Genomic DNA, 922,746 nt, shown 5'->3' on the forward strand with positions numbered 1-922,746 from the left:
GGGCCCAGCATCAACTCCAGTCCCAACGCCTGCAGTGCTCTCAGGATCAGTTGCAGCTCCGCGCGCGGCTTGCCTTTCTCGATATCGACGACCCATTGCCGGCTTACGCCGATTTCGTTGGCCAGGCGAGCCTGATCCCAGCCTAAGCGCTTACGCCTGGCGCGGACGATGTTGCCGATATCGGAAGGCGTGCGGACAGTATCCATGGCTGCAATGTAAGCGATCGACGACATTGGCGCAATGTCGTCGATCGCTTACATCGACAGGCCGATTCGCGCTCAAGCACCCAGTCATCTCCAGCTGGATGTCGTCGATCGCTTACATCGGCGAAGTGTCATCGCTCGGCGACATCAAGCTGCCTGCACCACATGCAGCACCTTCGGATTGCGCCACTGCGCCAACAAGGCCGCTTCGCGCGCCTTGGCCTCACGCAGATGCGCCTCCTTGACGTGCCCATAGCCACGGATGTGTTCGGGAATGCTGGCGATCTGCGCGGCAAGCCCCACGTTGTTGGCATCCACGCTGTCCAGCAGCCCGTCCACGGTGGCGAGGTAATCGACAATCAGTTGGCGCTCGCTGCGCCGCTCGGCGGTGTAGCCGAACACATCGAGCTTGCCCCCGCGCAGGAATTTCAGACGTGCCAGCAGCTTGAAAGCGCTGAACATCCACGGCCCGTATTCGCGCTTGATCAAATGGCCGTGTGCATCCTTCTTGGTCAGCAGCGGCGGTGCCAGGTGAAAGCGCACCGTGTAGTCGCCTTCGAACTGCTGCTGCAGCCGGCGCTGGAAATCGCCACGCGTATACAACCGCGCCACTTCATATTCGTCCTTGTAGGCCATCAGCTTGAAGGCGTAGCGCACCACGGCTTCGGTCAGTGCACTGCTGCCGGGGACGCGTTGGGCCTCGTGTGCATGCACGCGCTCCACCAGCGCGCGATAACGCTGCGCATAGGCAGCGTCCTGGTAGTCGGTGAGAAACGCGATGCGGCGGGTAATCGCCTCGTCCAGCGACTGCGCCAGCTGCTCATCGTCGAGTGGATGCACCGGTGCATCCACATCGCCATGCAGTGTGCTGCCATCGGTTTGCGCCAACGCACGCGGTGCGTTCTGTCCGCTGAGAGTGTGGTCTTCCCAGCTGCCGGGCGCACGCGCGGCGGGTGTGTCACCGTGTCGATGTGCAGACGCGTCAGCGTTGGCCAGACCTGCAGCGCGTTGCACCGCCGGCAGATCCACCGCCGCCAGTCGGCCCCAGGCGAAGGCCTGCTGATTCATCGCCACCGCCGCGCCATTGAGTTCGATCGCACGCATCAATGCCGCATGCGACAACGGCACCAACCCGTGCTGCCAGGCATAGCCGAGCACGAACAGATTGCTGGCGATCGCATCGCCCAGCAGTGCAGTGGCCAGCTGCGTGGCGTCCAGCAATAACGGCTCCTGTCCGCCAAGCGCGGTACGCACACCGGCAATGATCTCGGCAGCCGGGAACTGCAGATCCGGCTGCGTGGTGAAGCTGCCCGGCATCGCTTCATAGGTGTTGAGGACCACCTGGGTGCGGCCATCGCGCACCTTGGACAGCGCCCAATAATCGTTGACCACCACCATGTCGCAGCCCACCACCAGGTCGGCTTCGCCGGCGGCAATGCGCACCGCATGGATGTCGCCGGGCGTGCGCGCGATGCGGATATGCGTGGTGACCGCGCCGCCTTTTTGCGCCAGGCCGGTCTGGTCCAGCACCGTGGCGCCCTTGCCTTCCAGGTGCCCGGCCATGCCCAGCAGCGCACCGATGGTGACCACGCCAGTGCCGCCGACGCCGGTGATCAGGATGTTCCAGGGTTGCTCCAGCGTGGTGCGCTGCGGCGGTGCGGGCAGGTTATCCAGCAATGCGCTGGCATCGCGTTGTTTGCCCTTGCGCGGCGCGCCGCCATGCACGGTGACAAAGCTCGGGCAGAACCCGGAGACGCAGGAATAATCCTTATTGCAATTGGATTGATCGATCTGCCGTTTGCGCCCGAATTCGGTTTCCTTCGGCAGCACCGACACGCAAAAACTTTTCTCGCCGCAATCGCCGCAGCCTTCGCAGACCAGCGAATTGATCATGACGCGCTTGGGCGGGTCGACCAGCTTGCCGCGCTTGCGGCGTCGGCGTTTTTCGGTGGCGCAGGTCTGATCGAAGATCAGGATCGACACACCCTTGACCGTGCGCAGGTGCTGTTGCACCGCATCCAGCTCGCCACGATCATGAAATGCCACATCAGCGGGAAATAGATCGCGCCGCCGCGTCCACTTGCCGATGTCGTCGCTGACAACCGCAATCTCGTGGATACCTTCGGCGCGCAGCTGATGGGCGATGTCCGGCACGGTGAGCGTGCCGTCCACCGGCTGGCCGCCGGTCATGGCCACCGCATCGTTGTAGAGAATCTTGTAGGTGATGTTGACGCCGGTGGCGACCGATTGGCGAATCGCCAACGAGCCGCTGTGGAAATACGTGCCATCGCCCAGGTTCTGGAACACGTGCGGGGTGTCGGTAAACGGCGCCTGCCCCGACCAGGTCACGCCTTCGCCGCCCATGTGGGTGAAGGTGTCGGTGGAGCGGTTCATCCAGGTCACCATGTAATGGCACCCGATGCCGCCCAGCGCGCGCGAGCCTTCCGGCACCACCGTGGAGGTGTTGTGCGGGCAGCCCGAGCAGTAATGCGGTACGCGCGGGAACTGCGCGCGCGGCAAGGCCATTTCCGCTTCCTTGGTCTCCATCCAGCGCAACCGCTGCTCGATCGAATCGGCAGTGAAAAACCGCTGGATACGCTTGCCGATCACCGCGGCGATCGTGGCCGGCGTCAGCTCGCCGGTCGACGGCAAAATCCATGCGCCGTGTTCGTCGTACTTGCCGACGATGCTTGGCCGCGCACCCGCGTTGGCCGGCCAGTTGTAGAACAGCTCCTTCATCTGGCGCTCGATGAAGGCCTTCTTTTCTTCCACCACCACGATGTCGTCGAGCCCCTGCGCGAACGCGCTGATGCCCACCGGTTCCAGCGGCCAGGTCATGCCGACCTTGTACACGCGGATACCGATCTGCGCGCAGGCCTGCGCATCCAGGCCCAGGTATTCCAGCGCCTGCAATACGTCCAGATAGCTCTTGCCGGTGGTGACGATGCCCAGCCGCGCACGTGGCGAATCCAGCACGATCCGGTCGATCTGGTTTGCCCGTGCGAATGCCTGCGCCGCCGCCACCGCATAGCGATGCAGGCGCATTTCCTGATCCACCGGCGGGTCCGGCCAACGGATGCTCAAACCGCCCGGCGGCAGCGCGAAATCCTCCGGCAGCACAATGCTGCGCGCGAATGGGTCCACCTGCACCGACGCGGACGATTCCACCGTCTCGGCGATGGTCTTGAAGCCGATCCAGCGCCCGGTGTAGCGGCTCATCGCCCAGCCCAGCAAGCCCATGTCCAGGATGTCCTGCACCCCGGCCGGGTTGAGGATGGGCATCATCGCGCTGACGAATTCGTCTTCCGACCCATGCGGCAGCGTCGAGCTGCGGCAGGCATGGTCGTCGGCGGCCAGCGCCAGCACGCCGCCAAACGGCGAAGTGCCGGCAGCATTGCCGTGCTTGAACACATCGCCGCTGCGGTCCACGCCCGGGCCCTTGCCGTACCACATGCCGTACACGCCCTGCACCTTGGCGCCGGGGAACAGGTTGGTCTGCTGGGTGCCCCACACCATGGTGGCGGCCAGGTCCTCGTTGAGGCCCGGGGTGAAGGTCACCCTGGCGGCATCCAGATGCTTGCGCGCGCGCCACAGTTCCAGATCCAGCCCGCCCAAGGGGCTGCCGCGATAGCCGCTGATGAAGCCGGCGGTATCCAGGCCGGCCGCGTCGTCGCGCAGGCGTTGCAGCAACGGCAGCCGCACCAGGGCCTGCACGCCGGACAGATAGATGCGCCCATCGGTGCGCGTGTATTTGTGGTCCAGCGTGTAGTCCGCATCCACCCGGCCGAGCTCCGGCGTGTTGGCAGAGTCGGGAGAAGAGAGTGCAGCGGTACTGGTCATGGCGTGCCCGGAAAGGGTGGCTGGGACCCGGTGCGTGTCATCTGAAACCAATGACCCGCCCGACGGATTCCAAAACGGCGGCGCAAAGTGTAACAGTCAGCCTTCACGCGCCCGTTCGCATGCGGATGCGCAGCCGTCGCGCTGCGGGTAGGATGGGGACGGGAAGGGTCGTTTGCTGTTTCAGGGGAAAATACAGTGAAAAGGAAATACGCATGGGCCGCCTTGGTCCTGCTCGGAGGCGTGTGGTCGCTGGCGCAGGCGCAGAGCTTGCCCAAGCCCAAGGAGTTCTATTTCGACGAAGACCGCAGCACCACCAAGGCCGTGGTCGCGGTGCCGGGGCAGGGCGATGCGGTGGTCGACCGTCTGGCAGCGATGGTGCAGCGTGACGCACGCGCCGCCGAACCGCGCGCCCAGCTGGCGTCGCTGGCCTATGCCGGCGGACGGACGCAACTGGGCGATGAGCTGTACCAGGGGGCATTGGCATTGGTCTCCAATGGCAGCCAGCAATATCGGGCCATCAGCTGGAACTACGGCTGGGACCTGGTGCGCGCCGACAAGCCTGACAAGGCGTTGCAGCAGTGGGCCAACCTGGCCAATGGCCGCCCGGCCACGCCGGAATGGTTGCCCATCACCGCCGCACTGACGTTGTGGCGGGCGGGACGCAAGCAGGAGGCTACCGAGTGGTATGCCGCCGCCGTGCGCACCTGGCCCGATCGCTGGAGCAGCACCGCCAATTACGCCAGCCTGCTGCCGGATTGGCGCGACGCAGAGCGCACCAGCCTGGCGGAGGTCTTTGCGGCATGGCAGGCCAGCCCGCCGGCGTTTCCGTAAGCGACGCACCGCGCTGCAGGGATCGCCTGCAGCGCATGCCGTGCAGTGATCTGCAGGTTTGCTGCAGGGTCCGTGCCGGCCCACCATCGCGGGACACGCTGCAAGGACGTCCTAGTCAGCCCTTACGCGGCAGCCATACCGCTTAAGGTCCCGCGACGGTGAGCGGGCAAGGACCCGTCCAGGTGGTCGGTATGCAGGGCTTTCAATAAAGCAGCCAGCAACCTGCCTGGTGCGGTGTCCTCGCCGATTGCGGACTCGATGGCGGCATGGATACCGCCATCGAGCCCGCAGCGATGGGTTCACGGCTTGTCCCGCGAGCGGCGAGGGCACCGCGCCCTCGACAGACTGGCTTCGGGATAGGCAAACGATGGAAGTCTCGCTGCGCACCGATGGCGACGCGTTCTTCGTGCAGGGATTCAATGGCGCGCGCGACCGCTTGTTCCGGCTTCGATCTGTTGCGCCGTAAAGGGCCTGGCCATCTGGCCGACGCGTTCCTCGCCTGAGCGCGACGCCACGCTAGCCCTCCTCCACTCCTCCCCCAATGCCTGGACCCGGCGCTGTGCGATTCTGTGCATCGCTCTCCAACAGACACGATCAGCCATGGCGGTGGATGCATTTGCGTTGATCCTGGCGATGCTGGGGCTTGGCCTGGTGTTCGCGCGGCTCAAGGTGCTGCCGGACAACAGCGCCGACGTGCTCAACCGCATCGTGTTGTACATCTGTCTGCCTGCCTCGGTGCTGACCTACGTGCCGCGCCTGCACCTGGACGCCTCGCTCGCTGGGGTGATCGCCACACCATGGCTGCTGACCGCGATCATCGTGCCGCTGCTGTGGGGCTGCAGCCGCGTGTTGCGCTTCGGCCGTGCCGAGTACGCCGCGCTGCTGATGTGCGTGGTGTTCACCAACTCCAGCTTCATCGGGTTTCCGATGGTGCGCGCGCTGCTGGGCGACCAGGCCCTGCCGTACGCGGTGGTGTACGACCAGTTCGGCACCTTCGTGCTGCTGTCCACCTTCGGCCTGTACGTGCTGGCGCGCTATAGCGGCGATACGCCGCCCACCGCAAAAATCATACTGACCCGTGTCCTCAAGTTCCCGCCGCTGTGGGCGCTGCTGTTCGCGCTGACGCTGATGCCCGCGCAGCCACCGGCCTGGATCGGCGCAGGCCTCAAGAGCCTGGCCGATGCGATGTTGCCGCTGGTGATGCTGGCGGTGGGCTTTTCGCTGCAGTTGCGTCTGCCCGCCGACGAACTCAAGCCACTCGCGGTGGGGCTGATCTTCAAGCTGGCGGTGATGCCGATCCTGGCGCTGCCGCTGTCCTGGGCGCTCGGCCTGCGCGGGCTGATGCTGCAGACCAACGTGCTCGAATCGGCCATGCCCACCATGATCACCGCCGCCGCGCTGGCCATCTCCCATCGGCTGGCTCCCAGGCTGGCAGCCGCCATGGTCGGCTACAGCATCCTGCTCTCGCTGCTGACCTTGCCCGCCTGGTCCTGGTTGCTGGCGCGCCTGGTGGCTTGATACGCCCGCAGCGGCATGAAATGCTGGCCTGCGGCATGGCGCCGCGCTCACACGGAAGACAAGCACATGCAGGGATATCGTCAGATCGCAGTTGCGCTGCTGTGCCTTGGCACCAGCCTGTCGGCCTCTGCGGCAACAGCGCCTGCCACGCCCGACCCCGTCAATGCACCCGAGGTGCAGCAGTGGGCGCAGCAAGTTGGCCAGGCCATGCAGGCGCGGCTGCAGACCCTGGCCGCCAGCCAACAGCCGCGTCAGCGTTATGTTGCAGGCCTTCTATGGATCAGCGATGACGCGCAGGCTGATGCGCAGTCCGCCGCCACCGGCTATGCGCCAGCCCAGCGGGCAGTGCTGCAAGGAGCGCTGGATGCACGGCCCCGCGATTTGCTGGTCGCGCGCGTAGAGGCCAACGGCTGCCCGGCGGAGCTGCGCTGCGACCCAGCCGGCGCAGTGGTTTTTCTGGAGCAAGCCGATGCCGGCAACGCCGATGCGCCGTTGCGGGCCTTCAGCGCCGCGCAGCGACGTGGCGATCGGCTCGCCGCCGAATCCGCCTGGCAGGCCGCCGCACGCGCAGACCATTTCGACAGCGGCGCCGTTGCGCTGGGGCAGGCCTTGCACGCCGCCTATGCCGGGATGCAATGGCCACAACTGCAATCGGTGCAGCTGCGCGCGCAACTGCAGGCACAAGATCTGCCGTCCACTGGTGCGGAGATGGCGATGGGCTACGTGATGGGCGCCTGGGCGGCGCACGTGATTCCCTCGCTGGCCGAGGTCACGCGCCGATGCACCCCGCCCATCGCCGCACCTGCATTGCGCGATGAGTGCATGGCCATCCTCGGCAACCTGGGCAACGACGACGCAATGCTGGTAACAGCGTTGATCGGCTCCGAGCGCATGGCAGCGCTGAGCACCGGCCGCGATGCTGCGTATTGGCAAGCGCGGGTACGCGAGTTGCGGTGGTTGCAGCAGCATCAACAGCGCCGCACGCCCAGTTTTGCCACGGCCGCTGCTGAGGTCGAGATCACGTTGACGCAAGGTGAAATCCCCTCATTGCGCGCGTCCTTGCAACGTAGCGGCATTGCCGCTTTGCCTCCGGCGGACTGGCATCCGGTCGCCGCAATTCGCTGAGACACAAGGTGCGCCGCAAACGTGCGCGGCTGAACCGTGCGCCGATGCTGCACTGCGATGACAAACGCGCGCGTCGCGTTTAACGCGTTTCGACTACTTCCTCACCTTGCCGCGGTGTACGCTGCCGGCTTGCTCCCGGAAGCGAGGCGTGCATGAAGACAGTCCTGGTGGCCGCTTCCAAAGGCGGCGTCGGCAAGACCACGATCGCCACCAACCTGGCCGCATATGCGGCCCTGCAGGGCCAGCGCACCGTGCTGGCAGATGCCGATCCGCAAGGTTCGTCCACGCGCTGGGCGCAGCGACGCGCCAGCCTCGAAAGTGCGGTGCTGCCGATCGACGCCACCAAGCGCCGCAACTGGCAAGCGGCGGTCCCCGATGGCACCGACCAGCTGATCATCGACGCGCCGGCCGGTGCGATGGCCGACGACCTCAGCGGGTTCCTGGACCACGTCGACGCCATCGTGGTGCCGGTGCTGTCCTCGGCACTGGACATCGAAGCGGTGGTGGGCTTTCTCAACACGCTGGCCAAAGTGCCGCGCGTACACCAGCGCAAGCTCCCCGTCGGCCTGGTGCTCAACCGCGCCCGACCCTGGACCCAGACTTCGCAGCAGGCCGCCGAGATGATCGGGACCTGGCCATATCCGCTGGTGACCCAATTGCGCGACACCCAGGCCTACGTGGTCATGGCCGGGCTGGGGCGCAGCTTGTTCGATTACCGCTCGGCGCAGGTGCGCGACCATCAACAGGACTGGGAGCCGCTGTTGAAGTGGCTCAAGAAGTCCTAGAACCGGAAAGTTCCTATGCGCGAATTGATCTTGTTGCGACACGCCCATGCAGAGCCGGCCGATACCGGCCAGGCCGATTTCGACCGCCCGCTGTCCCCGCACGGCATCGCCGAAGCGGAGTCTGCCGGGCGCTGGCTGCGCGAACAGCGGCTGGTCCCCGACCGCGTGCTGTGCTCGCCGGCCCGGCGCTCCCGCGAGACGCTGGAGGCGGTGCTCGAGCTCACCGGCTATATCGAACAACGGCTGGACGAACGCATCTACGAGGCCACCCCCGGCACCCTGGCCAGCTTGGTGGACGAACACCGCGAGGCCGAGCGCCTGCTGCTGGTCGGCCACAACCCGGGCCTGGAGCGGCTGGCCGCGCTGATGCACAGCGGGCAGACCGGCGACTACCGCGGCATGCCGACCGCCTCGATCGTCTTGCTGGCCCTGCCACTGGACGCCACCATCGAGCCGGGGATCGCCCGTTTGACCGCCTTCTGGTGGCCTTGATCTGTGTCATCGTCGCTGCGCTGGTTTGCCTGGCTCGCGCTCTGGGTCATGTTTCCCTGCCTTGCACAGCAGAAAGTGCACGCCATCGACCCGGCGCAATCGCGCTTCGGGTTCGAGATCAAAACCCGCTTCGGTATGAAGATGGAGGGGTTTTTCCCGCGGTTTCGCGGTGAGCTGGTGGAGTTGCCCGATCGGCGCATGCAGGTGCGCTTCCGGCTGGACGCTACCCAGGTGGAGATTCCGGGCAAGGACCGCTACACCAGCTGGATGCGGGGCGAGGATTTCTTCGATGTGGCGCGCTACCCGGTGGTGGAATTCGAGTCGCTGCCCTATGCCGAAGAGGTGGTCAGGGGAGGGGGCGACATCACCGGCAACCTGACCATCCGCGGAATCACCCACATCGAGACCCTGCATGTGGCACCGGCTGAATGCGCGCGGCCGGGCTATGATTGCGACGTGATCAGTCGAGGTACGGTCCTGCGTGGACGTTACGGAATGAATGCGTGGCAGATGGCCCTGGGCGACAGGGTGACGTTCATTCTGCGTGGGCGGTTGCAGGAGGCGCGGCGCCCGTGAGGTTCCTGTTGAGGGTCCTCGTGCTGGCAACCCTGTTGCTCGGCACCGGATGCGCCGGCCTGTCGCAAATCGAACGCAACCGTGCCGCCGGCGTTGCCGCTGCGGCACGCAGCACCGTGGTGAGCTGCACCCAGGCCAATCACTGTGCCCAGCCCTCGCCGCTGCGCACCCTGGGTGGCGACGCCATCACTGCCTCCACGCCGGCCGCGCCGCGGCATTACGCCACCATCGTCGACCACGGCGAAGAATCGCTGGTCGCGCGGCTCAACCTGATTCGCAGCGCAACCCGCACTATCGACCTGCAGACCTACATTTTCGACAAGGACGACAGTGCGCGCATGATTCTGGATGCGCTGACCGATGCGGCACAGCGTGGGGTCAAGGTCCGCATATTGATCGATCAGCTGTCGGCAATCGCCGACCTGCAGATTCTCGGGGCGCTCGCCAGCACCCACGAAAACCTGCAGCTGCGCATCTACAACCCCACCTTCGGCAAGGTCAAACTCAACTACTTCGATTACGCCGGTAGCGTGGTGTGCTGTTTCCGGCGCTTCAACCAGCGCATGCACAACAAGTTGCTGGTGGTGGACGACGTACTCGGGGTGGTCGGCGGGCGCAATTACCAGGACGACTATTACGACTGGGACAGCGAATACAACTTCCGCGACCGCGACGTGATTCTGGCCGGCCCGGAAGTGCGCGCGATGGCGGCCAACTTCGATGCATTCTGGCGCGCGCGGCGCAGTGTCCCGGCCGAGCGCCTGAACGATGTGGGCAAGCTGCTGCTGGAACAGGGTGCACCGCAGATGCCGCCCGCACAGTTTCGCCGCCCGGATCGGGTGGCGCGGGTCGATCAGGAAGCGCGCGATCCGCAGTTCGTGCGCGACGCCTTCGTTACCCCGGCGATGTCGGTGCAGCGCGTGCTCTACGTGGCCGACCTGCCGCAAAAGCATCGCAAGGAACATGCCTCCAAAGCAGTGTCGACGGCGCCGGAGCTGGATAGCCTGATCGCCGGCGCACAGCAGGAAGTGCTGCTGCAAACGCCGTATCTGGTGTTGTCCGACGAGGCCCAGGCGATCTTCCGTGAGCTGCGCAAACGCCCGCAGCCGCCGCGCATCGTGGTGTCGACCAATAGCCTGGCGGCCACCGATAACCCCATCGTGTATGCGCTGTCGTACAAGTTCAAACGCCGCAACATGCGCGAGCTGGGTTTCAACGTGTACGAGTTCAAGCCGTTTCCGCTGGATGCGCCGGTGGATTACGCCAACCTGGTGCCGGACCCGCTCAATCCTGCCTCCGACATCAACGAAGACAATCGCCTGATCGGCGGCAGTGCGGCCGGCAATGCGGTGCGTGGCAGCAGCGGTGCAGATACCCGCAGTACTGGCGGCAGCGTGATTCGTGGCAGCAGTGGCAGCAGTGGCAGCAGTGGCGCCGGCCGTACGCCTGGCGGCAGCGAAGTCGATCGCCGTGTGCTGCGCACCGAAACCCGGCCCTCGTTTCTGGGAACGCGTGCGGTCAACAAACCGCTGCCGGTGACCCGCGCCGGTGCGCGCATGGGGCTGCACGCCAAATCGCTGGTGGTGGATCGGCGCATCGGCGTGATCGGCACGCACAACTTCGATCCGCGCAGCGAGAACTACAACACCGAAGCGGCGGTGGTGATCGACGATCCGCGCTTTGCGCAGGCGCTGGCGGCCAGCATCGAGCGCGATATGAGCCCGGAAAACGCCTGGACGGTGGCTTCGCGCGAAAAGCCGCCGGTGTTGAGCGGATTGAACTACAGCGTGGGCAAGGTCTCCGAAGCCTTGCCGGTGCTGGACTTCTGGCCGTGGCGCTACGCGACCAATTACGAGTTCCAGCCCGGCCCGGGCTGCCCGTTCCCGCTTAAGCGGCAGGACCCGCAGTTCCGGCAGTGCTATGTGGCAGTGGGCGATTTCCCCGAGGTCAACGTCGGCCCCAAATGGTTGCTGGTACGCATGCTGACCGCATTCGGCGCCGGCCTGGTGCCGATTCTTTGATCGACAGCTAAGAACAGCCAACAAAACGACTGTGCTAACCGCCAGGTGGGCGCGGCCTGCGCTCGGTGTGGCATGGACCACGCGTACACTCCGGCTCTGAGCGCGCCGTCCACGCCTTGACGACTGCTCGCTGCGGTTTGTCAGCCGCTCCAAGGCGGCAATGGTTCGACGGCGGCAAGCGGCGCGCTGTCGGCATGGCGTCGGACCACGCTGGCAGCCGCGCGACTCGTCCCGCCACTCCGGGGCAAGCAGCGACACCGACGATTGCAGTAGCCTTGAATCCACCAGACAGCGGCAGGCGTTGCACCAGTCGCAATCTCGCAGATGCTGTTGCGATTCCCGATTCCCGATTCCCGATTCCCGATTCCCCCCAAATCCCAAATCCCAGCCCATGACCTTCCGCGCTCCCGTCGATCTTGCTGTTCTCAACGCCTCCAGCCGAAATACCCTGATCGAACATCTGGGCATCGTGTTCACCGAGGCCGGTGACGATTGGCTGCGCGCCACCATGCCGGTGGACACGCGCACCAAGCAGCCGTTTGGCCTGCTGCATGGCGGCGCCTCGGTGGTGCTGGCCGAAACCCTGGGCAGCAGTGCCGGCAATCTGTGCGTGGAGATGACCACCCAGATGTGCGTGGGGCTGGAGATCAACGCCAACCATCTGCGCGCCTCCACCGAGGGCCTGGTCACCGGTACCGCACGCGCGGTGCATGTGGGGCGCAGTACCCATGTCTGGGACATCGTCATCGAAAATCCGGCCGGCAAGCGCGTCTGCGTCTCGCGCCTGACCCTGGCCGTGGTGGCGCGCAGCAATGGCTGAGCGCGCCTGGCAGCTGCATGGGTGGAACAGCGCCATCCGCTGCCGGCACTGCGCCGCGGCCGAGCTGCTGTCACAATAGTCGTGCCTTCTTCCCCCGTTACCGGTCCCGTTCGTCGAATGAGCGAGTCATCCCTGGACGCCACGCGCGATGCTGGCGGCCCGCTGCGTTGGTTCCGGTACCTGTACCGGGTGCCGCTGCTGCTGTTGCATCTGTCTGTGTTCCTGCCGATCACCATGCTGTGCGTGGTGACGCCGCCGCTGGCGCGCATCCGTACCGGCGCTGAGGACACCCTGGACGAGCTGATGATCCGCTGGTGGCAGGGCAACCTGATGCGCATTTTCGGTTTTCGTCTGCGTCGCTTCGGCACGCCGCTGTCGGGCGCCACCCTGTTCGTGGCCAACCACGTCAGCTGGGTCGATATCTCCATGCTGCACAGCCAGCGCGTGATGGGCTTTGTGGCCAAGCGCGAAATCGCCGGCTGGCCGCTGGTGGGCTGGCTGGCGGCCAAGGGCCAGACCATCTTCCATCAACGCGGCAACACCGAATCGTTGGGCGGGGTGCTGCTGGAAATGCTGCAGCGTTTGCGCAGCGGCAAGCCGGTAGGCGTGTTTCCGGAAGGGCGCACCCGCGGCGGTACCGAAGTGGGCCCGTTCCATGCGCGCATCTTCCAGGCGGCGGTGGAAGCCGGCGTGCCGGTGCAGCCGGTGGCGCTGCGCTACGGCACCCGTGGTGCTGCGCAGGCGGTGGTGGCGTTTGGCGAACGCGAAAGTTTCTTCGCCAACATCGTGCGCCTGCTCGGCGAGCCGTCGCGCCTGGCTGAAATCCATTTCCTGGAGCCGATCGGCGCGTTCGATATCGAAGGACGTCGCCGCCTGGCCGACACCTCGCGTCAACGCATCATCGCCGCGATGGAGTCCTGAGCCGGCGATGCGCGCGCTCATCCACCCTGCGGCCAGCGCTTTCGTGCCTGGCCCGATGAGCGCATGAACGCCTCCGACTTTCAGCCGCCGCGCTGGCTGCGCAATCCGCATGTGCAATCGGTGCTGGCCAGCAGCGGCTTGCGCCGGTTGCGCAGCCGCCAGTTGCTGAGCGCCAGCGGCGCGGTCACCAGCGAACATATTCTCGACGGCGGCGACGGCGTACGGCTGCAGGGCTGGATGAGCGTACCGCCCGGCGATACGCCGGTGCGTGGCACCGTGCTGTTGCTGCACGGCTGGGAAGGCAGCGCCGATTCCAACTACATGCGGCTGACCGCCGCGCGCCTGCTCGGCCTGGGCTACCAGGTATTCCGGCTGAATTTTCGCGATCACGGCGGCACCCACCATCTCAATGTGGACCTGTTCCACTCCGATCGCATCGACGAGGTGGTCAACGCGGCCGGCGATCTGTGGCGGCGCTTTCCCGCGCCGCAGCTGCTGGCGGCGGGGTATTCGCTGGGCGGCAACTTCGCGTTGCGGCTAGCGTTGCGGGCACCGGCGGCGGGCCTGCCGCTGGCGCGGGTGGCGGCGGTGTGTCCGTTGCTGGACCCGGCCGCCACCATGACCCAGCTGGAAAAAGGCCCGCAGTTCTACGACTGGTACTTCCGCCGCAAATGGCGCGAATCGCTGCTGCGCAAGCGCAAGCTGTTTCCGGACCAGCACGGCTACGACGACGCCACCCTGGCGCTGGACATGCGCGAGCTGATGGCCTGGCTGGCGGTGCAGCACACCGGCCACGGCTCGCTGGAAGCGTATTTCGACAGCTATTCGATCGCCGGCGAGCGCCTGGCCGGCCTGCAGGTGCCCTCGGACATCCTAATGGCCGAAGACGACCCGGTGATTCCGTTCGAGGACTTTGCCGGCTGGCAATTGCCGCCGCACGCGCATCTGGAAATCGCGCGCTGGGGCGGCCATTGCGGCTTTCTGGAGAATGCCCGCGGCGACGGCTTTGCCGAACGCTGGGTGGCCGAGCGGCTGGCCGCCGCTCTTTAGGGCGGCTAACAAACCTTAGCGAGCAGTGGTCAGGTGGCTGCGGACGGCGCGCTCAGACCCGGCGTGTACGCGTAGTCCATGCGGCACCGAGCGCCGGCCGCGCCTGCCTGGCGGCTGCACAGCAGTTTTGTTGGCTACCCCTACAGTCACGCCGAAAAGACATTCGTCTCTGGATGCCCTGGTCGCTGTTATATCAGCGGTTACAGGCGGTCTGTTGGCCTACTTAAGCTCGATCAGGCTCTACGCGTATCTGCAGACCGGCGAGATCCTGTTCCGTCCACGACTAGGACCGGCCTCCGTTGGTCCCCAAGCTGCGATCTGGTACACGGGGCATCTAGTCCTTGGGGTGCTCTGCGTGGCCTACGGCGCAAGCGTGCTGCGCCGGATGTCGGCACGCGTCTCAACGCCCGACCCGCGCGATCAATCGCTCTGAGAACCGCAATGGCGCTGGGTGCAGGGCCTTGCACAGGCGTTGAACTTCCACTTGAACGCCCAGCAGTCACAACGCGGGCGTGGCGATAGGTCGCAGCGTCCGTCGCACACCAAGCCGCCGTAGCGCGCATCGTTACAATAGCGGTTTGTCCGGGACACGCCGCCGCCATGCAAGACGCCATTCTTCAAGCCCTGCGCCGCAATGCGGCCGACGATGCGGTGGCGCTGGCCCGCGAGTGGGCGACCACCGCGCCCGATAACGCTGCCGCGCACCGCTGGCTCGGGCTGTCCTTGCAACAGCAAGGCCAACCGGCGCTGGCGCTGGCCAGCATCGAAACCGCGCTGACGCTGACCCCGGAAGACGCCGATCTGCACCTGCTGCACGCCGGGCTGCTGCTGGCCACGCGCAACCTGTCGGCGGCCGATGCCGCGTTGTCGCGCAGCACCGCGCTGGACCCCAACCAGTTCAACGCCTACGTGATGCAAGCGCATCTGGCGGTGGGGCGCGGCGATCTGGACGACGCCGAGCGACTGAGCCGTACCGCCGCACGCCTGGCGCCGGACCACCCGCAGCTGCTGGCGGTCGATGGCGTGGTGGAGATGCGTCGCGGCCAGAGCGACCGCGCGCTGTCGCTGCTGACACGCGCCGCCGAGCAGCTGCCGGACGACCCACGGGTGATGTTCGCGCTGGGCTTTGCGTATCTGCAGAAGGAACATTTTGCGTTTGCCGAGCGCGCGTTCGAGCGCGTGGTCGAGCTCAATCCGCCGGGCACCGCGCTGCGCGCCTTCATCGCTCAGCTGGCCCAGCGCCAGGGCCGTCTGGACGATGCGCTGACTGCGATGCAGGGCGTGCTGGCCCAGCCCGATGGCGACATCCCGGCGATGCGCCGGCTGGCCGGCGAGATGGAATTGCAGGCCGGTCGCCCCGATCAGGCGGCCGCGCATCTGCGCCTGGCGCTGGCCCACTGGCCGGCCGACCGCCGCACCTTGCATGCCTTGCTCACCGCCTGGGAGCGTCTGGGCGCGGTGGACGATGCGCGCGACACCCTGGATGCGGCGCTGGCGCACCTCCAGCAATGCGCACGATCTATGGCTGGCGCGGCTGGCGGTGGAGCCGGTCGGCGGGCCGCAGGCGCAGGCGGTGATCGAGCGCTGGCTGCTGGGCATGCCCGAGCACCTGCCCGCGCTGGAAGCGCTGATGCGCGTGCACGACATGCAGGGCCACGCCGAGGACGCGGAAATGGTGGCGCGGCAGATTGTGGCGGTGGAGCCGGGCCGCATCAGCGGCGAACAGCGCATCGTCGAAGCGCTGCTGGAGCGCGACCCGCCGGCGGCGATCGCCTGTGTCGAATCCTTGATCGAGTCGTTGCCCGCACCGCAGCAGACCGTGCTGCGGCCGTGGTTGGGTAATGTGCAAGACCGCGCCGGCCAGCCCGACGCCGCGTTGGCCACCTGGATGCAGTTCCATCGCGAACAGGCCCAGCACCGCCTGCCGTTGCCGCCGCAGGCTGTCAAACAGCCGATGCAGTGGCCGGCGTTGGGTAGCATTCCCGACACCGTTACCGCGCGTCCGCTGTTCGTCTGGGGCACCCCGGGCTCGCATGTCGAACGCCTGATCGCGGTGATGGACGCCGCCACCCCGCTGGTGCGCGGCGACCGTTACGGCGCCACGCCGCCGTCCGATGCGTTGCAGAGCTACCGCAGCGTCGAGCAATTGGTATCCGGCGAACTGGCGCCAATGGCCTTGGTGGAAGGCTGGAAAGCGCAGCTGCTGCGCCGCGGTATCGACGATGGCAATGTCATCGACTGGCTGCTGTGGTGGGACAACACCCTGCTCACCGCGCTACGCCCGCATCTGCCCGAGGGGCGCCTGGCAATCGCGCTGCGCGACCCGCGCGACATGCTGCTGGACTGGCTCTCGGCCGGCGCATCCGCGCCGCTGGCCGTGCAGTCGCCGCAGCAGGCCACCGACTGGTTGTTGGCGGCGCTGGAACAGCTGGCCGTGCTGCACGAACGCGATCTGTACCCGCACCGGATCATCCGCCTGGATGGCATCGAAAGCGACCCGCAGGGCATTTCCACCGCGCTGGAGCAGGCGTTTGGGCTGAACTTCCCGCTGGTCGAACCGCGCGGCCCGGCACGCCTGGCGTCCGGTCGCTGGCGCAACTATCGCGGCGTACTCGGCGCCCAGTTCGACCTGCTCACGTTGATCGCAGTGCGCTTCGGGTATCCGCAGGACTGACGCACGGCCTGTCGCTTACATCTCGCAGGCGCATTGCTTTCGTAGGAGCGGACCTGGCCGCGATGAGGCGTTACCGATACCGGTGAAGCCCATCGCGGCCAGGTCCGCTCCTACGGATGTCCGGATGTCGCGATGCGTGTGGACGCGGGCGGCGGATAAAGCGGGCTACGGATAACGATGGCAGCGATCCGCGCTGTAGCGGTGACAGTAGCGCTGACACAGGTACGACTGGTGTGGTGTTCGCCGCGGCCGCGCTGCTCGCCATGGCATCGACGGAAAATCTTGAGCACTGACCAGCACACCGCCTGCCGCTTACATCCCGCAGCCACAGTGCTGTCGTAGGAGCGGACCCGGCCGCGACGAGGCGTTACCGATACCGGTGAAGCCCATCGCGGCCAGGTCCGCTCCTACGGATGTCCGGATGTCGCGGTGCGCGTGGACGCGGGCGGCAGATAAAGCGGGCTACGGATAACGATGGCAGCGATCCGCGCTATAGCGGTGACATAGGTACGGCTGGTGTGGTGCTCGCCGCGGCCGCGCTGCTCGCCATGGCATCGACGGAAGATCTTGAGCACTGACCAGCACACCGCCTGCCGCTTACATCTCCCAGCCACAGTGCTGTCGTAGGAGCGGACCCGGCCGCGATGAGGCGTTACCGATACCGGTGAAGCCCATCGCGGCCAGGTCCGCTCCTACGGATGTCCGGATGACGCGGTGTGCGTGGATGGCGGGCTACAGATCACATGTGCGCGATTAACGATGCATGCGATCCGCGGCACTGGAGTGACATGCGGGTGGCCGGCATTGCTAGCCCAGGCCGCACGACTTGCTGCACGGTCAACTGTTTCGCAACGCATGCACCCAACCGCGCCACACAAGGTTCCATCGCGACCGCTTCCGCTGCCGTGCCAATCCAGGCAGGCTGAGGGCTTCGATCCACGGAGACTTTGCATGCGTCTGACCAGCAACAGCATCGAAAACGGCAAGCCCATCGCGGTGGAATTTGCTGCCGGCACACCGGACGGCTTCGCGCCCAACCGCAACCCGCACCTGGCCTGGAGCGATGTTCCGCCAGGGACGCGTTCGTTCGCGCTGCTGTGTCTGGACCCGGATGTGCCGACGGTGCCGGAAACGGTGGGGCGCGAGGATGTGCAGATCCCGGTCGAGCAGCCACGCGCCGATTTCGTGCATTGGGCGATGGCCGATATCCCCGCCGACGTGCACGAGATCGCGGCAGGCAGCTGCAGCGACGGCTTTGTGGCCAAGGGCAAGCAGCAGCCGGCCGGCCCTGCCGGCGCACGCCAGGGCCTGAACTCCTATACCCAATGGTTTGCCGTCAACCCCGACATGGCCGGCGACTATCTGGGCTATGACGGCCCGTATCCGCCGTTCAACGACCTGCGCCTGCACCGCTATTTCTTCCGCGTGTTCGCGCTGGATGTGGCCACGCTCAGCCTGCCCGCCACCTTCACTGCCGCCGATGTGCTGTCGGCCATCCAGGGTCACGTCCTGGCCGAAGCGGCGCTGCATGGCACCTACACGCTGAACCCGTCGCTGCGCTGAGCGCAGATCGGCACGACCGCATGGCCGCCAAGCCGTGCGGTCATCGCGGTACCGACCATCAAGAAAGCTGCAAGCGCCGCAGTCGCACGTTGTGTCCGGGCGATCCGGCCGACGTGCGGCTGCTCAAGGCCCGCATGGAAGCGCGCAAAGATCGGCTTCCGTCTTAGCAGAGCGCTCCCGGAAGAGGTGCGTAGATGCCCGTCAAGCGCAACCACAGCGCGCATTGATCTGATGCATGCGTTGACTGGCGGCTGAGCATCATCGTGGATGGAAGCCGATCCGCTCACACACGCGTGGTACGCGCGGATGTGCTCAGCCCGTAGTTCTTTGCGGCGAGCCGGGGTGCCGACGACCGAGTCTTGATACCGTGCGACGCGGAAGCCAAAAAGCGAATCCGGCATGGCGTCTGCACCAGGCGACGATGACCGGGCCGCTGCTGTGACGGCACCCAGCTGGCCAACCGTTGTGCTCAGCCCGTAAGTTCTTTGCGGCGAGCCGGGGTGCCGGCGACCTGGTCTTGATGCCGTGCGACGCGGAAGCCAAAAAGCGAATCCGGCATGGCGTCTGCACCAGGCGACGATGACCGGACCGCTGCGGTGACGGCACCCAGCTGGCCAACCGTCACTCGCGTTGCAACGCAGAGCGCGTCAACGCTGCCGATGCGCCAATCGCTTCATCAATCGTGCAACGCGCGACGATTCCCAATTCCCAATTCCCCGCGCTAGCCGCTCGCCTCAATCATCTGATCCAGCACATACACCGGTGCACCGTCCGTCCCGGTCGCAGCCGGATAGCGGGTGACGCGCAGCAGGGTGCGGATGCCGGCTTCGTGTTCGAAGCCTTCGATCGTGCCGTCGAAGGTTTGCCAAGACGCGGTCGCAGGCTGTCCATCGGCGCGCCGGCGAACAACAGGCGGGTGCCGTCGCTGCGGGTCAGGGTCAGCCGTGGTGCGGCTTGCGCCGTGTCCAGCGCCACCGCAAAACGGCCGGACAACAGCTCGCTGGCAGCGCGTTCCTGCGTCATCTTTTGCGGCTGCGCGCACAGACGTTTGCTCGATACCACCCGGCCGATCTGCAGCTGCGCCGCGGCCACGCTGTAATTAGCGCCCAGCGCGTTGCAGGTCTGGCTGACCTGGATGCGTTGATCGCCGAAATCCAGCTGCAACGGCGCGCTACCGGCCACAAACAGGCTGCGCAAGGCGGTGCCGTGCGCATCGCTGGCCTGCTGCAGTTGCCAGTGTTGTGCCTGCAGGGCGGCCCGCAACGGCGCGTTGTCGCTGACGGGTGCTGTCGCTGCGGTCGAAGCGGCAGTTGCGCCCGATCCGGAACCGTCGGCACCGGGCACAGCGGGTGTCGCGCCCGAGCCGCAGGCCGTCACGCCTGCCGCCAGCAGGGCTGGGGCAAAGAACACGGCACGCATCGGCGGCTCCCGGTGGTCAAGGCCTCAGTGATACCGCCAGCGTGCGGCCAGGGCAATGACCGCCGTCACTGCCCGGCAACGTGCCGCCGATGCGCGTCTGCACAAACGCGCCATCGGTTGCCTTGGCGAGTGAGCGCCGCCCGCCGCCGGCAGAGCGGCTTGGACGGGGCGCCAGCGACAACTGCTGCCGCCCGCCGGTGGCCGGCCAGTAACAATCGGTGCACGGGCAGGGCGTGACGTTGTCGCGGCTCAGGCCGCGGCCGGCAACCACAACAGCAGGGCCGCGCCGAGCACGATGCGGTACACCGCAAACACCGTGAAGCGGTGCTTCTTGATGTAGCCCAGCAGCCACTTCACCACCACAAAACCGGTGATGGTCGCTGCCACGAAGGCCACTGCCACATCGGTCCAGTTCTCACTGCCGAACCCGCCTTCCTTGTACATCTCCAGCAGCGCGTAACCGCTGGCCGCGAACATGGTCGGGATGCCGACCATGAACACGAAATCCGCTGCCGCCGAGCGCTTGCTCAGGCCCAGCAACATGGCCAGGAAAATCGCCGAGGCCGAGCGCGAAGTGCCGGGGAACACGCCGGCCACCACCTGCGCCAGGCCCACGGCGATGGCGACTTTCCAGGTCACCACATCGCGCTCCGGCAACTTGCCGGCAAAGTGCTCGGCCACCAGCATCCACAGGCCGCCGATCAGCAGCGCCCAGGCCACCGGATGCACGGTTTCCGGCAACTGCCAACCGGCCTTGCGTACGATCAACCCGACCACGGCAGTGACCATGAAGGCCACGCCGATCTTGAGCACATAGTCGCGGTTGGCACGCTCGCCCAGCCCGGTGGCCAGGCTCCACAGCTTCTGCCGCAACGCCAGGCAGATGGCCAGGATCGCGCCGGCCTGGATGACGATATTGAAGAAGTCAGAACGGCGTCCGAGCCATTGTTCGGCGATCAACAGGTGGCCGGTGCTGGAGATCGGCAGAAATTCGGTCAAGCCTTCGAGAATGCCCAAGAGCAGGGCGGAAATCAGATCGGACATCGGACGAGAGGGGAGGATTGGGGGAGGCGTCAGGATAGTGCATTGCGACATGCACCATATCGGTGCACCATCAATGCAGATAGCACCAATAAGGTGCTATCGCGTGTGTAGCGGTCTCAAGTGATGCAAGCAAAATCAACGACTTGTGAACGTCGGTGGTTTGGCATGGTCCCTGCTGTAGTACCGCCCACGATCCACTTCACTCCAATCCGAGGTTTCTTCCGATGTCCGTGGAAAACGTTGAAAAGCTGATCAAGGACAACAAGGTCGAGTTTGTCGACCTGCGCTTCGTCGATATGCGTGGTGTACAGCAGCACATCACCTTTCCGGCCAACATCATCGAGCCGGCGTTGTTCGAAGAAGGCAAGATGTTCGATGGCAGCTCGATCGCGGGTTGGAAGGGCATCAACGAGTCGGACATGGTGTTGCTGCCCGACGCCGGCACCGCGTATCTGGATCCGTTCTTCGCCGATCCGACCATCGTGCTGACCTGCGACATCCTCGATCCGGCCACCATGCAGAGCTATGAGCGCGACCCGCGCGGCATCGCAAAGCGCGCCGAGGCCTACCTGAAGTCCTCCGGCACCGCCGACCAGGCCTTCTTCGGCCCGGAGCCGGAATTCTTCATCTTCGATTCGGTCCGCTTCGCCAACGACATGGGCCACACCTTCTTCCAGGTGGGTTCCGAAGAGGCCGCCTGGAATACCGGTGAAAAGTATGACGGCGGCAACAGTGGCTATCGTCCGGGCGTGAAGGGCGGCTACTTCCCGGTTCCGCCGACCGACACCCTGCACGACCTGCGTGCGGAAATGATCAAGACGCTGGAACAGGTCGGTATCGAAACCGAAGTGCACCATCACGAAGTGGCCACCGCCGGCCAGTGCGAGATCGGCACCAAGTTCAGCTCGCTGGTGCAGAAGGCCGACGAACTGCTGACGATGAAGTACATCATCAAGAACGTCGCCTACCGCAACGGCAAGACCGCCACCTTCATGCCCAAGCCGATCGTCGGCGATAACGGCTCCGGCATGCACGTGCACCAGTCGCTGACCAAGGGCGGCACCAACCTGTTCGCCGGCGACGGCTACGGCGGCCTGTCGCAGATGGCGCTGTGGTACATCGGCGGCATCTTCAAGCACGCCCGTGCGATCAATGCATTCGCCAACTCCGGCACCAACAGCTACAAGCGTCTCGTGCCGGGTTACGAAGCGCCGGTGATGCTGGCTTATTCGGCGCGGAACCGCTCGGCCTCGTGCCGCATTCCGTGGGTCACCAATCCGAAGGCGCGCCGTATCGAAATGCGCTTCCCCGATCCGTTGCAGTCCGGCTACCTGACCTTCACCGCGCTGATGATGGCCGGCCTGGACGGCATCAAGAACCAGATCGACCCGGGCGCTCCGAGCGACAAGGATCTGTACGACCTGCCGCCGGAAGAAGAGAAGTTGATTCCGCAGGTCTGCTCCAGCCTGGACCAGGCACTGGAAGCGCTGGACAAGGATCGCGAGTTCCTCAAGGCCGGTGGCGTGATGAGCGACGACTTCATCGACGGCTACATCGCGCTGAAGATGCAGGAAGTCACCAAGTTCCGTGCGGCAACGCATCCGCTGGAATACCAGCTGTACTACGGCAACTGAGTTCCACCGCGGTGATGGCGGAGGCCCCCCCTCCCACCTCCGCCATCGCCGCACATGTTCGATGGCTCCCTGGCACCGCCATGGAGTCGAGGGGTACGAGAGAGCACACAGTTCGCGGCGCGCGGGCCTGACCTCTCCCACGAGGCGGATGCATGGCATCCGTCGGGGTCTGCGCGATCCGCGAACGATTGGATGCCGGGGTTGGCATCCAGGTGACTGACACCGCCGGGCGGCGCAATGCCGGCCGGTTCCTTCCACCTTTCGGGGTATGCGCATGAAATTGATCACCGCCATCATCCGGCCGTTCAAGCTCGACGAGGTCCGCGAGGCCCTGTCCGCCGCTGGCGTGTCGGGTATCACCGTCACCGAGGTCAAGGGCTTCGGGCGTCAGAAAGGCCACACCGAGCTGTATCGCGGCGCCGAGTACGTCGTGGACTTTTTGCCCAAGATCAAGATCGAGACGGTGGTCACCGACGATCGGCTGGACGCTGTGGTCGAGGCGATCCAGAACGCGGCCGGCACCGGCAAGATCGGCGACGGCAAGATCTTTGTGACTGCGATCGAGCAAGTGGTGCGGATCCGCACCGGCGAAATCGGCGCCGATGCGCTCTGAGTCCCCCACCTCTGGAGGTCGTATGAAGACAGCTCTTTTTGCCGGGTGGAAAGCCCGGTTCTACAGCGTGTGCATGCTGATGCTGTTCAGCGCGCTGGTGGTGGGCGGCATGGGCAGCGCCCAGGCGCAATCCACCCCGCAGGTCACCCCGTTGCCGACCGAACCGGTCACCACCGAACCGCTGCCGTCTGCGCAGCCGGCCGCCGCGCCGGCCGCTGCCGCCGAAGTCGCGCCGGTGGTCGACAAGGGCGACGTCGCCTGGATGCTGACCTCCACGCTGCTGGTGTTGCTGATGGTGGTGCCGGGCCTGGCGTTGTTCTACGGCGGCATGGTGCGCGCCAAGAACGTGTTGTCGGTGCTGATCCAGGTCGCAACGGTGTTCTCGCTGCTGACCATCCTGTGGGTGCTCTACGGCTACAGCCTGGCATTTTCCGGCGAAGGCCCGTGGATCGGCAATCTGGACAAGGCGCTGCTCAAGGGCGTGACCATCGAGAGCCTGTCGGCCACCTTCACCAAAGGTGTGAGCCTGCCGGAATACGTGTTTATCGGGTTCCAGGCGACCTTTGCCGGCATCACCGGCGCGCTGATCGTCGGCGCCTTTGCCGAACGCGCCAAGTTCGCCGCGGTGCTGCTGTTCTCGGTGATCTGGTTCACCTTCGGCTATCTGCCGCTGGCGCACATGGTCTGGGCGACCGGTGGCTATCTGTTCGGGCTGGGCGCGCTGGATTTTGCCGGCGGCACCGTGGTGCACATCAATGCCGGTATCGCCGGTCTGGTGGGTGCCTACTTCGTCGGCAAGCGGGCCGGGTTGGGGCGTGAGGCGATCAAGCCGCACAACGTGACCCTGACCTTCGTCGGCGCCTCGCTGCTGTGGGTGGGCTGGTTCGGCTTCAATGCCGGCTCCAACCTGGAAGCCAATGCCGGTGCGGCGCTGGCCTTCCTCAACACCTTGCTGGCCACCGCGGCCGCCATCCTGGGCTGGTCGCTCACCGAGAAGATCATCAAGGGCAAGTCGTCCGCCCTGGGTGTGGCGTCGGGCATGGTTGCCGGTCTGGTCGGCATCACCCCGGCCTGCGGCACCGTGGGTCCGTTCGGCGCCATCGTGATCGGCCTGGCGGCTGGCGTGCTGTGCGTGTGGGGCGTCACCGGTCTGAAGCGCCTGCTGGGTGCCGACGACAGCCTGGACGTGTTCGGCGTGCATGGCCTGGGCGGCATCATCGGCGCCATCCTGACCGGCGTGTTCTCGGCGGCCTCGCTGGGCGGCCAGAAGGGCGGCGATTACGACATGCTGCATCAGGTCGGCATCCAGGCCCTGGGCGTGGGCATCACCGTGGTGTGGATCGGCGTGGTGTCGGTGGTCGGATTCCTGGTCGCCAAGCTGGTCTTCGGCCTGCGTGTCACCGAAGAAGCCGAGCGCGAGGGGCTGGACATCACCTCGCACGGCGAAGCCGCGTACGAGTCCTGAGCATGCACACCCGCGGCGAAATCTCCGCGGGTGGCGCAACGACCCGGCCGGCGCTGCCCGCGCCGGGTCGGTTTCTACCGCGGCCGCTGCCGGCGCGGATCCATTGCCGAGGTGCCTGCATGACCAGCCTCACGCCCGTCACCGTCGGCGCGGATGCGCGCCGGGTCGTCGGTGCATTCCACTGCCACCCGGCCTCAGATGCTTCGATGCAGGCTGCGTTCGGCGCGCCATTCGCGCACGCCGATGCTGTTTGCACTAAATTGGTGCAATGCGGATGACGACCTCCACACCGTCGCTCGACAGCCTGGGCACCCCGGTGGCCTGGGCCGACCGCGACGGCCGCGTACTGGGGGTTAACCCGGCATTCGCGCGCTGGCTCGGCGTCAGCGCGCGGCGGCTGGTCGACCAGCCGCTGGCTGCACTGGAAGTGCAGGGCGACGCACTTGCGCGCTTCCTGCTCAACGACGAACGCGACGTGCTGCGCCTGCACCGGCTGGCGCTGGGCCTGCCCAACGACGCGCCACGCTTTGCCGAAGGCTGGCTGTCGCGGCTGGACGATGGCGGCTGGCTGTTGGAAACGCACCCGGTCGACGAATTCCCCGCGCTGGACCCCACCCACGCCCTGCCCAATGCCTTGAGCGCCGCGCTCAAGGGCCTGGCGCACGAACTGCGTAACCCATTGGCCGGCTTGAAGGGCGCCGCGCAGTTACTGGCGCGCCGCTCTGCGGGCCGCGATGAAGACGAGCACGAGCTGATCGAGCTGATCGGCACCGAAATCGAACGCCTCAACACCTTGCTTGAACGCCTGCTCTCGCCGTCGCCGCTGCGCCCGCACGAGGGCCTCAACATCCACGTGGTGCTCGAACGCGTGCTGCGCCTGGCCGAAGCCGAGGGCGGCTGGTCGGTGCAGGTGCAGCGCGATTACGACCCCAGCATTCCCGACATCCTGGGCGATGTGGACCGGCTCACCCAGGCGGTCTGGAATCTGGTCCGTAACGCGTTTCAGGCTGGCGCCACCCGCGTCACCCTGCGCACCCGCGTCGAGCACGGCCAGCGCATCCGCGACCGCGTGCATGCGATGTCGCTGCGGCTGGAAATCATCGACGACGGCGGTGGCGTGCCGGAAGAACTGGCCGAGCACCTGTTCCTGCCGCTGGTCAGCGGCCGCGCCGAGGGCAGCGGGCTGGGACTGGCGCTGGCCCAGCAGGTCTCGCGCGAGCACCACGGCACCCTGACCTATCGCTCGCGTCCGGGCCATACCGTTTTCACACTGCTGCTGCCCGAGCTGGTCGGCGATCACGACAAGGAGCATCTGCATGGCTGAGGCCGCCGCCGCATCCCACCACATCTGGGTGGTCGACGACGACCGTTCGGTCCGCTTCGTGCTGTCCACGGCCTTGCGCGATGCCGGTTACGCGGTGGATGGCTTCGACAGCGCCGCTGCGGCGCTGCAGGCACTGTCGATGCGGCCCATGCCGGACCTGCTATTCACCGACGTGCGCATGCCCGGCGAAGACGGCCTGAGCCTGCTCGACAAGCTCAAATCCAAGCACCCGCAGCTGCCGGTGATCGTGATGTCGGCCTATACCGATGTCGCCAGCACCGCCGGCGCCTTTCGCGGTGGTGCGCACGAGTTCCTGTCCAAGCCGTTCGATCTGGACGATGCGGTGGCGCTGGCCGCACGGGCGCTGCCCGACGCCGATGCCGGTGTCGACAAGATCATGGGCGCCCCGCTGGCCGAAGGCTCGGCCGCGCTGATCGGCGACACCCCGGCGATGCAGGCCTTGTTCCGCGCGATCGGACGCCTCGCACAAGCGCCGCTGTCGGTGCTGATCAACGGCGAAACCGGCACCGGCAAGGAGTTGGTCGCGCGCGCGCTGCACAACGAATCGCCGCGCGCGCGCAAACCCTTCGTCGCACTCAACACCGCCGCCATTCCTGCCGAGTTGCTGGAAAGCGAGTTGTTCGGCCACGAAACCGGCGCCTTCACCGGCGCCACCAAACGGCACATCGGCCGCTTCGAACAAGCCGATGGCGGCACCTTGTTTCTGGACGAAATTGGCGACATGCCGCTGCCGTTGCAGACGCGCCTGCTGCGCGTGCTGGCAGAGAACGAATTCTTTCGCGTCGGTGGGCGCGAGTTGATCCGTGTCGATGTACGCGTGATCGCCGCCACTCACCAGGATCTGGAAGCGCTGGTCGAACAAGGCCGCTTCCGTGCCGACTTGCTGCACCGCCTGGATGTGGTGCGCCTGCAGCTGCCACCGCTGCGCGAGCGTCGCGGCGACATCGCGCAACTGGCGGAAAATTTCCTGGCCATGGCTGGGCGCAAGCTCGACATGCTGCCCAAGCGGCTATCGTCGGCCGCACTGGAAGACCTGCGCCAATACGACTGGCCCGGCAACGTACGCGAACTGGAAAACGTCTGTTGGCGCCTCGCGGCCCTGGCCACCGCCGACATCATCGATGTGGTCGACGTGGATGCAGCGCTGGCGCGCGGCCGCCAGCGCACCGGCCGTAGCAGCGTCGGGCAATGGGACGACATGCTGTCCAGCTGGGCCGCGCAACGCCTCAGCGAAGGCGCCCAGGGCGTACATGCCGAAGCGCGCGAACGCCTGGACAAGACCCTGCTCGAAGCCGCCCTGCAACTCACCCAGGGCCGTCGCGCCGAAGCCGCCGCCCGCCTCGGCCTGGGTCGCAACACGGTCACCCGCAAACTCGGCCCGGGCCGCAAGCGCCGCTGAGCGGTCCGGCGGCTAGGCCGGGCGGGATCGGGATCCTGCCTGGGTGGTTGCGTGGGCGTTTTTGCGCTTACGTGAGCGCAACGGTCCTGGCCACTCGGCGGCGAACGCTGCCCCCATCCGCCCTTCGGGCACCTTCCCCCGCGCGCGGGAGAAGGCAGGCGGGTGATCGCTGCGGCGAACTCCGCGGATCACTGCGATGAAATGCCTCGATCACTGCGGCGAACCCTGCCGATCGCTGCGATGAAATGCCTCGATCGCTGCGGCGAACTCCGCGGATCGCTGCGATGAAATGCCTCAAGCACTGCGGCGAACCCTGCCGATCGCTGCGGTGAAGCCCCTCTCCCGCCTGCGGGGTGAGAAGGTACGGCTTGCGCGCTGCGGGCGCGCGTGCCTTGGAGCGCCCGCGCCGCAAGCGCGGACCGGGGCGCGGAGCGGGGGTTGGGGTGAGGGCACCCAAGCCGATAAAAGCGCAGCCGCCTGCGTCGCTCCTTTGAATCACCTCGTGCACGAAACGCGTGAATCACGTAGTGCACGCAACGAGCACGCAACGAGATTGACGCGCATCACCACACATTGAGCACCCTCACTGCACGTGTTTCACCATCCACACGACACCGCATCCCCCTGGCCATCGATGAACTCGTGGTGGCCCCTGATCGGCCTAGGCCATCGTCGAAGCCGCGCAAGGCTCCCCGCACCGCATCCCGCACAGCGGGCACGCAAACAACCCGACCATCCACACCAACCCCGTAAACTGCTGCGCTGCCCCAGACGCATTTCATGACACGTGAACATGCGCCCGCATAGGTTTCCAGCCTGATCAGGAGAACAGCTCGATGCGTTATCGGTCGTCCACGATCGTTGCCCTTACCGCTCTGGCGCTGGCCGCCTGCAGCAGCACGCCGCCACCTCCCCCGCCACCGCCGCCAGCGGCGCGCGTGGTGCCCGCGCGTCCGGTGCAGCAGGCCGAAGCCGCGCTGGCTTCGGCGTCGGGCAGCCTGGTCAGCGGCCGGGTCGTGCTGGTGCCGGCGCTGCAGGGCATCCGCATCACCGGCACGGTCGGTGGCCTGCGCCCAGGTGGCGTGGCCGGTTTCCATGTGCACGAACGCGGCGATTGCAGCGCGGCCGATGCCAGCAGTGCGGGCGCGCATTTCAATCCGACCGGCGCCTCGCACGGCCGCGCCGGCAGCGGCACCCATCATCTAGGCGATATGGACAACCTGCGTGCCGACGCCGAGGGCGTCGCGCATCTGGACATGATCCTGGCCGGCATCAGCCTGGGCGATGGCGCGCCTAGCGATGTGATCGGCAAGGCGCTGATCGTGCATGCCGACGCCGACGACTATCGCAGCCAGCCCAGCGGCAATGCGGGTGCACGCCTGGCCTGCGGCGTCATTCGCGTCACTCAATGGCGCACACCCCCTTCGCAGCCCTGAGTTGGGGCATCAATGGCCGCAGCTGCGGTCTCTACAGGAGCTTTCCCATGCGCATTCTTCCCACAACCCTGTTCCTGGCGACCGCCTTGGTGTTGACCGCGTGCAAGCGCGACGAGCCCGCACCGGCCGAGCCCACCCCCGCACCGACGGCCAGCACCCCGGCCGACGCGGCGCACAGTGGCGAGCATGCCGCCGCCATGGTGACCGGGGCGGCCGCCACCACCACGGCCACCGCCGAGCTCAAGCCGACCAAGGGCAATGACGTCAAAGGCACGGTGACCTTCAAGACCGTCGATGGCGTGCTGCGCGTGACCGGCCAACTCAGTGGGCTCACGCCCAACACCGAACACGGCTTCCATATCCACGAAAAGGGCGATTGCAGCGCCCCGGACGGCAGCAGCGCCGGTGGCCATTTCAACCCGGCCCAGTCCGATCACGGCAACGTCAGTGCCGACCCGCATCACGGCGGCGACATGCCCAACATCAAGTCCGACGCGCAGGGCAATGCCAGCATCGACGGCCCGGTTTCCAGCAACGTCAACCTGGGCAAGGCCGATCAGTTCGACATCGCAGGTCACGCGGTGATCGTGCACGCCGATGCCGATGACTACAAAACCCAGCCCACCGGCAACGCCGGCGGCCGTCTGGCCTGCGGCGTGATCACCACCGACAATGCGCAGGCTGCAACCAAGTAAGCGCATGGACGCGGCGGCATTCGATGGCCGTCGCGTCTTTTGTTTTGTAATGCACAACGGCTGCGGTAAGCAGCTTTGTGTCAGGCGTCGGCGCGTTGTTCCGCCGGACATAATGGCCTGTTGGCAACGCGAAGGCGGCATCTCGCTCATGGTCTTGCAGACGCTGGTGCTGCTACGACGCGGCAACGTTGCTCAGCGGAGCGTGCATGGTTGGACCATGCATCGATAAAGCGGTAAATACTGCAGTTGACGCGTCAGTGCGCCAACTGCTGCGCTGTCGAGCGTGTGCGCGCATACGCGCTCGGAGCAGCCAATCCGTAGCAAGCAATCTTCAGCTGGGTAGATGGCGCAGTGGTAACCAGCGCGGATGAATCGTGAGCGGATCCGAGCACGAGCGGTACGTGTTGCGGTGAGTGGCTTTGCCAACCGCGCTCAGTGATTTGGCCGAAGGCTAGGCGTCGCTACCCAGGAAGTGCGCATCGGTATCGCGGAAGTTAATACGTTGTGCGCCACCGGCCACCGCGTGCAGCCTTCGATCGGCGCGCCGCATGCCTGCAAAGGCGCTTCCCAACCGGTCAGTGCATCGCTAGCGATCGCCAGTGCATAGTGCGCGCGTCCGCTACTGTTGTGCGGGGGAATCGTCCCGCCGGGTCATGTAGCCGTGTTCTAGGTACTTCCCTGCAAGAATCAGGAGCAACACTTGCCCCAGCGCACTCGCGTACGCCGGCATGCGCGCATCGCGGTGCATAGGCTGCAGGCCAGGTACACGCGCATGAAACGCGCAGGCACGCTCCAGGTCTGCCGCATACACGCCAGTGTCCAACACGCCCTGCAAGGCAGGCGCGCGGTGGACACCGACGCATCGCTTATGCAGATAAGGCCTGGTGCGGATCCTGACCCGGCTCCACATGCACGTACAGCACCGGCAACCCATGCGCTTCCAGTACGGCAGCCATCTGCCGCTGACGCGAGAGGAATTGCTCGTAGACGCCGCGTAGGCGCTCGCAATTCTCGCGGTCGTGCGTGTAGTAATCGCACCAGCCGGCCGGGTCGAACAATGCGATGCGCACTTCGCCATCGACATAGCGCAACACCGGCTCGGGCGATTGCTGCAGCCATTCTTCGCTGTCGGGGGCGAGCAGGGCGGCTTCGATCAGCGGCCACAGCGGTGCCAGGCCCTGGTTGTCGTACTGCATCGAGATCATCGCCGCCAGATCGTGCGCGGTGAGGTAGCGGGCGTGCTCGATGCGCGCGCCGAAGCTTTCCTGCGCCAGCAGCGCGGTGTCGGCCTGGGCCATGCCCTGGGCCAGCAGCACTTCTTCCATCGCATCGGCCACGTTCGCCACGATGTCCGGGTCGCCCGACAGCAGGAACGGCAGGACGCGCAGGCCGCCACCGGTCAACTGGGCATCGGCCTGGAACGGCAAGGGGATCTCGCCCTGCGCATCGGCACCGAAGGCCAGCACCCGCGGGCCCTGGTCGCGGCCCGGCGCGCGGGCATGCAGTTCCTCCAGCCGGCGATGCAGCGGCCAGCCCGGCCGCAGCACTTCGGCCGGGTCGAAATGCGCCATTGCCACGCTCAACTCCAGCGCGCGGATCTCCGGGATCCATTGCGCCAGGTCGCGGCCAATGCGTTCGGCCAGCATGCCGGCCTGCTCGGGCGCCAGGGCGCCGCGTTCGGGGGCGGTGCCGCCCGTCAATTCCAGCGCCATCACACCCATGGCGGTCACGCCGTGTTCGGTCTTGCTCATGATTCGCGGTTGGCCCATCACGGGGTCGAAGCTACACTGCGGCCATTATGCCTGCCGGCCCTGTGCAGGCCATGTCCCCGAGTCCTCCATGCCAGGTCAACCGATGCCCGCAGCCCGTCCCGTCGCCATTCTGGGCGGCGTTCGTATCCCGTTCTGTCGTCAGAACACCGCTTACGCGGACGTGGGCAACCTGGGCATGTCGGTGCGCACGCTGGGCGCGCTGGTCGAGCGCTTCGGCCTGCATGGGCAGCAATTGGGCGAAGTGGCGATGGGGGCGGTGATCAAGCACTCCTCGGATTGGAACCTGGCCCGCGAGGCAGCGCTGTCGTCGGGTCTGTCGCCGCTGACGCCGGGCATCACCTTGCAGCGCGCCTGCGGCACCAGCCTGGATTCGGTGATCACCATCGCCAACAAGATCGCGCTGGGGCAGATCGATTCGGGCATTGGCGGCGGCTCGGACACCACCTCCGAAGTGCCGATCGTCTATGGCAAGAAATTGCGCGCGCGCCTGATGGCCGCCAACCGCGCCAAGGCCACCGGCGACAAACTCAAGGCATTGCTGCGCGGCTTCAAGTTGAGCGAACTCAAGCCGGACTTCCCCGGCGTGGCCGAGCCGCGTACCGGCAAGAGCATGGGCGCCCACTGCGAGGACATGGCCAAGGAGTGGAACATCTCGCGCGATTCGCAGGACGAATGGGCAGTGGCCTCGCACCACAAGCTGGCGGCTGCGTATGAGCGCGGCTTCTTCGATTCGCTGATCGCCCCGTTCCGTGGGGTCTCGCGCGACAACATCCTGCGCGCCGACACCTCGCTGGAAAAGCTGGCGACCTTGCGTCCGGCGTTCGACAAGACCTCCGGCCGTGGCACCTTGACTGCCGCCAATTCCACCCCGCTGACCGATGGCGCCGCCGCAGTGCTGCTGTCCAGCGAGGCCTGGGCGCTGGCGCATGGCCACACGCCGATGGCGTATCTGCGCGATGCGCAGGTGGCGGCAGTGGATTTCGTGCATGGCGAAGGCCTACTGATGGCGCCGACCATCGCGGTACCGCAGATGCTGGCGCGTCAGGGTCTGACCCTGCAGGACTTCGACATCTACGAAATCCACGAAGCCTTTGCCGCGCAGGTGCTGTGCACGCTGCGCGCGTGGGAGAGCGAGGATTACTGCCGCACGCGTCTGGGTCTGGACGCACCGCTGGGCCGCATCGACCCGGACAAGATCAACCCGCTGGGTTCGTCGCTGGCCACCGGCCACCCGTTCGCCGCCACCGGCGCGCGCGTGGTGGCCACCGCCGCCAAGCAACTGGAAGAACGCGGCGGCGGCCGCGCGCTGATTTCGATCTGCACCGCCGGCGGCATGGGCGTGGTGGCGATCGTCGAGCGCTAGGCTGCTGCGCAGCGGGATTGGGGATTCGCTAGAGAAATCCGGCTTTTACTAATCCCGAATCTCTAATCCCCAATCCCAGATCCTCAACCAGCAAGGACGCATGGATGTCGAATGACGCGTTGCGCGAGCCGCCCAGCCTGTATCTACCGCCGGCGAACGGCGATGTGTGGCGCGAGGGCGATGTGCTGGTGTGTACGGCGGGCGCCAATCTGCCGCCGCGGTGCGTCAAGTGCAATGCGCCGGCCGACATGCCGCCCCGTCGCTACATCTTTCATTGGCACCACCCGGTGATCTACGCCGCGCTGCTGCTGGGCGTGTTGCCGTACGTGATCTTGGCCATTGCGCTACGCAAACGCAGCGCGCATGTGCTCACCTTGTGCGCGCAACACGAGCGCCGCCGCGCCCGTTTCGTCGCGGTGGCCATGGCGTCGGTGTTGGCATTGCTGGTGTGCGGGCTGTTGATCGATAGCCAGTTCCGCTGGGTGATCGGTGCCGGCGTGATGGCAGCGATGCTGTTGATCGGCCGCCTGGGCTCGCGCGTGTTGTCGCCGACGCAGGTCGACCATGCGCAGGCACGGTATCTGGGTGCCTGCGATGCATTTCTGAGTGATTTGCCGCCACCGCCACAGGCATCACGCCAGCGTTGATGCAACGCGGCGCACCTGTGGTGTGCGCCTCTGCAAGATCGAACAACCGCAGCGATTACAGAATGCGATCGTCCGGTGCGAGTGGGTCGGCCGCAGGCGCCGGACTTGCTGACACGATCGGCCCGCGCAGCGACTGCTGCGGCATGCCTTCATGCACCGGCTCGCCGCGTGCGGCGCGCAATGCATTGGCGTAGCAATGCTGCGCAGAGAGCAGGTCGCCAGCGGCGGCAAATCCATGGCCCAACTCTTCCCAGGCCTCGCTACCGGCGCCATTGGCAAGCGCGCGGTGCAGGAACTCTTCGGCCTGCGACCACTGCTGCTGGTGGCGTGCAAGCCGCGCCAGCGTCAACAGCAGGCCCGGGCTGTCCGGATACTGGGTCAGCCAGCGCTGCGCACTGGCCCGGCGCGAATCGTATTTTTCCAGCGGCAGCACGCCGTACAGGCGCACCAGCGATTCGTCCCATTGCGTATCCAGCGCCTGTTCCAGGCTGTGCACGGCGGCATCGTCCCAATGCAGCACCGCTGCACGTTGCGCGTATGCACCGACCACGGCCGGGTAGGTGCGCAGCGGCTTGGGCAGTGCCTCCCAGCGCTCGGCCAGCGCATTGGCATCGCCGGCCTGCAACAGGGTCTGTTCGGCCAGTGTGGCTTCCAGCGTGCTGTAAGCCTCCGGTGCCAGCACCGCTTGCTGACGCAAGGCACCGAGCTGGCCGTAGGCTTCATCGGCACGGCCGATCTGGGTCAGCGCATGCGTGCGCAGCAACAGGCCACGTGCCGGCAGCGGTTGGGCATTGGCAGCATCGAGCGCATTGATCGCCTCGACCGGCCGTTGCCGCGCCAGATGCCGCTCACCCTGCAACAGCGCGTACGCGGTGGGGTCGCGCTCGGCCAACTGCTGTGCGAGCGCAGTGGCCGATGCCTCGTCGCCGCGTGCATCGGCCACGCGCACCGCGCTGGCGAGCGCAATGCCGCTGACCTCGTCGTCTTCGCTGGCAGTGACCAGCAGGCGCTCGGCGCGTTGCCACTGGCCGTGGTCGGCGGCGCGCAGGCCTTCGATCAGGCGTGCGCGGCCCTTCTTGCGGCGGTACTTGCCCCACACGCGGAACGGCAGGCTGATGAGCGTCCACAGCAGCCAGATCACCAGCAGCGCGATGATCAGGATCAGCACCGCCTGCGGCATTGCAGCGCGGTAGTCGTTGCCACCCACGCTCACCACCACGTTACCCAGGTCGTAGCTGTTTTGATGCGACAACCACTGCGCACCGAGCACGCCCAGTGCCACGGCAACCAACAGGATCAAGACGGTACGCAACACTTTCATTGGGTGGATCTCCCTTCACGCATGGCCTGCAGTTGCAGCAGGGTGGTGCCCAGTTCCGGCAGTCGCGGACGCAGTGGCGCTTGTTGCAGCGTGCGCAGGCGCGCACGCATCTGACGGCGTTGCGGCGAGTCCGGCCACAACCGGGTGGTCCAGGTCTCCACGCGGCGTAGCGATTGTGCAAAGCCTTGCGGATCGCCACGTTCTGCAGCGGCGCGGGCGAGGCTGATTTCGATCTGCAAGGCATCGCTGGCGGCGTTGCGGTCGCCGGCGGTCAGCAAGGCGTCGCCACGGCTGGGGCGAATATCCACCAGCGGTGCGAGCACTTTTTGCCACCACGGCCGCGCCGCTTCGGTGGTTTGTGCGGAGTGTTCCGGCAGGCGCTGCAGATCGATGGCCAACTGATCGAGCGCCTGCGCCGCCTGTGCCTGCGGGCCGCTGCCGAGGCGGTCCAGCGCATCGCGCTCCTGCACCAGTGCCTGGCGCAGATTGAGATAGCCCGGATCGTCGATCCCGTTGAGTGCGCCGTTGGCCAGCGCGTAGGCGCGACGGGCGCCATCGGCGTCGCCGGCAATGCTCAGCCGCTGCTGTCCGAGCCGCAGCAACAGTTCCACTTCATCCAGCCGCAGCGCCTGTGCGCCATGCCGGTTCGGGTCGGCAAGCTTTTGCACGGTGTCTTCGAGCAAGGCGCTGCGCTGGCTCAGGCCCAGCATTTCATCGCGCAGCACGCGATTGGTGGCGGCCGCATCCTGCAGGCGCTCATTGGCCAGGCGTTGATCGCGGCGCAGTGTTTCCAGCAATTGCTGGGTGCCGTCCCAGCGTTGCTGCTGCGCCTGCGCGGCCTGCAGTTGCGCGTCGTGATAGCTCTGCCACGCACGCCAGCCGAGAAACAGCGCCACGCCCACGGCGGCAATGGCCAGCACAAGCAGCAGCCAGGCCCAGGGAAACCGTCGCGTGGTGGCGGGCATTTCGGTCATTCGGACATCCTCGGGCGGTCACGACCGGCGCAGGCGCCGCAGTCATCTGGCACAGCATGGCGTGCGCCGGCAGAGCGCCGCAAGCTGTGCTTGAGTTCGCAGTTCAGCAAGGTCGCGATGGTGTCACGATCGCTGCAGCGGCAGCGACCAGTTGCTCCGGCAATGGACCTGCCGCGCGGACGACGTGGCAGAAGCCCGACGCTTGCGCGGCGTCGCACAGGCGTTCGCTGGAGGCGACCAGCGGGCGTTGCCGCACCGCCTCACTCAGCGCGGCGGGCAACTGCTGCAGCACGAGCGTCAGCGCCTCGGCACTGCTCATGGCCAGGACGCTGCGCGGCAGTGCGTCGGTCAAGGCGTGCAGCGCCGACGAGCGCAAGCGCAGCGGCACGCGTTGATACACATCCGCACGCAGGATGCGCGCACCGCGGTGTTCCAGCGCAGGCGCCAACATGCCGCGTCCACCCGGCGCGGTGATCAAGCCGACGCTCTGCAACGGCGCTGCGAACAGCGGCAAGGCGAGCAGGCCTTCGCTGTCCATGCGCGCAGGGCGCACAACCGCGTCGATGCCACAGGCGTGCAGCGCACGCGCGGTGCCTTCGCCCACGCTGACCCACTGCGCCTGCACCGGCCGCTGCAAGGGCCGCAGCTGATGCGCGGCGCGCACGGCTGCCGGGCTGGTGAACACCGCGATGGGCGCCTCCAGCGCGCGCTGCAAGGCGGCGCGCGCCTGCGCGGTGTCGTTGGTCTGCAGGCGCCACGGCGACAGGGCAAGCAGCCGCCCGCCATACCGTGCCACCGCCCGCCGCAATGGCGCGTGCTCGCCGCTGGGACGCAGCGAGAGCAGGGTCCAGGGATCGGCGAGCGGGGGAGGGCGGGTCATCTGGCGATTATGCGAGAGCCATGCCGTCTCGGGGTGGTGCGCGTGCTGCGTTGGCGCGCACGACGATGCAGAGCGGCCAACAAGCACGGCGCGAGCCGCTGTCAGGGGGGTGGGCAGGGCACAGAAACCTTATCGGAGGATTGGGGCGTGCCGATTCCGGGCACCAGCCGCGCCCGTGTGGTGGTCGCGAGCGGTCGTTTTCATCGCTCCTCCTCCTCGCGCCTTGCCTGGCCACGCGTGCCCGCTCGGCGGGATACCTGCGTTTGTGCGGCCACAACCTCGTGCTCGGGGGTGAGCCAATCAGCGCCTCCGCTCACGATCCGCCACGACAATCGAGCTGGAGTGGCACCGTGATCAAGTCGTACCTCATCAACATGCAGCGCAGCGGCGATCGCCTGCAGGCCATGGCGGCGCGGTTTCAGGCGTTGGGCCTGTCGTTCGAGCGCATTGCCGCCATCGACGGTGCCACCCTCACGCCGGAGCAGATCGCCGACTTCGTGCGTCAGCGCCCGCTGGAAAACTCCGGCGATGCGTTCAGCACCGGCCCGCGCAAATGGACCGCGTCCAACATCGGCTGCTTCCTGAGCCATCAGGCGGCCTGGCGTATCGCCGCCGAGTCCGACGCTGCGTACACCGCCATCTTCGAAGACGACATGCACCTGTCCGATGCGCTGCCAGCGCTGTTGCGCAGCACCGACTGGCTCCCGTCGGGCAGCAGCATCGTGCGCCTGGAGCCGTCCTACAACCGGATCAAGCTCGATGCCAAGGTGGCCGACATTGCCGGGCGCCAGCTGCGCCTGGTGCGTCCATCGACCTACCAGCATTGCTGGCCGGTGTGCGCCGGTGCGCTGATCATCAGCCGCGAGGCGGCGCGACTGCTGCTGGCCGCCGACGCGCGCTGGCACACCATGGCCGATATCTTTTTGTTCGGTTGGAACGAATCGCCGGTGGCGCAGCAGCTGTCCACCTATCAGCTGTCGCCGGCGGCCTGCATCCAGGACAAGTTCTTTCACGCAGCGCCGGAGCAGATCGTGTTCACCAGCACCATCGACGCGCCGCTGACGCGCGTGCAAAAGCAACGCAGCGCGCACTGGAAGGCCAAGGCGACGACGCTGCTGCGCGTGGCGCAGGGCTACCGCAAGGTCGTGTTCGCGCCGTAAAACGGCGATCGCCACAATGGCGCCATGGGCTGATCGCAGGTCTCGCACTTGCGCGCTCGCGCGCCGCAATTGCATGCACAGTCCACAGTGCCCGATGCCGGCGTGCTTATCGGGTTGTTGACGGAAAACCAAGGCGTGCAACAGCCCGATGCTGCACGCGTTCACCATGCGGTACCGCATGTCATCCACATGCACAAGACGCTCGCCGGACATTGCGGCATGATGCCGCCCTTAGTCGTCTGCCAGCCTTTCCAATGACTCCTTCGTGCACGCTCGTCTCCGCCCTGCAGTCGCTGCAGCAGCAGTTCATCGCCATGCCGCCGGTGTTGTCGATGGGCATTGCCGTGGATGGCTTGCACGATGGGGCGCTGCGCCTGCGCGCGCCGTTGCAGGCCAACGTCAACGACAAGGCCAATGCGTTCGGCGGCAGCCTGGCCTCGTTGATGACGCTGGCCAGCTGGGGGTGGCTGACGCTGCAACTGCAATTGGCCGGGCACGAAGCCGACGTGTATGTCGCCGACAGCCAGCTGCGCTATGTCGCGCCGGTGTACGAAGACCTGGTGGCCGATGCCGAGCCCGCCGAATTGGGCGGCTGGGACGCCTTTCTGGCGACCTTCCGTCAGCGCGGCAAGGCCCGTATCGGCATGCGCGCGCAGATCGCGCTGGGCTCGGGCGCAGCGGCGGCCACGTTGAGCGGGCGCTTCGTGGCGTTTCCAAAACGGTAGGATGCAGGCTGGATCAAGGGGGAATACGCATGCGTGCACTGATGGGAGCAGTCGTCCTGCTGGGGCTGGCGATGCTGAGCGGGGTGGCCACTGCCGGCAGTCGCGCCCAGGGGCGCGCGCTGGAAACCACCCAGGCCGCCTATACGGCGGCGGTGCGCTGGAGCGATTTCGATGCCGCGCAGGGGTTTGTCGAACCGACCTACGCCCAGGCCCATCCGCTCAGCGACCTGGAACGCTCACGCTATGAGCAGGTGCAGATTTCCGGCTACCGCGAGTTGCGCGTGGGCGAAGAGCCCAATGGCGACCTGCGCCGCGAGGTCGAGCTGCGCGTGATCAACCGCAATACCCAGGCCGAACGGCTGGTGCGCAGCATCGAGATCTGGCACTGGAATCCCGAACAAAAGCGCTGGTGGCTGGCCAGCGGCCTGCCCGATCTGTGGAAGGGCCAGTAGCCCGGCCTCTGCCTCGCTGGCCGTCGCGCGTGCCAGCTGTGCGACAATTCCCGCCCGCTCGACTGACCCTGACCCCGTGAATTTCGAAGAGCTGCAGGCCTTTGTCGGCCGCAACCCCATGTTGTCGCTGGCCCTGGTGGGCCTGACCATCGCCCTGATCGTCACCGAGGTTGCGCGCCTGTTCCGCGGGTATCGCGCACTCAAGCCGGCCGAGCTGACCCGTTTGATCAACAGCGAAGACGCGCTGGTGATCGACCTATCGCCTACCGCCGATTTCGAAAAGGGCCATATCGCCGGCAGCCGCAACGTGGCCCTGGCCAAGTTCGACCCGGCCAGCAAGCTGCTTGCCAACGCCAAGGCATCGCCGGTGGTGGTGGTCTGCCGTAGCGGCAACACCTCTGCAGGTGCGGCCAAGACGCTGAAGAAAGCCGGCTTCGAGAAGGTGTACTGGCTCGAAGGTGGCGTCGCTGCCTGGCAAATGGCCGAATTACCACTGATCAAGGGCCGCTGATCCGCCTTGTGCGGCAGCTCGCAAGCCCCCATTGCTTGCGTGAGATACTCGCGTTTTCACGTCTGCATCACTCAACGCTGCATCCACCGAACCGCTTTTGGAGTTAGGAATGTCCGACGAAATCCTCAACGGCGCCGCTGCGCCGGCCGACGCCGCTGCTGGCCCCGCTTTCACCATCGAAAAGATTTACGTCAAGGACGTTTCTTTCGAATCGCCGAACGCGCCGGCCGTCTTCAATGACGCCAACCAGCCCGAGCTGCAGCTGAATCTCAATCAGAAGGTCCAGCGCCTCAACGACAACGCCTTCGAAGTCGTGCTGGCCGTGACCCTGACCTGCACCGCCGGTGGCAAGACCGCCTACGTGGCCGAAGTGCAGCAGGCCGGCGTATTCGGCCTGGTCGGCCTGGAGCCGCAGGCGATCGACGTGCTGCTGGGCACGCAGTGCCCGAACATCCTGTTCCCGTACGTGCGCACCCTGGTCAGCGATCTGATCCAGGCCGGCGGCTTCCCGCCGTTCTACCTGCAGCCGATCAACTTCGAAGCCCTGTACGCAGAAACCCTGCGTCAGCGGTCGCAGGGCGAAGGCACCTCGCTGGCCGATTCCGAGCCGGCTGGCAACGCCTAAGCACTGTCTGCGCCGATGAGCGATTCGACCCACAAGATCGCCGTTCTCGGCGCCGGTTCCTGGGGCACGGCCCTGGCCGCGCTTCTTGCCAGACACGGTCACTCGACCGTGCTCTGGGGACGCGATGCGGCGATGGTGGATGCTATCGATCGCACCCACGAGAACGTGCGTTACCTGCCGGGCATTCCGTTGCCGGAGACGTTGCGTGCCACCACCGACCTGCAGACCGCCATGGCCGATGCAAGCTGGATTCTGGTCGTGGTGCCCTCGCATGCATTCACCGAAACGATTCGCTTGATCGCTCCGTTGCGTCCGGCCAACGCCGGCGTGGCATGGGCGACCAAGGGCTTCGAACCCGGTTCCGGGCGCTTTCTGCATGAAGTTGCGCGCGATCTGCTCGGTCCCAGCGTTGCGCTGGCCGTGGTGACCGGGCCGTCCTTCGCCAAAGAAGTCACGCTCGGCTTGCCCACTGCTGTCACCGTGCACGGCGACGATGCGGCGTTTGCCCAAGTCGTGGCCGATGCGATGCACGGTCCCACCTTCCGCGCCTATACCGGCGATGACATGGTGGGCGCAGAGCTGGGTGGCGCAATGAAAAACGTGCTGGCCGTGGCCACTGGTGTGGCCGACGGCATGCAGCTTGGCCTCAACGCGCGTGCGGGTCTGATCACGCGCGGTTTGAACGAGATGTTGCGCCTGGCTGCAGTGATCGGTGCGCGCCCGGAAACGTTGATGGGCCTGGCCGGGTTGGGCGATCTGGTGCTCACCTGCACCGGCGATCTGTCGCGCAACCGCCGGCTGGGATTGGCGCTGGGGCGCGGGCAGAGTTTGAACGATGCGATCCGCGAGATCGGCCAGGTGGTCGAGTCGGTGCAGACTGCCGACGAAGTCATGCGCCAGGCCGAACAGCACGGCATCGAGTTGCCGATCTCCAATGCCGTACGCGCAGTGCTGCATGGCGAAATCACGCCGGAAGCGGCGTTGAAGGAATTGCTGGCGCGCGAGCGCAAGCCCGAGTATCCGCAGGCGTTATTCACCTGATCGGGCGGTAATGCGTATCGCGTGATGCAACAAAGACAACAAAGAGCCCGGCACTGCCGGGCTTTTTGTTGGTGCATATCAGACGCATCACCGCTTCGCGGTAACTCAAGTGCGAGGCGACTCCAGTGCTTCGTCCAGAAGCGCTGCGTGCGCACGTCTGCGAAACAACCACGCGACGCTGCGTCGCCATCGACCAATCGCGCAAAAGAAAGAAGCCCGGTCGGGGGACCGGGCTTCCAATGCAACGCGGGAGAGAGTCGCGTTGCAGTCAAACGTGCGGCTTACCAGCTGAAGCGCGGGCCAACCGACCATTCCTTGTTGCCGTCGCCATCCATACGGATGTCGCCGTTGATGCCCCAGTTCTGGTTCAACTTCACCTGGGCGCCAAGGCGGCCGTAGAAGTTGTCGCCGATGTCGATGCCGCGCTTCTTGGAGAAGTCTTCGTAGCCAGCCAGGGCATAGACTTCGAAGTGCTCGCCGAACGCGTTACGCAGACCGGCTTCTACGCTGTAGCCGTCGAAGCTGATGTTCGGGCTGTCCAGGTCCAGCTTGCGGTAAGCAACGCGGGCAACGAAGTCGGTGCTGGTGGCGATCTCGTGGTTGTAGCCGACACCGACGCCCCACTGCTGGAAGTCGGAGTTGGAGCTTTCGAACACGCTGTCGTTGTCGTCAGCGTTCTGCTTGCTGTAATCGCCGAACACGTGGAAGTTCGGAGCAACGGCGTAAGAAGCCTTCAGGCCCCAACCATCTGCATCGCGACCTTCGGTCGGAGTGCGCACGTAGTCGCCTTCGACGAAATTGTAGGAGAGGTTTTCAGCAGCGGAGGCCGCAAACGGCAGGGCTGCGAGGAGGCCGAGGGCCAGCAGTGAAGTCTTCATGATCAATACCTGTACTTATGGTTTGGGCCGGCGCTGAGGCGAATGCCGTTCGCTGCCGAGATGTAAATTCTCCGTTATTCGATGGAACGCGACATGAATTTTGGACTGAGCAGTGAATGAATCATCGCGCCAGATTCAGCTGCGCTTTCTTGTGGTCCTCAGCGGATGCGCGTAGCGCACGCGTAAAACGTGACGCGGCATTCACTGCGCACCTGCAATGTGAGACGTGTGTTCACAAACGTTTAAATCATCTGGTTTTTCAGTACTTTTCATGCACGAGCACATTGCACTGACATCGCCGCTGGGAGCATTGCAGGCCTGTTGACTAGTAGCGGAGCTGCATCGTGGCGAAGAAAAAGACGGTGGCGCGGTTTCTGGCCGAGACGCTGCAGAGCGCGGGTGTGGAGCGGATCTGGGGCGTGACCGGCGACAGCCTCAATGGCTTGACCGATGCATTGCGCGAGATGCAGACCATCGAGTGGATGCATGTGCGCCACGAAGAAGTCGCCGCGTTTGCCGCAGGCGCCGAGGCTGCGGTAACCGGCACGCTGGCGGTGTGCGCCGGGAGTTGCGGGCCGGGCAATCTGCACTTGATCAACGGCTTGTTCGACTGCCATCGCAGCCGGCAACCGGTGCTCGCGATCGCCGCGCATATTCCGTCGTCCGAGATCGGCCTGAATTATTTTCAGGAAACCCATCCGCAGGAGCTGTTCCGCGAGTGCAGCCACTTTGTGGAGCTGGTGACCAATCCGGCGCAGCTGCCGGAAGTGCTGCATCGTGCGATGCGCACGGCCATCCTGCAGCAAGGCGTGGCGGTGGTGGTGATTCCCGGCGATATCGCGTTACTGGAGGTGGACAAGCATCTGTCGAGCGCATGGCCGGCCCTGCGCGCGCCACGCGTGCTGCCTGCGGCCGACGATGTGCAGCAGCTGGCCGAGCTGTTGCAGCAGAGCAAGGCGGTCACCTTGTTGTGCGGCAGCGGATGCGCAGGTGCACACGATGCGGTGGTGGCGCTGGCAGAGAGGCTGGGCGCGCCGATCGTGCACGCGCTACGTGGCAAGGAATATGTGGAATGGGAGAACCCGTTCGATGTCGGTATGACCGGCTTGATCGGCTTCAGTTCCGGCTACCACGCGATGCTCAACTGCGACACCTTGATCATGTTGGGCACGGATTTCCCGTATCGGCAGTTCTATCCGAAGGACGCCACCATCGTGCAGGTAGACCGCGACCCCGGTGCCTTGGGACGGCGCACGCCGCTGCAGCTGGGCATTGCGGCGGATGTGGGCGAAACCATCGCGGCCTTGCTGCCGCAGTTGCAGCGTCGCGAAGACCGCCGCTTCCTGGAAAAATCGCTGGAGCACTATCGCAAGGCGCGCGAAGGGCTGGATGACCTGGCAGTGCCGGCCGATCCTGGTGAGCCGTTGCATCCGCAGTTCGTGACCCGGCTGATCAGCCAGATTGCCGATCAGGATGCGGTGTTCACTTGCGATGTCGGCACGCCCACGGTGTGGGCGGCGCGTTATCTGCGCATGAACGGCAAGCGCCGTTTGCTGGGGTCGTTCAACCATGGCTCGATGGCCAATGCGATGCCGCAGGCACTGGGTGCGCAGGCGGCGTTCCCCGGGCGGCAGGTGATTTCGCTATCCGGCGATGGCGGCTTTGCGATGTTGATGGGCGATTTCATCTCGTTGGCGCAGTTGAACCTGCCAGTGAAGATTGTGGTGTTCAACAATGCCTCGCTGGGCTTTGTGGCGATGGAAATGAAGGCTGCCGGTTATCTGGATACCGGCACCGAGTTGCGCAACCCGGATTTCGCCGCGATGAGCAATGCGATGGGCATTCTGGGCATTCGCGTGGACGAATCGTCGCAGCTGGAGCGTGCGTTGCGGCAGGCCTTTGCGCATTCCGGTCCGGCACTGGTGGATGTGCGCATCGCCACGCAGGAACTGGCGGTACCGCCGGCGATCAAGCTTGAACAGGCCAAGGGCATGGGCCTGTACCTACTCAAGGCGGTGATGAGCGGGCGGGGCGATGAGGTGATCGAGCTGGTCAAGACCAACCTGCGCTAACGCGGCCAGTTCTATCATCGGCCGACCTTGCCCGGATCGCTTGCATGCCACGTTCGCTACTGCGGCAATTGTTGCTGATCTGGATGGTGATCGTGGCCGCCTGCCTGGGCGTGGCCACGATGTTGTATGGCCTGTATCGCCAGACCGAAGGTGTGCGGCTGGAAGACGCGCGGCAACAGTTGAGCGGCCAGTGCATGCGCATCGTGCAGCGCTATGCCGGCGCAAGCGAGGCCGCGCGCAGCGGCGACAACGGCGCCGGCTTGGCTGCGGTGGTGGTGCAATTGGTGCTGGCCGATGCGCCCGGCGTGGAAGGTGGCGTGTGGAATGTGGACAAGGGGTTCATCGCCTATGCCTACCCCACCTATGACGGCAGCGATCACAAGACCGATATCCCGGCAGCCGAGTGGACAACCATCGTGGGCACTGCGCGGCAAAGCGCGCAGGGACGCAAGCCCGTGCAGTTCCGCCGCGATGGCAGTCGCGAGGTGCTGCTGATCAGCGCCTGCCCGTTGGCGGCCGGCACAGCCGCGTGGACCATGTCGCGGGTACCGGCGAGCAGTTCGGATGCGTGGCGGCCGCTGGTGGTCGGCATGGTGTTGATCTTTGCGATGGTCGCGGTGTCGGCGATTGCGCTGGGCGTGGTGGTGCGGCGCTGGAGTCAGCGTCTGCAGAAGATTCAACACGCATTGGCGGCCGATACCGAGATGCCGCAGATTCCGCACACGGGCGCGCCCGAACTCGATCGGCTTGGCGCTGCGGTCACCGGCTACGCGCAGCGCACTGCGCAGGCGCTGGCGCAGACACGCAAGCTGGCCGACGAGCTATCGCGGCACGAGCGGCTTGCCGCGCTCGGGCGCATGACTGCAACGGTGGCGCACGAAATCCGCAATCCCATCGCCACCATGCGGCTTGCGGTGGAAAACGAGATCGCACTCCGCGATGTCACCCCCGACGACGCCGCGCATGGTGCGCTGATGCTGGCGCAGATCCAGCGTCTGGATGGCGTGGTCGAAAGCCTGCTCGGCATGGTGCAGCCGATCCGCCTGCAGCTGGAGACAGTGGTGGTGCAGGACTGGCTGAAGGAGCTGCTGGATCCCTCACTGTTGCCGCACGCGGCGCATCAATTGCAGCTGCAGGTGCCGGATGTACCGCTGCAGTGGTCACTGGATCCGCAGCAACTTGGGCGCGCATTGCACAATCTGCTGCGCAATGCGTTGCAGCACGCCGACCCAGGCACGCAGATTGTGATGTGTGCGGAGCAGCGCGAAGGCATGTTGCATTTGCAAGTGAGCAATCGCGGTGCGCCCGTGCCCGAGCCGATTGCGGCACAGCTGTTCGAACCGTTCGTCAGCGGCCGCAGCGACGGCAATGGGCTGGGGCTGGCACTGGTGCGCGAGATCGCGCGCGCGCACGGCGGCCAGGCGCACTACACCCATGCCGACGGCATGACGCATTTCAATGTGGAGCTGCCATGGCGCGCATCCTGATCATCGACGACGACGCAGCGTTTCTCGCCACCTTGCAGGCGACGCTGCGCTCGCTCGGGCACAGCGTGATTGCCGCAAGCGACGGCGCGCAGGGGCTGGCACAGTTGCGCGAAGGCGGTGTCGATCTGGCGTTTGTGGATTTCCGCATGCCGGGCATGGACGGGATCGAAGTGTTGCGCGCGCGGGCGGGCGATGCGCAGGCGGCCCAGGTGCCGCTGGTGATGCTCACCGCCCATGTGTCCAGCGGCAACACCATCGAGGCGATGACGCTGGGTGCGTTCGATCATCTGGTCAAACCGGTGGGGCGTGCCGATATCGTTGATGTGGTGGAACGTGCGTTGCTGAGCCGCGCCGACGCTGCAGCCGCCGAGCCGCAGATCCCGCTGCCTGAAGAAGACGATGCGCTGGTCGGTCACAGCCCGGCGATGCGCACCGTGCACAAGCGCATCGGGTTGGCGGCAGCATCGGACTTGCCGGTGCTGATCATCGGCGAGACCGGCACCGGCAAGGAGTTGGCCGCGCGTGCATTGCATCGCGCCAGTGCGCGGGCAAATGCGGCGTTTGTCGCGGTCAATTGCGCGGCCATTCCGTTGGAGTTGATGGAGAGCGAGTTGTTCGGTCATCGCAAGGGCGCCTTCTCTGGTGCGACCAGCGACCGCATCGGCCTGATCCGCGAGGCCGATGGCGGCACCTTGTTTCTGGATGAAATCGGCGACATGCCGTTGCCGATGCAGGCCAAGCTGCTGCGCTTCTTACAGGAAGGCGAAGTGACGCCGCTGGGCGGCCGCGGTGCCCAGAAGGTGGATGTGCGCGTGCTGGCGGCCACCCATCGCGATCTGGCCGCGTGGGTGGCCGCCGGGCAGTTCCGCAGCGACCTGCGCTACCGCTTGAACGTGGTGCCGATCGAGCTGCCGCCGCTGCGCGAGCGTGGGCAGGACATCGTGCTGCTGGCCGACTATTTTTTGCGCACAGGGCAGGGCAGTGCACGCACGCTGTCGCCGGCCGCGCAGGCGCGCGTGCTGGCCTACCCGTGGCCGGGCAATGTGCGCGAGCTGCGCAATGTCATGCAGCGTAGCCAGGTGCTGGTGCGCGGGCACAGCATCGAGGCGGACGATCTGGACGAGGCGCTCGGCGACCTCGCGTCGCCGCAGGCGATGCCGGCGGCTCCGGAAATGCAGCTCCCTGAAGCAGTGGCGCGGCTGGAGAAACAGATGATCCAGGATGCGCTAGCGCACAGCGGCGGCAATCGTGCCGAGGCCGCACGCCGGCTCGGCATTCATCGGCAGCTGCTGTACCGCAAGCTCGACGACTACGGCTTGCAGTAGGCGCGCGGGCTTGCGCCTGCAAGGCTGGACGGATGGGCGACGAACCGGTGCTGATCGAGTGGTTCGCCCGCCCGGCCTGAGTACCGGCAGGACGTTGCAAACAGAGGCATCCCATCGCCAGGGCATCGACAAGCGGCCATGGGCAGACGCTAGCATTTGCAGCCGTGCAGCCGTGCAGCCGCAGCCTGCAGCCGCGAACGCCGGCGTTCGAGGCTGCCCGAACAGGGGACACCGCAGCGCACGTGTCTGCAAAACGGACAACGCTGGATGAAGTGCAGACATCTAGGTGCTCTGTTCCAGGCCATCCGCCTTGAAAAACAAGGCTTTCAGAGTTGGCACGATATCTGCGTTGTACCCATAGCGAGCGGCGCTCCTGCCGCATTGGAGACATCACATGCTTCGTCAGACCGCACTTGCTGTTGCATTGGCTTGCAGCGTGGCTACCGCGGCGGCGCAGGTTCTGCCGCCGCCTGCCGCGCCGGTCGCACCGCGTCCGCCGGTGGGAACGCCGCCCCCACCGCCGCCGATGCCGCCTGCGCCGCCCGCACCGGTGGCTGCTACGCCGGTGCAGCTCAGCGGCACCGTCGAGCGTTTCATGCTCAATCCCAACGGCGACGTGGACGGGCTGTGGTTGCGCGACGGCACCCAGGTGGCGTTTGCACCGCATCTGTCCGATGACCTGCAGGCGGCCGTGCGCCGCGGCGATGCGGTGAGCGTGCAAGGCTATCGCCTGGGCGACTTGCCGGTACTGCGTGCCAGCAGCATCCGCTCCACGCGCAGCAAGCGCGAGGTGGTGGACCGCCCGCCGTTGGCCGGCGACATGCCGCCGCCGCCCGCGCCTGCCGCACTGACGCCGTTAACCGCAGACGGACGCATCGAGCGCCTGGTCTACGGCCCGGGCGGCGAAACCAATGGTGCGTTGCTGAGCGACGGCACCGTGGTGCGGATGCCGCCGCATCTGGCATTGCAGTTGAGCGACCTGCTACGTACTGGAGCACCGCTGAGCGTGCGCGGGTTCGGTGTCGCCACTGCGGCCGGGCGCGCGATCGAAGCCACCGCAGTGGGTCGCGACCGCGCGTCGCAGCGTGCGTTGTTCGTTCCTCCGCGCCCGGATGGCCCGCTGCCGCCGCCACCGCCGCAGGCACCACCTGGGCCGCCCGTGCCGGCGGCGGCCCCACCGACACCGCGCTGAAGCAAGCCGCCGCTGCGAACGCGACGGCGGCGCCCACCCAGACGTTCGTTTACGCGCCTCCGTCATGCCACCCGCGTGGCGTCGGGCGTGGCTTGCCGGCGTTGGCCGGTCCTCTCTAGTTTGGAGTTCACAATGCATTGGGTCGATCCTGATTTCCTCCCTGAAACCCGCGGCACCCTGGCGCGTTTTCTGCTCAATCCCAAGGCCGATATCGACGGCCTGCTGTTGACCGACGGCACCGAAGTACACACGCCGCCGCACCTGTCGGCGGCCTTGCTCAAGGCGCTCAAGCCCGGCAGCGCATTGACCGTGCGCGGCCTCAAGCCACGCGATGTGGACATGCTGGTGGCCCTGGCGATCGACCCGGACGGCGGCAAGCGCATCCTCGACGAAGGCCCGCATGGGTCGCATGCCAAGCCCAAGCCCAAACCGCCGGCCGGCAAGCCGACCAAGCCGCAGCTCACCCAGCACGCTGGCACCATCGCGCGGCTGCTGCATGGCCCGCACGGGCAGGTGCATGGCGTGCTGTTCGACGATGAAGTGACGGTGCGGTTTCCGCCGCATGCCGGCGTCGACTTCGCCAAGCAGCTGGTGGTCGGCAAGCCGTTGGTGGTCGAAGGCGACACCAAGGCCACACCGCATGGCGTGTTGATCCATGCGCATGCGCTGGGCAGCAAGGCCGCTGCATTGAAGCAGATCGACCATCCGCCGCATGGCCCGGGCGCGCATAAGCCCAAGCCCAAGCACTAGGCGCCGCAATGTGCCCGCTGCGCTGCAATGAAACAGGCGTCATCGGCGTTGCCCTGCAGACAGGCCGTGCAGAGCAACGCGCAGCAGGGCGATGCGCATGAGCACGTCGACCCGACCGCGTGGCACGCGCGCGCTGGAAGCGCTGCATTTCAGCGTGGCCGATGTCCAGGACGGGCTGGGGCCGTTTTTGAGCGTGTTTTTGCAGTCCAAGGGCTGGTCGGTGGGCGCGATCGGCACGGTGATGAGCGTGGGCGGCATTGCCGGCATGCTCGCTACCACGCCGGCCGGCGCATTGGTAGATGCCACCCGGCGCAAGCGCGCCGTGGTGGTGGTCGGCTGTCTGGCGATCCTGCTCGCCACCGTGTTGATCTGGCTGCGCCCGACCGCTTCCGGCGTGGTCGCTGCACAGATCGCATCGGCGCTGGCGGCGGCCGGCATCGGCCCGGCGCTGACCGGCATCACGTTGGGCCTGGTGCGTGCACGCGGGTTCGATCATCAACTGGCGCGCAACCAGGTCGCCAATCATGCCGGCAACATGCTGGCGGCGGTGCTGGCCGGCTGGTTGGGATGGCGCTACGGGTTTGGCGCGATCTTCGCGCTCACGGCGGTGTTCGGCGTGTTGGCGCTGACGGCTGTGCTGTCGATTCCGGCAACCGCCATCGACCATCGCGCTGCACGCGGCCTGGGGCATGCCGATGGCGCAGACGCATTGAGCGCCTGGCGGGTGTTGCTGACATGCCGGCCGCTTGCATTGCTGGCGGTCACACTGGGGCTGTTTCATCTGGGCAATGCGGCGATGCTGCCGTTGTACGGCATGGCGATCGTGGCCGCGCATGCCGGCGACCCGAGCGCGCTGACCGCCACCACGATTGTGGTCGCCCAAGCCACGATGGTGGTGGTTGCGTTGCTGGCGATGCGCTGGATCCGCGTGCACGGGCATTGGTGGGTGTTGCTGCTGGCCTTCATGGCCTTGCCGCTGCGCGCGCTGGTGGCGGCCTCGGTGATTCACGGCTGGGGCGTATTTCCGGTGCAGATCCTCGACGGGCTCGGCGCCGGTCTGCAAAGCGTGGTGGTGCCGGCATTGGTGGCGCGCTTGCTGCACGGCACCGGGCGGGTCAATGTCGGCCAGGGCGCGGTGATGACGGTGCAGGGGATTGGCGCGGCGCTCAGCCCGGCGTTCGGCGGCTGGCTCGCGCACGCCTTCGGCTACCGCATCGCGTTTTTGAGCCTGGGCGCAATCGCCTTGCTGGCAGTGGCGTTATGGGCTGGCTGCCGCGGCCTGGTGCAGGCAGCGGCCGATGTGCAGACCGCGTCGTAGTGGCTGCGCAGGTGCGTGCAAGAAAGCGCGTGTGTATTGATTCCATCGCCAGCGGTGCGTGGTGCATTGCGCGGTGTTGTCCAGGATCGCAAACCTGGATGTAAAGCCTGAAGACCTGCAGCGCGCATGCACACAACACGGTAATCACCATCGCGCTGTAAGGCGTGGGCAGTGCCGGGTGTGTGGTGGTCAACCAGGTCTGTCGAACACCTGCGGCAAGTGATCGGTAGACGCCTGGGCATTTCGCTCAGGAACCGAGCGTGCAGTGGTCCAATGCCGATAGCGGGCGCGCAGTGCTTGCTGCTGGGTGCTGCGTCGAGGCTACTGACCGCCAGCGAAGTTCCACTGCCGCCAGGCTTCGAACACCATCACCGCAACGGTGTTGGACAGATTGAGGCTGCGATTGTCCGGACGCATCGGCAGACGCAGCCGGTGCTGCGGCGGGATCGACTCCAGCACCTCGGCCGGCAGGCCGCGGGTTTCCGGGCCGAACAAAAACGCATCGCCGTCGGCGAACTGCGGTGTGTCGTAACGCACCGTGCTGCGCGTACTCAGGGCAAACACACGCGTGGGCGCGATGGCAGCCAAGGCAGTTGGCAGGTCGGCGTGCACTTGCAGGGTCGCGTATTCGTGATAGTCCAGGCCCGCGCGCTTGAGCTGCTTGTCGCTGAGGTCGAAGCCGAGCGGCTCGATCAGGTGCAGGCGCGCACCGGTGTTGGCGCACAAGCGAATCACATTGCCCGTGTTGGGCGGAATTTCCGGTTGAAACAGGATGATATCGAGGACGGGTGCTGACATGCGCGCAAGTGTAGCTGCGCGCGTGCTTAAAGGCTGATGGCGGCGCTGACCAGGGCTTCCAGTTCGGCCGGCGACGGCTGCAGCTGCGGCACCGGCAGATTGACCATCACCTGACCCATCAACGCACCGATCGCGGCGGCGGTCTGGCCGGAGGCGCTCTGGGCAGTGGCGGCGCTGCTGCGAACCACCAGCTCGGCGCGCTGTTCGGCCGACGGACGGACCTGCACCGCGGCAAGGGTGACAACGCGCGGGCCGGCCTGTTCGGCAGCGAAGGCAGCCAGCTGCTCGGCGGACGGGCGCACCTGCACGGCAGTCAGGGTACGGATGTTGCTGCTGCGTTCCAGCGTCTGCTGGGCGATCTGGTCGGCTGCCGGGCGAACCTGGACGGTGTCCAGCGTGGTCAGGCTGGCGGCTTGGGCAAAACCGGCGAAGGTGGTGCCAGCCAGGAGGGCGGCGGAGAGGGCGATGCGCAGGGTCTGGGTCTTCATGGCGAGGTCTCTTGGTGTGGGTGAGTAGTGGTGTGGTAGTAAGGTAGTACACCGTTTCGGTATGTGCAAGAACTTTCGGAGCTGCCGTTTATTTGTTCAGCAAAAACTCAGCTTTCTGCTATGTGCTTCCGGTGCCGGTTGAATAGAGCAAACCGCGTGCCATCTTCAATGCATTGTTTTTAAAGATGTATTTGATGTTTGCGGGTGTCCGCGTCCGGACACCCGGACGCGTTTGCGGGCAGTGGACGGCGACGCCGTCAGGTCAATGCGGCAGATATGCGCAGGTGCCGGTGTGCTGAATGAGGCGTATGGCGCATGCCGGGCACGCGTTTGACCGCCGGACAACTGCGGCACAATCCGGCTTTGCCCTTCGGTGTGGATGACTTATGCGCGTGCTGATGCTGTCTGTTCTGGTTGCCACCACCACCGCGGCGTGCACCTGGGTGCCGATCGAACAAAGCGGCAAGAGCGTGCAGGTATTGCCCACAGGCCCTGTGCCAGCTGGCTGTCAGCAGCAGGGCGAGGTGGTGGTGACGGTCAAGAGCAAGGTCGGCTTCTACAACCGCAACCCGCTGCGCGTGCAGGAAGAACTGGAGACCCTGGCGCGCAACGAGGCCCCGGGCGCCAACGCCAATACCGTCCAGGCGCAGGGCCAGCCGGCCGATGGAAGCCAGCGTTTCAACGCCTTCCGCTGCCCACCGCGCTGAACCGTTGGGCTGGGGCGGGGGCGATTCAAATGTAAAGATGCGGTAAAACCAGCCAGCGGCTAGACTGACGCCCCCTCGCCTGACGCCATGGCGCTACTTCGATGCTCTTCCAGAATGTCTCCATCGCGGGACTGGCGCATATTGATGCGCCGCACACGCTGACTTCCAAGGAAATCAACGAGCGCCTGCAACCGACCTACGACCGCCTCGGGATCAAGACCGACGTGTTGGGCGACGTTGCCGGTATCCATGCACGGCGCTTGTGGGACCAGGATGTCCAGGCATCCGACGCCGCCACCCAGGCCGCGCGCAAGGCGCTGATCGATGCCGGCATCGGCATCGAGAAGATCGGCCTGCTGGTCAACACCTCGGTGAGCCGCGACTACCTGGAGCCGTCCACGGCGTCCATCGTGTCCGGCAACCTGGGGGTCAGCGACCATTGCGTGACCTTCGACGTGGCCAACGCCTGCCTTGCCTTCATCAACGGCATGGACATCGCTGCGCGCATGCTCGAACGCGGCGAGATCGACTACGCGTTGGTCGTCGATGGCGAAACCGCCAACCTGGTCTATGAAAAGACCCTGGAGCGCATGACTTCCCCGGACGTCACCGAGGAGGAGTTCCGCAACGAACTCGCCGCGCTGACCCTGGGCTGCGGCGCTGCCGCGATGGTGATGGCGCGCACCGAACTGGTGCCAGACGCGCCGCGCTACAAGGGTGGCGTGACCCGCTCGGCTACCGAGTGGAACAAGCTGTGCCGCGGCAACCTGGACCGCATGGTCACCGACACCCGCTTGCTGCTGATCGAAGGCATCAAGCTGGCACAGAAGACCTTCCTGGCCGCCAAGCAGGCGATGGGCTGGGCGGTGGACGAACTGGACCAGTTCGTCATCCATCAGGTCAGCCGCCCGCACACCGCCTCGTTCGTGAAATCGTTCGGCATCGACCCAGCCAAGGTCATGACCATCTTCGGCGAACACGGCAACATCGGCCCTGCCTCGGTGCCGATCGTGCTGAGCAAGCTCAAGGAGCTCGGCCGCTTGAAGAAGGGCGACCGCATCGCACTGATGGGCATCGGCTCGGGGCTGAACTGCTCGATGGCGGAAGTGGTTTGGTGAGTGTTGCCGGCTCGGGCGCGGCATAAGAGGTCATTTATGCCGCGCTGAGTCGCCACTTAGGAAAGAAAGTGGTAAAAAAGTTTCCTTACTGGCCCAGCCGTCGGTTGTAAGGAAAACCATGCCACACCGCACGACAGGCCATTACGTCGCCGGGGCCTTGGCCGCAAGCCGCTATCAGGCTTTCATCCCGGATCCGTTACCACCACAACCGGCACTGGACTTCACTGTGGCCGAGCTGGTCGCGCGCAAAGAGCGCGCCGACCAAGCGCTGGGACGGCTGGACGGCATCACACTGATGCTGCCCGACCCGGAACTGTTCTTGTATCAATACGTGCGCAAGGAAGCGTTGCTGTCGTCGCAGATCGAAGGGACGCAGTCGTCGCTATCGGACCTGCTACTGTTTGAAATGGATGCCGCGCCCGGTGTGCCGATCGACGATGTCGAAGAAGTCTCCAACTACGTTGCCGCGCTCAATCATGGGCTTCGGCGATTACGCGAGGACGACTTCCCGCTATCGCTGCGGCTGTTGCGCGAAGTACATGCCTTGCTTCTGCAAGGCGGGCGCGGCGCTGGCAAACAGCCGGGCGAATTTCGCCGGACTCAGGTCTGGATCGGTGGCGCGTCGCCCGCACTGGCGCAGTTCGTCCCGCCACCACCGGATGCACTGCCTGCAGCGCTGGCCGCGCTCGAACAGTTTTTGCACGCCTTGCCCGGGCAGACGCCGCCGTTGGTAAAGGCGGCGCTCGCGCATGTGCAATTTGAGACCATCCATCCTTTCAGCGATGGCAACGGGCGCCTCGGGCGCTTGCTGATCACCTTGATCTTGTGCAGCGAAGGCGTATTGCGCGCACCCAGCCTGTATCTGAGCCTGTACTTCAAACGTCGCCGTGCCGAGTACTACGACCGCCTCAATGCAGTCAGGACAACCGGCGATTGGGAAGGGTGGCTGGGCTTCTTTCTGGATGGCGTCGCAGAAACAGCGCAACAGGCGGTCGACACCGCGCAGCGGCTGCTCGCGCTGTTGGCACGCGATCGCGCAAGGATTACGGCGCTGGGTCAGCGTGCCGGCAATGTCGGGTTGGTGTTCGAGCACTTTGCGCGTCGGGTCGTTTTGTCCGTGCCGCAGGTTGCGCCGCAGCTGTCGCTGAGCGCGCCGACCATCCGCGCGGCAATACGCACCCTTGAGCAACTGGACATCGTCAACGAACTCACCGGACAGCAGCGGCATCGCATCTTTGCGTACCAGGCCTACCTCGGCATCCTCAGCGAGGGCGCGCAGCCGCTATGACTGATGTAACGTGCGCGCTCAGTTGCGCCGCCGGTGTGGTGTGGTGCGCGTGCCGCCGTCGTGGCCGGGTGTACCGGCCACACGTCAAAATAGTCATGAGAGAGATCCGGCTGCATGTGCAGATGCTGCGATAAGGCGCATTGCCCGGATTCAACACAGTCGAGAAATCAATGAACTACCCAGGCTACCCCTTCACCCCCAAGCGCCTCGATGTGCGGCCCGGCGTTGCGATGTCGTATCTGGACGAGGGTCCACGCGATGGCGAGGTGGTCGTGATGCTGCACGGCAATCCGTCGTGGAGCTATCTGTGGCGGCATCTGGTCAGCGGGCTGTCCGATCGCTACCGCTGCATCGTGCCCGACCATATCGGCATGGGTTTGTCCGACAAGCCGGACGATGCACCCGATGCGCAGCCGCGCTATGACTACACCTTGCAGTCGCGCGTGGACGATCTGGATACGTTGCTGAGGCACCTTGGCATCACCGGGCCGGTCACGCTGGCGGTGCATGACTGGGGCGGCATGATCGGGTTCGGCTGGGCGTTGTCGCATCATGCGCAGGTCAAGCGATTGGTGATCACCAATACCGCCGCATTCCCGCTGCCGCCGGAAAAGCCGATGCCATGGCAGATCGCGATGGGACGCCATTGGCGGCCGGGCGAATGGTTTATCCGCACTTTCAATGCGTTTTCGTCCGGCGCCTCATGGTTCGGCGTATCAAAGCGCATGCCCTCGGCCGTGCGGCGCGCCTATGTGGCGCCCTACAACACTTGGCGCAACCGCATCTCCACGATCCGTTTCATGCAGGACATTCCGCTGTCGCCGGCCGACAAGGGCTGGTCGTTGCTGGAGCGTTCCGCACAGGCCTTGCCGTCGTTTGCCGACCGCCCTGCGTTTATCGCCTGGGGCCTGCGCGATATCTGCTTCGACAAGCACTTTCTGGCCGGTTTTCGCCGCGCATTGCCGAATGCGGACGTGACTGCATTCGAGGATGCCAATCACTACGTGCTCGAAGACAAACACGACGTGTTGGTGCCGGCGATCCGCAAATTTCTGGACACGCATCCGCTGTAAGCGATGCACGCCGCTGCTGACCCATGCGCTGGTGCGCAGGTCAGCAGCGAGGCATGTTCACGAGGTTGGCAGCGGATTGCGCTGTGCGTCGTCCACGCCGATCCAATCGTCCTGCGTCAGCGCATGCAGCCCATGCGCCAGGCGCGACTTGTCACATTGCGCACTGCGCTCGCCGAATTCCAGCGAGGCCGGTACGGCGGCGCAGGAGGACGGGCGGCGGTCGTGGATGCTGCAGCGGCTGTAGCGGCCGATGTCCGCATCCAGGGCGATGCAGCGCGGTTGCGATTGCGAGGTGCCACGCATCACGCGCTCGTGCGTGCGCAAGGAGTCGGTCAGTTCGATCGGCACCCTGCCGCCCAATGCGGGATCGGCTTCGCTCCAGTGGAAACTGACGCGGAAATAGGCGCAGCAAGCGCCGCAGGTAAGGCAGGGGTGTGCCATGGAATGCCGGGCCTGGCGCGGCGAAATCGCGTGGGGAGCGCGGCATTTTGACCGAACCGTGCTGCGATACAAGGGGCGTGGTGGCGCGTAGGTCAGCGATTCATCTGCCTGGACCTACCAAGACCGACAAAGAGCGTGCATGCATTGCGCGGTGGTTAGGCCGCACAGCGCCAAACAGGCGCCGCATCCGTACATCGGCTTCCGTTGGATCAGTGCGTTCGCGGCGTGCGGAGCGCAATCCCTGCAGGTGCTACGTGCACGCCTGATCCTGGAGATAGATGCAAGCGGCCGGCACTGTGAGTGCATGAGTGATAATACGGCGATGACCACTCTCTGCAATATCGCTGCCACCTTGCCGCAGCTGGCGCGCGAGCGCCCCGATCAGATCGCCATCCGCTGCCCCGGCCGCCGCGCCGCCAACGGGTTTGCGGCCTACGACGTGACCTTGAGCTATGCCGAACTGGATGCACGCAGCGATGCGATCGCGGCCGGCCTGGCACTGCACGGCATCGGCCGTGGTGCGCGCGCGGTAGTGATGGTGCGGCCGTCGCCGGAGTTCTTCCTGCTGATGTTTGCGTTGTTCAAGGCCGGTGCGGTGCCGGTGCTGGTCGACCCGGGCATCGACAAACGCGCGCTCAAACAGTGTCTGGACGAAGCGCAGCCACAGGCGTTTATCGGCATTCCGCTCGCGCAGCTGGCGCGCCGGTTGCTGCGTTGGGCGCGCTCTGCCAAGCAGATCGTCACTGTCGGTGGACGCTACGGCTGGGGCGGGGTGACGCTGGCGCGCGTAGAGCGCGATGGCGCCGGCGCCGGCAGCCAACTGGCCGATACCGCACCGGACGATGTGGCGGCGATCCTGTTCACCAGCGGCTCCACCGGCGTTCCCAAGGGCGTGGTGTACCGGCACCGGCATTTTGTCGGGCAGATCGAGCTGCTGCGCAACGCCTTCGGCATGCAGCCCGGTGGCGTGGACCTGCCGACGTTTCCACCGTTTGCCTTGTTCGATCCCGCCTTGGGGCTGACCTCGGTGATCCCGGATATGGACCCGACCCGTCCGGCCACCGCCGACCCGCGCAAGCTGCACGATGCGCTCAACCGCTTCGGAGTGACGCAGTTGTTCGGCTCGCCGGCGCTGATGCGCGTGCTGGCCGACTATGGGCAGCCGCTGCCCAACGTGCGCCTGGCAACGTCGGCAGGCGCACCGGTGCCGCCAGATGTAGTGGCCACCATCCGCGCGCTGCTGCCGGCCGATGCGCAATTCTGGACCCCGTACGGCGCCACCGAATGTTTGCCGGTAGCAGCGATCGAAGGCCGCACGCTGGATGCGACCCGTGCCGCCACCGAAGCCGGGGCCGGCACCTGCGTGGGGCAGGTCGTCGCGCCCAATGAGGTGCGCATCATCGCCATCGACGATGCGGCCATTGCCGATTGGAGCGGCGCGCATGTGTTGGCCGTGGGCGACGTCGGCGAGATCACTGTCGCCGGCCCCACCACCACCGATACCTACTTCAATCGCGACGCGGCCACACGCATCGCCAAGATCCGTGAGCGCAGCGACGATGGCAGCGAGCGCATCGTGCACCGCATGGGCGATGTCGGCTATTTCGATGCCGAAGGACGCTTGTGGTTTTGCGGGCGCAAGACCCATCGCGTGGAAACGGCCAGCGGCCCGCTGTATACCGAACAGGTGGAGCCAGTGTTCAACGTGCATCCACAGGTGCGGCGTACCGCCTTGGTCGGTGTGGGCGCGCCCGGGCAACAGCAACCGGTGCTGTGCGTGGAGTTGCAGCCGGGCGTGTCGGCATCGGCCTTTGCGGACGTGCAAACCGCATTGCGTGCGCTGGGCGCGGCGCATCCGCATACCGCCGGTATTGCGCGTTTCCTACGGCATTCCGGCTTTCCGGTCGACATTCGCCACAACGCCAAGATCGGCCGCGAAAAACTGGCGGTCTGGGCAGCGCAGCAGCGCTCCTGAGTTCCACGATGCCCGCGCATTATCGTCTGGATGATCTGCGCATCGATGTGGCGCGGCAGCGCGTGGAGCGCGACGGCGTAGCGCTTGAGGTGGGTGGGCTGAGTTTTCGTCTTTTGCACTACATGCTGCAGCAGGGCCAACGCGTGGTGGAGTTCGACGCGTTGATCCAGAACGTGTGGGCACCGGCGCTGGTCAACGAAGAAACCGTCACCCAACGTGTGCGATTGCTACGGCAGGCCTTGGGCGATGACTCGCGGCAGCCGCGCTATCTGCGCTCGGTACGGGGGCAGGGGTATCAACTGTGCGTGCCGGTGCAGCAGGAACAGGCGCCGCCTGCGCCCGCGCCACGGCGGCATGGTGTCTGGATCGCCGCTGCCGTGGCGATGCTGGTCGTGGTAGGCGGCGGCGCGGCCTGGTGGGTGCAGCGCGGCGACGCACCACCCGCGAAGGCGGCGTTGCTGCAACGTGCCGACTACTACGCCGGCATCGGCCAGCGCGACGACAACGACCGCGCAATCGGTCTGTATCGCCAACGCCTGCAGCAAGCGCCGGACGATCGGCAGGCCCAGCTCGGGCTCAGTCGTGCCTACGCCGCACGCGTGTGCCAATACGATGGCGACGGCGGATTTGCACAGCAGGCCCAGCAACTGGCCGATGCGGTGATCAAGGCGCAACCGGGTCTTGCGGCGGCCTATGCCGCGCGTGGTTACGCGCTGGATTGTCAGGGCCGCAATGGCGCTGCACTGGCCGCCTACGAGCAGGCGTTACAGCTGGATCCGGCGGCCGATGCCGTGCGCGGCTCGGCCGCCTACCTGTACGAGCGACAGGGCAAACTGGTGCAGGCGCTGTCGGCCAACCTGGCCGTGCGCGAGCCAAAACGCGTGCGCTTTCTGCCGATCCAGATTGCCAGCAACCTGAGCCTGCTCGGCTATGCGAGTGCCGCCGAAGCACGCTATCGGCAGAACTTTCAGCTGTATCCGGACGATGCGTTTTCCAATCTGGCCTGGCCCACGTTTCTGTTCGAGCATGGCCGCGCGGCAGAGGCGCAGACGGCATTGAACGACGCATTGGGCCGCGGCACCGACTATGCCGGGCTGTCCTTGTTGCAGGCGCAGCTGGCGTGGTCGCGTGGCGACACCACGCTTGCACGCAGCGCGGCGCGGCAGGCCTTGCAGCTGCGCCCACAGGGCAGCTTTGCGCAGACGGTGGTGTGGGCGCTGCACGCCGAGCCGCCTCCGCCAGCCGCCACGCTGCACGCGCATGCGCAGGAGTTGCTCGGCAGCGTCGCGCGTGGCGGCGACCCGTTCGATGCAGTCGATGCCGCCGTGCTGTTGCTGGGTGCGGATGCGCCCGACGCGGCGATGCGCGCCTTGCAACGCGCCGAGGCCGCCGGCTACCGCAACGCCGGCTATTTGCGTCAATCGCCGCTGCTGCAGCCATTGCGCGGGTTGCCGGAGTTTGCCGCGTTGCTGGCCCGTATCGATGCCGATCTTGCTGCCCAGCGTGGGCAGTTGCGGCGTGCCGATGTGCTGCGTGCGCAGGCAACATCCAACGACGACTGACACTTGGGTGAGCGTGCTCCGGACGGGCCGACTGCATGTTCAGACAGTGAGGCCAGATCCAGAATGAGCCATCGAGATCTGCGCCGCACCAGGCACCGGCCGCGCCCTACGGCGCGCCGGTGTGGTGTGGCATCGGTTGCCAGGTCTGGGTGGCGAACACGCCATGCACGCCAACCACCAACCAGTGTTTTGAGCGGCTAACTGACAGCTGCAGTCACCGCCAGACAGGTGCGACCGGTGCTCGGTCCGGCAGTGCCACGCGGACATGCCGAGTCAGAGCGCGCCGTCCACACCCAGCTGACGACTGCTTGCGACGTTGTGTTACCCGCTCTCAGTGCTCAGGCAGCGCCTTGAGCACATAGTCGGTCAGCAAGCGCTGCGACTGTTGGTGCATCTGCCGCGTGTTGTACGCGCTGCGTGTGAGCACCACCACCAGGCGCTCGTCAGGCACCACGAACACGTAGTTGCCGCCATTGCCGGACATCGCCCAGGTATCGCGTTGCACACCGCGCACCGGAAACCGGAAGTGCCAGATCAGATAGCCGTAATCAGCATCCTCGCGTGCCTGCGCGTGCACGCTGGTCATCGCCTGCACCCAGTCGGCGGGAATTACCTGGCGGCCTTGCCAGCGGCCGTGTGCCAGCAGCAGTTGGCCGAGCTTTGCCAGGTCGCGGCTGCGGTAGCGAGTGCCGCCACCGCCCATGCCCACGCCTTCGGACGACAGGTTCCACTGCGCCCGCTCGATGCCCAGCGGTGTTTCCAGCACCTGCGCCGAAAAGGCCTGCAGCGGCTTGCCGGCGACTTTTTCCAGCATCGCACCCAGCAGGAAGGAGCCGGCGGTGCAATACGAAAACGCGCGGCCGTGCGGGCTCTGTGCGGGCCGCGGCTTCCACGGCGCATAGCCGCGGATCGGCAGATCCAGCGCGAACTGCGTCCAGTCCGCACTCACGTACATGCGTTCTTCGTTGCCGGCCGAAAATGTATTGTCGTCGTTGCATTCCAGCTGCGAGCTCATCGTCAGCAGATCTTCGACGGTGATCGCACGCTTGCGCGGATCGGGGTGCTGCCAGTGCCGCTCGCCAAAAGCGTCGTAGACCTTGGCCTGCACGTCGGGGATCAGCTTGCGCGCGATGGCCGCCCCGACCAGCAATCCGGTCACGCTCTTGGTCAACGAGCGGGTGTCGTGCAGCGTCTGTCGATCGGCATCGCCCAGGTAGCGCTCGTAGACCAATGCGCCGTCGCGTGCGATCACCAGGCTGGTGGTGGAGGGGGCCAGATCGGCGGCGAGCGCCTGCTCCATCTGCGCCAGCAGCGGAAGGTTCCAGCCCTTGGCGGCAGCGTTGGCGACCGGCCAGCCGTCGTCCAGTGCTGGCGGTGTGGCGGCTGGCGGCGCGGGCGCTGCTGCTGTCGAGGCGGCAACTGGCGCCGCGGCGTGCAGCGTGGAGACGTAAAGCAGGGGCAGCAACAGCAGTGACAGGCGGGTCATGGCAACTCCAGCGATCGAGGGTCCGGCCATGACGCCTGCGCCGCGAATGAACTGCCTGATGCTGCAATGAAGATTTATGAAGGTCTTTGCGATCAATGGGTTAGCCGCACCGCTCGCGAGAAAAAATGCACGCCGCGTCGCCCTGACGGTCCTGTCCGGCTATTGTGTGCGCCCTGCAGGAGCGATGGGTGTGGCGTGATGAAAGTGCTGGTGACCGGCGGTGGTGGATTTCTTGGCCAGGCGTTGTGCCGCGGCTTGCGTGCGCGTGGGCACGAGGTGGTGAGTTTCCAGCGCGGCGATTACCCGGTGCTGCAGACGCTGGGCGTGGGCCAGATCCGTGGCGACCTGGCCGACCCGCAGGCCGTGCGGCATGCCTTCAGCGGGATCGATGCGGTGTTTCACAACGCCGCCAAGGCCGGCGCCTGGGGCAGCTACGACAGCTATCACCAGGCCAATGTGGTGGGCACGCAGAACGTGCTCGACGCGTGCCGCGCCAATGGCGTGCCGCGGCTGATCTACACCTCCACGCCCAGCGTCACCCATCGCGCCACCCATCCGGTGGAGGGCCTGGGCGCCGACGAAGTGCCGTATGGCGAAGATCTGCGCGCCGCGTACGCAGCGACCAAGGCGATCGCCGAGCGTGCGGTCCTGGCGGCCAACGATGCGCAGCTGGCCACGGTGGCATTGCGTCCGCGGCTGATCTGGGGGCCGGGCGACAACCATCTGTTGCCGCGGCTGGCCGCGCGCGCGCGCGCCGGTCGCCTGCGCATGGTGGGCGATGGCAGCAACCTGGTGGACAGCACGTACATCGACAACGCCGCGCAAGCGCATTTCGATGCGTTCGACCATCTTGCGCAGGGCGCTGCCTGCGCGGGCAAGGCGTACTTCATTTCCAACGGCGAACCGTTGCCGATGCGCGAGTTGCTCAATCGCTTGCTCGCGGCCGTGGACGCGCCGGCAGTAACGCGCTCGTTGTCGTTCAAGACCGCATATCGCATCGGTGCGGTGTGCGAAACCTTATGGCCACTGTTGCGTCTGCCAGGCGAAGTGCCGTTGACGCGGTTCTTGGTCGAACAGTTGTGTACGCCGCATTGGTACAGCATGGAACCAGCGCGCCGCGACTTCGGCTATGTGCCGCGTATCAGCATCGAAGAAGGCCTGAATCGGCTGCGATCCTCATCTTCCAACGACATCGCCATCACTCGATAAAGACCGCCGTCTGATCAGGATACGTCTGCGCCGATTCGGCACGACAACTTCTGGAACCCTTGCCATGCTGCATTACGCCATCATCTTTTTCGTCATCGCCATCATCGCCGCTGTGCTGGGCTTCAGCGGTATCGCCGGTGCGGCGACCAACATCGCCTGGATCCTGTTCGTGGTGTTCCTGATCCTGGCAGTGATTTCGATGTTCCGTCGCGGCAAGGTCTAACGCCTCACCGCGGTACGTCACGGCAGCGGCGCTGCCGGTCGGCGCTCACATGGCCCGCTTCCGCAAGGAGGCGGGCCATGTGCGTTATGGCGGTTTTCAGCGGGGTTTTTGCATCTCACAGCAGCTTTTCCAGGTATTGCACTTGCTTGCCATTGGCCAGCAGCGCATCGCCGATCGGCACGAATTCCAGTTGTCGATGCAATGCGAGGGAGGCCGGATTGGGCGGGCTTAGATTGACTTCGCACACCACGCGCAGTTGCGCTGCTGCACGCGCGCTGCGGATGAGGTCGTCGTACAGCTGCACAGCAAGGCCGCGTCGCTGCGCATGGGCGGCGATCACGATGCGGTCCACGTACACAAAGCGTGCGAAGCGCTCCGCCAGCCATGCAAAGTTCGCATTGGCATAGGCAGCGCTCTGATCCAGTGCGATCAACAGGCCGTCGGCCGGTGGGACGAGGCGGGCATGCCAGGCCATCTGCAATAAAGCGGTGAGCCCATCGGCATCGAGCAACGACAGTGCGGTGGCGTGCGTATTGTTGAGTGCGAGCAGTGCCGCATGGTCGTGCGCTTGCACTGCGCGCAACTGCGCCGCACTCATGCGCGCGCGTCCACCGCGCTGCGCAGCAGTTGATCGTCCGCATGCCGTTGCAAGGCCAGCTCGATCAACTGCGTGATCAAGCTACGATAGTCCAGCCCGCTTGCCTGCCATAACTTTGGATACATGCTTATGCGGGTGAAGCCAGGCAGCGTATTGACCTCGTTGATCACGATGCGCCCGTCCGCACACAGGAACACATCCACGCGTGCCATGCCGGCACAGTCCAGCGCTTGATACGCCTGCACCGCAAGTTGCTGGATGCGCTGCTGCGTCTGCGCATCGAGATCGGCGGGGATCACGATGTCGGCGCCATCTGCGCTGATGTATTTGGTGTCGTAAGAATAAAACGCATCGTGTATCACCACCTCGCCGCACACGCTGGCCTGTGGCGTGGCATTGCCCAGCACTGCGCATTCGATCTCACGGCCGACAATGGCCGCTTCCACCAGCACCTTGTGGTCGTAGGACAACGCCAATGCGAGCGCGGTGGCAAAGGCGTCCGCGCTGCGCACCTGGCTGACGCCCACCGATGAGCCCTGGTTGGCCGGCTTTACGAACAGCGGCAACCCCAACTGCGCGATCAGCGCATCCACATCGGCCTGCGCGGCGGTGTGGCGGTTGAAGCAGACAAACGGTGCCACCGCCAGGCCGGCATCGCGCAGCACGCGCTTGGCCATGTCCTTGTCCATCGCCACCGCCGAACCAAGCACGCCGGAGCCGACGAAGGGCAGGTTGGCCATGCGCAACAAGCCCTGCAGCGAGCCGTCCTCGCCCAGGGTGCCGTGCACGATCGGAAACACTACATCGATCTGCGCCAGCGCCTGCTCGGTATCCACCGGCCGCAGCTGCGCCTGCTCAGCGCCGGGTAGCACCGCCACCGAGCGGCCGCTGCGGTGCAAGGCGATCCGGCTCGGGTCGTCGGCATCTTGCAGAAAGCTGTCCGGCGCGCTCAGATGCCACTGGCCCTGCTTGTCGATGCCGATCAGCACCGGCTCGAAGCGCTGCGGGTCGAGCGCGTCCAGGAGGTTGCGCGCCGATTGCAGCGAAACCTCGTGCTCGGCGGATTTGCCGCCAAAGATGAGACCGACCCGGATCTCGCGCATCGCCTGCTCCTGCCAACTGTTCGAGAAGGGCGCCAGCATGCCCGTGACCGGCCGGCCGAAGGAAGTCGGCAGATCGCGCGCGGTCGGCAGCTGTGCACGGACGCCGCGCTCATCGCCGCAGGGCGCGATGGCCCATCACGTGCCGCCTACACAGCGCAGCATTCCGGCGAGCCGCCGTGCAGTGCGCGCCGACCGTCCAGGCAATCCAGACAATCCAGACAATCCAGACAATCCAGACAATCCAGACAATCCAGACAATCCAGGCAGCGACCCCTGCATCGATCGCTCCACCGCCAGGCAAGCGCCTGCCATGGCCACCGCAACAGCCTCCGGCGCGCAACGCCTCATCACCGTCAGTCAGCTGCGACATGCAGGGGCGGTAGAATGCGCCCATGCCCGGATCACTCTTCAATTCCCTCAAGCCGCTCGCCGGCCAGGCCCTGCAGGCCGCGCTCAATCGCGCACTGGCGCTGGACCCGGATACCCGCGATGCCCTGTTGCCGCTGGAAGGCCAGCGCATCGCGCTGACCCTGGACGCGCCCGCCTTGGCGCTGCAGATCCGCGTGCACGAGCGCCAGCTGCTGGTCGGCCCGGTCGATCAGACACAGGAGCCGGATCTGGCGGTGCGCAGCAGCCTGGCCGGGTTGCTGGGGCAGCTGCCGTTTCTGGCCAACGCGCGCCGCAGTGGTGCACCGGCGGGGCGGCTCAAGGTCTCCGGCGATGCGGAACTGGCGCGTCAGCTACAGCAACTGGCCGGCCGCTTCGACCCGGATTGGCAGTTGCCGTTCGTGGCGGTGTTCGGCGAGATCCTGGGCGTGCAGATCGCCGGCACGGTGCGTGCAGCGTTGCAGCAGGCGCGTCGCAGCGCCTCGGACCTGGCGCATAGCGCGGCCGAATTCGTCACCGAAGAATCGCGCGATGTAGTGCCGCGTGCCGAGCTCGAGGCCTTCCACGATGATGTGGACGAGCTGCGCGACGACGTGGAGCGGATGGCCGCGCGCGTGACCCGCCTGCGTGCCGCCGGAGGCGCGGCATGAAGGCGATTTTGCGGGCCAGCCGCATCGGCCGGGTGATCTTGCGCTACCGCCTGGACGACCTGCTGCAAGGCACCGCCGCCGAGCGCTGGCTGCGCTTGGCCAAGCCGTTCGTGCCGCGTGCCAGCGCCGAAATCGCCGCGCAATCGCGCGGTGCACGGCTGCGGTTGGCGTTGCAGGAACTCGGCCCGATCTTCGTCAAGTTCGGGCAGATCCTGTCGACCCGCCGCGACCTGATCCCCGCCGATGTGGCCGAAGAACTCACCTTGCTGCAGGACCGGGTCAAGCCGTTCGATGGGCAGGCCGCGCGCCTGATCGTGGAAGGTGCGCTCGGCCTGCCGGTCAGCGTGGCATTCGCCTCCTTCGATACCGTGCCGCTGGCATCGGCTTCGATCGCGCAGGTGCATGCAGCCACCTTGCCGCCCGATGCCAACGGCGTGCGCCGCGAAGTGGTGGTTAAGGTGTTGCGCCCGGACATCGAGCGTCAGATCGACGCCGATATCGCGCTGCTGCATTCGCTGGCCACGCTGGTCGAACGCACCCATCCGCGCGCCGACAAGATCCGTCCGCGCGAAGTGGTGGCCGAGATCGAAGGCACCTTGTCGGCCGAACTCGATCTGCAACGCGAAGGCGCCAATGCCAGCGTGCTGCGCCGGTTTTGGGAAGGCTCGGACGATCTGTACGTGCCGGAAGTGATCTGGTCGCACACCGCCGAGCGCGCGCTCACGCTGGAGCGCGTGTACGGCATTCCGTCCGACGATATCGCCAAGCTCGATGCTGCCGGCATCGACCGCAAGGCGCTGGCGGCCAAGGGCGTGCGCGTGTTCTACACGCAGGTGTTCCGCGACAACTTCTTCCATGCCGATGCGCACGCCGGCAACATCTGGGTCGACTCGGACCCGGAGCGCCGCCTCAATCCGCGTTTCATCGCGTTGGATTTCGGCATCATGGGCCAGCTCTCGCAGGAAGATCAGTACTACCTGGCCGAGAACTTCATGGCGATCTTCCACAAGGATTATCGCCGCATGGCCGAGCTGCACGTGGAGGCGGGCTGGATGCCGTCCAACGTGCGCATCGACGAGTTGGAAGCGGCCGCGCGCTCGGTTTGTGAGCCGTACTTCACCCGGCCGCTGTCGGAAATTTCGTTGGCGCAGGTGCTGATCAAGTTGTTCCGCGTGGCGCAGCGCTACGAGTTGACGCTGCAGCCGCAGTTGATCCTGCTGCAAAAGACGCTGCTCAACATCGAAGGCGTGGGCCGTCAGCTCGATCCCAAGCTGGATATCTGGGCGGTGGCGCGACCGGTGCTGGAGCGCATCCTGCGCGAGCGCTACAGCCCGCGGCGCATGCTGGGTGAGTTGAGCAAGCGGCTACCGGAAATCATGACCCACGCACCGGACATGCCGCGCCTGGTGCACAGCTGGTTGAAGCAGCAGGTGGAAGGCCGGCATCAGCTGGACATCCGTTCGAGCGAATTGCGCGCGCTGGACATCAGCCTGCGCAAGCTGCAGACCCGCGTGGTCACGGCCATCACCGGTAGCGGACTGTTGGTGGTGGCAGCCGTGTTGTACGGCCTGCATCCGGATGGCTGGTACCTGGGCACGGTGCCGGTGTGGAGCTGGATCAGCGGCGGCGCCGGGTCGGTCGCGTTGCTGGTCGCGTGGCTGCGTCGCTAGGCAACTGGCTGCGCGACGATCCGCGCGTGCACGCTGCTGCACTGCCCGCGTGCAGCGCATCGCTGCACACCGCTGCCGTGACATGCAGCGCAATGCTGCCCGGCACGCGCGACCAGCTGGCGGTTCGCGCCCTTGTGTGAGCCCGCACCGCCAATCCTGCACACCCGCGCGTCAGGGCGCGCGGTGGGCGTGCGCCACTTGGTCGAAGAACTGATAGATGCCGTCGTCGCTCATCTGGCGCGCGTTGGCCAGCTCGCCGGCACGCGTGGTGTAGAGCAGCGTGCCGGCCGGCGATACCACCACCGCAGCCGGGATGCCGTTCTGGATCGGGTCGCCGTAGCGCTGGCTGATGTCCAGGTTGTGGTCGAAGTTACCCACGTCCACCTTGACCACAACAAACGAGCGGTCGATCAGCGGCGCGTTCTTTGCGCTGTGCAGCGAGGTATCCAGCGCACGGCAGTCGTGGCACCAGTTGGCGCCGAAAATCACCAGCGTGGGTTTGTGGGTTTTCTTGCCGGCGGCCAGCGCATCGCGCAGCTGGGTGCCGGCGTCGGCATGGTCGTCGTACGGCAGGGTCGAAGACTGCGCCAGCGGAGCGACCGCCAGCAGGCAAAGCAGGAGCCAGGTGCGCATGGGGGACGCTCCGTGAGGGGGAATCGGCATGCTGTGCCAGCGGCCTGATGCGGTCAACGGGCGCGTGGATAGCGCACCGCAGTGGCATGCGGTGTCAGCGATGCGGATAATCCGCCGGTGAGCATATCCCCCAAGCATCTGCAGATTCTCTACCAGGACGATGTCCTGGCCGTCGTCGACAAACCCGCGGGCCTGATGGTCCATGACAGCAAACTGGCGCGCGGCGAGGACGACTTTCTCGCCGACCGCCTGCGCGAGCAACTGGGCAAACCAATCTTCCTGGTGCATCGGCTCGACCGCGCCACCAGCGGCTGCCTGCTGCTGGCGTTCGACCGCGACAGCGCCAGCGCGCTAGGCAAGGCCTTGATGGCCGGCGAGGTGGATAAAAATTATCTGACCGTGTGCCGCGGCTGGCCGGCCGAGGATCGGTTCATCGTCGATCACGACCTGGATGGCGGCCCCGGCAAACCGGTCAAGAAGCCGGCGGTGACGCACTTCCAGCGGCTGGCGACCGGCGAGCTGGAAATCCCGTCCACCGGCTTTGCCACGTCGCGGTATGCGCTGCTGCGCTGCCAACCGCAGACCGGGCGCTTTCGGCAGATTCGCCGGCACATGAAGCATCTGTCGCATCACATGATCGGCGACACCAGCCATGGCGATGGACGCCACAACCGCAGTTTCCGCATGCTCGGTATCCACCGCATGCTGTTGCACGCCGAACGCCTGGAATTTCCGCATCCGGCCGATGGCAGGCGCATCAGCGTCACCGCGCCGCTGGATGTGGAATTTGCCAAGGCGTGTGCGTTGTTTGGGTGGGAGACTGCGGGGTTGGGAGTAGCGCAGACAGCGTGATGTGGCGTGCCTGGTTCAGAGGTCGAGACGTCCACTCAGCCTGCTAGACATCCGCGCAAGCATCCCCTCACCCCAACCCCTCTCCCGCAGGCGGGAGAGGGGCTCAAGCGCGACGGGCAATGTTCGCCTTCCCGTGCTGCCGCCCTCCCTGGTCGCCTTCCGAGTTGCTTCCTTCCCTCGCTTGCGGGGGAAGGTGCCCGAAGGGCGGATGGGGGCAAGCTCGCCGCTGCGGGCTCAAGACAGCAGCTCTTCCGGTGGCAGAAGCGCCAAGAGAGATCGAAACGTCCACCGAGCCTGATCGAAACGTCCACTCAGCCTGCTAGACATCTGCGCAAGCATCCCCTCACCCCAACCCCTCTCCCGCAGGCGGGAGAGGGGCTCAAGCGCGACGCGCAATGCTCGCCTTCCCGCGTTGCCGCCCTCCCTGGTCGCCTTCCGAGTTGCTTCCTTCCCTCGCCTGCGGGGGACGGTGCCCGAAGGGCGGATGGGGACACGCTCGCCGCTGCGGGCTCAAGACAGCAGCTCTTCCGGTGGCAGAAGCGCCAAGAGAGATCGAAACGTCCACCGAGCCTGATCGAAACGTCCACTCAGCCTGCTAGACAGCTGCGCAAGCATCCCCTCACCCAACCCTCTCCGGCAGACGGGAGAGGGGCTCAAGCGCGACGCGTAATGTTCGCCTTCCCCGCGTTGCCGCCCTCCCTGGTCGCCTTACGAGTTGCTTCCTTCCCTCGCTTGCGGGGGAAGGTGCCCGAAGGGCGGATGGGGGTACGCTCGCCACTGTGGGCTCAAGGCAGCAGCTCTTCCGGCGGCAGAAGCGCCAAGACAGTCGTCTTCCGCCAGCTGAAAAGGTGACGCACTCCCGTCACCGGCAACGCACGCAACCCGCATCGGCAACCGTCGTCAGGAATCGCGCACCGACGAATTCCCACTCTCCATTCCCGGCTGCCGTCCCTTCAGGGTTTCTTGGTCGCAGCAGGCTCGTTGACGATCTTCTCCAGATCCTTCTGCAGATCGGCAAACAGCGGCAGCATCTTTTGCTGGATGGCGCCCATCAGGTTCTGGGTCAGCGCCGGGGTCTTGTCCAGCAGGCTCTGGCCGGCCGAGCTCTCGTAGAACTCGGCCATCGCCAGCACGTCCTCGCGCGAGAACGAGCGCTTGTAGATGTCCACGTACATCGGGCGCAGCTCCGACCACGACAGCGCCTTGCGCACGGTCTGGCGGGTGCGTTCCTGGATGCGTTGCAGCTGCGCCTGCTGATCGGCGTCGAACTGGCGCTGCGCGGTGAGCTGGGCGAATTGCTGCTGCTGCATCGCTTCGATCTGCGGCAGCATGGTGTCGAGCATGGTCTGCGCGCGCGAGGCGGCCAGCAGACGGTTGACGTCGGCATCGGTGGGTGCCTGCGCCAGCGCGGCCGGGGCGGCCGCCGCCAGCAGGGCGAGCAGCAGCAGGCGGCGGGCAATCGCGCCTGCGGCGGCGAACGAATGAGGTGTCATCGGAGCATCCTGCGATCGGGGAACCGGCCGCAGGATACGGGAAGCAAGCGTTCGCGCGCGCGTCCACGCCGCTGCCGATACAATCGCGGGCTAATGGCCAGCGACCCGATCCAGATCACCCCCAGCCTGACGATTCCGCCCAGCGAACTCGTCGAACGCTTCGTGCGCGCCAGCGGCGCGGGCGGGCAGAACGTCAACAAGGTGTCCACCGCGGTGGAACTGCGTTTCGACGTGGCAGGGTCACCCTCGCTGCCCGAGCCGTTGCGCGAGCGGCTGCTGTCGCGCCGCGACCGCCGCATGACCGCCGAGGGCGTGCTGGTGATCGACGCGCAGCGTTTTCGCACCCAGGACCGCAACCGCGACGATGCGCGCGAGCGGCTGGCCGAGATCATCAGTGCATGCCTGTCGGTGCCCAAGCGCCGGGTCGCCACCAAACCGAGTCACGGTGCCAAGCTGCGGCGGCTGGATGCCAAGCGTGAGCGCAGCCATATCAAGCGTGGACGCTCTGCGTCCCACTGGGAGTAAGCGTGAGTCACACCGACCCGTCGTTGCCGCCGGTCGCACAGGCCAACATCCTGCTGCAGTCAACCCCGCCCAGAATGCCGCGTGCGCACGGTCGCTTCGGCCGCTGGCTGGGCCGTACCGCTCTGCGCCTGACCGGCTGGCGGCTGCTCGGGCGGCTGCCCGACGAGCCCAAGTTGGTGATGATCGTGGCGCCGCACTCGTCCAACTGGGATGGCTTTGTGGGCTTTGCGGCCAAGTTCGCGCTCGGCTTCGATGTGCGCGTGCTGGGCAAGGCGCAGCTGTTCTGGTGGCCGCTGGGGCCGCTGCTGCGCAAGCTGGGCGCCATCCCGCTGGACCGCAGCTCGCCGCAGGGCACCATCGGCCAGGCGGTGCGGTTGATCCGCAACTCCGAACAGATGTGGTACGTGATCACCCCCGAAGGCACGCGCAAGCGTGTGGAGCAGTGGAAGGCCGGTTTCTGGAAGATCGCGTCCGATGCCAAGGTGCCGATCCTGCCGGTGTATTTCGACTACCCCAGCAAGACCGTGGGCATCGGCGAACCGTTCTGGACCGGCACCGACATGGCCGCCGACATCGCCGCCATCCGCACCTGGTACCGGCCGTGGCGCGGTAAGCATCGCGATACGTTGTAGGTTGCGACCGCGTGCCTTGAACACGCATGTGAGCCTAACGATGCGCTGCGCTGTTTAGGCATGCCGCGGCTCGCATCGGTGGATCGGACTTAGGCGTCATGGGAGGAGTGCCGAATGACCGCGACACAGGAGCAGCTGTTCGCCTTCGCGCTCCACGAGATTCGGTGCGTGCTGGCGGGGCACCTCGGAAGCCAGAACGAGTCGCCTCTTTCCATCCGTGCCGCTGCGCACCTGGCGTACGCGATGCACAACGAGGCCGAGACAGTGCTGCGCGGCGGCGTATTCGATCCTGGCAGCGTTGTCGTCAGACTTGGGTTGGTGGATAAGATGCTCGGAACAGACTTCCAGCGTCGTCTTGCCGAAGCAACGCGCGATGATGCCTGACACCATCACGCCGGATGTTGTCGACGCTTGGCTAATGCGGGCAGTAGATCAGTGCCCGGCATGGCGACCCACTGGCGCGAACGCACAGCCGATGTCGTGTATTGCCTGCGGCGAACCGGCCGTGTTCGCCCCTTGCCCGACACCACCGGTTCACTCAATCAACTTGCAGTGAGGAAACACCATGATCGCTTCGTCCGCTCGCGCGCTATGCCTCTCACTACTGCTCTGTGCCGGCCCGGCGCTGGCCGCCACGCCGATGCTGGTGATCCATGGGGGCGCGGGCGTGGAAAAATCCAGTCTTTCGCCCGACGAACAAGCGCAGGCACGTGAGGCGATGCAACGCGCGCTGCGTGCCGGCCATGCGGTGTTGACGCGCGGCGGCAGCGCGGTGGATGCGGTGGCCGCCACCATCACCGTGCTGGAGGACGCGCCGCAGTTCAACGCCGGGCGCGGTGCGGTGTTCACTCACGACGGCAAGAACGAGCTGGATGCGGCGATCATGGATGGCGCCAGCGGCAAGGCCGGCGCGATTGCCGGCGTGCACACGGTCAAGAACCCGATCCTGCTGGCGCGCAGCGTCATGGACCGCTCCAAGCACGTGATGCTGGTCGGCGACGGTGCCGAGCAGTTTGCGCGCGAGCAGGGCGTCACCTTGGTCGAGCCCAGCTATTTCCGTACCGACAAGCGTTGGCAACAGCTGCAAAAAGCGCTCAAGGCCGAAAGCGGCGACCGCCAGGCCCAGGCCGCGCTCGACCTGGAAACCGCCAAGCACTTCGGCACCGTCGGTGCGCTCGCGCTGGATCGCGACGGCCATCTGGCTGCCGGCACGTCCACCGGCGGCATGACCAACAAGCGTTACGGCCGCGTCGGCGATGCGCCCATCATCGGCGCCGGCACCTATGCCAATGCGCAGTGCGCGGTGTCCGGCACCGGCTGGGGCGAGTTCTATATCCGTGCGGTGGCGGCCTACGACATCTGTGCGCGCATGAAATACGCCGGGCAGTCGCTGCAACAGGCGGCCGAGGCGGTCATCGATCAGCAGATTCCGAAGGCCGGCGGCGATGGCGGTGCCATTGCGCTGGATGCGCAAGGCAACATCGCCTTCCCGTTCAATACCGAAGGCATGTACCGCGGCTGGATCGGCGCCGACGGCAGCCCGCATGTGGCGATCTTCAAGGACGAGACGCTCTGACGGACGGGGTCGGCTGGGTCCCGGACCCGCTAACCGTTTCGACTGAGTGTTGTCTCGCGATCGAACCCAGGAAAGCCGCAAAACCCCATGCTGCACCGTGTCGCTCACACGGGGCAGGCGTGCCGAGCCTGCGGCTGCGCGCTTGCCTGCACCATCCCCAAACCGCTGCATCCACCCAATCCAACGGCACATGCCAGCATCGCGCAAACCCGCTAGCGTGACCGGCTGCCGTACCCACTCAGGAATCACACGCCATGTCGCGTACCGTCGTTCTGGCCGCCGCCATCACCCTGGCATTGGCCGCATGTTCTGGAAAAGAGCCATCCGGTAAGGAGTCCACCACCGTGCCCGAAAAGACCACCACCCCGGCCGCCGACGCTGCGCCGAACCCGTTGCTGAGTGCCAGCACCCTGCCATTCCAGGCGCCGCCGTTCGACAAGATCAAGGACAGCGATTACCTGCCCGCGTTCGAAGAAGGCATGCGCTTGCATCTGGCCGACGTGCGCAAGATCGCCGACAACACCGAAGCGCCCACCTTCGACAACACCATCGAAGCGATGGAGCGCAGCGGCGAAACGCTGACGCGCGTGTCGCGCATCTTCTTCGGGCTGGTGCAGGCCGATACCAGCGACGCACGCCAGAAAATCCAGGAAGAGATCGCGCCCAAGCTGGCCGCGCACAAGGACGAGATCAACCTCGACCCGAAGCTGTTCGCACGCGTCAAAACCCTGTACGACCAGCGCGACACATTGAACCTGGAGCCGGAACAAAAGCGTCTGGTCGAGCACGATTACGAAGACCTGGTGCGCGCCGGTGCGCAGCTCTCCGATGCCGACAAGGACAGCTTGCGCAAGCTCAACGTGGAAGAAACCACGCTATCCACCCAGTTCCATACGCGTCTGGTTGCAGCCTCCGCTGCCGGTGCAGTGGTGGTCGATGACAAGGTCAAACTCGACGGCCTGAGCGAAGGCGACATTGCCGCCGCCGCCGATGCTGCCAAGGCACGCAAGCTCGATGGCAAGTATCTTCTGACCTTGCAGAACACCACCCAGCAGCCGGTACTGGCGTCGTTGAAAGATCGCGCGCTGCGCGCCGAGGTGTTGAAGGCTTCCGAAACCCGTGCAGAAAAGGGCGATGCCAACGACACCCGCCAGACCATCCAGCGTCTGGCGCAGCTGCGTGCGCAAAAAGCCAATTTGCTCGGCTTCGACAATTACGCCGCTTATAGCCTGGGCAACCAGATGGCAAAGACTCCGGAGGCGGCGCTGAAGCTGCTGACCGACACCGTGCCGGCGGCCACCGCCAAGGCGCGCCGCGAAGTGGGCGAGATGCAGAAGGTCATCGATGCGCAGCGTGCCGATGCAAAGACCGGCGATTTCAAGCTTGCCGCCTCCGATTGGGACTTTTACGCCGAGCAGGTACGCAAGGCCAAGTACGATCTGGACGAGTCGCAGATCAAGCCGTATTTCGAACTGGATAACGTGCTGCAGAACGGCGTTTTCTATGCGGCCACCCAGCTCTATGGCATCACCTTCAAGCAGCGCACCGACATTCCGACCTACCACGCCGACATGAAGGTGTACGAAGTCTTCGATGCCGACGGCACCTCGATGGCGCTGTTCTACACCGACTACTTCAAGCGCGACAGCAAGTCCGGTGGCGCGTGGATGGACGTGTTCGTCGAACAGGACGGCCTGACCGGCACCAAGCCGGTGGTCTACAACGTCTGCAACTTCACCAAGCCCGCTGCCGGCCAGCCGGCGTTGCTGAGCTTCGACGACGTCACCACGCTGTTCCATGAGTTCGGCCACGCGCTGCACGGCATGTTCTCCAAGGTGAAGTATCCCTCGATCGCCGGCACCAGCACCTCGCGCGATTTTGTGGAATTCCCCTCGCAGTTCAACGAGCACTGGGCGTCCGATCCGAAGGTCTTCGCCAACTACGCCAAGCATTATCAAACCGGCGCAGTGATGCCGGCCGAACTGGTGGAAAAGATCAAGAAGGCCAAGACCTTCAACAGCGGCTACGCCACCACCGAATATCTGTCGGCAGCGCTGCTGGATCTGGCTTGGCACACCCAGCCGGCGGATGCGCCGTTGCAGGACGTGAGCAAGTTCGAAGCCGATGCGCTCAAGCGCTTCAAGGTGGACCTGGCCGAAGTGCCGCCGCGCTACCGCAGCAGCTATTTCGACCACATCTGGGGCGGCGGTTATTCGGCCGGCTACTACGCCTACTTCTGGTCAGAAGTGCTCGACGACGACGCTTTCGAATGGTTCAAGGAAAACGGCGGATTGAACCGCAAGAACGGCGATATTTTCCGCGCCAAGATTCTCTCGCGTGGCAACACCGTGGATCTTGCTACGCTGTACCGCGACTTCCGCGGCAAGGATCCCAGCGTCAAGGCACTGCTGGAGAATCGCGGTTTGACCGAGTGATCGGCAACCCTTAATCGGTGAACGAAACGGGATGGCGGTGCCATCCCGTTTCGTTTTCAAGGCCGCCGATTCCGTTCCTGCCGGATGTCATGCAGGCATCGCCCAGATACTTGGCGACCGCCAACGCGCAGTAGCGCAGCTGTGGCGCTCTGCTCATTCAGGGCCGATGCCGGACGTCGAGGCATCCGTCCTGTGTCCGGTTACACGTTCTGCAGGATCACTACACCATGCGACGTTCACTTATTCTGGCTGCTGCGGTCACCTTTGCGCTGGCCGCATGTTCGGAAAAGAATTCCCCGCGCACCACACCTGCCGCCGCAGGTGCCGCGACACCGGCCACCACATCTGCGGATCTGGCATCCAATCCGCTGCTTGTGCCCAGCACGCTGCCATTTCAGGCGCCGCCATTCGACAAGATTCGCGACAGCGATTATCTGCCGGCCTTTGAAGAAGGCATTCGCCAGGTCCGGCACGAGTTGCACGGCATTACCGAAAACCCGGAGCCACCCACCTTTGAGAACACGGTTGAGGCGCTGGAACGCAGCGGCGCAACACTCGCCTATGTCTCCAACATCTTCTTAGGCATTTCAACTGCCGATACCAACGCTGCGCGGCAGAAAATCGATGAAGACATCGGCCCCAAGCTGGCCACCCTCGGCGATGAGATCGCACTGGATGCGAAGCTGTTTGCACGCTTCAAGACCCTTTACGATCGGCGCGATACGCTCGCACTGACGCCGGAACAGCTGCGCCTGCTCGAGCACGGCTATGACAGCTTCATCAAGGCCGGAGCGCAGCTTTCCGATGCAGACAAAGCCACCTTGCGCAAGCTCAACTTGGAAGAGACCAACCTCACCACCCAGTACCACAATAAATTGACGGCCGCGGCTTTGGCCGCTGCGGTGGTGGTGGACGACAAGGCAAGGCTCGACGGCATGAGCGAGGGCGATATCGCCGCCGCCGCTGCTGCTGCCAAGGCGCGCAAACTTGAGGGCAAATATCTTCTGAGTCTGCAAAACACCACGCAGCAGCCGGTGCTGGCCTCGCTGAAGGATCGTGCATTGCGTGCGCAGATACTGCAGGCCTCGGAAAAACGCGCCGAGCAGGGCGATGCCAACGATACGCGTGACACCATCAAGCGCTTGTTGCAGGTGCGTGCGCAGCGCGCCAGTCTGCTTGGGTACGACAGCTATGCGGCCTACAGCCTGCGCAACCAGATGGCCAAGACGCCGCAGGTGGCACTGAAATTGCTGACCGACACGGTGTCTGCCGCCACGGCCAAGGCACGCCGGGAAGCGGCACAGATCCAGGCGCTGATCGATGCGCAGCATGGCGGCTTTACGTTGGCTGCGTCGGATTGGGATTTTTATGCCGAGCAGGTGCGCAAGGCCAAATACGATCTGGACGTATCGCAGATCAAGCCGTATTTCGCCTTGGATACCGTGCTCAATGATGGCGTCTTCTATGCGGCCACACAGCTGTACGGGATCACCTTCAAGCAGCGCACCGACATCCCGACCTATCACCCAGACGTAAAGGTCTACGAAGTCTTCGATGTAGACGGCACCTCGTTGGCGCTGTTTTACACGGACTATTTCCAGCGCGAGAGCAAGTCCGGTGGTTCGTGGGCAGGCTCCTTGGTCCAGCGCAACGGACTCACTGGCGCCAAGTCGGTGATCTATAACGTGTGCAACTTCAGCAAGCCGGCCGATGGGCAGGCTGCGTTGCTAAGCATGGAAGAAGTCACCACGATGTTTCACGAGTTCGGCCATGCCCTGCACTACATGTTGTCGACAGTGAAGTATTCCTCGTTGGATAGCGCCGCTACGCCGCGAGATTTTTCCGAATTCCCCTCGCAGTTCAATGAGCACTGGGCGACCGACCCATCTGTTTTCGCGCACTACGCAAAGCACTACAAGACCGGCGAGGCGATGCCGGAGGCGCTGGTGAAGAAGCTGAAGAATGCAAAGACCTTCAACAGCGGCTATCTGATGACCGAGTCACTCTCGGCGCAGATTGTGGACCTGGCCTTGCATGGCCAACCAGCGACCGCAGAGATGCAGGATGTGAGTGCCATGCAGGCCGACACGCTGAAGCGTTACAAGGTTGACCTGCCTGAGGTTCCGCCACGCTATGGCGCCAGTTATTTCGACCATATCTGGAGCCGTGGTTATGCGGCGAGTTATTACGCGTACTTCTGGTCGGAGGTCATCGATGATGACGCGTTCGAGTGGATCAGCGAGAACGGCGGTTTGACACGGAAAAATGGGGATCTCTTCCGCGCCAAGATTCTCGCGCCTGGTAATTCTGTGGATGTGAGTCAGCTGTATCGCGATTTTCGTGGCAAGGATCCAAGCGTCAAGGCACTGCTGAAAAACCGCGGTTTGGCGGAGTGATCGGCAATCCTTAATCTGTGAACGAAACGGGATGGCGGTGCCATCCCGTTTCGTTTTTATCGCCAGTCATTCGCTCCCGCCAAGTCATCGGCCATTGCGCATGGGCACTATCCCTGCCCTATCGCCTTCAATGAGGTCATCGCATCTTCTGCAACAGCAAGCGCTGTCCTTAACCCCGCCATGCCGATCAGTTCGGCAGCACATGCCCGATGCCGGAAAACCGATTAACGTTGCCGGCTGCTGTGATCACTCAGGAATTCCATACTCCATGTCGCGTACCCTCATTCTGGCAGCTGCCATTACTCTGGCGCTGGCTGCCTGTTCCGGAAAAGAAGCGCCGGAAACGCAGTCCGCGGCCACGACCAGCAATACCGCCACCAGTCAGTCTTCCGTGGCCAGGTCCAATCCGTTATTGACCGCCAGTACGCTGCCGTTCAAGGCGCCGCCATTCGACAAAATCCAGGACAGCGATTATCTGCCTGCCTTCGAGGAAGGCATACGTCTGGAACTTGCGGACGTGCGCAAGATCACCGCCAACCCCGAACCGGCGACCTTCGAAAACACCATCGAAGCATTCGGTCGCGGCGGCGAGCTACTGGCGCGCGTGTCGGATATCTTCTTCGGGTTGATCTCTGCCGATACCAATTCGGCACGCGAGAAAATCCAGGAGGAGATTGGGCCCAAGCTGGCGGCGCATAGTAATGAAGTTCTTCTGGATCCCAAGCTGTTTGCGCGCATCAAGGCGGTGCATGACCAGTCCGATGCGATGAAGCTCAATCCGGAGCAAAAGCGCCTCGTCGAGATCACATACAAAGGGTTCGTCGCATCCGGCGCGCTGTTGTCCGATGCCGACAAGATCACCGTGGGCAAGCTCAATGTGGAGGAAACCACGCTGTCCACGCAATTCCACGCGAAGCTGGTGGCTGCCACGGCCGCCGCTGCGGTGGTTGTGGACGACAAGGCCCGGCTGGCTGGCTTGAGCGAGGGCGATATCGCCGCCGCCGCCGATGCCGCCAAGCAGCGCAAGCTCGACGGCAAGTATCTGTTGACCTTGCAGAACACCACCCAGCAGCCCATTCTCGCCTCGTTGAAGGATCGTGCGTTGCGTGCGCAGATCATGCAGGCTTCGCAGAAGCGCACCGAACAGGGCGATGACAACGACACGCGCAAGGTGGTTCAGCGACTGGCGCAGTTGCGCGCTCAACGCGCCAGGCTGTTGGGCTACGACAGCTATGCCGCTTACGTACTGAACGACCAGATGGCCAAGACCCCGGCTGCGGCGCTCAAGCTGCTGACCGACACCGTGCCGGCGGCCACGGCCAAGACGCGCCGCGAAGCAGCCGAGATTCAGAAAGTCATCGATGCCCAGAAGGGCGGTTTCAAGTTGGCCGCTTCCGACTGGGACTTCTATGCCGAGCAGGTACGCAAGGCCAAGTACGATCTGGATGAGTCGCAGATCAAGCCGTACTTCGAACTGGATAACGTGCTGCAGAACGGGGTTTTCTATGCGGCCAACCAGCTCTACGGCATCACCTTCAAGCAGCGCACCGACATTCCCACCTACCATCCGGACGTGAAGGTATACGAGGTGTTCGATGCAGACGGCACCTCGATGGCGCTGTTCTACACCGACTATTTCAAACGCGACAGCAAGTCCGGTGGCGCGTGGATGGACGTGTTCGTCGAACAGGACGGCCTGACCGGCACCAAGCCGGTGGTCTACAACGTCTGCAACTTCACCAAGCCCGCTGCTGGCCAGCCGGCGTTGCTGAGTTTCGACGACGTCACCACGATGTTCCATGAGTTCGGCCACGCGCTACACGGCATGTTCTCCAAGGTGACCTACGCGGGGATTTCCGGAACCAAAACGCCGCGCGACTTCAAGGAATTTCCCTCGCAGTTCAACGAGCACTGGGCCTCCGATCCGAAGGTCTTCGCCAACTATGCCAAGCATTATCAAACCGGCGCAGTGATGCCGGCCGAGCTGGTTGAAAAGATCAAGAAGGCCAAGAGCTTCAATAGCGGCTACACGATCACCGAGACCCTGTCGGCATCGCTGCTCGATCTGGCCTGGCACACCCTGCCGGCCGATGCACCCTTGCAGGACGTGGGCCGGTTCGAGACCGATGCGCTCAAGCGCTTCAAGCTGGACATGGCTGAGGTGCCGCCGCGGTATCACAGCAGCTATTTCAACCATATCTGGGAGATGGGTTATGCCGCCAGCTATTACGCCTACCTCTGGTCGGAAGTGCTCGACGACGATGCCTTCGAATGGTTCGAGGAAAATGGTGGCTTGAACCGCAAGAACGGCGATATTTTCCGCGCCAAGATCCTCTCACGCGGCAACACTGTCGATTCGGCCACGCTGTACCGCGATTTCCGCGGCAAGGATCCCAGCGTCAAGGCATTTCTGGAAAATCGTGGTTTGACGGAATAAACGATGCGCTTGGGTGGCTATGTGTGCACCGGTGAGCGCTTGCAGTAGACGAAACGGGATGGCCCTTGTGCCATCCCGTTTGCGTTAGCGCAATCGGGAAGGTGCAGTAAACCTACGGTTGTTGCTGTTGCTGTTGCTGTTGTTTTCGCCATTGGCTTCCCAATCCCCATACCGCAGCGGCAAGTCCGGTAGCGACAACCCGCAGGGCGGCGTGCATGGATGCGCGAGGTTTTTTTAAGCAACATGCACGTCCCTGATTAAAATGTATCCCGCGGATTGCGAACCTATCGCAGCGCAACGGGCTAAGGACGTGTTTCGTTGTTGCTCGATCGGCCACCGGCTGATGAAACACGCTTGCTTACTCGCGCAAGTCCCCACACGCAACAACGGCCCTTGCCATGTCTTTCGTCACTTCCACGGCCGGACGCCCAGGCGCATCGTCGAAGCGCCAAGCCGGCTGCCGATCACCCGACAGATCTCCCATGCACCCATCGCATCCCACCTCCCGCCTTCAGCGCGCCGCACAGTGGTCGCGCAAGGAACTGTTGCCGCTACTGGTCATGTTGGTCTTGCTGACTGCTGCGCGCTCCTCGTTTGCCAATCACTACCAGGTGCCCAGCGGCTCGATGCAGCCCACCTTGCAGCCGGGCGATCGCGTGGTGGTGGATATGCACGCCTACGGCTGGCGATTGCCGCTGAGCAACCGCATCGTCATCGGTGGCGACCGACCGCAGCGTGGGGATGTGGCGGTGTTCGATTCGCCGCGCGATGGCACGCGGTTGATCAAGCGCGTGGTGGCCGTGGCAGGCGACCGTGTGGATCTGCGCAATGGGCATTTATCCATCAACGGCCAACCGCTGCAGATCGATGACGAGGGTGAGCGCGAGCGCTTCGGTGCGCGCATTGCGCACCTGAATCTGGATGCCGGCGGTGGGCCGGATCTGCACGATGTCCGCGTGCCGGCCGGCAAGGTATTGGCGGTGGGCGACCACCGTGGCGATAGCCTGGATGGGCGCAATTTCGGTTTTGTCGATGCCTCGGCGGTGTACGGCAAGGCGGTGGCGGTGTATTACCGGCGCGGCGAAGGCCTGGAGTGGAACCGGCTGTAGTCGCCGGCGCGGCAGTGCCCGCGCAGCGCGTGCGGGCCTGCAGGCGAACACGCGCAGCCGATGCGCAACCGTCTGCAGCGCGTCGTGATCAGAGCGCCACATCCGCCAGCGTGCAGGAGGTTTCCCACAAGCGCGTTGCCACCTGCCGGTCGTGGACCTGGCGGGCGATGGTGGCCGGGCCAGGGGCGCCCTTGAGTTCGAACAGGCCATCCGGGCCGTAGTACCCGCCGCCCTGCGCCTGCGGGTCGGTGGCGGCATACAACGTGGGGAGCGCGCCGGCGGCCGCGGAGTGGCTGATGTAAGGCCCCAGCAGCGCGGTCGCTGCACCGATCGCGGTGCGGCGACCACCAGCCGCCGGTCCGTTGGCGATCAGGGCGGTACGCGCCAGACCGGGATGCGCGGCGATGGCGCGCACGCCCCAGCCCTGCGCGTCGCTGCGCCGCTGCAGTTCCATGCTGAAAATCAACATCGCCAGTTTGGACTGGCCATACGCCTTCCACGGCCGGTACGAGTGTGCGGTCTGCAGATCATCGAAATCGATGCGGGCACTGCGATGCGCCAGACTCGACAGGTTGACCACACGCGGGGCCGCTGCCGCGCGCAGCAACGGCAGCAGCTGCGCGGTCAGCGCGAAATGCCCAAGATAATTGCTGCCGAACTGCAGCTCCATTCCGTCGGCGGTGGTCTGCCGCTGCGGCGGCGCCATCACGCCGGCGTTGTTGATCAGCAGGTCCACCCATTGCTGGCGCGCGCCAAGTCGCTCGGCGAACGCGCGCACCGATGCCAGGTGTGCAAGGTCCAGCGTTTCCACGCGCACCGTGGCGTGCGGATGCACGGCGAGCAGCGCCTGCCGTGCGGCTTCGCCCTTGTCGGCGTTGCGCGCAGTCAGCACCACACTGGCGCCGGCACCGGCCAGCGCCAGCGCGGTCTCATAGCCCAGCCCGCCCACGCTGGCGCCGGTGATGACGGCCACTTTTGCGCGCTGCGGTGGCAGGTCGGCCAGGGTCCAGCCGCTCATCGCGCCAACGCCAGCGTTTCGGGCAGCGTGCGCCACCAGCGCTCGCCGGTGGCCGGGCCGCGTAAATCCACCCGTTCGCCCATGCGCGGGGTGGCCAGCGCGACGTTCGCGGCTGCTGCCAGCGCCACGATGCGTTCCAGCGGCTCGGACCAGACATGCATGGCAAGGTCGAAGGTGCCGTTGTGGATCGGCAGCAAGGTACGGCCGCCGATATCGATAAACGCCTGCAGGCTCTGCTCCGGTTGCATGTGCACGTCCGGCCACATTTGGTCGTAGGCGCCGTTTTCGATCAGCGCCACATCGAACGGCCCCAGGCGCTGGCCGATCGTCTTGAAGTGCGGGCCATAGCCGCCGTCGCCGCTGAAGAACACCCGCAGATCGGCGTCCTGGATCGCCCACGAGCACCACAGCGTGCGGTCGCGGTCGAACAGGCCGCGGCCGGAAAAATGCCGCGACGGTGTGGCGATGAAGGTCAGGCCACCCACCTCCACCGATTGCCACCAATCTAGCTGCCGCACCTTGCCCGGGTCCACGCCCCAGCGCACCAGCAGATCGCCCACGCCCAGCGGCGCGACGAATACACCGACGCGGTCGGCCAGGGCGCGGATGGTGGCGCGGTCCAGATGGTCGTAGTGGTTGTGCGACAACAGCACGCCGGCCAGCGGCGGCAGGTCGTCCAGCGCGATGGGCGGCGCATGGAAGCGCTTGGGGCCGGCAAACGCGAACGGCGAGGCGCGCTTGGAGAACACCGGGTCGGTCAACCACAGGCCGCCACGCAGTTTCATCAGCACCGTGGAATGGCCCAGCCGGAACAGGCTATGGTCGGGCGCGTCGCGCAGCTGCGCCGCGCTCAGTGGCAGCACCGGCAGCGCCTGCGACGGCACCGTATGCGCGGGCTTGTTGAACAGCACCTCCCACAGCAGGCGCAGGCCAGCCAACACACCGGGCTGACTCAAGCGGGTGGGCAGTGCGTTGCGGAACCGGCCGTTGCGGAACTGCGGCGAGGCGGCATGCGAAGCGGTAGGTGGCAGGTGGCGGGACTGGGTGAGCACGACGCTATCCATCGTTGGGGGCGGGCGAACCGGCGGTGCCGGCGCTGTAGTTACACTACGCAGTGTAGTTTTATTTTGGGAATGTAAACTGCTCGGTGTAACATTGCGCCATGTCCAGTTCATCCGACGCAGCGCCGGCACCGCAGCGGCTTACCGACCGCAAGCGCCACGCCATTCTCGAAGCGGCCATCGCCGAATTCAGCCAGCACGGGTTCGAGGCCACCAGCATGGACCGCGTGGCCGCGACGGCGGGCGTGTCCAAGCGCACCGTCTACAACCATTTCTCCAGCAAGGACGCGTTGTTCGGCGAGATCCTGCGCGGGCTGTGGCAACGCAGTGCCGAGGCAGTGAGTCTGGTTTATCGCCCCGACCAATCATTGCGCACGCAGTTGACGCAATTGCTGCAGCAAAAGCTGCGGCTGCTCGACGATGCCGCCTTTATCGATCTGTCGCGCGTGGCGATTGCCGAATGCATCCACTCGCCCGAACGCGCGCGCGTCCTGCTGGCGCAACTGGGCAGCAAGGAAGAGGGCACCACCACCTGGCTGCGCGCCGCGCTGGCCGATGGCCGCCTGGCAGCGGTCGATGCGGAATTCGCCTCGCAGCAATTGCAGGCGCTGGTGAAGGGGTTCGCGTTCTGGCCGCAACTTGCGATGGGCCAACCGCCGCTGTCGTCCGCCCAGCAAGCGCGGGTGGCCGAGTCGGCGGTGGAGATGTTTCTGGGGCTTTACGGGCGCGAGTAAGTGCCGCAGGCAACACGGCTTCGCGTCCATCGGGCGGCGTGGCCGGTGCCTGCACTCCGCACTGCTGCCCGCACACTTTGGTTCATTCGCGCTGTCCGAGCGCATCTGACCAACGCGCTCTAGTTGTTGGCCTTCAGCTGTGCTTGTGCACGCGGGCAGGCGTTACCAAACGCGCATTGTTGTCATCTACGTGACGCTTGCGAGCGCGCCCTGCCGACGTACACGGGGCTCGTGGGTAAGGCCACGCAACTCATCGCCTGTGCAACGGTTTCGTGCATGCGGTGCCAAGGTGTTGGACAGCATCAGCATCCGGCACGGTGCGCAGGGGCGTTAAAGCAGTTATCACTGGCCGCATCGCTCGCTGCGAGAGCGATGTTGTTAGCGCTCCGAATCGCCACTCTCGTCATACCCGCGCGGCGTAAACAGATCCGGCTGGATCAGTTCGATAAACGCGCGTGCTTGCGGCGACAGATACTTGCCCTTGCGTACCACCACGCCATAGCTGCGGGTGGGGAAGTATTCCTTGAGCGAGCGTGTTGCCAGCTTGTCGCGATCGGCATCGGTCACGCAGATCGCGGTGACGATGGAAATGCCCATGCCCATCGCCACGTACTGCTTGATCACTTCCCAGCCGCCCACTTCCAGCGCCACGGTGTACGGCACGCGCGCCTGCTGAAAAATCAGGTCGACCAGGCGATAGGTCACCTGCCGACGCGGCGGCAGGATCAACGGATAGGGCGAGAGATCCTGCAGCGACACCGTGGCCTTGTGCGCCAGCGGGTGATCGGGCGGGGTGATCAACAGCTGCTCGAAGCGATACACCGGTGCGTAGTTGAGGTCGGCCGGCACATCCAGCATCGAGCCGACCGCCAGGTCCACCGCATCCTCGCGCAACAGGTCGGTACCGTCAGCGCTGATCGCGTTGTGCAGGGTCAGCCGCACGTCCGGATGGCGGGCGCGAAAGTTCGCCACGATGCGCGGCAGCAGATACAGGATGGTGGAACTGTTGGCGGCGATGTTGAGCTCGCCGGCATCCAGCCCGCGCACTTTTTCGCGGAAGCTCGCCTCCAGGCCGTCCAGGCTTTCCACCAGCGGCAGCGCCATGTCGTAGAGCAACTGGCCCTCGCGGCTGGGCGCCAGGCGTCGCCCGGAGCGCTCGAACAAGGCCACCCCCAGGTCGCGCTCCAGCGCCTGCAATTGCAGCGTCACCGCAGGCTGGCTGACGTATAGCGCCTCAGCAGCCCGTGAGACCGAGCCCAGACGAACCGTCTGACAGAACGCGCGCAGCGGCTTGAGGCGGTCGGATTTGTAGGAAAATCGAGGGGTTGGCGCCATGTCGGGCGAGCTTCCAGCGCGAGTATAAGTCTAGCTTATTTACAGCATTGATAAAACTGCTTTGTCAAATAGTTGGTGGGGGCGCACGGTGCAGGTCCGGATGCACAAGGACCTCCACATGTCTGCCACCGCTTTCGCTTCACGTCCCACCGCCCACGCCACGCCCGGTCTTTCGCTGACCACCCAGGTCGCGGGGCAGGCGGAGCTGTTGCCGCCGGCCGCGCTGGCGCTGCTGGTGTCGCTGCATCGGGCGATCGAGCCTGGCCGCCAGCAGCGTCTGGCCCAGCGACGTGCCCGCCAGGCCGCCTTCGACGCCGGTCAACTACCGGACTTCCGTGCCGACACCCGCGCCATCCGCGAGGGCGACTGGCGGGTGGCCGCGTTGCCGGCCGCCTTGCAGGACCGCCGCGTCGAGATCACCGGCCCGACCGACCCGAAGATGGTCATCAACGCACTGAACTCCGGCGCCAAGGTGTTCATGGCCGACTTCGAGGATTCCACCGCGCCGACCTGGCGCAACTTGCTGGCCGGCCAGCGCACCCTGGCCGCCGCCGTGCGCGGCGATCTCAGCTTCGATGCGCCCAATGGCAAGCACTACGCGTTGCGCCCCGAAGCCGAGCGCGCGGTGCTGATCGTCCGCCCGCGCGGTTGGCACCTGGACGAAAAACACGTCCACATCGATGGCCAGCCGCTGGCCGGCGGCCTGTTCGATGCGGCACTGTTCGCCTTTCATAACGGCCGCGCACTGCTGGCCAAGGACCGCGGCCCGTACCTGTATCTGCCCAAGTTGCAGAGCATGGAAGAAGCCGCGCTGTGGGACACCGCGCTGGCGCATATCGAAGCGATGCTGGGTCTGCCGCATGGGCAGATCAAGGTCACCGTGTTGATCGAAACGCTGCCGGCGGTGTTCGAGATGGACGAGATTTTGCACGCGCTGCGCGAGCGTATCGTCGGGCTCAATTGCGGGCGCTGGGACTACATCTTTTCGTATCTCAAGACCTTTCGTGCGCACCGCGACCGCGTGTTGCCGGAGCGTGGCCAGGTCACCATGACCCAGCCGTTTTTGAAGGCGTATTCGGAACTGCTGATCAAGACCTGCCACCGCCGCGGCGCGCATGCGATGGGCGGGATGGCCGCGCAGATTCCGATCAACCACGACGAGGCAGCCAACGAGCAGGCCATGGCCCGCGTGCGCGCCGACAAGCTGCGCGAGGTCAGCGCCGGCCACGATGGCACCTGGGTGGCGCATCCGGCCTTGATTCCGGTGGCAATGAAACTGTTTGACGAACACATGCCGACCGCGCATCAGCAGCATGTGTTGCGCAACGATGTACAGGTGACGCGCGACATGTTGATCGCACCGTCCGCCGGCAGCGTCACCCGCGCCGGTTTCGAAGGCAATGTCGAAGTCTGCGTGCGGTATCTGGCTGCCTGGCTGGATGGCAACGGTTGCGTGCCGATCCACAACCTGATGGAAGACGCCGCCACCGCCGAAATCAGCCGCGCGCAGCTGTGGCAGTGGCTGCATCACGGCCAGCATCTGGACGACGGCACCGCCATCGATCAACAGCTGCTGCAGGCAACGTTGCGCGCATTGCCGGCACGCTTGGGCACAACCACGGCACTCCCCGGCGCAGCGCGAATCGATGAAGCCATTGCGTTGCTGGAAGAACTCAGCCGCGCCGATGAACTGGCGGACTTTCTTACCGTGCCGGCGTACCGCTTGATCGACTAAGCACATCGCTGCAGCGACACCTCGCACGCTGTCGCTGCACTTCTCACCTCCACGCAGCACACCGCCCGTTGCGCGCATGCGCAACGACGGCCTCGCCATGCCGCATGCCGTGTCATGCACGCCGTTTCTTCCTCGTTCCATCCGTCGTCCCTTTTCAGGAGAACGCAAGATGAGCACCGCATTGCAAAACGCCGAACAACTGCAGCAGGACTGGACCACCAACCCGCGCTGGACCGGCATCACCCGCAACTACACCGCCGCCGATGTGGTGCGCCTGCGCGGCACCGTGCATGTGGAACATTCGTTGGCGCGCTTGGGCGCGGACAAGCTGTGGACTTCATTGCACGCCACCCCGTTCGTCAACGCCCTGGGCGCGTTGACCGGCAACCAGGCGATGCAGCAGGTCAAGGCCGGCTTGAAGGCGATCTATCTGAGCGGCTGGCAGGTGGCAGCCGATGCCAACCTGGCCGGGCAGATGTATCCGGATCAGTCGTTGTACCCGGCCGATTCGGTGCCGGCGGTGGTCAAGCGCATCAACAACACCTTGCTGCGCGCGGATCAACTGCATCATGCCGAAGGTAACGACACCATCGACTTCCTGCAGCCCATCGTGGCCGATGCCGAAGCCGGTTTTGGCGGCGTGCTCAACGCCTTCGAGCTGATGAAGGCGATGATCGAAGCCGGCGCTGCCGGCGTGCATTTCGAAGATCAGCTGGCATCGGTCAAGAAGTGCGGCCACATGGGTGGGAAGGTGCTGGTGCCCACGCGCGAAGCCATCGAAAAATTGAACGCCGCGCGCTTGGCCGCCGATGTCTTGGGTGTGCCGACGCTGCTGATTGCGCGCACCGACGCCGAAGCGGCCGATCTGATCACCAGCGACGTGGATGCCAACGATCAGCCGTTCACTACAGGTGAGCGCACCGTCGAAGGTTTCTTCAAAACCCGCAACGGGCTGGATCAAGCCATCAGCCGCGGGTTGGCGTACGCACCGTATGCGGATCTGATCTGGTGCGAGACCGGCAAGCCGGATCTGGAATTCGCGCGTGCATTTGCACAGGCCATCCATGCCAAGTTTCCAGGCAAGTTGCTGGCCTATAACTGCTCGCCCAGCTTCAACTGGAAGAAGAATCTCGACGATGCCACCATTGCCAAATTCCAGACCGAGCTGGCGAGCTATGGCTATAAATTCCAGTTCATCACCCTGGCTGGTTTCCATGCGCTCAACTACGGCATGTTCCACCTGGCGCACGGCTATGCGCGCCGCCAGATGAGCGCCTTCGTCGAGTTGCAGCAAGCCGAATTCGATGCGGCGGAAATGGGCTTCACCGCGGTCAAGCATCAACGCGAAGTGGGCACCGGCTATTTCGATGCGGTGACGCAGGCGATCCAGCAGGGGCAGTCGTCCACCACCGCGCTGCGCGGCTCTACCGAAGAAGAACAGTTTCACGGCGAGAAGGCGGCCTAGCCTGCAGCGGGCTGCCCACGTTTCGCCACCCCGGGAGGGGGAAGGGCTCGGGAAACCGGGCCCTTTTTTTTCACTCAATACCCGACAATTCGTCTCTTTTGAAATGAGAACAAGTGTGATCTGGTGCTGAACAAGGGGGTCCTGTAGGATTTGTCCATGGGCTAACGTTGCAGGCCGGCCTAAGGAAACAGGATGACTTGCCACAACACCGCAGGCGCAGTCGAGCCGACGGGAAGCGTCGCCAAGACGCTCTCGGACGGGCTGCATGCGTTGATGACCGCTGACGAACTGGCGTTTTTCGCCCGTTTCGGCCGTACCCGTGAGCTTGCGGCAGGCCAGGCGCTGTTCGAGCGCGGTGCGATCGGCACGCAGATGTTCATCGTGGTGAGTGGCCAGATCGACCTGGATTTCGGCGAGGATCTGATGCTCAAGCATCTGGGCCCGGGCGAATTTTTTGGCGAACTCGGCCTGCTGATCGGCGATCACGCGCGCAGTGCCGGTGCCAGCGCATCCATGGACAGCCGCCTGATCGAACTGGCGCACGACGATTTTCAGCGTCTGGTCGACCACGACCCTTCGATGGTTGCGCATTTCCTGCGCCGCTCCATCGTGCGTGTGGTCAACAACGAGCAGTTGCTGATCCGCCAGCTGCGCCGTCGCAACCACGATCTGGAAGCGGCGCTGGACAATCTCTACGTCACCTCGCATCAGCTCAACCACACCGAAGAACTCAGCCGTACCGACGAGCTGACCGGGTTGCACAACCGGCGCGGTCTGGCGCTGTATCTGCAGGAATGCCGACGTGCCGGCAACGTGCCGGGCGTCGGCCTGATCCTGATCGACTGCGACCGCTTCAAGCGCATCAACGACGAGTTCGGTCATCTTGCCGGCGACCGCGTGTTGCAGAACGTGGCGCATGCGTTGCGTTCGGTCATCGCCGAAGGTGACCTTGCCTGCCGTCTCGGCGGTGACGAATTCTGCGTGCTGGTCGCACAAGGCACCCCGGAACTGGTGCACCACATCGGCGAGTGCATCGTGCGCGCGGTGGAGGCGCGCCTGTGCAACGGCCAGAGCGAGCAGGGCTGCTCGGTGAGCGTCGGCCTGTGCATGATCGATGCCGATGCGGCCTGGAACGACTGGTACACGCTCGCCGACAGCGCGCTGTACGAAGCCAAGCGCCAGGGCGGCAATGTGTTGGCCATGCACGAAGCGCTTGCACCGCTGCCATCCGGTACCACGCATGCACCGGGGCATCGCTAAGGCATGAGCGCCCGCACCCACGCACGCAAGGACGCGTCGTCGGAGGCGATGCAGGCGCCGCGTCTGCGAACCCTGTTGCTCACCGACCTGTGCGATTCGACCGCACTGGTCGAACGCATCGGCGACAACGCTGCCGCCGCGTTGTTTCGCGAACACGATCGGTTGGTGGTCAAGTTGCAGCAGCAGTGGCGCGGCCGCCTGATCGACCGCTCCGACGGCTTGCTGCTGTTGTTCGACCGCCCGATCGACGGGTTGGGCTTTGCGCTGGATTACGCGCGTGGGCTCAAGGCGATGAGCGATGCCCACGCGCTCATTCTGTGCGCGCGCCAAGGCCTGCATGTCGGCGAAGTGCTGACCTGGCGTAACAGCGACGAGGCGGTGAGCATCGGCGCCAAACCGCTGGAAGTCGAAGGCCTGGCCAAACCCACGGCCGCACGTCTGATGTCGATGGCGCGGCCTGGGCAGATCCTGATCTCGGCCGTGGCCGAATCGCTGACGCACCGCGCCGCGCGCGAACTGGGCGAGCGGGTCGAGCGCATCCTGTGGAAATCCCACGGACGTTGGCGCTTCAAAGGCGTGCCCACGCCGATGGAAATCTACGAGGTCGGCGAAGTCGGCCTGACCCCACTGCGCACCCCGAAAAACTCCGCCAAGGCGTGGCGCGATATTCCACTGTGGCGCCGGCCGGCGGCGTTGGCGACGGAGGTCGCATTGATCGTGCTGACCGCCGGCATCTTGTGGGTCATCGGTCGTCCGGAGCCTGCCATCGCTTTTGCCGAACGTGATTGGGTGGTGGTCGGCGACCTGCACAACCTCACCGACAGCGCCGTACTGGATGACCCGTTGCAGCAGGCGTTACGGCTCAGTCTCCAGCAGTCCAAGCACGTCAACCTCGTGTCCGAGAAACGCGCGCACGACATGCTGGAACTGATGAAGCAGAGTGATCGTGCCAAGATCGATCGTGCGTTGGGTGCGCAAATCGCCCTGCGCTCGGGCGCCAAAGCCCTGATATTGCCCAGCGTGGCGGATGTCGGCGGAAACCTCCGGGTCACCGTCGAAGTGATCGATCCTGTCACGCAGGCGACGATCTACATGTATCACTCGGAGGGCCGCGGCCAGCGCTCCCTGCTGTCTTCGATTGACGCAGTCAGCTCCAATCTGCGCGCAGGACTTGGCGAAACGCTAGCGTCGATCAAGGTGAATTCTGCACCGCTGCCGCGCGTGTCCACGGCAAACATGGATGCATTGAACGCGTACGCCCTGGCGCAGCGCGAATTTGGCACCGGGCATTATCGGCGTGCACGCGACTATTACATGAGGGCCGTGGAGCTTGATCCGACATTTGCGCTGGCCAATGTCGGCGTGGCGCGCTGTAATTATTACTTGGAAGAGCCACTCCTCGGATTGCCTTATCTGGAAAAAGCCCTCAGCTTCCGAGAAAAGCTTCCTCCGCGCGAGCAGGTCTACCTGGACGCGTGGTACGCACAGATCAAGGATCCAATAAACGCATACGAGAAATGGATGCAGATGGCCAATCTGTATCCGGATGATTTCGCTGCAGCCGAAAATACGGCGTACGCGCTGGAAGCACGCAATCGCTATAGTGAGGCGCTTGTCTATGCCAAGAGTGCGGCATCGTCGCGCTACGAATACGATCCGTTGGCATTGGAGCTTCTCGGTCGGATGCAGTTGGCGTTGGGGAAAAAGAAGGAAGCACTGGCAGCATTTCGCTCGGCAAGAGCGTCAGGTCTGGCATCGGCTGCGGTCTGGGAAGCGATCACCCTGGCGGTGATGGGAGATTTTCCGGCTGCGCATGCCATTTGGCCGGACGAGAAACGCCTGGATGTCGCCTATTTCGATCAGGTCTCCATCTATATCGATGAAGGGCGCAGCGACAAGGCGCTTCCAGAAATACAGCGTCTTTCCAACGGGATCGAGCACACGTCGACACGCTATCGGCAATCGGTCGTCGCCATGGCCGCAGCGCAATATGCGCAGGGACAGCATGCCGAGGTCCTGGCGACGATCAAGGCGACGGTTCCTGAGGCGTTGGCGAGTATCTCAACAAGCGCGGATGGTTTCAGCCAGCGCTCCAATGCCGTGGTCGCCGCTTCCTTGGCATTGTTAGGGCAACGCCTGGGGCACGCGGCAACGGCCAAGGCGGTCTTGCAGACCCTCATGGCCAAGCCGGAGTTGGCCAAGATGCCCTCTGTGGCCGAGCTGGTCTTGCTGCTGCAGGCACGGACGGCGCTCCTCGAGGGGCGCGCCAGCGAGGCCGTCCAGCTGCTCAAGCCGCGTCTGGATGGTACTGAGGCGTACCAGTATCACGTCGTCTTGAAAGAGGCGTACACGTCTTTGAACGATCAACGTTCTGCGGCAGACGAATCCAGATGGCTGAAAAACGCGCATGGGCGCGCTTATGCCGAGTTCGGCGGCTGTGGGTGGTGCCAGCAGCCAATGAATGTCTTCGATGCCATGAAGGCTGGCGGCAAATGAACCAGGATGTCATTTGCCGCAGCACGATTACTTCTTGAGTTGGGGTGTCGATCCCGAGGGAACATTGAGTCGAATCGGCTGCATATTGACCGACGACGTCAGGCTGACGTGGATGTCGTCGCGTGCCTGTGCGATGGAAGCCTTGTCGGCCAGGGTTTCTACCTTGAGTTGAGCCGCGAGCAGTGCTGCATCCTCGGGGGGGTGACCGACCTGCACCAGTGCGGCCTTTGGGTCGTTCTTGAACAGATCGCGGAATCCATCATCGGTTGCCAGAAGATCCAGCAGCCTGTGCGCGGTGTCCGGTTGTAGCGGGGCAGGGCCTTTCTCGTTCTCGTTCATGCTCTTCAATGGTAGGGAGGTCTTCAAGAAATCTAAGTCCAGACCGCTAGAAGATCAATCTAAAGATGAGTTCAAGAACATGCGGGTAAGGCGTTGTGCGGTTGTCTATCTCGAGCCTAGAGAGTCTGTTGCAATTGATCTTGTCGATTTGTGCGCAGGAGGTGCCGGTACCTCGCGTGCATTACGCTGGGTGGCGCTTGCGCCGCATCTGGATGCGGAGTGTGTGCTGACCGAAACGGAGGCGCTTGTGTTGGGCCGGGTGAGTCCGAGCAACTGGCAAGACGCCACGACCATTAAAGACCCATCTGTTGTGCGATCGCTGTTGGACAAGGGTCTGCTACTAGAAGACAGCGAACAGACGCATCCGGCACAACAGCGCGATACCGTCCAGCGCCACAGCCAGTGGCATCCACTCGCAGCGACCTATCACGCCTTTACCCGTTGGAATGATGTCGACTCAGCGCGGGCAGCCAAGGACGCAGGCGCGGACACTGCAAGCGCATTGCTGCGAACCTTCGGCCCGCCGCCGCCCGAGCAGGTGCGACGGGGAACGACCGATGCAATCTGCCTCGCACGCGCCCATGACCACGGCTACCTGGACACAGTGCTCCGACGTCGTACCACCTGCAGAAATTTCGAAACCGATGCGCACATGGATGCTGCGGTGTTTGCGCGGATCATCGAGCGAACCTTCGCTGCAAATGCAGTGCTGGAGGCCGATCCGGAAACCGTGTTTCTCAAGCGCTCAAGTCCGTCGGGTGGCGGCCTGCATCCGTTGGACGCGTATCTATTGATCCGCAACGTGTCGGGTATCGCGGACGGGATTTACCATTATCTTCCCATCGATCATGCCCTGGAGCCGCTTGGTGTGGAGGTGGACAATCTGCAGGATGTCGCGCTGACTCTACTGGCAGGGCAGGACTGGTTCGCCAATGCGCAGGTGATCGTGGCGCTCTGTCCGCGTTACTACCGTAATTTCTGGAAGTACCGCATGCATGCAAAGGCGTATCGCGCGCTTGCGCTGGAAGCAGGCCATTTTTCGCAAACGCTGTACATGGCAGCCACAGATGTGGGCTTGGGTGCATTCGTCACCTGCGCGATCAATGAAGTGCAGATCGAAGCATTGCTCGGCCTGGAGCCGATCATGGAAGGTGTTGTGGCGCTGTGCGGCTTCGGTGTGCGCGGCGACAGCATGCAAACCATGGAGCTTGATCCCAATAACGAAATCTGGGCGTCGACCTAACCGACAATTCTTGCGTGATCGGCTGCTGCGTTGGGCGCCGCCGTCATGCCAAGCGCGCGTATATGTCGATGCCGAAAACGGTGGACCATCCCGCGCACTGCGCGGGTGGCCCCATCGTGGGATCACGGCATCTGTTGTGGAGTGATGGCGTTCGGTCGATGTGCCGCACTCCGCATTGCGCTCGGTGGATAGCCGCCGAGCGCAATGCGATCAGTATCCGCAGATACATTCAGCCGACTCCGGCTGCACCACCGGATACCTACTTCCGAATCGCCTGCGTATGCGTCTTCAGCGCATCGCTCAAACCGGTGACCTTGTCGGCACCTTCCGGAACGGTGAGGCTGGAGCCTTCGAAGTCCGCGCCGATCAGTTGCGCGCGGCCGCCCAGGCATTGGCTCAGGAACCCTTCGGTCACCGCGTTGAAGGCCTTGCTGTTTTCCGGGCGCCTGAAGCCGTGGCCTTCGTCGGGGAACAGCACGTAGGTCACCGGGATGTTCTTGGCCTTCATCGCGTTGACGATCTGGTCGCTTTCGGCCTGTTTGACGCGTGGGTCGTTGGCGCCCTGGCCGATCAGCAACGGCTTGCTGATCTTGTCGACATGGGTCAGCGGTGAGCGTTCGGTCAACCATTGCTTGCCGGCTTCGGTGGCGGGGTCGCCCATGCGCTTGGTCAGTTGCTTGTAGAGGCTGGCCCAGTACGGTGGCACGGTGCCGAGCAGCGTATTGAGGTTGGCCGGCCCGACGATGTCCACGCCGCACTTGAATGCGTCCGGAGTGAAGGTCATGCCCACCAGCGTGGCGTATCCACCGTAGCTGCCGCCCATGATGGCGACCTGGTCGGGCTTGGTGACGCCCTGCTTGACCGCCCACTGCACCGCATCGAGTAGATCGTCGTGCATCTTGGCGGCCCACTCTCCGTTACCGGCATTGGTGAAGGCCTTGCCGAAGCCGGTAGAGCCGCGGAAATTCACCGAGAGCACCGCGTAGCCGCGATTGGCCAGCCATTGTTCGTAAGCGCCGTAGCCATAGCTGTCGCGCGCCCACGGGCCGCCGTGCACGAACAGCACCAACGGCACCGGCTTGTCGGCCTTGCCGTCGTGGTTGGCGTCGGCCTCGGCAGGGAGCGTGAGGTAGCTGACCAGGGTGAGGCCATCGCGCGCGGTCAGTGCCTGCGGCCACATCGGCACCAGCGGCTTGCCGTCGAGTGCGGGGCGGGCGGAGAACAGTTTGCTCAGCTTGCCGCCGTCGGCGCGATCGTAGCGGTAGTACGTGGTCGGCGTTTCCGCAGCCGAGTAGGCCACGATCCAGTTGCGGTCATCGAGCGTGCGTGCGGAGACCTCGGCATCGCCGGTGCCGAGCGACTTGAGTTTCTGCAGGTCGGCAGCGATCCCGGTATCCAGCGCCTTCCATTCTTCGCGTAGATAATCGGTGGAGACCGCCTGTACCACGCCGGTCTTGGGGTCGCTCAAGATTTTGCCGACGTCGACCTTCGGGTTTTCGAACAGCAGCGTGCGTGCATTGCTGGCGGTGTCGATGGCATACAGCGCAGCGGTATCGCGGCTGCGCGAATCCTGCATGTACAGCGTCTTGCCGTCGTCGGTCAGTCCTTGCGGCGAGGTGTTGGTGACATCCTCGAACGGAATGCGATCCACGCTCTTCCACGCCTTGCCATCGGGCACCAGCAACTCACTGCCGGCATCGTCGGTGGCACGGGTGGCATAGCGCAGCTGGTAGTCGCCGTCGAGCAGATAGGTGCCCAGGCTGTCGGTGTTCTTCTGCACCAGGGTGCGTTTACCCGATGCCAGATCGACCCGATACAGGTCGTGCCACTTGGCGTCGCGGTCGTTCATGCCGACCATGATCGACTCCGGGTGGTGTGCGCTGATCCTGACCACCTCGGCATTGGTTTTCTGGAACGGGGTGAGGTCCTTGCTGCTGCCATCGCTCAGGTTGACCGAGAACAGATGGAAATCCTCGTCGCCGCCGTTATCGCGCAGGTACAACAAGGTGTCGGTGTGATGGGTCCAGAAATAGCTGCGGATGCCGCGTGCGGTGTCCTTGGTGATCGCACGTACCTGATCCGGTGCATCCACTGGCGCGACCCAGACGTTGAGCACGCCGTCCAGCGGGGCCACCCAACTCAGGTACTTGCCGTCAGGACTGATGCTGACGTTCGCCCGCTCGGGATTGCCGAACAGCGCATCGCGGGTGATCAATTCCGGCGGCGCCGCCGGTGCAGGCGTGGCAGCCGGCGTCGGGGTTGCCGCAGTGCTGTCGGCCGGCGCGGTCTTGTCGCTGCAGGCGGACAAGGCCAGCAGCATGCTGGAAACGAGAAGCAGGCGTTGCATGAAAGTCTCCGGTTGGGGGTCGCGGCCAATCCAGCCGATACTGCCACGCTAAGGCCAGGACCGATGCGCGCGGACGTGCCGTTGGTCACCCTGCCGGGCGGGTCTACGCTTTCGCGGACACGAATTCCACCAACAAGGCGGCGTCGGCGACCAGATCGCCTTCGGCAACCAGATACGCCTGTACCGTGCCGTCACTGGGGGCGTGCAAAGTGTGTTCCATCTTCATCGCCTCCAGCACAACCAACGCCTGCCCGCGAGTGACCGGTTGCCCCACTGTCGCGACCAACGCCACGATGCGGCCGGGCATCGGTGCAGTGAGTCCGCCGGCGTCGTGCGCTGGCTGGTCCGCCTCCAGCAACGCGTCGTGGTGATGGAAGATCGCGCGTTGGGTGGAATCACTGACGATCAGCGAGGTGCCATCACGCAAGGCGTGCGCACGCCACTGGCGACCATCCAATTCCACGCGCAGTGCGTTGTCGTGTGCGTGGTAGCGCAGCGTGTGTGTGGTGCCTGCGTGCGTGACCTGCCAGGCATCGGCGAGGCGACGCACGCCTAGTTCGCGATGCTCGCCAGCGGCTTCCAATCGCACGGTGTGCGCTGCATGCGCGCCGATGCGCCAGCCATCGCTGTCCTGCCACGGCGAAAAGGGGTCGGCCGGGTCCGGCGTCGCCTTGGGCAACGCGTGTGTCATCAACACCGCCGCCAGACACCACCAGGCGGTGTCCGGGACCACCGCATCGGCGAACAGCGCTGCATGTTCGCGTTCGATCAGCGCGGTATCCAGATCGGCAGTCGCAAATGCGTGGGTGCCGACCAGCCGCGCAAGGAACGCGCTGTTGGTGGTGACGCCCACCGCATGCACCTGCGCCAGCGCCTCGCGCATACGCGCCAGTGCGGCGGGGCGATCGACATCCCAGACGATGAGTTTGGCGATCATCGGGTCGTAATACGGGCTGATGGTGTCGCCTTGCTCCACGCCTGCATCGATGCGCACATGCGCGCTGGCAGCTGGCAACTGCAGCTGGCGCAAGGTGCCGGTCGAAGGCAGAAAACCGCGGTCGGCATCTTCGGCATACAGGCGCGCTTCCAGTGCATGGCCGTGGATACGCAGCGCATCCTGGCGTTGCGGTAGTGGCCCGCCTGCGGCCACGCGCAGTTGCCATTCGACCAGATCGGTGCCGGTGATCAACTCGGTGACCGGGTGTTCTACCTGTAGCCGGGTATTCATTTCCATGAAATAAAAATCGCCATCCGGCCCGGCGATAAATTCCACCGTGCCTGCGCCGACGTATCCCACCGCGCGCGCTGCATCCACGGCCGCCTTGCCCATCGCTGCGCGGCGTTGTTCGGTCATGCCGGGTGCGGGCGCTTCTTCCAGCACCTTCTGATGCCGGCGCTGCACCGAGCAATCGCGTTCGAACAGATACACCACCTCGCCATGCGTATCGCCGAACACCTGGATTTCGATATGCCGCGGACGCTCGACATATTTCTCCACCAGCACGTGCGCATTGCCGAACGCCGATTGCGCCTCGCGCTGGCAGCTGGCCAATGCCTCGTCGAACGCGGCGCTGGTATCGACCCGCCGCATGCCCTTGCCGCCACCGCCGGCGCTGGCCTTGATCAACACTGGGTAGCCGATGGCATCGGCTTGCGCACGTAAAAACGCAGGGGACTGTTCGTCGCCGTGATAGCCCGGGGTCAACGGCACGCCCGCACGTTCCATCAACGCCTTGGCGGCGCTCTTGTCGCCCATCGTGCGGATCGCGCTTGCAGGCGGGCCGATAAACACAATGCCCGCCTGCGCGCAGGCGTCTGCAAACGCTGCGTTTTCAGAAAGGAATCCGTAACCGGGATGAATCGCCTGGGCGCCGCTGACACGTGCCGCATCGATAATCGCATCGCCGCGCAGATAGCTCTGTTGCGCTGGTGCCGGGCCGAGATGGATCGCTTCGTCGGCCAGACGCACATGCCGCGCATCGCGGTCGGCATCCGAATACACCGCCACCGTGGCAATACCGAGCTTGCGGCAGGTTGCCATGATCCGGCACGCGATCTCGCCGCGATTGGCGATCAGGATCTTGTCGAACGGCCGCTGCGGTGCTGTGACAATGGAGTCGTGCTGTGTCATCGGGTCGGTCTCTGCACATCGCCAGCGTAGCCGGCGGTCGTGCGATTAAAGTCTTGCGATTAAAAGCGCGGATGTGTCGTTGTGCGAAGACAGCAGGTGCGATGCATGCGTTGGAGACGGACGGGTGACGCTGATATCTGGTCGAACACGCTACCTGTCTGGCGTTGGAGCAGCCGCAGCGCGCAGCCGGTAAAACCTGCAGTGCCTGCCAGCACACGCTGCCGCTTACATGCGAAATACGCCAAAACGGGTTGGCTCGATCGGCGCATTCAACGCCGCCGACAGGCCCAGGCCCAGCACACGACGTGTATCGGCCGGGTCGATGATGCCGTCGTCCCACAGCCGTGCGCTGGCGTAGTACGGATGGCCCTGCTGCTCGAACTGCGCGCGGATCGGCGCCTTGAAGGCGTCTTCGTCGTCGCCCGACCACGCGCCGCCCTTGGCTTCGATGCCGTCGCGGCGCACGGTGGCCAAGACGCTGGCGGCCTGCTCGCCACCCATCACGCCAATGCGCGCGTTCGGCCACATCCACAGGAAATTAGGCGAATACGCACGGCCGCACATGCCGTAATTGCCGGCACCGAACGAGCCGCCGATCACCACGGTGAACTTGGGCACCTTGGCGCAGGCCACCGCCATCACCAGCTTGGCGCCGTCTTTGGCGATGCCGCCATGTTCGTATTTGCGTCCCACCATGAAGCCGGTGATGTTTTGCAGGAATACCAGCGGAATGCCGCGCTGCGTGCACAACTCGATGAAGTGTGCGCCCTTCAGCGCAGACTCGGAAAACAGGATGCCGTTGTTGGCGATGATGCCCACCGGGTAGCCGTGCAGATGCGCAAAGCCGGTGACCAGGGTGCTGCCATAGCGCGGTTTGAATTCGTCCAGCTGCGAATCATCGACGATGCGCGCAATCACTTCGCGCACATCGAACGGCTTGCGCGTATCGGCAGGGATCACCCCATACAGTTCGTCGGCGGCATGCCGCGGCGGCAACGGCGCCTGCAGCGCCAACGATGCAGCCGGCTTGCGCCAGTTGAGCTGCGCAATGATCGCGCGCACGCGTGCCAGCGCCTGTAGATCGTTGTCGGCAAAATGATCGGCCACCCCGGAGATGCGCGTGTGCACATCGGCGCCGCCCAACTCTTCGGCGCTGACTTCTTCGCCGGTGGCGGCTTTGACCAACGGCGGGCCGCCGAGAAAGATCGTGCCCTGTTCGCGCACGATTACCGTTTCATCGCTCATGGCCGGCACATACGCACCGCCGGCGGTGCACGACCCCATCACGCAGGCGATCTGCGGGATGCCCTGCGCCGATAGGTTGGCCTGGTTGTAGAAGATGCGCCCGAAGTGATCGCGATCGGGGAAGACTTCATCCTGCAATGGCAAGAATGCGCCGCCGGAATCGACCAGATAGATGCACGGCAGGCGATTCTGTTGCGCGATTTCCTGCGCGCGCAGATGCTTTTTCACCGTCATCGGGTAATACGTGCCGCCCTTGACGGTGGCATCGTTGGCCACGATCACGCATTCCACGCCGGACACGCGGCCAATGCCGGCCACCACGCCCGCACATGGCACCTGATCGTCGTACAAACCATGCGCCGCCAACGGCGCGATTTCCAGCAGGGCGCTGCCGGGGTCGAGCAGTGCGTCGATGCGTGCGCGCACCAGCAGCTTGCCGCGTGCGACGTGCTTTTCACGCGCTGCCTCGCTACCGCCGAGCGCTGTGTGCGCCAAGGTGCGGCGTAAGTCATCCACCACGACGCGCATCGCAGCGGCATTGGCCTGAAAGCTGTCGCTGCTGATCTGCAGCTTGCTGGTGATCACGCTCATGGTGGCTCCGTCAGGCGGTGCGTTCGAACAGCTCGCGGCCGATCAACATACGGCGGATCTCCGAGGTGCCCGCGCCGATCTCGTACAACTTCGCATCGCGCCACAAGCGCCCGGTGGGGTAGTCGTTGATGTAGCCGTTGCCGCCTAGCACCTGGATCGCCTGGCCGGTGAGCCAGGTCGCTTTTTCGGCGGCGTACAAGATCGCCCCGGCTGCGTCCTGGCGCGTGGTGCGCCCCGCATCGCAGGCGCGTGCCACCGCATACACATACGCGCGGCAGGCATTGAGCCCGACGTACATGTCGGCCAGCTTGGCCTGCATCAACTGGAAGGTACCGATCGGCTCGCCGAACTGCTTGCGCTCATGCACATACGGAAACACCACATCCATCGCGGCGGCCATCAGTCCAAGCGGGCCACCGGCCAGCACCACGCGTTCGAAATCCAGCCCGGACATCAGCACGCGCACGCCACCGTTGAGCGTGCCCAGCACGTTTTCGGCAGGCACCTCGCAGTCGGTGAACACCAATTCGCAAGTGTTGGAGCCACGCATGCCCAACTTGTCGAGTTTCTGCGCGGTCGAAAACCCGGGCATGCCCTTTTCGACGATGAACGCGGTGATGCCGCGTGCGCCGGCATCCGGGTCGGTCTTGGCGTACACCACCAGCACATCGGCATCGGGGCCGTTGGTGATCCACATCTTGCTGCCGTTGAGCACGAAGCGGTCGCCGCGCGCGTCGGCGCGCAACTTCATCGACACCACGTCCGAGCCGGAGCCGGCCTCGCTCATCGCCAGCGCGCCCACGTGTTCGCCGGTGCACAACTTGGGCAGATAGCGTTGTTTCTGTTCTTGACTGGCGTTCTTGCGCAGTTGGTTGAGGCACAGGTTGGAATGCGCGCCGTACGACAAACCAATGGCGCCGCCGGCGCGCGAGATTTCTTCCATCGCCACCACATGCGCCAGATAGCCCATGCCGCTGCCGCCGTATTCTTCTTCCACGGTGAGCCCGAGCAGGCCCTGTTCGCCGAACAGGCGCCACAGTTGCGACGGAAACACATTGTCGTGATCGGCCGCGGCGGCGAGCGGGGCGATATGGTGGCTGGCGAACGCCGCGACGCTTTCGCGCAGCAGATCGATCTCTTCGCCAAGCTCGAAGTTCAAGGACGGCACATGCATGGAGCGACTCCACAAGGATCGGGGCGTGCCGGGTCGGAGCGGGCGGGCCGCACGGCGTATGTGGGGCAGCCTAGCGGTCCGCGACAAAAAAGTGAACTAAAATTCAACTATTGAACCCAGAATCAAACCATGGCTTATCGACGCTCCGCCCTGATGGAAGAACGCCTGGCCGGCAATCGCGAACGCATCCTGCACGCGGCCCGCGCCCTGATCGCCGAAGGCGGCTATCGCAATGCCCCGATCACCGCGGTCGCGGCCGCCGCCGGGGTCTCGACCGGGCAGATTTATCGGCATTTCCCCTCCAAAGCCGAGCTTTTCGTCGAAGTTCTCGACGCGGCGGTGCAGCGCGAGATGGCCATCCTGCGCGCCATTGCCACCACCGATGCCAGCGCGGCCGAGCGCCTGCGCAGCGCCATCGCCACCTTTGTGCGGCGAGCGCTGGCCGGCCCGGCGCTGGCCTACGCCTTCATCGCCGAGCCAGTGGAAAGCGAGGTGGATGCCGAACGTATCCGTGGCCGTCGCCTGTTTGGCGAGGTGTTTCGTCAGTTGCTGGCCGAAGGTGTGGCGGCCGGAGAGTTCCCCGAGCAGTCGCTGGATGCGGCCGCGGCCTGCATCGTCGGCGCCTTTACCGAAGCCCTGGTCGGGCCGATTGCCCCCAGCCGGGGCGACCCGCAGCAGGGCGAGCACTTGGTGGAGGCGATCTGCGGCTTCTGCCTGCGCGCCGTGGGCGCAGCCGCGCCCGCCTGAGGATGCACTGACCATGCATCTGACTGTGCTGGATGGAGGTGCATTACTGTGCATATACTGTGCGCACTCCGTCTCGAAGCACATGCCATGGTCGCCGTCCTCAATCCGCTATCCCTGACCGAGCGGCTGCGCGCGCCAGATCGCACCATCCTCTCGCCGTCGGCCATGGCGGGCCTGCTGGAGTTGTCGCAGCAGGAGCTGGCCGAGCTTGCCGGCGTGCATCGCAACAGTCTGCGCGTGCACCCGGAGAGTCCGCGCGTGCAGGATCTGCTGCGCAACCTGTCGCGCCTGTTGGTGGCGATGGCGCAGATCCAGCCGGACGAGCGCCAACTGGTGTTCCATCTCAAAAACACGCCGATCCCGGCATTCGAATTCGCCACGCTGCTGGAAGTGGTCAAGCAGGGCCGCACCGACGACGCGCTGACGTATCTGCGCACCGTCGCCGCCGGGGCCGCGGGTTGAGGCTGAGCGCCCCGGCGCACTGCACGCTGTATCGCGCCTTCACTCCGCGCTGGGCCGCCGAACCGCTGAGCGGCGCAGGTGCAGCGCGATCGGGCGGGCGCTTCAACCGCTTCGGTCAGCCGGCGCTGTATCTGGCCATGGAACTGGACACCGCTGCCGCCGAATATGCGCAGGCGGCGCCGTTCCTGCCACCGTTTACGCTGGTCAGTTATGCGGCCGCGTTGCCTGCGCTGGCCGACCTGCGCCTGCTCGACGCAAGCTGGGACGCACTATGGGCCGACTGGACCGACGACTGGCGCAAGGCTCTGGTCAACAAGGTCGAGCCGGTCAGCTGGGTGCTTGGCGACATGCTGCGCGAGGCGCTGATTCCCGGCGTGATCTTCCCGAGCATGGCCGCGCCCAATGGCGTCAACGTAGCGGTGTTCCTGGACATGCTGCAGCCCGATCAGGTGCTGCGCGTGCTCGACGATGGACGCCTGCCGCGCGATGGCCGCAGTTGGGGCGACCCGCCGACAGCGGTGTAGCGGCCAGACGCGCGGCAGTTGCGGATCCTGCATCGAACGCACGCAATGTCATTGCGGCTGCGATGCGACGAAGACGCGCGCGACCAATGTCCTGAAGATTGCCTGGTGCGTCCACGTGGCCAGCAACGCCGCGTGCGCGAAAGCACCGGAAATCGCAGCACACCAGAAACCGCCGCAACCCAGGGCACCGCCGCCGCGAAAACAGCGCGACCGGATTCAACCGGCCAGCAGCTGCGCCATGCCGGCCAGCACCGGGGCGGCCATCGCGGCCGGCAGGATCAGTGCACGCCGGTACGGCAGCAGCCATAGCGATAACAGTGCCGCTGCAGCGGTCACTGTCCCCAGCCATAGCACCGGTCCGATGCCCCAGCCTTGTGCATGGACGGCGATGCCGAAGGTGAGCGACAGCAGCAACCAGCCGACGATGCGCAGCTGCCGCGTGCGGGCAGTGCCGAGGCTGCGGCCACGGACCTCGTGCTGATGTTTTTCCATTGCCAGACACAGCGCGGCGAATCCGGAAAAATTCAGCGCTAGCAACAGCAACACGCTCATGTGCCTTCCTGCACGGGGACGTTGTTTTGCACCGCTGCCGCAGTCGTGGTGGCGCGCGCGCGGCGCGCGGCTGCCGATTGCGGCGCCTTCCAGTGCTGCAGGCGCCAGCCGGCAATGCCCAGGCACACGCCCAGGCCCAGGCACACCAGATCGACACCGGCCAACGCCCATTGCCCGGCCGGCAGCGTGACGCCCAGATGCACGTCGGTGGTCAGTGCGTTGACGAGCGGCACCAGCGCGAACAAGGCGGCGCCTATGTACAGCTGCCAGCTCCACATCGCGCGACGCGGCCACACAAAGGCGGCCAGCAACGCAGTGCCCCAGGCGGCGAAGAACAGGTTCGCTTCCATTGCCGCGCGCGATTCCAGCGTCACCGGCAACAGCCGGTTGGCCCAGAAGAAACTGGCAAAGGCGATCGGCAAGCCGGCCACCGTGCCGATATTGAGTGCATCCACCAGGCGTAATCCAAACCCGATGCGGCCGGCTTTCAGATGCTTGGGCCGTTCTTTCACCGCCCACATCACCACGCCGCTGGCCACCATCAAACAGCCCAGCAATCCGGAACTGAAAAACAGCACGCGTAACCAGGGGCCGGCGAAGTGCGCGATATGCAGGCCGACCATCACGCCGCGTGTTTCGCTCGCGCCGCCGGGCGCACTACTGCGTTGCAGGCGCTCGCCGCTGACTGCGTCGTACAGCATCGACGGCGCGGTGGTGGACAGCTTGGCTGCCAACTGGCTCACGCCAACGGCGGCATGCGCATCGTTGGGCAGCGACACCGCCACGTTGCCGATGTCGGCCCCATGCAGATCGCGGCGCGCACGCTCCACAAACTGCTCCAACGGCAGCATCGACGCCCGCGTACCAGCCGCTTGCCGCGTATCGGCCACGCGGTTGGCCGACTCGTCGTAGAAGCGCATCTCGTCGTCGGCGTAGCGTGCCTTGATGCCCCACGGCAGGTACATGAACATCAAGGTCACGATGCCGGTATAGGTGATCATCGCGTGGTACGGCAACGCGGTCACCGCACTGACGTTATGGAAATCCAGCCACGACCGCAGGCCTTTGCCCGGGCGGAAGGTAAAGAAGTCCTTGAAGATCTTCTTGTGCGTGATCACGCCGCTGATGATCGCCACCAGCATGAACATCGCGCAGAACCCCACGATATAGCGCGCCCACAGCACCGGCAGATAATGCAGATCGAAATGCAGCCGGTAGAAGAACTCGCCGCCCAGCGTGTCGCGCGCGGCGATCTCCTTGCCGGTGGCAGGGTCGATGATGGCATTGCCATACAGTTGCCGGCGGCTTGCCGGTTTGCCGTCGGCGGGCGCAGGGTTTTGCCAGTACATGCTCACCACCGGGTTGCGCGTCTCCGGCAAGGTGATGTTCCAGCTCAGCGCATCGGCTGCATGCGTTTGCAGATAGCGTTCGGCGCTGCGCAGTGCGATCTCTGTGCTCACCGTGGTGGTGGGCAGCTCCGGGCGCATCCAGCGGCTGATTTCGTCGCGGTAATAACTGGCCGTGCCGCCCATGAAGATCAGCAGCAATACCCAGCCGACCAGCAGCCCGGTCCAGGTGTGCAGCCAGGCCATCGACTGACGGAATCCCTGCTTCATGCCATACCCCGTTGCAGCCAGGTGGCCAGCGCAAACATCAGTGCCGCCGGCACCGTAATGCCGGCCCAGGCACGCCACACGCTGGCGGTGGCGAATGCCCACAGCGGCGCGCATGCGCACACCACGATGCCGACCAGCATGCTGGTCAAGACCGCTTCGCTACGCGGCAACGGCAAGACCAGTGCAAGCAAGAGATTGGTCGCGCTGGCCAGCGCGTAACCGCCGAAAATCGCCGCCAGCGTGCGCGCAAGCACGCCCAGCCACGGGCGCCGGAACCACGGAAGCGACAGGGGCGATGCACTGGACATCAGGCGGGCGACAGGCGTGGCTGAGCTAAAGCGATGCTTATTCGGCGACGAAGGTCAGGGTGCTGATGTGATGCACCATCGACACCTGCTTGCCGGCGATCTCACGCTTCACCGGCTCCTTGTTGTTCACCACCAGAATGTGGCGACCGGCGCGCAGTTTGGGCAGGGTGACCTGGCCCTTGTCGTCGGAGGTCAGCGTCTTTTGCCACTTCTGCGGGTCGATCACGGTGACCTCGGCCTTGGGCAGCGGCTTGTTGCGATAGAGCACGGTGAGCGTGCTGCCGTTGGCGGTGGTGGGCACCAGCTCCAGGTCGAGCTTGGCCGCCGGCGTGCTGCGCCCGGCACGGGCGTAATAGCTCACCGTCTCGAACCCGCCGGCTTCACCCTTCCACGGCTCGAACACGCTGTCATCGCTCAGCCACGCATCGCCGGCACCGGAGAGCGGCGCGGTCAGGACGTCGTCGCCACGCGTCAGGGCGCCGGCCTTGCCGGCGGTACCGAACACACTCGGCTTCACCACGCGCTTGATCTCGTCCTGGCCGTGGTCGAGGGTCTCCTGCGCTGGCTCGCCGAAGAAGATGCGTACCGGGCCGCTGCCATCGCGTTCGATCCAGATTTCGTGGGCCTGGGCGGACAGACTGATGCTGGCCAAGGCCAGGCAGGACAGCAGGAAGGACTTCATCGCGGCGACTCCTCGTTGACGGGACCGGGCGAGGCAGCAGGCGCGTCACCGTGGGTTGATGGGAATGATACGCAATTCCCTTCGCAGAGACCAACATGCCATGCGGCACTGCGGCAATTTGTCGGCGGGCGCGAGCGTGCCCGCGCACAGGGGCTACAGCCGGTCAGGGCGCAGCGCACATCGCGGCAAAAACTGTCATGCACGCTGGTCAGACGGGCATGAACTGTGCTCTATACTCCGGCGTTAGCAGAGGTCTTCGACCAACAGCCAGGGGTGAGCGCGTGCGGAATTACGACCTCGAGTTCCTGAAAAAATTCTCGATGGTGATCGGATTACTTGTAGTCATCACCCTGGGCCTGATCGCCCTGGCAGCCTATTTGCAGCGTGCCATCCCAGATGAGGTGTCGCCGACGGCCGTCAAGCGCGTGCAGCAGCGCATCGCACCGGCGGGCGCGGTCTATGCCGGCACCACCGGTGCAGCCGCACAGGCTGCGGCCCAGGCCGCAGCGCTGGCCAAGGCGTCCTCGCAGTCCGCCTACGGTGGGACCACCGACGGCAAGACCATCTTCGACAACCTGTGCACCGCCTGCCATACCACCGGCGTGGGCAAGGCGCCGACGCTGGATCACTCGCATTGGGACGCGCGTATCGCCCAGGGCAAGGACACCTTGTACAAGCACGCGATCGAGGGCTACACCGGACCGGACGGCGGCATCATGCCGCCCAAGGGTGGCAACCCGGGGCTGACCGAAGAACAGGTGCGCGCAACGGTCGACTGGATGCTGGGCAATCTGAAATAACCTTTTGCGGCGTCGTCGACGTCGACAGGCGCGCGTCCACTGTGGCGGTGCCTCTGCGGCGGGTGCGTCTGATGAGGTTGCTCGCCGGGTCGGTGCGCGTTTCATTGCACGGGTCTGCCAACGTGACGACGTGCACACCCGGTGCCGCCGGTCCGCCATGCAGCTGTCGACGCAGGATCTGGCGGCACTTCCCAGCGTTTTGTTAGCCTGCTCCTGCGCCCCGTCCTCACGCGCCGCCTTCCGGGCGGCGTTTGCGTTTGACCCATTTTCTGGAGTGTTTCGATGTCGCGTTGCCCGCTGCTTGTGCTCGGTGTGATCGGTTTGCTGGCGCCGCTGCTGTGCAGCGCGGCCGACAGCGCGCCGCAGCGTCTGTCGATTGCCGATGTGCAAGGCGAGGACACCCGCAGCCCCTACGACGGCCGTGTGGTCGACGTGGAAGGCATCGTCACTGCCGATACGCGTGCCGGGCTGGCCGGCCTGTTCGTGCAGCAGCCCGGCTTCGAGCCGCGGCGCTCGCATGGCCTGTTCGTCACCGGTGCAGGCAATGCCGAGGTGGCGGTGGGCGATCGCGTTCGCATCATCGGCACGGTGCGCGAGGTGTCGGCAGGCGGCGAGGCGAGTCTGACCTCGGTGGATGCCAGCAGCATCGAACGGCTCGCCAGCGGCCAGCCGGTGCCGGTGCGCATGCTCAGCGGGCCGCCGGCCAACTGGGAGGCGCTGGAAGGCGAGCACGTGCGCATCGCCGCGCTGACGCTCAACGGTAGCGACCGTCTGGATACCTACGGCGAGCTGGTCGCCGCATTCGGTGGGCGGCTGTGGCAGCCGAGCGAAGTGGCCGCCGCTGGCACCCCGGCCTTTGCCCAGGTCGAAACCGAGAACGCGCGCCGCCGCGTGCTGCTGGACGATGCGCGCAATGGACGCAGCCCCAAGACTGTGGCGTATCTGCAACCCGAGGCGGTGCTGCGCAGCGGCAGCCTGCTCAAGTCGGTCGATGGCATCGTCGACCAGCGCTATGACGGCCAGTACCGCATCCAGGTGCTGACTCCGCTCACGCTGCCGGCCATGCCGACGGCGGTGGCGCCGCAGGTCGGCGGCGATCTGCGCATTGCCTCGTTCAATCTGGAGAACTTCTTCAACGGCAATGGCCGCGGCGGTGGTTTCCCGACCAAGCGCGGCGCGCGCACGCACGAGCAATTCCAGGCCCAACTGGCCAAGCTGGTTGCCACCATCCTGCCGTTGCAAGCCGACGTGGCCGCGCTGATGGAGCTGGAAAACGACGGCAACGGTGCCGATGCGGCCGTCGCGCAGCTGGTGGCCGCGCTCAACGCCGCCGGTAAGGACAAAGACTGGCAGTTCGTGGATACCGCCAGCGGTCCGGGCGAAGACGCGATCCGAGTCGGCATGCTCTATCGCAGCTCGCAGGTCACTCCGGTGGGCAAGCCGGCCACGCTGACCGGCGGGCCGTTCGACAACCATAGCCGCGTGCCGCTGGCGCAGGCTTTTCGCAGCAGCCGCGGCGCCACCTTCGTGGTCGTCGCCAACCACTTCAAGTCCAAGGGTTGCGGCACCGCCAGCGGCGCCGATGCCGACCAGCAGGACGGCCAAGCGTGCTGGAATGCCACGCGCACCGAATCGGCCAAGCGCCTGCACCAATGGCTGCAGACTGACCCCACCGGCGCGCAGACCAAGCTGGCCGTGCTGCTGGGCGACTTCAACGCCTACGCGATGGAAACGCCGATGCGCAGCCTGCGCGCCAGCGGCTGGCAGGACGCCTTTGCGGTGGCTGGGGTGAAGCAGCCCTACAGCTACGTCTACGACGGCATGAGCGGGCGGCTGGACCATGCGCTGCTCAGCCCGGCGATGGCCAAGCAACTGCGCGGCGCAGTGGAATGGCACGTCAATGCCGATGCGATGGACGACGCTGGCTATGCCAAGCGCAACCTGCCCGGCCCGTGGCGCAGCTCCGATCACGATCCGGTGTTGTTGGGCTTTTCGTTGTAGGCGACGCCGAGGCGCGGTCGTCGCGGCGGTGCTGGTGCGCGGATGCAGCGACCAGCTACATACGTCGCCGTGTTGCCATATCACGAAGGCAATTTGTCGCCGATGCCTCAGGTCAGGCGCGCGTGCAGCAGTGCCGTCGGCAACGCCATCGTGCCGATAGCCAGTGCAGCGATTGCAGCGGCGAGTCTCCGCCAAAACGGCCATCAGCGCGTGTAATTTAACCGCCGCTCGCAGCTTGAACGCCAGCGTCCACAACGCCGTCTAGGCCGGGCCGCGCCGCAGCAGGTTTAGCTTTCACACTGCCCAGCGCTGCGGCGCAGCCGCAGATTGAGCAGATGCGCGCTGGCCAGGAGCAAGCTGCCTGTGACCGTGATGGGTGTGTCCAGGGTGCCGCCTGCAATGCCGCTGGCACCCAATGCCAGGCCGGCCAGTCCAAAACCCGCCAACGCCCACACAGGCGCCGGTAGCGCGTGGCGTCGATGCGTGCTCCACAGCGCGAAACCGCTCAGCGGCACCGCCGCAGCGGCAAACACGACGTGCACCCATTCGGCCCGGCTCCAGGCACCCAGCAGCGGCAGCGCAACGGCCAGCAGGGGCAGTGCCAGGCAATGCAGCAGGCACAGGCCGGACAAGGCGATGGCCGAGGTATCCAGTAACGAAGCGGTTGCACGCATGGACGCGGTCTCGTTGAGTAAGTGTTATATAGTAACACTTCACTCCCCCGAGGTTGTCCGGATGTCCCTGTCCCCCACCCGCGATCCGCGTCTTCCCGTCACCGTGTTGTCCGGTTTTCTGGGTGCCGGCAAGACCACCTTGCTCAACCGCATCCTGCACAACCGAGAGGGCCTGCGTGTGGCGGTGATCGTCAACGACATGAGCGAGATCAACATCGATGCGCAGTTGGTGCGCGACGGCGGCGCGGCATTGCGGCGGACCGAAGAGACGCTGGTGGAGTTCAGCAACGGCTGCATCTGCTGCACGCTGCGCGACGACCTGCTGCAGGAGGTGCGCAGGCTGGCCGAGCAGCGTCGCTACGACTATCTGCTGATCGAATCGACCGGCATCGCCGAACCGATGCCGGTCGCGGCGACCTTTGCAGTGCGCGATGCAGATGGCTTCAGCCTGTCGGATATCGCGCGCCTGGACACCATGGTGACGGTGGTGGACGGCAGCCGTTTTCTCGAGGATTTCGGTTCGGCCACGACGCTGGCCGAACTGGGTCAGCAAGCCGGGCCGGACGATACGCGCGGATTGGTGCAATTGCTGGGCGAACAAGTCGAGTTCGCCGATGTGCTGGTGATCAGCAAGTGCGACCGTATCGATGCAGCGCAACTGCAACGTCTGCGCGCGGTGCTGCGTGCGCTCAATCGCGAGGCGGCGATGGTGGATGCGACGCACGGGGATGTGCCATTGCATCAGCTGCTCGATACCAATCGGTTCGATTTCACCCGTGCGCAGCTGGCGCCAGGCTGGATGCAGGAACTGCGCGGTGAGCACACGCCGGAGACCGAGGAATACGGCATCAGCAGTTTCGTGTATCGCGCACGTCGGCCGTTTCACCCGCAGCGGTTTGCGCGCATGGTGCACAACGGGCTGCCGCAGGTGATCCGCAGCAAGGGATTTTTCTGGTTGGCCAGCCGCATGGATTGGGTGGGCGAGTTGTCCAGCGTCGGCGGCGCCACCCAGACCAATGCCGCCGGCTTCTGGTTTGCCGCACGTCATCGCGTGGATGCGCAATCGATCGGCGAGCGGCTGCAGACCAGCATCACGCCGCTGCCGTACACCGACATCGGTTGGCAGCGGCAGCAGACCCAATGCTGGACCGCGCCGCTACCGCAGCTGCATGAAGTGGGCGATGCCACCGAATACGCCGCCATGCAGCGGCTCTGGCACCCGCTATGGGGGGATCGTCGCCAGGAGCTTGCGGTGATCGGTGTGGAGATGGATACGACGCACACGCGCGCCGCACTGGATGCCTGTCTGCTCAGCGATCACGAACTGCGCCAGGGTCCGGCGCAGTGGCAACTGCTGGAGGATCCATTCCCGCAGTGGGAGCGTTGAGGCCGCGCGAGCGCGCTGCCGGTCTTCGTGTATCGGTTTGCGTGCCTTACTCTCCCTCCGCCGAAGACGCCTGGTCGCTTGCTGGAAAACGCCAAACAACCTGCGCGTGATGCGCGCTCGTGTCGGCAACGCCGCATCCACCAAGGGTGCTGTGCAACGGTTACAGCAGCGTGGTGCGCCGCGTCAGAGATAACCGTTGTCGAGCGCTTCCTGATGGGCGTCCAGTGCGTCTTGATGGGACTGCTCACGTTGCCGTCGCGTGGTGGGTATGATGTCCATCAATCGTGCCCCACCCATCCTATGCAACTGGTCGTCGGTACGTTTGACCATGCCTTCCAGTTCCCGCAGATTTTCGTAGCCCTTCAACATACGCTCAAGGCGCTGTACGTGGTTGGGGTTTGCGCCACTGATCCTCAACCCGTCCAGATGTCGCTTGGCCAGGTCATAGTGCCTGGCAAGATCGGACGTATTGCCGAGCCCACGGCGCGCCTTCAGCAGGGCGTTGCGGTTGGACTGCATGACACCGCTCTGGGCAGTGGCCAGTCCGCTGGACGTGGTTTTCGGTGCGAGTACATGTTCCAGTGGCGCCAGTGCACGCAGCGACGCATTGATGAGACGGTCGCCGGCCTGCCTGCCGGGGATCCGACCAGCACCGGTCGGGCTGTCGCTGATCTGATTGCGTTGCGCGATCAGCTCTTGCCGCAACTTATATAGCCGTTGATCTTGCTCGGTTGCTTCGCGACCTTCCATAAACAAACGCATGCTGGTTTCACTGCAGAGTTTGCTCAGCACCGCAATTTTCTCATTCAAACTCTGCAATGATGGCGTCCGCTTGGCCTGTGGCGGAGAAACCATCGGAATCGGCGCCTGCTTGACCGGAGCCGGACGCGGTATCGAGGCAGTGCGCTGCGGTTCTGGCCGCGTTACGCGCGCCGGCCGAGTTGCCTGTGGAGCGGGGGGCTGCCGGCGCGCATCGGCAGAGTGCTGGGCGACAGGCGTCTGCTGTGGGCGATATGGCTTGGCCATCGGCGTCGCACAAGGCGTGGGGGCAGGTGAGTTCCGCGCTGGCCGTAGCGCTGAGGAACTCATGTGCATGGACGGCAGCTGCTTGTATAAGGACTCAAGCGATTTACGCGCGGATGCAAGAAAGACTTGCGTAGATGTTTTCGCCTTGCCTTGCTGTGCGCTGCGCCTGTGCGCTTGAGATAGCGGATGCTGCGTGTTCGTCTCACCGGTCGTCGAGGTCGTGGTCGGCGCGGGGCTGTGAGGCTCCGGAGCGACCCGACTGCTGTTATTCAAAAACGAACTCAGGCGCATGACAAACTCCGATCGGACGGATGCGTTCAGAATAGCGCCGGCCCCAGATGGGGTAATGCAGGCTGCGAACCGACGTTAGGTAATCCGAACCGACGGTCTTCAATCGATGCGTACGATCATCGCGACCGCAGATGCGCCAGCCGCCATATAAATTTACGCGATGGTCATGCGTGTGCGTCGATTCGGCTGCGTTGTTCGTGCACTGCAGACAGGCCGATGATCGGCGCCGACAGGGTCCGGTAACGTTGCATCAAACGCTGCAATTTTAGAACCCGCTCACACGGGGCAGCGCTCTCCTGAAGGCCCTCCAGCTGTGCTTCGGCATGCCTGAACGCTTCGGTTAGGCTGTTCCAACCGCCGGTTGTGTCTGGTGCCGGCGCTCGCGTATGGGCGTACTGCACCGGATCTGGTCGCGCATGTGTTGGCTGCTCGGGTGCTGCGGTCAGCGCATGCATCTGCTCCAACGGTGCAAGTGCCCGCAGCAGGAAGTTCAGTTGACTGTTGCGTACATAGCTGCGTCGCGCCAGCAGGCGATTGCGCTGATCGAGTACGCGTTGCTCCTGCGGCATCGCCTGGCATTCGTGCAGAAACAGGCGTGTGGTGATGGCGTGGTACTGCTTGTTAAGGTGGATCAGGCGCAGGTTCATGCCTTGCAGCAACGAGCGCCTGTGCGCATGCGGTAAGCGTGCATCGGTCAGCGTAAATGCGCCTGATGCGACATCGGCAACGCCTGCCGATGGTGACGTCCAAACCTGCAGTGCAAGTTGCTGCAAATGCGCAGGCGTGCAACCACGCCCCTGATCGTGTCGTGTGAGCAGCGCATGGTGCAGATGCAGGCCATAAGATGCCTGCAGCCTGTCCGCTTTGGCGAACAACTGCCCGGCACCGAGGCCGGTTGCAGCGACCACCTCTGCCACCGAATGCGTAGCCTGATGCTTTCTCGACAATTGATTCAGGCGAACCACCCACTCCCACCGGACGACGCTCCGTGCATGGTCCCCGCGGTATCGGTCTTGTTCTACCGAACGCCGAACGCTGCGAACAAAAGGCGCGCGAACCGAACGCTTGAGTTTTCAAGTGGCGTACATACCCCATGCGATTAAGCCAATCGCCGCGATCGCCAGCAGCAGACCTACGCGCACGCGCGTACCGATACGCTCGTCGAACCCCAGCGCGCCCACCAGCACGCCGAGCACGACCACGCCGATGTTCATGGCTGCAAAGACGGTGGCGGGACTGTGCGGCAGCGCCTGGTGAGCGCGCACATAGCAGAAAATGTTGCCGAAATTGAGCATGCCCAGCAGTACCCCGGCCAGCACAGTGCGACCGTGTATGCGTGCCCCGCGTGCCCCGCGTGCCCCGCGCAGGCCTTGCAGCGCCGCCATCAGCACAAAGGCGATGGCAAAGCACAGCGTCAGCGAGGTCAGCGCCGAGGTGTCGGCCTGTGCGATGGTCCTGAGCAGCAGATCGATCAGTGCAAAGCCCATCCACACGCCCAGCAACCACAACCAGCCAGCCGAGGGCGAGAGACTGGCGCGTTCGCCTGAATCTGCACGGTGCACGATGCAGACGATGGCCAGCAGGCCCATGCCCAGTCCGCTCAGCTTCCAGCCGTTGAACGGCTCGCCGAACAGGGTGAAGGCCGCTGCCAACGACAGCAGCAACGACAGGCGCTGGGCCATCTCGGTGCGCACGATCCCGGCCGTGTTCACCGCCCGCGCGAGCACCAGGAAGATCGATGGCAGCGCAACGGCCAGCGCCAGCAAGGCCAGCCATGGGGTGGACGGCGCGTGCAGCGTAGCCAACGCCGGATCCAGCAACAGCCACGCCAGGCCGGCAGCAGTGGCGTAGTTCCAGGTGATGGCCTGGAAGGCATCCAGTCCATGGCGTGGCAACAGCTTGAGAACCACCGACACTAAAACACTGCAGACAACGGCAAACAGCAGAAAATGCATGGGCAACGCAACGAAGTGTGCAGGCAGGGCGATGAACGCGGCCGGCGGGGCGGCTATTATGCAGGCATGTCCAATCCCCCATTTCCCACCGAATCCGCCACGTTGACGCTGGATGGGCCGGTCGGTCCGCTCGATGTCGCGGTCGATCTGCCCGAGCCGGACGTTGCTGCGCAACCGCTCACGGCCATTCTCTGCCACCCGCTCTCTACCGAGGGCGGCAGCATGCACAACAAGGTCGTCACCATGGCCGCGCGCGCGTTGCGCGAGCTCGGTATCACCGTGGTGCGTTTCAATTTTCGCAGCGTGGGGACCTCGGCCGGCAGCTTCGATCATGGCGACGGCGAGCAGGACGATCTGCGCGCGGTCGCCGATTGGGTGCGCGCGCAGCGGCCGGGCGACACGCTCTGGCTGGGCGGTTTCAGCTTCGGTGCGTATGTGTCGTTACGGGCTGCCGGTGCGCTCGCGCCGCAGGTGCTGATCTCGATCGCACCGCCGGCCGGGCGCTGGGATTTCAGCGACATGCAGCCGCCGGAGCAGTGGTTGGTGATCCAGGGCGATGCCGACGAGATCGTCGACCCGCAGGCGGTGTACGCCTGGCTGGACACGCTGGAGCAGCAGCCCGAGTTGGTGCGCATGCCCGACACCAGCCACTTTTTCCACCGCAAATTGATCGACCTGCGCGGTGCGATCCAGCATGGTGTCCGGCGCTGGTTGCCGGCCGCTGTCTGACCGCGGCATGGACCACGCGTATCGCCTGGCGATGCGCCGTTGAGCGGGCAGGGCAGCAGCCGGCCCGCGGAGAACATAATGAGTGAGATGACCCCGTCGCAGCGCTACGCCGCCGGCGTACAACGCGGCGACTGGCGCGCAGATCCTGCGCAGCAGGCGGCGCTGGCGGAACTGGACCGTATCCACGAGGCCTTGGTGGACAGCGCGCAGGACGGCTGGCTGGATCGGCTGTCGGCGTTCTGGAAAAAGCCCGAGCCGGTGCGCGGCCTGTATTTCTGGGGTGGCGTTGGGCGTGGCAAGACCTTCCTGGTCGATCTGTTCTACGACGGCTTGCCGATCAAACAGAAGTACCGCACGCACTTCCATCGCTTCATGCGCGGCGTGCACGAGCAGTTGCGCGAACACGCCGGGCAAAGCGATCCGTTGGCCAAGATCGCCCAGCAATGGCGCGAAAATCTGCGCGTGCTGGTGCTGGACGAATTCTTCGTCACCGACATCGGCGATGCGATGTTGCTGGCGCGCCTGCTGGAGCGCCTGTTCGCCGAAGGCGTGACCCTGGTGACCACCTCCAACACCGCGCCGGCCAACCTCTACGCCAACGGCTTGCAGCGCGACAGCTTCATGCCGGCGATCGGGCTGCTGCAGAAATTCTGCGTCGAGCTCTATGCCGAAGGCACCGAGGATTACCGCATGCGTGCGTTGACGCGCTCGCCGGTGTATCGCGCGCCGCTGGATGCGCAGGCCGATGACTGGCTGCTGCAGCGCTGGAGCGAACTGAGCGGCAATGCCGAGGCACGCGGCGGCAATATCGAAATCGAAGCGCGCAAGATCGCGGTGCGCGCGCGCGGCAAGAGCATCGCCTGGTTCGATTTTGCTGCGCTGTGCGAAGGACCTCGCGGTCCGGCCGATTACATCGAGATCGCACGCGAATTCACCACCGTGTTGCTCGGCGGCATTCCGCATTTCGATCGCATGAACGAGGATGCCGCGCGGCGCTTCGTCAACCTGATCGACGAACTCTACGATCGTCACGTCAATCTGGTCTGCACCGCGCAGGATGCGCCGCCAGCGTTGTACAGCGGCCAGCGCCTGGCCGGTGCCTTCGAACGTACTGCCTCGCGTTTGATCGAAATGCAGAGCGCGGAGTATCTGGCCACTGCGCATCGGGCGTGAGCGCGCACGCGCGTCCTGCGCCGGGGCGCTACAAGATCGGCGCCATCGAAGAAGAGTGTGGGTAGGGGAAGTTTGGCAGCGGCGCGTGGTTGAACGATATGCCGTTGTCGCCTAGCGCCCCGTCGACCCGTCAGCCGATGCTGCCGAGCGTCATCCTGACCGACCTGTTCCTGCCCAGCCCCTGGCTGGCCGATGGCATGGCAGCGACGGTATCTGCAGCGATCGAACGGCGAGGCGACGGCGACCGCCGGGCTGCGTCGTGCAAGGTCGCCTCCCTCCGCAAGACCAACGCGACAACATCGTGTCGAGCGATGCAAAGACCTAGCCTGCCGATACCGATACCGATACCGATACCGATAGCGCCGGTAGGGGCCGCTGGACTCCCGACAACATGGCCGCAGCAGTCCATGACAAACATGTTCAAAAAATCGCTTGCAATTAAATAGTGCGCTATGTAAATTGCAGCCCATGGACACCACCACCGCCACCAACGACCGCACCAACGCCTTGCTGCAACTGGATAACCAGCTGTGCTTTGCGCTGTATTCGGCCAACCTGGCGATGCACAAGCTCTACCGCGGGCTGCTGAAGGATCTGGACCTGACCTATCCGCAGTACCTGGTGATGCTGGTGCTGTGGGAGACCGATAGCCGCAGCGTATCGGAGATCGGCGAGCGGCTGTATCTGGATTCGGCCACGCTGACGCCGCTGCTCAAGCGGCTGCAGAGCGCGGGCCTGGTCACCCGTACGCGCGCCGTCAGCGACGAGCGCCAGGTCATCATTGCGCTGACCGATGCCGGGCGCGCGCTGCGCAGCAAGGCCGGTCGCGTGCCGGAGCAGGTGTTTTGCGCCTCGGCCTGCTCGTTGGACGAACTGCGTCAACTCAAGCAGGAACTGGAAAAGCTACGCTCCAGCCTGGGTGCGGGATAAGTCGGTCATCGCATCCACTCGCTGTATCCGCTAAGTAGCACGCTATTTAATCGCTAACAATTTATTCAACGCGCACTGCGCTCACTCAGGAGAACCACCATGGCCTCACCCGAAAAGATCCTCTACACCGCCCACGCCACTGCTACCGGTGGCCGCGAAGGCCGTGCCGTGTCTTCGGACAATGCACTGGACGCCAAGCTGTCCACCCCGCGCGAACTCGGCGGCGCTGGCGGCGACGGCACCAACCCGGAGCAGCTGTTCGCTGCCGGTTACGCCGCCTGTTTCATCGGTGCGATGAAGGCGGTGGCCGCGCAGGACAAGCTCAAGCTGCCGGGCGAAGTCAGCATCGACAGCAGCGTGGGCATCGGCCAGATTCCGGGCGGCTTCGGCATCGCGGTCGAACTGCGCGTCGCCGTGCCGGGCATGGACAAGGCCGAACTGCAGGCGTTGGTCGACAAGGCCCACCAGGTCTGCCCGTACTCCAATGCCACCCGCGGCAACATCGACGTCACCCTGACGTTGGCCTGATCCCACCCCGGATATCCCCATGAAACCCTACGCATCGTTGCTGTTGGTTGGCACGTTGGCGTCGGCAATCGGCGGCGCGCTTGCCGCGCCGACCGATTCCAGCGCACCGGCCGCCTCACCCAAGGTCCAGGCCTTCCTGGACGCGCTCAACTCCTCCGGCGGCAAGCCGATGGAGCAGCTCACCCCGCAGCAGGCCCGCAAGATACTGGTGGACGCGCAGGCCGGCGCCACACTGCCGGCCGCCGAGGTCACCCGCAAGACCATCACCGTCGACGGCAAGCCGCTCGGCCTGGTGGTGGTCAAGCCGCCGGGCAGCGCCGGCAAGACCTTGCCGGTGTTCATGTTCTTCCACGGCGGCGGCTGGGTATTGGGGGATTTCCCCACCCATGAGCGGCTGATCCGCGATCTGGCGCGTGCCTCTGGCGCGGCAGCGGTGTACGTGGACTACAGCCCGTCGCCGGAAGCGCGTTATCCGGTTGCCATCCACCAGGCCTATGCGGCCACCAAGTGGGTCGCCGAGCACGGCGCCGAGCTTGGCGTGGACGGCACGCGCCTGGCGGTGGTCGGCAACAGCGTGGGTGGCAACATGGCGACCTCGGTGGCCCTGCAGGCCAAGGCGGCCGGCACGCCGGCACTGCGCTACCAAGTGCTGTTGTGGCCGGTGACCGATGCCGCGTTCGACAACGGCTCCTACCAGCAGTATCAGCAGGGCTATTTCCTCAGCCGCAACATGATGCGTTGGTTCTGGGACAGCTACACCACCGACCCGAAGCAGCGCCGCGAGATCTATGCCTCGCCGTTGCAGGCCAGCGTGGAGCAGCTCAAGGGCTTGCCGCCGACCTTGATCCAGACCGCCGAGCTGGATGTGTTGCGCGACGAAGGCGAAGCCTATGGCCGCAAGCTGGACCAGGCCGGTGTGGACGTCACCGTGACCCGCTACAACGGCTTGATTCACGATTACGGCCTGCTCAACGCGCTCAGCGAGGTGCCGGCAGTGCGCACCGCCATCCGTCAGGCGGGCGATGAGTTGCAGCAGCATCTGGCCAAGTAACCGCGGCCGTTGACCGGTCGGTGTTCGTCAGCCCTTGTTGACGGCGCGTTCGGCAGCAGAAAGTACGAGTGGTGCATACCCTTTAAGCGAACTGCCGCGGTCACTTCACAGTGCGCCGGAGGGAGGTGTGTGCCCGCTGCTCGGTGCCATCGTGTGAGTGTGGATTGCCACAGCAGATACGCCCGGTGCGGCCGCATCGGGCGTATGTGTGTGCGTCGTCTTGTGTGCCGTGCTGGAGCTGGAACAGCCGCAGGCGGTGTCGGAAGCGTGACGCAACTGGCTGCTGCGCCAGGCAGCAATGGGGCAAACGCGGTCGATCGCCACGCGCCTTTCCGCTAGCGCGTGGCTCTTCCGAAGGAGATGCGGCGCATCAGGCAATGGTCCTGGCCTAGCAAAGCCAGCACGCGGGTGACGCGTTCAATGTGCCGCGGTGGCAACCACGCTGGCAGACACCGGCGCGTCATCCTTGGGCGCGGGCGTGTTGAGTTCCAGCATCTGCAACTGTTCGCCCTGGAAGCGGTATTCCAGCGCCTGCTGGATGGCGTACAGCGCCTGCGCATGCACGCACACCGCCTGCGCCTGTGTCTCAAGCACCTGATTGCGCTGCTGCATGGTTTGCTCCAGCCGTGCATCCAGCTCCGCGCCACGGCGTTCCAGCTGCCCGGCACGACCGGTCATCACCGTCCACATCACGCTGCGGGTGAGGCTGCCGGCCAGATCCTCGGCCGCGTCCTCGACGCTGGCCTCGAAGCGCTCGTCGAACAGTTGCTGCTCCCAGCGCCCACGCCCTAGGCTGCCATCCACCTGCGCCAGCGCGCCGGTGCGCAGTTGCTCGACCTTGCGTTGCTGACGTGCGCTTCCCGACAGCACATGCACCACACCGCCGAGCGCATCGAAGGTGATGTCGACCACCGAGTGGGCGATGGAGGTCACCGCCGGCATCATTGCGCGGGTGCGTTGTTCGAGCTCGCGCAGCCGTTGCGCATCGGCTGCGCTGACCGGTTGCGCCTGGCGGTCCACGTTGAGCTCGCCACCGTGGAAGAAAATCTCGCGTGGCGCGCCCTGCTTGCGCCGCAGCCAGATGCCGCCGCTATCGGCCAGGACGTCGTAGGAGGTGCTGACCTCGCATTGCCGCGAGGACAGCTGCGGCTTGGCGGTCTCGGCCTGCGCAGTGCAGGTTGCCAACACAAGCAGCGGCACAAGGACGGCAAGGCGCATGGGAGTGACCGCGGGCGGGGGACTGCAGCATCACGCAGCGGTACTTGGGCTGCATGGGCAGGAAGTCAGGGTGCCAGCCGTGCCGCTCCGACCGGCGGCCGTCGTAAAGCGTGAACCGGGTCGAGCATCGGCGCGATGACGGTATCCAAACGACTGGCTCACTTGATTCTCACGGCGTATGGTGTGAATTATGTTGCATAGCAGCATCGGAGCTCAGCAATGCTCGACACACGTATCGAAAAGGTTGACCTGGCGCTGACCGAAATCGCCCAGGACCCATCGGAAAAGGTGGCGCTGTGGCAATGGGCGTGCCGCGAGATGCTGCACGAAACCCTGATCGGCATGCATCAGTTGTCGCACCTGGCCGGCATTGCCCGCCACGTCGCCAACGACTGGCGCGCGCCGGTGGATGTGATCGCACCGCCGAAGCCTTATCTGGCCGCGTCCGCCCTGGCAGACCGCCGCTTGCCGCAGGTGCTGGATGGGCTGGGCAGCACACAGGACGACGACGACCGCGCCAATCTGTGGCGGCTGCGTTACGCGAGCCTGATCGCCTCGACGCTGCAAGGCATGCAGGCGCTGGCCGAAAAGCACCGTATCGATCGGCAGGCGATGGCGATGGGTCAGTTGAACTGATCGCTGCCCACGATGCCGCGCGCTGCTGCGCGGCCAGCTGTTACCGGGGTGATGACGTCGCGGAGTAGAGCGCTCGCCATGCCGCGCGTTTAGGGCGTCTTGTGGTGCAGATGTTGGTGTTGCCGGCAGCCTTATCTTGCCAGCGTGTGTTCGACGTTTGTAGCGTCAGCGCGCTTAAAAACGGCGGCTGATTCGCGCTTACAGCCCGACCTGATTTGATGCGGCTCGCGAAAGATATCCCCTTCCAAATCAAACAACGTGGCGGTGTGCAGTCATCGCGAGCATAGGGCGCTCAGCACAACACGCAGCACGCGCTTCTTGATCGAACTACGCTGCCGTCCATCCTGCAAAATTCTTACGTTGTGCCCAAACGCAGGCGCCTTCAGTGCCGCACGCTTGCATCCTGCAGATGCTGCCAGGCATGGCGCACGATCCAACGCGCCTGGTCCCACGGCACCGACAGCAGCGGTTGGTCCTGGTAGTACGCATCCTGCAGGACCCGGTACAGCTGCGCTTCGGTGGCGCGCGGATACGCCAGGTAGATGTCGTAGCCCAGCATCAGCAGGCGGGCGTAATCGGCAAACGCGTAACCGCCCAGATGCCCTTCGGCATGGACATCGCGCCAGTAGGCGATTTCTGCGTCGACATTGACGGTATTGCGGGTCAGAACGGCTGCGCTGTGCATGGGTAGGACTCCGTGACCGGGCTACCCCCCTGTGCGGGCACCGTAGCAGCGCCGGTGGCGGCTCACCAGTCCGCGACGACGAGCGGTCGCCATCGCTGTCGATACATGTAGAGCCAAGCACTGCTAACACCGTAGCGAGTAGTCGTCAGATGGGTGTGGGCGGCGCACTCAGAACCGGAGTGTCTGAGTGGTGCATGCCGCGCGTACCGACTGCGCTCGCCTGGTGGTGAGCGCAGTCGTTTTGTCAGCCGCTCTCAGCCCGCTGCATGCGTCGGTGCAGCATCAGTCCCAGTCGGGTGCGATGGCGTGCGGATTGGCCAGCCGCTGCCCGCGGTCGAGTGCGGCGATTTCGCCCATGTCCTGCTCGCTCAGGCGCAGGTCCTGCGCCTTGAGATTGCTTTCCAGATTCGCCCGCTTGGTTGACGACGGAATCACCGAATATCCCTGCTGCAGTGCCCAGGCCAGCGTGACTTGCGCCGGGGTGGCGTCGTGGCGCGCGGCAATGGCCAGGATCGCCGGATCCTTCAGTACCTCGCCCACCGCCAGCGTCATGTAGGACGTCACGTGGATCCCCTCTTCGCGCAGGAATGCAATCAACGCGCGATTTTGCAGGTACGGGTGCACCTCGATCTGGTTTGTGGCAATCGCCTCGGCGCCCAGGATCTCGATCGCCTGCTTGACCAGGGCAATGGTGAAGTTGGACACGCCAATCGCACGCGTCAGGCCCTGCTGCTTGGCGTCCGCCAAGGCTTCCAGATACTCGCGCATCGGTACCTGATCCTTCGGCGACGGCCAATGGATCAGGGTGAGGTCGACATGCTCGGTGCCGAGTTTGCGCAGGCTCTCCTGCAGACTCGGCAGCAGCGCATCGCGGCCGAACTTGTCGACCCAGATTTTAGTGGTCACATACAGTTGGTCGCGCGGCACGCCGGAGGCAGTGATCGCCTGGCCAACCTGCGCTTCGTTGTCGTAGATCTGTGCGGTATCGACGGCGCGATAGCCCAACGCCAACGCGTTGCGCACCGAGTCGATAACGACCTGATCTTTGAGTCGGAAGGTGCCGAGGCCGAATGCGGGGACAGTCATTGTGTTCCTTTTGGTAATGGGGAATGGGGAATGGGGAATCGTAAGAGCCGGTAGAGCGCTGCGAATTGATCAGTCGAGTGCGACGACCGCTTTGCCGAAGTTTTCGCCGCGCAACAGGCTGATCAGCCCCTGCGGTGCGGCATCCAGGCCATGCAGCACATGCTCGCGATACTGGATGCGCTCTTCGCGCAGCCACTGGCCCATTTCACGCAGAAATGCCGGCATCAGGCGGATGAAGTCGTGCTGGATGAAGCCGCGCACGGTCAGTCGCTTGCGCAGCACATGGCCCATGAAGTCCGGCAGGCGATCGGGCCCAGGCAGTGCCTGCCCGCGGCTGTTGTAGGTGGCGATCACGCCGCACACCGGAATGCGTGCAAAGTCGTTGAGTTGCGGCAGCACCGCGTCGAACACCTTGCCGCCGACATTTTCGAAATAGATATCGATGCCGTCGGGCGTGGCGGCGCGCAACTGCGCAGCAAAGTCGTCGGCGCGATGGTCCAGCGCCACATCCACCTGCAACGACTCACGCAGGTAGCGCACTTTTTCTGCGCCACCGGCAATGCCCACCACGCGCAAGCCTTGCAGGCGCGCCAACTGCGCCACGGTGGCGCCGACCGGCCCACTGGCGGCGGCCACCACCAGCGTTTCGCCGGGCTGCGGCTTGCCGATCTCGTGCAGGCCGGCGTAGGCGGTAAAGCCGGGCATGCCGTAGACGCCTAGCGCGGTGCTCAGCGGCAGGCTATCGTCCTTGGGCAGTTTGCGCAGCGGCGTTGTCGGGGTGAGCAGGCTATAGGTCTGCCAACCGCCGGAGAGCACCAGCAGATCGCCGGGCTGATAGTCGGCATGATGCGACTCGACGACTTCGCCAATGGTGCCGCCTTCCATCACCGCATCAATGGCCACGGGCGCCGCATACGACGGGCCATCGTCCATGCGGCCACGCATGTAGGGGTCGAGCGACAGGAAGCGGTTGCGCACCAGAATCTGGTCGTGTCCGGTGGGTGGCAGGGCGACTTCTTCGATGCGGAAGTTGTCTGCGTTGGGTTCGCCGTGCGGGCGCGACGCCAGCACGATGCGGCGGTTGGTGATCGATGTCATGCGGAAGATCCTCGCAGGGGAGCCGCGCGTGCGCGGCCGAGGGAACACAGCGACAGAAGTCGCCGTGCGAGTGAATGAACAGGCCGATGCCGCGCTGTTGCAGCGTTACGCTGCAGCCGGTTCCGGCGCGCTTGCGCCATCCAGTTGCGCAAGCTGCTCGGCGCTCAGCGACAGCTGCGCCGCAGCCAGCACATCGTGCAGCTGAGTCACGCTGGTGGCGCTGACGATCGGCGCGGTGAGGCCGGGGCGTGCGATCAACCAGGCCAAAGCGATCTGGGCTGGCGTGGCGTTGTGGGTCGCGGCCAGGTCGTCCAGCGCCTGCAGAATGCGCAGGCCACGCGGGTTGACGTATTGCTTGACCACCGAGGCGCCACGCGCGCTGCTCTTGCCGGCATCCTCATTGCTGCGGTACTTGCCGGTTAGAAAGCCGCTGGCCAGCGAGTAGTAACTGATCACGCCCAGCTCGCGCTCGCGCACCAGCGGTTCCAGCTCGGCCTCGTAGCCGGCGCGGTCGTAGAGGTTGTATTCGGGCTGCAGGCTTTCGTAGCGCGGCAGCGTGTATTGCTCGGAGATATCCAGCGCATCGCGCAGGCGCGACGCGCTGTAATTGGACGCGCCGATCGCGCGCACCTTGCCTTGTTCGATCAAGCGGCCGAACGCGGCCAGCGTGGCTTCCAGCGGAATCGACTCATCGTCTTCGTGCGCCTGGTACAGGTCGATCACATCGGTCTGCAGACGCATCAGCGAATCTTCCACCGCCGCTGCGATGTTCTCTGGCGACAGGCCGGGATGCTCGCTCCACTTGGCGACCTTGGTCGCGATCAGCACCTTGTCGCGCTTGCCGCTGCGTGCAAGCCAACGCCCGATGATGGTTTCCGATTCGCCGCCGCGGTTGCCCGGCACCCAGCCCGAATATGCATCGGCGGTGTCGATCAGATTGAAGCCGGCATCGACGAATGCATCCAGCAATGCGAACGAGGTCGCCTCATCGGCGCTCCAGCCGAACACATTGCCGCCGAAGACGATCGGTTGAACCTGCAGGCCGGAGCGGCCCAGTGCGCGGGGGTGAGTCATCGTGGAAGCTCCTGATGCGAACTGCCGACAGGATAGTCATGCACACCGATCATGCGTGTGACATCGATGTGGATTCAGCGTTCCGCCGATCGTGTGCATCGGCTCACAGGATATGAACATTTCGCTGATGCACGGCGATGCGAACCACCGCTGAGCATTGCGATTCGGGCACATGGCAGGCCCCGGGCCGCGTGCTAGGCTCGCGCTACTTTTACCCGGAAGAGGGCGCTGCGATGATCCGCAACAAGCTGGCCTGTGCGTGTGTGATGAGTGTCATGGTGGCGATGAGTGCGCCCCTGGCGATGGCCATGAAGCCGGCCGACAGCGCGAGCCTGCCGGCGCCCGATGCCGCATTGCAGGCGGCCATCAATGGCAACTGGCGCGACCGTGTGTACGTGCAGCGCGATCAGTACCGCCACCCGGGCCAGACGCTGGCGTTCTTCGGTATCAAGCCGACCCAGACCGTCATCGAGATCACGCCCGGCGGCGGCTGGTATTCGGAAATCCTGTCGCCTTACTTGCGCGAGAAGGGCAAGTACGTGGCAGCGGTGGTCGACCCGGCGTCGGCATCCGAAGGCCGTAACCGCGATTACGCCCAGCGTGCGCGCGACGAGCTGGAAAAGAAGTTCAAGGCCAAGCCCGAGGTGTATGGCAAGCCGTCGTTCGTGTCGTATGTGCCCAAGTCGCCGTCGTTCGGCGTGGACAACTCGGCCGACCTGGTGCTGACCTTCCGTAACGTGCACAACTGGCGCATGGCCGGCAGTGCCGAGGCGATGTTCGCCGGCTTCTACAAGGTGCTCAAGCCCGGCGGCGTGCTGGGCGTGGTCGAGCACCGCGCCAAGACCGACGTGCCGGCCGACGACAAGAGCGGTTATGTCGGTCAGGCGCAGGTGATCGCGATGGCCGAAGCGGCTGGCTTCAAGCTGGCCGGCAAAAGCGAGCTCAACGCCAATCCGCGCGATACCAAGGACTATGCCGGTGGCGTGTGGACGTTGCCGCCGAGCAACAGCCACGACAAGGCCGACGATGCCAAGTACAAGGCCATCGGCGAGAGCGACCGCATGACGTTGAAGTTCGTCAAACAGTAAGCACGTGTCTGCATGCCGGCGCAGATGCGGCCGGCATGCAGTGGTTGCTGCACATGACGGCGGTCATGTGGCGTGCGGGTGGGTGTGTATGACAGCCGGCGCAAGAACCCAGTGCATGTGCGTTGCGAGTGCGTCGAGACGGGATCTGCGATGCGTGGCGGACAGCGGCGTTTGACCATGGTGTGACCTGCGCACCCGAAGTTTCCGTTGTTCTCACGGGATGCCGCATGCCAGCGACCAGCACTGCTGGCTGCGCGCATCCTGCTTACGTCATACAGCCACGCGCGGCGATCGCCGCGCGCAGCGCTCTTCTGCAACAGGTCTGTCCATGTTGGTGCTGTTGAACAAACCCTATGGCGTGCTGTCGCAATTCAGCGACCGCTCGCAGCCGCCCAAGCGCACGTTGGCCGAGTTCGGCCTGCCGCCGGATGTGTACGCGGCGGGCCGCCTGGATCACGACAGCGAAGGGCTGTTGTTGCTCACCGACGATGGCGCACTGGCGCATCGGCTCACCGACCCACGGCACAAACAGCCCAAAACGTACTGGGTGCAGGTGGAAGGCGAGCCGCAGGAAGCACAGCTGCAGGCCTTGCGCGATGGCGTGCTGCTCAACGATGGCCCGACCCGGCCGGCAGCGGTGCGCACGCTCGACCCCGCGCCGGAGCTGTGGCCGCGCAATCCGCCGGTGCGTGTGCGCAAGACCGTGCCCGATGCCTGGCTGGAACTGCAGATCAGCGAAGGCCGCAACCGTCAGGTGCGTCGGATGACCGCATCGGTCGGTCTGCCCACCTTGCGTCTGGTGCGGGTGGCGATCGGCGATTGGAGGCTGGATGCGCTCGCGCCTGGCCAGTGGCGTGTGGATGACACGCCTGGCCCGCGACAGGGGCGTGGGTCGCGCAGATAGCGCTGGGGTGTTGCGATCACCTCGATGGCGCGATGGCTGCAATCGCCAGTGATGCGATCGAACTGCGGCGATTGCATGCCTCGTTCAACGAGCGGCTGACGACACGTAGCGAGCAGCTCTTACCTGGGTGTGGATGCCGCACTCGGATCCGGCGTGTACGTGTACGGGTATTCCATGCTGCACCGAGCACCGAGCACCGAGCACCGAGCACAGGCCCCGCCCGCCTGACGATGGGCGCAGTCGTTTTTCTTAGCTGCTCTAAAGCGGCGTAGCGATCCGGCAACGCAGTGGGTTGCTGTGCGGCTGAGTGCCACACAGCGCTGTGAAATGCCTGCCCACAAACGACAACGCCACGGCGCGAGGCCGTGGCGTTGTGGCGTGCAGCCCAATCCGCCTGTTCGACGGACTCGGTGTCTTATTCGACGCCGTCGCTCGGGGTCACTGCAGCGCGGCGCTGGTAGGCGGCGCGACGTGCGTTGGCATTGCTGGCGTGTTCGCGATCCAGACGGTGCACGTTGCCCCCCAGCACCTGCTGATCGCGCTGGCGCTTGCGGTACACCGCATAGCCGATCAGGCCGAGGCCGGCAACAGCGGCCGCCACGGTGATGGCCGGGTTGCGCTTGACCAGCTTGCTGGCCGCCTTGCCGCCGCTGCGCACTGCGCCCAGGGCCACGCCGGTCTTCAGCCATTCGCTGGCACCCGGACCGAAATGACGCAGGCTGCTGCCGGCGCTACGTGCCTGGTCGCCCGCAGTGGATGCGGCATGACGCAGTTGGTCGCCGGCGGTGCCGGCCAGTTCCAGGGCACGCTCCAGGGCGCGTTCGGTGATCACAGTCAGCTTGCTCATTGAAGGCGTTTCCTTTCCGAGTACGTGGCCTGCAGTCTGTGGCCAATGGCGTATAGGCGGCGTTAGCGGCAGTAAGCGCCGTTTGGCTAACGGTTAAAAAGCGTTGTTGCCTGCGTTCGAGAGAGATGCCGCTTCGCATTGCACGAGCACTGCCGTCCCCGCACCCCAAACCCTCTTCCAGCGGGAGAGCAACTGTCTTGATCAACTGGCGGCGCCAGCCGCTAATTGATCTCGTAGCTTTGCGTTGAGGATCACCAGCAGTTTGCGCATGGCCGCCACCAGCGCCACCTTGCTCGCTTTGCCTTGCGCGCGTAGCCGCTGGTAAAACGCGCGCAGTGATTCGTTGAAACGCACTGCCGTCAGGGTCGCCATGTACAGCACCTGGCGCACGCAAGCCCGCCCGCCCCAGATGCAGCGGGCGCCGCGCATCGTGCCACTATCTCGGGCAAGCGGCGCCACCCCGACCAGCTTGGCGATCGCCTTGCCGGTGAGTTTGCCCAGTTCCGGTAGCTGCGCCGCCAGGCTCGCCAACAGCACCGGGCCGACGCCTTTGACCTGGCTCAGCACCGCCAGCTCGGCGCGCGCGCCCACTTGCTGCGCAATACGCTTGTCCAGCTCGGCAAGCTGCTGCTGCAAGTGCCGCAGGCTGCTCTGCGCCTGGCTGCACAGCCAAGCGTCGGTCAGGTGGGACTGGCGCTGCCGTTCCTGCTGCACCATCGCCACCACCTGCGTGCGGCGCTGCTGGTAGGCGCGCAGCTGCGCGCGCCAGCCTTCTACCGGCTGGTAGCGCGTCAGCGGCAACAGCGCGGCCATCTGCGCCAGCACGCGTGCATCCAGTCGATCCGTCTTTGCCAGCTGACCGGTGGCCTTGGCAAAGTCCCGTGCCTGCCGAGAATTGACACGCGCCACCGGCATCCCAGCCGCATACAAGCTCTCCAACGCCAGCTGCTCATAGCCGCCGGTCGCCTCCACCACCACTTGATGCAGGTGCGCCGGCCCCAGCCAGGTGCACATCTGCTGCAGGCCCGACACGCTGTTGGCAAACCGCCGCCCGTCGCGTTGGCCGTGCACCTGCACATCCAGCCACCGCTTGCTGACATCGATTCCGACACTCTCGCTCATGGACAACTCCGCTATGCTCGAAGGGTCGAGAGTTCTCCTGTGCGGCCCAGCCTTAGCATTACGAGCGCCTACTCGAGCAACTGTTCGGGCGTTTGCAAGGAGATTCCGGCGGGGCGACCTCGCTCTCCCGCGGTCGCTCAGACCCATGGGTTATCGGTCGACCACGCCGGCTCTCGACACCTAATCTGGCAGATCCCCAAGAACTAAGGGGCTACAGCAAGGCGGGTCAGGTGCCGCGCGGTTTTGCGCGATGGGTTGCGGCAGCTGTCCAGGGGTCGTCTGGCCATGGATGCCTGGGATACCGGCCCTTCATTTCTTTTTTGACGTCCGGATAGGTGGTGGCCCAGAAACTTTTCAGATCCTGCGTGACCTGCAGTGGGCGACCGCCGGGCGAGAGCAGGTGCAGGGTCAGCGGGATGCGGCCATCGGCAATGCGCGGGGTTTCGGCCAAGCCGAACAGTTCCTGCAGTTTGACCGCCAGCACCGGCGGCAGCGGTTGCTGGGTGTGGTCGAGTGCGTAGCTGATCTGGCGTTCCATGCCCGACGGCACGCTGATGCGGGTGGGAGCGTGGCGGTCGATGGCCTGGCGGCGTTCCCACGGCAGTGCGGCCTTGAGCGCCTCGCCCAGGCTGGACTCATCCAGCGCGTCGAGCCGGGTCTTGCCGGCGAAGGCCGGGCGCAGCCAACGGTCCAACGAGGCGAGCAGTGCGGCATCGGAGAGATCGGGCAGCTCCAGCTCGGGCATCCACACCCGCAGCGACAGCACGCGGGCGCGCCATTGTTGCAGGGTCTCGGTCCAGGGCAGGGCGTCCAGGCCGAGCTGGCGCACTGCCTCGGTCAGTGCGCCAGCGGCCTGGGCGGGATCGACGCGACCGGCGGGGCGGCTGTCGAGCACGATGCGGTCGAAGCTGGATTGCCGGCGCGCGACCAAGGCGCGTTTGTCAGCGTCCCACTGCACCACGTCCTGCTGCACGAAGCGCTCGGGCAGGCTGCGGCGCAGATACGCCTCGTCGACCGGAGCGGCGCGCAACAGCAGGGCGTCCTTGGCCTCGTAGCGCAGCTCGCTGGCGACCAGCCACGGTTCGCCGCGCAGGTCGCTGTGGTCGAACAGACGCGCGCTGCGGCCGTTGGCGAGCAGATAGCGCAACGGGTCGGTGGGGTGGCGTGCGGCGATGCGGTCGGGGAAGGCATGCGCGAGCAGGTCGCCCAGCGCGTGCGCCTCCACGCTGGTGGGTGGGGCGGTGTCGCAGCGCAGTCGGCGGCGCCATTGTTTGGCGGCACTGTCGATCGCGGCCAGGCCGCCGCGGTTGGCATCGGGTGCGCTGCGGCCCTGGCGAAATGCCGCCAATGCGCGCCAGCGTGCGGCCAATCCATCGCCGCCCTGCCGCAGCGGGTCGCGCGCTTCCAGCAACGCGGCCAGGTCGCAGGCCAGTGCCAGGCGCGATGCAGCGCCGGCCTGCGCCAGCATCGCGGCCAGACGCGGATGCGTGCCCAGCGCCAGCATGCGGCGGCCCAGCGCGGTGATGCCGCCGCTGTCGCTGAGCGCGCCCAGCCGTTGCAGCAATTCGCGTGCGGCCGCCAGCGCGCCGGTGGGCGGGGCATCGACAAAGCGCAGCGCATCGCTGCCCCAGGCCGCCAGTTCCAGTGCCAGGCCGGCCAGTTCCACCTGGGTGATCTCGGCGCGCCGTTGCGGTTCCAGGCGCTGCGATTGCGGCCACAGCCGGTACGCCCAGCCGCTGGCCACGCGTCCGGCACGGCCGGCGCGCTGGTCGGCCGACGCCTGCGAAATGGTGGCTACATCCAGCCGCGAAAAGCCGCTGTTGGGGTCGTAGTGCGGCTCGCGCGCCTGGCCGCTGTCGATCACCGCGCGCACGCCGGGCAAGGTCACCGAGGACTCTGCCACGTTGGTGGCCAGCACCACGCGGCGGCGGCCCTGCGCATCCGGCTGCAGCACCTGGCTTTGCGCGTCCACCGACAACTCGCCGTGCAGCGGCAATACCTGGATGGCCGGGTTCAGCGCGTCCTGCAAGGCGCCTTGCACGCGCGCGATCTCGCGTTGGCCGGGCAAAAACACCAGCACATCGCCGGGATGGGTGAGCAGGGCATGCTCCACTGCGCGCCGCGTCTGTGGTTCCAGCGCTTCGTCGCGGCGCGCGGGGAAATGTGCGATCTCCACCGGAAAACTGCGTCCGGCACTGCTCAGGCGCGGCGCATCCAGAAAGCCGGCCAGCCGCTCGCCATCCAACGTGGCCGACATCGCCACGATGCGCAGGTCGTCGCGCACCTGTGCCTGCACGTCCAGCGCCAATGCCAGGCCGAGGTCGCCGGCCAGATGGCGTTCGTGGAATTCGTCGAACAGCAGCGCGCCCACGCGTTCCAGCATCGGGTCGTCCTGGATCATCCGGGTCAGGATGCCTTCGGTGACCACCTCGATCCGGGTGCGCGCAGAGGTCTTGTTTTCGAAGCGGATGCGGTAGCCCACCGTTTCGCCGACCGGCTCGCCCAACTGGCGCGCCATGAACAGCGCAGCGCTACGCGCGGCCACCCGGCGCGGTTCCAGCATCACGATGCTGCGGCCGGCCAGCCAGGGCGCATCCAGTAACGCCAGCGGCACCTGGGTGGTCTTGCCGGCACCGGGCGGGGCTTCGAGCACCAGACGCGGATGGGCGGCAAGGCTGTCGCGGATCTGCGGCAGCAGTGGGGTGATGGGGAATGCAGGTTCGGTCATGCGCGGCAAGGATACGGGCCTGCTCGCGCCGGTGCGATGGTCGGGGATCGAGGTGAAGCCTGTCAGGGAATGGCGTATGGCCTGTCGGCAACGCAATTGCTTGGGCTTGCCGCCAGCGCTTGCTGCCCGGCGACGTGCTGCGGACCAAGAGCCTGCGTGCACAAAGATATGCGCCCCACAGCCGCTCCGGCAGCGTCCGCTCGGTTGCTGCGCGGCGGATCCGACGAGTGCAAATGCAGGAGGCTTGCATGCTTCAGAGTGCATGGCCGGCGTCGATAACCCGGTTGAACCCGTCATTGGATTGACCATGTCCACCCCGTCCCCGCGTTTTGTCAGTCTGCAAAGCAAGCTGCTGGGCGCCCTTGCGCTTGGTCTGTCGATCATCCTGTTATGCGCACTTGGCGGTCTGGGCTCTGCCTGGTTGAGTCTGTCCGGCAAGGTGCCGGTGGAAGTGGCGCAGGCCTCTGCCAGCGAAGAACTCACCCGCGATTTCCGCCTGCAGGTGCAGGAATGGAAGAACGTGCTGATCCGGGGCCGCGATCCCGCACAACTCGAAAAACATCTGACTGCCTTCCGCGACAAGGGCAAGAGCGTGCAGGGCACGGTCACCTCACTGGCAGGCGCGCTGGCCGATCCGCAGGCGCGCACGTTGGCGCAGGACTTTGCCAAGGCGCATCTGGCACTGCAGGTCAGCTACGAAGCGGCGCTGGGCAAGTTTGCCGAGTCCGGTTACGACACCCAGGTGGGCGACCAGCTGGTCAAGGGCAAGGACCGCGCGCCCAGCCAGACGTTGGAGGCGTTGGTCGCGCGCAGCAAGGCGTTGGCCGATGCGGCCGTGCTGGCGAGTTCGCAATCGGCGCAGCACATGCTGGTGTATTCGGCGCTGGCCACCATTGCCGCGGCGTTATGTCTGGTGGTGGTGTTGGGGTGGTGGATTCGTCGCTCGATCGTGCGTCCCATCGAAAACGTCGCGCGTGCGGCACGCCTGGTGGCGGCCGGCGATCTGTCCGCGCGGGCTGCGGTCAGCAATCGCGATGAAATCGGCCTGCTTGGCCAGGCAATGGGGCAGGTGGTCAACACGCTTACCGATGTCTCCAGCGCGCAGGCGGACATGGCGCAGCGCCACGAAGCCGGGCAGATGAGCTACCGCATGGACGCGCAGGCGTTTCCCGGCGCTTACGGCCGCATGGTCGATGACACCAACGGATTGATCGGCGCGCAGGTGGGCCTGATCGGCACCATGCTGCAGGTGATGCAGCATTACGCGGTGGGCGACATGTCGGTGGACATGCCGCGCCTGCCGGGCGAAAAGGCGCAGATTACCGATGCGATGGACACCACCAAGCGCAACCTGGCTGCCATCAATGGCGAAATTCGCGGCCTGGTGGAAGCGGCTGCGGCCGGCGACTTTGCGACCCGCGGCAATGCCGCTGCCTACAAGTTCGAATTCCGCGGCATGGTCGAGGGCCTCAATGGCCTGATGCAGAACGTGGACCAGAATCTGGGCGAGTTGTCGCAGCTACTCAAGGCGATTGCCGATGGCGATCTGACCGCGCGCATGCGCGGTAACCAGCAGGGCGTGTTCGCGCGGATGCGCGACGATGCCAACGCCACCGTGCAACGCCTGACCGATATCGTTGGCGATATCACGCTGGCCGCGCAGACCATCCGCACCGCCTCGGCAGAAATCGCCGCCGGCAACAGCGATCTGGCGCAACGCACCGAACAACAGGCCGCGAATCTGGAAGAAACCGCCGCCTCGATGGAAGAACTCACCTCTACCGTGCGGCAGAACTCCGACACCGCGCAGCAGGCCAGCCGGGGTGCGCAGGCCGCTGCCGACATCGCCGGCCGCGGCGGCGAGATGGTCGCCAGCGTGGTCGATACCATGGGCGAGATCGAAGTGTCGTCGAAGAAGATCGCCGAGATCATCAGCGTCATCGACGGCATCGCGTTCCAGACCAATATCCTGGCGTTGAACGCGGCGGTGGAAGCCGCGCGCGCCGGCGAACAGGGCCGCGGCTTTGCGGTGGTGGCCTCCGAAGTGCGCGCGCTGGCACAGCGCTCGGCCGGTGCCGCCAAGGAGGTCAAGCAGTTGATCGATGCATCGGTGGAGAGCGTGGCGCGCGGGAGCGCGCGCGTGGATCAGGCCGGACGCACGATGCAGGACATCGTGCAATCGGTGCAGCAGGTCACCACGCTGATCGCCGAGATTTCCGCTGCCTCGCGCGAGCAATCGTCGGGCATCGAACAGGTGGCGCGCACCGTCAACGACATGGACGAAACCACCCAGCGCAATGCAGCGTTGGTGGAAGAAGCCTCGGCCGCCGCACGTGCGATGGAAGAACAGGCAGTGGAGCTGAGCGAAGCGGTGTCGGTGTTCCGACTGGATGCACGCAAGCCGCGCTTGGTGGTGGCTGCGTGAGTCTGCAGACGGGCAAGATAGCTGGATGAACGGCCTCTCGCGTGGGAGTGCTCTCATGCGGGAGGCGGCAGTCCGCCGTCTGCACGCACACGCATGATGTGTGCGTGTGTATGCGATCGGTCATCGCGTAGGGATGCAGTGCTGCGACGCTGATCGACTGAGCGTCGAAAGCATCGGCATTGAAACCATCACCCCGCTTCGCGCACCCGGGCGGTGAGGCCTTTGAGGAAGGCGCGCAGCAGTTGGTCGCCGCAAGGGCGGAAGTTCTTGTGGCCGGGCTGGCGGAACAGGGCCGACAGTTCCGGCTTGGACAGGGGGAAGCCGGCGCCAGCGAAGATGGCGTGCATGTCCACGTCCTTCAGTTCGAAGGCCACGCGCAGCTTTTTCAGCACCAGGTTGTTGCCGACGCGGGTTTCCAGCGGGCGGGCCGGCTGACTTTCGTCGCGGCCGCGGAAGCGCAGCACCAGGCCATCGAGAAAGCGCGCCAGCATCGCATCGGTGCAGGGCTCGAAACCGGGCTCGTCTTCTTTCTTCAGCCAGGCCTGTACCTGCGGCTTGTCGAGCGCGAACTCGGGGTCGGCCAGGTGAGTGATTTCCACCACCTTATCGTCGCTGAGGTCGAGCATGTAGCGGATGCTGCGCAGTACATCGTTGTGGATCATGACAATTCCGGGGCCCCGGCCTGTCGCCGGAAAGGCGTCATTCTACGGGGCCGGGGTGGAATGCGGCGTGTGTCGCGCCGATCCGTTACCGATCTGAAGCCGCCCGGAAGCGGCTGACAAGGCGCTGTGGGCAGCCGTCGTGAGCCGCTGTCGGGTGCATACGGCCGGTGCGTGGTAGTTGCAGGTTGAGCGGTATGCGCCGGCCTACGGTATCGACCACGCCGGTCTTGCGGGCGAGCGCAGTCGGTCTGAGCGCTACTCAGCTGCCGCGATAAGTGGAATACCCGTACGGCGACAGCAGCAGCGGCACATGGTAATGGCCGTCGTCGGCAATGCCGAAGGCGATGGGCACCTGTTCCAGGAACGGGGGGTCGGCCAGTGCGGTGCCGGTGGCGCGCCAGTAGCCGGCCACGTCGAATTCCAGCCGGTAGCGGCCGGGTTGCAGGGTGAGGGTAGCCAGCGCTGGGCAACGCCCGTCCTGGTCGGTGACCGCCTCCAGCTGCAATGTGTCGCCGGCGAACAGGCGCAGCGGCACCCCGGCAGCAGGGCGACCGGCGGCGGTATCCAGCACATGGGTGGACAGGGTGCTCATGCGACCGCCTGGGTCGGTTGCGGCCACTGGCCGACGAATTCGGGTTGGTCGTAGGCCAGATAGCTGTCGACGATGGCCTGGCGGTCGTCCAGGAACAGTTGGTCGGCCACCGCGCGGGCCAGCCGCGGCAACGCGACCTTGAGCCCGGACAGCGCGGCGGCCGAGGGGCCATGGTTGATCAGCGCCGAATAGTTGAAGGCGAACAGCCCGTGCAGCAGTGCGGCGTCGTCCGGCGTGCGTGGCAACAGTTCGAAGCCCGGCCCCAGGTACGGGTGTGCGTCCAGTACCGGGTTGGCCTGGCCCGGCGGCGGTTGGTAGCGGTCTGCCCAGCAGGCGATGCGCCCGGACAGCGCGGCCAGTTCTGGGCGCAACTGCGGGTCGGTGACCAGGCCCGTGGCGACGGCCAGGAAATCGAAGCGGTGTTCGCCGTGCGGGGTACGCACCACCACCGCGCCATCGCGCTCGGCTACCTCCAGCCACGGCGCGCCCAGGTGCAGCGCAAAGCCTGGGTGCGCGCAGGCGCGCTGGAAGGTGTCGTTGGTGGGCGGTTGGTTGTGTGCGAAGAAACTGGCCATCATCCGGTACTTGTCCGCATCGGGTAGCGTCAGAAACCGCGGAATGATGCCGGCCTGCTCCATGTGGCGGAACGGGTTGATGCGCGGCAGCTCGCTGCGGCGCACGAACACTTCGGCACTGGCGATGCCTTTGTCCAGCGCAAAACAGGCGTTGTCGAACGCCGATGCGCCGCCGCCGAGAATGCCCACGCGCTTGCCGGCAAGCGCGGCGAAGTCGATGTGGCTGGAGGTGTGTGCGTAGCGGTGGCTGGGCAGGGCACGGCCGATCCAGTCCGGCACCACCCACTGGCCGCCGCCCTGGATGCCGGTGGCCAGGATCAGCTTGCGCGTCAGCAGCGGCGCGCCCATTGTCAGATGCAAACGGTGGATGCCGGGCGCGACCTCGGGTTCGACGCGTGCCAGTTGCGTGGCGTTGCGCACCGGCAGCCGCAGCGCCGCGCGGTACCAGCGCAGGTAGTCCATCCAACTGCCGCGTGGAATCTTGTCCAGCGTGTCCCAAGCCGCGCTGCCGTGTTGCGCTTCCCACCAAGCGCGGAAGGTCAGCGACGGCACGCCCAGGTCGATCGAGGTGATCTGCTTGGGCGTGCGCAGTGTCTGCATCCGTGCGTAGGTCACCCAGGGGCCTTCCTGGCCTGCGGGGTTTTCGTCGATGACCAGCACGTTGTGCACGCGTTCGCGTTGCAGTGCGAACGCCGCGCCCAGGCCGCTCTGGCCGGCGCCGACGATGACCACGTCGTAGACATGCCCGGCCGGATGTACGCGCGGTTGCACCCAGGCATCGCCGCCATGGGCCAGACGTTGCAGGTCGCGGGCGAGCTCGCGTTCGAGTTGGGCCAGGCTCATGGCAGTGCCTCCAGGCGCAAGTGGACGATCTTGCCGATCTCGGCGAGGGCGGTGGCGATCTCGGCGTCACGCGAGGCATCCATGCGCTGCTCCAGCGCGGCCAGAATGCCGGCCTTGTCATGCAGCCGCACGCAGATCACGAACGGGAAACCGAAGCGCTGGCGATAGGCCTGGTTGAGCGCATGGAAGCGGGTGAATTCGTCCTCGCTCAGCCGATCAAGACCGGCCGAGGCCTGCTCGGCTGCCGAGGCGGCGGTGAGCGTGCGATCGATCGCCGCCTTGCCGGCCAGCTCCGGGTGCGCGCGAATCAACGCGACCTGATCTTGCGGCGATGCATCGAACACCACCTGCATCAAGCCGCGATACACATCCTCGAACGGGCGGTGACGCGCGGCGCGCTCCACCACCCACGGCGAATGTTCGAACACCTCGCGATAGCGCGCCACGAAGGCAGCATCGTCCAGCACACGGTCGTTGGTCACGCTCATGCGTGAGTCCCTTGCAGCGACACGTGCGCAGCCACCACTTTCCAGCCATCGGCAAAGCGCACCCAGCTCTGGCTCTGGCGGCCGCGCGCGCTGCTGCCCTCGCGGACGAATTCCGCATGGGCGGTTGCGCAGTCCTGGCCATAGCTGTGCACTTCCACATGCGCAAGCTGGCGTTGCGGCGAGCCGCCGCGGCCGATGCGAAACGCGCGGATCGCGTCGATGCCGTACAGCACCTCACCCACGCCGTAACGCACGGTGCTGGGCGCTGCATGAAACAGCGCATCCATCGCGGCGATGTCATCGCGCATCAACGCGCTTTCGTAAGCGTGGAAGGCGGCAGTCACCTGCGCGATCACCTCGGGCAGATCGATGTCGGCAGTGACAATGCTCATGCCGGATGCACCTGCAGCCAGTGGCGTGCGATATCGATGCGTCGCGCCACCCACGCATCGCCGCTGGCCAGCACGTGATCGACAAAGCGCGCCAGTGCGGCCGCGCGTGCGGGCTTGCCGACGATGCGCCCGTGCAGACCGATCGAAAGCATGCGCCCGCCTTCGCTGCGCAACTGCTCGAAGCTGTCGCGCAGATAGCGAAAGAACGGTTCGCCATCGGCAAACCCGTTGTAGGCGACGAACTTCATGTCATTGGCATCCAGCGTGTACGGCACGATCAACTGCGCGCGGCCGTGGCGGGTGTCGTAATACGGCACATCGTCGGCATAGCTGTCGGCGTCGTAGACAAAGCCGCCTTCTTCGGCAACCAGGCGTGCGGTGTTGGGGCTGGTGCGGCCCTGGTACCAACCCAGTGGGCGGCTGCCGGTGACGCGGGTGTGCACCGTGATCGCCTGCGCGATATGCGCCCGTTCGGTGGCTTCGTCGATGTGTTGGTAGTCGATCCAGCGCAGCCCGTGGCTTGCGATTTCCCACTCGGCGGCCTGCATCGCGGCCACCGCGTCGGGATTGGCGGCCAGCGCGTTCGCCACGCCGAACACGGTCACCGGCAGCGCGCGTGCGGCGAATAGTCGATGCAGCCGCCAGAACCCGGCGCGGCTGCCGTATTCGTACAGGCTTTCCATGGCCATGGCGCGTGCGCCGGCTTGGGCTTGTGCGCCGACCATTTCCGACAGAAACGCCTCCGAGCCGGTATCGCCGTTGAGCACACAGTTTTCTGCGCCTTCTTCGTAATTGATGACGAACTGCACCGCGATGCGCGCGCCACCCGGCCACTGCGCAGCCGGCGGTGTGGCGCCGTAGCCGATCAGGTCGCGCGCCGCGCTCATGCAGCCGGCCCCGCATGCCAGGCCGCCAGGGCGGCTTCCACTGCCAGGCCCGGCGTGCAGGTGTAGCCTTCGGCACGCAGCACCGCTTCCAGCGCGGCCAGGGTGAGCAGCACCTTGTGCTTCATCGCGTTGTAGCCCATCGCGCCGATGCGCCAAATCTTGCCTTGCAGCGGGCCGAAGGCGGTGCCGATCTCGATCTCGAAATCCTCGCGCATGCGCCGCCGCACCGCGTCGTTGTCGATGCCCGCCGGGATCACCACACCGGTCACGTTGGTCATGCGATGCGCCGCGTCGCCGAACACCTCCAGGCCCATCGCGGTGATGCCGGCGCTCACCGCACGGCCGGCCGCGGTGTGGCGCGCGAACCGTGCGTGCAGGCCTTCCTGCAGCGCAACGCGTGCGCATTCGCGTGCGCCGTACAACATGGTGGTGGCTTCGGTGTGGTGGTTGAGGCGCTTGTCCGACCAGTAATCCATGATCATCGCCAGGTCGAAATAATTCGATGCGATGCGTGGCCCGGTGCCGTTGACGATGTCGTTGCGCACGATGCCGCGTTCGACATGCCGGCGCGCAAAGATCGCCTCGGCCGCGCGTTCGGACACGGTGATCGGTGCCGAGCCGGACGGCCCGCCCAGGCATTTCTGCAGGCCGCCGGTCACCACGTCCACGCCCCAGCGGTCGCTGGCGATCTCCATGCCGCCGATGGTGGCGGTGGCATCCACGTAACTCAGCGCGCCGGCCGCGCGGCACAGTGCGCCCAGGCCATCGAGCGGCTGCGCCATGGTGGTGGAGGTGTCGCCGTGCACGGTGGCCACTAGTTTGGGCGCCACCCGTTCGATCGCCTCGGCAATGGCGGCCAGCGGCACCACCTCGCCCCACGGTGCATCCACGCTGTGGACGTCGGCGCCGAGGCGCTGCAGGATTTCGGTAAGCAGCAAGCCGAAGCGGCCGAAGTTGATCACCAACACGCGGTCGCCCGGTTGCACCAGCGATACCAGCGCCGCTTCGATGCCGGCACGCGCGGTGCCGTCGACCAGAAACGTCCAGCGATTTTCGGTGCCGAACAAGGGCCGGTATAGCGCCATCACCTCGTTCATGTAGGTAGTCATTTCCGGGTCGAACTGGCCCAGCAGATCGGCCGCCATCGCGCGCAGCACGCGCGGATGCGCATTGACCGGGCCGGGGCCCATCAACAGGCGTTGTGGTGGGTCGAGTTCGCCAAAGGTATGCAGGTGGCGCAGATCAGGTGACAAGGGGGTCTCCCAGGTGTTCGATGAAATGGCGCATGACCGCCAGGGCGACCTCGGCATCGGCCGGGTCGACGTGTTCGTCCGGATGATGGCTGATGCCGCCGGCGCAGCGCACGAACAGCATCGCGGTTGGGCAGAGCGCGGCCATCGTCATCGCATCGTGGCCGGCACCGGAGACCAACCGCCGCGGGGCGATGCCTTGCGCGGCGACAGCGTGGTCGAGCCGGGTCATCAGCGTCGGTGCGCATGGGCTGGCGGCGAGGGTTTGCAGCGGGGTGATGGCGATGGCGATGCCGCGCGCTGCGCCGATGCGCGCCAGTGCCTGTTCGATGGCGCGCACCGCGGCATCGCGGGCGTCGTCGTCGCCGGCGCGCACGTCCAGCGTGCACTCCACGCGGCCGGGCACCACGTTGACGGCGCCGGGTGCGAGCTGCAGCTTGCCGACGGTGGCGACCAGATCGTTGCTGCCGTCGCGTGCGATGCGCTCGATCGCCAGCAGCGCCTCGGCCGCAGCGCTCAAGGCATCGCGACGCAGCGCCATCGTGGTGGTGCCGGCATGCCCGGCACGGCCGTCGAAGCGCAGCGCGAAGCGGCGTTGCGCGGCGATCGCGGTGACGATGCCCACCGGCAGGCCCTCGGCTTCGAGCACCGGACCTTGTTCGATATGGGTTTCCAGATACGCCAGCACGCTGCCCGGTGTGCGTGTGGCGTGCTGGATGTGCGCGATGTCCAGGTCCCAGTCTGCCAACGCGTTGGCGACGTCGATGCCGGCGGCGTCGGTCACCGCCAACGTGGTCGGGTCGAGCGTGCCGGCCACCGCACGGCTGCAGAACATCGAGGCCGGAAAGCGCGAGCCTTCTTCGTCGCCGAATGCGATCACTTCGATGGCGAATGGTAAGCGGCGCGCTTGCGCGTGCAGTGCGGCGACGCATTCGATGCCGAGCAGGATGCCGAGCGGGCCGTCGTAGCGGCCGGCATCACGCACGCTGTCCAGATGGCTGCCGATCAGCAGCGCGGGTGAGTCGGCCTGCGTGCCCTCGTAGAGGCCGATCAGGTTTGCCGCCGCGTCCAGGCGCACCTGCATGCCGGCCTGGCGCATCCACGTGCTCACCTGCGCGATGGCAGCGCGGTGCGCCGGGCTGAGCCAGGCGCGGAACAGTCCCTGGGGTGTGTCGCTGTAGGGCGCGACGCCCAGCGCATCGCAACGCGCCACCGCACGTGCGCCGGAGCCGCTGTCCGGTGAGAGGCGCTGGGTGCTCAGCATAGGGCGTGGTGCGGGTGAGCCGATCCACAAACGCTGCGCGGACCGCGATGCGATAGCGACTGATGCATGGAGCCTCCGCAGGCGGTGGGGAAGGGCGAGGCATCGCCGGGCGATGGAGTACCCGGACGATGGCGTGGCGACAGGCGCTTACCGAGCGGGCAGCGCCTTGAGATCGACTATACGAACCACCCCCGTCACCCCAAAGCGGTTTTTTTAGGGTCACGCGTTGCAAAAAATGCGACAGGCACCGTGGCCATGCGTCCCTTCCTCCATCGGGAGAAGGGGCCCGAAGGGCGGATGAGGGGGTGCTGCAGAGAGCTGTCAGTCCCTGCAAGGACAAACGCCTTGCCACGCGCCTATAGAAGCGAGGCACCGCCTGCTTCGCCAAGCCCTCCCTCCCCAACCCCGGCTCCACGCCCCCGGCCCACGCTTGCGGCGCGGGCGCACCAATGCAGGCACTCCAGGGGCGCGCACGCCGTGCCTTGGAGCCCCGCAGGAGAAGGACGATCACTGTGCCGCCTCGAATCCAAACGGCTGCTACAGTCGGCGCATTCCATGAAAGAGATTCACCAATGGCGCGCGACAATTTCAAGGATTTGTTGGCGCTGATCGCCATCGTCCGCGAAGGCAGCTTCACCCGGGCCGCGGCCACGCTGGGCGTCTCGCAGTCGGCGTTGAGCCATACCATCCGTGGGCTCGAAGCCACGCTGGGCTTGCGCCTGCTGACGCGCACCACCCGCAGCGTGGCACCCACCGAGGCGGGCGAGCGTCTGATTCAGACGGTGGCGCCGCGATTTACGGAGATCGAAGACGCGCTGTCGGCGCTGAGCGAAATGCGCGATACCCCCGCAGGCAACGTGCGCATCACCGCCACCGACTATGCCGCGCGCGCGATCCTGTGGCCCAAGCTGTCCAAGCTGCTGCAGCAATACCCCGACATCAACGTTGAAATGTTCATCGACAATGGACTGACCGACATCGTTGCCGATCGCTACGATTTGGGCGTGCGCCTGGGCGACCAGGTCGAAAAGGACATGATCGCCGCGCGCATCGCGCCCGACATGCGCATGGCGCTTGTTGCATCGCCGTCGTACCTGGCGCGCCGGCCGCTGCCGAAAACGCCGCAGGACCTCACCGCGCACCGCTGCATCAACCTGCGCATGAAAACCGCCGGTGGCATCTACGCCTGGGAGCTGGAGAAGGACGGCCGCGAAGTCATCGTGCGCGTGCAGGGCCAGCTGACCTTCAACGGCACCTATGAAGCGGTGGACGCGGCCGTCGATGGTTTCGGCATCGCGTTCGTGCAGGAAGATCTTGCCCGCGCACATATCAAGGCCGGACGCCTGCGCTGGATCATGAAGGATTGGTCGCCCACCTGGCCGGGCCTGCATGCGTTCTATCCCAGCCGCCGCCACTCGTCGCCAGCGTTCAATCTGGTGCTGGATGCATTGCGTTACAAAGGCTGATGCGCGCGTGTGATGGCGGAGCAGTCGGTGCAGGCGTGCGACGCGTGGCATGGCCCTGCAGAGATGTGCCAGGCGTTGTTGATGTGAGTCGAACGGCGGCACCGTGAGCCAGGGCGTTGAACCTGAGAACCGGCGCCGCAGCCGCGCAGCTGCGGCAAAGATGGCGTCTGGATGGAGGCTGCACCAGCATTGCATTCGATCTCCCGGCCCGTGTTTGTATGGACGCACCGTCGAACTGCCGTGCATCGCGCGCTTCACCACGATCATCCGCAGACCACGCTCATGAGTGCACCTCATAAGCCCGTGCGGCGCAGGCGTCTTACTCCGCGCACGCGGACCACGTAATCTGCACAACCTCCAGACACGCGTACGCCGGCGCCGCGATCATGCGCTGCATCACGTTTGTCATGCGGCCGACGCAAGCGCGGGCCGGTGCAGTCCATCGCCGCCCGTAGCGCATCCATCCCGAACAGCACAGTCGCTTGCGCGCCGTAGCGCGCCCATGTGCCGTGTGCACTGTCTCTTACCTAAGGCTTCCCAATGCCAGCCAACACATTGACCACCGATACAGCCCAGCCCGATGCCGTTGTCGCGACCCGTCAGACCTGGAGCGCGGTCGGCTCGATGTCGCTGTGCGTTGCGCTGCTGATCGCATCGGAATTCATGCCGGTGAGCCTGCTGACGCCGATCGCCGCCGATTTGCACGCAAGCGCCGGCATGGCCGGGCAGGCGATCTCCATCTCCGGCCTGTTTGCGGTGATCGCCAGCCTGCTGATCGCGCCGCTGTCGTCGCGTCTGAACCGGCGCCATGTATTGCTGGGCCTGAGCGCGGTGATGTTGCTGTCGTTGTTGTTGATTGCCAGCGCGCACAGCTTTGGCATGTTGATGGTCGCGCGTGCCTTGCTCGGCATCACCATCGGTGGGTTCTGGGCGCTGTCCACCGCCACGGTGATGCGCATCATGCCCGAGCATGCCGTGCCCAAGGCATTGGGCATCGTGTTTATCGGCAATGCCGTCGCGACTGCCTTTGCCGCGCCGCTGGGCAGCTATCTCGGTGCCATCATCGGCTGGCGTGGTGTGTTCTGGGGCATGGTGCCGTTGGTGGCGCTGGCCATCGCCTGGCAATGGCGCAGCCTGCCGTCGATGCCGGCGCAAGGTGCCAGTTCGCTGCGCGATATCGCTCGCTTGTTGAAGCGCCGCTACGTCGCTCGCGCAATGCTCGCGGTGATGCTCGGCTTTGCTGGCGCATTCTCCGCGTTCACCTACTTCCGCCCGTTCCTGGAAACCGTCGCGCAGGTCGATGTGTCGCAGCTCTCGTTGTTGCTGCTTGGCCTGGGCCTTGCCGGCTTCGTTGGCACCTACGCGGCCACGGCGCTGGTCGCCAAGCGGCTGTTCGGCCTGCTCAGCGTGTTGCCGGCCGCACTGGGCGTCGTCACGCTTGGCATGTTGCTGGGCGGCCACGTGCTGTGGGCGGTGGCGGTGGCGATGATCGCCTGGGGCACGCTCAACGCGGCAATTCCGGTGGCGTGGTCCACCTGGCTGAGCCGCTGCATCAAGGATGCGCCGGAAAGCGGCGGCGGCTTGATGGTGGCTGCGATCCAGTTGTCCATCATGCTCGGTGGCGCGCTGGGCGGTGTGCTGCTGGATCACCTGTCGATCGGCGCCACATTCATTGGGGCAAGCGTGTTGTTGCTGGCGTCGTCGCTGGTGGCAAGCAACGGCGCGCGGCTACAGCCGTGATGCCAGCGCCCTCGCCGGCACGGACGCAGCAACACGCAAAGCGCGTTGCCTTAAGCGACGCGCCAGCTGAGCTTTGCGCGGCGCGTACGCCAGGGCTGGAATCAGCCCATGCCGAATTGCTTGTGCAGCACCTTGTCCAGCAACGCGCGTGGCAAAAAGCGCCGGGCGAATGCGCCTTGCCGTGCCGACTTACCCGAGGGATAGCGCAGCTTGGGGTGCTGGTCGCGGGCCGCCCGCACGATGGTCTCGGCCACGCTGTCGGCGCTGTCGGCAACCGCCATCGCCGTGTCGTAGGCGCGCTGGTAGCTGGCGCGTAGCGCATCGTAGGCTGGCAGCAGGCGGTCCGCCGTTGCTGTGCCCGACTCGAAACCGGTCTTGGTGGCGCCCGGCTCGATGACCGCTACGCGAATACCGAAGCCGCGCACTTCATGATCGAGCGATTCGGAATAGCCTTCCAGCGCGTGCTTGGTGGCCGAGTAGTACGCACTGAAGGGTGCCGGCAGCAAGCCCAGACCCGAGCCCACGTTGAGGATGCGTCCGCTGCGTTGCGCACGCATGATCGGCAGCACCGCATTGGTCACCCGCACTACGCCATGCACGTTGGTGTCGAACAGCGCACGCACCTGCTCGATCGAGCTTTCCTCGGCGGCCCCGGTGATGCCGATGCCGGCGTTGTTGACCAACAGGTCGATGCGTCCTTCGCGCGTCTGTAGCGTGGCGATGGCGGCCTGCACCGACGCATCGTCGGTGACGTCCAGCGCCAGCAACGGAAAGCCGCGCTGCCCTGCATCGGCGCCGCGGCGGCTGGTGCCATAGACGGTGTAGCCGGCCGCAGCCAGTTGCGTGGCCGCCGCAAGGCCGATACCTGAAGAAGCGCCGGTGACCAGCGCCACGGGATGCTTGGATGTCATGGAATGTTCTCGATGGTCACGGCGAAGAAGGAGCGCGTTGCCACACGTGGAGCGTGCGATAACGCGTGGCTGTGTTGCTGTGCAGCCGGCTGACGCGCGGCGTGCAGGGCTGTTGTCGCCTCACCCGTGCAGCCGCGTTGTGGATTGCGCTTAGGTGCTGGTGTGATACCGCTCGGCTGCATGCGCCTGGCGCAGGTCCGACAGCAGGCCCTGGCGGGCGCCGTCCAGTGCGTCCCAGCGTTCGGCCACGTGCAGTGGCGGGATGGTGATCAGCTCGCGGCGGTCGAAACCGACCAGCGCCGCATCGACCAACTCCTCCACGTCCATGACCTCGGGCAATGCATTGACGTCCATCCCGGCGCGCTCCCAGATCTCGGTGCGGGTGGCGGCCGGCAACACGGCCTGCACGTAGACGCCCTTGGGCGAGAGTTCCACGTGCAGGCCCTGCGACAGGAACTGCACATAGGCCTTGGTCGCGCCATAGACGGTGGCGGCGAACTCCGGCGCCAGCCCGACCACCGAGCCGAGGTTGACGATGGCGCCGCGACCGGCAGCGGCAAGGCGCGCGGCCACCGCCGCCGCGAGGCGGGTCGGTGCGGTGGTGTTAAGCGCAACCAGGCGCTCGATGCTGGCGGCATCCTGGTCCAGAAACCCACCGGACTGCGCAATGCCGGCGTTGTTGATCAGGATCTCGATCTGGCTGTCGTCGCGCAGGCGCGCCTCGACCGCCTCCAACGCAGAGTGGCTGGTCAGGTCTGCCTGCAAGACGTCGACCGTGACGCCGTGGGCGTCGCGCAAACGGGCGGCCAATGCCTCCAGGCGCTGCTTGTCGCGCGCCACCAGCACCAGCGCATGGCCGCGCTGCGCAAAACGTTGGGCATAGACGGCGCCAATGCCACTGGAAGCGCCGGTGATCAGAACAGTGGGACGCGTGGTCATGACAGGTCTTCGGGTTGAGATGGAATTTATGATGATTATCATCATCTAAAAAAGCAAGCGTTTGCTGATGCTCGGCATCGGGTCCTGCCAAGGACTGGTTGGCTGGGCGCCATGCCCGGGCAATCGGCCGGGCAGGGTGTTGTTGGGTAGGCGCGGTGTAGCCCCGTGCAGCGCTGTCGCCAGACTGGCGTTGCATCGACAATCCGAACGGCTGCCTGGGGACTTGCGAAGTCCGCTGCGTCAACGTGACCGGTGACGGGCGCTGTTTAACGCCGTGGCGTACGCATCTTGCGTGCGCATGCATCGCCGGGCATCGGCTGTCTCGGCAATGCAGCCGCGGCTAGCTAGGCCAGCACTGTTGGCCGTTATTTAGGTGCACTCATCGAGCAGGCGCAATGCAGCAATCCCGTCGACTTGGCCGGACTGGCTAACCGCTGCATGAGGGGACAACCCGAAAACAGTGACGGCGAAACGTCTAGCTCAGCGATGCAGCAGCAATCAGATCCTGCCGCAGGGCATCCACGCAGTCATCGACAAACGTGCGCACCTTGGATGAGCCCCGACGGCCTTCCACATAGACCACATGTACCGGTTCCGATGCGATCTCGAACGTCTCGAGGATGCACGTGAGTGTGCCGTTCTGGAGGTGTTCGCGGATCTGGTAAGACGGCACTTGCGTCAGTCCCCAGCCCTGCACTGCGGCGCCGATGGCGGCGTTGGACGAAGTCACGCTGAGGCGTGAGCCAACCTCGACCAGAGACTCACGCCCATCGATGCGAAACGGCCACTTGGGTGCGCGCTCCGAAGATGCGACCGAGAGGGTGCGGTGCTGCGATAGATCGTCTGGATGCTGCGCAATGCCGTGTTCTGCCAGATAGCCCGGCGACGCGCAGACCATGCGACGCACGCTCCCCACCGGGATCGCGGTCAACGATGAATCGGGGAGTGCGCCGATGCGCACCGCGACGTCGATGCCCTCGTCCAGCAGTGGTAGCACGCGGTCGGCCAGAATGGCGCGTGCTGTGACCTTTGGGTAACGACTGAGAAAGCGCGTCAACACCGGCATGACATGCAACGCGCCGAACATCTGCGGAGCCGTCACCGTCAGCGATCCGCTGGGGAGTGCGTGCAACCCGGCTGCTGTGTTTTCGACATCCTCCAGGTCGGCCAATAGGCGTCGGCAGTCGATGGCGTACTGCTGTCCAGCCTCGGTGAGCCGCATGGTGCGGGTGGTGCGTACCACCAGCAGCACGCCGAGGCGATTTTCCAGCTGTGCGATGGTGCGCGTCACCGTGGCGGTGGAAATGCCAAGGCGGCGCGCGACGCCGGCAAAGCTCGCTTGCTCTGCAAGTGCGGCAAACAGCGTCATTTCCTGGATGCGGTCCACCGGTGTCTCACGCCTGGTTATCGCCACAGAGTAGCAGTGCGCCGCTGATGCACGGTGCAGGGCAGGGCGTGTGCAGGGGGCGCCGCAGCATTGCAAGCGCCGCAATGGTCAATTGATGGGCGCGGTGGTTCTGCTGCTGCGAAGCGAGGCCTAGCATGTCGATCACTTCATCCGATCTTCGACGTGCCATGACGCAGTCCGATTTACCCATCACGCTCAATGCCGATCACGCGATTGAACTCGGCCGCCGCAAGATGCTTGTTTCATGCATCGGAACGGCAGTCGCGCTGGGCGCCGGCAGCCTGCATGCAGGCGCGCTTTCCGGCAACACGCAGACCAACAAAGGAGCCGCTATGTCTCATGATTCAAGTGTCAACGTGACCTACAAGACGCAACGCGTCGGCGATGTCGAGGTGTTCTATCGCGAAGCCGGGCGCGCGGATGCGCCTGTGTTGCTGTTGCTGCATGGCTTCCCTAGCGCCAGCCACATGTTCCGCGATCTGATGCCGTTGTTGGCAAGCCGCTACCGGTTGATTGCGCCGGACCTGCCGGGCTTCGGCAATACCAAGGCGCCGCCACGCGGGCAGTTCGAGTACACCTTCGAACAGCTCTACAAGGTGATCGAGGGCTTTACCGAAGCGCTGGAACTGCGCCGTTACGCGCTGTATCTGTTCGATTACGGCGCGCCGGTCGGGTTTCGCCTGGCTGCGGCAAACCCGCACAAGGTGAGCGCCATCATCAGCCAGAACGGCAATGCGTACCTGGACGGCTTCAGCGACCAGTGGGGTGCGTGGCAAGCGTATTGGCGCGACCCGACTGACGCCAATCGTGAAGCGTGCCGCGCCACCTTGTCGCCGCAGACCATTCGCGACTGGCAATACGGCACCGGTGCCGACCCGAGCAAGCTCTCCCCCGATGGCTACACATTGGACATCGCGTACATGGCGCGCCCCGGTGCGGAAGACATCCAGCTGGATCTGATCCTGGATTACCGCAGCAATGTGGAGGCCTATCCGGCATTCCACGCGTATTTCCGCAAGCATCAGCCGCCGTTGCTGGCGGTGTGGGGCAAACACGATCCGGCCTTTATTCCGGCGGGTGCGCAGGCGTATGCCAAGGACCTGCCGAAAGCCGAAATCCATCTGCTGGACACGGGGCACTTCGCGCTGGAAACGCATGCGCCGGAGATCGCGCAGTACATCGGTGAGTTCCTGCAGCGGACGCTCACGGCATCGGCGTAACCGGCGCGTTTGCACGCGTGCTGCGGACATGGCGACAGGGCTGCGTGCGCACGCAGATCTGGGGCTGCAGGCGCGTGCTAGTTTGCTGCGATCATTGCCCAGAGAACGACCGAGATGCTCAGCGCGTACCGATGGAGCGGGTGGCTGGTGCTTGCCAGCCTGTTGCCGGTGTCTGCCTTTGCCGGCACGCCCGATGGCGGTTACCGGCAGCCGCCGGAGCCGCTCTTGAGCGTGTTGCGCGCGCCGCTCAATCCATCGCCGCGGCTGGATCCCACCGGCAAGACCCTGTTGCTGGTGCAGCGCACGCAGTATCCGCCGATCGCGCGCGTGGCCGAGCCGTACCTGAAGCTGGCCGGCGTGCGGGTGGAGCCGCGCACGCATAGCCGTCACGACATGTCCAGCGGCTACGGCATTCGTTCCTGCCTGGAAGGCTTCAGCCTGGTCGACGTCGCCACTGGCAAGCAGACCGCGGTGACCCTGCCGGCCGGCGCCTGCCCGGCAGCGCCGGTGTGGTCGCCGGACGGGCGCCGCTTCGCCTTCAACAACACGGCCGCCGATCGCGTCGAGCTCTGGGTGGGCGAGGTCGCCACCGGCAGCGTGCGCAAGATCGACGGTGTGCAACTCAACCCGGTGCTGGGTGGCGAAATCCAGTGGTTGGGCGGCAGCGACACCTTGCTGCTGAAGACGGTGCCGCACGACCTGGGCGCCGCCCCGCGCAAGGCGGCGGTGCCACCGGGCCCGGAGGTCAAGGAAACCATCCAGGGCAAGGGCGAAAGCAGCACCTACGAGGCGCGCGACACGCTCTCCAGCCCAGAAGACGAGGCCTTGTTTAGCTACTACGCCACCTCCCAGCTGCTCACGGTGGATGCGGCCACCGGCAACCAACGCAAGCTCGGTTCGCCTGCGGTCTATAGCACCGTGGATGGCGCGCCCGATGGCCGCCACGTGCTGGTGGAGCGGTTGAAGCAGCCGTATTCCTACGTCACTACTTATGCGCGCTTCGCCCACGAGGTGGCGGTGCTGGATCTGGCCAACGGCAGCGAGCGCAGGCTGGCCGATCTGCCGGTTGCCGACCGGGTGCCGGTGCAAGGGGTTGCGATTGGCCCGCGCGCCTATTCCTGGCGTGCCAATCAACCGGCCACGCTGGTCTGGGCCGAGGCGCTGGATGGGGGCGACTGGAAAACCAGCGTGCCCGCGCGCGACAAGCTGATGACGCTGGCTGCACCGTTCACCGCCAAGCCGCGTGAACTCACGCGCGTGCAGCAGCGCTATGCCGGCCTGTCGTGGTTTGCCGAAGGCGGCCGGGCGCTGTTGGACGAGTACGACGAAAACCGCCATTGGCGTCGCACCACGCTGCTGGATGCCGACCGCCCCGGCACTGCCGGGCGGGTGTTGTTCGACTTGTCCACCGATGACCTGTATGCCGATCCCGGCGTGCCGGAAACGCATCTGCTGGCCAACGGGCAGGCCGTACTGCGCGAAGAACAGGGTGCGTTGTTCCTGAGCGGGCAGGGCGCCTCACCGGCGGGCGACCGGCCGTTTCTGGATCGCTATGCGCTGGCCAGTGGCAAGACCCAGCGACTGTTCCGCAGCGACGCCAGTGTGGACGAACTGTTCTTCGGCTTTGCCGGCGACGACGTGTCGCGCTTGCTGACCTGGCACCAGTCGCCGACCGACCCGCCCAATGTGTACATGCGCACGTTGGGCCAGCCGTTGCCGACGGCGGCGACCGGTGAGGCGATCCTTGTCTCCGCTGCCACGCCGGTCACCCATTTCCCGGATCCAACCCCGCTGGTGCGGCAGATCAAGAAGCGCCTGGTGACCTACAAGCGCAAGGACGGCGTGGAGCTATCGTTCACCCTGTACACGCCGCCCGGCTACAAGGAAGGCACGCGCGTACCGGCGATCCTGTACGCCTACCCGCTCGACTATGCCGACCCCTCCAAGGCCGGCCAGGTCAGCGGCGCCAGCGAGCGCGACTTCACCCGCCTCAGCTACTACCAAGTGCTGCTGTTGGCCGGTTACGCGATCATCGACGATGCCGCCTTCCCCATCGTCGGCGACCCCAAGACCGCGTACGACACTTACCTGCAGCAGCTGGTGGACGACGCCACCGCCGCGGTGGACAAGGCAGTGGAGTTGGGCGTGGTCGATCGCCAACGTATCGGCGTCACCGGGCATAGCCACGGCGCGCTGATGACGGCCAACCTGTTGGCACACACCGACCTGTTCCGCGCCGGCGCCGCCACCAGCGGCAGTTACAACAAGACGCTGACGCCGTTCGGTTTCCAGAGCGAGCGCCGCTCGTTCTGGGCCGCGCCGGAGATCTACGCGCAGGCGTCGGCGTTCTTCCACGCCGACAAGATCAACGAGCCGTTGTTGATCGTGCACGGCATGGACGACGCCAACCCCGGCACCGAAACCACCCAGGCACCGCGCTTGTTTCAGGCGATTCGTGGCAACGGCGGCACCGCACGGCTGGTATTGCTGCCGTTCGAACCGCACTGGTATACCGCACGCGAATCCACCGAAGACGTGGTCGCCGAGATGCTGGACTGGTTCGACCGTTACGTGAAAAATGCGCCGCCGCGTGATGCGGCCGGCAAGCCAAAGCAGGCGGCTAGCAAGCCAAAGCAGTAAGTGGCGTGCCAATGCAGCGTGTTATTCAAAGCTGGCATTGGCATCAGCGCGGGGTTTGAGCGTTCTTTGCAGGCAGATGCTGTCTGCTAAAGGGCGCTCCGGCCCCGTTTGGCGAGTGGCTGCATTCGCGGCCATGTCGCCGTACACGCATCAAGCGAACATGCCACGCACCACATCGGCATTGCTCTGCCCATCGGGATTGCCCACCGTGCTATCGGAGGCAAGGTTCCAGCAACTCAGGTGCGCCAGTGCGTTGACCAATGTATAGGACAGATGCAGCTGGGTGATCGTGCCATAAAGCGGAAAATCGTCAACGCTTTGTAGATCCAGGTCGGCCTGTGTTTCATCCGGCAACTGCTTCCACCATGCACGCACCAGATCGTTGTACACCCACAGCACCTCGACCGACTGCTGCGCAGGCACGTTGAACCATGGATTGGCCAGCACCGCCAACGTCTGCCGCACCAGCAGCGAACCGCCGGATTTTTTGGCCGCCAGCAGCCCCTGTTTCAAGGCATCGAATGCGGCGGTGTCGAACACCTGGCTGTGCCGGAACATGCCGTTGGCGTCCTCGCACAATTGGGCGTTTGCGTATGCCGGATAGCTGCGGGTTTTGTCGCAGAATGGCTGCAGCCCGAATAGCGGCGGCAGGTCATCGGCCACCACCGTCTCCCCCGATTCTGGATCGATGTTGACCCCTTGATCGGAGTTGACGAACACCAACAGGCGCGGAATACCGCGCGCCAGCAGCGGCATGATACCCAGGTTCTCCAGGTTGCCGCCGTCAGCGAAGCGGTAACGTTGCGTCGGTTGGCTCGCACGACCATCGACCGGCCAGTACGGATAACGCGGCACCAGGCCATTGATCTCGGGAAACTTCTCTTCAAAATCTTCGGCCGGCGCCATGCTGCTGCAACCGGCAATATCGTTGAGGCTGAAGGCACGCAGCGGCACGCTGGTGGTGACCTCGCCCGCACCGTTGTCGGCGATGTAATCGCCCCCCATCGCAAACGATTCGATCAAGCCTCCCCCAATGACGCCGAGTTGCTCCGGCTGGTTGAAAATGCCACGTACGCCGAGCAACCAGTTGGCCTCGAACGGCACCAGATCCGAGCTCACGCTATCGTTGAGGAAGACTGAGGTATTGAAGATCGGCAACGGTCGCCCATCGCGGAGGGTGTAGAAGTCGTCCTTGGTCAGCTGCAGATTGCGCACCAGCGGGCCTTTCGCCAGGTACGCCGCCGTGCCAGTGAAATAATGCGGATCCACGCCCGTTGCATCAGGATTCCACAAGCCGAAATCCTTAAGCACCAGCTTGCCGATCACCGCCTGCCACATATCCGCTGGCGCGTAGCGTTCGCTCAGCCGGTACTCGGCCAGTTCATTGACGATCGGCAGCGTGCCAAGCCGATACGGCACCTGACCAAGACAGCTGTCCCCCATCTGCCAAAGCACGTCCAGGGTGAGCTGCGATGGGTCCAGTACCACCGGCCCCAGGAAGTCGTCGTCACTGATCGATTCCGGCAGATAGCTAAACAACACATTGGCCCACGTGCCTCCAGATACCGAAGAGATCGCAGCCACGTTGTCCAGGAGCCCCAGAGAGCGCAACCCGCGCGATTGGCCCAGCGCACACGACAGTGCACGGCTGCCACCCCCGGAGAGGCAGATGCCGACCGCATTCGGCGATGGCTCGCTTGGGGTTACGCCCAGTGAATCGATTGCTACGTTGAATGTCGCCATGGTGTTCTCCCTGTGAGGCGCTTCGCCGGTTCAACGACATCGTCGCAAGCCTGGCGGTGACGCGGCGAGCCGCTGCGCGATGCGCGCACGGACCGCGTCGTGCCGCGCTTGATCTAGGAGGGAGAGTCGAACACGAAAAGGCGTTAAGAACCCTGGCCTCAGTCATGGTCCGGTGCATGGCTTGCACCGATCGACTACGTTAAGCGGACGCCACAACTGGATGCCACCGAGATGTCGGCGGGTGGCAACGATGCAGCCATGCTGCGATTGCTGGCTGGAACGACGGCGGCAACGCACGCCGCTTTCGCCGTTGCGTAGCGCTGCAGCATGCCTGGAGATCCGTTCGAACAGTTTGATGTGAGGTGGCGAGCACCTCACATCAAAGCGGAGCGTGCTGGGCTTAGTCTGCCGACAGCGATCCCAGCGTAAAGCCGGACACGGCATTCACTTTGCCGCGCCACAGCACGCCGCGGTTGCTCGGCAGAGGCTGGCCGCCGGGCGAGAAGCAACGTGACTCGATCAGGTGAATGAACTGCGGCGGCCTGCTGCTTTGCTGCGCATCGTCCTCGGTGTCGTAGATGCTGGCATGGCTGGCGAACGCGCGACGGATATCCTCTTTTTCCTCGGCGTCGCCGGGATAGGCAGCGGAAAATTCCTGCGCAAACGCTTCGAAATACTGCTTCCCGCTAACCAGCTGGCCGGAAACGATGATGCCTTCCACAAACAGCGTGATACCGAACTGCACGTTCGAGGTGTTGACGGTTGCGACCAGCTTCTGCAGATACCAATCCAGGCTCTGGCCGTCGAACGCCAGCTTGACGTCTTCCAGGCTCGGTTGATTGTCTTCTTGATCTGTCATGTGGCTCTCCTTGGTGGAAGGTTTGATGCGTCTGTCGAAATAAGCGTGGCGATGTCCCTACTCATCGCCCCGCATGCCCAAGAAAGCAAGTGCATCACTGTCCAGTGATTGGCGCAGTTGGGTCCGCTATGGTCGCCTTGGAGAGCATGCCCAGAGTCTATGACATGTTCACCTTGTCGGCCTGCTTCGGCCGGAATCTCGATCCTAAGCGCCAGCTGGTGCTGCTGCGCAGGCTTTCTGCTCGCGTGCGTGTTCGATTGGGGTGTCGGTCAACGTTTGTTCTTGAGCGCCGGGCAGTCGCGGCGCAGCTTGGTGGTCTGCAGCGGTGTGAGCTACAGCTTGGCATAGGCCTGGATGACCAAGGTTCTCTGCAGAACGTGCGCGGCTGAAGGTGGCTTGCTTCGACACGTCTCAGCCTTGATGGCTCACCATGCCGGCCTGCCTACCCATTGAGGAGCACCGATACAATCACACCGCGTCGAGAGAACAGGTCAATCGTCGTGGCTCCCTGCTAGGCGGTGGATTTCAAAAAAACGCCATCGGCTGCGTGTCGCCCAGCCAGCACTGGAAGATGTAGAGCCACTTGCGAGGATAGTTGCCGAGCCAAGAACGGGCATGCCATTGCAGCGATTCGGCTCGGTTGCGATCAAGATTTACCTGTGTCGTCTAAACAGAAGCGCGCCGCCAATGAAGACTGTAGAAGCCTGCAACATGCTGGTCCAAGAGGGATATCTCTCTCCAGAGAAGTGGGAGGCGAATCTTGCGCAAGCTCAGCGGCTGCTTTCCGAAGCGCTGGTGGACGATTCAGACAACCCGCTTCTGCGCACCTGTCTGGGTGCGGTTCTTTGCGATCAAGGCCAGCACACAGACGCCGCACTGCACTTGCGCCATGCGATAGCGCACGGCTCACAAGACAAAAATACCTTCTTCAATCTCGGGGTTGCACTGCTCAACTCCAGAAGCGGCAAGGACGCCATGACGTTCTTCGACAAGGCACGATCATGTCAGGCCTCGCCTCTGTCCTGGCAGGCGTACTTCGACCCTCAGGCGCACTGAAGATCGATAGGGTGATGTGCAATCTTTGAGCTGCGGCCTAGGATGCGTCAGTCCGCATTTGATCTGTGTGGTACCCAGGGTCGGAAAACGCGCTAAGTTTTGGCTTCCCTGATCTTGTCGGCCCGCTTGGATGACTCCAAGCCCCAACCATCACCACCCAGCCACCGCGCCATCGGAGCGCGGGTCACTGGCGCCGCTGATCACGCCATCCACCTCGCGCACCAATGCACCGGCATGGCCCATCACCGAGGTATAGGCGGGCAATAGTTCCACTGCATGTCCGGCGTCGCGTAGTGCCTGCACCACGGCCGGATTGAAGCGGTCTTCCAGCTTCAGCGAGGTGCTGTCTTCGCCCCAGGTGCGGCCGAGCAGCCAGCGCGGTGCGGTGATGGCTTGTTGCAGCGGCATGCCGTAGCGGGCGTAGCGCGAGAACATCGCCGCCTGGGTTTGCGGTTGGCCTTCGCCGCCCATGGTGCCGTAGGTCATGACGCGGCCGTCGTCGAAGGTGGCCAGCGCGGGGTTGAGCGTGTGGAAGGGTTTGCGCCCTGGGGCGAGGGCGTTCCAGCCATCGGGTGCGAGACGAAAGCTGCAACCGCGGTTTTGCCAGGTGATGCCGGTGCGTGGCAGGACCAGGCCGGAGCCGAATTCGAAATAGGTGGACTGGATGCAGCTGACCGCGCGGCCGTGCGCGTCGATGGCGCCGAACCAGACAGTGTCGCCAGCCTGCGAGGGTTGCGGCCACGGCAATGCGGTGGTCATGTCGATGCGTGCGGTGAGTGCGTCGAGCGCGGCGCTATCGTCGAGCAGCGCCTGTGCGTCGAGCGACATCCAGGACGGGTCGCCGATGTGCGCATCGCGAATCAGGAAGGCTTGTTTGGTGGCTTCGATCAGGCCGTGCAGATGCGCGTAGCTGTCCGGCTGATCGGCATGCAGGCGATCGAACAAGGCCAGGATTAGCAGCGAGGCCAATCCTTGGGTGGGCGGTGCATGGTTGTACAAGCGCGCACCGGCGATGGCGACCGACAGCGGTACGCTGGCGTCGGCGCTGTGCGCGGCCAGGTCGTTAGCCTGCAGCGGGCTGCCGAGCGTGTGCAGATCGGCGGCGATGTCGTCGGCCAGGGCGCCGCGGTAGAAGCTGTCCAGCCCATCGCTTGCCAGCCGCTGCAGGGTGCGCGCGAGTTGCGGCTGCTGCAGCACTGCGCCTTCGTGCAGGGGCGCGCCACGTGGCTCGAAGATACGCGCATACGCGCCGGGCAGGCAGCGCAGTGCATCGCCCTTGTTGGCGGCGACCTGCGCACCGCCGAGGGTGATGGGGACGCCTGCGTCGGCGTGATGGATGGCCTCTTGCAGCAGCTGCGGCAAGGGCAGTGCGCCACCGGCCTGTTGCAGCGCCAGCGCCCAGCCGGAGACGGTGCCAGCCACGGTGTTGGCTGCACCCGGGCCCCGCCAGGGGATCTGAGTGTGGCCGCGATAGAAGTCCAGCGTGGCCGCCTGCGCGGCGCGGCCGCAGGCATCGATGGCGTGCACGCGGCCATCGGGCTCATGGATCAACCAGAAGCCATCGCCACCGATCCCGGTCATGTGCGGATACACCACGGCCAGGCAGGCGGCGGTGGCGACGGCCGCTTCGATGGCGTTGCCGCCGGCGCGCAGGATGTCGCGCCCGGCTTGAGCGGCCAGATGGTGCGGGGCGACGACCATGCCGCGACGTGCGCGCAAGGTGTGCAGCATCAGGGTGTCTCCGGCGGCGCGCTGAAGGCGAGCAAGCCGTCGCGCTCGAGTTGTGCGGCGAGCGCGAACAGGCGGTCTTCGCGGCCGGGTGCGGCGATCAACTGCACCCCCAGCGGCAGGCGCCCCGGACGCGGCAACGGTGCGGCCAGCACCGGGCAGGCGGCCAGGCCCAGCGGTTGGGTGAAGATGCCGAGGTTGGCGCGCGCAGACACGGGCAGGCCATCGATCACGATGGTGTCCTGATCGATACGCGGCGCAACGCAGGGTGTAGCCGGGGCGATCAGTACGTCCACGTCGTCCCACAGCTGTTGCATGGCTGCGCGAAACCAGTGCGCGAAGCGGTGCGCATCCGCCACCGCGCTGGCCGGCAGCTGCAGACCGGCGAACAGGCGGTCGCGCGTGGCCGAGTCGAATTGATCGCCATGCGTGCCCAGCGCTGCGCGATGTCGGTGGCCGCCCTCGGCCGCGGTGAGTACGAAGGCGGCGGCGCGGGCGCGCTCTGCTTCCGGCAATTCGACCAGCGTGCTGCTGTTGCACGCGGACAGTAACGCGCCGATGCCGGCATCCAGCTCGGGATCGAGATTGCGTTGAAACCAGCCGCCAAGCCGTGCGATACGCAGGTTGGCGACGTTGCAACTACGCAGCGCATGGCCGTGCATGACCTCGTACACGCGGCGCAGGTCGGCCACCGAGTTAGCGAACGGGCCGACCACATCCAGCGCATCGACGAACGGAAACACGCCCTCCAGCGGCACGGCACCATGGGTGGGGCGCAGGCCGTACACGCCGCACAGTGCGGCCGGCACGCGGATGGAACCGTTGGTGTCCGAGCCGAGTGCAAACGGCACCAGCCCGGCCGCCACCGCTGCCGCCGAGCCGCCGGACGAACCACCGGCCAGATGCCGGTGATCGTGCGGGTTGGCGGTGGTGCCGTAATGCGCATTGACCGTGGCAAAGCCGTAGGCGAATTCGTCCATGTTGGCGGTGCCCACCAGTACCGCACCGGCGTCGCACAGGCGTTGCACCACCGCCGCATCGCGGCTGGCGGGCGCGCACTGCGCGCGGACCACGGCGCCAGCGGTGGTGACCTGGCCGGCGACGTCGAACAGATCCTTGACCACGAACGGCACCCCGGCCAACGCACCGCCATCGCTGCCGCCCGCCAGCGCGGCCTGCACGCGCGCAGCATCGGCAGCGGTGCGTGCGGGCAGCAGGCGGGTGATCGCACATAGGCGGTCGTTGGCCTGGTTGATGCGCGTGAGCGTCTGGGTGGCATGACGTGCTACCAGCGTGGGCTGGCTGCGGGTGGTGCTGACAATCGCTGCGATCTGGCCGCGCGGGGTGGTGGTGTCCGGTGATGCGGGACGCGGGACGATGAAGTTGGCGAGTAGCTGCGCGTGGCCGCGCAGGACCTCGCTATTGCGATCGATGCCGGCCTGCCACTGCGCTGGGAGTTGCATGGGGTCACCTTGGGTTGCTGGGAGTGCGGCGGGTGTGTGCTGCGTTGCTGGACCGCGGCGCCCGCGGCTGTGGGGCCAGGCGACGCTGCGGATGCGCGATCAAAGCACGATGAGGCGGGAAAATGCGGCGATTTTGTCTCAGCGTGTTGTGCTCTGGACGCTAGCCCCTTTCTGCGGGTGATGCGTTAGGTGAGGGTGCCCGATAGGTTGGGGATGCGTGGGTCACTGGTAGCGCGCTAGTTGGTCATTGCGCTTGGGTCGGGAAAAGGACGGCAGTGCGGCGACGATGGAGCGGACCTCGTATGCGTAGGAGCGTGCCTGCGCGCGATGACGCTGTATCGATGAAGCCCATCGCGCGCAGACGCGTTCGCATATCGGGTGTTTCATATACGTGGTCTCGGCCCTAGTTGCGTTGCGCCAGCAACGTGCGCTCGTACTGCGCCAGGTCGGTTTCCAGCTGCCATTGCAAGCGTGCCTTCTCGCTGGCCTTGCGGAACTCGGCGCAGGCCGCATCGTCGGTTTCGCGCTGCATCGCTGCGGCACAGGCTGGCACGGCGGCGCCTTCGGCGGTCCACAGGCTGGCACCGGGCAGAAAGCTGTAACTCAGGCCGTTGCGTGCCAACTGTTTAAGAGTCGGGTAGTCGATGCCTTGCTCCTGCATGGCACGCTGATATTCGTGGGTCATGTCCGCACGCGAAACGCCGGCATCGTCGGTGGACAGCACCACCGGAACACCGGCGCGCAGATACATCGCCAGCGGGTGCGCAGCGCCCTTGACGCCCAGAATCACATCGTTGCTGGTGAGGTTGATTTCCACCGCGACCTGTTGGCTGCGCATCTGTTGCAGTAACCCATTGGCATCGTCTTCGTAGGGCAGATCCACCCCATGGCCGATGCGCCGCGCACCGGCGTCCACGGCCTGGCGGATATGCGAGCGCAGTTGCGCAGGCGGCACCAACCCCAGCGTCAGCTCGCCGGCATGCAAGGACAGCGGCACCCGCGGATAACGCGTAGCGAAGAAGCGGAACATCGCCATATGCCGGGTGTAATCGGCCAATGCCACCGGGTGGTCCTCGGGCGCGACGATATTCACCGCCACCGCGCGACTGCCGCCGGCGGCGATTAGGGCATGCGCCAGCGCCATCTGCCCGAACACCATCGGTTGCGGCAGCACGCGCAGCACATAGGGCACGTAGCGGTAGCTCACCTGGCAGCCGGCGTGCGCATCGGCCTGGTCGCAGCGCAGGACGCGGCGTACTTGCGTATCGGTAGCCGCCAGCTCGCGTTGCGCGGCCTGTACCAGCGGCGGCAAGGCGTCCTGCAGGGTGCGCAGGTTGGCGGCATCGTCATCGCCGCTCCACGGCAGCGACTGCATGCGCTGCGCTGCCTGATCCATCTGCGGCGGGTTGGCGATGATCTCCACATACGGCACGCGGTCGCGTGCGGCCTGGTCGAGCACCGCAGCCACGGTGTCTGCCACACGCGCACGCACTACCGCGTCGAACTTGCCGAAGGTGCTGAAGAACTGGTCATGCCCGCTGGGCTGGGCAGCATTGGGGAGAAACTTGCGCATCGACAATGCATCGACCACCCGCCCGTACAGCGCCGCATTGCGCGCGGCCAGCCCGCGTGCGGGCTCCTGCCCCCGACCGCATGGCGCAGCGCGCAGGCTCAGGTCGTCCAGCTGCACGCAGGCACCGTCTTCGCTGGCCCATTGCAGATAGTCCTCGGCATACACCGAACCGGAGAGATGGTTGTGCAGGTCGCCGCCCTTGGGCATGGCTTGCAGCCACGCGCGCAATTGCGCAGGTTGCGCGGCCGCGTCGTGAAACAACTGTGCCACCTGCTGCTCGCGTGGTTGCGCGGGCGCTTGCGCAGGACGTGCGAGCGTCATGCCTGGTAACAAGGTGCACAAGGCAAGGATCAGACAGCGATAACGATGTGGCATGCGGTGAACTCTGGGAAAGAGGCGGCAATGCTGTGGCGCTGCCGATTGCGATGCAGCTTGCCGCGCGACGCTGCGCGTGGCCAGTGGGGTGTAAATTGAAATAGCTGCGGCGATCCGCTCATTCCAACGCATAGCGCAGCACGAACAGGCCGGCAATCGCCCAGGTGGCCGGATGCACGGCGCGCCAGCGGCCACTGCCCAGCCTGAGTGCTGCGTAGGTGATGAAGCCGAAGGCCAGGCCGGTGGCGATGGAGTAGGTGAGCGGCATCGCCAGCATGCAGATCGCGGCCGGTAGTGCGTCGCCGACATCGTCCCACTGGATCTGCGTGCACTCGCGCAGCATCACCGACGCCAGGTAGATCAGCGCCGGTGCGGTGGCATACGCCGGCACCATCGCCGCCAATGGCGAGAACAACAGCGCCAGCAGAAACAGCGCTGCCACCACCAGCGCGGTGAGGCCGGTGCGCCCGCCTGCCTGCACGCCGGCAGCGCTTTCCACGTAGGCGGTGGTGCTGGAGGTGCCAAGCAGCGAGCCGGCCAGGATGGCGGTGCTGTCGGCGAGCAGGGCGCGGTCGAACTGGCGACGGTGCGCCGGGGTGCGCAACAGGCCGGCGCGCTGGGCCACGCCCATCAAGGTGCCGGTGGCATCGAACATCTCCACCAGCACGAACACCAGCACCACGTGCAGCACGGCGGTCAATGCGCCGCTGCCGCCATGGCCTTGCAAGGCGCCGGCAATATCGAGCTGCAGCAGGGTAGGCGCCAGGCTCGGCGGCAGCGACAGCACGCCCTGGTACTGCACCAGACCCAGCGCCAGCGCCGCCACGGTGACCGCCAGGATGCCCAGCAACATCGCCCCACGCACGCGGCGGACTTCCAGCACGCCGATCAGCAGCAGCCCCGCCAACGCAAGCAGCGGTTCGGGCCGATGCAGGTCGCCCAGGGTCACAAGTGTCTGCGGATGCGCCACCACCAGCCCGGCTTTTTGCAGGCCGATCAACGCCAAGAACAGGCCAATACCTGCCGCAATCGCACTGCGCAACGCGGGCGGAATGCCATCCACCAGCCAGCGCCGCGCGCCGGTGACGCTGAGCAGCAGAAACACACAGCCAGACACGAACACCAGCCCCAGCGTCTGCTGCCAGCTGTAGCCCAGCGTGCCCACCACCGAGAAGGCAAAAAACGCATTCAAGCCCATGCCCGGCGCCATACCGATGGGATAGTTGGCCAGCACGCCCATCAACAGCGAGCCGAGCGCGGCGGCCAGACAGGTCGCCACGAACACCGCGCCGTGGTCCATGCCGGTGGTGGCCAGAATGTCGGGGTTGACGAAGACGATGTAGGCCATCGTCAGGAAGGTAGTGGCGCCGGCCAGAACCTCCGTGCGCACGCTGCTGCCATTGGCGGCAAGCGCAAATCCTTGCCAGCGCATCAGCGTGCGCCCCGGCAAAGGCGGGCGAAGGCGATCACACAAACAACCATCGGCAGACATCTCATCGACACAGGGAGGCACGCGCGGTAGCGGTGGACGCGCGCGGGGCGATCATCTTGCACTGTGCGGCGGCGGTTGCCACGGACCTTGGGCACGGAATGCGCTGCAGGCGCGTTGCGTCTTGCGTAGCAGGAAGGCATGCAAGCACCTGCCTGGCTGGGGTCGTGCCAACGTTGCGCTGTGCCGGCCTCAATCGTCCCGTGCAAGAAGACGTGGCGCCCACGCCTGTCCGCAGGCTTCGGCGGCGCTGGTGCGTGCATCGCGCTGCCGCGTTATCCGCATCACCCACCTGCGCGCCCGCTGTCGTCCTGTCTGCGTACGCGCATGTCGCACAAAGCGATCAAAGATCCAGCACCAAGCGCGGCGAACGGCTGCGCGAGCAGCACAGCGTGATCTGCGCATTGGCGGCGCGCTCGCTGTCGCTGAGCACACTGTCGCGGTGATCCGGCGTGCCGGCGATGACGCCGGTCAGGCAGGCGCCGCACATACCTTGTTCGCAGGACAGCGGCACCGCGATACCGGCATCCAGCAAGACGCTGGCGATGCTGCAATCGGCTGGCACCTGCACCACGCGGCCACTGGCGGCCAGTTCCACTTCAAAGGCGTGGTCGGCATCGTGCGCGAGGCTGAGCGCGGCGGGGGCGAAATGTTCGCGATGCAGCTGCGCCGCCGACCAACCGTACGCCTGGGCGAGCGTGGTGAAGTGATCCATGAAGGCCGCCGGCCCGCACAGATACAGTTGATCGCGCGCACCTGCCTGGACGAGTGTGTCGGGCACATGTACGCGCGGACTCTGCCCGCCATCGCTCAGATGCACGTGCACCTGTCCATGGCTGAAGCCTTGTTGCAGCCGCTGCACGAAGGCCACATCGGCATGCCGGCGTGCATAGTAATGCAGCACGAACGGCTCGCCACGTGCTTCCAGCGCTTCGGCCATCGACAGCAGCGGGGTGATGCCGATACCGGCAGCCAGCAGCACATGCCGCTCGCCCGGATGCAGCGGGAACAGATTGCGCGGGCTGGAAATCTGCAAGCGGTCGCCGGTGCTGAGCTGCTCGCACAGGTGCCGCGAGCCACCGCGCGAGGCGTCGGCCAATTTGACGCATAGCAAATAGTGATCGCGCACATGCGGTGCGCTGGCAATCGAATACTGGCGGATCAAGCCGTCGGGCAGATGCAGGTCCACGTGCGCGCCGGCCTCGAAGGCAGGCAGTTCGGCATCGATCGGTTCCAGCCGGATCGCACGCTGGCGATGCCCCTGGTCCACCACCGCGGCAACGCGCACTTGATGCAGGCTCATGGCAGTGTCCTTGGCGGTCAGCGCAGGAAAAAGTCGCTATAGCCCTGGCTGCGCAGGCCACGGCGATAGGCGATCGAGCTACGGTCGGCCGGGATGTGCACTTCCAGCAAGGGATCCAGCGGCAGGTATTCGGGGCGCTGCGCTTCGACCATGGCGCGGTCTTCCTCGAAGACGCGCAGGTTGAAGGCGTGCACGTCTTCCACCGGCAGATGGGTGTCGAAGTTGCGCGCGATCGGCACCAGCAGCCGCGTCTTGTGCTTGGACACCGGGCTGGCGGCATTCATGATCACCAGCCGCTTGCCCGGCACTGGGAAGTGGATGGTGAGCGTGGCGGTAAATGGCAGATGGATTTCAAAGTGCCGCAGCCACTGGAAGCTGGGGTCCACGTCCGGCAACGGCATGTCCACCGAATAGTTGGCCACGCTGCTGAGGTAGTCGGCGTTGAAGCCGGTGGGCGTTTCGGTGGTGGTGTAGGCCGGCACCTCGCGCTTGTCCGGCTGGGCGAAAGTGGCGGTGTGCACGAAGGCAAAATGCGCCACGTCGATAAAGCCTTCCAGCTGGCGCGCGGCGCTGCCGCCGATGTCGAACGCCGGGCACACGATCTGCTGGAAGCCGTTCTCGTCCCAACCGGGCATCGGCGGGATCTGCACCTCGGCCGCGGTCACGCCCGCCGGTTTTGCCAGGCACACCCAGATCAAGCCGTAGCGCTCGGTCACCGCATAGGTGTGCAGGCGCATCTTGGCCGGGATGTTCTGAGTTGGGCTGGCCGGGATGTGATTGCAGCGCCCACCCGCGCCGAAACGCAGGCCGTGATACGCACACACCACGCCGCCGCCGTCGGCGGTGCCCATGCTCAGCGGCATGCCGCGGTGCGGGCAGACATCGCGCGCGGCCACCAGCTCCTCGCCCAGCCGGTACAGCACCAGCGGCTCGTCCAGCAGGGTGGCCTTGAACGGCGCCTGCCCCACCTCGCTGCTCAGCGCCACCGCGTGCCAATGCTGGGCCAGGCGCTGCCAGTCGGCGGCTTCGAAGGTGCAGTGCAGCGGCAGGGCGGGGACGGCGACATCCATGGGGCGGTCTCTGGCGTGAGGCGGGAGCGGTGCCCGATTGACTCTAGGAAGCCGGGGGTGTGTGATCAAACATCGTTTTTCCGCCAAGCCATTGCAAAAAATGCAACACCAACCGAGCCCTGCCGCATGCTGACCTTCTCCCGCTTCACCCGTTACTTCATCGAAGTGGCCCGCTGCGGCAGCATCCGCAAGGCGTCCGACGTGTTGCACGTGTCCGCCTCGGCGATCGACCGGCAGATCCTCAAGGCCGAAGAGGAGCTGGGTGCCCAGCTGTTCGAGCGCCTGCCCGGTCGGCTGCGGCTGACCGCCGCCGGCGAGCTGCTGCTGGTGGATGTGCGCGGCTGGGAAAAGGCCTACGCGCGCACCCTGGAGCGCTTCGACGAACTCAAGGGGCTGCGCCGCGGGCATGTGGAGATCGCCATGATCGACGCGCTCAGCGAAGGCGTGGTGCCGGCAGCGGTGGCCGCGCTGGTGCAGGAATACCCGGGCATCACCTTCAATCTGTCTACCGCGCGCAACCAGCGGGTGATGGAAATGGTGACCTCCGCCGACGTGGATATCGGCCTGCTGCTGGACCCGGTGAGCAGCGTGGACCTGGAGGTGCGCGCGTTTGCGGATATCCCGTTGGGTATTGCCATGCCGGTCGGGCACCCGTTGAGCACGCGTACCGAGCTGCAGCTGAGCGAAACGCTGGAGCATCGGCTGCTGCTGCCGGCCGCGCCGCTGATCGTGGGCGAGCACGCCAAGGTGCTGTACCAGCGCCAGCACATCGACGTGAAGCGGCTCACCCACTGCAACGATGTGCGCACCCTGCGCGGACTGGTACGCGCGGGTGCGGGCGTGGGTCTGATGTCGTGGCTGGACGCCGCGCCCGACGTGGCCGACGGGCGATTGGCATTTGTGCCGTTCCGCCAGCACCTGACCAAGCCGATGACGCTGGCGTTGTGCGTGGCCCCGCAGCGACAACTCTCGCGCTCGGCGCAGCTGGCAATCCAGGCGCTGGCGGCGAAGATCGATGCGATGGTGGTGCCGGTGGTGGGGTAAGAATGTTGCGCAAGCGGCCCTCACCCCTGCCCCTCTCCCGCAGGCGGGAGAGGGGAACGGCAACGCGTTTGTACAGGCGGATGGCATGCAGACGCCGCAACGGCTATCCCTTCTCCCGCCTGCGGGAGAAGGTGCCCGCAGGGCGGATGAGGGCAACGCTCACCCAGTACAATCGCATCTGCTCTTTCAGGCCACACCCGCACCATGCAGTTGATCGATATCGGCGCCAACCTCACCCATGATTCCTTCGATCGCGACCGCGACGCCGTGCTGCAACGCGCACGCGAGGCAGGCGTGGCGCAGCTGGTGATCACCGGCGCCAGCCGCGAGCATTCGCCGTTGGCCCTGCAACTGGCGCAGCAACATCCCGGAGTCTTGTACGCCACCGCCGGCGTCCACCCGCATCATGCCGTGGAATTCACCGCCGAATGCGAGGCCGAAATGCGCACCTTGCAGGCGCATCCGCAGGTGGTGGCGGTGGGCGAATGCGGGCTGGACTACTTCCGCGATTTCGCACCGCGCCCGGCCCAGCACAAGGCCTTCGAGCGCCAGCTGCAACTGGCCGCCAACAATGGCAAGCCGCTGTTTCTGCATCAGCGCGACGCGCACGACGACTTCCTGTCCATCATGCGCAGCTTCGACGGCAAGCTGGGTGCGGCCGTCGTGCATTGCTTCACCGGCACGCGCGAAGAACTGTTCGCCTATCTGGATCGCGACTACTACATCGGCATCACCGGCTGGCTGTGCGACGAACGCCGTGGCGCGCATCTGCGCGAGCTGGTGCGCAATATCCCCGCCAACCGCTTGATGATCGAAACCGACGCGCCCTACCTGTTGCCGCGCACGCTCAAGCCCATGCCCAAGGACCGCCGCAACGAGCCGATGTTTCTGTCGCATATTGTTGAAGAACTGGCGCGCGACCGCGGCGAAGACGTGGCGGTGACCGCTGCCAACAGTACCGCTGCGGCGCGCGCATTTTTCCGTTTGCCCGTGCCTCAAGCGGCCAGCTGAAGATACGCAGTTATCGGCTGCCGCATCGCCGAGATATCGCATCGCTGAAGTGAGCGCTGGTTATCGGCACCATCGCGCGCTGTTTCGTGCATGGACGATGGTGCCGAAGGCACAATGGCTACCGTTCGATAACCCGCTGCCCGCCAGCACCTGTGCACTGCGCTAAAACCGCCAGATTCACGCCGCTCTCGTCGCGGAGACCAGGGCACTTAAAGGCACGACGTGCAGCCGGCCGCTAACGCGATAGTGCAGCGTGCAGCCACGTAGCGCGTTGTCGAGCGATATGCCGGTGTTGTCACGCGCAGGTCGTCATGCGGTCACCGCCAGTGCCCACCTTCGCCGACGGGCAATCGGCCCTCGCACTGAAGGGAAAGACCATGCGCATTTCTCGTTACCTGGAGCGCGGTGTGTTCGCCGTGGCTGCAGTGCTCACCTTGACCCTTGGCGGCGTCACGTTGGCCTACGCAGATTCGTTCAAGGTCAGTGGGAATCTGTCCTATCGCTCGACCGAGGTGAAACGCCTCGCCAATTGTGCGGCGACGCACTGGTACAACAAATCCGAATCGGGCGCCAAGCTCACCGGCTGCGACAATGCCGACAAGGATGCTTACTGGGACGCGATCCATTTGTCTGCCGCAACGCAGATGGAGATCGTTGGCGAGCGTGTGGGCTATTACAAAGGCGCATGCCCGCCCAAGCGCGGTTATGCGTACATCAAGTGCTACTACGTGGGTGGCCGCGCCCGGGGCAATCCGGTCATGACGGTGGCGGTGGAGTCGTCCGGCCTGGGTGGGATGACTGCCCATGTGACCTGGTACTACCTCTGAGTTTGCAATGCGACCGATGCACGGCGCTGCCGCATCGGTGGCGGCGCCGTGCGTGCGTCGAGTAGGTCAGCCGGTGGGTGTGCGATGGCAGAGCGCCGTGCTGTGGCTATCGCCCACCAGCACGGCAGCACGGCAGCGGGGTAAAGCATGCATGGTCGAAGTGACGGCGATGCTGCGCGACGCCGCCTTGCACTGCAAAGCCAACGTGGTGCTGTGACCTAGGCAGCCAGCAATTCCCAGCCCTGCGCATCGCGCAGCCGCAGGCCCGGCTGTGGTGCATCCACGCTGACGCGCAAGCCGTCGGCCCACGGCAGCTGGCGTTGTTGCGGGAACCAGCGCCGGCGCTGATCCACCACGATCAACAAGCCGTCATCGTCGCCCAGCGCGACAAAGCCTTCCACGGCCGGCGCGAACGGCTGCACGCCAAAATGATGGGCCACGCTGCTGGTCACAGCGGCCACGTTGCTGCTGGGCAGGCCGATCTCGCTCAGGCACAGCAGTTCGCTGCCATGAAATATGCCCTGGCCGGTGGGTGCGTCTTGCAGTGCATTGCGCGCAATCAGTTCGAGCACGGCGCCATCGGGGCCGGCAAAGTAGACCGAACGCGATTGCCACACGCCATCGAGCTGGAAGCGTTCCTGGCCAGCGGGATCGGTGAGCAGCGTTGCACGTGCGCCGATCCATGCCGCCGCTGCATCGAAGCGCGCAGGCGCCACGTTGAAGGCCAGATGCACGCTGCCCACAGGCTGCTGCGCCTGGATGCATTCCAGCGTGCTCCAGCCGATGCGAACGCTGTTGCCCGACAGCGGCAACTGCAGCGTATCTGCATAGAAGCGCAGGCTGAGGGTCGGATCAAGGCAGGGCAGAACAAGGTGGCGCAGTTGCATGGCGATACTTCTGTAGCGGGGAAGTCCATATTGAACAACCTCAATCATGGTTGAGATCAAGACCCCGTTGCCAGCAAAGCGCTGTCGTCGCGATGGCAGGTCCGAACCTGATCGCGCTAAATGTGACCGGAATATGTCGCATGGCGAACCCTTGGAGCATTACACGAAGTTGCCTCCGTTTTTTTGCAGAGCTGTCAAGTAGAGTCCGGATGTGATTAGCGATTGTCACTGCGCGCAACAGCGGATGTAAGTTGCCATCCTTGGGTGGAACCCATTGCACAATGATGACCGCGGTCACCGGAAGTCCCGTCAAATGGGTTTCTCATCTTTAATCGATCAAAAGCCGGGAGTGAATAAAATGAGCATAAAGAGTTCGTTTATGGCCGCCAGCGTGCTGGCAGCATCGCTGTGTTTTTTGCCGAGTGCCAATGCCCAGCTGAGCCAGCCTTACCATGCGCTCATGGTCGGTGTTCCGAACCGCAGTAACATCAACTCAGTTTATGTGGTTGGCAGAGGTATCAATAATACAGGATTTACAACGTGTATTAGTGTGACTCGTGGAGGCGATCGTAGAGCGATCACGTGGGTTCTATCGTCTCCATCTCTGGTGGCCAACGGAACATCCGTAACCATTCTTGGATTTAATTCATTTACTTGCCAGGACAGCACCGTGCTACGTAGGGTGTCGACTGTCCCAGGGTTTGACGGTCTTTCATATTTCTGGTTCTCACTGCTCTGATATCTGCCGCGCATATCACTGCTGCAGTCAGGGCGTGTCGTTGGCAGCAGTGATGCGTGGCAGCATGAACCTTGTTCCAAGCAACGGATTACCCTGGGGGTAGGCGTAAAGCGGCGAGAGCGGTGCGGCAAGCCAGCGCGCAGGTGTGGAAAGTGCCGCGCCCGCTGCCGGGCGCGTAAAGGGCGATCAGCCGCTTGAGGTCGTTGCGACGCCGGTTCTTGATTACATTCAGATCAGTTCCGCCAGCCCCCATAGATGGCGCACCAGCGGAGCGCTGTCCAGCGCGCCCGGTGCAACCGCCAGGGCCAGTCGAGCGAGCGGCATGCGTCCTTCGATATCCAGGTAGCGCACGCCGGGGCGCTGCAATTGCGCGGTGGAGGCGGGCACCACCGACACGCCCAGTTCGGCGGCGACCAGATTGATGATCGACGACATCTGCGGCGCCTCCTGAGTGATGCGCAAGGTCACGCCCGACTCGCGGCAGGCGGCGAGGATTTCGTCGTACAGGCTCGAACCGAAGCTGCGCGGAAACAGGATGAACGGCTCGCCGGCCAACGCCGCCAACGGCGCGCTGTTGTGGGCGGCCAGCGGGTGCGCCGCCGGCACCGCGATCTTCATCGGCTCATCGGCAAAGCGCAGTAGCTGCAGGTCCGGTGGGGTGCTCAGTCCGTAGCGGACGAACGCCGCATCCAGGCGGCCATCGGCCAGGCCCACCAGCAGGCTGGCGGTGTTGGTTTCTTCCAGCAGCAGTTCGACCTGCGGCCATTGCCGGCGGAAATCGCGGATCAGGCGTGGCACCACCGGGCTGAAGGCGGCCGAGGCGGTGAAGCCCATGCGCAGCCGGCCGGATTCGCCGCGCGCCACACGCCGGGCGGTTTCCGCGGCGCGCTCCACATCGGCCAGCACCCGGCGCACTTCGCCCAGAAAGGCCTCGCCGGCCGGCGTCAGTTCCGCGCCGCTATGGGTGCGGCGAAACAGCGGCGTGCCCAGCTCGCGCTCCAGTGTCTGGATCTGCTGGCTCAGCGGCGGCTGGCCGATGCCGACCCGTGCCGCAGCGCGGGTGAAGTTGCCTTCCTCGGCAACCGCCAGGAAATAGCGCAGGTGACGCAGCTCCATGGTATCTGTTTCATATATGGCAACTGCCAGCATCATATATTGGACAGGGGGTGGTGGCGGGCGAATACTCCACGTCCCCGGTCTCATCCAGATACCCGTGCCTGCTTCCGATTCCCGCTCCAGCGCCCTGCCGGCCAGTGCCGCCGTCCCAGAGATCGCGGCGCCCGCCACTGGCCGCATCCGGCTGGCATTGTTCCTGGCCGGCTTTGCCACCTTCTCGCTGCTCTACAGCGTGCAGCCGGTGCTGCCCGAGTTCGCACGCGCCTTCGGCGTGGATGCGGCCACCGCCTCGCTGCCGCTGTCGCTGGCCACCGGCGGGCTGGCCGTGGCGATCTTCTGTGCCGGTGCGGTCTCGGAAAACCTGGGCCGGCGCGGGCTGATGTTCGCTTCCATTGCGCTGGCCGCGGTGCTGAACCTCATCGCGGCGTTCCTGCCGCACTGGGGCGCGCTGGTGGTGGTACGCACCCTGTCCGGCATCGCGTTGGGCGGCGTGCCGGCGGTAGCGATGGTGTATCTGGGCGAAGAACTGCCGGCCAACAAACTTGGCGCGGCCACCGGCCTGTATGTGGCCGGCAACGCATTCGGCGGTATGAGCGGGCGCATCATGATGAGCGTGCTGACCGACCACACCGACTGGCGCACCGCACTGGCGCTGTTGAGCGGATTCGACCTGCTGTGTGCCGTCGCATTTGTGTGGTTGCTGCCGCCGTCGCGCCATTTCGTGCGTCGGCATGGGGTCAACCTGCAGTTCCACCTGCGCGCCTGGGCCGGGCATCTGCGCGATCGCAATCTGCCGTGGCTGTTCGCGTTGCCATTCCTGTTGATGGGCGTTTTCGTCAGCCTCTACAACTACGCCGGGTTCCGCTTGGGCGGGCCGGAATTCGGCCTGAGCCAGAGCCAGATCGGCATGATCTTCAGCGCCTATGTGTTCGGCATCGTCAGCTCGTCGGTGGCAGGGGCGGCGTCGGATCGGTTCGGTCGCGGGCCGGTGGTCAGTGCCGGCATCGTGCTGTGCGTGCTCGGCGTGGCGCTGACCCTGGCGCATGTGCTGGCGCTGGTAGTGGGCGGCATCGTGTTGCTGACGATCGGCTTTTTTATCGCGCATTCGGCCGCCAGCGCCTGGGTGAGCCGGCTCGGCGGCACGCACCGCAGTCATGCCGCGTCGCTGTATCTGCTGGCGTATTACGCCGGCTCCAGCGTGATCGGCGCGCTCGGCGGCTGGTTCTGGCAACACGGCGGTTGGGCCGGGCTGGTCGGCATGTGCCTGACGCTGCTGGCGCTGGCGTTTGCCGCCGCACACGTGTTGCGCCAACGCGCCGATGACGCACGCCCGTATGGCCGCTTTGCGCCGCATCCTGCGCGTGGCGAATGACAGGCGGATCGAGCGACTCGACCACTTGTTGCTCACCGTTGCCGACGTGCATGCCACCTGCGACCTTGATGCGCGCGTGCTCGGTATGCAGGTGGTGAGTTTGGCGACCGGCGGCCTGTATTGGCCTTCGGGCAACAGAAGATCAACCTTCATGCCGCCGGGCATGCCTTCGCACCCAAGCTGCGGGTGCCACGCCCGGATCGGCCGATCCATGCCTGATCATCGCAACTGTGCTGCAGCAGGCGCAGGGCCACATCGTCGCTGCCAGCGTCATGATCGAGCAGGGTCCGATCCAGCGCACCGGCGCAACCGGCGCGGTGTTGTCGATTTCCGCCGCGACCCGGATGGCAGTTTGATCGAGGTCAGCAGCTTGCTGTAACGGCGGATTGCTGCCGCATCTGCGGACTGTGCGCCTGTGCGCGATGCTGCGGTTCTTCGCGCGATGGCCGTCGTTCACCCACACGCGCTGCGCGTTGGTGTCGCAACTCCACCGCCAGATGGCGATGCACGCAAACACCGGACCGCGCTGCACACGCTCGGCTCCCTGCCTGCAGGCACACGACGAACCACAGGCGCAAACCCGCAACTGCATACTGCCTTGTCGCAGATGCGGCGCCTGAGTCCGCGGTAGGCATCGGCTTGGAATTGGCCCGCACGGCCCCATCGTGAGCGACACAGCCGCTTGCTGCCTGCGGATGGACCTGCATCTGCATCTGCATCCAGCGCAACGCACAGGTCGTACCCCTATGCTGCCGGCACCACGTGGCGCACTGGCGCGCGTCGCGCGCTACCCACTGCCCGCAGTGCAGCGGCTCAACGTGGTGCGCCGCTGCAGGCGCGTCACGCCAAGGTGTTGCACAGTGATCTCACCGCTAAGGGAGTTGCATGATGACGGGCCTGACCGACCACACCGGCGATGCGCTGCAAGCGTTCATCGAGCGCCACCAGCGTCTGTTCGTGCTCACCGGCGCCGGTTGCAGCACCGACTCGGGCATCCCCGATTACCGTGATCTGCAAGGCGGCTGGAAGCGTCCGCAACCGGTGACCTTTCAGGCCTTCATGGGCGAGCTGTCCACGCGGCAGCGCTATTGGGCGCGCAGCCTGGTGGGCTGGCCGCGCTTCGGGCTGGCACAACCCAACGCCACCCATCACGCATTGGCCGCGTTGGAAGCGCGCGGGCAACTGGAAGTGTTGCTCACCCAGAACGTGGACCGCCTGCATCAGGCCGCTGGCAGCCAGGCGGTGATCGATCTGCACGGCCGGCTCGATGTCGTGCGGTGCATGGGCTGCGAGCGGCGCATGCCGCGCACCGAGTTCCAGCTGCTGCTGGAGCGGGACAATCCCGGCTGGGCCACGCTGGACGCGGCGCAGGCGCCCGATGGCGATGCGGATCTGGACGATGTCGCCTTCGAGACCTTCGTGGTGCCGCCGTGCCCGATGTGTGGCGGGGTGCTCAAGCCGGATGTGGTGTTCTTCGGCGAGAACGTGCCGCGCGAGCGTGTGGAGCGCGCGTTTGCGCATTTGCAGGCCGCCGATGCGGTGCTGGTGGTGGGCTCGTCGTTGATGGTGTATTCGGGCTTTCGCTTCGTGCAGACTGCCGCGCGCAACGGCCTGCCGATCGCCGCGCTGAACTTTGGGCGTACCCGCGCCGACGACTTGCTCAGCCTGAAGGTGGAGCAGTCGTGCGCGCAGGCGCTTGCTTTCCTGCAGCAGCCACCGGACCCGCTGCACGCCGCGTCGGCCAGGTACGTCAGTGCGCGCTCTGCATGACGCAGTGATCCATTGCAGCGGTTGTGCGGCGGCGCCTGGCGCAGTGCAATGGGTGTCCCCATGTCGCGTCTGGATGTTGCCTTGAGCCAGTTGTTCACCCCCATCGCCTTCGGCCCGCTCGCGCTCGCCAACCGTATCGTCATCGCGCCGATGTGCCAGTACTCCGCGCAGGACGGCCGCGCCAGCGATTGGCACCGCATCCATCTGGGCACGCTGTCGCAATCGGGCGCGGGCCTGTTGATCCTGGAGGCCGCCGCGGTGCTGCCGGAAGGGCGCATCAGCTACGCCGATCTGGGTTTGTACGACGACGCTACCGAACAGGCGTTGGATGAGGTGTTGCAGTCGGTGCGGCGCTGGTCGCCGATGCCGGTGGGCATCCAGCTGGCGCATGCCGGCCGCAAGGCGTCCACCGATCTGCCGTGGAAGGGCGGTGAGGCCATCGCCCCCGATCACGCGCATGGCTGGCAGACCGTGTCTGCCTCGGCGCAGCCGTTCAACCCGGGCAAACCATCGCCGCAGGCGCTGGACGAGGCCGGCATCAATGCGGTGGTCGCTGCGTTCGTCACCGCGGCCACCCGCGCCGAACGCCTGGGCCTGGAGCTGATTGAACTGCATGCCGCGCATGGCTATCTGATGCATCAGTTCCTGTCGCCGCTGAGCAATCAGCGCAGCGACGAATATGGCGGCTCGCTGGAAAACCGCATGCGCCTGACGCTGCGCATCTTCGACGCGGTACGTGCGGCGGTGTCCGAGCGCATCGCGGTCGGCGTACGCATCTCGGCCACCGATTGGGTGGAAGGCGGCTGGGATCTGGAGCAGAGCATCGCCTTGTCCAAGGCGCTGGATGCACGTGGCGCGCAGTACATCCATGTCTCCAGCGGCGGGCTGGACCCGCGTCAGCAGATTCCGGTGCAGGCCGGCTATCAGATTCCGTTTGCGCAGGCGATCCGTGCGCAGGTCACGATGCCGGTGATCGGCGTGGGCCTGATTACCGAGCCGGCGCAGGCCGAGGCGATTGTGCAGGAGGGCCAGGCCGACGCAATCGCGCTCGCACGCGGCATCCTGTACGACCCGCGCTGGCCGTGGCATGCCGCCGCTGCGCTGGGTGCATCGGTCACACCGGCGCCGCAATATCTGCGTTGCGAACCGCGCGATGCACGCGGCGTGTTCGCCAGCTGACACACGCCACCGACGTCATACCGAAGAGGAAGCACACGCATGCCGATAGGATTTCTGGGGCTGGGCACGATGGGCCTGCCGATGGCGCACAACCTGCTGCGCGGCGGCTTCGAGGTGAGCGTCTGGAACCGCTCGCCAGAGCGCGCGCAGACCTTGCGTGATGCCGGGGCAACGGTGGTGGATGCGCCGGTGGGCGCCGCACACGGCCCGCTGTTGTTCTCGATGCTGGCCGACGACACTGCGGTCCGTCAGACCGTGCTGGACGGCGGCGTGCTGGACGCACTGCCAGCCGGCAGCGTGCACGTCAACATGGCCACCATTTCGGTGGCGCTGGCGCACGAGCTGACCGCACTGCACGCCGAGCGCGGCATCGCCTATGTTGCCGCACCGGTGCTGGGCCGCGTCGACGTGGCCGAGGCAGGCAAGCTCAGTATTCTGGCGGCCGGCGACGCTGCCGCGCTGGCGCGGGTGCAGCCAATGTTCGATGTGCTGGGGCAAAAGACCTGGCACATCGGCAATGCCCCGGAGCAGGCCAACGCGGTGAAACTGGCGGCCAACTTCTGCCTTGCCAGCGCCATCGGCGCCATGGCCGAGGCCAGCGCCCTGGCACGCGGGCACGGCGTGGACGCCACTCAATTCCTGGGCATGCTCACCACCACCCTGTTCGCCGCACCCGCGTACCAGGGCTACGGCAAGCTGATCATGCAGCGCCAGTACACACCGGCCGGCTTCACTGCCACGCTGGGGCGCAAGGATGTGGACCTGGCCATCCAGGCTGGCGCCGACAAACAGGTGCCGATGCCGTTGGGCGAACTGCTGCGCGCCAGCCTGGACGACGCCATCGCGCATGGCGATGGCAATGCAGACTGGGCCGTGCTGGCAGAGGTGTCGGCGCGGCGGGCAGGGCAGGCCTGATCGCCACGCAGAGGCGCGCGCGCTTCGCTTGAAAGCGCGGCGCGATGCGTCTTGCTCACCTCAACATGCAGCAGACCTTCTAAAATGCCGGCTCGTTACAGCCGCCGCTCCAGGGAGGATGCGATGCGACACCTGCATATCACGCTCGGTTCGACCGAGCGCACACCGCGCGCGTTGACCTGCGCCGGTGGCACACGATGACCGCCGAACCGGTCGTCAACCAGGGACCGGTGGGTCCGGACCATCCCGAACATCCGGACCACTATCTGTTCGCGCAGATCCGCGAAGCGGTGGGCGTGCTCGATGCCGAGTTGAACAAACCCACCGACGAAGCCAGCGTCCGCATGGCCGCGCGCCTGCTGCCGCTGGCCAAGCAGCATGGCTTCGATCAGGTGGATTACGTGGTTCTCAGCCGGCACGTCGGCGAGGTGGGCGAGAACGTGTTTCTGGTGCGTGGCGAACTCTCCGACCCTGCGCATCTGCGTGCGCACATCACCACCCAGGAAGCGATGGAGACCTCGGTGGAGACCTCGATGGCGCAACTGGACGAGATCAATCGGCGACTGATGTTGCGGCTGCCGCCGCGCTGACCTTCATCGGGAGTGGCATGCGCATCGCGTTTGGCGAGGCATGCCACCAGCGCAACGCCTGCAGTGCGCTGATCGGCTGAGCCGAGCGCGTCGCAGGCAACATGCCATCGCGCATACCTGCAGTGCAGCTGCCCCGACGCTTGCACCACGTCGCAGTGTAAAAGTTACCGACGCAAGCACTGCGCCAGCGGTGTCATGCATTGGCTATCATTGCGCCGATGCGCTCCGACTACATTCTTACGCTGTCCTGCCCCGACCGCACCGGTATCGTGTACCGCGTTACCGGGCTGCTGTTCGATCTTGCCTGCAACATCCTCGACGCCCAGCAATTCGGCGACGATGAAAGTGGCCGCTTTTTCTTGCGCGTGCATTTCGACAAACCGCCATCAACCGACATCGCCACCCTGGAGCAGCAGTTTTCGGTGTTGGCCAACGCGTTTGAGATGGAATGGCAGTTGCACGACGCGCGCCGCCGCGCGCGGCTGCTGGTGCTGGTGAGCAAGCAGGGTCATTGCCTCAACGACCTGCTGTTCCGCACCCATAGCCGGCAGTTGCCGGTGGATATTGTCGCGGTGGTCTCCAACCACGCCGATTTTGCACCGCTGGCCGCGTCCTACGGCATCGCCTTCCATCATCTGCCGGTCACCGCAGACACGCGCGCCGAGCAGGAAGCGCAGCTGCTCGCGCTGGTCGACGACCTGCACATCGATCTGGTGGTGCTGGCGCGCTACATGCAAATTCTTTCGCCCGGCCTGTGCCGCGCGCTGGCCGGGCGCGCGATCAATATCCATCACAGCTTCCTGCCCAGCTTCAAGGGCGCGCAGCCGTACCACCAAGCGCACGCGCGCGGGGTCAAGATCATCGGCGCCACCGCGCATTACGTCACCGAAGATCTGGACGAAGGCCCGATCATCGAACAGGACGTCGCCCGTGTGGACCACGCCATGACCCCACGCGATTTGGTGCGCCTGGGCAGCGACACCGAATCGCTGGTGCTGGCGCGTGCGGTGCGACGCCATGTCGAACATCGCATCGTGCTCAACGGCCATCGCACGGTGGTGTTTCGCTAGCGATAGTGATGCGTGTCATCCCATCGGACAGGGACGATTGCAGCAAGCGTGGTGCAGCAGTGGTCATGCCATGTTTCAACCAGCGAGCGCCGGCTTGGCGGCCCCGTCGCCGTTTCCGTTCGCCGCTCCCATTGGAATTTTTTGGATGTCGCTTGCACCCAGCTCCAGCGCTCGCGCGCAGCAATACGCCACGCGCGCAGCCTTCTTCATTCCCGGCTTTGCTGCAGCCATCTGGGCGGTGCTGGTGCCGTTCGCCAAGGCCAGAACCGGCGTGGACGATGGTGCGCTCGGGTTGATCCTGCTGTGCCTGGGCGCAGGCTCGTTTCTGGCGATGCCGCTGGCCGGCGCTCTGTCAGCGCGCTTCGGATTTCGCATGGTGATGGCGGTGACGGCTGCATTGATCTGCATCAGCCTGCCGTTTCTGGCCGTTGTCGCCAACCCGTGGCTGCTGGGCGCGGTGCTGTTCGTGTTCGGCGCCGGCGTGGGCGCGATGGATTGCGCGATGAACATGCAGGCGGTGGTGGTCGAACGCGATGCCAGGCGCGCGATGATGTCGGGATTTCATGCGTTTTTCAGCATCGGCGGCTTTGTCGGTGCCGGTGCGATGACGCTGCTGTTGTCGGCGCGCATTGGTCCGCTGAGCGCTACGATCGCTGGTGTAATTGCCATGCTGCTTGTCGGTGCACTGTCCGTTCGGCATTGGCGGGCCGAGCGTATCTCCCAGCAGGGGCCGTTGCTCGCGCTGCCCAAGGGCATCGTGCTGTTTATCGGCGTTCTGGCATTTGTGGTGTTTCTTGCCGAGGGCACCATTCTGGACTGGAGCTCGGTGTTCCTGGCAGATGTCCACCAGGTCAACCCCAGTACCGCCGGCCTGGGCTATGTGGTGTTTGCGTTGACCATGACGGTGACCCGTCTGTTGGGTGACTCGGTGGTGGAGCGGCTGGGACGCATCCGTTCGATCGTGCTTGGCGCGCTGCTGGCCAGTGTGGGTTTTCTGGTGCTCACGCTGGTGAGCCCGTGGCAGGCCTCGTTGGGCGGTTACGTGTTGGTGGGGCTGGGGTGCGCCAATATAGTGCCGGCCCTTTTCTCGCTGGCCGGCAACCAGACGCGCATGCCGGAGAGCATCGCCATTACCGCAGTCACGACATTGGGCTACGCCGGTATTCTGGCCGGGCCGGCATTGATCGGGTTCGCCGCCCACGGCATCGGCCTGGTCGGTGCCTTGATCGGGGTTGCGGTGTTGATGGTGGGCGTGGCGATTTCCACGCGGTGGTTGAAGGTGTGAGTGTTGGGCGTCGTCATCCGCCTGTCGTTGGTGGGTTGTCGGTAATGTGTCGCGCGTAGGCACGTTCCTACCAACGGCAGAGCGTGGATTACGCCTCGGTGGGTAAATACTCAAAGCCGTAGGAGTGGTGTTGGCCGCGCTTAGGCGAGAGAGAATCAATACATGCAAAACACCACGTGTTCGCATGCATGTCGCGATGGCCGACGCAGACGCCGGCCATCGCATTGCACACCGCTAGAACTGCATCACCGCGCCGCGTTAGCGTTCATCACCGCGTTGCGGTTTGCATCCAGATATTGCGCGGGGTCGCGCATGCCGGTGGTGTGGCATTGGCCGGTGGTGTGGCCGCGGTTCACGCCGCCCGGCAGCTGCGCATTGGCCTGCTCCACGGTGCCGTCTTCCGGGTCGTTCAAGATCAGATCGGACGCGGCGTTGCAGTAGTCGTTGGTGTACCAGTTGGTCTTGGCGAACGAGGTGGTGTAGTAGTTGACCTTGGCGCGCGCGTCGGCGGGAATGCCGGCCAACCAGGCCTTGGCGCCGTCGTAGGTGAGGTCGGTGTTGGTGCCGCAGCCCACGCCGAACCACGAGCCCACCGCAGCAAGCACGCCCGACAGATTGGTGCCCTGGTAGGGCGTGCCCACCGACTGCATCACGCGCCCACCGGTGGCGTTATCCAGGCCGCTCCAGTAATACGCATACAGATGCAGTGCGGCCATGCCGCCCTGGCTGTGCGCCACGGTGGAAAACGACGACCATTGGCTGGCGAACTGTGCGATGCGCTGTGCGAACTGGTCGTTGCTGCGATTTTGCTTGGCATCGAGAAACGTCGAGGCATTGGTGAACTGCGCCTGCGGCCACACGCCGTTGGAGCAGTAACCGTGGACCAGCACCAACTGCGACCCGGCCGCCTGCGGCTGTGCCATCGCGGTGGCCAGCGTCGACGGACGCGGCCCCATGCGCATGCTGTCGTCAATCGCAGCGCTGGAACGCGCGATGCTGGCACGTCGCAACGCGGGCACCTGCAACTGCAGCGTGCCGGCCTGCACCAACGGGATGTAGTGGTCCGGGTCTTCGATACGCAACCCACGCAGCGTGAACGGTGCACGCGCGCCGGCACGTGCGATCCAGCGTTCGTCCAGGCTCAGCGGTAACTGCCCCTGCTGCGGCGTCAGCATGCCGCCGATCCACGCTACCGGCACGTCCTTGCCCTTGGCATCGGTGCCCCACACTTGGCCGAACACCCGATAGTGCGACGGCGCATTGCCGCGTGCGGCCACCGGCAGTGCCACGGTCAGCCGCGTGCCTTCGGCAGCACGTGCGCTGAGCGCGTTGCCGAGCAATCGCAACGCGGTATCCAGCACCGGCAGCACGTGTTCGCTGGTACGGACAAACGCCTGCCCGGCCTGGTCGTGGCCACGCACGATCACCTGCGCGATCCAGGTGCCTTCGCGCGTTGGCTGGAAGTTGCCGCCATATACACCGTCGCCGGCGGCGCCATCGTTGTGCGCACCATCGTCGGCCATCGGCAGAACGCGCACACCGCCTTGCGGGTCGATCACGCGCAGGCTGGCTTGGTCGATCTGTCCGGCTTGGCCGGCCAGCAAGGTCGCACCACGTGCGTCATTGCCACTCAGCATGGCGTTGAGCGTGAGCGATTTGCCTACCAGTTGCTCGCGGTCGCGCGGATACGAAGCCAGCTGCGTGCGCGCATCGCCTTCCATCAGCACATAGCCACGCTGCGCCACCGGCGATGCCGATTGCAGGGTCAGCGACCAATCGCCGTTCTGTGCAGCATCCACGGCATAGCGCATGCCGCTGGTGCCGCTTTCTGCGCTGCCCAGTACCGTGCGTTGTGCCTGCACCTGGGGTGCAGCAGCAGCGGCGCGCGCGCCGGCAACGCGTGGCGCGCTGACCGCTGCATCCCACGCCTGCTCGCCCGCCAGCACCATGAAACGCAGGTGGCCGTTTTCCACCGGCAGCGTGCCTTGCCAGCGCGCCGCAGTGCCTGCGGGCGTCAGCTCCACCGGCAGCAATGCACTCTTGGACAGGATCGCCGACTCGGCCGGGTCGGGCGCGCGCATCTGCGCAAACTCCTCCGGTGGGCCGGCGAGCAATTTGGGCTGCAACTCGGCCGCCGCCAGCGGCAGGGATACGAGCGACAGGGTGCACATCAGCGATAGCAATGACGGCTTGGGCATGGCGACATCTCTCCTTGGACGTTGCGGATGCAATGCCGCCACGCAGGGCAACGGCATCGGATGCAGCGCCCCCTCGCCGCGATTCGCCGATGGTTATACCTCGCACTTGTGACAGGTCTGCTGTGCGCTGCAGCACCTCACGCGTAGCAAACAAAACGCCAGAAATAGAGATTACAGACTGTGATCTGGGTCGTGGACATGTCGAGGCCATAACGCAGTGCTTGATAAAAGCCGGAGGTCTGCAGTCGATGTGCGGCGCTGAATTGGGCGGGTGTTAGTCCGCCCTGACCCGCGCGGTGCGGCAGCGGTAGCGCTCCACCCACGCGACCGTCTGTGCGATCCCGCCGAAAGGGTAGAAGTGCAGGCTGACGTCTCCATGCGCTTCGGTAAGGCCAGTGGCCAGGCGATCCACAAAACGCTCCGGCCCTGCGGTGCCCAGCAGCTTGCCGAGCGAGATGCCGTACGTGGACAGCATCGCTGTGCATGCGCCAACACCGCAGCGTGCGGCATAGCGTGCGAGCACCGCCACGCCAGCAGGACCGGGAACGCCCACGCGCACGGGATGTTCAATGCCGTGTGCGCGCAGCGCTTGCAACCACGTCAGCACGATGTCGGCATCGAACGCGAATTGGGTGACGATCAGCGGCGCCATGCCGCGCGCGGCGATGCTGCGACACTTGTGCTCCAGCACCTCCCATCGATCGATGGCAGGCATGCTCGGATGCCCTTGCGGATGCCCCGCCACGGCGATGGTCTGGATACCCAAGCGCTCAAAGACCCCGGTATCGATCAGCGACACGCTGTCCGGAAACGGCCCGAGCGGAACAGGCGGATCGCCTGCGATCACCAGGCAGCGCTCAACGCCGGCTTCATCGACAGCGCGGCTGACGAAGCTGTGCAGCGCGTCGCGCGAAGCGATGCGGCGCGCGGACAGGTGCGGCATCGGCTGAAAGCCGAGTGTGCGCACACTCCGAGCCGCGGCCAGCCGCGCGTCGTCGTCCTGATTGGGCAGGTAGGGGATGGCAATGGTTGCGCCACGCATGATCCGCGGCGCCGCGGCTGCCAGCCCGGCAATGTCTTTTGCGCTGACCTCCAGCGAATAGGCGTCGGTGATGGTGCTGGCGATGGTGCGAGCGACGCCGGGCGGCTTGGCATCAATCAAGGGGTCTTGTCGTCCTGTCTCAGTGGGCTGCAGATGTCGTGGCGGTGCCAGTGGCAGGCTGGCGGGCCAGTTCGATGAAGGCGCGCAGATAGTCGATGGCGATATCTGCCTCGCGTGCGCCCAGGAAGATCTGTTTGGGGATACCGCGCGCACCCAGCCGCACCGGCACCACGTCCATCCTGGAGGCGTATTCCTCCACCAGCCAGCGCGGCATGGCGGCCACGCCGCGGCCACTGGCCACCATCTGCATCATGATGTCGGTGGTTTCGATGGCCTTGTGGCGCCTGGGCGTGACACCCGCAGGCAACAGGAACTGGCTGTAGATGTCCAGGCGATCAAGGTCCACCGGATAGCTGATCAGCACTTCGCGCGTCAGCTGCTGTGGCTTGACGTAGGCCGCCGACGCCAGCGCATGGCCCTTGGCCACGACCAGCACCTGCTCATAGTCGAACACCGGCTCGAACCGCAGCCCGGGCTTGTACAGCGGGTCGGGCGTGACCAGCAGATCGATCTCGTAGCCGAACAGTGCACCGATGCCGCCGAACTGGAACTTCTGCTTGACGTCCACATCCACATCCGGCCAGGTGGCCAGATAGGGCGCCACCAGTTTGAGCAGCCACTGGTAGCAGGGATGGCACTCCATGCCGATGCGCAGCGCGCCGCGTTCGCCCTGCGCGAACTGTCCCAGGCGCTCTTCGGCCAGATCCAGTTGCGGCAGTACCCGGTTGGCCACCGCCAGCAGGTACTGGCCGGCCTGGGTCAGGCGCAGGCTGCGCCCCTCGCGCAGCCAGACGTCGGTGCCCAGCTGCTGTTCCAGCTTTTTCATGCTGTGACTCAGCGCCGACTGGGTCAGGTTCAGCACGCCTGCGGCGGCCGTCAGCGAGCCTTGCTGCTCGACCTGCTGGACGATGGTGAGATGGATGCGCTCAAGCATTCAGATGATCCGAATTCATGGATTGTTGAAATAACACCATTTTACTTCATCGAATGCGAGTCCTAGCATCAGGGCTCGTCGTTCTAGGTCGCCCCGCATGACTGTCAACGTGCCACACCCGCTCCGTGTCGTCGCCGTCTCCGGCGGGCTGCAACGTCCCTCCAAGGCCGTCGCCCTGGCCGAGCATCTGCTGGCCTTGATCGCCGACGCAGTGCCGTGCCGTGCCAGCAGCATCTGGTCGAACTCGGGGCGTTGGCGCCGCAGTTCGCCGGTGCGCTCTGGCGTTCGCAGCTGCCCGCAACGGTGGAGCAGGAACTTGCCGCCGTGGAGCAGGCCGACATTGTGGTGGTGACCACGCCGGTCTATCGCGGTTCCTTTACCGGGTTGTTCAAGCACTTTTTCGACTTCATCCATCAGGATGCCTTGATCGACACGCCCGTGCTGTTGGCGGCAACCGGCGGCAGTGAACGCCATGCGCTGGTGATCGATCACCAGTTGCGGCCACTTTTCAGTTTCTTCCAGGCACGCACCCTGCCGCTGGGCGTCTACGCCACCGACCGCGACTTCCTGGACTACCGCGTGCACAACGAGGCCCTGGCCGAGCGCGCCAAGCTGGCGGTGCAGCGCGCACTGCCGCTAATCGCATTGACGCAGCAGGCAAACGCGATCGCCGCAGAAAAAATTGCCGCAGAAAAAAACGTGGCCGCCGCCTGAGGGCCATTCAGCCCAAGGCCGGCCGCAATGCCTCTTGCCGGCCACAGGATCAGCCGGCGATCGCTTGCCGATCCGCATTCCCGGCGTCCCTCCAGCGCGTATCGCTGCCTGTGCAGGGCCGCGCGCTCGTCTCATCTCGGAAACAAGGCGTCAGCTCGCAATGACTCAAGAATTCACCTTCGGCATCAAGAGCCTCCGCTTCGACGAGGACTATCGTCCCGCGGGCAATACGCGCAACACGACGAACTTCGCCAACCTGGCCAGGGGCGAGCGTCGCCAGCAAAACTTGCGCAACACGCTTGCGATGATCAACAACCGCTTCAACGACCTCGCGCATTGGGATAACTCAAAGCGCGACCGCTATGCTGTGGAACTCGACATCATCTCGGTGGAGATGCGGGTTGCCGGGAGCGAACGGGGCGACGAATTTCCGTTGATCGAGATACTGAAGACCAACATTCTCGATAGAACGACCGGTGCGCGCATCGATGGCATCGCAGGAAACAATTTTTCCTCCTACGTACGCGACTACGATTTCAGCGTCCTGCTACCGGCCCACAATCAGGACCGGTCCGCATTCGGCATTCCGGACGATTTCGGCAGCCTGCATGGCCAGTTGTTCAAGCATTTCGTGAACTCGGACGCGTACAGCGCGCGTTTCGCCAAGCCGCCTGTCATCTGCATCAGCGTTTCCAGCAGCAGGGTCTATCACCGAACGGGAAACCGGCATCCCATCCTGGGCATCGAGTACCGGCAGGACGAGTTGTCATTGACGGATCGGTACTTCGAGAAGATGGGCCTGACCGTGCGCTACTTCATGCCTGCGAACAGTGTCGCCCCGCTGGCGTTCTATTTCTTTGGTGACCTGCTGGGCGATTACAGCAATCTTGAGCTGATCGGCACCATCAGCACCATGGAGACGTTCCAGAAGATTTACCGGCCGGAAATCTACAACGCCAATTCCGCGGCGGGGGCCATCTACCAGCCGAGCCTGACGCATCAGGACTACTCGGCGACCCAGATCGTCTACGACCGGCAAGAGCGCAGTCAGCTCGCGGTGACGCAGGGGAAATTCACCGAGGAGCACTTCATCAGGCCCTACGGGCATCTTCTCGCGCAGTGGGCCTCCAGCCACGCGCTCTGATCAACCAGAACCCAAGACATCCAGAACCCAAGACATCGCCCATCATGAACAAGCTGCTCCCCACCTCCACCGCCGGTAGCCTGCCCAAGCCCTCCTGGCTCGCGCAGCCGGAGAAACTCTGGTCGCCCTGGAAGCTGCAGGACGAGGAACTGATCGAAGGCAAGCAGGACGCATTGCGCCTGTCGCTGCAGGAACAGCAGCACGCCGGCATCGATATCGTCAGCGACGGCGAACAGACCCGCCAACATTTCGTCACCACTTTCATCGAACATCTCAGCGGCGTCGATTTCGAAAAGCGTGAAACCGTCAGGATTCGTAATCGCTACGACGCCAGCGTGCCGACCGTCGTGGGTGCGGTGAGCCGCCCCAAGCCTGTCTTCGTCGACGATGCAACGTTCTTGCGCCAGCAAACCCGGCAGCCGATCAAATGGGCGCTGCCCGGTCCCATGACGATGATCGATACCCTCTTTGATGCGCACTACAAAAGCCGCGAAAAGCTGGCATGGGAATTCGCCAAGATCCTCAACCAGGAAGCTAGGGAGCTCGAAGCTGCCGGCGTGGATATCATCCAGTTCGATGAGCCGGCCTTCAATGTCTTCTTCGACGAGGTCAACGACTGGGGTATTGCCACCCTCGAACGGGCAATCGAAGGGCTCAAATGCGAAACCGCCGTCCATATCTGCTATGGCTACGGCATCAAGGCCAATACCGACTGGAAGCAGACCCTGGGCTCGGAGTGGCGTCAGTACGAAGAGTCGTTCCCCAAGCTGCAGACATCCACGATCGACATCGTCTCGCTGGAGTGCCACAACTCGCACGTGCCGATCGATCTGATCGAACTCGTCCGCGGCAAGAAGGTGATGGTCGGCGCCATCGACGTGGCAAGCAACACGATCGAAACACCGCAGGAAGTGGCCGAGACGCTGCGCAAGGCACTCCGCTTTGTCGATGCCGACAAGCTCTACCCGTCCACCAACTGCGGGATGGCGCCTCTCGCCCGACACATCGCGAGAGGCAAACTCACTGCCCTCAGTGCAGGTGCAGACATCATTCGTGCAGAACTGGCTGCAGGGTAGCGCGCTGGTGCTTGCGTGAATCGGCGGCCGAAGCAGTGGGGCGAGGCGCGCTCCATCCGGCAGCTGGTGACCGGTGCCGGCGAGGCAACAACATCGCGCCCCCGCACACGAGGGCGCGATGGCTTCATCGGGTTGCAGGACGCGATACTTGATCTGCAACTGCAACTGCAACTGCAACTGCAACTGCAACCGCAGCAGGTCGCCTTCGATCAACGGAAACGGTGCGGCCGAGACGTCGCTGCGCTTGATCTTCGCGAACACCAGCTCCAGCGCGTCCATCGGTTGCCATGGCACAGCGGCTTCCACTGCGCCCGGGCGCAGGTGCGGCGCAGGTGCGGCGCATTGGTGGCGACCACCTGGTCATTGCCTGCGACGTGAACGTCCACGCCGTCGGCATGATGACCGCGCGCCATCGCGACGTAGCCGGCCAGCGGAGCGCGCGCGGTGAGCGCGGCCGACACAGTGCCGACGCTGAACCTGCGTACGTCATTGCGTCCCGCGCAATTGCCTGCGTTGCATGGCATGGCTACAGTTGCGGGGTCGAAAGAGTGCAGGCCGGATGGTAGCCCGGTCATTCATCCGATCCGGGTGGCAAGCTCTCCCGCTGAGGGTATCCGCGACACCGAGACCGGCATTGCCGGAACGAGGTGTGCCCGGTGATCTCTCACGACCCATCATCGGCGCGCCTCCACTGACCCTGGAAGGATATTGCGCATGCAACTCACCTCACACACCCTCTTGATCACCGGCGGTGCTACCGGCATTGGCTTTGCGCTCGCACGCGCGCTGGTGGAGCAGGGCAACACCGTCATCATTTGTGGGCGCAGCGCCGCGGCGTTACGCCAGGCCAAGGACGCGCTGCCAGCGTTGATCACCCAGGTCTGCGATATCACCGACACGGCGAGTCGTCGTGCACTGGTGGACTGGTTGCAGGCACACCACCCGCACTGCAACGTGCTGATCAACAATGCCGGTGTGCAACAGCATCGCGATTTCACCGGCACCGATGCTGTGGCCCATCTCGATCAGGAAATTGCCATCAACCTGACCGCGCCGATCCATCTGATTGCCGAGCTGCTGCCATTGCTGCAGCAGCAACAGCACGCGGCCATCATCAACATCACCTCGGGGCTGGCGTTCTCGCCGATGGCCGATGTGCCGGTGTATTGCGCCAGCAAGGCGGCGCTGCACTCCTTCACGCTGAGTCTGCGTCACCAGTTGAAGCACAGCGCTGTCCGCGTGATCGAGATCGCCCCGCCAATTGTCGATACCGGGCTAGGTGGCGGCACGCGCAGTGCAGGGACCGTAGCGCGCAACATGATGTCTGCCGAGCAGTTTGCGCAAGAGGCCATTGCCCAGCTGGAAGCCGGCAAGGACGAGGTGCTGATCGGCATTTCGGCCGACACCCGTCGCTTGGGTGAAGCCTTGTTCGAGCGGATGAATCACCGCTAGGTTGTTGGGTGACGTCACTGGTGGTCGTTGCATGTTGCACAACGCCACCAGCGACGTCTTGGCGACGATAGCGATCGGTGTCGCCGCTGCAGGTCAAGTGCTCAGCAATCGCTCTGCTTGCATGGATTGCCAGCGCTAGCCCGCCATTGCTTCACCAGTTGGCGGCGATTGCGTTGATACTGCTCCTGCAGATAATCGATTCTGTCGATAGAGTCTGCGTGGAAGATGCGGAAATCGCCGCACGCTTCGCACCACGCGGCGATATGCCACCGTGCGTCGACCAGGCCCAGCATGATCGGCCAGATCGTGCGCTCCGACACTACGCCGGTGTTGCTCGTATAGCCGATTCGCAACTTGCGTTGCGCATGCAGCGCCTTGCGGATTTTTCCAAGGTCGACGATTGCTTCTGGCCGCCGTGCCCGGCTGATGTACAGCACGTTGTCGTCCAGTGCCAGGCGCACCTCCTGCGAGATCACCCCGTCGAGTTTTGCCAGTGCGTTCTGCACTGCCTGCGTCATTGCATCGTCGCTCTGGCTGCTGACCCACTGCGCGCCGGTGACCAGCGCGCGGATTTCTTCTTCGGTGAAGGAGAGCGGCGGAAGCACAAAGCCTGGTCTCAGGATGTAGCCCACGCCCGCTTCGCCTTCGACATCGGCACCCATCGCCTGCAGGGTCGCAATGTCGCGCCGGATCGTGCGCAACGAGACGCCAAGCTCTTGTGCGAGCGTGCTGCCGGACACGGTTCCCCGGTGTCGACGCAACACTTGCAATAGATCGAACAGGCGCTGGCTACGCGACATGTCAGTCCATTCTGACCAGGCCCTTGCCCGGACGCTTCTGGCCGGATTCAAGGGTATTCATCAAGCCGATGGCACCTTCCAGCGGAACGATCTCGCCGATCGGCAGGCCGAAGGTTCCGGCTTCCGCAGCGCTGGCGATGTAAGCAAGGATGGCACTAGACGGCTTGCCGATCACCAGCTTGAAGCGCCGGTCCACCACGGCGCGGACGAACTTTCCCAGGTCAGGTTCCAGATCCAGGAAGCTGCCGCGCTTGTTGCGTAACAACGCCAATCCCGTAGCAGCTTTCATGACGGCCGAGGTGTCGAAGATGACGTCGAAGCGCTCATGGATGTCTTCCGGTCGGGTCACCCTGTAATCGTAGACCTGTTTCAGGCCCAGCGATCTGGCTCGCTCCATCGACCCCGCGCTACAACTCCCGGACACGCTTGCACCCAAGAGCTGCGCCAGCTGCACCGCCGCTTCGCCCACCGCGCCGGCGCAGCCGTTGACGAACACATGCTGGCCTTTCTTCAGCGCCGCCTTGTCGACCAGACCATTCCACGCGGTGACCCCGGGCGTGCCCAGGCACGCAGCGTTTTCATAGGAGACGTTATCGGGTTTCTTGACCAGGCTCTCTTCGGTGGTGATCACCGCTTCGCCCAATGCGCCGCACTCCTTGAAGCGCGCCAGGCCGAACACCGCATCGCCGGGCTTGAAGCGGGTGACGCCTTCGCCCACCGCGAGCACCACGCCCGACAGATCCATGCCCATCGCACGCGGAAAGGTCCGCCCGGTCACGATCTTCATGACGCCGTTGCGCATCTTCCAATCGACCGGATTGATCGCGGCGTACTTCACCTTCACTGCGACCTGGCCTTTTGCCGGCGCAGCAAGCGTGAACTCGGCCAGCTGCATGACGTCCTGGCCACCATAGCGGTTGTATTGAAGGCGCTTCATTGGCGCGGCGCTCCGGTGGCAGCGGCACGTGTGGACGTGACCTTGCAGGCGAGAAGCACGTGTCGTGGGTCGACCGGGTTGCCGGGATGGGCGGCAGGTCCGGTTCGGTGGCCAACAAAAGGCCGGCCAGCGCTGCGGAACACAAACGTGACCGGATGCGAGGACATCAGTGTGGACGCGTGGGCATCGAGCGCGCTTGAAGCTGCAGGGTCGGTCGGGCGGGAGCGGGTGAAGATGGTCACCAGGACATTCCTCGGAGTGGGCGCCCAGTCTAGGAAGCGGTGGTGACAGATTTTGTCACCATGCTTTTCGCCAGATCGCGGACGCGCAACCGCCGTCGCCAGCGCCGGCGGTTGCGTGGCTTCACGGCACACCCGCGCAGCCCGACCGGCGCGAGCCGACCTCGCCACTCGGTCTGTCAGACAGCCGCGCGCGCTGCCAGGCCAGCGCTTCATGAAAGCGTGCGACTGCCACTCCCGTTCCCTTGTCCGTGCAGTCGCGGTGCCGCTGGGCCCTGAAAGCGGGCGGTGCCCCTTGGTCTACCGCTCGTCGGACAGCCGCCGGTGCGGCTTCCATCGCGACCGATCTTATGTATGATGACCATCATGAAAAAGACCTCGCCACGCTCCCGCGCATCGTCAGGCCGCAAGGCCGATAGCCATGCACGCATCGTCGAAGTCGCTGCGCGCGCGATCCGGCGTACCGGCTACGACGGCACCGGCGTGGCCGACATCATGAAAGAGGCCGGCCTGACCCACGGCGGCTTCTACGCGCATTTCTCTTCGCGCGATGCGCTGCTTGCCGAGGCTGCCGACCATGCCGGCGCGCAGACGGTGGCCAACTCTGCGCAGATCGCTGCTGCCGTGCCGCCGGAGCAGGCGGCGCAGGCACTGATGCGGGCGTATCTGTCCGATGGGCACGTCAAAAACGTCGAATCCGGCTGCCCGATCGCCGCGCTGGGTTCGGAGATGCCGCGTCAGGCACCGGCGGTGCGCCAGGTAGCGACGCGTCGCATCAAGGAAATGATCGACCTGGCCGCGCGCCAATCGCCAGACTGGGGAACGCCGCAGGCGCATGCGCGTGCGCTGGTGACCGTCTGCGCCATGGCCGGCACCTTGATGCTGGCGCGTGCCGTGGACGACCCCGCATTGTCGGCCGCGATGCGTGAGGCGGCACTCGAGCACTTCGGCGCAGCCTGAGCAAAACGCTCGGGTTGATCGTTGTTCAAAAATATGATGTTCGTAATATTTTAGACGTACAGATCGCAGTCCGCCGCAGCCGCGGCTCTCCACCACCACCGCGTGCGACGGCAGCCCCTCAATGGCTTGCCGGCACCCATCACTCGAGACAGAGACACCCATGAACAGCAAGATCGCACTCGTCACCGGAGCCTCCTCCGGTATCGGCGAAGCCACCGCCGCCCACCTGGCCAAGGCTGGCTACACCGTCTATGGCACCAGCCGCCGCGGTGGTCGCTCCAGCACGCCCGGCGTGCAGATGCTGTCGCTGGATGTCACCAACGACGAGTCGGTGGCCACCGCCATCGATACCTTGCTGCGCAAGGAAGGCCGCCTGGACCTGTTGGTCAACAATGCTGGTTTCAGCGTTGCACCGGCCGCGGCAGAGGAGAGCTCCATCGCGCAGGCGCAGTCGGTGTTCGACACCAACTTCTTCGGCACCGTGCGTATGAGCAATGCGGTGATCGGCCAGATGCGCAAGCAAGGCAGCGGGCGCATCCTCAATATCGGTTCGGTGCTGGGGCTGGTGCCGATTCCGTATACGGCGATGTATGTGGCCAGCAAGCACGCCGTCGAGGGTTACAGCGAATCGCTGGATCACGAATTGCGCGATTGGGGCATCCGGGTGTCGGTGATCGAGCCGGCCTACACCAGGACGCCGTTCGACGCCAATTCGCTGCAACCGGATGCTCCGCTGGAGATCTATCGGGACATGCGCGCGCATCTGGCTGCGCACGTTGCACAGGTGATGCAAAAGGCCGATGCGCCCAGCGTGGTGGCCGAGGTGGTGCTCAAGGCAGCGCAGGATCCGCAACCGAAGGTGCGCTACACCGCCGGCAAGGTGGCCAAGCAGATGAGCCTGCTGCGTCGCCTGTTGCCCAACCGCATGCTCGGCAATGCGCTGCGCAAGGAACTCAAGCTGGATCAGGTTGCATCGCCAGCCCGTGCCAACGGCTCGGCTGCTGCCGGAGCACGCGCATGATGCACACGATTGATCGCACCGATGCCAAGATTTGGGCACGCGCCTGTGGGGAACACGCATGAAAGCCGTCATTGTCGACCAGTACAGGAAACATGGCCCGGTGCGCATCGGCGAGATGCCGATGCCGCAGCTGCGCCCCAACGATGTGTTGATCAAGGTCAGCGCCGCCAGCCTGAACCCGCTGGATGCCAAGGTGCGCGATGGCGAATTCAAGATGCTGCTGCCGTTCAAGACGCCCTTCGTGCTGGGTAACGATGTGGCCGGCGTGGTGACGCAGGTCGGCACCGCAGTGCGCGACTTCGCAGTTGGCGATGCGGTGTTCGCCAAGATCGAACCCGGCCGCATCGGTACCTTGGCCGAGTTCGTGGCGATCGATGCAGCGGTGGTCGCGCACAAGCCGGCCAGCCTGAGCATGGAGCAGGCCGCATCGTTTCCGCTAGTCGGCCTGACCGCCTGGCAGGCGTTGGTGGAAACCGCCGCGCTCAAGCCGGGTCAGAAGGTGTTGATCCATGCCGGCTCCGGCGGTGTGGGTACCATCGCGATCCAGCTGGCCAAGCATCTGGGTGCGTACGTGGCTGCCACCACCAGCACTGCCAATGTGGAGCTGGTCAAATCGTTGGGTGCCGATCTGGTGATCGACTACAAGCGGCAGGACTTCCAGGCGCTGGTGCGCGATTACGATGTGGTGCTGCACAGCCTGGATACCCCGACGCTGCTCAAGTCGCTGCAACTGCTCAAGCCCGGCGGTGTATTGATTTCGCTGACCGGCCCGCCGACGCCGGCATTTGCGCAGCAACTTGGGCTGGCGTTTCCGCTCAAGTTGGTAATGCGCCTGCTCAGCCGCAAGGTGCGCGCGCAGGCCAGGCAGCGGCAGGTGTCGTACACCTTCCTGTTCATGCGCGGCGACGGCCCGCAGCTGCGCACGTTGGCAGGTTTACTCGACAGCGGCGTGCTGCGCCCGGTGATCGATACGGTATATCCGCTCGCACGTGCGCAAGAAGCGCTCGCGCAGGTGGACAGCGGCCGCGTCAAAGGCAAGGTCGTGGTCACGCTGTAGCAGCGGCGATCGCGTGGTGTTGCCTTATCGGTAACAGCGAAAAGGTCGTGCTTCGAAAACGATAACGGGGTGGGCAGGCTGCCCACCCCGTTTGCGTATGCGCTATGTGCGTGGCTAGCCGGTGAACACGGTGGATTCGCCAAGCAGCTTCGGCTTGAATGAATTCTTATGCCATTTCCGGCCAAACCGCCGGCCTACCCGCCTCGATGTAATCAAGGTACTCGGACTCGGCAACGCCCAGGTTGACCCAGCGGTCTGGATGGGCCGCCAGTGACGTCTCTGCATATGCAATAGCTGCGTTGGGAGCCTGGAACGTAGCCGCCGCCGCATCAAGATCCTCTGGCACTAGGTATGGAAAGTCATACAGATCGGTGTATTGCTCACTGCCGATGTCCTGGACGTCATATACCCAAATCTGCACCGATCCATCAACGGGCCGCAGCTCGATATGGCGAATGTAGTCCGGATGCAGAGGGCTGCGCCCAAGGAACTGCTCAACGGACTTGCCTCGACGAAACGTCGCCGGAATATCAAGGATGGGAAGATATCGCATGGCGGCTTAGAGAATGAATCAAGCCGCGCTGTGAGGCGGCATCGGATTGAATAAATCGTCAGATCTGCAGCCGTGATCGTAAACCACGCACTTCCGCTTGCCACTCGTTGAAGTCATCGGTGTCCTCCCACAGCTCGCGCAACTCCGAGGTTGGTCCAAGAATGCGATCAATCGCCTGCGCAGCGTCGCTGGTCAATTGAGCGTCGGGTAGCGGCTTTACCCTGTCGATCCATTCCACGACATCCGGCTCATCCAGGGCCTCAGCGGTGGGGCGTCCCAAGGCCGCAACGATCACCTCAATGGCTGCCAGCGCAGTGGTTGCATCCGTCGAATCCACATCGCTATCGGTGGCAAGGACTGCTGCAATTGCCTCGCGAACAAGCGACAGGTCGCCGGCCTCGGTGAGGTCGCATACCCAATCCGCAGCAGTGTCGTTGTCAAAAGAACCGATGCCCCAGCAACCCATGAACGTACTCCTGCAGGTCGAATGTTTGGCATAAGGCGCGCGTTGGCCTCCTGCCTGAGTAGGCCTCAGCTCACTGCCGCACATAGCGCAGGTGGGTGGCCGCAGGTCCATCAAGAATCCTGTCGATACGAAATTGTGTCGCGGGCTCGCCAAGCTGTTCGAACAGACGTCGTCCGCCGCCGAATAAGACCGGTGCCAACGCAATTTCCAGCTCGTCGACAACGCCCAAGCTCAGATACTGCTGGATCAGATCCGCTCCACCGGCAATCCGAATATCACGACTGCCAGCCGATTCTCTGGCCAGTTCCAGCGCATGCTCCGGCCCGTCGTTGATGAAGTGGAAGGTCGTTCCGCCGGGGCGCACCCAGGGCTCGCGTTTCTCGTGGGTCAGCACGTAGACCGGTGTGTGGAACGGAGCCTCCTCTGGCCAGGCAACCTCGCCTTGGTCGAACATCCGCTTGCCCATGATGTTGGCGCCGATACGCGCGAAGGTGCTGCGGACCAGGTCGTTGACCGGGCCGGTGTCACCACCTGATGCGAGCTTGAGCACGTTCTCGCGGAAGTACTGTGTTGTGATCAGCCAACCCATCATCGCGCCCCACTTGGCTCCCCAGTTCTTGTGCTCGGGGTCGTCCATGGTCATCCCTTCCGGCGCCATGTAGCCATCAAGGCTAAGGCCGATGCTGACGAATACCTTGCTCATGATTTCACCTGTGGCGCGTCTGAGGGCAGCAGAACATCCGAATTCATCTCGACGCGCTAAGAGCGGCTAACAAACCGTAGCGAGCAGTCGTCAGCTGGGTGTGGACGGCGCGTTCAGAACCGGAGTGTACGCGTGGTACACGCCGCACCGAGCATCGGCCGCGTCCACCTGGCGGTGAGCACAGTCCTTTTGTTTGCTGCTCTTAGTTGCGTCTGCTTGCATGCATTGTTAGTCCCGACCATGCGCAGTCTTCGCCTGATACAGCGCTGATGCAACTAGATCTGCAGGACAATGGTCTTTTCCGTTACGGAAGATGGAAACCACCAGAAACGCGATGCGTCGTACTCCAACGCGTGCGCATGTCGGTGGGTTGCCAACCGATCTATGCGTGCGTCCTTGTGGCGTGCTGCACGGGTTCTTACGCGCGTCTTCGGGGGCTAACCGCAAACGAGTTGCTGCCGCTGATGACAAGTGCGCCCGGTATGGCCGGCCGCAGCGCAACGATCCAGCACTGGCCGTCGCACCATCTCGCGGTGCGGCACGCAGACGTGCATTTTGAAACGCGCAACGTGCAACACCCGCAGTGACCGCCGATTCGATGGCCGCTGCGGGTGTTGTGTGGTGTGACCAGCAGTGATGCCGTGCATGCCTTCAAATCCATCCAATCTCGCGATGGGTTTGAAGCCCGGTTGCGGGCCTCACCACGCAACCCGGTGGATGGACCTCGCCGACGCTGACCGCGCCCGATTGCCGGGGCGGTCGTTTTGTCTGTCGCGGTTACTCGGCCCAGGGCTCCAGCACTACCTTGCCGGTGGTCTGGCGACTTTCCAGCAATTGGTGCGCCTGCGCGGCCTGCGCCAGCGGCAACACCGTGCCGATTTGCGGAGCGAGTTTGCCGGTCATGATGAAGCCCATGATTTCGCCCAGCACCTCCTGCAGCAGTCCGGGCTGGGCCTGGTAGCCGCCGATGTCGAAGCTGGTCAGCGTGTGGTTCTTCAGCGTGAGCTGCCAGGGGTCGATCAATGCAGTCTTGCCGCTGGACTGGCCCAGAAACACCATGCGCCCGAACGGTGCCAATGCCGCCAGGCCTTCGCCCACACTGTCGCCGCCGGCACTTTCCAGGATCACATCCACGCCGCGTCCATCGGTGAGTGCCAGCACCTGCTCGGACCAGCCGGGTGCGGTGTAGTCCACCGAGGCATCGGCGCCCAGGCGTTCGGCCAGCGCACGTTTTTCCGGCGAGCTGGCCGCAGCGATCACCTTGCAGGCGCCATAGAGTTTGGCCAGTTGCACCGCGAACGAACCCACACCACCGGCCGCCGCTTCGATCAATATCGTCTCGCCCGGTGCCAGTCGCGCGGCTTGCCGCAACGCGATACCGGCAGTGAGCCCGTGCGCGACCACTGCGGCGGCCTGCACCGCGCTCACGCCCGGCGGCAACGGCACCACCAACGCGGCGGGGAAGGCGATGTATTGCGCATAGCCGCCCACGCCCGGCGTGGCCAGCACGGCCATGCCCACCTCCAGCCCGGTGACGCCTTCGCCGAGCGCGGCGATCGTACCGGCCACCTCGATCCCGAGGGTGTACGGCAGTGGCGATGCCTCGATGTAATCGCCGCGCCGACGCATGACGTCGGCAAAGTTCAGGCCGACCGCTTCGATCTTGATCAGCACTTCGCCATTGCCGGGCTGCGGCTGCGGAACTTCTTCATAGACCAGCACGTCGGTGCCGCCGTGCTGGTGAAACCGTACTGCCTTCATGATGCATGCTCGCTGGGTCAGGGGGCCGAATGGCCGGAGACGCCTGCCGCAACCAGAGTGCCGGCAGGAGATGTTGTCCCGGGGAGAGGCTGTGCAGCCGGTCGTCGCGGGATGCATCACAAGGTATATTCTATAAACCTGATGTCAATCAGGCACCACTTATCCACCAGGTATCCCACGAGACACTTGCAATGAACACAGCGATGCTGCAACCCGCTTTCAAATTCGATTGCCCAGGCCGTGAGACGTTGGAGCAACTGGCAGACAAATGGTCGGTGATGGTGCTGGCCTGCCTGCTGGTGACGCCGCTGCGTTTCAACGCGATCAAGCGCAACCTCGAAGGCGTGTCGCAAAAAGCCTTGACCCAGTGCCTGCGTCGGCTGGAGCGCAACGGCATCATCGTGCGCACGGTCATCGTGCGCTCGCCGATTGCGGTGGAATACCGCATCACTCCGCTCGGCCTGCGTCTGAAAGAGCCAATCCAATTGCTGTGCGCCTGGACGCTGGATAACCAGCACGCGATCGAGCAAGCGCGTGAGGCATTCGACCGCGAAGCAGCGTAAGCGTTGGTACGGAGACAGGCGACAGGACGCGCTTGCGTTGCGATGTGCACCTCAGTGGCAGACAGTCACGCCGCGATGCTGGACGACCCGGCATCGCAGCGCATGCAATGGCGCACGATCCGCGCTTGCACCAGCCTGGCAGGCACGGACAACTGCAAGGCAATGCAGTGCTTACACCATGTCATCGACATGTCGCTGCCGCACGAAGGCGCGTGCAGCGCGATGCGTTGACGTGCAACAACCGCCACTGCCCTCAACGTTGTGCAGGCATCGCATTGCAGGGGCGTACCAGCACATCTGCACCACAACACGCAGCGTCGTCATGTAAACGCCCCGCACAGGGCGGGGCGTTTGCAGTCGTAGCAGCGCAGCGTTGCATCACGCCCACTGCTGCGGTGGTGCGCGCGGCGTGGCCGCGGATGGCGTGACTCAGTAGTTGACCTGCAACTGCAGCCGCAGCAGATCGCCTTCTACCACCGGATACGGCGCCGTGGTGACGTCGGTGCGCTTCATCTTCGAATACGCAAACACCAGTTCCAGCGCGTCCATCGGCTGCCATTCGACACCGGCTTCCACTTCGTCCAGGCGCATGCGCGGCGCATTGGTGTCGAACTTGGAGCCGCCGCGGTAGGTCTGCCATTTCAGGTACGGCAGCAGGGTGCCGTAGTTGAAGTCGTGCTTGAACATCGCCTGCACATACCCGCCGCTCAGCGAGCGGGTGCGGATGCGGCGCTGCGCGACATCCAGCTCCGGTCCGCGGCCCACCGTCCACTCGGCCTGCAAGCCGAACGGCTGCGGGTAGTAGATGACGTGCGCAGCAACGCGCTGGTCGGTATAGCCGTTGGGGTCGGTGATGGCGGGAGTGAAACTGCGGCCGCCGATATTCACCGCCGCCGCCGTCGGCACGAAGCGCCCGCTGTAAGCATCGGCGCCCACTTCCAGATACTGGCCATTGGCGAATTTGAACGGGTAGGTGGCGTGCACCACCGCATGCATGCCGTCGTTACGCTCGGCGCGGTTGGCGCCCTGGCCGTTGTACACGCCCGCGCCCAGCACGCCGTAATCGCCCGAGCCCTTCAGACCGGATTTGACCAGGTCCTGGAAGCGGCCCTTGGCGACGGTGGGGCTGTAGTAAAACACCGCACCGATATCGCGTTCGTCGCGCAGGCCGGAGTTGAGCGCGTCGGCGCGATCCAGGGTGAGGCGGTTCTGGCTGGACTGCAGGTTTTCCCAGCCGTACGGCATCTTCGACTGACCCACACGCACGCGGTACTCGCGCTTCTTGTCGAAGAAGATATCGGCGTACGCATCGCGCAGCTGCGCAAAGTTGGAGGTAGTCGAACCAGTCGGAGTACTGGCGAAATCCGGCTGGAAATACAGCGACACGTGCTCGTTGAGATCGCCGCTCAGCACCAGGCGCGCACGCCGGATGCCCAGGCTCTGGTCGTTGCCGATGAAGCGATCGCCCGGCGCACGCAGGTCCTGCGCATCGCCGCCAATGCCCTGGTTGTAGCGGATCTGGGTGTAGCCACGCAGGCTCAGCTTGTCGTACCACTTCTTGCCGACATCGCCGGCCTTGGCCGGTGCGGCGGCTGGCGCCGGTGCAGGGGCGGCCTGTGCGATGGCAGTGTCGGCCGGCACGGTTGCGCCAGGTGCCGGAGGCAGCGTCTGTGCCGGCGCGGCAGGCATCGCCGAGGCGGGCAACTTGCCGTTTTCGTCCACCTGCACGAAGGTGCCCAGCTTGTCGCGCCCGGGTGCCGGCTCGGCAAAGATCTGCTTGGTCTTGCGGTCGACGTACAACTCAAGCTCGGCGGCCAGCGTGCTGCCGCTGGCGGTCGCGCTGAGGGCGCACAGGACGGTGGCGAGATTGCGTTTTTTCATGGATCCGGCTCGGCAAGGGAAACTGGGCGGCGGTGGCGTGGCCGGTCGAAGCGCCCTCGCATAGGGCGCGTGTGGCCAGACGCCGGGCACCGTCATGGCGCTCCGCACTGCTGCCGTAGCAGCGATGGGGTGCAGTTATATTTAGGTTTGATGTCAGTTTGGTGACATCCGGGCCGTTATCCGACCGGTGACTGTGTCAACTGCGTGTCCGGTAGATGTCAGTCCGGCGACGCGAGCTGTGTCGAGAAGCGGTGGCGGCCCTGCTATGGCGGGGGCCCTGGAGGCATGCCGTCGCCCTGATGCTTGCGTGGTCCATCCGCCTAAGCAGGTGCTGCGTGCAGCGATACGCCTGGCACGCACGTTGACCGTGACGGCCGAAAAGTCGAACAGTCGAACGGTCGAGCAGTCGGCCAGATTGAGGAATGCGCTCTTCGAGCGGGGCTGGTGGCACCTCGCCAGTAAGAGCGGCGAACAAAATCGAGCGAGCGCCTGTCAGCGAGTGCAGGGTCGAATGCGCGGTGCCCTCACCGCTCGCGGGACACGCGGTGAACCCGTCCCTGGGGGCTCGGTGGCGGCATCCGTGCCGCGCAATCGGCGAGGACACCGCGCCACGCCCGGCCAGCGCTATCGCCGTGCGCAGACAGTCCGCACCGAGCGCGTCATCTGCAGCGCACTGGCACAGGCCAAAAAAACGCCACACCCGACGGGCATGGCGTTGCTTGTCTTCACCGGCCGCCACACGCATCGCTGCGTCTCGCGGCCGGCCTGGCCCCCTGGTTCAAGCTGCCGGCTGTGCCGCCGCCAGCGCCGCCGCCACGGTCTCGCGCCATGGCGTGGTGGGGCGGCCGATCAAACGACTCAGGGTGTGGCTGTCGTCGAACAGGCTGCCGCCGCGCGAGGACGCCGAGCACTGCGCCAGCACCTGCGCAAAGCCGGCCGGCACGCCCACCTGCACCAGCGCCGCAGCGTAGTCGGCTTCCGGGAGGTCGTGGTACACCACCGGCTTGCCCGCCAGCTGCGATAGCTCGGCTGCGTACTCGGCCATCGTGAAGGCGGTATCGCCGGCCAGCTCATAGACCTGCCCGGCCTGCGGCGCATCCGATGCCAGGACCGCTGCGGCGGCCGCCGCGTAGTCGGCACGTGTGGCGGTGCTGAGCTTGCCCTCGCCCGAGCTGCCCATCGCCCCGCCGTGCGCCACTTCGGCCGCGATCGAGCCGGTGTAGTTCTCGGTGTACCAGCCGTTGCGCAGCAGCACGTGCGGCACGCCGCTCTCGCGCAGCAGCGCCTCGGTGACCACATGCTCTTCGGCCAGCGACAGCGTGCTGGTGTCCGCGCGCAGGATGCTGGTGTAGGCGAGCAACTCCACCCCGGCGCGCTTGGCCGCGTCGATCACATTGCGGTGCTGCTCCACGCGTGCGCCCACCGCGTTGGACGACACCAGCAACACCCGGCCGACGCCCGCAAAGGCCAGGTCCAGGCTGTGCGGGTCGGCGTAGTCGGCCTGACGCACCGTGATGTCGCGTTTTGCGAACTCGGCAAGTGACGCAGTATCACGGGCCGTTGCTACGATGCGGCTGGCAGGCACATGTTCCAGAAGCGCGTCGACGACCAGTGCACCTAGCTGTCCGCTGGCGCCGGTAACAAGAATCAGGGGGGAGGCATGTGCCATGTGGAGCTCCAATAGGTTTAGAGAAGAGGTTTGGTCTAGTATCTAGACCTTGTGGTCAGCGAGCCTATTGTCAGGACCGCCCGGTCCTTCGCAAGGAGGCAGTTTTACTCCCCCTGGTTACTGTGAGATACCCCGTGAATGCGATTGCCTTGTTCCCACCGCCGCCGTCCCTGGAAGGCCCCTTCGATGCCACCAAGTGCCCCGTGCGCGATGTGCTCGATCAGATCGGCGACAAGTGGACCTTGCTGATCCTGTTGACGCTGATCCCCGGCCCGTCCCGCTTCAGCGCCATCCAGCGCTCCGTGCCGGACATCTCCAAGCGGATGCTGACCCAGACCCTGCGCAACCTCGAGCGCAACGGCATGATCACTCGCAAGGTCTACGCCACCAAGCCGCCCAGCGTGGAATACGCACTGTCCAAGCTCGGCGTCGCCCTGCTCGGCCCGGTCTCGCAACTGCTCAACTGGGCAGGCGAAAACCATGCCGGCATCCGCGCCGCACGCGAGCGCTTCGATCGCGCCCAACAGCCGTTGCCCGCGTTGGACGCCGACGAAGCGATGGCGCATGCATAGGCGGGCTTACCCGCGCTGACGGCCGGCGCGGTGTTGGTGGCGTGGAAACGATGGTCGCCACGCGCGTGGCTGCGTGGCTGTGCGGTTGGCGCAGGTAGTCCGCCGGCTGCTCCGATTGCCCGCTGTGTTGCCACCGCTGACGTCCGGTGGCTCACGGCAGGCGGTCGGGGGTGTTGCGCCGATGCGCTCACGGCCGCCGAGCTGGAGTGATCCGGCAAGTCGCGGAGGCGTGGCGATGCCGCCGGGCCCGTCTCGGCGGCGTTGACGACCTGCTGCGGGCAGCTGCAATAGTGTGAACGCGTGCTCACAAAATCGCGTTTCAGCTAAATGCCTGATCGCCGCGGCATGGGCAGATGCGATGGCAAACGCTTGCAGCGCAACGGCCAAGCGCCGGCCTATCGCTCCCATCGCAAACTTCAATCGCAAGCTGGCTCAAGCGCACGCAGGTGCGTCCGATAAGGGCTCACCTTATCTCGCGAAGCCACTCCTCTATGCCTGTGCTCGGCAGCCTGTCTTGTGCATCGCGACGTACCCTGGGCATCGCCCTGCTCGCACTGTGGTGCGGCTGGATTGCCGTGGCCTGGACAACCCCGCGCGCGCAAGCCGGTGATCTGAGCAGTGCCTGGGCACAGGTCCAGGCGGGCCTGCCGGCCGCCCAGGCGGCGCCAATGTTGATCGGCGTCGTCGGCGCCTGCGCCTGCACCGATCTCGCATCAGATCGCGCCTGGGCCGTGCTCAGCACCGCCGTGCGTGCCCACGGCGGCCAGGTGCGGCTGCTCGACAGCCCGGCACTGCAGGGCAGCGGTTACGCAGTGTGGCTGCTCGGCGCCGATGGTCAGCCGCGCTATGCCGGCCCCGCAGACGGTGGCGCGGTGTGCGGCACTGCGGGTGCGGCGGCGTGGTCGCGTTGGCTGCCTGAAGTTCTAAACCGCGCGGCAGGTGCCGCAGTGGTGTCCCCTTGTCCGTGTGCCGTGGAGTCGCTGTCATGATGGAACTGTCCGCATCGGCGCCGCCGACCTCCAACTACGCCACGCGTCTGGCCATCAAGGCCGACCGGCTATTCCTGTGGTTGGCGGTGCTGCAGAGTGCCGGCTCGCTGGTCCTGGCCTGGAGCCAGGGCCAATGGACCACCTTCCTTGCGGTCACGCTGCCCAGCCTGCTGCTGATGGCCTGGCAGGTGCATGCAAACCCCGGCACGCGCCTGACCCGGATTACCAACGCGCTGGTACTGATGGCTCTGGTCGCCGCCACCATCCAGCAAGCGCATGGTCTGGTGGAAATGCACTTCGGCGTGTTCGTGATCCTGGCGTTGTTGCTGTATTACCGCGACTGGCTACCGGTGGTGGTCGCCGCCGGCGCCATCGCCGTGCACCATCTAGCGTTCTACTGGCTGCAATCGCGCGGGATGCCGGTGCAGGCCTTCACTGCCGGCAGCGGCTTCGGCATCGTGCTGTTGCACGCTGGCTACGTGATCGTGGAAACCGCCTTCGTCTGCGTGATGGCTATCCAACTGCGGCGACAGGTCGATGCGTTGGATCACGAAGCCGATGCATTGGCGGAACTGGCCGACACCCTTGCGACCGGTGCCACCTTGCCGCCGGCGATCATGCAGCAGACCTTCCGCAGCGGGTCGCTGGCGCAAGCGCTGGTGCGGATGAGCGTGCAGGTGGAAGAACGCATCGCGCAGCAACAACAGTTACTGCTGGAAAACCGCCGCATCCGTCTGGCATTGGATGCCTCGGCGATGGCGGTGGCCATCGTCGACGGGCAGGGCGCAGCCATCTACCGCAATCAGTCGTTCCAGCAACTGAGCACGCATGTTGATGCCGATGCGCTGGAGACCGCGCTGGCCGATGCAGTGCAGCTGGGGCATGCCACCGGCACCAGCAGAACACGCGCACTGGCCGCGCTGCAGCTGCAGGAAAACATCACGCCTGTGCACGATCATGACGGCAGTTCGCTGGGCGTGGTGGTGGAGTGGCAGGACCGCACCCAGGACCTGATGCTGGAAGAGCAGCTGGCAACCGTCATCGCACAGGCCACGCGCGGCGAACTGGGCGCGCGTCTGCACGGGCATGCCAACGGCGGCACGCTCGGCCAGCTGGCCGACGGCGTCAACCGCTTCCTCGCCATCACCGACGACAGCCTGCAGGACATGCGCCAGATGCTGGCGGCGATGTCGCGCGGCGATCTGTCGCAACGCATCGATCGCCCGTGCGAAGGCGTGTTCGAGCAGATCAAGCGCGATGCCAATGCCACCGCCGATGAACTGGCCCGCATCATTGCGCAGATCCGCAGCTCAAGCAGCGCGATCAATCATGCGGCCGGCCACATCCTCACCCGCAACGATGCGTTGGAGCAGCAAGTGCAGCGCCAGTCGGCCACGTTGGGCCACACCGCTGCCCAGATGCAGGCCGTGCTCGGCACCATGCAGCAACACACCGCCCAGGCAGCGGATGCGGACAAACTCACCGCCGCTGCCTCGGAGGCCGCACGCAGTGGCGGCGACACCATGCAACAGGCGATGGGCACCATGCAGCAGATGGAGCAAGCATCGCGCCGCATCCAGGACATCATTTCGGTGATCGACGGCCTTGCGTTCCAGACCAATATCCTGGCCTTGAACGCTGCGGTCGAAGCCGCACGCGCTGGCGACGAAGGCCGTGGTTTTGCAGTGGTCGCCAGCGAAGTGCGCGCGCTGGCGCTACGCTCGTCCACCGCCGCCAGCCAGATCAAGACGCTGATCGGCGAGTCGGTCACGCACATGCAGGCAGGCGTGCAGCAGGTGCGCCACGCTGGCGAAGGCATGCAGCACATTGTGGCCACCATTGGCCAGGTCAGCAGCACGCTCAGCAAGATTGCCATCGCCTCGCAACAGGAAGCCGGCAGCATTGCGCAGGTGCATCACACCCTCAACAACGTGGATACCGACATGCGCGACGGCGTCACCCGCATGCAGGACGCCAGTGCTGCTGCACGCGCGATGGGCGATCACGCCGCGCAGCTGGAAGATGCGGTGAGTGCGTTTGTTGCCGATGCATTCGATGACTGTGCCAAACGCGCGGCCTGAAGCGAACGATCCAGCCTGGCACCGTCATCGGTGTCGTGCTGCAGCAGGATCGAGCCAGCGCCGATCAGTCAAGCAGACTTGTGAGTGGATTGGCTTCACGGGATTTCTAAGGTGCGCGCGAAGCAATCGAATGCTCATAGGCCTCGTGCAAAAACGTTTTTATGGCTTCAAGATCGGCCCGTGTGTAGAGCTTCGCAATCTGCGTCACCTGCTTTCCATCTGTCACTGATTTAATGAATATCGCGTGGTCCACCCGTCGCCCAAGGTGGACAGCAAGGCGGATCGCGTCTGACATGATAGTGGCGTCCGCAAAAACCTTGCAGCTGCGGAAAAGGACATACCGCTCCCGCGTGACACACTCCACTGCTCCAAGCGCGGTCATGAACGTCTCCAGCGCGGTATACAGCTCCACCAGATCGGCTGGCCTGCCGCGCAAGACATCGCGTCGATCGCCTGTTCCGCACGCGTGGCGCTGATTCGTTCGAATGAACTGGCGATTGCAGTTGGGGCATGCCCACATGCGCGTCATCACCGGTGATTCACTGAATGAGGAGTGCTAACACAACGTAGCGAGCAGTCGTCAATGTGCGAGTAGCGAATGCCGATTCCAAGCACTGGCCGCGCGCACTTGGCGGCTGCACAGTCCTTTTGTTCGCCGCTCTAAACATGCGTGATCCATTGCCGAATGATCGCAAGTAATGCGTCATGCTTGAGTGCCAGATCCGCGGCCCCGGAAAAACTGAGGGAGGCGCGGTCTGTTCCGTGCCACGTCAATAGCCCTTGCGGATCAGCGATAGCGTCTGCTGGAACCTTCCGTCCGGGTTTGGCGCCCAGATGAAAAATAAGCTGCACCGCGGTTGTTGCGCGCAAATGCATGGTGGCAAAGTGCTCGGTGGTGCGAAAGCTGGGTGCGTTCCATTTGATCTCCTCCGAGATCGCCGGATCCGCACCCAGCAAGACTTGCCTGATCGCAACAATCTCGCGCTTGAGCGGATGGTCGAGTGCATCAATGAAGGACTGCACAGACAGTGCTGGCTTGCGCTTCTTGTCCGTCACCGTGCGCTCTCCCTTGAATCGCCCCAAGCAGATATCCGAGGCGGACTCGGCTTGAATGCGTTGTTAGACGGCTGTATCACTCGCGTCGACGCTTGTTGGGGACGCCAACAAGGGACTCAATAGCATGTTCTCGAACCACCTGCAGCCCCTCGTTCAAAGCAGCCTGATCTGTAGCGAACCGATCCCCGACGGCAGCGTTGTTGAATGGGTTACCAGCTTCAGGCATTAAATCCTTATCCTTTCTTCGATAGATCGCAAAGCAAGCCGTTCGCGCGTTGTCCGGGATCGATTGATAAAACGAGGGCATTACCCTCTGGAATTGATCCTTCATCATCATCTCGGTCCGGACCGCTTTTTACTGAGTCGCCGAATGTTTGAATGAAGCCGACCCGCGAAGCCGATTCGGCTTGACCAACTGGTGGGCGCTCACGCTGTCCGCTTTCCGTCGAGTTGATCCAGTCATAACTGACGTTCTGCGGTCACCGACCCGGCTCGGTATCAAGCGCATCGGGAGCATGTACCAGGCCGGCAGTATTCGACATGCATCTCGGGTACATCAGCAGCCAACTGCAGATCATCTGGTGTGATCTGAAAAAGGTCATCGGCAGCGCTTACAACGGGACTGTGCGCAGCATCACTGCCTGATGCGGAGGCGCGTTGATAGTGGAGGCCCGTACTCCACCGGCCAACTAGTGTTCGCTGAAAAAGTGCGTCACCGGTGGGTGTGTCAGTCAACCGACGCGTCATGGCCCCGTGCAGGGGCAAACAGGCGGTCCTGTGCCGCAAGCCAACCGACAACACTGCGTGAGCGATAGGAACCGCCCAAGCGCCTTGGGCCTGCCACTGCATGTTGATCGGTAGATCAAACGCGGCCAGGTGGTTTAGAGCAGTTACCAAAACGACTGTGCAGCCGCCAGGCGGACGCGACCAGTGCTCGGTGCGGCATGGAACACGCCTGCACCTAGGTTCTGAGCGCGCCGTCCACACCCACCTGACAACTGCTGGCTAGCTTTCGTCAGCCGTTCTTAGCCGGACGCGGCGTCGTTGTTCGAGGGTCGCTTACGTAACTCCCGTAGCTTGCCGATGAACCATGACTGGCTCGATACCGGCGCGGCGTTCCCGCAACGCACCTGATACGGCTTGCCCGACATGCTGCTCTTGGTCGCGGCGAGTTCGATGAAAGACTCGGTAGACGTGACCAATGCCTTTTTCTGCAGGTACTCATACTTGCGCTGCAGGTGTTCGCTGGCTTTCGGCGCTGCATACCACGACCCGTTGCGGGAAAATTCGCAGTTGGATTGCTCAAGGGCTTTGAAAAGCTGGCCCACCTCACGCGTGGTGGTTGGCGAAACACCTTGTGCCGAGGCAGAGGCACTGAGCAGCAATGCAACAAGAAGAAATTTAGTGTTCATGGCCGCATGGTAACGCAGGACGTCACCCTGTTAGCCGGTAGAACAGCCGATGCAGGCGAGGGTTGTCCACCGTCAATCAAGAGCTCGGCCCACTTCATGGTGCAAGACGGTCGGAAGCGTCGGTCTTGCAAGACAGCGCGGGTATCGGAATGGCACAGCACAGCGTGCACTGTGCGCAAGCATTACTGCGCGCCACTGCATCGCGTCCGGCTAACCGCATCAATCCAGCCTGCGCGCATCAAGGGCGAACGCTAGGCATCTGCCGGGACATAGCGCAGCAGCGTGGAGCCATCAAAATAATTTCCGTAATACTCGCTCTCCCGCAAGCCGGGGTTCGCTCTGAAATCGATGTATGGCATGGAGCAATGCGGGCAGCGGAAAGGGTTGAGGTAGCTATAGCTCGACCCGTCCGGCGCAAGAGGCAATGGGCTTTCCAACGCAGCAAGTGACTCAGCATCGGGCTCGGACAACGCTGCTGGGCTGCCAGGCAGATGGCTGTCGACCGCCATGGTGTACGCGCCAGATGCCGAATAGAAGTAGCCCGCGTTGCTAAATCCGGCGTGATAGGAGCGGATCAGGAATGAACGCCGGCAGTGGTCGCACACACAGGACAGCACCACATTGCCACTGGTGACCGTACCGCCATAGTGCAGCCCGCGCGCAAACAACCCCTTGCCTGCAAGCGCGGAGTTGCTGATGGCTGCGCCCGGCAAAAAGAATGGCTGAAACCTGATCCCGGATGCCTTGCCGGTCGCAAACGCGTCTGGATCAAGGTGTTCGGTTTGGGAAATGACACAGTCTACCTGGCACCCGAGGCTGGAATGTACACGAACGGAAAAGTGGAACCACCCAGATGCAGTAGCGAGTTCATGCCGATGCACGTCTCCTGTCGAGTCGGCAAACTCCAGGACGCTATTGGCCTTCAACCACGCTGAAGGCTTAATCTCGCACGGGACATCGCTCTGGGTAACGCGGCACAGTTCTCGCCCATCGGCTCGAACGATCAGTAATGGAGCGACTTTCTTCTTGAAGATGGAGAACATGCTTTCCTTAGCGATAACGCTTGAGTGACAGATTGGATCGCTGGGCGCGAGCGCAGCAGAACAATTGTAGCTCTACAGAATGTTCAGCTCCACGCTAGCGATCGATGTATTCCTCTTGAAGGCCATGCCTACACTGGCAGGCGCAGTCAACACGAAACCGAACTGCTGATAAAGCCTGTGCGCCGGACCATCGGCAATCAGGCTTACATACGCCGAGTCAGACAACTTCTGCTCGATGTAGCGAAGAATTTCATTCATGACGGCCTTGCCCAGGCAACAGCCCTGACGCTCAGGCAAAACGGCAATGTCAACTGCATGATAAAAACAGCCGCCGTCGCCAATGACGCGTCCCATCGCAACTTGCTCGCCATTGAAAAATACTTGTTCGCTGAACAGTGAGTTGGGCAATCCACGCTCGGCGGCTTCGCGTGATTTCGGACTCAAACCGCTCGCTTGGCGAAGATGCCGATACGCTTAGACAGTGGGTGTTTGATGCGCAACGCGATACGGAGATGATGAGAGCATGGCAGGAACGTTTGTAGTGTCCAACGGGGCGGCACAAATTTGTGCCGAAAATCGACTGCGACGTGAGATGTCAATGCACAAAGTACACCGGTGTGACGCTGCCATTGATCTCGTGATCACAACGGTACCGGCGATGTGATCGCGCCAGCCCTGCTTTTTGGCATCAAAGCCAACCCAAAGATATCCGATGCAAAGGCCGGTCATGCTGAGGAATTGTGTCAGGTAGCGGACCACCGCTTTGCCAAAAGTGATTATTTCTCCGGGCTTGGCATCAACAACGAGCGCGCCAATCGACATCTTCCCTGGTGTTTGGCCCGTGTAACCCATAACCAGATGCACAGCGCCGCTGGGAGAATCCAGCTGATCGCCAGGTTCGCCGGCCCGTGGATGAACTTGTCGCTCATCCAATACGCCTACCCGTAGACTAGTGTGAGCAGCGGAAAGGTGGTCGCGCACAGGATGAGGCTGTGGATGAGCGATGCGCACAAAAGAGGCCAGAATCCAACGTAGCCATATCTGTACGCTCCATGCTCTTCCTGGATCCAGCGTTGATGGCTGCGCCAAGCACAGGACCGGTCTCGCTCATGCTTGGTACAAATAAGGGAGTGCCAAATTACTCTGTCGCGCGATCAAAATACAAACTCCGACAAGAAGAAACCTACGATGGCCATCGCTTGTAACAGCATTCCGGGAAGGATTCCTTTTCCGATGGACCCTGATCTTAAGGACTGAAGGTTCTGCACAAATAACGTTGCACAGCCAAAGATAACTCCTGAGGAGATCGCGGTTCTTGCCGCAGATGGACCTGACCCACAGCTTAGAAAGAGGATGACGCCAACCGTGATCAATAACGCGCCGAGTCGATGCTCAACGATGTAGCCAGAACTTGGTTGGCTCACTGCCCATTTCTTCAACAAGAAATCCGGATTTGCGATCCAGGTAATCCCGATAAGCGTCGAAAGGATGGATGAAATCAACGCAATTATCTCAAACACGTGTACATTTTTCCGATTGTGCGACCAATGTCGTTGCGTCTAACGCTTGCGTTGAGCCGCTAGCGAAAGGGCCTGGCTTGAGTGAGTGGTCAGGTTCCCGTCTGCGCCCGGTGATATGCCACCAGGGCGTTGGCGTGACCATGGCCGATCTCGTGTTCCTGCTTGAGATGCGCCACTTGTTCCATGTGCTTCATGTGTTGCAAAGCGTCGAGCACCTTGAACCAGTGTGCTACCCGCTTCCCATAGGTCTTCTCGATTGAGGGGAAGTAAGAAGCCGGACCCTTGGTTTTCTCATCACTTGTCATGCCGCAAGTCTCCCTTGACGATTATAGTTACCTAACGCCTGAATTAAACCGACCCCCTTAGCGGCGTCGACTTGGATAACTTGTTAGGCCCCACTGTACTCGCCCTCGACGCGCAGTGTCTCGCGCAACGAGATCGCAGTGGTTAACTTGACCTGATGTTGTAATTAAGCCGCGCCGCGCCGCGTAGTCGGGTTGAATGAATTTTTAGTGCTCAAGCTAAACAAGATGGATTTCGTCTTGCGACAGTTTGTAGAAGCCCCACGGAAAAGCCAAGTAGCTTGTCTTATAGTAGCTGACATGCAGGTCCCGTGGAACAGCATAAGAAGCCACAACTACAAACGGAAAACGGATCTCCGAGTAAACCATCACCTCGCCAATTGGCACAGGTCCACGGAGATCGAAGCCAGAAATCCTATGTGTGGAAATATGGGTACGCATTTCCTGCTGAATATCCGGCTGAGCCGCATCAGCGGAAATGTATCCTATAACGATCATCAATAGCAGTATTACAAAAACAGTCAAGCTGCTCTTCTTCATGCGGAACATCCCGTTTCCTGATGGCTGACGTTTGAATGAAGCCGGCCAGCAAGCGGATTCGGCTTGAGTGAATTATTAGGCATCAGCCTGGATTACATGTCCAATACGCCAAAGCACGCCTGTGGGATCAATGAGCGTGAAATCTCTGATGCCCCAAGGTCGATCATCCGGCGGGCTAAGACGCACTGAAAAATCTTTGACCACTCCCGAGCTTTCGACATTCTGGTACCAGTCGTCTGCATTTGTGACCAGCAAGTGCATCACAAAATTTTCCGCGTGCTCCGGATTGTAGAACTCCGAAAGCAGAAAGGCAGTATTGCCATGCTGGACGTAAGCGAGGTCGTCTGACTCCATTGTGACCTTGAAGCCGAGCGCGTTGTAAAACGCGATGGACTGAGAAATTTCTCTCGCTGGCACAAATGCCTTGATCTCAATCGTCTCCAGATCCATGCGATGTCTCTTGTGAGGCCTAACACCTGAGTTGAGCTGCACCGCGAAGCGGTGTCGGCTTGGACGAATTGTTAGGCCTCACACCGCGGGGCCTCGCGACTCGATGGCCGCTAGAAGCTGTTGCACACGGTGTGTTGCCTGATCTAGCGCGCCGCCACTGTAGCCCAGGGCTTTGGCTTGCTCCAACATGGCCTGCGCGGGATCGGAGGCCCCGCGAGAGGCTGCGAGTGCAGCAAGGTTGGCGTAGGGGACGGGGAACCGAGGATCTAGGGCCAAGGCCTTCTCCCAAGCTGCCTGGGCATTCCCCGGCTCGTCGAGCTCCGCGTAGGTAACCCCAAGATTGTTGTGGATCATTGCGGCGAGGGAGGGGGTGTACAACGACCATCCCAGCCAGAGGGCGTACTGCCGCCAAGGCTGGGCCGCCAGTTGGCTCAGCTGAGCATCGAAGTGCCGCATGGCCTCGCCTGCCTCGCCATGAGCGAGCGCTCGCTGACCGCGGAACAGTGGGCGAAGAAGCAGGCCTTGGAGCCTCCCCGGAGCCAGAAGAAACACGACTGCTAATGCCAGAGCGAAGTTGTTCCCGCCCGTGCTGCGGACGACAAGAAGCACAACCGCCGCCAGCACCGCCAGTACCAGCAGGTAAGTAAGCCTGTATCGGATGACTCGGGACATTGACTGTTGGACCTGGCGCCTGAACTACGCCGACCCCAGAAGTGGTGTCGGCTTGAATGAATTGTTAGGCACTATCTGGGCTACCACCAGCCTGTACCCGCTGCACGCTCGATCTCGAGCGCTTCCTAACGGTCATCTTCGCTTGCTCAGAAACTATAGCCGCAGTTCGGCTTTGAAGAGCGAAATGGACTCCAAACACGCGTGACGCAATCAATGGCGAGTATTGGCGCGGGCGAGGTCGCGAATACCTGCTCTGAACCTACTGATTAAGCTACAAGGCTAAGTGCCTCCTGCGAAGCTTCCGACGAGGAACCCGCATGAACAAAGCGCGTCGAAGCAAAGCCCGCCGTTCCATAAGGCGGAATGCTCATGCCGCTACCAGTAACAACTACACGATATTGAGGCATTCCGATGTGGCGCCTAACGCCTGAAATAAGCCGACTGGCGAAGCCAGTTCGGCTTGATTGAATTGCTAGCGCTCACACGCCGTACCTCTTGTTGCCGCCAGACGTAATGCAATAGCGGCCACCGCGGGGGCCGATGCAAACACGATTACCAGAGCAAGGGCATGTACCATCACTGTAGTTGGATCGCGAGGGTTTTGGCGGCGCGCTGCTCCGAATGCGTGGCAATGCTGGGCTGTAACAGCCTACCCCAGAGCAAAGATGTGAGCGGGAAACCCACAAGGGTGCCGAATTGTCGGGGAAACTCTTACCCATTTGCCGCTTCTCTCGTAGACGCTCACAGAATCTCCGCCTGTGACCTTACCCACGACAGATCCATCAGGACTTGAGCGTTGGTTGAGTGCTGCGGCATTTACAAACATCGTCTCTGTCGGTTGGGCAGCGGGGGTGGCAATAGCTGGAGGAGACGCTAGCGGCGTGGGATCAGGTGCGCTGTTGCTGGTACCGCCGCCGCACTTGGACATGACCCAGCCGATGCCGACCAACAGAATAAGGAAAGAGCCACCTCCGGACTTACGAGCCATCGATAACCTCCCTATGAGCGCTAACGCTTGAATTAAGGTGCGCTGCGAAGCAACTTCGGCTTGAATGAGTTGTTAGGCAGCGAGTGGCCGCAGAGCTTGAATGGTGCAACCATGCTCCCCAGCACTGCCGCCTGGGCAGAGTTTGCCACAGCTTGCGGGATAGAGCTTGCCCAGTGATGCAGCGGCGCGTGATGCCACCGAAGCGAACTGCACCGAGCGCAGCGCGGGAACGACTTGCCAAGGCGAAGCACCGAACTTACCGCAACCAGCAACGGTGATGACTGCTGTCCGGAGCCAACCGCATGCATGCCTGCGAACTCACCGAAGCGGCAACCACCAACGCATTTGCTCTACCACGGCCTAACGCTTGAATTGAGCCGAGCCGCGAAGCGGCTTCGGCTTGAATGAATTGTTAGGCCTGGACTGTCCGTCCATCTTCACCTTCAAACCAATCCGTGTTCTTGTAAAGCGTCTACCCAGATTGACTCGCCACACGCGACGAAGTACGACCTGAGGAGGCTGGAAACAACTGGCTGAGTCAGCTCACCGGCCTCTTTGAGCCAAACTAACTTCTGATAATCATCGATAGGCATTTTCACCGCCCGGTTGCTCCAACTAGGGTAGCAGCAGCCGTAGCCTTCAAAAGAAATCCTGACCAGAAATAACCGGCCTTTCTCGTCCACATCAAAGTCTGCGAACACGCTGTCATCTTGCAGCGCAAAGCAGAATCTGCATGGACGAGTGGGCATGACCGGAAAGGTGCGAACGAGCATTGTGGTACCTGGGCCTAACAACTGAGTTAAGCCGAGCCGCACAGCGGCGTCGGCTTGAATGAATTGTTAGCCCATCTAGTCATAGATGGTGTGAGGGTTCATCTGCTTTGGCGAGAACCACACAATATTGTGACACTCAAGCAAGATTCTAGCCTGCTCATGCCAGATAAAGTGACAGCTCCCTCTGCCGATGTGACCGGCATGTTGAGCCAACTCCCTGGCCTCCTCCGCTGAAGCGGAAACTAGAGGGCCGGCATGTGGATCCTCCTGTATGGGATCCACCAAACCGCGCTGCCGCTTGGGTCGTTGGATCGCTACCAGTACGCGCTCCCTAAGGAGTGGCTCCATTGCGCGAAGCGTGTTTTGGGCGAGCCTAATTGGGCAGCCAGTAGCCTTGTGATAGGCAAACACTTGTTCCGTAGTTGGATCAGTCATGCTCGGTAGGGCTAAAGCCTGAATTAAGCCGACCCGCAAAGCGGGTTCGGCTTGAATGAATTGTTAGGCCGGCGACGGAGGTGACCGGAGTAGAGATTGAATACATGGCGAACTGGAGCCGTCCCAACCGCAGATGGCGCATCGCGCCGAAATGAACTCATGCGGGCAATTTGCGGTGCCATACAGAACATGGGCGCACTCTGGAAAAAGCGATGACATGCTCGAAGCAGTCGCGATGTATCGGCTCTCGCATTCATCGCATTTCTCCAAAGTTCTGTCCATGCGGCCTAACACCTGAATTAAGCCGCGCCGCGAAGCGGCGTCGGCTTGAATGAATTGTCTGCGCCCACCTACTGCGCGGCCAAGAGCAGTGTCATGCCAGCATAGTCCTGTTGCTCCAGCAATTGTAGCCAGTGCGTCACCAGATCGTAGCCCAGCAGGGCGCTGGCAGTGGCCTGAAATGCCTGCGGCTGCTCATGCCCTGTAACCGACCGCATGAGCAAAGTAGAAGCCTTTTCTAAGCCGCGATCAGAAAGAGTCTTGAGAAAGGCGTCCAAGGCATTTCGCATCTCGGAGGTACCGTAGTGAACTGCCACAAAGTCGGCCGGGAGCTTCTCAGCCTTGATAAGAACGGCGACGAATTGCCAAGTGAGTAGATCTACGGCGCCAGTTACAAAGACCGAGTCCTCGCCATACAGATTGAGAAACGCATCCGAAAGATGGGGCCCGAAGCCCTGCTCAGGGTCGATCCGGATGGTCCCGGCAGGTACACCGGCCGTTCGTTCGCTTTGCACGTCTAGGGAATCTCGCTGTGGGCGCTAATGCTTGAATTAAGCCGCGTTGCGAAGCAACGTCGGCTTGAATGAGTTTTTAGGCAGTGAGTGGTTGCAGAGATTGAATGGTGCAACCATGCTCCCCAGCACTGCCGCCTGTGCAGAGTGTGCCACAGCTTGCGGGATGGAGCTTGCCCAGTGATGCAGCGGCGCGTGATGCCACCGAAGCCAACTGCACCGAGCGCAGCGCGGGAACGACTTGCCAAGGCTAAGCGCCGAACTTACCGCAACCAGCAACGGTGATGGCTGCTGTCCCGAGTCGACCGCATGCATGCCTGCTAACTCACCAAAGCGGCAAACACGAATGCATTTGCTCCACCATGGCCTAACACCTGAGTTGAGCCGAGCTGCGAGGCGGCTTCGGCTTGAATGAAGTGTTAGGTGCCAGACGACAGCACCCGAGCAGCAACGAGTGTCACAAACAATACTGGAGGGAGCAACAGCACGCCAAGCTCGACCTTGCGGTGCAAAGGGCGTGGTGTTGGAAGGGCCCGAAACCTTTCTTGACCGTAGTAGATGGCGAACCCAGATAGAAGGGTTGAGACACCTTGAGTCGCAGCGGCGAGGAGCAGTCACATCATTGCGTGGTTGTGCTGCTCTTGCGTCGGGCGAAGTGCATAGCTGACGCAAACCGGGAGGGCTATGGAGACGAAGCTGGCAATAACCGCTAGAACCCTTCGCATGGCAGTTAACACCTGAATTAAGCCGACCCGTGAAGCGGGTTCGGCTTGAATGAATTGTTAGGCCACATGCCTAGTGACCTCCAGTGCGAGCACTTATCAGCTGGATCGACGACCTGACCGCGCCAAGCACCTATTGGAGGATCCCAAGCTCTTTGTCCCGTCAGTATGTGTCCGTCGAGGAGCGAGAACGTAACCGAGTAGTACTCGTTGGTTGGGCTGCGAGGATCGTAATTGCCGCTATAAAATGTCAGTGACGCATAAGGGGTAAGGCTGCCGCGTGTATGGTACCAAGAGCCGCTGGCTTGGATGTAAGTGACGTCTTTGAGCTTGCTAAGGATGCACTGATTGAGTTTGATGTTGAAACGCGGCGAAGCAACTGTGACCCGGCTCAGTGCTGCAGGATTGTCCACTGCGCGAGAGACAAGCACTTTGACAGGGCCATAGGTGGCAGGGACTATGCCAAGAGTGCCATCTGCGCCAATTGGCAGGATGCGATCCTGGTGGGCAGAGACTGCGCCCGCCATGAGCAAAAGAACTACGATTGCCGCAATCTTTGTCATGTGGCCTAACGCCCGAATTAAGCCGACCCACGAAGCGGGTTCGGCTTGAATGAATTGTTAGAGCCCTTGCGGCGACGCCAGTGCAACCGGATGGTTATGCCGATGAGTGCAGCCGTGAACCCAGCAAGAGCATACGAAAGGTAAAGAATGCGTGCCGATGCGGCAGTACTGCTCAGCGGCATCCAGCGATGTCGGGCCGCAGTATCCGAACCTTAGCGAGGCCGTCGCGACCGCCGAAAGGAAGATGTATCCAGTGGCCATGGCGCTCAGGGCCGAGAGTGCTGCAAAAACCAAGGTTGGAACGCGGAGTTTGATCATCAATGGCTCTAACGCTTGAATTAAGCCGCGTTGCGAAGCAACGTCGGCTTGAATGAGTTGTTAGGCAGTGAGTGGCCGCAGAGGTTGAATGGTGCAACCATGCTCCCCAGCACTGCCGCCGGGACCGAGTGTGCCACCGCTTGCGGGATGGAGCTTGCCCAGTGATGCAGCGGCGCGTGATGCCACCGAAGCCAACTGCACCGAGCGCAGCGCGGGAACGACTTGCCAAGGCGAAGCACCGAACTTACCGCGACCAGCAACGGTGATGACTGCTGTCCGGGGCCAACCGCATGCACGCCTGCGAACTCATCGAAGCGGCAACCACCAACGCATTTGCTCCACCACGGCCTAACGCCTGAGTTAAGCCGACCCGCGAAACGGGTTCGGCTTGAATGAATTGTTAGCACTCAGCTACGGACGGCGGACGCTGTAGCGCGCAAAGTGCTTCCATGTGCCATCTGGTTGTGATGCTTCAAGGACGAATAGCCAAGTATTTGTCTCAGGGCTATAAGTGAAGGTATCCCGGAAGGGGCCATCCTCGTAGGGGATCGTGAACTGAATCGAGGTTTCCGTGACGTTTCCCGTTCCATGCGGAACTGAATACTTGGCGCCAAAGCTGTCCATCCAGTGCGTCATGACAGTGTTGCTTTCCGCGTCGTACCCAATTAATACATGCGCCTCATACTCAGAAGGCACTTGGACATCATTCATATGGATTTCGGTGAAGGCACCCTGGAGCGTAGGCCCGGCGACCATCCGATAGGTGACCGGCTTACCCATTACATCGCCGGACATGACCCAATCACCATCTAGCGCTCTCAGGGCTGCTGGTCGTTCGGGGATCTTTGGGTGCTCTTGAGCACGCAGAGTGCCTGCTGCAAGAATCATCAACAAGCCAGCTATAGCTACAAGCCGCATCAAATCTTCCTCTGGGTGCTAACGCTTGAATTAAGCCGAGTTGCGAAGCAACTTCGGCTTGAATGAGTTGTTAGGCAGTGAGTGGCCGCAAAGGTTGGATGGTGCAACCGTGCTCCCCAGCACTGCCGCCTGGACCAAGTGTGCCACAGCCTGCGGGATGGAGCTTGCCCGACGATGCAGCGGCGCGTTATGCCACCGAAGCCAAGTGCAAAGCGCGCAGCGCGGCAACGACGTGCCAAGGCGAAGCGCCGAACTTGCCGCGACCCACAGCGGTGACGACTGCCGCCCGGAGCCGACAGAATACACGCCTGCGAACTTGCCGAAGCGGCGACCACCAACGAATTTGCTCCACTACTGCATAACGAACTAGGTAAGCGGCGGCTGGAAGCCCTCCGCTTGAGCGACGAGTTAGGCATGTTCCCCAATCAATTCTCATCAGCAACCAAGTCGCCTTCGTACTTTTCGGCTGCATCAAGTACTGCTTCGAGAGCTCTTCCTGGGCTAGCTCTTCCGCAAATTTTTTCCATTAATGATTGACGAGCATAATACCTGGATGGCAGATCGGGGTTTTTAATATTTTCAATTCCGTTAAGAGAATACAGTGCCAAGATGCTTTGCATATTTTCCACCATCTCACCATGCGACAACTCTATGTCAGATGGAAGCCTCTCAAAACACTTGGCTTCTAAAATTTCCTCAATTACAGAGCTATGCCATACGGCCCCTATTTGTGGATCGAGTTCCCCTTGGACCCCTATCCTTCCTACATAGATGCCAGCAAGAATCGCAATATCCCGATCAAATTGATATGTTGAGCCAAGAATCTTAACCCTTCCATTTGGGCTGTAATACAAAACTGGTGATCCGGACATCCCACTTTTGGAGGCGCTATCAATTAGAAATTTTGGCTCTCTGTTCCAACCATGCTGTACGGATGAAGCAATCGTTGCCCGCTTCCAGACGGGCTGAGCGTAATAATCTTGTACGTTGTGCGGATATCCTGGTATGAACAATTCCTCAGTTACTTCGACGGCATCAAACCATTTGCCAATCACATCAGGGTTTGGAGCAAGATACTTCTGTATAGGACATATTTCAGTAGTTCCCGCCCCTTGCACTTCCATGATAGGTGAAAAACTTAATTCTCTATGCTCTCCCGTTGAGAGGTGTATTTCAGACAAAAAGGTTGAGCGAGGATCAAATGGAATGGCTGCCACATCCACACGTGGCCAGTTTTTAGGATGTATATAGAAAAGTGATTTCCCCTCATCAGCCAATGGCATTGTGATTGAATGGCGTATAACGCCAAATCCTTGCACACTCATGGCGAGGTTAACTACTACGTTATCAGGGATCGCCAAATTTTTTGAAAGTGGCTTTAATGATTCTGAGTGTCTGCCTGCCAAATTGTGCCAAGCAGTGACTATAAAATAGTCTGAGCCTTGTTGATATATAACGCCTGAGCCGACCGATAGGGCGGTATTTCGATATCTCATTGTCAAATGAACAACAGAATTGCTCACTGCAGCCATATTTGGTCCCTACTTTCCTATTTGTGGGTAACTCGGATGCCTAACGCCTGAATTAAGCCGCGCCGCGAAGCGGCGTCGGCTTGAATGAATTGTTAGGCACCGCCGAAACCTAGAATAATGCAGATTGCCGGTGTGGTTAGGAGCCAAGCAACTGGCAGCCAGACGAGCTTACGTGCTCGAAGCCACAGCGGTTTGAGGTGGAGCGGGATAGTAGACGACGGCCATGCGATCCAGCCCAGCTCACGAAAATTGTTATGGTAGCCGGGACCAAGGCCAGTAAATTGCGTGAGGTGTTCCCAGGTGGCTCGATCAACGGACAGAAGATCTCGACGAAAGCGGATGTTGAGTAGGGCGCCAGCCCCGCCGGCAAGTGCAAGACTACCCAAGGCATAGAGCGTGGTCAGCCACTCGCTTGGACCGACCACACCGAAACGCAGCAAAAGAACCCACGCTGCCAAAACTACCCATGCAACAAATAGCCATCGAACCTTCATGCGGTGCCTAACGCTTGAACTAAGTCGCGCCACGAAGTGGCGTCGGCTTGAATGAATGGTTATGCATCAGGCGTCTCTACGAAAGGTAGTGGAACCTGATGCTCATTGAGTACGTACTTGTAGTGAGCAAGCATAATTAGCAGCTTATTGTGCAGATCTTGGAGCTCGTCCCGGGCGTCAGGACTGTCCGACAATGCCTCAGTGGCCTGAGCGCACAGCATATGAAGGGTGTCGCCCTGTACGAGTACGCCAGGGAACTGGCGGCCAAGATGCCTAATCACCGGCATGTTTGATTGGTCTGAGAAAATCTCAACGTTCTCGACGCGCATGATCTGATGCCTAACAACTATTCGAAGTCAAAAAGGTGCGTAGCACCGGGATGTAGTACTTAATTTCTGACCTCCCCGTCCAGTGCAACCCCAGTCGTATCAACGCGGTATCCCGATCGTGGTGCGTGACTATGATGCGTCAGCATGTCGCATTCCCCTTGCGCGACTCATCTGAATGGGACCCTATCATTCCGACCGAAAGGCTTCAATCTCCTGGTCTGCATCGGGCGCCAGGCAACCGTCTTCGGCAGCGCCTAGCGGGCGACGACCGGCTCGGTTGCTGGATCGCGTCTGCGATCGGTTGCGGCGGCTGGGCCGTGCCAAGCGCACCGAGGATGCCTATGTTGGTTGGATTCGGCGCTTCAGCCTGGCCAACGGCAAACGGCATCCAGAGACGATGGGAGTGTGCGACGTGGAAGCGTTCCTGACTCTGCTGGCGGCGCGCGATCATGTGGCGCTTTCGACGCAGAATCAGGCGCTGGCCGCTTTGTTGTTTCTGTATCGCGAGGTGTTGGGACGCGATCTACCATGGATGGACGAGATTCAGCGGGCCAAGCGGCCGCGGCGGTTGTCTACGGTCTTGAGTGAGGCGGAGGTCATGGCGGTGCTGGCGCGGATGGAAGGGCGTCATGCACTAATGGCGGCACTGCTCTACGGGACCGGGATGCGCTTGATGGAGTGCCTGCGCCTACGCATCAAGAATGTGGATGTGGCACGCAACGAGATCGTGGTGCGCTACGGCGAGAGTGATAGCGACGGGCTGGTGCCAGTGGCGCTCAGTCTGCGCGCAGCGATGATGCAGCAATGCGAGCGGAGGCTGCTGCTCCGCGCGGGGGAGTGATGATCTGTGGCCGGTGGGTGGTGTTGTCGCATGCGGTAGCGCGCAAGTGTCCCCATGCCGATGCCGCGCCATGGTTGGCAATATCCGTTCTGTCTCCGCGCCAGTGGGTGGACCCACGCATCCGCCAGATTGGCCGGCGTCACGCTTACAGGGACGTTCTGCAGGGAGCTTTGCAGTGGCGCGGTTTAGGTTCGTCGGCTTTGTCGCGTGATCGCGTGGCTGCCCCCATCCGCCCTTCGGGCACCTTCCCCCGCAGGCGGGGGAAGGGCGGAGGACGGTTTTTCCGTGAGTCTTCGTAAGTCTAGGGAGTGCAGTTGGTCACGGCCGCGGCCGCGGCTGCGGGGACGGACGGCATGGGCCAGGCTCAGAGATATCTCAGCCGTCCAACAACGCCTTGTCCCGCACCGCGCCCTTGTCTGCGCTGGTCGCCAGCAACGCATACGCCTTCAACGCGGTTGTGACCTTGCGTGGGCGTACCTCTACTGGCTTCCAGCCCTTGGCGTCCTGCTCGGCGCGACGACTAGCAAGCTCTTCGTCGGACACCAGCAGATTGATCGAGCGATTGGGGATGTCGATCAGGACCTTGTCGCCATCGCGCACCAAACCGATCGCGCCGCCTGCGGCCGCTTCCGGCGAGGCGTGGCCGATCGACAGGCCCGAGGTGCCGCCGGAGAAGCGGCCGTCGGTGAGCAGGGCGCATTGCTTGCCCAGGCCCTTGGATTTGAGATAGCTGGTGGGGTACAGCATTTCCTGCATGCCGGGGCCGCCCTTGGGGCCTTCGTAGCGGATCACCACGATGTCGCCGGCCTTCACTTCGTCGGCAAGAATGCCCTTGACCGCCGAATCCTGGCTTTCATAGACGCGGGCGTTGCCTTCGAAGACATGGATGGATTCGTCCACGCCAGCGGTTTTGACCACGCAGCCGTCGCGGGCGATATTGCCGTACAGCACGGCGAGGCCGCCTTCCTGCGAGAACGCGTGCGCGACATCGCGAATGCAGCCGTCGCTGCGGTCGGTATCCAGGCTGTCCCAACGCGTGGCCTGGCTGAAGGCGATCTGCGTGGGAATTCCGCCCGGTCCGGCCTTGTAGAACGTATGCACCTTTTCATCGCCGGTCTGGGTGACATCCCATTGCGCGATGGCGTCGGCCAGGGTGCGTGCATGCACCGTGGCTGCGTTGGTATGCAGCAGGCCGCCACGTGCGAGCTCGCCGAGGATAGCCATGATGCCGCCAGCGCGATGCACGTCTTCGATGTGGTACTTGGGCGTATTCGGCGCCACCTTGCATAGCTGCGGCACGCGCTTGGACAGGCGGTCGATGTCGCGCATGCCGAATGGCACTTCGCCTTCCTGCGCGGCGGCGAGCAGATGCAGGATGGTGTTGGTCGAGCCGCCCATGGCGATGTCCAACGTCATCGCATTTTCGAACGCTTCGAAGGTGGCAATGCCGCGCGGCAGTGCGGTGGGATCTTCGCCGCCATACCAGCGGTGGCACAGTTCCACCGCCACGCGCCCCGCACGCAGGAACAGTTGCTCGCGGTCGGCATGCGTGGCCACCACGGTGCCGTTGCCCGGCAGCGACAGGCCCAGCGCTTCGGTCAGGCAGTTCATCGAGTTGGCGGTGAACATGCCCGAGCACGAGCCGCAGGTGGGGCAGGCGCTGCGTTCGAATTCGGCGACTTTCTCATCCGATGCGCTGTCGTCGGCAGCGATCACCATGGCGTCGATCAGATCGAGTTTATGTTCGGACAACTTGGTCTTGCCGGCTTCCATCGGGCCGCCGGAGACGAACACGGTCGGGATATTCAGCCGCAACGCGGCCATCAACATGCCCGGGGTAATCTTGTCGCAGTTGGAAATGCACACCAGCGCGTCGGCGCAATGCGCATTGACCATGTACTCGACCGAGTCGGCGATGATTTCGCGACTAGGCAGCGAATACAGCATGCCGTCGTGGCCCATCGCGATGCCGTCGTCCACGGCGATGGTGTCGAACTCCTTGGCCACGCCGCCGACGCGCTCGATCTCGCGCGCGACCAGCTGACCAAGATCCTTCAGGTGCACGTGCCCGGGCACGAACTGGGTGAAGGAATTGGCGATGGCGATGATGGGCTTGTGGAAGTCGCCATCCTGCATGCCGGTGGCGCGCCAGAGTGCGCGTGCGCCAGCCATGTTGCGGCCGTGGGTGGAGGTCTTGGAGCGGTATTCTGGCATGGCGATGTCGACGACTGATCAGCGAGCGGTGGCTGGCAATTAGAGCGCGTCGCGACTGTTGCTGCTGCAACCGTCACGGCGCGTTCTGGCGATCGGTCACGGTAGCACGCAGCCGCCAGGCACGAGCGCAGCGGCAGGCGAGCACGGATGCGGCGAACGCGCGGGCAGACAGGCGTTGCGGCCACCCCGAACGGTTCATCGATGCGGCGCGACGCGCGCGTCTTCCAGGCTGCACGCCGGCGCGCCGGTTCGGGGGGTGCCACGACAACCACAGCGCTCACCGTCAGGCGGGCGCATTCGCGCCGCAGGCGTCGTCGCCAACCACGCAAATCGCCGAGCCGCGTGCCTCGCTCACACGCACCTGACGTTCGCTCGCTACGTTCTGCTGGCCGCTCTAAACTGCGCACATGAACTCTGCCATGTCGTGCCGCGCCGGCTGTGCCGCGTGCTGCATCGCGCCCTCGATCAGTTCGCCAATCCCCGGCATGCCCAACGGCAAGCCGGCCGGGGTGGCGTGCGTGCAGCTGGATGCGCAGCTGGGCTGCCGGTTGTTCGGATCGCCGCAGCGCCCGGCGGTGTGCGGCAGCCTGCGGCCGTCGCTGGAGATGTGCGGCACATCGCGCGAGCAGGCGTTGACGATGCTGACGGCGTTGGAGCGCGCCACGCAGCCCTGAAAAACCAGCCCTGTGCTGGTGCGGCGACGCTACTCAGCAGTCGGTCGCGCGCTTGTTCAGTCGCCGACAGGTGGGCTCAGATACTGATCCTTGAGCCGCACATAATGTTGCGCGGAGTAATGTAGGCTTTCGATTTCCTTGTCGCTGAGCGTGCGTGCCAGCCGCGCTGGGTTGCCCAGCCACAATTCCGCTTCGCCAACCACTTTGCCTGGCCCCACCACCGCACCGGCGCCGACAAACCCGTAGCGTTTGATGGTGGCCCCATCCAGCACGCAGGCGCCCATGCCGATCAGGCACAGGTCTTCGATGGTGCAGGCGTGCAGGATGGTGCCGTGGCCCACGGTCACGTCCTCGCCGATGATGGTTGGATAGCCGGCCTTGTTGAACGGGCTGTGGTGGCTGACGTGAATGATGGTGCCGTCCTGCACATTGGTGCGTGCGCCGACCTGCACGTGATTGACGTCGCCGCGGATCACTGTGCCTGGCCAGCACCGATACATCGTCGCCCAGGCTCACCTTGCCGATGATGGTGCAGGCCGGGTCGACATAGACGCGTTCACCCAGCTGTGGGGTGTGTTCCAGAAACGGGCGAATCGGGGTCACGGCACTCTCCGGTCAATCAACGTGCCGCCAACTGCGGACACGGCTGGATGATACCTGTGCGGTGCGGATTGCCGCGGCAGTGGTCCTACTGCGCAATGGATGTCGCCAGATGCGCACGTGTGTTGTGGATGCTATGGACGCGGCATGCCGCGATGTGTGTTGGGCCAGGCTGTGGTCAATCGCTGCAGACGAATAGCGCCCCTTTGAAGTCACTCGCGGTGCTGCTGCCTGAGCATGCCGCACATCCGGCGATCCGACAGACACGCAGCGCGTCCGCTGCCCATGATGCATGCATGACCAGGAGCACGTAACAGAACTACGGCGCGGCCACCGGGCGGGCAGGGCCGGTGCTCGGAATCGGCATGGGCGACTCGTACGCTCCGGTTATGCACGCGCTGTCCGTACCCACCTGACGGCTGTTCGAGCGGGTTTGTGAGGCGCTCCAAGCCGCATGGAGCGTTGTCGCCGTGATATTCGTCGACACGGTGCATTGCGCAAGTTGGCGCAACACTGCTGACAAACCCGCACACTCCCGTCGAAGGCGATCTCGCACAGCTAACGAGATAACGCTGCGGAGGCGAACGCTGCGGCCGCGCCAGACCTGATCTCCAGGCGCGCGCCGTACCTGAAGGAGCAGCCGGCAACGCAGAGAGGACACCCGAACGCATCGCTGCGCAAGCGAAGTCCAGTTTGCCGGCCGTCCGATAAGCGCACAACACTGCGGTAATCGGTCTTGAACACCACCTGCAATCGGCCTAGCGTGCATGCGGTTGCCACGCGTTGATCGCGGTCTGCCACACGTACCCGTTTTTCCAGTTGGCGACCACGTGGCGTGGCACGGCGCACAAGGCACGCCGCGATGCCGCACGTCCTGCAGCGACACTAGACCAGCACGCCTCATCTCACAGGACACCCCAATGCTCCAAAGCACCCCAACTTCCACGCCCTTTGTCCTGGAGCGCATGACGCCGTTCCAGTGGAGGGCCGTGGCGGTGTGCGTGCTGCTGACGATGCTCGACGGCTTCGACGTGATGGCGATGGCATTCACCGCTCCGCATGTATCGGCCGACTGGCAGCTGTCGGGCAAGCTGCTGGGGGCGCTGTTCAGTGCCGGGCTGGTCGGCATGGCGGTGGGCTCGCTGTTGCTGGCGCCGTTGGCAGACCGCATCGGCCGCCGTGCGCTGATCCTGGTGTGTCTGGCCATCCTGACCGTCGGCATGGGCGCGTCCGCGCTGGCTGGCGATGTGTGGCAGCTGGGCGCGCTGCGGGCGTTCACCGGGGTCGGGATCGGCGGCATGCTGGCCTGCGTAGCGGTGACCGCTGCCGAATATTCCACTGCACGCTGGCGCAGTACGGCGACGGTGCTGCAGGCCACCGGCTACCCGGTCGGGGCGACGATCGGGGGCGCGATCGCCGCGCTGCTGGTGCAGCACTGGTCCTGGCCAGCGGTGTTCTGGCTCGGTGCGCTCGGCTCGCTGCTCTGCGTGCCGCTGGTGCTGGCCTTTTTGCCCGAATCGCTGGACTTTTTGATCGCGCGCCGGCCGCCCCACGCGCATGCACGCTTCAATGCGGTGCTGGCACGCATGGGGATGGCGCCGCATCCGCAGTTGCCGCTACCACCTGCGCAGGCGGCAGGGCAGGCGCAGGGGTATGCGGCCTTGTTCGTGGGTAAGCTGCGGCGGCAATCGCTGCTGATCGCGCTGGCGTTCTTCCTGCTGATGTTCGCGTTCTACTTCGTGCTCAGCTGGACGCCCAAGCTGCTGGTGACCGCCGGCCTGTCGGCTGCCGAGGGTCTTACCGGCGGGGTGCTGCTGAACCTGGGCGGCATTGTGGGCGGCACGCTATTCAGTTGGCTGGCCCTGCGCGGGCGCCTGTCGCGGCTCACCGCCGGCGCACTGGTGCTGGTGGCGATCGGGATGGTCGTGTTCGGGTTGAGCAGCACGGTGCTGAGTTGGGCATTTGTCACCGCGTTGCTGACCGGTGCGGCCCTGACGGCGGCGATGGGTGGGCTGTATGCGGTGGCGCCGGTGGTCTTTACCGCGGCGGTGCGCTCCACCGGCATGGGCTGGTCGATCGGGATCGGGCGGCTGGGTGCCATTGCCTCGCCGCTGTGCGCCGGGGTGCTGCTGGATGCCGGTTGGTCGCCGGCCATGTTGTATCTGGCCTGTGGCGTGCCGTTGCTGTTCGCCGCTGCTGCAGTGGTGGCGATGCGCTTGCCGGAGCGCTGAACCGCTCAGCTTGCGGTGCCTAATGCCGGCTGGTGTGGCGGCTACGGTTACGTTCGTAGACCAAAGAAATCGCGACCGGTGCCGATAACTCCGAAGACCGCCAAGCCCGTGGCGGACTCTTCCGTGGACATTGTGCAGACCAGCGCCGGCATGCTCAGAACCATCGACTCCGACCAACTCCGTCCCGGCATGTATGTCTACAAGCTGCTGGGCGCGTGGGTGCACCATCCGTTCTGGAAAACGTCCTTTTTGGTCGATTCCGACGACGTGGACAAGATTCACGGCAGCCGGATCGAGCAACTGGTGATCGACACCGCCCGCGGCCTGGATGTGGAGACCGGCGCGACGGTCGGCGAGCAGGAGACGGGCCAGACGCCATCGTCGCCGCCCACGCCGGAACCGGAGCCCGAACCGCCGGAGCCGGCGTCCACCGCGCGCAGTGCACGGACCAACAGCGTCACCGCGCAGGTCGGGATCGAAGCCGAAGTGGTGCGGGCGCGGCGTATCTTTGAAGACGGCCGCGACATGGTGGAAGCGATGTTTCGCGACGTGCGGCTGGGGCGCACCGTCGACACCGAGGCGGCCATGCCGCTGGTGGAAGCCATCAACGATTCGGTACTGCGTCATCCGCAGGCCTTGATCAGCGTGGCGCGGCTCAAGACCGCCGACGACTACACCTATCTGCATTCGATGGCCGTGGCCGGGCTGATGAGCGGGCTGGCGCGGCAGCTCGGTCTGCCCGAGGCGCAGGTGGTGGAAGCGGCGATGGGCGGCCTGCTGCACGACATGGGCAAGGCGGTGACGCCGTTGGACATCCTCAACAAGCCCGGCCGGCTCACCAACGACGAGATGGAAGTGATGCGCCAGCATCCGCTGGATGGGCATCGCCTGCTGATGGCCGGCGGCGTGCAGAACGCGGTGGTGCTGGAAATTGCGCTGCATCATCACGAAAAGATGGACGGCAGCGGATACCCCAACCGCCTGGTCGGCGAAGACATCTCGCTGATGTCGCGGATGGGCGCGGTGTGCGATGTGTACGACGCCATCAGTTCCGACCGCCCCTACAAACGCGCCTGGGACCCGGCCGAATCGCTCAAGCAGATGGCGTCGTGGAAGGGCCACTTCGACCCGGCGATCTTTCAGGCGTTCGTGCGCCGGCTGGGCATTTATCCGGTCGGCTCGCTGGTGCGTCTGGAATCGCAAAAGTTGGCCGTGGTGATCGAACAGACGCCCGACGCCTTGCTCAAGCCCAAGGTGCGCGTGTTCTATTCGGCCAAGTTGCGCAGCCACGTGCTGGTGCAGGACATCGACCTGTCGCGGCCCGACTGCCAGGACCGCATTGCGCAGATGGAAAGCCCGACCGACTGGGGCTTCCGCGATCTCGAGAAGCTCTGGCTGCCGTAAGCGCGCTGCGTAGCGCTGCCTTGCCGGGCGCTGCACGCACAGCGTGGGCGGGCACGGGTATCGATGATCTCGACAGTGGGCTGCGGCGATAACGCCGTGGCAGCCATCGCGGCTGGCTCACCTGCGATCTGTACTTGCCTTCCCGGCACCCATCACCCATCACCCATCACCCATCACCAGGCAACAGGCAACAGGCAACAGGCACCAGGCAACAGGCAACAGGCAACAGGCAACAGGCAACAGGCAACAGGCACCCAGCGCCAAGCACCCAGCACCCAGCACCCAGCACCCGTCCGCGGACTAGCGAGCGCGACCATGCTGCGCTGCAGCTTGGCAATGTAGTTATGATCAATAACTATTCCGGAACGCAATCACTTGCCGACCGGATCTCATGTCCAAGCCGTGCCTGGATTACCGCCGTCCCCCGCACATCGCAGCGCTGCTGTACCGATGGCAGGCGCATGCGTGGAAGAGCGGTGCGGCAGACGCACGGACGCGTGCGCAAACAACGCGCGTACCGGCAGCCTGCATGTCCACATCGGCAGGCCTGGCCGCGTCTACAATGCGCTGCACGCCGGGTATCGGCGTTGCGGACCGGGCGCATGGCGCGTACCGCTCCGCCCGCTGCCTTTGTCGCGAGAACCGTCATGCCCGCTACTGCCACTGCTGCACCGTTGCCCGATGCCATCACTGCGGTGGACCAGGCGCGTCTGCTGCGACTGCTGGGCTATCGCATCACCCGCACCGAACTGCTGGTGCGGCGGATGTTCCAGGAGTGCGTTGCCGCCTTCGATCTGAAGCCGGTCGATTTCTCCCTGCTGATGCTGGTGGACGGCAACCCGGGCATCAACCAGCGCCAGATCGGCGACGTGTTGCATGTGTCGGCTCCGAATCTGGCCATCGTGGTGGCGCGGCTGGTCAAGCGCCGTCTGCTACGTCAGGTGCGCGGGCGTCAGGACCGGCGCATGCAGCATCTGTCGTTGACGCCGGCCGGCGTCACCTTGCTGACCGATGCCGAAGCCGAAGTGCTGCGGATGGAACAACAGCTCAGTGCGGTGCTCGGCACCAGCGAGGCGCCGCTGCTGCGCGCGCTCGATCGCCTGGATCGGCTCGACACGCTGTAAGTCTTCTGCGCCAGCCCGTTGCCGGGCGGCGTGATCTCACCAACGTCTTGATGGCACGTGCTGTGCGCAGCGCGGGGGTCGTCCCTGCCTGATCGCGTGCCAGGTGGCACGCCCGCTGTTTTCTTCCAACGCTGGAGATGTGCGTCGTGATTCGACCCTCGGTGGTGCGTGGCGTGGCTGTAAAGGCAATGTGGCGGGTGCGTGCAGCGCTCGGCATCGTGGGGCTGCTTGCGAGCGGGGCGGCGCTGGCGCAGGGCGTGCCGCAGAGCATGGCGTTGACCAATGGCCTCAACACCGGCGGGACGAGTTTTCTGGATGGCTTTACCCGCACCACGCCCGGCTGGGCGGTGATCACCTACCTGCGCCAGACCTCGCTGGATTCGGTGAAGGACGCGCGTGGCGACGATGTGCCGGTGTTCGACAACCCGCGCATCGACTCGACGCTGCTGCTGACCCAGATCGCGTACGTCACGCCTTACAAATTGTTCGGTGGCGTAGTGGGCTTCAACACGCTGCTGCCGCTGGTGAATCTGGATGCCTCGTTCGGTCGCAACAGCATCGCCACCTTGCGCGACAACGGCGCCGGCGTGGGCGATCTGACCTTCGGCCCGTATGTGCAGATGCTGCCGGTAATGCGCGACGGGCGGCCGGTGTTCTCGCAGCGTTTCGAGTTCAACGCGGTGGCACCGATCGGCAAGTTCGACCGCGACCGCGATCTCAACCAGGGCTCGGGCTATTGGTCGCTGATCCCCAATTACGCAGTGACGGTGCTGCCCACGCCCAAGTGGGAAATCAGCGCACGCTTCAACTACGTCTACAACTTTCGCAGCGAGCGCCGGCCCAACCTGCCCGACGGGTTTGCCTTCCGCAACGGTCAGGCCGGCGACGCGGGCTGGATCAATTTCGCCACCTCCTGGGAAGTGGTGCCGGATGTGCGGTTCGGCATCAACGCGTATTACCTCACGCAATTTCGCGATAACCGCACCAATGGCCAGCGCGTGCCCGACAGCCGCCAGTGCGTGTTCTACGCCGGCCCGGGCGGTGTGTGGCGATTCGATGCCGACAACATCCTGTTCGCCAATCTTTACCTGCCGGTGGAAGTCAGAAACGCGGCTTCCGGCAACAACGTCAACCTGCAGTACGTCCATGTGTTCTAGTGCCGGCGCAGCTGGCTCCTACGGAGGGTGGCAATGAATTTGCAAAACAAGACGATCGTGGTGACCGGTGTGGCGTCGGGTATCGGCGCAGAAGTCGCACGGCTTGCGCGGTTCCATGGCGCCACGGTGATCGGTGTCGATCGCACTCCGGTGCAGATGACCCTGCATGGCTTCCATCAGGCCGACCTGGGCGATACGGCCTCCATCGATGCGCTGGTGCGCGCGCTGCCGGAGAAGATCGATGCCCTGGCCAACGTGGCCGGCGTGCCGGGCACCGCACCGCTGGATGTGGTGGCACGCGTCAATTACCTGGGCCTGCGGCATCTGAGCCAGGCGCTGCTGCCGCGCATCGTGGCCGGCGGCAGCATCATCAATGTCGCGTCGATCCTGGGCGCAGAATGGCCGCAGCGGCTGGACCTGCACAAGCAACTGGCCGCTACCGACAGTTTCGACGCCGGCACCGCATGGCTGGCCGCGCATCCGGTGGCGCACGACACCTGCTATCAGTATTTCAAGGAAGCCCTGATCGTGTGGACCTTGCTGCAATCGCGGCCGTGGTTTGCCGAGCGCGGCGTGCGCGTCAACAACGTCTCGCCCGGGCCGGTGTTTACGCCGATCCTTGGCGATTTTGCCGCCATGCTGGGCGAGGAGCGCGTCAAGGAAGACGCCAAGCGCATGACACGCCCTGCGTATGCCGACGAAGTGGCCGAGGCCATCGTGTTTCTCGCATCCGATGCCGCGCGCTGGATCAACGGCATCACTCTGCCGGTCGATGGCGGCCTGGCATCCACCACGCTGTAATTCCCCCACTGTTTTAGCAGGAGCTAGACCATGAATGCTCTTCCCAGCGCAGCGGTCGCTGCAACCGCGACACCCGCTTGGCACGGCTGCATCTTCAATGGCGATTGGGTGCCCGGCCACGGCGGCGCGTTGCCGATCTATGAGCCGGCCACCGGCGGTTTGTTGCACGAGGTGAGCAAGGCCGATCTGGCCGATGTTGCCGCCGCCGTGGCACAGGCCAAACAGGCGCAGCGCGCCTGGGCCGCTACCGCGCCGCGCGAGCGTGCTGCGATCTTCCATCGCGCTGCGCAGGTGATGCAGGCACGCAGTGCCGAAGCCGCGCTGCTGATCGCACGCGAAACCGGCGGCATCCTGCCCAAGGCGCAGCGCGAAGTCGATGAAGCTGTGGTGTTCTACCAGCAGTCCGCCGGCCTGCCGTTGCAGGCGGTTGGGCAGGTGCTGCCGACCGGCGCGGGCCAGCTCAGCCTTGCCCGTCATCTGCCGTTGGGCGTGGTGGCGGTGATTTCCCCGTTCAACTTTCCGCTGATTCTGTCGCTGCGCTCGGTTGCACCGGCATTGGCGATGGGCAATGCGGTCATCCTCAAACCCGACCCGCGCACGCCGTACACCGGTGGTGTGATCATTGCGCAGGTACTGGAAGAAGCGGGTCTACCGAAGGGCTTGCTGCATGTGCTGCACGGCGATGCGCAGATCGGTCAGGCGTTGGTGGAAGCGCCGGATGTTCCGATGATCGCCTTTACCGGCTCCACTGCCGCCGGCCGCCGCATCGGCGAAATTGCCGGGCGACATCTGAAAAAGGTGGCGCTGGAACTCGGCGGCAACAACGCCGTGATTGTGCTCGACGACGCGGATCTAGACCGCGCTGCATCGGCGATTGCCTTTGGCGCGTACCTGCATCAGGGCCAGATCTGCATGGCGACCGGGCGGGTACTGGTACAGCGCAGCGTGGCGGATGCGCTGACCCAGCGTCTGGCGGAAAAAGCGCGGCATCTGCCGGTGGGCGACCCGGTCAGCGGCACCGTGGCGTTGGGCCCGATCATCGACCAGCGCCAGCTGCAACGCGTGATCGATATCGTCACCGACAGCGTCGCTGCCGGTGCCGTGGTGGAAGCCGGCGCGACCAACGAGGGGCTGTTCTACGCGGCCACCGTGCTGTCCAACGTGCGCCCCGGCATGCGCGTGTTCGATGAAGAGGTGTTCGGGCCGGTGATCAACATCACCGTGTTCGATACCGACGAAGAAGCCGCGGAAATGGCCAACCACAGCGAGTATGGTCTGGCCGCCGGCATCATGTCGGCGTCGGTGTCGCGCGCGCTGGCCCTGGGCGAGCGCCTGCATACAGGGTTGCTGCATATCAACGACCAGACCGTGGTGGACGAGGTGATCAATCCATTCGGCGGCACCGGCGCATCCGGCAACGGCACCAGCGTCGGTGGCCCTGCCGATTGGGAGCAGTACACGCACTGGCAGTGGCTGACGATCAAGAACGAAGTGCCGCAGTACCCGTTCTGATGGCAGGCGCCGGGATCGGCTAGCTGGTCCCGGCGCAGCTCCAAGACATGGCGGGTTGTGTCGCTGTTTCAGTGCGGAGCCTGTGGCGACGTTTTCGTGCCGCCGGCTCGGCGGCGCTTCATCGACTCACTCGCCGGTGCGAAAACGCGTCGGCGAGCAGCCTGCCTGCCGCGCGAAGTAGCGGCTGAAATACGCAGCGTCGAAAAATCCAAGCGCTGCGGCAATCTGCTGCACGCTCAGGCTGGTGTAGCGCAGGTTGCGACGTGCTTCGAGCATGATCCGGCGCTGCAATAGTTCCAATGCGGACGCATTGGCCAGCCGTCTACACAACGCAGTGAGATGGCCTGGCGTCAGTCCCAGCTGATCCGCGTAGCGGGAGATCGGCCAGTGTGAGCGGTAGTGCTGGTCGATCAAAGTTTGATACGCGCGCAGATGCCGCAGGGCTGGATCGGCTTGCGCGTTGGCCACGGCCGCGTCTTGCAGGCCCTGCAGCGCAGCGCGTGCGGTCCAGATCACCAGTTGCGTTGCTGCGGCCTGCAATGCGGCCTCGTGCCCGACCCGCTGGTGCGCGTGGTCGTCGGCGATGCTGCCGAACAGCACATCGAGCAGGCGTTGCGAGGGTCTGACCGGCAGTACGGCCGGCGTCGCCAGGCTGGATTGCAGTAGCGGTGCAGCGCTCAGGGCGTCGCGCACCAGCGGCATGCACAAGGTGATGATGTGCCCGCGCACCTGCGGGTCGAACGCGAACCCATGCACGCACAGCGGCGGCAGCCATACCACGGTAGCGCCCCGCAGACGCTGGGTGCGTCCATCCAGTTGCAGGGTTGCCGGCCCGCGCTGCACATACAGCAGCTGCGCCAGATCTTCATGCCGGTGCGGGGTGATGTGCCAGTCATGCAGCCGGCTGCGTGCGGCGATCGACTCCCAATGCAACAACTCCGGCGCATCGGCGTGCCGCTCGCCGTACAGGCCGAATGCGGGAACAGTAGCGACTGCAGCAGTGTGGTGCGCGCGTGTTGGCATCGTCGAAAAGTCCAAGTACTGCCTGCAATCATCCCTTCAATGGCAGCGGTTGGCTACCGACACTGCAGGTCTGATCATTAAAAGCAGGAGCGCCCCATGCGGACGCAGGTTGCAATCATCGGTGCCGGGCCATCCGGGCTGCTGCTGGGCGAGCTGTTGCTGCGCGCCGGCATCGACACCCTCATCATCGAACGGCAGACGCCGGAACACGTGGTGGGGCGCATCCGCGCCGGTGTGCTGGAGCAGGGCAGTGTGGAGCTGCTGCAACGCGCCGGTGTCGGCGAGCGCGTGCAGCGCGAAGGGCTGCCGCATCACGGCTTCGAACTATCGCTCGATGGCCAGCGTGAGCGCATCGATCTGCTGCGCGGCTGCGGCCGCGGCGTCACGGTATATGGCCAGACCGAAGTCACCGCCGATCTGATGCAGGCGCGTCAGCGCAGCGGTGCGCCCACCTACTACGACGCACGCGACGTCACCCTGCACGCGTTGGATAGTGCCGCACCCAGCGTCGAGTTCACGCATAACGGTGCCCGCCTGCGCGTTGCCTGCGACTACATCGTCGGCTGCGACGGCTTTCATGGGGTCAGCCGCGCCAGCATCCCGGCCGAGCGCATGCGCCTGTTCGAGCGCGTCTATCCGTTCGGCTGGTTAGGCGTGCTGGCCGATACGCCACCGGTGCACGATGAGCTGATCTATGCGCGCCATCGGCTCGGCTTTGCGTTGTGCTCGATGCGCTCGCCCACCCGCACGCGCTACTACGTGCAGGTGCCGGCAGACGCCCGTGTGGAAGCCTGGAGCGATGCGGCGTTTTGGGATGCACTGCGCGCACGCTTGCCGGCAACATTGGCCGAACAATTGGTCACCGGCCCGTCGATCGAAAAGAGCATCGCGCCGCTGCGCAGCTTCGTCGCCGAACCGATGCAATACGGCCGCCTGTTTCTGGCCGGCGATGCCGCGCATATCGTGCCGCCCACCGGCGCCAAGGGGCTGAACCTTGCGTTGGCCGATGTCGGCCTGCTCGCGCAGTTGTTCGCGCGTTGGAAGGCATCCGGCGATGCCGACGTGTTGCAGCAGTACTCGTCCCTGGCGCTGCAGCGGGTGTGGAAGGCCGAGCGGTTTTCGTGGTGGATGACCACGCTGCTGCACACCTTCGACGACGAGGATGCCTTTACTGCACGCATCCGCCAGGCCGAGCTGGAGTATCTGCTCGGCAGCGAGGCCGGCCGCGCGACTATCGCGGAGAACTATGCGGGGCTGCCGATGGCCGAGTTGGCCGGGGCCTGACGCAGCCATTTCGAAGGTAATTTTTTTATCACCAGGCAGTTTTGAAATGCCCTGGTGCACTTCCGGGTGGCTAGCGCGGCAGCGGATGTGCTCGGTAGGGTGGCATGGACGCGTGGCGGTTGCTGTCCATGCAAGGACGCGTCATTCCCCCAATAGCGAGCCGTGCGCCAACTCCCCCGCGAGCGCACGACCCGTTTCCTCCCAGGAGAGCCCCATGAAAAAGATTGTTTCCCGCGCCTTGTTGCTGATCATGCTGGTCGCACCGATGGCGGCGTTCGCACAGACCGCCGTCACTGAAAATACCAATCACCAGAAGATGCTGCTGGGTTCAAATTGGTACGAAACCGCCAACAAGCGCCTGGTCTACGACTTCTGGCGCATCGTGTTCGAAGCGGGGCAGGTGCAGTACGCGCCGATGTACATGGACAAGAACTACATCCAGCACAACCCGAATGTCGCCAACGGGCGCGATGCGTTCATTGCATTTCTGACCGCCTTCGTGAGGCCCACCCCGGTGCAGCCGCGCGTGCAGTTGCCGTTGGTGGCCATCACCGCCGATGGCGATCTGGTCACGCTGGTGTCGGTCCGCACGCTGCCGGACCCGCGTAACCCGGGCAAGACCTATACCACTACCTGGTTCGACATGTTCCGTATCGAAAAGGGTCTGATCAAGGAACATTGGGACCCGGACACCATTGCCGGCCGCGCAAATACCAGCGGTCAGTAATCGCGTGACGTATCGCCGGCCTGCACGGTGCAGGCCGGCGATAGATGCGTTGGGTAACCAGCAAACACTGCAGCAGGACGCACGCCAGCAGCCACCATCAGGCGCAGCCGCTCAGCTGATCTTAAAGCCCATTGTCGCTTCCACCGCCTGCTGCCAACCGGCATACAGTTGCTCGCGTTTTTCCTCGGCCATGGCCGGTTCGAAGCGTCGATCCACCGCCCATTGCTTGGCGATTTCTTCGCGGCTGCTCCAGAAGCCGGTTGCAAGACCTGCCAGATACGCCGCACCGAGCGCGGTGGTTTCGGCCACTTCCGGGCGCAGCACCGGCACGTTGAGAATGTCGCTCTGGAATTGCGCCATGAAATCGTTGGCGATCGCGCCGCCGTCGGCGCGCAGTTCCTTCAACTCGATGCCCGAATCGCTTTGCATCGCGGTGAGCACGTCGCGGGTCTGATACGCCATGGATTCGACCGCCGCGCGCACGAAGTGTTCCTTGCTGGTGCCACGGGTCAGGCCGAACACCGCACCACGAATATCGCTGCGCCAATACGGCGCGCCCAGGCCGACGAAGGCTGGCACCAGGTAGACGCCATCGTTATCGCCAGCGCGTTCGGCATAGGCCTGCGAGTCGCTGGCCTTGCCCAGCATGCGCAAGCCATCGCGCAACCACTGCACCACCGAGCCGGCGACGAAGATCGCGCCTTCCAGCGCGTACTCGACCTTGCCATCGATGCCCCAAGCAATGGTGGTCAACAGGCCGGCCTTGGAGATCACCGCCTTGTCGCCGGTATTCATCAGCATGAAACAGCCGGTGCCATAGGTGTTTTTCGCCATGCCCGGCTCAAAACACGCCTGGCCGAACAACGCCGCCTGCTGGTCGCCGGCGATACCGGCGATGGGCACCTGTTCGCCGTAGAAATACTGGGTTTGGGTCATGCCATACACCTCGCTGGAGGAGCGCACCTCCGGCAGCATCTGCGCCGGTACGTCCAGCATCTCCAGCAGTTCCGCATCCCATTCCAGGGTGTGGATGTTGAACATCATGGTGCGCGAGGCGTTGGTGTAGTCGGTCACGTGCACCTTGCCGCCGGTGAGGTTCCAGATCAGCCAGCTGTCGATGGTGCCGAAGGCCAGTTCGCCGTTGCGTGCGCGCTCGCGTGCGCCTTCCACGTGATCGAGGATCCACTTGACCTTGGTGCCGGAAAAATACGCATCGATCAGCAGCCCGGTCTTGTCGCGCACCATCTGCTCATGGCCGGCTTCCTTGAGCTGGGTGCAGATGTCTTTGGTCTGCCGCGATTGCCACACGATGGCGTTGTAGATCGGCTGGCCGGTCGCCTTGTCCCACACCACCGCGGTTTCGCGCTGGTTGGTGATGCCGATGCCGGCGATCGAGCGCGCATCGATCTGCGCGTTGTTGAGCAGCTCGGTAATGGTGGTGTAGACGCTGGTCATGATCTCGCGCGGGTTGTGTTCCACCCAGCCCGGCTGCGGGAAGATCTGCCCGAATTCGCGCTGCGCCACGCCGGCCACCTTGCCCTGGCGATCGAACAACATCGCGCGCGAGCTGGTGGTGCCCTGATCGATCGCAAGGACGTATTGCTTTTCCATCGAAGATTCCTCAAACAATGCCGGCATTGGCGCGCGGCGAGAGTGGTCGGTGCAGCCTGGGAGCGATGTGCGGGCTGCCGGTTAGCGGCGGCCCGCACATCGTCGTGGTGGTCGATTCACTGCACGGCGACTAGCGCGGATCCAGCGGCGCGGTGTCGCCCTGCAGATGGCGCACGCGCGCCGGCAGGAACGGCAGGATCAGCCACTGGTAGGCCAGTGCGCCGATCGGCCCGCCGATCAACGGGCCGACGATCGGGATCCACCAGTAATTGTCCTTGGCCGGCAACGCCGCCTCGCCCCAACCGGCGAAATACGCGAACAGACGCGGGCCGAAATCGCGCGCCGGGTTCATCGCCCACGCTTCCAGATAGCCCATCGACGCACCCAGCGTTGCCACCAGCAGGCCGATCATCAACGCGCCGGAATTGGCGCCCGGCGCAGCTTCGTTGAAGCGCTCGGTGATGGCGAAGATGCCGAAGATCAGGAACGCGGTGATGATGATCTGGTCGACCAGCGCATGCATCGGGGTGACCGCAAGACCGGGTGCGGTGAAGAACACACCGGCCGCGCCGCCTGCTTCGCGGGTGAGCTGCTGCACCTGGTTGAAATGGTCGATCACCGGCCCGTACAACTGATAGACGATGGCCGCGCCCAGAAAGGCGCCGATGACCTGCGCAATCCAGTACGGCACCACCTTCTTCCACGAAAAATCGCGGAATAGCGCCAACGCCAGGGTCACTGCCGGGTTGGCGTGCGTGCCCGACACCGAGCCGGTCACGTAGATCGCCAGCGTCACCGCCAGGCCCCAGGCGATACACACGCCCCAATAGGCGTTCTGGTAAGGACTGGGGTCGTAGAGGATGTACATCGCCGCGACCGAATCGCCGAGCGCGATGATGATGAACATCGCGATCGCCTCGGAAATCAACTCACCCACGAGTTGACGGCTCATGCGCGCAGGCCCGCGAGCAGGTCATTGCAACGAACAGGGGATTGCGACGCGCGCGTTGGCGCGCAGGGGGAGTGGGTCGTGCTCATCGGGGGTGCCCTCCACAGGGTGATGCAGGCAGTGCGCCAGGATACGTTGCCGGACGACCCGTCCTCGCCGGCAACGCGGTGTGTTCAAACAGTTGCGGCATCGGCTGGTTGGGGCGCCTGCGTCTGCAGATAGTCTTCCAGCCGCGCACGTCCGGCTGCATCGATCCGCAGCCCGAGTTTGCTGCGACGCCACAGGATATCGTCGGCGGTCTGCGCCCATTCGTGTTGACGCAGGTAGTCCACCTCGGCCTGATACAGGTCTGCGCCGAAGTGCGTGCCCAGGCCGGCCACATTCTGCGCATCGCCCAACAGTTGCTCTGCACAGGTGCCGTAATTGCGCACCAGCCGCTGCGCGGTGGCGGCAGGCAACCAGGGGCGCGCGCTGCGCACACGTTCGAGCAGGCTGGCGATATCGCGTTGTTCACCGCCCGGCAGTGCGTCGCCACGCGCGGTCCATGCCGGCTTGCGGACGCCCAGCACATGGGTGAGCCGGTCGACCGCCTCTTCGGCGAGCTTGCGGTAGGTGGTCAACTTGCCGCCGAACACGTTGAGCAGCGGCGCGCCGTCGTTGATGACTTCCAATTGATAGTCGCGGGTCACTTCGGCGGCATTGTCTTCGGCATCGTCCAGCAGCGGGCGCACACCGCTGTAATTCCACACCACGTCCTGCGGGCTGATCTGCTGCTGGAAATACAGGTTCACCGCATCGCACAGGTACTGCACCTCGGCCGCGTCGATCTTGGGTGCGGCGGGGTCGGCCTCGTAGTCGACATCGGTGGTACCGATCAAGGTGAAGTCATGCTCGTACGGGATGGCGAATACGATGCGCCGGTCCGGTTGCTGGAAGATGTAGGCGTGATCGTGATCGAACAGCTTGGGCACCACGATATGGCTGCCCTTGACCAGGCGCAGCGCGTGCTGATGCGGCACCGCCGCCACCTTGTCCAGGAACGACACCGCCCACGGCCCGGCCGCATTGGCCAGTGCGCGCGCCTGCACGGTGCGGCGGCGGCCGTCGCGGTCTTCGAGCTCGGCGTACCAGAAGCCAGCATCGCGCCAGGCACCCACGCAGCGCGTGCGGGTGTGGATCTTGGCGCCGCGCTTGGCGGCATCCATCGCATTGAGCACCACCAAGCGCGCGTCCTGCACCCAGGCATCGGAATAGACGAAGCCGGTGCGCAGCGATTCCTGCAACGGCTGCCCGACCGGGTGTGTGCGCAGCGACAGCCTGCGCGAGCGCGGCAGGCTGCGCTTGCTGCCGCCAAGGTGGTCGTACAGGAACAAGCCGGCGCGGATCATCCAGGCCGGGCGCAAATGCGGCTGATGCGGCAACAGAAAGCGCAGCGGCCAGATGATGTGCGGGGCCAGGCGCAACAGCACTTCGCGCTCGGCCAGTGCCTTGCCGACCAGCGCGAACTCGTATTGCTCCAGATAGCGCAGCCCACCATGGATCAGCTTGGTGCTGGCGCTACTGGTATGCGAGGCAAGATCGTCCTGCTCGCAGAGACACACCGACAGACCGCGCCCGGCCGCATCGCGGGCGATGCCGACCCCGTTGATACCGCCGCCTACCACCAGAAGATCGTACGTCTCGCCCATCGGTATCTCCGTCCAGGTGCGCTGAGGAGCGAACCTAAGTTTTCATGTTCGAACATATTCGAACATCGAACCTTTTCGGAACGTGAAGACGTGGGTGCCTTTGAGTGAAAGGGTTTTCAGATCATGCGGCCCATCGGAAATTGATAATTCATTGAGCCGATGAATCAATTAAGGGGCCAGGACGGCATCTGCGTATCGCAAACGTACTTAAACGAACAATCTCTCAGCCGGCGTCGGTTGCGCTCGCCAGGTGCACCCGGGTGCCGGCCTCGGCCAGCACGCTGGCCAGTTCCTGCGGCGGCGGTCGGTCGGTGAACCAGTCGTGCACCTGTGCGATGGCGCCCAGCCGCACCATGGCGTTGCGGCCGAACTTGCTGTGGTCGGCAGCGAGCACCACCTGGCGCGAGTGCTCGATGATGGCCTGGGCCACCCGCACTTCCTGGTAATCGAAATCCAGCAGGGTGCCGTCCAGATCGATCCCGGAAATGCCGATCACCCCGAAGTCCACCTTGAACTGACGGATCAGCTCCACCGTGGCCTCGCCGGTCACGCCCTGGTCGCGCCCGCGCACCACGCCGCCGGCCACGATCACCTCGAAACTCGGGTTGGCGCTGAGCATCACCGCCACGTTGAGGTTGTTGGTGATCACGCGCAGGCCGCGATGCTGCAGCAATGCGCGCGCGACCTCTTCGTTGGTGGTGCCGAGGTTGATGAACAGCGAGGCATCGTCGGGAATGAAGCGCGCGACGTGCGTGGCGATGTGCTGCTTTTCGCGTGCCTGCAGCGCCTTGCGCGCGGTGTAGGCCAGGTTTTCCACGCTGGAGGGCATGCTGACCCCGCCGTGGTAGCGACGCAGCACGCCGGCATCGCACAGCAAGGTCAGATCGCGCCGAATGGTTTGCGGGGTGACCTCAAAGCGCGTGGCCAGCCCTTCGACATCGGCAAAGCCCTGCTGCCGCACCAGCGCCACCAATTGCTCCTGGCGCGGGTTCAAGGCCGGCGCCGGGACAGTCCTGTAGTGAGTTGACTCCATGCGCAGATGATCGCGCATGCGCGTGAGGATGCAAGCACAGCGGTTGCAGGCCTTGGTCCGCCAAGCGGACCGATCGCTCTGCGCCGTCGCACGGCGCATGGCGAGTCAGCAGCACCGCGCTGGCGCAATGGCGGGCGCGGTCAGCATGACGGCTACGCTCAGCCCAGCCCGCCGCGGTAGCCAGTATCGATGCTGATGCTGCCGCCCACCGCACGCGACACGCAGGCGCACAGCTTGCGATTTTCGCGGCGTTGCTCGTCGCTGAAGAACACATCGCGGTGATCGATATCGGCCGCGCTGTCGAGCACCTCCACCACGCACAACCCGCATTCGCCACGACGGCATTCGGCAATCAGCTCCACCCCGGCATCGGCCAGCGCATCGAGCATCGATTCGTTTTCGGCCACCGGCACTTCCAGGCCGAGCCCGGGCAGCTTGACCACGAACGCCTGCGCCGGCACCCGGCCACTATTGCCGAAGGTTTCAAAATGCAACCGCGCGCGCGGGCGACCGCCGGCATGCCAGTGTTGGCGCACCGCTTCCAGCATCCCCAACGGGCCGCACACGTAGACCTCGGCATTGGGCGACAATCGCGCCAGTTCGGCGGCAAGATCGGGCGGGCCGTCAGCGTCGTCGCAATGGAGCTGCAGGCGCGCGCCGAGCAGCGCTTCCAACTGGTCCACGTAGGCCATCGCGCTGCGCGAGCGCCCGACATACAGCAGGCGAAACGCCTGGTGCCGCTGCGCCAACCGCTGCGCCATGCCCAGGATCGGTGTGATGCCAATACCGCCGGCGATCAACAGGATTTCTTCGCCGCGTTCGTCCAGCGCAAAGTTGTTGTTCGGGGGAGATATCTCCACCGCATCGCCGGGCTGCAGCGTCCACATATGCCGCGAGCCACCACGGCTGTCCGGCATCTGCCGTACCGCGATCTGGTAATGCCCGTCCGCACGCGGCTCGCCCACCAGCGAGTAAGAGCGCACATCGCTGCGGCCATGCAATTGCACGCGAAAATCCAGGTGGCTGCCCACCTCGAAGGTGCGTGCTGCGGTGCCCGGATCGAGCACGATTTCGCGCACACCGTCGCAGGCGTCGGCAATGCTGACGACATGGGCGCGATGCCATTGGGTGTCTTTACGCATAAGGAACTCCAGGCAGAAGAGCGTGCCGGGCACTGCCGGCGTTGAATGCATGGGCGCGGCCGATCAGTGCGCCGCCGCGCACCTGGGCGATGGCCGCGGGGGTTTGCAGGATGTGGCGTAAATTGCGGTGCGCCAGACGCGCGTGCTCGCGCATCAGCGCTTCGGCGCGGCTGCCGTGGCGCTGCTCGATGGCGGCAATCACTTCGCGATGCTGGTCCTGTGCCAGGGTCAGGATCACATGCGCGTCGGCAGCACTGGTCTGTGCCATGACCAGGCTATTGGGCGAAGCGAATGGCAGCTGCAGCACGCGGGTGAGTTCTCGGCCGAGCACGTCGCTGCCGGCCATCGCCACCAGCAAGGCGTGGAACAGCGCATTGGCCTGGACATAGGCGGCGAAGTCGATAGCCTGCGGTGGCGTGCCGACAATGGCATCGATCTCCGCCAGCAGCGCGTGCGCCTGGGCAAGCTGCGCGTGCGAGACGCCGCGCTCGGCGGCCATGCGTGCGGCCAGCCCTTCGAGCGTGCCGCGCAGTTCGATGGCGTCGTGCACGTCGCGCTCGCTGAAAGCCTGCACCGCGTAGCCGCCACCCGGCAGTGCGCGGGCCAGGCCTTCTTCGCACAGGCGTTGTAATGCCGCACGTACCGGCGTACGCGACATGCCCAGCCGTTGCACCACGGCCAGCTCAGACAATCGCGCACCAGAGGGCAGGGTGCCGTCGAGGATCAGCTCACGCAGCGAGAGCAGCGCGCGGGTGGTCTGCGCCGCGCTGCTGTGGAACGGTGTGGTCGGTGGCATGGCGGTCTCCTGTGCGCTGCGCTCAGCCCACCATGCGCAGCGACAGATCCTGCGCGCGCTGTTCCTGGGCAATCAGACGATCGATCACCCGCCGTGCCCACATGCCGCCGGAATCGACGTTGAGGTTGTAGAAGGTGTGATCCGGGTGCGCATCGATGGCGCGTTGCTGCGCTTCCAGGATCGCCTCGTCCTCGCCGAACACACCGGTGACGCCGGCGCGCGTGAGCGTGGTCAACGACTGATCGTGCAGCGCGTAGTTGCGCATGAACGCCCAGAAGTAGTGGCAGGTGGTGTCGGTCTCCGGCGTAATCGTATTGAGCACGTATCCGTTGACGCCCTGGCTGCGGTCGCCCTCCGGCGCGCCGGTGCCGGTGATGGCCACACCGACATCGATGGCGATGGTGCCGGGCGCTTCGAAGCGGATGATCTGCCAGCGGTCGACCTTGCCGTGGTAATCCAGGTGTTTCGCAATCTGGCTTGCCCAGAAAGGCGGCGGGTCGATGTTGCGCATCCAGCGCGAGACCACCACCGAGCGGTCGCCATGCACGACATCGAACGGCGCTTCGGCGATCTCGTCCTGGCCGATGCTGGACCCGTGCACGAAGGTCTCGTGGGTCAGGTCCATCAGGTTATCCAGCACCAGTCGGTAGTCGCACTTGGCGTAAATGGTGCGTCCATCGCCGGCCCAGGCCGGGTCGTGCGCCCAGTGCAGGTCGGGGATGAGCGCGGTGTCGGCCTGCGCCGGGTCGCCCGGCCAGATCCACACGTAGCGATGCTTCTCGGCCACCGGAAAACTGCGCACGCAGGCGGACGGGTTGATGGTCTCCTGCGAGGGCATGTGCACGCAGCGGCCCTGGGTGTTGTAGACCAGGCCGTGATAGCCGCACACCACATCGTCGCCGCGCAGCTTGCCCATCGACAGCGGCACCAGCCGGTGCCAGCAAGCGTCTTCCAGGGCGACCACTGCGCCGGCCGTGGTGCGGTAGACCACCACTTCCAGGTTGCAGACCTTGCGCGGCGTCAGGGCGTGCTTGATTTCGTGGTCCCAGGCGACGGCATACCACGCGTTGAGGGGAAACAGCGGCTTGGACTGGGACATGACCGTGACTCCTGGGGTTTTTGTATACAACCTGGGATACGACTCGACGCACTGCGTCGGCCGGCAACCAGTTAGCGCGCATTCCAGCGCTGGCGTCTGCTTGCGAGCGAAGTTATGTATACACCGGAGACAATGTCGGAGCGTTATTGCCAGATGGAAATTGTGCGATTATCGAATTCAATCGCCGATAATCGTATTGACCGCGCTGTTCGGCCGGCTCTACCGTGGCTGCACGTTCAGCGCGGGGTGGTGCCATGGTCGAAATCGTCTCCCTGAGAGATGCGGTGTCCCACCTGATCGCCGACGGCGATTGCGTGGCGATGGAGGGTTTCACCCATCTGATCCCGCATGCGGCCGGCCATGAAGTGATCCGTCAGCGCAAACGCGAGCTGCGTCTGGTGCGCATGACACCGGACCTGATTTACGACCAGCTGATCGGCGCCGGCTGCGCATCGGCGTTGCGGTTTTCGTGGGGCGGCAACCCGGGGGTCGGCTCGCTGCACCGGCTGCGCGATGCGGTCGAACACGCCTGGCCGCAGCCGCTGCAGATTCGCGAACATAGCCATGCCGACATGGCCAACGCCTACGTGGCCGGTGCGTCGGGCCTGCCATTCGCGGTGCTGCGCGGCTATGTCGGTTCGGACCTGCCGCGCGTCAACGACAGCATCAAGTTCCTGCAATGCCCGTACACCGGCGAAACGCTGGCCACCACGCCGGCGGTGAACCCCGATGTCACGGTCATCCACGCACAGCAGGCCGACCGACGCGGCAACGTCTTGCTGTGGGGGATTCTTGGGGTGCAGAAAGAGGCGGCACTGGCCGCGCGCAAGCTGATCGTGACGGTGGAAGAAATCGTCGACACGCTCGACGCGCCACCCAATGCCTGCATCCTGCCGCGCTGGGTGGTCGATGCGGTGTGTCATGTGCCTGGCGGGGCGGCGCCGTCGTACGCGCATGGCTACTACGCCCGCGACAACCGGTTTTATCTGGCCTGGGACGCGATTGCGCGCGACCGCGCGCGTTTCCAGGCGTGGATCCAGACGCATATCCTGGACACCGACGACTTCGCCGCATTCATGCGCGTGTATGAGCACTCGCAGCAGCAGGTGGCCGCATGAGCGCGTACAGCACCAACGAAATGATGACCGTGGCCGCGGCGCGCCGCCTGCCCGATGAGGCGGTGTGTTTCGTCGGCATCGGTCTGCCGTCCACCGCGGCCAATCTGGCCCGGCTCACGCATGCGCCGGATGTCACCCTGATCTACGAATCCGGCCCGATTGGCGCACGCCCGGACGTGCTGCCGCTCTCGATCGGCGACGGCGAGCTGGCCGAGACTGCCGACACCGTGGTCTCCACGCCGGAGATCTTTCGCTACTGGTTGCAGGGCGGCCGGGTGGATGTCGGCTTCCTGGGCGCGGCGCAGATCGATCGCCACGCCAACCTCAACACCACCGTGATCGGCGATTACGCTGCGCCAAAGACGCGGTTGCCCGGCGCCGGTGGCGCGCCGGAAATCGCGGCCAGCGCCAAGCAGGTGTTCATCATCATGCGGCAGTCCAAACGCAGCTTCGTGTCGGTGCTGGACTTCATCACCACGGTCGGGCATCTGGACGGTGGCGATGCGCGCACGCGTGCCGGCCTGCCCGGCGCCGGCCCCACCGTGGTGGTCACCGACCTGTGCGTGATGGAACCCGATGCGGTGACCCGCGAACTCATCGTGACTTCGCTGCACCCGGGGATCAGCCGCGAGCAGGTCAGCGCGGCGACTGGCTGGCCGATCCGCTTTGCCGACGACCTCGCCCAGACCGCACCGCCCAGCACGACGGAGCTGCAGGCATTGCGCGCGCTGCAGGCGCGTACCGACGCCGCGCATGGCACCCATTCGGCGGGAGCGGAGGCATGAGCGAGGTCTATCTGATCGACGGCATCCGCACGCCCATCGGCCGTTACGGCGGCGTGCTGTCCAGCGTGCGTCCCGACGACCTGGGCGCGGTGCCGATTGCCGCGTTGCTGGCCCGTCATCCGCAGCTGGACCCGGCCGCCATCGACGATGTGTATCTGGGCTGCGCTAACCAGGCCGGCGAAGATAATCGCAATGTCGCGCGTATGAGCCTGTTGCTGGCGGGCCTGCCGAGCTCTGTGCCGGGCAGCACGCTCAATCGCTTGTGCGGTTCCGGGCTGGATGCGATCGGCACGGTGGCGCGCGGCATCCGCGCCGAGGAGCTGGGGCTGGCCATCGCCGGCGGTGTCGAATCGATGTCGCGCGCGCCCTGGGTGATGGGCAAGGCCGAAAGCGCCTTCGCCCGCACCCAGCAGCTGGAAGACACCACCATGGGCTGGCGTTTCATCAACCCGCGCCTGCAAGCCGCCTACGGCACCGAGTTGATGGGCGAAACCGCCGAAAACGTCGCGCAGCGCCATGCCATCACGCGCGAGGATCAGGACGCTTTCGCACTGCGCAGCCAGCAACGTGTGGCGGCGGCGCAGGCGGCCGGTTTCTTCGATGCGGAGATCACCTCGGTGCCGGTGGCTGCACGCAAGGGCGGCGATGCCGTCACCGTCGAATACGACGAAGCCCCGCGCCCGAATACCACCATCGAGATGCTGGCCAAGCTCAAACCGGTGTTCCGCCAGCCCGGCAGCGTGACTGCCGGCAATGCGTCCGGCATCAACGATGGTGCTGCCGCGTTGTTGTTGGCATCCGCGCAGGCCGTGCAGACGCATCGGTTGACCCCGCGCGCACGCGTGCTGGGTTTTGCGTCGGCAGGTGTCGAGCCGGCCTACATGGGCATGGGCCCGGTGCCGGCCACGCAGCGTCTGTTGGCGCGGCTGAACTTGCGCATCGAGCAGTTCGATGCGATCGAACTCAACGAAGCCTTCGCCGCGCAGGCGCTGGCGTGCACGCGTGCGTTCGGGTTCCCCGACGATGCCGCGCATGTCAACGCCAACGGCGGCGCCATCGCGCTCGGTCATCCGCTCGGCATGAGTGGCGCGCGGCTGGCGCTCACCTTGCTGCGGCAACTGGAAGCGTGCAACGGCCGGCTCGGGCTGGCCAGCATGTGCGTCGGTGTGGGGCAGGGCGTGGCACTGGCGATCGAGCGCCTGTGAGCCAGCCCACTGCAACCACTGCGCTGCCACCGCACACCTACACCGCTTGACCATGCCGCAGTGCGGCGCAGGGAGATCTCACGATGCGCGATGCCCCCGATGATTCGACACTTGCAGACCCGCTGCTCGGCTACCGCCGCACCCGGCCGGGCACGCAGCCGGCCTATCTGCATCCGGCCTACGCCTCAACCGCCTTGCGCGGCCCAACGCAGGCGCCCATCGATATCCCGGCCACGCTGTCGGAAGTCACCGGCCCGCGTTTGGATCGGCTCACCCTGGGCGAGCATGCTGCCGACCTCACCGCAGGGTTCAGTGGCGAGCCGCTGGGCGAGCGCATCATCGTTTCCGGCCGCGTGCTCGACGAAAACGGCAAGCCGGTGCGCAACAGCGTGGTGGAAGTGTGGCAATGCAACGCGGCCGGCCGTTACCAGCATGCTGGCGATCGTCACGACGCACCGCTGGACCCCAACTTCCGCGGCACTGGTCAGGTGCTCACCGATGAGCATGGCCGCTACGTCTTCAAGACCATCAAGCCGGGCGCGTATCCGTGGCGCAATCACTACAACGCCTGGCGGCCGGCGCACATCCATTTTTCGCTGCACGGCGATGGCATCGGGCAACGGCTGATCACCCAGATGTATTTCCCGGGCGACCCGCTGCTGGCGCACGACCCCATCTACAACTGCGTCGACGATGCGCTGGCGCGCGAGCGCATGGTGTCCAGTTTCGACTGGGAAAACGCCATCAGCGAATATGCCCTGGCCTACCGCTTCGACATCGTGCTGCGCGGCCGCAAGCAAACGGTCTGGGAGTGAATCGATGAGCCTGCACGCAACCCCTTCGCAAACCGTCGGCCCGTATTACCGGCTTGGGCTGGAACCGCTGTATCGCGACCAGCTCGCACCGGCGCAGGCCGCCGGCACGCATGTGCAGATCAGCGGCTGCGTCTTCGATGGTGCCGGCGTCCCGGTGGCCGATGCGGTGCTGGAACTGTGGCAAGCCGATGCCGCCGGTATCTATGCGCATGCCGCCGACAGCCGTTACCAGACGCACGACGCCAGCTTCGATGGCTGGGGCCGGGTGCCGACCGATGCGCAGGGGCGTTTTAGCTTCAGCACGGTCAAGCCGGGCGCCGTCGCCGGGCCGGAGGGCACGCCGCAGGCCGCGCATTTGAGCGTGCTGGTGTTCATGCGCGGGCTGTTGCGTGGCGCATCGACGCGCCTGTACTTCGCCGATGACCCGCAGCTGGGCAGCGACCCGATCCTGGCGCTGGTGCCGGCCGCGCGCCGCGCCACCTTGCTGGCCCAGCCATCCGGCAATGGCGCCTATGCCTGGGATATCCATATGCAAGGCGACACGGAGACCGTGTTCTTCCGGTATTGATCCGTAGATCGGCGCACGTGCCGCACACGACGGCCTGTGTCTGCACGTGCGCCGCTGGCCTGGCTAGGCGGCATGCAGCGCCGCGCACGGCAGCCTGTTAGGTGCACAAGCGCACATCGGGGTGCCCAAGGCATGCATGCAAACCAGGGGTGCACGCTGTCACCTTCGCCCGCTGCGACCGTGCTGCGGGCGCTGCGCGTATTGCCCTAACGTCTAGTTGGCACCCCCGTGCTTCGGTGCCATGCTGCCGGCACGCCAAGAGATGCGATGCATGAGTGCGACGTCTTTGTTGTTGGGATCCTTGTTTGGCGAGCCTGCGTGCGACGCAGTGTTCAACGATGCGGCGCGTGTGCAGGCCATGCTGCACTTCGAATCCGCGCTTGCCCGCGCGCAGTCGCAGTGCGATGTCATTCCTGCCGAAGCTGCCGCGTCCATCGCAGCGGCCTGCGATGTGCAGCACTACGACATTGCGGCCTTGGCGCAGGCCACCGCGCTCGCCGGCAACCCCGCCATTCCGCTGGTCAAGGCGCTGACCGCGCGCGTCGCCGCGCACGATGCTGCGGCCGCGCGCTGGGTGCATTGGGGGGCCACCAGTCAGGACGTCATCGATACCGGCAGCGTGTTGCAGCTGCGCGCCGCGCTCGATCTGCTGCTGCCGCGCCTGCAGCGTCTGTGCGACACGTTGGCCGCGTTGGCCGCACGCGAGCGCGACACCGGTCTGCCCGGGCGCACCTTGTTGCAGCAGGCCGTGCCGGTGACCTTCGGGCTCAAGGTGGTCGGCTGGCTGGATGCCTTGCAGCGCGCGCATCGGCGCCTGCACGCGTTGCGGCACGACGCGCTGGTGCTGCAATTCGGTGGCGCGGCCGGCACCTTGGCCTCATTGCAGGAGCGCGGCCTGGACGTGGCCCAGGCGCTTGCCGCCACCCTGGCGCTGCCCTTGCCTGCGTTGCCCTGGCACACCGCGCGCGACCGCATCGTCGAGGTTGGCTGCGCGTTCGGCCTGCTCGCCGGCACGCTGGGCAAGATCGGCGGCGATGTGGTGCTGCTGATGCAATCGGAGGTCGGCGAAGCGTTTGAACCCGCGGCGGCCGGCAAGGGCGGCTCATCGGCGATGCCGCACAAGCGCAATCCGGTTTCCAGCGTGGCGGCGGTGGCCGCGGCCACCCGCGTGCCCGGTCTGATTTCTACTTTGTTTAGTGCGATGGCGCAGCCGCACGAGCGTGCCGCCGGGCAATGGCATGCCGAATGGGACACCTTGCCGCAGATCGTCTGCCTGACTGCCGGCAGCCTGGCGCAGATGCAGGCCTGCCTGGCCGAGCTGGAACTGGACCGCACGCGCATGCGCCAGCACCTGGACAGCCATGGCGGCGTGCTCTACGCCGAGGCGGTGGTGTTCGCGCTGGCCCCGCAGCTCGGCAAGCCGCAGGCACACGCGCTGGTCGAACAGGCAGTGGCGCAGGCGCAGGCGCAGCAGCGGCATCTGCGCGAGGTCTTGGCAGAGGACGCGCAGGTGAGTGCAGTACTCACGCACGCGCAACTGCAGGCGGTGTTCGATAGCGACAGCTGGCGCGGCATGTCCTCGGTCTGGATCGATCGCGTACTGGCCGCTTCTTTTTCCCGTTGACGGTGCTTCGATGGCTTATCTGCAATTGCCCACGCATCGCCTGCATTACCGTCTGGACGGCACCGACGGGCGGCCCTGGCTGACCTTCTGCAATTCGCTCGGCACCGACATGCACATGTGGGACGTGCAGATCGAAGCCTTCGCCCCGCATTACCGCATCCTGCGTTACGACCGCCGCGGCCATGGCTATTCCGACTCTCCGCCAGGCCCCTACAGCGTGGCCGACCTGGGACAGGACGTACTGGCGCTGTGGGATGCCTTGCAGATCGAGCGCAGCGATTTCTGCGGGCTGTCGATCGGCGGGCTGACCGGGCAGTGGCTGGGGCTGCATGCCGCGCAGCGGCTGCGCCGGCTGGTGGTCTGCGCCACCGCGCAAAAGATCGGCAGCACCGCCACCTGGGAAACCCGCATCGAGCAGGTGCGCAGCGAAGGCCTGCCGATGCTGATCGATGCCACGCTGCAGCGCTGGTTTACCCCGGAATTTTCCATCAGCCACGCGCAGCGCCTGGACATGATCGCCGCCGCCTTCGTCTCCACCTCTCCGGATGGGTACATCGCCTGCTGCCAGGCGGTGGCCGAGGCCGATTTCCGCGGCGCGCTGGATGGGCTGAACCTGCCGCTGCTGGCCCTGGCCGGCGACGACGACCCGGTGTGCCCGCCGCCGGACCTGCGCGAGATCGCCTACGCCGCGCCCGACGGACATTACGCCCAGGTACCGGGCCGACATATCTGCAATCTGGAATCGCCGGCTGCGTTCAACGACGCGGTGCTGGGGTTCCTGCAAGCCGACTGATCTTTTCCGTATAACGAGGACGCCCCATGCACGAAGACGAACGCTATCAAGCCGGCCTGCGCGAACGCCGCCGTGTGCTGGGCGAAGCGCATGTCGAGCGCTCGCTGGCCGCACGCACCGAGCTCACCACCGAGTTTCAGGACCTGATCACCCGGTACGCCTGGGGCACCATCTGGACCCGCGATGGCCTGCCTGCGCATACCCGCTCGTTGATCACGTTGTCGATGATGGTCGCGTTGGGCCACGACGAAGAATTCAAGCTGCATGTGCGCGCCGCGCGCAACAACGGCGTCACTCCCGAGCAGATCAAGGAAGTGCTGCTGCAGGCGGCCATCTATTGCGGCGTCCCGGCGGCCAACCACGCTTTTGCGCTGGCCAAACCGATCCTGGAAGAACAGGCTGCCGAGACCTGACGCGGCCCGCATCGTCGTTTTCGCGTCTGCCTGCCATGCTGCGCAGCGTGCCCAGTCCATCGCGCCCATGACGAGATGCCGCATGACGTTCCGACCCGCCTACCTGCTCCTGCTGTTGCTGTTCTCGCTGGCCGCTGGGGCACAACCGCAGCCCGGGCCCGGCACCCAGCTGGCGCAGGTGCGCGCCGACGATGGCCAGGCACTGGCGGTGTGGTCGCGCGTGCCAGCGCAGCCGCGCGGCACAGTACTGCTGGTGCATGGCCGGACCTGGAGTTCGCTGCCCAACTTCGACCTGCAGGTGCCGGGCGAAGCGGCCGATTCGCGCTCGGTGCTGGCCGCCTTCGCACAGACCGGGCTCGCCGCCTATGCGGTGGACCTGCGCGGCTACGGCGGCAGTGCACGCGATCGCAGCGGATGGAACACGCCCGACCGCGCGGTGCGCGATGTCGCGCAGGTGCTGGCCTGGGTTGCCCGGCAATACCCGGGTCTGCCGCCGCCCGCCTTGATCGGCTATTCCAACGGCGCGCGGGTCGCGCTGCTGGTCGGCCAGCAACACCCGCAGGCGGTGTCCGCGATGGTGCTGTACGGCTTCCCCGACGATGTCGATGCGCCGCCCACCGACGCGCCAACACCGGCCCAGCCCTTACGCGCACGCACCACCGCCGCGGCGGCCGGCGAGGATTTCATCACTGCCAACGCCGCGCCCCCTGGCGTGCGTGCGGCCTACGTGGCGCAGTCGCTGGCGGCCGACCCGGTGCGCACGGACTGGCACGCGATGGCGCAGTTCGCGTTCCAGCCCGAGCAGGTCACGACGTTGCCGGTGCTGCTGCTGCGCGGCGTCGACGATCCCATCGCCACACAAGCGGACAACGCGCATCTGTTCGCACGCCTGGGCAGCCAAGACCGTAGTTGGATCACCTTGCCGCACGCCGATCATGTGGCGCATGTGGAAGACACCCACGCGGCCTGGGTGGAGGCGGTGGTGGGCTTCCTGCGTCGGCCGCGCTGAGCCCCGAGGCGGGTGGCGGGTGCTTCGGGTGCGCCGGGAGGGTGCAGGAGCACGCGACCAACGCGCTGCCTGCTGCATGCGAAGCAATGACATGCAGCTGTGCGCGGGGGGCAAGCAACGCTTGTGTGCGGGACCCAGGCCACGCGCAGCCCGCGGCCCTCGGCCGCTTCACTCAGGATCGAGACTGCTACAGCGCTCAAGACGCGCCGCACGCGCTAACTCAGCAACGCCCCCAAGCGCTGCGCCGCCAGCTTCAACGGCTCCAGCAACTGCGTCTGCATGGTCTGCAGGCTGACGCGCCCGGCCTGCGCGCCGATGTTGAGCGCGGCAATCACCTCGCCACGCAGGTTGCGCACCGGCACTGCGATCGAACGCAGGCCGATTTCCAGCTCCTGGTCGGTCAGGCACATGCCTTCGCGGCGCGCGCGCGCCAGGACCTCCAGCAGCGCCGAGGCCTGGGTCACCGTCCGGTCGGTGCGCGGGCGCAGCGTGGTGCGCTCCAGGTAGGCCTGCAAGGTATCGCCGGGCAGGGCCGCCAGCAGCACCCGGCCCATCGAGGTGCAATAGGCCGGCAACCGCGTGCCCGGGCGTAGCCCGATCGACATGATCCGCACCGTCTCCGCACGCGCCACGTACAGCAGGTCGTCGCCGTCCAGTACGCCCAGCGAGCAGGACTCGTGCAGTTGGTCGCGCAGCCCGTCCAGCACCGGCTGGGCCGCCGCGGTCATCGCAGAAGACGCCGCATACGCGCCGCCAATGCCCAGCACGCGCGGCAACAGCACATAGCCACGACCCTGCTCGCCGACATAGCCCAGTTTGGCCAGCGTATGCAGCACGCGCCGCACCGCCGCGCGCGAGATGCCGGTTTCCAGGCTGATCTGCGACATGGTCACCTCGCGTGGGTGCTGGGCGAACACGCTCAGCACCACCAGCCCGCGCCCCAGCGAGGTCATGAAGTCCGGGTCGCCCTGGGCGGCGGCAATCTGCTGCATCAACTCGTAGGGCAGGCCGCGCTCGCTCCCGGTCGCGGCGATGGCGGCGGGACGTTTGCGGCGGCTGGCGGTGGGCTCGGGCATCGGATCGCGCGTCAGGCAGGTCCACGCATGGTAAGCGCTCGCGGCAATGCCTGCCTCCGGTCGCACTGTGCGCCTCGCATGTAAGCACTTCATCCTGCTTGCCGCATAATCGCTGCTGACTTGTTTCGGATCGGTCCCCCTCGTCCATGAAAACCCCCAAGGGCCTGCAGCCGCTGATCGACGACGGTGTCATCGACGAAGTGTTGCGACCACTGAAGAGCGGCAAGGAAGCCTCCGTCTACGTGGTCAGCGCCGGCGCCGACATCCTGTGTGCCAAGGTCTACAAGGACATGGCGCAACGCAGCTTCCAGGCGCGCGTGCAATATCAGGAAGGCCGCAAGGTGCGCGGCAGCCGCCAGGCGCGCGCGATGGGCAAGGCCACCAAGTTCGGCCGCCGCGAAGCCGAGACCGCATGGAAGAACACCGAAGCCGACGCGCTCTACCAACTGGTGGATGCCGGCGTGCACGTGCCCAAGCCGCGCGGCTATTTCCATGGCGTGCTGCTGATGGATCTGGTTACCGACGCCGCCGGTCACAGCGCGCCACGGCTGGGCGAAGTGGAGCTGGAGCCGGAGCAGGCGCACGCATTCCATGTCAGCCTGATCGGCGATGTGGTCAAGATGCTGTCGCTGGGTCTGGTGCACGGCGATCTGTCCGAATACAACGTGCTGGTCTCGCCCGACGGCCCGGTGGTGATCGATTTCCCGCAGGTGGTCAGCGCCGCCGGCAACAATGCCGCGCGCGACATGCTGCTGCGCGATGTGCACAACTTGCGCGACTGCCTGGGCCGCTTCGCTCCGGAGCTGCTGGACACCCACTACGGCGAAGAAATGTGGGCGCTTTACGAAAAGGGTGAGTTGCGCCCGGACAGCGTGCTCACCGGCCGCTTCAAGTTCGACACCAAGCGCGCCGATGTGCGCGCCATCCGCGCCTCCATTGAAGACGCGCGGCAGGAAAACCTGATCCGCCAGCAAGGCCGCGAAGCCGCCGCCGAAGACGACGACTGATCGCTGCGTGCGCCACACGGCGCATTGCCTTGCCCGGCGGCCGGTGGCACGGGGCCTGCCGTGGCACGCGCGGCACCTGTCCAGACGCGACCATGTTGCTTGCGCATTGATGGGATTGACGCGATCTGAGCCACGGTGCGTCTAAAAGACGGCACGGGGAAGAGGCGCGTTGCCGCTTCATCCCGCACGGTCTGCGCTTGTAAGTCTGCGCACGCGGCATGCGGTTGCGCATCCACGCGATGCAACGCAGCAATCGGCGTTGCAAGGTGGTCGCGTGCATGCCCGCAAGATGTAACGCGTTGCAGGTCGGAACCCTTCTGTATCAAGCCAGCACCGGCCTGCCCAAGCGATCGCGCGTCATCCGGTCAGGTAGTTATTTAATTTAATGGTTATTTAAAATAAGTATCAGGCAAACTCGGTAGTCCTCCACTGCCAACGAGACCGCCATGTTCGATCCCGATGTCGTTCGCCTGTTCGCTGTTCTCCAGCAGGCCGCCCAGCCGCCGATGGAAACGCTGCCCCTGGCAGACGCACGCGCAATGATGCGTGGGCTGGGCGCGCAGCTCGGCTTTCCGGTGCTGGAGATGGCGCAGGTACGTGCCGTGCAGGCCGACACCGCTGTTGGCAACGTGCCGCTACGGTTGTATCGGCCGCCGGGCCTGAGCGATGCGCCCGCGCCAACCTGCGTGTTTGTGCACGGTGGCGGCGGCGTGGTGGGCGATCTGGAGTCGCATGACGATGTGTGCCGACAGCTCGCGGCACGCGCTGGTTGCCAGGTGCTGGCCGTCGATTACCGGCTGGCTCCCGAGCACCCCGCGCCGGCCGGCGTGGAGGACGTTATCGCCACCGTGCAGTGGCTGGCCGCGCATCCCGAGCAGGTCGGCGCAGATCCACAGCGGTTGGCGGTGGCCGGCGACAGCATCGGTGGCGCGATGGCTGCCGCCGCTGCAGTGGCGGCACGCGATGCCGGCATTACGCTGCGCTGTCAGCTGTTGCTGTATCCGCTGACAGACGCACGCGAAGACAGCGGCGAGTATCCGTCCCGCACGACCAATGCCGACATTCCACCGCTGACCCGGCAGGCCACGCAGTTTTTCAACCAGCATTTCATCAAGGATCCTGCCATCGCCCTGGATTGGCGCGTCTCGCCGCTGCTTGCTCCGGATCTGAGCGGCGTTGCGCCGGCGCTGATCGTGCTGGCCGAGCGCGACGTTCTGCACGACGAAGGCCTGCGCTATGCCGAGCGCCTGCGCGCAGCCGGTGTCGAGGTCAGCGTGCACACCTTTCCCGGCATGGTGCACGGCTTCATCCATATGGCCAGCATCATCCAGGCAGCCGACAAGACCGTGGACATGTTTGCCGAAATGCTGCGACAGCGGCTGTTGCCGGTGTAATCCGGCGTATTGCCGAGGTGTCGGCAATACGCGCAGCATCGTGGCGGGTTGGCGCACGGTGCGGATGCAAACGCGCTGCCGCTTCGGTCCACGCGAACAAACTCCGGCGCGATCCGGCACTCGGTGCCGGCGCGCTACCGCGGCGTTTAGAAGTTGAAGCGGAACGTCGTCATCAATACGTGGTTTTCGCGGTCCACTGCGCGCGTATTGACGAACTGGTTGAGATAACCCACATCCATATTGGAAATGGCGTTGAATTTCCAGTTTATGCCGACGAAGACGCGGTTCTGGTCGATACCGCGGCGTGCGCCCCATTGCGTCTGATCGAGATTGACGAACAGCTCGTTGAACAGCACCCAGGACAGTTGCGGACTGAATCCGCTCGGACGGGTGGCGCGGATCATTTGCCGCACGCGGTAGCCCTCGTCGCTGAAGTCTTCGCGGTGGCGCTGCTCCAGACGGGTGCGGCTGGTGATGCTGATCTCTGCGATCGGATCGAACTGATACTGAAACTGTCCCCACCAGCGATTTTCGCGGTTGGACGGCTGACCGGCCGGATGGCTGATGATGGTGTCATACCCCATCCAGACGCTGGCCTTGGGGTTGAGCCGGTAAAACACCGCGGGGCGCAGGATCAATTGATCGAACTGCTCGCCTTCCTCGCGCCAGCGCGGATGAATATCCATGCTCCAGTAAAGGTTCTCGACCGGCAATTTGCCCTGGGCGTAGATACTCAACCAATATCGGCCATCTTCTTCGGTATTGGCATGGGCGGTGGAGATACTTCCCAGCAGTAAAAACAGAACAGGACCGGCGATGCGAAACGTTGCGGTCCGTAGCGTGCCAAATGCGTTCATTTAGTGAAATGTGTCGGCGTTGGCAAATCATAGCAACATCTATCGCGTTTCCATCGACCGTCTGGTCCACCCGTAACGCCTCTGTTCGGCTGGGGCTTCGCTAATCGGGATACGCCATCGCTTCAGTGCATTCGCTGGCAAGGTGTGCAGACCTGGAGCTACGTGACATGTCGGTGTTTGCCTTCTGTGAGACCAGGCCGATACGCCGACATCGCCAGCCCTGCGCTGCAGTGACCGGCGGTCGAGAGCCAGTCACTGCAGCGCAGCGCAATGCCTCAGGGCGATGCAGCGTCGTTGGAGAGCATCTGCCGAAACAAGGTGTCCAGGGCATCCGAACGCCCGCTGCCGGCCGGCAGCTGTGGCTGCGCCGTGCCCATGCGGTCGAGTTCTGCTTCGATAAAATCGCTGATCACCGCAATCCTTGGTCCATCTTCCACTTCTGTGGAGATGCGCTTGAGCGCCAGCAAACGCTCGATTTCCTCGCGCAGGTCTCCACTCGGCAGCAGTTCGTCCAGCAGCAATTCAAATGCCATCGGCGGCATGTCCTGGCGGCGCTCGATCCACTGACAGGCCAGAATCGGGCGCAAGACGTACAGATATTTCTTGGTACGAATCCGCTCACCGCGCAGGTAGCCGCGATAGTTGCTCTTGGCCATGTTGAAGTAATGCCACCAAGTGCCAAGCGGTGAATAGAAGTGCGTGGCGATCGCCCGCAACTGCTCGACAGCAACCGGATCTTGCCGATACACCACCGGCGAATGCAGCCATTCCAGCAGCGTCGGATTGGACTTGGAGACCAACCGCAATGCCTTGCGCAGGTCCCAGCCGCTGACATCCAGATCGTCGGAGATCGGCAGTTCGATCACGTCGCGCTGCGGCTCGCCGGGTCCGGTGCTTTCGTTGACGCTCAGATACCAGTCGCGCCGATGGACGTAGACAAAGCGTGCGTCGTAATCGCTGTCGGGCGACGAAAATCCCCAGCCGCGGCTGCCCGATTCGCACGCCAGCAGAATGCGGACCTCATGTTGCTGCTCGATCTCACGCAACGCCGCCAGCACTGCCTCGCGTTTGTCCGCTGCGATGGGATGGATGTCCATGGGGTCGCTGTCCTTGTGCATGACGTGCCCCAATCATAACCAGCTCACGCAGATGCAGCCCGGCTCACGGACAGATCATGCAACCTTGCTACGCCGCGCGCGTTCCAGATGCACCAGCAGCAGCGAGATCGCCGCTGGAGTCATGCCGGGAATGCGTTGTGCCTGGCCGATGTGTTGCGGGCGCACGCGTTCGAGTTTCTGCTGTACTTCGATCGACAGACCGCGCACGCCGGCGTAGTCGAAGTCTTCCGGGATCGGCGTATTTTCCTGGCGTTGCTGGCGCGCGATATCGTCGCGCTGGCGATCCAGATAACCGGCGTACTTGACGCTGATTTCGACCTGTTCGGCCACCTGCGTATCGTCCACGCCCGGCCCCAGTGTCGGCACGCGCATCAGCGTGGCGTAGGTGAGTTCCGGGCGTTTGATCAGGTCCAGCACATTGGTTTCGCGGCTGAGCGACACGTTCAGCGTCTGCGCCACTTCGCGACCCAGTGCATTGGCCGGCGTCGCCCACAACGCCGACAGGCGTGCGGTCTCGCGTTGCACCGCGTCCTGCTTGGCCGAAAAGCGCGCCCAGCGCGCCTCATCGACCAGACCCATCGCGCGGCCCACCCCGGTCAGGCGCGCATCGGCATTGTCTTCGCGCAGCTGCAGCCGGTATTCGGCGCGGCTGGTGAACATGCGATACGGCTCGGTGGTGCCGTGGGTGATTAGATCGTCCACCAGCACGCCCAGGTAGGCCTCGTCGCGACGCGGCGACCAGGCCGGCAGCCCCTGCACATGGCGGGCGGCATTGAGGCCGGCCAGCAGGCCTTGCGCGGCGGCCTCTTCGTAACCGGTGGTGCCGTTGATCTGTCCGGCAAAGAACAGCCCGCCGACCGCCTTGGTTTCCAGCGAGGCCTTGAGCCCGCGCGGGTCGAAGAAGTCGTATTCGATCGCGTAGCCGGGGCGGGTGATATGCGCCTGCGCAAAGCCGTGGATCGAGCGCACCAGCGCCAGCTGCACATCGAACGGCAGCGAGGTGGAAATGCCGTTTGGATAGATCTCGGTCACCTCCAGGCCCTCGGGTTCGACGAAGATCTGGTGGCTGGTCTTCTCGGCAAAGCGCACCACCTTGTCTTCGATCGACGGGCAGTAGCGTGGGCCGATGCCTTCGATCTGCCCCGAATACAGCGGCGAGCGGTGCAGTGCGCCGCGGATGATGTCGTGGGTCTGCTCGGTGGTGTGGGTGATCCAGCAGCTGACCTGGCGTGGGTGGTCGCTGACCTGGCCCATGAACGACATCACCGGCAGCGGGTCGTCGCCGGGTTGTTCGGCCATGACGCTGTAGTCGAGCGTGCGCCCGTCGATGCGCGGCGGGGTGCCGGTCTTGAGGCGGTCGATCGCGAACGGCCGCTCGCGCAGACGCGCCGCCAGCGTGGTGGCCGGCGGGTCGCCCATGCGCCCGGCCGCGTATTGGGTTTCGCCCACATGGATCTTGCCGGCCAGGAAGGTGCCGGCGGTCAGCACCACCGCCGGCGCCTCAAAGCGCAGCCCGGTCTGGGTGATGACCCCGCGTACGCTGTCGCCTTCGGCGGCGCCGTTGTGGATGATCAGATCGTCCACCGCCGCCTGGAACACGGTCAGGTTGGGCTGTGCCTCGACGATGCAACGGATGGCGTTGCGGTAGAGGTTGCGGTCGGCCTGGCAGCGGGTAGCACGCACCGCCGGCCCCTTGGAGGCATTGAGGGTGCGCCACTGGATGCCGGCCAGATCCGCCGCGTGCGCCATGGCGCCACCCAGCGCATCGATCTCCTTGACCAGGTGCCCCTTGCCGATCCCGCCGATGGCCGGATTGCAGCTCATCGCGCCCACCGTCTCGATGTTGTGAGTCAGCAGCAAGGTGCGGGCACCTGCGCGCGCAGACGCCAGCGCGGCCTCGGTGCCGGCATGGCCGCCGCCGATCACGATGACGTCGAAGCGATAGAAAGAGTCGGACATGGGTGTGGACTGATCAGCAGAGAGAAGGAAAACGGCCGCAGAAGTATCGACTGAAGCGCCGCGATGGTCACTAAATCGTTAAATATGTGATGCAAGTCACATTTTAAGATAGTGACCCTCAAGTTGGCACGTTCCGTGCGGATATCCCTACTGCACCTATCGTGGCATTGCGACATGGGCGCAAAGGCTGGAATTGGAACAGGGGCCAGCCGCGCGTGCGATGGGGTAGCGTAAGGGTCGGTAGTCGGGGGACTGCCGACCCTTATTTTTTTTTGCGATTCCGGCAACACCTGCACGCTTTCTCGATCATTGCGCGGCTGCAGGCGCTGCGCGTCCTGATGCGCCTGCGATCCTCGATCTACAAATGCATAAAGCCCCGGCATGCCGGGGCTTTATGCATTGGAGGCGCCGATATCCGACAGGGCCGGAACAGGGGGGATCCAGATTTCCCTGTCGGACATCGACATAAGTCGGTCAGTGGGGCGGGCCGGGTCATAACATGACGTGGCGGGTCACACAGAGCACCTAGCTTGCGACCAAGTGCCGACTGAACGCAAGCCCCCAATGTCGCCATTTGTGGGGCACGTCGCAGTCAGCGCGTCATGGGATTTGCTGGCGACTGTTGCGTGGCGCGGTCTGACGCTGGATCTCGCGAATCACACGCGGCGGCGCGCCGATCCGTGCCGGTGGCCGCGCGGGCGGTGCACCCGTCGCCGGTGGCGAATTGGGACGCTGCGGACGTGGGCCATTCGGGCGCGGGCCGTTGTTGAACGATCCGTTCGGACGCGGCGGGCGGTACTGCGGGCGGCGATCGTTCTGCCGGTAGTAATAGCCGCCACCACGGTAGACCGGATACACCGGGTAGTCGTACAGCCCGATCGCACCGGCACCATACGGGGCGCCGTAGAAGCCGCCGTAGTTATAGGGCGAGTATCCCGGCGGATAGCGATACTGCACAGCAGGCGCGCCACGGTAATAGCCGCCCGACCCGCCTCCGGTGTAGTCGTAAGTTGCGCAGCCGCCCAAGGCCAATAGCCCAGCGGCGAAGATCAGACGGAATTTCATGGATGGTGCCCTCCTGCAACCATGATCTCACTTTCGAACCGTTGCATTGAATCGGTCCTTAACTGTGCCGCAATGTGGCGCTTTTTCATCGATCCAGCATGCGCAGGCAGTGTGCGTGCGAGCCGTGAAGAGTGAGGCGATACGTTAATCTTGCAGGCATGATCGACACGGTCCCTCTTGCCCATTCAGATGTCCTGCAAGCCGCCGCGCGCATTGCGCCGCACTGCGCGACGACACCGTTGCTGACCTCGCACCGCCTGGACGCACTGTGCGGTGCGCAGCTGTTCTTCAAGGCCGAGCACCTGCAGCGCAGCGGCGCGTTCAAGTTCCGCGGCGCCTGCAATGCGGTGTGGTCGCTGCCTGACGACGTGGCACCGCGCGGCGTGGTCACCCACTCGTCCGGTAATCATGGCGCGGCGTTGGCGCTGGCCGCTCGTACGCGCGGTATCGGCTGTCATGTCGTGGTGCCCGAAGGTGCGGTTGCCGCCAAGCTGGCCAATATTTCCCGGCATGGCGCCACGCTGTGGCGTTGCGCGCCGACCATCGCAGCACGCGAGCAGCTGTGTGCCCAGGTCCAGGCCACCAGTGGCGCGACTCTGGTGCATCCGTACACCGATCCGGCCGTGATCGCCGGGCAGGGAACGGCCACCTTGGAGTTGCTGCATCAAAGCGGCGGGCTGGATGTGCTGCTGGCGCCGGTCGGCGGCGGCGGGCTGGCGGCCGGTGCGGCGTTGGCGCTGCGGTCTGCGCCCGGCTGTGCGCTGGTGCTGGCCGAGCCGAGCGGGGCAGCCGACACCGCGCGCTCGCTGGCGGCTGGGCAGCGCCTGGTCGACTTCGTGCCCGACACCGTCTGCGATGGTCTGCGCGGCACCCTGGGCGCGCCGAACTTTACGTTGCTGCAGGCGGCCGGCGCGCAGGTGATCACGGTGGACGATGCGGCCGTGGTGCAGGCGATGCGGCTGATCTGGCAGCTGCTCAAGCAGGTGGTGGAGCCGTCTTCGGCCATCACGCTGGCGGCGGTGCTGGCCGAGCCGGCGCGGTTTGCCGGGCGCAGGGTCGGGCTGATCCTGTCCGGCGGCAATGTCGATCTGGACGCACTGCCGTGGGCCGCGGCGTGAGCAGGCGTGCGCGCGGACTCGGCCTGTGGGGCTGGGGCTGGCGGTTATGCATGCTGGCGCTGATCTGGCTGGTGGCGGTGGCTGGCTGGATCGTCTGGGTCGGCGACCGCGATCAGGCGGCGCCGGCGGACGTGATCATCGTGCTGGGCGCGGCGGCTTACGACGCGCGCCCGTCGCCCGTCTTCGAAGAACGGATCCGGCATGCGCTGGATCTGTACGACCAGGGCTATGCGCCGCGGCTGTTGTTCACTGGCGGCTTCGGCAATGGCGCGCGGTTTTCCGAGTCGCAGGTGGCACGGCGCTACGCGCTGCGCCACGGGGTGCCGCCGGAAGCGATCGTGATCGAGACGGTCTCGCGGACCACCCGGCAGAACCTGGAGCAGGCGCGCATCTTGATGGCCCGTCATGGCATGCACCGGGCGATCATCGTCAGCGACCCGCTGCACATGGCGCGCGCGCTGCGGCTGAGCCAGGAGCTGGGAGTGGACGCGCTGGCCTCGTCCACGCCGAGTACGCGCTTTCGCAGTTTCCACACCAGCTGGCGCTTCCTGCTGCAGGAGGTTTACTTCTTCCACCGCGATCTGGTGGTGCAGGGCCCCTGAAACGGATGCGTGGCATCCGGCGGCATCCCCACTGGCGATTCAGCCAGTCGGCGCGATGGCGCGTCGCGGTTGCACGAGCGCCTCGCCGCGATGGATCTGCACCGGGCTTCAGCGGTGCATGGTGTGTGGTGGGGTGCGCTGCGCGTAACGGCGCGGCCGTCGAGGTAGGGAACGCCTGCGATGCAGTCGGACGCTGACCGCGTCTCAGCGCGCACGCAAAACCCGCTCTATGATGCGGCTTTCCCAGCGGCAGGTTCGAGCATGAGCGAGAGCAATCGGCAACACGCCATCGGCCTGGTCCAGGCCTATTACGCCGCCTTCAATCGCGGAGATTGGGACGCCATGCTGGCGTTCCTGGCCGAGGATGTGGCGCACGACCTCAATCAAGGTGCGCGCGAGATCGGCCGTGCGGAATTCGCGGCCTTCCTGCAGCGCATGAACGACAGCTACCGCGAGCAGTTGCGCGACATCGTGATCACCGCCAACGACGACGGCACGCGGGTGGGGGCCGAATACGTGGTGCACGGGGTTTACCACACCACCGACGAAGGCCTGCCCGATGCCAACGGCCAGACCTATGTGCTGCCGGGCGGGGCGTTCTTCGATGTGCAGGACGGCGCGATCACCCGCGTCACCAACTACTACAACCTGCAGGAATGGATCGCGCAGGTGTCGCGCTGAGAGCGTCGATCGGCATGCGCTAGACCTGTGTAGGAGCGCACCCGGGCGCGATGAAGCGTTACCGGGAATGCCTCGTCGCGCCCAGGTGCGCTCCTACGCGGGTGGTCGGGCGTTACAGCAATGCTGCATGTTCGGTCGGCGGCATGGCAGGAGCGGCTGGGCGGGTGTTCGCGCGTGTCTGCGCGCGCTGATGCGTTCTGGGGAATGCCTTCGCGCCCATGTGCGCTCCTACGTGGGTGGTCGGGCGTTACAGCCGCACGATGCCGACCACCACCAGGATGAAGATGCTCCACTTGAGCACCTGGTACAGCGGGTTGTTGCGCTCTTTCAGCGCCTTGGCTTTCAGGCGCGCCGCGTAGAAATACCGGAACACGCGGTTGATGCCGCCGGTCTTGTCGCCGTCCTGATTGGGCGAGGCGCCGGCCGACAGCAGGCTGCGGCCGACGAAGCGATTCAGCGCCGCCGCCCAGCGCCAACGCATCGGGCGTTCGATGTCGCAGAACAGGATGATGCGGTCCTGGTCGGTGTCATTACGCGCGTGATGGATATAAGTCTCGTCGAACATGGTCCACTCGCCGTCGCGCCAACTGTGGCGCTGGCCATCGACGTCGATGAAGCAGCGGTCGTCGTTGGGCGTGGCCAGGCCCAGGTGCAGTCGCATCGAGCCGGCGAACGGGTCGCGGTGCGGGCGCAGCTCGCTCCCTGGCGGCAGCTCGGCAAACATCGCCGCTTTCACCGTGGGGATGGACTTGAGCAACGCGGTGGTCTGCGGGCACAACTCGGCCGCCGACGGGTGCGCGGTGCCGTACCACTTCAGATAGAAGCGCTTCCAGCCGCGGCGGAAAAATGAGTTGAAGCCGATATCGGTATAGCCGTCGGCGGCGCGGATCTTCTGCATCTGCTGCAACGCCACCGCTTCATCGCGGATCACCGGCCAGTTGGCGCGCAGCGGCGCCAGCTCGGGGAATTCCTTGCCCGGGTCGATAAACGGTGTGGTCGGCACGCGCGAACACAGGTACATCAGCGTGTTGATCGGCGCCATGAAGGTGGAATGGTCGAGCAGCTGCCGGCTGAGCCGGTGCCGCACGCGACCGCGGTAATGGATGTACAGCGCCGACGCGATGAACAGCGCAATGAGAAGCCACTTCAACATGGGGGAAACCGTTTGGGGGCGGGGGTCGCTTGGGGCGGGGACCGGAAGCGGGTAGGCCAGCACAGGATCGCGGCACTTTATTAATGAATTCTACCGGCAGTCACTACAAAGCCCGCCGGCGCAGCATCGGCGTCGGCGCAATGCTGTGTATCACCGGCACAGGCGCGCTGCGGTGGGCGATGTGCACCGCAGCGCGGTCAGTCGATGCGGCGGCGGATCGGGATAGAGGACACCGGCACGCTGGCGATGTCCTGGCCGCGCTCGCGGATGGGCGCGCCCGGTGCCGGTGCCCAGGCGTGCGCGTAGATCACTTCCCAGGAACTGGGCAGGGTGCCATCCGGCCGCCGTAACGGTTCGTAGGCGGCGCTGGCAGCGGCAAAGCGGCCACGGCCGGTCAGCGTGGCGCGTCGGTTGCTGAGCGCATTGGTCGCGCCCATCGCACGCAACTCGCGCATCAGCGCGGGCAAGTCGTTATAGGTGAGCGTGAACAGGTCGCGGTCCAGCACCGGGTCGCGGAAGCCGGACATCAGCAAGGCATCGCCGAATTGCGCGATCGGCGGGAAGCGGCTGACGTGCGGCGCGGTGTCGGCCTGGGCGAACGCGTCGCGCAACTCGATCAAGGTTTCCGGCCCGAAGGTGGAGCACAACAGCAGCCCGCCCGGCCGCAGCGCACGGCGGAACCCGGCAAACACTGCCGGCAGGTCTTCCACCCACTGCAGGCACAGATTGCTGAAGATCACATCCACGCTGCCGTCGGCCACCGGCAGCGCGCGCGCATCGGCGCAGACCTGCGCGAACGGCTTCCACCAACCGGCGGCCTTGCGCGCCTGGCGCAGCATCGGCATGGCCTGGTCGAGCGCGATCACCTGCGCCTTGGGCCAGCGTTTCTTGATCGCGCCGCTGGCGTGGCCGGGGCCGGCGCCGACATCCAGCACCACCTTGGGCACCTGCTCGCCCAGGTAATCGAGCGATTCGAGCAGGCGCGTTTCCACTTCGCGCTGCAGCGCGGCGGCGGCGGCATAACTGTTGGCGGCCCGCGCGAAGGCGCGGCGGACGTGGCGGGGATCGAAAGTGCTGTTCATTGCGGCGCTATTGTCGCCCGTGGGCGCGGCGGAGGGAATCGATGCGTGGTGTGGCGTGGCAATCGGCCTGGAGAACTCTGCGAGCGGTCGCTCTGCCAGCGACTGCGTGGCGACCGCAATGAACTAGCAATGTGTTTCGACAAGCCGAGTCGTGGCCGAAAACAACCGCGACGTCGTCCGCGGTTGCCACAAGCTCCGCATGGCCGGTGCGCTAGAACGTGCCCGGATAACTGCCGCCGTCGATCAACAGGTTTTGCCCGGTGATATAGCCGGCCTGCGCGCTGCACAGAAACGCGCAAGCCGCGCCGAATTCGTCCGGCTCGCCGAAGCGCCCGGCCGGGATGGCGGCCTGCTTGCGCGCGGCGACCGTTTCGGCGGTGCTGCCTTGCTGTTGCGCGATGGCGGCGAAGTTGCCGCGCAGGCGGTCGGTGGCGAACTGGCCGGGCAGCAGATTGTTGAGCGTGACGTTGTCGACCACCGTGCTGCGCGCCAGCCCGGCAACGAAGCCGGTGAGGCCGGCACGTGCGCCGTTGGACAGGCCCAGGATGTCGATCGGCGCCTTCACCGCACTGGAGGTGATGTTGACGATGCGGCCGAAGCGGCGCGCACGCATGGCATCGACGGTGGCGCGGATCAGTTCGATCGGCGCCAGCATGTTGGCGTCCAGCGCGCGCAGCCAGTCCTCGCGTTCCCACTGCCGGAAATCGCCCGGCGGCGGGCCGCCTGCGTTATTGATCAGGATGTCGACCTGCGGGCAGGCTGCGAGCGCGGCGGTGCGTCCTTCCGGTGTCGCGATATCGGCCACGACACTGCGCACGTCTGCGGCGCCGGGCAGTGCGCGCAATGCATCGGCGGCCGCGTCCAGTGCAGCGCGGCCGCGTGCGGCGATCACCACGTTGACACCTTCGCGCGCCAACGCGCGGGCGCAGCCCAGGCCCAACCCTTTGCTGGCAGCGCAGACCAATGCCCAGCGCCCGGCGATTCCCAGATCCATGCGATGCGTCCTCGATCAGCGAAGTCGCATGATCGGCGATCTGCTCACGGCACGGACGCAACGAAGCGTTGCAACGCCTCGGCCACCTGATCGGCGTGGCCGAGAAACGGAGCGTGACCGCCGCCGGTGATGGTGAGCGCCTGCGCGTGTGGCGCGAGCGCGGCGGCGGCGTGCATGCCGGCGGCCGGCACCAGCCGATCGCGTTGCCCGGCAATCCACAGGCTGGGGCGCGCCAGCTGCGGCAATGCGCGGCGCAGGTCGGTACGCTCGAGCAGGCGCAAGCCGTGTTGCAGGGCGTCGGCCGCCGGCTCGCCGCGTGCGGTGAGCGTTTCGCGCAGGCTGCGCAGTTCGGCGCGCGCATGCGCCGAGCCCAAGGTATCCAACGCCAGAAAACGCTCCAGGGTGCCGCGGTAATCGCGCGCCAGGTCTTGGCCGAATTGCACGAACACGTCGCGCTCGACCGCATCGGCCCAGTCGGCACCCCGCACAAAGCGCGGCGTTGCCGCGATCATCGCCAGCCCACGCACCTGCGGTTGGGTGGCGGCGGCATGCAAGGCAAACAGGCCGCCCAGCGACCAGCCCACCCACACTGCCGGCGGCGTGGCCGCGGCAATCGCGGCGACCACGTACGGCAAGGCCAACGGCGTGGTGTCGTCGCGACTGAAACCGTGCCCGGGCAGATCGACCAGATGCAGTTGGTAGTGCGACGACAGCCGCTCCACCAGTGGCGCAAACACGCCGCCGTGCAACGCCCAACCGTGCAGAAGAACCAGCGCAGGCCCGTGGCCGATGACATCGATATGCATGCGTGGATTGTCGCCGATTGACGCGCGCTCAGCGTGCAGCGTGTGTGCGCACTGCGCTGATCGCAGGCGCCAGCACTGCCCATTGCTGGCGTGCATACCGGCGCCAGCACCAACGATCCGGCCAACGCCAGCGACGCGCGCGCTGTGTGGCGATCGCCGCCGCCAACCAGTCGTGATCGAAGCCTTCCCACACGCCGGCCACGCTGCGCAGATTGCCGATCAGCACCGGGTGCACCTCGTGCAGCAGCATCGTGCGCAGTTGCGGCAACGTAAACGGCGAGGCGGCCAGGATCCGGGCAATGCGCGCGTGGTCGCCATCGCACGCGCTGTCCAGATACAGCAGCGACAGCGCCTCCCAGACACGGCGTTGCGCCGGCGTGGCGGTTGGCGTCTCGGGCGCGGTCATTGCCATGTCAGCGGACTTGTTCCGAGTGACTGCCCGCGTGGACGCTGCGGTATCGGCGAGGAGCTGCCGACACGCGGGTGGCTGCGTTCGAGTCGAAGCGCTGCCGCAGTGGGTTGATCAGGCGTGCGGTTGTTGGGTTCGCGCATGACGGGTGGTGCGGTGAGGTGCCGTGCGCCCAATGCCGCCAACGCAGGTTTGCATGCAGTCGGCACGTGCGCTTGGACAGTGCGCACGCATCGAACCATTCGCGTGCTACATCGAGCGTCCGGGCGCCAGCCGCGCCGGCCCGGCGTTGCGCACGAGCGCGCTGCCGGCAACGGTTTAGAGCAGCGAACAAAACGACTGTGCTCACCGTCAGGCGGGCGTGGGCGGTGCTCGATGTGGCATGGTCCACGCGTACACTCCGGTTCTGAGCGCGCCGTCCACATCCACCTGACGACTGCTCGCGACGTTGTGTTACCCGCTCTTAAGCAGATGCGCGCAGCGGCTGCCGGCTGACCACGTCACGCGCCTGCACGATCGCCTCGATCAATGCCTGCACCTGCTGCGGCGTGTGCAGCGCCGACAAGGTCACGCGCAGGCGCGCCTTGCCTTCGGGCACGGTGGGCGGGCGGATCGCGCCGACCATGAAACCGGCCTGTTCGAGTGCGGCCGACATCGCCATCACCGTGGCTTCCTCGCCGCATAGCAGCGGCTGGATCGGCGTGTCGGAGGCCATCAGCTCGAACCCATGCCGGCGCGCGCCATCGCGGAAGTTGCCGATCAGTTCGACCAGGCGCGCACGCCGCCAATCGTCGCGCCGCGCCAGCCGTACCGCAGCCAGGGTGGCGGCCACCTGCGCTGGCGGCAGGGCGGTGGTGTAGATGTACGGGCGTGCGGTTTCGGCCAGATGGCGGATCAGCGCTTCTTCGCCGACCACAACCGCGCCGTAGCCGCCGAGCGCTTTGCCTAGCGTCACCAACTGCAGCGGCACTTCGGCAACGCCCAGGCCGGCATCGGCCACACAGCCGCGCCCCTGCGGGCCGACCACGCCCACGCCGTGCGCATCGTCGACATAGAACAGCGCTTCCTGCATGCGCGCCACCAGGCTCAACGCACGCAGCGGCGCCACATCGCCATCCATACTGAAAACACCGTCGCTGGCCAGCATCGCCGCGCCCTCGGGGGCGCCCTTGAGCTGGCGCATGGCGCCTTCCACATCCAGGTGCGGATACCGCCGCAGCCGGCAGCCGGCCAGACGCGTGGCGTCGAGCAGGCTGGCGTGGTTGAGCCGGTCCTGCACGCAGACATCGTCTTCTTCGCTGAGCAAGGCTTGCTGCACGGCCAGATTGGCGATGAAGCCGCTCCCGAACAGCAGCGCCGACGGGTAGCCTAGCCACTCGGCGATTTCGCGCTCGAGCGTTTCGTGGGCGGTGTGGTGGCCGCAGATCAGATGCGAGGCGGTTGCACCGGCGCCATCGCGCGCGGCGGCGTCCTGCAGGGCGGCAACCACTTCGAACTGTTGCGACAGGCCCAGATAGTCGTTGGAACAGAAACCGGTCAGCCAGCGGCCGTCGATCTCCAGCCGCACGCCATCGCGGCGGCCGACCTGGCGGCGCACCCGCACCCGTTCCTGGGCGACACGCAACTTGCGCAGCGACGAAATCCGTTCGTGCAGATCGGGGCGAGCCATGAGGGAGTTCGACAACGGATAAGGGCCGCTAGCGTAGCGTGCCGCGGCCACATCGCCCAGCCGGCACCGACGGCCGGTGGGGCGGGTTGGCTGCCCGGTGAGCTTGGGCTGCCAGTCATGACGGTTTACTGCCGCGCCCGGCCCTGCTGCGGTCAGCAGGGCCGGGCGCAGTGCAGGCTCATCCCTGGATGGCGTGCGCCGTCGTCACGCTGCGTGCTCGCACGCCGCGCCGCGGGTGATGTCCGCATGCACCGTGCCGGGGTGATCGTGGTCGGCGGCGTCGACAGTGATCTGCATCGGGCGCAGGCCCAGGCGCTGGAACAGGGCCTGGTCGCGCTCGGTGTCCGGGTTGCCGGTGGTCAGCAGTTTTTCGCCGTAGAAGATCGAGTTGGCGCCGGCCAGGAAGCACAGCGCCTGCAGCTCGTCGCTCATCGCCTCGCGGCCGGCGGACAGGCGCACCATCGACTTGGGCATGACGATGCGGGCCACCGCGATCATGCGCACGAACTCGAACGGGTCCAGTTGCTGGGTGCCGTGCAGCGGCGTGCCGGGGACCTGCACCAACTGGTTGATCGGCACCGAGTCCGGGTGCGCCGGCAAGGTGGCCAGCGCCAGCAGCAGGCCGATGCGGTGCTCGCGGGTCTCGCCCATGCCGACGATGCCGCCGCAGCAGGTCTTCAGTCCCACATCGCGCACGTGCTCCAGGGTGTTCAGGCGGTCCTGGTACTGGCGGGTGTGGATGATGGAATCGTAGTAATCCGGCGCGGTGTCCAGATTGTGGTTGTAGTAATCCAGCCCGGCGTCCTTGAGCGCGCGCGCCTGGCCGGCGTCGAGCATGCCGAGCGTGGCGCAGGTTTCCAGGCCCATGGCTTTGACCTCGCGGATCATCGCGGCCACCTTGGGGATGTCGCGCTCCTTCGGCGAGCGCCACGCCGCGCCCATGCAGAAGCGCGAGGCGCCGGCGGCCTTGGCCTGGCGCGCCTTGGCGACCACTTCTTCGGTTTCCATGAGCTTTTGCGCGGTCACGCCGGTGTCGTAGCGCTGCGCTTGCGGGCAGTACGCGCAATCTTCCGGACAACCGCCGGTCTTGACCGACAGCAGCGTGGAGACCTGCACCTGCGCCGGATCGAACTGTGCGCGGTGCACGCTAGCCGCGTGATGCAGCAACTCGGGGAACGGCAGATCGAACAACGCCTGCAGCTCTTTGCGATCCCAGTCATGGCGTACGACAACAGACATCGGAGTTTCCTGACAGTCAGCGGCTTGGAAGCCAGGCAGTCTGGTGAGCATGGAAGAGGCTGTCAACTTTGAAGGGGTAGGGTCGGTTTACAGGTGGCCGCAACGGGTGTTGCGCCTGCTGTTGCCGAGCCTGTGCCTGGTCTGCGCGGAAGCGGGCATGGCCGATTGCGATCTGTGTCCATCGTGCCGGGCCGCATTGCCGGAGCACGGCCATGCCTGTCTGTGCTGCGCCACCCAACTGTTCGCCTCCGATGGGGTGGCACTGTGCGGGCAGTGCCTGCAGCAGATCCCGCCCCTGCAGCGCGTGCATGCATGCTTTACCTATCGTTGGCCAGTGGACGGGTTGCTGCGGCGCTTCAAGTTCCATCAGGACCTGGCAGCAGGGCGCCTGCTCAGCGAATTGATGGCCAGGCGCTGCGCACGGTTGCCGCGGCCGCAGGCCCTGGTGCCGGTGAGCCTGCATCGGCAGCGTCTGCGCCAGCGCGGTTACGACCAGGCGCTTGAGCTGGCCAAACCGCTGGGCCGCGCGCTGCGGTTGCCATGCCTGCCGCTGCTGCGCCGCGTGCGTGCGACGGCGCCGCAATCCGAGCTGGATGCCGTCGAGCGCCAACGCAACCTGCGCGACGCCTTCATCGCACGCGGCCCCTTGCCCGCACATGTGGCGCTGGTGGACGACGTGATGACCACCGGCGCCACGCTGCACGCGGCAGCGCTGGCCTTGCGACGCGCGGGCGTGCAGCGGGTCGATGCCTGGGTGTGCGCGCGGGTGCCGTGATGCTGTGGCTGGGAGCGGTCTGTGGTTGAGATGGCCGGGGGCTGAGGCAAGGCTGGCGTAGGTGGTGGCAAGCTAGGTCAACGACGGGGGCGGGCGGGCGGGCGCTTTGCCGCTCTGTGCGGTTGGTCAGCGCGTTACGCGTTTTTCGCCTCGGCTCGGGTGCGGTGGTCAGGTGGGTGCTGTTCTTTTAGCGCGACGCTGCCCTGGGTTCTCGGGTAGCAGGCAGGCGTTCTTTTCACTCGGTGAGCGCGATCACAGGCTTAGACGCGAGTGTCGGTGAGCTGCTGTCGCGCTTAAAACGCTTAAAACAGGGGCGAAGTGAGCCGGAGCCAAAAGCAGATGCTGATGCGAGTGCGGGCTTGTTGCATCGGCCCGTACCCTCACCCCAACCCCTCTCCCGCAGGAGAGGGGCTTGTCGCCTGCGGATTGGCTCTTAGCACTCTGGGCCTTATCTGCAGAGGTCGGTGCGGGTTCTATCAGCGCGGTTGTGGAAAGAGATCGCCTGCTCGGAAAGCCTGGCGCACAGCCTTTAGCGTCTCCCGAACCCCGCACCCCGCACCCCGCACCCCGCACCCCAAACCCCAAACCCCAAACCCCAAACCCCAAACCCCAAACCCCAAAGCCCAAAGCCCAAAGCCCAAAGCCCAAAGCCCACAACCCACAGTCCGAATCACGAACCCCAAACTACGAATCCCCAATCCCCAATCCCCAATCCCCGCTCCTAACGCACCGCCACCGCGATCCCGACAAAGATCGCCAGACCTACCCAGTTGTTATGCAGGAAGGCGCGAAAGCAGGGGCCGCGTTCGCGGTGGCGGGCGATGCGGAATTCGTAGAGCACCAGCGCCGCCGCCACGCCCAGGCCCGCCCAGTAGGCTGCATCCAGGCCGGCGCGCAGTCCGACGGCTGCCAGGGTCGCAAACATCGCCGCATAGAGCGCGCCTTGCGCCAGCAGGTCGTACTTGCCGAACAAGATGGCGGTGGACTTGCTGCCCATACGGATGTCGTCGTCGCGGTCGACCATGGCGTACCAGGTGTCGTACGCGGTCGCCCACAGGATATTGGCCGCATACAACAGCCAGCCCAGCAACGGCACGCTGCCTTGTACCGCCGCAAAGCCCATCGGGATGCCCCAGCCGAACGCCATGCCCAGATAGACCTGCGGCAGGTGGGTGTGGCGCTTCAGATAGGGGTAACTCGCGGCCAGGAACACGCCGGGCACGCTCAGTGCCACGGTCAGCCAGTTGAGGCTGAGCACCAATGCGAACGCCACCAGCATCAGCACCACGAATACCCACAGCGCTTCGCGCCCGGACACCGCGCCGGTGGCGAGCGGGCGCGACTTGGTGCGCTCTACATGCGGGTCCAGCCAGCGGTCGGCGTAGTCGTTGATCACGCAGCCGGCCGAGCGGGTCAGCCAGACCCCGGCGGTGAACACAAACAGCGTCCATAACGGTGGCATGCCGTCGGCGGCCAGCCACAGTGCCCACCAGGTGGGCCAGAGCAGCAGCAAGCTGCCGATCGGGCGGTCGCCACGCACCAGTTTCCAGTATTGCCCCAGCCGCTCGGACCACGTCAGCGCGGGCGCTGCGGGTACCTGTTCGAAACCATGTTTGCTCATGCTGCAAAGGGTAGCAGCGCGCCCTGGATGCGGCCATCTGGGTGCGGCCATGCACGTGCCGGCTGCAAGAACTCCGCTCAACACGGGGACATGCATTTGCGGTCGGAACTGGGGCGAAGCACCATGTGAGTGAGGCTTGGTGGCTGCGTCGGGTGTCGGCTGCTCCGGCAAGCGCGCGCTCCGCGTGCGGGAGTCTGCGGAACACATTGGACAGCTCCCGCCAGGCGGCCTGCGGACGCCTGCCGCCCAAGGCATCACGCGGGTGGCACGGGTTCTGGCATAATGCGCGGCCAGGCGCTCGTAGCTCAGCCGGATAGAGTAGTGGCTTCCGAAGCCATTGGTCGGGGGTTCGAATCCCTCCGGGCGCACCAGATCGCATCGTTCGGCCCGCTGCAGTGGCATTCCATTGCAGCGGGCCGAAGTCGTTTCTGGGGTCAGGTCTTACAGTTTCTAAGCGCCTTTGCGCTGCAACTGACTCTGCATGTCGCCAGCGCTGGTGTCGTCGAAGTCCGTGATGTTCTGTGCCGGCAGCGCTAATGCACCGCTGTGAAGCCGGACGTTTACGTCGCAGCGTCAGTGTGGGCCGATGTCATCGTGTGTGAGCGCTGACGGCCTTCGCTTAGTGCGCCGGTGAGCGCCATGCGAGGCGTCCGTTGCGGACTGCGCTCAAGCCTGCGGCGAATCGCTTCCACGCCATGTGTTGAAGAACGTGGTGCGCCGAACAGGCCTCGACGCTGGACTCACTCAAAGGCAGGGCGCGTACGCCCTGCCTTTGAAGCGAATCAGAGGCTGTCCGGTGCCGGTGCGGTGGCCCTGGCGTGCTGCTTGCCGCGCGCGTGTTCGATGGCGGTGCGCAACTTGCGGGCCGCGCCGGTGACGGCGGAGGCGGTGGTTTCGGCGCTATTGGTGGCAGCGATCGGCGGCAAGCCGGCGACGTGCGCTTCGATACTGCAGGTTCGATCCGCTGCGCCGCCGCGTTGGCCGTTCTCGTCGCGCAAATGCACTTCGACGCGGGTGATGTCGTTGGCGAAATGCGCCAGCTGGGCGGTGCAGGTCTTCTCGACATGCTGCACGACGGACGGGTCATGCGGCACGTGCTTGTCGGTCTGGATCTGAATCTGCATGGAGTTCTCCTTCGCGGTCATCCGCTGCGTCTGCCGCAGCGGTGACCTGATTCTGCGACAGCGCACTGTTGCCGCGAGGTGACAAGCCGCACAACGTTCATGCGCAGGTTTGGATGCGGGGATGCCACGTCACATGCGGCTGCTGGCGTGATAGCTGCCTTTGCTGACGAGCCTCCCATTGCGTCTTGCCATTGCACATTGGCGAGCTCTGCCAGCCTGAACCCGGGTGGCAGTGGCGATCGGCTGCGCTGTAGGCAGTGGCTTAAGATGCCGGCACCGCGGTAGTCCGCGCCTGTCCGATGCCTGCCTGTGTCCGAATTCCGAGTTGTACGAAGTGCTCCGTGGGGTGTGGTGCGGCGTCTGCTGTTGCTGGCCGTGCTGTGGACGGTCTGCGTGGGCGCGGCGGCGGCGCAGGACGAGGACAAGCAGCTGGAGAGTACGAAGACCCAGCTGGACAGCATGCAGCAGGTGGTGACCAAGGCCGACGCGGGCATGGACAAGGCCGATACCGAGCAGCTCGTCAAGCTGACCGATGACGTCACCGGCACCCAGCGGAAGGCGCAGGAGCTGGTACGCACGTTGGAGCAGCCGCTCAAAGATCTCAACGCACGGTTGGAGGGGCTCGGCATCGCGCCGCCAAACGAGCCGGCCGATCTGGCCAAACAGCGCAAAGCGTTGATCAAAGAGCGCGATCAGTTAAATGCCGAGTTCATCCAGGCCACGCTACTGGTCTCCAACGCCAAGGATCTGGCCGATCGGCTCGAACGCGAGCGGGTGCAGCGCTTCAGCGTCAAGCTCTCCACGCGGGTCGCCTCGCCGCTGTCGCCTGCGTTGTGGGGCCAGATCGCACAGCAATGGCCCGACGATCGTGGCCGCCTGCAGGCGCTGTCCGGCAAGGCGGTGCAGGTGGTGCAGGCGGGAACCGCAGCCAACGGCGTGGGTGGGTTGATCACCGGGGCCTTGGTCGCGTTGTTTCTGGCACTCCCGCTGCGTATTTTCCTGCGCCACCTGGGGCGCCGTTACGCGGCCTCGCGTGCGCCGGGCGGACGCCTGCGGCGCTCCGGGCTGGCGCTGTGGTTCCTCTTGGTCGGCACCCTGAGCCTGGGAGTGGCGGCGTTCGTGCTGGCAGAAAGCATTCGCGGGTTGAGCGAGCTGCCAGAGGATTTCGATCAGTGGCTGACCGGGTTTGTCGCCATCAGCGTGGTGGCAGCCTTCGTCGGTTCGCTCAGTGCCAGCCTGCTGATGAAACACCAGCCCAGCTGGCGCCTGTTTCCGCTGGACGATGCCACTGTCGATCGCCTGCGCCTGCATTGTCTTGCCACTGCGGCAGTGATCTGGTTCAGCGGTATGGCGATGAAGACCAACGAGGTAGCCGGCAGCAGCGGCGCGCTGCTCACCGCCACCGACGCGCTGGCCGCCTTGCTGTACGCCGGCTTGATCCTGTCGGCATTGGCTGGCTTGAGCCTGTCGTTGCGTGCGCATGCGGCCAATGCAGGCGTGGCCGATCCCGACAGCGATGCGCCGCCGCCGGTGGTGTCGCGCGGTGGCGGTTTCATCGTGCTGATCCGCCTGTTGGGCCACCTGGCGGTGATCTTCGCGTTAATCGCGGCCTTGTTCGGCTATCTCAATCTGGCCTTGTTCGTAGAGCGGCAGATCATCTGGATCACCCTGGTGTGCAGCCTGCTCGGCTTGCTGGTGATTTTTGCCGACGATCTGATGACCTGGTTGTTCAAGCCGGATGGGCGCTTCAGCCGCGCGCTGTCGCACGCGCTCAGCATCGGGAGCGGACGCCTGGTACAGCTGGGCTTGCTGATCTCGGCGGCGGCGCGGGTGTTGCTGGTGCTGTTGGGCATTGCGGTGCTGTTGACGCCGTATGGCGCCAACATCAACGTGGTCACCGACTGGGCGGAGAACATCGCGCACGGTATCCCCATCGGCAAGGAACTGGTGATCACTCCCGGCGATGTGTTCCGGGCGCTGTGCGTGTTCCTGCTTGGCATGGGACTGGTGCAAGTGGTGCAGCAGTGGCTGCTCAATACCTATTTGCCCAAGACCGAACTCGATGACGGGGCGCGCAACTCGATCAGCACGGTGGCGCGCTATCTGGGCTGGTTGATCGTGGTGGTGTGGGGTCTGACCGCATTGGGCCTGGATCTGAAGCGGCTGGCGCTGGTGTTGAGCGCATTGTCGGTGGGTATCGGTTTCGGTTTGCAGGCGATCACGCAGAACTTCGTGTCGGGGTTGATCCTGTTGGCCGAGCGGCCGGTGAAAATCGGCGATTGGGTGCGTATCGGCGACCAGGAGGGCGATGTGCGCAAGATTAGTGTGCGTGCGACCGAAATCCAGGTCGGCGATCGCTCCACCCTGATCGTGCCGAATTCGGAATTGATCACCAAAAGCGTGCGCAACATGACCCTGTCCAATCCGATGGGGCGGGTGCAATTGCAGTTCTCGGTACCGCTGGAAGCCGAAGTGGCGAAGGTGCGCGACATGCTGCTGGAACTGTTCGCCGAGCATGCCAAGGTGCTGGCCGAGCCGGCGCCGTCGGTGTTCATCGACTCGCTGGCCGGCGGCCATGTCAACTTCAATTCGTTCGCCTACGTGCGCAGCCCGCGCGATTCGTATGGCGTGCGCAGCGAGCTGTTCTTTGCGTTGTTGCAGCGGATGGAGACGGTGGGGATTGCGCTGCAGTCGCCGCAGGAAATCCGCTTCAGTCGTGCCGGGGTGGCGGTGGCACGCGACGATGGCGAGGACGCGTCGTCAGCGCCGCAGTGATGCGGCGTGTGCGACCCGCCTAACGTGCGTGACGTAGACGTGCGCCGGCATGTGTTGGACATCGCCGGTAACGCTGCATCGCGCGCCAGCGCGCTCCTGCGAGGCGGATGCGTTTGGCAGCAATGCTGCTTTACGAACGGTCGGCCACCGGGGTGTCCTTGACCAGTGCCAGATCGTCGACGCTGACATCTTCGGTGTAGTCGAGCCAGGCGCGAATTTCCAAGTCTTCCACCGCATGCTCCAGGCCCACCGGCATGCGGATACGTCCGGCGGCATCGGGCACCACCCATTGCTGGGCCAGTACCACCTTGCGTTCGGACGACACCGCTTCCACCCAGAACGCGCGGGTAGGGCGACGCTTGGCGTAGAGCTCGAGCATGTAGCTGCCGGCAGCGGTCTTGCGCGCCGACTGGGTAAGCATGATCGGCTGGCGCACGCGCGGGCGCGGGCCTTGCTGGGTGGCACCCAGGGGCGCATCGACGGCGATGCCGCGGGTCAGGTCCGGGTCGCGGTAGAGCTTCATGTTTTGCTGGCGATCGACGACCAGCGCGCACCAGTCGCCGTCGGCCGAGCCGTCCTCGAATGCGGTGCAGCGGTCCACGTAGGCCAGCGTGCCCTTGCTGTGGGTGCGGTCGAACTGGCGCGAGGTGTTTTCCAGATACACCGTTTTCAGATGGGTGTCTTCGTCGTATTCGAGCAGCACCGGCGGGCGCACCTGTTGCACGCCCACCACCACATCGCCATTGCCGTTGACGCGCAGCATGCGGGTGCTTTGCCCGGTCCACAGCGTGCGCGCAAAGGCGAGATAGCGCGGGTAATCCTTGCCACTGTCGCGGCTGGCGGCGACGCTGGCGCTGGGCGGTGCATCGCTGGCAAGCAGGGAGCGTCCGAAGCCCAGCGTGCGCATGCCTGGCTCAAGCAATTGCAGTAGCGTGGCACCGGAATCGAGCGTGCTGCCTGCGCGCGTGAGCACCTGTTGCGGCGCGATGCCCTTGCCGAGAAACAACAGCAGGTTTTCGCGTTTCTGATGGGCCAACACATCGCTCAGATCGTTCGGCATGGCCAGATGATCGGACGCGATCACGATGATGGTGTTGTTGCCGTAGCGGCTGTTGCGGATGCGCGCCACCAGCTCGCCGATCAGGCGGTCGCTGCACTTGATCGCATGCAACAGACCGATGTCGCCCAGCGCGCTGTCGTAGCGCTGGCCCTTGCACGCCAGCGGCAGGTGGCCGGCCGGGTGATGGGTGTCCATGGTCAGCGTGGTCAGCATGAACGGTTGGCCGGCGCGTGACAGGGTCTGGAAGCTGTCCCAGGCATCGTCCAGCAACACGTCGTCATGCACGCCCCATGCGGAAAAGTGCTTGGGCGCCACGCCTTTATCGCGGAAATGCTGCACGTCATCCACCACGTCGAAGCCATGGCTGGCCAGGAAACGGCCCTTGCCGGCAAAGCTGGCATCGGCACCGCCCACGTAGTGATTGCGGTAGCCCTGATCCTTGAGATAGTCGCCCAGGCAGCGCGCTTCGGGCAGGAACATGCCCATGCGATCCATGCTGTTTTCATCGCCCGGTGCGGTGGTCAGCGGCACGCCGCACATCGAGGCCACCATGCCGGCGATGGTCCACCCGCTGCCTTCGGTGGAGCTGAGGTTGCGCACGTCCACCGCTTCGGTGGCCAGCGCGCGCAGGTTGGGCATCAGGCCCGGAAACACCGACTCATCGAAGTAGGTGCGCTCCAGGCTCTCGCCGTAGATCCAGACGATGTTCTTGCGCTTTTGCAGCGGTTGCTGCGGCACCTGATATTCCGGCACCACCGTGGCGTAATCGACCGGGCGCAACTGGTAGTACAGCCGTTTGCCATCGCGATACAGCGGGCTCACCACGATGCTGACCAACAACATGACCACGAACGATCCGAACACCACACCGCCGCCGCGCGGGCGGCGGAAACGGCGCACCTTGACCAGGATGAGCGGGCTTAATGACAGCAGCAGCATGCCGATAAAAACGGCGATGTAGCCGGAAAAGTCGCTGACGCCGGCGCCGTCCATGTCTGCGCGCAGGTGATACAGCGTGGCCGCATTGACGCCGTCGCCGCTGAGCCGGTCGATCAAGCCCCAGGCGCTGAGCAGCAGCAGCAGCAGCGACAGCAGGCCGGCCTTGAGCCAGGCCAGACGCGGCGAGGCGACCAACAGCCACAGCAATAGCAACAACGAGAACAACAACATCCAATGCATGCGCAACGTCCGTGGGGGAATGATGCGAGCGCGTACCGGACGCCTTGCTCGCCATGTCCTGTGCGCCACCTGCAATGTGACACCCGGATGACGGACTATGCCGCGCTGAAGCTGACTGAAATGTTTGTTGCATTTGGATGTAGGTTTAGAGCAGCAAGCAACACGTAGCGAGCAGTCGTTAGTTGGGTGTGGACGGCACGGAGGAGCCGGAGTGTAAGGGTGGTAAATGCGCCACCGAGCGCCGGCTGCGCCCGCCTGGCGGTGAGTACAGTGATTTTGTTAGTTGCCCTTAATGCGTTGTTCGATGCGGATGTGTCGATCCGCATGGAGTGTTGTTTGGGTGTGCTGTGGGGGCGGTGCGTGCGGTGTTGATTCAAGGCAGTCGCACTGGGTGCTGGCAAGGTAATTTGGCAATGCGCTGTGCGTGACGCATCTGTTGTGCGTGGTCACGAATGGCGGTGGATGATCGAGATCGGCCGATTACGTCGGGTTCGGTCTCCACTGATCGATGCAATCGGTCATATCGTTAGCGGGAGCGTTTGCGTCTGTTTGCGTCAGCGCGTCGTTGAGGGCGATGCGGGGTTTGCGTCACGCCGTCGAGGCTTGATGCGTGGGCTCGATGAGCGGCGTTGCCCCGTACCCTCACCCCAACCCCTTAGTTCTTGGGGATCTGCCAGATTAGGTGTCGAGAGCCGGCGTGGTCGACCGATAACCCATGGGTCTGAGCGACCGCGGGAGAGCGAGGTCGCCCCGCCGGAATCTCCTTGCAAACGCCCGAACAGTTGCTCGAGTAGGCGCTCGTAATGCTAAGGCTGGGCCGCACAGGAGAACTCTCGACCCTTCGAGCATAGCGGAGTTGTCCATGAGCGAGAGTGTCGGAATCGATGTCAGCAAGCGGTGGCTGGATGTGCAGGTGCACGGCCAACGCGACGGGCGGCGGTTTGCCAACAGCGTGTCGGGCCTGCAGCAGATGTGCACCTGGCTGGGGCCGGCGCACCTGCATCAAGTGGTGGTGGAGGCGACCGGCGGCTATGAGCAGCTGGCGTTGGAGAGCTTGTATGCGGCTGGGATGCCGGTGGCGCGTGTCAATTCTCGGCAGGCACGGGACTTTGCCAAGGCCACCGGTCAGCTGGCAAAGACGGATCGACTGGATGCACGCGTGCTGGCGCAGATGGCCGCGCTGTTGCCGCTGACGCGCTACCAGCCGGTAGAAGGCTGGCGCGCGCAGCTGCGCGCCTACCAGCAGCGCCGCACGCAGGTGGTGGCGATGGTGCAGCAGGAACGGCAGCGCCAGTCCCACCTGACCGACGCTTGGCTGTGCAGCCAGGCGCAGAGCAGCCTGCGGCACTTGCAGCAGCAGCTTGCCGAGCTGGACAAGCGTATTGCGCAGCAAGTGGGCGCGCGCGCCGAGCTGGCGGTGCTGAGCCAGGTCAAAGGCGTCGGCCCGGTGCTGTTGGCGAGCCTGGCGGCGCAGCTACCGGAACTGGGCAAACTCACCGGCAAGGCGATCGCCAAGCTGGTCGGGGTGGCGCCGCTTGCCCGAGATAGTGGCACGATGCGCGGCGCCCGCTGCATCTGGGGCGGGCGGGCTTGCGTGCGCCAGGTGCTGTACATGGCGACCCTGACGGCAGTGCGTTTCAACGAATCACTGCGCGCGTTTTACCAGCGGCTACGCGCGCAAGGCAAAGCGAGCAAGGTGGCGCTGGTGGCGGCCATGCGCAAACTGCTGGTGATCCTCAACGCAAAGCTACGAGATCAATTAGCGGCTGGCGCCGCCAGTTGATCAAGACAGTTGCTCTCCCGGTGGGAGAGGGGCTTTAGAGTCTGGAGGTCTTTGTTGGTGCGTGCACGACATCCACGAGTGCATGCGGCTGTTGGCGTCGATGATCCGGGCTAGGCACGATCGATCGGCGTAATCGCCAATATCGTCAGTCACCAACATCGCCTATAACAGCGCTGCGTCTGTCTGTGTTCGTGCTGACCAGTCTGCATTCAAGCATTGCAACTAACTTGCAGCAGCTGGCCTTCTCGTCGGCCCCTATCTGTGCCCGCGCTCTTCGCGCGCGTACGCGGCGGTCGAATGGGAGCGCGCTGACTCGGCGGCCGCTATCTGTGCCCACGCTCTTCGCGTGCACGTACGCGGCGGTCGAATAGCAGTGCGCTGAGCACGATGCCAAGGCCCAGCACGACGCCGAGCAGAAACAGCACCATCGCAATGGCTGGATAGCCCCACAGTTTCAGGCCGGTTTCGATGCGCATCATCTGCGCCGAGGCCATGATCAGCGCAGCGGTGACGATGCCGGCTGCAACGCGGTTGGCAATCTTCTGCAGGCTTTCCATCAGATGCGATTCTTCCAGCCCGGTGACACGCATCTGCAGGCGGTTTTCCGCGGCCAGCGACAGGATCTCGGACATGCGGCGCGGGCCTTCGCGCACCAGATGCTGCAGTTCCATCGCTTCGCTGGCCAGGTTGGCGGCGGACAGCGATTTTTTCAGTCGCGCGCGCATCACATGCTGCAGGTGGCGTTCGACGATGCGGCGCGTGTCAAGGTTGGGCGACAACGCGCGGCACACGCCTTCCAGATTCAACAGGGTCTTGCCGAGCAGGCTCAGTTCCGGTGGCGTGCGCAGGCCGTTCGCGGTGGCGATACGTACCAGATCCAGTACCACGCGGCCTTCAGAGGTGGTGTCGTGCGCGGCATAGCGCGCGATCATCTGCCCGGTTTCGCGCTGGTAGCGGTCTTCGTCGTAATCCTCCAGGCGCGTACTGAGCGCGATGGTCTCTTCGGCCACTTCTTCGCCGCGCCCGTCGACGGCGGCAAACAGCAGCTTGAGCAGACGCTCGCGCAGGCGCGGCGGTACATGCGCCACCATGCCCAGGTCGAAGATGGCCAGCCGACCGTCCTGCAGCACACGCAGGTTGCCCGGATGCGGGTCGGCATGGATTTCGCCATGCACGAACATCTGATCCAGATACCCCTTGACCAGCTCCGCCGCCAGGTTATCCATCGGCTGTTCGGTGCGACGCAGGCCGGAGATCTTGTCCACGCGCACGCCTTCGGCCAGCTGCATGGTCAGCACCTTGCGGCTGCTCAGGTCCCAGATCGGTTGCGGTATCCACAACAACGGAAACGGCTTGAGATGTTTGCCGAAGCGCACCAGGGTTTCGGCTTCGTCTTCGTAATTGAGCTCGGCGCGCAGGGTCTTGCCAAATTCGCCCAGCCAGTCGGCAAAGCGCACGCGGCGGCCGATGCCGGTGAGCCGGTCGGCGGCGGTGGCAAAACTCTTGAGGACATCCAGGTCCGAGCGCACTTGCGCGGCGACTTCAGGTTTTTGCACCTTGATCGCCACCGGTGTGCCATCGCGCAATGCGGCCCGATGCACCTGCGCCAGCGACGCACAGCCCAGAGGCACCGGGTCGAAAAACGAGAACGCCTTGTTGACCGACACGCCGAGTTCTTCTTCGATGATCTGGCGGATGCGTTCCACCGGCACCGAGCTGGTGTTTTCCTGCATGCGCTCCAGCGCGGTGGCGAACTCTGGCGGCACGATGTCCGGGCGCGTGGACAACATCTGACCGAGTTTGACGAAGGTGGGGCCTAGCGATTCCAGGTCGGAGACGAACTGATCGGGCGTGCCTTCCGCCGGCACCTCGTACTCGTTGATGGCGGCCGGATCCAGATTCATGCCGGCAAACACACCCGACCCGCGGTACCGCAGCAACAAGCGCAGGATCTGCGTACGCCGGCTCATGCCGCCCACCACGGCCTGATCGGCCGGGTGCGTTGCCGGAGCCGGTGTGCGGTGCGGGTCATTCGAACTCAAGGCCATCTCCGGGGCGTCATGCGAGCGGCGAGTGTGGCCAGCGCGGGGTCGTCAGCCGGTGAATCCGGGTGCGCCGTAACAGCGTTGCGAGCGCTGCCGCTGCCTGTGCTAGCGCTTGTCCGGCCTGGGTCTGGCAGTGCCGGCAACCGCCCGGCAACGGCGCGCAACGACCGCACAATGGCCTGCCATCACCCCATGCGGGCGCAGGATCGGCGAGAATTCACGCCTACTCACGCACGACCACCCTCGAAGGACCTCCGCATGGCCGGTGCCAGCCTGTTTACCCTGCTCGACGACATCGCCACCCTGCTGGACGACGTTTCCATCCTGACCAAGGTTGCGGCCAAGAAAACCGCCGGCGTGCTGGGCGACGATCTGGCACTCAACGCGCAGCAGGTCACCGGCGTCAGCGCCGATCGCGAGTTGCCGGTGGTCTGGGCAGTCGCCAAGGGGTCGCTGGTCAACAAGGTGATCCTGGTGCCGGCGGCGTTGGCGATCAGCGCGCTGGAAGCCTGGCTGCGCGGGCGCGGCTACAACGTGCCGTTGGTGATGCCGCTGATGATGATCGGCGGCGCCTACCTGTGCTTCGAAGGCGTGGAGAAGCTGGCGCACAAGTTCCTGCACGACGCGGACGAAGAAGCGCAGCGGCATGCCGAGCGCACCCGCGCGCTGGCCGACGAACAGGTCGATGTGGTGGCGCTGGAGAAGGACAAGGTCAAGGGCGCGATCCGCACCGACTTCATCCTGTCGGCGGAGATCATCGTGCTGTCGCTGGGCGTGGTGGCCGCTGTGTCGTTCGGCCAGCAGGTGGCGGTGCTGGTGGCGATCGCACTGGCGATGACCATCGGCGTGTACGGCCTGGTCGCGGCGATCGTGAAGCTGGACGATCTGGGCCTGTACCTGACCCAGAAGGGCGCGTCGCTGGCGGCGCTCGGCCGCGGCATTCTGGTGGCCGCGCCATGGCTGATGAAGTTCCTGTCGGTAGCCGGCACGCTGGCGATGTTTCTGGTCGGCGGCGGCATCCTGGTCCACAACATCCCCGCGCTGCATCACCTCGTCATGGATCTGGCCAAGTCGGCCGGCGGCCTGGGCTGGCTGGTCGAAGCGCTGGGCAACATGGTGGTCGGCGTGGTCGCCGGTGCGGTGGTGCTGGGAGCCGTGATGTTGTTCCAGAAGCTGCGCGGGAATAAGGCCGCGCACTGATCTTGTCTTGGAGCGGCTACCAGAACGTAGTGAGCACTCGTCAGGTGGGTGCGGACGGTGCGGAGGAACACGGAGCGGACTAGTGGATCATGCCGCACCGAGCACTCACTGCATCCGCCTGGCAGTGAGCACAGTCGTTTTGTTAGCTGCCCTAATCTGCGCTGATCACCCGATTCTTGCCCGCGGCTTTGGCGTCGTACATGGCGCGGTCGGCGCGGCGCACCAGCTCGTCCTGGGTTTCGTCGGTATGGCGCAGCGCTACGCCTGCGCTGAAGCTGATGAAGATGCGCACGTCTTCGTGCAGCAAGGAGCGCTGCGCCATGGCACGTTGCAGGCGGATGACCGCCGCGCTGGCCTCGAAGATGGTCGAGTCCGGCAGCAGCAGCACGAATTCTTCGCCGCCGAAGCGGGCAATGGCATCGGTGGTACGCAATACCGCCTTGGCCACCTCGACGGTGTGGCGTAGCGCGGCGTCGCCGCCGGCGTGGCCGTGGGCTTCGTTGAGGCGGCGGAAGTCGTCCAGGTCCAGCATCGCCACGCACAGCGGCTGGCCGCTGCGTTGGGTGCGCACCGCTTCGCGCTGGAACAGTTCTTCGAAGCCGCGCCGGTTGAGCGCGCCGGTCAGCTGGTCTTCGCGCACCAGTCCGGCGACTGCGTTGAGTTCCTGTTCGAGCGAGGCGATGCGTTGTTCTGCGTCTTCGACTTGGCGGCGTGCGGACAGCAGTTCGTCGCGCGCGGCCAGCGCCTGGGCCTGGACCCCGGCGGTGTCCTGCAGCACGTCCTGCAGCAGGCGGTTGAGGTCGGGAATACTGCGAGCGTCGCCGATCGCCTGCGAATAGCCGGCAACGCGGTCGTGGTACTCGCCGGTGCTGGTGGCCATGCCGTCGAGCCGGTCGACGAAGGACACCATCATTTCGCGCATGGCGCTCTTGGAATCGGCAATGCCCTGCTTGAGCAGGCCCTGCTTGTAGATCACCTCGCGCAGGGTGCCGCGCGCCTGTTCGATCGATTCCACGTCCAGCGGGCCGGCCAGCAGCTGCCGCACCACCGAGATCTGGCCCTGTAACCAGCTGCGATCGTCGAGGAGTTCGCCGACGTTCTCCAACAATAGGTCGAACAAGCCGAGCAACAGGTTCTGTTGTTCGCTGGCATCCTCGGCGCGCAGGCCGATTTGATGGCTCAGTTCGCGCAGTCGCTGCTCTAGCGTGATCAGCTCGTGCCCGGGGCGCCAATGGCGCAGGGCCGATGCCAGGGTCTGGGCTTCTTCGGCCAGCTCGGGGCTGCGTTGCAGCAGTGTGGCCAGGGCGTTGCCCAGCGCGTGCCGCAGCAGGTCGCGTAACTGTTCGGCTTCGGTGCGGCCTTCGGCGATGGAGTCGCCGATATCGATGGTGCGGATGTATTTGTCGATCAGCTGGCGCAGCGTGCGGCCGTAGCCTGGCCAGTCGCCGGCCGCATAGGCCGCGCTCAGGCGTACGCCCATGTCGCCGAGTTCACCATGCAGGCTGGCGATGCCTTCGGCGAACGCCAGCAGCAGTGCCTCGGGATGCGCGGCATGCGAAAACAGACGAACGAGCATCGCCGTGGCGGCCGCCGGATCGTGCGCGCCGGACTTGGTCTTGGCGGGAACCAGCTGATGTGCCGCAAGCCCCGGCGCGGCATGCGCGCTGCCGCGCACGCTCGGCAGCGCAGCGACCGGGCGCGCGGTGTCCGTGCCGCCCCAAGGCAACAGACGGCGCAGCCCGCCACGCGGGCGGCTTGGAAGGTCAGGCTGGTCGGTCATGCCAGGTCTCGAAAGGTCGACGTGCTATCGCTGGTTATCGGCGCGTATGCGAGCCGCTTGAGCAGACCGGACCGTACGGCGCAGTCCGCAGCATGCATCCAATCGCGACGCCGCGATGCGATGCATGACGCGAACGTGGGCATGAACAAGTTACACAGATGACGACGACCACAGCTGCACTCTCCCGCATTCGGTGCATCTCAGTGCCTATGCACCGATGCGGGGATGTCATCGCACTGCAATGCATCGCTTATGCCCGCAGACCTGCGCAACTGTGCGTAAAGGAATGTGGGCTGTCGCAGAAAAGTCAGCACATGTTCACGCATATTTTATTTGTACGGGGTGTAGATTCATCACCAAGGACAACGTGGAGTACGCGCGTGGTCCCTGCTCCTCATTCGTAGCATGTCGTCTGGCCACATCGGCAGACGATGGTTTTCGCTTCGCCGTTTTCCGTCTCCACCCACTTTACGACGGACGTTTAGATGGTTGCCACGATGCCGCTTCACGCCAGCACTGCACGCTTAGAGCGCAGCACGATGATCCCCACGCTGAAGAAGAGCGGGCGGCCGCGTGATGCACGCGGGCGTTTCATTCGCCATCACGAGCGATTGCCGGTGTCGCTGGCCGATACGCGCGGTGCGTTGTTCGTGGTGTCGGAGATGGCCGACTTCATCAAGGCTGGCGGTCTGGGCGATGTCGCGGCAGCGCTGCCGCGCGCGCTGCGCCATCGCTATGACGTGCGTGTGCTGATCCCCGGCTACCGCGCGGTGCTCGAGCGTGCCGGCAAGGTGGAGATTGTGGGCCGCGTGTTGGCGCATGCCTCGCTGCCGGCCTGCGACATCGGTCGCATCGTGCAGTCCGATGGCCTGCCGATCTACATCCTGTTGTCCAAGGAACTGTTCGAACGCGATGGCTCGCCGTATGTGAGCACCAGCGGTTCGGAGTTCGAAGACAACGCGATCCGCTTCGCCACCTTGTCGCATGCCGCCGCGCAGATTGCCGCCGGTCATGCCGGCCTGGGCTGGAAGCCGCGCCTGCTGCATCTCAACGACTGGCCGTGCGCGCTGGCGGCCGGCTACGTGCGTTGGTCCGGCGGCACCACCCCGTGCCTGTTGACCATCCACAACCTGGCCTACCAGGGCCTGGTGCCGTATTCGATGGCGTCGGCACTGGGCATCCCGGCCGAGCGGGTGGCCGAGCTGGAGTTCTACGGGCAGATGTCGTTCCTGCGTGGCGGTATCGTCAATGCCGACCACGTCAACACCGTCAGCATCAGCTATGCCAAGCAGATCACCGGCCCGGCGCAAGGCTGCGGACTGGACCGGCTGCTGGCCGGCCGCGCCGCCAAGGGCGCGCTGACCGGCATCGTCAACGGCATCGACGCCAGCTGGGACCCGCGCACCGACGTCCACCTGGATTCGCACTTCAGCGTGAACCAGTGGCAGGGCCGGCAGGCCAACGCCGCCCAGGTGCGCAAGGCTTTTGGGCTACGCGACAGCACCGGGCCGTTGTTTGCGGTGGTGTCGCGGCTGGTGCATCAGAAGGGCCTGGACCTGATCTGCGAGGTTGCCCCGCAGATCGTGGCGGCCGGTGGCCAGATCGCCGTGATCGGCGGTGGCGAGCCGGAGATCGAACAACAGGTGGCCGAGTTGACCCGCCGGTATCCCGGCCAGGTCGGTGCCTTCATCGGCTTCGAGGAAGGCCTGGCGCGGCGCATGTTCGCCGGTGCGGACTTCCTGCTGATGCCGTCGCGCTTCGAGCCTTGCGGCCTGAGCCAGATGTACGCGCAGCGCTTCGGCTGCCTGCCGATCGCACACGCCACCGGTGGGCTGATCGATACCGTGGACGATGGCGTAACCGGTTTCCTGTTCCAGCACGCCAGCGTGGAGGCCTTGCGCCGCTGCCTGGAACGCGCGTTCCGCACCTTCCGGCTGCCCAGCCTGCTGTCGGCGATGCGCCGCGCGGCCATGCTGCGGCCCAGCGGCTGGGATGTGGCCGGCAAGAAATATCTGTCCCTCTACGAACGCACCGCCGCAACCGCACCTGCGCTTGCGACGGTGTCATGAGCGAACGGTTGGGCGTGCAAGGGCAGGGAACGGAAGGCGAGGCTGTGACCACGGAAGGAGTGTCTGATAGCGCGCTTGCCTTGCAGGCGCTGGCCGACGGAGCGCCCACCGACGCGTTCGCGGTGCTGGGCCCGCATCTGCAGGCCGATGGCCGCCGCCGCGTTCGGGTGCTGGCACCTGGCGCCGAGGCGATGGGCCTGATCGATCCACGCGGCAAGTTGCTGGCGCGCATGCAGGCCGGCGCGGTCGATGGCGTGTTCGAAGGCGAGCTGGCGGTCGATGGACCGTATCGGCTGCGCATCGTCTGGCCGGACGTGGTGCAGGAGATCGAAGACCCGTACGCGTTTGCCCCCACCCTGGACGAGTCGCTGCTGCTGCAGATCGCCGCCGGCGATGGGCAGGCGTTGCGCAGCACGCTGGGCGCACAGCATCTGCGCTGCGAGGATGTGCCGGGCGTACGCTTTGCGGTCTGGGCGCCACACGCGCAGCGCGTGGCGGTGGTGGGCGACTTCAATGGCTGGGAGGCGCGGCGGCATCCCATGCGTCAGCGTCTGGGCGGCTTCTGGGAGCTGTTCCTGCCGCGTGTGGAAGCCGGCGCCCGCTACAAATACGTGATCACCGCCGCCGACGGCCGTGTGCTGCTCAAGGCCGACCCGGTCGCGCGCCAGAGCGAGCTGCCGCCGGCCACCGCTTCGGTGGTGCCCGGTGGCGCCGCGTTTGCGTGGACCGATGCCGAGTGGATGGACAAGCGTGCGGTGCAGGCATTGCCGGCGCCGATGTCCATCTACGAGGTACATGCCGCTTCGTGGCGCCGCGATGGCCACAACCAGCCGCTGGACTGGCCCAGTCTGGCCAAGCAACTGATCCCGTATGTGCAGGAGCTGGGCTTCACCCATCTCGAGTTGCTGCCGATCACCGAGCACCCGTTCGGTGGCTCGTGGGGTTACCAGCCGCTGGGCCTGTATGCGCCGACTGCCCGTCACGGTAGCCCGGATGGCTTTGCGCAGTTCGTCGATGCCTGCCACCGTGCCGGCATCGGCGTGATCCTGGATTGGGTCAGCGCGCACTTCCCCGATGATGCGCACGGCCTGGCGCAGTTCGATGGCGCCGCGCTGTACGAGCATGCCGACCCGCGCGAAGGCATGCATCGCGACTGGAATACGCTGATCTACAACTACGGCCGCCCGGAAGTGACCGCCTACCTGTTGGGCAGCGCGCTGGAGTGGATTGACCATTACCACCTCGACGGCCTGCGCGTGGATGCGGTGGCCTCGATGCTGTACCGCGATTACGGCCGTGCCGAAGGCGAGTGGGTACCCAACGCGCACGGCGGCCGCGAGAATCTGGAGGCGGTGGCGTTCTTGCGCCAGCTCAACCGAGAGATTGCCGCGCGCCATCCGGGTGTGCTTACCATCGCCGAAGAATCCACCGCCTGGCCCGGCGTGACCGCGCCGATCAGCGACGGCGGGCTGGGCTTTACGCACAAGTGGAACATGGGTTGGATGCACGACACGCTGAGCTATATGCAGCGCGATCCTGCCGAGCGCGCGCAACACCACAGCCAGCTCACCTTCGGCCTGGTGTACGCGTTCTCCGAACGCTTCGTGTTGCCGCTGTCGCACGACGAAGTGGTGCATCGCACCGGCGGCCTGCTTGGGCAGATGCCGGGCGACGACTGGCGCCGCTTCGCCAACCTGCGCGCGTATCTGGCGCTGATGTGGGCGCATCCGGGCGACAAACTGGTGTTCATGGGCGCCGAATTCGGCCAGTGGAGCGATTGGAATCACGACCAGTCGCTGGACTGGCATCTGCTCGACGGCGCGCCGCATCGCGGCGTGCAGCAACTGGTGGGCGATCTCAACGCCACCTTGCGCCGCGTGCCGGCGCTGTATCGCAGCACGCATCGCGCCGATGGCTTCGACTGGAGCGTGGCCGACGACGCACGCAATAGCGTATTGGCCTTCATTCGTCATGACCCCGAAGGCGGTGCGCCGCCGTTGCTGGCGGTGAGCAACCTCACCCCGCAACCGCAACACGACTACCGCGTGGGAGTGCCGCGCGCCGGCATCTGGCGCGAAATCCTCAATACTGACAGTGCCCGTTACGGCGGCAGCAACCTCGGCAACAGCAGTCGTCTTGCGACCGAGCCGATGGGCATGCATGGGCATACGCAACGTCTGCGCCTGACTCTGCCGCCGCTGGCCACGATCTACCTGCAAGCGGAGAAATAACAATGAACCAGCGCAACGACATCATCCCGGCCTGGGGCGCATGGCCAGCGGGTGAGGGACAGGTGCGCTTCGCGCTCTGGGCACCGGATGCCAGCCGCGTGGAAGTGGTGTTCGACGACGGCACGCGCAGCGCGCTGCAGGCCGGGCAGGACGGGTTCTTCACCGCCACCCTGGCCTGCGCGGCAACTGCGCGCTATCGCTACAGCGTCGATGGCGGCGAGCCGGTGCCGGATCCAGCCTCGCGCTGGCAGCCTGATGGCGTGCACGGCCCGAGCGCCGTGCAGCCCACCGACGGCTACCGCTGGAGCAACACGCAGTGGCAGGGCCGTCCGTGGGACGAAGCGGTGATCTATGAGCTGCACGTGGGCACCTGCGGCGGCTATGCCGGCGTGCAGGCGCAGTTGCCGCAGCTGGCCGCGATGGGCATCACCGCCATCGAGCTGATGCCGTTGAGCGCCTTCCCCGGTGCGCACAATTGGGGCTACGACGGCGTGCTGCCGTATGCACCGGCCGACGCCTATGGCACGCCCGACGCACTTAAGGCGTTGATCGATGCTGCGCACGGCCACGGCCTGATGGTGTTGCTGGACGTGGTCTACAACCACTTCGGCCCGGACGGCAATTACCTGCACAGCTATGCCGGCCCGTTCTTCAATGCAGACAAGCCCACTCCGTGGGGCGCGGCGATCGACTTCCACAAGCCGCCGGTGCAGCGCTATTTTCTCGATAACGCATTGATGTGGTTGCACGAATACCGCTTCGACGGCTTGCGCCTGGATGCGGTGCACGCGATCACGCCCAATGCATTTCTGGACACCTTGCGCGAGACCGTGGAGAGCAGCCTGCCGTCTGGCCGCCACGTGCATCTGGTGCTGGAAAACGAGGCCAACCAGGCCTCGCAATTGCAACGCGGCTACACCGCGCAGTGGGACGACGATTTCCACAACGCCTTGCATGTGTTGCTGACCGGGGAGGCCGAAGGCTATTACGCCGCCTTCGCCGACAAGCCCACCGAGCATCTGGCGCGCGTGCTCAGCGAAGGCTTTGCGTATCAGGGCGAGCCGGACCCGCGTGGACACGTGCGTGGCGAGCCCAGTGGTGCGTTGCCGCCGTACAAGTTTGTGGTGTTTGCGCAGAATCACGACCAGATCGGCAACCGTGCGCGTGGCGAGCGGCTGACCGTGCTGGTCGCGCAACCGCGCTTGCGCGCAGCGTTGGCGTTGACCGCATTGACGCCGATGATTCCGCTGTTTTTCATGGGCGAGCCCTGGGGTGCGACGCAGCCGTTCCTGTTCTTCACCGACTTCGGTCCGCCGCTGGATGAGGCGGTGCGCGAAGGGCGACGTCGCGAGTTCGCGCACTTTGCCGCCTTCGCGGATGAAGCGCAGCGCGCCACCATTCCCGACCCCAACAGCCATTCCACCTTCGCCGCCTCGCGCTCGCCGATCGGCGATGCGGCGCACGGCGACGGCGCGCAGTGGGCAGCGTGGTTCACTGCGCTGCTCGCCGTGCGTCGACAGTGGTTGGTGCCCGGTCTTGCCGACGCGCGTGCGGTAAGCGCCAGCGTGCTGGCCGATGGCGCGCTCACCGCCACCTGGGAGCTGCCGGGCGGGCTGTGGCATATCGCTTTCAACGTCGGCAGCGCGGCCGTGCCGTTGCCACCACTGCGCGGGCGCGTGGCGTTTGCCGAAAACGTGGATATCTCCGCGCAGCAGTTGCCGGTCGACAGTTTCATTGCCTGGCATGAGGACCGCACATGAGCACGAACACCTTGCACACCCTGGCCGCCGCGGCCGGGGTGATGGTGGAGTGGGTGGACGCCAGCGACCAACCGCGACAGGTGTCCGAGCAATCGGTGCAGGCGGTATTGACCGCTCTCGAATTGCCATCGGCCACTGCCGCACAACGCGAAGACAGCCTGCGCCGCTGCAAGGCGCAGGCAGATGAGCCGGCCGCGCTGCTCACCGTGCAGGTGGGCGCGCCATTGCCGTTGCGCGTTGCCGCCAATGCGAGTGGCCGCTGGACCGATGACAGCGGCAGCAGCGAAGAAGCACGTGCGGATGCGCAGGGGCAATTGCTTGCACCGCAGCGTTTTGGTTATTGGACGCTACAGATCGGTGCGCTGACCCAGCAGGTGGCAGTCGCGCCGCAACGCTGTTTCAGCGTGGCCGATGCCTGCGGCCAGCCGTCGCCGCGTGCCTGGGGCATGGCGCTGCAGGTGTATTCGGCCTGCAGCCTCGATGATGGTGGCATCGGCGATGCAGCCGGCGCTGTCGATTGGCTGCGGCACGCGGCGCTGGCTGGGGCCGATGCGCTGGCACTGAGCCCTGTGCATGCCTCGCGCCCGATCACCGGTGGTTACAGCCCGTATTCGCCGAGTGACCGACGCTTTTTCGATCCCTTGCATGCCGCACCGGTCCGCGTGTTGGGCGAACTGGCGCTGGAGGCGATCGACGAGATCGCAGGCCTGCGCCAGCGCTTCGACACGCTGCACACCAATGCATTGATCGACTGGCCCGCCTCGGCGCAGGCCAAGTGGGAGTTGTTGCGCCATCTGCATGCGCGCGTGGCGCCGGATCATGCCGATCTGCTCGCCTTCCGCACTGCGGGCGGCGCAGCGCTGGACGGGTTTGCATGCTTCGCCGCGCAGGATTATGGCGACAACGATCCGCAGCTGCATGTGTTCACCCAATGGCTGGCAGCGCGCAGTTGGTCCGATGCGCAGCGCGAAGCGCACGAGCGCGGCATGAAGATCGGCCTGATCGCCGATCTGGCGGTGGGCTTCGACCCCAACGGTGCCGAAGCCGCTGCCGCCGCAGAGACGGTGTTGCGTGGCCTGGTGCTGGGCGCGCCGCCGGATGCCTTCAATGCCGATGGCCAGCATTGGGGCATCGGTGCGTATTCGCCCACCGCATTACGACGCAGCGGGTTTGCGCCGTACATCGCGCTGCTACGCGCGGTGCTGCGCGATCGCGGCGGGATCCGCATCGATCACATTCTTGGCCTGCTGCGGCTGTGGGTGGTGCCCGAGGGTGCCGGCTCCAACGAAGGCGCCTATCTGGCATACCCGCTGCACGATCTGCTCAATCTGCTGGCGCTGGAATCGTGGCGTCACCGCGCCATTGTGATCGGCGAAGATCTGGGCGTGGTGCCGCCGGGCATCCGCGAAGAACTCTCGCGCCGCGGCGTGATGGGCATCGATGTGCTGATGTTCACCCGCGACGAAGATGGTGCATTCATTGCGCCCGGCTTGTGGCGCCCGGATGCAGTAGCCACCACCACCACGCACGATCTGCCCACGCTCACCGGCTGGCGCGCTGGCCGCGATATCGACTGGCGACGCAAGCTCGCGCTGATCAAGCCTGAGCAAGCCAGCGACGACGCAAACCACCGCACCAAGGATGTCGCGCGACTGGATGCGGCGGTGGAGCACGTCGGCCTGTCCAGCGACGATGCGCTGCTGGGCGCGCTGCGGTTTACCGCCAGCAGCGTGTCGCCGCTGGCCTTGCTGCCGGCCGAAGACGCACTGGCGCTGGACGAACAACCCAATCTGCCGGGCACCGTCGAAGTCCATCCCAACTGGCGTCGACGCCTGCCCGATCCCTTGCCGCATGCGCGCCTGACCACGGCGCTGCAGGGCTTTGCCGAGGCGCGTCGCGTCGCGGCCGTTTCGGAACCACAGTCATGATCGATCTTCGCGCCACAGCCCGCCTGCAGCTGCATGCCGGCTTCACCCTGCACGATGCGCTTGCGCAGGTGCCGTACTACGCCGGCCTTGGCATCAGCCATCTGTACCTGTCGCCGATCGGCACTGCGGTGCCGGGCTCCACGCACGGCTACGACAATATCGACCCGTCCGTGGTCAATCCGGAACTCGGTGGCGAAGCGGCATTGATCGCATTGTCGCAGGCCGCGCGCGAACACGGCATGGGTCTGATCGCCGACATCGTGCCCAACCACATGGCCACCCACGCGCAGAACGCCTGGTGGTGGGATGTGTTGCGCAACGGCCGCAGCGCCAAGCATGCCGACTGGTTCGATATCGACTGGCGTGCGCCGGGTCGTGATGGAAAGTTGTGGCTGGCAGTGCTGGACCGCCCGTACGCCACCGCGCTGGCCGACGGCTTGATCACGCTGGTGATCCAGGACGACGGCAGTGCCGCACTGGCGCATTACGACCAGCGTTATCCGATTCGTCCGCAGACGCTGGAGATCCCGGAACCATCCGCACGAGCGCAGTGGCTGCGCGACTACAACGACGGTGCCAAGCGTGGCGATGGCCGCCTGCACAAGGTGATCGAACGCCAGCCGTATCGATTGAACTGGTGGCGCGTGGGCAACGACATGCTCAATTACCGCCGGTTCTTCGACATCACCTCGCTGGTGGCGTTGCGGGTAGAGCTGCCGGCGGTGTTCGATGCGGTGCATGCGCTGCCGCTGCGGCTGGTGGCCGAAGGGCACCTGGACGGCCTGCGCATCGACCATGTGGACGGGCTCACCGACCCCACTGGTTACGTGCGCAAGCTGCGCAGCCGGCTGGATGCGGCCGGGCGCACGCGCGGGCTCAAGCCCGGCACGCTGGGCCTGTATCTGGAAAAGATCCTCGCCCCCGGCGAGCATCTGCCGGCCGACTGGCCCTGCGATGGCACCACCGGTTACGACTTCATGGACCAGGTCGGCGGCGTGTTGCACGACGCGGCCGGCTTCAAGCCGTTGGCGCGTGCCTGGCAACGCGTGAGCGGACGCAGTGGCGACTTCGCGCAGGAAGAACGCGCGGCCCGCGATGAAATCCTGCGTGGCCCGCTGCAGACCGAATTCAATCGCGCCGTGGGTGCGTTGTCGGCGCTGGCACGCCTGGACCCGCCAACACGCGAGTTCAGCCCGCAGATGCTGGCACGCGGTCTGTGTGTGCTGCTGCGCTGGTTCCCGGTGTATCGCACCTATGCCGGTGCCAAGGGCATCACCGGCAATGAGGCAGAGCGGCTGCGCAGCACCGCTGCGCGTGCCCGCGATGGCATGCCGGAGTCGATCGTTGCAGCGGTCGACGCCATCGAGCGCTGGCTGCTGGACGATGCCGGTGCCGACCGCGCGCAGATCGCCTTGCGGCGCATCCTGCGCCGCCGCGTGGAGCAGCTGTCCGCACCGCTCAATGCCAAGTCGGTGGAAGACACCGCGTTTTACCGGCACGGCGTGCTGTTGTCGCGCAACGAGGTCGGCAGCCATCCGACCCACTTCGCCAACGAGGCCGGCGAGTTCCACGTGCAGAATCAGCAGCGCGCCAAGCACTACCCGCGCGCGTTGCTGGCCACTGCCACGCACGATCATAAGCGCGGCGAAGATCTGCGCATGCGGCTGGCGGTGCTGTCCGAGCAGCCGAAGTGGTGGGTCGAGCAGAGCGCCCAGTTCGATGCCCTGGCCCAGACGCTGGAATCGCCGGCGCTGGCCGGTGGCGATCAGCAAATGCTGTGGCAGACGCTGGTGGCGGCCTGGCCCATCGGGCTGGGCGCCGATCAAGCCGAGCCGCTCGCCGCCCACGCCGAGCGCGTGGCGCAGTGGCTGCTCAAGGCGGTCCGCGAAGCCAAGCTGCATACCAGCTGGACCGATGGCTCTGCCGAGTACGAACAGGCCGTGCAGGCCACCGTGGAGCAGGTGCTGAGCAGCCGTGCCGGGTTGCCGCTGCGCCGCGCGCTGCTACGTGCCAGTAACCACATCGCCGCGGCCGGTGCGCGTAATTCGCTGGTGCAAACCACCTTGCGCCTGACCGTGCCCGGTGTGCCGGACCTGTATCAGGGCACCGAAGGCTGGGATCTTTCGCTGGTGGACCCGGACAACCGCCGTCCGGTGGATTACACGCAGCGGCAGCAGTGGCTGCAGCAGGCGCGCGATTTCAACACCTTGCTGCGCAGCTGGCGCGATGGCGCAGTCAAGGCGCGTCTCACCACTGTGCTGCTGCAGCTGCGCAGCGAACATCCGGCGCTGTTTGCGAAGGGCGACTACCAGCCATTGAACGTCGCGGCCAGCGGTGCTGCGCAGGTGCTGGCGTTCCGTCGTCAGTACCGGGGCCAGTCGTTGGTGGTTGCGGTCACCCGGCTGGGCGCCGGTGCGCACAGCGAAGGCGATCTGCCGTTGCTGGTGCCGCCGGCCAGTTGGGGTCAGGCGTCGTTGGCATTGCCGGAAGCCACATACCGTAATGTGCTCGACGGCAGCACGCTGCAGCCGCAGCGCGGCCGCGTGGCGCTATCCACGGTGTTTGCACGTGCGCCGGTGGCAGTGTTGTTGACTCCGTAATCGACCTTGAGGGAAATGTACGCAATGAATGACACGGAACGGCAAGCGCGGCTTCGCCAGTTGGCACAGGAGATCTGGGAGGCCGAAGGTCGCCCGGACGGGCATGCGCACCGCCACTGGGCCATGGCCGAGCGGCTGGTGGATGCCGAAGAACGCGCGGCCGAGCAGTCCGCCGAGCACGCGGCCACGCCGATCACTGCGCGCCAGTAACGCGGTGTCTGCCACCTTGCGTGGGTTGTGCCGCGCGCTCCTGCAAGCGTGCACAGCCCGCCGCAGCCGCACACCGCGCATTGTCTTGAGTTCACCGTTTTAAGGAGTTACCGATGGCCACTCGCAAGTTCACTCAGCGCTCGCGCATCCGCGAAGGCCGTCCCAACCCCCTCGGCGCCACCTGGGACGGTTTGGGCGTCAATTTTGCGCTGTATTCGCGCAATGCCACGCGCGTGGAGTTGTGCCTGTTCGACGAGCGTGGCCGCGAGCAGGAGCGCATCGCGCTGCCCGAATACACCGATGAGGTCTGGCACGGCTATTTGCCCGACGCCCGCCCCGGTCAGCTGTATGGCTACCGCGTGCATGGGCCCTACGCCCCCGAGGCCGGGCATCGCTTCAACCACAACAAATTGCTGCTGGACCCGTATGCCAAGCAGATTGTCGGCGAACTCAAATGGGCGCCGCATCTGTTCGGTTACACCATTGGTCACCGCGACAAGGACCTGAGTTTCGATCGCCGCGACAGTGCGGCATTCATGCCTAAATCCGCGGTGATCGACCCGGCCTTCACCTGGGGCCAGGACCGCCCGCCGCAGACGCCCTGGAACCGCACGGTGATCTACGAAGCGCACGTGCGCGGGTTGAGCATGCTGCACCCGGCGGTACCGCCGGAAGAACGCGGCACGTTCTCGGCGCTGAAGACCGACGAACTGATCGACCACATCAGCTCACTCGGCGTCACTGCGGTGGAACTGCTGCCCGTGCACGCGTTCGTCGACGACCAATACCTGCTGGAAAAAGGCCTGCGCAATTACTGGGGCTACAACACGCTCGGGTTCTTTGCGCCGCAGGGCCGCTACATGTCCACGCGCACCGTGGCCGAGTTCAAGCAGATGGTGGCGCGGCTGCACCACGCCGGCCTGGAAGTGCTGCTGGACGTGGTCTACAACCACACCGCCGAAGGCAACGAGCTGGGGCCGACGCTGTCGTTCAAGGGCATCGACAACGCAAGTTACTACCGTCTGGCCGACGATCGCCGCTTCTATATCAACGACACCGGCACCGGCAACACCTTTGACCTGACCAACGTCGGCGCGCTGCGCATGGTGATGGATTCGCTGCGGTATTGGGTGCAGGAAATGCACGTGGACGGCTTCCGCTTCGATCTGGCCAGCATCCTGGGCCGCGAGCGCTATGGTTTCGATCCGTCGGGCAGCTTTCTGGATGCGGTGCGGCAGGACCCGGTGTTGAGCCAGACCAAGTTGATCGCCGAGCCGTGGGATATCGGCCCCGGTGGCTACCAGGTCGGCAATTTCCCGCCGGGTTGGGTGGAGTGGAACGACAAGTTCCGCGACAACGTGCGCGCGTTCTGGCGCGGCGATGGCGGGCAGTTGGCCGAGCTGGCCACGCGTCTGACCGGCTCTGCCGATCTGTTCGATCATAGCGGCCGCCGGCCGACCGCATCGGTCAATTTCGTCACCGCGCACGACGGGTTCACCCTGCGCGATCTGGTCAGTTATGAGGGCAAGCACAACCTCGCCAACGGCGAAGACGGCAGGGATGGCAGCGACCACAATATCTCCGCCAATTACGGCGTTGAAGGCGAGACCAACGACGCTGCGATCAAGCAGCTGCGCCGTCAACAGATGCGCAATCTGCTCGCCACCTTGCTGCTGTCGCAAGGCACGCCGATGCTGTTGGCCGGCGATGAATTCGGCCATAGCCAGAACGGCAACAACAACGCGTATTGCCAGGACAACGAGCTGAGCTGGATCGACTGGACGGCCGCCACCAAGGCTGCCGCTGCCGATCAGGCCGCGTTCGTGCGCCGCTTGATCCGCATCCGTCAGCGTTACCCGTTGCTGCATCGCGCACGCTTCTTCGACGGCAAGTTCGACGAAGCGCTGGGCTTGCGGGATCTCACCTGGCTGGCGCCCAATGGCACCGAGATGGACGAAGCCGGTTGGCACGATCCCGAAGCGCGTGCGCTGATGTTGCGCCTGGATGGCCGCTCGCCGACTACCGGCCTGCGCGAGATCGCCGCCAACGTCACCTTGCTGATGCTGATCAACGCCGCCTCCACCACTGTGTCGTTCACGCTGCCGGCCATGCACGACGAACACTGGCGCGTGCTGGTCGACACCGCACGTCACGGTGGCCGTGTGGTGGCCGGCGGCAGCGAGTGGAAGGCGCCCGCGCATTCGCTCACCTTGCTGGCAGTGGAGCGCGACCGCGTGATCAGCAGTGCGCGCATCGTCTCCGAAGGTGGACGTTGATGAGCGGAGTGGCCTGATGGATGTGTTGTTGGCAGGGGCGACCGGGCTGGTCGGGAAACAGGTGTTGCGGCAGCTGCTCGCCGATGCGCGCTGCACCGGCGTGGTGGCGCTGACGCGTCGCCCGCTGACGCAGATCCATCCCAAACTGCGCAACCAGGTGATCGATTTCGAGCGCCTGGACCACTGGACCGCACCGCGTATGGAAGCGGCCATCTGCGCGCTGGGCAGCACCATGAAACAGGCCGGTTCGCGCGAGGCGTTCTATCGCATCGACCACGATTACCCGCTGGCCCTGGCGCGCGCTGCCTGCGCGCAGGGCACCTCGGTGTTCGTGCTGAACTCGGCGGCCGGCGCGGACGCGCAATCGCGCATCTTCTACAACCGCGTCAAGGGCGAACTGGAACGCGATCTGCGCACGATCGGCTTTCCCTCGCTGGCCTTCGTACGCCCTGGGCTGATCGGCGGCGAACGCGAAGAACGCCGCACCGGCGAACACCTCGGCAGCCTGGTGCTTGGTGCACTCGGCCCGGTCCTGCCACGGCGCTTCCGCATCAATCCAGCCGAGCGCATTGCCGCCGCGATGGTCGCCGCCGCGCTATCGCCGGCACGTGGCGAGCATAGTGTCGAGGCGGCGGAACTGGCCGGCTGAGAGCAGCTAACAAAACGACTGTGCTCACTGCCAGGCGGGCGCGGACGGTGCTCGGTACGGCATGCACCACTCGTACACTCCGGTTCTGAGTGCGCCGTCCACACCCACCTGACGACTGCTCGCTACGTTGTGTGAGCCACGCTAAATACTGCCACCGCCATGCAGTGATGCATGCACGTACCGCTGCATGGAGACAGCTTGATGAGAACGCAGGGCGCAACAGCTGCCTGCGTAGGAGCGTGCCTGCGCGCGACGTCGTGTACCGAGATGGCCTCATCGCGTAACAGCACATTCCTGCCAAACTTTACGCACTGGCATCCCTCCATCAACGCACGCGCTGATCACACCCCCAACGACTGCCCGCCATCCACCGCCAGCACCTGCCCGGTGATCCAGCGCGCCTGCGGCGATGCGAGGAACAGCGCGGCATCGGCGATGTGCTGCACCTGTCCGAAGCCGCCAAACGGAATGCTGTCGCGGATGCGTGCGTAGAGTTCCGGTTCGTCGCGACTGCGCTTGTCCCAGAGTCCATCCGGGAACTCGATGGAGCCCGGTGCGATCGCATTGACACGGATGCGGTCGCGCGCAAGTTCGGCTGCCAGTGTGGTGGTGTAGTAATTGAGCGCGGCCTTGGCGGTGGAATAGGCCATCGCACGCGGTGTGGGGCGCTGGGCGTTGATCGAGCTGATGTTGAGGATCACCGCTGCATCGCTGGTGCGCAGATGCGGCAGCGCGGCGCGGTTGCAGCGCACTGCCGCCATCAGGTCGACGTCCAGCCCCGCCTGCCAACTGGCGTCGTCGTTGCCATGACCGTAGCCGGAGGCATTATTGATCACCACGTCCAGGCCGCCCAGCGCCTGCGCCGCGGCCTGCACATATGCCTCGATCTGCGCTGCATCGGCAAGATCGCAGGGCAGGGTGTGTACCGGCCTTCCGTGTGCTGCCAGCGTCTGCGCCGCCTGGGTCAGGCCGTCTGCACTGCGCGCGCAGATCGATACGTGAGCGCCGCTGCGCACAAACGCCTCGGCGATTGCCAGGCCGATGCCGCGGCTACCACCGGCGATCAGCACGCGTTGCGCACGGTGTGCAGAAAGAGGCATGGCGTTACTCATTGCGGAAAACCCGCATTATCGAACGGCTTGGTGCCGACGTGGCCGCTGCGTGCGCTGACCGTTGTGCTGTCCAGGCGTAAGGCGTCATCGCATAAAGCGCTGCAACAGTCTGCACAGCGCTGCCCACGTCGATTGAAGTCGTTCGACAACACCTGGTGTTGCGCTTAGAGCAGCTAACAGAAGGATTGGATGCCCGCCAGGCTGGCGCGGCCTGTGCTCGGTGCGGCATGGGCCACTCGTCCACTCCGATTCTTGTGCGCCGTCCGCACTCACCTGACGATTGCTCGCTACGTTTTGTCAGCCGCTCTTCGTTCGGATACAGGCGCCCTGACATAAAACACGGTCGCCGGCGCGACATCAGCGTCGGCGCAGAGTCGCCACCATCTCCACGATCACACCAGCACCCAGTACCAGCTCCCAGCGCCAGCTCCCAACATCCAGCACCCAGCACCCAGCACCCACACCCACACCCACACCCACACCCACACCCACACCCACACCAACACCAACACCAACACCAACACCAACACCAAGCCTCAAACCTCAAACCTCAAACCTCAAACCTCAAACCTCCAAGCAACTGACCTCGACAAGGTACTTCGCCAGCCCCGTAGGCGATCCGGCGTGCATTGCGCAGGGCAAGCAAAACCCATCACGCGCACCCCGCATCGGCAGCACCAATTGCAGTGGCGGCCGCTGTCATCTCATTGCCATCTGCAATACCCGCAGCCTGCGGCGTAAGCCTCATCACGGCTGGCGATCAGCTCATGCCTTTCGGGTTGCTCGCCACTAACCATTTGTTTACACAACCACGCGGCGCTGCGGGCACAACGTGCGAGTCATTCAGTGGGAGTTGCACATGGAAACCCATATCACCGTCATCGGTGCCGGCTTTTGCGGCACCGCGCTGGTCCGTGCGCTGGCGCAGACGGCCGATGCGCAGGTGCGTATCACCCTGGTCGGCGTGGCCGAAACGTTCGGTAGCGGCATCGCGTATGGCGCGGCGCGACCGGAGCATCTGCTCAACGTGCGTGCCAAGGATCTGGGCATCGATGCGCAGGCGCCCGGCGCCTTCGCCGATACCTTGCATCTGGGCGAGAGCGGACGGCTGGAGTTCCTGCCGCGGTTGGCTTACGGCGATTACTTGCGTAGCGAGCTGGATGCGGCGGTGAGTGGTGCGCAGGCATCGGTGATGCGGCTGTCGCAGGAGGCGGTGGCGGTAGAGCGCGCACGTAGCGGTTTCCGCGTGTTTCTTGCCAACGGCGATGCCTTCCATAGCGACCGTGTGGTGCTGGCGGTCGGTGCGCTGCAGCCGCAGGCGCTGGCCGGCATCGGCCCGCGGTTGAGCGTGCATGCGCGCTACATCGGCTGGCCGTGGCAGGGCGATGCATTGTCGCGGCTGGCGCCCGACGATGACGTGCTGATCGTCGGCACCGGGCTGACCATGGTGGATGTGGCGTTGACCCTGCACGCGCGCGGACACCGCGGCCGCATGCTGGCGATTTCGCGGCGCGGATTGGCCCCGCAGGCACATCTGCGTCAGCCCGGTGCGCCGCTGGACCTGCCGCCGCATCTGCAACGCGCGCTCAAGGATGCCGATCTGCGCGGCCTGCTGCGCGGCGTACGTCAGCTCAGCGCGGTGGTGGACGATTGGCGTCGTGTGGTGGACGCATTGCGCCCGCATCTGCAGCCGCTGTGGCAGCGGCTCACGCTGGCGCAGCGTGCGCGTTTCCTGCGCCATCTGCGCCCCTACTGGGAAGTGGCGCGGCATCGCGTCGCGCCGGGTGCGGCGGAGCACTTGCAGCAGTTGCAGGCGTCCGGCCAGTTGCAGATCGTCGCCGCGCGGCTGCTGCGTGCGCGCTGGGTGCCCGATGGCGTGGAAGCGGTGATTCGTCCGCGTGCCGCTGCCGATGCGCAGACGCATCGCTTCGATGCGGTGATCCGCGCTACTGGCCTGGATACCGATATCGACCGCACCAGCGACCCACTGATTGCCGGCATGCGCGAAGCCGGCTTGTTGCGCGCCGATCCGCTGGGCCTGGGTGTGGACACCGATGCGCAACTGCGCGTGCGCGACGGCGCCGGACAGATCGTGCAGGGGCTGTATTGCGTGGGGCCGCTGCTACGCGGCCGGTACTGGGAAATCACCGCAGTGCCGGAACTGCGCGTGGCAACACGTGCGTTGGCAGAGCGCTTGCTGCTGGGCGCGACGCCGGCGTTACAGCCGGAGCGTGAGCCGGCATCGCGCGAGGTCAACGCGCGTTTGTAGATGGGGATATCTGATGAGCTGTTTGCATTAGGGAAGCTCTGAATAACTCTTTCATAGGTTTCCGATCGATGCCTTGGACAGACTAAATCACGCGCAAGTGTTTGATTTTAAGCGCCGACGATTGTCGTGATTAGGCTAGATTGCAACTCTCTCTCGCTGGGCCATGAGTTATTCAGAGATTCCTTGGGCGCTTGATGTGTTCTTCTCGGAATCGCGGTGGTGTGCGGAGAGAATGTGCGTGCGGCGTTTGGTTTGAGTGGAGGCGTGGCTTTGCTTCGTACCCTCGTCCCAAGCCTTCTCGCGGCGGGAAACTGACTCTGTCTTGATCTCAGGCTGGCTTCGTTGGAACTGCCAGAATCTGGTGTTTGCATAGTGGGTGAGTTGTTGCGTGGCGCGCGCAGCTGCGCTGTTGGATCGTGATGTGACGCTCGTTCTATCGCGGTTCTACCGACGCGTTTCAACCGATGTCTGCGCGTGCAGGCATCGTTAAAAACTGTGCACATGCGCACGTGCTGCGCCAAACAGCGCAAACATGCAGCGCGATGCGTAGCGCAGGATGCTCCCGCGAACAGGAGTGGGTCATGTTGTGCATCCTGGGCTCGCTACAGCCCAGGGCGCTGCATTCCCTTGTCTGCCTGGAGTTCGCCATGCCCCGTCTTGCTCCCATTGCTCTCGCCGCTGTGCTGTGTGCGTCCGCGCTACCCGCCGTCGCCAGCGAAACGCTCAATACGCGTGCCGATGTCATCGCTGCGTTGGATGCCGGTTACGACGTCAGCCTGTCCAGCGATCTCAGTCGTTGTACCCCCGAAGAGGGCACCCCGGTCAGCCGCACCCGCGGTGGCCGCCATATCGATGCCTATCGCATCACCGAAGATGGCACCGCAGCGTTTTCGGGTTCGCATTTCACCGTGGCCAACGATGGCAAGCCGATCCAGCAGTTCATGCGCTATCAGTTACGTCCGGATGGCAGTGTTCGCTTCACCACCTACATGTACGACCTGCCGGCGCTGCAACAGCGTGGGCCGATGCTGGCGTATCTGTGCACGATCAATCAGGGCATCCGTTTCCACGCCGATTGAGAGCCACTGACAAAACGATTGCGCAGCTGCATGACGCGTGCGATGTGTCGCCGGGCCAGCTTGAGCCAGTGCTGCGCCAGCGTCATGCAGCTGCACCTCTGCAACACGGTGTGCCAACCGCGCGGGGTTTGCAGCGCATGCGTTGAACACACCGCCAACCCATCATCCCGCGCGCACATGCCGATGATTGCAACCATGTGCGCTTGGCAAGGAGAACCATCATGTCGACGCGTCGTCTTGCAATTGTTGCCGTTGCCGCTATGTCTGCGACGATCTCACCGGCATTCGCCAAGCAGAGCATCACCTCGTCAGCCAATCTGATCGCCACGCTGGAGTCTGGCCATGACCTTGCAGTGTCGGTCGACCTGTCGCGCTGTACGCCGGAGGCCGGCACTGCGGCCAGCCGCAGCCGCGGCGGGGTGCGTCTCGGTGCCTACCGTCTGACCGACGATGGAACGCTGTCGTTTTCCGATACGCAGTTTATTGCCGCCAGCAGCGATGGCCGGCCGTTTCAGCAATTTCAGCGCTACCAGGTGAGCCCGGACAATCGCGTGCGGCTGACCACGTATATGTACGATTTGCCGAGCCTGCAGCAGCGCGGCCCACTGTTGGCGTATCAGTGCACGCTCGACCAGGGCATCCGTTTCCACGCCGATCAAGAGCAGCCAACAAACCGACGGTGCTCACCGCCAGGCGGGCGTGGCCGGTGCTCGATGCGGCATGGACCACCCATACACTCCGGTTCCTCGGCGCCATCCACATCCAGCTGACGACTGCTCGCTACGTTTTGTTGGTGGCTCTGATCGGTCGCGAAGTTTCTTCAACCACTTCGATACTGTGAGAGATAGGCTGCCCTGGCGAGGGTTGAATACGTTGGATGCGTCATTGCAGAGGGGTTGAACTGCGGCTCGGCCGCAGCGCCCGTGGCCGGCCAACGCCGCGGGACATGCCGTGAGTCCTTCCATGGAGGCGGTGACGCGACATCCATGCCGCATGAGGTCCCGCGACGATGAGCGGGCAGGATTGGTCGAGGGGGGCGCAGCATGGATTGGTCGCGCGGTAGACCCGGACGCCGCCGATTCACCCACAACGCCCGCATGGCCTCACAATAGGCGGCCAGTTCCGGAACGATGTCGCCATGCGCAAGACCTACCAGCTCAACCTCGAAGGCAAGAACCGCGACCGTCTGCTGGAAGCCAGCAAGAACGATATCCGCAAGTACATCCGCCGCGAGCGCCGCAAGGACCTGCCCGAAGGTGCGGACTATTGGGACTTCGACATGCGCTTCGGGGTGGACGAGGCCAGCGCCGCGCCGCTGCCGCCGGCCGAGTTGATCCGCGCGATCAATGCGCTGACCGGCGAAGGCGGCGACCAGTTCTTTGTGGAAATCCTGCGCAAGCCCGCCAAGCGTGTTCCGCGTGCCGATGGCGATGCGCTGGCCGGTGGCGAGCTGGATTTCGAGCAGGACTGAGGTCTTCGCTCTCCTCCCGTGGCGGCGCACCGCTGCGGGACGACCAATCCCTGTCGCGTTGTGACCGGCGCCGGATCGAATGCATTTCGCGTACCGTCTTGCGGATGCCAGTGGCACGGCTCACACGAAGGTTGTAGTGCTCCAGCGAGCGCTTTCAGGTGGCTGATGGACGATTGCCTGGCCTGCTGGTGATGAGTCGCGGCATCTGCCGCTCGCGCTAAGAGCGGCTAACAAAACAGCTGTGCAACCGCCAGGCGGGCGCGGCCGGTGTTAGGAATCGGACTCGTACAACTAAGGTCCTGAGCGCGCCGTCCAGACCCAGCTGACGACTGCTCGCTACGTTTTGTTAGCCACTCTTAGCCATTCGAGTGGCTATGCACATCAGGTGACAACTGGTCGCTGCGGCGTGTCGGCCGCTCTCAGCCCGGCTTGTCGAGCTGCGCCTGTGCCACGGCGCGTAGTTTGTCTTTCTTGCTCGGCCGTTTGCCTTTGATGCCGCCGTTATCGTCCGCTGCGTGCGCGTCTGCGGCTGGGGTATTTTGTGCGGCGGCCTCGGCCGGGGTCGGCTCGAAGCCTTCGATCACGCTGGTCGGTACGCGCAGGCCCTGACGTTTTTCGATCAGTCGCCATTGCTGCGCGTTGTCGGCAGTGATGAAGCTGATCGCCAGCCCGCTGGCGCCGGCGCGCGCAGTGCGGCCGATGCGGTGGGTGTAGTCCACGGTGGAGCGGGGCAAGTCGTAGTTGAGCACTGCCGGCAAGGCGTCGATATCGATGCCGCGCCCGGCCAGATCGGTGGCCACCAGCACCTGTACCTCGTGCTGTTTGAATGCGTGCAAGGTGCGCTCGCGGCGGCCCTGGCTCAATTCGCCATGCAGCGGCTGGGCGTTGATGCCGGTCTTGGTGAGTTTTTCGGCGACCTTGTCGGCGGTGTGGCGGCTGGCCACGAACACCAGCACATGCGACCAGCCGTGCTCGGTCAGCAGGTGCCGCAGCAGTTGCGTGCGTTGGCCGGCATCCACCGCGATGGCGCGCTGTTCGATCGCCGGGGCCTGCTCGGGCGTGGCTTCGATGGTGATGCGCAGCGGGTCGCGCAGCCGGCGTTTGGCTAGCGCGGCGATGGCCGGCGGGTAGGTGGCAGAAAACAGCACGCTCTGCCGTTGCGCCGGCAGCAGCGCCAGGATGCGATCAAGCTCGGCGCCGAAGCCCAGCTCCAGCAGGCGGTCGGCCTCGTCCAGCACCAGCGTGGCCACCTCACTCAGGCGCAGCGCGTTGTGATCGACCAGATCCAGCAACCGGCCGGGCGTGCGCCACTACGATGTCGGCACCGCCGCGCAGCGCCAACAGCTGCGGGTTGATCGAACTGCCGCCGGTGGCGACCACCGTCTTCAAGCGGCGCGGCAGATGCGCAGCCAGCTGACGTAGCGTGTCGTCCAACTGTGCGGCGAGTTCGCGCGTGGGCACCAGTACCAGCGCACCGAGCACGCGCGGCGCTGTGTCCGGGGCCAGGCAGCGCTGCTGCAGCAGCGGCAACGCATAGGCCAGCGTCTTGCCCGAGCCGGTCTGTGCCATCGCAATCAGGTCGCGCCCGGCCAGCATCGGCGGGATCGCCTGCTGCTGGATCGGCGTGGGCGTGCGATGACCGGCCTTGCTCAGCGCGGTGTCGAAGAACGGCTGCAGCTGCGGCGACAGCGAGAGATGGGCAAATGACATGCCGCCGATTATCCAGGATTGGCGATGGCGCGTGCGCGCTGGGCACTGTGGGTCGGATGGGGGTGGATCGGCATCGCGGCCAATCGGCAAGCCAACCCGTGTTGCGCGAAGACGCTGCACGCAGCGCTCTCGGAAGCGCTGTGCACAAAACAAAGGCGTGCCATGCAGCTCACTGCAACGCCGTAAGCCCTCGTCACATTGATGCGGACATCGCCCCAACATGATGGCGTCAGTCCACCTGCAGACCCACAAAAAAGCCGCCCATCTCGAGCGGCTTTGTGTGCCGTGCAGCCATTGCGTGCCCACTGCGGCTTTCGCTTCACCGGCAGCGTTGCAGGCGCAGCGCCGCCGGTGGATGGGCCAGGGCGATTACTGCGCCAGTGCCAGATCGTCCAGCATGGCGCGCAGGAAGCGTGCGGCTTCACCGCCGGTGGCGGCGCGGTGATCGAAGGTTAGCGACAGCGGCATCACCTTGTGGGTTTCTACCCCGCCCATCACCGGGGTGAGCTGGTAGCGCGCGCGCCCGGCAGCGACGATGGCCACGCACGGCGGCACCACCACCGGGGTGGCGTAGCGGCCGGCGAACATGCCGAAGTTGGACAGCGAGATGGTGTAGCCGCTCAATTCGGAGGCGGCGATGCTGCGGGTTTCCACCTGCTGGCGCAGCCGGTTGACGCCTTCGCGGATGCCGTACGCATCCAGCATGTCGGCATTGCGCAGCGCCGGCACGAACAGGCCTTCTTCGGTATCCACCGCAATGCCGATATCGACCTGGTTGTGCAGGGTGCGGCTGAGCGCATCGCCGTCGAACCAGGCGTTGAGCGCGGGCACGGCCTGGCACGCACGCACGATGGCGCGCACCAGCCGCACGGTGACATCGTTGCCGGGCTGCCAGGCGTGCAGGTCGGCGTCGTCGTTGAGCGTGGTCGGCACCACCTTGCTGTGCGCATCGGCCATCACGCGCGCCATGTTGCGCCGCACGCCCTTGAGCTGTTCGGGCTGGCCTTTGGCGACCACGCCTGGCGGCTGGGTGCGCATGGGTTTGCCGCTGGTGGAGAGTGCGGAGCGGTGCTGGCCCTCATCCGCCCTGCGGGCACCTTCTCCCGCAGACAGGAGAAGGGTCGCCGTTGCCGGTCGATCTCCGCCGTGGTCAGCGCTCCCGGTGGCTCTGCCACCTTCAGCGATCGAACCACCAGCGAACGAACCACCTCTCCCGCTGGCGGGAGAGGTCGGCACGCCCTGCGCGCCGGGTGAGGGCTGCGCGGTCCCTGCGGCGGCAGCCTGCTTCACGTCCGCCAGCGTCACCGTGCCGTCCGGGCCGGTGGCGCGGACCTGCGTCAGATCCACGCGCAGCTTGCGCGCGAGCGCGCGCACCACCGGCATGGCGCGGACGCCGCCGACTGCAATGGCCTGTTCGCTTTGCACGGTGTTGGAGCTCTGCATCGCACCGACCACGGTACCGGCGTCATCGCGCTCGCCTGCCGCATCGGAAGCTGCATTTGCGTTGGCATCGGCAATTTCGCCACCGTTGTCGGAGGCCACCACGCGTTCGGTGGGGCCCGCCGCGCTCTGTCCGGTGCTCGGCGTGGCCGCCTGCGCGCTGCCGCCGTGACCATGCCCATGACCGGTGTCCTGGCCATCGGCGCGTTGCGGCTGCGAGGCATCCAGTGCGAACTGCGCCAGCATGGAGCCGGTCACGATCACATCGCCGGCCGCACCGGCCAGCTTGACCACGGTGCCGGAAAACGGCGACGGCACCTCGACCACCGCCTTGGCGGTTTCCATCGACACCAGCGGGTCGTCCAGGCGCACCGTGTCGCCCTCCTTGACGAACCACTCGACGATGGTGGCATCGGGCAGGCCTTCGCCCAGATCGGGCAGATGAAAATTCTTGCTTTCGCTCATGGCAGATTCTCTTGCACCGCAGGCAACTGCGGCGTGGTGTCGTCGAGGAGTTCCAGATCGGCTGCCGGCAGCCAGCCCTGCGCGCCATCGGCACGCTCGGACCACCACCAACCACCGTGTTCGTAGTGCAGCAACACGTCCTCGCCCTGGCGGGCATCGAGTTCGCGTGCGTCGTAATCGCGCAGGGCTTCGGCCCGGCCATCGCCCAGCGGGCGCAGCCACGCCACCGGCGCCCAGCCGGCATGGCCTTCGCCAGTGTTGACCCAGGCAAACGCCGGCCATTCTTCATCGCGTACGCCGATGCCGACCTGCTGGCCGGCACGGAAGCGGATCGGATTGGCGACTCTGGCGCGGTGATCGCAGAGCAGACGGGCGCGCATGTCAGCCGGCAGCCACCGCACGGCGCGCTGCCGTGACGATGCGCTCCACGCTCGGCAGATACTTCATTTCAAGCCGGAACAGCGGGATATGCGTGTCGTAACCGGTGACGCGTTCGACCGGCGCGAGCAGGTCGTACATCGATTTTTCGGCGAGCTGTGCGGCGATTTCGGCACCGAAGCCGGCCGTGCGCGGGGCCTCCTGCACGATCACGCAGCGGCCGGTTTTGGCCACCGATTCGGCAATGGTGTCGAAGTCCAGCGGGCGCAGCGTGGCCACGTCGATGACTTCGGCGCTGATGCCTTCGCCAGCGAGTTTGTCGGCCGCTTCCAGCGCTTCTTTGACCTGCGCACCCCAGGTGACCAGGGTGACGTCGGTGCCGTCGCGCAGCACGAAGCACACATCCAGCGGCAAGGCTTCGCCATCGTTGGCGACCACTTCCTTGTACTGCCGATAGATGCGCTTGGGCTCCATGTAGATCACCGGATCCGGGTCGCGGATCGCGGCCAGCAACAGGCCGTAGGCGCGCTGCGGCGAGGACGGCAGCACCACGCGCAAACCGGGCACGTTGGTGAAGATGGCTTCGTTGGCTTCGCTGTGATGTTCCGGCGCGCGGATGCCGCCGCCCCACGGCACGCGCAGCACCATCGGGCAATGCAGGCGGCCACGGGTGCGGTTGCGCAGGCGTGCGGCGTGGCAGATCAGGTGATCGACCATGGGATACACGAAGCCGTCGAACTGCGCCTCGGCCACTGGCTTCATGCCTTGTGCGGCCAGGCCGACGCTGAGGCCGGCGATGGTGGTTTCATCCAGCGGGGTATCGAGCACGCGCTCGCTGCCGAAGCGCTGCTGCAGGCCGGCGGTGGCGCGGAACACGCCGCCGTTGACGCCGACGTCCTCGCCCAGCACCAGCACTGCGGGGTCGTGCTCTAACTCCCAGGCCAGCGCCTGGGTGATGGCTTCGATCAAGGTGATGGGCGAACTCATGGCACTGTCTCCGCGCGTGGCTGCGGCGTTGTAGGGGGCACTGGCGTGGTGCGAGGTTTCCGCATGCACCTGCTTGAGCTCATCCATGACGCGCCTCCAGGGCCATCACTTCGGCGCGCTGCGCCAGCAACTGGGCCGGCGGGTCGCCATAGAGGTAATCGAACATGGCCTCCACCGGCTGCACCGGGGTATTGAGATAGGCGTTGACCTCTTCGTCGATACGCGCGCCGCATTCGGTCTTCCAGGCGTCTTCCTGCGCCTGGTCCCACAGACCTTGCGCGGTGAGATAGGTCCGCAGACGCAGCAGCGGTTCGCGCGTCCAGGCCTGTTTGACCTCGTCTTCGCCGCGATAGCGGCGCGCATCGTCGGCGGTGGTGTGGTCGGTGAGGCGATAGGTCATGAACTCGATCACGGTGCCGCCTTCGCCGGCCAGCGCACGCACGCGCGCCTGACGCATCGCTTCGAGCACCGCGATCAGATCGTTGCCGTCCACCTGCAGGCAATGCAGGCCGCCGGCCAAGCCCTTTTGCGCCAGCGTCTGCGCACCGGTCTGCGCCGAGCGCGGCACCGAGATCGCCCAGCCGTTGTTGATCACGCACAGGATCAGCGGCAGCTTGTAGGCGCCGGCCGAATTGAGTGCGGCATAAAAGTCGGTCTTGGAGCTGCCGCCATCGCCGCAGCAGGCCACGGCCACCTGCGGCTTATTCTGCAGTTTGAATGACAGCGCCGAGCCGGCCGCATGCAGGCACTGGGTGGAAATCGGCACGCAGATCGGGAAGTCGATGGCCGCATCGGCATCGCGCGGATAATCGCTGCCGCGCTCGTCGCCGCCCCAGTACAGCAGCACATCGCGCGGACGTACGCCGCGCTCGAACATGGTGCCGTACTCGCGGTAGCTGGGCGCAAACACGTCGCCGCTGCGCATCGACGCACCGATGCCCACATGCGTGGCCTCGTGGCCCAGGCTGGCGGCGTAGGTGCCGAGCTTGCCGGTGCGCTGCAGGGCCACCGACTTGCTGTCGAAGGTGCGCACGAACAGCATGCGCTTGAACAGGGCGAGCAGGGTTTGCGGGTTGGCGGCGTCGGCCGGCAGGTCGTCGCGGACGAAGTTGCCGTCCGCGTCCATGTATTGCAGATAGTCGATCTGGAACTGCGCGGCTACGCTCATTGCGGCGACACCTTCATCAAGAAGTTTCAAATGATATGAGTTGCCATGTTAAGGACGGCGAAGCAAAACGCTGTCCTGCACCGCAACACATAATGATGCTGGCATGCACAAAAAAAAGGGCGCGGACCAGGCCGCGCCCTTTGTCGCAGTAAGAAACTGCGACGTGGTGCACTGCGATCAGCGGCGGCCGGCGCCTCCTCCGATCGGGGTGACGATCAGCGCCGAATCGTTGGCCGGGTTGGCATCCGGCGATGCCGACGTGGCACTTGCCTGCACGCGGATGGCACCGTCGGCCGGGATCGGCTTGGCCGCCACGGTCAGCTGGAAGGCCAGCTGCGCGCCCGGCAGCACGACGCCCGCACTGCTGCACACGAAGCGGGCACTGCGCAGCGATTGCACCTGCTTGTCGCAGCGCCAGCCCTGCGGCGGCACCAGCTGCGACAACGCAGACACCGTATTGCCTTCGATCACCAGGCCGGGACGCTGCGCCGGCGCGGCACCGACGTTGTCCAGCAGCACGCGGTAGCTGCCGTTGAACGCGGTGGTCGGCAGACTGGCCGGGCCATCGAAGCGCACCGCCAGGTCGCTACGCGGCTGCGGCCGTGCCTGCACCGCGACGGCCGCGGTGTCGGTGTTGTTGTCCGGCTGCGGGTCGGGCGATTGCGAGGCCACCGAGGCGGCCAGGGTGAGGGTGCGTCCGGCTAGGTCCGGGCTGGCATCCAGCTGCACTGCAAAGCTCTGCGCAGATCCCGACGCAAGCAGGGGGATATTGCAGGTGAACGTGGTCTGCGTGGCGTTGGTCTGGTTCTGGCAGATCCAGCCCGTCGGGGCAGTGAGACGCGCCCGTGCCGGCAGGTCGAACACCAATGCCAGCGCGGTGAACGGTGCACGATCCGGCCCACGGTTCTCGACATCGACGGTGTAGTCGATGCGCTCGCCTTCGACCACCTGGTCGCGCGCGGCAGTGACAGCCACTCGCAAGTCCGCGTTCACCTGCTTGGTCATGCGCAACAGCACCACGGTGGGATCGTGATCGGAAAGACGCGTGGGCGTGTTGGCATCGTTGCGCGCGGTGCCGGGGAAATCGGCATTGATGCGGGCATGGCCCACCGACAGCGAGGCGATGTTGGGTGCGCGCATCAGCGCAGCGTTGGCCAGGATGTGATCCAGCGACTGCACGTTGCCATCGAAGGCGTACGAGTAGCTCTGGTCGGGCGTGTTGAACCAGGTCAGATCGGTGTAGTCCGGGTCGACCAGATCCACGCCATCGCCGCCCACCACGGTCTGCACATCCGGCGCCGGTTTGCCGGTGACGGTGCCCATCGCATCCACATAGCCGTCGTTGAACTCGAAGGCGTTGAAGTCGCCCATCACCAGCACGTTTTCCGCCGAATTGAGTTGCTGACGCGTCTGCAGCAGGCGCGCCAGATAGTCGGCCTGGGCCTGGCGCTTGGCGCGGATGCGGGTGCCGGCTGCGTCGTCGGTCTCGGCGCCGTTGAGCGAGCGCTGATGCACCACGATGGCGGACAGCGGCAGCACGCGGCCGTCGGCCTGATGCACGTTGGCGGTAAGCACCAGCGGTGGGCGATCGTTGAGCAGGCTGACAGCGCCGGCCGGCTCCGTCCAGGTGGTGGTTTTGCCTTCTTGCGCGATGGAAAGCACTTCCACGCGTGGCACGCCGGCGGCAACGTCGGCGGTCTTGACCAGGAAGCCGACATCGATGCCGCCCACGTCGTTGCCTTCCTGCAGGTAGGCCACGTATTGCGGATTCGGTTGGCCGGAGCCTGCCGTATCGGCATTGATGCGTGCCGCCAATGCCTGCAACACGCTGAGGTTTTCCACTTCCACCGTACCCAGGATGTCGGGCAGATGCAGATAACGGCGGATCGCCAGCGAAGCCTTGTTGAGGCGCGCCTGGAACGCGGCTGGGGTGAGCACCGGTTCGCCGATGGCCGGGTCGTTCTGGTCGTCGAAGAAACGTTCCATGTTGTAGGTGGCCACGGACACATCGTCGGCCTGCGGCATCGGTGCCGGACGCGGTTTATCCGCATCGTTGCAACTCACCTGCGGGGTGCGTTCGGGGTACAGCGTGTAGCGGCGGAAGCTGTAATCCAGCGGGCCGACCACATTGAGCACCTGGCAGCCAGCGGCCAGATCCAGCCGCTCGGCGCCCACGCCAGCACTGCCGACGGCGATCACTTCCGGGTTGGTGTTCCAGCGCGGCACGCCGACAGGCGCGGCGGCCGGCAGCGGGTCGGGCATTTGCACGCCGGGTTCGCGGAAGGCGCGCGGCACGCCGGTGACCACCGCATGGAACACGCCATTGCTGGTGGCCGTGGCGTTGGTCTCGTTGACGCTGCCGCCGGTGGGCGCATTGACGGTGAGGCTGGGCGCGATCACGCGCATGCCTTCCAGCGCTTCGAGCTGATCGAAGGCGCCTTTGGGGTTGGGGAAGTCCGGGCGCAACAGCACCGGCGACGGCAGCGGGTTGCCGGTGGAATCGGCCAGCACGGTGACGGTGCCGCCGATTTCGGTCAGTGGCGGCTGGGTCGGGTCGGCGGTGGGCACGTATTCGATCACCGTGCCCTGCACGCGCACCCGGTTGCCGATGGCGGCCGCTTCCGGCGGGGCGCTGCCGGTATAGACGTAGACGCCTTCGGAGGTGGCGGGGTCGGCGTCGGCCTCGGTATCCGGGGCCTGCAGGAAGAAGCCGGCGCTGCGGCGTGCGGTCACGATGCCGGAGGTGCGCCACCACCTGGCCGTCCAGCGGCGAGCGTGTGCTCTTGCCCTGGATACTGTGGATCGGCAACAGATTGAAGTCGTCGTTGACGATGGTGCCGGTGGCACTGAGCGTGGCCGGCAGCGCGCCGGTGAGGCCGCTGATCTGCAGGCTGAAACGCTCGTCCGGCTCAGAGAGGGTGTCGCCGAGCACATCCACCGAAATGGTGGCCGTGCGGTCGCCTGCGGCAATGCGCACGGTGGTCGCGGGCAGGGCGATGTAGTCGCTGCCAGCGGTGGCCGTGCCATCGCGCGTGGCGGCGGTGAAGCTCACCCCGCCCGCACCGGCTGGCTGGCTCAGGCTCAGCGTGAATACGACGCTGCGGCTGCCGCTATTGCCTTCGGCCTGGCTGACATCGGCCAGCGTGGCGATCGGCTGGCCGCCGCCGCTGCACAGGCGCGCAGCGCTGGCGCTATTGCGCGGCGTGGGCGCGCCGGTGGCGAAATCGGCCGCGTTGTTGTCGGTATCGGTGCAGCCATCGCCACCGCGCAGCACCGCCAGCGTGTTGCTGGGGGCCGGCGTGGGCGCATTGCCTTCGGCGCAGCTGGCATTGCTGCCATAGCCGACCAGATCGGCATTGCCGGTGGGGCAGGCGCCGCTCAGTGCCGACGCGGTGGTGCTCAGCGCTACCTTGCCGGCGGTACCGCTCAGGGCCAGGGTGCCGGTGGCATCGGGCGTGGGCAGCGCAACGCTGCCGCCGCTGCCATCGGCCTGCTTGACCAGGTAATACCCGCCGGCCGGCACACTGCCTGCCAACGGGGTGGCCTGCCAGCTGCTGCCGGCGGCCGAGGCGTACTGCACCGACCAGCCGTCGAGGCTGACCGTGGTACTGCCGATGTTGTGCAGCTCGATGAAATCGCTGCGGAGGGTGGCGCCGCTATTGCCGCCACCGCCATAGACCTGGCTGATGACGACCTGGGCATTGGCGTGGCCGGCAACTGCCAGCGCACAGAGAAATACGGCTGCACGACGCTGCAACACATGCATGAGATGAGAGTCCCCTGATCCTTGAGACGTGAAACGCTCCCCTGGTCCGGCCACGTCCCTGGCCGGCAGCGCCGTTCGATTCTGCATGAATTTGCAGACCTTGGTTGACGATACTGTGACAGCGGTGCACTGGCTGAGACTGCACTGGCGGCTGGCCGGGTGGTTCAGAAGCGAAATAAGTCCCGGCGTCGAACACGCCTGGACGTGTGGCGTTCGATGTGTCGCCGGGTCGCGCGGCATCCGGTGCAGGCACCGGCTGGCCCTTGCATGGTTCTCCAGCGCTGCAAGCAGCCTGGTAACCAAGCGACCAAGCGACCAAGCAACCAGGCAACCAGGCAACCAGGCAACTCGGACTGTGCCCGCCGATCCCCGAACCGGGCGCAACAAAAGGCCGCAGCCATCTGCGCCTAGTCGCACCGAGATGCTTGCAAGCAACGGACGCCCGTTTCATCTACCCCGGTCGCCAGGGACGCAGCCTCACTGGGCCCGACGCCTCGAATCGCCTTCGACCTCGACAGCACGCGCGGTTGTCCGGTTCCACCTCGGCGGCGACGCGCATTCCACTATCAACTTTCATCCATCCCGGTCACCAGGGACGCGGCCTCACTGGCCCGACGCTTCGAATCGCCGTCGACCTCGACAGCACGCGCGGATTTTCAGTTCCACCTCGGCGGCGACGCGCATTCCACGATCAACTTTCATCCATCCCGGTCGCCAGGGACGCGGCCTCGCTGGCCCGACGCTTCGAATCGCCGTCGACCTCGACTGCACGCGCGGCTTTCCGGTTCCACCTCGGCGGCGACGCGCATTCCACTATCAACTTTCATCCATCCCGGTCGCCAGGGACGCGGCCTCGCTGGCCCGACGCCTCGAATCGCCGTCGACCTCGACTGCACGCGCAGATTTTCAGTTCCACCTCGGCGGCGACGTGCATTCCACTATCAACTTTCATCCATCCCGGTCAGCAGGGACGCGGCCTCGATGGCCCGACGCCTCGAATCGCCGTCGACCTCGACAGCACGCGCGGATTTTCAGTTTCACCTCGGCGGCGACGCCTATTCCACTCTCAACCCGCAACAGCAAAGCCAACCGCTGACCCTGACCCTGACCCTTACCCTTACCCTTACCCTTACCCTTACCCTTACCCTTAACCCGATTCCCGATTCCCGATTCCCACTCCCCACTCCCCACTCCCCACCGCTGAGCTACCCTGACCGGCCCGATCCATCTGCACTGCCATGCCCGTCGACAAGAACCTGCGTGACCTCGAACCCGGCATCCACACCGATCTGGAGGGGCGGCTGACCTACGGCGGCTATCTGCGGCTGGATCAGCTGTTGTCCGCGCAGCAGCCGCTGTCCGAGCCGGCGCACCACGACGAGATGCTGTTCATCATCCAGCACCAGACCTCCGAGCTCTGGTTGAAGCTGCTGGCGCACGAGTTGCGCGCGGCGATCGTGCATCTGCAGCGCGATGAGGTCTGGCAGTGCCGCAAGGTGCTGGCGCGCAGCAAGCAGGTGCTGCGCCAGCTCACCGAGCAATGGTCTGTGCTGGAGACGCTGACGCCCAGCGAATACATGGGCTTTCGCGATGTGCTCGGCCCCTCGTCAGGGTTCCAGTCGCTGCAATACCGCTACATCGAGTTTCTGCTGGGCAACAAAAACCCGCAGATGCTGCAGGTGTTCGCGTACGACCGGCAGGGCCAGGAGCGCCTGCGCGAAGTGCTCGAAGCGCCCAGTCTGTACGAAGAATTCCTGCGTTATCTGGCCCGCTTCGGCCATGCGATTCCGCAGCAGTACCAAACCCGCGACTGGACCGCCGCGCATGTGGCGGACGACGCCTTGCGCCCGGTGTTCGAGCGCATCTACGAAAACACCGACCGCTACTGGCGCGAATATGCGCTGTGCGAGGACCTGGTGGATGTGGAAACCCAGTTCCAGCTCTGGCGCTTCCGCCACATGCGCACGGTGATGCGGGTGATCGGCTTCAAGCGCGGCACCGGCGGCTCCAGCGGCGTGGGATTTTTGCAGCAGGCGCTGGCGCTGACGTTCTTCCCGGAACTGTTCGACGTCCGCACCTCGGTGGGTGTGGAAAGCCGGGCGCCGCAGGGTGGTGCGGACGCTGGGAAGCGCTGAGCGAGGCCAAAAGCTTAGCAACGCAGGGGCGCGCGCGCTGAAACTCGGGAGAGCACTTACTCGGGAAGGCAGTCGCTTGAAGCCCCTCTCCCGTCGGGAGAAGGGTTGGGGTGAGGGTACGGGCCTCATCCCCGGGATCAGCCGCTTGCTGATGCTCTTAGCTCGGCGATCGGCACCACCCAGCGACATCGCACCCTCATCCGCCCTACGGGCAGCTTCTCCCAGCGGGAGAAGGGGAAGCGGGCATGCGGCGGTGGGAGATGCGGGCGTTGGTTACCGCTGACCGGCAGCGCCTTGGTCGCCTTACCGACCAACCCACTGATCACCCAAAGGGCCGCCAAAAGAACATCACAGATGTGGAAATGGTGTCGCGCACGCTGGTGGAAGATACGCAGCAAACCCAACAACACCCGGCCACTCCACCCATCCCCATCACGCCGCCGACTCCGGCGAATTTGACGCGTACATGACGTCTAAGTGATCCTCGCGCGTCGCCCAGGGTTCCGCCCTGGGGCACCCAGCCATTACTGAATACGCAAGGGACACCACATGAGCGTTGACGCAACTGCGCCGACATCCGCTTCCACCCCGCCGCAGCCGCCTGCGCCTCCCGAGTTCCCCACACTGCTTGGCCATCCCCGGCCGCTGTGGATGCTGTTCATGACCGAGTTCTGGGAACGCTTTGCGTTCTACGGCATTCGCTGGGCGCTGGTGCTGTACATCGTGGCGCAGTTCTTTGGCGGCGATGCCACCGGCCAGGCGCCGGCGGGGCGCACCTACGGCGCGTATCTGGCGCTGGTGTATGCAGCGGCGATCTTCGGCGGTTATGTGGCCGACCGTGTGCTCGGTTACCAGCGCTCGATCCTGGTCGGCGCTGCGGTGATGGCGACCGGCCTGTTCCTGATCGCCATCCCCGACCACACCATGTTCGAGATCGGCCTGGCGACCGTGGTGGTCGGCAACGGGCTGTTCAAGCCGAATATCTCCACCATGGTCGGCAAGCTGTATTCGGTGGCCGATCCGCGTCGCGACAGCGGCTTCACCATTTTTTACATGGGCATCAACCTGGGCGCGATGATCTCGCCGGTGTTGACCCAGCTGCTGGCCGAAAAGGTCTTCGGCACCGAGGCCATGCCGGCTTACAAAATGGTGTTCATGGCGTCCGGCGTGGGCATGTTGATCAGCCTGGTGTGGTTCTGGATCGGCCGCGCGCAGCTCAAGGGCATTGGTGCACCCGCACCGGACGCGCAGGGTATCGGCCGTGTGCTGATGGTGCTGGCCGGCTGCGTGCTGGCGATTCCGGTGGTGTACTTCTTGCTGGCCGTCGGCGCCGATGTGCTGCAGATCGTGCTGACGGTGCTGTTTATCGGCCTGTCGGTGATGCTGCTGGTCGAAGGCATCCGCGAGGGCAAGGTGCAGCGCGACAAGGTAATCGCGATGCTGATCGTCTTCGCCTTCAACGTGCTGTTCTGGATGTTCTTCGAACAGGCCGGCAGCTCGTTCACCTTCCTGGCCGACAACATCGTCAACCGCAACTTCGGCGCGTGGACCTTCCCGACGGCGTGGTTCCAGTCGGTCAACTCGATCGCCATCATTGCGCTGGCGCCGGTCATCGCGTGGATCTGGGTCAAGTCCGGCCGCTTCAATCCGTCGATTCCGCGCAAGTTCGGCCTGGGCCTGCTGTTCAACGGCCTGGCCTTCCTGCTGCTGATGTTTGCGTTGTCCAGCCTGGTCAACGATGCCGGCAAGATCCCGTTCTGGACCCTGTTCATGGTCTACGTCATCCAGTCGGTGGGTGAGCTGTGCCTGTCGCCGATCGGCTTGTCGATGGTGACCAAGCTGGCACCAGTGCGCCTGGTCGGTTTCGGCATGGGTGGCTGGTTTTTGTCCACCGGCATCGGTAACAACCTCTCGGGTATCTTTGCCGGCCATGTCAGCGGAAGCGAAGGCATGAGCGTGTCGTCGGCGCTGGGCGGGTATACCTTCGGATTCTGGGCGCTGGTGGGCGCCGGCGCGCTGCTGTTCCTGATCGCGCCGCTGATCAACAAACTGATGCATGGTGTGAAGTGAGGAGAAAAGCGATGCCGATCAAACCCATTGTCTGTGGCCTGCTGCTGGCCGGTCTGTTAAGCGCCTGCGGGCAGCATGCCGAGCAACAGGAAGCGCCACGGCCGCTGGATACGTCGATGCAGAAGCCACCCAGTGCCGACCCCAGCCAGCCGGTGTCCTCGGGCAACACGCCCACCGCGGCCGACATCGCGGCGGCGGCTGCGCTCAATGCGCAGTACGACCCATCGCGCGATCCGGCCGCCGATCTGGAAACGGCCAAGGTCGAGGCCAAGCGCGGCGGCAAGCGCATCGTGCTCAACGTGGGCAACGCCGCCTGCGAGCCGTGCAAGACGCTGGACGAGCTGATGGGCGGCGATGCCGAGCTGCGCAGCTTCCGCGATGCGCACTTTGTGGTGGTCAAGGTCAATCGCGATGCGGCCAACGAAAACGCCGCGTTCCTGTCGCAGTTCGCCCAACTCAACGACTATCCGTCGCTGCTGGTGCTGGACAACGACGGCAAGCTGTTGACCACCCAGACCAGCCCGGAGCTGCGCAAGGGCGAGGGCTTCGACCGCAAGAAGCTGTTCGATTTCCTCAAGCAGTGGGCACCGCCGGAAGCCTGATTCCCTGCGAATGCGTCACACAAAAAACCCCGCACTGCTGCGGGGTTTTTTGTGGGTACCTGTCGAGCGCAATGTCCGAAGACCACGCAGATGTGCCTGGACCGTTGCATGCGATGCCCGATGACGCGAGCGGGTTGGGCATCGCTGCCTGCAATAACGCAGTGCCAGCAGCGATCGCGCAACACACTAACGACATCGGCGTCAGCTGCGTGCCTGGCAGCGCGGCAAACCCGCATCCAACTCGATCAACGCAGCGCTGCACGAACGCTATCTACCGTACTGCAAAGCGAAGCTCAGTCCTTGCCGGCCATGCGCGGTAGCCCATCCTTGGCCAGCCGGTCGATCAGGCGTTCCAGCAACTGCTGTTCTTCGTCGCTGAACACCGACATCAGCCGTTGTTCCATTTCGTTGACCAGCGGTGCGACGGTTTCGTACACCTGGCGCCCGGCAGGCGACAGTGCCAGCATCGAGCGGCGGCGGTCGTCGCCGTGGGTCTCGCGTCGGATGAAGCCCCGTTCCAGCAGCCGCGCCACCGCGCGACTCACGGCAACCTTGTCCATCGCGGTGCGGTCGGAGACCTCGCTGGCCGACGAGCCCGGATACAGCGCCAGGATGGTGATCACCCGCCACTCGGGGATGGCCATGCCGTAGCGGTCGCCGTACACCTTGGCGATGTTGGCGCTGATGCGGTTGGACAGCACGCTGAGGCGATACGGCAGGAACTGCTCAAGGTTGAGCAGCACGGGATGTTGCGGCGGGTTGGAGGTGTCGTGATCGCTCATGTTGCACTGTGTCTTGATTTTGGTTTCATTTGCAACTACAAACGAGGGGTGGCCTGCGCATTCTCGCGGGTCTTCTGCCACCCCGCATAGCCCTGCGGGCCGCCTAGCGTGGAGAAACGACGATGAGCGCACAACCGAACACCACTGTAGCCCGCCCTGATCCGGGGATGCAGGTCACCACCTTCGACAATCCGATGGGAATCGACGGATTCGAATTCGTCGAATTCGCCGCACCGGCCGGCCAGGCCGCGCAACTGCATGACTATTTTCGCAAGATGGGCTTCAGTGCGGTGCTGCGGCACCGCAGTCGCGCCATTACCGTCTATCGCCAGGGCGGGGTCAATTTCCTGCTCAACGAAGACCCCGATTCGTTTGCCGCCGATTTTGCGGCCGCGCATGGCCCCTGCGCCTGCGGCTTCGCCATCCGCTTCCGCACCCCGGCCGACACCGTGCTGCAGACGGTGCTGGGCAACGGCGGCGAAGCGGTGCAGAACAAGCCAGAGACGCGCGCGGTGCCGGCACCGGTGGTCAAGGGCATCGGCGATTGCATGCTGTATCTGGTGGACCGCTATGGCGATGCCGGCAGCATCTACGACGCCGACTACGAGCCGATCGAAGGCGCCGACCAACACCCGGTCGGCTTCGGCCTGACCTTTATCGACCACCTCACCCACAACCTGTATTTCGGCAACATGCAGCGTTGGTCGGACTACTACGAACGCTTGTTCAACTTCCGCGAGATTCGCTACTTCGACATCAAGGGCGCCAAGACCGGCCTGGTGTCCAAGGCGATGACCGCGCCGGACGGCATCGTGCGCATTCCGCTCAACGAATCGTCCGACCCCAAGAGCCAGATCAACGAATATCTGGACGCCTACCAAGGCGAAGGCATCCAGCACATCGCCTGCTTCACCGACGACATTTACGCCAGTGTGGAAAAGATGCACGAGGCCGGCGTGAGTTTTCTGGATACGCCCGACACCTATTTCGACGTGGTGGACCTGCGCATCCCCGATCACGGCGAAGACGTCGCGCGCCTGCGCCGCAACAAGATCCTGATCGATGCGGACGTGGACACCAAGCAGCGCAAGTTGCTGCAGATCTTCACCACCAACAGCATCGGCCCGATCTTCTTCGAGATCATCCAGCGCAAGGGCAATGAAGGCTTCGGCGAAGGCAATTTCCAGGCGCTGTTCGAAAGCATCGAGCGCGATCAGATCAAGCGCGGGGTGCTTTGAGGGCGGGGATGGCTGATTCGCTGTTCGGGATTTGTGGTTGGTGCCATTTGTTGCGTCGGCGCGGGTTTGGAGTGGTGCAGATTGTTGCGGTGTCGCGCCTGTCTGTTCGTCACGTCGGATGTAGTTCCGGTACGGATAAGACGAAGCGTTAGGCAAGTGGCCGCAATCGAGTACGCCCAGGCAAGGTGTTTTTCTGACAACACAGGGCAGCGAAGACGCACGCGGTTAAAGCCCCTCTCCCTGCGGGAGAGGGGTTGGGGTGAGGGTACGGTGGAGCGATGAAAATCAAACCGCCATTACCCACTGTCAAACGCACCCATGCGCGCGCATTACGCAAAGAGTTGACGGACGCAGAACGTGAGCTTTGGCGCTGTCTCCGCAGCAATCAGCTGCAAGGCCTCAAGTTCAGACGTCAGCATCCGGTTCCGCCGTACATCGCAGATTTCTGTTGCGTCGAAGTCAGGTTGATTGTTGAGTTGGATGGATCGCAGCACCAAGCACTCAGCGATCAGGCAAGAACGCGATGGTTGCAGTCCAAGGGATGGACAGTGCTGCGCTTCTGGAACAACGATGTGTTGCTTTCGCTGGATGCGGTGGTCGAGACAATCTTCAAGATGGCCGCTACACCGTACCCTCACCCCAACCCCTCTCCCGATGGGAGAGGGGCTTGATTCACCCCAAGCCCAGCCTTCTGCGGTCGAGGAGGAGGGTCAACATCCGGACGCGCCACCATGCACAACCAGCAGCATTACATGACCGGCTTCGGCAACGAGTTCGCAACCGAGGCGGTGGCCGGTAGCCTGCCGGTCGGACAGAACTCGCCGCAGCGCGTGGCGCACGGGCTGTATGCCGAGCAGTTGTCGGGCACCGCGTTCACCGCGCCGCGCGGCGAGAACCGGCGCAGTTGGCTGTACCGCATTCGCCCGGCGGCCGTGCATGGCAGCTTCTCCTTGATCGAGCAGTCGCAGCTCCACAACGCGTTCGGCAGCGGGCCGGTGCCACCGGATCAACTGCGCTGGAGTCCGTTGCCGCTGCCGACCGCGCCGACCGATTTCATCGATGGCCTCTACACCATGGCCGGCAATGGCGGCCCCGAGGCGATGACCGGGGTGGCCGTGCATCTGTATGCGGCCAACGTCTCCATGCACGATCGCTTTTTCTATGACGCCGATGGCGAGTTGTTGCTGGTGCCGCAGCTGGGCCGGCTGCGGGTGCATACCGAGCTCGGCGTGCTGGAACTGGAGCCGCAGCAGATTGGCGTGATCCCGCGCGGCGTGCGCTTCCGTGTCGAGCTGCGCGACGACACCGCGCGGGGCTATGTCTGCGAAAACTTCGGTGGCTTGTTGCGCCTGCCCGACCTGGGCCCGATCGGCAGCAATGGCCTGGCCAACCCGCGCGACTTCGAGACCCCGCACGCCGCCTTCGAGCAGCGCGAAGGTGCGTTCGAATTGGTCGCCAAATTCCAGGGCCATCTGTGGCGTGCGGACATCGGCCATTCGCCGCTCGACGTGGTGGCCTGGCACGGCAATTACGCGCCGTATCGCTACGATCTGCGCCGCTTCAACGCCATCGGTTCGATCAGTTTCGATCACCCCGATCCCAGCATCTTCACCGTGCTGACCTCACCGAGCGACACGCACGGCACGGCCAATATGGATTTTGCGATCTTCCCGCCGCGCTGGCTGGTGGCGCAGCACACCTTCCGCCCACCGTGGTTCCACCGCAATGTGGCCAGCGAGTTCATGGGGTTAGTGCATGGCGTCTACGACGCCAAGGCCGAAGGCTTCGCGCCGGGCGGTGCGTCGCTGCACAACTGCATGAGCGGGCACGGCCCGGATGCGGCAACTTTCGACAAGGCCTCGCAGGCGGATCTATCGCGCCCGGATGTCATCGCCGAGACCATGGCATTTATGTTCGAAACCCGCGCGGTATTGCGCCCCACCCAGCAGGCGCTACAGGCCACCCATCGACAAGGCGATTACCAGCAATGCTGGTCCGGCTTGCGTGCAGGGTTCAAGGCGCCGACGCCTGGCCCGGCAGACTAAGCGCGGCTAACAAAACGATTGTGCTCACCAACAGGAGGGCGCGGTTGATGCTCGGTGCGGCATGGACCACGCGTGCACTCTGGTTCTGAGTGCGCCTTCCACACGGGCCCGACGACTGCACGCTAAGTCTCCATAGCCGCTCTAAGCGCGCCGATCAAACCGGTTTGCGCCGCCGGCAATGGCGTCCAATCGGGGCCAACGTTTCCAACGCGGATACTGCCGTCCGTCGCGTCACCGGCATCCATGGCACGCCCACGTGCATTCAGCGCAACGCAGGTGCTGGCGTGCTCTTCGCTATTGGCTTCGCGTCGTCGCTGCGACGGACTGCGGCAACAGCAGGCAGCGTCGGTCTCGGCGATCGTCAGGAAATGACCGAGCGCGTGGAATTCATCACCGACATCCGCGTGCTGCGCTCCAGAATCGAATCCGCGTGCCGGCCGGCATTACGCGGCCTGCAACGCATCCGGCAGTAGCTCTTCGATCCGGGTGCGCACGCGCTGCGTATACGAGGCGGACGTGAACTGCGGAAGCTCACGCAACGCCGTATTGATGGCGATGCCGATCTCCTCTTCCGCGCGTGCGGCCTGCAACTGCCGGTGCAACACCACCGCCACCGGGTTGCGCTGCAACTGCAGGATATCGAGCAGGTACAGGCGCGCGTTGGTGGCAGCCCGACGGCGCAGGCGTTGCAGGTCTTCCTCGGTGGGCGCAGTAACTGGCGGCGCGTGGACCGCCGCAGGCATCGCGGCAATCGGCATCACCGCAAGCATCGGAGCGGTCGAGCGCGATGCACTGGCTGGCGCATCTTCAGCGCCGGTCAGATACCCCATCGCGCACAGTGTCTGCACCAACGCGGCTCCGTTGTCGCCCAGCAACAGCGCCAGTGTCGCCAGATCGCGCTGCCCATCGGCCAGGATCAGCGCACGGCGCTGCAGTAACGTCAGTGGGCTGCGGTGCGATTGCAGCGCAGTCAGGGCGAGTTCGGTCTTGCGTGGGGTCATGGCGGCAGTCCTGCGAAGCCGACAGCGTGACCGCTGCCAATGAAGCGCCGATGACATCACCGCGACGGCAGGTTGCCGTGCCCTGCACATCGCCGCGATGTCGGCTGTGTAGGCTGGGCCAACGCATAACGGAGCGCATCGATGACACGCAGACTGCTTGGTTGGATAGGTATGGTGCTGATGGTGGCTGGCTGTCATCGCGGCGACGATGCGCCGGCTGCGCAAGCGCCGGCCGATACCGCGCATGCAGCGGTCGCGTCTGCCAACGATCAGCCCGCAGACGCGGTGCCGCCGGCAACCGCCCCGCCTGGCACGTTTCCGCCGCATCTGCGCCAGGAACCCACCACGCTTGCACGGCTGGATGGCTATGGCGACCTGCGGTTAGGCATGGACGCTGCGCAGGCGCGCGCGGCCTGGGGTGGCGAATTGCGCGGCGATGCCGCCAGCGATGGCGGGTGTTACTTCCTACGCCCGCAGTGGGCCGATGACGCGCGTCGATTCGGTTTCATGTTCGAAGGCGATCACCTGGTGCGTTACCAGACCAACGAGCCGAAGGAAATCGCGCCCGGCGGCGGCAAGGTCGGCATGACGGTGGCGCAGCTGCGCGCGCTGTATCCCGATGGCTTGGACGCACAGCCGCACAAATACCTGCCCGGTGCGCAGACGCTGCGCCATGCCGATGCCGCGACGCAGTCTGCGCTGGTCTTCGAGACCGATGCCGGCGGCACGGTCAGCAGCTGGCGGGTAGGGCAGGCGCCGCAAGTCGATTATGTGGAAGGCTGCGGCTGAGCTCCGCGTCACGTCGCATGTCAGTGTGGCCTATCGCTGCATACGCAGCAGCGCGAGGTGGATGGATCACGCTGGCGCTGCCGGCGTCAGCGTCGCTGTAGCGATACGGCGAATGGACCAGCCGTGCTTTGCTGACTCAGCCGCCGACGGGCATGGCGGATGCACGATGCAACGGACAGTGATCGAGGTCTACCGGAGTGCTAGCAACACAGACGTCGGCTTACGGTTTTCTGCAATCCGCACAGACGCCGCATCGCGACCCCTGAAGTCACGTGGCATCCGTCGCGCCCGCAGCAGCGTCACTGTGGCAATGCGCGGCGTGTAACCAAGCCACGTCGCGCACCCGCGTTACCGGTGCCGGGCGAGATCAGCGCTCCGACGCTGGCCGCTCATGCTGCTTGGCGGTCTCTGCGTTCTCGCCGACATCGCCTTCGGTGGCCGGCGTTGGCAGGCCTTCTTTTTCCAGGTCGCCGTGATTGGGTACTTCCGGGCGGTCTTCCATCATCAACGACAACGCGGCCTTGGCCATCATGTGCGCGCTGATCGGCGCGGTGATGAACAAAAACACGGTGATCAGCAGCTCGCGCGGTTGCGGGTCCACGCCCAGGAACAGGTGATAGCCCACCGAGCCAAGCAGCACGCAGCCCACGCCCAGCGTGCTGGCCTTGGTCGGGGCATGCAGTCGCTTGAAGAAGTCCGACAGTTTGACCAGCCCGAATGCGCCGATCAGGATGAAGAAGGTGCCGACCAGCAGCAGCGCGCTCAGCAGATACTCGGTGAGTGCGATCATTCGACGATATCCCGGCGCAGCACGTACTTGCTCAGCACCACGGTGCTGCCGAAGCCCAGCATCGCAATCACCAGCGCCGCTTCGAAATAGATCGGCGAATCCAGATACATGCCCAGCAGCATCAGTTCGGCGATGGCGGTGATGGATAGCGTGTCCAGCGCCAGAATGCGGTCGGGCACCGTCGGCCCACGTAGCAGCCGCCATAGCGCCATCAGGATGGCCAGGCCCACCGTGTGCATGCAGATGACGATGGTCGATTCGATGAACATGTGACCGGTCATGGAAAGATCTCCATCAGAGGCTTTTCGTAGCGGGTCTTGATCTCGGCGATCAACGCGTCCGGGTCGTCCAGATGCAGCACGTGCACCAGCAGATATTTGCGGTCGTCCGACAACGCCGCCGACACCGTGCCCGGCGTGAGCGTGATCATGCTGGTCAACGCGGCAATGCCATGGATATTGGCGATATCCAGCGGCACCCAGATAAACCCGGGATGGATGCGCGATTCCGGGCCCAGCACCTGGATGGCCACCTTGATGTTGGAACGCACGATGTCGGCGGCCACCACCAGCAACATGCGCGGTACCGAGCGCAACGAGCCGATGCGGGCGAATTCGCGGTCCAGCCTTGCGGCGAAGATCGGCACCACCACGCCCAGCAGCGCGCCCAGCACCCACTGCTGCGGCCCGAAGCTGTCGCTGAGCAGCAGCCAGAACACGAAGACCGTCACGCTCAATGGCGCCGATGGAAAGACGCGGTGTCGCCACGAGACGCGCGCGTTCATGGCTGCCTCCGTTGCGGCGTGGTGGCGCGCACCTGATCCACATAGGCGCCGGGGTCGTGCAGCTGCGCGGCGGCGGCATCGGTGTAGCGCATCAGCGGCGCGGCACCGACCGTCATCGCCACCAGCCCGGTCAGCAGCAAGACCGTGGCGGCGGTCTCCACCGGCCGCATGCGGCCGCGGCGCTGCGGTTGCAGCGCGGGCGTGTCTTCCACTGCTTCCGGCACGCGCCAGAACAGCCGCACGCCAGCCCGGGTCAAACCGATCACCACCAGCAGGCTGCTGCCGAGAACCGCGCCCCAGACCGGCCCGACCAGGCCTTCGGGCACATGCTGCAACAAGGCGGCCTTGGCGAGAAATCCGGACAACGGCGGCAGGCCGGCCACCGCAATCGCGGCGATCAGGAACATCGTGCCGGGAATCGCCCGCCCCGGCAGCGGCGCCACCACTTCCTTGCGGTCGCTGGCAGTGCCGCGGCGGCGGCGGATCAGGTCCGACACCATGAACAAGGCCGCGGCCACAAAGCTGCTGTGCGGCAGGTAATACAGGCCCGCGCCCAGTGCGCCGGCATCGTCGAGCGAGAAGGCGATGAACAAGGTCGCTGCCGAAAACACCACCAGATACGACACCATTACCCGCAGTCGCGATGCAGCCATCACCCCGAAGGCGGCCATCAGCAGCGTGGCAATGCCCAGCCACAGCAGCGCATGCCGGCCAAAGCCATGCAGCGCGCCGGCACCGGCGCCGAACCACAGCGACGACACGCGCAGCGTTGCGTACAGCCCGACCTTGGTCATGATTGCGAACAACGCGGCTACCGCGGCCGGCGCGCGCGAGTAGGTTTCCGGCAGCCACAGGTACAGCGGCAACAAGGCGGCCTTGCTGCAGAACACCAGCAGCAACAATCCCAGTGCGGCCTTGGCCAGCGGCACATCCTGCGCCGGCAGGTCGGCAATGCGCTGCGCCAGTTCGGCCATGTTGAGCGTGCCGAACACGCCAAACACCAAGCCCAGCGCAATCAGAAACAGCGTCGACGCACACACGTTGAACACCACGTAGTGCAGACCGACACGCATCTGCAGGCCGCGCCCACCACTGAGCAGCAGCCCATAGGACGCGATCAGCATCACTTCGAAGAACACGAACAGATTGAAGATGTCGCCGGTCAAAAACGCGCCGTTCAAGCCCATCAGCTGGAACTGGAACAAGGCATGGAAGTGCGGCGCGCGCCGGTCCCAGCCGGCGCAGGCATGCAGCAGGCAGGCCGAGGCCAGGATCAATGTCGTCAACAGCATCCAGGCAGACAGCCGGTCGCCCATCAGCACGATGCCGAGCCGCGCCGGCCAGTCGCCGAGCAGATAGACCAGCACGCCGCCATCGGCGGCACGTGCAAACAACGCGATCACCGCAGCCGCCAGCAAAACCATGCTCACCCATGCCACGCTGCGCTGCACCCGCGGCCCATAGCGGCGGTGCTCGACGAACAGCGATGCGGATGCACCCAGCATCGGAATCAGGATCGGCAGGATCAGCAGATGATTCATCGCCGCGCCTGCCGCGTGTCCATGCCGGTGGCGGCATCTTCATGCGCATCCACATGGTCGCTGCCGTTATCGCTGCGGCTACGGATCGCCAGCACCAGGCTCACCGCCGTCATCGCAAACGCGATCACGATCGCGGTCAGCACCAACGCTTGCGGCAACGGGTCGGTGTAGTGCTGCAGGTCCACCGGCACGCCGTCGCGCAAGACCGGCGGCTGGCCGCTGCGCAGCCGCCCACCGGCGAAGATCAGCAGATTGGTCGCATACGACAGGAAGGTCATCCCCAGGATCACATCGAAGCTGCGCGCGCGCAGCAGCAGATAGATCGCCAATGCGGTGAGGACGCCGATCGCGCTTGCCATTGCCAATTCCATCAATGCTGCTCCGCGGTGCGTGTCGAACGTTGCGTGGGGTCGATCTCGCCGCGCTGCGAACTGCGCGTACGCGACGGTTTGATCGTGCCCATCATCGACAGCATCAACATCGCCGCACCGAACACCACCAGATACACACCGATATCGAAGCCCAGCGCGCTGGCAAGTTCCAGCTCGCCCAACAGCGGCAGGGGGATGTTGACGTGCCCGCTGCTCAAGAACGGCAAGCCGAAGAGCAGCGAACCGGTACCGCTTAGCAATGCGCACAACAAGCCGATGCCGATCAGCCGGATGTAGTCGAAGCCGAAGCGCGACTCCACCGATGCGGCGCCCTGGATCACGTACTGCATCAGCAACGGCACCGCCAGCACCAACCCGGCGATAAAGCCGCCGCCGGGTGCGTTGTGCCCGCGCAGGAACAGGAACAGCGACACCGTCAAGGTCAGCGGGAACATGATCTGCGCCAGATCCGCCGGCACCGGCAAGCGGATCGCCGGCCCCGGCATGTTGCGTTCCGGTGCCATGCGCGAGCGTCGCAACAGCGCATGCACCACCAACCCGGCAATCGCGAACACGGTGATCTCACCAAAGGTGTCGAAACCGCGGAAATCCACCAGGATCACGTTGACTACGTTGCGGCCATACGCCTCGGGGAGTGCGCGTTGCAGCAGTTCGCCGGCAACCGTGTGGCTGGATTGCGTCATCAAGGTGTACGACAACGCGGCCAGACCGGCGCCGCCCACGATCGCGATGCAGACATCGCGAATCTTGCGCAGCCGCGCGCGCTCGGGCAGCGAGCGTTCGGGCAGGTAGTTCATCGCCAGCAGCATCAGCACCAGCGTCACCATCTCCACCAGCAACTGCGTCAGTGCCAGATCCGGCGCGGACAGGAAGACGAAAGTCAGGCTGACCGCCAGCCCGGTCCCGCCCAGCACCAGCACCGCCAGCAGGCGCTGCTTGTACAGGAACAGGCTGCCCAGCGCACAGGCGATCAACAGCAGCCACACCGTCCACCCCAGCAACGGCATCGGCGTGGGCGCCGGCCATGCCGGCAGTGTGCCGCCCTGCAGGAACGGCACCAGCGCCACCACTACCGCGCTCAGTACCAGCAACATCAGCATGCGCTGCAGATTGCCGTTGGTGACCGCATCGGTCATGCGGGCGGTGGCGGCAAACAGCGCACGCAGGTTCCAGTGGAACACCGCCTTGCCTGGCGAGCGGTTCTGCACCGCATACAGATCCAGCATGCGGCGGATCGCCATGTACAGCAGCGTGCCGCCGATCATGCCAGCGATGCTCATGGCCAGCGGCCAGTTGAAGCCATGCCACAGCGCCAGGCTGTAATCGGGCAATCGGTCGCCAAGAATCGCGCTGGCACCGGCGCGCAGCACCGGCGCCACCGTCCACGCCGGCACGATGCCGACCGCCAGGCAGATGAGCACCAGCACTTCCACCGGGATCTTCATCCAGCGCGGCGGCTCGTGCGGCGTGGTCTCCAGCGCGCGTGGGCCGTCGCCGAAGAACGTGTCGTGCACGAACCGCAGGCTGTAGGCCACGCCGAGCAGGCCGGCCAGCAACGCCGCGATACTCGCCAGTATGCGCATCAGCTGCGGCGCTTGCGTGTCCAGTGCCACCGCAAAGAACATTTCCTTGGACAGGAAGCCGTTGAGCAGCGGAATGCCGGCCATCGCCAGCGATGCGATGATCGCCAACGCACTGGTGAAGGGCATCAAGCGGCGCAGATTGCCCAACCTGCGCATGTCGCGCGTACCGGTTTCATGGTCGATGATGCCCGCGGCCATGAACAACGACGCCTTGAACACGGCGTGGTTGAGGATGTGGAACACGCCCGCCACCACCGCCATCGGTGTCGACAGGCCGAACAGCATCGTGATCAGACCAAGATGCGAGATGGTGGAGTACGCCAGCACGCCTTTGAGGTCGTGCTGGAAAATCGCATACCACGCACCCAGCAAGAGCGTGATCGCGCCGATGCTGGTGACGGTGTAAAAAAACAGATCGGTGCCGGCCAGCGCAGGATGCAGGCGCGCCAGCAAAAACACACCGGCCTTCACCATCGTGGCCGAATGCAGATACGCCGACACCGGGGTGGGCGCGGCCATCGCATGCGGCAACCAGAAGTGGAACGGAAACTGCGCGCTCTTGGTAAAGATGCCCAGCAGTACCAATCCCAATGCATACGGATACAGTGGGCTGGCGCGGATCACGTCGCCTGCGGCCAGCACCGCATCGAGCTGAAAACTGCCGACGATGCGGCCGAGCATCAGCACACCGCCCAGCAGTGCGAGCCCACCGCCGGCGGTCAGCACGAATGCCATGCGCGCGCCGTCGCGCGCATCCTTGCGGTGCGACCAGAACCCGATCAGCAGGAACGAACTGATGCTGGTGAGTTCCCAGAACACCATCAGCAGCAGCAGATTGCCCGACAGCACCATGCCGAGCATCGCGCCCATGAACAGCAACAGATAGGCGAAGAAACGCGACGCGCTATCGCGTGCGCTCAGGTAGTAGTGCGCATACATCACCACCAGCGCGCCGATGCCCAGCACCAGCAGCGCGAACATCCAGGCCAGCCCATCGAGCCGCAGCGAGAACATCAACCCGATCTGCGGCAACCACGCATGCTCGCTACGGATCACCTCGCCGCGCAGCACTGCCGGGGTCAAGCTGGCAAGCACCAGCAGGCCGGCCAACGGCGCGGCCGCGGCTAACCACGCAGTGAGCGAACGTGGCGCGCGCGCGAACAGCGCAGCGGCGGCGGCCATCACAAAGGGCAGCGCCAGCAGAATTTCCAACGGAAAAGGCATGCAGGGAACACAAGATTCGCGAGCAGGCCAGAGAGTTTAACAAAACGTTGACTGACGCCCGTGTCAACGCCGGTGCCTTGCATGCGAAGGTTTCCCCGCCAAACGGCAGGCGCATCGGCGTGAGGGACTCGGTATGCTGCTGTCATTCATCACCGCGTAGTTTTCCTGTGACCGCTGCCCATCCCGCTCCGTCCACCGCTGTGTCTCCGCCGCGCGCCCTGGTGTTCGGCGGCAGCGGGCAGATTGGCGAGCGCCTGTTGACCCGGCTGTTGAGCCGCGGCTGGCAGGTAACGGCATGGTCGCGGCAGCCGCGCGCGGCGCGCTCCGGGTTGATCTGGCGGCAAGGCGATCTGGCCGTGCCGGCCGCCGCGGGCGAGGCGTTCGAGGTGATCTTCAGCTGCGGACCGCTGGACCACTTCGCCCGCTGGTATGCCGAAAACCCGGTCGCCGCGCCGCGCATCGTGGCGTTCGGTTCGACCAGCGTGGAGGTCAAGGAGCATTCGATCGATGCGGCCGAGCGCGACGTGGCGCAACGGCTGGCGCATGCCGAACAGGCGCTGTTTTCTGCGGCCATGGCGCGCGGCGCCACCGCCACCGTACTGCGCCCGACCCTGGTCTACGGTGCCGGACGCGACAAGACGCTCACCCAGATTGCCGGCCTGGCGCAGCGCACCGGCGCCTTCGTGCTGCCCGCCAATGCCACCGGTTTGCGTCAGCCAGTGCATGTGGACGATCTGGCAAGCGCGGCGCTGGCGGTGATCGGACAAGCGGCGACCCAGCAACGCAGCTACGCGGTGGGCGGCGGCGAAGTGCTGGCCTACACGCAGATGGTGGAACGGGTGCTGGAGGCGCTGCCACGGCCGGCGCGGCTCTATCAGGTGCCACCAAGCCTGTTCGGGTTGGCGCTGACTGCAGCGCAACGCCTGGGCCGCCTGCGTGGCATGAACGCGGCGGCGCTGCAACGCATGCGCGACGATCTGGTGTTCGACCTGGAGCCGGCACGTCGCGATTTCGGCTATGCCCCGCGCGCGTTCCGCCCGCTGCCGGAAGAACTCGGTATTGGCGAGTAAGCGATTGCGCGCGTCCGGTCGCGGTGTTGAGCAGCGCATCGCGGGTTCGACGCGCCGACAGCCGCAGTGCTCACGCGCGACTAAAAGCGGCTAATAAACGTAGCGAACAGTCGTCAGGTGGGTGCGGACGGCGCACTCAGAACCGGAAGGTGCGCGTGGCACATGCTGCATCGAGCACCGGCCGCGGCCGCCTGGCGATGAGCCCAGTCGTTTTATTAGCCGCTTTAAACGGGATGACAGCTGCGTGGCCTTGCATCTATCGGGCCTGCGCCGGACTCAGTAGCGCCAACCCAACTGCCGATACACCTTGGCCAGCACCCAGATCGGCCCGATCAGCAGATAGGTCAGATCGGTCAAAAAGCTCGGCTTGCGGCCTTCGATCTTGTGGCCGACAAATTGCGCAATCCACGCCAGCACGAACACCGATAGCGCGGTGGCGAACAATCCAGTCAGCCCGATCCGGCCTTCGATCAACCGGCACAGGCAGCCGAAGAAAAAGAAGATGCCCAGCATGCCCAGCCCGAGCGGGCGCGACAGCCGGTTGTAGTACGACCACGCTGCAAACATCGACAACGCCGCCCACACGCCGCTGCTGAACCAGGTGCCGCCCACCGGAATGCACCACAGCAGCCCCACCACCGACCACAGGATTGCCGGCACGGCCACCACATGGATCAGTTGATTGGTGTCGTTGCGGTGATCATCGGAATAGCTGGCGAAATAGCGTTCGATCGGTCGCGCGGTCGCGGTGCGTTCGGTCATGTTCCCTCCCAGGAATGACTCCAAGCATACGCGTGCGAACGGCCGCAGTGGCGCTCTGCCGGCAACCGGGCCCCACCACGCCCCAATGGCGTGGGGAGGCCCGGCCAGCATCAGTTGACCGACACCGCACTCCAGGCGGCTGCAACCGCGCGGTACTGCGTGGAGGTGCCGCCATACAGATCGGTGGCCGCGCTCAACGTCGCCCGACGGGCTGCCGCGTAATTGGTGGAGGACGTCATGTAGACGGTGAGTGCGCGATACCAGATACGGCTGGCCGCGGCCCGGCCGATCGCCGTCAATGCGGTATTGCCGTTGCAGACCAGCCCGGCCGGGGTCACGTTGTAGCTGGTGCCCGCACCGAAACCACTCGGCACTACCGCCCCTTCGGCCAACAAGTAGTAGAAGTGGTTGGCCACACCGGAGCTGTAATGCACGTTGAGCGAGCCGATGCCGCTGCGGTAGCAGTCCGGCGAATCGCCATCCAGGCTCGGCTTGAACATGTAGCGCAACGCCAGCGTCCCGCTGCTGTTGCCGGGGATGATTTTTTCGCCGATCAGGTAATTCCCCGGCTCGGCCGGATTGTTGGCGTAGTACTCCACCATGCTGCCCATGATGTCGGAGGTGGCCTCGTTCAATCCGCCCGATTCGCCGGAATACACCAGCCGTGCCGAGCGGCTGGTCACGCCGTGTGTCATCTCGTGGCCTGCCACATCCACCGACACCAGCGGCGTCAGGCTGCTGCCGTCGCCATCGCCGAAAGTCATGCAGAAGCAGTCGTCCGACCAGAATGCATTGTTGTAGCGGCTTCCATAATGCACGCGGCTGCGCGCGCCTTTGCCGTCGTTGGCGATCCCGGTGCGTGCGTGGGTGTTCTTGAAGTAATCCCAGGTCAGCGCCACGCCGAAGTGCGCGTCGGCAGCCACCGTCACTGCATCGCTGGTGGCGCCGTTGCCCCAGGTGTTGTCGGCATCGGTGATCAAGGTGCCGTTGCCGGAGGTGGCATTGCGCAGGTTGTAAGTGGCGCCGCCACCGCGGCTCAGATCGGTCAGCTCATATCCGCTGCTGCATCGCGTGGTCGACAGCGCCACGCTGCCCGCATACAGCGAGCGCCCGGTGCCGGCCGCGCTGGTGCCGCCTGCGCATGCGGTATGCACCGTGTCCCAGGATTCGAGGATGCGTTGATCGGCCGCATCGACGATGTAATGCATTTCGGTCGGCGTCTGATCGGGTTTGATACCGCTATAGATCACCTCATACACCAAACGCGGTGCGCCTTGGCGCGCGTACAGCGCAAGGCTGGCGCGTGGCGCGGCAGCCTGCGGCACATCGAACTGCGCGCCAGCGACGCGCAATGCGGTGGCTGTATCGATGCCCGGCAGCAGGCTGGGACGTAGGTTGGTGTCCATGGTTTGACTCAACTGCCGCATCACCCCGCGCCGCGAATGCACCACCACATCGCCGCCGATGACCGGCAAGCCCTGATAGGTACGATCGAAGCGCACATGCTCGGTGCCATCGGCATCGACGATGCTGTCGCGTGCGATAAAGGTATCGGCCGGCGCACGATTGGCCAGCGCTGCGGCGTTGTTCCCCAGCAGCGACTGCGCACGCGATACCGCCGCAGTGGTGGATAAATCAGCAGCCGTAGCGACAGCAGAAAACGATAGCGCGCAGCAGATTGCCGCGCCCAGTACATGGAATTGCATGACGACTCTCTCCAGAAAACGTGCAATGCAAAGACCGGCGGCACCCCCCGACAGCCGGTCGCCGATGGCACCTCGGGTGCCGGCAGCTACGCTTGCACAGTCCCGAACTGGACAGTAGTAAAAATTACGGATGTATCGCGTTCTGTGCGCCCGGCCACTTTGCGCTGCGGACCGCATCGCAGAGATGTGCCTGTCCCATTGCGCGCAGAGCTCCCACAGCCTTGCGTCCGCGCAATCTCTCTATCGTACTCAGCAGATTGCGTGGATTGATGCGCCGACATGCGGGTCGTGCGGCAGACGATCACGGTGAATGACGCGGCTGCATGAAGTCAGCAGTCAAAGGCGTGCGATCTCACTTCTACCCGAGTGCATAAACCGCTGTGCAGGGAAAAGGCAGATACAAAAAAGCCGGCCATACAGGCCGGCCGGCTTTTCTGTGCGCTGCGAACTCAGCGGCCGCCGATGGCGACCTTTTGCTGCTCTTCATGCGCCTGTTGCTGCTGCGACTGGTCAGCCAGCAACTGTGCGCTGGTCTGCTCCAACGGCGGGGCAGGCTGGTTCAGATCCACCGCCGCACGGAAGCCAGGCGTGGTCCCCATCACGAACGCCTTGCCGTCCTGCACCGTCACGCTTTGCAGTTTGTCTGCGCTGTCGATGCCGTTCTGCTTGGCCTGCAAGGTGATGTTGGCCGCGGTCTCGTTGGAGATCATGCTTGGCAGCTTGGTGCGAATCGCGTTGTGCAACGCATGGTCCGGATGCGATGCATCGTTGAGCGACGGACCCTTCGGCGCCGCAACCGTGGCGTCGGCCGCTTTGGCCGCAATCTGCGCCGCAGGCGCCGACAACGCCGTCCGCGTATCGCGACCGACGACACCGTCCTGCTGCAGCCCATGCTGCTTCTGGAACGCCATCACCGCCTCGCGCGTGTTTTCGCCAAAGCGCCCATCCTCGGCAAGCCGATTGCCCTGCGCATCGCGTACACCGAGGCGGTTGAGGTCCTGCTGTAGCTTGCCGACATCGCCGCTCTGCTCGCCGTGACGCAGCGTGCCATTGCCGGCCGGTGTGGCTGGCTGGGATTGGCGAGCGCCGGACTCCTGCTGATGGCCCTGATTCCAGAACGTCTCAGGACTGGTCAGCTTGCCGTTGGCATCGCGCAGTTGGTAATGCACATGCTGCGCGTACTGGCTCTTACCGTCAGGGCCGCGTCCACCCATCGTGCCGATGGCATCGCCCGCGGACAGCGTCTGACCTTCTTTTACCTTGAGTGCGTCCAGGTGCAGGATCTCGTGCGAGTTACCCTGTGCATCGCGAATCTTGACGGTGCCGTAGTTGCCGCCTGCGAAGGTGACGGTCCCGGAGATCGGCGCATGCACGGTCGGATGCTGCAAATTGCGGCCTGTTTGGCCACCCTGGTAGTTGAAGTCGGTCCCGCCGTGCGGCCCGTGGCTACCGCGGTGCTCTCCATAATGACCAGTGATATGCGGATCGGTACGGCCTTGACCAGGCAGCATGCGTTCCATCGTTTGCTGAAAATTGCTGCGAGCGCCATGGCTGGGTTCGGCCTGGTGCATCGCTGGTGCCGGTGCCGGCCGGTCCACGGTATTGCCCTGCGTCTGGGCAAGACGCTGTTCGACAAACTGGGTGTAGTTGTCCAAATGAGGGGCAATCTCGCGCCGCGACAGCGCAAGGCCACCATAATCCTTGCTAGGGCCATCGTGGTGATATTTGTAGATGTAATCCTCACCCTGGCCGCGGCTGCGCGCAAGGTCGCGGTTATCGACAAAATGTTGCACCAACGCCTGCGACTGCGTTTGCACGTCGAAGCGGTTGGACGCGTTGACCCCGTAATGCGCGCCAGTGCGGTCAATGAACTGACCCAGGCCCGAGGCAGACGTCGTGCCCGCAGCGGCATCGGGATTGAAGCCTGATTCAACGCGGGCGATGGCAAGAACGTAAGCGGTCTCGCGCGCGGAAAGCCCGGCATCCCGCGAGGAATCGATCAGGCTGTCGATCACTCTGGATTGGGTCTGTGGACTGGCATCGCCCCAGCGCCGGGACTCGCCGTGCAGCCGGCCATCGGTGCTGTCGATGGGCTCGCGATAATGGCTCCAGGCTTTGATTCTGTCGCTGCTGTATCCAGCGCCGCGGGGCTGGACCATGTCGGTGTAGATCGTATCGTCGGTCATGATGTGCGTTCCTTTCTATGAGACAGATTCTTCCGTGTCGGGGGTGTTGCTCCATGTACTGCGTACTGCGTACTTCATTCGCCATGCACCAAATCCGTGACGGTGCATGCGCATCTCTTGTTCCAGTCAAGACTGGAACGGCAATAGCTCGGGGTGCTTCAACCCCAGCTGTTCAAGCATGTGTTCGTAGTCGTCGTTGTTCGGGCTCTGCTGGCCGTCCTGCTCGAGAAGCGGCGGGGTCGCGTGATTGAGCAGTTTCCCTGTGGCGTCGTAGAGGAAGAACCACTCGCAGAATTCGCAACCATAGGGCAGCTCGCCATACTGGACGACAGCATAGGCGATCCCCTTGCCATCTTCCGCACAGCCAATCCCGACGGGCGTGTACTCCGCCATCTCGGCAGGTGCCGGCAAGGTCTGGCGTTGGCCCTCGCGCTCCATGTCCACCCGCGTCTTGGTGGAAGTTGCGTCTTGTGAAGGCAGTGCGGTCAATTGCAGACGCATGCCGCGGCATTCCTTGATCATGTCGTTTTGTCCTGGTCGGACCGCTTCCGCTGAAACAGCAGGTTGGGGAGTGGGCGCCGCCGCCGCCGGCGCGCTTGGGGCACTCGTTGCGGACATCGGTTTGTCGCCGCAGGCGGACAAGCACAGCGTCGCAGCGAGCACAGGTAACAGAAACATGTCACGTCGCATTGGTTGGCCTCCTTGGAGGTCTCATCAAAGTATCTCGCCCCTGTGCCCAATCCATCGGAACGCCTGCCGGCGGCTTACGTAGCGTCGAAAGCTGCATCAACGCGTCCGTCTGTAACGTCCGCCGCGTGGGCTCTACCGGCTGCCGAGTTACAGCGACTGGTCGTCCACCTTGACCAACGTCCAGCACGGACGCTGAGCGAAATGGTAGACCTGCTGGTCGCCGGTGTTCCGTGTGCGGACCAGTACCTGGCGACCGCCAGCGTCCTCGGAGACGGCGACTTCGCGGCCGCCGTTGCGGACAGCGTCCAGGTTGGGGATGACCGGCCACTCGACCTTTGCGAGTGGGACCTCGCGCGTCACCGGTGCCGGCTCGGGCTGCGCCTCCGGGTCTAGCTGGACCATGGTGAGTGGATCGGCGGTAGCCTTCTCCTGCACAGAGATCTCTGCACTGAAGCGCTTCAAGAACGCGGAGAAGTCGGTATCCGGGCAACTCGCTGCCGGTGCCGGCGCGGTGGCTGCGACGGTGGTCGCGGGCGTGGCGGCTGTCGGCGAGCCTGAGGCTGCCGGTGGCGCCTGTGCGGAGCAGGCCGCAAGCGCCAAGCTCAATACCAGGGCGGTCAGGGTAGTACGGTAACTAGCCAATGGGATCCTCCTGATCGTGTCGGGGCAGCATGCGCGCGACGGGAGTCTATCGGCGGCCCGGTTGTAGTGTGTGAAGATCCTGCAGTCGGAGCGTCGGCGCTAGTGAAGAGGCTGCGCGGCCGCGCGCGCAGCCGTGGTTTCGAGGGATGCGGCCGTTCCGATACGGCACGCTGGCTCCGCTGATCGAACCAATGCGTCATCGGGACCATCTGTCGGCGCACATGCGCATTGCACTCCTCCCAGCATCCCGGATATGCCGAACGTAACTTAGAGCGGCTGACAAAACTCCTGTGCTTGTCGCCAGGCGAGCGTGGCCGGTGCTCAGTGCAGCGTGTACCACGCGTACATTCCGGTTTTGAGCGCGGCGTCCACACCCGCCTGACGACTAGTCGCTAAGTTTTATAAACCGCCCTAAATCCCGTTCGAAAAAACGTCCAGCGCATCTGCATTGACCCAGCCCTGTGCACAGTCGCCGACATAGCGGCCCTGCGCAGCGGGCCGACAGGCCGCGCCGCCCGTTGGCTTCAAACGTTTGATCGGCCTGTCGCCATACGTTTCACACAGCGTCGCGTTCTTGCACGCAGCGACACTGCTCGCCGGGATTACGATCACGTAGTAATAGCGCGGATTCTGCCCGGTGCGGGCGATGCCTTGCACGCAGACGAGTTGACTTTGTGCCAGGCGAGCAGTGGTGGTTGCAGTGCTGCCCGTGGCTGGCACGGTATCAAGTATGTCTGCGCCCGTTGCACGCGCGACGCCTGCGAAGAATCCTGTGTCACCGCACTCCGGTAGCAGCTCCACATCGTAAAAATCGCCTGCATCGATATTGCCTGCCGTGCAGCCTGTGCCGGAGAGTGGATTGGCACACGTCACGCCACTGGCCTTGATCACCGCTGCGAATGGCTGACCGACAGCAGTAACCGCTGCAGGTGCTGCAGGAAAGGCGCGTGCTGCGGCCTGCGTAGCAATCGGCTCGCCAGCGCTGCATGCCATCGCTGCGAACAACAGCGCAGGCAGCATGACTCGAGATAATGGCGTGAGGCGATTAGTTGAAGAGCGCGACATCGTCAAAACCTGGCTGCTGGGTGTGAAAACTGCTGAAACAGTTCGCTGGGAGAAGTCTCGCACATCATCAAATGCGCGCATTGCCCTGTTTCATGCGCGCATTATCGATCGATGCGTTACCGGCATCTCCAGTGCCGACAGCGATGACCGGCGACCGCAAAAACTAAAGCCCCGCACTCGGGGCTTCAACTCATCAATCAACCGAAATATTGGCCAGCCGCTGCAGCGCTTCGGCGTATTTGGCGCGTGTGCGGTCGATGACGTCGGCCGGCAGGCTTGGGCCCGGTGCGGTCTTGCCCCAGTCCAGCGTCTCCAGATAATCGCGCACAAACTGCTTGTCGTAGCTTGGCGGGCTGGTGCCCACTTCGTACTGATCGGCCGGCCAGTAGCGCGACGAATCCGGGGTCAGCATCTCGTCCATGATGTACAGGCGGCCATCGGCGTCGGTGCCGAATTCGAACTTGGTGTCGGCCAGCAAAATGCCGCGTTCGGCGGCAAAATCCGCGGCGAAGCGGTAGATGCGCAAGGTGGCATCGCGCACGCGTTCGGCCAGTTCGGCGCCGACGGTCTTGACCATCGCATCGAAGTCGATGTTTTCGTCATGGTCGCCCACGGCGGCCTTGGTCGACGGGGTAAAGATCGGTTCGGGCAGTTTCTCGGCCTGGCGCAGGCCGTCGGGCAATTCGATGCCGCTGACCTTGCCGGTGCGCTGATAATCCTTCCAGCCGCTACCGATCAGATAGCCGCGGGCGATCGCTTCCACCGGCACCGGCTTGAGCTTGCGCGTGACCACCGCACGTTTGGCGTACAGCGCCGGGTCCACGCCCTCGGGCAGCACCTGCTCCACCGCGATGTTGACCAGGTGGTTGGGCATCAGGTGTTCGGTCTTGTGGAACCAAAAATTGGAGACCTGGCACAGCATCTCGCCCTTGCCGGGAATCGGGTCCGGCAACACCACATCGAACGCGGACAGGCGGTCGGTGGCCACCATCAACAGATAGTCGCCGGGCGGCGCGTTGGCGGGCAGGCGGTCGCGGGGAATATCGAAGACATCGCGGACCTTGCCACGATGACGCAACGGCAGGCCGGGCAGATCGGATTGCAACAGCGTGGTCGACACAGGCACTCCTAAGGACGTCGCTATGACGCTGTCCCCGGGACCCGGCGGGCCCGCGGGTGGGCAGCGGGCCGCGTAGTGTACGGCGCTTCGGCGCGCCCCGCTGGATTTATTGGCGGCTGCCGTGCACCGGTTGTGGACGGCCCGTCAGCCAGGCCAGGCGGGCGTTCGGGTAAGATCGCCAGCCCGCCTTGCCACCCCCGATTGCTCATGTCTTGGTACGGAAAATTGCTCGGCGCATTGGCCGGCGCCTTGCTGTTCCGCGGCGCGCCATTCGTGGGGCTGATGATCGGCCTGGCCATCGGGCACGCGGTGGATGCCGGCTGGTTCAAGCGGCGCGCGGAAAACCCGTACGAAGCCCTGGGACTGGAGCCGGACGCGACCACGGCCGAGATCGATCTGGCTTATCGCCGGCTGATGTCGCGCTATCACCCGGACAAGGTGATCAACGCAGAGCCGGAGGCGCGCCGCCAGGCAGAGAAAAAAGCCAGTCAGATCAACGCCGCGTACGACCGGATCCAGCGGCTGCGCAAGCGCTGAGTGGCAGAGGTGAACGCATTGCGCGTTCAACAGGTCGTAGCAAGCAGGGCCGCTGCCCATCCCAAACAGAAACAGCGCCACCCAGGCCGAGCCCAGGTGGCGCTGCCGTCAGCCCTGTATCAGAAGCGATACGTCGCCGTCAGCCGCACTGCATTGGTCGAAAAGTCGGTGTCGGTGCGACGCAGGTCGGTACCGGCCGGATTGACCCGCAGGAACGGGTTGGTGGCAGGCGCGGTGCCTGGACCGACGCGCACGCGGGTGTCTTCGTCCTGCAGGCGGGTGAACAGATATTCCACACCCACCGAGACATGGTCGCTCAAACGACGCTGCAGGCCCACGCCAGCCTGGTAGCCATCGGCGCTGTCGCCGCCGCTGCCGGTGAAGCTGTTGGCGGTGTTGCTGCTGGCAAAGCTGTGGTCGAACTCGCCGCGCGCCACGCCGGCGGTGAAATACGCCAGGTAATCGCCCTGCGCGCCGAATGCATAGCCGATCCGGCCGCGCAGCGCGGCGGTGCGGTTGAGCTGGCGGGTGAAGGTGTACAGCGCAGGCGTGGTGCTGAAGGCGCTGACGCTGTCGCGGATGTCGTTGCGGGTGTATTCGGCCACCACGCCATAGACCCAGTTGCCGGCCTGCCAGTCGTAGCCCAGCCGCGCACCGTATTCGGCGCCGCCCTTGTCCTTGCTGCAGCCGCTGGCCGGCGTGCGCCCGGCCGCCGCGCCGCCGCAGAAGCCCGGCGAGAACGCATCGGCGCCGGTGGCGGTGCTGACCTGGTCGCCGTCGCGGCCATCCAGGTTGGTATCGAAGCCGAAACGGCCGCCGGACACGCCGGCAGGATCGGCACCGCCCACATTGGCGCCAATGGAGAAGCCGGACCAGTCGGCCGGGCCGGTTTGCGCCCAGGCGGACGGAGCGAGGGCCAGCAACACGATGGCGGCGGAGGCGAGCGGGGTGGTTTTCATGGAGTCTCCTCAAATCGGGCGCATTGCGCCGGTCAAGTGCATACGCAGCTGGGCCCGCCACGGATGCACGCCTTTCCTCGTTGGGCAGGGGTTGCGACAATGGGGTTTCCGTCTTCCTACGAGCTGCCCATGCAATCGACGGCGATCGCCCCGTCCATCCTGTCCGCCGATTTCGCCCGTCTTGGCGAAGAAGTGAACAACGTCCTCAAGGCTGGCGCCGACTGGGTGCACTTCGACGTGATGGACAACCATTACGTGCCCAATCTGACCATCGGCCCGATGGTGTGCCAGGCGCTGCGCAAGCACGGCATCACCGCGCCGATCGACGTGCACCTGATGGTCGAGCCGGTGGACCGCATCGTGCCGGACTTCGCCGAGGCCGGCGCCACCACCATCAGCTTCCATCCCGAAGCCAGCCGCCACGTGCACCGCACCATCCAGCTGATCAAATCGCACGGCTGCCAGGCCGGGCTGGTGCTCAATCCGGCCACCCCGGTGGATATTCTCGATTGGGTGCTGCCGGAGCTGGACTTGGTGCTGGTGATGTCGGTCAACCCCGGCTTCGGCGGGCAGGCATTCATTCCGTCGGCACTGGATAAACTGCGTGCCATCCGCAGCAAGATCGACGCGCTGGGCAAGCCGATCCGCCTGGAAATCGATGGCGGGGTCAAGGCCGACAATATCGGCGCGATTGCCGCCGCCGGCGCCGATACCTTCGTGGCCGGCTCGGCGATCTTCAATGCGCCCGACTATGCCGATGTGATCGCGCAGATGCGCGCAGCGGTGGATGCGGTGCGATGAGTGCGACCACGCTGCAGATCCGCAGCGCCACGCCCGATGACGTACCGCTGCTGCATGCGTTGATCACCGCACTGGCGGTCTACGAGCGCGAGCCCGATGCGGTCAAGGCCAGCCCCGACGATCTGCGTGCCAGCCTGTTCGCCGAGGGCGCCACCGCACATGCGCTGATCTGCGAGCACGATGGCCAGGCACTGGGATTTGCGGTGTATTTTTTCAATTACTCGACCTGGCTGGGCCGCAACGGCCTGTATCTGGAAGACCTGTTCGTGCGCCCGGAAGCGCGCGGCAAGGGCGCCGGTCTGGCGCTGCTGCGGCATCTGGCGCAGCTGGCGATGCAGCGCGGCTGCGGGCGCTTTGAATGGTCGGTGCTGGACTGGAATCAACCGGCAATCGACTTCTACCAAGCCGTCGGCGCCCGCCCGATGGACGGCTGGACGGTGTACCGGCTCGATGGCGAGCGCCTGGCCGCATTTGCCGCAGGCGGTTAAGAGCGGCTGACAGATTGTCGCGAGCAGTCGACAGCTGGATGTTGACGGTGCACTCAGAGCCGGAATGTGCGCGTGGTCGGTGCCGTTCCGCGCAATGCCAACTCCGCCTGACGCTGAGCGCAGTCGTATTGCTTGGCCGCTCCAGGCCCGGCATCGCACACAAAAGGAAGGCCGCTCCACCCGGAGCGGCCTTCAAGAAAATTGGAGGCTGATCCTGCCTCCGCCCGTCGTCCCTGCTATGGACTTCTACTCTCCGGGTCATCGATGACATGCCAATGACAGCCCGGTGGCATTACGTATTCACGATCCACCCATTGGCGCGCTGCTAGCCTGCGTGCACCACTCTCACAGCATCGGCAGCGCGCATGGCCCCGTCCCACTGGCGTCTGATCCTCAACGGCAAGTCCACCGATAATCTGGACCTGCGTGAGGCGGTGGGGGAGTTGCGCAAACGCGGCGTCCAGCTTGAGGTACGCGTTACCTGGGAAGAGGGCGACGCCGAGCGCTATGTCGCCGAAGCGGTCGCCGATGGCGTGCACACGGTGGTGGCGGCTGGCGGCGATGGCACCTTGAGCGAGGTGGCCGCCGCGCTCGCGCACCACGACGGCGATGCCGCCAGCCTGCCATCGCTGGGCTTGGTCCCGTTGGGTACCGCCAATGATTTCGCCACGGCCGCCGACATCCCGATCGAGCCGCTCGACGCGCTGAGCCTGATTGCCGAGCGCCCCGCCCAAGCGATCGATCTGCTGCGCCTGGACACCCCGCACGGCCCGCACTGGTGCGCGAATGTCGCCAGCGGCGGCTTCGGCACCCAGGTCACCGTGGAAACCGACGACGGCCTCAAAAAAATGCTCGGTGGCCTGGCCTACCTGATCACCGGCATGTCGCGGCTGGGCCGGATCGACCCAATCGGTGCCCGCTTTTCAGGTCCGGATTTCAGCTGGGAAGGCGAGTTCATCGCACTCGGTCTGGGCAACGGCCGCCAGGCCGGCGGCGGCCAGGCGCTGTGCCCGGAAGCGGTGATCGACGATGGCCTGCTCGACGTCACCATCGTGCCCGCGCTCAATGGCGAGGTGGCCGCCACGCTCGGGACCCTGGTCACCAGCGGCAAGCAGGCGGCGTTGGAACGCGTCGCCGTCCGCGCGCGGCTGCCATGGCTGGAAATCGTCTCGCATCAACCGCTCACGCTGAACCTGGATGGCGAACCGGAAACCTCGCTGCATTTCCATATCGACTGCGTCCCGGCGCGGCTGCGGATGCATTTGCCGGTGGATTGCCCGTTGCTGAGCGCGTGAGCGCTGGGGTTGGGAAGTCGGGAGTCGGGATTGGGGATTGGGGATTGGGAAGTCGAACGCAGGATTTGGAAAACCTGATCCTGCAGTGCGTGCCGCTCAGAGCCCCTCTCCCCCGGGAGAGGGGTTGGGGTGAGGGTCCCTGCGCCAACACCGATGCCGACACCAGAGGTACCTCGCCCTGCGACGGCCCAGGGCAATGGCTGCCAACAGCGCAACAGGCGCACAACGACCTGCAGTGCGCACCGCTCAGAGCCCCTCTCCCCCGGGAGAGGGGTTGGGGTAAGGGTCCCTGCGCCGACACCGATGCCGACACCAGAGATACCTCGCCCTGCGACGGCTCAGGGTAGTGGCTGCCAACAGTGCAACAGGCGCGCAACGACCTGCAGTGCGCACCGCTCAAAGCCCCTCTCCCCCGGGAGAGGGGTTGGGGTGAGGGTCCCTGCGCCAACACCCCTGCCGACACCAGAGGCACCTCGCCCAGCGACGGCCCAGGGCAGTGGCTGCCAACAGCGCAACAGGCGCGCAACGACAGGCTCGCGTTGCCCGGAGGAGATACCAGTCCGAGTTGACAGACTCTGCCCGACAACACCCAAACCAACCCAAAGCGCCTTCGCAATTCGCACCGCATCCGCCCGCGCACCTGCTGCCCTGAAGCGGCACTTGCGCTACAGTAGCCATGTGTCCCGCCTGACGACCCCACGCTCCTTCTCTTCCGCTCGCCGCTGGTGGCGATGGTGGCCCGTTGCCGTCGTCCGCCCCGCCACAGAGTCCCGGAAGGAAAGTCGTCTTGATCACTGCAGATCAGTTCCAGCGCCAAGCCGCTGAAGGTCACACCCGTATCCCCGTTGTCCGCGAAGTGCTGTCCGACCTGGACACGCCGCTCTCGGTCTATCTGAAGCTCGCCGACGGCGCTTACACCTATCTGTTCGAATCGGTCGAAGGCGGTGAGCGCTTCGGTCGCTATTCCATCATCGGCCTGCCGGCGCGGCGCGTGTACAGCTTCCGCGGCCACACGCTGGAAGTCAGCGAACACGGCGAAGTCATCGACACCCGCGATGTCGCCGACCCGTTGGCCGAAGTCGACGCGCTACGTGCCGAGCATTCGGTGCCGCAACTCGATGGCTTGCCCGGCTTCACCGGCGGGCTGGTGGGTTGGTTCGGCTTCGAATGCATCCAGTACATCGAGCCGCGTCTGGGCAGCGGCGACAAGCCCGACGAACTGGGCACGCCCGACATCCTGCTGATGCTCTCCGAAGAGCTGGCGGTGTTCGACAATCTCAAGGGCCGGCTGTATCTGATCGTGCATGCCGACCCGCGTCAGCCGCAGGCGTATGTGCGCGCAAACCGCCGACTGGACGAGCTGGCGCACCGCCTGCGTCAGGGCGGCGCCGGGTATTCGCAGGCGCAGATCTCCGATGCCATCGACGAATCGGATTTCCATTCCTCGTTCACCCGCGAGGAGTACCACGCAGTGGTGCGCAAGGCGCAGGAATACGTGCGCGCCGGCGATATCTTCCAGGTGGTGCCATCGCAGCGCTTGCGTGTGCCGTTCCGTGCGCGCCCGGTGGATGTGTATCGCGCGCTGCGTGCGCTCAATCCCTCGCCGTACATGTATTTTCTGGATGTCGGCGGCACCCAAGTCGTCGGCTCGTCGCCAGAAATCCTGGCGCGGCTACGCGATGGCGTGGTCACCGTGCGCCCGATCGCCGGCACCCGCCCGCGTGGCGCAACGCCGGAGCTGGACAAGGCGCTGGAAGAAGAATTGCTGGCCGACCCGAAAGAGCGCGCCGAGCACGTGATGCTGATCGACCTGGGCCGCAACGATGTCGGCCGCGTTGCCGAACCGGGCACGGTCAAGGTGGGTGAGCAGTTCGTCATCGAACGCTATAGCCACGTCATGCATATCGTCAGCGAGGTCACCGGCACGCTCAAGGCCGGCCTCAATTACAGCGACGTGCTGCGCGCCACGTTCCCCGCCGGTACCGTCAGCGGCGCGCCGAAAATTCGTGCGCTGGAAATCATTCGCGAGCTGGAGCCGGTCAAGCGCAACGTCTACTCCGGTGCAGTCGGCTACATCGGCTGGCACGGCGATGCCGACACCGCCATCGCCATCCGCACCGCGGTCATCCAGGACGGCTATTTGTATGTGCAGGCCGGCGGCGGCGTGGTCTACGACTCCGACCCCGACCTGGAATGGCAGGAGACGATGAACAAGGGACGCGCGCTGTTTCGCGCCGTCGCCCAGGCCGCAAAGGGGCTGTGATGGACGGGCAGGGCAGCGCCGTGCGCATCAGCTTCCGCAACGATTACAGCGAAGGTGCGCATCCACGCGTCTTGCAGTCGTTGGTGCAAGCCAGTGCCGAGCAGAACGGCGGCTATGGCACCGATCGGCATAGCGAACGTGCTGCGGCATTGATTCGCAACGCCATCGCGCAACCGCAGGCTGCCGTGCAGTTGCTGGTGGGCGGCACGCAGACCAACCTGATTGCGATCAGTGCGTTCTTGCGCCCGCATCAGGCAGTGATTGCGGTCGAAGCGGGGCATATCGCCACGCACGAAACCGGCGCCATCGAAGCGACCGGGCACAAGGTGCTCACGGTGCCGGCGCTGCACGACAAGCTGACACCGGCATTGATCGCGCCAGTGCTGGAGGTGCACAGCAACGAGCACATGGTGCAGCCGCGGCTGGTCTACATTTCCAATAGCACCGAAAGCGGCACTATCTATACGCGCGCCGAACTCGATGCACTGTCGCGCTTTTGTCGCGCACACGATCTGTTGCTGTATCTCGACGGCGCGCGGCTAGGTGCGGCGCTCACCGCCAACGGCAACGATCTGGATCTGCCGACGATTGCCGCGCTCACCGATGCGTTCTATATCGGTGGCACCAAGAACGGTGCGCTGCTCGGCGAAGCCTTGGTCGTGATCAACCCTGCCTTGCAGGCCGATCTGCGCTATCTGATCAAGCAACGCGGCGCATTGCTGGCCAAGGGCATGGTGCTCGGCGCGCAGTTCGCCACCTTGTTCGAAGATGGCTTGTTCTTCGAGCTGGCTGCGCATGCCAATGCGATGGCGCAGCGTTTGCGCGCCGGATTGCTGGCCGCTGGCGCGCAGTTCACCAGCGACTCGCCGACCAATCAGCAGTTCATCGCCGTCAGCGCGCAGCAGGCCGCGCAGCTGGCGCAACGCTACGATTTCGAGCGCTGGGAAGTCCGCGCCGATGGCAGACACGTGATCCGCTTCGTGACCTCGTGGGCGACCACGGCAGCGTCGGTCGAGCGGCTGTGCGCGGACGTTGCAGCGCTCAGCCACTCCGTCTCGCATTCCTAACCACGTCTCTTATCAAGGAAGAACCCGATGAAGCAAATTGCCGGCACCTACACTGAAAACATCTATGCAGTCTTACTGATTGCGCAGTGAGTCCCGCAATCCGCATCGTCAGCAAGAAAGGTGTCTATGTCATGGGCAAGTATCCGGAGATATTGCTGCCCTCTGCACGAGCCGAGCATGACAAGGCGCGCGCGCCGTTAAAGCAGCCCCTTCATTGAGCTCATTAGTCGCCAGGCCGAGCACCTGCCCACCGGGACGCGTGAACAGCACATCGTTCCGCTGTTCAGGCTGGACCTCGAATTGCTGAAGGAATCGCAGACGTCTACAGTTGGACGCGGCTTCCTGTTGCCCAACTATAAGAGGCCACAAGAGTCCATGACGGCCACCATGTTGAATCGCACGCTTGAGCGTATGGGATTCAATGGAAAGGACAGCATCTGCTTCTCTGCGCATGGCTGCCGCGCAACTGCATCCACGCTCTTGAACGAAATGGGCTTTCGTCCCGATGTCATCGAGCGCCAGCTTGCGCATGCTAAGTGAAATAAAGTTCGGGCTAGATGTGCTCAAACATCTCGAAGATGTAGATATAGAAAGAGCAATGGCTAGCCCTGCCCGTCTCTACTCGGCATCGCGATGACCCGATATTCCACATTGCGGATCTTTTTTGTCGCGCACCGGATCTTTTTCGTTTTTAGTCTTATGGATTCGCGTCCACCCAACCTCTTTCGATAAACGCTCACATAGACTGAGAGGCGATTTTTGATACGTGTCCGAGGTGCCCGAATCTCAAAAATTGCTTGTATACGGTTATGAGCGGTATGCTTTTTTTCGCAAGTCGCCTTTGAAAACGTTATTTCAGCAGCCTGCTGAGAACGAATTTATAGCGAAAAGGAAAAATTATGGGAAATTGTATAAAGTCTGATGGCGGCGTCGGTTATTCGACTTCGTCGCGCCTCGGTGAAGGAATAGACCCATTGGCATCGGGTGTCCAGTATGGACCGTCGGTGCGGGCCCACGAAGAATTATCGAGCCCCGAACTAGGTGTCCTGGCAGGCCTCCGGCGCAAGTCTGTCAAGGTTAACTCGCAGACCATGGCTCACCTGCAAGTTGGGCAAATGGCGAATCGGGTTGTCAAGGATGTTTTGGACACCGGGGCTGGTAACCAAGTTGTGGACGTCGCAGCAAGTGGTGGCGAAAGCTGGGCTCGGCACAGGCTCGGCGACGAACTCGCCCCCCGTGGCAACATGCAAGCTCAGTTGCAGAGGGTGAAGTATTCGCAAGGTGGCAACTGCCCAGTGCATGCATCCTTGGCGGCTGCCATATTGCTTCGTATGGGCGGCGAGCCCGAGACCGAGATCAATGCACCAGTCGTGCGTGTTTGGGAGGCTCAGGAGTTAGACCACACGTATACTATGATCGGCGACCCACGAGACAGTAAGTGGGGAGACAAGAACACTGTTGTGGTTGATCCTTGGCCTGTCGTTCCCTCTGCAATGACGCTGTCCGAAGCAAAGCTACACGACGCCAGGACAGACACCTGGACTCCGTTCCGGCCCAATGACGGCATGATTGTTAATACGTTTGCGCCCGGTAGTTCCGAGTGGCATGCGATGGCCGACAACGCGACAGTGATTAAGCCGATGACTTCGGAGAGGGTTGAAGAGCGACTGAGCCAAAGCAAGGCGATGCATAAACAGCCGGCATTGTCTCTTGGGGACGAATTGGCAGTGCATGCGTTCAGAGTCGACAAAGATTCAATGTGGGACTCTCGGTTGAGTACCAATCCAGCCACTGTGTATACAGATGGCACGAGAAGTCAGACATTTGACGAGGTCTCGTCAAGTACGGTGGAGCACTTGCGCGAAGGAATTGAGGCGCTGAGGCGTATCAACAACGATTGAACGCCACACGCCAAGCACACATGTTGGGGCGAGAAGCTGCTGCTTGCGCTGTGCATACGCCGAGCCGTCATGTGCCTATTGTCCGCCATTGCGCTGGCTCTGAGACACAAGGTGCCAGGTCGCGTTGCCGCCTTCTCCATCTTTAAATGGCATTTAACCGCACTCTGATCTACCAAGTTCTGTGCGAACAAACCGCGATAACAACTGACACTCTGCCGGCACGCATAGCCGTGTGACAGGCGCTCCCCGGAGCCCTGTCATCTTGAACGAAGCATGGCGCTGACAGCAGTCGCCACTACTGGTTTGAGAACTATCCGAATGTGGCTTCGCTACCACTTCGCATGTGCAACAACGAGGCGAGCAGCGCCGAATCGATCGTGGAGCGGTGCACCTTCGCATCGGCATGACCGAGCGCTCGCATGAGCATCTCCCAGCGCTTCCCTAGATTTTTCTCTCTTGCCGTTTTCAGATGGACGGCGTTAAAAGCCTTGTAGCCTAGGGTAGGCAACGCGTCCGCCGTCACCGGCTCGGCAGTATGCAGGTGTACGAACCATGGCGCAGGGCGCTTGCCGTTGGACAACGGTGCGTGGTCGATACGTATCTCAAACAGCGTGCCGCGATCTCCATTGTCGTGGTCGGAGGGTAATCGAATTGGTGAAGTTACGCGGGCAACCTCGCTCATCTTCAGCAAGCGCGAAAGATGCGGCGAACGGGGCTGCGGGTCGCTCTTCAGCGCATCTGCTTCGCGGATCTGCACACGCTGCTCGATCATGTCCACCAGCTGCAACCGCTCGGTGAGTTGGGCAATCCGATCGTCTTCTGGCGGCAGTTTCGCCTTTGTCTGCAGCAACCGATCCCTTGCGAACCAGTCCCGGACCGACGCGCGTACGAACGTGAAAGCAATCGCCGCATCTTGCCCGGAACGATGCATCATACTGTCGACGCTACTGGTGTCCTTTCCCAGCATTTTCGCAATCAGCATGAAGTCCGCGTCCAGTTCGGTCACCATGGATCGTTCCAGCGGAACGCTCTTCAACAGCGCATCCGCTTGTTTTTGTGCAAGCGTCCGTGTATCGCTCAAGATGACAGGAGGTGCAGGGACGAGGCTAGACTCTTCGGCCGCTCGATTGCCCGGCTTGCGATGCTTGCGGGCCGGTCTCGGCGACGCCCTCGGCACGGGCAGTTGCTCGATCGTTGTAGATGGCGACTTGACGACCTCGCGCTTTCCGGCGACAACGGAACTGGTGAGGTCAAGCACACACTGTCGATAATCGGTCAGTGCCTGCGCCAAATCGAGCATCGATCTCCAGATATGATCGTCACAATCATTCTCAATGAGAGCAGCGACATCCATGCATAGCTTCAGACCGATGCGCCCAAAGTGCTCTGCATAGTCCTCAAGAACGTCTTTGTGTTGTGCCACCACCTGCGGAGTCAATGCAACGCCGGCTTCCGAGGGACATATCGATTCGATCACGACTTGGCTCAGCGTCGAAAACGCCGCTGCTACATTACCGCCGCGGTAGTTCTTGGCCTCGTCCAATTCGTGCAATCTAGCCATGACTTCCGGCATGCCCTTTGCCTCGACCTGACGCTCCAGCTGCAGACGATGGATATCGACGAGCAGACTCCGGATTGACTGCATCGTTTCATGACAAAAACCCAGATTGGTCCTGATCAACGGCACCATGGCTGAGACATTTTCGCGTATTTTCTTGTGTGTATCCGGCGCCTTCATGCGTCTCAGCAACTCATCCATTGCTCCCCGGTACTGTTTAATTTCGCTCAAATACCCCTGCCACTCTTCGGTTTGCTGACGCTCAACATCACTGTTGTGTAGCTCCGCCTGCACAGTGATGGCGCCGATCGCCGGCTCAATCGGCTGAATGAGGCCAAATTGCTGCATCCACTTGTCTTCCAGCAGTTCGTCACGTGCTGCATAACCGACTGCAGCGGACGTTCCGAGAAGCGTCAACAATGCATGTTCGTGCTCCACTGCGGCTTTAGACTGCAACCGCCCCTGCACCTTCAAATCGGCGACAGCCTGCAATCCTTCGCGGGCAGACTTCATGGCAGCCAGCGATAGCTTGACCTTCTGTTCCGGGGCCACTTTTGGCGCAGCCTCTCGTTGTCCCTGCGTGCCTTCATTACTGCCGATCACATCTCTAAAGATCTTGGCCTTGCCAAGCGCTTTTCTCAGCATTTCGCCTGGGTCAATGCGCTGAAGCTGCATGGCAGCCGCGGGTAACAACGCAGGGCTTGATGGCCCCGGTAACACATCAGACGAACCCACAACGGCCTGCCTTACGGGCTTGGGGGGCCTGGCGGCAAGTCCGTGTAGTTGCGGCGATTGCTTGGCAGGACCCCCGCCAGTGGTCTTTGTTGCCGTCGCGGAGTCTGTCGGCACAATGGCAAGGTTCGTCGACACCTCCAACTCTGTAGAGCGCTGCTTGATCATTTCGACACGATGCATTATTTCCTCCTTTCTTCTGGCGTTTGTCACACTGTTATTGATTAAATTCTCGCTACGCAATATTGGCTATTATTAATAACGTTGCAGGTAACTGAAATTGCTTGCTGAATACTGCGGATTGCAATGCAAGTGGGCGCAATTCGTGAATCAAAGTATTAGGAATAGTACCTGATTTTCTGCCAGATTCCGCGATTAAAGGTGGTGCTTTCACCCCCTCAAAAAAAACTCGAAGAGGATTTCTATGGAGAATCTGGTCGAGCTGCTCGTGAGTATGGGTGCGCTCGCTCTTTTTAGTTTATGTAAGTTAATCTGCGCATATTCTTAAAAAAAATCGCCGGGGACAACAAGTAAGTCAGAATCGATCCGGCACTGCGCAAGAAGATGCGAATGAATGACTATTGGTCCGAAGCTCCGCCCTGCTCCCCAGAATGCATCGGCGATGCAGCGGCGGATCCGACTTTTTCTTGTCCTTGAGTGGAGCTGATTAGACCGCCCTTATGCTCCATCGCGCGCTAGAGGACATCAAAAAAGACGGTCGATTGACTCGCATATTTCGCACATGAAAAGAAAGGTTCGCTCTTCGAGAAATCTTAAAGTGCCAAGAAGGTCAGACTTGCTGTCCAGTATCCAGGACGTTGACATGCCAAAGATCCATCGTTCCAATGGCTTATACGAACCGAATTCACCCAATGGCTTGGCAGGCTTCGATCAGGAGCCCACTGTAAAAATTCATGAATATACATTTCCTGAGTTCCTCGGGTTGACTAAGTTCAGTTCGAAAAATAAGAAAGTCAACGCCTCTACTATGCAAAACTTGAAGATTGCTGAAGAGACAGTGCTGAAAGTAAAATACTTGCTACCTTATGGTGCAGGAAACCAAAAAACTGACATCACTTACACCCAAGGAGAGTCATGGGCCAGGCGGGCGATGCTGCGTGACAATGAGTATAACCAGGATCCCATTCAGAATGCGGGTAGGGCTGTAGCTTATCAGGCCGGAAACTGCAACGAGCACGCAAATGTGGGTTATACGCTATTGGCGGCCAACTCACTCAATGCGCCTCTACTTCGAGTAAGTGACGCAGATGAAGACCATGCTTACGTGCTGATTGGTGATCCTCGTGACCCCACGTGGGGCGAGAAAGATACTGTTGTTGTGGATGCATGGGTGACGCATCCAGCAGTAATGACGTTAGACCAATCAAAAGGCTTAAATCCGCAGCCTACTCCCTTGTTCCAACGGCCTCCACGGGCTCAATCAGATACCAGAGCGATCGCTGCACTTACCAACGTTAGCCCATTATCTACAGAGAATGTCAATAAATATCTTCTTGAGCAGAGAGGTGCACCTGAAATTGGGCGGCCGCTCCTAAGGCACATTGATGCCTACGTGGATACAAGCAAATTTTTCAACGAACGCGTTTCGGCTGGCGACCCAAGCACCAGATATCAATCATCAGCACTATCCTCAAGGTCGTTCGATAAGATTATGTACTGCACAATCGAGAAAGAAAGTTATGCAGATGCTGCCTGGCGTGGCAGCGGATTTAGGTGGTAGGTCGATGGGGTAGCCCGTCATCCGCCCGCCCAAGTGAACCCGACATCCCCCGGATTTGACAGGTGCCTTGGTTTGGAGCCTGATTTCCTATTCCGAGGAGATTAACGTGAAGAAGCGTTTTCTCGTAGAACAGGTCATCAGGCTTCTGCGCGAAGCCGACGCGGGTGTCGCGATCAAGGACCTATGCGGGTGCCATGGCTTCAGTGGGGCGTATTTACTCCCTGCCGCGTAGCAAGGTTCGCAGTAATGAGCGTGCCCGATGCTAAGCGGTTCAAAGTTCTGGTCAGAGAGAATCGTCGTGCTGAGAAAATTGTTCTGGAGCGCTCCGAAAGCCCATTCCGATGGTGCAAGCACAGACCATGGCGGCCCGCCGGCCACGCCAGCGTCCACTACGCCAGTGGTACCGGGGGAATGGGCAGTACTAGGTCGTGCGCCAAAGCGGCCTGACGGCACAGCTAAGCAGCGTTCCCCAGTCAGTATCCCTGTGCCCCTGGTGCCAGCTGCTAGGGCAGGTCGGCTGCTAGGGGCCTCCGCAGTGGAAAGCCTTTCTTCAGCCCATTGGTCACGGGGCGAGCTCCAGTTCGATCCTTCCGTAAGCAACCAGCTGCCTTCGGCAGAGGTGCATCAGCCGCTGCCGACTCGTCGCCAGACGCTGGGTGCATTGTTAGCCGAGGAGCTAAGCCAGGAAGAAGCCGCCAGGTTGGGCAAGCAAGCCCGGTGCGACGCGCTGGCGCAACTACTGCATGCTGCCTTGCCCAACGGGGGGCGAACCACGAAGCGGCTGAAGGCGCGGGCGGCCAGAAAGCAACCTATCAGCGTGGCCGATCGATGGAGCGTGATCCGCAATGGAGCTCCCAAACCGATGCAAGGGGAGCGAAGGAGGTCGTTCGAGGCACTGGTGCGCAGTGATCTGTTAGCGATCGCACACACCGGCCAGATCGATCCATTCGCTGCGGTCGAAAAAATGGCCGAAGCCCTGGAAGAGGGAATTCTGGGCCAGGGCATTTTGGCGAGCGATCGGCAATTGCTGGGCGAGGTATTGGGCGACCTGTCGATCAATCGCCTGTACACGCGGCTGAATCTGAAAATGACGGAAGACACCATGCCTGCGTTCACCAACGCGCACGTGCTGCAGGCGCCGAGGGAGCTAGGACAAGGCCGCTCCAACACGGTGTACGAGGTCGAGATCCGGAACGCGGATGGAGCTGCGATGAGCGCGGTTTTCAAGCCGCTTATCCACGAGCCACCCTGTCGGGATAAGTGGAGTGTGGTTGCCAGATTGACGGGCATTTCTAGGGAAGAACCGCAAACGGCGATGCGCAATCTCGCAACCGTGGCCTATGCAAGGAGGCTCGGGTTCCACGTGGTTGCCGACACGCGAGTGGCGCTGATGAATTTGGGACAAGATCCCTTTGAGCCAGCTCTGGGTCTGATCATGGAACGCGCCCAAGGAAAACCAGCCGAAGAGGTCGATGCGTCCACCCTGGTCCAGGCGAACGTGTGCGCCGAAGTGATGAAGCTGCAGCTGCTCGACCATCTGACCGGCGAAGCTGATCGCCACGACAAAAACTATTTCATTCACGTCAAGCAAGATGGTCGAGCCAAGGTTATGGGCATCGACAACGACAACTGTTTTGGTGCGGAACTTACCGCCCCAGACGGTGCCCAGCCGGATCTGAAAGACCCGCAACGCATGGCATTTCATGGGACTGCGCTTCCCCCGGTGGTAGATACCGACATGGAGCGCGCCATCCTTGCAATCACGGAAGAAGACATCCGTTCGATGCTGAAAGACAAGCTCAACGATTCCGAGATCGCTGCCGCCGTCCAGCGTTATCAAGGCGTCCGGCAGCATCTCCTTGCCCTGCGGAATTCCGGCCTGGTTATTGAGCCGCACGAATGGGGCCGGGCGGATGTACAAGAACGCCTGGCACCGACAAACAGCTATTTGGGCCGCGAACTCGAATTTGCTTAGGTTCTCGGCCCGGCCATCCCAGGCCGCGATGTCGCTCATGCCAACGATAGCCAGCGAGCGACATCACTGGGATCCCCTTGCAGGCGATGCGGACAAGTGCACCACCGCACCCACACCCCGGTTTCAGTTCGGCCGCGAGCGGCCTCGCATGCAGGGCGCCCGCCTTCGCAGCGTATAGTTCTGCAGGCCGTGCCACCTCCCGCGCTTTGGCAGGCACCTGCCTGCCGGTAGAAGGTGGTAGAAGGCGACCGCAGGTAGAGCAGTCCCGGGGCGCGGGTAGAGAGCAGCACAGACCCGAGGGAGCTGCATGACCGATGCCGTGCTGTGTGACGAGCGACTAGTGAGGCTCTGATGCCTAGTCTGGATCTTCGAAGTTCAAACGACATCGACGGGTAGAGGATCTTGCTGGCGGATGACTTCCCGTCCTCGGGTAGCGTTGATCAGACCATCCCTTAGAGCCTGTTCAAAGTCTTCTAAGCAATAACGCCAGGAATGCCAAGTGGATCATCTGCAGACTTGTGTTTAGCTGACGCTCGCAGTTTTTCCATAGCCTTCGGTTCTTCTCTAACCAAGCAAAGCTGCGCTCCACGATCCAGCGCTTTGGCATGACCTTGAAGGTATGCAGTTCGCTGCGCTTTGCGATCTGCACTTTGACTTTCCTGCCCACCACCTCTTGCACTCCCTTTGCAAATGGGGCGCCTGAAGCGTCCTCGATTCTTCGAGTCACTCAGAAGTAGAGGTGGTTGCTGATTGTGCCATTGCGAAGCGGATGGGCGGCAAGCCGCCGAGTGATCGATGTGGCCGTTGGTGGTTGTATCGATGACGCCAGTCCTCTGCCATGCGCCGAACCTCGTCGAGCGTGGTGAACACGAAGCGGTCCAGCACTTCGGTGCGGAGGGTGCGGTTGAAGCGTTCGATGTAGGCGTTCTGGGTAGGTTTGCCGGGCTGGATGTGGATCAGGGTGACGCCGTGCTGCTGTGCCCACTGCCTGAGCGAAGCGCTGATGAACTCCGGGCCGTTGTCCAGGCGCAGTCGTCTTGGAGCACCACGCAGCTCGACCAATTCGTCCAGTGCGCGGATGACCCGTGCCGAGGGCAGGCTGGTGTCGATTTCGATCTTCATCGATTCGCGATTGAAGTCATCGTTGATGTTGAAGGTGCGGAAGCGGCGTCCAGACCACAAGGCATCGGACATGAAGTCCGCCGACCAAGTGTGGTTTGCCGCTTGCGGGATCTCCAGCGGCGCGCGGATGCGGTCAGGTAATCGGCGCTTGCCGCGACGTGGAAGGTTGAGCTTCAGCGCGGTGTAGACCCGCCAGGCGCGGGTCTTGCCCCAGCCCTGCGGTCGCAATGCCCAATCCATCAGCAGGCCAAAACCGTGGCCGGGGTTGTCCTTCAAGTGTGCCTCGATTGCGGCAATGAGCGGGCCATCGTCGCGCTGGCGCGGACGGTAATGCCGTGCAGATCGGGACAGCTGCAGCACCCGATCAGCTCGACGGGCACTGAGGCCGTGAGTAGTTTGCATGGCCAGACTCAATTCAAGTCGACGAGCCTGGCTCAACCTTTTCGCGACAGCACGTCCTTGAGCGCGTGGTGATCCAATGCCAACTCGGCATACATGCGCTTCATCCGGGCCAACTCGGCTTCCACATCCTTTAGATGCCGCAACTGCGACACCTCCATGCCGGCGTACTTGGACTTCCAGACGTAATAGGTCGGCTCGCTGATCCCGTGCTTGCGGCAAGTCTCGCCAACCCTTGCACCGGCCTCGACTTCTTTGAGGATCCGAACCATCTGTTCTTCGGTGAACTTCGACTTCTTCATACAGAGCTCCTTGGGATGGAACTCTACTTCCAAGTGGATCGAGTTAACGAGGACGCTTCACGCCGACATAGCCGCCGTCGCAGAGCAAGCCTTTTACGCGTTTCACATTCCATTTGTTGCGATCGAGTGCCAGCAGCGCACCCTTGCGATCAGTCACCTCCGCCGTCGTCACTGCGATGGCATGCGGCAAGCCTTGCATGTCTACGGCGATATGCCGTTTGATTCCCGCAACTTTCTTGCCTGCGTCATAGCCCTTCTGACTCGCCGTGTCCGTGTTCTTCACGCTCTGCGCGTCGACGATCAAGAACGTGCTGCATGCGTTGCGCCCCAGTGTCTCGCGGGCCGCGCCAACCTGATTTTTTTAACGCCCGCTCCAGCAGGCTCACTCCGTGCTCATCCACTTCGCTCCAGATCTGGAAGTACGCATGCACCGTGCGCCACTTGGGAAACGTCTCGGGCAACATCCGCCACTGGCAACCACTCTTGAGCAGATAGAGCACCGCGCAAAACACCTCATATAAATCGACCTTGCGTGGCGCGGTCTTCTTGCGCGCACCTTCAAGCAAAGCGCGGATCTGCTCGAACTGCTCGCGGCTGATGTCACTGGGATAGCGTGCTCTCATCCCCATATGATCGGATAATTCGGGCAGACTTTGAACAGGCTCTTAGCTGATGTTGGGTAGGGTATCGCCTTCGTGCCCTTATTTCTGCGCTTTTTTCGCCAAAATAGTTCATCTGTACATGCATCCGTTGGCGGGAGTGGCAACATGTGTGTACGCCGCATGAGACATGCCTGTGTGACCGTATGAGCATGTACTCAGATGCAGCCGCTCTGTCCTGCTTTGTCACTGCGAGGCCGCATACATGTCGCTCAACACGCTGTCGACCGGGAGCACCGCCGGTCTGTTTCTACCTCAAACGGATGACGCGTCGTCTTCGGGGTTGCTCGGATCCGATTCGGCCATGAATGACTCCGATCTGTTGCTGGCGATGGATAACCTTTTTTTGCAGCAGATTTACCACTTGATTGCCGCCACCTACGGCAACACGCCAATCAGTGAGCCAGGCAGCGGCATTCCGTGGTTCGACAGTCCTTCAGCGGACGACATTCAAGCCAGCCAGCCGATCGAGAAACGCACGTCCTGGCCGACGCTGCCGACCCCGTTCGATCCCAAGGACATCAAGGGATCCAAACTGCCGCTTGCGGTGGATGGATCATCGGTGAGCTGGGACGGCGGCATGCTCACCCCATCGGAACTTCAGATTGTTTCGACACTAAATCAGCACAAGGACAGGATGCCGATTGAGTTCAAAAAACTTGACGACAAGATCAATGACCCATCCACGCCTCCCGATCTGAAGAGCGCGCTGCAAGGCTTGCAGAAAGACCCGCGTCTGTTCTTCGCCATCGGCTCGCAGGGAGACGGCAAATGCGGCGGCAAGATCAAGGCCGATGACTTGTGGGATTTTGCAGACCACCATCAGCAAGTCACTGATCTGGGCGGGAAGAATGCCGAGTTCAATCCCAAAAATATCAAGGGAGCGACGCCGCCTCCTGTCGCAGAAGGTTCATCGGTGACCTGGGACGGCGGCACGCTCACCCAGTCTCAGCTCGAGATCGTCTCCACGCTCAACCAGCATCGCGACATGACGCCGATCGAGTTCGCCAAGCTCGATGAAAAGATCAACGACCCGGCCACCCCGCCGGACCTGAAGAAAGCGCTGCAAGGCCTGCAGCAGGACCCTAGCCTGTTCTTCGCGTTGGCATCGCAGGGACACGGTAAGCACCACAAAGACGACCAGGGCAAGTGTAACGGTACGCTCATCGCAGCCAACCTTTACGATTTTGCCGATCGCCATCCGCAGGTCACCGCCCTGGGTGGGAAGAACGCAACCTACAATCCCGAGAAAGTGAAGGGCCGAGACCTGCCGCCGCGGGTGGAAGGTTCTTCGGTCACGTGGGATGGCGGAACGCTCACCCAGAACGAACTGGAGATCGTCACCACGCTCAATCGCCACAAGGACAAGTGCCCGGTCAAGTGGGAAGATCTCGATGCCAGATCAAAAGACCCTGCCACGCCGCCGGATCTGCAGAAAGCGTTTGCAGACCTGCAACAAGATCCTGCGCTGTTCCATGCAATCGGCGCCCAGGGCAGCAAGGGAAGTTGCGATGGCAAATTTACCGACAAGGATCTCACTCGCTTTTCGGTACATGAAAAGCATCCGCAGATTGCGCAGTATGCCGAACAGCAGGCCAAGGGTTACACGCAAAATTATGTAGCGTCGGACAGCCCGGATAAGACCAAGGCGACGGTCATGACCGAAAGCGATGCGATGCGCGAGTTCTATCGCTATTCGGACTATCTGCCGAAGGATCTGAACCAGAATGCGTTCAAGCAATTGGTCGAAGGCGAGAGCAGCACCAAGAAGTCCCCACCGCAGGTTATCGCCGCCGCCCAGTACTTCCGCGATCACCCCGACCAATGGAAGGCCTTGGCGGGAGACTCAGGTTCGATGAGCACACCGGATTTCCTGCAGAAATCCGCATCGCAGATGCACCTGACCGCGCCCGAACTGAAAACGCTGGACACCATCAACAGCCACCAGGACGCGTTCTTTGGCGATGGGAAAGAGGTGACCCGCGACAAGCTCGATACGATTATCAAAGACGATAAAGCCGACCCCGCAGTTCGCGACGCCGCCAAGCAGCTATCGGAGGACCCGCTACTATTCGGCTTGTTGAACAACACGATCACCGGATACAAGAAGCCCCACAGCTTTTTTGGCGGCGGTCATGTCGTCGACTCAGGCAAGATCAGCAAGAAGGACTTCCACCAGTTCTACGATCATATAAGTGCGGACAATAAGACCATGGAGACATCGCCTACGCACGAAGCCACATCGCCCGAACAAAAGAAAGCTGTCGCGGACATGTTGATGGGCAAGGCCGATCAACCCGAGATCAAGAGGAAAAAACAGGATATCGGTACCTTCAGCAAAGGGTTGCATGAGTTCCTCAAGTGGGACAGCAAGATCCTGGATGGGCTTTCCGTGGCATTTAGTGCAATGAACGGCATCCCCATCATCGGCGAGGTGGCCGATGCGGCCGCGCTGGCATTGGAGAGCGAGGCGCAGGCAGCGCAGGTGCTCGACACCGCACTGCAAGGTGGCAACATTTCATTGGCGTGGAAACTCGCTGGCATCAACATGGCTGGGGCAGTTGTGGGCGCTGTCGGTGGGCCTACGGCCAGGCTCGCGGCCAAGGGAGCAGCCAAAGGGGTCGCCGAGGGCGCAACCAAGGTAGCAAGCGAGAGCGCAGCCAAGGGCGCTACCAAAGGCGCAACGGAGGGCACCACCAAGGGCTCGACCGAGGGTGCGGCCAAAGGAGGAGGCAAGGGGGCAGCCGAGCGGAAAAATCCCACTAATGCGGTTAAGGGCTATTTAATAGGAAGTAGCATAAGTAAATCGGTAGAGATGCTCAAGATGCCCGTGTTGGCGGGATTGCACTATGAAGAGGTGCAATTGGACAAGCAGAGAAAAAACGGCGATATCCGCCAGAATCTTGAAGATGCAGGCGGAGTGCCGCTGGGCAAACAGAGTATCCCGAAGGGAGTTGCCGAAAACTTCGAGGCGGACACAAAGGAAAACCTCAGGAATTTGAGGGGGCGCCGCAGGTAGCGAATGTTTTCGAGCGATGACCTTGTGCAACGGAACTGCAATCAAAGGAATCGCTCGATTGGCCTGGCAAATGCGGACCGAGAATTTGTAACTTCAAGTCAGCGCTGCCTCGATGCCGCCGATCGACCGCGCGCCGTAGATGGGTTCGCCAACCCCAGCGCCACGAGGCTAGCTTGGCGCTCTTCTCCGGGCCTCAGTAACGCACTTTGGCAGGATCCGGTAGCCGACTCACCGCCGCAAACATGTACTCCGCTCGCGCCCGGATCTTCGATGTGGTGCGGTTCCTGTTTCGTCTACGTCATCCAACTTGTCGCGCTTGCGCTCCTACTTGTTCGTGAAGTCCCTGGGCATGCAGAGCGTATCTCCGAAGCAGGGCCTTCTAGCTGGCATAGCTGCTATTCCCGTTCACCCGTCACTCGTCCCTTGCAGCAGGTCTTGCAGCACGTGCTTGTCGTGCGCGTTCGACGTCGTCATCGCGGCTCTATGCGCCAGCCCGGTCCGGCTAATAACGCCGATGTGCAGCTTCATTCCGAAGTGCCACTGCTGGATCTTGCGGCTCTTGCGGCTCTGCGGATAGCAGGCCTTGTCCGCGTTCTTTGTCGATCTCGGCGCTCCGATAATCGTCGTGTCCACGGTCATTCCCGTGCCGATTTCTACCTGACTAACGAAAGCCATCGAAGCTGAGGCAGATCAAGGGCACGCGTGAAATCAAGCTTCGCCAAGCGCTGGGGCAGGGTAAGTCCATGGTTGGTATCCGTTTGTAGAGTGCTCCTGTGAGTGCCGGGAATTGCAGTGCAACTTTATAGAATGATCACATGATAAGTTGCAGTAGTCGACTTTCACAAGCCGAGAATCTGACGAGAAGTGGAAATTGAAAAGGGGCGAAGTTATCCAGCCTGATGGCAATGAAAATCGACTCGTTTTACCAATCCGCTGCGTGCATTTGTTCTCAGTCCTTGTCCGACGGCACATCCATGTTCTGTATGGCAACGGATGATGAGTAAAAAGTTCACTGCATAAAGATAATGCTCTCTAAATTATTGGCGGTATGCAATAAGCTGCTGATTGCGATCAGATTGGCGAGCTGCAACGACTGCATCGCAAACAATATCAAGACTTCGCAGCGAGCAGGATGATGGCAGGTAATTCGAAATAAATTGCCGTCATGAAAACCTCTGACATCACTCAAAACTCATCGAGCACAAATTGGTCTCTCTCTCAAGAGGATCAGCCCAGGCCAGCCAGGGAGCAGGCTGCAACAAGTTCCAGCGCCAGTGAGCAGCGGCTTGGAAGGCAGCCGGCCAAACGGCGAAGGGTAGAACAGGACGAACCTGTGATGGCGCCGCAACGCAAAGAGCCGTTGTCGGTGAATTTGCAAAATGCTGCCGGTAGCGGCGAATTGAACAGGCACTTCCAGCAACAGACGGCCAGCCATTTGCGTCGGCGCGATGATGCCGCCGACCGACGCAGTAGGGTGCCCGAGTCGCGTATGGACAGGGCGCCTGCCTACGCCAGCACGTCATCGCGTCGTATGCCACAGAAACCAACATTTGGGTCGGGGCAGACGACAGAAGATATTGGCGTGGCCGAACCAGGTGCCAACCGAGGAAGCAAGCGGACGCGAGAAGGGCAAGAGCCGTATCGGCCGCTACAGCGGCCAAGGCATGCGCACGGGAAAACTCGTGGTTTGGAATTGAATGTAGAAGATCTTCAGCGGGCCGAACGAAACCTCAGCCCGGTAGCACAGCAATGGCTGCGTCAAGAGCGGAAACTGCAACGGCAACAATTGGATGATCTCAGGCGGAGAGCTCGGTCGCATAGCGCTGATCTATGCCTGCCAATGGCACAGCGCAATGAACTGGCGCATCGCATCGATTGCAAGCTGGCCCTGCCCTTCCTGGATGGGTGCGCCGAGGCGAACGACAACACGGGGTGGCTCAGCACTTATCTTCTGATGATTGCCAATGCAAGCCGGGTCGGAAGCGTGAGGCGAGAGGATCTGAATCGTTGCACAGACCTCGCTGCGCAGTATCTCTACAAGACTGGGTGGTTCGATGGTGCATCGCTTAGGGAGCTAGCTCATGTGGGCAACAAGCTGAACAAGCACCTTAACCTTCCCTCGTGCATGGAGGCGATCGCGTGGATCGCAGGACAGCTGGAGCGGGCAAAGGGAACGTTGCGGCTCGATGGGAAATCTTATGCTCTGCTTCTGAATGCTTTTGCCAAAAACACTGACAGCCGTAGGTGTGAGCGCGCCGTGGCTCGCGTGGCTCGTCGTCTGCATGATAGCCAAGACCAGCATTACCTAACCCCTCTGGGCATCAGCCTGGCACTCAATGCGTTTAGCAAGTGGTTCGATAATCAGGACTGCCGGACCATGGCACACTCGCTCGCCGAGCGACTTGCCAGCAGCAGTCACTTACGCAATGCGTTAACTGAGACGCAGCTTGCGAGTACGCTGAACGCACTGAGCAAATGGCCCAATGTGGCGGTCTGCGAGCAGGCTGCCAGCGTTCTGGCACTTCGGCTTGCCGAGCATCCCGATTTACTCCACGAGATGGACGCTCAAAGCGTAGCCAACACGCTAAATGCACTGAGCAAATGGCCAGAAAAGAAGATCTGCGAGGAGATTGCCAGCGCTCTAGCCTCGCGACTATCCAAAGCTCCTGATTTGTGCAACGCGTTTGAGCCGCAAGGTGTGTCCAACGTGTTGAACGCGTTGAGTAAATGGCCGAAAGCCAACTTCTGCGAGGCGGGCGCCGAAGCTCTGGCCGAGCGGCTATCCGATGGTCACAGTTTGTGCGACAGCTTTAATCCTCAAGAACTGATCCACGCGTTGAATGCCTTGAGCAAATGGCCGAAAGCGAAATTCTGCCAGCGAGGTGCCTGGATGCTGGCCAAGCGGCTGGCCGGTGATGGTGGTTTGCGCAGCCAACTCAACTCTCAACACGTCGCAATTGCGCTGAATGCGTTGAGCAAATGGCCCGACGCCGAGGTCTGCGAGAAAGCCGCCAGCGCTTTGGCGCGGTTGCTGGCCGACGAACCCGGTGTGCGCGACGGGCTCGACCCGCAGGCCGTGTCCAACGCGCTGAACGCACTGAGCAAGTGGCCCGACACCGATGCTGCCAGTGCGCTGGCTGCTCGGCTGGCCGATGATCCCGATTTGTGCAGGGCACTGGAGCCGCAAGGCGTGGCCAATGCGCTGAACGCCCTGAGCAAATGGCCCGACTTTGAGGTCTGCCGGGCGGCTGCTGGCGCGTTGGCCGAGCGGCTGGCTGACGATGAAGATTCTGGTTTGCGCGACCGGCTCAACTCTCAACAAGTTGCCAGCGCGCTGAATGCGCTGAGTAAATGGCCGAAAACGCGTGCCTGTAGGGATGCCGCCAGCGCTCTGGCTGCGCGGCTGGCCGAGGATCCCGATTTGCGTAACGCCTTGGAATCTCAAGGAGTGACCAACGCACTTAACGCCCTGAGCAAATGGCCCGACCAGCAGAATTGCAATGCTGCTGCTGGCGCGCTGGCCTCACGTCTGGCCAAGGACCTCCGGCTGCAGGGGCAGCTGGATGCACAGTGGCTCGCCTTGACGCTCAATGCCCTTTCCAAATGGCCCGAGCGTCCCGACTGCGAGGCGGCCGCAGCCATGCTAATGGCACGTGTGGCGCAGGAAAGCGACTTGCGGTTGGCGATGAACGAACAGGGAGTCGCTACCGTGCTCAACGCAGTCAGCAAATGGCCTGACACGCAGGTCGGCCAAGCGGCCGCCAGCGCTCTGGCCGAGCTGCTCGCTGACGGTAGCCGTTTGCGTAGAGCGCTCAAACCGCAGGGCGTGGCCAACGCGCTAAACGCACTGAGCAAATGGGCCGAAATGGAGGTCTGCCAGGTGGCAGCCAGCGCTCTGGCCAAGCGGCTTGTGGATGATCGCGTTTTGCGCAACGCCCTCGAACCGCAAGAGTTGGCCAACGCTCTAAACGCACTGAGCAAATGGCCCAAAGCAGAGGTCTGCGAGACGGCCGCCAGCGCTTTGGCCAAGCGACTCGTGGATGATGGCGTTCTGTGCAACGCTCTCGACCCTCAAGGAGTCGCGTTGTCGCTCAACGCGCTCAGCAAATTGCTCGGAGGAGCGGTCTGTCGACAGGCGTTGTTGCTGCTGGCCGAGCGCCCAGGCTCGACCGAGCTGCCATGGCAGCAGTTCGGGATGCGCGGGGTGGCCTTGGTTAGCAATGCGATGTCACGCCTGTTGCGGGTGGACGAGGAAGAACTTGAGGCACTGGGGCGTGCCAAATTGCAGGCACTGGCGGGGCATCTGGAACTGCACCGCGAGCGATTCGCGTCTGCCTCCGTCTCAGAGATCGGCCAGGTCTTCAAGGCCTTTTCGTCGGCGCAACTTCATCGCCAGATGCGCCCCTTGGCGCAACCGGGACTTGAGCGGATCGCAGCGCTCGTGCGCGACGATGGATTACGCGAGACGAATCTCGAGGGGCTAGGCAGCCTGTGCATGGGTCTGCTGCCGCTGATCCGCAGTCCGGAGCTGATGTCTCGCCATCGGAGTCGCGCCCTTGGGGTGTTCAACGCGTTGCAGCCGATTTTGGAGCGCAAGATCGACTTATACCTCGCATCGGGTGGCTCACGTGCATCGGCCGAAACAGAACATCACGCCACGCGCTGCCCGGCGTTGACGTTCTTCCAGGTACTCAAGGCCTATGCGGTAGTGAGCCGGCAATGGAAGCCAAGGCACCTCGAAGGACCGCGCAAGGAACTGCAGCAGCGCCGCAACCAACTGGCGGAATGGGTTGACCAGACGCTCGAGCGCACGCGCGATGCCATCGAGGCGGACTTAGGCGAGATGAGCTGGAACCTGATCGCGCAGATCGAGGCCGGTGACCAGCTGTTCGACGCGCTGGACCGGCGCCTGGCGAAGGAAGCGCCAAAGATCGCTCAGGCGCATCCACCCAGCAACTTCGGCCTAGGCGCCGGGCGCCTGAGCATGTGTTCGGAACCCGGCCAGCCCCGCGCGCCGGCGTCCGGCATCGGCAGCACGACCCATATCGTTGTCGATCTGCGTGGCAAGGAAGTGTCGACCAACGCAGCCGAGACGAACAAACCGTATTCGCTGTTCGCGCGTCTGACGGGCCAGCCGCTGGTAGAGGTCCAACTGCCTGGATCGATTTCAACGTTCATGCTCGCGCGCACGCTTACCTACCAGGGCGAGCCCTGGCGCTTCGATATGTTTGGCGGCAGCCGCGCCACGCGCGGCAACATGACCCGCGCAGTCCATCTGTTGTCCGGCACCTCTGGAGCGTCGTCGATGCTGCCGGCGATCCGCTATGCCGACACTGTTCCGGGCAGTAGCCTGATGAAGCTCATCGCCAAGCTCGCTCCACAGCGCGAGGACTGGTCGCGTATGCAGCGCTCGCTGCTGGAGATGGTACCGAGCGATCACGTGGTTGAGGGGACGCTGAGGATAGGATTTTTCAATGATGTCAGCGGTCCAGAACACCCGTTCAAGCCACTGGCGCCGGACGGCCGGCCTCTGGCGCTGTGCCCCAATGATGGCTGCGGCTTTCTGAAGCTGGAGGTAGCCAAGCGCATTCCAGCCTTCCGTCAGTATTTATCTGCCTGGGAAGCTGTGCAGTCTGGTCAGGCCACCCAAGAACAGCGTGACCTTCTTGGCCAGGACAAGGGACCCACGCGACTGGCACCGCAGGCATTGCAGCACTTCCCTCGCGACCAGATGGCGTTGCAGGAGGCGCACGAGGCGATGCAGCGCCGGCTTAAGGCGCTGCCGCCGGCCTTGAACAAACTCGTGCTGTTCGAGCTGGCCACCAGCGGCGGCTACCAGGGCCAGAGAGTCAGGGCGGTGCCCTCCGCCGACGATAAGGTGCATCTGCCGCGGGAGCGCAGTCAGGCGTTTGACACTGCAGGCGGTCCGTTGCTGATCGGCAAGCCACCCTACGACAAGGAGAATCTGCTGCCGGTGCCTGAGGAGCAAGTCGCGACCGTGGCAAAGGGCGACGCCACCGCCGAGTTCCTTTCGCAGTCCTTCGGCATTCAGTACAGCTACACCGGGTTCGACGATACGTCGGACGACGATGAGCAGATGCTGCACAGCAAGGGCATGCTCATCGTGGTGCCGGAGAAGAGCTGGCCGGCCGATTTCGCAAACACGGACTTGGTTTGCTCGAAGGAGGACCTGAAGACGCTGTCGAGCTGGACATCCGGCCGCGACCGCAGCGCCGTGCCGCGCGACATGCTAAGCACCGGCAGCCTGCGGCTCAAGGACATCGTGGAGCCGGGGCGCCTGGGTGCGTTGCCGATCGCGGAGTTGCGCAAGCGCAACATGGATACCGACGGGGACGATGCATTTGTGTACGCGGGCTATCCCAAGCTGGCGGCGCTGATCTCGCGCGAGATGGCCGATCGCGAGGAAAGACGCGGCCAGCCGCAGTCCTTCAAACCACCGAAGACGGCCACGCCGGGCATCGATCCCGAGAGTGGTCACTACCAGGCCGGTCGGTTGTCCGAGATCATGTCGCTGCAGCGTGGCGGCAAGATCATGGGCGCGGCCAGCACCCTGGCGGCGCGCTTCATGGCGCAACCCGACGAGCTGCGCGAGGCGATGGCGCGCAGCATGATGTTCGGCACCTACGATGGCATCGAGCGCGATCTACGCAATGGCTTGCGTCAGGTGCTCGAAGGCGAGCACAGAGATCCTCAGATGTTGGAGGGGCTACGCGCCCAGGCGCATGAAGCCATCGAGCGCGCCCATATGCCCGAAGCGCGTGAAGCTGCAGAAATGCTGTACGCGCAGCTGCTCGGGCTGGAGCCGGCTTCGGCCGCCTCCACAGACGCGCCGCACCTGCCCGATGGGCTGGCCGAAGCGTTCCCGCAGCTTGCCGAGGCCTACGCTGCCGCGCCTGATGCCGAGGCACGCATCCACGCCATCCTCGACAACTACCCGGTGTGCCGACTATCACGCGCGCAGTTTCCGAAGGGACAACCGGGGCTCATCCCTGGGGAGCCAGAGCTGAGCATGCGCAACCTTTTCACCATCGCCATCAAGGTGGGGACCGATGCGCTTAAATCTGACACGGGTACTGCGTTGTTCGCCAAAATCGTCGAGTCCTGTGAACGATCCGAACGGGCCTTCGCTGAGCGGGTACGCATCGTGCCTTACAGCAAGACAACCGCCCGGGCGATGCACGACGGCAGCTTCGACGCCGAGCAGACCACTGCACTCTTGCAGCGCATGCCGACGATGGCTGCGGGCGTCATGCAGGATGCGCTGCGCTTGCTGCAACAGGCGCGCCTGATCGATCCGCCACCGCCGCCGGCCGAGCGATTGCGCGCGGTACGGCCCGAGGACATCACGCGTAACGCCCAAGCGCTGCTGACCCGCGCCCGCGAGATGGAACCAGTGGTCACCGACATGCTTGAAAGCGTGGTCCAGACCCATGATGGGCGACTGGCAGGAAGGCACCATCAACTGAAATCGCTCGGCTCGTTGGTGGAAAAGCTTGAGCAGCAGGTAGCTTTGAAGCGCAAGACCCTGGAGCAAGCGGCGGCTGGTGTGAATGACGCACTGCGTTACAGCGTGGTACTTGACCCAAAGAACTTCAGTAGCGGCCTGCGCAGCGTGCTGGCCGCGCTGGACGACCAAGGTCATGCGCGCGTGAAGCTGACCAATTTTTTCACCAAGCGCCGGCAGACATTCAAGGCGGTCAACGTCACGTTGCGCGGTGCCAACGATGCGCTATGGGAGATTCAGTTCCATACGGAAGATACGTTCGCGCTCAAGGAGAGATTCCACGATGCATACAAGAGCGGATATACCCTGAAGCTCGAGGGCGCTCCTTTGAGCGATCAGGATAAACTGATGGCGCCTGCGCGGGAGGCATTCGGTCTCATCGCTACGCCGCCCGGCTGCGATGAAATCGACGATTGGGAGGAGGAGAACATTCCGGCCTTGGCATGTATTGCCCCGGCTGTCGATTCCAAACTTCAAGCACCCGCAAAGACGCCGCAAAATCCAGGGCAGGCGTCGGCGAGCATCGTCCGGCAAGAGGCCCTGTCACGCTGGCAACCTCTTGGCAGGATGACACCTCCCGCAACGGGCCAAGTCGCGCTGCAGCCGACCCCTGTGATGCGCTCACCCGTGCATATGGAGCCAACGCAATTCGGTGCAACCACATCGCCCGCACAAATCTTGTTCGACCTCGCTGCAAGCAAGCAAGAGTCGATCACGCCCGTGCTCCACGTACTGGCCAGCGGTCTGGGCGCGCAGCTCTGGGGAAACGTTCGCTACCGATCCACGGACGACCAGATCGAGCGGGTGCAGCACGCGCAGTTCCAAAAATCGGTGGCATCGATCAAGGACAAGATTCGGCGCCACGTGCGAGCCGGCATGACGGAGGCACAGGCGAATCAGAGCGTGGGCGATGCTCTGCGCTACGTGCTCCAGTTGCCTTCTGAAGATTTCGTTGCGAAGGCGCTAGCGGCAAATGATGCGCTGCATTGGCAAGGGATGACTTGCGTGAAGCTAAAAAATTATTTTGGCGAAGTAGACGGCACCTACAAGGGGATTAATGCCCGTTTCAAGGATGCCGAGGGATATGAGTTCGAAGTGCAATTTCACACAGCTGACAGCTTCAACGCCAAGGCGGAAACGCACCTGCTATACAAAAGGATACAGCTGGCACAGAGCAGGCTTGACAAGGAGCAGCAAAAAATTCAGCCCGACCCCGTTAGGCAGGAAAAACTGACGCAGGAGATAGCAGCGTGCAGAAACGCGATGCAAGAGATTATGATTAAGGTGAGAAGCCCTGCCGGCGTCGAGCAGCTGGATGGTCGCTTTCAAGGCGCATCGACATAGGCCCTTCAACGTTACAGCTAGGGTTTCAACCCAACTGAGGGTCGGCAGGGATTTCTTTCAAGAACAGCCATCTTTGCACCTACTCATTGATGTTTTAGGTATTCCCTCGATTCCTTGGACATCACTGGCGGCCCTCAATCCAGAATCGGCACTCTAAACCAACATGCAGCGCACACGCGCGCAAGAAACTTTCAGCGGGCCAGGCACACGCCGAGTTGCGCATGCATCCCTGATTGGTCTGCTGATGTCGAGTAATCGCTAGGGAGGGGAGATGTGTGATGTCTGATGTGTCGCATCCGCTACAGCTTCGGACTGTAGGTCAAGAATAACTACTCGGATTGCATTGCGTTACGCACGTAAGAGTTGACGTGATGCTCGGTGGCATTCTGGTTGTTGAAGAACAGCCGAACTTGTTGTTACAGGAAGGATCAGCAGCATCCAGAGCGTGTCGGTCATCATGAACAGGCTGCCGCCGCGCTAGGGGCCGAGTTCCACATGTGCTGGTAAAGCTCCATGTGTGTGAAACGATAGTCGTCCCACAGCACTGAGACGTGTATGCAGGAGAACAGATACGGCGGCACCGTGCTTGATCAATGAAGTAAGCAGTACGGGACTTGTTCCGTGGCTTAGGTGGCTATCCAAAGTAAAATTTGTAGGCGTATGGAATGGTTCCGCGTATGACGGACCATTTCGAATAGCAGGCTTGCTCAGCGGCGCTTGCCTGCGCCGCCGCAGATCATTGGCGACCCAGCTATTTCGCCGCGCCTTTCGGACCAACGAACTGCCATTTGCGTGCAGGTGCGAGGCGTATGACGCAGGTCGCGGTTGCGCAATTTCCAGGATTTCAACTTCGTCTGCGGCGCGAGTGATTCGCAGCGGCTTGCTCGGCTGTGCATCCCGATCCAGACACTGCGTCCTACCGAACTGGTGCATTGGCAACTCATCGCATTTTTCCCCGAAGAGACCCAGATGACGTTGGAATCAGGAAATCCCCACACAGCGAACGACGCATTTTTCACCAGCCTGGCGGTCCGTCTTGGGTTGCCCGACGAGCTTGCAAAGCGACTCGGGCAAGGCGACACGATCCTTGGCCCTGCGGGCATGCTGTGCCGTGTCCACACGCAGATGCAGCAGGGCGACATGACGGCCTTTCCGGAAGTGATCCTGCCACTGGCCGCACGCGAGCTCGGCGGCGATGAGGTGGTGACGCTGCTGGCGCTGCAGGAGCAGTTACTGACGCATTACGGATGGCGGCTCACGCTCTCGGATCTTGGTCTGCTCTGTGTCTGTCCGCTGTTGCTCGAGCGCACGCCCGATGCCGTGGCCACCGCGCTGGAGCGCGGGCAAGTGGTCGCCCGTGTGGTCCTGGACGCGCTGGTGACGCAGGCCGGTAGCCCGGCGGAGGTGGCCTCATGAAGCTCACCATCGGGACCTCTTCCGGCAGCCGCGCAACGTCGCCTGCCCCCACACACCCAACGCAGGCCGAGGAGGCCGCTGCAGCACCGCAGACGCGGCCTCCAACCGGGCCGCTCGCGGGCTTATGCTCTCCGGGCCCGATGTTGCGCGGTCGTCGCGCAGCGTTTCCACGTCGAGCGACGACCGACGCAAGTCATGCCGAGTCCTCGCATGGCGCATCCCATCGCTCGGAGTCCTCGCATTCTTCCGAGCTGGCGGATGCCGTGTTTTACACTCCGCCGCTAAGCCCCGGGTCCTCGCTCAGCGATGTGTCGGACGCGCCTGCCGTCGCAGCGACATATGCGCAGCGCAGCGCATCGACAGCTGCTGACTTGAAGGTGCAGATCCATGCACGCCTGGACAAACTGCCATTTGCAGCGCCGTCGGAGGAGCAGGAGGCACTGCAAACCGCCTATCTGGAATGGGCGGACGCGCGCGTGGATGAACGCATCACCGCGTTCGGGCCGGATACCGGATACCAGATCGTTGGCGATATGAAGACGGCAGGCGCAAAGGCAGCGTGGCCGATCGCCTACGAGTGTCTAAGGGCCTTCGTCATCGGCTCGATGCGGACCCCGTTCGGTCTTGCCGCGGGCGCCGCCTACGACAGTTCGCGCCCGCGTTGCCAACTTGCCGCGGTTCCAGGCCATCGACCCCAAGATCCTGGTGCCCGATCCGCCGCCGGTCTTGCTGGAAATCACCGCCGAAGGCAAGTGTTTCACGCGCCCGGATGAGGGCAACGCGCCCACGCTTGCCGAGCTCAAGGCGCAGACCTACGACCTCCGCCAGGGAATCACCCAGTGGCAATCGACGTTGGACGACAAGTCCCTGGACACCTTGTTGCTCAAGCCGACGATCAATGCGGGATTCAACGCGGCGCGGCGAACCTCCGACGACCCGGGCACGCGCACGCCGGCCGGCCAACTGGGGTTGAGCGCGCTCGCCATTGGCGGGGCCGGGGTCGTGCAGAAGGCGATGCTCGAAGCCGGCAAGGCGGTGGCGCGCACCGGCCAGATGCGCGTGCCCGACCTGCTTGGCGGACAGCAGCGCCTGAATCTGTTTTCGCTGGCATTGCCGGACAAGACGCGTCGGCCGGCGCAATGGTCCGACGCTGTGCGTTTCCCCCCAACTATCTGCTGGAGACCGGCAAAGAAGGCCTGGCGTTGGCCAGGCAGGCCTTGAGCACCACCAACGCGATCACTAATGCGCTACGCGATATGCTGGGCCGTCACATGCTCAGCAATGTGCTGGCCAATTTCGCCTCGCTCGGGCCCGGCCGCTTGATCGCTGCGTCGTTGCGCGGGGGCAATGAAAACGGCAGCGTTGCGGGCGAGGCCGCCAATTCCACCGCCACGGTCGTGCAACAGGCGGTGCAGACCCTGTTCAACGATACGGTCTGGAATGCGCTGAAGGCCAAGAACGGCGCCAACACCACCCAGGCGGCGCGACTGGATCAGGAGCGTGCCGTCACCGCAGCCAATCATCAACGCACCATCGAACGCACGCTTCAGGCGCTGGCCGAGCCCATCCACGAGGCGATCGCGCTGTTTTCGGCGCCGAGACCGGCGCAGATCGTGCGCGCCCTGGAAGAGGGGGAGTGGCTTGTGCCTGCAGCGGCGGGGCCGCACGCAAGGAGGTTGCGCGAAGCCCTGGAGACATTGCGCGCGGAGATCGGCACGCAGTCCCTCTCGATTGCGACCATCGACACGGTGCGCGGTGCGCTGCACGTCGGGCAGGCGGCGATGTTCAGCGGAGTGCCACGCAACGACCTGACCGTGACACTGGAAACCGAGTTGACGACGCTCAGGGACGCATTGCACGAGAGCGAGAAACTGCGCCAGTGGGAAAATGGCCGGCCGTGAGCATTCGATGCTGCAGTTGATCCAATCGCGCGCGCCATGCCGCAACGACAGATGTAGCTACGGTTATGTCTGTCGCTTGTTGTAGGCCCTGATGCGCGCCATGTGCTAGCGGGAACTGGCGATGTTGTTGCATCGCCGCGCATCCCAGGTGCCCAGCGCCCGTTGGAGTTTGCGGATTCGGTTGGCACCGTCGGGTAGGCGCGGTGCACATCTGACATGCTGGCCGGTGTCCTGCTCCAGGCGATTAATCTGCAGCAGCACCAGGCGCTGCGGCCTTCGCGTACGGCGATCCGCGCGTCGCTCGGTCACACGCTTCTGACTCGGTCGCGGGCCTCACAATTGATGCAGTTGGTGACAGCCCTATATGTGCGGCGACGGCGTACGCGCATGCGTCGTGCCTGCTAACAAGCAGCCCGACTGTCACGGTGGAAGGGCGCATACGGGTCACGCTCATGACCTCACATATGGGCATGCAGTTATGCCCCGTTGCCATTAACCAGACAGGGCGCGTATCAGGAACCCCCACATCCTGCTCGCGTGCGTGAACCGGCACGCCAGGTGCAGGGCATCAATAGTGGATACATCGATATACGGCCATCTCGACACCACCCAACTCCGATGCCAGGCAGATGCGGTAACGCTATGCATTTGCCTGGCAGGATCGACGCGTAGCGCCGCTGCAGGCTGTGATCAGCCGCTGTAGGCCTTGTGACCAATGCGTGTCGCGCCGCTGGCCTGGGAAGCGCTTGGGGCAATCACCTCGTCAGGCGCATCGGTCGTCAGGTTTTCCAGCCGTACCGTCGCGCCGGGTGCGTCTGTACGGAACACCGCTTCCTTGACCTGATCGAACTGGCAATTCTCGACCCGAAGGTTCGTATTGATGTCGGAATGCCCACCGTTGGTGCGGAAGACCTTGCCGGCACCCACGACGATGTCGCCCGACATCACCACGTCGGCAGCGCCGTTGTCCTGCACGACCTTGTCTGCGGCGTTCTTGAACGTGCAATTGATGATCTCGACCTTCGGCCGGCCGCTGACCTCCGGGCTGCAACCAGCAATACGCGCATCATGCTCACGGTTGCCTTGGCCATCAATGGTTACCGCATCCTCGCTGACATCTTCGTTGACGCAATTGACCATTTTGCCGCTGCCCATGAAATGCACGCCATCGCCGCCGCCCGTCATGTTGACGTTGCAGATGCTGCCGCCGTCCTCGACCACGAACAGCGGTTGCTGATGCTCGTCCTGATTGCCTTTGCCCAGACAGGGGCCGCCGATGTACGTCTGACCCTTGCCGTCGAACACCTCGCCCTTATGCACCACGATGGTTTTGTTCTGCACGCCGGGTGGTGCAGTGACGACCTTGCCGGGAGGAAGTGGCTCCTGGGAGCCGTTGGGGCAGTGCCTCGCCGGTTGACTGGGCTTGGTGGGCGATAGGCCATTACCGGCTCCCTTGCCGTGGGTATTTCCGTTGCTGCCGTTGCTGCCGCGATTGCCACCGCTGCCGTCGCCAGTACCGCTGCCCTGCTGTCCGCCGGCATTGGTCGAACCGATCGGCTTCAAGGCCGGTAGCGGTGGAGTCGGATTAGGTTTTGTCGGCGGCTGACTGTCACTGAATGGCTGATGCTGTGGCTGCAGCATGTCCTTGAGCATACGTTGCATGCAGTACGCAAGCATGCTCATGATCACTGCGGTCAAGGCCTGCTGCTGCGAAAGGGAAAAGGAGGACGGCTGCAAGCTCGAAGTGGCGTGAGAAGGTATGGCGAAATTCATTTGCGAGTGTCCCTGTGCAAGATGGTGCGGATTGAGTCATGCGGGTGGGAAGACGGCCCAGGCAGCGTGCCTCGTTGAGGCTCTGAGACACAGCCGACGCGCAGGGTTGTGACGGCATGCTCACTCGTGAATGTTGTCGCTGAAGCCATCGGTATGGATGCAAGGCCGTGCAGCTTACGCGCGTAGCCACAAATAATTTCCCGTTGCGATTCCTTCGAACATTTCGTCATGCGCAATGAAGATGTTGTTGTTCCAATACCGGCCATGTTCGGCATAGTGTGCGAGCAGATCGCAGATCCATGCGCCATCGACGTCGTCCTCCAGGGGAACGCGTACCACCAGAACAATCACGCCGAAGTCGTTCAATCCGAGTTGCGCCTGGTCCTGCGCGTACACCGATAAATTGGCTTCCAGCAATAGCCGGAAGACCGTCAAGGTCCGTCCCGCAGGAGCAAGGCCGTAGGAGATGCGCAGGTACAACGCTTCTTCTTCCGGCACTTGCTGTGCTGCATCGTCGGCCTGGGCCGCGGGCATGTGCAGATAGACTTCAAACCCATCCACCCACAGCACGCGTGTGCTGAGCACCGCCTGCACATTCGGCAGGTCCAGTGCCTCGCACATCTGCTGGACGATCACTTCGAATCGGGTGCTACTCATCTGCCGTGCAACATGCGCAGGGCTATTGACTAGCCCTGCGTCATGTCAAGAGCTGTTACTGGCCGACCAGACTCTTAGCGTTGTCGCCGGCCTTGCCGATGAACTTATTGAGCGCAACGTTAAAATCCAAGTCGTTCTTGAGCATGGTGATCTTGTTATTCATGCGCTTTTGACCCTCATCGGAGGAGGTGAGGTCACCGAGCAGCGAATCAATCTGTCCACTTGCACCATGCGTTGCAGCGGCACCGGATATCCCATTTGAAACGCCGCCTGTAAAGCCGTCCATGCCCTGGCCGAATCGCGATTGAAATGAGCCAATTTGTGAAAAAATTGGGTTTGGCATACCAAGACTCCTTAGCAGTGAAGGTTAACATGAGCGCCTGATGGCGCATTTTTCCTGGTCGAGGTGACCAGGGAAATCGATGGTCAAGGCATGCCTGCAACATGCGCTACGATGTCGCGCGCTGCGTTGATGCCGTCGTGCAAGACGGTGAAATCGTTGCGCGCAGCCTGATCGCTCGCTGCGGACCAGTGCACACGGAGTTGTTGCACTGTCGTGTGCAGCGCTGCCTCGATGTTGCTTAGTCGCTCACCGGAGACATCCAATACCTTGGTCTGCAGGAGCTTGCTCATATCCCGGGTGACTGTGTCGGTCATGGCATCGAACATGGGGCGGTTCTCATTGCGCCGCCTGCTGCGGCAGGGAAGTTAGGTGCTTTGTACCGTCTGGTGTCTCAACATAATGCAGGCCTTCGACCAACAGGGCGGCGTCGTAGTTCGAGGGTGGTTTTACCGAAGGGTCCTGCTGGGTGATGTCCACGTGCAGCTTGCGGATCTCCGGGCCCAGATCGCTACGTAGGTCGGCAATCCGCCGAATTGCACGCTCCGCGTTGTCGCTGTTGCCTGCGATGGAAAACACGCCATTGCCGTCGTAACGCACGTTCAGGTCCCGATCAGCCAAGGTGTCGCGCAAGGTTGCCAGCACCTCATCTACCACCACCACATCGACCCTGACCGCATGTTGATACCGATGCAGCTGTGCGCGCATGCGTGCCAAATCCGCACTGCTCGGCACCAGGCCCTCGACGCGTACGTGCGGTCCTACCTGCTCCACGCGGGCTTCGTGCAGACCCAGCTGCTTCAGCACGGATCGGACCTGGTTGAGCTGGTTGTCCTGGCTGCGCGGGGGAGCGGCATCGGAGAGAAATGCCGGCAGCAGGGAAAGCAACGGCGCTGCGGCGGCCAGCGCTAGCATGGCGCCAACCACTGCGCGCATTGCCGCGCGCCTGGACTTGCGGGGCGAAGGCGTTTCAGGCGAGGCGGCTGGGGCCAGCAAGCGCTCCAGCAGCGCGACATCGTCCGGCCAATCGGTCGCAACGTCGCCGATGCACAGCACCAGCGCACCAAAACGCACTGGATGCAGCGCAACAAATGCTGTCGTTGGCAATGCGTCGCTGCGATAACGAGCTTGATCATCTGCATCCACCTCGATGATGAGCGAATTGCCAGGCCAGTCTTCGATCCGAATTTCGGCTTGGTGCTCGGCGCCTAACGTATAGCTGCCTGGCTGCAAATCTAATCGTGCGCCGGCATGGACTCCCGTCAGCACGCGAAGTTGCATGGTCATGCGCGAATCTCCTGAGCGGTCCGCTCCTGGTGCTCAATCAGCAGTGCGTTCAAACGTGTGATGGCTCCGGCACGATCAAGGCGTTTACGTGGTTTTTCCGCGTTGAGAAGCACCAGCGGAAGCAGTAAATGGAAATTGCGCATCGCTGGCGATGGCTCCGGTTGCGCCGGCACCAGCTCCACCAGAAGCTTGCGTAACGCCTGCACGTTTTCCGCAGAGGTGCTCGCGGTGCCGGAGCGCAGATGCTCGCGCATCAACCTCCAGACCATGGTCGTCAACTTTGCTGCGGTAGGATGTGCAATGCCGATCGCGCGCAGTTCGACAAGCGCAACGGCAAGCGCGCGTCTTCTGACCGTCGGATCGGCGGCGCGTGTCGTCGCGTAGCGGTCGAGAATGCCGTCGACACGCGCACGCACACTCTCGTCCAAGTGCACCGGCGAAGCGCTTTGCCATCTCCCTGCATGCGGATCGCCGTCTTGCGCGTTGCTGCCCTCGCCGTGCTGATCATCCCGACGTTGCACCTGGCCCTGTGGCTGAGCGACTGCGATGCTGACCCGGCGTCGTAGCGCCGAGACGCGTGCCGCTTCGGCTTCTTCCAGTGCGGTGGCGTCGAGTTCCTCGTCCATGCCATCCAGCGAGCGCATGCCGCGTCGCCGCTTGCGCGGCGGAGCGGGGCGCAGACGGGGGACATGATGTGCCGTGTCCGCTGGCGGCTGCACGCCAGCCTGCGGCGCATCGGCGTGGTGGTGCGATGCGCCGGGCGCGCTCGGCAGCGATGAAGGCACAGCGCTTGGCGAAATGCGCCGGATCATGGAAAGGCCGCCTGCATCAGCGCCTGACCGAACTGCATGATCGCCGAAGCACCCCACGGCGCGGTGACCGCAATGGCGACCACCACCACCACCAGCTTGAGCGCGAACGAAATCGACGCATCCTGCAGCGACATCACTGCCTGGATGAAAGCGATTAGCAGCCCGGCCAGCGCGGCGACGCCGACCACCGGCAACGACACCTTGAGACACAGCAACAAGGCTTCGGAGGTGAATCGCACCAGATCGTCATGGTCCATGGCGTCACCGATAACTCAAGACCAGGCCGTGGATCAGCATGGACCAGCCATCCAGCGCCACGAACAGCAGCAGCTTGAACGGAATGGCCACGTTGGTCGGCGTCACCTGCGAAAGACCCATTGCCATCAACGCATTGGCCACCACCAGATCGATCACGATGAAGACCAAATACAGCAGAAATCCGATGCGGAACGCCTCGGTCAGCTCGCTAAGCGTGAATGCCGGTGCCAGTACGAGAAGATCGTCCGGCTTGAGCGTATCGGCTTTGTCTTTGGGCCAGATCTGCTGCGCCGAGTGAATAAAAAAAGCCTTCTCGCGCTCGCGCGTGTGCTTAAGCAGGAACTGTCGAAACGGCTCTCGGCAGGCGTCCAGCAGTACCACCACGCGGCTGTTGTCGGCACCGGGACCGTAGTTCTGCGCGGCCTTAAACGCCTCCATGCCCACTGGCGCCATCACAAAGCACGACACCAGCAACGCAACGCCATTGAGGACCATGTTCGGCGGCACCTGCTGCACACCGATGGCATTGCGCAGCAAGCCGAGCACGACCACGATCTTGGTGTAGGAGGTGACCACCATCGCTGCGAAAGGCAGTAGCCCCAGCATGATGACCACCAGCAGCAGCGAGCCGACATCAGGTGTCTGCATGCGCAGCCTCCGACATGCTGAGAATCTGCACGCCGAGATGTTCGCCCACCGCCAGCAGCCTGCCGATGCCGATAGTCTGGCCGTAGATGACCAGACGGATGTCTGCCTGATCCGCCGGCACCGACAGTTCGAGGATCTGGCCGGGCTGCAAGCCCGACAGAACCGACAGGGAGAGCGCAAGTTGATCTACTTCCAGTTGGACGGGCAGTTCCAGCGCCGCCACATCGATGGTGGACGAGGAGGCATCGGACTCGGGCGTATCGTTCTGCATGGTGGGGGCGGTCTCCAGAATCATCTGTTGCAGGTTCAGGCGTACCGGGGCGCGCATCACCGTACCTCCCGGCATGCCCCAAAGCAGCTCGCCGCTGCGGACGGGAGCCGGGGCAAGCGCATGTAGCAGCACATCGCCTGGGCGCAGCGATTGCAGCAGCGTCGCCGTTACCGTGCGTTGGCCGATGCGCAGGCGCGTGCTAAGCCGTAGTGCGCTCAGCCAGGCTGGCAGTGGCGATGGTGTCGCCAGCGCAGCGGTCGCGGTTTGCAGCGCGGCAAGCAAGAGCGGGCTGGCGGTCTGCGCGATCGCATCGATGCCGCCCAGCGCGATACCGATCTCGAAACAATCGGCTACCTGCGCACAGCGCTCGAAGGCGACGACCTCGGCAGTACCCAGTCCGAGCGCTGCGAAGGCGTGCAGCTCATCGCTCAACAGCACACCGGCGATCGCGGCGCGCAGGGCCTCTTCGGCTTCGTTCAACAGCAGCGCCAGGCCGTCGCGTGCAGCGATCCGCAATTCCAGGCTGCCATTATCGAACTGCAGCTGTAAGCGCGCCGCCTCCGCGGACCTGATGCCGCGGCGTTGCGTGGTGAAGCCGCAATGCCGCGCGGTACGCGAGTCGCACAGCATTCTACCAAGCTGCGCGCGCGGGGCGGGCACGTGGGTCAGCGCTTGCGACAAGTCGCGTGCCGTTGGCATCGGGCTCGGCTTGGTTAACAAAGCGGGTTCCCTCGATATGGGTGTTCTACTGCCTGTGCAGCGCTAGACGACCTCGATGCTGATCTGAAGCGTGTCACTGAGCGCAGCATTCAAGGCGTTATCCAAACGTTTTCTTCCATTCAAAAGTACCGTGCGCGTCTGCGGCGAGCCGCTGTCGAAGCGAAGCGATAGCTGGTCTGGCGAAAGCCGCAAGAACAGCGTGGTCTGCGGCAGGATGTCGTGGCTGATCTCCAGCCATGCCTCCCAGGTACCTACACCGCGTACCGGTGTGGCATTGCAAAACTCGGCCACGCGCAGCGCGATGTGGTGGATGGCTATCTGCGCGCGTTGGGTGCGGATCCACTCGGTGGCGATCTGCCGACCCAATGCGTTGTCGTGGTCGCCTAGGGCGATCTGTCGACGATTGCCGTCATCCTGGCAGGGCGTTGCGCTTGGCAGCGGCGTGGGGCCGTGATCGTCGCTGGCACCATCCACCACCTCGGGTAGCGTCGGATCGTCGTCGCCATCCTCCGGCAATACCCTGTCCGGAAATCCGGGCAGCACGCTGCTCAGGCGTCGGCGCAGTTGCATGAAGTTGACACGTTGCGTCGCACGCGCCGGTGCTGCCGCTGCGTGCGGCTGCAGCGGTGTGCCGGCAATCGGCAGAATGCGCACGTGGCGGACCGGTGGCTTGCGCATCAGGCCACCACTCTGCCGATCGGCTGCAGCTGCACCTCTGCGCCCAGTTCCTGGAACGAATACACCTCCAGCCAGTTCAACCGGGCCTCGATCATGCGGCGCACATAACGCCGCACGTCCATCGATGCGACCACTGCCAGTGGATGTCGCGCCTGATCTTCGACGATGCGTTCCACCTGCTCGACCAGCTGATTGGCCTGCTCCGGTGGAAGGGCCAGAAAATTGCCTGCCGGTGTTGCGCGAATCGACTGTCGGATCAACTGTTCCACCGCGTGGTCGAGCATCACCGCAGGCAGTTGTCCCGTTCCTGCTGTCGCGGTGTGCGCCAGATAGCGGCCAAGATCGCAGCGGACATACTCGGTCAGCATCAGCAGATCCTTTTCCTTCGGTCCCCACACCACCAGGCTCTCCAGGATGCTCTTGATGTTGCGCACCGGGATGCGCTCTTCCAGCAGCCGCCGCAACACGTCGGCGATGCGCTGGGCGGACATGGCCTTGTTGACCTCTGCAACCAGCCCGGGATAGTCCGCGCTTACCTGTTCCAGCATCCACTGGGTCTCCTGGATGCCGACGAACAGATGCGCGCGTGCATGCAGCGGCGCGATGGCCTGCTGGGCCAGCGCTTTCTGCAGGTCAGCGGTATCGCTCAACGTGCTACGGGTTTCCGGCACGTCGTGAATCAAGACTTCGTACTGCAGGTCCTGCAGGGATTCGCTCTGCCATATCGCAATGCCCGGAAACGGCAGGCCCAGCAGTTCCACCAGCTGCCGGCGCTCGCTCTCGATTGCCTGATCCAGCAGCGCCGGGTCCAGCTGTGTAGCCAGTTGCGGTGATAGCCGCATCGACAGGGGAGAGGCGAAATCCGGCGCGCTCTTGCGGATGTGCGGTGCATCGCCCTTCGCGCCCTTGCGGCTGGTCGATGGCAGCGTGGGCCGATCGGTGCCGCTGACATCACGTTGCTTGCGCCAGATTGTATAGCCGCCTGCGCCCACCGCCGTCGCCAGCAGCAGGAACAGCGCCGCCGGAAATCCCGGGACAAAGGCAAAGCAGGCCAGCAACACGCTGGCCGCCATCAAGGCGCGGGCGTTGCTGGTGAGCTGGCGGCCGATGTCGAGCCCGAGTGAGCTGATCTTGGCCTCGTTCTCGTTGGCGACGCGGGTGATCATGACGCCGGCCGCCACCGAGATCAGCAGCGAGGCGATCTGCGACACCATCGCATCGCCGACCGACAGGATTGCAAAGCGGTTGGCCGCCTCGCCTGGGCTCATGCCGTGGTAGGTCACGCCCACCACGATGCCGGCCAGGATGTTCACCATGGTGATTACAAGGCCAGCGATGGCGTCGCCCTTGACGAATTTCATGGCGCCATCCATGCCGCCGTGCAGCTGGCTCTCGATGGCCAGCCGCGCGCGTTTGCTACGTGCTTCGTCTGCGGTCAGATTGCCGCCGCGCAGGTCAGCATCGATGCTCATCTGCTTGCCGGGCATGGCATCCAGGGTGAAGCGCGCGCCGACTTCGGCCACGCGCTCGGAGCCTTTGGCGATCACTATGAACTGCACCGTGGTGATGATCAGGAATACCACTAGGCCCACCACCAGGTTGCCGCCGACCACAAGCTCGCCGAAGCTCTCGATGATGTGACCAGCCTCGGCATGCAGCAGGATCGATTTTGTCGATGCGATGTTCAACGACAGCCGCAGCAACGTAGTGAACAGCAGCAATGAGGGAAACGACGACAGCGAGATCGAGTCAGGTACATACATCGTGACCATCAGCAACACCACGCTCAGGGTGATGTTGATGCCTAAAAGCGTATCGATCAGCGGGGTGGGAAGCGGCAGGATCATCAGGCCGATGACCGCCACCACCAAGGCGGCGATCGCCACTTCACCGGTGTATGCGAAATATCGTGTCAGGCGCATGCGATCTCCTAGCAGTGCAGCGGACCGCTGCCGTCATCGTTGTCGTGGCCCAGCTCATCAACCCAGCGCAGTACCACTGCCACCGTTTCGAACAGCGATTCGGGGACCGCCTCGCCCAGTTCGACCTGATGCAGCGCACGCGCCAACGGCGGGTTCGCCACGATCGGAATTCCCTGGTTGTGCGCATAGGCACGCAGTTCCAGCGCACCGTCGTCCACGCCTTTGGCAACCACTTGCGGCAGACCGAAGCCGTCCGGTTCGTAGGCCAGGGCGACCGCGTAATGAGTCGGGTTGACTACCAGTACCTTGGCCTTGGCGACGCGTTCGCGCGGGTCGCCGAAGACCAGTTCCTTGGCGATTTCCTTGCGCTTTCCCTTCAGTTCCGGGTCGCCTTCGCTTTCCTTGTGTTCGCGCTTCTGCTCATCTTTGCTCTGGCGTTTGTCGCGAATGAACAGCCAGTGCTGCACACTCCAGTCCGCCGCGCCTATCAGCACGAACACCAGTACCGCCAAGGCGCACAGAATGCCCAGCGCACGCCACCCGATCTGGGCGATGTCAGCGGTTGGCTGGTAGGCCAACCCGATGATGGTCGGCATGAGTGCACGCAGGCCGTACCAAAGCACCACGCCGATCAAGAAGGCCTTGACGCCGAGCTTGAGCAGGTTAATAAGACTTCGTAACGAAAAGAGTTTTTTTACGCCGTTCACGGGATTGAGCGAATCGAACTTGGGCGCCACCGGTTTGAGCGAGGCATTCATACCCGTCTGCAGAAAGGTGCCGAGCAATCCGGCGGCCAGGCACGCGACCACGAAAGGCAGCGTCAACAACACGGCCTGGATACTGATGCGACCGAGCGCCCGGTGCATGGCCGTTGCATCGCGCGTATTGGCGTTGAAATCGAAACCGATCAACATCAATGCGCGCATGTGGTCGACGAAATAGCTGCCTGCCAGTTTCATCACCAACAGCGCGGCCAGCAGCACTGCGGCGGCAGTGACGTCCGGGCTGATCGGGATTTCCCCATCCCTACGCGCATCCTGCAGTTTCTTTTCGGTCGGCTTCTCGGTCTTCTCATCCGACATGGCGATCTCCGGCCGCTGTTGCTGCGTACCGACTGTGACTGAGTCGTCGCCAGGTAGTCGGCTTTTGAGGCGAACGTATCCGTGGGTGGGCGAAGTGGGCAAGGTTTGTTCGTCACGGTAGTCCGATGTTCGCTTCTCAAAAGTTCTGGTCGCCACGGACGCGTAGCGTTGTGCACGCATGCTGTCCACAGCAATTCAATCAAGAGGTACGGTATGGAAAATTTGGAATGTCCCGGTGAGGTCGTGAGTGGTCTTATCGAACTGATCACGGTCGGACTGACCCACGAAAAAATCGCAGAGGCCGCAGAGGTACTGGCTGCAGTGCGGGTGCTGCGGCCGGAGTTGAAGGCGCTGGATACCTTCGATGCGTGGATTTCGATCAAACGCGGTAATTATCTTGAGGGCGCGCGCTTGCTGCGCGAGCTGGAGGCCGATGCCGGCTCCAAGCCATTGTGTAAGGCTTTGTACGCCTGCTGTCTGTTTGCGGTGGGCGACCAGTCGTGGCACGGCGTTGCAGAGGGGCTGATCGAAGAGGACACCGATGCCGATGCCGTTGGCCTGGTCAAGGCGCTGTCAGGACGCTACACCCCAACTCCTGGGCAACCCGACCCGGCAGACGAATCCGCTGTGCCGATGGACGTTCCCAACGCGCTCTATCTGCGCGCCTGACCCAGATCCACCCAGCCAGCCAGCCAGCGGAGCATGTCATGACGCTCATTCCTCCTGTCGTACCGATCATGCCCAGTACAGTCCTGTCCACGCAGGCGGTGCCGCCGGTGGCGGCGCCGAACCAGACCCTCATCGCACGCTTTCAGGCATTGATGCAGTCCTCAAGCCCGCTGCCGCCTGCCATGCAGCGCGTGGGAGAGCCGAGCATCATTAGCCAGATGGTCGACGTGCAGAACGATGGAGTGCGGGCAATGGCCGAGCATGTCGATGCCTTCGGCGCCAAAGCGCCAACCATGGGGATGGAGGAAATTGCGGCTGAGGAAATGAAGTTGGTCAATGAGCTGACGATGGTCGGTTTCAACCTCAACGTCAGCGTCAGCGTGGCACAGTCCGGCAAGAGCGCCGTGCAGACACTGTTCAAGAACCAATAGCATGCGAAAGTTTCGATATCTGTCGGCGTTGCTGCTCGCGCTGCTGCTAGCTGGCTGCGACCAGCAGCTCTATTCCGGGCTGACCGAGAACGACGCAAACGAGATGCTCGCCGTGCTGCTGACTGCCGGTGTGGATGCAGAAAAGGTCACACCTGATGACGGCAAGACCTGGGCGATCAACACGCCGCGCGATCAGTTGTCGTATTCGTTGCAGGTGCTGCGCTCGCACGGCATGCCGCGCGAGCGGCACGCCAATCTCGGCGAGATGTTCAAGAAGGATGGCCTAATCTCCACACCCACCGAAGAACGCGTGCGCTTCATCTACGGGGTGTCGCAGCAATTGTCTCAGACCTTGTCGAATATTGATGGCGTGATTGCGGCAGATGTGGAGATCGTGCTTCCCAATAACGACCCGCTGGCCGCCTCGGTCAAGCCCTCCAGCGCTGCGGTGTTCATCAAGTTTCGCATTGGTAGCGATCTGACCAGCCTGGTGCCCAGCATCAAGACGCTGGTGATGCACAGCGTAGAAGGACTGACCTACGAAAACGTCAGCGTCACGTTGGTGCCAGGTGGGGCGGAAAGCGATACACAGCTCTCCGACTCGGCGCCTTCGCGCGCCCGGGCGTGGCCTTGGCTGGCTGGATGCGCAATGGCGCTGTGCGTGGCGCTCGGTGCGGCAGCGCTTTACTGGTGGCCGAACGCCAATGCACGCCGCTGGGGCGGCTGGCAGCGCCTGCGCGAGTTATCCAGAAGACATACTGGGTGAGGCCGACGGATGGACAATGCACGCATCAACAACACGGCACTGCGGCTCCAACGATGGACGACGGCCGTGTCCGCCCTGGCGCAATCGCTGGATACAGACCGGGTGGCCCACTGGCTGGGCCCGATCGCAGCATTGGGCTGGGAACGCGCGCCTGCCCAGCGTCGTGTGCGCGTGATCCAAGCCTGGTCGGGATGCTCGAGCATGCAGGTCTCCACGCTGGATCCGCTGGCCAATCGGCTGGTCGCGCTCGCGCCCGATCTGCTCGCCAAGGTATTGATGAGCCGCGCGTTGTTCTCGCGCGCAGTGGCGCTGCGCCGCTGCATCGAACGCGAGCGCTTGACCTGGTTCGAGCAGCGGGTGGGACCGACAGTGCTTGACCATGTACGCCATCGCGCAGTCACCGGCATGACAGAGCCGCTGTTGCCGAACGATGCCGACCAAGCGGCATGGGTTGGCGATGGCTGGCGTCGAATGGAGGCCGACGGCGCCTGGCCCGACTCCTGCATCGCCAGGATGGTGTCGCTGTCCTTACCGTTGGGCGCTGCCCACGTGGCGTCCATCGCGGCAGATGGCGCGAGCAGTGCGTTCATGCGGGCGCTTCCCACCTTGTTGCCGGAGTTGCTATGCGTTTGTGGCTGAGGTCTACACCGGAGGCGGTCGGCCTGGACTGCGACGTCATCCAGCGCGAGGCGCTGGCCTGCGTGCTTGAGCTGGACGCGGCGACTGCGCAGGTACACGCGCGTTGCGCGCAGACATTGAAGGACGCCCAGACGCGTGCAGAGGCGCTGATCGACGCGGCCCAACAGCAGGCCGAGGGGATCCTCCAGGACGCCCACAAGAAAGCCGAGCGCAGCGCACGCCTGGGTTATGCCGCCGGGCTGCGCCGTCGGCTCGATGAGTGGAACGAGCGCGGCGTGCGGCAGGCCTTCGCGGCCGAAGACGCCGCACGGCGCGCGCGCGCGCGCCTAGCCGAGATCGTCGCCCAAGCCTGCGAACAGGTTCTCCACGGGCACGATCCCGCTGCGCTGTACGCGCGCGCTGCACACGCACTGGACGGCGCCCTGGATGAGGCGAAAGCCCTGCGGGTGAGCGTGCATCCCGATGCGCTGGACGACGCCCGGCGCGCCTTCGATACGGCCGCGGCTGCCGCAGGCTGGAGCATGTCGGTGGAACTATGCGGTGACCCGAGTGTGGCCCTGGGCGCCTGCGTGTGCGAATGGGATACCGGCGTGTTCGAGACCAATCTGCGCGATCAGCTACGCAGCATCCAGTGCGTGATCCGTCGGGTCCTGGCCGCGCCGCAGGCGGTGTCGGATGACGACTGAAATGCCGGTGCTGGAGGCGACGCTCGATCGCGAATTGGCGGCACTGGTCTTCGGTCGTCGCTACGGCAAGGTGGTCGAGGTGATCGGCACCATGCTCAAGGTCGCCGGGGTGCAGGTCAGCCTGGGCGAAGTGTGCGAGTTGCGCCAGCGCGATGGCATGTTATTGCAGCGCGCCGAGGTGGTGGGCTTCAGCCGTAATCTGGCTTTGCTGGCGCCGTTTGGTGACCTGCTGGGGTTGTCGCGTGAGACGCGTGTCATCGGGTTGGGGCGCCCACTCGCGGTGCCGGTCGGGCCGGCGCTGCTGGGACGGGTGCTCGACGGCCTTGGCGAGCCGGCGGACGGCCTGGGCCCAGTCGCAGGCGAGGACTGGGTGCAGATCCAGGCACAGGCGCCGGACCCGATGCGCCGACGCCTGATCGAACAGCCGATGCCGACAGGTGTGCGTATCGTAGATGGCCTGATGACGCTGGGCGAAGGCCAGCGCATGGGCATTTTTGCCGCAGCCGGTGTCGGCAAGAGCACCTTGATGGGAATGTTTGCGCGCGGCACTCAGTGCGACGTCAACGTCATCGTGTTGATCGGCGAGCGCGGACGCGAGGTACGCGAATTCATCGAGATGATTCTTGGAGAAGATGGCCTGGCACGCAGCGTGGTGGTGTGCGCGACCTCCGACCGCTCCTCCATCGAGCGCGCCAAGGCCGCATATGTCGGCACCGCCATCGCCGAATATTTTCGCGATTTGGGCATGCGCGTTCTGCTGATTATGGACTCGCTGACGCGCTTTGCGCGCGCACAACGCGAGATAGGTCTGGCCGCCGGCGAGCCCCCCGCTCGTCGCGGCTTCCCGCCATCGGTGTTTGCCGAGTTGCCGCGCCTGCTCGAACGTGCTGGCATGGGCGAGACCGGCTCGATTACCGCGTTCTACACTGTGCTGGCCGAGGACGACACCGGTAGCGATCCGATCGCCGAGGAAGTGCGCAGCATCCTGGATGGCCATCTGATTCTCTCGCGCGAGATCGCTGCCAAGAACCAGTATCCGGCCATCGATGTGCTGGGCAGCTTGAGCCGGGTGATGAGCCAGATCGTGTCTGCCGAGCAACGCCAGAATGCCGGCCAGCTGCGGCGCCTGCTGGCCAAATACAACGAGGTTGAGACCTTATTGCAGGTCGGCGAATACCGCCAGGGTAGCGATGCGGTCGCCGACGAGGCGATTGCCAGGATCGATGCGATTCGCGACTTTCTCAGCCAGCCCATCGATCAGCTCAGCGACTATGACACCACGCTGGAACAGCTTGCCGGCGTGATCGATGATGCGTGAGCGTGCCAGCATCTGGGCGACGTTGGAGCAGCTGAAGACGCGTCGTCACGAGCGGATGCAGGAGCGCCTGAGCGACTGCAGGCGTGCGCTGGAGCAGTGCGACCGTGAGCACGCCAGTTGCGGTCAGGAGGCGAACGCCTGCATCGTGAATCTGTCCGCGCTCGATGCCATGCTGGCCAACAAGGCCGGCGCGGGTAAGCCGATCGGCATCGATACGTTCCTGCAGCACCAGCGCTTCCGTGCAGTGCTGGAGGAGCGCTGCCTCGCCGCAGAGAAGGCGCTGGTCGCAGCGACGCAGACGGTGCAGAGTGCACGCGACGAGGTCGCAACGGTGCAACAGATGGTGAGCAGGCTGCAGGCGCAGGCGCAGGTGTATGCGGAAAAAGCCGCCAGCGCGCAGCATGCCTTGCAAGTCCAACGCGAAGCGGCCGAGGAAGAAGATGCGATCGAAGCGTTGATCGGGCTGCGTCTGCATCGTGCCGCACGTGGAGCGGTGCAATGAACGACACCGCCAATGCGTTGCTGGCGCTGTCATCCCAGGGCGTGTCGCTGCTGACGTTGCTGGCGCTATGCGGGGTGCGCGTGTTCGTGATGCTCTTCGTGCTACCTGCAACCGCGCAGGACAGTGTTCCCGGCATGGCGCGCAACGGCGTGATCTATGTGCTGAGTTCGTTTATCGCTTATGGACAACCGGCCGATGCGCTGGCGAGGATTGAAGCGACCGGCCTGGTGGGGCTGGTGTTCAAGGAAGCCTTCATCGGCCTGTTGATCGGATTTGCCGCATCCACGGTGTTCTGGGTTGCCGAGAGTGTGGGCCTGCTGATTGACGATGTGTCCGGCTACAACAACGTGCAGATGACCAACCCGCTGAGCGGTGAGCAGAGCACGCCGGTCTCGACCGTGTTGATGCAGTTGGCGATCGTGTCCTTCTACGCGCTGGGCGGCATGCTGATGCTGCTCAGTGCGCTGTTCGAATCGTTTCGCTGGTGGCCGCTGAGCCAGCTCACCCCGGACATGGGAGCGGTCGCCGAGTCCTTCGTCATCCAGCAGACCGACGACATGATGGTCGCAATCGTCAAGTTGGCCGCCCCCTTGATGTTGGTGCTGGTGCTGGTGGATCTGGCCATCGGCTTTGTAGCGCGCGCCGCCGACAAGCTGGAACCTTCGAATCTGAGTCAACCGATCCGAGGGGTACTGGCGCTGCTGTTGCTCGCATTGTTGACCAGCGTGTTCATTGCGCAATCCGGTGACTCACTCGGCTTCCTCCACTTCCAGCAGCAGTTGCACGATGCCGCGAACATTGGCGACAAAGGGGGGGCATCGAATTGATCATTGTTGAGACATCGAGCGCCGTGCGCTACCTACACTAACCACACGTGCCTGCCATGTATGGCCGGACGCCCTGTCCGCAGCCTGTCTGCAGGGGGTACGCAATCCCCTGCCGGCGCCTGTTTGCCAGGCGCCTCCCTATAGACTTCTTTCACTTGCCTCGCAGAGGGAACGCCATGGCATATGCCTGTCCTCCAGTTCACCGCCACCTACGCGCGCCGTTGGTCGCTGCACTGCTGCTCGGCTTGCTACCGCTGCTACCGCCGCATGCCAACGCTGCGCAGGTGCCGTGGCATTCACGCACCTTGAAATACGTAGCCGACCGCAAGGATCTCAAGGAGGTGCTGCGCGACCTGTCCGCCAGCCAATCCATCACCACCTGGATCTCACCGGAAGTGACCGGCACGCTCAGTGGCAAGTTCGAAGCCAGCCCGCAAAAATTCCTTGACGATCTATCGGGGACGTTCGGTTTCGTCTGGTACTACGATGGCGCAGTGCTCAGAATATGGGGCGCGAACGAAACCAAGAATGCGACCTTGAGTCTGGGTGCTGCATCGACGAGTGCGCTGCGCGATGCGCTTGCGCGCATGCGGCTGGACGATCCGCGCTTTCCGGTCCGTTACGACGAAGCAGCGCATGTTGCGGTAGTGTCCGGCCCGCCAGGCTATGTGGATACCGTCATCGCGATCGCCAAGCAGGTCGAGCAGATCGCCCGCCAACGCGACTCCACCGAGGTGCAGGTGTTTCAGCTGCATTATGCGCAGGCGGCCGATCACAGCACCCGCATCGGCGGGCAGGACGTCCAGGTGCCGGGCATGGCTAGCCTGTTACGCGGCATTTACGGCGCGCGTGGTGCACCTGGGGCGGTGCTACCCGGGCCGGGCGCGGCTTTCGGGCGGGTACAACCGATCGGCCACAATTCGTCCAATACCTTCGGCCCCGCTGCGCAGAGCCCGAGTGGTGGGAGTGGGAGCGGCATTCTCGGATTGCCTGCGTCGTGGTTTGGCGGTGGCTCGCCGTCCGAGCGGGTGCCGGTCAGCCCGCCGTTGCCGGGCAGTGGCACCAATGCGCCGGCCAGTGTCTGGCCAGAAATGAGCCACGCCCGCCGCGATGGGCCACTGGCGGTGGATGCAGGCAGCGGCGGCGAGCTGGCGTCCGACGCGCCGGTAATCGAAGCCGACCCACGCACCAACGCCATTCTCATTCGCGACCGCCCCGAGCGCATGGCCGCCTATGGCACGTTGATCCAGCAGCTCGACAACCGCCCCAAGCTGCTGCAGATTGATGCCACCATCATCGAGATCCGCGACGGTGCCATGCAGGATCTCGGCGTGGACTGGCGGTTCCACAGCCGACGTGTGGATGTGCAGACCGGCGACGGGCGGGGTGGCCAGCTTGGCTACGATGGCAGCTTGAGCGGTGTAGCAGCAGCGGGTGCAACCGCGCTGTTGGGCGGGACGTTGACCGCTGTCCTTGGCGATGCAGGGCGTTACCTGATGACGCGCGTCTCGGCGCTTGAGCAGACCAACAAGGCCAAGATCGTGTCCACCCCGCAGGTGGCGACGCTGGACAATGTGGAAGCGGTGATGGATCACAAGCAACAGGCATTCGTGCGTGTCAGTGGTTACGCATCCGCAGACCTCTACAACCTGTCTGCAGGTGTGTCGCTACGCGTATTGCCGAGTGTGGTGCCGGGGTCGCCAAGCGGACAGATGCGCCTGGATGTGCGTATCGAAGACGGGCAGTTGGGCGCCAATACCGTCGATGGCATTCCCGTCATCACCTCCAGCGAGATCACCACCCAGGCGTTCGTCAACGAGGGTCAGAGCCTGCTGATCGCCGGGTATGCCCAGGATACCGATCAGACCGATCTGAACAAGGTCCCCGGGCTGTCCAAGATCCCACTGGTCGGCAACCTGTTCAAGCATCGCCAAAAGAGCGGCTCGCGGCTGCAGCGTTTGTTCTTGCTGACCCCACATATCGTCTCGCCCTGAGCAACGCTGCGGGGCGCAGCCGATGCTGTGACAACGTGCAGACTGCCGCGTGGCGCGGCAGCCTGCACGCATTGCCAATCAGGCTTGGCCGGTGATGCTTGACAGGTTGGCGTTGAAACCGCCACCCAAACTGTTGCCGCCCAGGCTGCTATTAACAGAACCGCCGCCGCCCATGCCGGCGCCGCCTTGGTTCTGCATCAGCTGCATCACGATCTGCATCAGCATCTGCGTCAACGGACTCAGACCGTCCTGTTTACCGTTCTGCGGTTGTTCGTTACCAGACTCCTGATTGGCATCACTGCCCTGGCTCTGTTGCAGCATCATCATGATGAACATGGCGAGCAACTGATCCAGCTGTTGCTCGGAGTCAGCCGAAGGCGATTGCTGACTGGAGTTCTCGTGTTGCTGAGGCCCGATGCCCATCGTCTGCAGGTTGCTGAAATTCGAAAAGTTGTTTCCGATAGATGAGGCCATGGTGATTCCCGTCTCATGTGGTTGAACTGGATAAATCGCGGATTGCCGGAAAGCTGCAACGGTAAGATCGCAACGGGGACACTGCACTGTCCCCGAATGCAAAGTAGAAGAGGCAACGGCGATGCATCTGCCAGGACACGAAGGCGCGCTTTTGCTTGCGAACCTGATTGCGGTAAACACACGGAAAATGCAGGAAAAATGCTGTTTTGCAACGATGTGTGTTGTGATTTCGTTTACGTCATAGACGCTTCGTCCAGCGTGTGCATGCGTATGTACAGCACCGTTATGGTGTCACGATCGAGCGGAGCGTCGGGCCAACCGGGTGTGCGTCCACTCCGCTACGTTGCTGGAATGAATGACGATCAGGTGACAGACATGAAAGAGACCGATACGCCGACCACGTGTGCGTCTGTGCACGGCACGGATGTCTGGCGTCAACTGTGTTGGGCCGCGCTCTCGAGAAACATACGCGTAGGCGCGCGATGGTGCGCTCTCCAGCCCAGGCATGCCGTCGCCCCTAGGCGACGCGTGTTGATTGCGGCGGCGTTGCTGTGCGCCGCCCCGCTCGCACGCGCAGACTGTTTTGAAGAAGCCGCCGGCTATCAACATGTCAATCCATGGGTGCTGCGTGCCATTGCATGGCAGGAATCACGTGGCCGTGCCGACGCGATCCATCGCAACAACAACGGCACGATCGATTATGGAAAGATGCAGATCAATTCGATCCATCTGCGGCGCCTTTCCAGTTACGGCATCTCCAGGGACACGTTAATGCAGCCGTGCGTCAGCGTGTATGTTGCCGCCTGGCGGCTGCGTGAGATGACCAATAAATATGGGAATACCTGGGCCGCCGTGGGCGCCTATCACTCCGAAACGCCCGCCGAGCGCGATAAATATGCGCATGCCATCCACGCGATTCTGACCAAGCGCGGCGTGGTTGCCGAGTAATGCTGCTGCGACCGTGGTAGCGCGTGTGGTGCAGCACAGGTCATCATGCCAGCCGCACCCGCCTGGTGGTGGGTGCGGTGGTTTGATCGCTGTGCTTACTCCACTTGCGAGCGAGATGCCTCGGCTGCGCGAACGGCGGCATCGGCTTGCCAGGTGGCGCCGATGGTCTTGTATTGCATGCCGGCGACCACGCCGGACACCGTATTGGAGAGCAACCCTCTGCGTGTGGGCGACAACCCGAGCCACGCGCCGATCATGTTGATGGCGGTACCAAGCGCGATATTGGAATTGATGGCGGCCGTGCGTGCGACCGAATGATCCATGACCCGCTCATAATCCTCGCGCTTGCCCTTCCACTCGGGTTCCCAGATCTGCTTCGTCGGCTTCGTGTTGGGTGGCGTTGATCCAGTCCAGCGTCTCCAGGCCGACATTCAAGGCCGTGGTCACCGCCGATTGACGAAGGATGACGCTGGTCGCCTCTCCTTGGGTGAAAGGCGAGTTCAGGCCGGCCCAGCGCTGCCGGGCCGCTGCAAAGTCCGGCGATGCCAGCTCGTTCGATGCCAGATTGGTCAGGACGTTGGCCATGCCGTAAAACCTGCCGGCGCTGGTAATATGCGGATCGCTGATGCCGCCATTGGAGCGGTTCGGGTCGCGCATTCCCACCATCTTGAATGTTGCCTGGATGGTGTCGCGCGCTGCGGCATACGCGGCGATCTTCAGATCGGTGGCCAGCAGCCTGGCCGCCATCTCCGGTTGGCCCGCTGACTTGCCGGCCGCACCCACGGCGATGTTGCTCAGGATGCCGCCCAGCGCGAGCCGGGTGACCAAATCCGAGTAATGTTGCTGCTCGGCTTTCTTGTGATTGCGTTCGTCGTCGGACAATGCATCCCACTGTTCGAGACTGAGATTGTGGAAGCCTCGTGCAGCCGCGTCGGGATTGCGGTTCTCGCGATTGCTTCGCAGCGTATGCAACGCCATCTGCAGCGTGCCGGAGACTGCCTGTATGGCGACGACCGCTTCGGGCGGAAGCTGACGAAGAGCGGCAAACAACCCTTCGCCCAGCAACTCACGCGCGAAGGTGGTCGGTCCCACCGAGCTGGCCTGATGCACCAGATGCCCCAGCGCAGCGCCCAGGTATTGCTTGTCGACACTGATCGGTAGTACGCCGCGTGCTGCAGCCGCCACTGCGGCGGCGGTCGGTCCGAGGACGGTGCGTACGCCACGCGCTGCACCGGTTCCGATCGATGCAGCCAGCGCACCCAGACGCTCGGTTGTTGTGCTTGTGCTTGTGTTTGCGCTGGCTGCTGCCTCAGGTGCGGTGGTCGTTGCAGATGTGTGCACCGGCGGGGCCGGTTGTTCGTGAAGGATTGGAGGCGTATCAGACGGTTCCAGGAAGTTCCTGGTGCTGTGGAAGTGCTCGCTGGTGCTCTCTTCGTCGTGCAGGATCGACGCGTCTGCGGCATGCAGCAGCGGGCTCTCACCAGTGTGCTGGTTTCTGTCGGCAGCGCTGCCAGATCCTGTGTTGCGCTCCGAGTTGCCGCGTCGTCCGGATGGTCTGCGCGCCAGGCCCGACAGTGCAGGGTCTGCCGCTGGTGTGGCGTCTGGTTGCGCTGCTGTAGCTGCGGCATTTCGATCACAAACTCTGCATTTGTCGATCGCGCTGACTGGGAAGTACTGGCTGAAGGGATCTTCGTCACGGCATGTCCTCGCTGTGGTGGGGAAGGCAGCGTGCTGCCACCCGGGTTGCAGGGCTGCTGACGTGCGGCGTTGACAGCCGGCGCATCGTTCGATGGACGCATGCCGGTGCCAGCCTCGATTGCAGCGCTAGGGTCGCTGGTGGCCGGGCGACGCGTCGATCGACACGACAACGCTCTCCACGTGCGGCACGCAGACACGGTCTGGCGCACGTGCCGTCATCAACGGTCCGGGCAAAGACAGTGCGAATTCCTCGGCGTGCAATCGAAGTGCTCAGGCGTGCCCTGGCCTTCATGGCCACCTTGTGTGGCATGCGTCATCGTCGTCAGTGACTCGAAAATGCCATCAAGCCGGAGACGCGCGACGCTTCAATTGCGAAATGATCAATCCCCAATGGAATATGTCAGTCGTTGTGCGGATGGAATGTGTCTGCTGTCGGGCGTGTCTTCGCCTACCCGAAGACACCGTCGTGTGCGTTCTTCGGCGAGATAAGCCAATTGCTGCACAGCCCATTGCACGCGCTGGCGAACGGTGTCGAGCACCGCGCCGGCAGCGGCGGTTGCCGCGTCTGTGGCTTGCTGTCCGGGGTGTGGCCCTGTGCCAGGCGAGCGAGATCGATCTGTGTGGAGGCGGTGATCATCCGGCCTACGATCGGCAGGTGGCGTCGGCTTAGACCTTGTCCAGCGCCTGATTCAGCGCCAAGGACAGGGCCGCGCGCGCCTGGAAGATTGGACTGCTTCAACGCGTTTTCTAGCCAAGACAAGCGTTGCACCTGGTGGGCCAGGCTTCTCCATGGAACGACCCGCTCAATCGTTCGCTGATGGCGTGACAGCGACGCGTTACACGGAAGTTGGTGGTTTGCCTGAACAGCACGGCAGCCTCATCGCCCTTGCCTAATTCTGGCCTCAAGAAATACCGATCACTGCCTTTAGCGCCAGCTCCTAACCAAACGGCAGAGGTCGCCATGTTTTTCTCCGACGGTCACAAGGTCGAGGCGTTGACCAAGGCGATTGAAGCCATGTTGAAGGGGGCGCCGCGCAGTGGCCGAGCAACGGTCCCGCCCTGCTTCTCAAGAAGATGGCAGAGCGCTTGTGTGTCGCCCACCAGGAGCGTGACCTGGCGAAGGTCCAGGCGGCTGATGCGGCCACGAGCAACGTGCCGGGATCGAGCAGATCAATCAAACCATTGCCCAGATGGACGCAGCGACGCAGCAGAATTCAGTGCTTGTTGACACCATGGCATCGTCCGCCCGTGCACTCGAGGATCAAGCAACCGCATTGGTGGAGAGTGTTGAGAGCAGCTCACGCAGCATCAATGGAAAACCAGCGCTCGCATTGGTGGCCTGACACCTTGTGTCGCCCCAGCGCCGCCCTGCGACTTGGTGGTTTCACGAAGCAGGGCGGTGCACTAGGAGGCGGGCGTCAGACGGCGCTTGAGTGACGATCTGGTCTGCGTCGGCGTATCAGCCGACTGCGTGCCGCCCTAGGCGCGTGGCTGGGACTCACCTGTGCGCGGGGAAGCGAATTGCCCGGGAACGCAGCAGCGAGCCCGTGCGAAGATATGCTTTGGTGTTGCTCGCTTCCCAGTCGCTTGGGTGTCACACAGGTTTGAGGGTGTCAGGGCGGGTATCAATGGACGGTTTCGGGCGATGTCCCGTTTAAAAACAAGAAGATAGGCCTGACATGTTACTGATGCTCGACAACTACGACAGCTTCACCTACAACCTCGTGCAGTACCTGCAGGCACTGGGCGCCGAGGTCACGGTGGTGCGCAACGATGCGATGAGCGTCGATCAGATCGCCGCGCTCAAGCCCGAGCGCATCGTGATCTCGCCCGGCCCATGTACGCCCAACGAGGCCGGTATCTCGTTGCAATTGATCGAGCAGCTCGGCCAGACCACGCCCATCCTTGGTGTGTGCCTGGGTCACCAGAGTATCGGCCAGGTGTATGGCGGCGATGTGATCCGCGCCGGCAACATCATGCATGGCAAGACCTCGCCGATCCGCCATGAGGGCAAGGGGGTGTTCGCCGGCCTGCCGGACAGTTACCAGGCCACGCGCTATCACTCGCTGGTGGTGGACAAGACCACCCTGCCGGATGCGCTGGAAGTCACCGCCTGGACCGAGAATCCGGATGGCTCGGTGGAAGAGATCATGGGCCTGCGCCACCGTCAGTTCCCGGTGGAAGGCGTGCAATTCCATCCCGAGTCGATCCTGACCCAGCACGGTCATGCCCTGCTGAAAAACTTTCTGGAGCGGTGATCGCGATGGGCGCTACACCTGTTGCCGCTGGCGGTGCAGCTTGTCTGGGCAGCGATGCATCCGCGTGGCACTACTGCGCCGGCACGCGTGCCTTCCGCGCAATACGCAGTGGATTGCTGACGGCTTCGCTGCAGCACACAGATAGCGAAGCCGCCGCTGAGCAAGGCCTGCACGCTGCACAATTCGCCAAGGTCGCTTCACGATGAACACGTCCAACGACAGCATGCACTTCTACGAACCGGCGCACGGCCACGGGCTGCCACACGACCCGTTCAATGCCATCGTCGGTCCGCGCCCGATCGGCTGGATCGGCTCGCGCAGCGCCGAGGGCATCGCCAATCTGGCGCCGTATAGCTTCTTCAACGCCTTCAACTACACCCCGCCGATCGTCGGGTTTGCCAGCATCGGCCGCAAGGACAGCTTGCGCAATATCGAAGCGACCGGTCAGTTCACCTGGAATCTGGCCACGCGCCCGCTCGCCGAAGCAATGAACGCGAGCGCGGCGATGGTGCCGTCGGACGTCGACGAGTTCGCGCTTGCCGGCTTGCAGATGGCGCCGTCGCGTTTGATCGATGCGCCGCGTGTGGCGGCAAGCCCGGTCAGTTTCGAATGTCGGTTGAGTCAACTGGTGCAGCTGCATAGTGCAAGCGGTCAGGCCGTAGAAACCTGGCTGGTGCTTGGCGAAGTGGTGGGCGTGCATCTTGCGCACGCCGCGCTCGATAACGGCGTCTACGACCCGGCCAAGGTGCAGACCATTTTGCGTGCCGGTGGCCCGGCCGATTATTTCGAAGTGCAGCCGCAGGCGCGCTTCCAGATGCGTCGGCCCGGCCAATGACCGACTGACCGCATCGATTCGGTCCTGCGCACCTGGCTGCCTGTAGCAGCCCTGCGCAGTGATCCCTGCGCGACACACTGCAGGCCCTCGCTTGCAGCCGTTTTCCTTCTGTCTATGGCCGTTCCCATGCCCATCACGCCCCAAGAAGCCCTGCAGCGCACCATCGAACATCGCGAAATCTTCCATGACGAAATGGTCGAATTGATGCGGCAGATCATGCGCGGCGAAGTCTCCGACATGATGGTCGCCGCCATCCTCACCGGGCTGCGGGTCAAAAAGGAAACCATCGGCGAGATTGCCGGCGCCGCTACCGTCATGCGCGAATTTTCGCGCCGCGTGGGGGTGAGCGATCGCCAGCATATGGTCGACATCGTCGGCACCGGCGGCGATGGGTCGCATACGTTCAATATCTCTACCTGCGCGATGTTCGTGGCCGCCGCCGGCGGTGCCAGGGTGGCCAAGCACGGCAACCGCAGCGTTTCATCCAAATCCGGCAGCGCCGATGCGTTGGAAGCCCTCGGCGCGGTGATCGAATTGCAGCCCGAGCAGGTTGCTGCATCGCTGGCGCAGATCGGCATCGGTTTCATGTATGCGCCGGTGCATCACCCGGCCATGAAGGTGGTGGCGCCGGTGCGTCGCGAAATGGGCGTGCGCACCATCTTCAACATCCTGGGCCCGCTGACCAATCCGGCCGGTTCGCCCAACATCCTGATGGGCGTGTTCCATCCGGATCTGGTCGGCATCCAGGCGCGCGTGTTGCAAGAGTTGGGCGCCGAACGCGCCTTGGTGGTGTGGGGGCGCGACGGCATGGACGAACTCTCGCTCGGTGCCGGTACCCTGGTTGGCGAACTGCGCGACGGCCAGGTGCGCGAATACGAAGTGCATCCGGAAGATTTCGGCATTGCCATGTCAGCCAGCCGCAACCTCAAGGTGGCCGATGCCGCCGAGTCGCGCGCGATGCTGCTGCAGGTGCTGGAGAACGTGCCCGGCCCGGCGCTGGATATCGTTGCGCTCAACGCTGGCGCTGCGCTGTACGTCGCCGGCGTTGCCGACAGCATCGCCGAAGGCATCGTGCGCGCCCGCGCCGTACTGGCGGATGGCTCGGCGCGCGCCAAACTGGATGCGTATGTCGCCTTTACGCGCCAGGTCGGCGCATCGCACTGACCATGCCTGGCGCTGCAATGCTTCGGCAATCATGCGGCGGCATCTTCACCCTTCCGCAGGCATGCTGCGCAGGTTGGCGTGCAGCTGCGGCCCATTGCGGCCGTCTTGACCGATAATGCCCGCCCGCCAGGACCCGATACAATGAGCGATATTCTCAACACCATCCTTGCCCGCAAGGCCGACGAAGTCGCCGAGCGCAGTGCGCGCGTGCCGCTGGCCGAGCTGATCGCGCGCAGCGCAGACCTGCCGCTCACGCGCGGTTTCGCCGCGGCCATGCAGGCCAGCATCGCTGCCGGCGACCCGGCCGTGATCGCCGAAGTAAAGAAGGCCAGCCCGTCCAAGGGCGTGATTCGCCCCGATTTCCACCCCGCCGACATTGCGGTCAGCTACGAATTCGGCGGCGCCAGTTGCCTGTCGGTGCTGACCGACGTGGATTTCTTCCAGGGCGCCGATGCCTACCTGCGCCAGGCGCGCGACGCCTGCACGCTGCCGGTCTTGCGCAAGGATTTCACCGTCGACCCCTATCAGGTCTACGAAGCGCGCGTTTTGGGTGCCGACTGCATTCTGTTGATCGTCTCGGCGCTGGAAGACGCGCAGCTGGTCGATCTGTCCGGATTGGCGATGCAACTGGGTCTGGACGTGCTGGTGGAAGTGCACGACATCGACGAGCTCGAGCGCGCGGTGCAGGTGCCGGTGCCGCTGATCGGCATCAACAATCGCAATCTGCGCACCTTCGAGGTGTCGCTGCAAACCACGCTGGACATGCGCGCCGCGGTGCCGCGCGACCGCATCCTGGTCACCGAAAGCGGCATCGTCACCCATGCCGATGTTCAGCTGATGCGCGGCCATGGTGTGAACGCGTTTCTGGTCGGCGAGACCTTCATGCGCGCGCCCGAACCCGGCGAGTCGCTGCGTCAGCTATTCTTCGCGCATGACTGAGTCGTTTCCCGCACCGCGCGACGATGCGCCGTTGGTGGTCTTCGACTTCGACCACACCTTGTACGACGGCGATTCCGGCAGCCATCTGTTTGCCTGGTTGATCAAGCGCAATCCGTTACGTCTGCTGGTCGCGATATTGGCCTCGCCGATTCTCGGACCCATGGTGGCGATGCTGCCCACCCGCCGCCGCGGGGTGTCCGGCTACGTCTGGATCGCCACGTTCGGCCTGCACCGCACGCGCGAGTTCAATCGCTTCATCGATGCTTACGTGCTCAAGCATGAAGCGCAGATCCGGCAGCGTCTGCTTCCGCATGCATTGAAAGTCTTCACCGACCACCGTGCCGCCGGCGATCGCGTGGTGGTCGCCACCGGCGCGCCGCCCGAGCTTGCGCGCGCGATTCTCGGGTTCGTCGCCCATCAGGACGTGCCGGTCATCGGCAGCCTGGTCGGGCCACGGCTGGGCGCGGTCACTGCGCGGCGTCACTGCCACAACGAAGAAAAGATGCGCATGCTGCGCGAACGCGGCTACGCGGACATCGCCATCGCGTATTCGGACAGCACCGCAGATTTGCCGTTGTTGAAGGCTGCACGCGCGCCGGTGGTGGTCAATCCCAAGGCCAATCGCGAAGACCTGTTCCGCCAGGTGCTGCCCGCCGGCACGCCGATCCTCAACTGGGGTTGCCGCGACCGTGGTGGCAAGGCGCTCTGAGACAGGCGCAAGCCTCTATGTGGCGGATTGTGTGGAACTGACAAAGACATCGCCCAGTCCAGCTACCGGCCGCCCGCCTCGCAAGTGAGATAGGCGGCACGCACATGAGATCGCTGCAAGCAACGGATCGTCAGGACTGTGATGCAGTCGCGATGCAGACCGTGCGGTCTGATCGGGTGAAAACACTCGTATAAGAGGTATCGCGCAAAACTGCACTATTGCGGCGCGCCAAGCGAGCCCAAGAACACAGCAACATTGCCTAAATTCTGCCGTCTCGGCATGCAGCCAGTGCACTGGACACTGGCTGCATCGTGCACTTAGCGCGTGCCGTACAACACGACAGTCTTGCCGCGTGCATGCAGCAGGCCATCGGCCTGCAGCTTCTTGAGCACACGTCCGGCCATCTCGCGCGAGCAACCGACCAGGCGTGCCAGCTCCTGTCGCGAGACACGCAGCTGCGTGCCCTGCGGATGGCTCATCGCTTCCGGCTCCTTGGACAGATCGTGCAAGGTGCGCACGATGCGGTCGGTCACATCCAGGAACGCCAGGCGGCTGGCTTTCCTTGTGGTGTCGAGCAGCCGTTTTGAAAGCTGAACGCCCAGCGCGTAAAGGATACGGGGGGCATCCGGCGACAAACTGGTCTGAAACAGCTGCTGCAGGCGCTCGTAGCTGATCTCCGCCAACTCGCACTGGGTGCGGGTGCGCAGGATCACCTCGCGCGTATCGGATTCGATGAACAACCCCATCTCGCCAACGAACTCGCCGTTACCGAAGTAGCCCAGCACCAACTCACGATCGTCATCTTCCTCGGCAATGATGCTTACCGAGCCGCTGATGACGTAGTAGAGGGTGCCGGCCGGGTCTCCTGGCCGGAACACATCGGTCCGGGTCGGATAGCGCCTGCGGTGGCTGTGCGCAAGAAAACGCTCAATGGTGCCTGCGTCCAGCGCCAGCGAAGGGGAAGCGTTACGTACCGTCGTAGTGACAACCGTCGTGTTTCCTGGGCTCATGGTAGTTCCGCGTGTAATTCCTGAAGCTTAACGGCATGAGTCATGCAAGGTAAACCATTCTTAACATCGGCATTTCGTTGCTGGGATCTTTGGCTCATAATTGTTTCCTTTCCCGCCTTCCATAAGGACAGACCGACGTGGTCAAGCCGTTGCCTCGCCTGAGGCTACAGGGGTTCAACAACCTCACCAAGGCGTTGAGCTTCAACATCTACGACGTCTGTTACGCGCGTACTGAAGAGGAGCGTCAGCGCTACATCGAGTACATCGATGAGCAGTACGACGCCGATCGTCTGACGCAGATCCTGACCGATGTGGCCGAGATCATTGGCGCCAACATCCTCAATATCGCACGTCAGGACTACGATCCGCAGGGCGCATCGGTAACGATCCTGATTTCCGAAGAGCCGGTGATCGACAAGAAGCAGGCCGGCAAGGAGCTCATCTCCGACGCTGTGGTTGCTCATATGGACAAGAGCCATATCACTGTTCACACATACCCGGAGACGCATCCGCAGGAAGGCATCGCCACGTTCCGCGCCGACATCGACGTTGCCACCTGTGGCGTCATCTCGCCGCTGAAGGCGCTGAACTACCTGATCGAGAGCCTGGAATCGGACATCGTGATCATGGACTACCGCGTGCGCGGCTTTACGCGTGACGTGAAGGGTAAAAAGCACTACATCGATCACAAGATCAACTCGATCCAGCACTTTCTCGCCAAGAATGTGAAGTCGCGTTACGAGATGTTCGACGTCAACGTCTATCAGGAAAATATCTTCCACACGAAGATGCACCTGAAGGATTTCGATCTCGATCAGTACCTGTTCGAAGAGCGTGCCAAGAACCTGTCGTTCAAGGAGCGCATGAAGATCGAAACGCTACTCAAGCGCGAGATCGAAGAACTGTTCCACGGGCGCAACCTGAGCGAGTAATCGCAAAGAACGACCGCTTGCGCGCCTGTGTGCAGGTGCGACAACGACTCAAGGCGGGACGGCCCGCCACGCGATGACCTCGCGTTCCACAGCCGACGGCGGCCCAGTGTGCAGACACTGGGTCGCTTTTTTTGTCCGTTTTTTTCTGTTGAGGAGTACTGCAATGCCCTGGATTTATCTCGTACTGGCCGGCCTGTTCGAAATCGGCTTCGCCCTGGGTCTGAAATACAGCGACGGCTTTACGCGGCTGTGGCCAACCGTGCTGACGATCAGCTTGGCCGGCATCAGCCTGTGGTTTTTGACCCAGGCACTGAAGACCATTCCGGTCGGCACCGGCTACGCGATCTGGACCGGTATCGGTGCGCTGGGCGTGACCATTGCCGGCATCGCCTTGTTTGGCGACAGCGCATCGTGGTCGCGTCTGGCCTGCATTGGGCTAATCGTTGCCGGTGTGATCGGCTTGAAGTTGGTCGGTTAGTCATCCCCGCTACGCGGGCCTGCCCCCCCCAAAGGTTTGCTTCGCAAATCTTGGGCCCCGACTCCGTGGCTGCCTATCCCCGCGCCCTCGGCCGTGGCCATGCACGCTTCGCGGACCTGACCCCCAAGGTTGCTTCGCAAATCTTTGGGCCCCGACTCCGTGGCTGCCGATCCCCGCGCTTATCAGCGCGCCCCCTTAACAAAGGGGGCTTTGCCCCAGTTGGGCGCTGCGGGGCGTGCTGCGATGTTTTAGCAGGCGACGAGTCGCGTGTTGCGCTTTATGGCCTGCTTGCGCTGCGATTGCTGCTAGGGATTTCGACTCCGTCGCTGCTTCTTGCTGCTGGTTGGGCGCAGCCATGTTGTGCTGAGTGGGCACTGCTTTCGAAGTGGTTGTGTTGACGGCAGGCTGCGTTTTCGCAATCACTTTCGGCCCGCGTTGCAGTGGTGTTTCTTACTCTACGGTGTGCGTGTCACTGCAGGCCGGAACCTGCTTGCCAACTGCCAACTGCCAACTGCCAACTGCCAACTGCCAACTGCCAACTGCCAACTGCAACCGGCAACCGGCAACCGGCAACCGGCAACCGGCAACCGGAAATTCCCAGTCCCCAATCCTAGAAGCGGTAAGCGACGGTCTTCATCAGCTTTGAGGCCAAAGCCATGGCGGTGGGGATGGGGGGCGGGAGGATGCGGGCGCCGGCTTGTTCGGCCTGGTCGGCGTGGCGGGCTTCGTCGATCTTCATCACGCGCAGGATCGCGCGGCTGCGTTGGTCGATCTCCGGCAGGGTTTCGAGATGTTCGTCCAGGTGAGCTTCTACCTGGCGCTCGGTCTCGACCACGAAGCCCAGGCTCCAGTCGTCGCCGCGCAGCCCGGCCAGGGCGCCCAGCGCGTAGCTGCCGGCATACCAGACCGGGTTGAGCAGGCTGGGGCGGCTGTCCAGTTCGTGCAGGCGATCCGCGCACCAGGCCAGATGGTCGGTTTCTTCCTGCGCGGCTTCCAGCAGATGGTGCTGGGTGTGCGCGTCGCGGGCGACCGCAGCCTGGCCGAAGTACAGGCCTTGCGCGCACACTTCGCCGACATGGTTGATGCGCATCAGGCCGGCAGCATGGCGACGCTGGTCTGGTTGCAGCGCGACATCGGGGGTGTCGGCAGCGGGGTTGGGGCGCTCGGCGGGCGGGTTGCCGAACACGGTCTCCAGCGCGCGCTGGGCTTCGACCAGCAGCCGATCGAGCGGGCTGTGCAGTCGGTTGGGGGAGGTCTGGGTCATGCGTCGATTCTGGCGCCCGGCCGATCCGCTGCCAACCGCCTTGACCCTGACAGACGCGCGACTTGCGCCGCTGCGGGCTGCCGCGTACAATCCCGCCTCTTCTGTTTCGCCTTCACAACGCGTGGCAAAGTTCCAGCGGTCATCGCCGCTGCAATCCGCCCGACTACTCAAGAGCTTCCTCATGACTACGTTCACCGCCAAGTCCGAGACCGTCCAGCGCGACTGGTATCTCGTTGACGCCGCCGGCAAGACGCTTGGCCGTCTCTGCACCGAACTGGCTAGCCGCCTGCGCGGTAAGCATAAGCCTATCTATACCCCTCACGTCGATACTGGCGATTACCTCGTGGTGATCAATGCCGAAAAGATCGTGGTCACGGGCAACAAGCTGAAAGACAAGAAGTATCACCGCTTCACCGGCTACATCGGTAACTTGAAGACCGAGAGCCTGGAGCAGGCGCTGCAGCGCCACCCGGAGCGCGTGATCGAAATCGCCGTCAAGGGCATGTTGCCGAAGGGCCCCCTGGGCCGCACCATGTACCGCAAGCTCAAGGTGTATTCGGGTGCCGAGCATCCGCACGCCGCCCAGCAGCCGCAAGTTCTGGATATCTAATCATGGCTATCACGCAAAACTACGGCACTGGCCGCCGCAAGTCCTCCACCGCTCGCGTGTTCCTGCGCAAGGGTACCGGCAAGATCACCGTCAACGACCGTCCGCTGGATGAGTTCTTCGGCCGTGAGACGGCTCGCATGATCGTGCGTCAGCCGCTCGAGTTGACCAAGAACACGGAAAGCTTCGACATCCTGGTCACCGCCTCCGGCGGCGGCACCACCGGTCAGGCCGGTGCGATCCGTCTGGGCATCTCCCGTGCGCTGGTCGAGTACGACGAAACCCTGAAGTCCGAGCTGCGCAAGGCTGGCTTCATGACCCGCGACGCCCGTGAAGTCGAGCGTAAGAAGGTCGGTCTGCACAAGGCCCGTCGCGCGACCCAGTTCTCCAAGCGCTGATCCATCGCGTTTGCTGCGTCCCGGCTTGCTGGGACGACTGCCTCAAAAGCCCGGCATTGCCGGGCTTTTGTCGTTTTGCAGTGGTGCTGGCCGGAATCCTTGTTGGTGTGCGCGGTAGGGCGACGGCTCTGATGGCGGCTCCCGGCGCACCGAGGTCAGTGGCTGGCGCGCGGATCGGTGTTTTGGTGTGGCAGGGGCGTGAGTTGGTGCCGGTCACCTGGTGTATGCCCACGTCTGTGTGCGCGCATGGGAAACGGTCGGTGACATTCCTGCGCGACAAGGCGGCGCTCCGGTGCGCGGCAGTTGCCCTATTTCGCTGAGATGTCGAAGGTTTGGGGGGGTGCGTAGTTCTGAGGTAAGCAGTGGCCGAATGCGGGGCGCTGCTTCCACGAGTGGGCCAAAGGCTGTGCAGAGATTCGGATCATCTGCATGAGGCACAGGCAACAAAAAAGGCCCGATCTATCGATCGGACCTTCTGTGTTTGGCTGCCCCGGATGGATTCGAACCACCGATGCCTGAGTCAGAGTCAGGTGCCTTACCGCTTGGCGACGGGGCAATAAAAAACATGTTGTCCCAGAGTATCGCATGCCTGTGCAGGCTTGAATACCGTGGTGGCTATGGGTGGACTCGAACCACCGACCCCAGCATTATGAGTGCTGTGCTCTAACCGGCTGAGCTACATAGCCTAGGGAGCCGGCAATTCTCGCGATGCGCCTGGGTGTTGTCAAGTATTTCGTTTTCAGCTTGTGAGCCGGGCGTCGCCGTGGCAGAGTCGGTCACAGTAGATTTTCAGGAGTCCGCATCGTGATCGATCCGGACGGCTTCCGGCCAAACGTTGGCATCGTGCTGATGCGGAAGGACGGTCAGGTGTTCTGGGCACGACGTGTGCGCAGGGACGGCTGGCAGTTCCCGCAAGGTGGCATGAACACCGATGAGACGCCCGTTGAAGCCATGTACCGCGAGTTGCGCGAAGAAACCGGGTTGTTGCCCGAGCATGTGGAATTGCTCGGCGCCACGCCTGGATGGCTACGCTATCGCCTGCCGAGCCGGGCGGTGCGCCGCAATGAGCGACAGGTGTGTATCGGCCAGAAGCAGGTGTGGTTCCTGCTGCAGTTCACTGGCGACGAATCCCATCTCAAGCTCGACCACACCGATACCCCCGAGTTCGACCATTGGCGCTGGGTGGACTTCTGGTACCCGGTTGAGCACGTGGTGATCTTCAAGCGTGGCGTCTATGCGCGTGCGCTGCGGCATTTGGCGCCGCTTGCGCAGACGCTGGCAGGCCCTGCGGCGGTCGGTGTGATGCCCGAGCGTGCGCTGGAAGCCTGGTTGCCCGGTAGCAGCGCGGCCGGTCACGACAGTCCGCGCAAGCGTCCACGCAAGCGTGGCGGGCCTCGGCAGGTGCGGATTAATAATGATTAACGTTTGGAATTGACACCTATTCTCGTTTGCGGTGCAATCAGCACCGGTCCTCTCCGGATCGCCAGCACCCGACCGATACCGTGTACGTCTGCATCTGTAATGGGGTCACCGACCACCAGATCCGCGAAGCGGCCGAGAACGGCTGCGCCAGCCTTGCCGAGTTGACCATGCGCACCGGGTGCGGATCCAATTGCGGCTCGTGCCTGGACATGGCGGCCGACCTGTTGAGGCAGGCGCACGCGACCCGCGCGCTGCCGCTTCCGTTGCTGGGTCTGGCAAGCGCTGCCTGAGTGGTGTGGGGCGCGCTTCGGTCGCTTCCAGCATGTGACGCGGATCTGGCTGCGTTGGCGACTCAATCAGCGGTTGGCATGCAAATGCTGTATCACGCGGTGCACGCTTAGTCGACAGGCTCTCCCGCGTCCCCCAGTTGCTTTCCATGCGGCATGCGTGGATTCGTAGCCGCCCGGTCGGCATCACGCAACTGATCACGATTCGCGTTCCTTCATGCGCCGCGCCAACGCGTTAGAGTGCGGCCGGCTCACTGTCTCGGAGACATCGCATGAAGGGCGATACCAAAGTCATCGAGTACCTCAACAAGGTGCTCTACAACGAACTCACTGCGATCAACCAGTACTTTCTGCATGCCAAGATGCTGAAAAACTGGGGCCTGAAAGAACTGGCCGAGCATGAGTACAAAGAATCCATCGACGAGATGAAGCATGCGGACAAGTTGTCCGACCGCATTCTGTTTCTCGAAGGGCTGCCTAATTTTCAGGCGCTCGGCAAGCTGCGCATCGGCGAAAACCCGACCGAAATGTTCCGCTGCGACTTGACGCTGGAGCGCGAAGCGGTCGCCGTGTTGCGCGAAGCGGTGGCGTATGCCGAAACCGTCAACGACTACGTGAGCCGCCAGTTGCTGGTGGACATCCTGGAGTCGGAAGAAGAGCACATCGACTGGCTGGAAACCCAGCTGGATCTGGTGGCGCGGATCGGCGAGCCGAATTACCTGCTGACCAAGCTGGACGACTGAGCGCGCGCTCAGCGTGGTGTTGGTCGGCGTTGTGTTGAGAGCAGCGCAGATGGTGGTTAGTGAGCGCGTGCCATGATGGGGAGCATGCAAGCGCTGCGGGCGATGCGTGTGTGTTGTGCTGTAGCTGCTTGGCTGCCTGTGGCATCGCGCGCACGCTCACTCCAACCCCCGCTCCGCGCCCCAACCCGCGTTTGCGACGCGGGCGCTCCAAGGCACGCGCGCCAGTGGCGTGAGACCTCTGCCTTCTCGCCCCGTCGGGCGAGAGGCTTTATTAGATTCCCTCGCGCATCGCGTGAGTGTGCGTCGAGCGAAGGTTTGCCGCTGCTGCGTTGTGAGTGGATCAGCGCCTCTGCGGAACTTCAGTCTGTCCAGTGCTGCTCAGGTAATGCTCCAGCGCTGCCCAAGTACCGCTGCACATGCAGCGCAACGTTCGACGCCGATGACTGGTCAGCCTTGTGGTTGAGATGCAGGTATTGCTGTGCCGCCCTGGCACGCGATCGGGCGTCTTGGATCGGCTGATCCTTACCCTCACCCCAATTCCTCACGCGAGGGGAGAGGGGCGTGACCGTTCTTTCGCTGCGGGATTTCCTGCGACTGCAGTGCCTGGCCGGTTCTTGTCACCGGCTTACGAGCTGCGCGGCTTAGCCGGCTGCGCGGGTTGCGGCTTGCAGGCGGGCGACCTGGCCTAGCAGGGCCAGGCGGGCGCGGGCGTACTCGGCGATCACCAGGGCGACCATCACCGAGGGGCGTTCGATGGTGCCGGTGCGAGCGGCCAGTTCGATGCGCCGTGCGGCGTTGGACACGGCCTGGGCGCCGACGTTGGCGCTGGACGATTTGAGCGTGTGGGCCAGGTCGCGCAGCTGCATGCTGTCGCGGTTGGCGGCCGCTGCTTCCAGCTGTTCGATGATGCCTGGGGCATCGTCCAGGAACAGCTGCAGGATGGTGATGGTGTCCGCGCCGGCCACTTCGTACAGCTCGTCGATCACGCTGCTGTCCAGGATCGGCAGTGCACGTGCCTGGGCGCCCGCGCTGGCGCTTTCCGGATCGGCCGGGGCTGCGCCGTTGGTCTGGCTGGGTAACACCGGTTGACGCGGCAGCCAGCGCTGCAGGCAGGCATCGAGTTGTTCGCGGGCAACCGGCTTGGAGAGGTAATCGTCCATGCCGGCGGCCAGGCAGCGTTCGCGGTCGCCGGCCATGGCGTTGGCGGTCATCGCCACGATCGGGATCGGGCGGCCGCCGCTTTCGGTTTCCATCGCGCGCCAGCGGCGGGTGGCGGCGTAGCCGTCCAGCACCGGCATCTGGCAATCCATGAAGACCATGTCGTAGCGCGTGGATTCCATACTGCTCAGCGCGGCCTCGCCGTCGGTGGCGGTATCGGCTTCGAAGCCCAGCACCCCCAGCAGCTTCTGCGCGACCAGCAGGTTCACCGGGTTGTCCTCGACCAGCAGGATGCGCACTTCGCGCGCGTTGGCCATCGGTGGCGGCAGCGGCTCGGGGATCATCGACGCGGCCAGCGCATGCACGGGCTTGGCGTCCTGCGGCAGCACCAGCGTCCGCAGGATCTCGTCCGGGCTCTGGCGCGGCACCAGGGTGGCGTTGTCCTGCAGTTCGACCGGTACCGGCTCGTCGCCGTAGAGCCAGATCAGCTTCGAGCCGCTGATGTCTTCCGGGCGAGCCAGTGCGCGATGCACGGCGCGCGCGCTGTAGCGCAGCGTGTCGTGGTCGGCGATGACGCAGCGGAAGCCCTCTCCATCGCTGTGGCGGCGCACGCGTTCCAGCGCTTCCTGGGTGGTTTCCATCAGCACGTGCGACACGCCCCAGCCGTCGAGCAGGCGCTTGAGCCGTTGCGTCAGGCGTGCGTCGGAGCTGATCACCATGACGCGTGCCGCATCGGCGCCGGTGCTCTGCTGCAGGTCGCCGATCACCTTGAGCAGCGGGATCTCGAACCAGAACGTGGCACCGCGGCCGGGTTCGGATTCCACGCCGATGCGCCCGCCCATCAGGTCGATGATGCGCTTGCAGATCGCCAGGCCCAGCCCGGTGCCGCCGTACAGGCGGGTGGTGGAGGCGTCGGCCTGGGCGAAGGAGCGGAACAGGCGGGCCTGCTGATCCGGTGCGATGCCGATGCCGGTGTCGCGCACCTGGAAACGCAGCAGGTGCTGGGCGCGGGTTTCGCCCAGGCGACGCAGCTGGATATCGATGCTGCCACGCTCGGTGAACTTGATCGCATTGCCGATCAGGTTGCCCAGCACCTGACGCAGGCGGATCGGGTCGCCGCGCACCAGCAGGCGCACCGAGGGTTCGATGTCCAGGCCCAGACGCAGCTGGCGGCTTTCGGCGGTGCGTTGCAGCAGCTGCACCACACCGTCGAGCAACTCGCGCAGGTTGAAGGTGGTGATCTCCAGTTCGAGCTTGTTCGCTTCGAGCTTGGAGTAGTCGAGGATGTCGTCGACGATGCGCAGCAGCTGCAGCGAGCTGCCGGTGGCGGTCTGCAGCATGTCGCGCTGGTCCAGGCTGAGCTGGCCGCTGGAGATGAGCTCCAGCATCGGAATGATGCCGTTGAGCGGGGTGCGGATCTCGTGGCTCATGGTGGCCAGAAACTCACCCTTGGCCAACGTCGCGGCTTCGGCCGCTTGTTTGGCGCGCAGCAGTTCCTGTTCGAGTTCGCCGTGGCGTTGCAGTTCCTGTTGCAGGCGCTCGCGGGCCAGCTCCGCCTCGTCCAGGCGCTGCGACAACCGCTGCTGGGCGCGGGCGCTGCGCTGGGCGGCGACGGCTGCGCACAGGGCAAACACCACGGCCAGCGCAGCAGCGATGGCGGTGAGCGCACGCCACGGCCCCTGAATGTCGCTCCACTGCAGGCCTGCGCCCACCGCTGCGGTGAGTGCGGTCACCGTGGCCAAAGCGCTCCAGACGCGAAGGCCTCCCGCCTGCGCCGTCATTTAGAGCACCGCGTTCGTGAAGTCGAAATCCAGTTCCTTGCCGACGGTCTGCACCAGGTTGCCCTGAATGAAATCCACGCCGCTCATCCACATTGCAGCAGCCGCCTGCGGGTCTTCGATGCGCTGGCCGATGATCAACAGGCCGCGCTGATGGGCGATGTCGATCACGCCGCGCAGTTCGTCGCGCACTGCGGCATTGCCATGCGCATCGGCAAAGCGGTTGGCCATGCGTACGAAACTCAGCGGCAACTGGCTCAGCAGCGCGTTTGCTTCGTCGCCGGGTTCGAACTGGCTCAGGCAGAACTGCACGCCGGCCGGCATGAGCTTGGCGCAGAACTGCTGCACGGTGACCGCGTGGATCAGGGCATCGTCCAGACGCAGGTCCACGATCAGCGATTGCCCGGCCACGCCGCGTTCGACCAGTGCCTTGAGCAGCCAGTCGGCGAAGGCATCACGGGCCAGCGTGCGCGGCGATTGCGAGACGAACAGGCGCAGCGGCGGGCTGGCGTGCTGATACAGATGCAGCAAGCCAAGCGCGTGATCCATGACCTGCTGGTCCAGATCGGCGATGCGTCCGGCCGCCTCGGCGGCAGGGATCACCTGGCCAGCCGACAGCAGCGTGCCGTCGGCCTGGCGCAGCCGCAGCAGCACCTGGTACTGCGCGGTGTCGCCGCCAGCCACCGCCACGATCGGCTGATAGGCCAGTTCGAGTTGGCCTTCGACCAGGCGCAATTGCTCCTGCTGCTCGGCCTGGCTGGGCGCCAGATAGGCCTGCACACCGTCGCTGCGCAGGCGTGCCTGCAACGCGGTGCGCTCGACCGCTTCCAGCGCGCTGCCGGTGTCGTCAAAGCCAAGGCCCAGCGGAGCCACGCCGATGGCGCAGCGCACATGTACCGATTCTTCTTCGCGCACCGGGAAGGCGTTGGCGGAAAGACGCTCGCGGATATCCAGCGCACGTTGTTCCAGGCTGGCTTCGTCCATTTCCACGGCCAGCAGCAGGAAGCTGTTGTCGTTCAGACGCGCCAGCGGATACGGCTGGGCGGCAGTGGCCAGGCGATGCCCGGCCTGGGTCATCAGGCGTTCGTAGGCGGCGTAGCCGTAGCGTTCGCGCAGCCCAAGTGCGCTGGCGATCTCGATGAAGAACAGCCCGCCGGGCTGCTTGCGCTCCAGTGCATTGGCGAGCAACTCCATCACGTGGCCGCGCGTGGGCAGGCCGGTTTCCGGGTTGCTGCGCACGCTGACCTGCTCGCCGGCCAGCTGCAGCGCCTGTTGGCGCGCACGGCGGATGCGGTTGGACACCGCGGCGATCAGATGGCGCGGGCGGATTGGCTTGGTGAGGAAATCGTCGGCGCCGCTGTCGAGCACTTCGAACTGACGTTCCGGGTCCGGGTCGCCGGTGAGGAACACGATCGGCAGCAGCTGCTGCCCCGGCTGTTGGCGGATCAAGGTGGTCAGGCGGATGCCGTCCAGCTCGGGCATGTGCAGATCCATCAGGATCAGATCCGGGTGATAGTCCTGGATCGCCTGCGGCACGCTGGCGGCGGTCATTTCGACCTGCGCGTGCATGCCGGCGCCATGCAGCACGCTCTGTGCGAACAAGGCCTGCGAGCGGTCGTCTTCGACGATCAGAACGCGATACGGCGCATCGGCCGCCACGTTGTCGCCACCGTCGTTGTTGACTGCGGACGCGGCGGAGGACGGCGGCAACGCCGGCGCAACGCGCGTTGCGCCGGCGTTGGACACGGCACGCGCCGGTGCAATGGGTGTCGCATGGCTGGGAACGTTGGCGGCGGCGGGCGCGGGAATGATCGCCGCACTCACCGGCGCGCTGTCGTCGGGCGCGCTGGCAGCCTCGTCGGCCCAGCGACGCCAATAGTCGGCCGGCGGCGTCTCGGCGCGCAGCGGGCGATTACGCGTGGCGGTGTCGTCACGGGTGGTGAAAGGAACCGGATCTCGGGCGGCCATCGATACTCCCTGCAGTCGCGATGATTATGCGATGAACTTCACGATAGCGGGGAGCGGCGTGCAGCCGGCGTGCTTGAAGCGCGCATCGGCGCGACCAGCCGGCGCATGCCACGCCACAACAATCGCCACACCCACCACACCATCAGCGCGACCAGCACGCTGGACCCCACTGCCAGACTCAATGCCAACCAGGGGTGCGCCAAGGCCAGCGCCAGTGCAGTGGTGGCGATGGTGTCTTCGGCCAGCGATGCGACCCAGTTGCTGGCCGGCTCCGGCGAAGTGTTGAGCAGTGCGCGGGTGCCGGCCTTGAGCGTGTGGCTGGTCAACGCCACGCCAGCGCCTGCCGCCAACGCGCCCGCGCCCAGGTCGCCATCCGGCGATAGCGTGGCGGCGGCCAGAAACGCGCCAGCCGGCACCCGCGCCAGGGTCTGCAGCAGATCCCAGCCCGAATCCACGCCGGGAATCTTGTCGGCGAAGAATTCGGCCACCGCCAGCGCGCCGGACGTGCCCAGCACCCACAGCGATTGCGCGGGATGCAGGGCCGGCGGCAGCTCGATCCAGCCGAGCAGGCCGGCCAGGCCGACGCCGAACACGGTGAGGTAGACGCGGATGCCGGCCAGCCAGGCCAGCAGGATGCCGATCACGAACAGATGGGCTTCGCTCATGGCGTTGCTTCCTGCGAACAATGCGGAACTATCGGATAACGGCCGGCCCAGCGCCAGCGCGACGGCCGTCGAGGCTCTGGCACACTACGCCGCCGCCCACACCGCCGGCCCGTCCGGACCCGATGCCCATGAGACCAGCCGCACGCGTTCAGATCGTCCAACGTGACTCCGGTGGTGGCCCTTCCAGCGGCCGCTGGCTGTGGATCGTGGTCGTCCTGCTCTGGCTGGCATCGCTGGGTGGTGTGTGGTGGATGGCCAGCCGCACCGCCGCGCCGCGTCTGGTCGAGGCCGAGGCTGCGCTGCAGCAGGCCCAGCGCAGCCAGGCCCAGCAGCGCCGGCTGATCGAACAATTACAGCAGCGCCAGGTCAATCTGGCGATGTCCGACAAGATCAGCCGCGTCGCCAATACCGAAGTGCAGGCCTCGCTGGCCGAGCGCGACGAGCAGATCGCCGCGCTGCGCGCCGATGTGGCCTTCTACGAGCGGCTGGTGGGCTCCACCGCGCAGCGCAAGGGGCTCAATGCGCACTCGGTGCAGTTCACCGCCGAGGCCGGCGGGACCTGGAATTACAGCGTGGTGCTGACCCAGAACCTCAACCGTGGCGCGATCAGCCAGGGCCAGCTGCGCTTTGCGGTGGAAGGCGTGCGCGCCGGCAAGCTGGTGACGGTGAGCTGGAACGAGCTGCACCAGAAGCCCGATGCCGCCGCCCAGCCGTATTCGTTCCGCTATTTCCAGCAGTTGGACGGTAGCGTGATCCTGCCGAAGGATTTCACTCCGCAACGTGTCAAAATCTCCCTGAGCGGCGATGGGGCGCCGGTCAACCAGACATTCGATTGGAAAGTCGCCGGCAATGGCGCGGGGGAGTAGCTCATGTTCGGAAACAAGTCCAACCGTGGTGCGCAGACCGTGGTCGATACCTTGATCGGGCCGCAGGTGGTGATCCGCGGCGACCTGACCTTCAGCGGTGGCCTGTATGTGGAAGGCCGCATCCTGGGCAAAGTGATTGCCGAAGACGGCGCCAGCGCCACCCTGACCGTGGCCGAGCAGGGAAGTATCGAGGGCGAAGTGCGTGCGCCGGTGGTGATCATCAATGGTCAGCTGACCGGCGACGTGCATGCGGCCGAGCGGGTCGAACTGGCCGCCAATGCGCGAGTGCAGGGCAACGTGCACTACCAGGTGGTGGAAATGAGCGCCGGTGCGCAGCTCACCGGACGGTTGATCCATGCCGCCACGGCGGGCGCGACCGCCGCGCTGCCGGCTCCGGAAGGCAGCCGCAGCGAGCCGGTCAAGGCGCTGCAGGCCGAAACCGCCGAGGCCTGAGCGGGCACGCGGCTGAAGCGCGAGCCTGTCGCAGGCACAACCGGCTTGAAGTGGGGCCGCCTGGCCCCCATGCTGACGCCATGAGTACGCTCGTTTCGCTTCCTACTGCCGCCCCGGCCCCGGACTATCAGTCCATCGACCGGCCGCTGAATTTTTCCGGAGCTGCCGCCGCCAAGGTGCGCGAGCTGATCCAGGAAGAGGGCAACGCCGAGTTGGCGTTGCGCGTGTATATCCAGGGAGGCGGTTGTTCCGGCTTCCAGTACGGTTTCGAGTTCGACGAGAACCGTGCCGAAGACGATCTGGCCGTGGCCACCGATGGCGTGACGCTGTTGGTCGACCCACTGAGCCTGCAATACCTGATGGGCGCCGAGGTGGATTACACCGAAAGCCTGACCGGTGCGCAGTTCGTGATCCGCAATCCCAATGCCAAGACCACCTGCGGGTGCGGTAGCAGCTTCAGCGTCTGAGGGTGTTGGGCGGGCTGCAGTCTGACGCTGTCGTGATCGGTTGACGGCGCGCGTCTGCGCCGCCAATGGCGCTGTCGCACTTGGCTGACGCGTCCTGATCGAGCGCAGCGGGCAAGCCCTGTTGCGATGATCGATGCAGATGGCGCAAAACGCGTTTCGGCAGGTCCGCATTGCGGATGCATGGCGTCTGCAGCGACGAACCGGTTGTAATCATCAGCAACCTGTCACGAGTGCGAGCGCATTGCATGCGCCTACGCTGCGGCGATCGTCATGCATTGCCGGTTGCGGGTGTCGCCAATTATCGGCAGGCTTGCGCCGATGTCCGAGTCTACTTTTCCGTTGTCCGGTTTTGCCTTCACCCACGCGCCGCTCGATCGTGGCGATGCGTTGCGTGACGATCCCGCCGCGTTGGCGCAACTGTGGCCGCAAGGCAACGTGCTGCTGATCGATGCCAAGGGCACCGCGCTGGCCGATGCGCAGGGGCAACCGTTGCTGCTGCAGGGCTCCGCGCTTGCCGATAGCCCGGAGGCGGCGATCTTCCTGGGCGTGCGCGATGGTCAAGGCTGGTTTTGCCTGTCGGCCGACCCGCTCGACGTCAAGGCGCCGCAGCGTGTGGACCTGCGCCAGGCGGCGGCCGAGTGGCCGGCGGAGATCGCCACCGCGGTGTCGTATGCGCGGGCCATGCTGCACTGGCAATCGCGCACGCGCTTTTGCGGCGTGTGCGGCGGGGCGATCGTGTTCCGCCGCGCCGGCTTCATCGCGCATTGCACGCAGTGCCAGACCGAGCACTATCCGCGCGTGGACCCGGCGATCATTGTCGCGGTCAGCGACGGGCAACGTCTGCTGTTGGGCCGCCAGGCCAGCTGGGCGCCGCGGCGTTATTCGGTGATCGCCGGATTTGTGGAGCCGGGCGAGTCGCTGGAACAGACGGTGGCGCGCGAGGTGCACGAAGAGACCCGGGTGCGGATCCAGCACTGCAGCTATGTCGGCGCGCAACCGTGGCCGTTCCCGGGTGCGCTGATGCTGGGCTTTACTGCGCATGCGGCGGCGAGCGAAGTGCCGCAGGTGACCGGTGAGCTGGAAGATGCGCGCTGGGTGAGTCATGCCGAGGTCGGCGCTGCGCTGGCTGGGCAAGGCGGCGAGGACGGGATTGGGCTGCCGCCTGCCATTTCGATTGCGCGCGCGCTGATCGAGCAGTGGTATCGCACGCATGGCTGAGGGCATCGCTTGCGCATGCACGCGGCTTGCGGCAAGCGCATGGGCGCCCTTGCTCGGTGCGCACGGTACCGGCGCGCGAAGCGCGTTACGGGGCGGTTGTGCCCGCTCGGCTAGACTCGGCTGAGGAGGGACACCCATGTTCACCACCCTGGTTGCCGTCGTCGTCGCACTCACGCTGGGCCATCTGGTCCCGGCGCAGGTGGCCAGGCTGCGGCGTTTTGAATGGTTTGGTCATTGGCTGCGGCGGCTGGACAGCTATGCCGCCGGGCGTGGCGCCTGGCAGGGCCGCTATGGGGTGCTGCTGGCGCTGCTGCCGGCCCTGTTTGTAGTGCTCGTGCTGCAGTGGCTGCTGGACGATGTCTGGCACGGGTTACTGTCGCTGCTGTTCGGCGTGGCGGTGCTGGCCTGGACCTGGGGGCCGCGCGATCTGGATCGCGATGTCGAGGCGGTGATCGATGCCGACGAACCCGGGGCGCGGCGCGATGCGATCTCGCAGTTGCAGGCCGCCGGCGGCAGCGTGCATGAGGACGCGCCGTCGCTGGTTGAAGCGGTGGTAGTCAATGGCCTGCGGCGCTGGTTTGCGGTGCTGTGGTGGTTTCTGTTGCTGGGGCCATTCGGCGCGGTGTTGTATCGCCTGACCGCGCTGGCGGTGGAAAGCCCGCTGGCGGTGCTGCTGCCGCCGCGCAATCTTGCCGGCGCGCGCTGGCTGCTGGCGGTGCTGGAATGGCCGGTAGCGCAGCTGATCACTGTGTCGATGGCATTGGTCGGCAACTTCGACACGGTGTTCCGCGCGTGGCGGCAAGCGCATGGCAACCGCTGGTCGTTGGAGCCGCATTTTCTCGGTGCCGTCGCGCGTGCCAGTGTCAGTGCCGAGCTGCGCGAAGAAGCGCACGACTACACCGATTCGGGCCTGGTGCCGGTCTGGCGCCGGCTGCCGGAAGTGCGCGATGCAATGAGCCTGGTCTGGCGCGTGCTGCTGCTGTGGATGGTGGTGCTGGCGTTGTTGGTGATTGCCGGGTGGGTGCGGTGATACTGCGCGCCACACTAAAGTAGTTACGAGCGCAGTACTGCTTCTCGTTCTGGCACCAGGTTTCAATCGTTTCAGCGTAAGTTTTTGAATGCGGGTCCGGCGGTACGCCTTCCGGCACACGTTGCTTACGCGTTGAACGGGCGCCCATCGGCTCGTCCGCTATGGTTCGAGGCCCGAAGTAAACCGAAACGCGAGACGTGTCGGCTTTGATGGGATGTTATGCGCCGGCCTCAGTCCAAAGATCGGGGTTGCTGCCCGACTCATAGCTAACAGTTGCCTCAAATGGCCAGTCTGATGGGTCTCTGCCGCTACCTGCTGCCCAGGCGTTTGGAGCGACGTAAAGTAGCGACTCGCACCATTGGTCAGCCGAGCGTTGCATTTCAGCCGGAGTCCTCTTTACGCGGGAATAATATTCCTCACCACAAGCGACCACATAGCATCTGGCATAGAGAAAACCATCATCAGACTGCCCGGAGTCGCCGGCATTTTCTGCGTACTTCTCTCCGTCAATGGCGAAAAGATGCTGCGAGAGATGCTCATGGAAAGCTTCGATGCTTGTAATCTCCATGGCAGTTAAGGCCGATGTGAGAGAGGCCAGAGTGCGATCCTCGTCTCCGTCCTTCAATGCAACACGATCAATAAGTTTCATGAGTTGCCAGAATTGGCTGTTTTCCATAACTTGCTCCATTTAGCGTCTGATTGCTGGTGCAATAGCGACCCGCGTCGCGAAGTGGTGTTGCTGTGACTGGTTTGCCAGTCGAGATACAGAGATTCCGGCTCTTCTGATCGAATAGATGAGTTCTAAGGCATGGGCGTGCTGCAGTGCTTTTCACCAAAGCTAGTCGTAACGATCAAGGCATTTCGTTGCAAGCACCTTTATTGTCGGTGGCGCTCGTTTCGTAGTGCTTGAAGTCATTACGGCCTATCCACTGCCCCAGTTATATGCGTTCACTTTCAACGAGAGGGTGGATAAAATTTTTCTCTGCGGATGCATTACGTACGATGTCGCGTAAGAAGCTCATCATCGATGAAGCACTGCCTCGTAACGTCTTTATTCCATCTAACCCGGCGCAAGCAGCGTAAACGGGTACCACGGCAGATTTCGTGCAATCCAGTACGTGGGGAGTGCCCATAACCAGAATTTCGGTTCGGACATCACACTCACCACCGGTGCGAACCAGCGGGCGCGCCAGCCGGCTTTCCAGGCGATCAGGCCGGGCAGGGTGAACAGGCCGAGCACGGCGGCAGGATTCATGGCGAAGGCGCCAGGAAGATCGAAATGCACCAGCGCATACAACGCGCGGGTCATGCCGCAACCGGGGCAGTAGCAGCCGGTGACGGTGCGAAAAATGCAGGGCGGGAACGGGCTGTTGCTCGCGTTCGGGTCGAAGCGATAGAGCAGCGATACGCCAAAGGCGGCCACGCTGGTGGCCGCCCCCAGTCCAAGCCAATGGCGTGGACGCAGTTCCATTACTGCATGTGCTGCAGCTGCTGCATGTAATCCGAGTACCCCTGCATGCCGCCGGTGGCGACCATGCCGATGTTGACCAGCAGGCCGATCGCGGCCAGCACGCTGGTCACGATGCACCAGGTCTTGGCGGTGTTGGAGGCGCGACGCGCGCCGTCGATATCGCCCTGGTTGAGCAGGCCGTTGACCTTGCTGGAGAACACGATCGCCACGATGCCGGTGATCAGGGACGGGCAGCACAGGCAGAAGCCGAGCACGGTGGAGACGATCGCCCAGATCAGGTGATTGGGCACCGGGCCGGGCGCTGCGCTGGACGAGGGATGGATCGGCGGTGGGATGGCACTCATGGTGAAGCTCCTTGGGTGGTAAACGACAACAAACGGATCGGGTGCGTGGGGAGGGTGATGACGGCCGCAGCACGACGGATGGCAGCGTGCGTGCTGCCCGCAGGGCCGCGGTGCAGCGCTGCAACCGCAGGTCGCCGACAGGCGCGACTGCTGCCGGTTGCGGCAGATGCCTCAGACACGAGATTGCGCACGACGACTTCCCCCAGTACGACCTGCCGCGTCCGCTTGGCGAACGCGGCGGTAAAGCGTGCAGTGGCGCACAGGCTACTCGCGGTCCGCGACGGACGCAAAGCCCGCGCCGGTGCGGCTCACGGTTGGTCCTGGCGCAGTGCGCGGACCTGCTGTTCGAGCAACGCGGCGCTGGCCTGGTCGCCGGCAACGGCGGGGCCTGCAGCCACTTCGATCTGCGCACGCATCCGGCGCGGCACGCGCATGCGGCCCAGACGCGTATCGCGGCGGCTCCACATGCTCGACCACATGCCACGCAGCGCCATCGGAATCACCGGCACCTTGCGGCGCTCCAGGATCTTTTCGACACCGGATTTGAACGCGGCAATCTCACCGTCCTTGGTCAACGCACCTTCCGGAAAAATGCACACCAGCTCGCCATCGGCCAGCGCGGCGTCGATGCGGTCGAACGCCTGCTGCATCAGTGCGGGGTCTTCGCGCGCGCCGGCGATCGGGATGGCCTTGGCGGTGCGGAAGATCCAGCGCATCACCGGGATGCGAAAGATCTTGTAGTACATGACAAAGCGCACCGGGCGCGGAATCACCGCCGACAGAATCAGCGCGTCCATGTAGCTGACGTGGTTGCACACCAGCAAGGCGGCGCCGTTGTCGGGCACGTGGGTGTCGATGTCGCGTGCGCGCAGCCGGTACAACACGCTCACCAGCACCCAGCTGAGAAAGCGCATCAGGAACTCGGGCACCAGGGTGAAGATCCACAGCGCCACCAGCGTATTGGCGATCGCCAGCGCCAGAAACACCTGCGGAATGCTCAGCCCCGGCATCGGGATGCGGTGGCCGAACAGCACCACCTGCGGCAGCTGCAGGGCAATGCCGATGACGGCGGCGGCCACGATGAAGAGCGAATTCTGGATGTTGAGCCCGGCGATCACGCGCGAGAGTTCGGCCTTGGGCGTGCGGCTCTGGATCAGCGCGAACAACGGCACTACGAACAGACCGGTGAACAGGCCGATGCCGACCAGGTCGATGATCAAGCGCACGCTGCCGGCCTGCTGCACGAACTGACCGATCGACAGATCGCTCACCGGCGCGGCACCGGGGCGGGCGAAATACAGGTCCAGCAGGAACGCGCTGATGCCGAACGCACCCAGCGGCACCAGGCCGATTTCCACCGTGCGCCCGGACAGCCGTTCGCACAGCAGCGAGCCCACGCCGGTGCCGATCGAGAACAGCGCCAGCGCAAACACGTACAGGTCTTGCTGGCCGCCGAGATTGAGCTGCGCGTAGGTGGGCAGCTGCGCGGTGAGCACGGTGCCGACGAACCAGAACCACGACACGCCCAGCACCGAGTTGCGTACGGCCGGCGTGCGCCGGGTCAGGCGCATGATGGCGCGCGATTCGGGGATGGGGTTCCAGTTGATCTTCAGCTCCGGCGCGCCGGCATCGACCTTGGGCACCAGCCGCGCGACCAGGTTGCCGGTGACGGCGATGGCGATCACCGCGGTGGCTGCGGCGACCGGGCCATGGCTGCCGGCGATCTGGAAGATCAGCCCGCCGAAGATCATGCCGCACAGGATCGAGATCGAGGTGCCCATCTCGACCAGACCATTACCGCCGGTGAGTTCCTCGGGTTTGAGCACCGAGGGCAGGATCGAATACTTCACCGGCCCGAACAGCGTGGATTGCAGGCCGGTGCAGAACAGCGCGATCAGCAGGATCACCATGTTCTCGGTGATGAAGCCCACCGCGGCCAGCGACATGATGGCGATCTCCATCGTGGTGGTGATCACGATGAGCTTCTGCTTCTCCATTTTTTCGGCGATCTGGCCGGCCAGCGCGGAGAACAGGAAGTACGGCAGGATGAACAGCGCCGGCGCCAGATTGGTGTAGAGCGTGCGCTGCGCCGCATCGATGCCGAGATAGAACAGCAAGCCGATGATGGCCTGCCGATAGACGTTGTCGTTAAACGCGCCCAGCGCCTGGACAGCGAAGAACGGCAAGAAGCGGCGCTGCCTGAGCAGGGCGAACTGACTGTGACCGGACATGCAGTTTCCTTTGCGAACGCGCGCAGCCTAGCAGGCTTCCACGGTGCTGGTGGAGGGCCTGTGCGCTTAGCGCGACCGGCCAGGCGATGGCGCACGCGGCGCCGCTTGGGCACGCAGCAGCGCTACGAACGCGCGTGCGGCCGGGGTGGGGTCCGGCCGCCACACTGCGTAGGTCAAAAAGCGGAAGCGCTCCTTGAGCGCGACCGTCACCACCTCGCGCATGGCGCTGGCCATGGTGTGCGGCACGATGCCCACACCCAGGTCGGCGGCGACCAGTTCGCGCATCAGGTCGGCGTGAGTCACCTCGTATTGCTGGCGCTGCCGCAGCCCGGCCTGCTCGAAGGCCGCATCGATGATGCCGCGCACCCCGGCACCGGGGATCAGCCCGGCCATCGGTTCGTCCTCAAGCTCGGCCAGGGCCACCCGCTTGCGCGCGGCAAAGCGATGGCCGGGGGCGACGATCAAGGCGAGCGGTTCTTCGTGCAGGAGCAGGCGCTGCTCCGGTACCGCGACCTGCGGGCCGACGCCGACCAGGGCCACATCCAGCCGGCCTTCGCCCAGATCGTGCAGCAAGGCCTCGCTCATGGCGGTGCGCAGGTGCACGTCTACCCGCGCATGTGCGGTGCGGAACTGGCGCAGTAGCTGCGGCACCTGCACCGTACTGAGCGAGGAGATCTGCCCCAGTGTGAGCCGGCCGCGCACGGTGCCCAGTGCCTGGGCCATTTCTTCGTGCAGGCGTTCGGCCGCGCGCAGAGTTTCGCGTGCGTTGTGCAGAAAGACTTCGCCGGCCGCCGTGGGGCGTACCCGGCGGGTGCCGCGCTCGAACAGCCGCGCACCAAGCGTCTCTTCGATCTTGGCCACCTGATGGCTGAGCGCCGATTGCACCGTGTTGCAGCGGCGTGCGGCCGCGGTGAAGCCGCCTTCGTCGGCCACGGCCACGGCAAATTCCAGCTGGCGCAGGGTGAGCATGCGATCTCGAAACGCGATGGTGACGGTGAAAACAATACATTGGAAAGATGCATCGCCGCTGCCCACACTGCCTCCATTCCTTTCACAGGCCTCTGCCATGACTGTCGACCCCGCCGCCCATCCGCCATTACCGCGCCGCCTGGTGCTGTTGATGGCTGCCGCTACCGGGCTGGCAGTGGCGAGCAACTACTACGCCCAGCCGCTGCTGGAAACGCTGGCGCAGACCTTCGGCATCCAGGTGCGCAGCGCCGGGGCGGTGGTGACCGCGGCGCAGCTGGCGTATGCGGCCGGGCTGCTGTTGCTGGTGCCATTGGGCGACCGGCTGGAGCGGCGCAGCCTGATCGTGGGCCTGTTCGTGCTCAGTGCACTGGGCCTGCTGATCAGTGCCAGCTCGCACAGCTTTGCGATGTTGCTGGTCGGCACGATTGTCACCGGCGCCAGTTCGGTGGCGGCGCAGATCCTGGTGCCGTTCGCCGCCACGCTGGCGGCACCGCACGAGCGGGGGCGGGTGATCGGCACGGTGATGAGCGGCTTGCTGCTGGGCATCCTGCTGGCGCGCACCGCCGCCGGGCTGCTGGCCGGCGTGGGCGGCTGGCACACGGTGTACTGGATTGCTGCCGGTCTGCTGCTGATCACCGCCGCGCTGCTATGGCGCGGGCTGCCGCGGCATCCGGGCAATGCGCAGTTGTCGTATCCGCAGTTGGTGGGATCGGTGTTGACGCTGCTGCGCGACGATGCAGTGCTGCGCGCGCGCGCGGTGCTGGGTGGGCTGATCTTTGCCGGCTTCAGCATGTTCTGGACCACACTGGCGTTTCTGTTGTCCGGTCCGAATTATGGTTATGGCACCGCGGTGATCGGGTTGTTTGGCTTGATCGGTGCGGCCGGTGCGTTGGCGGCCAATCGTTCCGGGCATTGGTCCGATCACGGCCACGGCGACCGCGTGAGTTGGGGTGGGCTGGTGATGTTGCTGGTGTCGTGGGGGCTGCTGGCGTTTGCGCCGCACTCGATGGCGTTGCTGATCGTGGGCGTGCTGCTGCTGGATATCGCCGTACAGGGCGTGCATATCGCCAATCAGAGCGTGATCTATCAGCGCAATCCGGATGCGCGCAACCGCATCACCTCGGCCTACATCACCTGCTACTTCATCGGCGGTGCGCTGGGGTCGACCTTGAGCACCGCGGCGTACGCGCAGGCCGGCTGGAACGGTGTGGTGATCGGCGGTGCGCTGCTGGCCGTGGCGGCGTTGGGCTGGGTGGGCTGGAGTGTGTCGCGCAATACCTGGAAGTAGCAGCGGCTAACACAACGACTGCGATTACCGTCAAGCGGGTGTCGCCGGGGCTCGGTGCGGTAGGTACCACCCGTACATTCCGGTTATGCGTGCGCCGTCCACACGCACCTCAAGGCGGCTCGATACGGTGTGTTAGCCGCTCCACGTGCTGCCGACACGCAGTGACGCGTCCTTGCATGCTTCACGGATGCGCGCATCTGAAAAGTTTGGCTTTTGCGGTGTTGCGCGCAGGTGTTGCGCCAACGCCGCCGGGCTGTGCGGCGGGGTCGATACCGGCAGCAGAGACCGCACTGTCCTCGGTCGCCGCTAGTGTTTGCTCACCACCAGACGCGCCGCACTCTCGGCCGGCGCATCGGTCACCGCCACCGCAGCGGCGCGTAGTTTGGGCAGCAGGCGCAAGGTGAGTGCGAGTTGGTCGCGCACCAGACGCTGCTTGGGCGGCAGCTGCACGGCGTGCTGTTCCAGCGCATCGGCCATGGCCAGTTCTTCGGTTTCGTCGTGCGCCGGCAGTGGGTGGCGTTGGCTCAATGCGGTAGCGATGTCGCCAAGCGCGCGCTGCAGATAGTCGCCGGCCCGGGCGATGGTGGGGTCGTGTTCGCCATCGAGCGCGGCGCGGTGCGCGCCTAGCGCCGACAGGTAGCCCAGCAAGGTATTGGACAGCGCCAGGAAGCGGAAACCCGCATCCAGATTGCGTCGAAAGCGGCCCGGCTCGCGCAGCATGTTGGACAGCGCCACCGACAACGCCGCATCGGCGTTGTGCATGTCGCGGCGTGCAATGCGGTAGGGCAGATCGTCGCGCATGCCGCTCGCGTATTGCTCCAGCACCTGGGTGAGATAGCGCGCGCAGCTGGCCAGCACCGTGGCCATCACCTGGTTGAGGCGACGGCCCTGCCAGTCCGGCAGGATCAGGAACGAGGCGGCCGCGGCGATGGCGCAGCCAATCACGGTGTCGATCAGCCGCGGCCAGATCAGCACGAAGCCATCGCCGAGCAGGTTGAAACAGAACAGCGCCATGACCGTGATGCCGGCGGTGGCCAGCATGTAGCGATCGGTGCGCGCAATGAAGAACACCAGCGCGGCGACCAGTGCCAGCAGCAGCTGTACTTCGGTGCCGGGGAACAGCTGCATTAGCGCCCAGGTGGCGACCAGGCCGATCAAAGTACCGGCGATACGCTGCACCAGCCGCAGGCGTGTCGCACCGTAATTGGGCCGGCACACGAACGCGGTGGTGAGCAGGATCCAGTAGCCGTTGTCGGCATGGATGGATTGCATCACCGCATAGCCCGCGACCAGCGCGATGGCCATGCGCAGGCCATGCCGGAACAGCACCGAGCCGGGCGTGAGTTGCTGGCCGAGCCGCGCGGCCATTTCGCGCAAGGTGTGCGGGGAGGAATCGCGCAGGCGGGTGTCGAGGTTGTCGCTGGTGGAATCGGATTGCGCCGCTTCGGAAAGCTTGCGTTCGATGGTCTGCAGATTGGTGACCAGCAGTTCCAGCGCGCCGAGCAGGCGCGCCAGTGCGGGGTCGGCGCGCGCATGCAGATAATCCAGCGACTGGCGCAGGTCTTCGGTGGCCAGACGGCTGTTGTCGCCATAGTCGAACGGCTGCCGCAGCCGGATCGCCTCGCCCAGCGCGGTGCAGGCCTTGCCCTGCAGTGCGAGCAGGCGCTGGCAGCGGTACAGCACATCGCTGTGGAAGAACGCATCGGTCAGCGCTTCGTACGGATAGTGCGACGAACTGGCGCGTTCGTGGAATTCCTGCGCCATGTAATACAGCCGGAAATACAGGCCCGATTGCACGCCCGGCCGCCCCGAGCGCCCGAAGCGGCTGATGATCGCGGTCTTGGCGGCATTGAGTGCGCCGACGACCTTGGCATTCTGTTCGGCCAGCGCCAGCCGGCGCGCATGCAGGTCGCTTTGCCGCACCGGTTCGAACAGGTCGGCCTTGCGCTTGAGATAGAGGCCCAGCTCGAAGAACAGCCGCGACAGCCGCTCGCGCACCGGGCGATTGGCGAACAGGATGGTCCACAGGATCGACAGCACGCCGTACCAGGTGGCGCCGATCAACAGCAACGCCGCGCCATGCCAGGCCACCAGCGGATCGTGGCTGCCGTGCTGGTCCATGCCGATCATGGCGTAGATCGACAACGCCACCGTGGCCTGCGCGATGGAGGCGTAGCGCTCGCCCAGTGCGCCCAGCAGCGTGAGCGAGAAGGTGGCCACCGCCATGCCGATCACGAACGCCAGCGGGTACGGGAACAGCAGCGTCACTGCCGCCGCCGCCGCGGCAAAGCACAGCAACGACAGCAGCACCGATTTGATGCGGCCCAACCAGTTGTCGTCGGTTTCGGCGATGGCGCTGGCGATGGTGCCCAGAAACAGCGCCGGGACTGCGGTGAGTTGCTGCCAGTGCCAGCACACGCCCATGGCCACCGCCAGCGCGATGAACACACGTAGGCCGTAACTGGCCTTTTCATGGGCCCACAGGCGGCTGAGGCGGGATTCGAAGGAAGTGGTGGCCACGGTCTCTGATGGGCAAGCGTGCCCGGGCATTATTGCCGCAGGCACGCGCCACCGGTGTGGAGAGCGGCTAGTTCTTTGTCAGTAGCCGGCATGTGTGCGGACTGGAGCAGAGTGCGCGATTGCGCCGCCGCCCCCGCTGCACGGCGGTCTACCGCGCTTGGCGACCTTGCAACCTGTGGTTGCGAGTTTGAACACCGCCTTGTCGGCGACCACCAGCGAGCTGTTGCTCTGTTCGGCCGACAACCAGCGGATGTCCGTGCTTGCCCCATCCGCCCTTCGGGCACCTTCCCCCCGCCGGCGGGGGAAGGACGCGGCTAAGAGCAACTAACAAAAGGACTGCGCTCCCCGCCAGGCGGGCGCGGCCGGTGCTCGGTGCGGCATGTACCACTCGTACACTGTGGTTCCTCCGCGCCGCCCACGCCCACCTGGCGACTGCTCGCGACGTTTTGTTAGCCGCTCTTAGCCCTGCGCGTCGCGCTCGCGGGCGATCGCACGCCAGCCGATATCGCTGCGCTGGAAGGCGTTGGGCCAGTGGATCGGCTGCAGGCCGGCGTAGGCGGTGCGCTGTGCGTCCTGCACGCTGTCGCCCAATGCGGCAACGCACAGCACGCGGCCACCGGCGCTGATCACCTCGCCTGTGGCATTCAATGCGGTGCCGGCATGGAAGACCTTGGCGCTGGCCGGTACCTGGTCCAGGCCGGTGATGACCTCGCCGGTGACCGGGGTTTCCGGATAGGGCTTGGCGGCGATCACCACACCCAGCGAGGGGCGCGGGTCCCACTGCGCCTGCGCGGTGGCGAGTTCGCCATCGATGGCCGCTTCGAGCAGATCCACCAGATCCGACTGCAGCCGCAGCATCACCGGTTGGGTTTCCGGGTCGCCGAAGCGCACGTTGAATTCGATCACCTTGGGCGCGCCGTGCGCGTCGATCATCAGCCCGGCATACAAGAATCCGGTAAACGGCACGCCGTCGGCGATCATGCCCTGCACGGTCGGCTCGACCACTTCGCGCATCACCCGCGCATGCACCTCGGGCGTCACCACCGGGGCCGGCGAGTACGCGCCCATGCCGCCGGTATTGGGGCCGGTGTCGCCATCGCCGACGCGCTTATGGTCCTGGCTGGTAGCCATCGGCAAGGCGTGGGTGCCATCGACCATGGAGATGAAGCTGGCCTCTTCGCCATCGAGGAATTCTTCGATCACCACGCGCGCGCCGGCATCGCCGAACGCATTGCCCGAGAGCATGTCGCGCACCGCGTCTTCGGCCTCGCTCAGCGTCATCGCCACGATCACGCCCTTGCCGGCGGCCAGACCATCAGCCTTGACCACGATGGGCGCGCCTTTCTCGCGCACGTAGGCGAGTGCGGCGTCCACCTCGGTATGCACGGCGTAATACGCGGTGGGAATGCCATGACGGGCCAGGAAATCCTTGGCGAAGGCCTTGCTGCCTTCCAGCTGCGCGGCCTTGGCGGTGGGCCCGAAGATGCGCAGGCCGGCGGCGTGGAAGCGGTCGACCACGCCGAGTACCAACGGCACTTCCGGGCCGACCACGGTGAGCGCGACGGCTTCGCGCTGTGCCAGTGCGAGCAGGCCATCGAGGTCGTCGACCTTGATCGCGACATTGCGGCACTTGGCCTCGGTGGCGGTGCCGGCATTGCCTGGCGCCACGAGCACCTCGCTCACGCGCGCGGATTGCGCGATCTTCCAGGCCAGGGCGTGTTCGCGGCCGCCGGAGCCGATGACAAGGATTTTCAAGAGAACTGCTCGCTAGGACGGGGGAAAGGGCGCGCTACTTGCAGCCTTCGCGCTGCAAAGCGTTGGGGAAGGGGTAGGTCCAGGCCTTGGGGTCGAGTGCGAACACATGCGTGGTGTCCAACGTCTGCCCGCAATCGCTGCCGTGTTCGTGGATGCGCAGCGGCCAGATGCGTGCCTGTGCGTTGCTGCTGTCCACGTCCAGGGTGAAGTCCACATCGAACGCTTCGGCCATGCATTGCGCCTGGGTTTGATCCGGCTCGCGGGCCTGGTCGTCGCAGTCCAGCCCACCGCTGTTGTCGATATGCGCGCGCAGCGAGCCGGCGCCGACCAGCCCCTTGGGGCCGGGCACCACCAGATCCTGCGATTCCAGCATCAGGCCCTGGCCCATCCAGAAACTGTGCACGATGAAACCGTAAAAATCGCTGCCCAGCCGCAGCACGTCCACGCTACCGGGATTGCCATCGCTGCCGAAGGTGTCGGACAGTTTTTCGGCCACCACCTTGAAGCTGTCGCCGTCGCTGCGCAGCACGAAAAAGTCGATCAGCCCGGGATTGCCATGGCCGCCATCGCTGAGGCTGTGACACACCGCCAGCAGCTGCTGCACCTGCTCGCCGACCACCACCGGCTGCTCGGCGCAGACCTGGCTGTCGGCCTTGAAGCCATCCGCCTCGCCGCTCCATTGCGCGGCCAGACCGGCCTTGGCGCCATAGCGCGTGCGCAAAAAACCGTCCAGGCGCTCGGTGCGGCTCAGTTGCGTGGTGGCGGCCGCAGCAGGGGTGGGCGCTGCGGCGGCGGCGGGCGCCGCTGCAGGCGCGGGATCCTGCTTGCATCCACCGAGCAAGCCGGCAGCAGCCAGCACGGCGGCGAGGGAGCGCAATCGGTACATGGACCTGTCCTTGTCGTTCGGCTCAGTGACGGAAATGGCGCACACCGGTGAACACCATCGCGATGCCGTGTTCGTCGGCGGCGGCGATCACTTCGCCATCGCGCATCGAGCCGCCCGGCTGGATCACTGCCTTGATACCGGCAGCAGCGGCGGCGTCGATGCCGTCGCGGAACGGGAAGAACGCATCCGATGCCATCACCGAGCCGGCCACTTCCAGTTTGGCTTCTTCGGCCTTGAGCGCGGCGATCTTGGCACTGACCACGCGGCTCATCTGCCCGGCGCCCACACCAATGGTGCGGCTGTCCTTGGCATAGACAATCGCGTTGGATTTGACGTACTTGGCCACGCGCCAGGCGAACAGCAGATCGCCCAGTTCCGCATCGCTGGGCGCGCGCTGGGTGACCACGCTCAATTCGCCCAGCGACATGCCGCGGTTGTCGGCCGACTGCATCAGCAGGCCAGAGCCAATCCGCTTGGTGTCGTAGTTGTTGAGGCCGGCGCCGTGCGGAATCTTGAGCACGCGCACATTGGCTTTTTTGGTGGCGTATTCGAGCGCACCGGCCTCGTAGTCGGGGGCGATCAGCACCTCGACGAACTGGCGATCCAAAATGGCCTTGGCGGTCGCTGCATCCAGGGTCTTGTTGAAGGCCAGGATGCCGCCGAACGCGCTGGTCGGGTCGGTAGCGTAGGCCAGCTCATAGGCATCGCCGCAGGCCACGCCCACGGCTACGCCGCAGGGGTTGGCGTGCTTGACGATCACGCAGGCCGGCGCATCGAACTGACGCACGCATTCCCACGCCGCATCGGCGTCGGCCAGGTTGTTGTAGCTCAGCTCCTTGCCTTGCAGCTGCTGGAAGGTGGCCAAGGTGCCCGGCACCGGATACAGGTCGCGGTAGAACGCGCCGGACTGGTGCGGGTTTTCGCCGTAGCGCAGGTCCATGACCTTGATGAAGTTGGAATTGATCTGCGCCGGGAACGGGCTGCGCGTGGGGATATTTTCCGCACTGTCGGCCACTGCCGAGAGATAGTTGCTGATCGCCGCGTCGTATTGCGCCACGCGGTTGAACGCAGCCACCGACAGCGCAAAGCGCTTGGCGGCCGACAGCTGGCCGTCGTTGGCTTCCAGCTCGGCGAGCAGGTCGGCGTACTGCGCCGGGTCGGTGGCCACCGCCACGCGGGCGAAGTTCTTGGCTGCGCTGCGCAGCATGGCCGGCCCGCCGATGTCGATGTTTTCCACCGCGTCGGCCAGCGTGCAATCGGCCTTGGCGGTGACCGACTCGAACGGATACAGGTTGAGCACCAGCAGATCGATCGGCGCGATGCCGTGGTCGGCCATCACCGCCTCATCGATGCCGGCGCGGCCGAGCAGGCCGCCGTGCACCAGCGGGTGCAGGGTCTTGACGCGGCCGTCCATCATTTCCGGGAAACCGGTCAGGTCGGCAACGTCCTTGACCGGCAGGCCGGCGTCGCGGATCGCCTTGGCGGTGCCGCCGGTGGACAGCAGCTCGACCTTGCGCGCCACCAGCGCGCGGGCCAGGTCGATCAGGCCGGTCTTGTCGGAAACGGAGAGCAGGGCCCGGCGCACGGGCAGGAAATCGGAGGCCATGAGTGAGGGAACAGTCGTTGCGGGGCAGCCGATATTGTAGGCTGCGCCAGCGCTCGAATGGACTCAACCACTGGTATGGCCTCGATCTATGCTCTGAAAGGACGCTTCCAGGACCTGCTGCGGCCCATGGTCGGCGCGCTGTACCGCGGCGGCATCACCGCCAACCAGGTGACGCTCATCGCCGCAGCGGTGTCGGTGATGGTGGCCGCGGTGGTCTACCGCGCCGGCGCCAGCTGGCCGCTGCTGTATCTGTTGCTGCCGGTGTGGATGCTGCTGCGCATGGCGCTCAATGCAGTGGATGGCATGTTGGCGCGCGAGTTCGGCCAGCAGTCGCGCCTGGGCGCCTACCTCAACGAGCTGTGCGATGTGGTGGCCGATGCGGCGCTGTACTTGAGCCTGCTCGGCGTGCCCGGCGTGGGCGCGCACTGGCTATGGATCTTTGCGCTGCTGGCGGCGCTGACCGAATACACCGGCGTGCTCGGGCTGATGGTCGGTGCCAGTCGCCGCTATGACGGGCCGATGGGCAAGAGCGACCGCGCCTTCGTGATCGGCGTGGTGGGGGTCGGCCTGGCCTGCGGGCTGCTGGGCGCGCGCGGCGTCACCTGGGTCGCCATTGCCTTGAGTCTTGCCTGCAGTGCCACGGTGTGGCGGCGGGTGCGCGCCGGGCTGGCCGAGGCAGCGGCGCGCTGATCGACATCGCGACGCGCCGTGCGCTGCCGCGTCTCATTGGCGCTGCACGGCTTTCACTCTTTCTCACTGATTTCAGGATGATCCGATGCGTGATGTCGTAGAGCGCGAATTCGCCAGTTTCGATGGTGCGCAGCTGTTTTATCGGCACTGGCCGGCGCAGCTGGCAGGCGCTGCGCCCAAGGCGGTGGTGCTGCTGCATCGCGGGCATGAGCACTCCGGCCGGGTGATGCATCTGGCCGAAGAATTGAATCTGCCCGATGCGCAATTCTTTGCCTGGGACGCGCGCGGCAATGGCCGCTCGCCGGGCGTACGCGGCGATGCACCGGGCTTCGATGCGCTGGTGCGCGATCTGGACAGCTTCATCGCGCATCTGGGCACCACGCACGGCATCGCCGTGCAGGACATCGCGGTGATCGCGCAGAGCGTGGGCGCAGTGGTCGCGGCCACCTGGGTGCACGATTACGCACCGCCGCTGCGCGCGTTGGTGCTGGCCTCGCCGGCGTTCAAGGTCAAGTTGTACGTGCCGTTCGCACGTGCCGGGCTGGCGCTGATGCATGCGCTGCGCGGCAACTTCTTCGTCAACAGCTACGTCAAGCCGCAGTGGCTCACCCACGATGCGCAGCGCGTGGAAAGCTACCGCACCGACCCGCTGATCACCCGTCCGATCTCGGTGCGCGTGCTGCTGGGTCTGTATGCGGCGGCCGACCGCGTGGTGGCCGATGCGCAGGCGATCACCGTGCCGACGCAACTGCTGGTGTCCGGCTCGGACTTTGTGGTGCATCGCGGCCCGCAGGATCGGTTTTACGAGAACCTGCGCTCGCCGATCAAGCAGCGGCATTGGCTGCCCGGTTTCTTCCACGACACCCTGGGCGAGCGCGACCGTGCGCTGGCCATCGCGCCCATTCGCGCATTTATCGAAGCGCGTTTCGCACAGCCGCCAGTGCGTGCGGACTTGCGCGATGCGCATCTCGCCGGACCCAGCTTCGAAGAAGCCGAACGGCTGGCCTGGCCGCCGCAACGCAACAGCCTGCAGGACCTGCGCTGGCGCGGCGTGCGTGCCGGGTTACGCCTGGGCGGCACGTTGTCCGAGGGCATTGCCTTGGGCCTGCAGACCGGCTTCGATTCCGGTAGCACGCTGGATTACATCTACCGTAACCAGGCGCGTGGACGTGGCCCGCTGGGGCGCATGATCGACCGCAATTATCTCGATGCGATCGGCTGGCGTGGCATCCGCATCCGTGGCGCGCATCTGGGCGAACTGCTGCGCGATGCGGCAGGCCGCTTGCGCCAGGCCGGCCAGCCGGTGCGCGTGCTCGATGTTGCCGCGGGCCACGGCCGTTACGTGCTGGAAGCACTGGGAAGCGGTACGCAACGTGCCGATGCCATCGTGCTGCGCGATTTCAGCCCGCTCAACGTCACTCAGGGCGGTGCGCTGATTGGCACGCTCGGCGCTGGCGACATTGCCCGCTTCGAACAAGGCGATGCGTTCGACCCGGCCGCCTTGGCCGCAGTGCAGCCGGCGCCCACCCTGGCGGTGGTGTCGGGGTTGTACGAACTGTTTGCCGACAACGACCAGGTGGCGCGCTCGCTGGCCGGCCTGGCCGCCGCGGTGCAGCCGGGCGGCTATCTGCTCTACACCGGCCAGCCGTGGCATCCGCAGCTGGAATTCATCGCGCGCGCGCTCACCAGTCACCGCGATGGCGTGGCCTGGGTGATGCGCCGACGCAGCCAGCAGGAGATGGATGCGCTGGTGGAGGCGGCAGGCTTCCGCAAGGTGGCGCAGCGGATCGATGCATTCGGCATCTTTACCGTGTCGATGGCGCAGCGGATCGACGCATGACGCACGGCGCGCGCCCGAGTGGTCGTGCCGCGCTGTGGTTGGCGCTCCTGGGGCCGTTTTTCTTCCTCAGTTATGGCCTGGCCAATACGCTGGCCGGGCGTGCGGTACAGGTGCCGTCGGTGGTGTTTGGCTGGGAGCACGGCATGCCGTTCTGGCCGTGGACCATCGTGCCGTACTGGACGATCGATCTGTTCTACGCCGCCTCGTTCTTCGTCTGCCGGACCCGCCACGAACTGGATACGCATGCGCTGCGCCTGTTCAGCGCGCAAGTGCTGTGCGTGGCCTGTTTTGTGCTGTGGCCGTTGCGGTACAGCTTCGTGCGCCCGGACACGGACGGTGTGTTCGGCTGGTTGTTCGCGGTGCTGCTGGGCTTCGACAAGCCGTTCAATCAGGCGCCGTCGCTGCACATCGTGTTGCTGGTGGTGCTGTGGGTGCGTTACGCGCAGCATCTGTCCGGTGTGTGGCGCTGGCTGTTGCACGGTTGGTTCGGCTTGATCGGCGTGTCGGTGCTGACCACGTATCAACACCATTTTCTGGATATTCCCACCGGCCTTGCCGCGGGTTGGCTGTGCGTGTGGCTGTGGCCGGAGCGGATCGCCGCACCGTTTGCGCAGGCGCACCTGGCGCGCGATCCGCGGCGTTGGCGTTTGGCCGCGTTGTACCTGGTCGGTGCAGTCGCCAGCGCCGTGGCGGCGTTGTATATCGGCGGCGTCGGGTTGTGGATGCTGTGGGTGAGCCTGTCGCTGGGCCTGGTCGCGCTGAACTATGCACTGCTTGGTGCGCTCGGCTTCCAGAAACGCGCCGATGGTGGCTTGAGCCTGGCCGCGCGCTGGTTGTATGCGCCGTATCTGCTGGCGGCCTGGTGCAACTCGCGGCTATGGACGCGCCGCGACCCGCTGCCGCGCGTGGTCTGCGATGGCGTGTGGCTGGGCCGCATTCCGCTGCCCGGCCAGCGCGCTGCGTTCGCCGCAGTGGTGGACGTGAGTGCGGAGTTGTCCTTGTACGCAGCGCGTGCGCACGACCGCACGCTGCCGATGCTGGATCTGGTGGCGCCCACGCCCGCGCAGCTACGCGCCGCCGCCGACGCGATCGAATCCGCGCGCGTGCATGGCCCGGTGCTGGTGTGCTGCGCACTGGGTTACTCGCGCAGCGCCGCCAGCGTTGCGACCTGGTTGGTGCGCAGTGGCCGCAGTAACGATGTGGACGCGGCCATCGCGCAACTGCGTACCGCGCGCGCTTCGATCGTGCTGGGCGCACAGCATCGCGCTGCCATCGTGGCGGCGTGCACGGGTGAGCTAGAGAACGACGGCGTGGCCATGCGGAGCCTCCAATGAATACCTCTCTGATGACCTTGGCAGCCATGCGCGCGGTGTTGCGCCAGGGCGCGGCACTGGACCGGTTCTCGTTGCTGCTGCTGGCCGCCGCGATTGTCTTGCTGGGTGTTGCCGAAGCGCCGCCATCGATACAACTGAGCTTTGCGCTCAGTGCAGCGGCCGGGCTGATGCAACGCTATTGGGCATTCCGCGTCGGCCTGGATGCCGACCTGTTGGAAGGCGTGATCGCGCAGCTCGCGCGCGGCAGCGACGAGACGCAGGCTGCGCAACAACTCGATACGGCCCTGCATGCCATCGGCCTGCGCGCGACGCTTCTACCCACCCGCGATTGGTCGGCGCGCTGGAGTGGCATGCGCCGCTTGCTGGGCTGGCAACTGGCGAGCGTGGCGGCGCAGTTGCTGTGGATGGTCGCAGCACTGGCACTGCGGGTGTTCGGATGAGCAACACGCACGCCTCCGGTCAGCCCGAACCGATGCAGGCCACCGCGGCGCAGTTGGCGCTGTGGCAGCGCTTGCAGGCGTATCGTTTCGGCAGCGATGCCGATGCGTTGCCGGCGTTCGTGCGGCGTGTCGCCAAGCAGGCCCACTGCAGCGTGGCGCAGGCGCAGCTGGCGGTGGACGAATACCGACGGTTCTGTTTTTTGGCCTGCAGCGACACCCACGATGTCACGCCCAGCCCCTTGGTCGATCAGGTCTGGCACACCCATCTCACCGACACCCGCGAGTACTGGCAGCAGTTCTGCCCGCAGGTGTTGCAGACAACGCTGCACCATCAGCCCGGACGTGGCGACAGCGACGACGCTGCGCGTTTCCAGACGCAGTATCGGCAGACCCTGGAGCGGTACAGCACGCACTTCGGCGCGCCGCCGACGCAGGTCTGGCCTGCGCCACCGCCACCGCCACCGCCTGCAGCCACGCCTGCGCAGCAGCACGATGCCGAAGCCAGCTTGCGCGCCCTGCGCGGCGAGCCGATGCGCGCGCGGCGCGGTGCCGGCCTCGGTACGCTGCTGGTCTGGGCGGTGGCGACGCTGGTGATTGGCGTGGTTGCCGGCAACGGGGAGGCCGCCTCGCCGCTGCACTGGCGCGGCAGCAGTTTTCTGGCGGTGTTTGTGGTGGGCATCGGCCTGGCCTGGTCTACATCGGCCTGGTTGCGCCGCCAGTTGCGCAGCATCGGACACGCCTCGCCGGTGCACGCGGTCGATACGATGGAACTGGCCTGCCTGAGCGGTGGCGCCGGGCGTGTGGCCGATCTGCTGTTTGCCCGCTTGCTGGCCTGCGATGCGGTGCATCTGCAGCGCGATGAAGATGCGCAGGCGCGTAAGTGGGTGCATTGCGATCCCACCGTTGCAGTGCCGGCGGAGCTGCAACCGGCACTGCAGTGCGTGCGCGATGGAGAAGATCCGGTGCTGGCATGGCAGACGCTGCGCACGCTGGCCGCACCGGTGCAGCAGCGGCTGATCGACAAGGGGTTGTTGCTGGATCGGCGTATGGCGCTGCTGGTGCGCGCGATAAGCGCCGTGCCGGTAGCCGCACTGTGGACCCTGGGCGCGTGCAAGCTGGTGATCGGGCTGCAGGGGGGGTATCCGGTGGGCTATCTGTTGGCGTTGATGGTGCTGGTCAGCATGTTGCTGCTGGGATTTTTGCTGGTGCCGGTGCGCCGCAGCGGGGCCGGCGACGCGCGCCTGCACGAGCGCAGATCGGAAGTCAGGCCCGATGCGGCGCGCACTGGCAACGACCCCGGCGAAGCGGTGGCGTTGTACGGCACCGTCGCCTTGGTGGGTACGCCCTGGGTGAGCTACCACACGCTGCGCGCGCCAACGACCAGCAACACCGACAGCGGCAGCAGCAGTTGCGGCGGTGGCGGCGACAGTGGTGGCGGCGATAGCGGTGGAGACGGTGGCGGTGGATGTGGTGGTTGCGGTGGAGGAGGCGACTGATGCAACGCAAGCAGACCCTGTTGCAACGACGCCAGCGCTGGGCACGCGCCTTGCGCGGACGCGGTGCAACGCCCAATGGCGTGTCGTGGGCCGGCATCGCCTTCGCCGCGCTGGCCGGCGTGATGTTCTACATCGCCTTGAGTGCACCGGCGCGCGAAGGCGCCGCCCCCCTGCTGCTGGCCTTGCTCGGCCTGCAGGGGCGGCTGTGGTGCAACCGCCTGGATGGCGTGCTGGCGCGACAGGCGCGGCTGGTGTCGCGTGCCGGCGAGGTCTACAACGATGCGCCTGACCGGCTGTCGGATGTGCTGGTCTGCGTCGGGCTGGGCTACGGCTTGCAAGCCAGCGTGCCGTGGGCCGCGCAACTGGGCTGGGCGGCGGCATTGTGCTGTGTGGCCACCGCCTACGTACGCATGCTCGGCCTGGCGTGCGGCACCGCCGAGCCACGGCAGGGGCCGATGGCGCGCGTGCAGCGCATGCACTGGCTGTCGCTGATGACCGTGCTGGCGATGCCGTTGCAGTGGATGGGCCAGCCGCGCATCGCGGCCTGGGTGTTGATCGGCGCGCTGGCGGTGTTGATCGCCGGTGCGGTGCTGACGGTGGTGCTGCGGCTGCGCATGATCGTGCGCACATTGGAGTGGACATGATTGCCCGTTTGATTGCGCGTGCCTGCAGCGGCGCCATCCGTACTTTGACTGGCGCGCGCGCGTTGTGGCGCGGCTGTGCGCCGTCCAACGAGCGCCGCGTGTATTACGGCAACCACGCCAGCCATGGCGATTTCGTGCTGATCTGGTCTTCGTTGCCGGCCAGCCTGCGTCACGAAGTGCGCCCGGTGGCCGCGGCCGATTACTGGCAACGCACCGCGTTGCGGCGCTATCTGATCCATGCGGTGTTCAATGGGGTGCTGGTCGAACGCAACCCGGCGCAACGCACCCGCGACCCGATCGAATGCCTGTGCGACGCGGTGGATGCCGGCGATTCGCTGATCCTGTTTCCCGAAGGCACGCGCAACCCGGACGAAGGCGTGCTGCCGTTCAAAAGCGGGCTGTATCACCTGGCGCGGCAACGCCCGGAACTGGAGTTCGTGCCGGTGTGGATCGACAATCTCAAACGCGTGATGCCCAAGGGCAAATGGCTTCCGTTGCCGCTGTTGTGCACCACCACGTTTGGCGCACCGTTGCGGTTGGATGCCGATGAAGACAAGGACGCGTTCCTGGCGCGCGCACGCGAGGCGTTGCTGGCGTTGTCGCCGGACCAACTGGAGGCGCGCGCATGAATCCTTATGCCTTCAGCGGGCAGTTGCAGCAGTCCTCGATGCATCAGCAGACGCTGTGGTTATTCAGCGGTATCGCACTGGTGCTGATCATCGCCACGCTGATTTCCGAAACGCTGCGTTGGCGTGCGCGCGAACGCCCGAGCGCGGTGCTGGACAACCTGGTGGCGCGCATCCGTGCGTGGTGGGTGATGGCGGCAGTGGTCGGCATCGCGTTCGTGTTCGGGCGCGCCGGTGTCATCGGCTTGTTCGCGCTGGTGTCGTTGTTCGCGCTGCGCGAGTTCATCACTCTGACACCGACGCGGCGCGGGGATTACTACGCGTTGTTGGCCGCGTTCTACATCGTGCTGCCGTGGCAATACGGGTTGGTGTGGACCGGCTGGTACGGCATGTACACGCTGCTGATTCCGGTCTACGCGTTCTTGGTGTTGCCGATCCTGGCCACCATCGGCGGCGATACCACGCGCTATCTGGAACGCACTGCCAAGGTGCAGTGGGGCTTGATGATCAGCGTGTTCTGCATCTCGCACGTGCCCGCATTGCTGAATCTGGAAATCCCCGGGTATGCCGGGCGCAATCTGTTGTTGATCGCGTTCCTGGTGATCGTGGTGCAGTCGTCGGACGTGTTGCAGTACGTCTGGGGCAAGTTGGCCGGCCGCCATCTGATCGCGCCGAAATTGTCGCCGTCCAAAACGGTGGAAGGTTTCATCGGCGGCGTGCTGTCGGCCAGCCTGCTCGGCATGGCGCTGTGGTGGATCACCCCGTTCGCGCCGTGGCACGCGTTCGCGCTGGCGCTGGTGGCCAATCTGATGGGGTTCTTCGGCGGTCTGGTGATGTCGGCGATCAAACGCGATCGCGGCATCAAGGACTGGGGCCACATGATCGAAGGCCACGGCGGCGTGCTGGATCGGCTGGACTCGGTGTGCTTTGCCGCACCGGTGTTCTTCCATCTGATCCGCTATGGCTGGGCGTGATCGCGCAGCAAAAAATTGCGCACATCGCAGGTCAGCAACGCGGCACTGCTCTCAGGATTCGCCAATCCCGATTTCCGGCTTACGTCAGCCCGTACTCTTTCAACTTCTTGCGCAAGGTGGCGCGGTGGATGCCCAGCATTGCCGCGGCGCGGCTCTGGTTGCCTTCGCAGTGATTGAGCACTTCGACGAACAACGGGATCTCCATTTCGCGCAGCACGATTTCGTAGACATCGTCCGCGTCGCTGCCGTCCAGATCGCGTAGGTAACGGCGAACGGACTGGGCCACGTGTTCGCGCAGCGGCGACTTCGGGGCGCCACGACTGGTGTCAGGACGAGAGGGGGCTGCGTTCAAAGAAAGTTCCCAGTGTCACGAGGCCGGGGCGCGGGCCGGCGAGGGGGAGTGAGTCTAGCGCGTGACCTCACCGCTCGCCACGCCCATGTGGCGATCGGACGAGGTTGTGTCCGCTTAGCGGAAGTCGAAACTGAAGGCAGCGGTACTGGCAGCCGGTTCGCGCACGCGAAACGCCACCTGCACGGCCTGACCCGGCGCCAGCGTGTCGTGCTCGGCTGGCGCCTGGCCCAGATACTCCTGCGGCGACAGCACCCGGGTGCCGATCACCCGCCCATCGGCATCGGACAGCGACAGCTGCAACCAGGGCCAGGCCTGCGCCCAACGCGCATCGTTGCGGAAACTGGCCTGGATCTGCAGCACGCCGGCGAGGCCCGGCAGCGGGCGCACATCGCGATTGAGCAGGGTCAGCGTGGCCGGTTCGCGCCACGCCGGCAGCGTGCAACGCATCACTGCGCAGGCAGCGGTGACCAGCGGCCGCCAACGCGCGTCGCCGGCCAGATGCGCACGGTCGGCAATGACGATCTGCAGTCCCAGCAGCCCGACCAGACCGATCAACAGCACCCACTGCCGCCCGCTGGCGCGCAGCCGAGGGCGGCTGAGCCCGCGGCGCGCGAAGGTGGGCGCTGCCACCGCAGCGGTGGGCAAGGGGTGCAATTGCGCTGTGTGGGTGGGCGCCTCGCTGGCGCCGGTGTCGCGCTGCGCGGGGGCTGCGATGTCGGCAGTGGGCGTGGCGTTGCTGTCGTCATCGAGCGCCTCGCTGTCCTGCCGGTCTGCGGCGTCGCGTGCGCTGTTGGACGCGGTCTCGGCAGCGGGCTCGTAGCGCGTTTCGTCGGCCGCCTGCCGCTCGACTGGCAGCTGCGGCGCCCCGCGTTCAATCGGCGCGGTGTCCTGCAGCCCGGCGTCGTCTGCAGCAGTGCTGCCGTGTGCGTTGGTGGGTGGTGGCGTCTGCGGCAGCGCGGTGCGCGGCGCGCTCACGGCCGGCACGCCTGGGGCAGCGGCCTCGGACGTCGGCGGCGCAGGCACCGGTTGCAGCACGGGCGCAGCTGGCGTCTCAGTCGCGGGCATCGGCACCACCTGCTCCGCAGGCGCGGTGGCCGGCAGCACCGGCGGTTGAATCAACGTCGGTGCAGGCGGCGGCGTTGCCCGCAGAAAGGTGGCAAGGGGGCGGCGCGGTGGCGGAGTCTCTGACATCGGCAGGCGTGCAGCGGGAAGACCGCTATTCAACCACGTGCGCAGCGATGGGCGAACGCCCGGATGGGGAAGTGCGACGCGTGCTTCCTGGCGCAGTGCCTTGGCAACGATGCCGCGACGCTACCGAGGAAGACTGATTCCCAGAAAGTAGGTGTCTGCGGCTCAGCGCCTTAGCGGCGACGCTAACGAGCAATAGATGCACGGAAAGTCGCTGTCCGCCTACGGAAAACGCCAACACCACCGCAGCTCACGCGAGAGCGCAGCAAGCCCGCTGTTTCGATTCCCGATTCCCCAATCCCGATTCCCGATTCCCGATTCCCGATTCCCAGCCTCACCGCCTGCGCCGCGTCTTCCCCTCGGCCAGCAACAGATCCAGCAGCCCGCTGCGCTGCCGCGGCGCCAGGGTGTCGAAGCGGGCCAGCAGCACGCGTTGCTGGTCGTCTAGGCGGCGGTACTGGGCCGGTTCCTCGGCAATCGCCGAGACCGGCGGGCCGAACACGCGATCGCCGCGGCCGGTGGCCAGGTATTCGAACGCCATGCCGCTGCGCTTGGCCAGACCGATCAGGTTCTCCACCGACGGGGCGGTGCCTTCGGCCATTTCCCACTGCGCCACCGCGCTGCGGGTAACGCCCAGCTCGCCGGCCAGGGCTTCCTGGGTCAGCTTGGTGAAGCTGCGGGCTTCGCGTACTCGTTCGTACAGCTTGCTCACACGGCACCGGATGGGAGGCAGGCAGGGCCGGGAGATATAGCCCTAGCAGCACTTGGGGATAGTTCGTATGTCTTTCATATCGGCATATGTTTGCGATACTGTCGCGATGACATCGATGACGTGATCGCAGCGAACTCAAGGAGGATGTTCATGGTCGAGCCTGTCACTCCAACACCTGACCATCGCGATGGCCGGATACCGCCGCCAAGCGCGCCGTGGCCCGCCGATTCGCCGCTGGATCCGGCGGTCAAGCGTTTTCGCGGTGCGGCCTGCTACCAAGTCTGGCGACGCGCCCAGGACTGGGCCGCCATCGTCGAGGGCGTGCACTGGTCAGCGGCGCTGGCGCCACGGGTTTGGGCGTTGCGCTATCGGCACTGGCCGTTGCTGGGGATGGGGGCGACGCTCGCCGGTTTGGCCGCAGGCATGGCGCTGGCCGGTGCGCAGGTGTGGTCGGCGTGGTCGGCGGGCGTCTGGGTGGCGCTGTTGCTGGCCGAGGTGGTGCTGCGTGTGTATGCGGCCCGGCATGCCGAGCGCTGGCGTAGTGCGGCGTTGCAGCGTGCCGGCTGGCAGGTGGTGACCCGCCTGCGTGCGATCAGTGTGGCCGACGCGGTGACCACCGCGCAGATTCGCGCCGGCCGCCCGCGCCGGTGAGCCGGCCCAGGATCAGCTGCGGCGAACGCCGTCGATGCGCATCCAGTCTTCGTCGCGCTCGCAGCGCAGCTGATCGAACCACGGTGCATAGCGCTGCAGCAGGTCGTCTTCCTGGCCGTGCAGGATGCCCGACAGGGCAATGCGGCCACCCGGCGCCACGCGCGCGGCCAGGGTGTCGGCCAGCGCATCCAGCGCCGAGGCCAGGATGTTGGCGACCACTACCGGATAGGTCTGCACCGGCTCGTCCTGGGGCAAATACACCGCCAGCTGCGCGGCCACGGCGTTGCGTTCGGCATTGTCGGCCGTTGCCAGCAGCGCCTGCGGGTCGTTGTCCACCCCCACGGCGCTGCTGGCACCCAGTTTCAGCGCGGCGACCGCCAGAATCCCCGAGCCGCAGCCGAAGTCGAGCACGCTGCGCCCCTGCAACTCGCCGCTGCCGGCCAGGCTATCCAGCCAGCGCAGGCACAGCGCGGTGGTCTGATGCGTGCCCGACCCGAACGCCAGGCCCGGATCCAGCCGCACCACGGCGGCCTCCGCTGTGTCGGCCGCCTCGGGCAGGTCGTGATTCCACGGCACGATGAAGGTGCGCGCACCGAACTGCATCGGCTTGAACAGATCCATCCAGGCGCGTTCCCAGTCGCTGTCTTCGACCATGCGCAGCGCCACCTGGCTCCAGTCCAGCTCCGGGTCGAACGCTTCCAGCGCCGCAAGCACCTCCAGCGCGTCGCTCTCGCCATCGAACAGCGCGGTCAGCACCAGCGCATTCCAGAGCGGCATCTCGCCCACGCCGGGCTCCAGGATGGCGCGCTCGTTGCTGGTATCGGCATCGGCATCGAGCAGGGTCACCGCCAGCGCGCCGACTTCCTCCAGCGCGGTCTGGAAGCGGGGCTGGGTGGTATCGGAGCAGGGCAGGGTCAGTTCAAGAAACGGCATCGTGGCAGTCGGCAATCATCAAGGCGTGCATCGTAGACGATTCGTGCCGGCGGGCTGACACGGTGCCCCAGGCGGGGCGCACGGTTCGTTGGAGGATGGCGGCACCGGAATCGAGCAGCGATGCGCAAGATCGGCCGATCAACGCCAGCGACCGATCTGCATTGCTGTGGGCACCAGATGACAATGTGTGCCTGGAGGGTGCTGCACGCACGTCGCAACCACGCTGCGCTCGGCTCGCGATCCGGGCAGTGGTGTGTCGGCCGCGCAAGCGTCATGCATCGACAACGCAACAAGCCGGCGCCAAGCACCCAGTACGCCACATCGCGCGTCACCCATTCCGTCTGTCAGACCGATCCGACTAGCGCGCCGGCATCGCGATGTATCCAAAGGCGAGACGCGTACTAGACACGGCATCCGGCGTTGCCCATCGGTACCGCACGCGCTGGCAGCGCCCGCTTGGCGGCCGCTGCCGACACAGCCGAGTGCTAGACTCCGCGCCGTTGCTGCGGGCGTCTTCCGCAGCTGGGTTGCCGCTGTCATGCCGCTTGTCCGTGCCCGCCATCTCTGGCTGTTGCTCGCTCCCGTCGCGCTCGCGGCGGCAGCCTGGTGGCAGCTGCGCGCGCAACCGACGGCGCTCGCCACTGCAGTGCCCGCCGCCAGCGCCACTTCCGCGCGCGCTGCTGCTGCTGCAACGCCAGCGCGCCACACCTCTTCCGAACGCGGCAATGCGCTGCATCTGCCGTATCGCGATGCGGTAGATGCGCAGCCGGATCTGTATCGCTACGCGCAGCAGTTGCAGCAGAAGGTGCGCGCCGGCGATGCGCAGGCCGGCTGGCGCCTGAGCCGGGTCTACGATTACTGCGCGCCGTATGCAGACAGCCCGGCCGGCTACGCCGCCGACAGCGACTGGATCGCCGCGCACCAGACGCCTGGCGTGGCCGCGATGCACGCCGCGCGTGACCGTGTCGCGCAGCGCTGTGCCGGCTTCGCTCCCAGCGATGGGCTGAGCCCGCGCCTGGTTGCGCAACAACGGCTGCGCGCCGCGCGCGGCGGCAGCCTGGCCGCCGAAGCCGCGTTGCTGGCCCTGGGCGAACCGCTGCAGGCAACCCCCACTTACAAGCGCGCGCTGGTGCAGCGCGTGCTGGCCTCGCGCGACCCGGAGGCCTATCTGGCGTTGGCGCCTGCGATGGGCGCGCGTGCCAGCGGCGATGACAGTCTGGAAGGGTATGTGGCCGGCGATCAGTTCGCCGAACTCGCCTGGCAGGTGGCCGCATGCCGCCTGGGTCTGGACTGCAGTGCCGACAGCACGCTGGTCACCAGTTATTGCGCCAACGCGGGCATCTGCTCGCGCGATAGCGCACAGGATTTTGTGTCGTTCGTATTCGACGCCGCGGTGCCGCGGCAGGGAGCAGACAGGGTGGATGAGATGGTCGATACATTGGTGTCCGATCCGGGAGCACAGTCATGAATTACCGTCGGTTGGCGCATGGCGCCAAGTTCTGGTTCTGGGTGGCGTTATTCGTGGCGTATTCGGCCGCGGCGGTGGGCATCGTGATGATCGATACCGCCGATCACCGCTACCAGCCGCTGTCGATCAAATCGACCACGGTCGGCGCCGACGAGCAGCAGCGACAGCATGGCGCCAGCCAGGTGGCCGCGGTATATCGCGCCAGCAGCGCAATGCCGTTCTCCACCTTGTCGGCCGGCTCGATGTTTCAGGTGGTCTGGCCGGATGGCTCCACCGAAACCATGATGGTGGTCGACCCGGCATCGTCCAGCGGCATCGTGCCGGTACCGGGCAGCCAGCAGGCGCCTGCGCCGCGGCGTTGAACGATGCAGCGCATCGCGCCCCGATGCGAGCGTGATGCGCATCCGCGCGGACGACTGAAGGTCTGCGCAGCGAATCCGGTGGCACCCCGGATCCCGTAGGAGCGCACCCAGGCGGACGAGGTTTCACCGATAAAGAGCGGTCGCGCCCGGGTGCGCTCCTACGCATCGGTCGGCTGGCCGCATGGTTTTGCCGGTGAGCGGTGTCGTCGAGCTGCGTGCCTGGCCTGCGCGATGCACTGCCGGCGCGATGTACTGGGAACCAACGCAACAAGCCCGGTTTCCCGGGCTTGTTGCGTGGTGCAATGGCGCCTGCGATCAGGTCAGTGCAATCGACTTGTTCTTGCGCTCGGCCAGGCGTTTTTCCAGGTAGTGGATGTTCTGCCCACCGGCCTGGAAGCCCTTGTCGCGCATGATGCGCTGCTGCAACGGGATGTTGGTCTTGATGCCGTCCACCACCATCTCGCTCAACGCCACACGCATACGCGCGATTGCGGTCTCGCGGTCGGGTCCGTGCACGATCAACTTGCCGATCATCGAGTCGTAGTTCGGCGGCACCTTGTAGCCGGCATAGATGTGCGTATCCACGCGCACACCCGGGCCACCGGGCGGATGGAAGGCGGTGATCAGGCCCGGGTTGGGCATGAAGGTTTCCGGGTCTTCGGCATTGATGCGGCACTCGATCGCATGCCCGCGCAGCACGATGTCGCTCTGCTTGATGCTGAGCTTGTGGCCGGCGGCGATACGCAGCTGCTCGCAGACCAGATCGATGCCGGTAATGCGCTCGGTGACCGGATGCTCGACCTGGATACGGGTGTTCATTTCGATGAAGTAGAAACGCCCGCCCTCGAACAGGAATTCGAAGGTGCCCGCGCCGCGATAACCGATGCGGATACAGGCATCCACGCAGACCTTGCCGATTTCAGCGCGCAGTTCTTCGGTGATGCCCGGTGCCGGCGCTTCTTCCACCACTTTCTGATGGCGGCGCTGCATCGAACAATCGCGTTCGCCCAGATGGATCGCACCGCCCTGGCCATCGGCAAGCACCTGGATTTCCACGTGACGCGGATTTTCCAGGAACTTCTCCATGTAGACCTGATCGTTGCTGAAAGCGGCCTTGGCTTCGGACTTGGTGGTTTCGATCGCCGCCTTCAACGCCGCTTCCGAATGCACCACGCGCATGCCGCGTCCGCCGCCGCCACCGGCGGCCTTGATGATCACCGGGTAGCCGATCTCGCGCGCCACCTTGGTGTTGGCCACGATGTCATCGCCCAGCGGGCCGCCCGAGCCGGGCACGCACGGCACGCCGGCGGCCTTCATCGCACGGATCGCTTCCACCTTGTCGCCCATCAGGCGAATGGTGTCGGCCCTGGGGCCGATGAAGATGAAACCGGATTCTTCTACGCGCTCGGCAAAATCGGCGTTTTCCGACAGAAAGCCGTAGCCGGGATGGATGGCCTGCGCATCGGTCACCTCGGCCGCAGCGATCAACGCCGGGATATTGAGGTAACTGTCGCTGGAGGCGGCCGGGCCGATACACACCGACTCATCGGCCATGGCCACGTGCTTGAGGTTGCGGTCGACCGTGGAATGCACCGCGACCGTGCGGATGCCGAGCGTATGGCACGCGCGCAGGATGCGCAGCGCGATTTCGCCTCGGTTGGCAATGACGACTTTATCGAGCATGGGAATAGGGAGTCGGGAATGGGGAATGGGTAGATGCGGGCATCATGGTGCGGCTCCACGTCTGCGTAAGGCATTCATCAATGCGGTGAGCTTGGCGAAGACCTGGTCGACCTGCTGGCTGACGATGTCTTCGTCTTCGGTGTTGCTATAGCCCAGTCGTCCGGCGATCTGGACCTGTGTATCCAGTTCGGAGAGCGAGCCGCGCGCAATCGAGAGAAACCGCGCGTAATCGGGGGTGGAGCGTCTCGCCGCACCTTCGGCGATATTTGACGGAACGCTGACGGCCGCACGGCGCAATTGCGCTATCAGGCCGTAGCGTTCCTGCTCGGGAAAGAACTCGGTGAACCGATAGATCATTTCGACAAGCTCCATGGAATCGCGCCACGCCTCAAGACGTTCATGAGGCCGCTTTGCCGATTCCCGATTCTCCACTCCCGATTCCCGGCCGCTCAGCCAATCACAAACAACGGCTGATCGAATTCCACCGGCTGACCGGTTTCGCCGAGGATGGCGACGATGGTGCCGGAGACGTCGGCTTCGATCGGGTTGAACATCTTCATCGCCTCGATGATCGCCAAGGTGTCGCCGGCCTTGACGGCCTGGCCCACGGTGACGAACACCGGCTTGTCGGGGGAGGGCGAGGTGTAGAACGTGCCGACCATCGGCGCGCGCAACACATGGCCTTCCGGCAACGCGGCAGCCTGCTTTGCCCCCCCGGTGGAGGCCTCGGTGGGCGACTGCATCGCCATGGAGGCGGCCTGCGGCGGGGCGACGGGTGCCGGTGCGTACTGCTGCATCGGCGCGCTCACCACCTGGGTGCCCTTGGGCACACGCGCCAGACGCACGCTTTCTTCGCCTTCCTTGATCTCGATTTCGGCGAGATTGGATTCTTCGAGCAGGTCGATCAGTTTCTTGATTTTGCGGAGATCCATAAGGGCCTCTTGAGGTGAATCGGTGGAGAGTGTCGGCGGGGTGCCGGCGGAATGGGGTCAGACCGTCGGCGTGGGCGCCGTGGTCGTTGCTGCAGGTGTCATGCGTCGCGCTCCAGGCGCGCGATCGCCGCTTCCAGCGCCAACCGGTAGCTGTCTGCGCCGAAGCCGCAGATCACGCCGTCGGCCTTGTCGCTGAGATAGCTGTGGTGGCGAAATGGCTCGCGCGCATGCGGATTGGACAGATGGATCTCCACGAACGGCAGGCCCACGCCCAGCAGCGCGTCGCGCAGCGCCACCGAGGTGTGGGTGAAGGCGGCCGGGTTGATCAGGATGTAGGCGGTGCCGTCCTCGCGGGCAGCGTGAATGCGCTCCACCAGCACATGCTCGGCGTTGGACTGCAGGCAGGCCAACGTGTGTCCGGCTGCCTGCGCGCGGTCCACCAGGGCTGCATCGATCTGCGCCAGCGTGGTGCGCCCGTAGACCTCCGGCTCGCGGGTACCGAGCAGGTTGAGGTTGGGGCCGTGCAGCAGCAGCAGGTGGGCCATGAGATCCAGCAGAGCGGAAAGGCCGGAAGTCTGCGCGATGTGGGCGATGCTGTCCAGATAGCAGAAGTTGCGACTGTTTTAAACGTTTGTTTGATTTCCATAAGAAGCATGCGAGCTGTTTCGAACTAAACGCCGTGCTAGTTGCCTGACCTCATGATGAAAGTTCGGTATGGTTTGCAGCGTTTTTCATTCATTGAGCTCAGCTCAAAGAGTAGATCCATCTCCACAAGATGGTTCATAATCATAAATTATGTTAAAAATCAATAATTTATGAAAGTTACTCTAACAGTGCGCGCCTCTGGGCTTTGCCTGGAAATTGGCGTCGCTGGGCACTTGCATAACCTTTTTGGGCGTGAGACATTCGATCCTAATGTTGCTCTTAAGAAATTTCGTGCATTGACGATAATCTAATTGAGAGCTATACTTTCCGGCTCGCCGTGAAGGCGATTGTGCGATGTCTCCCTCGGGTGCGTCGTTACGGTAGGTCAGAGCTGTTGTTGTTCCCTTCTAGATGGAGTGATCGTATGATCAATCAAAGCACTGGCGATATCTGAAAGCCGTATCTGTAAAAATTCCAGAAAAGGCCCCTCAATTGGGGCCTTTTCTATGTCTGATGTTCAAGGTGGGGGGAGCATGGCACTTGTTGATGATGGAAGTACGTCCGTATTTATGCATCTACGTACTGCAGAGGTGGCTGCATTAGGGACGGTCGCCGGAATTGGGCTGATTTGTGTGGGCCTAGACTGGTGTAATTACATACCCTATGAGCTATACAAGGGATGGCTCATAGCTATAGCTGGGGTAGTCGTACTTTATGCGATGGTGCCGGCCTTGGTGCGTTGCGGAATGGTTGGGGGAGCCAAGAGCGTCTGGTCCGTAGTTCGCGCATCACTCGCCCTTCTACTGTTCACACTGATCTCCTTCTATAGCTCCTATTACCTGATTTCCGGCAGCATCACTGCAGGTAGCGTTTCCTTGTCGGACAAATATCTGAACTTCCCGCCCGCCATTGCAGCCTTGTGGACCGCTGGTATGGGCTGGTACATCCATTTCCAAGCAACGTCTAAGAATCATCGCACCAATAATTCGTTCAACCTACTCATGCAGACGCGCACGAGTAGCGAGTTCCTGCGGCGTGCATTGGATGTCCAGCAGGTCTATCCGTTTGGCTGCAATATCCCTGAAGTGGACGAGGCGCACTTTTCTCCAGAGAACCTCAAGAACCTAGTCCAGCAGACCGCGAATTCTTTGGTAGTTGAGAATGTAGTGGCGGTGCCACCAACGACCCTTCTTGAAGCCAAAGTCCTGGCTATCGAGGGCATGAAGTACTTGCTCAACTACTACGAATTCATGGCTGTCGGGATTGAGGCGAATGATCTGGAAGAAAACATGCTTTTCAAGACCATTGGTGGCACCGTGTGTTCAATTCGAGACCGCGCTGATCTGTATGTCCAGCACATGCGAAAAAACGGTCAACCGCTCTGCTTTGCAGCTCTAGATCGTTTGGTGGCACGGTGGAAGCAGCGCTTAGAAGACGAAAAGCATGCTCAGGCGAAGGCTAGCTTGAAGCCTTCATGAGGGTCATAAGGCGTTCCTTCGCCGCAAGGTTGACGGTAGTTTGGAAAGCGATTTCTACTTCTGACCAGAAGTGAGCATGATGAGTCGACGTCCCCCCGCCCTGCGTAGCGGTCGGGTTTAGAGTCCAGGGTTGATGATATCGGTGTTTGCTAAATGTTGGGCATAAGCAGCCGGCGTCATGCCGCCGATTGCCTTCTTGGGTCGTTCCTCGTTGTATTCGCGTCGCCAGCGTTCGATCTCGGTGCGCGCATGCAGCAGTGTTGGGAACCAGTGTTCGTTGAGGCATTCGTCGCGTAGCCGGCTGTTGAAGGATTCGACGTAGGCGTTCTGGTTCGGTTTGCCTGGCTGGATGAGCCGCAACTGCACGCCACGGGCATGTGCCCAGACGACAATGGCCTTGCCGCAAAACTCCTTGCCGTTGTCGGTACGGATGACCTGAGGCAAACCACGACTGATGGCCAGCCGGTCCAGCACCCGCGTCACGCCATGGCCCGAGATTGCACGCTCCACCTCAATGGTCACTGCTTCGTGTGTCGCGTCATCCACGATCACCAGACACTTGATCACCCGGCCTTCGGCGGTGCGGTCGAAGACGAAGTCCATCGACCACACCTGGTTGGCCCGCGCCGGCCAAAGCAGCGGCTGGCGCTCACCCACCGGTACTTTTTTCCGCTTGCGGCGACGGACTTGTAGCTGCTGCTCGCGGTACAACCGCTCGACCCGCTTGTAGTTCACCAAGCGTCCTTCCTGTCGCAGTTTGAGATAGATCATTCCCACGCCATAACGGCGATGGCGATGCGCCAACGCACCGATGCGTTCGCGCAGTTCGACGTTGCGATCTTCGCGCGGGCGATAACGCAGTGCACTGGCGCTCATGCCGATCACTGCCAACGCATGACGCTCGCTAGCACCACGCTCGATCCACTCGCGCACCAGCGTACGACGTGCCGGTGCGCTCACCACTTTTTTCGCAGTGCATCCTTGATCAGGTCGTTCTCGAATAGCTGCTCGGCTAGCAACTTCTTCAGTCGCGTGTTCTCGGCCTCAAGGTCCTTGAGCCGCTTGGCATCGGGCACGCTCATCCCGCCGAACTTGCTGCGCCACAGGTAATAGGAGGCCTCGCTGAAGCCATGCCGCCGGCAAAGGTCCTTGATGGCCACGCCCGCTTCAGCCTCGCGCAGGAAGCCAATGATCTGCTCTTCGGAAAAACGCTTCTTCACGTCCAATCTCCTCGGGATAGGAAATTGGACTCCAAACTGAGGCGCTACTCAAAATTGGGGGGACGTCGCTTCCGTGCTGCTATTTAACAGGATCGGCGTGGATGCTCCGTTGACCTTCGGCTGCATCCAGGTGCGTTGCCACTGGTCGATGATCGAACGCCGTTGCACCGGTCCTTGCAGCTGACGGATCAGGCAGCCGTTCAAGCCGACGCGATGGGGCCCATGTCCGGCCGAGATGTGTGCTTTCCACCCCTGGCACCCGCATCGGCTGACCGGTCGTAGCCCGGTGTATCGCAGGCGTGCGTCACAGGCCCATGATCGCTCTGGAAATCGCCAACTGGCTCGGCCAGTAGTGCGAATGCTTTGGAAGGCCATCGGCCACGTCGCGCACGCGTCGGTTGTAGAACGCGTGCAATCGCACTGCCGGCAGCAGCGGTGTTTGGGCGAAGTTCTTCGACGGAATGAAGACTAGTTTCAACGGACCTGCGCCCATGGTTTCCATCGCTGCTTTGCCGCAGTTCGGGCAGCGATTGCGGGTGAGGTTGGGCGGAAGCCGGTACTTCTTGCCGACGAGTTCTGAGCTCGCTTTCAGCGTGATCTGATGAGCCCACATCACCGACACGTCGGAGAACGCCTCGCCGGTGAAATCCTGACAGAACAAGCAGTGGCAAATGAAGCGTGCATGCGGCGCCTTGCTGGTTTCGAACGAGAAGTTGCCGCATTCGCAGCGGCCGTGCAGATGCGGGTGGGTGTGTCGGCTCATGTGCGTTCTATCCGAATGAAGTGGAAGACAACAGGGATGTGATTGCAGGGGCGCAGGGTGGATGTAGCGGCCGCCCTGTCCTGGATAGAAGGGCAGCACGTGCGCTGCATTCGCGCGCAGATGCCGTTGGCGCGACAGCATGCCGACTGCCTTGCGGGCGGCAGTGGATCAGCCGCCCCCGGCGCCGGCAATCGGCTCTGGCACCTCGCGGAAATTCAGTACATCGGCATTGCCGGTGCGATCGATCTATATCGCTTTCATCGAGGGCCACTCAGCAGGTCGGTGCATGACGCGGGTGTCCAGCTGCGGGCACCCGCGCGTGTCGGTTTTGCGCTTTGGTTTTGCGCTTAGGCAGGAAACTCGTTGAACTTGCGCAGCGTGCTGTCGACCATCCGCTCGGGCATGAAGCGGCGCAGCGTACTTACCTGCGTGGATTGCTTGCCGGCCGAGTAGCGCAGTTTCGGTTTGGTCGCCGTGGCGGCCTTGACCACGGTGTCGGCCACGACTTGCGGCAGATCGCCCGATTCCACCCACTTGCGCATCAACGTTTCGCTGCGCGCGCGCTCGGTGGCATACACCGGCAGCGGCTGGTCGGCGCGGGTCAGGTTTTCTTCGAACGCGGTGCGGGTCACGCCAGGCTCCACGAGCAGGGCGCGGATACCCAAGGCGCGCACTTCGTGATCGAGCGATTCGGTATAGCCCTCGATGGCGTGCTTGGTCGACGCGTAGTAGGCGTTGAACGGCGAGGGGATCAGGCCAAGGATGGAGCTCATATTGATGATGCGGCCGCTGCGCTGCGCACGCATGATCGGCAGCACCGCATTGACCACACGGGCAACGCCGAACACGTTGACGTCGAACAGGCGCTGGGCCTGGGCAATGGATGAATCTTCTGCGGCACCGATCAGGCCGATGCCGGCATTGTTGACCACCAGGTCGATGCGGCCGGCTTGTTTGACGATCTCCTCGATCAGCGTCTGCACCGAGGTTTCGTCGGTGACGTCGCAGACCAACATGGTCACGCCCGGCGTGCTGGTTGCCGGCTTGCGGCTGGTTCCGAAGACGCGGTAACCCGCAGTGACCAGTGCCTTGGCGGTGACTTGGCCGATGCCGGAGGAGGCGCCCGTGACCAGGGCAACTGCATTTTTTGTGTTGTTCATTTGTCGAGTCTCGGATGAGGTGTGGTGGTTCCGGAGCGGCGACGCCAGTCCGGTGAGTGATGTAGGTAAGCGGGTCGCCGCAGGTGATCGGATGAGTCGAAGCACCTCAGTTGGCCTAATGATGTCGGTAGTAATCTAAGTTGTCAATAGTTTGATTACGATCAACATCAATGAAATACTGGCCGCCCTTGTCGTCCACAGCAGAGACATCCACTCATGAAAGTCACCAAGGCCCAGGCGCAGGAAAATCGCGCCCATATCGTCCAGACCGCCGCCGCGCTGTTCCGGGAGCGGGGCTACGACGGGGTGGGGATTGCCGAACTGATGTCTGCCGCCGGTTTCACCCAGGGCGGGTTCTACAAACACTTCCGTTCCAAGGCCGACCTCATGGCCGAGACGGCGGCCAGCGGCATCGCGCAGCGCCTGGCCAACGACAAACATGCGGATCTGGCGGCGTTCGTCGACTCCTACCTGTCCCGCGACCACCGCGACGATCGCGGCGCGGGTTGCACGATGGCGGCACTAAGCGGTGACGCTGCGCGCCAGGGCGAGGACATCCGGGCGACGTTTGCGCAGGGCATCGAGAACAGCTTGGCGAACTTCGTCGACAGCGAGGCGGGCCCGCAGCGTGCGGGCCAGGCGCGGGAAACGATGCTCGACACGTATGCGCGCGTGGTTGGCGCAGTGATGTTGTCGCGCGCGTGTCCGGACGACTCGGCGCTGGCCGAGGAGATCCTGCAGGTCAGCCGCGCGCGCATCCTGGCCGCTCTCGGCACGCAGCAGGACGGGTGAGCATGGAATCGGCCGACGTGGGCAATGCGCCGCTCACGCGGGGCGCATCAAGCGCCTTTTCCGGCGCAGCAGGCTGTTTTCAGCGCGCCGCGCGCAGCAACGCATCCTCGGTGATCGCATTGGTCAGCACCGTGGGCAGGATGGCCGGCGGGGCGCCGGGTCCGTACACCACGTACAGCGGCACGCCGACTGCCTGGTGCTGGTCGAGGAAGGTGCTGATGGCCGGGTCGACATTGGTCCAGTCGCCTTTCATGTAGACCGCATCCACGCGGCGCAGCGCATCGCGGAACTCGGCGCTGCTGAGCACGTTCTTTTCGTTGGCCTTGCAGGTCACGCACCAGTCCGCGGTCATGTTGACGAACACCACCCGGTTGTCGGCGCGCAGACGGTCCAGCAGCTGCGGCGAGAACGCGACCGCGCCTTCGCTGGCAGCGGTGGCGGCCGGCAAACGCAGGCGGGTGACGCCCACCACCGGCACGATGGCCAGCACCAGCATCGCCACCGCCAGGCGCATGCCCGTGCGGTTGCTGTTCCAGCGGCTACGCTCGAAACACCACAGACCCAGCGCCAGCAGGGTGGCGCCGACCAGCATCAGGGCCAGCGCATCCACGCCGCGCTGTTTGCCCAGCACCCACAGCAGCCAGATCGCGGTGAGATACATCGGGAACGCCAGCACCTGCTTGAGCGTTTCCATCCACGCACCGGGCGTGGGCAGGCGCCGCGCCAGCGACGGGATGAAGCCGATCAACAGGAACGGCAGCGCCAGGCCCAGGCCCAGCGCCAGAAACACCAGCATCGCCAGCAGCGCAGGCGCGGTGAAGGCATAGGCCAGGGCGGTGCCCATGAACGGGGCGATGCAGGGGCTGGCGACCACACAGGCCAGCACACCGGTGAAGAAATCGCCCAACGGGCCATTGCGCGCGGCCAGCGATTGGCCGATGCCGCCCAGATTGCTGCCCAGCGTGAACACGCCCGACAGGCTCAGGCCCACCGCAAACATCAGATACGCCAGCGCCGCCACGAACCACGGCTGCTGCAGCTGGAAGCCCCAGCCGGCCGCCTGGCCGGCCGCACGCAGGGCGATCACCAGCCCACCGATGGCGGCGAAGGACACCAGCACGCCCAGCGAATACCAGATGGCATGGCTGCGCGCGTGGCTGCGGCTCTCGCCGCTGTGGGCCAGGCCCAGCACCTTCAGCGACAGGATCGGCAGCACGCACGGCATCAGGTTCAGCACCAGCCCGCCGAGCAGCGCCAGCGCCAGCATTGCCAGCAGGCCCTTGTCGGTGTGCGGCGGCTGGGTGCGCTGCGGGTTGTCGGCCGCCGCTGTCGGCGCGAGCTGCGTCTTGCTGCCCGATGCCGTTGCCGGGGCGGGCCCGGGCGGCGTTTGCCCGGCGGCCAGCGGCGAGATCATCAGCGGAGCGGCTTGCGCCTGGTTCTGCGGCGACACCGTGCCGGCGGGCAGGTCCAGCGTCACGCGGCGGGTCATCGGCGGATAGCAAATGCCATCGGTCTGGCAGCCCTGGAAGGTCGCGACCAGGGTCACGCGTGCCGGGTCGGCACGCTCGCGCAGCAGCGGCAAGGTGACTTCGGCCTGGTCGAAATACACCACCACATCGCCGAAGTGTTCATCGCGGTGGGTCTTGCCCTGTGGCCAGCGCGGCAGCCCGGTGCGCACGCCACTGCTGCCTTCCACCGCCAGCGAGGTGCGGTCGCGGTAGAGGTAATAGCCCGGCGCCGGGGTGAAGCGCAGCAGCAGGCTGTTGCCGTCGCCGACGATGGCTTCGAAGGTGAAGGCTTGCTCGGCCGGCAGCGGCAGTGCATCTACGCCGGCAGTCTGGCCGGGCGCCCCGAACAGGCGCGGACCTGGCGCAGCGCGCGGCACCAGCGCCCCCAGATTCTCGCGTTGCGGCGTGGAAGCGGCTGCACCAGCCGCTTGCGCGTCGGGCAGGGTCACGCGGATCTCGCGCCGTTGCGGCGGGTAACACACCCCGGCATCGGCGCAGCCCTGGTATTGCACCTGCAGGACCGCGGTTTTCAGTGCCGGATCGGCCTTGCCGGCCAGAGTGGCCTGCAGTTGCTTGCGGTAGGTCTGCACCTGGCCGAAGAACTCGTCGTGCTTGCTCTCGCCTTCCGGCAGGGTCAAGTCGCCCGCAGAAAAGCCTTGCCCGGATTTGACGCTGATGCGGTGCCGGTACAAGTAATAGCCCGGCGCGATTTTCCAGGTCAGGCCGATGCTGTCGCGGCTGTCGGCCTGGGCGCTGAGCACGAAAGCCTGGTTGACCGGCAGCAGGTCGGCCTCGCTGACCGCCTGCGCGGCAGGTGCCACCAGTGCGAGCGAGGCGGCGATGACAGGAGCGGACAGCAGTGCGCAGCGGGCGATCCAGCGGGACAAAGACTTCATGGACGTCAAATTTCCTTGCGGGTGTCGGCCCGGACCCAATCGAGATACGCCGGCAGCCCGGCGCTGGCTTGGACAGCGACCGCCTCCGGCAGTTCATACGGATGCAGTGCCTGCAGCCGCGCGATGGCGTCTGGCAGGCGGTCTTCCCAGGTCTTGATCAGCAGCTGCACTTCGGTGCTGCGCGCGATCGCCCCGTTCCAGCGGTACAGCGATTGTGCGCCGGGCAGCTGGGTGACGCAGGCGGCCAGCCGTTCGTCGAGCAAGGCATGCGCGATGCGGTCGGCGCTGTCGGCGTCCGGGCAGGTACTGAACAACAGATGGAGGGAAGAGGCGTTCATTCGGCTCGGCAGTGTAATCCCCTGCCTGCGGGGGATCGACCGCACATTCCGGAACAAGGCGTCAACTTCGCTGGATTGCCGCTGCAGACGGGCGATGCGTTAGCGCCGCCGTGGTCGTTGGGTAGCCAAAGCGGCGCGCTGGGCTGCTTTGAGGGCATCGGCATGCACGCCGACGAACGCAGTACGCCGGGTGACTCGCCAGCGTCGAATGCAGCGCTGTGCGATGCGTGCCTGGACCGCGCGCGGCGCCAACACCAGATTTGCGCAGAGGCAACGAGGCGACGAACAGCTGACAAACCGACTGTGTTCACCCCAAAGCGGACGCGGCCAATGCTCGGTGCTGAGTGCGGTATGGACCACGCGTGCACTCCGGTTTTGAGCGCGCCGCCCACGCCTGTCTGACCACTGCTCGCTACGTGGTGTTAGCCGCGCTAATTCGCGATCAGCTAGAGAATCCCGCTCCGACAGCAGAGATGGGTTGGAGCGACCAACGTCCCAGGTCCGGCAGGGCGATGCGCCGGGTCTGCGAGTTGCATGACCGACTGGCTAACGCCGGTATTCGCGGCGCCTGCGCCATGGGCCGCCGTGCAATGCAGGGCGGCAAGGGACGTGCGATTGGCGAGATGCTGCCGGTCGACGATCGCGGGCACTGGCACTGGCACTGGCGCTGGCGCTGGCGCACGGCGCACGGCGCATAGCGCGCCGTCGCTGTCGGTCTCCGCTGAAAAGCGCTCCAGCCACACCGGCCCGACGCAGCACGCGCCGGGCCGGTGGGTCTCAGTTGGCCAGCTGGCAGCTGGCCGGCTTGGCCGAATTGAACAGGCCGGCGGTGGCCCATTCGGGGTGATCGACAAACGGGTTGCGGTTGCCCTGGAAGCTGAAGACCACCTGGTTGCGCGCACGCTCGGCATCGTCCGGCGGGTCGGCCTGGTGCCAGGCCAGCAGCGTCGACAACAGGCCCATGTACGCGGGCGAGGACGAGGTCTGCACGATCCGGCTGCGGTCGTCGGTGAGCTCCAGATCCGGTTCGGACTGGCCGGTGGACGCGTCGGTGCCACCTTCGTAGCGGATCGCCATGTACATCACTGCGCGCGCCATGTCGCCCTTGCGCCGTCCCCACACCTCGAAGGTGCCGCCGTTGCCATCGGACGTGCGTACCCAGTTGGAATTGCCCGGATAGCGCCCGCTGCCGCCGCCACTGCCGTCGTTGACCTCGGTCACCCGCTCGCCGCAGCTGCTGGTGCAGGTGGCGTAGGGCTTGTTGCCACGGTCGGCGTTGAAGGTGGTGTCGGTCAGATACAGCATGTGGGTGTCGGTGTAGGGCGCGTACGGCAGGCCGCGGTCGCCGGTGGCACTGCCGAAGCCCAGCGAGTTGGGCCAGGTGTGCTCGCGGTTATAGGTCAGGCCGCTGCCGGTGCCGGCCCGGTCGCTGACTTTGGCGTAGCTGCGGTTACGGTAGGCGTCCAGGATGCGGCCGCTGTTGTTGGGGTCCTCGTCTGCCATCTCCAGGATGGTCCAGGTGCTGGTGCCGGTCCCGCTGTAGGGATAGACCGTGTGGCCGCGAATGGTGGCATTGAGCGAGCAGCGCAACTGGCTGGGGCTGGTGGTGTTGACCCGCGAGTAGTAGCCGGTGCCGCCGCCTCCGGCGGTCGCCACCGTGAAGGCGATCGACTGATTGGCCGCCGGGCTCAAGCCGCTGGCATCGCGGATGGCGCTGGCGGTGATCGCCAGGGCGCAGCGTTCGCCGCCGACCAAGGCGGTGTTGGTGGACAGGGTGAAGCGGGTGCCGCTGGTCGGGTAGCTCAGTGCCACCGTCCCGGAGCTGGCGCAACTCAGCGCAAAGGCGCCGCTGCTCAGCGTCACCGTCTCGCTGAAGCCCACTGCCAGATCGCCGGCCGCCGGGAAGCCGCTCGCGCCCTGGGTCGGCGTGGTGCTGGTGATCGTCGGTGCGCCGGTGGTGCCACCGCCGCCGCTGCCGTTGAAGGTCTGGCCGCGGTTGCAGGCGCCGAAGGTCTGTGCCGCCGAGCCCGCCCAGCTGAAGTTGGCTGCCGCACTGCCGGTGCCGGTGAGCTGTAGCGAACTGCCGACCGCGCTGCTGTTGCTCTCGCTGACCGGCAGGTTCTGGCTGGTGACGCCGGCCGCCGGGCCGCCGCTACCGGTGATGGCGCCTTCGTAGCTGAGGAACTGCACCAGCTGGCCGCTCGGGTTCACCAGCGCCACGCCGTCGTTGGGCCCGTTCTGCACGCCGTTGCTGGCGTAGCTGACGGTGGCAATGCGCACCTGGCTACCGCAACTGACCAGGCTGCCCGCCGGCACCGCCGTGTTGGCGTAGCTCACCGCTGCGCTGGGGGCACTGCCGTTGTACAGATAGATCCGGTAGCCGTTCAGCGATTCGCCGGCGGTGGCCACCACTTCCACGCCTTCGCCGGTATCGCCGGAGGCGCCCGCGTCGTCGTAATGCAGTTCGTTGATGAACACCGCGGCGTGGGCGGTGGGGACGGCCAGGACAATGGCGCAGGCCAGTGGAAGACTACGGAACGGCAACCTCATCGACAGCTCCTTGTGATCGGGGAATGCTGTCCCGACTGTAGAGCCTGTGCATGACAAACGGTGGAACCTGGTTCCATTTTTAGAGCGAGTAGCACCGGCTGCATGTACGGTCGGTGGGCGCAGCCGCTGCCCGGAATCGGCACGCGGCGACAGTCACCGGCGCTCTGTGGCGTTGGGTCGCAACATCCAGCTCCTGCACGCCGCTCACGTTCGCCCCGACGACGGCTTGCCCGGTGTGTTTTTGCCGCGGTTCGCCCGCCGGATGAGACGGCCGGATGAAAATTTTTTGCCGCCAGCCCTTGAAAGCTGCCCGCCCAGCACAATCTCTGGCCCGCACCCGCTCTGTCGGGTTTTTTCCGCGCGCTGTGCTGGCAGTCGTCATATACGAGTGCTAACATCGCCGATAATTTCCAGACCAATCAATCACTTAAGAGGGTCTTATCTATGAGCATCAAGCCGCTTCACGACCGCGTTGTAGTCAAGCCGATCGAAGCCGACGAAGTTTCCGCCGGCGGCATCGTGATTCCTGACTCCGCCAAGGAAAAGTCCACCAAGGGTGAAGTCATCGCCATCGGCGCCGGCAAGCCCCTGGACAACGGCAGCCTGCGCGCGCCGGTGGTCAAGGTTGGCGACAAGGTCATCTACGGCCAGTACGCCGGCAGCAGCTACAAGTCCGAAGGCGTCGAGTACAAGGTGCTGCGCGAAGACGACATCCTGGCAGTCATCGGCTAATCAGGCGCTATGCGCCGGGAATCGGCAGTTGGGAATCGGGAATGGGCAAAGCGGCTAACGCCCTTCGCCATCCCACCCCGCCCCGATTCACGCTGTTGATCTACCGATTCCCCATTCCCTATTCCCCATTTCCGGAGTTACATACAAATGGCTGCTAAAGACATTCGTTTCGGTGAAGACGCACGCAACCGTATGGTGCGTGGCGTCAACATTCTTGCCAATGCCGTCAAGGCGACCCTGGGCCCGAAGGGCCGCAACGTCGTGCTCGAGAAGAGCTTCGGCGCCCCGACCATCACCAAGGACGGCGTCTCCGTCGCCAAGGAAATCGAACTGGCTGACAAGTTCGAGAACATGGGCGCGCAGATGGTGAAGGAAGTCGCGTCGCGCACCAACGACAACGCTGGCGACGGCACCACCACCGCCACCGTGTTGGCTCAGGCCCTGATCCGCGAAGGCGTCAAGGCCGTGGCTGCCGGCATGAACCCGATGGATCTGAAGCGCGGTATCGACCAGGCCGTCAAGGCTGCGGTCGTCGAGCTGAAGAACCTGTCCAAGCCCACCACCGACGACAAGGCAATTGCCCAGGTCGGCACCATCTCGGCCAACTCGGACGAATCGATCGGCAACATCATTGCCGAAGCGATGCAGAAGGTCGGCAAGGAAGGCGTGATCACGGTTGAAGAAGGTTCGGGCCTGGAAAACGAGCTGGACGTGGTCGAGGGCATGCAGTTCGATCGCGGCTACCTCTCCCCGTACTTCATCAACAACCAGCAGAGCCAGTCGGCCGACCTGGACGACCCGTTCATCCTGCTGCACGACAAGAAGATCTCCAACGTGCGCGACCTGCTGCCCGTGCTGGAAGGCGTGGCCAAGGCCGGCAAGCCGTTGCTGATCGTCGCTGAAGAAGTCGAAGGCGAAGCGCTGGCGACCCTGGTGGTCAACACCATCCGCGGCATCGTCAAGGTCGTGGCCGTCAAGGCACCGGGCTTCGGCGACCGTCGCAAGGCGATGCTGGAAGACATGGCCGTGCTGACCGGCGGTACCGTGATCTCCGAGGAAGTGGGTCTGGCGCTGGAGAAGGCCACGATCAAGGACCTGGGCCGTGCGAAGAAGGTGCAGGTCTCCAAGGAGAACACCATCATCATCGACGGCGCTGGCGATTCGGCCGCGATCGAGTCGCGCGTCGGCCAGATCAAGACCCAGATCGAAGACACCTCGTCCGATTACGACCGTGAGAAGCTGCAGGAACGCGTGGCCAAGCTGGCCGGTGGCGTTGCAGTGATCAAGGTCGGCGCATCGACCGAAATCGAAATGAAGGAAAAGAAGGCACGCGTCGAAGACGCCCTGCACGCTACCCGTGCAGCCGTCGAAGAAGGCGTGGTCCCGGGCGGCGGTGTGGCCCTGGTGCGTGCGCTGGTGGCCGTCGGTAACCTGACCGGTGCCAACGAAGACCAGACCCACGGCATCCAGATCGCCCTGCGCGCCATGGAAGCCCCGCTGCGCGAAATCGTGGCCAACGCCGGCGAAGAGCCGTCCGTGATCCTGAACAAGGTCAAGGAAGGCACCGGCAACTACGGCTACAACGCCGCCAACGGCGAGTTCGGCGACATGGTCGAATTCGGCATCCTGGACCCGACCAAGGTCACCCGTTCGGCGCTGCAGAACGCAGCCTCGATCGCCGGCCTGATGATCACCACCGAAGCCATGGTGGCCGATACACCGAAGAAGGACGAGCCGGCAATGCCGGGCGGCGGTGGCATGGGCGGCATGGGCGGCATGGATTTCTGATCCAGCCGGCTTACGCCGACACGCAACACCGCAGTCAAAAGGAGCCCCGCAGCGATGCGGGGCTCTTTTTTTGCGTGCACCGCGACGGTCATCCCGTTTGCATGACGATGCGCTATAAGCTGCGCACGCAACGCCAGGCGCAGCAGCCATGGTCAGATGTCACTGTGCCGCAAGGTCTTCGCGCGTAGACGGCTGCGCGGCCAGAGCTATGGCGACATCACGCCATCGATCCATGCGACATAGCGCGATATGCGGACGTTGTAGACCATTTGTCCGTAGAAACCCGCCTCCAGGGCGTGCTCTGGAACCGCCGTTATCCACGATCCCAGCCCAATGAGTTGCCAGGCGCCCTGCTTCTGCACAACCAGCGGGCCGCCGCTGTCGCCGCTTCCCAACACGCCTTCGAGCGGCAAACCGTGTGCGGGGGGATCGAATCGATACCAGACATAGCGATCGTTGGCTCCAGTAATGGAGTTGTAGGCCCGCCGCAACACGCCGCGATGTGGCGCGTTGGGAATCTGCCCCTCGATGCCATTACCGGTTGCCCCTTTCCCTACCAACATGGCGACTTGCGTGACCTCATCGTTGCCGCGATACAGGGCTACCGGTGCAATTTGCTTCACTGGCGTCTGCAGCTCGACCAGAGCGATGTCATCCGAACCGGCCAGAAAGGCGTGAATCCTGGAAGGATTGCCGGTCTTCAAGGCGTCCTGGCCCAGCGCGTCGGGCATGCGCTTGTAGCCTGGGTGGACGACTACGCGCGCAACTTTGTATGCGTGCCCGTCGATGGTCACCTCGGCTCCCATGCCTTCCATGGGAGCCGCGTGTGCGGCGGTGACGACCCACTTCGGGGCGATGAGAACGCCATGCCCTTCGCCTGGCATATCTGCCAGCGCCGCAAACGCAGATCGATCTACTCGATACTTTGAGTCTTCAACATCGTTACGGATGACAACTGCGTTCGCCGCGAACGGCAGCATACAAAGAGCAACTAATAACTGGCGTTTCATGTACCCGTGCGTCCTTTCATGCATCAACCTGACGGCCATCCGCAAGATTCTTGCGGTCCTCGCTTCAATATAGCCGAGCAGTTTCGACACACCACCGGATTTCTGACGAGACGGCATTCGGTAAGACGAAAGCCGGGAAATGAGGGCTGAGTCGGGGAGCAGCGCTTAGTGCCCGGCGCTTTCATGTCACGCTGCTAACGAAATTTACATGTCCAGATCGGACAGCCCCGGGTGATCATTCGGGCGACGCCCAAGAGGCCAGCGGAATTTACGGTCGCTTTCCTTGATCGGCATGTCGTTGATGCACGAGAAGCGACGCTCCATCAAACCATCCTCCCCAAACTCCCAGTTCTCATTCCCATACGAGCGGAACCAGTTGCCGGAATCGTCCCGCCACTCGTAGGCATAGCGCACTGCGATTCGGTTCTCGGTAAATGCCCACAGCTCCTTAATCAAGCGATACTCCAGCTCCTTATTCCACTTGCGAACAAGGAACTGCCGGGCTTCTTCGCGACCATTGGTGAATTCGGCACGATTGCGCCACTGGGTGTGGAGCGAATAGGCAAGCGAAACCTTGTCGGCATCGCGGGAATTCCAGCCATCCTCGGCGAGACGGACCTTCTCAATCGCCGAGTCACGCGTGAACGGCGGGAGGGGTGGACGGGTTTCATTAGCGGACATAGTGGGGCCTCCAATCGAATTGGATATGCGGGTTACTTCAACGGGGCTTTGAATCTTCAGGTTTTAGCCCCCAACCTGTTTCAACAACACCTGCGCAACGTCTCTTGCGTTGTCTGCGACGTCGTAATCACCCGTCACTCGTGACATGGTGATTGCGCCTTCCATAAGAACCAGCAATTGCCGCGCCAATGTCTCTGGACGCTCTATATGCAATTGCCCTGTGAGCTCAAGCGTGTAGTCCAGCAACTTCTGCTTGTGGAGCTTGGCGATTCTCCGGATCGGATCATCGGGATTGCCGACCTCGCCGGCTGTGTTGATGAATGCGCAGCCGCGGTAGCCTTCCGACGTAAACCACGCTTTAAGCACGGTGAACATGCTCAGAATGCGCTGCTCCGGGCTGTCGGCCTTGTCGCATTCCTGCCTGAACCAGTCGAGCCAACGCACGTCCCGCGCACTTAATGCAGCGGCCGCAATCTCGTCCTTGGTTTCAAAATGGCGGTAGATGCTCTTGCGTGCGACGCCGGAGGTTTTTACCAGAAGGTCCATGCCCATGGCATGGATGCCATTCCGATAAATGAGTTCTTCGGCCGTTGCTAGGATTCTTTGTCTGGTATCGCTCGTCGTCTTGTTCACGCGCTCAAGGTAGAACGATCGTTCTACTTCGTCAACGATCATTTCCTCGATATTTTCTGCGGTGCATTTTGCGTGGGTCTTACGTGTTCTATCGATGCCCCTGCAAAAGTAGCCGTGCTCCTAGACACATCCGACCGCGTGCTAGCCGTGCACGGGTCCTGCCGCAGTAGCACGCAAGCCGTTGTCGGGAGGGACCTGCAGACCAAGTGAAGGCAGCTTCGGCGCAGACCGTATGCTGCCTGGCGTGATCGCCCAACTCGCCAGGCCAGCTCCAGGAGAACGCCGATGCCCCGTCTGACTGCCCAGGATGTTCATCCCGCACTGCTCGAGCTCTACGACGGCTATGTGCACGGCACGCTGAGCCGGCGCGAGTTTCTCGATCGCGCCGCCGCTTTTGCGGTGGCCGGGTTGAGTGCGGCGGCGATCCTGGAAGCGATGAGTCCCGACTACGCGCTGGCCACCCAGGTGGAATTCACCGACCCGGACATCGTCGCCGAGTACATCCGGTATCCCTCGCCCAACGGGCATGGCGACGTACGTGGCTATCTGGTGCGCCCGGCCAAGACCAGCGCGCCAGTGCCGGGCGTGGTGGTGGCGCACGAGAATCGCGGGTTGAATCCGTATATCGAAGATGTAGCGCGGCGCGTGGCCAAGGCCGGCTTCGTCGCGCTGGCGCCGGATGGCCTGAGTTCGGTCGGCGGGTATCCCGGTAACGACGAGAAGGGCCGCGCGCTGCAGCAGCAGGTCGATCCCACCAAGCTGATGAATGATTTTTTCGCCGCCGTGGAGTTCTTGATGCGCCGCGAGAACAGCACCGGCAAGGTCGGCATCACCGGCTTCTGTTATGGCGGTGGGGTGGCCAATGCAGCGGCCGTGGCCTACCCCGAGCTGGCCGCCGCCGTGCCGTTCTATGGCCGTCAGCCGACCGCCGAAGAGGTCGCACGCATCCGTGCGCCGTTGCTGCTGCATTACGCGGCGCAGGACGAGCGCGTCAACGCCGGCTGGCCGGCCTATGAGGCCGCGCTCAAGGCACAGCACAAGATGTACGAGGCCCATCTCTACCCTGGTACCAATCACGGCTTCCACAACGATTCCACGCCGCGCTACGATAAGGCCGCCGCCACGCTGGCATGGGACCGAACCATTGCGTGGTTCCGCCGCTATCTGGCCTGAGTCGATGGCGCGCGTTGTTATGCGGCGTTCGTTGCACAGGCGCGGCGCATGCGCCCTGGCGTAGCTGCTCGATGCGGGCACATCGATGCGGGCACATTGAGGCTGTGAGGCATCGGGTTGTCGCGACGACGCCAGACTGCCGGCAGAACTGACGCACCGGGATTGCTGACTGCTGAGCTGTCAGTCCCCCTGGCCGGTGTGCGCGTCGCGTGCGCACTGCCAAACGCCAAGCGATCGGGAATCAGTCGAACCTTGTCACCCAGAGGACAAGCGAACAGGCGGCCAGTCGATCAGGCAAGCCGACCAAGCAGCCGACCAAGCAGCCGACCAAGCCGAAGCGTGCGACGCATCCCTTGCAGAGTGCGCCGCACTTCGCGCAATCGCGATGCGAGCGCAAGCGTGTCCAGTGGGTTCGCAAACCCAGGACCGCGATGTCGATCACACTTGCGTGACAGTGTGTTGACACCGATGTCATCGCAGCCCTAGCGTCGCTGGGCAGGCGTTTGCGCCGCGTGGTCGGGGGGCCATCGGACAAGGGGCGGCGGTGCATGCATCGCTGGCAGACGTCGTTGCAGCGCACTGCCACGCCGGCCGCGTCCGGCTTCTCCCGGGGATCTTATGAACTGCCGCAGTCATCGTCTTGCCTTGTCGATTTCCGTATCTCTTGCACTGACGGCTGCCGCAGCGCCGCTCATGGCCCAGCAAACCGAGCCGGACACACCGCGCGCTACCTCCACGCTGGACGCGGTCAGCGTCACCGGCTCGCGCATCAAGCGCGCGCAGGTCGAAGGCGCGCAGCCGGTGGTCACCATCTCCGCGCAGCAGATCCAGCAGGAAGGTTTCGCCACCGTCTACGACGTGCTCAACAGCATGAATCAGCAGGGCTCGGTGGAAGCCGATACGCAATGGGGCTCGCACACGCCCAACGCCTCGCCGATCAATCTGCGCGACCTGGGGCCGGGGCGCACCCTGCTGCTGGTCAACGGCCACCGCGTCGCCGATTACCCGCTGCCTTACGGCGGCGAAAGCAACTTTTCCAACTACAGCAATATCCCGTCCGCGGCGGTGGAGCGTATCGAGATCCTTACTGGCGGCGCCTCGGCGATCTACGGCTCGGATGCGGTGGCCGGCGTGGTCAACGTGATCCTCAAGCGCGACTACCAGGGCGACCAGGTGCGCCTGCGTGGCGGCACCGCCACCGAAGGCGGGCGCGACAGTTTCGATGTGTCGTGGGCGGGCGGGCGCACCGGCGAAAACTGGAGCGTGACCTACGCCCTGCAGGCCACGCGGCGCGACCCCTTGAGCGGCCGCGATCGCCCGGAAATGGACGACTCGGACGACATGTCCTATTCCAACTGGACCGGCCAGAACCGCCTGTATGGCTTCAATCCATTCACTGGCCTGAGCCTGGTCGATGCCAACACCAACCAGCGTCTGGCGCCGCCTGCGGGCACCTGCGCGCGCTTCGGCGGCGAGTTCGTCGATGCGCAGCGGCTGAGCTACGACCAGAACAGCGGCGCGCTCACCAATACCGGCAACTATTGCGGCGTGGCGCGCGATTACGGCGACTGGGGCCTGGTCACCGGCAGCGAAGATTATTCGGCCTATCTCTACGGCACCTGGAAGTTCGGCGAACACACCGAAGCCTGGGCCACGCTGTCGGCCAACCGCAGCATCGGGCGCTGGACCTACGACCCGCCATACGCGTATCTGGGCCCGTTCCAGGATGCGGCCACCGGGCGCTCGTTGAACCTGATCCGTCAGCTCACCCGGCGCGAAGCCGGCGGCTGGGACCGGCTGGCCAACTACAACAAGGAACAGTCCTGGGATCTCAGCGCCGGCCTGCGCGGGGTCTGGGCCGACCGCTTCGATTGGGAGTTGAGCGTGGGCCGCTCGCGCTACACCGTGGACGAATACATCCGCACCGTGGATACCGCGCGTGCCACCGAGTACTTCCTCGGCAGCCCCACCGGCACCGCGGCCGATGGCTCGCCCATCTATGCGATCAACGAAGCGCGCCTGTACGCACCGCTGTCGTCGGACCAGTACGACGACCTGGTCGCCAAATCGCACAACGCTGCGTATTCCTGGGTGAATCAGGCCAGTTTCAGCCTCAGCGGCGATCTGGTGCAGGGCTGGGCCGGACCGATCCGCTTCGCCACCGTGGCCGAAGTCGCCAAGCAGGGCTATCAACTGTCGCCGGACCCGTGCGCCAACGAGTGCTACCCGGTGGATGTGGTCGATAGCGGCGGCGGCGAACGCGTGCGCAGCTCGGCCGGCCTGGAATTCCAGATCCCGTTGCTGTCCACGTTGAGCGCGAATGTGGCCGGTCGCTACGACCGCTATGGCAGTTACCGGTCGTCGGCCGCCATCGCCACCGATGTCGGCACGCAAAGCGATACCACCTGGAGCGCGGGCTTGGAATGGCGCCCGGTCGAGAGCCTGTTGTTGCGTAGCACGCTGGCCACCAGCTTCCGCGCGCCGGACATGCACTACGTGCTCGGCGAACCCAGCTCCACCAACCAGACCGTGATCGATCAATACCGCTGCATTTCCTCAGGCGCCTACCTCACCGGCGGCTGCAACGACGAAAACAACGACATCTACTACACCGTGGATGTGAATCGGCGCGGCACCCCGGATCTACGCTCGGAAACCGGCCGCTCGTTCACTGGCGGAGTGGTGTGGGATATCGCGCAAGGGGTGTCGCTGAGCGTGGATTACTACCGCATCCAGCTGGAGGAAATGATCAAGGATCTGGACCGCGACGAGATCCTGTCCGCCGAAGCCGGCTGCCGCACCGGCACCACCGTCAGCGGTGGCGCCTGGAACAACCCCGGCGGTGCGGGCTATTGCGACACCATCACCTCGCGCGTGGTGCGCAATGCCGACGGCACCATCGCCAGCATCGAGCGCGGCCCGATCAACCTGGCGCAGATGGAAACCTCCGGCATCGATGCATCGCTGAAATATCGTCTAGCCACCGCCGGCTGGGGCAACTTCCAGCTGTCGCTGGATTACAACAACCTGATCGCCTATCGCGAACAGATCTACCGCACCGACAGCGACGAAAACCGCCGCGACGAACGCGTGCGCAGCCGGGTGCGTGGCAGCGTGCATTGGGACAACGGCGGCGCCTGGGACTGGACGGTGTACTTCCGCCGGCTTGGCTCGATGCGTGCGGTCAATTGGGGCACCTGCGCGCGCTTCGACGATGGCTACCAGCCCAGCGCATCGGACCAATGCCTGGTAACCGACACCGCCAACGTGCATCTGGGCGAGAGCAGCAAGCGCTACTTCGGTCGCGTGGGCCCGGCGATCTACTGGAACCTCAGCACCGGCTACAAGATCACCGACCACGCCAAGGTCAACTTCTACGTCAACAACGTGTTCAACGAAGTGGGCTACGAGAACAAGGAGCGCTTTTACGGCTACGGGTTCTACAACACCACCTTGTTCAACCCGATCGGCCGCGAAGTCGCAGCGGAGTATGTGTTTACGTTTTGAGTGATGTGGTTGCTGCATGCACACCACGTCACGGCATGATCGCTGTGGCGTGGTGCGCGGTGGCGCGGTCGATCAAGCTAGCGCGATGCTGTTTGGTGCAAGCATCGATAGCGTGCGCGGCAATGCAGTGAACAGCGGCTGCAAGGTCAAGGTGCAAGCGGACGCGGCGCATAGCAGTGCAATGACGATCGGCTGCAACCCGACATTAGACGGGCCGCAGTGCAGCGCTCGCGTGGATACGGATAGCAATTCCATGCTGGAGGAAAGAGGGGTTGCTGGTGGCGGTGCCGTTGCTCAACTGGCATCTGGCGAATATATGTGTCGTTGCCCGCAGCGAGATACGAATTTGGAACGCTATGTACGATCTGCTGAGTGTCACGACGCATCTGCATCCACGCATCGGATGTCGGACAAGCGGACTTGCGTACCAGTGCGTTAATCGTCCCGCCGCAGCTACGGACCGCAAGCTTTATGAAACAGCCGCGCCAAAAGGGCTGGTCGCACATCGCTCATCGATTGCGTCGCGCCACGCCGTCGTGGTCAACGAGGGATATGCCGGCGGGCCTTTCTCGCGTCCCGGCAGTGCATCGACTGCGATAGGGCGCACGTCCGTTGCCGATGAAACAGTGGCAACACGCAAAAACGCGTGGTATCAATGCATCCCATGAACGCACCCCGCAGCCAGTTTTATTTTTGGTACTACGGTTTTCCGATGCCGCTGGCGGAGGAAGGATTGCGCTCACCCTGAAGGAAACTTCAGCAGCATTCCCGAAAAGCCGCCAGCGCACACTGGCGGCTTTTTTGTTGCCGCTTCGCCTGGCTCCCCGATGCAACCGCCGACCCGAGACACTGTTATGCCGCCTGTGACCGATGACCTGCGTATCCGCAAGATCGAAGCCCTCGCACCGCCTTCGCAGCTGCTGTCGCTGCTGCCCTGCGATGAGCGCGCCTCCGAAACCGTCACCAACTCGCGCGCTGCGCTGCACGAGATCCTGCATGGGCGCGACGACCGCCTGGCGGTGGTGATCGGGCCCTGCTCGATCCACGACCCGGTCGCGGCGATGGAGTACGCACACCGGCTGCGCCCACTGCGCGAGCAGTTCGGCGATGCGCTGGAGATCGTGATGCGGGTGTACTTCGAAAAGCCGCGCACCACCATCGGCTGGAAGGGCCTGATCAACGATCCGGATCTGGATGGCAGCTTCCAGATCAACAAGGGGCTGCGCGTGGCGCGCGGCCTGCTGCGCGACATCAACAACCTTGGCTTGCCGGCCGGTGTGGAGTTTCTCGACATCATTTCGCCGCAATACATCGCCGACCTGGTGGCCTGGGGTGCAATCGGCGCACGCACCACCGAAAGCCAGGTGCATCGCGAAATGGCCTCGGGTCTGTCGTGCCCGGTGGGGTTCAAGAACGGCACCGGTGGTGACGTCAAGATTGCGGTGGACGCCGTGGGCGCGGCCTCGCATCCGCATCATTTCCTGGCCGTGACCAAGGACGGCCAGACCGCGGTGGCAGCGACTGCGGGCAATCCGGATTGCCATGTGATCCTGCGCGGCGGCAAGGTGCCCAACTTCGATGCGGCCAATGTGGAATCGGCCAGCCAGGTGCTCAATACCTCCGGTCTGCCGGCACGGTTGATGATCGACGCCAGCCACGCCAACAGCGGCAAGAATCCCGACAACCAGCCCAAGGTGATCGATGACATCGCGCGGCAGCTGGAAGGCGGCGAGACGCGCATCGTCGGCGTCATGGTGGAAAGCCATCTGGTCGGCGGCCGCCAGGAACTTGTCGCAGGCTGCGAGCTGACCTACGGCCAGAGCATCACCGACGGCTGCCTGGATTGGGACACTTCGGTACAGGTACTGGATCGCCTGGCGACTGCAGTGCGCGCCCGGCGCGCGCGGCGCATTGCCGAGGCTGCGTAAGCGTGCGACATCGCGTTCGCAGGCCGATGCAACGTGTTGGTTGGCTTACGGATGCGGCACCAAGTGTCGCCCGGACCCGCATCCGGCGCGACGCGCCACCTTCTCCCTACGGGAGAAGGCCAGGAGCGTTGCTTATTCGGACAGGATGAAAGCAGCGCGCATCGACAGGATGAAAGCGTCTTTCGTCCGAGAAAACCAAAGCCACTGTGCCGGCGGGAGATGGGTGGTGCGATGGTGCGCCGGAAAAACCAATCCATTCTCCTGAACCACCACACGGGCGGCCAAAGAAAAACGCCGGACCGGCGCAGGGAGCCGGTCCGGCGGATTGAACAACACCACCCACTGGTGACCCGTCGCTGCGGTGGCTAGGAGGGAGAGACGTTCTGCACCGCCAGCGAGCGGGTAGGGACGTTATCGCCCCGGAGCATGACCTGCGCATGTCGCTGCGTGGCGCCGGCAGACATGAAGTTTCGAAAGAGTTAAGCGGCGCCGCGGCGGTGCTTCACTTGCGTACATCGCTGCATGCATGGCCACGTAACCCAATAACCTGTGTATGCATGCAACGTCAGCCCAGCATGTCGCCAGGGTCGAGCCAGCGCTGGCGCCGCGCCAATGACTTAGTCAGCGTATGCGGGGTGTGCGTGCCATCGCTATCGTGATTGGCGCGTGCCACCTGGTGTCCCAGTGCATTGCGATAGCGCGGGGATACGCAATGGTCGAGCGACTGGCGCGCGTGCTGATTGGTCGTGAGCACGCGCAGATTGGCCACTGCTTGCCTTGTAGGTTCGCCGCTTCGATCCGCTGCGCTATCGCCATCGGCACCGCCTTGGGTAGCCGGTGCCGGTGAAGCCGCTCGTCGCCATGGCCTGGTCCGGTTGGGTCAGCTCGGCTGTCGCCACGGCAGACACCCGTCGGTCGCGCAGCGGCGCGTACAGGATGCGTTGCTCGGACATGGCGGGCACAGCGGCAACGGGATGCCCGTTATCGCCCGCTGCAGGCATCTGGCTGCGTGCGACCTTGATGCAATGGTCACTGGCGTCTGCTGCCAGTGAGCACGCCATCTGGAATCGCTGCGTCCATTGTCAGCCGAACGCGGCCGCGAAGCGTCACTGCGTGTCGCGCATGCATAGGCTGCAGCGGGCATTCCAGGCCCCCCTGACAGCGCCTTCACGGTATCGCGCACCCTCAGCATTCACGCCTCGCCGTCGGCGCACCCCCGATAGTGGCGGCAGACTCTTCTTCGCCTGCGCCCATGCCCTCTCTTCGCGAACGCTTTCAGCGCTGGCCCCGGCCGTGGCGGCTCGCACTGCTGGTGCTGTTGGCGCTGTACGCGCTGTATCTGCTGGCCGGCAATGTGTTTCTCAACACGCCGTTGTTCGATGCCACCACCAACCGGCAGCCGCACAAGTTCACCATGCAGACTGGCCCGGCACTGACGCTGTTCCCGGGCGAGGTGATGGCGTGGAATGTGCGGATGCGCGGGCAGGCCAACCGCACCGTGTATGTCTTCCATGCCGATCGCGCGCATGCACGCATCGCGCTGCTGGCCCTGTTCCGGCGTGAGGTCCGTCTGCCGTGGCTGCATGCCACCGGCCTGAGCGCGGACGTGGAAACCTCCGATACGCCCATCCCGCCGCCGCCACGTGGCGACCAGGGCTGGACCCTGCGCTTCGATGCGATCAGCAGCGACAGCATCCGCAGTGCGCGCGTGGGGAAACTGCTGATCGCAGGCAACGGCCACGGCAGGGTCGGCTTTCTGAAACAGCTCAAGGGCGGGCCATCGGAGCTGTTTCCGTCCGAGGCGGGCTTTACCGATGCGGTGGTCAGCTTCGATGGGGTGCAGGTCTTCAATGGCGCGCAGCTGGATGCGCAGTTCCAGTTTCCGCGCCACTACCGCGATGAAGCGCCAGGCCTGCGCAAGCTCGGTATCACCCATGCGCGCCTGCAGTTGAAGGCCAGTACGGTGGCATTGAAGATCGATACCGGTGCCCCGCACGTGGACATCCGCAGCGGGCCATCGGTCGCGCGCGTGGAGGCCGACATCACGCTGGACCGCGGCGCGCTGCAGCCGGGCAGTCACGCGGTGTGGCGGCTGCCGTTGATGGCCGGTGTCGGTGCCACCGACCGCGGCATGCTGGCGTTGCAGCTGGACGTGGCGCAGGACATCCGCGTGCAGGCGCGGTTGCCGCGCGATGCAGACACCGGCAGTGAACTGCACGCCGATCTGCGCATTGCCGGCCGCAGCATTCCCTTCCAGGAGCCGGCGCAGATCTTGCCGCGGCTATCGGGACAGGTGCAGGGGCGCTGGAAGTTCGAATCCTTGAACTGGATCGCCGAGCTGTTCGTGCGTAAGCCGTGGTTTCAGCTGGAAGGCGGCGGCCTGGTGGAAGCCGATCTACGTCTGGCGCAAGGTCGGTTGACCAGCGGCAGCAGCCTGGAGATTCCACGTGTGGAGGCGGTGGCGCAGGTGTTCGACACGCGTTTGACCGGCATCGCCAGGGCGCGCGGCCGCATCGACGATGCCGCCACCCCGCAGGCGCATCTGGATGTGAGCATTCCCACGTTCCGCGCCGCGCCACGCGATGCGCCCAAGCAGATCCTGCTGGATGGTCGCGACCTGCAGCTGGCCATGCATGGCGATGCGGAACTGGCGCGCCTGCGCGACACGCTCAAGGCGCAGCTGCGTTTCAGCGATGCGAAGGTGCCCGACCTGACGGTCTACAACCGCTATCTGTCCGGTAAGGCCGTACGCCTGCTCGGCGGCAGCGGCAGCCTGACCGGCGATGTCGCGCTCAACGCGGCCGGCGATGTCGGCAGCGGGCATGCGCATCTGCGGGGGCAGGGCGCGCATCTGGCGCTGGCCGGCGTGCAGATGCGCGGCGATGCCGATCTGCAGGCGCAGCTGCAACGCGCCGACTTCAAGAACAAGTTCTTCGACCTCAGCGGGACGCGCGTGCGTCTGCGCAACATGCGTGTGGGCGAGGACACCGCCGATACCAACTGGTGGGGCGAACTGCAGGTCGGTGCCGGCACCATCCAGGCCAGCGCACCGTTTCAGCTGGACGCCGACGCGGCGCTGCGCATGCGCGATGCCGCGCCGCTGCTGTCGGTGTTCGCGCAGCGGGCCGACTATCCGCGCTGGGTGGTGGGCTTGCTGGATTCGGGCGAGCTCGATGCCACCGGCCGCGTACGCTGGCGTAAGCAGCAACTCACGGTCGACGATCTGCAGGCAGAAAACGCGCGGCTTTCGTTGCGCGCGCGCCTGGCGTTGGACGACGACACGCGGCGCGGCAATCTGTATCTGAGTTGGGGCGTGCTCGGCGCCGGCATCGAACTGGATGGCAAGCAGCGTCAATGGCATCTGGCCGGCGCACGCGAGTGGTACGACAAGCAGCCGGGCTTGCTGCCGCCTGTATCCAGGCGGAAGTAAGCGATTGGCGAAGCGTGCTGGCGTGGCGTGGCGTGATGCTGGGTGTGGTATCCATCTTGGGCGATGCCGCGTAGATCACAGTGCGGGCCGCGCGGCGTGTGCATCAGATGGCGAAGAGCGGCTAACAAAGCGGCTGCGCTCACTGCCAGGCGAGTGCGGGCGATGCTCGGATTCGGCAGGGTGCACTCGTACACTTCGGTTCCTGTGCTTTGTCCACCCACCTGACGACTGCTCGCTACGGTGTGTTAGTCGCTCTAAGTCGTCCGGTTGCCTGATCAAGCATTGAGCGGAGCGTTTAGCGCGTGGCGTCCACGCCAAGCGCCAGGCCTCGCGGTAATCATCGCCATCGCCATCGCCACGCGCATACGCGTGCGCAGCCATGTGCCGACGATGCGCACCGCACTCACGGTCTGCTTGGCACACTGCGCGGCGCCGCCTGCGCGGTCTTGAAGGAGCCTGACGTCATGACGATGCCTGTTCGCGCCCGCTGGCGCGCATTGCCCCGCGCGCTGCGTTGGCCGTTATCGGCCGTGATCGCGCTGTATGTGGGCTACATGCTGCTGGGCAACCTGCTGCTCAACACCCCGCTCGGGCCGGCAGCGCTCAATCGCAAGCCGGACAGCTTTGCCATGCAGTGGGGCCCTGGGCTGACCTGGTGGCCGGGACGGGTGATGTTGTGGGATGTCGATCTGCAAGGCCGCTCCACCCGCAACCGCTGGAGCGTCAGTGCGCAGCGCATGAGCGGGCAGATCCGGATATTGCCCTTGCTGCATCGGCAACTGCTGGTGCCGGAACTGCATGTGCACGGTGTGCGTGCCGGCCTGCAGTCGGCACCGTCCATAGCGGATGCCCTGGGCGCAGCTCCCGCTGCTGCCGCGGTGGGTGCAAAGCCGGCAACCACGACGATGGACGCAACATCGAATGCATCCGCGACCGCTGCACCCGAGGAAGTCGCAGCGAATGCAACGCACGCGACAGCAACGCCTTCGACAGCAACAACAGCGACAGCCGCAGAACGTGCGAAGCCGACAGCAACAGCAACAGCAACAGCAACAGCAGCAACAGCAACAGCAACAGCAGCAACAGCAGCAACAGCAACAGCAACAGCAACAGCGTCGTCTCCATCGGATCAGGCGCGCAGTCCGCAATCCGCTAAGCCCCCTGCAAATCCAAACCCCGCCGCGCCGGCCTGGACACTGCAGTTCGACCGCATCGATGCCGCGCAGGTACACGCGCTATCGCTGCGCCAATTGCGGATCGAAGGCGACGGCCAGCTGCAGCTCGGTCTGTTCAAGCAGCTGCGCGGCGGGCCGATGGAACTGTTCCCATCGCATGCGGTGTTCGACAAGGCACGCGTGCAGTGGGGCAAGAGCGAACTGCTGCGCAACGGGCAGCTGCGCCTGGAAGCGAGCATTGCGCGGCATGCGCCCGACCAGGCGCGCGGGCTGGCCTTGCTGCAGCTGACCGATGCGCTGGTGGCCGTGCATGGCGACACCGCCGCGCTGGATGTCACCCGCACCGCGCAGGGCCGCCACACGGTGACCACGCGGCCGGGCAAAGGGCGTGCGGATGGCGAGTTGCGCTGGACGCGCGGCGCGTTGCAACCGGGCAGCCAGCTGCGCTGGCGCGCACCCCTGCACGACAGCACGCGAATGCCTGCCGCCTTGTTGGGCGAGCTGTCGGCGCAGTTGCAGGTGGATGACAACATGCGCCTGACCGTGAGCATGCCTGAGCCTGCCGATGCGGGGTTGACGCTGGATGCCGACCTGCGCGTGCAGGGCCGGCAGGTGCCGCTGCAGTCCATACGCGACCTGCTGCCGCGCACCTCCGGGCATGCACGGCTGCATTGGCAGCTGGCGTCACTCAGCTGGATTCCCGCGCTATTTCCGGATGTGGACTGGCTCACCTTGGAGGGCGATGGCCTGGTCGATGCGGACCTGCGCATCGCGCGTGGCCAGCTCGGTGCCGGCAGCCGGCTGCGGGTGCCGCATGTGCGCGCGCATGTCGGCGTGATGGGCCACGCGATCGATGGCCAGGCCAGTGCGGATCTGCGCGTGGATGCCGATGCCAATGGTCAGCTGTTGCCCGCGCTCGCACTGCAGATGCAGCAGTTTGCGATCGCCCACACCGACGCACCCACGCGTCCGTTCGTGCAAGGCCGCGATCTGCGTCTGGATCTGCAGACGCGCGCCGATGCACGCAACCTGGCCACCTTGCGCGATGCCACGCGTGCGCATCTGACCTTTGCCAATGCGCGTGTGCCTGATTTGCGCGCATACAACCGCTATCTGCCGCAGCAGCAGCTGCGGTTCGATGGTGGCAACGGGGTGCTTAGCGGCGATCTGCAGATCGAGCCCGGTGGGCGTATCGGCAAGGGCGGATTGCGTCTCGGTGCACGCGCGGCGCGCTTGCAGTTTGCCGGGCTCGCATTGCGTGGCGACGTGGATGCCGATCTGCGCCTGCAGCGTGGCGATCTGCGTGCGGAAAATTTTCGCCTCGATGCCAGTACGGTGCAGCTGCGCAATGTCGGATTTACCGGTCCGGATGGACAGCGCCGCGATGGCTGGTGGGCACGCATCGTGCTGGACGACACGCGCATGCAGTGGCGGCAGCCGGTCGGTGTGGATGGACGCATGCGTATCCAGGTACGCGACCTGGCGTTTTTGATGGCGCTGTACGCGCGCGACCGCTCCATTCCCAACTGGATGCTGCGGTTGGTGGATGCAGGGCAGGCGCAGGTCGTCGGTCGGGTGCATTGGCAAGGCGATACCGTCATCGTCGATCGACTGCAGGCGCGCAACGCACGTTTCCAGGTCGATGCACGGTTGCGCCTGCAAGGCACGCAGCGCAGCGGCAGCCTGCTCGCGCGCTGGGGTGTAGTGAGTGCGGCAGTCGGCCTGCGCAACGACACACCCGAGTGGCATCTGCTACGGGCGCCGGAGTGGTATCAGGCGCAGCCGGATCTGTTGCGATAACAACCGGACGCGGCAGCGTTGCGTGAAGAAAACTGGGACAGTTCTGTACCGTCTGGTGTTGTTTTGCAGTGCAGCGTGCAAGTCGGATTCGGGGCGCGCACTATGATCCTGCATCCCGACGTGGGGGAGGGAGCAAAGCCCGCTGGCAGTTCGCTGCAAGCGGGCTTTTTTATTGCCTGACGTTTGACCAGTCAAGCATGTGCAGCTCCGTAAAACCAGGGATTTACCGCAGTTCCCGCATCCACAGCGTGCTGCCGCCGCTGATGAACGGCCGCCGCTGATCCTGATCAAAGCTGCAATGACGCGGTGCGGGGGGCGATACCAGCCCCAACAGGCGTCCTTTCGGAACGAAGATGCACGTGCCTGCGCCGGAGCTGCTCCACAGCCATCCTTGCCGGCCCACGCAGAAGCTGTCGGCCAGACCGTTTGGCACCCCTGCAAAGCGGCGTCGATCGTGCAGTGCACCATCGCACCAATCCCATGCGGTGATCTCCGGTTCGCCAGGGCCGTCCTCCGGGGTTTGCGACACGTACAGCACGCGCGCGTCGGGCGAAGACGTCAAGCCATTGGGGTGATCCAGCCTGGTCATGCGCTGCAGCGGGCCAGCATCGGGCGGCCGCCGGTAGACGCTGAGGTGGTCCAGTCCCTGCGGGCTGGGCAGCCTTGGCTGGGCTTGAGCAGGCCAAACGGTGGGTCGGCGAACCAGATCGCGCCGTCGCGCGCCACGCTCGGCGCGTTGCACGACTTCAGCCGTTTGCCCTCGAAACGACTGACCAGCAAATGTGTCCGTCCAGCCGCATCGCGGCGGGTGATCGCGCGGCGGCCATGCGCGCAAGGCACCCGTTGCGCATCCACCGCATTGCCGTGGGTGAAGGCGGTGGCGTCCAGCAGCACGTCCACTGCGCCGTCTTCGCGCCAACCGAGCACGCGGCGGCCCGCCACCTCGCTCCACACCAGCGTGCGTTGCGCCTCGCACCACACCGGGCCTGGTCTGGCCTGGTCGTACAGCGTTTGCAGACGCACTCGCCTGCGTCACGCATCGCGCAGGCGGGTGCGCAGGCAGCACGCCGCATCCGGATGATGGCGCGCGCGCACATGCCACCACCGTGCAGGGATGCCAGAATCGACGTATGTCGCTGCCCATCACATCTGCTTCTCCTGCGCTCACCGCTCTGATCGAGCGCGCCGTGGCGCGCGTCCGCCAGGCTGTCCCTGCCGAGCAGCCGTGGCCTGGCGGCGATTTTGCGCAAGCGCTCGAACAGGTCGCGCTTGTCAGCGACTTCGCGCTGGAAACCCTGGCGCGCCAGCCGGCACTGCTGCTGCACCTGGCCCAGGCCGATCCGCTACCGCTGCCGGTGCCAACGCTCGACCCGGCGCAGCCACAGGCCTGGGCGGCGCAGTTACGGCGCTACCGCGCTGCTGAATCCACCCGCCTGGTGTGGCGCGACGTGCTGGGCCTGGACAGCGTGGACGCCACGCTTGCCGGTGCGACCCGGTTGGCAGAAGCCTGCCTGCAATGTGCGCTGCAGGCGCTGGAGCAGCAGTTCGACAGCCGCCATGGACAGGTGATTGCCGAAGACGGCAGCGTGCAGCAGCTGGTGGTCTTCGGGCTGGGCAAACTCGGTGGTGGCGAGCTGAATTTTTCTTCGGATGTGGATCTGGTCTACGCCTACCCGCAGGGCGGGCAGTCCACCGGCACGCGCCCGTTGGCGGCCGAAGAATACTTCGCGCGATTGGGCCAGCAACTGGCCAAGTTGCTCGACGAAACCACCGCCGATGGGTTCAGCCACCGCGTGGACCTGCGCCTGCGCCCGTTCGGCACCGCTGGCCGCGTGGCGTTGTCGTTCACCGGCATGGACCAGTATTTCCAGCGCGAAGGCCGCGATTGGGAACGCTATGCCTGGCTCAAGGCACGCGCGGTGGCTGGCGACATCGCTGCCGGAGAGGCCTGGCTGGAAACGCTGCGGCCGTTTGTCTACCGGCGCTATCTGGATTTCACCGCACTGGATGGCTTGCGCGAAATGAAAGCCGCCATCACTGCCGAAGTGGCGCGGCACGACCGGCTGGACGACATCAAGCGCGGACCCGGCGGTATTCGCGAGATTGAATTTCTTGCGCAGTCGCTGCAGCTTATCCGCGCCGGACGCGAGCCCGCGTTGCGCGAGCGGCGGCTGTTGCCTGCATTGCAGGCGCTGGTTGCAGCAGGCCAGATCGAAGCGGACAACGGTGCGGCCTTGACCGAGGCGTATCGCTTTTTGCGCCGTCTGGAAAACCGCCTGCAGATGTTGCGCGATGCGCAGACCCACGCGTTGCCGCAGGCGCCGCTGGACCGCGAGCGGATCGCATTGGGCCTGGGCCATGCGGACTGGCCGGCGCTGCTGGACGCGCTGGCCCCGCATCGCAGCCGGGTGGCGGCGGAGTTTGCCGAGTTACTGGCGCCGCGCGTGCGCGCCACTGCGCCGGATGCGCTGGCCGATTACTGGCGCGCATTGCCCGAGGGCGATGCGGCGCCGCTGCTGGGCATCGGCTTGCACGATCCCGCCAACGCGCATCAGGTGTTGAGCGATTTTGCGCAGTCGTCCGGCGTGCATGCACTGTCCGATAGCGCGCGGGTACGGCTCGATCGCGTCATGCCGGCATTGCTGCACGCGGCCACGCGCGCCAGCCAGCCCGATGCCGCCGTGCGGCGCATGCTGGGCCTATTGCAGGCCACCTTGCGCCGCACCAGCTATCTGGCGTTGCTGGACGAACAACCCAATGCGCTGGCACGCCTGGTCGATGTGCTCTCGCGTAGCGCGTTGCTGGCCGAGCGCCTGGCGGCGTATCCGCTGCTGCTGGACGAGTTGCTCGACACCCGCATCAGCGGTCCCTTGCCCGATCGCGCGGCCCTGCATGCGGCATGTGCCGACACGCTACAGATCGACGATACCGAAGCGGCCTTGCGCGAACTCAACGAGCGCCGGTTGGCGCTGAGCTTTCGCATCGCGCTGGCCACGCTCGATGGCCGCCAACTTGCGGTGGACAGCACCCGGCAACTGGCCTGGCTTGCCGAAGCGGTAGTGCAGACCGTCCTGCAGCTGGCACGGGTCGAACTGGTCGCCGCGCATGGCCAGGTGCCCGGCGGCACGTTCGCCATCATCGGCTACGGCAGCCTGGGCGGGCTGGAACTGGGCTTCGGCTCGGATTTGGATCTGGTGTTTCTCTACGACCATCCGCGTGCGGTGGAAAGCTCCGACGGCAAGCGGCCGCTGGAAGCCGGGCGCTGGTTCGCACGGTTTGCGCAGAAGGTGATGGCGTTGCTCGCTGCCGAAACCGGCGCGGGCCGGCTCTACGACATCGACGTGCGGCTGCGTCCGGACGGCGGCAAGGGCGCGCTGGTGTCGTCGCTGGCCAGCTACCGCGAGTATCAGCGCGAACGCGCCTGGACCTGGGAGCATCAGGCGCTGGTGCGCGCACGCGCGGTCGCAGGCGACGCCGCGCTGTGCGAGGCCTTTGCACAGGTACGCCGCGAGACGCTGGCGCGCGTGCGCGACACTGCGCTGCTGCACGAAGACGTGCGCAAGATGCGCGCGCGCATGCGCGCCGAACTCGATCGCAGCGATGCCGGCCGGCTGGATCTCAAGCAAGGCGCCGGCGGCCTGGTCGATCTGGAATTCCTGTTGCAGGCCGGTGTGCTCGGCCAGGCGGCGCAGTATCCGCCGTTGCTGCAGGTCTGCGACACGCCCGCACTGATCGATGCACTGGTGCAGGCGCAGTGGTTGCCCGGCACTGCCGCGCAAGCGCTGCACGACGCACATGCCACGCTGGTGGATGCCGGGCTGGCCTGCACGCTGGACCGGCGCCCGCGCCTGATCACGCCAACTGCCGCCATCCAGCAGGCCACCGGCAGCATCTTTGCGATTGCGCAGGCGCAAGGCCTGGCGTTCCCGCGTGGCAGGGACGCACCGCGTGGGTGAGGCACTACGCGGTGGTGTGCAGGTGATTCACAGTGCCACCTGCGTGCTGCCGCTGGCGCAAGACGCCAGGCGCTGGAGTGGCTCAGCAGGAAATTGAGGCCCGCGTCGGCAAGCGGGTCTGGCAAGGCCTGCAGCAGCGGCAGCACGCCATGTGCGGCGCACTGATGCGTGTTGTGATCGCCCGCCTCAGTGCGGCGGCGGTGCCGCAGCCGCGGGCACCGCACGTGCGATGGTCGCGGTGAAGCTGGCCGAGCGTGTCAGCGCTTGCGGGTTGGACACGATCCGCCCCAGCCGCACCAGATCGCGCGATGGCGTGTAGCCGCTGTAGAACACCGCCAGGTTGCCCCATGGCACGTAATACATCAGGTCGCCTACCTGTGCCGGGCCGGCAGGGCCAACCGCGCTCAGGTCGAGCTTGGACGGCAGGTAGCTGATCTTTTCGCTGCCATGGAAGTCTTCGAACGGCACGGTCATCGGTAACCGCGCGAGCAGGTCGCGCGTGGCCGAGTGATCGACCAGCTCCGCTTCGACGACGTCATCGCCGATGGTGAGGGTGATACGCATCGTGCGCTCCGGTTTATGTGGGGTGGCCGCTGCTGGCGGCGTTGCAGCCGAGCAGGCGGTGACCAGGAAGACGCACCCCAGGAACAGGGTGCGCACGCAGGCGCTGGGGCGAAGGATCGGCATCGGCGCTGTCCTCGTGGATTACTGCAAGTGCTTGCGGAAGAACGCGGTGAGCGTGTCGAACGGAATCAGATCCACGCGATCGTACAAGTCCACGTGTCCTGCGTCCGGCACGATCACCAATCGCTTGGGCTGGCCAGCCAGACGGTACGCCTCTTCGCTGAACTCGCGCGAATGCGCCTTCTCGCCGGTAATGAACAGCATCGGCCGCGGCGAGATGGTCTCGATGTCGTTGAACGGATAGAAGTTCATGAACTTGACGTTGCTGGTCGGCGTCGGCCGTGTGGTGTGCTCGGGCGACTGGCCCTTGGGCGTGTACTGTCCGCGCGGTGTCCGATAGAAATCGTAGAACTCGCGTTCGATCGGGTTGGACTCCGGCGTCAGCGCCAGGACCGTGCCGCCGGTGTATTCCACCGGCCCGCCGCTGAATTCAACCGAGCGCTCTTTGGCGGCCGCGGCGATGATCTGCTTGCGCTGCGCCAGGCTGAGCCCATGACGCAGGCCGTTGCGGTTGGCCGCGCCCATGTCGTACATGCTCACCGTGGCGATCGCGTGCATGCGGGGGTCGATCTTGGCCGCGCTGATCACAAAGCTGCCACTGCCGCAGATACCCAGCGCACCGATCTGCTCGCGATCGACAAACGTCTGCGTTTCCAAGAAATCCACTGCCGCACTGAAGTCTTCGGCATAGATGTCCGGCGACACCGCGTTGCGCGGTTGCCCTTCGCTTTCGCCCCAGAACGACAGGTCCAGGGACAGCGTCACAAAGCCCTGTTCGGCAAGTTTGGTGGCATAGAGATTGGCGCTCTGTTCCTTGGTCGCGCCCATGGGATGCCCCACCACAATGGCCGGATGCCGCTTGCCGGTGTCCAGACCCTTGGGGACGAACAGGTTGCCGGCCACGGTCATCTGGTACTGATTCTTGAAGGTGACCTTTTGCATGGTCACCGTCTCGCTGGTGTAGAAATTATCGGCATCGTTGGACATGTCTGCTCCTAGCGTTGGGAATGAAACAAGCAAGAGCACCAGAAGGAAGATGCGCAGTTGCATGGTGTGGCTCTCATGAAAGGTGCACGCCGCCCGCAGCTATGTGCTGCTGTGGTTGCGTTTGCCGGTGGATGAAGGGATGACGTGTGCGGCCAACGGGCGACGCCGTGCGGGCAGTGGCATGGCTGCAGCAATGCCCTTTGCGATGTCGCCGATGACCGCGCTGCATCACCGTGTGCGAGCGCTACGCCGCGATGCATGCAGCCTCACGCCGCTGGTGTGTGTACTGCAATTTTTGCGTGCCTACCTGCTGCAGCAGGTGGGCGTTGCTGCCGCCGTGGTGCGTCTTGCGGTGACCTAATGTAGGTCAAGCGATGCGCCAGAGCATTGCCGCCACGTGCATGCCTTCATGTGGCCGTTTCATGAGTGCTGCGATGTGGCGTGCGCATGGCAACGTGGGTCGCCTTCTGCCATGCACGCGGTGTGTGCTGACACATGCGCAGACTGGGTGTCTGTGGCGGTGGCGAATCGTTTTCAGCGCGGGTGCGTATGCGCGCAAGGTGCGAGAGCGCAACCGTAATTCAGCTATTCGCCCGAGGCGCACTGCGCCAGAGCAACGCGCGGAACGGCCCGAGCAAGAACACGCCCATGCCCAGCTTCACCGCCAGATCGCCCGCGGCCCAGCTCACCCACGGCAGCGATGCACCGGCAAAGGCGATGCTCCAGAAGAGTGCGGTATCCAGCGTGGCGCTGCAGGTGGTGGCCACGATCGGCGCGCGCCACCAGCTGCCGTTGCGCAGCCGGTCGAACACGGTGATATCCAGCAACTGCGCCGCGATAAAGGCCGTGCACGAGGCCGCCGCAATGCGCGGCGTCGCCAGCCAGATCGACAACAGCACCGCCAGCGCGAACCCGCACCAGGCCACCGTGCGCGCCGCGCGTGGGCCAAAGCGGCGATTGATCAGATTGCTGACCAAAAACGCCAATGGGTACGAGAACGCACCCCAGGTCAGCCAGTCGTTGATCGGGTACTGCACCAGGATGTTAGACAGCAGCACCACTGCGCCCACTGGCCACTACCGCCCACGCCAATGCGCGGGCAGTGAGCGGGGTGTACGGCGTCGGCGAGGTGCTGGACATGGCAGTGCGGCAGTGACAGAGCAACGCGGATTATCCGCGCGTTGACGCAGGCGGACCAGTGCGCAGAGCCGCATGTAGAATCCACGGCGGCGGCTGCAGATTGAAATGGCGTGTTGATGAGTGGATGGCAGCCAGCACGTTTGAGTGACGCCGTATGAATCGCTTGCGTTCGCGCGACCGCGATGCCTGATCGATTCACCGTGCCGCAGCACTGTCGTTTGACCGCATGCGGCGCGCCACCAGTGCCAGCAGTGCCCGCACGCACACGCCACCGAGACATCGCAAATCGGCGTAAACACCGTTGCTACCTGCCGCGCGATTGAAGCGCTGGCAACTGCGCACGTGCCAGGCATCGTGCGCTACGGGTCTGCAACTGCGCACGCCGTACGCATCGGTGACCATCAACACGTCTTCGCGCAGGTAGTTCGGCAGACGGTGGAAGATGTGTCTGCGCGCGCCGCGCGCCGCGCCGTATCCGCAGACGGGAGGCGTCAGTAACGCCCCATCCTGGCCGACGTCAGCGTCTGCAAGCAGCTTGCCGGCATCACCAGGTCTTGCTGCTGTTCTGCGCAGCGGATTCTGCGGTCGGCACGAACGCCAGCGCCTGGCCTTGTGGCGACTGCACCGTCCAGCCGGCGCCGGCCGGGCTCGGCTGGAAGGTCACCGTCTCGCCAACGCGAAAGCCCGCAGCCGGGTCGTCCTCGCGCGCCGGCCAGCGCAGCAGGGCGGTGTTGTCCGCTTTTTCTGGATCCTGCAACTGCACCTCGCAGCCGCCGTCGGTGGTTTTCTCCACCGACTTGACCCGCATCGGCGGCAACGGCCCTGCGGAGGCCTTGTTCGATGCGTGATCGAGTGCTTCCGAGCCTGCCATCGCACTATGGCCCAGCGCCAACGACACGAAATACGGTGCGGAGATCACCAGAATCGCCGACATCGCAGAGGCATCGCCGCGGGTGATCGTGGTCAAGCCTGCGTTGGCCGGCATCGGCTGACCGAACGAGACGGCGAGCAACAGCCCGAGGAAGGTAAATCGAGAAGGGATGTTCATGGAGACGCTCCGTGCGTGGCGACACGATGTGGAATGGACTGGTCCTGCTGCAGCACCTGTTGTTGCTGCAGGAAATCGAACACCGACTCGACCGTGATCACCGAATAATTGCCGGAGATGCGTTCGCTGGCAGGATGGTCGGTCACCGCGGCATTGGCGACAAAAAAACGTGCGCCAATGCGCTTGCTCAGATCGAGATGCAAGCGGGTGGGTTGGTAACCGTTGTGCTTGAGCCAGGCTTGCGCGCTGCGTCGATCGCTCACCGGCGCAGGTGTCGCATCTGCTGCCGTGGTTGCCGCCATTGCCGCCGCCAGCACCTCGAGCACCCATTGGTTGGAGTTCTGATAATCGGTGGAGAACGGGTAGGCAATTATGCTGTAGCGCGGCTCGTGCAGTACATGCGCCAGCGTGGCCGGATCCTGCAGCAAGGTGCGTAGCTGCCGCTGCAGTGCCGGTGCGAGCACGCCGACGCGCAGATCTGCACTGAGGGCAGTTTCGCCGATGAAGTTGCTCAGACCTTCGTGATACAGCGCGGAGTTGTCCGACTTGCAGTGATTGAGCAGGTGCTTCACCCGCCATGTGCCGTCGTCCTCGCGGAGTGCGAAGGCCAGATGGCTGTGTTTCAACCCATAACGGCTCAGATCCTGGCCGCCGCGTGCCAGCACAACCACCTGCGCACCATCCACTGCGTCCAGCGTCTGCTGGGTGGATCTGGCCATGTCGAACATCGCCGCCAGCGTGGCGGGGGTTGGATAGTGCGGGGTGCAGACCGGCGCGGCAATGGCGGGCAGTGCGCACGTCAAGGCGATGAGCAACGACGCCGTTGCAAGCCACCTGCGCTGCTTGTGTTCGAGTTGCATGGGGTCGATCGTCCGTGTGGTTGCCCCGTGACAGCCAAGGCTGCACCATCATACGTGCAGGCGCTCGCGCACCAGCGCGGCGATGCGCTGGGTTTCGCGCAGCGGTTGAAGGTGCGACGGCGTTGCGAAGACATCCGTTGCATCGCATAAACGGCCATGCGACTGCAGTGCCCGCACGTACGTGGCAACCCGGCCTTGTGCCTGTTCGGCAAACGCCGCCATCACCGGTGCCCGCGTGGCGCAGGCTTCGGAGAGCAGGTTGACCGAGTCGGCGCTGGCCACGATCGCATCGGCCCAGCCCAGCAGGCCGGCGTACGGGTTGGGGCCGTCGCGGTCGTCGCACCACAGCAGATGCGGTAAGCCGCTGCAGATCGCACGCAACGGAGCGAGCGCCTCCGGTGGGGTGCGTCGTGAGACGGTGACCAGCAGGCTGCCGCCGGCCGCGCGCAGTTGCTCGCGCAGCGGCGTGCACAGCGCGGTAAGCTCCTGCGTTGTCCATGGCACCTGCGCGGTGGGTCCGCCGACCAGCAGCGCCATCCGCGGGCCGGGTAGGCGGCCCAGTGCCGGGAACGCGGCGCGCCCGGCCGCCAGCCAGGCATCGTCCACCGGATGCAGGCTGCCGAGCAGGGTGAGCACGTTACTGCCGCGCAGCGCGTCGTGCTCGGGCACGATCAGCAGATCCCAGTGACGGGCATCCAGGCGCGGGTCCAGGATCTGCACGCTACGGCTGCCGCGCGCGCGCAGCAGCCGGGTAGCCAGCGCTGCCTGGCGGCCGCAGCCGATCGCCAGGGCAGGGGGCTGCTGCAGTTGCTGGGCAAACGCTGCGCCAAATGCGCGTTGTGCGCCGGGTAGCAGACGCGGCGCCGCCCAGCGCCAGGGCGGCTGCGTGTGCAGATGGATCGGCTGGAAGGCCTCAGGTTGCAGTGCCCGCGCCAGCGCTTCGGCCTGGCGCGCATTGCCGGCGCGGCCGTCGCTCAGCGCCCAGGTCACCGCCATCGTTTCAGATCCGACATAGATTTGTTTCAGATTGAACGCGTGTGGCGGCAATCGCGCCACTCTACACTGCGGGTCTTCACACTGGTGCCGACGCCGCAGCTTACCGTCGCGCCACCCCTTCTTCTGGAGTGCTCATGTCCGACTCGCTCAACGCCGCCGCACTGGATCAGCTGTTCCGTACCGCCCGCACGCAAAATGCGTTTGCCGACACGCCGGTCAGCCAGGACGTGCTGCGTGAGCTCTATGAGCTGGTGAAGTGGGGACCCACCGCTGCCAATAGCTCGCCGGCGCGCTTTGTGTTCGTGACCAGCGCCGAGGGTAAGGCCAAGCTCAAGCCGGCGCTGTCCGAAGGCAATGCCGCCAAGACGCTGGCCGCGCCGGTCACGGTGATCGTGGCGCACGACGAAGACTTCCACGAAAAGCTGCCGTACCTGTTCCCGCATGCCGACGCCAAGAGCTGGTTCGACGGCCCGCGCGAAGGCCGCACCGAATCGGCGTTCCGCAACGGCTCGCTGCAGGGCGCCTATCTGATTCTGGCTGCGCGCGCGCTGGGCCTGGATGCCGGCCCGATGTCGGGCTTCGACAACGCTAAGGTGGATGCGGCGTTCTTCGCCGGCACGCCGATCAAGTCCAACTTCCTGATCAATCTTGGCTACGGCGACCCGGCCGGGTTGTTCCCGCGTTCGCCGCGCCTGAGCTTCGATGAAGCTGCGCGCTTCGAGTGATGGTCTGCATCACTGAGTAGCGCCGTGTACGCATGCGTTGTGACATCGACGCTGCGGCGTGTCTGACGGCATCATCGCCCGTCGTCATGTGTGCTACCCGGTGCCGATCGCTATTTGTTTTTGCCGCATTGCTGTGTGTCGTCGATGAAGCGATTGCGCTCACCCTCAAGTGAGCGCGGCCGATGCTCGGAAACGGTGGATGCCACATGTCCACTGCGCTTTCGAGCCTGCGGTTCTTGGAGTCGTCAACAAAACCGCTGCGCTCACCGCCAGACGGGCGCGGCAGGTGCTCGGTGCGGGATGTGCCACTCGGTACACTCCGGTTCCGAGTACGCCGTCCACACCCAACGGACGACTGCTCGCTACGGTGTGTTGGCCGCTCTTCGTCGCCTGACCACTGCGTGCAAGATATGGTTGCCGCTTACAGTTTCCTGCAGTCCTCGTCCGTCTGCATCTGTCCCATCCGCGTTGATCCAACGCGTCTCTCATCACATGGAGTTCCAATGAAAACCACCCACAAACTGCTGCTGCCGCTCGCCCTGACCCTGGCCATCGCCGCCTGCTCCAAGCCGGCCGACAATGCCGCCGCACCGGCCGCCGAAACCCCCGCCGCCACCGCGCCGGCCGATGCCGCTGCCGCCACTCCGGCTCCGGCTGCCTCGACCGCTCCTGCGGTGGAAGTGGCCTCGGGTACCTACACCCTGGACCCGAGCCACACCGACGTGCTGGCGCAGTGGAGCCACTTCGGCTTCTCCAACCCGAGCGCGCATTTCGGCAATGTCGACGGCACCCTGGTGTACGACGCGGCCGACGTGACCAAATCCACCGTGCAGGTGACCCTGCCGCTGTCCGGCTTGAACAGCTTCACCGCCAAGTTCGACGAGCACCTGAAGAGCGGTGACTTCTTCGACGCGGCCAAGTTCCCGACCGCCACCTTCAAGAGCACCAAGGTCGAATCGGCCGGCGCCAACAAGCTGACCGTCACCGGCGACCTGACCATCAAGGATCAGACCAAGCCGGTCGTGCTGGACGTCACCCTCAACGGTGCCGGCGAGCACCCGATGAAGAAGGTGGCGGCTGCCGGTTTCGACGCCACCACCACGATCAAGCGCAGCGACTTCGGCGTGGGCCAGTACGCCCCGAACGTCAGCGACGAGGTCAAGATCCGCATCACCACCGAAGCCCTGCAGGCCAAGGCCGGCGACGCTGCTGCGAAGTAATTCGCGCAGTGCGGTAAATACAGACCGGTGTGAGCGATCACACCGATCTGTGGAATGCAAAAGCCCGCCAATTGGCGGGCTTTTGTTTGTGCGGCTGAAGCTCGTTGCCGTTAAAAGCTGCACCCGTAGGAACGGCCCCGGCCGCGAACGCGTTTCCGATAGGCCTGCGGGCGATGCACCGCCAGGTCGATAAGGCTTCATCGCACAAGCGCGCATTCTTGCAAACGTGACGCAACGTCGTGATCGCCAAATGCCACGCACCGGGAACGACAACCCGTAGGAGCGGCCCCGGCCGCGAACGCACTACCGATAGGCCGCCCTGCGAAGCGCAACCAAATCAGTAAACCTTCATCGCACTAGCGCATTCGCATGAGGGTGATCCAGGTTCGCGATACCCAGATAGATCGCACTCACGACATGCCTCACTCCCCGGCCGGATCCGCCTTCCAGTACCCCTTCGCGCGGATCCACTCCTTGTCCACGCCCATGTGCTCTTCCACAAACTTACGCATGGCCCGCGCGCGCATCGATTCGGCGCCGATCCAGTAAAACGTGTCGCCGTCGTGCGGCTCGTAATCGCGCAGGCTGTCTTCCAGCAAGGTGCTGCTGGCCGCATCGAAGCCGTTGCGCTCCAGCCAGTACACAGCGACATCGGCGGCGCTGATCAGCTCCTGTCGCTCATCTGCATCGGCCACTTCGATAAAGACCTCTGCCTGCATGTCGGCCGGCATCGACTCCAGCCAGCGACTGATCGCGGGCAGCGCGGTTTCATCGCCGATCAGCACGTAATGGTCGAAGTCGTCTGCCACCAGAAACGAGCCGCGTGGGCCGCCGATCTTCAGCGCATCGCCGGGCTGCGCCTGTGCGGCCCAACTGGATGCCACGCCGTCACCATGCAGCACGAAATCGATACTCAGCTCGCCGTTCTGCGGATCGAACGCACGCGGGGTGTAATCGCGGCCGGGCGAGGGCAGTGCGCCTTCGGCGTAGCGCGGTCCTTCCGGGGTCATGGTCGGCAGCACGAAGGCGCCGTCGGCATTGGGGAAAAACAGTTTGACGTGGTCGTCCGGCGCTTCGCTTTGAAAGCCGGCCAGTTCGCTGCCGCCAAAAACAATGCGGCGCATCTGCGGAGTGATCGACTCGCAACGGACCACTTCCACTGAGCGCAGGCGCGAGTCGCGGCGAAGTTGGGTATTGGTGTGTGCAGCCATGGGGATGCGATTCCTGATGGTGTCGCGCACAGAGGCGCGGCGTGGGGGTGGTAACAGGTACGGCGGTGACACGATGGATAGTTAGGAGTGGCTAACAAGACGACTGCGCTTAGGGCCAGGCGTGCACCGCAGGTACTCGGTGCGGTATGCAGTCCTCGTAGGCTCTGGGTCTGGGTGCGCTGTCCATACCCAGTTGACGATTGGTTGCTGGTTTTTACGGCTCTAAAACTTGTTGATTGCCAAGACACCGCTTTTTTTCTTCCTGCTTTGAGGTGATTTTTCGTGCAGGTGGAGCAAGTGACGCGTAGTGGTGGGTGGAGGAGATTGAGCGACATGTTGTGTGGTTGGAATGTTCGTGAGGCTTCGCGCCGTACCCTCACCCCAACCCCTCTCCCGAGGGGAGAGGGGATTTAGCAAAGCTCGCAAAACCAGGCGACGGAACGAACACCCAACGGAACTTCCGATCAACAGAGCAGCCAATCAACTCAACAGAACGTCCGATCAACTCAACAGCCAATCAACTCAACAGAACGACCTATCAACAGAACCGACCAGCAGACTCGCTGTCGCAACATCGCAACATCGCAACATCGCAACATCGCAACATCGCAACATCGCAACATCGCAACATCGCAACATCGCAACATCGCAACATCGCACCAACGGCTATCGGCTATCGTCGACGCTGCAACACCCCTCAGTGCTCGTCCTGCTCCATGCCGTCGGCGGCGGCGTTGAGCAGTGCGGCAATCCGTTCGATGTCTGCTTCGCTCCACTGCCCGTGGCGTGCAAACAGGCCGTGCTTGATGCGGTGGATTGCCTCGCGGATGGGGGGCGGTGTCTGCGCCTTGATCAGCTCGCGTGCGCGGCGATGGGTGCGCGCCAGTGCGGCATCCAGGGCGTCGCGTTGATCGGCGGCGTAGCTGCGGCCGGCGTCGGTGATCCGATACTGCTTGCGGCCCTGTTCCAGATCGGTCTGCACCCAGCCATCGGTTTCCAGCTGCGCCAGCGCCGGGTAGATCGCGCCGGCGCTGGGCGTGTACAGGCCTTTGAACAGCGCGGTGATCTGCCGCATCAACTCGTAACCGTGGCGTGGATGCTGTTCGATCAAGGCCAGCAGCAGCAGGCGCAGATCGCCATGCCCTAGCGGCCGGATGCGCGCACTGCCGCGCCCGGAGACGTTGCCGTCGGCGGCATCCAGATCGGCCAAGACCGCATGGTGGCGGGCTTTTGGCTTCATTCGATATATCGAAGCATGCAGAAACGATATATCGAAGTGTGGTCGGCCGCAAGCACTTAGCTGTCGCATTGCTGACCGTTCGTCGTCTCCTCATCCACCGATGCTGCAACGCGTCTAGACAGCACCTCTTTTCATAATTACGATGTAATTACTTCGACATTACGGGCTCGGCCCGGTGAGGCAATGCGATGAGTCGACAGTGGGACACCCAGGCCGAAGGCCGGCGCAGGCGCTTGCAGCGTGCCGCCGCGCTGGCGCCGCAGGGCCGCGTGGTGGCCGCCAACGATGTGGTGGCGCTGCTGGAGGCGGTGATCGAGCCCGGCGACCGCGTGTGCCTGGAGGGCAACAACCAGAAGCAGGCCGATTTCCTGGCGCGCTGCCTCACCGAGGTGGACCCCGCGCGCGTGCACGACCTGCACATGGTGCAGTCGGTGCTGTCGCTGGCCTCGCACCTGGATGTGTTCGAGCGCGGCATCGCCAAACGTCTGGATTTTTCGTTCTCCGGCCCGCAGGCCGCGCGTCTGGCTGGATTGGTGAGCGAAGGCCGCATCGAGATCGGCGCCATCCACACCTATCTGGAATTGTTCGGCCGCTATTTCATCGACCTCACCCCGCGCATCGCGTTGATCACCGCGCAGGCCGCTGACCGCCACGGCAATCTCTACACCGGACCCAACACCGAAGATACGCCGGTGATTGTGGAGGCCACCGCGTTCAAGGGCGGCATCGTGATCGCGCAGGTCAACGAAATCCTCGACACCTTGCCGCGCGTGGATATTCCGGCCGATTGGGTCGACTTCGTCACCGAAGCACCCAAGCCCAACTACATCGAACCCTTATTTACCCGCGACCCGGCGTTGATCTCCGAGATCCAGGTGCTGATGGCGATGATGGCGATCAAGGGCATCTACGCCGAGTACGGTGTGGACCGGCTCAATCACGGTATCGGCTTCGACACCGCCGCTATCGAATTGCTGTTGCCCACCTACGCCGAATCGCTGGGCTTGAAAGGCAAGATCTGCCGGCATTGGGCGCTGAATCCGCATCCGGCGCTGATCCCGGCGATCGAATCGGGCTTTGTGCAGTCGGTGCATTCGTTCGGCTCCGAGCTGGGCATGGAAAACTATATCGCCGCGCGCCCTGATGTGTTCTTTACCGGCGCTGACGGCAGCATGCGGTCCAACCGCGCGCTCTCGCAGACCGCCGGTTTATACGCCTGCGACATGTTCATCGGCTCCACCCTGCAGATTGATCTGCAGGGCAATAGCTCCACTGCCACGCGCGACCGCATCGCCGGGTTTGGTGGCGCGCCCAACATGGGCTCGGATGCGCGCGGCCGTCGCCATGCCAGCGCTGCCTGGCTCAAGGCCGGGCGCGAGGCCGCACGACCGGGCGAGATGCCGCGCGGTCGCAAGCTGGTGGTGCAGATGGTGGAAACCTTCCGCGAGCACATGGCGCCGGCGTTCGTCGACAAGCTTGATGCCTGGGAGCTGGCCGAGCGCGCCAACATGCCGCTGCCGCCAGTGATGATTTACGGCGATGACGTCAGCCATGTGCTGACCGAAGAAGGCATCGCCAATTTGTTGTTGTGCCGCACGCCGGAAGAGCGCGAGCAGGCGATTCGTGGCGTGTCCGGTTACACCGCCGTGGGTCTCGGACGTGACAAACGCATGGTGGAAAACCTGCGCGATCGCGGCGTGATCAAGCGGCCGGAAGATCTGGGCATCCGTCCGCGCGATGCCACGCGCGATCTGCTCGCCGCGCGCACGGTCAAGGATCTGGTGCGCTGGTCCGGTGGGTTGTACGACCCGCCGAAACGTTTCCGCAATTGGTAAGGGCTCAGCATGGAAACCCTGCGATATCGCTTTGACGGCCAGCACGGTGCGCGCACCGGTCTGGAGCATGCGCTGGTCGGCGTGGTCGCCTCCGGCAACCTGGAAGTGCTGGTCGAGCGCGTGCCGCTCGGCGGCGCGATGGAAATCGAGATCCTCACCGCGGCCCGCGGCTTCGGCACGATCTGGCAGGCGGTGCTAGGCGACTTCGCCGCGCGCCACCCGCTGCGCGATGTGCGCATCAGCATCAACGATGTTGGCGCAACGCCGGCAGTGGTGAGTCTGCGTCTGGAACAGGCGGTCGATGTCCTGCAAGGAGATGTGGCATGAGCTGCCATGTCAGAGACACAGACATCTCCGTAGGAGCGCACCCGGGCGCGACGGGCGTTCCCGGTAACGCCGCGGTCGCGCCCAGGTGCGCTCCTACAGCACACATTCGGAGGCGCGTAGATGTTGGCGCAACGCCGGCATTGGTGAGTCTGCGTCTGGAACAGGCGATCGATGTTCTGCAAGGAGATGCGGCATGAGCTGCCATATCAGAGACACAGGTACGTCCGTAGGAGCGCACCCGGGCGCGACGGGCTTGCCCGATAACGCCGCAGTCGCGCCCAGGTGCGCTCCTACAAATGCAATCTGGAGGCGCGTATGAGCACCACCATTCCCATGGCCGAGCGCAGCTATTACGAAGCCGATGCCCGCGAGCGTATCGACGGGCTGCTGGACGCCGGCAGCTTTCGCGAATTCGTCGGCCCGCGTCGCCGCCTGGTCAGCCCGCATCTGGCGCAGCTCGACGTGCCGGGCGCCTTCGACGACGGCATCGTTGTCGGCGAGGGCAGCTTGCGTGGCCGCAGCGTGTTGATCGCCGGTCAGCAGGGCGCCTTTATGGGCGGCGGCGTGGGTGAGGTGCACGGCGCCAAGCTCACCGGCTTGCTCGAGCGCGCGGCAGCCACGCATCCGGCGGCAGTGCTGTTATTGCTCGACACCGGCGGCGTGCGCTTGCACGAAGCCAATGCCGGCCTGATCGCCATTTCCGAAGTCATGCGTGCCACGCTGGATACGCGCGCGGCCGGCGTGCCGGTACTGGCGTTGATCGGTAGCGGTAATGGCGCATTCGGCGGTATGGGCATTGTGGCGCGCTGCTGCAGCGCCGTGATCATGTCCGAAGAAGGCCGCTTGTCGTTGTCCGGCCCGGACGTGATCGAAACCGTGCGCGGGGTGGAAGAGTTCGACGCCCGCGACCGCGCCCTGGTCTGGCGCGTGACCGGTGGCAAACACCGCTATCTGCTGGGCGACGCGCAGACCTTGGTGGCCGACCGCATCGCGGCGTTTGCCGATGCAGCGGCCAGCACGCTAGACGCACTTGTCGAACCCGAAGGCGATGCTGCCTTGCGGGCCTTGGAGCGCGCGCATCATCAACTGTCTGCGCGCATCGATGCTTATGGCGATTGCCGCGACGGCCTGGACATCTGGGCGCGTCAAGGCATCGCCGATCCGCAGCGGCTCCCGCTGCTGGACACCGACGCCTTCCTCGCGGCCACTGCAGATCGGAGCACGCCATGGAACTGAGCCAATTGCTCGACCAGCTGTTTCCGCTCGGCCACGCCATCGCGCGCAATGACGATGTGCTCACCGGCAGTGCGACCACCGCAGTGGGCGAGGTCACGGTGATCGGCACCGCCAACAAGCTTGAAGTGGGCGTGGACCACGCGTTGGCGCTGGCCGCCACCGTGCTGGCCAGCACCCGCGCGCATCCGCAGCGGCCGATCGTGATGCTGGCCGACACCGCCGGGCAACGTCTGGCACGTCGCGATGAATTGCTCGGCATCAATGGCTACTTCGCGCATCTGGCGCGTGCGCTGGATCTGGCACGCAGGCGCGGCGCGCGACTGGTCACGCTGGTGTATGGCGAAGCGGTGAGCGGCGGATTTCTGTCGTTCGGTTTGATGGCCGACCGCATCCATGCGTTGCCGGATGCGCAGGTGCGCGTGATGGATCTGCGTGCCATGGCTCGTGTCACCAAGCAATCGGTGGATACCTTGCAGGCGCTCAGCAAAAGTTCGCCAGTGTTCGCGCCGGGCGTGGAGAACTATGTGCGCATGGGCGCGGTGGAATCGCTGTGGGACGGCGATCTGGCGCAGGCGCTGCTCGATGCATTGGCTGCGCCCGTCGATGGCGATCAGCGTCGCGCACTGGGCGCGCAACGCGGCGGCCGCACGCTGGCGCGCGAGGTTGCCGCCGCCGTGGCAGCGGGCGAGGCCTGAGGATGGCCGGCCGCCACGCCCTGGTGTGGTTACGCGACGATGCGCACTGGCAGGCGCACACGCCAGGTGCCCACTCGCGTTTGCAGCAGTGGTTTGCCGCAGGCTTGCCGGCAGTGGTGGCACGTGGCGACGGCAGCGAGGCGCCGGGAAGCTTGCGCCTGGGCGTGCCGCTGCCGCCCGGCGAAGGCAAGCAGCGTCTGGCATTGCGTGCCAACGTTGTGGAAATCGCACGCTGCAGTGAGCCCCTGTCGTTGGACGCCGTCATCGCGCACGCACCCGGCGAGTTGCAGCCCGCGTTGCAGGCATTGCGCGCGCACGCGCAGGCTGATGCACTGCATCCGCGCGTGTTCGGCAGCTTCGCGTGGCAAGCGTTGACGGGCTTGACCTATGTGCACGCGCAATCGGATCTGGATCTGCTGTGGTCCATCGATACGTCCGAGCAGGCGCAAGTAGTGGTTGCCTTGTTGCAGCGCTGGGAACAACGCCACGGCATGCGTGCCGATGGCGAGTTGCTATTCCCCAACGACATCGCGGTGAACTGGCGCGAGTACGCCAGTGACGCGCAGCAGGTGCTGGTGAAATCCGGCAAGGGCTGCTGCTTGTTGCCGCACGCTGCGTTGTTTCAGTTAAGGAGCGCGGCATGAACGCGCAGGTCCAACACCTGCAGCATGTGGACGTGCGCGCAGTGCCGCGCGACGTTGCGCACCGGCTCGGCCGGCTCGCCGTCGGCGCGCTGCATGCGGAGTTGGCCTGCGCGCCAAAGCCCGGGCTGGTGACGCCGTTCGACAGCGGTAGCCACAGCGACATGGATGCCTCCACGTTCTTGCGCAGTCTGTTCGCATTGCGCGGTTACTTTATTGCCATCGCACAGGCCGGCAGCGACAACGCCCCCTTTGCACGGCTGCGCGACCTGGGCATCGCGGCCGAGGCGGCCATGCTGCGCGCCACCGGCGGCATCAACACCCACCGGGGTGCGATCTTCAGCCTTGGCCTGCTCACCGCACAGGCCGCACGCTTGCGCGCCGCGCATGGCCAGCGGCCATCTGCCGATGCGGTCTGCAACGGTGTGCAGGTGTGGGGCGCGGCGTTGCGCGCTGCGCCGCTGGACCCACGCAGCAATGGCCAGCGCATGCGCGCGCAGTACAAGGTGGCTGGCGTTCGCGAGCAGGCCGCAGCCGGCTACCCGCTACTGCGCGAGATCGCGCTGCCGAGCCTGCGCGCCGCGTTGGGCACTGGCGCCACGCAGGATGCAGCGCTCGCGCAGACCTTGATGCAACTGGTCGCGCATGTCGACGATCTCAATCTGCTACATCGTGGCGGCGCAGACGGTCTGGCCTATGCCAAAGCGCAGGCGCGGCGCTTTCTCGATGACGGCGGTATTGCGCAACCCTACTGGCGCGATCGGCTATCGTTGATCGGCAAACAATTCGTGGCGCGTCGGCTCAGCCCCGGTGGTAGCGCGGACCTGCTGGCCTGCGCGTGGTTCCTGCATCGCCAGGAGACGTTGTGAGCAGCCGCGCACCCAGTGTCACTGTGGCTGCAGAAGCAGGTTGCGCGCACACGCAACGCATCTGTGCCTCACTTCGCACAGCAGCGGTATTGAATGCTGCACCAGGAAACGTTGCCCATAGCGCGCAGACATGCAGTTCCTGCAGCAGTCGCGCCAGCGCATGCACGCGGCCAACGCCATGACCCTGACCATCCTCTGCCCAGGTCAAGGCGGCCAGCACGCCGAGATGTTCGCCCGCCTTGCCGATGCGCCCGCTGCGGCAGCGGTGCTCGCGGCTGCCGGCCAGGTGCTTGGCGCCGCTCCGCAAACCCTCACCGCAGACGCTGGCCGCTACGCCAATGCCGTCGCCCAGCCGCTTGTCTGCGCAGGCACCTTGGCGCAATGGCAGGTGCTGCGCGAGCATCTGCCGACGCCGCTGCTGGTGCTCGGTTATAGCGTCGGCGAGCTGGCCGCGCACGCTGTTGCCGGCAGCATCGATATCCAGACCTGCCTACAACTTGCGGCGACCCGTGCACGCGCGATGGATGCGGCCAGCCCCGAGGATGCCGGGTTGATGGCGGTGATCGGCCTGCCACTGCCCACGCTGGAATCCCTCTGCAACACGCATGGTGCAGCAGTGGCCATCATCAACGGCGACGACCATGCCGTGCTTGGTGGGCCGCGCACGGCATTGCAGCTGCTTGGCGATGACGCGCAATCGCGCGGCGCACGCGTCACCATGCTGCCGGTCAGCGTGCCTGCGCACACGCCGTCGCTGCGCGCGGCCGCCGATGCCTTCGCCGTCGCGTTGAACAAGGTGGCCATTCGCGCACCCACGCTGCGCGTGCTTGCCGGCATCGACGCACGTGCTGTCGCCACGCCGACGCAGGTGATCGACAGCCTGGCTGCACAGATCGCGCAGACCGTGCGCTGGCACGACGTGCTGGTGCAGGCCGCCGAACGCGGTGCGCGTGTGTTTCTCGAACTCGGCCCCGGCAGCGCATTGGCGCGCATGGCGCGCGAAATCGTACCGGGCTGCGAAGCGCGGTCGGTCGACGATTTCCACAGCACCCAAGGGGTGGTGGAGTGGGTCAACGCCGCATGCGAACGCGCGGCATGACCATCAGGCAGGTGTCGTACACGGCGTGACCCTTGGATGGCGGGTGGCCATCCGTGCTGTACGCGTATCAGGTGTCTGGGAGGGCGCATGACCCCGCAAATTGCAACGATTCTTGGCTTGGTGATCATGTTCATCGTCGCCACCGCATTGCCCATCAACATGGGCGCGGTGGCTTTCGCGCTGGCGTTCATCGTCGGTGGCGTGTGGGTGGGGCTGGACGGCAAGGAGGTGCTGGCCGGCTTCCCCGGCGACCTGTTCCTGACCCTGGTCGGCATCACCTATCTGTTCGCCATCGCGCAGAAAAACGGCACCATCGATCTGCTGGTGCATTGGGCAGTACGTGCGGTACGCGGGCACATCGTGGCCATCCCGTGGGTGATGTTCGTCATCACCGGCCTGCTCACCGCCTTCGGTGCGCTGGGACCTGCGGCGGTGGCCATCATCGGGCCGGTGGCGTTGCGCTTTGCCAAGCAATACCGCATCAACCCGCTGATGATGGGCTTGCTGGTCATCCATGGTGCGCAGGGCGGCGGGTTTTCGCCGATCAGCGTGTATGGGGGCATCACCAACAAAGTGGTGGAAAAGGCCGGACTGGATGTCACCGAGATGGCGGTGTTTCTCACCAGCCTGGGCTTCAACCTGATGATGGCGATCATCTGCTTCTGCGCCTTCGGCGGGCTCAAGCTGATGCGTCGGCAGGAGGTGTCGCTGGCCGATGCGCAGTACGTGCCGGTCAGCGGCGATCAAGCATCGCAGCGACGCTTCTCCATCGAAGGCCATGGCGCACTGGTGGCAGCCGGCGGCGGCACCTTGTCCACCGACCCGCTGGCGCTGGAGGCCGTGTCGATCACCCGCGATCGCGTGATCACGCTTGTCGGCCTGTTGGGGCTGGGCGTTGCAGCGTTGGTCTACAACCTCAACGTCGGCCTGGTTTCGATCACCGTCGCCGTGGCGCTGGCGTTGATCTCGCCCAATGCACAAAAGGGCGCGGTGGATGGCATCAGCTGGTCCACGGTGCTGCTGATCAGCGGTGTGGTCACTTATGTCGCGGTGCTGGAAAAAGCCGGCGCGGTGGACTACATCGGCACCGGCGTGTCGCATATCGGCATGCCGTTACTGGGCGCGTTGCTGGTGTGCTACGTGGGCGGCATCGTGTCTGCGTTCGCATCGTCTGCAGCCGTGCTGGGCGCCACCATTCCGCTGGCGGTGCCGTTCCTGATGCAGGGCCAGCTGGGTGCGGCCGGAGTGATCTGCGCGTTGGCAGTGTCGTCCACCATTGTAGATGTCAGCCCGTTTTCCACCAATGGCGCGTTGGTGGTGGCCTCGGCGGCCAAGGAAGAGCGCGATGGGCTGTTCCGCCGTTTTCTGGTCTACAGCGGGCTGGTGGTGCTGTTGGGGCCGCTGGCGGCATGGCTGCTGTTCGTGGTGCCGGGTTGGCTGTGACGATGCCGCTGGTGGGCAGGGTCGGCGGGCGCGCCCGTAGAATGGGCGCCCCCGATCCACTGCCGACGACCTGCCCACCATGACCCTCGCCCCTGATTCGCGCACTGCCAAGAAGCGCGTACCGCTGTACGAGGAAGTGGCCGAGCGCCTGCGCCAGAAAATCTACGACTACGCGCTGCCGCCTGGCGAATGGATCGACGAGCCGGCGTTGGCCGAGGAACTCGGCATCAGCCGCACGCCGCTGCGCGAAAGTCTCAAGCTGCTTGCGGCCGAAGGCCTGGTGCAACTGGATGCAGGCCGCGGCAGCCGGGTCACGCGGCTGACGCTGGAAGATCTCAATCAGCTGTTCCCGGTGATGGCGATGCTTGAAGGCCGCTGCGCGCATGACGCGGTCAAGCGTCTGGATGCGGCCGGCGTGCAGCGGCTGGAAGAGCTGCATGCGGCGATGGAAGCGTCTGCCGCCTCCGGCGATCTGGCCGAGTATTACCGCAACAATTACCTGATCCACGAGACGGTGCAGCATTACGCAGGCAATCCGTGGTTGATCCGGGTGACCCACGATTTGCATCGCATCTTGAAGATGCACCGCGGCCGGCAGTTGTTGACGCCGGGACGCATGGCGCAGTCGCTGGCCGAGCACCGGCAGTTGATGGACTGCGTGCGGCGCGGCGATGCAGAAGGTGCGGAGCGGACCATGCACGGGCATCTGTTGAGCCAGGGCCAGGCGCTGGCGGCCTACGTGGCGGCGGGCGGGATGTTGAATGTGCCGGCACCGTTGCCGAGCTCGGGTGGGGTATAGGCGTTCGCGCGTGTTTTCCCGCAGTCATGCGGCGCACGTTGCAGTGTTCAATGTTTCCTCCGTGCCACGCGCAGTGCGGCGCCCAAGCTTGCTGAGTGCTTTTCCTTCTCCCTCCGGGAGAAGGTGCCCGAAGGGCGGATGAGGGTACGGTTGCCGGTGATCTCCAACAGGTGCACCTGTAGACCATGCAGGAATTTGAAGCACAGCTTTCAAGCGTCAGCGCTCAAGCCACAGCCAAGCCAAAAGCTTCCACGCCCTTCGGGCGCGGGTGACTTTTGTCTTGGCAAAAGTCACCAAAACCGCTGTCGCCTGACGCAATCCGGCGCGATACGGCCGTGCCGGTCCCCTGCGCTCCTCGTCATGCGCGGCACGGCGCCCAAACTCGCTTCGCTCAAACAAGGGCGCCTCTTCGGCCACGCATGACTGCGGTGCTCGGCTTGCTTTAAGGCGACTTGGGTGAAGCGACAGCAAGAACAACAGCAAGAACAACAGCAAGAACAACAGCAAGAACAACAGCAAGAACAACAGCAAGAACAACAGCAAGAACAACAGCAAGAACAACAGCAAGAACAACAGCAAGAACAACAGCAAGAACAACAGCAAGAACAACAGCAAGAACAACAGCAAGAACAACAGCAAGAACAACAGCAAGAACAACAGCAAGAACAACAGCAAGAACAACAGCAAGAACAACAGCAAGAACAACAGCAAGAACAACAGCGCCTGCTCACCACGGCAAACACCAACATCAGCGAGCGCCCAGAGCTGGGCCGGGGAAGAAGGTGCCAGTGTGCCGATCGCCGCTCAGCGCAAGCAGGTGTTACGTCTCCCTCTGTGGGAGAAGGTTCACGAAGGCTGCTGCGCTTGGCCGTCGCTAACGCATCCCCAACGCCAGTAAATCGTCCACCCGTTCGATCAGCGAGGTTCCGGCCAGCCCGGCAAACACGTCCGGGTGGGCGTAGCCCCAGGCGACGGCGGCAAACGGCAGGCCGAGCACCTGCGCCGCTTCCCAGTCGGCGACCTGGTCGCCCACGTAGACAGCCTGCGCTGGCGTGTGTGCGGTTGCGCGCAAGACGCGGCGCAGGGCGCGTTGCTTGCCCAGCAGATGCGCGCCGCCTTCGATGACGGCGAATTTGGCGCTCAGTTCCTCGCCCAGGGCGCGTTGTACGTTGTCCACTGCGTTGGACGACACCACCGCCAGGCGCGTACCACCTGCATGCAGCGCGCTTACAGTCTGTGCAATGCCGGGGAACAAGGCAGCCGGTGGCGCGCCGCGCATCAGCCGGATGAAGTCGGCCGCCACCAGCGGCACCCGCCAGGCAGGCAATCCCGATTGTTTGAGCAGTTCGCGCGTGGTCAGCCGGCGCGCGGCGTCCACCTCATGCGCTTCTGCCGCGCGGAAGCCATGTCGCGCAGCCAATGCGCGCTGTGTGCTCAGGAAGAAGCCGAACGAATCGGCCAGGGTGCCGTCGAAATCGAAAATGATCAGTGCAGGCATTGCGACGCTGCGAATGGGGCGTCATAGCCTAACCAAGCCCGCGCACATGCCACACGCGCACACGTCCCCACGTGTGCGCGCAGGCGATGCGGCTTACGCTTCGGCGAAATGCGACACGATGGGTGCATCGCTCTGCGCGCTTTGTTCGATGACCTTGCGCTGCATGGCGGCCAGGTAGGCGTCCAGTTCTTCGGTGGACGCGAACACATCGCTCAGCGGCACTGCCTTGACCATGTCGAAGACCTTGCGGATCTGCGGCTGCGGGTTGGTCACCAGCACCTTGCCGTGGTGCGCGGCCAGCGCCTTGCGCGCCTTGAAGATGCAGCGGATGCCGGCGCTGGAAATGTATTCCAGCGCGGACAAGTCCAGCACCAGCGTGGTGATGCGGGTGCCCAGCAACGGCGACAGTGCCGCGTCCAGGTCCTGGTAAGTGTGTGTGTCCAGCCGCCCGGTCAGGATGACGCGTTGGCGGGTGTCTTGCGGTGGGTCGATCTGGATGGCGAGCGTGGTCATGACAAAGCCTCGGGGACAGGGGCGTACGGGTGGAGCAGGGTGACGCGCACGATGTTGTATGCACCATCGCGGCGGTAGTCGATGTGATCGGCGAACTGATGCACCAGAAACAAGCCTAAACCGCCGATCTGGCGATCGTCGAGCTCGCTTGTCACATCGGGCATTGGCGCAGCGCACGGGTCGAACGCGGTGCCGGGGTCGTGCATTTCCAGCACCAGGGCCTGCTGGTCTAGTTGCAGCTGCAGCCGCAGCGGCTGTTCGGCGCACTGCCCGTGGGTGAGCGCATTGCAGCCCAGCTCTTCCACGATCAGCCGGATCTGGCCGATGCGCTCGGCGTGCAGGCCTTCACGGGTGAGCGAGTCTTCCAGCGCGTCGTTGGCGCCGGCCAACTGGGCCAGCGACGGTGCAATGGCCAGATCGAACTTCATGGGCTGGTTGCCTCCCCGGGGACGCCCCGGCCGGTCTCTGCGACCCGTCCAGCATGCTCCTGGCGCAGCCGGATCGCCAGCAGGGTGATGTCGTCGTACGGATCGGCGTTGCCGGTGAAGCGGGCGATATTGGCAATCACCGCCTTGCACTGCGCCGCCGCACTGCGGCGCGGGTGCAGCGTGGCCAGCAGCCGCTCCAGCCCATAGCTGGCGCCGTGCTCATCCATCGCCTCGATCACCCCGTCGGTATACCCCAACAAGGTCTGCCCCGCGGTCATACGGCCCTGCAGTACCGGAAACGAGGTCTGCGGTTCGATCCCCAGCGGCGGGCCGGTTTCCAGCGGCAACGCATGCGTCTTGCCATCGATGTCGATCAACAGCGGCGGCTCGTGCCCGGCGCTGGCCAGCCAGTAATCGCCGCTCACCACATTGATCAAGCCGCACAGTACGGTGGCGAACATGCAGGTGTCGTTGTTCTCGGCCAGCCGCGTGGAGGCGGCAATCAGGATGCCGTCCGGGCGCGTGTACCGGCGTGCGGCGATTTCCAGCACGCTCACCGCGCGCGCCATGAACAACGCCGCCGGCACGCCCTTGTCCGATACATCGCCGACCACAAACCACAGCAGCCCCGGTTCGGTTTCGACGAAGTGGTAGAAGTCGCCGCCCACCGCCTTGGCCGGCTCCAGCCAGGCGCAGGCTTCCAGGTGCGAACTTGCACGGTCGAAGGTGCGTCCGGACGGCAGCATCGCCTGCTGGATCTCGCGCGCAATCTGCAGCTCGCTCTGCATGCGTTCGCGTGCGGCGGTCATCTCGCCAATCTCGGCGATATGGTGACGGATCGCATCGCGTGCGCTGTCGAACGCGCGCGCCATCACTCCCACCTCGTCATCGCGCTCGATATGCCGCAATGGATACTCGAATTCGCCACGTCGGAAATGCTCGGCGGTGTCGGTCAATTCCTCGATCGGCCGCGTCAACTTGCGCGTGATCCGCCCCATCAACCACCACCACACGCCCGCACCCAGCAACGCGGCCGCTGCCACCCAGGCCGCCAGCCAATTCAGGCCAGCCAACACGTAGTCTTCCGAGGCGGACAGCACGAATGTCCAGCCGCTGTGCCCAACTGCCGCACTATGGGTCAGGAAGCGTTCGCCATCCGGCGCCGTGTGCGAAAACGAGATCGGCTGGCCGGCCGCAAGTGCCCGCTGCAATGGCCGCAGATCCGGCCGCGAACGCGCCACATAAGCGTCCAGCGTGTGATGCAGATTGAGCGCCGGGTCGGGGCTGAATACCAGCATGCCTTCGGGCGACAACAGCATCGGCTGGATACCGATGTCGCGCGGTAATTGGTCGATGATCTCGCGCAGATGCTGCAACGGCAGGTCCACGCTCACCATGCCCACGGGCGCCGCATCGGATGCATCGCCCGGGCGCCGCAGCGGCAGGTTGTAGCTGGTGTACAGCGCACTGCCGCCATTGCTGTTGAGGTACGGCTCGGACCACCACGCACGGCCTTCGCGCTGCGTGCGCAGATACCACGGCATCGCGCGATAGTCGTAGCCCAGCTCGGTCACCGATTTTTCAACGGTGCGCGTGCCATCGCGATGCACGTACCAGACAAAGCCGGTATCGCGCGCTTTTTGCGTTCGCGGTTCGATGATCAGCCGCGCCGCGCCGATATCCGGGTCGCCACTGAGCGTGGCCAGCAACAACGCGCGCAGGTTGAACGGCTGCAACCCCACCGCGCCGCTGCTGGCCGCCAACGTGCGCCCGCTCACCTGTACCGAATCCAGCATCGCCGCCAGGCTGCGCGCGGTCTGCTCGGTCAACCCGTCCACCTCGTTGCGCGCGGCCTCCACCAGCTCGGCGCGTGCGCCCAGGTAGAACAGCGTGCCCAGCACCGCCAGCAACGCCACCAGCACGCCGGTGGCCGCCAGCATCACCCGCATCCGCAAGCTATTGCGCCAATGCACGCGCGGGGCGGCCGGTGCGGACGGCATGGGCGCTGGTGGGCGGATAACGATGGCGCGCACTCCCTGGCGATGGCTGTGCTCGATCATGGCAGCTTTGCGCCTACCCACAATCTCCGGCAGCGGCCTCATCCTCACGCCGCCGCGATTGCCCCCCGAGCGCAGGCGGACTAGATTGGCTGCCCAACTGCCACGGAGGCCGGCCTTGCGCCAGATTCTGACCCCAAGCCTGCTGGCCCTATTGCTTACGGCCTGTAGCGCCCCGGAGACCAGCATGACCCAGACCCAATCCCCCGCTACCGAGGCCGCTGCAGAAGCCAACGTCGAGGCGGGCGGCCGCGGCCTTGCCAAGCTGAACCCCAGTCCGCGCAAGGCGTTCGAGGTCACGCTCATCCTGAAGAACGCGCCTGGCGCGTTCGGCCTGGTGCAGGGCGCGGCGCAGTACGACGTCAGCAACGAAGCCGAGTGCGGCAAGATCCAGCCGGAGACCGGCACCGCCGGCCGCATCACCAGCCAGGAAGACTTCGCGCTGAAGAAGGTGTCCGATACCGAGTATCGCGGCACCGTCTATCTAGACCTGATGCAGGACGAAGACTATTACGGTCGCGGCGTCTGTCATTGGGAATTCAGTGGCGCGAGCGTGATGCTGAAGGCGACTGGTGCGGAAGAAGAGACGCGCTTCCTGTCGTTTATCGAAGCCAAAACGGTGACTGCGCAGCAGGTGTCTACGGAGTATTACTGGAGCGAGCGTTATCCGCGCTCTGAAATGAGCAACTTCCCGGATATGGGCAAGCACGCTGCCGAGGAGTTCAAGCCAGAGATCCGCGACAAGCTCTTCACCATCACGCTGGCCGCCAAGGAAGTTGCGCCATGACCATCCCGTCTCCGCAATATGCCGGTCTGTCTGAAGACTCTTATAAAGACCGTGCGGTAGGCCGGCGTGCGCCGGGGCAAGAAGAGATCGTCACGATCGAAGGGCAGCGCTACGCTGTTCTCGAACACGTCAATAACAAGGCGAATGGCTACCAGGGCACGATCTATCAACGCCAGGGCACTGGCGAGATCGTGGTTGCGCACCGCGGTACCGAGGGTGCAGCCAATGACATTCTCACCGATGCAACCATGGTCACCTCGCGGACCAATCCGCAGGCTGCTGATGCATTGGCATTGACCAAACATGCTTTGGATTATGCAAAGGAAATCGGCAAGGAAGAGGGGCGGACACCCCAAGTCACCGTCACCGGTCACTCCCTCGGCGGCGCACTCGCACAGATCTCCGCACACCATTACGACCTCAAGGGCGAAACCTTCAATTCGTATGGTGCAGCCAGCCTGAGCTATCGCATCCCGGAAGGCGGCAACAGTGTGGTCAATCACGTCATGGCCTCCGACCCGGTCAGTGCGGCATCACCGCATTTTGGCCAGGTGCGCATTTATGCCAAGCCCACTGAAATGCTTGCCTTGAGCGCGAGCGGTTATAGCAATAGCAAGGCCAACTTCCTGATTCCCGACGAGCCGCTGATGGCAGCTACGGCATCGTTGGGTGCGCACAAACTGGGCAATTTTTTAGGAGAGCATTCCGCGCTCACCGATCCCAACGCACGTCCGCTTGCCGAAAAGAACGCGCGGATGATTGAGGAATACCGCAGCGACGTGAACGGGTTGCGTACCGGTACTACCATCCTGACGCGCGGTGCACCAGGCCTTGGGCAGGATGTGGTCGACGCCGTTCGTGGCCCCCTCGCTCCAGGCGAGCCGGCCAAGCGCGATGCGCGTGAGCATGGCAACGATCACACCTCGTTGCGCATCGATCAACCTGGGCACGTGGGTAACCCCTTGTTCCAGGACGCCCAACGCGGCGTACATGCGCAAGACGTGCGCGCTGGCCGTACGCCGGATCAGCACAGCGCGCAGCTATCTGGCGCGCTCGCCTCGGAGATGCATGCCGCCGGCGGCCAGCGTATCGATTCGGTGGCAATGAGTCCCGATGCTGCCCGGACCTTCGCCGTGCAGGGGCGTGCCGATGATCCGGCGCAGTTGCGCGTCAGCGTCGAAACCATGACCGCGATCAACACACCGTTGGAGCAGAGCAGCCAGCGGGTGGCCGAAAATTCAGCGCGCCAGGCGGTGGCGCTGGAACAACAACAAACGCAGACCCAGCAACAGCAGCAGGGCGCACGCGCGATGGGCTGAGCACTCCGCGCGGTTGCAGGTGGCAGCCCGCCCTGCGCGCATCGCGTGCATCCAGCACTTCCACAGACACGCCGGCTTGCCGGCGTTTTTGTTGCCTGTTTGCGCGCAGATGCAGCTGTTTCTTGCTGCAGCCGCACAACAGACACGCCGGTAACCAACGCGCATGTACGCCATTACCGTATTTTTTTGCATAGAGATATTCCGACATCACCGCTGAGCTATAGCGACCTCGAGCGATCGAAACGTCCATGTTTGAATCGCCAGCGTTTCGCAGTGCAGCTGGCCGTGACTTGTACGACCCGTCACGCCACCTCATGCGGATCGAAATCAGGGGGATCAGGCAGGGCGCCATCTGGCGCGACATCTATCGATCAAGGGAGAGGGTTCATGAGTGTGGTGAGTACGCGTTACAGCCGCCTGTTGTTGGTGCTGCTGCTGTCGTTGGTCAGCATGAGCGCAGGCGCACAGGGCATCGCCAAAGGCGCCGATGTCAGCTGGCTCAATCAACAGGCGGCCAATAATCCGCCGCAGGTGTTTCGCGACGCCTCCAACAAGACCACCGACTTCCTCAAGCTGTTCAAGGATGTCGGCGGCAACGCCGTTCGCCTGCGCGTGTGGGTCAACCCGTCCGGCGGCTGGAACGATGGCCGCGACACGCTCGACAAGGCCAAGCGCGCCACCGCGCAGGGCATGCGCATCATGATCGACTTTCATTACAGCGACAGCTGGGCCGACCCTGGCAAGCAGAACAAACCGGCTGCCTGGGCAGGGCATTCCGTGGCCCAGCTCAATACCGACGTCTACAACCACACCCAGGGCATCCTTAAATATCTCAAGGACAACGGCATCACCGTCACCTGGGTGCAGGTGGGCAACGAGATCAACAGCGGCATGTTGTGGGACCAGGGCAAGACGCCCAACTTCGCCAACCTGGGCCAGTTCATCAACAGCGGCTACAACGCGACCAAGGCGGTGTATCCCAATGCCAAGGTCATCGTGCATCTGGCCAACGGCTACGACAACGCCAACTTCCGCTGGTTCTTCGACAACCTGCGCTCGGCCGGCGGCAAATGGGACGTCATCGGCATGTCGCACTATCCGCCGGTGGGCAGCTGGCAGGACTACAACACCCGGCTGGACACCAACATGCGCGACATGATCAAACGCTACGGCACCGACGTGGTGGTGGCCGAGGTCGGCATGGACTGGCAGCAGGCCGCCACCACCCGCGCCATGCTCACCAACCTGCTCAGCCGCAGCAACGCCATCGGCTCACGCGTGCTTGGCGTCTTCTACTGGGAACCCAACGCCTACCCGGGCTGGCAGGGCTACACCATGGGCGCAGTCAACAACAACGGCCAACTGACCGAAGCGCTGCAGGCGTTCTGACCAGCATCCCAGCCAACACGGCGGGGCCCTCCGTCCCGCCGTGTTCGCCCACCCCGTAGGAGCGCACCCGGGCGCGACTGTGGCGTTACCAGTAAAGCCCGATCGCGCCCAGGTGCGCTCCTACGGGATGGTCGGTCCTGCACGCGTGTCCGAGCCCCGCAGCGCAAACACCGCATCGACGCTACCTGCCCACCAACGCCGATGGCCCGACGTCCCACCGAAGGCAGCCTGCCGCACCAGCAGACTGCGGCCATCCCGCACACCCGTAGGAGCGCACCCGGGCGCGACTGTGGCGTTACCGGTGAAGCCCCATCACGCCCAGGTGCGCTCCTACAAACACGTGCACCTGTGTGGGTGCATTCCGCCTGGTCCCGAGCGGCAACAGCCGGGTGCGCATCACCCGCCCATGCCCCTCATCCTTTGGTCGTACACCGGCCGCGCCCGTGTGCACAGCACCGGCCATCACCCCACGCACGCACACACCATCCCATTCCATACGCACCCGTAGCGAGGAATGCCAACAGGTGCGTGCGGTACACTTGGGGGTTCACGAATTCACGATGTCGACACACCCGCGGGGTGTGTCCCCCCGGGAGCGCTAATGAACTGGTTGAACGAAGTGCTGCACAACGATCCGAACCCGCTAGAGACGCAGGAGTGGCTCGAATCGATCAAGGCCGTCATCGACGTCGAAGGCCCGGAGCGCGCCCATCAGCTGCTGGAAGGCATGGTCGAACAGACCCGCCGCGCCGGCGCTTACCTGCCGTTCTCGCCCACCACCGAGTACGTCAACACCATCTCTCCGGCCAACGAGGCCAAGAACCCCGGCGACTCCGCGCTGGAGTGGAAGATCCGCTCGATCATCCGCTGGAACGCCATGGCCACCGTCGTGCGGGCCAACCGCAAGCCGGGTGACCTGGGCGGCCACATCGCCTCGTTCGCCTCCAGCGCCACGCTGTACGACGTGGGCTTCAACCACTTCTGGCGTGCGCCCTCCGACAGCCACCCGGGCGACCTGCTGTTCGTCCAGGGCCATAGCGCGCCGGGCATCTACGCCCGCGCCTTCCTGGAAGGCCGCATCAGCCAGGCCCAGCTGGACAACTTCCGCATGGAAGTGGACGGCCAGGGCATCTCCTCCTACCCGCACCCGTGGCTGATGCCCGAGTTCTGGCAGACCCCCACCGTGTCGATGGGCCTGGGCCCGCTGGCCGCCATCTACCAGGCGCAGTTCATGCGCTACCTGGAAAACCGCGGCCTCATCGAGAAGTCCGACCGTAAGGTGTGGTGCTTCATCGGCGACGGCGAGTCGGACGAGCCGGAAACCCTCGGCGCCATCGCGCTGGCCGGCCGCGAAGGCCTGGACAACCTCATCTTCGTGGTCAACTGCAACCTGCAGCGCCTGGACGGCCCGGTGCGCGGCAACGGCAAGATCATCCAGGAGCTGGAAGGCGTGTTCCGTGGCGGCGGCTGGAACGTCATCAAGCTGCTGTGGGGCGGTTACTGGGATGCCCTGCTGGCCAAGGACACCGACGGCGTCCTCAAGAAGCTGATGATGGAAACCGTCGACGGCGAATACCAGAACTGCAAGGCCTTCGGCGGCGCCTACACCCGCGAGAATTTCTTCGGCAAGTACCCGGAGACCGCGGCCATGGTCGCCGGCCTGTCCGACGACGACATCTGGCGCCTCAACCGTGGCGGCCACGACCCGCACAAGGTGTACGCCGCCTACCATCAGGCCGTGAACACCAAGGGCATGCCCACCGTGATCCTGGCCAAGACGGTCAAGGGCTACGGCATGGGCTCGGCCGGTGAGGCGCTTAACCCCACCCACCAGACCAAGAAGCTGGACGACGCAGCGGTCAAGCACTTCCGCGACCGCTTCAACATTCCGGTCACCGACGCCCAGCTGGAAGACGGCCAGGTGCCGTTCTACCACCCCGGCGACGATTCCCCGGAAGTGCAGTACCTGAAGGACCGCCGCAACGTGCTGGGCGGCTTCCTGCCGCAGCGCCGTCCCAAGGCCAGCAAGTCCTTCGTCGCGCCCACGCTCGACAAGTTCGAGCGCCTGCTCAAGGACAGCGGCGAGCGCAGCTATTCCACCACCATGTCCTTCGTGCAGAGCCTCAACATCGCCCTGCGCGACAAGGAACTGGGCCCGCGCATCGTGCCGATCGTGGCCGATGAAGCGCGCACCTTCGGTATGGAAGGCATGTTCCGCCAGATCGGCATCTATGCCCCGTTCGGCCAGAAGTACAAGCCGGTCGACGCCGACCAGCTGATGTACTACCGCGAAGACCAGACCGGCCAGGTGCTGCAGCAGGGCATCAGCGAACCGGGTGCGATTGCCTCGTGGATGGCCGCCGGTACCAGCTACTCGGTGTCCGACGTGCCGATGCTGCCGTTCTACATCTACTACTCCATGTTCGGCTTCCAGCGCGTGGGCGACATCGCCTGGCAGGCAGCGGACATGCGCACGCGTGGCTTCCTGCTCGGCGGCACCGCCGGCCGCACCACGCTCAACGGCGAAGGCCTGCAGCACGAAGACGGCTTCAGCCAGGTCATCGCCGGCTCGATTCCGAACGTGCGTAGCTACGACCCGACCTTCGGCTTCGAAGTCACCGTCATCATGCAGCACGGCATGAAGTCGATGATGGAAGACCAGATCGACGAGTACTACTACATCACCCTGATGAACGAGAACTACGCTCACCCCGGCATGCCGGACGGCGCAGCCGAGGGCATCATCAAGGGCATGTACCTGCTCACCGACGCCGGCAAGCCCAAGAAGGGCGAGCTGCGCGTGCAGCTGCTGGGCAGCGGCACCATCCTGCGCGAAGCCATTGCTGCGGCCGAACTGCTCAACAAGGACTTCGGCGTCACCGCCGACATCTGGTCCTGCCCCAGCCTCAACGAAGTCCGCCGCGACGGCTTCGACGTTGAACGCTGGAACCGCCTGCACCCGGAAGCCGAACAGCGCAAGCCGTACGTCACCCAGTTGCTGGAAGGCCGCCAGGGCCCGGCCATCGCCGCAACCGACTACGTACGCGCCTTCGCCGACCAGATCCGCGCCTTCGTCCCGATGACCTACACCGTCCTCGGCACGGATGGGTTCGGTCGTTCGGATACGCGTGCGAACCTGCGTCGGTTCTTCGAGGTCGACCGTTACTACATCGCGCATGCGGCGATTGCCGCGCTGGCGAAGGATGGCAAGATGACGGGTAAGGATGTGGCTAGGGCGATCAAGCAGTACAAGATTGATCCTGAGAAGGCGAATCCTGTGGGCGTTTGATCTTCCTAAAGGTGAGTCAATCGAAAGGGCGGCCGTAAGGTCGCCCTTTCGCGCTATAACCACGTCATTCCCCGCCCCTCGGTCTCAATCCCCGCGACTCGTAGCCGCCATGCTCGGCACCTGTGAACGGAAATGACGCAGTTGCTTAATCGGAAAGCTACAGTAAAAAAATGAAAAAAAAAAATGGCGAGCCTAAAATCCAAATCACTGGTCCTAGCGTTATTTCGCTTTTCTCTGGCTGTGGCGGAATGGACTTCGGGATCAAGGCCGCCGGTGGCAGGATAGTTTTTAGTAACGATATCTTGACGGATGCGTGTAAGACCCTGGAAAAATATTTCCCGGATTCCACAGTATCCTGCGGAGACATCGCAGCGCTTCATGAGTTTCCCGAGGCGGATGTCGTGGTGGGAGGGTATCCCTGTCAATCCTTCTCAATGGCGGGGAATCGCGATCCAAAAAAGGATGCGAGGACGAACCTGTACAAGCAATTCCTCAGGGTCGTGAATCTGGTGAAACCCAAGTATTTTGTCGCAGAGAACGTCTCTGGCTTGAAACAGTTGGGCGCGGGTAGCTTTTTGGAGGAGCAAGAAAAGGCTTACAGGAACGCGGGCTACGAAGTGACTCACCACCTGTTGAATGCACGCGACTTCGGAGTGCCGCAATCACGTAAGCGGCTCTTCATAGTTGGTGTGAGAAAGGATCTCTCCCAGAGATTTTCTTTCCCAAGTGAGACTCATGGTAAGGCCACCAAGAAAGCACCTCATCTCTTGCCATACACATCGCATGGTGAAGCGATCAAAGATCTTCCTCTTTGGCCAGTCGGAGAATTTTATGAGCGGCCTCACGATCCGGAGGGGCATTTCTCCTGGTATTTCATGTCGCGAAATAGAAAGGCGAAGTGGGACGAGCCTGCCTTTACCGTTGTAGCCAACTGGAGGCACATTACCCTTCATCCGGCAAGTCCGACGATGAAGTTGACGTGGTCCAATTTAGCCGACGGCTGGAAACAGCGATGGGATTTTACGGATGAGTACGATCACTTGATCGATAGCGAGAAACGAGAGGTGCTAGAGCTCCCAAGGCGACTATCGTGGCGCGAATGTGCGCGCATTCAAACATTTCCTAGAGACTTTGATCCAGTAGGCGAGGTGGAGTCTAAGTTCACTCAGATCGGCAATGCAGTCCCGCCAAAACTGGCTGAGGTGATATTTCGGCATCTATTTTCGGGCGAGGGACTAATTGGTCTTGGGCGTAACCGAAAGGATCTCTGACATGGAAAGAGAGTGCTTGATTGATCACGCCTGTAGGGATCTGGTTTCTGCAGTTTCCAGTGCATCTGCTCGGGCAAAAAATGAAACGCAGCTTCGACATGAGATCGAGATTGCTCTTCAAGCTGCGTGCTTGTCGTTAGGCATTCCATGGACGCCATTCCAACTCGAGCGCGCTCTTAAGCGGAAAGGTGCTTCTACTAAATTCATAGATGTTGCACATGGCGGAGTTTTGATTGAGTACGAGCCGCCGAGGTGTTTCGCTGGAGCTCCAAACGCAAAGGCCAAGTACGCTCGGATGCAAGTGGAAGAGTACTCTCGCCTGATTTCTGCTGAGGAAGGTCGCACTCTTGACGACTACCTGCTGGTTGCATGGGATGGTGAATCGATAAATTTTGGAAGGCATTCTGCCGACAATGGCGCTTTTGGGTGGGGAGAGGTAGTTTCTTTTGACCTCCAGTCGGCGCAAAGGCTAATGTTTGCAATGCAATCAAGCAGTAAGCCTTTAGTCCATCCGAAGCTATTGCAAGCGCTAATTGGCCCTGATTCCACTTCAGGAACTCAGCTAATTCCTTTGCTTTATGACCGGATTTGTGCCGCTCAAAAAGATGGGTCAAGCAAGACTAGAATGCTATTCACAGAGTGGGGGCGGTTGTTTGCTCAGGTAGTCGGATTTCAACCCGATGGAATGAAGAAGCTTCTGAGGAGGCAAAAGCTCTCCCATGGACATGCGTATGAGGCTAATCCTTCGGCATACCTCTATGCGCTTAATACTTACGTTGCCATTGTTGCGAAGGTAGTTGTCGCGTCTGCCCTGCCACGGTCAACCCAAGACATTTTGGACAGTTCGGTTCCGGTGAAAACGAGGTTGGCCGCAGTTGAGAACGGAAGTCTCTATGAGGGCTCTGGCATTCTCAACATGCTCGATGGGGACTTCTTCTCCTGGTATCTGGATGACACCGGCTGGGCCACCTTGGAGGAAAGTCTCGGCAGCATGATTGGTAAGTTGGCTGGCATCGACTTTGAGGTTGCTAAGAAAGATGTAGCGGCTACGCGCGACCTTTTTAAAGGGATCTATGAAGAATTCATTCCACGCGAGATTCGTCATGCCCTAGGAGAGTTCTATACGCCTGATTGGCTTGCCGAACTGACGCTTGGAATGACTGAATGGACTGAGAGCGATTCGATGACAGATCCGGCATGTGGGTCTGGAACTTTTCTGCTTGAAGCGCTCCGTCGTCGTCTTCTTAGTGCGCGCTATTCAACAGCAAGAGAGTTGCTCAGGGGAATCAATGGGGTCGACCTCAATCCGCTTGCCGTACTAACGGCAAAAGCTTCACTGGCTGTTTTCGTGGCACCCTATCTCAACTCTGGTGATGCTATTCGACTGCCGGTCTATCTTGCGGATAGCATCAATCCAGCGAAGCCAGATGATGGGCTGTTTCCTGCGTTCAGGTACTCCTTGAGTACTGAGCTAGGCCTAGTTAATTTCTCAGTGCCACTTCTTCTAATAAAAAGTGACGCTTTCTTTCCGATATTCCGAAGAATCCGTGATCTCATAGACCAGGATAGGCCGGTAGAATGGATCATGAGTGATGTCGAGAAGGTGCTGACTCGCCATGGATTAGAGAAGTCTTTATCTCAGTTTCTTTCGGAGACGGTTCAGTCGCTCGTGAGCTTGCATGAGCAAGGTTGGAATGGGATCTGGTGTTCGATCGTGGCAGATAGATTTGCGGCTGGTGCTGTTGAACCATCGGCATATGTGTGTGGAAATCCGCCTTGGATAAAGTGGAGTAATTTGCCTCGAGATTACACCGATCGAATTCAACCTATGTGCAAAGAACTCGGGGTTTTTAGCGATGATAAATGGGTTGGTGGTATCGAGGGTGATGTTTCAACTGTGGTTGCGTTTCAGGCTATACGTACGTATCTAGCAACTGGCGGTCAGATGTGCTTGCTTCTTCCAGGGTCCATATTTGAAACGCCTTCAAGTGCTGGCTTCAGACGCATGTGCGTTGGTCCAGAGAAAATTTCTTGCGCAATTGAAAAAATAAATGACTTTGACGAGATCGCACCATTTGATGGTGTAAGTAACAGGCCAAGAGCCGTCCTTGTTCGTAAGGGGGCTGCAACTTCGTTTCCTGTGCCGTATCGACGCTGGACGGTAGGAGTCGGGTCATCGTCGACGGCCCGCAGTGCTGTAACTGCTGCGGAATTCGAGGAGATTGCATACCCTGAAGAACTTTGTGCATTTCCAGTTCCAGGCGGGGGCGGGAGACCTTGGATCGTAGGAATGTCTAGCGAGATTGAGGCGATAAGCGCAGTGTTCGGTGTGGCTAATCCAAGGTATCAGGCGCGAAAGGGTGTAACTGCTGATCGAAACGGCATTTTTTGGGTGAGGGAATCTAGTGTTCAGCGTGATGGCCTGATAACTATTACGAATGAGGCGGCAATCGGAAAGACCAAAGGGATTCCTCGGATTACCGCGCCAGTTGAGTCTCAGCACCTGTTTCCACTGTTGCGTGGCCGGGGCGTGTCGAAGTTTAGAGCAACGCCAGATCCCGAGCTAAGATACTTTGTGCCGCAGCGATCCATGCATGGAGATCCCAATCTCCATGATCATAGCCCGTACTCATATGCTTTTCTAAGAAACTTCAAGGACGAACTAGCCTCACGATCTAGCTTGAAGCGGTTCCAGAAGGGACAGCAGTACTATTCCTTATGGACAGTCGGGGAGTACACGTTTTCTCCTTACAAGGTGCTATGGAGGGAGATTGGGGGTCGTGGCTTTGAGGTTGCTTATGTTGGAAGTACTGATGTGGCAGGTCGAGAGGCAGTAGTTGTACCTGATCACAAGCTGTACTTCATTCCAATTGAAAGCGAGGAAGAGGCTGCTTTTGTCACGGGCTTCCTGAATTCCAGAACTGTGGCTCGTGCGGTGGCCTCATATGGTGCCGCTCTGAGTTTTGGTGTGAGTGTGAGTACGTATATCCACATTCCAACCTATGATCCAAGCAGTAAGCATATGAAGAGGATCGCGGAACTGGCAATGCGCGCAAGCAGGCAGACCGAAGCGATTTCGGATGAGACTTTTGATGAGATTGATGTCGCCGTCTCGAAACTTACGAAGGCGAGGCTGAGTTGAGTTCTTCGCGACAAAAAAGGGTCAATAACGGGGTCAGGTTCTTAGGTATCCCCACGTTTTTAAGGTACCAGGCTCATCTGCTCGCGCACTGCGTCGGGCAGTGAGCGCAAGCGTTCTAGCCAGCCTGAGACAGGTTCCATCGGCCAACGTCGGATCAACGCCTCGCGGCCGACACGCAGTGTCGAGTAGAGCTTGTGCTGACTGTTGCGGGGCGACAGCCAGTGCGCGATGCCGGTGGCTTCGCAGCCCAGCCCTGCCAGCCAGCTGACGAAAGTTGCCAGCGTGTTGAGCAACAACAGGATCTGCAACCGCTCACCGCGACGGGTCAGGCTGTCTTCCATCGCCTGACCGTAGCGATGCGACTTCAGATCACGAAATGCCAGCTCGATCTGCATCCTTCGTGCGTACAGGTTGACCAACTGCTTTGCGCTGGGCGCTTGTAACTGTGGGGAGGCAACGATCAGCCACGGCTCGCGCTCACGCGCTGCTGCTTTCAAACTTGATGATGCACGCGAGACCTTGGCAGGTGAGCGTCGATTGCGTTGCCGACGTCCCTGCGGTGTCTTGGCATAGAGCACCAGACGGCAATCGAGTGGATCGCTGCGATTGGCCTGCATCGGTGGCAATGCGTGTGCACGGTTGGATGCCAGCGCATGCAAGCGTCGGCTATCGATCCATTGCGCTGCATCATCGGGCACGTCTTGCGGCTTGGCAATAACGGGGTCAGGTTCACTTATAAGTCGATAGCGCTTGGCTTCCGTGGTCGATGAGCAGGCCTGACTCCCGCAAAGCGGCGGGTCTTGGCTTCGACCATCGCGCGGAAGGCATCATGGCTCAAAACTCGCTGCTGCTGTAGATGAAGGCGGATGCTGGCTAGCAGTTCGTCGGAAAGGGCTTCATCGAGCAGCGCGCGGTAGGCGTTGGATCGCTCAACAGAGTTGCTGCCAAGCGCAAGCCAACACTGATGTGGCGTCAGTGCGGAGTGCCCGCGCTGTCCCAGATTGGCTGGGCAGCTGGACCAGCGATACGTTGCTGGGTCGTCAGTCAGGTGAGCGCGCACTGGGTTGAGCTCAATGTAGCGATAGCAACGAAGGACGTAGTCAGCACTGTCTACCAAACAAGCTTTGTAGCGCCCTTCCCATAGCGTGCCGGTGCGTCCGTGGCGGCCATTGAACAGCGCCACGTAGTTGCGCCCAAGCCGCTGCATCAGCTGCCCGATCCGTCCCGTTGCAGGTGGCGTGGCAAGCAAGTGCACATGGTTGTCCATCAACACATAGGCGTGCAGCTGGCAGCCTGTGGCATGTAGGGCCTCATGCAGCGAATAACGGGATCAGGTTCACTTATCAGTCGATAGCGCTTGGCTTCCGTGGCCGATGAGCAGGCCTGACGCCAGCAAAGCGGCGGGTCTTGGCTTCAACCATGGCGCGGAAGGCATCGCGGCCCAGAACTCGCTGCTGCTTTAGATGAACGCGGATGCTGGCGAGCAGTTCGTCGGACAGGGCTTCATCGAGCAGTGCGCGGTAAGCGTTGGAGCGCTCAACCGGGTCGCTGCCAAGCGCAAGCCAACACGGATGGGGCGTCAGTGCGGAGTGCCCACGCTGGCCCAAGTTTGCCAGGCAACTGGACCAGCGACACGTCGCAGGGTCGTTAGTCAGGTGAGCGCGCACTGGGTTGAGCGCAATGTAGCGATAGCAACGAAGGACGTAGTCAGCACTGTCTACCAAACAAGCTTTGTAGCGCCCTTCCCATAGCGTGCCGGTGCGTCCGTGGCGGCCATTGAACAGCGCCACGTAGTTGCGCCCAAGCCGCTGCATCAGCTGCCCGATCCGTCCCGTTGCAGGTGGCGTGGCAAGCAAGTGCACATGGTTGTCCATCAACACATAGGCGTGCAGCTGGCAGTCTGTGGCATGTAGGGCCTCATGCAGCAGGTGCAGGTAGCGCAATCGGTCGCCATCATCGAGAAAGCAGGGCAAGCGATTGTTACCGCGCTGCACGATGTGCTGCGGGATGTCGGGAAGGTCGATACGCGGAAGTCTGGCCATCCGGCAAGACTCGCAGCAAGGCATTGGTGCTGATAGCGAGGACACCCTCCCGAAAGGCAAGGCCGCGGCCTGAAATCTGCGTAGGAAGTAAACCTCACCGCTGTTAGCGGTGTATAAATAAGCAGAGCCATAGACTCGCGACTTGCTATTCTTGCGTAAAGTGAAGGGATACACATGCAACGATACGGGCAACTACTGCTATGTGTTCTGGTCTGCGCAGGCATCTCGCTGCTGACAAGCTGCCAAGCACAGACAACCCCGACGCAGGACGTGCCAACGCGCGTTGTGGCTGATGGGCAGGTTCCCATCGTACGACCGTTGCAGTTGGCGGAGATGACCAGTCCGATGGTGGTCGAATTCAACGTGCAGCCTCCTGGCAAGAATGCTACTGGCACGCTCTTCCTGGGTATCCGTGTCGGTGACGAGGATGCTCTGAAGTCCCTTGAAGCTGCTCAAGCGCTCCGCAGATCTGGCTTGCACGCTGAGCTTGTTCTGAAACGGCTTGAACCAAGCGGCGCAACCAACATGCCATTGGTGCGTGTTGAATCGAGGCCAGGAGTTCCAGCTCAGACCATCGCTGTGAGTGCAGACGGCCGTGTTCCAGGCGTGTGGCTGGACGATGTGGATGGCTCGTCCCTTCAATCTGCGGGTCTGGAATCTCAAGAGCGTCGCTACACGCAGCTTGCCTTCGCATGGGCGCAAGGAATTCAGCCTGGCAAGTATCAGTTGAGCATCAGGCTGCTTGGCCAGCCGCCGCAGCTTGCATCGATCGAATCCGAGTTGCTGGTCGCTTACCGACACAAATCAAAGTAGGAAACCCTCATGGACGATAAATACACTGTCACTCTCTACGTTGCCGCGCCGGGGACACCGCTTCTTGATGGTGGAACATCGGCAGCAGGGCACATGTACTTCGCAGTCACGCACGGGAAGGAACAAACCAGCTTCGGGTTTGCGCCCATCGAGCACGGCGTGATGAAAGGGCCTGGAACGGTCTACAACAACGATGCCGATCAATACCAAAAGCCTTTCTACCAACGCACGATGGAGATCAGCAAAGACCAATACGAGAAGTTGATGGAATTTGGTGCGAAGCCCGGCGAACATGGCTTCAATACGCAGTATCACGGCGCGATGAATAGTTGCATCGATTACACGTGGGGCGCAATCAATTACGCTGGTCTGCATCGTGCCGATCTGAAGTTCATACAGGATAAGGACTTCGAGGGCGGACTGAAACCGCTCAGCAACGTTGAATATATCCGTAGTATCCAAGCTCCTGTTCCCGACAGCGAATTGAACACTGAACAGTACAACCCGATGCCGGAGCGGACACTCCTGCAACGCGTGATCAGTGATGCGCAGTTGCCAGATAAGGATCGTGAGATGCTCAACACGATTCGGGATCAGGTTGCAGGCATCGATCAACAACATGGCAGGACCTACGATGCGACTAGCGAGAAGATTTCAGCTAGCTTGTTGGCAACCGCGAAGGAAGGCGGACTGAACCGAGTAGACCACGTGGTCCTCGGAAACACTCCCGGTGATGGAGCAGGCCAGCGCCTATTTGTAGCGCAAGGCGAGTTGGATAACCCTGCTCACCTTAGAGCATCGATAAAAGCCGAAGAAGCAGCAAGAACACCCGTCGAGCAGTCATTCGCAAAGGTCGAGCAAATCTCTAACGCTCAACAAGAACGTGCATTGGCAGCACAGCAGGAGCCTGCACTTGAGCAAAGCAGGGCGCCGATGCAGATGGGTTGATCGCCGTTCGTTTGGCTGGGAAAGAGAGTCGGTTAGTGAGGGAATAGCTGGGTCAGGGTGCTTATCGGTCGGCGGCACTTGGCTTGCGTGGCCGATAGGTGAGCTTGACGCCGGCGAAGCAGCAGATTCTTGCTTCGAACGTCGTATGGGGGACGTCATGGCTGGGCTGCGCTGCTGTCATGGATAATAGCGAATTACGGTTGTATCGTTCTTTGATCTGAATTAAAAGATCAACGTTTCTTCGGTGTCTGCGTAGACCAGCACTAACTTTTCGCCTCCATACGGCACAGCGGCCTTAGATATCCATGGCTCATTTTTTGGAACCTCAACTTTTGCCATGGCGTCACACTTCTCATTGATGCTGCATCTGCGAATAGCAATGCGCAATACGCCGTGGTCATTTGCGAAATCCACGCCGGGAGAATAAAAAAGGCTTTCTGCAGTTGCATGGTAGCTAATTCGGATTAAGTTGCTTTTTGCTTTCTCGATCTTGACCGGATGAACGTCCTTCTTCTTGTAATCAGAGCTTATATTTCCTCCTGTACACGCAGTCAACGTTGATATCGCAAATAATCCCGCAGCAAGAGTCAGTCTGATTTTCACATTCACATCAATGCCTATGTGTAAGTTCATTAAAAAAGTCGGCGCCTATTCTCCAATGTGCTGCGGAGCTCGGCTCACTACAAGCTTGCTTAGATGGATTCCGTCTGCGGAATGAAATCCGACCATCCAGGTAGCGGGTACAGGTGGCGCGGCCACCGATGGCTGCGTCTCTTTCACGACAGGAGAAAGCGTGCACAGCATCGATGCTTTGTAACCTGCGCCGGGAGAGCTCAACGCTTGGCAGCGAAATCCAAGATCCTCAAGGTTCTTCTGCGCAGTCGTAAGTGGCGATCCGATAGGATTAGCGGCCTGAAGCTCTTGCCTTGCGTTTGAGGCAAGCTGCTGAGTATTAAAGCCGGGCCCTGAGTCTTGCTGCATGGCAGAGCACCCCAATATGAAAAGGAGGCTAGCCGCTGCCAGCGTTGCTAGAGAACTATGGGCATGAGAATTTGTTTGCATGATTTAAGAGCTCCGCCGCGATCACACGCATGACCATCCATGTGGATTTTGGTTGCAAGTATGCTTCCATGAGGCAGTGGAGCTATGGCGCAACATAGTCCGGTTTAACTTTACCTTGTTTCACCCCAGTCTATGCGTCGGTCGCTGCCACATCTTTCCCCTTGCTCTTTAACGCCATGTCGAACAAATACTCATAGGTCTGCAGCTTACCTCTAGCCGACGTGGCTACCCAGCATGTCATCCAGAGGAACAGCAGGAAAATGCCAAATATGGCTGTCAATGGAGACATCGCCAGGATAACGGGGTCAGGTAGGATAACGGGGTCAGGTTAACTTATCAGTCGGCGGTGTTCGGTTTGCGTGGCCGATGAGCGGGCCTGACGCCCGCAAATCGGTGGGTCTTGGCTTCGACCATTGCGCGGAAAGCGTCGTGGCCCGGGGCTCGCTGCTGCTGTAGATGAAGACGAATGTTGGCGAGCAGGTCGTCGCAGAGGGCTTCATCGAGCAGAGCACGGTAGGCGTTGGATCGTTCGATCGGGTCGCTGCCAAGCGCAAGCCAACAGGGATGTGGTGTCAGTGCGGAGTGCTTGCGCTGGCCTAGGTTGGCTGGGCAGCTGGACCAACGATACGCTGCCGGGTTGTCGGTCAGGCGAGCACGCACCGGATTGAGCTCAATGTAGCGATAGCAGCGACTGACGTAGTCCGCACTGTCCACAAGACACGCTTTGTACCGCCCTTCCCATATCGTACCAGTGCGCCCGTGGCGGCCATTGAACAATGCTACGTAGTTTCGCCCAAGCCGCTGCATCAGTTGCCCGATCCGTCCCGCATCAGGTGGCGTGACTAGCAAGTGCACATGGTTGTCCATCAAGACGTAAGCGTGCAACTGGCAGCCTGTCGCGTGCAGGGCCACATGCATCAGGTGCAGATAGCGCAATCGATCGCCATCATCCAGAAAGCAGGGCAAGCGGTTGTTTCCGCGCTGCACGATGTGCTGCGGGATTCCGGCAAGTTCGATGCGTGGAAGTCTGGCCATGGCACAAGACTCGCAGCCAGGCATTGGTGCTGATATGGAGGAAACCTCTCGAGAGCTGACGACATAGCCTGAAATTTGCGTAGGAAGTGAACCTGACCCCGTTAGCTGCCACCCCGTTAGCTGCCGTCAGCTGCGGACCCCGTCAGCTGCGTCGAAGCGATGGGTTCTTGGGCGCCGATCACCAGCAACCTCGCTCGCCCCCTTCCCAAATTGTTGCCTTCTCCTGCTCATCCATGAATTTCCCAATATCCTGCGGAGCTCGATTCACTACCAGCTTGCTCAAATAGGCTCCGTCAGCAGAATAAAAGCCGACCATCCAGGTAACTGGTACAACTGGCGCTGCCGCCGGTGGTTGCGCCTCTTTCACGCGGACTAGTAGCACCTATGGAGACGGTCAATTGCTTGCAGGGCAGTACTTTTCAATCCAACTCTGCGCCAGCTGGCTAGCCGTGACTCGCTTGGTGTAGTAAGTGATGGGTAAGCCGATCCTGCCAGCCACACACTTCTCCACATAGTCATCCAGTGCGGCCACCATCGCATTGATATCGACGATTTTTTCCTCCCCATCATCACTCTCCTTTAGATCCGAGAGCATGCTCTCCATCTGGTCTGACTTCGTCGCAACAAAGCTCTGGCCCGAATGTTCAGTAGGTTCTGCAAGTGCGATTGGGTCCTGGAGGTTTTGTCGCACTCCCTGAACTTGGAGCGAGGCCTTCATCGATTCCGATGCATCGTAACCCGATAGCTCCAGGGCGCCGATGTTGAACTGGTTCAGTGTGGCGGACGAGCTCGAACCGATGGTGGTCAGCGTGCACTGCGACACGATGTTCTGTGAGGACAGTAATAACTTGGCATCATCGCCGAACGAATTGCCCATGCCAGAAACGCCATTGACGCTTCCAAACCAGTTTCCGATCGTGAACTGGGTTTGCAGTGATGAAGCGACGCCTTCCATAGCTGTATTGATCTGCGTAGTGCTGCTGATGTGGGCCATCCCGATGAAGCAAGAACCCAAAGTGGCTCCGGAGATGACAGTCAGCGCCTTGTCCCCCGTTGTATCTGGCCTGGCTGCGATGTCTTGCATGGCAGAGAGTGAACCAGTCTTGATCGTCTCGTCAGGGAAGCACGCATTGAACGCCTGGATGCCCTTGTCTGCATCGAGGATCAATGGAGCGAGCAACACAGCATCTTTGTGAACGCAACTGACGGCGATAACGAGTGTTCCAGCGATGCTATGGTCCCTGATCTGGCTATGGACCTGGCTTGCCGAAGAGCGCAAAGCTTGGACAGCAAGCGCGCTACCCAGATGACTGACATGCTTGCTGATGAACTTCGCTACGTTGGAAGCGTGAGTTCCGGCGTCCAGGTTGCTGGAGTCAAAGCTGAAGTACTGAGCATGCATTCTCAGGCCATCCGCAGAAAGCGGCACCTGTTTGATATGGCTTCGGTTATAGTCGATGGGAGACTCTGTCGAATCGCTGATGCTCGGCACCGTGGCGTGCAAAGACTGCGTATCCTTGACTGCTTTGATCTTGGCTTTGGCATAGGACTCAGCGGCTTCGGAAATCGACCTGTCAAGCTGTGCCCGCTCCGCGTCCAGTTCCGTCGTGTCGATACCCATCATGGCGAGCTCCTGGGACGTCATGTCCAGTGCGTGCTTGACTGCGATCAAAGAATTTAGCGTGTTTTCGGCGGCATCTGCAGGTGCCTGGGTGGAGGCGATCTGCTCGAGCATGTCGAGCCGCTCTTTACTAACTAGGTTGCCGAGCGCTAAAGCGGGGTCATAGGGGATGTTGGATGGCATTTAGAAACTCCTATGAAGCGAAGGTCATCGACTAGCAGGATATCAGTACGCTTGCAGCTGCATCTAGGCGGAATTGCGCGAAGTTATTCCATCACTTTCAAACGTCGATTTTGATGCAGGATCATTGATTCGTTTGATCCAAATCTCGCCGGCATCGGTCGCCTTTTTCTCTACGTCGCAGCGCCACAAGCTAATGAACGCACCAATCCCGCACAGTGCTGCAGCAGTTGCGTAGATCCATTGCGGGAGTCCGCTAACGAGGGTCGCGACATATGTTGCGCCCATTGCCATGGATGCAAGCAGGAAGTAGCGCACCAACGACCAGCGGTGATTCAGCCATCTGCGAACTGCACGCTTGTGCCGGGTGTGAGCCCAGCGCACCGTTTGGGTGTCTGAATCGTAAAGGTAGTACTCCCATATCTCCGAAAGGTCCATCAGTGCCTGGCTGCAGTACGGGTGGTTCAGGGCGATGCGAATGACATGAGCAGGTAAGAGTTGCCCATAGAGATGGCGAACGGTGACCTCAAGCCAGAGATCGTCATCTGCGCGCTTGGGGTCCCAGTGCTCCAGAAATTCTCGTCGATTTTGGCTTCGCCTGCCATGAAGATCGAAGAAGCCGCGCGTTGTATAAATGATGAGCGCAAACAACACGATTGGGATGAGTAGGCCAGGGCCACCGGCAGCGATCATATCCTTGAACATTCACCCCTCCTCAATGCGCGTGAAGACCACGATGGTCGGCGGAAGTTTGGACGCAAGATCGGAATCTGACTTCACGTCTGCGGATGCCGATTCGCGTTCAGTTCGTGACCGGAAGGGCAGCGATCCTGGAAACACCGGGCAGCCGCTGTGTATAGAGCTTGGCCATGTCATCGGGGTTGACCACATGTGCAAAGTGCTCGAGGCCGATGGTCAGGAAATCACCATGGCGGCCATCGCGCTTGATTCCCACTTCAACGGCCTTGAGCGCGCTGATCCAATACCAGGAGACGTTGTCATTGTCCTCGCCTCTGTAGGCGTACCAGAGCGGGATACGGAACATGCGCTCGAACGCGACCGCTTTCAGCAGCTCTTTCTGCAGGCTTAGTGTGAAGCAGGGCGAGCCGTCCCACTCCTTCAAGTCGAAGTTTTTGGCGTCAACTGCAATCAGTCCGATGGAGTCGAGCAGGACCATGAAATCCGGTCGCTTGATCTCGCCTGTGAAGAGTGGGGCGAAGCTTTCCCTTGCCTGGCAGACCGCAACGTAGGACAGGCCAGAGTCGCCGAGCCACTTGCAGAGATCCGTTTCCCCGATATCGCCTTTCTCCTTGATTGCCTCCTTGGTACCTACAATTGACTCCGAAATTCTTCGCAAGATTGACATGTCGTTCCTTCAAGTGGCGCGGAGCGCGGTATACCGAAAACAGCAAACCATTGCATCGGTCGCAGTGCACAACTCCTTGAGAACGAATCTTCGGTTTTGCGATACGAGTCACTGGCTGGGCGATCGATGCCAAGCATTCGAGGCGTGCTTGCCCTGCGGGCACGGAGTCAGGCAAAGGTCTTATGTGGCTATTGACACGCCATACCTTGCCCTAGCAATCTAATCCCAAGGAGCGTCGAAACTCCTCACGTAGCGGTTCCCACCTCCGTCAAACCGGTGGGTTTTTTGTGCCTGCATCCTGCAGGTACAAGCCGACGCAATGCCTGCGTCGGGAGGGCGGCTAATACAACACCCGCAAGGGGAATATGCCCGCCGGCTACGTGCGGTTTCGAACCTCCCGACATCCCGTCGCCGTTGGCGGCGGTTCTTGGGTTGTTCCAGGAGGGCGTTGCCATGTCTACCGCACTATCCATACCGGCATCTGTGCCGGTTGATCTGTTGCCAGCTTCCGCTCACCGCCTGCTGTTAGATGTAGGCGAGGTGCTGCGCCGGCGCGTCGCAAGCGCAGCTGTTGAGCAGGCGAGCGCCCATTCCGCGCATCCGCTGAGTTGCCAGCCCGCTGTGTTGCCGCACACCTTGCGCCGCCGGTTTGCACGCAAGGCCGTGGCGTTGCAGCAGCGCGTCGCCGCATCCACCAACCACCACCCGGAGGCGCCATGACACGCCGCCGCCCACCCACGGCATCTGCTAGCGCACGGCCCACCCGCACACGTACGCGCCCCGCGCCGCCCAAGCGCGTGCAGTGGGTCGTTGTGGAACCCGACCGCACCAAGCTTCCACCGATGCTGCCGCCCGACCCGGACGCCTCCCCGCAAGGCCCCGGCACGCTACGCGTACCCCGCCGCGCCCGCCGCCCGCGCCAATGCACCGTCAGCTACGCCCATTACCCAGGTGCCCACGACCACGCCGGCGACCAGCACGTGCCCCACGTCCGCCTCAGCGGCCTATGGCTGGAACAACTGGGCTTTGCCATCGGCACCAAGCTACGCATCACTGCGAGCGAAGGGCAGTTGTTGATGGAGGTGTTGCCGCCGGTGGATGCGCCGGTCGCATCCCGCACAGCGCGACGGTAGCTGGAACGAAGTCACAGCGACGGTATCGTGGTTCAACAGGGCAACCGTCCCGACCAAGGAAGCTCCATGATGACGATGCGAAGGAAAACGAAGTCTCGGGCCTTACATAACCAGGGGGCTGGGCCAGGGATGCGCAAGTTGATTGCTTTCCTTTCAACAGCACTTCTTGTGCTTGGCTGTAGCGCCATGTCCGCTGCGAAGCCGCGTCGGCCTGTTGCATATCCCACAGAACTCTATGGGGTATGGGACTTGGGCCCACAATCCTGCGAGCTACCAGTGAATCCTGATTCGGATTCGCCCATACATATCGAGGATGCCCGGTTGCGTGGGTACGAGCATCAGGAGACGCCGGTCTCAGTCAGGCTTGTCTCTACTAATCCGCACGCTTGGGCTATCTCCGCAATCGCGGATTTCGCACCAGGGACAAGAACTGATAATTTGTACGTCCTGAAGGGCGAACACCTAGTCATTTCTGACGGCGAGTCAGTCAGGCAATATCGTAGGTGTAAGTGATCGAGCTAGGTTGGTGTGATCAAGGAGAACCATCATGTCGGATGAGAATGAAAGCGCAGATTTTTAAACGCCCTGCTCGCTCCAAGGCCTTACGTGGCTGCCTGTGCCAACGGTCGATTTCTGTATGATTTTATTCGCACGCAAGGAATTTTCATGAAAATAAAGTCTGTTGGCTGCGTGGCGCTTGCGCTCTTCTTCATCACAGGATGTACGGTGGTATCCGCGGGCGCGGACATGAGTGCTCCATCCGGCGACTCGCTTTGTGAACAATCCCGTGGTTGGGGGGGCGCAGGTTCGACGCAAGCCCTACAAGTAAATCCACAGGTCTCCGAAGATGATGGCGGGCGTTCTTATCGCTTTGATCTTGGCGGTCGAGGCGGGTTGAAGCGCTTGGACGCTAGTTGTGGGTGGGGCTCATATGCGGAATGTAGCTTTGAGGCAGTCCGGTCCGATGGAGCAAGTTATCGCTTCTCAGAGATTTCCACGTTTGGCCTCTGGGAGACGCAACAAGGGTTGTATCTTGTTTACCGTATCGTCGCGCCGAAGGAAAAGGCCGCAGAAGGAAAGCGGAGAGTAGTGAGGGTGGGTAATCCGCCTGCAGAGATCTGCAATCAGATCGGGGACTACTCTAATTTAATGTAGTTTTAGATAAGGAGATCAGTGATGCCTATCGACTATCGCGAGCTTACCCAAGAGCAGTACAACGCGCTCACCGGTGATCTGGTCAAGCTCACTGAAAGCTTGCACGCGCGCTCCCAGGATGTCGGCGATGGTCGGGCCACAATCGGCTATGGCTATACATTTAATCGCTCAAACAATGCTGCGATCTGGGGTGAGTCCGGCATCGATCTCTCGGATGCGCAGCGCAGACAATTGGCAGCGATCGATGCTGCAGCCCCTGGAGATCGCACAAGGCTTGGTCTGCAATTTGATCGTACGCTCAATGCTGCAGAAGGGGACCGGCTGCTAGCCGCGTCCATGCCTGAGTACGAGCGGCCAATCAATGCGTTGAACATGCCAATGTCACAAGAGCGTGCGGCGCTTGTGTCGCTCGTCTACAACCGTGGCGCGGGTTCGTATAACACCAACATGCAACCATTTCGGGATGCTGTAGTGGCCGGAGATCGCTCCGAGGCCTGGTTCGAGATGCGCTACAACGCCTGGGGAAGCAATGCTGCTGCGGAAGCGGGCCTTCGCAAGCGTCGTGTACTGGAGTCCGAACTCTTTGGCCTTTACAGCGATCCAAATAACGTCACAAGCGACGAGGCGCTGTCTACTTACCAGATGTATCAGCAACATCGCGAGCGCATCAACCGTGACGAAGCTCGCTGGGGTGTGGGTATCGATGGAAATCCTGGCCAGCGTAACTTGATTGCAGAAGCTAATCGGGATTATGCAACCTTGTTGGAAGGGCGAGGCAATGTACAAACCCTTGCGGAGTCGTTGAATCCAGCGCGCTTGCGCCTGCTTTCTGACCTGCGTGAGCAACATCCTGAAATTGCAGATCGATTGAATAATGATGCATTCAACGCAGGCTCGATCCATGTAGATGCGGGTCGGGACTCTGCGCGGGTTGTCGTGGATGCCGATCACGCCGCGACAATCGATGCCACCCGCCGGAGGGACGGCGCAGAGGTCAGCAATAACGATCTGCTGTTAGGAGGCGGAGGTAATGACACCCTGATTGGCGGACAGGGCAACGACGTCCTGATAGGTGGGCCGGGCCATGACGTACTGCGTGGTGGGGCTGGTCATGACACCTACATCGTTAACGATGGTGATGTAGTGCAGGATGCCGACCGAAATGGTCAGCTATTTTGGAATGGCCGGCAACTGACCGGAGGCACCCGGCAAGCGGATGATCCAGAAGGTGTCTTTCGTAGTGCAGATGGTCAAACTACTTACCGTATCCAAGGTGCTGATCTGTTGATTGGCAACGAGCGGGGACAGTCGGTAACAGTGCAGGATTTCCAGTCAGGAAGCCTAGGCATCGAGCTCGGCCAAGCTCGTGTTCAGCGTGAGGGTGGTGCATCACGGACTGAACCAGGTGCGGTCAACATCCCGGAAAGCGGGACATATCAGCTGGCATCGCTATCCCAAGACCCGTTGCATCGCCAAGCCGAAGATGCGGTTCGTCGCCTTGAGCAGAGTCTTGGCAGAGAGTACGACGACAACAGTGCCCGGCTGGCAGCAAGCAGCGCACATCTGGCCAAAGAGCACGGGCTGTCGCGGATCGATAATGTCGTGCTGAGCGAGAACACCAAGTCCGTGCAGCAGGGCGAGAATGTCTTCGTTGTGGAAGGCGCGTTGAACGATCCCGCTCACAAGATGGCGCATATGAAGACGAGCGAGGCGATAGCGCAGCCCGTCGAGCAATCCTTGGCGCAATTGCAGGCCTTTGGCGAAACGCAGCGCCAACAGCAATCCCAGCAGCAGGAGCAACAGCGAGAGCAGTCGATTGCGCCTCAACACCGGATGGTGTGAGACCTAGTGCAATTTGTCTGGGGCTCTTACACGCTCCGTCAACCGCACGCTGTAGGGAGGTAGGCGAGGTGCTGTGCCGGCTGGCCGCTTCTGGTAAAACATCGCTCTACCGCAGGAAGGAGCCGCGCCGTATGCCATTCGCTATCTTCCGTTCTTACGTTTCGGCATCGGCCGCAGTGGTCGTTGCCACCTTTGCAGGATGCGCCATGACCGAGCCGCCGATCTCAAACAAACAGTTTTCCGAGCATGTTGTGACGCTGCTGGCCGGCAAGGATTCGGCTGTGGTCGAAGCCGGCAAGTTGACCGATTTTCCTTGGAAGACGCTGTGCTTCGAGCGCGATGACAGCCTGTTGCTGAAGTTCGATCGCGACGGAGAGACATCCGTGCTGCCGTTGCCTTATGAAGAGTTCTTCGTGGACGAGGCGCATGTGGCCAATTCCCTGGAAGATAGCTGTGTCACGCCATCCGATCGCATCCTGATCAAGAAGAAGTATCCGGGCTATCAAGGGCCTATCGAGTTTCAAAAGGCTGCGCAGGGAGGCTAAGCCATGGTCGATATCACCGATCCAAAGGGTGCAAAGCGTGAGATTGAGCAGGAAGTGTATCGGCACTACGAACAGCTGAGCGGCACGACGTTGGCAAAGCGTCCCGATGGCAGTTTCCAGTCACAGGGGCACAACGATCAGCTCGATGCCTTTCGGCATGCGTATACCAGTGGCCGTGTCACCCAACTTGCGTTAGGTCAGCAGTGGATCGCACGCAAGTTTGGGGATGATGCCGAGATTGGGCCGGCCCATCCAAATGATCCCTACGAACATCGCATGGATCTATGGAACAACGAAGCCGGCCGCCGGCTCGGCGATCAGGCCTCCGGGCAGGATGCATTGGCGCGACAGGCCTATGACGCGCTGCGTCACGGCGATCTGGCGACCGGTCTGAACGATCCGCGGCTCAGACAGCTGTTTCCCGACGATCCACGCCTGGCGCGCCCCCAGGGAGATCCCGAACGGGACCTTGTGACCAGCAGCGATGTTGACCGGATCAACAAAGATGTATCGCGCCTGCAGGACCAGGCGCATGACAGGTTTCCAGACACGCATCCGGACCGTGCGTATTTCAATACGTTGCGTGGGCAGCTGCCTGCATCGGTGTCCGATACCAAGGTGGCCGAGGTCATGATTGCCGCAAAGCAGGCGGGTATGGAACGGGTTGACCAGCTCGCCGGCGCCGTTCTGAGTGACGACCACATCTTCGTCTCTGGCAAGACGCCAGGATTTCGTGCACAGGTAGACGCGAACACGCCAGCACCTGATATGCGGCAGAGTGTTTACACCGCCGATCAGCACAACGCCGTCCAGGCCTACGACCAAGCGCAATCGCAGGCGACACAACAAGCACCTGCGCCTGGACGCTAGGCGGCCCAGTGAGAGGCTGGTGGTGCTGCCGACGTGTTGCCTTCGACGGCTGAGTCATCAAGGGAACGCCGGTGCGCGCTGGCTGATGCGTGATGTCTGGCTCCGGTAATGGTCACCGCATGACGCTCACCGCAATGCCGCCCGCACCGTCTGCAACGAGGCGGCAAACAGGTCGACGGCGCGCTTGCCGTCGTTGTCTTTGATGGTCTTGTCGGCACCCCTGGCCACCACGAGCGCGTAATTGGGCGCGCTCTCGTCATTGCTTTCCTGTTCGGCGGCGTAGTGCAGCAGGGTGCGGCCCCGGGCGTCGCGGGCGTTGATGTCGATGCCCAGGCTCAGCAGAAAGTCGAGAAAGGCCACTTCCTTTGGAAACGTGTGGCGCGGTAACCAGTGATGGGAGGTGAGGTTGTGCAACAGGGTTTGCTGGCCCGGTTGCAGGGCGAGCGGGTCCAGGCCTTTGGCCATGATCAGGCGGACCAAGTCTGGCTGGAAACAATAGGCCAGCGACGAACGCCCATCGGCTGCGGTGCGAGTAGCGTCCGCACCCAGTTCCAGCAGCGCGGTGATGGGGCTATCGGCGTCGAGCGTGTGGGACAGCAGTGCCGATTGCAGCGGAGTGTAGTGCAGCGAGTCGTCGCGCTTCTGTGCGATGGCCTGCGCGTTGATGTCGGCGCCGCCGGCAACCAGCACACGCACTTTCTCGCCGGTGCTGGCGGTGTGCAGCGGAGTGGTGCCGTGGATGTCGCGCGCGTTGGGATCGGCGCCGTGCGCCAACAGCACACGTGCGGTGGCGACGCCGCCCCAGTCGAGCATGGTGGTGCTGTTGTCCCAGCGTGCGTCGGGGTCGGCGCCGGCATCCAGCAGTGCTTCCAGCATGTCCAGATAGTCATGCAGGCTGAGGTGGTTACGCAGCTTGCTGTCCACGTCTTTCACCGCCTCCTTGCTGGCTTGCTGCAGGGCATGCTTGGCGGCGCGATAGCGCTCGCGGGTCTGTGCATCCTTGGCGTGGACGATCATGGCATCCAGCGAGTCGAGGCTGCCGATGCTGATGCTGTCGACCAGGTGCTGACGGTATTGGGCGCGGGTCATTGCGGCGATCGGGCCGCGGGTGACCACCAGATCGTGCAACGGCCAATAGCGCTGATTGGTCCAGCCGTTGACGCGTGCGCCGTTGGCGATGAGCCAGCGCACGGTGGCCAGCATGCTGTGTTTGACCGCCGTATTGAGCGGTAGCAACCGTGTGTTGAGCGTTGCGCCGGCCTTGAGTAGGCGCGCGATCATGGCCGTGTTGTCGTGCCGGGTGGCGTAATTGATGGCGGTGGAAAATTCCTGATCGGACGCGATGTGCTCGCTCAGCCAGTCGCTGTCCGGCGTGCAATCGGGCATGGCGCCTGCCAGCAATGCCGCCTCGATACCGACGAGCGAATTGGCGCGTGCTGCGTCCAGCAATGCGCGATCGGCTGCACTGCGCTCCACTACCGGTACTGGCGGTGTGTCGTTGTCGGGCTGTGCGGGGTCGCGCTCCAGCCAGGCAAGCCACGCCTTGGCGCCCTCGCTGCCGGCATCCAGGTAGAAAGTGTCGTTTTTCTGGCCATTGCCGAAGCGCATCCACGAGGCCCATTCGGTGCCGGCCATGCCCAACGCCGACATCTGGGTGATGAAGCTGAAGAAATCCGGGGCCAGCGCCAGGCCGTGCAGCATTTCCAGCTCGTGCGAAAAATAGCGCACCGGTTGCCTGGTGGGATCCGGGTGCGTGGTGTCGATGGTCAGCCAGTCGCCGTTGATGAGGGTGTAGAAGGCGAACTGGTGTTCCCACAGTGCAGGGCTGTTAGGTGCCTCGGACAGGTCGCGATCGGCCAGCTCCTGCTTCCAGTCCAGAAACACGGGCAGGGCCATCGTGTCGATGTGGGTCAGGCTCCACACCGCGTCGCGGTTGCAGCTCATGGACGGCAGGTCTTGCTGCTCCATCGCGCGCAGGTGCGAGGGCACGTACCAGCCGAAGCTCACCTCTGCCGACAGCTCGCGCAGCACGCGACGCAGCTGTGTCGGGATCGGCATGTGGTGACGGCGTTCGAGCGACAGCAGCTGACGTTCGGTCGCAGGCGGGGCGATCAGTAGATGCGTCACCTGCCAGTCGCGCTTGCGGGCGATGGCTTCCATCCAGCGCCATTTCGCCTGCCACAGGGTCCAGCGTGTCTGCAGGGCGGTGTCCTGTGGTGTGCAGGCACCGAGCAATGTGGAGGTGGCCAGGGCCATGAGACCGGCCTCGAGAAGCTTGCGGCGTGAGAGCGTGATCAGAAGCGGCTCCTTGCGTCTGGCGACGGGGCGAGGCGTCTGCGAGCAAGGATGCACGCAGCAATGCTAAACGCGCGACAAGGCTTTGCCGCATCAGCTGCGGGCGCGGGTGGGCAGGTCGGCCAGGCGGCCGCTGCAGGCGCTGCGTTGCGCTGGAACCCTGGGCGATCCCTGGCCGCGGGTGGGACAGGGGCGGCGCAGGTGTCGCACGGTTGCGTAGGATAGGCAGCACGGAGGCACTCGCATGGACCCGAAATCCCACCACCAGGATCGCCTGGCTTCGCGCACACGGCTCTACGCGCTGTTGGCGCGAGAGGCGCGCACCGGCGTGATCTTTCGGCGTGGGCCCAGCAAGCAGGTGCAGCTCATCCGCTGGGATCGCGCCACCGACACCTTCGAGCACGGGCAGTGGTTCAAGGGCCGCATCTACGAGCGGCGTTGCGATCTGTCGCCGTCGGGGCGGTTGCTGGTGTATTTCGCGGCCAAGCATAAAGGCGATTTCGGCACCTGGACGGCATTGTCGCGCCCGCCGTTTCTGACGGCGTTGGCGCTTTGGCCCAAGGGCGATGCCTGGGGCGGCGGCGGTGCGTTCGAAGATGAGCAGACGTTGCTGCTGAATCATCGCCCGCAGGAAGGTCGCGAGCCGTTTCCGCTACCGACAGGCTTTCAGCTGAAGCACACGATGACGGTACGGCCATTCGGGCAATGGTCTGGCGGTGGCGAAGACGAGCCGATCGACAGCGTGCTGCGGCAGCGCGATGGTTGGCGTGTGATCGACGTCGGTGAGGGGGAGCGGGGCGGCCTGCGGAGCGGGGTGCTCTACCGCTTCACGCGCCCGCGCGTGTGGGAGAAGGACGGCGGTGGCGGGCGTCGGCTGCAATCGCTGCTGCATGCCGTGGGGCGTCAGAACGATGCGTGGTATGCGCTGGATCACCGCGTGCTGGATCGCGATGGTGCCGTGCTGGCGGACTTGCCCGGCACCGACTGGGCCGATTGGGACGGTGGCGACCTGGTGTTTGCGCGTGGCGGCGGCCTGTATCGGCTGTGCAAAAGCGATTTTCGGCGCTATCCGGAGGACGGCGAGCAGGTGGTTCGGCTGCTGCATGACTTCAGCAATGCGCGGTTTGCGCCGGTTGCACCCACGGCGGAGGCGCTGCGCTATTGATGCGCTGCGCATGAAAATGGCCATGTAGCCTGCGCTCTGGCGCGAGTGACGCTGTCGTGAAGTGCCTGCGATCACCTGGGCTTGCGCTCTGCGCGGTTCTGCGGATCACGGTACTGCGACAGGTCGAGCCCGATCATGCGGCATGAATAGTGGGAACCAGATCACGGCGCGAGCCGTCTCCGTCGCGCCCGGCAGTACAGGGCGCTCCAGTAGCAAGCTGATGGTCGAGTTGTCGAGCAATCCCGATCCACGGTGGTTGGCGTGCTTCAATTTCGTCGTTCAAGGACGGGACGGGTTTTTCATGCAAGCCAGGCCAGTCTTCGACCGAGGCAGCTTTGAAGGCGAGGTGCCTGCCGAGCAGGTTGATGCGTTCCGGCAGCAGCTGCATGAGGTCATCGCCGCCGCCAATGTGCTTGCGAGCGCACAGGCCAATAAGGATGCGTTGCGGCTGCGACGCTGAGCATTGCCGGCACGATGCAAGCGATGCAGTTCGATTCTGGGCGGCAGCGCAATGGCGACGCCTGCACCGGCGCTGCACACATCCGATTGCGGCGTTGGTTTGGGACATCGCGCCCGTCTGGATGCCGGCACCATCTGTGCGCGATAGACACGCGACGTGGCCGATGCGACGCAGGCGCAAAGGCTGGGTGCAGTCACGGCGGCAGTGCTCTCCGCCCTATTACGGTGGATGCGCAATAGCAGAAACCGCAAGCGCGCTCGCTTCCAAACGATGTTGGCGAACATGACTCGCCGGCACGCATCGCATCACTGCGACGCGTGCCTGTATTGCCACCACTCACCAATCCGTCGGCGCGTAATCCTTCAAAAACTGCCCCCACACATGCTCGCCGGTGTTGGCGCCGTGGATGATCGGGTCGACGATGCGGGCGGCGCCGTCGACGATGTCCAGTGGCGGGTGGAAGCGTTCCTGCTGCACCTTGAGCGCGGCGATGTCGGCCGGATCTTCATCAGTGACCCAGCCAGTGTCCACGCTGTTCATGTGGATGCCGTCGTTTTGATAATCGGCGGCCGAGGTGCGCGTCATCATGTTCAACGCGGCCTTGGCCATGTTGGTATGCGGGTGACGGGTGGTCTTGAAGTTGCGGTAGAACTGCCCTTCCATCGCCGAGACATTGACGATGTGTTTGTCGCGCTCGGGCGTGCGCAGCATCAGCGGCTTGAGCCGCGCGTTGATGATGAAGGGCGCGATGGCGTTGACCAGTTGCGTTTCCAGCAGCTCGACCGACGGTACTTCGGCCATCAGCAGGCGCCAGGAGTTGCGGCCGCGCAGATCGACCTGCTGCAGATCCTGATCGAGACGGCCTTCCGGGAACAGGTGCTCCTGCCCGACCAGCTCGTCGTCCAGCAGCGCCACCTGCGACAGCTCGGCGGCGCGGGTGAGGCCATCGGCATCGGCCAGGCCGCGTCCGTGCACGGCCGGCAGCGCGGTAGCCGAAGCTTCGCGCAATAGCTCGGGCGTGCGCAGGCCTTCGTAATGGCCAACGAGCTTTTGCACGGTGTCCGGCAGTGCATCCAGTGCGGCGGTTTCGTTGGCCATCATGTGCGCGTAGAACTGCGGCGGGCGGCGCACGGTCTGGCAGGCGTTGTTGATGATGAAATCCAGCCGCTCGCGTGTGGCCAGCAACTGGCTGCAGAACGCCTCGACACTGGGCGTGTGGCGCAGATCCAGGCCAAATACCTGCAGGCGATGACCCCACTGCGCAAAATCGGGTTCTTCCGCGTAGCGCGCGGCCGAATCGCGCGGGAAGCGCGTGGTGACGATGAGCTCGGCACCGGCGCGCAACAACTTCAAGCCGGCCTGATATCCGATCTTGACCCGTCCGCCGGTGAGCAACGCCACGCGGCCGCGCAGGTCGGCGGTTTCGGTGCGCTTGAAGAAATTGAGCTCGGCACAGGCCGGGCACATCTGATCGTAGAAGTGATGCAGCTGGGTGAACTTCTGTTTGCACACATAGCAGTGACGCAGCTCGGGCGAATGCATCGGCTCCGGCGTCTCGGATGCGTTCTCGCCGTTGTGAGCGTCGTGCAGGCCAGCGGCGTGCGGCGGGAAGACGTTCGGTGTGCTGAACACCGGCTTGCGCCGCAACGCACGGATACCACGTTGTTCGAGCAGGGCCTCTGCCTTACGCACCTTCTCCTGATGCCGCTCGCGCTCGCGCTGCTTGAGCAGCTGCCGGCGCGCCTTCGGCTCGGGGTGATAGACCTTGGCCACCACCTGGTGCAGGCGCACGCGGTCGGCCTCGGGCAACGCGTCGAGCACGCTGCGGTCGGCCTCGATCGCCTCCAGCAGATCCAGCGCGGCGCGCAGGCGGTCGGTCAGGGGCAGGTCGTCGGTGGGCGGGGGTGCGGGGGTCGTGGTGTTCAAGGTAGATCCGAAAGAAGCGGCACAGGCCGTGGCAAGGACGGCGGGCAGCCGGGAATGCACAAAGGGACGCAGGTGAGGACGACAGCGGGCTGCCGGCTGGCGACCAGCCTCGGGCCGCCGCCTGGGCATTTTCGCCGATTGTGGGGCCGTGGCGCCAATCGACGGGTCGGAGGGTGTGCCAGATGCCCCGGACACCTGATGCGTGTGCTCTGCGAGAGTTCTGTTGCCAAAGCCATCTGCTCGCGCCAAGTGTCGCTAAGCGCAACAGTGGCCACCTGCAGCCGCTCCGTGATCGCGCGCTAGCAGGCAGCGCGCTGCGACCTGCTGAAGCGACTTGCGCGGTAAGCACACTCCCCGTAATCGCTGGCCCGCTCACGTGTTTTCCAACATGGCTGGGCTACGGTGCTTGCCTGTTCTGCAGTGCAAGGAAACACCATGGGCCTGCTGGTCGATGGCAAGTGGCAAGACCGTTGGTATGACACCGATAAGAGCGATGGGCGCTTTGAGCGTTCGCAATCGCAATTTCGCAATTGGGTGACGTGCGACGGCGCAGCGGGGCCGCATGGGGGCGGTGGATTTCAGGCGGCAGCGGGGCGTTATCACCTGTATGTGTCGCTGGCGTGCCCGTGGGCGCATCGCGCTTTGATCTTTCGCCGCCTCAAGGGATTGGAGCCGCTGATCGATGTGTCGGTAGTGAATTGGTTGATGCGCGACCAGGGCTGGACGTTCGATCCAGGCCCGGGTGTGGTGGCCGATCCGATTCACCACGCCACGCGCCTGTACGAGGTGTATCTCAAGGCCGACCCGCATTACTCCGGGCGCGTGACCGTGCCGGTGTTGTGGGATCGCGAGCGCAACACGGTGGTGAGCAACGAGTCAGCCGATATCATCCGCATGTTCAATAGCGCCTTCGATGAAGTTGGTGCGGCCGAAGGCGATTTTTATCCGGCCCCGTTGCGCGAGCAGATCGATGCGCTCAACGCGCGCATCTACGACACCGTCAATAACGGCGTGTACAAGGCCGGCTTTGCCACCACCCAGGCTGCCTACGAAGAAGCGGTGGTGCCGCTGTTCGAGACACTTGACTGGCTGGAGGCGCGCCTGGGTGAGCAACGCTATCTCTGCGGTGCCACGCTCACCGAGGCAGATTGGCGGCTGTTCACGACACTGATCCGGTTTGATGCGGTGTATGTCGGTCACTTCAAATGCAATCTACGACGGATTGCCGACTATCCGCAGTTGTCGGGATTTCTGCGCGAGCTCTATCAGATGCCCGGTATTGCAGACACCGTGAATTTTCAGCACATCAAGGGGCATTACTACCAAAGTCACGACAGCATCAACCCGACCGCTATCGTGCCGATGGGGCCGGTGCTGGATCTGCATGCAGCGCATGGGCGCGGTGGTTGAGACGCAACTGCCCGGTTGGACTAACGCTTGGCTGCATCCCGAATGATCAACGTCGCCGCACCCACCGCGATGGCGTCTTCGACAACACCGGTACTAGTCTGGCCATAGCGTTCGATCGCACGCATGCGCGCATTGAAGGTGAGATAGGCCGCGGCAACCGCCGTTGTGGCGCCGAGCAATGCCGCAATGCCACGTTGTTCGCGCGGTGCCAGTGCGGTGCCGACGATGACGCCTGTGGCGATACGGGCAATCATGCCGGGTAACACGATGCGGTCCGGGGCGGTTTTCATCTTGTCGCCGGCCAGCTCGCCGCCGGCCAGTGCCAGCATGCCAGCCGATGCCAGGGGATTGGCAAGCAACGCCGGTGCGCCGTTGTCGGCAGGAAGCTTGCCGGTGCGTGCAGCGTTGGCCACTGCAGCCAGTGGGGTCATCGAGCGCATGCCGGCGACGGCGCTCATCAAAATGGAGTGGATCAACGCCATGTGCACCTCTGCAAGGGCGTGCCGACGGACTCCAACGTAGAGCCAGCAGGCGCGCATCAGGTTGTTGGTGCTCAGAGCCTAGGAGGCCGGATGTCTGCGCGATGGCAAGGCGGCGCCATGGCGATGTGTGCTGGCGTCCAGGCGTGAGACCTTGCCTGACGTGTGGCATCACGCGGTGCGCGATGCATGCCGGGGTGGTCGTGCCGCTGTGGAACGGCGATGCGGTGGGTGCACCATGACGCTGCCCGACCATGCAGACGCGACAGCGCGTTGCCATCGCCAAGACGGGTCAGGGTTGCTTTGCAAAGCTGCCCGCGCGCCACGCCATCCACAACATCCCCAGACCCACCGCCAGGCAGATCAGCACGCCGGGCAGCGAAGCCTCCGGGCCGAAGGCGCCGCCGGTGAGCCATTCGGGAAATCCGGGACGGGCCGTGCTGCGGGCGATGGCCGGGCCCATGTCGGTTCCGGAAACCGCTGCACCAAACAGATAGCCCTGGGTAAAGTTCCAGGCGATATGCACGCCGATCGACATCCAGATGCGGCCGGTCAAGGCATAGAACGCGCCGAGCAGGATGCCGGCTTCCAGTGCGATGCAAATCGCCGCAAACGCCGTTGCATGCGGGTTGGCGATATGGCCGAAGCCGAACAGTGCAGCAGAGGCGGCGAACGCCACCCACGGGCCGAACGCGCGCCATACCAGGCGCAGAAAGATGGCGCGGAACAACAGCTCTTCGATCACCCCGGCCTGCAAGGCCTTGCGCACCGCCGTCCAGGCTGGCGCCGGGCCCAGCGCTTGTATGTCGTACAGCCCGAACAGCGCCATGATGCCCATGACCGTGGCGAACATGGCCGCGCCGATGACCAAGCCGATGGTCAGCTGCGGCAGCATCGGGCGCAGCGCAAGCTCGCTGGCGCGTCGCCCTTCGGCCAGGTGCACCGCCAACACGTAGACCGCCAATCCAACCGCGACGCCGATCAGGCCGGCGACCAGTTGCAGGGGGCCGGAGTCCTTGGGCAGCAGGCTGCCGATGCCTCTGCCGGCCATGGGCGCCAGCGTGGCGACCACCACCAGCAGCAGGACCGCCCAGGCAATCGCTCGCAGCCAGCGTAGGCGGCCGGGATGCAGAAATTTGCGCTCGCCCAGCGCGATCCGGTGGGGCGTTTGGCTGTGCGTGGCCACTGCGCTACTGGCAACCGATGGCGTGGGTGCGTGCATGGGTGACGTCCTGTGGGGTGGTTGCTAGCGGGTGGTCGAACGGAATGACGCGTCTGAGGCAGCTGCGATACGGGTCGCGAATGAGCGGTGCTGCAACGCGGCGATGGCTTCAGCAAGGACAGCGGAGAGCGCAACGGACAGTTCCTGATCGAGCTGTGCGGCGGCTGCGTTGGTCGCGGCCCATTGCTGTTGCAACGCAGGCACCATCTTTTTTGCTTTCGGCGTCAGTGCCACGATGCGTTCGCGCGCGTCGGCACCTGGCTTCAACACGGTGAGCCGTTGCTTGGTCATCTGCGCCACGGTCTGGCTGGCAGCGGAGTGGGTGATGCCGATCTCCTGCGCTAGAGCCTTGATAGGCAGCGGCCCTGATCGCAGCAGGACGCGCAGGACGGGTGTGTAGCGTGGCCGCCAGTCCAGCCCTGCAGCGGCGTAGACCGCTTCCAGATCGCCATCGAGCAGCTCAATCAGGTGACGGACCAGGGTGCCTAGGGTTGGAGATGCTGCGCTCATGAATCAAATGTATAAGCGCTGTTGCATTTGCGCCATGTGCCGGAAGTGGGGGGCATCAAGGTCAGCTGGGTGAGGTGGTCGGAGGTGCTGCGTAGGCTGATGCGCTGTGTTCCGGAGAGTGCGGTGGTGGAGAGATCCGGGCGGAGTTGCACGTGATAGCGCTCGACCTCGAACCCTGCGCCCGGCAGTGTTGGCGTTGCGGCCATCAGCGAACACGGTGCGAGTGCCAGCAGCGCAATTGCCCGTAGCGACATCGGGACATTGCATCCAGCCATCACCCGATGTTTCACCGCTCGCTCCGATCAGAAGTCTTTATCCCGAGCAAGGCCTTCAAGCCGTGGGTGGCGCCGCGTGGCCCGATGGTCAGGTGGTCCTCGTCATTGAGAACGTCCAGCTCGACCTGCAACGACGGATAGTGTCGCGCGCGCAGTGCCTGTGCCATGTGCTGTGCGTCGATGACCATGTCGTAATTCTGGTGATAGCGCACCTGCTCGTACTCGCCGACGTACATGTACACCTGTGCCGGCAGGTCGGTATGCGAGGCCGCAAAGCTTTTTTCCTGCGCCACCATCGCGTGCTCGCCGTACCAGTACGATGGGCTGCCCAGGATGTAGCCGGCAAACATGTCCGGTGTGCTCAACAAGATCTGCGTGCCCAGCAGGCCACCGTACGAATGCCCCAGATACAGACGGCGCTGTTCGTCGGTTCGGTAGCGGTTGGCAACGAACGGCAGCACGCGATCGCGCAGGTAGCGGATGTAGTCGGCGCTCTTGCCGTGGGTGGCAACGGGCGCTGCGGTTGGGCCATCTTCCGGTGTGGGCGTGTAATCGCGTCTGCGGCTCGGCATGGGCTCGTCGCCGACTGCGTAGGACAGCCCAACCAGAATGAAATCCTCGATGGCTGGACCTTCGCCGTTCAAGCGACGCGTGATCTGCTTGACCAGTGGAAATGCATAGTCGCCATCGGTGGCATACAGCACCGGGTAGCGGCGCTGCGGATTGTCCGCATAGCCACGTGGCAGGGCGACGAAGACCTGGTAGGTGCGACCTGTCGCCGGATCGGGCACGTCCCAGACCTGCGTGTCGGCGAGTTCATACGGTTGGCCCTCGCCACGCTGGCTACCGGGTGCGTGAGCGGGCGTACGCGCTGACACCGTTGGCTGTGGCGTCGCTGCAGTAGCCGGTGTTGGCGGTGGTGCTGGTGCCTTGCCGCAGCCAGCCAGAAGCAATATTCCCAATCCTGCTGATAACAGCTTATTCAAGACAGCCTCCTGTGTGGCGCTAGAGCGCAATGTTGTTGCAGTAGTGCAGATGACATCTAGACGAGGAGACGCGGCGAACCGCGCGTACCTGCTCTGTCGCGTTGGACGCGTGTAGATATCGATGATGTCAGTCGACCTGAAAGAAGCGATAGGTACCTGGCACCGCACAACCCGCCTGGGTCCAAAGTCTTCGATGATCGAACGGCGTAGCGCTCCCAACCAGCTAAAACCGCGGGAAAACATGCCTTCAGTTCAACGGACCAACCAAGCGCAACGCCGCCGCCTTGGCCATATCGTTCGGATTGGTGCCGGGCAGGCCCTGCGGCACGGCCATGCCTCTGCTGCGATAGAAGTCGGTCCAGTACGGCGACACGTTGCCGGTCTGCAGGTTTTTGAAGTTCATCGGTTGCAGCGCAAACACCTGATGTGCGCGGAAGGCGCGCTCGATGAAGTCCGAGCAGTAGTAACTGTTGTCGTCCTGCACGTAGGTCTGGTTGTACGGTTTGCCGAGCATGCGCCGCGCCTGCGCGATGGCGTCGGCAATGGCGGGGCGATGCGCGGGAGTGAGCCGGTATACGACGATCTGCCGCTGCTTGGCGGTGGCCTCATCGATGAACGCCTGCAGCGGTTGCTCGCGCGAGCCTTGTTCGTCGGCATGCAGTACCACCTCGGTATCGCCGGCATGTGCCACCAGCGCGACATGGTCGAAGCTGCGTTCGCCCTGTGTGGCGGTGGCGTCGTCGATGGCGCCGCTCAGGCCGCTGCGCGCTGCGGTGACGAATAGCAGGTCGCCATCGTGCACCTTTCGTGCCAGTGCCGTCGCGGGAAGTAACGCGAGCAACAGTAACAACAGCAGAGCGATGCGCATGGTGTGAGGCTTCAGGACGGCGGTGCCGGCATTATCGCCGGGATGCGCTTGAATGCGCCGAGCCGTAGGACGCTGCGTGCGTGCCGCAACCATCAGCAAGCGCGGGACGTGTACTGGCAGCGCCACGCGCCGGTTCACTTGGTCTTGCCTGTAAACTGGCGCTGCCAGCGGGCGTCGTCGCCGCCATCGCGTCGCGGCAATCCTTGAGTAGCCACTGGAGTGTTGCATGCGTTCTGCTGCTGCGTTGTCGCCGATGGGTCGGCTGTTTGCGGTTGCCGCCTTGATCGAAGGCGTGACCTGGGCCGGGCTGTTGCTCGGCATGGTGCTCAAGTACGGCACACAAACCACCGAGGTGGTGGTGTGGCTGTTCGGTCGCCTGCACGGCGGCGCCTTTCTCTTCTACGTGGTGGTGAGCGTGCTTGCCGCACTGCGGCTGCGTTGGCCGTGGTGGGCCTGGGCGCTAAGCCTGCTGGCCGCGCTGCCGCCGTTGGTGACGGTGCCGTTGGAAATGTGGTTCCGACGCATCGGCTTGCTCGGCAAGCGGCCGCCGTCTGTCGGTTGATGCGGAGCATGCGTTTAGGCCGCTTGCGGCATCGCCCGCAGTAGGTTAGAGCGCAGTAGGCCAGCCAGTCGCACGTCTGCAGCATCACCGATTGCGCTGATGGGGCCATGGACGCGGCGGCGGTCGTTTGCCACCATGGACCTCTCAAGGACAGGTCGTGGGGGCGATATGCGTGGTTGGATGACAGGCGTGCTGAGTGTGCTGGCATGGGGAGTGGCAAGCCCGGGAGTCGCGCAGAGCGCGCCGGAAACCGTGGATCTGGCGCCATATCTCAAGAGCGACCAGTTCGAGCGGATCAAGATCTCGCCGTCCGGTGCCTATCTCGCACTGACCATGCCGCTGGAAGACCGCACCGTGCTGGGCATCGTGCGGCGGCAGGACAAGGTGGCCACGGCCAAGGTCACCGGCGGCGTCAACAGCGTGGTGGACGATTTCTGGTGGGCCAGCGATGAGCGCATCGTGGTTTCGATGGCGCAGCGGCTGGGCTCGCGCGACGAGCCGGTGGCCATCGGCCAGCTGCATGCCATCGATGCCGACGGCAAGAACGGTCGCCTGTTGGCCAGCCCGTACGGCACCAATCCGGATATCAACGGCGCGCAGTTGAAGATGGACCTGGACCCGGCCACCTACATGCTGGACACCTTGCCGGGCGACGCGCGCAACATCCTGGTGTCGGCGGTTCCGTTCGTGGGCGATCCCAACGTCCGCATCGACAAGCTGGATATCCAGACCGGTCGGCGCACGACCGTGGCGACCTCGCCGGTCCGTCGGGCAGGGTTTGTGACCGACCAGCAAGGGCGGATCCGCTTTGCCAACGGCCTGGACATCAGCAACATCAGCAAGCTGTATTACCGCGACAACGACGACGCACCGTGGCGGCTGATCAACGATGCGGCCACCAGCAAGCATCGCGAATTCCCGCTGGGTTTTTCCGCTGATGGCAGTCGCGCTTATCTGCAGGTGGAGCAGGCCACCGGCACCGATGTGCTGGTGGCGTGGGACCCGGCAACCAGCAAGGCAACCCCACTCCTGCACGACGATACCGTGGACCCGTACCACATCCTGCGCGATCTGGACGGCACCACGCCGATCGGTGCGTCGTATATGAGCGATCGCGTGCGCAATCGCTTCTTCGACGAAACAGCGCCCACCGCCAAGTTGTATCGCAGCCTGGAAAAGGCCTTCGACGGCAACGCGGTCTACATCACCTCAGCCACCAGCGACCGCCGCATGGTGCTGGTGTATGTGTGGAGCGATCGTAACAACGGTGATTACTATCTGTTCGACACGGTCAGCAAGAAGGCCGACCGTGTGTTCAGCCGTCGTGAGTGGTTTCCGCCCGATGGAGTGCCGGCGACCAGGCAGGTGAGCTTCAAGGCGCGCGATGGCTTGGTGCTGCATGGCTACCTGACCCAGCCATTGCATGCGCAAGCCGGCAAGCCGCTCCCGTTGATCGTGATGCCGCATGGCGGCCCGTTCGGGATCTTCGACAAGTGGGATTTCGATGACGACACCCAGTTGCTGGCGGCAGCCGGTTACGCGGTGCTGCGTGTCAACTACCGCGGCTCGGCCAACTATGGCTACGCGTTTACCCAGGCCGGTGCCAGGGAGTGGGGCGGACGCATGCAGGACGATGTCACCGATGCCACCCGCTGGGCCATCGGCGAAGGCATTGCCGACGCATCGCGCATCTGCATCTATGGCGCAAGCTACGGCGGCTATGCAGCGCTGATGGGCGTGGCCAAGGAGCCGGCGCTGTATCGCTGCGCGGCCGGTTATGTGGGTGTCTACGATCTGGACATGATGGCGCGCGATACCGGGCGCTCCGCGCGTTGGGCCAAGAACTGGACGGTCGATTGGCTGGGCGCACGCGACACCTTGGCTGCGCGCTCGCCGGTAACCCTGGCACGGCAGATCAAGGTGCCGGTGTTTCTGGCGGCCGGCGGCAAGGACGAGCGCGCGCCGATCGAACATACCAAGGCCATGGAGCGCGCGTTGAAAGGCGCCGGCGTGCCGGTGGAGTCGCTGTACTTCCCCAACGAGGGCCACGGCTTCTACACCGAAGCGCATCGACGCGAGTACTACACGCGCTTGCTGGCGTTCTTGAGCAAGCAGCTGGGTGGTGCGACGGCGAAGTAATCGGTTGGCGTCCCACCAGGTGTTGCCTGATGGGACGCGTTATCAAGAGCGCTTGCTGTGGTGGTGCGTGAAGCTTGATGCGTTAACTGCCTTGCGCATTGCGCCTGCAATCTTTCGCGCTGCCGTGTTGCTGGGTTTGCGGGTCTACGGGTAAGGCATCGCGGCCGGGGCCGCTCCTACGTTTTTGGGGCTTTGCAGGTTTGTGCGAGCGATGCTCGGGTGCATTGGGAATCTCGTGTTGCGCATTAGACAGCTGCTGCACGACGGAGCAAGCAGCTGCATCACCGCTTTCTGTGCACTCCCCCCTTTAATTGCTTTGGCAGCACGGCACCGTCGATGGTCGACGATGCCGTGTCCAGCACCACTCACTTCTACGGCATCGGCTTCATCTGGTACTGCGCCGGCGGCGTGGCACCGAGCAGGTATTGCACGAAATAATCCCAGCGGCGGCGGGTGACATATGGGGTCATCTCGCCGTAGCCGTGTTTGGCGTTGGGCAGCATCAGCATGTCGAAGTTCTTGTTGGCCTTGATCAGCGCATCGGCCACCAGCAGGGTGAGATACGGCGGCACGTTGTCGTCCAGGGTGCCGTGCACCAGCATCAGCCTGCCTTTGAGCTTGCTGGCATGCGTAGCATTGGCCTGGTCGTCGTAGTTGGAGGTGCCGTCTTTGTTGACGATGTGCTCGCCGTGATACTTCTCCGCCCAGTCGTCTTCGTAGCCGCGGTTGTCGTGGTTGCCGCTTTCCGACCACGCCACCTTGAAGAAGTCGGGGTAGCGCAGCATCGCGCCGGTGGAGGCGTTGCCGCCGCCGGAGTGCCCCCAGATGCCGACACGGTTGAGGTCCATCCACGGGTAGCGCTGCCCCAGTTCCTTCAGTCCGGCCACCTGGTCGGGCAGGGTGTTGTCGCCCATGTCGGCGTACCAGGTGTCGTGGAAGCTCTTGGAGCGCCACGGCGTACCCATGCCGTCGATGGCGATGACGATGAAACCGAGTTCGGCCAGCGATTGATTGTCGCCATGGCCGGCATAGAACCGGCGACCGCGGACCGAGCCGGTCTGCGGGCCGGGGTAGATGTAATCGATGACCGGATACTTGCGGCTGGCGTCGAAGTTGCTGGGCTTGAACATCAACCCGTACAGCGTGGTCTTGCCATCGCGCGCCTTGACCGTGATCGGCTCCGGTGGCACCCAGCCGGCGGCCTTGAGGCGGGTGATGTCGGCAGTGGCTATCGTGCTGATGCTGCGGCCATCGGCGGCGTCGCGCAGCAGCGTGACCGGTGGCGTCAGCGAAGTGGAATAGGTATCGACAAAGCGCGCGCCATCGGGCGATAGCACGACGCTGTGGTCGGCCACTTCCGGCGTCAGCAATACCGGCGCGCCGCCATCCAGGCTCACCTTCCACAGCTGCTGGTAATACGGGTCCACGCCCGGCGAACGGCCGACTGCCATGAACCAGGCGGTGCGTGTCGCCGGGTCTACGCGCAATAGCTCGGTGACGTTGCCTTCGCCAGTGGTGATGGCGTGCTTGGGCTTGCCGGTGCGCAGGTCGTAGAGAAACAGCTGACCCCAATCGCTGCGTTCGGAAAACCACACTGCCTCATCGTTGCCGGGCAGATACGCCCAGTTGGCGGCCACCTGCCCACTTTCGTAATAGGTCTTGGCGGTTTCGTCGAACGCGGTGCGGACCTCGCCGGTGGCGGCATCGGCAATACGGAACCAGGTCTGCTTGTGGAAACGCGAAGTGGAGGCGAATGCCAGCGTCTTGCTGTCGGGTGCCCATTTCGCATCGTCCCAGGCGCCGTCGCAGCTGACGTCATCGCACAAGGTGGAGCGGTGTTGGTCCGGCGGCATCTTCAAACGCACCACGTTGCGCGATGGCACATCGATGATGACGCGCTCGATCATGGTCACGTCCTTGTCGCCGGCCAGCGGGTATTTCCATGCCTGCAGCTCGGGATGACCGAGCTTGGTGCTGACCAGATACATGTCCCCGGTCTTGCGCTGATCCTGCTGGAATGTCGCTATTTTGCGCGAGTCCGGCGACCACGCAACGATGGCGCGATCGCTGTGCTGCCAGCCGGCGTTGTCGGTGGCGTAGCCGAAATTTTCCACGCCATCGCGGGTGAGTTGGGTTTCCTGGCCGCTGGCCAGATCGCGTACCCACAGGTTCCAGTCGCGAATGAAGGCTTCACTGCGCTTGTCTGGCGACAACACGCCAGGTTCCGGTTTGTCCTTGGCGTACAGTTTGCTGCACCGCGCACGCGCATCGCAGATCACGGCGGTATCGCGCACATTGAGGCGGTAACGACCATCGGCTGTGACCTTGACCACCGGCGCGAAGGTGTCGGCCTTGAGCGGTTTGTTGCCGGTCTTCAATAGCGTGTTAAGCGAAGCGACCAGCGCGGACTGTTTGAAGATCGGTGCGGTCTTGCCGGTGGCGGTATCCAGCTGCAGCAGCCGGTCGCCCTTGGCATCGTGGTCGACATAGACCAGGTGGGTGGCGTCCAGCCAGTCGATGCGTGAGGCCGTGTGATCGACCAATGGCTGGGTGAGGTAGCCGATCAGACGTTCGGCGCGCGCATAGTCGGCCTCGGTGACGCTGGGTGCCTGCGCACTGGCGATGACCGGCAGGACGGCCAGGGCGAGGGCGGCGAACAGCTGCCGCATCGGCAACGGGGTAGGCATGTAGGACTCTCCGGGACGAAAGGAGCGCGCAATGCGGTCGGCGCGACCGTCCGATGCTACCCGCCACGTGGGCCGGGTGCCTCTGCCAGAAGTCGTGTCTGCGCCGTTGTCGACGGCGGCAGGCCGCGCGCGTTTGGGCGACCGAGTGGGCGTGGCCGACGCGGGGCGGACCTGTGATCGAGCGGTTGCCGAGCAGGTCGCCCGGTCCGGCACCGCCACAGCGTGACCGATGAGGTTCGTCGAGCTCGATGCCCATCGAGGCAGATCACACCCGTGGACCGCACGCACGCCGGTGATCGGCCAGCCACTGACGACGGGAATGTCACGCTATGCACTACGCTTCTCGGCGTCCACACAGGACCATGCGGCACGATCTGGGTTTAGAGCGGCTAACGAAACGTAGCGAGCAGTCGTCAGATGGGTGCGGATGGCGCGCTCAGAACCGGAGTGTACGCGTGGACCATGCCACACCGAGCACCGGCCGCGCCCGTCTGGCGGTGAGCACAGTCGTTTTGTTCGCTGCTCTTACTGACCGCATGAAACGTTGACTGGAGGCCTTCTGATGTCATGGTTCCGCCGCTTGGCACTGTCCCCCTTTATCAAGGCACACCCGCCGCGCAAGACGCAGCCTGCCCCCGCGGATCTGATTGCCGCCTATGCGCCGGTGCTGCCTGCCAGCCTGCTTGAACTCTGGCGCCAAAAAGGACTGGGGCACTATGGCGACATGCAACTCGCGCTGATCGACCCCCGGCAATGGCAACTGGTGCTGGATCGCTGGATCGTCTCGCCATCCGATGCGGTGCGGCGTATTCCGATCGCGCTCACCCCCTTCGGCGCGCTGCTGTACTACCGCAAGCTGACCGCCACCGACGAAGACGTGGTCTACCTGGACCCGGTCTCCAAAGCCGCCGCTGACCTGAGCTGGAGCCTGGACGACTTCTTCAACCAGTCCCTGTGCGAGGCGGAATTCTGTGACTCCCTGATCCCCTCCGATCTGCTTGCCGCCGCGCGCAAAGAGTGCGGCCCGCTCGCTGCGGGCGAGGTCTACGAGATCGATCAGATGCTGTTTTCGATGCAGATGTTGCGGGTCAACAAGGTCGATGCGTTGGCGCTGCACGCCCGGCTTCGCGATGCTGTCGACGGCCCTGCAACTGTCGCCGATGCACCGACGACCAATGGCGACGCATTGCCCGCAGAGCAGCGCTCTCTGTTCGAGGGCATCTTCAACGAGACACAGTCCAGCAACGACCTGCACGACGTGTACCTGTCGTCTTACATCGACTGGCATCGCATGCTGGCGCTCGAGCCCAACGGCCAGTATCGCCTGCTGTTCTGGAAAATCGATCATCGCAGTCTTGCACGCACCAATGTACGTGCGTATGCGGGCCGCTATGCGGTGACGCATACCGAGATGGGCGACGAACACGTGACGCTGGACATCCGGTTGCGGCCCGACTCGAGTGGGAGCGATGCCAACGATTCGCAGCTGGTGGTCATGCGCTCGGGGACCGACATGTTCCTGCTGCGCGCCGACGAGCTGGCAGACATGGCAACGGCCATGGATGGCTCGAACACGCTGGGCCGCAGCGAGTATTACTTTCGCAAGGTGAGGTTGAGCGATGCATTTGTCGAGGAGCCATCCGATGGACGCGCTGCGCCGCCGCTTGCCGATCTTCCACGCGCGTTACAGCAACGGGTGAATGCCGAAGCGATTATCGCCACCATCACCCATGTGGACGACGTCGACCCCGACGCTGAAGACGACGGCGCCGGCACCGTCATGTGCACACTGGACCGAGGCCAGGACGACGGGCTGCGCATGAACATGCCGCTGCGCTCGCCGCCAGACACGGGGCGTGCCCTGTCTGGCTGGGTCTGGGAGATGCACCCTGCAGCCTGTCGGGTCGGCATCAACTATCAACGCGGTCGCGATGGCAAGGTGGAAGATGGTCCTGTTGTCGGCGATGTGTTGAGCAGTCGCCTAAGAGCGGCTAACAAAACGTAGCGAGCAGTCGTCAGGTGGGTGTGGACGGCGCGGAGGAACCGGAGTGTACGGGTGGTACATGAGGATTCCGAGCACCGGCCGCGCCCGCCTGGCGGCTGCACAGTAGTTTTGTTAGCTGCTCTAAGTGGGGAATGAGATGCCGGTGCGCAGCGCAGGCACTGCGCGCAGCGCGGCAAATCAGTCGCTTACTTACTCATGCAGCGCGTCCAACGCTCGTTGACCCGTTGCGCAAACCAGGCGGTGGTGAGCGTGCGGGTGATCTTGGGGCTGTCCAGGGTGATGCCCGGCAGCACCGCGCGCGGCAAGGCCTTGCCGGCGCTGCGATCGGCCAGCGCGAACACCTGGCGATACAGGGCGCTTTGTTCGAACTCCAGCGTGTTGCCGGCTTCCAGCGCACTGCGGATCTGGCGGTCGCTCATCGCCAGCTGGCTGCCCAGCGAGCGCACCGCGCGCTCGGTGCCACCGGGTGACTCCAGGCTGGCGCCGGGCGTGAGCAGGTCGCCGTCCAGTGCGAGCGCAATGCCGCTGGCCTTGCTCAGTGCGGCCTGAAACGCGGCATTGCGGCTGGCATACCAACCGGCGTTGAAGTCGGCGAAGCGATACAGCAGCGCATCGTAGGTGGCGGGGTAGCCCAGCAGATGGGTGGTGCCGAACCACAGCCCGCCACGGCGGCTGAACACCTCGTGGCGGACCGAGCTGTCGGGCGGATACGGGTAGCGCGCTGCATGTTGTTCTGCAAAAGCGATGCTCACCTGCATCGGCCCGGCGGTATGCACCGGATTGAGCCCGTCGAACAGGCGCGCGCCCAGCGGCACGCTGCCGGTGAAGTCTTCGAAGATGCGGCTCAGTTCCTGCTCGGTACGCGCCGCGGCGATACGGGTGGCGTAACTGCGGCCATCCGGCGAAGTGATGCGCAGGGCGGCATCGACCATGAAAGCCGGGATGTGGTGTGCGCTGGCGCGGCGGTCGATTTCCGCGCGCGAGATCTTGCCCAGGTTGGGCACCGCGGGGTTTGCCTGGTAAGTCGATTCCTGCTCGGTCACCGCCAGCACGGCGCAGATGTGCTCGGCGCTGGTGTCCAGTGCCTGCGACGATAGCGCGACATACACATCGTTGGCCCAGCCGCTGCGATCGGGCAGGTTGGCCGGCAGGCGCCGTGCGATATCGGCCTTGACCGCCTCCGGCGAGCGCTGCGGCGCACGCGGCGCCTGGGTGGCGCAGGCCGACAGCAGCGCGATGGCGATCAGGGTGAGCAGGCGGGGCAGGGGCAAGGTCACGGCGTCTCCAGACGATCAGGGGTGGCAGCTGCCGTGCCGGAGTTTACGTGGCCGCGCCGTGGCGTCCGTCATGTGGCTGCCAAGCGGCGGAAGGCCGCGTGCTGTGGCGTGGCCATCGTCGCCAGACCGTGGCGCCGGGTATGGCATCGGCATCGCCATCGCCATCGCCATCGCGTGCGGCAGCAAGCCCGCATCGATCCCAAGCGCTCGTCCCACATCCACTGCGGCCCACGCAGCGCTTGCAGGCACGCAGCGCTGGCAGGACGGCCACCTGGGACTGCGCGTCGCAAACCAACAGCGCGCCCACTCGCAACGCCGTTGCATCCCGGGCGCCGAACGCCTGCCCGCTCGGCCTGCCGGCCACCGCGCGCGCCCAACTGCGTCATCCAGCTGATTCAAGACTTGCGCATCCCGGCCGATAACGGGCTCGACCATCAAAAGCGATCACGGCGTCTGCCGTGTCCGCCGGTCATCCTTGCAGCCGTACGACATCGAGCGCGCGCATTGCCGTGCAGCTCACGCGATTCCACCGCTGTCCGACCACGGGAGTGCCTTCAGATGCCGCAGCAAACAGCTAGCCCCGGCCAGGTCAGGTGCAGTGCCGTGGAGAGCGTGCGCATGCAGTGTGGTCCACCCTCCCCGTGATACGTCAATGAGCATGCCTGCGATGGTCTGGCGCCGCCTGCTCGCTGCGTGCTTGTTGTTGTCGTTCGGCGTTGTGGCCTGGGCGCAGCCGCAACCCTGGAAAACCATTGAATTGGCCACGCTCGACGACCCGATGCGGGCGTTGCAGATGTCCAAGCGTGCGCTGCAACAGGCCCGCGTCGATGGCGACCGCGATGCGCAGTTCTGGGCGCTGTTGGCGCAGTCGCGCGTGTTGATCTCGCTGGAAGACAGCGAGGCGCGCCTGGCCGCGCTCACCGAGGCCCACGGCCTGCTGGACCAATTGCATGGCAATGTGGCGCAGGCGCAGTTGTGGCTGGACATCGTGCAGGCGCTCAGCGACGTGCGCGGAAACCCCAATCGCAGCATGGTGGCGCGGCTGAATGGCTTACGTCAGCAGGCGCGCGCACTGCGGCGCAGCGATCTGTTGTGCGAAATAGAAGCGGTCGACATGTGGAGCATGCTGGCCTCCGGCAGCAGCGACGAGGCCTGGAGCGCCGCGCAGACCAGCTACCAATGCGCCGTGCGCGAACACCTGCTCAGCGTTGAGCTGGATGGCCTGACCCAGCTGGGGTCGTTGGCCAGCCGCGTCGCAGGCCGCGTGGCCGACGACAACGATGCGCAGGATTACCTGCAGCGCGCCCTGGCGCGCCTGCACGACCAACCAGCGCGCTTTCAGCGCAGCCTGATCGAATACGAATACGGTGCCACGCTGGCAGTGCAGCAACCCGCCGCCGCATTGCTGCACTTCCGGCGCGCGCTGGCGCTCAGCCGCGAGCTGGACGATCAGGCCGGCGTGGCGGCAGCGCTGACCAGCGCCAGCGAAGCCTTGATCAAGACCGGCGATGCCGCAGCGGCGCTGGCGATGGCGCGCGAGGCGCTGCCGTTGATGCAGGCGCAGGGCAATATCGGCCGGGTGGCCGCCTGCCACGCCATCCTGTTGCAGGCCCTGACCGCGCTGCAGTCGTCCAGCCTGGGCAGCGCGATCGTCGCGGCCAAAGCGGCCGACGACCCGAACCTGACCTTGAGCGGGCGTGCGGAGTTGGTCGATGCCATCGCTCAGGCGCTGGCGGTGGAAGGGCGTTATGCCGAGGCCTACCAGGAGCTGCAGCGCGCCAACGCGCTGCGCGCGCAGAATCTTGACCGCCAGCGCGACACGGTGATGCTGCGGCTGCAGGCCCGCTATGAAGACGCGCGGCGCGAGGCGGAAAATGCCGAGCTGCGCAGACGCAGCGAAACCGCGCAGCTGGCATTGCAGGCGCGCGAAGCCGGTCAGCGCGCCTTGTGGATCGCGCTGTGCGCTGCGTGCCTGCTGCTGGTGGGTGCGTTGATCGTGCTGGCGTTTGTCGCACGCCATCGCCGACAACTCTCGCGGCTGGCCATGCGCGATGAACTCACCGGCCTGCCGAACCGACGCGCCATCCGCGCCGAAGCGCAGCAACAGATCGACCATGCCCTGCGCACCCACACGCCCTGCATGCTGGCGCTGATCGACCTGGATCACTTCAAGCTGATCAACGATGTGCACGGCCATGCCAGCGGCGATGCGGTGCTCACCGCGCTGGCCAATGCCTCGCTGCTGGCATTGCGCGCCCAGGATCGCCTGGGACGGCTGGGCGGCGAAGAATTCCTGCTGGTGCTGCCGGGCTGCGGTGCGGACGAAATTCCGGCGGTGTTCGCGCGGTTGCGCACTGCGGTGGCGGCGATCCAGATCCCTGGCTTGCCCGCAGAACAGCCGGTGCGGTTCTGCATGGGCGCGGTGAGCGTGACCCCGGCGGCAGGACTGGACGTGCTGTTGAGCCAGGCCGATCTGGCGCTGTATGCCGCCAAGACCGCCGGGCGCGATCAATGGGCGGTGTGCTGAGCCTGCGGCGCACCGTTTGAATCTGCGCTGCGACAATTGCGTAACGCTACGGCACAATCCAGGTGTGACGACGGCATGCCGTCCCTCTGACCCGATCGAGCGAAGCCGAAGACCGCGTGCGAACCGATAGCCGCCTTTCCCGCATGTTGCATGTGCTGTTGCACATGGCCAGAAGCGCGCAACCGATGACCTCCGAGCAGATCGCCAGCATGCTGTCGACCAATGCGGTAGTGGTGCGCCGGACCATGGCCGGGTTGCGCAGCGCCGGTTACGTGCAATCGAGCAAGGGACACAACGGGGGTTGGCAGATCGCCTGCGATCTGGCCCAGGTGACGCTGCTGGATGTGCATCGCGCAGTCGGCGGCCCGCATCTGTTCGCGATCGGTGCCGATCATCCCAACCCGCAGTGCGCGGTGGAGCGCGTGGTCAACGCGGCGATTGCCGATGCACTGGCCGAAGCCGAGGCATTGCTGCTGCAGCGCCTGGGCAGCGTGACCCTGGCCGCACTGGCCAGCGAGTTCGACAGCCTGTGCAGCGCTGGCGCGCCACCTGCCGGCAAGGCCACCGGCAAGCGCAAGCGCACGCAGCAGCGCTGAACTACGGCAGCAGTGTGTCGCGCATCGGTGGGTGCGGTAGTGAGTTGCTTGTCTTTTCATGTAACATCTAAAAGTACATAAAGCGATACAGCGGGGAGACGCTATGCAGCATGAGGTCATCATCATTGGAGGTAGTTACGCGGGGCTGTCGGCCGCACTGCAATTGGCGCGCGCGCGGCGCACCGTCCTGCTGGTGGACAGTGGCCAGCGACGCAACCGGTTTGCCGCCACCTCGCACGGCTTTCTGAGCCGCGATGGGGCATCGCCTGCGCAGATCGCCGATGAGGCGCGAACCCAGGTGCTCGCCTATCCCAGCGTGCAATGGGCCGATGGAACGGTGGCGCAGCTACGCGGCCAGGCGGATGCATTCGAAGTCACGCTTGCCGACGGCAGCGTCCACACCGGGCGGCGGCTGATTCTGGCAATGGGCATGGTCGACCGTTTGCCTGCGCTTGCAGGCCTGGCAGAACGGTGGGGCCGGCAGGCGTTCGTGTGCCCGTACTGTCATGGCTACGAGCTGCAGCAGGGACGCATCGGCGTCGTGGCGACAACGGCGTTTGCCGCGCACCAGGCCAGCATGTTGCCGGATTGGGGTGCAACCCAATTGTTCTTGAACGACACGCTGGTGTTGGATCAGGCCCAACACGCGCAACTTCAGGCGCGCGGCGTGCAGTTGGTGAACGGCGCGGTGACGGCGCTGCAAGGCGAGGGCGACACGCTTGAATTGGTACTGCGAGACGGACAGACCTTTGCGCTGGAAGGGGTGTTCATCACCCCGCAGACCGAGATCAGTCCGTTGGTGGCACAGCTCGGATGCGCTACCAGCGACGGGCCATTGGGCAGCCATCTTGCCGTGGACGCGATGCAAGCCACCACCGTGCCGGGAGTGTTTGGCTGCGGCGACATCGCCAGCCCGGCGGCGTCGGTGGCATTTGCTGTTGCCAGCGGCGCCATGGCCGGTGGCGCGACCCATCGCACGCTGATGTTCGGTTTGCACCACTGATCGCTGACGCGACCATCGGTCACCTGCGCAGGCCATGCTGACCTGCGCGGCGACCGATGGCCGCAGGTGTTCTTGGAGCCGCCAACAAACCGACTGTGCTCACCGCCAGGCGGGTGCGGCCGGTGCTCGGTGCGGCATGTACCACGCGTACACTCCGGTTCCTCCGCGCCGTCCACACCCGCCTGACGACTGCTCGCTAGGTTTTGTCAGCCACTCTTAGCGGGATTCGCGCAGCGGAATCTTGTGCTCGGTGGAATACGCGCGCTGTGCGGTATTCAAGGCTTCCATATCGGTGTTGAGCTGAGTGGAGACCGCTTCCAGATCTTTGGCCAACGGCTCCAGTTCGGCGTTGGTGTAGCCATTGGGCAACGCGGCGACGCGCTCCAGCGCGGCCATCATCGCGTCGGCGCTCTTGAGATACGCCGACAGTTTGGTGTCCAGGTCCTTGGCGTTGTCCGGCACGCCCGAGGCCATGGCGGTATTGGCCTGCGCATTGGCAGCCAATGCCTTGCGCTGGCTGCCCAGTGCGGTCTTGTAGCTGTCCAGCGGCTTGTGCGCGACGGCATCGGTGATCAGGCTCTGCCCGCGATCGCCCGACACCCACGGGTCGATGATGGTCACGGCGCCGTTCCAGACCGACACGTTGTGCAGCAGGTAATCGCTGGAAGAGAGCTTGGATGCGCCGGAGGTGACGCCGCCGCCGCACGCCGAAAGCAGCAGACCGAGAGAGACAAGCAAAAGGGTGGTGAACGTCTTCAAAGGGAGATCCTTGATACAACGCGGTTGCCATGCAGTGGCAAACCCGCAGTAACTCAAGGAAGCGTCCGGACATCGGCATCGCGGTGTTGCAGGCCATCTTCCTTGAGACGAATGCAGCGTGGTGCGTTCCATGCACGCGGTCGCGTGCGCTGCATCATCAGTATAGCGGCACACCTTGTGCAAGCACGTTGTAACGACAGGTCAGTGGCGGCGCGTATCGCTGCCAACACGCACAGACAACCGTCAACGGACGCGTCGCCTGCGCTGCCCCACGTACACTGCGCGCCCCGCAACGGTCTGGAATCAGCGTGAAAAAGCGTCGTACTGCCTCGCCACCGGCGCCCACGCGTGCGGACTCGACCATCCAGACATGGCTGGTGCGCGCAGTGGTGCTGGCGGTGGCGATCGCTTGTGTTGGACGGCTCTGGCTGCTGCTGGATGCGGTCTTCAAGCAGCGCTATGTCAGCGTCATCCGCGGTCGCCCGACCAGGATCTTTTATGCCGACAGCGACCCGCAGCGATTCTGGATATCCATCGGCTGGGATGCCGCGTTGACCGGCACGCTGTTGGCACTCATCGTCTGGTTCGCTTATGCGGGCTGGAAGTCGCATCGCCATCACCGCCGTCAACGCCGGTGATCGTCCCGCCAGCACGCGCCTGCACGTGACGTGTCGGATGCAGTGATGTGTTGCAGGGATGCATGCATCTGTTGGCGGTGGCAACCAGTGCGACGTGCGAACGCGGCAGGTGCGTTGCCGCAGCGCACACGTGCATGTCGCCGCCCTTAGGGCGTGCGTTGCCTGCGCGCAGGTGGTTGCGCGTCGCGTTTGGGCCAGATGTCGTAGCTGTAGACAAATTGCTTCTGATCGGCACCAGCGGTGGGATCGCAATGCCACGAGCTGGCAACGATGCCTGGCTCCAGCACCCCATCGACCTCGCGCACCGCTTGCGACTCGAATGCGCAGATGGGCCCATCGCGTGCGACGTCCCAATCTGCGCGCGCGGTCGGGCGCGCATGCTGCACCAGCACGATGTCGCTGCCATTGAAGTGGTGGACCTGCGCGCCGTGCTCACGGTTGATGCTGAAGTAGCACGGGGCGTGCACACCCAGTGGCAGCACAGCGTCGTCGCGCAACACGGCGCATTTACCATCGCGCTCGCCCAGCCGGATCAGTCGCCCCGCCAACGTTGCCGTGGTCACCGGATACCGCGTGGTGACGTCCGACATGGGCTGTGCCGGCGCAGTCTGCGCACAGGCCGGCGCGCACAGCGCCATCAACAACGCGGCCAAAGAGAAAGTACCGATGCGAGTGCGCATGCAACGTCCGTGTTGAGGGCGGTGCAGTATCGCAGATCCGCCCGGCGGCATTGCCGGGCGAGGAGACTAGCGCCGCACAGGCAGGGTGGCGAGCACGCCATCCAGCGCGAGTTGGGCGGCGAAGCCGGCCTTGGTCAGTCGCTTGGCCACTTCATTGGGCACATCGCGCCCGCTGGTGAGTTTGTTGGGTGCGCCGGTGTAATGAAACAGCCGCCCGCCACGGCGCAGCACGCGCGCCAGGTGATCGTAGAACACCTGCGAATACAGTTCGCCGGCAATACCGAAACGCGGCGGGTCGTGCAGGATGGCGTCGACCGAATCGTCCGCCAGCATGGCGATCTGCTGCGACACGTCGGCATGCGTGAGATGCAGGCGCCCGCCGGCATCGGCCGCCTCCGGATTCGGCGACCAGGGGTTGAGCGTGCGTAACCACAGCACGTCGGCGTTCTTTTCGAAGGAAAGCAACTGCGCCACGCCGTCTTCCAGCGCGCAGGCCGCGAAGTATCCAAGGCCACCGCAGGTGTCCAGCACGATCTTGCCGCGCGGGTTCACCAGCGCCACCTTGCGGCGCGCATCCTCGAACGGCGAGATCTGCGCAGACGGCAGCATCTTGATGCCATCGATCTCGAAGGTGGGCGCCCCCCATTCGGTGGGCACCAGTTTGATCAGCGCACTGCCAAAGCGCGAGATCGGCGCGAAATCATCGCCTCCCCAGAAATACACCGTGCGGTCCTTGAGCTTGCCCGGATAGGGGAAGCCCATGCCGCGCCACTGCCAGGTCTGTGCATCGAGCTGCACGCTATCGCTGCTGCGGCCCAGATCCAGCGACCCGGTCCACGTGGCGAGACCGGCGCTGCGTGCTGCCAGCAGCGCCTGGGCATCGGGAAGGGTGAGCAACGGTCCGGAATAGTGGGTCACGTGGTCGCTATGTTGTCGCTTGCCGCCGATGGCGGCGTGTCGAATGAAGAGAGGATGGGCGCAAGGCATCGTAACCGACGGCGCCACGAGTTAAAAACGCAGTGGGGCATGCGCGATGCAGCCCCACGGTTGCCGGCGCTGGCCGGGGAGCGGGCGACCCATGCGCCCGGCTTGGCCCAGCGATGATGGCCCCGGCTTGCGATGACGGCAGTCGCGCGCAAGGACCTCGCGCCTGCGCAGCCCTGGCGCGAACTCCGCCCAGGATCTGTGAAACGTGTTCTTGCCAACAGACCGCTGTCTGTCTGGCCGCGGGGTGCGGTTCGGCGCGTGAGCCAGCAGTGCTGGCAGGATCGAGCTTGGAGGCGTTGTGAGCCGGTCGCGGGATTCTCCGGCCAGCAGGCTGCAGGCGCACTGCATAATGCGTCGGTTCCCCGCGCTTCTTCCGCTAGGGGTGTCATCGAATTCAAGAGGCGCGTGATGCTCAAAGGTGTGCTGCTCGGTTTTGCGTGTTATGCGGCTTATTCGATCAGCGATGCCTTCGTAAAACTGCTCGAAGGAACGCTACCGGTCTACGAGGTGCTGTTCCTCGGCGCCTTGCTGATGCTGTTGGCGGTGCCGTTCCTGAAGAAGCCCGACGATCAGCTGCGCGAACTGGTCATGGCCAAGCAGCCGGCATTGTGGCTGCTGCGTGCGCTCACTGGCGCCATCGGCAATCTCACCTCGGTGATCGCCTTCACCACCTTGCCGATGGCCGAGGCATTCGCGCTGATCTTCCTGATGCCGATCTTCGTCACCGTGCTGTCGGTAGTGTTTCTCAAGGAAGAAGTCCGCTGGCGGCGTTGGACGGCGGTGATCATCGGCTTCATCGGCGTGCTGATCGTGCTGCGCCCCGGCTTTCGGCATCTCACCCACGGACACGTCGCGGCCATCGTGTGCGGCCTGGTCGGTGCGATCTCGGTGATCACCCTGCGCATGGCCGGGCATAGCGAAAAACGCTTGACGCTGTACGGTGCCGGCGTGATCGGCCCGCTGGTGATGGGCGGCATCCTGATGCTGCCGAGCTTCGTATGGCCGTCGCTGTATCAATGGGGTCTGCTGGCCGGCTACGGCCTGCTCGCGGGGCTGGCTGCCATTTGCATGATGTACGCCACGCGCTTGGCACCGGTCAGCGTGGTGGCGCCCACGCAATACAGCCAGATGTTGTGGGCGATCGCGTTCGGCTACTTTCTGTTCCACGACCATCTGGACTGGCCGATGGGCGTGGGCATCGCGCTGATTCTAGGGGCCGGCCTGTTTACCCTGATCCGCGAAGAACAGGTATCGCGCTGGTGGCGCCGCACCAAGATCGTTTGAGGGCGGCGCGGTGCGCCGCGGGAATCGGGAATGGGGAATGGGGAATCGCAACGGCGCGGCTGCGCTCGTGTCGCAGTGAGCTAAAGCACTTGCTCTTGCTCTTGCTCTTGCGATTCCCGATTCCCGATTCCCGATTCAAGGCCTCCGCCAGGCCTCAACAAGACGAACATACTCGCCGCTGGCCTTGCTCAGATGCAGCCACTGGTCGACGTAGGCTTTCCATGCCGTGTCGTCGCGCGGAAGCAGGAAGGCTTTTTCGCTGTATTGCAGCGGTTGCTCGGGAGCGATGGCGCACAGGCCGGGGAGCCGGGCTTGCTGGTACAGCGCTTCGGACGCGTCGGTGATCATGACGTCGGCGCGCTGGTCCAGCAGCTCCTGGAAGATGGTGGTGTTGTCGGCAAACAGGCGCAGCTGCGCGCGCGGTAATTCGCGCCGTGCAAAGGCTTCGTTGGTGCCGCCTGGCGGCTCGATCACGCGCACCTCGGGGCGATTGAGTTGCGCAACGCTGCGATAGCGCGCCTGGTCGGCGCAGCGCACCAGCGGGATCTTGCCGTCCACATCCAGCACCGTGCTGAAGCTGGCCTGGCGCTGCCGTTGCAAGGTCACCGAAATGCCGCCAACCGCAATGTCGCATCGGTCGGCCAGCAGGTCCGGTAGCAGTTGTGGCCAGCTGGTACGCACAAACTTGGCCTGTACGCCGAGGCTATCGGCCAGCGAGTGCGCCAGCGCGATATCGCTGCCTTCGAAGCTGCCGTCGTCGCGCAACAAGGTGTAGGGGCGATAGTCGCCGGTGGTGCACACCCGCACTACGCCGGCGTGCAGCACTGCGTCCAGGCGCGACACCGGCGTGGCGGCCTGCGCGATGCCACAGGTCAGCAGGAATACGAGCAAGATGCGACAGCGCATGGCATGGCCTCGAAGATGAGCACGCATGATAGCGATGGTCGTCAGGGCAGTGCGCTGGATCGTTGCGACGCAGACGGTGGCATGTGGTGCGTCTGCGTCTGCGCCTGAGCGCTGCTTACTGTCGGTTACCGCAGTATCCACAGAGACGAGAGGCGAACGCATTGCTGCCTGCGCTGTGCGTGGCCGCCGCGCTTCGTTGCTGAGCGACGTCAACACGGCGTTACGGCCACCACCGTCTGGATCACAACCCGGTAGCACCGCGCGGCCTAGCGTCGATGCATCACTCGAACGCACGGAGCCACCCATGCATCTCACTCCACGCACTGCACGCCCGATGAGCGCTTTTAAGGCAGGCATGTCGGCCCATGGCACCCCCGATCCGGATACGAACGGGGACGAGATCCCGGTCGAAGAGCAGCCGCCGCAACAAGGCGGCTTGCGCGAGGAGGTGGGCAATCTCGAAGAGGATGACAGCAATGCGCTGCCCGGCCGTGTTGGCGGTGGCCTTGCTGGTGGGTGAGGGCGTGATGGCAAGCTGCGTAGCCATGCTGATGGCAGGTTGAAGCGGGTCAGTTGTGCTCTGCGGGGCTAGTTGTGTTCTTGATGCGTCGCTTGCTGTGATGTCGCCAGATCAAAAAGTTTTGCGTGGAAGGCGCCTTTGCGAAGTGAGCAGGGACGACTCCGGCCACCGGCGAAAGTGCAGATGCTTCGTCCTGACTCTTTACTGCACTCCCGCATGAGTCCCCGGCCCGCGTGTGGCGCGGGCGCTCCGAGGTTTGCGAGTCAGCGGCGCAAGCAGAGGCCCCTCGCCTCGGCTGGAGAGGGGCTTCGATCGCTTCGCCGCATGTAGGTTGTGGTGCGGAGCTATGGTGAGTCACGCATTTGTGCGCGGCCATTAAGCACGCAACGGGTTAGACACCCGTTACGTCACTACGAATCCCAACTCCGGACTCCCCACTCACGGAAACTGCACACTGCCAGGCTTGAAATACGCCGGGTGGCTGCCGTCTTCGTAGAGCGCGGGAATGGTGTCGAGGATCGCCTTGCCGCGGATATCGGTGATGCGGATGGACAGCGGCTGATTACCCAGTTGTTCGCCGAGGAAATGGTTGTAATCCATCTTCTGCAGGCTCTTCCAGGTGTTGCCTTGTTTCACTTCGAACTTGACCACCGGGTAGGCGTGGTTGCGTACCTGGATCGCCGCCCACCAGCGTGAGCTGCCTTCCTTGATGCGGTACTGCACATTGCCGGTGACCGGGGCGCGCACCATCTTCCAGCTGATCGGGATGCGCCCGTCCACCATGTTGCCGATCGCCGCAAAGGCGTTGTGCGACAGGTCCAGGCCACCGGAAGCGCCTTCCGGATACAGGTCGGTGACATACACGGTGGTCTTGCCCTTGGGACCGGTCACTTCCAGATAGGCGCCGGCCATCGCGGCTTTGACACCGCCGAAGTTCAGCTGCGTCGGGTTGAGTGCGGTGATGAACGCGGTGCTCGGGATCGGATCCAGCAGCAGCGCACCGCCGGAGTAGCCGGAGCCGGTATACGTCGCGGTGCCGGTAAAGGTGCTGTCCCACGTCGTTGCCTTGCTGACATTCTTTGCGCCAGCACGCTGTGCCGATGCAGTTACCGACGCTGCAGGTGCGATGCCCCAGGCCTGATGCAACACCTGCAGCTTGTCTGCACGCGGACTGCCATCTTGCGCCAGCAGGCCGCCATTGTTGGCATTGCCCACCTCCCAGCTGCCGAGAAACGCACTGCGCAATCCGCTGTTGGCAAGATAGGCGCTGAGCGCGGTTTGCCATGCCGGGTCGCGCGGATCGCCATCGCCCAGACCACCGCCGATGCTGACCGGAACCACGGCGTGGTTGCGCGCAAATTGCCCGAAGTCGCGCTGCCACGTGGCAGGCAACGCCTGTGCAAAATCCGGCGCGGCAAACGCGTCAGCTGCATCGCGATCCGGGCCGGCCAGCTTGGGCATCAATACCAGGTGTTGCGATGCGATGCGCAGCGGCGCACAGGCCAGCGGCTGCAGATTGCTGCCAGCGGCCTTGCGTGCGGAGTCGCTGCACAGCGCATTGCTGCCGACACCTTCCACGCCCACCACCCAGCGCGGCGCCTGCGCCAGCACGGCGGTGGCTGCGCGCGCTGCAACGCGATTCCAGTCCGCCTCTGCGGCGTTTCCTGCCCAGTTGGCATTGCGATACCCGCTACTGCCAAGGTCGATGCCGATGACACCCGCGGTGTCGCGGTAGTCACGTGCCAGTCTGGTCAGGCCGCGCATCCATGCCTGCTGTTGCGTGCCCAGCTGCGGTGCACTGTCATCGCAGCGGCCATCGGCAAACGCAAACATCACCTGCATGCCGCGCTGGGATGCGGCGCGCACCACCGCATCGAGCAGCTGCGATGCAGTCAAACCGCGCAATGCCGGGTCGCCGGCAACGTCTGCAGCCGCCACTGGCGTGGGCTGTAGCGCCGCCGCGCAGATTGGCAGGCGTACGGCGTTGATGTCGGCGGCCTGCATCTGATCCAGTACCTGGGCCAGCGTACTGTCGCGCAAACCGGTAGCTGCCAGCGCAGCGCGGTCAAAACCGGGCCAGGTCACCCCGCGAATCTGCAGCGTCTGGCCTTGCGCATCGACAAGTCGGCCCTGCGGATTGACCTGCACGGCCAGCGCGGTCACGGGAGCCAGCAATGCGAGTGCGAGCAATAGATGGGTGCGAGTTTGCATGAAAGTCTCCTGGGTGGCGGCTGCGCAGGAGATCAGCAATTGCCACGCCCGGTCCGTGCGCGCAGTCAAGGAAGCGGACGGGAGTATGTATGCCACCGTGAGCAGACGGTGGCACTGGAATGGGGATCGCTGTTTGTGCGAGATGCCACACCAATGTCATCTGGCTCGGCATAGTCGTACCAGATGGCCGGCGTATGACCGGCTGCTGCCGATTGCATGACAGCCACACGCTGTAATGCTTGGATGACAGTCGGTGAACATGTGGGCCGGCAGCGTAGTGCAGCGGCGGCGCATGGCAATGCCAATGACGCCGAAGGTTTCGGCGCTCGCATCGAAGCGCACCGATGGCACATGCAACAGGCCGCGCACCGCGCGCAGGCAGCGAATCTGGTTGGCTCGCTCGATCTGTGCCGCGAAGCAAAGCAGGCTTCGCAATGCGATTCCATTGCTTGAGTGGCTGCACGTCGCCGCGATGAAGGCCACTGTCAGCTGAGCGTGCCGGTGCGATGGCGTTGACGCCGATGAGGCGGAGCCGGATGCTCGCGGCCATCCACTGTCACGGCCTGCCGCATGATCACGACCCACCCGATTGCCGGAACCCACCACGCACAAGGTTACTGGGTCGACCTGTGCCAGCCGAGTCCTCAAGAGTTGGCCGACGCCGCCAAGCAGGTAGGGTTTGCGCTGCCCGACCGTGCAGCCATCGGCGAGATCGAATTCAGCAGCCGGGTACGCCGCCAGGGCGATGTGCTGTTTCTCAATGTGCCGCGTTTCCAGGACGACGATGGCCCGACCGCGCCGCTAGGGTTTGCGCTGTCGCCGAGCATGCTGGTGACCCAGCGCGAGCAGCGCATCGGCTCGCTGGACGCGTTGGTCGCGCGGTTGGAGCACGAGCCCTGCCACAGCTCCGACGACTTGCTGCTGCGCATGTTCGATCAATTGGTCGGGCGTCTGGCAGACCGCCTGGAAGCGCTCGAAGCCCAGGTCACCGAGACCACGCGGCAGGTGTTCGACAACCCGCACACCACCAAGGATCTGGAACGCATGCTGCACCAGGTGGGTGGCATGGGCCGCCAGCTGGGCGGGCTGCACAACGCCGGGCAGGGCATGCTGCGTTTGATTACTTATCTGGACGGCGCCGCACCGGACTGGTTCGCCGCCGATGCGGCCAAGCGCATCGGAATGCTGCACAAGGACCTGACCACCTTGAGCGAATTTCAGCAGCACATGGACGACCGCATCGAGTTTCTGCTCGACAGTGTGCTGGGCATGATCAACATGGACCAGAACAATGTGATGAAGGTGATGGCGGTGGCATCGGTGGTCGGCATTCCGCCCACCGTGCTGGTCGGCATCTGGGGCATGAACTTCGCCTACATGCCCGAGCTCAAGGGGCACGATGCATATTTCTGGGCGCTGGGCGTCATCGCACTGAGCGTGGTGATTCCGCTGGCATGGTTCCGCAAGCGCGGCTGGGTGTAATGCACGCCGTTACCTCGTAGGAGCGCACCCGGGCGCGAGGGCAGTCGCGATAAACCCACATCGCGTCCAACTGCGCTTCTACAGCACATGCGCCACCAACGCACTGCGCATGCACATGAAGTGCCCAGCCACGCAACCGCGCGGCTGGGCACTCCGACATCAGCCTTTAGAGTGGCTAACAAAACGTAGCGAGCAGTCGTCAGGTGGGTGTGGACGGCGCGGAGGAACCGGAGTGTACGAGTGGTACATGAGGATTCCGAGCACCGGCCGCGCCCGCCTGGCGGCTGCACAGTAGTTTTGTTAGCTGCTCTTGGCCTGGAAGCTGGCTTCTTCGTACGGCTGCACCACCACCCAGCCTTCGCCGGCGAAGCGCATCTGCAGGCTTTCGCCCGAGCCGCGGCCGAACAGCGTGCCGATCGACACATCGGTCACCAGCTCCGGCGTCAACGTGCCCGACCACGCTACCGTGGCATTCGGGTCGGTAAACACCGGGCCGCTGGCGGCAGTCACCGGCAGGGTCAGCGGCTCGTAGTGCGAGGTGATCGCCACGATGCCGTGGCCGCTCAGGCGCACGTTGAAGAGGCCGCCGGAGAGCATGCCGGCCACTTTGCGCATCATCGTGATCTTGTGCTCGACGCCGGACTCGAATGCCAGCACATCGTTGCCGTTGACGAAGATTGCCTCGCCATTCAAACGCAGCAACGTGACCAGCTTGCCGAGGTCGGCCAGATACACGCGGCCCTGGCCTTCGGCCTTCATCAGCTGCATGCCTTCGCCGCTGACCGCTTTTTTCAGCAGGTTGCCCAGCCCCTGTTCCAGCAAACCCTCGCGGGTGAACTTGACGTTGCCAGTGCGCGCAACCATGGCGCCTGCCTTGGACCACACCATGCCATCTAGGCGCACTTCCAGCAGATGCGGGTTTTCCAGCTCGAACGGATCAGGGCTGACATCCTTTTCCTTGGAGTGGGCGAGAAATTCGTTGAGCGTGCGTACGGCCATGGGTCCATCCCTAGTACGTGAAAGAGTGCGCATGATACGCGGCCTGTGTGTCGGCAGCGCCTGCGTGCGCACGCCTGCTGCTTGCGGTTGCCGCAGGTCGACGCAGCGTTGAGTGCGGTGCCTCGGCGCACGCGTGGCACTGCGCTCAACGCTCCACGTTGCCGAACGCGTTTAAAGTGCGGTTCCTCTCACGCACGCGACTGGCATGGCAACACGACGCAAGCTGTGGATCTGTGCAGTGCTGGTAGCAACCACGACCGCAGTGCTGGCGACCTGGTGGTCGGTGCCGGTGTCAACGGCAGTGGCGCAAGTACAGGGTCCGGCAGCGACGCCGTTGGGTTGGTCGGCGCAGCTGCAGTGGGTGGCCGGCAACGGGGTGCGTGGCGCGCAGGATGGCCGCGCGGCCGACGCGCAGTTTGCCGACCCTTACGGCCTGGCGATCGATGCGCAAGGCACGCTATACATCGCCGATGCTGGCGACAACAATCGTCTCCGCACCGTACTCGCCAACGGCAGCGTGCAAACCCTTGCTGGCGGGCGGGAAGGTTTTGCCGATGGCATGGGCACGGCCGCAGCGTTCAATACGCCCTCGGGGATCGCCTTCGACACGGCCGGCAATCTGTATATCGCCGACACCGGCAATCACGCGATCCGCAAGCGCACGCCGCAAGGCGTGGTGACCACCCTCGCTGGCGACGGCAGTGCAGGGTTTCGCGATGGTGCGGCGGCGCAGGCGCGCTTCAATGGCCCGATCGGCGTGGCGGTGGATGCGCAGGCGCGCGTGTATGTCGCCGATACCTACAACGACCGCATTCGCGTCATCGAACCCGGCGGTCAGGTGCGCACGCTAGCCGGTGGCGCCTTGCCCGGCATGGCCGATGGCGTCGGCGACCAGGCGCGCTTCGATACCCCGACCGATCTCAAGGTGGATGCCCACGGTGTGGTGTGGGTGGCGGACATGCGCAACGATGCGATCCGCCGTATCGACGCCGATGGCAGCGTCAGTACCTTGGTCGGCGGCGATCCTGCCGACCTCAGCCCGCTGTTGTATCGACCGATGACACTCGCCATCACCCACGACGGCGTGCTGTACGTGGGCGATGCAAGCGGTCGCGTGTTGCAGGTGACGCGCGCCGGGCATGTGGTGACGATGAGCGGCGAGAATGTGATGCAACGCCTGTCGCGCCCGGCGGGGATTGCGGTGGATGCGCAGGGCGCGGTGTATGTCAGCGACGCGGGAAGCGCGCGTGTGCATCGGCTGGTGCCGGCAACGGCGACGAACGTTGACGATACGCCCGTGGTCGGGCCGGCCGACGCGCAGCCCTTGCCTGTCACCCAAGGCCGCTGGCCGTTGCAACCGCAGACCGGCTGGCACGAGGTGGTCGGCACGCTCGGCGAAGTGCGCGGCAACTACCAGGGACTCAGCCGCGATCATCTGCATGCGGGCCTGGATATCCGCGGCGATGTCGGTCAGACGGTCTTCGCGATTGCCGAAGCCAAGGTGTCCAGCCCCAATGCCAGTTGGGGGCTTGGGCAACTGGGCGAAGGCATGGCGCTGGACACAATCGGCTACATCCATCTGCGCGTGGGCCGCACCGCGCAAGGCAAGCCGCTGGACCCGCAACGTCTCCAGTTGGTGAGCGATGTGGACGGCAAGCCCGAACGCATGCGCGTAGTGCGCGGCACGCGATTTCGCGCCGGCGATGCGCTGGGTACGCTCAATGGCATGGCGCATGTGCATCTGACCGTTGGCGCCAACGGCTTCGAGCGCAATGCGGTGCAGCTGGGGTTTGTTGGCTACGCAGATCATGTGGCGCCGCGCATCGACAAGGTGAGCCTGCTCGATGCTGCGGGTCAGCCATTACCGGTGACCAACGGCGTGGTGCAGGTGCCGCGCGCGGCGGCGGTGCAGATCGTGGTGGAGGCCTGGGATCAGGTGGATCGCAATCTGCCGCGGCGCCGGCTGGGGCTGTACGCACTGGGCTACCAGGTGCTGGATGCGCAGGGCGTGGCATTGCCGGGCGAGGCCGCGCCGCGCATGACGATCGTGTTCGACCGCATGCCCGCCGATCCGGCTGCGGTACTCACCGCTTATGCGCCCGACAGCGGCATCACCGTGCATGGCAGCGCGGTGACGCGGTTCCGCTATCTGGTCAGTAACACGGTGCGCGATGGCCGTCTCGGCAACGGGCAGTGGCAGGTCGGTGCGTTGGCACCGGGCGACTACACGCTGCGCATCACCGCACGCGATTACAGCGGCAACACGGCGACGACCAACCGCGATCTGCGCGTGCGGGTGGAATGATCTGCATCGATGGCGGCGGTGATCGTCGGCCACGCGGGATGATGTGAGTGAAGTGCAGTGCAGTGCAGTGCAGTGCTTGGCGCTGGTGTCTCGCCCCGCTCTGGTGTCGCCTCGTTGATGCAGTCGCCCTGTGCACGCAGTCGCACCGCTGGCTGCCGGGTGCAGATGCTGCGTTGAACAGCACTCCGTGAAAGATGCGTGGCGCTACTGCGGCCCGCGCCGGATGCATGCCGACAACAGCCGCTGCAAGGCGTCGGAGCTCCGGCAAGCCTGCGTCTGATTGCTGGTTAGCGCCTGGGTATGCGGACTGATTCCGCGTGCAATCGCCGTTTCAAGCGATGTCGCCGCATCAAGGCGGAGAGTAGGCGCGCGTGCAGGCTCGTTGTGACAAGCATCTACTGGCCTGCTTGCGATCCACAACCCGATAGCGCCGTCATGCCGAGCATTACCCGGCATGACGACGGCACACTCAGCGTGTCGCCGCTTCCGGCTTGCGCACGCGCTTTGCAGGCGCGGTCTTGCTGTCGGTACCCGGATACAGATTCAACAGCATCAAGGTGACGCCATTGGTCCAGCCGAAGCCGTCCTGTAGTGCGTATTCGCCGCCGCCGCCGCCAGCCGCAGCGGCGTCCAGGCCGTATTTTTCGACCAGCTTGTGCTCGCGTGCGAACAGCGCCTGCACTTGGCTGAGGAAACGTTCGCCTATGGTGCGCGCCAGCGCGTCTTCGCCGTAGCGACGCAGGCCGTCCACCGCCACCCATTGCAGCGGCGCCCAGCCATTGGGCTCATCCCATTGCTGCCCGGTCTTCACCGCGGTGGTAGCCAGGCCGCCGGGGCGCAGCAGACGCGCGCGCACCACGGTGGCGGTGCGCTTGGCATGCGCGTCCGACGCCAGGCCGGCAAACAGCGGGTACAGCGCGGCGGCAGTGACCTGGTCGCTCAGCGTGCGGGTCTGCCAGTCGTAGTCGGCGTAGTAGCCGGCCGCATTCCACAGATGCGCGTCGATGGCCTGCTTGCGCTGCTGCGCCAATGCGGCGTAATCGAGCGTGCACTCGGCGCCCGGCTGCGCGCAGGCCTGGGCCAGGGTGCGCTCCAGGTGATACAGCAGGCTGTTGAGATCGATCGGGATAATGGCGGTGGTGCGGATGGTGCGCAGGTTCTGTCCATCGGCCAGCCAGCGGCTGGTGTAATCCCAGCCACTTTCGGCGCCGGCACGCAGATCGCGGTAGACCTCGGCGGCCGGGCGGTCTTTCACTTCGGCCGCGGTGCGGGTGTCGTGCAGCCAGGCTTCCGGGCGCGGCGTGTCGCGCTCGTCCCAATAGCGGTTGAGCACGCTGCCGTCGGCCAGGCGCACCGCATGGCGCGCTGCCTCGCCGGGCTTCAGCCCGTCGCCGCCCTGCATCCAGTACGCGTATTCCTTTTGCAGCTGCGGCAAGTACCGCTGATAGACCGCCTCGCCTTCCACGCCGGCTTGCAGTTCCACCATGTAGGAGAAAAACGGCGGCTGCGAGCGGCTGAGATAATAGGTGCGGTTACCGTTGGGAATATGCCCGTAGGTGTCGATCAGGTAGGCGAAGTTGTCCAGCATCTGGCGGCTGAGCGTGGTCTCGCCGCTCTTCACCAAGCCGAGCATGGTGAAGTAGGAATCCCAGTAGTACACCTCGCGGAAGCGGCCGCCCGGCACCACGTACGGGTGCGGCAGCGCCAGCAGGCTGCTGTGCGGCGGCACGTGGTTCTGGCTGCGCACCAGCTTCGGCCACAACAGATCGATGTGCTCGCGCAGCGCGGTGTCCTGGCGGATGGCGTCGGTCTGCACCGGCGGCGACTCTTCGAAATTGGCGTCCACGAACTTGCGCAGATCAAAGCCCGGGTGATCGTGCTGCGCCAGATAGTCGGCGTTGATCAGGGCCGGGTCGCGCAGCGGCAAAAAGTCGACGAAATGTTTCTGGTCGTCGAACAGCTCGCCGCTCTGCACCGCCTGGAACAGTTCCGGGTAGGCCACATCGGGTGTCGGCGGCGTGGACGCAGGCGCGTTGACGACCGGAGTATCCAGCGGCGCGGCAGTCAGCGTGCACGGCGCAACAAACATGCTCAGCGACAGGCCAAGCAGCGACGTGCAACACGGGGGCGCGGCAGAACTCATGGCATCTCCAGAACGGGCAGTGGCGTAGGGCATGGTAAACGACCAAAGTGGCGGGCGGGACTGCGTGAGATGCCGGAACGCCGACAGACTTCGCGCGGTGACAACGGGATTCAGCAAGGTGATCCGGCGCGCCGCCGCAACGAGCGCCAATCCAGGCGTATCGGCGCGGATCCAGGCAGCTTGAGTGCAGCGACGGTGCACTGAGTTAGGTGCCATCGCTGCAAGAAGCGCGCCAGTGCATGGCCAGCGGCTAGCGTTACTGCGCCGACACCGGGGGCGCCGTCAATGGAGACACTGGGGCATCCGCCGCACCCGTGGTCTGCGTGGTAGTGACCGGGCGCATGTAGGGCCTGGGCGGTGGTCACCCTGACGCGCCGGTCTGTGCGGCTGGGTCTGACGTGCGGACATGCAACAAGCATCGGCCGGCGACGACGCCGAAGCGTCGTGGCGGGTGACGCCCGGCATGCAGCGGGCACTGCCTCAGACCCACGCCCCCTGTTCTATCCCCAACAGCGCCTGCAGCCTGCGCGCGTTGGGCACGACCAGGTCGGCGGCGGTGTTGTCGAAGATCACCCAGCGTTCGGCTGGCGGCTGCCGCGCAACGTGCGGCGCAGCGCACACCGCATCGTCCAGCGCCTGCAGCGCGCGCTCGTCGTAGCTGCTGCAGTAGACGCGCGGGCTGCCATGCCAGCGCCATTAAGACGGGCCGACGCTCGTGTCCGGTGCTGCTGCCTGGGGTACTTGCGCAGGGGCGGCGGCGCAGCGCGCGATGCGGTGGCGCGTCAGCAGCGCCACCGCGGGTGGCAGGACCAATCTGGCGTGGCGCGGCTCGCAGACCACAGCGCCCTGCCAGCGCCGCCACCCGTGCATCGAAGGTGGCGCTGGGCGGCAATCGCGCACGTCAGCCGGTGAGGCGAATGGTTCAGCCCAGGCATGCGCTCAATGTGAATGGCGGCTAGTCCCTATTGAGCAGACAACGAATTTCAAACGCGCGTAAACGCCGCGCCGGCTAGATTTGCGCGCTCCGGACCGGGGTTGGTGGTGCGGTGCCCGTCTCTTCTCTTATCGGTCTCCCGCATTGTGATTACCCGCAGGAAGGAAGCGCTTGTCCCGCATGTTGCTGCAGCCGCATGCACGGGCGCCATCCTGTTTTTTCTTGCGTGTCTGTTGCTGTACATGCCGGCTCCGCGTCTGACCGTGCAGCAGGATGAAAGCCTGCAGGTGTATTTCCTGCCGCGTCCGCAGGTGACGCCACCGGCGCCGGTCGAGCCGCCGCCGCAGGAGCAGCCCAAGCGGCAACAGCGCGCCACCGCCGCTTCCGCATCGTCTGCCCGTCGTGCGCCACCGCCCACGCGCACTCCGCCGCCGCAACGCCAGGTCGCCGCCGCCAATGCGCCGGCCGATGCATCGATGGCAGCGCAGCTGTATACCCGCGAAGGCCGTCTGCGCATGCCGCTCGACACCAAGGTCGACCCGATGGCGCAAGGCGACGCAGTGCCGCCGGGCATGACCGACGCGCGGGCGCAGGCCAAGGCGCGCAACGTGATGGAGCGGGTCAACCCGGTGCAGTACCAGGACACGCGCTTTGCCAAAGATTGGAAGAGCGACGGCACGCTGGGCGATGTGGCGATGCAGGAAATGAATCGCGGCATGAAGAAGTTCAACGACATGCTCAACGGGCCGCAGACGCAGGTTGCCAAGGCAAGGCCGCCGCCGGATGTGCGCTTCAATCCTGCATTGGCCGGAAATCAGGCCGAAATGGGCAGCGAGGCCACTGGCGATGCGTACAAGGCCGCGCCGATTGCGCATGAAACCTTGCCCGACCTCAAGGGCGAAGCCAGCCGCCGCATCCGCGAGGCATTGGCAACGTTGGAACAACGTAGTGCACGCTGCGATGCGTCCAAGCGCAAATCGTTACTGTCGCCGGTCCGCACGCATCTGTCTGACCTGGAGCGTGCCGAACACGCGCTCAACAATGGTGCCGATCCGGTATTGGCTGCGCAGCTGTTGCCACGCCAGGCCGACAGCGCCTACGACCTGGCACGCCGCGCGCTGTGGTATGCCGACCGGCAATTGAAGCAGTGTGCGGTGGGGTAGGTGGGGTGTTTGCGGTGCCCCATTCCACGTTAGAGAACGTCATGCGCTTCAAGCCCCTTTCCCGCCTGCGGGAGAGCTCAAGGCGTCGGGGTAAGGGCACCGTGACAGACCGCCATCTGAGCACAGCGTAGGCATGCGCTGGAAACGCGCCAGGACGCCCCTCACCGCTCAAGCCGCGCACCCAACACTGAGTTTTACCTTGCAAAGGTGTTGTGCCCATCAGGGTGAGAACAGTTGGCTGGATCGGCCAACGGCTGGCCCCCATCCGCCCTTCGGGCACCTTCCCCCGCAGGCGGGGGAAGGCAGTCCGCCGATCGCTGCCGTGAAGCCCCTCTCCCGGCGGGAGAGGGGTTGGGGTGAGGGTACGGGCAGCGAAGCAGCGGCCTAGGCCAGACTCTGCCGGTAGCGATCCTTCTCTGCACTCAGCGCAATTTCCGCGCGTAAAAAGACCTGGCCGATCGGTTCGTCGGCGCGGGTGGCTTGCGCTTCGCCGAGTAACACCGTCAGGCCCAGCGCATGTTGCAACTGCGCGACGTCGCGCAGGTGTTGCAGCGTGCGTTCGGCATCCGGGTCGCGCAGGACGGCGATGAATTCCGCGCTGTCGGTGACCCGGTCGATGCTGTTGCCCGGCCCCTGCACCAGTGCGGCAAACGCCTGGTCGAGCTGTTGCAAGGTACGGCCGAGCAGCCGCTCGCTCTGGCGTTCTGCCAAGGCGGCCAGTTCCTGCACTTCCAGGATCACCAGCCGGTACGGAGTCTGGGTATCCGCGGCAGCGGCCGGCTGCAGGATGGCGGTGCGTTCTTGCTGCAGTGCTTCCTGACGCCCATCCAGCAGGTTCATGGTGACGCGCGCCAGCGCCTGCAATCCGGTGCGCTGGAGTTCGTTGAGCGAGCGCGGTTCGGTATCGAGCACGCACACCGTGCCTAGCGCCACGCCTTCGGTCGTCACCAACGGCATGCCTGCGTAGAAGCGTGCGCCGGTATCGCCGGTGACTACGGAAATATCGCGGAAACGTGGGTCCTGGGTCAGGTCCGGCACTTCCATCAGGTGGCCCGGGTCGCGGATGGCGTGGTCGCAAACGGCCTGGCTGCGGTCGGTCTGTTGCAACCCCAGGCCAAGTTGCGCCTTGAACCATTGGCGGTCGCGGTCTACCAACGACATCAGCGCGATAGGGGTATCGCAGAGCGATGCGGCCACCTGCACGATGTCCTGATACGTATCTTCGGGCAGGCTGTCGACGATGCGGTAACCATCGAGGACCTGCTGGCGGGAGGCTTCATCTGCCGTCGGCATCTCTTTCATCGGATCAGCCAAGCACCTGTCGAGGAGAGGGTCCAACCTTACCGGAATGGCCGATAACATGGCGTCGATATGAGGGCCGCCGCCGCCGGAAATTGACGTGCTGACGTGACGCGCGGGCTGCGGAGTGCGGACCAGGCTTAGCGGGCTGCGTCGCCACCTGCCGATGGTTCAGTTGTTGCTGCGGTCAACCGTCAATCAACGATCAATCGACCAATCAAACAACCGACCAGCGTGACGCGCGGAGTGCGGATCGGTGCGAGCGGCCTGTAGTGCCACCTGCCGATGGTTCAGTTGTTGCTGCTGCCAACCGTCAATCAACGATCAATCGACCAATTAAACAACCGACCAGCTGACCAACCAGCTGACCAACCAGCCGACTAACCAGCCGACTAACCAGTGAGTTTTAGCGTGAATAACGGACAGAGCCGACTGCGAACTGCGGGCCGACCAATCAATCGGCCATTCGAACAGCCGGGTAATCGGATAACCGGTTAACCAACATTCGATCCTCGATCCTCGGCCAATCGGCCAGTCCACAGCCGGTCAGCCAAACGCTCGACCACTCCAACCAGCGATCAATCCGCAACGTGCATTCGGTCAACCAAGCGGTCAACTTGCCGACCGACCGACCGACCGACCGACCGACCGATCAATCGACCGGCGTACCGACCAAGCAAACGAACAAACGAGCAACCGAATAACCGATCGGCGCATCACCCAAACCAACGCACACCCAGCAACGCGCCGCTGCCCTGCACCCACCTGCCTACGCATCGCAAGCAGGTGGGTGCAGGGCAGCCGCAAAAACTCAGCACTTGACCGGCTTGCCGTCGGTATCGAGCACGTGCACCTCGCCCAGCTTGCCTGCACCCACCTGCCTGCGCATCGCAAGCGGGTGGGTGGGTGCAGGGCATTAGCGAAACCTCAGCACTTGACCGGCTTGCCGTCGGTATCGAGCACATGCACCTCGCCCAGCTTGCCTGTACCCACCCGCCTACGCATCGCAAGCGGGTGAGTGCAGGGCATTAGCGAAACCTCAGCGCTTGACCGGCTTGCCGTCGGCGTCCAGCACTTGCACCTCGCCGAGCTTGAGCGCGCGCACCGGGGCTTCGATCTTCTTCAGGTCGCCCACGATCACCCAGGTCATCGCGTCGGGCTTGATGATCTGCGCGATGGCCTTCTGCGCGGCCGGCTGGTCGATCGCTTCCAGGCGCGGCTTGAGCGTCTGCACGTAGTCGTCGGGGCGGTCGAACTGCACGATGCCTTCGATCGCGCCGAGCACGGCGGTGGTGGTTTCGTAGCTGCCGGGCAGGGCGCGGATGCTCTGGTTCTTGATCTTTTCGATCTCCTCGCCGGTCAGCGGCTTGTCGCCGACGATGGCCCGGGCTTCCTTGAGGATCTCGTTGGCCGACTCGGCGGTCTTGTCGGTCTGCACCGGTGCGGAGAACAGATACGGCCGCTGGCCCTGCGCATCCATCAGACGAGTGCCGGCACCGTAGGCCCAACGCTTGTTCTCGCGCAGGTTCATGTTCAACCGCGAGGTGAAGGTGCCGCCGAACGCATCGTCGGCCACGCCGATGGCCAGGTTGTCCTGGGTCTTGGTCGACGGTGCCAGCAGGCCGGCCAGGATCACCGACTGCGGGGCATCCGGCCGGTTGATCAGGTACACACGCGGCTTGGGCTGCACGGCCACGTTGACCAGGTTCTTCTTCGGCAGCGGGCTGGCCGGGGCCTTCCAGTCGCCGAATGCGGCATCCAGCTGCGGGATGATCTGCGCCAGCGTGGTGTCGCCGGCGACCAGGATGCGCAGGTTGTCCGGGCGCAGCCACTGGCCGTGGAAGGCCTGCAGGTCCTTGGCATTGAGGCTCTTGATCGCCGCCTCGGTGCCGCTGCCGGTGAGCGGAATGCCGTACGGATGCTTGTCGCCGTACAGCAGCGGCGGCAGCGCACGCAGGCCCAGGCTGGTGGGCTTGGTCTTTTCCTGCGCGATGCCGGCCAGCCACTGGCCACGGATGCGTTCGATGTCCGACGGTTTGAATGCCGGGTTGCGCACGATGTCGGAGAACAATTGCAGCGACGGCTGCAGCTGGTCGTTGAGCGCATTGAGCGAGGCGCTGCAGCTATCCAGATCGCAGCCGACGCCGGTGATCGCGCCCAGGCGCTGCTTGCGCTGCGCCACTTCCACCGAATCCAGCGACGCGGTGCTCTCGTTCATCAGTGCGGCGCTGAAGCTGGCGGTGCCGAGCTTCTTGCCCTGGTCGGCGGCGTAACCGGCGTCGAACAGCAACTCGACCTGGGTGACCGGGATGGTGTGGCGCTCGGCCAGCACCACTTCGATGCCGTTCTTCAGCTTGCCGCGCTGCAGTTTGGGGAAGCTCAGGTCAGGGAACTGGGTGGTCTTGGGCACGCCGGTGCTGCGGTCCACGTTGGAAGCGGTGACCTTGTACTTGCCGGCGGCGGGCAGCTTGGGCGCCGGCTTGCCCGGTTCGGCGGCGCGTGCGACCACCGCCTTGTCTTCGGCAGCCGGGTCGAAGTCCTTGCTCGCCGGCAACACGGTGAGCAGATAGTCGCCCTTGCCGAACCAGGTGGCGGAGGCCTGCTTGACGCTGTCCACGGTGGCGGACTGGCCGCGCTGCAGATCTTTTTTGTAGGCACCCGGATCGCCGCGATAGACCTGGCCCTCGGCCAGGAGCACGGCCTTGCCGGTGAAGCCACCGACCTTTTCCAGCCCGCGCACGAAGCCGGCACGGTAGGCCACCTGCGCGCGCTGCAATTCGTCGGCAGTCGGGCCTTGTGCGATGAATTTCTTGAGTTCTTCGTCGATCACCGCCTCGACCTTGGCCGGGTCCACGCCGTCTTTGACGTCGGCCTGGATCTGCATCTGGCTGGACAGCGCAAACGGCTGCACCGAGGCAGAAACGTCATCGACCAACTTGTCCTGATAGACCAGGCGCTGATACAGCCGCGAGGTCTTGCCGCCGCCCAGCACGGTGGTGGCCAGGTCCAGCTGGATCATGTCGTCGGTGCCCAGCTGCGGCGCCGCCCAGGTGCGGTAGATGCGCGGCTGCGACACATGGTCGTGCTGCACGCCGCGCTTCTGCGCGGCCAGCGGCGTGACCCACGGCTGCTGACGCGCCACAGGCTTGCCGGATGGGATATCGCCGAAGTACTGCAGTGCCTTGGCGCGCGCCTGCGCCACGGTGATGTCGCCGGCCAGCACCAGGGTGGTGTTGGCGGCGCCGTAGTTGTCGTTGAACCACTGTTTGACGTCGCCCAGCGAGGCCGCGTCCAGATCTTCCATCGAGCCGATGGTGTCGTGCTGGTACGGGTGATTGGCCGGGAACAGGTTGGACAGGATGTTCTGGTCCACGCGGCCATAGGGGCGGTTCTCGCCCTGGCGCTTTTCGTTCTGCACCACGCCGCGCTGGGTGTCGAGTTCTTGCTGGCCGATGGCGCCGAGCAGGTGGCCCATGCGGTCCGATTCCAGCCACAGCGCGGTATCCAGCGCGGTGGTCGGCACGGTTTCGAAGTAGTTGGTGCGGTCGAACCAGGTGGTGCCGTTCATGTCGGTGGTGCCGACCTGTTCCAGCGGCGCAAAGAAGCTGCCCTTGTTGTTTTCCGAGCCGGAGAACATCAGATGCTCGAACAGATGCGCAAAGCCGGTCTTGCCGGCCGGCTCGTCGCCGGAACCGATGTGGTACCAGATGCTCACCGCCACCACCGGCGCCTTGTGGTCTTCATGCACCACCACGGTCAGGCCGTTGGGCAGGGTGAAGCGGGTATAGGCGATGTCCGGAATGGCGCTGCTGTCAGCTGTCTTGGACAGGCTGGCCGGGGCGGCGGCGACAGCGGGGGCAACGGTACCGGCGGCGACGCCGAGCACACCGGCGATCAACAGGGACAGCGGACGCAGCATGTGACACTCCAGAGCATGGTAATCGGCCGAGGGTAGTGGCTGCTTGGCGAGGCCGCAAATGCTGTTCGGCATGGGGGTGGTGGGCAGCGCTGGCGGGCTGCCGGAACGGCGGACATGGCGCCGGCTGGCCGTGTTGAGTTGAATGGGTGGCGTGAGATCGGGCGCGTGCAGGCCGCAGCGGGCAGCCGTCTGGCTCGGGGGTCGGGCAACGCTGGCCTCGCAGGTGCCACGGACAGCAAGGCCGCACGGTGAGTGGCTCGCCTGCGCCGTGTTGGCTTAGCGCTACCGGCACGCGGAAACCACGGGATCCGGCGTGGGCGCTACGACGGCTGGCGACTGAGCCCCACCACGCGTCCGTACGGACGTAAACCTACGACGCACGGCTGTAACGGCCAGGTGCACACGCCAGCTTGATCGTTTCGCCACTGCGGCCCTCTCCCACAGGCCGCCAAGGGTTTGGAGCAGCTAACAAGGCGATTGTGCAGCCGCCAGGCGCGTGCGGCCGGTGCGCGGTGCGGCATGTACCACGCGTACACGCTGGTTCTCAGCGCCACCTCAACACCCTGACGACTGCTCGTTACGTTTTGTTAGCCACTCTTAATCGGCCGCAAGCGGGCCCGGCTGGCTGCACTCAAGTTGATCCTCGCCTCGCCGTTACCTGGTGCGACCTACCTTGCCCAAACGCCGCCCGCCCATCACGCCATGACCGTTCTGTTGCCGCCCGTGCCGATTCCCGCCAACGACGCCTTGCGCGTGGACGCGGTTCGCCGGCTGGGGGTGTTGGACACCGAGGCCGAGGCCGAGTTCGACGACATCGCCTGGCTGGCGGCACATGTCAGCGGCGCCCCGATGGCACTGGTGTCACTGCTGGATGCCGACCGGCAATGGTTCAAGGCGCGCTGCGGCACCGACCTGGAGGGCACGCCGCGTAGCGTGTCGTTCTGCTCCTACGCGGTGATGGGCACCGAGTTGATGGAGGTCCCCGACGCCGAGGCCGACCCACGCTTCGTCAACAACCCGTTGGTGACCGCCGCACCCGGTGTGCGCTCCTACGTCGGGGTGCCACTGATCGGCCGCGAAGGCTATGCCTACGGCACCCTGTGCACGCTCAGCACCAAATCGCGCGTGCTCGACGAACATCAAAAACAGGCGCTGATCCGCCTCGCGCGGCAGGCGGTCAGCCAGCTGGAAGCGCGCCGCGATCGGCGCGATGCGCAGGCGCAGCGGCAGACGTTGAGCATGTTGCTGGAAGCCATGCCCGACGGCGTGGTGGCCTGCGGCACCGACGGCCTGCTGCGCGAGTTCAACAACGCCGCTAGGCAATGGCATGGCACCGACCTCCGCGTGCTGCCACCGGCGCAATGGGCGCAGCATTTCGATCTGTACAGCGCAGACGGCAACGCTCTGCTGCCCACCGAGGCCATCCCGCTGCTGCGTGCCTGGCGCGGCGAGCACGTGCGCAATGCCGAACTGGTGATCCGTGCCAACGGTCAGCCTCCGCGCAGCGTGCTATGCAATGCAGACCCGGTGGTCGGCGATAAGGGCACTGCGTTGGGCGCGGTGTGCGTGATGCACGACATCACCCAGCTCCGGGGTGCGTCGGCGGCCTTGTCTGCCGAGCGCGCGCGGTTGCAGGCGCTGGTGGATGCCTCGCAGGACGTGGCGATCATCGCCTTCGACCCGCAGGGGCGCATCGAGCTGTTCAATCCCGGTGCCGAACAACTGCTGGGCTACGCGGCCGACGAAGTGCTGGGCAGCTGCCCGTCGCGGTTCCATCTGCAGGCCGAGCTGGAGCGCCACATGGCCACGTTGGCGTTGTCGCCGCCGGCGTATGTGGAACTGGCTGCGGCCGCCGCCGGCAATGTGCTGACCGAAGAACTGTGGACGCTGGTGCGCAAGGACGGCGAGCTGCGCCGAGTGCGGCTGTGCTTCAACGTCATCCATGACGCGCAGCAAGGCCTGGCCGGGTATCTGGCGATGGCCATCGACGTCACTGCGGAGCTGCAGGCGCAGGCCGCCGCGCAGCTGGCCGCCGAACGCTTTACCGGCGCCTTCGAAACCGCACCGCAGGGCATGGCCATCGTCTCGCTGGAAGGCGCCTGGCGCGACGTCAATCCGTCCTTGTGCAGCATCCTCGGTTACCCGCGCGAGCAATTGCTGCGCACGACCTTCCAGCAGATCACCCACCCGGACGATCTGGAAATGGACCTGCAACTGGTGCAGGAACTCATCGCCGGCAAGCGCGATAGCTACAGCCTGGCCAAGCGTTACATCAGCCAGCAAGACGCGGTGATCTGGGCGCAGTTGTCGGTGTCGTTGGTGCGCGACGGCAGCGGTGCGCCGGTGCATTTTGTCTCGCAGATCCAGGACGTCACCGAGCGCCATGTCGCCGCCGAACGTCTGGCAGAAAGCGAAGCGCGGCTGCGCGCGATCAGCGATGCCACCCCAGCGCTGGTCAGCCAGTTCGATGCCAGCCAGCGCTGCTTGTTCGCCAATGAAGCGCACCGCGATTGGCTGGGCGTGGAGCCGGCCAGCCTGGTCGGCTCGCCGATCACGCATCTGCTCGGCGCGTCGCTCAGCGCGACCGCACGCACCGCATTGGCGCAGGTGGCCGACGGGCAACGCGCCAGTTTCGAGCATGTGTTGCATGTGGGTGGCAGCGCACGCGATGTGGAGATCACCCTGGTGCCGGAAACCCGACGCCTGCTGGGCGGTGCACAAGGGTTTTTCCTGATGGCGCAGGACGTCACCGCGCACAAGACATTGCACCGCCTGATGCACGAGCGTGCCACCCGCGATGCGCTGACTGGCCTGCCCAACCGCCATGCCTGGACCGAGGCATTGCAGACCGCCGTGCTGCAGGCGCATCGGTTGCAGCGCGCGGTGGCGGTAATGTTTCTGGATCTGGATGGCTTCAAACGCATCAACGACACCTACGGCCACCGTGCCGGCGATGCGGTGCTGGTGGAATTCGGCCATTGTCTGCAGCGCGCGGTGGAAGGCCGTTACCTGGTGGCGCGTCTGGCCGGCGACGAATTCGTGGTGTTGCTGGACAATCTGCAGACGCCCGACGCCGACTGCGCCCGGGTTGCCGAGCGCATCCGCCACGCAGCGTCCGCTGGTGCCTTGTTTGGCGAGCAGCGGCTGCCGATCCAACCCAGCATCGGCATCGCCTGGCAGCACGGCGACCAGGTTGAGGCGGCAAGCCTGATGCATGCCGCAGACAAAGCGATGTATGCCGCAAAGAATGCGCGCTGCAGCAAGGACGCAGCACTGAACGGCCGCGAGGCTGCGCGTTGAGGTAAACGGCAACCGCGGTTCCTTTATCGGCCGATGGGCACCCTCACCCCAACCCCTCTCCCCGGTGTGAGAGGGGCTTGAACAGCGAAGCGTGTTGCGCTGTTCCTTCTCCCCTCGGGAGAAGGTGCCCGAAGGGCGGGTGAGGGGGCGTCAGCGAAGCGTAACCGCAAGCCATCCCGGCTACCACGCGGCTTGCTTGACGTAGTGGCATTGCATTACACCGCGGCCTGCTCTAGGCGGTGGTGTCGCATCATTATTCGGCTAAACGAAGTGGTAGTGCTGCAGCACTACGCAGCCTGCTCGACGCGGTAGCCCTGCATTGACGCAGACTGCGCCGGAGTTGATCAGTTGAGTGCCGATGCCCATCTGATGATGTGACATGTATCGACCTCTGGGTTGATGATGCACTTGTGCTGATTGGCAATGCGCATCTTTGTTTGTCGACGTATATCGGCCGATGGGGCACCCTCACCCCAACCCCTCTCCCGGTGGGAGAGATGCTTGAACAGCGAAGCGTGTTGCGCTGTTCCTTCTCCCCTCGGGGGAAGGTGCCCGAAGGGCGGATGAGGTGGCGTTGCGCGAAGCGCACCCGCACACGCTATTCCACAAGCTATTTCGCTTGCTACGCCGCTTGCCCGACGCCAGGGCGCTGCATCGACACAGGCTGCGCCGGTGCCAGTTGGAACACGGCCACTGCGCGCGTTAGATCCGCTGCCTGATCTTCCAGGCTGCGCGCCGCCGCAGTGGCTTCTTCCACCAGCGCCGCGTTCTGCTGGGTCATCTCATCCAGCTGCATCACCGTGGTGCTGACCTGTTCGATCCCGGCGCTCTGCTCGGTGCTGGCGGCGGTGATCTCGGCCATGATCTCGGTCACGCGCTTCACCGAACTGACCACCTCGGTCATGGTGCTGCCGGCCTGCTGCACCAGCGCCGAGCCTTGCTCCACCTTTTCCACCGAGTCGGAAATCAGCTGTTTGATTTCCTTGGCCGCACCGGCCGAGCGCTGTGCCAATGCACGGACCTCGGTTGCGACCACTGCAAAGCCGCGGCCTTGTTCGCCGGCGCGCGCCGCTTCCACCGCAGCATTCAAGGCCAGGATATTGGTCTGGAAGGCGATGCCATCGATGACGCCGATGATGTCGGAAATGCGTGCCGACGATTGCGTGATCGCCTGCATGGTGGTGACCACTTGCTGCACCACGCGGCCGCCGCTTTCGGCGACATCGCCGGTGCCCTTGACCAGTTGATTGGCCTGGCGCGCGTTGTCTGCATTCTGGCGCACGGTGGAGGTCAGTTCTTCCATCGATGCTGCGGTTTCTTCCAGGTTTGCGGCCTGATGTTCGGTGCGCGTGGACAGGTCGGCGTTGCCGCTGGCGATTTCGCCGGCCGCGGTATTGATCATCTCGGCCGAATGCTGGATGCCCTGCACGATGCTGGTGAGCTGGATTGCGGTGCGGTTGGCGGCATTTGCCAAACGGCCGAAGGCACCTTCGTAATGCGATTCCACCCGCTGCGACAGATCGCCGTCGGCAATGGCGGCCATGATGCGGCCCACATCGTCCAGACCGGCATCGGCCTGCTGCATCAGACGGTTCAAGGCCTGCACCATTTCCGCAAACGCAAACTGATAGCGCGACTGCTCGCCGCGTGCGGAGAAATCGCCACGCGCGGCGGCATCGGCCAGACGCGCGATGTCGCTGTTGATCGCCGACAGGTTGCTTTTCACCGTATCCAGCGCTTCATGCAATGCCGCGCGCTGGCCGGGCAGGCGGCGCATGTCGCGGCGCAGATCGCCGCGGCCGTATTCGCTCATGACATCCATCGCCTCGTTGATGGCGTCCAGATGTTCGAACACCACCGTGTTCACGCCATGCGCCAGGCTGCCGTAATCGCCGGGGAAATCCTCCGGGATGCGGTGCGCGATGTTCTCGCCCTGCTGCAGGCGGATCATGGTCTGCATCTCGCCGTTGAAGCGCTGCAGCTGGTTCTGCATCTGCTGCATGCTGTGCATCAACTGCCCGGTTTCATCGCGCGATTCCACCCGGATGTCGTTGTCGAAGCGGCCCGAGGCAATCGCCTCGGCGGTGCGTGAGGCGGCGCGTAACGGTGCGGCCATCGCCGAGGCGATCAACCAGCACAGGCCGATCACCATCGCCACCAGAGCGCCGCCGATCAAGGTCAGCGTCCGCGTAAAGCCCCACGCCTGCACCTGGATGTCTTCGGCGTACACGCCCATCACCAGCACCCAGTTCCAGGCCGGAAACGTTTTGGCGTAGCTGATCTTGGGGAGCTGCTCTTTCTTGCCCGGCTTAGGCGCGTCGTAATAGCTGAAGCCATCGCCGCTGTCGATGGCGGTCTTGATGTCGCGATAGACGTACTGCCCGGCATCGCTCTTGTAATCGGACATGTCGGTGCCGACCGGGCGCTTGGGATGCATCAGGATGCGCATCTGCGGGTCGACGATAAAAAAGTAATCCACGCCATCGTTGGTGCGCATGTCGGCCAGCGTCGTGCGTGCCGCTTCTTTTGCCTGATCGACGTTGAGCTCGCCGGCTTTGACCTTGTCGGCGTAATGCTGCATCACCGTGAGGCCCATCTCGACCTCGGTCCTGACGCTGAGTTTGCGCGCCTCGACCAGATCCAGATATTGCAGACGCGCAGCGGCAACGGCCAGCAGGATCACGCCCACCGTCAACAGTGTGCACAACAGGACGAACTTGCGGGTCAGCGGGAGATTGGCAACATGGCGACGCAACAGGGAAACAACGGGCATGGCAACAGCATCCAGAACGCGCCGCGCAGGGCGCTATCTCATGGATAACGGCTGATTCACATGCGGGTTGAATACTGATTGCGGCAGCGTCTGCTTATAAAAACCGCAGCGCCCATGCAATGTAGGAGCGCACCTGGGCACGATGCGGCGTTACCCATGAGGCCTCATCGCGCCCAGGTGCGCTCCTACCAACGGCCTGCTGTCTTTAGACAGATCGCAGGCACCAGATATCGATCAACTTGCTTGATCGATCAATCGCGGCGTATCGCCATCTCCTGGACATCCAGGCGGACGGTCGCGCGATACGACGGCGGCCACGCAACGCGCGGCCGCCTTTCACATCAGCTTGCTGCGCAGAAGCCAAACTCGGCCGTTGCACCGGCGGCCAGGGTGCGGTTGAAATCCACACCGCTTGCGCGCAGGGTGCTGCCGCTCTGCGACCACACCACATTCCAGGCGTTGTTGACCGTGCCGGTCACCGGCACCGTCACTGACCAGGTGCCGCTGGCGGTACCGGTGTTGGTGACCTGCACGCGGTTGCACGCGCCGCCGCTCCAGCTGCTGTCCACGATGACCTTGGTGCTGAAGGTGCCAGTGCCCGGGGTCGGCGTGGGCGTAGGAGTCGGAGTGGGTGTCGGAGTCGGCGTGGGCGTGGGCGTTGGTGTAGGCGTCGGCGTGGTGCTGCCCACGGTGCCCCACAAGGTGCGCAGCAGCGTCATCTTGTCCTGGCGCACGGTGGTCCAGTCGTCGCGCAGGATGCCGCCGGTATCGCCGCTGTTGGGGTTCCACGACCAGTAGAAGCCTTCGTTGATGCCCTTGCTGCGCAGGTACTTCACCAGCGCGTCCTGCCACACCTTGTCGCGCGCATCGCCTTCGCCGTACTTGCCGCCGAACTCGCCCAGCAGCAGCGCGTACTTGCCGGCAAACTGGCCGAAATGACGGTCCCAGATGGCCGGCATGTTGTTGGGGAAGTTGCTGTCGTTGAAGTATGACTGCACATAGACGTCCGGGCCGTACACATGCGGTGCCAGCAGCAGACGGTTGGCCGGAATGTTCAACGGGGTGCAGGCCAGCGGCTGCAGGTTGCCGCCCCAGTAGATGCCGCCGTTGGTCGAGCACACCGGGTTATCGGTGATGCCTTCCACCGCGATGATCCACTTCGGCGCCACTGCCAGCACGGCGGCCGAACCGCGCTCGGCGGCCTTGTTCCAGTCGGTTGCGGCGTTGCCGGTGCCCCAGGTGGCGGCGCCGTGCGGCTCGTTCTTCAGATCCAGGCCGAGCACGTACGGCACGTTCTTGTAGCGGTTGGCCACAAAGCGCAGATCGGCCAGCCACTGCGCTTCGGTGTAGGAGCCGGTGTACCAGAGCTCGGAAATGCCGGCGCAATCGGGGGTGTGGTGATCCAGCAGCACGTACATGCCGCGCGCGTTGAATTCGTTGATCACCTTGTCGAGGATCTGCAGCGAGGTCAGGCCCTGCAGGTCGGCGTTGCGGCTGTAATCGATGCTGGTCGGCATGGTGTCGCTGCGCAGCGTGGCCGGGCAGAACGGCAGGCGCACGGCATTGAAGCCCAGGCCCTGCATCTGATTGATCATCTCTTTCCAGTTGCGCGCCCACAGGCCATGCATGACATGGTTGCCGGTTTCGAAGCCAAACACGTTGACGCCCTTGAGCTGCACCACCTTGCCGCTGTCGTCGACAACCCGGTTGTTGCTGATGGAATAGCTGAACGCCGGTGCGGCGGCCAAGGCCAGCGCGGTGGCCAGTGCGAGCGTACTTGCGGTCCTGAAAATGGACATGGTGATCTCCCTAGATAACCGAACTCGACACCCGAGCGCGGTGAGGGGGGCATCTTGGTCTGCGTCCGCGTCGCGCGGCGTGATCGCAGCCACAGAAAAGCGCATTGGCGCACAGATCACAGGTGGGCTGCGGGCGCGGTCGCTTTCCCGCACACTATCGTCGCTGCGCGCTGTCCGCAGGCTGTCCTTTTTGTCCCCGGAGTGTCCCCCAATGTCTTTCCTGCGTGCCGAACTGGCGCAATGGCGCGCTTCACCTGCGCGCGAACTGATGGCCGGTGCGGTAGCAACATTTGCCCTGATTCCCGAAGTGATTGCGTTCGCCTTCGTGGCGGGCGTCGACCCGCAAGTCGGCCTGTTCGCGTCCTTCGTTATCGGCATCGTGATTGCATTTTGCGGTGGCCGCCCGGCGATGATTTCTGCCGCGGCCGGATCGGTGGCGCTGGTGGCCGCACCGCTGGTGGCGGCGCACGGGCTGCCGTATCTGTTGGCGGCCGGGCTGCTGGCCGGCGCGGTGCAAATCCTGTTCGGGCTGCTGCGCTTGGGCGTGCTGATGCGTTTTGTCAGCAGCTCGGTCCGCACCGGGTTTGTCAATGCGCTGGCGGTGCTGATCTTCGCCGCACAGCTGCCGCATCTGCTTGGTGCCAACCTCACCAGCTGGGTGATGCTCGGTGTGGGCCTGGCGATCATCTACGGGCTGCCGCGCTTGCGCGTGCCCGGCCTGTCGGCGATTCCCTCGCCGCTGTTGTGCATCCTGCTGCTGACCATCGCCGGCAGCGCCCTGCACCTGCCGCTGAAGACCGTGGCCGATCTGGGCAAGCTGCCCAATGCGCTGCCGTTCCTGCAATGGCCGGCCGTGCCGATGACGCTGGAAACCCTGCGCATCATCGCGTTGCCGGCGTTGGCCATCGCCATGGTGGGTCTGCTCGAATCGATGATGACCGCGCGGGTGGTCGACGAACTAACCGATACCCCCAGCAACAAGAACCGCGAGTGCACCGGGCTGGGCATCGCCAACACCGCCGCCAGCCTGTTCGGCGGCATTGCCGGCTGCGGCATGATCGGCCAGACCGTTGGCAACGTGAAGTACGGCGGCCGTGGCCGGCTATCGACGTTGTTTGCCGGCGTGTTTCTGCTGATCCTGATGGTGTTGCTCAAGCCGTGGGTATCGCAGGTGCCGGTGGTGGCATTGGTGGCGATCATGGTGATGGTGTCGGCCGAGACCTTCGACTGGCGTTCGCTGCGCACCGTGGTCACCCACCCACGCACCTCCAGCGTGGTGATGTTGGCCACCGTGGCGGTGACCCTGGCCACCCACAATCTGGCTGCCGGCGTGGCGGTGGGCGTGGTGCTGAGTGGGGTGTTCTTTACCTTCAAGGTGGCCGGGCTGCTGCAGATCGCGCATAGCGATGGCGCAGATGGCGTGCGCACCTACAGCGTGCGCGGGCAGGTGTTCTTCGCCTCGGCCGATGTGTTCATCGACGCCTTCGACGCGCGCGAGGTGCCTGGCCGCGGCGTGGTGATCGACGTGAGTCGCGCGCATTTCTGGGACATCACCGCCGTGGCGGCGTTGGAAAAGGTGGTGCAGCGGCTGCGGCATCACGACCTGGACGTGCAGGTCAAGGGCCTGAATGCCGGCAGCCGCCGGCTGATGCAGCGGCACGCGCTGGGCGAAGACGCGCTGGAATCCGCGCTGCCCTGAGCATTCCAGGGCAGCCGTGCCTAGCGGTGTCGCGGGCGGGCGTGTCTGCTGCCCAGCGGCGGCTGGCCGCGCGCTGAGCCTTGGCGGCCGCCGACCTCAAGTTTGCGGCTGGGGCGCCGATGAACCGGCATCCTGATTGCCGGTCGTTGTCGTGAAGCCTGCGCATTGCCACTCCAGTTGTCCGCCAGCCCGCCGTGTCCGGCAAGGCGGGCCTGCGTCTGCGTCTGCGTACCGGCCGAGCCGCCAATGAGCGCCACGCCGTTGCTGGAACGGATGGTGGACATGACCGCCATCCGCGATGCCGATCTGCTCGATCTGAGCCTGTTGCGCACCATGCGCGAGCTCTGCACCGCCGAAGAGCTGTCGCTGCTGCGCATCGCCCCGGATGGCCGCACCATGGCCGAAACCCGCCTGCACGACGACGGCCGCTTGTCGTTAACGGTGGCTGAGCTCAAGGATGCGCAGATGCGCGCCCAGCTGGTCGACGTGCATGGCCCCGGCGATGTGGTGCACCTGCACCAGAATGGCCAGGCGCTATTGGTCTATCCGATGATGGAAGCGCGCGGTATCCGCACCTGCCTGCGGGTGGGCGGTGCACGCCCGCCCGGTGCCGCCGAACAGGCGATGCTGCAGGGCTTTGCACGCTTCTTCCAGAATTACCGCAGCCTGCTCGACGATGCGCAGCGCGACGCCTTGACCGGCCTGCGCAATCGCAAGACCTTCGACGATGTGATCCTGCGGCTGTTCGCAGGCGGGGCAGAGACGCCGGCAAACGAAAGCGTCTGGCTGGGCATCGTGGATATCGATCATTTCAAGCGTGTCAACGACACGTTCGGTCATCTGTATGGCGACGAAGTGCTGTTGCTGGTCGCGCAATTGATGCAGCGCGCGTTCCGTCAGGACGATCTGCTGTTCCGCTTCGGCGGCGAAGAATTCGTGATCGTGCTGCGTGGCGTGGAGCGCGATGTTGCGATCAGCCTGTTCGAGCGGTTTCGGCTTGCCGTTGCCGAGCATGTGTTCCCGCAGGTCGGGCAGGTCACGCTCAGCACCGGCATCGTGGAACTGACGCATGGGCGCCTGATCAGCCAGCAGCTGGACGAAGCGGACAAGGCGCTGTACTGGGCCAAGCAGCACGGCCGCAATCGCGCCGTGGTGTACGCCGAGCTGATCGCCAGCGGGCAATTGCTGCAGACCATGCAACAGACCGGCAGCGTGGACCTGTTTTAAGCGCGCGCCTCGCTCTCGCCCTACCGCGTGCAGGCGTGCCGACAGCTGGTCCGGCGCAGCGCGGCCATCGCAGGCGGCAATCCCGCGACATGCTGCCGCTTGCACGCGCGGGTGGCTACACTCCAGGGCTGTCTGATATCTGGGGTATGCAATGAAGCGACTCGCCGTGGGACTTTTGGCAATGGCGGTCTCGACCGCAGTGATGGCGCAGGCGCCGACGTTCGATGGCGCGCGCATCTCGCGCGACGTCAAGGAGCTGGCCTCCGATGCCTACGAAGGCCGCGGCCCGGCCACTGCCGGCGAAGAAAAAACCATCGCCTACCTGAGCAAGCAATTTGCCGACGCGGGCCTGCAGCCTGGCGGCGATCTCAAAGATGGCAAGCGCCTGTGGACCCAGGCGGTGCCGTTGCGCCGCGCCGATATCGTCGGTGCACCGACGCTTGCGCTGGCCAATGCCGGCAAGCTGCAGGCGCTGACGCAAGGCAAGGAGATCGCCATCCGCGCCGCGCTGGATGGTTCGTCCAAGGTCGACATCGCCAACGCACCACTGGTGTTCGTCGGCTATGGCGTCAAGGCGCCGGAGCGCGATTGGGACGACTTCAAGGGCGTGGATCTGAAGGGCAAGATCGCGGTGGTACTGATCAACGACCCCGACTTCGAAACCGGCAAGGGTGCCTTCGACGGCGCCGGCATGACCTATTACGGCCGCTGGACCTACAAGTACGAAGAGGGCGCACGGCAGGGCGCGCTCGGCGTGCTGGTGGTGCACGAAACCGCGCCGGCCTCCTATGGCTGGGACACCGTGGCCAGCTCCAACACCAACACCATGTTCGACGTGGTGCGCGACAACCCGCGCGCCGCGCATCCCACCGTGGAAGGCTGGATCCAGCGCGATCTGGCCACCGCGATGTTCAAGCGCGCCGGGCTGGATTTCGATGCGTTGAAGAAGCAGGCGCAGACCCGCGGCTTCAAGCCGGTCGAGCTCAAGGGCCAGGGCCTGAGCGCCAGCTACCAGGTCAAGTCCGACGTGATCACCTCGCACAACGTGGTGGCACGCCTGGAAGGCAGCAAACGCCCCGACGAGACGCTGATCTACAGCGCGCATTGGGACCATATCGGCGTGGGCAAGCCAGACGCGCGTGGCGACACCATCTTCAACGGTGCGCTGGATAACGCCAGCGGCACGGCGGCGTTGCTGGAACTGGCGCGCGGGTTTGCCAGCGGACCCAAGCCGGAGCGCTCGGTGGTATTTCTGGCCGTCACTGCCGAAGAAAAGGGCTTGCTGGGCTCGGAGTTCTACGCCTCCAAACCGCTGTATCCGCTGGACACCACGGTGGCGGTGATCAACATGGACGGCATGAACCCGTTCGTGCCTTCGCGCGATTTCGGCATCTATGGCACCGCAAAACTCGAGTTGCTCGATCAGCTCAAGACCGTGGCGGCACAATCCAAGCTGCGCTACACGCCCGACCCCAAGCCGCAGGCGGGCTATTTCTTCCGCTCAGATCATTTCTCCTTCGCCAAGCGTGGTGTGCCGGCGCTGTCGTATGCGGCCGGGCAGGATTGGGAAGTGGGCGGCATTGCCGCAGGCAAGGCGGCATCGGACGATTACACCGCCAAGCGCTATCACCAGCAAGGCGATGAGTGGAAGCCGGATTGGACCTTCGCCGGTGCCGCGCGCGATCTCGGCGTGCTGTACACGCTGGGCCAGCAGTTGGCCGATTCACGCCAGTGGCCGAACTGGAGCAGCGATTCGGAATTCCGCGCCACCCGCGATGCCAGCGAGGCCGCGCGCAAGTAAGCCATGTTGACGCGGCAGGGCAGGGGCGCGCGACCAAGCATCGCCGCTCCCATCCTTGCCGCAGTCGTCTTTCACGCGGCACGCAGAAGGCCGCGCTGCGGTGAATTTGTCGCACGCGATACCTGGCGTGGGGCAGGCCGCAGCGCAGCGCGAGATTGGATACGCAGCATCGTCGCAGCGCACTGCGCGTCATGGCTCCAGCGCAAACCGCAAGAGCGGCCGAACAACCGTCGCGCCGATGCCATGCAGTTCAAAGCGAGATCGCGCCACGCGGCATGATCTGCGCAGCACGTCGCTTCGATAGTCCGCTTCATCGCGTTTCCGGCATGCCCGACATCCTGCAACCGGTTGCACTGCTGTGTGCCACGGATGGCACAACGCTTGCATCAATAGCGGCCATTACGTGATTTGCAGGCAGTGACAGCACGCGCCCCAGACTGCAATCTGTTGGGGTTGCGTTCGGTCGTTACCGCGTAGTCTGCCGCGCGGTCTTCGTCGGGAGGGGCGAAGACTGCACGATGGCCTTCGTTTCCTTTAACGGTCGATTCTTTAGGATGAGCCGCGACGTTGCGTCGCCGCCAGGAGAGTTTGTGCATCGAAGTGGTTTCATAGCTGCCAATACCGCGACCTGGTCGCACGCCGCCGGGCACCTTGCCCGTGCGACGCGCTTTGTACGCTCGCTACGCGTGGCGGGGATGGATCTCCCGCTGCAGACCGCACTGTCGCACGCGTGCGACGGGCAGCCTTGATGGACGGCACCGTGACCCTTCCCCCCGCACCAACTGCAATCCCCCCCCTATCCGCCCTCGACGCCGGCCAGCCCACGCTGCCACCGGAAGCGCCGTTGGCGATGCCCGAACAGAGCCTGCGCGAAGGCAGCCTGCAGGTGCGCCATCAGCGCACCTCGCCGGTCGGCATCGGCGTGCGCCGTTTCTATTTGATCGGCGGCACCTTCGTCACCACCTCCATCGCGGTGTGGGTGATGCTCAGCGTGCTGTGGCCCGACGGCGTCAGCGTGCTGGAGGGCTGCCTGCTTGGCCTGTTCGTGCTGCTGTTCGCGTGGATCGCGATGTCCTTTGCCAGCGCCGTGGCCGGTTTCATCACCGTGGTGGCGCGCGCAGGGCGCAAGCTCGGCATCGACCCCGAACAACCGCTGCCCACGCTGCGCTCGCGTACCGCGTTGTTGATGCCCACCTACAACGAAGACCCGCGCCGCCTGCTGGCCGGCCTGCAGGCGATCTACGAATCGGTGGCCGAAACCGGCCAGCTGGAGCACTTCGACTTCTTCGTGCTCAGCGACACCACCCGCGATCACATCGGGCGTGCCGAAGAACTGGTCTACAACGAGCTGTGCGACCGCGTCGACGGGCATGGCCGCATCTTCTACCGCCGCCGTGCCGACAATGCCGCGCGCAAGGCCGGCAATGTGGCCGACTGGGTGCGCCGCTTCGGCGGCAGCTACCCGCAGATGCTGATCCTGGACGCCGACAGCGTCATGACCGGCGACACCATCGTGCGGCTGGTCGCCGGCATGGAAAACAACCCGGACGTGGGCCTGATCCAGACCCTGCCCGCCGTGGTCAACGGGCAGACGCTGTTTGCGCGCATGCAGCAGTTCGGCGGCCGCGTGTATGGGCCGATCATCGCCTTCGGCGTGGCCTGGTGGCATGGCGCCGAAAGCAATTACTGGGGCCATAACGCCATCATCCGCACCCAGGCGTTCGCCGATCACGCCGGCCTGCCGTCGTTGCGCGGGCGCAAGCCGTTTGGCGGGCACGTGCTCAGCCACGACTTTGTGGAAGCGGCGCTGATGCGCCGCGGCGGCTGGGCCATGCACATGGTGCCGTACCTGCAGGGCAGCTACGAAGAAGGCCCGCCCACGCTCACCGACCTGTTGATCCGCGACCGCCGCTGGTGCCAGGGCAACCTGCAGCATGCCAAAGTGGTGAGCGCCAAGGGCCTGCACTGGATCAGCCGCATGCATATGCTGATCGGCATCGGCCATTACTTCACCGCGCCGATGTGGGGCCTGCTGATGCTGATCGGCATCGGCATTCCGCTGGCCGGCGGCGGCATCGACCTGGCCGGCGACCTGCCGTTCTCGCCTGCGCGCTACTGGCATGGCAGCAGCCAGGGCAATGCAATCTGGATCTTCATCTGCACCATGTTCGTGCTGCTCGCGCCCAAGCTGCTGGGCTATATCGCGTTGCTGCTCAACCCGCGCGAGATGAAGGCCTGCGGTGGCGCCATTCGCGCGCTGCTGAGCATCCTGCTGGAAACCGTGCTGGCCGCGCTGATGGCGCCGGTGGTGATGTACCTGCAGTCGCGCGGCGTGTTCGAAGTGCTGGCCGGCAAGGACTCCGGTTGGGATGCGCAGGTGCGCGACGACGGCAAGCTGTCGTGGCCGGCGCTGTTGCGCAGCTACGGCGGGTTGACCGTGTTCGGCCTGTTCATGGGCGCGGTGGCGTACACCGTCTCGCCGTCGCTGGCCGCCTGGATGGGGCCGGTGATCGTGGGCATGGCGGTGTCGATCCCGGTGGTGGCGCTGACCTCGCTGCGTCGCAGCGGTCTGGCGCTGCGCCGTGCCGGTATTTTCTGCATCCCCGAAGAGCTCGATCCGCCCAAGGTGCTGGTGCGTGCGTCCGAACTGCGCCGCGCCGCCGCGCTGGAACCTTCGCTGATCTGAGCGGCTGGGCCTGCTGGGCCGATTGGATCCAGCGTGCTACGTCGCTGCGCGCCAACCACGCTGTCTCGCTTTTACCGGCGCTGCGCCGGCAGCGTCTGCATTGACGAAGGGCGCGGCCCGCGCAGCACATGGCCACTGCGCGACGGCAAATCGCCGCACGCGATCCGGTGACCGGCGCGTTCGAGCCCACGTGATCGGGGCAGGGCCGGTGCGCAAGGCATAATGCCCGGCCCCCAAGCGGAGCTGGATGATGCTGGAAGTGATCGAACGCGAGACCGGACCCAACCCGCAGTGGACCGTGCTGTGGTTGCATGGCCTGGGCGCCGATGGCAGCGACTTTGCGCCGATGGTGCCGGAATTGGTGCGCCCGCAGTGGCCGGCGCTGCGCTTCGTGTTCCCGCATGCGCCGATCCGCCCGATCACCATCAACAACGGCGTGCGCATGCGTGGCTGGTACGACATCGTCGGCATGGATTTCGCCAGCCGTGCCGACAAGGTCGGCATCGCCGAATCGGTGGCCCAGGTCGAAGCCTTGATCGCCCATGAGCAGGCGCGTGGCACGCCGCCCGAGCGCATCCTGCTGGCCGGCTTCTCGCAAGGCGGCGCAGTGACGTTGGCCGTGGGCCTGCAGCGCAGCGTGCCGCTGGCGGGGTTGATCGCGCTGTCGACCTACCTGCCGGACCCGGCAGCGGCCGCCAGCCAGTTACAGCCGGCTGCCATCCACCAACCGTTGTTCATGGCGCATGGCAGCGCCGACCCGGTGGTGCCGTTCGCCGCCGGCCAGGCCAGCATGCAGGCCCTGCGCACGCTCGGCTTCGCCCTGGAATGGCAGACCTACCCGATGGGCCATCAGGTCTGTCTGGAAGAAATCGAAGCGCTGCGCAACTGGATGCAGGCGCGCTTCACCGCCGCCTGAGCCCATGGCCACCAGCGCCCCGCAGATCACCTGGATGCCGGACCTGTGCCGGCTACCGCGATTGGGCGCCATGCTGGGCTTGGCCGAGCTGGTGGTGCTGGTGGTGACCCTGGTGCCCGATGCCGGCGCCGCGCGCAGCCTTACCTTGTCGCGCTTCGTCTCGGCCAGCGGCCTGGCGCTGTGGCTGGCGCTGGCGGTCACCGTGTTGCTGTGCGTGCTGCGGCCGGGGCTGTCGCGATTGCCGCCCAAGCTGGGTGGGCTGGCCGCGCTGCTGATCGCCGCGCTGGTGGCGATGCTGGGCGCCGGCATCGTGCACGCGCTGTATGCGGTGCTGGAGCAGGCGCCGCTTGGCCCGTTGGTCGGCTTCTGGCGCTTCACCCTGGGCAGCGCGGCTACGGTGGTGCTGATCACCGCGCTGGCGCTGCGCTATTTCTACGTCAGCGACCGCTGGGAAGCGCAGGTGCAGGCCAACGCGCGTGCCGAGGCCGATGCCTTGCAGGCACGCATCCGCCCGCACTTTCTCTTCAACAGCATGAATCTGATTGCCAGCCTGCTGCGGCGCGACCCGGTGGTGGCCGAGCAGGCGGTGCTGGATCTGTCGGATCTGTTTCGCGCAGCGCTCGGCGCCGGCGAAGGCCTGTCCACCCTGCGCGCCGAATGCGAACTGGCCGAGCGCTATCTGGCCATCGAGTCCTTGCGCCTGGGCGAGCGCCTGCAGGTGCGCTGGCACCGGCAGGAGCCGTTGCCGTGGGAGCTGCCGATGCCGCGCCTGGTGCTGCAGCCGCTGGTCGAAAACGCGGTGCTGCACGGGGTCTCGCGCATGCCAGAGGGCGGCACGCTGTATCTGTCGCTGCGTCAGCGCGGCAGCCAGTTGCAGATCCGTATCGTCAACCCGGCCCCGCAACCGGGAACCCAGTTGCCGCTGCTTGCCGGGGCCGGGCATGCGCAAGCCAGCATCTCGCACCGGCTGGCGTTTCAGTTCGGTGCCGGGGCACGGATGGCGGCCAGCTGGGCTGAGGGCTACTATGCCTGCGAGATCACATTGCCGCTGCCGTGACGGGGAGTCACTGCAGCGAGGGGGATGTCCATGACGGCCACGCAAGTGCGGGTGCTGATCGCTGATGACGAGCCACTGGCGCGCGAGCGCCTGCGCATGCTGCTGGGCGAGCATCCGCAGGTCGAGGTGATCGGCGAGGCCGAAAACGGCCAGCAGGTGCTGCAGCAGTGCGAACACCTGCACCCGGATCTGGTGTTGCTGGACATCGCCATGCCCGGCGTCGACGGCCTGGAAACCGCGCGGCTGCTACGTCAGAGCCAGCCGCCACCGGCGGTGGTGTTCTGCACCGCCTACGACCAGCATGCCTTGTCCGCCTTCGACGCCGCCGCGCTGGATTACCTGATGAAACCGGTGCGCCCGGAACGCCTGGCCTCCGCCTTGGAAAAAGTGGCCACGTTCCTGGCCGGGCGCGCACCCGGCGCCGCACCGCGGCCATTGCGCACCCATCTGTGCGCGCGCCTGCGTGGCAGTCTGCGGCTGATCGCCATCGGCGATATCCGCTATCTGCAGGCCGAAGAGAAGTACGTCATCGTCCACCACACCCGTGGCGAGGACTTGATCGAAGAGTCGCTGAAGTCGCTGGAAGACGAATTCGCCGACCGGCTGGTGCGCATCCATCGCAATTGCCTGGTCGCCCGCGACGAACTGGTGGAGCTGCGCCGCAGCGGCGATGGCCAGGTGCACGCCGTGCTGCGCAACGTGCCCCAGACCCTGGAAGTGAGCCGGCGTTGCGTGGCCAGCCTGCGCGATCAACTGCGTCATGTATGAGTTACCGGTCCGGTCCGCGATAATGGCCGGATGACCACGCTCCGCATCGCCACCCGCAAAAGCCCGCTCGCCCTTTGGCAGAGCGAACACGTCGCCGCCGCGCTGCGCCAGCACCATCCCGAATTGGAGGTGGTGCTGGTGCCGATGAGCACCCGCGGCGACGAAGTGCTGGACCGCTCGTTGGCGGCAATCGGCGGCAAGGGCCTGTTTCTGAAGGAATTGGAGCTGGCCATGCTGCGCGGCGAGGCCGATTGCGCGGTGCATTCGCTCAAGGACGTGCCGATGGAACTGGACGATCCGTTCGTGCTGCCGGCGATCCTGGGCCGCGGCGACCCGGCCGATGCGCTGGTGTCCAATCTCTACGCCAGCCTGCAGGCGCTGCCGCTGGGCGCGCGGGTGGGCACCTCGTCGTTGCGGCGTCAGGCGCAGTTGCGTGCCGCGCGCCCGGATCTGGAACTGATCGACCTGCGCGGCAACGTCAACACGCGTCTGGCCAAACTCGACAACGGCGGCTACGACGCCATCGTGCTGGCCTGCGCCGGCCTGCAGCGGCTGGGTTTTGACGCGCGCATCAGTGCGCGGCTTGACGCGCCGGAGTGGTTGCCGGCACCGGCACAGGGCGCGGTAGCAGTGGAATGCCGCGGCGACGATGCGCGCATCCACGCGCTGCTGGCCGTGCTGGATGCGCCCGCCACCCGCGTCTGCGTGGAAGCCGAGCGCGCGATGAATCGCGCGTTGCACGGCAGCTGCCACGTACCGGTGGCCGCGTTCGCCACCTGGGAAGGCGAGGGGCTGTACCTGCAGGGCATGGTCGGCAGCGCCAGCGATGGACGCCTGATCCATGCCGATGCGCACGGCAGCCCCGACGACACCGAAGAATTAGGTCGCCGCGTCGCACAAGGGTTGTTCGACAAGGGTGCCGCACAGCTATTGGCCGAGCTGTAACGCCGACCCGCAGCCGCATCGTAGCCGCCGCACCGTAGGAGCGGCCCAGGCCGCGGGGGCGTTACCTGGAAAGCCCCGTCGCGGCCAGGTCCGCTCCTACGAGAGCGCAGTTGCATAGTCGCCAGCAGCCGCACTGTAGGAGCGGCCCAGGCCGCGAGGGCGTTACCGAGGAAGCCCCGTCGCGGCCAGGTTCGCTCCTACGAGAGCGCAGGTGCGTAGTCGCCGGCAGCCGCCAATCACTGTAGGAGCGGCCCAGGCCGCGAGGGCATTACCGGGAAAGCCCCGTCGCGGCCAGGTCCGCTCCTACGAGAACGCAATTGCGTAATCGCCGGCAGCCGCCCCCTCATCACTGTAGGAGCGGCCCAGGCCGCGAGGGCGTTACCGAGGAAGCCCCGTCGCGGCCAGGTCCGCTCCTACGAGCGCGCAATTGCGTAGTTGCCGCCAGCCGCCGCATCGTAGGAGCGGCCTAGGCCGCGAGGGCATTACCGATAACCCGCCCCACAACCGCCCAATCGTTTACTTGAACGTGTAAACCAGGTTCACCGTGGTCAGCGTGTCGGTCTTCTTGTCGCCGTCGCTGACATCGCTGTTGTGACGCATCTGCCAGGCGGCCTTCAACGCGAAGTGCGAGTTCATGCTCACCTGCACCCCGAAATCGTTCTGCGCGTAGGTGTTGTATTCGCCCGATTCCACCAGCAGCGTGTTGATCAGATCGGTGTTGTCGGTGACGGTGTACTTGAGGTCGAACAGGCCGCGCCCGATCAAGCCAGTCTCGTTGCGGTCTTCGTCGCTGTTATGCGCGCGCCGGATACCCGGGCCGACCTGCGCGTCCAGATAGAACCGGTCGGCGTTGATCAGGCGCGTGCCGTAACCGATACCGAAGGTGGCCAGCCGATCGTAGGTGGCGAAGTCGTCATGTTCGTAGCGGCCGGTGGCGGTGAGCTGGCGGTGCTCGCCCAACTGCAACGCGCTGCCGGCGCTGCCGGTGTAACGCTCGGCGGTGGTCTGGCGCTCGCGTTCGGTACTGCCGTCGTCGTTGGTATTGGTGTACTCCGAGCTCGAACGCAGCGCGGTGGCATCCAGGCTGTGGATCCAGTCGCCGTCGGTGTAGCGCAGGCGCACGCGACCGTTGAGGCTATCGGTGGTGCTGTTGCCATGGGCAGCGGCATAGCCCAGCTCGCCGCTACTGCCGCCCCAAGGGGAGGGCATCAGCGCAGCTGCAGGGTCCACTGGCGTCGGTGCAACTGCCTGGGCCCAGACGGCAGGCGTGATCAATAGCAAAGGCAGCAGGGCAGACAACGGGGCACGGCGGGACATGGGCAGCTCGCTTGAGGGCAGGGCGGGAGGGTGAAAGCGATTTCATGATAACGGACTGTGCGGCACGTCATAACCAAGTGAATGCCGCGCTTCATTGGCGGTTCCGGCGCTGGCCCCGGAGGGTGTGCTGTCGCGTCCGGTCGCGGGCACCGCGCAGGCCTTGCGCGCGGCGTCTTCACAACCGGCGCAACCCGACCAACGTGGAAGGGACTTGTTCTGCACGGGAGTGCATAGCGACGCTCACCCCGCGGCACGAAGAACCGGACATAATCGGGGCATGGACCGCTATGAACGCATCAACTCCCTTCATCGCCTGCTCAAGTCAGCGCGCTACCCGGTCACGGTGGCGCGGCTGCAGGATGAGCTGAGCTGCTCCCGCGCCACCGTGTATCGCGACCTGGCGTTTTTGCGCGACGCGCTGATGGCGCCGGTGGAAGGCGACGGCGAATCGGGCTTTCGCTATCTGTCCGGCGAAAGCGATCGCTTCGAGCTGCCCGGCCTGTGGCTGAGTTCGGAAGAACTGCATGCCCTGCTGGCGTCCCAGCAATTGCTCGCGCGCACCGGCGGCGGGGTGTTGTCATCGATGCTGGCGCCGTTGCAGCAGCGCATCGAAGGGCTGCTGGCGGCGCAGGCCGGCGTCTCGCAATGGCCGGTGGACCGGGTGCGGGTGATCCCGCATCGCGGCCGCAAGCTGGACGAAGCCAGCTTCCGCACCGTGGCCTCCGGTGTGCTGGAGCGCAAGCAACTGAGCTTCGATTACCGCGCGCGTTCTACCGACGAATCGACCAAGCGCACCGTGTCCCCGCAGCGCATCACCCATTACCGCGACAACTGGTACCTGGATGCCTGGGACCATGGCCGCGATGGCGTGCGCAGCTTTGCGGTGGACCGCATCAATCATGCGCGCCTGCTCGATACCGCCCCGCGCGATGTGCCCGACAGCGAGCTGGATGAGCAACTGGCCGCCAGCTACGGCATCTTTTCGGGCGCGCCCAAGGGCTGGGCGACCATTGTGTTCAGCGCCAAGGCCGCGCGCTGGGTGGCCGACGAACACTGGCATTCCAAGCAGCAGGGGCGCTTCTTGCCCGACGGCCGCTACGAGCTCAAATTGCCATACAGCAATTCGCGCGAGCTACTGATGGACGTGCTGCACTACGGCTCGGATGCGGAAATCGTCGAACCCGTCTCGCTGCGCGAGCAGACCAAGGCACTGCTGTCGTTGGCGCTGAGCAATTACGACTGAGCTTGGCCAACCGTTGGGTCGGTTGTGCGTGGGGATGCGGTCCATCACGCCTAACGCCTGAATTAAGCCGACCCGCGAAGCGACGTCGGCTTGAATGAATTGTTAGGCCGACGGTCCGTGAGAAACAAACTGCAAAGGCTCATTTTGCAAGGACCATTCTGGCAGGTAGACGCGTCCGAATGGTGGGGAAAGCAGCATGACGCCTGGCTCCTCGACACCAATGCTCTCCATCTCGGCGGTCGTGAGGACGACTAGCACAACGGTGCCTGGAGTCTGACCATGCTCCAGCAGAACCGAGTCTCCGACTTGGATTGGCGATCCGTCAGCATAAGTGAGCACTGAATCTTTCCATCGAGGCCTAACGCCTGAATTAAGCCGCGTGCCGCAGGCGCGTCGGTTTGAATGAATTGTTAGAACCCATGCTTCACCAGATAGGCTGCTAATTGATTGTTGCCGCCTACTTGTGCGTATTCGCTCGGCAGCTGCCCCTGGTCGTTGCGCAAAGGCTCTGCACCCAATGAGATTAGTAGTGCCGCTGCCTCTTGGTGATCTTGAGCGACAGCCTCCATGAGCGGAGTGAACCCATGCTCGCCACGCTGATTGATGCGAGCGCCTGCACTCAAAAGCAATTGAATGGCTTCGCAGTCGCCCCAAACGGCCGCAACGTGCAACGGATAGTTGTTGAACAGGCCGCGTGTGTTCGCGTCGCCGACTTCAATCTCTGCGAAGTCGGCGACGCTTTCGATCTCTCGAAGCAATTGCGGCAATGTTTTCATGGGATCTAACGCTTATTCGGCACCTCAAACCCAAGGCGGTCCACCTGTTCGCGCAGCTGCGGCACGCGTTTGATTTTGTCGGTGTAGATGGAGTAGTCGTCGCGCATCTTGTTGACCAGCGTGCGGTACTGCTCGCGGCTCATGTCCGGCTTGCGCGAGAAGATCCAGGCCAGGTCGCGGCCGGGGTAGGAAATCAGCATCCACGAGCCATCCGGTGCGATTTCCAGGATGCGCTGCTTGGCCGGGATCACCTTGTAGAACCACACTCGCCAGTCGCGGTTGCCGCTTTCCGCATCCACCGACGCGCGCGCGCTCACTTCCTTTTCCGGCTCGCCGAAACCATCGCGATACAGATAGCGCACCGTCACCTTGCCGTCTTCGTCCAGGGTGTACTCGTCGCGGCTGGTCACGTGCCCGCGCTCGACCGGATTGGGCATGCGCGCAATCACGTACCAGGTGCCCATGATCTTTGACAGATCGATCGCCGGCTCGGCGGTGGATGTGTCCTTGGCGTGTGCCACAGGCAGGCCAAGGACGAGCAGAAAAGCGAGGGCGATCGTAACGGTCAGGCGCATCGCAACATCACAAAGGGGCAGTAGGAGCAGCACACTACCGCATGCAGGGGGCAAGTTCGCGTCAACGGTCCGGTCTGGCGTCGTCGACAGCGTCATCGGCAGGAGATCGTTGCTGGCCGGAGCGCGACGGACGTTGGTCTGGCGCGGCCGGTGCGGCGCAAGTCGGTATTGCAGAGGGTTGAACGCCGGCGCGGCTAACTCTCTGCCCTCGCTCCCCAATCCCCAATCCCCAATCTCAAAGCACATCCCGCAGCGCCGGACCCCGCACGGCTCAACCTTTCGCCGGCCAGGTCGCAATCGGTGAGATGGACACAGGCAATTCTGCCGGCCTGTCCTGATTCCTTCTGCCACGGAGTGCCGCCATGTTGCATCGTCCTTCCTCTCGTTCCGAACGTCCCGATCCGCGGGTGCTGCGCCCGGTGCGGCAGATCGCCCTGGCTGGCCTTGCCCTGGTGCTGGTGTGGCCGGCGGCGCGTGGGCACAGCGAGTGGATCGGCTGGCTGCCGCTGTGGCTGGTGGGCATGCCGATGCTGGCCTGGTGGAGCTTGCACCGCTTCGCGCTGCCCACGCTGACCCGACCGGGCGCGCGGCCGGCCTTGCCGCGTCGGCGTGGTCCGCAGGCGCAGCGTCGGCGTGTCGCTTCGCGGACAGCGACACCGGCGCGGGCGGCCTGACCTTCGGCAGGGGAGGCCGGGCAAAGGGCTGTGGTAGGTTTTCCGGCATTGGTTTTTCCGGAAAAATACATGCCCAAGTTCGCCTCGATCTGCCTGGTTGCCGGCCTGATCACCGCTGGCGCCGTCTCTGCAGAGGAAACCGCTGTGTCCAACGACCCCCACGCCTGGCTGGAAGATGTCACCGGCGCCAAGCCGCTGGACTGGGTCAAGGCCCAGAACGCCAAGACCGAAGCCCGCCTGGCCACCACGCCGGCCTTCAAGCAGATGGAAACCAGCATCCGCGAGGTGCTGGACTCGGACGCCAAGATTCCCGGCGTGCAGAAGATCGGCGAGTTCTATTACAACTTCTGGAAGGACAAGCAGCACGAGCGCGGCCTGTGGCGGCGGACCACGCTGGACGAATACCGCAAGGCCTCGCCCAAGTGGGAGACGGTGCTGGACCTGGATGCGCTCAACAAGGCCGAGGGCGAGAACTGGGTCTGGCACGGCGCCGACTGCCTGCGCCCGGACTACCAGCGCTGCCTGATCGCGCTGTCGCGCGGCGGCGCCGATGCCGACGTCACCCGCGAGTTCGATCTGGCCGGCAAGCAGTGGGTCAAGGACGGCTTCTTCCGTCCTGAATCCAAGGGTGGGCTGGGCTGGATCGACCAGGACACCGTCTACGTCTTCACCGATTTCGGTGCCGGCAGCATGACCAGCTCCGGCTACCCGCGCATTGCCAAGCAGTGGAAGCGCGGCACTCCGCTCAGCGCCGCTGCGGTGGTCTACGAAGGCAAGCCGACCGATATGTACATCGCGGCGATGCACGATGACACCCCCGGGTTCGAGCGCGATTTCGTCAGCCGTACGCTGGCCTTCTACAACGACGAGCTGTATCTCAAGGGCGCCGACGGCAAGCTGGTCAAGGTGGATGTGCCCAACTCGGCCAGCAAGTCGGTCAAGCGGCAGTGGCTGACGCTGGAATTGCGCGAGCCGTGGACGGTAGGTGGCAAGACCTACACGGCCGGCTCGCTGCTGGCCACGCGTTTTGACGATTTCATGGCCGGCAAGCGCAGCTTCGATGTGCTGTTCGAACCCACCGACACCACCTCGCTGGCCGGCGTGGCATGGACCAAGTCGCACCTGGTGTTGAACGTGCTGGAAGACGTCAAGAATCGGCTCAGCGTCATCACCCCAGCGCAGGACGGTTGGAAAAAGAGTGCGTTTGTCGGTGCGCCTGCATTCGGCACGGTCGATGTCAGCGCCGTGGACAGCGACGACAGCGACGCACTGTGGCTGACCGTCACCGATTACCTGACGCCCACCACACTGGCCTGGGTCGAGGTGGGCAGCGCGCCGCAGCCGCTCAAGACCATGCCGGCGTTTTTCGATGCCGGCAAGGACAGCATCGAGCAGCACTTTGTCACCAGCAAGGACGGCACCCGCGTGCCGTATTTCCTGGTGCGCCCCAAGAACCTCAAGCTCGATGGCAGCGCGCCGACGCTGCTATATGGCTACGGCGGGTTTGAAATCTCGATGACGCCGAACTATTCCGGCGCGTTGGGCCGCGCCTGGTTGGACAAGGGCGGCGTCTACGTGGTGGCCAACATCCGTGGCGGTGGTGAGTACGGCCCGCGCTGGCACCAGGCCGCGCTCAAGCAGAACCGCCACAAGGCCTACGAAGACATGGCCGCAGTGGCCAAGGACCTGGTCGCGCGCAAGATCACCTCCACCAAGCACCTGGGTGTGCAGGGCGGCAGTAACGGCGGCTTGATGACCGGCAACATGCTCACCCAGTACCCGGAGCTGTTCGGTGCGGTGGTGGTGCAGGTGCCGCTGCTGGACATGAAGCGCTATAGCCATCTGTTGGCGGGCGCCTCGTGGATGGCCGAATACGGCAACCCGGATACCGACGACTGGAAATTCATCCAGACCTTCTCGCCGTATCACCTGTTCGACCCGAAGAAGACCTACCCGCCGGTGATCTTCCTGACCTCCACGCGCGACGACCGCGTGCACCCGGGCCACGCACGCAAGATGGCAGCCAAGATGATCGAGGCCGGCAAGGACGTCACCTACTACGAGAACATCGAAGGCGGCCACGGCGGCGCGGCCAATAACGCGCAGGCAGCGCACATGTCGGCACTGGCGTATAGCTTCCTGTGGGAGCGGTTGGCCGACTGACGCAGCGTGACGGTTGGTAGTGCGCGCTTTGGATACAAGCCCTTCTCCCCTCGGGAGAAGGTGCCCGAAGGGCGGATGAGGGTACGCTTGCGCGCTGAGCCGACGCTTGTCCGATGAGCGATGGCGTATGCCAAAGAATCAAGCAAGTGCAAGGCTTCCGCACCTTGCAGCGCGGGTTACTTTTGTTTCGGCAAAAGTAACCGAAACCATGTCGCCTGACGCGATCCGGAGCGATACCTGTGCTTGACTCGCTTTAAGGCGAGGAAAGTCACAAGCAATAGCGCGTGCAACAACAGCAAGTGCACAGCAGAAATGCATGAGCACAGCTACAACAGCGCTAGCTTTAGCCTAAACAGCAGCTGCAACAATTGCAGCAACCGCAACAGACGTCGTGCTTGGAAAGGCTTTTTACGTGGTGTCTATTGCATGCGTTGCGTCGCAGGGTTCGCTTCAAGTGCGAGCACCGCACTTGCTCGATCTGCGGTCACAAGCGTTGTAACCCACGCGCAATACGCTCCACTGCCTGTTCCAGCCGCGGCAGACTTTGGGTGTAGGCGATGCGCACGTGTTGATTGGCGCGGTGGAAGCCGAAATCGATGCCGGGGGTAAAGGCGACGTGCTCGGTTTCCAGGAAATGCGCGCAGAACGCTTGGGCGTTATCCGAAAACGCGCTGATGTCGGCGTAGAGATAGAACGCGCCTTGCGGTTCGACGGCGATGTCGAAGCCAAGCTGGCGTAGCGCGGGCAGCAGATAGTCGCGGCGTTGCTGGAACTCGACGCGACGCGCTTCGAAGATGGCGATGCTCTCTGGCGTGAAACATGCAAGCGCCGCGTGCTGTGCGATGGTCGAGGCGCTGATGTAGAGATTTTGCGCGAGTTTTTCCAGCTCGGGCACTGCGTCGGGCGGGGCGATCAGCCAGCCCAGGCGCCAGCCGGTCATGCCGAAGTACTTGGAAAAACTGTTCAAGACGAACGCGCTGTCATCGACTTCCAGCACGCTATGCGCGTCCAGGCCATAGGTCAGGCCGTGGTAGATCTCGTCCACCACCAGATGCCCGCCGCGCGCACGCAGGGTCTGCGATAACGCGGCCAGTTGCGCGCGCGACAGCACGCTGCCGGTGGGGTTGGCCGGCGACGCCACCAAGGCGCCAACGCTGTCGGCGTTCCAGCGCGCGTCCACCAGTGCCGGGGTCAGTTGGTAGTCGGTGTCCGGCCCGACCGGCACCAGCTGTGCGGCACCTTCGACCAGGCGCAGGAAGTGCCGGTTGCATGGATACCCCGGGTCGGCGAGCAGCCAATGTTTGCCCGGGTCCACCAGCAGGCTGCTGACCAACAGCAGCGCGCCCGAGCCACCCGGCGTGACCAGAATCCGCTCCGGGTCGACGCTGCGGCCATAGCGTTGCGCGTAAAACCCGGCAATCGCCTCGCGCAGTGCGGGCAGCCCGCGTGCGGCGGTGTAGCGGGTATGGCCGGCGGCCAATGCGGCCTGCCCGGCGGCCACGATCGGCGCGGCAGTGGTGAAATCGGGCTCGCCGATTTCCAGGTGGATCACATCGTGACCGGCCTGTTCGAGCGCATTGGCGCGGGCCAGCAGCGACATCACATGGAACGGCGCGATGTCCTGGCTGCGGCGGCTGTAGCCCGACGCGGGCGAAAGCAAGGAGTCCATTACGAAGATGATAGACCAGCATGACCTAGGACACATGACGCCTGGCGGCGGGCTCTTCCACACTCGGTGGCTGGGATGGCATTGCGTTCATCCAACGGACCCCAATCTGATGAAGCCTGTCCTGACCTTGTTGATCGCCAGCCTGATGACCACATCCGCTCCCTCTTTTGCCGCTCCCCCGTCGCCGCCAGACGTCGCCAAGCACCCGCATGTGGTCAAAGCGCCGTTTGGCGCCACCCGCAACGACGACTACTACTGGTTGCGCGACGACAAGCGCGAAGACAAGGCGATGCTGGCCTATCTCAACGCCGAGAACGCCTACACCGACCAGGTGATGGCGCCGCTCAAGCCGTTGGAAGACACGCTTTACAACGAGATCGTCGGGCGCATCAAGCAGGACGATGCCAGCGTGCCGTATCGCAAACGCGGCTATTGGTATTACACCCGCTTCGAAGCCGGCAAGGATTACCCGATCCAGGCGCGTCGCAAGGGCAGCATGGAGGCGCCGGAAGAAATCCTGCTGGACGTCAACCAGATGGCGCAGGACAAGGGTTACTTCAACGTGGGCGAGGCGGAGGTCAGTCAGGACAACCGCATTCTTGCCTGGGCCGACGATGCCATCGGCCGCCGTCAATACACGATCCGCTTCAAGAACCTGGACACTGGCGAGATCTATCCGGACACCGTGGAGGGCGTCTCCCCGAGCGTGGTCTGGGCCGACGACAACAAAACGGTGTTCTACATCGAAAACGACCCGGAAACGCTGCTCACCGTGCGCGTCAAAAAGCACGTCCTGGGTACTGCGTCCAAGGACGACGTGCTGGTCTACGAAGAGAAGGACGACAGCTTCTACATGGGCATGGGGCGTACCCGTGATGACAAGTACATCGTCATCGGCGTGGAAAGCACGGTGTCGTCGGAGACGCGGTATGCGCTGGCCGCCAAGCCGGACAGCTTCAAGCTGCTGGCCAAGCGCGAGCGCGACGTGGAGTACAGCGTGGAACATTTCGATGGGCGTTGGGTGATCCGCACCAATGCCGATGGCGCCGAGAACTTCAAGCTGGTGACTGCGCCCACCGATGCCACCACGCGCAAGCAGTGGACCGACTGGGTGGCGCACGACGACAACGTCTACATCGAAAACTTCGAGATGTTCGATGGATTCACTGCCATCGAAGAGCGCTCCGGTGGGCTGGAGCGCGTTCGCCTGCTCAAGCGCGATGGCAGCCACGAGTACGTCAAGGCCGACGAGCCGGCGTATTCGATGGGCTTGTCGACCAATTCCGAACCGGATACCGCGTGGCTACGCTATAGCTACACCTCGTTGACCACACCGGCGACCACCTACGAACTCAACACCCAGACCGGCGAGCGCAAGTTGCTCAAGCAGCAGCCGGTGATCGGTTACGAGGCGAGCAAGTATGTGACCGAACGTGTCTGGGTCACGGCCCGCGACGGCGTCAAGGTGCCGGTGTCGTTGGTCTACAAGAAAGGCTTCAAGAAAGACGGCACTGCCGCGTTGTTCCAATACGCGTACGGCAGCTACGGCATGTCGATGGACCCGGCCTTCAATCTGTCGGCGATCAGCCTGATGGACCGTGGCGTGGTGTACGCCATCGCGCACATCCGCGGCGGCCAGGAACTGGGTCGCAAGTGGTACGACGACGGCAAGCTGCTGCACAAGAAGAACACCTTCAACGATTTCGTCGACGTCAGCCGCGGCCTGGTCGCGCAGGGCTACGCCGCGAAAGACCGAGTGGCGGCGTCCGGCGGCAGCGCAGGTGGCTTGTTGATGGGTGCAGTGGCCAACATGGCGCCGCAGGACTATCGCGTGCTGGTGGCGCAGGTGCCATTCGTCGATGTGGTCACCACCATGCTGGACGCCAGCATTCCGTTGACCACCAACGAATACGACGAGTGGGGCAACCCGGAAACCAAGGATTACTACGACTACATGCTGTCGTATTCGCCGTACGACAACGTGCGCAAGCAGGCCTACCCGGCGATGTTTGTCGGCACCGGTCTGTGGGATTCGCAGGTGCAGTATTGGGAGCCGGCCAAGTGGGTGGCCAAGCTGCGCGACGACAACACCGGCAAGGCCCCGATCGTGTTCCGTACCAACATGGAAGCCGGGCATGGCGGCAAGTCCGGCCGTTTCCGCCGTTACCGCGAGTTGGCGGAGTCGTACGCGTTTGTGCTGGATCAGTTGGGTGTGAAGTAGCTGAGGGGCAGGGATTGGGGAGTCGGGAGTTGGGATTCGGCAAAGCGGATGACTGAGGGGTTTGGTGGTTGGTGCAGTGCGTTGGGGTGGGGCGGTTGGTTTCCATTCTCCGTGCTGTGCTTCTGCCTTCTGACCTTCTGACCTTCTGACCTTCTGCTTCCCGTCTTCTGTCTTCCGTCTTCCACCGTTGCTTCCGCTAGGGTTCGTTGCTGTCGCTCTTGCTCCCCGGTCGTTTGAAAGCAAGCTGAGCACCGCAGGCACGCTTGGCCGAACAGTCGGCCTTTTCTGGGTGCAGCGAGTTTGGCGTCGTGCCTCGCCTGGCGCGGCTCCCGGGGAACGGTGCAGCTGTGTCACCGACGCCTCTGACGCACCCGCAGTGCTGCACTAACAACGCGCAGTCCAGACCACCTCACCCCGCTCTGGTCGTATCATTTGCGCATGACGCGACCGAACCGATTTCGCTGGGCCTGGTGGTTGCTGGCGTATGCCAGCCTGGCGACCGGCATTGTCGGAATCTTTGTGCCGGGGTTGCCGACCACCGTGTTCATCCTGATCTCGGCCTGGGCGGCGTCGCGAGGCTCCGAGCGCTTGCATGGGTGGCTGCTGTCGCATCCGCGCTTCGGGCCGGCGATCGTGGAGTGGCAGACCTATCGGGCGGTCAGTCGCAAGGCCAAGTGGATGGCGACGCTGACGATGACCATCTGCGCCGGCATCATGCTGTGGTGCGTGCCGGTGTTCTGGGTGAAATGCCTGTCGATCGGCAGCATGGCGGTGGTGGCGATCTGGTTGTGGCTGCGTCCGGAGCCGCCGCCGCGCGCGCTGCAAGCGCCGCACTGAGCGCACGGCAGTCAGGGTGTTCTGGCTATACTTCGCTCCATGAGCATCATGTCCCGACCTTCCGTTCGTCTCGCACTGGTTGGTGCGACCTTTGTCCTGCTTGCCGCCTGCGGCAACAAGGGCCCGCTGGTGATGCCGCAAAAGCCGGTGCCGGTGGAAGCCCAGCCCGTGCCGCAGCCGGATGCGCCGCAACCGTTGGATGAGTCCACGCCTGCGCCTGCGCCGGTGGAGACCGACACCAAGCCCGCATCCACTACCGACCAGCCCGCTAGCAGCGGCAATGAGCGCTGACGGTCGCAGCGAGCGCCTGCCTTTCACCAAAATGCATGGCGCCGGCAACGATTTCGTAGTGCTGGACCTGCGCAACGGCATGCCCCCACCGGACGCGGCGCTGGCAGCACGTCTGGCCGACCGCCACTTCGGGGTCGGTTGCGATCAGATCCTGACCATCGAGTCCCCGCGCAGCGAAGGCGCCGTGGCGGCCTATGGCATCTGGAATTCCGATGGCTCGGCCGCGCGTCAATGCGGCAACGGCGCACGCTGCGTCGCCGCCTGGCTGGTGCGCGATGGAACCGCGCAGGGCGAGCGCTTCATCATCGACAGCCCGGTCACCGCACATGCGGTGGAACACGTGGATGCAGGAACCTATTCGGTGGCCATGGGCGTGCCGCAGTTCGAGCCCACGCAAATTCCGCTGGCCGGGTTTGCACATGCGCGTGACGAATACGCACTGCCCGTGCATGGCGAGACGGTGCGCTTTGGCGCAGTGTCGATGGGTAACCCGCATGCCGTGCTGGAGGTGGCCCGTGTCGACGCCGCCCCGGTGGAGCGTGTGGGTACCTTGCTGCAACAAAATGCGGCCTTCCCCAATTCGGTCAATGTGGGGTTTGCGCAAGTCGTTGACCCCACGCATGTGCGTTTGCGCGTATTCGAGCGCGGTGTCGGCGAAACGCTGGCCTGCGGCAGCGGTGCGTGCGCGGCTGCGGTGGTGCTGATGCAGCGCGGCCGCGTCGAGCGCGACGTACGCGTGTCGTTGCCCGGCGGCGAGTTGCGGATTCGCTGGCCCGCCGATGCACAGGACGTGGTGATGTCTGGTCCTGCGGTGTTCGTCTTCGATGGAGAGTGGAACTGATGAGCGACAACACGGACAAGTTCGGTGCCCACGAGGTCGCAACGTGGTTGCGTCGCCATCCCACCTTTCTCAAACAATTCCCCGATCTGGCGGTGAGCCTGTTGGTGCCGCGCGACGACGGCCCCACCGCGTCGCTGGCGACCTATCAGCTGGAAGTGTTGCGCGACAAGAACCGCGAGTTGTCACGGCGGCTGCACGAGCTGGGCAGCAATGCGCAGGTCAATGAACGGCTGGCGGTGCGCACCCATCAACTCACGCTGGCATTGATGCGCCAGACCACCGTTGCCGACACGCTCAAGGCGATGGCCGCCTCGTTGGCGGAAGATTTCAACGGTGAGCTGGTACGGCTGGTATTGCTCGCACCGGTCGCCGGGCTGGAAGCCGACTGGCTGCAGGTGATTGCCGCCGACGATGCGCGCCTGGCCCCGTTCCGCGATTGCTTGAGCGATGGCGAGCCGATCTGCGGCCGGCTGCAGGCTGAAAAACATGCACTGCTGTACGCCGACCAGGCGGACGTTGTGCAGTCGACGGCGTTGCTGCCATTGCCGGGGATTGGCTTGATTGCGGTCGGCAGCAGCGATGCCAACCGGTTTTATCCGGGCATGGGCACCTTGTTCCTGCGCATGATGGGCGAATCGCTCGGCGTGGCGCTGCAGCGTTTCGCAGCGTGATGATGGCGGCAGGCCATGCAGTACGCGGCCTGCTGTGCACCGCAGTGTGGATGCCACCGCAGCAGGACAGCTGAGATGTCCTCGGTCGAAGACTTTCTGGCATATCTGCAGGTCGAACGTCAGGTGTCGGCGCACACGCTGGATGCGTATCGACGCGATCTTGCCGCGCTGCTGAGCTGGGCGGCCGAGCAGAAGGATGCTGCGGGTGTTGCGACTGCGCTGGATGTCGCTCAGCTGGATAGCGCGCAGCTGCGCCAGTTCGTCGCGTCGGAACACCGGCGCGGGCTGTCGGCCAAGAGCCTGCAGCGGCGCTTGTCTGCATGCCGCAGCTACTACGCCTGGTTGCTCAAGCACGGCCGTATCGCCGCCAGCCCCGCGGCGTCGTTGCGTGCGCCCAAGGCCCCGCGCAAGCTGCCGCAGGTGCTAGACGCCGATGAAGCCGTGCGCCTGGTCGAGGTGCCGACCGATGCGCCGCTGGGGTTGCGCGATCGCGCATTGCTGGAACTGTTCTATTCGTCGGGGCTGCGCTTGAGCGAGCTCTGCGCGCTGCGCTGGCGCGATCTGGATCTGGCCAGCGGCTTGGTGATGGTGCTGGGCAAGGGCGGCAAACAGCGTCTGGTGCCAGTGGGCTCGCATGCCATTGCAGCCTTGCGCGAATGGCAGCGCGACAGTGGCGGGCGTGCGGAAACGCATGTCTTCCCCGGGCGTGCCGGCGGTGCGATTTCGCAGCGTGCGGTGCAGATCCGCATCAAGCAATTGGCGGTGCGCCAAGGCATGTTCAAGGACGTGCACCCGCACATGCTGCGTCACAGTTTTGCCAGCCATATCCTGGAATCGTCCGGCGACCTGCGTGGCGTGCAGGAATTGCTTGGTCACTCGGACATCGCCACCACGCAAATCTACACGCACCTGGATTTCCAGCATCTGGCCAAGGTCTACGACGCCGCGCATCCGCGTGCCAAGCGCAAGAAGGTTGCCGAGTGAGCGTGTGCGTGAGCGATGTAATCAGCGTGATTGCATGATTTTCTGGCTGATGTAATCGAGGTAGTGGTGCTGCTGGTCCAGCCATTGCAGCTGATGAAGCGAGTGCAGTGGAGCCCTTGCAGCTGGTAAAGCCATTGCAGCTGATAAGGTCATTGCAGCTGATGAGGCCATTGCAGCTGCAATGGTCATTGCAGTTGATAAAGCCACTACAGTCGATAAAGCCAGTACAGCGCTAAGGCGCTGGTTGCCTAGATGGCAAGTAACTCGTGGGAATGCGGCTCTAGCCCCTCTCCCCTCGGGAGAGGGGTTGGGGTGAGGGTTCCTGTGCAGATGCTGCTGGGCGTCTTGGGAAGGGTATTGGAGAGCGTCAGAGTTCGCGGGCGCCCCAGTGAGCTTTCAAAAGCGGCGTGTGAGGTAACCGCGGTTAAACACGGCGAGATTTCATAGGCGGCTGCGAGAAATACCGGTGCTCCGAGACATTCCTGCATGCAGAGCGTGTTGACGCTGCGGCGTGCAATCAACGGCGGCGGCCGTACCCTCACCCCAACCCCTCTCCCGACGGGAGAGGGGCTAAGGCGGGTGGCGTCCGATCACCAGGTTGTGCGGTGATCGGTGTATCCCGCTCGTATCGTGTGCGCACTTCCCACTTCCCACTTCGCACTTCGCACCTTGCACTACGTACCTTGTTCCTCGCTCGCTCGCTCGCCTGTTCGACCGTTCGACCGTTCGACCGTTCGCCCGTTCGCCCGTTCGCCCAACGGCCCAATGACCAACTCCTCTCTGCACAACTCTCATCGCTGCGTCCCATCGTCGCAGTGCGCTTGAACCCGGCAGGGGCGTCCCCACCTCTTTGGAAACCCCCGGAGGACCCATGGACCCCAGCCAGAATCCCAACATCGTTCACGCCACCACCATCATTTCGGTTCGACGTGGTGGGCATGTCGCCGTCGCGGGCGATGGCCAGGTGACGCTCGGCCACACCGTCATGAAGGGCAACGCGCGCAAGGTACGCCGGCTCGGTCGCGAGGGTCAGGTGCTGGCCGGGTTTGCCGGTGCTGCGGCCGATGCGTTTACGCTGTTCGAATTGTTCGAAGCCAAGCTCGACAAGCATGGGCAGTTGACCCGCGCCGCGGTGGAACTGGCCAAGGATTGGCGCACCGAGCGCCGCCTGGGCAAGCTCGAAGCATTGCTGGCGGTGGCCGATAAAGAGACCTCGCTGATCATCAGCGGCACCGGCGATGTGATCGAGCCGGAAGACGGCATCATCGCGATCGGTTCCGGCGGCTCCTACGCCTTGTCGGCTGCACGCGCGCTGCTGGCGCACACCGAACTGGATGCCAAGACCATCGCCACCGAGGCGATCAATATCGCTGGCGATATCTGCATCTATACCAATCGCAACGTGGTGGTCGAAGAGCTGTGAATCGGGAGTGGGGAATCGGGAATCGCAACAGCGGTTTCGTCTCCACTCCAACGACATAGGCTGCTGATTTTTGCTCCCACGATTCCCCATTCCCAATTCTCGATTCCCCAATGCCAAATCCCGATAGCTCAACCATGACTCCGCGCGAAATCGTGCAGGAGCTCGACCGTCATATCGTTGGCCAGCACGACGCCAAGCGCGCGGTCGCCATTGCGCTGCGCAACCGCTGGCGGCGCATGCAGTTGCCCGAAGAACTGCGCAACGAAGTGATGCCCAAGAACATCCTGATGATCGGCCCCACCGGCGTCGGCAAGACCGAGATCGCGCGACGTCTGGCAACCTTGGCCAACGCGCCGTTCGTCAAGGTGGAAGCCACGCGCTTTACCGAAGTGGGCTACGTCGGCAAGGACGTGGAGCAGATCATTCGCGATCTGGCCGACACCTCGGTCAAGTTGTATCGCGAGCAGGCCAAGGTGCGCGTGCGCAACCAGGCCGAAGAGCGTGCCGAAGATCGCATCCTGGATGCGCTGCTGCCGCGCCGCGCGGCCGGCATCGGATTCGATCCGGAAGCCGCACGCAACGAGCCCTCGTCGCAAGAGAACGAAACCCGCATCAAGTTCCGCCGCATGCTGCGCAATGGCGAGCTGGACGAGCGGGAAATTGAATTGGATGTCGCGATCAACGCCAGTATGGACATCATGACCCCGCCGGGCATGGAAGAAATGGGCCAGCAGCTGCGCCAGATGTTTTCCAATCTGGGTAGTGGCAAGTCGCAAAAGCGCAAGCTCACCATCAAGGCGGCGCGCCCGCTGTTGATCGAAGAAGAAGCCGGCAAGCTGGTCAACGAAGACGACGTGCGTGCAGCGGCGATCGAAGCCTGTGAGCAGCACGGTATCGTGTTCATCGATGAGATCGACAAGGTCGCCAAGCGCGGCGAAGCCGGCTCCAATGGCGGCGATGTGAGTCGCGAAGGCGTGCAGCGCGATCTGCTGCCGTTGGTGGAAGGTTCCAACGTGTCGACCAAGTACGGCACGGTCAAGACCGACCATATCCTGTTCATCGCTTCCGGCGCGTTTCATCTGGCAAAGCCCAGCGATCTGATTCCGGAGTTGCAGGGGCGCTTCCCGATCCGGGTGGAATTGACCGCGCTGACCAAGGCCGATTTCGTGCGCATTCTCACCGAGCCCAAGGCCGCGCTGATCAAGCAGTACGAAGCCTTGTTGCAGACCGAAGGCGTCACGCTGACCTTCGGTGCGGACGCTGTTGACCGCCTGGCCGAGATTGCGGCGCAGGTCAACGAGCGCCAGGAAAACATCGGCGCGCGCCGTCTGCACACCGTGCTTGAGCGGCTGCTCGATGTGCTGAGTTACGAAGCGCCGGACCGCGACGGGCAGAGCGTGACTGTCGATGCGGCGTATGTCGATGCACAGCTCGGCGAACTGGTGCAGGATCCGGATCTGAGTCGCTACATCCTCTGATCGCAGCGCACGGCAAGCTGCGCGCTGGATGGAACGCACCAAATGGAAAAGACCCGCCAGTTGGCGGGTCTTTTGTTTCTGGCAGTGCACCGAGATCAACGTACGCCTTGGCGCTGGTTGGCGCGATAACGACGGATCAACGCAGCGCCCAGGTGCGCTTCGGCATGACAGCTGGATTGCCCACTGCCTGTCACCGCGTGCCGCCGCGCAATCGATTGGCCGGTGCGCTCAGTCCTCGCCGATGTCCTCGTTCCACACATCAGGGTTGGCGGAAATATAGCCGCCCAGCAGGTCGATGCATTCCTGGCTTTGCAGGTCGATGACGTTGACGCCGTGCTCGCGCAGCCAGGCGATGCCACCCTGGAAGGTGACCGATTCGCCCACCACCACGGTGCCGATGTTGAACTGGCGCACCAGCCCGCTGCAGTACCAGCACGGCGCCAGCGTGGTGACCATGATGGTGTCCTTGTAGCGGCGCTGACGGCCGGCCTTGCGAAAGGCATCGGTTTCGCCATGCACCGACGGGTCGTTTTCCTGCACGCGACGATTGTGGCCGCAGCCGAGCAGGCGCCCGTCGTTGTGATACAGCGCCGCACCAATCGGGATGCCGCCTTCGGCCAGGCCCTGGCGGGCTTCGGTAATGGCGGTGTCGAGCAATGCGCGGTAGTCGGGGGTGGTGATCATGCGGACTCCAAAGTGGCCGCGCCGGCAGGGCGCAGCATGTCGAGATGCGGGATGCCGTCTTCCAGATACGGCGCGGACGATGGCGCGAAGCCATGCGCAGCGTAGAACGGTTGCAGGTGCGCTTGCGCACCGAGTTGAATCGCGCTGCCCGGCCAGTGCGTGTGCACCAAGCGGATGCCTTCGCGCAACAGCGCATGGGCCAACCCGGTGCCGCGATACGCGGCAGCGACCACCACACGGCCGATGCTGGGTTCGGCATAACGCAGGCCCGGCGGTAGCACGCGCAGGTAGGCCGCCAACGCAGTGGTGTGGGTGGTGCCCAGCACATGCAGCACGCCGGGATCGGTGTCCTTGCCATCCAGTTCCGGGTAAGCGCATTGCTGCTCCACCACAAACACATCCGTGCGCAGTTGCAGCAGCGCGTACAACTGCATCGTGCTCAGCTGCGTAAAGCGCAGTTGCTGCCAGTGCAAGGGATGCGTTGGTGTAGAGGGCATCGGCGCATGATAGCGGCATCGCCTGCGCGCGGCAGACAGAGAAGCGCTAGGCGTACGAGAAGCACACCTGGCGAATTGGGGCATCAGCGCTGAGGCACAAAAGGACCGTCCTCGATGTTGTCCGCGTCTGCCGCCCAGGTCGCGTGGAGCGCCGAAAAACTTAGCGTGCAGTCGTCAGCTAGGGGTAGACGGCGCACTCGGAACCGCAATGTACGAGTAGTCCCTGCCGCACCGAGCACGTGCCGCGCCCGCTGGCAGGTTGCGCAGACACTCTGCTGGCCGCTTTTGGCGCGTGGCGCCGGCAGCGCTCAATCGGCCGCGCTGTCGGTATCGACTGCCACCACGACCGACATGCCCGGGCGCAGGCGTGGCGCCAGCGATTGGCCGGGATCGACGCTGATGCGTAGCGGAATACGCTGGGCGATCTTGACGAAATTACCGGTGGCGTTGTCGGCCGGCAGTATGCTGAATTCCGAGCCGGCGGCCGGAGAGATTTCCTGCACGCGGCCATGCAGGCGCGCGTTGTCCAACGCATCCACGGTAAAGCTGGCGCGCTGCCCGATGCGGACCTTCGCCATCTGGGTTTCCTTGAAATTGGCCACGATCCACAGCGTGTCCGGCACCAGCGACATCAACTGCGTGCCGTTGGTGACATAGGCGCCCTGACGCACGCCGAGCTGGCCGAGCTGACCATCGCGCGGGGCCACGATGCGCGTGTTGTCCAGATTGATCTGCGCCAGTTGCACCGCCGCCTGCGCATTGGCAACGGCGGCTTCCAGCGCTGCGCGATTGACGGTGACGCTGCGCGCATTTTCTTCGGCGGCCTGCACCGCCGCACGCGCCTGTGCCACGCCGGCCTCGGCTTGCGCGCGCGCGGCAAAGGCGGTGTCGCGGTCCTGTTCGGATACCAGTTTCTGGTTGGCCAGCTGTTGCGTACGCGCATATGCCGAGCGGGTGCGATCGCGCAGCGCCTGATTGCTGCTCAGCGCTGCGCGTTGTTCGGCAATGCTTGCGTCCGCGCCATGGCGTTGCTGCTCCCAGTTGGCGAGATTGGCCTGCGCGGTCTGCACTTGCGCCTTGGCCTGTTCGAGCTGCTGGGCGTAGATGCGATTGTCGATGGTGGCCAGCAGCTGGCCGCGTGTGACATGCGCAAAGTCCTGCACCGTGACGTCGGTGACATAGCCGCTGACCTGCGGCGCAATCACGGTGATCTGTCCGTGCACCATGGCGTTTTCGGTGCGTTCGGTCGCGCTGACGAACGGTGGCAGCCGCCATGCGTACAGCACCAGCGCCACGCCGATCAGGGCGAGCCCGCCAAAGCCAATCGCGCCGGTGATGCGACGGCGACGACGACGGGCGCGCTCGGAGGCGGCAGTGGGATCGGTAGATGTGTTCATGGGCGCGCAGTGGAAGCAGGAGGGGAGGGTGACACGGGAGGACGCAGATAGCGTCGCCACACCAGCACGGAAAGGATCCACACCCCGGTGGCGATGGCGATACAGCCGATCAGCAGAAACACGTCGTTATAGGCCAGCACATTGGCTTCGCGCGTGGCCACGCTGCCGAGCGCACGCACGCCCTGCGCCTGGCGCAGCGTGGGGTCGCCGATGCTGCGGCCATACAGGCTGGCATACGCCTGCACGCGCGCGGCCACCTGCGGGTCGGTCAAGACCAGATGCTCGACCAACTGACTGGAATGGTATTTCTCGCGCAGGATCTGCACGCTGCCGAGCAGGGCGCTGCCGAGCAGCCCGCCCATGTTCTGCGCCATGCCGAACAGCACGATGAAGCTGATCAGATTGCCGGGTTGCGCAATCACCCGGCCAAGCCCGGCCACCATCGCCGGGCCGATAAAGAACGTGCTGCCGAAGGCGAGCAGGAACTGGCTGACGTACATCTGCTCCGGGCGAGTGAGGCTGGTGGCATCGGCATCCATGAAGCAGCCGAGACAGATCGCGGCCACGGCGATGATCAGATGCTCGGCGATGCGCGCCGGATTGATCAGCCATGCGCTGGCGGCCACTCCAGCCACCGCGCCCAGCAACATCAGCGCGTACAACGTCTGCAACTGATCGTTGGCCAGGCCCAGGGTCTGGAAGAAGCCGATCGCTCCGGTGCTTTGTTCCGACAGCACCAGCCGAATCAGCAGAATCGCCAGTCCTAACCGCAGCATGTCCGCGCTGGCCAGCCAACGCGTGTTGATCATCGGGTTGCGGCGGTTGTGTTCGATCCAGGCCGCCATGCACAGCAGCACGATGGAGAGCGCCAGCACCACGCCCAGCCAGGGCGTGCTGGTCCACCACAGCAGCCGGCCCAGCGACAGCACCGCAGCCAGCCCGGCCGCACCGGCCGCAAACAGGGGGAAGGTGACGAAATCCAGCGGTTCAAACACCCGGTAGCGGTCGCTTGGCGGCAACTTGAGCGCCAGCACGCAGGCCAGCGCGAAGATCGCCAGCCCGAATTCGAACAGGTACAAGCCCTGCCACTGCCCGAATTCCAGCAGGTCGGTGGAGAACACCCGCGCCAGCGGCAACGCCAACTGGGTCACACCCAGGCCCAGCACCACTGCCTTGAGCCGGTATTTGCTGGGAAATGCCTGGATCACGTAATACAGGCCCAGCGAGCTGAGTGCCGCGCCAACCAACCCATGCGCCGCGCGCACGGTGATCGCCGAACTCAGGCTGTGCACGAACAAGTGCGCCAGCGCGATGGCCGCATACAGCGCCAGAAAAATCTCGGTGAAGCGGCGCAGCCCGTACTGCTGGCGAAACTTCACCAGCAACAGATTGGCCGACATGTTGGTCATCACGTAGGCGGCCGGCAGCCAGGCCATTTCGGTGGCGTAGGCGCCCAGGGTGCCCTGCAGATACGGCAGGTTGGCGGTGACCAGCGCATTGCTCAGCCCGCCGGTCAGCGCCACGACCACACCGACCAGGCCGTACTGGATGCGGCGCCGGGTCGGGTGCAGCGGCGTGGACGCCGACCCCGGCAGGGTGGGCTTTTCGTGGGGCTGCCAGTCGCGTGGGGCGTACTTGTCGGGCACGCAATGCTCGCAGGGCCGGTTGCGGAAGAGTTCGCGATTGTGGTCCCGTTGCGGTCATGGTGGCGTCAGCAGTGCGATAATCCGGGCATGAGCGAATCTCCCTATACCTCCGGCACCACCCATTTCGGCTTTCGCGATGTCGCTGCCAAGGACAAGCAGAAGTTGGTCGGCGAGGTCTTCACCTCGGTCGCGCGCAACTACGACCTGATGAATGATCTGATGAGCCTGGGCGTCCACCGCGCATGGAAACGCTACTTCGTGGCGACCGCGCAGGTGAAGCCGGGCGACCGCGTGCTGGATCTGGCCGGCGGCACCGGCGACATCGCCGTGCTGCTCAAGGAGCGCGTGGGCGATGAAGGTGCCGTGGTGCTGGGCGACATCAACGCCGGCATGTTGTCGGTGGGCCGCGACCGCCTGACCAATCGCGGCCTGGTGGCCGGCTTCGACTACGTGCAATGCAATGCCGAAGCGCTGCCGTTCCCGGATCAGAGCTTCGATCTGGTGACCATCTCCTTCGGCCTGCGCAATGTCACCGACAAAGACGCCGCACTGCGCGAGATGTATCGCGTGTTGAAGGTGGGCGGCCAGGCGCGCGTACTGGAATTTTCCGAAGTCACCGCCGAGTGGTTCAAGCCGATCTACGACTTCCACTCGTTTAAGATTCTGCCCAAGCTGGGCCAGTTGTTCGCACGCGATGCCGACAGCTACCAGTATCTGGCCGAAAGCATCCGCAAGCACCCGCCGCAGGATTCGCTCAAGGGCATGATGGGCGAGGCTGGATTTGCGCGCTGCCACTACAAGAATCTGACCGGCGGCATCGTGGCGATTCATTCCGGTTACAAGATCTGAATCCCGCCCGCGGCTGATGGCCGACGTGGCGCGTGCATCACGTGCCACGTCTTGCAGTTCAGGGGCACCGCTTGTGTTCGCTTGATGCGGCCTCGCTACCCGCAGGCACGTGCGCACCAACGAATTTCTGAGACTTTCGTCGCGTTGGCTCCACCATCTGTCGGCGACACTAGGCGCTCTTTTGTCGGAGAGTTGGATGCGCTTATACGCCGGGCTCTCGCGCGTGTTTCCCCGTTCCTTCAGCGCCAAGTTGCTGGCGGTGACCTTTGTCGGGATTCACCTGCCGCTGCTGTTGTTGATCGCGTGGCTGGCATCGCAAAGCGAGCTGGAAGGGCAGCTGTTGTGGTCGGTGATCATCGTCGCCCTGCTGGCCACCCTGGCGGGCACCGCCTTGACGCTGTCTGCCTTGTATCGCCTGCTGGCGCCGTTGCGCATCGCCGCCGATGCGCTGGATACCTACTACGCCGATCAACGTCTGCCCAGCCTGCCGGAGCATGGCGACGATGAGCTGGGGCGCCTGCTGCGCGGGATCAATCGCAGCCTGCGCGGGATCGACGCCGGCATGCGCGATCTCAAGAAGCATGCCCTGTTCGACCCACTCACCGAGGCGCTGAACCGGCGCGGCTGCGAACAGGCAATGCGCGATTCGGTCACCGCCTCTCAACGCGAAGGTTGGCCGTTTGTGTTGTTCGTGCTGGACATGGACAACCTCAAGCAGATCAACGACCGCTTCGGGCATCTGGCCGGCGACCGCGTGCTGGTGCGTTTGGTGGAGTCGGCCTACGGCTGGCTGGGCGCGCAGGACTGGATCGGACGCTGGGGCGGCGATGAATTCCTGATCGGCGTGCACGCCAGCGAAGACGAGGCCACGCTCAAGCTCAATCAGTGGCTGTCGATGCTCGAACGCGAAGACGGCGAAGAAGCGCCGTTGCATCTGAGCGCCGGCAGCGCGGTCTGCGAGCAAGGCGTGGATGCCACCGAGCTGTATCGGCGCGCGGATGCGGCGATGTATCGCGCCAAGTTTTCCGGCGGCCGGCGTCTGGTGCGCGACGGCCACGACACCTCGCGCATTCATCCGGTGACGTAAGCGCCGACGAGGCGGTACAACGGCAATTTGCAGGCGGTTGTTGCCGGCTGCACGGGCAGGCATCGGCGCGGAGCGCTAAAATGTCCGATTCCCTTGCTGCGGTGCTGTCGATGCGCTTCCCGTACCTGTCGCTGTCCCTGGCCGTCTCCATTGCGCTGGCCGGCTGTTCCAACGAATCCACATCGCCGGCTGCCACCACCGCTGCGCCGGCCGCCACCGCCAAGGCCCCCGTGAAAGCAGACGCCCGCAACCACGACGAAAGTTCCTACGCCCAGCCCGACCAGGTGGTCATCAAGGATCTGGCGCTGGACCTGAAGCTGGATTTCGACAGCAAGCAGATCGGCGGCACCGCGACCTACACGCTGGAGTGGAAGAACAAGGCCGCCAAACAGCTGGTGCTGGACACGCGCGAGCTGAGCATCGCGCAGGTACAGGCCGACGACGGCAAGGGCGGCTTGTCGCCATTGCAATTTGCGCTGGCGCCGGTCGACAAGACCTTCGGCAGCAAGCTCACCATCGAAACCCCGAACCAGCCAGGCAAGGTCGTGATCACCTATCACACTGCGCCGACCGCGTCGGGCCTGCAGTGGCTGGAGCCGTCGATGACCGAAGGCAAGCAGCTGCCTTTCATGTTCAGTCAGTCGCAGGCGATCCATGCGCGCAGCTGGGTGCCGCTGCAGGACACCCCGAGCGTGCGCTTCACCTATAGCGCGCACGTGACCTCGCGCCCGGACGTGATGGTGCTGATGAGTGCCGACAACGACCCCAAGGCCGCGCGCGATGGCGATTACAGCTTCAAGATGCCCGAGCCGATTCCGTCCTATCTGCTGGCCATTGCCGCCGGCGATGTGGTGTTCAAGCCGATTTCCGCGCGCTCGGGCGTGTGGGCCGAGCCGTCGATGGCCGACAAGGCCGCCAAGGAATTCGAAGACACCGAAAAGATGATCGGTGCCGCCGAAAAACTCTATGGCCCGTATCGCTGGGGCCGTTACGACATGCTGGTGCTGCCGCCGTCGTTCCCGTTCGGCGGCATGGAAAATCCGCGCCTGACCTTCGCCACGCCCACCGTGATCGTCGGCGACAAGTCGCTGGTGTCGCTGGTCGCGCACGAGCTGGCGCATAGCTGGTCCGGCAATTTGGTGACCAACGCCAGCTGGAAGGACATCTGGCTCAACGAAGGCTTTACCACTTACGTGCAAGGCCGCATCACCGAAGCGTTGTACGGCGCGGAAATGGCCGAGATGGAGCGCGAGATCGACCAGGGCGATCTGCTGGCCGAAGTGAAAGACATGCCGCCGGCCGACCAGACCCTGGCCCTGCCGCCGCTGGCGCAGCGCGACCCCGACGAAGCCTTGAGCCAGGTCGCTTACGTCAAGGGCGCGTGGTTCCTGCAGTTCCTGGAGCAGCGGTTCGGCCGCGAGGTGTTCGACCCGTTCCTGCGTGGCTGGTTCGACGATCATGCGTTCCAGAGCGCGACCACCGACCAGTTCGTCGCTTATCTGCAGAAGAACCTGCTTGCCAAGCATCCCAACACGGTCAGCGCTGCTGAGGTGGGTGCCTGGTTGAAGCAGCCGGGCATCCCGGCGTTTGCGGCCAAGGCACGCTCGCGCAGCTTCTCGATTGTGGACACCGCGCGTATCGCCTGGAGTGGTAGCGCCACGCTGCCCAACAAGCAGGTCACCAGCGAATGGGGCACGCAGGAATGGGTGCATTTCCTCAGCGGCATGGGCGCCACCTCGAAGCCCGAACAGCTCAAGCAGCTGGACGATGCCTATCACTTCACCGGCACGCCGAACGGCGAGATCGCGATGCGCTGGTATCCGCTGGCGATCCGTAGCGGTTACACCGACGCACGTCCTGCCGCCGGTGAGTTCATCGAGCGGGTGGGCCGCCGCAAGCTGGTGTTGCCGATCTACGCCGAACTGTTGAAGACCCCGGATGGCATCGCGTTTGCCGAACAGGCCTTCGAAAAGGCCAAGCCCAGCTATCACCCGATCACCACCGCCTCGGTGGCCGAGATGATTGCCAAGGCCAAGGCAGCACCGCCCGCGCAGCCGTGATGGCAGGGGAGGGCGTTACGGACGCCCTCCCGTCGCGGCGCAACCCCCGCCGTAGGAGCGCACCCGGGCGCGATGAGGCTTTACCAGTAAAGCCCCGTCGCGCCCGGGTGCGCTCCTACGTTTGCCGATCGATGCCGAAGTGCTGAAAACCCGGACGGCAGTGCATTCGCCGGACAGGCCTTCGAAAAAGCCAAGCCAGCTATGCCCGCGCAGCCGTGATGGCAGGGGAGGGCGTTGCGGACGCCCTCCCGTCGCGGCGCAAACTCCGCCGCGTAGGAGCGCACCCGGGCGCGATGAGGCTTCACCGGTTAAGCCCCATCGCACCCAGGTGCGCTCCTACGGGGCCGGTGGTGGTGCGGTCACTACGACACCTATCGCCCTGCCGATCTATCGCACATGGACAGGCTGGTATCGTTGCCGCTGAATTCGCCCTGGAGTCGACGATGAAGTATCTGTTGAGCGCGATCTTGTGCGTCGCGGCCCTGAGTGCCTGCACCGACCGCGAGGCGCAACGCAAGGCGCAGGAAACCGCGCAGGCGCAGGCGAAAGAAACCCAGGCCGATGCGCTCGCCAAGCAGTACGACGAAGCCGTCCAGGCGCAGAACTGGGACATGGCACGTGCACATGGCGCGGCCTTGCTCGAAGGCTATGCCGGTACGGCGGCCGCAACGCGCATCGAACCCGGGTATGCCGACATCAAGGCCAAGGGCGAACAGGCGCGCGAGTTGCGCCGCATGCAGGCGCTTTGGCAGTACTCGCAGGTGCCCGCAAAGGGCGGCACGCAGCGCTCGGCCATGATCGATGCCAAGGAGCGCGTGGATGTGGATGGCAGCGGTCCCAAGCCGGTGAGCCTGGTGTTCCGCGATCATCCGCAGTGGAAGCGTCACAGCTATCTCGTGCTCAAGGCTGGCGACTTCAATTGCTACGGCGGCTGCAAGGTGCAGGTCTCCGCCGATGGCGGCGCACCACGCGCGATGGCCGCGCATCGCCCCGACACCGACGAGGCGATCGCCATGTTCATCGACGACGACAAGGCGTTGTGGAAAGTGGTGCGCAACGCCAAGCGCATCAGCATCGCCTTCCCGGTCAAGGCCGGCGGGACGCGGACTGCGGAGTTCGACGTGGGCGGGCTGGATACCGCCCAGATGCCGGGCTGGAAATAATCCATGGATGGCGCAAGCGCAGCCCGACTACCGTTGTCCGCCTACCGGCATTGGGTGTTCGACATGGATGGCACGCTCACCCAGCCGGTGCACGACTTCGTGCTGATCCGGCGCGAGTTGGAGATCCCGCCCGAAGACGACATCCTGCACCACCTGGCCGCATTGCCCGCCGAGCAGGCGCAGGCCAAGCACGCCTGGTTGCTGGAACACGAGCGCGCCCTGGCTGAAGCGGCCCAGCCAGCGCCCGGCGCGCAAGAAGTGGTGCGCGCGCTGCACGCCAATGGCTGCCGCCTCGGCTTGCTGACCCGCAACGCACGCAGCCTGGCGCAGATAACGCTGGAGGCGATCGGCCTGGGCGATGCCTTCGCCTGGGACGACGTTGTCGGCCGCGACGAGGCCGCGCCCAAGCCCGCGCCCGACGGCCTGCAGTATTTCCAGCAGCGGTGGGCGGTGAGCGCCACTGCATTGCTCATGATTGGCGACCACCACAACGACCTGGCCTGCGGCCGCGCCGCTGGCGCAGCGACCGTGCTGGTCAATACCCCCGGCGACCCCTGGCCCGGCCTGGCCGATTGGCGCCTGCGCGATTGCAGCGAACTGTTACAGCGCTGGCAGGCCCGCGTAGACGGCTGATGTTGGATCAGTCGCGTCTCGGCGACGGGAGAGCAATGACGCTGGACCGCCTTGCACACGTCGATCAACCAATCGCCCCTCTCCTCGCGGGAGAGGGGTTGGGGTGAGGGTACGGGGGCGAAGCCCTGGTGCTGCTTCAACTGCATGAGGCTGCGCCCGTACCCTCATCCGCCCCTTCGGGGCACCTTCTCCCGAGGGGAGAAGGAACAGGCGCGTGGCGCCGTGCTCTAGCCCCTCTCCCCACAGGCGAGGGGTTAGGGTGAGGGCATGGAGGCGAAGCCCTGGTGCTGCTTCAACTGCATGAGGCTGCGCCCGTACCCTCATCCGCCCCTTCGGGGCACCTTCTCCCGAGGGGAGAAGGAACAGACGCGTGGCGCCGCGCTCTAGCCCCTCTCCCCGCGGGAGAGGGGTTGGGGTGAGGGTACGGACCAAGCGCCGTCCGTCAGGTCCCCCGGATCTCGCTTCAAAAGCGCACGACGACAAACGCATTGACTTGGGCAGGGGGGGCACCCCTCGTCCGCCCTTCGGGCGCATTCCTCCAACGGCGAAACAAATGCAGGTGTCGGCGTGCTCGGCTCGTTGTCGTTGTCGTTGTCGTTGCTAGTGCAGCAATGTCGCCAATTCGTTGCCATCTCATTCGCCGCCATCTCCAGAACCCCTAGGCTCTGGAAAACGTCTGGCGTCATACCGACCAGGTGTCTCTACCGCGTACCACCGAAGCGCCTCCGCCCAATCTGTTCCATCGCTGCTACAGCACGCTCGGCGCAAAGTGTGCCAAATCCGATACAGCTCTCGCGCAGCATTCACTGCGTCCACACAAAGCCCTGACACAGCAAGGTGTTGCGACGCAACAACGCACTGGCACGCGCTGTGCTCTGTCCTATCGCCGTACCCACCCGTTTGCGCCGTCGTTGCGTGCATCAAACGCCAGTGGCTGTTCGTTCGATTGGATTGTTCACCGAGAGGGGTAGACGCATATGCACCAATCTTCCTGTCGCAGCGTCCGCAGCGGCGCGCTGCTGATGCTTGCGCTGAGCGCTGTGTTGGCCGGTTGCAAAAAAGAAACGCCGGCAGAAACCGCCGCGCCCGCACCTGCAGCCACACCCGCCGCGGCGCCAGCCGCCGCCGTGGTCGATACCGATAGCGAATTCACCGCCAATGCCAGCAATGCCGACAACTGGGGTGGCGTGGGTCGCGATTTCGCATTGACCCGGCACAGCCCGCTAGCCGAAATCAATCGCGACAACGTCAAGAATCTGAAGATGTCGTGGGAAATGAAGACCGACGCCACGCGCGGCCACGAAGGCCAGCCGCTGGTGATCGGCAGCATCATGTACATGGTCAGCGCGTATCCGAACAATGTATTCGCAATCGACCTGGCCGCGCAGGAGGACGGCGGCAAGGTGTTGTGGAAATACACCCCGCAACAGGACGAACGCTCAGTGGCGGTGGCCTGCTGCGATACCGTCAACCGCGGTGCGTCGTATGCCGATGGCAAGCTGGTGTTTGGCAGCCTGAGCGGCGATGTGATTGCGCTCGATGCCAAGACCGGCAAGGAAGTGTGGAAGCAGAAACTCGCGCACCCGGACAAGGGCGAAACCATCACCATGGCGCCGATCATCGCCGATGGCAAAGTGGTGGCCGGGATCAGCGGTAACGAGTTCGGCGTGCTCGGGCGCGTGGCGGCTTACAACCTGTCCGATGGCAAGCAGTCATGGTCCTGCGATGCCGCCGGTACCGACAAGGCGATCTGCCTGGGACCGGACTTCAACAAGGCCAATCCGCAACACGGCCAGCTCGGCGATCTGGGCATCAAGACCTTCCCCAACGACGAATGGAAGCGCGGTGGCGGTGCGGCCTGGGGCTGGTACAGCTACGACCCGAAGTTGAAGCTGGTCTATTACGGCACCGGTAATCCCGGTCTGTGGAGCCCGTCGTATCGCTGCGGCAAGACCTCGCATGAGGAATGCAACAACGGCGAGCACGACAACAAGTGGTCGATGACGCTGTTCGCGCGCAAGATCGATACCGGCGAAGCGGTGTGGGGCTATCAGAAGACCCCGTTCGACCAGTGGGATTACGACGGCATCAACGAGCCGATCCTGGTCGATCTGACCATCGACGGCAAGGAAGTTCCATCGGTGGTGCAGTTCGATCGCAACGGCTTTGCCTACGTGCTCGATCGCCGCGACGGCACCTTGCTGCGCGCACACAAGTTCGTGCCCGCCAACTGGGCAGAACGCATCGACATGAAGACCGGTCGCCCGGTGAAAGTGGCGGCGCATTCCCCGCTGGAACGCGGCAAGAAAGTGCAGGCATTCCCGTCGGCAATGGGCGGCAAGGATCAGCAGCCGTGCTCGGTGGATCCGGCCAACTCGGCGGTGTTTTTCTGCGGTACCAATAACTGGCACATGGAACTGGAACCGCAGGAACGCGGCAACACCATGATGGGCCTGCCGTATGTGTTCGCCAACGTGATGATGAAGCCCAATGAGCCGGGTGCTCTGGGTATCGTCAAGGCATTCGACGTGGTGGAAGGCAAGTCCAAGTGGGAGATCAAGGAGAAGTTCCCGGTGTGGAGCGGCACCCTGGTCACCGATGGCGGGCTGGTGTTCTACGGCACGCTCGACGGCTGGTTCCGTGCGGTGGACAAGGACACCGGCAAGAAGCTGTGGGAGATGAAGCTGCCGTCCGGCATCATCGGTAACCCGATCGCCTACAAGGCCAATGGTCACCAGTACGTGGCGGTGTTCTCGGGCATTGGTGGCTGGATCGGTCTGCCGGTGGCTGCCGGTCTGGATCCGGCCGATCCGTACGGCGCGCTGGGTGCTGCCGGGCTGGCGTTCGGCGCCGGCTTCGACAAGATCCCGCTCGGTGGCATGGTGCACACCTTCCGTATCGATGGCGCCGGCAAGACGGTGACCGCCACGGCAACCGCTACTGCGGCCGCCGGTGGTGGCACCGCAAATGCAGCAGCGAAGACTGCACGATGAGATCCACGCAAGGCGTTGGACGCACACGTCGGCAGATCACTGCCGGCGTGTGCGGCATGACCCGGCACCTGCGCAAGGTGCTGGTGGTTTGCAGCCTCGGACTCGTCGCCGCAGGTTGCACACGCGAGCCGTCTTCACCGACGGCTCGCGCTTCTGATTCCGATGCGGCGCCCGCAGCGGCGCCTGCATCCACTGCAGCTCCAACCTCCGCGCAGACGCCCGCAAACACGCCGCCGCCTGCGCCCGATCCGACGGTGCTGCGTGTGTGCGCCGATCCGGGCAACATGCCGTTGTCCAACAAGGCTGGCGAAGGCTTCCAGAACAAGATTGCACAAGTCGTCGCTGATGCGATGGGCCGTCGCCTGGAATACGAATGGCGCACCTATTACCAGCGCGGGCTGGCGCGCAGCACCATCAACGCCGGCCGCTGCGATCTGCTGATGGATCTCAACAGCGACTTCGAGCAGGGCCTGACCACGCGCCCGGTGTATCGCTCGGCCTATGTGCTGGTGACGCGCAAAGGTTTGAATCTGGTGCCGACGTCGCTGGACGATCCGGCGTTGAAAAAACTGCGGCTGGGCGTGTTTCAGAGCTCGCCCGCGCGCCAGGCTCTGTACGAGCACGGCATCAGTGGCGAAGTGCAATACCTGTTCTACGACTCGGCCACCGCACCGGAAGAACATCCGGGCAAGCTGGTGGAGCGGGTAGCCGCCAATGAACTGGATGCGGCCGAATCCTGGGGCCCGGTGGCCGGTTACTACGCTGCGCGTAGCAATCTGGGCGTGGTGCCGTTGAACACCATCGACGACGCGGTACTGGAATACTCGATGGCGTGGGCGGTGTCGCGCAAAAACGCCGCATTGCGCGATGCGCTGAACACCGCGCTGCAAGACAATGCGGTAAAGATCGCCGAGATCTTGCGCAGTTATCACGTGCCGCTGGTGCGTTGCAGCGAGTGCATCGTGGCTGGCGATCTGCCGTCGCATGGGCCGTACGCCACACCGACCTCCGCCTCGACTGCGCCGAGCCCTGCTGCGTCGTCGCAGGAGCTGGCGCAGTTGCAGTTACGCATCGCCGATGGTGCTGACCCCAACCAGGAACTGGCGCATGCGCTGGATGCCGGCGACGCAGTGCGTGCGGCCTGGTTGTTGCGGCATGGCGCCGATGCCAACACGCCCAACCTGCTCGGTGAGCCGCCATTGCATCAGGCCATCCGCAATCAGGAACCGGATCTGGTCGGCCTGTTACTGGATGCCGGCGCGCGCCTGGATGCGCGCGATGCCAGCGGTTGGACGGCGCTGATGAAAGCCGCATGGGCCAACGATGCCGATAGCGTGACCCAGCTGGTGGGCAAACGCGCGCCGGTCGATACGGTGTCCGGCGATGGCTGGAGCGCACTGGATCTGGCGGTCTCGTATGCCGACGTCGGCGTGGTGCAGGCACTGCTGGCCGCAGGGGCGAATGTGAAGCGTGCCAATCCCACCGGATTCACCCCGGTGATGTTCGCAGTGGCGCGCGACGACCCGGCCATTCTCGATGCGCTGGTTGCACGTGGCGCCGACGTGGGACATGCCAATCAGGCGGGTGTCACCGCCTTGATGCTGGCCGCAGCCGCCGGACGCGAGGACGTCGCCAAGCGTCTGCTGGCGGCCGGTGCCGACCCTGCGGCGCGCAACCGCGATGGCAAGACCGCCGCGACATTGGCGCAGGACCGCGGCGATGCCGCGTTGGCTGCACTGCTCAGCGAGGCCAAGCGCCCTTCCAGACGCTGAGCGTTTCATCCACCGCGTGCACGGGGTGCGCGGTGTTCCCTCCGATCAGAAAGGTTCGTTCATGCGTAAGTCCACCGTGGGTTGTATCGATCGTTCCATGCGCGCAGCGCTCTGCGCGTTGTTGCTGAGCACACTGCTGGCCGCATGCGGAAAAGAGACTCCGCCGGCACCGGCACCCGACGCTGCGCCATCGCCTGCCGCCAGCGCGCCTCCTGCCGATGCCGCAGCGCCACCGCCGCCCGCAACTGCCTCCGCAGCGATGCCCAATCCGGCCGCAGGCCCTGCGCCGGATCCAGCCACGCCGCCCGCACCCCCGGCCGCCGTGACGCCGATCCCGAAGGGGCCGGAGGTCAAGGTCACTCCCGAGCTGATCGCCGAAGGCAAGAAGATCTATTTCTCTGCCGGCTGCAATGCCTGCCACGGCGGTACCGGTGGCGGCGGCATGTGCCCGCCGTTGACCAATGACATCTGGGTCTACGGCAGCGATGACGACACCCTGCGCACGCTGATCAGCGAAGGCACCGCGGCCATGATCACGCACGGCAAGACGCGGGTCGGGCATGAAAGAGTGGTGGGGCAGATGCCGCCGTTTGCGCCGGTGCTCAAGCCGGGCGACACCGAAAAACTGCTGGCCTTCATCCATTCGATCAACAAGACCGCGGGCAAGGCGCAATGAAGCAAGGCGCACCGCGCTCGGTGATCGGTCGCTGGCGGCGCACCTGTGCAGTGATTGCATCGGGTGCGCTGCTGTTGGTCGCCGGTTGCCAGCGCGATGCGGCCGCACCGGCTGCTGCAGCCACTGCATCGCCTGCTGCGTCCACCAGTGCGGCACCGGCGCCGGCAGCATCGCCGGTGTTGGCATACGTGCCCAACCAACGCAGCGGCACGGTGTCGGTGATCGACACCGGCACCGATACGGTGGTGCGCACGCTCAGTGCGCAAGGCCAGCTCGGCAAGCGTCTGCAGCAGGTGTTGCCCGGCCCGCAGGGCCATCTGTATTTGATCGATGCCGAGCATCACCGGTTGATCGAACTCGACACCGCCAAGGACACGGTATTGCGGCAAGTGGACATCGGCGAAAACGCCGAAGGTATCGCGTTGTCGCCCGATGGCACGCAGTTCGCCGTGTGCGTGGAAGGGCAGAACCAGGTGATGTTGATCGATGCGGCGCAGTTCCGTGTGCAGCAGGTCATCGCCACGCGTGGGCAGGCGCCGGAGCATTGCGCATACACGCCCGATGGGAAGTGGCTGCTCACCAGCAACGAAGGTTCCAATGACATGGACATGATCGAGCTGGCCACGCGTCAGTCGCGCGGCGTGGTCGCCACCAGCGGCCACCCGCGCGGCATGGCGTTCGCACCCGATGGCCGCAGCGTCTATATCGCGCAGGAGACTGCCAACGTGGTGGATGTGATCGACCTGCAGACCCGTACGCGCCGCGCCAGTTTGCCGGCCGGCGTGCGCACTGCCGGCGTGACACTGTCGGCCGACGGCACGCGGCTGTACGCATCCAACGGCGGTGCCGGCACGGTCAGTGTGGTCGATACCACTACTGCACGCAGTCTGGCCGAGATTCCGGTCGGATTACGGCCCTGGAATCCGGCGCTCACGCCCGCCGGCGACAAGTTGTACGTGGCCAATGGCCGCTCCAATACCGTGAGCGTGATCGATACCGCGAGCATGCGCGAACTCAAACAGATCCCCGTCGGCGAACTGCCGTGGGGCGTGGTCATCGCGCGCTGAGTGCCGGCCATGCCGATACGCGCCGGGGAGGCGGGATGAAGACACGCGCTGCGGTCGCCTGGGGCCCGCATCAGCCGTTGACCATCGAAGAGGTGGACCTGCAGCCGCCGCGCCCCGGCGAAGTGCTGGTGCGGCTGGTTGCCACCGGCATCTGCCACGGCGATGCGCATGCGCTCGCGCACGGGCATGCGAGCAGCTTTCCGGCGATTCTGGGCCAGGAGGGCGCGGGAATTGTGGAAGACGTGGGCATCGGCGTGACCAGCGTGCGTGCCGGCGATCATGTCATCCCGCTGTACATGCCCGAATGCGGCGTCTGCAAGTTCTGCCGCTCCGGGCGCACCAACCTGTGCCAGGCGATTCGCAGCAGTCAGGAACGTGGCCTGATGCCCGACGGCAGCAGCCGGTTTTCATTGAACGGGCGTCCGATCCTGCACCACATGGGCACCAGTACGTTTTCCGAATACACCGTGTTGCCGGAGATCGCGGTGGCGCGCATCCATCCGGATGCGGCGCTGGATCAGGTCTGCCTGCTCGGTTGCACGGTCACCACCGGCGTTGGCGCGGTCCTCAACAGCACGCATGTGCGGCCGGGCGATTGCGTGGCGGTCTTCGGGCTGGGCGGGATCGGCCTGTCGGTGGTGCAGGGCGCGGTGCTGGCGCGGGCCGGGCGCATCATTGCGGTGGATATCGACCCGGGCAAGTTCGCATTGGCGCGTGCGCTGGGCGCCACCGATTGCCTGGACCCGCGCGACTACGGCGCACCGATCCAGCAAGTGATCGTGGACCTCACCGATGGCGGCGCCGACCACAGTTTCGAATGCGTGGGCGATGTCGGTGCGATGCGTGCGGCACTGGAGTGCTGCCACAAGGGCTGGGGTGAGAGCGTCATTCTCGGCGTTGCCGACGATGCGCAAGAGATCAGCACGCGGCCGTTTCAGTTGGTGACCGGCCGGGTGTGGCGTGGCAGCGCGTTCGGCGGGGTGAAAGGACGCAGCGAGTTGCCAGGCTATGTGGAGCGTTATCTGCATGGCGAGATCCAGTTGGCACCGCTGATTACCCGTACCCTGGCATTGGACGACATCAATCAGGCGCTGGCGGATCTGCGCGCGGCGCGCGGCATCAAATCGATCGTGCTGTATTGAAGGAGACGACATGACGTCGACGCATGACTTGCTGGGCCACCGCAGTACCCCGCCGCTTCGCACCGCTCGCCCTGGATGCGATGTACTGCAACGCCATCGGCTTGCCTGCGCCTGTGCAGCGCTGCTGTGCGCTGGCACGATCGGCCCCGCACTGGCCGACGGCACCCCGCAAGTCACCTGGCTGGATCGCATCGAAGTCACTGCCACGCCCATCCCCGGCACCACCATCGACGCGGCGCAATTGCCGTACATGGTGCAATCGGCGACCAATGCGGAGTTGTCGCGTGGGCGCAGCAACAACATCAGCGATCTGCTGCAGCGGCGGTTTGTCGGTGTGGATGGCAACGATGTGCAGGGCAGCGCATTTCAGAACGACCTTACCTTCCATGGCTTTCGCGCATCGGCCTTGCCGGGCGCTTCGCAAGGTGTGTCGGTGTATCTGGACGGCGTCCGCGTCAACGAACCGTTCGCCGATATCGTCAGCTGGGACATGCTGCCGGAATCCGCCATCACCGCCGTCACCCTGATGCCCGGTTCCAACCCGTTATTCGGGCCGAATACGCTCGGCGGCGCGGTGGTGCTGTCCACCGCATCCGGACTCACTGCACCGGGACTGCAAGGCGAACTGAGCATCGGCAGCGGCGCGCGCAAGCGGCTGGATGCCAGTTATGGCATTGCCGGCGGCGATGGCTGGCATGGCTTTATCGCAGTGACCGGCTTCGACGAAAACGGCTGGCGCGATGCTTCCGAAGGACGTCTGGGCACGGTGTTCGGCAAGCTCGGTCGGCAAGGCGATGACACCGACTGGAGTCTGTCGCTGCTGCACGGGCGCAGCCGCCTGATCGGCAATGGACTGTTACCCGACACCAGCTACACCGACGAGGGGCCCGAGCCAGGCCTGTACCGTGCCGACCGCCGTGCGGTGTATACCTCGCCCGATCTCACCCGCAATCGCAATACGTTGCTGACAGCGCAGTTAGACCACCGTTTCGATGCGGACACTGCGCTGCATGCGCTGGCGTATTCGCGCGTTGGCCGGCGCGATACCGTCAATGGCGATATCGGTGAGGACTACGAAGAATTCGTCGAAGAATGCGCCTCCGGTTACGCCGCCGACGGCAGCGCGCTGGATGCCGATTGCGAGGTGGCGCGCGCCGATGCCGATGCGCTGCATACCGGCGCCCTCAACACCACCCAGATGCGTCAGGAAGCGCAGGGGCTTGCGATCAACCTGAGCAAGCAATGGGGAGCGCATGCGCTCAGTGCCGGTGTCACCTTCGACCGCGGTCATGTGCGTTACCGGCAATTCGCCCGCGACGGTTGGGTGCAGCCGGATCGGTCGGTGCTGGCAGATCCCGATGTCGAGCGTGCGTTCTTCTCTGGTGTGCGCGGCAGCACCAAGACGCTGGGCGCCTTTGTCGCAGACACCTGGGAGCTGGACGCGGCCACCCATCTCACCGCCGCAGTGCGCTGGAACCGGGTGGTGGTCGACAACATCCTGTCCACCGCCGAGGACGGCGACCGCCCGCGCGAGCGCTTTGTCTACGCCAAGGCGAACCCGTCGCTGGGGCTCACCCATCGGCTCGACTCCGGCCTCACCGTGTACGGCTCGGTGGCCCAGAACACGCGCGCACCGACCGCGATCGAACTGGGGTGCGCCGACCCCACCCAGCCGTGCCGGCTGCCGACCGGCTTGCAGGCCGATCCGCGCCTGGAGCAGATCGTGTCGCGAACCTATGAGTTGGGCGCGCGCTGGTCGCCGTGGGCCGACAGCAACGCCACCGTGTCGGTGTACCGCGCCGACAATCGCGACGACATTTTGTTTTTGCGTGCGCCGGACACGCAGCTAGGCTACTTCGATAATGTGGGACGCACCCGCTATCAAGGCCTCGACGCTGCGCTGCATCTGCGCAGCGGCGATTGGCAATGGTCGGCCGGGTACAGCTATCTGGACGCGACCTATCGCAGCGACGGCGAACTGCTGTCCGGCGAGCGTGTGATCACGTTGCGGCCCGGTTTGCGGATCGCCGCGCTACCCCGGCATAACCTCAAGCTCGGGGTGGAGTGGCAGCGCGATGCGCTGACGTTGGGCGCCGGCGTGCGCGCGGTGTCCGGGCGCGTGGCCAGCGGCAACGAAGATGGGCAGGTCGACAATGCCGAAGCCGGCGAGCCCGCACCGCAGCGCATCGATATCGGCACCGCCGGCTATGCACTGGTCGACCTGCAGGCGCGTTGGGCCATCAGCACGCGCGTGTCGGTCTTTGCGCGTATCGACAACCTGTTCGATCGCCAGTACGCCACCTATGCTGCGGTGGCCGAAGATGTGTTTCCCGATGGCGAACTTGCCCGCCCGCAGAACGCGCCCGTCGAAACAGGCCCGGCACGCTTTCTGGCGCCGGGCGTGACCAGGCAGTATCTGATCGGGCTGCGCTGGGCGTTGTGAGTTTGGGGCGGGGATTCGGGATTGGAGATTCATGAGGCGTCAGCACCAGCCGCGCTCCGCGTTATCTGGAGGGTCGCGCGTCGCGCTGGTCGGGGGCGCGGTGCCCTCACCGCTCGCGGGACACGCCGTGAACCCGTCCCTGGGGGCTCGGTGGCGGCATCCATGCCGCCACACGGTCCCGCAAGCGGCGAGGACACCGCACCAGAACGTTGGTCGGTGGTCGCGTGAAAGCTGCTTGTAGCGCGTTGCACATCAAACGTTGCGCTTGCACGTGATGACCCGACAACGCGCATCAAGCACTGCTCCTGCCGTGCACAGCGACCATCTCCACTGGTCCTTGCCCGCCCACCGTCGCGGGACCTTACGCGGCATGGATGCCGCGTAAGAGCTTACAAGGACGTACTTGCAGCATGTCCCGCGAGGGCGGGCGGGCAAGGACCCTGCAGCCAAGCCACAGATCATCCGCTCCGCAATCGCGGCACGTAGCGTGCCACATGGCGCATCAAGCCATAGCGGTGCCGCCTGATGGCGAAAAAATAATTGTGTTAATCGCTCTAAATAGCAGCGCCAAGCCACCGCTTTGGCTTTGACGTATCCCCAATCCCAAATCCCCGCCCCTCCATCAGCCCGTATCCAACCCATGTTTGCGCAGCTTGCGATACAGCGTATTGCGGCTGATGCCCAGGGCGTCGGCGGTGCGGCTGACATTCCAGCGATGGCGTTCGAGTTGTTGCTGCAATACCAGGCGTTCGGCCTGATCCAGCGCCACCCGGCCCGGCATGTCGTCGGCGGCCACGGCACGGCCATCGACCAGGCATGGCGCGCTGCCGGCATCGACGATTTCCTGCGGCAGGTTCGGCAGGCGGATGACGCCGTCGCTGCATAACACCGCTGCGGTGCGCAGCACATTGCGTAACTGGCGCAGGTTGCCTGGCCAGGCGTAGCTGAGCAGTTTGTGCATCGCCTCTTCGCTGATGCGTACGCTGCGCTCTGCGTTTTCTTCGCGCAACAAAGTACGGATCAACTCCGCTTTATCGCTGCGCTCGCGCAGTGGGGGTAGATGCAACACCACGCCGTTCAGTCGGTAATACAAGTCCTCGCGAAACTCACCTGCGGCCACGCGTTGCGCCAGATCGCGATGGCTTGCACTGATGACGTGCAGTTCCAGCGGCACCGCACGTTCGCTGCCCAGCGGGGTCACGCATTGTTCTTCCAGCACGCGCAGCAGGCGGCTTTGTAATGGCAATGGCATATCGCCGATTTCGTCCAGAAACAGCGTGCCGCCGCTGGCCTGCAGCAATTTGCCGTGCCGTCCTTCGCGCGCCGCGTCGGTGAAGGCACCGCGTGCGTAACCGAACAACTCGCTTTCGATCAGCGCCTCGGGAATGGCGGCGCAATTGATCGCGACAAACGCGCCGCTGGCCCAGGGCGAGCCACGGTGCACCGCCTTGGCGAATTCTTCCTTGCCGGTGCCGGTGTCGCCACGCAGCAGGATCGAGACGCGGTGCGCGGCCAGTTTCAACGCATTGGCCAGGTTGTGGCGCATGCGCGGATCCGAACCGACGTGCTCGCTTGGTTGCAATTCGGAATCCGGTGCGGCCTGCGCCGGCCCACCCACCGCAGGTAGCGCCGGGCGGGCGCGTGGCGGGCGCACCAGCGCATAGAAGCGCCGCCCGTGGCAGGCGCAGCGGATCGACCACAGGGTGCCCGCGTCGCTGCCGGCCCGGTGTTCGATGGTGTCGAAGTCCAGCTGCATCACCTGCGAGATATCGCGACCCACCAACTGGCTGCGATCGATCTTGCCCAGTTGCTCCAGCACCGCTTCGTTGACCGCCAGCACGCGGCCATCGGCACCGATGGCGATCAACGCCTCGTGCAACAAGCCGGCAAATTCGGGGCGGCTGTGAAAGCGCAGGATGAACGCATGACCAAACTGATTGAGGAAATGCGAGCGCGAAATCTGTGCGGCCGACATGCTCACCAGGGCCACGGTATGGCGCTGGATCTGCTTGCTGTCCTGCGCATTGGGGGTGGACGCATCCAGCACCGCCAGCAGCCCCCCATGCGGGTCCAGGATCGGTGCGCCGCTGCACGACAGCGGTAAATGCCGGGTCAGATAGTGTTCGCCGCGATGCACGCTGACCGCCGTGCGCTCGGCCGCGCAGGTGCCCAGACCGTTGGTGCCCTGATGGCATTCGGCCCAGCTGGCGCCACAGAACAGCCCCGCCTGGCGGAACTCGCGCAGCAGGGTGGAGTCGTGCACGCTATGCAGCACGGTGGCGTCGGCATCGCCAAAGATCACCGCATAGCCGCTGCCGGCGATCTGCTCGTACAGGTTTTCCATTTCCACCTTGGCGATGCGCAGCACCTCGCCAAGCCGCTGCTGGCGCTCACGCACGTGCAGGGCGTCGTGCACCAACGGTTCGGGCGTTGCCTCGGGTAGCAGCGCGTAGTCGTCCAGGCAACGCCGCCACGACCGCGACAGCGGTGGCGCCAGCGGCGCGATATCGCGCAGCCTTCTGATCTGCCGGAGTACATCCGGTTCGATCTCCGGCAGCGTGATGGAAGGAGCGGCGACAACGCTTGGCTCGGACATGGGCCAGCGTTCCTCAGTGGGCGCGAAACGTCAGTAGAGGCACAAACCGCTCCTATGCTCAAACCGCATTGCAGCAAACTGCGCCGCGCTGCTCGCAATACGTGCATCGATGAGGGGCCCAGGATGCCTGAGGCCACGACCGCGTTTTGGGGGATAAGGGTCGAGCTCGGTCGACGCGCAGCTTGCTCGGCGGGGCGAGGGAGCGTGCGCATTTAGCGCTGAGAGCGGCTAACAAAGCGCAGCGAGCGGTCGTCAGTCGGGTGTGGAGGGCGTGCTTAGAACCGGACTCTACGAGCGGCATGGCGCGCACCGAGCGCTGGCCGCGGCAGCCGCTTGGAGGCTGCGCAAGCAGTCTTTAGCGGGGCGCCCGCGTCGCAAGGGCCGCCTTGGGGCGAAGTACGGGCCGGGGCGGTGGCGCCGTTCGAAGCGAGTGTGTCGTTCGAGCTGCGCGAGGTTTCGCGCAGGCCGGCATCTGCCGCTGCTAGGCCCCTTCTCCCGAAGAGAGAAGGGGAAGCTAGCCGGCGCCAGCGCCGGCATCGCAGGTGCGGGCCGGGCGCGGAGCAAGCGCTGGAGTGGGAGCTGACGGTGCGCAGCCGAGGTGTCGCACCGATGCAGCTCCGGGCATTCCTACAGCGCGTAGCCGAACTGCTGTTTGAACTGATCGTTGAATTCGGCGAAGTCGAAGCGTTGGTTCTGGGTGCCGGGGTGTTCCACCTTCAATGCGCCCATCAGATTGCCCATGCGCCCGATCGTCAGCCAGTCGTAGTTGTGCTGGATGCCGTAGATCAGGCCGGCGCGGAACGCATCGCCGCAGCCGGTGGGGTCGACCACGCGGCGCTCATGCGCCGGCGGAATGTCGTAGGTCTTCTCGGGCGTGTGCACCAGCGCGCCCTTCGGGCCCTGCGTGGTGATGTAGGCCTGCACGCGCGACACGATGTCTTTCTCGTTCCAGCCGGTGCGTTCCTGCAGCAGGTTGGACTCGTAGTCGTTGACCACCACGTAGTCGGCCTGCTCGATGAATTCACGCAGTTCCGGTCCGTTGAACAACGGCATCGCCTGGCCAGGATCGAAGATGAAAGGAATGCCGCCGGCAGCGAACTCTTCCGCATTCTGGATCATGCCTTCGCGCCCGTCCGGGCCGACCAGGCCCAGGGTCACGCCCGGCACGTCGCGCACGTGGTTCTCGTAACTGCGCATCATCGCGCCCGGATGGAAGGCGGTGATCTGGTTGTTGTCGTGATCGGTGGTGATGAACGCCTGCGGGGTGAACAGGTCATCGATGATCTTCACGCGCGACAGATCGATGCCCAGCGTTTCGAAATGTTCGCGGTACGGGCCGAAATCCTGGCCTACGGTGCCCATCGGAATCGGCGCGCCGCCGAGCAGATGCAGGTTGTAGGCGATGTTGCCGGCGCAGCCGCCGAACTCGCGGCGCATGCGCGGCACCAGGAACGACACATTCAGGATGTGCACCTTGTCCGGCAGGATGTGATTCTTGAACTGGTCCGGGAACACCATGATGGTGTCGTAGGCGAGGGAACCACAGATCAGTGCGGACATCGAGTCAGGCCTTTGCGTAAGGAAATACCCGCCAGTTGCCGGCATGGCGGCGGGACGGCGCCAACGCCGCGGCGCAAAGGGTAACGGCTGCGACCGATCAGAGCCACAACCGCGTGCCATGCCCGGCGTGACCGCCACATGAAAACCGGGCCGGAAACACCGATTTTTCCTTGCCCGCACCGGGGGGGATTGCTAGGCTAGTGGACTTCGTTTTCTGCCCAAAACTTCGCCAGTCTGGCGGCGGGCACGCGACTTACCCAGGAACAACTCCCTCGATGTTCAAGAAACTGCGCGGCATGTTCTCCAACGACCTGTCCATCGATCTGGGCACGGCCAATACGCTGATCTACGTGCGCGGACAGGGCATCGTGCTGAACGAGCCATCGGTGGTTGCGGTGCGTCAGGACCGCGCAATCGGCGGGACGCGCTCGGTGGCTGCCGTCGGCGCGGAGGCCAAGCAGATGCTCGGTCGTACCCCCGGCCACATCACCACCATCCGCCCGATGAAAGACGGCGTCATCGCCGATTTCACCTACACCGAAGCAATGCTGAAGCACTTCATCAAGAAGGTGCACAAATCGCGCTTCCTGCGCCCCAGCCCACGCGTGCTGGTGTGCGTGCCGGCCGGTTCCACCCAGGTGGAGCGCCGCGCGATCAAGGAATCTGCGGAAGAGGCCGGTGCGCGCGACGTGTACCTGATCGAAGAACCCATGGCCGCTGCCATCGGTGCCGGCATGCCGGTGACCGAAGCGCGCGGCTCGATGGTCATCGACATCGGCGGCGGCACCACCGAAGTGGCGGTGATCTCGCTTAACGGCATCGTCTACTCGCAATCGGTGCGCGTGGGCGGCGACCGCTTCGATGAGTCGATCACCAACTACGTGCGTCGCAACCACGGCATGTTGATCGGCGAAGCCACGGCCGAGCGCATCAAGTTGCAGATCGGCTGCGCCTACCCGCAGGACGAGGTGCAGGAGATGGAAATCTCCGGCCGCAACCTCGCCGAAGGCGTGCCGAAGATGATCAAGATCAACTCCAACGAAGTGCTCGAAGCGCTGCATGAGCCGTTGTCGGGCATCATCTCCGCAGTGAAGCTGGCGCTGGAGCAGACCCCGCCGGAACTGTGCGCCGACGTCGCCGAGCGCGGCATCGTGCTCACTGGCGGCGGCGCGCTGCTGCGCGACCTGGACCGTCTGATCTCGGAAGAAACCGGCCTGCACGTGCAGGTGGCCGACGATCCGCTCACCTGCGTGGCCCGCGGCGGCGGCCGCGCGCTGGAGCTGGTGGACATGCACGGCAACGAGTTCTTCGCGCCGGAATAATGGAGCTGGGAATGGGGAATCGGGAATGGGGAATCGTCGTGCGGCTCCCCGCCTCCGGCCTTGCGTGGTCACTGCGCATTCCCGTCCGTGTATCCCTTAGCCCTTCCGTGGGCAGCACATTGCCCACCGATTCCCCATTCCCGACTCCCCATTCCCGGCCCTGAAAGTGCCCTCCTACGCCGGTCCTCCCGTCGCCTCCCGTCCGGGCGAAGTCACCTCCACGCTGCGGCTGCTGGTCTATCTGGTGCTGGCGATCACGCTGATTGCGCTCGATAGCCGCGGCAGCTGGCTGAGTCAGGTGCGAATGCAGGCCAATCTGCTGATCCAGCCGATCTGGGCAGTGGCCGGGTTGCCAGGGCGCATCGGGTCGCAGGTGCGCGACAACGCCGCAACGCACGCGCAACTGGTGGAAGAAACCCGCGACCTGCGCAATCAGCTGCTGGTCGCCAACGCCCGCCTGACCCGGCTGCAGACCGCTGCGCTGGATAACGCCCAGTTGCGCGAGCTGCTCAACGTGGCCGAGCGCCGTGGCCTGGACGTGCAGCTGGCGCCGATCCTGGATATCGACCTGGACCCGACCCGCCAGCGCTTGCTGCTGGACGCCGGCAGCCGCGATGGCGTGCTGATGGGCCAGGCCGTGATCGATGCCGGCGGCCTGATGGGCCAGGTGATCGAAGTGACCCCGCTGCATTCGACCGTCTTGCTGCTGACCGATCCCGACCACGCGGTGCCGGTGAGCGTGGCGCGCAACGGCGTGCGCCTGATTGTCTACGGCCGCGGCGACCGCCTCGAATTGCGCGACATCCCGCTGAGCGCCGGTGTGCAGGTGGGCGACGAGATCGTCACCTCCGGCCTGGGCGGCCGTTTCCCGGCCGGCTTCCCGGTGGGCAAGGTCTCCGAGCTGCATCCCGACGACACCCACGCCTTCCTGGTCGGCGAGCTGACCCCGGCCGCCAAACTCGACCGCGGCCGCGACGTGCTGTTGTTGCGCGCCGGCAAGCCGCTGCGGGTGGTGCCGGGAATGGGGAATGGGGAATCGGGAATGGGGAATGGCAACGGCAATGGCAACGGCGCTGCGGCACCTGCCGCTGCGGCGGTGACCGCGCCACCCCGCACGCCGGCGAGCGGAGTGTCCGACGCGGCGATGGATATCGCACGCCCGACGGCGGGCGCAGCATCGGGCACCGGCACCGGCACCGGCAGCGCTCAGGGCACCCAGTCCGCGCCGACACCTGCCGCGCCCGGCACGCAGCCGTCCAGTGCGCCAGCGTCCGGCCGCCCGGCCAGCACGCCTGCGCGCGCAACGGCGTCGAATGCATCCAACATCCCGATGCCTGATTCGCGTCCTGCTTCGCCGCAGGGCTTGCGGGCAGCCGGAACGAGGAATGGCAACGGCACGCAGTCGCCAGCTGGCCGTGCGAGCGATGCGCCGCCGCCGCAAGGCATCGCTCCTGCCGATTCCCGACTCCCGATTCCCGATTCCCGTGTGTCTCCACCGGAGACGGACCAATGACCCGCATGCGCAACACCTGGATCCTGCCGGTGAGCCTGCTCATTGCGCTGGTGCTGGGTCTGCTGCCGTTGCCGGAGGTGGTGCAGCCGCTGCGCCCGTACTGGGTGGCGCTGGTGCTGGCCTACTGGGTGATCGAGGAGCCGGATCGGGTGGGCTTGGGTGTGGCCTTCGTGGCCGGCGTGCTGGCCGATCTGCTGTACGGCGGGCTGCTGGGCGAGCAGGCGCTGCGGCTGGTGATCATGACCTTCATCCTGCAGCGCTTCCGCGCGCGGATGCGGTTTTTCCCGGTGTCGCAGCAGGCGCTGGCGATCGGCGGGCTGCTGCTCAACGACCGCATCGTGTCTTCGGCCGTGCATCTGGCGATCGGCGAGCCGACCCTGCCGTGGAGTTACTGGTGGGCGCCGCTGCTGGGCATGGCGCTGTGGCCGCCGTTGTTCGTGTTGCTGGATGCGGTGCGCTTGGGCAAGCGGGGCAAGAAGTAGCCCATGCACGGTCGGCGCCAACCCAAGAACCCGCATGCCGAGGCCGAGCAGTTCCGCCGCCGGGCGGTGCTGGGGTTTGTGATGGTGGTGATCTGCCTGGTCGGCCTGGGCGGGTGGTATTTCAAGCTGCAGGTGCTCGACCACGAGGTCTACGCCACCCGCTCGGAAGCCAACCGCATCAAGCCCAAACCGGTGGTGCCCGGGCGCGGCATGATCTACGACCGCACCGGCCGGCTGCTGGCTGAGAACGTGCCGGCGTTCCGTCTGGACGTGACCCCGGACAAGGTCGCCGACATGGGCGCCATGCTGGCCGCGCTGGGCAAGGTAATCCCGATCGCGCCGGAAGATCTGGAGCGCTTCAACCGTGAGCGCCGCGCGCGCCGCAGCTTCCTGCCGGTCACCCTCAAGCTGCGCATGAGCGATGAAGAGATGGCGCGCTTTGCGGTGGAGCGCTGGCGCTTCCCCGGCGTGGAGCTGGAGCCGTATCTGACCCGGCGCTACCCGTACGGGCCGTTGTTCGCGCACATCATCGGCTACGTCGGCCGTATCGACGAAAAAGACCTCGCGGTGCTGGGCGAGGGCAATGCCGCGCTCACCCATATGGGCAAGTCGGGCCTGGAGCGCTATTACGAACAGGACCTGCGCGGGCAGGTTGGCTACGAGCAGGTCGAGACCAACGTGCAGGGGCGTGCGATCCGCACCGTCGGCCGTGTCGCGCCGCAGTCGGGTGCGGATCTGCGGCTGTCGGTGGATGCCGATCTGCAGCGCGCAATGGTGGCGGCGTTCGGCGAGCACGAAGGTGCAGCCATTGCGATGGACCCGCGCACCGGCGAGATCCTGGGCATGGTCAGCCTGCCCAGCTACGACCCCAATCTGTTCGTCAACGGCATCTCGCATACCGACTTCAAGATGCTCAACGACAACCCGTCGCGGCCGCAGTTCAACCGGCTGGTGCTCGGTGGCGTGGCGCCGGGCTCCACGCTCAAGCCGCTGATCGCCCTGGCCGGCCTGGATAGCGGCCTGCGCCGGCCGGAAGACCGGGTGTTGTCCACCGGCATGTTCTATCTGCCCGGCGTCAGCCGCGGCTGGGGCGACTCGCACCGTGGCGGCCACGGCTGGACCGATCTGCGCAAATCCATCGCCCAGTCGGTTAATACCTACTACTACCGCCTGGCGGTGGACATGGGGGTCGAGCGCTTCGACCATTACATGGGCGGATACGGCTTCGGCGCGCCCACCGGGGTGGATTTGCTGGGCGAAATCGGCGGCATCCTGCCGTCGCCGGCCTACAAGTACAAGAGCCGCAAGGAGCGTTGGTACCCCGGCGACACCGTCAACATCGCCATTGGCCAGGGCGACTGGAAGGTGACTCCGTTACAGCTGGTGCGCGGCGTCTCGGCGATCGCCAGCGGCCTGCTGCTGCGCCCGCATCTGGTGCTGGAAGAACGCACCGGCTTCGATCACCCCTGGCAGCCGATGATCCAGCCGCCGGGCAAGCCGGTCAGCCCGAATCCGGCGCATCTGCAGGTGGTGCGCGAGGGCATGATGGACACCATGCGCCCGGGCGGTACCGGTTACGCCATCACGCCCGGCGCGCCGTATCAGATGGCCGGCAAGACCGGCACCGCGCAGGTGGTCAGCCGTAAGGGCGTGGCCGCCGTGGACCCGCGCAGCCTGCCGATGCATCTGCGCCATCGTGGTCTGTTCGTCGGCTTTGCGCCGGCCGACAACCCGGTCATTGCGGTGGCGGTGGCGGTGGAGGGCGGTGGTTTCGGTACCAGCTCGGCAGCGCCGATTGCGCGCAAGATTTTCGACGCCTGGCTGCTGGGCAAGATGCCTGCGGGCATCCTGCCGCTGGACAGCGAACTCGGCATGACCGCCGTGGGCGTCAACCAGTTCGAAGCCGGCGCCACCGATGCACGTGCGGCCGGCGATGCGGCCGCCGCCACGCTGGAAGAATTGCCGGTGGTGATCGGTCAGACCGCCGTTGCGCTGGATCCCAGCACGCCCGCGCAGCCGGTGATACCGGATGTGCCGGACGCGGTGCAGGAGACCGATCATTGAGTGACATCCTGCGCTGGTTGGCGGACATGGCCGCGCGTTTTACGCGCAGCCTGGACTGGGTGCTGTGCCTGGCGCTGGGCGCGTTGATGGTGATCGGCCTGTCGGTGCTCAAGAGCGCCGGCGGCACGGCCAACGGCGATCATTTGGTGATGGCGCAAGGCATCCGCTTCGTCATCGGCGTGGCCGCGATGTGGGGCATCTCGCGCATGTCGGTGCTGCGCCTGCGCGCCTGGACCCCGTGGGTGTATGGCTTGTCGATGCTGCCGTTACTGGCGGTGTTCGCGCTGGGGACCGGCAAATACGGCCGGCAGTGGCTGGATCTGAAAGTGTTCTATCTGCAGCCGGCCGAGCTGCTCAAGATCAGCCTGCCGATGATGGCGGCCTGGTATCTGCACCGCATGCCGTTGCCGCCGCGCATCTCCACCGTGTTGGTCACCTGCATGATCATCGGCGTGCCCACCGCGCTGATCATGTTGCAGCCGGACTTCGGCACCGGCGTGCTGATCGCCGCCAGCGGCGTGTTCGTGCTGCTGCTGGCTGGTCTGCCGTGGTGGTGGGTGGCCGTGGGTCTGGGCGGCGTGGCGGCGGCGGCGCCGATCGCTTGGTTCTGGCTGCTGCGGCCGTACCAGAAGGACCGCATCATGATGTTCCTCAACCCCGAGAACGACGCGCTCGGCGCCGGCTGGAACATCATCCAGTCCAAGATCGCGATCGGCTCCGGCGGGTTGGATGGCAAGGGCTGGGGATTGGGCTCGCAATCGCATCTGAACTTCATTCCCGAACAGACCACCGACTTTGCGTTCTCGGTGCTCAGCGAAGAATTCGGCTGGATCGGCGTGGCCACCGTACTGACGCTGTATCTCATCGTCATCGGCCGCTGCCTGTGGATCGCCTCGCAGGCACGCGACACCTACTCGCGCCTGGTCGCCGGCGCTACCGGTCTGGCGTTCTTCGTCTATGTGCTGGTCAACGGCGGCATGATCTCCGGCCTGCTGCCGGTGGTCGGCGTGCCCATGCCCTTGATGAGTTACGGCGGCACCTCGGCGGTGTCGTTGCTGGCCGGATTGGGCCTGGTGATGGCAGTGAAGGCGCACCGGCCGGTGCATGGGTACTGACGCATAGCGTCATGCCGTTGGCGCGTTGCATCGCGTCAACCCACGCGCAAGCGGCATGCTCCGCATTGCAACGCCGACTGATGCGACACGCGTGTGTCACCGCGCCGGCAATGTAGCGATGGCATCGCGTTTTTGCGCGCTGCGTTGCAACGACGACACCTCGACGTAGGGTGGCTTCGCTCGGGCGGCATCTGGTTCGCTCGCGTTCTGCATCTGCGATGTGTGCTCCGTAGAGTCCGCTATGCCGCTGCAGTGATGGCGGCCGCGTCGCGTTGCCTGTGCAGGCGCGCGCCATTCCTCTTTCGGGTGCCTGTTTCCATGAAATTGCTAACCGCCGCCATCGGCGGTGTTTGTCTGATGCTTGCCACGCAGGCCAGCGCTGTCACCTTCGCCACGGGCGATGCCCGCGCTGTCGCGCAACCGGCAATTCCGCCCACGTGTCCGCCCTCCTTGAAGGCCGGCCTGACGCCGAGCGGGCGTCAATTCGATGATGCATTGGAGCGCTCGCCGCCTGATACCAAGACCATCCAGGCCGCGCTCAATGCCTGTAAAAACGGCAGCGTGCTGCTGACCAGCGGCAGCGGCAACGCGTTTCTGACCGGCCCGCTGACCATTCCCAGTGGCGTCACGCTGGTGGTCGACCAGGGCGTCACCTTGTACGGCTCACGCAATCCGGCCGACTACGGCAGCGGCTGCGGCGTGGCCGGTTCCAAGAGCGGCGGCTGTGCGCCGCTGATCAGCGTCAAGGGCGCCAAGTCGGGCGTCATGGGCATCCGCATCGGCGGGCGTCAGGGCACCATCGATGGCCGTGGCGATCTGACCATGCTGGGCAAGAGCACCACCTGGTGGCAATTGGGCGAAGACGCCAAGGCTGCCGGCCTGGTGCAGAACAGCCCGGACCTGATCAAGGTGCAGAATTCAACGGCGTTTACGCTGTACGACATCAATCTGATCAACGCGGCGTACTTCCATTTCTTCGCGCATATCGTCGATGGCCTGACCATCTGGGGCGTGCGGGTGAAGTCGCCGGCCACCAGTCCCAACACCGATGGCCTGGATCTGGACAGCGTGGTCAATGCCACTCTCCACGACAACGATGTGATGGGCGGCGACGATTGCGTGGCGATCAAGACCATCGCTTCCAAGTCGGCCAACATCACCGTGCGCAATACGCGTTGCTACGGCACGCATGGCATCTCCATCGGCAGCGAAGTGATGTCCGGCGTCAGCAATGTGCTGGTCGACAACAACGCGCTGGTGTCCACCGACGATGCAGGCAATCGCAGCACCGACAACAACGGGTTGCGCATCAAGACCAGCATCGTCAAGGGCGGGCCGGTCAGCCTGGTCACGTATCGCAACACCTGCCTGTACGGCGTGACCAGCCCGCTGGTGATCAACCCGTTCTATGCCGGCGGGAGCAGCGGCACCAAGCCGACCTTCCACGACATCGTCGTCGACGGGCTGCGCAGTGCGAACGATGCCGGCGGCAAGGGCTGGATTCTGCGTGGCTACGATGCGCAGACGCGGCTTGATCTGGTGCTGGCCAACGTGGCGACCAGCAACACATCGGTCAATGCGAGCAACGCGCAGATCGGGCTGAGCAACAGCGCGCTGACTCCGACCGGGAGCGGTGTCACCACTGCGCCGGTGCAAGTCGGCGGCGGCATACCGACCTGCTCGAGCGCGCCGCGCTTCCCGGCGCTGTGAGGCTACAGGCGCGGCCGATCCTAGCGGCCGCGCCTGGTTTTCTGCCACGGCGGCTCAGTCGATGCAGCCGCCTGGCAGTGGGCTTTGATGTCCCATGAGCTGCCAAGCCGGGTAGCTGTCTTGGGTTCTTTCCAAGGTGGCGACGGCCGCCTCCGCGTCACTGACATCAGCGCGGCGATCTCGCCCGCGATCAGCTGATCGCAATCACCGTCGAGCACCCAGTTGTTAGCGCGGCATCCACATGCCAGTGGTGCACATCGCGCTAGCGCGCCGCGTGGCCGGACTCCCGCTCCTGCCAGCCGCCGCTCCCAATCCCAATCCCAATCCCAATCCCAATCCCAATCCCAATCCCGATTCCCGATTCCCGATTCCCGATTCCCCAGCCACCAAACTGCCTCGCCTGCTGCGGCAGACCTTGACTTTGGCTAAAGTCTTTTCGTTTCATGATCTTATTGCCAGAAGTTCATCTGATGTCTGTTACCCTCGGCCGATGATTCGACGCACTCTGACCTGCCTGCTCACCCTCGGCCTTGTCGCCTGCGCGACCCAGCCCAGCCCTCCGTCCCCGCCGCCGGCCGCCAGTGCGCCTCCGGCCAAGCCGCCCGTGGCTCCGGTCGCGCCTGCAAGTGCTGCCGCCGAAGCGCCTGCACTACCGCCGGTCGATCTGACTCCGGTGCCGTTCGAGATCGCACGTGCCAACTTCGTGCGCGACACCGCCGCCAAATACGGCATCGACGCCGCGCAGATCGAAGCGGTGCTGGCGCAGGCGCAATTCAAGGACGCCATCGTTACCGCCATGTCGCGCCCGGCCGAGCGGGTCAAGCCGTGGAACGAATACCGGCCGATGTTCATCACCCAGGCGCGCATCGATGGGGGCCGCAAATTCCTGGCCGAGCACCGCGCCGAGCTGAGCAAGGTCGAAGCCGCCACCGGCGTGCCGGCGCAGGTGATCGTGGCCATCATCGGGGTGGAAACCAGTTACGGCAGCAATGCCGGCAAATACCGCGTGCTGGATGCGCTGTACACGCTGGCGTTCCGCTACCCGCGCAGCGGCGACCCGGCCAAGCTCGAGCGCGAGGTGCGTCGCGAGCTGTTTTTCCGCGACGAACTCGGCCAACTGTTCGCGCTCGGCAAGGAAGAGCAACTCGACGTCACCAGCCTGATCGGCAGCTACGCCGGCGCGATGGGCATGGGCCAGTTCATGCCCTCCAGCTACCGCCAGTTCGGCGTCGATGGCGATGCGGATGGCAGGCGCAATCTGTTCACCGATTACAACGACGTGTTCGCCTCGATCGCCAATTACTTCGTCAAGAAGGGCGGCTGGGTGCGCGGCGGTGAAGTCGCCGTGCCGGCAACGCTGGCGGCCGGCCACGAAGAATTCAATCCCACCGACTGGTCGCCGGTGTACACGCTGGCCGATCTGTCTGCGCGCGGGTATCACCCTGGCGCGCCGGTGGTGGCGGGTAGCACCGCCACGCCGATCAGCCTGGATGACGCCAACGGCAAGCAGTACTGGCTGGGCTTCCAGAACTTCTACGCGATCACCCGATACAACATTTCCAAGATGTATGCGATGGCCGTGTTCCAGTTGTCCGAGGCCATCGCCGGCAAGGAGTTACCCCCGGCATGAACAGCATGACAGGCCCCAAGTGGCTGATCCCGATGGCGCTGATGCTGGGCCTGGCGGCCTGCAGCAGCGCACCGAAGAAAAGCGTCGCTGCCAAGGGCGGCGGCGCCATCAAGGGCGTCAAGGTCGACGGCAAGGGGCCGGCGTACGTCGCCACAGGATGCCCGTCGACCTCGCCGTATGCGGCCGCCAAGGAAGACCCGTCCACGCGCGGCGACTACACCGCCGGCGGCCTGTACAAACCCGGCGTCAAGGACACCACGCCCGACCACGTGCCCAACGTGGCCTGCATCCCCGAACCGCTGGTCACCAACGAGCCGCGCTCGGCAGTCGGCAATCGCTCGCCCTATGAAGTGCTGGGCAAGCGTTACGTGGTGATGGACGACCCGGGCGACTATGTCGAACGCGGCACCGCCTCGTATTACGGCAGCAAATTCCATGGCCGGCTCACCTCCAATAAGGAGGTCTACGACATGTACGCCTTCACCGCTGCCCACAAGACGTTGCCGCTGCCCAGTTTCGCGCTGGTGACCAATACCGACACCGGCGATTCGGTGGTGGTGCGCGTCAACGACCGCGGCCCGTTTCACGATGGCCGCGTGATCGACCTCAGCTACGCCGCCGCGGTCAAGCTGGGCATCACCGGCAGAGGCACCGGCAATGTCGAAGTGCGCGGGCTGACCGAAGCCGATAACGGCAACCTGCTGGCCAAGCGCAATCGTAGCCAGGTGCCGGTCACGACGGCGGTTGCCACTGCGCGGCCGGCGTCGGGCAGCAGCCAGATCGATGGTCTGGTGCAGCGTCTGCCCACGCGCACGGTTCCGCCGCGCACGGTGACGACAGGCGCGGGCACAGCGGTTGTCACGTCTGCAGTAGCGGTTGCTGCAGCACCGGTCACTGCGGCCGGCGAGCGTTGGCGCTATCGCGTGGCCGATTCGCGCCAGCCCGGCAATGCCGACAACTTCGATGCCTGGATGAAGACGCAGGGCGTGCGTGTGGCCACCGGCAAGCCTGCCGCTGCCGTGCAGCGACCGATAGGCGCGACAACCACAGCTGCCGCCGCACCCGTCGCCGTTGCCGTGGTCAAGGCATCGGAAAGCGTGGCTGCGCGTCCGCTCAAGCCCGATCCGATGCCAGCCAAGGCGCCGAGCGTGGCCGAGGCTGCGCTGGGCGACATCCTGTTGCAGGTCGCCAGCTTCGCCAGCCGCGAAAATGCCAACCGCGCGCTGTCGCAGCTGGCCTCGGCCGGTATCGCCGGTGCCAGCGTCAGCGACATCGTAAGCGGTGGCCGCACCCTGTGGCGCTTGCGGGTCAACGCGCGCGACCACGCCAACGCATCGGAGATTTCCCAGCGGATTGCCGGCCTGGGGTTTGGACGTCCGCAGATCGTCGCCAACTGAGCACAGACCGTTACGCCGTGGTTAGCCGCCATCCAGCGAGCGCGTCTGATACACGGCGCTTGCGACCAACCGCGCGACAGCGTGGTTCCGGTAGGCGCTCTGCAGCATCGGTGCGGCGCGCGTCCCGCGCGGTACGCCAGCAGACACGCTGAACTGTGGAGGCGCGCCGGTCCCTGCGCGCGTCGCTTGAATCTTCATCGCACCTTACAATTTCGTATTACCCAGCCTTCGGGCCCGTCAGGAGTCGTTCTTCAATGAAATTCCGCTTCGCCGCCGCTGCCGTGGCCACGTTCGCCTTCGGCCTGGTCTGCGCCCAGACACCTGCGCCGCAGCCGACTCCCGCTGTGGCTGCCGCGCCGGCTGCACTGCCGGTTCCGCCCGCACCCGCGCCGGCCGTGTCCAAATCCTGGATCCTGATGGACTACGCCACCGGGCAGGTGCTCGCCGGCGACAACATCCATCAGCAGTTGGCACCGGCCAGCATCACCAAGGTGATGACCTCCTACGTGGTGGCCGCGGAAATCAAGAACGGCAAGGTCAAGCGCGACGACCAGGTCATGATGAGCGAGCGCGCCTGGCGCGAGGGCGGCGCCGGCACCGATGGCAGCTATAGCGGCTTCCCGGTCAACCAGACCGCGCGTCTGGAAGACATGGAAAAGGGCATGGCGATCCAGTCCGGCAACGATGCCGCGATTGCGCTGGCCGAGCATGTGGCCGGGAGCGAAGAAGCCTTCGCCTCGCTGATGAACAGCTACGCCGCCAAGATCGGCATGAAGAATTCGTACTTCGTCAACGCGCATGGGTTGAGTGCCGAAGGCCATCATTCCACCGCCTACGACCTGGCGATGCTGGGCCGCGCGATGGTGCGCGATTACCCGGAAACCTACGCCTACAACAAGATCAAGGAGTTCCAGGTCGGCACCATCAAGCAGAGCAACCGTAACCGGCTGCTGTGGCGCGACCCGGCGGTGGACGGCATCAAGACCGGCCACACCTCCGAGGCCGGCTATTGCCTGCTGAGCTCGGCCAAGCGCGGCGACCAGCGCCTGATCGCCGTGGTCATGGGCGACACCTCTGAAGAACAACGCGCCACTGACAGCCTGGCTCTGCTCAACTGGGGGTTCCGCTTCTTCGAAACCCACAGCCTGTACGCGCCCGGCAAGGTCGTGACCAAGCAGAAGGTCTGGAAGGGCGAGCAGGACGAAGTGCAGTTGGGCGTGGCGCAGCCATTGCTGGTCAGCCTGCAACGCGGCCGATACAACGACCTCAAGCCCAGCATGGACGTGGCCAAGAATCTCGAAGCGCCCATCAAGAAGGGCCAGCAGGTCGGCACCGTGAAGGTCAGCCTCGACGGCAAGATCATCGCCCAGGCCCCGCTGGTCGCCATCAACGCGGTGGAGGAGGGCGGCTTCTTCAAGCGCCTCTGGGACTCGTTCTGGATGTGGTGGGAATCGGAATAATAAAAATGCCGGCGAAAGCCGGCATTTTTTTGGAATCGAGAATGGGGAATCGGTATGCAGGCGCACAGCGTTTGCTCTTGCGATTCCCGATTCCCGATTCCCGATTCCCGATTCCCAACTCCCCAATCCCAGCCCTCAAAGCATCCGACTGATCGTGAAGCTGCCGTACACCGGGGTTTCGCGTTGGGTCTCGAATTCGCGGGTGCGGTGGTAACGGGCGAGGGCGAACTTCCAGCGGCCGTACATCACGGCGAGGCCGTAGCCGACATCGCCCACGAACGGGCGCTTGTCCACGCTGTGGCTGTTGCGGAAGGTGTTGCCATCCAGGGTGATATCGCGGATCACCCAGCGCGCGTCGGTGGTCACGAACAAATGGCTCGACCAGCCACTGGAACGTCCCAGCCGGCTCGGCGCAGTGTTTTCGCCCGCCGGGCGGGTGGGGGTGCTGCCGAAGTCGTCCGGCAGTTTCCAGCCAAAACGCGCTTCGCCACCGGCGTTCAGATGCGTGGCCATGTTGCCGACCGCCCCGCCCCAGTGCGAGATGAAATCCCAACCGAATCCATCGGCATTGCCGCTGGCATCGGCCGGCCACCGGCGCATACGTTCGTGCACCAGATTGATCAGCGGCTCGTTATGCAGCTGATTGTCCCAACCCTGGAATTTCTCGTCGCCCAGCGCATCGTGGATCGCATCCTGCGCTTCCTCTGCAAAGGCCCACGGGCCGACCACGCCAATCTGCAGCTGCGTGGTCCGCAGGTGCGCATCGTTGCGCGCGTTGTAGCCGAAGCTCGCCAACAGGATGCCCGCATACGGGCGGTCCTCCGGGATCACGTCGCGACGGGTGTAATCGGTGGGCGTAAAGATTGCCTGGCCGATCGAAAACACCATGTTCTGCTGATCGAACTCGCCTGGGTGCAGCCGCTCCAGGTAGCTGTTGACCCAGCGCGCAGTGCGCGGCAGGCACGGGTCGTCGGTGTAGTCGACCAGGTTGGGCGAGACCAGCGTCAGCACCGCACCGTTGGAATATCCCTGGTCCTGGTCCTCCCCGCCGAACAAATCGTTGTCGACCCGGAAATTGACCGCTGGCGGCGTGCGCCCCAGTCGGCTGGAATCGCACTGATCCGCAGCGATGGCCGGCATCGACAGCCCGGTGAGAGAGAGCAGCAAGGCAGCAGACAACGCGCGCGGTCGGAGCATGGAAGGCCTGGGGGAGTAGGAGGGACGGGATGGTGCAAAGGTGCCTGCGCCAGCGGCTGCGCCGCGTGAACGTACCGGTCATGATGCCCCGAGGGCTGCACTTGGGCGACGCTATCCCAGGCAGCGGTCCGTTCTGTCTGAGACATGCCGACACTGCGACCTAGTAGCGATGAAAAGCGCGCGCGAATAGCATATGATCCGCCCCCGGGGAAAGAAGCCCCAAGGAACGGCGGCCCTCACAGGCCATTTCATCACCAACGGATCGCGTTCGCCGACGGCAGCGCAGGTGTCAGGGGGAATAAACATGAGCAAGACGATTTCTGTGAGCGCAGCTGTACTGTCCGGCGTGCTGGGCATTGCATTGGCTAGCGTCAGCGCGCCGGCATCGGCCGGCTTCAAGGATGCCTTCAAGGGCAAGGGCACCGCGCAGGACCAACGCAAACAAGGCGTTGCGGAGATCCCGGTGTGCACCAAGCCGCTGGGCAGCCTGTCGGTCATCGAGCCGGAAGACGCAGTCAACTGGTGGACGGGGCAGCAGCTGCCGGCGCCATCCAAGTTGATCAAGGTGTTTGTGAACAAGTCACGCTGCTTCACCCTGGTGGACCGCGGCGCGGGCATGGCTGCATCGCAGCGCGAGCGCGAGATGGCGGCCAGTGGCGATCTGCGTGCGCGTTCCAACATCGGTAAAGGTCAGATCCGCGCGGCCGACTATGTGATGACGCCAGACCTCATTTCGCAGAACAGCAATGCTGGCGGCAGTGCGGTTGCAGGTTTGCTGGGCGGCCTGGTGGGCGGTAATGCAGGCGCTCTGGTGGGAGGGTTGAATTTCACCAAGAAGACTGCTGACGTAGCGCTGACCGTCACCGATGTGCGCTCTTCCGAACAGGTCGCCATGGCCGAAGGTAACGCCAAGAAGACCGACATGGGCTGGGGCGGGGCGGGCGGCCTGTTCACTGGCGGCGGTTTAGGCGCGGCTGGCGTTGGCGGTTATGCCAATACCGAAATTGGCCAGGTCATCACGCTGGCGTATCTGCAGGCCTATACCGACATCGTCACCCAGCTGGGCGGGCTGTCCGGGAATGCGGCGGCGTCCAACACCCAGCAGGCGGTCACCGTGACCCGCGCAGGGCGTCTGTTGGCTAACGCCAAGGGCTCCGGCGCAGCAGTGCGCACGCTGGAGCCGGGCATGATGCTGTACCCCACCGGCACCAAGGAAGGCGTCATGTGGGAAGTCGAAGACGAGATGGGGAACCGTGGTTGGGTGTCGTCGGCCATGCTGGAACTGTCCAAGTAAGCACAGGCCTCGGCCGGATGTGTTCGGCTGTGTCAGAGAGTCGGGCTGGCGTTAAAAATCCAGGTGCGCCGCGCGCGCATCTGGCCTTCGGGCGCAGTCTGATTTAGCGGATGTATCGCGCCGCTGTCGAACGCCATCGTTGAACAACCCCGCCAGTCGCCCACTGTCTGGCGGGACGAGCGGAGCCCGTGCCGTGCACGTGGCTCCGCTTATCGTTTCGGGGAACGCGCACTTGGGTTTGCCCTCCACCGGCCCGATAATGGGGCGATGGATATCAGCACCGACAACCCCGATCACGGCTTCCAGTTTCCCGGTACCTTCGAGCTCAGCGCCATGGGCGCAGCCGAGCGCGGTCTGGAAACCGAATTGCCGCGTCTGCTCGCTGCCACCGGCGTTGAGCTGCTGCAGGAAAGCATCAGCTGGAAGCACTCTTCCAGCGGCAAATACGTCTCGGTCAAGATCGGCTTCCGTGCCGAGAGCCGGGAGCAGTTCGACGCGGCGCATCAGGCACTGCGCGACCACCCGGAAGTGAAGTGGACGCTGTAGCGGCCGAACCTGCGGTGATCGCTGCTTCGATCCCGCCCGCTGCGTTGCGCGACCTCGGGCGGCAGGACTATCTGCCGGTGTGGCGTGCAATGCAGCGTTTCACCGATGCGCGTGACGTGCACACCGCCGACGAGGTGTGGGTGGTCGAACATGCGCCGGTATTCACGCTGGGCCAGGCCGGCAAGCCGGAGCACGTGCTGGCGCCCGGCGACATTCCGGTGCTGCAGGTGGATCGTGGCGGTCAGGTGACCTATCACGGCCCTGGCCAGCTGGTGGTCTACCCGCTGCTGGATCTGCGCCGGCTCAAGATCGGCGTGCGCGATTACGTGTGCAAGATCGAGCAGGCACTGATCGACACGCTGGACGAGTGGAATATCGTGGCCGAACGCCGCGATGGCGCGCCGGGCGTGTACGTCGGTGACGCCAAGATTGCCGCGCTTGGTATCCGGGTGCGGCGCGGCTGCACCTTCCATGGGTTGTCGTTCAACGTGGCCATGGACCTGGAGCCGTTCCACCGCATCAATCCGTGCGGGTACGAGGGCTTGCAGGTGACCTCGGTGCTAGACTTGGGCGGCCCCTCCGGGATGAACGCCGTCAAGGCAGTGCTGCTCGATCAGCTGGCCCGCCAGTTCGGCCTGACGCTGCACCCCGCCTCCGCAATGCCCGACCTTTCGCTTCCGGCCTGAGCGCCCGTACCGTCATGACCCAGCCTATCGCCCGTTCCATCCCCTTGCAGGTCGTCTCCGGCGACACCGCCGCGCCTGCGCCGCTGCAGACCGGCGTCAAGCAGATCGGTGGCGACAAGATCAACCGCTCGCCGGTGCAGTTTGTGGATGCGCCGGTACTGCGTAAACCGTCGTGGATCCGCGTGCGGATTCCGTCCGGCAACGCGGTGCAGAACCTCAAGGCCAAGTTGCGCGAAAACCGTCTGGTCACGGTGTGCGAAGAGGCCAGCTGCCCGAACATCCACGAGTGCTTCAGCCATGGCACCGCGACCTTCATGATTCTGGGCGAGGTGTGCACGCGGCGGTGCTCGTTCTGCGATGTGGCGCACGGCCGGCCCAAGCCGCCGGACGCCAGCGAGCCGGCAAGCCTGGCCACCACGGTGGCCGATATGGGCCTGAAGTATGTGGTGGTGACCAGCGTTGACCGCGACGATCTGCGCGACGGAGGTGCCCAGCACTTTGTGGACTGCATCACGGCCATCCGGGCCAGTTCGCCCAGGACCCGTATCGAGATCCTGACCCCGGATTTCCGCGGCAAGGGCCGCATGGACCGTGCGCTGGAAATTCTGGCGCTGAGCCCGCCGGACGTGTTCAACCACAACATCGAAACCGTGCCGGACCTGTATCCGAACGTGCGCCCCGGCGCGGATTACCAGTGGTCGCTGACGCTGCTGCAGCGCTTCAAGGCGCAGCATCCGTCCATCGCCACCAAGTCCGGCATCATGCTCGGCCTGGGCGAAACGATGGAGCAGGTGCAGGCCACTTTGCGCGATCTGCGTGCGCACGATGTGGACATGATCACGATCGGTCAGTATCTGCAGCCGACCCCGCACCATCACCCGGTAATGCGCTACTGGACGCCTGAGGAATACAAGGCGCTGGAAGACTACGGCAACGCACTGGGCTTCAGCCACGTGGCCTCCGGCCCGATGGTGCGCTCGTCGTATCACGCCGATCGGCAGGCTGCCGGCGCCGGCGTCGCTGCCTGAGTAACACCGGGCGCTCGACGCGCGCCCAGATAGCGCAGCAGGTGACCGCAACAGCACCGGAGGCTGCGAAGTCACCAGGGCGCTCGACTGTGACGGCGTCGTCCTGGCGCCGCCAAACCCTCCGTTTCATCGCCGGCCCTGTGCATTGCACGGGGCCGTGTCGTCTCCGGCTGTCGGGCTGCCAGCGCAAGGTACGGCCGCGTTCACAATCCGATACAGGCCCGGCGCTAGGCTGATTCAGCCAGCGGATGACAACGCCAGCAACTTTGGGCACTGTCATGCTGTCTGATCCGTTCACCGCCTTTCTTTCGTCGGCCTTGTGCCGAGAGCCATTCGATGACCTACAACGTTTCTGCGTCCATGAAGGCCGGCCTGCTGGCGCTGGTGTTGACCACTCCGATGGCCTTGCTCGCACGCGCCGATACAGCGCTGCCGGCCGCCGCCACGCCCGATCAGGCGACGGCGACCAAACTTGTCTACGGCCTGCTGTCAGACAGTCGCTATGCCTACCGTCCGCGGACGCTGGACGAGGGGATGTCCAAGGACGTCTTCAAGCGCTATCTGGAATCGCTGGATGGCGGCAAACAGTTCTTTACCCAGGCCGATATCGACGGCTTCGCGCCGCTGCAGGCCGGCGTGGGCGACGCGCTGCGCGGCGGCAACCTGGAGCCGGCGTTTCAGGTGTTTGCGGTCTACAAAAAGCGCGTCGATCAGCGCGTCAAATACGCGCGCGACCTGCTCAAGCAGGACTTCGATTTCAACGGTAGCGACAAGTTCGAGTACGACCGCAAGGACGTGCCGTGGGCGTCGGACGACAAACAGCTGGATGTGCTGTGGCGGCAGTCGGTGATGAACGATTGGCTGCGCCTGAAGCTGGCCGGCAAGAAGCCTGATGAGATCCGAAAGACCCTGGACAAGCGCTACGCCGCGCTCGCCGATTCGGTGAAGCAGCTGACCGGCGAGAATGTGTTCCAGTCCTTCGTCAACGCATACACCAACGCAGTCGACCCGCACACCGACTACTTCACTCCGCGCACTGCCGAGACGTTCAACCAGCAGATGTCGCTGTCGCTGGAAGGTATCGGCGCGCAACTGCAGAAGCAGGACGACATGGTGGTGATCCGCGAGGTGATCCCAGGTGGTCCGGCGGCGGTGGATGGCACGCTCAAGCCGGGCGATCGCATCGTCGGCGTGGGGCAGGCCAAGTCCGGCGCGATCGAAGATGTGATCGGCTGGCGCATCGACGATGTGGTGGCCAAGATCCGCGGCAGCAAGGATACCCAGGTGCGCCTGGAGTACATTCCGGCCGAGTCGGGCATCGACGGCAAGCACCGCATGGTGACCCTGACCCGTCAGAAGGTGCGTCTGGCCGAACAGGCGGCCAAGGGCGAGACGATCACCTTGCCGGCCAAGGGCAGCGAACCGGAACGCCGCATCGGCATCATCAAACTGCCGGGCTTCTATCAGGACTTCGAAGGCCGCCGCCGCAACGCGACCGATTACGCGTCCGCAACGCGCGACGTCGCCAAGCTGCTGGCTGGCTTCAAGACCGACAAGGTCGACGGCGTGGTGCTGGACCTGCGCAACAACGGTGGCGGTTCGCTGGACGAAGCGATCGAACTCACTGGCCTGTTCATCGAGCAGGGGCCGGTGGTGCAGGTGCGCGAATCCGGTGGCCGCGTCACCGTCAATGGCGACAGCAATCCCAAGGTCGCCTGGGATGGTCCGCTGGGCGTGTTGATCAATCGTGGCTCGGCCTCGGCATCGGAAATCTTTGCCGGTGCGATCCAGGATTACGGTCGCGGCCTGGTGATCGGTGAAACCAGCTTCGGCAAGGGCACCGTGCAGAACATCGTCGATCTGGACCGTTGGCCGGCTGCCGAAGGCCAGCGCTATGGACAGGTCAAGCTGACGATTGCGCAGTTCTTCCGTGTCAGCGGCTCCAGCACGCAGCACAAGGGCGTGGTGCCGGATATCGCGTTCCCGGCCAGCGTGGATGCCACCGAGTTCGGCGAAAGCACCTACGACAACGCGCTGCCGTGGACGCGTATTGCTGCCGCGCCGCACACCCAGTACGGCAACTTCGCACCGCTGCTGCCCAAGTTGCAGACGCTGCACACTGCGCGCATCGCTACCGACAAGGAGTTCCAGTGGTGGGAAGAGGACGTCAAGCAGTTCCGCGACGAAAAGGCCAAGAAGTACATCTCGTTGAACGAAGCCGAGCGTGTTGCCGAGCGTCAGAAGCAGGACCAGCAGCGCAAGGATCGTCAGCAGGTGCGCAAGCAGCTGGGCTTGCCGCTGGATCCGCTTGCCGATGACAGCGACGACGGCCTGACCGGCAACGAGCGTGACATCGTCAAGGACACTGCACGCGAGAAGGCGGCGGAAAAGCGTCCCGATCCGCTGCTGCACGAATCTGCCGCGATTCTCGCCGATGCGCTGGGCCTGCTTGTGCAGGATCAGCCACTGTCGGCGCAGGTGCTGCCGCAGTCGACAGCGCCGGGACGTTGGGCTGACTGATCGTTCGCTGAGCACCTGGCGACAGCATTGGGTTGAAGTAAAAAACGCCACCGCACTGCGGTGGCGTTTTTGTTGGCCGCCCCTTGCATATCGGGCGCGGCACCGCAGGCGGGTTTAACAGCTGATCGATTGGTTGGCTGCCGTGCGGGTGTGTCGTGCAAAGCTTCATTGCCTCCGTCGTGGCTTTACGCCAATGCCTGCCAAACGCCTTGCAGGCCGAGCACCAGCAACGTGGCGAAAAAAAAGCGCCGAAACGTATCGGCGGAAATGCGATTGCGCACCCAGGCGCCCAGCGACATGCCGATGGCGGTGGGCAGCAGCGCCCACATCGACGGAGCGATCGCCGTGCCGGGAAGCGCGCCGTGCCAGGCAAGGGCACTGGCCAGCGCCAGCGTCGCCACTCCGAAGCACCAGCCAAGAGACCGGATCAACAGCTCGCGCGGCAGTTGCAGTGCGGTGAGGTAGGGCAGCGATGGCAGCACGAACACCCCGGTGGCGCCACTCAACAGACCGGTGGATAGTCCGGCCAACGGTCCTGCCCAGCGCTCGTGATGCGCCTGCATCGTCCAGTGTCGGCGCGCCAGCCCAAGCAAGGCATACAGCGCCAGCAGCACGCCCAACCCGGCGCGGACTAGAGTGGGATCAGCGCCTGTCAGCACCCCCGCGCTCAGCCAGGTACCGAGTGTCACGGTTGCCAGCAATGGCCACAGACGTCGCAGCAGGGTTGGCGTGTCTGGCCCCCAGGCTTGCTGCACATTCGTCACAAGCGAAGGCAGTGCGAGTAATGCCGCTGCCTCGGCAGGCGTCAACCAAAGACCCAGCAGCCCCATTGCAACAGTCGGCAAGCCCATCCCGGCCACGCCCTTGACCCAGCCAGCCAGCAAAAAAATGCCTGCGATCAGATACCAGTGGATGTGCAAGGTCTGCATGCAGGCAAGGATCCGTGCGTGTTTTGCGCCACACAATGCGTGATTGTTTGATGCAGGCTTCGGTTGAGACGAAGGCTGAGGCATAAGATGCCCACCGTGGAAGGATCAATGGGCTAACCGGCTTCGTCGGCGGCGGGTGCACTTCGATTGACGTACACGTGCTTGGGGAGCGGTCATGCATCTGGAATTTGTGGATTTACGGTTGTTCATTGCGGTGGTCGAGGCGGGCAGCATCACTGCCGGTGCGCAGCGCGCGGCGTTGTCGTTGGCGGCTGCCAGCGCACGGATTCGCGCGCTGGAGGTGCAAGTGGGCGCCGCCCTGCTGGAACGCGGGCGCCGCGGTGTCAGCCTGACCCCGGCCGGTGGCGTGTTGCTGCGGCACGCACGGCAATTACAACGCCAGACCGAGGCGTTGCAGCTGGAGCTGGGCGGCTATGGTGGCGGCGGGCAGGTGACGCTACGGCTGGCGGCCAATACTGCGGCGCTGTCGGCATGGCTGCCCGAACGGCTGGCGGATTTTCTCATCGCACATCCACAGCTGGATCTGGCGCTGACCGAGCAGGGGAGCGACGAGGCGGCCGATGCGGTGCGCGAGGAGCGCGCCGACATCGCCGTGGTCGCAGGCCATGCCGACGTCAGTGGGCTGCAGGTGCTGCCGTTCCGTGAGGATCGGCTGGTGCTGGTGATGGCTGCCACTCATCCACTGGCCGGCGCCTCGACGTTGCGATTGAGCGAGCTCGCGGGAATGGACATGCTGGGGCTGGCTGGCGACAGCGCCTTGCAACGGCATCTGCGCGTGCAAATGAACCGGGCCGGCGCGCAGGTGCGCATGCGTGCAAAGGTACAAGGGATCGACGCGTTGTGCCGCATGCTCGCGCAAGGCATGGGCATGGCAATTCTCCCGAACGCCGCAGTCCAGCGCTCATGCGTGCGCGATCAGCTGGGCACGGTGCCCTTGGATGAAGCCTGGGCACCTCGGCAACTTTCGATCGTGCTGCCTCATGCGTCTGCGTCGTCGACCATTCTGCAAGCGCTGGTCGATTGTCTGCAACGCGACTGACCTGCGTACCGTCAGACAGGCCGGCATCGTGACAGTGTCACCTTGCCGGCGCGATCAACGCGGCCAGGCGAATTCGGCAAGCACCGGGTAGTGGTCGGATGGCAGGACACCGCCAGGACGCGCGTCCAGCGTGGTGAAGCGCGTCGGTGTCAGGCCGCGAAACAGGATCCAGTCGATGCGCCGAGTCGGGCGGGTGCTGAAGTCCTGGAACGTCTTTTCGGGGCCTTGCGGCGTCGCCACGCTGGCGCGTGCGTCCTTAAGCGTTGCGGTGAGCGTGCGGTAGGTGCCCTGATCGGGATCGCTGTTGAAATCGCCGGTCAGTACCACCGGAACATCTGCCGGCAAGCTTGCGATACGCGACAGGATCATGCGCGCACCTTGTTCGCGCGCTGCCTCATCCTGGTCGCGGTGCGGCAGATGGGTGTTCAACAGATAAAAACGGTGCTTGTCGCTGCGGCGCTCGAACAAGGCCCAGGTGACCATGCGCGGCAGGTCGGTGTTCCAGCTGCTGCTGCCGGGCACGTCGGGGGTGTCGGACAGCCAGAAATCGCCCGATTCCACCACCGACAGCGCGTGGCTATCGTAGAACACGCCCATATGCTCATCGCTGCCATCGGCGCGGCGGCCCTTGCCGAACCAGCGGTAAGCAGGCAACTGCGACGCCAGATACTGCGCCTGATCCTGCACCAACTCCTGGGTGCCGAAGACATCGGGATGGGTGTGCTTGATCAGCTCGACCATGGCCGTGCGTCGTACCGACCAGCGCTTGTCGCCGTCGGTGTCTACCGGCACACGCACGTTGAACGACATCACCCGCAATGGCGCAGGTGCAGGTGCAGGTGCAGCCCATGCAGATAGCGTCATGCACAGCATGGCAATGACAGCGAGCAATGGCCGAGAGACAGCGCGAAGGGACTGCTGTGGCATGCGATAGATTCCGGAATGGCCAGCCGCCAAGTCTAGTCCGCGTGCATGACATAGTGTGTCGGCGCGCGATTGAACAAACACGCTTGACGTGGCCACCTATCGGCGTAGCATTTGCAGCAAGCCGGCGGAGAGACCGCTGACTGACCAATCAACCGTGAGGGATTCTCATGGCAGCACAGTACGACTATCTTGTGTTTATCGGGCGTTTCGAGCCCTTTCATAACGGCCACGCTGCCGTCGCCCGCCACGCGCTGGGCAAAGCGAACAAGCTCATTGTGTTGATCGGCTCGGCCGACACACCACGCACCATCCGCAACCCCTGGACCGTCGCCGAACGCGCAGTGATGATCGAGTCCGCATTGCCGGGCGAGAGCGAGCGTTTGATCCTGCGTCCGTTGCGCGACCATCTGTACAACGAAAGCCTGTGGATTGCCGAAGTGCAGCGCCAGGTTGCCGAAGTGGTGCACGCCGATGGTGGCACGCTCGATGCGCGCATCGGCCTGATCGGCATGGACAAGGACGCCAGCAGTTATTACCTGCGCGAGTTTCCGCAGTGGCCGCTGGAAGACGTGCAACATACCGCCACGTTGTCGGCAACCGAGTTACGCCGTTATCTGTTCGAGGCTGGTGACATCGGCTTTCATGGCGGGTTGCTGATGCTGCGCGGCAATGTGCCTGCGCCGGTGTACGAGATGCTGGAAGCATTCCGCCGCAATTCGCCCAGCTACGCGCAACTGGTGGCGGAATACCGCTTCATCGAGCAGTACCGCGCGGCCTGGAAGGATGCGCCGTATGCACCGACCTTTGTAACCACCGATGCTGTGGTGGTGCATTCCGGGCACGTGCTGCTGGTGCGGCGGCGCGCCGAGCCCGGCAAGGGGTTGTGGGCGCTGCCGGGCGGTTTCGTTGCCCAGGAAGAGGGGCTGCTGGACAGCTGCCTGCGCGAGCTGCGCGAGGAAACACGGCTCAAGGTCCCGGTGCCGGTGCTCAAGGGCTCGTTGCGCGGACGCCAGGTCTTCGATCACCCCGAGCGCAGCCTGCGCGGGCGCACCATTACCCACGCATTCCATTTCGAATTTCCGGCCGGTGAGTTGCCCGCGGTGCGCGGTGGCGACGATGCCGACAAGGCGCGCTGGATTCCGATTGCCGAAGTCATGGCGATGGGGCCGCGCCTGTACGAAGACCACCTGCATATTCTTGAATTCTTCCTGGGTCGTGGCTGAGCGCGACGTCATCGCCTGCGTGCCGCTGCCGACCGGCGTCGGTCACGTCGATGCGTCTTGCTTGAATCACGACCTCCCACCGGCGGACAGACCGCTGGTTTTCCCGACGCGAAGGAGCTTCCGTCATGCATTACCTCGATAACCTGCTACTCAATACCGACAGCTACAAGGCCAGCCACTGGCTGCAGTATCCGCCCGGTACCGATGCCTCGTTTTTCTATGTCGAATCGCGCGGTGGCGTGTACGACCAGACCGTGTTCTTCGGTCTGCAGTCGATCCTGAAAGAAGCCATCAACCGTCCGGTGACCCATGCCGACATCGACGATGCCAAGGCCTTGCTGGCCGCGCACGGCGAGCCGTTCAACGAAGCGGGCTGGCGCGATATCGTCGACCGCCTTGGCGGACAGTTGCCGATCCGTATCCGTGCGGTGCCCGAAGGTGCGGTGGTGCCCACGCACAACGTCTTGATGACGATCGAATCCACCGACGCCAAGGCGTTCTGGGTGCCGTCGTATCTGGAAACCTTGTTGCTGCGCGTGTGGTACCCGGTGACGGTGGCCACGGTGAGCTGGCAGGTGAAGCAGGTCGTGCGCGATTACCTGGAGCGCACCAGTGACGATCCGGAAGGCCAGTTGCCCTTCAAGCTGCACGACTTTGGTGCGCGCGGTGTGTCCAGTCTGGGCTCGGCAGCCCTCGGTGGCGCCGCGCATCTGGTGAACTTCCTCGGCACCGATACCTTGTCGGCCTTGCTGCTGGCACGCGCGCATTACCACACGCCGGTGGCGGGGTTTTCGATTCCCGCCGCCGAACACAGCACCATCACCAGTTGGGGCCGCGAGCGCGAGGTGGATGCGTACCGCAACATGCTCACGCAATTCGCGCACCCGGGTTCCATCGTGGCCGTGGTGTCCGATAGCTACGACATCTATCGCGCCATTCGCGAGCATTGGGGCACCACCTTGCGCGAGGAGATCATCGCCTCCGGCGCGACGGTGGTGATCCGCCCCGATTCCGGCGACCCGGTGGATGTGGTCGAACAGTGCCTGCTATTGCTGGACGAGGCCTTCGGGCATCAGGTCAACGGCAAGGGCTACAAGGTGCTCAACCATGTGCGCGTGATCCAGGGCGACGGCATCAATCCGCAGTCGTTGCGCGCCATTCTGGAGCGCATCACTGCAGCCGGTTATGCCGCCGACAACGTCGCCTTCGGTATGGGTGGTGCATTGCTGCAGAAGGTGGACCGCGACACGCAGAAGTTCGCGTTGAAGTGTTCGGCAGTGCGTGTAGATGGGCAGTGGATCGACGTCTACAAGGACCCGATCACCGACCAGGGCAAGCAGAGCAAGCGCGGCCGGCTGACCCTGCTGCGCGACCGTCGCGATGGCAGTTACCGCAGTGCGTTGCTCGACGAGGTAGCCGCCAGCACCGACAGCGAAGATGCGTTGGTGACGGTGTGGGAAAACGGCGCGATGCAGCAGGAATGGACGTTGCAACAGGTACGCGAGCGTGCCGATGCCGCCCGGCGCTGACGGGTTGCACGCAGGCATGCCCATGCCCGCTTCCATCGACGCTGTGCCGCTGCTGCCTGCCTCACCGCTGTTGGCGCAGTTGCGCGCCACGGCGCCCAACCTGCAGCGGCGCGTGCCGCTGCAGGACGACAGCAACCGATGGCATGCGTTGCAGATCGGCGCACGCTGCTATCGGGTTGCGTTGCCGATTACGTTGACGCCGTACGCCTCGGTGCGGCCCTGTTCGGCGCGCTGTGGGTTTTGTTCGGAGAATCTGCGGCAGCACGCGGGCGGTCTGGCGGGGGCGATGCTGCGTCCGGGCCCGGACTATTTCGCGCAGTTGCGCAGCGCACTGCAGCTGCTGCATGCGGTGCCGTTGTCGTATTCGCTGTCGGGCCTGGAAATGACCGACGACGCGCAGTGGCTGCTGACCTTGCTGCACACCTTGTCGACCACGCCCAATGGCCCGCGCGTCGAGCAGCGCGTGCTGTATAGCAATGGTGCAGGCCTGGCGCGTGCGCACGCTGAGCGTCTGCTCGATGCGCTGGTCGATTTCGGCGTGTCGTGGATCGAGCTGTCGCGTCACCACCCGTTGCAGGCGCATAACGACGCGATCATGCGCTTCCGCGCGGACGAGCCCATCGCCGATGCCACGACGTTCGTGCAGACCGCACGTCGCATCGCTGCGCGTCTGCCGGTGCGGCTGGTATGCATCGTGCAACGGGGCGGGGTGTGTAGCGCCGAGGAGATCGCGCGGTATATCGCGTGGGCGCGCAGCTGCGGCGCAGGTCAGGTGATCTTCCGCGAGTTGTCGCGGCTGGATGATGCGTATCGCAACAACGGCACGTTGCGTTACATCGAGCAGCACCGCATCGGTGTGGAGCACCTGCTGGCCGAGTGCATGCAGCAGCCGTGGTGGTCGCGTTGGCAGCTGGACGGCATGACGGAAGGGTATTACTTCTGGAATGTGCGGATGCGCAGCGACGATGGCATGCAAGTAGTGTTCGAAAGCGCCGATTACGCGGCGATGCACGCGCGCCATGCCACCGGCGATGTGTACAAGCTGGTGTTCTTCGCCAACGGCCGGCTGTGTGCGGGATGGGACCCGGACGCCGATGTGCTGTGGGACGCAACAGATGGATGAGTTCGATCAGCGCAGCTGGTGGACGCCGGCACCCGATGATGCGGCCTGGGCATTGCCCGACGACCTGCGTGCGCGTGATCCGCTCAACGGGCGCGACTGTGGCTGGGTGAATCAGATGCGGCCGTTTGTGCGCCACTTCAGCCAACCAGGCGAACAGGTGTTCGACCCGTTCTGCGGGTTCGGCAGTACGTTGCTGGCTGCGGCCCTCGAAGGCCGCAACGCGCACGGCATGGAGATCGACGATGCGCGTGCGCAGCTGGCACGCACGCGGCTGCAACGGCACGGCGTGGATGCGCCGATCGTGGTCGGTAGCCTGGTGCAGGCCGCGCCGGCTGCGCCGATCGATCTGTGCCTGACCAACGTGCCGTATTTCGGTTGCCAGTGGCGCGGTGCGACGGCGGCTGGGCAGCTGTATGCCAGCGCCGACTACGCGGGGTATCTCGCCGGCATGCGCGCGGTGTTTCACGCGTTGCGGCGGCAGTTGCGTCCGGGCGCATTTGGCGTGGCCATGGTCGAGAATGTGCGTGTGGGCGGGCACATGATCCCGCAGGCCTGGGAGTTGGGCCGGATCCTCGGCAGCCTGTTCACACTGCATGACGAGCGGGTGTTGTGTTATCCGCGTGCTGCGGCTGGGTTGGACCATGCAGGCACCGACAGCAATCGCAGCCACGAGTACGCGCTGATCTTTCAGCACTGCCGCGCCCGGTTGGATGTACGGCAGGCGGCGCAGCTGCTGCAGGCCGTGCAGGCGCTTGGCGTGCCGGTGGTAGTGCACGGCAGTTATGCGCGTTGGCTGCAGTCGCCTGCGCTGGTGCCGCAAGGCCCGGCGGATCTGGACCTGATGCTGCGCGCCGAGCAGCCGCTGTGGGACCGCCTGACCAGCTGGCTGCAGGTGCAGGGCTTCAGCCTTAGCCTGTGGGGCGAACCCTGTCGCGCGCCGGTGGCGCTGGCAACGGTACGTGCGCATCACTACCTGCGCGCCGAGCGGATCGGTGCCGATGGCAGCCGCCTGCAGGTCGACCTGCAACTGCCAGCGGATGAACCGCCGATGCCCTGAGCCGGCAACACGACGCCGCGCGCACATCGGTTACAGCTATGCTTTGCCCGGTTTTGGATGCCGGAGTCTTCCCATGTCGTGTACTTCCCTGATCGCGCGCGGCGCGCTGCTTGGCGCGTTGGCAACCTTGGTGGGCTGCGGCGGCAGCAAGGGCGACACCATGCTGATGCGCGAGTCGTTCAATTCCGACGATACGTATTCGCGCAGCGTGGCGGCCAGCTCGCCACAGGCCTGCGAAGCCGCACGGCGTGTGCTGTTGAGTCAGGGCTACGCCGTGACGCGTGCCGATGCCGCGGCGGTGGAAGGCAGCAAGAACTTCCAGCTGAAGGAAGCCGACCAGAGCGAGCAGCTCAATCTACGGATTTCCTGCGCCACGCAGGACGGTGGCAAGGCGCAGATCTTCGTCAGCGCGCTGCAGGATCGATACGCGTTGAAGAAGAGCTCCACCTCGGCGAGCGTGGGTGTTGGCGTGCTCGGCTCGTTGTCGTTGCCGGTGGGCAGCAGCGGCGACTCGCTGGTGCGCGTGTCCAGCACCACGGTGCAGGACGCGGCCTTCTACAAGCGCTTTTTCGAACGACTGAACTCCTATCTGCCCAAGGTGACCGAAGCGGCGCCTGCTGCCGCCGCCGCGATGCCTGCGTCGGTACCGGCAGCCCCGCACCCGCCGGCGGCACCAGCCGCACCGCCCGCCACTGCGCCGACACCGGCGGTCAGCGCGCCTACTGCGCCAGCCGCTGCAGCACCGAGCCCAACCACGGTCGAGCAGCCGCCCGTCGCACCGTTGCCGGTCGAAGCGCAGGACCCGCCGCCAGCGCCGGCCAACGTCCCGCAGAGCGGACCTGCCACCCAACCGTGACGCGCGATTCACGCACCGCTCCAAAGCCTGAATAGAGGGTTTTGCGCTTCACGTTGTGTTCTCGACCCAATGGCCAGAGTGCAGCCATGGCTCGCCGAATGGGCGAGAACGATGGAGACGTACGATGAAAATGCGCAATTCCCTGATGGGTATGTCCCTGATCGCTCTGATGGCGACGAGCACCTTCGCGCAAGCGCAGAACTACTCGCAGCACCGTTACACGACGGCAGACGAAGGCCGCAGGTTCAATGACGGTACTCGCGTGCGCTGCAAGAACGTCGAGGTGCAGAAGAATTCCACCGACCCGAATCGCATCGGCGGCACGCTTGCCGGTGCGGCCATCGGCGGTCTGCTTGGTAATCAGGTTGGCGGCGGTAACGGCAAGAAGCTCGCTACCGTGGCAGGCGCGGTTGCCGGCGGTGCAGCAGGCCGCACCATCCAGGGCAACCGCCAGCAAGCTAACGGCAATCGCCAGGTCGAGCGTCTGCGAACGTCGCTGAGCGTGATGCAGTGAATGTCATGAGCCCCGGTCCTGCCGGGGCTTTGTTTTGGTCCAGGAGCAGCGCTGTGCTGCCAATCCACTTCTCCGCTCGATGAGTGCATTCCAGGTGCAGAGCAGACGCTGGGCGGTGCGATCCACGCCTGCAGCGCACACACGCGTGCGGCACGTCGCGTGGCGCCGCGTGGCTACGCTGTTCTGTGCAGTGGCGCTGTGCGGTCTGCAGCTGCTGCAAGTGGCCGCTGCTGCACCAAGTCAGACGGCCAGCATGGCCGCACCCGATTGCGTGGAAGCGCTGTTGCGGCGATTGGGTTGGAGCATCAACAGTGCGTCGATCAGCACGCCAATCATCCAGCGCGGCGCGCCCTGTACGCGGGGCTCGCTTGCGCAGGCGCGCGCAGCGGGCGATCTGCAGATCACACTGCCGGCGGGCTGGGACGCGCAGCAACGCGGCGTAGCGCTGACAGCACTGTTGGACGATTCCGCTACCCAATGCGCCTACGGATTCGACGTTGGCGCCGCCACACGGCGTGCCGTCACCCAGCTGCAAGATAATCCGCATTACCGATTTTCTGCGCTGCAACTGGGCTGGATCGGCTTCGGCTGGCGTGGCGCCGCTGCGCAGGGCTGGAGTGGATTCAAGAGCTTTGGCCGCGGCTATCAGCCACGCGGCAGCAATGCGCAGGCGCTGGACGCGTTCTATCGTGGACAGGTGCGTTCCGAATGCGGCGTTGGGCGGCAGGTGGCCCAGCTCGCCACGCAGCGCGAACTGTATGGCGATGCCGGGTTCGATCAGGTATTTACGCCGGGCGAACTGTCGATCGGTACATTTTTGACCTTGCACGACACCGACAGCATTCTGCTCGGCGCACACGCCGGCGAATTTTTTGCCGACGGCAAAGCGGTGAAGACCGCGCAACTGGGGCGCCAGGCGTTTGTCGGTGCGCCAGGCTTCATCGCGCATGTGTTCGACAAGGCGTCTCTGGACGATATCCATAACCAGGCCGAAAACTTCGTGGTGGTGGATGTCAGCGACGCGGCAGCGCAGGCGTTGGCGCGGCACGGCGGCTTTGCGTATTACGACACGCTCAACCGGCAGATTTGGGAACTCTCCAGGCAGCTGCATGGGCCGGGCAAACGACGGTTCGAGCGGTTGCTGTACGAGCGCAACGCAGCGTTGCGGGCAACGCTCGATCCGCAGCAGCAGGCGCGGCTGCAGGAACTGCAGACGTTGCTGGACGATCCGTTCTATCAGGGCTTTCTGGTGTATGTGCATCCCAAGGGCACCAAGCCGATCGGCTATCACGTCGCGCGCCTGCTCGATCGCAACCCGCGCACCCCATACGCGATCGACCTGACCTTGCACAATCTGCGCACCACCTTGTACTGGCGATGGATCGAGTGGCAGCTGCAACAGTGCGGCGCCAGCACCGTCACGGAACAATCCATTGAAAATTCCGCCACGCCGGCGTACGCCCGGCGTGGCACCCTGCACTGATCAGATCATTGAGGAGTGGTTATGGAACTGGGTATGGTGGGTTTGGGCCGCATGGGCGCCAACATGGCCGAGCGTCTGGTGCACGGCGGGCATCGTGTGCACGGCTACGATCCCGGCGATAGCGCGCGTAGCAGCGCACAGGCCAAGGGCATTGTCACTGCCGATGCGCTGTCAGCGCTGGTGTCCGCGCTGCCGAGCCCACGCGTGGTGTGGCTGATGGTGCCGGCAGGCAAGATCGTCGACGACACGCTGGCGCAACTGCTGCCGTTGTTGCAGGCCGGCGACATCGTCATCGATGGCGGCAATTCCTATTACAAGGATTCGCAACGTCGCGCGGCGCAACTGCAGGAAAGCGGCATTGCATTCGTCGACTGCGGCACCAGCGGTGGCGTCTGGGGCCTGAAGGAAGGCTATAGCCTGATGGTTGGCGGCGAAGAGTCCGCAGTGACCACACTGCATCCGATCCTGGCCACGCTGGCGCCTGCGGCGGACAAGGGCTGGGGGCGGGTGGGCCCGAGCGGTGCCGGCCACTTCACCAAGATGGTCCACAACGGTATCGAGTACGGAATGATGCAGGCCTACGCCGAAGGCTTCGCACTGATGCAGCACAAGACTGATTTTGCGCTGGATCTGCACCAGGTCTCGGAGATCTGGCGCGATGGGAGCGTGGTGCGTTCGTGGTTGCTGGACCTGACTGCCGATGCGCTGCAACACAATCCGACCATGGACGGTATCGCGCCGTTCGTAGCCGACTCGGGCGAAGGCCGTTGGACGGTGGCTGAGGCGATCGACCTGGAGGTGTCTGCACCCATCATCACGTTGTCGCTGATGGAGCGATTGCGTTCGCGCGACAAGGATTCGTTCACCGACAAATTGCTGGCGGCAATGCGCAACCAGTTCGGTGGGCATGCAGTGAAAACCACCGCCGCTGCAGCGCCGGCGATCGGCAGCAAGGACGCGTAAGCGTGTCGCTGACACGGCCGCGGTTGCCGAACGGCATCGCGGTCGTTGCTTGATTGGAATGCGCTCGATCCGGGTACGCGTTCTACGCGTGGGCGATGCTGCTCGCGATGTGTGTCGCTCGACCCTCAGCGGTCACGGTTTTATTTCGGGTCTGCGTGCCTGGTGTAGCGCGTGTTCGGCAGCTAAAAACTACGGCGCGGTGCGCCAGATCGATGCAGCGACGCTGCGCATGCATGCATCACGCGCATGGCACGCCTTTAGGCGGCAGTGCACGATGGCCAGACATTTTCCTGCATCGGCTGCACGCTTTAACTGCGTAAGCAGCTGATGCCTGTGTCATCAAAGCGTGCGCTTACCATCCAGCCATTGCACCTGTCCGGTTGCAGCGCTGTGCTGCGCCAGTTCCAGCAAGCGCATGAGTTGCACCGCGTCTGCGCCATCGACCGGTGCCGGGCCGGTGCCTGCCAACGCATCGCGGAAGGCGGCATAGCACTGCCGATAATCGCCGGGCAGGTTGTCGGGTTGATGGGTGTGGACGCGGCCCTCTTCGTCCACGCGGGTGAGCGTGCCCGGTAACGGGTCCACACCCCAGCCAACCGTGCCAGGACGACGCCCGGCCCGCAGCTGGTCTTCCTGCGTGTCCAGGCCGTGCTTGAGATAACTGCCGCGCGTGCCGTGCACGGCAAACCGTAGGCGGTTGTCGGCGACCAGCGAGCCGGCGTGCAGGATCACCCGCAGCCGCGGGTAATGCAGGGTGACGTGAAAATAATCGTCGCTGCGCGCCTGGCTGCGCTGGCGCTGCAAATCCGCAGCGATCGCCTGCGGTGCGCCGAACAGTTGCAATGCCTGATCGAGCAGGTGCGGGCCCAGGTCGTACCACAGGCCTGCGCCCGGGATATCGCTTTCGCGCCAGCGGTCGCGGACCTGTGGCCGATAACGGTCGAAGTGCGAATGAAACTCCACCACCTCGCCCAGTTGGCCTTCGTCGATCAGGCGGCGCACGGTCAGAAAGTCTGCGTCCCACCGTCGATTCTGGAACACGCTGATGACGCGGCCGGCTGCCACGGCAGCGTCGACCATGGCACGCGCCTGCGCGGCATCCAGCGCAAAGGGTTTATCGACCAATACGTGCTTGCCCGCAGCCAGTGCCTGCAACGCGAATGGCGCGTGGGTCTGATTGGGTGTGGCAAGCACGACGGCGTCGAGTGCCGGGTCGGCCAGGGCGCTGTCGATGTCGGCAACGACGCTGATCTCCGGGAAATCGGCTTGCGCCTGTTGCGGCTTGGACGACACCACGCTGTGCAAGCGCAGGCCCGGCGTGCTGGCGATCAGCGGCGCATGGAAGGTGTGGCCGACATAGCCGTAGCCGACGACGGCCAGATTGAACGGTTTAGCCATTGAAAACGGTTCATCGCAACGAACGAGGGAATCTGCATGGTATTGCACCCACCCGTGTGCGCGGGGTTCACAACCTCTGCATGCAACGGTCACGTGTACGCGACGACTGCCGCCGCAAGCTGCAGCCACATTCAACAGGAGTAATTCGAATGAAGAACATGATGCATGCACGCAAGCTGTTGGCGCTGTCGTTGTCGCTCGGTCTGACCCTGGGTGCTTCGCAGGCATTTGCTGCGCCGCAGGACATGGGCGCGCACAAGGACCACGCCGCCGGCATGAATGAATCCAAGAAGCCGGTCACCGATACCTGGATCACCACCAAGGTCAAGGCCGATCTGCTCGCCACCGATAACGTGTCTGGCACCGACGTCAAGGTCGAGACCAAGAACGGCATCGTGATGTTGACCGGTTCGGTTGCAACCCAGGCCGAGCACGACAAGGCCGTGGCTGTTGCCAAGGGCATCGAAGGCGTCAAGAGCGTCAAGTCGACCGGCCTGAAGGTCGTCGCTGCGAAGATGTAATTGCAGCGGTAGCGAATGCCGGGCCAGCTGCGGCGAGGCAGTTGAACCGAGCACGAGGCGCACTCTACGGAGTGCGCTTTTTTCTTGTGCGTCGTCACGGAGGCCACTTGTCGGCATGCTCGCGCGATCAGCGCTGGAACGGTGGCTTGCTGTGCGGTGCTGGCAGGCGCTGATTCGCTGCAGTGCCCAGCACCCGCTCGCTACGTTTTGTTGGCTGCTTTTCTGACGCAGCTTGTCGTCGTGCGATGCTCCATGTGCCGGTGATGGACATCGATACTTCGGTCACTGTCTACGGCGACGCATTGGGTTGGTATCCGATCATGCCGTCGACTTGGGATCATTGCAGCGGACCTTGCCGTCTGCTGATGTGGATGGCGATGCCTTCGGTACTGGCGGGGATCCGCACCCATCGACGCGCGATCGCATCAGGTGAGCGTCTATGCGTGGCAGCGCGCAGGATCGAACGCAGGCATGCAGGTGCCCAGTTGTGGTGTGGCGCCCCCGTTGGGCGCGTCCAGGGCCCATCGTTCACCACGGCGCCGACAAACGGCGGCCTTCTCGCGCCATTTTCACCTTTGCTGCACTTATGATATGCCCATTCAGCTATGTCACGATGGCGGTGTTATGGGCTGAATCATTCATCTCGCTTGGGGTGTGATCGGAGACAATACCGACGCGTCTTTAGGCACGTGCAGCGAACGGATACAGACCTAGCAATGCAGACAACGGTCCAAGCAGACAGATGGGATCGCTGGCGCCTGCCCTTATTGGCGGTTGCCGTGTGCCTCATTGTGGTGGTGCCGTCGTTGCTGCTGCAGCAGATGGCGCGCAACGCCAATCAGGCGGCGGTGTGGGTGTCGCATAGCCAGGAAGTTCAGGAAACCGCGCAGCGGTTGGAAGCGGCGATGCGCGATACCGAATCGGCTGCGTTGATGCGCTCGCACGGCGTGGAGCGCGCGGCGTTGCTGGAACGCATGCGGCGTGGCCGGCGCGAGTCGCTGGCCGCGGTCGAGCGATTGATCGAACTGACCAAGGACAACCCGGCGCAGCAGGTGCGCATGGGGCGTATCCAGAGCACCATCGAGCGTCGGCTGTTGTTGGCCGAGCGGATTGCGGTGACCACCGGGCAGGCACAGATTCGCGCGCTGATCGACGATATGACCTTGAACAACCCGATCCGCGTGCTGATCGATGAGTTGCAGGGGGCCGAGGGCCGGTTGCTGACCCTGCGCAACGCGCGCGCGGACACCGAGCGCCTGCACTACGCGGTGCTGAGCTGGGCCGCGCTTGCCGTGCAGCTGCTCTTGCTGGCGACAGTGATCTGGCTGCTGCAGCGGCAGATCCGCCGCCGTCTCGCCGCCGAGCAGGAATATCTGCGCGCCAGCGGCCGTGCCAGCTCGGTGCTGCAGACCGTGCGCGAGCCGATCGTGTTGCTGGATACCAATCAACGCATCGTGCTGCACAACCCCGCCTTCGCCGAGTTGTACGGCCTGGAGGAGCGCGGCAACGAATTGATGGCGCTGGAAGATGTGGGCGAGGGGGTCTGGCGCGATCCGCTATTCCATCAGCGCCTGGCCGACGTGTTGCTGCGCGGCCGCGAGCTGTGGGACTTCGAGCATGAGCAGCGCGCCGCCGATGGCGTGTTGCGCACCATGCTGATCAATGCCCGCCGCATGCCGCTGCCGGACACCGTCGACGAAGACGTGGTACTGATGACGGTCAGCGACATCAGCCTGCAAAAGGCCTCGCAACTGCGCATCCAGGAGCTCAACCGGCAGATGGAGGGCAAGGTGGAGCAGGTGTCTGAGGTCAACCGCGAACTGGAAGCCTTCAGTTATTCGGTATCGCACGACCTGCGCGCGCCGTTGCGGCATGTGGCCGGTTTCTCGGACAAGCTGGCGCGCCATCTTGGCGATGCGGCGGACGAAAAATCGCGTCACTACATGGAAGTGATCAGCTCCTCGGCGCGGCGCATGGCGTCGCTGATCGACGACCTGCTGGTGTATTCGCGCCTGGGTCGCAGCGCGTTGCGGCTGCAGGCGGTGGATATGCAATCGCTGGTGGCCGAGACGCGTGCGATCCTGGATTCCAACGTGCAGAGCGAAAATACCGGCCACCGTGTGGACTGGCATGTCGCGCCGTTGCCGGTGCTGGTGGCCGACGAAAACATGATGCGCCAGCTGTGGATGAATCTGCTGGGCAACGCGGTCAAGTACAGCGCCAAGCGCGAGGTGGCCAGGATCGAGGTCAGCTACACGCCGATGGCCGACGGCGGCCATCAGTTCAGCGTGCGCGACAATGGCGCGGGCTTCGACATGGAGTACAGCGGCAAGTTGTTCGGCGTGTTCCAGCGCTTGCACAAGGCCAGCGAATACGCTGGCACCGGCATCGGTCTGGCCAGCGTGCGGCGCGTGTTGACGCGTCACGGTGGCCGCATCTGGGCTGAAGGCGTCGTCGATGAAGGCGCCACGTTTTATTTCGAGCTTCCTCCCGCGCTTGAAGCGCCCAACCAAGAGTTCAGTGTATGACCGCCATCCGTACCATTCTTCTGGCAGAAGACAGCCCGGCCGATGCCGAGATGGCAGTCGACGCCCTGCGCGACGCCCGTCTTGCCAACCCCATCGTGCACGTCGAAGACGGCGTGGAAGCCATGGATTACCTGCTGCGCCGCGGCGCCTATGCCAACCGCGAGGAAGGCCTGCCGGCGGTGCTGCTGCTGGACATCAAGATGCCGCGCCTGGATGGGCTGGAAGTGCTCAAGCAGGTGCGCAACGATGAGGCACTCAAGCGCCTTCCGGTGGTGATCCTGTCGTCCTCGCGCGAAGAGAGCGATCTTGCCCGCAGCTGGGACCTGGGCGTCAATGCCTACGTGGTCAAGCCGGTGGATGTCGATCAGTTCTTTACCGCGGTCAAGACGCTCGGCACGTTCTGGGCGGTGATCAATCAGGCACCGGAGCTGGACTGACCCATGCCGCATGAGGGTGGCAAACTGGAGCAGTTGAAGATCCTTCTGGTGGAAGATTCACCGGAAGATGCCGAGCTGTTGTCCGATCAGTTGCTCGATGCCGGCATCGATGCGGCGTTCGAGCGCGTGGACAGCGAGCCATCGCTGCGCAGCGCGCTGGAGACGTTTCACCCGGACATCGTGCTGTCGGATCTGAGCATGCCCGGATTTTCCGGCTATCAGGCACTGCGCCTAGTGCGTCAGAACGGTGCCACCCCCTTCATCTTCGTCTCCGGCACCATGGGGGAGGAGACGGCGGTCAAGGCGCTGCAGGACGGTGCCAACGACTACATCATCAAGCACAACCCCACGCGGCTGCCGAGCGCGGTAATGCGCGCCATCCGCGAGGCGCGTGCGGAGCTCGAGCGCCAGCGTGTGGAAAGCGAGCTGATGCGTGCGCAGCGACTGGAAAGCCTGGCGATGCTGGCGGCCGGCCTGAGCCACGATCTGCGCAACATCCTGCAGCCGCTGCTGATCGTGCCCGACCTGCTGGCCGGGCGGACCGACGACCCGCAGCTGCGTCAGCTGGCCAATGTGGTGGCCGAATGCGGCCGGCGCGGGCATGACATGGCCGAGTCGATGCTGTCGTTCGTGCGTGGCTCCAACAAGCCGCGCGAGCAGGTGTCCATTGCCAAACTGTTCCAGGCGGTGCAGATGCTGCTGCGGAGCAGCCTGCCCGATGGCGTGCGGCTGCAGATGGACATGATCGCCTCGGATCTGACCATCGAAGCCAACTACACCGAATTGCAGCAGTGCTTGCTCAACCTGGGCTTGAACGCGATCCAGGCGATGCCCGGCGGCGGCACCCTGGTGCTGTCGGCCGATCGCTTTGATGCCACGCGCGTGCGTATGAGCGTGGCCGACACCGGCGTGGGCATGACCGATGAAACGCGCGCTCGCCTGTTCAGTCCTTTTTTCACGACCAAGGCCGATGGCACCGGGTTGGGCCTGATTTCGTGCAAGCGCATCGTGGAAAGCTACGGTGGCAACATCCAGGTCGACAGTCGGCTGGGCGAAGGCACGCGCTTCGACATGATCGTGCCGATGCGCGCGGCCTCGGTGAGCATTGCCGATACCGAACCGCCGCTGGCGCTGGGCCAGGGGCAGCGCATTCTGCTGGTGGATGGCGAAGCCACGCGGCTGTCGTTGCTTGGTAATGCGCTGTCCAGCCAGGGCTATCAGCCGCAGCTGGCCACCGATGGCGCCGCTGCGCTGCAACTGGTGCAGCAGCACGCGATGCCGGATCTGGTGATCATCGACAGCGACATCATCTTGCTGTCGGCGGTGAGCGTGCTGCTGAGCATGCAGGAGCTGGGCTACCAGGGTCCGGCGATCGTGCTGGAAGACGTCGGCGCGCCGCTGCAGCGTGCGCATTTTCCGCCCGACATCCCGGTGCACGTGTTGCGCAAACCGCTGGAAATGCGCCGTGTATTTCGCGCGGTAGCGCACGCGCTGGAAATGGCCTGAGCCCACGCACGCACGCACGCGCGCTGTGCGTGCGCCGATGGGCCCGCATCGCGCAGCAACAGTTGACGCTGACGCCGGCCGCATGCGCGAATACCGTATGACCACCGTGCTCCTCAGCCTCGGCAGCAATGTCCAGCCGACTCACTACCTGCGCTTGGCCGTCGCCGCCTTGCGCGCGCGCTTCGGCCAGCTCGACGTCTCCCCGGCGTATCGCACGCCGGCGGTGGGCTTCGATGGGCCGGACTTCGTCAACAACGCCGTGGCCTTGCAGACCGATCTGGACCTGCATGCCCTCGACCAGTGGCTGCATGCGCTGGAAGACGCGCATGGTCGCGATCGCAGCGGACCGCGTTTCAGCGACCGTACGCTGGATGTGGACGTGGTGTTTTTCGGCGATTGCATTGTCGAAGGCCCCGGGCATCTACGCATCCCGCGTCCCGAGCTCAAGCATGCCTTTGTGCTCAAGCCGCTGGCCGATATCGCGCCGGACTTTGTCGACCCGCTGAGCGGACGCACGCTCGCCGCGCTGTGGCAGGCGCATCCGCAGTACGGCAGCGTATTTGCGACAGTGCCGCTGGATGCGCCTGCGCTGAGTGCCGCGCAGTAGCGCAGGTGTGTAGTGCAGCTGGTCGTGCTGCAATGTGGTGGTGAAGGGATGTCAGTTCGGCGATATGCGCTTTTGAACACCGATCGCTGACGATGCACCTCACGCAGCGCGTGCCTTCGTGCGACGTCCGCCCAAGAGCGGCTAACAAACGTAACGAGCAGTCATCAGGCAGCTGTGGGCGCCGCACTCAGAACCGCAATGTACAAGTGGCACTACCGCACCGAGCATCGGCCGCGCCCGCCTGGCGGTGAGCGCAGTCGTGTTGCTAGCCGCTCTCAGCTGAGTTGACGGCCGCCATCCACATGCAAGGTCTGGCCAGTGATGAAGCTGGCATCGTCCAGCAACCAACGCACCGCCTCGGCGATTTCTTCCGGCGTACCGATGCGCGCCAGCGGCGTGCGGGCGAGCAGCGACTGCTTGGCGTCGGATGATTTGCCTTCTTCCGGCCACAGAATGGCGCCGGGCGCGACGGCGTTGACGCGGACCTGCGGTGCCAGCTCCAGCGCCAGCGAGCGGGTCAGCATCTCCAGCGCGCTCTTGGAGGCACCGTATAGCGGGTGGTTGCGCATCGGCTGCTGTGCATGCAGGTCGGTGAGGTTGACGATGGCGCCGCGGTGCTGGCGCAGCTGCGCAGCAGCGGCCTGGGCAATGAAGAATGGTGCGCGTGCATTGACCGCGAACAGCTCGTCCCACTGCGCCGGCGTGGCTTCGCCCATTGCGGTGGGGTAAAACGCCGAGGCGTTGTTGACCACGCCATCCAGGCGGCCGAACGCGTCGATGCACGCGGCCACCAGTTGCGCAGGTGCGTGCGGCAGGCGCAGATCCGCGTGCAAGGCCTGCGCGCTGCCTGCGCGTTGCGCGCACAACTCGGCCACGCGTGCGCGCAGCGCGTCGGCGGACTGATGCGCATGTAGGGCAACGCGGTAGCCGGCGGCGTGCAGCGTGGTGGCGATCTGCGCGCCGATGCGGCGGCCTGCGCCGGTGATCAACACCACCTTGGAACTGTCTGTCATGACGTACTCGCTCGGCGTTGCAAAGGGCTCGGCTATCCTGTGCATTGTCCCCGCAACCGGTGCCCGCATGCACGCCGACCTCCCCACCCCCGATTCGGACGCGCTGGCGCACAGCGACCGACTGGCTGCGCATGTGCGCGCCGAAATCCAGGCCGCCGGCGGTGCGATCCCGTTTTCGCGTTTCATGGAGCTGGCGTTGTATGCGCCGGGCCTTGGCTATTACAGCGCCGGGTCGAGCAAGTTCGGTGAAGCCGGCGACTTCGTCACCGCGCCCGAGCTCGGCCCGTTGTTTGCGGCCACCGTGTCTGGTGCGCTGGCACCGGTGCTGCAGCAGCTGGGGCCGCAGGCGCGCATGCTGGAAGTGGGGGGCGGCAGTGGCGCATTTGCCGAAGTCATGCTCAAGCGGCTGCTGGAGCTGGATGCATTGCCCGAGCGTTACGCGATTCTCGAACCCAGTGCGGACCTGCGCGAGCGTCAGCGCGAGCGCCTGGGGCGCAGCCTGATACCGCCGGTATTCGATCTGGTCGAATGGCTGGATGGCCCGTTCCCGGACGATTGGGACGGCGTGCTGTTCGCCAACGAGGTGATCGATGCGCTGCCCACGCCGCGCTTTGCGATCCGTGAGGGCGAGGTCTACGAAGAAACCGTGGTGCTCGATGCGCAGCAGCAATTTGCGCGTGGCGAGCAGCCGGCCGATGCGTTGTTGAGCGCGGCAGTGCGGCATCTGGAGCGCTATCTCGATCAGCCTTTCGCCGATGGCTATCGCTCCGAGTTGTTGCCGCAGCTGCCGTACTGGATCCAGGCGGTGGCCGGCGGCCTGAAGCGCGGTGCGATGGTGTTTGTCGACTACGGTTATCCGCGCGGCGAGTTCTATCGCGCGCAGCGCGAGGACGGCACCTTGCGTGCGTTCTATCGCCATCGCATGCATGAGGACCTCTATCGCTGGCCCGGACTGCAGGATCTGACCGCGTCGGTGGATTTCACCGCGCTGGCGGAGGCTGGTACCGGTGCCGGTTTTGAGCTGGCGGGCTACTGCACGCAGGCGAGTTTCCTGCTGGGCAACGGCCTGGATGCGTTACTGACGCAGGCCGATACGCGCACCGATGAAGTGGGGCGCATGCGCCTGCGCGAGCAGATCAAGCGGCTGACCTTGCCCAGCGAGATGGGCGAGCGGTTCCAGGTGATGGGCTTCGCGCGCGATGTGGATATTGCGCCCGCATTTCTGGCCGGCGATCTCACATGGCGGCTGTAACGCAGACGCTGCGCCCGTTTCATCGGCCGCGATTGTGGGTGGGGTTATGGATCGCTGCGATCGTGGTGGTGATTGCGGTCTGTCTGGGTCCGCCGCCGGAGATTCCGGAGCTGCCGGATAACAGCGACAAGGCCGAGCATTTTTTGACCTTTGCGTTGTTGTGCTGGGGTGCGGTGCAGTTGTTTGCCACCCGTCGCGCGCAGGTCGTTGCAGCCATCGGTTTGGTGGGATTGGGAATCGGCATCGAGATCGCGCAGGGCGCACTGACGACCAATCGAAGCGCCGACCCATACGATGCGCTGGCCGACACGCTGGGTATCGTTGCCGGCCTGTGCCTGGCATGGACGCCGCTGCGCTTTGTGATGTTGCGGATCGATCAGCGGCTGTTTGCGCGGCGTTGAGTTGCGTGCGCGTGTTGGGCATGCGGACGCAGTCACGCGTGCAGCGTTATCGGCAAGGGAACGGTGTTGCTTCCGATCGCGCATTGATGCGCTGGCATGACCGCAAGCACTGAATCGCTGCAGGAGCCGACTGCAGTGCCTGACATCGCAGATCCGTTGCATGGCTGCTGCGTTGTGCAGCAGCCATGCCGTCATCGCCGAATGAGGTGCTGGTCCCGGCCTGCGGATGCCGGAGTTACAGCTTCATGTTCAAGCCGAGATAGAGCTGGCGCCCTGCCGCTGGCGAAAACATCGGCTGCGCCTGGGTCCAGAAGAAACTGTCGTACCACACGTAGGCATACTCGCGACCGGTGGCATTGCGGACCTGCAGATCCACGCTCCAGGCAGGATTGATGGTGTATCTGGCGGTGAGATCCAACGTGGCAAAGCCACCGTATTTGCCGGCTACATTGCGTTCTTCCAGATAATAATCGCCTTGCGCACGGCCCTGCATCCCCAAGCGCAGCGCATCGGTTGGCCGGTACTCGACGCCGATGTTGCTGATGTAACGCGGCGTTGCCGCCACCTCGCGGCCGACCAGCGACACGCTGGCATCGCGGTCGTCGCGTTCGATCTTCGCTTCCTGATACGCGTGCGATGCCCATAGCGTCCACTTGTCGCCCAGCTGCGCATTGATCTGCGCGTCCACGCCGCGCCGGCGTGTCTTGCCCAGGGTGACGGTGGTGCCGGTGGCGGGCATGTTGGAAACTTCGTTGGCCGCATCCTGCTGCCACACCGCGATGCGCGCCTGGCTTCCGTGGAACGGGCTGAATTTCATGCCCAGCTCCATGCCGGTATTGGTGGACGGGCGCACGTCCGGTTGCCCGGCGGTGAGGTAGGCCGGTGCGGTGGACCCGGTCAGTACCTGGAAAGTACGGCCCCAGTTGGCATAGACGTTGGTGGTCGGGGTGAAGGCGTAGACCAGGCTCAGTTTGGGCTGCTCGATGGTGCCGTAGCGCTGCAGCGGTGCACGCACGCCGCCCGGCAGTTGGGTGTCGCCATCAAAGCGATCCACGCGGTAGGCCGGCACGATCTTCAGCGCCTCGATGGGCTGATAGATCGCCTGCACATAGGCGCCCCAGTTATCGAAGGTATGGCGGTCGTCGTTCTGGATGCGTGCAGGCGTGGCATTGAAGTTGGTGGGCTCGGCATAGCGGAAGCGTTCGCGTCGGTAGGCGTTGTCCTGATGCTCGTAGTTGACGCCGCCTTCCAGGGTGAGCGTGTCGCTGCTGCGCCAGGTCAGCGTGTTGAGCATGCCGATCTGCGTCTCGTCCCAGCTGCGGCGCTGGCGTGGTGCATTGCCGGTGGGCAGGTCGCTGAAAGTCACCTGGCGGTCGTCCAGATAACGGTTGTAGTACAGCTTGGTACCCAGAAACAGGTTCTCCGCCAGCTTCAGATCCATGTGGACGCCGACCTGACGCATGTCGCGGTCGTCGCCGTCGTTGCGGTTGCGCAGGTCCGAGCTGCGACGGTCGGCCCGCATTTCCGCTGCGGTCATGAAGCCGGGTTCGTCGGCTTCGTTGTGATAGACGCGGGCGGTCAGGCCGATGCGCATGCCGTCATCGAGAGTGCCGTAGAACCATTTGCCGCCCAACGAATATTTGCTGGAGGTGTCATGGTCGCGGTAGCCATCGGAGGCCTGCACGCCGATGAAATAGTTCTGCGCGAACCCGTCGCGCTCGCGGCCCACGGCCAGCTGCGCATCGCGGGTATTGAAGCTGCCGTAGGTCAGGCGCGCATCGGTGTAATTGCCGCCCTGACGCGTGCCGAAATTGATGTTGCCACCGATATTGTGCAAGCCGTAGCGCGGATCGTTGGTGCCGCGCACCACCTCGATGTAGCTGATTTCCAGCGGGAACAGCATGTCGATGAAGCGCTGGTTGCCGCTGTTGACGTTGCTGGGGATGCCATCGATCAGCGTCTTGATGGCATTGAGGTAGCCCTCGCCATTGAACGCGCGAAAGCTGACCTTGCCCGACTCGGCGCCTTGCCGGGTTTCGGTGAGCTGGATGCCGGGCATCTGCCCGAGCAGCTCCCAACTGTAGGACACGTTCTTGTCTTCGATCTGGTCGGCGCCCAGCACGTCCACCGAGGTCAGCACCTGATGTGCGGTGAGTTGGCCTTCGCCATGCTGGTGGACATCGACCTTGCCGAGCGTCAGTGCCGAATCCGACGACTGCGCACGCGATTCGGCGACAAACAGGACGGCAGCCACTGCCGCCACGAGAATATGGATCTTCATGGATCGAACGACACCGATGCGGAAAGGAGCTGATCACCCCATGTGTCAGCTAATGCAATATTATAACATATGTGATGCACGTCTCTAGCGGCGTGCTGGAGCGGGTGGCATGACGGGACGCGGTGCGCATCGCAATGGGCGCGCCGGAGGGTGCGTCGGGCGACGAAGCTGGTTGCTGGGCGCGTTGCTCGGTCAGTCCGGCAGGCACGCCGCGCGCTCGCGCAGCCACTTGGTCGCCACCCACTTTTCGCCGGCCAGGACTGGGGCGCCGGCATGCAGGCTGCGTGTCATCGGGTGCGGGCGGTCGTAGCTGAAGAACGCCGCGTTGCCCTTGATCGCGGCGATGTCCAGCTGCACATCGGGAAAGCGCGTGGCCCCGCCGCGGTCGGGCGTGTTGAGGTACATCACCAACGAGGCGACGCGTTGCCCGCCGGCTTGCAGCAACACCGGCGTGCCGGCTGCGTCGGGGTCGAAGTAATCGTAGTGCGGCTGATATTCGGCGCCGGTGGTGTAGCGCAAGACCTGCAAGCCTTCGCCGTGATCCACCGGCCAGTCGAGCAGACGGGCGATACGCGCCTCGATGCGTTGGCAGAGTGCATCCTGCCCGAGTTGCAAACACATGCTGTCGCTGGTGCGTGCGGCATGCACCACGTGTGCGCCGTTGGCGTTGTCTACGGTGCGCGAGCGCGCAAGGCGCGGCTGCGCGAGGGCGATCACTGCATCGCATTCGGCATCGGATAAAAAACCACCCAGCACCATCACGCGCGGCAACTGCATGCGCATCAACACGCGCACCTGGCGATCGCCCAGATCTAGCAGCGATGCATCGCTGTCCTGCAGCAGCGCCGGCACGCGCACCGGCATCGGCAATCCATGTGTTTGCGCGTGCTGCTGGATGTGCGCACGCACCAGCGCTTCGACTGCATCGATGGCGTCCTGCATGTTCCAGCCACGATCCAGCAGCGGTTGCAGCGCGTGCTCGGGCGGTTGGCCGGCCAAGGCCTGCGCCACGATCCAGTCGGCGAGGGCGCTGGGGATATCGGTGAATGTCATCCCGCCACAGTGCATGCCAACGTGTGGCAACTATGTGTCAAATGTGTCGTGGTAAGACAAATGCAACAGACGGCCCCTATAAAGGTGACGGGGATCTTGAACGTGCTCGCCACTGCAGTGAGCGGAACGCAACCAATTCTTGACGACTCCTCTTCATACCGGACCCTTTGACCTGGAGATCAGCCGCATGTCCGTTCGCAACAGCAGCAAGACACTTCTCATGACCTTTAGCACCGCACTGGCGTTGTCTGCCTGCGGTGGCGGTGCCGATCGTGTCGCTTCGCCTGGCGAGGGCGCGTTTCCGCCCGCACCGGCTCCGACCCCGGCGCCCACGCCTGCACCAACCCCGGCTCCGACACCGACGCCGACCGGCCCGGCTGCGGATTGCCCGACCGGTTTTTCCAACGTCGGCACCATTGCCAGCAACACGCTGCGCGCCTGCCAGTTGCCGGAGACCATCACCGGCAATCTGGTGGTGCCCGCGCGCGCCGGTACCGCGTATTCGATCAGCGGCCGCGTCAACGTCGGTACCGACCGCGGCGGCAACGCCATTGCGCCGGCGGCCGGCAGCACGCAGGGCGTGTTGACCATCGAGCCGGGCGTCACCTTGTATGGCTCGGCGGGTAGCGACTACATCGTGGTCAATCGTGGTTCGCAGATTTTTGCCGAAGGCAGCGCGACTGCGCCGATCGTCTTCACTGCACGTCAGGCGCTGGATGGCACGGTCAGTGCCAACACCATCGGCCTGTGGGGCGGCATCGTGGTGCTGGGTCGTGCAGCGATCAATAACTGCCCGGGCGCCACCGTGTCGGGCACGCCGGAATGTCAGGCGCAGGTCGAAGGCACCAACGCGTTCTACGGCGGCAATAGCGCCACCGACAACAGCGGCTCGATGCGCTACCTGCGCGTGATGTATTCGGGTTTCGAAATCTCGCCCAACAACGAGCTGCAGGGCATCACCCTGGCCGGCGTGGGCAGCGGCACGCGTCTGGACTACGTACAGATCCACAACAGCTCCGACGACGGGATCGAATGGTTCGGCGGTACGGTCAACGGTAGCCACGTGGTCATCACCGGTGCCGACGACGATTCGCTGGATACCGATGCCGGTTGGAGCGGCGCGTTGCAGTTCGGCATCGTGGTGCAGCGCGCCGGCGGCGGCGACCGCATGAACGAGTGGAGCAGCCTGCGTCGCCAGCCGTATTCGCGTCCGAAGGTGGCCAACTTCACTTACGTGGGCAATGCCCGCACGGGTGCGGCGATCATGCTCAACCAGGGCACGCAGGCCGCGTTCTACAACTCGGTATTCACCCGTCCGGCCGGTGGCACCGGCGATGGTCTGGTGTGCTTCAACCTGGCCGATACCGATACCGTGGGGACGTTCAACTCGGTGTTCTTCGCCTGCCCGACCGCGTTCGGCAGCGACCCGCGTGCGGCCAGCCAGTTCGCCGCCGGTACCAACAATGTGGCCAACGGCGTGTCCACGTTGCAGAACACCTTCATCAATGGCGCCAACGAAACTGCAGTGCCGGCGTTTCAGGGCTTGAACGGCGTGAGCAGCTTCTTCCAGCAGGTGAACTACATCGGTGGCGTGCGTGATGCCAACGACACCTGGTGGCAGGGCTGGACCTGCGGGCTGACCGCCGATCGCCCCTGCTGAGGCACGGCATCGCACGGCGGCCATCGCGTCGCCGTGTGATGCGTCCAGCTTCATCTTTCTGTTGTCAGGGCTCCCACGATGCGAACCTTCGCTGTTGCCCGTCTTTCGCGGACGGGCCTGTCTCTTTCCATTTCCACCTTGCTGCTGTCCGGCGCCGCCATGGCGCAGTCCACCAGCAGCGATGCCGCTGGCGGTAGCAGCAGTTCCAGCGCTGCTGCCATTGCGCCCAAGCAACTCGACCAGGTCGTGGTGCGCGGCGAATACATTCCCGAACCGATGCTGCAAACCTCCGAAGTGGCCTCGTTCATCACCCGCGAGGACATGGAGCGCACCGGCGACAGCAGCGCTGCGGTAGCGCTGACGCGTGTCACCGGGCTGAGCCTGTCGCGCGGCAAATACGTGTACGTACGCGGCCTGGGCGAGCGCTATTCGTCGGCCTTGTTCAACGGCTCGCCACTGCCCAGCCCGGAGCCGATGCAGCGCGTGGTGCCGCTGGATCTGTTTCCCAGCGATGTGCTGCAAAGCGTGACCGTGCAAAAGACGTATTCGGCCGATTATCCTGGCGAATTCGGCGGCGGCGTGATCGATCTGCAATCGATGACGGTGCCGGACAAACCGTTTCTGTCGCTCACCGTGGGCGGCGGCGCCAATAGCGTCAGTACCGGCGAGAAGGGCCTGACGTACTACGGCTCCGGCGATGACGAGTGGGGCTATGACGATGGCGCGCGCAAGCAGCCTGCCGCGTTGCGCGATGCGATCCGCACCGGGCGGCGCGTGGACCTGGGCAGTTTTTCGCGCGAGGACATCCGCCGCATCGGCCGCAGCATGAACAACGCCAACCTGTATGTGCTGCAGGAGAAGGACAGCATCGACCCGGACGTCAATGTCGGCGGCAGCGCCGGCTACAGCATGGACATCGGCGAGGCCAAGCTGGGCATTCTGGCCGTGGCCAGCTACGACAACGAGTGGCGCACGCGTACCGGCAAGCAGCAGGACGGCATCTTTGTCGGCGACAGCGTGGAGTTCAATTCCAACTACGACTTTGCGACCACGCGCAACAACGTGCGCACCAACGGCATGCTCGGCCTGGGCTGGGAATATGGCCGCCACAAGATCGGCTGGACCACCTTGTATGTGCACGACACCCTGAAGGTGGCGCGCAGCCGCGCCGGCCGCGACGAACTGGCCGGGTTCGATGTGCGCGACGACAACACCGAGTGGTATGCGCGTCAGTTGATCAACAACCAGCTGCTTGGCTCGCATGCGTTTGGCGAATACGACGATCTCAAGATCGAGTGGCGTGCCGCGGTGGCCAACGCCACCCGCGATGTGCCTTACGAAACCGGCATCCGTTACGAGTTGCTCGATGGCTACTGGGCGCACGATGCCTCGCGCGTGCAGAACTACACACGCTTCAGTAAGGTCGATGACAAGGTCGCCAGTGGCGGGGTGGATGTGACCTGGCGGCTGCCGATCGAACACGACCTCACCGTCAAGGGCGGCTTGGCCTATCTGGATAACGACCGCACTGCATGGAGCCGCGAGTTCCGCTTTCTGGCGCTGGACGGCCCGTTACCGTTCTTGAACCAGTATCAGCGCGTGGATTACCTGATCTCCGACTACAACCTCAGTAACGATCTGCTGCGCTTACGTGAAACCACCGGCAGTTTCGGTGCGGCCGCGTACGACGCAACGTTGAAGGTCAAGGCGGCGTATCTGCAGGCCGAAGGCGAAATCGTGCCGACCCTGCGCGCCACCGTTGGTGTGCGTTACGAGGACGCCACCCAGGCGGTGCATCCGTACGACATCTTCAGCGGCGCACGCCAGGACAGCGTGGCACCGTTGCAGAACAGCTATGCGCTGCCATCGGCCACGGTGACCTGGAACTTTGCCGACAACCAGCAGCTACGCTTCGGTGCGTCCAAGACGATTGCGCGGCCGCAATTCCGCGAAATGGCACCGCAGCAGTATCTGGACCCGGATATCGACCGCCAGTTCTTCGGCAACCCGTTCCTGATCGACAGCGAACTGGTCAATCTGGATGCGCGCTACGAATGGTTTTTCGAGCCGGGCCAGTACGTCACCGTCGGTGCGTTCTACAAGGACATCGACAAGCCGATCGAAGCCATCGTCAACGATGCACCCGGCGGCGGCATCGTGCAGAGTTTCATCAATGCGCCCAAGGCCACGCTGTACGGCATCGAGCTGGAAGCCAAGAAGTATCTGGACGTGCCGGTCGCGGCCGATTGGTGGGGCGACAAGCGCCTGTTCGTGTCCGGCAACTACACGCGCACCAAGTCCGAGGTGAGCGCGAGTGCCGGCGATACCGTGCAGCCGTTCGGCTTCAGCGAACCGGTGCAGGCCAACCTGTTCATTCGCGACGGGTCGGCACTGCAGGGGCAGTCGGACGATATCGCCAACCTGCAGATCGGTGTGGAAAGCGAGAGCACGCATAGCCAGGCGACCTTGATCGCCAACTACGTGGGCGAGCGTATTTCTGCACGCGGTCGTCCGGGTCAGCCGGACTACATCGACAAGCCGGGTACTTCGCTGGATCTGGTGATCAAGAAGGGCCTGGTGTGGTCGGGCGATACGCTGTCGGTGAACTTTGCCGCGCGCAATCTGCTCAAGACCAAATACCAGGAGTTCCAGCGCGTGGGCAGCAACCGGGTGGATCTGTACACCTACCAGCCCGGCATCAGCTATGACATCAGTGTGACAGCGCGTTTCTGAACCCTCAGACGCCTGTAGGAACGCAAACGCCCGCTGTGCTTCGCATGGCGGGCGTTTGCGTTTTGCCGCATGTCGGAGTGTGTCGGCTTGTGTCATCAATTTCTTCGAACTGACACATTGCTGCCGCATTCTGTCATCCGATCGCAATCCTGAGACGGATGTCCGCTTTGCACCGCGCCTTGCCCCCGTTGACCACCGTCATGTCGTCACATGCCGCACGCACGGCACTGGTCTGTGCGCTGGTCGCGTTGCTGGCACTGCAAGGGCTGCGATTGCTGTGGTTGGTGATGACGCCGGTCGGTCCGGTGGGTCATGCACAGCCGAGCGCTGCCACGGCATCCGACCTGTCTGCATTACGCCGCGACGTGTTCTATCGCAGCGTTGCCGACAGCAATAGCAATAGCGACGGTGTGGTGCTGCACGGTGTGCGCGCAGGTGCTGCGCAGGCAGCGGCTTACCTGAGTCTTGGCGATGGCCGGCAAGGTGCCTATCGCGTTGGCGATACGGTGATGCCCGGCGTGGTGTTGCAAGCGGTCGCCGCCGACCATGTGCTGTTGCGCACCGGCAGCGGCGTGCGCCGCCTGGCACTGCGCGATGCGGCAGCGCCGGCGCTTGCGACAACGCCATCGTCTGCGAACACAGCGGCAGCAAGCAGCGCATCCGGCGTGATGTCCAACGTAGGCAATGCGACGGCAGCAGCAGGCGCAACCGCGGTAGACCCGCAACAGCTGCTGAGCAGCGCCGGGCTGCGCGCAAGCGCGGACGGCAGCGGTTTCACCATCATGCCGCGTGGCGATGGCGCGCTGTTGCGCCAGGCCGGGCTGGCAGCAGGCGATGTGCTGACCCAGATCAACGGCCGCACGCTCGATGCAGAACACCTGCGCGAGTTGCAGGACGAACTACGCGATGGCCAGGCGGCCACGCTGACCTATCGCCGCGACGGCCAGACCCACACCATGACCTTGAAGCGCCCGCAATGACCGCTGTTCGCCCCTTATGGCTGTTGTCGGCCACGTTGCTGTGCATGTGTGCCGTCGCACCGGTGGTCTCGCTGCAGGCCGCCGATGCGCCTGCCGTGCGGCTGCAGGACGTGGACCTGCGTGCCTTCATCCAGGATGTCTCGCGCGCTACCGGCATCACCTTCATCGTGGATACGCGCGTGCAGGGCACGGTGAACGTGGCGCGCGCGCAGGCGATGAGCGAAGCCGATCTGCTCGGCATGCTGCTGGCGGTATTGCGCGCCAATGGCTTGATTGCGGTGTCCAGTGGTCCGTCGACGTATCGCATCATTCCCGACGACACTGCTGCGCAGCAGCCGGGCAGTGCCGCCAGCGGCAACCTGGGTTTTGCCACGCAGGTCTTTACGCTCCAGCGCGTGGATGCGCGCAGTGCGGCAGAGATCCTCAAACCGCTGATCGGGCGTGGCGGCGTGATCATGGCGCTGCCGCAGGGCAATAGCCTGTTGATTGCCGACTATGCCGACAACCTGCGCCGCATTCGCGGGCTGGTGGCGCAGATCGATACCGACCGTGCGGCCATCGACACGGTGACCTTGCGCAATAGCTCTGCGCAGGAGCTGGCACGCACATTGACCTCGCTGTTCGGCCAGGCAGGCGAACGCAGCGCGGTGTTGTCGGTGTTGCCGGTGGACAGCAGCAATTCGTTGATCGTGCGTGGCGACCCGGCGCTGGTGCAGCGCGTGGTGCGCACCGCGATGGATCTGGACGGGCGCGCCGAGCGTCGCGGTGATGTCAGCGTGGTGCGCTTGCAACACGCCAGCGCCGAGCAATTGCTGCCGGTGCTGCAACAGTTGGTCGGGCAGACGCCGGGCAATGAGGCGCAAGCCGGGCAGGACACACGCTCCACTGCCGTGGATGTGGCAGCCGCCGGCACCGCACAGACCCAAGTGATTGCGCCTGCCGCCGGCAAGCGCCCGGTGATCGTGCGCTACCCCGGCTCCAATGCCTTGATCATCAATGCCGACCCGGAAACCCAGCGCGCCTTGATGGATGTCATCCGCCAGCTGGACGTACATCGCGAGCAGGTGCTGGTGGAGGCGATCGTGGTGGAGATTTCCGACACCGCGGCCAAGCGCTTGGGCGTGCAGCTGCTGCTGGCTGGTCGCAATGGCACCGTGCCGTTGATCGCCACGCAGTACAGCGGTGCATCGCCGGGCATCGTGCCGCTTGCCGCTGCAGCGGCCGGTACGCGCAGCGGTAATGACGACGACGATTCGGTGCTGGAACAGGCGCGCAATGTGGCCGCGCAATCGCTGCTGGGGTTGAGCGGCGGCCTGATCGGCCTGGCCGGGCAAAGCAACGATGCGGTGTTCGGCATGATCATCGATGCGGTCAAGAGCGATACCGGCTCCAATCTGTTGTCCACGCCGTCGATCATGACGTTGGACAACGAACAGGCGCGCATTTTGGTGGGCCAGGAAGTGCCGATCACAACGGGCGAAGTGCTGGGCGCGGCCAACGACAACCCGTTCCGCACCATCCAGCGCCAGGACGTGGGCGTGGAGCTGGAAGTGCGCCCGCAGATCAATACCGCCGGCGGCATTACGCTGGCGATCAAGCAGGAAGTCTCGGCCATTGCCGGGCCGGTGAGTGCGCAGTCGTCGGAGCTGGTCTTCAACAAACGCCAGATCGAAACACGGGTGGTGGTGGAAAACGGCGCCATCGTCGCGCTCGGTGGGCTGCTGGATCAAAACGACCGCCAGACCGTGGAGAAGGTGCCGTTGCTGGGTGACGTGCCGGGCCTGGGCGCACTGTTCCGGCACAAGTCGCGCAACCGCGACAAAACCAACCTGATGGTCTTCATCCGCCCCACCATCATTCGCGATGCGGCCGATGCGCAGCGCATGACCGCACCACGCTACAGCTATCTACGCGACCGCCAGCTGGCCGACGGCGACCCGGAAGCGGCGCTCGATGCCCTGGTACGCGACTATTTGCGCGCCCAGCCGCCGCAGGTGCCGGCTGGGCCATCGCCGGTGGAGCCGGCACCTGCAGCCACGCCTGCATCCAGTGCACGCCCCGTGCAGCGCTGATGCCATGAGCACTGCGCACGCCAGCATTTCTTACGCATTCGCCAAGCGCCACGGCGTGGTGCTGCTTGGTGCCGACGACATTGCACAGATCGGGCTGCGTGATGGTGCCGATTTGCACGCCTTGATCGAGTTGCGTCGTGCGCTGGGCAGGCCGTTGCAGGTGCGCACGCTGGCACCGGCGGTGTTCGACCGGCATGTGTCGGAGATCTATGCCGATGCTGGCATGGAGCAGGGCGTACAGGTCGAAGCGCTGGATCTGCATGGCAGCCTGGATGCGTTGATCGACGATATTCCCACCGCCGATCTGCTCGACAGCCAGGACGATGCGCCGATCATCCGCCTGATCAACGGCATCATTGCCGAAGCCGCGCGCCTGGGCGCGTCCGACGTGCATCTGGAATCCTACGAATCGCGACTGCGCGTGCGCCTGCGCGTGGATGGAGTGATGCGCGAAGCGGCCACGTTGCCCGGACGCATCGCACCGCTGCTGGTGTCGCGCGTCAAGGTGATGGCCCGCCTGGATATCGCCGAAAAACGTGTCCCCCAGGATGGCCGGGTGTCGCTGGTGATGGGCGCAAAGGCGTTGGACGTGCGCGTGTCCACCTTGCCCACGCGCAACAGCGAGCGCGTGGTGCTGCGTATCCTGGACAAGGAGCAGGGCAGCTTGTCGTTGACCCAGCTGGGCATGCCCGCGGCAGTGATGCACACCGTGCAGCGCGCATTGCAGGTACCCAACGGCATCGTGCTGGTGACCGGCCCCACTGGCTCGGGCAAGACCACCACGCTGTACGCCGCGTTGAGCCTGCTCAACGATGGCTCGCGCAATATCCTCACCGTCGAAGACCCGGTGGAATACGCCATCGACGGGGTCGGCCAGACCCAGGTCAACGCGCGTGTGGGTATGACCTTCGCCGCCGGCTTGCGCGCCATCCTGCGACAAGACCCGGACGTGGTGATGATCGGCGAGATCCGCGATGCCGAAACCGCGCAGATCGCGGTGCAGGCCAGCCTCACCGGCCACCTGGTGCTGTCCACCGTGCACACCAACGATGCGGTGGGCGCGGTCACGCGCCTGCGCGACATGGGGATCGAACCGTTTCTGCTGGCATCGAGCCTGCGCCTGATTCTGGCGCAGCGGCTGGTGCGGCGGCTGTGCCCGCAGTGCTGCACGCCGCGGCCACTGGATGCAGCCGCGCGGCAGCTGCTTGCGGTCGACGACGATGACGGTGCAACCGTCTATGCAGCGGTGGGCTGCGCGGTGTGCCATCACAGCGGCTATGCCGGGCGCGTGGGCATTTACGAAGCCATTGCGGTGGACGATGCGCTGCGCCGCCTGATCGGCGACAACGCCGACGAAGATGCGCTGGCGGCAGTCGCTTTCGCACGTGCGCCGCGGTTGGGCGATGCCGCACGCGCAGCGGTGCTGCAGGGGCTCACCACGCTGGAAGAAGCCTTGCGCGTCACCCGCCAGCAGGACGATGCGCATGCCGCGGTTTGATTACACCGTGCTCGATCTGCAGGGGCGCAGCCGCCAGGGCGTGATCAGCGCCGACAGCGTGCACAGTGCGCGCGCGCAGCTGGAGCAGCGCCAATGGGTGCCGGTGCGCATCGCTGCCGCAGCAGCTGCATCGACCGTCGTGCATGCGGCACGCTTCAGCGGCAAGGATCTGGTGTTGTTCACACGCCAGCTGTCGACGCTGGTGGAAACCGCGCCATTGGAAGAAGCCTTGCGCACCATCGGCACGCAATCCGAACGTCGGGGCGTGCGCCGCGTCACCAGCCAGACGCATGGCCTGGTGGTCGAAGGCTTTCGCCTATCCGATGCGATGGCACGCCAGGGTAAGGCATTTCCGCCGCTGTATCGGGCGATGGTGGCCGCAGGCGAAAGCGCTGGCGCGTTGCCGCAGGTGCTTGAGCGGTTAGCCGATCTGCTCGAGAGGCAGGCGCAGGTGCGCAGCAAGCTGCAGTCCGCCTTGGTCTACCCGGCCGCGTTGGCGTTGACGGCCGGTGCGGTGGTGATCGTGTTGATGACCTTCGTCGTGCCCAAGGTGGTGGACCAGTTCGATTCGATGGGCCGCGCCTTGCCATGGCTGACGCGCGCGGTGATCGCGGTGTCGAACTTCCTGCTTCATGCCGGCATTCCGCTGCTGGTTGCGCTGGTGATCGCGGTTATCGCCGCGTTGCGGTTGCTCAAACGCCCGGCGTTGCTGCTGGCTGCGGATCGCGCACTCTTGCGTGCGCCCTTGCTTGGCCGACTGATCCGCGACCTGCACGCCGCGCGCATGGCGCGCACTTTGGCGATTATGGTCAACAGCGGCCTGCCGCTGATGGAAGGCCTGATGATCGCCGCACGCACGGTCGACAACCGTGCATTGCGGCTGGCCACCGACAGCATGGTCACCGCCATCCGCGAGGGTGGCAGCCTGGCTGCGGCGATGAAGCGCGCCGGTGTGTTTCCGCCCACGCTGCTGTACATGGCGTCCAGCGGGGAAAACAGCGGGCGCCTGGCGCCGATGCTGGAGCGCGCCGCCGATTATCTGGAGCGCGAGTTCGAATCGTTCACCACTGCGGCGATGAGCCTGCTGGAGCCGGCCATCATCGTGCTGCTCGGCGGCGTGGTGGCGGTGATCGTGCTGTCGATCCTGTTGCCCATCCTGCAATTCAACACCCTCGCGCTTGGCTGAGCGCGGCCGCTTTCTTCGGAGATCCACATGCAGTCCACCCAATGTCGTGCATTCGCCGTCTCGCCTGCCTCGCGCAGTGGCGTGCGTGGTTTCACCCTGGTCGAGTTGATGGTGGTGATCGTCATCATCGGCCTGCTGGCCACCGTGGTGATGATCAACGTGATGCCCAGCCAGGACCGCGCCATGGTCGAAAAGGCGCGCGCCGATGTCGCGGTGCTGGAGCAGGCGCTGGAAACCTACCGCCTGGACAACCTGACCTATCCGACCACCGAGCAAGGCTTGCAGGCCTTGCTCAACCCGCCGAGCGGCCTGACCCGGCCGGAGCGCTATCGGCAGGGCGGTTACATCCGCCGGTTGCCGGAAGACCCGTGGGGTCACGCGTATCAGTACCGTCGCCCGGGCCGAAACGGTGGCTTCGACGTCTACTCGTTCGGTGCCGACGGCGCCGAAGGTGGCGATGCCGACAATGCCGACATCGGCAACTGGCGCTGAGGTGCCGCTGTGCTGACTGCGTCACCCAGCGAGCAATGCGCGTCGTTACGCAGCGTGCGCGCACGCATGCGCGGCTTCACCCTGCTTGAGCTGCTGGCGGTGCTGGTGATCACTGCGCTTGCCAGCACCCTGGTGGTGATGACCTTGCCAGACACACGGCGGGATCTGCACGATCAGGCGGACATGCTGGCCAGCGCGTTGGCCAATGCCCGTGATGAGGCGATCCTGAGTCTGCGCATGGTGGAAGTCACCATTGATGCGGGCGGTTATGCGTTTCGTCGTCAGGCGCAGCAACGTTGGGTGGCACTGGATGACACGCCGTTTTCCGCCACGCGCTGGCCTGCCGGCGTGCAGGCGCAGTTTCCGGCTGGCGGCACCCAGTTGAGCGTTCGCTTCGACCCGACCGGTGCGGCCACGCCGCAACGCATCGCGCTGGCCGATGGGCAGCAACAGGTACGGGTGACGGTGGATGCCGCCGGTGTGGTGCAGGTCGATGCGCCGCGTCGATAACCACCGCGCCTGTGCCGGATTTTCGCTGCTTGAGTTGATGGTCGCCTTGGCCATCTTCGGCATGGCCGTGGTCGGCTTGTTGAATCTGTCGGGCGAGAGCACGCGCACCGCGGTGGTGCTGGAAGAACGCATGTTGGCCGCGTTTGTTGCAGAGAATCAGGCGATCGAGGCGATGCTGGCGCCGGCCAACGCCGCAGTGGCGCCTGCGCAAGGCCAGGACACACTGGGCGGCCGTGGTTGGGACTGGCAACGCCAGGCGGTGCCGGCAAGTGCCGGCATGGTGCGTATCGAGGTGCGCGTGCGCGCTGCAGGACAAGCGCAGCAGATTGCCAACCTGAGTACGTTGCGGAGCGTGCAATGAGCCATACGCGCCGCATGCAGGGCTTCACCTTGATCGAACTGCTGGTGGCGCTGGCGATCTTCGCGCTGGTGTCCGGCGCCGCAGTGGTGGTGATGCGGCAAAGCATCGATCAGCGCGATGCGGTGCGTGCGCGCCTGCAGCAGGTGCGCGATCTTCAACTGGCCCATGGCCTGCTGCGCAGCGATCTGCAACAGGCTGCGGTGCGCCGCACCCGCAACAGCGATGGCAGCGCCGCGCGCACTGCGTTCGTTGCGCGTGCGCCAGGAACGCAAGGGCCGTTGTTCGGCTTTGTTCGGCGCGGCTGGAGCAACCCGGATCAGACGCCGCGTGCGTCGCTGCAATATGTCGAGTACCGCATCGTCGATGGACGCCTGGAGCGCAGTGCGCGACCGGCGCTGGATGGTGCAGTGGCCGGGGCGCCGCAGGTGCTGCTGCGCGGGGTGCGTTCGGCCGAGGTGGCGTTTCACTACCGCGCGCAGTGGAGCGATGGCTGGAGCGGCGGGCTGGAAGCACTGCCGGATGCGCTGTCGCTGGAACTGGATCTGGAACAATGGGGCCGCGTGCGTCAGCTGTTCCTGCTGCCGGAGGGACGCGCATGAAAACGCTGCAGGCGCCTGGGCAACAACGCGGCGTCGCGTTACTGACGGTGTTGTTGCTGGTGGCGGTGATGACACTGCTGATGGTGGCGGTCTTGAACGACCTGCGCTTTGGCCTGCGCCGTAGCGGTAACGCACAGGCGATGACGCAGGCGCAGTGGTATGCGCTGGGCAGCGAAACCGTCGCGCGGCAACGCTTGCAGGCGTTGGCCAGGCGCGACCCGTTGCGCACCACGCTGGAGGGCGGCTGGAACGACCAGCCGATCACCTTCCCGTTGGACGATGGGATGGTGAGCGTGCGGCTGCGCGATCGCGGCGGCTGCTTCAACCTCAATAGCGTGGTGATGGGCGCACCCGAGCAATGGCAACGCAGCGACGATGGCGCCAACCAGTATCTGGCCTTGCTGGAAGCGTTGGGCATCGCGCCGCAACAGGCACAGGCGCTGACCGATGCGCTGGTGGACTGGATCGATAGCGACGCACAGCCCGGCGCGCAAGGTGCCGAAGACGACCGCTATCTGCAAGCGCCGGTGCCGCTGCGCACTGGCGCGACCTTGTTGGCGGGCGTCAGCGAGCTGCGCGCCATCGCCGGTTACACGCCAGCGCTCGTCGCGCAGCTGCAGCCCTATGTGTGCGCACTGCCCGAAGGGCGGTTGTCGCCGATCAACATCAACACGCTGCGCGCCGACGATGCACCGGTGCTGGTGGCCCTGACCGAGGGCGCCGTGGAGTTGCCGGCGGCACGCCGCATCATCGCCGCACGGCCGGTCGGCGGTTGGCGGGACCCGGCGGCGTTCTGGAAGCAACCTGCACTGATGCAGGCGCAATTGCCCGACGCGGTGTTTCAGCAGATCGCATTACGCACGTCCTATTTTTCCCTCTACAGCCAGGTGGACCATGCCGGTGCGCAGATCCTGCTGGAGGCATTGCTGCAACAGGACCCTGCCGGCCGTGTGCGGCTGGTGGCACGCCAATGGAGCCCCGACGAATGAGTAGCACCCTGGTGTTGTTGCCGGCCGATGCCACAACGCAGCCCATCACCGTACGCGTGGATGCACACGGCCATGTGCTGGGGCAGGACGCGTTGAATGAGCGCCCCGCGCAAACAACGCAGACGGTGCTGGTGGTGCCAGGCGTGGACGTGCATCTGCGCTGGATGGCCTTGCCTGGGCGCAGCGTCGCGCAGTCGCTGGCTGCGGCGCGGCTGCAGCTGGCCGAGCATCTTGCGGGCGATGCCCAGGCGCTGCATGTGGTGATCGCCGACCATGCAGAGAGCGATGGCATGCGCTTGGTCGCTGCAGTGGATGCGTTGGTGATGCGACACTGGCTTGACCGTGCAGCAGCCCTGGGCATCGTGCCCGATGCGGTGGTGCCCGACTGTCTGCTGCTGCCCGACGCGACGGCGGATCAACCGCCGACGCTGCTGTACTGGGATGGCCGCTGGGTGGTGCGTGGCACACGCATCGCCTGCAGCCTGGAGCCGGAGCTTGCGCAGGTGCTGATCGCAGCACTCCCAGTCGCACCGGCACTGCCGCCGGATCCGGATCCAACGCACGCCATCGCGCAGTTTGCGCGGTATGCCGCCACCGCGCCGATCAATCTGCGCCAGCAAGGCTTCGCCGCGCCAACGCGCCAGCGTGCACAACTGAGCGCACGCATGCTTGCGTGGTTGCTTGCGCTGCTGGTGCTGTCGCCGGTGTTTCTGCTGGTGGCGCAGAGCCTGCGTTACGAGATCGGCGCGCAGCTCCTGCAGCGGCGCAGCGCACAGTTGATGGGCAAGAATGTCATGACGCCCGGTGCAGACACAGCCCGGCAGACCGCCGCCTCGCAGAACGCATTCGCACCGCAACTGGCCGTACTGTTCGCCGCAGTCGAAGCAGTACCGGGTGCAGAACTGGACGCGCTCGCTTACCAACAACAGGGTCCGCTGCGTGTCACCTTGCTACACAACGACGCCGCACAACTGGAACACTTCTCCGCTCAGCTCAGCCGTGCCGGTTGGCAGTTGAGCGCAGGCGCAGGCCAGGCCCGTGACGACAGACTCGCCACCGCATTGGAACTGGAGCCGCCGCAATGAGTACGCTGCAACGCATGCCGGTGTGGTGGCAGAGCCGCGCACCACGCGAGCGCCTCATGCTGTCGGTCATGATGGTCGCCATTGCTACATTCATCGGCTGGTACGCGCTGCTGGTGCCGCTGCGGCACTGGCGCAGCAGCGCGCAGGCACGCTATGACCATGCTGCGGAGGCGCTGCTCAGTGCGCGTGCATCGCAAGCCGGCAGTACAGTGGCTGCCATTCCGCTGGCGCGCATCGCGCAAAGCGCGCGCGATGCGACTATCAGCATCACTCACCAACAGCGCAGTTCGACAGGAACACTCGCATTGCAGATCGACACCGTCACCAGCCCCGTCTTGTTCGCCTGGCTGGAACAGCTGCGCCAGCGCCACGGTCTGACGCCTTCTGCGCTTGAAATCAGCCGCCGCGACGGGCAACTGCAGGTGCGCTGCACGTTCTCGGGTATCGCGCTATGAGGGCAGTGCGTTGGTTGCTGCTGGGCAGCGTGTTGCTGGTCATCGGCGTCATCGCCACCTTGCCGCTGCGGTGGGTGTTGCCGACCGACACGCTGCCGTTTGCCGCGCTGGAAGCGCAGGGCTCGATCTGGAATGGCACCCTGCGTGGCGTGACCTGGACCAGCATGGACGTGGGCGATGTCGGCGTGCGTCTGCGTCCGCTGCCCTTGTTGCGCGGGCAACGCCAGGTGCAGCTGCGCTCGGCCACCGCGCAGCTGGTGGCGTTGCAGGGCGCGCGGCAGGGTGTGCAGCAGGCCAACGGTCGCCTGTTGCTGCGCAAGCCGGGTGGGGTGGCTTTGATGGACCTGTCGATCGACCTGCGCGAGGTACATGCGGTTTTCGACGCCACACGCTGCACGCAAGCTGGCGGCGATGTGGCCGTGCAGGTGCTGCCTAACGCCGGTGGCGAAGCCGCCGGGCTGCTGCCGCTGCGTCTGCGTGGCAGCCCGCGGTGCGTGGACGATGCGGTGGTGCTGGCACTGGCGCCCGATGGCGGCCTGCCCGAAGGCGTCAACCTCAGCGCCGAGCTGCGACTGCAGCACGATGGCCGCTGGCAGTGGCGCACCCAGGTCGAGCCCGGCAACGACACCGCGCTGCAGTTGGGCCTGCAACTGCTCGGCTTCGTCCAGACGCCGGAGCGTTGGCTGGTGCGTGTCGATCAGGGACAGCTGTAGCGCAGACGCCTGATGCCTTTGCGGTTGGGCCGGGTTGCTGCAGTTGGGCATGGCCCAATCTTTCGACCTGCGCAACGGAACTGGTCGGCTGCCGACCTCGGCACGGGCGAAATTGGTCTGATCAATCTGGCCACAGATCGGCCGGTCGCCACCGCGCCTTGCCAGGGCCGCTGCCGATAGGAGGCCCCGTCCGATGCGGACCAGTCCGCGCCGCGCCGACATTCATCGGCCAATCCGCAGATACACCGGCAGGCCACCCCAACGCCCGCCAGACCAGTCCACTCGCGCCGACACAGCACAGGGCTGGTGCGTTGCCGTCGATTGGTACTATATTGGACCTATCGAATTCGGGCGGGCGGGACTAACGATGGTCAAGGCCAAGGCGGACGCCGACAAGCGACTGGACGACCTGCACCTGGACGCGTCCGCGCCAACCCCGCTGTACCTGCAGCTGGCCGGCAAGCTCACCGATGCCATCCGTGGCGGTCAGTGGAAGGCCGGCGAAGCGCTGCCGGCCGAGCGCCAGCTGTGCGAGCGCCTGCAGATCTCGCGGGTCACCCTGCGGCAGGCAGTCGATGTACTGGTCGAACAAGGCCTGGTCTCGCGTCGCCAGGGGGCCGGCACCTTCGTCACCACCCAGATCCAGCACCAACTCAGTGGTCTGACCAGTTTCAGCGAAACGCTGCGCATCAAGGGCTATGAGCCCGGCACGCGCTGGCTGGAGCGGCGTCTGCGCCCGGCGCATGGCGAAGAAATCCTGCGGCTGGGCTTGTCGCCGGATGCGGCGGTGGCCTCGCTGACGCGTCTGCGCAGCGCCGACGACCGCGTCATGGCCTACGAGCATGCGGTGTTGCCGCAGCGTATCGTCGCCGACCCGCAGCAGGTGGGCGATTCGCTCTACAGCTATCTGGATGCGCAGGGCACGCCGGTGGTCCGGGCATTGCAGTACTTCCGCGCGATCAATCTGCCGGCGCGGCTGGCCGAACATCTGCGCATGAAAACCGGCGAGGCGATTTTGCACGTGGTACGCGTGGGCTACACCCGCGACGGCAGCGCAATCGAATTGACCGATACCTATTGCCATAACGACTTCTACGACTTCGTCGCCGAACTGCGCCGCTGACGCCAACGGCATTCCTTACGACAACCTCAGAGCCAGCCGATCCATGACTACCGCCAGGCCCGCAAATCCCGTTGTCTCGATCGCCATCGTCGGCGTGCTGTTTTTCATCATCGGCTTTTTTACCTGGATCAACGGGCCGCTGATCACCTTCGTGCGGCTGGCGTTCGACCTCAACGAGGTCAACGCGTTCCTGGTGCTGATGGTGTTCTACCTGTCGTACTTCTTTCTGGCGCTGCCGTCGTCGTGGATTCTCAAGCGCACCGGCATGAAGAAAGGCCTGGCCTTGAGCCTGGTGGTGATGGCGGTGGGCGCGGCCGCATTCGGCCAGTTCGCCACTCAGCGTTGGTATCCGGGCGCACTGGGCGGGCTGTTCGTGATCGGTAGCGGCCTGGCCTTGCTGCAGACTGCGATCAACCCATACATCAGCATCCTGGGGCCGATCGAAAGCGCCGCACGCCGCATCGCGCTGATGGGCATCTGCAACAAGATCGCCGGCATCCTGGCGCCGATCCTGATCGGCTCGCTGGTGCTGCACGGGATCGGCGATCTGTCCGCACAGGTGGCCAGCGCCGATGCCGCGACCAAGGAAACCTTGCTCACTGCGTTTGCCGCCAAGATCCACGCACCGTATCTGGTGATGTCCGGCGTGCTGTTGTTGCTCGCCATTGGCGTGCTGTTCTCGCCGTTGCCGGAACTCAAGGCTTCCGAAGCCAACGCAACGCCCGGCGCTGCCGGCGTGCAGAAATCCAGCATCTTCCAGTTCCCGCATCTGTGGCTGGGCGTGCTGTGCCTGTTCGTCTATGTGGGCGTGGAAGTGATGGCCGGCGATGCCATCGGCACCTACGGGCATGGCTTCAACCTGCCACTGGACAGCACCAAGCTGTTCACCTCCTACACGCTGGGCGCGATGCTGCTGGGCTACATCGCCGGCCTGGTGTTGATCCCGGCGGTCATTTCGCAGGCGCATTACCTGAGCATCTCCGCGGTGCTGGGCGTGGTGTTCTCGCTGGGTGCGTTGTTCACCCATGGCTATGTGTCGGTGGCCTTCGTGGCCGCACTTGGATTTGCCAACGCCATGATGTGGCCGGCGATCTTTCCGCTGGCCATTCGCGGGCTCGGCCGCTTTACCGAGATCGGCTCGGCGCTGCTGGTGATGGGCATTGCCGGCGGCGCGATCATTCCGCAGCTGTTCGCCATTCTCAAGCAGCATTACGACTTTCAGGGCGTGTTCGCTGCGCTGATGGTGCCGTGCTATCTGTACATCCTGTTTTATTCGCTGCGCGGTCATCGCGTGGGCCTGCCGGCCCAGGCTAAGTGAGCGACGCGGCATGATGCGTTCCGACGAACAAGGCACTTCCATGCGCAGGCCCACTATCAAAGACGTCGCCGAGCGCGCCAAGGTCTCGTTGAAGACCGTGTCGCGGGTGATCAACAACGAGCCATCGGTGATGCAGGCCACGCGTGCGCGCGTGCTGCGCGCCATCGCCGATCTCGATTACGAACCCGATCCGTCCGCACGCAATCTGCGTAGCGGCACGCCATTCGTGATCGGTCTGGTCTACGACAACCCCAACCCGTATCACATCATCGGCATCCAGAACGGCGTGCTGGCCGCCTGCCGCGAAACCGGCTTTGGCCTGCAGATCCATCCCTGCGATTCCACTTCGCCGTTGCTGGCCGAAGAACTGGCCGAATGGGTGCAGCGCTCGCGTTTGGCCGGGGTGGTATTGACCGCGCCGATGTCCGAACGCCCCGAACTGCTCGCCGGCCTGGCCGCGCGCGGCATCAAGAGCGTGCGCATCATCGCGTCCACCGAAGATCCCGGCGACGGCCCGTGCGTGTATATCGACGACCGCGATGCCGCGTATGAAATCACCGAGCATCTGATCCAGCTCGGTCATCAACGCATCGGCTTTTTGTGGGGCGGCCCGCAGCATCGCTCCAGCGGCGAGCGCTACGCCGGCTACGAAGCGGCGTTGAAGGACTACGGCATCCCGCTGGACAAGCATCTGGTGATTCCCGGCGATTACACCTTCGACGATGGCTTCCGTGGTGCGCGTCGGTTGCTGTCGCTGCGCGAGCCGCCCACTGCGATCTTCGGCAGCAACGACGAAATCGCCGCCGGCGTGCTGGCCGCGGCCAAGTCCACCGGCATGAATGTGCCGTATCAGTTGTCGATCGCCGGCTTCGAAGACAGCCCGTTCTCGCGGCAGTCCTGGCCGGCGTTGACCACCGCAAAGCAGGCCACCGAAGACATCGCACGGCACGCCGCACGCTTGTTGATCAGCCAGCTGCGCAGCGATGCCTACGACGACCAGCCGGCGCAATTGCAGAACCGCGGCTTCGTGCCACAGCTGGTGGTGCGCGGTTCCACCGCACCGGCGCAGACACCGGCCGCCAAATCCCTTCCCCCCGAATCCGCCTGAGTACCGATGACTCTCCCCCAGGAAACCGACACCTTGATGTTCCGCGAGGCGGCGCAAACCGCCGACGTGGTCGCCGCACAGTTCGCGCGTAACGCCGACACCATCGCTGTGCTTGCGCAGTCGTTGCGCGACAACCCGCCGCCGTTCGTGGTGACCTGCGCCCGCGGTAGCTCCGATCACGCCGCGACGTATGCCAAGTACCTGTTCGAGACGCAGCTGGGCATCGTCACTGCCTCGGCATCGCCATCGGTGGGCTCGGTGTACGCCGCGCCGCTGCAACTGCGTGGCGCGCTGTATATCGTGATTTCGCAATCGGGAAAAAGCCCCGACCTGCTGCGCAATGCCGAAGCTGCCAAGGCAGCCGGTGCGCGCGTGGTGGCCCTGGTCAATGTGGAAGATTCGCCGCTGGCGCAGCTGGCCGATGTGGTGATTCCGCTCGGTGCCGGCCCGGAAAAAGTGTCGCCGCCACCAAAAGCTACCTCGCCTCGCTCGCTGCAGTGCTGCACCTGGGCGCAGTGTGGAAGAACGACCCGGCCTTGCTCGCCGCAGTGGACGCGTTGCCGCAACAACTGCGCAGCGCCTGGCAGGCCGACTGGTCTGCACTGACCACCGGTTTGACGCCTGCACATAATCTGTTCGTACTTGGTCGCGGCCTGGGCTTGGGCGCGGCACAGGAAGCGGCATTGAAGTTCAAGGAAACCTGCGGCCTGCATGCCGAGGCCTATAGCTCGGCCGAGGTCAAACACGGGCCGATGGCCTTGGTCGGCCCGGGCTTTCCGGTGCTGGTCTTCGCGCAGCCCGACGAAACCGGCGCCGGCACGCGTGCACTGGCCGAAGAATTCCGTGCGCGTGGCGCGCAGGTGTGGCTGGCTGCGCCCGATGGCGATCTGCCGCTTGCCGATGCCGCACACCCGGCGTGCGCGCCGCTGCTGACCGTGCAGAGCTTTTATCGCGCCATCAATGCGCTGGCGCTGCAGCGTGGCCACAATCCCGATTTACCGCCGCATTTGAACAAGGTTACGGAAACCGTTTGAACATGGATGCTTCCCGCACTCAGGCATTGTGCAACGCACGCGTACTCACCGATGACGGCCTGCAAGAGGGTCTGGTCGTACTGCTGGACGGTGCGCTGATCCAGGCGGTCGTGCCGGCCGACGACGCGCGCGTTGCACAGGCGCACACGCGCGTGGAGTTGGGCGGCGCCACCTTGTTGCCGGGCTTCATCGACATCCAGGTCAATGGCGGCGGCGGGGTGTTGTTCAACAACGCACGCGACCCGCAGGCACTGGCCAAGATTGCCGCGGCGCATCGCCGCTTTGGCACCACCGGCATGCTGCCGACGCTGATCAGCGATACGGCGCAGGTGATGGCCGAAGCGATCGACGCCACCCGTGCGGCCATCGCACAAGGCGTGCCCGGTGTGCTCGGCATCCATCTGGAAGGCCCGTACCTGAGCCCCGCGCGCAAGGGCACCCACGACGCGCACAAGTTTCGTTTGCCGGACGCGCACGAAATCGCTGTCGACACCTCGCTGGACAATGGCGTCACCCTGATCACGCTCGCGCCCGAGCGCGTGCCGCTGGACGACATCCGCGCGTTCGTGACCGGGGGTGCGATCGTATTCGCCGGCCACACTGCGGCCACTTACGAGCAGGCGCGCGATGGCATTGCTGCCGGCGTGAGCGGCTTTACGCACGTCTACAACGCCATGTCGCAACTGGCCGGTCGCGAGCCCAACGCCGTCGGTGCCGCACTGGAAGACCCGCAGGTGTGGTGCGGCGTCATCGTCGATGGCGTGCACGTGCACCCGGCCAGCCTGCGCGTGGTGCTGGCGGCCAAACCGCGTGGCAAGGTGTTGCTGGTCACCGACGCCATGCCGATGGTCGGCGCCGACAGCCCCAGCTTCGATCTGTACGGCGAAACCATCACCGCCGTGGATGGCGTGGTGCGCAACGCCGACGGCGCACTCGCCGGCTCCGCCCTGGACATGGCCACCGCGGTGCGCAACAGCGTGCAGTGGCTGGGCGTGGATCTGGCCGAAGCCGCACGTATGGCCTCCACTTACCCCGCGCAATGCATCGGCCTGGGCGACCGCCTGGGACGCATCGCACCCGGCTACCAGGCCGACCTGGTGCTGGTGGATGCGGATGTGCAAGTGCTGGGCACCTGGGTTGGCGGGCAACGCGACTGAGGGCTCCGGAGCACGCGCTACGGCGCGTCGATCACGCGCCGTTGTGGCAAAGAAAGCGGCGGCGCTTGCGGTCGTGCGAGCGCAGCTGAAGTTTTCAGTCTAAAAGCGGCTAACAAAACATAGCGAGCAGTGGTCATGCGGGTGTGGGCTGCGCGCTCAGAACCGGAGTGGATGCGTGGTACATGCCGCACCGAGCACCGTCCACGCCCCGCCTAGCGGTGAGCCTGGTGGGTGTGTCAGCTGCTCTAAAGGTGAGTGTCTGTGCGCTGCGGTTCAAAGCGCAGTGCCGTTCGCAGGGTCGCAACGGACAGCGCGTTGTAGGCTTTGCAGCCGGACGGAGTGCCGGGCGCGCAGACACGCCAGTAACGCCGCACGCGGTGGCATCGCATACAGCGATACACACAGACGCTATGAAGCGTGCAGATGCAACGGCGCTGCTGATCCCAATCCACATGCGATGCATTGATTAAGACCTCATATGCAAGGCGCAAACTGCGCATCGCGTTACACCATGCGGAGCTCGCGTGCGTTCGGCAGCGTCGCACTGACGCAGCAATCCACCGGTAGTTCAATCGCGCGCAAGCCTTGCATGTTGGATGCAAGGCCCGTCGCACTGCACCGCATCGCGTTTTGCATGACGGCCGTACGCCTACACCACACCGCAGAGACATCACACTCTGCGTCGCAACATTTTGCTGCGCAGCCTTGCAGCATCTGAGTGCAAGGCGCAGTGGTCTGCATGCGTGTCAGCAAGAGTGAGATTGCGGTCACGCGGTCATTCCATTATCTGCGTCAGTCGTAATGCATTCCGCATAAAAGCAGACACAGTTCGCAGCAAGTTGACAGTGCAACTTGCGGAAGGCACCTTCGCTGATAACGTTGTCAGCGAACAGGAGCCTGTTTCACTCGATCACATCACTGCAGCCAGCCGTGCATCGGCCTGGCCTTTCGATCCGTGCGCTGTATCGAGCCGCGCGGATCGCCGCTCGCGATCCGGCACAGGGGACGGACCGCAGCATGGCGCGCGCAGCGCGCTTTAGTGCAACCCATCGGTTGCGACCTGACGTATCTGCCACGAGGTCAATGTAATGCTGTTTCCCCGTCTGTTCCCGTTGTCTGTTTCCGCAACAAGCCAACCCGCCGCGCAGTCAATCGACGTGCGCCATCATCTCTGCGCAGCGCCGCAGGCCCGTTCTAAATCGCGCTTTACGACCGCTCTTGAAGCCAATTCAGCGCCGTCGCGTAGCGCTTCCTTGAATGCTGCTGCAGCCAGGCATTGGCCGCGACACGCGCCATTGAGCGCGGCGGTGCGCGGCTTGCTGATTGGTGGTGCCGCAATGAGTGGCGTACTGGCGCTTCCCGCTTTCGCGCAGCAACAATCCGAACCTGCGCCCGCACAACAACAGCCCGTCGCTGCGCCATCGCAAGAACAGGCGCCAACCAATCCTTCGGTTTCCACCCTGGACGAAATCAAGGTGGTGGGCTACCAGGCCAGCCTGGGCAAGGCGCTCAACGTCAAGCGTAATGCCGATGCGATCGTCGATGCGATCAGCGCCGAAGACATCGGCAAGTTCCCGGACACCAACGTCGCCGAGTCGCTGTCGCGGTTGTCCGGCATCACCGTGGACCGTCAGTTCGGCGAAGGCGAAAAGGTCAGCATCCTTGGTACCGACCCGGCACTCAATCGCGTGCTGCTCAATGGCCAGACCATTGCGTCGACCAGTTGGGGCGGCGACCCCAACGACCCGGACAGCCGCTCGTTCAACTACAGCACGCTGGCGCCAGAAGTCGTGGGGCTGATGGAGGTCTACAAGACGCCGGAAGCGCGCATCGACGAAGGGTCCATTGGCGGCACGGTGATCGTGCATACCCGCAAACCGCTGGATCTGGAGCGCAATACTCTGACCGGCACGGTGAGCTACGGTTACAACGACCGGTCCGAGGAAGGCAAGCCCAACGCATCGGCGCTGTACAGCTGGAAGAACCAGGACGAAACCCTGGGTGTGCTCACCTCGGTGATGCATTCCCAGCGCGTGCTGCGCCGCGATGGTGTGGAAATCTTCGGTTACGACAACGTCGCCGGTGCGGCATTCCCGCCTGCAGTGGTTGGCAACAACACCGGCGTGTTCCCCACCTCGATCAACACTGCGTTGTTTCAGCAGACGCGCAAACGCGATGGCATCAGTGCAGCGCTGCAGTGGAAACCCGACGCCGACTTCGAGCTCAATCTGACCGGCCTGTACGTCAAGGAAAGTTTTGACAACTACAACCAGAGCCGTTACGGCTATTGGGGTTCCAATCCTGGCGACGCGCAAGCATTGGGTTTCGAAAACGGCGTGGCCACCTCGGGGACGTTCGGCGATCAATCGACCACGTTCCTCGACGGTTATCTGCGTAACAGCGACGTCACCACCGGCAGCATCCACTTGCGTGCCGACTGGCATGGCGATGGCTGGAATGCGTCGAGCCAGGTTGGCTACACCAGCTCGCAAGGCGGTGCCGAGCGCATCTACGGCATCCAGTTCCGCAATCTTGCCGGCTACAGCTACAACATCGACGGACGTCGCACCGCGATGGACTACAGCACCGACCCCACCAATGCAGCGGCGATGCAACTTAACAACGCCTCGGCCAGCCACAGCCCGCAGTACGACAAGGAGCGCTATCTGCAGCTGGACTTCGACCATGCGGTGGAGTGGGGGCCGTTCACGCAGATCCTCACCGGCATCAAGCTCACCAATCATGCCACCGGGCAGTCGTCCTACAGCCGCACCTGGGCCCCGAACGATGGCAGTACTCTGGCGGATTTCTCGCCGGGCACCACACCCTCCGGTTATCTGGACGGACTATCGACCAGCGCCGACATGCAGCGCTGGTCCACCATCAATCGCGGTGCCATCAGTCAGTACATCGGTGGCCTGGAGGGCGATGACGGTTTGCCGATCAGCTACGCCGGCAACTACAGCATCGAAGAACAGAATCGCGCCTGGTTCCTGCAGGCCAACTTCTCCGGCGAGCGCTATCGCGGCAACATCGGCGTGCGCTACGTGCACACGCGCGATTCCACCGATGGTTTCAGCTATGCGCCGGGCGGCAGCTACACGCCGGTGAATTTCCTCAGCAGTTATGGCAAGTGGTTGCCGGCCTTCAATATCGCCTACGACCTACGCGATGATTTGATGCTGCGCTTTGCCGCCTCTAAGGTCATCGCACGGCCGCGCTACACCAACATGACGCCGTACGTTGCCACCGACGACACCACGTTGACCGCGTCCACCGGCAACCCCGGGTTGAGTCCTTACGAGTCGACCAATCTCGGTGCGTCGGTGGAGTGGTACTTCTCCGACAGCAGCTTGCTCAGCGGCGAGTTCTTCTCGCGCGATATCTCCAACTACATCCTGACCACGGTGCAGGACCGCGTGTTCTTCAATAACGCCACCGGCGGGTCGGGTACGTATCAGACCTCGGTGCCGACCAACGCCGGCGACGCCAAGGTGCAGGGCGTGGCGCTCAATCTGCAGCACAACTTCGGCAACGGTTTCGGTCTGGTCGCCAACTACACGTACTCCGATTCCAACACCGACGGCGATTACAGCCTGCCGTACAACTCACGCAACGCCTACAACATCAGCCCGTACTACGAGCAGGGCAAGTGGAGTGCGCGCGTCAATCTGGGCTGGCGCTCGGAGTACTTCACCCAGATCGGTCGCCTCAATGGCCAGCAGATGACCGATGCGTTTACCCAGGTAGATGCCTCGTTCGGCTACCAGGCCACCGAGCGGCTGCGCGTGGCGCTGGAAGCCACCAACCTGCTGGACGAAACCTACTTCAGCTACATCGGCAACAAGAACCAGCCGTACTACATCTACAAAAACGGCCGCTCCTTCATGCTGAGTCTGAATTTCAAGATGTAGTGGATGCCGAGCGGCTGCGCGATGCAGCCGCTCGTTGTTGGGAAGGCTTTGGCCGGCTAAGGCTAAGGCTGGGGAGCAAGCCACAGTGTGGCTGCCAGATTGGCCTTATTGGTGCTGGGAGTTGGCATGTTCGCGTCGTGGCTTACGTTTCCGCCGCGCCTTCCAGCTGACGACCGCTTGCTACAGGATGTCCGCCGTTCCAGAGCGGTCCGTTGCTTTTAGTGGTCAGGGCACCATGATTCGGCACGCTCGGGTATCTATGACGTGTAGGTCGGTGACGACGGGCAGCGCAGCAACGCAAACGACACCGCGCACAACCTTGCTCGATAGAGATGGCCACGTGTGGACGCACTGCTGCGATGCCACAGCTGCATGCTAGTGCCCTTGAGTGGCATGGATGTCGCGTTGCACGCTAGAACTGCTTATCAAGAGCGTGCTGAAGACTCTTCGCTGCCGCTGCCGCTGCCGCTGCCGCTGCCGCTGCCGCTGCCGCTGCCGCTGTGCTTGTCGCTGTTGCGTGCGTTCGCAATCGCGGCGATGCGCGCCTTCGTCAGGGCCTCGCCGATTTGCGGGCCTTGCAAGCCTTCGGCTGCCAGGTCGCGTGCGTTGATCGCCAGGGCGGCGGCATGCAGGCGTTTGAGTTCGGCGCCTTGCGGGTATGCGGCGTCTTCGCTGCCCAGCCTGCCGCGCTTGTCGGCCTCGCAGACCAGCGCCAGTTGCGCGATGCGTTCCGGCCGACGAAATGCATCACAGCGCACCAGTAGCTCGTGCACAGTGCGGTCGCGCAGTTCCGCCAGACGATGCACGTTGAGGTGCTCGCGGCACGCGATGACGGCGAGCTGGCGATAGTCTTGCGGCACCTTGAGCCGTTCGCACAGCGCCTGCAGCGGCGCAACGCCGCGCTGTTCGTGCATCACATGGCGCGGCCATTCGTCCGGCGGTGTCAGCGCCTTGCCGAGGTCGTGGGTCAACGCGGCAAAGCCGATCAGCGCATCGCCAGGTGCCAGCCGCGCAGCCATGTCGCTGACCATTTCCTGATGGATGCCGGTATCCACTTCCGGATGAAATTCGGCACGTTGAGGGACGCCATACAGCGCATCGATTTCCGGAAGGATGACGCGCAGCGCATCGGTGTCGTGCAACGTGCGCAGAAAGGCCGAGGGCTGCACGCATGTCAGCGCGCGGCGCAGTTCCTGCCACACGCGTTCGGGCACCAGGCTGTCCAGCTCTCCGCTGGCCGCCATCTCGCGCATCAGTGCGGCAGTGTCCGGTGCGATGCTGAACCCCAGCGGTGCCAGCCGTGCCATGAAGCGCGCTGCACGCAAGACACGCACGGGGTCTTCGACAAAGGCCGGGCCTACGTGGCGCAGCACGCGCGCTTGCAGATCGCGGGCACCGCCGTACGGGTCGACCAATGTGCCCGTGTCTTCGTCGCGTGCCATCGCGTTGATGGTGAAGTCGCGGCGCAGCAGGTCTTCTTCCAGCGTCACCGACGGATCGGCATCCACCACGAACCCGCGGTAGCCGCGCCCGGATTTGCGCTCGGTGCGGGCCAATGCATATTCCTCGCCGCTGCGCGGATGCAGAAATACCGGGAAGTCTTTGCCTACCGGTTTGAAACCCTGTGCCTGCATCTGCGCCTGGTCGGCGCCAACCACCACCCAGTCGCGGTCGCCGGCCGGTTGGCCAAGCAAGGCATCGCGGACTGCGCCGCCAACGAGATAGATCTTCATCGCTCCATGATGCCCGATGCGGTGCTTGCGTCGAAACAACTTGCGGCGATTCCTTGGGGGAGTCTGCTTGCGTGTGGCACCAGGCAGGGTACCGTTACGTAGTTCCTGGCGTTTGCAAGCGATTGCTACAGATGGATGATGCACAAGGCGTCTGGTCTGTGGGTTCGCTGCAGGGCCCTTGCCCGCCAACCATCGCGGGACACGCTGCAAGTACGTCCACGTAAGCTCTTTGGCGGCATCCATGCCGCCAAAGGTCCCGCGACGGTGAGCGGGCAAAGGCCAGCCGTGCAGGTCGGTGTGCATGGGTGAGCGCTGCAGAACTTCGCTCTGCGAACTCAGGAGGCGTTTTAGCTCTATCTCTAAGGCCTGTGCCCACAATCGATCGCGATAACGCAGCAACCCGCAGCAGCCCCCGGCACGACCTCGCAGCAACTGCTCCTCGTGCAAGTGCCGACCAACGTCATGGTGCGGTGTCCTTGCCGCTTGCGGGACCCTGTGGCGGCATGGATGCCGCTACGGAGCCTCCATGGACGGATTCACGGCGTGTCCCGTAAGCGGTGAGGGCATCGCACCCTCGACTAGCTGGAGCATGCCGTGCCGACACTGTGAGCCGCGCTCATGTCAGCTGGAGGATGCGAGTGAGCCAAGGCTACGACGATTGAGCTGCGGGTTCGCTGCAGGGCCCTTGCCCGCCCACCATCGCGGGACACGCTGCAAGTACGTCCTTGTAAGCTCTTTGGCGGCATCCATGCCGCCAAAGGTCCCGCGACGGTGAGCGGGCAAGGGCCGGTCACGATGGTCGGTGTGCACCATTGAAGCAGTGCATGATTTCATCGATCTGAGCGATACGCGCCGCGCCCGGTTAGGTGCTGCTGTCGAATCGGCGACCGTTTGCACGGTGTGTGACCGTGCAGCTGCAGCGCATCTAGACGTTCCGCTATGTCAGATCTTGGCGCGTTGTTCCCGCAGACCCGTCAATTGCACAGTCCAATCGTTCAAGCGCGCACGCTCTTGCTCGACGACTGCCGCCGGTGCGTTCTGCACGAAGGTGGCATTGCCGAGTTTGCCGTTGCACTTGCCGATTTCGCTTTCCACGCGCTTGATCTCCTTGTCCAGGCGGGTGCGCTCGGCCTCCATGTCGACCAGGCCTTCCAGCGGCACCAGCAAGGTCAGTTCGCCCACGATGGCGGCAGCGGCCGGCGGGGTGTCCTGGCCGGCGTCCAGCCAGTCGATGGCTTCGAGCTTGAGCAAGAACGCCAGCTGCGATGCGAAGCGCGATACGCGCGTGCGGTCGTCGGCGGTGCCGGCCTGCAGCAGCAGCTGCACCTGCTTTGAGGGCGGCACGTTTAACTCGCTGCGTACGCGCCGCAAGGCCGATACCATCGACTTCAACCATTCGACATCGGCGTCTGCGCTGGCGTAGCTGCTGGTGTCCACGTCGCCGACTTGCGGGAACGTCTGCAGGGAGATCGTCGCGGTGGTGATGCCCAGGCGCGGAGCGACCTGTTGCCACAGCTCTTCGGTGACGAACGGGGTGAGCGGGTGCAGCAGGCGCAGCAGCGATTCGAGCACGTACAGCAGGGTGTGGCGCGTGCTGGCGGCAGCGTCGTTGTCCTGCACGGCACCGTTGAGCGCAGGCTTTGCCAGCTCGACGAACCAATCGCAGAACGCATTCCAGGCGAATTCGTACAACGACTGCGTCAGTAGGTCGAAGCGGTAGTTGGCGTAATGCGCATGCGTTTCCGCAGTGACCTTGTCCAGCCGCGCGAGAATCCACTTCTCCGCTTCGGTACGCGGTTGCGGCACACTGGCAAAGCGCGCGCCTTCGGTGTTCATCAGGACAAAGCGCGTGGCGTTCCACAGCTTGTTGCAGAAATTCTTGTAACCCTCGGCGCGGCCCAGGTCGAACTTGATGTCACGGCCGTGGGTGGCGAGTGCGGCGATGGTGAAGCGCAGCGCATCCGCACCATGGGCGATGATGCCGTCCGGAAATTCGCGACGCGTGGCTTTTTCGATCTTCTCGGCCATCCGCGGTTGCATCAGCCCGCTGGTGCGCTTGGCGACAAGGTCCTCGATGCTGATGCCGTCGATGATGTCCAGCGGGTCTAGCACATTGCCCTTGGACTTGGACATCTTCTGCCCCTGCGCATCGCGGATCAGGCCGGTGATGTAGACATCACGGAACGGCACCTGCCCGGTGAAGCTGTCGGTGGCCATGATCATGCGCGCCACCCAGAAGAAGATGATGTCGAAGCCTGTGACCAGCACGCTGGAGGGCAGATAGCGCTCGAAACCGCGCTCGGCCATCGCATCGGCATCCGGCCAGCCCAGCGTGGAGAATGGCCACAGCTGCGAGGAGAACCAGGTTTCCAGCACGTCGCTGTCCTGATGCAACGCGATCTCTGCGCCCAGACCGTGTTTCGCACGCACCTCGGTTTCGTCGTGGCCGACATAGCACTTGCCTGCCTCGTCGAACCACGCCGGAATGCGATGCCCCCACCACAGCTGACGGCTGATGCACCAATCCTGGATGTTCTCCATCCAGTGGCGATAGGTGTTGATCCAGTTCGGCGGCACAAATTTGATCTGGCCGCTTTCGACCAGCTCCAGGCCACGCTTGGCCAGCGCGTCCATCTTCACGAACCACTGGTCGGTGAGATACGGCTCGATCACCTGACCGGTGCGGTCGCCACGGGGCACCTGCAGTTTGTGCGGCTTGGTTTCTACCAACAGACCTAAGTCTTCCAGTTCGGACAGCACCTGCTTTCGTGCCTCGTAGCGGTCCAGACCGATTAAATGATGCGGGACAAGACGTCCGTCGGTTTCGTCTCCCCAAATAGGATGATTTGGGTCACTAACGCCGTGGATAAGAGATGCAGCTGAATTCCTGGTCAAAAGTGCCGCGTCTGAGGTGGAAAGAAGCCCTAAGGGTGCGAGCTTGGCCTCAGGCGAGAAGATGCTGAAGAGAGGTAGTCCGCCAGGCACCTTGTCTTTATGACGTTCCCAAACCTGATAATCGTTGAAATCATGCGCAGGCGTGACCTTGACCACGCCGGTACCGAAGGCGCGGTCGACATAATCGTCGGTGATCACCGGCACTTGCCGGCCGGTCAGCGGCAGCACGATGCGCGCGTTGTGCAGCGTGGCGTAGCGCGTATCGTCCGGGTGCACCATCGCTGCGGTGTCGCCCAGCATGGTTTCCGGACGCGTGGTGGCCACCACCAAGTAATCGCGGGTTTCGCGCAGGGTCTCATTGCCGTCGGCGTCGTGCTCGACGTGTTCGTAGGTCACGCCATCGGCCAGCGGGTAGCGGATCGACCACAAAAAACCGTCTTCTTCGACGTTTTCCACTTCCAGATCGGAGATGGCGGTCTTCAGCACCGGGTCCCAGTTGACCAGCCGCTGGCCGCGATAGATCAGGCCCTGCTCGTACCAGCGCACGAAGGCTTCGTTGACCGCTGCCGACGGTTGCGGGTCCATGGTGAAGGTGCTGCGCGACCAATCGCTGGACGTGCCCAGGCGACGCATCTGGCGCTCGATGATGTCGCCGGATTCGGCCTTCCATTCCCACACCTTGGCGATGAAACCGTCACGCCCAAGCGAGTCGCGCGTTTCGCCGTTGCCTTCCAGCGCCAGATTGCGCGACACCACCATCTCGGTCGCGATGCCGGCGTGGTCGGTGCCGACCTGCCACAACGTGTCGAAGCCGCGCATGCGGTGATAGCGCACCAGCGCATCCATCAGCGTCTGCTGAAACGCGTGGCCCATGTGCAGCGTGCCGGTGACATTGGGCGGCGGCAGCAACACGGTGTACGGCTCGCCCTTGCCGGACGGCACGAAGTAACCGGCCGCCTCCCACTGCGCGTACAGGCGCGATTCGAAGGAAGAGGGTTCGTAGCTGGAGGCGAGGGTGGTCATAAGGCAGGGAATGGAGAGTCGGGAATAGGGAATAGGGAAAGCGGGTGCGTTGAAAGGTGAAGGTCTACGGGGTAGTCGACGTTCGATTCTCGATTCCCCATTCCCGATTCACATATCGTATTTGGTCAGTTCCAGGCCCAAGGCCTTGTACTGTTTCCAGCGTTCGCGCAGCGGTTCGCGGGCGGCGGGGTCGGCGGGCACCACTTCCAGCACGCGGTCGCAGGCGCCCAGGTACGGGTCGTCGCGCAGGTTGATCACCAGGGGGCGCGAGGGCGCGGCGAACTCCGGCGTGGCGATCAGCACCGGCGCCAGTTCGTCTTCCTCATCGGTGCCGGCGATCTGGTGCGGCACATAGGCTTCGTCGTCGAACGCCCACAACAGGTCATCCAGCGCCTCGGCCTGCGCGGCATCGCGCGCCAGGATCAGCGTGGACAGGTTGGCGTCGTTGGCCTTGCGCGCCAGCTCGCAGACCAGCCGCAGCGGTTCGTCGAGGAAGCGCGGTTTGGCGATCAGGTAGAAATCGGCACGGGGCATGGGAAGGTCACGAAACGTAAGGGAAAACGGATTCAGCGATAAACACGCCGAGCATGAACAGCAGGCCGGAGGCCAGTATCGCCAGCACGAACCCGCCCATTGCGCGCAGGCGCCGGCCCACCGGCCGCGAGCGATACAGATAGATGGGGATGAACACCAGCCAGGCCAGCACCATCCCGATGTTGATCCACGTCGGGCGGTGAAAGCCTTGCCGGCGGCTGTCGGCCGCCAGCCAGACAAAGATCAGCGCCAGCAATAGCGCAAACCGCAGCAGATCGCTGCCAGTGCCGGTCCAGCCGGGCAGCGCGCAGGTGGCCCCGTCCGCCAGGGTGAACCCGGCGATCAGGGCCAGCGCGGCGCGCGGCGACATCAGGCTGCGCGATCCAGCAACCACTGCGTCAACAGACCGACCGGGCGACCGGTGGCCATGCCGCGCTTGCCTTCGTCGCTGGCCACGCCGGCGATGTCCAGATGCGCCCAGCGCTGGTTTTCGGTGAAGCGCGACAGGAAGCAGCCCGCGGTGATCGCGCCGCCCCAGCGACCGCCGATGTTGTAGACGTCGGCAAAGGTGGAATCCAGCAGGCCCTGGTATTCGTCCCACAAGGGCAGGCGCCAGGCGCGGTCGAACACGTGTTCGCCAGCGGCCAGCAGTTCGTTGGCCAGGTCGTCGTGCTTGCTCATCAGGCCGGCAGTCTGGTGGCCCAGGGCCACCATGCAGGCGCCGGTCAGCGTGGCCACGTCCACCAGCGCTTCGGGATTGAAGCGCTCGGCGTAGGTCAGCGCATCGCACAGGATCAGGCGGCCTTCGGCATCGGTATTGCCCACTTCGATGGTCTTGCCGGACATGCTGGTGATCACGTCCGACGGACGATAGGCATTGCCGTCGATGGCGTTTTCCACCGCCGGCACCACCACAACCAGATTGATCGGCAGCTCGGCCTTGACCGTGGCCACGAAGGTGCCGATGACGTTGGCGCCACCGCACATGTCGTACTTCATTTCCTCGATGCCGCCCTGCGTCTTGAGATTGACGCCGCCGGTATCGAAGGTGATGCCCTTGCCGACCAGCACATACGGGCGCGCGTCGCCACCGCCATTCCACTTCAGCACGATCAGGCGCGGGCGGTTGGCCGAGCCGCGCGCCACCGACAGCAGCGAGCCCATGCCCAGCGACTCCATCTGCGCCTCGTCCAGGATCTCGGCTTCGGCACCGGCGTACTTGCCGGCAAATGCGGCCGCGGTGTCGGCCAGGTAGGCCGGGGTGCAGTAGTTGGGCGGCAGATTACCCAGCTCGCGGGCGAACTCCACGCCCTCGGCGGTCGCAATGCCCACCGCCAGCGCGCGGGCGTCGTCACCGGCGATCGCCAGGGTGGTCAGGCCGGTTTCGTCGACCTTCTTCTTGCCCAGCGTGGCGGTGTAGCGATACGCCGCATGGTCGCTGACGATGACTGCCTGGCGGATATTCCATGCGGCATCGCGGGCCTTGACCGGCAGTTCGGTGAGGGTGAGCAGGGCGGTGCCGACGGCTCCGGTCTTCAGCGCGCGGGTCGCATCGCCGATGGCCTTGAGGTAAGGCGCCACGCCGAACTTGGCGGTCTCGCCCAGCCCGACCACCAACACGCGCGGTGCGGTTACGCCGGGCAGGTCGTGGACCAGGGTGGTGCTGCCGGTCTTGGCAACCACGTCGCCGCGTGCCACCAGGGCCGTCAGGCGGCCCTGGCTGGCGCTGTCCAGCGCCTGCGCGGCAGGCGACAGGGTCTTGTCGGCGAACACGCCAACCACGATGCAGTCGACGGCGGCGCTTGCCGGCGCGTCTTGGTTCAGGGTGAATTGCAGGGCCATTGATCAGATTCCGTAGGCAAATCCGTACAATCGCGGACTGTTTACGCCAACCTGATTAGGCTGGCGGCGCCGCGAACGAATCCGAGAGTTTAAAACAAGCCCACCCTATGCCGAAGCTCGATCGATATCTGCTTAGCGATTTCACCCAGAGCTTCCTGGCCACCTTGATCGTGCTGCTGGTCGTCAGCGTCGGCGGTGTGCTGGTGGATATCCTCGGCAATATCGCCGATGGCCGCATCCCAGCGCGCTTGCTGCTGTCTCAGGTGGGCCTGCAATTTGTTGCCTATCTGCCAATCATCCTGCCGCTGGCGTTGATGCTGGGCCTGTTATTGGCGCTGGCGCGGCTGTACCGCGATTCAGAAATGGCGGTCATTACCGCCATTGGCGTCGGCCCCAAGCGCATGTTGCGGCCGATGCTGATGCTGGTGGTGCCGGTGGTGATCATCATCGGGCTGTGCTCGCTGTGGCTGGGTCCCTGGGCCAGCCGCACCGCCGAAACCATGCTGGAAGACGCCAACCGCAGCGTGCTGATGGCTGGCCTGGAGTCGGGCAAGTTCACCCCGCTGTCCGGCGGTGGCGTGGTCTACCTGACCACCATCTCTGCCGATGGCAAGGGCCTGGGCAAGGTCTTCATGCAGCGCCAGAAGGACGACCGCATCGACGTGGTCACTGCCCAGCGCGGCGCGATGTTCTTCGAAGGCAAGACCGACCGTTACCTGCGTCTGGAGGACGGCTACCGCATCGAAGGCCCGGCCGCCGGCGACACCCTGGACTACCGCTTGATGAAGTTCGCCAGCAACGACGTGGCCTTGCCCGATCGCACCCGGACCCACGACGCCAACGACCCGGAAGTGATGTGGACCACGCAGCTGCTGTCCGATGAGCGCCCGGTTGCACGTGCGCAGTTGCACGAGCGCCTGGCGCCGCCCCTGCTGGCGCTGGCCTTCGCGCTGCTGACCCTGCCGCTGTCGCGCAGCGCGCCACGGCAGCAGCGCTACGGCCGGATCATGCTGGCGTTCCTGGCCTACATGGTGGGCACCAATCTGATGATCGTCGGCACCCAGTGGATCGCCAACGGCAAGACCCCGGCTGCGCTGGGCTTGTGGTGGCTGACGCTGCCGCTGCTGGCGGTGGCGGTCTGGGCGTATGCACGCGATGGCCGCGTGCGTCGGCCGAGGGCGACCGCATGAGGCTGACCCCGCGGGTCCATGATTGGTACGTCGGTCGCGTGGTGTTGTTCACCGTGCTGCTGACCTGGGCGGTGCTGCTGGGTCTGGACCTGGTCAACGCCTTCGCCAGCGAGGCCAAGAACATCGGCCAAGGCAGCTACAGCTTCGGTCACGCGGTGGCCTTTGTGGCCTACACCGTGCCGCGTCGCGCTTACACCTTGTTCCCCACCGCTGCGGTGATTGGCGCGCTGATGGGCCTGGGCCAGCTGGCGGCCACATCCGAATTGACCGCCTTGCGCGCGCTGGGCGTGTCGCGCAAGCGCATGTCCGCCTCGGTGGTGGCAGCGATGGCGCTGTTGACCGCCAGCATGGTGATCAGCGGCGAAACCGTCGGGCCATGGGCGCAGAACCAGGCCGACAGCCTCAAGGCCAGTGCCCGCTACAACAACAGCATGGCGTCCTCGCGCTATTCGGGCCTGTGGGCACGCGAAGGCGACACCTTCCTCAACGCGCTCAGCGGCGAAGAAAAGCTGCTCGACGGCGGCGGCACCGCGCTCGATCTGCACGATGTGCGGCTGTATCACCTGGATGCCAACGGCAGGCTGCAGCAGCTGACCTACGCCTCCGTGGCCGAGCACCGCGATGGCCGTTGGACCTTGCGCCAGGTGCGTCGCGATACCTTCCAGGAACGTTCGGTGCAGCGCGAAACCTTCCCCGAGCTGCCATGGCAATCGCAACTGAGTCCTGCGGCGCTGGCGGCTGGATTGGCCAAGCCGCGCAATCTCTCGGCGCACGAGCTGGAGCAGAGCATCGAATACCGTCGCCGCAACGGACTGGACGCGCGCGATTACGAAGATCAGTACTGGAGCCGCTGGTTCTACCCGCTCAACGTGTTGGCGTTGTGCATGGCGGCGATTCCGTTCTCGTTCGGTTCGCTGCGCAGCGGCGGCCTGGGCAAGCGCCTGTTTTTGGGCATCTTGTTCGCCCTCGGCTTCTGGCTGCTGCAGCTGTTCTTCGGCCGTATGGCGGGCGCGCTAAAGCTGGATTACCGCATCGCCTACGCACTGCCACCGATGGTGATGCTGGGCGTGTCGGCGTGGTTGTTCCGGCGGCGCAGTAGTTGACCGGGCCCGAAGTGGCTCTTATGTCAGGCTTGGAGCAATTGGAGCTTCAACGCGTGGTCAGCGAGGTGCTGCATTACCTGTGGGATCCGATCGGCATCGCAGGGGTTGTGGAAGCACGTGATGAGTACGACGGTTATGTGCTCGGCATCTGTACCTTGCTGTGGCAAGGCGCCGATCATGTGCTGATCGGCAAAACCTTGATCGACATTGCCGATGAGCAGCTGGGTCTGCCCGGTTCCGAAGCGCAGGCCGAGCGGGCTGCGCTCAAGCTGATCCTTTGGCGGGATGCGATTACTCGATAGGTTTTGCCGTTAAATCCTGTCCAATGACCAGAGCGTTGGCCAGGACGAAGTTGGATCGGTCAGCATCGATCTCCAATTCGGGAACTAGCATCAGCGCGCTGGTCGGCGCTCCAGCCGCGTCCCACTTGCGCGGTCATGCCAGGTCAAACGATCGCGATCGACCCATGCCCACCAGAACCCGGCACCGCCCAGGGCCAGCGATAGCGTGCCCACCGCATAGCGGATCCAGACCTGTCGCCAGGTAGGTTGTTGTGTTCCTTGCAGCCGTAGCCGCCAAGGACGCATGCCCAGGGTCTGGCCGCCGCGTCGCCAGCTCACCGTGGCGTACCCGCCGGCGGCGGCCCAGCAGCACAGCCAAAGCAGCCACTGCCAGGCACTGAACGGTGCGATGTTTTCGCGTGCCGGATGCCCGGCCAGGGTGAAGCCGAGCGTGAAGCCAGCGGAAATCAGCATCCACAGCGCCAGCACCGGCCAGGCGTCGTAGCACATGGACAGCAGCCGCCAGTGCAACAAGGCGGCTGGGCGTGGGGAATCGGATGCGGCGATCGACGTCATGGCGCGAGCATAGCTGGCGCCAGCGATCCAGCAACGCCGCGCTGCAGTAACACTTCCAGCCCATCCAGTCGCGGCATCTTGATGTCCAGCAGCACGGCGTATCGAACACGCGGCGGCCGATGCGGGCTGTGGTACCGGCAGAGCGGCTGCGGCCGGTGTTTGGAGTTGGCTTTGATGCTGTTGCCGGTGCGGTGGAGGTTCTTCGGCAATGGATGTGCGGATTGGCACGTCTCGCGTTACCACGTCGCGCTTGGGTTTCGGGGCGCGCTTGGTGCGGTGGGTTTCTCGGCTACGGCGTCGCGCCCGGGTGCGCTCCTACGTGTGTGATGTGTGCGGATGGATGTGTCGTGGGCGCGCGCGATCGGTCTGCCGGCAACATTCGCTAACCGCGCGGGTGATGCGTGGCATGCAGCTTCTGCAGGTGCTGCCTTGCCACCAGCGTGTAGATCTGGGTGGTCGACAGCGAGCTGTGGCCCAGCAGCATCTGCAGCGCGCGCAGGTCTGCACCATGGTTGAGCAGGTGGGTCGCAAAACTGTGTCGCAGGCCGTGCGGGCTGACCGTTGCCGGGTCGATGCCGGCCACCGCCGCATAGCGTTTGACCAAGGCCCAGAAGTGCTGACGGCTGGGCGGCTGGCGTGCCGCATCGATGAACAGCGGCACCTGGCCGTCCACCGCCGCCACGGCCTTGTGATCGGCCAGCAACGGGCGTGCTTCGTGCAGATAGCGCTCCAGCCAATGCTGCGACTCTTCGCCCAGCGGCACCAGGCGTTCCTTGCTGCCCTTGCCGGTCACGCGCAGCACGCCCTGGCGCAGATTGACGCCCACCGCCGGCAGATTGACCAACTCGCTGACGCGCAGCCCGGCGGCGTACATCAACTCCAGCATCGCGCGGTCGCGCAGGCCAAGCGGTGTCTGGATATCCGGCGCCGCCAGCAAGGCCTCGATCTGGGTTTCGGTCAGCGCCTTGGGCAGCGAGCGCGGCAATCGGGGTGGATCGAGCAGGGCGGTTGGGTCATCGCTGCGCACGCCATCGCGCAGGCACAGGCCGTAGAAGGCGCGCAAGGTCGACAACAGCCGGGCATTGCTGCGCGGCGAATATCTGGCCTCGGTCCGCCAGCGCAGGTAATCGAACAACACCGAACGATCGGTGCCCAGCAAGCCGCCGCCGGCACCATCGCGCCAGCGTGCCAAGCCTTCCAGATCGCGCCGGTAACTGTCCAGCGTCTGCCGCGCCACACCTTGCTCGGCCCACAAGCGATCCAGAAAGCGCTCGATGGCGGCGGCATCGGCCGCCTGCAGCGGCGGCAGCTGTTGGGTGAGTTGGCGACGTTCGGCAGGACTGCTGGCTGACATCGCCACAGCATAGAGCGTGCCGCGCATATTGCGATGCGCCACGTTGGTGATCGGCCACGTATCGCCAGCGCGTGCCTTGCCGTATCGCGACCAAGGGTTTGGCGCCCCCAGGAGCAGTCGCACGCCGCCCCTGATGCTGCTCGCCAGCGTGGCGGCCAGCTCACGGATTGTGGCAAACCACACGTAGGACAACACGCAAAGGCACGCCCGGACGCGACGGCTTTTGGCCAGTAAATCCCGTCGCACCTAGGCGCGCTTCAATGCGGCAAACGCTGACTTGGCGGTGCCAAGCGCGACAGTCCGCTCGTCTGCACTGGGGGCGTCACGAACCCACCGGCCGGCGAACGAACAAACTGTCGCGGCCGCTGCCTTCATCCGCCCTGTGCGAGAATCCGGTAACCCCGATTCCACTGGATGCGTGAATGTATCGTCTTGCTATCGCCGCGCTGCTGGGCGCGCTCAGCCTTACCGCCTGCGCACAATCGTCGCAGCCTGCGGCAAGCGCCGCCGGCGCCAAGCCAGCCGCTGCTGCCCCCGCCGCCGCGACTGGCAACGTGGATCAGCGCGTCGGCGCCGCCCTCAAGGCACTGGATCCGGACTTCAAGCCGGATTACATCGGCGCCGCGCCGTTCCCCGGGTTCCGCGAGGTGGTGGTCGGTGGGCAGGTGCTGTACGTCAGCGATGACGGCCGTTACCTGATCCAGGCGCAGCCGTTCGACATCCAGAACAAGCAGTTTGCCGCTAGCCCGGGCCTGCTGGCGTACCGCCGCAAGCAGCTGGACACCGTGCCCAAGGCCGATCGCATCGTGTTCGCACCGGCCAACCCCAAGTACACCGTCACCGTGTTCACCGACGTGGAATGCGGCTACTGCCGCAAGCTGCACAGCGAGATCGGCGAGCTCAACAAGCAGGGCATCGCGGTCGAATATCTGGCCTTCCCGCGCATGGGCCTGGGCAGCCAGGACCACAAGGAAATGATCGCCGTGTGGTGCGCGGCCGACCGCAAGCAGGCCTTGACGGCGGCCAAATCGGGCCAGCCGGTCAATTCCAAGGATTGCAAGAACCCGGTGTCGATGGAATACACACTGGGTCAGCGTCTTGGCGTCAACGGCACCCCGGCGATCTTTGCGCCGGACGGCACCCAGCTGGGTGGCTACCTGCCGCCGGCGCAGCTGCGCGAAGCGTTGGAAAAGCGCGCCGTCACCACCGCCGGTGGCAGCCGCTAAGCTGGAATATGTGAGTCTGGCAGTGGTGGCGCGCCGGTAAGGCGCGTCGCAACAACCGGACACGGTTGAGGAAGGGTTGGATGCGCAGGCATCCGGCCCTTCGTCGTTTTAGGGGCATTGCCGTGCGGAAAAAGGCAGTGGTCAGTGGCTGACTGCAGCGATGCCAGGCAAGCATCCAGCCTGGAAGCCGACTCCCGACTCCCGACTCCCGACTACCCCGACCCCGACCCCGACCCCGACCCCGACCACAGACCACAGACCACAGACCACAGACCACAGACCACAGACCACAGACCACAGACCCCAATCCCCAATCCCCAATCCCCAATCCCCAATCCCCAATCCCCAATCCCCAATCCCCAATCCCCAATCCCGGCCCGCACCTACCAACCTCCGCTACAATGATCGGCCCCGTTTCTGACACGGTTCCCCGGACATGATGGTCCTCGAGGGCGCTTCCGCCCTTTCGCCGTTCCGCCGCGCTCGGCTCGAAACCCGCCTGCAAACCCTCGTCCCCGCGCTGCGCATTACTGGCGCCTGGCACGTGTATTTCATCCGCGCCGAGGCCGGGCAGTCGCCCGATCAGGCCACCTTGCAGCGGATCCTGCAGGCCGAAGCGGACCCCGCGCCGCGCGACGAACAGGCGTCCTCGCATTACGTGGTGCCGCGTCTGGGCACGCTGTCGCCGTGGTCGAGCAAGGCCACCGAACTGGTGCGCGGTGCCGGGCAGCCGATCCAGCGCGTGGAGCGCGGCACCCGCATCGATCTGGTCGGTTGGCCAGACGACGCAGCTACCAGGGGCGCCGTGGCCAAACTGCTGCACGACCCGATGACGCAATCGCTGCTCGGCTCGGCTGCAGCTGCCGAGGCGCTGTTCAACGTGCCCGACCCGGGCCATCTGCAGCGCGTGCCGCTGGATGGGCTGGAGCAGGCCAACCGCGACCTGGGCCTGGCCCTGGCGCAGGACGAGATCGACTACCTGCGCGAGCGCTTCGCCGAACTGGGGCGCGACCCGGCCGATGTCGAGCTGATGATGTTTGCGCAGGCCAATTCCGAGCACTGCCGGCACAAGATCTTCAACGCCAGCTGGACCATCGACGGTAAGCCGCAGGAACGCTCGCTGTTCCGCATGATCAAGCACACCCACCAGCAGACCCCGCAAAACACCTTGTCGGCCTACAGCGACAATGCGGCGGTGGTGGAAGGCGTGCCGGCCGCGCGCTATCGCCCGGATCCGGCCACCGGCCAGTACCGCAGTGAAGCGGTGCTGCCGTCGGCATTCGCCATCAAGGTGGAAACGCATAATCACCCGACCGCGATCGCGCCGTTTCCCGGTGCGGCCACCGGTGCCGGTGGCGAGATACGCGACGAAGGCGCCACCGGCCGCGGCGGCAAGCCCAAGGCTGGCCTGACTGGTTTCACTGTGTCGCATCTGCGTATTCCGACCCTGCCGCAGCCGTGGGAAGCGCCGCGCGCGCTGAACCCGCGCATGGCTCCGGCCCTGGACATCATGCTCGACGGCCCGCTGGGCGGCGCCGCGTTCAACAACGAATTCGGCCGGCCGAATCTGCTCGGGTATTTCCGCAGCTTCGAACTTGCCGAAGGCCCGGGCCTGACCCGCGCCTACGACAAGCCGATCATGCTGGCCGGCGGCCTGGGCGCGATCGATCGCAATCAGGTCGAAAAGCTGCGCCTGCAGCCAGGCGATGCGGTGATCGTGCTGGGCGGCCCGGCGATGCTGATCGGCCTGGGCGGCGGTGCGGCTAGTTCGGTGGCCGCCGGCGACAGCGCCGAGGCGCTGGATTTTGCCAGCGTGCAGCGCGAGAACCCGGAAATGGAGCGCCGCTGCCAGGAGGTCATCGACCGCTGCGTGGCGCTGGGCATCGACAACCCGATCCGCTGGTTCCACGACGTGGGTGCAGGTGGCCTGTCCAACGCGATTCCTGAGCTGCTGCATGACTCCGGCGTGGGCGGCATCATCGACCTGGGCCGCGTGCTCAGCGACGACCCGTCGTTGTCGCCGCTGGAACTGTGGTGCAACGAATCGCAGGAACGCTACGTGCTGGGCGTGCCGCAGGCGCGTCTGCAGGAATTTGCCGCCATCTGCGCCCGCGAACGCTGCCCGTTCGCCGCCGTCGGCATCGCCACCGCCGAGGAGCGGTTGGTGGTGGGATACGGCGTCCTTGACGCCGGGAATCGGGAATCGGGAATCGGGAATGGCAACGGCGCCACGCCGGTTGCCGACGCTGCTGCTTCAAACCCTTCTCGATTCTCCAATCCCGATTCCCAGCTCCCCATCGACCTGCCCATGGACGTGCTGTTCGGCAAGGCGCCGAAGATGCATCGCGATGCGGTGCATCCGTCGGCGCCACAGTGGCCGGTATTGCAGACGGCGGCGCTGGATCTGCAGCAGGCCGGTTTGCGGGTGCTGGCGCATCCCACGGTGGCGTCCAAGAGTTTTCTGGTCACCATCGGTGACCGCAGCGTGGGTGGCTTGACCGCGCGCGAACAGATGATCGGCCCGTGGCAGCTGCCGCTGGCCGACTGCGCGATCACCCTGGCCGGGTTCGAGACGTTTTCCGGCGAGGCGATGTCGATCGGCGAGCGCACGCCGCTGGCGCTGTTGAACGCCGCCGCGTCCGCACGCATGGCGGTGGGCGAAGCGATCACCAACCTGTGCGCCGCTCCGGTGCAGTCGCTGGACAGCATCAAGCTGTCGGCCAACTGGATGGCCGCCGCCGGCCATGCTGGCGAAGACGCGCTGTTGTACGACGCGGTACGTGCGATCGGCATGGAACTGTGCCCGGCGCTGGAACTGAGCGTGCCGGTGGGCAAGGACTCGCTGTCGATGCAGGCGCAGTGGGTTGCCGGGAATGGGGAATCGGGAATTGGGAATGGTGAACTGCCAGAGCCCTCCGCTTCTTCCATTCCCGATTCCCGATTCCCGATTCCCGGTGAAACGCTGAAAAGTGTTTCACCTGTGTCGCTGATCATCAGCGCCTTCGCGCCGGTCGGCGATGTGCGGACGCAGCTGACGCCGTTGTTGCGCAACGACGAAGAAAGCGAGCTGTGGTTGATCGGGCTGGGCGGCGGCAAGCAGCGCCTGGGTGGGTCGGTGTTGGCGCAGGTGTATGCCGACGATGCGGCCTTGCCGGCGTTCGGCGGCGACGTGCCGGATCTGGAGGACGCACAGCGGCTGCGCAGTTTCTTTGAATTGATCCGCGATGCGCGCGAAAGCAGCCTGTTGCTGGCGTATCACGATCGCAGCGATGGCGGTGCGTTTGCGGCGCTGTGCGAGATGGCCTTTGCCTCGCGCCAGGGCCTGGATATCACGCTGGATGCCTGGGGCGACGACGCGTTCCGCAGCCTGTTCAATGAAGAACTCGGTGCGGTGGTGCAGATCGCCAGCGAAGATCGCGCTGCGTTTGCCGATCTGGTCGAACGCCATGCACTGACCGAGTGCGCGCAGCGTATCGCGCGTCCCACCGGCGCGCCGCGCGTGCGGGTGAGCGGGCAGGGGCGGGTGCTGGCGGAATGGCGTTGGGAGGAGTTGTTCGATGCGTGGTGGTCGGTGACCCACGCCATGCAGAAGCTGCGCGACAACCCCGACAGTGCCGACGAAGAGCGCGCGCTGGCGCGCGATTTCCAGGCGCCCGGGCTGCGTCCCACGTTGGTGTTCGATCCGTCCGACGATGTGGCCGCGCCGTTCGTAGCCACCGGTGCGCGGCCCAAGGTGGCGATCCTGCGCGAGCAGGGCGTCAACGGGCAGATCGAAATGGCCTACAACTTCGAGCGCGCCGGGTTCAGTGCATTCGATGTGCACATGAGCGACCTGATCGAAGGGCGCGTGGATCTCGCGCAATTTTCCGGCTTCGCCGCCTGTGGCGGTTTCAGCTACGGCGACGTGCTGGGCGCCGGCCGCGGCTGGGCCACCTCGATCCTGGAGCGCACCGCGTTGCGCGATGCGTTTGCCGCGTTTTTCGCACGTAGCGATACGTTCGCGCTGGGTGTGTGCAACGGCTGCCAGATGCTCAGCCAGCTCAAGGACATCATTCCCGGTGCCGGGCATTGGCCGCGTTTCTTGCGTAATCGCAGCGAGCAGTTCGAAGCGCGCACCGCGCTGCTGGAAGTGGTGGAGTCGCCGTCGATCTTTCTGCGCGGCATGGCGGGCTCGCGGATTCCGGTGGCGGTGGCGCATGGCGAAGGCCGTGCGGAGTTCGAGACTGCCGTGGACCAGGCCGCCGCACGCGTGGCGCTGCGTTTCATCGATGGCAACGGCGCGGTGGCATCGCAGTACCCGCTCAACCCGAACGGGTCGCCGGACGGCATCACCGGGCTGACCAGCACCGATGGCCGCGCCACCATCCTGATGCCGCATCCCGAGCGCACGCCGCGCACGGCGAACCTGAGTTGGCATCCGGCCGACTGGGGCGACGACTCGCCGTGGCTGCGGATGTTCCGTAATGCGCGGGTGTGGTGCGGTTGAGTGAGGTGATCCCGAGCCGCGTGCGCTAAGCGCGCGTCACGCGTCTCCCTGACGGCCGTGTGCAGCGATGCACACGGCCGTTTTCGTTTGTGCCCACGGTCTGATGCCACCGCGTCGCAAGGTGGCTGCGCGATGGTCTGGATGGATTGGGTTGCATCGCGCGTTGCCATGCAGCGGTGCGGCGATGCTGTCGATGAAAGAGGCGTGCACTCGGTGCGTTCTAGCCGGCTGCTGGCGCGTACGGGTCGGTCCATCCATGTGTTCCCGGCGGTGCGTTGCGGCAACGCGGCCCGCGTGCTGTGCAGCAACTCGGCGATCGACACGGTGTCGCGCCTGGTCATGCTGCCCTAGCTGTGCAGTCGCGACCAGATTGCGTAAAGACAATAAGGTTTGCTTGAAGTAAATTTTAGAGTTGCTAGCTATTCGAATCAAAGGTTTTTTGCGTGCGTGATGCGCTCCGTATTTAGTTGTTCGGGTGTTCAATAAACTAATCTAGCGTTACGTCTTTAGTGTAAGCAGCACGTCTGTCACGCACTCGGAGGCGCTTATTTTTCAAGGTAAGTCTCGGTGAAGGGAGGCTGCTGCGCTCGATAAAACCTTGGCGTGATGCTCGCAAATCAGGTGTGCGGTGGTCGGTTATCACACGCCCGAAAATGCTGAAGAGTAAGTGTTCAATGGGGAGTATCGAAAATGCCGAGGGTGGCCGCCCTCCGGTAAGACGATGCATTATTTGATTATCTCGAACATGCCGGCGCGGGGCCGTCTGCCTGTGTGCCGCGGCCTGGTCGCTGCCATCTGTGTAGTGCGGGCTGGCAGAGCCATCACATTCACCGCAATGGCCCAGACGCGTAGTCCGACGACGCCGTACAGCGTGGTCGATGGCTAACGTCTGGGTGCGCAGTGACCGGCTGTCGCTGACGCGTCGACGGGTTCGGTTGCCGTTGCGGTGGAGCCGCCGCTCTCGTCCAGCGCGGCAATGCCGGCCGAAGACGACACCGACGTGCTTCCATTCGTCGACGCGCGCGATGCCATTGCTCTGGGGGCAGCAAGCAATGCGCTTGCCGATGGCGCAAGCGCGCTGGGAGCGGGCAGCCCGGCATTGGAGCGCGATGCCACAGCCGTGGGGCGCAATGCGATGGCGATCGATACGTCTGCAGTGTTGGTTGGCGGAGTTGCAACGGTGTGCGACTACAACGCGTTCGGCTTTGTTGTCGGCAGCAACGAGCAAACCACCGAGGCCGCCGGTGTTGTGTCCAGCGCGATCGGTGGCGGTGCCAATGCGGTCGACGCACTCATGACGGCAGTAGTCGGCACCGGCGGTGACACGTGCGCTGCGGCGTTGCGACGCCGATGAACTGGCCTGCACGCTTGATGCCCAAGTCCTGCGAAACGGCACGATCCGGCGCTGGGTGTCCACTGCGGCCGGGGAGGCGGATGTGTTCACGCTCCAGGCGTCCGCAGGCCAGTGACTGAGCTTTCTCAACGTCGTTTGCAGTGGGCAGGCGTCGCTGTATGGCGCACCGGGCCGCGTGCCCAGCGCCGACGACAACGACAACGACGGCGCATCCATGGGCAGCAGCACCAGCCAGGCAGTGCGCTTCACCGCGCCGCGCGCAGGTACCTACGTGCTCAAACGTGAGGGCGCCATCTTCGACGGCGTGAGCCTGCTGGCGCGCCAAGGAGTCGACGTCTGTCATCGATGCAGGGCGCGGTCGTCATTTCCTTGGCGCAAACGGATCCGGCGCTGCTAGCGGCGAAGCTGCCGGACAACCGCGGCCGACACGCAGGGGGCTGACCCGCCATCTGACCTGCTCCTGGTGTGTTTTTGCGCAACCAAGCCCGTTGGCGTCTCGCCAGCAGGGTTTTTTGTCCGCAAAAGACATGGCTATTCAGCTTTGAAATGTCTTGAGAGACATGATCTAGGTCGCTGTTTTCCAAAGAATTATCAAAAATCTAATAAAAGCAAGCAGAAGTGTGACGAAAAGCACTCTTATCTTCGCTTTCTGTCAAAAACTTGACGCCGGATTTGACGGCTGTTAACACTTCGCGCAGTTCTATGGTTGGGTAGCGTTCACTTTTTGACTATCCACGGTGCAGGCGCAAGCCGCCCATCGCCGCAAGGCCCATAGCGCGCACAACCACGGGGAATCGCGTGGCCGAAAGGCCTTCCGAGGGTGGGCGCTCGCCAAAAACCAGTCCCAACAACTCAGGAGTAGTGCGTCGATGAATCGGATTTATCGCAAGGTCTGGAACAAATCATTGGGTGTGTGGGCCGTGGCCTCGGAATTGGCCAGCGGTGACAGCACCGGAGCCGTTGCTCCAGCCTCGCTCATCGACCGCCGCCAAAGCCTGGCATTGGCCGCCGCCATCACCCTGGCGCTCGGCGGCGCCGGATTCGTCACGCCACTCCCCGCCAGCGCGCAATCGGTCGAAGTCGGCCGCGGTGCCTCCGCACCTGCCGCCAAGGCGACCGCCATCGGTGCCGGCAGCACGGCCAGCGCCACCGGCGCGGTCGCTACCGGTGCCGACAGCAGCGCCAGCGGTGTGAATAGCAGCGCGATTGGTCGCCAGACCAACGCCATCGGCGAAAACGCCGTGGCCATCGGCTACAACAGTTTTGTGCGCCAGGCTGGCGAAAACGGCGTGGCGCTGGGCGCCAATGCCGGCGTCACCGGTGCCAATTCGGTGGCGCTGGGTGCAGGCTCACGCACCCACGAAGACGACGTGGTGTCGGTCGGTAGCGGCAATGGTCGCGGCGGCCCGGCAACGCGTCGCATCACCAACGTCGGTGCCGGCATCAACGCCACCGATGCGGTCAACGTGGCGCAGCTGCGCGACGTGGCCGATGTGGCCGAAGACACTGCGCTGTTCTTCAAGGCAAGCCCGGGCGACGACAGCGTCGGCGCCTATGTCGATGGCAATAGCGCACTGGCCGCAGGCGATGCCGCCAATGCGATCGGTACCGCAACCACCGCGCTCGGCACCGGCGCCAATGCCACCGCCGAGAACGCGACGGCCGTGGGCGCCAATGCACTGGCCTCCGGCCAGAACAGCGCAGCGTTCGGCCATAACGCGCAGGCCAATGGCCCGGCCAGCGTGGCTGTGGGCGGCGCTGCGGTCAACGAAGATGGCCAGCCGTTGATCACCAATGGCGGTGTGCCGGTCACCACCGGTGCCACCAGCGCCGGCGTTGGCGGAACGGCGGTCGGCGCCAGCGCCAATGCCGACGGTTTCGCGGCGTCCTCGTTCGGCGTCGGCGCGTATGCCGCCGGTGCGCAGGCATCGGCATTCGGTGCAGTGGCCAACGCCGGTGGCGATTACGCCACTGCCGTCGGCACCCAGACCAGCGCCAGCGGCACCAGCAGCACGGCCGTGGGCGGCCCGGTGGATCTGATTCCCGGGCTGGGCTTCTTCGTGCAGACCCAGGCCAGCGGCGAAGCGTCCACTGCGCTCGGCGCCGGTGCGGTTGCATCGGGCACCTACACCACCGCTGTCGGCACGTTGAGCGAGGCGTCGGGCACCGAAGCCACGGCAGTGGGCTACTTCGCCTACGCACCGGGCGAAGGCGCAACCGCGGTCGGTCCGGAATCCTGGGCCAGCGGTGAGCTGAGCACGGCGCTGGGCTACTACAGCACCGCACGCGGCGCCAACTCGGTGGCGCTGGGCGCCAATTCGGTCGCCACGCGCGCCGACACCGTGTCGGTTGGCGCGGCCGGTGCAGAGCGTCAGATCACCAGCGTCGCTGCTGGTACCGAAGCCACCGATGCAGTGAATCTCGGCCAGCTCACCGCCGTCTCCGATGTCGCCGCCACCACCGCGCGCACGTTCGTCGCCACCGGTGAGGGCGCTGCAGTTGCCGAAGGCGTGGACAGCGTCGCGGCAGGGTCCAATGCATCCGCGCTTGCCGATTACAGCACTGCGCTGGGTTCCAGCAGCATTGCATCGGACATCAACACCACTGCCGTGGGCAGCGGTGCAGTGGCAAATTTCAACAACGCCACGGCGGTGGGTTTCAACAGCATCGCCAGCGACCGTTATGCCACTGCGCTGGGCGCAGACAGCACCGCGTCGGGCTTCTACGGCACCGCACTTGGCAGCACCAGCGTGGCCTTCGGCCGCGGTGCGACTGCGGTCGGTTTCGAAAGCATCGGCAACGGGCTTGAATCCACGGCGCTGGGGTTTGCCAGCGTGGCGTTCGGCGACACCAGCACCGCGATCGGTGCGGAAAGCACCGCGTATGGCACAGGCAGCGTGGCAGTTGGCATCACCTCGGCCGCAGGTGGCGATGCTTCGGTTGCCATCGGCGATACCGCCATCGTGCTGGGCAATGGTTCGGTTGCGGTGGGCGCAGCGACGAGTGTGTCGGCCGACAACAGCGTGGCGTTGGGTGCCAACTCGGTTGCCGACCGCGCTAACACGGTCTCGGTGGGCAGCGTGGATGGCCAGCGTCAGATCACCAATGTCGCTGCCGGTACCGAAGGCACCGATGCGGTGAATCTGGATCAGCTCAACGCAGTGGCCGGCACCGCCGAAACCACCGCGCGCCTGTATGCAGGCACCGGCGACGGCACTGCCGTCGCACAGGGCGAAGATGCAACGGCGGCCGGTTCCAATGCCACCGCCGAAGGCGATTACAGCAGCGCGTTCGGCGCCAGCAGCAATGCCACCGCGATCGGTGCAGTGGCCATCGGCAGCGGCGCCAACGCAACGGCGCAGTACGCCAATGCCGCCGGTTACAACGCAGCAGCCAGCGGCTTCGGCAGCGTGTCCAACGGCGCCTTCAGCCAGGCCAGCGGCGACTATGCCGTGGCCGTGGGTGGCGAGAGCGAAGCGGCCGGCGCGCAGAGCACCGCGCTCGGTGCAGCGGCAGGCGCCTATGGCGATGGCTCGCTGGCGGTCGGTGCGCTGAGCGAGGCACAGGGCAGCGAATCCACCGCGATGGGTTACTTCGCCAGCGCCAGCGGCGAATCGGCCACGGCAATCGGCGCAGAAAGCGTCGCCGACGGCACCACCGCTGCGGCGCTCGGCTTCGGCGCACAGGCGACGGCCAATTACGCCACCGCCGTCGGTGGGTATTCCACCGCGAGCGGCTTCAACAGCACCGCGTTGGGTAACTTCAGCACCGCCAGCGGCTCCAACACGGTCGCCGTGGGCAGCGACGCCACCGCCACTGGCGCCTACAGCGTTGCTGCCGGCCAGGGCAGTGTGGCCAGCGGTTACAACAGCGTGTCGGTCGGTGGCGCCTTGCTCGGCCTGTTGCCGACCGAAGCGTCCGGCGATTTCTCCACCGCCGTGGGTGGTGCCGCGTGGGCACCGGGCCTCAACAGCACCGCGTTGGGTAACTTTGCCGAATCCACCGGCGAAAGCAGCGTGGCATTGGGTGCCGATTCGGTCGCCGATCGCGACTTTGCGGTGTCGGTCGGCAGCGCCGGCAACGAGCGTCAGATCACCAACGTGGCGGCCGGCACCCAGGGCACCGATGCGGTGAATCTGGATCAGCTCAATGCGGTTGCCGAAGCCGGTGCAACCACCAGCAAGTATTTCCAGGCCAGCGGCAGCGACGACAGCGATGCCGGTGCGTACGTCGCAGGCGATAACGCATTGGCTGCAGGCGAGGGCGCCAACGCCACCGCCAACGGCACCACTGCATTGGGCGCAGGTGCACAGGCAGTGGCCGATGCAGCCACCGCAGTCGGCTTGAATGCGCTGGCGAGCGGCACCAGTGCCGCAGCGGTCGGCAGCAACGCGCAGGCGTTGGCCGAAAACAGCAGCGCATTCGGCAGCAATGCGCAGGCGAGCGCTATCGGCGCCACCGCAAATGGCGCTGGCGCGCAGGCAAGCTCCACCTACACCACCGCGCTCGGCAGCGAGGCAGTGGCATCGGACAACCAGGCCACCGCTGCGGGCTTCCGCAGTGCGGCGTCCAACGTCGGCAGCGCGGCATTTGGCGGCTACAGCGAATCCAGCGGCCGGCTGTCGTCGGCACTGGGTTACGGCGCGGTGGCGTCCAGCGATTACAGCACCGCCGTCGGTGCGGCATCGCTGGCCTCCGGCGCCAGCGCGGTGGCCGTGGGTGAGTTCAGCGAAGCCACCGGCGACGAAAGCGTTGCGGTCGGTGGCAGCACGTTCTTCGGCTTCATCCCGGCGCGTGCCTCGGGAACCGGCGCGGCCGCCTTCGGTGCGGGTGCGTGGGCAACCGCGGACTACACCACCGCGATCGGCTGGAATTCGTATGCGGACGGCACCAATGCCACCGCGTTGGGTCAGAGCGCTGCGGCGTTGGCCAACAACACGCTGGCACTGGGTGGTAACAGCCGCGCCGATGCGGTCGGCGCCAGCGTGATCGGCGTGGATGCGTCGGCCACCGGCATCAACAGCACCGGCGTCGGTCGTCAGGTCAATGTGATCGGCGAAAACGCGGTCTCGGTGGGCTACAACTCGTTCGTCCGTCAGAGCGCGGTCAACGGTGTGGCCCTGGGTGCCAACGCCGGCGCAACCGGTGCCGATTCGGTGGCATTGGGCTCGGGTTCGCGCACCTATGAAGCCGACACGGTGTCGATCGGTAGCGGCAATGGCCGCGGTGGTCCGGCGACGCGTCGCATCGTCAATGTCAGCGATGGCCAGACCGCGACTGATGCGGTCAACAAGGGTCAGCTGGATGCGGTGTCGGCCGATGTGCAGAACACCAGCAGCAAGTTCAAAACCACCGGCGATACCGTGGCCACCGCAACCGGCGAGCGCAGCACGGCTGCGGGCTCCGGTGCTGTTGCCACGGGTGCACGCAGTGTTGCCATCGCTTCCGGAAGCAGCGCGTCGGCGACCGGTGCCAGCGCGATGGGTGTGGACAGCAGCGCCAGCGGCGTGAACAGCACCGCGATGGGCCGTCAGACCAATTCCATCGGCGAAAATGGTGTGGCGCTGGGCTACAACTCCTTCGTGCGCGAAAGCGGCAGCAATGCGGTGGCCCTGGGTGCGAATGCTGGTGCCAGCGGTGCCGATTCGGTCGCCTTGGGCTCGGGCTCGCGCACCTACGACGCCAATACGGTGTCGGTGGGTAGCGGCAATGGTCGCGGTGGTCCGGCAACGCGTCGCATCGTCAACGTCAGCGACGGCCAGACCTCCAGCGATGCCGTCAACAAGGGGCAGCTGGATGCATTGGCGGCCGATGTGCAGACCACCAGCGGCATGGTCAAGACCACCGGCACCGGCGTAGCCGTGGCAACCGGTGATCGCGCGACCGCCGCAGGTGCGGGTGCCACTGCCAGTGGTGCACGCAGTGTCGCCATTGCTTCCGGCAGCAGCGCCACCGGCACTGGTGCCAGTGCGGTGGGCGTGGACAGCAGCGCCAGCGGCATGAACAGCACCGCCATGGGTCAACAGACCAATGCCATTGGCGAGAAGAGCGTGGCGCTGGGCTACAACTCCTTCGTCCGCCAGAGTGCGGTCAACAGCGTGGCGTTGGGCGCCAATGCCGGTGCAACCGGCGCCGATTCGGTGGCGTTGGGCTCGGGTTCGCGCACCTACGAGGCCAATACGGTGTCGGTGGGTAGCGGCAATGGCCGCGGTGGTCCGGCAACGCGTCGCATCGTCAACGTGGGCGCCGGCGCGATTGCCGATGCCAGCACCGATGCCATCAACGGCGGTCAGTTGTTCCAGTCGCTCAGCAATGCCGCCAGCTTCCTTGGTGGCGGTGCGGCGATCGGCGCGCAAGGCGTCTTCGTTGCGCCGACCTACGTGATTCAAGGCGCCAGCTACAACAACGTGGGCGCGGCATTGACCGCGCTGGACACCAAGGTCACCCAACTGGATGCACGTGGTGGCACTGCGGTTGCCAGCACCACGGCATCGCTGCGGACCGCCACGGTGCCGGCTGTCGCTGCACCTGCTGCTAGCGATGCGGCAAGCAACGTCAGCACCGCCACTGCGACTGCCGGCGTGCAAGGCACGCCGACGGCAGCGGTGGTCGGCAGCATCACGCCAGCGGCAACCTCGACGGCGGTGGGCACGGCGGCAGTGGCTAACCACGTCACCGGCACCGCGATTGGTGGCAGCGCTTACGCGCATGGCCCCAACGACACCGCCATCGGCAGCAATGCGCGCGTCAATGCCGACGGCAGTACGGCGGTCGGCGCCAACACGCAGATTGCAGCGGTGGCCACCAATGCGGTGGCGATGGGCGAGGGTGCGCAGGTCAGCGCCGCATCCGGTACCGCCATCGGCCAGGGCGCACGTGCCAGTGCACAGGGTGCGGTCGCGTTGGGTCAGGGCTCGGTCGCCGACCGCGCCAACACGGTGTCGGTGGGCAGTGTCGGCGGCGAGCGGCAGGTGGCCAATGTGGCGGCCGGTACGCGCGCGACCGATGCGGTGAACAAGGGCCAGTTGGATGGCGGTATTGCGACGGCCAACAGCTACACCGACAGCCGCTACAGCGCGATGGCCGACAGCTTCGAAAGCTATCAGGGCGATATCGAAGACCGTCTGCGTCGGCAGAACCGTCGTCTGGATCGTCAGGGCGCGATGAGCTCGGCGATGTTGAACATGTCCGCCAGCGTGGCCGGTATCGCCTCGCAGAACCGCGTCGGTGCCGGCGTCGGTTTCCAGAACGGCGAGTCGGCGTTGTCGGTGGGCTACCAGCGTGCGATCAGCCCGCGCGCCACGTTGACCGTGGGCGGTGCGCTGAGCGGCGACGACAGCTCGATCGGCGTGGGTGCCGGTTTCGGCTGGTAACGCTCAGCAACAGCGTACGCAGTTGCATCAAACGCGGCGGCGCCGATGTGCGCCGCCGCGGTAAGGCCTGAGGGGGCGGGCAAGGACCGTGGCTAGGCCAGCCAACGGATCCGCATGGAGTGATGGCCGTACCAGGAGCGATCGATCAACTGCCGCAGGCCGGCTCACGGCTGCGCGGCGTTGCCGACCCCGTTCCAAGCCTGATTCACGAAAAACACGAAGAGGATTTCACCGTGATCGACAAGACCTTCCGCCTCACCCCGCTGACCGGCGCCATCCTGATGATGGCCCTTGGTGCATCCGGCACCCTGGCAGCCGCACCGAAACTGCTGGTCAAGGAACCGACCCAGTCCGCTTCGGCCGGCGCCCAATTCAGTAGCCGCCTGATCGTGCGCTACAAGGACAACACTGCCGCTGCGACCGATCGCAGCAGCAAGCTCAATGCCGTGCAGGCCGCTGTCGGCCGCGTCGGCGCCAGTACCGGCGCACGTAGCAGCGCAGCCGCCGCCAAGGCGACGTATGTGCGCAAGCTCGGCATCGGCTCGGACCTGATCAAGCTGTCCAGCACGTTGACCGCCGCGCAGGTGGACAAGGTGGTGGTCGAGCTGAAGAACGATCCGTCGGTGGCCGACGTGCAGATCGATCGCATGCTGCGTCCGGTCGAGATCAAGAAAAGCGTTGCGGCCACCGATGTGAGCCCGCAGCTGGTTCCCAACGACCCGCTGTATGCGCAGTACCAGTGGCACCTGAGCAACCCCAACGGCGGTATCAATGCGCCGGCCGCATGGGATCTGTCGCAGGGCGCTGGCGTGGTGGTGGCAGTGCTGGACACCGGCATCCTGCCGGGCCATCCCGATTTTGCCGGCAACCTGCTGCAGGGCTATGACTTCATCAGCGATGCCGAAGTCTCGCGTCGTCCGACCGATGCCCGCGTCCCCGGTGCACTGGATTACGGCGACTGGGAAGAAGCCGACAACGTCTGCTACACCGGCTCGGTGGCGCAGGAAAGCTCCTGGCACGGCACCCATGTCTCGGGCACCGTGGCCGAAGCGACCAATAACGGCATCGGCATGGCTGGCGTCGCACCCAAGGCGTCCATCCTGCCGGTCCGCGTGCTCGGCCGTTGCGGCGGTTATACCTCCGACATCGCCGACGCCATCGTGTGGGCGTCCGGCGGCACGGTCGAAGGCGTCCCCGCCAACACCAACCCGGCCGAAGTGATCAACATGAGCCTGGGCGGCGGTGGGGCTTGCGATTCGGCCACCCAGCTGGCGATCAACGGTGCGGTGGCGCGCGGCACCACTGTCGTGGTCGCTGCCGGCAACGACGGCGATGACGCGGCCAACCATTCGCCGGCCAGCTGCAACAACACCGTCACCGTCGGTGCCACCCGCATCACCGGCGGCATCACTTACTACTCCAACTACGGCAGCAAGGTCGATTTGTCCGGCCCGGGCGGCGGTGGCAGTGTGGACGGCAATCCGGGCGGCTATATCTGGCAGGCCGGCTACGACGGTGCGACCACGCCGACCTCCGGTAGCTATAGCTACATGGGCATGGGCGGAACCTCGATGGCGTCCCCGCACGTGGCTGGCGTCGTGGCGCTGGTGCAGAGCGCGGCCATTGGTCTGGGCGACGGCCCGCTGACCCCGGCTGCCGTCGAAGCGTTGCTCAAGCAGACCAGCCGCCGTTTCCCGGTGACCCCGCCGGCCAGCACCCCGATCGGCAGCGGCATCGTCGACGCCAAGGCCGCACTGGAAGCGGTGTTGGTGGAACCGTGCGATCCGGCCACCGAGTCCTGCGCACCGACCGCCGTCGCGTTGACCAACAAGGCGCCTCTGACCGGCCTGAGCGGCACCTTCGGCAGCTCCACGCTGTACAGCTTCGAAGCCAAGGCCGGTGCGGTGCTGAGCTTCATGACCTACGGCGGTACCGGCGATGTGTCGGTGTACGTCAGCTATGAAGCCGAGCCCAGCGCCAGCAGTTTCGATGCCAAGTCGACGCGTCCGGGCAACAGCGAAACCGTCCGCTTCACTGCCCCCAAGGCAGGCACTTACTACATCAAGTTGGTGGGCGCATCCGATTACGCGAAGCTGACCCTCGTTGCACGACAGTAAGTGCTGAAATAGTGTGACCAATGCCCCCGGCTAATCACCGGGGGCATTGTTTTTCAGGACGATTCAGATGCGTGCGGTTGATCGTCGCGGCAAACTGCTACAGTCGGCGCCGAACCAGTGGAGACGAGTGTGAACGCGGTTGCCGTCGATCCAATTGAGCATCGAAGTGCGGAAACGCGCATCGTCGAAGCATTGCTTGAACGCCGTCGTCTGAAGGACTCCGACCTGCTGCGCGCGCGCCAGTTGCAGGCCGAATCCGGCATGGGCTTGCTGGCCCTGCTTGGCCGCCTGGGCCTGGTGTCCGAACGCGATCATGCAGAGACCTGCGCCGATGTGCTCGGCCTGCCGTTGGTGGATGCACGCCAACTCGGCGATACCCCGCCGGAAATGCTGCCCGACGTGCAGGGCTTGTCGCTGCGCTTTCTTAAACAATTTCATCTGTGCCCGGTGGGCGAACACGATGGCCGTCTGGATCTGTGGATCGCCGATCCATACGACGATTACGCCATCGATGCGGTGCGTCTTGCCACCGGCTGTGCATTGTTCCTGCAGGTGGGCCTGCGTTCGGAGATCGACGATCTGATCGAGCGCTGGTACGGCCAGGGTCGTAGTGCGATGGGCACCATCGTTGAAACCGCCGATGGCGATGCCAACAGCAGCGACGACATCGAAGCGCTGCGCGATCTGGCCTCCGAAGCGCCAGTGATTCGCCTGGTGAATCTGGTGATCCAGCACGCGGTGGAATTACGCGCCTCGGACATCCATATCGAACCGTTCGAAAGCCGCCTCAAGGTGCGCTACCGCGTCGATGGCGTGCTGGTGGAAGGCGAAAGCCCGCCGGCCAAACTCACCGCCGCGGTGATCAGCCGCATCAAGATCATGGCCAAGCTCAATATCGCCGAGCGCCGCCTGCCGCAGGACGGTCGCATCATGTTGCGCGTGCAGGGCAAGGAGCTGGATCTGCGCGTCAGCACCGTGCCCACCGCGCACGGCGAGAGCGTGGTGATGCGTCTGCTCGATCGCGAAACGGTGGTGTTCGACTTCTACAAGCTGGGCTTTACCGAAGACTTCCTGCCGCAGTTCCGCAAGGTGCTGGAGCAACCGCACGGCATCATGCTGGTCACCGGCCCCACCGGCTCGGGCAAGACCACCACGCTGTACACCGCGCTGAGCCAGCTCAATACCTCCGACGTCAAGATCATCACCGTCGAAGACCCGGTGGAATACCAGATCGAAGGCATCAACCAGATCCAGGCCAAACCGCAGATCGGGCTGGATTTTGCCAACGCGCTGCGCAGCATCGTGCGCCAGGATCCGGACATCATCATGATCGGCGAGATGCGCGATCTGGAAACCGCACGCATCGCGATCCAGTCCGCGCTCACCGGCCATCTGGTGCTGTCCACGCTGCACACCAACAACGCCGCCGGCGGCATCACCCGTCTGCTCGACATGGGCGTGGAGGATTATCTGCTCACCTCCACCATCAACGGTATTCTGGCGCAGCGCCTGGTGCGCAAACTCGACCTGGCCAACGCCGAGCGCTATCCGGCATCGCCGGAAGAAGTCGAACGCTTCAACCTGCGCCGGCTGCAGCCGGACGGCGAGATCTACCTGTACCGCCCGCGCGCCTCGGCCGCCGCGCCGACCGGTTACCTCGGCCGCACCACCATCGTCGAGTTCCTGGTCATGAACGACGAGTTGCGGCGCGCGGTGATGCGCCGCGCCGGGATGGGCGAGATCGAACAACTGGCCCGCAAGGCCGGCATGCGCACCATGTACGAAGACGGCCTGTCCAAGGCCTTGCGCGGCGAAACCACCATCGAAGAAGTCCTGCGCGTGACGGAGGATGCGTGATCGGTGAAGTGACCGGGTGGTCGGGACCGGGGACCCGGGACCGGGGACCCGGGAACAGCCAAGGCAAGTGCTTGGTCGTCGCTGTCGTATGCGCCGACCGACGTGCTGCTGGATTCCAGTGCTGCGGTACGCCGCTTTCCCCGGGTCCCCGGTCCCTGGTCCCCGGTCCCGGCCGTTCCTGATGCCCCTCTACCGCTACAAAGCGCTCGACGCCCACGGCGAAATGCTCGACGGCCAGATGGAAGCGGGCAGCGATGCCGAGGTGGCGCTGCGTCTGCAGGAGCAGGGCCATCTGCCGGTGGAAACGCGGCTGGCCACCGGCGAAAGCGATTCGCCATCGCTACGCATGCTGCTGCGCAAGAAACCGTTCGACAATGCCGCGCTGGTGCAATTCACCCAGCAGCTGGCCACCTTGATTGGGGCCGGGCAACCACTGGATCGCGCGTTGTCGATCCTGATGGATCTGCCGGAAGACGAAAAAAGCCGGCGCGTCATCGGCGACATCCGCGACACCGTGCGCGGCGGTGCGCCGCTGTCGTCTGCGTTGGAACGCCAGCATGGGCTGTTTTCCAAGCTGTACATCAACATGGTGCGTGCCGGCGAAGCCGGCGGCAGCATGCAGGACACCTTGCAACGGTTGGCCGATTACCTGGAGCGCAGCCGCGCGCTCAAGGGCAAGGTGATCAATGCGTTGATCTACCCGGCGATTCTGCTGGCGGTGGTCGGGTGCGCCTTGTTGTTTTTGCTGGGCTACGTGGTGCCGCAGTTCGCGCAGATGTACGAAAGCCTGGATGTCGCGCTGCCCTGGTTTACCCAGGCGGTGTTGAGCGTGGGCTTGCTGGTGCGCGACTGGTGGCTTGTGCTGATCGTGGTGCCGGGTGTGCTCGGGTTGTGGCTGGATCGCAAGCGTCGCAATGCCGCCTTCCGTGCAGCGCTGGACGAATGGTTGCTGCGCCAGAAAGTGGTCGGCAGCCTGATCGCGCGGCTGGAAACCGCACGGCTGACGCGCACCCTGGGCACCTTGTTGCGCAACGGCGTGCCATTGCTTGCCGCGATCGGCATCGCGCGCAACGTCATGTCCAATCTGGCGTTGGTCGAGGATGTCGCCAACGCTGCCGACGATGTCAAGAACGGGCATGGCCTGGCGATATCGCTGGCGCGCGGCAAGCGCTTTCCGCGATTGGCCCTGCAGATGATCCAGGTGGGCGAAGAATCCGGCGCGTTGGACACGATGTTGCTCAAGACCGCTGACACCTTCGAGCTGGAAACTGCACAAGCCATCGACCGTGCGCTGGCTGCATTGGTACCGCTGATCACGCTGGTCCTGGCCTCGGTGGTGGGGCTTGTCATCATTTCGGTACTGGTACCGCTGTATGACCTCACCAATGCGATCGGTTGAGCGCGCGAGCAACGCGACTGCGCAGCTGCAAGGCGAGCGCAAGCGGGACTCGGCATCGGCATGCATCGCTCGTACACTCCATTAACGGCACGCGGCGCTTTTCATTAGGCGGCGTCTTCACAACAACATTCCGGTGACCGCACGACACCTACGCGGGAACCAATGCAATGGCCGCCGTGTCATCTAGTGGCGGCAGCATCCTTCATCGACGTGCAAGGAAATCGTTCATGATCAAGCGTTCCATCACCCGTAGTCCGTCGCGCGCAGGCCAGGCCGGCATGAGCTTGCTGGAAATCATCATCGTCATCGTGCTGATCGGCGCGGTGCTCACCTTGGTCGGCAGCCGCGTGCTTGGTGGCGCCGATCGCGGCAAGGCCAATCTGGCCAAGTCGCAGATCCAGACCCTGGCCGGCAAGATCGAAAACTTTCAGCTCGACACCGGCAAGTTGCCGAGCAAGCTCGATGACCTGGTGACCCAGCCCGGCGGCAGCAGCGGCTGGCTGGGCCCGTACGCCAAGGCGGTGGAACTTAACGATCCGTGGGGTCACACCATCGAGTACCGCGCGCCGGGCGATGGCCAGCCGTTCGATCTGATCAGCCTGGGCAAGGATGGTCGCCCCGGCGGCAGCAGCTACGACTCGGACATCAAGTACCAATAAGTCCTCGCCATGCGCGTTGCGTGTCAGCCGTTGCGTCAACCGCATGGAGTCGGTCCTGGCCGTCCCCGCATGCGTGGCAGCTCGCTGCTCGAAATGCTGCTGGTCATCGCGTTGATCGCAATGGCCGGTGTGCTGGCCGCCGCCGCATTGAACGGTGGCATCGATGGCATGCGGCTGCGCACTGCCGGCAAGGCGATTGCCTCGCAACTGCGCTATACGCGCACCCAGGCGATTGCCACCGGCACCCCGCAACGCTTTCTGATCGACCCGCTGCAGCGCCGTTGGGAAGCGCCCGGTGGCCATCACGGCGACCTGCCGTCGTCGCTGCAGGTGCGCTTCACCGGCGCGCGTCAGGTGCAGTCGCGGGAAGATCAGGGCGCCATCCAGTTCTTCCCCGATGGGGCGTCCACGGGCGGTCGCATCGATCTGCAGGTCAAGGACGCGCGCTGGCGCGTGGACGTGGGCTGGATCACCGGCGAAGTGCGTTCGGGTCCGCTGCGGACGCCTGCGCCATGAAGCGGCAACGTGGTTACACCCTGATCGAGGTGATCGTCGCTTTTGCCTTGCTCGCCTTGGCATTGAGCCTGTTGCTGGGGTCGTTGTCCGGTGCGGCACGTCAGGTGCGCGCTGCCGATGACAGCACGCGTGCGACCTTGCACGCGCAATCGCTGCTGGCGTTGCAAGGCATGGACAAGCCGCTGGTGCCCGAGCAACAACAAGGCACGTTCGAAGCCGGGCATTTCCGTTGGTCGATGGATGTGCGTCCCTACGACGAACCGCGGCGTAATCCGCAGGCGCCGGTGGCCCCTGGCGCGCACAAACTGCTGCAACTGACCCTGGTGGTGCGTTGGGGCGAGGCGCCCAATCAAATGCTGCAATGGCGCACCTTGCGCCTGGTGTCTGCCACCGCACAGGACAGCGCGCTGTGATCCGTTCGCGCAGCGCCGGCTTCACCCTGATCGAAGTGCTGCTGGCCACCATGCTGTTGGTCGGCGGGCTGGCCTTGGCCTTCGCCACATTGCGCTCGGCCAGCGCGGTGAGTCAGCGCGGCGAGGCGATTGCCCAGCGCAGCGAGCGTGTGCGTGCGGTGGAAGAATTTTTGCGCCGTCGGTTGGCTGCTGCATTGCCGCTGGCGATGAGCATCGACCCGCAAAGCCAGCAACCGATGTTGTTTGTCGGCGAACCGCAGCGCATGCGCTTTGCCGCCGATGTGCCCGATTACCTGGGACGCGGTGGCCCGTATCTGCACGAGTTGTCGGTGGTCGGCGATGGCGAGCAACGCACCTTGCAGATTGCGTTGACCATGCTGCAATCGGGCAAGTCGATCGAAGAAGGCAGCAAATTGCCGCCGGAGCCGCTGGCGCAAGGCGTGCAGCAGGTGAGCTTTCGTTACCGTGGCATGGATCCGCAGAACGGCCGCCTGAGCGCCTGGTTGCCGCAGTGGGAATGGCACGACCGCCTGCCGCTGCTGGTGCGGATCGAGATCCGTAGTGGCGACGCTGCATGGCCGCCGCTGGTCGTGGCGTTGCCGCAATCCAGCAACCCCGGAGCGGGGCAATGAGCCGGATACGTGGCGCTGCCTTGGTGCTGGTGTTGTGGTTGATCGCCTTGCTCACCGCGATGATCGGCGCGTTTGCGCTCACCGCGCGCGTGGAAGCCTTGCAAGGCACTATGCTGCGCAGTGGCGCGCAGGCGCAGGAATACGCACGCGCTGGTCTGGAATACGCACTGTCCCGCTTGCAGAGCGCCGATACCCAGGCACGCTGGCGCGCAGATGGGCGACGGTATCGTTGGCAGATGGACGATGCCACGGTGGAGATCCGTATCACTGACGAAAGCGGCAAGGTGGATCTGAACATGGCCGAGCCGGCGCTGTTGGCCGGGCTGGTGCGTGCCGTGGGCGGCGAACAAGGCCGCGATACGCGCATTGCCGGTGCCATCGTCGATTGGCGCGATGGCGACTCGCTGAGCCAGCCCGGCGGTGGCGCAGAAGACCGCGATTACGCCGATGCCGGCTTGCCCTATGGCGCAAAGGACAGCCCGTTCGAAACGTTGGGCGAACTGCGCCTGGTGCTGGGCATGGACAGCGAGTTGTATCGCAAGTTGCTGCCCAACATCACCTTGTACAGCGGCCGCTCGCGGCCCGAAGCGCGTTTTGCACCCGGCCCGGTGTTGACTGCAATGGGCCTGGATGCGCGGCAACTGCTGGCCCAGCGTGACGCGCCGCTGGGTTTGCCGGGCAGCGAGGCGACGGTCGGTGGGTCTGACACTTATAGTATCGAGAGCCGGGCGCGACTGAGTCAGGGACGCGAGGCTGTGTTGCGCGCGGTCGTGTCGACAAGCGCGTCCGCAGTACCGGGATCGGCCTACACCGTGTTGCGTTGGGAAGAGGGAGCAGCAGTGCAATGACCGCATGGCGGGATACCTTGGGTCGTATCGGCGTACGCGCCATGCCGGGAGCCGGAGGCTTCTGGCGTTGGTGGCAGCAATCGCTGCTGGCGTGGCTGCCGCAGCGCTGGCAGTGGCAATTGGGCCTGTCGCAGGCGCGCTTGTTGTTGCAGCTCGATGGCGACACGTTGCAGTTGCTGCGTCAACGCGATCAGAGCCGTGAGGCGATCGCCAGCCTGCCTTGGCCGGTGCAGCCGCAGGAAGTCAATGGCGTGCTGCCGACTGCGCTGGATGGTCTGCCGCGGCATTGGCTGTTGCCGTCGGCGCATGCGTTGCGGCGGCCGTTGCGGCTGCCGGCAGCGGCCGCCGCGCGGTTGCAGGATGTAGCGCGTTTCGAAATCGACCGGCAAACCCCGTTCACCGCCGACCAGGTGTATTTCGACGCACGCGTGCTCGATGTGCGCGAAGACGGCCAGCTGGATGCGGAACTGGTCGTGGTGCCACGGCGCATGATCGATGGCCCGGCTGGCGTGCCCGATGCCTGGACCAACGCGCTGTCCGGCATCGATGTGGCCGATGCGCAGGGCGCCCCGTTGGGGGTGAACCTGCTGCCGCCGGCTCGCCGGCTGCGGCGTAGCGACCCGATGCAACGCTGGAACCTGCTGCTCACTGCCACCGCGGTGGTGTTGCTGGCTGTGGCCGGTTGGTTGCTGCTGGATAATCGCCGCCAGGCCGCCGACGATCTGCGCGCGCAGGTGCAGGCCAATGCCGCGCGCGCGCGCCAGGTGGCTGCCGAACGCCAGCAGCTGATGGATCTGGTCGAAGGCGCTACCTTCTTCCAGAAGCAACGCGCCACGCGCCCGACCTCGGTGGAAATCTGGGACGAGTTGAGCCGGCGTCTGCCGGGCGGCACCTATCTGGAAAAATTCTCGGTCGAAGGCGGGCAATTGCAGCTGATCGGTTTGAGCAACGAAGCCTCCTCGCTGGTGCGTCGCCTGGAAGGTTCGCCGCTATGGCGTACGCCGTCGCTGACCGGCGTGCTGCAGAGCGATGCCGGTCGCAACGTCGACCGTTTCACCATCACCGCCGAGCTGGCTGGCCCCGATGCGAAGGAGGCGGCCGATGCCACGCAGCGTTAAGCGCGATCGCTGGATCGCTTTGGGTCTGCTGCTGCTGGTACTCGGCGTGGCGTACCTAGTGCTGGTGCACCCGTGGTTCACCCAGCCGATGATCGCCATGCAGGACGAGCTGCAATCGCTGCGCGAGCGCGAGCTGCGCGTGCGCGTGCAATTGCAGCAGGCGCCGCAGGTCAGTCAGCGGCTGCGCCAGGCGCGGCAAACGCTGGAAAGTCGCCCGGGCTTTTTGCCGGAAACTTCCGCCGAGCTGGCCTCGGCCGGACTGGTGCAGCGGCTGGAACGCGCAGTGGTGGAAGCCAGCCCCGGCAACCGCAGCTGTGCCATCAGCAACCGCTCGCCCTTGCAGCCGGAGAGCAAGGACCGCTTCACCCGCGTGGCGGTGCAGGTGCGTCTGCGTTGCGGCACGCCGGAACTGGCTTCGGTGTTGTACAGCCTGGAAAACGGCACCCCGCGGCTGTTCGTGGACAACCTCAACGTGATGGCGCAGCGCTACCAACTCTCGCCCAACGAAAGCGGCAACGGCCTGGACATTGCGTTCGAACTGGCCGGCTATCTGCGGCCCGGCGCCAGCGCTGCGCCGTTGAACACCGATGCCGCGCCCGCCGCCGCAGCCGCCGCCGGGGAGGCCAGCAATGCGCCTTGACCTGATCGGGTTACGCACCTGGTTGCTGGCCACCGTGGTCGGCTGGGCGTTGCTGGTGTGCATCCTGGCAGTGGCTGGCTTAGGCAAGCGGGTGGAGTTGCTGCCGGACGACCCGGCACTGGTGCAGCGCCTGCCCACGCTACCGGCGCCTGCGCCGGAGCGGTTGGGCGCCTTCGAAAAATATTCGGAGATCGCCGCGCATCCCGCATTCGCCGAAGACCGCCTGCCGCATCCGTTCTTCCTGTCCGGCACTGACGGTAGCGGCACGGCCTCGACGGTGCGCCTGACCGGCGTGCTGCTGACCGAGAACTTCAAGATGGCCACGCTGACCCTGGACCCGCAGGATTCGGTGCGCGTGCAGCTGGGCGGCGACGCGGTCAAGGGCTGGCGCCTGCTGGCCCTGCAGCCACGCAGTGCCACCATCGAAGGCCCCGGCGGCACCCAGACGTTGGAGCTGCACGTGTTCAACGGCCAGGGCGGTCAACCGCCGACCGCCAATGCCGCCGCGCGTGGTGCGCCGGGCACGCTCCCGCCATTGCCGCCGGTGCCGCCGTCGCCCGATGCTGCCGCGGTCGCGCAACCGCAGCCGCAGCCTGCCACCCCGCCGGCGCAACAACCTGGCGGGCAAGCCCCGCCGACGGTGCCGCCGCAGCGCAGCGATGGCGCGCAGGAAGCTCCACGCCCCTCCGACGATCAGATGCGTGCCATCCGCGAACGTATCGAAGCCCGACGCCGCCAGCTGCAACAGCAGCGCCAGAGCGGCTCTACCCCCGGTCAGACCCAATGAGTGAACGCATGACGCCGCGCCTGTTTCCCGTGTCCCTGCTGATTGGCCTGTTGGCCGGTTGCGCCACCACCCCGCCACCGGACGTGCGCCGCGATGCGCGCCTGGACCCACAAGTCGGCGCTGCCGGCGCCACCCAGACCGTTGCCGACCAACGCGCCGACGGCAATGCCGCCACCAGCGCCAAGCCCAGCCCGGTGATCCGGCGCGGCAGCGGCACCATGATCAACCAGAGCGCCGCGGCGTCGCCGTCGCCCACGCTGGGCATGGCCAGCAGCGGCAGCGCCACCTTCAACTTCGAAGGCGAGTCGGTACAGGCGGTGGTCAAGGCAATCCTGGGCGACATGCTCGGCCAGAACTACGTCATCGCGCCCGGCGTGCAGGGCACCGTGACCCTGGCCACACCCAATCCGGTCTCGCCGGCGCAGGCCTTGAACCTGCTGGAAATGGTGCTGGGCTGGAACAACGCGCGCATGGTGTTCAGCGGTGGCCGCTACAACATCGTGCCGGCCGACCAGGCGCTGGCCGGCACCGTCGCGCCCAGCACCGCATCGCCGTCTGCCGCACGCGGGTTTGAAGTGCGCGTGGTGCCGTTGAAGTTCATTTCCGCCAGTGAAATGAAAAAGGTGCTGGAGCCGTATGCACGGCCCAACGCCATCGTCGGCACCGACAATGCACGCAACGTGATCACCCTTGGCGGCACCCGCGCCGAACTCGAAAACTACCTGCGCACCGTGCAGATCTTTGACGTTGACTGGTTGTCGGGCATGTCGGTGGGCGTGTTCCCGATCCAGTCCGGCAAGGCCGAAAAAGTCAGTGCCGATCTGGAAAAGGTCTTCGGCGAACAGAGCAAGACGCCCAGCGCCGGCATGTTCCGTTTCATGCCGCTGGAAAACGCCAATGCGGTGCTGGTGATCACTCCGCAGCCGCGCTATCTGGATCAGATCCAGCAGTGGCTGGACCGTATCGACAGCGCCGGCGGCGGCGTGCGCTTGTTCTCGTATGAATTGAAGTACATCAAGGCCAAGGATCTGGCCGATCGGTTGTCGGAAGTGTTCGGTGGGCGCGGTGGTGGCGGCGATTCCAACGCCTCGCTGGCGCCGGGTGCCGAGAGCAGCGTGCTCGGCGGCGCGCTGGGCAATCGCGACAGCAGCATGGGCGCCAGCTCCGGCATGACCGGAGGCAGCCTCGGCGAAAGCGGCGACAGCAGTGGCTCGGGCAGCAGTTTCGGTGGCAGCAGTGGAAGCAGTGGCGGCAGTGGTAGCAGCAGCGGTGGCCTGGGCAACGGCAGCTTGCAGCTCTCACCGCGCAGCAACGGCAACGGCGCAGTGACGCTGGAAGTGGAAGGCGACAAGGTCGGCGTGTCGGCTGTGGCCGAAACCAACACCTTGCTGGTGCGCTCCACGCCGCAATCGTGGGCGTCCATCCGCGACGTCATCGAAAAGCTCGACGTGATGCCGATGCAGGTGCATATCGAAGCGCAGGTGGCTGAGGTGAATTTGACCGGTGCGCTGCAGTACGGTGTGAACTGGTATTTCGAGAATGCGGTAAGCGTGCCAGTGGCATCCGGTGGGCCCGGCCTGCCACCTGCCTCAGGGCGCAATATCTGGGGCGACATTGCAGGAAGCATCACCAACAACGGTGTGGGTTGGACATTCCTGGGGAAAAATGCGGCTGCTGTCATCAGTGCGCTGGATCAGGTCACCAATATCCGCCTGCTGCAGACGCCATCGGTCTTTGTGCGCAACAACGCCGAAGCCACGCTCAATGTGGGGTCACGCATTCCGATTAACTCCACCTCGATCAACACCGGGCTTGGCAGCGACAGCAGTTTCTCGTCGGTGCAATACATCGATACCGGTGTGATCCTGAAAGTGCGTCCGCGCGTCACCAAGGACGGTATGGTGTTCCTGGATGTCGTGCAGGAAATCAGCACGCCTGGTCCACGCCCTGCAGCATGTACGGCGGCCACCACTACGACTGTCAACAGCGCGGCCTGTAACGTGGATATCAATACGCGTCGGGTCAAGACAGAAGCAGCGGTGCAGAGTGGCGACACCATGATGCTGGCCGGCCTGATCGATGACAGCACCAGCGACGGTAGTTCAGGGGTCCCGTTCCTCAGTAAGTTGCCGGTGGTCGGTGCCTTGTTTGGTCAGAAGACTCGGGACACCACCCGCCGCGAAGTCATCGTACTGATCACCCCGTCGATCGTGCGCAACCCGCAGGAAGCGCGCAATCTCACCGACGAGTACGGTCAGAAGTTCAAGGTCATGGAGCCGCTGAAACCCAGCCAGAAGCCGCAATGAGTGCGGCACTGCCCGTCGTGCTGGTGCCGGTCGGCACCGACGACGAGGCGCTGGATGCGTGCCTGGGCGCATTGGATGCGGCCACGCCTGCGGGCACGCGGGTGTGGCTGGCCGACGACGCGCAGGCCGGCCCGCGCGGCCGCGCGGTGATCGATCACTGGCTGGCGCGGACGCAGCTGCAGGCGCATCACACCCGCCGCCAGCGCATGCTCGGCGAGGTGGCGCATCTGGATGAAATGCTCGCCGCCTGCGGCGACGCCGACGTGGTGGTGCTGGGAGTGGATGCCTGCCCGCTGCCCGGTTGGTTGCGGCAGCTCACCGCGTGTTTTGCGCGCGATGCGGCGATTGCCACGGCCACGCCCTGGAGCAATGTGGGCGAAGCCTGCAGCTGGCCGCGGCTGGGCGAACTCAACCCACTGCCGGACGCGCCGGAGCGATTGGCCGCTGCCTGTGCGGCGATGCCGCCGCTGCATCCGGAGTTACCCTCGGCGGTCGGGCACGCGGTGCTGCTGCGGGGCGCCGCACGGCGCAAGGCCGGCGGGCTGGATGCCAGCAGTTATGGCTCCTGGTATGCCGCGCTGGTGGATTTGAGCCTACGCATGGGCGGGCTGGGGTGGCGCAACGTGTTGTGCGACACCGCCTTCGTCGCCTCGCCGCACGAAGGCCGCCCGGCCGATGGCGATATGGATGCACTGGCCACACGCTGGCCGGCCTGGCACGCGCGGCTGGCCAACTTTCTGATGCACGACCCGCTGCGTGCGCAACGCGACCAGTTAGGTCAGCTGCTCGCCGACCTGCCACCACCGGACCCGCAGCGCATGCTGTTCGACGCGTAGCGCAGCTGCCAAGTGGCATGCTCATCGCTAGGCGGGCGCAGCCGGTGTTCGGTGCGGCATGTAGCACGCGTACAGTGCGGTTCCTTGAGCGCTGTCCCTTGCAAGCTGACGACTGCTCGCCGTGCGCTGAGTGCAGGGGTGTTGTCAGCCGCATCCTGGTGGATGCCGTCGGAAGTTCAGGTCAAACGCATCGGAAGTCCAGATCAAACGCTGAGTGGGTCGAGTGCGCGGTGCGCTCGCCGCTCGCGGGACACGCCGTGAATCCGTCCCTGGGGGCTCGGTGGCAGCATCCATGCCGCCACACGGTCCCGCAAGCGGCGAGGACACCGCACCAGGACGTTGGTCGGTAGCTGCGTGAAAGAGCTGGTCGTCTCGCGAGTCGCAGTGGCCTGCTGATGCGGATCGCACACACATGTGAGCTAGCAAAGTAGAAACACATCATGCATTGCTTGCACCATGCATACCGACCATCTCGACTGGTCCTTGCCCGCCCACCGTCGCGGGACCTTACGCGGCATGGATGCCGCGTAAGCGCTTACAAGGACGTACTTGCAGTGTGCCCCGCGAGGGTTGGCGGGCAATAGGCCTGCAGCCAGGCGGCAGATCAGCCGGCCTGCAGTAGACCGGCGTGACGTAGTTTTGTTAGCCCCTCTTAAAAAGCCGGCCGCATCGGCGCATCGGTGCGCACCACCACGTCCAGTGCGTCGTGCCGCCAGGATTCGATATCCAGTTCCACCGCGCGGCCGTCTTCGGCAAAGCTGATCCGCTGAAGGCGGAAACACGGCGTGCCGGTGGTGGACTGCAGCAGGATCGCCTGGGTGGCATCCAGGCCGGCCGGATGCATCGACACCTGTGCGCGGCTCAGGAATAGCCCCAACTTTTGGTTGAACACGCTCGACAGCGAGCCGGCCATGTCGTGTTCGAGCAGGCCCGGTGCCCAGGCTGCCAGCACGACGTTGGTTTCCAGCAGCACGGCGCGGCGGTCGATCCAGCGTCGGCGTTGCAGTACGAAGACGTCTTCATACGGCGTGTCCAGTCGCAGCGCCGCTGCAAACGCGGCGCCCGCGGCCTGGCGGGTGGCACTCAACAACTCGGTGCGTGGCTTGCGCCCTTGCGCGGCCACGTACTGCATGAAGCCGGCGATGCTGGTGGGGTCGTAGCGCACGCGTGGTGCGCTGACGAACCAGCCACGGCGGTTTTCGCGGTAGATGCGGCCTTCGGCTTCAAGGTGCTGCAAGGCTTCGCGCAGGGTGATGCGGGTGCAGTCGAAGCGCTCGGCAAGCGCGCGCTCCACCGGCAGGCGCTGGTCCGGGCCCCATTCGCCGGCGGCAATCTGCGCGGCGATGATTTCGGTGATGGCGTGCTGGCGCGACGCAGTCATGCGGCGCACCGCCAATCGGAGATGCGGGCCATGTACGAGACAATGAGAGGAAGATCGTGCATGCCGCGATGGTAAAGAAGAACGCGCACGCAAACTGCGCCGGGCTTAGCGTGGCGTTGTCAGGTTCCGGTTCTGTTGGGTTTTCCAGCTGCGCCATCCGTAGATCGCCAACGCCACGAAGCCGGCGTAGAGCAGGGCAGTGGGATACAACTCCTTGCTGACGAACACGCCGACGTAAATGCAATCGAGCACGATCCACAGCACCCAGTTAGCGAGGCGCTTGCGTGCGGCCCATACGCTGGCGACCAGGCTGAAGCTGGCCAGCGCCGCGTCCAGCCATGGCAGTGCGGCATCGGTGCGGTGATGCATGTATGCGCCCAGCGCAGCAGCGAATGCAGCGCCGACAGAGAGTGAGAGCCACAGTTCACGCTGTGGCATCGGCAAGGGGCGGATGCGCGCGTCCACGCTGTTGCCGCGTTGCCACTGCCACCACCCGTAGAGTTGGGTCAGCACATACACGCCTTGCAGCAGCATGTCCGAGTACAGCTTCCACTGATAGAACAGCCACGCATACAGCGCGACCGCCACGATGCCGACCGGCCAGCACCAGCGGATGCGCTGTGCGGTCAGCCACACGCCCAGCAGGTTGATCACAACGGCGATGGATTCGAGCAAGGACATGCAAGGCCTGATGGAAAGTGGAGAGCGGTGGGGGAGGCGCAACCGGTGCAAAACAGTGGTGCAGTCGGAAGTGGATGCTGCGCGAAGCCCCGTACCGACATGCACTGCAAACGCGGCAGCGCCCGCACCGCTGAGCCTCTGCCTTCAGCTAGTGACTGCGGTCTTCAGTCAGTGCCTGAAACACGCAAACGCACAGGTAATTTCGCTTCGACGTCCTTCCCACCCGCTTGCGGAAGCTTCGACGTCCTTCTCCCGCCTGCGGGGGAAGGTGCCCGAAGGGCGGATGGGGGCAGCAGACCTCAAAAATCCACCTGCACGCTCAGACGCGCAGTGCGCGGCGCACCTGGAAACAGATACGCATCGCCCTGGTATTCGCCCGAATCGCGCCAATAGCGTTTGTCGAACACGTTGTCCACGTTCAAACGCCAGGTGGTCGCCAGGCCGCCCAGCGCGGTGGCGTAGCGCGCCCCCAGGTTGGCCACGGTGTATGCCGGCACGCTGGCATTGCCGAGCCGGTCGGCGAACTTGCGCCCGCTGTATTGCACACCGGCCAGCACCGCCAGGCCATCGACGCCGGGCACGCTGTAGTCGGCCTGCACGCTGGCACGCAGCTTGGGCACATTGATCGCCTGATGGCCTTCGTACTCGGCAATGTCGGTCTCTTCTGCGCGTGCGCGGATGGCGGCGACACTGGCGAACAGACGCAGTTGCTCGGTGGCCGCACCGTCGGCCGACAGTTCCAGGCCTCGGTTGTGCAACCGGCCTTGTTGCACGAACAACAGACCTCCATCGGCCTGCGGTTGGGTGAATTGATAGGCCTGGCGGATGTCGAACAGCGCCGCGCCCAGGCGCAGGCCATCCAGTTCGAGCTTGGCGCCGGTTTCCAGCTGGTAGGCCTTGGTTGGCGGCAGGATTTCATCGGCGTTGTCGGCAAACCACGGGGCGGTGCCACCGGCGGCAAGACTCTTGGCGTAGCTGGCGTACAGCGACACGTTTTGCTGCGGCTTGAACAACAGCGCGGCCTGCGGCAACACCGCGTCCTTGCGGGTGCGTCGTTCCAGCAGCCCATCGCGGTCGAAGGCGCGCTCGTCCAAGCGGACAGCGCGTGCGCCGAGCGACAGTTCCCACAGGGCACCCAGGCCGATGCGGTCGGTCAGCACCAACGCGCGTTGGCGGCTATCCAGGCGGCGTTGCTTGGGGTCCAGCGCCACATCGGTCTGTGCGAAAACCTCCGGGTCGCGATCGATGCTGCCGCTGCCGATGAATTCGTTGACCGAGCCAAAGCGGTCGATGGTGCGGCGTAGCCAGTCGCCGCCGATGCTCAGATGATGCTCCAGCGCGCCGGTGACCACATGGCCTTCGAGGGTGGCGCGCAGTTGATCGTGCACGCGGGTGTCGTCGGGGCTGCGGTAGTCGTAAATGTCGTACTCGCCTTGCGTACTGAAGAAGTTGGGCGTGAAGATCTCCGCACAACTCGCGGCGCCATAGCAGCCCCAGGCGAATGTGGAGAAATCGTTGATCACCGCGCGGCTGCGCGAGGCCTCGACAGTGGCGCGCCAGTCGTCGTTGAACTGATACGCATAGCGCAGCTGCGCGTTGAGCGAATCCATCTCCACCGGCCGCCCCCACGGCTGGTAACCGAGCAGGCGGTGCACATCGATGTCGCGCGGCACCTGCGTGCCATCGAGCAATTGGTAGCCGGGCACCGAGCGCTGTTGCCGATGCTGATATTCCACATCCAGCTGCAACAACGATTGCGCGGTGATCTTCCAGTCGCCGGCCAGCGACAGAAAGTTGCGGTAACCATCGGCGTGATCGACATAGCTGTTGATGTCTTCGCGCGCGGCATTCACGCGCAGGCCCAGCGTGCGCTCGGCGCCGAACCAGTCGCCTAAATCGGCGGCGACATAGCGCGAGCCCTGCTCGTCGGTGCCCAGGGTCACGCTGCGCACATGCTCGGGGCGTTTGGTGCGGTAGTCGATCAACCCGGCCGGTTCGTTGATGCCCGACTGCAGCCCGGTCAGGCCCTTGAGAATCTGCACCTGCTGCTTGTTTTCCAGCGCAATCGACTGCTCGCCCACCGCGCTCAGCCCGTTGATGCGATAGCTGTTGGCGGCATTGAGCGAATAGCCGCGCACCACGAAGTTTTCGTAATAGCCGATCGGTGCATACGCATCACCGGCAGAGGCATCGGCGCGCAACACCTCGCTAAGCACGCGCGCCTGGCGATCGAGCAATTGCTGGCGCTCGGTCACCGCGATGGAGGCAGGCGCATCGAGCAGGGGCGTTGCGCCGAAGCCGGTCAGCGCCGTGTTGCTATCGCTGCGCTCGCCCAGCACATTGACCGTATCCAGCTGCACGGCGGACTCGCCGGGTTGCTGCTGTTGCGCCAATGCAGGGGCGGCCAGGCTCAGCGCCAGGGCGAGCGTCAGCGGGCGATGGGGACGTGCGGCTAACGACAGACGGGACATGCAAGCAACTCGTAAAGAAGGGAAGAGGAAAGACACGGTGTTGCCGCTCATCGCAGCAGGGCTGCGCGCGCATGCAGATGCGCCAGCAGCACTTGACCATCAGTGCTGGCAAACCAGTCCGCATGACCCAGCAGATAGCGGTGATAGGCGATGTCCACGTTGTCGGGCGAACGCGTGATGCCGGCGAAGTACTCGATCTCGCTCAAGGCGAAATCGGCATGCACGATCGGCAATAGCGCGGCCAGGCAGCGCAGCTGTCTGGCGCTGATTGGGCGATGCAGCGCATAGCCATCCAGCAAGGCATCGAGTTGTTGCAGGTCCGCCTGCGCACGCGCGCCGGTATCCAGCTGCAGCCACGGGATCAGGTTGCGTTCGATGGCGGTGGCCAGATCGAACAAGGCGCTGCTGCGATCGCTCAATCCGAAATCGAAGATCGCGCTGACGTCGGTGTCGCCGTGATCGGTGTTCCAGAGCAGATTGGACGCATGCCAGTCGCCATGCGTCCACAGCGGCGGCATCGCACCTGACGCAGACAGCAACGGCCAGGCGCGCGCATGCCAGGGCAGCACGTGGGTGGCCAGATCGTGCTGCCAGGAAAACTCCTTCAACGCTGCGGCCAGATGCGGCCGCGCGGGTAACGCGCGCTGCAGCGCCTGCAACGGGTCTTGCTGTGCAAACAGCCGTAGATTGGCGACCAGCACCGTGGTGGAGCGCGGTGGTGCATCGAAGCCCTGCGCGGCGTGATGCAGTCGCGCGAGCGCAGCCCCTGCGGCCTGCGCGTGCGCAACGTTGTTAAACGGTGTCCACGACAAGGCATCGCGATACAGGTCGCGCCCCGCGCCGACGCGTTGCACCTCGTAGACCCACTGGTCCTGCGCGAGTGCGGTCTGGCCGTCAGCCGCGTACAGCACCTCCACCACCGGCGCGCCGGCCCAGCGCAGATGGGCCATAAAGCTATGTTCTTCGCGCAAGGCAGCGACACTGCGCACGCTGCGGTGATGGCGCTTGACGATCACCGGGCCGGACGCGGTCTGCACGCAGGCGGCAGCGGAGAACGGACGCGCGCTGTGCCAGTGCACGCCGTGGTCAGACCCGAGCCCGGAGAACCGCTGCAGCACGTGGCGGATTTCATCCACGGTCAGTGCCGGCCAGTCAGGCAGCGCCAACTCCAGGCTCATGCCATGGACCTGATGCGTCGCGCTCATGCGCACACCCTCTGCAGACATGCCGAGGAGAGGATGAGTGGTATAGACCAATTCCGCGAAGCCGATCCAACGGGGCCGGCACGCAGGCCGGTAACAACACAGACGGCGCTGCCGGGCCGTCGTTGTCGCGCTGACGCCATCAGGCGGTCGCGCGACATGGAGTGGAAGGGCAGCGCGAAACCGAAAGGTCGCTGGCCGTCATCTCAAAAATCAAGTGTGGGAGTGCCGCAGGCGGCGCCGACCTAGGCCGCGTGGCGGCCGTTGGGCGCGCAGTATGCCCCGTGCCGCCGTCGGCCGCCATGCCGGGCCGTCGCTGCGATGGCGCTGCGTGGTCCCGGCACCGGATAATGGCCGGATGACTCCAGTCCAGATCGCCGCCGTCGTCGTCACCTATCAGAGCAGCAGCACCATCGATGCCTGCCTGTCGCGGCTGCGTGCGGCCGATGGCATCAGCGAGATTCGGGTGGTCGACAACGCATCCAGCGACGACACCCTGGATGTGGTGCAACGGCATGCGCTGGCCGATGCCCGGGTGCACTTCATCGCCAACCCGGACAATCCCGGTTTTGCTACTGCCTGCAATCAGGGCGCGCGCGACTCGCAGGCGCCCTGGCTGGTCTTCATCAACCCGGATCTGATGGTCGAAGCCGACACCCTGGTGCAGCTGTGCACGCGCGCCACCGGGCATGCCGCAGTGCTGCTTGGGGTCGAACAAGTGGACGAGCAGGGCCGGCCGGATGCGGCCGTGCGCCGCCGCGACCCGGACTTCGCCGCGATGCTGCGCGCCCCGCGTGCCGCTGCCCAGCTGGCGGTGCCCGCCAATCCGTCGGTTGCCCTGCAGCCGGTGGATGCGATCTCCGGTGCCTTGATGCTGATGCAGCGCAGCCTGTTCGATCGGCTGGACGGCTGGGACGGCAGGTATCGCCTGCACGCCGAGGACCTGGATCTGTGCCGGCGTGCCCGCCAGGCTGGCGCGCTGGTGGCGGTGGCCAACGATCTGCAAGTGGTGCACGTGCGCGGCGTGTCCAGCCGCTCGCGGCCGTTCTTCGTGGAATGGCACAAGCACCGCGGGTTGTGGCGCTATTTCCGCAAGTTCGAGGCCGGCCAGCGCGGGCCATTGACCCAGCTCGGGGTATGGCTGGCGATCTGGACCCATGCAGCTGCCCAGGTGCCGCGATTGTTGCGTCGGAAATAGTGGTCGCTAGTGTTAAATTAGTGATAAATCCGTGATGTGGAACTGTCCGGAACTGTGATACGTTTCGCAGCGAAGTGTGACCTAGCCCGTGCTTCCTGTCCCTAACGGGTCCCCCATCAGGAATCGTACAAATGTCTTTACAGAACGACCCGCGCTCGCGGGTACGTCCGTCGTGCCTTACCTCCGTGCAGTCCAGCCCGGTTGCCACATCGTCTACCCCATCCAGTAACGCCCGCCGCACGCCGGTGGCCGCGCTGTCTGCGCTCGCCTTGAGTTGCGCGCTGGCTGCGTTGCCGGGTAGCGCCATTGCCGGTGCCTGGACCCAGCCGCAGGGCGACACGTTAGTGATCGTCAAGGCGCTGCATAGCGATGGCCGTGGCTGGTTCGACGACAGTCACCGCCGCACGACCTTTGGCGATGGTCAGCAATTCGATGGCAACGGCCGCAGTCGCCAGGACCAGCTCAACGTCTATGTCGAGCATGGTGTGACTGACACGCTCAGCGTGATCGGCAATTTCTATTTCACCGACGTCGGTTTCAGCAATTACGGCGGAAGTGGCCGTACGCGCACTAGCACGACCGGTTTTGCCGATCAGGAAATCGGCCTGCGCTATGCCCTGCCGAGTGCTGCTGACGATGTCTGGCGGAGTTCGGTGCAGGCGCTGGTGAGCATTCCGGCTTATGGCCGTAGCAAGACCTTCCATCCAAATAATCCCGATGCAAACTCCGATCCCGCGCTCGGCCTGGGCGACTACGGCCTGGAGCTGCGTTATAGCCGTGGGCGTGGTTACACGCTGGGCGGCCGCAACGGGTATGTCGATCTGGGCGGCGCGGTGCGCTTGCGCGGCAGTGCCGCCTCCGACGAAGTACGGGTGGATGCGTCCACTGGTCTGAGCCTGACCCCGAGCTGGCTACTGCTGGGCGAGCTCAATGTGATCCAGGGCCTGGGCAACGGACGTAGCAACTTTGATGTCCCCGGCTCTGCTGGCGGCGTTGGCTTCGTCGCCACCGGCACCAACTACGACCTCACCAAGCTGCAGCTGTCGACGCTGTACACCGCGCCGGGCGGCAGCCAGTGGCAGCTGGGTTACCAGCAGCCGGTGATGGGCCGCAACACCGGTGCCGCAGGCGGGCCGTTCGTGGCCGCCTGGTGGCGGTTCTAAGGACGCCACGACAATGACGGTCACCTGCGAAATGGAGGCGCTGGGACGGGCGCCGGACATCGGCCGCGAACGCGGTCTGTTGGGTCGTGCGTTGGTGACGGCAGGCGTCATCACCGACGAACAGCTGCGCTCGGCGCTGGCGTTGCAGCAGCGCTGGAACTCGCGCCTGGGCGATGTGATCCTGGCCCAGCGCGGCGTGCCGGCGCAGCGCTTTTACGCCATCGTTGCCGCGCACTTCGGGCTGGAGTTCATCGATCTGGTGCAGCAGCCGCCGGACGCCGAGCTGCTCACCGCCGCCGACCTGGACAGCTATGCGCAGCGTCTGTTGCTGCCGTGGCGTCGCGAGGACGGTGTGCTGGTGCTGGCGGTGGCCGACCCCGACCCGGCGGTGTTTGCCTGGGCGCGCGCGCACTACGGCGAAGACGTGCGCTTTGTCGGCACCGCCAAGTTCGACGTGATCTGGAGCCTGCAGCGCTACGCCGACGAGCAGCTCACCGACAATGCCTTGAACCTGCTCGCCTCGCACGCACCGACGTACTCGGCGCGCCAGGTGGTCACGCGCGGTCAGAAATTCACCTTGTGGGCGATCGCGGCGGTGTTGCTGATCGCGATGGTGTTGTTCCCGGTGCCTGCGCTGATCACCGTCAACGTGCTGGTGGCGCTGGGCTTTTTGGCGACGTTCGGTTTGAAGCTGTTGCTGGTGTGGTTCGGCTCGCGCCACCGCATCGACATCAAGGTCACCGAAGACGAAGTGGCCGCGCTGCGCGACGACGACCTGCCGGTCTATACCGTGCTGGTGCCGATGTACAAGGAACCGGAGGTGTTGCCGATCCTGGCCAACGCGCTGCGCAAGCTGGATTACCCGATCAGCAAGCTCGACGTGAAGCTGGTGCTGGAAGCCGACGACTTCGAGACCATCGACGCGGCCAAGAAACTCGGCCTGGAAGCGTTCTTCGAAATCATCCGGGTGCCGCCGTCGCAGCCCAAGACCAAGCCCAAGGCCTGTAACTACGCGCTGCATTTTGCGCGCGGCGAACTGCTCACCATCTACGACGCCGAAGACAAGCCCGAGCCGGATCAGCTCAAGCGCGTGGTGGCCGCCTTCCGCAAGGCGGAAAAGGATGTGGTGTGCATCCAGGCGCGGTTGAACTACTACAACGCCGACGAAAACTGGCTGACGCGGATGTTCACGCTGGAGTACACGCTCTGGTTCGACTTCTACCTGCCGGCGCTGGAATACCTGCGTATCCCGATTCCGCTGGGCGGCACCTCCAATCACTTCCGTCTGGACGTGTTGCGTCAGGTGCGCGCGTGGGACCCGTACAACGTCACCGAAGACGCCGATTTGGGCGTGCGGCTGATCCAGAACGGCTACCGCGTCAACGTGGTCAATTCCACCACGTTCGAAGAAGCCAACGTCAGCATTCCCAACTGGATCCGGCAGCGCTCGCGCTGGCTCAAGGGCTACATGCAGACCTGGCTGGTGCATATGCGCGACCCGGTGCATCTGTATCGCAGCACCGGGTTCAAGGGGTTCTGGGGATTTCAGTTCTTTATCGGCGGCGGATTTTTCACCGCGCTGGGCGTGCCGGTCTTGTGGGCGCTGTATGCGGTGTGGATGGTCACCGGCACCACCATGTTCGAGCGGTTCTTCCCGCCGTGGCTTGCAGCGGTCTCGCTGGTCAATCTGCTACTGGCCAATGCGTTCTTCATCTACATCACGCTGGTGGCCGCGTTCAAACGTGACTACTTCAAGTTGGCGCCGTACGCGCTGACGGTGCCGTTTTACTGGGCGTTGCAATCGATCGCCGCCTACAAGGGTCTCTGGCAGCTGATCCATAATCCGTTCTATTGGGAGAAGACCACGCATGGCATCAGCAAGCATTCGGAAAACGAACGCCGCGCCGCACTCGAAGAGTGAGCCGGCAGCGCGTCGCGACAGCGGCTTGCCGGCGTTTCTGGTGGCCGTGGTGGCGCTGTCGCTGCTGAGCCAGCCGTTGTTGGTGCAGTCGATGGGCGGTGTTGCACCGACCAGCGCGCCCGGCATCGGTGTGCCGGCCAGCGGCCTGCTGGCCTGGGCCGTCGATCTGGCGTTGCATCATTGGGATCTGCCGTTTCAGGTATGGCCGTTTTTGGCGGTGGCTGCCAACGCCTTGTTCCTGTCGCTGCTGTGGCGCGATCTGGCCGGCGTGTTCGGGCGTGGCTGGGCCAGCGGGCTGACCCTGCTGGTGGGCTGCAACCCGCTGTTCCTGCTGCCGATCGCTGCCGGCGGCAGCCAGGCGGTGGGCTTGCTGGCGTTCTACGGCTTGTGCCGCACGCTGCGCCGCCTGCAGGTGCCGGTGGAGGCCTTCACCTATCTGCGTATCGCCGGGTGGCTGTGCATTTTGCTGTGCCTGGATCTGCAGACATTGGCGTTGTCGACCATGGTCGCGCCATGGCTGCTGCTGGTGATGCCGCCGCAGATGTTGCGCAAGGCGCCGGGCTCGTTCTACCTGGTGTGCTATCTGCCGTTCGCGTTTCTGGTCGGCATGTGGGCTTACGTCAATCTGACCGTGTTCAACGCGCCGTGGCCGACCCTGTCGAGCATCTCGCAAGGGGCCAGTCCGCTGCCGTTGCCGCTGGCCGCACAGGCCGAAAGCTGGTTGCCTGCGGTGCGTTGGGGCGTGGCGGCGCTGGCCTGCTTCCCGGTGTTGGCGTTGGTGATGCGGGCGCGTAACGGTGCGCTTGCGCGTGGCGTAGTGGCCAGCGTCGGCACGGTGATCTGCGCGGCCGCACTGTCGTTTGCGTTCGGCTGGGCGGGCTTCGATGCCTTGCTGCTGCTGTGGGTGCCAGCAGCCTTGTTGCTGCGCGCCTTGCAGGCCGATCAGCGCAGCCAGGCAGCCGGGTTGTTGCTGCTCGGCCTGATCGGCGCGGCCTGGGTACAACCGCAGGGTTGGGGCAGCTGGATGCGTGCGGCGCCTGCCGATGCGCAGTCGCTGCTGCAGGGCGAGGCAGTAGTCATGGCCGCACCGGTGTCGCTGCCGGTCGCGCGTGTGGCGACCCCTGCGGCGCCGGACACGCTGGCGCCGTTGGTTGAGGCGGATGCCGCGATCAAGACGCACGTGCCCGCGCAGATGAGCGCCGCCGCCACGCCAGCCGGCGCTGCAACGGCCACTGCGTTGCAGCCGGACGTGAGTAACGCAGCGCTGCGTACCGGCACCTGCGTGCCGGGCACGGCAGCGTCGACCACCGAGGTGTCTGCCGCATGTGCAAACGCGTTCTAACCCTCGCAGCGTTGCTTGCCGTGTGCCTGCTGGCCAATGGATGCAATGCGGCCGCGCCGATGTGGATGGGTGCCAACGTCAAGGTCTCGGCCAATGCGCCGTGGGAAAGCGCTGCCGCTGCGCAGTCGCTGGATGCGTTGGCCGGCACCGGTGCGCGCAAGGCGCTGCTGGTGGCCTTCGTCTGGCAGGCGAACCCGCAATCGAACGATCCGGTGCTGGGTAGCGACAGCAGCCTGGAGGCCATGCGCGCTGCGCTGCGTCAGAGCCATCGGTCGGGTCTGCAGCCCACGCTCAAGGTGCATGTCTGGATTCCCGGCCACTGGGCCGGCGAGGTGGCGCCCGCCGACCAGGCGGCCTGGTTTGCGGCATATCAAAAGGCACTGCTGCCGCTGGCGCAGCTGGCCGAAGACGAACACGCCGAAGCGTTGGTGGTCGGCACCGAACTGCGCAAGCTGCAGGATGCGCCGCAATGGCCCGAGCTGGTCGCGGCGGTGCGCAAGGTCTATAGCGGCAAACTGTTGTATGTGGCCGACGGGATGGAGCATGCAGAAACCTTCCGGTACTGGTCGCTGTTCGATGCGGTCGGCACCAGTCTGTACCCGCGTCTATCCGACGCTGCCGGCGCGCGCGCTACCGAGATGAACGCTGCCGCGCAGCGCCTGCAGGACCTGGGGCAGCGCGTGGGCAAGCCGGTGTGGGTGGCCGAGCTGGGCCTGCGCTCGGCACGCGGCAGCCTAGCCGCGCCGTGGGAAAGCCCGGAGCAACGCACCGCCGCGGTCGACACCCGCCTGCAACTGCAGGTGCTGCAGCAGTGGCGAAAGGTGTTGCAGGCGCACGGCGTAGACGGCATCGCGCTGTGGTGCTGGTACACCGACCCCGCCGCCGGCGGCCCAGGCGACAGCGACTTCACCGTGCAGGGCAAGCCGGCGCAGCAGGTGCTGGCGCGTTGAGGCACTGATGCGCGACCGCGCTCGGCGACAGGCCGGCGCGGCCTTTGTGTGGTCGCCCCAGCTTTAGCAGCTGCTCAGGGGGTGGATCTGCGATCTGCGAGCTGCGGCCTTGTGGATCTGAGTGGCGCCGCGGGTGCCTGACACTAAGCGCTCCTCACAAAACGTAGCGAGCAGTCGTCAGGAGAGTGTGGACGGCGCGCTCAGAACCGGCGTGTGCATGCTGCGCCGAGCACAGAGCACAGAGCACAGAGCACCCAGCACCAGCACCAGCACCAGCACCAGCACCAGCACCAGCACCAGCACCAGCACCAACCGCGCCCGCCTGGCGGTGAGCACCTTCCTTTTCTTAGCTGCTCTAAGTGACCGCAAGCCCCATGCGGCCCCGCAGACGCCCAGGGGAATTCGACAAAGCCCCGCGCTGGAGCGTGCGCCCTTAACGCAGGGGGGGAGTCGCGGCCGGCGGTCGGGTCATGCCCAATGCACGCGCGGCCACTGCCGCTGCGGGCATAATCCGGCAGCATGATCATCCATTCGTTGCTCGACACCGACCTGTACAAATTCACCATGATGCAGGCGGTGCTGCATCAGCACCCGGCCGCGCAGGTCGATTACCGCTTCAAGTGCCGCACGCCCGGCGTGGATCTGGCGCAGTTCATCGATGAGATCTCGCGCGAGATCGATGCCTTATGCCGGCTGCGCCTGCGCGAGGACGAGGTGGACTACCTGCGCAGCCTGCGCTTCATCAAGCCGGATTTCGCCGACTTTCTGGCGTTGTTCCATCTGGACCGCAAGTACGTACAGCTGTCGGCGTCGACCACCCACCCAGGTGAGATCGAGCTGACCATCCGCGGCCCGTGGCTGCACACCATCCTGTTTGAAGTGCCGTTGCTGGCGATCATCAACGAGGTGTGGTTCCGCAACACCTCCGAGCCGGATTTCGAAGAGGGCCGCAGCCGCCTGCGCGCCAAGGTGAGCAGCCTGCGCAACATGCCGGCCGGCTGCAAGATCGCCGACTACGGCACCCGTCGCCGCTATTCGCGGCACTGGCATGGCGAGCTGTTGCCGCTGCTGCGCGATGGCCTGGGCGAGCAGTTCGTGGGCACCAGTAACGTGTATTTCGCCAAGCACTACGGGCTGACCCCGCTGGGCACCATGGCGCACGAATACCTGCAGGCGTTCCAGGCGCTGGGGCCGCGGCTGCGCGACAGCCAGGTCGCCGCGCTGGACTCGTGGGCGCGCGAATACCGCGGCGATCTGGGCATTGCGTTGTCGGACATCGTGGGGCTGGACGCGTTCTTGCGCGACTTCGATCTGTATTTCTGCAAGCTGTTCGACGGCATGCGGCACGACTCCGGCGACCCGTTCGAATGGGGCGAGCGGGTGATCGCGCACCTGGAAGCCCACCGCATCGATCCCAAGACCAAGGTGCTGGTCTTCAGTGACGGCCTCAACATCGACAAGGTGATGCGCCTGTACGCGCACTTCCATACCCGTTGCCGGCTGGCCTTCGGGGTGGGCACCAGCCTCACCAACGACCTGGGGCCGACGCCGCTGCAGATCGTCATCAAGATGGTCCGCTGCAACGATCAACCGGTGGCCAAGCTCAGCGATTCGCCGGGCAAGAGCATGTGCGAAGACGCCGGCTACCTGCGCTACCTGCGCGACGTGTTCGGTCTGCCGCCGATGCCCGAAGGGGCCTGACCAGCGGCGGCAATGACTGACGCAGGCCGGCATGAACTGCCGAAACGGGCGGCCTGCTGTCGGGGAATGCCCGGAAAAGTGCGATGCATCTCTCAATCGCTGGTTGGCAAACGTTAACATTGGCATCACGCTTGCATCACTTTTAGTGCAACCGTCGTATGTGACGTCCCTTTCCTTGCGAAGCCTGTTGAATGCCTGCACTCGACCCCTTGTCGCTGTACCGCACGCGGAGCTGCTCCCGGCAGTGGCTGGGCTTTGTGCGGGCGATGGCCGAGGAGTTCGGCGCCGAGCTACCCGAGCACGACCTCGCCACCTTGATGGCCCGGATCGGCCGCCGCTTCGCGCGTGAGCACAGGCTGGCGTCCTGCGCCGCGCTGGACGAGGTGCAACAGGCCGCCAATGCGATCTGGGACAGCTGCGACTGGGGCCAGTGCGCAATGGACGAATACCCCGACCACGTGCAGATCCGGCACGGCGGTGCGCCGTTGAGCGTGGCGCTGGACGGGGCTGGCTGGAGCGATGGGTTCCTGCAAGGGGTCTACGAAGGATGGTTCCAGCAATTGGGGATGCTGGCAGGCCTGGCGGTGCAGACCGTGCCGGCCGATTCCGTCGATCTGCGCCTGTTTGTGTTGGCGCGGACGGCATGAGCATGTGCGATCAGGCAAGGGGAGTGTGATGGCACCGAAGAACACCAAGAACACGCCGGGACACGACGACGTATCGGGTCTGTTCGCGCGTTTGGGGACGCAGGCGAGCGAGGGTTATCACGATTTCGCCTACACCCAGCTGCCGCCGCGCAAGCCGGGCGTGACGCCTGCCGAGGCGCCGGAAGCTGCGCAGACGGCGCCGGTTGCGCCGGAGGCTGCGGTCGCGCCGGTACACGTGCCGACAGCGCGTTCGCCCGCAGTGTCGGCGGCAGTGGCACCGCCGGTCGCACCGCTTGTGGCCCCGTCGTCGCCGGTGATGCAGGCAACGGCGCCTGCCGACCAGACAGTTGGCGTATCGCCCGGCGATGCGCTGGCACCGCTGCGCAAATTGCGGCAACGCGATGAGCCTGTCGCGCGCGGCCTGTCGTCGCTGGAGCGGCCGGCGCAGACGCCGTTGGAACAGCTGTTCCAGCGGTTGCTGCAGGCCGACGCGCGCGCCTCTGCGCACAGCCCGCTCCAGCGCCTGCGCTCGCGTTGAGCGCTCCCTTCCGTGATGCCCGGCAAGCGCGTGATGCGTTTGCCGCCGCGTTGCCGTACGTCTGCCACGTTTCCAGGATTGCCCGATGACCACTGCCAGCCTTCGTTCCGCATCACCGTTGCCCACGCTGGCAACCTGGGCGCTGTGGCTGCTGGGCGCGTTGCTGCTGGTGTTCGTGGTCGCAGTCCCGATGGATGTCACCCAGCAGCTGGTGTTCTCCGGCGTGCTGTTCGCAGTGGCGCTGGCGGTGCGCAACCGTGGTGGGCGGGTGGTCATCCTGATGATGATGGGGATGTCGCTGGCAGTGTCGTGCCGCTACATCTGGTGGCGCATGACCCAGACCATGGGCGTGGGCAGCGCGGTGGATTTCATCCTTGGCCTGGGCCTGCTTGGTGCGGAGCTGTACGCGTTCGTGATCCTGGTGCTGGGCTATTTTCAGGTGCTGTGGCCGCTCAATCGCAAGCCGGTCCCATTGCCCGCCGATCAGAGCCTGTGGCCGAGCGTGGATGTGTTCATTCCCACCTACAACGAGCCGTTGTCGGTGGTGCGCACCACGGTGCTAGCCGCCAGCGTGATCGATTGGCCGGCCGGCAAGATCAACATCTATCTGCTCGATGACGGGCGCCGCGACGAGTTCCGCGAGTTCTGTGCCGAGGTCGGCATCAACTACGTCACCCGCACCAACAACGCGCACGCCAAGGCCGGCAACATCAACGCCGCCCTGAAAAAATGCAGCGGCGAATATGTGGCCATTTTCGATTGCGACCACATCCCGACCCGCTCGTTTCTGCAGGTGGCGATGGGCTGGTTTTTGCGCGATACCAAGCTGGCGTTGGTGCAGATGCCGCACTATTTCTTTTCGCCGGACCCGTTCGAGCGCAACCTCGATACCCATGGCAAGGTGCCCAACGAAGGCGAGCTGTTTTACGGTTTGTTGCAGGATGGCAACGATCAATGGAATGCCACGTTCTTCTGCGGTTCGTGCGCGGTGATCAAGCGCACTGCGTTGGAAGAGGTGGGCGGCGTGGCAGTGGAAACCGTCACCGAAGATGCGCACACCGCGCTCAAGTTGCAGCGTCGCGGCTATCGCACGGCGTATCTGGCGGTGCCGCAGGCAGCGGGTCTGGCCACCGAGAGCCTGTCCGGGCACGTGGCGCAGCGCATCCGCTGGGCGCGCGGTATGGCGCAGATCGCGCGCATCGACAATCCGTTGCTCGGCCGCGGGCTCAAGCTGTCGCAGCGGCTGTGCTATCTCAACGCGATGCTGCATTTCTTCTACGGCTTGCCGCGCATCATCTATCTCACCGCACCGCTGGCGTATCTGTTCTTCGGCGCGCATGTGATCCAGGCGTCGGCATTGATGATCCTCGCCTACGCGCTGCCGCATATTCTGCAGGCCAATCTGACCAATCTGCGCGTGCAGAGCCGCTTCCGGCATCTGCTGTGGAACGAGGTCTACGAGACCACGCTGGCCTGGTACATCTTCCGCCCGACGCTGGTGGCCTTGCTCAATCCCAAGCTCGGCAAGTTCAACGTCACGCCCAAGGGCGGGCTGGTGGCGCGCGGTTATTTCGATGCGCAGATCGCCAAGCCGTATCTGTTCCTGCTGCTGCTCAACGTGGCCGGCGTGGTGGCCGGCGTGCTGCGGCTGGTCTATGTCGGCGGCAGCGGCGAGCAGCAGACGATCTGGTTCAACCTGGCCTGGACGCTCTACAACATGGTGCTGCTGGGCGCCACGATCGCCACCGCCAGCGAAACCCGCCAGGTGCGTAGCGCGCACCGGGTGCCGCTGGATGTCCCGGTCAATCTGTATCTGCCCGACGGCGGCGTGCTGGCCTGCCGCTCGGTGAATTTTTCCACCGGCGGCATGGCGATCAAGCTCGCGCAACCGCAGCCGATCGAGCCCGGCTCGACGGTGCAGATCGGGCTCAGTCATCGCGGTGTGGAGCAGACCTTGCCGGCCGTGGTGCGTCAGGATCGCGATGGTCAGGTCAGCATCCAGTTCACCGAGATGTCGATGGAACAGGAGCGCTGGCTGGTGGCATCGACCTTTGCGCGTGCCGATATCTGGTTGTCGCAATGGGGCCAGCACGATCGCGATTCGTTCTGGCGCTCGATGGGCCAGGTGCTGGCCGCCAGTGCGCGCGGATTCGGGCGCCTGGGTCGGCATATGGTGGACAGCACGCGTCAGGGCTTCCGCCCGGCGCGCGCGGATCTGGAGTCGTGAGCGTGATGCGTGGTGTTTCCCTTTCCCCTGCCAAGAAGCAACTGATGCGAATGTCCCCGGCCGTGTTGACCTGCGCGTTCACGCTTCTGGCCGGTCTGGCACAGGCGCAACAGACCGCACCGACGGCGCCTGCCGCGCAGACAGGCGCCGATGCGCAAAGTGCCAGCGCAGCAGCGGTCGCGCCTACCGCGGCCACACCGCCCGCCGGCAGCGCACGCGCGGCCACGCTGCGCGATCTGGGCATCGATTACGAAATCACCTTGCGTGGTGTGCAGGGCAGTGCCGGCGTGCCCTTCAGCGTGCGTAGCGACGAGATTGTCACCGCTGCCACACTCAATCTGAAATACAGCTACTCGCCGTCGCTGCTGCCGGACCTGTCGCACGTCAAGGTCACCATCAACGGCGTGACCGTTGCGAGCTTGCCCACCGACAAGGCCAACGCCGGCAAGTTGCTGTCGGCCGATCTGCCGATCGACCCGCGGCTGATCACTGACTACAACCAGCTCAATCTGCAACTCATCGGGCATTACACCCGCGAGTGCGAAGACCCCGACCACAGCAGCCTGTGGGCGAATGTGGATGCGGCCACCAGTCTGTCGCTGACCACCACGCCGCTGGCGCTGGCCAACAACCTGGCGCTGCTGCCGGTGCCGTTTTTCGATGTGCGCGATACGCGGCGTCTGGAGCTGCCGTTCTATTTCCCGCAGCAGCCGGACATGGCCACGCTGCAGGCGGCCGGCACCGTGGCGTCGTGGTTCGGCACCCTGGCCGGCTATCGCGGCGCGGTGTTCCCGGCCTCGACCAGCAGCTTGCCGGCGAGCGGCAACGCGGTGGTGTTCGCCACGCCCAACACCTTGCCTGCGCAATTCGCCACCGCCGACAGCGGCGTGGCCGATATCCGCGGGCCGACGGTTGCCGTCGTGGTCAACCCGACCGATCCCAACGGCAAGCTGCTGCTGGTGCTCGGCCGCAACACCGAGGATCTGCAACGCGCGGCCACCGCGCTGGCGTTGCGCGCGCCGCTGACCGGTGCGGTGGCGCGGATCGGCGAGATGTCTGCGCCGACGCCGCGTCGGCCGTACGACGCGCCCAAATGGATTTCGAGCGAGCATCCGGTGCGTTTCGGCGATCTGGTCACCCAGCCCGGCGCGCTCAACGTCACCGGCTATCACCCGGACCTGATCCGGGTCGGTTTGCAGCTGCCGCCGGACTTGTTCGTGTGGGAGCGCGACGGCATTCCGGTGGCGCTGAAATACCGCTACACGCTGCCGGAAGAGGACAACAAGTCCGCCCTCAACGTCAGCATCAACGAGTCGTTCGTGACCACCTTGCCGCTGACCGGCCGCCCATTCGCCGAGTCCACGCCGGTGCGCTGGTGGAACAGCCTGGGCACGCGCGGCAACATGCCGGTGCATCAGGATCTGACACTGCCGGTGGGCGCGTTTTCGGCCAATAGCCAGCTGCGCTTCCACTTCTTTTTCGATCGCCCGCAAGGCGAGGCCTGCAAGAACACCTTCCCGGATGTCTCCGGCGCCATCGATGCCGATTCCACCATCGACCTGAGCGGTTTCGACCACTACATGGCGATGCCGAATCTGGCCGCGTTCGCCAACGCCGGCTATCCGTTCACGCGGCTGGCCGATCTGTCCGAATCGGCGATCGTGCTGCCCAATAATCCGGGCGACCAGGATCTAGGCAATGTGCTGACCTTGCTCGGCCGGTTCGGTGCGTCCACCGGCTACCCGGCACTGCATGCGCAGATCATCGCCGCCAGCGCGGTGCAGCAGCACGCCGATCGCGATCTGTTGCTACTGGGCAGCGCCGAATCGCAACCGCTGTTCAAGCAATGGCGTGCGCAGCTGCCGGTGGGCCAGGACGGGCAGAACCGCCGCATCGGCCTGACCGATTGGCTGTTCGAAAAACTACCCGGCTTCCTGTCCTTCGACGCGCGCCGCACCGATCTGCCGACCACCACCGACATCGCGTTGCAGCCGCAGCCGGACGACGTGTTGCTGATGGGCTTCGAATCGCCGTTGAAATCCGGCCGCAGTGTGGTCGCGTTTCAGACCGAAGACCCGGCCAACATGAATCGTCTGTTCGATGCCTGGTTCGACCCGGCCTTGCTCAAGGATTTCCAGGGCAGCGTGGTGTTGCTGCAGCAGAAAAAGGTCACCAGCCTGGTCGGCAATCAGACCTACTACGTGGGTCACTTGCCGCTGCCGACCTGGCTGCGCTGGTACTTCTCGCATCACCCGGTGTGGCTGGCCCTGACCGTGGTGCTGCTGGCGCTGCTGCTGGCACTGGCCGCGCGCGTGCTGCTGCGCCGGCATACCGCCGAGCGCCTCAACGACGGCCACGGCGCATGAACGCGGCCGCGCGCGGCAGTGCCATGACGCGCCGCGGCCTGCTGCGCGCCGGTGCACTGGCCTCACTGGCCGCTCTCTTGCCGGCCGGCGCGATGGCAGCGCCCGCACAGTGCGGCGCCTGGCCACTGTGGAACGCGTTCGTGTCCAAGCACATCCAGCCCGATGGCCGGGTGGTGGACTTCCTCAACGCCGATCAACGCTCCACCTCCGAAGGCCAGTCGTACGCGCTGTTCTTCGCGCTGGTGGCCAACGACCAGGTGCTGTTCGACAAGGTGCTGGGCTGGACCCGGCACAACCTGTGCGGTGGCCGCCCCGATCTGAATCTGCCGGCCTGGTTGTGGGGCCGCGATGGCAGCGGCGAGTGGCGCGTGCTCGATGCCAACACCGCCAGCGATGGCGAGCTGTGGATCGCCTACGCCTTGCTGGAAGCCGGCCGGCTGTGGAACCGCCCTGGTTACGGCAAGGCCGGCCAGCAGATCCTGCAACTGATGCGCAGCCAGGAAGTGGCCAAGCTGCCCGGGCTGGGGCCGATGTTGTTGCCCGGCCGCAGCGGCTTTGTCGAACCGGGCCGCTGGACGCTCAATCCCAGTTATCTGCCGATCCAGGTACTGCGGCGCTGCGCCAACGCCGACCCCAAGGGGCCGTGGGCGGCGATCGCCGCCAACGCTGCGCGCGTGCTGCACGACAGTGCGCCAGTCGGCTTTGCACCGGATTGGACGGTGTGGGACGGCAAGGCCTTCGGCGCCGATCCCAAACGCGGCAATCTCGGCAGTTACGATGCCATTCGCGTGTATCTGTGGGCCGGCATGCTGGATGCCGGCGAGCCGCTGCGCGCGAAGTTGCTGCAGGATTTGTCCGGCCCGGCCGATCTGCTGGCCGCAGGTACCGCGTTCGCCGAAAAGGTCGACACCGCCCGCGGCGTGGGCACCGGCGCCGTGCCGGTGGGGTTTTCCGCCGCGTTGCTGCCTTACCTGAGCGCGCTGCGTCAGCCCACCCTGCTCAAGGCACAGGCGCAGCGGATTCCGCTCGCCGCTACACCGGCCGCCGCTGCGCTGCCGTATTTCGAACGCACACTGGCCCTGTTCGGACAGGGCTGGCTTGAGAACCGCTACCGCTTTGCCGCAGACGGGCGCCTGCTGCCCGCCTGGAGAACGCCTGCATGCTCCGCAAAAACCTGACCCCGCTCTACCTCGCCGGCATGATCGACCTGTGCCTGCTCGTCTCACCGGTGCACGCGCAGACCAGCGCGACCCAGCAACTGGTCGGGCAGGGCAACTACTGGCACGACCAGGGACGCGACGATCTGGCCGCCGACACCTGGAAAAAGCTGCTCGGCATCGATCCGGACCAGCCAGACGCCTTGCTCGGCCTGGCGCAGATCGATCTGGCGCAGGGCCGTCAGTCGGAGGCGCGCAAGCGTCTGCAGCAGCTCGAAGCGGCGCATCCGCAATCGCCGCAGGCGCAGCGTCTGCGCGTGGCGATCGGTGCGCGCGGTAGCGCCACTGCCGGCGAAGACCCCAATCTGCGCAACGCACGCCGCGCTGCCGCGGCCGGGCGCTATGTGGAAGCTGCGCGCAGCTACGAGGCCGTGTTTGCCGGCAAGGCGCCGCCGCCGACGCTTGCGCTGGAGTACTACCAATCGCTGGCCGGCACGCCGACCGGTTGGGAGCGTGCGCGCGATGGTCTGCGCACGCTGCAGGCCAGCGACCCGGCCAACCCGTCCGTGCAGATGGCGCTGGCCCAGGTATTGAGTTATCGCGAACCCACCCGTCGCGAAGGCATCGCGCAATTGCGCACGCTTGCCCAACGCGCCGATGTGGGCGGCCCGGCGCGCACCAGCTGGCGCCAGGCGCTGCTGTGGCTCAACGCCAGCACCGCCGATGCACCGCTGTATCAGGCATTTCTGGCCGGCAGCCCGGCCGATGCGGAAGTGACCGCCAAACTCGGTCAATTGCGCGAACAACGCACGGCGGCTGCCGCTGCGCCCGCCGATCTCAATGGCATCGCGCTGGCCGAGGGCTTTCGCGCGCTCAATGCCGGCAATCTGAGCGCGGCCGAACAACGTTTCACCCAGGTGCTGCGCGCCCGTGCGCGCGACCCGGAAGCATTGGGTGGCCTGGGTTCGGTGCGGCTGCGTCAGCAACGCTTTGCCGAAGCGCAGGAACTGCTGCGCCCGGCCGCCGCCAGCAATGGCAAATGGAAAGGTGCGCTGGACAGCGCGCGCTACTGGCAACAGCTGCAGCAGGCCGAGGCCGCACGCGCACGCGGTGACATCGCGCAGGCACGCCAGCTGGTGGAGCAGTCGGTGCAGTTGCTGCCCAACGAGCCGGCCGGCCATGTCGCGCTGGGCGGTCTGCAAAGCGCCAGCGACCCGGTTGCGGCCGAAGCCAGTTATCGCAAGGCGCTGTCGCGCGATGCCGATAATGCCGGCGCCTTGCAGGGCCTGGTCGGGCTGTACAGCCGCCAGGGGCGCATGTCCGAAGCCAGCGAATTGTTCAATCGCCTGCCGGCCGCCGAGCGCGCCAAGTCCGGTGGCGAAGCCTTGTTGCGTTCCAATGTGCAGCGCGCCCGCGCGCGGCAATCGCTGGAGGCCGGCGATACGGTCAGCGCGCAGGCCGAGCTGGAAGCTGCCATGGTCGAACGCCCCGGCGATGCCTGGATTCGCCTGGATCTGGCCCGCCTGTACCAACAGGCCGGCCGTCCCGATCAGGCGCGCAGCGTCATGGATGGCCTGCTTGCCGTGCACGGCGACCAACCCGAAGCGCTGCACGCCAACGCCTTGCTCGCACAGGAAAGCGGCGACTGGCAGGGTGCGTACGACAGTCTGGATCGCATTCCTGCCGCAGCGCGCACGCCGGAGATGACCCAGCTGCGCACCACTGCCTGGATCGAACTGCAGGCGCGTCAGGCGCGGCTGCTGGTGGAGCAGGGCAGGGTGGGCGAGGCGCAGCAGTTGCTCGCACGTACCGAAACCGCGCTGGGCAACCAGCTCGACGATCCGCAATTGCTGGCCGCCCTGGCCGGCGCGCATGCCGACGCCGGCAATGCCTCGCGCGCGCTGGTGCTCGCGCAGCGGCTGGTCACCGGCGCCAATCCGCGCACCGAAGACCGCCTGCAATATGCCGGTGTGCTGCTGCGTGCGCGTCAGGACGCCGAGTTGTCGGCGGTGCTGCGCCAGCTGCAATCCACCACCATGACGCCGGAACAATTGCGTCGCTATCAAAACTTGCGCAGCGCCTACACGCTGCGCCAGGTGGATGCCTTGCGCGAGCTCGGCAATCTGGAAGGCGCCTACGATGCGTTGTCGCCGATCCTGGCTCAGCAACCGGACAACCGCGACGCTCAGGCGGCATTGGCACGGCTGTATGCCGCCGCCGGCGATCAGCGCCAGGCGCTGGCGATCTATCAGCAGATCCTGCAGCGCCACCCCAACGATCTGGACACGCTCACCGCTGCCGCCAACAGCGCCGCCGCGCAGTCGGATCTGCGCAACGCCGAGAGTTATCTGCAGCGCGCGCTGGCGCAGGCGCCGGAATCTCCGGACGTGCTCGCCGCCGCCGGCCGCGTGTATCGCAGCGCCGGCAAGAACCGCAAGGCCGAGCAGTATTTCCGCGCCTCGCTGGCCGCGCAGCAGCGCCAGGCCGGTCAGCTCGACAACGGCTTGCCGGGCGCACGTGGCCCGGCGGCAGTCGCCTCGGCAGGCCGTCCGCTCAATCCGTTCTCCGGCATGACCGGCGCCATGCCGCGCTCGCCGGCAGTCCTGTCCGAGCGCATGCCGGCGGGTAACGCGTTTGCCGATGTCGCGCTGGAGCCGCCGGCCGCCACCCAACCGGCAACTGCACGCTTCGCCACCGCCGCAGCCGTCGATGCCTACGCCGGCAACACGGTCGATACGCTGCCGCAGCCGGTGAGCGCCAGCGCCGCACCCTCGCTCTTGCCGGCGCCCAACAGCCGCAGCCGCCTGCCCACGCGCAGCGCTCCCGCGTTCGTGCCGGACAACACCGCTCCTTCGCGCAGCGTTGCCGCGCAAGAAACGCGTGCGCCCAGCAGCGGCAACAGCGTGCTCGACGAACTGCGCGCCGTGCAATCGGAAAACAGCGACAACCTCGCCGGTGGCGCGCTGTATCGTTCGCGCGATGGCGAGGACGGCCTTGGGCGACTGGACGACATCGAAATGCCGGTACAGGCCGACTTCGCGGTGGGCGAAGGCAAGCTCGGCGTCACGCTGACGCCGACCGTAGTGGATGCCGGCACGCTGACCACCGATTACGCCACCGCCAGCCGCTTCGGCGCCGGCCCGCAGACGGCAGTCAACGATGCGCTTGCCGCCGACCGCAGCCCGATCGACACGCTGACCAACTCGTCGGTGTATCAGTTGCTCGCCACCCAGGGCGATAACGTCGCCACACGCGAACGCCTGCGCCGTTACGCCTTGAATACCGGCTTGTTCGGCGAACTGCTGACCGAAAACAACAACAACACGCCTGCGGCATTGGCCGCGCTGGCCAACGAGCCGCTGCCGGCATATCTGCTCAGCGTCAACGCGTCCAGCACGCCGATTGCGCAGCTGGCGCGCGACATCCTCAGCAATACCGCGATCAGCGAACAGCTGGCCGCCGGCGACGGTGCCGCGTTGCAGGCATTGGCCAGCAGCACCGCTGCCGCGCAGCAGACGCCCACCTCGCTGGCCGCCACGCTCAACAGCATGGCCGCCAGCGGCAATGGTGCGCGCCGGCTCAGCCAGGACGACACCGGCGTGGGTATCGGCGTGCGCTATCGCAATGGCGGTTTCAGCGCCGATGTGGGCAGCACGCCGATCGGGTTCCAGGAGCAGAACGTCGTCGGTGGCGTCGGCTATCGCGGCGAGATCGGCGACACGGTGAGCTGGTCGGCCGATGCCTCGCGGCGCGCGGTCACCGACAGCGTGCTGTCGTTCGCCGGTGCGCAGGATGCACGCAGCGGCCGCGAATGGGGCGGTATCACCAGCAATGGCATCGTGCTCTCGGCCACCGGCGACAACGGCCTGCTCGGTGGGTATGCCAACCTTGCCGCGCACCGCTTGATCGGTAACAACGTGGCCGACAACGACCACCGCCAGGCCGACCTGGGCTTCTACGTACATGCGTTGGAAACCCAGCATCAGTCGCTGACCGCCGGCGTCAATCTGACCGCCATGCAGTACGACAAGAACCTTAGTGGATTTACGTACGGCCACGGCGGTTACTTCAGCCCGCAAGAATATGTGGACCTCGGTTTCCCGGTGCATTGGAGCGGGCGCAGCGCGGGGCAGAGCGTCAACTGGAAGGTCGATGCCAGCGTCGGCGTGCAGCATTTCAAGACCGACCCCACGCCGTACTTCCCCACCGACCCGACGCTGCAGCAGGCCGCCTACGACGCCGCATCGCTGGCGGCGCTGCTCGGCCTGGTCGACCGCTATACCGACCCGGTGTATGCGGGCGAAAGCCGCACCGGCGTGTCGTACAACCTCAGCGGCGCAGCCGAATGGCAGGTGGCGCCGCAGTTGTTCCTGGGCGGGCGCATGACCTTCAACAATGCACGCGACTACAACCAGTTCAGCAGCAATCTCTATCTGCGCTTTGTGATGGATCGCCTGGGCGCCGCGTTGGGTCGCGCACCGCAGGTGCTGACCTCGCCGTATGCCGCAGATCGGTGATACACGGCAACGCGTGGTGTGAGCGAAGGAAGGGCTGAACAACGCGCGGCATGACGGGGGAACCTGGGATGTCGCTCAAACGCGGCTGTCTTCCCTGCTGAACATCTAGCAGTTGTGCGTAGTGAACATTGCCAGCGGTGTTGATCGAAAACACGCGGACGCGTTGTGCAGAGCCTCCCTAACGAGGCCAGCGTGTGTGGCCGTTGCGGCAGACGCAGTGCATCGTTCTGCGCCACGTCGAGGTGCGATGGCGCGCATTGCATCGACGCACATTGCTGCATGCAGTACACAGCTGATGCGGTTGTAGCCGTTGCGCAGACGCAGTGCATCGCTCTGCGCCACATCGAGGTGCGATGGCGCGCATTGCATCGACGCACATTGCTGCATCCAGTACACAGCTGATTACGCATAAACGAACGGCGCCTCGCGGCGCCGTTCGCATCACATCTGACCGTCTACGCCTGGGTTACGGGCGTACCTTGGTCGCGCAGATAAACGTGGCGGCCTGCTGCAGACGACTGATCGCACCCTGGTCTTCCAGTTCGCGGATGTGATCGTTCATGCAGGTCAGATAACCGAAGCGGTTACCGGCATTCTGCGTCTTGCACAGGCTGCTCTCGGCGGTCAGGTTCGCACCGACGATCAGACCGCCGGTTTCCACCGTCGGCACCAGCGTGCTGCAGTTGCCCAGCCGGGTCAGGCCACGGTTCAAGGTCCAACCGATATCGGCAAACATCGCCGGGGTCAGGTCGATGTTCAGATGCGCCTGCACTTCCGGCGTATCGAACGGTTCCATCAACGCGTTGGGCTGCAGATCGGTATCGAAGTGCGAGAACGTCGAACCACCGGCCACCACGCTGGGCGCATACAACCGCGTGCGGCCTGCGCTGTCGGTACCCTGCAGCAGCTCGGGATCTTCGTACAGCGCCGCCACCACGCCGGTGCTGCTCTTCAACCGTGCGCCATCGGCCTGCGACACCATGATCGCCGGGATGGTGATGTCGGTGATCGGCGGCGCCGCATTGCCCATGGTCTGCACGCCGCCGGCGTTGTTGGCAACGATCACGCCCACCGCACCGTTGAGCTGTGCGTTCTTGACCTTGATGGCGAAGGCGCAGGTGCCGCGGTCGATCAGCGCCACCTTGCCGGCCACCTCGGCCGCATTGACGAACGGCGTTTCGCAGCCATCGGTGGCCGATGCGGCGGCAACGCCGTCATTGATGGTCACCACTGCGCGCGCCGGGAAGTTACCGGCGCTGGCCAGCGGCCCGAAGCTGGCAAAGCCCACTTCGAACTTGCCGGCGGCAGCGGCCGGCGCGCTGACCTGCAGCAGCGTGCGCGGGTCCAGGATCAACGCCGCCTCGCGGTTGACGCGGGTGCCGGCCCACACCGTGCGACCGGGCGTGCGCATCGCCTCGGCGCGCAAGGCGTTGGTCATGGTCGGGTCGTCGAAACGCTTGTTCTGCACGTTATCGAAGGCCTGCGAGGTGTAGACGTCGGTCAGACCGCTGCCCGAGCCGAGCACGCCGGTGGTCTTGTTGAGGAAGCCGGCAGCGCCCAACCCGTGGCCGATCTCGTGCATCACCACGTTGAGGAAGTTGATCTGCCCTGCCGGGGTCTTGCCGTCCAGGCCCAGGTACCAGCCCGAACCGGCCAGGCAGTCGTCCTTGCCCAGATCGCCGTTGAACTGCGAAAACACGTCGGCCGGATCGGCCGGATCGGGCACCAGGTCCTGCCCGGCGATCGCATCGCCCAGCGCGGACGGATACAGGGTATTGGCCTTGGCGCCGGGGAAGTCGTTGACGATCCAGTTCGGGCCGGCCTGGCCCAACGTGCCGCCGGTGGCGGTGCAGGTCAGCCGTGCGAACGAGGCATACACCTTGATTTCGACGTTGCTCTGCAGCACCGCGCCCCACAGATCCATGGCGTATTGGTAGGCGATGCGACGCTGTTCGCCGACCGACCGCCCGGGATTGCCGCCCAACGGTGCCGCGGTGGTGGGGTCGTTCAACCCGACCACGGTGCCGGCATCGCCATTGATCAGCGTGACGTTGGCAGCGGATGCATGCAGCGGCGCCAGCGCCGCGCCCACGGCCAGAGATAACAGCAACAAGGGCTTATTCATGCGGCAGCGCTCCGTGCTCGGCGTGGGCGGGTTGGGTGTCTGCGTCGTCGCTGTGCTCGATCACGATGCGGCCGTCGGCCTGGCGGGTCGCGGTCAGCGAGCTCATTTGCGTGGCCGGCAACTTGCGCACCACGGTGCCGTTGGGCAGGCGACGCTCGGTGGCGCGTGCGGCCGCCTCGGTCTGCGGCACGGTCGTGCGGGTCGCCCCACTGCGAGCGGCGGAGCCGGCCTGCTGGTCCAGCGCCGCACTCTCGGCGTCGGTCAGCGGACGCAGCTTGCCGGTGACGGGATCGATACCGACCTTGGAACTGGCGGCGACGTCCTGCGCCCCCGCAACAGCGGGCAGGCAGGCAACACACAGCACACCGGACAGCATCCATCCGGGCTTGCGAAAGCTCATCATCGTTGGGATTTCCTTAAGTCCAACCGCAGAAAGAACCCCGTGCGACACACCGGAGTTCGGGAGATACTTCCGTTTCAGTCTGTTCATGACTGAACCATGAATCCGTGATGGGTGTCAATCTTTTGACAGTTGGCGCGCTGAATGCGAACAGATGTTCTGAAAACGTCAGCCTCGCGCTTGCGCCACGATGCTTTTCAGAAATCAGTAGCGGTTCCGGGGCGTTTTAGTCAGAAATCTGACGCCCTGGCGACGGTGTGCGGCAGATCGCCGCGCTCCCTGTTTTCCCGGGAGCGCGCGCCCGGGAGGGGCAGGGGCGGCCGCACTTCATGGACCTCACTGCACCAAGGTGGCTGCGCGCACAGCTCCATACCGCTCCTCGCCCCGGCCCGTGCGGGTGGCGCGGACGCACCAAGGCAAGTCGCGTCAGTCGCGCGCGAGCTGTGCCTTGCTGCTCCGCAGGAGGGGGGGGGCTGGATTTCGCCGCGCCGACGCAGTCGATACCGCCGACTCAATGCCTGCGAGCGGCAAGTAGCAGCGACCAATCAGCAGTCAGAAACCAACAGCCAGCACAGCGATAGGCCGCAGCCGGCAAGCAGGCAGGCCTGCAGGAAAGCGCAGGCGTGCGTGTACGGACTCGACACGTCCACTCGTACACTGCGCGTCCTGCAGAGTGCTTCGATCGTCAACGATCGCAGCGACACACGCATCCATCGAACCAAACAGGTCACGCATGCACGCCGTCATCTACCACAACCCAGCCTGCGGCACGTCGCGTAACACGCTGGCGCTGATCTGGCATGTCGGCATCGAACCGCAGATCGTCGACTACCTGCAGCACCCGCCCAGCCGACAGACGTTGCAATCGCTGATTGCCGATGCCGGCCTGTCGGTGCGCGACGCCATGCGTCAGAAGGGCACGCCGTATCTGGAGCTGGGATTGGACGATCCCGCGCTGGAGGACGCCGCACTGTTGAGCGCAATGCTTGCGCACCCGATCCTGATCAATCGACCGTTCGTGCAGACGCAGTTGGGTGCGCGCCTGTGTCGTCCATCCGAGCGGGTGCTCGACCTGTTGCCACCGGCCACCAGCGCATTCGCCAAGGAAGACGGCGAACCCGTGCTGGACGAGCGCGGGCAGCGGATCGGCGCTTGAGCGCTGCAGCGGATCGCAGTCCTGCACTGCATCGCTAGCCACCCTGCGGCTGCTGCGCTAAAAGCAAGCAATAAAACGGTTGCGCGACCACCCAGCCGGACGGAATGGCAGCTTGGCGCTACGGTAGTCTGCACCGCTAATCGCACTGCGTTTGCTGCGCTGAGAGCGACCAACAAAGCGACCGTTTGACCAAAGGCATGTTGACCACAGGCAGGCGCGGCCGGTGCCAGGAACCGTTATGTAGTACTCGTACACTGCGGTTGGCGCCACCCATGCCCGCCCGGCAGCCGCTCGCTAGCGTGTGTTGGCCGTTCTAAAATCGCTGTCGTGTTTTTGAGGAGCATCGATATGATTCGCGAAATTATCCGCATGGGCGACAAGCGCCTGCTGCGCGTGGCGCCACCGGTGACCAACTTGGGCAGTGCCGAGTTGCATGCCTTGGTGGCCGACATGTTCGAGACCATGGATCATGCGCACGGCGTCGGTCTGGCCGCTCCGCAGATCGCGGTGGACCTGCAACTGATGGTGTTCGGCTTCGAAGTCAGCGAGCGGTATCCGGACGCGCCCACGGTACCGCGCACGGCCTTGGCGAATGCGCAGATCGAGCCGCTGTCGGACGAGATGGAGAACGGCTGGGAAGGGTGCTTGTCGATTCCCGGCCTGCGCGCGGTGATCCCGCGTTACCGCCACATCCGTTACCGCGGCTTCGCCCCCGACGGCAGCCCGATCGAGCGCGAGGCCGAAGGCTTCCACGCCCGCGTGGTGCAACACGAATACGACCATCTGGTCGGCCGCCTATATCCCTCGCGCATCGAAAATTTCGACACCTTCGGCTTCGAAGACGTGCTGTCCTACGATCTGTAACGCGTTACTTGATCCGGGCACGGTCGCGTGCGCAAACGCGGCCGTGCCGAAGCGATCGCGTTTGACGCGTGGCAATGCCAGCTGGCCGCTCAACCTTGACCATGCGTAACTCTGCGGCTCACACGTTGTGTAGCGCATGCATCGCGATGCTGAGCAACGCAGCGCCCAGAGACTCACCTCGCACCTCGCACCGCGTGGTGCAGCTTGCTTCCATCAGTCCTCAACGAACGCGACAGGCGCGATGCTCTTGCCGCTTTCGGGACCCTGTGGCGGCATGGATGCCGCTACGGAGCCTCCACGGACGGATTCACGGCGTGTCCCGGAAGCGGCAAGGGCATCGCGCCCTCGACCACCAGTGATGCACCCAATCATGGCAAGCGCAAGCGCCCGCGTAATCGCTCAGATACGCCGCGTACCAGCGTTGCCTGCGCCAACGCGTCACACACCCGCACACCAAACAGCACCACACACATCCACACCCGCCGCCTCCAACCCCACAAACAAAAAGGGCGCCTAGCGGCGCCCTGATCGTGACAACTTGAACGCGCTTACTTCAGCGCCTTGAAGCGCAGACGCTTCGGGCCCGCGTCATCGCCCATACGGCGACGCTTGTCTTCTTCGTACTCGCGGTAGTTGCCCTGGAAGAACTCCACATGCGAGTCGCCTTCGAACGACAGGATGTGCGTGGCGATACGGTCGAGGAACCAGCGGTCATGCGAAATCACGAAGGTGTTGCCCGGGAACTCCAGCAACGCATCTTCCAGCGCACGCAGCGTTTCGATGTCCAGATCGTTGGACGGTTCGTCGAGCAGCAGCACGTTGCCGCCCTGCAGTAGCGTCTTGGCCATGTGCAGACGACCGCGCTCACCACCGGAGAGCGCCCCGACCATCTTCTGCTGGTCCTGGCCCTTGAAGTTGAAGCGGCCGATGTAGGCGCGCGACTGAATTTCCACACCGTTGATGTTGAGGATATCCAGGCCGCCAGCGATTTCCTGGAACACGTTGTGGTTGCCTTCCAGTGCATCGCGGCTCTGGTCCACGTAGGACAGCTGCACGGTCGGGCCGACCACGATTTCACCGGAATCGGGCTTTTCCTGGCCGGTGATCATCTTGAACAGGGTCGACTTACCGGCACCGTTGGGGCCGATGATGCCGACGATGGCGCCGGGCGGCACGATCATCGACAGGTTGTCGATCAGCAGACGGTCGCCGAACTTCTTGGAGACGTTCTTGAACTCCATCACCGAGTTGCCCAGGCGCTCGCCCGGCGGGATGAAGATCTCGTTGGTCTCGTTGCGGCGCTGGTAATCGACCGACTGCAGTTCTTCCAGGCGCGCCAGACGCGCCTTGCCCTTGGTGCGGCCGCCCTTGGCGTTCTGCCGCGACCATTCCAGTTCCTTCTGGATCGCCTTCTGGCGTGACTTTTCCTGGTTGTCTTCCTGCTTGAGGCGCTCGTCCTTCTGGGTCAGCCAGTCGGTGTAGTTGCCCTTCCACGGAATGCCGCGGCCGCGGTCCAGTTCCAGGATCCACTCGGCGGCGTTGTCCAGGAAGTAGCGATCATGCGTCACCGCCACCACGGTGCCGGTGTAGCGCGCCAGGAACTGTTCCAGCCACTCCACCGATTCGGCGTCCAAATGGTTGGTCGGTTCGTCGAGCAGCAGCATGTCCGGCTTCTGCAGCAGCAGGCGGCACAGCGCCACGCGGCGCTTCTCACCACCGGACAGCTTGCCCACGATGGCTTCCCACGGCGGCAGGCGCAGCGCATCGGCGGCCACGTCCAGCTGGTTTTCCAGGGTGTGCGCATCGCCCGCGGCCAGGATCGCTTCGAGGCGTTCCTGTTCCTTGGCCAGCGCGTCGAAATCGGCGCCTTCTTCGGCATAAGCCACATACACCGCATCCAGCGCGGCCTGGGCCTGCAGCACATCGCCCACGCCTTCTTCCACCGCCTCGCGCACGGTGTGCTCGGGGTTGAGCTGCGGTTCCTGGGCCAGATAACCGACCTTGATGCCAGCCTGTGGACGGGCTTCGCCCTCGAAGTCGGTGTCCACGCCGGCCATGATCTTCAGCACCGTCGACTTGCCCGCGCCGTTCAGGCCCAGCAGGCCGATCTTGGCGCCCGGGAAGAAGCTCAGCGAGATGTCCTTGATGATCTGCCGCTTGGGCGGGACCACCTTGCTGACGCGGTTCATGGTGTAGATATATTGCGACATGGGTGCTCCGTGGACGCAGGCAGCCCGCCGGCCGAGGCCGGAGGCGGCGGAAAAGGGATTGCGGCGATTATACGGGCAAGTGCCCGGGGCCGCGGCAGACGGGCGTGTAGCTAAACGGCAGCCTACCTATTACCTGAATAGGCGTTTTCGTAATCGATTCCAGCAAGAATGCGTTAAGGCGAGCAGCGTCTTAATGAAATTGCGACATCGCAAACAGGAGCTGGTCATGAACCGCAATCGCATCGTCACTGTTGTGCTTTCTTCCATCCTGGCGTTGGGCTCCATGGCCCCGGCTGCGTTCGCCGGCGACTGGGACCGCGACCACGACCGCCGCGGGCATGACCGCGACGATCGCCACGACCGCGGCCGCGATCATCGCGGCAACTGGGGCAACGACCGTCGCGATTGGCGCGATGACCGCCGGGCTGAACGTCGCGACGACCGCCGCTATTACGGCAATGGTTACCGCGAGGGCTATCGCGACGCCCGCTATCAGGACCGTCGCTACGACCGCAACCGGGTCTATGTCTACGATCGCCCTAGCTATTATCGCGCTGGCCCGCCGCCGCGCCCGTACTGGGCCCGTGGCCAGCGTTATCACGGGCCGGTCTATGTTGTGAACGACTATGACCGCTACAACTTGCGTCGCCCGCCGTATGGCTACCGTTGGCAGCGCGACAACACCGGCAATCTGCTGCTGGTCGCCATTGCCACCGGCGTCATCGCCGACCTGGTCCTCAACAACTGAGCAGACACCGGGTTGCTCGCCGAGCAATCGGGCCGGTCATCACACAAAGGCGCACTTCGGTGCGCCTTTGTCGTTTGTGCCGCGCGCCGGCCGACCGGGCGCAGTGCCGCAACAGCAGCGCGATTGGTCACCCGTGCGGCGGGGGCTTACAATCGGCGGCCCTACTGGCTGCAGCTGCCCCGGAGCTTCGAATGTTCTCGCGCGACGTCCGACTGGAAACCTACGACCCCGAACTGGCCAAGGCCATCGCCGCTGAAGTTGGCCGCCAGGAGGATCACGTCGAACTGATCGCCAGCGAGAACTACTGCAGCGCGCTGGTGATGGAGGCCCAGGGCAGCCAGCTGACCAACAAATACGCCGAAGGCTATCCGGGCAAACGCTATTACGGCGGTTGCGAGTTTGTCGACATCGCCGAGCAACTGGCGATCGACCGCATCAAGCAGGTGTTTGGTGCCGACTACGCAAACGTGCAGCCGCACAGCGGCTCGCAGGCCAATCAGGCGGTCTATCTGGCGCTGCTGCAGCCCGGCGACACCATCCTGGGCATGAGTCTGGCCCATGGTGGCCACCTGACCCACGGTGCCAAGGTCAATGTCTCCGGCAAGCTGTTCAACGCGGTGCAGTACGGCGTCGACGAGCAGGGCCTGATCGATTACGACGAGGTCCAGCGCCTGGCCACCGAGCACACGCCGAAGATGGTCGTGGCCGGTTTCTCAGCCTACTCGCAGAAGATCGACTGGGCGCGCTTCCGCGCCATCGCCGACAGTGTGGGTGCGTATCTGTTCGTCGACATGGCGCACGTGGCCGGCCTGGTTGCCGCCGGCGTCTATCCGAGTCCGATGGAGCATGCGCACGTGGTCACCTCGACCACCCACAAGACCCTGCGCGGCCCGCGCGGCGGCATCATCGTGGCCAAGGGCGCCAGCGAAGAGCTGCAGAAGAAGCTGCAGTCGATCGTGTTCCCCGGCATCCAGGGTGGCCCGTTGATGCACGTGATCGCGGCGAAAGCGGTCGCGTTCAAGGAAGCGCTGGAACCAGCCTTCAAGACCTACCAGCAGCAGGTGGTCAAGAACGCCCAGGCCATGGCCAACACGCTGATCGCACGCGGCTACAAGATCGTCTCCGGCGGCACCGAGAACCATCTGATGCTGGTCGACATGATCGGCCGCGATGTCTCCGGCAAGGATGCAGAGGCCGCGCTCGGCAAGGCCCACATCACCGTCAACAAGAATGCAGTACCCAACGACCCGCGTTCGCCGTTCGTGACCTCGGGCCTGCGCCTGGGCACCCCGGCCATCACCACGCGCGGTTACAAGGAGCAGGACAGCATCGACCTGGCCAACTGGATCGCCGACGTGCTGGACGCACCGGCCGACGAAGCAGTGCTGGCCAAGGTGCGCGACGCAGTGACTGCGCAGTGCAAGAAGTATCCGGTGTATGGCTGAGGTGCCGGGACCAGGGACCGGGGACTGGGGACACGGGAAAGCCGTGTTTCCCGTGTTTGCGCGTGCGCCTGTCCAACTGGATAACGGGCGCTCCTTGCTTTTCCCCGCGTCCCGCGTCCCGGGTCCCCGGTCCCGGCTCCGCTGATGCACTGCCCCTTTTGCCAGCACAACGACACCCGCGTGATCGATTCGCGGGTGTCCGAAGACGGCACGACGATTCGTCGGCGCCGTGAGTGCGAGGCGTGCGGAGAGCGTTTCAGTACCCTGGAAACCATCGAACTGAAACTGCCGACGGTGGTCAAGAGCGATGGCGGGCGCGAGGCGTTCGACGCGCGCAAGCTACGCACCAGCTTCGACCGCGCGCTGCAGAAACGCCCGGTGTCCGAAGAGCAGATCGAAGCGGCGGTGCGCGCGGTGGTGCATCAGCTGCGCATGTCCGGCGAGCGCGAAGTGGGTTCGCTGCGCGTGGGCGAATACGTGATGGTCGAGCTGCGCAAACTCGACCATGTGGGCTATGTGCGCTTCGCCTCGGTGTATCGCAGTTTTCAGGACGTAGCCGACTTCCGCGAAGAAATCGAAAAGCTCGAACGCGAGCTTCCGGTCGGTAGCGAGCAATTGCCGTTGCTGGAAGCGGCGCTGGAACGTGCCGGCAAACCCGGTAAGCGCTGAGCGCATGCGCATCGCCTGCGTGGCGGACACGCCAGAACATTTGCCTGCCATCGCGCAGGCGCATCTGCAGGCCTTCGGCAGTCTGTTGCCGGACTGGAACATCGACGAAGCGTTGAGCGAACTGCGCAGTCATACCCGCGATGGCGTGATTCCCACCACCTGGGTTGCGCTCGATCAATCGCACTGGCTCGGCTCGGTCAGCCTGCTGGAGAACGACGATGGCCGCATCCGGCAATGGTCGCCCTGGCTGGCATCGCTATACGTGCAGCCGCAGGCACGCGGGCAGGGCATCGGCGAAGCACTGGTGGCGCACTGCGTGCGTGCGGCTGCGCAATTGAAGGTGCCGCTGCTGTATCTGTATTGCCAACCGGCGCTGGTGCCGTTTTATCAGCGGCTTGGCTGGCACGCGCATGCCGAGCTGTTGCTTGGCCCGATGCAGATCGTGGTGATGGCCATCGCGCCGGAGGGAGCAACGCAATGAACGTGACGGCCGACGACCACCGCTGGATGGCGCAGGCACTGCGCCTGGCAGAACGCGGTGCCTACACCACGCGGCCCAATCCAATGGTGGGCTGCGTGATCGTGCGCGATGGCGTGTGCGTGGGCGAAGGCTTCCATCAACGTGCCGGTGGCCCGCATGCCGAAGTGTTTGCGCTGCACGCTGCCGGCGAGCGTGCACGCGGAGCGACCGCGTATGTCACGTTGGAGCCGTGCGCACATTATGGGCGCACGCCGCCGTGCGCATTGGCCTTGATCGAGGCTGGCGTGGCGCGCGTGGTCGCGGCGATGGCCGACCCGTTTCCGCAGGTCAACGGCGGTGGTTTCGCGCTGCTGCGCGAGGCGGGGATCGAGGTGATCAGTGGCGTGCTGCAGGCGCAGGCGCGCGACCTCAATCGTGGATTTTTGTCGCGGGTGGAGCGTGGCCGTCCGTGGCTGCGGGTCAAGCTGGGCGCCAGCCTGGATGGGCGCACTGCGCTGGCCAGCGGCGAGTCCAAGTGGATCACCGGTGCAGACGCACGTGCCGACGTGCAACGCTGGCGCGCGCGTGCCGGTGCCATCCTGACCGGTGCCGGCACGGTGCTGGCCGACGATCCGGCGATGACGGTGCGGCTGGGCGATGACACCCCTTTCGTGCCGCCGTTGCGGGTCGTGCTGGATGCGCGCTTGCGCACCGTGGGGTGCGAGAAGATTCGCCAGGGCGATGCACCCACGCTCTATCTGCATGGCAACGCTGCACCAGCGACGCCGCTGCACAACGCCGAGTTCGTCGGGATGCCACTGCACGACGGTCGCTTCGATCTGAGAGCGGTGTTGGCGTTGCTGGCCGAGCGCGGCATCAACGAAGTGCACGCAGAAGCCGGCGCAACCCTGAGCGGCGCGCTGCTGGAAGCTGGTCTGGTCGACGAACTGCTGGTCTATCTGGCGCCGGTGGTGCTGGGCGATGCCGCCAGACCGTTGTTGGCCGGGCTTGGCATCGACACCATGGCGCAGCGTCGCACGCTGCATCTGGCCGATGTGCGCCAACTTGGCCAGGACCTGAGGCTGCGCTATCTGCCTGGTGCCGTTGAATGAGCGGTAGCTCTGGTGCAAGAGAACGTTGCAGGCTGCTGATTCTGTAGCTCACGTGTTCTGTAAGCGTTGAAGCTTGAGGGTGACCTTACCGAATGCATAGCCTGCCGGGGGGCAGGGCGGGCCCGAAAGGACCAACGATGCAGACGACGGTTAGACACTGCCGACCAACACGTGCTCTTAAGCCTCTTTAGATGAAGCTCACTTTCCTTCTTGTCATCGGATTTCTCACTATGACCATGGACACTGCACAAGCCCGGCAGTTTGCGGAAGGGCAAGTTTGGGAGTACCACAACAGGGCCGAAGAGCCGGGATCGACGCTGCAGATCAACAGGATCGAGATCGAACCGAAGATTGGCGAAGTGTTCCATATCAGCGTTCGCGACGTTCGGGTAAAAAATGCGCGTGCGCCCAACGCCATCTCAACGGAGTTGCCGCATTCTCCGGTGTCCAGAACGACACTCGAAAGCTCCGTCACGACGCTTGTCGGCCAGGCCGCGGTGAACCCGGAGTATCTGGAGGGCTACACAACCTGGCGGACTGCTTTTGAAGAAGGCAACGCTGGAGTTTTCACGATCCCCGTCAGTGAGATCGTCGATGTCATCGAAACCACGATCAATCAGTAGCAGGATGCTGCGTTGGTGTCGTGGTCGACGGCATGCTCCGGGTTCTGGACGTTTCTGGATGCAAATCGCAGCAAGCGTGCGTGCGATGTTGCAGGCGCTAGAGACGCGGCTTCCACCGCCCATTCTGCTGGTGGTGCTTGCAGCCGTGGCGAAACGCATTTGCCTTCAGGGGCACCCTAATCGCGCCGGGAGTGGCCGGACACAAAAAAGGCTCCGCAAGCGGAGCCTTTTTTGTAGCTGCAGCGCGTCGATCAGAAGCTTGCGCGCACGCCGACACGGTACTGATTGGCGTTGTCGATGAACTGGACTTCGCCGACCAGGCCCCAGGTCGGGGTGAAGTTCACCTGGCCGCCGAGGGTGCCGACGAATTCGCCTTCGTCCACGTCGCTGCCGTCGATGTAGCCGGCCTTGATCCATGCTTCGGTCCGCGGCGAGGGCTTGCCACGCAGGCCGAGGTTACCGAAGCCCAGGCTGCTGGTGTCGGAGGAGTCGTCGATCGAACGGCCACGCAGGCGCAGGTCGGATTCGACCTTGGAGCGCAGCACGCTGATGTCGGCGATGAACTCGACACGCTCGGTCATTTCCTGGCGATAGCCGATACCGAAGCTGGCCTGTTGCAAGGTGCCTTCGAGCACAAAGCCAGAGCCGAGGTTGAAATCCTTGGTGGCGCGCTGGTAGCCGGCGAGCAGGTAGACCGGCTCGGCAATCTTCCACGAACCGCGCAGGTAGCCGCCGTCGAGATCGTCCGAATCGCCGTTCACGGTGATTTCGGTGCGGTTCCAGCCGCCTTCGACGTAGCTGTAGCTCAGGCCTTCAGCAGCGGCGGCAAACGGGGTGGCTGCCAGCAGGGCAGCCAGAATCAGGGTGGTGCGCATAAGTGTTCTCTCTGAGTTGATGTCCGTGTCTTCCGGCCTGTTGCAGGCTGGAAAAAAGCGCGACGTCTCCCGCCGCGGCGCGCAATTTAACAGACTCTTCACAAAACTGGCTATGGGGAAATTCCTGACACGACACAGCGTCCTGTTGGCCTTAGCTGGTGGTCAGCAATGGCGCCGATGCGCGCTGTTAAACTGCGCCGGCCGGTTCGCCGGTACTTACGAACGTCTTCAGGGCGGGGTGCGATTCCCCACCGGCGGTAGGCACGTGCAAGCGTGCGAGCCCGCGAGCGCTTCGCAGCGGTGCCCGGGGCGTTATGTGCCGGGCGTGGTGCGAAGGTCAGCAGATCCGGTCCGATGCCGGAGCCGACGGTATAGTCCGGATGAAAGAAGACGGCCAACGCGCAGCCCTTGCGGCTGTGCGCGCGCCTGTTTGCTTTGCCTTGCGGCGTTTTTCGCTCAACTTCTGCGAGAAACGACTATGTCTTTGCATCACCTGTCGCGTTGCATCGCGACCTTCCATCGCGCCAACTCACCCCGATCGCTACTGCAAACGGGGGCGCGCTGATGTTTACTGGAATCATTGAAGGCGTCGGCCGTCTGGCGGCGCGTCAACCGCAGGGTGGCGATGTGCGGTTTACCTTCGCTGTCGGCAGCTTGCCGTTCGACACAGTCCAATTGGGCGAAAGCATCGCGGTCAATGGCGTTTGCCTGACCGTGATCGCGTTCGACGCGATCAGTTTTCAGGCCGATGCATCCACCGAAACCCTGTCGCTGACCACCTTGGGCGCGTTGCCGGAAGGCGCGGTGATCAATCTGGAACGTGCGATGCGCCCGACCGACCGCCTCGGCGGGCATCTGGTCAGTGGCCACGTCGATGGGCTGGGTCAGGTGCAATCGGTGCACGAGGACGCGCGCGCGCAGCGCTGGCGGTTTGCGGCGCCACCGGCGGTGTTGCGCTACGTGGCCAAGAAGGGCTCGATCTGCGTGGATGGTGTCAGCCTCACGGTCAACGAAGTGGACCAGGATGGCTTTGAAGTGGCGTTGATTCCGCACACGGTCGCCAATACCGCGTTTGCGGCCACTGCGGTGGGCGCTGCGGTGAATCTGGAAATCGATCTGGTCGCGCGCTATGTCGAACGTTTGCTCGGCACGCGGGGTGAGGCATGAATTTCGCGCCGGTTCCCGAGCTGATCGAAGAGTTGCGTGCCGGGCGCATGGTGGTGATCGTCGATGACGAAGACCGCGAAAACGAGGGCGATCTGATCATGGCCGCCGAGCTGGTCAAGCCGTCGGACATCAATTTCATGGTGACCCACGCGCGCGGGCTGGTGTGCCTGTCGCTGACGCGCGAGCGGTGCGCACAACTCGGCCTGGCGCCGATGGTGCGCAATAACACCGCGCAGTTTCAGACCAACTTCACCGTCAGCATCGAGGCGGCCGAAGGCGTCACCACCGGCATTTCGGCGTACGACCGTGCGCATACGGTGCGGACCGCGGTGCGCCCGGATGCCAAGCCGCAGGACCTGAGTCAGCCGGGTCACATCTTCCCGCTGATTTCGCAGCCCGGTGGCGTGCTCACCCGTGCCGGGCACACCGAAGCCGCCAGCGATCTGCCGATGCTGGCGGGGCTGGAACCGGCCGGCGTGCTGGTGGAAGTGCTCAACCCGGATGGCAGCATGGCGCGCCGCCCGCAGCTGGAAGTGTTCGCCCGCGAGCATGGGCTGAAGATGGGCTCGATCGCCGATCTGATCGCGTACCGCCTGGCCAACGAGCACACCGTCGAGCGGGTGGACGAGCGCGACATCACCACCGAGTTCGGGCCGTTCAAACTGGTGACCTACCGCGACCGCATCGCGCACGACCTGCACTTTGCGCTGGTGCGCGGCGCGGCCGATCCGCACACCCCCACGCTGGTGCGCGTGCAGGTGGAAAACCCGCTGGCCGATCTGCTGCATTGGCAGCGCGATGATTTCGGCGTGGCCGCCACCGATGCCTTGCGTGCGATCGCTGCCGAAGGGCAGGGCGTGATGGTGGTGCTGTCGGCACCGCGCGACAGCGAGTCGCTGTTGGCGCGGCTGCGTCAGCAGCCCGAAGCTTCCGCCAACGCCAAGGATGTCAGCCAGTGGCGGCGCAACGGTGCCGGCGCGCAGATCCTGGCCGAACTGGGCCTGGGCAAGCTGCGCGTGCTGGGCACCCCGCGCCGCCAGGTCGGCCTGGCCGGCTTCGGGCTGGAAGTGGTGGAGTATCTGGAATGCCACGCGGGCGAAGCGGTGCGTTCGGTGCCGCCGACAGCGGTGCCGTAGCGCATCCAGTCCCGGCAGCACGTGGTGGCTAGCGGGTGCGGGCGTCGAAGGAGCGGGTGGCGGTGATGTCGCCCGTGGCCCGTAGACAACCGCATGCCGCTGGCACAACGCGCTGCAGCTGGTGCACCAGGGCGTCCAGGACGCCCGGCAGTGCCTGCTTCGGCGGGCCGCTGCCTCAGATGTCGGCCGGGCCTGGGCCCGGCAGCTGTTAAACTTCCCGCCCCCTCGAGTTGCCGACCCGCATGACCCACTACGAAGGCGATCTTCGCCCCACCACCGCGCGCTTTGCGATCATCGCCAGCCGCTGGAATGCCCGTATCACCGACGTGCTGGTTGCCGGTGCACGCCAGAGCCTGGCCGGCAACGGCGTCGGCGAGGACGCCATCGACGTGATCCGCGTGCCGGGCGCCTGGGAAATTCCGATCGCTGCCAACCGCGTGGCGCAGTCCGGCCAGCACGGCGCGATCATCGCGCTGGGCTGCGTGATCCGTGGCGATACCCGCCACTACGAACATGTGGCCGACCTATGCGCTGAAGGCCTGATGAGCGTGCAATTGCAGACCGGCGTGCCGGTGCTCAATGGCGTGCTGGCGGTCGAGCGGGTGGAAGATGCCGAGGCGCGTGCCGGCGGCAGCCATGGCAACAAGGGCGAGGAATGCGCGCTTGCCGCACTGGAACTGGTGAATTTGATGGAGTTGTTGCCATGAGCAAGTCCGGTGGACATGCCCGTCACAGCCGTCGCGACGGCATCGACCCGGTGCTGCGCTCACGCGCACGCCGCCGCGCCTTGCAGGCGGTGTATGCCTGGCAGATCTCGGGCGGTTTCGCCAAGCAGGTGATCGGCCAGTTTGCGCATGAGCAGGCGCACGAAGTGGCCGACCTGGCGTACTTCGAAAGCCTGGTGGAAGGCGTGCTCACCCATCGCGCCGAGCTGGATACTGCGTTGACGCCGTATCTGGATCGCGGCGTGGAAGAGGTCGATGCGATCGAGCGTGCGGTGCTGCGTCTGGCCGCCTTTGAGCTGCTGCATCGGCAGGACGTGCCATACCGCGTGGTGATCAACGAAGCGATCGAAACCGCCAAGCGCTTCGGCTCCGAACACGGGCACACCTACGTCAACGGCGTGCTGGATCGCGCTGCGGTGGAGTGGCGCAAGGTCGAGTCGGGCGGCGTCAGCGGCGCCTGAGCCGCGGGAATCTGGAGTCGGGAATGGGGAATCGTGAAGAGCCCCACTGCTCGCGACCACCCGCCGCATTTGCGATTCTCCATTCTCCATTCCCGATTCCCGTTGCCATGCCCGAATTCGATCTGATTGCGCGTCTGCGCACGCGCATCGCCGCGCGTGCCGATGTGCCGCTGGGCATCGGCGACGACGCGGCGTTGCTGCAGCCGCCGGCCGGCGAGCAGCTGGCCATCACTGCCGACACGCTCAATGCCGGTGTGCATTTTCCGCACGAAACGCATGCCGACGATCTGGGCTGGAAGACGCTGGCGGTCAACCTGTCCGACCTTGCCGCGATGGGCGCGCAGCCGCGCTGGTGCACCTTGTCGCTGTCCTTGCCGCACGACGATCTGGCGTGGGTGGACGCATTTGCCGATGGATTCTTCGCGCTTGCCGATGCGCATGGCATCGCGTTGGTCGGCGGCGACACGACGCGCGGGCCATTGTCGTGCGCGGTCACCGCGATCGGCAGCGTGCCGCCGGGGGCTGCGCTGCGTCGCGATGGCGCGCGCGTGGGCGATGACGTGTGGGTGACCGGCCAGCTGGGCGAAGCGGCGGCGGCGTTGTCGCTGTGGCAGGCCGGCGCGTTGGATGTCACGCGTGTGGCGGCGGATCCGTTGCATGAAGCATGGCGCAGCCGGCTGCTGCGTCCGCAGCCGCGTGTGCAGGCAGGATTGCGGCTGCGTGGGCTTGCCCATGCCTGCGTGGATGTCTCCGACGGCCTGCTAGCCGATCTGGGCCATCTGTGCGAGCGCAGTGGTGTGGGCGCCCACCTGACGTTGACTGGCTTGCCGCAGATGCCGTGCAGCGACGGAATCAGCGCGTTGCAGTGCATCGGCTGGCAATTGGGCGGCGGCGACGACTACGAACTGTGTTTCACCGCTGCCCCACAGCACCGCGATGCCGTGCTGCAGGCGATGGCGTTTGCCGGCGTGGCTGCCACGCGCATCGGCCAGATCGTTGCCGCACCAGGCGTGGTGGTGCACGACGCCGACGGCCATCCCTGGCAACCCCCACTGCGTGGGTATCAGCACTTCGTCGGTTGAGGGAGTAGCGGCTGGTGCTGCTGCGCTGACGGGTCACGAAAGCTGGCGCTGGGCGGTGTGTTCGCTGTGGCGGTGCCAGCCGGGCGATGCGCATCGGCGAGCGTGGTAGGGCGCGTCCCGAACTGCCTGCGTTGCCGAGTGCGGTGCTGCGGGGCGAGATTCTGGGCCTCACCCGTCCTGCCGATGTGTTTCGCGAAGACAAAACGGCCACGCGATATCGCGCTGGTTGCAGCACGGCTATGCCTCTGAAAGATTCGGTCGCAGTGGCGCCCTGAGGGCATGTATCGACTAGGGCGGTTGTGTCGGCGGCGCGGCGGCTCAACGCCCGTGCCTCAGTGGCGGTATCAGATTCCCGCCTCCCGCCTCCCGAATCCCGAATCCCGAATCCCCAATCCCCAATCCCCAATCCCCAATCCCCAATCCCCAATCCCCAATCCCCAATCCCCAATCCCCAATCCCCAATCCCCAATCCCCAATCCCCAATCCCCAATCCCCAATCCCCAATCCCCAATCCCCAATCCCCAATCCCCAATCCCCAATCCCCAATCCCCAATCCCCAATCCCCAATCCCCAATCCCCAATCCCCAATCCCCAATCCCCAATCCCCAATCCCCAATCCCCAATCCCCGCCTTGAACCCATACCGTACCGTCTGGTACGTTCGCCGGGTTCTCCCCCGCACCACGGATGCATGGCAGTTGCCGCTGGGCTATCCCGGCCCGGCTTTGCTTGGGAGAGAGCAGCATGAACAAGGTTTGGATCCGTGGCATCGCCGCGGTGGCGTTGCTGGTGTCGTCGGCATCGGCCGTGGCAGGCGCCTTCAGCAAGACCTACGAGCGCATCCCCGGCTGGGATGGCGCGCCGATGGGGGCGCTGGTGCTGGTGCCGCAGGGGCAGGGGAGTGGGCCGTTTCCGCTGATCGTGATGCCGGCCAGTTGGTCGTTGCCCAATCTGGAATATCTGGGCCGCGCCACTCAGCTGGCTAGCGATGGCTATGTCGTCGTCAGCTACACCTCGCGCGGTTTCTGGGATTCGGCCGGGCAGATCGACATCGCCGGGCCGGACACCGTAGAAGACGTCAGTGCGGTCATCGATTGGGCGCTGGCGCATACGCCGGCCAATCCGAATGCGATCGGCGCGTCCGGCATCTCCTATGGCGCGGGCATCAGCCTGCTGGCCGCCGAGCGCGACCCGCGCATCAAGGCAGTGGCTGCGCTCAGTGGCTGGGCCGATCTGGAGGCCTCGCTTTATTCCAATCGCACCGTCAGCCAGCAAGGCGTCGGGTTGCTGGTCGGCGCGGGCGCGTTGACCGGACGTGCGGGCCCAGATCTGGCGCAGATCGGCGCGAAGGTGGCGCAGGGCGATTTCGATGGTGCGGTGCAGGGCTTCCTGCCGCAGGCGGCCTCGCGCAGCCCGGTCACCGACGTGGCCGCGCTCAACGCGCGCGGCACCGCAGTGCTGCTGGGCAATGCCTTCAACGACGGCTTGTTCCCGCCGAATCAAACCATCGCCTTCTTCAATCAGCTGCGCGGGCCCAAGCAACTGCTGCTGAGCCAGGGCGATCACGCCACCACGGAACTGCCCGGTGCCTTGGGCCTGCCCAACGAGGTTTATACCGCGGCCACGCGTTGGTTCGATCGCCATCTCAAGCAAGTGCGCAATGGTGTGGATGCCGAAGCGCCGGTGCGGTTATCGCCGCGCGCCGGGCAATGGCTGACGTATCCGGATTGGGCATCGGTGCAGCAAGGCACCACGCGCCTGGGTCTATCTGCACCGGCCGGGCTGCTCAGCCCCACCGGCGGATTGATCGCTGGCACGGCCAGCGGATGGCAATCGCGCATTGCCACCGACGTGCCGACCCTGGCCGACTCGGGCGTGGTGCTGGTCAGCGGCCTGTTGCAAGGCTTTGGCTTGCCGGTGACCACCTCGATTCCGCTGGTCACGCGCGTTGGCGCGGCGGTGTGGGTTGGTTCGCCGGCTAGTGGTGTGCGTCAGCTGGCGGGCAGTCCGTCCTTACGCATCACGGTGGTGCCTACGCAATCGAAGGTGAGCCTGTTTGCGTATCTGTACCGCATGGATGCGTTGGGTATTGCCTCGTTGATCACGCATGCGCCGTACTCGCTGCGCGATGCAACGCCCGGCCGCGCGGTGACCCTGGACTGGTCGCTGCAGGCCGCCGCCGCCGAAATCCCTGCAGGACAGCGATTGGTGCTGGTCATCGATACCCGCGATGCGCGCTACACCGACGCAAGCGATAGCGGCGGCACGGTGACGTTTACCTCGCCGGTGGCAACGCCATCGGTGTTGAGCGTACCGCTGCGGTAAGGCGTCAGGGCAACACTGGCTTTCGTTTTCAATGCACCAGATGGATGATTGCCAGGAAGCGTTTTCGTCTTGCGACTGCGCTTGCGTGGCTCGTGTGCAGATTGCGAACAAGTGGGATTTTATCGTGGCCACTTGGCGGCATGGATGCCGCTAGGGAGCTTTGAGTGATCGGTTGATGGTGTATTTCGCTAACGGGTAGGGCAACGCGTCCTGCGATCACACTGGCTTGGGTTTTCAGATGCTGCCAAAGTGCGCTCGCACCTCTGCATGTCGTTGCGTTCGATGAGCGACGGCGAGAAGCCGGTGATCTGTGCGGTCGCTGCAGGGCCCTTGCCCGCCCACCATCACGGGACACGCCGCAAGTACGTCCTTGTAGGCTCTTACGCGGCATCCATGCCGCGTGAGGTCCCGCGACGGTGGGCGGGCAAGGGCCATTCGAGAATGTCGGTATGCATGGTTAAAAGCAGGGCGTCGTTCGCGTGCGGTGCTGTGGAGAGCAGATGAGTTTCTACTCCTCGCTTTTTTATGGGAAGAGCCCACATATAAAAAGAATGTACTCACGTACAGCAATCATGTCGTTACGTCTGTAGCTGAGTCGTCAGCCGCATCAGCTCAATCAACCCCACAACGTCATCTATCTGCGCCACTGCGTGTCACCGTTCCATCCGCACGCAACCAACTCGACAGGCGCACTGCCCTGGCCGGTTCCGGGACCGTGTGGCGGCATGGATGCCGCCACCGAGCCTCCACGGACGGATTCACGGCGTGTCCCGGAACCGGCCAGGGCAGTGCGCCCTCGACCAACCGCCTCGACCAACCGCCTCGACCAACCGCCTCGACCAACCGCCTCGACCAACCGCCTCGACCAACCGCCTCGACCAACCGCCTCGACCAACCGCCTCGACCAACCACCGCTCGGCCGCTTTTATGCGGAATTTACGCGGTGCCCATGGCATGTCCATAGCGACTTTACGCAGCTCGGGACGAGACTGCGCGCAGTGGCGGAGCGGTTCCGCTGTGGACGATCCTGATGCATCCCTTGACCTGTCTGCTCCATCGGCGCTGCGCGCGCGGTGCGGCAGCGCCTTGCCCTGTTGTCATGCAGCTGCCGCATGCGCCCGCGCGCAGCGCATCGGCCTTGCGCCCTTGTGCGCGTCACGGGGAGTAGCCGACATGCCTGCCTGGTTGTCCCTGCTGTGCGGCGTGGCCGTACTCGTTGCCGCCGCCTACCTGTTGTACGTGGTGCTGCGGCCCGAAGACTTCTGATGCGAGTGCGCTCCAATGAGTGAAACCTTTCTTGTTTATGCGCTGGCCATCGTGCTGGCGTGGCCTCTTGGCCGGTATCTGGCGGCAGTGATGCGCGGTGCGCCGATGCGTGGCGATGCGCTGTTCGGCTGGATCGAACGGCCGTTGTACGCATTGCTCGGCACCCGCCCGCAGCAGGGCATGTCGTGGCGCGGCTACACCATCGCGTTTCTGCTCAGCAACCTGGTGGTCGGGCTGCTGACCTGGGGCGTGTTCATGACCCAGGCGTGGCTGCCGTTCAACCCGGATGGCATCCCCAACATGCGTTGGGATACCGCGCTGCACACCATGGTGTCGTTCCTCACCAATACCAATCAGCAGCATTATTCCGGCCAGGCGCAGCTGTCGTATCTGGCGCAGATGACCGGCATCGTCGGCCTGCAGGTGGTAACGCCGATGATGGGTCTGGCGTTGGCGGTAGCAACCTTGCGCGCGTTGTTCGGTGGGCGCGCCGTCGCACGCGTGTCCGATGGCGCGTCGGCATCGGACGCGACGGCGAGCGCCCGGCCAGGAATGACCGATGAGGACGAGCAGGAGACGGCGTTGGCGCGCCATGCAGGGCGGCAGCCAACGTCTGGCGCAGAGGCGCTGCCCGAGGCCGATGTCGGCAACTACTGGGCCGACGTCATCCGTGCCAGCGTGCGCGTGCTGTTGCCTCTGTCTCTGGTGTGGGCCATGTTGCTCGGCTGGCAAGGCGTGCCATCCACGCTGCAAGGTGCCGCGACGGCAGCGCCGCTGGACAGCAGCGCCGGCATGACCACGCAGACCATTCCGGTGGGACCGGTGGCGGCGATGGTGGCGGTCAAGCAGCTCGGCACCAACGGCGGTGGCTGGTATGGCCCCAATAGTTCGGTGGCATTGGAAAACCCCACGCCGTTGAGCAACTTGCTGGAAACCCTGGCACTGGTGCTGCTGCCGATGAGCGTGGTGTTCATGGTCGGCTATCTGACCGGGCGCAAGCGACTCACGGCCTTGGTGTTCGGCACCATGTTGACGATGTCGGCTGCATCCACGGCCTTGTTGGTGTGGTCCGAAGCGCATTCGGCCAGCGCCGCCTCGCCGGCCTTGATGGAAGGCAAGGAAGTGCGCATCGGCGCCGATGCTTCCGCGCTCTGGGCGGCGTTGACCACGCAGACGTCCAATGGCTCGGTCAATGCAATGCACGACTCGCTGGCGCCGCTGAGTGGGCTTGTCACGTTGGTGGATATGCTGATCAATGCCATCTGGGGCGGCATCGGCTGTGGCCTGCAGCAATTTGTGGTGTACCTGTTATTGAGCGTGTTTCTGGCCGGTTTGATGACTGGGCGCACACCCGAATTGTTCGGCCGCAAGATCGAAGCGCGCGAAGTGCAATTGCTGGCACTGCTGATTTTGTTGCAGCCGCTGGTGGTGCTGGGCTTTACCGCGGTGGCACTGGCGGTGCCGGCATTGACCGGTAATTCCAATCCGGGCTTCCACGGCATCAGCCAGGTGTTCTACGAGTACACCTCGGCTTTCGCCAACAACGGCTCGGGTTTTGAAGGGCTAGGCGATGCCACGTATTGGTGGAATCTGAGTTGCTCGGTGGTGCTGGTCCTGGGCCGCTACCCGGCATTGATCCTGCCGTTGATGGTGGCTGCACGCATGGCGGTAAAGCGGCGCGCGCCCGAATCGGCCGGCAGCCTGCAGGTGGAAACACCCACCTTTGCGCTGACCTTGATGGCGATCGTGCTCGTGCTGACCGTGCTGCAGTTCATGCCGGCACTGGTGCTGGGCCCCATCGCTGAACACCTCGCCCTGGCGGCGTCCTGAGAATGAGCATGTCTACGATCGATACAACTGAAAAACGCGAGCGCGGTGACGCAGCGTTATTCGATGCTGCGGTGCTGATCGCAGCGATGCGTGCGGCCTTTATCAAGCTGTCGCCACGGCATCTGCTGCGTAGCCCGGTGATGGCGGTGGTGATGGGCGGCACGCTGCTGGCCGCGGTGATCACCGCCAGCGGCTATGGCAATGCCGGTTTTGGCTGGGCAGTGACGGTGATCTTGTTTGTCACCGTGTTGTTCGGCAATTTTGCCGAAGCCATTGCCGAAGCGCGTGGCCGTGGGCAGGCGGCATCTTTGCGCCGTGCGCGCAAGGACCTGATCGCGCGCCGCGTCGAAACCGCATTGGGTGGGCGCGAAACTCGCGTGCCGGCGGCCGAGCTGCGTCCGGGCGATTACGTGATGGTGTCCGAAGGCGAATTCGTCCCGGCCGATGGCGAGATCGTGCGCGGCCTTGCCACCATCAACGAAGCGGCGGTGACCGGCGAATCGGCACCGGTGTTGCGCGAAGCCGGCACCGATCGCAGTGGCGTGATCGGCGGCACACGGGTGCTGTCCGATGAGATCGTGTTCAAGGTCACGGCCGAACCCGGCCACAGCTTTCTGGATCGCATGATCGCGCTGGTGGAAGGCGCCAATCGACAGAAGACGCCGAACGAAATCGCGCTGACTTTGTTGCTGGCCGCAATGACGTTGACCTTCCTGATCGTGGTGGCGTCGCTGCCGGCGATCGCAGGCTTTGTCGGTGTCACGCTGGATCCGCTGCTGCTGATCGCATTGCTGGTGTGCCTGATCCCGACCACCATCGGCGGCCTGTTGCCGGCGATCGGCATTGCCGGCATGAACCGGGCGTTGTCGGCCAATGTGCTGGCTAAATCCGGCAAGGCGGTGGAAGTGGCTGGCGACGTTGACGTGTTGCTGCTCGACAAGACCGGCACCATCACCTACGGCGACCGCCAGGCCACCGCGTTTCATCCGCTGGCCGGTATCGACCGTGCGCAGCTGCGCGATGCCGCGATGCTGGCCTCGCTGGCCGACCCCACGCCGGAGGGCAAGTCCATCGTCAAACTCGCGCGCCAACAAGGTGCCGTGGCCGTCGAACCGGAAGCTGCGGATTTCATCGCTTTCACCGCGCAGACGCGCATGTCGGGTGTCGATCTGGCCGGCCGCGCGATTCGTAAAGGTGCCGGCGATGCCATCGTGGCGTATGTGCAGGCACAGGGCGCCACGGTGTCGCCGGAGTTGAGCGGGCGTATCGAAGAAGTCGCACGCGGCGGCGCCACACCGCTGGTGGTCGCCGAAGGACGGCATGTGCTCGGTGTGGTCGAATTGAGCGACGTGGTCAAGCAGGGAATCAAGGAAAAGTTCGCGCAGTTGCGTGCGATGGGCATCAAGACGGTGATGATCACCGGCGACAACCCGCTCACCGCTGCCGCCATTGCCGCAGAAGCCGGCGTGGACGATTACATCGCGCAAGCGCGCCCGGAAGACAAGTTGGCGCGCATCCGTGCCGAGCAAGCCGGCGGGCGGCTAGTTGCAATGGTGGGCGACGGCACCAACGATGCTCCAGCGCTGGCGCAGGCAGACGTGGGCCTGGCGATGAACTCTGGCACGCAGGCGGCCAAGGAAGCCGGCAACATGGTCGATCTGGATTCGGATCCGGCCAAGCTGCTGGCGGTGGTCGAAGTGGGCAAGCAGCAGTTGATCACGCGCGGTGCGTTGACCACCTTCTCGTTGGCCAACGACGTGTCGAAGTATTTCGCGATTTTGCCGGCGTTGTTTGCCGCGGCGATTCCCTCGATGGCCGCACTCAACGTGATGCAGCTGTCCAGCCCGCGGCATGCGGTGCTGGCGGCGCTGATCTTCAATGCGCTGATCATTCCGGCGTTGATTCCGCTGGCCTTGCGTGGCGTGCGGTTTCGTCCATCCAGCGCCACCGCCTTGTTGCGCCGAAACATGCTGATCTACGGGCTGGGCGGCATCGTGCTGCCGTTTGCCGCCATCAAACTGATCGATCTGGCGCTTGTCGCCACCCTGGGTGCCTGAGCCATGACCACGTCTTCCGCCAATCATTATTCCACTGCGTTGCCGTTGCGCGATGACGGTGCGTTACGCGCCTCGGTGATCCTCGCGCTGTTCATCCTGTTCGGTTTGGGCCTGGCGTATTCGCTGATCGCCACCGGCATCACCGGCACGTTGTTTCCGGCCCAGGCGCACGGCTCGTTGCTGCGCCAGGACACGCGGGTGGTCGGCTCGACCTTGGTCGCGCAGCCGTTCACCGCTGCGCGCTATTTTCAGCCGCGTCCATCGGCCGCCAAGTACGACCTCACTGCGGCCGCCGGCAGCAATCAGGCGCGCTCCAATCCTGACCTGCAGGCACGCATCGCCGCTACGCGCGCGGAGGTCGCCGCACGCGACGGGATTGCACCGGATGCGGTGCCGAGCGAGTTGCTGACCCAATCCGGCAGCGGCCTGGACCCGCATCTGAGCCCTGCGGGCGCGCAGGTGCAGGTACGCCGCGTCGCCGCCGCACGCGGCTGGCCAGAGCAACGCGTCGCCGCACTGCTGCAAGCCGCCACCGAAGCGCCACAGTTCGGTCTGCTTGGCCAGCCACGGGTGAATGTGCTGGCGTTGAATCTTGCGTTGGATCAGGCTGGGAATGGAGAAACGGGAATAGAGAATGGGGTGAAGCAAAAGCGCTAAGCGCATCAGGCCACTGTAGGCTTTGCGATTCCCGATTCCCGATTCCCGATTCCCGATTCCCCATTCCCGATGATTGACGCCCGCACCCAACAAGCCGACGCGCTGATCGGCGAACTGCAACGCGAACACGGCGGGCGCCTGACGGTGTTTTTGGGCGCGGCACCCGGCGTTGGCAAGACCTACGCCATGCTGTCGCGGGCGCGCGAGCGCTTGCGGCAGGGCATGGACGTAGTGGCCGGCATTGTGGAGACCCACGGGCGTAGCGAAACCGCCGCGTTGCTGGACGGCTTGCCGCTGCTGCCGCGCACACGCGTGAGCTACCAGGGCCGCACGCTGGAAGAACTCGATCTGGATGCGCTGCTGGCGCGCAAACCGCGCCTGGCCCTGATCGACGAGCTGGCCCATCGCAACGTGCCCGGCAGCCGTCACGAGCGGCGATGGCAGGACATCGTCGAGCTGCTGGATGCCGGCATCGATGTCTACACCACGGTCAACATCCAGCATCTGGAAAGTCTCAACGACATCGTGCTGCGCATCACTGGCGTGCGCGTGTCCGAAACGGTGCCGGACGCGGTGTTCGATCGCCTGCGCGACATCGTGCTGGTGGATCTGCCGCCACGCGAACTGATCGAGCGCCTGCAGCAGGGCAAGGTCTATCTGCCCGAACAGGCGACGCAGGCCTTGCAGGCGTTTTTTTCGCCATCAAATCTGACTGCGCTGCGCGAGTTGGCGATGCAGACCGCCGCCGACCGTGTCGATAGCGATCTGCGCGATACCCAGGCCGCGCGTGGGTTGCCCGGTACCGCCGCACTGCGCCGCCGTGTGGTGGTGGCCATCGATGGGCGTGGCAGTTCGGAGTATCTGGTGCGGGTGGCGCGGCGATTGTCCGAACGCCGCGATGCACCGTGGACGGTGGTCACCGTGCAGACGCGCACCGTGGCCGATGCCGGCTGGCAGCTGGAGATCGACCGCGCCTTCGCACTGACGCGTCGCCTGGGTGGCGACACCGCATTACTGCATGGCGCCAATGTCGCCGAGGCCTTGCTGGATTTCGCATCGCAAAACGGCGTGTCGACCCTGGTGCTTGGGCGCACCCGCGAGCGCCCATTGGCGCGCATGTTCAACCGCACCTTGACCCAGCAATTGCTGCAACGTGGCGCGCATTACGAACTGGTCATCGTCAGCTCCGCCGATGCGCGTGCACGTGCGCGTCAACGCTGGCGCAATCCACGCCATTGGCTGCAAGGTTACGACCTGGCCTTCGCCGCCATCGCCGCCGCCGGTGCGGTGGCTGTGGCGTGGCTGTTGCAGCGCTGGACCGATATCGACGATCTGTCGATGGTGTTTATCGTCGCTGTGGTGCTGGTCGCGTCGCGCACCCGCATGGCCGCGGCGGTGATCGCGGCATTGCTGAGTTTTGTCGCCTACAACTTCTTCTTCATCGAACCACGCTTCACCTTGCACATCAGTGCGCGCCAGGGCGTGGTGACGGTGTGTCTGTTCCTGATTGCCGCACTGGTCGCCGGGCGCCTGGCCTCGCGGCTGCGTAGCCAGGTGTTGGCGCTGCGTGCGGCCAATGCGCATGCCAACGCGCTGCAGGCGCTGGGCCGCCAGCTCAGCACGGCCGCCGATCTCGGCCAGGTGTTGGAAGCCGGCCGCCGTGCATTGACCACCGCACTGGATGCCGAGGTCTGGCTGCGTCTGGAGCAACGCGAAAGCGATGCACCGGCCAGCTTCGGCGCACTCGACCGCAGCGCGGCGGAGTGGACACAGCGGCATGGCCAACCTGCTGGCCGCTTCACCGATACGCTGGCCGGTGCGCAATGGTGGTGCCTGCCGGTACGCCACGAGCGCGGCAGCCTGGGCGTGGCGGCGCTGCGCTTCCGGCAGGCCGTGCAGCGTCCTGGCCTGGAGCAACGTCGGCTGGCCGAAGCGATGGTGGACGACATCGGCCAGGCCGCGCTGCGCACGCGGCTGGTCGCCGATCTGGAAGGCGCACGCGTGAGCGGTGAAACCGAACGCCTGCGCTCGGCATTGCTGTCGTCCGTCTCGCACGACCTGCGCTCGCCGCTGGCCTCGATGATCGGCTCGGCCAGCAGCCTGGCCAGTTATGGCGATGCGATGGATGCGCAGGATCGCCACGCCTTGCTCGATACCATCCAGCTCGAAGGCGAGCGGCTGGATCGCTACATCCAGAACCTGCTCGACATGACCAAGCTCGGCCACACCGGGCTGACCTTGAATCGCGACTGGATCGGCGTGGACGAGTTGATCGGCTCGGCCACCCGCCGCCTGCAGCGCTACCAACCGGATGTGCGCCTGCAACTGGACCTGGCCGCCGACCTGCCGGCGATCTGGGTGCATCCGGCGCTGGTGGAGCAGGCCATCTTCAACGTGCTGGAGAATGCAGCGAAGTTTTCGCCACCAGGCATGGCCGTCACCGTGCAGGCGCAGCTACGCAGCGGCGCCTTGCAGATCGATATCGGCGACCAGGGCCCGGGCATTCCCGAAGACGAGCGCGCGCGCATCTTCGACATGTTTTACAGCGTCGAACGCGGCGACCGCGGCCGTCACGGCACCGGTTTGGGGCTGACCATCTGCCAGGGCATGATCGGCGCGCACGGTGGCAGCGTCGAAGCGTTGGCCGGCGCGCATGGTCACGGCACCACGATCCGCATTACGCTGCCGCTGCTCGTTCCTGCCGCGCCACCTCGCCCCGATGCCGACTGACACCACTGCCATCCCGCCCGCCCGCGTGCTGATCGTCGACGACGAGCCGCAGATCCGCCGTTTTCTCGATATCAGCCTGCGCGCGCAGGGCTACCGCGTGCTGCAGGCCGGCACCGGCGAAGAAGGGCTTGCGCTGTTGGCCGGGCAGGATGCCGAACTGGTGGTGCTGGATATCGGCCTGCCCGACCGCGACGGCCATGAAGTGCTGCGCGAGATCCGCCAGTGGTCCAACGTGCCGGTGATCATGCTCACCGTGCGCGCCGGCGAAACCGAAAAGGTCGCCGCACTCGATGCCGGCGCCAACGACTACGTCACCAAACCGTTCGGCGTGCAGGAACTGATGGCGCGCATCCGCTCGCTGTTGCGTCAGGCCGGTGCCGGCAACACGGTGGAAGAAAGCGTGTTCGACGATGGCCGCCTGCACATCCATCTGGGCCTGCGCGAAGTCACCCTCAATGGCGAAGCCATCCCGCTGAGTCGCAAGGAATACGCCTTGCTCGCGCTGCTGCTCAAACATGCCGGCCGCGTGGTGACGCAACCGCAATTGCTGCGCGAAGTGTGGGGCCCCACGCACGAAGAGGACACCCACTACCTGCGCATCCTGGTCGGCAAGCTACGCCAGAAACTGCACGACGACGCTGCCGACCCGCATTACATCGTCACCGAACCGGGCGTGGGGCTGCGCTTTATCGGTGTGACGCGCTGAAGAAACAACCGCACTAGGCCGGCGGCAGCACCTTGCCCGGATTCAAGATCCCATCCGGGTCGAGCGCGGCCTTGATCGCGCGCATCGCCACCAGCGTCGGTGCGCTGAAGGCCTGTGTCATGAAATCGCGCTTCGCCAGCGCCAATACCGTGCTCGCCGGAGAGCGTGCCTTCCAGCGCCAGCACCAGCGCGAAGACGCGCGGTAATGCCGCATGCGCGCGCGCGTTTTCATCGGCATCGTCCGGGTCGTACATGATGTTGACGTGCAGGTTGCCGTTGCCGGCATGGCCAAAGGCGACGATCGGCAGCGCGAATTCCGCCGCCAGCGCTTCCACACCTGCAACCAGCTCCGGGATGCGCGAGACCGGCACCACCACGTCTTCGTTGATCTTGCCGGGCTTGATGGTGCGCAATGCGGGCGACAACGCACGGCGCGCGGCCCACAGTTTGTCGCGCGCGCTGCCATCGGCGGCGATGTCCAGGCTGAGCACGCCCTCGCCATCGGCGGCATCGTGCAAGGCCTGCAGTGCGTAAGGCAGCGTGTCGTGATCGCCATCGGCTTCGATCAACAACATCGCGCCAGCCTCGGGCACGTCGCTGCCATTGCGGCGCAGTAACGCGATCGCACTGGCATCCATGAATTCCAGCATCGTCGGCGTGGTGGGTTGCGCCATCAGCCGCGACACCGCGGCCGCAGCGCTGGCGGCATCGCGGTACAACGCGCGCAGCCCGGCTTGCGCAACTGCACGCGGGGTCAGCTTCAAGGTCGCTTCGACGATGATCGCCAGCGTGCCTTCGCTGCCAACCAGTAAATGAGTGAGGTCGTAGCCGGTGGAATTTTTGGTGTACGCACCGCCGCAGCGAATGACATCGCCGGTGCCGGTCACCGCGACCAGGCCGAGTACGTTGTCGCGGGTGGCGCCATACTTCACCGCGCGCGGGCCACCGGCGTTGGTGGATAAATTTCCGCCGATGCTGCAGATCTCCGCGCTGGACGGATCCGGCGGCCAGAACAACCCATGCGGCTGCAAGGCCTGCTGCAGATCGCCATTGAGTACGCCAGGCTGCACCACGGCGCAGCGGTCTTCCGGGCGCAATGCCACGATGCGATTCATGCGCGCCATCGATACCACCACGCCGCCGGAAAACGGGACCGCCGCGCCGGTGGTGCCGGTGCCCGCACCGCGCGCCACAATCGGCACGCCATGCGCGCGGCATGCCTGCACGATCGCCACCACATCTTCGGTATCGCGCGGCAGCGCCACCGCAGCGGGCAATGCCCAGCGACGCGAATCGTCTTCGCCATAACGGCGGCGCGCATCGTCGGCAGTCAACCAGCCATCGGGTCCAAGCCGCGCGGCCAACAGCTCGGCTAGCGCGGTGGGAAGTACATCGGTCATTGCGGGTGATCCTGTGGTGCCGCGCGCTGGATACATCGAAATCCCAGCGCTGCGATGGTGAGCGGCAGCCAGACCCAACGCAGCTCGGAGAGCAGCGTGTTCAAGCCGCGCGCATTGAAAAATCCGTTGGCGAACGGCGAGACGCGGATCGGCCGCCACGGCGCGAACCAGCGCGTTTCGCTCCACGGCCAGGCCAACGCCACGCCGAGCCCGCCGGAGGTCATCGCATCCAGGATCGGGTGTGATGCGCTGCAGACAAACAGCCACACCGCTGCCTGCACGACATCCGCACGCAGGCTGCGATGTGCCACCGCGCCGAGCAGTGCGATGACGCTGGCGAACAACAACGAATGGCTGGCACCGCGGTGACCAAACGCATCGGCATATGGAACGTGCAACGCAAACGCCAGCACATCCGCATCGGGCAGCATCGCCGCCACGATGCCGGCACCGAGCAAGCGCGGCGAAATGCGTCCGCGTTCACTGGCATACCACAGTGCCAGCGGCACTGCGGCGTGGGTCATGATGGTTGGCATCGAACGTCGTTAGTCGAGCTTTTGAAGCATCAGCAATCGTCGGCGCGGAAGGCGTCGCGGATCCAGTGCAGCACCGGCGGTTCGCCGCTGGCTTCGACTACGTCGAAGCGACATGGCAGCGCTGCCAGTGCAGGGTGAGAGACAAGAAACAACTGCGCCGCCAGTACCAGCTTGCGGCGTTTGCGCACATCCACCGAAGCCGCGCCGCCGCCGAAGCGGGCGTCACGGCGGTAACGCACTTCGACAAACACCAGCGCCGGCCCGTCGCGCATCACCAGATCCAGTTCGCCGCCGCGGTAGTTGGCATTGCTCACCACCAGGCGCAAGCCGGCCTGCTCCAGCATCACGCGTGCGGCCGCTTCCACTGCCGCACCGCGTTGCTGGCGCGCTGCCGGCATGACTTAGCGGCCGTCGGCGATCGGCACCGGGCGGCCACCGTTGAAGGTGGACCATGCCGGGGTGCGCAGCACATTGCCGAAGCCGTCCAGATGCAAGGTGCCGGTGGCGCCGCGCAGGCCGCCGTCGGTGCCGGTGGCGAGCTTTTCCAGGTATGCGCTGATCTTCCAGGCGTCGTAGCCGAACGCGAACAGACGTGCGGCCGGGCCGCGTGCGCTGGGCAGGGTGCTGGCGACCTGGCTGGCCGCCGGCAGGCCGGAGACGCCGAGTGCGGTCCAGGTTTCGCTGGGGTAGATGATGCCGTCCAGTGCCAGGTCGTCTTCGACCTTGCCGGTGCCGGCCACCAGCTGCGAGGTGCCTACGCGCGACTTGCCGGCAAACCCGCTCAAGGCCAGCTGCGGCGCCAGCGCACGCGCGGTGTTGCCGCGCACTGCCAGGAACACCGCATCGGCAGTGCCGTAGTTGCGCAGCTGCGCACCGATGTCGCCCGGTGCATCGGCCACGCTGATGCTGCCGGCGACCTTGCCGCCGCGTTCGGTGAAGCGGTCGCGGAAGGCCTTGATGGTGCGCTTGCCGTTGTCGTCGCCGGTGCCCACGATCAGCACGTTGCGGCGTTCGCGCGAGAGCAGGTATTCGGCGGCCATGATGCCGTCGTCTTCCGGTGCCAGCGAGAAGCCTGCGCTGCCAGCGGGCGGCGCCTTGTTGTCGGTGGGGCGGTTGAGCGCCAGCACCGGCACGGCAAGCTGGCCGCGCGCGAACAACGCGCTGACTTCGTCGCGACCCAGCGGGCCGACCACGTAATCGACACCGGCGCCCACGGCTTTGTCGTAGGCGGCATTGGCACCGGCGGCGGTGCCGGCGGTGTCGAAGAACTGCACCTCCGGGCGGCGGCGGGTTTCGGCGTAGTAGCCAGCCAACAGCCCATCACGCACCGGCGCGGCGGCGGTGGCCAGATTGCCGGTGAGCGGCAGCAGTACTGCCAGTTTGACCGGCGGGCGGTAACCGTCGCGCTCGGCCGGCGGACGCTTGCTGGTGTCGAAGCCCCATTGCGCATCGCGATCGAATGCGCGTGGCAACGCCAGGCCGCGGCTAATCAGCGCGCGGCCGGCAAAGTTGTACAGCGGGTCGCCGGCCGGTAGCGCGGCGGTGCGGCCCTTGAGCGTGGCATCGTCCAGCGCCGCCAGCAGACGCACGATGGCGCGCTGGTTGTCGCTGCGCGGCGTGCCGGTCAGGCTGGCATCTGCGCGTGCCCGGTCGGCGGCGGCGCCGAACAGGTCGCCGGTGGCTTCCAGTGCGGCGGCGCGTGCCACCAGCCAGCGCGTCTGCAGCGGCTGGGTCAGCCCCTGCGGGCTGTCGCCCAGCGCTTGCAGCGCCTGCTCGGCCTGCTTGTCGATCACCGCCAGCTCGCCGGTGAGCAGCCCGAAGCGTGCGCGCTCTTCGCCGCTCAGATGGCGCGCGTTGACCTGCGCCAGCAGCGTACGTGCGCGGGCGTCATCGCCAGCGTCGTGCCAGCCGAATGCGGCCGCGGCCAGCAGACGGCTGCGTTGCGCACCGCTGGCACCGGCGGCTTCGGCTTCCAGCTGCTGCGCGGCTTCGCGCGGCTTGCCCTGGTCCAGCAACGCCAGCGCCGCGCTCTGCGTCGGCGAGGCAGTCTGGGTGACGCTGCTGGTGGCGCAACCGGCCGCCAGCATGACCAGCAACGACAGGGCGGAGATCCTTGCAACACGCTTGTTCATTTCAGATCCATTGGACAGGGGCCGCCAGGGCGGTCCGTTGAAAACCGCTACGATTCTACCCTTTGCCCCCGGAAGACCGCTGATGATGTCCCCTGGAACCCTGCACGTGGTCGCCACGCCGATCGGCAACCTGGCCGACCTGTCGCCGCGCGCGCAGGAGGTGTTGCGTGGCGTGGCCGCGATCTGCGCCGAAGACACCCGCCACACCCGCCAATTGCTCAGCCATTTCGGCATCGACCGCCCGCTGTTGGCCCTGCACGACCACAACGAGGAGGCGATGTCCGAGCGCATCGTGGCGCGCCTGCGTGAGGGCGAGTCGCTGGCCATCGTCAGCGACGCCGGCACCCCGCTGGTCAGCGACCCCGGCTTCAAGCTGGTGCGCGCCGCCCGCGCGGCCGGTATCAAGGTCAGCCCGGTGCCGGGCGCCTGCGCGGCGATTGCCGCGCTCAGCGTGGCCGGTCTGCCCAGCGACCGCTTCAGCTTCGAGGGGTTTTTGCCGGCCAAGAGCGCTGCGCGCCGGGAGCGCCTGGCGCACCTGGCCGGTGAGACCCGCACCCTGGTGTTTTACGAATCCTCGCACCGCATCGTCGACTCGCTGGCCGACCTGCGCTTCGCCTTCGGCGACGACCGCCCGGCGGTGATCGCCCGCGAGCTGACCAAACTGTTCGAAACCGTGCTCGACGGCAGCCTGGCCGAGTTGCAGGCCAAGGTCGAAGCCGACGACAACCAGCGCAAGGGCGAGTTTGTGGTGATGGTGCAGGGCGCCGCCGACGCCGCCGAAGGCCAGCTCGCCGAAGGCCGCCGCGTCTACGCCAAACTCGCCGAACACCTGCCGCCCTCCACCGCTGCCAAGCTCGCCGCCGAGCTGACCGGTGCGCCGCGCAAGGCGTTGTATGGCGGCTAGGGTGGTCGTCGCGAGCGCACTGTGATCGGCGATGACGCGTTTTCGGTAATGCTGTCGCGCCCGGGTGCGCTCCTACGGTCAATGGCAGGTTGGAAACGCTGCGCCGTTCTGGATTGTGCCGATAGCGTAGAATGCGCCCCGGCGGAGTCGGCCAGACAGTCGCGTCACTCGCAAGAGTGCCGAGGAAAGTCCGGGCTCCATAGGGCAAGGTGCCAGGTAACGCCTGGGCGGCGCAAGCCGACGGAAAGTGCAACAGAGAGATACCGCCGAACGGTCTCGCAAGAGGCGCGTGGTAAGGGTGAAATGGTGCGGTAAGAGCGCACCGCGAGTCCGGTAACGGACCGGCACGGCAAACCCCACCTGGAGCAAGACCAAATAGGGATCCATTGGCGTGGCCCGCGCTGGATCCGGGTAGGTTGCTTGAGCGCTGCGGTGACGTAGCGCCTAGACGAATGACTGTCCACGACAGAACCCGGCTTATCGGCCGGCTCCGCCGCCTTGCTTTGGGCATCGCCCAAAGCTTAAGGCGCCCACGCTTCGTACCGCCTGCGGCAGTACAAAACGCGGGCCCCGCTCCGGGCATGCCAGAACCCCGCGGCTGTGTCGCTGCCTTCTTTGGGCGTTCGCCCCAAGAAGACACCCACGTTTCGTACCGCCTGCGGCAGTACAAAACGCGGGCCCCGCTCCGGGCATGCCAGAACCCCGCGGCTGTCGCCGCGCCCCCTTGACTCAAGGGGGCTTGCAGTTGGGTGGTTGGTCGAGGCGCTTGCGCGATGCGCTCGCTTGCCCCAATTGCGGAATGGTCAGCCGAATGAGTGGTTGAATGGCGCGTCCAGGGCTTTGATATGCACGCCAGAACCTCATGGCTGTTTCGCTGCCTTCTTTGGGCGTTCGCCCCAAGAAGACACCCACGCTTCGTACCGCCTGCGGCAGTACAAAACGCGGGCCCCGCTCCGGGCATGCCAGAACCCCGCGGCTGTCGCCGCGCCCCCTTGACTCAAGGGGGCTTGCAGTTGGGTGGTTGGTCGAGGCGCTTGCGCGATGCGCTCGCTTGCCCCAATTGCGGAATGATTAGTCGAATGAGTGGTTGAATGGTGCGTCCAGGGCTTTGATGGGCATGTCAGATCCCTACTGCTGTATCCCTGCCTTCTTTCGGCGTTCGCCCCAAGAAGACACCCACGCTTCGTACCGCCTGCGGCAGTACAAAACGCGGGCCCCGCTCCGGGCATGCCAGAACCCCGCGGCTGTCGCCGCGCCCCCTTGACTCAAGGGGGCTTGCAGTTGGGTGGTTGGTCGAGGCGCTTGTGCGATGCACTCGCTTGCCCCAATTGCGGAATGATTAGTCGAGTGAGTGGTTGAATGGCGCGTCCAGGCTTTGAGTAGGCATGCCAGAACCTCGTGGCTGTTTCGCTGCCTTCTTTGGGCGTTCGCCCCAAGAAGACACCCACTTTTCGTACCGCCTGCGGCAGTACAAAACGCGGGCCCCGCTCCGGGCATGCCAGAACCCTGCGGCTGTTGCCGCGCCCCCTTGACTCAATGGGGCTTGCAGTTAGGTGGTTGGTCGAGGCGCTTGCGCGATGCGCTCGCTTGCCCGTATTGGCGAGATGGCTAGCCGAATGAGCGGGTGAACAGCTCGTCCAGGGCGTCGATGATGGTCTGGCCTTGGTCCTTGAGGGAGCCGGCAGGGTTGTTGAGCACTGCGAGCGGCACCGAGGTCATTTCCAGGGGTTGCAGGATGACGCGTTGGCCGGCGACGGTGAGTTCCGGGGTGAAGCGGGACGGGGTTGGGGAGTGCTTGGATTTGATCACCAAGGGCACGACGACGCGGCGGGGGGAGGCGTCGAAGATCTTCGACTGGACCACGACCACGTAGGGGATGTTCTTGTTCTGTCCGACGTTTGCGTAGACATCGAACTGGTCGGTCATAAAGTGGAGAACTCGTCGGCGAAGGAGCCGTGGGTGTCGGTGAAGGTCTTCCATTCGCTAGCAGCGCGCTGCAACTCCATCGCTCTGGCGCTATGGCTGTCGCGCTCTTTGGTGACGTAGTCAGCCAGCAGTTCTTCGACCTTTGCCGACAGGTTGCCGGTCATCGCCCGTGCCTGTGCGGCCAGGTCCGAGTTGATGGTCAGGTTCAGCGGCTTCTTTTGCGCGGAACTGTCGTAGTAACGGCTCATGGTCGGCCTCCTGTCGTTCATGCGCACGCTATGCGCATGATTGCGCAGTGTCAACGCGTACTGAAGATGTCCAGCCGTGTTTCGCCCTGGAATGTTCCATCGGGGCCGAAGCGGCGTTCGTGGATGAAGCCACTGCCTTCACGATCCACCGCCACGATGGTGCTGGCGCGGGTGCCGTAGCTCTGGCCGGCGATGAAGGCGGCCGAGAGCAGGCGTTCGGTGGGCAGATCGACGCCGGTGTGAGGCAGAGCGTTGTCAGGAGCGATGGCGGCGTTGCCCAGGGCGGTCCACAGCGGGTGCAGGTCTTCGCTGCCTGTGGCGCACCAGTCATGCAAGACCGCAGTCAGCGCAACGGTCTTGGGCCAGGGCGCGTCCAGCGGGCCGTTGGACATCCCATGGATACCGGGAGCCAGGGTGCGTGCCAGCGGCGGGTGATTGCTGAGGTGTTCGCAGCGCTCGGCGTCGCACAGCAGCAGGTTGAACGGTGGGAACGCCTGTCCGTCCGCGGCCAGTTCCTGGGCATAGGCAGTAGCGTCAGAACTGCCGGATAGATAGTCGGCAATCAGATGGCCGCGCGAGCGCCCGGACATGGTGGCCATCGGGTCGCGCACGTTGGTCACCACGGCGACTCGGCCGTTGCTGCCCAGTCCGACCCAGCTTCCGCCCGAGCGCAGGTCGCGCCCGGCCAGCACGTTGTCGGCAGGCGCCGCCCAGCGCGCAAGCGGTGCGGTGGGGCGTTCGTGGAATTCATCGCGGTTGCCTGCCAGCAGCAGGCGCCAACGCGGGTGGGTTTTCCAGGCAAGAGCGACTAAGCACATGCCGCCAAGTGTGGCGCGTTTGCGCAGCCATGCGGTGCAGCTGGCGCAGTGTGAAGTGAGACGCGGGTCGTGTTTACACAGCCTTCACGCCCCTGAATTTTTGTTCAATCTCAAAATCTGAGACGAAACAGCAACTTGTGGATAAGCTTTGAACAAGTCTCTAAAGAGTGCTGCAACTCATTGATGCGACTGGCGATTTGCGACCTTGAAAACTGTTGACAACCTTTGGTGCACTGCTAAGGTGGGCATCGGAGGGAAAACCAGGTGTTTTGTGGTTTTTCGTGGTTCAATGATCCCCCAGCGGGTATTCGAGGTTGCATTCGGTGTTTCAGGGCGAGACTGCCATCACGGTGGACGACAAGGGGCGCATGGCGGTACCTACCGCGTATCGCGACCTGGTCACGCGTGTGAGCGGCAATCGCCTGGTGCTCACCTACAACCCGTTCGAAGCCGGTTGCCTGTGGCTGTATGCGGAGAAGGAGTGGGAGCGGGTGCGCGACGATGTGATGTCCAAGCCCAACACCCAGCGCGTGGTCCGCACGCTGCAGCAAAAACTGGTGGGTTCCTCCGCCGTGCTGGAGCTGGACGCCAATGGCCGTCTGAGCATTCCGGCCAGCCACCGCAATGCGGTCGGCATCGAGAAGAAAGCCGTGCTGCTTGGCATGGGCGACAAATTCGAACTCTGGAGCGAGCAGGCACATCGCGCACTGATCCAGCAGACATTGTCTGACGGGGATCTGGGCGATGAATTGCTCGATCTCAGGTTGTGAGCCGGGGTGCCCGGATGCGCGGTGAAGCGCAGCCCGGTCACCCGGTGTCGCAGCCGCCGGCGGCCCATGTGCCGGTGCTGTACACGCAGGTTCTGGATGGCCTGCAGGTGACCGAAGGCGGAACCTATCTCGATGGCACGTTCGGGCGTGGCGGACACGCACGCGGCGTGCTGGAACACCTTGGCCCGGGAGGTCGACTGCTGGTGATGGACAAGGACCCTGAAGCGATCGCGGTGGCCGAACAGACGTTCGGCGGCGATGCGCGCGTGTCCATCCATCGCGGCAGTTTCGCCGGACTCGGTCAGGTGGTCGCCGCTGCGACCGTCGACGGCATCCTGCTGGACCTGGGCGTGTCCTCGCCGCAGCTGGACGTGGCTGGCCGCGGTTTCAGTTTCGGCAAGGACGGCCCGCTGGACATGCGCATGGACCCGGACAGCGGCCAGAGCGCTGCGCAGTGGTTGGCCCACGCCAGCGATCGCGAGATCGCCGATGTGTTGTGGACCTATGGCGAAGAACGCCAGAGCCGCCGCATCGCGCGCGCCATCGTGGCGCGCCGCACCGAGCAGCCGTTGTTGCGCACCGCGCAGCTGGCCGACCTGATCGCCTCGGTGATGCCGCGCGGCGACAGCAAGACCCATCCGGCCACACGCAGCTTCCAGGCCATCCGCATCCACATCAACCGCGAGCTGGCCGATCTGGAAGCCGGGCTGGACGCCGCGCTGGGCGCGCTCAAGCCGGGCGGCCGGTTGGCGGTGATCAGCTTCCACTCGCTGGAAGACCGCATCGTCAAGCAGTTCATGGCCCGCTACGCCAAGGCCCCGCCGAGCAACCGCCGCCTACCCGAAGCGCAGCCGTTCGTGCCGACGCTGCAGCTGGTGACAGGCGCAGTCAAGGCCGACTTCGACGAGTTGAGCGTCAACCCGCGTGCACGCAGCGCGGTATTGCGGGTGGCCGAGAAGCTGGGAATGGGGAATGGGGAATCGGGAATGGAAACGCGCGCCACGCGAATCCCGAATCCCGACTCCCCAATCCCGGCGCCTCAAGGAGACGCCCAATGAGCCGCCTGCTGCTGATCGTGCTGCTGGCCTGCAGCATCGCCTCGGCGATCGGGGTGGTGTACATGCGCCACATGCACCGCAAGCTGTTCGTGCAGCTGTCCAAGCTCGAACACGCGCGCGATGAATTGAATATCGAATTCGGCCGGCTGCAGCTGGAGCAGGCCACCTGGGCGGAAAGCAATCGTGTCGATCAGGTCGCGCGTGCGCGCATCGGGATGAAGTTCCCGGAGACCAACGACATCGTGGTGGTGCGCCCATGACGAAGTCGCACAACAGCCTTTTTGAGCGTCGCAGCCGCCCGCAGGGTGGCGCACAAGCAGCTTCGCCCATGACAAAACGGCACGACGGCCTTTTTGAACGTCGCAGCCGCCCGCAGAGTGGCGCACAAGCAGGTGCGCCCATGACAAAACGGCAGGACAGCCGTTTTGCACGGCGAAGCCGCCCGCAGGGTGGCGCACACGGAGGTGCGCCATGAAAGCCGGTCGCAACCGCCCCCGTAGCAACTTCAACCTGCGCGGCCGGCTGACCCTGGTCGGCATCGCGCTGGGTTTGTGTTCGGTGACGTTGATCGGGCGCGCTGCATTCGTGCAGCTGGTCAATCGCGATTTCTATCAGCGCCAGGGCGAAGCGCGCTATCTGCGTGAGCTGCCGATTGCCACCTCGCGCGGCATGATCACCGACCGCAATGGCGAGCCGTTGGCCGTGTCCACGCCGGTGGAATCGATCTGGGTCAATCCGCAGGAACTGCTGCGCAACCCCGACCGCATTCCCGAGTTGGCCAAGGCGCTCGGCCAGCCGCTGGACGAGTTGAACGCCAAGCTGGCGCAAAAAGCCGGCAAGGAATTCATGTACCTGCAGCGCCGGATCAACCCGGACAAGGCGCATGCGATCGTCGAGTTGAAGATCCCGGGCGTGTTTTCGCAGCGCGAGTTCCGTCGCTTCTATCCGCAAGGCGAAGCGATGGCCCACGTGCTGGGCTTCACCAATATCGACGACCGCGGCCAGGAAGGGCTGGAGCTGGCCTTCGACGAATGGCTGCGCGGCAAGCCCGGCTCCAAGAAGGTGGTGCGCGATGCGCGCGGCGCCATCGTGGAGAGCGTGGATCTGGTGCGTCCGGCGCAGCCGGGCAAGGATCTGACGCTGAGCATCGACCGCCGCATCCAGTTCCTGGCCTACAAGGAACTGCGCAACGCGTTGGTCGAAAACAATGCCGCTGGCGGGTCGATGGTGGTGATGGATGTGGCCACCGGCGAAGTGTTGGCGATGGTCAACCTGCCGACCTACAACCCCAACTCGGTGACCGGCATCAATCCGTCGGCACGACGCAATCGCGCCGTCACCGATCTGGTCGAGCCGGGCTCGACGATGAAGCCGCTGACCGTGGCCACCGCGCTGACTGCTGGCGTGGTGACCAAGGACACCGTCATCGATACCAACCCCGGCTATATGTCGGTGGGGCGCTTCACCATTCGCGATGTGCCGCGCAACAACGGCGTACTCAACGTCACCGGCGTGATCACCCGCAGCTCCAATATCGGTGCGGCCAAGATCGCGGCCAAGGTGCCGGACCAGACGTTCTATCAGTCGATCCGCAACTTCGGTTACGGCAGCGCGCCGCACAGCGGTTTTCCGGGCGAATCGGCCGGTGTGGTGCTGCAGCCGGCGCGCTGGAGCGGCCCGTCCAAGACCACGATGTCGTACGGCTACGGCCTGTCGGTCACGCCGCTGCAGATTGCGCAGGCGTACGCAACGCTGGGCAACGGCGGCAAGCTGACGCCGCCGACCTTCGTGCGTGGCCAGCACAACGAGACCCGTCAGGTGATCACCCCCGAGGTGGCGCGCCAGGTCATCGACATGATGGAGACGGTGGTGACTCAGGGCGGCGCCAAGGGCGCGGCGATCCTGGGCTATCACGTGGCTGGCAAGACCGGTACCGCGCGCAAGAACGGCGCCAATGGTTACGAGCGCGGGCATTACAACGCGCTGTTTGCCGGTCTGGTACCGGCCACGCGCCCGCGGTTTGCCACCGTCATCGTGATCAACGATCCGCAGGGCAAGGTGTATTACGGCGGCCTGGTGTCGGCACCGGTGTTCCATAAGGTAATGGAAGGTGCGCTGCGGTTGATGGACGTGCCGCCGGACGATATCCAGTCGTGGCTAGCCGCGCAGGCCGCCGGCAAGACCGGTCAACCGATCGTCAAGCCGCAACCGGCCGATCTGGATCCGGCGCTGGTGCCGGACCCGGTGGACGAAGTGTCGGCCGGCATTCCGACCGCGATCGCACCGCCGCCTGCGCCTGCGCAGCCTGCGCCGTTGCAGGAGAGCCGTCAGTGAGTCGCGCCATGCCGCTGTCGCAGCTGCTGCCGGACCTGACGCTTGCGCGCGATGTGCAGGTGTCCGGCCTGGTGATGGATAGCCGTGCAGTGCGCGCAGGCGATGCGTTCGTGGCGATCGCCGGCTTCGGTGCGCATGGGCTGGGCTTTGTTGAACAGGCGCGCGCCAATGGTGCGGTGGCGGTGTTGTTCGAGCCGCCCGCGCCTGCCGATCTGCCGGCGCCTGCCGATGCGATCGCCGTGCCCGGCTTGCGTGCGCGGCTTGGCAGCATGGCCGACCAGTTTCATGGCCATCCGTCGCGCACGCTGCGGATGGTGGGCGTCACCGGCACCAACGGCAAGACCTCCACCGTGCAGCTGCTTGCGCAGGCGCTGACCTTGCTCGGCACGCCCACCGGCACGCTCGGTACGCTGGGCGTCGGCCTGTATGGCAGCGCCGTCCCGACCGGTTTCACCACGCCGCTGGTGCTGCCCACGCATGCGTTGCTGGCACAGCTGCGCGATGAAGGCGCGCAGGCCGCAGCGATGGAAGTGAGCTCGCACGCGCTCGATCAGGGCCGCGTGGATGCGGTGCATTTCGACGTGGCGGTGTTCACCAATCTCACTCGCGATCATCTCGATTATCACGGCGATATGGCGCAGTACGGCGCGGCCAAGGCCAAGCTGTTCACGCGCGCCGGCTTGCAGGCTGCGGTGGTGAATCTGGACGACGCGTTCGGCCGCACGCTGTTCGCCTCGCTCGATCCTGCGCTGCGCGCGATCGGTGTGAGTTCGCGCGGACAGGCTGGCGCCACGCTGCGCGCCGACGCACTGCAGCTGGATCACAACGGCATCAGCTTCGCGCTGCGGATCGATGCCAGCGTCCACGCCGTGCATTCGCCATTGCTGGGTCGCTTCAACGTGGACAACCTGCTGTCGGTTGCCGGTGCCTTGCACGCGCTGGACCATGCGCCGGCGCAGATCGCCCAGGTGCTGGGCCAGCTGCAGCCGATCCACGGCCGCATGAATCGTCTCGGCGGCGCTAATGGCGCACCGCTGGTAGTGGTCGATTACGCACACACGCCCGACGCGCTGGAACAGGCACTGGCCAGCCTGCGCTCGCATGCGCAGGACCGGCTGATCTGCGTGTTCGGTTGCGGCGGCGAACGCGACACCGGCAAGCGCCCGCAAATGGCCGCGATTGCCGAACTCAATGCCGATGTGGCGATCGTCACCGACGACAACCCGCGCCGCGAAGACGGCGATGTCATCGTTGCCGATATCGTGCGCGGTTTTGCGCGCCCGGATGCGGCCATCGTGCAGCGCGACCGCGCCGCTGCGATCCATCAGGCCATCAGCATGGCCAGCGCGTCGGACATCGTGCTGATCGCCGGCAAGGGCCACGAGCCGTACCAGGAAGTGGCTGGCGTGCAGCATGCCTTCGACGATGCAGTGGTGGCGGCGCAGGCCTTGCTGCCGCGTACCGTGCTGGGAGTGCGCGCATGAAGCTCACCCCGCTGTCGTTGATTGCGCATTGGGCCGGCGGCGAGCTGCACGGCGACGATGCCATGATCGATGCGGTCGGCAACGACACGCGCACGCTGTCCAACGGCAGCCTGTATGTGGCGCTGCGCGGCGAGCGGTTCGATGGACACGACTTCGCTGCCGATGCGCTCGCGCAGGGCGCCAGCGGTTTGCTGGTGGATCGTTTGTTGCCCACGCTGAGCGTGCCGCAGGTGCTGGTGCAAAACACCGAACTGGCGCTGGCGCGGATTGCTGCCGGCATGCAGCGCGATCGCGCCACCCGCGTGATCGCGTTGACCGGGTCCAACGGCAAGACCAGCGTCAAGGCGCTGCTGCTGTCGATCCTGACCGAAGCAGGGCGTGTCGATGGCACCACCGTCTATGCCACGCCGGGCAATCGCAATAACGAAATCGGCTTGCCGCTGGCAGTGATCGCCGCGCCGGACGATGCAGATGTTGCCATCTATGAAATGGGTGCCGGCAAGCCGGGCGATATCGCCTACCTCACCGACATCGCGCGGCCGCATGTTGCGCTGGTCAACAACATCGCGCCGGCGCACCTGGAGCGCCTGGGCAGCCTGCTCGGCGTCGCACAGACCAAGGGCGCGATCTATGCCGCGCTGCCGTCCGATGGCGTGGCGGTGATCAATGCCGACGATGCCTTCGGCGCCTGGTTCGAGCAGCAACTGCACGCGCAGCCGGTGCAGGGCCGTCGCGTGTTGCGTTATGGCCTGCAGGCCAGCGCCGATATCACCGCACGTCAACTGCGACTGCAGGCCGACGGCGCGCAGTTCACACTGGTAACCCCGCAGGGCGAGGCGCAGATTACGCTGCCATTGCCGGGCCGCCACAACGTGCTCAACGCATTGGCTGCGACCGGCTTGGCGCTGGGCGCCGGGATCGCGCTGCCGATCATCGCCGCTGGCCTGGCGCAGGCGCGCCCGGTGGCTGGCCGGCAGATCGCCCATCGCCTGCCCGGTGGCGCGGTGCTGATCGACGACAGTTACAACGCCAACCCTGGCTCGTTGGATGCCGCCATCGATGCACTGGCTGCCGCGCCGGGCGCTGGCTGGCTGGTGCTGGGCGACATGCGCGAACTCGGCGCCGACGCCGCGGCACTGCATGCCGCTGCCGGACGTCGCGCACGCGCGGCCAAGTTGCAGCGTCTGTACGCGCTGGGCGAGCTCAGCGCCGCTGCCGCGCAGGCGTTCGGCGAGGGCGGCCGCGTGTTTGCCACACATGCCGCCTTGGCGACGGCATTGCAGGCGGATCTGGCGCAGGTCGCCGGTTCGCAGACTCAAACGCAGGAATCTTCTTTGATGCACGAACACACCGGTGCGGCGGCGCAGGCTGTCGCCACCCCCGCGCAACTTCCGCCCACGCTGCTGGTAAAAGGTTCCCGCGGCAGCGCCATGGACCGCATCGTCGCCGCGCTGCTCGCACCGTCGGAGGATGCCTCCCATGCTGCTTGAGCTTGCGCGTTGGCTACAGCAACTGGAGAGCCTGTTCGGGTTGTTCAACTATCTGACCTTCCGCGGCATTCTGGCAGCGCTGACATCGTTGTTCCTGTCGTTGTGGATGGGCCCTGCAGTGATCCGCAAGCTGGCCCAGTTCAAGGGTGGCCAGCCGATCCGCCAGGACGGCCCACAAACGCATTTCTCCAAGGCCGGCACGCCGACCATGGGCGGCTCGCTGATCCTGCTCACGGTCACCTTGTCGGTGCTGCTGTGGGGCGATTTGCGCAACCGTTATGTGTGGCTGGTGCTGGCGGTGATGCTCTGCTTCGGTGCGATCGGCTGGTACGACGACTGGATCAAGATCGTGCGTCGCGATCCCAACGGCCTCAAGTCGCGCTGGAAGTATCTGCTGCAGTCGATCTTCGGCCTGGCCGCCGGTCTGTTCCTGTTCTACACCGCCGACGTACCGGCGGCGATCACCTTCTACATTCCGATGTTCAAGTCGATCGCGCTGCCGCTGGCCGGCGTGAGCTTCGTGGTAATCGCTTATTTCTGGATCGTCGGTTTCTCCAACGCGGTGAACCTCACCGACGGTCTGGATGGGTTGGCGATCATGCCGACCGTGCTAGTGGCCTGCGCGCTGGGCGTATTTGCGTATGCCTCGGGTAACGTGGTGTTTGCCGAATACCTGAAAATCCCGCTGATTCCGGGCGCCGGCGAGCTGATCATCATCTGCTCGGCGATCGCCGGGGCAGGGCTGGGCTTCCTGTGGTTCAACACCTACCCGGCCATGGTGTTCATGGGCGACATCGGCGCGCTGTCGCTGGGCGCGGTGCTGGGCACCATCGCGGTGATCGTGCGCCAGGAAATGGTGCTGGTGATCATGGGCGGCGTGTTCGTCATCGAAACGCTGTCGGTGATGATCCAGGTCGCCAGCTTCAAGCTCACCGGCAAGCGCGTGTTCCGCATGGCGCCGATCCACCACCACTTCGAACTCAAGGGCTGGCCGGAGCCGCGCGTGATCGTGCGCTTCTGGATTATTTCGGTGGTGCTGGTGCTGATCGGCCTTGCCACGTTGAAGGTGCGCTGATGAACGACATGTCCCGCCAGGCCACACGACTGGACGCCATCGGCGGCCGTTATGACCCGTGGCTGCTCGGCGCGGCAGCCACGCTCGCCTCGCTGGGCGTGGTGATGGTGGCGTCCAGTTCGATCGAGCTGTCCGACAATCCGTTTTACTACCTGACCCGCCATCTGCTGTTTCTGGGCATTGGCGTGGGCCTGGCGTTCTGGGCGATGCGCACCGAGCTCAAGACCATCGAGCAATACAACCAGGTATTGCTGCTGGCCTGCTTCGGTCTGTTGATGGTGGTGTTCGTGCCCGGCCTGGGCAGCAGCGTCAACGGCGCCAAGCGCTGGATCAACCTGGGCGTGTCGAAATTCCAGACCGTAGAAGCGGTCAAGGTGCTCTACATCGTGTGGCTGTCCAGCTACCTGGTGCGCTTTCGCGATGAGGTCAACGCGACCTGGCCCGCGATGCTCAAGCCGCTGGGCGTGGCGATCGCATTGGTCGGTCTGCTACTGATGCAGCCGGACTTCGGCTCGTCCACGCTGCTGCTGGCGATCACCGCCGGCATGCTGGTGCTGGGCGGGGTGAATCTGCCGCGCATGTCGATGCCCATCGTGTTCGGCCTGCCGGTGTTCGCCTTCATCGCGATTCTGGAGCCGTACCGCCTGCGTCGCATCACCTCGTTCCTGGATCCGTGGGCCGATCAGCTGGGCTCCGGCTATCAGTTGTCGAACGCGTTGATGGCGGTCGGCCGCGGCCAGTGGACCGGCGCAGGGCTGGGTGCCTCGGTGCAGAAGCTCAACTATCTGCCCGAAGCGCATACCGACTTCATCTTTTCGGTGATTGCCGAAGAGTTGGGTTTTGTCGGCGTCTGCGGCGTGATCTCGCTATACGCACTGTTGGTCGGCCGCGCGTTCTGGCTGGGCATGCGCTGCGTGGAGATGAAGCGCCATTTCTCCGGCTACATCGCCTTCGGTATCGGTCTGTGGATCAGCCTGCAGAGCTTCGTGTCGGTGGGTGTGAATCTGGGCATTTTGCCAACCAAGGGCCTGACCCTGCCGTTGATTTCCTCCGGCGGTTCGTCGGTGCTGATGACGTGCGTGGCGATGGGCCTGCTGCTGCGCGTGTCCTATGAAATGGATCGCGCCGAGCGCCTGCGCAGCAAGTTGTCGCCGCAGGGTGCGGGTGCGCCATCGGCTGAGCCGGCCGAGCCGGTGGTCGAGTCGGTGCCGCCTGCCTATGCAGCGGGACGCAAGCCGCAGCGCGAGACCGCTGCAGCGCCTGCACCCGTTGCAGCGACGTCAGCTGCAGCACCCTCGGTGGCGCCGGCATCGGCCATCCTGCGTGGCACCAGCCGCATGCAGCCGCGTGTAGAACCGACCTTCGGGAGGATTGCATGAGCGTTGATGCGAATCCCGCGCAACAGCCCGCACATCCAGCTGCGGGCGGTCGACCTGTCATGATTTTGGCTGGCGGCACCGGCGGGCATATTTTCCCGGGTCTGGCAGTGGCCAAGGTGCTGCGCGCGCGTGGTGTGCCGGTGACCTGGCTGGGCGCCGACGGCGCAATGGAAACGCGGCTGGTGCCGCAGCACGATATCCAGATCGACACGCTGGCCATCAGTGGCCTGCGCGGCAAGGGCGTGATCAAGTTGCTCGGCGCACCGGTGCGGGTGATGCGTGCAGTGCGCGCTGCCGGCTTTGTGTTGCGCAAGCGACAGCCGCGCGCGGTGGTCAGCTTCGGCGGCTTTGCGGCTGGCCCCGGTGGCTTGGCTGCACGTCTGCTCGGCGTGCCCTTGCTCGTGCACGAACAGAATCGCGCGCCTGGCATGACCAATAAGGTGTTGTCGCGTTTTGCGCGCCGCGTACTGACCGGTTTCCCCGGCAGCTTTGCTGGCGAAGAAGCGGTGGGTAATCCGGTGCGCGCAGAAATCGCCGCGCTTCCTGTGCCGTCCACGCGCTTGGTCGGGCGGGGTGGCCCCGTACGCGTGTTGGTGCTCGGCGGCAGCCAGGGCGCACGCGCATTGAATCAAGCTGTGCCGTCGGCACTGGCCGCGCTCGGGCATCCGGATGTCGAAGTGCGCCATCAGTGTGGCGAAAAGCTGCGCGCCGAAGCCGAGGCTTCCTACGCGCAGGCTGCGGTACAGGCGAGCGTTGAACCGTTCATTGCCGACATGGCCGCCGCCTACGCCTGGGCCGATCTGGTGGTGTGCCGCGCCGGCGCCTCCACCCTGGCCGAGCTGTGCGCCGCCGGTGTCGGCAGCGTGCTGGTGCCCTTTGCCGCCGCTGTCGACGATCACCAGACCCGCAATGCCGAATACCTGGTCGGCGCCGACGCCGCCGTGCTGCTCAAGCAGGACGACACCTTGCCCGTGCGCCTGCAGCAGGTCTTGCAGACCCTGCTCACCGACCCCGCGCGCCGCCTGTCGATGGCGCAAGCCGCCCGCACTCTGGCCAAGCCGGATGCCGCCGAGCGCATTGCCGACATCATTCTGCAAGAGGCAGGGAGTGGTGAGTCGGGATTGGGGGATAGGAAGAGCTCAGATCAACCGCAGGAATACACCTCAATGCACGCAGACAAGCGCACCGACCAGGCGTCCGTCGCCGTTGGTGCTTCGCTTCACACGATTCCCGATTCCCGATTCCCGATTCGCATTTCCTCAGGAGGTGCCCAGTGATCCGCCGTCTGCAGGACAGTGACGATCTGGTCCGCGCATTTCCGCGCGTGCACTTCGTCGGCATCGGCGGCACCGGCATGAGCGGCATTGCCGAGGTCATGCTGACGCTGGGCTATGAAGTCTCCGGCTCGGACAACGCCGACAATGCGGCCACCCGCCGCCTGGCCAAGCTCGGTGCGCGCGTGATGCGCGGCCACTCGGCCGCCAACGTGCTCGGTACCGATTGCGTGGTGGTGTCCAGCGCGATCCGCGAAGACAACCCCGAGCTGATGGAAGCGCGCAGCCAGCGCATTCCGATCATGCCGCGCGCGGCGATGCTGGCCGAATTGATGCGCTTCCGTCGCGGCATTGCAGTCGCCGGCACGCATGGCAAGACCACCACCACCAGCCTGGCTGCGGCCGTGCTGAGCGAAGGTGGCCTGGACCCGACCTTCGTCATCGGCGGGCAACTGTTGGCGGCCGGCGCCAATGCCAAGCTCGGCGGCGGCCAGTGGCTGGTGGCCGAAGCCGATGAAAGCGATGGCAGCTTCCTGCGTCTGAATCCGTTGATGGCGGTGATTACCAACATCGACTCGGATCACCTGGAAAACTACGGCAACGATTTCTCGCGCATCCAGGCGGCATTCGCAGAATTCCTGCAGCGCCTGCCGTTCTATGGCCTGGCCCTGCTGTGTATCGACGACCCGGAAGTGGCCGCACTGGCCGGCAAAACGCCGCGACACGTGATGAGCTACGGAATGAGCGAGAACGCCGATGTACGCGCCGAAGATGTGGTGCAGGACGGCCCGCGTATGCGCTTCACCCTGCGTCTGCCCGAAGGCACCACCACGCCGGTGACGCTGGCCTTGCCGGGCCGTCACAATGTGCTCAATGCACTGGCCGCTGCCGCGATCGGTTGGCAGCTGGGCGTGGAGCCGCAGACCATTGCGCGTGCGCTGGAAAATTTTGCGGGCATCGGCCGGCGTTTCAACGATCTGGGCGAAGTCACCACCAGCACCGGTGCGCGCGTGCGGGTGGTCGACGATTACGGCCACCACCCGCGCGAGCTGGAAGCGGTGTTCGCCGCCGCCCGCGGTGGCTGGCCGGACAAGCGCCTGGTCGTCGCATTCCAGCCACATCGTTACAGCCGTACCCGCGATCAGTTCGACGCATTCGCCGCCGTGCTTAGCACCGTCGATGCCTTGGTGTTGAGTGAAGTCTATCCGGCCGGCGAAGCACCGATTCCCGGTGCGGACTCGCGTGCCCTGGCGCGTGCCATCCGTGCGCGCGGCCGTAGCGAGCCGGTCGTGGTTGGTCAGATTGCCGGCCTGGCCGAAGTGTTGCCGGACGTGCTGCAAGACGGCGATCTGCTGTTGATGATGGGTGCCGGCGACATCGGTTATGTGGCGCAGCACATCATCAATCACGGTTTTGTTGGAGAGCAGGCATGAGCGCGTCCTCTATCGGGACCCGGGACCCGGGAACCGGGACCGGTGAAGAGCAGATCGTGCAGCCCGCGTCTTCTGCTGTTACGGGTCCCGGGTCCCCGGTCCCCGGTCCCGCACCGTCGCGAACCAGCGACCCCGCCGCGTTCGGACGCGTCGCCGTGCTGCTCGGCGGCACCTCATCCGAGCGTGAAGTGTCGCTGAATTCCGGCAGCAACGTGCTGGACGCGCTGCGCGCGCGCGGTGTCGATGCGCAGCCGGTCGACGGCATTCCCGCACTGGCGCAAGCACTGGTCGCGCAGCGCTTCGACCGCGTGTTCAACGTATTGCATGGCCATAACGGCGGCGGCGAAGACGGCATCGTGCAGGGTTTGATGGAAGCCTTCGGCATCCCGTACACCGGCTCCAACGTGCTCGGCTCGGCGTTGAGCATGGACAAGATTCGCACCAAGCAGGTGTGGTTGTCGCTGGATCTGCCGACGCCGCGTTACGCGCGCCTGGCCGCCGGCGCCAGCGCAGACCAGATCCACGCCGCTGCACGACAGATCGGCTTGCCGGTGATCGTCAAGCCGGCCAACGAAGGCTCCAGCGTCGGTATCAGCCGCGTGTTCGATCAGGCCCAGCTCGAAGAAGCGGTGCTGCTGGCTGCACGCTACGACGGCGCGCTGCTGATGGAGCAACTGATCGAAGGCGACGAACTCACGGTGGCCGTGCTCGGCGAGACCGCGCTGCCGTCGATCCGCATCGTGCCCAAGGGCCAGTGGTACGACTACAACGCCAAGTACGTGGCCGACGACACCCAGTACCTGTGCCCGGGTCTGGAAGGCGATGCCGAAACCCAAATCGGTCAGCTGGCACTGGACGCCTTCCGCGCTGCCGGCGCACGCGGCTGGGGCCGCGTCGATGTCATGCGCGATCGCAGCAGCGGCCAGCTGTATCTGCTCGAAGTGAACACCGCTCCGGGCATGACCAGCCACTCGCTGGTCCCCAAGGCCGCGCGTCAGCTCGGCATCGATTTCGAAGAACTGGTCTGGCGCGTGCTGGAGCAGACGCTATGACGCCGGGAATGGGGAATCGGGAATCGGGAATCGGTAACAGCGGCCGCGTTGTTGCCGTTGCGACTTCCTATTTCCGATTCCCCATTCCCACACGCGGAGCGTGCCCATGAACGCCACTCTGCGCATCCTGGCCTGGTTGATCGCGGTGGCGCTGGTCGCGTTGCCGGTGGTGGCCGTGCTCAATGGATGGGTGGGTGCCGAGCGCTGGCCGTTGGCGAAGTTGCGAGTGTCCGGCGATTTCAAGCGGGTGCCGGCCGAAGAATTGCGCGCGGTGGTATTGCCGTATGCGCGCTCGGGCTTTTTTGCGGTGAAGCTGCAACAGGCGCAAGACGCCATCGCGCGCTTGCCGTGGGTGGAAAGCGCGCAGGTACGCAAGCGTTGGCCGGACGTGCTGGAAGTGCATGTGACCGAGCACAAGCCGTTCGCGCGCTGGGGTACCGACCGCATGCTGTCCGAACAGGGCCGGTTGTTCCGCACCCCACCGTTGTTGAAGGATTTCAAGTTGCCGCAACTTGGCGGACCGGACAGCAAGACCCAGGATGTGGTGGCGCTGTACAACGAGTCGCGCGCCTTGTTCGCGCCGACCGGGCTGGACGTGGAGCGCCTGGAGATGGACGCACGCGGCAGCTGGTCGCTGGGTCTGAGTAATGGGCTGCAGATCGTGATCGGCCGCGACGATGCGCGTGCGCGCCTGCAGCGGTTCGCCCGCGTGCTGCCGCAGCTGGCCGACCCGCAGCGCCCGATCGCGCGCGCCGACCTGCGTTACACCAATGGCTTTACGGTCGAACGCGCGCCGGGCGAGACCCCGCACGACGCCAAAAAATCCAAGACCACTGCGCCGGCGACACCCGGCGCGCCGCCGGCCGAGGTACATGCCATCGCCGCGCGCTTTCCGCATCGCCTGATCGATCGTCTGGCCTCTGCGCTTCCGTCATTCACTCTTCAACGCAGTCTGCATACATGAATCGCAAAGGCGACAAATCCCTCATCGTTGGACTGGACATCGGCACCTCCAAGGTCGTCGCGCTGGTCGGCGAGTACTCGCCCGGCAATCCGATCGAAGTGATCGGTATCGGTTCGCATGAGTCGCGCGGCCTCAAGCGCGGCGTGGTGGTGGATATTGAATCCACCGTGCAGTCGATCCAGCGCGCGGTTGAAGAAGCCGAACTGATGGCCGGCTGCGAAATCCGCTCGGTGTACGCATCGATCTCCGGCAACCACGTGCAGTGCAAGAACTCGCCCGGCATCGTGCCGATCCGCGACGGCGAAGTGACCTGGAGCGACCTGGAGCGCGTGCTCGACGCCGCCAAGGCCGTGGCCATTCCTGCCGACCAACGCATCCTGCATGCGATCCCGCGCGAATACGTGCTGGACGATTCGCAGGAAGGTATCCGCAACCCGGTCGGCATGACCGGCGTGCGCCTTGAGGTGCATGCGCATCTGGTTGTGTGCGCGCAATCGGCTGCGGCCAACATCACCAAGTGCGTGCAGAAATGCGGCCTGCAGGTGGACGATCTGGTGCTGTCCTCGCTGGCCTCATCGGTCGCCGTGCTGACCGCCGACGAGCGCGAGCTGGGCGTGGTGCTGGTGGATATCGGCGCCGGCACCACCGATCTGGCGGTGTACGTGCAGGGCGCGATCTGCCACACCGCGTCGTTGCCGATCGCCGGCGACCACGTCACCAACGACATCGCGCACATGCTGCGTACGCCTACCCCGGAAGCCGAGCAGATCAAGGTGCGCTACGCCTGCGCACTGGCGCAGCTGGCCACCGCCGAAGAAAGCATCCAGGTGCCGTCGGTAGGCGACCGCCCGCCGCGCCGCATGCCGCGTCATGCACTCGCGCAGGCCGTTCAGGGCCGTTACGAAGAAATTTTTGAAATGGTGCAGGCCGAACTGCGCCGCTCCGGCTTCGAAGAAATGGTGCGCGCCGGCATGGTGCTCACCGGTGGCGCGTCGAAGATGGAAGGCGTGGTCGAACTGGCCGAAGAGATGTTGCAGATGCCGGTGCGCGTTGGCATTCCGCAGCACGTGACCGGCCTGGGCGAAGTCGTCGGTAACCCGGTGCACGCCTCCGGCGTGGGCTTGTTGCTGATGGGCAGCCAGATCGAACACCCGCGCCGCCCGTCGATCCCGACGGGCCGCGCGGGAAGCTTGTTCAAGAAATTGAAGAACTGGTATCGCGGCGAATTCTGAAGAATCGGGAATCGGGATTCGAGAATTGGTTGAAGCAAAGGCAAAGCGGTTGCGGCAGGTTTGAGTGGAGAGCGGTGAGAGCGGGCAGGGCGTAGTTTTTTTGTGGTGACACCGAGGAAGCAGTGGTTGGCGTGGAGGTGATTCGCTGTTGCGATTCCCCATTCCCAACTCCCCATTTCCCGGCATTCAAACAACAACATTCGCCGACATGCGGGTGTTGGGCTGGCGAACGGAGCAATCCGATTCCCCATTCCCGATTCCCCATTCACGGCATCTAAAAAGGACACTGACATGGCACATTTTGAACTGATCGAAAAGATGGCTCCCAACGCGGTAATCAAGGTCGTTGGCGTGGGCGGCGGCGGCGGTAACGCGGTTGCGCACATGGTCAACACCAATGTCGATGGCGTGGAATTCATCACCGCCAACACCGACTCGCAGGCGATCAAGAACTGCGGCGCCAAGTTGCAGCTGCAGCTCGGCACCAACGTGACCAAGGGCCTGGGCGCAGGCGCCAATCCGGAAGTCGGCCGTCAGGCGGCGCTGGAAGATCGCGAACGCATCATGGACGCGCTGCAGGGTGCGGACATGGTGTTCATCACCGCCGGCATGGGCGGCGGCACCGGTACCGGCGCGGCCCCCGTGGTTGCGCAGCTGGCCAAGGAAATGGGCATCCTGACCGTGGCCGTGGTCACCAAGCCGTTCCCGTTCGAAGGCCGTCGCCGCATGCAGGTAGCGTTGAAGGGCATCGAGGAACTGAGCCAGCATTGCGATTCGCTGATCACCATTCCCAACGAAAAGCTGATCACCGTGCTTGGCCGCAACGCCACCATGATCCAGGCCTTCCGCGCTGCCAACGACGTGCTGCAGGGCGCCGTGCAGGGCATCGCCGATCTGATCGTGCGTCCGGGTCTGATCAACGTCGACTTTGCCGACGTGCGCACCGTGATGTCGGAAATGGGTCTGGCCATGATGGGCACCGGTTCGGCACGCGGCGACGATCGCGCGCAGGCCGCTGCCGAAGCCGCCATCCAGAACCCGCTACTGGACGATGTGAACCTGGCGGGTGCCAACGGCATCCTGGTCAACATCACCGCCGGCCCGGACTTCACCATGGCCGAGTTCGACGAGATCGGCCGCACCATCGAAGCGTTCGCGTCGGAAGATGCGACCGTGGTCGTCGGCACCGTGCTCGACCCGGACATGCAGGACGAAGTGCGCGTCACCGTGGTCGCCACTGGCCTGAACCGTGCGGTTTCCCGCCAGACCCAGCGTCCGGACCAGCGCGCGCCGATCAAGCTGGTGCGCAATGCCACCACCGGCCAGCCGGAATTCGGCGACTTCGACACCACCAGCGGCGACGCAGTGTCCAAGGCCGTCGGCGGCAGCATGGGCCTGGGCCTGCGTCGTCCGAGCAGCGACTCGGTCGGCAGCGGCCACAGTGCCGGCAATGCTGCGCCGCCGGCGGCAGACCTGCCCAACGATTACCTGGATATCCCGGCGTTCCTGCGCCGCCAGGCCGACTGATGGGCGTCGGCTGCGTCGCCACGGCGGCGTAGCCCGTCCCACCCGACGCTGTCGGGGCTGTAATGCCATGTCCTTTTCTGCCGGATCGGTCACGATCCGGCAGCTTTTACAATGGCAAGACCGGGACATGACACCTTTCGTCACGCGCAACTTGTTAAAATTCGGATAATGTTCAGCAGATAAGACGGTCGGTTCAGCGTCTGTCTGTATCGTTCCCCCAGACTTCGCATATGACCCAGCAACGCACTCTCAAAAACACCATTCGCGCCACCGGCGTCGGCTTGCATAGCGGCGACAAGGTGTACATGACGCTGCGACCGGCCCCGGTCGATCACGGCGTGGTGTTCCGGCGTGTGGACCTGGAGCCGGTCGTCGAAGTCCCCGCCGATGCCGAGCTGGTCACCGAGACCACACTGTGCACCGGTCTGACCTGCAACGGCGCCAAGATCCAGACCGTCGAACACCTGATGTCGGCACTGGCCGGCCTGGGTGTGGACAACGTCATCGTCGAGCTGTCCTCGGCCGAGCTGCCGATCATGGACGGTTCGTCCGGCCCGTTCGTGTTCCTGCTGCAGTCGGCAGGCATCGTCGAGCAGAACAAGGCCAAGCGCTTCATCCGCATCAAACAGCCGGTGGAAGTGCGCGAGGGCGACAAAGTCGCGCGCTTCGAGCCGTACGACGGCTACAAGCTGGGCTTCACCATCGAATTCAATCACCCGATGATCCCGGCAAAGCAGTCGCGCCAGGAAATCGAGTTTTCCACCTCGGCGTACGTCAAGGAGATCTCGCGCGCCCGCACCTTCGGCTTCATGCGCGATCTCGAGTACATGCGCGAGCGCAATCTGGGCCTGGGCGGTTCGATGGACAACGCCATCGTGCTGGACGAGTTCCGCGTGCTCAACGAGGATGGCCTGCGTTACACCAACGAATTTGTGCGCCACAAGATCCTGGATGCCATCGGCGACCTCTATCTGGCCGGCGGCGCCATCCTGGGCGCCTACGAAGGCTTCAAATCCGGTCACGCGCTCAACAACAAGCTGGTACGCGCGCTGCTGGCGGATCAGGCCGCCTGGGAATGGGTCAGCTTCCCCGAAGGAACCGAGCAGCCGCCGGTGACCTACGCCAGCCCCGTCTACGCCTGAGGCAGGCAAGACCCGCCGCGCAGCCTTCCGGTTCGCGCGGCCTCTGCCTGATGGCGATGGGCCGCTGCATGAGATCGGCTAAACGCCGCCGCACCCTGCCGACGACCGTTCTCCGACTGTGTCTACCCCGTGGCTATGTGTCAGGGAATGCCGCAATCGGCACCGAAAGCGTGAACCGGGTCGGATTTAGGTCCCGTTCTTAACTCTTTTTTAAGACTTCTCTAACTCCTGCGGGCGCCATGACCGCTAGGATGCGTCGGGTCGTGCGTGATCTTCGCAATCTTTTCACGCACTGCGGGCCGCCCCGAAACGGCGGCAGGGACGTCACCGCTTGGTCGGCACGACGTCCTGCAAGGATGCCAGTGCCTCGCGCAGACCCTTGTGCGTGGCTTCGGACACCGGCCGTGGACGGTCGCGGTTCTGCTGTGTTGGGGAATGCAGCGGAGTGCTTGCCGTCTTGACGGTCACTGCGGTGGCCTTCAACCCGATGGATCGGGCGGCATCAAGGAGTTGGGTCTCGGCAAGCCGCACCTTGGCATGCCAGATCGGCGAATCAACCAGAAAAACGAGCTGTTCGCCTCGGACATTGGCCAACCGGCAACGGGTGGCCAGATGGGGCGGTAACAGGGGGCGCAACTGCCGGTCCAGCGCATCGAGCCACAAGGCTCGGCGCAAGGGGTCGCCAGCCTTTTCACCCAGCGCGGCCTCGATGGCCTGCTGCGGAGCGGAAGGGTTACGTGCGTTGGACTTGGGCTTGGACATGACACTCATATGGCGTTAAAAAAAGTTGTAATCAAATCTCGCGAAACCCGGGCCCAGCGTGTGGCCCGACAGTTCCAGGGCTTTGCGTCGGATCGACCGATGGTGGTGCTCGGTGCCGTACTTGGCCTGGGCATGCTGATCGGCGTCGGTGCAAGCACCGCTACCGGCATGGTGACCAATTCCGCGCTGCAGGCCAAGGTCGCGCAGCAGCAGGCCGAGCTGGCCCAGGCGCAGCGCGCCTCGCAGGCACAGGTCAATGCACTGGCCGCTCGCATGGGCGAGCTGCAAGCGCAGGCCACCCGCCTCAACGCGTTGGGCGAGCGGCTGACCGAAATGGGCAAGTTGAAGGACGGTGAGTTCGACTTCGACGAGCCGGTCGGCGTCGGTGGCGGCGATGAGCCGGTCAGCGACATGCCGGTCGAATCGCTCAAGGAGACGCTAGGGCAAGTCGAACAGCAGTTTTCCGCCTCCGGCCAACAACTAAACGTATTGGCGTCGCTGATGTTCGATCATCAGCTCGAGCAGAATTCGGTGCCCTCGCGGATGCCGATCCGCAACACCTATATCACCTCGGGCTTTGGCGGCCGCGCCGATCCGTTCGACGGCGGTTCGGCCTTCCACAAGGGCGTGGACTTCCACGCCAACGTGGGCGACCCGGTAATGTCGGTCGCCGACGGCGTGGTCAGCTACGCTGGTGTGCGGGGCGGTTACGGCAACGTGGTCGAAGTGGATCACGGCAATGGCTACGTCACCCGCTATGCGCACAACTCGCGGCTGGTGGTGAAGGTGGGCGATCTGGTCCGCGCTGGCCAGCAGGTGGCCAGGGCCGGTTCCAGCGGTCGTTCGACCGGCGCGCACGTGCATTTCGAGGTGTGGGCCGATGGACGTGTGGTCAATCCGCGCAAGTTCCTGGGCGACACCAATACACCAGTAGGGCGCCGAGGGCGCGGTTGACGAAGGCATGGCACGCTCCGATGGAGGTGCTTGATTCGTGAAGGCTCGCCCCAAGCTACAATAGGGTGTTGCCATGACAGGGCGCAGTGCGCCCTGTTTCGTTTACGGCGGTCGGGTCTTGGGGACCGGCGTCGGTCAAACCGTTCCTTTTCAACCGGTTTCTTCAATGATCAACAGTCTGCTTACCCGTGTCTTTGGCAGTCGTAACGAACGCCAGCTGCGCCAGCTCACCCGCCTCGTCACCCAGATCAATGCGCTGGAGCCGACGATCGAGAAGCTCTCCGACGCCGAGCTGCAAGCCAAGACCCCGGAGTTCAAGCAGCGGCTTGCCGCCGGCGAGTCCCTGGACAAGATCCTTCCCGAGGCGTTTGCGGTCTGCCGCGAGGCCAGCCGCCGCGTACTCGGCATGCGCCATTACGACGTGCAGCTGATCGGCGGCATGGTGTTGCACCTGGGCAAGATCGCCGAGATGCGCACCGGCGAAGGCAAGACCCTGGTGGCGACCCTGCCGGTGTACCTCAATGCGCTGCAGAGCGAGGGCGTGCACGTCGTCACCGTCAACGACTACCTGGCGCGCCGCGATGCCGCGCAGATGGGCAAGTTGTACAACTGGCTGGGCCTGAGCGTGGGCGTGGTGTATCCGGGCATGCCGCATAGCGACAAGCGCGAGGCCTACGGCAGCGACATCACCTACGGCACCAATAACGAGTTCGGCTTCGATTACCTGCGCGACAACATGGCGCTGTCGCGCGCCGACCGCTATCAGCGCAATCTGCATTACGCGATCGTCGACGAAGTCGACTCGATCCTGATCGACGAAGCGCGCACCCCGCTGATCATTTCCGGCCCGGCCGACGAATCGCCGGAGTTGTACATCCGCGTCAACCGCATCGTGCCGCAGCTGACCAAGCAGGAAAGCGAAGAAGGCGAGGGCGATTACTGGATCGACGAGAAGGGCAAGCAGGTGCATCTGTCGGAGGCGGGCATGGGCCACGCCGAAGAACTGCTGATGCAGGCCGGTATCCTGGAAAACGCCGAAGACGGCCTGTACGCCGCGCAGAATTTGAGCGTGGTGCATCACCTCAACGCGGCGCTGCGTGCGCATGCGATCTATCAGCGCGATGTGGATTACATCGTGCGCGATGGCGAAGTGGTGATCGTGGACGAATTCACCGGCCGCACCCTGTCCGGGCGTCGCTGGTCCGACGGCCTGCATCAGGCGGTCGAAGCGAAGGAAGGCGTACCGGTACAGCGCGAGAACCAGACGCTGGCCAGCATTACCTTCCAGAACCTGTTCCGCATGTACAAGAAGCTGTCCGGCATGACCGGTACGGCCGACACCGAAGCCTACGAATTCCAGAGCATCTACGGCCTGGAAGTGGTGGTGATTCCGACCAATCGCCCGACCGTGCGCAAGGACCATCCGGACCAGGTGTTCCTCAATCGCAAGGGCAAGTTCAATGCGGTGCTGGCCGACATCGAAGACTGCGCCAAGCGCGGTCAGCCGGTGCTGGTGGGGACCACCTCGATCGAAACCTCGGAGATGCTGTCCGAGCATCTGCGCAAGGCGGGCGTGGAGCACGAAGTGCTCAATGCCAAGCAGCACGAGCGCGAAGCCACCATCGTGGCCAACGCCGGTCAGCCGGGTGCGGTGACCATCGCCACCAATATGGCCGGTCGCGGTACCGACATCGTGCTGGGTGGCTCGCTCGAGTCGGAGTATCACGCGCTAGGCGAGGATGCGACCGAAGAGGCGCGCTTCAAGATCAAGACCGATTGGCAGCGTCGCCACGACGCGGTCAAGGCGGCCGGCGGCTTGCACATCATCGGGACCGAGCGCCACGAATCGCGGCGTATCGACAACCAGTTGCGCGGCCGTGCCGGTCGTCAGGGCGACCCGGGGTCGTCGCGTTTCTATCTGTCGCTGGAAGACAACCTGATGCGCATCTTCGCCTCGGACTGGGTCCAGAAGGCGATGCGCATGATGGGCATGAAAGAAGACGACGTCATCGAAGATCGCCTGGTCAGCCGGCAGATCGAAAAAGCCCAGCGCAAGGTGGAAGCGCACAACTTCGACATCCGCAAGAACCTGCTGGATTTCGACGACGTCAACAACGATCAGCGCAAGGTGATCTATTCGCAGCGCGATGAGTTGCTGGACGCCGAGTCGGTGAAGGACAACGTCGATGGCATCCGCGGCGATGTGATCTATGACCTGGTCGCCCGCTTCGTGCCGCCCAATTCAGTGGACGAACAGTGGGACCTGCAGGGCCTGGAAGCCACGCTGGAATCGGAGCTGGGCATGCCGATGGCGTTGCGCGAAATGGCAAGCACGCAGGAAGAACTGGACGCCGAGCAGATTGCCGTCAAGGTGCAGGCTGCGGTGGATGCGCACTTCGCCGAGAAGGAAGCGGCGGTGGGCAACGACACCATGCGCGCGCTGGAAAAGCACGTGATGCTGACGGTGCTCGACCAGGGCTGGAAGGAGCATCTGGCCAAGATGGATTACCTGCGCCAGGGCATCTATCTGCGTGGTTATGCGCAGAAGCAGCCCAAGCAGGAATACAAGAAGGAAGCCTTCGAGCTGTTCTCCGAGATGCTGGAGAACGTCAAGCGCGAAGTGGTCAACCTGCTGGCGCGTGTGCGCATCCGCAGCGAAGAAGAAGTGGCCGAGCTGGAAGAGCAGGAACGTCTTCAGGCACAAGCACGCCTGATGGCCTCGCAGTTCCAGCATCAGGACGTAGGCGGTTATGGCGCCGACGAGGAAGTGGAGCAGATGCAGGGTGGCAGCGCACCGGTACCGGTGTCGCAGGTCACCCGCGACGAACCCAAGGTGGGCCGCAACGACCCATGCCCGTGCGGCAGCGGCAAGAAGTACAAGCACTGCCACGGTCAGCTCAGCTGATGCTGAGCTGACCGTGGCGCAGCCCGCGAAGCGGGCTGCGCACCCGCTATCCGCAACGCGGATAGTGGGCTCACGGTATTGCTTCCGATCCCCGCGCCTTCGGCGCGCCCCCTTACCAAGGGGGCTCTACCTACGAAGGGATTCTTGGGGGGTCTCCAAAGTCCGGGTACGGAATGGCGTACGCGCAGGGGATACGTCTTCGCGTTTGATGCTTGCGCCTTCGGCATGCGCCCTCTACCAAGCGAGCTCTGCTGACGACGCGTATTCGTGGGTTTCCTGGGAAGCCGGATACGTGAAGCCGGATGCGGGTGCATGGCCTGGTTTCCGATCCCCGCGCCTTTGGCGCCTCCTGCCGGGTGTTGCTCGCGGAGAGTCGACGGCGTTTTCGAGAAACCAGAGTGTGGACGGCGAGCGTACTTGGCAAGCGCTCTCCCGGTGAGTGTCAGCACGGCGAGGTCTGCTCTACGCTCCCGCATCTCTTGCGGTGCTCATTGTTCCCACCGTAGACATGCTTTTCCGCCTGTGCGACTGCGGGCGTATGCTCAGGCCCACGTCCTGCGTGGAGTGCGGTCATGTCGTTGTCCAGCCAGCAACTGAAGGTGTTCGTGCCTGCGCGCGACTACGCGTTGTCGCAGCGCTTTTATCGCGCACTGGGCTTCGTCCAGGAGGACGAGGTGGGCAACGTGACTTGTTTCCGGCATGGCACCCATTGCGCGTTTTTGCTGCAGGATTTTTATCTGCGTGAGCTGGCCGAGAACCTGATGTTGCACCTGTGGGTGGACGACGCGGATGGCTGGTGGCAGCACGTGCACGACACCGGTCTGGACGAGCAGTTCGGGGTGAGCTGCAGTGCGCCGGAAGACCGGCCATGGGGTGCGCGCGACTTCACCTTGCACGATCCCAGCGGGGTGCTCTGGCGCATCGGGCATCCGTTGTAGGGTCGGGGATTTGTGATTGGAGATTCGGAGTGGTCGAAGCGTGCGCCAGGTTTGCCTTGGCGTATCTCTAGCCTCGCATTCCCATTCGGCTGCGGTCCGAGTGATTGCGTTGAACCGCTCACTCGCGGCACTCTTATTGCATGCCCGATTCCCTAAGATCCATTCACGTCGTCGCTGGCGTGATCACCGACCCGCGCGGCCGCATCCTGCTGACGCGGCGTACCGAAACCCGCGACATGCCCGGCCTGTGGGAATTCCCCGGCGGCAAGCGCGAGCCTGGCGAAACCTCCGAGCAGGCGCTGGTGCGCGAGCTCAATGAAGAGCTCGGCATCGAGGCCCAGGTCGGCGAGTGGGTCATGGATGTGCCGCAGCTGTATCCGGACAAGCGCCTGCGCCTGGAAGTGCGCCACATCGCTTCCTGGAAAGGCAGCCCGCGCGGCCGCGAAGGCCAGGCCATGACCTGGGTGGCGGCCGACAAGCTGGCCCGCTATTCGATGCCGCCGGCCGACGTGCCGGTGGTGGGTGTGCTGCGTCAGCCCGACCGCTATCTGATCACGCCCGAGCCCGAGGACGACGCGCGTTGGCTGGAAGGCCTGGAACGCGCGCTGCAGGACGGCGTGACCCGCATCCAGCTGCGTGGGCGGCAGGTCGCGCCTGCGCGTTGGCAGGCGTTGTTGCAGCAGGTGATGCGCCTGCGTGGTCGAGCGCGCGCGCAGATGCTGCTCAATCGCGATATCGCGCTTGCTGCGGAACTTGGTATCGGCGTGCATCTGGGATCGGAGCAGTTGGCCGGTTTGCAGGAGCGCCCGCTGCCCGCAGAACAACCGGTGGCAGCCTCGTGCCATGGGCTGGAGGATTTGCGTCATGCGCAGCGGCTGGGCTGCGATTTTGCGGTGCTGGGGCCGGTGCAGACCACCGCATCGCACCCGGGTGCGACACCGCTGGGATGGGACGGATTCGAAACCCTACGCGAGCAGGTATCGTTGCCGATCTACGCGCTCGGCGGCATGCAGGCGGCCGACCTGCGCGAAGCACGCTCGCATGGCGCGCAAGGCATTGCGGCCATTCGCTCGCTGTGGCCGCAGTAAGCGAACGGCCACCGACGCTGGTGGTGTTCGGTGGATTGCCGGGCGTGGGCAAGAGCGCTATCGCACAGGCGTTGCTGACGCAATGCCCCGCGTTTTATCTGCGCATCGATACGATCGAGCAGACACTGCGCGAGAGCGGTGAACTCGCCACCGAGGTCGGGGCGGCCGGCTACCTGATCGCTTACGCACTTGCGCAGGCCAATCTACGCCAAGGCCATGTGGTGGTCGCCGACTGCGTGAATCCGTTGCCGGTCACCCGTGCATCCTGGCGCGCGGTGGCGCTGCGCACGCAGAGCCACTTGCTAGAGATCGAAGTGGTCTGCAGCGATCTCGCCGTGCACCGGCAGCGCGTCGAATCGCGGCGTAGCGAGATCCCCGGACTGCGCGTGCCGGAGTGGTCTTCTGTCCTGGCGCACGACTATGTGGCGTGGACCGAGCCGCATTGGGTGATCGACAGTGCCGTGCTGAGCCCGCAGCAGGCGGTCGCAGAAGTCATGCACCGGCTTGCCGCGCAGCCTTCAAGCGCTTAGCGCAAGCAGCTACCAAACGACTGTGCAGCCGCCAGGCGCGCGCGGCCGGTGCGCGGTGCGGCCTCTCCCCGTTCGTACACTCCGGTTCCTCCGCACCCACCTGACAACTGTTCGCTACGTTGTGTCAGCCGCGCTTAGTCCCTGCGTGCCGGCTGCCTTTAGGTCGGCGGGTTACTCGGAACAGCGGTGGTCATCGCCGTCGTCGCCCAAGGATGCGATATGCAATCTCGCTGCCATCGTGAGGCCGGCTGACAAGACGGAACGAGTCGTCGTCGCGCGGCTCAGACGGCGTGCTCATAAACCGCGGTGTTACATGCAGATTCCTAGCATCGGCGGCGACCGCGCTGCGCTGCGTGCAGTCTTTTTGCAAGCGGACTTAAAACGTCACCCAGAAGCAGTTGTACTGCCGCCGCAAGCGCAACACGCTGCGCGCAGGCGTACCGCTGGCGAGGTTCTGTTCCAAGCGCAGGCCCCAGGGGCGCGGGCGTGTGGGCGTGGGCAATGGCGCATCGATCGCGCTGCCATCCAGCGACGGGGCTGTTGCGGCGGTGTCTGCCTCCCAGGTCGGTGTATCGGTCTGCGGATACATCGGTGCGATGTCCAGCAGCGGGCGTTGCACGATGGCTTCCAGCCGGCTCAGCACCTGGTTGGCCGCCGCGTCGGATTGACCGCTCCACAGGTAAAGGCTGGACAGTCGATTGACGTCGCGGCTGTCTACGGCGCTTTGCAGGAGCGACACCAGCTCGCTCAACCGGCGTGGGCAGCCATAGCGGTGCAGCCCGGTATTGCCCTGTGTGCGCGGGGCCGGTGGCGCGCGCACTGCGGCGCCCACGTCTTCGCAGCGGCGGTCGGTGAACATGGTTTGCCCGTCCGGCGTGACGCAGCGACGGATCTCCTGTGCCTGCACGCGGCTGGCGGCAGGCAGGCAAAGCAGCAACAACAACATCATTGGCAGGAGGCGAGGCATCCGCGCAGCGTAGCCGGGCGCGCGTGAGCTGGCGAGAAACGCGAAAGAACGCGCGCCTGCACGCGTGACGTAGCTGGCCGCGCCCGCCGGAGTTGAATCGTTTGTACCGGCGGGTTACCGCAAGTTGGCCGAGCGCGTAGTTGCGCTCAGCGCCCCAACAGTTGCAGTACTTGCGTGGTGGGCTTGGCTAGGTTGAGCGTGTAGAAGTGCAGCGCCGGTGCGCCGCCGGCGATCAGGCGCTCGCACAAACTGGCCACCACTTCCGCGCCGAAGGCGCGCACCGCATCGGCGTCGTCGCCGTAGGACTGCATCTTCTTGCCGATCCAGCGCGGGATCTCGGCACCGCATTGCTCGGAAAAACGCCGTAGCTGCGAGAAATTGGAGATCGGCATGATGCCGGGAACGATCGGCACCTCCACGCCCATGCGCTGCACCGCGTCGCGAAAATGGAAGTAGGCATCGGCGTTGTAGAAATACTGGGTGATCGCCGCATCGGCGCCGGCATCCACTTTTGCCTTGAAGTAGCGCAGATCGCTCAACGCATCGACCGCTTGCGGATGGGTTTCCGGATACGCGCCGACTTCGATCCGGAAGGCATCGCCGTGCTCGGCGCGGATAAAGGCGATCAGGTCCGAGGCATAGCGCAGGTCGCCCGGATGCCCCATGCCCGAGGGCAGGTCGCCGCGCAGCGCAACGATGCGGGTACAGCCGATGGCACGATACAGCTTGAGCAGTTCGCGAATCTCCTGGCGGTTGCCGCCCACGCAGGACAGATGCGGCGCCGATTCGAAGCCGTGCTTCTGCTTGAGGTGGCGCACCGTCTCGGAGGTGTAGCTGAGCGTGGAGCCGCCGGCGCCGAAGGTGCACGACACATATTCGGGCGCATAGCCCTTCAACTTGGTCGCGGTGCGGTCCAGCTGCGCGCGCTGGTCGTCGGTCTTGGGCGGGTAAAATTCGAAACTGAGATGCGTCATCGCGGCGGGTCCGGCGGATCGTGCTTGCATAATATCGCTTCATCGCGATGAATGCATATTTGGTTGCGAGTGTCTCGATTGGTTGGCGGCAACGCCAGCGTGCAAGTGCGCAACGCAGCGATTGCATGGTCGGGTCTGCTTGCGTGCACTTGTCGTGCGGCGCGGCGCGCGCGGTAAGCTCAGGTACCCCACGCCACTTGATCGGAGCGCGACATGCAAGAGCAGGAAATGGACGTAATCGCCGAATCGTTGGGCCGCATCTGGGTGGCGTTGGCGCGCAGCGTCGGCGATCTGGCGCTCGCCTTGGCCTAGAGCGTGTTATGTACTTTGAGGTGAGTGCGAAGCGTCCTGTGGCGCGTCGAGACAAGGCGCGCAACGCGGTATCGGCGCGCCACAGGGCGCTTCCCGGAGGGTTGGCCGTCAGCGGCACGGAGCGGGCGCCGCGCGGCTTGCCTTGGCGGCCAGCCAAGCCGGCGCCACGCAGCACCCGCTCCGCACCGCTGACAGCCAACGCATCTCATCTCAAAGTGCATAACACGCTCTAACAGCCTGGTGTGGATGGCAGCAAGTTGCTGAGCGACTTTGCCGCGCGTCTGCCGTCGGGCCAGGACGACGGCACGTCCAAGGTGTTCGAAGCGATCCGCCAGTACATCGACCAGGGCGTCGCTCCCGACCAGGAGTGAGCATCGCCACGCGCGTCCGCTGCACGCAGGCGCGCGTGATGCAGGCCTGGTGTGCAGCGGCGTCGCACGCTCTACGCCATGCATTGACATCTGCCTGCCTACACTGGGCGCCCCTTTAACGGAGCGCCTTCATGTCCGACACCACGATGACCGCCATCGCCATCCGCGATGGCAAGGGCGACGCCGACGCGCTGTATGCCACCGAGCAGGCGCGCCCGCGTCCGGCGCCGGGGCAGGTGTTGATCCGCGTGCATGCGGCGGGCATCAATCGCCCCGATCTGCTGCAGCGTGCCGGGCACTATCCGCCGCCGCCGGGCGCGCCGGAAACGCTGGGTCTGGAAGTGGCCGGCGAGATCGTGGAGCCGGCCGGTCGCTGGAAGGTGGGCGACCGTGTGTGTGCGCTGCTGGGCGGCGGTGGCTATGCCCAATATGTGGCGGTCGATGCGCGGCATGTGCTGCCGATTCCTGCCGGCATGGATCTGGTGCAGGCGGCCGCGTTGCCGGAAACCATCTTCACTGCCTATACCAATCTGTTCGAGCATGGCCGTTTGGCGGCCGGTGAATGGCTGTTGCTGCATGGTGCGACTTCAGGGATTGGCGTCACCGCCATCCAGATGGCCAAGGCCGCCGGTGCGCACGTGTTGGCCACCGCGCGCTCGGCCGGCAAGGCGGCGCAGGCGCGCGAGCTGGGCGCCGATGTGGCGATCGATTCCACCAGTGAGTCGTTTGTGGCCGTGGCCAAGGCGCATGGCGGTGTGGACGTGGCGCTCGACATGGTGGGCGCTGCGGTCTTTGCCGATACGCTGGAAGCGCTCAACCCGCGCGGGCGCATCGTCTACATCGCCTCGCAGGCCGGTTCGACCCTCGAGGTACCGATTCCGCTGCTGATGCGCAAGCAAGCCATCCTCACCGGCTCGACCCTGCGTCCGCGCACTGCCGACGAAAAGGCGCGCCTTGCCGCGGAGGTCGAGCGTGTGGTGTGGCCGTGGATCGAACAAGGCAAGATCCGCGTGCTGATCGACAAGCGCTTCCCGCTCGGTGAGGCGGCTGCGGCGCATCGCTATCTGGAGCAAGGCAGCCATCTGGGCAAGGTGGTGCTGGAGATGTAGTCCGCACTCGGTCGTCGCTGCGAGTTGCGCAGACAACGGATGACCGAAACTCAGCAGTATGAGGACGCGAGCCGATACCGCTGGCACGCGCTTATGTGCTGCGGTCGACCACCGCTTCGATGTGGTGGCCATCGGGGTCGATGGCGAACGCGGCGTAGTACGCATCGCCGTAGTCGGGTCGCAAACCGGGCACGCCGTTGCTGCGACCGCCGTGCTCAAGTGCGGCCAGATGAAAAGCGTCTACCGCAGCGGCGGTGCTGGCTGCGAATGCAAGATGGAATCCGCTGCCCGGCGCGCAGCGCGTTGCCTGTTGCTGTTTCAACGCCAGACAATCCTCGCCGCCGGGGCGGCCATAGCCGACCGCCTGATCGAGCGTGCCGGGTTCCAGATCCGACCACACCCGCACATAGCCCAGTGCGCCGAGCACGGCGTCGTAAAACGCGGCTGAAGTTTCGATGTTGCCAACGCCAATGGATACGTGATGCAGCATCGATGCAGTCCTGTGATGAGTGGCGCGCGGGTGCCGGCTGGCGATCCTGGTGTGTGCGGATGCCGTGGGTCAATCGCCCGCAGTGGTCGCAGCCCGTCAAGGCGCTTGCAGAAATCGATGCAGTGGCCTGCATCGCATCTGTCAGCCAGGCGCCGCGCCGCAGAATGCTGACGAAGCCGCTGCATGGCGCCCATGCAGGTATAGCAAAACAAGCAGGAGCGATGTCTCGCAGCGGGCCATGGCCTGACCGTACACTGCGCCGTCGCACACGTGTGGCCGGAGGCCGCACCACAGGTTGCGTTGGCCCGATGCCGTCGCAGCAGGCAGTGCAAAGCAACCAGCACGACTCCCCTATCAGCACGAAGGTTTCGATGAAGCATCCAGACGCATTGCGCATTGCCCTTGTCGGGATCGGCAAGATCGCCCGCGACCAGCACGTGCCGACCATCGCCGCGCGCCCGGACGTGCAGTTGGTGGCCACGGTGAGCCGGCATGGCACGGTCGATGGCGTCCCGGCGTATCACACACTGGATGAAGCGTTCGCCGCGCATCCGGAGCTTGAAGCCGTCGCCTTATGCACGCCACCGGTCGGGCGGCATGCCTTGGCGCAGGCGGCGTTGAGCGCTGGCCGGCATGTGTTTCTGGAAAAGCCGCCGGCCGCCACGCTTGCCGAGATCGACGACCTGCGCAAGGTGGCGCAGCACGCGCAGCGCAGCCTGTTCACCAGTTGGCATTCGCGTTGCGCGGCTGGCGTGGAGCCTGCACGCGCGTGGTTGGCCGATAAACAGATCGTGCGCGCGCACATCACCTGGAAGGAAGACATCCGCCACTGGCATCCCGGGCAGGACTGGATTCTCGAACCCGGCGGCATGGGCGTGTTCGATCCCGGCATCAATGCGTTGTCCATCGTCACGCACCTGTTGCCGCGCAGCTTCGCTTTGCGCGAGGCCGAGCTGCACACACCGCAAAACCGTCAGGCACCGCTGTACGCGAGGCTTGCGTTCGTCGATACCGCGGGCGTGCCGGTCACGGCGGAGTTCGACTTCCTGCAGACCGGCCACCAGCGCTGGGATATCGAAGTGGAAACCACCCAGGGCGTACTGACGCTCAGCGAAGGCGGTGCCAAACTGCACATCGATGGGCAGGCGCAGGCCGTGCCCGCGTCCGGCGAATACGACGGTCTATATCGGCGGTTTGTGCAGTTGGTGCGTGCCGGTGAATCGGAGGTGGATGTCGCTCCGTTCGTGCATGTGGCCGATGCGTTCTTGCTCGGGGCACGCACGGTCACCGCGCCGTTTGCCTGGTAAGTCGGTCGCGCTATCGCGGTGACCTTGCTGAAAAACAACACCGACCATTGGTCGGTGTTGTTTTGCCTTGATCGCGTATTTGCATGATGACTGCAATGCCATCGCGCCATATGCGCAGTGGCAGCGCCGCTGCTGCTGGTGCCGATCAACGGCTTTCCAGTGCCACGTCGTCTTGATCGACGTTTTCGGTATTGCGGACATCTGCCACCGAGAGGGGTGTACTCGCCGGCCTGCGCAGCGCTGGGGTGATCTGCGCGCGGAAGCGCCTGACCACCCACGTCTCATCGAGCAACGCAAACGCGAAGAAACCCAGCAAGGTGCCGGCGACCAGCGTGGGCGCATGCGTAAACGTGCCAGGCAATAAGAGACTGAGCCACAGGAAGATATTGGGCGAGGTCTGCAGCAGGTGAATGTCTGCCGCAATGCCGGCATCGATCCGCTTGCCTGTCACGCGCTGGTGCGCGCGTAAGTACAAGGCGCTGCCCACGCGGCACGCCAGCAATAGCGTAAACGGCAGCAGCAATGCGCCCCAGGCGTGCCAACCGCCATCCATCAATGCGTGTACGAGTGCAGTTCCTTCGGTGCGTAGCCCGACCAGCAAGGCCATCGGCACCATCGTCAATGCGCCCACCCAGCCCCAATTGGTCGCGAGCTTGCCGGCTGCGATCGGGCGCGCCCGCCGCCATCCCTGCGCGGCCAGCGAGGGCAGTGCCAAGGCAAGCAGCAGCACCACGAAGAACCGCTCCAGCGCATGCGCGTTGCCCAGCAGCTCACGGTGATCCAAGGCCAACACCAACAAGAGCAGCGGCAGCAGCACCGACAACACCAGCGTGTAGCGCGCTGCAAAGAAATAATCGCCGCCGCGTGCCAGCGAGAAGGTCGGCACCGACAAGGCGGGTGGCACGATCAATAGCAGGCCGATCACATGGATCCATTCGTTCTGGAACTGTGTGAGCAACAGCATGGCGCAGAGCGCGCGTGCCACGCTGATCACGCACAGCGCAATGTTTTCCGGCCCTTGCGTCAGCCGTAAGGCGCCGGCCTCGATGCGTACCGACAGGAAGAACGCGTTGACTGCCAGCAAGACGACGATGGCTGTGGTGCTGGCAATATGCGGCACATGGACGCCCACGCACGACAGCGCGAAGCCGCCTAGCGCGGCGAGTAACATCCATTGCAGGAGATGGATTTCGGTTTGCTCGCCTAGATAGTTCATGCGCGAGGAGCTGCGCGCAGTCATCTGCTTGAGCTCGTCCCACGACAGCGGCCGGGAGTTGGGCAGCCGGAAATCGATGTAGTCGGCAGGTGGCAGGCCGGAGGCGATCAGCGCAAACACCTCGACGATGTATTTGTGTGCCACCACCAGCACCTGCTTGCCTTGCCGGTCCAATGGCGCAAGCACGGTGTCGTAGTAATGCTTGCAGCGGGCATACATGTCCATCCAGTGTTCGCCATCGGGCGGCGCGCCGTCGGCATCGTGGAAGCAGGCGTCGTAGAGGCGGTGGCCGATCGACTTCTTGATCAGCGTTTTGTTCTTGCCGGCGAAGATGCCGAAATCGCGCTCCACCAATGCAGCGCTGGAGATCACCTGCGGGGTCCCGGTGACGCCTTCCAGGATGATGGCCGCGGTTACCTGCGCGCGTTCGAGCGTGGACACGTGGACTTGGTCGAAGTGCAGCCCGCGTTGACGAACGTAATCGGCTGCCTGGCGCGCCTGACGACGGCCCAGCGGGGTGAGTGGCGAGTTCTGCGCGCCTGCAAAATAGTTCTGTTCGTTTGCGAGCGACTCACCATGACGGACGAAGTACAAAGGCATGGGCTGGGCTCCGGTAATGCACCACTGATCGGTGAGTCCGGTAGCGTTGCAACACGAGTTGCCGACGCGGCGCCTGCATAGCTGCCAGGCGACCGCTGATGGATGCGGCATAGGCCGCGTATCCGTCGGTGCCTCGCGCCGTCAGCCCATATGACGGTTGCTTGCGACGTTGTGTCGATCATTGCTCATGCGGCAAGGCCATCGGCTCGCGGTCAACCGGTTGCACGCCATGTGAGCAGGTGGGGCAGCATGCATCCGATTGCCAGTAGGTCCGGCGAGCCGAGCGTTTCGTTGCGACGCGAACGCTGTTTTTATCGATCGATTCATCTGCTGACCAAGAATGTGTCGATCGCACCCGTTTGCTTGGTGTGCGCGTGTCATCGAGTGCGACGGCATGCGCGCAGTGTCGTTGCGCGATACGAAGCGATCATGTTGCCCGCAGACGCACAACGCCTGTGTACGCGAAATGCGGCACAGGCGTTGGCTGATGCGGTCAACAGGTTGACGATCACGCAGTTGTCTTATCGGCGGCTTGCTTGCGAGATCTGGTTACTGCCAGGTGTGCAGGTGCGATTTAGAACAGCCAACAAAACGACTGTGCTCACCGCGAGGCGGGCGCGGACGTTGCTCGGTGCGGCATGTACCACGCGTACACTCCGGTTCCTCCGCGCCGTCCACTCCCACCTGACGATTGCTCGCTACGTGCTGTCAGCCGCTCTTCCATCACCTGCACATGCAGGCCACGCCGGTGGGCACATGGCTGCGGTCGGGATCAGCGCCGCCACATCCGTGTGCCACGCGCCGGCAGGGTAAACGTGTAGGAGCCGCTGGTAATGCGCACCACGTTGCCCGAGCCCAGCGCGTCCACGTAGTCCGCATTCCAGTACAACACGCTGTTGTTCATGCCGACGGTGGTGGTGACCGGGTTACCGCATTTGTTGATGCCGACGATGCCCATGCTGCCGCGACGGAACAGGATGTGGCAGGAACTGGACGACAACAGCTGCATGTCGGTGCCCTGCACGCCATTGTGGAAGCCGATCATGCGGCGCAGGTCGTCGCGCTGGTAGGCGTTGACCCATCGGTTGTCGCCGCTCTCGTTGTTGTCGGTGTAGACCATCGGCATGCCGCCGTTTCGGCCGATCAGATACGCATAGGCCAGGGTTTCGTCGACCGGGTCGAGAATGGCGTAACGGAAGCCGGCGTTGTTGGGGATGTCGTGAGTGATGGCGAAAGTCACTGCGCGATTGCCCGGCAACGCCTGCCCGCCGCCCGCCGGGTCCACCAGCTGCTGCATGCTGGCACCGACCGCAAATGCATTGCGCACTGCGTTGAACAACGGAAAGTCGTAGGCCGCATGCGGCGTGGATTGCAGATATGGCGCCAGAAACTGATCGTAATCGCCATTGCCGGTGCCGCCGCCGGTGATCACTTCGCCGAACACATAGACACCGGAGCGGATGCCGGCATCGAATACGCGGTTCAGATGATCGAAGGTCATGTGCTTGGCCGCATCCACGCGGAAGCCGGTCACGCCCAGGCCCTTGAGTGCCTGCAGATAGGCGCGTTGCTGTTGCACCACCCAGTCGTTACCGACCAGATCCGGCAAGCCCGGGTCGCTGCCGCCGCCGCAGATGCGGTAATTGCGCACCTGGAAGGCGTCGTTGTAATTGGTGATGCACTGCGCCGGGCCAAAGTCGCTGGCGCTCAGAAAGTTCGACTGCAAGGTGCCGAACAGGCGCAGCGAATCGTAACGTCCCGGGTTGGCTGCGTACTGCGACAACACCGCGCTGCCGGGGTAGTTGAGGTCCGAGCGCGTCGCCGCTTCGTTGGCCATGTGGTTGAGCACCACGTCGGCATAGGTTTCAACGCCATTGTTGGCCAGCGCCTGCACCATGCGCGAGAACGCAGCGGTGTCGCCCAGCGGGCCGTCGATCACGCGCAGATCCTGCGGTTGATAACGCGCCCACCATGCACTGCCTTGCGAACGATAGGCGGGAGCCACCAGCACCTTGCGATAGCCGGCATCGGCGATCTCTTTGGCGCGTGCTTCCACAGTGGCGTAGGGCCAGTTGAAGGCATGCAGGATGACATCGGCCTGCACATTGGCGGTGGTCAGCAGCAAGACCAGCGCTGTCAGCAGCAGGCGGCCGCAACGCTGCATGAGCGAGGGTGGAGCATGAGCTAGCGTGTTGCGCATCGGATGGTTCTCCAGTCGGTAAGAGCGAGCTCGCGCGCAGTCTGCGATGCCCACATCAAGGCCTCCGGCCCCTGTTCCGGAAAGCGCGCGCACGGCGTGCAGCGCGCGGTGATGCTAAGCGCGCATCGCGCCGCAACATCGGTGCTGTGCATACGTATTCAATGCCGCCAACCGCGAAACTGCGTGTGGAGTTCGGTGGCAACAGGGCGGTCGGTCGCACAAATGCGCGCGATCCCCTCCTGCTGGAACACTGGGCATCGGGCCAGTGTGTTTTCAGCGGCTAACGCGTTTGGTCTGGCGTGTGCCGCTATCGACGACGGCCACTGCAGGCGTGACACGCTGCAGGCAATGCGCTGTCTATGCGTGTGCTGCTGGACGACGTGAGTGCGCTCGACGTTGCAACACGGTGGGCGCTGCCTTGAGCGAGCGATACGGCAAAACGGGGCGGCAAGACATCGCGGGCAGCATGCGTTGCCGCGCAGTGCAGCCGGTGCAGCGTAGGCCGCACCGGCTGGCTAGACGTGCTTAACGATAGACGTGGCGGAGCTCATCGCGCGTATGCAATTCCTGCAGCTTGGTCAGCGGTAGCTCGATGTGTTCGTCGGTGTAATAAGTCGGTTGCTTCGCAGTGCTGCCGCCCGCATCGCGCTCGGCACCTTTCCACTTGTTGAAGCCCTTTTGCGGCAATGCCAAGGTGATGGTTTCACCACTGACGCTTTGCACCCGCACCACACCGTAGGCGTGTCCATCGTAGGCGCCAGGCGCCACCGTCTGCAGGTCCACGGTGTACAAATCGCCTGCCGCAGGCTGCGCCAGCAGTGCGTTGTCCTGCTTCGATGTCTGCGAGGCGCTGTAGGCGCCAAACACCACCAGGATCGCAATCAGCCCGAGCAGGACCAGCCCGCCAAACCGGCGATAGGCAGGAATCGGTGGCTTGCCCTTAGCCGCTTCGAAGGTTTTGGTGTCCAGCGCAGTGCTGTGGTTGCAGCCGTCGCACACGCGCAGGTACTGCTTCTTGGTGACCCAGCTGAAGATGTACCAGAGGTGCGCGTAGCGGTAATGCAGGACATTGCGAAAACTGCGCTGTTGCGCGCATTGGTCGCAATGCGCGCCGTCGGCGGCTCCGAGTGAGATGGCGTCGCCGCCCGATCCCCAGATGATCATCATTCGTCCTTGAACTATATGGAAGTGACGCATGATAAACGCTGCTCGGCTGGTTGCGCACCTGCCCGGGTGCCTAGTGGCGACGGGTGGCGCACGCTGGCCCGGACCGGCGACGCAGGTGCCTGGCGCCGGCCGCGTTAAACTAGCGGCCAGTCCACTGCCGATGTCGCCCATGCGTAATCCACTGCAAGAACAGCTGCTCAAGGCTGGCCTGGTCAAAAAAGCCCAGGTGGACAAGGTTGCGCGCGAGCAGGTCAAGCAGCGGCACGCCAAGGGCGGTGCGGTCACGCCTGCCGATGCCGACAAGGTGGATGCGGCGCGGTTGCAGGCCGAGCGTGCCGAGCGCGATCGTGCGCTGGCCGAAGAACGCAACGTGCAGCAACGGCGGCAGGAAGTGCTGGCGCAGGTGCGCCAGATCGTGGAGACCAGCAAGGTCAAGCGCGAAGGCGAGATCGACTACCGCTTCAACGATGGCAGCGTCATCCGCAGCGTGCTGGTCAATCCGGCGTTGCGCAGCCAATTGGCCAGTGGCGCATTGGTGATCGTGCGACATGGCGATGGTGTCGAGCTGATTCCGCGCGTGGCTGCCGACAAGGTCTACAGCCGGGATCCAGGCACTGTGGTGCTGGATCACGCGCGCAACCCCGCGCCGCCATCGAGCGATAGCGACGATGATTACTACAGCCAGTTCAAGGTGCCTGACGATCTGATCTGGTAAGTGGTCGCGCGCAGTACTGCGCGTTACCCTGGCGTTCTTTGCCGCCGACCTCGTTGCCATGTCGATCGTTCTCACGCCGTTTGCCCGCCCCCGTTTGTTTCCGCGCGATGGCCGTCGCAATGCGATCCAGGACTGTACCGCCGAGCAGTTCATCCAGCATCTCAACGATGCGCCACCGCTGCGCGTGATCGAAGGCTACGCGGCGTTCTGCCAGCTGCATGTGCACCACAACTGGACCAGCACCCGTTGCCTGACGGTACCGATCAGCGCAGAAAACCGTCACCTGCTGCGCTCCGGTTACGAAGCGCGCAACACGCAGGAATTGCCGGTATTGGTACGCTGGTTCGAAGGCGTCGAGCCGCCGATCGCGCAGTACATGCTGCCGATCCTGTACAGCCGCGATCAGCTGGCCAAGGAAGGCGCACCCATCGATGCGGACTGGGGCGTGGTCGGTTGCCTTTACACCGCCGAGCCGGACGAAATCCCGATGACGCCGATCACCATGTTGCGCAATGCGCTAGGCGTGGAAGAGGGCGGCTCGGGCGTGCCGCTGGACCGCGACGCGTATCGGCGCAGCGTGGCATTTTGGGAGGCCAACGCGAACTGGCGGCCGTGAGAACTTTGTGTGCAACTGCGCAGCGCAGATTTTGTGGCGCGATGCCGCATTAGCAACGCGCCCACCGGACGGGCATATAGCGATGTAGCAGCATTGGGGCAAGGACATCCCCGTAGCGCGTGAACCTGCACCAGACCCGCAGTGCTTAGCCTTAACTGCAGATACGCAGTGCATGGCATGTGACGTAAACACAGAACGGGCGCCCCAAGCGCCCGTTCTGTGTTCAATCGAGACCCGGCTTGTCAGCGCGATGGCGCGTGCTGGGTCTGCATCTGTTCCTGTGCCTGCCGCTGTTGTGGGTCTGCATCCAGTGCCTGGCTCTGCCGTGTACTCGACTGCAGGTCGTGATTCACCGCCTGCGAAAAGTCGATATAGGTACGCTGGGCAGCAGGATCGTTCGGCTGGCCCTGCACTGCGAACAAGCCCTGGTTATCCAGGCGCGCTACCACCGTATCGATTCTGCTCATGCCGGCGACCTTGGATTCAAAGGCCACCTGTCCTGCCGCGTTCTCCAGTTGGTCGCGATCCTTGAACAGCGGCGTTAGGCCGCCCTGGCGACGCTGCTCTTCCAACGTTTCGAGTTTTTCCGCGGCCTGCTGGAAGCGGGGGTTGTCTGGATGTCCCGGGGTTGCCATGGTCGGCTCGGCGACTTTCTGTGCCTGCTCCGCCTGTTGTTGGACGGCGGCATCCAGGGCGCTGAGCGTGCCGCGCCCGACCTTGCCGTCCACGGTCAGCTGATGGTCGCTCTGGAACTGCTGCACCGCCTGCAAGGTGCTGGAACCGAAGTGCCCGTCGGGCACCAGTGGCGCGCCATCCTTACCCAGGTAGCCCAGGTCGGCGAGTTTCTGCTGCATGGCCTGTACGTTGTCACCGCGCGCACCGCTGACCAGCACTGCGCCCGCCGCCGGCGCGCCTGGCGTTGAGGGTGAATCATGCGAGGGTGTGGCAGTGGGCGTGATACCCATCTGGGTCATCGCGGTGTCGAAGCGTGCATCACGACTAGTGACTGCGCCCGGCGACTCGATGCCGTATTTGGTCGATTCAACGAAGGTCTGCACATCGGCGCGGGTCGGCGGATTGCCGGCGTGAATCTTGCCGCCTTGCAGCGTGACTTCATTGCCGGCCAGGTAGCTGACGAACTGCGGCCCCATGCTGCCGAACTGGTTGTCGTAGTCAGCCATGGCCAGCTGCAATTCCGGGTTCGCAGCGATGGCATCGGCAGCGGCAGGATTGGTTGCACGAACGCGTGTAATCGCGTCGTCCACGCGTTCGATCGCACTGTCCAGTTTGGTGTTGGTGAACTGGTCGATGGTGGCCTTGGGAATGGCCTGCAATTTTGCATCCAGCGCGCTCAGTTGCTGGCTGCTCAGGCCGCCTTGCTGGGAAAGCAGGCCGATGTCATCGGTGTTGAAACCGTTGTCGCGCAGGAAGCGTTGCGCCTGAGGGTTCCTGCCCACATCGAACTGCACCAGCCCGAAGGAGTACGTGCTGCTGCCCTTCTGGGCGTACGAGAAGTGGTCTAGGTGGCGCGTATTGCCTCCCAGTTCGGTATTCAGATAGAGCGTGCTCAGCTGCTCGCGAGTGATCGTGGATTCCGTTGCCATGGTGGTGTTCCTTCGGGTGGGCGGGAGCGGGGTTCAGCCGGCGCAGTGCTGCTGTGTGAAAGCCACCAGTTGCGCGACGGCTTTGTCGCCGTAGGCGGCCGGGGCCGGTTCGACTACAAAGTTTCCTATCATTTGGTTGCTGCAGACCTGTACGTTGCTCTTGCCGGCCGCGCTCTGCAGTGTGCAATTGGCGGCAAACAGATCATTGCCGCCCGCAGTCCCCGCAGACAGGTTGGTCGCTGCCGTGCAGCCAATCAGAGTGCCCTTCTGGGAATTCTGGCCCATCAGTGTGTTGAAATTGGCTAATTGGCTGTTGGCGTCGCGCAGTTTCATCACGTCCACGCAGTCCTTCTGTCCTTCCACTGCAACACAGCTAGCCTGGTCGGCCAACGCGGTGCGGGTGGCCGACATGATTTGGATGCGGTCGGCGTAGACCTGCTTCAGGCACTGTGCGTCAGCGCAGAGGTCACGGGTGTGCTGCTGCCAGTGTTCTTGTTCTGACTGCAGTTTCGCCTTGCCTGCGGCATCGAGCGTGTCACGCGCGGTCGCGCTGGCCTTGGCCAAGTCAGTGTCCAGACGCGCCAGGGCCGGGTCCTTGCAGACCATTGCCTGCACTGGTGAGGCGTTAGTTGCAGCCGCGCAGGCGGGGGGGCGGTACTGGCATCTGCGGCGACGCTGCCGGTCTTGTCGGCAGTGCTGGTCGCCTGGGCGTCGCTGGACGGCGATGTGCAGGCCGCCAACAGCGCCAGCAGGCAAAGGGACATCACGGGTTTGCTTGCCCGGGTAATGTGTTGGGTTGTGCTGCGCTGCATTGTCTTTCCTTTGGTGGTGGGCGTCCTGGCGCATCCTGTGGGCGGCGGGGTATCGGTCGAACTTTCGGACGTAAGCGCCATGGCTACCGCGCCCGGTGGCTAGCCAATTAGCCTACCACCCGGACGCGATCATCTTTGTCGAGATTGCAGGACCTACATGCGAGGAAGTCGGCTGTCTGACGGCACGTTGATCGGTTACCCAAACCGCAAAATGAGCAGCTAAAGGTGCCCTTCTTTGCTTAGATGCAATATCAGCCAATGCCCAGCACAGGTATGTGAGGCGTAGCCCAGGTCACCGTGATGATGTCGCCATGCACCAACCCCTGCTATCTGAGCTGCGCGAAGATGGCGGCCGGTGGCCGTGGCCAGCCCGCGGGTGCATAGGCAAACGGAAGTTGCAGCGAATGCAGCAGGCTGAACATTGCGGCCTGCTGCTGGGGTGTACGAAAGTCCAGTGCGATGCCGTCATTCGTTGCAGTACCTTGCATCAGTAGCTGCTGATAGACGGCGCCGGGCGCGCATACGACATGGATCTGGTGATCCAGCACCGCACTGACATGATTCACCGGGTGCGACCCTCGCTTACAGTTCGCTAAGGATCTGGGCGCGGCGCTGGGTGTATTCGGCGTCGGTAATCAGCTGCTGCGATTTGAGCCGATTGAGTTCGTCCAGCCGGGATTGCGTGGTCGTCGCCGCTGTCGTATTTCCTGCAATTGCACCAGGCTTGCGTGATGCGCGTTTGACGGCCCAGACGATGATGCTGATGACGGCAGCGATCATGCCAAAAAATACCAGAACAACGATCCAATGCCAGATGCTTAAGTTACCCATGCGATGTCCTTTTTGAGATGGGGTGAAAGCGGGCGACTCGCTTTGCCGCAGTGGTGTGCAGGCAAGGCCACGCCACTCCTGGGCTGTACGTTACACCACGGCGCCGGAAGAGATCCCTACGGCGCGGGTCACGCTGTGTGACGCGCTGGAGCAGAGGGCGGCTTGGCCGTACCGTTTGACCGCGACTGCTACAGGTGCGTCGTGGAATTCTGGCAGAACAATATAAATCGGCAACCATGTTGGTGGTCACGGCGCTGGTGTTTCATGCATCCGGGGGTCGGCGAAACAAGTGCGACTGGTTGCCTACGAATGCACTGCGGATGTCGGCCACGGTTTCATGCGTCGCGTGCATAGTCGGCCTCGCGTTGCGCGCGCAGCGCCATCACGATCACCGCATCGGTTACATCCACATAGCGATACGACGCCACGTACCTGTGCGAGACGCGGCCCATCACCAGTTCGCTGTGGTCTGCATGCACCGGTCGGCCGATCAACGGATTGCCTGCCAGCACATCGAACGCGCTGACGATCTCCTCGGCTCTTTCTGCTGCATGCACGCTCTCATGGTCGCGCAAATGCGCGTCGATCCGCTCCAGATCCTCGATCACGCCTGGACAAGGCGGATGTGTGTCACCTCAGCTTTCCAGCTTGCGCGCCACCGGCCGCTTCGCAGGCTTTCCTGCGACCCGGGCCTTGAAATAGGTGCGCGCCTCGTCCCACGGAATGGTCTCACCCGTCTCCAGAAATTCGGACCAACGCTGATCGGCCTGGGCGTGGAAGTCGGCGCGACGCTCCGCCAGTTCGGCCTTCTCGGCGATGGCTTCCAGGATGAAGTTGTACGCCGTGGTGCCGGCCGCTTCTGCGGCCTTGGCGACGCGGGCCTTGAGCGCTTCCGGCAGGCGGATGGTGGTGGTGCTCATGCGGCGCTCCAAGGCGTTGCGGTTCGCGTGAAACGTAGCACCAATGTGATACAGGGGGCCGAGCACTCAGTCAGCGGGCCGGAGAGCGCGGTTTTGCGCAGCAGGATTGCCGGAGACGCTCTATATCGGGGAGGTGTTGCCGGTGCGCGGGGATGGCGAGTGAAGCGCGTTCCTGGAGACCGTCTTGCATTAGGGAACCTCTGAATAACTCGTTGCCCAGCGAGAGAGAGTTGCAATCTAGCCTAGTCACGACAATCGCCGGCGCTTAAAATCAAGCACTTGCGCGTGATTTAGTCTGTCCAAGGCATTGATCGGAAGCCTATGAAAGATTTGTTCAGAGTTTCCTTAGCGCTGCATGTACATCATCTCTTGGCCTTCAACGCGCAAGGTCGCACTGCCGTTCGACAGGCGCCGGGTCGCGCGGTACTCCTTCCGCTTTTGCGCAGCGCTGCTGGCAGCACCAATCACGGCGTGTTTGGTCTGCTGATCTCATAAAAAAACGGGCACCTTGCGGCGCCCGTCTGTTTCAAATCGTTGCAAGGGCGATCACTCGCCCCATCACTCAGTAACGATAATGATCCGGCTTGTACGGGCCGGCCACGTCCACGCCGAGATAATCGGCCTGGTCCTTGGTCAGGGTGGTCAGCTTGACGCCGATCTTTTCCAGGTGCAGGCGGGCCACTTCCTCGTCCAGGTGCTTGGGCAGGATGTAGACCTTCTTCTCGTAGGTGTCGCGCTTTTCCCACAGGTCGATCTGCGCCAGGGTTTGGTTGGCGAACGAGTTGGACATCACGAAGCTCGGGTGGCCGGTGGCGCAGCCCAGGTTCACCAGGCGGCCGTCGGCCAGCAGGAAGATCGCGTTACCGTTGCCGAACACGTACTTGTCGACCTGCGGCTTGATGTTGATCTTCTCCACGCCCTTGAGTGCATTCAGCGCATCGACCTGGATCTCGTTGTCGAAGTGGCCGATGTTGCACACGATGGCCTGGTCCTTCATCGCCTGCAGGTGCTCGACGGTGATGATGTCCTTGTTGCCGGTGGTGGTGACATAGATGTCGCCACGGCCCAGGGTGGATTCGATGGTGTTGACCTCGTAGCCTTCCATCGACGCCTGCAGAGCGCAGATCGGGTCGATCTCGGTCACGATGACGCGGGCGCCATAGTTACGCAGCGACGCGGCGCTGCCCTTGCCCACGTCACCGTAGCCGCAGACCACGGCGACCTTGCCGGCCAGCATCACGTCCATCGCGCGCTTCAGGCCATCGGCCAGCGACTCGCGGCAGCCGTAGAGGTTGTCGAACTTGCTCTTGGTGACCGAGTCGTTGACGTTGATGGCCGGGATCAGCAGCTTGCCGGCCTCGGCGATCTGGTACAGGCGGTGCACGCCGGTGGTGGTCTCTTCGGAGACGCCCTTCCAGTCCTTGACCACGCGGGCCCAGTAACCCGGGCGCTCGACGGCCACGCGCTTGAGCAGCGCCTTGATCACGCCTTCTTCGTGCGAAGACGCCGGTTCGTCGACCCAGGTGCTGCCGTTTTCGAGCTCATAGCCCTTGTGGATCAGCAGGGTGACGTCGCCGCCGTCGTCTACCACCAGCTCCGGGCCGGTCTGGGTGCCGTCGGGCAGGGTGAAGGTCAGCGCGTCCAGGGTGCAGTCCCAATACTCTTCCAGCGTCTCGCCCTTCCAGGCAAACACCGGCGTGCCGCTCACCGCAATGGCGGCGGCAGCGTGATCCTGGGTGGAGAAGATGTTGCACGAGGCCCAGCGCACGTTGGCGCCGATGTCCTTGAGCGTTTCGATCAGCACGGCGGTCTGGATGGTCATGTGCAACGAGCCGGTGATGCGCACGTCCTTCAGCGGCTTGCTGGTGGCGTGCTTGCGGCGGATCGACATCAGGCCCGGCATCTCGTGCTCGGCGATGTCCAGCTCCTTGCGGCCCCAATCGGCCAGGGAGAGGTCGGCGACCTTGAAGTCGTCGTTTGCAGCGGTTTTTGCGACAGCGTTCATGCAATTGCTCCGGTAGGCAGACGAATGTCTGCAATTCCGGGCGCCGTTGAACGAGAAATCCCTGTCGAGCCTGGCCGTATGTATCTGCACGGTTGGTGCAGTTGGCAGATCGATCTGCCATAGCGGTCGCAGCGCCCCTCGACGAGGGTCTGATTATATCGGCAGCACCCCCGTCCGGCATGAATTGCCGCACACCCCAACCAACGGCAGGGGGAGCGGCCGACGGACGGCTGCTATGGTCCGGGGTCGATCCAGAGCGGGGAACGGACATGCAGGCCAAACGGAAAGCGCGCCACGGGTACCGGCACGGTGATGAAGGGCGCGGCATGCCGGCGCTCGATGCGTCGCCGCTCGCCAGGCCCGGCGGCCATCCGCTCGGTGGTGTGGTGACCGGCCGGGCGCTGGCGCGTGCGCTGTTGCTGACGGTCCTGAGTGCGCCGCTGCTGGCCTCGGCTTCCGGCGTGCCGGCATCACCGCCAGCGGCAGCGGCAGCGGCAAGCAGCGGTTATCGGCTGCCCTCCAAGGCCTTGCAAGCGGTAGTGGATGCGCCGCGCGCGCCGCTTCTGCAGTTGTCGCCCAAACGCGACCTGGCCGCGATGCTGCAATTGCCGGCACTGCCGGATATTGCCGAAGTGGCCCAGCCCGAGCTCAAGCTGGCGGGCGTGCGCATCCACCCCAAGACCCATGCGGCCAGCCGCTTCTCCTTCGCCAGCAAGCTGTGGCTGCTGGCGGTGGCGGACGGGAGCGAGCGCCAGATTGCCGGCCTGCCGTCGCCGTTGTCGTTGGCGGACCAGAGCTGGTCGCCGGATCAGCGCTATCTGGCGTTCCGTCGCGAAGATGCCGCCAGCGGCGCCAACGAGCTGTGGCTGGTGGACGTGGCCGCCGGGCAGGCGCAGCGCCTGGTGGCCGGCTTGAACACCAGCGTCAACGGCGAGCTGCGCTGATTGCCCGATGGCAGCGGGTTGCTGCTGCAACGGCAAGTGGACGGGCAGGGTGCACCGCCCGCGCGCGATGCGACACCGGACGGCCCGGCGATCCAGCAGACCAGCGCCGCGGCCGGAGTGCGCTCGCTGCCGACCTATCAGGACCTGCTGCGCAACGAGGCCGATGCGCGCGTGTTCGAGCACTACGCCACCGGTCAGCCGATCATCGTCACGGTGAGCGGGCAGGTGCGCCCGATTGCCGCGCCCGGCATCTACCTCAACCTCTCGGTATCGCCGGATGGCCGTTACATCCTGAGCGAACGCAGCGAGCGGCCGTTCTCGTACCTGGTGCCGGTGGACAACTTCGCCCGACGTATCGAGGTGTTGGATCTGCAGGGCAAGCTGGTGCGCCAGATCGCCCAGTTGCCCTTGGTGGAAGGCTTGCCGACCGGCAACGACGCGGTGCCCACCGGCGTGCGCGATATCGCCTGGCGTGCCGATGCGCCGGCCACGCTGGTGTGGGCCGAAGCACAGGACGGCGGCGACCCGGCACGCGAGAGCAAGATCCGCGATGCGGTGCGGATGCAGGCCGCGCCATTCACGCGTGCGCCGTTGACGCTGGCGCAGCTGGGAAGCCGATTCGAAGGCATCCAGTGGGGCCGTGGCGATCTGGCGATCCTGAGCGAAAGCTGGTGGAAGACCCGCCGCATCAAACAATGGCGCATCGCCCCCGATCAGCCCAAGCAAGCGCCCGAACTGCTGTGGGACCGCTCCTCGCAGGACCGTTACAACGACCCGGGAACCCCGGCGACGGTGGCCGACGGCAAGGGGCGCACGCTGCTGCAGACCAGCGCCGATGGCAATAGCCTGTTCCTGCTCGGCAAGGGTGCCTCGCCGGAAGGCGATCGCCCGTTTGTGGATCGCTTCGATCTGCAAAGCAAGCGCGCCACACGGGTGTTCCATTCGCAGGCACCCACCTATTCCGCGCCCCTGGCCCTGCTGGATGCGCAAGGCACGCAGCTGCTGCTCAGCCGCGAATCGCCTGAAGAACCGGCCAACTACTTCGTGCAGGCACTGGGCGATGCGGCGCCTGCACCGCGTGCGTTGACGCAGTTCGCACATCCATTGCCGCAGTTGCGTGGCGTGCAGAAGGAGCAGATCCGCTACAAGCGTGCCGATGGCGTGGACCTCACCGCCACGTTGTTGCTGCCGCCCGGTTACGACCCCAAACGCGACGGCCCGCGGCCGCTGCTGATGTGGGCCTACCCGGGCGAGTTCAAAAGCGCCGACACCGCCAGCCAGGTCACCGACTCGCCGTACCGTTTCAATGCGATCAGCTATTGGGGCCCGCAGGCATTTCTGGCGATCGGCTATGTGGTGCTCAACAACCCGACCATGCCGATCGTCGGCGAAGGCGATGCCGAACCCAACGACACCTACGTGCCGCAGCTGATCGCCGATGCGCAGGCGGCGGTGGATGAAGTGGTGCGACGCGGGGTTACCGACCGCGCGCGCATCGCCATCGGCGGGCATTCGTATGGCGCTTTCATGACCGCGAATCTGCTCGCGCACACGCGCCTGTTCAAGGCCGGTATCGCCCGCAGCGGCGCGTACAACCGCACGCTCACCCCGTTCGGTTTCCAGGCCGAAGAACGCAACTACTGGCAGGCGCAATCGGTGTATCAGGCGATGTCGCCGTTCAACTACGCCGACAAGATCAAAGACCCACTGCTGCTGATCCACGGCCAGGACGACAACAACACCGGCACGTTTCCGATCCAGAGCGAGCGCATGTTCGCCGCGATCAAGGGCCTGGGCGGCACCGCGAAGCTGGTGATGCTGCCCAACGAATCGCACGCCTACCGCGCGCGGCAGTCGATCCTGCAGATGCTGGCCGAGAGCGAGCAGTGGTTGCAGAACAATCTTGGCGAGCCGGTGAAGGAGAAGGGTGCTCCGCGCACGCGTTGATCGAGGGTGCGGAGCTGCGCGCGATGAGGTGTTACCGATCAAGCCTCGTCGCGCCCGGGTGCGCTCCTACGAGGGCGGTGCCTATGTGGTCGCAGGATGCGTGTGGCGTGTAGTGCGGAGTGGCGCTGCAAGCGTGCGTTGGCGTGCGTGATCGGAGAGTGCGTCGATCACGCCTCGTCGCGCCCGGGTGCGCTCCTACGAAGGCGGTTGCCTATGTGTTCGCAGGATGCGGGTGGCGTGTAGTGCGGAGGGGCGCTGCACGCGTGCGTCGGCGTGCGCGATCGGAGAGTGCGTCGATCACGCCTCGTCGCGCCCGGGTGCGCTCCTACGAGGGCGGTTGCCTATGTGTTCGCAGGATGCGTGTGGGGTGTCGTGCGGAAGTGCGCTGCAGGCTTGCGTCGGCGTGCGCGATCGGAGAGTGCGTCGATCACGCCTCATCGCGGCCGGGTGCGCTGCTACGCAAGTCGTCGTGCTTGGGTGCGATGGTTCGTGCTGAAACCGTCGCGCTTGTCGCAACCCTCTAATCCTTTTGGGTTAGTCTTCGACGACTTTGCGCTTTGATGAGGGTGTGCGTTTCCGATGAACGAGTACCGCAGCAGTCTTGTGTTCGCTACCCCCGATCTTCCCTTGCGCGACGATGTGCGTCGCCTGGGTGCACTGGTTGGCGATCTGCTCGCCGAGCAGGTGTCTGCGGAATTCCTCGATGAAATCGAACGCGTCCGTACCACCGCCATTGCGCGGCGCGAGAGCGATGCGCCGCCCTCCACGCTGAGCGAGCAGCTGACCGGGCGTGAGCCGCGCGATGCCGAGTCGCTGGTGCGGGCTTTCAGCACGTATTTTCAGGTGGTCAACATCGCCGAGCGCGTGCATCGTATCCGCCGCCGCCGCGAGTACCAGCGCAGCGGCATCGATACGCCGCAGCCCGATGGCCTGCACGATGCCTTGCGCCGGCTCAAGGCGCAGGGCGTGACGCTTGAAGAACTCAGCGAGTGGTTGCCGCGCATCGACGTGGAGCCGGTCTTCACCGCGCATCCCACCGAAGCGGTACGCCGCGCGCTGCTGGAAAAAGAACAGCTGATGGTCGCCAGCCTGGTCGACAACCTCGACGGCATGCGCACGCCCAACGAGCGCGCCAGCGATGCGGCGCGCTTCCGGATGGCTCTGACTGCTTCGTGGCAGACCGCCGACTCCTCGCCGGTGCGTCCCACCGTGGACGACGAACGCGAGCACGTTGGGTTCTATCTCACCCAGGTGCTCTATCGCGTCATCCCGGTGATGTACGAAACCCTCGAACACGCCATCGAAGAAACCTACGGCAGCGTGCCGACGCTGCCGCGCCTGCTGCGCTTCGGCACCTGGGTGGGCGGCGATATGGACGGCAATCCCAATGTGGATGCCACTACCATCGCCGGCACGCTGGATGCGCAGCGCCGCGCGGTGCTGGACCGCTATCAGAAAGAACTCTGGCAACTGGCCAGTCTGCTCAGCCAGTCGACCACGCTGGTGGCGGTGAGCCCGGCGCTGAACGCGCAACTGGAGCATTACCGTGCCTTGCTGCCGGACGCTGCCGCACGCTCGCGCCCACGCCACGGCGACATGCCGTACCGGCTGCTCAACGATCTGATGCGCGCGCGTCTGCAGGCCACGCTGGACGACGCCGATGGCGCCTACGGCGCACCATCGGAGCTGGAACACGATCTGCAACTGATCCTGGACAGCCTGCAGGCCAACAAGGGTCTGCACGCCGGTTGGTTTGCGGTGCGCCGGCTGTTGTGGCGCGTGCGCAGCTTCGGGTTCCATCTGGCGCGGCTGGATGTGCGTCAGGAATCGAGCGTGCATGCACACGCGGTGGCCGATGCCTTGGGCCAGGACGACTGGGACGCGCAGGACGCCACACAGCGCGCCGCGCTGCTGGGCCCGTACGCGTCCGGCGAACAGGCATTGCCGCAAGTGGACGATGAAGGCAACGCGCGGCTAGATGCGGTGTTCGCCGCACTTGCCGATGCACGCACGCGCCACGGCGCCGATGCGCTGGGCAGTTACATCATCTCGATGGCGCATAACCGCGCCGATGTGCTCACCGTGCTCGCCCTGGCGCGGCGTGGTGGCCTGGTCGATGACGCCGGTGCAGTGCCGCTGGATATCGTGCCGCTGTTCGAAACCGTGGACGATCTGCGTGGCGGTACCGGTACCGTGCAGGACCTGCTGGCCGATCCGGTATACCGCCAGCACTTGGCCGCGCGTGGCGATACACAGATGGTGATGCTGGGCTATTCGGACAGCGGCAAGGACGGCGGCATCGCGGCCTCGCGCTGGGGTCTGCAGCGCGCGCAGGTCGAGCTGCTGGAAGCAGCCGCCGAACTTGGTGTGCGTCTCACGTTTTTCCATGGCCGCGGCGGCTCGATCGCCCGTGGCGGCGGCAAGACCAGCCGCGCGCTGGATGCCGCGCCGCGCGGCAGCGTCGATGGTCGTTTGCGTGTCACCGAGCAGGGCGAGGTGATCCATCGCAAGTACGGTATTCGTGCGCTGGCATTGCGCTCGCTTGAGCAGATGACCGGCGCGGTGTTGTTGTCCAGCCTGCGTCCGCGCGCACCCGAGCCGCGCGAGGACAACTGGCGGCCGGTGATGGATCTGGTTGCCGAACGCAGCACGGTGGCGTATCGCGCCTTCGTCGGCGCGCCGGATTTCATGCAGTACTTCCGTCTGGCCACGCCGATCGATGTGATCGAACGCATGACGCTGGGCTCGCGTCCATCGCGTCGCTTGGGCCAGGACGCGGCGCTGTCGAATCTGCGCGCGATTCCGTGGGTGTTTGCCTGGAGCCAGGCGCGTGCGGTGATTCCGGGGTGGTACGGCGTGGGCAGCGGCTTGCAGGCGGCGGTGGATGCCGGGCATGAAGACAGCTTGCGCGAGATGGCGCAGGACTGGCCGTTCTTCCGCACCTTCCTGGACGACATCGCGATGGTGCTGTCCAAGGGCGACCTCAATATCGCCGAACTGTTCTCGCGCTTGTCGGGCGACCTGCACACGCGGTTTTTCCCGCAGATTCGCGACGAACTGGCGCTGACCAAGCGCTGGGTCAAGGCGCTGCTGCAACAGCAATCGTTGCTGCAGCACGACACGCGGCTGGCGTTGTCGATCCGCCTGCGCAACCCCTACATCGACCCGATCAGCGTGTTGCAAGTCGACCTGCTGCAACGCTGGCGTGCCACCGATGGCGAAGACGACGACTTGCTGCGCGCGCTGGTCGCCTGCGTCAACGGTGTCTCGCAAGGCGTGCAGAACACCGGCTGATCCGACCGTTGGTCGGAGAAGGGGCGGAATCGTCAAGCGGACTCTGGCGTTAACGGACAAATCTGTCCGATAATGCCGGGATGACGACTCCCCGCCCTGATGCCGCGCTTCGCCGCCGGCAGATTCTCGATGCAGCCGACGAAGTGTTCAGCGAACACGGCGTCAATGCCCCGTTGGAACTGGTGGTGGAGCGTGCCGGCCTTGGCCGCGCCACCCTGTACCGCAATTTCCCGGACCGCGAGGCACTGATGACCGCCTTGATGGCGCGCGGGCTGGATGGCCTGGAGCGCTTGGCCGCCGATCTGGCCGACCGACCGGATGGGTTGGCCGTGTTGCTGCACGACGTGGCCGAGCACATCGCCCAGTCTGCGCCGCTGGTGGATTTCTGGCGCTCGATGGAGCGCGCAAACCCGGCGGTGGAAGCGGCCGACCGGCGCGCGGTGGCGATCTTCCTGCCGTTCGTGCACCGCGCCCGCGACGCCGGCCTGTGCCGGGCCGATGTCGACGACGAGCAACTGCTGCTGGTGATCGACATGCTGGGCAGCTGCCTGCGCGGTCACGACGAAGCGGAACGCAAACGTCTGGCGCATCGCTCGGCGGACCTGCTGATGCACGCGCTGGGCATGCACGTGCCGGAAGGCGGCACTCGATGACACCGGCCACCCGCGCGGTGATCGGCCGCTGGGCGCTGCGCGCGCTGCTGGTGTTGGCGGCGCTGTGGGGCGGCCTGGCGATCTATTTCGCGCTCACCGGCAACGCCTTGGTGCGTGGCGGCTGGGTGGCATCGTGGTGCGCGATGGCGCTGGCCGCGTTGTGGGGCTTGCGCCGTGGCCGCGAAAACTGGGCCCTGGTGGGCATCTTCGGTGCCGCGTTCGTGGTGCTGGCGGTGTCGTGGGGGTTCATGCAGCCCAGCCAGGACCGCGACTGGGCCGACGATGTCGCCCAGCGTCTGCAACCGGAGGTGCACGGCAATATCGTCACCCTGCACAACGTGCGTAATTTCGATTGGCATAGCGAAACCAACTACGTCCCGCGTTGGGAAACCCGCCAGTACGATCTGGATCGCCTGGTCAGCGCCGATCTGGCGTTGTCGTACTGGATGGGCCCGGCGATTGCGCACACGCTGGTGTCGTTCGGCTTCGACGATGGCTCGCACGTGGTGTTTTCGCTGGAAATCCGCAAGGAGCGCGGCGAGTCGTTTTCTGCGGTGGGCGGCTTCTTTCGCAGCTTCGAAGAAACCCTGGTGGCCGCCGACGAGCGCGACATCCTGCGCGTGCGCACCAATGCGCGTGGCGAAGATATGTATCTGTATCGCCTGGCCATTCCCAAGGCCGGCCTGCGCCGCATGTTCATGGGCTACGTGGGGCTGGCCAACGATTTGAATCGCAAGCCGGCCTTCTACAACACGCTGACCAGCAATTGCACCACCATCGTGTTCGCGCTGGTGCGCCAGTTGCAGCCCACCTTGCCGCTGGATCACCGCTTGCTGCTGTCCGGCTACGCCGATGAATATGCGTACGACCATCACGGGCTGATGCCGGGTTACGACTTTGCGACGTTGAAGCAGCGTGGACATTTCACCGCGCGTGCCATCGCCGCCGACACCGCGGTGGACTTTTCCAAACGCATCCGCGCCGGCATGCCGCAGGCGCCAGCGCCCGGCGCGTCGACGAGTGCAGCGCGGTGATGTTGCACAGGCGTCTGCGTCGCGCCGCCATGGGGTTGGCGGCGGTACTGATGTGCATGTGGTTGAGCGGCTGCGCGATGGTCACGGTGCAATCGCGCAACAGCGGCGACTACATCGCGCAGACGCGCGGCGATGTGCTCAGCACCGGTGCGCTCAGTCAGGCCGGCAGCGAGACCTTGCAGGTGGCTGGGCTGCAACCCAAGACGTGCCGCAAGCAACCGCTGCCTTGCGTGCAGCAGCTCACGAATGTGGCGGGTATCGGCGATGAGCGCCGCCTCGCCACGCAAGCCGAATTGTGGACCGCGCACGCGATCGACCTGAGTGGTCGCCACCCGGCGCAGATGAGCGACGCAGCGGTGCAGGCCTGGCTGGAAGCCGCGCGGCATGCCTACGCCTATCTGTTCTTTACCGCGCGTGCGCCGAGTGCGCGCGCATTCGAAAACCGCCAGACGCAGGTGCGCGACTACTACAACTACGCCGTGCAGCAGGTGGTCGAGCGTTTGTTTACGCGCGCCCAGCAGGCCGGCGACACCGTGCCCACACCGACGCAGGTGGGCCGTTGGCAGGTGGCCGTCGACATGTCCGCGTATCGGCTGCCCGGTGGCGGCAACACGCCGCGTGCGATCTTTGCCGCTTCGGCGCTGCGCTTCAATGGATTACGCAGCACTTACCGCCGCGATGGCTTCGGTGCCGAACTGGTGGCCGAAGTGGACCCCCAGGTGGTCGGCGACCCGGCCGGGCTCGCCTTGCAGCAAGCCGTCCCCGCAAGTACCTCGCCCGAACGCCCGCTGCCGACCTTCAGCGAGATGCCGTACGCACCGGCAACGCTGTTGTTGCGCTTCGATGGCGACACCCTGGATGCGGTGTTGCGGACCGATGCGGTGACCGTGGTGCCGTACGACCCGTATCGCCAGAACGAGGTGGTGCTGCATGGTCAGCATGTACCGCTGGCGGCCAACTTCACCGCCGCCTACGGGCTGTGGCTGGCCAAGTCGGGCTTTGCCGCGCAATCGCTGCGCTCGATGCTGGGTAGCGCGCGTGGCATCGATCGCCCGCATCTGTATCTGATGCAGCCCTACGACCCCAACCGCCGCGTACTGCTGATGCTGCACGGGCTGGCCAGCAGCCCGGAAGCGTGGGTCAACGTGGCCAATGAAGTGATGGGCGATGAAACCCTGCGTCAGCAGTATCAGATCTGGCAGGTGTATTACCCGACCAACGCGCCGATTGCGGTCAATCGTGCGGAAATCCAGGCATTGGTGGAGCGCAGCCTGCGCCACTTCGATCCGTCCGGCACCGCGATCGCTTCGCACGACATGGTGTTGATCGGCCACAGCATGGGCGGGGTGATCGGGCGTTTGCTGGTGTCTGCGTCCGGCGAACAGCTGTGGAATTCGCTGCTGCAGGACTATCGGCTGGAGGGCGAGCGCGGCGCACGGGTGCGCGCGAAATTGTCGCCATTGCTGCATTTTTCGCCAATGCCGCAGATCGACCGCGCCATCTTCATCGCCGCACCGCACCGCGGCACGCCTTTGGCCGAAGGTGGACTGGGGCGCTTCGTCGGCCGGCTGGTGCGGCTGCCGATTGCCTTGCTGGATCACTTCGGCGATGTGCTGCAGGACCTGGCCAACAGCGAGCGTGAGGGGCACGGCGGCCAATACCAGCGCAAGGGCCGCCTGCTGCCGCCCACCAGTATCGACAACCTGCGCGATACCGACCCGTTCGTCCGCGCCACGATGGATCTGCCGATCTCGCCACAGGTGCAGTACCACACCATCATCGGCCGCGAAAAACCGCAGGTGCCGCTGGTCGAGTCCGACGATGGACTGGTGCCGTATCGCAGCGCGCATCTGGACGGCGCTGCGTCCGAACTGGTGGTGACCTCCTGGCACAGCGTGCAGGAAACTCCGCAGGCGATTCTGGAGATTCGCCGCATCCTGCATGCGCAGCTGCAAGCCGAAGCCGGCGAGGCGCCTGCGCAGGGTCAGTCGCCTACGCCCGTGCCCGCGGCGACGCCTGCGATGTTGTAGGGGAACGCCACGCGCGATCACTGGACGCTGCGGGCAGTTGCCGACAAACGCAGCGAAGCAGCAATGCAGCTGCGCGCCAGGTCTACTGCACCTGGTGACGCGTGCGACATCCGTGACGGACGCCTGATGGTCGTGGCCCGCCTTGCATCCAGCAGCTACCCCTCTGACAACATCCTTGTGTTGTCGCTTGTCGCTTGTCGCTTGTCGCTTGTCGCGCTGCCGTGCCTCTGCCTGGTCGTTCGGTCGGTCTCCGGTCGCGCAGCAATAGTGCGCAAGCACTGGCCGATAGCGCTGCCATTGCTCTCGGCACGCATCCGCACTGGCCTTAGCACCTTGTTTACCGCGCTCGTGCTATCAGGCACGTCTCGTACAGACTCGAACAAGGAAGAGACGATGCGCAAGCTGTCGGCAGTGCTGTGGGTGCCCCTGTTGCTGGTTGGTTGCGGCCGTGGCGAAGGTCCAAAGGATGCAGCCGGTGTTGCCGCTGCCGCACCTGCGGCGAGCGAGGCTGCGCGCGCTCCGGATGCGCCGGCAGCAGCGGATGACAGCGTGCCGGAATTTCCGGCCATCCCCACCATCGTCATCCCCGAGATCGTCGGCGTGACCCCGGCGCAACGCGCGCTGGAGGCCTCGCTGCAGGACATCCTCGACCCGATCGAAGGCGTCAGCGTCGCACCTGCGCGCTGCGGCGATGGCGGCACCTTGATCAACGATGCCGGCATTACCAGCATGGACGCCAACGGCAACCTGCTGCGCAACGGCGACGGCGGCCTGTTCAACCTCAAGGCCGACGGCAGTGGTACCGCCAACTTCGATGGCGGACTGGTCAACGTCAATGCCGATGGCAGCGGCACCATCAACGCGTCCGGGCAGGGTGGCGACGACGCCCTCATCGACGTGCAGTCCAACGGCGGCGGCACCTACAACGGCCCGGCCGGCCTGATCAGTTTGAATGGCAAGGGCGCAGGCACCTGGAACAGCGACAAGAGCGGCCTGATCGACAATCACGGCGATGGCAGCGGCACCTGGAATGGGCCGCGCGGCCTGGTCACCATCAACGCCGATGGCTCCGGCACCTGGAACGGGCCGGATGGTCTGGTGCAGAACCGCGGCGACGGCACCGGCACGGTCGGCACCCCGCCGCGCGAAGTGCGCATGCCGCCGCTGCCGAAAGTACCGCCGGCCGGCCGCTTCCCACCGCTGCAAAAGTTCGCCCCGCCCGGCGCAGCGTGCGGCTATCTGATCACCTTGAACGACCGCATCCTGTTCGACTTCGACAAGTCCGACATCCGCCCCGATGCCGCGCGCGTGCTCGACACGCTGGCCGCCGCGCTCGGCAAGGTGACAACCCAAGAGATGGAAGTGCGCGGACATACCGATGCCAAGGGCGATGACGCCTACAACCAGTCGCTGTCCGAGCGCCGGGCCAATGCGGTACTGGCCGCGTTGCGCACGCGCGGCGCCGCACAGGGCGCCGGCGCAAAGGGCTATGGCGAATCGCAACCGGTGGCGCCCAACACCGTCAACGGGCAGGACAATCCGGGGGGCCGTCAGCTCAATCGGCGGGTCGAGATCTTCTTGCGCTCGTGAATGAGGCTTGCAGCATCAGGTAAGCGGTATCGGGTGGGCGTGCGCGTTGCATCGGCGCCGGTATCGGCCACTCGATGCTGGTTTCGCGTACTGCCGCGCAGGGTGGTCGTGACGTCATCGTCGTGTCGGCCGCGACGCCGCACGTGACGTAATCGCGTGTGCCCACAGACACCTTCAACCGCATTTAGGGTGCTGTCTGCAAACACGGCAGGCACCGTGCTGCGAGAGGCATCGCTGACAATTCATGCCGCCTCGGCAGCATGAATTGTCATGTCGCGTTTTGCGAAGACGCGTGTGCGCCCGCGCCAGTAACTGTATGCGCATGCCGGCAGCGATCTACGCTTCCATACGCCAGCGACTATGCCGACTTGCGCGCTTGCTGCGCACATTTGTCATGTCTGTAGCGTGCGTCATGGTTTTGAAATATGCCGTCACCACCATGCGCGGCGCCTGCTTGCAGGTGTGACGTAGGTCCGCTGCCAAAGGCCACGTCGCTCTCTCACACATCGTGGTGGCGCCGCCGTGGCTTGAGTCCATGGTGCGTTGCTGCACCCATCGGATTTGATCATGATCGCTCGTTGTTCGTTGCTGCGTCCTTCGCGCTTGTCGCAGGCCTTATGCGTGTCGTTGTCGATTTTTTGCGGCCATGCTGCCGCGCAATCCGCACAGGCTGCCGCAACCCCTGCGCAAGGCGAAATGGCCACGTTGGATAAGGTCACCGTCGCCGCCACCCGTTACAACGCGACCGACATGCAGATGGCTGCGACCAACACCGTCAACGTGTTGTCGGCCGACGATCTCAAGACCACTGCGGTACACAACGTGGCCGAAGCATTGGGCCTGATGCCGGGCGTCAACGTGATCAACACCGGGCAGTCGTATTTCGGCGGCATCGATGGCGCGGCGCGTGGCGAAGGCATGTTTTCGTCGGTGCGCGGTCTCAATGCCGAATACAACGTCAACCTGATCAATGGCATCAACGTGGCACAGGGCATGCCGTATAGCCGTGGTGTGCAATTGAGTCTGTTGCCGCCATCGGGGCTGCAGACCATCGTGTTGAACAAGACCTCCACCGCCGACATGGATGGTGATGCGATCGGCGGCACCATCGACTACCGCACGCCCAGCGCCTTCGACTCGTCCGATCGCCAGGGCGGTAGCGTGACCTTGAGCGGACGCATGGAGAGCCGCGCACGCGATTACGGCGATTCCGGACTGGGAAGCGGCGCAGCCGGCGATTGGCATGCACGTTTTGGCGATGCCGGGCAATTTGGTGTAGCGGTCAGCGCGTATTACGACGAGCGTCATTTCGTCAACAGCGAAGTGGCCGGCGCGTCGGCAGCGCGCAACGATGGTTCCTGGGAATTCGCGCGTGCCGATGCCAGCGGCAATCTGGCCGCCGGGAGCGACCCGCAACAGGTGCTGCAGAGCACGGGCATCAACATCGGGTATTCGCAAGGCGACACCCGCCGCTACGGTGGCAATGCTGCCTTCGATTGGCGTGTGGACCCCAGCCTGCATCTGTATGCGCGCATGACCTACGCCTTCGCCAAGACCGAGCAGAACACCGGTTACACGCAGTTCGTGCCGGCCAATGTCAGCTTCACCCAGATCGGCACCAGTGGTGTGTATCAGCCGCAGATCAATCGCGTCGCAGTGCGCTACTGGTACGAAACCAACCCGGAAGAAGCAGACCTTGCCACCATCCAGCTGGGTGCGGAAAAACAACTGGGGCATTGGACGTTCGCGCCGAACATTTTCTACGGCACCGGCAACAACGATCGCCCGGATCACGTGGAAATTTCCGCACGCAACGATCAATACACCTCGACCAACTTCGCCTACGGGGCCAACCGCTTCATCAGTTACGACGGCGACGGCTTCCCGATCCCGTTGCTGACCCCGGCGATGCAGGCGCAGGCGTCCGATGTGGGAAGCCTGTTCGCGCGCCGTACCGGTCAACTTTCCAAACAGTACAGCGGCCAGGACAAGGGTGGCGGCAAGTTCGATGTGGGCTACGATTTCGATGACGGCCTGCTCAGCCGCATCGCGTTCGGCGTGAAGTATGTCGACAGCTCGCGCAGCTTCACCGATCGTAACTGGACCAATGCCAAGTACACCGACGGCACCTTGTTGCGCGACACCGGGCTGATCGCGCAGCGTTACGATGCGGTGTATCCGGGGCAATACGCACTGCCCACGGTGCGCTTGAGCAACGCCGCGCTCAACGACCTGATCGCACGCACGCTGACGCCGGCCAGCTTTGATAGTTGCGGGCAGCTGGCGGTCAATAACCTCAACTGCAACACCATGCGCGCCACCGAAGCAGTCAGCGCTGCCTATGCGATGGCGACACTGCGTACCGGCGATTGGGAAATCCTGCCGGGTGTGCGCTTCGAACATACCGCCATCACCAATACGTTCTGGGCGCAGCCGGCGGCCGTCAACGGGGCCGAGCAGGTCGGCGCATTCGCCAACAACCACACGCGTTACAACGTGGTCTTGCCGAGCGTGTTCGTGAACTACCGGCCCGCGGGCGACAGCGCGGTGTATCGCGGCTCGGTGTGGACCAGTTACACCCGTCCAGCGTTCGTGCAGCTGGGCGGTGGCCGCTCCACGAATATTTCCAGCGACGGCCAGACCATCATCACCGAAGGCAACCCGGATCTGAAACCGATCAAGTCGCTCAATGTGGATCTGTCCGGCGAATGGCAGAACGACACCGGCGGTCACGCGATGCTGGCCGGCTATTACAAGCGCCTGACCGACTACATCTACGAGAGCGGTTCCAATGCGGCCAATGCCGGCGAAAGCGGCACTGCCAGTACGCGCTTCGTGCGTCCGCAAAACGGTGGCGACGGCCGCGTGCTAGGCATGGAAGCTGCCGTGCGGCAGACCTTCCAGGGCCTGCCCGCACCACTGGATGGCTTCGGCATCGGCGCCAATGTCACCCGACAGAGCACGCGCGTGGATCTGGGCGTAGCAGGCTTTGCGCACGAACGCATCCAGAACGCCCCGAACCTGCTCGCCAACGCGGAGCTGTTCTACGAAAAGGGACCGTGGTCGATCAATCTGAGCTACCACTACTCTGGCGAATACGTGTCGGTGTACGACTATCTCAATCAGGGCGCGCGCTGGGACAACCTGTGGATCAAGCCGATCACCCGCGTGGACCTGCACCTGGGCTATGCGCCGAGCGAGCATCTGCGCGTGGATCTGTCGGTTGCCAACCTCACCAAACAGCACAGCTATTGGGCGCATGTGGGGCACGACACCACGGCGATTTCCGACATCGTCGATTCGGGCATGACCAGCCTGGTGACCGCCAAATATGTGTTCTGAGTCTGATCGTGCAGGGTGGGGCATCTCAGCGCAGGTGCAGCAGCACGACAACGCCGCTGCGGGATGGGTCGACAGCGCGGAGCAGGGCGCATCGCACTGCGGGACGTTGGCTGGCGATGGGGAGCCGCTGTGGTCCGCGCGATGCGGCGCGGGTGGGCGTGACGCGATGGGGATCGTGTCACCTTCGCTACGCGCAGCGCCGGGGCGGCATGGTGGTGGCGCGCTTGCGATCACCGGTGTCTGCCTGCTGCTGACGGTTGCAGCGGTGTTGGGTGGCTGTGCATCGCCGACGCGCAGCGCATTGGCAGGTCGTGCGAGTGATCGATTGCCCGCTGACTCCCGCGGTGCCGCTGCCGTCGCGGATCGGCAGCCGGGGCAGACCGAGCAGTTGGAACGCGTAGTGGTGGTGTTCCGCCACGGCGTGCGTGCGCCGCTGCAGGGTGAAGCGGCCGCCGCGCAGTACGCCGACCAACCCTGGCCGCAGTGGTCCACCCCGGCCAGCCTGCTCACTCCGCGCGGGCGCAAGGCGGTGCGATTGAGCGGCGCGTATCTGCGTCAATGGTTGACGCAGCAGACGCTGCTGCCGCACACGGGATGCCCGGCGGCGGGGAGTGTGTCGGTCTGGGCCAACACCGATCAGCGCACCATCGACAGCGGTGCCTTGCTGGCCGACGCATTGGCGCCCGGCTGCGGCATCGTCGCCGGGCACCGCGAGGCGGGCAGTAACGACCCGTTGTTCCGGCCGATCGAGGCGGGCGCGGTGCCGTTCGATGCGGCTGCCGCAGTGGCATCGATCCAGCAGCAGACCGGCGGCCCTGCCGCAGTGCTGCAGGGCCATGCGGCCGAGTTGCAGGCAATGCAGCAGATCCTGGGCTGCACACGCACGCCCTGCGACTTTGCGCGCATGCCGTCCACGCTGGCGCCATCGGCCAATGGGCGTGGACTGGCCTTGGGCGGGCCGATCGACCTGACCTCCGGCACCGGCGAGGTGCTGTTGCTGCAGTACGCCGACGGTCTGCCGCTGTCGCAGGTCGGCTGGGGCCGCGCCACCCCCGAACGCCTGGCGCAGGTCTCGCGCCTGCATGCGCTGCTGTTCGATATCTACGCGCGCCCGCACTACATGGCGCAGCGTTCCGGCGCACCGCTGGCACGCGAGGTGCTGCAACGGTTCGGCGACGCGCAGTCGCCCACGCTGTCGGTGTTCGTCGGCAGCGACACGCATATTGCCGCGCTGAGCAGTCTGCTCGGCGTGCACTTCCATCTGCCCGGCTACGGCGCCGACGACCCGCCACCGGGCGGTGCGTTGCTGCTCGGCCTGTGGCGGCAACCCGACGGAACGCGCGTGGTGCGTGCCCGCTACCTGGCGCAATCGCTGGATCAACTGCGCACCCTGGCGCCTCTGGACCTGGCACACCCACCGCTGCAACAGGAACTGGCCCTGGATGTCTGCGCGCCCGAACAGCGCATGGCGTGCCCATTGCCTGCGTTTGCGCAGGCGCTGGAGCAACAGCTGAAGCTGGATCCGTAAGTGCGGAGTACGATGTCAGGTTGAAGCGCGCCTTTCTGCCTGAAGCAACCGAATGGACGTGCCGTGCAGCGCGGCTCCGCCCCGCACCCTCACCCCAACCCCTCTCCCGCAGGGAGAGGGGCTTTGATCCCTTCTCCCGGCGGGAGAAGGTGCCCCGCAGGGGTGGATGAGGGTACGCGCGCAGCCTAATGGACCTTCCGTGCAGCGCGGCTCCGCTCCGCACCCTCACCCCAACCCCTCTCCCACAGGGAGAGGAGCTTTGAATCCCTTCTCCCCTCGGGAGAAGGTGCCCCGCAGGGGCGGGTAAGGGTACGCGCGCAGCCTAATGGACGTTCCCTGCAGCGCGGCTTCGCTCCGCACCCTCACCTCAACCTCTCTCCCGCAGGGAGAGGGGCTTTGATCTCTTCTCCCGCCGGGAGAAGGCCCCCGCAGGGACGAATGCTGGCGCTAGGCCTTAAAACGCAATGGGCCGCGTTAGCGGCCCATTGCGACACCCAACCACGCTCCAAAGAGCGCGTGGCTTACTTCAGCTTTGCATCGGCGCGCAGGGCGTCTGCGCGGTCGGTCTTTTCCCACGAGAACGCGGTCGCGCTGTGCTGCGCACCGGTGGCGTCGGTGTAGGTGAAGTCCTTCGGCTTGCGGCCGAAGTGACCGTAAGACGCGGTCTGCTGATACATCGGGTGGATCAGGTCGAGCATCTGGATGATGCCGAACGGACGCAGGTCGAAATGCTTGCGGATCAGCTTTTCGATCTGCTCGTCGGCGATCTTGCCGGTGCCGAACGTGGTGACCGAGATCGAGGTCGGCTCGGCCACGCCGATGGCGTAGGAGACCTGCACTTCGCAACGGTCGGCCAGGCCGGCGGCTACGACGTTCTTGGCCACATAGCGTGCGGCATAGGCGGCCGAGCGGTCGACCTTGGACGGATCCTTGCCCGAGAACGCGCCGCCACCGTGACGGGCCCAGCCGCCGTAGGTGTCGACGATGATCTTGCGACCGGTCAGGCCGCAATCGCCCACCGGCCCGCCGATCACGAACTTGCCGGTCGGGTTGATGTGGAACTTGGTGCCCTTGTGCAGCCACTTGGCCGGCAGCACCGGCTTGAGGATCTCTTCGCGCACCGCTTCGATCAGGTCTTTCTGCTTGATGCCCGGGTCGTGCTGGGTCGACAGCACCACCGCGTCGATCGCGGTCGCAACGCCGTCTTCATAGCGCAGGGTGACCTGCGACTTGGCATCCGGACGCAGCCAGGACAGCGCCGAGTTCTTCTTCTTGCGGATCTTGGCCTGCTGCTCGACCAGGCGATGCGCCAAGTGGATCGCGGCCGGCATGTAGCTGTCGGTTTCGTTGGTGGCATAGCCAAACATCAGGCCCTGGTCGCCGGCACCCTGCTGTTCGGGGTTCTTGCGGTCCACGCCCTGGTTGATGTCCGGCGACTGCTTGCCGATCAGGTTGAGCACGCCACAGGTCTCGCCGTCGAAGCCGACGTCGGAGCTGTTGTAGCCGATGTCCAGGATCACCTTGCGGGTCAGCGCTTCCAGGTCGATCCAGGCGCTGGTGGTCACTTCGCCGGCAACGATCGCAACACCGGTCTTGACCATGGTCTCGCAGGCCACGCGGGCACGCTTGTCCTGGGCCAGGATGGCGTCGAGCACGGCGTCGGAGATCTGGTCGGCGATCTTGTCCGGATGGCCTTCGGAGACCGATTCGGAGGTGAACAGGTAGCTGGACATCAGGCTTATATCCCTTAATTCGGATGAAAAGATGGCTGCGGATGATACACGCCCCGTGTGTCCGTTGCATTGTGCGCCTGAACGCGATGCCGTGGGGTTAAGCACAACCGACAAAACGCCCCGTCAGCGGGCAGTGAGGTGTCTACATCACGCAACGGCGGCAATGCGCGAGCGAGGCATGCCGATCCCCACCGGCCAGTGCCGACCCTGCGACAGCACGGCGTGCAATGGGGTCTCGTGTGCCACTGCACGAGCTGTTCGAACATCTGGCCGGCGCCGGTGTCGCGCGGCAAACGCTGTGGTCGGCGGTGGGCAGCTACCCCCGACAGCAACCGCTACAGCCTTGAGCAACCCACCGCTCAGGCCGATTCGGCCAATTGCAGCTGGGGTTCGTGGCTGACCGGGAAATTCATCGAGCGGGCGATGAAGCACTTTTCATGCGCGGTGTGGTGCAGCGCCCTGGCTTGCGCGAGGTCGCTGCCCGGTGCCAGGGTCACCAGCGGTCGCAGCACCACCGAGGTGAACTGCCCGGCGCCATCGGCCTGCTCCAGCATGGCGCCTTCGGCGTTGTCCTCGTAGGCCTGCACGATGATGCCGGCATCGGCGCACAACCCCAGATACCAGAGCTTGTGGCAGGCCGACAGCGAGGCGACTAGCAGGTCTTCTGGGTTCCAGCGTGCCGGGTCGCCGCGGAAGCCAGGATCTGACGAGCCGTCGATCGCACTGGCCTTGCCCTCGGCCTCGATACGGTGGTCACGGCTGTAGGCGCGATACCCCGAGGTGCCGCTGCCCTGGTTGCCGGTCCAGATGACCTTCACGCTGTACTGGTGCTGTTTGTCTGGCATTGCCGCACTCCTTGTCTGCGGCGCACAGGGTGCGCCCTTCAACCCTGACAGCCAGGGTACTCGACCGCCCTGGCCTCTACCGGGGGCGGCACTTCCCAACGGTGGACCATCCGCGCCAGATCGTTGTTGCGCAGGCTGCTGTCGCGCTGGCCGTGACGCCGATACATCTCTTTCTCTGTCTGCTCCAGCTAGCAGAGGGTCAATGGTGCGGGGTCGCCGTGTAGCAGGGCGAGGGCCTTCCTGCGCATCTTTCGCGATAGGTGCTTAGCGTTCCCTACGAACGGCTGCCGCTCGTCCAGGCCGCGCTTGCGTACGCCTATCCACTGCAGCAGCGCAGCGTGCTGGCTGCTGCGATGCGATGCTGGTCGCCCCGGTGTGTCTCTTCAAGACACACCCGCGCAGACGCAGGTGTGTGCCGACCGAAAGCGCGTGGGTCGATGCCTATCCGTGCATGTCGGGCCTGCTAGCATCGGCCGATGGATTCCCTGACCCAGATCGTTCTTGGTGGCGCAATCGCCGCTGCCATTGCGCCGCCCGGACAGCGGCGTGCCGCGTTGTTGGCCGGCGCGGCCCTGGGCACTTTGCCCGACCTCGATGCGCTGGCGCTGCTGACGCTGACCGACGACCCGGTCACCCTGATGACCGTGCATCGCAGCGTGAGCCATTCGCTGTTCGTGCTGCCGCTGGTCGGTTGGCTGATCTGGTGGCTGTTCCGGCGCTATGGCAACGGGCGCGTGGCCAGCGCGCCCACGCGCTGGTTCTGGGCGATCCAGCTGGCCTTGATCACCCATCCGCTGTTGGACGCCTTCACCGTGTACGGCACGCAGCTGTGGTGGCCGCTGCAGCCGCATCCGACCATGTGGTCGAGCGTCTTCATCATCGACCCGGCGTACACGCTATGGCTGCTGCTGGCTTGCGCAGTCGCCTGGTTCGCGCGCGCGCGCCCGCTTGCGCAGCACGTGCTGGTGATCGGGCTGGTGGCGAGTTCGGCGTATCTGGGCTGGTCATTGATCGCCAAGTATCTGGTCGATCAGGAAGCCGACCGCGCGCTGGCGGCGATGGGGCTGTCCGAAGCGCCACGCTTCTCGGTGCCGATGCCGCTCAACACCTTGCTGTGGCGGGTGGTGGCGATGACGCCCAATGGCTATGTGATCGGAGAGCGTTCGCTGGTGGCCGATACCGGACCGATGCAGTTCCGTGGTTTTTCCAGCAATACCCAGGCACTGGGCGAAGTGGCGGCATTCGATTCGGTGCGCCGGTTGACCTGGTTCAATCGCGGCTTCATGCGTGCACGCCTGGTCGACGACGATTTGATGCTCAGCGATCTGCGCATGGGGCTGGAGCCGGACTACAACTTCAACTTCGTTGTGGCGCATCGCGACGGCGGGCAGTGGCAGCCCATCGTCCCGCGCCAGGTCCAGGCGGCCTATCGCGCGCCGGTGGCACGCGATCAGATCGGTGCGGTGCTGGCGCAGATGTGGCACCGCATTTGGCATGCGCCGGCCGGCACGGCGCTGACCGGCGATCTGGAACAGGTCGACACGCCGGTGGCTACACCGGCAGCGTCGACACAATAAGAGCCGCTCACAAAACGACTGCGCAGCCGCCAGGCGAGCGCTGCATGTGTCCGGTGCGGCATGTGGCACTCGCACTCCGCTTGAGCGCGCCGGCTACCCCAGCTGACGCCTGCGCGCCAGGTGGGGTAGCCACTTCACGCCATGGCGCGCAGCGGATGACAGCACGCGGCGCAGGCATCGTGCAGGTGCGCGTGCGAGCGCAGCCGGGATATCTCAGGCTGCGTTCGGCAGTGGCGGCGCGACGCCGGCAATCAAGGCGTCGAAGTAATCGCGGGTCAGCGCCAGCTGCGCTTCGGGCGTTTCGGCGCGATTGACCACCGCGCGAAAGTCGGCGCTTTGCGGGTGATCCTTTGCGTACCAGCCCAGATGCTTGCGCGCGATGCGCACGCCCTGCGGTTGGCCGTAAAACGCGTGCAGCGCGTGTAGATGCTCGAGCAGGGTGTCGCGGACGAAGGACAACGTCGGCGCCGGCAACAGCGTGCCGGTGGCCAGGTATTGCGCCACCTCGCCAAAGATCCACGGCCGCCCCTGCGCGGCGCGGCCGATCATCACCGCATCCACGCCGGTCTCGCGCAGCACCAGCGCCGCCTTCTGCGGCGAATCGATATCGCCGTTGGCGATCACCGGGATCTCCAACGCGGCCTTGATCTGCGCAATCGTCGCGTACTCGGCGCTGCCGGTGTACTGCTGGTCGCGGGTGCGCCCGTGCACCGCCAGCGCAGCGATGCCGCACTCCTGCGCGATGCGTGCGATGGTCGGGCCGTTGCGATGGTCGCAATCCCAGCCGGTGCGGATCTTCAGCGTCACCGGCACATCCACCGCCTGCACCACTGCGCGCAGGATCCGCGCCACCAACGCCTCGTCGCGCATCAACGCCGAGCCCGCCCAGGCATTGCAGACCTTCTTGGCCGGGCAGCCCATATTGATGTCGATCAGCTGCGCGCCATGGTCCACGTTGTAGCGCGCCGCGTCGGCCAGCTGCTGCGGCTCGGTACCGGCGATCTGTACGCTGATCGGGTCTGGCTCACCGGCATGGTCCATGCGGTGCAGCGACTTGCGCGTGCCCCAGAAGCGCGGATCTGAAATGGTCATCTCCGACACCGCCAGCCCGGCACCCAGCCGCTTGCACAGCAGCCGGAACGGCTTGTCGGTGACGCCCGCCATGGGCGCGAGGATCACCTTGGGGGCGATGGAGTAGGGGCCGATCTGCATGCGGGCATTGTCGCTGCGGTTGCCGCTGCTGCCAACTCGGGCGTCGCCGGAGGGGTGCGTGCGGTCGCAAGTGCGGACCCAGGCTGCAGCAAGCCAGCGCACGCGTCAGCCGGATCGCGCGAAGGCAACCGGGCCGAACATTCCAGGATCAGCGGATCAGCTGATACAGCTCGAAGCCCTTGGCGCCGCCGTCCAGGATCAGCAGTAGTTCGTCCGGTCCCAGTGCGACCAAGCGGCCGACGCTGTTGCCGTTGGTGCCGTCGGAGATGTTGCCGGGCGCGTAGCGGCCTTCCGGTTCGTCGTTGACCGTGCTGGCACCAAGGAATGCGAACTCGCGGCTGTCCTTGGCTAGCGAATACAGCGTGCCGCTGCGGCGCTGCGAGCCGCTGACCTTGCTGAAACGATAGCCGCAGGCATCGCGGCTGATCTCGGCCTTGAAGTACGGGTAGGCATAGGCGAACCGCTGGTCGACCTGGATCGAGCGCACCTTCCAGCGGCCGTCCAGCTTGCCGGGCAGCTGCGGCGACTGTGCACGCTGCAGCAGCGTGCGCGCCAGCGCGGCGCCATCTCCCTGCTCGGCATCGTCGTAGTGCGGTGCGATCGCCTGTTGCAGGCTGTCTGCAGACACGGTTACCGCGGCGCGGTCGGCATCGCTGGCAGTGCCGTTCCAGTCGCAGCGCTGCGCAGCGGCCGACAGCGGGACAAGCAAGGCGCACAGCGCAACGAACGGAATCAGGGAACAACGACGCATCGAGCACTCCTTGTCGTGATGCAGGCCCGTCGCGGTGACGGGCGGTCAGTTATGGCGTGGCGGGGCGAGTGAACGCAAACCGATGCCGCCACAGGCGCAGGCAGTTAGCCGGCGTCCGGCAGCAGTCGCGGCATCGACGCGGCCGCACCTTCCACTTCGGTGGAGCGCGCTGCGTAGCGGGTGGCAAAGCGCACGTGGGTGATGAAGCTGGCGCCCGGCGACTGCGCCAGCGAGGCCACCAACGCACCATTGAAGGCGTCGCCGGCACCGGTGGTGTCCACCGTCTGCGCGCTTTCTGCGCCCACGCGGTAATGCGCGGCGGTGTCGCCGCGCAGCTGTTCTTCGGCGTGCGAGATGAAGGCGCCCACCGCGCCCAACGTCACCACCACGGTGCCGCCCGGCAACAACTTGCGGCACAGCGAATGCAGCGTGTTGCCGTCCAGCGCGGCTACATCGTCGGCGTTGATGCGCTCGCCGACGTGGCGGCCGAGCAGCGCGGCGAATTCGGTTTCGTTGGGGGTCAACACATCCGCCAGCTTGAGCAGGCCGATCGAGGTCGGGGCGTTGGCCGGCGCGGCATTGAGCACGGTCAGCACACCGCATTCGCGCGCCAGCGCCAGCGCCGACTCGATCGTCTCGGCCGGCGATTCCAGCTGCGCCAGCAGCACGCGTGCCGAGGCGACCAGCGCGCGCTGGTTCTCGACAAAACCGGGGCTCAGCACCGAGTTGGCGCCGGCGCCGATCACAATCGTGTTGCGCCCGTGGCCGTCGACATAGATGCCGCCGGTGCCGGTGGGTTCATTGCTCGGTTCGGCGATCAGCGTAAAGCCGTCGTGCGCCGCCAGCGAGCGCGCCAGCGCGCCGCCGGCATCGTCGCCCAGCGCGCACAGAAAGTGCGTCTTGGCGCCGGCACGTGCGGCCGCGACCGCCTGATTGAACCCTTTGCCACCCGGGCCGGTGCTGTAGCGGCCGGCGATGGTGGCACCCGGCGCAGGCAGCACATCGCAGCGCCACACGTGATCGACATTGAAAGACCCGACAACGACGACCGAACTCATAAATACCTGCTTGCTTGAATGACTTGAAGAAACGTGGCGTCCGGCGATTAGACCGTGACGCCGATGAACCCGCGCCGCCTCAACCGAAGTGCGAGAGCACGCCTGCAATGGTAGCGGTCATGAAGGTGGCGATCGAACCGCCGAGCACCGCACGCAGGCCGAATTTGGCCAGATCGTGACGACGTTCCGGCGCCAGCCCGCCAATACCGCCGATCTGGATCGCGATCGAGCTGAAGTTGGCAAAGCCGCACAGGGCATACGTGGCAATCAGGCGGCCTTCGTCGCTCAGGCCCACGCCCGGCACTTCGCCCTTCACGATCCGCGACAGCTCGCTGTAGGCGACGAACTCGTTGATCACCACTTTCTGGCCAATCAGCGACCCGACCGTGGTGGCGTCCACCCACGGCGTGCCGATCACCCAGGCGATCGGCGCCAGCACGTAACCGAAGATCGTCGACAGGTTGGTCGGCCGCCCCAGCGCTGCAGCGGCGCCAGTCACCTCGCCCAGCCAGGTCAGCGGCGCATTGATCAGCGCGATCAGCGCAATGAAGGCCAGCAGCATCGCGCCGATGTTCAGCGCCAGGCGCAAGCCATCGCCGGCGCCGGCCGCAGCCGCATCGATGATGTTGCTGGTGGTTTTTTCCACTTCCATCTTGACCGTGCCGCGGGTCAGCGGCGTGCCGGTTTCCGGCACCAGCAGCTTGGCGACCACCAGGGTGGCCGGCGCGGCCATGATGCTGGCGGCCAGCAGATGCTTGGCATAGAACGCCTGCTGCGCAGGATCGCTGCCGCCGAGCATGCCCACGTATGCGGCCAGCACGCCGCCGGCGATATGCGCCATGCCGCCGATCATCATCGTCAGCAATTCGGACTGGGTCATCTTGGGGATGTAGGGGCGCACCGTCAGCGGCGCCTCGGTCTGGCCGATGAAGACGCTGGCGCAGACGCTGGTGGTTTCTGCGCCAGACACGCGCATCACCTTGGTGATCGCCCAGGCCATCGCACGCACCACCACCTGCATCACGCCCAGGTGATACAGCACGCCCATCAGCGCGGAGAAGAAAATGATGGTGGGCAGCACCTGAAACGCAAAGATAAAGCCGTAGCTTTCGATGTTCATCAGGCTGCCGAAAATGAAGGTGGAGCCTTCATTGACGAAGCTCAGCACCTTCACAAAGCCCTTGCCCAGCGAGTCGAACACGTCGCGCCCGCCCGGTACCAGCAGCACCAGCGAGGCGAACGAGATCTGCAGCAACAGGCCGGTGCCGACCAGCTTCCAGTCGATCGCGCGGCGGTTGGTCGAAAACAGCCAGGTGATGCCGATGAGCACCGCCAGACCGAACAGGCCGAAACCGATCCTTCCTAAACCTTCGACCATTCCATTCCCCGGGCTGCCAACGGCAAAACGATGAAGCCTAGAGCAGGGGGTGTCGGCGGGCAAGGCGAGCGGCATTCAGAAGGCCGGCACAGGGTTGCGCGGGCGCCCGGCCCGGTAAACTGCGCAAGCCGGTCCGGGGCAGGTGCCCCGGAGGTCGCAGGAGTTCGCCATGCTTTACCGTCGTCTGGGTTCCACCGGGCTGCAGCTATCGGCCGTGTCGTTCGGGGCCTGGGTGACCTTCGGCAAGCAGATCGGGCGCGGCGAGGCGCGCAACCTGATCGCCGCCGCCTGGGACAACGGCATCAATTTTTTCGACAACGCCGAGGTCTACGCACGTGGCCGCGCCGAAGAGGTGATGGGCGATGTGATCGCCGACCTGCGCCTGCCGCGCGATGGCTACTGCGTGTCGAGCAAGGTGTTCTTCGGTGCGGTGGACAGCCCGCGCCCGACCCAGCGCGGGCTTTCGCGCAAGCACGTCACCGACGCCTGCCACGCGGCGCTCAAGCGCTTGCGCGTGGACTATCTGGATCTGTATTTCTGCCACCGGCCCGACCCGGACACACCGATCCAGGAAACCGTACGCGCGATGGATGCGCTGATCCGCCAGGGCAAGGTGCTGTACTGGGGCACCTCCGAGTGGAGCGCCGAGCAGTTGCGTGCGGCCATCGCCATCGCCGAGCAGGAACACCTGCATGCGCCGGCGATGGAGCAGCCGCAGTACAACCTGCTGCACCGGCAGCGGCTGGAGCGCGAGTACGCGCCACTGTGCGAGGCCGGGCTGGGGACCACCATCTGGTCGCCGCTGGCGTCGGGCCTGCTGACCGGCAAATACAACGGCGGCGTGGAGGCCGACAGCCGCCTGGGCCAGCCGGAGAACGCCTGGCTGCAGGACGAAGTGCTGGGCACACCGGAGTCGCGCCGACTCGAGCGGGCCCGCGCGTTTTGCGCGGTGGCTGCCGAGCTCGGGCAGTCCCCGGCACGGCTGGCCATCGCCTGGTGCCTGCGCAACCCGCATGTGTCCACGGTGATCCTGGGCGCGAGCCGGGTCTCTCAACTGGAAGAAAACCTGGGGGCGCTGGAAACCTTGGTGCAGGTGGATGCCGCGGGCTGGAAGCGGGTGGACGCGGCGACGCGTTGAGCGATGCGCCGCTAACGATTGGTTGGGTCAATCGAAAGATGTAAAGCGATGCAAAGATCGAGAGGCTCAAATGAGAATGGCTCTTGATCATTAAATGAGAATGGTTATTATTTGTCTGGCCAACCGACTGGAGAACCAGATCATGACCGCTCATCCCGTGCTGCTCCGCTCCGAACCGGTCAACCTGCGCGACCGTGCCGTGCCGCGTGTTGTGCCTGCCGAAGACCTCATCAGCAGCGAGGCGCTGCTCAAGGGCCGTCGCGAAGTGCTGATCCAGCATGGCGACCGCGTCTATCGCTTGCGCCATACCAGTAACGACAAGCTCATTTTGACCAAGTAAGTCCTGCCGAGCCGACGCCGGCGACCCGATGCGGGTCGTCCGGCCACGGCCCTGAGGCAGACGCGTCGCGCAACCGTTCCAGGCGCGCCACGCAGTGATTGCGTGTTCGCAGCCGACGTTGCGCTGCGCAGTGCGGCCGTGCCGACCGGCCTCCGCACAACACCACCGATGTGGGCACGCCGCCGCTGCCCACCGCTGACCTCTCCACCCCCGGTTGCCGCATGCGGCATGCCGCAGCGTGCGCTGCCGGGGGCTCCCACAAAGGTTCCTAGATGATTCGCCTGCATCCGCTGGTGGTCGCGCTGTCGCTTGCGCTGCCTGCTGTTCCGTTGTGTGCCCATGCTGCCGACTCAGACGCTGGCGGCGATGCTGCGCGCGAGGTGCACGACTTCGATCGCCTGCAGGTCACCGCCACGCGTACCCAGCGCGCACTGATCGATGTGCCGGCCACGGTGGATGTGATCGACCGCGAACAACTGGATAACCAGCTGGTGCGCGAACTCAAGGATCTGTTTCGCTACACGCCCGGGGTGTCGGTGACCAGCAACAGCGGTCGCTTTGCCGGCGCCAGCGGTATTCGCATTCGCGGGCTGGATGGCAACCGCGTTGCGATCCTGGTGGACAACGTGCCGGTGTCGGACACCTTTGCCTTCGGCAGCTATCTCAATGCCAACCGCAATTTTGTCGACCTCGAAACGCTCAAGCGGGTGGAAGTGGTCCGTGGGCCGGCCAGCTCGCTGTATGGCTCCGATGCGCTGGGTGGCGTGGTGGCGTTTGTCACCAAGGATCCGTCGGATTATCTGAGCGCCGACAAGCGCAGCTATGTCGGGCTGAAGTTCGGTTACGAAGGCGACTGGAATGGTTTGTTTGCCGGTGCGACCGCCGCATTCGGTGGCGAGCGCTGGAGCGGCATGGTGGCCGTAGCACATCGCCAGGGCCAGGAAGCGCAAAACCAGGGCGACAACCGCAGTCGCGATTTCACGCGCACCGCCGCCAATCCGCAGACCATCGACGGGCGCAGCGTGCTGGCCAAACTGGTGTACGCACCGAACGCGCAGCAGCGGTTCAAGCTCACTGTCGAAGGTAATGAGGACTATGGCAGCATCGAAGCGTTGAGCGGCATCGACCCGCGTGTGACCACGCCATCGCTGCGCATCCTGTCGCAGGACGGCCGCGATCATCAGACTCGCGCGCGGGTGTCGCTGCGGCACGAGCTGGACGCACTGGACGCGGCGCTCGCCGACGATCTGCAATGGCAGTTCTATCGCCAGGACAGCGACAGCCTGCAACGCACCGACGAATTGCGTGGCAACAACACGCGCCGCCACAACGAACACACTTTCGACCAGCGCGTGTACGGATTGCTGGTCAATGCGCACAAGCGCATCGAAACCGCGGCGCTGACCCACGACATCACCTACGGCCTGGACGGCACCTGGACCGACACGCGCGCCAAGCGCGATGGGTATTCGGTCAATCTGGCCAGTGGCGCGATCACCAACCGCGTTGGCCAGGACGTGTTCCCGGTGCGTGATTTCCCCAAGAGCGAAACCACCAAGCTCGGTCTGTATGCGCAGGACGAAATCGATCTGCTGGATGGCAGGTTGTCGCTGACTCCAGGCGTGCGCGTGGATTACTTCCGTCTGGCGCCGCAGCTGGATGACATCTTCCGCGAAGACAATCCCGGCGTGGCGGTGGCAACCATCGACCAGACGCAGGTGTCGCCGAAATTCGGCGCGGTGTGGCGGTTCTCGCAAGCCTGGTCGGCGTATGCCAACTATGCGCACGGCTTTCGCGCGCCGCCGTACAACGATGTCAATATCGGCTTTACCAATCTGCAGGCGCGCTACACCGCCATCGCCAATCCTGAATTGAAATCGGAGACCAGTCGCGGCGGCGAGCTGGGGCTGCGCTTCAACGATGCCGTCGGCTATCTGGGGGGAGCGTGTACTACACCGACTACCGCAACTTCATCGAATCGTATGCGCCGGCTGGCGTCAACGCGGAGGGTTTACTGCTGTTCCAGTCGCGCAATGTCGACGATGTAGTGATCAAGGGCGCCGAAGCGCGCGGCGGGCTGGATTTGGGCGCGCTGGCCGGCTGGCAGGGTTGGTCGTTGAACAGCGCGTTGGCCTATTCGGAAGGCGACAACCTCACCGACGACACGCCGCTGAATTCGGTCGACCCGTTGCGCGGCACGCTGGGCGTCGCCTTCGACAGCGATGCTTGGGGTGCGGAATTGATCGGCACCTTTGTCGCACGCAAGCGCCGGCCGCAGCTGGACAGCTATTACACGCCGGCCGGCTACGCCACGCTGGATTTGATGGGCCATTGGGAATTCGCACCCGGCGCCAAGGTCACTGCAGGCATCTTCAATTTGGCCGACCGCCGCTACGTGGACTGGAATGCGCTGCCCAACGGCACGCTGGCCAGCAACACGGTGCTGGATCGGTTCACCGGCGCCGGACGCACGGCATCGGTCAGCCTGGCCGTGAGTTGGTAGCCGCCATGCCCATCGCTCGCTCACTCCCGTTGTCCTCGGGCGCACGTGCCGACCGCGTCGCATTGCCGCGCGCACCGCAGTTGTCGGCGCTGGGCACGGTGCTGTGTTTGTATCGTCCCGCGCTGGGCAATGAACTCGATGGCTGGCAGCACGCCGTCGATGCCGCCGCCTCGCGCCAGGTGGACAGTGATGGCGTGCGCGAAAGCATCTGGTTCTTCGGCGCCGACGGCCAATGTTGCTGGCGGCTGTATCTGTTGCCGGATAGCGATTTTTTGAGTTGGGATCGCCTGGTTTCGCGCCTGCCGCCACTGCCGGCGGAGACGCACGGCCTGGGCGTCGGCGAACGCTTATGGCGTCGTCTGGCCGGACGCCTGCGCGGTGAGAGCTGGCGCTTGAGCGCACTGCGCCTGCAGTCCACCGCCAACCGCCAGCAGTCGCTGGCCGCCAATCTTGCGACCGTGTCTGCGCTGGGTGCGGACGTCGCCGCGCGCCTGGCCCGCGAAGAAGGCATCGACGGACGTGTGGCAGTGGACGATTGCTGCTGCGCACGCGCTGCCGCCTCGCGCGCTGCGCAGGCCACCTCACGCGGTACCGATCCCACCGACATGACCACGTCGCTGCTGCGCCTGCGCCGCTGACGTTCCCACGACCACGACCGAGAATTCCGATGAGCCGATTGTTCCCGTATTTTCCTGCAGTGATGCTGAGCCTGTTACCGGTGGTCGCCACTGCGGCCGCAGAGCCCGAACGCGATCGCCAGAGCATTTTGGCGATGCAGGGCGAATACGCGGTGGATTTCGCCTTCGACGAAACCGTGTTGCTCAAGCCCGGTTACGAGCGCGCATCGGCGATGCGCAGCGCTGCCAACGAAGTGGTGATCGTGGTGGAAGACACGCCACACAAGATCGTGTTGCAACATTTGCTGGTGGATGAAAAGACCAAGCATGTGACCAAGCACTGGCGGCAGGATTGGGTCTACCAAGCGCCGCAGCGTTTTGAATTCAGCTCCGACCAGACCTGGCGGGTGCGCGCAGTGCCGGCGACGACGACTGCAGGTGCATGGACGCAATGCGTGTTCGAGGTGAGCGATGCGCCGCGTTATTGCGGCACCGGACGCTGGGACTACGCCGATGGCCACCCGACCTGGACCAGCGACCTGAGCTGGCGCCCGTTGCCGCGCCGCGAATACACCAAGCGCAGCGACTACAACGCGCTGTCGGTGATCAATCGCCACACGCTCACGCCTAACGGCTGGACGCACGAACAGTTCAACACCAAGGTGCTGCGCAAGCCCGATGGAAGCCAGCAGGCCATCGCACGTGAGTTCGGCTTCAATGATTACCGCAAGACCAGCGAGGTCGATTTTGCTCCGGCCTACGCCTACTGGAAGGGCACGCAAGGCTACTGGGCCAAGGTGCGCACGCGCTGGGCCGCATTCCTGGACACGCCACCGGGCCTGCATCTGAAAACCAAACCCGATGGCATGGCGATGATCATGCCGATGTTCGAACAGGCCGACACCGTGCAGAAGGGCAAGCCGGTCAAGGACGCGCAACTCGACGCGGTCTTCGCGCAGTGGGTAGAACCCGCGAATTAACCACCGGCTATCGTAGGAGCGCACCCGGGCGCGACGCGGCTTTCCTGGTAATGCCCATCGCACCCAGGTGCGCTCCTACGGGCAAGGCAGACGTTATTCCTTGAACATCAAAAACGCCGCTACCAGGATCAGGCCGAACGCGGCCCAGTGATTCCACTTCAACGACGTAAGGTCGAGAAGCTGGCAAACACCAACAACCTGATCACCTCGTGTCGAATTGATGAATGACGCACGAGAACGTCGTAGGAGCGCACCCGGGCGCGACGCGGCTTTCCTGGTAATGCCCGTCGCGCCTAGGTGCGCTCCTACGGGCAAGGCAGACGTTATTCCTTGAACATCAAAAACGCCGCTACCAGGATCAGCCCGAACGCGGCCCAATGATTCCACTTCAGCGACTGGCCCAGGTAGAAGGTCGAGAAGCCGGCGAATACCAGCAACGTGATCACTTCCTGCATGCCCTTGAGCTGCGGCGCTGAATACACCGCGCTGCCCATGCGGTTACCCGGGACCTGCAGGCAGTATTCGAAAAATGCGATACCCCAGCTGACCAGGATCGCGATCATCAGCGGCGTGCTTTTGTACTTCAGATGCCCGTACCAGGCGAAGGTCATGAACACGTTGCTGGCGAGCAGCAGCAGGATTGGGTACAGGTACGCAGTGAAGGCGGTCGTGGGCATGACGGCGGACGGCAGGAAAGGGGCCGGCAGCATAAGCCAGCGCCGTTAAGCGCACGCGACCGTTTCGATGCGCCGGGCGCAGACTAAGGCGGTCGGAAGCCTGTGCGAAATGCTGGTCTGCAGCAGGACCATGCAAAACGACTCCCCTTACGTCGCGGCTCCCACGCTCACCCTGCTAGCGCTGCATACCCCAGCGTCGCACGGTGAGCCGTTCGATGGCCTGGAACACTACGCCTTCCACCAGTAGGCCCAGTACGATCACCATGGCCAGGCCGGCGAACACCTTGTCGGTGTACAGCTCGTTGCGGTTCTGGAAGATGTACCAGCCCAGGCCGCCCTGGCCGGAGGTGGCGCCGAACACCAGCTCCGCTGCGATCAGGGTGCGCCAGGCGAACGCCCAACCGATCTTCAGGCCGGACAGGATCGCCGGCAGCGCGGCCGGGATCAGCAACTGCGCCACATAGCGTGGACCACGCAAGCCATAGTTGCGGCCGGCCATGCGCAGGGTCTCAGGCACCGCCTGGAAGCCGGCGTAGGTGGTCAGCGCCAGCGGCCACAGCACCGAATGCACCAGCACGAACACCAGGCTACCGGTGCCCAGCCCGAACCACAGCAAGGCCAGCGGCAGCAGCGCGATGGCTGGCAGCGGGTTGAACATCGCCGTCAGCGTGCCTAGCACATCGCGGCCCCAGCGCGTGGAGGCGGCCAGGGCGGTGAGCACGAAGGCCAGCACCACGCCGAGCACATAGCCCTGCGCCAGCACCTTTAGCGACGCACCTACGCGGCGCAGCAATTCGCCCGACAGCAACCCCTCAAAAAACGCGCGTGCGGTCTGCCATGCGCTGGGCAACATCAGATCGTCGCCGACCACGCGCGCGGCGATTTCCCACACCGCTACCAGCACCGCCAGCACCAGCGCCTTGCGCAGCCATGGCGGCGCCTGCCAGCGCGCGGGCGCCGCCGTGGCAATCAGCGCGGGGTCCAGCGGCTGGACGGCCAGCTCGTACTCGGCGCGCACCGGCGGGAGCCGCGGCAGCCTGGCGGCAGGACTGCGGCTCATGGCAGCGCCTCGCGTTGACGCATGGCCGGGCGACGCAAAGGCGCCACCTTGTCGTTGTCGAGCGTGGCGTCGGGCAGGTCGAACAGCAAGCGGTGAATGCGTTGCGCGGTCTGTTGAAACGCCACGCTGCCGGCGCTGTGCGGGCCAAATGCGTGCGCGTTGAGTTCGGCGCGTACCTGACCGGGATGCGGCGACAGCAGCAACACACGGTTGCCGACCACCAGCGCTTCTTCGATGGAGTGGGTGACAAACAACAGGGTGAAGCGCAATTGCTCCCACAGTTCCAGCACCTGCTCCTGCATGCGCGAGCGCGTCAGCGCGTCAAGCGCAGCGAACGGCTCGTCCATCAACAGCACACGCGGACGCATCGCCAGTGCACGTGCAATGGCAACGCGTTGCTTCATGCCACCGGACAAGGTGTGCGGGTAGGCCTCGGCAAACGCACTCAACCCGACCTGCGACAGACTTTCGTCGGCACGCTCGCGCGCTTCGGCGCGACTGAGCTTGCGCGCTGCGCGCAGGCCGAAGATCACGTTCTCGCGCACGGTCTTCCACGGTGCCAGTTGATCGAACTCCTGGAACACCACCACTCGATCCGGCCCCGGTCCGGTCACTGCACGCCCGTCCAGACGGATCTGTCCTTCGCGCGGACTGACGAAGCCGGCCACCGCCTTGAGCAAGGTGGACTTGCCGCATCCCGACGGCCCAAGCAGCACAAAACGATCGGCTTCATGCACATCAAAGCGCACCCGATGCGTCGCGCGCACCACGCGCTGCGCGGACGCGTATTCCAGGCTGACATGATCGACTTGCAGCAACGGTGTGCTCATCGCTCAGCTCCCGCCTGCAATCAGCGGATCATCGAAGAAGTAATCGCCCACCTTGGCAGGCGCCTGCTTGATCGCCCCGCTGTGCTGCATGAACTTGCCCAGTTTCAGCGTGTTCTGCGGCGCCACGGTGAACTGCACCTTGGGGTCCTTGAGAATCTGCAAGACCAATGCACGGTCGATGCTCGAACCGTTACGACGCAGGAAGATATCTGCCGCCTGTTCCGGATGCGCGGTGACGAATTTCGCCGCCTGATCCAGTGCGGCGACAAAGGCGCGATAGGTCTTGGGATTGTCGCGGCGGAATTTTTCGGTGGCGTACAACACCGTGGCCGACGACGGGCCGCCTTCGATGTCATAGGAGCTGGTCACGATATGCGCGGCCGGGTTGCGCGCCAGTTCCTGTTCCTGAAACGGCGGGCTGGCGAAATGCGCGGTGATTTCGGTGCGGCCACGGATGATCGCTGCGGCGGCATCCGGGTGCGGCAATGCCACCTGCAGTGGATCCAGCTGATGGGTGCCCTTGTCGCCCCAGCGTTGTTGCGAGGCATGTTGCAGAAACCGCGATTGCACCGACACGCCGGTGGCGGGCACCGCAATACGGTCCTGCGGCGTGAAGTCGCCGATGCTCTTGATGCGCGGGTTATTGCTGATCAGGTAATACGGAAAATTGCCCAGCGAGGCCACGCCACGCACATTCTGCCGACCACGCGTGCGGTCCCAGATGGTGAACAACGGCCCGACGCCTGCGCCTGCAATATCGATCGAACCGGTGAGCAAGGCATCGTTGACCGCCGCCCCGCCGGACAACTGCAGGAACTGCACATCGATGTCCACGCCAGCTGCCTTGCCTTGCTGCTCGATCAGTTTCTGGTCCTGTGCCACATCAAGTAGGAGATAGACGATGCCGAACTGTTTGGCGATGCGTAGCTTTCCTTCTGCCTGCGCGGTGGCGCTCAGCAGCAACGGCAGTGCTGCCAGCAGCAACACCGCGACGCGCCTTGAGACTGTGCGGCGCTGCGAAGGTGCGTGAGAAGTGACGGTCAAACGCATGCGGCGCTCCAGTCGAAAGGGGGAGGAGAGGACAGGCGCACGCTCAGAACGGCGCGTCGCCTTCGATGGTGGTGCGGTTGAGCCGGCGGCGCAGGTGGTCGGGCGTGCCGGCGGCCAAATGCATCACCGAGCGGTTGTCCCAGAACACCATGTCGTGCGCCTGCCATCGATGCCGGTACACCAATGCATCGCGGGTACTGTGTTCGAACAATGTCTGCAGCAACGCAGCACTTTCGTCGTCGGGCAAGCCGACGACACGGGTGGTGAAGTGCTCGCTGACGAACAGCGCTTTTTGCCCGGTTTCCGGATGCGTGCGCACGATGGGGTGCTGCACCGGTTTGACTTCGGCAATCTGTTCGGGGGTCAATGCCGGGCGCCACGGGTTGCGCGCGCGTAGCGCTTCGTACTTGGCGAGATAACTATGTTCGGCACGCAGGTCCTGCACGCGGCGCTTGAGCGGCTCGGGCAGCGTTTGCCAGGCCAGATGCTGATTGGCGAACAGTGTGTCGCCGCCGTCGCTGGGCAGTTCCTGCGCATGCAGCAGCGAGCCCAGGCTGGGCGTTTCCTTGTAGGACAGATCCGAGTGCCAGTAATGCCCGGCATCGCCCAGCCCGATCGGCTCGCCGTTCTCCTTGATGTTGGACACCACCAGTACTTCCGGATGCCCGCGCAGCTGGAAGTTGTGCAGCACATGGATCTGCAACGGCCCGAAACGACGGCTGAAATCCACCTGCTGCGCAGGCGTGATGCGTTGATCGCGGAACACCAGCACGTGATGGTCCAGATGTGCCTGATGGATGCGCGCAAAGGTGGCGGCATCCAGCGGCTGCGACAGATCCAGCCCGATGACTTCCGCACCCAGAGGCGCGTCGAATGGCACGATTCGCACGCCGGACGTCTGCACGGCGGCGGCATCGTTGCGCGGCGATTGCACGCGCGCTGCAGAACTCACGCTGGCCATGACGGTGGCACCTCGACGACAGCTAAAGGCCGCCCGAACGGCGACCGGACTGGTCACTCTAGGCAGTCGTGCCGCCGCTGCGAACGTACGATTGGCAAGGTGCTTATGCGCTGCAGGTATATGCGTTGCGACACAGGCGCTGCCGATCGCTGCCCAAGAAACAACGCTGCATGACAGTGGGTCATGCAGCGTATCTCGCGTCGCAGCACGCGGCCATTGGCCAGACACTCGGCCGCGTCTATGGCCGGCCTTACTCCGTGCGCAGCGCCAACGCAGGTGGTGTGGACAAAATGCGCCGGGTGCCCGACCAGCCCGCCAACAGGCTCAACGCCAGCCCGAATGCGCCGCCCAGCAGCAACCGCGGCCAATCCGGCGCAAGTGCGATGTCGAATGCCTGCTGCCCGACCACCGCGCCGATGACGGCGGCGGCCGTCACTGCCAGGCCCGCGGCCAGCAGCCCCAATGCGCCGAATTCCACCAACACCGCGCCACGCAGCTGCCCGCGGCGTGCGCCCAAGGTACGCAGCACCGCGCTGTCGTAGCGGCGCTCGCCTGCCGTGGCTTGCAACGCGGCCAGCAGTACCAGCACACCCGCCAGCAGGCTGAAGCCCATCACCAGTTGCACGGCTTGCGCCACCTGGTCGATCACCTCGCGCACGCGGCCGAGAATCGCGTCGATATCCAAGACCGAAATATTGGGGTAGTCGCGGCTCAGCGATGCCAGCTTGGGTGCATTGCCGGGTGGCAGATGAAAGGCAGAAATCAGGTTGTACGGCGCATCGCCCACCGCGCCCTGGTTGAGCAGCAGGAAGAAGTTGACCCGGAACGAATCCCAATCGGCCTTGCGGATGCTGGTGACGGTGAAGCTACGCTGCTGTTCGCCCAGCAACAAGGTGATGCGGTCGCCGAGCTTGAGCTGATAGCGCTGTGCCCAGCCTTCTTCCACCGATGCCTCGGCCTGTGTGCTGTCGGCGCTCCAGAATTTGCCTTGCAGCAAAGTGTTGGCCGGCGGAAACGCATGCCGCCAGGAAAAATTGACCGGGCGGTTGTCGCCGTCGCCATCGTCCTGCGGGTCGCGGTCGCCGCGCACCGGCGGCTTGTCGTTGATCGCGATCAGCCGCCCGGTGGAAAACGGCTCCACCGCCGCGTTGTCCACGCCCAGGCCGCGCAAGGTCTGCAGTACCGGCTCGGTCTGCTCGGGCTGGATGTTCATCAGGAAATAGTTGGGTGTATCCGCAGGCAAGCGGTCGCGCCATTGGCCAAGCAGGCCCGGGCCGACCACCGCCAGCAGCAACAGTGCGCACAGCGACAGCGACAGGCCGACCAACTGCACCACGCTCAACCCGCGTCGGCGCGTCAGCGAGGCCAGGCCCAGCTTCCAGGCCCCGCGCAGGCGGTGCTGGATCGGCCGTAACAACGTCAGCAATCCCAGCCCCAGCAGCATCGCCACCACCGCCAGCGCGGCCAGGCCGCCCAATACCCAGCCGGCCAGCACCAGGTTGCCGGTGGCGTACACGGTGAGCGCCAGCGTGGCGGCCAACGCGGCCGCATACACCAGCAACGAACTCGGCGGCACCGCGGCAAAGCTGCGGTTGAGCACGCGCATCGGCGGCACGTTACGCAGCCGCAGTAGCGGCGGCAGGCCGAAGCCCAGCAGCAGCACCAGGCCGATGCCTGCACCCGCCAGCGCAGGGGTGGCCTGCGGCAGCGGCAGCCGGTTCGGGATCAGGCTGCCCAGCGCCTGCACCAGGCCTTCCTGCGCCAGCATGCCTAAGCCAATGCCGACCAGGCAGGCCGGGATGGCGGTCAACAGCAATTGCAGCGACAGCATCGCCAGGATGTCGCGCTGTTTTGCGCCCAGGCAGCGCAGCACTGCCACGGTGTCGATGCGGCGCATCGCAAAGCGGTTGGCCGCCAGTGCGGTGGCCACGCCGGACAGCAACACCGCCAGCAACGCCGACAAGGCCAGGAAACGCCCGGCGCGATCGAACGCGGCGCGCATGCCGCGCTGGGTGTCTTCGATGCCGACCAGGCGGTACTCGCTGGCGCGGGGCTTGAGCCACGCGCGCAGGTCGGCGATCGCGTTCGGCGCACCGGCAAACATCAACCGGTATGAGGCGCGACTGCCCGGGCCCAGCAGGCCGGCGCCCTCGATGTCGGTGCGGTTGACCAGCAGCGGTGGCGACAGCTGCATCAATTCGCCGGAGGCATCCGGCTCGGCGCGCAGCACGCCGGTAATGGTCAGATGGCCGGCGCCGAACTCCAGCTGTTCGCCTACGTGCAGGCCGAGGGCTTCCAGCAGGCGCGGATCGGCATAGGCCTGGCCCGGCGGCGGTGCGGTGGCAGGGCTGCCTTCCGGGTCGCTACTGCCTTTGGAGACCAGCAACTGACCGCGCAGCGGATAGCCGGGCCCCACGCCGCGGATGTTGGCCATCTGGCTGGCCTCGCCATGAAACAACACGCTCGGGAAGCTGACCATGCGCGTGCTTTGCAGCCCACGTCGCTGCGCCTCGTCGGTGAAGTTGGCCGGGATCTCCTGGCGTCCGGTGACACCCAGATCGCCGCCCAGCACTTCGGCCGCGCTGGAGGTCAGCGCCAGGGTCACCCGGTCCACCAGGGTCCCCACCGCAGTCATCACCGCCACGCCCAGCACCAACGCGGCGAACACGGTCAGCAGGTCGCCTGCCAGGAATTCCCGTCGTACCGCACGTGCGGCCTGCCGCAGTACGTTCATGCGGTCGGACCGGTCTGTGCGTGCAGGCGGCCGCTGTCGATGCGGTAGATGTGATGGCAGCGCTGCGCCAGGGTCATGTCGTGGGTCACCAGCACCAGGGTGGTGTCGCTGGTGGCGTTGAGCGCGAACAACAGGTCGCTGATCTGCGCGCCGGTGGTTTGGTCCAGGCTACCGGTAGGCTCGTCGGCAAACAGGATGCGCGGCTTGGCCACGAACGCGCGCGCCAGCGCCACACGCTGTTGCTCGCCGCCGGACAGCTGGCGCGGGTAATGCCGCGCACGTGCGCTCAGGCCGACTGCCTCCAGCACCTCACGCACCCGCGCCGGATCTTCGCGCCCGGCCAGTTCCAGCGGCAGCGCGATGTTTTCTTCGGCGGTGAGCGCCGGCAATAGATGAAAGCTCTGGAACACAAAGCCGACCTCGCGGGCGCGCAAGGCCGCGCGCGCTTCTTCGTCGAGCTGGCCCAGGTCCTGGCCAGACAGCGCAATGCTGCCGCGGGTGGGCAGGTCCAGCCCGGCGAGCAGGCCGAGCATGGTGGTCTTGCCCGAACCGGACGCCCCAACGATGGCGATGCTGTCGCCTTCACTGACCGTCAAGCTGACGTTGTCGAGGATGTGGAGTGTTCCCTCCGGTCCACTGACGGATTTGCCGACCTCGCGGACGTCGATGGCGGTGCGGGTGCTGGAGCGGGGGGCCAGACTGTCGATGAGGAATCTCCGAATGCGTGAAAGAACACTGCGATATGGCGCGCTGGCCCTGTGGCTGCTGACACTGTCCCTGCTTGCGCCGGGAATTGCCTCTGCCAAAAGTCCGGCTGCGACCGCACCGATCCTGGTGGTCGGCGACAGCCTCAGCGCTGCGCACAACATCCCGGTGCAGTCCGGCTGGGTCACCTTGCTGGACCAACGCCTGAAACGTGACATGGCGACGCCACCGCCGGTCGTCAATGCCAGCATCAGCGGCGAGACCACATCGGGCGCGCTGACCCGGTTGCCTGGCCTGCTGCAAAAGCACCACCCCGGCGTCGTGGTGATCGAATTGGGTGGCAACGATGCCCTGCGCGGGCTGACCCCGGCCCAGCTCAAGGGCAACCTGGAAAAGATGATCCAGCTCAGCCAGCAGGCCGGCGCCAAGGTACTGTTGCTGGGCATCGATGTGCCGCCGAACTACGGACCGGCCTACCGCGAGCGCCTGAAAGCCACTTACGCCGACCTGTCTAAACAATACAAAACCGCGTTGGTGCCGTTCTTCCTGGAGAAGGTCGCATTACAGCCCGGCTTGATGCAGGCCGACGGCCTGCATCCGACCGCGGCGGCGCAGCCCAAGGTGCTGGAAACGGTGTGGCCTGCGCTGCGCCCGCTGCTGGCGCGCTGAACTAGGCGCGTCATGTAACGTTATTTGGTCTTCACATGCTTTCCACCGCCGATCCGGCATGTTTCACAAAGCTGAAGACCGAGGAAAGTCCATGCGTCAGACCAAGGAAACGTCCGGCCTCGTGCTGGTCGTCGAAGACAACCGCAATATCTCCGAAATGATCGGCGAGTACCTGGAAGGCCGTGGCTTCGAGGTCGACTATGCGCAGGACGGACTGGACGGTTACCGTCTGGCCGCCGAGAACAGCTACGACGTGGTCGTGCTGGACCTCATGCTGCCACGCCTGGACGGGATCGAAGTGTGCCGCCGTCTGCGTAACGACGCACGCAAGTCCACTCCGGTGCTGATGCTGACCGCCCGCGACACGCTGGACGACAAGCTCACCGGCCTGGGTTTTGGCGCCGACGATTACCTGACAAAGCCGTTCGCGATTCAGGAACTGGAAGCGCGCCTGCGTGCGCTGATCCGCCGCGAGCGTCGTCAGGTGGGCTCGGAAGTGCTCAAGGTCGCCGACCTGGTGCTCGACCCGGTGAGCATGCGCGCCACTCGTGCCGGCACCGAGCTGCAGCTCTCGCCGATCGGTCTGCGCCTGCTCACCATCCTGATGCGCGAATCGCCGCGCGTGGTGACCCGCCAGGAAATCGAGCGCGAGATCTGGGGCAATGGGTTGCCGGATTCGGACACCCTGCGCAGCCATCTGTACAACCTGCGCAAGATCATCGACAAGCCGTTCGACCGCCCGCTGCTGCATACCGTGCAGAGCGCCGGCTATCGCATTGCCGACATCGCCCAACCGATGGCCTGATGTCGCCGGCCGGCTGCCGACTGGCGGCCGGCCGCTCCTGTAGGCGCACACGCGCCGCTCGTTCTCCCGTGCTGCCGTTTGGCTGCACGACGGACTCACGGAAGCGTTGCCTATAATCCGGCGCTCTCCCCTGGATGCAGCAATGCCACACGGGCTCCCGCGAAAAATACGTCTCGCCTTCCTGCTGCAGGTCGCGCTGGCGAGCTTGGCGATTGTGCTGGGCGGGTATCTGATTTCCTTCGTGATCAAGTACAGCCTGGTGCGCACCGTGCTCGCCGATGAGGCAGTGCACTTCTGGCGCATGCAGCGCAGCGCGCCGGATCATCCGCCGCCGGATACGCGCAATATTCAAGGGTATTTCTCGCCGGCCGGTACCGGCCGCGACACCGCGCCGCGCGTGCTGCAGCGGTTGTCGCCCGGCTTTAGCGAAGTGGCCGCAGCCGATGCGCTGGTGTATGTCGATCAACGCCCCGAAGGCCGGTTGTATCTGGTGTTTCCGCGCGCGCGCGCGGCCCACCTGACGCTGTGGTTTGGCGTGGTGCCGGCGATCGTGGTGCTGTTGGGAATCTACGGGGTGTCCTGGTTTACGTACCGGGTTTCCAAGCGCCTGGTGTCGCCGATCAGCTGGCTGGCGCGGCGCGTTTCGCAGTGGGATCCACGCAACCCCGATGTAGACGAACTGGCACCCGAGCGGCTGCCTGCGGAACTGCAGGGCGAAACGCGGCAATTGGCTGCGGCCTTGCACACGCTCGGGCAAAAGGTCAGCGACCATGTCGCGCGCGAGCGCAACTTCACCCGCGATGCCAGTCATGAATTGCGCACGCCGTTGACGGTGATTCGTGTGGCCAGCGACATGGCGCTGGCCGACGACGAGCTGTCGCAACGCACCCAGCGCAGCCTGCGCCGCATCCAGCGTGCCGGCCGCGACATGGAAGCGGTGATCGACGCGTTCCTGATCCTGGCGCGCGAAGCGGAGATCGATCCGCAAAGCGAGACCTTCGATGCGGCCGAACTGGCGGGCGAAGAAGTCGAAAGCGCCCGCGAGTTACTCGGCGACAAGCCGGTATCGCTGCGGATGATCGGCGACGGCAGCCTGCAGATGTTCGCGCCGCCGCGGGTGATGCGGGTGGTGCTCAGCAATCTGCTGCGCAACGCCTGCGCCTACACAGACACCGGTAGCATCGAAGTGGAAGTCAGCCAGGACCGCATTGTGGTGCGCGATACCGGCATCGGCATGAGCGAAGAGGCGCGCGCGCGCGCGTTCGAGCCGTTCTTTCGTGCCGACCCTACGCGCCCGCAGGGCACCGGTCTGGGCTTGTCGATCGTACGGCGTCTTTGCGACCGCTTCGGTTGGCGGATCGAGCTGCACAGCGAGGCAGGTCTAGGGACCTCGGTGGCGGTAGTGGTGGCGTAGGTCGGTTGGTGCTTGCCAGGCGCGTTGTCGCCGTTCGATAGCGTCGGCATGAGCTGTTCCACCAGATCGCTTCGCTGATCCTTATTTTTGCTCCAACACCGGCGCCACGGCCTTGCGCCAGAGGGCATAGCCGTCTGCGGTCATGTGCAGCATGTCCTCGCGAAACAGCGCAGGGCGCGGCTTGCCATTGGCATCGAGCATGGGCGTATAGACATCCACAAAATCCACGCGCGGCAGCGGCGCAAGTGCGTTCTTGATCAGTCGATTGGCGGCGATGACCGATGGCAGCAACTGCGCACGCGAGGGACTGGGTTTGATCGACAGATAACTGATGCGCGTATCGGGCAGGTCGCGCCGAATGCGCGCAACGAACGCCACCACGTCATCGCGGACCTGCTCGGGCGTGCGGCCGCTGTTGAGATCGTTATCGCCGGCATACAGCAGCACCTGGCGTGGCGCATACGGAATCACGATGCGGTCGGCGTACCAGGTGCTGTCGCGCACCTCCGAGCCGCCGAAGCCGCGATTGATCACCGGTTTGCCGGGGAAATCCTGCGCCAGCGTGTCCCAGAAGCGGATCGACGAACTACCGACAAACACGATGCCATGCTTGGGCGGCGGCTGGCGCGCATCGTTGGCGGCAAAGCGCTGCATATCGTCTTCCCAGGCCGCATTGGACACCTGCGCGGGCACCGTAGGCGCGGCGTGTGGGGCCTGATGGGCCTGCGCGATGGCCTGGCTGGACAGCAGTGCGAGGGTGCACAGCAGTGTGCGCAAGACGCGTCGAGTCATACGGAAACCTGCAGTGAGAGAGCGGGCTGCCCATGGTGCAGCAGTCTGCAAGCTGAGGGCAAACCGGGCCGTGGCTGGCGATGCGCGGCGTCACGGTGCAAGATTCGCACTTTCCCCAGCAGCGATCATGCCATGCGTTCTTCTTGTCCTCTGATGTGCCCTCGCGGCAGGAAGCACTGACGCATGGCCGATCAATTGGGACACGTGCCGCGCGGACCGCGCCGCATGCTCAAGGCTGCGATCTGGTCGTGGCAGGGCTTACGTGCAGCCTGGCTGCATGAATCCTCATTCCGGCTGGAAGTCTGCCTGGCCGTGGTGATGGCGCCGTTGGGCATCTGGCTCGGCCAGTCGCCGCTGGAACGCATCGCGCTGATCGCGCCGTTGTTGATCGTGTTGGCCGCCGAGCTGTTGAATTCGGCCATCGAAGCGGTGATCGAACGCTATGGCCCCGAGCACCACGTGCTCGCCGGCCGCGCCAAGGACATGGGGTCGGCAGCGGTGTTTCTGCTGCTGATCAATGTGCTGTTGTGCTGGGGGTTGATTCTGCTGCCGCGGGTGTTTTGAAACGGGTGCGATCTTGACGGGCATCGGGTCGCACGCCACATCCTGATCAATCACGCAGACGCGCAGACGCACCACCGCCTGGCGATCCTGCGTCGGCAGCCGCGCGCTGCTGTGCTCGGCAGGGATGGGCACGTCTTGCTCGACCATGCGTGCGCCACGTGTTGCTCCAACACACGACATTCGCACCTTGCGTTTGGTGCACTCAGGGTGGATCGGGGCGTGAGTTCGCGCGGCACGCATGGCCTGTCAATGTGCGGCACCACGCGTCGGCCGGCTCGCCTCAGGGTGCGAGCACCGTCGCCATGGACCGCAGATCGACGTCGTTGCTCATCACAGACTGCCGATCGTTTCGGGGCGCACTACCCCTCGCACGCCTGGCAGGCGCATGTGCATGCGAGTTTGACTTGGCGCGTGGCATGCTGCGGCTCTCTTTCAACGGAATCGCCTGCATGTCTGTCCTGATGCGTGCCCTGGTATTGCTGCTCCTGACCGCCTCGCTGTCGGGGTGCGGGTACAACGCGATCCAGCAAAAGGAAGAGGGCGTCAAAGCCGGTTGGTCGGAAGTCCTCAACCAGTACCAGCGCCGTGCCGACCTGATTCCCAACCTGGTACGCACCGTGCAGGGCTATGCGCAGCAGGAGCGTCAGGTGCTGACCGAAGTCACCAATGCGCGCGCACGCGTTGGGCAGATTCAGGTCAATGCCGACGATGAAGCCTCGCTCAAGAGTTTTCAGCAGGCGCAGGGCGAACTGGGCAGTGCGCTGTCGCGGTTGCTGGTGGTCAGCGAAAACTACCCACAGCTCAAGTCCGACCAGTCGTTCCGCGATCTGCAGGTGCAGCTGGAAGGTACCGAGAATCGCATCACCGTGGCCCGTGGCCGTTATATCCAGACCGTGCAGGACTACAACACCTATATCCGCTCGTTTCCGCAGGTGATCACCGCCAAGATCTTCGGCTACCAGCCCAAGCCGAATTTCAGCGTGGAGAACGAAGCGCAGATTTCGCGCGCGCCGCAGGTGGACTTCGGCAATCAGCAAGCGCCTCAGCAACAACCGCCACAGCCGCAGCCGGCACAGTAGATACATGCACCTGCGCAGTCTCAACTACTGCGCGGTGTGCTGCACGGCATGTCGAGGCAATCGCTACGTGTGCGATGGCAAGCAACCTATCGCCTGCGTGATCAACCAACGTTCAAATGCGCGGCATCAAGCCCCTCTCTCCTCGGGAGAGGGGTGGGGTGAGGGTACGGGACGAATCCGTCGTGTAACGACACTGCACGTAGCTTCGCTCGTTCCTCCATTTTCCCCCCTTCGGGGCACCTTCTCCGCAGGGAGAAGGGAAAGCCAAGAGCAGCCAACACAACGACTGTGCTCACCACCAGGCGGGCGCGGCCGGTGCTTGGTGCGGCATGTGCCACTCGTACACTCCGGTTCTGAGCGTGCCGTCCATATCCACCTGACGACTGCTCTCTACGTTGTGTGAGCCACGCTAAGTGTCAGTGCTGATTCACTGTTAGTAATTATCAAGGAGTTGGTAATGCGGAAAACGCACATGTGGGTGTTTTGGATCATGGCGCTACTGCTGCTGCCCGCCTCGGTGCTGGCGCAGGATCCTGCAGACATCCCTCCACTGCGCTCGCCGGTGGTCGATGTCACCGGCACCTTGGATGCGGCTCAGCTCCAGCAACTTGAGCAGCAGGCGCTGGCATTGCAGCAACGCAAGGGCGCGCAGCTGCAGATCCTGATCGTTGCGACCACCCAGCCGGAGACGATCGAGCAATACACCCAGCGCGTGTTCGATCAATGGAAGATCGGGCGCAAGGGCGTGGACGATGGCGTGCTGCTGCTGGTGGCCAAGGACGATCGCCGCGTGCGCATCCAGCCCGGTTATGGCCTGGAAGGCGCCATCCCCGACATCGTGGCCAACCGGATCATCCAGGAGTATCTGGCGCCGAGGTTCCGCGAGGGCGACTACGGCGGCGGTATCCGCGATGCGACCGCGACGCTGGCGGGCCTGATTGAAGGAGAAGCTCTCCCGGAACCGGTCAGCGGGCACGCCGATGGTGGCGGCAATGGGGCAGGTGGGGGCGGCTGGATCATGGCGCTGTTTATCGGCTTTGTGGTCGCGATGGTGGCGCGCGGCATCCTCGGCGCCCTGCCGCGTCCGCTGCGCGCCGTACTGACCGGCGTCGCGGCCGGGGGTGCCGCCTTGCTGTTTACCTCGTTGCTGTTCGCCAGCGCCGGTGCAGCTGTCATCGGTCTGTTGGCGGGCCTGGTCTCCGGCTCGCCGGGGCGCTTTGTCGGCGGCGGTGGCTGGGGCGGTGGTGGATTCGGAGGATTCGGGGGCGGTGGCCGTGGTGGTTTTGGCGGTGGCGGCTGGGGCGGCGGCGGTGGATCATCGGGAGGCGGTGGCGCCTCGGGGAGCTGGTAATGCGGTGGCTCAAGCATCTTTTTGCGCCGTCGGCGCAACGCAGGTTTCCGACCAGTTGCATGGATGCGATCACGGCGGCGGTGGCCGCCAGCGAGCGCAGCCACACCGGCCAGATCATGGTGGCGGTCGAAGCGGACCTGCCGCTCGGGGCGCTGTGGAGCGCACACACCGCTCGCCAGCGCGCCGATCAGGCGTTCGCGCAGCTGCGCACCTGGGACACCGAAGCCAATAACGGAGTGCTGATCTATCTGTTGCTGGCCGACCACGCCATCGAAGTGGTTGCCGACCGCGGCTTGCGCAGCCAGGTGCCGGAGGCGCAGTGGGAGGAAGTGTGCCGGCGCATGCAGCAGTTCCTGCGCGAGCGCCAGTACGAGGTGGCCGTCCTGGCGGGGATCGAAGCGGTGACCGAGCTGCTGGTCGAGCATTTCCCGCGCGGCGCGGAAATGCAGCATGAAGACGAGCTGCCCGATCGGCCCCAGCTCTTAGGCTGAAGGCGTGCGAGGTGTCAGAATAGACGCCTCGCTTTTTTGTGATACGCGGTCCGCATGATCTATCTGCACGCCATCGACCCCATCGCCTTCTCGCTTGGCCCGGTGCAGGTGCACTGGTACGGCTTGATGTATCTGGCCGCTTTCTTCTCGGCCTGGGCGCTGGGCCGCTCGCGCATCCTGCGCGGCCGTCTGCCCGGCGTGGACATGGACGGTTTTTCCGACCTGTTGTTCTACGGCATGCTCGGCGTGGTGCTGGGCGGGCGCATCGGCTACATGCTGTTTTATGCGTTCGAGACCTTTCTGGCCAATCCGCTGATCCTGTTCAAGGTGTGGGAAGGCGGCATGAGCTTCCACGGTGGGCTGCTGGGCGTGTTGATCGCCTGCTGGCTGTGGGCGCGCAAGCATCGCCTGCACTTCTTCGACGTGATGGATTTTGTCGCGCCGTTGGTGCCGTTGGGCCTTGGTTTCGGGAGGCTCGGCAATTTTGTCGGCGGCGAGTTGTGGGGCAAGTTCACGCAGGCCGGCTGGGGCGTGATCTTCCCGCATGCGCCGGAACTGGCCGATATCGCACCAGCGCAGATTCACGCGCAGTACGCCGCCGGCGCATTGGATCGGTTCGCGCGTCACCCGTCGCAGCTGTATGAAGCCGCGTTGGAAGGCGTGGTGATGTTTGTCGTGTTGTGGGCGTTCTCGATGAAGCCGCGCGCGCGCTATGCGGTGTCGGGGCTGTTTGCGCTGCTGTATGGCGTGTTCCGCTTCATCGTGGAATTCGTGCGTGTGCCGGATGCGCCGATCGGCTATCTGGCCTTCAACTGGCTGACGATGGGCCAGATTCTGAGCTTGCCGTTGATCGCGGTGGGCCTGGTCTTGCTGGCGATGTCGCGCCGCGCGCCGGTGTTGCAGCCGGTGGTGCCGACCGCCGTAACGGTGGAGGCGGCGAAGTGAAGCCGTATCTGGATCTGCTGCAGCATGTGCTGGAACACGGCGCCGAAAAGTCTGACCGCACCGGTACCGGCACGCGCAGCGTGTTCGGCTGGCAGATGCGCTTCGATCTCACTGCCGGCTTTCCGCTGGTCACCACCAAGAAGCTGCATCTGCGCTCGATCATCCACGAGCTGCTGTGGTTTTTGCAGGGCGATACCAACATCGGGTATCTGAAAGACAACCAGGTGCGCATCTGGGACGAATGGGCCGACGACAATGGCGACCTTGGCCCGGTGTACGGCAAGCAGTGGCGGCGCTGGACCGGCCCGGACGGCGTCGAGATCGACCAGATGCAGTGGCTGGTCGATGAGATCAAACGTAACCCGGATTCGCGCCGGCTGGTGATCAGCGCCTGGAACGTCGGCGAGCTGCCGCAGATGGCATTGATGCCATGCCACAGCCTGTTCCAGTTCTATGTGGTCGACGGCAAACTCAGTTGCCAGCTCTACCAGCGCAGTGGCGACATCTTTCTGGGCGTGCCGTTCAATATTGCCAGTTACGCGCTGCTGACCCATCTGGTGGCGCAGGCCACCGGCCTGGGCGTGGGCGATTTCGTGCACACGCTGGGCGATGCGCATCTGTATTCGAATCACTTCGAACAGGCGCGCGAGCAACTGACGCGTACCCCGCGCGCATTGCCGACCTTGCGCCTGAATCCCGAGGTCACCGACCTGTTCGCGTTCCGCTTCGAGGACATCGCGATCGAAGGCTACGACCCGCATCCGGCGATCAAGGCGCCGGTGGCGGTCTAGTAATCACGTCATCAAGGAGGAGCGTATGCAGAGGCGTTTGCTGGTTTTCATCGGCTTGATCGGGCTGGCGTCGACGAATGCAGTGGCGTTCGCCGAAACCATGCGTGGTCCGGCCGGTCGCCTGCAGTTGCCCGATGGTGTGACTGCGACGGTCGTGCCGTCCAATCCGACGCATCCGAATGTCGACGCCAGCGCGATCATCACGCTGACCAACGTGCAGCCCGGTGCGATCGTGCCGGTCACGATTGAAATGAGTTGCCCACCGGCAATCGGTCAACTGAATTCTGCCAAGGGCATGGAGCGATTGGCCGCCGTGACGTTTCAGTTGGACAAGAATCTGAAACGTGAAAAGGCCGAGTGGGTCGAACTCGATGCGCAGCAGACTTACCGCACCGATGCCTCGCGTGCCGATGGCACGCGGCTGACGCAGTGGCTGGTGCCCTTGGGTACCTCGTTTGCCTGGATCAAATTCGACAGGCCGGGCGCAGCGCCACTGCAGCAGGACGTGCTGGATGCCATCTCCGGGATCAAACTCCTGTGCGGTTCTATGGCTGAAAACAAGAAGGTCCAGTGATGTTGAAGCTTTCGCTCGTCGTGGCGCTGGACCGCAACAACGCCATTGGGCGCGATAACGATCTGCCGTGGAAATTGCCGGACGATCTCAAGCGCTTCAAGGCGTTGACGATGGGCAAGCCGATCCTGATGGGGCGCAAGACAGCGCAATCGCTCGGGCGCGCATTGCCGGGGCGTTTGAACCTGGTGCTGACGCGCTCGGGGCAGGTGCCGTTCGAGGGCATGCAGGCGGTGGCGTCGGTCGATCAGGCGATCGAACGTGCCGAGCAGGAGGGCGCGCAGGAGTTATGCGTGATCGGCGGCGGCGAGGTATATCGCCTGACGATGGCGCGTGCCGACGTGCTGGCGGTGACCGAGGTCGACACCGCGGTGGATGGGGCCGATACGCACTTTCCACCGATCGATCCGGCGGTATGGGTGCCAGCGCATCGCCAGATGCACGCGGCCGATGACCGCCATGCGTTTGCGTTTTCCTTTGTGGATTACCTGCGTCGCTGAGCCGGCAAGGACGCAGCGCGCGATCAGCGCGCCCGATTCCATACAACTAAGCGCGCCGCTAAAGAAAAACCTAGCGAGCGGCTGCCCGGTGACCGTGGATGGCGCACCGGAGGGCAGCGTACGCGTGGCACATGCCGGTCCGAGCACCGGCTGCGCCCGCATGGGGGCGCAGCCGGTTGGTGAGTCGCTCTTACTCGGGAACGACGCCACCCTGTGGCTGTGGCTTGGCCGGTGCAGCCGTGCCGCTACCCGCATTTCCCGCGTTGTTGCCGCCACCGCCATTGCCGCCACCATTGCCACGACCGCGGCCACGCCCGCGCGGGCGGCCCTGACCTTCGCGTGGACGCCGTGGAGCATTCGCGGCAGGTGTGGTCGGGGCAGTGACTTCGCGCCCCGGCACCTGCACCACGCGCAATTCGTCGGTATCCAGTTGCAGGGCGGTGAGCTTGCCGCCCCACACCGCACCGGTATCGATGGCATGCACGCCCTGGGTAATCGTCAATCCCAGCGCGGACCAATGCCCGCACACGATCTTCAGATCGCGCTCGACCCGGCCCGGCACCTCGAACCACGGGTAGAGTCCTTGTGCCTGCGTGCCCGGCGTGCCCTTGTCGTCGGTCGCGATTCGACCGCGCGGGGTGCAATAGCGCATGCGCGTGAACAGGTTGATGATCGCGCGGCTGCGGTCGTACCCGCTCAGGCCCGGCGACCATCCCGGCTGATCGCCGTACATGTTGCGCAACAGCTTGCGATAGCCGCCGCCTTGCAGCTGCTGTTCGACTTCGCGCGCATGCTTTTCGGCCAGCTGCGTGGTCCACTTCGGCGCCAGCCCGGCGTGGACCATCATCCAGCCCAGCTCGCGGTCCACGTGGGCCAGCTTCTGCAGACGCAGCCAGTCCAGCAGCACGTCGCGGTCCTCGGCCAGCACGACGCGCTGCAGATCCGGATTGACCTTGCGCTGCTCTTCCTCCGAGCGCGCACCGATCGCCAGCAGCGACAGATCGTGATTGCCCAGCACCACCACGCTGTGCGCGCGCAGCGAATGCACCAGCCGCAGCGTTTCCAGCGATTGCCCGCCGCGGTTGACCAGATCGCCGCAGAACCACAGCGTGTCCTGTGCGGGGTCGAAATTGATCTTTTCCAGCAACCGCTGGGTAATGTCGTAGCACCCTTGCAGGTCGCCAATTGCCCAGACGCTCATCGCGTGCGCTCCATCAATCCAGCAGTCATCAGTGCAGCGTCCTGGGTACGCTCAGCACGAAGGCGGCGATCGGGGCGGTGAATTCGGTGCCATCGTCGGCCACCATGTCGTAGTGACCTTGCATCTGTCCCTGCTCGGTTTCCAGCAGCACACCGGAGGTGTAATGAAAGGCTTCGCCGGGGCGCAGCCATGGCTGCTCGCCGACCACGCCTTCGCCATCCACCTGCTCGGTGCGGCCGTTGGCGTCGGTGATCTGCCAATGGCGCGCGATCAGGCGTGCAGGCACGGCGCCCGCGTTGTGGATGCGGATGCTGTAGGCGAAGGCATAGCGGCCTTCTTCCGGGGTCGATTGATGAGCGAGGAAGCGCGGCGACACCTCGACCTCGACCCGATAGCGCGGATCATCTTGCATGGGAAAAGTCTAAATAAAACGGTGTGGGAGCGGCGCTCAAGCCAGCTCGACATTGGCCAGCCGAATGAAATCGGCGACCTCGAGTTGTTCGGCGCGGGCATCCGGACGCACGCCGGCTGCCTCGAAATGCGCGGGTTCGCAGACGGTGGACATGGCATTGCGCAGGGTCTTGCGGCGCTGCCCGAAGCCGGCGCGCACCACATCGGCGAAACGACGTCGGTCGTTGATCATCACCGTGGCCGGGTCGCGCGGCACCAGCCGCACCACCGCCGAGTCCACTTTCGGTGGCGGCCGGAACGCGCCAGGCGGCACCACGAACAGTGCGTTGACCTCGCAGTACGCCTGCAGCATCACGCTGAGCCGGCCGTAGACCTTGCTGCCGGGACCGGCGGCCATGCGGTCGACCACTTCCTTCTGCAGCATGAAGTGCATGTCGGCCACCGCAGCGGCATGGTCCAGCGCATGGAACAGGATCGGCGAGGAGATGTTGTAAGGCAGGTTGCCGACCAACCGGATCGGCGTGCCGTTGGCCAGTTCGGTGAAATCCACGCTGAGCACGTCGCGATGGATGATGCTCAGTTCGCCGATCGGTGCAGCGGCCTCGGTCAACGGTGCGATCAGGTCGCGATCGAACTCGATTACCGTCAACGCGCCATGCTTGCGCAGCAGCGGGAAGGTGATCGCGCCCTGACCGGGGCCGATTTCGACCAGGTGCTGGCCGGCGCGCGGGTCCACCGCCTGGACGATCCGGTCGATGTAATACCGGTCGGCAAGGAAGTGCTGGCCAAGCGACTTCTTGGCCGGTGCGCTGAAGGAATAATTCATGCGCGCAGTTTAACGGAGCCGGCGGCTGCACGCGGTGTCGGTGCTGCGCGTCCAGGCTGTCACAGTAAGGTAGGACGCTCATAACCTGCGGCGATCGCGCAGGTGGAGCGCGCGCTTAGCCGCGTGCCGCCAAGCGTGCGCACAACGCGGTTGCCGCCATCAGGCTGGATGGATCGGCGATGCCGCGTCCGGCCAGTTCCAGTGCGGTGCCGTGATCCACCGCCACGCGCGGGTAGGGCAGGCCCAGGGTGATGTTCACCGCCTGCTCGAAACCGCTGTACTTGAGCACCGGCAGGCCCTGGTCGTGGTACATCGCCACCACCGCGTCGAAGCCGCTCAGTTTCTGTGGCAGGAATGCAGTGTCCGCCGGCAACGGGCCGATCAGCTGCATGCCTTCGCCGCGCAGCTGCCCCAGCAACGGGATGATGATGTCCAGTTCTTCGCGGCCCAGGTGGCCGTCTTCGCCCGCGTGGGGATTGAGGCCGAGCACGGCGATACGTGGGTGCTCCAGGCCGAAGTCGCGACGCATCGCGGCGTGGGTGATGCGCAGGCAGCGCGCAACGGCGTCGGCGGTGATCGCATCGGCCACTGCACGCAGCGGCAGGTGTGTGGTCACCAGTGCCACGCGCACGATGCTGTTGGCCAGCATCATCACCACCGGGCAGTCGGCCTGTTCGGCCAGCAATTCGGTGGTGCCGGTGTAGGCGATCCCGCCGGCGTTGATGACTGCCTTGTGCACCGGGCCGGTCACGATGCCTTGCCGTCGGCCGGCAAGACAGTCGCCGGCAGCGGTAAGCAGGCCGGCAATGACGGCCGCTGCATTGGCCGGGTCGGCAATGCCGAAGCGGGTCGGGACGGGCTGGCGAATCGGAAACAGCGGTAGGTCGCCCGGCATCCGTGCCGGCTGATCGGGGTCGAGCAGGCGCACAGACAAAGACAGCGCCTTTGCGGCGCTGTTCAGGGTGTCGGGATCGGCATATGCAACCAGCTGTGCATCGGAGCGCGGCTGCTGGGCGAGCCGGATGCACAGCTCCGGCCCAATCCCGGCCGGCTCGCCTGGCACCAGCGCGAGCGACGGGACCATCATCGACTCAGCGCGCCGGCTGTGCCGGCGGCGGGGTCGGGGCAGCGGGTTCTGCCGACTTGGTCGGCTCGGCGGTGGCATTGCCGTCGGCACGATCGCCGGTGCGGTAGCTCACATAAGCCTCGCCACGCAGTTCCTGCAGGTAGCGGTTGTATTCCTCTTCCAGCTTGCGACGGCCGATCGTTTCACGGACCTGGGCACGCTGGTTTTCGGCACTGACGTCGGTCTGGCGGCTGCCGACGCGTTGCACGACATGCCAACCGGCCTGCGTGCGGAACGGCTCGGACACGGCGCCATCGGCCAAGCCCTCAACCTGCTTGCCGAAATCCGGGCCGAACGCATCGGCCGGGAACCAACCCAGGTCGCCACCCTGGCCGCGGCTGTTGGTGTCCTCGGAGGACTCCTTGGCTGTCGCCTGGAAATCAGCTCCGCCGGCAACGCGGGCGCGCAGCGTGTCGATCTTGGCCTTGGCCTGCGCGTCGGTCTGGTTGTCACCGATGCGAACCAGGATGTGGCGCGCGTTGTACTCGGTAACCATCTTCTTTTCGCCGCCGGCATTGGCGTCGCGCATTTCCACCAGCTTGAGCAGCTGGAAGCCGCTTGGGCCACGCAGCGGGCCGGCTACCTGGCCAGGCTGCATGTCGCGGATCAGCTGGGCAAATGCGTTGGGGATTTCGTCCAGGCTGCGCCAGCCCAGGTCGCCGCCTTCCAGTGCATTCGGGCTATCCGAATAACGCACCGCTGCGGCGGAGAAGTCCAACTCGCCCTTGTCGATCAAGGCCTTGACGCCATCGACCTTCTTTTGACCGGTGGCGATCTGGTCGGCGTTCGCGCCTTCCGGCAAGCCCACCAGAATATGCGCCAGGTGGTACTGGCTACCGGTCGTGGCCTGCTGGGCCAGTGCGGTATCCACCTCGCCTTCGCTCACGCTGATACGGCTCTGCGCAAAGCTCTGGCGCAGGCGCTGCACGATGATTTCGTCGCGCACCGAGGCGCGGAAATCGCCATAGGCCATGCCGTCGGCGGCCAGCTTCTGGCGCAAACCATCCACGGTGGTGCCGTTCTGCTGGGCGATGCTGGCAACGGCGCGGTTGAGTTCCTCGTCGCTGACGCGGATGCCGCTGCCGTCGGCACGGCCGATCTGCAGCTTGACCAGCACCAGGCGCTCGAGCACCTGCCGCTGCAAGACATCGTCCGGCGGCAGCTGGTTTTCACGACCGGCGTACTGCGACTTGACGTTGCGCACAGCGCGATCGAGCTCGCTCTGCAGCACCACGTCTTCGTCCACGATAGCGGCGATACGATCCAGCGGCTGGGATTGCTGCGCCGATGCCACCGGCGAGACCGTGCTGGTGATTACCAGCAACGAGGCAAGAAGAACAGAGAAAGGCTTGGTCATGGAATCAGGTTCGGATCGTAATCGTCCGGATTGGTCGTGGTGTTGCTGGGCGGGACCAGGTACAGGTCGTCGCGGTAATAGCCGAGAATAGCACGGCGCAAAGTGCGGTCCGTGTTCTGGCCAAACGAGCTCAAGCCCTTGAGCACGAACTCGAACTGGATGGAGTTGTCCATCTCGCCGTCGCGGTTACGCACGAACCGGCGTACCAGCGCGCGCACTGCCAGGCAGCAGCTGTCCCACTGCACGCCGCCGATGATTTCCAGCGGTGTGCGGTCCAGCAGCGAGTAGTAGTAGCGACCGACCGCACTCCAGGTGGGATTGATCGGATACAGGAACGAGAAGTCGGCCTGCTTGAGCTGGTCGCTGTTGTCGATGAGGTTGCGACGGTAGCGGTAGGCGAGGTTGATGATGCCGTCGTTGTTGAGCAAATAGCGGGTGCGCAGGCTGGCAAGATCTTCCTTGCGCGAGTTCGGGTTCCACTGATACGTGGCGCCCATCGACCAGCGGTCGTTGATCATGTAGTTGGCATCGGCCACCCAGGCGGACTTGCCCTGCTCGATGGGCTGCTCGCTGCCGGCAGCGGAATTGGTGCTGTTGTTGATGGTGACCAGCGAGTCGTTGAAGTACAGGATCTGGCCAGCGCTCAGCGACAGTTTCTCGCGGCCGTCGTCCTGACGCAGCCAACGCGACGTCACCGCCAGGGTCAGCTGGTTGGCATCGTTCTGACGGTCGGCGCCGGTATAGCGGCTGTCGCGGAACAGCTGGCCATAGCTGAAGGTAAACGGACGGGTGTCGAAGACCGGCAGGTCGTCCTGGTCGCGGTAGGGCACGTACAGGTAGTACATGCGCGGTTCCAGCGTATTGAGATAGTTGGTGCCGAACAACGAGGTCTCGCGATCGAAATACAGGCCGGCGTCCAGCGAAGCGATCGGCAGGCTGCGCGTGGGCGAACGGTCGCCGGTCAGTGGCGCAGTGTTGGCCAAGGTCGAGTCCAACTGGTAGGCGGTGTAACGCCATGCAACCGTCGGCGTCACGAACCAGGCCGCACCCGACAACGGCATCGAGATGTAGGGTTTGACGTCCAGGCGCGAGCCGCTGCCATAGTCAAAGTTACGGATATTGGTCCGGACGTATTCGTCGCCGTTGTTGTTGTTATTGCCGTTGGTGTTCGGGACGACGTCCACCTGGTACGAATCGTCATGCGTAAACCGCACCGCCTCGGCATAAACACCGGCTTCGAAAATGCCGAACGGCTTTTCCCAGGTGAAAAAGGCACGCGGTTGCCGGTTATAGGGCAGGGCTCGCTCGTCCAGGGTGTAGTCGGTCAGCTGCCAGCGGTCGGCCATCAGGCCGGCGGTCCAGGTTTCGCCGGTGCCGTAAATCCCGATGGTGCTCTGCAGGCTGGACGCCGAGCCCATGCCGTTCAAGCGGCTGGTGAAGTCTTCCACATAGCGGGTGTCGCTGACCCAGGAAATGCTGCTGCGGGCCTGCCAATGGCTGTTGACGTTGTGGTAGCCGCTATAGAAAACGCTGCCACGGTCCTTCTCGCGCAACTTGTCGTTGGGCAGGTAGTTGCCGGTGATTTCGCCGCGACCACCGTCGTACAGATACCGGAACTCGGTGCCGAACATGAAACCACGCTTGCTCATGTAGCGCGGCAACAAGGTGGCGTCGTAATTGGGCGCCAGATTCAGGTAGATCGGCTGCAGGTAGTCAAACCCGTTACGCCCGGACAGGCCGAACTGCGGAAATAGCAGGCCGGTCTGGCGACGGTCGTCGATCGGGAACTTGAACCACGGGAAGTACAGCACCGGCACCTTGCCGATCTGCAGCACGGCGTTACGCGCGGTGCCGAAGCCTTCTTCGTTGTCGACGTCGATCTCGGGCGCGCGCACCCGCCAGATCGGCTGCGAGGGATCGCAGGTGGTGTAGGTCGAGCGATGCATCTGGCCGACCTGGCCCTGCAGGTCCACCGATTCCGCCACGCCATTGCCGCGGCGGTCCACCATCTGATACTGGATGTTGGAGACCTTGTGGGCGTCGGTGTCCTGATTGCCCTCGGCGCGGTCGGCGACCATGCGGAAGGAAGTGTCCTGGTAGCGGACATTGCCTTCGGCGATGTAGTTGCCGGTCTCGGTATCCATGCGCAGGTTGTCCGCGCCCAGGAACTGGTCGCCGCGCTTGAGCGCCACGTTGCCCTGGTACTGCGGAGTGGTGCTGGTGCCGGACAGCTGGTCGCCTTCGATGTCGGTCGGCAGCTGCTGGCGCATTTCGGCAGCCTTGGGGTCGGCGGCGGGCGCGCCATCGAAACCAGGCAGCGGGTCCACGGCCGGGCACAGTCCCCAATTCAACGGCTTGTCGGCAGCCATGGCCGGAAGGCAGATGGCGATGCTCAAGGGCAGGGGCAGCAGGCGGAGAACTCGGCGCACGCGTGGATTCAACCAGTAAAATGGCGACTAGCTTGCCGCATACCCCGCATAGGGGCAATGAAGAGCGCCAGCGTGAAGAGGACGAGGTTCATCGCAAACCGTGGCGCGACCGGCGTGCCGCTGTGGGTCAGCGCAGTGCGGCGACGTGGGCAACACTGCTTTCGCGCAAGGCCTGCAGGTCATAACCGCCTTCCAGCATGGATACCACCCGACCCCGCGCATGCCGCTCGGCCAGGGTGCGTAGCGCGCCGGTCAGCCAGGCGAAATCATCGTCGTCCAGCATCAGATCGGCCAGCGGATCGCGCAGATGCGCGTCGAAGCCGGCCGAAATCAGGATCAGCTGCGGGCGGAAGGCATCGATCAGCGGCAGCATCTCGTCTTCCCACACGTTGCGGAAGCGCAAGCCATCGCTGCCGGGCGGCAGCAACAGGTTGTGGATATTGCCAACGCCGCGCTCATGGACGCTGCCCGAGTGCGGGTACAGCCCGGACTGATGCGTGCTCAAATACTGCACGGCCGGGTCGCGTTCGAAGATCGCCTGGGTGCCGTTGCCGTGGTGCACATCGAAATCGACGATGGTGATGCGCTCCAGGCCATGCCGGTCGCGTGCATGGGCGGCGGCCACGGCGATGTTGTTGAACAGGCAGAACCCCATCGACACCTGCGCGGTGGCGTGATGGCCGGGCGGGCGGACGGCGCAAAAGGCGGTGCGGGTGAGGTCCTGCATCACCGCATCCACGGCGGCGATGCCGGCGCCGGCGGCGCGCAGGGCAGCCGCGCGCGAGGCCGGCACCATGCGGGTGTCCACATCCAGTTGGCGATAGCCTTCGAACGCGGTCTCCAGCACCGCGTCCACCTGCTCGCGCTCGTGCACGCGGCACAGGTCGCCCAGCTTGGCCAGCGGCGCCTCACGCCAGTCCAGGTCCGGAAAGGCGGCGCGCAGGGCGTCGACGACCGCCTCCAGGCGGGCAGGGCTTTCGGGGTGCTCAGGGCCGGCGTCGTGACCGAGACAGGCGGGATGGGTAAAGACCAGCATGAGATGACTTTAGCCTGTCCGCCGCGCCAGGCACATGCTCAACCGCGCCGGCGGTCGTGCCGCCACAGCACTTCCTGCTGACCATCCACGCGTGCCAGCACGCGGGCCAGCACGAACAGCAGGTCGGAGAGCCGATTGAGATAGCCGATCGCCTCGCTGCGCACCGACTCCTGGCGCGACAGCGCAACGGTCTCGCGCTCGGCCCGGCGCACGATGGTCCGCGCCAGGTGGCAGCGCGCGGCCGCTTCGCCACCGGCCGGCAAGATGAACTCCTGCAGCGGCGGCAAGCTGTCGTTGAAGTGGTCCAGGTGGCGTTCCAGGGCCTGGATGTCGGCCGCCTCGATGGCGGCATGGCCGGGGATGCAGAGCTCGCCGCCCAGGTCGAACAGCTGATGCTGCACGGTGGTCAGCAGCTCGGCAATCGCAGTGGGCACGCCGGGTGCGGCCAGCAGCACGCCGAGCGCCGAATTGGCCTCGTCCACGGTGCCGTAGGCGTTGACGCGCAAGGCGTCCTTGCCGGTCCGGCTGCCATCGCCCAACCCGGTGCTGCCGTCGTCGCCGGTACGCGTATAGATACGTGAGAGCCGGTTGCCCATGGCTCAGCCGGCCTGGCGCTGGCGATGGGGCGCAGCCAGGCGCTCGGCAACCACCTGGATGACGGCTGCGGCCGCGACGTACAGCGCTGCGCTGCGCAGGTACGGCCAGAGCCAGTCGCTGTAGTTCTTGAACCAGCCGGCGAGGGTGGGTTCGCTCACGCTGGCGCTGATCCAGTAAAAGCTGCCTTGGGCGATCAGCTGACACAGCGCCACGGCGATGAGCAGGGCAGGCACCAGCGCGACCAGCGCAGTCCATTGGGCCCCGTGATAGTGCCGGCGCAGCCACACACCCCCGGCCCACAGCGCGAAGTACGCCGGGATCAGGCACCAGTACGCCGGCGACACACAGTAGTGCTGCCAGAAGCTCATGCCTTGCTGGGTGATGACCAGCCAGTCCACCGCGACCGCCAGGCCCATCAGCAGCGGAAACGCCAGTTTGCTGCGCGCAGCCAGATGAAACCCGCCGATGAAAAACACCGCCCAGGACGCGTCCGGGACCGGCGCGAAGTGATTGATCCGTGTGGCCGCCATCAGGACGGCGAGCAGGCTCAAAATCAGGGTGTCGTGCGAGCGAGAAGTCATGCGCGGGGGTTGCCGGATTACAGGTGCGGGAGTGTAGCGTGGAACCTGGCGTGCCCGCGCCACTGCCTGGCCTACGCTGCGCCGGGCATCGGCAGGCATGACAACGGCATACCGGCTGGACGCGTCAACGTGTCTCATCCGGCGCGCGCGATGCGCTGCGGGCGAGGGCTTATCATGGGCGAATGACATATCCACATGACGTTTTGATCGTTGGCGGCGGCCTGGTCGGCTCCAGCCTGGCGATTGCGCTGGACCGCCTCGGCCTGGATGTCGGGCTGGTGGAAGCCACGCCAGCCGGCACGCCGCCGGCCGTGTTCGATCAACGCAATCTGAGTTTCGCCGCCGCCACCGTCAACGCCTTGGGCGTGCTGGGCGTCATGGCCAAGTTGCGTAGCCCGCCCGGGCCGATCCGGCGCATCCACGTCAGTCGTGCCGGCGATTTCGGGCGCGTGCAACTGGACGCCGCCGATTACGGACGCGACAGCTTTGGGCAAGTGGTGGTGGCCCGCGACTTCGGCGACGCCCTGCAGGCACGCCTGGACGAATTGACGCAGCTGCGCCGGTATCGCCCGGCGCGCTGCATCGGCGTGGAACCGGTGCAGGATGGCGTGCGCACGCTACGGCTGGCGACCGACGACGGCGAGCAGCGCGTCCGCGCCAGGCTGGTGGTCGGTGCCGATGGCAGCCACAGCGCAGTGCGCGAACTGCTGCATATCCAGACCGACACGCACGATTTCCTGCAGACCTTGTTCGTGGCGCGCGTGCGCGCCTCCAGGCCGCCGGATGGCACCGCGTGGGAGCGCTTCGGCGAGCACGGGCCGACCGCGCTGTTGCCGCGGGGCGACCGTCATTACGGCGCAATCCACTGTGTGGCGCGCGCCGAGGCCGATGCGGTCGCCGCGCTCGACGAGGCTGGCTGGCTGGCCCGGCTGCAGCGCGCGGCCGGCTGGCGCGCCGGGCGCTTTGTCGCCAGCGGCGAACGCAGTGCATATCCGCTGGTGCAGGTGCTGGCCAACAACCTGATCGCCGAGCGCGTGGTGTTGCTCGGCAACGCCGCGCAGACGCTGCACCCCATCGGTGCGCAGGGCTTCAATCTTGGATTGCGCGACGCGCTCACCTTGGCAGAGCTGATCGAACACGATCGCAGCGATGCCGGGAGCGGCGCGCTGCTGGCCGACTATGTGGCGCGTCGACGCGTGGACCGCGAGCAGACGATCGGCTTCTCCAGCGGGCTGGCGCGGCTGACCGGCAATCCGGCACCGTTGCTGCGGCCGCTGCGCAGCCTGGGATTGCTCGCAACCTCGCAGGCCGCGCCGCTGCAATCGATGCTGGTCGGCGGGGCGATGGGGTTCCGTGGCGATGTGCCGCAGCTGTGCCGGGGGATCGCATGAGCCGCCGCGGTGCGCGCGATGCGGTGATCGTCGGCGGTGGCGTGGTTGGCGCCGCCTGTGCGCTGGCGCTGGCCGACGCGGGTTTGAGCGTTGCGCTGGTGGAAGGGCGCGAGCCCGCGCGCTGGCCTGCCGATCAGCCCGACCTGCGGGTCTATGCCTTCGCCGCCGACAACGCCGCGCTGCTCGACAGTCTTGGCGTGTGGGCCAGCGTGCGCGCCGGTCGCGTGCAGCCGTATCGGCGCATGCGGGTCTGGGATGCCGGCGGTGGCGGCGAGCTGCGCTTCGATGCCGACACCTTGGGCCGCGAACAACTCGGCTGGATCGTCGAACATGCGCTGCTGGTCGATCGCCTGTGGGCGGCCGTGCACAGCGCGGGGATCGAAGTGCATTGCCCGGCGCGTGTGGCCGAACTGGAGCAGGACGCCAACAGCGTGCGCCTGCGTCTGGACGATGGCAGCCGGCTGGAAGCGGCGATTGCCATCGCCGCCGATGGTGCGTCGTCCACCTTGCGCGACCTGACCGGCTTGCCGGTGTCGCGACACGCCTACGCACAACGCGGCGTGGTTGCCTTTGTGGAGACCGAACAACCGCACCAGGCCACGGCCTGGCAGCGCTTTCTGACCACCGGGCCACTGGCATTCCTGCCGTTTGCCGAAGGCCGCAGTTCGATTGTCTGGACCTTGCCCGATCGCGAGGCCGAGCGCGTGCTGGCGCTCGACGATGCGGCGTTCGCGCGCGAGCTGACCCAAGCCTTTGCCGCGCGTCTGGGCGCGGTGCGTGTGGTTTCTGCACGCGCTGCATTCCCGCTGCAACGGCAGTTGGTGGAGCAGTACGTCAGTGGCCGCGTGCTGACCTTGGGCGACGCTGCGCATGTGGTGCATCCGTTGGCGGGGCAGGGCGTCAACCTGGGCCTGCGCGATGTCGCTGCGCTGCGCGAGGAAGTGCGCGGCGCGCTCGCCAAACGTGCGGACTGGGCCGCGCCGCATCGCCTGCAACGCTGGGCGCGCACTCGCCGCAGCGACAATACCGTGGCCGCCTATGGCTTCGATGCGATCAATACGGTGTTCTCCAACGACGAAATGCACCTGACCCTGTTGCGCGGTGCCGCGCTTGGCCTCGCCGGCAGGTTGCCGCCGCTGGTCGATGTGCTGTGGAAGCGCGCCTCCGGCGGCGCGTAAGCCATCTCGCGTCTGCCGGCCTGCGCTGTGGCTAGCCGGCATAGCTGACGTTCTATGTCTCTGAGCTTATAGCGCAGGCCACATCTTCCATACGACGCACGCGGCCGGCGTGGCTACAGTCGCGCCATGACTTCCGTTTCGCACACCTCCAGACCCACCTTGCTGCTGCTCTGCGGCCTGCTCTGCGACGCCGCCATCTGGCAACCGCAGCGCGACGCGCTGGCGGATCTGGCCGATGTGCAGGTGCTGGATTTCCCCGGATTCGACAGCATTGGGCAGATGGCGTCCCACGTGCTGGCTGGCGCACCGCCACAGTTTGCGTTGGCCGGGCATTCGATGGGCGGGCGGGTTGCGCTGGAAATCATGCGTCAGGCGCCCGAGCGGGTGACGCAGCTGGCACTGCTCGATACCGGCATTGCACCGCGTCGCGATGGCGAACGCGAGGAGCGCCAAGCGCTGGTGGATCTGGCGCAGACGCAAGGCATGCATGCGCTGGCGCTGGCCTGGTTACCACCGATGCTGCACCCCGCACGCAGCGCCGATACCGGTTTGATGCAAGACCTCAGCGCAATGGTGCAGCGGCAGAGCGCGCAGAGTTTCGCTGGCCAGGTCAACGCGTTGCTGGAGCGCCCGGATGCCGCGCCGGTGCTTGCGCAGATTCGCTGCCCCACCTTGCTAGGGGTCGGGCGCCAGGATGCCTGGAGCCCGCTGGCACGGCATCAGGACATGGCACGGCAGATTCCGCAGGCGCGCCTGGTCGTATTCGAAGATTGTGGGCATATGGCGCCGGTGGAAGCGCCCGCTGCGGTGAGCACCGCGCTGCGCGAGTGGCTGAGCACGTGATCGCCCGTACCGCAGGCGGCGTCAGTTCGGTCGTCTCGGGAATTGTCCTGCGCTGAAGTATCGCTAGCGCTTTATCTGTGTCATTCCACCGCCAAGGGAGGCTGCTGCGTGTCTGCAGATATTTCGATCATCGTTGCGTGCGAACAGCTGATTCGCCGGTTCGCCCTGCATAACGACCGCCATGAGCACCAGGCGTTGGCTGCGCTGTTCACTGCCGACGGCGTCTTTGCACGACCGAGCGCGCCGGATGCGCCCGTGCATGGACGCGAAGCGATCTTGGAGGCCTTCAGCGCTCGCGCGCCACGCAACACCTGTCATTTGATGCTCAATACGCTGGTCAGCGTCCAATCGAGCACGCTGGCCCATGCGCATAGCCATGTGCTGCTCTATAGCGCACCGCAGGCCGACGCGTCTGTCCCCTGGACGGCGCAGGCGCCTGCACTGATCGGCACCTTCGACGATGTGCTGGTGCACCAGGACAACCAATGGTTGTTCAAGCAACGCCTCGGCGCATTGCTGCTGCGCGTCGAGGCGCACTGACCGAGATTGATCGCTGTCTGTCTGTTCAACGATGCCGCCGGCCCTTACAGGCGACATCTCGACACTGCTCTCCCCCCAGTCGCGTTGCCTCAATCGCCCATCTTCGTTGGAGAATCGCCTAGTGGAACGCGCATGTTCGTCTGTTGGTCGTCGTCGCTCATCGCTCCGGTCGCATCGCCTGCGCGCCGGCAGCTTGACTCTGCTCCTGGGTGCGCTGGCGCCGGCGGCGGCCTTCGCACAGGCGGTGCCTGACACAGTTCCGGTGCCGCAAGGCATCAACCTGGGTGGCACCAGCTTTTTCGATGGTTTTGGCTCCACCCAACCTGGCTGGACGGTGATCGAATATCTGCGCCATGCGCACCTGAATGCCGTCCTGGATGCGCAAGGCAACGATTCGCCGGCGTTTCGTGATCCGAAGATCAGCAGCTCGGCAGCGCTGACCCAGCTCATCTACGTGACGCCCTATAAATGGTTGGGCGGCACGATTTCCGTCGATGCCATCGTGCCGCTGGTCAACCAGAATGCCTCGTTTGCCGCAGACAGCCCTGTGCGGTTGAGCGACAACGGATTCGGCGTTGGCGATATCGCGGTCGGGGCGGCGTTGCAGATGCCGCCGGTGATGCGCAACGACCGGATCTTGCTGTTTCAGCGCTTCGCCCTGGTGGCATTTGCACCTGTGGGCAAGTTCGATCGCGACATCGCGATCAACCAGAGCACCGGCTACTGGTCGTTCTCGCCGCATTGGGCATTCACGGTACAGCCCACCGATAACTGGGAGGTCAGCATGCGGCTGCATTACATGTACAACTTCCGCACCGACCGTGCCGGTGGAGTGCCGCCAATTCCCGGTTTCCAGTTCCGCAACGGCCAGGCAGGCGATCTGGCGTGGCTGAATTTTGCCAGCTCGGTCAAGGTGACCGAGCAGCTGCGGGTCGGTGTCAACGGCTTCTACCTACGGCAGCTGCAAGACAACCGGACCAATGGCCAGCGCGTGCCCGACAGCAAACGCACGCAGTTCTACATGGGGCCAGGACTCTCGTGGCGGTTGGACCCGAAGAACGTGCTCAATTTCAATGTCTACCTGCCGGTCGAGGTCAAGAACTCGGTGGCCGGAAACACCTTCAACCTGATGTTCGTGCACTCGCTATAGCGCAAGCAAGCTGCCCTGCACGCCGACCGTCTTGGTCAGCGTGCAGGGTCGAATGTAGCCATGTCTTGCTCTATGCGTGGTCCTGCGTCGCAGGTACGGCCGACATCCGCTCCACGCGCATCGATGCCATTGCCACTGCTCGGCGCGCGGTCCCGCGCACCCCGAGGCATCACATGCCCATGCTGTGCCGTTGCGTATTGGCATGTTCGCGGAACAGTAACTCCGCCCGCGCGCCATCGCGTTGTTCGATGGCAGAGACAATCGCGCCATGCTGCCGGTGTCCGTAATAAAGATCGTCGTAAGCCAGCGTGGCCGAGCGCTGACCGAACACCACGTTGACCGGGCTGACGAACGGCACCAGCGTGCAGCGGTCCACCGTCTCGGTGAGGATCGGTTTGTTCGCCGCCACCACGATGGCGCGATGGAAACGGGCATTGATCGCGCCATAGGTCTGCTCATCGCCGGCATCGAGGCTGCGCTTGGCAAATAGCCGGTCGCCTTCGCACAGACAGGCGTGCAGGGTGGACAGCAATGCGGCCGACGCGCCCTGTTCGGCCACCGTGCGTGCCGCCATGCCCTCCATCAGTGCGCGCACCTCCAGTGCATCCAGGCTTTCCTGTTGGCTGAAACGCCGTACCGCATAGCCACGGTTGCCGACCTGTACCAGCAGGCCCTCTTGGCACAACGCCGGCAATGCCTGGCGAATAGGCGTGCGCGAGATGACCAGGCGCTCGGCCAGGGCCGCCTCGGTGATGCGCTCGCCCGGGGCAAAGGCGCCGCACAGGATCAATTCGCGTAGCTGCTGGACCGCTTGCAATCGGTGGTTGTTCGCCATTGGCTCCATTCTCTCGCGCCGTACCGCAGCGCACGTTCCTTCGAAGGGGAAACTAGCAATTACTTGTATAAAAACCTTGCGGATGAGATCGCTTGATGGCACTTTGGATCCCAAGGATACCGTTTTGGAGATCCGCAGTGGTTGGTCGTCCGTGTTGGGATCCATTGCACCGTCGATCCTGACCCAATCAATGACGTGCGCTCTGCCTCTCCTGGCAGTGGTGCGCAGCAGGAGCAAAGCATGGCTAGCATCATCGGCGGCATCGGAACCTCGCACGTTCCCACCATCGGGGTGGCCTACGACAAGGGCAAACAACAGGATCCAGTGTGGAAGCCGCTGTTCGACGGCTACACGCCGGTGGCCGAGTGGCTGGCCGAACAACGGGCCGACGTGCTGGTGTTTTTTTACAACGACCACTGCACGACCTTCTTCTTCGATCTCTATCCGACCTTCGCCCTGGGCGTCGGCGAGCGCTTTCCGGTCGCCGATGAGGGCGCAGGGCTGCGCAACCTGCCTCCGATCCGTGGCGATGTACAGCTGCAGGCGCATATCGCCGAATGCCTGGTGAACGACGAATTCGACCTGACCGTATTTCAGGACAAGCCGATCGACCACGGCTGCGCGGCGCCGTTGCCGCTGCTGTGGCCGCATGTGCCTGACTGGCCGGGCACGGTGGTGCCGATTGCGATCAACGTCCTGCAATACCCGCTGCCGACCGCGCGCCGCTGTTTTCGCCTGGGCCAGGCGGTGCGCCGTGCGATCGAGTCATACCCGGAAGATCTCAGAGTGGTGGTGGTCGGCACCGGCGGGTTGTCGCACCAGATCCATGGCGAGCGCACCGGTTTCAACAACACCGACTGGGACATGGAGTTTCTGGACCGCTTTCAGCACGCGCCGGAAACGCTGACCGATCTCACCCATACCGACTATGTGCGCCTGGGCGGTGCCGAGAGCGTGGAGCAGATCATGTGGCTGGCCATGCGCGGTGCGTTGGATGGGCCGATCCGCAAACTGCATCAGAACTACTACCTGATGACGACGACCGCGATGACCGTGGTGCTGTACGAGCCGGGCGAAGAACGCGCCGATGCGCCGCGCTCGGCAGAGCTGCTGGCGCGCACCGCCAACGCGGCATGAGGGCCTGCATATGAATCCGCAAGTACACGGCATGGACAAGATCGACGGCACCTACCTGTTCGATCTGCGCACCAGCAACCGCGCGCTGCGCCTCAATCGTTTTTTCTGGCATATGATCCGCGCCCCGTGGCGCGACCGCTTTTTGCAGGACGCGGAAGTGTTGATGCAGGAAGCCGAGCTCACCGAGCACGAGAAAGCGCTGATCCGTGCGCGCGACTGGCTCGGACTGGTGCAGTACGGCGCCAATTTTTTTGTGATCGAAAAGTTCGCCCGCGTGGTGCGCACGACCAATCTGCAGGTCTACGCCATCATGCGCGGCGAGTCGTTCGAAGACTTCATGCAGACCCGGCGTGTGCCCGAGGCACGCTGAGCTGCGCGTCCCGGTCGCTGGCCGGGCGTTGCCACCCGACTTTCCAACGTAAGGCCCACCCCCTATGACCATGTCCTCCGTGTTCTTCGAACACCGCATCAAGGTCCGGCATCTACGTGTCATCGAGGCGCTGGATCGGCAAAAAAGCCTGCTCCGTGCCTCACGCGTATTGAATGTCACCCAGCCTGCACTCACGCGTGCCTTGCAGGAGATCGAAGAGATCGTCGGTGCGCCCCTATTCGAACGCCATTCGCGTGGCGTGCGTCCCAATGCGATGGGCGAGGTGCTGGTGCAGACCGCGCACGTCGTGCTCGGCCAGCTGCGCCGCGCACAGGACACCTTCGAAGGGCTGCTGCAGGACGATGCGCTCACTATCACCGTCGGCGCGTTGCCGGTGGCGGCGAGCGGCCTGCTGCCGTCGGTGCTGGCTGCCTTGTACCGTGCCGAGCCCACGCTGCGTGTGCGCCTGCTGCATGGCCGTACCGATGAATTGCTGCCCAAGCTCGCCGGAAACGAGGTGGATCTGGTCGTTGGCCGGTTGTATCCGCTGGCCCGCTACGATGCGTTGGTTCGCAAGGTGCTGTACCAGGATCCGATTGCGCTGGTGGCGCGGAGCGACCATCCCTTGTTTGCCAATGGCCCGGTGCGCATCGCCGAAGCGGCCGCGTACCGACAGGTATTGCCGACGCTGAGTCAGCATGTGGAGCGCGACGTGGCGCAGGTCATGCGCGAACATGGGCTAGCCACACGCGATCAACTTCGTTCCAGCTCTGCAAGCTTTACGCGCGAGATTCTGCTCGGCACCGACAGCATTGCAGTGATGCCAAGCATGATGGTGGCAGGCGACATCGCACGCGGCGAGTTGCGAGCCTTCCAGCTGCAGCAGCCGTCGCAGGCGCGCGCAGGTGGCGTGATCTATCGCGACAGCAGCGCCATCCTCAAACCCGGTGTGCGGTTGTTGATGCGCGAGCTGGAACACCAGCTGGCGCTCATGGCCCAGCAAGGCGCGGTGTGGGTGGACGACCAGATTGGCGAGCACGATATTTTGCTGGATGCGTCTGCATAACCGACGATGGAATCCCCCAAGCGAGAGCTGCATCGTCGACCGGGACGGATGCGATGCAGCACTGGCCTGGGGAGTTGCACTGTTCGGCTGTATTCGCGGAATGCGCAGGGATGCGAGGCGCGCTGGATTGGACGTTGTAGCGCGCCCGGTTGATCCCGCACCGGAATACTCGAGCGGTATTCATCGCGGTGATCCGAGTAAGCAAAGTCCACGTGTGGGCGGCAATACGCACGCCCACGCCGCACGGTTGCTACCGCTATCAGGCATCGTTGGCCAAGGCATCCTTCAACCGCGCCTTCTGCAGCTTGCCGGTTGCCGTACGTGGCAAGGCCTCGACCAGGCGTAGGTGTTTGGGGACCTTGTACTTGGCCAGGCGCTCGACCAGATAGCTGCGGATCTGCTCCAGATCCGTCGCCTCAGCGGCTGGCACGATCGCCAGGTAGCCCACCTCGCCCCATTGTGGGTCGGCGATGCCGACCACGGCGCATTCGCGGATGTCCGGGTGATCCGCCAGTACCGCTTCGATCTCGGCGGGATACACGTTTTCGCCGCCGGAAATGAACATGTCCTTCTTGCGGTCCACCACCCAGAAAAAGCCGTCGGCATCACGCTTGACGATATCGCCGGTGCGGAACCAGCCCTGTGCGTCGCGCATCTCCGCAGTGGCCTGCGGGTCGCGCCAATAGCCGGGGCTGAGGTTGGGGCCGCGCAACAACAGTTCGCCAGGCATGCCCGCCGGGCAGTCGTTGCCATCGCCATCCACCACCCGCGTTTGCACGCCCGGCGACGAAATCCCCGCCGCACCGAGCTTGCGACGAATCACGTCGCAATCCACCGACATGCCGAACACCGTGCCGGCTTCGCTCATGCCGAAGCCGCAGACCATGGGGATGCCATCGTCCAGCCAACCGAGCAGATCGTCGCTGGCATGCGGCGCGCCGCCGCTGACCAGCGCGGTGAGGTGACGCAGCGTTGACGGATCGAAACCGGGCTGGCTGCGGAACGCCTGCATCATCTGCGGCACGCCGACGTAGTGAGTAATGCCCAGCGCCGGGTTGCCGAGCCAGCTCAAGGTACGCTTCGGTTCGAAGCCGCTCGACACCTGGATCGACCCGCCCAGCGCCAGCGCCGGCCGCACATTGGTCGCCAGGCCGATGATGTGGAACATCGGCGCTTCGCACAGGAAACTGCTGTTGCCATCCACACGTGTGGTCACGCCGAAGTTGTGGGCCACCTGCTGCAGGTTTTGCTCATTCAACATCACGCCCTTGGGTTGGCCGGACGTGCCCGAGGTGAACAGGATCAGGCTCACGCGCTCGGGCGGGATGTAGGGCGTTTCGGCGGGTGCCAGCACCTTGGCACTGTCGATGAAGCTCGATAGCGCTTCGGCATGCGCGCGTCCGGCAGCGACATCGTCGCCCAGCAACAGATGCGGCTGCGCACGCTGCAGCAAGGTGTCCAGCTCGGTGCCGCTCAGCCGCCAGTTGAGCGGCACATAGATCGCGCCGACCCGCGCACAGGCGAAGTGCAGCGCGACCTGCCAGACCGAATTGCGGGCGAGCACGGCCAGCCGTTCGCCGTCGACACAGCCGCGCATCTGCAGCAGGGCGGCCAGTTGGCCGATCAAGGTGTCCAGTTCGGCATATGTCCATTCCTGCTCCAGCAACAGGTCGCGCGCGGCAAGCCGGTGCGGTGTGAGGCGGGCATGGAAGGAAATCGAGTCGGTCGGCATGGTCATGGCGCTGTCTTTCCGAATGCAGAATGGGGGAGTGACGTGCGTGAGTGCGACGGAGATGGCAGGAAGGTTGACGCGTGCGCGCAACCACGCATTAGGCGTTCACAGACACGTTGCCAACACACCAGCGGAGATGACGTGCCGTGGTGTACGGCACGTTGCATTGCGGCGACGCAGGCATGCTCGCCGCGTAGCCGATGACGTAAAACTCAACCGAGATAGACGGTCTTGGTTTCGAGAAATGCATGCAGTCCTTCGATGCCGCCTTCGCGACCAATTCCGGAATGCTTGACCCCGCCGAACGGCATCTCGATATCCACCCACATGCCATTGATCGAATGGCTGCCGCTGCGCACGCGTCGTGCAATGCGATACGCGCGATCAACATCCTCGCTATAGACGGTGCCGTGCAAGCCGTAGTCGCTTGCATTGGCCTTGGCGATCATGTCGGCCTCATCGTGATAGTCGATGAAGCTCACCACCGGGCCGAAGATTTCTTCGCGGGCAATGGTCATGTCCGGCGTGACGTTGGCGAACACCGTCGGCTCGATGAAGAATCCACGCGGCAAATGCGTCGGGCGGTTGCCTCCCATCACCAGTTGCGCACCTTCGGCGCTGCCCTGTGCGATGTAGGACTGCACGCGTTCCAGTTGCCGGGCCAGCGCCAGCGGACCCATGCCGGTGTCGGCGGCGAACGGGTCGCCGAGCTTAACTGCGCTCAGTGCCGCGCAATATGCCTGCAGGACTTCTTCGCGCCGCTGCGCAGGCACCAGTACGCGGGTCAGCGCGAAACATACCTGCCCGGTGATCGGCATGGAGTAAGGCACCAGGCTGGGCAGCACTTTGGCGAGGTCGGCGTCTTCGAGCACGATGGCGGCCGACTTGCCGCCCAGCTCCAGGCCGACCCGCGCCAGGCGTTCGGCGCAGGCCACGCCGATCAGTCGCCCGGCCTGGGTGGAGCCGGTGAAGCTGACCTTGTCGACCAGCGGGTGCCGGATCAGCTGTTCGCCGACCTCGCGGCCGGCCGGCAACAGATTGAACACGCCATCGGGCACGCCTGCGGCGCTGATGCATTCGGCCAGGATGTACGCATCGATCGGGGTCTCCGGCGAGGGCTTGGCCACCACCGTGCATCCGGCAGCCAGCGCAGCGGCGACCTTGTAACAGAGCAAGACCAGTGGCGCGTTCCAGGGCGTGATCGCCACGACCACGCCGACCGGTTCCTGCACCACATGCACGCGGCCGCCACTGGAGCGTGCGCGCGGCTCGACGAACGGATGCATGGCGATCAGATCGCCGTAGTAGTCGAACAGGCCGGGCGCCTGTTGCGAGGCGCGCCGGCTGAAACCGATGGTGGCGCCCACCTGGCCGGTCCAGGCTTCAGCCAGCTCCGGCATGCGTGCGCGCAGCTGGTCGGCGACGCGCTTGAGTATTACCCCGCGCTCGGGGGGTGACAGCTGCGGCCAGGGGCCGGTGTCGAAGGCGGCACGTGCCGCAGCGACGGCGGCTTCGGTATCTGCGTGCGATGGTTCGGTGTAGCGCAGCAGGCGTTCTTCGGTGTGCGGGGCGATCACATCGACATGGCGATCGCCGGTGCTTGCGCGCCACTGGCCGTCGATGAACAGGCCCAACGGCCCACGCGCGGCAATCCCGCGCAGTGTTGCGGATAAGGCTTCCATACTCCCTCCTCGGTGCAGAAAACCACTGGCAGCGCCAGCGATGCGTGGGTTGCACGCATCGCTTCAGGCGCCGTAGGACGTGCTTAGGCGCTGTTTTTCTTGAGGTCGTATTCGCCCAGGCCAGGCTTGTAGCTTTTCTCGTCGATGAATTGACGGATGCCTTCCTTGCGGGCGTTGTTGTCGAACGAGTTGGCCGCTTCCTGCATGCGCACCAGATAATCTTCGGCTTCGTCGTAGGTCATGGTGCCCACGCGGCGCACCGCGTCTTTGGCGTATTTCAGCGCGATCGGGTTCTTGCGCAGCAACAGCTCGGCCACTTCGCGCGTGCGTGCTTCCAGTCGCTCCAGCGGCACGCTTTCGTTGACCAGGCGCCATTCGGCCGCTTTCTTGCCGTCGACCATTTCGCCGGTCAGCGTCATCCACATCGCATCGCGCATCGACAGCAGTTCGACCGCCACCTTGGTCACGCCGCCGCCCGGCAGGATGCCCCAGTTGATCTCCGACAGGCCGAACTGCGCTTCATCGGCGGCAATAGCCAGATCGCAGGCGAACAAGGGGCCGAAGCCGCCACCGAAACACCAGCCGTTGACCATCGCGATGGTGGGCTTTTGATACCAGCGCAGGCGCCGGAACCAGCCGTAGGACTCGCGTTGTGAACGGCGCACGCCGCGCAGGCCCTGTGCTTCGGTTTCGCGGAAGTACTCTTTCAGATCCATACCGGCCGACCAGGCAGTGCCTTCGCCGCCGAGCACCAGCACGCCGACGCTGTCGTCGAATTCCAGCTCGTCCAGTACATCCATCATGCGGCGGTTGAGCGCCGGGCTCATCGCGTTGCGCTTGTCCGGGCGTGCAAACTTCACCCAGGCAATGCGGTTTTCGATGCGAACCGATACCACGTCATGCTCGTTCAAGCGGCGTCTCCTTCAAGTCGGGGGCTGCGGGTTCAGAGGTCTTCGGCCAACGCGGTCTCTGCCACGGTTGTCCGCTCCAGCGTGGCGCTGGCGTTCAATTTGCAGAGCAGGCGGAGCAGGGTTTGTTGCTCGGCGGCCTGCAGGCCGGTGCAGGTACGCGCGACGGCGCGCGCCAGGCAGGCCTGTGCCACCTCGAGCGTGCGGTGGCCCTGGTCGGTCAGATACAGGCCTTTACTGCGACGGTCGCGACCGGCCAGGCGTTCGATCAGGCCTTGCTCGGCCAGCGCGTTGGCGATCTTCATGCCGGCGGCGCGATTGACCAGCAGGCGGTTGCCGAGTTCGGTCTGGTCGCAACCGGGCTGGTCGCGGATATGGATCAACGCAGTGACGCGTGCCGGGGTGAGATGCAGCTCGGCCAGTTCCTGGCGGGCGGCATGGCTGGACGCCAAGGTGGCCAGTTGCAGTTGGTAGCCGAGGTCTTTGGCAAGTGCCAGGCGAGCGGTCATCAATCCATCCAAATTGTATCCGTTAAATACAATCTAGCCGACCGAAGCGGGCGCTGCAAGGGGGACGGGCCTCAAAAACTGAAGTGCGGTGCGCGCCCGCGTAATACCGGCGCGCCTGCGTGCCGCCGAGGTGTGCGACGTGATTACTGGGTCAGCCAGCCGGCCAGCTGCTCGCGGGTCAGATAGCCGCTGTGGCGGGTGTCGAGTGCATCGAATTCATCGGCCAGCGCGGGGTTGGCCTGTGCTTCGGCACGGCTGATGCGGCCATCGCCATCCACGTCCATCGCCTGGAAATCGATGCGGTAGCTGCCGACCACGCTGC

General features: G+C 64.6%; 746 protein-coding genes, 3 tRNA genes, 37 other RNA genes, 27 pseudogenes and 2 riboswitches (2 of these 815 cut by a window edge). Of the genes and pseudogenes, 477 read left to right on the plus strand and 336 right to left on the minus strand.

What is annotated here, in order from left to right:
- Together ACZZ0O_RS06740 and ACZZ0O_RS06745 are read right to left on the minus strand one after the other, a co-directional pair.
- Positions 1-206, minus strand: the start of a protein-coding gene (locus ACZZ0O_RS06740) for a helix-turn-helix transcriptional regulator (RefSeq protein ID WP_463592407.1). It extends 451 nt beyond the left edge of the window; 206 of the gene's 657 nt are visible here — the first part of the coding sequence; it begins with the start codon at positions 204-206; its stop codon lies off the left edge, out of view.
- Positions 207-350: 144 nt separating this feature from the next.
- On the minus strand, positions 351-4,043 hold the full coding sequence (locus ACZZ0O_RS06745; protein ID WP_463590353.1) for an indolepyruvate ferredoxin oxidoreductase family protein: 3,693 nt from the start codon (positions 4,041-4,043) through the stop codon (positions 351-353).
- A 195-nt stretch (positions 4,044-4,238) separates the two neighbouring features.
- On the opposite strand from ACZZ0O_RS06745, the gene ACZZ0O_RS06750 reads away from it, so the two are divergent.
- From ACZZ0O_RS06750 to ACZZ0O_RS06805, 12 genes and pseudogenes are all read left to right on the plus strand, one after another.
- On the plus strand, positions 4,239-4,874 hold the full coding sequence (locus tag ACZZ0O_RS06750) for a tetratricopeptide repeat protein (protein WP_323526650.1): 636 nt from the start codon (positions 4,239-4,241) through the stop codon (positions 4,872-4,874).
- Between the two features lie 382 nt (positions 4,875-5,256).
- Positions 5,257-5,368: pseudogene (locus ACZZ0O_RS06755) on the plus strand (penicillin acylase family protein); the annotation flags it as partial.
- 106 nt (positions 5,369-5,474) lie between these two features.
- On the plus strand, positions 5,475-6,392 hold the full coding sequence (locus ACZZ0O_RS06760) for an AEC family transporter (protein WP_055853790.1): 918 nt from the start codon (positions 5,475-5,477) through the stop codon (positions 6,390-6,392).
- A gap of 66 nt (positions 6,393-6,458) precedes the next feature.
- Positions 6,459-7,517 (plus strand): hypothetical protein, encoded by a 1,059-nt coding sequence (locus tag ACZZ0O_RS06765; RefSeq protein ID WP_463590354.1) that lies wholly within the window; start codon positions 6,459-6,461, stop codon positions 7,515-7,517.
- Positions 7,518-7,669: 152 nt separating this feature from the next.
- Entirely contained in the window at positions 7,670-8,302 is a 633-nt protein-coding gene (locus tag ACZZ0O_RS06770) for a ParA family protein (protein WP_055853787.1), read from the plus strand.
- Positions 8,303-8,317: 15 nt separating this feature from the next.
- A complete protein-coding gene (locus ACZZ0O_RS06775; RefSeq protein ID WP_055853785.1) occupies positions 8,318-8,794 on the plus strand; it encodes a SixA phosphatase family protein in 477 nt (158 codons plus the stop codon).
- A gap of 3 nt (positions 8,795-8,797) precedes the next feature.
- Positions 8,798-9,370: a YceI family protein gene (locus tag ACZZ0O_RS06780; RefSeq protein ID WP_055853781.1), complete on the plus strand. Its 573-nt coding sequence runs from the start codon at positions 8,798-8,800 to the stop codon at positions 9,368-9,370.
- Positions 9,367-11,391 (plus strand): phospholipase D family protein, encoded by a 2,025-nt coding sequence (locus tag ACZZ0O_RS06785; RefSeq protein ID WP_463590355.1) that lies wholly within the window; start codon positions 9,367-9,369, stop codon positions 11,389-11,391. Before ACZZ0O_RS06780 ends, ACZZ0O_RS06785 begins: the two co-directional genes overlap by 4 nt.
- A 72-nt stretch (positions 11,392-11,463) precedes the next feature.
- A non-coding RNA gene (locus ACZZ0O_RS06790) (sX9 sRNA) lies at positions 11,464-11,537 on the plus strand.
- 245 nt (positions 11,538-11,782) lie between these two features.
- Positions 11,783-12,211: a hotdog fold thioesterase gene (locus ACZZ0O_RS06795; RefSeq protein WP_463590356.1), complete on the plus strand. Its 429-nt coding sequence runs from the start codon at positions 11,783-11,785 to the stop codon at positions 12,209-12,211.
- 21 nt (positions 12,212-12,232) lie between these two features.
- Positions 12,233-13,132 (plus strand): lysophospholipid acyltransferase family protein, encoded by a 900-nt coding sequence (locus ACZZ0O_RS06800; protein WP_193552833.1) that lies wholly within the window; start codon positions 12,233-12,235, stop codon positions 13,130-13,132.
- Between the two features lie 63 nt (positions 13,133-13,195).
- Positions 13,196-14,182, plus strand: coding sequence for a YheT family hydrolase (locus ACZZ0O_RS06805; protein WP_115526710.1), 987 nt, complete (start codon positions 13,196-13,198; stop codon positions 14,180-14,182).
- Between the two features lie 3 nt (positions 14,183-14,185).
- Here the strand turns inward: ACZZ0O_RS06805 and ACZZ0O_RS06810 are convergent.
- Positions 14,186-14,262, minus strand: a non-coding RNA gene (locus tag ACZZ0O_RS06810) — sX9 sRNA.
- A gap of 520 nt (positions 14,263-14,782) precedes the next feature.
- Here ACZZ0O_RS06810 and ACZZ0O_RS06815 point away from each other — a divergent pair.
- A pseudogene (locus ACZZ0O_RS06815) lies at positions 14,783-16,856 on the plus strand (tetratricopeptide repeat protein).
- A gap of 951 nt (positions 16,857-17,807) precedes the next feature.
- Entirely contained in the window at positions 17,808-18,419 is a 612-nt protein-coding gene (locus ACZZ0O_RS06820) for a YbhB/YbcL family Raf kinase inhibitor-like protein (RefSeq protein WP_463590357.1), read from the plus strand.
- Between the two features lie 721 nt (positions 18,420-19,140).
- On the opposite strand, the pseudogene ACZZ0O_RS06825 reads toward ACZZ0O_RS06820, so the two are convergent.
- Positions 19,141-19,838, minus strand: a pseudogene (locus tag ACZZ0O_RS06825) (META domain-containing protein).
- 249 nt (positions 19,839-20,087) lie between these two features.
- Complete coding sequence (locus ACZZ0O_RS06830; protein WP_055853755.1) at positions 20,088-20,882, minus strand: undecaprenyl-diphosphate phosphatase; 795 nt, start codon at positions 20,880-20,882, stop codon at positions 20,088-20,090.
- A gap of 224 nt (positions 20,883-21,106) precedes the next feature.
- Between ACZZ0O_RS06830 and glnA the strand changes: the two genes are divergently transcribed.
- The 8 genes from glnA (at position 21,107) to ACZZ0O_RS06870 (ending at position 29,469) form a co-directional block, all read left to right on the plus strand.
- Positions 21,107-22,516: a type I glutamate--ammonia ligase gene (gene glnA / locus ACZZ0O_RS06835; RefSeq protein WP_115526715.1), complete on the plus strand. Its 1,410-nt coding sequence runs from the start codon at positions 21,107-21,109 to the stop codon at positions 22,514-22,516.
- 274 nt (positions 22,517-22,790) lie between these two features.
- Positions 22,791-23,129 carry a P-II family nitrogen regulator gene (locus ACZZ0O_RS06840; protein ID WP_002808480.1) on the plus strand — a complete coding sequence of 113 codons (339 nt, stop codon included), beginning with the start codon at positions 22,791-22,793 and terminating at the stop codon, positions 23,127-23,129.
- A gap of 22 nt (positions 23,130-23,151) precedes the next feature.
- Positions 23,152-24,594 carry an ammonium transporter gene (locus tag ACZZ0O_RS06845; RefSeq protein WP_115558749.1) on the plus strand — a complete coding sequence of 481 codons (1,443 nt, stop codon included), beginning with the start codon at positions 23,152-23,154 and terminating at the stop codon, positions 24,592-24,594.
- Between the two features lie 119 nt (positions 24,595-24,713).
- Entirely contained in the window at positions 24,714-24,872 is a 159-nt protein-coding gene (locus ACZZ0O_RS06850; protein WP_463590358.1) for a hypothetical protein, read from the plus strand.
- Positions 24,869-25,918 carry a two-component system sensor histidine kinase NtrB gene (locus ACZZ0O_RS06855; RefSeq protein WP_463590359.1) on the plus strand — a complete coding sequence of 350 codons (1,050 nt, stop codon included), beginning with the start codon at positions 24,869-24,871 and terminating at the stop codon, positions 25,916-25,918. The genes ACZZ0O_RS06850 and ACZZ0O_RS06855 overlap by 4 nt, the downstream gene beginning before the upstream one ends.
- Complete coding sequence (ntrC, locus tag ACZZ0O_RS06860) at positions 25,911-27,338, plus strand: nitrogen regulation protein NR(I) (protein WP_463590360.1); 1,428 nt, start codon at positions 25,911-25,913, stop codon at positions 27,336-27,338. The genes ACZZ0O_RS06855 and ntrC overlap by 8 nt, the downstream gene beginning before the upstream one ends.
- Positions 27,339-28,174: 836 nt before the next feature.
- Positions 28,175-28,774, plus strand: a complete 600-nt coding sequence (locus ACZZ0O_RS06865; protein WP_161962977.1) for a superoxide dismutase family protein — start codon at positions 28,175-28,177, stop codon at positions 28,772-28,774.
- A gap of 47 nt (positions 28,775-28,821) precedes the next feature.
- A complete protein-coding gene (locus ACZZ0O_RS06870) occupies positions 28,822-29,469 on the plus strand; it encodes a superoxide dismutase family protein (RefSeq protein WP_055853744.1) in 648 nt (215 codons plus the stop codon).
- A 432-nt stretch (positions 29,470-29,901) separates the two neighbouring features.
- Here ACZZ0O_RS06870 and ACZZ0O_RS06875 read toward each other — a convergent pair.
- Both ACZZ0O_RS06875 and ACZZ0O_RS06880 read right to left on the minus strand, forming a co-directional pair.
- A pseudogene (locus ACZZ0O_RS06875) lies at positions 29,902-30,295 on the minus strand (VOC family protein).
- Between the two features lie 40 nt (positions 30,296-30,335).
- Positions 30,336-31,220 carry a hypothetical protein gene (locus ACZZ0O_RS06880; RefSeq protein WP_463590361.1) on the minus strand — a complete coding sequence of 295 codons (885 nt, stop codon included), beginning with the start codon at positions 31,218-31,220 and terminating at the stop codon, positions 30,336-30,338.
- An 88-nt stretch (positions 31,221-31,308) separates the two neighbouring features.
- Here ACZZ0O_RS06880 and ACZZ0O_RS06885 point away from each other — a divergent pair, with 88 nt between their 5' ends.
- Positions 31,309-32,604: an acetyl-CoA C-acetyltransferase gene (locus ACZZ0O_RS06885; protein ID WP_115526719.1), complete on the plus strand. Its 1,296-nt coding sequence runs from the start codon at positions 31,309-31,311 to the stop codon at positions 32,602-32,604.
- A gap of 104 nt (positions 32,605-32,708) precedes the next feature.
- Positions 32,709-33,251, plus strand: coding sequence for a hypothetical protein (locus tag ACZZ0O_RS06890; protein ID WP_463590362.1), 543 nt, complete (start codon positions 32,709-32,711; stop codon positions 33,249-33,251).
- Positions 33,252-33,306: 55 nt separating this feature from the next.
- Here the strand turns inward: ACZZ0O_RS06890 and ACZZ0O_RS06895 are convergent, their stop codons facing one another.
- From ACZZ0O_RS06895 to ACZZ0O_RS06905, 3 genes are all read right to left on the minus strand, one after another.
- Positions 33,307-34,572 (minus strand): heme biosynthesis protein HemY, encoded by a 1,266-nt coding sequence (locus tag ACZZ0O_RS06895; RefSeq protein WP_115552576.1) that lies wholly within the window; start codon positions 34,570-34,572, stop codon positions 33,307-33,309.
- Positions 34,569-35,546: a uroporphyrinogen-III C-methyltransferase gene (locus ACZZ0O_RS06900; RefSeq protein ID WP_463590363.1), complete on the minus strand. Its 978-nt coding sequence runs from the start codon at positions 35,544-35,546 to the stop codon at positions 34,569-34,571. Before ACZZ0O_RS06900 ends, ACZZ0O_RS06895 begins: the two co-directional genes overlap by 4 nt.
- Positions 35,547-35,649: 103 nt before the next feature.
- Positions 35,650-36,513, minus strand: coding sequence for a uroporphyrinogen-III synthase (locus ACZZ0O_RS06905; protein WP_275127296.1), 864 nt, complete (start codon positions 36,511-36,513; stop codon positions 35,650-35,652).
- A 263-nt stretch (positions 36,514-36,776) separates the two neighbouring features.
- Between ACZZ0O_RS06905 and ACZZ0O_RS06910 the strand changes: the two genes are divergently transcribed.
- The 6 genes from ACZZ0O_RS06910 to ACZZ0O_RS06935 all read left to right on the plus strand — a co-directional run bounded on the left by ACZZ0O_RS06910 (position 36,777) and on the right by ACZZ0O_RS06935 (position 40,940).
- The gene (locus tag ACZZ0O_RS06910; protein ID WP_463590364.1) at positions 36,777-37,586 is read left to right on the plus strand and encodes a glycosyltransferase family 25 protein; all 810 of its coding nucleotides are present in this window, start codon (positions 36,777-36,779) and stop codon (positions 37,584-37,586) included.
- A gap of 254 nt (positions 37,587-37,840) precedes the next feature.
- Complete coding sequence (locus tag ACZZ0O_RS06915) at positions 37,841-38,311, plus strand: YiiD C-terminal domain-containing protein (RefSeq protein ID WP_055853726.1); 471 nt, start codon at positions 37,841-37,843, stop codon at positions 38,309-38,311.
- A gap of 29 nt (positions 38,312-38,340) precedes the next feature.
- The gene (locus ACZZ0O_RS06920; protein ID WP_055853724.1) at positions 38,341-38,763 is read left to right on the plus strand and encodes a hypothetical protein; all 423 of its coding nucleotides are present in this window, start codon (positions 38,341-38,343) and stop codon (positions 38,761-38,763) included.
- A gap of 76 nt (positions 38,764-38,839) precedes the next feature.
- A complete protein-coding gene (locus ACZZ0O_RS06925; protein ID WP_115526724.1) occupies positions 38,840-39,274 on the plus strand; it encodes a rhodanese-like domain-containing protein in 435 nt (144 codons plus the stop codon).
- A 109-nt stretch (positions 39,275-39,383) separates the two neighbouring features.
- Positions 39,384-39,899 (plus strand): protein-export chaperone SecB, encoded by a 516-nt coding sequence (gene secB, locus ACZZ0O_RS06930; protein WP_055853720.1) that lies wholly within the window; start codon positions 39,384-39,386, stop codon positions 39,897-39,899.
- Positions 39,900-39,914: 15 nt separating this feature from the next.
- Positions 39,915-40,940, plus strand: a complete 1,026-nt coding sequence (locus ACZZ0O_RS06935) for an NAD(P)H-dependent glycerol-3-phosphate dehydrogenase (RefSeq protein WP_463590366.1) — start codon at positions 39,915-39,917, stop codon at positions 40,938-40,940.
- 281 nt (positions 40,941-41,221) lie between these two features.
- Here ACZZ0O_RS06935 and ACZZ0O_RS06940 read toward each other — a convergent pair whose 3' ends face one another.
- The gene (locus ACZZ0O_RS06940; protein WP_104611926.1) at positions 41,222-41,818 is read right to left on the minus strand and encodes an OmpO family porin; all 597 of its coding nucleotides are present in this window, start codon (positions 41,816-41,818) and stop codon (positions 41,222-41,224) included.
- A 362-nt stretch (positions 41,819-42,180) separates the two neighbouring features.
- Here ACZZ0O_RS06940 and poxB point away from each other — a divergent pair, with 362 nt between their 5' ends.
- The 6 genes from poxB (at position 42,181) to ACZZ0O_RS06970 (ending at position 49,962) form a co-directional block, all read left to right on the plus strand.
- Positions 42,181-43,890, plus strand: a complete 1,710-nt coding sequence (gene poxB, locus ACZZ0O_RS06945; RefSeq protein ID WP_463592408.1) for a ubiquinone-dependent pyruvate dehydrogenase — start codon at positions 42,181-42,183, stop codon at positions 43,888-43,890.
- Positions 43,891-43,934: 44 nt separating this feature from the next.
- Positions 43,935-45,377, plus strand: coding sequence for a sensor histidine kinase (locus tag ACZZ0O_RS06950; protein WP_463590367.1), 1,443 nt, complete (start codon positions 43,935-43,937; stop codon positions 45,375-45,377).
- Complete coding sequence (locus ACZZ0O_RS06955; protein WP_463590368.1) at positions 45,362-46,702, plus strand: sigma-54-dependent transcriptional regulator; 1,341 nt, start codon at positions 45,362-45,364, stop codon at positions 46,700-46,702. Before ACZZ0O_RS06950 ends, ACZZ0O_RS06955 begins: the two co-directional genes overlap by 16 nt.
- Before the next feature lie 394 nt (positions 46,703-47,096).
- Positions 47,097-47,894, plus strand: a complete 798-nt coding sequence (locus ACZZ0O_RS06960) for a hypothetical protein (RefSeq protein WP_463590369.1) — start codon at positions 47,097-47,099, stop codon at positions 47,892-47,894.
- 132 nt (positions 47,895-48,026) lie between these two features.
- A complete protein-coding gene (locus tag ACZZ0O_RS06965; protein ID WP_463590370.1) occupies positions 48,027-48,644 on the plus strand; it encodes a hypothetical protein in 618 nt (205 codons plus the stop codon).
- A 91-nt stretch (positions 48,645-48,735) separates the two neighbouring features.
- Positions 48,736-49,962: an MFS transporter gene (locus ACZZ0O_RS06970; RefSeq protein ID WP_463590371.1), complete on the plus strand. Its 1,227-nt coding sequence runs from the start codon at positions 48,736-48,738 to the stop codon at positions 49,960-49,962.
- Positions 49,963-50,283: 321 nt separating this feature from the next.
- Here ACZZ0O_RS06970 and ACZZ0O_RS06975 read toward each other — a convergent pair whose 3' ends face one another.
- Together ACZZ0O_RS06975 and ACZZ0O_RS06980 are read right to left on the minus strand one after the other, a co-directional pair.
- Positions 50,284-50,760 carry a tRNA (cytidine(34)-2'-O)-methyltransferase gene (locus ACZZ0O_RS06975; RefSeq protein ID WP_323517850.1) on the minus strand — a complete coding sequence of 159 codons (477 nt, stop codon included), beginning with the start codon at positions 50,758-50,760 and terminating at the stop codon, positions 50,284-50,286.
- A 26-nt stretch (positions 50,761-50,786) separates the two neighbouring features.
- Positions 50,787-51,248 carry an XAC0231 family protein gene (locus ACZZ0O_RS06980; protein ID WP_115514985.1) on the minus strand — a complete coding sequence of 154 codons (462 nt, stop codon included), beginning with the start codon at positions 51,246-51,248 and terminating at the stop codon, positions 50,787-50,789.
- Positions 51,249-51,634: 386 nt separating this feature from the next.
- Between ACZZ0O_RS06980 and ACZZ0O_RS06985 the strand changes: the two genes are divergently transcribed.
- The 4 genes from ACZZ0O_RS06985 (at position 51,635) to ACZZ0O_RS07000 (ending at position 55,434) form a co-directional block, all read left to right on the plus strand.
- Complete coding sequence (locus ACZZ0O_RS06985) at positions 51,635-51,955, plus strand: DUF4156 domain-containing protein (RefSeq protein ID WP_463590372.1); 321 nt, start codon at positions 51,635-51,637, stop codon at positions 51,953-51,955.
- A gap of 101 nt (positions 51,956-52,056) precedes the next feature.
- Positions 52,057-53,073 carry a 3-oxoacyl-ACP synthase III gene (locus tag ACZZ0O_RS06990; RefSeq protein WP_055853700.1) on the plus strand — a complete coding sequence of 339 codons (1,017 nt, stop codon included), beginning with the start codon at positions 52,057-52,059 and terminating at the stop codon, positions 53,071-53,073.
- A 118-nt stretch (positions 53,074-53,191) separates the two neighbouring features.
- On the plus strand, positions 53,192-54,361 hold the full coding sequence (locus tag ACZZ0O_RS06995; RefSeq protein ID WP_193552552.1) for a Fic family protein: 1,170 nt from the start codon (positions 53,192-53,194) through the stop codon (positions 54,359-54,361).
- Positions 54,362-54,531: 170 nt separating this feature from the next.
- Positions 54,532-55,434: an alpha/beta fold hydrolase gene (locus ACZZ0O_RS07000; RefSeq protein ID WP_115552616.1), complete on the plus strand. Its 903-nt coding sequence runs from the start codon at positions 54,532-54,534 to the stop codon at positions 55,432-55,434.
- Positions 55,435-55,491: 57 nt separating this feature from the next.
- On the opposite strand, the gene ACZZ0O_RS07005 is transcribed toward ACZZ0O_RS07000, so the two are convergent.
- On the minus strand, positions 55,492-55,875 hold the full coding sequence (locus ACZZ0O_RS07005) for a YkgJ family cysteine cluster protein (RefSeq protein WP_055853696.1): 384 nt from the start codon (positions 55,873-55,875) through the stop codon (positions 55,492-55,494).
- A 322-nt stretch (positions 55,876-56,197) separates the two neighbouring features.
- Here ACZZ0O_RS07005 and oleC point away from each other — a divergent pair, with 322 nt between their 5' ends.
- From oleC to ACZZ0O_RS07020, 3 genes are all read left to right on the plus strand, one after another.
- Complete coding sequence (gene oleC / locus ACZZ0O_RS07010; protein ID WP_463590373.1) at positions 56,198-57,850, plus strand: olefin beta-lactone synthetase; 1,653 nt, start codon at positions 56,198-56,200, stop codon at positions 57,848-57,850.
- An 8-nt stretch (positions 57,851-57,858) separates the two neighbouring features.
- Positions 57,859-59,412, plus strand: coding sequence for a winged helix-turn-helix domain-containing protein (locus ACZZ0O_RS07015; protein ID WP_463590374.1), 1,554 nt, complete (start codon positions 57,859-57,861; stop codon positions 59,410-59,412).
- A 251-nt stretch (positions 59,413-59,663) separates the two neighbouring features.
- A non-coding RNA gene (locus tag ACZZ0O_RS07020) (sX9 sRNA) lies at positions 59,664-59,739 on the plus strand.
- A 4-nt stretch (positions 59,740-59,743) separates the two neighbouring features.
- Here ACZZ0O_RS07020 and ACZZ0O_RS07025 read toward each other — a convergent pair.
- Positions 59,744-60,898 carry a serine hydrolase domain-containing protein gene (locus ACZZ0O_RS07025; protein WP_463590375.1) on the minus strand — a complete coding sequence of 385 codons (1,155 nt, stop codon included), beginning with the start codon at positions 60,896-60,898 and terminating at the stop codon, positions 59,744-59,746.
- Between the two features lie 198 nt (positions 60,899-61,096).
- Between ACZZ0O_RS07025 and oleD the strand changes: the two genes are divergently transcribed.
- Positions 61,097-62,107: a 2-alkyl-3-oxoalkanoate reductase gene (oleD, locus tag ACZZ0O_RS07030; RefSeq protein WP_055853689.1), complete on the plus strand. Its 1,011-nt coding sequence runs from the start codon at positions 61,097-61,099 to the stop codon at positions 62,105-62,107.
- Between the two features lie 64 nt (positions 62,108-62,171).
- Positions 62,172-62,330 (plus strand): DUF1328 domain-containing protein, encoded by a 159-nt coding sequence (locus ACZZ0O_RS07035; RefSeq protein WP_003468167.1) that lies wholly within the window; start codon positions 62,172-62,174, stop codon positions 62,328-62,330.
- A gap of 115 nt (positions 62,331-62,445) precedes the next feature.
- On the opposite strand, the gene ACZZ0O_RS07040 is transcribed toward ACZZ0O_RS07035, so the two are convergent.
- Both ACZZ0O_RS07040 and ddlA read right to left on the minus strand, forming a co-directional pair.
- A complete protein-coding gene (locus tag ACZZ0O_RS07040) occupies positions 62,446-62,928 on the minus strand; it encodes a GNAT family N-acetyltransferase (protein ID WP_463590376.1) in 483 nt (160 codons plus the stop codon).
- Positions 62,925-64,031 (minus strand): D-alanine--D-alanine ligase, encoded by a 1,107-nt coding sequence (gene ddlA / locus ACZZ0O_RS07045; protein ID WP_463590377.1) that lies wholly within the window; start codon positions 64,029-64,031, stop codon positions 62,925-62,927. The genes ACZZ0O_RS07040 and ddlA overlap by 4 nt, the downstream gene beginning before the upstream one ends.
- A gap of 392 nt (positions 64,032-64,423) precedes the next feature.
- Here ddlA and ACZZ0O_RS07050 point away from each other — a divergent pair, with 392 nt between their 5' ends.
- Positions 64,424-65,068 carry a ubiquinone biosynthesis accessory factor UbiJ gene (locus ACZZ0O_RS07050; RefSeq protein WP_463590378.1) on the plus strand — a complete coding sequence of 215 codons (645 nt, stop codon included), beginning with the start codon at positions 64,424-64,426 and terminating at the stop codon, positions 65,066-65,068.
- Positions 65,065-66,738, plus strand: a complete 1,674-nt coding sequence (gene ubiB / locus ACZZ0O_RS07055) for a ubiquinone biosynthesis regulatory protein kinase UbiB (RefSeq protein ID WP_115514994.1) — start codon at positions 65,065-65,067, stop codon at positions 66,736-66,738. The genes ACZZ0O_RS07050 and ubiB overlap by 4 nt, the downstream gene beginning before the upstream one ends.
- Before the next feature lie 171 nt (positions 66,739-66,909).
- Here ubiB and ACZZ0O_RS07060 read toward each other — a convergent pair whose 3' ends face one another.
- A complete protein-coding gene (locus ACZZ0O_RS07060) occupies positions 66,910-67,371 on the minus strand; it encodes a thioredoxin family protein (protein ID WP_055853679.1) in 462 nt (153 codons plus the stop codon).
- Positions 67,372-67,452: 81 nt separating this feature from the next.
- Here ACZZ0O_RS07060 and ACZZ0O_RS07065 point away from each other — a divergent pair, with 81 nt between their 5' ends.
- Positions 67,453-68,223, plus strand: coding sequence for a pseudouridine synthase (locus ACZZ0O_RS07065; RefSeq protein WP_463590379.1), 771 nt, complete (start codon positions 67,453-67,455; stop codon positions 68,221-68,223).
- A 953-nt stretch (positions 68,224-69,176) separates the two neighbouring features.
- On the opposite strand, the gene ACZZ0O_RS07070 is transcribed toward ACZZ0O_RS07065, so the two are convergent.
- Positions 69,177-69,752 (minus strand): DUF2059 domain-containing protein, encoded by a 576-nt coding sequence (locus ACZZ0O_RS07070; RefSeq protein ID WP_463592409.1) that lies wholly within the window; start codon positions 69,750-69,752, stop codon positions 69,177-69,179.
- A 57-nt stretch (positions 69,753-69,809) separates the two neighbouring features.
- On the opposite strand from ACZZ0O_RS07070, the gene arfB reads away from it, so the two are divergent.
- From arfB to lepB, 8 genes are all read left to right on the plus strand, one after another.
- A complete protein-coding gene (arfB, locus tag ACZZ0O_RS07075; protein ID WP_019301089.1) occupies positions 69,810-70,241 on the plus strand; it encodes an alternative ribosome rescue aminoacyl-tRNA hydrolase ArfB in 432 nt (143 codons plus the stop codon).
- 2 nt (positions 70,242-70,243) lie between these two features.
- Positions 70,244-70,873 (plus strand): lysophosphatidylcholine acyltransferase, encoded by a 630-nt coding sequence (locus tag ACZZ0O_RS07080; RefSeq protein ID WP_311239459.1) that lies wholly within the window; start codon positions 70,244-70,246, stop codon positions 70,871-70,873.
- Positions 70,874-70,987: 114 nt separating this feature from the next.
- The gene (locus tag ACZZ0O_RS07085) at positions 70,988-71,257 is read left to right on the plus strand and encodes a hypothetical protein (protein ID WP_463590380.1); all 270 of its coding nucleotides are present in this window, start codon (positions 70,988-70,990) and stop codon (positions 71,255-71,257) included.
- A 181-nt stretch (positions 71,258-71,438) separates the two neighbouring features.
- Positions 71,439-72,449, plus strand: coding sequence for an isoaspartyl peptidase/L-asparaginase family protein (locus ACZZ0O_RS07090; protein WP_463590381.1), 1,011 nt, complete (start codon positions 71,439-71,441; stop codon positions 72,447-72,449).
- A gap of 254 nt (positions 72,450-72,703) precedes the next feature.
- Complete coding sequence (dcp, locus tag ACZZ0O_RS07095) at positions 72,704-74,884, plus strand: peptidyl-dipeptidase Dcp (RefSeq protein ID WP_463590382.1); 2,181 nt, start codon at positions 72,704-72,706, stop codon at positions 74,882-74,884.
- A 227-nt stretch (positions 74,885-75,111) separates the two neighbouring features.
- Complete coding sequence (locus tag ACZZ0O_RS07100) at positions 75,112-77,280, plus strand: M3 family metallopeptidase (protein WP_463590383.1); 2,169 nt, start codon at positions 75,112-75,114, stop codon at positions 77,278-77,280.
- 268 nt (positions 77,281-77,548) lie between these two features.
- The gene (gene dcp / locus ACZZ0O_RS07105) at positions 77,549-79,717 is read left to right on the plus strand and encodes a peptidyl-dipeptidase Dcp (RefSeq protein WP_463590384.1); all 2,169 of its coding nucleotides are present in this window, start codon (positions 77,549-77,551) and stop codon (positions 79,715-79,717) included.
- A gap of 482 nt (positions 79,718-80,199) precedes the next feature.
- Positions 80,200-80,826 carry a signal peptidase I gene (gene lepB / locus ACZZ0O_RS07110; RefSeq protein ID WP_463590385.1) on the plus strand — a complete coding sequence of 209 codons (627 nt, stop codon included), beginning with the start codon at positions 80,200-80,202 and terminating at the stop codon, positions 80,824-80,826.
- 88 nt (positions 80,827-80,914) lie between these two features.
- On the opposite strand, the gene ACZZ0O_RS07115 is transcribed toward lepB, so the two are convergent.
- Positions 80,915-81,844, minus strand: a complete 930-nt coding sequence (locus tag ACZZ0O_RS07115; RefSeq protein WP_463590386.1) for an oxidoreductase — start codon at positions 81,842-81,844, stop codon at positions 80,915-80,917.
- Positions 81,841-82,908: an MBL fold metallo-hydrolase gene (locus ACZZ0O_RS07120; RefSeq protein ID WP_463590387.1), complete on the minus strand. Its 1,068-nt coding sequence runs from the start codon at positions 82,906-82,908 to the stop codon at positions 81,841-81,843. The genes ACZZ0O_RS07115 and ACZZ0O_RS07120 overlap by 4 nt, the downstream gene beginning before the upstream one ends.
- A 98-nt stretch (positions 82,909-83,006) precedes the next feature.
- Between ACZZ0O_RS07120 and ACZZ0O_RS07125 the strand changes: the two genes are divergently transcribed.
- The gene (locus ACZZ0O_RS07125; RefSeq protein ID WP_463590388.1) at positions 83,007-83,639 is read left to right on the plus strand and encodes a TetR/AcrR family transcriptional regulator; all 633 of its coding nucleotides are present in this window, start codon (positions 83,007-83,009) and stop codon (positions 83,637-83,639) included.
- Between the two features lie 378 nt (positions 83,640-84,017).
- Here ACZZ0O_RS07125 and ACZZ0O_RS07130 read toward each other — a convergent pair whose 3' ends face one another.
- Positions 84,018-84,974, minus strand: a complete 957-nt coding sequence (locus ACZZ0O_RS07130; protein WP_055853659.1) for a LysR family transcriptional regulator — start codon at positions 84,972-84,974, stop codon at positions 84,018-84,020.
- Positions 84,975-85,092: 118 nt separating this feature from the next.
- Between ACZZ0O_RS07130 and aceB the strand changes: the two genes are divergently transcribed.
- The 4 genes from aceB to ACZZ0O_RS07150 all read left to right on the plus strand — a co-directional run bounded on the left by aceB (position 85,093) and on the right by ACZZ0O_RS07150 (position 91,930).
- Positions 85,093-86,709: a malate synthase A gene (gene aceB, locus ACZZ0O_RS07135; RefSeq protein WP_463590389.1), complete on the plus strand. Its 1,617-nt coding sequence runs from the start codon at positions 85,093-85,095 to the stop codon at positions 86,707-86,709.
- Between the two features lie 169 nt (positions 86,710-86,878).
- Positions 86,879-88,174 carry an isocitrate lyase gene (gene aceA, locus ACZZ0O_RS07140; protein ID WP_055853656.1) on the plus strand — a complete coding sequence of 432 codons (1,296 nt, stop codon included), beginning with the start codon at positions 86,879-86,881 and terminating at the stop codon, positions 88,172-88,174.
- A gap of 192 nt (positions 88,175-88,366) precedes the next feature.
- Positions 88,367-89,434 carry a GGDEF domain-containing protein gene (locus ACZZ0O_RS07145; RefSeq protein WP_115526749.1) on the plus strand — a complete coding sequence of 356 codons (1,068 nt, stop codon included), beginning with the start codon at positions 88,367-88,369 and terminating at the stop codon, positions 89,432-89,434.
- Between the two features lie 3 nt (positions 89,435-89,437).
- Positions 89,438-91,930 (plus strand): putative peptide modification system cyclase, encoded by a 2,493-nt coding sequence (locus ACZZ0O_RS07150; protein WP_463602877.1) that lies wholly within the window; start codon positions 89,438-89,440, stop codon positions 91,928-91,930.
- 27 nt (positions 91,931-91,957) lie between these two features.
- Here ACZZ0O_RS07150 and ACZZ0O_RS07155 read toward each other — a convergent pair whose 3' ends face one another.
- Entirely contained in the window at positions 91,958-92,269 is a 312-nt protein-coding gene (locus ACZZ0O_RS07155) for an NHLP-related RiPP peptide (protein ID WP_115526751.1), read from the minus strand.
- On the opposite strand from ACZZ0O_RS07155, the gene ACZZ0O_RS07160 reads away from it, so the two are divergent.
- Positions 92,268-93,512 (plus strand): putative peptide maturation dehydrogenase, encoded by a 1,245-nt coding sequence (locus ACZZ0O_RS07160; protein ID WP_463590390.1) that lies wholly within the window; start codon positions 92,268-92,270, stop codon positions 93,510-93,512. The two genes, ACZZ0O_RS07155 and ACZZ0O_RS07160, sit on opposite strands and share 2 nt — an antisense overlap.
- 259 nt (positions 93,513-93,771) lie before the next feature.
- Here the strand turns inward: ACZZ0O_RS07160 and ACZZ0O_RS07165 are convergent, their stop codons facing one another.
- The 4 genes from ACZZ0O_RS07165 to ACZZ0O_RS07180 form a co-directional block, all read right to left on the minus strand.
- A complete protein-coding gene (locus ACZZ0O_RS07165) occupies positions 93,772-95,859 on the minus strand; it encodes a S9 family peptidase (RefSeq protein ID WP_463590391.1) in 2,088 nt (695 codons plus the stop codon).
- A gap of 103 nt (positions 95,860-95,962) precedes the next feature.
- A complete protein-coding gene (locus ACZZ0O_RS07170) occupies positions 95,963-97,990 on the minus strand; it encodes an acetyl/propionyl/methylcrotonyl-CoA carboxylase subunit alpha (RefSeq protein ID WP_463590392.1) in 2,028 nt (675 codons plus the stop codon).
- 225 nt (positions 97,991-98,215) lie between these two features.
- A complete protein-coding gene (locus ACZZ0O_RS07175) occupies positions 98,216-99,826 on the minus strand; it encodes a carboxyl transferase domain-containing protein (protein WP_311239445.1) in 1,611 nt (536 codons plus the stop codon).
- A gap of 10 nt (positions 99,827-99,836) precedes the next feature.
- Positions 99,837-101,000 carry an isovaleryl-CoA dehydrogenase gene (locus tag ACZZ0O_RS07180; protein ID WP_115515010.1) on the minus strand — a complete coding sequence of 388 codons (1,164 nt, stop codon included), beginning with the start codon at positions 100,998-101,000 and terminating at the stop codon, positions 99,837-99,839.
- Positions 101,001-101,129: 129 nt separating this feature from the next.
- Here ACZZ0O_RS07180 and ACZZ0O_RS07185 point away from each other — a divergent pair, with 129 nt between their 5' ends.
- From ACZZ0O_RS07185 to ACZZ0O_RS07195, 3 genes are all read left to right on the plus strand, one after another.
- Entirely contained in the window at positions 101,130-101,747 is a 618-nt protein-coding gene (locus tag ACZZ0O_RS07185) for a TetR/AcrR family transcriptional regulator (protein WP_082473618.1), read from the plus strand.
- An 87-nt stretch (positions 101,748-101,834) separates the two neighbouring features.
- On the plus strand, positions 101,835-102,209 hold the full coding sequence (locus tag ACZZ0O_RS07190) for a hypothetical protein (RefSeq protein ID WP_055853635.1): 375 nt from the start codon (positions 101,835-101,837) through the stop codon (positions 102,207-102,209).
- Positions 102,206-102,733, plus strand: coding sequence for an RES family NAD+ phosphorylase (locus tag ACZZ0O_RS07195; RefSeq protein WP_055853633.1), 528 nt, complete (start codon positions 102,206-102,208; stop codon positions 102,731-102,733). The genes ACZZ0O_RS07190 and ACZZ0O_RS07195 overlap by 4 nt, the downstream gene beginning before the upstream one ends.
- A 216-nt stretch (positions 102,734-102,949) precedes the next feature.
- On the opposite strand, the gene ACZZ0O_RS07200 is transcribed toward ACZZ0O_RS07195, so the two are convergent.
- Genes ACZZ0O_RS07200 through ACZZ0O_RS07215 form a run of 4 tightly spaced genes read right to left on the minus strand, consistent with a single transcriptional unit; the run spans position 102,950 to position 105,891 of the window.
- Positions 102,950-103,285, minus strand: a complete 336-nt coding sequence (locus ACZZ0O_RS07200; protein ID WP_323521018.1) for a DUF3325 domain-containing protein — start codon at positions 103,283-103,285, stop codon at positions 102,950-102,952.
- Positions 103,282-104,901 carry a PepSY-associated TM helix domain-containing protein gene (locus ACZZ0O_RS07205; RefSeq protein ID WP_463590393.1) on the minus strand — a complete coding sequence of 540 codons (1,620 nt, stop codon included), beginning with the start codon at positions 104,899-104,901 and terminating at the stop codon, positions 103,282-103,284. Before ACZZ0O_RS07205 ends, ACZZ0O_RS07200 begins: the two co-directional genes overlap by 4 nt.
- Positions 104,898-105,209 carry a DUF3649 domain-containing protein gene (locus ACZZ0O_RS07210; protein WP_323521020.1) on the minus strand — a complete coding sequence of 104 codons (312 nt, stop codon included), beginning with the start codon at positions 105,207-105,209 and terminating at the stop codon, positions 104,898-104,900. Before ACZZ0O_RS07210 ends, ACZZ0O_RS07205 begins: the two co-directional genes overlap by 4 nt.
- A gap of 37 nt (positions 105,210-105,246) precedes the next feature.
- The gene (locus tag ACZZ0O_RS07215; protein WP_115526760.1) at positions 105,247-105,891 is read right to left on the minus strand and encodes a DUF4198 domain-containing protein; all 645 of its coding nucleotides are present in this window, start codon (positions 105,889-105,891) and stop codon (positions 105,247-105,249) included.
- Between the two features lie 281 nt (positions 105,892-106,172).
- Between ACZZ0O_RS07215 and ACZZ0O_RS07220 the strand changes: the two genes are divergently transcribed.
- Together ACZZ0O_RS07220 and ACZZ0O_RS07225 are read left to right on the plus strand one after the other, a co-directional pair.
- Positions 106,173-106,691 carry a c-type cytochrome gene (locus tag ACZZ0O_RS07220; RefSeq protein ID WP_055853623.1) on the plus strand — a complete coding sequence of 173 codons (519 nt, stop codon included), beginning with the start codon at positions 106,173-106,175 and terminating at the stop codon, positions 106,689-106,691.
- A gap of 282 nt (positions 106,692-106,973) precedes the next feature.
- Entirely contained in the window at positions 106,974-108,692 is a 1,719-nt protein-coding gene (locus ACZZ0O_RS07225) for an ExeM/NucH family extracellular endonuclease (RefSeq protein WP_463590394.1), read from the plus strand.
- A 287-nt stretch (positions 108,693-108,979) separates the two neighbouring features.
- Here ACZZ0O_RS07225 and ACZZ0O_RS07230 read toward each other — a convergent pair whose 3' ends face one another.
- Positions 108,980-109,366: a MerC family mercury resistance protein gene (locus ACZZ0O_RS07230; RefSeq protein ID WP_323526846.1), complete on the minus strand. Its 387-nt coding sequence runs from the start codon at positions 109,364-109,366 to the stop codon at positions 108,980-108,982.
- A 61-nt stretch (positions 109,367-109,427) separates the two neighbouring features.
- On the opposite strand from ACZZ0O_RS07230, the gene ACZZ0O_RS07235 reads away from it, so the two are divergent.
- Entirely contained in the window at positions 109,428-110,753 is a 1,326-nt protein-coding gene (locus ACZZ0O_RS07235) for a GTP-binding protein (RefSeq protein ID WP_463590395.1), read from the plus strand.
- A gap of 183 nt (positions 110,754-110,936) precedes the next feature.
- Here ACZZ0O_RS07235 and ACZZ0O_RS07240 read toward each other — a convergent pair whose 3' ends face one another.
- From ACZZ0O_RS07240 to ACZZ0O_RS07250, 3 genes are all read right to left on the minus strand, one after another.
- A complete protein-coding gene (locus tag ACZZ0O_RS07240) occupies positions 110,937-111,608 on the minus strand; it encodes a type III secretion protein (RefSeq protein WP_463590396.1) in 672 nt (223 codons plus the stop codon).
- A gap of 626 nt (positions 111,609-112,234) precedes the next feature.
- Positions 112,235-112,987, minus strand: coding sequence for a hypothetical protein (locus ACZZ0O_RS07245; protein WP_463602923.1), 753 nt, complete (start codon positions 112,985-112,987; stop codon positions 112,235-112,237).
- Between the two features lie 156 nt (positions 112,988-113,143).
- A complete protein-coding gene (locus ACZZ0O_RS07250; RefSeq protein WP_463590398.1) occupies positions 113,144-114,025 on the minus strand; it encodes a hypothetical protein in 882 nt (293 codons plus the stop codon).
- A 66-nt stretch (positions 114,026-114,091) separates the two neighbouring features.
- On the opposite strand from ACZZ0O_RS07250, the gene ACZZ0O_RS07255 reads away from it, so the two are divergent.
- The 5 genes from ACZZ0O_RS07255 to ACZZ0O_RS07275 all read left to right on the plus strand — a co-directional run bounded on the left by ACZZ0O_RS07255 (position 114,092) and on the right by ACZZ0O_RS07275 (position 118,436).
- A complete protein-coding gene (locus ACZZ0O_RS07255) occupies positions 114,092-114,754 on the plus strand; it encodes an alpha/beta hydrolase (RefSeq protein ID WP_115552900.1) in 663 nt (220 codons plus the stop codon).
- Between the two features lie 78 nt (positions 114,755-114,832).
- Positions 114,833-115,927: a cell division protein ZapE gene (zapE, locus tag ACZZ0O_RS07260; RefSeq protein WP_115526765.1), complete on the plus strand. Its 1,095-nt coding sequence runs from the start codon at positions 114,833-114,835 to the stop codon at positions 115,925-115,927.
- Between the two features lie 468 nt (positions 115,928-116,395).
- The gene (locus ACZZ0O_RS07265; RefSeq protein WP_463590399.1) at positions 116,396-116,857 is read left to right on the plus strand and encodes a MarR family winged helix-turn-helix transcriptional regulator; all 462 of its coding nucleotides are present in this window, start codon (positions 116,396-116,398) and stop codon (positions 116,855-116,857) included.
- Between the two features lie 99 nt (positions 116,858-116,956).
- On the plus strand, positions 116,957-117,385 hold the full coding sequence (locus ACZZ0O_RS07270) for an organic hydroperoxide resistance protein (RefSeq protein WP_055853607.1): 429 nt from the start codon (positions 116,957-116,959) through the stop codon (positions 117,383-117,385).
- A gap of 19 nt (positions 117,386-117,404) precedes the next feature.
- On the plus strand, positions 117,405-118,436 hold the full coding sequence (locus ACZZ0O_RS07275) for an alpha/beta hydrolase (RefSeq protein WP_228324924.1): 1,032 nt from the start codon (positions 117,405-117,407) through the stop codon (positions 118,434-118,436).
- Between the two features lie 417 nt (positions 118,437-118,853).
- On the opposite strand, the gene ACZZ0O_RS07280 is transcribed toward ACZZ0O_RS07275, so the two are convergent.
- Entirely contained in the window at positions 118,854-119,654 is an 801-nt protein-coding gene (locus ACZZ0O_RS07280; protein ID WP_463590400.1) for a DUF2884 family protein, read from the minus strand.
- A gap of 219 nt (positions 119,655-119,873) precedes the next feature.
- Between ACZZ0O_RS07280 and ACZZ0O_RS07285 the strand changes: the two genes are divergently transcribed.
- The gene (locus tag ACZZ0O_RS07285) at positions 119,874-120,290 is read left to right on the plus strand and encodes a hypothetical protein (protein ID WP_055853599.1); all 417 of its coding nucleotides are present in this window, start codon (positions 119,874-119,876) and stop codon (positions 120,288-120,290) included.
- A 382-nt stretch (positions 120,291-120,672) separates the two neighbouring features.
- Here the strand turns inward: ACZZ0O_RS07285 and ACZZ0O_RS07290 are convergent, their stop codons facing one another.
- From ACZZ0O_RS07290 to ACZZ0O_RS07310, 5 genes are all read right to left on the minus strand, one after another.
- The gene (locus ACZZ0O_RS07290; RefSeq protein ID WP_055853597.1) at positions 120,673-120,975 is read right to left on the minus strand and encodes a hypothetical protein; all 303 of its coding nucleotides are present in this window, start codon (positions 120,973-120,975) and stop codon (positions 120,673-120,675) included.
- A 121-nt stretch (positions 120,976-121,096) separates the two neighbouring features.
- Positions 121,097-121,171: non-coding RNA, sX9 sRNA (locus ACZZ0O_RS07295), on the minus strand.
- 86 nt (positions 121,172-121,257) lie between these two features.
- The gene (gene dkgB, locus ACZZ0O_RS07300; RefSeq protein WP_463590401.1) at positions 121,258-122,061 is read right to left on the minus strand and encodes a 2,5-didehydrogluconate reductase DkgB; all 804 of its coding nucleotides are present in this window, start codon (positions 122,059-122,061) and stop codon (positions 121,258-121,260) included.
- Between the two features lie 69 nt (positions 122,062-122,130).
- Complete coding sequence (locus ACZZ0O_RS07305) at positions 122,131-123,159, minus strand: NADP-dependent oxidoreductase (RefSeq protein WP_311239435.1); 1,029 nt, start codon at positions 123,157-123,159, stop codon at positions 122,131-122,133.
- Between the two features lie 105 nt (positions 123,160-123,264).
- A complete protein-coding gene (locus ACZZ0O_RS07310) occupies positions 123,265-124,233 on the minus strand; it encodes an aldo/keto reductase (RefSeq protein ID WP_463590402.1) in 969 nt (322 codons plus the stop codon).
- A 233-nt stretch (positions 124,234-124,466) separates the two neighbouring features.
- Between ACZZ0O_RS07310 and ACZZ0O_RS07315 the strand changes: the two genes are divergently transcribed.
- Both ACZZ0O_RS07315 and ACZZ0O_RS07320 read left to right on the plus strand, forming a co-directional pair.
- Positions 124,467-125,321 (plus strand): class I SAM-dependent methyltransferase, encoded by an 855-nt coding sequence (locus ACZZ0O_RS07315; RefSeq protein ID WP_463592411.1) that lies wholly within the window; start codon positions 124,467-124,469, stop codon positions 125,319-125,321.
- A gap of 328 nt (positions 125,322-125,649) precedes the next feature.
- Positions 125,650-126,225: a pseudouridine synthase gene (locus ACZZ0O_RS07320; protein WP_463590403.1), complete on the plus strand. Its 576-nt coding sequence runs from the start codon at positions 125,650-125,652 to the stop codon at positions 126,223-126,225.
- A gap of 415 nt (positions 126,226-126,640) precedes the next feature.
- Here ACZZ0O_RS07320 and ACZZ0O_RS07325 read toward each other — a convergent pair whose 3' ends face one another.
- From ACZZ0O_RS07325 to hrpB, 3 genes are all read right to left on the minus strand, one after another.
- Positions 126,641-127,072: a hypothetical protein gene (locus ACZZ0O_RS07325; RefSeq protein ID WP_055853585.1), complete on the minus strand. Its 432-nt coding sequence runs from the start codon at positions 127,070-127,072 to the stop codon at positions 126,641-126,643.
- Positions 127,073-127,273: 201 nt separating this feature from the next.
- Complete coding sequence (locus ACZZ0O_RS07330; RefSeq protein ID WP_463590158.1) at positions 127,274-128,194, minus strand: IS110 family RNA-guided transposase; 921 nt, start codon at positions 128,192-128,194, stop codon at positions 127,274-127,276.
- 226 nt (positions 128,195-128,420) lie between these two features.
- A complete protein-coding gene (hrpB, locus tag ACZZ0O_RS07335; protein ID WP_463590404.1) occupies positions 128,421-130,922 on the minus strand; it encodes an ATP-dependent helicase HrpB in 2,502 nt (833 codons plus the stop codon).
- A gap of 307 nt (positions 130,923-131,229) precedes the next feature.
- Between hrpB and ACZZ0O_RS07340 the strand changes: the two genes are divergently transcribed.
- Positions 131,230-133,347 carry a methyl-accepting chemotaxis protein gene (locus tag ACZZ0O_RS07340; protein WP_463590405.1) on the plus strand — a complete coding sequence of 706 codons (2,118 nt, stop codon included), beginning with the start codon at positions 131,230-131,232 and terminating at the stop codon, positions 133,345-133,347.
- 188 nt (positions 133,348-133,535) lie between these two features.
- On the opposite strand, the gene ACZZ0O_RS07345 is transcribed toward ACZZ0O_RS07340, so the two are convergent.
- The 8 genes from ACZZ0O_RS07345 to ACZZ0O_RS07380 form a co-directional block, all read right to left on the minus strand.
- Entirely contained in the window at positions 133,536-134,009 is a 474-nt protein-coding gene (locus tag ACZZ0O_RS07345) for a YehS family protein (protein ID WP_055853578.1), read from the minus strand.
- A 259-nt stretch (positions 134,010-134,268) separates the two neighbouring features.
- Entirely contained in the window at positions 134,269-134,601 is a 333-nt protein-coding gene (gene uraH, locus ACZZ0O_RS07350) for a hydroxyisourate hydrolase (RefSeq protein WP_463590406.1), read from the minus strand.
- The gene (gene hpyO / locus ACZZ0O_RS07355; protein WP_463590407.1) at positions 134,598-136,019 is read right to left on the minus strand and encodes an FAD-dependent urate hydroxylase HpyO; all 1,422 of its coding nucleotides are present in this window, start codon (positions 136,017-136,019) and stop codon (positions 134,598-134,600) included. The genes uraH and hpyO overlap by 4 nt, the downstream gene beginning before the upstream one ends.
- Positions 136,016-136,507: a 2-oxo-4-hydroxy-4-carboxy-5-ureidoimidazoline decarboxylase gene (gene uraD / locus ACZZ0O_RS07360; protein ID WP_463590408.1), complete on the minus strand. Its 492-nt coding sequence runs from the start codon at positions 136,505-136,507 to the stop codon at positions 136,016-136,018. Before uraD ends, hpyO begins: the two co-directional genes overlap by 4 nt.
- A complete protein-coding gene (gene hpxZ / locus ACZZ0O_RS07365; protein ID WP_323517898.1) occupies positions 136,504-136,899 on the minus strand; it encodes an oxalurate catabolism protein HpxZ in 396 nt (131 codons plus the stop codon). Before hpxZ ends, uraD begins: the two co-directional genes overlap by 4 nt.
- Positions 136,896-137,786, minus strand: coding sequence for an allantoinase PuuE (gene puuE / locus ACZZ0O_RS07370; RefSeq protein WP_463590409.1), 891 nt, complete (start codon positions 137,784-137,786; stop codon positions 136,896-136,898). Before puuE ends, hpxZ begins: the two co-directional genes overlap by 4 nt.
- On the minus strand, positions 137,783-139,039 hold the full coding sequence (locus ACZZ0O_RS07375; RefSeq protein WP_463590410.1) for a pyridoxal-phosphate-dependent aminotransferase family protein: 1,257 nt from the start codon (positions 139,037-139,039) through the stop codon (positions 137,783-137,785). The genes puuE and ACZZ0O_RS07375 overlap by 4 nt, the downstream gene beginning before the upstream one ends.
- The gene (locus tag ACZZ0O_RS07380; RefSeq protein WP_463592412.1) at positions 139,029-140,249 is read right to left on the minus strand and encodes an allantoate amidohydrolase; all 1,221 of its coding nucleotides are present in this window, start codon (positions 140,247-140,249) and stop codon (positions 139,029-139,031) included. Before ACZZ0O_RS07380 ends, ACZZ0O_RS07375 begins: the two co-directional genes overlap by 11 nt.
- Before the next feature lie 623 nt (positions 140,250-140,872).
- Between ACZZ0O_RS07380 and ACZZ0O_RS07385 the strand changes: the two genes are divergently transcribed.
- Positions 140,873-141,766 carry a LysR family transcriptional regulator gene (locus ACZZ0O_RS07385; protein ID WP_115526780.1) on the plus strand — a complete coding sequence of 298 codons (894 nt, stop codon included), beginning with the start codon at positions 140,873-140,875 and terminating at the stop codon, positions 141,764-141,766.
- 540 nt (positions 141,767-142,306) lie between these two features.
- On the plus strand, positions 142,307-143,506 hold the full coding sequence (locus ACZZ0O_RS07390) for an MFS transporter (RefSeq protein ID WP_463590411.1): 1,200 nt from the start codon (positions 142,307-142,309) through the stop codon (positions 143,504-143,506).
- A gap of 101 nt (positions 143,507-143,607) precedes the next feature.
- Here ACZZ0O_RS07390 and ACZZ0O_RS07395 read toward each other — a convergent pair whose 3' ends face one another.
- The 3 genes from ACZZ0O_RS07395 to ACZZ0O_RS07405 form a co-directional block, all read right to left on the minus strand.
- Positions 143,608-144,417 carry an oxidoreductase gene (locus ACZZ0O_RS07395; RefSeq protein WP_311239146.1) on the minus strand — a complete coding sequence of 270 codons (810 nt, stop codon included), beginning with the start codon at positions 144,415-144,417 and terminating at the stop codon, positions 143,608-143,610.
- Positions 144,418-144,567: 150 nt separating this feature from the next.
- The gene (locus ACZZ0O_RS07400; protein ID WP_115558763.1) at positions 144,568-145,356 is read right to left on the minus strand and encodes an SDR family NAD(P)-dependent oxidoreductase; all 789 of its coding nucleotides are present in this window, start codon (positions 145,354-145,356) and stop codon (positions 144,568-144,570) included.
- Positions 145,357-145,831: 475 nt separating this feature from the next.
- Positions 145,832-146,725 carry a LysR family transcriptional regulator gene (locus ACZZ0O_RS07405; protein ID WP_463592413.1) on the minus strand — a complete coding sequence of 298 codons (894 nt, stop codon included), beginning with the start codon at positions 146,723-146,725 and terminating at the stop codon, positions 145,832-145,834.
- A 371-nt stretch (positions 146,726-147,096) separates the two neighbouring features.
- Here ACZZ0O_RS07405 and ACZZ0O_RS07410 point away from each other — a divergent pair, with 371 nt between their 5' ends.
- Both ACZZ0O_RS07410 and ACZZ0O_RS07415 read left to right on the plus strand, forming a co-directional pair.
- Positions 147,097-147,984, plus strand: coding sequence for an alpha/beta fold hydrolase (locus ACZZ0O_RS07410; protein WP_463590412.1), 888 nt, complete (start codon positions 147,097-147,099; stop codon positions 147,982-147,984).
- 114 nt (positions 147,985-148,098) lie between these two features.
- Positions 148,099-150,624 (plus strand): S9 family peptidase, encoded by a 2,526-nt coding sequence (locus ACZZ0O_RS07415; protein WP_463590413.1) that lies wholly within the window; start codon positions 148,099-148,101, stop codon positions 150,622-150,624.
- A gap of 150 nt (positions 150,625-150,774) precedes the next feature.
- Here the strand turns inward: ACZZ0O_RS07415 and ACZZ0O_RS07420 are convergent, their stop codons facing one another.
- Both ACZZ0O_RS07420 and gvpU read right to left on the minus strand, forming a co-directional pair.
- A complete protein-coding gene (locus ACZZ0O_RS07420) occupies positions 150,775-152,166 on the minus strand; it encodes a hypothetical protein (protein WP_463590414.1) in 1,392 nt (463 codons plus the stop codon).
- A gap of 601 nt (positions 152,167-152,767) precedes the next feature.
- Positions 152,768-153,226, minus strand: coding sequence for a gas vesicle accessory protein GvpU (gvpU, locus tag ACZZ0O_RS07425; protein ID WP_055853542.1), 459 nt, complete (start codon positions 153,224-153,226; stop codon positions 152,768-152,770).
- 164 nt (positions 153,227-153,390) lie between these two features.
- On the opposite strand from gvpU, the gene ACZZ0O_RS07430 reads away from it, so the two are divergent.
- Together ACZZ0O_RS07430 and ACZZ0O_RS07435 are read left to right on the plus strand one after the other, a co-directional pair.
- Positions 153,391-153,615 carry a hypothetical protein gene (locus tag ACZZ0O_RS07430; protein WP_463590415.1) on the plus strand — a complete coding sequence of 75 codons (225 nt, stop codon included), beginning with the start codon at positions 153,391-153,393 and terminating at the stop codon, positions 153,613-153,615.
- Between the two features lie 298 nt (positions 153,616-153,913).
- The gene (locus ACZZ0O_RS07435; RefSeq protein WP_463590416.1) at positions 153,914-154,282 is read left to right on the plus strand and encodes a tetratricopeptide repeat protein; all 369 of its coding nucleotides are present in this window, start codon (positions 153,914-153,916) and stop codon (positions 154,280-154,282) included.
- Positions 154,283-154,432: 150 nt separating this feature from the next.
- On the opposite strand, the gene ggt is transcribed toward ACZZ0O_RS07435, so the two are convergent.
- From ggt to ACZZ0O_RS07465, 6 genes are all read right to left on the minus strand, one after another.
- Complete coding sequence (gene ggt / locus ACZZ0O_RS07440) at positions 154,433-156,013, minus strand: gamma-glutamyltransferase (protein ID WP_463590417.1); 1,581 nt, start codon at positions 156,011-156,013, stop codon at positions 154,433-154,435.
- Positions 156,013-157,473, minus strand: coding sequence for an AtzE family amidohydrolase (locus ACZZ0O_RS07445; RefSeq protein WP_463590418.1), 1,461 nt, complete (start codon positions 157,471-157,473; stop codon positions 156,013-156,015). Before ACZZ0O_RS07445 ends, ggt begins: the two co-directional genes overlap by 1 nt.
- Before the next feature lie 403 nt (positions 157,474-157,876).
- Positions 157,877-159,421 (minus strand): adenosine deaminase family protein, encoded by a 1,545-nt coding sequence (locus tag ACZZ0O_RS07450; RefSeq protein ID WP_463590419.1) that lies wholly within the window; start codon positions 159,419-159,421, stop codon positions 157,877-157,879.
- Between the two features lie 118 nt (positions 159,422-159,539).
- Complete coding sequence (locus ACZZ0O_RS07455; protein WP_463590420.1) at positions 159,540-160,853, minus strand: NCS2 family permease; 1,314 nt, start codon at positions 160,851-160,853, stop codon at positions 159,540-159,542.
- A gap of 400 nt (positions 160,854-161,253) precedes the next feature.
- Positions 161,254-162,213 carry a PDR/VanB family oxidoreductase gene (locus tag ACZZ0O_RS07460; RefSeq protein WP_463590421.1) on the minus strand — a complete coding sequence of 320 codons (960 nt, stop codon included), beginning with the start codon at positions 162,211-162,213 and terminating at the stop codon, positions 161,254-161,256.
- A gap of 17 nt (positions 162,214-162,230) precedes the next feature.
- Entirely contained in the window at positions 162,231-163,283 is a 1,053-nt protein-coding gene (locus tag ACZZ0O_RS07465) for a Rieske 2Fe-2S domain-containing protein (protein ID WP_463590422.1), read from the minus strand.
- Positions 163,284-163,409: 126 nt separating this feature from the next.
- Here ACZZ0O_RS07465 and ACZZ0O_RS07470 point away from each other — a divergent pair, with 126 nt between their 5' ends.
- The 3 genes from ACZZ0O_RS07470 (at position 163,410) to ACZZ0O_RS07480 (ending at position 166,165) form a co-directional block, all read left to right on the plus strand.
- Complete coding sequence (locus tag ACZZ0O_RS07470; RefSeq protein WP_115515045.1) at positions 163,410-164,327, plus strand: LysR family transcriptional regulator; 918 nt, start codon at positions 163,410-163,412, stop codon at positions 164,325-164,327.
- Between the two features lie 204 nt (positions 164,328-164,531).
- Positions 164,532-165,338 carry a TatD family hydrolase gene (locus tag ACZZ0O_RS07475; RefSeq protein ID WP_463590423.1) on the plus strand — a complete coding sequence of 269 codons (807 nt, stop codon included), beginning with the start codon at positions 164,532-164,534 and terminating at the stop codon, positions 165,336-165,338.
- Between the two features lie 326 nt (positions 165,339-165,664).
- Positions 165,665-166,165, plus strand: coding sequence for a hypothetical protein (locus tag ACZZ0O_RS07480; protein WP_463590424.1), 501 nt, complete (start codon positions 165,665-165,667; stop codon positions 166,163-166,165).
- Between the two features lie 218 nt (positions 166,166-166,383).
- Here ACZZ0O_RS07480 and ACZZ0O_RS07485 read toward each other — a convergent pair whose 3' ends face one another.
- Both ACZZ0O_RS07485 and ACZZ0O_RS07490 read right to left on the minus strand, forming a co-directional pair.
- Positions 166,384-167,052, minus strand: coding sequence for a VOC family protein (locus ACZZ0O_RS07485; RefSeq protein WP_463590425.1), 669 nt, complete (start codon positions 167,050-167,052; stop codon positions 166,384-166,386).
- 967 nt (positions 167,053-168,019) lie between these two features.
- Positions 168,020-168,907: a LysR family transcriptional regulator gene (locus tag ACZZ0O_RS07490; protein WP_115526793.1), complete on the minus strand. Its 888-nt coding sequence runs from the start codon at positions 168,905-168,907 to the stop codon at positions 168,020-168,022.
- Positions 168,908-169,004: 97 nt separating this feature from the next.
- Between ACZZ0O_RS07490 and ACZZ0O_RS07495 the strand changes: the two genes are divergently transcribed.
- The 8 genes and pseudogenes from ACZZ0O_RS07495 to ACZZ0O_RS07530 all read left to right on the plus strand — a co-directional run bounded on the left by ACZZ0O_RS07495 (position 169,005) and on the right by ACZZ0O_RS07530 (position 177,088).
- Positions 169,005-170,279 carry an MFS transporter gene (locus ACZZ0O_RS07495; protein WP_463590426.1) on the plus strand — a complete coding sequence of 425 codons (1,275 nt, stop codon included), beginning with the start codon at positions 169,005-169,007 and terminating at the stop codon, positions 170,277-170,279.
- Positions 170,242-170,658 (plus strand): annotated as a pseudogene (locus tag ACZZ0O_RS07500) (VOC family protein). Before ACZZ0O_RS07495 ends, ACZZ0O_RS07500 begins: the two are co-directional and overlap by 38 nt.
- 509 nt (positions 170,659-171,167) lie before the next feature.
- Entirely contained in the window at positions 171,168-172,049 is an 882-nt protein-coding gene (locus tag ACZZ0O_RS07505) for an NAD-dependent protein deacetylase (RefSeq protein WP_463590427.1), read from the plus strand.
- Between the two features lie 60 nt (positions 172,050-172,109).
- Positions 172,110-173,228, plus strand: coding sequence for an NADH:flavin oxidoreductase/NADH oxidase (locus ACZZ0O_RS07510; RefSeq protein WP_463590428.1), 1,119 nt, complete (start codon positions 172,110-172,112; stop codon positions 173,226-173,228).
- Positions 173,229-173,267: 39 nt separating this feature from the next.
- Complete coding sequence (locus tag ACZZ0O_RS07515) at positions 173,268-174,143, plus strand: NAD(P)-dependent oxidoreductase (RefSeq protein WP_463590429.1); 876 nt, start codon at positions 173,268-173,270, stop codon at positions 174,141-174,143.
- 197 nt (positions 174,144-174,340) lie between these two features.
- Complete coding sequence (locus tag ACZZ0O_RS07520) at positions 174,341-174,733, plus strand: XVIPCD domain-containing protein (RefSeq protein ID WP_115515051.1); 393 nt, start codon at positions 174,341-174,343, stop codon at positions 174,731-174,733.
- 218 nt (positions 174,734-174,951) lie between these two features.
- Positions 174,952-175,803 carry a formyltetrahydrofolate deformylase gene (purU, locus tag ACZZ0O_RS07525; RefSeq protein WP_055853506.1) on the plus strand — a complete coding sequence of 284 codons (852 nt, stop codon included), beginning with the start codon at positions 174,952-174,954 and terminating at the stop codon, positions 175,801-175,803.
- 145 nt (positions 175,804-175,948) lie between these two features.
- Positions 175,949-177,088: an MFS transporter gene (locus tag ACZZ0O_RS07530; RefSeq protein WP_463590430.1), complete on the plus strand. Its 1,140-nt coding sequence runs from the start codon at positions 175,949-175,951 to the stop codon at positions 177,086-177,088.
- Positions 177,089-177,333: 245 nt separating this feature from the next.
- Here the strand turns inward: ACZZ0O_RS07530 and ACZZ0O_RS07535 are convergent, their stop codons facing one another.
- The 3 genes from ACZZ0O_RS07535 to ACZZ0O_RS07545 all read right to left on the minus strand — a co-directional run bounded on the left by ACZZ0O_RS07535 (position 177,334) and on the right by ACZZ0O_RS07545 (position 181,382).
- Entirely contained in the window at positions 177,334-179,286 is a 1,953-nt protein-coding gene (locus tag ACZZ0O_RS07535) for a choice-of-anchor X domain-containing protein (RefSeq protein WP_463590431.1), read from the minus strand.
- A 274-nt stretch (positions 179,287-179,560) separates the two neighbouring features.
- Positions 179,561-180,445, minus strand: a complete 885-nt coding sequence (locus ACZZ0O_RS07540; RefSeq protein ID WP_463592414.1) for a methylenetetrahydrofolate reductase — start codon at positions 180,443-180,445, stop codon at positions 179,561-179,563.
- A 22-nt stretch (positions 180,446-180,467) separates the two neighbouring features.
- Complete coding sequence (locus ACZZ0O_RS07545) at positions 180,468-181,382, minus strand: LysR family transcriptional regulator (RefSeq protein ID WP_055853500.1); 915 nt, start codon at positions 181,380-181,382, stop codon at positions 180,468-180,470.
- Between the two features lie 97 nt (positions 181,383-181,479).
- On the opposite strand from ACZZ0O_RS07545, the pseudogene msuE reads away from it, so the two are divergent.
- From msuE to ACZZ0O_RS07560, 3 genes and pseudogenes are all read left to right on the plus strand, one after another.
- Positions 181,480-182,096 (plus strand): annotated as a pseudogene (gene msuE, locus ACZZ0O_RS07550) (FMN reductase).
- A 160-nt stretch (positions 182,097-182,256) separates the two neighbouring features.
- Positions 182,257-183,240: a DUF1852 domain-containing protein gene (locus ACZZ0O_RS07555; protein WP_463590432.1), complete on the plus strand. Its 984-nt coding sequence runs from the start codon at positions 182,257-182,259 to the stop codon at positions 183,238-183,240.
- 44 nt (positions 183,241-183,284) lie between these two features.
- The gene (locus ACZZ0O_RS07560) at positions 183,285-184,316 is read left to right on the plus strand and encodes a methionine synthase (RefSeq protein ID WP_463592415.1); all 1,032 of its coding nucleotides are present in this window, start codon (positions 183,285-183,287) and stop codon (positions 184,314-184,316) included.
- A gap of 174 nt (positions 184,317-184,490) precedes the next feature.
- Here ACZZ0O_RS07560 and ACZZ0O_RS07565 read toward each other — a convergent pair.
- Positions 184,491-184,646, minus strand: a pseudogene (locus tag ACZZ0O_RS07565) (porin); the annotation flags it as partial.
- A gap of 384 nt (positions 184,647-185,030) precedes the next feature.
- On the opposite strand from ACZZ0O_RS07565, the gene ACZZ0O_RS07570 reads away from it, so the two are divergent.
- Positions 185,031-185,768: an SDR family oxidoreductase gene (locus ACZZ0O_RS07570; RefSeq protein WP_463590433.1), complete on the plus strand. Its 738-nt coding sequence runs from the start codon at positions 185,031-185,033 to the stop codon at positions 185,766-185,768.
- Positions 185,769-185,869: 101 nt separating this feature from the next.
- Here ACZZ0O_RS07570 and ACZZ0O_RS07575 read toward each other — a convergent pair whose 3' ends face one another.
- Complete coding sequence (locus ACZZ0O_RS07575) at positions 185,870-186,568, minus strand: helix-turn-helix transcriptional regulator (RefSeq protein WP_115515058.1); 699 nt, start codon at positions 186,566-186,568, stop codon at positions 185,870-185,872.
- Position 186,569: 1 nt separating this feature from the next.
- Positions 186,570-187,505, minus strand: coding sequence for an NAD(P)-dependent alcohol dehydrogenase (locus ACZZ0O_RS07580; protein WP_463590434.1), 936 nt, complete (start codon positions 187,503-187,505; stop codon positions 186,570-186,572).
- 605 nt (positions 187,506-188,110) lie between these two features.
- Here ACZZ0O_RS07580 and ACZZ0O_RS07585 point away from each other — a divergent pair.
- The 3 genes from ACZZ0O_RS07585 to ACZZ0O_RS07595 all read left to right on the plus strand — a co-directional run bounded on the left by ACZZ0O_RS07585 (position 188,111) and on the right by ACZZ0O_RS07595 (position 190,782).
- Complete coding sequence (locus tag ACZZ0O_RS07585; protein ID WP_238692082.1) at positions 188,111-188,704, plus strand: TetR/AcrR family transcriptional regulator; 594 nt, start codon at positions 188,111-188,113, stop codon at positions 188,702-188,704.
- 160 nt (positions 188,705-188,864) lie between these two features.
- Entirely contained in the window at positions 188,865-189,725 is an 861-nt protein-coding gene (locus ACZZ0O_RS07590) for an oxidoreductase (RefSeq protein ID WP_323521067.1), read from the plus strand.
- Between the two features lie 58 nt (positions 189,726-189,783).
- Positions 189,784-190,782, plus strand: a complete 999-nt coding sequence (locus ACZZ0O_RS07595) for an NADP-dependent oxidoreductase (RefSeq protein ID WP_463590435.1) — start codon at positions 189,784-189,786, stop codon at positions 190,780-190,782.
- 166 nt (positions 190,783-190,948) lie between these two features.
- Here ACZZ0O_RS07595 and ACZZ0O_RS07600 read toward each other — a convergent pair whose 3' ends face one another.
- From ACZZ0O_RS07600 to ACZZ0O_RS07620, 5 genes are all read right to left on the minus strand, one after another.
- On the minus strand, positions 190,949-191,335 hold the full coding sequence (locus ACZZ0O_RS07600) for a hypothetical protein (protein WP_463590436.1): 387 nt from the start codon (positions 191,333-191,335) through the stop codon (positions 190,949-190,951).
- A 58-nt stretch (positions 191,336-191,393) separates the two neighbouring features.
- Positions 191,394-191,801 carry a DUF4259 domain-containing protein gene (locus ACZZ0O_RS07605; protein WP_104615232.1) on the minus strand — a complete coding sequence of 136 codons (408 nt, stop codon included), beginning with the start codon at positions 191,799-191,801 and terminating at the stop codon, positions 191,394-191,396.
- Between the two features lie 70 nt (positions 191,802-191,871).
- A complete protein-coding gene (locus ACZZ0O_RS07610; protein ID WP_463590437.1) occupies positions 191,872-192,504 on the minus strand; it encodes a dihydrofolate reductase family protein in 633 nt (210 codons plus the stop codon).
- 64 nt (positions 192,505-192,568) lie between these two features.
- Positions 192,569-192,645, minus strand: a non-coding RNA gene (locus ACZZ0O_RS07615) — sX9 sRNA.
- 636 nt (positions 192,646-193,281) lie between these two features.
- Positions 193,282-194,265, minus strand: a complete 984-nt coding sequence (locus ACZZ0O_RS07620; RefSeq protein ID WP_463590438.1) for a quinone oxidoreductase family protein — start codon at positions 194,263-194,265, stop codon at positions 193,282-193,284.
- A gap of 191 nt (positions 194,266-194,456) precedes the next feature.
- Here ACZZ0O_RS07620 and ACZZ0O_RS07625 point away from each other — a divergent pair, with 191 nt between their 5' ends.
- Complete coding sequence (locus ACZZ0O_RS07625; RefSeq protein WP_055853470.1) at positions 194,457-194,828, plus strand: winged helix-turn-helix transcriptional regulator; 372 nt, start codon at positions 194,457-194,459, stop codon at positions 194,826-194,828.
- Positions 194,829-195,257: 429 nt separating this feature from the next.
- Here ACZZ0O_RS07625 and ACZZ0O_RS07630 read toward each other — a convergent pair whose 3' ends face one another.
- Positions 195,258-196,709: an OprO/OprP family phosphate-selective porin gene (locus ACZZ0O_RS07630; RefSeq protein WP_463590439.1), complete on the minus strand. Its 1,452-nt coding sequence runs from the start codon at positions 196,707-196,709 to the stop codon at positions 195,258-195,260.
- Between the two features lie 778 nt (positions 196,710-197,487).
- A complete protein-coding gene (locus ACZZ0O_RS07635) occupies positions 197,488-198,378 on the minus strand; it encodes an SDR family oxidoreductase (RefSeq protein ID WP_311239177.1) in 891 nt (296 codons plus the stop codon).
- A gap of 134 nt (positions 198,379-198,512) precedes the next feature.
- Here ACZZ0O_RS07635 and ACZZ0O_RS07640 point away from each other — a divergent pair, with 134 nt between their 5' ends.
- From ACZZ0O_RS07640 to ACZZ0O_RS07650, 3 genes are all read left to right on the plus strand, one after another.
- Complete coding sequence (locus tag ACZZ0O_RS07640) at positions 198,513-198,950, plus strand: winged helix-turn-helix transcriptional regulator (RefSeq protein WP_463590440.1); 438 nt, start codon at positions 198,513-198,515, stop codon at positions 198,948-198,950.
- Positions 198,951-199,441: 491 nt separating this feature from the next.
- Entirely contained in the window at positions 199,442-199,939 is a 498-nt protein-coding gene (locus ACZZ0O_RS07645) for a hypothetical protein (protein ID WP_463590441.1), read from the plus strand.
- Positions 199,936-202,020: a methyl-accepting chemotaxis protein gene (locus ACZZ0O_RS07650; RefSeq protein ID WP_463590442.1), complete on the plus strand. Its 2,085-nt coding sequence runs from the start codon at positions 199,936-199,938 to the stop codon at positions 202,018-202,020. The genes ACZZ0O_RS07645 and ACZZ0O_RS07650 overlap by 4 nt, the downstream gene beginning before the upstream one ends.
- A 106-nt stretch (positions 202,021-202,126) precedes the next feature.
- Here the strand turns inward: ACZZ0O_RS07650 and ACZZ0O_RS07655 are convergent, their stop codons facing one another.
- From ACZZ0O_RS07655 to ACZZ0O_RS07665, 3 genes are all read right to left on the minus strand, one after another.
- Positions 202,127-202,549, minus strand: coding sequence for a DUF5655 domain-containing protein (locus tag ACZZ0O_RS07655; protein ID WP_463590443.1), 423 nt, complete (start codon positions 202,547-202,549; stop codon positions 202,127-202,129).
- A gap of 131 nt (positions 202,550-202,680) precedes the next feature.
- The gene (locus tag ACZZ0O_RS07660) at positions 202,681-203,076 is read right to left on the minus strand and encodes a DUF1801 domain-containing protein (RefSeq protein WP_463590444.1); all 396 of its coding nucleotides are present in this window, start codon (positions 203,074-203,076) and stop codon (positions 202,681-202,683) included.
- Between the two features lie 76 nt (positions 203,077-203,152).
- A complete protein-coding gene (locus ACZZ0O_RS07665) occupies positions 203,153-203,407 on the minus strand; it encodes a hypothetical protein (RefSeq protein ID WP_463590445.1) in 255 nt (84 codons plus the stop codon).
- Between the two features lie 613 nt (positions 203,408-204,020).
- Between ACZZ0O_RS07665 and ACZZ0O_RS07670 the strand changes: the two genes are divergently transcribed.
- Positions 204,021-204,097, plus strand: a non-coding RNA gene (locus ACZZ0O_RS07670) — sX9 sRNA.
- A 4-nt stretch (positions 204,098-204,101) separates the two neighbouring features.
- Here the strand turns inward: ACZZ0O_RS07670 and ACZZ0O_RS07675 are convergent.
- From ACZZ0O_RS07675 to ACZZ0O_RS07745, 15 genes are all read right to left on the minus strand, one after another.
- On the minus strand, positions 204,102-204,488 hold the full coding sequence (locus ACZZ0O_RS07675; RefSeq protein WP_115552692.1) for a YfeK family protein: 387 nt from the start codon (positions 204,486-204,488) through the stop codon (positions 204,102-204,104).
- A gap of 251 nt (positions 204,489-204,739) precedes the next feature.
- Positions 204,740-205,531: a hypothetical protein gene (locus tag ACZZ0O_RS07680; protein WP_463590446.1), complete on the minus strand. Its 792-nt coding sequence runs from the start codon at positions 205,529-205,531 to the stop codon at positions 204,740-204,742.
- 72 nt (positions 205,532-205,603) lie between these two features.
- On the minus strand, positions 205,604-205,975 hold the full coding sequence (locus ACZZ0O_RS07685) for a GNAT family N-acetyltransferase (protein WP_463590447.1): 372 nt from the start codon (positions 205,973-205,975) through the stop codon (positions 205,604-205,606).
- 30 nt (positions 205,976-206,005) lie between these two features.
- Positions 206,006-206,383 carry an RDD family protein gene (locus tag ACZZ0O_RS07690; RefSeq protein ID WP_463590448.1) on the minus strand — a complete coding sequence of 126 codons (378 nt, stop codon included), beginning with the start codon at positions 206,381-206,383 and terminating at the stop codon, positions 206,006-206,008.
- A gap of 302 nt (positions 206,384-206,685) precedes the next feature.
- Complete coding sequence (locus ACZZ0O_RS07695) at positions 206,686-207,051, minus strand: hypothetical protein (RefSeq protein WP_463590449.1); 366 nt, start codon at positions 207,049-207,051, stop codon at positions 206,686-206,688.
- Positions 207,052-207,140: 89 nt separating this feature from the next.
- Complete coding sequence (locus ACZZ0O_RS07700; RefSeq protein ID WP_463590450.1) at positions 207,141-207,356, minus strand: DUF4287 domain-containing protein; 216 nt, start codon at positions 207,354-207,356, stop codon at positions 207,141-207,143.
- A 216-nt stretch (positions 207,357-207,572) separates the two neighbouring features.
- The gene (locus ACZZ0O_RS07705) at positions 207,573-207,893 is read right to left on the minus strand and encodes a hypothetical protein (protein WP_463590451.1); all 321 of its coding nucleotides are present in this window, start codon (positions 207,891-207,893) and stop codon (positions 207,573-207,575) included.
- A gap of 75 nt (positions 207,894-207,968) precedes the next feature.
- On the minus strand, positions 207,969-208,343 hold the full coding sequence (locus ACZZ0O_RS07710) for a VOC family protein (protein ID WP_463590452.1): 375 nt from the start codon (positions 208,341-208,343) through the stop codon (positions 207,969-207,971).
- A 78-nt stretch (positions 208,344-208,421) separates the two neighbouring features.
- Positions 208,422-209,015 (minus strand): hypothetical protein, encoded by a 594-nt coding sequence (locus ACZZ0O_RS07715; RefSeq protein ID WP_463590453.1) that lies wholly within the window; start codon positions 209,013-209,015, stop codon positions 208,422-208,424.
- A gap of 1,431 nt (positions 209,016-210,446) precedes the next feature.
- Positions 210,447-210,776, minus strand: a complete 330-nt coding sequence (locus ACZZ0O_RS07720) for a hypothetical protein (protein ID WP_463590455.1) — start codon at positions 210,774-210,776, stop codon at positions 210,447-210,449.
- Positions 210,777-211,561: 785 nt separating this feature from the next.
- A complete protein-coding gene (locus tag ACZZ0O_RS07725) occupies positions 211,562-212,005 on the minus strand; it encodes a hypothetical protein (protein WP_463590456.1) in 444 nt (147 codons plus the stop codon).
- A 2,011-nt stretch (positions 212,006-214,016) separates the two neighbouring features.
- Positions 214,017-214,523, minus strand: coding sequence for a DUF1579 family protein (locus ACZZ0O_RS07730; RefSeq protein ID WP_463590457.1), 507 nt, complete (start codon positions 214,521-214,523; stop codon positions 214,017-214,019).
- Positions 214,524-214,948: 425 nt separating this feature from the next.
- Entirely contained in the window at positions 214,949-216,055 is a 1,107-nt protein-coding gene (locus ACZZ0O_RS07735; RefSeq protein WP_463590458.1) for a hypothetical protein, read from the minus strand.
- A 92-nt stretch (positions 216,056-216,147) separates the two neighbouring features.
- The gene (locus ACZZ0O_RS07740; protein WP_463590459.1) at positions 216,148-216,549 is read right to left on the minus strand and encodes a hypothetical protein; all 402 of its coding nucleotides are present in this window, start codon (positions 216,547-216,549) and stop codon (positions 216,148-216,150) included.
- Positions 216,550-216,608: 59 nt separating this feature from the next.
- On the minus strand, positions 216,609-216,878 hold the full coding sequence (locus ACZZ0O_RS07745) for a DUF6959 family protein (protein ID WP_463590460.1): 270 nt from the start codon (positions 216,876-216,878) through the stop codon (positions 216,609-216,611).
- Between the two features lie 277 nt (positions 216,879-217,155).
- On the opposite strand from ACZZ0O_RS07745, the gene ACZZ0O_RS07750 reads away from it, so the two are divergent.
- Entirely contained in the window at positions 217,156-217,719 is a 564-nt protein-coding gene (locus ACZZ0O_RS07750) for a phage integrase N-terminal SAM-like domain-containing protein (protein ID WP_463590461.1), read from the plus strand.
- 375 nt (positions 217,720-218,094) lie between these two features.
- On the opposite strand, the gene ilvD is transcribed toward ACZZ0O_RS07750, so the two are convergent.
- A complete protein-coding gene (ilvD, locus tag ACZZ0O_RS07755; RefSeq protein WP_055853423.1) occupies positions 218,095-219,933 on the minus strand; it encodes a dihydroxy-acid dehydratase in 1,839 nt (612 codons plus the stop codon).
- 407 nt (positions 219,934-220,340) lie between these two features.
- On the opposite strand from ilvD, the gene ACZZ0O_RS07760 reads away from it, so the two are divergent.
- Positions 220,341-220,607: a YkgJ family cysteine cluster protein gene (locus ACZZ0O_RS07760; protein ID WP_463590462.1), complete on the plus strand. Its 267-nt coding sequence runs from the start codon at positions 220,341-220,343 to the stop codon at positions 220,605-220,607.
- Positions 220,608-220,663: 56 nt separating this feature from the next.
- Here the strand turns inward: ACZZ0O_RS07760 and ACZZ0O_RS07765 are convergent.
- Positions 220,664-221,210, minus strand: a pseudogene (locus tag ACZZ0O_RS07765) (gamma carbonic anhydrase family protein).
- 362 nt (positions 221,211-221,572) lie between these two features.
- On the opposite strand from ACZZ0O_RS07765, the gene ACZZ0O_RS07770 reads away from it, so the two are divergent.
- The 7 genes from ACZZ0O_RS07770 (at position 221,573) to ACZZ0O_RS07800 (ending at position 229,436) form a co-directional block, all read left to right on the plus strand.
- Positions 221,573-221,649, plus strand: a non-coding RNA gene (locus tag ACZZ0O_RS07770) — sX9 sRNA.
- Positions 221,650-222,127: 478 nt separating this feature from the next.
- Entirely contained in the window at positions 222,128-223,438 is a 1,311-nt protein-coding gene (locus tag ACZZ0O_RS07775; protein WP_463590464.1) for an MFS transporter, read from the plus strand.
- Positions 223,439-223,588: 150 nt separating this feature from the next.
- Positions 223,589-224,842, plus strand: coding sequence for an HD-GYP domain-containing protein (locus ACZZ0O_RS07780; RefSeq protein ID WP_463592416.1), 1,254 nt, complete (start codon positions 223,589-223,591; stop codon positions 224,840-224,842).
- Positions 224,843-225,489: 647 nt separating this feature from the next.
- Positions 225,490-225,966, plus strand: coding sequence for a MarR family winged helix-turn-helix transcriptional regulator (locus ACZZ0O_RS07785; protein ID WP_115552710.1), 477 nt, complete (start codon positions 225,490-225,492; stop codon positions 225,964-225,966).
- A 137-nt stretch (positions 225,967-226,103) separates the two neighbouring features.
- On the plus strand, positions 226,104-227,123 hold the full coding sequence (locus ACZZ0O_RS07790; RefSeq protein WP_463590465.1) for a SphA family protein: 1,020 nt from the start codon (positions 226,104-226,106) through the stop codon (positions 227,121-227,123).
- A gap of 33 nt (positions 227,124-227,156) precedes the next feature.
- Positions 227,157-227,924, plus strand: coding sequence for a coniferyl-alcohol dehydrogenase (locus tag ACZZ0O_RS07795; protein WP_055853410.1), 768 nt, complete (start codon positions 227,157-227,159; stop codon positions 227,922-227,924).
- A gap of 30 nt (positions 227,925-227,954) precedes the next feature.
- Entirely contained in the window at positions 227,955-229,436 is a 1,482-nt protein-coding gene (locus ACZZ0O_RS07800) for a benzaldehyde dehydrogenase (protein WP_115526830.1), read from the plus strand.
- A 126-nt stretch (positions 229,437-229,562) separates the two neighbouring features.
- Here ACZZ0O_RS07800 and ACZZ0O_RS07805 read toward each other — a convergent pair whose 3' ends face one another.
- Positions 229,563-230,459: a helix-turn-helix domain-containing protein gene (locus tag ACZZ0O_RS07805; RefSeq protein WP_463590466.1), complete on the minus strand. Its 897-nt coding sequence runs from the start codon at positions 230,457-230,459 to the stop codon at positions 229,563-229,565.
- Between the two features lie 96 nt (positions 230,460-230,555).
- Here ACZZ0O_RS07805 and pobA point away from each other — a divergent pair, with 96 nt between their 5' ends.
- Together pobA and ACZZ0O_RS07815 are read left to right on the plus strand one after the other, a co-directional pair.
- Positions 230,556-231,743, plus strand: coding sequence for a 4-hydroxybenzoate 3-monooxygenase (gene pobA / locus ACZZ0O_RS07810; RefSeq protein ID WP_463590467.1), 1,188 nt, complete (start codon positions 230,556-230,558; stop codon positions 231,741-231,743).
- A gap of 214 nt (positions 231,744-231,957) precedes the next feature.
- Positions 231,958-232,470: a nuclear transport factor 2 family protein gene (locus tag ACZZ0O_RS07815; protein WP_055853403.1), complete on the plus strand. Its 513-nt coding sequence runs from the start codon at positions 231,958-231,960 to the stop codon at positions 232,468-232,470.
- Between the two features lie 111 nt (positions 232,471-232,581).
- Here ACZZ0O_RS07815 and glpK read toward each other — a convergent pair whose 3' ends face one another.
- From glpK to ACZZ0O_RS07850, 7 genes are all read right to left on the minus strand, one after another.
- On the minus strand, positions 232,582-234,081 hold the full coding sequence (glpK, locus tag ACZZ0O_RS07820) for a glycerol kinase GlpK (protein WP_463590468.1): 1,500 nt from the start codon (positions 234,079-234,081) through the stop codon (positions 232,582-232,584).
- A 130-nt stretch (positions 234,082-234,211) separates the two neighbouring features.
- Positions 234,212-235,033, minus strand: a complete 822-nt coding sequence (locus ACZZ0O_RS07825) for an MIP/aquaporin family protein (RefSeq protein WP_055853399.1) — start codon at positions 235,031-235,033, stop codon at positions 234,212-234,214.
- A gap of 170 nt (positions 235,034-235,203) precedes the next feature.
- Positions 235,204-236,718 (minus strand): glycerol-3-phosphate dehydrogenase, encoded by a 1,515-nt coding sequence (gene glpD, locus ACZZ0O_RS07830; protein WP_115584294.1) that lies wholly within the window; start codon positions 236,716-236,718, stop codon positions 235,204-235,206.
- Positions 236,719-236,941: 223 nt separating this feature from the next.
- On the minus strand, positions 236,942-237,769 hold the full coding sequence (locus ACZZ0O_RS07835; RefSeq protein WP_055853396.1) for a DeoR/GlpR family DNA-binding transcription regulator: 828 nt from the start codon (positions 237,767-237,769) through the stop codon (positions 236,942-236,944).
- 140 nt (positions 237,770-237,909) lie between these two features.
- Positions 237,910-238,893, minus strand: coding sequence for a PDR/VanB family oxidoreductase (locus ACZZ0O_RS07840; RefSeq protein ID WP_055853394.1), 984 nt, complete (start codon positions 238,891-238,893; stop codon positions 237,910-237,912).
- Positions 238,886-239,689 carry a GntR family transcriptional regulator gene (locus ACZZ0O_RS07845; protein WP_055853392.1) on the minus strand — a complete coding sequence of 268 codons (804 nt, stop codon included), beginning with the start codon at positions 239,687-239,689 and terminating at the stop codon, positions 238,886-238,888. Before ACZZ0O_RS07845 ends, ACZZ0O_RS07840 begins: the two co-directional genes overlap by 8 nt.
- A 22-nt stretch (positions 239,690-239,711) precedes the next feature.
- Positions 239,712-240,788: an aromatic ring-hydroxylating dioxygenase subunit alpha gene (locus ACZZ0O_RS07850; protein ID WP_055853391.1), complete on the minus strand. Its 1,077-nt coding sequence runs from the start codon at positions 240,786-240,788 to the stop codon at positions 239,712-239,714.
- Between the two features lie 254 nt (positions 240,789-241,042).
- On the opposite strand from ACZZ0O_RS07850, the gene ACZZ0O_RS07855 reads away from it, so the two are divergent.
- From ACZZ0O_RS07855 to ACZZ0O_RS07895, 9 genes are all read left to right on the plus strand, one after another.
- Positions 241,043-241,906, plus strand: coding sequence for a CoA transferase subunit A (locus ACZZ0O_RS07855; RefSeq protein WP_311239531.1), 864 nt, complete (start codon positions 241,043-241,045; stop codon positions 241,904-241,906).
- Positions 241,903-242,691 carry a CoA-transferase subunit beta gene (locus ACZZ0O_RS07860; RefSeq protein ID WP_463590469.1) on the plus strand — a complete coding sequence of 263 codons (789 nt, stop codon included), beginning with the start codon at positions 241,903-241,905 and terminating at the stop codon, positions 242,689-242,691. Before ACZZ0O_RS07855 ends, ACZZ0O_RS07860 begins: the two co-directional genes overlap by 4 nt.
- Positions 242,688-243,896, plus strand: a complete 1,209-nt coding sequence (gene pcaF / locus ACZZ0O_RS07865) for a 3-oxoadipyl-CoA thiolase (protein ID WP_463590470.1) — start codon at positions 242,688-242,690, stop codon at positions 243,894-243,896. The genes ACZZ0O_RS07860 and pcaF overlap by 4 nt, the downstream gene beginning before the upstream one ends.
- A gap of 83 nt (positions 243,897-243,979) precedes the next feature.
- Positions 243,980-244,711, plus strand: coding sequence for a protocatechuate 3,4-dioxygenase subunit beta (gene pcaH, locus ACZZ0O_RS07870; protein WP_115526837.1), 732 nt, complete (start codon positions 243,980-243,982; stop codon positions 244,709-244,711).
- A gap of 4 nt (positions 244,712-244,715) precedes the next feature.
- Positions 244,716-245,279: a protocatechuate 3,4-dioxygenase subunit alpha gene (gene pcaG / locus ACZZ0O_RS07875; protein WP_115526838.1), complete on the plus strand. Its 564-nt coding sequence runs from the start codon at positions 244,716-244,718 to the stop codon at positions 245,277-245,279.
- Positions 245,280-245,550: 271 nt separating this feature from the next.
- Entirely contained in the window at positions 245,551-246,903 is a 1,353-nt protein-coding gene (locus tag ACZZ0O_RS07880; RefSeq protein WP_463590471.1) for a 3-carboxy-cis,cis-muconate cycloisomerase, read from the plus strand.
- A 10-nt stretch (positions 246,904-246,913) separates the two neighbouring features.
- Positions 246,914-247,696 (plus strand): 3-oxoadipate enol-lactonase, encoded by a 783-nt coding sequence (gene pcaD, locus ACZZ0O_RS07885; protein ID WP_055853379.1) that lies wholly within the window; start codon positions 246,914-246,916, stop codon positions 247,694-247,696.
- 26 nt (positions 247,697-247,722) lie between these two features.
- Positions 247,723-248,109, plus strand: a complete 387-nt coding sequence (gene pcaC / locus ACZZ0O_RS07890; protein WP_055853377.1) for a 4-carboxymuconolactone decarboxylase — start codon at positions 247,723-247,725, stop codon at positions 248,107-248,109.
- Between the two features lie 82 nt (positions 248,110-248,191).
- Complete coding sequence (locus ACZZ0O_RS07895; RefSeq protein ID WP_463590472.1) at positions 248,192-249,118, plus strand: alpha/beta hydrolase; 927 nt, start codon at positions 248,192-248,194, stop codon at positions 249,116-249,118.
- Between the two features lie 215 nt (positions 249,119-249,333).
- Here ACZZ0O_RS07895 and ACZZ0O_RS07900 read toward each other — a convergent pair whose 3' ends face one another.
- Entirely contained in the window at positions 249,334-250,194 is an 861-nt protein-coding gene (locus ACZZ0O_RS07900) for an IclR family transcriptional regulator domain-containing protein (RefSeq protein ID WP_115528165.1), read from the minus strand.
- Positions 250,195-250,340: 146 nt separating this feature from the next.
- On the opposite strand from ACZZ0O_RS07900, the gene ACZZ0O_RS07905 reads away from it, so the two are divergent.
- Both ACZZ0O_RS07905 and ACZZ0O_RS07910 read left to right on the plus strand, forming a co-directional pair.
- Complete coding sequence (locus ACZZ0O_RS07905) at positions 250,341-251,201, plus strand: PA4780 family RIO1-like protein kinase (RefSeq protein ID WP_115512800.1); 861 nt, start codon at positions 250,341-250,343, stop codon at positions 251,199-251,201.
- Positions 251,202-251,647: 446 nt separating this feature from the next.
- Positions 251,648-252,595 (plus strand): alpha/beta hydrolase, encoded by a 948-nt coding sequence (locus ACZZ0O_RS07910; protein WP_463590473.1) that lies wholly within the window; start codon positions 251,648-251,650, stop codon positions 252,593-252,595.
- Between the two features lie 146 nt (positions 252,596-252,741).
- Here ACZZ0O_RS07910 and ACZZ0O_RS07915 read toward each other — a convergent pair whose 3' ends face one another.
- From ACZZ0O_RS07915 to ACZZ0O_RS07930, 4 genes are all read right to left on the minus strand, one after another.
- A complete protein-coding gene (locus tag ACZZ0O_RS07915; RefSeq protein WP_115558789.1) occupies positions 252,742-253,452 on the minus strand; it encodes a DUF2490 domain-containing protein in 711 nt (236 codons plus the stop codon).
- 275 nt (positions 253,453-253,727) lie between these two features.
- Complete coding sequence (locus ACZZ0O_RS07920; RefSeq protein ID WP_115561047.1) at positions 253,728-254,549, minus strand: nucleotidyltransferase domain-containing protein; 822 nt, start codon at positions 254,547-254,549, stop codon at positions 253,728-253,730.
- A 75-nt stretch (positions 254,550-254,624) separates the two neighbouring features.
- Positions 254,625-256,529 carry a tRNA uridine-5-carboxymethylaminomethyl(34) synthesis enzyme MnmG gene (gene mnmG / locus ACZZ0O_RS07925; protein ID WP_463590474.1) on the minus strand — a complete coding sequence of 635 codons (1,905 nt, stop codon included), beginning with the start codon at positions 256,527-256,529 and terminating at the stop codon, positions 254,625-254,627.
- A gap of 600 nt (positions 256,530-257,129) precedes the next feature.
- Complete coding sequence (locus ACZZ0O_RS07930) at positions 257,130-257,594, minus strand: hypothetical protein (RefSeq protein ID WP_115512797.1); 465 nt, start codon at positions 257,592-257,594, stop codon at positions 257,130-257,132.
- A 158-nt stretch (positions 257,595-257,752) separates the two neighbouring features.
- Here ACZZ0O_RS07930 and ACZZ0O_RS07935 point away from each other — a divergent pair, with 158 nt between their 5' ends.
- The 3 genes from ACZZ0O_RS07935 (at position 257,753) to ACZZ0O_RS07945 (ending at position 259,995) form a co-directional block, all read left to right on the plus strand.
- Complete coding sequence (locus tag ACZZ0O_RS07935; RefSeq protein WP_055853361.1) at positions 257,753-258,712, plus strand: pyridoxal-phosphate dependent enzyme; 960 nt, start codon at positions 257,753-257,755, stop codon at positions 258,710-258,712.
- Complete coding sequence (locus ACZZ0O_RS07940) at positions 258,697-259,314, plus strand: YdcF family protein (RefSeq protein ID WP_055853359.1); 618 nt, start codon at positions 258,697-258,699, stop codon at positions 259,312-259,314. The genes ACZZ0O_RS07935 and ACZZ0O_RS07940 overlap by 16 nt, the downstream gene beginning before the upstream one ends.
- Before the next feature lie 261 nt (positions 259,315-259,575).
- Positions 259,576-259,995, plus strand: coding sequence for a nuclear transport factor 2 family protein (locus ACZZ0O_RS07945; RefSeq protein WP_311239539.1), 420 nt, complete (start codon positions 259,576-259,578; stop codon positions 259,993-259,995).
- A gap of 247 nt (positions 259,996-260,242) precedes the next feature.
- Here ACZZ0O_RS07945 and lpxO read toward each other — a convergent pair whose 3' ends face one another.
- From lpxO to ACZZ0O_RS07970, 5 genes are all read right to left on the minus strand, one after another.
- Entirely contained in the window at positions 260,243-261,148 is a 906-nt protein-coding gene (gene lpxO, locus ACZZ0O_RS07950; RefSeq protein WP_115552727.1) for a lipid A hydroxylase LpxO, read from the minus strand.
- 197 nt (positions 261,149-261,345) lie between these two features.
- On the minus strand, positions 261,346-262,230 hold the full coding sequence (gene bioC, locus ACZZ0O_RS07955; protein WP_055853352.1) for a malonyl-ACP O-methyltransferase BioC: 885 nt from the start codon (positions 262,228-262,230) through the stop codon (positions 261,346-261,348).
- Positions 262,231-262,441: 211 nt separating this feature from the next.
- Positions 262,442-263,224 (minus strand): SDR family oxidoreductase, encoded by a 783-nt coding sequence (locus tag ACZZ0O_RS07960; protein WP_463590475.1) that lies wholly within the window; start codon positions 263,222-263,224, stop codon positions 262,442-262,444.
- Between the two features lie 44 nt (positions 263,225-263,268).
- Positions 263,269-264,030, minus strand: a complete 762-nt coding sequence (gene bioH / locus ACZZ0O_RS07965; protein WP_115552915.1) for a pimeloyl-ACP methyl ester esterase BioH — start codon at positions 264,028-264,030, stop codon at positions 263,269-263,271.
- A gap of 28 nt (positions 264,031-264,058) precedes the next feature.
- On the minus strand, positions 264,059-264,442 hold the full coding sequence (locus ACZZ0O_RS07970; protein WP_463590476.1) for a DUF7079 family protein: 384 nt from the start codon (positions 264,440-264,442) through the stop codon (positions 264,059-264,061).
- 379 nt (positions 264,443-264,821) lie between these two features.
- Between ACZZ0O_RS07970 and ACZZ0O_RS07975 the strand changes: the two genes are divergently transcribed.
- Positions 264,822-264,898, plus strand: a non-coding RNA gene (locus ACZZ0O_RS07975) — sX9 sRNA.
- Between the two features lie 4 nt (positions 264,899-264,902).
- Here the strand turns inward: ACZZ0O_RS07975 and bioF are convergent.
- Complete coding sequence (gene bioF / locus ACZZ0O_RS07980) at positions 264,903-266,108, minus strand: 8-amino-7-oxononanoate synthase (RefSeq protein WP_463590477.1); 1,206 nt, start codon at positions 266,106-266,108, stop codon at positions 264,903-264,905.
- Positions 266,109-266,312: 204 nt separating this feature from the next.
- Positions 266,313-267,347: a biotin synthase BioB gene (bioB, locus tag ACZZ0O_RS07985; RefSeq protein ID WP_115561056.1), complete on the minus strand. Its 1,035-nt coding sequence runs from the start codon at positions 267,345-267,347 to the stop codon at positions 266,313-266,315.
- Positions 267,348-267,396: 49 nt separating this feature from the next.
- Between bioB and ACZZ0O_RS07990 the strand changes: the two genes are divergently transcribed.
- On the plus strand, positions 267,397-268,122 hold the full coding sequence (locus tag ACZZ0O_RS07990) for a ComF family protein (protein ID WP_463590478.1): 726 nt from the start codon (positions 267,397-267,399) through the stop codon (positions 268,120-268,122).
- A 721-nt stretch (positions 268,123-268,843) separates the two neighbouring features.
- Here the strand turns inward: ACZZ0O_RS07990 and ubiA are convergent.
- A complete protein-coding gene (gene ubiA / locus ACZZ0O_RS07995) occupies positions 268,844-269,743 on the minus strand; it encodes a 4-hydroxybenzoate octaprenyltransferase (protein ID WP_463590479.1) in 900 nt (299 codons plus the stop codon).
- A 294-nt stretch (positions 269,744-270,037) separates the two neighbouring features.
- Here ubiA and ACZZ0O_RS08000 point away from each other — a divergent pair.
- Positions 270,038-270,114: transfer RNA gene (locus ACZZ0O_RS08000), tRNA-Arg, on the plus strand.
- 411 nt (positions 270,115-270,525) lie between these two features.
- On the opposite strand, the gene ACZZ0O_RS08005 is transcribed toward ACZZ0O_RS08000, so the two are convergent.
- On the minus strand, positions 270,526-270,867 hold the full coding sequence (locus ACZZ0O_RS08005) for an HPF/RaiA family ribosome-associated protein (RefSeq protein WP_055853941.1): 342 nt from the start codon (positions 270,865-270,867) through the stop codon (positions 270,526-270,528).
- Positions 270,868-271,218: 351 nt separating this feature from the next.
- On the opposite strand from ACZZ0O_RS08005, the gene ACZZ0O_RS08010 reads away from it, so the two are divergent.
- The gene (locus ACZZ0O_RS08010) at positions 271,219-273,642 is read left to right on the plus strand and encodes a DUF3772 domain-containing protein (protein WP_463590480.1); all 2,424 of its coding nucleotides are present in this window, start codon (positions 271,219-271,221) and stop codon (positions 273,640-273,642) included.
- Between the two features lie 130 nt (positions 273,643-273,772).
- On the opposite strand, the gene ACZZ0O_RS08015 is transcribed toward ACZZ0O_RS08010, so the two are convergent.
- Positions 273,773-275,881, minus strand: coding sequence for a phosphoglycerol transferase I (locus ACZZ0O_RS08015; protein WP_463590481.1), 2,109 nt, complete (start codon positions 275,879-275,881; stop codon positions 273,773-273,775).
- Positions 275,882-276,033: 152 nt separating this feature from the next.
- A non-coding RNA gene (locus ACZZ0O_RS08020) (sX9 sRNA) lies at positions 276,034-276,109 on the minus strand.
- A gap of 634 nt (positions 276,110-276,743) precedes the next feature.
- Between ACZZ0O_RS08020 and ACZZ0O_RS08025 the strand changes: the two genes are divergently transcribed.
- Positions 276,744-277,664, plus strand: a complete 921-nt coding sequence (locus ACZZ0O_RS08025) for an IS110 family RNA-guided transposase (protein ID WP_463590158.1) — start codon at positions 276,744-276,746, stop codon at positions 277,662-277,664.
- A gap of 323 nt (positions 277,665-277,987) precedes the next feature.
- Here ACZZ0O_RS08025 and ACZZ0O_RS08030 read toward each other — a convergent pair whose 3' ends face one another.
- A complete protein-coding gene (locus tag ACZZ0O_RS08030) occupies positions 277,988-279,712 on the minus strand; it encodes an ABC1 kinase family protein (protein WP_311239545.1) in 1,725 nt (574 codons plus the stop codon).
- 255 nt (positions 279,713-279,967) lie between these two features.
- Between ACZZ0O_RS08030 and ACZZ0O_RS08035 the strand changes: the two genes are divergently transcribed.
- A complete protein-coding gene (locus ACZZ0O_RS08035) occupies positions 279,968-280,909 on the plus strand; it encodes a DUF808 domain-containing protein (RefSeq protein ID WP_463590482.1) in 942 nt (313 codons plus the stop codon).
- A 14-nt stretch (positions 280,910-280,923) separates the two neighbouring features.
- Here ACZZ0O_RS08035 and ACZZ0O_RS08040 read toward each other — a convergent pair.
- Both ACZZ0O_RS08040 and ACZZ0O_RS08045 read right to left on the minus strand, forming a co-directional pair.
- A non-coding RNA gene (locus ACZZ0O_RS08040) (sX9 sRNA) lies at positions 280,924-281,000 on the minus strand.
- A 60-nt stretch (positions 281,001-281,060) separates the two neighbouring features.
- Positions 281,061-282,689, minus strand: a complete 1,629-nt coding sequence (locus tag ACZZ0O_RS08045) for a GGDEF domain-containing protein (protein ID WP_463590483.1) — start codon at positions 282,687-282,689, stop codon at positions 281,061-281,063.
- A 485-nt stretch (positions 282,690-283,174) separates the two neighbouring features.
- Here ACZZ0O_RS08045 and glgA point away from each other — a divergent pair, with 485 nt between their 5' ends.
- From glgA to ACZZ0O_RS08090, 9 genes are all read left to right on the plus strand, one after another.
- Positions 283,175-284,758 carry a glycogen synthase GlgA gene (gene glgA, locus ACZZ0O_RS08050; protein WP_463590484.1) on the plus strand — a complete coding sequence of 528 codons (1,584 nt, stop codon included), beginning with the start codon at positions 283,175-283,177 and terminating at the stop codon, positions 284,756-284,758.
- A complete protein-coding gene (locus ACZZ0O_RS08055; RefSeq protein WP_463590485.1) occupies positions 284,755-286,989 on the plus strand; it encodes a 1,4-alpha-glucan branching enzyme in 2,235 nt (744 codons plus the stop codon). Before glgA ends, ACZZ0O_RS08055 begins: the two co-directional genes overlap by 4 nt.
- A gap of 2 nt (positions 286,990-286,991) precedes the next feature.
- Entirely contained in the window at positions 286,992-288,749 is a 1,758-nt protein-coding gene (gene treZ / locus ACZZ0O_RS08060) for a malto-oligosyltrehalose trehalohydrolase (RefSeq protein ID WP_463590486.1), read from the plus strand.
- Positions 288,746-290,677, plus strand: coding sequence for a 4-alpha-glucanotransferase (locus ACZZ0O_RS08065; RefSeq protein ID WP_463590487.1), 1,932 nt, complete (start codon positions 288,746-288,748; stop codon positions 290,675-290,677). The genes treZ and ACZZ0O_RS08065 overlap by 4 nt, the downstream gene beginning before the upstream one ends.
- On the plus strand, positions 290,674-293,277 hold the full coding sequence (gene treY, locus ACZZ0O_RS08070; RefSeq protein WP_463590488.1) for a malto-oligosyltrehalose synthase: 2,604 nt from the start codon (positions 290,674-290,676) through the stop codon (positions 293,275-293,277). The genes ACZZ0O_RS08065 and treY overlap by 4 nt, the downstream gene beginning before the upstream one ends.
- 24 nt (positions 293,278-293,301) lie before the next feature.
- On the plus strand, positions 293,302-293,487 hold the full coding sequence (locus ACZZ0O_RS08075; protein ID WP_055853319.1) for a DUF2934 domain-containing protein: 186 nt from the start codon (positions 293,302-293,304) through the stop codon (positions 293,485-293,487).
- A 113-nt stretch (positions 293,488-293,600) separates the two neighbouring features.
- On the plus strand, positions 293,601-295,763 hold the full coding sequence (gene glgX, locus ACZZ0O_RS08080; RefSeq protein WP_055853318.1) for a glycogen debranching protein GlgX: 2,163 nt from the start codon (positions 293,601-293,603) through the stop codon (positions 295,761-295,763).
- 16 nt (positions 295,764-295,779) lie between these two features.
- Entirely contained in the window at positions 295,780-296,412 is a 633-nt protein-coding gene (locus tag ACZZ0O_RS08085; RefSeq protein ID WP_463590489.1) for an NAD-dependent epimerase/dehydratase family protein, read from the plus strand.
- Between the two features lie 61 nt (positions 296,413-296,473).
- A non-coding RNA gene (locus tag ACZZ0O_RS08090) (sX9 sRNA) lies at positions 296,474-296,550 on the plus strand.
- Between the two features lie 203 nt (positions 296,551-296,753).
- Here ACZZ0O_RS08090 and ACZZ0O_RS08095 read toward each other — a convergent pair.
- The gene (locus ACZZ0O_RS08095; RefSeq protein ID WP_463590490.1) at positions 296,754-297,512 is read right to left on the minus strand and encodes an SDR family NAD(P)-dependent oxidoreductase; all 759 of its coding nucleotides are present in this window, start codon (positions 297,510-297,512) and stop codon (positions 296,754-296,756) included.
- Positions 297,513-297,751: 239 nt separating this feature from the next.
- Between ACZZ0O_RS08095 and ACZZ0O_RS08100 the strand changes: the two genes are divergently transcribed.
- A non-coding RNA gene (locus tag ACZZ0O_RS08100) (sX9 sRNA) lies at positions 297,752-297,827 on the plus strand.
- Positions 297,828-297,916: 89 nt separating this feature from the next.
- Here ACZZ0O_RS08100 and ACZZ0O_RS08105 read toward each other — a convergent pair.
- Positions 297,917-298,054 carry a hypothetical protein gene (locus ACZZ0O_RS08105; RefSeq protein WP_463602879.1) on the minus strand — a complete coding sequence of 46 codons (138 nt, stop codon included), beginning with the start codon at positions 298,052-298,054 and terminating at the stop codon, positions 297,917-297,919.
- 329 nt (positions 298,055-298,383) lie between these two features.
- On the opposite strand from ACZZ0O_RS08105, the gene ACZZ0O_RS08110 reads away from it, so the two are divergent.
- The 6 genes and pseudogenes from ACZZ0O_RS08110 to ACZZ0O_RS08135 all read left to right on the plus strand — a co-directional run bounded on the left by ACZZ0O_RS08110 (position 298,384) and on the right by ACZZ0O_RS08135 (position 302,695).
- On the plus strand, positions 298,384-299,793 hold the full coding sequence (locus ACZZ0O_RS08110) for an FAD/NAD(P)-binding protein (RefSeq protein ID WP_463590492.1): 1,410 nt from the start codon (positions 298,384-298,386) through the stop codon (positions 299,791-299,793).
- Between the two features lie 647 nt (positions 299,794-300,440).
- Entirely contained in the window at positions 300,441-300,872 is a 432-nt protein-coding gene (locus ACZZ0O_RS08115; protein WP_055853312.1) for a VirK family protein, read from the plus strand.
- A 221-nt stretch (positions 300,873-301,093) separates the two neighbouring features.
- Positions 301,094-301,528: pseudogene (locus ACZZ0O_RS08120) on the plus strand (VirK family protein); the annotation flags it as partial.
- A 64-nt stretch (positions 301,529-301,592) separates the two neighbouring features.
- Positions 301,593-301,668, plus strand: a non-coding RNA gene (locus tag ACZZ0O_RS08125) — sX9 sRNA.
- A gap of 342 nt (positions 301,669-302,010) precedes the next feature.
- Positions 302,011-302,343 (plus strand): DUF6172 family protein, encoded by a 333-nt coding sequence (locus ACZZ0O_RS08130; RefSeq protein ID WP_115512771.1) that lies wholly within the window; start codon positions 302,011-302,013, stop codon positions 302,341-302,343.
- A 276-nt stretch (positions 302,344-302,619) separates the two neighbouring features.
- Positions 302,620-302,695, plus strand: a non-coding RNA gene (locus tag ACZZ0O_RS08135) — sX9 sRNA.
- A 67-nt stretch (positions 302,696-302,762) separates the two neighbouring features.
- On the opposite strand, the pseudogene ACZZ0O_RS08140 reads toward ACZZ0O_RS08135, so the two are convergent.
- The 6 genes and pseudogenes from ACZZ0O_RS08140 to ACZZ0O_RS08165 form a co-directional block, all read right to left on the minus strand.
- Positions 302,763-304,053: pseudogene (locus ACZZ0O_RS08140) on the minus strand (DEAD/DEAH box helicase).
- Between the two features lie 369 nt (positions 304,054-304,422).
- A complete protein-coding gene (locus ACZZ0O_RS08145; protein ID WP_463590493.1) occupies positions 304,423-305,958 on the minus strand; it encodes a dihydrolipoamide acetyltransferase family protein in 1,536 nt (511 codons plus the stop codon).
- A complete protein-coding gene (locus ACZZ0O_RS08150) occupies positions 305,955-306,338 on the minus strand; it encodes an SH3 domain-containing protein (protein WP_115512768.1) in 384 nt (127 codons plus the stop codon). Before ACZZ0O_RS08150 ends, ACZZ0O_RS08145 begins: the two co-directional genes overlap by 4 nt.
- A 1-nt stretch (position 306,339) precedes the next feature.
- Positions 306,340-307,410, minus strand: a complete 1,071-nt coding sequence (locus ACZZ0O_RS08155) for an alpha-ketoacid dehydrogenase subunit beta (RefSeq protein ID WP_055853297.1) — start codon at positions 307,408-307,410, stop codon at positions 306,340-306,342.
- Positions 307,403-308,491 carry a pyruvate dehydrogenase (acetyl-transferring) E1 component subunit alpha gene (pdhA, locus tag ACZZ0O_RS08160; protein ID WP_104614330.1) on the minus strand — a complete coding sequence of 363 codons (1,089 nt, stop codon included), beginning with the start codon at positions 308,489-308,491 and terminating at the stop codon, positions 307,403-307,405. Before pdhA ends, ACZZ0O_RS08155 begins: the two co-directional genes overlap by 8 nt.
- Before the next feature lie 177 nt (positions 308,492-308,668).
- Positions 308,669-312,257: pseudogene (locus ACZZ0O_RS08165) on the minus strand (lamin tail domain-containing protein).
- Between the two features lie 1,238 nt (positions 312,258-313,495).
- Here ACZZ0O_RS08165 and ACZZ0O_RS08170 point away from each other — a divergent pair.
- From ACZZ0O_RS08170 to ACZZ0O_RS08180, 3 genes are all read left to right on the plus strand, one after another.
- A complete protein-coding gene (locus ACZZ0O_RS08170) occupies positions 313,496-314,392 on the plus strand; it encodes a tryptophan 2,3-dioxygenase (protein WP_323538535.1) in 897 nt (298 codons plus the stop codon).
- Between the two features lie 549 nt (positions 314,393-314,941).
- On the plus strand, positions 314,942-316,462 hold the full coding sequence (locus tag ACZZ0O_RS08175) for a peptide MFS transporter (protein WP_055853290.1): 1,521 nt from the start codon (positions 314,942-314,944) through the stop codon (positions 316,460-316,462).
- Between the two features lie 11 nt (positions 316,463-316,473).
- Positions 316,474-317,064 carry a thioredoxin family protein gene (locus ACZZ0O_RS08180; protein WP_104614334.1) on the plus strand — a complete coding sequence of 197 codons (591 nt, stop codon included), beginning with the start codon at positions 316,474-316,476 and terminating at the stop codon, positions 317,062-317,064.
- 293 nt (positions 317,065-317,357) lie between these two features.
- On the opposite strand, the gene ACZZ0O_RS08185 is transcribed toward ACZZ0O_RS08180, so the two are convergent.
- Positions 317,358-317,846, minus strand: a complete 489-nt coding sequence (locus tag ACZZ0O_RS08185; RefSeq protein WP_055853286.1) for a MarR family winged helix-turn-helix transcriptional regulator — start codon at positions 317,844-317,846, stop codon at positions 317,358-317,360.
- A 122-nt stretch (positions 317,847-317,968) separates the two neighbouring features.
- Between ACZZ0O_RS08185 and hppD the strand changes: the two genes are divergently transcribed.
- The 5 genes from hppD (at position 317,969) to ACZZ0O_RS08210 (ending at position 321,602) form a co-directional block, all read left to right on the plus strand.
- A complete protein-coding gene (gene hppD / locus ACZZ0O_RS08190; protein WP_193553173.1) occupies positions 317,969-319,084 on the plus strand; it encodes a 4-hydroxyphenylpyruvate dioxygenase in 1,116 nt (371 codons plus the stop codon).
- 278 nt (positions 319,085-319,362) lie between these two features.
- A complete protein-coding gene (locus tag ACZZ0O_RS08195; RefSeq protein WP_463590494.1) occupies positions 319,363-319,755 on the plus strand; it encodes an endonuclease domain-containing protein in 393 nt (130 codons plus the stop codon).
- 60 nt (positions 319,756-319,815) lie between these two features.
- Complete coding sequence (hmgA, locus tag ACZZ0O_RS08200; RefSeq protein WP_463590495.1) at positions 319,816-321,129, plus strand: homogentisate 1,2-dioxygenase; 1,314 nt, start codon at positions 319,816-319,818, stop codon at positions 321,127-321,129.
- Between the two features lie 61 nt (positions 321,130-321,190).
- Positions 321,191-321,267: non-coding RNA, sX9 sRNA (locus ACZZ0O_RS08205), on the plus strand.
- 26 nt (positions 321,268-321,293) lie between these two features.
- Positions 321,294-321,602: a hypothetical protein gene (locus ACZZ0O_RS08210; RefSeq protein ID WP_463590496.1), complete on the plus strand. Its 309-nt coding sequence runs from the start codon at positions 321,294-321,296 to the stop codon at positions 321,600-321,602.
- On the opposite strand, the gene ACZZ0O_RS08215 is transcribed toward ACZZ0O_RS08210, so the two are convergent.
- Positions 321,573-322,130, minus strand: coding sequence for a hypothetical protein (locus ACZZ0O_RS08215; RefSeq protein ID WP_463590497.1), 558 nt, complete (start codon positions 322,128-322,130; stop codon positions 321,573-321,575). The two genes, ACZZ0O_RS08210 and ACZZ0O_RS08215, sit on opposite strands and share 30 nt — an antisense overlap.
- 141 nt (positions 322,131-322,271) lie before the next feature.
- Here ACZZ0O_RS08215 and ACZZ0O_RS08220 point away from each other — a divergent pair, with 141 nt between their 5' ends.
- On the plus strand, positions 322,272-322,919 hold the full coding sequence (locus ACZZ0O_RS08220) for a lectin (protein ID WP_463590498.1): 648 nt from the start codon (positions 322,272-322,274) through the stop codon (positions 322,917-322,919).
- Positions 322,920-323,286: 367 nt separating this feature from the next.
- Here ACZZ0O_RS08220 and ACZZ0O_RS08225 read toward each other — a convergent pair whose 3' ends face one another.
- The 6 genes from ACZZ0O_RS08225 to ACZZ0O_RS08250 are packed head-to-tail and all read right to left on the minus strand — an operon-like array spanning position 323,287 to position 329,233.
- On the minus strand, positions 323,287-323,709 hold the full coding sequence (locus tag ACZZ0O_RS08225) for a Na+/H+ antiporter subunit G (protein WP_463590499.1): 423 nt from the start codon (positions 323,707-323,709) through the stop codon (positions 323,287-323,289).
- Positions 323,706-323,990 (minus strand): K+/H+ antiporter subunit F, encoded by a 285-nt coding sequence (locus ACZZ0O_RS08230; RefSeq protein ID WP_055853273.1) that lies wholly within the window; start codon positions 323,988-323,990, stop codon positions 323,706-323,708. Before ACZZ0O_RS08230 ends, ACZZ0O_RS08225 begins: the two co-directional genes overlap by 4 nt.
- A complete protein-coding gene (locus tag ACZZ0O_RS08235; RefSeq protein WP_115512758.1) occupies positions 323,987-324,493 on the minus strand; it encodes a Na+/H+ antiporter subunit E in 507 nt (168 codons plus the stop codon). The genes ACZZ0O_RS08230 and ACZZ0O_RS08235 overlap by 4 nt, the downstream gene beginning before the upstream one ends.
- Entirely contained in the window at positions 324,490-326,034 is a 1,545-nt protein-coding gene (locus tag ACZZ0O_RS08240; protein WP_463590500.1) for a monovalent cation/H+ antiporter subunit D, read from the minus strand. The genes ACZZ0O_RS08235 and ACZZ0O_RS08240 overlap by 4 nt, the downstream gene beginning before the upstream one ends.
- Positions 326,031-326,405 carry a Na+/H+ antiporter subunit C gene (locus ACZZ0O_RS08245; protein ID WP_055853268.1) on the minus strand — a complete coding sequence of 125 codons (375 nt, stop codon included), beginning with the start codon at positions 326,403-326,405 and terminating at the stop codon, positions 326,031-326,033. The genes ACZZ0O_RS08240 and ACZZ0O_RS08245 overlap by 4 nt, the downstream gene beginning before the upstream one ends.
- Positions 326,405-329,233 carry a monovalent cation/H+ antiporter subunit A gene (locus tag ACZZ0O_RS08250; RefSeq protein ID WP_463590501.1) on the minus strand — a complete coding sequence of 943 codons (2,829 nt, stop codon included), beginning with the start codon at positions 329,231-329,233 and terminating at the stop codon, positions 326,405-326,407. The genes ACZZ0O_RS08245 and ACZZ0O_RS08250 overlap by 1 nt, the downstream gene beginning before the upstream one ends.
- Positions 329,234-329,400: 167 nt before the next feature.
- Here ACZZ0O_RS08250 and ACZZ0O_RS08255 point away from each other — a divergent pair, with 167 nt between their 5' ends.
- Positions 329,401-330,303, plus strand: a complete 903-nt coding sequence (locus tag ACZZ0O_RS08255; RefSeq protein WP_463590502.1) for an NAD-dependent epimerase/dehydratase family protein — start codon at positions 329,401-329,403, stop codon at positions 330,301-330,303.
- 88 nt (positions 330,304-330,391) lie between these two features.
- On the opposite strand, the gene ACZZ0O_RS08260 is transcribed toward ACZZ0O_RS08255, so the two are convergent.
- The 6 genes from ACZZ0O_RS08260 to ACZZ0O_RS08285 all read right to left on the minus strand — a co-directional run bounded on the left by ACZZ0O_RS08260 (position 330,392) and on the right by ACZZ0O_RS08285 (position 336,289).
- Positions 330,392-330,467: non-coding RNA, sX9 sRNA (locus ACZZ0O_RS08260), on the minus strand.
- Between the two features lie 112 nt (positions 330,468-330,579).
- The gene (locus ACZZ0O_RS08265) at positions 330,580-331,065 is read right to left on the minus strand and encodes an Mpo1 family 2-hydroxy fatty acid dioxygenase (protein WP_115512754.1); all 486 of its coding nucleotides are present in this window, start codon (positions 331,063-331,065) and stop codon (positions 330,580-330,582) included.
- A gap of 110 nt (positions 331,066-331,175) precedes the next feature.
- Positions 331,176-332,771 carry a M4 family metallopeptidase gene (locus tag ACZZ0O_RS08270; protein WP_115558803.1) on the minus strand — a complete coding sequence of 532 codons (1,596 nt, stop codon included), beginning with the start codon at positions 332,769-332,771 and terminating at the stop codon, positions 331,176-331,178.
- A 449-nt stretch (positions 332,772-333,220) separates the two neighbouring features.
- A complete protein-coding gene (locus tag ACZZ0O_RS08275; protein WP_463590503.1) occupies positions 333,221-334,957 on the minus strand; it encodes a peptidoglycan-binding protein in 1,737 nt (578 codons plus the stop codon).
- A 126-nt stretch (positions 334,958-335,083) separates the two neighbouring features.
- On the minus strand, positions 335,084-335,479 hold the full coding sequence (locus ACZZ0O_RS08280; protein WP_463590504.1) for a hypothetical protein: 396 nt from the start codon (positions 335,477-335,479) through the stop codon (positions 335,084-335,086).
- Between the two features lie 315 nt (positions 335,480-335,794).
- Complete coding sequence (locus ACZZ0O_RS08285) at positions 335,795-336,289, minus strand: hypothetical protein (protein WP_463590505.1); 495 nt, start codon at positions 336,287-336,289, stop codon at positions 335,795-335,797.
- A 331-nt stretch (positions 336,290-336,620) separates the two neighbouring features.
- Between ACZZ0O_RS08285 and ACZZ0O_RS08290 the strand changes: the two genes are divergently transcribed.
- A non-coding RNA gene (locus ACZZ0O_RS08290) (sX9 sRNA) lies at positions 336,621-336,697 on the plus strand.
- Between the two features lie 3 nt (positions 336,698-336,700).
- Here ACZZ0O_RS08290 and ACZZ0O_RS08295 read toward each other — a convergent pair.
- Both ACZZ0O_RS08295 and ACZZ0O_RS08300 read right to left on the minus strand, forming a co-directional pair.
- A complete protein-coding gene (locus tag ACZZ0O_RS08295) occupies positions 336,701-337,435 on the minus strand; it encodes a hypothetical protein (RefSeq protein ID WP_463590506.1) in 735 nt (244 codons plus the stop codon).
- A 112-nt stretch (positions 337,436-337,547) separates the two neighbouring features.
- The gene (locus tag ACZZ0O_RS08300) at positions 337,548-338,474 is read right to left on the minus strand and encodes a phosphoribosylaminoimidazolesuccinocarboxamide synthase (RefSeq protein WP_055853256.1); all 927 of its coding nucleotides are present in this window, start codon (positions 338,472-338,474) and stop codon (positions 337,548-337,550) included.
- A 207-nt stretch (positions 338,475-338,681) separates the two neighbouring features.
- Here ACZZ0O_RS08300 and ACZZ0O_RS08305 point away from each other — a divergent pair, with 207 nt between their 5' ends.
- Positions 338,682-339,011, plus strand: a complete 330-nt coding sequence (locus tag ACZZ0O_RS08305) for a J domain-containing protein (protein WP_055853254.1) — start codon at positions 338,682-338,684, stop codon at positions 339,009-339,011.
- A 119-nt stretch (positions 339,012-339,130) separates the two neighbouring features.
- Here ACZZ0O_RS08305 and ACZZ0O_RS08310 read toward each other — a convergent pair whose 3' ends face one another.
- A complete protein-coding gene (locus ACZZ0O_RS08310; RefSeq protein ID WP_323514485.1) occupies positions 339,131-339,970 on the minus strand; it encodes an outer membrane protein in 840 nt (279 codons plus the stop codon).
- 129 nt (positions 339,971-340,099) lie between these two features.
- Here ACZZ0O_RS08310 and rpe point away from each other — a divergent pair, with 129 nt between their 5' ends.
- The 7 genes from rpe (at position 340,100) to ACZZ0O_RS08345 (ending at position 347,785) form a co-directional block, all read left to right on the plus strand.
- The gene (rpe, locus tag ACZZ0O_RS08315) at positions 340,100-340,771 is read left to right on the plus strand and encodes a ribulose-phosphate 3-epimerase (protein WP_104614356.1); all 672 of its coding nucleotides are present in this window, start codon (positions 340,100-340,102) and stop codon (positions 340,769-340,771) included.
- Positions 340,768-341,259, plus strand: a complete 492-nt coding sequence (locus tag ACZZ0O_RS08320; RefSeq protein WP_463590507.1) for an N-acetyltransferase family protein — start codon at positions 340,768-340,770, stop codon at positions 341,257-341,259. The genes rpe and ACZZ0O_RS08320 overlap by 4 nt, the downstream gene beginning before the upstream one ends.
- A 365-nt stretch (positions 341,260-341,624) precedes the next feature.
- On the plus strand, positions 341,625-342,554 hold the full coding sequence (gene yegS / locus ACZZ0O_RS08325) for a lipid kinase YegS (RefSeq protein ID WP_463590508.1): 930 nt from the start codon (positions 341,625-341,627) through the stop codon (positions 342,552-342,554).
- A gap of 787 nt (positions 342,555-343,341) precedes the next feature.
- Complete coding sequence (gene trpE, locus ACZZ0O_RS08330; RefSeq protein ID WP_463590509.1) at positions 343,342-344,817, plus strand: anthranilate synthase component I; 1,476 nt, start codon at positions 343,342-343,344, stop codon at positions 344,815-344,817.
- Entirely contained in the window at positions 344,817-345,884 is a 1,068-nt protein-coding gene (locus ACZZ0O_RS08335; protein WP_463590510.1) for a threonine aldolase family protein, read from the plus strand. The genes trpE and ACZZ0O_RS08335 overlap by 1 nt, the downstream gene beginning before the upstream one ends.
- A gap of 243 nt (positions 345,885-346,127) precedes the next feature.
- A complete protein-coding gene (locus ACZZ0O_RS08340; protein WP_463592417.1) occupies positions 346,128-346,424 on the plus strand; it encodes a tyrosine-type recombinase/integrase in 297 nt (98 codons plus the stop codon).
- A 551-nt stretch (positions 346,425-346,975) separates the two neighbouring features.
- Positions 346,976-347,785, plus strand: coding sequence for a hypothetical protein (locus ACZZ0O_RS08345; RefSeq protein WP_463590511.1), 810 nt, complete (start codon positions 346,976-346,978; stop codon positions 347,783-347,785).
- A gap of 310 nt (positions 347,786-348,095) precedes the next feature.
- On the opposite strand, the gene xopP is transcribed toward ACZZ0O_RS08345, so the two are convergent.
- Positions 348,096-350,258, minus strand: coding sequence for a type III secretion system effector XopP (gene xopP / locus ACZZ0O_RS08350; RefSeq protein ID WP_463590512.1), 2,163 nt, complete (start codon positions 350,256-350,258; stop codon positions 348,096-348,098).
- 640 nt (positions 350,259-350,898) lie between these two features.
- On the opposite strand from xopP, the gene ACZZ0O_RS08355 reads away from it, so the two are divergent.
- The 3 genes and pseudogenes from ACZZ0O_RS08355 to ACZZ0O_RS08365 all read left to right on the plus strand — a co-directional run bounded on the left by ACZZ0O_RS08355 (position 350,899) and on the right by ACZZ0O_RS08365 (position 353,791).
- Positions 350,899-351,816: a type III effector gene (locus ACZZ0O_RS08355; RefSeq protein WP_463590513.1), complete on the plus strand. Its 918-nt coding sequence runs from the start codon at positions 350,899-350,901 to the stop codon at positions 351,814-351,816.
- A gap of 106 nt (positions 351,817-351,922) precedes the next feature.
- Positions 351,923-352,140, plus strand: a pseudogene (locus tag ACZZ0O_RS08360) (transposase); the annotation flags it as partial.
- Positions 352,141-352,351: 211 nt separating this feature from the next.
- A complete protein-coding gene (locus tag ACZZ0O_RS08365; protein WP_463590514.1) occupies positions 352,352-353,791 on the plus strand; it encodes a hypothetical protein in 1,440 nt (479 codons plus the stop codon).
- 463 nt (positions 353,792-354,254) lie between these two features.
- Here ACZZ0O_RS08365 and ACZZ0O_RS08370 read toward each other — a convergent pair.
- From ACZZ0O_RS08370 to ACZZ0O_RS08380, 3 genes and pseudogenes are all read right to left on the minus strand, one after another.
- Positions 354,255-354,491: pseudogene (locus ACZZ0O_RS08370) on the minus strand (transposase); the annotation flags it as partial.
- Between the two features lie 23 nt (positions 354,492-354,514).
- Positions 354,515-355,614 (minus strand): IS3 family transposase gene (locus tag ACZZ0O_RS08375; RefSeq protein ID WP_463590515.1). Its coding sequence is split into 2 segments (ribosomal slippage): positions 354,515-355,353 and positions 355,353-355,614, totalling 1,101 coding nucleotides; the frame shifts between segments, so codons are not numbered across the junction.
- A gap of 61 nt (positions 355,615-355,675) precedes the next feature.
- Positions 355,676-356,237, minus strand: a pseudogene (locus ACZZ0O_RS08380) (IS5 family transposase); the annotation flags it as partial.
- 241 nt (positions 356,238-356,478) lie between these two features.
- On the opposite strand from ACZZ0O_RS08380, the gene ACZZ0O_RS08385 reads away from it, so the two are divergent.
- Complete coding sequence (locus tag ACZZ0O_RS08385; RefSeq protein WP_463590516.1) at positions 356,479-359,292, plus strand: HrpF/NolX family T3SS translocon protein; 2,814 nt, start codon at positions 356,479-356,481, stop codon at positions 359,290-359,292.
- 405 nt (positions 359,293-359,697) lie between these two features.
- Here ACZZ0O_RS08385 and ACZZ0O_RS08390 read toward each other — a convergent pair whose 3' ends face one another.
- On the minus strand, positions 359,698-359,931 hold the full coding sequence (locus ACZZ0O_RS08390; protein WP_463590517.1) for a transposase: 234 nt from the start codon (positions 359,929-359,931) through the stop codon (positions 359,698-359,700).
- Between the two features lie 526 nt (positions 359,932-360,457).
- On the opposite strand from ACZZ0O_RS08390, the gene xopAD reads away from it, so the two are divergent.
- The 3 genes and pseudogenes from xopAD to xopF all read left to right on the plus strand — a co-directional run bounded on the left by xopAD (position 360,458) and on the right by xopF (position 371,478).
- On the plus strand, positions 360,458-368,161 hold the full coding sequence (gene xopAD, locus ACZZ0O_RS08395) for a XopAD/skwp family type III secretion system effector (protein WP_463590518.1): 7,704 nt from the start codon (positions 360,458-360,460) through the stop codon (positions 368,159-368,161).
- Positions 368,162-369,130: 969 nt separating this feature from the next.
- Positions 369,131-369,577: an Hpa3 family type III secretion system protein gene (gene hap3 / locus ACZZ0O_RS08400; protein WP_463592418.1), complete on the plus strand. Its 447-nt coding sequence runs from the start codon at positions 369,131-369,133 to the stop codon at positions 369,575-369,577.
- Positions 369,574-371,478 (plus strand): annotated as a pseudogene (xopF, locus tag ACZZ0O_RS08405) (XopF/Hpa4 family type III secretion system effector). The gene hap3 and the pseudogene xopF overlap by 4 nt, the downstream one beginning before the upstream one ends.
- A gap of 690 nt (positions 371,479-372,168) precedes the next feature.
- Here xopF and ACZZ0O_RS08410 read toward each other — a convergent pair.
- The 12 genes from ACZZ0O_RS08410 to sctU form a co-directional block, all read right to left on the minus strand.
- Positions 372,169-373,251 (minus strand): pectate lyase, encoded by a 1,083-nt coding sequence (locus tag ACZZ0O_RS08410; protein WP_463590519.1) that lies wholly within the window; start codon positions 373,249-373,251, stop codon positions 372,169-372,171.
- 174 nt (positions 373,252-373,425) lie between these two features.
- Positions 373,426-373,908 (minus strand): CesT family type III secretion system chaperone, encoded by a 483-nt coding sequence (locus ACZZ0O_RS08415; protein WP_463590520.1) that lies wholly within the window; start codon positions 373,906-373,908, stop codon positions 373,426-373,428.
- 55 nt (positions 373,909-373,963) lie between these two features.
- Complete coding sequence (gene hrpE, locus ACZZ0O_RS08420) at positions 373,964-374,251, minus strand: HrpE family protein (RefSeq protein ID WP_463590521.1); 288 nt, start codon at positions 374,249-374,251, stop codon at positions 373,964-373,966.
- Positions 374,252-374,334: 83 nt separating this feature from the next.
- Positions 374,335-374,577 carry an Hrp regulator HrpD6 gene (gene hrpD6, locus ACZZ0O_RS08425; RefSeq protein WP_463590522.1) on the minus strand — a complete coding sequence of 81 codons (243 nt, stop codon included), beginning with the start codon at positions 374,575-374,577 and terminating at the stop codon, positions 374,335-374,337.
- 10 nt (positions 374,578-374,587) lie between these two features.
- Entirely contained in the window at positions 374,588-375,535 is a 948-nt protein-coding gene (hrpD5, locus tag ACZZ0O_RS08430) for an HrpD5 family protein (RefSeq protein WP_463590523.1), read from the minus strand.
- A complete protein-coding gene (locus tag ACZZ0O_RS08435; RefSeq protein WP_463592419.1) occupies positions 375,532-376,347 on the minus strand; it encodes a 4-hydroxyphenylacetate catabolism regulator HpaA in 816 nt (271 codons plus the stop codon). The genes hrpD5 and ACZZ0O_RS08435 overlap by 4 nt, the downstream gene beginning before the upstream one ends.
- On the minus strand, positions 376,344-376,604 hold the full coding sequence (gene sctS / locus ACZZ0O_RS08440; RefSeq protein ID WP_463590524.1) for a type III secretion system export apparatus subunit SctS: 261 nt from the start codon (positions 376,602-376,604) through the stop codon (positions 376,344-376,346). Before sctS ends, ACZZ0O_RS08435 begins: the two co-directional genes overlap by 4 nt.
- Before the next feature lie 4 nt (positions 376,605-376,608).
- Positions 376,609-377,253 (minus strand): type III secretion system export apparatus subunit SctR, encoded by a 645-nt coding sequence (gene sctR / locus ACZZ0O_RS08445; RefSeq protein ID WP_463590525.1) that lies wholly within the window; start codon positions 377,251-377,253, stop codon positions 376,609-376,611.
- The gene (gene sctQ / locus ACZZ0O_RS08450; RefSeq protein WP_463592420.1) at positions 377,240-378,193 is read right to left on the minus strand and encodes a type III secretion system cytoplasmic ring protein SctQ; all 954 of its coding nucleotides are present in this window, start codon (positions 378,191-378,193) and stop codon (positions 377,240-377,242) included. The genes sctR and sctQ overlap by 14 nt, the downstream gene beginning before the upstream one ends.
- Positions 378,194-378,286: 93 nt before the next feature.
- Positions 378,287-378,922 carry a type III secretion system protein SctP gene (gene sctP / locus ACZZ0O_RS08455; RefSeq protein ID WP_463590526.1) on the minus strand — a complete coding sequence of 212 codons (636 nt, stop codon included), beginning with the start codon at positions 378,920-378,922 and terminating at the stop codon, positions 378,287-378,289.
- Positions 378,922-380,844, minus strand: coding sequence for an FHIPEP family type III secretion protein (locus tag ACZZ0O_RS08460; RefSeq protein ID WP_463590527.1), 1,923 nt, complete (start codon positions 380,842-380,844; stop codon positions 378,922-378,924). The genes sctP and ACZZ0O_RS08460 overlap by 1 nt, the downstream gene beginning before the upstream one ends.
- Positions 380,845-380,852: 8 nt before the next feature.
- Positions 380,853-381,926, minus strand: a complete 1,074-nt coding sequence (sctU, locus tag ACZZ0O_RS08465; RefSeq protein ID WP_463592421.1) for a type III secretion system export apparatus subunit SctU — start codon at positions 381,924-381,926, stop codon at positions 380,853-380,855.
- Between the two features lie 213 nt (positions 381,927-382,139).
- Here sctU and ACZZ0O_RS08470 point away from each other — a divergent pair, with 213 nt between their 5' ends.
- From ACZZ0O_RS08470 to sctC, 9 genes are all read left to right on the plus strand, one after another.
- Positions 382,140-382,595, plus strand: a complete 456-nt coding sequence (locus ACZZ0O_RS08470; protein ID WP_463590528.1) for an HrpB1 family type III secretion system apparatus protein — start codon at positions 382,140-382,142, stop codon at positions 382,593-382,595.
- Positions 382,596-382,633: 38 nt separating this feature from the next.
- Positions 382,634-383,026, plus strand: a complete 393-nt coding sequence (locus ACZZ0O_RS08475; RefSeq protein WP_463590529.1) for a type III secretion protein HrpB2 — start codon at positions 382,634-382,636, stop codon at positions 383,024-383,026.
- 1 nt (position 383,027) lies between these two features.
- Entirely contained in the window at positions 383,028-383,792 is a 765-nt protein-coding gene (gene sctJ, locus ACZZ0O_RS08480; protein ID WP_463590530.1) for a type III secretion system inner membrane ring lipoprotein SctJ, read from the plus strand.
- A gap of 9 nt (positions 383,793-383,801) precedes the next feature.
- Positions 383,802-384,431 carry a type III secretion protein HrpB4 gene (locus tag ACZZ0O_RS08485; protein WP_463590531.1) on the plus strand — a complete coding sequence of 210 codons (630 nt, stop codon included), beginning with the start codon at positions 383,802-383,804 and terminating at the stop codon, positions 384,429-384,431.
- Complete coding sequence (gene sctL / locus ACZZ0O_RS08490; protein ID WP_463590532.1) at positions 384,416-385,117, plus strand: type III secretion system stator protein SctL; 702 nt, start codon at positions 384,416-384,418, stop codon at positions 385,115-385,117. The genes ACZZ0O_RS08485 and sctL overlap by 16 nt, the downstream gene beginning before the upstream one ends.
- The gene (gene sctN / locus ACZZ0O_RS08495; protein ID WP_463590533.1) at positions 385,107-386,435 is read left to right on the plus strand and encodes a type III secretion system ATPase SctN; all 1,329 of its coding nucleotides are present in this window, start codon (positions 385,107-385,109) and stop codon (positions 386,433-386,435) included. Before sctL ends, sctN begins: the two co-directional genes overlap by 11 nt.
- Positions 386,428-386,937: a type III secretion protein HrpB7 gene (locus ACZZ0O_RS08500; RefSeq protein WP_463590534.1), complete on the plus strand. Its 510-nt coding sequence runs from the start codon at positions 386,428-386,430 to the stop codon at positions 386,935-386,937. Before sctN ends, ACZZ0O_RS08500 begins: the two co-directional genes overlap by 8 nt.
- A complete protein-coding gene (gene sctT / locus ACZZ0O_RS08505; protein WP_463590535.1) occupies positions 386,934-387,764 on the plus strand; it encodes a type III secretion system export apparatus subunit SctT in 831 nt (276 codons plus the stop codon). The genes ACZZ0O_RS08500 and sctT overlap by 4 nt, the downstream gene beginning before the upstream one ends.
- Positions 387,765-387,940: 176 nt before the next feature.
- Positions 387,941-389,758 (plus strand): type III secretion system outer membrane ring subunit SctC, encoded by a 1,818-nt coding sequence (sctC, locus tag ACZZ0O_RS08510; protein ID WP_463590536.1) that lies wholly within the window; start codon positions 387,941-387,943, stop codon positions 389,756-389,758.
- 78 nt (positions 389,759-389,836) lie between these two features.
- Here the strand turns inward: sctC and xopA are convergent, their stop codons facing one another.
- The gene (gene xopA, locus ACZZ0O_RS08515; protein WP_463590537.1) at positions 389,837-390,232 is read right to left on the minus strand and encodes a XopA/Hpa1 family type III secretion system protein; all 396 of its coding nucleotides are present in this window, start codon (positions 390,230-390,232) and stop codon (positions 389,837-389,839) included.
- Between the two features lie 375 nt (positions 390,233-390,607).
- Between xopA and ACZZ0O_RS08520 the strand changes: the two genes are divergently transcribed.
- Positions 390,608-391,180, plus strand: coding sequence for a lytic transglycosylase domain-containing protein (locus ACZZ0O_RS08520; RefSeq protein WP_463590538.1), 573 nt, complete (start codon positions 390,608-390,610; stop codon positions 391,178-391,180).
- Positions 391,181-391,275: 95 nt separating this feature from the next.
- Here ACZZ0O_RS08520 and ACZZ0O_RS08525 read toward each other — a convergent pair.
- Positions 391,276-392,877 (minus strand): annotated as a pseudogene (locus tag ACZZ0O_RS08525) (hypothetical protein).
- A gap of 1,680 nt (positions 392,878-394,557) precedes the next feature.
- On the opposite strand from ACZZ0O_RS08525, the gene ACZZ0O_RS08530 reads away from it, so the two are divergent.
- The 5 genes from ACZZ0O_RS08530 (at position 394,558) to ACZZ0O_RS08550 (ending at position 398,783) form a co-directional block, all read left to right on the plus strand.
- Positions 394,558-395,136 carry an anthranilate synthase component II gene (locus ACZZ0O_RS08530; protein ID WP_055853244.1) on the plus strand — a complete coding sequence of 193 codons (579 nt, stop codon included), beginning with the start codon at positions 394,558-394,560 and terminating at the stop codon, positions 395,134-395,136.
- Between the two features lie 202 nt (positions 395,137-395,338).
- Positions 395,339-395,971 (plus strand): flavin reductase family protein, encoded by a 633-nt coding sequence (locus ACZZ0O_RS08535; protein ID WP_463590539.1) that lies wholly within the window; start codon positions 395,339-395,341, stop codon positions 395,969-395,971.
- Between the two features lie 126 nt (positions 395,972-396,097).
- Entirely contained in the window at positions 396,098-397,135 is a 1,038-nt protein-coding gene (gene trpD / locus ACZZ0O_RS08540; protein WP_463590540.1) for an anthranilate phosphoribosyltransferase, read from the plus strand.
- Between the two features lie 141 nt (positions 397,136-397,276).
- A complete protein-coding gene (trpC, locus tag ACZZ0O_RS08545) occupies positions 397,277-398,074 on the plus strand; it encodes an indole-3-glycerol phosphate synthase TrpC (protein WP_311239007.1) in 798 nt (265 codons plus the stop codon).
- The gene (locus ACZZ0O_RS08550) at positions 398,067-398,783 is read left to right on the plus strand and encodes a haloacid dehalogenase-like hydrolase (RefSeq protein ID WP_463590541.1); all 717 of its coding nucleotides are present in this window, start codon (positions 398,067-398,069) and stop codon (positions 398,781-398,783) included. Before trpC ends, ACZZ0O_RS08550 begins: the two co-directional genes overlap by 8 nt.
- A 317-nt stretch (positions 398,784-399,100) precedes the next feature.
- On the opposite strand, the gene crp is transcribed toward ACZZ0O_RS08550, so the two are convergent.
- The gene (crp, locus tag ACZZ0O_RS08555; protein ID WP_055853235.1) at positions 399,101-399,793 is read right to left on the minus strand and encodes a cAMP-activated global transcriptional regulator CRP; all 693 of its coding nucleotides are present in this window, start codon (positions 399,791-399,793) and stop codon (positions 399,101-399,103) included.
- A 137-nt stretch (positions 399,794-399,930) separates the two neighbouring features.
- On the opposite strand from crp, the gene speD reads away from it, so the two are divergent.
- Both speD and ACZZ0O_RS08565 read left to right on the plus strand, forming a co-directional pair.
- The gene (gene speD, locus ACZZ0O_RS08560) at positions 399,931-400,725 is read left to right on the plus strand and encodes an adenosylmethionine decarboxylase (RefSeq protein ID WP_005990692.1); all 795 of its coding nucleotides are present in this window, start codon (positions 399,931-399,933) and stop codon (positions 400,723-400,725) included.
- A gap of 163 nt (positions 400,726-400,888) precedes the next feature.
- On the plus strand, positions 400,889-401,203 hold the full coding sequence (locus ACZZ0O_RS08565) for a DMT family transporter (protein WP_055853233.1): 315 nt from the start codon (positions 400,889-400,891) through the stop codon (positions 401,201-401,203).
- A gap of 610 nt (positions 401,204-401,813) precedes the next feature.
- Here the strand turns inward: ACZZ0O_RS08565 and coq7 are convergent.
- Complete coding sequence (coq7, locus tag ACZZ0O_RS08570) at positions 401,814-402,467, minus strand: 2-polyprenyl-3-methyl-6-methoxy-1,4-benzoquinone monooxygenase (RefSeq protein WP_323522823.1); 654 nt, start codon at positions 402,465-402,467, stop codon at positions 401,814-401,816.
- Positions 402,468-402,648: 181 nt separating this feature from the next.
- On the opposite strand from coq7, the gene rplM reads away from it, so the two are divergent.
- Positions 402,649-403,077 carry a 50S ribosomal protein L13 gene (rplM, locus tag ACZZ0O_RS08575; protein ID WP_006451009.1) on the plus strand — a complete coding sequence of 143 codons (429 nt, stop codon included), beginning with the start codon at positions 402,649-402,651 and terminating at the stop codon, positions 403,075-403,077.
- 2 nt (positions 403,078-403,079) lie between these two features.
- Positions 403,080-403,472, plus strand: coding sequence for a 30S ribosomal protein S9 (rpsI, locus tag ACZZ0O_RS08580; RefSeq protein ID WP_055853228.1), 393 nt, complete (start codon positions 403,080-403,082; stop codon positions 403,470-403,472).
- Between the two features lie 482 nt (positions 403,473-403,954).
- Here the strand turns inward: rpsI and ACZZ0O_RS08585 are convergent.
- Together ACZZ0O_RS08585 and ACZZ0O_RS08590 are read right to left on the minus strand one after the other, a co-directional pair.
- Positions 403,955-404,028: transfer RNA gene (locus tag ACZZ0O_RS08585), tRNA-Gln, on the minus strand.
- 53 nt (positions 404,029-404,081) lie between these two features.
- Positions 404,082-404,158: transfer RNA gene (locus ACZZ0O_RS08590), tRNA-Met, on the minus strand.
- A gap of 118 nt (positions 404,159-404,276) precedes the next feature.
- Between ACZZ0O_RS08590 and ACZZ0O_RS08595 the strand changes: the two genes are divergently transcribed.
- The 3 genes from ACZZ0O_RS08595 to bfr all read left to right on the plus strand — a co-directional run bounded on the left by ACZZ0O_RS08595 (position 404,277) and on the right by bfr (position 405,924).
- Positions 404,277-404,894, plus strand: a complete 618-nt coding sequence (locus tag ACZZ0O_RS08595) for an RNA pyrophosphohydrolase (protein ID WP_055853227.1) — start codon at positions 404,277-404,279, stop codon at positions 404,892-404,894.
- 80 nt (positions 404,895-404,974) lie between these two features.
- Positions 404,975-405,184, plus strand: coding sequence for a (2Fe-2S)-binding protein (locus ACZZ0O_RS08600; RefSeq protein ID WP_115526897.1), 210 nt, complete (start codon positions 404,975-404,977; stop codon positions 405,182-405,184).
- Between the two features lie 269 nt (positions 405,185-405,453).
- Complete coding sequence (gene bfr / locus ACZZ0O_RS08605; RefSeq protein ID WP_055853222.1) at positions 405,454-405,924, plus strand: bacterioferritin; 471 nt, start codon at positions 405,454-405,456, stop codon at positions 405,922-405,924.
- Between the two features lie 641 nt (positions 405,925-406,565).
- Here bfr and ACZZ0O_RS08610 read toward each other — a convergent pair.
- Genes ACZZ0O_RS08610 through ACZZ0O_RS08620 form a run of 3 tightly spaced genes read right to left on the minus strand, consistent with a single transcriptional unit; the run spans position 406,566 to position 411,493 of the window.
- A complete protein-coding gene (locus ACZZ0O_RS08610) occupies positions 406,566-408,824 on the minus strand; it encodes an ATP-binding protein (protein ID WP_463590542.1) in 2,259 nt (752 codons plus the stop codon).
- A 39-nt stretch (positions 408,825-408,863) separates the two neighbouring features.
- Complete coding sequence (locus ACZZ0O_RS08615; protein ID WP_463590543.1) at positions 408,864-410,828, minus strand: EAL domain-containing protein; 1,965 nt, start codon at positions 410,826-410,828, stop codon at positions 408,864-408,866.
- Positions 410,829-410,866: 38 nt separating this feature from the next.
- Complete coding sequence (locus tag ACZZ0O_RS08620) at positions 410,867-411,493, minus strand: DUF4126 domain-containing protein (protein WP_311239004.1); 627 nt, start codon at positions 411,491-411,493, stop codon at positions 410,867-410,869.
- A gap of 128 nt (positions 411,494-411,621) precedes the next feature.
- Between ACZZ0O_RS08620 and ACZZ0O_RS08625 the strand changes: the two genes are divergently transcribed.
- The 5 genes from ACZZ0O_RS08625 (at position 411,622) to ampE (ending at position 415,527) form a co-directional block, all read left to right on the plus strand.
- The gene (locus ACZZ0O_RS08625; RefSeq protein ID WP_055853215.1) at positions 411,622-412,359 is read left to right on the plus strand and encodes a DUF6776 family protein; all 738 of its coding nucleotides are present in this window, start codon (positions 411,622-411,624) and stop codon (positions 412,357-412,359) included.
- 3 nt (positions 412,360-412,362) lie between these two features.
- Positions 412,363-412,812 (plus strand): bactofilin family protein, encoded by a 450-nt coding sequence (locus tag ACZZ0O_RS08630; protein ID WP_463590544.1) that lies wholly within the window; start codon positions 412,363-412,365, stop codon positions 412,810-412,812.
- Between the two features lie 80 nt (positions 412,813-412,892).
- Positions 412,893-413,279 (plus strand): iron-sulfur cluster insertion protein ErpA, encoded by a 387-nt coding sequence (gene erpA / locus ACZZ0O_RS08635; RefSeq protein WP_055853212.1) that lies wholly within the window; start codon positions 412,893-412,895, stop codon positions 413,277-413,279.
- A gap of 318 nt (positions 413,280-413,597) precedes the next feature.
- Positions 413,598-414,497, plus strand: a complete 900-nt coding sequence (nudC, locus tag ACZZ0O_RS08640; RefSeq protein WP_115526902.1) for an NAD(+) diphosphatase — start codon at positions 413,598-413,600, stop codon at positions 414,495-414,497.
- Positions 414,498-414,633: 136 nt separating this feature from the next.
- A complete protein-coding gene (gene ampE, locus ACZZ0O_RS08645; protein WP_463590545.1) occupies positions 414,634-415,527 on the plus strand; it encodes a regulatory signaling modulator protein AmpE in 894 nt (297 codons plus the stop codon).
- A 217-nt stretch (positions 415,528-415,744) separates the two neighbouring features.
- Here the strand turns inward: ampE and ACZZ0O_RS08650 are convergent, their stop codons facing one another.
- From ACZZ0O_RS08650 to ACZZ0O_RS08670, 5 genes are all read right to left on the minus strand, one after another.
- Positions 415,745-416,203: a DUF4240 domain-containing protein gene (locus ACZZ0O_RS08650; RefSeq protein ID WP_463590546.1), complete on the minus strand. Its 459-nt coding sequence runs from the start codon at positions 416,201-416,203 to the stop codon at positions 415,745-415,747.
- A gap of 384 nt (positions 416,204-416,587) precedes the next feature.
- The gene (locus tag ACZZ0O_RS08655) at positions 416,588-416,998 is read right to left on the minus strand and encodes a DUF2752 domain-containing protein (protein WP_055853205.1); all 411 of its coding nucleotides are present in this window, start codon (positions 416,996-416,998) and stop codon (positions 416,588-416,590) included.
- The gene (locus ACZZ0O_RS08660; RefSeq protein WP_115512730.1) at positions 416,998-417,342 is read right to left on the minus strand and encodes a CD225/dispanin family protein; all 345 of its coding nucleotides are present in this window, start codon (positions 417,340-417,342) and stop codon (positions 416,998-417,000) included. The genes ACZZ0O_RS08655 and ACZZ0O_RS08660 overlap by 1 nt, the downstream gene beginning before the upstream one ends.
- A 308-nt stretch (positions 417,343-417,650) precedes the next feature.
- Positions 417,651-419,573 carry an MFS transporter gene (locus ACZZ0O_RS08665; protein WP_115552781.1) on the minus strand — a complete coding sequence of 641 codons (1,923 nt, stop codon included), beginning with the start codon at positions 419,571-419,573 and terminating at the stop codon, positions 417,651-417,653.
- Positions 419,574-419,639: 66 nt separating this feature from the next.
- Positions 419,640-420,542, minus strand: coding sequence for a LysR family transcriptional regulator (locus tag ACZZ0O_RS08670; RefSeq protein WP_055853198.1), 903 nt, complete (start codon positions 420,540-420,542; stop codon positions 419,640-419,642).
- A gap of 97 nt (positions 420,543-420,639) precedes the next feature.
- Here ACZZ0O_RS08670 and ACZZ0O_RS08675 point away from each other — a divergent pair, with 97 nt between their 5' ends.
- Both ACZZ0O_RS08675 and ACZZ0O_RS08680 read left to right on the plus strand, forming a co-directional pair.
- Positions 420,640-421,830: an MFS transporter gene (locus ACZZ0O_RS08675; protein WP_463590547.1), complete on the plus strand. Its 1,191-nt coding sequence runs from the start codon at positions 420,640-420,642 to the stop codon at positions 421,828-421,830.
- Positions 421,831-421,891: 61 nt separating this feature from the next.
- Positions 421,892-421,968: non-coding RNA, sX9 sRNA (locus ACZZ0O_RS08680), on the plus strand.
- Between the two features lie 168 nt (positions 421,969-422,136).
- Here ACZZ0O_RS08680 and yccS read toward each other — a convergent pair.
- The gene (yccS, locus tag ACZZ0O_RS08685; RefSeq protein ID WP_463590548.1) at positions 422,137-424,350 is read right to left on the minus strand and encodes a YccS family putative transporter; all 2,214 of its coding nucleotides are present in this window, start codon (positions 424,348-424,350) and stop codon (positions 422,137-422,139) included.
- Between the two features lie 379 nt (positions 424,351-424,729).
- Between yccS and ACZZ0O_RS08690 the strand changes: the two genes are divergently transcribed.
- Positions 424,730-424,805: non-coding RNA, sX9 sRNA (locus ACZZ0O_RS08690), on the plus strand.
- Positions 424,806-424,809: 4 nt separating this feature from the next.
- Here ACZZ0O_RS08690 and purD read toward each other — a convergent pair.
- The 3 genes from purD to purH are packed head-to-tail and all read right to left on the minus strand — an operon-like array spanning position 424,810 to position 428,597.
- A complete protein-coding gene (gene purD, locus ACZZ0O_RS08695; protein ID WP_463590549.1) occupies positions 424,810-426,105 on the minus strand; it encodes a phosphoribosylamine--glycine ligase in 1,296 nt (431 codons plus the stop codon).
- A 34-nt stretch (positions 426,106-426,139) separates the two neighbouring features.
- Complete coding sequence (locus tag ACZZ0O_RS08700; protein ID WP_463590550.1) at positions 426,140-426,991, minus strand: hypothetical protein; 852 nt, start codon at positions 426,989-426,991, stop codon at positions 426,140-426,142.
- A 22-nt stretch (positions 426,992-427,013) separates the two neighbouring features.
- Positions 427,014-428,597 (minus strand): bifunctional phosphoribosylaminoimidazolecarboxamide formyltransferase/IMP cyclohydrolase, encoded by a 1,584-nt coding sequence (gene purH, locus ACZZ0O_RS08705; RefSeq protein WP_463590551.1) that lies wholly within the window; start codon positions 428,595-428,597, stop codon positions 427,014-427,016.
- A 75-nt stretch (positions 428,598-428,672) separates the two neighbouring features.
- Between purH and ACZZ0O_RS08710 the strand changes: the two genes are divergently transcribed.
- The 8 genes from ACZZ0O_RS08710 (at position 428,673) to ACZZ0O_RS08745 (ending at position 436,641) form a co-directional block, all read left to right on the plus strand.
- Entirely contained in the window at positions 428,673-429,287 is a 615-nt protein-coding gene (locus ACZZ0O_RS08710) for a CDP-alcohol phosphatidyltransferase family protein (protein WP_115526911.1), read from the plus strand.
- An 85-nt stretch (positions 429,288-429,372) separates the two neighbouring features.
- Positions 429,373-431,127, plus strand: coding sequence for a bifunctional alpha/beta hydrolase/class I SAM-dependent methyltransferase (locus ACZZ0O_RS08715; protein ID WP_463590552.1), 1,755 nt, complete (start codon positions 429,373-429,375; stop codon positions 431,125-431,127).
- Positions 431,124-432,461: a phosphatase PAP2/dual specificity phosphatase family protein gene (locus ACZZ0O_RS08720; RefSeq protein ID WP_463590553.1), complete on the plus strand. Its 1,338-nt coding sequence runs from the start codon at positions 431,124-431,126 to the stop codon at positions 432,459-432,461. The genes ACZZ0O_RS08715 and ACZZ0O_RS08720 overlap by 4 nt, the downstream gene beginning before the upstream one ends.
- Entirely contained in the window at positions 432,458-432,901 is a 444-nt protein-coding gene (locus ACZZ0O_RS08725) for a hypothetical protein (RefSeq protein WP_463590554.1), read from the plus strand. The genes ACZZ0O_RS08720 and ACZZ0O_RS08725 overlap by 4 nt, the downstream gene beginning before the upstream one ends.
- Entirely contained in the window at positions 432,898-434,397 is a 1,500-nt protein-coding gene (locus ACZZ0O_RS08730) for a TIGR04222 domain-containing membrane protein (protein WP_463590555.1), read from the plus strand. Before ACZZ0O_RS08725 ends, ACZZ0O_RS08730 begins: the two co-directional genes overlap by 4 nt.
- The gene (locus ACZZ0O_RS08735) at positions 434,397-435,041 is read left to right on the plus strand and encodes a CDP-alcohol phosphatidyltransferase family protein (protein ID WP_323538565.1); all 645 of its coding nucleotides are present in this window, start codon (positions 434,397-434,399) and stop codon (positions 435,039-435,041) included. Before ACZZ0O_RS08730 ends, ACZZ0O_RS08735 begins: the two co-directional genes overlap by 1 nt.
- Positions 435,038-435,670, plus strand: a complete 633-nt coding sequence (locus tag ACZZ0O_RS08740) for a lysophospholipid acyltransferase family protein (RefSeq protein ID WP_055853173.1) — start codon at positions 435,038-435,040, stop codon at positions 435,668-435,670. The genes ACZZ0O_RS08735 and ACZZ0O_RS08740 overlap by 4 nt, the downstream gene beginning before the upstream one ends.
- Complete coding sequence (locus tag ACZZ0O_RS08745; RefSeq protein WP_055853171.1) at positions 435,667-436,641, plus strand: phosphatidate cytidylyltransferase; 975 nt, start codon at positions 435,667-435,669, stop codon at positions 436,639-436,641. The genes ACZZ0O_RS08740 and ACZZ0O_RS08745 overlap by 4 nt, the downstream gene beginning before the upstream one ends.
- Positions 436,642-436,720: 79 nt before the next feature.
- Here the strand turns inward: ACZZ0O_RS08745 and fis are convergent, their stop codons facing one another.
- The 3 genes from fis to ACZZ0O_RS08760 form a co-directional block, all read right to left on the minus strand.
- Positions 436,721-436,993: a DNA-binding transcriptional regulator Fis gene (fis, locus tag ACZZ0O_RS08750; RefSeq protein ID WP_002804983.1), complete on the minus strand. Its 273-nt coding sequence runs from the start codon at positions 436,991-436,993 to the stop codon at positions 436,721-436,723.
- Between the two features lie 114 nt (positions 436,994-437,107).
- Entirely contained in the window at positions 437,108-438,184 is a 1,077-nt protein-coding gene (locus ACZZ0O_RS08755; protein WP_463590556.1) for a DUF3426 domain-containing protein, read from the minus strand.
- Between the two features lie 331 nt (positions 438,185-438,515).
- The gene (locus ACZZ0O_RS08760; protein WP_055853170.1) at positions 438,516-438,893 is read right to left on the minus strand and encodes a helix-turn-helix domain-containing protein; all 378 of its coding nucleotides are present in this window, start codon (positions 438,891-438,893) and stop codon (positions 438,516-438,518) included.
- Positions 438,894-439,037: 144 nt separating this feature from the next.
- On the opposite strand from ACZZ0O_RS08760, the gene ACZZ0O_RS08765 reads away from it, so the two are divergent.
- A complete protein-coding gene (locus tag ACZZ0O_RS08765) occupies positions 439,038-439,544 on the plus strand; it encodes a hypothetical protein (protein ID WP_463590557.1) in 507 nt (168 codons plus the stop codon).
- Between the two features lie 12 nt (positions 439,545-439,556).
- Here the strand turns inward: ACZZ0O_RS08765 and prmA are convergent, their stop codons facing one another.
- On the minus strand, positions 439,557-440,477 hold the full coding sequence (prmA, locus tag ACZZ0O_RS08770; protein ID WP_115512716.1) for a 50S ribosomal protein L11 methyltransferase: 921 nt from the start codon (positions 440,475-440,477) through the stop codon (positions 439,557-439,559).
- Between the two features lie 538 nt (positions 440,478-441,015).
- Between prmA and ACZZ0O_RS08775 the strand changes: the two genes are divergently transcribed.
- Together ACZZ0O_RS08775 and ACZZ0O_RS08780 are read left to right on the plus strand one after the other, a co-directional pair.
- Positions 441,016-441,945, plus strand: a complete 930-nt coding sequence (locus ACZZ0O_RS08775; RefSeq protein ID WP_463590558.1) for a hypothetical protein — start codon at positions 441,016-441,018, stop codon at positions 441,943-441,945.
- Positions 441,942-442,307, plus strand: coding sequence for a hypothetical protein (locus ACZZ0O_RS08780; RefSeq protein ID WP_055853160.1), 366 nt, complete (start codon positions 441,942-441,944; stop codon positions 442,305-442,307). Before ACZZ0O_RS08775 ends, ACZZ0O_RS08780 begins: the two co-directional genes overlap by 4 nt.
- Before the next feature lie 315 nt (positions 442,308-442,622).
- Here the strand turns inward: ACZZ0O_RS08780 and accC are convergent, their stop codons facing one another.
- From accC to aroQ, 4 genes are all read right to left on the minus strand, one after another.
- Complete coding sequence (gene accC / locus ACZZ0O_RS08785; protein ID WP_055853158.1) at positions 442,623-443,990, minus strand: acetyl-CoA carboxylase biotin carboxylase subunit; 1,368 nt, start codon at positions 443,988-443,990, stop codon at positions 442,623-442,625.
- Positions 443,991-444,032: 42 nt separating this feature from the next.
- A complete protein-coding gene (locus ACZZ0O_RS08790; RefSeq protein WP_236699304.1) occupies positions 444,033-444,362 on the minus strand; it encodes a four helix bundle protein in 330 nt (109 codons plus the stop codon).
- Positions 444,363-444,439: 77 nt separating this feature from the next.
- Complete coding sequence (accB, locus tag ACZZ0O_RS08795) at positions 444,440-444,922, minus strand: acetyl-CoA carboxylase biotin carboxyl carrier protein (protein WP_323522846.1); 483 nt, start codon at positions 444,920-444,922, stop codon at positions 444,440-444,442.
- A gap of 98 nt (positions 444,923-445,020) precedes the next feature.
- Positions 445,021-445,467 (minus strand): type II 3-dehydroquinate dehydratase, encoded by a 447-nt coding sequence (aroQ, locus tag ACZZ0O_RS08800; protein WP_055853151.1) that lies wholly within the window; start codon positions 445,465-445,467, stop codon positions 445,021-445,023.
- 633 nt (positions 445,468-446,100) lie between these two features.
- Here aroQ and ACZZ0O_RS08805 point away from each other — a divergent pair.
- Positions 446,101-447,045: a DUF4760 domain-containing protein gene (locus ACZZ0O_RS08805; protein ID WP_463590559.1), complete on the plus strand. Its 945-nt coding sequence runs from the start codon at positions 446,101-446,103 to the stop codon at positions 447,043-447,045.
- Between the two features lie 117 nt (positions 447,046-447,162).
- Here ACZZ0O_RS08805 and ACZZ0O_RS08810 read toward each other — a convergent pair.
- The 3 genes from ACZZ0O_RS08810 to ACZZ0O_RS08820 form a co-directional block, all read right to left on the minus strand.
- A protein-coding gene (locus tag ACZZ0O_RS08810; protein ID WP_463590560.1) for an IS3 family transposase occupies positions 447,163-448,265 on the minus strand; the annotation gives its coding sequence in 2 pieces (ribosomal slippage) (positions 447,163-448,007 and positions 448,007-448,265; 1,104 coding nt in all).
- A gap of 304 nt (positions 448,266-448,569) precedes the next feature.
- Entirely contained in the window at positions 448,570-449,169 is a 600-nt protein-coding gene (locus tag ACZZ0O_RS08815) for a GFA family protein (protein WP_463590561.1), read from the minus strand.
- A 206-nt stretch (positions 449,170-449,375) separates the two neighbouring features.
- Positions 449,376-450,188 (minus strand): oxidoreductase, encoded by an 813-nt coding sequence (locus ACZZ0O_RS08820; protein WP_463590562.1) that lies wholly within the window; start codon positions 450,186-450,188, stop codon positions 449,376-449,378.
- A gap of 216 nt (positions 450,189-450,404) precedes the next feature.
- Here ACZZ0O_RS08820 and ACZZ0O_RS08825 point away from each other — a divergent pair, with 216 nt between their 5' ends.
- Positions 450,405-450,980, plus strand: a complete 576-nt coding sequence (locus ACZZ0O_RS08825) for a TetR/AcrR family transcriptional regulator (RefSeq protein ID WP_463590563.1) — start codon at positions 450,405-450,407, stop codon at positions 450,978-450,980.
- A gap of 79 nt (positions 450,981-451,059) precedes the next feature.
- On the opposite strand, the gene ACZZ0O_RS08830 is transcribed toward ACZZ0O_RS08825, so the two are convergent.
- Together ACZZ0O_RS08830 and cutA are read right to left on the minus strand one after the other, a co-directional pair.
- Positions 451,060-453,384, minus strand: a complete 2,325-nt coding sequence (locus ACZZ0O_RS08830) for a protein-disulfide reductase DsbD family protein (RefSeq protein ID WP_463590564.1) — start codon at positions 453,382-453,384, stop codon at positions 451,060-451,062.
- A gap of 5 nt (positions 453,385-453,389) precedes the next feature.
- A complete protein-coding gene (cutA, locus tag ACZZ0O_RS08835) occupies positions 453,390-453,722 on the minus strand; it encodes a divalent-cation tolerance protein CutA (protein ID WP_055853136.1) in 333 nt (110 codons plus the stop codon).
- A 351-nt stretch (positions 453,723-454,073) separates the two neighbouring features.
- On the opposite strand from cutA, the gene ACZZ0O_RS08840 reads away from it, so the two are divergent.
- Both ACZZ0O_RS08840 and ACZZ0O_RS08845 read left to right on the plus strand, forming a co-directional pair.
- A non-coding RNA gene (locus ACZZ0O_RS08840) (sX9 sRNA) lies at positions 454,074-454,150 on the plus strand.
- 147 nt (positions 454,151-454,297) lie between these two features.
- Positions 454,298-454,420 (plus strand): hypothetical protein, encoded by a 123-nt coding sequence (locus ACZZ0O_RS08845; protein ID WP_463590565.1) that lies wholly within the window; start codon positions 454,298-454,300, stop codon positions 454,418-454,420.
- Between the two features lie 79 nt (positions 454,421-454,499).
- Here ACZZ0O_RS08845 and ACZZ0O_RS08850 read toward each other — a convergent pair whose 3' ends face one another.
- Positions 454,500-456,272 (minus strand): endonuclease, encoded by a 1,773-nt coding sequence (locus ACZZ0O_RS08850; RefSeq protein WP_463590566.1) that lies wholly within the window; start codon positions 456,270-456,272, stop codon positions 454,500-454,502.
- Positions 456,273-456,716: 444 nt separating this feature from the next.
- On the opposite strand from ACZZ0O_RS08850, the gene ACZZ0O_RS08855 reads away from it, so the two are divergent.
- Together ACZZ0O_RS08855 and groL are read left to right on the plus strand one after the other, a co-directional pair.
- Positions 456,717-457,004, plus strand: a complete 288-nt coding sequence (locus ACZZ0O_RS08855; protein WP_055853130.1) for a co-chaperone GroES — start codon at positions 456,717-456,719, stop codon at positions 457,002-457,004.
- A 147-nt stretch (positions 457,005-457,151) separates the two neighbouring features.
- Positions 457,152-458,792: a chaperonin GroEL gene (groL, locus tag ACZZ0O_RS08860; RefSeq protein ID WP_055853127.1), complete on the plus strand. Its 1,641-nt coding sequence runs from the start codon at positions 457,152-457,154 to the stop codon at positions 458,790-458,792.
- Positions 458,793-458,998: 206 nt separating this feature from the next.
- Here groL and ACZZ0O_RS08865 read toward each other — a convergent pair whose 3' ends face one another.
- The 3 genes from ACZZ0O_RS08865 to ACZZ0O_RS08875 form a co-directional block, all read right to left on the minus strand.
- On the minus strand, positions 458,999-459,802 hold the full coding sequence (locus ACZZ0O_RS08865) for a S1 family peptidase (protein WP_463590567.1): 804 nt from the start codon (positions 459,800-459,802) through the stop codon (positions 458,999-459,001).
- Positions 459,803-460,006: 204 nt separating this feature from the next.
- Positions 460,007-460,483 (minus strand): nuclear transport factor 2 family protein, encoded by a 477-nt coding sequence (locus ACZZ0O_RS08870; RefSeq protein WP_115512707.1) that lies wholly within the window; start codon positions 460,481-460,483, stop codon positions 460,007-460,009.
- Between the two features lie 63 nt (positions 460,484-460,546).
- Positions 460,547-461,116 (minus strand): TetR/AcrR family transcriptional regulator, encoded by a 570-nt coding sequence (locus ACZZ0O_RS08875; protein ID WP_463592422.1) that lies wholly within the window; start codon positions 461,114-461,116, stop codon positions 460,547-460,549.
- A 285-nt stretch (positions 461,117-461,401) separates the two neighbouring features.
- Here ACZZ0O_RS08875 and yghX point away from each other — a divergent pair, with 285 nt between their 5' ends.
- From yghX to ACZZ0O_RS08895, 4 genes are all read left to right on the plus strand, one after another.
- The gene (gene yghX / locus ACZZ0O_RS08880) at positions 461,402-462,289 is read left to right on the plus strand and encodes a YghX family hydrolase (RefSeq protein ID WP_463590568.1); all 888 of its coding nucleotides are present in this window, start codon (positions 461,402-461,404) and stop codon (positions 462,287-462,289) included.
- A 693-nt stretch (positions 462,290-462,982) separates the two neighbouring features.
- Positions 462,983-465,796: a TonB-dependent receptor plug domain-containing protein gene (locus tag ACZZ0O_RS08885; protein WP_463590569.1), complete on the plus strand. Its 2,814-nt coding sequence runs from the start codon at positions 462,983-462,985 to the stop codon at positions 465,794-465,796.
- A gap of 16 nt (positions 465,797-465,812) precedes the next feature.
- Complete coding sequence (locus tag ACZZ0O_RS08890) at positions 465,813-466,235, plus strand: hypothetical protein (RefSeq protein ID WP_463590570.1); 423 nt, start codon at positions 465,813-465,815, stop codon at positions 466,233-466,235.
- Positions 466,236-466,650: 415 nt separating this feature from the next.
- Positions 466,651-467,724 (plus strand): 3-deoxy-7-phosphoheptulonate synthase, encoded by a 1,074-nt coding sequence (locus ACZZ0O_RS08895; protein ID WP_463590571.1) that lies wholly within the window; start codon positions 466,651-466,653, stop codon positions 467,722-467,724.
- Positions 467,725-468,289: 565 nt separating this feature from the next.
- On the opposite strand, the gene ACZZ0O_RS08900 is transcribed toward ACZZ0O_RS08895, so the two are convergent.
- Complete coding sequence (locus ACZZ0O_RS08900) at positions 468,290-468,493, minus strand: hypothetical protein (RefSeq protein WP_463590572.1); 204 nt, start codon at positions 468,491-468,493, stop codon at positions 468,290-468,292.
- 483 nt (positions 468,494-468,976) lie between these two features.
- Between ACZZ0O_RS08900 and ACZZ0O_RS08905 the strand changes: the two genes are divergently transcribed.
- The 3 genes from ACZZ0O_RS08905 to ACZZ0O_RS08915 all read left to right on the plus strand — a co-directional run bounded on the left by ACZZ0O_RS08905 (position 468,977) and on the right by ACZZ0O_RS08915 (position 474,129).
- On the plus strand, positions 468,977-471,154 hold the full coding sequence (locus ACZZ0O_RS08905; protein WP_463590573.1) for a translocation/assembly module TamB domain-containing protein: 2,178 nt from the start codon (positions 468,977-468,979) through the stop codon (positions 471,152-471,154).
- A 180-nt stretch (positions 471,155-471,334) separates the two neighbouring features.
- Positions 471,335-471,405, plus strand: a non-coding RNA gene (locus ACZZ0O_RS08910) — sX9 sRNA.
- Positions 471,406-471,708: 303 nt separating this feature from the next.
- Positions 471,709-474,129: a hypothetical protein gene (locus ACZZ0O_RS08915; protein WP_463592423.1), complete on the plus strand. Its 2,421-nt coding sequence runs from the start codon at positions 471,709-471,711 to the stop codon at positions 474,127-474,129.
- A gap of 223 nt (positions 474,130-474,352) precedes the next feature.
- Here the strand turns inward: ACZZ0O_RS08915 and ACZZ0O_RS08920 are convergent.
- Positions 474,353-475,149, minus strand: a pseudogene (locus tag ACZZ0O_RS08920) (SMP-30/gluconolactonase/LRE family protein); the annotation flags it as partial.
- 110 nt (positions 475,150-475,259) lie between these two features.
- Here ACZZ0O_RS08920 and glnE point away from each other — a divergent pair.
- On the plus strand, positions 475,260-478,085 hold the full coding sequence (glnE, locus tag ACZZ0O_RS08925) for a bifunctional [glutamate--ammonia ligase]-adenylyl-L-tyrosine phosphorylase/[glutamate--ammonia-ligase] adenylyltransferase (RefSeq protein ID WP_463590574.1): 2,826 nt from the start codon (positions 475,260-475,262) through the stop codon (positions 478,083-478,085).
- 186 nt (positions 478,086-478,271) lie between these two features.
- On the opposite strand, the gene ACZZ0O_RS08930 is transcribed toward glnE, so the two are convergent.
- Together ACZZ0O_RS08930 and ACZZ0O_RS08935 are read right to left on the minus strand one after the other, a co-directional pair.
- Positions 478,272-478,772 (minus strand): cyclophilin-like fold protein, encoded by a 501-nt coding sequence (locus tag ACZZ0O_RS08930; protein ID WP_463590575.1) that lies wholly within the window; start codon positions 478,770-478,772, stop codon positions 478,272-478,274.
- Between the two features lie 18 nt (positions 478,773-478,790).
- Entirely contained in the window at positions 478,791-479,756 is a 966-nt protein-coding gene (locus tag ACZZ0O_RS08935) for an alpha/beta hydrolase (RefSeq protein WP_463590576.1), read from the minus strand.
- 82 nt (positions 479,757-479,838) lie between these two features.
- Here ACZZ0O_RS08935 and ACZZ0O_RS08940 point away from each other — a divergent pair, with 82 nt between their 5' ends.
- Positions 479,839-480,117 (plus strand): hypothetical protein, encoded by a 279-nt coding sequence (locus tag ACZZ0O_RS08940; RefSeq protein WP_463590577.1) that lies wholly within the window; start codon positions 479,839-479,841, stop codon positions 480,115-480,117.
- A 220-nt stretch (positions 480,118-480,337) separates the two neighbouring features.
- Here the strand turns inward: ACZZ0O_RS08940 and ACZZ0O_RS08945 are convergent.
- From ACZZ0O_RS08945 to ACZZ0O_RS08960, 4 genes and pseudogenes are all read right to left on the minus strand, one after another.
- Positions 480,338-480,896, minus strand: a pseudogene (locus ACZZ0O_RS08945) (VUT family protein).
- Positions 480,897-481,440: 544 nt separating this feature from the next.
- The gene (locus ACZZ0O_RS08950; RefSeq protein ID WP_463590578.1) at positions 481,441-481,944 is read right to left on the minus strand and encodes a hypothetical protein; all 504 of its coding nucleotides are present in this window, start codon (positions 481,942-481,944) and stop codon (positions 481,441-481,443) included.
- Positions 481,941-482,804, minus strand: coding sequence for a DUF2145 domain-containing protein (locus tag ACZZ0O_RS08955; RefSeq protein WP_463590579.1), 864 nt, complete (start codon positions 482,802-482,804; stop codon positions 481,941-481,943). Before ACZZ0O_RS08955 ends, ACZZ0O_RS08950 begins: the two co-directional genes overlap by 4 nt.
- Positions 482,805-482,852: 48 nt before the next feature.
- A complete protein-coding gene (locus ACZZ0O_RS08960) occupies positions 482,853-483,800 on the minus strand; it encodes a mitochondrial fission ELM1 family protein (protein ID WP_463590580.1) in 948 nt (315 codons plus the stop codon).
- Positions 483,801-483,934: 134 nt separating this feature from the next.
- On the opposite strand from ACZZ0O_RS08960, the gene ACZZ0O_RS08965 reads away from it, so the two are divergent.
- From ACZZ0O_RS08965 to ACZZ0O_RS08975, 3 genes are all read left to right on the plus strand, one after another.
- Positions 483,935-484,525: a malonic semialdehyde reductase gene (locus ACZZ0O_RS08965; RefSeq protein WP_039424579.1), complete on the plus strand. Its 591-nt coding sequence runs from the start codon at positions 483,935-483,937 to the stop codon at positions 484,523-484,525.
- Positions 484,526-484,825: 300 nt separating this feature from the next.
- A non-coding RNA gene (locus ACZZ0O_RS08970) (sX9 sRNA) lies at positions 484,826-484,903 on the plus strand.
- Positions 484,904-485,028: 125 nt separating this feature from the next.
- A complete protein-coding gene (locus tag ACZZ0O_RS08975; protein WP_082473606.1) occupies positions 485,029-485,745 on the plus strand; it encodes a YceI family protein in 717 nt (238 codons plus the stop codon).
- 422 nt (positions 485,746-486,167) lie between these two features.
- Here the strand turns inward: ACZZ0O_RS08975 and ACZZ0O_RS08980 are convergent, their stop codons facing one another.
- Both ACZZ0O_RS08980 and ACZZ0O_RS08985 read right to left on the minus strand, forming a co-directional pair.
- A complete protein-coding gene (locus ACZZ0O_RS08980; RefSeq protein WP_463590581.1) occupies positions 486,168-486,956 on the minus strand; it encodes a siderophore-interacting protein in 789 nt (262 codons plus the stop codon).
- A 697-nt stretch (positions 486,957-487,653) separates the two neighbouring features.
- On the minus strand, positions 487,654-488,196 hold the full coding sequence (locus ACZZ0O_RS08985) for a PadR family transcriptional regulator (protein WP_463590582.1): 543 nt from the start codon (positions 488,194-488,196) through the stop codon (positions 487,654-487,656).
- A 188-nt stretch (positions 488,197-488,384) separates the two neighbouring features.
- Between ACZZ0O_RS08985 and mdcA the strand changes: the two genes are divergently transcribed.
- From mdcA to ACZZ0O_RS09035, 10 genes and pseudogenes are all read left to right on the plus strand, one after another.
- On the plus strand, positions 488,385-490,031 hold the full coding sequence (gene mdcA / locus ACZZ0O_RS08990) for a malonate decarboxylase subunit alpha (RefSeq protein ID WP_115512692.1): 1,647 nt from the start codon (positions 488,385-488,387) through the stop codon (positions 490,029-490,031).
- A 9-nt stretch (positions 490,032-490,040) separates the two neighbouring features.
- Entirely contained in the window at positions 490,041-490,358 is a 318-nt protein-coding gene (gene mdcC, locus ACZZ0O_RS08995) for a malonate decarboxylase acyl carrier protein (RefSeq protein WP_463590583.1), read from the plus strand.
- 119 nt (positions 490,359-490,477) lie between these two features.
- A pseudogene (locus ACZZ0O_RS09000) lies at positions 490,478-490,555 on the plus strand (malonate decarboxylase acyl carrier protein); the annotation flags it as partial.
- Between the two features lie 136 nt (positions 490,556-490,691).
- A complete protein-coding gene (locus ACZZ0O_RS09005; RefSeq protein ID WP_463592424.1) occupies positions 490,692-491,594 on the plus strand; it encodes a biotin-independent malonate decarboxylase subunit beta in 903 nt (300 codons plus the stop codon).
- Entirely contained in the window at positions 491,585-492,289 is a 705-nt protein-coding gene (gene mdcE / locus ACZZ0O_RS09010) for a biotin-independent malonate decarboxylase subunit gamma (protein ID WP_463590584.1), read from the plus strand. The genes ACZZ0O_RS09005 and mdcE overlap by 10 nt, the downstream gene beginning before the upstream one ends.
- Positions 492,290-492,291: 2 nt before the next feature.
- Positions 492,292-492,933: a malonate decarboxylase holo-[acyl-carrier-protein] synthase gene (gene mdcG / locus ACZZ0O_RS09015; RefSeq protein WP_463590585.1), complete on the plus strand. Its 642-nt coding sequence runs from the start codon at positions 492,292-492,294 to the stop codon at positions 492,931-492,933.
- The gene (gene mdcB, locus ACZZ0O_RS09020) at positions 492,930-493,799 is read left to right on the plus strand and encodes a triphosphoribosyl-dephospho-CoA synthase MdcB (RefSeq protein ID WP_463590586.1); all 870 of its coding nucleotides are present in this window, start codon (positions 492,930-492,932) and stop codon (positions 493,797-493,799) included. Before mdcG ends, mdcB begins: the two co-directional genes overlap by 4 nt.
- 178 nt (positions 493,800-493,977) lie before the next feature.
- Positions 493,978-494,898, plus strand: a complete 921-nt coding sequence (gene mdcH / locus ACZZ0O_RS09025; protein ID WP_463592425.1) for a malonate decarboxylase subunit epsilon — start codon at positions 493,978-493,980, stop codon at positions 494,896-494,898.
- An 87-nt stretch (positions 494,899-494,985) separates the two neighbouring features.
- Positions 494,986-496,341, plus strand: a complete 1,356-nt coding sequence (locus ACZZ0O_RS09030) for an SLC13 family permease (protein ID WP_104614424.1) — start codon at positions 494,986-494,988, stop codon at positions 496,339-496,341.
- A 79-nt stretch (positions 496,342-496,420) separates the two neighbouring features.
- Entirely contained in the window at positions 496,421-497,140 is a 720-nt protein-coding gene (locus ACZZ0O_RS09035; RefSeq protein ID WP_115552827.1) for a GntR family transcriptional regulator, read from the plus strand.
- A 216-nt stretch (positions 497,141-497,356) separates the two neighbouring features.
- Here the strand turns inward: ACZZ0O_RS09035 and ACZZ0O_RS09040 are convergent, their stop codons facing one another.
- The 5 genes from ACZZ0O_RS09040 to ACZZ0O_RS09060 all read right to left on the minus strand — a co-directional run bounded on the left by ACZZ0O_RS09040 (position 497,357) and on the right by ACZZ0O_RS09060 (position 501,579).
- The gene (locus ACZZ0O_RS09040; protein ID WP_463590587.1) at positions 497,357-497,857 is read right to left on the minus strand and encodes a hypothetical protein; all 501 of its coding nucleotides are present in this window, start codon (positions 497,855-497,857) and stop codon (positions 497,357-497,359) included.
- 157 nt (positions 497,858-498,014) lie between these two features.
- A complete protein-coding gene (locus tag ACZZ0O_RS09045; RefSeq protein ID WP_115552828.1) occupies positions 498,015-498,638 on the minus strand; it encodes an HAD hydrolase-like protein in 624 nt (207 codons plus the stop codon).
- Between the two features lie 93 nt (positions 498,639-498,731).
- Positions 498,732-499,151 (minus strand): STAS domain-containing protein, encoded by a 420-nt coding sequence (locus ACZZ0O_RS09050; protein WP_055853034.1) that lies wholly within the window; start codon positions 499,149-499,151, stop codon positions 498,732-498,734.
- Complete coding sequence (locus ACZZ0O_RS09055) at positions 499,148-499,579, minus strand: ATP-binding protein (RefSeq protein WP_055853031.1); 432 nt, start codon at positions 499,577-499,579, stop codon at positions 499,148-499,150. Before ACZZ0O_RS09055 ends, ACZZ0O_RS09050 begins: the two co-directional genes overlap by 4 nt.
- Positions 499,576-501,579, minus strand: a complete 2,004-nt coding sequence (locus tag ACZZ0O_RS09060) for a SpoIIE family protein phosphatase (protein WP_463590588.1) — start codon at positions 501,577-501,579, stop codon at positions 499,576-499,578. Before ACZZ0O_RS09060 ends, ACZZ0O_RS09055 begins: the two co-directional genes overlap by 4 nt.
- 244 nt (positions 501,580-501,823) lie before the next feature.
- Here ACZZ0O_RS09060 and ACZZ0O_RS09065 point away from each other — a divergent pair, with 244 nt between their 5' ends.
- The 6 genes from ACZZ0O_RS09065 to ACZZ0O_RS09090 all read left to right on the plus strand — a co-directional run bounded on the left by ACZZ0O_RS09065 (position 501,824) and on the right by ACZZ0O_RS09090 (position 512,833).
- Entirely contained in the window at positions 501,824-502,423 is a 600-nt protein-coding gene (locus ACZZ0O_RS09065) for a hypothetical protein (protein WP_463590589.1), read from the plus strand.
- Positions 502,420-503,742: an XVIPCD domain-containing protein gene (locus ACZZ0O_RS09070; RefSeq protein WP_463590590.1), complete on the plus strand. Its 1,323-nt coding sequence runs from the start codon at positions 502,420-502,422 to the stop codon at positions 503,740-503,742. Before ACZZ0O_RS09065 ends, ACZZ0O_RS09070 begins: the two co-directional genes overlap by 4 nt.
- Before the next feature lie 387 nt (positions 503,743-504,129).
- Entirely contained in the window at positions 504,130-505,131 is a 1,002-nt protein-coding gene (locus ACZZ0O_RS09075) for an arabinogalactan endo-1,4-beta-galactosidase (protein WP_463590591.1), read from the plus strand.
- Positions 505,132-505,732: 601 nt separating this feature from the next.
- Positions 505,733-508,420, plus strand: coding sequence for a pyruvate dehydrogenase (acetyl-transferring), homodimeric type (aceE, locus tag ACZZ0O_RS09080; protein WP_055853017.1), 2,688 nt, complete (start codon positions 505,733-505,735; stop codon positions 508,418-508,420).
- Positions 508,421-508,590: 170 nt separating this feature from the next.
- Positions 508,591-509,691, plus strand: coding sequence for a DNA cytosine methyltransferase (locus ACZZ0O_RS09085; RefSeq protein WP_463602925.1), 1,101 nt, complete (start codon positions 508,591-508,593; stop codon positions 509,689-509,691).
- A 1-nt stretch (position 509,692) separates the two neighbouring features.
- On the plus strand, positions 509,693-512,833 hold the full coding sequence (locus tag ACZZ0O_RS09090) for an N-6 DNA methylase (RefSeq protein ID WP_463590592.1): 3,141 nt from the start codon (positions 509,693-509,695) through the stop codon (positions 512,831-512,833).
- A 59-nt stretch (positions 512,834-512,892) separates the two neighbouring features.
- On the opposite strand, the pseudogene ACZZ0O_RS09095 reads toward ACZZ0O_RS09090, so the two are convergent.
- From ACZZ0O_RS09095 to ACZZ0O_RS09105, 3 genes and pseudogenes are all read right to left on the minus strand, one after another.
- A pseudogene (locus ACZZ0O_RS09095) lies at positions 512,893-513,543 on the minus strand (IS4 family transposase); the annotation flags it as partial.
- A gap of 23 nt (positions 513,544-513,566) precedes the next feature.
- The gene (locus ACZZ0O_RS09100) at positions 513,567-514,151 is read right to left on the minus strand and encodes a transposase (protein WP_463592427.1); all 585 of its coding nucleotides are present in this window, start codon (positions 514,149-514,151) and stop codon (positions 513,567-513,569) included.
- Positions 514,152-514,176: 25 nt separating this feature from the next.
- Positions 514,177-514,875, minus strand: a complete 699-nt coding sequence (locus ACZZ0O_RS09105) for a transposase (RefSeq protein ID WP_463590593.1) — start codon at positions 514,873-514,875, stop codon at positions 514,177-514,179.
- A 333-nt stretch (positions 514,876-515,208) separates the two neighbouring features.
- Between ACZZ0O_RS09105 and ACZZ0O_RS09110 the strand changes: the two genes are divergently transcribed.
- Both ACZZ0O_RS09110 and ACZZ0O_RS09115 read left to right on the plus strand, forming a co-directional pair.
- Positions 515,209-515,688 (plus strand): hypothetical protein, encoded by a 480-nt coding sequence (locus tag ACZZ0O_RS09110; protein ID WP_463590594.1) that lies wholly within the window; start codon positions 515,209-515,211, stop codon positions 515,686-515,688.
- Positions 515,689-515,697: 9 nt separating this feature from the next.
- Positions 515,698-516,636 carry an XVIPCD domain-containing protein gene (locus ACZZ0O_RS09115; protein ID WP_463590595.1) on the plus strand — a complete coding sequence of 313 codons (939 nt, stop codon included), beginning with the start codon at positions 515,698-515,700 and terminating at the stop codon, positions 516,634-516,636.
- Between the two features lie 222 nt (positions 516,637-516,858).
- Here ACZZ0O_RS09115 and ACZZ0O_RS09120 read toward each other — a convergent pair whose 3' ends face one another.
- From ACZZ0O_RS09120 to ACZZ0O_RS09140, 5 genes are all read right to left on the minus strand, one after another.
- Positions 516,859-517,239 carry a hypothetical protein gene (locus ACZZ0O_RS09120; RefSeq protein ID WP_463590596.1) on the minus strand — a complete coding sequence of 127 codons (381 nt, stop codon included), beginning with the start codon at positions 517,237-517,239 and terminating at the stop codon, positions 516,859-516,861.
- A gap of 795 nt (positions 517,240-518,034) precedes the next feature.
- On the minus strand, positions 518,035-518,733 hold the full coding sequence (locus ACZZ0O_RS09125; RefSeq protein WP_463590597.1) for a transposase: 699 nt from the start codon (positions 518,731-518,733) through the stop codon (positions 518,035-518,037).
- 394 nt (positions 518,734-519,127) lie between these two features.
- The gene (locus ACZZ0O_RS09130; protein ID WP_463590598.1) at positions 519,128-520,537 is read right to left on the minus strand and encodes a hypothetical protein; all 1,410 of its coding nucleotides are present in this window, start codon (positions 520,535-520,537) and stop codon (positions 519,128-519,130) included.
- A gap of 63 nt (positions 520,538-520,600) precedes the next feature.
- On the minus strand, positions 520,601-521,239 hold the full coding sequence (locus ACZZ0O_RS09135; RefSeq protein ID WP_463590599.1) for a hypothetical protein: 639 nt from the start codon (positions 521,237-521,239) through the stop codon (positions 520,601-520,603).
- A 97-nt stretch (positions 521,240-521,336) separates the two neighbouring features.
- Positions 521,337-521,900, minus strand: coding sequence for a hypothetical protein (locus ACZZ0O_RS09140; protein ID WP_047128025.1), 564 nt, complete (start codon positions 521,898-521,900; stop codon positions 521,337-521,339).
- A 716-nt stretch (positions 521,901-522,616) separates the two neighbouring features.
- Between ACZZ0O_RS09140 and ACZZ0O_RS09145 the strand changes: the two genes are divergently transcribed.
- The 4 genes from ACZZ0O_RS09145 (at position 522,617) to ACZZ0O_RS09160 (ending at position 527,445) form a co-directional block, all read left to right on the plus strand.
- Entirely contained in the window at positions 522,617-523,033 is a 417-nt protein-coding gene (locus ACZZ0O_RS09145; RefSeq protein WP_115561173.1) for a SymE family type I addiction module toxin, read from the plus strand.
- A 1,176-nt stretch (positions 523,034-524,209) separates the two neighbouring features.
- On the plus strand, positions 524,210-526,030 hold the full coding sequence (locus tag ACZZ0O_RS09150; RefSeq protein ID WP_463590600.1) for an XVIPCD domain-containing protein: 1,821 nt from the start codon (positions 524,210-524,212) through the stop codon (positions 526,028-526,030).
- Between the two features lie 131 nt (positions 526,031-526,161).
- Positions 526,162-526,575: a hypothetical protein gene (locus ACZZ0O_RS09155; protein ID WP_463590601.1), complete on the plus strand. Its 414-nt coding sequence runs from the start codon at positions 526,162-526,164 to the stop codon at positions 526,573-526,575.
- Positions 526,576-526,578: 3 nt separating this feature from the next.
- Positions 526,579-527,445 carry a DUF6973 domain-containing protein gene (locus ACZZ0O_RS09160; RefSeq protein WP_463590602.1) on the plus strand — a complete coding sequence of 289 codons (867 nt, stop codon included), beginning with the start codon at positions 526,579-526,581 and terminating at the stop codon, positions 527,443-527,445.
- Positions 527,446-527,571: 126 nt separating this feature from the next.
- Here ACZZ0O_RS09160 and ACZZ0O_RS09165 read toward each other — a convergent pair whose 3' ends face one another.
- Entirely contained in the window at positions 527,572-529,701 is a 2,130-nt protein-coding gene (locus tag ACZZ0O_RS09165) for an ankyrin repeat domain-containing protein (RefSeq protein WP_463590603.1), read from the minus strand.
- Between the two features lie 283 nt (positions 529,702-529,984).
- On the opposite strand from ACZZ0O_RS09165, the gene ACZZ0O_RS09170 reads away from it, so the two are divergent.
- Positions 529,985-530,905, plus strand: coding sequence for a hypothetical protein (locus ACZZ0O_RS09170; protein ID WP_463590604.1), 921 nt, complete (start codon positions 529,985-529,987; stop codon positions 530,903-530,905).
- Between the two features lie 142 nt (positions 530,906-531,047).
- Positions 531,048-531,365, plus strand: coding sequence for a hypothetical protein (locus tag ACZZ0O_RS09175; RefSeq protein WP_115512671.1), 318 nt, complete (start codon positions 531,048-531,050; stop codon positions 531,363-531,365).
- 336 nt (positions 531,366-531,701) lie between these two features.
- Here the strand turns inward: ACZZ0O_RS09175 and ACZZ0O_RS09180 are convergent, their stop codons facing one another.
- The gene (locus ACZZ0O_RS09180; RefSeq protein ID WP_115561179.1) at positions 531,702-533,291 is read right to left on the minus strand and encodes an SDR family NAD(P)-dependent oxidoreductase; all 1,590 of its coding nucleotides are present in this window, start codon (positions 533,289-533,291) and stop codon (positions 531,702-531,704) included.
- 435 nt (positions 533,292-533,726) lie between these two features.
- Between ACZZ0O_RS09180 and ACZZ0O_RS09185 the strand changes: the two genes are divergently transcribed.
- On the plus strand, positions 533,727-534,701 hold the full coding sequence (locus ACZZ0O_RS09185; protein WP_463590605.1) for a glutathione S-transferase family protein: 975 nt from the start codon (positions 533,727-533,729) through the stop codon (positions 534,699-534,701).
- 20 nt (positions 534,702-534,721) lie between these two features.
- Here the strand turns inward: ACZZ0O_RS09185 and ACZZ0O_RS09190 are convergent, their stop codons facing one another.
- The 6 genes from ACZZ0O_RS09190 to ACZZ0O_RS09215 all read right to left on the minus strand — a co-directional run bounded on the left by ACZZ0O_RS09190 (position 534,722) and on the right by ACZZ0O_RS09215 (position 539,056).
- Positions 534,722-535,183 carry a DUF4126 family protein gene (locus ACZZ0O_RS09190; protein WP_161963644.1) on the minus strand — a complete coding sequence of 154 codons (462 nt, stop codon included), beginning with the start codon at positions 535,181-535,183 and terminating at the stop codon, positions 534,722-534,724.
- A 289-nt stretch (positions 535,184-535,472) separates the two neighbouring features.
- Complete coding sequence (locus ACZZ0O_RS09195; protein ID WP_463590606.1) at positions 535,473-536,402, minus strand: lysostaphin resistance A-like protein; 930 nt, start codon at positions 536,400-536,402, stop codon at positions 535,473-535,475.
- A gap of 24 nt (positions 536,403-536,426) precedes the next feature.
- Positions 536,427-536,912 (minus strand): MarR family winged helix-turn-helix transcriptional regulator, encoded by a 486-nt coding sequence (locus ACZZ0O_RS09200; RefSeq protein WP_323514390.1) that lies wholly within the window; start codon positions 536,910-536,912, stop codon positions 536,427-536,429.
- Positions 536,909-537,202 (minus strand): hypothetical protein, encoded by a 294-nt coding sequence (locus tag ACZZ0O_RS09205; protein ID WP_463590607.1) that lies wholly within the window; start codon positions 537,200-537,202, stop codon positions 536,909-536,911. Before ACZZ0O_RS09205 ends, ACZZ0O_RS09200 begins: the two co-directional genes overlap by 4 nt.
- Positions 537,199-538,143 (minus strand): alpha/beta hydrolase, encoded by a 945-nt coding sequence (locus ACZZ0O_RS09210; RefSeq protein ID WP_463592428.1) that lies wholly within the window; start codon positions 538,141-538,143, stop codon positions 537,199-537,201. The genes ACZZ0O_RS09205 and ACZZ0O_RS09210 overlap by 4 nt, the downstream gene beginning before the upstream one ends.
- A gap of 277 nt (positions 538,144-538,420) precedes the next feature.
- The gene (locus ACZZ0O_RS09215) at positions 538,421-539,056 is read right to left on the minus strand and encodes a YiiX/YebB-like N1pC/P60 family cysteine hydrolase (protein ID WP_463592429.1); all 636 of its coding nucleotides are present in this window, start codon (positions 539,054-539,056) and stop codon (positions 538,421-538,423) included.
- Positions 539,057-539,267: 211 nt separating this feature from the next.
- On the opposite strand from ACZZ0O_RS09215, the gene ACZZ0O_RS09220 reads away from it, so the two are divergent.
- Both ACZZ0O_RS09220 and ACZZ0O_RS09225 read left to right on the plus strand, forming a co-directional pair.
- A complete protein-coding gene (locus ACZZ0O_RS09220; RefSeq protein WP_463590608.1) occupies positions 539,268-539,603 on the plus strand; it encodes a DUF3817 domain-containing protein in 336 nt (111 codons plus the stop codon).
- A gap of 168 nt (positions 539,604-539,771) precedes the next feature.
- Positions 539,772-541,742 carry an alpha/beta hydrolase family protein gene (locus tag ACZZ0O_RS09225; RefSeq protein ID WP_463590609.1) on the plus strand — a complete coding sequence of 657 codons (1,971 nt, stop codon included), beginning with the start codon at positions 539,772-539,774 and terminating at the stop codon, positions 541,740-541,742.
- A 371-nt stretch (positions 541,743-542,113) separates the two neighbouring features.
- Here ACZZ0O_RS09225 and ACZZ0O_RS09230 read toward each other — a convergent pair whose 3' ends face one another.
- Both ACZZ0O_RS09230 and ACZZ0O_RS09235 read right to left on the minus strand, forming a co-directional pair.
- On the minus strand, positions 542,114-544,429 hold the full coding sequence (locus ACZZ0O_RS09230) for a S9 family peptidase (RefSeq protein WP_463590610.1): 2,316 nt from the start codon (positions 544,427-544,429) through the stop codon (positions 542,114-542,116).
- A 387-nt stretch (positions 544,430-544,816) separates the two neighbouring features.
- Positions 544,817-544,893: non-coding RNA, sX9 sRNA (locus ACZZ0O_RS09235), on the minus strand.
- A 98-nt stretch (positions 544,894-544,991) separates the two neighbouring features.
- Between ACZZ0O_RS09235 and ACZZ0O_RS09240 the strand changes: the two are divergent.
- Positions 544,992-546,413, plus strand: a pseudogene (locus tag ACZZ0O_RS09240) (GAD-like domain-containing protein); the annotation flags it as partial.
- A 5-nt stretch (positions 546,414-546,418) separates the two neighbouring features.
- Here the strand turns inward: ACZZ0O_RS09240 and ACZZ0O_RS09245 are convergent.
- Both ACZZ0O_RS09245 and ACZZ0O_RS09250 read right to left on the minus strand, forming a co-directional pair.
- Positions 546,419-546,494, minus strand: a non-coding RNA gene (locus ACZZ0O_RS09245) — sX9 sRNA.
- A gap of 125 nt (positions 546,495-546,619) precedes the next feature.
- Entirely contained in the window at positions 546,620-547,711 is a 1,092-nt protein-coding gene (locus ACZZ0O_RS09250) for a DUF1615 domain-containing protein (RefSeq protein ID WP_463590611.1), read from the minus strand.
- A gap of 658 nt (positions 547,712-548,369) precedes the next feature.
- On the opposite strand from ACZZ0O_RS09250, the gene ACZZ0O_RS09255 reads away from it, so the two are divergent.
- The 4 genes from ACZZ0O_RS09255 (at position 548,370) to ACZZ0O_RS09270 (ending at position 552,049) form a co-directional block, all read left to right on the plus strand.
- Positions 548,370-550,238 (plus strand): diguanylate cyclase domain-containing protein, encoded by a 1,869-nt coding sequence (locus ACZZ0O_RS09255; protein WP_463592430.1) that lies wholly within the window; start codon positions 548,370-548,372, stop codon positions 550,236-550,238.
- A 143-nt stretch (positions 550,239-550,381) separates the two neighbouring features.
- Positions 550,382-550,834, plus strand: a complete 453-nt coding sequence (locus tag ACZZ0O_RS09260) for an Rrf2 family transcriptional regulator (protein WP_463590612.1) — start codon at positions 550,382-550,384, stop codon at positions 550,832-550,834.
- Positions 550,835-550,937: 103 nt separating this feature from the next.
- Complete coding sequence (locus ACZZ0O_RS09265) at positions 550,938-551,837, plus strand: NAD(P)/FAD-dependent oxidoreductase (protein WP_463590613.1); 900 nt, start codon at positions 550,938-550,940, stop codon at positions 551,835-551,837.
- A 136-nt stretch (positions 551,838-551,973) separates the two neighbouring features.
- Positions 551,974-552,049: non-coding RNA, sX9 sRNA (locus ACZZ0O_RS09270), on the plus strand.
- Between the two features lie 4 nt (positions 552,050-552,053).
- On the opposite strand, the gene ACZZ0O_RS09275 is transcribed toward ACZZ0O_RS09270, so the two are convergent.
- Positions 552,054-552,596, minus strand: a complete 543-nt coding sequence (locus tag ACZZ0O_RS09275; RefSeq protein ID WP_115512659.1) for a hypothetical protein — start codon at positions 552,594-552,596, stop codon at positions 552,054-552,056.
- A 308-nt stretch (positions 552,597-552,904) separates the two neighbouring features.
- Between ACZZ0O_RS09275 and ACZZ0O_RS09280 the strand changes: the two genes are divergently transcribed.
- Positions 552,905-553,234, plus strand: a complete 330-nt coding sequence (locus tag ACZZ0O_RS09280; protein ID WP_463590614.1) for a hypothetical protein — start codon at positions 552,905-552,907, stop codon at positions 553,232-553,234.
- Between the two features lie 146 nt (positions 553,235-553,380).
- Here the strand turns inward: ACZZ0O_RS09280 and ACZZ0O_RS09285 are convergent, their stop codons facing one another.
- On the minus strand, positions 553,381-553,914 hold the full coding sequence (locus ACZZ0O_RS09285; RefSeq protein WP_463590615.1) for a hypothetical protein: 534 nt from the start codon (positions 553,912-553,914) through the stop codon (positions 553,381-553,383).
- Positions 553,915-553,980: 66 nt separating this feature from the next.
- On the minus strand, positions 553,981-554,901 hold the full coding sequence (locus tag ACZZ0O_RS09290; protein ID WP_463590616.1) for a class I SAM-dependent methyltransferase: 921 nt from the start codon (positions 554,899-554,901) through the stop codon (positions 553,981-553,983).
- A 408-nt stretch (positions 554,902-555,309) separates the two neighbouring features.
- On the opposite strand from ACZZ0O_RS09290, the gene ACZZ0O_RS09295 reads away from it, so the two are divergent.
- The gene (locus tag ACZZ0O_RS09295; RefSeq protein ID WP_055850474.1) at positions 555,310-556,185 is read left to right on the plus strand and encodes a DMT family transporter; all 876 of its coding nucleotides are present in this window, start codon (positions 555,310-555,312) and stop codon (positions 556,183-556,185) included.
- 135 nt (positions 556,186-556,320) lie between these two features.
- Here ACZZ0O_RS09295 and ACZZ0O_RS09300 read toward each other — a convergent pair whose 3' ends face one another.
- The gene (locus tag ACZZ0O_RS09300; protein ID WP_463590617.1) at positions 556,321-557,091 is read right to left on the minus strand and encodes a transporter substrate-binding domain-containing protein; all 771 of its coding nucleotides are present in this window, start codon (positions 557,089-557,091) and stop codon (positions 556,321-556,323) included.
- A 304-nt stretch (positions 557,092-557,395) separates the two neighbouring features.
- Here ACZZ0O_RS09300 and ACZZ0O_RS09305 point away from each other — a divergent pair, with 304 nt between their 5' ends.
- On the plus strand, positions 557,396-557,611 hold the full coding sequence (locus ACZZ0O_RS09305) for a hypothetical protein (RefSeq protein ID WP_463590618.1): 216 nt from the start codon (positions 557,396-557,398) through the stop codon (positions 557,609-557,611).
- A gap of 438 nt (positions 557,612-558,049) precedes the next feature.
- Here the strand turns inward: ACZZ0O_RS09305 and ACZZ0O_RS09310 are convergent, their stop codons facing one another.
- Positions 558,050-559,822 (minus strand): expansin EXLX1 family cellulose-binding protein, encoded by a 1,773-nt coding sequence (locus ACZZ0O_RS09310; RefSeq protein WP_463590619.1) that lies wholly within the window; start codon positions 559,820-559,822, stop codon positions 558,050-558,052.
- A gap of 216 nt (positions 559,823-560,038) precedes the next feature.
- Here ACZZ0O_RS09310 and ACZZ0O_RS09315 point away from each other — a divergent pair, with 216 nt between their 5' ends.
- Both ACZZ0O_RS09315 and ACZZ0O_RS09320 read left to right on the plus strand, forming a co-directional pair.
- On the plus strand, positions 560,039-560,275 hold the full coding sequence (locus ACZZ0O_RS09315; protein ID WP_463590620.1) for a hypothetical protein: 237 nt from the start codon (positions 560,039-560,041) through the stop codon (positions 560,273-560,275).
- A 117-nt stretch (positions 560,276-560,392) separates the two neighbouring features.
- Complete coding sequence (locus ACZZ0O_RS09320) at positions 560,393-561,304, plus strand: CorA family divalent cation transporter (protein ID WP_055850483.1); 912 nt, start codon at positions 560,393-560,395, stop codon at positions 561,302-561,304.
- A gap of 173 nt (positions 561,305-561,477) precedes the next feature.
- Here the strand turns inward: ACZZ0O_RS09320 and ACZZ0O_RS09325 are convergent.
- Positions 561,478-561,553, minus strand: a non-coding RNA gene (locus ACZZ0O_RS09325) — sX9 sRNA.
- 51 nt (positions 561,554-561,604) lie between these two features.
- Positions 561,605-562,303, minus strand: a complete 699-nt coding sequence (locus ACZZ0O_RS09330) for an AIM24 family protein (RefSeq protein ID WP_115552864.1) — start codon at positions 562,301-562,303, stop codon at positions 561,605-561,607.
- A 205-nt stretch (positions 562,304-562,508) separates the two neighbouring features.
- Here ACZZ0O_RS09330 and ACZZ0O_RS09335 point away from each other — a divergent pair, with 205 nt between their 5' ends.
- Positions 562,509-564,608: an NHL repeat-containing protein gene (locus ACZZ0O_RS09335; protein WP_463590621.1), complete on the plus strand. Its 2,100-nt coding sequence runs from the start codon at positions 562,509-562,511 to the stop codon at positions 564,606-564,608.
- Between the two features lie 469 nt (positions 564,609-565,077).
- On the opposite strand, the gene treA is transcribed toward ACZZ0O_RS09335, so the two are convergent.
- Both treA and ACZZ0O_RS09345 read right to left on the minus strand, forming a co-directional pair.
- Positions 565,078-566,751 (minus strand): alpha,alpha-trehalase TreA, encoded by a 1,674-nt coding sequence (treA, locus tag ACZZ0O_RS09340; RefSeq protein WP_463590622.1) that lies wholly within the window; start codon positions 566,749-566,751, stop codon positions 565,078-565,080.
- Between the two features lie 480 nt (positions 566,752-567,231).
- A pseudogene (locus ACZZ0O_RS09345) lies at positions 567,232-567,646 on the minus strand (DUF72 domain-containing protein); the annotation flags it as partial.
- 185 nt (positions 567,647-567,831) lie between these two features.
- Between ACZZ0O_RS09345 and ACZZ0O_RS09350 the strand changes: the two are divergent.
- The gene (locus ACZZ0O_RS09350; protein ID WP_463590623.1) at positions 567,832-568,848 is read left to right on the plus strand and encodes a hypothetical protein; all 1,017 of its coding nucleotides are present in this window, start codon (positions 567,832-567,834) and stop codon (positions 568,846-568,848) included.
- A 384-nt stretch (positions 568,849-569,232) separates the two neighbouring features.
- On the opposite strand, the gene ACZZ0O_RS09355 is transcribed toward ACZZ0O_RS09350, so the two are convergent.
- Together ACZZ0O_RS09355 and ACZZ0O_RS09360 are read right to left on the minus strand one after the other, a co-directional pair.
- Positions 569,233-570,150, minus strand: a complete 918-nt coding sequence (locus ACZZ0O_RS09355) for a GAF domain-containing protein (protein WP_055850497.1) — start codon at positions 570,148-570,150, stop codon at positions 569,233-569,235.
- 1,036 nt (positions 570,151-571,186) lie between these two features.
- Positions 571,187-574,066, minus strand: coding sequence for a M16 family metallopeptidase (locus ACZZ0O_RS09360; RefSeq protein ID WP_463590624.1), 2,880 nt, complete (start codon positions 574,064-574,066; stop codon positions 571,187-571,189).
- Between the two features lie 519 nt (positions 574,067-574,585).
- On the opposite strand from ACZZ0O_RS09360, the gene ACZZ0O_RS09365 reads away from it, so the two are divergent.
- Together ACZZ0O_RS09365 and ACZZ0O_RS09370 are read left to right on the plus strand one after the other, a co-directional pair.
- A non-coding RNA gene (locus ACZZ0O_RS09365) (sX9 sRNA) lies at positions 574,586-574,659 on the plus strand.
- Positions 574,660-574,666: 7 nt separating this feature from the next.
- On the plus strand, positions 574,667-577,366 hold the full coding sequence (locus tag ACZZ0O_RS09370; RefSeq protein WP_463592431.1) for a PAS domain S-box protein: 2,700 nt from the start codon (positions 574,667-574,669) through the stop codon (positions 577,364-577,366).
- 622 nt (positions 577,367-577,988) lie between these two features.
- Here the strand turns inward: ACZZ0O_RS09370 and ACZZ0O_RS09375 are convergent.
- Positions 577,989-580,121 (minus strand): methyl-accepting chemotaxis protein, encoded by a 2,133-nt coding sequence (locus ACZZ0O_RS09375; protein ID WP_463592432.1) that lies wholly within the window; start codon positions 580,119-580,121, stop codon positions 577,989-577,991.
- 359 nt (positions 580,122-580,480) lie between these two features.
- Positions 580,481-581,938 carry a cellulase family glycosylhydrolase gene (locus tag ACZZ0O_RS09380; RefSeq protein ID WP_115561200.1) on the minus strand — a complete coding sequence of 486 codons (1,458 nt, stop codon included), beginning with the start codon at positions 581,936-581,938 and terminating at the stop codon, positions 580,481-580,483.
- A 211-nt stretch (positions 581,939-582,149) separates the two neighbouring features.
- On the opposite strand from ACZZ0O_RS09380, the gene ACZZ0O_RS09385 reads away from it, so the two are divergent.
- The 8 genes from ACZZ0O_RS09385 to hemC all read left to right on the plus strand — a co-directional run bounded on the left by ACZZ0O_RS09385 (position 582,150) and on the right by hemC (position 593,037).
- On the plus strand, positions 582,150-583,637 hold the full coding sequence (locus tag ACZZ0O_RS09385) for a SulP family inorganic anion transporter (protein WP_463590625.1): 1,488 nt from the start codon (positions 582,150-582,152) through the stop codon (positions 583,635-583,637).
- Positions 583,638-583,883: 246 nt separating this feature from the next.
- The gene (locus ACZZ0O_RS09390) at positions 583,884-584,864 is read left to right on the plus strand and encodes a GGDEF domain-containing protein (RefSeq protein WP_055850513.1); all 981 of its coding nucleotides are present in this window, start codon (positions 583,884-583,886) and stop codon (positions 584,862-584,864) included.
- A gap of 151 nt (positions 584,865-585,015) precedes the next feature.
- The gene (locus ACZZ0O_RS09395) at positions 585,016-586,665 is read left to right on the plus strand and encodes a M28 family metallopeptidase (protein WP_055850516.1); all 1,650 of its coding nucleotides are present in this window, start codon (positions 585,016-585,018) and stop codon (positions 586,663-586,665) included.
- A gap of 748 nt (positions 586,666-587,413) precedes the next feature.
- Entirely contained in the window at positions 587,414-589,351 is a 1,938-nt protein-coding gene (mdoH, locus tag ACZZ0O_RS09400) for a glucans biosynthesis glucosyltransferase MdoH (RefSeq protein WP_055850522.1), read from the plus strand.
- Positions 589,352-589,598: 247 nt separating this feature from the next.
- Positions 589,599-590,267, plus strand: coding sequence for an alpha/beta hydrolase (locus tag ACZZ0O_RS09405; RefSeq protein WP_463590626.1), 669 nt, complete (start codon positions 589,599-589,601; stop codon positions 590,265-590,267).
- Between the two features lie 4 nt (positions 590,268-590,271).
- Positions 590,272-591,324, plus strand: coding sequence for a sensor histidine kinase (locus ACZZ0O_RS09410; protein WP_323514363.1), 1,053 nt, complete (start codon positions 590,272-590,274; stop codon positions 591,322-591,324).
- 30 nt (positions 591,325-591,354) lie between these two features.
- Complete coding sequence (locus ACZZ0O_RS09415; RefSeq protein ID WP_161961577.1) at positions 591,355-592,092, plus strand: LytR/AlgR family response regulator transcription factor; 738 nt, start codon at positions 591,355-591,357, stop codon at positions 592,090-592,092.
- Between the two features lie 30 nt (positions 592,093-592,122).
- Positions 592,123-593,037: a hydroxymethylbilane synthase gene (hemC, locus tag ACZZ0O_RS09420; protein ID WP_463590627.1), complete on the plus strand. Its 915-nt coding sequence runs from the start codon at positions 592,123-592,125 to the stop codon at positions 593,035-593,037.
- Positions 593,038-593,553: 516 nt separating this feature from the next.
- On the opposite strand, the gene ACZZ0O_RS09425 is transcribed toward hemC, so the two are convergent.
- Entirely contained in the window at positions 593,554-594,354 is an 801-nt protein-coding gene (locus ACZZ0O_RS09425; RefSeq protein WP_055850532.1) for a DUF481 domain-containing protein, read from the minus strand.
- Positions 594,355-594,631: 277 nt separating this feature from the next.
- On the opposite strand from ACZZ0O_RS09425, the gene ACZZ0O_RS09430 reads away from it, so the two are divergent.
- Positions 594,632-595,597: a helix-turn-helix transcriptional regulator gene (locus tag ACZZ0O_RS09430; protein ID WP_104617524.1), complete on the plus strand. Its 966-nt coding sequence runs from the start codon at positions 594,632-594,634 to the stop codon at positions 595,595-595,597.
- Positions 595,598-596,007: 410 nt separating this feature from the next.
- Here ACZZ0O_RS09430 and ACZZ0O_RS09435 read toward each other — a convergent pair whose 3' ends face one another.
- Both ACZZ0O_RS09435 and ACZZ0O_RS09440 read right to left on the minus strand, forming a co-directional pair.
- Positions 596,008-596,373: an ankyrin repeat domain-containing protein gene (locus ACZZ0O_RS09435; RefSeq protein ID WP_463590628.1), complete on the minus strand. Its 366-nt coding sequence runs from the start codon at positions 596,371-596,373 to the stop codon at positions 596,008-596,010.
- Between the two features lie 5 nt (positions 596,374-596,378).
- Entirely contained in the window at positions 596,379-596,948 is a 570-nt protein-coding gene (locus tag ACZZ0O_RS09440; RefSeq protein ID WP_104617564.1) for a lipocalin family protein, read from the minus strand.
- 362 nt (positions 596,949-597,310) lie between these two features.
- Here ACZZ0O_RS09440 and ACZZ0O_RS09445 point away from each other — a divergent pair, with 362 nt between their 5' ends.
- Positions 597,311-597,622: a hypothetical protein gene (locus tag ACZZ0O_RS09445; protein ID WP_463590629.1), complete on the plus strand. Its 312-nt coding sequence runs from the start codon at positions 597,311-597,313 to the stop codon at positions 597,620-597,622.
- Between the two features lie 69 nt (positions 597,623-597,691).
- Positions 597,692-599,785 (plus strand): prolyl oligopeptidase family serine peptidase, encoded by a 2,094-nt coding sequence (locus ACZZ0O_RS09450; protein WP_115527003.1) that lies wholly within the window; start codon positions 597,692-597,694, stop codon positions 599,783-599,785.
- A 484-nt stretch (positions 599,786-600,269) separates the two neighbouring features.
- Here the strand turns inward: ACZZ0O_RS09450 and ACZZ0O_RS09455 are convergent, their stop codons facing one another.
- Positions 600,270-601,454, minus strand: a complete 1,185-nt coding sequence (locus ACZZ0O_RS09455) for a pyridoxal phosphate-dependent aminotransferase (RefSeq protein ID WP_463590630.1) — start codon at positions 601,452-601,454, stop codon at positions 600,270-600,272.
- A gap of 109 nt (positions 601,455-601,563) precedes the next feature.
- Here ACZZ0O_RS09455 and ACZZ0O_RS09460 point away from each other — a divergent pair, with 109 nt between their 5' ends.
- The 8 genes from ACZZ0O_RS09460 (at position 601,564) to hslU (ending at position 610,200) form a co-directional block, all read left to right on the plus strand.
- Positions 601,564-603,675, plus strand: coding sequence for a S9 family peptidase (locus ACZZ0O_RS09460; protein WP_463590631.1), 2,112 nt, complete (start codon positions 601,564-601,566; stop codon positions 603,673-603,675).
- Positions 603,676-604,113: 438 nt separating this feature from the next.
- A complete protein-coding gene (locus ACZZ0O_RS09465; protein ID WP_055850555.1) occupies positions 604,114-604,512 on the plus strand; it encodes a YbaN family protein in 399 nt (132 codons plus the stop codon).
- A 39-nt stretch (positions 604,513-604,551) separates the two neighbouring features.
- Positions 604,552-604,803 (plus strand): LPS translocon maturation chaperone LptM, encoded by a 252-nt coding sequence (lptM, locus tag ACZZ0O_RS09470; RefSeq protein ID WP_115512632.1) that lies wholly within the window; start codon positions 604,552-604,554, stop codon positions 604,801-604,803.
- Positions 604,793-605,644, plus strand: coding sequence for a diaminopimelate epimerase (gene dapF, locus ACZZ0O_RS09475; RefSeq protein WP_463590632.1), 852 nt, complete (start codon positions 604,793-604,795; stop codon positions 605,642-605,644). The genes lptM and dapF overlap by 11 nt, the downstream gene beginning before the upstream one ends.
- The gene (locus ACZZ0O_RS09480; protein ID WP_161961578.1) at positions 605,644-606,315 is read left to right on the plus strand and encodes a DUF484 family protein; all 672 of its coding nucleotides are present in this window, start codon (positions 605,644-605,646) and stop codon (positions 606,313-606,315) included. The genes dapF and ACZZ0O_RS09480 overlap by 1 nt, the downstream gene beginning before the upstream one ends.
- 75 nt (positions 606,316-606,390) lie before the next feature.
- On the plus strand, positions 606,391-607,299 hold the full coding sequence (gene xerC, locus ACZZ0O_RS09485; RefSeq protein WP_463590633.1) for a tyrosine recombinase XerC: 909 nt from the start codon (positions 606,391-606,393) through the stop codon (positions 607,297-607,299).
- An 871-nt stretch (positions 607,300-608,170) separates the two neighbouring features.
- Positions 608,171-608,722, plus strand: a complete 552-nt coding sequence (hslV, locus tag ACZZ0O_RS09490) for an ATP-dependent protease subunit HslV (protein ID WP_005997221.1) — start codon at positions 608,171-608,173, stop codon at positions 608,720-608,722.
- 110 nt (positions 608,723-608,832) lie between these two features.
- The gene (gene hslU, locus ACZZ0O_RS09495; RefSeq protein ID WP_055850568.1) at positions 608,833-610,200 is read left to right on the plus strand and encodes an ATP-dependent protease ATPase subunit HslU; all 1,368 of its coding nucleotides are present in this window, start codon (positions 608,833-608,835) and stop codon (positions 610,198-610,200) included.
- A gap of 228 nt (positions 610,201-610,428) precedes the next feature.
- On the opposite strand, the gene ACZZ0O_RS09500 is transcribed toward hslU, so the two are convergent.
- From ACZZ0O_RS09500 to ACZZ0O_RS09520, 5 genes are all read right to left on the minus strand, one after another.
- On the minus strand, positions 610,429-610,884 hold the full coding sequence (locus tag ACZZ0O_RS09500; RefSeq protein WP_008571705.1) for a nucleoside deaminase: 456 nt from the start codon (positions 610,882-610,884) through the stop codon (positions 610,429-610,431).
- Positions 610,881-611,381 carry a GNAT family N-acetyltransferase gene (locus ACZZ0O_RS09505; RefSeq protein WP_115512626.1) on the minus strand — a complete coding sequence of 167 codons (501 nt, stop codon included), beginning with the start codon at positions 611,379-611,381 and terminating at the stop codon, positions 610,881-610,883. The genes ACZZ0O_RS09500 and ACZZ0O_RS09505 overlap by 4 nt, the downstream gene beginning before the upstream one ends.
- Before the next feature lie 149 nt (positions 611,382-611,530).
- Positions 611,531-611,606, minus strand: a non-coding RNA gene (locus tag ACZZ0O_RS09510) — sX9 sRNA.
- A gap of 83 nt (positions 611,607-611,689) precedes the next feature.
- A complete protein-coding gene (locus ACZZ0O_RS09515; protein WP_463590635.1) occupies positions 611,690-612,778 on the minus strand; it encodes an HlyD family secretion protein in 1,089 nt (362 codons plus the stop codon).
- Entirely contained in the window at positions 612,775-614,424 is a 1,650-nt protein-coding gene (locus tag ACZZ0O_RS09520; protein WP_323521536.1) for an MFS transporter, read from the minus strand. Before ACZZ0O_RS09520 ends, ACZZ0O_RS09515 begins: the two co-directional genes overlap by 4 nt.
- A gap of 87 nt (positions 614,425-614,511) precedes the next feature.
- Between ACZZ0O_RS09520 and ubiE the strand changes: the two genes are divergently transcribed.
- From ubiE to ACZZ0O_RS09575, 11 genes are all read left to right on the plus strand, one after another.
- Complete coding sequence (gene ubiE / locus ACZZ0O_RS09525; protein WP_046965330.1) at positions 614,512-615,273, plus strand: bifunctional demethylmenaquinone methyltransferase/2-methoxy-6-polyprenyl-1,4-benzoquinol methylase UbiE; 762 nt, start codon at positions 614,512-614,514, stop codon at positions 615,271-615,273.
- A 196-nt stretch (positions 615,274-615,469) separates the two neighbouring features.
- Positions 615,470-616,360: a GGDEF domain-containing protein gene (locus ACZZ0O_RS09530; protein WP_055850582.1), complete on the plus strand. Its 891-nt coding sequence runs from the start codon at positions 615,470-615,472 to the stop codon at positions 616,358-616,360.
- Between the two features lie 110 nt (positions 616,361-616,470).
- Positions 616,471-618,420 carry a M1 family metallopeptidase gene (locus ACZZ0O_RS09535; RefSeq protein WP_463592433.1) on the plus strand — a complete coding sequence of 650 codons (1,950 nt, stop codon included), beginning with the start codon at positions 616,471-616,473 and terminating at the stop codon, positions 618,418-618,420.
- Positions 618,421-618,863: 443 nt separating this feature from the next.
- Positions 618,864-619,583 (plus strand): hypothetical protein, encoded by a 720-nt coding sequence (locus tag ACZZ0O_RS09540; RefSeq protein ID WP_463590636.1) that lies wholly within the window; start codon positions 618,864-618,866, stop codon positions 619,581-619,583.
- Positions 619,584-619,586: 3 nt separating this feature from the next.
- Positions 619,587-620,216 carry an HAD family hydrolase gene (locus tag ACZZ0O_RS09545; RefSeq protein WP_463590637.1) on the plus strand — a complete coding sequence of 210 codons (630 nt, stop codon included), beginning with the start codon at positions 619,587-619,589 and terminating at the stop codon, positions 620,214-620,216.
- A 977-nt stretch (positions 620,217-621,193) separates the two neighbouring features.
- Entirely contained in the window at positions 621,194-623,209 is a 2,016-nt protein-coding gene (locus ACZZ0O_RS09550; RefSeq protein ID WP_323519027.1) for a methanol/ethanol family PQQ-dependent dehydrogenase, read from the plus strand.
- Complete coding sequence (locus ACZZ0O_RS09555; protein ID WP_463590638.1) at positions 623,206-624,981, plus strand: quinoprotein dehydrogenase-associated putative ABC transporter substrate-binding protein; 1,776 nt, start codon at positions 623,206-623,208, stop codon at positions 624,979-624,981. The genes ACZZ0O_RS09550 and ACZZ0O_RS09555 overlap by 4 nt, the downstream gene beginning before the upstream one ends.
- 25 nt (positions 624,982-625,006) lie before the next feature.
- The gene (locus tag ACZZ0O_RS09560; protein WP_463590639.1) at positions 625,007-625,657 is read left to right on the plus strand and encodes a c-type cytochrome; all 651 of its coding nucleotides are present in this window, start codon (positions 625,007-625,009) and stop codon (positions 625,655-625,657) included.
- Positions 625,654-626,724 carry a beta-propeller fold lactonase family protein gene (locus tag ACZZ0O_RS09565; RefSeq protein WP_463590640.1) on the plus strand — a complete coding sequence of 357 codons (1,071 nt, stop codon included), beginning with the start codon at positions 625,654-625,656 and terminating at the stop codon, positions 626,722-626,724. The genes ACZZ0O_RS09560 and ACZZ0O_RS09565 overlap by 4 nt, the downstream gene beginning before the upstream one ends.
- Positions 626,725-626,759: 35 nt before the next feature.
- Positions 626,760-627,866 carry an S-(hydroxymethyl)glutathione dehydrogenase/class III alcohol dehydrogenase gene (locus ACZZ0O_RS09570; RefSeq protein WP_055850603.1) on the plus strand — a complete coding sequence of 369 codons (1,107 nt, stop codon included), beginning with the start codon at positions 626,760-626,762 and terminating at the stop codon, positions 627,864-627,866.
- A 10-nt stretch (positions 627,867-627,876) separates the two neighbouring features.
- A complete protein-coding gene (locus tag ACZZ0O_RS09575) occupies positions 627,877-630,309 on the plus strand; it encodes a TonB-dependent receptor (protein ID WP_463590641.1) in 2,433 nt (810 codons plus the stop codon).
- Between the two features lie 622 nt (positions 630,310-630,931).
- Here ACZZ0O_RS09575 and ACZZ0O_RS09580 read toward each other — a convergent pair.
- The 3 genes from ACZZ0O_RS09580 to ACZZ0O_RS09590 form a co-directional block, all read right to left on the minus strand.
- The gene (locus tag ACZZ0O_RS09580) at positions 630,932-632,905 is read right to left on the minus strand and encodes a sigma-54-dependent Fis family transcriptional regulator (protein WP_115584715.1); all 1,974 of its coding nucleotides are present in this window, start codon (positions 632,903-632,905) and stop codon (positions 630,932-630,934) included.
- Positions 632,906-633,131: 226 nt separating this feature from the next.
- A non-coding RNA gene (locus ACZZ0O_RS09585) (sX9 sRNA) lies at positions 633,132-633,206 on the minus strand.
- 326 nt (positions 633,207-633,532) lie between these two features.
- Entirely contained in the window at positions 633,533-634,465 is a 933-nt protein-coding gene (locus ACZZ0O_RS09590) for a carbohydrate kinase family protein (protein ID WP_005990298.1), read from the minus strand.
- A 275-nt stretch (positions 634,466-634,740) separates the two neighbouring features.
- Between ACZZ0O_RS09590 and ACZZ0O_RS09595 the strand changes: the two genes are divergently transcribed.
- The 9 genes from ACZZ0O_RS09595 to ACZZ0O_RS09635 all read left to right on the plus strand — a co-directional run bounded on the left by ACZZ0O_RS09595 (position 634,741) and on the right by ACZZ0O_RS09635 (position 647,158).
- Positions 634,741-635,787, plus strand: coding sequence for a rod shape-determining protein (locus ACZZ0O_RS09595; RefSeq protein ID WP_006452025.1), 1,047 nt, complete (start codon positions 634,741-634,743; stop codon positions 635,785-635,787).
- A gap of 166 nt (positions 635,788-635,953) precedes the next feature.
- The gene (gene mreC / locus ACZZ0O_RS09600; RefSeq protein ID WP_463590642.1) at positions 635,954-637,300 is read left to right on the plus strand and encodes a rod shape-determining protein MreC; all 1,347 of its coding nucleotides are present in this window, start codon (positions 635,954-635,956) and stop codon (positions 637,298-637,300) included.
- Entirely contained in the window at positions 637,297-637,782 is a 486-nt protein-coding gene (gene mreD, locus ACZZ0O_RS09605; RefSeq protein WP_115512611.1) for a rod shape-determining protein MreD, read from the plus strand. Before mreC ends, mreD begins: the two co-directional genes overlap by 4 nt.
- Positions 637,783-637,785: 3 nt before the next feature.
- Complete coding sequence (mrdA, locus tag ACZZ0O_RS09610) at positions 637,786-639,846, plus strand: penicillin-binding protein 2 (RefSeq protein WP_115584334.1); 2,061 nt, start codon at positions 637,786-637,788, stop codon at positions 639,844-639,846.
- The gene (gene rodA / locus ACZZ0O_RS09615; RefSeq protein WP_055850614.1) at positions 639,843-640,961 is read left to right on the plus strand and encodes a rod shape-determining protein RodA; all 1,119 of its coding nucleotides are present in this window, start codon (positions 639,843-639,845) and stop codon (positions 640,959-640,961) included. The genes mrdA and rodA overlap by 4 nt, the downstream gene beginning before the upstream one ends.
- A 318-nt stretch (positions 640,962-641,279) precedes the next feature.
- Positions 641,280-642,671 (plus strand): glycoside hydrolase family 28 protein, encoded by a 1,392-nt coding sequence (locus tag ACZZ0O_RS09620; RefSeq protein WP_311238981.1) that lies wholly within the window; start codon positions 641,280-641,282, stop codon positions 642,669-642,671.
- Positions 642,672-643,161: 490 nt separating this feature from the next.
- Positions 643,162-644,301 (plus strand): lytic murein transglycosylase B, encoded by a 1,140-nt coding sequence (mltB, locus tag ACZZ0O_RS09625; RefSeq protein ID WP_463590643.1) that lies wholly within the window; start codon positions 643,162-643,164, stop codon positions 644,299-644,301.
- Positions 644,298-645,698 carry a septal ring lytic transglycosylase RlpA family protein gene (locus ACZZ0O_RS09630; RefSeq protein ID WP_463602882.1) on the plus strand — a complete coding sequence of 467 codons (1,401 nt, stop codon included), beginning with the start codon at positions 644,298-644,300 and terminating at the stop codon, positions 645,696-645,698. The genes mltB and ACZZ0O_RS09630 overlap by 4 nt, the downstream gene beginning before the upstream one ends.
- A gap of 254 nt (positions 645,699-645,952) precedes the next feature.
- Complete coding sequence (locus ACZZ0O_RS09635; RefSeq protein ID WP_055850627.1) at positions 645,953-647,158, plus strand: D-alanyl-D-alanine carboxypeptidase family protein; 1,206 nt, start codon at positions 645,953-645,955, stop codon at positions 647,156-647,158.
- Between the two features lie 135 nt (positions 647,159-647,293).
- Here the strand turns inward: ACZZ0O_RS09635 and ACZZ0O_RS09640 are convergent, their stop codons facing one another.
- Positions 647,294-648,355: a lipid A deacylase LpxR family protein gene (locus tag ACZZ0O_RS09640; protein WP_323538688.1), complete on the minus strand. Its 1,062-nt coding sequence runs from the start codon at positions 648,353-648,355 to the stop codon at positions 647,294-647,296.
- Between the two features lie 304 nt (positions 648,356-648,659).
- Between ACZZ0O_RS09640 and ACZZ0O_RS09645 the strand changes: the two genes are divergently transcribed.
- The 5 genes from ACZZ0O_RS09645 (at position 648,660) to ACZZ0O_RS09665 (ending at position 654,429) form a co-directional block, all read left to right on the plus strand.
- A complete protein-coding gene (locus ACZZ0O_RS09645; protein WP_311238977.1) occupies positions 648,660-649,649 on the plus strand; it encodes a CsgG/HfaB family protein in 990 nt (329 codons plus the stop codon).
- A gap of 267 nt (positions 649,650-649,916) precedes the next feature.
- Entirely contained in the window at positions 649,917-650,195 is a 279-nt protein-coding gene (locus tag ACZZ0O_RS09650; protein ID WP_055850635.1) for a YbeD family protein, read from the plus strand.
- Entirely contained in the window at positions 650,183-650,881 is a 699-nt protein-coding gene (gene lipB / locus ACZZ0O_RS09655) for a lipoyl(octanoyl) transferase LipB (RefSeq protein WP_463590644.1), read from the plus strand. Before ACZZ0O_RS09650 ends, lipB begins: the two co-directional genes overlap by 13 nt.
- 14 nt (positions 650,882-650,895) lie before the next feature.
- Complete coding sequence (lipA, locus tag ACZZ0O_RS09660) at positions 650,896-651,909, plus strand: lipoyl synthase (RefSeq protein ID WP_463590645.1); 1,014 nt, start codon at positions 650,896-650,898, stop codon at positions 651,907-651,909.
- 360 nt (positions 651,910-652,269) lie between these two features.
- A complete protein-coding gene (locus ACZZ0O_RS09665) occupies positions 652,270-654,429 on the plus strand; it encodes a carboxy terminal-processing peptidase (RefSeq protein ID WP_193552426.1) in 2,160 nt (719 codons plus the stop codon).
- Between the two features lie 185 nt (positions 654,430-654,614).
- On the opposite strand, the gene ACZZ0O_RS09670 is transcribed toward ACZZ0O_RS09665, so the two are convergent.
- The gene (locus ACZZ0O_RS09670; RefSeq protein ID WP_463590646.1) at positions 654,615-655,358 is read right to left on the minus strand and encodes a sulfite exporter TauE/SafE family protein; all 744 of its coding nucleotides are present in this window, start codon (positions 655,356-655,358) and stop codon (positions 654,615-654,617) included.
- Positions 655,359-655,533: 175 nt separating this feature from the next.
- Here ACZZ0O_RS09670 and ACZZ0O_RS09675 point away from each other — a divergent pair, with 175 nt between their 5' ends.
- Positions 655,534-656,418 carry a LysR substrate-binding domain-containing protein gene (locus tag ACZZ0O_RS09675; RefSeq protein ID WP_463590647.1) on the plus strand — a complete coding sequence of 295 codons (885 nt, stop codon included), beginning with the start codon at positions 655,534-655,536 and terminating at the stop codon, positions 656,416-656,418.
- 54 nt (positions 656,419-656,472) lie between these two features.
- Here the strand turns inward: ACZZ0O_RS09675 and ACZZ0O_RS09680 are convergent, their stop codons facing one another.
- On the minus strand, positions 656,473-657,345 hold the full coding sequence (locus tag ACZZ0O_RS09680; protein WP_463590648.1) for an endonuclease/exonuclease/phosphatase family protein: 873 nt from the start codon (positions 657,343-657,345) through the stop codon (positions 656,473-656,475).
- Positions 657,346-657,512: 167 nt separating this feature from the next.
- Here ACZZ0O_RS09680 and ACZZ0O_RS09685 point away from each other — a divergent pair, with 167 nt between their 5' ends.
- From ACZZ0O_RS09685 to gnd, 8 genes and pseudogenes are all read left to right on the plus strand, one after another.
- Positions 657,513-658,568, plus strand: a complete 1,056-nt coding sequence (locus ACZZ0O_RS09685; protein ID WP_463590649.1) for a bifunctional nicotinamide-nucleotide adenylyltransferase/Nudix hydroxylase — start codon at positions 657,513-657,515, stop codon at positions 658,566-658,568.
- A gap of 125 nt (positions 658,569-658,693) precedes the next feature.
- Positions 658,694-660,097, plus strand: a complete 1,404-nt coding sequence (locus tag ACZZ0O_RS09690; RefSeq protein WP_463590650.1) for a nicotinate phosphoribosyltransferase — start codon at positions 658,694-658,696, stop codon at positions 660,095-660,097.
- A 22-nt stretch (positions 660,098-660,119) separates the two neighbouring features.
- Positions 660,120-661,220, plus strand: a complete 1,101-nt coding sequence (locus ACZZ0O_RS09695) for a hypothetical protein (protein WP_463590651.1) — start codon at positions 660,120-660,122, stop codon at positions 661,218-661,220.
- Entirely contained in the window at positions 661,213-662,277 is a 1,065-nt protein-coding gene (locus tag ACZZ0O_RS09700; RefSeq protein WP_463590652.1) for a DNA methyltransferase, read from the plus strand. Before ACZZ0O_RS09695 ends, ACZZ0O_RS09700 begins: the two co-directional genes overlap by 8 nt.
- Positions 662,278-662,350: 73 nt before the next feature.
- On the plus strand, positions 662,351-663,133 hold the full coding sequence (locus ACZZ0O_RS09705) for a DUF2242 domain-containing protein (RefSeq protein WP_463590653.1): 783 nt from the start codon (positions 662,351-662,353) through the stop codon (positions 663,131-663,133).
- Between the two features lie 124 nt (positions 663,134-663,257).
- A pseudogene (locus tag ACZZ0O_RS09710) lies at positions 663,258-663,633 on the plus strand (glycine zipper 2TM domain-containing protein).
- Between the two features lie 159 nt (positions 663,634-663,792).
- Positions 663,793-665,130, plus strand: coding sequence for a hypothetical protein (locus ACZZ0O_RS09715; protein ID WP_463590654.1), 1,338 nt, complete (start codon positions 663,793-663,795; stop codon positions 665,128-665,130).
- A 21-nt stretch (positions 665,131-665,151) separates the two neighbouring features.
- Complete coding sequence (gene gnd / locus ACZZ0O_RS09720; protein WP_463590655.1) at positions 665,152-666,093, plus strand: phosphogluconate dehydrogenase (NAD(+)-dependent, decarboxylating); 942 nt, start codon at positions 665,152-665,154, stop codon at positions 666,091-666,093.
- 339 nt (positions 666,094-666,432) lie between these two features.
- Here gnd and ACZZ0O_RS09725 read toward each other — a convergent pair whose 3' ends face one another.
- The gene (locus ACZZ0O_RS09725; protein ID WP_463590656.1) at positions 666,433-667,491 is read right to left on the minus strand and encodes an oxidoreductase; all 1,059 of its coding nucleotides are present in this window, start codon (positions 667,489-667,491) and stop codon (positions 666,433-666,435) included.
- A 149-nt stretch (positions 667,492-667,640) separates the two neighbouring features.
- Here ACZZ0O_RS09725 and ACZZ0O_RS09730 point away from each other — a divergent pair, with 149 nt between their 5' ends.
- The 5 genes from ACZZ0O_RS09730 to folK all read left to right on the plus strand — a co-directional run bounded on the left by ACZZ0O_RS09730 (position 667,641) and on the right by folK (position 673,090).
- A complete protein-coding gene (locus ACZZ0O_RS09730; RefSeq protein WP_055850667.1) occupies positions 667,641-668,012 on the plus strand; it encodes a BON domain-containing protein in 372 nt (123 codons plus the stop codon).
- 716 nt (positions 668,013-668,728) lie between these two features.
- Positions 668,729-670,540 carry a sensor histidine kinase gene (locus ACZZ0O_RS09735; RefSeq protein WP_463590657.1) on the plus strand — a complete coding sequence of 604 codons (1,812 nt, stop codon included), beginning with the start codon at positions 668,729-668,731 and terminating at the stop codon, positions 670,538-670,540.
- On the plus strand, positions 670,537-670,977 hold the full coding sequence (locus ACZZ0O_RS09740) for a response regulator (RefSeq protein WP_055850673.1): 441 nt from the start codon (positions 670,537-670,539) through the stop codon (positions 670,975-670,977). Before ACZZ0O_RS09735 ends, ACZZ0O_RS09740 begins: the two co-directional genes overlap by 4 nt.
- Before the next feature lie 3 nt (positions 670,978-670,980).
- Complete coding sequence (locus tag ACZZ0O_RS09745) at positions 670,981-672,483, plus strand: ATP-binding response regulator (protein ID WP_463590658.1); 1,503 nt, start codon at positions 670,981-670,983, stop codon at positions 672,481-672,483.
- A 97-nt stretch (positions 672,484-672,580) separates the two neighbouring features.
- Positions 672,581-673,090: a 2-amino-4-hydroxy-6-hydroxymethyldihydropteridine diphosphokinase gene (gene folK, locus ACZZ0O_RS09750; RefSeq protein WP_463590659.1), complete on the plus strand. Its 510-nt coding sequence runs from the start codon at positions 672,581-672,583 to the stop codon at positions 673,088-673,090.
- Positions 673,091-673,229: 139 nt separating this feature from the next.
- Here folK and ACZZ0O_RS09755 read toward each other — a convergent pair.
- Together ACZZ0O_RS09755 and ACZZ0O_RS09760 are read right to left on the minus strand one after the other, a co-directional pair.
- Positions 673,230-673,304: non-coding RNA, sX9 sRNA (locus ACZZ0O_RS09755), on the minus strand.
- Positions 673,305-673,365: 61 nt separating this feature from the next.
- A complete protein-coding gene (locus ACZZ0O_RS09760) occupies positions 673,366-674,103 on the minus strand; it encodes a pteridine reductase (protein WP_463590660.1) in 738 nt (245 codons plus the stop codon).
- Between ACZZ0O_RS09760 and ACZZ0O_RS09765 the strand changes: the two genes are divergently transcribed.
- Both ACZZ0O_RS09765 and ACZZ0O_RS09770 read left to right on the plus strand, forming a co-directional pair.
- On the plus strand, positions 674,102-675,355 hold the full coding sequence (locus tag ACZZ0O_RS09765) for a class I SAM-dependent methyltransferase (protein ID WP_193552554.1): 1,254 nt from the start codon (positions 674,102-674,104) through the stop codon (positions 675,353-675,355). The two genes, ACZZ0O_RS09760 and ACZZ0O_RS09765, sit on opposite strands and share 2 nt — an antisense overlap.
- Positions 675,343-675,756 (plus strand): VanZ family protein, encoded by a 414-nt coding sequence (locus tag ACZZ0O_RS09770; RefSeq protein ID WP_463590661.1) that lies wholly within the window; start codon positions 675,343-675,345, stop codon positions 675,754-675,756. Before ACZZ0O_RS09765 ends, ACZZ0O_RS09770 begins: the two co-directional genes overlap by 13 nt.
- A gap of 235 nt (positions 675,757-675,991) precedes the next feature.
- Here ACZZ0O_RS09770 and ACZZ0O_RS09775 read toward each other — a convergent pair whose 3' ends face one another.
- The gene (locus ACZZ0O_RS09775; RefSeq protein ID WP_463590662.1) at positions 675,992-678,037 is read right to left on the minus strand and encodes a TonB-dependent receptor; all 2,046 of its coding nucleotides are present in this window, start codon (positions 678,035-678,037) and stop codon (positions 675,992-675,994) included.
- Positions 678,038-678,229: 192 nt separating this feature from the next.
- Positions 678,230-679,090, minus strand: a complete 861-nt coding sequence (locus ACZZ0O_RS09780) for a 2OG-Fe(II) oxygenase (RefSeq protein WP_463590663.1) — start codon at positions 679,088-679,090, stop codon at positions 678,230-678,232.
- 187 nt (positions 679,091-679,277) lie between these two features.
- On the opposite strand from ACZZ0O_RS09780, the gene ACZZ0O_RS09785 reads away from it, so the two are divergent.
- The 19 genes and pseudogenes from ACZZ0O_RS09785 (at position 679,278) to nagA (ending at position 700,163) form a co-directional block, all read left to right on the plus strand.
- Entirely contained in the window at positions 679,278-680,750 is a 1,473-nt protein-coding gene (locus tag ACZZ0O_RS09785; RefSeq protein ID WP_055850690.1) for a hypothetical protein, read from the plus strand.
- A 78-nt stretch (positions 680,751-680,828) separates the two neighbouring features.
- Positions 680,829-683,483: a TonB-dependent receptor domain-containing protein gene (locus ACZZ0O_RS09790; RefSeq protein ID WP_463590664.1), complete on the plus strand. Its 2,655-nt coding sequence runs from the start codon at positions 680,829-680,831 to the stop codon at positions 683,481-683,483.
- Positions 683,484-683,641: 158 nt separating this feature from the next.
- Positions 683,642-684,463, plus strand: a complete 822-nt coding sequence (locus ACZZ0O_RS09795) for a type II secretion system protein N (protein WP_463590665.1) — start codon at positions 683,642-683,644, stop codon at positions 684,461-684,463.
- Positions 684,460-686,535, plus strand: a complete 2,076-nt coding sequence (gene gspD, locus ACZZ0O_RS09800; RefSeq protein ID WP_463590666.1) for a type II secretion system secretin GspD — start codon at positions 684,460-684,462, stop codon at positions 686,533-686,535. Before ACZZ0O_RS09795 ends, gspD (ACZZ0O_RS09800) begins: the two co-directional genes overlap by 4 nt.
- Before the next feature lie 4 nt (positions 686,536-686,539).
- Positions 686,540-688,033: a type II secretion system ATPase GspE gene (gspE, locus tag ACZZ0O_RS09805; RefSeq protein WP_463590667.1), complete on the plus strand. Its 1,494-nt coding sequence runs from the start codon at positions 686,540-686,542 to the stop codon at positions 688,031-688,033.
- Positions 688,020-689,219, plus strand: a complete 1,200-nt coding sequence (gene gspF / locus ACZZ0O_RS09810; protein ID WP_463590668.1) for a type II secretion system inner membrane protein GspF — start codon at positions 688,020-688,022, stop codon at positions 689,217-689,219. Before gspE (ACZZ0O_RS09805) ends, gspF begins: the two co-directional genes overlap by 14 nt.
- A 27-nt stretch (positions 689,220-689,246) precedes the next feature.
- Positions 689,247-689,711: a type II secretion system major pseudopilin GspG gene (gene gspG / locus ACZZ0O_RS09815; RefSeq protein WP_463590669.1), complete on the plus strand. Its 465-nt coding sequence runs from the start codon at positions 689,247-689,249 to the stop codon at positions 689,709-689,711.
- A gap of 66 nt (positions 689,712-689,777) precedes the next feature.
- Entirely contained in the window at positions 689,778-690,221 is a 444-nt protein-coding gene (locus tag ACZZ0O_RS09820; RefSeq protein WP_463592434.1) for a GspH/FimT family pseudopilin, read from the plus strand.
- Positions 690,205-690,582 carry a type II secretion system minor pseudopilin GspI gene (gspI, locus tag ACZZ0O_RS09825; protein WP_463590670.1) on the plus strand — a complete coding sequence of 126 codons (378 nt, stop codon included), beginning with the start codon at positions 690,205-690,207 and terminating at the stop codon, positions 690,580-690,582. Before ACZZ0O_RS09820 ends, gspI begins: the two co-directional genes overlap by 17 nt.
- A complete protein-coding gene (gspJ, locus tag ACZZ0O_RS09830) occupies positions 690,579-691,181 on the plus strand; it encodes a type II secretion system minor pseudopilin GspJ (RefSeq protein ID WP_463590671.1) in 603 nt (200 codons plus the stop codon). Before gspI ends, gspJ begins: the two co-directional genes overlap by 4 nt.
- Positions 691,178-692,170: a type II secretion system minor pseudopilin GspK gene (gspK, locus tag ACZZ0O_RS09835; RefSeq protein ID WP_463590672.1), complete on the plus strand. Its 993-nt coding sequence runs from the start codon at positions 691,178-691,180 to the stop codon at positions 692,168-692,170. The genes gspJ and gspK overlap by 4 nt, the downstream gene beginning before the upstream one ends.
- Positions 692,167-693,255 carry a type II secretion system protein GspL gene (gene gspL, locus ACZZ0O_RS09840; RefSeq protein ID WP_463590673.1) on the plus strand — a complete coding sequence of 363 codons (1,089 nt, stop codon included), beginning with the start codon at positions 692,167-692,169 and terminating at the stop codon, positions 693,253-693,255. The genes gspK and gspL overlap by 4 nt, the downstream gene beginning before the upstream one ends.
- A complete protein-coding gene (gene gspM / locus ACZZ0O_RS09845; protein ID WP_463590674.1) occupies positions 693,252-693,710 on the plus strand; it encodes a type II secretion system protein GspM in 459 nt (152 codons plus the stop codon). Before gspL ends, gspM (ACZZ0O_RS09845) begins: the two co-directional genes overlap by 4 nt.
- Entirely contained in the window at positions 693,707-694,423 is a 717-nt protein-coding gene (gspN, locus tag ACZZ0O_RS09850) for a type II secretion system protein N (protein WP_463590675.1), read from the plus strand. The genes gspM (ACZZ0O_RS09845) and gspN overlap by 4 nt, the downstream gene beginning before the upstream one ends.
- Positions 694,424-694,823: 400 nt before the next feature.
- Complete coding sequence (locus ACZZ0O_RS09855; protein ID WP_181113212.1) at positions 694,824-695,546, plus strand: GntR family transcriptional regulator; 723 nt, start codon at positions 694,824-694,826, stop codon at positions 695,544-695,546.
- 43 nt (positions 695,547-695,589) lie between these two features.
- On the plus strand, positions 695,590-696,864 hold the full coding sequence (locus tag ACZZ0O_RS09860) for a sugar MFS transporter (RefSeq protein WP_463590676.1): 1,275 nt from the start codon (positions 695,590-695,592) through the stop codon (positions 696,862-696,864).
- 40 nt (positions 696,865-696,904) lie between these two features.
- Positions 696,905-697,972, plus strand: coding sequence for a LacI family DNA-binding transcriptional regulator (locus ACZZ0O_RS09865; RefSeq protein WP_055851407.1), 1,068 nt, complete (start codon positions 696,905-696,907; stop codon positions 697,970-697,972).
- Positions 697,973-697,978: 6 nt separating this feature from the next.
- A pseudogene (locus tag ACZZ0O_RS09870) lies at positions 697,979-699,006 on the plus strand (SIS domain-containing protein).
- A 2-nt stretch (positions 699,007-699,008) separates the two neighbouring features.
- Positions 699,009-700,163, plus strand: a complete 1,155-nt coding sequence (gene nagA, locus ACZZ0O_RS09875) for an N-acetylglucosamine-6-phosphate deacetylase (protein WP_463590677.1) — start codon at positions 699,009-699,011, stop codon at positions 700,161-700,163.
- A 107-nt stretch (positions 700,164-700,270) separates the two neighbouring features.
- Here nagA and ACZZ0O_RS09880 read toward each other — a convergent pair.
- Positions 700,271-700,347: non-coding RNA, sX9 sRNA (locus tag ACZZ0O_RS09880), on the minus strand.
- 1,153 nt (positions 700,348-701,500) lie between these two features.
- Here ACZZ0O_RS09880 and ACZZ0O_RS09885 point away from each other — a divergent pair.
- Complete coding sequence (locus tag ACZZ0O_RS09885; protein ID WP_463602927.1) at positions 701,501-704,077, plus strand: TonB-dependent receptor; 2,577 nt, start codon at positions 701,501-701,503, stop codon at positions 704,075-704,077.
- Positions 704,078-704,502: 425 nt separating this feature from the next.
- On the opposite strand, the gene ACZZ0O_RS09890 is transcribed toward ACZZ0O_RS09885, so the two are convergent.
- The 5 genes from ACZZ0O_RS09890 to ACZZ0O_RS09910 all read right to left on the minus strand — a co-directional run bounded on the left by ACZZ0O_RS09890 (position 704,503) and on the right by ACZZ0O_RS09910 (position 712,104).
- Entirely contained in the window at positions 704,503-705,810 is a 1,308-nt protein-coding gene (locus ACZZ0O_RS09890) for a multifunctional CCA addition/repair protein (RefSeq protein WP_463590678.1), read from the minus strand.
- Positions 705,811-706,752: 942 nt separating this feature from the next.
- Positions 706,753-709,728 carry a valine--tRNA ligase gene (locus tag ACZZ0O_RS09895; RefSeq protein WP_463590679.1) on the minus strand — a complete coding sequence of 992 codons (2,976 nt, stop codon included), beginning with the start codon at positions 709,726-709,728 and terminating at the stop codon, positions 706,753-706,755.
- Positions 709,729-709,836: 108 nt separating this feature from the next.
- Positions 709,837-710,262 carry a DNA polymerase III subunit chi gene (locus ACZZ0O_RS09900; protein WP_005995970.1) on the minus strand — a complete coding sequence of 142 codons (426 nt, stop codon included), beginning with the start codon at positions 710,260-710,262 and terminating at the stop codon, positions 709,837-709,839.
- Positions 710,263-710,269: 7 nt separating this feature from the next.
- Positions 710,270-710,632, minus strand: a complete 363-nt coding sequence (locus ACZZ0O_RS09905) for a hypothetical protein (RefSeq protein ID WP_323521594.1) — start codon at positions 710,630-710,632, stop codon at positions 710,270-710,272.
- Positions 710,632-712,104: a leucyl aminopeptidase gene (locus ACZZ0O_RS09910; RefSeq protein WP_323538721.1), complete on the minus strand. Its 1,473-nt coding sequence runs from the start codon at positions 712,102-712,104 to the stop codon at positions 710,632-710,634. The genes ACZZ0O_RS09905 and ACZZ0O_RS09910 overlap by 1 nt, the downstream gene beginning before the upstream one ends.
- A gap of 107 nt (positions 712,105-712,211) precedes the next feature.
- On the opposite strand from ACZZ0O_RS09910, the gene lptF reads away from it, so the two are divergent.
- From lptF to ACZZ0O_RS09925, 3 genes are read left to right on the plus strand one after another with little or no spacing between them, the layout of a single operon-like run.
- Positions 712,212-713,294: an LPS export ABC transporter permease LptF gene (gene lptF / locus ACZZ0O_RS09915; RefSeq protein WP_463590680.1), complete on the plus strand. Its 1,083-nt coding sequence runs from the start codon at positions 712,212-712,214 to the stop codon at positions 713,292-713,294.
- Positions 713,291-714,397 (plus strand): LPS export ABC transporter permease LptG, encoded by a 1,107-nt coding sequence (lptG, locus tag ACZZ0O_RS09920; protein ID WP_115561269.1) that lies wholly within the window; start codon positions 713,291-713,293, stop codon positions 714,395-714,397. The genes lptF and lptG overlap by 4 nt, the downstream gene beginning before the upstream one ends.
- Positions 714,394-714,699, plus strand: coding sequence for a hypothetical protein (locus ACZZ0O_RS09925; protein ID WP_311238944.1), 306 nt, complete (start codon positions 714,394-714,396; stop codon positions 714,697-714,699). Before lptG ends, ACZZ0O_RS09925 begins: the two co-directional genes overlap by 4 nt.
- Positions 714,700-714,789: 90 nt before the next feature.
- Here the strand turns inward: ACZZ0O_RS09925 and ACZZ0O_RS09930 are convergent, their stop codons facing one another.
- Positions 714,790-715,254: an RDD family protein gene (locus ACZZ0O_RS09930; protein WP_463590681.1), complete on the minus strand. Its 465-nt coding sequence runs from the start codon at positions 715,252-715,254 to the stop codon at positions 714,790-714,792.
- A 382-nt stretch (positions 715,255-715,636) separates the two neighbouring features.
- Complete coding sequence (gene xerD / locus ACZZ0O_RS09935; protein WP_463590682.1) at positions 715,637-716,608, minus strand: site-specific tyrosine recombinase XerD; 972 nt, start codon at positions 716,606-716,608, stop codon at positions 715,637-715,639.
- 422 nt (positions 716,609-717,030) lie between these two features.
- Between xerD and ACZZ0O_RS09940 the strand changes: the two genes are divergently transcribed.
- From ACZZ0O_RS09940 to ACZZ0O_RS10030, 19 genes and pseudogenes are all read left to right on the plus strand, one after another.
- Positions 717,031-717,834, plus strand: a complete 804-nt coding sequence (locus ACZZ0O_RS09940) for a DsbC family protein (RefSeq protein ID WP_311238942.1) — start codon at positions 717,031-717,033, stop codon at positions 717,832-717,834.
- A 436-nt stretch (positions 717,835-718,270) separates the two neighbouring features.
- Positions 718,271-722,320: a phosphoribosylformylglycinamidine synthase gene (purL, locus tag ACZZ0O_RS09945; RefSeq protein WP_463590683.1), complete on the plus strand. Its 4,050-nt coding sequence runs from the start codon at positions 718,271-718,273 to the stop codon at positions 722,318-722,320.
- A gap of 946 nt (positions 722,321-723,266) precedes the next feature.
- The gene (locus tag ACZZ0O_RS09950; protein ID WP_463590684.1) at positions 723,267-723,674 is read left to right on the plus strand and encodes a hypothetical protein; all 408 of its coding nucleotides are present in this window, start codon (positions 723,267-723,269) and stop codon (positions 723,672-723,674) included.
- A pseudogene (locus ACZZ0O_RS09955) lies at positions 723,637-723,999 on the plus strand (protease); the annotation flags it as partial. The gene ACZZ0O_RS09950 and the pseudogene ACZZ0O_RS09955, both read left to right, overlap by 38 nt.
- Before the next feature lie 544 nt (positions 724,000-724,543).
- Positions 724,544-731,047 carry an ESPR-type extended signal peptide-containing protein gene (locus ACZZ0O_RS09960; protein WP_463590685.1) on the plus strand — a complete coding sequence of 2,168 codons (6,504 nt, stop codon included), beginning with the start codon at positions 724,544-724,546 and terminating at the stop codon, positions 731,045-731,047.
- Between the two features lie 233 nt (positions 731,048-731,280).
- Positions 731,281-733,164, plus strand: coding sequence for a S8 family serine peptidase (locus ACZZ0O_RS09965; protein WP_323538866.1), 1,884 nt, complete (start codon positions 731,281-731,283; stop codon positions 733,162-733,164).
- A gap of 129 nt (positions 733,165-733,293) precedes the next feature.
- The gene (gene gspE / locus ACZZ0O_RS09970; protein WP_463590686.1) at positions 733,294-735,021 is read left to right on the plus strand and encodes a type II secretion system ATPase GspE; all 1,728 of its coding nucleotides are present in this window, start codon (positions 733,294-733,296) and stop codon (positions 735,019-735,021) included.
- Positions 735,022-735,202: 181 nt separating this feature from the next.
- Positions 735,203-736,420: a type II secretion system protein XpsF gene (gene xpsF / locus ACZZ0O_RS09975; RefSeq protein ID WP_104615779.1), complete on the plus strand. Its 1,218-nt coding sequence runs from the start codon at positions 735,203-735,205 to the stop codon at positions 736,418-736,420.
- A 227-nt stretch (positions 736,421-736,647) separates the two neighbouring features.
- On the plus strand, positions 736,648-737,079 hold the full coding sequence (gene gspG, locus ACZZ0O_RS09980) for a type II secretion system major pseudopilin GspG (protein ID WP_055850775.1): 432 nt from the start codon (positions 736,648-736,650) through the stop codon (positions 737,077-737,079).
- 9 nt (positions 737,080-737,088) lie between these two features.
- Positions 737,089-737,595, plus strand: coding sequence for a type II secretion system protein XpsH (gene xpsH, locus ACZZ0O_RS09985; RefSeq protein ID WP_463590687.1), 507 nt, complete (start codon positions 737,089-737,091; stop codon positions 737,593-737,595).
- Positions 737,592-738,008: a type II secretion system protein XpsI gene (gene xpsI, locus ACZZ0O_RS09990; protein ID WP_463590688.1), complete on the plus strand. Its 417-nt coding sequence runs from the start codon at positions 737,592-737,594 to the stop codon at positions 738,006-738,008. Before xpsH ends, xpsI begins: the two co-directional genes overlap by 4 nt.
- On the plus strand, positions 738,005-738,640 hold the full coding sequence (locus ACZZ0O_RS09995) for a type II secretion system protein J (RefSeq protein ID WP_115527069.1): 636 nt from the start codon (positions 738,005-738,007) through the stop codon (positions 738,638-738,640). Before xpsI ends, ACZZ0O_RS09995 begins: the two co-directional genes overlap by 4 nt.
- On the plus strand, positions 738,637-739,488 hold the full coding sequence (locus ACZZ0O_RS10000; protein ID WP_463590689.1) for a type II secretion system minor pseudopilin: 852 nt from the start codon (positions 738,637-738,639) through the stop codon (positions 739,486-739,488). The genes ACZZ0O_RS09995 and ACZZ0O_RS10000 overlap by 4 nt, the downstream gene beginning before the upstream one ends.
- Entirely contained in the window at positions 739,485-740,606 is a 1,122-nt protein-coding gene (locus tag ACZZ0O_RS10005) for a PilN domain-containing protein (protein WP_055850789.1), read from the plus strand. Before ACZZ0O_RS10000 ends, ACZZ0O_RS10005 begins: the two co-directional genes overlap by 4 nt.
- Positions 740,590-741,246, plus strand: coding sequence for a type II secretion system protein GspM (gene gspM / locus ACZZ0O_RS10010; RefSeq protein ID WP_463590690.1), 657 nt, complete (start codon positions 740,590-740,592; stop codon positions 741,244-741,246). The genes ACZZ0O_RS10005 and gspM (ACZZ0O_RS10010) overlap by 17 nt, the downstream gene beginning before the upstream one ends.
- Positions 741,236-742,033, plus strand: a complete 798-nt coding sequence (gene xpsN, locus ACZZ0O_RS10015; protein WP_463590691.1) for a type II secretion system protein XpsN — start codon at positions 741,236-741,238, stop codon at positions 742,031-742,033. The genes gspM (ACZZ0O_RS10010) and xpsN overlap by 11 nt, the downstream gene beginning before the upstream one ends.
- Positions 742,030-744,339, plus strand: a complete 2,310-nt coding sequence (gspD, locus tag ACZZ0O_RS10020) for a type II secretion system secretin GspD (RefSeq protein ID WP_463590692.1) — start codon at positions 742,030-742,032, stop codon at positions 744,337-744,339. Before xpsN ends, gspD (ACZZ0O_RS10020) begins: the two co-directional genes overlap by 4 nt.
- The gene (locus tag ACZZ0O_RS10025; RefSeq protein ID WP_323514306.1) at positions 744,336-745,175 is read left to right on the plus strand and encodes a glycosyltransferase family 2 protein; all 840 of its coding nucleotides are present in this window, start codon (positions 744,336-744,338) and stop codon (positions 745,173-745,175) included. Before gspD (ACZZ0O_RS10020) ends, ACZZ0O_RS10025 begins: the two co-directional genes overlap by 4 nt.
- 58 nt (positions 745,176-745,233) lie before the next feature.
- Positions 745,234-745,325: non-coding RNA, sX9 sRNA (locus ACZZ0O_RS10030), on the plus strand.
- Positions 745,326-745,827: 502 nt separating this feature from the next.
- Here the strand turns inward: ACZZ0O_RS10030 and ACZZ0O_RS10035 are convergent.
- The 4 genes from ACZZ0O_RS10035 to ACZZ0O_RS10050 form a co-directional block, all read right to left on the minus strand.
- On the minus strand, positions 745,828-746,556 hold the full coding sequence (locus tag ACZZ0O_RS10035) for a UTRA domain-containing protein (RefSeq protein ID WP_463590693.1): 729 nt from the start codon (positions 746,554-746,556) through the stop codon (positions 745,828-745,830).
- Positions 746,557-746,661: 105 nt separating this feature from the next.
- Positions 746,662-747,237, minus strand: a complete 576-nt coding sequence (gene pnuC / locus ACZZ0O_RS10040) for a nicotinamide riboside transporter PnuC (protein WP_115512551.1) — start codon at positions 747,235-747,237, stop codon at positions 746,662-746,664.
- 299 nt (positions 747,238-747,536) lie between these two features.
- Positions 747,537-749,708 (minus strand): TonB-dependent receptor, encoded by a 2,172-nt coding sequence (locus ACZZ0O_RS10045; protein WP_463590694.1) that lies wholly within the window; start codon positions 749,706-749,708, stop codon positions 747,537-747,539.
- 47 nt (positions 749,709-749,755) lie between these two features.
- A complete protein-coding gene (locus ACZZ0O_RS10050) occupies positions 749,756-750,913 on the minus strand; it encodes a phosphotransferase enzyme family protein (protein WP_463590695.1) in 1,158 nt (385 codons plus the stop codon).
- Between the two features lie 355 nt (positions 750,914-751,268).
- Here ACZZ0O_RS10050 and ACZZ0O_RS10055 point away from each other — a divergent pair, with 355 nt between their 5' ends.
- The 5 genes from ACZZ0O_RS10055 (at position 751,269) to ACZZ0O_RS10075 (ending at position 757,484) form a co-directional block, all read left to right on the plus strand.
- Entirely contained in the window at positions 751,269-752,108 is an 840-nt protein-coding gene (locus ACZZ0O_RS10055; protein ID WP_463590696.1) for a glycosyltransferase family 2 protein, read from the plus strand.
- Positions 752,109-752,239: 131 nt separating this feature from the next.
- On the plus strand, positions 752,240-753,271 hold the full coding sequence (locus ACZZ0O_RS10060) for a hypothetical protein (protein WP_463590697.1): 1,032 nt from the start codon (positions 752,240-752,242) through the stop codon (positions 753,269-753,271).
- A gap of 13 nt (positions 753,272-753,284) precedes the next feature.
- Positions 753,285-755,192 carry a glycosyltransferase family 2 protein gene (locus ACZZ0O_RS10065; RefSeq protein WP_055850816.1) on the plus strand — a complete coding sequence of 636 codons (1,908 nt, stop codon included), beginning with the start codon at positions 753,285-753,287 and terminating at the stop codon, positions 755,190-755,192.
- 46 nt (positions 755,193-755,238) lie between these two features.
- Complete coding sequence (locus ACZZ0O_RS10070) at positions 755,239-756,534, plus strand: hypothetical protein (protein WP_463592435.1); 1,296 nt, start codon at positions 755,239-755,241, stop codon at positions 756,532-756,534.
- Positions 756,516-757,484, plus strand: a complete 969-nt coding sequence (locus ACZZ0O_RS10075; protein ID WP_463590698.1) for a glycoside hydrolase family 113 — start codon at positions 756,516-756,518, stop codon at positions 757,482-757,484. Before ACZZ0O_RS10070 ends, ACZZ0O_RS10075 begins: the two co-directional genes overlap by 19 nt.
- A gap of 151 nt (positions 757,485-757,635) precedes the next feature.
- Here the strand turns inward: ACZZ0O_RS10075 and ACZZ0O_RS10080 are convergent.
- Positions 757,636-757,712: non-coding RNA, sX9 sRNA (locus ACZZ0O_RS10080), on the minus strand.
- 291 nt (positions 757,713-758,003) lie between these two features.
- On the opposite strand from ACZZ0O_RS10080, the gene pncB reads away from it, so the two are divergent.
- From pncB to ACZZ0O_RS10115, 7 genes are all read left to right on the plus strand, one after another.
- On the plus strand, positions 758,004-759,185 hold the full coding sequence (pncB, locus tag ACZZ0O_RS10085; protein ID WP_323514300.1) for a nicotinate phosphoribosyltransferase: 1,182 nt from the start codon (positions 758,004-758,006) through the stop codon (positions 759,183-759,185).
- A gap of 191 nt (positions 759,186-759,376) precedes the next feature.
- The gene (gene bcsD, locus ACZZ0O_RS10090; RefSeq protein WP_115527079.1) at positions 759,377-759,832 is read left to right on the plus strand and encodes a cellulose biosynthesis protein BcsD; all 456 of its coding nucleotides are present in this window, start codon (positions 759,377-759,379) and stop codon (positions 759,830-759,832) included.
- Between the two features lie 28 nt (positions 759,833-759,860).
- Positions 759,861-760,370, plus strand: coding sequence for a hypothetical protein (locus ACZZ0O_RS10095; protein WP_463590699.1), 510 nt, complete (start codon positions 759,861-759,863; stop codon positions 760,368-760,370).
- Positions 760,371-760,455: 85 nt separating this feature from the next.
- Positions 760,456-762,597: a UDP-forming cellulose synthase catalytic subunit gene (gene bcsA / locus ACZZ0O_RS10100; RefSeq protein ID WP_055850829.1), complete on the plus strand. Its 2,142-nt coding sequence runs from the start codon at positions 760,456-760,458 to the stop codon at positions 762,595-762,597.
- Between the two features lie 44 nt (positions 762,598-762,641).
- Positions 762,642-764,963 carry a cellulose biosynthesis cyclic di-GMP-binding regulatory protein BcsB gene (bcsB, locus tag ACZZ0O_RS10105; RefSeq protein WP_463590700.1) on the plus strand — a complete coding sequence of 774 codons (2,322 nt, stop codon included), beginning with the start codon at positions 762,642-762,644 and terminating at the stop codon, positions 764,961-764,963.
- Positions 764,960-766,141 carry a cellulose synthase complex periplasmic endoglucanase BcsZ gene (bcsZ, locus tag ACZZ0O_RS10110; protein WP_463590701.1) on the plus strand — a complete coding sequence of 394 codons (1,182 nt, stop codon included), beginning with the start codon at positions 764,960-764,962 and terminating at the stop codon, positions 766,139-766,141. The genes bcsB and bcsZ overlap by 4 nt, the downstream gene beginning before the upstream one ends.
- Complete coding sequence (locus tag ACZZ0O_RS10115) at positions 766,123-770,637, plus strand: cellulose biosynthesis protein BcsC (RefSeq protein ID WP_463590702.1); 4,515 nt, start codon at positions 766,123-766,125, stop codon at positions 770,635-770,637. Before bcsZ ends, ACZZ0O_RS10115 begins: the two co-directional genes overlap by 19 nt.
- 466 nt (positions 770,638-771,103) lie before the next feature.
- Here ACZZ0O_RS10115 and ACZZ0O_RS10120 read toward each other — a convergent pair whose 3' ends face one another.
- Complete coding sequence (locus ACZZ0O_RS10120) at positions 771,104-772,762, minus strand: PA domain-containing protein (RefSeq protein WP_115561290.1); 1,659 nt, start codon at positions 772,760-772,762, stop codon at positions 771,104-771,106.
- The gene (locus tag ACZZ0O_RS10125) at positions 772,755-773,165 is read right to left on the minus strand and encodes a post-PEP-CTERM-1 domain-containing protein (protein ID WP_463590703.1); all 411 of its coding nucleotides are present in this window, start codon (positions 773,163-773,165) and stop codon (positions 772,755-772,757) included. The genes ACZZ0O_RS10120 and ACZZ0O_RS10125 overlap by 8 nt, the downstream gene beginning before the upstream one ends.
- Positions 773,166-773,895: 730 nt before the next feature.
- On the opposite strand from ACZZ0O_RS10125, the gene arsC reads away from it, so the two are divergent.
- From arsC to def, 3 genes are all read left to right on the plus strand, one after another.
- A complete protein-coding gene (gene arsC, locus ACZZ0O_RS10130) occupies positions 773,896-774,318 on the plus strand; it encodes an arsenate reductase (glutaredoxin) (RefSeq protein ID WP_463590704.1) in 423 nt (140 codons plus the stop codon).
- A gap of 238 nt (positions 774,319-774,556) precedes the next feature.
- Positions 774,557-774,628: non-coding RNA, sX9 sRNA (locus tag ACZZ0O_RS10135), on the plus strand.
- A gap of 38 nt (positions 774,629-774,666) precedes the next feature.
- Entirely contained in the window at positions 774,667-775,182 is a 516-nt protein-coding gene (gene def, locus ACZZ0O_RS10140; RefSeq protein ID WP_463590705.1) for a peptide deformylase, read from the plus strand.
- A 548-nt stretch (positions 775,183-775,730) separates the two neighbouring features.
- Here the strand turns inward: def and ettA are convergent.
- Positions 775,731-777,392, minus strand: coding sequence for an energy-dependent translational throttle protein EttA (ettA, locus tag ACZZ0O_RS10145; RefSeq protein ID WP_055850852.1), 1,662 nt, complete (start codon positions 777,390-777,392; stop codon positions 775,731-775,733).
- Positions 777,393-777,618: 226 nt separating this feature from the next.
- Here ettA and ACZZ0O_RS10150 point away from each other — a divergent pair, with 226 nt between their 5' ends.
- The 6 genes from ACZZ0O_RS10150 to ACZZ0O_RS10175 all read left to right on the plus strand — a co-directional run bounded on the left by ACZZ0O_RS10150 (position 777,619) and on the right by ACZZ0O_RS10175 (position 782,449).
- Positions 777,619-778,140, plus strand: coding sequence for an RcnB family protein (locus ACZZ0O_RS10150; RefSeq protein ID WP_463590706.1), 522 nt, complete (start codon positions 777,619-777,621; stop codon positions 778,138-778,140).
- 191 nt (positions 778,141-778,331) lie between these two features.
- Positions 778,332-779,585 (plus strand): serine hydroxymethyltransferase, encoded by a 1,254-nt coding sequence (gene glyA, locus ACZZ0O_RS10155; protein WP_115561295.1) that lies wholly within the window; start codon positions 778,332-778,334, stop codon positions 779,583-779,585.
- Between the two features lie 144 nt (positions 779,586-779,729).
- Positions 779,730-780,254, plus strand: coding sequence for a transcriptional regulator NrdR (nrdR, locus tag ACZZ0O_RS10160; protein WP_005997276.1), 525 nt, complete (start codon positions 779,730-779,732; stop codon positions 780,252-780,254).
- Positions 780,255-780,258: 4 nt separating this feature from the next.
- Positions 780,259-780,735 carry a GNAT family N-acetyltransferase gene (locus tag ACZZ0O_RS10165; RefSeq protein WP_228324133.1) on the plus strand — a complete coding sequence of 159 codons (477 nt, stop codon included), beginning with the start codon at positions 780,259-780,261 and terminating at the stop codon, positions 780,733-780,735.
- Entirely contained in the window at positions 780,732-781,826 is a 1,095-nt protein-coding gene (ribD, locus tag ACZZ0O_RS10170) for a bifunctional diaminohydroxyphosphoribosylaminopyrimidine deaminase/5-amino-6-(5-phosphoribosylamino)uracil reductase RibD (RefSeq protein ID WP_463590707.1), read from the plus strand. Before ACZZ0O_RS10165 ends, ribD begins: the two co-directional genes overlap by 4 nt.
- A gap of 191 nt (positions 781,827-782,017) precedes the next feature.
- The gene (locus ACZZ0O_RS10175) at positions 782,018-782,449 is read left to right on the plus strand and encodes a hypothetical protein (protein ID WP_323518913.1); all 432 of its coding nucleotides are present in this window, start codon (positions 782,018-782,020) and stop codon (positions 782,447-782,449) included.
- Between the two features lie 251 nt (positions 782,450-782,700).
- Here ACZZ0O_RS10175 and ACZZ0O_RS10180 read toward each other — a convergent pair whose 3' ends face one another.
- Entirely contained in the window at positions 782,701-783,324 is a 624-nt protein-coding gene (locus tag ACZZ0O_RS10180; RefSeq protein WP_055850863.1) for a hypothetical protein, read from the minus strand.
- Between the two features lie 220 nt (positions 783,325-783,544).
- A riboswitch (FMN riboswitch) is annotated at positions 783,545-783,720 on the plus strand.
- A 168-nt stretch (positions 783,721-783,888) separates the two neighbouring features.
- Between ACZZ0O_RS10180 and ACZZ0O_RS10185 the strand changes: the two genes are divergently transcribed.
- The 12 genes from ACZZ0O_RS10185 to ACZZ0O_RS10240 all read left to right on the plus strand — a co-directional run bounded on the left by ACZZ0O_RS10185 (position 783,889) and on the right by ACZZ0O_RS10240 (position 799,465).
- Positions 783,889-784,491 (plus strand): riboflavin synthase, encoded by a 603-nt coding sequence (locus tag ACZZ0O_RS10185; protein WP_463590708.1) that lies wholly within the window; start codon positions 783,889-783,891, stop codon positions 784,489-784,491.
- A complete protein-coding gene (gene ribB, locus ACZZ0O_RS10190; protein WP_311239502.1) occupies positions 784,488-785,627 on the plus strand; it encodes a 3,4-dihydroxy-2-butanone-4-phosphate synthase in 1,140 nt (379 codons plus the stop codon). The genes ACZZ0O_RS10185 and ribB overlap by 4 nt, the downstream gene beginning before the upstream one ends.
- Before the next feature lie 242 nt (positions 785,628-785,869).
- Entirely contained in the window at positions 785,870-786,334 is a 465-nt protein-coding gene (gene ribH / locus ACZZ0O_RS10195) for a 6,7-dimethyl-8-ribityllumazine synthase (RefSeq protein ID WP_055850871.1), read from the plus strand.
- Entirely contained in the window at positions 786,331-786,813 is a 483-nt protein-coding gene (gene nusB, locus ACZZ0O_RS10200; protein ID WP_115553019.1) for a transcription antitermination factor NusB, read from the plus strand. The genes ribH and nusB overlap by 4 nt, the downstream gene beginning before the upstream one ends.
- A gap of 107 nt (positions 786,814-786,920) precedes the next feature.
- A complete protein-coding gene (thiL, locus tag ACZZ0O_RS10205; RefSeq protein WP_463590709.1) occupies positions 786,921-787,895 on the plus strand; it encodes a thiamine-phosphate kinase in 975 nt (324 codons plus the stop codon).
- Between the two features lie 743 nt (positions 787,896-788,638).
- Positions 788,639-790,219, plus strand: coding sequence for a CocE/NonD family hydrolase (locus tag ACZZ0O_RS10210; RefSeq protein WP_463590710.1), 1,581 nt, complete (start codon positions 788,639-788,641; stop codon positions 790,217-790,219).
- Positions 790,220-791,392: 1,173 nt separating this feature from the next.
- On the plus strand, positions 791,393-791,485 hold the full coding sequence (locus ACZZ0O_RS10215; protein ID WP_006452907.1) for a potassium-transporting ATPase subunit F: 93 nt from the start codon (positions 791,393-791,395) through the stop codon (positions 791,483-791,485).
- A 15-nt stretch (positions 791,486-791,500) separates the two neighbouring features.
- A complete protein-coding gene (gene kdpA, locus ACZZ0O_RS10220; protein ID WP_463590711.1) occupies positions 791,501-793,315 on the plus strand; it encodes a potassium-transporting ATPase subunit KdpA in 1,815 nt (604 codons plus the stop codon).
- A gap of 8 nt (positions 793,316-793,323) precedes the next feature.
- Positions 793,324-795,372, plus strand: coding sequence for a potassium-transporting ATPase subunit KdpB (kdpB, locus tag ACZZ0O_RS10225; RefSeq protein WP_463590712.1), 2,049 nt, complete (start codon positions 793,324-793,326; stop codon positions 795,370-795,372).
- 3 nt (positions 795,373-795,375) lie between these two features.
- The gene (gene kdpC, locus ACZZ0O_RS10230) at positions 795,376-796,029 is read left to right on the plus strand and encodes a potassium-transporting ATPase subunit KdpC (RefSeq protein ID WP_463590713.1); all 654 of its coding nucleotides are present in this window, start codon (positions 795,376-795,378) and stop codon (positions 796,027-796,029) included.
- Positions 796,030-796,098: 69 nt separating this feature from the next.
- Complete coding sequence (locus ACZZ0O_RS10235) at positions 796,099-798,759, plus strand: sensor histidine kinase (RefSeq protein WP_115553025.1); 2,661 nt, start codon at positions 796,099-796,101, stop codon at positions 798,757-798,759.
- On the plus strand, positions 798,749-799,465 hold the full coding sequence (locus tag ACZZ0O_RS10240; RefSeq protein WP_463590714.1) for a response regulator: 717 nt from the start codon (positions 798,749-798,751) through the stop codon (positions 799,463-799,465). Before ACZZ0O_RS10235 ends, ACZZ0O_RS10240 begins: the two co-directional genes overlap by 11 nt.
- Positions 799,466-799,478: 13 nt before the next feature.
- Here the strand turns inward: ACZZ0O_RS10240 and ACZZ0O_RS10245 are convergent.
- The 4 genes and pseudogenes from ACZZ0O_RS10245 to ACZZ0O_RS10260 form a co-directional block, all read right to left on the minus strand.
- A pseudogene (locus ACZZ0O_RS10245) lies at positions 799,479-800,865 on the minus strand (FAD-binding oxidoreductase).
- Positions 800,862-801,401: a metal-dependent hydrolase gene (locus ACZZ0O_RS10250; protein ID WP_463590715.1), complete on the minus strand. Its 540-nt coding sequence runs from the start codon at positions 801,399-801,401 to the stop codon at positions 800,862-800,864. Before ACZZ0O_RS10250 ends, ACZZ0O_RS10245 begins: the two are co-directional and overlap by 4 nt.
- A 29-nt stretch (positions 801,402-801,430) precedes the next feature.
- Positions 801,431-801,799 carry a YraN family protein gene (locus tag ACZZ0O_RS10255; RefSeq protein ID WP_463590716.1) on the minus strand — a complete coding sequence of 123 codons (369 nt, stop codon included), beginning with the start codon at positions 801,797-801,799 and terminating at the stop codon, positions 801,431-801,433.
- Positions 801,800-801,802: 3 nt separating this feature from the next.
- Positions 801,803-803,533, minus strand: a complete 1,731-nt coding sequence (locus ACZZ0O_RS10260; protein ID WP_463590717.1) for a penicillin-binding protein activator — start codon at positions 803,531-803,533, stop codon at positions 801,803-801,805.
- Between the two features lie 82 nt (positions 803,534-803,615).
- On the opposite strand from ACZZ0O_RS10260, the gene rsmI reads away from it, so the two are divergent.
- Positions 803,616-804,437, plus strand: coding sequence for a 16S rRNA (cytidine(1402)-2'-O)-methyltransferase (gene rsmI, locus ACZZ0O_RS10265; protein WP_055850904.1), 822 nt, complete (start codon positions 803,616-803,618; stop codon positions 804,435-804,437).
- A gap of 143 nt (positions 804,438-804,580) precedes the next feature.
- An RNA gene (rnpB, locus tag ACZZ0O_RS10270) (RNase P RNA component class A) lies at positions 804,581-804,933 on the plus strand.
- Positions 804,934-806,045: 1,112 nt separating this feature from the next.
- On the opposite strand, the gene ACZZ0O_RS10275 is transcribed toward rnpB, so the two are convergent.
- The 3 genes from ACZZ0O_RS10275 to ACZZ0O_RS10285 are packed head-to-tail and all read right to left on the minus strand — an operon-like array spanning position 806,046 to position 807,429.
- Positions 806,046-806,363 carry a CcdB family protein gene (locus ACZZ0O_RS10275; RefSeq protein WP_055850906.1) on the minus strand — a complete coding sequence of 106 codons (318 nt, stop codon included), beginning with the start codon at positions 806,361-806,363 and terminating at the stop codon, positions 806,046-806,048.
- Positions 806,360-806,611: a type II toxin-antitoxin system CcdA family antitoxin gene (locus ACZZ0O_RS10280; protein WP_055850909.1), complete on the minus strand. Its 252-nt coding sequence runs from the start codon at positions 806,609-806,611 to the stop codon at positions 806,360-806,362. The genes ACZZ0O_RS10275 and ACZZ0O_RS10280 overlap by 4 nt, the downstream gene beginning before the upstream one ends.
- Positions 806,612-806,661: 50 nt before the next feature.
- A complete protein-coding gene (locus tag ACZZ0O_RS10285) occupies positions 806,662-807,429 on the minus strand; it encodes an NRDE family protein (protein ID WP_463590718.1) in 768 nt (255 codons plus the stop codon).
- Between the two features lie 314 nt (positions 807,430-807,743).
- Between ACZZ0O_RS10285 and mraZ the strand changes: the two genes are divergently transcribed.
- From mraZ to lpxC, 15 genes are all read left to right on the plus strand, one after another.
- Positions 807,744-808,199 (plus strand): division/cell wall cluster transcriptional repressor MraZ, encoded by a 456-nt coding sequence (gene mraZ, locus ACZZ0O_RS10290; protein ID WP_010367651.1) that lies wholly within the window; start codon positions 807,744-807,746, stop codon positions 808,197-808,199.
- 14 nt (positions 808,200-808,213) lie between these two features.
- Positions 808,214-809,257: a 16S rRNA (cytosine(1402)-N(4))-methyltransferase RsmH gene (gene rsmH, locus ACZZ0O_RS10295; protein WP_463592436.1), complete on the plus strand. Its 1,044-nt coding sequence runs from the start codon at positions 808,214-808,216 to the stop codon at positions 809,255-809,257.
- Complete coding sequence (ftsL, locus tag ACZZ0O_RS10300; protein ID WP_055850917.1) at positions 809,254-809,517, plus strand: cell division protein FtsL; 264 nt, start codon at positions 809,254-809,256, stop codon at positions 809,515-809,517. The genes rsmH and ftsL overlap by 4 nt, the downstream gene beginning before the upstream one ends.
- Before the next feature lie 211 nt (positions 809,518-809,728).
- Positions 809,729-811,591 carry a peptidoglycan D,D-transpeptidase FtsI family protein gene (locus ACZZ0O_RS10305; RefSeq protein WP_055850920.1) on the plus strand — a complete coding sequence of 621 codons (1,863 nt, stop codon included), beginning with the start codon at positions 809,729-809,731 and terminating at the stop codon, positions 811,589-811,591.
- A gap of 8 nt (positions 811,592-811,599) precedes the next feature.
- Positions 811,600-813,075 carry a UDP-N-acetylmuramoyl-L-alanyl-D-glutamate--2,6-diaminopimelate ligase gene (locus ACZZ0O_RS10310; RefSeq protein WP_463592437.1) on the plus strand — a complete coding sequence of 492 codons (1,476 nt, stop codon included), beginning with the start codon at positions 811,600-811,602 and terminating at the stop codon, positions 813,073-813,075.
- Entirely contained in the window at positions 813,072-814,565 is a 1,494-nt protein-coding gene (locus tag ACZZ0O_RS10315; RefSeq protein WP_463590719.1) for a UDP-N-acetylmuramoyl-tripeptide--D-alanyl-D-alanine ligase, read from the plus strand. Before ACZZ0O_RS10310 ends, ACZZ0O_RS10315 begins: the two co-directional genes overlap by 4 nt.
- The gene (gene mraY, locus ACZZ0O_RS10320; RefSeq protein WP_055850927.1) at positions 814,555-815,640 is read left to right on the plus strand and encodes a phospho-N-acetylmuramoyl-pentapeptide-transferase; all 1,086 of its coding nucleotides are present in this window, start codon (positions 814,555-814,557) and stop codon (positions 815,638-815,640) included. The genes ACZZ0O_RS10315 and mraY overlap by 11 nt, the downstream gene beginning before the upstream one ends.
- Positions 815,640-817,019 carry a putative lipid II flippase FtsW gene (gene ftsW, locus ACZZ0O_RS10325; protein WP_115527106.1) on the plus strand — a complete coding sequence of 460 codons (1,380 nt, stop codon included), beginning with the start codon at positions 815,640-815,642 and terminating at the stop codon, positions 817,017-817,019. The genes mraY and ftsW overlap by 1 nt, the downstream gene beginning before the upstream one ends.
- Complete coding sequence (gene murG / locus ACZZ0O_RS10330; protein ID WP_463590720.1) at positions 817,016-818,296, plus strand: undecaprenyldiphospho-muramoylpentapeptide beta-N-acetylglucosaminyltransferase; 1,281 nt, start codon at positions 817,016-817,018, stop codon at positions 818,294-818,296. The genes ftsW and murG overlap by 4 nt, the downstream gene beginning before the upstream one ends.
- Positions 818,293-819,726 carry a UDP-N-acetylmuramate--L-alanine ligase gene (gene murC / locus ACZZ0O_RS10335; RefSeq protein WP_463590721.1) on the plus strand — a complete coding sequence of 478 codons (1,434 nt, stop codon included), beginning with the start codon at positions 818,293-818,295 and terminating at the stop codon, positions 819,724-819,726. The genes murG and murC overlap by 4 nt, the downstream gene beginning before the upstream one ends.
- 56 nt (positions 819,727-819,782) lie before the next feature.
- Positions 819,783-820,778, plus strand: coding sequence for a D-alanine--D-alanine ligase (locus tag ACZZ0O_RS10340; protein ID WP_115528201.1), 996 nt, complete (start codon positions 819,783-819,785; stop codon positions 820,776-820,778).
- 106 nt (positions 820,779-820,884) lie between these two features.
- Positions 820,885-821,742, plus strand: coding sequence for a cell division protein FtsQ/DivIB (locus ACZZ0O_RS10345; protein ID WP_463590722.1), 858 nt, complete (start codon positions 820,885-820,887; stop codon positions 821,740-821,742).
- Entirely contained in the window at positions 821,739-822,974 is a 1,236-nt protein-coding gene (gene ftsA / locus ACZZ0O_RS10350; protein ID WP_003485272.1) for a cell division protein FtsA, read from the plus strand. Before ACZZ0O_RS10345 ends, ftsA begins: the two co-directional genes overlap by 4 nt.
- Positions 822,975-823,265: 291 nt before the next feature.
- On the plus strand, positions 823,266-824,501 hold the full coding sequence (gene ftsZ, locus ACZZ0O_RS10355; RefSeq protein ID WP_228324414.1) for a cell division protein FtsZ: 1,236 nt from the start codon (positions 823,266-823,268) through the stop codon (positions 824,499-824,501).
- A gap of 230 nt (positions 824,502-824,731) precedes the next feature.
- Entirely contained in the window at positions 824,732-825,643 is a 912-nt protein-coding gene (gene lpxC, locus ACZZ0O_RS10360; protein WP_055850944.1) for a UDP-3-O-acyl-N-acetylglucosamine deacetylase, read from the plus strand.
- A gap of 324 nt (positions 825,644-825,967) precedes the next feature.
- Here lpxC and ACZZ0O_RS10365 read toward each other — a convergent pair whose 3' ends face one another.
- Complete coding sequence (locus tag ACZZ0O_RS10365) at positions 825,968-826,414, minus strand: DciA family protein (protein ID WP_082473545.1); 447 nt, start codon at positions 826,412-826,414, stop codon at positions 825,968-825,970.
- Between ACZZ0O_RS10365 and ACZZ0O_RS10370 the strand changes: the two genes are divergently transcribed.
- The 5 genes from ACZZ0O_RS10370 (at position 826,415) to ACZZ0O_RS10390 (ending at position 832,820) form a co-directional block, all read left to right on the plus strand.
- Positions 826,415-827,359, plus strand: a complete 945-nt coding sequence (locus ACZZ0O_RS10370) for a M23 family metallopeptidase (RefSeq protein WP_055850947.1) — start codon at positions 826,415-826,417, stop codon at positions 827,357-827,359. It begins immediately after the preceding gene.
- A 166-nt stretch (positions 827,360-827,525) separates the two neighbouring features.
- Positions 827,526-830,264 (plus strand): preprotein translocase subunit SecA, encoded by a 2,739-nt coding sequence (gene secA, locus ACZZ0O_RS10375; RefSeq protein ID WP_055850951.1) that lies wholly within the window; start codon positions 827,526-827,528, stop codon positions 830,262-830,264.
- A gap of 572 nt (positions 830,265-830,836) precedes the next feature.
- Entirely contained in the window at positions 830,837-831,202 is a 366-nt protein-coding gene (locus ACZZ0O_RS10380; protein WP_055850954.1) for a VOC family protein, read from the plus strand.
- 140 nt (positions 831,203-831,342) lie between these two features.
- On the plus strand, positions 831,343-832,290 hold the full coding sequence (locus ACZZ0O_RS10385; RefSeq protein WP_463590723.1) for a Nudix family hydrolase: 948 nt from the start codon (positions 831,343-831,345) through the stop codon (positions 832,288-832,290).
- On the plus strand, positions 832,278-832,820 hold the full coding sequence (locus ACZZ0O_RS10390) for a P-loop nucleotide/nucleoside kinase family protein (protein WP_463590724.1): 543 nt from the start codon (positions 832,278-832,280) through the stop codon (positions 832,818-832,820). Before ACZZ0O_RS10385 ends, ACZZ0O_RS10390 begins: the two co-directional genes overlap by 13 nt.
- A gap of 376 nt (positions 832,821-833,196) precedes the next feature.
- Here the strand turns inward: ACZZ0O_RS10390 and ACZZ0O_RS10395 are convergent, their stop codons facing one another.
- Complete coding sequence (locus ACZZ0O_RS10395; RefSeq protein WP_115553040.1) at positions 833,197-833,787, minus strand: hypothetical protein; 591 nt, start codon at positions 833,785-833,787, stop codon at positions 833,197-833,199.
- 146 nt (positions 833,788-833,933) lie between these two features.
- On the minus strand, positions 833,934-834,761 hold the full coding sequence (gene metF, locus ACZZ0O_RS10400) for a methylenetetrahydrofolate reductase [NAD(P)H] (protein WP_055850966.1): 828 nt from the start codon (positions 834,759-834,761) through the stop codon (positions 833,934-833,936).
- A gap of 554 nt (positions 834,762-835,315) precedes the next feature.
- Here metF and ACZZ0O_RS10405 point away from each other — a divergent pair.
- On the plus strand, positions 835,316-835,444 hold the full coding sequence (locus ACZZ0O_RS10405) for a hypothetical protein (protein WP_267191093.1): 129 nt from the start codon (positions 835,316-835,318) through the stop codon (positions 835,442-835,444).
- A 131-nt stretch (positions 835,445-835,575) separates the two neighbouring features.
- Complete coding sequence (locus ACZZ0O_RS10410) at positions 835,576-836,553, plus strand: NAD(P)H-quinone oxidoreductase (RefSeq protein WP_463590725.1); 978 nt, start codon at positions 835,576-835,578, stop codon at positions 836,551-836,553.
- A gap of 91 nt (positions 836,554-836,644) precedes the next feature.
- Here the strand turns inward: ACZZ0O_RS10410 and ACZZ0O_RS10415 are convergent, their stop codons facing one another.
- Positions 836,645-837,043 carry a VOC family protein gene (locus tag ACZZ0O_RS10415; protein ID WP_463590726.1) on the minus strand — a complete coding sequence of 133 codons (399 nt, stop codon included), beginning with the start codon at positions 837,041-837,043 and terminating at the stop codon, positions 836,645-836,647.
- A gap of 371 nt (positions 837,044-837,414) precedes the next feature.
- Between ACZZ0O_RS10415 and ACZZ0O_RS10420 the strand changes: the two genes are divergently transcribed.
- Positions 837,415-838,350, plus strand: coding sequence for a Gfo/Idh/MocA family protein (locus tag ACZZ0O_RS10420; RefSeq protein WP_463590727.1), 936 nt, complete (start codon positions 837,415-837,417; stop codon positions 838,348-838,350).
- Positions 838,351-838,495: 145 nt separating this feature from the next.
- Here ACZZ0O_RS10420 and ACZZ0O_RS10425 read toward each other — a convergent pair whose 3' ends face one another.
- On the minus strand, positions 838,496-840,166 hold the full coding sequence (locus tag ACZZ0O_RS10425; RefSeq protein ID WP_463590728.1) for a histidine phosphatase family protein: 1,671 nt from the start codon (positions 840,164-840,166) through the stop codon (positions 838,496-838,498).
- A 638-nt stretch (positions 840,167-840,804) separates the two neighbouring features.
- Between ACZZ0O_RS10425 and ACZZ0O_RS10430 the strand changes: the two genes are divergently transcribed.
- Positions 840,805-840,880, plus strand: a non-coding RNA gene (locus ACZZ0O_RS10430) — sX9 sRNA.
- Between the two features lie 58 nt (positions 840,881-840,938).
- Here ACZZ0O_RS10430 and ACZZ0O_RS10435 read toward each other — a convergent pair.
- Positions 840,939-842,309, minus strand: a complete 1,371-nt coding sequence (locus ACZZ0O_RS10435; protein ID WP_463592438.1) for an alpha-amylase family protein — start codon at positions 842,307-842,309, stop codon at positions 840,939-840,941.
- Between the two features lie 582 nt (positions 842,310-842,891).
- On the minus strand, positions 842,892-843,530 hold the full coding sequence (locus ACZZ0O_RS10440; protein ID WP_463590729.1) for a hypothetical protein: 639 nt from the start codon (positions 843,528-843,530) through the stop codon (positions 842,892-842,894).
- 172 nt (positions 843,531-843,702) lie between these two features.
- On the opposite strand from ACZZ0O_RS10440, the gene ACZZ0O_RS10445 reads away from it, so the two are divergent.
- Together ACZZ0O_RS10445 and ACZZ0O_RS10450 are read left to right on the plus strand one after the other, a co-directional pair.
- Positions 843,703-844,248 carry a DUF2058 domain-containing protein gene (locus ACZZ0O_RS10445; protein ID WP_463590730.1) on the plus strand — a complete coding sequence of 182 codons (546 nt, stop codon included), beginning with the start codon at positions 843,703-843,705 and terminating at the stop codon, positions 844,246-844,248.
- Positions 844,249-844,306: 58 nt separating this feature from the next.
- Positions 844,307-844,864, plus strand: a complete 558-nt coding sequence (locus ACZZ0O_RS10450; RefSeq protein WP_115584358.1) for a DUF3228 family protein — start codon at positions 844,307-844,309, stop codon at positions 844,862-844,864.
- A gap of 242 nt (positions 844,865-845,106) precedes the next feature.
- On the opposite strand, the gene ACZZ0O_RS10455 is transcribed toward ACZZ0O_RS10450, so the two are convergent.
- The 6 genes from ACZZ0O_RS10455 to ahcY all read right to left on the minus strand — a co-directional run bounded on the left by ACZZ0O_RS10455 (position 845,107) and on the right by ahcY (position 851,036).
- Positions 845,107-846,468 (minus strand): XVIPCD domain-containing protein, encoded by a 1,362-nt coding sequence (locus ACZZ0O_RS10455; RefSeq protein WP_463590731.1) that lies wholly within the window; start codon positions 846,466-846,468, stop codon positions 845,107-845,109.
- Between the two features lie 33 nt (positions 846,469-846,501).
- Positions 846,502-847,032, minus strand: coding sequence for a lysozyme inhibitor LprI family protein (locus tag ACZZ0O_RS10460; RefSeq protein WP_463602884.1), 531 nt, complete (start codon positions 847,030-847,032; stop codon positions 846,502-846,504).
- Positions 847,033-847,862: 830 nt separating this feature from the next.
- Positions 847,863-848,111: an SHOCT domain-containing protein gene (locus ACZZ0O_RS10465; protein WP_463590733.1), complete on the minus strand. Its 249-nt coding sequence runs from the start codon at positions 848,109-848,111 to the stop codon at positions 847,863-847,865.
- Positions 848,112-848,446: 335 nt separating this feature from the next.
- Entirely contained in the window at positions 848,447-848,719 is a 273-nt protein-coding gene (locus ACZZ0O_RS10470; RefSeq protein ID WP_463590734.1) for a type II toxin-antitoxin system RelE/ParE family toxin, read from the minus strand.
- A 27-nt stretch (positions 848,720-848,746) separates the two neighbouring features.
- Positions 848,747-849,031, minus strand: a complete 285-nt coding sequence (locus tag ACZZ0O_RS10475) for a type II toxin -antitoxin system TacA 1-like antitoxin (protein ID WP_463590735.1) — start codon at positions 849,029-849,031, stop codon at positions 848,747-848,749.
- 562 nt (positions 849,032-849,593) lie between these two features.
- The gene (gene ahcY, locus ACZZ0O_RS10480) at positions 849,594-851,036 is read right to left on the minus strand and encodes an adenosylhomocysteinase (RefSeq protein WP_055850993.1); all 1,443 of its coding nucleotides are present in this window, start codon (positions 851,034-851,036) and stop codon (positions 849,594-849,596) included.
- A gap of 31 nt (positions 851,037-851,067) precedes the next feature.
- A riboswitch (S-adenosyl-L-homocysteine riboswitch) is annotated at positions 851,068-851,182 on the minus strand.
- A gap of 180 nt (positions 851,183-851,362) precedes the next feature.
- Here ahcY and ACZZ0O_RS10485 point away from each other — a divergent pair.
- From ACZZ0O_RS10485 to ACZZ0O_RS10525, 9 genes are all read left to right on the plus strand, one after another.
- Entirely contained in the window at positions 851,363-851,980 is a 618-nt protein-coding gene (locus tag ACZZ0O_RS10485) for a hypothetical protein (protein WP_463590736.1), read from the plus strand.
- A complete protein-coding gene (locus tag ACZZ0O_RS10490) occupies positions 851,981-853,927 on the plus strand; it encodes an alpha/beta hydrolase family protein (RefSeq protein ID WP_463590737.1) in 1,947 nt (648 codons plus the stop codon). It begins immediately after the preceding gene.
- A 579-nt stretch (positions 853,928-854,506) separates the two neighbouring features.
- Positions 854,507-857,221 carry a phosphoenolpyruvate carboxylase gene (gene ppc / locus ACZZ0O_RS10495; RefSeq protein WP_463590738.1) on the plus strand — a complete coding sequence of 905 codons (2,715 nt, stop codon included), beginning with the start codon at positions 854,507-854,509 and terminating at the stop codon, positions 857,219-857,221.
- Between the two features lie 80 nt (positions 857,222-857,301).
- A complete protein-coding gene (locus ACZZ0O_RS10500) occupies positions 857,302-857,874 on the plus strand; it encodes a TetR/AcrR family transcriptional regulator (protein ID WP_115512493.1) in 573 nt (190 codons plus the stop codon).
- Positions 857,871-858,908, plus strand: coding sequence for an Lnb N-terminal periplasmic domain-containing protein (locus tag ACZZ0O_RS10505; protein ID WP_115553052.1), 1,038 nt, complete (start codon positions 857,871-857,873; stop codon positions 858,906-858,908). Before ACZZ0O_RS10500 ends, ACZZ0O_RS10505 begins: the two co-directional genes overlap by 4 nt.
- Entirely contained in the window at positions 858,908-860,938 is a 2,031-nt protein-coding gene (locus ACZZ0O_RS10510; RefSeq protein WP_463590739.1) for an esterase/lipase family protein, read from the plus strand. The genes ACZZ0O_RS10505 and ACZZ0O_RS10510 overlap by 1 nt, the downstream gene beginning before the upstream one ends.
- Positions 860,939-861,271: 333 nt before the next feature.
- Positions 861,272-862,528, plus strand: a complete 1,257-nt coding sequence (locus ACZZ0O_RS10515; protein ID WP_463590740.1) for an OmpA family protein — start codon at positions 861,272-861,274, stop codon at positions 862,526-862,528.
- Between the two features lie 567 nt (positions 862,529-863,095).
- Complete coding sequence (locus ACZZ0O_RS10520) at positions 863,096-865,870, plus strand: TonB-dependent receptor (RefSeq protein WP_463590741.1); 2,775 nt, start codon at positions 863,096-863,098, stop codon at positions 865,868-865,870.
- A complete protein-coding gene (locus tag ACZZ0O_RS10525; RefSeq protein ID WP_463590742.1) occupies positions 865,860-867,398 on the plus strand; it encodes a histidine-type phosphatase in 1,539 nt (512 codons plus the stop codon). Before ACZZ0O_RS10520 ends, ACZZ0O_RS10525 begins: the two co-directional genes overlap by 11 nt.
- Before the next feature lie 521 nt (positions 867,399-867,919).
- Here the strand turns inward: ACZZ0O_RS10525 and metK are convergent.
- On the minus strand, positions 867,920-869,131 hold the full coding sequence (gene metK / locus ACZZ0O_RS10530; protein ID WP_055851016.1) for a methionine adenosyltransferase: 1,212 nt from the start codon (positions 869,129-869,131) through the stop codon (positions 867,920-867,922).
- A 359-nt stretch (positions 869,132-869,490) separates the two neighbouring features.
- Complete coding sequence (locus ACZZ0O_RS10535) at positions 869,491-869,976, minus strand: OsmC family protein (protein WP_115553054.1); 486 nt, start codon at positions 869,974-869,976, stop codon at positions 869,491-869,493.
- Positions 869,977-870,452: 476 nt separating this feature from the next.
- Here ACZZ0O_RS10535 and ACZZ0O_RS10540 point away from each other — a divergent pair, with 476 nt between their 5' ends.
- Positions 870,453-871,553 (plus strand): metal-dependent hydrolase, encoded by a 1,101-nt coding sequence (locus ACZZ0O_RS10540; RefSeq protein ID WP_463590743.1) that lies wholly within the window; start codon positions 870,453-870,455, stop codon positions 871,551-871,553.
- 213 nt (positions 871,554-871,766) lie between these two features.
- On the opposite strand, the gene dusB is transcribed toward ACZZ0O_RS10540, so the two are convergent.
- From dusB to ACZZ0O_RS10560, 4 genes are all read right to left on the minus strand, one after another.
- Entirely contained in the window at positions 871,767-872,765 is a 999-nt protein-coding gene (gene dusB / locus ACZZ0O_RS10545) for a tRNA dihydrouridine synthase DusB (protein ID WP_463590744.1), read from the minus strand.
- 148 nt (positions 872,766-872,913) lie between these two features.
- Positions 872,914-873,516, minus strand: a complete 603-nt coding sequence (locus ACZZ0O_RS10550) for a DUF4893 domain-containing protein (protein WP_463590745.1) — start codon at positions 873,514-873,516, stop codon at positions 872,914-872,916.
- A 104-nt stretch (positions 873,517-873,620) separates the two neighbouring features.
- Positions 873,621-874,574, minus strand: coding sequence for a ribokinase (locus ACZZ0O_RS10555; RefSeq protein WP_055851035.1), 954 nt, complete (start codon positions 874,572-874,574; stop codon positions 873,621-873,623).
- Positions 874,575-874,653: 79 nt separating this feature from the next.
- Complete coding sequence (locus tag ACZZ0O_RS10560) at positions 874,654-875,952, minus strand: NupC/NupG family nucleoside CNT transporter (protein WP_055851040.1); 1,299 nt, start codon at positions 875,950-875,952, stop codon at positions 874,654-874,656.
- Positions 875,953-876,121: 169 nt separating this feature from the next.
- Between ACZZ0O_RS10560 and ACZZ0O_RS10565 the strand changes: the two genes are divergently transcribed.
- From ACZZ0O_RS10565 to ACZZ0O_RS10585, 5 genes and pseudogenes are all read left to right on the plus strand, one after another.
- The gene (locus ACZZ0O_RS10565; protein WP_463590746.1) at positions 876,122-877,090 is read left to right on the plus strand and encodes a potassium channel beta subunit family protein; all 969 of its coding nucleotides are present in this window, start codon (positions 876,122-876,124) and stop codon (positions 877,088-877,090) included.
- A gap of 100 nt (positions 877,091-877,190) precedes the next feature.
- Positions 877,191-877,430: a hemin uptake protein HemP gene (hemP, locus tag ACZZ0O_RS10570; RefSeq protein WP_005991480.1), complete on the plus strand. Its 240-nt coding sequence runs from the start codon at positions 877,191-877,193 to the stop codon at positions 877,428-877,430.
- 272 nt (positions 877,431-877,702) lie between these two features.
- Positions 877,703-879,933 (plus strand): annotated as a pseudogene (locus ACZZ0O_RS10575) (TonB-dependent hemoglobin/transferrin/lactoferrin family receptor).
- Positions 879,934-879,938: 5 nt separating this feature from the next.
- On the plus strand, positions 879,939-880,571 hold the full coding sequence (locus tag ACZZ0O_RS10580; protein WP_463590748.1) for a Hemin transport protein: 633 nt from the start codon (positions 879,939-879,941) through the stop codon (positions 880,569-880,571).
- 29 nt (positions 880,572-880,600) lie between these two features.
- On the plus strand, positions 880,601-881,530 hold the full coding sequence (locus tag ACZZ0O_RS10585; RefSeq protein WP_463590749.1) for a DUF6607 family protein: 930 nt from the start codon (positions 880,601-880,603) through the stop codon (positions 881,528-881,530).
- 323 nt (positions 881,531-881,853) lie between these two features.
- On the opposite strand, the gene ACZZ0O_RS10590 is transcribed toward ACZZ0O_RS10585, so the two are convergent.
- The 7 genes from ACZZ0O_RS10590 to ACZZ0O_RS10620 form a co-directional block, all read right to left on the minus strand.
- Positions 881,854-882,207, minus strand: a complete 354-nt coding sequence (locus tag ACZZ0O_RS10590; RefSeq protein WP_055851451.1) for a DMT family protein — start codon at positions 882,205-882,207, stop codon at positions 881,854-881,856.
- A 175-nt stretch (positions 882,208-882,382) separates the two neighbouring features.
- The gene (locus ACZZ0O_RS10595; protein ID WP_115553063.1) at positions 882,383-883,267 is read right to left on the minus strand and encodes an ABC transporter permease; all 885 of its coding nucleotides are present in this window, start codon (positions 883,265-883,267) and stop codon (positions 882,383-882,385) included.
- Positions 883,264-884,097 carry an ABC transporter ATP-binding protein gene (locus ACZZ0O_RS10600; protein ID WP_115553064.1) on the minus strand — a complete coding sequence of 278 codons (834 nt, stop codon included), beginning with the start codon at positions 884,095-884,097 and terminating at the stop codon, positions 883,264-883,266. The genes ACZZ0O_RS10595 and ACZZ0O_RS10600 overlap by 4 nt, the downstream gene beginning before the upstream one ends.
- Before the next feature lie 3 nt (positions 884,098-884,100).
- Positions 884,101-885,147 carry an ABC transporter substrate-binding protein gene (locus ACZZ0O_RS10605; RefSeq protein WP_115527133.1) on the minus strand — a complete coding sequence of 349 codons (1,047 nt, stop codon included), beginning with the start codon at positions 885,145-885,147 and terminating at the stop codon, positions 884,101-884,103.
- A 43-nt stretch (positions 885,148-885,190) separates the two neighbouring features.
- Positions 885,191-886,108, minus strand: a complete 918-nt coding sequence (locus tag ACZZ0O_RS10610) for a TauD/TfdA dioxygenase family protein (protein ID WP_463590750.1) — start codon at positions 886,106-886,108, stop codon at positions 885,191-885,193.
- A 250-nt stretch (positions 886,109-886,358) separates the two neighbouring features.
- Positions 886,359-888,842: an ABC transporter permease gene (locus ACZZ0O_RS10615; protein WP_463590751.1), complete on the minus strand. Its 2,484-nt coding sequence runs from the start codon at positions 888,840-888,842 to the stop codon at positions 886,359-886,361.
- A complete protein-coding gene (locus ACZZ0O_RS10620; RefSeq protein ID WP_463590752.1) occupies positions 888,839-889,438 on the minus strand; it encodes an ABC transporter ATP-binding protein in 600 nt (199 codons plus the stop codon). Before ACZZ0O_RS10620 ends, ACZZ0O_RS10615 begins: the two co-directional genes overlap by 4 nt.
- Before the next feature lie 109 nt (positions 889,439-889,547).
- Here ACZZ0O_RS10620 and ACZZ0O_RS10625 point away from each other — a divergent pair, with 109 nt between their 5' ends.
- From ACZZ0O_RS10625 to ACZZ0O_RS10635, 3 genes are all read left to right on the plus strand, one after another.
- Complete coding sequence (locus tag ACZZ0O_RS10625) at positions 889,548-890,216, plus strand: arylesterase (RefSeq protein ID WP_323515199.1); 669 nt, start codon at positions 889,548-889,550, stop codon at positions 890,214-890,216.
- 91 nt (positions 890,217-890,307) lie between these two features.
- Entirely contained in the window at positions 890,308-891,021 is a 714-nt protein-coding gene (locus ACZZ0O_RS10630) for a response regulator transcription factor (RefSeq protein ID WP_002811889.1), read from the plus strand.
- Positions 891,022-891,163: 142 nt separating this feature from the next.
- The gene (locus ACZZ0O_RS10635; RefSeq protein ID WP_115553068.1) at positions 891,164-892,435 is read left to right on the plus strand and encodes a sensor histidine kinase; all 1,272 of its coding nucleotides are present in this window, start codon (positions 891,164-891,166) and stop codon (positions 892,433-892,435) included.
- A gap of 81 nt (positions 892,436-892,516) precedes the next feature.
- On the opposite strand, the gene ACZZ0O_RS10640 is transcribed toward ACZZ0O_RS10635, so the two are convergent.
- Positions 892,517-893,227, minus strand: coding sequence for an SGNH/GDSL hydrolase family protein (locus tag ACZZ0O_RS10640; RefSeq protein ID WP_463590753.1), 711 nt, complete (start codon positions 893,225-893,227; stop codon positions 892,517-892,519).
- A gap of 183 nt (positions 893,228-893,410) precedes the next feature.
- On the opposite strand from ACZZ0O_RS10640, the gene ACZZ0O_RS10645 reads away from it, so the two are divergent.
- The 9 genes from ACZZ0O_RS10645 to ACZZ0O_RS10685 all read left to right on the plus strand — a co-directional run bounded on the left by ACZZ0O_RS10645 (position 893,411) and on the right by ACZZ0O_RS10685 (position 899,519).
- The gene (locus ACZZ0O_RS10645; protein WP_055851088.1) at positions 893,411-893,791 is read left to right on the plus strand and encodes a diacylglycerol kinase; all 381 of its coding nucleotides are present in this window, start codon (positions 893,411-893,413) and stop codon (positions 893,789-893,791) included.
- Between the two features lie 449 nt (positions 893,792-894,240).
- Entirely contained in the window at positions 894,241-894,870 is a 630-nt protein-coding gene (locus tag ACZZ0O_RS10650) for a LemA family protein (protein WP_463590754.1), read from the plus strand.
- Positions 894,871-895,199: 329 nt separating this feature from the next.
- A non-coding RNA gene (locus ACZZ0O_RS10655) (sX9 sRNA) lies at positions 895,200-895,276 on the plus strand.
- Positions 895,277-895,327: 51 nt separating this feature from the next.
- The gene (locus ACZZ0O_RS10660; protein ID WP_463590755.1) at positions 895,328-896,221 is read left to right on the plus strand and encodes a TPM domain-containing protein; all 894 of its coding nucleotides are present in this window, start codon (positions 895,328-895,330) and stop codon (positions 896,219-896,221) included.
- Positions 896,221-896,712, plus strand: coding sequence for a TPM domain-containing protein (locus ACZZ0O_RS10665; RefSeq protein WP_463590756.1), 492 nt, complete (start codon positions 896,221-896,223; stop codon positions 896,710-896,712). Before ACZZ0O_RS10660 ends, ACZZ0O_RS10665 begins: the two co-directional genes overlap by 1 nt.
- A gap of 54 nt (positions 896,713-896,766) precedes the next feature.
- Positions 896,767-897,657 carry a prolipoprotein diacylglyceryl transferase gene (lgt, locus tag ACZZ0O_RS10670; protein ID WP_055851103.1) on the plus strand — a complete coding sequence of 297 codons (891 nt, stop codon included), beginning with the start codon at positions 896,767-896,769 and terminating at the stop codon, positions 897,655-897,657.
- On the plus strand, positions 897,654-898,448 hold the full coding sequence (locus tag ACZZ0O_RS10675) for a thymidylate synthase (protein WP_115558879.1): 795 nt from the start codon (positions 897,654-897,656) through the stop codon (positions 898,446-898,448). The genes lgt and ACZZ0O_RS10675 overlap by 4 nt, the downstream gene beginning before the upstream one ends.
- A 25-nt stretch (positions 898,449-898,473) precedes the next feature.
- The gene (locus tag ACZZ0O_RS10680; RefSeq protein WP_463590757.1) at positions 898,474-899,022 is read left to right on the plus strand and encodes a hypothetical protein; all 549 of its coding nucleotides are present in this window, start codon (positions 898,474-898,476) and stop codon (positions 899,020-899,022) included.
- Between the two features lie 2 nt (positions 899,023-899,024).
- Positions 899,025-899,519 (plus strand): dihydrofolate reductase, encoded by a 495-nt coding sequence (locus ACZZ0O_RS10685; RefSeq protein WP_463592439.1) that lies wholly within the window; start codon positions 899,025-899,027, stop codon positions 899,517-899,519.
- A gap of 190 nt (positions 899,520-899,709) precedes the next feature.
- On the opposite strand, the gene ACZZ0O_RS10690 is transcribed toward ACZZ0O_RS10685, so the two are convergent.
- The 9 genes from ACZZ0O_RS10690 to ACZZ0O_RS10730 form a co-directional block, all read right to left on the minus strand.
- Complete coding sequence (locus ACZZ0O_RS10690) at positions 899,710-900,720, minus strand: symmetrical bis(5'-nucleosyl)-tetraphosphatase (RefSeq protein ID WP_463590758.1); 1,011 nt, start codon at positions 900,718-900,720, stop codon at positions 899,710-899,712.
- A 28-nt stretch (positions 900,721-900,748) separates the two neighbouring features.
- Complete coding sequence (gene apaG / locus ACZZ0O_RS10695) at positions 900,749-901,132, minus strand: Co2+/Mg2+ efflux protein ApaG (RefSeq protein ID WP_046964432.1); 384 nt, start codon at positions 901,130-901,132, stop codon at positions 900,749-900,751.
- Between the two features lie 36 nt (positions 901,133-901,168).
- Complete coding sequence (rsmA, locus tag ACZZ0O_RS10700) at positions 901,169-901,957, minus strand: 16S rRNA (adenine(1518)-N(6)/adenine(1519)-N(6))-dimethyltransferase RsmA (RefSeq protein ID WP_323538802.1); 789 nt, start codon at positions 901,955-901,957, stop codon at positions 901,169-901,171.
- Between the two features lie 115 nt (positions 901,958-902,072).
- Complete coding sequence (gene pdxA, locus ACZZ0O_RS10705; protein ID WP_463590759.1) at positions 902,073-903,044, minus strand: 4-hydroxythreonine-4-phosphate dehydrogenase PdxA; 972 nt, start codon at positions 903,042-903,044, stop codon at positions 902,073-902,075.
- Positions 903,045-903,048: 4 nt separating this feature from the next.
- A complete protein-coding gene (locus ACZZ0O_RS10710) occupies positions 903,049-904,440 on the minus strand; it encodes a peptidylprolyl isomerase (protein ID WP_115512467.1) in 1,392 nt (463 codons plus the stop codon).
- Positions 904,437-906,869, minus strand: coding sequence for an LPS-assembly protein LptD (lptD, locus tag ACZZ0O_RS10715; RefSeq protein ID WP_463590760.1), 2,433 nt, complete (start codon positions 906,867-906,869; stop codon positions 904,437-904,439). Before lptD ends, ACZZ0O_RS10710 begins: the two co-directional genes overlap by 4 nt.
- A 127-nt stretch (positions 906,870-906,996) precedes the next feature.
- Positions 906,997-907,905, minus strand: a complete 909-nt coding sequence (locus ACZZ0O_RS10720; protein ID WP_055851131.1) for a histone deacetylase family protein — start codon at positions 907,903-907,905, stop codon at positions 906,997-906,999.
- 38 nt (positions 907,906-907,943) lie between these two features.
- Positions 907,944-908,501, minus strand: a complete 558-nt coding sequence (locus ACZZ0O_RS10725; RefSeq protein WP_115561359.1) for a cob(I)yrinic acid a,c-diamide adenosyltransferase — start codon at positions 908,499-908,501, stop codon at positions 907,944-907,946.
- A 3-nt stretch (positions 908,502-908,504) separates the two neighbouring features.
- Complete coding sequence (locus ACZZ0O_RS10730) at positions 908,505-909,083, minus strand: hypothetical protein (protein ID WP_055851139.1); 579 nt, start codon at positions 909,081-909,083, stop codon at positions 908,505-908,507.
- A gap of 182 nt (positions 909,084-909,265) precedes the next feature.
- Between ACZZ0O_RS10730 and ubiH the strand changes: the two genes are divergently transcribed.
- From ubiH to ACZZ0O_RS10755, 5 genes are all read left to right on the plus strand, one after another.
- Positions 909,266-910,474 carry a 2-octaprenyl-6-methoxyphenyl hydroxylase gene (gene ubiH, locus ACZZ0O_RS10735; RefSeq protein ID WP_463590761.1) on the plus strand — a complete coding sequence of 403 codons (1,209 nt, stop codon included), beginning with the start codon at positions 909,266-909,268 and terminating at the stop codon, positions 910,472-910,474.
- Positions 910,471-911,652 (plus strand): UbiH/UbiF family hydroxylase, encoded by a 1,182-nt coding sequence (locus ACZZ0O_RS10740; RefSeq protein ID WP_463590762.1) that lies wholly within the window; start codon positions 910,471-910,473, stop codon positions 911,650-911,652. Before ubiH ends, ACZZ0O_RS10740 begins: the two co-directional genes overlap by 4 nt.
- Positions 911,653-911,778: 126 nt before the next feature.
- Positions 911,779-912,495, plus strand: coding sequence for an alpha/beta fold hydrolase (locus tag ACZZ0O_RS10745; RefSeq protein ID WP_463590763.1), 717 nt, complete (start codon positions 911,779-911,781; stop codon positions 912,493-912,495).
- A gap of 108 nt (positions 912,496-912,603) precedes the next feature.
- Positions 912,604-913,035, plus strand: a complete 432-nt coding sequence (locus ACZZ0O_RS10750) for a nuclear transport factor 2 family protein (protein ID WP_463590764.1) — start codon at positions 912,604-912,606, stop codon at positions 913,033-913,035.
- Between the two features lie 193 nt (positions 913,036-913,228).
- Positions 913,229-914,185, plus strand: coding sequence for a SphA family protein (locus tag ACZZ0O_RS10755; RefSeq protein WP_238151781.1), 957 nt, complete (start codon positions 913,229-913,231; stop codon positions 914,183-914,185).
- Between the two features lie 169 nt (positions 914,186-914,354).
- Here ACZZ0O_RS10755 and ACZZ0O_RS10760 read toward each other — a convergent pair whose 3' ends face one another.
- Complete coding sequence (locus ACZZ0O_RS10760; protein WP_463592440.1) at positions 914,355-915,029, minus strand: GntR family transcriptional regulator; 675 nt, start codon at positions 915,027-915,029, stop codon at positions 914,355-914,357.
- Between the two features lie 231 nt (positions 915,030-915,260).
- On the opposite strand from ACZZ0O_RS10760, the gene ACZZ0O_RS10765 reads away from it, so the two are divergent.
- The 3 genes from ACZZ0O_RS10765 to ACZZ0O_RS10775 all read left to right on the plus strand — a co-directional run bounded on the left by ACZZ0O_RS10765 (position 915,261) and on the right by ACZZ0O_RS10775 (position 917,593).
- Positions 915,261-916,157, plus strand: coding sequence for a gallate dioxygenase (locus tag ACZZ0O_RS10765; RefSeq protein WP_055851163.1), 897 nt, complete (start codon positions 915,261-915,263; stop codon positions 916,155-916,157).
- 10 nt (positions 916,158-916,167) lie between these two features.
- Entirely contained in the window at positions 916,168-916,527 is a 360-nt protein-coding gene (locus tag ACZZ0O_RS10770) for a protocatechuate 3,4-dioxygenase (protein ID WP_115512460.1), read from the plus strand.
- A 64-nt stretch (positions 916,528-916,591) separates the two neighbouring features.
- Entirely contained in the window at positions 916,592-917,593 is a 1,002-nt protein-coding gene (locus tag ACZZ0O_RS10775; RefSeq protein WP_055851169.1) for a LysR substrate-binding domain-containing protein, read from the plus strand.
- 259 nt (positions 917,594-917,852) lie between these two features.
- Here ACZZ0O_RS10775 and ACZZ0O_RS10780 read toward each other — a convergent pair whose 3' ends face one another.
- The 5 genes from ACZZ0O_RS10780 to ACZZ0O_RS10800 form a co-directional block, all read right to left on the minus strand.
- Entirely contained in the window at positions 917,853-919,331 is a 1,479-nt protein-coding gene (locus tag ACZZ0O_RS10780) for an AMP-binding protein (protein WP_463590765.1), read from the minus strand.
- A 206-nt stretch (positions 919,332-919,537) separates the two neighbouring features.
- On the minus strand, positions 919,538-921,007 hold the full coding sequence (locus ACZZ0O_RS10785; protein ID WP_463590766.1) for an aldehyde dehydrogenase: 1,470 nt from the start codon (positions 921,005-921,007) through the stop codon (positions 919,538-919,540).
- A gap of 83 nt (positions 921,008-921,090) precedes the next feature.
- Positions 921,091-921,918, minus strand: coding sequence for a p-hydroxycinnamoyl CoA hydratase/lyase (locus ACZZ0O_RS10790; RefSeq protein ID WP_055851179.1), 828 nt, complete (start codon positions 921,916-921,918; stop codon positions 921,091-921,093).
- Between the two features lie 32 nt (positions 921,919-921,950).
- Complete coding sequence (locus ACZZ0O_RS10795; protein ID WP_115527158.1) at positions 921,951-922,424, minus strand: MarR family winged helix-turn-helix transcriptional regulator; 474 nt, start codon at positions 922,422-922,424, stop codon at positions 921,951-921,953.
- A gap of 143 nt (positions 922,425-922,567) precedes the next feature.
- Positions 922,568-922,746 carry the 3' end of an EF-hand domain-containing protein gene (locus ACZZ0O_RS10800; RefSeq protein ID WP_323521724.1) on the minus strand. Its footprint extends 217 nt past the window's final position, so 179 of the gene's 396 nt are visible here — the last part of the coding sequence; its start codon lies beyond the right edge, outside the window; the stop codon is at positions 922,568-922,570.

This window comes from Xanthomonas sp. AC360, assembly GCF_979258225.1.

Excerpts from the sequence above, each read along its gene's own strand:
- ACZZ0O_RS06745 (WP_463590353.1), bottom strand. The coding sequence starts at position 4,043 with ATGACCAGTACCGCTGCACTCTCTTCTCCCGACTCTGCCAACACGCCG.
- ACZZ0O_RS06760 (WP_055853790.1), top strand. The coding sequence starts at position 5,475 with ATGGCGGTGGATGCATTTGCGTTGATCCTGGCGATGCTGGGGCTTGGC.
- ACZZ0O_RS06765 (WP_463590354.1), top strand. The coding sequence starts at position 6,459 with ATGCAGGGATATCGTCAGATCGCAGTTGCGCTGCTGTGCCTTGGCACC.
- ACZZ0O_RS06770 (WP_055853787.1), top strand. The coding sequence starts at position 7,670 with ATGAAGACAGTCCTGGTGGCCGCTTCCAAAGGCGGCGTCGGCAAGACC.
- ACZZ0O_RS06775 (WP_055853785.1), top strand. The coding sequence starts at position 8,318 with ATGCGCGAATTGATCTTGTTGCGACACGCCCATGCAGAGCCGGCCGAT.
- ACZZ0O_RS06795 (WP_463590356.1), top strand. The coding sequence starts at position 11,783 with ATGACCTTCCGCGCTCCCGTCGATCTTGCTGTTCTCAACGCCTCCAGC.
- ACZZ0O_RS06805 (WP_115526710.1), top strand. The coding sequence starts at position 13,196 with ATGAACGCCTCCGACTTTCAGCCGCCGCGCTGGCTGCGCAATCCGCAT.
- ACZZ0O_RS06820 (WP_463590357.1), top strand. The coding sequence starts at position 17,808 with ATGCGTCTGACCAGCAACAGCATCGAAAACGGCAAGCCCATCGCGGTG.
- ACZZ0O_RS06830 (WP_055853755.1), bottom strand. The coding sequence starts at position 20,882 with ATGTCCGATCTGATTTCCGCCCTGCTCTTGGGCATTCTCGAAGGCTTG.
- glnA (WP_115526715.1), top strand. The coding sequence starts at position 21,107 with ATGTCCGTGGAAAACGTTGAAAAGCTGATCAAGGACAACAAGGTCGAG.
- ACZZ0O_RS06840 (WP_002808480.1), top strand. The coding sequence starts at position 22,791 with ATGAAATTGATCACCGCCATCATCCGGCCGTTCAAGCTCGACGAGGTC.
- ACZZ0O_RS06845 (WP_115558749.1), top strand. The coding sequence starts at position 23,152 with ATGAAGACAGCTCTTTTTGCCGGGTGGAAAGCCCGGTTCTACAGCGTG.
- ACZZ0O_RS06850 (WP_463590358.1), top strand. The coding sequence starts at position 24,714 with ATGACCAGCCTCACGCCCGTCACCGTCGGCGCGGATGCGCGCCGGGTC.
- ACZZ0O_RS06855 (WP_463590359.1), top strand. The coding sequence starts at position 24,869 with ATGACGACCTCCACACCGTCGCTCGACAGCCTGGGCACCCCGGTGGCC.
- ntrC (WP_463590360.1), top strand. The coding sequence starts at position 25,911 with ATGGCTGAGGCCGCCGCCGCATCCCACCACATCTGGGTGGTCGACGAC.
- ACZZ0O_RS06865 (WP_161962977.1), top strand. The coding sequence starts at position 28,175 with ATGCGTTATCGGTCGTCCACGATCGTTGCCCTTACCGCTCTGGCGCTG.
- ACZZ0O_RS06870 (WP_055853744.1), top strand. The coding sequence starts at position 28,822 with ATGCGCATTCTTCCCACAACCCTGTTCCTGGCGACCGCCTTGGTGTTG.
- ACZZ0O_RS06880 (WP_463590361.1), bottom strand. The coding sequence starts at position 31,220 with ATGAGCAAGACCGAACACGGCGTGACCGCCATGGGTGTGATGGCGCTG.
- ACZZ0O_RS06885 (WP_115526719.1), top strand. The coding sequence starts at position 31,309 with ATGCCAGGTCAACCGATGCCCGCAGCCCGTCCCGTCGCCATTCTGGGC.
- ACZZ0O_RS06890 (WP_463590362.1), top strand. The coding sequence starts at position 32,709 with ATGTCGAATGACGCGTTGCGCGAGCCGCCCAGCCTGTATCTACCGCCG.
- ACZZ0O_RS06895 (WP_115552576.1), bottom strand. The coding sequence starts at position 34,572 with ATGAAAGTGTTGCGTACCGTCTTGATCCTGTTGGTTGCCGTGGCACTG.
- ACZZ0O_RS06900 (WP_463590363.1), bottom strand. The coding sequence starts at position 35,546 with ATGACCGAAATGCCCGCCACCACGCGACGGTTTCCCTGGGCCTGGCTG.
- ACZZ0O_RS06915 (WP_055853726.1), top strand. The coding sequence starts at position 37,841 with ATGACTCCTTCGTGCACGCTCGTCTCCGCCCTGCAGTCGCTGCAGCAG.
- ACZZ0O_RS06920 (WP_055853724.1), top strand. The coding sequence starts at position 38,341 with ATGCGTGCACTGATGGGAGCAGTCGTCCTGCTGGGGCTGGCGATGCTG.
- secB (WP_055853720.1), top strand. The coding sequence starts at position 39,384 with ATGTCCGACGAAATCCTCAACGGCGCCGCTGCGCCGGCCGACGCCGCT.
- ACZZ0O_RS06935 (WP_463590366.1), top strand. The coding sequence starts at position 39,915 with ATGAGCGATTCGACCCACAAGATCGCCGTTCTCGGCGCCGGTTCCTGG.
- ACZZ0O_RS06940 (WP_104611926.1), bottom strand. The coding sequence starts at position 41,818 with ATGAAGACTTCACTGCTGGCCCTCGGCCTCCTCGCAGCCCTGCCGTTT.
- ACZZ0O_RS06950 (WP_463590367.1), top strand. The coding sequence starts at position 43,935 with ATGCCACGTTCGCTACTGCGGCAATTGTTGCTGATCTGGATGGTGATC.
- ACZZ0O_RS06955 (WP_463590368.1), top strand. The coding sequence starts at position 45,362 with ATGGCGCGCATCCTGATCATCGACGACGACGCAGCGTTTCTCGCCACC.
- ACZZ0O_RS06960 (WP_463590369.1), top strand. The coding sequence starts at position 47,097 with ATGCTTCGTCAGACCGCACTTGCTGTTGCATTGGCTTGCAGCGTGGCT.
- ACZZ0O_RS06965 (WP_463590370.1), top strand. The coding sequence starts at position 48,027 with ATGCATTGGGTCGATCCTGATTTCCTCCCTGAAACCCGCGGCACCCTG.
- ACZZ0O_RS06970 (WP_463590371.1), top strand. The coding sequence starts at position 48,736 with ATGCGCATGAGCACGTCGACCCGACCGCGTGGCACGCGCGCGCTGGAA.
- ACZZ0O_RS06975 (WP_323517850.1), bottom strand. The coding sequence starts at position 50,760 with ATGTCAGCACCCGTCCTCGATATCATCCTGTTTCAACCGGAAATTCCG.
- ACZZ0O_RS06980 (WP_115514985.1), bottom strand. The coding sequence starts at position 51,248 with ATGAAGACCCAGACCCTGCGCATCGCCCTCTCCGCCGCCCTCCTGGCT.
- ACZZ0O_RS06985 (WP_463590372.1), top strand. The coding sequence starts at position 51,635 with ATGCGCGTGCTGATGCTGTCTGTTCTGGTTGCCACCACCACCGCGGCG.
- ACZZ0O_RS06990 (WP_055853700.1), top strand. The coding sequence starts at position 52,057 with ATGCTCTTCCAGAATGTCTCCATCGCGGGACTGGCGCATATTGATGCG.
- ACZZ0O_RS06995 (WP_193552552.1), top strand. The coding sequence starts at position 53,192 with ATGCCACACCGCACGACAGGCCATTACGTCGCCGGGGCCTTGGCCGCA.
- ACZZ0O_RS07000 (WP_115552616.1), top strand. The coding sequence starts at position 54,532 with ATGAACTACCCAGGCTACCCCTTCACCCCCAAGCGCCTCGATGTGCGG.
- ACZZ0O_RS07005 (WP_055853696.1), bottom strand. The coding sequence starts at position 55,875 with ATGGCACACCCCTGCCTTACCTGCGGCGCTTGCTGCGCCTATTTCCGC.
- oleC (WP_463590373.1), top strand. The coding sequence starts at position 56,198 with ATGACCACTCTCTGCAATATCGCTGCCACCTTGCCGCAGCTGGCGCGC.
- ACZZ0O_RS07015 (WP_463590374.1), top strand. The coding sequence starts at position 57,859 with ATGCCCGCGCATTATCGTCTGGATGATCTGCGCATCGATGTGGCGCGG.
- ACZZ0O_RS07025 (WP_463590375.1), bottom strand. The coding sequence starts at position 60,898 with ATGACCCGCCTGTCACTGCTGTTGCTGCCCCTGCTTTACGTCTCCACG.
- oleD (WP_055853689.1), top strand. The coding sequence starts at position 61,097 with ATGAAAGTGCTGGTGACCGGCGGTGGTGGATTTCTTGGCCAGGCGTTG.
- ACZZ0O_RS07035 (WP_003468167.1), top strand. The coding sequence starts at position 62,172 with ATGCTGCATTACGCCATCATCTTTTTCGTCATCGCCATCATCGCCGCT.
- ACZZ0O_RS07040 (WP_463590376.1), bottom strand. The coding sequence starts at position 62,928 with ATGAGTGCGGCGCAGTTGCGCGCAGTGCAAGCGCACGACCATGCGGCA.
- ddlA (WP_463590377.1), bottom strand. The coding sequence starts at position 64,031 with ATGCGCGAGATCCGGGTCGGTCTCATCTTTGGCGGCAAATCCGCCGAG.
- ACZZ0O_RS07050 (WP_463590378.1), top strand. The coding sequence starts at position 64,424 with ATGCCCGGATCACTCTTCAATTCCCTCAAGCCGCTCGCCGGCCAGGCC.
- ubiB (WP_115514994.1), top strand. The coding sequence starts at position 65,065 with ATGAAGGCGATTTTGCGGGCCAGCCGCATCGGCCGGGTGATCTTGCGC.
- ACZZ0O_RS07060 (WP_055853679.1), bottom strand. The coding sequence starts at position 67,371 with ATGCGCACCTGGCTCCTGCTTTGCCTGCTGGCGGTCGCTCCGCTGGCG.
- arfB (WP_019301089.1), top strand. The coding sequence starts at position 69,810 with ATGGCCAGCGACCCGATCCAGATCACCCCCAGCCTGACGATTCCGCCC.
- ACZZ0O_RS07085 (WP_463590380.1), top strand. The coding sequence starts at position 70,988 with ATGACCGCGACACAGGAGCAGCTGTTCGCCTTCGCGCTCCACGAGATT.
- ACZZ0O_RS07090 (WP_463590381.1), top strand. The coding sequence starts at position 71,439 with ATGATCGCTTCGTCCGCTCGCGCGCTATGCCTCTCACTACTGCTCTGT.
- dcp (WP_463590382.1), top strand. The coding sequence starts at position 72,704 with ATGTCGCGTACCGTCGTTCTGGCCGCCGCCATCACCCTGGCATTGGCC.
- ACZZ0O_RS07100 (WP_463590383.1), top strand. The coding sequence starts at position 75,112 with ATGCGACGTTCACTTATTCTGGCTGCTGCGGTCACCTTTGCGCTGGCC.
- dcp (WP_463590384.1), top strand. The coding sequence starts at position 77,549 with ATGTCGCGTACCCTCATTCTGGCAGCTGCCATTACTCTGGCGCTGGCT.
- lepB (WP_463590385.1), top strand. The coding sequence starts at position 80,200 with ATGCACCCATCGCATCCCACCTCCCGCCTTCAGCGCGCCGCACAGTGG.
- ACZZ0O_RS07115 (WP_463590386.1), bottom strand. The coding sequence starts at position 81,844 with ATGAGCGGCTGGACCCTGGCCGACCTGCCACCGCAGCGCGCAAAAGTG.
- ACZZ0O_RS07120 (WP_463590387.1), bottom strand. The coding sequence starts at position 82,908 with ATGGATAGCGTCGTGCTCACCCAGTCCCGCCACCTGCCACCTACCGCT.
- ACZZ0O_RS07125 (WP_463590388.1), top strand. The coding sequence starts at position 83,007 with ATGTCCAGTTCATCCGACGCAGCGCCGGCACCGCAGCGGCTTACCGAC.
- ACZZ0O_RS07130 (WP_055853659.1), bottom strand. The coding sequence starts at position 84,974 with ATGGCGCCAACCCCTCGATTTTCCTACAAATCCGACCGCCTCAAGCCG.
- aceB (WP_463590389.1), top strand. The coding sequence starts at position 85,093 with ATGTCTGCCACCGCTTTCGCTTCACGTCCCACCGCCCACGCCACGCCC.
- aceA (WP_055853656.1), top strand. The coding sequence starts at position 86,879 with ATGAGCACCGCATTGCAAAACGCCGAACAACTGCAGCAGGACTGGACC.
- ACZZ0O_RS07145 (WP_115526749.1), top strand. The coding sequence starts at position 88,367 with ATGACTTGCCACAACACCGCAGGCGCAGTCGAGCCGACGGGAAGCGTC.
- ACZZ0O_RS07150 (WP_463602877.1), top strand. The coding sequence starts at position 89,438 with ATGAGCGCCCGCACCCACGCACGCAAGGACGCGTCGTCGGAGGCGATG.
- ACZZ0O_RS07160 (WP_463590390.1), top strand. The coding sequence starts at position 92,268 with ATGCTCTTCAATGGTAGGGAGGTCTTCAAGAAATCTAAGTCCAGACCG.
- ACZZ0O_RS07155 (WP_115526751.1), bottom strand. The coding sequence starts at position 92,269 with ATGAACGAGAACGAGAAAGGCCCTGCCCCGCTACAACCGGACACCGCG.
- ACZZ0O_RS07165 (WP_463590391.1), bottom strand. The coding sequence starts at position 95,859 with ATGCAACGCCTGCTTCTCGTTTCCAGCATGCTGCTGGCCTTGTCCGCC.
- ACZZ0O_RS07170 (WP_463590392.1), bottom strand. The coding sequence starts at position 97,990 with ATGACACAGCACGACTCCATTGTCACAGCACCGCAGCGGCCGTTCGAC.
- ACZZ0O_RS07175 (WP_311239445.1), bottom strand. The coding sequence starts at position 99,826 with ATGAGCGTGATCACCAGCAAGCTGCAGATCAGCAGCGACAGCTTTCAG.
- ACZZ0O_RS07180 (WP_115515010.1), bottom strand. The coding sequence starts at position 101,000 with ATGCATGTGCCGTCCTTGAACTTCGAGCTTGGCGAAGAGATCGATCTG.
- ACZZ0O_RS07185 (WP_082473618.1), top strand. The coding sequence starts at position 101,130 with ATGGCTTATCGACGCTCCGCCCTGATGGAAGAACGCCTGGCCGGCAAT.
- ACZZ0O_RS07190 (WP_055853635.1), top strand. The coding sequence starts at position 101,835 with ATGGTCGCCGTCCTCAATCCGCTATCCCTGACCGAGCGGCTGCGCGCG.
- ACZZ0O_RS07200 (WP_323521018.1), bottom strand. The coding sequence starts at position 103,285 with ATGAGCGTGTTGCTGTTGCTAGCGCTGAATTTTTCCGGATTCGCCGCG.
- ACZZ0O_RS07205 (WP_463590393.1), bottom strand. The coding sequence starts at position 104,901 with ATGAAGCAGGGATTCCGTCAGTCGATGGCCTGGCTGCACACCTGGACC.
- ACZZ0O_RS07210 (WP_323521020.1), bottom strand. The coding sequence starts at position 105,209 with ATGTCCAGTGCATCGCCCCTGTCGCTTCCGTGGTTCCGGCGCCCGTGG.
- ACZZ0O_RS07215 (WP_115526760.1), bottom strand. The coding sequence starts at position 105,891 with ATGAAGTCCTTCCTGCTGTCCTGCCTGGCCTTGGCCAGCATCAGTCTG.
- ACZZ0O_RS07225 (WP_463590394.1), top strand. The coding sequence starts at position 106,974 with ATGTCGCGTTGCCCGCTGCTTGTGCTCGGTGTGATCGGTTTGCTGGCG.
- ACZZ0O_RS07230 (WP_323526846.1), bottom strand. The coding sequence starts at position 109,366 with ATGCGTGCAACCGCTTCGTTACTGGATACCTCGGCCATCGCCTTGTCC.
- ACZZ0O_RS07235 (WP_463590395.1), top strand. The coding sequence starts at position 109,428 with ATGTCCCTGTCCCCCACCCGCGATCCGCGTCTTCCCGTCACCGTGTTG.
- ACZZ0O_RS07240 (WP_463590396.1), bottom strand. The coding sequence starts at position 111,608 with ATGGTTTCTCCGCCACAGGCCAAGCGGACGCCATCATTGCAGAGTTTG.
- ACZZ0O_RS07250 (WP_463590398.1), bottom strand. The coding sequence starts at position 114,025 with ATGCATTTTCTGCTGTTTGCCGTTGTCTGCAGTGTTTTAGTGTCGGTG.
- ACZZ0O_RS07255 (WP_115552900.1), top strand. The coding sequence starts at position 114,092 with ATGTCCAATCCCCCATTTCCCACCGAATCCGCCACGTTGACGCTGGAT.
- zapE (WP_115526765.1), top strand. The coding sequence starts at position 114,833 with ATGAGTGAGATGACCCCGTCGCAGCGCTACGCCGCCGGCGTACAACGC.
- ACZZ0O_RS07265 (WP_463590399.1), top strand. The coding sequence starts at position 116,396 with ATGGACACCACCACCGCCACCAACGACCGCACCAACGCCTTGCTGCAA.
- ACZZ0O_RS07270 (WP_055853607.1), top strand. The coding sequence starts at position 116,957 with ATGGCCTCACCCGAAAAGATCCTCTACACCGCCCACGCCACTGCTACC.
- ACZZ0O_RS07275 (WP_228324924.1), top strand. The coding sequence starts at position 117,405 with ATGAAACCCTACGCATCGTTGCTGTTGGTTGGCACGTTGGCGTCGGCA.
- ACZZ0O_RS07280 (WP_463590400.1), bottom strand. The coding sequence starts at position 119,654 with ATGCGCCTTGCCGTCCTTGTGCCGCTGCTTGTGTTGGCAACCTGCACT.
- ACZZ0O_RS07285 (WP_055853599.1), top strand. The coding sequence starts at position 119,874 with ATGCTCGACACACGTATCGAAAAGGTTGACCTGGCGCTGACCGAAATC.
- ACZZ0O_RS07290 (WP_055853597.1), bottom strand. The coding sequence starts at position 120,975 with ATGCACAGCGCAGCCGTTCTGACCCGCAATACCGTCAATGTCGACGCA.
- dkgB (WP_463590401.1), bottom strand. The coding sequence starts at position 122,061 with ATGACTGTCCCCGCATTCGGCCTCGGCACCTTCCGACTCAAAGATCAG.
- ACZZ0O_RS07305 (WP_311239435.1), bottom strand. The coding sequence starts at position 123,159 with ATGACATCGATCACCAACCGCCGCATCGTGCTGGCGTCGCGCCCGCAC.
- ACZZ0O_RS07310 (WP_463590402.1), bottom strand. The coding sequence starts at position 124,233 with ATGACTCACCCCCGCGCACTGGGCCGCTCCGGCCTGCAGGTTCAACCG.
- ACZZ0O_RS07315 (WP_463592411.1), top strand. The coding sequence starts at position 124,467 with ATGATCCGCAACAAGCTGGCCTGTGCGTGTGTGATGAGTGTCATGGTG.
- ACZZ0O_RS07320 (WP_463590403.1), top strand. The coding sequence starts at position 125,650 with ATGTTGGTGCTGTTGAACAAACCCTATGGCGTGCTGTCGCAATTCAGC.
- ACZZ0O_RS07325 (WP_055853585.1), bottom strand. The coding sequence starts at position 127,072 with ATGAGCAAGCTGACTGTGATCACCGAACGCGCCCTGGAGCGTGCCCTG.
- ACZZ0O_RS07330 (WP_463590158.1), bottom strand. The coding sequence starts at position 128,194 with ATGAGCGAGAGTGTCGGAATCGATGTCAGCAAGCGGTGGCTGGATGTG.
- hrpB (WP_463590404.1), bottom strand. The coding sequence starts at position 130,922 with ATGACCGAACCTGCATTCCCCATCACCCCACTGCTGCCGCAGATCCGC.
- ACZZ0O_RS07340 (WP_463590405.1), top strand. The coding sequence starts at position 131,230 with ATGTCCACCCCGTCCCCGCGTTTTGTCAGTCTGCAAAGCAAGCTGCTG.
- ACZZ0O_RS07345 (WP_055853578.1), bottom strand. The coding sequence starts at position 134,009 with ATGATCCACAACGATGTACTGCGCAGCATCCGCTACATGCTCGACCTC.
- uraH (WP_463590406.1), bottom strand. The coding sequence starts at position 134,601 with ATGAGCACCCTGTCCACCCATGTGCTGGATACCGCCGCCGGTCGCCCT.
- hpyO (WP_463590407.1), bottom strand. The coding sequence starts at position 136,019 with ATGAGCCTGGCCCAACTCGAACGCGAGCTCGCCCGCGACCTGCAACGT.
- uraD (WP_463590408.1), bottom strand. The coding sequence starts at position 136,507 with ATGAGCGTGACCAACGACCGTGTGCTGGACGATGCTGCCTTCGTGGCG.
- hpxZ (WP_323517898.1), bottom strand. The coding sequence starts at position 136,899 with ATGAGCATTGTCACTGCCGACATCGATCTGCCCGAGGTGATCGCGCAG.
- puuE (WP_463590409.1), bottom strand. The coding sequence starts at position 137,786 with ATGAGCGCGGCGCGCGACCTGATCGGCTACGGCGCCACACCGCCGGCT.
- ACZZ0O_RS07385 (WP_115526780.1), top strand. The coding sequence starts at position 140,873 with ATGGCGCGCGACAATTTCAAGGATTTGTTGGCGCTGATCGCCATCGTC.
- ACZZ0O_RS07390 (WP_463590411.1), top strand. The coding sequence starts at position 142,307 with ATGCCAGCCAACACATTGACCACCGATACAGCCCAGCCCGATGCCGTT.
- ACZZ0O_RS07395 (WP_311239146.1), bottom strand. The coding sequence starts at position 144,417 with ATGACATCCAAGCATCCCGTGGCGCTGGTCACCGGCGCTTCTTCAGGT.
- ACZZ0O_RS07400 (WP_115558763.1), bottom strand. The coding sequence starts at position 145,356 with ATGACCACGCGTCCCACTGTTCTGATCACCGGCGCTTCCAGTGGCATT.
- ACZZ0O_RS07405 (WP_463592413.1), bottom strand. The coding sequence starts at position 146,725 with ATGACGCTGTTTGCCGCACTTGCAGAGCAAGCGAGCTTTGCCGGCGTC.
- ACZZ0O_RS07410 (WP_463590412.1), top strand. The coding sequence starts at position 147,097 with ATGTCTCATGATTCAAGTGTCAACGTGACCTACAAGACGCAACGCGTC.
- ACZZ0O_RS07415 (WP_463590413.1), top strand. The coding sequence starts at position 148,099 with ATGCTCAGCGCGTACCGATGGAGCGGGTGGCTGGTGCTTGCCAGCCTG.
- gvpU (WP_055853542.1), bottom strand. The coding sequence starts at position 153,226 with ATGACAGATCAAGAAGACAATCAACCGAGCCTGGAAGACGTCAAGCTG.
- ACZZ0O_RS07430 (WP_463590415.1), top strand. The coding sequence starts at position 153,391 with ATGTTCACCTTGTCGGCCTGCTTCGGCCGGAATCTCGATCCTAAGCGC.
- ACZZ0O_RS07435 (WP_463590416.1), top strand. The coding sequence starts at position 153,914 with ATGAAGACTGTAGAAGCCTGCAACATGCTGGTCCAAGAGGGATATCTC.
- ggt (WP_463590417.1), bottom strand. The coding sequence starts at position 156,013 with ATGCTGCACACCTTGCGCGCACGTCGCGGCATGGTCGTCGCCCCGCAC.
- ACZZ0O_RS07445 (WP_463590418.1), bottom strand. The coding sequence starts at position 157,473 with ATGCAACTCCCAGCGCAGTGGCAGGCCGGCATCGATCGCAATAGCGAG.
- ACZZ0O_RS07450 (WP_463590419.1), bottom strand. The coding sequence starts at position 159,421 with ATGCCACATCGTTATCGCTGTCTGATCCTTGCCTTGTGCACCTTGTTA.
- ACZZ0O_RS07455 (WP_463590420.1), bottom strand. The coding sequence starts at position 160,853 with ATGCGCTGGCAAGGATTTGCGCTTGCCGCCAATGGCAGCAGCGTGCGC.
- ACZZ0O_RS07460 (WP_463590421.1), bottom strand. The coding sequence starts at position 162,213 with ATGAGCCTGCATCAAGTGCGCGTTGCCGCGGTGGTGGACCAGGGGCAT.
- ACZZ0O_RS07465 (WP_463590422.1), bottom strand. The coding sequence starts at position 163,283 with ATGGATGTCGCCGTCCCCGCCCTGCCGCTGCACTGCACCTTCGAAGCC.
- ACZZ0O_RS07470 (WP_115515045.1), top strand. The coding sequence starts at position 163,410 with ATGCTGACCTTCTCCCGCTTCACCCGTTACTTCATCGAAGTGGCCCGC.
- ACZZ0O_RS07475 (WP_463590423.1), top strand. The coding sequence starts at position 164,532 with ATGCAGTTGATCGATATCGGCGCCAACCTCACCCATGATTCCTTCGAT.
- ACZZ0O_RS07485 (WP_463590425.1), bottom strand. The coding sequence starts at position 167,052 with ATGCAACTGCGCCACCTTGTTCTGCCCTGCCTTGATCCGACCCTCAGC.
- ACZZ0O_RS07490 (WP_115526793.1), bottom strand. The coding sequence starts at position 168,907 with ATGGAGCTGCGTCACCTGCGCTATTTCCTGGCGGTTGCCGAGGAAGGC.
- ACZZ0O_RS07505 (WP_463590427.1), top strand. The coding sequence starts at position 171,168 with ATGACGGGCCTGACCGACCACACCGGCGATGCGCTGCAAGCGTTCATC.
- ACZZ0O_RS07510 (WP_463590428.1), top strand. The coding sequence starts at position 172,110 with ATGTCGCGTCTGGATGTTGCCTTGAGCCAGTTGTTCACCCCCATCGCC.
- ACZZ0O_RS07515 (WP_463590429.1), top strand. The coding sequence starts at position 173,268 with ATGCCGATAGGATTTCTGGGGCTGGGCACGATGGGCCTGCCGATGGCG.
- ACZZ0O_RS07520 (WP_115515051.1), top strand. The coding sequence starts at position 174,341 with ATGACCGCCGAACCGGTCGTCAACCAGGGACCGGTGGGTCCGGACCAT.
- purU (WP_055853506.1), top strand. The coding sequence starts at position 174,952 with ATGCGCTCCGACTACATTCTTACGCTGTCCTGCCCCGACCGCACCGGT.
- ACZZ0O_RS07530 (WP_463590430.1), top strand. The coding sequence starts at position 175,949 with ATGTCGCTTGCACCCAGCTCCAGCGCTCGCGCGCAGCAATACGCCACG.
- ACZZ0O_RS07535 (WP_463590431.1), bottom strand. The coding sequence starts at position 179,286 with ATGCCCAAGCCGTCATTGCTATCGCTGATGTGCACCCTGTCGCTCGTA.
- ACZZ0O_RS07545 (WP_055853500.1), bottom strand. The coding sequence starts at position 181,382 with ATGCTTGAGCGCATCCATCTCACCATCGTCCAGCAGGTCGAGCAGCAA.
- ACZZ0O_RS07555 (WP_463590432.1), top strand. The coding sequence starts at position 182,257 with ATGACTCAAGAATTCACCTTCGGCATCAAGAGCCTCCGCTTCGACGAG.
- ACZZ0O_RS07560 (WP_463592415.1), top strand. The coding sequence starts at position 183,285 with ATGAACAAGCTGCTCCCCACCTCCACCGCCGGTAGCCTGCCCAAGCCC.
- ACZZ0O_RS07570 (WP_463590433.1), top strand. The coding sequence starts at position 185,031 with ATGCAACTCACCTCACACACCCTCTTGATCACCGGCGGTGCTACCGGC.
- ACZZ0O_RS07575 (WP_115515058.1), bottom strand. The coding sequence starts at position 186,568 with ATGTCGCGTAGCCAGCGCCTGTTCGATCTATTGCAAGTGTTGCGTCGA.
- ACZZ0O_RS07580 (WP_463590434.1), bottom strand. The coding sequence starts at position 187,505 with ATGAAGCGCCTTCAATACAACCGCTATGGTGGCCAGGACGTCATGCAG.
- ACZZ0O_RS07585 (WP_238692082.1), top strand. The coding sequence starts at position 188,111 with ATGAAAAAGACCTCGCCACGCTCCCGCGCATCGTCAGGCCGCAAGGCC.
- ACZZ0O_RS07590 (WP_323521067.1), top strand. The coding sequence starts at position 188,865 with ATGAACAGCAAGATCGCACTCGTCACCGGAGCCTCCTCCGGTATCGGC.
- ACZZ0O_RS07595 (WP_463590435.1), top strand. The coding sequence starts at position 189,784 with ATGAAAGCCGTCATTGTCGACCAGTACAGGAAACATGGCCCGGTGCGC.
- ACZZ0O_RS07600 (WP_463590436.1), bottom strand. The coding sequence starts at position 191,335 with ATGCGATATCTTCCCATCCTTGATATTCCGGCGACGTTTCGTCGAGGC.
- ACZZ0O_RS07605 (WP_104615232.1), bottom strand. The coding sequence starts at position 191,801 with ATGGGTTGCTGGGGCATCGGTTCTTTTGACAACGACACTGCTGCGGAT.
- ACZZ0O_RS07610 (WP_463590437.1), bottom strand. The coding sequence starts at position 192,504 with ATGAGCAAGGTATTCGTCAGCATCGGCCTTAGCCTTGATGGCTACATG.
- ACZZ0O_RS07620 (WP_463590438.1), bottom strand. The coding sequence starts at position 194,265 with ATGAAGGCAGTACGGTTTCACCAGCACGGCGGCACCGACGTGCTGGTC.
- ACZZ0O_RS07625 (WP_055853470.1), top strand. The coding sequence starts at position 194,457 with ATGAACACAGCGATGCTGCAACCCGCTTTCAAATTCGATTGCCCAGGC.
- ACZZ0O_RS07630 (WP_463590439.1), bottom strand. The coding sequence starts at position 196,709 with ATGAAAAAACGCAATCTCGCCACCGTCCTGTGCGCCCTCAGCGCGACC.
- ACZZ0O_RS07635 (WP_311239177.1), bottom strand. The coding sequence starts at position 198,378 with ATGGCACATGCCTCCCCCCTGATTCTTGTTACCGGCGCCAGCGGACAG.
- ACZZ0O_RS07645 (WP_463590441.1), top strand. The coding sequence starts at position 199,442 with ATGCCTGTGCTCGGCAGCCTGTCTTGTGCATCGCGACGTACCCTGGGC.
- ACZZ0O_RS07650 (WP_463590442.1), top strand. The coding sequence starts at position 199,936 with ATGATGGAACTGTCCGCATCGGCGCCGCCGACCTCCAACTACGCCACG.
- ACZZ0O_RS07655 (WP_463590443.1), bottom strand. The coding sequence starts at position 202,549 with ATGACGCGCATGTGGGCATGCCCCAACTGCAATCGCCAGTTCATTCGA.
- ACZZ0O_RS07665 (WP_463590445.1), bottom strand. The coding sequence starts at position 203,407 with ATGAAGGATCAATTCCAGAGGGTAATGCCCTCGTTTTATCAATCGATC.
- ACZZ0O_RS07675 (WP_115552692.1), bottom strand. The coding sequence starts at position 204,488 with ATGAACACTAAATTTCTTCTTGTTGCATTGCTGCTCAGTGCCTCTGCC.
- ACZZ0O_RS07680 (WP_463590446.1), bottom strand. The coding sequence starts at position 205,531 with ATGTTCTCCATCTTCAAGAAGAAAGTCGCTCCATTACTGATCGTTCGA.
- ACZZ0O_RS07690 (WP_463590448.1), bottom strand. The coding sequence starts at position 206,383 with ATGGGTTACACGGGCCAAACACCAGGGAAGATGTCGATTGGCGCGCTC.
- ACZZ0O_RS07700 (WP_463590450.1), bottom strand. The coding sequence starts at position 207,356 with ATGACAAGTGATGAGAAAACCAAGGGTCCGGCTTCTTACTTCCCCTCA.
- ACZZ0O_RS07705 (WP_463590451.1), bottom strand. The coding sequence starts at position 207,893 with ATGAAGAAGAGCAGCTTGACTGTTTTTGTAATACTGCTATTGATGATC.
- ACZZ0O_RS07710 (WP_463590452.1), bottom strand. The coding sequence starts at position 208,343 with ATGGATCTGGAGACGATTGAGATCAAGGCATTTGTGCCAGCGAGAGAA.
- ACZZ0O_RS07715 (WP_463590453.1), bottom strand. The coding sequence starts at position 209,015 with ATGTCCCGAGTCATCCGATACAGGCTTACTTACCTGCTGGTACTGGCG.
- ACZZ0O_RS07720 (WP_463590455.1), bottom strand. The coding sequence starts at position 210,776 with ATGCTCGTTCGCACCTTTCCGGTCATGCCCACTCGTCCATGCAGATTC.
- ACZZ0O_RS07730 (WP_463590457.1), bottom strand. The coding sequence starts at position 214,523 with ATGCGGCTTGTAGCTATAGCTGGCTTGTTGATGATTCTTGCAGCAGGC.
- ACZZ0O_RS07735 (WP_463590458.1), bottom strand. The coding sequence starts at position 216,055 with ATGGCTGCAGTGAGCAATTCTGTTGTTCATTTGACAATGAGATATCGA.
- ACZZ0O_RS07740 (WP_463590459.1), bottom strand. The coding sequence starts at position 216,549 with ATGAAGGTTCGATGGCTATTTGTTGCATGGGTAGTTTTGGCAGCGTGG.
- ACZZ0O_RS07745 (WP_463590460.1), bottom strand. The coding sequence starts at position 216,878 with ATGCGCGTCGAGAACGTTGAGATTTTCTCAGACCAATCAAACATGCCG.
- ilvD (WP_055853423.1), bottom strand. The coding sequence starts at position 219,933 with ATGCCAGAATACCGCTCCAAGACCTCCACCCACGGCCGCAACATGGCT.
- ACZZ0O_RS07760 (WP_463590462.1), top strand. The coding sequence starts at position 220,341 with ATGAACTCTGCCATGTCGTGCCGCGCCGGCTGTGCCGCGTGCTGCATC.
- ACZZ0O_RS07775 (WP_463590464.1), top strand. The coding sequence starts at position 222,128 with ATGCTCCAAAGCACCCCAACTTCCACGCCCTTTGTCCTGGAGCGCATG.
- ACZZ0O_RS07780 (WP_463592416.1), top strand. The coding sequence starts at position 223,589 with ATGCTCAGAACCATCGACTCCGACCAACTCCGTCCCGGCATGTATGTC.
- ACZZ0O_RS07785 (WP_115552710.1), top strand. The coding sequence starts at position 225,490 with ATGCCCGCTACTGCCACTGCTGCACCGTTGCCCGATGCCATCACTGCG.
- ACZZ0O_RS07790 (WP_463590465.1), top strand. The coding sequence starts at position 226,104 with ATGTGCGTCGTGATTCGACCCTCGGTGGTGCGTGGCGTGGCTGTAAAG.
- ACZZ0O_RS07795 (WP_055853410.1), top strand. The coding sequence starts at position 227,157 with ATGAATTTGCAAAACAAGACGATCGTGGTGACCGGTGTGGCGTCGGGT.
- ACZZ0O_RS07800 (WP_115526830.1), top strand. The coding sequence starts at position 227,955 with ATGAATGCTCTTCCCAGCGCAGCGGTCGCTGCAACCGCGACACCCGCT.
- ACZZ0O_RS07805 (WP_463590466.1), bottom strand. The coding sequence starts at position 230,459 with ATGCCAACACGCGCGCACCACACTGCTGCAGTCGCTACTGTTCCCGCA.
- pobA (WP_463590467.1), top strand. The coding sequence starts at position 230,556 with ATGCGGACGCAGGTTGCAATCATCGGTGCCGGGCCATCCGGGCTGCTG.
- ACZZ0O_RS07815 (WP_055853403.1), top strand. The coding sequence starts at position 231,958 with ATGAAAAAGATTGTTTCCCGCGCCTTGTTGCTGATCATGCTGGTCGCA.
- glpK (WP_463590468.1), bottom strand. The coding sequence starts at position 234,081 with ATGGAAAAGCAATACGTCCTTGCGATCGATCAGGGCACCACCAGCTCG.
- ACZZ0O_RS07825 (WP_055853399.1), bottom strand. The coding sequence starts at position 235,033 with ATGAGCCGTCAACTCGTGGGTGAGTTGATTTCCGAGGCGATCGCGATG.
- glpD (WP_115584294.1), bottom strand. The coding sequence starts at position 236,718 with ATGGGCGAGACGTACGATCTTCTGGTGGTAGGCGGCGGTATCAACGGG.
- ACZZ0O_RS07835 (WP_055853396.1), bottom strand. The coding sequence starts at position 237,769 with ATGCGCGATCATCTGCGCATGGAGTCAACTCACTACAGGACTGTCCCG.
- ACZZ0O_RS07840 (WP_055853394.1), bottom strand. The coding sequence starts at position 238,893 with ATGCGTAAAGACACCCAATGGCATCGCGCCCATGTCGTCAGCATTGCC.
- ACZZ0O_RS07845 (WP_055853392.1), bottom strand. The coding sequence starts at position 239,689 with ATGCCACCGACCACACCGTTCCACAGCAGCGCGGCGCAGACCACCCGC.
- ACZZ0O_RS07850 (WP_055853391.1), bottom strand. The coding sequence starts at position 240,788 with ATGTCCCAGTCCAAGCCGCTGTTTCCCCTCAACGCGTGGTATGCCGTC.
- ACZZ0O_RS07855 (WP_311239531.1), top strand. The coding sequence starts at position 241,043 with ATGGTCGAAATCGTCTCCCTGAGAGATGCGGTGTCCCACCTGATCGCC.
- ACZZ0O_RS07860 (WP_463590469.1), top strand. The coding sequence starts at position 241,903 with ATGAGCGCGTACAGCACCAACGAAATGATGACCGTGGCCGCGGCGCGC.
- pcaF (WP_463590470.1), top strand. The coding sequence starts at position 242,688 with ATGAGCGAGGTCTATCTGATCGACGGCATCCGCACGCCCATCGGCCGT.
- pcaH (WP_115526837.1), top strand. The coding sequence starts at position 243,980 with ATGCGCGATGCCCCCGATGATTCGACACTTGCAGACCCGCTGCTCGGC.
- pcaG (WP_115526838.1), top strand. The coding sequence starts at position 244,716 with ATGAGCCTGCACGCAACCCCTTCGCAAACCGTCGGCCCGTATTACCGG.
- ACZZ0O_RS07880 (WP_463590471.1), top strand. The coding sequence starts at position 245,551 with ATGAGTGCGACGTCTTTGTTGTTGGGATCCTTGTTTGGCGAGCCTGCG.
- pcaD (WP_055853379.1), top strand. The coding sequence starts at position 246,914 with ATGGCTTATCTGCAATTGCCCACGCATCGCCTGCATTACCGTCTGGAC.
- pcaC (WP_055853377.1), top strand. The coding sequence starts at position 247,723 with ATGCACGAAGACGAACGCTATCAAGCCGGCCTGCGCGAACGCCGCCGT.
- ACZZ0O_RS07895 (WP_463590472.1), top strand. The coding sequence starts at position 248,192 with ATGACGTTCCGACCCGCCTACCTGCTCCTGCTGTTGCTGTTCTCGCTG.
- ACZZ0O_RS07900 (WP_115528165.1), bottom strand. The coding sequence starts at position 250,194 with ATGCCCGAGCCCACCGCCAGCCGCCGCAAACGTCCCGCCGCCATCGCC.
- ACZZ0O_RS07905 (WP_115512800.1), top strand. The coding sequence starts at position 250,341 with ATGAAAACCCCCAAGGGCCTGCAGCCGCTGATCGACGACGGTGTCATC.
- ACZZ0O_RS07910 (WP_463590473.1), top strand. The coding sequence starts at position 251,648 with ATGTTCGATCCCGATGTCGTTCGCCTGTTCGCTGTTCTCCAGCAGGCC.
- ACZZ0O_RS07915 (WP_115558789.1), bottom strand. The coding sequence starts at position 253,452 with ATGAACGCATTTGGCACGCTACGGACCGCAACGTTTCGCATCGCCGGT.
- ACZZ0O_RS07920 (WP_115561047.1), bottom strand. The coding sequence starts at position 254,549 with ATGGACATCCATCCCATCGCAGCGGACAAACGCGAGGCAGTGCTGGCG.
- mnmG (WP_463590474.1), bottom strand. The coding sequence starts at position 256,529 with ATGTCCGACTCTTTCTATCGCTTCGACGTCATCGTGATCGGCGGCGGC.
- ACZZ0O_RS07930 (WP_115512797.1), bottom strand. The coding sequence starts at position 257,594 with ATGAAATTCCGTCTGATCTTCGCCGCTGGGCTATTGGCCTTGGGCGGC.
- ACZZ0O_RS07935 (WP_055853361.1), top strand. The coding sequence starts at position 257,753 with ATGATCGACACGGTCCCTCTTGCCCATTCAGATGTCCTGCAAGCCGCC.
- ACZZ0O_RS07945 (WP_311239539.1), top strand. The coding sequence starts at position 259,576 with ATGAGCGAGAGCAATCGGCAACACGCCATCGGCCTGGTCCAGGCCTAT.
- lpxO (WP_115552727.1), bottom strand. The coding sequence starts at position 261,148 with ATGTTGAAGTGGCTTCTCATTGCGCTGTTCATCGCGTCGGCGCTGTAC.
- bioC (WP_055853352.1), bottom strand. The coding sequence starts at position 262,230 with ATGAACAGCACTTTCGATCCCCGCCACGTCCGCCGCGCCTTCGCGCGG.
- ACZZ0O_RS07960 (WP_463590475.1), bottom strand. The coding sequence starts at position 263,224 with ATGGATCTGGGAATCGCCGGGCGCTGGGCATTGGTCTGCGCTGCCAGC.
- bioH (WP_115552915.1), bottom strand. The coding sequence starts at position 264,030 with ATGCATATCGATGTCATCGGCCACGGGCCTGCGCTGGTTCTTCTGCAC.
- ACZZ0O_RS07970 (WP_463590476.1), bottom strand. The coding sequence starts at position 264,442 with ATGGCAATGACCGCGCCCGAGACGCCAACCGCCACGCCGGCGCAACGC.
- bioF (WP_463590477.1), bottom strand. The coding sequence starts at position 266,108 with ATGGCTCGCCCCGATCTGCACGAACGGATTTCGTCGCTGCGCAAGTTG.
- bioB (WP_115561056.1), bottom strand. The coding sequence starts at position 267,347 with ATGTCTGTTGTCGTACGCCATGACTGGGATCGCAAAGAGCTGCAGGCG.
- ACZZ0O_RS07990 (WP_463590478.1), top strand. The coding sequence starts at position 267,397 with ATGGAAGAGGCTGTCAACTTTGAAGGGGTAGGGTCGGTTTACAGGTGG.
- ubiA (WP_463590479.1), bottom strand. The coding sequence starts at position 269,743 with ATGAGCAAACATGGTTTCGAACAGGTACCCGCAGCGCCCGCGCTGACG.
- ACZZ0O_RS08005 (WP_055853941.1), bottom strand. The coding sequence starts at position 270,867 with ATGCAGATTCAGATCCAGACCGACAAGCACGTGCCGCATGACCCGTCC.
- ACZZ0O_RS08015 (WP_463590481.1), bottom strand. The coding sequence starts at position 275,881 with ATGCATTGGATGTTGTTGTTCTCGTTGTTGCTATTGCTGTGGCTGTTG.
- ACZZ0O_RS08025 (WP_463590158.1), top strand. The coding sequence starts at position 276,744 with ATGAGCGAGAGTGTCGGAATCGATGTCAGCAAGCGGTGGCTGGATGTG.
- ACZZ0O_RS08030 (WP_311239545.1), bottom strand. The coding sequence starts at position 279,712 with ATGGCCTTGAGTTCGAATGACCCGCACCGCACACCGGCTCCGGCAACG.
- ACZZ0O_RS08035 (WP_463590482.1), top strand. The coding sequence starts at position 279,968 with ATGGCCGGTGCCAGCCTGTTTACCCTGCTCGACGACATCGCCACCCTG.
- ACZZ0O_RS08045 (WP_463590483.1), bottom strand. The coding sequence starts at position 282,689 with ATGACCGACCAGCCTGACCTTCCAAGCCGCCCGCGTGGCGGGCTGCGC.
- glgA (WP_463590484.1), top strand. The coding sequence starts at position 283,175 with ATGGTTGCCACGATGCCGCTTCACGCCAGCACTGCACGCTTAGAGCGC.
- ACZZ0O_RS08055 (WP_463590485.1), top strand. The coding sequence starts at position 284,755 with ATGAGCGAACGGTTGGGCGTGCAAGGGCAGGGAACGGAAGGCGAGGCT.
- treZ (WP_463590486.1), top strand. The coding sequence starts at position 286,992 with ATGAACCAGCGCAACGACATCATCCCGGCCTGGGGCGCATGGCCAGCG.
- ACZZ0O_RS08065 (WP_463590487.1), top strand. The coding sequence starts at position 288,746 with ATGAGCACGAACACCTTGCACACCCTGGCCGCCGCGGCCGGGGTGATG.
- treY (WP_463590488.1), top strand. The coding sequence starts at position 290,674 with ATGATCGATCTTCGCGCCACAGCCCGCCTGCAGCTGCATGCCGGCTTC.
- ACZZ0O_RS08075 (WP_055853319.1), top strand. The coding sequence starts at position 293,302 with ATGAATGACACGGAACGGCAAGCGCGGCTTCGCCAGTTGGCACAGGAG.
- glgX (WP_055853318.1), top strand. The coding sequence starts at position 293,601 with ATGGCCACTCGCAAGTTCACTCAGCGCTCGCGCATCCGCGAAGGCCGT.
- ACZZ0O_RS08085 (WP_463590489.1), top strand. The coding sequence starts at position 295,780 with ATGGATGTGTTGTTGGCAGGGGCGACCGGGCTGGTCGGGAAACAGGTG.
- ACZZ0O_RS08095 (WP_463590490.1), bottom strand. The coding sequence starts at position 297,512 with ATGCCTCTTTCTGCACACCGTGCGCAACGCGTGCTGATCGCCGGTGGT.
- ACZZ0O_RS08110 (WP_463590492.1), top strand. The coding sequence starts at position 298,384 with ATGGAAACCCATATCACCGTCATCGGTGCCGGCTTTTGCGGCACCGCG.
- ACZZ0O_RS08115 (WP_055853312.1), top strand. The coding sequence starts at position 300,441 with ATGCCCCGTCTTGCTCCCATTGCTCTCGCCGCTGTGCTGTGTGCGTCC.
- ACZZ0O_RS08130 (WP_115512771.1), top strand. The coding sequence starts at position 302,011 with ATGCGCAAGACCTACCAGCTCAACCTCGAAGGCAAGAACCGCGACCGT.
- ACZZ0O_RS08145 (WP_463590493.1), bottom strand. The coding sequence starts at position 305,958 with ATGAGCGAAAGCAAGAATTTTCATCTGCCCGATCTGGGCGAAGGCCTG.
- ACZZ0O_RS08150 (WP_115512768.1), bottom strand. The coding sequence starts at position 306,338 with ATGCGCGCCCGTCTGCTCTGCGATCACCGCGCCAGAGTCGCCAATCCG.
- ACZZ0O_RS08155 (WP_055853297.1), bottom strand. The coding sequence starts at position 307,410 with ATGGATGAGCTCAAGCAGGTGCATGCGGAAACCTCGCACCACGCCAGT.
- pdhA (WP_104614330.1), bottom strand. The coding sequence starts at position 308,491 with ATGAGCGTAGCCGCGCAGTTCCAGATCGACTATCTGCAATACATGGAC.
- ACZZ0O_RS08170 (WP_323538535.1), top strand. The coding sequence starts at position 313,496 with ATGCCCGTCGACAAGAACCTGCGTGACCTCGAACCCGGCATCCACACC.
- ACZZ0O_RS08175 (WP_055853290.1), top strand. The coding sequence starts at position 314,942 with ATGAGCGTTGACGCAACTGCGCCGACATCCGCTTCCACCCCGCCGCAG.
- ACZZ0O_RS08180 (WP_104614334.1), top strand. The coding sequence starts at position 316,474 with ATGCCGATCAAACCCATTGTCTGTGGCCTGCTGCTGGCCGGTCTGTTA.
- ACZZ0O_RS08185 (WP_055853286.1), bottom strand. The coding sequence starts at position 317,846 with ATGAGCGATCACGACACCTCCAACCCGCCGCAACATCCCGTGCTGCTC.
- hppD (WP_193553173.1), top strand. The coding sequence starts at position 317,969 with ATGAGCGCACAACCGAACACCACTGTAGCCCGCCCTGATCCGGGGATG.
- ACZZ0O_RS08195 (WP_463590494.1), top strand. The coding sequence starts at position 319,363 with ATGAAAATCAAACCGCCATTACCCACTGTCAAACGCACCCATGCGCGC.
- hmgA (WP_463590495.1), top strand. The coding sequence starts at position 319,816 with ATGCACAACCAGCAGCATTACATGACCGGCTTCGGCAACGAGTTCGCA.
- ACZZ0O_RS08215 (WP_463590497.1), bottom strand. The coding sequence starts at position 322,130 with ATGACCCCACGCAAGACCGAACTCGCCCTGACTGCGCTGCAATCGCAC.
- ACZZ0O_RS08220 (WP_463590498.1), top strand. The coding sequence starts at position 322,272 with ATGACACGCAGACTGCTTGGTTGGATAGGTATGGTGCTGATGGTGGCT.
- ACZZ0O_RS08225 (WP_463590499.1), bottom strand. The coding sequence starts at position 323,709 with ATGATCGCACTCACCGAGTATCTGCTGAGCGCGCTGCTGCTGGTCGGC.
- ACZZ0O_RS08230 (WP_055853273.1), bottom strand. The coding sequence starts at position 323,990 with ATGACCGGTCACATGTTCATCGAATCGACCATCGTCATCTGCATGCAC.
- ACZZ0O_RS08235 (WP_115512758.1), bottom strand. The coding sequence starts at position 324,493 with ATGAACGCGCGCGTCTCGTGGCGACACCGCGTCTTTCCATCGGCGCCA.
- ACZZ0O_RS08240 (WP_463590500.1), bottom strand. The coding sequence starts at position 326,034 with ATGAATCATCTGCTGATCCTGCCGATCCTGATTCCGATGCTGGGTGCA.
- ACZZ0O_RS08245 (WP_055853268.1), bottom strand. The coding sequence starts at position 326,405 with ATGGAATTGGCAATGGCAAGCGCGATCGGCGTCCTCACCGCATTGGCG.
- ACZZ0O_RS08250 (WP_463590501.1), bottom strand. The coding sequence starts at position 329,233 with ATGCCTTTTCCGTTGGAAATTCTGCTGGCGCTGCCCTTTGTGATGGCC.
- ACZZ0O_RS08265 (WP_115512754.1), bottom strand. The coding sequence starts at position 331,065 with ATGACCGAACGCACCGCGACCGCGCGACCGATCGAACGCTATTTCGCC.
- ACZZ0O_RS08270 (WP_115558803.1), bottom strand. The coding sequence starts at position 332,771 with ATGCAATTCCATGTACTGGGCGCGGCAATCTGCTGCGCGCTATCGTTT.
- ACZZ0O_RS08275 (WP_463590503.1), bottom strand. The coding sequence starts at position 334,957 with ATGACCGACGATACGATCTACACCGACATGGTCCAGCCCCGCGGCGCT.
- ACZZ0O_RS08280 (WP_463590504.1), bottom strand. The coding sequence starts at position 335,479 with ATGATCAAGGAATGCCGCGGCATGCGTCTGCAATTGACCGCACTGCCT.
- ACZZ0O_RS08295 (WP_463590506.1), bottom strand. The coding sequence starts at position 337,435 with ATGCGCGCATTTGATGATGTGCGAGACTTCTCCCAGCGAACTGTTTCA.
- ACZZ0O_RS08305 (WP_055853254.1), top strand. The coding sequence starts at position 338,682 with ATGTCTTGGTACGGAAAATTGCTCGGCGCATTGGCCGGCGCCTTGCTG.
- ACZZ0O_RS08310 (WP_323514485.1), bottom strand. The coding sequence starts at position 339,970 with ATGAAAACCACCCCGCTCGCCTCCGCCGCCATCGTGTTGCTGGCCCTC.
- rpe (WP_104614356.1), top strand. The coding sequence starts at position 340,100 with ATGCAATCGACGGCGATCGCCCCGTCCATCCTGTCCGCCGATTTCGCC.
- ACZZ0O_RS08320 (WP_463590507.1), top strand. The coding sequence starts at position 340,768 with ATGAGTGCGACCACGCTGCAGATCCGCAGCGCCACGCCCGATGACGTA.
- yegS (WP_463590508.1), top strand. The coding sequence starts at position 341,625 with ATGGCCCCGTCCCACTGGCGTCTGATCCTCAACGGCAAGTCCACCGAT.
- ACZZ0O_RS08335 (WP_463590510.1), top strand. The coding sequence starts at position 344,817 with ATGGACGGGCAGGGCAGCGCCGTGCGCATCAGCTTCCGCAACGATTAC.
- ACZZ0O_RS08345 (WP_463590511.1), top strand. The coding sequence starts at position 346,976 with ATGGCTCACCTGCAAGTTGGGCAAATGGCGAATCGGGTTGTCAAGGAT.
- xopP (WP_463590512.1), bottom strand. The coding sequence starts at position 350,258 with ATGCATCGTGTCGAAATGATCAAGCAGCGCTCTACAGAGTTGGAGGTG.
- ACZZ0O_RS08355 (WP_463590513.1), top strand. The coding sequence starts at position 350,899 with ATGCCAAAGATCCATCGTTCCAATGGCTTATACGAACCGAATTCACCC.
- ACZZ0O_RS08385 (WP_463590516.1), top strand. The coding sequence starts at position 356,479 with ATGTCGCTCAACACGCTGTCGACCGGGAGCACCGCCGGTCTGTTTCTA.
- ACZZ0O_RS08390 (WP_463590517.1), bottom strand. The coding sequence starts at position 359,931 with ATGACCGTGGACACGACGATTATCGGAGCGCCGAGATCGACAAAGAAC.
- xopAD (WP_463590518.1), top strand. The coding sequence starts at position 360,458 with ATGAAAACCTCTGACATCACTCAAAACTCATCGAGCACAAATTGGTCT.
- hap3 (WP_463592418.1), top strand. The coding sequence starts at position 369,131 with ATGACGTTGGAATCAGGAAATCCCCACACAGCGAACGACGCATTTTTC.
- ACZZ0O_RS08410 (WP_463590519.1), bottom strand. The coding sequence starts at position 373,251 with ATGAATTTCGCCATACCTTCTCACGCCACTTCGAGCTTGCAGCCGTCC.
- ACZZ0O_RS08415 (WP_463590520.1), bottom strand. The coding sequence starts at position 373,908 with ATGAGTAGCACCCGATTCGAAGTGATCGTCCAGCAGATGTGCGAGGCA.
- hrpE (WP_463590521.1), bottom strand. The coding sequence starts at position 374,251 with ATGCCAAACCCAATTTTTTCACAAATTGGCTCATTTCAATCGCGATTC.
- hrpD6 (WP_463590522.1), bottom strand. The coding sequence starts at position 374,577 with ATGTTCGATGCCATGACCGACACAGTCACCCGGGATATGAGCAAGCTC.
- hrpD5 (WP_463590523.1), bottom strand. The coding sequence starts at position 375,535 with ATGACCATGCAACTTCGCGTGCTGACGGGAGTCCATGCCGGCGCACGA.
- ACZZ0O_RS08435 (WP_463592419.1), bottom strand. The coding sequence starts at position 376,347 with ATGATCCGGCGCATTTCGCCAAGCGCTGTGCCTTCATCGCTGCCGAGC.
- sctS (WP_463590524.1), bottom strand. The coding sequence starts at position 376,604 with ATGGACCATGACGATCTGGTGCGATTCACCTCCGAAGCCTTGTTGCTG.
- sctR (WP_463590525.1), bottom strand. The coding sequence starts at position 377,253 with ATGCAGACACCTGATGTCGGCTCGCTGCTGCTGGTGGTCATCATGCTG.
- sctP (WP_463590526.1), bottom strand. The coding sequence starts at position 378,922 with ATGCGCAAGCCACCGGTCCGCCACGTGCGCATTCTGCCGATTGCCGGC.
- ACZZ0O_RS08460 (WP_463590527.1), bottom strand. The coding sequence starts at position 380,844 with ATGCGCCTGACACGATATTTCGCATACACCGGTGAAGTGGCGATCGCC.
- sctU (WP_463592421.1), bottom strand. The coding sequence starts at position 381,926 with ATGTCGGATGAGAAGACCGAGAAGCCGACCGAAAAGAAACTGCAGGAT.
- ACZZ0O_RS08470 (WP_463590528.1), top strand. The coding sequence starts at position 382,140 with ATGGAAAATTTGGAATGTCCCGGTGAGGTCGTGAGTGGTCTTATCGAA.
- ACZZ0O_RS08475 (WP_463590529.1), top strand. The coding sequence starts at position 382,634 with ATGACGCTCATTCCTCCTGTCGTACCGATCATGCCCAGTACAGTCCTG.
- sctJ (WP_463590530.1), top strand. The coding sequence starts at position 383,028 with ATGCGAAAGTTTCGATATCTGTCGGCGTTGCTGCTCGCGCTGCTGCTA.
- ACZZ0O_RS08485 (WP_463590531.1), top strand. The coding sequence starts at position 383,802 with ATGGACAATGCACGCATCAACAACACGGCACTGCGGCTCCAACGATGG.
- sctL (WP_463590532.1), top strand. The coding sequence starts at position 384,416 with ATGCGTTTGTGGCTGAGGTCTACACCGGAGGCGGTCGGCCTGGACTGC.
- sctN (WP_463590533.1), top strand. The coding sequence starts at position 385,107 with ATGACGACTGAAATGCCGGTGCTGGAGGCGACGCTCGATCGCGAATTG.
- ACZZ0O_RS08500 (WP_463590534.1), top strand. The coding sequence starts at position 386,428 with ATGCGTGAGCGTGCCAGCATCTGGGCGACGTTGGAGCAGCTGAAGACG.
- sctT (WP_463590535.1), top strand. The coding sequence starts at position 386,934 with ATGAACGACACCGCCAATGCGTTGCTGGCGCTGTCATCCCAGGGCGTG.
- sctC (WP_463590536.1), top strand. The coding sequence starts at position 387,941 with ATGGCATATGCCTGTCCTCCAGTTCACCGCCACCTACGCGCGCCGTTG.
- xopA (WP_463590537.1), bottom strand. The coding sequence starts at position 390,232 with ATGGCCTCATCTATCGGAAACAACTTTTCGAATTTCAGCAACCTGCAG.
- ACZZ0O_RS08520 (WP_463590538.1), top strand. The coding sequence starts at position 390,608 with ATGAAAGAGACCGATACGCCGACCACGTGTGCGTCTGTGCACGGCACG.
- ACZZ0O_RS08530 (WP_055853244.1), top strand. The coding sequence starts at position 394,558 with ATGTTACTGATGCTCGACAACTACGACAGCTTCACCTACAACCTCGTG.
- ACZZ0O_RS08535 (WP_463590539.1), top strand. The coding sequence starts at position 395,339 with ATGAACACGTCCAACGACAGCATGCACTTCTACGAACCGGCGCACGGC.
- trpD (WP_463590540.1), top strand. The coding sequence starts at position 396,098 with ATGCCCATCACGCCCCAAGAAGCCCTGCAGCGCACCATCGAACATCGC.
- trpC (WP_311239007.1), top strand. The coding sequence starts at position 397,277 with ATGAGCGATATTCTCAACACCATCCTTGCCCGCAAGGCCGACGAAGTC.
- ACZZ0O_RS08550 (WP_463590541.1), top strand. The coding sequence starts at position 398,067 with ATGACTGAGTCGTTTCCCGCACCGCGCGACGATGCGCCGTTGGTGGTC.
- crp (WP_055853235.1), bottom strand. The coding sequence starts at position 399,793 with ATGAGCCCAGGAAACACGACGGTTGTCACTACGACGGTACGTAACGCT.
- ACZZ0O_RS08565 (WP_055853233.1), top strand. The coding sequence starts at position 400,889 with ATGCCCTGGATTTATCTCGTACTGGCCGGCCTGTTCGAAATCGGCTTC.
- coq7 (WP_323522823.1), bottom strand. The coding sequence starts at position 402,467 with ATGACCCAGACCTCCCCCAACCGACTGCACAGCCCGCTCGATCGGCTG.
- rplM (WP_006451009.1), top strand. The coding sequence starts at position 402,649 with ATGACTACGTTCACCGCCAAGTCCGAGACCGTCCAGCGCGACTGGTAT.
- rpsI (WP_055853228.1), top strand. The coding sequence starts at position 403,080 with ATGGCTATCACGCAAAACTACGGCACTGGCCGCCGCAAGTCCTCCACC.
- bfr (WP_055853222.1), top strand. The coding sequence starts at position 405,454 with ATGAAGGGCGATACCAAAGTCATCGAGTACCTCAACAAGGTGCTCTAC.
- ACZZ0O_RS08615 (WP_463590543.1), bottom strand. The coding sequence starts at position 410,828 with ATGGCCGCCCGAGATCCGGTTCCTTTCACCACCCGTGACGACACCGCC.
- ACZZ0O_RS08620 (WP_311239004.1), bottom strand. The coding sequence starts at position 411,493 with ATGAGCGAAGCCCATCTGTTCGTGATCGGCATCCTGCTGGCCTGGCTG.
- ACZZ0O_RS08625 (WP_055853215.1), top strand. The coding sequence starts at position 411,622 with ATGAGACCAGCCGCACGCGTTCAGATCGTCCAACGTGACTCCGGTGGT.
- ACZZ0O_RS08630 (WP_463590544.1), top strand. The coding sequence starts at position 412,363 with ATGTTCGGAAACAAGTCCAACCGTGGTGCGCAGACCGTGGTCGATACC.
- erpA (WP_055853212.1), top strand. The coding sequence starts at position 412,893 with ATGAGTACGCTCGTTTCGCTTCCTACTGCCGCCCCGGCCCCGGACTAT.
- nudC (WP_115526902.1), top strand. The coding sequence starts at position 413,598 with ATGTCCGAGTCTACTTTTCCGTTGTCCGGTTTTGCCTTCACCCACGCG.
- ampE (WP_463590545.1), top strand. The coding sequence starts at position 414,634 with ATGTTCACCACCCTGGTTGCCGTCGTCGTCGCACTCACGCTGGGCCAT.
- ACZZ0O_RS08650 (WP_463590546.1), bottom strand. The coding sequence starts at position 416,203 with ATGGAAAACAGCCAATTCTGGCAACTCATGAAACTTATTGATCGTGTT.
- ACZZ0O_RS08655 (WP_055853205.1), bottom strand. The coding sequence starts at position 416,998 with ATGGAACTGCGTCCACGCCATTGGCTTGGACTGGGGGCGGCCACCAGC.
- ACZZ0O_RS08660 (WP_115512730.1), bottom strand. The coding sequence starts at position 417,342 with ATGAGTGCCATCCCACCGCCGATCCATCCCTCGTCCAGCGCAGCGCCC.
- ACZZ0O_RS08665 (WP_115552781.1), bottom strand. The coding sequence starts at position 419,573 with ATGTCCGGTCACAGTCAGTTCGCCCTGCTCAGGCAGCGCCGCTTCTTG.
- ACZZ0O_RS08670 (WP_055853198.1), bottom strand. The coding sequence starts at position 420,542 with ATGCTCACCCTGCGCCAGCTGGAATTTGCCGTGGCCGTGGCCGACGAA.
- ACZZ0O_RS08675 (WP_463590547.1), top strand. The coding sequence starts at position 420,640 with ATGACTGTCGACCCCGCCGCCCATCCGCCATTACCGCGCCGCCTGGTG.
- ACZZ0O_RS08700 (WP_463590550.1), bottom strand. The coding sequence starts at position 426,991 with ATGTACCGATTGCGCTCCCTCGCCGCCGTGCTGGCTGCTGCCGGCTTG.
- purH (WP_463590551.1), bottom strand. The coding sequence starts at position 428,597 with ATGGCCTCCGATTTCCTGCCCGTGCGCCGGGCCCTGCTCTCCGTTTCC.
- ACZZ0O_RS08710 (WP_115526911.1), top strand. The coding sequence starts at position 428,673 with ATGGCCTCGATCTATGCTCTGAAAGGACGCTTCCAGGACCTGCTGCGG.
- ACZZ0O_RS08715 (WP_463590552.1), top strand. The coding sequence starts at position 429,373 with ATGCGTGATGTCGTAGAGCGCGAATTCGCCAGTTTCGATGGTGCGCAG.
- ACZZ0O_RS08720 (WP_463590553.1), top strand. The coding sequence starts at position 431,124 with ATGACGCACGGCGCGCGCCCGAGTGGTCGTGCCGCGCTGTGGTTGGCG.
- ACZZ0O_RS08725 (WP_463590554.1), top strand. The coding sequence starts at position 432,458 with ATGAATACCTCTCTGATGACCTTGGCAGCCATGCGCGCGGTGTTGCGC.
- ACZZ0O_RS08730 (WP_463590555.1), top strand. The coding sequence starts at position 432,898 with ATGAGCAACACGCACGCCTCCGGTCAGCCCGAACCGATGCAGGCCACC.
- ACZZ0O_RS08735 (WP_323538565.1), top strand. The coding sequence starts at position 434,397 with ATGCAACGCAAGCAGACCCTGTTGCAACGACGCCAGCGCTGGGCACGC.
- ACZZ0O_RS08740 (WP_055853173.1), top strand. The coding sequence starts at position 435,038 with ATGATTGCCCGTTTGATTGCGCGTGCCTGCAGCGGCGCCATCCGTACT.
- ACZZ0O_RS08745 (WP_055853171.1), top strand. The coding sequence starts at position 435,667 with ATGAATCCTTATGCCTTCAGCGGGCAGTTGCAGCAGTCCTCGATGCAT.
- ACZZ0O_RS08755 (WP_463590556.1), bottom strand. The coding sequence starts at position 438,184 with ATGTCAGAGACTCCGCCACCGCGCCGCCCCCTTGCCACCTTTCTGCGG.
- ACZZ0O_RS08765 (WP_463590557.1), top strand. The coding sequence starts at position 439,038 with ATGTTCATGGTCGAGCCTGTCACTCCAACACCTGACCATCGCGATGGC.
- prmA (WP_115512716.1), bottom strand. The coding sequence starts at position 440,477 with ATGCCGTTTCTTGAACTGACCCTGCCCTGCTCCGATACCACCCAGCCC.
- ACZZ0O_RS08775 (WP_463590558.1), top strand. The coding sequence starts at position 441,016 with ATGCCGCTTGTCCGTGCCCGCCATCTCTGGCTGTTGCTCGCTCCCGTC.
- ACZZ0O_RS08780 (WP_055853160.1), top strand. The coding sequence starts at position 441,942 with ATGAATTACCGTCGGTTGGCGCATGGCGCCAAGTTCTGGTTCTGGGTG.
- accC (WP_055853158.1), bottom strand. The coding sequence starts at position 443,990 with ATGCTCGATAAAGTCGTCATTGCCAACCGAGGCGAAATCGCGCTGCGC.
- ACZZ0O_RS08790 (WP_236699304.1), bottom strand. The coding sequence starts at position 444,362 with ATGGAGCTTGTCGAAATGATCTATCGGTTCACCGAGTTCTTTCCCGAG.
- accB (WP_323522846.1), bottom strand. The coding sequence starts at position 444,922 with ATGGATCTCCGCAAAATCAAGAAACTGATCGACCTGCTCGAAGAATCC.
- aroQ (WP_055853151.1), bottom strand. The coding sequence starts at position 445,467 with ATGGCCCACCTGCTGCTGCTGCACGGCCCCAACCTCAACCTGCTCGGT.
- ACZZ0O_RS08805 (WP_463590559.1), top strand. The coding sequence starts at position 446,101 with ATGGCACTTGTTGATGATGGAAGTACGTCCGTATTTATGCATCTACGT.
- ACZZ0O_RS08815 (WP_463590561.1), bottom strand. The coding sequence starts at position 449,169 with ATGCTGTCGCGCCAACGGCATCTGCGCGCGAATGCAGCGCACGTGCTG.
- ACZZ0O_RS08820 (WP_463590562.1), bottom strand. The coding sequence starts at position 450,188 with ATGAACAACACAAAAAATGCAGTTGCCCTGGTCACGGGCGCCTCCTCC.
- ACZZ0O_RS08825 (WP_463590563.1), top strand. The coding sequence starts at position 450,405 with ATGAAAGTCACCAAGGCCCAGGCGCAGGAAAATCGCGCCCATATCGTC.
- ACZZ0O_RS08830 (WP_463590564.1), bottom strand. The coding sequence starts at position 453,384 with ATGAAGTCTTTGTCCCGCTGGATCGCCCGCTGCGCACTGCTGTCCGCT.
- cutA (WP_055853136.1), bottom strand. The coding sequence starts at position 453,722 with ATGAACGCCTCTTCCCTCCATCTGTTGTTCAGTACCTGCCCGGACGCC.
- ACZZ0O_RS08845 (WP_463590565.1), top strand. The coding sequence starts at position 454,298 with ATGGGCCGCCGTGCAATGCAGGGCGGCAAGGGACGTGCGATTGGCGAG.
- ACZZ0O_RS08850 (WP_463590566.1), bottom strand. The coding sequence starts at position 456,272 with ATGAGGTTGCCGTTCCGTAGTCTTCCACTGGCCTGCGCCATTGTCCTG.
- ACZZ0O_RS08855 (WP_055853130.1), top strand. The coding sequence starts at position 456,717 with ATGAGCATCAAGCCGCTTCACGACCGCGTTGTAGTCAAGCCGATCGAA.
- groL (WP_055853127.1), top strand. The coding sequence starts at position 457,152 with ATGGCTGCTAAAGACATTCGTTTCGGTGAAGACGCACGCAACCGTATG.
- ACZZ0O_RS08865 (WP_463590567.1), bottom strand. The coding sequence starts at position 459,802 with ATGAAACGCCAGTTATTAGTTGCTCTTTGTATGCTGCCGTTCGCGGCG.
- ACZZ0O_RS08870 (WP_115512707.1), bottom strand. The coding sequence starts at position 460,483 with ATGTCCGCTAATGAAACCCGTCCACCCCTCCCGCCGTTCACGCGTGAC.
- yghX (WP_463590568.1), top strand. The coding sequence starts at position 461,402 with ATGCCCCGTCTGACTGCCCAGGATGTTCATCCCGCACTGCTCGAGCTC.
- ACZZ0O_RS08885 (WP_463590569.1), top strand. The coding sequence starts at position 462,983 with ATGGCCCAGCAAACCGAGCCGGACACACCGCGCGCTACCTCCACGCTG.
- ACZZ0O_RS08890 (WP_463590570.1), top strand. The coding sequence starts at position 465,813 with ATGCACACCACGTCACGGCATGATCGCTGTGGCGTGGTGCGCGGTGGC.
- ACZZ0O_RS08895 (WP_463590571.1), top strand. The coding sequence starts at position 466,651 with ATGCCGCCTGTGACCGATGACCTGCGTATCCGCAAGATCGAAGCCCTC.
- ACZZ0O_RS08905 (WP_463590573.1), top strand. The coding sequence starts at position 468,977 with ATGCCCTCTCTTCGCGAACGCTTTCAGCGCTGGCCCCGGCCGTGGCGG.
- ACZZ0O_RS08915 (WP_463592423.1), top strand. The coding sequence starts at position 471,709 with ATGCTGCTGGGCAACCTGCTGCTCAACACCCCGCTCGGGCCGGCAGCG.
- glnE (WP_463590574.1), top strand. The coding sequence starts at position 475,260 with ATGTCGCTGCCCATCACATCTGCTTCTCCTGCGCTCACCGCTCTGATC.
- ACZZ0O_RS08930 (WP_463590575.1), bottom strand. The coding sequence starts at position 478,772 with ATGCCGATCCTTCGCCCCAGCGCCTGCGTGCGCACCCTGTTCCTGGGG.
- ACZZ0O_RS08935 (WP_463590576.1), bottom strand. The coding sequence starts at position 479,756 with ATGTCCAACGATGCCGATAATTTCTACACCAGCGAGACGGTGACCATG.
- ACZZ0O_RS08950 (WP_463590578.1), bottom strand. The coding sequence starts at position 481,944 with ATGAACATCCCTTCTCGATTTACCTTCCTCGGGCTGTTGCTCGCCGTC.
- ACZZ0O_RS08955 (WP_463590579.1), bottom strand. The coding sequence starts at position 482,804 with ATGCAACTCGAACACAAGCAGCGCAGGTGGCTTGCAACGGCGTCGTTG.
- ACZZ0O_RS08960 (WP_463590580.1), bottom strand. The coding sequence starts at position 483,800 with ATGGCGGTGACCTGGGCGCTGAGCGACGGCCGCGCCGGCAATGCGCGC.
- ACZZ0O_RS08965 (WP_039424579.1), top strand. The coding sequence starts at position 483,935 with ATGTCCGACTCGCTCAACGCCGCCGCACTGGATCAGCTGTTCCGTACC.
- ACZZ0O_RS08975 (WP_082473606.1), top strand. The coding sequence starts at position 485,029 with ATGAAAACCACCCACAAACTGCTGCTGCCGCTCGCCCTGACCCTGGCC.
- ACZZ0O_RS08980 (WP_463590581.1), bottom strand. The coding sequence starts at position 486,956 with ATGGCTGCACACACCAATACCCAACTTCGCCGCGACTCGCGCCTGCGC.
- ACZZ0O_RS08985 (WP_463590582.1), bottom strand. The coding sequence starts at position 488,196 with ATGAAGCCAAAAGCCCGCCACCATGCGGTCTTGGCCGATCTGGATGCC.
- mdcA (WP_115512692.1), top strand. The coding sequence starts at position 488,385 with ATGAGTCGACAGTGGGACACCCAGGCCGAAGGCCGGCGCAGGCGCTTG.
- mdcC (WP_463590583.1), top strand. The coding sequence starts at position 490,041 with ATGGAAACCCTGCGATATCGCTTTGACGGCCAGCACGGTGCGCGCACC.
- ACZZ0O_RS09005 (WP_463592424.1), top strand. The coding sequence starts at position 490,692 with ATGGCCGAGCGCAGCTATTACGAAGCCGATGCCCGCGAGCGTATCGAC.
- mdcE (WP_463590584.1), top strand. The coding sequence starts at position 491,585 with ATGGAACTGAGCCAATTGCTCGACCAGCTGTTTCCGCTCGGCCACGCC.
- mdcG (WP_463590585.1), top strand. The coding sequence starts at position 492,292 with ATGGCCGGCCGCCACGCCCTGGTGTGGTTACGCGACGATGCGCACTGG.
- mdcB (WP_463590586.1), top strand. The coding sequence starts at position 492,930 with ATGAACGCGCAGGTCCAACACCTGCAGCATGTGGACGTGCGCGCAGTG.
- mdcH (WP_463592425.1), top strand. The coding sequence starts at position 493,978 with ATGACCCTGACCATCCTCTGCCCAGGTCAAGGCGGCCAGCACGCCGAG.
- ACZZ0O_RS09030 (WP_104614424.1), top strand. The coding sequence starts at position 494,986 with ATGACCCCGCAAATTGCAACGATTCTTGGCTTGGTGATCATGTTCATC.
- ACZZ0O_RS09035 (WP_115552827.1), top strand. The coding sequence starts at position 496,421 with ATGACCCTCGCCCCTGATTCGCGCACTGCCAAGAAGCGCGTACCGCTG.
- ACZZ0O_RS09045 (WP_115552828.1), bottom strand. The coding sequence starts at position 498,638 with ATGCCTGCACTGATCATTTTCGATTTCGACGGCACCCTGGCCGATTCG.
- ACZZ0O_RS09050 (WP_055853034.1), bottom strand. The coding sequence starts at position 499,151 with ATGACCACGCTCGCCATCCAGATCGACCCACCGCAAGACACCCGCCAA.
- ACZZ0O_RS09055 (WP_055853031.1), bottom strand. The coding sequence starts at position 499,579 with ATGAAGTTCGATCTGGCCATTGCACCGTCGCTGGCCCAGTTGGCCGGC.
- ACZZ0O_RS09060 (WP_463590588.1), bottom strand. The coding sequence starts at position 501,579 with ATGCCGTCCGCACCGGCCGCCCCGCGCGTGCATTGGCGCAATAGCTTG.
- ACZZ0O_RS09065 (WP_463590589.1), top strand. The coding sequence starts at position 501,824 with ATGACCCAGACCCAATCCCCCGCTACCGAGGCCGCTGCAGAAGCCAAC.
- ACZZ0O_RS09070 (WP_463590590.1), top strand. The coding sequence starts at position 502,420 with ATGACCATCCCGTCTCCGCAATATGCCGGTCTGTCTGAAGACTCTTAT.
- ACZZ0O_RS09075 (WP_463590591.1), top strand. The coding sequence starts at position 504,130 with ATGAGTGTGGTGAGTACGCGTTACAGCCGCCTGTTGTTGGTGCTGCTG.
- aceE (WP_055853017.1), top strand. The coding sequence starts at position 505,733 with ATGAACTGGTTGAACGAAGTGCTGCACAACGATCCGAACCCGCTAGAG.
- ACZZ0O_RS09085 (WP_463602925.1), top strand. The coding sequence starts at position 508,591 with ATGAAAAAAAAAAATGGCGAGCCTAAAATCCAAATCACTGGTCCTAGC.
- ACZZ0O_RS09090 (WP_463590592.1), top strand. The coding sequence starts at position 509,693 with ATGGAAAGAGAGTGCTTGATTGATCACGCCTGTAGGGATCTGGTTTCT.
- ACZZ0O_RS09105 (WP_463590593.1), bottom strand. The coding sequence starts at position 514,875 with ATGGCCAGACTTCCGCGTATCGACCTTCCCGACATCCCGCAGCACATC.
- ACZZ0O_RS09110 (WP_463590594.1), top strand. The coding sequence starts at position 515,209 with ATGACCAGTCCGATGGTGGTCGAATTCAACGTGCAGCCTCCTGGCAAG.
- ACZZ0O_RS09115 (WP_463590595.1), top strand. The coding sequence starts at position 515,698 with ATGGACGATAAATACACTGTCACTCTCTACGTTGCCGCGCCGGGGACA.
- ACZZ0O_RS09125 (WP_463590597.1), bottom strand. The coding sequence starts at position 518,733 with ATGGCCAGACTTCCACGCATCGAACTTGCCGGAATCCCGCAGCACATC.
- ACZZ0O_RS09130 (WP_463590598.1), bottom strand. The coding sequence starts at position 520,537 with ATGCCATCCAACATCCCCTATGACCCCGCTTTAGCGCTCGGCAACCTA.
- ACZZ0O_RS09135 (WP_463590599.1), bottom strand. The coding sequence starts at position 521,239 with ATGTTCAAGGATATGATCGCTGCCGGTGGCCCTGGCCTACTCATCCCA.
- ACZZ0O_RS09140 (WP_047128025.1), bottom strand. The coding sequence starts at position 521,900 with ATGTCAATCTTGCGAAGAATTTCGGAGTCAATTGTAGGTACCAAGGAG.
- ACZZ0O_RS09145 (WP_115561173.1), top strand. The coding sequence starts at position 522,617 with ATGACACGCCGCCGCCCACCCACGGCATCTGCTAGCGCACGGCCCACC.
- ACZZ0O_RS09150 (WP_463590600.1), top strand. The coding sequence starts at position 524,210 with ATGCCTATCGACTATCGCGAGCTTACCCAAGAGCAGTACAACGCGCTC.
- ACZZ0O_RS09155 (WP_463590601.1), top strand. The coding sequence starts at position 526,162 with ATGCCATTCGCTATCTTCCGTTCTTACGTTTCGGCATCGGCCGCAGTG.
- ACZZ0O_RS09160 (WP_463590602.1), top strand. The coding sequence starts at position 526,579 with ATGGTCGATATCACCGATCCAAAGGGTGCAAAGCGTGAGATTGAGCAG.
- ACZZ0O_RS09165 (WP_463590603.1), bottom strand. The coding sequence starts at position 529,701 with ATGGCCCTGGCCACCTCCACATTGCTCGGTGCCTGCACACCACAGGAC.
- ACZZ0O_RS09170 (WP_463590604.1), top strand. The coding sequence starts at position 529,985 with ATGGACCCGAAATCCCACCACCAGGATCGCCTGGCTTCGCGCACACGG.
- ACZZ0O_RS09175 (WP_115512671.1), top strand. The coding sequence starts at position 531,048 with ATGAATAGTGGGAACCAGATCACGGCGCGAGCCGTCTCCGTCGCGCCC.
- ACZZ0O_RS09185 (WP_463590605.1), top strand. The coding sequence starts at position 533,727 with ATGGGCCTGCTGGTCGATGGCAAGTGGCAAGACCGTTGGTATGACACC.
- ACZZ0O_RS09190 (WP_161963644.1), bottom strand. The coding sequence starts at position 535,183 with ATGGCGTTGATCCACTCCATTTTGATGAGCGCCGTCGCCGGCATGCGC.
- ACZZ0O_RS09195 (WP_463590606.1), bottom strand. The coding sequence starts at position 536,402 with ATGCACGCACCCACGCCATCGGTTGCCAGTAGCGCAGTGGCCACGCAC.
- ACZZ0O_RS09200 (WP_323514390.1), bottom strand. The coding sequence starts at position 536,912 with ATGAGCGCAGCATCTCCAACCCTAGGCACCCTGGTCCGTCACCTGATT.
- ACZZ0O_RS09220 (WP_463590608.1), top strand. The coding sequence starts at position 539,268 with ATGCGTTCTGCTGCTGCGTTGTCGCCGATGGGTCGGCTGTTTGCGGTT.
- ACZZ0O_RS09225 (WP_463590609.1), top strand. The coding sequence starts at position 539,772 with ATGCGTGGTTGGATGACAGGCGTGCTGAGTGTGCTGGCATGGGGAGTG.
- ACZZ0O_RS09230 (WP_463590610.1), bottom strand. The coding sequence starts at position 544,429 with ATGCCTACCCCGTTGCCGATGCGGCAGCTGTTCGCCGCCCTCGCCCTG.
- ACZZ0O_RS09255 (WP_463592430.1), top strand. The coding sequence starts at position 548,370 with ATGCCTGCGATGGTCTGGCGCCGCCTGCTCGCTGCGTGCTTGTTGTTG.
- ACZZ0O_RS09260 (WP_463590612.1), top strand. The coding sequence starts at position 550,382 with ATGTTGCATGTGCTGTTGCACATGGCCAGAAGCGCGCAACCGATGACC.
- ACZZ0O_RS09265 (WP_463590613.1), top strand. The coding sequence starts at position 550,938 with ATGCAGCATGAGGTCATCATCATTGGAGGTAGTTACGCGGGGCTGTCG.
- ACZZ0O_RS09285 (WP_463590615.1), bottom strand. The coding sequence starts at position 553,914 with ATGCGCACTCGCATCGGTACTTTCTCTTTGGCCGCGTTGTTGATGGCG.
- ACZZ0O_RS09290 (WP_463590616.1), bottom strand. The coding sequence starts at position 554,901 with ATGCCTTGCGCCCATCCTCTCTTCATTCGACACGCCGCCATCGGCGGC.
- ACZZ0O_RS09295 (WP_055850474.1), top strand. The coding sequence starts at position 555,310 with ATGCTCAAAGGTGTGCTGCTCGGTTTTGCGTGTTATGCGGCTTATTCG.
- ACZZ0O_RS09300 (WP_463590617.1), bottom strand. The coding sequence starts at position 557,091 with ATGCGCTGTCGCATCTTGCTCGTATTCCTGCTGACCTGTGGCATCGCG.
- ACZZ0O_RS09305 (WP_463590618.1), top strand. The coding sequence starts at position 557,396 with ATGCATCTCACTCCACGCACTGCACGCCCGATGAGCGCTTTTAAGGCA.
- ACZZ0O_RS09310 (WP_463590619.1), bottom strand. The coding sequence starts at position 559,822 with ATGCAAACTCGCACCCATCTATTGCTCGCACTCGCATTGCTGGCTCCC.
- ACZZ0O_RS09315 (WP_463590620.1), top strand. The coding sequence starts at position 560,039 with ATGACAGCCACACGCTGTAATGCTTGGATGACAGTCGGTGAACATGTG.
- ACZZ0O_RS09320 (WP_055850483.1), top strand. The coding sequence starts at position 560,393 with ATGATCACGACCCACCCGATTGCCGGAACCCACCACGCACAAGGTTAC.
- ACZZ0O_RS09330 (WP_115552864.1), bottom strand. The coding sequence starts at position 562,303 with ATGGCCGTACGCACGCTCAACGAATTTCTCGCCCACTCCAAGGAAAAG.
- ACZZ0O_RS09335 (WP_463590621.1), top strand. The coding sequence starts at position 562,509 with ATGGCAACACGACGCAAGCTGTGGATCTGTGCAGTGCTGGTAGCAACC.
- treA (WP_463590622.1), bottom strand. The coding sequence starts at position 566,751 with ATGAGTTCTGCCGCGCCCCCGTGTTGCACGTCGCTGCTTGGCCTGTCG.
- ACZZ0O_RS09355 (WP_055850497.1), bottom strand. The coding sequence starts at position 570,150 with ATGAAAGAGATGCCGACGGCAGATGAAGCCTCCCGCCAGCAGGTCCTC.
- ACZZ0O_RS09360 (WP_463590624.1), bottom strand. The coding sequence starts at position 574,066 with ATGCTGCGTCCGCTGTCCCTGTTGATCGCCGGTGTGCTCGGCGTCGCC.
- ACZZ0O_RS09380 (WP_115561200.1), bottom strand. The coding sequence starts at position 581,938 with ATGTCCATTTTCAGGACCGCAAGTACGCTCGCACTGGCCACCGCGCTG.
- ACZZ0O_RS09385 (WP_463590625.1), top strand. The coding sequence starts at position 582,150 with ATGTCTTTCCTGCGTGCCGAACTGGCGCAATGGCGCGCTTCACCTGCG.
- ACZZ0O_RS09390 (WP_055850513.1), top strand. The coding sequence starts at position 583,884 with ATGAGCGCCACGCCGTTGCTGGAACGGATGGTGGACATGACCGCCATC.
- ACZZ0O_RS09395 (WP_055850516.1), top strand. The coding sequence starts at position 585,016 with ATGAAGCGACTCGCCGTGGGACTTTTGGCAATGGCGGTCTCGACCGCA.
- mdoH (WP_055850522.1), top strand. The coding sequence starts at position 587,414 with ATGGACGGCACCGTGACCCTTCCCCCCGCACCAACTGCAATCCCCCCC.
- ACZZ0O_RS09405 (WP_463590626.1), top strand. The coding sequence starts at position 589,599 with ATGATGCTGGAAGTGATCGAACGCGAGACCGGACCCAACCCGCAGTGG.
- ACZZ0O_RS09410 (WP_323514363.1), top strand. The coding sequence starts at position 590,272 with ATGGCCACCAGCGCCCCGCAGATCACCTGGATGCCGGACCTGTGCCGG.
- ACZZ0O_RS09415 (WP_161961577.1), top strand. The coding sequence starts at position 591,355 with ATGACGGCCACGCAAGTGCGGGTGCTGATCGCTGATGACGAGCCACTG.
- hemC (WP_463590627.1), top strand. The coding sequence starts at position 592,123 with ATGACCACGCTCCGCATCGCCACCCGCAAAAGCCCGCTCGCCCTTTGG.
- ACZZ0O_RS09425 (WP_055850532.1), bottom strand. The coding sequence starts at position 594,354 with ATGTCCCGCCGTGCCCCGTTGTCTGCCCTGCTGCCTTTGCTATTGATC.
- ACZZ0O_RS09430 (WP_104617524.1), top strand. The coding sequence starts at position 594,632 with ATGGACCGCTATGAACGCATCAACTCCCTTCATCGCCTGCTCAAGTCA.
- ACZZ0O_RS09435 (WP_463590628.1), bottom strand. The coding sequence starts at position 596,373 with ATGAAAACATTGCCGCAATTGCTTCGAGAGATCGAAAGCGTCGCCGAC.
- ACZZ0O_RS09440 (WP_104617564.1), bottom strand. The coding sequence starts at position 596,948 with ATGCGCCTGACCGTTACGATCGCCCTCGCTTTTCTGCTCGTCCTTGGC.
- ACZZ0O_RS09445 (WP_463590629.1), top strand. The coding sequence starts at position 597,311 with ATGTTGCATCGTCCTTCCTCTCGTTCCGAACGTCCCGATCCGCGGGTG.
- ACZZ0O_RS09450 (WP_115527003.1), top strand. The coding sequence starts at position 597,692 with ATGCCCAAGTTCGCCTCGATCTGCCTGGTTGCCGGCCTGATCACCGCT.
- ACZZ0O_RS09455 (WP_463590630.1), bottom strand. The coding sequence starts at position 601,454 with ATGGACTCCTTGCTTTCGCCCGCGTCGGGCTACAGCCGCCGCAGCCAG.
- ACZZ0O_RS09460 (WP_463590631.1), top strand. The coding sequence starts at position 601,564 with ATGAAGCCTGTCCTGACCTTGTTGATCGCCAGCCTGATGACCACATCC.
- ACZZ0O_RS09465 (WP_055850555.1), top strand. The coding sequence starts at position 604,114 with ATGACGCGACCGAACCGATTTCGCTGGGCCTGGTGGTTGCTGGCGTAT.
- lptM (WP_115512632.1), top strand. The coding sequence starts at position 604,552 with ATGAGCATCATGTCCCGACCTTCCGTTCGTCTCGCACTGGTTGGTGCG.
- dapF (WP_463590632.1), top strand. The coding sequence starts at position 604,793 with ATGAGCGCTGACGGTCGCAGCGAGCGCCTGCCTTTCACCAAAATGCAT.
- ACZZ0O_RS09480 (WP_161961578.1), top strand. The coding sequence starts at position 605,644 with ATGAGCGACAACACGGACAAGTTCGGTGCCCACGAGGTCGCAACGTGG.
- xerC (WP_463590633.1), top strand. The coding sequence starts at position 606,391 with ATGTCCTCGGTCGAAGACTTTCTGGCATATCTGCAGGTCGAACGTCAG.
- hslV (WP_005997221.1), top strand. The coding sequence starts at position 608,171 with ATGGACCCCAGCCAGAATCCCAACATCGTTCACGCCACCACCATCATT.
- hslU (WP_055850568.1), top strand. The coding sequence starts at position 608,833 with ATGCCAAATCCCGATAGCTCAACCATGACTCCGCGCGAAATCGTGCAG.
- ACZZ0O_RS09500 (WP_008571705.1), bottom strand. The coding sequence starts at position 610,884 with ATGATCACCACCCCCGACTACCGCGCATTGCTCGACACCGCCATTACC.
- ACZZ0O_RS09505 (WP_115512626.1), bottom strand. The coding sequence starts at position 611,381 with ATGCCCTCTACACCAACGCATCCCTTGCACTGGCAGCAACTGCGCTTT.
- ACZZ0O_RS09515 (WP_463590635.1), bottom strand. The coding sequence starts at position 612,778 with ATGAACACATCTACCGATCCCACTGCCGCCTCCGAGCGCGCCCGTCGT.
- ubiE (WP_046965330.1), top strand. The coding sequence starts at position 614,512 with ATGAGCGAATCTCCCTATACCTCCGGCACCACCCATTTCGGCTTTCGC.
- ACZZ0O_RS09530 (WP_055850582.1), top strand. The coding sequence starts at position 615,470 with ATGCGCTTATACGCCGGGCTCTCGCGCGTGTTTCCCCGTTCCTTCAGC.
- ACZZ0O_RS09535 (WP_463592433.1), top strand. The coding sequence starts at position 616,471 with ATGCGCTTCCCGTACCTGTCGCTGTCCCTGGCCGTCTCCATTGCGCTG.
- ACZZ0O_RS09540 (WP_463590636.1), top strand. The coding sequence starts at position 618,864 with ATGAAGTATCTGTTGAGCGCGATCTTGTGCGTCGCGGCCCTGAGTGCC.
- ACZZ0O_RS09545 (WP_463590637.1), top strand. The coding sequence starts at position 619,587 with ATGGATGGCGCAAGCGCAGCCCGACTACCGTTGTCCGCCTACCGGCAT.
- ACZZ0O_RS09550 (WP_323519027.1), top strand. The coding sequence starts at position 621,194 with ATGCACCAATCTTCCTGTCGCAGCGTCCGCAGCGGCGCGCTGCTGATG.
- ACZZ0O_RS09555 (WP_463590638.1), top strand. The coding sequence starts at position 623,206 with ATGAGATCCACGCAAGGCGTTGGACGCACACGTCGGCAGATCACTGCC.
- ACZZ0O_RS09565 (WP_463590640.1), top strand. The coding sequence starts at position 625,654 with ATGAAGCAAGGCGCACCGCGCTCGGTGATCGGTCGCTGGCGGCGCACC.
- ACZZ0O_RS09570 (WP_055850603.1), top strand. The coding sequence starts at position 626,760 with ATGAAGACACGCGCTGCGGTCGCCTGGGGCCCGCATCAGCCGTTGACC.
- ACZZ0O_RS09575 (WP_463590641.1), top strand. The coding sequence starts at position 627,877 with ATGACGTCGACGCATGACTTGCTGGGCCACCGCAGTACCCCGCCGCTT.
- ACZZ0O_RS09580 (WP_115584715.1), bottom strand. The coding sequence starts at position 632,905 with ATGTCCGAGCCAAGCGTTGTCGCCGCTCCTTCCATCACGCTGCCGGAG.
- ACZZ0O_RS09590 (WP_005990298.1), bottom strand. The coding sequence starts at position 634,465 with ATGTCCGCACTGATCTGTGGTTCCCTCGCCTACGACACCATCATGGTG.
- ACZZ0O_RS09595 (WP_006452025.1), top strand. The coding sequence starts at position 634,741 with ATGTTCAAGAAACTGCGCGGCATGTTCTCCAACGACCTGTCCATCGAT.
- mreD (WP_115512611.1), top strand. The coding sequence starts at position 637,297 with ATGACCCGCATGCGCAACACCTGGATCCTGCCGGTGAGCCTGCTCATT.
- mrdA (WP_115584334.1), top strand. The coding sequence starts at position 637,786 with ATGCACGGTCGGCGCCAACCCAAGAACCCGCATGCCGAGGCCGAGCAG.
- ACZZ0O_RS09620 (WP_311238981.1), top strand. The coding sequence starts at position 641,280 with ATGAAATTGCTAACCGCCGCCATCGGCGGTGTTTGTCTGATGCTTGCC.
- mltB (WP_463590643.1), top strand. The coding sequence starts at position 643,162 with ATGATTCGACGCACTCTGACCTGCCTGCTCACCCTCGGCCTTGTCGCC.
- ACZZ0O_RS09630 (WP_463602882.1), top strand. The coding sequence starts at position 644,298 with ATGAACAGCATGACAGGCCCCAAGTGGCTGATCCCGATGGCGCTGATG.
- ACZZ0O_RS09635 (WP_055850627.1), top strand. The coding sequence starts at position 645,953 with ATGAAATTCCGCTTCGCCGCCGCTGCCGTGGCCACGTTCGCCTTCGGC.
- ACZZ0O_RS09640 (WP_323538688.1), bottom strand. The coding sequence starts at position 648,355 with ATGCTCCGACCGCGCGCGTTGTCTGCTGCCTTGCTGCTCTCTCTCACC.
- ACZZ0O_RS09645 (WP_311238977.1), top strand. The coding sequence starts at position 648,660 with ATGAGCAAGACGATTTCTGTGAGCGCAGCTGTACTGTCCGGCGTGCTG.
- ACZZ0O_RS09650 (WP_055850635.1), top strand. The coding sequence starts at position 649,917 with ATGGATATCAGCACCGACAACCCCGATCACGGCTTCCAGTTTCCCGGT.
- lipA (WP_463590645.1), top strand. The coding sequence starts at position 650,896 with ATGACCCAGCCTATCGCCCGTTCCATCCCCTTGCAGGTCGTCTCCGGC.
- ACZZ0O_RS09665 (WP_193552426.1), top strand. The coding sequence starts at position 652,270 with ATGAAGGCCGGCCTGCTGGCGCTGGTGTTGACCACTCCGATGGCCTTG.
- ACZZ0O_RS09670 (WP_463590646.1), bottom strand. The coding sequence starts at position 655,358 with ATGCAGACCTTGCACATCCACTGGTATCTGATCGCAGGCATTTTTTTG.
- ACZZ0O_RS09675 (WP_463590647.1), top strand. The coding sequence starts at position 655,534 with ATGCATCTGGAATTTGTGGATTTACGGTTGTTCATTGCGGTGGTCGAG.
- ACZZ0O_RS09680 (WP_463590648.1), bottom strand. The coding sequence starts at position 657,345 with ATGCCACAGCAGTCCCTTCGCGCTGTCTCTCGGCCATTGCTCGCTGTC.
- ACZZ0O_RS09685 (WP_463590649.1), top strand. The coding sequence starts at position 657,513 with ATGGCAGCACAGTACGACTATCTTGTGTTTATCGGGCGTTTCGAGCCC.
- ACZZ0O_RS09690 (WP_463590650.1), top strand. The coding sequence starts at position 658,694 with ATGCATTACCTCGATAACCTGCTACTCAATACCGACAGCTACAAGGCC.
- ACZZ0O_RS09695 (WP_463590651.1), top strand. The coding sequence starts at position 660,120 with ATGCCCGCTTCCATCGACGCTGTGCCGCTGCTGCCTGCCTCACCGCTG.
- ACZZ0O_RS09700 (WP_463590652.1), top strand. The coding sequence starts at position 661,213 with ATGGATGAGTTCGATCAGCGCAGCTGGTGGACGCCGGCACCCGATGAT.
- ACZZ0O_RS09705 (WP_463590653.1), top strand. The coding sequence starts at position 662,351 with ATGTCGTGTACTTCCCTGATCGCGCGCGGCGCGCTGCTTGGCGCGTTG.
- gnd (WP_463590655.1), top strand. The coding sequence starts at position 665,152 with ATGGAACTGGGTATGGTGGGTTTGGGCCGCATGGGCGCCAACATGGCC.
- ACZZ0O_RS09725 (WP_463590656.1), bottom strand. The coding sequence starts at position 667,491 with ATGGCTAAACCGTTCAATCTGGCCGTCGTCGGCTACGGCTATGTCGGC.
- ACZZ0O_RS09730 (WP_055850667.1), top strand. The coding sequence starts at position 667,641 with ATGAAGAACATGATGCATGCACGCAAGCTGTTGGCGCTGTCGTTGTCG.
- ACZZ0O_RS09735 (WP_463590657.1), top strand. The coding sequence starts at position 668,729 with ATGCAGACAACGGTCCAAGCAGACAGATGGGATCGCTGGCGCCTGCCC.
- ACZZ0O_RS09740 (WP_055850673.1), top strand. The coding sequence starts at position 670,537 with ATGACCGCCATCCGTACCATTCTTCTGGCAGAAGACAGCCCGGCCGAT.
- ACZZ0O_RS09745 (WP_463590658.1), top strand. The coding sequence starts at position 670,981 with ATGCCGCATGAGGGTGGCAAACTGGAGCAGTTGAAGATCCTTCTGGTG.
- folK (WP_463590659.1), top strand. The coding sequence starts at position 672,581 with ATGACCACCGTGCTCCTCAGCCTCGGCAGCAATGTCCAGCCGACTCAC.
- ACZZ0O_RS09765 (WP_193552554.1), top strand. The coding sequence starts at position 674,102 with ATGACGTACTCGCTCGGCGTTGCAAAGGGCTCGGCTATCCTGTGCATT.
- ACZZ0O_RS09760 (WP_463590660.1), bottom strand. The coding sequence starts at position 674,103 with ATGACAGACAGTTCCAAGGTGGTGTTGATCACCGGCGCAGGCCGCCGC.
- ACZZ0O_RS09770 (WP_463590661.1), top strand. The coding sequence starts at position 675,343 with ATGGCGGCTGTAACGCAGACGCTGCGCCCGTTTCATCGGCCGCGATTG.
- ACZZ0O_RS09775 (WP_463590662.1), bottom strand. The coding sequence starts at position 678,037 with ATGAAGATCCATATTCTCGTGGCGGCAGTGGCTGCCGTCCTGTTTGTC.
- ACZZ0O_RS09780 (WP_463590663.1), bottom strand. The coding sequence starts at position 679,090 with ATGACATTCACCGATATCCCCAGCGCCCTCGCCGACTGGATCGTGGCG.
- ACZZ0O_RS09785 (WP_055850690.1), top strand. The coding sequence starts at position 679,278 with ATGTCCGTTCGCAACAGCAGCAAGACACTTCTCATGACCTTTAGCACC.
- ACZZ0O_RS09790 (WP_463590664.1), top strand. The coding sequence starts at position 680,829 with ATGCGAACCTTCGCTGTTGCCCGTCTTTCGCGGACGGGCCTGTCTCTT.
- ACZZ0O_RS09795 (WP_463590665.1), top strand. The coding sequence starts at position 683,642 with ATGTCCGCTTTGCACCGCGCCTTGCCCCCGTTGACCACCGTCATGTCG.
- gspD (WP_463590666.1), top strand. The coding sequence starts at position 684,460 with ATGACCGCTGTTCGCCCCTTATGGCTGTTGTCGGCCACGTTGCTGTGC.
- gspE (WP_463590667.1), top strand. The coding sequence starts at position 686,540 with ATGAGCACTGCGCACGCCAGCATTTCTTACGCATTCGCCAAGCGCCAC.
- gspF (WP_463590668.1), top strand. The coding sequence starts at position 688,020 with ATGCCGCGGTTTGATTACACCGTGCTCGATCTGCAGGGGCGCAGCCGC.
- gspG (WP_463590669.1), top strand. The coding sequence starts at position 689,247 with ATGCAGTCCACCCAATGTCGTGCATTCGCCGTCTCGCCTGCCTCGCGC.
- ACZZ0O_RS09820 (WP_463592434.1), top strand. The coding sequence starts at position 689,778 with ATGCGCGGCTTCACCCTGCTTGAGCTGCTGGCGGTGCTGGTGATCACT.
- gspI (WP_463590670.1), top strand. The coding sequence starts at position 690,205 with ATGCGCCGCGTCGATAACCACCGCGCCTGTGCCGGATTTTCGCTGCTT.
- gspJ (WP_463590671.1), top strand. The coding sequence starts at position 690,579 with ATGAGCCATACGCGCCGCATGCAGGGCTTCACCTTGATCGAACTGCTG.
- gspK (WP_463590672.1), top strand. The coding sequence starts at position 691,178 with ATGAAAACGCTGCAGGCGCCTGGGCAACAACGCGGCGTCGCGTTACTG.
- gspL (WP_463590673.1), top strand. The coding sequence starts at position 692,167 with ATGAGTAGCACCCTGGTGTTGTTGCCGGCCGATGCCACAACGCAGCCC.
- gspM (WP_463590674.1), top strand. The coding sequence starts at position 693,252 with ATGAGTACGCTGCAACGCATGCCGGTGTGGTGGCAGAGCCGCGCACCA.
- gspN (WP_463590675.1), top strand. The coding sequence starts at position 693,707 with ATGAGGGCAGTGCGTTGGTTGCTGCTGGGCAGCGTGTTGCTGGTCATC.
- ACZZ0O_RS09860 (WP_463590676.1), top strand. The coding sequence starts at position 695,590 with ATGACTACCGCCAGGCCCGCAAATCCCGTTGTCTCGATCGCCATCGTC.
- ACZZ0O_RS09865 (WP_055851407.1), top strand. The coding sequence starts at position 696,905 with ATGCGCAGGCCCACTATCAAAGACGTCGCCGAGCGCGCCAAGGTCTCG.
- nagA (WP_463590677.1), top strand. The coding sequence starts at position 699,009 with ATGGATGCTTCCCGCACTCAGGCATTGTGCAACGCACGCGTACTCACC.
- ACZZ0O_RS09885 (WP_463602927.1), top strand. The coding sequence starts at position 701,501 with ATGAGTGGCGTACTGGCGCTTCCCGCTTTCGCGCAGCAACAATCCGAA.
- ACZZ0O_RS09890 (WP_463590678.1), bottom strand. The coding sequence starts at position 705,810 with ATGAAGATCTATCTCGTTGGCGGCGCAGTCCGCGATGCCTTGCTTGGC.
- ACZZ0O_RS09895 (WP_463590679.1), bottom strand. The coding sequence starts at position 709,728 with ATGACCACCCTCGCCTCCAGCTACGAACCCTCTTCCTTCGAATCGCGC.
- ACZZ0O_RS09900 (WP_005995970.1), bottom strand. The coding sequence starts at position 710,262 with ATGCCCCGTGCCGATTTCTACCTGATCGCCAAACCGCGCTTCCTCGAC.
- ACZZ0O_RS09905 (WP_323521594.1), bottom strand. The coding sequence starts at position 710,632 with ATGTCGCCGCGCGCCGCGCTGGCCCTGATCGCCGGGTTCACCCTGGCG.
- ACZZ0O_RS09910 (WP_323538721.1), bottom strand. The coding sequence starts at position 712,104 with ATGGCCCTGCAATTCACCCTGAACCAAGACGCGCCGGCAAGCGCCGCC.
- lptF (WP_463590680.1), top strand. The coding sequence starts at position 712,212 with ATGCCGAAGCTCGATCGATATCTGCTTAGCGATTTCACCCAGAGCTTC.
- lptG (WP_115561269.1), top strand. The coding sequence starts at position 713,291 with ATGAGGCTGACCCCGCGGGTCCATGATTGGTACGTCGGTCGCGTGGTG.
- ACZZ0O_RS09930 (WP_463590681.1), bottom strand. The coding sequence starts at position 715,254 with ATGACGTCGATCGCCGCATCCGATTCCCCACGCCCAGCCGCCTTGTTG.
- xerD (WP_463590682.1), bottom strand. The coding sequence starts at position 716,608 with ATGTCAGCCAGCAGTCCTGCCGAACGTCGCCAACTCACCCAACAGCTG.
- ACZZ0O_RS09940 (WP_311238942.1), top strand. The coding sequence starts at position 717,031 with ATGTATCGTCTTGCTATCGCCGCGCTGCTGGGCGCGCTCAGCCTTACC.
- purL (WP_463590683.1), top strand. The coding sequence starts at position 718,271 with ATGATGGTCCTCGAGGGCGCTTCCGCCCTTTCGCCGTTCCGCCGCGCT.
- ACZZ0O_RS09960 (WP_463590685.1), top strand. The coding sequence starts at position 724,544 with ATGAATCGGATTTATCGCAAGGTCTGGAACAAATCATTGGGTGTGTGG.
- xpsF (WP_104615779.1), top strand. The coding sequence starts at position 735,203 with ATGCCCCTCTACCGCTACAAAGCGCTCGACGCCCACGGCGAAATGCTC.
- gspG (WP_055850775.1), top strand. The coding sequence starts at position 736,648 with ATGATCAAGCGTTCCATCACCCGTAGTCCGTCGCGCGCAGGCCAGGCC.
- xpsH (WP_463590687.1), top strand. The coding sequence starts at position 737,089 with ATGCGCGTTGCGTGTCAGCCGTTGCGTCAACCGCATGGAGTCGGTCCT.
- xpsI (WP_463590688.1), top strand. The coding sequence starts at position 737,592 with ATGAAGCGGCAACGTGGTTACACCCTGATCGAGGTGATCGTCGCTTTT.
- ACZZ0O_RS10000 (WP_463590689.1), top strand. The coding sequence starts at position 738,637 with ATGAGCCGGATACGTGGCGCTGCCTTGGTGCTGGTGTTGTGGTTGATC.
- ACZZ0O_RS10005 (WP_055850789.1), top strand. The coding sequence starts at position 739,485 with ATGACCGCATGGCGGGATACCTTGGGTCGTATCGGCGTACGCGCCATG.
- gspM (WP_463590690.1), top strand. The coding sequence starts at position 740,590 with ATGCCACGCAGCGTTAAGCGCGATCGCTGGATCGCTTTGGGTCTGCTG.
- xpsN (WP_463590691.1), top strand. The coding sequence starts at position 741,236 with ATGCGCCTTGACCTGATCGGGTTACGCACCTGGTTGCTGGCCACCGTG.
- gspD (WP_463590692.1), top strand. The coding sequence starts at position 742,030 with ATGAGTGAACGCATGACGCCGCGCCTGTTTCCCGTGTCCCTGCTGATT.
- ACZZ0O_RS10025 (WP_323514306.1), top strand. The coding sequence starts at position 744,336 with ATGAGTGCGGCACTGCCCGTCGTGCTGGTGCCGGTCGGCACCGACGAC.
- ACZZ0O_RS10035 (WP_463590693.1), bottom strand. The coding sequence starts at position 746,556 with ATGACTGCGTCGCGCCAGCACGCCATCACCGAAATCATCGCCGCGCAG.
- pnuC (WP_115512551.1), bottom strand. The coding sequence starts at position 747,237 with ATGTCCTTGCTCGAATCCATCGCCGTTGTGATCAACCTGCTGGGCGTG.
- ACZZ0O_RS10045 (WP_463590694.1), bottom strand. The coding sequence starts at position 749,708 with ATGTCCCGTCTGTCGTTAGCCGCACGTCCCCATCGCCCGCTGACGCTC.
- ACZZ0O_RS10050 (WP_463590695.1), bottom strand. The coding sequence starts at position 750,913 with ATGAGCGCGACGCATCAGGTCCATGGCATGAGCCTGGAGTTGGCGCTG.
- ACZZ0O_RS10055 (WP_463590696.1), top strand. The coding sequence starts at position 751,269 with ATGACTCCAGTCCAGATCGCCGCCGTCGTCGTCACCTATCAGAGCAGC.
- ACZZ0O_RS10060 (WP_463590697.1), top strand. The coding sequence starts at position 752,240 with ATGTCTTTACAGAACGACCCGCGCTCGCGGGTACGTCCGTCGTGCCTT.
- ACZZ0O_RS10065 (WP_055850816.1), top strand. The coding sequence starts at position 753,285 with ATGACGGTCACCTGCGAAATGGAGGCGCTGGGACGGGCGCCGGACATC.
- ACZZ0O_RS10075 (WP_463590698.1), top strand. The coding sequence starts at position 756,516 with ATGTGCAAACGCGTTCTAACCCTCGCAGCGTTGCTTGCCGTGTGCCTG.
- pncB (WP_323514300.1), top strand. The coding sequence starts at position 758,004 with ATGATCATCCATTCGTTGCTCGACACCGACCTGTACAAATTCACCATG.
- bcsD (WP_115527079.1), top strand. The coding sequence starts at position 759,377 with ATGCCTGCACTCGACCCCTTGTCGCTGTACCGCACGCGGAGCTGCTCC.
- ACZZ0O_RS10095 (WP_463590699.1), top strand. The coding sequence starts at position 759,861 with ATGGCACCGAAGAACACCAAGAACACGCCGGGACACGACGACGTATCG.
- bcsA (WP_055850829.1), top strand. The coding sequence starts at position 760,456 with ATGACCACTGCCAGCCTTCGTTCCGCATCACCGTTGCCCACGCTGGCA.
- bcsB (WP_463590700.1), top strand. The coding sequence starts at position 762,642 with ATGCGAATGTCCCCGGCCGTGTTGACCTGCGCGTTCACGCTTCTGGCC.
- bcsZ (WP_463590701.1), top strand. The coding sequence starts at position 764,960 with ATGAACGCGGCCGCGCGCGGCAGTGCCATGACGCGCCGCGGCCTGCTG.
- ACZZ0O_RS10115 (WP_463590702.1), top strand. The coding sequence starts at position 766,123 with ATGCTCCGCAAAAACCTGACCCCGCTCTACCTCGCCGGCATGATCGAC.
- ACZZ0O_RS10120 (WP_115561290.1), bottom strand. The coding sequence starts at position 772,762 with ATGAATAAGCCCTTGTTGCTGTTATCTCTGGCCGTGGGCGCGGCGCTG.
- ACZZ0O_RS10125 (WP_463590703.1), bottom strand. The coding sequence starts at position 773,165 with ATGATGAGCTTTCGCAAGCCCGGATGGATGCTGTCCGGTGTGCTGTGT.
- arsC (WP_463590704.1), top strand. The coding sequence starts at position 773,896 with ATGCACGCCGTCATCTACCACAACCCAGCCTGCGGCACGTCGCGTAAC.
- def (WP_463590705.1), top strand. The coding sequence starts at position 774,667 with ATGATTCGCGAAATTATCCGCATGGGCGACAAGCGCCTGCTGCGCGTG.
- ettA (WP_055850852.1), bottom strand. The coding sequence starts at position 777,392 with ATGTCGCAATATATCTACACCATGAACCGCGTCAGCAAGGTGGTCCCG.
- ACZZ0O_RS10150 (WP_463590706.1), top strand. The coding sequence starts at position 777,619 with ATGAACCGCAATCGCATCGTCACTGTTGTGCTTTCTTCCATCCTGGCG.
- glyA (WP_115561295.1), top strand. The coding sequence starts at position 778,332 with ATGTTCTCGCGCGACGTCCGACTGGAAACCTACGACCCCGAACTGGCC.
- nrdR (WP_005997276.1), top strand. The coding sequence starts at position 779,730 with ATGCACTGCCCCTTTTGCCAGCACAACGACACCCGCGTGATCGATTCG.
- ACZZ0O_RS10165 (WP_228324133.1), top strand. The coding sequence starts at position 780,259 with ATGCGCATCGCCTGCGTGGCGGACACGCCAGAACATTTGCCTGCCATC.
- ribD (WP_463590707.1), top strand. The coding sequence starts at position 780,732 with ATGAACGTGACGGCCGACGACCACCGCTGGATGGCGCAGGCACTGCGC.
- ACZZ0O_RS10175 (WP_323518913.1), top strand. The coding sequence starts at position 782,018 with ATGAAGCTCACTTTCCTTCTTGTCATCGGATTTCTCACTATGACCATG.
- ACZZ0O_RS10180 (WP_055850863.1), bottom strand. The coding sequence starts at position 783,324 with ATGCGCACCACCCTGATTCTGGCTGCCCTGCTGGCAGCCACCCCGTTT.
- ACZZ0O_RS10185 (WP_463590708.1), top strand. The coding sequence starts at position 783,889 with ATGTTTACTGGAATCATTGAAGGCGTCGGCCGTCTGGCGGCGCGTCAA.
- ribB (WP_311239502.1), top strand. The coding sequence starts at position 784,488 with ATGAATTTCGCGCCGGTTCCCGAGCTGATCGAAGAGTTGCGTGCCGGG.
- ribH (WP_055850871.1), top strand. The coding sequence starts at position 785,870 with ATGACCCACTACGAAGGCGATCTTCGCCCCACCACCGCGCGCTTTGCG.
- nusB (WP_115553019.1), top strand. The coding sequence starts at position 786,331 with ATGAGCAAGTCCGGTGGACATGCCCGTCACAGCCGTCGCGACGGCATC.
- thiL (WP_463590709.1), top strand. The coding sequence starts at position 786,921 with ATGCCCGAATTCGATCTGATTGCGCGTCTGCGCACGCGCATCGCCGCG.
- ACZZ0O_RS10210 (WP_463590710.1), top strand. The coding sequence starts at position 788,639 with ATGAACAAGGTTTGGATCCGTGGCATCGCCGCGGTGGCGTTGCTGGTG.
- ACZZ0O_RS10215 (WP_006452907.1), top strand. The coding sequence starts at position 791,393 with ATGCCTGCCTGGTTGTCCCTGCTGTGCGGCGTGGCCGTACTCGTTGCC.
- kdpA (WP_463590711.1), top strand. The coding sequence starts at position 791,501 with ATGAGTGAAACCTTTCTTGTTTATGCGCTGGCCATCGTGCTGGCGTGG.
- kdpB (WP_463590712.1), top strand. The coding sequence starts at position 793,324 with ATGTCTACGATCGATACAACTGAAAAACGCGAGCGCGGTGACGCAGCG.
- kdpC (WP_463590713.1), top strand. The coding sequence starts at position 795,376 with ATGACCACGTCTTCCGCCAATCATTATTCCACTGCGTTGCCGTTGCGC.
- ACZZ0O_RS10235 (WP_115553025.1), top strand. The coding sequence starts at position 796,099 with ATGATTGACGCCCGCACCCAACAAGCCGACGCGCTGATCGGCGAACTG.
- ACZZ0O_RS10240 (WP_463590714.1), top strand. The coding sequence starts at position 798,749 with ATGCCGACTGACACCACTGCCATCCCGCCCGCCCGCGTGCTGATCGTC.
- ACZZ0O_RS10250 (WP_463590715.1), bottom strand. The coding sequence starts at position 801,401 with ATGCCAACCATCATGACCCACGCCGCAGTGCCGCTGGCACTGTGGTAT.
- ACZZ0O_RS10255 (WP_463590716.1), bottom strand. The coding sequence starts at position 801,799 with ATGCCGGCAGCGCGCCAGCAACGCGGTGCGGCAGTGGAAGCGGCCGCA.
- ACZZ0O_RS10260 (WP_463590717.1), bottom strand. The coding sequence starts at position 803,533 with ATGAACAAGCGTGTTGCAAGGATCTCCGCCCTGTCGTTGCTGGTCATG.
- rsmI (WP_055850904.1), top strand. The coding sequence starts at position 803,616 with ATGATGTCCCCTGGAACCCTGCACGTGGTCGCCACGCCGATCGGCAAC.
- ACZZ0O_RS10275 (WP_055850906.1), bottom strand. The coding sequence starts at position 806,363 with ATGACCGACCAGTTCGATGTCTACGCAAACGTCGGACAGAACAAGAAC.
- ACZZ0O_RS10280 (WP_055850909.1), bottom strand. The coding sequence starts at position 806,611 with ATGAGCCGTTACTACGACAGTTCCGCGCAAAAGAAGCCGCTGAACCTG.
- ACZZ0O_RS10285 (WP_463590718.1), bottom strand. The coding sequence starts at position 807,429 with ATGTGCTTAGTCGCTCTTGCCTGGAAAACCCACCCGCGTTGGCGCCTG.
- rsmH (WP_463592436.1), top strand. The coding sequence starts at position 808,214 with ATGCGCGGTGAAGCGCAGCCCGGTCACCCGGTGTCGCAGCCGCCGGCG.
- ftsL (WP_055850917.1), top strand. The coding sequence starts at position 809,254 with ATGAGCCGCCTGCTGCTGATCGTGCTGCTGGCCTGCAGCATCGCCTCG.
- ACZZ0O_RS10305 (WP_055850920.1), top strand. The coding sequence starts at position 809,729 with ATGAAAGCCGGTCGCAACCGCCCCCGTAGCAACTTCAACCTGCGCGGC.
- ACZZ0O_RS10310 (WP_463592437.1), top strand. The coding sequence starts at position 811,600 with ATGCCGCTGTCGCAGCTGCTGCCGGACCTGACGCTTGCGCGCGATGTG.
- ACZZ0O_RS10315 (WP_463590719.1), top strand. The coding sequence starts at position 813,072 with ATGAAGCTCACCCCGCTGTCGTTGATTGCGCATTGGGCCGGCGGCGAG.
- mraY (WP_055850927.1), top strand. The coding sequence starts at position 814,555 with ATGCTGCTTGAGCTTGCGCGTTGGCTACAGCAACTGGAGAGCCTGTTC.
- ftsW (WP_115527106.1), top strand. The coding sequence starts at position 815,640 with ATGAACGACATGTCCCGCCAGGCCACACGACTGGACGCCATCGGCGGC.
- murG (WP_463590720.1), top strand. The coding sequence starts at position 817,016 with ATGAGCGTTGATGCGAATCCCGCGCAACAGCCCGCACATCCAGCTGCG.
- ACZZ0O_RS10345 (WP_463590722.1), top strand. The coding sequence starts at position 820,885 with ATGAACGCCACTCTGCGCATCCTGGCCTGGTTGATCGCGGTGGCGCTG.
- ftsA (WP_003485272.1), top strand. The coding sequence starts at position 821,739 with ATGAATCGCAAAGGCGACAAATCCCTCATCGTTGGACTGGACATCGGC.
- ftsZ (WP_228324414.1), top strand. The coding sequence starts at position 823,266 with ATGGCACATTTTGAACTGATCGAAAAGATGGCTCCCAACGCGGTAATC.
- lpxC (WP_055850944.1), top strand. The coding sequence starts at position 824,732 with ATGACCCAGCAACGCACTCTCAAAAACACCATTCGCGCCACCGGCGTC.
- ACZZ0O_RS10365 (WP_082473545.1), bottom strand. The coding sequence starts at position 826,414 with ATGAGTGTCATGTCCAAGCCCAAGTCCAACGCACGTAACCCTTCCGCT.
- ACZZ0O_RS10370 (WP_055850947.1), top strand. The coding sequence starts at position 826,415 with ATGGCGTTAAAAAAAGTTGTAATCAAATCTCGCGAAACCCGGGCCCAG.
- secA (WP_055850951.1), top strand. The coding sequence starts at position 827,526 with ATGATCAACAGTCTGCTTACCCGTGTCTTTGGCAGTCGTAACGAACGC.
- ACZZ0O_RS10380 (WP_055850954.1), top strand. The coding sequence starts at position 830,837 with ATGTCGTTGTCCAGCCAGCAACTGAAGGTGTTCGTGCCTGCGCGCGAC.
- ACZZ0O_RS10385 (WP_463590723.1), top strand. The coding sequence starts at position 831,343 with ATGCCCGATTCCCTAAGATCCATTCACGTCGTCGCTGGCGTGATCACC.
- ACZZ0O_RS10395 (WP_115553040.1), bottom strand. The coding sequence starts at position 833,787 with ATGCCTCGCCTCCTGCCAATGATGTTGTTGTTGCTGCTTTGCCTGCCT.
- metF (WP_055850966.1), bottom strand. The coding sequence starts at position 834,761 with ATGACGCATCTCAGTTTCGAATTTTACCCGCCCAAGACCGACGACCAG.
- ACZZ0O_RS10410 (WP_463590725.1), top strand. The coding sequence starts at position 835,576 with ATGTCCGACACCACGATGACCGCCATCGCCATCCGCGATGGCAAGGGC.
- ACZZ0O_RS10415 (WP_463590726.1), bottom strand. The coding sequence starts at position 837,043 with ATGCTGCATCACGTATCCATTGGCGTTGGCAACATCGAAACTTCAGCC.
- ACZZ0O_RS10420 (WP_463590727.1), top strand. The coding sequence starts at position 837,415 with ATGAAGCATCCAGACGCATTGCGCATTGCCCTTGTCGGGATCGGCAAG.
- ACZZ0O_RS10425 (WP_463590728.1), bottom strand. The coding sequence starts at position 840,166 with ATGCCTTTGTACTTCGTCCGTCATGGTGAGTCGCTCGCAAACGAACAG.
- ACZZ0O_RS10440 (WP_463590729.1), bottom strand. The coding sequence starts at position 843,530 with ATGATCATCTGGGGATCGGGCGGCGACGCCATCTCACTCGGAGCCGCC.
- ACZZ0O_RS10445 (WP_463590730.1), top strand. The coding sequence starts at position 843,703 with ATGCGTAATCCACTGCAAGAACAGCTGCTCAAGGCTGGCCTGGTCAAA.
- ACZZ0O_RS10450 (WP_115584358.1), top strand. The coding sequence starts at position 844,307 with ATGTCGATCGTTCTCACGCCGTTTGCCCGCCCCCGTTTGTTTCCGCGC.
- ACZZ0O_RS10455 (WP_463590731.1), bottom strand. The coding sequence starts at position 846,468 with ATGGCAACGGAATCCACGATCACTCGCGAGCAGCTGAGCACGCTCTAT.
- ACZZ0O_RS10465 (WP_463590733.1), bottom strand. The coding sequence starts at position 848,111 with ATGGGTAACTTAAGCATCTGGCATTGGATCGTTGTTCTGGTATTTTTT.
- ACZZ0O_RS10475 (WP_463590735.1), bottom strand. The coding sequence starts at position 849,031 with ATGAGCACCACCACCATCCGCCTGCCGGAAGCGCTCAAGGCCCGCGTC.
- ahcY (WP_055850993.1), bottom strand. The coding sequence starts at position 851,036 with ATGAACGCTGTCGCAAAAACCGCTGCAAACGACGACTTCAAGGTCGCC.
- ACZZ0O_RS10485 (WP_463590736.1), top strand. The coding sequence starts at position 851,363 with ATGCCGGCGCTCGATGCGTCGCCGCTCGCCAGGCCCGGCGGCCATCCG.
- ppc (WP_463590738.1), top strand. The coding sequence starts at position 854,507 with ATGAACGAGTACCGCAGCAGTCTTGTGTTCGCTACCCCCGATCTTCCC.
- ACZZ0O_RS10500 (WP_115512493.1), top strand. The coding sequence starts at position 857,302 with ATGACGACTCCCCGCCCTGATGCCGCGCTTCGCCGCCGGCAGATTCTC.
- ACZZ0O_RS10505 (WP_115553052.1), top strand. The coding sequence starts at position 857,871 with ATGACACCGGCCACCCGCGCGGTGATCGGCCGCTGGGCGCTGCGCGCG.
- ACZZ0O_RS10510 (WP_463590739.1), top strand. The coding sequence starts at position 858,908 with ATGTTGCACAGGCGTCTGCGTCGCGCCGCCATGGGGTTGGCGGCGGTA.
- ACZZ0O_RS10520 (WP_463590741.1), top strand. The coding sequence starts at position 863,096 with ATGATCGCTCGTTGTTCGTTGCTGCGTCCTTCGCGCTTGTCGCAGGCC.
- ACZZ0O_RS10525 (WP_463590742.1), top strand. The coding sequence starts at position 865,860 with ATGTGTTCTGAGTCTGATCGTGCAGGGTGGGGCATCTCAGCGCAGGTG.
- metK (WP_055851016.1), bottom strand. The coding sequence starts at position 869,131 with ATGTCCAGCTACCTGTTCACCTCCGAATCGGTCTCCGAAGGCCATCCG.
- ACZZ0O_RS10535 (WP_115553054.1), bottom strand. The coding sequence starts at position 869,976 with ATGCCAGACAAACAGCACCAGTACAGCGTGAAGGTCATCTGGACCGGC.
- ACZZ0O_RS10540 (WP_463590743.1), top strand. The coding sequence starts at position 870,453 with ATGGATTCCCTGACCCAGATCGTTCTTGGTGGCGCAATCGCCGCTGCC.
- dusB (WP_463590744.1), bottom strand. The coding sequence starts at position 872,765 with ATGCAGATCGGCCCCTACTCCATCGCCCCCAAGGTGATCCTCGCGCCC.
- ACZZ0O_RS10550 (WP_463590745.1), bottom strand. The coding sequence starts at position 873,516 with ATGCGTCGTTGTTCCCTGATTCCGTTCGTTGCGCTGTGCGCCTTGCTT.
- ACZZ0O_RS10555 (WP_055851035.1), bottom strand. The coding sequence starts at position 874,574 with ATGAGTTCGGTCGTCGTTGTCGGGTCTTTCAATGTCGATCACGTGTGG.
- ACZZ0O_RS10560 (WP_055851040.1), bottom strand. The coding sequence starts at position 875,952 with ATGGTCGAAGGTTTAGGAAGGATCGGTTTCGGCCTGTTCGGTCTGGCG.
- ACZZ0O_RS10565 (WP_463590746.1), top strand. The coding sequence starts at position 876,122 with ATGCTTTACCGTCGTCTGGGTTCCACCGGGCTGCAGCTATCGGCCGTG.
- hemP (WP_005991480.1), top strand. The coding sequence starts at position 877,191 with ATGGTTATTATTTGTCTGGCCAACCGACTGGAGAACCAGATCATGACC.
- ACZZ0O_RS10580 (WP_463590748.1), top strand. The coding sequence starts at position 879,939 with ATGCCCATCGCTCGCTCACTCCCGTTGTCCTCGGGCGCACGTGCCGAC.
- ACZZ0O_RS10585 (WP_463590749.1), top strand. The coding sequence starts at position 880,601 with ATGAGCCGATTGTTCCCGTATTTTCCTGCAGTGATGCTGAGCCTGTTA.
- ACZZ0O_RS10590 (WP_055851451.1), bottom strand. The coding sequence starts at position 882,207 with ATGCCCACGACCGCCTTCACTGCGTACCTGTACCCAATCCTGCTGCTG.
- ACZZ0O_RS10595 (WP_115553063.1), bottom strand. The coding sequence starts at position 883,267 with ATGAGCCGCAGTCCTGCCGCCAGGCTGCCGCGGCTCCCGCCGGTGCGC.
- ACZZ0O_RS10600 (WP_115553064.1), bottom strand. The coding sequence starts at position 884,097 with ATGAGCACACCGTTGCTGCAAGTCGATCATGTCAGCCTGGAATACGCG.
- ACZZ0O_RS10605 (WP_115527133.1), bottom strand. The coding sequence starts at position 885,147 with ATGCGTTTGACCGTCACTTCTCACGCACCTTCGCAGCGCCGCACAGTC.
- ACZZ0O_RS10610 (WP_463590750.1), bottom strand. The coding sequence starts at position 886,108 with ATGGCCAGCGTGAGTTCTGCAGCGCGCGTGCAATCGCCGCGCAACGAT.
- ACZZ0O_RS10615 (WP_463590751.1), bottom strand. The coding sequence starts at position 888,842 with ATGAACGTACTGCGGCAGGCCGCACGTGCGGTACGACGGGAATTCCTG.
- ACZZ0O_RS10625 (WP_323515199.1), top strand. The coding sequence starts at position 889,548 with ATGAGGAATCTCCGAATGCGTGAAAGAACACTGCGATATGGCGCGCTG.
- ACZZ0O_RS10630 (WP_002811889.1), top strand. The coding sequence starts at position 890,308 with ATGCGTCAGACCAAGGAAACGTCCGGCCTCGTGCTGGTCGTCGAAGAC.
- ACZZ0O_RS10635 (WP_115553068.1), top strand. The coding sequence starts at position 891,164 with ATGCCACACGGGCTCCCGCGAAAAATACGTCTCGCCTTCCTGCTGCAG.
- ACZZ0O_RS10640 (WP_463590753.1), bottom strand. The coding sequence starts at position 893,227 with ATGACTCGACGCGTCTTGCGCACACTGCTGTGCACCCTCGCACTGCTG.
- ACZZ0O_RS10645 (WP_055851088.1), top strand. The coding sequence starts at position 893,411 with ATGGCCGATCAATTGGGACACGTGCCGCGCGGACCGCGCCGCATGCTC.
- ACZZ0O_RS10650 (WP_463590754.1), top strand. The coding sequence starts at position 894,241 with ATGTCTGTCCTGATGCGTGCCCTGGTATTGCTGCTCCTGACCGCCTCG.
- ACZZ0O_RS10660 (WP_463590755.1), top strand. The coding sequence starts at position 895,328 with ATGCGGAAAACGCACATGTGGGTGTTTTGGATCATGGCGCTACTGCTG.
- ACZZ0O_RS10665 (WP_463590756.1), top strand. The coding sequence starts at position 896,221 with ATGCGGTGGCTCAAGCATCTTTTTGCGCCGTCGGCGCAACGCAGGTTT.
- lgt (WP_055851103.1), top strand. The coding sequence starts at position 896,767 with ATGATCTATCTGCACGCCATCGACCCCATCGCCTTCTCGCTTGGCCCG.
- ACZZ0O_RS10680 (WP_463590757.1), top strand. The coding sequence starts at position 898,474 with ATGCAGAGGCGTTTGCTGGTTTTCATCGGCTTGATCGGGCTGGCGTCG.
- ACZZ0O_RS10690 (WP_463590758.1), bottom strand. The coding sequence starts at position 900,720 with ATGAGCGTCTGGGCAATTGGCGACCTGCAAGGGTGCTACGACATTACC.
- apaG (WP_046964432.1), bottom strand. The coding sequence starts at position 901,132 with ATGCAAGATGATCCGCGCTATCGGGTCGAGGTCGAGGTGTCGCCGCGC.
- rsmA (WP_323538802.1), bottom strand. The coding sequence starts at position 901,957 with ATGAATTATTCCTTCAGCGCACCGGCCAAGAAGTCGCTTGGCCAGCAC.
- pdxA (WP_463590759.1), bottom strand. The coding sequence starts at position 903,044 with ATGATGGTCCCGTCGCTCGCGCTGGTGCCAGGCGAGCCGGCCGGGATT.
- ACZZ0O_RS10710 (WP_115512467.1), bottom strand. The coding sequence starts at position 904,440 with ATGACCAAGCCTTTCTCTGTTCTTCTTGCCTCGTTGCTGGTAATCACC.
- ACZZ0O_RS10720 (WP_055851131.1), bottom strand. The coding sequence starts at position 907,905 with ATGCTGGTCTTTACCCATCCCGCCTGTCTCGGTCACGACGCCGGCCCT.
- ACZZ0O_RS10725 (WP_115561359.1), bottom strand. The coding sequence starts at position 908,501 with ATGGGCAACCGGCTCTCACGTATCTATACGCGTACCGGCGACGACGGC.
- ACZZ0O_RS10730 (WP_055851139.1), bottom strand. The coding sequence starts at position 909,083 with ATGACTTCTCGCTCGCACGACACCCTGATTTTGAGCCTGCTCGCCGTC.
- ubiH (WP_463590761.1), top strand. The coding sequence starts at position 909,266 with ATGACATATCCACATGACGTTTTGATCGTTGGCGGCGGCCTGGTCGGC.
- ACZZ0O_RS10740 (WP_463590762.1), top strand. The coding sequence starts at position 910,471 with ATGAGCCGCCGCGGTGCGCGCGATGCGGTGATCGTCGGCGGTGGCGTG.
- ACZZ0O_RS10745 (WP_463590763.1), top strand. The coding sequence starts at position 911,779 with ATGACTTCCGTTTCGCACACCTCCAGACCCACCTTGCTGCTGCTCTGC.
- ACZZ0O_RS10760 (WP_463592440.1), bottom strand. The coding sequence starts at position 915,029 with ATGGAGCCAATGGCGAACAACCACCGATTGCAAGCGGTCCAGCAGCTA.
- ACZZ0O_RS10765 (WP_055851163.1), top strand. The coding sequence starts at position 915,261 with ATGGCTAGCATCATCGGCGGCATCGGAACCTCGCACGTTCCCACCATC.
- ACZZ0O_RS10770 (WP_115512460.1), top strand. The coding sequence starts at position 916,168 with ATGAATCCGCAAGTACACGGCATGGACAAGATCGACGGCACCTACCTG.
- ACZZ0O_RS10775 (WP_055851169.1), top strand. The coding sequence starts at position 916,592 with ATGACCATGTCCTCCGTGTTCTTCGAACACCGCATCAAGGTCCGGCAT.
- ACZZ0O_RS10780 (WP_463590765.1), bottom strand. The coding sequence starts at position 919,331 with ATGACCATGCCGACCGACTCGATTTCCTTCCATGCCCGCCTCACACCG.
- ACZZ0O_RS10785 (WP_463590766.1), bottom strand. The coding sequence starts at position 921,007 with ATGGAAGCCTTATCCGCAACACTGCGCGGGATTGCCGCGCGTGGGCCG.
- ACZZ0O_RS10795 (WP_115527158.1), bottom strand. The coding sequence starts at position 922,424 with ATGACCGCTCGCCTGGCACTTGCCAAAGACCTCGGCTACCAACTGCAA.